The 922,746-nt window shown below is 72.0% G+C and carries 698 protein-coding genes, 2 tRNA genes, 1 other RNA gene and 10 pseudogenes (1 of these 711 only partly in view); 357 read left to right on the forward strand and 354 right to left on the reverse strand.

Features of this window, described 5'->3' with window-relative positions:
- Positions 1–356 precede the first annotated feature (356 nt).
- The 16 genes from WMF28_RS41190 to WMF28_RS41265 all read left to right on the forward strand — a co-directional run bounded on the left by WMF28_RS41190 (position 357) and on the right by WMF28_RS41265 (position 22,301).
- Positions 357–2,486 (forward strand): prolyl oligopeptidase family serine peptidase, encoded by a 2,130-nt coding sequence (locus tag WMF28_RS41190; protein ID WP_437599205.1) that lies wholly within the window; start codon positions 357–359, stop codon positions 2,484–2,486.
- A gap of 131 nt (positions 2,487–2,617) precedes the next feature.
- Positions 2,618–3,439: a hypothetical protein gene (locus WMF28_RS41195; protein ID WP_437599206.1), complete on the forward strand. Its 822-nt coding sequence runs from the start codon at positions 2,618–2,620 to the stop codon at positions 3,437–3,439.
- Between the two features lie 18 nt (positions 3,440–3,457).
- Positions 3,458–6,814, forward strand: a complete 3,357-nt coding sequence (locus WMF28_RS41200; protein WP_437599207.1) for a hypothetical protein — start codon at positions 3,458–3,460, stop codon at positions 6,812–6,814.
- A gap of 127 nt (positions 6,815–6,941) precedes the next feature.
- Complete coding sequence (locus WMF28_RS41205; RefSeq protein WP_437604366.1) at positions 6,942–7,565, forward strand: OmpA family protein; 624 nt, start codon at positions 6,942–6,944, stop codon at positions 7,563–7,565.
- Between the two features lie 29 nt (positions 7,566–7,594).
- A complete protein-coding gene (locus WMF28_RS41210; protein WP_437599208.1) occupies positions 7,595–8,515 on the forward strand; it encodes a DUF2894 domain-containing protein in 921 nt (306 codons plus the stop codon).
- A 13-nt stretch (positions 8,516–8,528) separates the two neighbouring features.
- A complete protein-coding gene (locus WMF28_RS41215) occupies positions 8,529–8,972 on the forward strand; it encodes a hypothetical protein (RefSeq protein WP_437599209.1) in 444 nt (147 codons plus the stop codon).
- Positions 8,973–9,365: 393 nt separating this feature from the next.
- Positions 9,366–10,184, forward strand: coding sequence for a Stp1/IreP family PP2C-type Ser/Thr phosphatase (locus tag WMF28_RS41220; protein WP_437599210.1), 819 nt, complete (start codon positions 9,366–9,368; stop codon positions 10,182–10,184).
- Between the two features lie 116 nt (positions 10,185–10,300).
- A complete protein-coding gene (uvrA, locus tag WMF28_RS41225; protein ID WP_437599211.1) occupies positions 10,301–13,330 on the forward strand; it encodes an excinuclease ABC subunit UvrA in 3,030 nt (1,009 codons plus the stop codon).
- A 331-nt stretch (positions 13,331–13,661) separates the two neighbouring features.
- Complete coding sequence (locus WMF28_RS41230; protein WP_437599212.1) at positions 13,662–15,338, forward strand: IgGFc-binding protein; 1,677 nt, start codon at positions 13,662–13,664, stop codon at positions 15,336–15,338.
- A 151-nt stretch (positions 15,339–15,489) separates the two neighbouring features.
- The gene (locus WMF28_RS41235; protein ID WP_437599213.1) at positions 15,490–16,404 is read left to right on the forward strand and encodes a DMT family transporter; all 915 of its coding nucleotides are present in this window, start codon (positions 15,490–15,492) and stop codon (positions 16,402–16,404) included.
- Between the two features lie 144 nt (positions 16,405–16,548).
- Positions 16,549–17,919 (forward strand): phenylacetate--CoA ligase family protein, encoded by a 1,371-nt coding sequence (locus WMF28_RS41240; RefSeq protein ID WP_437599214.1) that lies wholly within the window; start codon positions 16,549–16,551, stop codon positions 17,917–17,919.
- A 219-nt stretch (positions 17,920–18,138) separates the two neighbouring features.
- Positions 18,139–18,864, forward strand: coding sequence for a ClpXP protease specificity-enhancing factor SspB (locus tag WMF28_RS41245; protein ID WP_437599216.1), 726 nt, complete (start codon positions 18,139–18,141; stop codon positions 18,862–18,864).
- A gap of 48 nt (positions 18,865–18,912) precedes the next feature.
- On the forward strand, positions 18,913–20,145 hold the full coding sequence (locus WMF28_RS41250; RefSeq protein WP_437599217.1) for a branched-chain amino acid ABC transporter permease: 1,233 nt from the start codon (positions 18,913–18,915) through the stop codon (positions 20,143–20,145).
- Positions 20,142–20,957 (forward strand): ABC transporter ATP-binding protein, encoded by an 816-nt coding sequence (locus tag WMF28_RS41255; protein ID WP_437599218.1) that lies wholly within the window; start codon positions 20,142–20,144, stop codon positions 20,955–20,957. Before WMF28_RS41250 ends, WMF28_RS41255 begins: the two co-directional genes overlap by 4 nt.
- Positions 20,954–21,712: an ABC transporter ATP-binding protein gene (locus WMF28_RS41260; protein WP_437599219.1), complete on the forward strand. Its 759-nt coding sequence runs from the start codon at positions 20,954–20,956 to the stop codon at positions 21,710–21,712. Before WMF28_RS41255 ends, WMF28_RS41260 begins: the two co-directional genes overlap by 4 nt.
- 214 nt (positions 21,713–21,926) lie before the next feature.
- The gene (locus WMF28_RS41265; RefSeq protein WP_437599220.1) at positions 21,927–22,301 is read left to right on the forward strand and encodes a response regulator; all 375 of its coding nucleotides are present in this window, start codon (positions 21,927–21,929) and stop codon (positions 22,299–22,301) included.
- 71 nt (positions 22,302–22,372) lie between these two features.
- Here WMF28_RS41265 and WMF28_RS41270 read toward each other — a convergent pair whose 3' ends face one another.
- A complete protein-coding gene (locus WMF28_RS41270; protein WP_437599221.1) occupies positions 22,373–23,401 on the reverse strand; it encodes a hypothetical protein in 1,029 nt (342 codons plus the stop codon).
- A 507-nt stretch (positions 23,402–23,908) separates the two neighbouring features.
- Here WMF28_RS41270 and WMF28_RS41275 point away from each other — a divergent pair.
- The 4 genes from WMF28_RS41275 (at position 23,909) to WMF28_RS41290 (ending at position 27,162) form a co-directional block, all read left to right on the forward strand.
- Positions 23,909–25,474 (forward strand): glycosyltransferase family 2 protein, encoded by a 1,566-nt coding sequence (locus WMF28_RS41275; RefSeq protein WP_437599223.1) that lies wholly within the window; start codon positions 23,909–23,911, stop codon positions 25,472–25,474.
- 359 nt (positions 25,475–25,833) lie between these two features.
- Positions 25,834–26,139, forward strand: coding sequence for an integration host factor subunit alpha (locus tag WMF28_RS41280; RefSeq protein WP_012241218.1), 306 nt, complete (start codon positions 25,834–25,836; stop codon positions 26,137–26,139).
- 11 nt (positions 26,140–26,150) lie between these two features.
- On the forward strand, positions 26,151–26,516 hold the full coding sequence (locus WMF28_RS41285) for a MerR family transcriptional regulator (protein WP_437599224.1): 366 nt from the start codon (positions 26,151–26,153) through the stop codon (positions 26,514–26,516).
- Positions 26,497–27,162 carry a hypothetical protein gene (locus WMF28_RS41290; protein WP_437599225.1) on the forward strand — a complete coding sequence of 222 codons (666 nt, stop codon included), beginning with the start codon at positions 26,497–26,499 and terminating at the stop codon, positions 27,160–27,162. Before WMF28_RS41285 ends, WMF28_RS41290 begins: the two co-directional genes overlap by 20 nt.
- A gap of 166 nt (positions 27,163–27,328) precedes the next feature.
- Here the strand turns inward: WMF28_RS41290 and WMF28_RS41295 are convergent, their stop codons facing one another.
- Positions 27,329–27,943: a single-stranded DNA-binding protein gene (locus WMF28_RS41295; protein WP_437599226.1), complete on the reverse strand. Its 615-nt coding sequence runs from the start codon at positions 27,941–27,943 to the stop codon at positions 27,329–27,331.
- Positions 27,944–28,131: 188 nt separating this feature from the next.
- A complete protein-coding gene (gene mgtE / locus WMF28_RS41300; RefSeq protein WP_437599227.1) occupies positions 28,132–29,517 on the reverse strand; it encodes a magnesium transporter in 1,386 nt (461 codons plus the stop codon).
- Positions 29,518–30,093: 576 nt separating this feature from the next.
- On the opposite strand from mgtE, the gene WMF28_RS41305 reads away from it, so the two are divergent.
- Together WMF28_RS41305 and WMF28_RS41310 are read left to right on the forward strand one after the other, a co-directional pair.
- The gene (locus tag WMF28_RS41305; protein WP_437599228.1) at positions 30,094–32,475 is read left to right on the forward strand and encodes a hypothetical protein; all 2,382 of its coding nucleotides are present in this window, start codon (positions 30,094–30,096) and stop codon (positions 32,473–32,475) included.
- A 145-nt stretch (positions 32,476–32,620) separates the two neighbouring features.
- Complete coding sequence (locus WMF28_RS41310) at positions 32,621–33,313, forward strand: response regulator transcription factor (RefSeq protein WP_437483500.1); 693 nt, start codon at positions 32,621–32,623, stop codon at positions 33,311–33,313.
- On the opposite strand, the gene WMF28_RS41315 is transcribed toward WMF28_RS41310, so the two are convergent.
- On the reverse strand, positions 33,295–34,236 hold the full coding sequence (locus WMF28_RS41315; protein WP_437599229.1) for a hypothetical protein: 942 nt from the start codon (positions 34,234–34,236) through the stop codon (positions 33,295–33,297). The two genes, WMF28_RS41310 and WMF28_RS41315, sit on opposite strands and share 19 nt — an antisense overlap.
- 158 nt (positions 34,237–34,394) lie before the next feature.
- Between WMF28_RS41315 and WMF28_RS41320 the strand changes: the two genes are divergently transcribed.
- Both WMF28_RS41320 and WMF28_RS41325 read left to right on the forward strand, forming a co-directional pair.
- Positions 34,395–35,075 carry a HEAT repeat domain-containing protein gene (locus tag WMF28_RS41320; RefSeq protein WP_437599231.1) on the forward strand — a complete coding sequence of 227 codons (681 nt, stop codon included), beginning with the start codon at positions 34,395–34,397 and terminating at the stop codon, positions 35,073–35,075.
- Positions 35,075–35,902, forward strand: a complete 828-nt coding sequence (locus WMF28_RS41325; RefSeq protein ID WP_437599233.1) for a class I SAM-dependent methyltransferase — start codon at positions 35,075–35,077, stop codon at positions 35,900–35,902. Before WMF28_RS41320 ends, WMF28_RS41325 begins: the two co-directional genes overlap by 1 nt.
- A 46-nt stretch (positions 35,903–35,948) precedes the next feature.
- Here the strand turns inward: WMF28_RS41325 and WMF28_RS41330 are convergent, their stop codons facing one another.
- The gene (locus tag WMF28_RS41330) at positions 35,949–36,233 is read right to left on the reverse strand and encodes a (2Fe-2S)-binding protein (RefSeq protein ID WP_437599235.1); all 285 of its coding nucleotides are present in this window, start codon (positions 36,231–36,233) and stop codon (positions 35,949–35,951) included.
- A 4-nt stretch (positions 36,234–36,237) separates the two neighbouring features.
- Positions 36,238–36,600, reverse strand: a complete 363-nt coding sequence (queD, locus tag WMF28_RS41335; protein WP_437599237.1) for a 6-carboxytetrahydropterin synthase QueD — start codon at positions 36,598–36,600, stop codon at positions 36,238–36,240.
- Between the two features lie 117 nt (positions 36,601–36,717).
- On the opposite strand from queD, the gene WMF28_RS41340 reads away from it, so the two are divergent.
- Positions 36,718–36,861: a hypothetical protein gene (locus WMF28_RS41340; protein ID WP_437599239.1), complete on the forward strand. Its 144-nt coding sequence runs from the start codon at positions 36,718–36,720 to the stop codon at positions 36,859–36,861.
- A gap of 27 nt (positions 36,862–36,888) precedes the next feature.
- Here the strand turns inward: WMF28_RS41340 and WMF28_RS41345 are convergent, their stop codons facing one another.
- From WMF28_RS41345 to hemE, 7 genes are all read right to left on the reverse strand, one after another.
- On the reverse strand, positions 36,889–38,259 hold the full coding sequence (locus tag WMF28_RS41345; protein WP_437599241.1) for a GAF domain-containing protein: 1,371 nt from the start codon (positions 38,257–38,259) through the stop codon (positions 36,889–36,891).
- Between the two features lie 155 nt (positions 38,260–38,414).
- On the reverse strand, positions 38,415–39,536 hold the full coding sequence (locus tag WMF28_RS41350; RefSeq protein WP_437604367.1) for an acyl-CoA reductase: 1,122 nt from the start codon (positions 39,534–39,536) through the stop codon (positions 38,415–38,417).
- Positions 39,536–40,726, reverse strand: a complete 1,191-nt coding sequence (locus WMF28_RS41355) for an acyl-protein synthetase (protein WP_437599242.1) — start codon at positions 40,724–40,726, stop codon at positions 39,536–39,538. The genes WMF28_RS41350 and WMF28_RS41355 overlap by 1 nt, the downstream gene beginning before the upstream one ends.
- A 29-nt stretch (positions 40,727–40,755) precedes the next feature.
- Positions 40,756–42,114, reverse strand: a complete 1,359-nt coding sequence (locus tag WMF28_RS41360) for an aspartate aminotransferase family protein (protein ID WP_437599243.1) — start codon at positions 42,112–42,114, stop codon at positions 40,756–40,758.
- 43 nt (positions 42,115–42,157) lie between these two features.
- Positions 42,158–43,057 carry a GGDEF domain-containing protein gene (locus tag WMF28_RS41365; RefSeq protein WP_012241235.1) on the reverse strand — a complete coding sequence of 300 codons (900 nt, stop codon included), beginning with the start codon at positions 43,055–43,057 and terminating at the stop codon, positions 42,158–42,160.
- A 985-nt stretch (positions 43,058–44,042) separates the two neighbouring features.
- A complete protein-coding gene (locus WMF28_RS41370; RefSeq protein WP_437599244.1) occupies positions 44,043–44,828 on the reverse strand; it encodes a class II glutamine amidotransferase in 786 nt (261 codons plus the stop codon).
- Positions 44,829–44,873: 45 nt separating this feature from the next.
- Positions 44,874–45,923 carry a uroporphyrinogen decarboxylase gene (gene hemE / locus WMF28_RS41375; RefSeq protein ID WP_437599245.1) on the reverse strand — a complete coding sequence of 350 codons (1,050 nt, stop codon included), beginning with the start codon at positions 45,921–45,923 and terminating at the stop codon, positions 44,874–44,876.
- A 246-nt stretch (positions 45,924–46,169) separates the two neighbouring features.
- Between hemE and WMF28_RS41380 the strand changes: the two genes are divergently transcribed.
- Positions 46,170–46,754 (forward strand): hypothetical protein, encoded by a 585-nt coding sequence (locus tag WMF28_RS41380; protein WP_437599246.1) that lies wholly within the window; start codon positions 46,170–46,172, stop codon positions 46,752–46,754.
- Between the two features lie 6 nt (positions 46,755–46,760).
- Here WMF28_RS41380 and WMF28_RS41385 read toward each other — a convergent pair whose 3' ends face one another.
- Positions 46,761–47,948: an amidohydrolase gene (locus tag WMF28_RS41385; protein ID WP_437599247.1), complete on the reverse strand. Its 1,188-nt coding sequence runs from the start codon at positions 47,946–47,948 to the stop codon at positions 46,761–46,763.
- A 142-nt stretch (positions 47,949–48,090) separates the two neighbouring features.
- Here WMF28_RS41385 and WMF28_RS41390 point away from each other — a divergent pair, with 142 nt between their 5' ends.
- Complete coding sequence (locus WMF28_RS41390) at positions 48,091–49,224, forward strand: FAD:protein FMN transferase (RefSeq protein WP_437599248.1); 1,134 nt, start codon at positions 48,091–48,093, stop codon at positions 49,222–49,224.
- A gap of 91 nt (positions 49,225–49,315) precedes the next feature.
- Here WMF28_RS41390 and WMF28_RS41395 read toward each other — a convergent pair whose 3' ends face one another.
- The 4 genes from WMF28_RS41395 to WMF28_RS41410 form a co-directional block, all read right to left on the reverse strand.
- Complete coding sequence (locus tag WMF28_RS41395; RefSeq protein WP_437599249.1) at positions 49,316–50,239, reverse strand: hypothetical protein; 924 nt, start codon at positions 50,237–50,239, stop codon at positions 49,316–49,318.
- 124 nt (positions 50,240–50,363) lie between these two features.
- Positions 50,364–51,152, reverse strand: coding sequence for an enoyl-CoA hydratase-related protein (locus tag WMF28_RS41400; RefSeq protein ID WP_437483545.1), 789 nt, complete (start codon positions 51,150–51,152; stop codon positions 50,364–50,366).
- A 44-nt stretch (positions 51,153–51,196) separates the two neighbouring features.
- Positions 51,197–53,863: a M1 family aminopeptidase gene (locus WMF28_RS41405; protein ID WP_437599250.1), complete on the reverse strand. Its 2,667-nt coding sequence runs from the start codon at positions 53,861–53,863 to the stop codon at positions 51,197–51,199.
- Positions 53,864–53,938: 75 nt separating this feature from the next.
- Positions 53,939–55,804, reverse strand: coding sequence for a bifunctional homocysteine S-methyltransferase/methylenetetrahydrofolate reductase (locus WMF28_RS41410; RefSeq protein ID WP_437599251.1), 1,866 nt, complete (start codon positions 55,802–55,804; stop codon positions 53,939–53,941).
- 114 nt (positions 55,805–55,918) lie between these two features.
- Here WMF28_RS41410 and WMF28_RS41415 point away from each other — a divergent pair, with 114 nt between their 5' ends.
- From WMF28_RS41415 to WMF28_RS41425, 3 genes are all read left to right on the forward strand, one after another.
- Positions 55,919–56,800, forward strand: coding sequence for a hypothetical protein (locus WMF28_RS41415; RefSeq protein WP_437599252.1), 882 nt, complete (start codon positions 55,919–55,921; stop codon positions 56,798–56,800).
- A gap of 117 nt (positions 56,801–56,917) precedes the next feature.
- Positions 56,918–57,499, forward strand: coding sequence for a hypothetical protein (locus WMF28_RS41420; RefSeq protein WP_437599253.1), 582 nt, complete (start codon positions 56,918–56,920; stop codon positions 57,497–57,499).
- A 64-nt stretch (positions 57,500–57,563) separates the two neighbouring features.
- The gene (locus WMF28_RS41425; protein WP_437599254.1) at positions 57,564–58,538 is read left to right on the forward strand and encodes a phosphotransferase family protein; all 975 of its coding nucleotides are present in this window, start codon (positions 57,564–57,566) and stop codon (positions 58,536–58,538) included.
- 21 nt (positions 58,539–58,559) lie between these two features.
- On the opposite strand, the gene WMF28_RS41430 is transcribed toward WMF28_RS41425, so the two are convergent.
- The gene (locus WMF28_RS41430) at positions 58,560–59,786 is read right to left on the reverse strand and encodes an aminotransferase class V-fold PLP-dependent enzyme (RefSeq protein ID WP_437599255.1); all 1,227 of its coding nucleotides are present in this window, start codon (positions 59,784–59,786) and stop codon (positions 58,560–58,562) included.
- Positions 59,761–61,707: a YgiQ family radical SAM protein gene (locus WMF28_RS41435; protein WP_437599256.1), complete on the reverse strand. Its 1,947-nt coding sequence runs from the start codon at positions 61,705–61,707 to the stop codon at positions 59,761–59,763. Before WMF28_RS41435 ends, WMF28_RS41430 begins: the two co-directional genes overlap by 26 nt.
- A 469-nt stretch (positions 61,708–62,176) precedes the next feature.
- On the opposite strand from WMF28_RS41435, the gene WMF28_RS41440 reads away from it, so the two are divergent.
- Positions 62,177–62,878, forward strand: coding sequence for an RNA polymerase sigma factor (locus WMF28_RS41440; RefSeq protein WP_437599257.1), 702 nt, complete (start codon positions 62,177–62,179; stop codon positions 62,876–62,878).
- A 611-nt stretch (positions 62,879–63,489) separates the two neighbouring features.
- On the opposite strand, the gene WMF28_RS41445 is transcribed toward WMF28_RS41440, so the two are convergent.
- Entirely contained in the window at positions 63,490–66,129 is a 2,640-nt protein-coding gene (locus WMF28_RS41445; protein WP_437599258.1) for a pentapeptide repeat-containing protein, read from the reverse strand.
- Positions 66,130–66,291: 162 nt separating this feature from the next.
- Between WMF28_RS41445 and WMF28_RS41450 the strand changes: the two genes are divergently transcribed.
- On the forward strand, positions 66,292–66,927 hold the full coding sequence (locus WMF28_RS41450; protein ID WP_437599259.1) for an HAD hydrolase-like protein: 636 nt from the start codon (positions 66,292–66,294) through the stop codon (positions 66,925–66,927).
- A gap of 952 nt (positions 66,928–67,879) precedes the next feature.
- On the opposite strand, the gene WMF28_RS41455 is transcribed toward WMF28_RS41450, so the two are convergent.
- The 7 genes from WMF28_RS41455 to WMF28_RS41485 all read right to left on the reverse strand — a co-directional run bounded on the left by WMF28_RS41455 (position 67,880) and on the right by WMF28_RS41485 (position 78,424).
- The gene (locus WMF28_RS41455) at positions 67,880–69,997 is read right to left on the reverse strand and encodes an ABC transporter permease (protein WP_437599260.1); all 2,118 of its coding nucleotides are present in this window, start codon (positions 69,995–69,997) and stop codon (positions 67,880–67,882) included.
- Positions 69,998–70,744: an ABC transporter ATP-binding protein gene (locus WMF28_RS41460; RefSeq protein WP_437599261.1), complete on the reverse strand. Its 747-nt coding sequence runs from the start codon at positions 70,742–70,744 to the stop codon at positions 69,998–70,000.
- Between the two features lie 54 nt (positions 70,745–70,798).
- Positions 70,799–72,295: an outer membrane protein transport protein gene (locus WMF28_RS41465; RefSeq protein WP_437599262.1), complete on the reverse strand. Its 1,497-nt coding sequence runs from the start codon at positions 72,293–72,295 to the stop codon at positions 70,799–70,801.
- 29 nt (positions 72,296–72,324) lie between these two features.
- A complete protein-coding gene (locus WMF28_RS41470; RefSeq protein ID WP_437599263.1) occupies positions 72,325–74,151 on the reverse strand; it encodes an acetyltransferase in 1,827 nt (608 codons plus the stop codon).
- A 2-nt stretch (positions 74,152–74,153) separates the two neighbouring features.
- Positions 74,154–76,112 (reverse strand): hypothetical protein, encoded by a 1,959-nt coding sequence (locus WMF28_RS41475; RefSeq protein WP_437599264.1) that lies wholly within the window; start codon positions 76,110–76,112, stop codon positions 74,154–74,156.
- Between the two features lie 209 nt (positions 76,113–76,321).
- Positions 76,322–77,662: a ketopantoate reductase family protein gene (locus WMF28_RS41480; RefSeq protein WP_437599265.1), complete on the reverse strand. Its 1,341-nt coding sequence runs from the start codon at positions 77,660–77,662 to the stop codon at positions 76,322–76,324.
- A gap of 591 nt (positions 77,663–78,253) precedes the next feature.
- On the reverse strand, positions 78,254–78,424 hold the full coding sequence (locus tag WMF28_RS41485; RefSeq protein ID WP_437599266.1) for a hypothetical protein: 171 nt from the start codon (positions 78,422–78,424) through the stop codon (positions 78,254–78,256).
- A gap of 69 nt (positions 78,425–78,493) precedes the next feature.
- Between WMF28_RS41485 and WMF28_RS41490 the strand changes: the two genes are divergently transcribed.
- On the forward strand, positions 78,494–79,342 hold the full coding sequence (locus WMF28_RS41490) for a metallophosphoesterase (protein ID WP_437599267.1): 849 nt from the start codon (positions 78,494–78,496) through the stop codon (positions 79,340–79,342).
- A gap of 112 nt (positions 79,343–79,454) precedes the next feature.
- On the opposite strand, the gene WMF28_RS41495 is transcribed toward WMF28_RS41490, so the two are convergent.
- Both WMF28_RS41495 and WMF28_RS41500 read right to left on the reverse strand, forming a co-directional pair.
- A complete protein-coding gene (locus tag WMF28_RS41495; protein WP_437599268.1) occupies positions 79,455–80,798 on the reverse strand; it encodes a serpin family protein in 1,344 nt (447 codons plus the stop codon).
- 220 nt (positions 80,799–81,018) lie between these two features.
- Positions 81,019–81,456, reverse strand: a complete 438-nt coding sequence (locus WMF28_RS41500; RefSeq protein WP_437599269.1) for a hypothetical protein — start codon at positions 81,454–81,456, stop codon at positions 81,019–81,021.
- Positions 81,457–81,823: 367 nt separating this feature from the next.
- Here WMF28_RS41500 and WMF28_RS41505 point away from each other — a divergent pair, with 367 nt between their 5' ends.
- The 5 genes from WMF28_RS41505 (at position 81,824) to WMF28_RS41525 (ending at position 94,026) form a co-directional block, all read left to right on the forward strand.
- Positions 81,824–82,846 carry a hypothetical protein gene (locus WMF28_RS41505; protein WP_437599270.1) on the forward strand — a complete coding sequence of 341 codons (1,023 nt, stop codon included), beginning with the start codon at positions 81,824–81,826 and terminating at the stop codon, positions 82,844–82,846.
- Between the two features lie 48 nt (positions 82,847–82,894).
- The gene (locus WMF28_RS41510) at positions 82,895–84,148 is read left to right on the forward strand and encodes a PP2C family protein-serine/threonine phosphatase (RefSeq protein WP_437599271.1); all 1,254 of its coding nucleotides are present in this window, start codon (positions 82,895–82,897) and stop codon (positions 84,146–84,148) included.
- 19 nt (positions 84,149–84,167) lie between these two features.
- Positions 84,168–89,039, forward strand: coding sequence for an FIST N-terminal domain-containing protein (locus WMF28_RS41515; protein ID WP_437599272.1), 4,872 nt, complete (start codon positions 84,168–84,170; stop codon positions 89,037–89,039).
- Between the two features lie 67 nt (positions 89,040–89,106).
- Positions 89,107–92,520, forward strand: a complete 3,414-nt coding sequence (locus tag WMF28_RS41520) for a protein kinase domain-containing protein (RefSeq protein WP_437599273.1) — start codon at positions 89,107–89,109, stop codon at positions 92,518–92,520.
- Between the two features lie 60 nt (positions 92,521–92,580).
- Positions 92,581–94,026, forward strand: a complete 1,446-nt coding sequence (locus tag WMF28_RS41525; RefSeq protein ID WP_437599274.1) for a serine/threonine-protein kinase — start codon at positions 92,581–92,583, stop codon at positions 94,024–94,026.
- A gap of 105 nt (positions 94,027–94,131) precedes the next feature.
- Here the strand turns inward: WMF28_RS41525 and WMF28_RS41530 are convergent, their stop codons facing one another.
- The 7 genes from WMF28_RS41530 to WMF28_RS41560 all read right to left on the reverse strand — a co-directional run bounded on the left by WMF28_RS41530 (position 94,132) and on the right by WMF28_RS41560 (position 101,435).
- A complete protein-coding gene (locus tag WMF28_RS41530) occupies positions 94,132–94,791 on the reverse strand; it encodes a superoxide dismutase family protein (protein ID WP_437599275.1) in 660 nt (219 codons plus the stop codon).
- Positions 94,792–95,033: 242 nt separating this feature from the next.
- Positions 95,034–96,038 carry a hypothetical protein gene (locus WMF28_RS41535; protein WP_437599276.1) on the reverse strand — a complete coding sequence of 335 codons (1,005 nt, stop codon included), beginning with the start codon at positions 96,036–96,038 and terminating at the stop codon, positions 95,034–95,036.
- A 187-nt stretch (positions 96,039–96,225) separates the two neighbouring features.
- Entirely contained in the window at positions 96,226–97,401 is a 1,176-nt protein-coding gene (locus WMF28_RS41540) for a response regulator (RefSeq protein WP_437599277.1), read from the reverse strand.
- Positions 97,398–99,059, reverse strand: coding sequence for an ATP-binding protein (locus WMF28_RS41545; RefSeq protein WP_437599278.1), 1,662 nt, complete (start codon positions 99,057–99,059; stop codon positions 97,398–97,400). Before WMF28_RS41545 ends, WMF28_RS41540 begins: the two co-directional genes overlap by 4 nt.
- A gap of 241 nt (positions 99,060–99,300) precedes the next feature.
- The gene (locus tag WMF28_RS41550; protein ID WP_437599279.1) at positions 99,301–100,449 is read right to left on the reverse strand and encodes a hypothetical protein; all 1,149 of its coding nucleotides are present in this window, start codon (positions 100,447–100,449) and stop codon (positions 99,301–99,303) included.
- Between the two features lie 49 nt (positions 100,450–100,498).
- Complete coding sequence (locus tag WMF28_RS41555) at positions 100,499–101,179, reverse strand: sterol desaturase family protein (protein ID WP_437599280.1); 681 nt, start codon at positions 101,177–101,179, stop codon at positions 100,499–100,501.
- Between the two features lie 67 nt (positions 101,180–101,246).
- Complete coding sequence (locus WMF28_RS41560; protein WP_437599281.1) at positions 101,247–101,435, reverse strand: hypothetical protein; 189 nt, start codon at positions 101,433–101,435, stop codon at positions 101,247–101,249.
- A gap of 205 nt (positions 101,436–101,640) precedes the next feature.
- Here WMF28_RS41560 and WMF28_RS41565 point away from each other — a divergent pair, with 205 nt between their 5' ends.
- Positions 101,641–104,442, forward strand: a complete 2,802-nt coding sequence (locus WMF28_RS41565) for a hypothetical protein (RefSeq protein ID WP_437599282.1) — start codon at positions 101,641–101,643, stop codon at positions 104,440–104,442.
- Between the two features lie 12 nt (positions 104,443–104,454).
- Here the strand turns inward: WMF28_RS41565 and WMF28_RS41570 are convergent, their stop codons facing one another.
- Positions 104,455–107,214 (reverse strand): AAA family ATPase, encoded by a 2,760-nt coding sequence (locus WMF28_RS41570; RefSeq protein ID WP_437599283.1) that lies wholly within the window; start codon positions 107,212–107,214, stop codon positions 104,455–104,457.
- A gap of 144 nt (positions 107,215–107,358) precedes the next feature.
- Here WMF28_RS41570 and WMF28_RS41575 point away from each other — a divergent pair, with 144 nt between their 5' ends.
- The 3 genes from WMF28_RS41575 (at position 107,359) to WMF28_RS41585 (ending at position 110,817) form a co-directional block, all read left to right on the forward strand.
- On the forward strand, positions 107,359–108,099 hold the full coding sequence (locus WMF28_RS41575) for a hypothetical protein (RefSeq protein WP_437599284.1): 741 nt from the start codon (positions 107,359–107,361) through the stop codon (positions 108,097–108,099).
- 433 nt (positions 108,100–108,532) lie between these two features.
- Positions 108,533–109,450, forward strand: a complete 918-nt coding sequence (locus tag WMF28_RS41580) for a hypothetical protein (RefSeq protein WP_437599285.1) — start codon at positions 108,533–108,535, stop codon at positions 109,448–109,450.
- A 146-nt stretch (positions 109,451–109,596) separates the two neighbouring features.
- Entirely contained in the window at positions 109,597–110,817 is a 1,221-nt protein-coding gene (locus tag WMF28_RS41585; RefSeq protein ID WP_437599286.1) for a hypothetical protein, read from the forward strand.
- A 151-nt stretch (positions 110,818–110,968) separates the two neighbouring features.
- On the opposite strand, the gene WMF28_RS41590 is transcribed toward WMF28_RS41585, so the two are convergent.
- The 6 genes from WMF28_RS41590 to WMF28_RS41615 all read right to left on the reverse strand — a co-directional run bounded on the left by WMF28_RS41590 (position 110,969) and on the right by WMF28_RS41615 (position 115,334).
- On the reverse strand, positions 110,969–111,127 hold the full coding sequence (locus tag WMF28_RS41590; RefSeq protein ID WP_437599287.1) for a hypothetical protein: 159 nt from the start codon (positions 111,125–111,127) through the stop codon (positions 110,969–110,971).
- A 229-nt stretch (positions 111,128–111,356) separates the two neighbouring features.
- Entirely contained in the window at positions 111,357–112,457 is a 1,101-nt protein-coding gene (locus WMF28_RS41595) for a hypothetical protein (protein WP_437599288.1), read from the reverse strand.
- Between the two features lie 97 nt (positions 112,458–112,554).
- On the reverse strand, positions 112,555–113,118 hold the full coding sequence (locus WMF28_RS41600; RefSeq protein ID WP_437599289.1) for a hypothetical protein: 564 nt from the start codon (positions 113,116–113,118) through the stop codon (positions 112,555–112,557).
- Positions 113,115–113,888 (reverse strand): hypothetical protein, encoded by a 774-nt coding sequence (locus WMF28_RS41605; RefSeq protein WP_437599290.1) that lies wholly within the window; start codon positions 113,886–113,888, stop codon positions 113,115–113,117. Before WMF28_RS41605 ends, WMF28_RS41600 begins: the two co-directional genes overlap by 4 nt.
- Entirely contained in the window at positions 113,885–114,325 is a 441-nt protein-coding gene (locus tag WMF28_RS41610) for a hypothetical protein (protein ID WP_437599291.1), read from the reverse strand. The genes WMF28_RS41605 and WMF28_RS41610 overlap by 4 nt, the downstream gene beginning before the upstream one ends.
- Before the next feature lie 592 nt (positions 114,326–114,917).
- On the reverse strand, positions 114,918–115,334 hold the full coding sequence (locus WMF28_RS41615) for a hypothetical protein (protein ID WP_437604368.1): 417 nt from the start codon (positions 115,332–115,334) through the stop codon (positions 114,918–114,920).
- A gap of 344 nt (positions 115,335–115,678) precedes the next feature.
- Here WMF28_RS41615 and WMF28_RS41620 point away from each other — a divergent pair, with 344 nt between their 5' ends.
- The gene (locus WMF28_RS41620) at positions 115,679–115,921 is read left to right on the forward strand and encodes a hypothetical protein (RefSeq protein ID WP_437599292.1); all 243 of its coding nucleotides are present in this window, start codon (positions 115,679–115,681) and stop codon (positions 115,919–115,921) included.
- A gap of 81 nt (positions 115,922–116,002) precedes the next feature.
- On the opposite strand, the gene WMF28_RS41625 is transcribed toward WMF28_RS41620, so the two are convergent.
- From WMF28_RS41625 to WMF28_RS41635, 3 genes are all read right to left on the reverse strand, one after another.
- Positions 116,003–116,413, reverse strand: coding sequence for a response regulator (locus tag WMF28_RS41625; protein WP_437599293.1), 411 nt, complete (start codon positions 116,411–116,413; stop codon positions 116,003–116,005).
- A gap of 231 nt (positions 116,414–116,644) precedes the next feature.
- Positions 116,645–117,871, reverse strand: a complete 1,227-nt coding sequence (locus WMF28_RS41630; RefSeq protein ID WP_437599294.1) for a hypothetical protein — start codon at positions 117,869–117,871, stop codon at positions 116,645–116,647.
- 16 nt (positions 117,872–117,887) lie between these two features.
- Complete coding sequence (locus tag WMF28_RS41635) at positions 117,888–118,088, reverse strand: DUF350 domain-containing protein (RefSeq protein ID WP_437576826.1); 201 nt, start codon at positions 118,086–118,088, stop codon at positions 117,888–117,890.
- Positions 118,089–118,263: 175 nt separating this feature from the next.
- Between WMF28_RS41635 and WMF28_RS41640 the strand changes: the two genes are divergently transcribed.
- From WMF28_RS41640 to WMF28_RS41650, 3 genes are read left to right on the forward strand one after another with little or no spacing between them, the layout of a single operon-like run.
- Positions 118,264–120,045, forward strand: a complete 1,782-nt coding sequence (locus tag WMF28_RS41640; protein WP_437599295.1) for a M16 family metallopeptidase — start codon at positions 118,264–118,266, stop codon at positions 120,043–120,045.
- A 4-nt stretch (positions 120,046–120,049) separates the two neighbouring features.
- Complete coding sequence (locus WMF28_RS41645) at positions 120,050–121,675, forward strand: M16 family metallopeptidase (protein ID WP_437599296.1); 1,626 nt, start codon at positions 120,050–120,052, stop codon at positions 121,673–121,675.
- On the forward strand, positions 121,672–122,694 hold the full coding sequence (locus WMF28_RS41650; protein WP_437599297.1) for a hypothetical protein: 1,023 nt from the start codon (positions 121,672–121,674) through the stop codon (positions 122,692–122,694). The genes WMF28_RS41645 and WMF28_RS41650 overlap by 4 nt, the downstream gene beginning before the upstream one ends.
- Positions 122,695–123,009: 315 nt before the next feature.
- Here WMF28_RS41650 and WMF28_RS41655 read toward each other — a convergent pair whose 3' ends face one another.
- The 6 genes from WMF28_RS41655 to WMF28_RS41680 all read right to left on the reverse strand — a co-directional run bounded on the left by WMF28_RS41655 (position 123,010) and on the right by WMF28_RS41680 (position 130,170).
- Positions 123,010–123,795, reverse strand: a complete 786-nt coding sequence (locus WMF28_RS41655) for a hypothetical protein (protein ID WP_437599298.1) — start codon at positions 123,793–123,795, stop codon at positions 123,010–123,012.
- A 105-nt stretch (positions 123,796–123,900) separates the two neighbouring features.
- Entirely contained in the window at positions 123,901–124,629 is a 729-nt protein-coding gene (locus WMF28_RS41660; RefSeq protein WP_437599299.1) for a metallophosphoesterase family protein, read from the reverse strand.
- A gap of 519 nt (positions 124,630–125,148) precedes the next feature.
- Entirely contained in the window at positions 125,149–126,258 is a 1,110-nt protein-coding gene (locus WMF28_RS41665; RefSeq protein WP_437599300.1) for a formylglycine-generating enzyme family protein, read from the reverse strand.
- Positions 126,255–127,574, reverse strand: coding sequence for a radical SAM/SPASM domain-containing protein (locus WMF28_RS41670; RefSeq protein WP_437599301.1), 1,320 nt, complete (start codon positions 127,572–127,574; stop codon positions 126,255–126,257). Before WMF28_RS41670 ends, WMF28_RS41665 begins: the two co-directional genes overlap by 4 nt.
- Entirely contained in the window at positions 127,571–128,206 is a 636-nt protein-coding gene (locus tag WMF28_RS41675) for a hypothetical protein (protein WP_437599302.1), read from the reverse strand. The genes WMF28_RS41670 and WMF28_RS41675 overlap by 4 nt, the downstream gene beginning before the upstream one ends.
- 122 nt (positions 128,207–128,328) lie before the next feature.
- Positions 128,329–130,170, reverse strand: coding sequence for a CotH kinase family protein (locus WMF28_RS41680; protein ID WP_437599303.1), 1,842 nt, complete (start codon positions 130,168–130,170; stop codon positions 128,329–128,331).
- Between the two features lie 534 nt (positions 130,171–130,704).
- Between WMF28_RS41680 and WMF28_RS41685 the strand changes: the two genes are divergently transcribed.
- Positions 130,705–131,745: a methyltransferase gene (locus tag WMF28_RS41685; protein ID WP_437599304.1), complete on the forward strand. Its 1,041-nt coding sequence runs from the start codon at positions 130,705–130,707 to the stop codon at positions 131,743–131,745.
- 107 nt (positions 131,746–131,852) lie between these two features.
- On the opposite strand, the gene WMF28_RS41690 is transcribed toward WMF28_RS41685, so the two are convergent.
- The 5 genes from WMF28_RS41690 to WMF28_RS41710 form a co-directional block, all read right to left on the reverse strand.
- Positions 131,853–132,305: a nuclear transport factor 2 family protein gene (locus WMF28_RS41690; RefSeq protein WP_437599305.1), complete on the reverse strand. Its 453-nt coding sequence runs from the start codon at positions 132,303–132,305 to the stop codon at positions 131,853–131,855.
- A gap of 51 nt (positions 132,306–132,356) precedes the next feature.
- On the reverse strand, positions 132,357–132,524 hold the full coding sequence (locus tag WMF28_RS41695; RefSeq protein ID WP_437599306.1) for a hypothetical protein: 168 nt from the start codon (positions 132,522–132,524) through the stop codon (positions 132,357–132,359).
- A gap of 70 nt (positions 132,525–132,594) precedes the next feature.
- Positions 132,595–132,981 (reverse strand): AgmX/PglI C-terminal domain-containing protein, encoded by a 387-nt coding sequence (locus WMF28_RS41700; protein ID WP_437599307.1) that lies wholly within the window; start codon positions 132,979–132,981, stop codon positions 132,595–132,597.
- A 51-nt stretch (positions 132,982–133,032) separates the two neighbouring features.
- Positions 133,033–133,671, reverse strand: coding sequence for an OmpA family protein (locus WMF28_RS41705; RefSeq protein WP_437599308.1), 639 nt, complete (start codon positions 133,669–133,671; stop codon positions 133,033–133,035).
- A 540-nt stretch (positions 133,672–134,211) separates the two neighbouring features.
- Entirely contained in the window at positions 134,212–135,189 is a 978-nt protein-coding gene (locus tag WMF28_RS41710) for a DUF4423 domain-containing protein (RefSeq protein ID WP_437599309.1), read from the reverse strand.
- Positions 135,190–135,297: 108 nt separating this feature from the next.
- On the opposite strand from WMF28_RS41710, the gene WMF28_RS41715 reads away from it, so the two are divergent.
- A complete protein-coding gene (locus WMF28_RS41715; protein ID WP_437599310.1) occupies positions 135,298–135,924 on the forward strand; it encodes a hypothetical protein in 627 nt (208 codons plus the stop codon).
- A gap of 10 nt (positions 135,925–135,934) precedes the next feature.
- Here the strand turns inward: WMF28_RS41715 and WMF28_RS41720 are convergent, their stop codons facing one another.
- From WMF28_RS41720 to WMF28_RS41735, 4 genes are all read right to left on the reverse strand, one after another.
- A complete protein-coding gene (locus tag WMF28_RS41720) occupies positions 135,935–137,632 on the reverse strand; it encodes an amidohydrolase (protein WP_437599311.1) in 1,698 nt (565 codons plus the stop codon).
- 90 nt (positions 137,633–137,722) lie between these two features.
- Positions 137,723–138,562 (reverse strand): hypothetical protein, encoded by an 840-nt coding sequence (locus WMF28_RS41725; protein WP_437599312.1) that lies wholly within the window; start codon positions 138,560–138,562, stop codon positions 137,723–137,725.
- Positions 138,563–138,793: 231 nt separating this feature from the next.
- The gene (locus tag WMF28_RS41730) at positions 138,794–139,063 is read right to left on the reverse strand and encodes a hypothetical protein (protein WP_437599313.1); all 270 of its coding nucleotides are present in this window, start codon (positions 139,061–139,063) and stop codon (positions 138,794–138,796) included.
- Positions 139,064–139,334: 271 nt separating this feature from the next.
- The gene (locus WMF28_RS41735) at positions 139,335–140,342 is read right to left on the reverse strand and encodes a hypothetical protein (RefSeq protein WP_437599314.1); all 1,008 of its coding nucleotides are present in this window, start codon (positions 140,340–140,342) and stop codon (positions 139,335–139,337) included.
- A gap of 90 nt (positions 140,343–140,432) precedes the next feature.
- Here WMF28_RS41735 and WMF28_RS41740 point away from each other — a divergent pair, with 90 nt between their 5' ends.
- Complete coding sequence (locus tag WMF28_RS41740; protein WP_437599315.1) at positions 140,433–140,732, forward strand: hypothetical protein; 300 nt, start codon at positions 140,433–140,435, stop codon at positions 140,730–140,732.
- Between the two features lie 416 nt (positions 140,733–141,148).
- On the opposite strand, the gene WMF28_RS41745 is transcribed toward WMF28_RS41740, so the two are convergent.
- Positions 141,149–142,651 carry a hypothetical protein gene (locus tag WMF28_RS41745; RefSeq protein ID WP_437599316.1) on the reverse strand — a complete coding sequence of 501 codons (1,503 nt, stop codon included), beginning with the start codon at positions 142,649–142,651 and terminating at the stop codon, positions 141,149–141,151.
- Between the two features lie 409 nt (positions 142,652–143,060).
- On the opposite strand from WMF28_RS41745, the gene WMF28_RS41750 reads away from it, so the two are divergent.
- Entirely contained in the window at positions 143,061–144,113 is a 1,053-nt protein-coding gene (locus WMF28_RS41750; RefSeq protein WP_437599317.1) for a 2-isopropylmalate synthase, read from the forward strand.
- Here WMF28_RS41750 and WMF28_RS41755 read toward each other — a convergent pair.
- Entirely contained in the window at positions 144,100–144,426 is a 327-nt protein-coding gene (locus WMF28_RS41755) for a hypothetical protein (RefSeq protein WP_437599318.1), read from the reverse strand. The two genes, WMF28_RS41750 and WMF28_RS41755, sit on opposite strands and share 14 nt — an antisense overlap.
- A gap of 94 nt (positions 144,427–144,520) precedes the next feature.
- Between WMF28_RS41755 and WMF28_RS41760 the strand changes: the two genes are divergently transcribed.
- Positions 144,521–144,706 carry a hypothetical protein gene (locus WMF28_RS41760; protein WP_437599319.1) on the forward strand — a complete coding sequence of 62 codons (186 nt, stop codon included), beginning with the start codon at positions 144,521–144,523 and terminating at the stop codon, positions 144,704–144,706.
- 776 nt (positions 144,707–145,482) lie between these two features.
- On the opposite strand, the gene WMF28_RS41765 is transcribed toward WMF28_RS41760, so the two are convergent.
- Complete coding sequence (locus tag WMF28_RS41765) at positions 145,483–145,905, reverse strand: DUF6210 family protein (protein ID WP_437599320.1); 423 nt, start codon at positions 145,903–145,905, stop codon at positions 145,483–145,485.
- 618 nt (positions 145,906–146,523) lie between these two features.
- Here WMF28_RS41765 and WMF28_RS41770 point away from each other — a divergent pair.
- Together WMF28_RS41770 and WMF28_RS41775 are read left to right on the forward strand one after the other, a co-directional pair.
- Positions 146,524–148,548, forward strand: a complete 2,025-nt coding sequence (locus WMF28_RS41770) for a hypothetical protein (protein ID WP_437599321.1) — start codon at positions 146,524–146,526, stop codon at positions 148,546–148,548.
- Positions 148,549–148,660: 112 nt separating this feature from the next.
- A complete protein-coding gene (locus tag WMF28_RS41775) occupies positions 148,661–149,080 on the forward strand; it encodes a glutathione S-transferase N-terminal domain-containing protein (protein ID WP_437599322.1) in 420 nt (139 codons plus the stop codon).
- 345 nt (positions 149,081–149,425) lie between these two features.
- Here the strand turns inward: WMF28_RS41775 and WMF28_RS41780 are convergent, their stop codons facing one another.
- Positions 149,426–149,995, reverse strand: a complete 570-nt coding sequence (locus tag WMF28_RS41780) for a putative immunity protein (RefSeq protein ID WP_437599323.1) — start codon at positions 149,993–149,995, stop codon at positions 149,426–149,428.
- A gap of 55 nt (positions 149,996–150,050) precedes the next feature.
- Between WMF28_RS41780 and WMF28_RS41785 the strand changes: the two genes are divergently transcribed.
- The gene (locus tag WMF28_RS41785; RefSeq protein WP_437599324.1) at positions 150,051–150,299 is read left to right on the forward strand and encodes an adenylosuccinate synthetase; all 249 of its coding nucleotides are present in this window, start codon (positions 150,051–150,053) and stop codon (positions 150,297–150,299) included.
- On the opposite strand, the gene WMF28_RS41790 is transcribed toward WMF28_RS41785, so the two are convergent.
- A complete protein-coding gene (locus WMF28_RS41790; RefSeq protein ID WP_437599325.1) occupies positions 150,260–151,309 on the reverse strand; it encodes an NAD(P)-dependent alcohol dehydrogenase in 1,050 nt (349 codons plus the stop codon). The two genes, WMF28_RS41785 and WMF28_RS41790, sit on opposite strands and share 40 nt — an antisense overlap.
- A gap of 754 nt (positions 151,310–152,063) precedes the next feature.
- Between WMF28_RS41790 and WMF28_RS41795 the strand changes: the two genes are divergently transcribed.
- Positions 152,064–152,228 (forward strand): hypothetical protein, encoded by a 165-nt coding sequence (locus tag WMF28_RS41795; protein WP_437599326.1) that lies wholly within the window; start codon positions 152,064–152,066, stop codon positions 152,226–152,228.
- Positions 152,229–152,262: 34 nt separating this feature from the next.
- Here the strand turns inward: WMF28_RS41795 and WMF28_RS41800 are convergent, their stop codons facing one another.
- The 5 genes from WMF28_RS41800 to WMF28_RS41820 all read right to left on the reverse strand — a co-directional run bounded on the left by WMF28_RS41800 (position 152,263) and on the right by WMF28_RS41820 (position 160,884).
- Positions 152,263–154,512 (reverse strand): molybdopterin oxidoreductase family protein, encoded by a 2,250-nt coding sequence (locus WMF28_RS41800; protein WP_437599327.1) that lies wholly within the window; start codon positions 154,510–154,512, stop codon positions 152,263–152,265.
- Entirely contained in the window at positions 154,512–156,242 is a 1,731-nt protein-coding gene (locus WMF28_RS41805) for a DmsC/YnfH family molybdoenzyme membrane anchor subunit (protein ID WP_437599328.1), read from the reverse strand. The genes WMF28_RS41800 and WMF28_RS41805 overlap by 1 nt, the downstream gene beginning before the upstream one ends.
- Before the next feature lie 119 nt (positions 156,243–156,361).
- Positions 156,362–156,760, reverse strand: a complete 399-nt coding sequence (gene nirD, locus WMF28_RS41810) for a nitrite reductase small subunit NirD (RefSeq protein WP_437599329.1) — start codon at positions 156,758–156,760, stop codon at positions 156,362–156,364.
- A gap of 36 nt (positions 156,761–156,796) precedes the next feature.
- The gene (gene nirB / locus WMF28_RS41815; protein WP_437599330.1) at positions 156,797–159,337 is read right to left on the reverse strand and encodes a nitrite reductase large subunit NirB; all 2,541 of its coding nucleotides are present in this window, start codon (positions 159,335–159,337) and stop codon (positions 156,797–156,799) included.
- Positions 159,338–159,693: 356 nt separating this feature from the next.
- Complete coding sequence (locus WMF28_RS41820) at positions 159,694–160,884, reverse strand: response regulator (protein WP_437599331.1); 1,191 nt, start codon at positions 160,882–160,884, stop codon at positions 159,694–159,696.
- Between the two features lie 86 nt (positions 160,885–160,970).
- Between WMF28_RS41820 and WMF28_RS41825 the strand changes: the two genes are divergently transcribed.
- On the forward strand, positions 160,971–161,900 hold the full coding sequence (locus WMF28_RS41825; protein WP_437599332.1) for a ketopantoate reductase family protein: 930 nt from the start codon (positions 160,971–160,973) through the stop codon (positions 161,898–161,900).
- Between the two features lie 51 nt (positions 161,901–161,951).
- On the opposite strand, the gene WMF28_RS41830 is transcribed toward WMF28_RS41825, so the two are convergent.
- From WMF28_RS41830 to WMF28_RS41840, 3 genes are all read right to left on the reverse strand, one after another.
- Positions 161,952–162,419 carry a hypothetical protein gene (locus tag WMF28_RS41830; RefSeq protein WP_437599333.1) on the reverse strand — a complete coding sequence of 156 codons (468 nt, stop codon included), beginning with the start codon at positions 162,417–162,419 and terminating at the stop codon, positions 161,952–161,954.
- A gap of 281 nt (positions 162,420–162,700) precedes the next feature.
- Positions 162,701–163,804, reverse strand: a complete 1,104-nt coding sequence (locus WMF28_RS41835) for a hypothetical protein (RefSeq protein WP_437599334.1) — start codon at positions 163,802–163,804, stop codon at positions 162,701–162,703.
- Positions 163,805–164,168: 364 nt separating this feature from the next.
- Positions 164,169–164,846, reverse strand: a complete 678-nt coding sequence (locus WMF28_RS41840) for a 16S rRNA (guanine(527)-N(7))-methyltransferase RsmG (protein WP_437599335.1) — start codon at positions 164,844–164,846, stop codon at positions 164,169–164,171.
- Between the two features lie 280 nt (positions 164,847–165,126).
- Between WMF28_RS41840 and WMF28_RS41845 the strand changes: the two genes are divergently transcribed.
- The gene (locus WMF28_RS41845) at positions 165,127–165,684 is read left to right on the forward strand and encodes a DUF488 domain-containing protein (protein WP_437599336.1); all 558 of its coding nucleotides are present in this window, start codon (positions 165,127–165,129) and stop codon (positions 165,682–165,684) included.
- Between the two features lie 106 nt (positions 165,685–165,790).
- Here WMF28_RS41845 and WMF28_RS41850 read toward each other — a convergent pair whose 3' ends face one another.
- Together WMF28_RS41850 and WMF28_RS41855 are read right to left on the reverse strand one after the other, a co-directional pair.
- Positions 165,791–171,115 carry a hypothetical protein gene (locus tag WMF28_RS41850; protein ID WP_437599337.1) on the reverse strand — a complete coding sequence of 1,775 codons (5,325 nt, stop codon included), beginning with the start codon at positions 171,113–171,115 and terminating at the stop codon, positions 165,791–165,793.
- The gene (locus tag WMF28_RS41855; protein ID WP_437599338.1) at positions 171,112–172,863 is read right to left on the reverse strand and encodes an ATP-binding protein; all 1,752 of its coding nucleotides are present in this window, start codon (positions 172,861–172,863) and stop codon (positions 171,112–171,114) included. Before WMF28_RS41855 ends, WMF28_RS41850 begins: the two co-directional genes overlap by 4 nt.
- Positions 172,864–173,739: 876 nt before the next feature.
- Between WMF28_RS41855 and WMF28_RS41860 the strand changes: the two genes are divergently transcribed.
- On the forward strand, positions 173,740–174,948 hold the full coding sequence (locus WMF28_RS41860; protein WP_437599339.1) for an STAS domain-containing protein: 1,209 nt from the start codon (positions 173,740–173,742) through the stop codon (positions 174,946–174,948).
- A gap of 46 nt (positions 174,949–174,994) precedes the next feature.
- Here WMF28_RS41860 and WMF28_RS41865 read toward each other — a convergent pair whose 3' ends face one another.
- Positions 174,995–176,446, reverse strand: coding sequence for a type VI secretion system Vgr family protein (locus tag WMF28_RS41865; RefSeq protein ID WP_437599340.1), 1,452 nt, complete (start codon positions 176,444–176,446; stop codon positions 174,995–174,997).
- Positions 176,447–176,536: 90 nt separating this feature from the next.
- On the reverse strand, positions 176,537–178,327 hold the full coding sequence (locus WMF28_RS41870) for a DUF2169 family type VI secretion system accessory protein (RefSeq protein WP_437599341.1): 1,791 nt from the start codon (positions 178,325–178,327) through the stop codon (positions 176,537–176,539).
- A 135-nt stretch (positions 178,328–178,462) separates the two neighbouring features.
- Here WMF28_RS41870 and WMF28_RS41875 point away from each other — a divergent pair, with 135 nt between their 5' ends.
- Both WMF28_RS41875 and WMF28_RS41880 read left to right on the forward strand, forming a co-directional pair.
- A complete protein-coding gene (locus WMF28_RS41875; protein WP_437599342.1) occupies positions 178,463–178,801 on the forward strand; it encodes a hypothetical protein in 339 nt (112 codons plus the stop codon).
- A gap of 160 nt (positions 178,802–178,961) precedes the next feature.
- Entirely contained in the window at positions 178,962–179,987 is a 1,026-nt protein-coding gene (locus tag WMF28_RS41880) for an aminoglycoside phosphotransferase family protein (RefSeq protein WP_437599343.1), read from the forward strand.
- 25 nt (positions 179,988–180,012) lie between these two features.
- On the opposite strand, the gene WMF28_RS41885 is transcribed toward WMF28_RS41880, so the two are convergent.
- Together WMF28_RS41885 and WMF28_RS41890 are read right to left on the reverse strand one after the other, a co-directional pair.
- Positions 180,013–181,377 carry a hypothetical protein gene (locus tag WMF28_RS41885; RefSeq protein ID WP_437599344.1) on the reverse strand — a complete coding sequence of 455 codons (1,365 nt, stop codon included), beginning with the start codon at positions 181,375–181,377 and terminating at the stop codon, positions 180,013–180,015.
- Between the two features lie 289 nt (positions 181,378–181,666).
- A complete protein-coding gene (locus WMF28_RS41890; protein ID WP_437599345.1) occupies positions 181,667–183,118 on the reverse strand; it encodes a cellulose binding domain-containing protein in 1,452 nt (483 codons plus the stop codon).
- Between the two features lie 647 nt (positions 183,119–183,765).
- Between WMF28_RS41890 and WMF28_RS41895 the strand changes: the two genes are divergently transcribed.
- Positions 183,766–184,560 carry an ABC transporter ATP-binding protein gene (locus WMF28_RS41895; protein ID WP_437599346.1) on the forward strand — a complete coding sequence of 265 codons (795 nt, stop codon included), beginning with the start codon at positions 183,766–183,768 and terminating at the stop codon, positions 184,558–184,560.
- Positions 184,561–184,670: 110 nt separating this feature from the next.
- Here WMF28_RS41895 and WMF28_RS41900 read toward each other — a convergent pair whose 3' ends face one another.
- Both WMF28_RS41900 and purN read right to left on the reverse strand, forming a co-directional pair.
- A complete protein-coding gene (locus WMF28_RS41900) occupies positions 184,671–186,290 on the reverse strand; it encodes an NAD(P)-binding protein (protein ID WP_437599347.1) in 1,620 nt (539 codons plus the stop codon).
- On the reverse strand, positions 186,287–186,982 hold the full coding sequence (gene purN / locus WMF28_RS41905; RefSeq protein ID WP_437599348.1) for a phosphoribosylglycinamide formyltransferase: 696 nt from the start codon (positions 186,980–186,982) through the stop codon (positions 186,287–186,289). The genes WMF28_RS41900 and purN overlap by 4 nt, the downstream gene beginning before the upstream one ends.
- A 186-nt stretch (positions 186,983–187,168) precedes the next feature.
- On the opposite strand from purN, the gene WMF28_RS41910 reads away from it, so the two are divergent.
- Complete coding sequence (locus WMF28_RS41910; RefSeq protein ID WP_437599349.1) at positions 187,169–187,783, forward strand: Uma2 family endonuclease; 615 nt, start codon at positions 187,169–187,171, stop codon at positions 187,781–187,783.
- Between the two features lie 92 nt (positions 187,784–187,875).
- On the forward strand, positions 187,876–191,121 hold the full coding sequence (locus tag WMF28_RS41915) for a protein kinase domain-containing protein (protein WP_437599350.1): 3,246 nt from the start codon (positions 187,876–187,878) through the stop codon (positions 191,119–191,121).
- A gap of 66 nt (positions 191,122–191,187) precedes the next feature.
- Here the strand turns inward: WMF28_RS41915 and purM are convergent, their stop codons facing one another.
- Positions 191,188–192,234 carry a phosphoribosylformylglycinamidine cyclo-ligase gene (purM, locus tag WMF28_RS41920; protein ID WP_437599351.1) on the reverse strand — a complete coding sequence of 349 codons (1,047 nt, stop codon included), beginning with the start codon at positions 192,232–192,234 and terminating at the stop codon, positions 191,188–191,190.
- Positions 192,235–192,601: 367 nt separating this feature from the next.
- On the opposite strand from purM, the gene WMF28_RS41925 reads away from it, so the two are divergent.
- Positions 192,602–193,042, forward strand: coding sequence for a (deoxy)nucleoside triphosphate pyrophosphohydrolase (locus WMF28_RS41925; RefSeq protein ID WP_437599352.1), 441 nt, complete (start codon positions 192,602–192,604; stop codon positions 193,040–193,042).
- A 28-nt stretch (positions 193,043–193,070) separates the two neighbouring features.
- On the opposite strand, the gene WMF28_RS41930 is transcribed toward WMF28_RS41925, so the two are convergent.
- The 5 genes from WMF28_RS41930 to WMF28_RS41950 form a co-directional block, all read right to left on the reverse strand.
- Complete coding sequence (locus tag WMF28_RS41930) at positions 193,071–194,240, reverse strand: SMP-30/gluconolactonase/LRE family protein (protein WP_437599353.1); 1,170 nt, start codon at positions 194,238–194,240, stop codon at positions 193,071–193,073.
- A gap of 311 nt (positions 194,241–194,551) precedes the next feature.
- Positions 194,552–195,655: a cytochrome c biogenesis protein/redoxin gene (locus WMF28_RS41935; RefSeq protein ID WP_437599354.1), complete on the reverse strand. Its 1,104-nt coding sequence runs from the start codon at positions 195,653–195,655 to the stop codon at positions 194,552–194,554.
- A 21-nt stretch (positions 195,656–195,676) separates the two neighbouring features.
- Positions 195,677–196,423, reverse strand: coding sequence for a zf-HC2 domain-containing protein (locus WMF28_RS41940; RefSeq protein WP_437599355.1), 747 nt, complete (start codon positions 196,421–196,423; stop codon positions 195,677–195,679).
- Complete coding sequence (locus tag WMF28_RS41945; RefSeq protein WP_437599356.1) at positions 196,363–196,947, reverse strand: RNA polymerase sigma factor; 585 nt, start codon at positions 196,945–196,947, stop codon at positions 196,363–196,365. The genes WMF28_RS41940 and WMF28_RS41945 overlap by 61 nt, the downstream gene beginning before the upstream one ends.
- Before the next feature lie 102 nt (positions 196,948–197,049).
- Positions 197,050–197,793, reverse strand: coding sequence for a 3-oxoacyl-ACP reductase family protein (locus tag WMF28_RS41950; RefSeq protein WP_437599357.1), 744 nt, complete (start codon positions 197,791–197,793; stop codon positions 197,050–197,052).
- A 93-nt stretch (positions 197,794–197,886) separates the two neighbouring features.
- Between WMF28_RS41950 and WMF28_RS41955 the strand changes: the two genes are divergently transcribed.
- Positions 197,887–198,519 carry a TetR/AcrR family transcriptional regulator gene (locus WMF28_RS41955; protein WP_437599358.1) on the forward strand — a complete coding sequence of 211 codons (633 nt, stop codon included), beginning with the start codon at positions 197,887–197,889 and terminating at the stop codon, positions 198,517–198,519.
- Positions 198,520–198,541: 22 nt separating this feature from the next.
- On the opposite strand, the gene thiO is transcribed toward WMF28_RS41955, so the two are convergent.
- From thiO to WMF28_RS41970, 3 genes are all read right to left on the reverse strand, one after another.
- Positions 198,542–199,654, reverse strand: coding sequence for a glycine oxidase ThiO (gene thiO, locus WMF28_RS41960; RefSeq protein ID WP_437599359.1), 1,113 nt, complete (start codon positions 199,652–199,654; stop codon positions 198,542–198,544).
- A gap of 103 nt (positions 199,655–199,757) precedes the next feature.
- Positions 199,758–200,501: a hypothetical protein gene (locus WMF28_RS41965; RefSeq protein WP_437599360.1), complete on the reverse strand. Its 744-nt coding sequence runs from the start codon at positions 200,499–200,501 to the stop codon at positions 199,758–199,760.
- A gap of 40 nt (positions 200,502–200,541) precedes the next feature.
- Positions 200,542–201,243, reverse strand: a complete 702-nt coding sequence (locus tag WMF28_RS41970) for a hypothetical protein (protein ID WP_437599361.1) — start codon at positions 201,241–201,243, stop codon at positions 200,542–200,544.
- A gap of 226 nt (positions 201,244–201,469) precedes the next feature.
- On the opposite strand from WMF28_RS41970, the gene WMF28_RS41975 reads away from it, so the two are divergent.
- The 10 genes from WMF28_RS41975 (at position 201,470) to WMF28_RS42020 (ending at position 214,081) form a co-directional block, all read left to right on the forward strand.
- Positions 201,470–202,015: a hypothetical protein gene (locus WMF28_RS41975; protein ID WP_437599362.1), complete on the forward strand. Its 546-nt coding sequence runs from the start codon at positions 201,470–201,472 to the stop codon at positions 202,013–202,015.
- A gap of 11 nt (positions 202,016–202,026) precedes the next feature.
- Positions 202,027–202,488, forward strand: coding sequence for a hypothetical protein (locus WMF28_RS41980; RefSeq protein WP_437599363.1), 462 nt, complete (start codon positions 202,027–202,029; stop codon positions 202,486–202,488).
- A gap of 221 nt (positions 202,489–202,709) precedes the next feature.
- Complete coding sequence (gene ffh, locus WMF28_RS41985; RefSeq protein WP_437599364.1) at positions 202,710–204,353, forward strand: signal recognition particle protein; 1,644 nt, start codon at positions 202,710–202,712, stop codon at positions 204,351–204,353.
- A gap of 11 nt (positions 204,354–204,364) precedes the next feature.
- Positions 204,365–205,432, forward strand: a complete 1,068-nt coding sequence (locus WMF28_RS41990) for a carbohydrate-binding family 9-like protein (protein ID WP_437599365.1) — start codon at positions 204,365–204,367, stop codon at positions 205,430–205,432.
- Positions 205,433–205,490: 58 nt separating this feature from the next.
- Positions 205,491–206,807: a DUF3696 domain-containing protein gene (locus tag WMF28_RS41995; protein ID WP_437599366.1), complete on the forward strand. Its 1,317-nt coding sequence runs from the start codon at positions 205,491–205,493 to the stop codon at positions 206,805–206,807.
- Positions 206,800–207,372: a hypothetical protein gene (locus tag WMF28_RS42000; RefSeq protein ID WP_437599367.1), complete on the forward strand. Its 573-nt coding sequence runs from the start codon at positions 206,800–206,802 to the stop codon at positions 207,370–207,372. The genes WMF28_RS41995 and WMF28_RS42000 overlap by 8 nt, the downstream gene beginning before the upstream one ends.
- A gap of 232 nt (positions 207,373–207,604) precedes the next feature.
- Entirely contained in the window at positions 207,605–209,581 is a 1,977-nt protein-coding gene (locus WMF28_RS42005; protein ID WP_437599368.1) for an ABC-F family ATP-binding cassette domain-containing protein, read from the forward strand.
- A 5-nt stretch (positions 209,582–209,586) separates the two neighbouring features.
- Positions 209,587–209,922 (forward strand): hypothetical protein, encoded by a 336-nt coding sequence (locus tag WMF28_RS42010; protein ID WP_437599369.1) that lies wholly within the window; start codon positions 209,587–209,589, stop codon positions 209,920–209,922.
- A 50-nt stretch (positions 209,923–209,972) separates the two neighbouring features.
- The gene (locus WMF28_RS42015; protein WP_437599370.1) at positions 209,973–211,547 is read left to right on the forward strand and encodes an Eco57I restriction-modification methylase domain-containing protein; all 1,575 of its coding nucleotides are present in this window, start codon (positions 209,973–209,975) and stop codon (positions 211,545–211,547) included.
- A 272-nt stretch (positions 211,548–211,819) separates the two neighbouring features.
- Complete coding sequence (locus WMF28_RS42020) at positions 211,820–214,081, forward strand: S46 family peptidase (RefSeq protein WP_437599371.1); 2,262 nt, start codon at positions 211,820–211,822, stop codon at positions 214,079–214,081.
- A gap of 82 nt (positions 214,082–214,163) precedes the next feature.
- Here the strand turns inward: WMF28_RS42020 and WMF28_RS42025 are convergent, their stop codons facing one another.
- Positions 214,164–215,687, reverse strand: a complete 1,524-nt coding sequence (locus tag WMF28_RS42025) for an ATP-binding cassette domain-containing protein (protein ID WP_437599372.1) — start codon at positions 215,685–215,687, stop codon at positions 214,164–214,166.
- Between the two features lie 380 nt (positions 215,688–216,067).
- Positions 216,068–216,736, reverse strand: a complete 669-nt coding sequence (locus WMF28_RS42030; RefSeq protein ID WP_437599373.1) for a TetR/AcrR family transcriptional regulator — start codon at positions 216,734–216,736, stop codon at positions 216,068–216,070.
- 200 nt (positions 216,737–216,936) lie between these two features.
- Between WMF28_RS42030 and WMF28_RS42035 the strand changes: the two genes are divergently transcribed.
- The 3 genes from WMF28_RS42035 to WMF28_RS42045 all read left to right on the forward strand — a co-directional run bounded on the left by WMF28_RS42035 (position 216,937) and on the right by WMF28_RS42045 (position 221,682).
- Positions 216,937–218,112 (forward strand): serine hydrolase domain-containing protein, encoded by a 1,176-nt coding sequence (locus tag WMF28_RS42035; protein ID WP_437599374.1) that lies wholly within the window; start codon positions 216,937–216,939, stop codon positions 218,110–218,112.
- Between the two features lie 1,308 nt (positions 218,113–219,420).
- A complete protein-coding gene (locus tag WMF28_RS42040) occupies positions 219,421–220,614 on the forward strand; it encodes a cytochrome P450 (RefSeq protein ID WP_437599375.1) in 1,194 nt (397 codons plus the stop codon).
- 162 nt (positions 220,615–220,776) lie between these two features.
- Positions 220,777–221,682: a terpene synthase family protein gene (locus WMF28_RS42045; protein ID WP_437599376.1), complete on the forward strand. Its 906-nt coding sequence runs from the start codon at positions 220,777–220,779 to the stop codon at positions 221,680–221,682.
- 120 nt (positions 221,683–221,802) lie between these two features.
- On the opposite strand, the gene WMF28_RS42050 is transcribed toward WMF28_RS42045, so the two are convergent.
- Both WMF28_RS42050 and ggt read right to left on the reverse strand, forming a co-directional pair.
- Entirely contained in the window at positions 221,803–226,773 is a 4,971-nt protein-coding gene (locus WMF28_RS42050; protein ID WP_437599377.1) for an AAA family ATPase, read from the reverse strand.
- Between the two features lie 634 nt (positions 226,774–227,407).
- The gene (ggt, locus tag WMF28_RS42055; protein WP_437599378.1) at positions 227,408–229,231 is read right to left on the reverse strand and encodes a gamma-glutamyltransferase; all 1,824 of its coding nucleotides are present in this window, start codon (positions 229,229–229,231) and stop codon (positions 227,408–227,410) included.
- 678 nt (positions 229,232–229,909) lie between these two features.
- Here ggt and WMF28_RS42060 point away from each other — a divergent pair.
- The gene (locus WMF28_RS42060) at positions 229,910–232,447 is read left to right on the forward strand and encodes a serine/threonine-protein kinase (protein WP_437599379.1); all 2,538 of its coding nucleotides are present in this window, start codon (positions 229,910–229,912) and stop codon (positions 232,445–232,447) included.
- A gap of 155 nt (positions 232,448–232,602) precedes the next feature.
- Here the strand turns inward: WMF28_RS42060 and WMF28_RS42065 are convergent, their stop codons facing one another.
- The 3 genes from WMF28_RS42065 to WMF28_RS42075 form a co-directional block, all read right to left on the reverse strand.
- Positions 232,603–233,376 carry a helix-hairpin-helix domain-containing protein gene (locus tag WMF28_RS42065; RefSeq protein ID WP_437599380.1) on the reverse strand — a complete coding sequence of 258 codons (774 nt, stop codon included), beginning with the start codon at positions 233,374–233,376 and terminating at the stop codon, positions 232,603–232,605.
- 714 nt (positions 233,377–234,090) lie between these two features.
- Positions 234,091–238,176, reverse strand: a complete 4,086-nt coding sequence (locus WMF28_RS42070; RefSeq protein WP_437599381.1) for a serine/threonine-protein kinase — start codon at positions 238,174–238,176, stop codon at positions 234,091–234,093.
- 150 nt (positions 238,177–238,326) lie between these two features.
- The gene (locus WMF28_RS42075) at positions 238,327–239,043 is read right to left on the reverse strand and encodes a hypothetical protein (protein WP_437599382.1); all 717 of its coding nucleotides are present in this window, start codon (positions 239,041–239,043) and stop codon (positions 238,327–238,329) included.
- Positions 239,044–239,210: 167 nt separating this feature from the next.
- On the opposite strand from WMF28_RS42075, the gene WMF28_RS42080 reads away from it, so the two are divergent.
- Positions 239,211–241,136 (forward strand): fructose-1,6-bisphosphatase, encoded by a 1,926-nt coding sequence (locus WMF28_RS42080; protein WP_437604369.1) that lies wholly within the window; start codon positions 239,211–239,213, stop codon positions 241,134–241,136.
- Between the two features lie 103 nt (positions 241,137–241,239).
- On the opposite strand, the gene WMF28_RS42085 is transcribed toward WMF28_RS42080, so the two are convergent.
- Positions 241,240–241,404 carry a DUF1264 domain-containing protein gene (locus tag WMF28_RS42085; protein WP_437599383.1) on the reverse strand — a complete coding sequence of 55 codons (165 nt, stop codon included), beginning with the start codon at positions 241,402–241,404 and terminating at the stop codon, positions 241,240–241,242.
- A gap of 653 nt (positions 241,405–242,057) precedes the next feature.
- Between WMF28_RS42085 and WMF28_RS42090 the strand changes: the two genes are divergently transcribed.
- The gene (locus tag WMF28_RS42090; protein ID WP_437599384.1) at positions 242,058–244,265 is read left to right on the forward strand and encodes a glycoside hydrolase family 3 protein; all 2,208 of its coding nucleotides are present in this window, start codon (positions 242,058–242,060) and stop codon (positions 244,263–244,265) included.
- A 48-nt stretch (positions 244,266–244,313) separates the two neighbouring features.
- Here the strand turns inward: WMF28_RS42090 and WMF28_RS42095 are convergent, their stop codons facing one another.
- From WMF28_RS42095 to WMF28_RS42110, 4 genes are all read right to left on the reverse strand, one after another.
- On the reverse strand, positions 244,314–245,291 hold the full coding sequence (locus tag WMF28_RS42095; RefSeq protein WP_437599385.1) for an NADPH:quinone oxidoreductase family protein: 978 nt from the start codon (positions 245,289–245,291) through the stop codon (positions 244,314–244,316).
- A gap of 207 nt (positions 245,292–245,498) precedes the next feature.
- Positions 245,499–246,641, reverse strand: a complete 1,143-nt coding sequence (locus tag WMF28_RS42100) for an ABC transporter ATP-binding protein (protein WP_437599386.1) — start codon at positions 246,639–246,641, stop codon at positions 245,499–245,501.
- Positions 246,638–247,999, reverse strand: coding sequence for an ABC transporter ATP-binding protein (locus WMF28_RS42105; RefSeq protein WP_437599387.1), 1,362 nt, complete (start codon positions 247,997–247,999; stop codon positions 246,638–246,640). The genes WMF28_RS42100 and WMF28_RS42105 overlap by 4 nt, the downstream gene beginning before the upstream one ends.
- Entirely contained in the window at positions 247,996–248,685 is a 690-nt protein-coding gene (locus WMF28_RS42110; protein ID WP_437599388.1) for a DNRLRE domain-containing protein, read from the reverse strand. Before WMF28_RS42110 ends, WMF28_RS42105 begins: the two co-directional genes overlap by 4 nt.
- A 240-nt stretch (positions 248,686–248,925) precedes the next feature.
- Between WMF28_RS42110 and WMF28_RS42115 the strand changes: the two genes are divergently transcribed.
- From WMF28_RS42115 to WMF28_RS42125, 3 genes are all read left to right on the forward strand, one after another.
- On the forward strand, positions 248,926–249,363 hold the full coding sequence (locus WMF28_RS42115; protein WP_437599389.1) for a hypothetical protein: 438 nt from the start codon (positions 248,926–248,928) through the stop codon (positions 249,361–249,363).
- Positions 249,364–249,916: 553 nt separating this feature from the next.
- Positions 249,917–251,596: a DUF1592 domain-containing protein gene (locus tag WMF28_RS42120; protein WP_437599390.1), complete on the forward strand. Its 1,680-nt coding sequence runs from the start codon at positions 249,917–249,919 to the stop codon at positions 251,594–251,596.
- Positions 251,597–251,642: 46 nt separating this feature from the next.
- Positions 251,643–252,989: a DUF1552 domain-containing protein gene (locus tag WMF28_RS42125; RefSeq protein WP_437599391.1), complete on the forward strand. Its 1,347-nt coding sequence runs from the start codon at positions 251,643–251,645 to the stop codon at positions 252,987–252,989.
- A 96-nt stretch (positions 252,990–253,085) separates the two neighbouring features.
- On the opposite strand, the gene WMF28_RS42130 is transcribed toward WMF28_RS42125, so the two are convergent.
- Positions 253,086–253,922 carry a hypothetical protein gene (locus tag WMF28_RS42130; protein WP_437599392.1) on the reverse strand — a complete coding sequence of 279 codons (837 nt, stop codon included), beginning with the start codon at positions 253,920–253,922 and terminating at the stop codon, positions 253,086–253,088.
- A 243-nt stretch (positions 253,923–254,165) separates the two neighbouring features.
- Between WMF28_RS42130 and WMF28_RS42135 the strand changes: the two genes are divergently transcribed.
- The 6 genes from WMF28_RS42135 to polA all read left to right on the forward strand — a co-directional run bounded on the left by WMF28_RS42135 (position 254,166) and on the right by polA (position 263,181).
- Positions 254,166–254,906: an SDR family oxidoreductase gene (locus WMF28_RS42135; RefSeq protein WP_437599393.1), complete on the forward strand. Its 741-nt coding sequence runs from the start codon at positions 254,166–254,168 to the stop codon at positions 254,904–254,906.
- A gap of 94 nt (positions 254,907–255,000) precedes the next feature.
- The gene (locus WMF28_RS42140; protein ID WP_437599394.1) at positions 255,001–256,539 is read left to right on the forward strand and encodes an aminopeptidase P family protein; all 1,539 of its coding nucleotides are present in this window, start codon (positions 255,001–255,003) and stop codon (positions 256,537–256,539) included.
- Positions 256,540–256,871: 332 nt separating this feature from the next.
- The gene (locus WMF28_RS42145) at positions 256,872–258,800 is read left to right on the forward strand and encodes a S8 family peptidase (RefSeq protein ID WP_437599395.1); all 1,929 of its coding nucleotides are present in this window, start codon (positions 256,872–256,874) and stop codon (positions 258,798–258,800) included.
- An 85-nt stretch (positions 258,801–258,885) separates the two neighbouring features.
- A complete protein-coding gene (locus WMF28_RS42150) occupies positions 258,886–259,089 on the forward strand; it encodes a hypothetical protein (RefSeq protein ID WP_437599396.1) in 204 nt (67 codons plus the stop codon).
- 18 nt (positions 259,090–259,107) lie between these two features.
- The gene (locus tag WMF28_RS42155) at positions 259,108–260,445 is read left to right on the forward strand and encodes a carboxypeptidase regulatory-like domain-containing protein (protein ID WP_437599397.1); all 1,338 of its coding nucleotides are present in this window, start codon (positions 259,108–259,110) and stop codon (positions 260,443–260,445) included.
- A gap of 33 nt (positions 260,446–260,478) precedes the next feature.
- On the forward strand, positions 260,479–263,181 hold the full coding sequence (gene polA / locus WMF28_RS42160) for a DNA polymerase I (RefSeq protein ID WP_437599398.1): 2,703 nt from the start codon (positions 260,479–260,481) through the stop codon (positions 263,179–263,181).
- Positions 263,182–263,342: 161 nt separating this feature from the next.
- On the opposite strand, the gene rpsT is transcribed toward polA, so the two are convergent.
- From rpsT to WMF28_RS42180, 4 genes are all read right to left on the reverse strand, one after another.
- The gene (gene rpsT, locus WMF28_RS42165; protein ID WP_437484028.1) at positions 263,343–263,627 is read right to left on the reverse strand and encodes a 30S ribosomal protein S20; all 285 of its coding nucleotides are present in this window, start codon (positions 263,625–263,627) and stop codon (positions 263,343–263,345) included.
- Positions 263,628–263,640: 13 nt separating this feature from the next.
- Positions 263,641–263,829 carry a hypothetical protein gene (locus WMF28_RS42170; RefSeq protein WP_437599399.1) on the reverse strand — a complete coding sequence of 63 codons (189 nt, stop codon included), beginning with the start codon at positions 263,827–263,829 and terminating at the stop codon, positions 263,641–263,643.
- Positions 263,830–263,890: 61 nt separating this feature from the next.
- On the reverse strand, positions 263,891–265,414 hold the full coding sequence (locus tag WMF28_RS42175) for a hypothetical protein (protein WP_437599400.1): 1,524 nt from the start codon (positions 265,412–265,414) through the stop codon (positions 263,891–263,893).
- Positions 265,411–265,998 carry an RNA polymerase sigma factor gene (locus WMF28_RS42180; protein WP_437599401.1) on the reverse strand — a complete coding sequence of 196 codons (588 nt, stop codon included), beginning with the start codon at positions 265,996–265,998 and terminating at the stop codon, positions 265,411–265,413. The genes WMF28_RS42175 and WMF28_RS42180 overlap by 4 nt, the downstream gene beginning before the upstream one ends.
- 381 nt (positions 265,999–266,379) lie before the next feature.
- Here WMF28_RS42180 and WMF28_RS42185 point away from each other — a divergent pair, with 381 nt between their 5' ends.
- The gene (locus WMF28_RS42185; RefSeq protein ID WP_437599402.1) at positions 266,380–267,708 is read left to right on the forward strand and encodes a S41 family peptidase; all 1,329 of its coding nucleotides are present in this window, start codon (positions 266,380–266,382) and stop codon (positions 267,706–267,708) included.
- A gap of 49 nt (positions 267,709–267,757) precedes the next feature.
- Here the strand turns inward: WMF28_RS42185 and WMF28_RS42190 are convergent, their stop codons facing one another.
- The 4 genes from WMF28_RS42190 to WMF28_RS42205 all read right to left on the reverse strand — a co-directional run bounded on the left by WMF28_RS42190 (position 267,758) and on the right by WMF28_RS42205 (position 272,942).
- The gene (locus WMF28_RS42190; RefSeq protein WP_437599403.1) at positions 267,758–269,005 is read right to left on the reverse strand and encodes an FAD-binding protein; all 1,248 of its coding nucleotides are present in this window, start codon (positions 269,003–269,005) and stop codon (positions 267,758–267,760) included.
- A complete protein-coding gene (locus WMF28_RS42195) occupies positions 268,984–270,768 on the reverse strand; it encodes a glycerol-3-phosphate dehydrogenase/oxidase (RefSeq protein ID WP_437599404.1) in 1,785 nt (594 codons plus the stop codon). The genes WMF28_RS42190 and WMF28_RS42195 overlap by 22 nt, the downstream gene beginning before the upstream one ends.
- Positions 270,769–270,852: 84 nt before the next feature.
- Positions 270,853–271,596, reverse strand: coding sequence for a glycosyltransferase (locus WMF28_RS42200; RefSeq protein ID WP_437599405.1), 744 nt, complete (start codon positions 271,594–271,596; stop codon positions 270,853–270,855).
- Complete coding sequence (locus WMF28_RS42205; protein WP_437599406.1) at positions 271,593–272,942, reverse strand: protoporphyrinogen/coproporphyrinogen oxidase; 1,350 nt, start codon at positions 272,940–272,942, stop codon at positions 271,593–271,595. Before WMF28_RS42205 ends, WMF28_RS42200 begins: the two co-directional genes overlap by 4 nt.
- Positions 272,943–273,122: 180 nt before the next feature.
- Here WMF28_RS42205 and WMF28_RS42210 point away from each other — a divergent pair, with 180 nt between their 5' ends.
- The 5 genes from WMF28_RS42210 to WMF28_RS42230 all read left to right on the forward strand — a co-directional run bounded on the left by WMF28_RS42210 (position 273,123) and on the right by WMF28_RS42230 (position 278,290).
- Positions 273,123–275,156: an aconitase family protein gene (locus tag WMF28_RS42210; protein ID WP_437599407.1), complete on the forward strand. Its 2,034-nt coding sequence runs from the start codon at positions 273,123–273,125 to the stop codon at positions 275,154–275,156.
- A gap of 134 nt (positions 275,157–275,290) precedes the next feature.
- The gene (locus WMF28_RS42215; protein WP_012241296.1) at positions 275,291–275,521 is read left to right on the forward strand and encodes a TIGR04563 family protein; all 231 of its coding nucleotides are present in this window, start codon (positions 275,291–275,293) and stop codon (positions 275,519–275,521) included.
- A 42-nt stretch (positions 275,522–275,563) separates the two neighbouring features.
- Positions 275,564–276,484 carry an alpha/beta fold hydrolase gene (locus WMF28_RS42220; protein WP_437599408.1) on the forward strand — a complete coding sequence of 307 codons (921 nt, stop codon included), beginning with the start codon at positions 275,564–275,566 and terminating at the stop codon, positions 276,482–276,484.
- Positions 276,481–277,656: a hypothetical protein gene (locus WMF28_RS42225; protein WP_437599409.1), complete on the forward strand. Its 1,176-nt coding sequence runs from the start codon at positions 276,481–276,483 to the stop codon at positions 277,654–277,656. The genes WMF28_RS42220 and WMF28_RS42225 overlap by 4 nt, the downstream gene beginning before the upstream one ends.
- Positions 277,657–277,840: 184 nt before the next feature.
- Positions 277,841–278,290: a YbjN domain-containing protein gene (locus tag WMF28_RS42230; RefSeq protein ID WP_437599410.1), complete on the forward strand. Its 450-nt coding sequence runs from the start codon at positions 277,841–277,843 to the stop codon at positions 278,288–278,290.
- A 31-nt stretch (positions 278,291–278,321) separates the two neighbouring features.
- Here WMF28_RS42230 and WMF28_RS42235 read toward each other — a convergent pair whose 3' ends face one another.
- The gene (locus tag WMF28_RS42235) at positions 278,322–279,617 is read right to left on the reverse strand and encodes a formylglycine-generating enzyme family protein (protein WP_437599411.1); all 1,296 of its coding nucleotides are present in this window, start codon (positions 279,615–279,617) and stop codon (positions 278,322–278,324) included.
- Positions 279,618–279,703: 86 nt separating this feature from the next.
- Between WMF28_RS42235 and WMF28_RS42240 the strand changes: the two genes are divergently transcribed.
- The 4 genes from WMF28_RS42240 to WMF28_RS42255 all read left to right on the forward strand — a co-directional run bounded on the left by WMF28_RS42240 (position 279,704) and on the right by WMF28_RS42255 (position 282,127).
- The gene (locus WMF28_RS42240) at positions 279,704–279,967 is read left to right on the forward strand and encodes a hypothetical protein (protein WP_437599412.1); all 264 of its coding nucleotides are present in this window, start codon (positions 279,704–279,706) and stop codon (positions 279,965–279,967) included.
- A gap of 10 nt (positions 279,968–279,977) precedes the next feature.
- The gene (locus WMF28_RS42245; protein ID WP_437604370.1) at positions 279,978–280,940 is read left to right on the forward strand and encodes a prepilin peptidase; all 963 of its coding nucleotides are present in this window, start codon (positions 279,978–279,980) and stop codon (positions 280,938–280,940) included.
- Positions 280,937–281,293: a YXWGXW repeat-containing protein gene (locus WMF28_RS42250; protein ID WP_437599413.1), complete on the forward strand. Its 357-nt coding sequence runs from the start codon at positions 280,937–280,939 to the stop codon at positions 281,291–281,293. The genes WMF28_RS42245 and WMF28_RS42250 overlap by 4 nt, the downstream gene beginning before the upstream one ends.
- A 138-nt stretch (positions 281,294–281,431) precedes the next feature.
- Positions 281,432–282,127, forward strand: a complete 696-nt coding sequence (locus tag WMF28_RS42255; protein WP_437599414.1) for a hypothetical protein — start codon at positions 281,432–281,434, stop codon at positions 282,125–282,127.
- Positions 282,128–282,141: 14 nt separating this feature from the next.
- On the opposite strand, the gene WMF28_RS42260 is transcribed toward WMF28_RS42255, so the two are convergent.
- Positions 282,142–284,181, reverse strand: a complete 2,040-nt coding sequence (locus tag WMF28_RS42260) for a serine/threonine protein kinase (RefSeq protein WP_437599415.1) — start codon at positions 284,179–284,181, stop codon at positions 282,142–282,144.
- 254 nt (positions 284,182–284,435) lie between these two features.
- Between WMF28_RS42260 and WMF28_RS42265 the strand changes: the two genes are divergently transcribed.
- The 4 genes from WMF28_RS42265 to WMF28_RS42280 all read left to right on the forward strand — a co-directional run bounded on the left by WMF28_RS42265 (position 284,436) and on the right by WMF28_RS42280 (position 287,776).
- A complete protein-coding gene (locus WMF28_RS42265; protein WP_437599416.1) occupies positions 284,436–286,214 on the forward strand; it encodes an AMP-dependent synthetase/ligase in 1,779 nt (592 codons plus the stop codon).
- Between the two features lie 2 nt (positions 286,215–286,216).
- The gene (locus WMF28_RS42270; protein ID WP_437599417.1) at positions 286,217–286,930 is read left to right on the forward strand and encodes an HAD family hydrolase; all 714 of its coding nucleotides are present in this window, start codon (positions 286,217–286,219) and stop codon (positions 286,928–286,930) included.
- A 314-nt stretch (positions 286,931–287,244) separates the two neighbouring features.
- Positions 287,245–287,454 (forward strand): hypothetical protein, encoded by a 210-nt coding sequence (locus tag WMF28_RS42275; RefSeq protein ID WP_437599418.1) that lies wholly within the window; start codon positions 287,245–287,247, stop codon positions 287,452–287,454.
- Between the two features lie 10 nt (positions 287,455–287,464).
- A complete protein-coding gene (locus tag WMF28_RS42280; RefSeq protein WP_437576972.1) occupies positions 287,465–287,776 on the forward strand; it encodes a hypothetical protein in 312 nt (103 codons plus the stop codon).
- Positions 287,777–288,091: 315 nt separating this feature from the next.
- On the opposite strand, the gene WMF28_RS42285 is transcribed toward WMF28_RS42280, so the two are convergent.
- The 3 genes from WMF28_RS42285 to WMF28_RS42295 form a co-directional block, all read right to left on the reverse strand.
- Positions 288,092–288,610 (reverse strand): hypothetical protein, encoded by a 519-nt coding sequence (locus tag WMF28_RS42285; protein WP_437599419.1) that lies wholly within the window; start codon positions 288,608–288,610, stop codon positions 288,092–288,094.
- A gap of 191 nt (positions 288,611–288,801) precedes the next feature.
- Complete coding sequence (locus WMF28_RS42290; protein WP_437599420.1) at positions 288,802–289,125, reverse strand: YtxH domain-containing protein; 324 nt, start codon at positions 289,123–289,125, stop codon at positions 288,802–288,804.
- Between the two features lie 193 nt (positions 289,126–289,318).
- Entirely contained in the window at positions 289,319–290,455 is a 1,137-nt protein-coding gene (locus WMF28_RS42295; protein WP_437599421.1) for a hypothetical protein, read from the reverse strand.
- A 416-nt stretch (positions 290,456–290,871) separates the two neighbouring features.
- On the opposite strand from WMF28_RS42295, the gene WMF28_RS42300 reads away from it, so the two are divergent.
- From WMF28_RS42300 to WMF28_RS42350, 11 genes are all read left to right on the forward strand, one after another.
- The gene (locus WMF28_RS42300; RefSeq protein ID WP_437599422.1) at positions 290,872–292,983 is read left to right on the forward strand and encodes a zinc-ribbon domain-containing protein; all 2,112 of its coding nucleotides are present in this window, start codon (positions 290,872–290,874) and stop codon (positions 292,981–292,983) included.
- Positions 292,976–294,835, forward strand: coding sequence for a S49 family peptidase (locus WMF28_RS42305; protein ID WP_437599423.1), 1,860 nt, complete (start codon positions 292,976–292,978; stop codon positions 294,833–294,835). The genes WMF28_RS42300 and WMF28_RS42305 overlap by 8 nt, the downstream gene beginning before the upstream one ends.
- A gap of 278 nt (positions 294,836–295,113) precedes the next feature.
- Positions 295,114–302,820 (forward strand): hypothetical protein, encoded by a 7,707-nt coding sequence (locus WMF28_RS42310; protein WP_437599424.1) that lies wholly within the window; start codon positions 295,114–295,116, stop codon positions 302,818–302,820.
- A gap of 485 nt (positions 302,821–303,305) precedes the next feature.
- Positions 303,306–305,063, forward strand: a complete 1,758-nt coding sequence (locus WMF28_RS42315) for a carboxypeptidase-like regulatory domain-containing protein (RefSeq protein ID WP_437599425.1) — start codon at positions 303,306–303,308, stop codon at positions 305,061–305,063.
- A gap of 57 nt (positions 305,064–305,120) precedes the next feature.
- Positions 305,121–306,350, forward strand: coding sequence for an ATP-binding protein (locus tag WMF28_RS42320; RefSeq protein WP_437599426.1), 1,230 nt, complete (start codon positions 305,121–305,123; stop codon positions 306,348–306,350).
- Between the two features lie 180 nt (positions 306,351–306,530).
- Positions 306,531–306,612, forward strand: a tRNA-Leu gene (locus WMF28_RS42325).
- A 489-nt stretch (positions 306,613–307,101) separates the two neighbouring features.
- Positions 307,102–307,245, forward strand: coding sequence for a hypothetical protein (locus tag WMF28_RS42330; protein ID WP_437599427.1), 144 nt, complete (start codon positions 307,102–307,104; stop codon positions 307,243–307,245).
- 248 nt (positions 307,246–307,493) lie between these two features.
- On the forward strand, positions 307,494–308,504 hold the full coding sequence (locus tag WMF28_RS42335; protein ID WP_437599428.1) for a hypothetical protein: 1,011 nt from the start codon (positions 307,494–307,496) through the stop codon (positions 308,502–308,504).
- Positions 308,505–308,514: 10 nt separating this feature from the next.
- Complete coding sequence (locus tag WMF28_RS42340; RefSeq protein ID WP_437599429.1) at positions 308,515–310,080, forward strand: hypothetical protein; 1,566 nt, start codon at positions 308,515–308,517, stop codon at positions 310,078–310,080.
- A gap of 15 nt (positions 310,081–310,095) precedes the next feature.
- Positions 310,096–310,887 (forward strand): hypothetical protein, encoded by a 792-nt coding sequence (locus tag WMF28_RS42345; protein WP_437599430.1) that lies wholly within the window; start codon positions 310,096–310,098, stop codon positions 310,885–310,887.
- 161 nt (positions 310,888–311,048) lie between these two features.
- Positions 311,049–311,822, forward strand: coding sequence for a hypothetical protein (locus tag WMF28_RS42350; RefSeq protein WP_437599431.1), 774 nt, complete (start codon positions 311,049–311,051; stop codon positions 311,820–311,822).
- 178 nt (positions 311,823–312,000) lie between these two features.
- Here WMF28_RS42350 and WMF28_RS42355 read toward each other — a convergent pair whose 3' ends face one another.
- From WMF28_RS42355 to WMF28_RS42370, 4 genes are all read right to left on the reverse strand, one after another.
- Positions 312,001–313,071, reverse strand: coding sequence for a hypothetical protein (locus WMF28_RS42355; protein WP_437599432.1), 1,071 nt, complete (start codon positions 313,069–313,071; stop codon positions 312,001–312,003).
- A 30-nt stretch (positions 313,072–313,101) separates the two neighbouring features.
- Positions 313,102–314,049 carry a hypothetical protein gene (locus WMF28_RS42360; RefSeq protein WP_437599433.1) on the reverse strand — a complete coding sequence of 316 codons (948 nt, stop codon included), beginning with the start codon at positions 314,047–314,049 and terminating at the stop codon, positions 313,102–313,104.
- 107 nt (positions 314,050–314,156) lie between these two features.
- Positions 314,157–316,361 (reverse strand): hypothetical protein, encoded by a 2,205-nt coding sequence (locus WMF28_RS42365; protein ID WP_437599434.1) that lies wholly within the window; start codon positions 316,359–316,361, stop codon positions 314,157–314,159.
- Positions 316,358–317,659, reverse strand: a complete 1,302-nt coding sequence (locus WMF28_RS42370; RefSeq protein ID WP_437599435.1) for a hypothetical protein — start codon at positions 317,657–317,659, stop codon at positions 316,358–316,360. Before WMF28_RS42370 ends, WMF28_RS42365 begins: the two co-directional genes overlap by 4 nt.
- 945 nt (positions 317,660–318,604) lie before the next feature.
- Between WMF28_RS42370 and WMF28_RS42375 the strand changes: the two genes are divergently transcribed.
- From WMF28_RS42375 to WMF28_RS42395, 5 genes are all read left to right on the forward strand, one after another.
- Positions 318,605–319,441 (forward strand): hypothetical protein, encoded by an 837-nt coding sequence (locus tag WMF28_RS42375; RefSeq protein ID WP_437599436.1) that lies wholly within the window; start codon positions 318,605–318,607, stop codon positions 319,439–319,441.
- A gap of 411 nt (positions 319,442–319,852) precedes the next feature.
- On the forward strand, positions 319,853–320,242 hold the full coding sequence (locus WMF28_RS42380) for a hypothetical protein (protein WP_437599437.1): 390 nt from the start codon (positions 319,853–319,855) through the stop codon (positions 320,240–320,242).
- Between the two features lie 164 nt (positions 320,243–320,406).
- Entirely contained in the window at positions 320,407–321,669 is a 1,263-nt protein-coding gene (locus tag WMF28_RS42385; RefSeq protein ID WP_437599438.1) for a TolC family protein, read from the forward strand.
- A complete protein-coding gene (locus WMF28_RS42390) occupies positions 321,666–323,087 on the forward strand; it encodes an efflux RND transporter periplasmic adaptor subunit (RefSeq protein WP_437599439.1) in 1,422 nt (473 codons plus the stop codon). Before WMF28_RS42385 ends, WMF28_RS42390 begins: the two co-directional genes overlap by 4 nt.
- A 16-nt stretch (positions 323,088–323,103) precedes the next feature.
- Entirely contained in the window at positions 323,104–326,331 is a 3,228-nt protein-coding gene (locus WMF28_RS42395; RefSeq protein WP_437599440.1) for an efflux RND transporter permease subunit, read from the forward strand.
- A 40-nt stretch (positions 326,332–326,371) separates the two neighbouring features.
- Here the strand turns inward: WMF28_RS42395 and WMF28_RS42400 are convergent, their stop codons facing one another.
- From WMF28_RS42400 to WMF28_RS42410, 3 genes are all read right to left on the reverse strand, one after another.
- Positions 326,372–328,009 (reverse strand): ATP-binding protein, encoded by a 1,638-nt coding sequence (locus WMF28_RS42400; protein ID WP_437599441.1) that lies wholly within the window; start codon positions 328,007–328,009, stop codon positions 326,372–326,374.
- Complete coding sequence (locus WMF28_RS42405) at positions 328,006–328,422, reverse strand: response regulator (RefSeq protein ID WP_437599442.1); 417 nt, start codon at positions 328,420–328,422, stop codon at positions 328,006–328,008. The genes WMF28_RS42400 and WMF28_RS42405 overlap by 4 nt, the downstream gene beginning before the upstream one ends.
- Positions 328,423–328,699: 277 nt before the next feature.
- Positions 328,700–331,546: a PAS domain-containing hybrid sensor histidine kinase/response regulator gene (locus WMF28_RS42410; protein WP_437599443.1), complete on the reverse strand. Its 2,847-nt coding sequence runs from the start codon at positions 331,544–331,546 to the stop codon at positions 328,700–328,702.
- 550 nt (positions 331,547–332,096) lie between these two features.
- Here WMF28_RS42410 and WMF28_RS42415 point away from each other — a divergent pair.
- The 4 genes from WMF28_RS42415 to WMF28_RS42430 all read left to right on the forward strand — a co-directional run bounded on the left by WMF28_RS42415 (position 332,097) and on the right by WMF28_RS42430 (position 333,635).
- The gene (locus WMF28_RS42415) at positions 332,097–332,261 is read left to right on the forward strand and encodes a DUF1328 domain-containing protein (RefSeq protein ID WP_437582044.1); all 165 of its coding nucleotides are present in this window, start codon (positions 332,097–332,099) and stop codon (positions 332,259–332,261) included.
- Between the two features lie 251 nt (positions 332,262–332,512).
- Positions 332,513–333,067 carry a hypothetical protein gene (locus tag WMF28_RS42420; protein ID WP_437599444.1) on the forward strand — a complete coding sequence of 185 codons (555 nt, stop codon included), beginning with the start codon at positions 332,513–332,515 and terminating at the stop codon, positions 333,065–333,067.
- Between the two features lie 48 nt (positions 333,068–333,115).
- Positions 333,116–333,334, forward strand: a complete 219-nt coding sequence (locus WMF28_RS42425; RefSeq protein ID WP_437599445.1) for a hypothetical protein — start codon at positions 333,116–333,118, stop codon at positions 333,332–333,334.
- A gap of 16 nt (positions 333,335–333,350) precedes the next feature.
- Positions 333,351–333,635 (forward strand): hypothetical protein, encoded by a 285-nt coding sequence (locus WMF28_RS42430; RefSeq protein WP_437599446.1) that lies wholly within the window; start codon positions 333,351–333,353, stop codon positions 333,633–333,635.
- Positions 333,636–333,783: 148 nt separating this feature from the next.
- Here the strand turns inward: WMF28_RS42430 and WMF28_RS42435 are convergent, their stop codons facing one another.
- Entirely contained in the window at positions 333,784–334,263 is a 480-nt protein-coding gene (locus WMF28_RS42435) for a hemerythrin domain-containing protein (protein ID WP_437599447.1), read from the reverse strand.
- 84 nt (positions 334,264–334,347) lie between these two features.
- Positions 334,348–334,827, reverse strand: a complete 480-nt coding sequence (locus WMF28_RS42440) for a hypothetical protein (RefSeq protein WP_437599448.1) — start codon at positions 334,825–334,827, stop codon at positions 334,348–334,350.
- A 927-nt stretch (positions 334,828–335,754) separates the two neighbouring features.
- Between WMF28_RS42440 and WMF28_RS42445 the strand changes: the two genes are divergently transcribed.
- Genes WMF28_RS42445 through WMF28_RS42455 form a run of 3 tightly spaced genes read left to right on the forward strand, consistent with a single transcriptional unit; the run spans position 335,755 to position 338,267 of the window.
- Positions 335,755–337,188 carry a sigma-54-dependent transcriptional regulator gene (locus WMF28_RS42445; RefSeq protein WP_437599449.1) on the forward strand — a complete coding sequence of 478 codons (1,434 nt, stop codon included), beginning with the start codon at positions 335,755–335,757 and terminating at the stop codon, positions 337,186–337,188.
- 27 nt (positions 337,189–337,215) lie between these two features.
- A complete protein-coding gene (locus WMF28_RS42450) occupies positions 337,216–337,899 on the forward strand; it encodes a histidine kinase (protein ID WP_437599450.1) in 684 nt (227 codons plus the stop codon).
- Entirely contained in the window at positions 337,896–338,267 is a 372-nt protein-coding gene (locus tag WMF28_RS42455) for a response regulator (RefSeq protein WP_437599451.1), read from the forward strand. The genes WMF28_RS42450 and WMF28_RS42455 overlap by 4 nt, the downstream gene beginning before the upstream one ends.
- A 19-nt stretch (positions 338,268–338,286) precedes the next feature.
- On the opposite strand, the gene WMF28_RS42460 is transcribed toward WMF28_RS42455, so the two are convergent.
- Complete coding sequence (locus tag WMF28_RS42460; RefSeq protein WP_437599452.1) at positions 338,287–339,717, reverse strand: helix-turn-helix domain-containing protein; 1,431 nt, start codon at positions 339,715–339,717, stop codon at positions 338,287–338,289.
- 213 nt (positions 339,718–339,930) lie between these two features.
- Here WMF28_RS42460 and aceB point away from each other — a divergent pair, with 213 nt between their 5' ends.
- The 5 genes from aceB (at position 339,931) to WMF28_RS42485 (ending at position 350,502) form a co-directional block, all read left to right on the forward strand.
- Positions 339,931–341,553: a malate synthase A gene (aceB, locus tag WMF28_RS42465; protein WP_437599453.1), complete on the forward strand. Its 1,623-nt coding sequence runs from the start codon at positions 339,931–339,933 to the stop codon at positions 341,551–341,553.
- Between the two features lie 75 nt (positions 341,554–341,628).
- Entirely contained in the window at positions 341,629–342,927 is a 1,299-nt protein-coding gene (gene aceA / locus WMF28_RS42470; protein ID WP_437599454.1) for an isocitrate lyase, read from the forward strand.
- 231 nt (positions 342,928–343,158) lie between these two features.
- The gene (locus WMF28_RS42475; protein WP_437599455.1) at positions 343,159–345,510 is read left to right on the forward strand and encodes a glutamine--tRNA ligase/YqeY domain fusion protein; all 2,352 of its coding nucleotides are present in this window, start codon (positions 343,159–343,161) and stop codon (positions 345,508–345,510) included.
- Between the two features lie 190 nt (positions 345,511–345,700).
- On the forward strand, positions 345,701–346,549 hold the full coding sequence (locus WMF28_RS42480) for a hypothetical protein (protein ID WP_437599456.1): 849 nt from the start codon (positions 345,701–345,703) through the stop codon (positions 346,547–346,549).
- A gap of 11 nt (positions 346,550–346,560) precedes the next feature.
- Positions 346,561–350,502 (forward strand): serine/threonine-protein kinase, encoded by a 3,942-nt coding sequence (locus tag WMF28_RS42485; RefSeq protein ID WP_437599457.1) that lies wholly within the window; start codon positions 346,561–346,563, stop codon positions 350,500–350,502.
- Between the two features lie 76 nt (positions 350,503–350,578).
- Here the strand turns inward: WMF28_RS42485 and WMF28_RS42490 are convergent, their stop codons facing one another.
- On the reverse strand, positions 350,579–354,862 hold the full coding sequence (locus tag WMF28_RS42490) for a serine/threonine-protein kinase (protein WP_437599458.1): 4,284 nt from the start codon (positions 354,860–354,862) through the stop codon (positions 350,579–350,581).
- Between the two features lie 7 nt (positions 354,863–354,869).
- Positions 354,870–355,631 (reverse strand): hypothetical protein, encoded by a 762-nt coding sequence (locus WMF28_RS42495; protein ID WP_437599459.1) that lies wholly within the window; start codon positions 355,629–355,631, stop codon positions 354,870–354,872.
- A 248-nt stretch (positions 355,632–355,879) separates the two neighbouring features.
- Between WMF28_RS42495 and WMF28_RS42500 the strand changes: the two genes are divergently transcribed.
- Positions 355,880–357,370 carry a serine/threonine-protein kinase gene (locus WMF28_RS42500; RefSeq protein ID WP_437599460.1) on the forward strand — a complete coding sequence of 497 codons (1,491 nt, stop codon included), beginning with the start codon at positions 355,880–355,882 and terminating at the stop codon, positions 357,368–357,370.
- A gap of 456 nt (positions 357,371–357,826) precedes the next feature.
- Positions 357,827–358,762, forward strand: coding sequence for a ferritin-like domain-containing protein (locus WMF28_RS42505; RefSeq protein WP_437599461.1), 936 nt, complete (start codon positions 357,827–357,829; stop codon positions 358,760–358,762).
- Positions 358,763–358,831: 69 nt separating this feature from the next.
- Here WMF28_RS42505 and WMF28_RS42510 read toward each other — a convergent pair whose 3' ends face one another.
- Both WMF28_RS42510 and WMF28_RS42515 read right to left on the reverse strand, forming a co-directional pair.
- A complete protein-coding gene (locus tag WMF28_RS42510; RefSeq protein WP_437599462.1) occupies positions 358,832–359,911 on the reverse strand; it encodes a hypothetical protein in 1,080 nt (359 codons plus the stop codon).
- A gap of 333 nt (positions 359,912–360,244) precedes the next feature.
- Entirely contained in the window at positions 360,245–360,463 is a 219-nt protein-coding gene (locus WMF28_RS42515; protein WP_437599463.1) for a hypothetical protein, read from the reverse strand.
- A gap of 304 nt (positions 360,464–360,767) precedes the next feature.
- Between WMF28_RS42515 and WMF28_RS42520 the strand changes: the two genes are divergently transcribed.
- The 11 genes from WMF28_RS42520 to WMF28_RS42570 all read left to right on the forward strand — a co-directional run bounded on the left by WMF28_RS42520 (position 360,768) and on the right by WMF28_RS42570 (position 378,488).
- On the forward strand, positions 360,768–361,541 hold the full coding sequence (locus WMF28_RS42520; protein WP_437599464.1) for an RNA polymerase sigma factor: 774 nt from the start codon (positions 360,768–360,770) through the stop codon (positions 361,539–361,541).
- Positions 361,538–362,842 (forward strand): FecR domain-containing protein, encoded by a 1,305-nt coding sequence (locus WMF28_RS42525; RefSeq protein ID WP_437599465.1) that lies wholly within the window; start codon positions 361,538–361,540, stop codon positions 362,840–362,842. Before WMF28_RS42520 ends, WMF28_RS42525 begins: the two co-directional genes overlap by 4 nt.
- A 212-nt stretch (positions 362,843–363,054) precedes the next feature.
- Positions 363,055–365,181, forward strand: coding sequence for a biotin carboxylase N-terminal domain-containing protein (locus tag WMF28_RS42530; protein WP_437599466.1), 2,127 nt, complete (start codon positions 363,055–363,057; stop codon positions 365,179–365,181).
- Between the two features lie 216 nt (positions 365,182–365,397).
- Positions 365,398–366,522 carry a hypothetical protein gene (locus WMF28_RS42535; protein WP_437599467.1) on the forward strand — a complete coding sequence of 375 codons (1,125 nt, stop codon included), beginning with the start codon at positions 365,398–365,400 and terminating at the stop codon, positions 366,520–366,522.
- 54 nt (positions 366,523–366,576) lie between these two features.
- Entirely contained in the window at positions 366,577–367,950 is a 1,374-nt protein-coding gene (locus WMF28_RS42540; protein ID WP_437599468.1) for an SIR2 family protein, read from the forward strand.
- Positions 367,951–368,232: 282 nt separating this feature from the next.
- Positions 368,233–368,664 (forward strand): hypothetical protein, encoded by a 432-nt coding sequence (locus WMF28_RS42545; protein WP_437599469.1) that lies wholly within the window; start codon positions 368,233–368,235, stop codon positions 368,662–368,664.
- Between the two features lie 115 nt (positions 368,665–368,779).
- Positions 368,780–371,758, forward strand: a complete 2,979-nt coding sequence (locus WMF28_RS42550; protein ID WP_437599470.1) for a hypothetical protein — start codon at positions 368,780–368,782, stop codon at positions 371,756–371,758.
- On the forward strand, positions 371,755–373,332 hold the full coding sequence (locus tag WMF28_RS42555) for a hypothetical protein (RefSeq protein ID WP_437599471.1): 1,578 nt from the start codon (positions 371,755–371,757) through the stop codon (positions 373,330–373,332). The genes WMF28_RS42550 and WMF28_RS42555 overlap by 4 nt, the downstream gene beginning before the upstream one ends.
- Before the next feature lie 143 nt (positions 373,333–373,475).
- A complete protein-coding gene (locus tag WMF28_RS42560) occupies positions 373,476–373,940 on the forward strand; it encodes a hypothetical protein (protein ID WP_437599472.1) in 465 nt (154 codons plus the stop codon).
- Between the two features lie 1,187 nt (positions 373,941–375,127).
- Positions 375,128–375,694: a hypothetical protein gene (locus WMF28_RS42565; protein ID WP_437599473.1), complete on the forward strand. Its 567-nt coding sequence runs from the start codon at positions 375,128–375,130 to the stop codon at positions 375,692–375,694.
- Entirely contained in the window at positions 375,681–378,488 is a 2,808-nt protein-coding gene (locus tag WMF28_RS42570; RefSeq protein WP_437599474.1) for a tetratricopeptide repeat protein, read from the forward strand. Before WMF28_RS42565 ends, WMF28_RS42570 begins: the two co-directional genes overlap by 14 nt.
- On the opposite strand, the gene WMF28_RS42575 is transcribed toward WMF28_RS42570, so the two are convergent.
- Positions 378,485–378,952 (reverse strand): DUF7151 family protein, encoded by a 468-nt coding sequence (locus tag WMF28_RS42575; RefSeq protein ID WP_437599475.1) that lies wholly within the window; start codon positions 378,950–378,952, stop codon positions 378,485–378,487. The genes WMF28_RS42570 and WMF28_RS42575 overlap by 4 nt on opposite strands.
- Here WMF28_RS42575 and WMF28_RS42580 point away from each other — a divergent pair.
- From WMF28_RS42580 to WMF28_RS42590, 3 genes are all read left to right on the forward strand, one after another.
- Positions 378,933–380,654: a helix-hairpin-helix domain-containing protein gene (locus WMF28_RS42580; RefSeq protein ID WP_437599476.1), complete on the forward strand. Its 1,722-nt coding sequence runs from the start codon at positions 378,933–378,935 to the stop codon at positions 380,652–380,654. The genes WMF28_RS42575 and WMF28_RS42580 overlap by 20 nt on opposite strands.
- 206 nt (positions 380,655–380,860) lie before the next feature.
- Complete coding sequence (locus WMF28_RS42585) at positions 380,861–382,261, forward strand: pyridoxal-phosphate dependent enzyme (protein WP_437599477.1); 1,401 nt, start codon at positions 380,861–380,863, stop codon at positions 382,259–382,261.
- A gap of 68 nt (positions 382,262–382,329) precedes the next feature.
- A complete protein-coding gene (locus tag WMF28_RS42590; RefSeq protein WP_437599478.1) occupies positions 382,330–383,253 on the forward strand; it encodes a cyclase family protein in 924 nt (307 codons plus the stop codon).
- Positions 383,254–383,425: 172 nt separating this feature from the next.
- On the opposite strand, the gene WMF28_RS42595 is transcribed toward WMF28_RS42590, so the two are convergent.
- Both WMF28_RS42595 and WMF28_RS42600 read right to left on the reverse strand, forming a co-directional pair.
- Positions 383,426–384,277, reverse strand: coding sequence for a hypothetical protein (locus WMF28_RS42595; protein ID WP_437599479.1), 852 nt, complete (start codon positions 384,275–384,277; stop codon positions 383,426–383,428).
- Positions 384,278–384,743: 466 nt separating this feature from the next.
- Positions 384,744–385,745, reverse strand: coding sequence for a DUF4349 domain-containing protein (locus WMF28_RS42600; protein ID WP_437599480.1), 1,002 nt, complete (start codon positions 385,743–385,745; stop codon positions 384,744–384,746).
- Positions 385,746–385,895: 150 nt separating this feature from the next.
- Here WMF28_RS42600 and WMF28_RS42605 point away from each other — a divergent pair, with 150 nt between their 5' ends.
- On the forward strand, positions 385,896–386,819 hold the full coding sequence (locus tag WMF28_RS42605) for an NAD(P)/FAD-dependent oxidoreductase (RefSeq protein WP_437599481.1): 924 nt from the start codon (positions 385,896–385,898) through the stop codon (positions 386,817–386,819).
- Between the two features lie 122 nt (positions 386,820–386,941).
- On the opposite strand, the gene WMF28_RS42610 is transcribed toward WMF28_RS42605, so the two are convergent.
- The 14 genes from WMF28_RS42610 to WMF28_RS42675 all read right to left on the reverse strand — a co-directional run bounded on the left by WMF28_RS42610 (position 386,942) and on the right by WMF28_RS42675 (position 401,778).
- Complete coding sequence (locus WMF28_RS42610) at positions 386,942–387,451, reverse strand: hypothetical protein (RefSeq protein ID WP_437599482.1); 510 nt, start codon at positions 387,449–387,451, stop codon at positions 386,942–386,944.
- A complete protein-coding gene (locus WMF28_RS42615; protein WP_437599483.1) occupies positions 387,448–387,837 on the reverse strand; it encodes a hypothetical protein in 390 nt (129 codons plus the stop codon). Before WMF28_RS42615 ends, WMF28_RS42610 begins: the two co-directional genes overlap by 4 nt.
- Positions 387,830–388,396, reverse strand: a complete 567-nt coding sequence (locus tag WMF28_RS42620) for an RNA polymerase sigma factor (RefSeq protein WP_437599484.1) — start codon at positions 388,394–388,396, stop codon at positions 387,830–387,832. Before WMF28_RS42620 ends, WMF28_RS42615 begins: the two co-directional genes overlap by 8 nt.
- A 29-nt stretch (positions 388,397–388,425) precedes the next feature.
- Positions 388,426–389,574 (reverse strand): Spy/CpxP family protein refolding chaperone, encoded by a 1,149-nt coding sequence (locus WMF28_RS42625; protein ID WP_437599485.1) that lies wholly within the window; start codon positions 389,572–389,574, stop codon positions 388,426–388,428.
- 158 nt (positions 389,575–389,732) lie between these two features.
- The gene (locus WMF28_RS42630) at positions 389,733–390,224 is read right to left on the reverse strand and encodes a GreA/GreB family elongation factor (RefSeq protein ID WP_437599486.1); all 492 of its coding nucleotides are present in this window, start codon (positions 390,222–390,224) and stop codon (positions 389,733–389,735) included.
- Between the two features lie 240 nt (positions 390,225–390,464).
- The gene (locus tag WMF28_RS42635; RefSeq protein WP_437599487.1) at positions 390,465–391,616 is read right to left on the reverse strand and encodes a methionine aminotransferase; all 1,152 of its coding nucleotides are present in this window, start codon (positions 391,614–391,616) and stop codon (positions 390,465–390,467) included.
- 13 nt (positions 391,617–391,629) lie between these two features.
- The gene (locus tag WMF28_RS42640; RefSeq protein WP_437599488.1) at positions 391,630–392,901 is read right to left on the reverse strand and encodes an MFS transporter; all 1,272 of its coding nucleotides are present in this window, start codon (positions 392,899–392,901) and stop codon (positions 391,630–391,632) included.
- A gap of 3 nt (positions 392,902–392,904) precedes the next feature.
- Complete coding sequence (locus WMF28_RS42645; RefSeq protein ID WP_437599489.1) at positions 392,905–394,197, reverse strand: ATP-grasp domain-containing protein; 1,293 nt, start codon at positions 394,195–394,197, stop codon at positions 392,905–392,907.
- Positions 394,198–394,245: 48 nt separating this feature from the next.
- Complete coding sequence (locus WMF28_RS42650; protein WP_437599490.1) at positions 394,246–395,067, reverse strand: nicotianamine synthase family protein; 822 nt, start codon at positions 395,065–395,067, stop codon at positions 394,246–394,248.
- 15 nt (positions 395,068–395,082) lie between these two features.
- Positions 395,083–395,988, reverse strand: coding sequence for a phytanoyl-CoA dioxygenase family protein (locus tag WMF28_RS42655; protein WP_437599491.1), 906 nt, complete (start codon positions 395,986–395,988; stop codon positions 395,083–395,085).
- Entirely contained in the window at positions 395,985–397,430 is a 1,446-nt protein-coding gene (locus WMF28_RS42660; protein WP_437599492.1) for a DUF3526 domain-containing protein, read from the reverse strand. The genes WMF28_RS42655 and WMF28_RS42660 overlap by 4 nt, the downstream gene beginning before the upstream one ends.
- Positions 397,427–398,860, reverse strand: coding sequence for a DUF3526 domain-containing protein (locus WMF28_RS42665; RefSeq protein WP_437599493.1), 1,434 nt, complete (start codon positions 398,858–398,860; stop codon positions 397,427–397,429). The genes WMF28_RS42660 and WMF28_RS42665 overlap by 4 nt, the downstream gene beginning before the upstream one ends.
- Before the next feature lie 39 nt (positions 398,861–398,899).
- Positions 398,900–401,005, reverse strand: a complete 2,106-nt coding sequence (locus WMF28_RS42670; protein WP_437599494.1) for a TonB-dependent receptor — start codon at positions 401,003–401,005, stop codon at positions 398,900–398,902.
- A complete protein-coding gene (locus tag WMF28_RS42675) occupies positions 401,002–401,778 on the reverse strand; it encodes an ABC transporter ATP-binding protein (RefSeq protein ID WP_437599495.1) in 777 nt (258 codons plus the stop codon). Before WMF28_RS42675 ends, WMF28_RS42670 begins: the two co-directional genes overlap by 4 nt.
- Before the next feature lie 76 nt (positions 401,779–401,854).
- Here WMF28_RS42675 and WMF28_RS42680 point away from each other — a divergent pair, with 76 nt between their 5' ends.
- Positions 401,855–402,100, forward strand: a complete 246-nt coding sequence (locus tag WMF28_RS42680) for a hypothetical protein (RefSeq protein ID WP_437599496.1) — start codon at positions 401,855–401,857, stop codon at positions 402,098–402,100.
- 70 nt (positions 402,101–402,170) lie between these two features.
- Entirely contained in the window at positions 402,171–402,896 is a 726-nt protein-coding gene (locus WMF28_RS42685; protein WP_437599497.1) for an SDR family oxidoreductase, read from the forward strand.
- Positions 402,897–402,931: 35 nt separating this feature from the next.
- Here the strand turns inward: WMF28_RS42685 and WMF28_RS42690 are convergent, their stop codons facing one another.
- Complete coding sequence (locus WMF28_RS42690; protein ID WP_437599498.1) at positions 402,932–403,897, reverse strand: class I SAM-dependent methyltransferase; 966 nt, start codon at positions 403,895–403,897, stop codon at positions 402,932–402,934.
- Between the two features lie 40 nt (positions 403,898–403,937).
- The gene (locus WMF28_RS42695; RefSeq protein WP_437599499.1) at positions 403,938–404,675 is read right to left on the reverse strand and encodes a YncE family protein; all 738 of its coding nucleotides are present in this window, start codon (positions 404,673–404,675) and stop codon (positions 403,938–403,940) included.
- A gap of 245 nt (positions 404,676–404,920) precedes the next feature.
- On the opposite strand from WMF28_RS42695, the gene WMF28_RS42700 reads away from it, so the two are divergent.
- Both WMF28_RS42700 and WMF28_RS42705 read left to right on the forward strand, forming a co-directional pair.
- Positions 404,921–405,172, forward strand: coding sequence for an endo alpha-1,4 polygalactosaminidase (locus tag WMF28_RS42700; RefSeq protein WP_437604371.1), 252 nt, complete (start codon positions 404,921–404,923; stop codon positions 405,170–405,172).
- Between the two features lie 822 nt (positions 405,173–405,994).
- Positions 405,995–407,437, forward strand: coding sequence for a PAS domain-containing protein (locus WMF28_RS42705; protein ID WP_437599500.1), 1,443 nt, complete (start codon positions 405,995–405,997; stop codon positions 407,435–407,437).
- 22 nt (positions 407,438–407,459) lie between these two features.
- On the opposite strand, the gene WMF28_RS42710 is transcribed toward WMF28_RS42705, so the two are convergent.
- On the reverse strand, positions 407,460–410,237 hold the full coding sequence (locus WMF28_RS42710) for a hypothetical protein (RefSeq protein WP_437599501.1): 2,778 nt from the start codon (positions 410,235–410,237) through the stop codon (positions 407,460–407,462).
- Positions 410,238–410,513: 276 nt separating this feature from the next.
- On the opposite strand from WMF28_RS42710, the gene WMF28_RS42715 reads away from it, so the two are divergent.
- Positions 410,514–410,891 carry an ArsR/SmtB family transcription factor gene (locus WMF28_RS42715; protein ID WP_437604372.1) on the forward strand — a complete coding sequence of 126 codons (378 nt, stop codon included), beginning with the start codon at positions 410,514–410,516 and terminating at the stop codon, positions 410,889–410,891.
- On the forward strand, positions 410,888–411,391 hold the full coding sequence (locus WMF28_RS42720) for an SRPBCC family protein (protein ID WP_437599502.1): 504 nt from the start codon (positions 410,888–410,890) through the stop codon (positions 411,389–411,391). Before WMF28_RS42715 ends, WMF28_RS42720 begins: the two co-directional genes overlap by 4 nt.
- 103 nt (positions 411,392–411,494) lie before the next feature.
- Here WMF28_RS42720 and WMF28_RS42725 read toward each other — a convergent pair whose 3' ends face one another.
- The gene (locus WMF28_RS42725) at positions 411,495–413,435 is read right to left on the reverse strand and encodes a hypothetical protein (RefSeq protein ID WP_437599503.1); all 1,941 of its coding nucleotides are present in this window, start codon (positions 413,433–413,435) and stop codon (positions 411,495–411,497) included.
- 60 nt (positions 413,436–413,495) lie between these two features.
- On the reverse strand, positions 413,496–415,406 hold the full coding sequence (locus WMF28_RS42730; protein WP_437599504.1) for a hypothetical protein: 1,911 nt from the start codon (positions 415,404–415,406) through the stop codon (positions 413,496–413,498).
- A gap of 168 nt (positions 415,407–415,574) precedes the next feature.
- Here WMF28_RS42730 and WMF28_RS42735 point away from each other — a divergent pair, with 168 nt between their 5' ends.
- Positions 415,575–416,105: a GNAT family N-acetyltransferase gene (locus tag WMF28_RS42735; protein WP_437599505.1), complete on the forward strand. Its 531-nt coding sequence runs from the start codon at positions 415,575–415,577 to the stop codon at positions 416,103–416,105.
- Between the two features lie 53 nt (positions 416,106–416,158).
- Entirely contained in the window at positions 416,159–417,802 is a 1,644-nt protein-coding gene (locus WMF28_RS42740) for a 5'-nucleotidase C-terminal domain-containing protein (RefSeq protein WP_437599506.1), read from the forward strand.
- 382 nt (positions 417,803–418,184) lie between these two features.
- Here WMF28_RS42740 and WMF28_RS42745 read toward each other — a convergent pair whose 3' ends face one another.
- The 4 genes from WMF28_RS42745 to WMF28_RS42760 all read right to left on the reverse strand — a co-directional run bounded on the left by WMF28_RS42745 (position 418,185) and on the right by WMF28_RS42760 (position 422,159).
- Entirely contained in the window at positions 418,185–418,682 is a 498-nt protein-coding gene (locus WMF28_RS42745) for a hypothetical protein (protein WP_437599507.1), read from the reverse strand.
- A gap of 4 nt (positions 418,683–418,686) precedes the next feature.
- Complete coding sequence (locus WMF28_RS42750) at positions 418,687–419,202, reverse strand: hypothetical protein (protein ID WP_437599508.1); 516 nt, start codon at positions 419,200–419,202, stop codon at positions 418,687–418,689.
- Positions 419,203–419,238: 36 nt separating this feature from the next.
- Complete coding sequence (locus WMF28_RS42755) at positions 419,239–419,961, reverse strand: hypothetical protein (RefSeq protein ID WP_437599509.1); 723 nt, start codon at positions 419,959–419,961, stop codon at positions 419,239–419,241.
- 326 nt (positions 419,962–420,287) lie between these two features.
- Positions 420,288–422,159 (reverse strand): glycoside hydrolase family 15 protein, encoded by a 1,872-nt coding sequence (locus WMF28_RS42760; protein WP_437599510.1) that lies wholly within the window; start codon positions 422,157–422,159, stop codon positions 420,288–420,290.
- A gap of 115 nt (positions 422,160–422,274) precedes the next feature.
- Here WMF28_RS42760 and WMF28_RS42765 point away from each other — a divergent pair, with 115 nt between their 5' ends.
- Both WMF28_RS42765 and WMF28_RS42770 read left to right on the forward strand, forming a co-directional pair.
- Positions 422,275–422,652: an SCP2 sterol-binding domain-containing protein gene (locus WMF28_RS42765; protein ID WP_437599511.1), complete on the forward strand. Its 378-nt coding sequence runs from the start codon at positions 422,275–422,277 to the stop codon at positions 422,650–422,652.
- 18 nt (positions 422,653–422,670) lie between these two features.
- Complete coding sequence (locus tag WMF28_RS42770) at positions 422,671–424,728, forward strand: amylo-alpha-1,6-glucosidase (protein ID WP_437599512.1); 2,058 nt, start codon at positions 422,671–422,673, stop codon at positions 424,726–424,728.
- 66 nt (positions 424,729–424,794) lie between these two features.
- On the opposite strand, the gene WMF28_RS42775 is transcribed toward WMF28_RS42770, so the two are convergent.
- The 4 genes from WMF28_RS42775 to WMF28_RS42790 all read right to left on the reverse strand — a co-directional run bounded on the left by WMF28_RS42775 (position 424,795) and on the right by WMF28_RS42790 (position 429,680).
- A complete protein-coding gene (locus tag WMF28_RS42775; RefSeq protein ID WP_437599513.1) occupies positions 424,795–425,790 on the reverse strand; it encodes a C-terminal binding protein in 996 nt (331 codons plus the stop codon).
- A 27-nt stretch (positions 425,791–425,817) separates the two neighbouring features.
- The gene (locus WMF28_RS42780) at positions 425,818–427,596 is read right to left on the reverse strand and encodes an IlvD/Edd family dehydratase (protein ID WP_437599514.1); all 1,779 of its coding nucleotides are present in this window, start codon (positions 427,594–427,596) and stop codon (positions 425,818–425,820) included.
- Positions 427,597–427,603: 7 nt separating this feature from the next.
- The gene (locus WMF28_RS42785; RefSeq protein ID WP_437604373.1) at positions 427,604–428,749 is read right to left on the reverse strand and encodes a glucose 1-dehydrogenase; all 1,146 of its coding nucleotides are present in this window, start codon (positions 428,747–428,749) and stop codon (positions 427,604–427,606) included.
- Between the two features lie 319 nt (positions 428,750–429,068).
- Complete coding sequence (locus WMF28_RS42790; protein ID WP_437599515.1) at positions 429,069–429,680, reverse strand: NADPH-dependent FMN reductase; 612 nt, start codon at positions 429,678–429,680, stop codon at positions 429,069–429,071.
- Between the two features lie 530 nt (positions 429,681–430,210).
- Here WMF28_RS42790 and WMF28_RS42795 point away from each other — a divergent pair.
- Complete coding sequence (locus tag WMF28_RS42795) at positions 430,211–432,145, forward strand: hybrid sensor histidine kinase/response regulator (protein WP_437599516.1); 1,935 nt, start codon at positions 430,211–430,213, stop codon at positions 432,143–432,145.
- Between the two features lie 70 nt (positions 432,146–432,215).
- Here WMF28_RS42795 and WMF28_RS42800 read toward each other — a convergent pair whose 3' ends face one another.
- Positions 432,216–432,896, reverse strand: a complete 681-nt coding sequence (locus WMF28_RS42800) for an HAD family hydrolase (RefSeq protein ID WP_437599517.1) — start codon at positions 432,894–432,896, stop codon at positions 432,216–432,218.
- Between the two features lie 378 nt (positions 432,897–433,274).
- Here WMF28_RS42800 and tam point away from each other — a divergent pair, with 378 nt between their 5' ends.
- The gene (tam, locus tag WMF28_RS42805; protein WP_437599518.1) at positions 433,275–434,045 is read left to right on the forward strand and encodes a trans-aconitate 2-methyltransferase; all 771 of its coding nucleotides are present in this window, start codon (positions 433,275–433,277) and stop codon (positions 434,043–434,045) included.
- 40 nt (positions 434,046–434,085) lie between these two features.
- Here the strand turns inward: tam and WMF28_RS42810 are convergent, their stop codons facing one another.
- Positions 434,086–434,463 (reverse strand): hypothetical protein, encoded by a 378-nt coding sequence (locus WMF28_RS42810; protein WP_437599519.1) that lies wholly within the window; start codon positions 434,461–434,463, stop codon positions 434,086–434,088.
- A 98-nt stretch (positions 434,464–434,561) separates the two neighbouring features.
- Here WMF28_RS42810 and WMF28_RS42815 point away from each other — a divergent pair, with 98 nt between their 5' ends.
- Positions 434,562–435,671 carry a hypothetical protein gene (locus tag WMF28_RS42815; protein ID WP_437599520.1) on the forward strand — a complete coding sequence of 370 codons (1,110 nt, stop codon included), beginning with the start codon at positions 434,562–434,564 and terminating at the stop codon, positions 435,669–435,671.
- 215 nt (positions 435,672–435,886) lie between these two features.
- Here the strand turns inward: WMF28_RS42815 and WMF28_RS42820 are convergent, their stop codons facing one another.
- The gene (locus WMF28_RS42820) at positions 435,887–436,381 is read right to left on the reverse strand and encodes a MarR family winged helix-turn-helix transcriptional regulator (RefSeq protein ID WP_437599521.1); all 495 of its coding nucleotides are present in this window, start codon (positions 436,379–436,381) and stop codon (positions 435,887–435,889) included.
- Positions 436,382–436,431: 50 nt separating this feature from the next.
- On the opposite strand from WMF28_RS42820, the gene WMF28_RS42825 reads away from it, so the two are divergent.
- Positions 436,432–437,115: a DUF4336 domain-containing protein gene (locus WMF28_RS42825; protein ID WP_437599522.1), complete on the forward strand. Its 684-nt coding sequence runs from the start codon at positions 436,432–436,434 to the stop codon at positions 437,113–437,115.
- A 608-nt stretch (positions 437,116–437,723) separates the two neighbouring features.
- On the opposite strand, the gene hisC (WMF28_RS42830) is transcribed toward WMF28_RS42825, so the two are convergent.
- Positions 437,724–438,824, reverse strand: a complete 1,101-nt coding sequence (hisC, locus tag WMF28_RS42830; RefSeq protein WP_437599523.1) for a histidinol-phosphate transaminase — start codon at positions 438,822–438,824, stop codon at positions 437,724–437,726.
- Positions 438,825–439,027: 203 nt separating this feature from the next.
- On the opposite strand from hisC (WMF28_RS42830), the gene WMF28_RS42835 reads away from it, so the two are divergent.
- Both WMF28_RS42835 and WMF28_RS42840 read left to right on the forward strand, forming a co-directional pair.
- Positions 439,028–439,585 (forward strand): glycine cleavage system protein R, encoded by a 558-nt coding sequence (locus WMF28_RS42835; protein WP_437599524.1) that lies wholly within the window; start codon positions 439,028–439,030, stop codon positions 439,583–439,585.
- Positions 439,586–439,821: 236 nt separating this feature from the next.
- Positions 439,822–440,760: a hypothetical protein gene (locus tag WMF28_RS42840; RefSeq protein ID WP_437599525.1), complete on the forward strand. Its 939-nt coding sequence runs from the start codon at positions 439,822–439,824 to the stop codon at positions 440,758–440,760.
- A gap of 71 nt (positions 440,761–440,831) precedes the next feature.
- Here WMF28_RS42840 and WMF28_RS42845 read toward each other — a convergent pair whose 3' ends face one another.
- Complete coding sequence (locus WMF28_RS42845) at positions 440,832–441,614, reverse strand: HAD family hydrolase (protein WP_437599526.1); 783 nt, start codon at positions 441,612–441,614, stop codon at positions 440,832–440,834.
- A 185-nt stretch (positions 441,615–441,799) separates the two neighbouring features.
- Between WMF28_RS42845 and WMF28_RS42850 the strand changes: the two genes are divergently transcribed.
- The 5 genes from WMF28_RS42850 to WMF28_RS42870 all read left to right on the forward strand — a co-directional run bounded on the left by WMF28_RS42850 (position 441,800) and on the right by WMF28_RS42870 (position 444,982).
- On the forward strand, positions 441,800–442,588 hold the full coding sequence (locus WMF28_RS42850) for a Uma2 family endonuclease (protein ID WP_437599527.1): 789 nt from the start codon (positions 441,800–441,802) through the stop codon (positions 442,586–442,588).
- Between the two features lie 91 nt (positions 442,589–442,679).
- The gene (locus tag WMF28_RS42855) at positions 442,680–442,949 is read left to right on the forward strand and encodes a DUF2277 domain-containing protein (RefSeq protein ID WP_437599528.1); all 270 of its coding nucleotides are present in this window, start codon (positions 442,680–442,682) and stop codon (positions 442,947–442,949) included.
- Positions 442,950–443,037: 88 nt separating this feature from the next.
- Positions 443,038–443,616 carry a Uma2 family endonuclease gene (locus WMF28_RS42860; protein WP_437599529.1) on the forward strand — a complete coding sequence of 193 codons (579 nt, stop codon included), beginning with the start codon at positions 443,038–443,040 and terminating at the stop codon, positions 443,614–443,616.
- Between the two features lie 71 nt (positions 443,617–443,687).
- Positions 443,688–444,641: an esterase/lipase family protein gene (locus tag WMF28_RS42865; RefSeq protein WP_437599530.1), complete on the forward strand. Its 954-nt coding sequence runs from the start codon at positions 443,688–443,690 to the stop codon at positions 444,639–444,641.
- Positions 444,641–444,982, forward strand: a complete 342-nt coding sequence (locus tag WMF28_RS42870; RefSeq protein WP_437599531.1) for a hypothetical protein — start codon at positions 444,641–444,643, stop codon at positions 444,980–444,982. The genes WMF28_RS42865 and WMF28_RS42870 overlap by 1 nt, the downstream gene beginning before the upstream one ends.
- A 13-nt stretch (positions 444,983–444,995) precedes the next feature.
- Here the strand turns inward: WMF28_RS42870 and WMF28_RS42875 are convergent, their stop codons facing one another.
- Positions 444,996–445,721, reverse strand: a complete 726-nt coding sequence (locus WMF28_RS42875; RefSeq protein ID WP_437599532.1) for a helix-turn-helix transcriptional regulator — start codon at positions 445,719–445,721, stop codon at positions 444,996–444,998.
- An 83-nt stretch (positions 445,722–445,804) separates the two neighbouring features.
- Here WMF28_RS42875 and WMF28_RS42880 point away from each other — a divergent pair, with 83 nt between their 5' ends.
- Entirely contained in the window at positions 445,805–446,542 is a 738-nt protein-coding gene (locus tag WMF28_RS42880) for a glutathione S-transferase family protein (RefSeq protein WP_437599533.1), read from the forward strand.
- Between the two features lie 59 nt (positions 446,543–446,601).
- On the opposite strand, the gene WMF28_RS42885 is transcribed toward WMF28_RS42880, so the two are convergent.
- Positions 446,602–448,914 carry a beta-propeller domain-containing protein gene (locus tag WMF28_RS42885; protein WP_437599534.1) on the reverse strand — a complete coding sequence of 771 codons (2,313 nt, stop codon included), beginning with the start codon at positions 448,912–448,914 and terminating at the stop codon, positions 446,602–446,604.
- Positions 448,915–449,277: 363 nt separating this feature from the next.
- A complete protein-coding gene (locus tag WMF28_RS42890) occupies positions 449,278–451,113 on the reverse strand; it encodes a TolB family protein (RefSeq protein ID WP_437599535.1) in 1,836 nt (611 codons plus the stop codon).
- 390 nt (positions 451,114–451,503) lie between these two features.
- On the opposite strand from WMF28_RS42890, the gene WMF28_RS42895 reads away from it, so the two are divergent.
- Positions 451,504–452,346 (forward strand): Uma2 family endonuclease, encoded by an 843-nt coding sequence (locus WMF28_RS42895; RefSeq protein WP_437599536.1) that lies wholly within the window; start codon positions 451,504–451,506, stop codon positions 452,344–452,346.
- A 27-nt stretch (positions 452,347–452,373) separates the two neighbouring features.
- On the opposite strand, the gene WMF28_RS42900 is transcribed toward WMF28_RS42895, so the two are convergent.
- The 3 genes from WMF28_RS42900 to WMF28_RS42910 form a co-directional block, all read right to left on the reverse strand.
- Positions 452,374–453,468 (reverse strand): hypothetical protein, encoded by a 1,095-nt coding sequence (locus WMF28_RS42900; protein WP_437599537.1) that lies wholly within the window; start codon positions 453,466–453,468, stop codon positions 452,374–452,376.
- Between the two features lie 196 nt (positions 453,469–453,664).
- On the reverse strand, positions 453,665–454,687 hold the full coding sequence (locus WMF28_RS42905; RefSeq protein ID WP_437599538.1) for a tetratricopeptide repeat protein: 1,023 nt from the start codon (positions 454,685–454,687) through the stop codon (positions 453,665–453,667).
- Positions 454,684–455,925 carry a hypothetical protein gene (locus WMF28_RS42910; protein WP_437599539.1) on the reverse strand — a complete coding sequence of 414 codons (1,242 nt, stop codon included), beginning with the start codon at positions 455,923–455,925 and terminating at the stop codon, positions 454,684–454,686. The genes WMF28_RS42905 and WMF28_RS42910 overlap by 4 nt, the downstream gene beginning before the upstream one ends.
- 194 nt (positions 455,926–456,119) lie before the next feature.
- On the opposite strand from WMF28_RS42910, the gene WMF28_RS42915 reads away from it, so the two are divergent.
- Entirely contained in the window at positions 456,120–456,788 is a 669-nt protein-coding gene (locus WMF28_RS42915) for a hypothetical protein (RefSeq protein ID WP_437599540.1), read from the forward strand.
- Positions 456,789–456,959: 171 nt separating this feature from the next.
- On the opposite strand, the gene WMF28_RS42920 is transcribed toward WMF28_RS42915, so the two are convergent.
- Together WMF28_RS42920 and WMF28_RS42925 are read right to left on the reverse strand one after the other, a co-directional pair.
- A complete protein-coding gene (locus WMF28_RS42920; protein WP_437599541.1) occupies positions 456,960–457,838 on the reverse strand; it encodes a DUF4142 domain-containing protein in 879 nt (292 codons plus the stop codon).
- Between the two features lie 406 nt (positions 457,839–458,244).
- Complete coding sequence (locus WMF28_RS42925; RefSeq protein ID WP_437599542.1) at positions 458,245–459,048, reverse strand: methyltransferase domain-containing protein; 804 nt, start codon at positions 459,046–459,048, stop codon at positions 458,245–458,247.
- 358 nt (positions 459,049–459,406) lie between these two features.
- On the opposite strand from WMF28_RS42925, the gene WMF28_RS42930 reads away from it, so the two are divergent.
- Positions 459,407–460,963: an FAD-dependent oxidoreductase gene (locus WMF28_RS42930; protein ID WP_437599543.1), complete on the forward strand. Its 1,557-nt coding sequence runs from the start codon at positions 459,407–459,409 to the stop codon at positions 460,961–460,963.
- Positions 460,964–461,047: 84 nt separating this feature from the next.
- Here WMF28_RS42930 and WMF28_RS42935 read toward each other — a convergent pair whose 3' ends face one another.
- Together WMF28_RS42935 and WMF28_RS42940 are read right to left on the reverse strand one after the other, a co-directional pair.
- Positions 461,048–461,785: a type 1 glutamine amidotransferase domain-containing protein gene (locus tag WMF28_RS42935; RefSeq protein WP_437599544.1), complete on the reverse strand. Its 738-nt coding sequence runs from the start codon at positions 461,783–461,785 to the stop codon at positions 461,048–461,050.
- A 257-nt stretch (positions 461,786–462,042) separates the two neighbouring features.
- The gene (locus WMF28_RS42940; RefSeq protein ID WP_437599545.1) at positions 462,043–463,041 is read right to left on the reverse strand and encodes an SDR family oxidoreductase; all 999 of its coding nucleotides are present in this window, start codon (positions 463,039–463,041) and stop codon (positions 462,043–462,045) included.
- A 465-nt stretch (positions 463,042–463,506) separates the two neighbouring features.
- Here WMF28_RS42940 and WMF28_RS42945 point away from each other — a divergent pair, with 465 nt between their 5' ends.
- Positions 463,507–464,028: a hypothetical protein gene (locus tag WMF28_RS42945; RefSeq protein WP_437599546.1), complete on the forward strand. Its 522-nt coding sequence runs from the start codon at positions 463,507–463,509 to the stop codon at positions 464,026–464,028.
- A gap of 586 nt (positions 464,029–464,614) precedes the next feature.
- Here the strand turns inward: WMF28_RS42945 and WMF28_RS42950 are convergent.
- Positions 464,615–465,898 carry an adenylosuccinate synthase gene (locus WMF28_RS42950; RefSeq protein ID WP_437599547.1) on the reverse strand — a complete coding sequence of 428 codons (1,284 nt, stop codon included), beginning with the start codon at positions 465,896–465,898 and terminating at the stop codon, positions 464,615–464,617.
- A 112-nt stretch (positions 465,899–466,010) separates the two neighbouring features.
- On the reverse strand, positions 466,011–467,432 hold the full coding sequence (gene hisZ, locus WMF28_RS42955; RefSeq protein ID WP_437599548.1) for an ATP phosphoribosyltransferase regulatory subunit: 1,422 nt from the start codon (positions 467,430–467,432) through the stop codon (positions 466,011–466,013).
- 150 nt (positions 467,433–467,582) lie between these two features.
- Between hisZ and WMF28_RS42960 the strand changes: the two genes are divergently transcribed.
- Positions 467,583–468,302, forward strand: coding sequence for an RNA polymerase sigma factor (locus WMF28_RS42960; RefSeq protein ID WP_437599549.1), 720 nt, complete (start codon positions 467,583–467,585; stop codon positions 468,300–468,302).
- Positions 468,303–468,496: 194 nt separating this feature from the next.
- Here WMF28_RS42960 and WMF28_RS42965 read toward each other — a convergent pair whose 3' ends face one another.
- Positions 468,497–469,192: an HAD family hydrolase gene (locus tag WMF28_RS42965; protein ID WP_437599550.1), complete on the reverse strand. Its 696-nt coding sequence runs from the start codon at positions 469,190–469,192 to the stop codon at positions 468,497–468,499.
- 185 nt (positions 469,193–469,377) lie between these two features.
- Between WMF28_RS42965 and WMF28_RS42970 the strand changes: the two genes are divergently transcribed.
- Positions 469,378–470,430 carry a hypothetical protein gene (locus WMF28_RS42970; protein WP_437599551.1) on the forward strand — a complete coding sequence of 351 codons (1,053 nt, stop codon included), beginning with the start codon at positions 469,378–469,380 and terminating at the stop codon, positions 470,428–470,430.
- Positions 470,431–470,704: 274 nt separating this feature from the next.
- Here WMF28_RS42970 and WMF28_RS42975 read toward each other — a convergent pair whose 3' ends face one another.
- Both WMF28_RS42975 and WMF28_RS42980 read right to left on the reverse strand, forming a co-directional pair.
- Entirely contained in the window at positions 470,705–471,883 is a 1,179-nt protein-coding gene (locus WMF28_RS42975) for an aminotransferase class V-fold PLP-dependent enzyme (protein WP_437599552.1), read from the reverse strand.
- A gap of 98 nt (positions 471,884–471,981) precedes the next feature.
- Positions 471,982–472,734, reverse strand: a complete 753-nt coding sequence (locus WMF28_RS42980) for a helix-turn-helix domain-containing protein (RefSeq protein ID WP_437599553.1) — start codon at positions 472,732–472,734, stop codon at positions 471,982–471,984.
- A 42-nt stretch (positions 472,735–472,776) separates the two neighbouring features.
- On the opposite strand from WMF28_RS42980, the gene WMF28_RS42985 reads away from it, so the two are divergent.
- Positions 472,777–473,970: a cytochrome P450 gene (locus WMF28_RS42985; protein ID WP_437599554.1), complete on the forward strand. Its 1,194-nt coding sequence runs from the start codon at positions 472,777–472,779 to the stop codon at positions 473,968–473,970.
- A 301-nt stretch (positions 473,971–474,271) separates the two neighbouring features.
- Complete coding sequence (locus tag WMF28_RS42990; RefSeq protein WP_437599555.1) at positions 474,272–475,021, forward strand: hypothetical protein; 750 nt, start codon at positions 474,272–474,274, stop codon at positions 475,019–475,021.
- Positions 475,022–475,092: 71 nt separating this feature from the next.
- Here WMF28_RS42990 and hisC (WMF28_RS42995) read toward each other — a convergent pair whose 3' ends face one another.
- Positions 475,093–476,178 carry a histidinol-phosphate transaminase gene (hisC, locus tag WMF28_RS42995; protein ID WP_437599556.1) on the reverse strand — a complete coding sequence of 362 codons (1,086 nt, stop codon included), beginning with the start codon at positions 476,176–476,178 and terminating at the stop codon, positions 475,093–475,095.
- A gap of 802 nt (positions 476,179–476,980) precedes the next feature.
- Between hisC (WMF28_RS42995) and WMF28_RS43000 the strand changes: the two genes are divergently transcribed.
- From WMF28_RS43000 to WMF28_RS43030, 7 genes are all read left to right on the forward strand, one after another.
- Positions 476,981–480,934, forward strand: coding sequence for a protein kinase domain-containing protein (locus WMF28_RS43000; RefSeq protein ID WP_437599557.1), 3,954 nt, complete (start codon positions 476,981–476,983; stop codon positions 480,932–480,934).
- Between the two features lie 305 nt (positions 480,935–481,239).
- Entirely contained in the window at positions 481,240–482,601 is a 1,362-nt protein-coding gene (locus WMF28_RS43005; RefSeq protein ID WP_437599558.1) for a phenylacetate--CoA ligase family protein, read from the forward strand.
- Positions 482,598–483,785 carry a glycosyltransferase family 4 protein gene (locus WMF28_RS43010; RefSeq protein WP_437599559.1) on the forward strand — a complete coding sequence of 396 codons (1,188 nt, stop codon included), beginning with the start codon at positions 482,598–482,600 and terminating at the stop codon, positions 483,783–483,785. Before WMF28_RS43005 ends, WMF28_RS43010 begins: the two co-directional genes overlap by 4 nt.
- 274 nt (positions 483,786–484,059) lie before the next feature.
- Entirely contained in the window at positions 484,060–484,728 is a 669-nt protein-coding gene (locus WMF28_RS43015; RefSeq protein ID WP_437599560.1) for a hypothetical protein, read from the forward strand.
- The gene (locus tag WMF28_RS43020; protein ID WP_437599561.1) at positions 484,725–485,756 is read left to right on the forward strand and encodes a hypothetical protein; all 1,032 of its coding nucleotides are present in this window, start codon (positions 484,725–484,727) and stop codon (positions 485,754–485,756) included. The genes WMF28_RS43015 and WMF28_RS43020 overlap by 4 nt, the downstream gene beginning before the upstream one ends.
- A gap of 274 nt (positions 485,757–486,030) precedes the next feature.
- Positions 486,031–486,537: a hypothetical protein gene (locus tag WMF28_RS43025; protein WP_437599562.1), complete on the forward strand. Its 507-nt coding sequence runs from the start codon at positions 486,031–486,033 to the stop codon at positions 486,535–486,537.
- Between the two features lie 19 nt (positions 486,538–486,556).
- Positions 486,557–487,378, forward strand: coding sequence for a hypothetical protein (locus tag WMF28_RS43030; protein WP_437599563.1), 822 nt, complete (start codon positions 486,557–486,559; stop codon positions 487,376–487,378).
- Positions 487,379–487,848: 470 nt separating this feature from the next.
- Here WMF28_RS43030 and WMF28_RS43035 read toward each other — a convergent pair whose 3' ends face one another.
- Entirely contained in the window at positions 487,849–489,030 is a 1,182-nt protein-coding gene (locus tag WMF28_RS43035; RefSeq protein ID WP_437599564.1) for a hypothetical protein, read from the reverse strand.
- 272 nt (positions 489,031–489,302) lie between these two features.
- Between WMF28_RS43035 and WMF28_RS43040 the strand changes: the two genes are divergently transcribed.
- The 3 genes from WMF28_RS43040 to WMF28_RS43050 all read left to right on the forward strand — a co-directional run bounded on the left by WMF28_RS43040 (position 489,303) and on the right by WMF28_RS43050 (position 495,350).
- On the forward strand, positions 489,303–491,543 hold the full coding sequence (locus tag WMF28_RS43040) for a substrate-binding domain-containing protein (RefSeq protein WP_437599565.1): 2,241 nt from the start codon (positions 489,303–489,305) through the stop codon (positions 491,541–491,543).
- Positions 491,544–491,655: 112 nt separating this feature from the next.
- Positions 491,656–494,067: a substrate-binding domain-containing protein gene (locus WMF28_RS43045; RefSeq protein WP_437599566.1), complete on the forward strand. Its 2,412-nt coding sequence runs from the start codon at positions 491,656–491,658 to the stop codon at positions 494,065–494,067.
- Between the two features lie 182 nt (positions 494,068–494,249).
- Complete coding sequence (locus WMF28_RS43050) at positions 494,250–495,350, forward strand: hypothetical protein (RefSeq protein WP_437599567.1); 1,101 nt, start codon at positions 494,250–494,252, stop codon at positions 495,348–495,350.
- Positions 495,351–496,233: 883 nt separating this feature from the next.
- On the opposite strand, the pseudogene WMF28_RS43055 reads toward WMF28_RS43050, so the two are convergent.
- From WMF28_RS43055 to WMF28_RS43070, 4 genes and pseudogenes are all read right to left on the reverse strand, one after another.
- Positions 496,234–496,404: pseudogene (locus tag WMF28_RS43055) on the reverse strand (hypothetical protein); the annotation flags it as partial.
- A 912-nt stretch (positions 496,405–497,316) separates the two neighbouring features.
- Positions 497,317–497,886, reverse strand: a complete 570-nt coding sequence (locus tag WMF28_RS43060) for a hypothetical protein (protein WP_437599568.1) — start codon at positions 497,884–497,886, stop codon at positions 497,317–497,319.
- An 855-nt stretch (positions 497,887–498,741) separates the two neighbouring features.
- Positions 498,742–499,047: a hypothetical protein gene (locus WMF28_RS43065; protein ID WP_437599569.1), complete on the reverse strand. Its 306-nt coding sequence runs from the start codon at positions 499,045–499,047 to the stop codon at positions 498,742–498,744.
- Complete coding sequence (locus tag WMF28_RS43070; protein ID WP_437599570.1) at positions 499,044–499,541, reverse strand: RNA polymerase sigma factor; 498 nt, start codon at positions 499,539–499,541, stop codon at positions 499,044–499,046. The genes WMF28_RS43065 and WMF28_RS43070 overlap by 4 nt, the downstream gene beginning before the upstream one ends.
- A gap of 377 nt (positions 499,542–499,918) precedes the next feature.
- Between WMF28_RS43070 and WMF28_RS43075 the strand changes: the two genes are divergently transcribed.
- Positions 499,919–500,170 carry a helix-turn-helix domain-containing protein gene (locus WMF28_RS43075; protein WP_437604374.1) on the forward strand — a complete coding sequence of 84 codons (252 nt, stop codon included), beginning with the start codon at positions 499,919–499,921 and terminating at the stop codon, positions 500,168–500,170.
- Positions 500,171–500,181: 11 nt separating this feature from the next.
- Here the strand turns inward: WMF28_RS43075 and WMF28_RS43080 are convergent, their stop codons facing one another.
- Positions 500,182–500,619 (reverse strand): hypothetical protein, encoded by a 438-nt coding sequence (locus WMF28_RS43080; protein WP_437599571.1) that lies wholly within the window; start codon positions 500,617–500,619, stop codon positions 500,182–500,184.
- A 348-nt stretch (positions 500,620–500,967) separates the two neighbouring features.
- Here WMF28_RS43080 and istA point away from each other — a divergent pair, with 348 nt between their 5' ends.
- From istA to WMF28_RS43125, 9 genes are all read left to right on the forward strand, one after another.
- A complete protein-coding gene (gene istA / locus WMF28_RS43085) occupies positions 500,968–502,533 on the forward strand; it encodes an IS21 family transposase (protein ID WP_437599572.1) in 1,566 nt (521 codons plus the stop codon).
- Complete coding sequence (locus WMF28_RS43090; protein WP_437599573.1) at positions 502,533–503,354, forward strand: ATP-binding protein; 822 nt, start codon at positions 502,533–502,535, stop codon at positions 503,352–503,354. Before istA ends, WMF28_RS43090 begins: the two co-directional genes overlap by 1 nt.
- Before the next feature lie 1,754 nt (positions 503,355–505,108).
- Complete coding sequence (locus tag WMF28_RS43095; protein WP_437599574.1) at positions 505,109–508,999, forward strand: NACHT domain-containing protein; 3,891 nt, start codon at positions 505,109–505,111, stop codon at positions 508,997–508,999.
- Between the two features lie 1,230 nt (positions 509,000–510,229).
- Positions 510,230–511,351: an NAD-dependent epimerase/dehydratase family protein gene (locus WMF28_RS43100; protein ID WP_437599575.1), complete on the forward strand. Its 1,122-nt coding sequence runs from the start codon at positions 510,230–510,232 to the stop codon at positions 511,349–511,351.
- The gene (locus tag WMF28_RS43105) at positions 511,348–512,454 is read left to right on the forward strand and encodes an SDR family NAD(P)-dependent oxidoreductase (protein WP_437599576.1); all 1,107 of its coding nucleotides are present in this window, start codon (positions 511,348–511,350) and stop codon (positions 512,452–512,454) included. Before WMF28_RS43100 ends, WMF28_RS43105 begins: the two co-directional genes overlap by 4 nt.
- Entirely contained in the window at positions 512,451–513,743 is a 1,293-nt protein-coding gene (locus tag WMF28_RS43110) for a TIGR04295 family B12-binding domain-containing radical SAM protein (RefSeq protein ID WP_437599577.1), read from the forward strand. Before WMF28_RS43105 ends, WMF28_RS43110 begins: the two co-directional genes overlap by 4 nt.
- Complete coding sequence (locus WMF28_RS43115) at positions 513,730–514,926, forward strand: glycosyltransferase family 4 protein (RefSeq protein ID WP_437599578.1); 1,197 nt, start codon at positions 513,730–513,732, stop codon at positions 514,924–514,926. Before WMF28_RS43110 ends, WMF28_RS43115 begins: the two co-directional genes overlap by 14 nt.
- Complete coding sequence (locus WMF28_RS43120; protein WP_437599579.1) at positions 514,917–516,119, forward strand: CgeB family protein; 1,203 nt, start codon at positions 514,917–514,919, stop codon at positions 516,117–516,119. Before WMF28_RS43115 ends, WMF28_RS43120 begins: the two co-directional genes overlap by 10 nt.
- A gap of 66 nt (positions 516,120–516,185) precedes the next feature.
- Positions 516,186–517,196 carry a UDP-glucuronic acid decarboxylase family protein gene (locus WMF28_RS43125; protein WP_437599580.1) on the forward strand — a complete coding sequence of 337 codons (1,011 nt, stop codon included), beginning with the start codon at positions 516,186–516,188 and terminating at the stop codon, positions 517,194–517,196.
- A gap of 62 nt (positions 517,197–517,258) precedes the next feature.
- Here the strand turns inward: WMF28_RS43125 and WMF28_RS43130 are convergent, their stop codons facing one another.
- From WMF28_RS43130 to WMF28_RS43140, 3 genes are all read right to left on the reverse strand, one after another.
- The gene (locus WMF28_RS43130; RefSeq protein ID WP_437599581.1) at positions 517,259–517,843 is read right to left on the reverse strand and encodes a YybH family protein; all 585 of its coding nucleotides are present in this window, start codon (positions 517,841–517,843) and stop codon (positions 517,259–517,261) included.
- A 35-nt stretch (positions 517,844–517,878) separates the two neighbouring features.
- On the reverse strand, positions 517,879–518,523 hold the full coding sequence (locus WMF28_RS43135) for a DUF2267 domain-containing protein (RefSeq protein WP_437599582.1): 645 nt from the start codon (positions 518,521–518,523) through the stop codon (positions 517,879–517,881).
- A 204-nt stretch (positions 518,524–518,727) separates the two neighbouring features.
- Complete coding sequence (locus WMF28_RS43140; RefSeq protein WP_437599583.1) at positions 518,728–519,324, reverse strand: hypothetical protein; 597 nt, start codon at positions 519,322–519,324, stop codon at positions 518,728–518,730.
- Between the two features lie 184 nt (positions 519,325–519,508).
- On the opposite strand from WMF28_RS43140, the gene WMF28_RS43145 reads away from it, so the two are divergent.
- The 4 genes from WMF28_RS43145 (at position 519,509) to WMF28_RS43160 (ending at position 523,525) form a co-directional block, all read left to right on the forward strand.
- A complete protein-coding gene (locus WMF28_RS43145) occupies positions 519,509–519,862 on the forward strand; it encodes a hypothetical protein (RefSeq protein WP_437599584.1) in 354 nt (117 codons plus the stop codon).
- A complete protein-coding gene (locus WMF28_RS43150) occupies positions 519,859–520,734 on the forward strand; it encodes a hypothetical protein (protein ID WP_437599585.1) in 876 nt (291 codons plus the stop codon). The genes WMF28_RS43145 and WMF28_RS43150 overlap by 4 nt, the downstream gene beginning before the upstream one ends.
- A complete protein-coding gene (locus WMF28_RS43155; RefSeq protein ID WP_437599586.1) occupies positions 520,734–522,611 on the forward strand; it encodes a hypothetical protein in 1,878 nt (625 codons plus the stop codon). Before WMF28_RS43150 ends, WMF28_RS43155 begins: the two co-directional genes overlap by 1 nt.
- A 188-nt stretch (positions 522,612–522,799) precedes the next feature.
- On the forward strand, positions 522,800–523,525 hold the full coding sequence (locus WMF28_RS43160; RefSeq protein ID WP_437599587.1) for a hypothetical protein: 726 nt from the start codon (positions 522,800–522,802) through the stop codon (positions 523,523–523,525).
- A gap of 204 nt (positions 523,526–523,729) precedes the next feature.
- Here WMF28_RS43160 and WMF28_RS43165 read toward each other — a convergent pair whose 3' ends face one another.
- The 13 genes and pseudogenes from WMF28_RS43165 to WMF28_RS43225 form a co-directional block, all read right to left on the reverse strand.
- Positions 523,730–524,386: a DUF2867 domain-containing protein gene (locus tag WMF28_RS43165; protein WP_437604375.1), complete on the reverse strand. Its 657-nt coding sequence runs from the start codon at positions 524,384–524,386 to the stop codon at positions 523,730–523,732.
- Between the two features lie 316 nt (positions 524,387–524,702).
- Complete coding sequence (locus WMF28_RS43170; RefSeq protein WP_437599588.1) at positions 524,703–525,032, reverse strand: carboxylesterase family protein; 330 nt, start codon at positions 525,030–525,032, stop codon at positions 524,703–524,705.
- Between the two features lie 63 nt (positions 525,033–525,095).
- On the reverse strand, positions 525,096–525,980 hold the full coding sequence (locus WMF28_RS43175; RefSeq protein ID WP_437599589.1) for a hypothetical protein: 885 nt from the start codon (positions 525,978–525,980) through the stop codon (positions 525,096–525,098).
- Positions 525,981–526,297: 317 nt separating this feature from the next.
- Positions 526,298–527,506 (reverse strand): winged helix-turn-helix domain-containing protein, encoded by a 1,209-nt coding sequence (locus tag WMF28_RS43180; RefSeq protein WP_437599590.1) that lies wholly within the window; start codon positions 527,504–527,506, stop codon positions 526,298–526,300.
- A gap of 438 nt (positions 527,507–527,944) precedes the next feature.
- Positions 527,945–528,508 (reverse strand): annotated as a pseudogene (locus WMF28_RS43185) (hypothetical protein); the annotation flags it as partial.
- The gene (locus WMF28_RS43190; RefSeq protein WP_437599591.1) at positions 528,475–528,603 is read right to left on the reverse strand and encodes a hypothetical protein; all 129 of its coding nucleotides are present in this window, start codon (positions 528,601–528,603) and stop codon (positions 528,475–528,477) included. The pseudogene WMF28_RS43185 and the gene WMF28_RS43190, both read right to left, overlap by 34 nt.
- Before the next feature lie 555 nt (positions 528,604–529,158).
- Complete coding sequence (locus WMF28_RS43195) at positions 529,159–530,850, reverse strand: glycoside hydrolase family 43 protein (RefSeq protein WP_437599592.1); 1,692 nt, start codon at positions 530,848–530,850, stop codon at positions 529,159–529,161.
- Positions 530,851–531,332: 482 nt separating this feature from the next.
- Positions 531,333–532,406 carry an MBL fold metallo-hydrolase gene (locus tag WMF28_RS43200; protein ID WP_437599593.1) on the reverse strand — a complete coding sequence of 358 codons (1,074 nt, stop codon included), beginning with the start codon at positions 532,404–532,406 and terminating at the stop codon, positions 531,333–531,335.
- 20 nt (positions 532,407–532,426) lie between these two features.
- A pseudogene (locus tag WMF28_RS43205) lies at positions 532,427–532,551 on the reverse strand (SDR family oxidoreductase); the annotation flags it as partial.
- A gap of 102 nt (positions 532,552–532,653) precedes the next feature.
- The gene (locus tag WMF28_RS43210) at positions 532,654–533,526 is read right to left on the reverse strand and encodes an SDR family NAD(P)-dependent oxidoreductase (protein ID WP_437599594.1); all 873 of its coding nucleotides are present in this window, start codon (positions 533,524–533,526) and stop codon (positions 532,654–532,656) included.
- Positions 533,523–534,089, reverse strand: a complete 567-nt coding sequence (locus WMF28_RS43215) for a TetR/AcrR family transcriptional regulator (RefSeq protein ID WP_437599595.1) — start codon at positions 534,087–534,089, stop codon at positions 533,523–533,525. Before WMF28_RS43215 ends, WMF28_RS43210 begins: the two co-directional genes overlap by 4 nt.
- A gap of 501 nt (positions 534,090–534,590) precedes the next feature.
- Positions 534,591–534,878 (reverse strand): hypothetical protein, encoded by a 288-nt coding sequence (locus WMF28_RS43220; protein WP_437604376.1) that lies wholly within the window; start codon positions 534,876–534,878, stop codon positions 534,591–534,593.
- A complete protein-coding gene (locus tag WMF28_RS43225) occupies positions 534,778–535,809 on the reverse strand; it encodes an SDR family NAD(P)-dependent oxidoreductase (protein WP_437599596.1) in 1,032 nt (343 codons plus the stop codon). Before WMF28_RS43225 ends, WMF28_RS43220 begins: the two co-directional genes overlap by 101 nt.
- Before the next feature lie 72 nt (positions 535,810–535,881).
- On the opposite strand from WMF28_RS43225, the gene WMF28_RS43230 reads away from it, so the two are divergent.
- The 4 genes from WMF28_RS43230 to WMF28_RS43245 all read left to right on the forward strand — a co-directional run bounded on the left by WMF28_RS43230 (position 535,882) and on the right by WMF28_RS43245 (position 539,879).
- The gene (locus WMF28_RS43230) at positions 535,882–536,106 is read left to right on the forward strand and encodes a helix-turn-helix domain-containing protein (RefSeq protein ID WP_437599597.1); all 225 of its coding nucleotides are present in this window, start codon (positions 535,882–535,884) and stop codon (positions 536,104–536,106) included.
- Positions 536,107–536,166: 60 nt separating this feature from the next.
- The gene (locus tag WMF28_RS43235; protein ID WP_437599598.1) at positions 536,167–537,120 is read left to right on the forward strand and encodes a pseudouridine-5'-phosphate glycosidase; all 954 of its coding nucleotides are present in this window, start codon (positions 536,167–536,169) and stop codon (positions 537,118–537,120) included.
- A gap of 557 nt (positions 537,121–537,677) precedes the next feature.
- A complete protein-coding gene (locus tag WMF28_RS43240; protein ID WP_437599599.1) occupies positions 537,678–538,742 on the forward strand; it encodes an extracellular solute-binding protein in 1,065 nt (354 codons plus the stop codon).
- 144 nt (positions 538,743–538,886) lie between these two features.
- Entirely contained in the window at positions 538,887–539,879 is a 993-nt protein-coding gene (locus WMF28_RS43245; protein ID WP_437599600.1) for an alpha/beta hydrolase family protein, read from the forward strand.
- A 79-nt stretch (positions 539,880–539,958) separates the two neighbouring features.
- Here WMF28_RS43245 and WMF28_RS43250 read toward each other — a convergent pair.
- A pseudogene (locus tag WMF28_RS43250) lies at positions 539,959–540,045 on the reverse strand (glycoside hydrolase family 16 protein); the annotation flags it as partial.
- 479 nt (positions 540,046–540,524) lie between these two features.
- Here WMF28_RS43250 and WMF28_RS43255 point away from each other — a divergent pair.
- The gene (locus tag WMF28_RS43255) at positions 540,525–542,207 is read left to right on the forward strand and encodes a DEAD/DEAH box helicase (protein WP_437599601.1); all 1,683 of its coding nucleotides are present in this window, start codon (positions 540,525–540,527) and stop codon (positions 542,205–542,207) included.
- 126 nt (positions 542,208–542,333) lie between these two features.
- The gene (locus WMF28_RS43260; RefSeq protein WP_437599602.1) at positions 542,334–543,059 is read left to right on the forward strand and encodes a glutathione S-transferase family protein; all 726 of its coding nucleotides are present in this window, start codon (positions 542,334–542,336) and stop codon (positions 543,057–543,059) included.
- A gap of 324 nt (positions 543,060–543,383) precedes the next feature.
- Here WMF28_RS43260 and WMF28_RS43265 read toward each other — a convergent pair.
- Positions 543,384–544,130: pseudogene (locus WMF28_RS43265) on the reverse strand (FkbM family methyltransferase); the annotation flags it as partial.
- 119 nt (positions 544,131–544,249) lie between these two features.
- The gene (locus tag WMF28_RS43270; protein WP_437599603.1) at positions 544,250–544,825 is read right to left on the reverse strand and encodes a hypothetical protein; all 576 of its coding nucleotides are present in this window, start codon (positions 544,823–544,825) and stop codon (positions 544,250–544,252) included.
- A gap of 480 nt (positions 544,826–545,305) precedes the next feature.
- Between WMF28_RS43270 and WMF28_RS43275 the strand changes: the two genes are divergently transcribed.
- Positions 545,306–547,171 carry a hypothetical protein gene (locus tag WMF28_RS43275; protein WP_437599604.1) on the forward strand — a complete coding sequence of 622 codons (1,866 nt, stop codon included), beginning with the start codon at positions 545,306–545,308 and terminating at the stop codon, positions 547,169–547,171.
- 72 nt (positions 547,172–547,243) lie between these two features.
- Here WMF28_RS43275 and WMF28_RS43280 read toward each other — a convergent pair whose 3' ends face one another.
- Positions 547,244–547,912 (reverse strand): DUF4291 domain-containing protein, encoded by a 669-nt coding sequence (locus tag WMF28_RS43280; RefSeq protein ID WP_437599605.1) that lies wholly within the window; start codon positions 547,910–547,912, stop codon positions 547,244–547,246.
- Between the two features lie 198 nt (positions 547,913–548,110).
- Here WMF28_RS43280 and WMF28_RS43285 point away from each other — a divergent pair, with 198 nt between their 5' ends.
- Entirely contained in the window at positions 548,111–549,040 is a 930-nt protein-coding gene (locus tag WMF28_RS43285) for a phosphatase PAP2 family protein (protein WP_437599606.1), read from the forward strand.
- 26 nt (positions 549,041–549,066) lie between these two features.
- Here the strand turns inward: WMF28_RS43285 and WMF28_RS43290 are convergent, their stop codons facing one another.
- Positions 549,067–550,536: a DegQ family serine endoprotease gene (locus WMF28_RS43290; RefSeq protein WP_437599607.1), complete on the reverse strand. Its 1,470-nt coding sequence runs from the start codon at positions 550,534–550,536 to the stop codon at positions 549,067–549,069.
- Positions 550,537–550,617: 81 nt separating this feature from the next.
- Positions 550,618–552,381, reverse strand: a complete 1,764-nt coding sequence (locus WMF28_RS43295) for a sensor histidine kinase (RefSeq protein WP_437599608.1) — start codon at positions 552,379–552,381, stop codon at positions 550,618–550,620.
- 412 nt (positions 552,382–552,793) lie between these two features.
- Between WMF28_RS43295 and WMF28_RS43300 the strand changes: the two genes are divergently transcribed.
- The 5 genes from WMF28_RS43300 (at position 552,794) to WMF28_RS43320 (ending at position 557,946) form a co-directional block, all read left to right on the forward strand.
- Positions 552,794–554,779 (forward strand): methyl-accepting chemotaxis protein, encoded by a 1,986-nt coding sequence (locus tag WMF28_RS43300; RefSeq protein WP_437599609.1) that lies wholly within the window; start codon positions 552,794–552,796, stop codon positions 554,777–554,779.
- Between the two features lie 34 nt (positions 554,780–554,813).
- A complete protein-coding gene (locus tag WMF28_RS43305; RefSeq protein WP_437599610.1) occupies positions 554,814–555,803 on the forward strand; it encodes an FHA domain-containing protein in 990 nt (329 codons plus the stop codon).
- 70 nt (positions 555,804–555,873) lie between these two features.
- Entirely contained in the window at positions 555,874–556,323 is a 450-nt protein-coding gene (locus WMF28_RS43310; protein WP_437599611.1) for a 1,2-dihydroxy-3-keto-5-methylthiopentene dioxygenase, read from the forward strand.
- A 13-nt stretch (positions 556,324–556,336) separates the two neighbouring features.
- The gene (locus WMF28_RS43315) at positions 556,337–556,705 is read left to right on the forward strand and encodes a cupin domain-containing protein (RefSeq protein ID WP_437599612.1); all 369 of its coding nucleotides are present in this window, start codon (positions 556,337–556,339) and stop codon (positions 556,703–556,705) included.
- 77 nt (positions 556,706–556,782) lie between these two features.
- Positions 556,783–557,946, forward strand: a complete 1,164-nt coding sequence (locus WMF28_RS43320) for a flavin reductase (protein ID WP_437599613.1) — start codon at positions 556,783–556,785, stop codon at positions 557,944–557,946.
- 18 nt (positions 557,947–557,964) lie between these two features.
- Here the strand turns inward: WMF28_RS43320 and WMF28_RS43325 are convergent, their stop codons facing one another.
- The 9 genes from WMF28_RS43325 to rnr all read right to left on the reverse strand — a co-directional run bounded on the left by WMF28_RS43325 (position 557,965) and on the right by rnr (position 567,243).
- Entirely contained in the window at positions 557,965–558,876 is a 912-nt protein-coding gene (locus WMF28_RS43325; protein WP_437599614.1) for a methylenetetrahydrofolate reductase, read from the reverse strand.
- Positions 558,877–558,891: 15 nt separating this feature from the next.
- Positions 558,892–559,179 carry an MSMEG_0570 family nitrogen starvation response protein gene (locus tag WMF28_RS43330; RefSeq protein WP_437599615.1) on the reverse strand — a complete coding sequence of 96 codons (288 nt, stop codon included), beginning with the start codon at positions 559,177–559,179 and terminating at the stop codon, positions 558,892–558,894.
- 8 nt (positions 559,180–559,187) lie between these two features.
- Positions 559,188–560,420: an MSMEG_0565 family glycosyltransferase gene (locus WMF28_RS43335; protein ID WP_437599616.1), complete on the reverse strand. Its 1,233-nt coding sequence runs from the start codon at positions 560,418–560,420 to the stop codon at positions 559,188–559,190.
- Positions 560,417–561,400, reverse strand: coding sequence for a sll0787 family AIR synthase-like protein (locus WMF28_RS43340; RefSeq protein ID WP_437599617.1), 984 nt, complete (start codon positions 561,398–561,400; stop codon positions 560,417–560,419). The genes WMF28_RS43335 and WMF28_RS43340 overlap by 4 nt, the downstream gene beginning before the upstream one ends.
- Positions 561,400–561,906: an MSMEG_0567/Sll0786 family nitrogen starvation N-acetyltransferase gene (locus tag WMF28_RS43345; protein WP_437599618.1), complete on the reverse strand. Its 507-nt coding sequence runs from the start codon at positions 561,904–561,906 to the stop codon at positions 561,400–561,402. Before WMF28_RS43345 ends, WMF28_RS43340 begins: the two co-directional genes overlap by 1 nt.
- The gene (locus tag WMF28_RS43350; protein ID WP_437599619.1) at positions 561,803–563,122 is read right to left on the reverse strand and encodes an MSMEG_0568 family radical SAM protein; all 1,320 of its coding nucleotides are present in this window, start codon (positions 563,120–563,122) and stop codon (positions 561,803–561,805) included. Before WMF28_RS43350 ends, WMF28_RS43345 begins: the two co-directional genes overlap by 104 nt.
- On the reverse strand, positions 563,067–564,095 hold the full coding sequence (locus WMF28_RS43355) for a Nit6803 family nitrilase (RefSeq protein WP_437599620.1): 1,029 nt from the start codon (positions 564,093–564,095) through the stop codon (positions 563,067–563,069). Before WMF28_RS43355 ends, WMF28_RS43350 begins: the two co-directional genes overlap by 56 nt.
- A gap of 14 nt (positions 564,096–564,109) precedes the next feature.
- Positions 564,110–564,592 (reverse strand): MSMEG_0572/Sll0783 family nitrogen starvation response protein, encoded by a 483-nt coding sequence (locus WMF28_RS43360; RefSeq protein ID WP_437599621.1) that lies wholly within the window; start codon positions 564,590–564,592, stop codon positions 564,110–564,112.
- Between the two features lie 287 nt (positions 564,593–564,879).
- Entirely contained in the window at positions 564,880–567,243 is a 2,364-nt protein-coding gene (gene rnr / locus WMF28_RS43365) for a ribonuclease R (RefSeq protein ID WP_437599622.1), read from the reverse strand.
- 163 nt (positions 567,244–567,406) lie between these two features.
- Here rnr and WMF28_RS43370 point away from each other — a divergent pair, with 163 nt between their 5' ends.
- Both WMF28_RS43370 and add read left to right on the forward strand, forming a co-directional pair.
- Positions 567,407–568,753 carry a vitamin K epoxide reductase family protein gene (locus WMF28_RS43370; RefSeq protein ID WP_437599623.1) on the forward strand — a complete coding sequence of 449 codons (1,347 nt, stop codon included), beginning with the start codon at positions 567,407–567,409 and terminating at the stop codon, positions 568,751–568,753.
- Between the two features lie 57 nt (positions 568,754–568,810).
- Positions 568,811–570,001 carry an adenosine deaminase gene (gene add / locus WMF28_RS43375; RefSeq protein ID WP_437599624.1) on the forward strand — a complete coding sequence of 397 codons (1,191 nt, stop codon included), beginning with the start codon at positions 568,811–568,813 and terminating at the stop codon, positions 569,999–570,001.
- A gap of 25 nt (positions 570,002–570,026) precedes the next feature.
- Here the strand turns inward: add and nadE are convergent, their stop codons facing one another.
- On the reverse strand, positions 570,027–571,946 hold the full coding sequence (gene nadE / locus WMF28_RS43380; protein WP_437599625.1) for an NAD(+) synthase: 1,920 nt from the start codon (positions 571,944–571,946) through the stop codon (positions 570,027–570,029).
- Positions 571,947–571,957: 11 nt separating this feature from the next.
- Positions 571,958–572,929: a hypothetical protein gene (locus WMF28_RS43385; protein ID WP_437599626.1), complete on the reverse strand. Its 972-nt coding sequence runs from the start codon at positions 572,927–572,929 to the stop codon at positions 571,958–571,960.
- Positions 572,930–573,270: 341 nt separating this feature from the next.
- Here WMF28_RS43385 and WMF28_RS43390 point away from each other — a divergent pair, with 341 nt between their 5' ends.
- The 3 genes from WMF28_RS43390 to WMF28_RS43400 all read left to right on the forward strand — a co-directional run bounded on the left by WMF28_RS43390 (position 573,271) and on the right by WMF28_RS43400 (position 575,324).
- The gene (locus tag WMF28_RS43390) at positions 573,271–574,134 is read left to right on the forward strand and encodes a Crp/Fnr family transcriptional regulator (RefSeq protein WP_437599627.1); all 864 of its coding nucleotides are present in this window, start codon (positions 573,271–573,273) and stop codon (positions 574,132–574,134) included.
- 165 nt (positions 574,135–574,299) lie between these two features.
- Positions 574,300–574,382: transfer RNA gene (locus WMF28_RS43395), tRNA-Leu, on the forward strand.
- A gap of 228 nt (positions 574,383–574,610) precedes the next feature.
- The gene (locus WMF28_RS43400; RefSeq protein WP_437599628.1) at positions 574,611–575,324 is read left to right on the forward strand and encodes a DciA family protein; all 714 of its coding nucleotides are present in this window, start codon (positions 574,611–574,613) and stop codon (positions 575,322–575,324) included.
- Here WMF28_RS43400 and WMF28_RS43405 read toward each other — a convergent pair.
- From WMF28_RS43405 to purD, 4 genes are all read right to left on the reverse strand, one after another.
- The gene (locus WMF28_RS43405; RefSeq protein WP_437599629.1) at positions 575,215–576,063 is read right to left on the reverse strand and encodes an FHA domain-containing protein; all 849 of its coding nucleotides are present in this window, start codon (positions 576,061–576,063) and stop codon (positions 575,215–575,217) included. The two genes, WMF28_RS43400 and WMF28_RS43405, sit on opposite strands and share 110 nt — an antisense overlap.
- Before the next feature lie 3 nt (positions 576,064–576,066).
- Positions 576,067–576,945: an FHA domain-containing protein gene (locus WMF28_RS43410; protein ID WP_437484597.1), complete on the reverse strand. Its 879-nt coding sequence runs from the start codon at positions 576,943–576,945 to the stop codon at positions 576,067–576,069.
- Positions 576,946–577,135: 190 nt separating this feature from the next.
- Positions 577,136–577,585 carry a hypothetical protein gene (locus tag WMF28_RS43415; protein ID WP_437599630.1) on the reverse strand — a complete coding sequence of 150 codons (450 nt, stop codon included), beginning with the start codon at positions 577,583–577,585 and terminating at the stop codon, positions 577,136–577,138.
- 196 nt (positions 577,586–577,781) lie between these two features.
- Positions 577,782–579,119, reverse strand: coding sequence for a phosphoribosylamine--glycine ligase (purD, locus tag WMF28_RS43420; RefSeq protein ID WP_437599631.1), 1,338 nt, complete (start codon positions 579,117–579,119; stop codon positions 577,782–577,784).
- Positions 579,120–579,387: 268 nt separating this feature from the next.
- Between purD and WMF28_RS43425 the strand changes: the two genes are divergently transcribed.
- On the forward strand, positions 579,388–579,828 hold the full coding sequence (locus tag WMF28_RS43425) for a deoxycytidylate deaminase (RefSeq protein ID WP_437599632.1): 441 nt from the start codon (positions 579,388–579,390) through the stop codon (positions 579,826–579,828).
- A gap of 79 nt (positions 579,829–579,907) precedes the next feature.
- Here WMF28_RS43425 and WMF28_RS43430 read toward each other — a convergent pair whose 3' ends face one another.
- Positions 579,908–581,404, reverse strand: coding sequence for a sigma 54-interacting transcriptional regulator (locus tag WMF28_RS43430; protein WP_437599633.1), 1,497 nt, complete (start codon positions 581,402–581,404; stop codon positions 579,908–579,910).
- 276 nt (positions 581,405–581,680) lie between these two features.
- On the opposite strand from WMF28_RS43430, the gene WMF28_RS43435 reads away from it, so the two are divergent.
- On the forward strand, positions 581,681–585,997 hold the full coding sequence (locus WMF28_RS43435; RefSeq protein ID WP_437599634.1) for a protein kinase domain-containing protein: 4,317 nt from the start codon (positions 581,681–581,683) through the stop codon (positions 585,995–585,997).
- Between the two features lie 55 nt (positions 585,998–586,052).
- The gene (locus WMF28_RS43440) at positions 586,053–587,522 is read left to right on the forward strand and encodes a hypothetical protein (RefSeq protein WP_437599635.1); all 1,470 of its coding nucleotides are present in this window, start codon (positions 586,053–586,055) and stop codon (positions 587,520–587,522) included.
- A gap of 76 nt (positions 587,523–587,598) precedes the next feature.
- Here WMF28_RS43440 and ffs read toward each other — a convergent pair.
- Positions 587,599–587,688, reverse strand: an RNA gene (ffs, locus tag WMF28_RS43445) — signal recognition particle sRNA small type.
- Between the two features lie 267 nt (positions 587,689–587,955).
- Between ffs and WMF28_RS43450 the strand changes: the two genes are divergently transcribed.
- Positions 587,956–588,744, forward strand: a complete 789-nt coding sequence (locus WMF28_RS43450; protein ID WP_437599636.1) for a hypothetical protein — start codon at positions 587,956–587,958, stop codon at positions 588,742–588,744.
- A 91-nt stretch (positions 588,745–588,835) separates the two neighbouring features.
- On the opposite strand, the gene WMF28_RS43455 is transcribed toward WMF28_RS43450, so the two are convergent.
- On the reverse strand, positions 588,836–589,756 hold the full coding sequence (locus WMF28_RS43455; protein WP_437599637.1) for a hypothetical protein: 921 nt from the start codon (positions 589,754–589,756) through the stop codon (positions 588,836–588,838).
- Between the two features lie 106 nt (positions 589,757–589,862).
- On the opposite strand from WMF28_RS43455, the gene def reads away from it, so the two are divergent.
- Together def and WMF28_RS43465 are read left to right on the forward strand one after the other, a co-directional pair.
- Positions 589,863–590,438, forward strand: a complete 576-nt coding sequence (gene def / locus WMF28_RS43460; RefSeq protein WP_437599638.1) for a peptide deformylase — start codon at positions 589,863–589,865, stop codon at positions 590,436–590,438.
- A gap of 33 nt (positions 590,439–590,471) precedes the next feature.
- Positions 590,472–592,064, forward strand: a complete 1,593-nt coding sequence (locus WMF28_RS43465; protein WP_437599639.1) for a bifunctional metallophosphatase/5'-nucleotidase — start codon at positions 590,472–590,474, stop codon at positions 592,062–592,064.
- Positions 592,065–592,144: 80 nt separating this feature from the next.
- On the opposite strand, the gene WMF28_RS43470 is transcribed toward WMF28_RS43465, so the two are convergent.
- From WMF28_RS43470 to dnaK, 3 genes are all read right to left on the reverse strand, one after another.
- Positions 592,145–592,654: a TraR/DksA family transcriptional regulator gene (locus tag WMF28_RS43470; protein WP_437599640.1), complete on the reverse strand. Its 510-nt coding sequence runs from the start codon at positions 592,652–592,654 to the stop codon at positions 592,145–592,147.
- Positions 592,655–592,812: 158 nt separating this feature from the next.
- Positions 592,813–594,837 (reverse strand): hypothetical protein, encoded by a 2,025-nt coding sequence (locus WMF28_RS43475; RefSeq protein WP_437599641.1) that lies wholly within the window; start codon positions 594,835–594,837, stop codon positions 592,813–592,815.
- A gap of 203 nt (positions 594,838–595,040) precedes the next feature.
- Positions 595,041–596,957, reverse strand: a complete 1,917-nt coding sequence (dnaK, locus tag WMF28_RS43480) for a molecular chaperone DnaK (protein ID WP_437599642.1) — start codon at positions 596,955–596,957, stop codon at positions 595,041–595,043.
- 555 nt (positions 596,958–597,512) lie between these two features.
- On the opposite strand from dnaK, the gene rpmE reads away from it, so the two are divergent.
- The 5 genes from rpmE to WMF28_RS43505 all read left to right on the forward strand — a co-directional run bounded on the left by rpmE (position 597,513) and on the right by WMF28_RS43505 (position 601,319).
- A complete protein-coding gene (rpmE, locus tag WMF28_RS43485) occupies positions 597,513–597,728 on the forward strand; it encodes a 50S ribosomal protein L31 (protein WP_437599643.1) in 216 nt (71 codons plus the stop codon).
- A 302-nt stretch (positions 597,729–598,030) separates the two neighbouring features.
- A complete protein-coding gene (locus tag WMF28_RS43490) occupies positions 598,031–599,146 on the forward strand; it encodes a DUF1385 domain-containing protein (RefSeq protein ID WP_437599644.1) in 1,116 nt (371 codons plus the stop codon).
- Between the two features lie 80 nt (positions 599,147–599,226).
- A complete protein-coding gene (gene prfA, locus WMF28_RS43495; RefSeq protein ID WP_437599645.1) occupies positions 599,227–600,327 on the forward strand; it encodes a peptide chain release factor 1 in 1,101 nt (366 codons plus the stop codon).
- On the forward strand, positions 600,324–600,887 hold the full coding sequence (locus WMF28_RS43500) for a hypothetical protein (RefSeq protein WP_437599646.1): 564 nt from the start codon (positions 600,324–600,326) through the stop codon (positions 600,885–600,887). Before prfA ends, WMF28_RS43500 begins: the two co-directional genes overlap by 4 nt.
- 93 nt (positions 600,888–600,980) lie before the next feature.
- Positions 600,981–601,319 (forward strand): histidine triad nucleotide-binding protein, encoded by a 339-nt coding sequence (locus WMF28_RS43505; RefSeq protein ID WP_437599647.1) that lies wholly within the window; start codon positions 600,981–600,983, stop codon positions 601,317–601,319.
- 22 nt (positions 601,320–601,341) lie between these two features.
- Here WMF28_RS43505 and WMF28_RS43510 read toward each other — a convergent pair whose 3' ends face one another.
- The 3 genes from WMF28_RS43510 to asd are packed head-to-tail and all read right to left on the reverse strand — an operon-like array spanning position 601,342 to position 606,422.
- Positions 601,342–603,396 carry an FAD-binding protein gene (locus WMF28_RS43510; protein ID WP_437599648.1) on the reverse strand — a complete coding sequence of 685 codons (2,055 nt, stop codon included), beginning with the start codon at positions 603,394–603,396 and terminating at the stop codon, positions 601,342–601,344.
- A gap of 21 nt (positions 603,397–603,417) precedes the next feature.
- Entirely contained in the window at positions 603,418–605,700 is a 2,283-nt protein-coding gene (locus WMF28_RS43515; RefSeq protein ID WP_437599649.1) for a methyltransferase domain-containing protein, read from the reverse strand.
- Positions 605,697–606,422, reverse strand: coding sequence for an archaetidylserine decarboxylase (asd, locus tag WMF28_RS43520; protein WP_437599650.1), 726 nt, complete (start codon positions 606,420–606,422; stop codon positions 605,697–605,699). The genes WMF28_RS43515 and asd overlap by 4 nt, the downstream gene beginning before the upstream one ends.
- Before the next feature lie 592 nt (positions 606,423–607,014).
- Here asd and WMF28_RS43525 point away from each other — a divergent pair.
- Positions 607,015–607,857, forward strand: coding sequence for an MBL fold metallo-hydrolase (locus tag WMF28_RS43525; RefSeq protein ID WP_437599651.1), 843 nt, complete (start codon positions 607,015–607,017; stop codon positions 607,855–607,857).
- A gap of 56 nt (positions 607,858–607,913) precedes the next feature.
- On the forward strand, positions 607,914–609,395 hold the full coding sequence (locus WMF28_RS43530; RefSeq protein WP_437599652.1) for a sigma-54-dependent Fis family transcriptional regulator: 1,482 nt from the start codon (positions 607,914–607,916) through the stop codon (positions 609,393–609,395).
- Between the two features lie 83 nt (positions 609,396–609,478).
- Here the strand turns inward: WMF28_RS43530 and WMF28_RS43535 are convergent, their stop codons facing one another.
- The 4 genes from WMF28_RS43535 to WMF28_RS43550 all read right to left on the reverse strand — a co-directional run bounded on the left by WMF28_RS43535 (position 609,479) and on the right by WMF28_RS43550 (position 616,106).
- A complete protein-coding gene (locus tag WMF28_RS43535; protein ID WP_437599653.1) occupies positions 609,479–610,102 on the reverse strand; it encodes a hypothetical protein in 624 nt (207 codons plus the stop codon).
- Between the two features lie 215 nt (positions 610,103–610,317).
- Positions 610,318–611,889, reverse strand: a complete 1,572-nt coding sequence (locus WMF28_RS43540) for a hypothetical protein (RefSeq protein ID WP_437599654.1) — start codon at positions 611,887–611,889, stop codon at positions 610,318–610,320.
- Entirely contained in the window at positions 611,886–614,741 is a 2,856-nt protein-coding gene (locus WMF28_RS43545; RefSeq protein WP_437599655.1) for a DUF4175 family protein, read from the reverse strand. The genes WMF28_RS43540 and WMF28_RS43545 overlap by 4 nt, the downstream gene beginning before the upstream one ends.
- A 78-nt stretch (positions 614,742–614,819) precedes the next feature.
- Positions 614,820–616,106, reverse strand: coding sequence for a GNAT family N-acetyltransferase (locus WMF28_RS43550; RefSeq protein WP_437599656.1), 1,287 nt, complete (start codon positions 616,104–616,106; stop codon positions 614,820–614,822).
- A gap of 214 nt (positions 616,107–616,320) precedes the next feature.
- Between WMF28_RS43550 and WMF28_RS43555 the strand changes: the two genes are divergently transcribed.
- The 3 genes from WMF28_RS43555 (at position 616,321) to WMF28_RS43565 (ending at position 621,248) form a co-directional block, all read left to right on the forward strand.
- Positions 616,321–618,300, forward strand: coding sequence for a DsbA family protein (locus WMF28_RS43555; RefSeq protein ID WP_437599657.1), 1,980 nt, complete (start codon positions 616,321–616,323; stop codon positions 618,298–618,300).
- A gap of 186 nt (positions 618,301–618,486) precedes the next feature.
- Positions 618,487–619,779, forward strand: coding sequence for a DUF6882 domain-containing protein (locus WMF28_RS43560; protein WP_437599658.1), 1,293 nt, complete (start codon positions 618,487–618,489; stop codon positions 619,777–619,779).
- Positions 619,780–619,916: 137 nt separating this feature from the next.
- Positions 619,917–621,248: a phosphoribosyltransferase family protein gene (locus tag WMF28_RS43565; protein WP_437599659.1), complete on the forward strand. Its 1,332-nt coding sequence runs from the start codon at positions 619,917–619,919 to the stop codon at positions 621,246–621,248.
- 37 nt (positions 621,249–621,285) lie between these two features.
- On the opposite strand, the gene WMF28_RS43570 is transcribed toward WMF28_RS43565, so the two are convergent.
- Together WMF28_RS43570 and WMF28_RS43575 are read right to left on the reverse strand one after the other, a co-directional pair.
- A complete protein-coding gene (locus WMF28_RS43570; RefSeq protein WP_437599660.1) occupies positions 621,286–622,791 on the reverse strand; it encodes a hypothetical protein in 1,506 nt (501 codons plus the stop codon).
- A gap of 356 nt (positions 622,792–623,147) precedes the next feature.
- Positions 623,148–623,318 carry a hypothetical protein gene (locus WMF28_RS43575; protein ID WP_437599661.1) on the reverse strand — a complete coding sequence of 57 codons (171 nt, stop codon included), beginning with the start codon at positions 623,316–623,318 and terminating at the stop codon, positions 623,148–623,150.
- Between the two features lie 12 nt (positions 623,319–623,330).
- Here WMF28_RS43575 and WMF28_RS43580 point away from each other — a divergent pair, with 12 nt between their 5' ends.
- The 9 genes from WMF28_RS43580 (at position 623,331) to WMF28_RS43620 (ending at position 633,939) form a co-directional block, all read left to right on the forward strand.
- On the forward strand, positions 623,331–623,561 hold the full coding sequence (locus WMF28_RS43580; RefSeq protein WP_437604377.1) for a hypothetical protein: 231 nt from the start codon (positions 623,331–623,333) through the stop codon (positions 623,559–623,561).
- Complete coding sequence (locus tag WMF28_RS43585) at positions 623,558–624,100, forward strand: inorganic diphosphatase (RefSeq protein ID WP_437599662.1); 543 nt, start codon at positions 623,558–623,560, stop codon at positions 624,098–624,100. The genes WMF28_RS43580 and WMF28_RS43585 overlap by 4 nt, the downstream gene beginning before the upstream one ends.
- Before the next feature lie 186 nt (positions 624,101–624,286).
- Positions 624,287–624,430 carry a hypothetical protein gene (locus WMF28_RS43590; protein WP_437599663.1) on the forward strand — a complete coding sequence of 48 codons (144 nt, stop codon included), beginning with the start codon at positions 624,287–624,289 and terminating at the stop codon, positions 624,428–624,430.
- A 261-nt stretch (positions 624,431–624,691) separates the two neighbouring features.
- Positions 624,692–626,455, forward strand: a complete 1,764-nt coding sequence (locus tag WMF28_RS43595) for a DUF1592 domain-containing protein (protein ID WP_437599664.1) — start codon at positions 624,692–624,694, stop codon at positions 626,453–626,455.
- Positions 626,456–626,506: 51 nt separating this feature from the next.
- Positions 626,507–627,814 (forward strand): DUF1552 domain-containing protein, encoded by a 1,308-nt coding sequence (locus WMF28_RS43600; protein ID WP_437599665.1) that lies wholly within the window; start codon positions 626,507–626,509, stop codon positions 627,812–627,814.
- An 85-nt stretch (positions 627,815–627,899) separates the two neighbouring features.
- Positions 627,900–629,189 carry a DUF1552 domain-containing protein gene (locus tag WMF28_RS43605; RefSeq protein WP_437599666.1) on the forward strand — a complete coding sequence of 430 codons (1,290 nt, stop codon included), beginning with the start codon at positions 627,900–627,902 and terminating at the stop codon, positions 629,187–629,189.
- 121 nt (positions 629,190–629,310) lie between these two features.
- Entirely contained in the window at positions 629,311–631,689 is a 2,379-nt protein-coding gene (locus WMF28_RS43610; RefSeq protein ID WP_437599667.1) for a methyltransferase domain-containing protein, read from the forward strand.
- A gap of 553 nt (positions 631,690–632,242) precedes the next feature.
- Positions 632,243–632,920, forward strand: coding sequence for a hypothetical protein (locus tag WMF28_RS43615; protein ID WP_437599668.1), 678 nt, complete (start codon positions 632,243–632,245; stop codon positions 632,918–632,920).
- Positions 632,921–633,135: 215 nt separating this feature from the next.
- On the forward strand, positions 633,136–633,939 hold the full coding sequence (locus WMF28_RS43620; RefSeq protein WP_437599669.1) for a phytanoyl-CoA dioxygenase family protein: 804 nt from the start codon (positions 633,136–633,138) through the stop codon (positions 633,937–633,939).
- A 124-nt stretch (positions 633,940–634,063) separates the two neighbouring features.
- Here WMF28_RS43620 and miaA read toward each other — a convergent pair whose 3' ends face one another.
- The 3 genes from miaA to WMF28_RS43635 are packed head-to-tail and all read right to left on the reverse strand — an operon-like array spanning position 634,064 to position 637,604.
- Positions 634,064–635,011, reverse strand: a complete 948-nt coding sequence (gene miaA, locus WMF28_RS43625; protein ID WP_437599670.1) for a tRNA (adenosine(37)-N6)-dimethylallyltransferase MiaA — start codon at positions 635,009–635,011, stop codon at positions 634,064–634,066.
- The gene (mutL, locus tag WMF28_RS43630; protein ID WP_437599671.1) at positions 635,008–637,020 is read right to left on the reverse strand and encodes a DNA mismatch repair endonuclease MutL; all 2,013 of its coding nucleotides are present in this window, start codon (positions 637,018–637,020) and stop codon (positions 635,008–635,010) included. The genes miaA and mutL overlap by 4 nt, the downstream gene beginning before the upstream one ends.
- Positions 637,017–637,604: a hypothetical protein gene (locus tag WMF28_RS43635; RefSeq protein ID WP_437599672.1), complete on the reverse strand. Its 588-nt coding sequence runs from the start codon at positions 637,602–637,604 to the stop codon at positions 637,017–637,019. Before WMF28_RS43635 ends, mutL begins: the two co-directional genes overlap by 4 nt.
- A gap of 238 nt (positions 637,605–637,842) precedes the next feature.
- Here WMF28_RS43635 and WMF28_RS43640 point away from each other — a divergent pair, with 238 nt between their 5' ends.
- Entirely contained in the window at positions 637,843–639,144 is a 1,302-nt protein-coding gene (locus WMF28_RS43640; RefSeq protein ID WP_437599673.1) for an RNA polymerase factor sigma-32, read from the forward strand.
- A 3-nt stretch (positions 639,145–639,147) separates the two neighbouring features.
- Positions 639,148–640,026 (forward strand): 16S rRNA (cytidine(1402)-2'-O)-methyltransferase, encoded by an 879-nt coding sequence (gene rsmI / locus WMF28_RS43645; protein WP_437599674.1) that lies wholly within the window; start codon positions 639,148–639,150, stop codon positions 640,024–640,026.
- Between the two features lie 37 nt (positions 640,027–640,063).
- Here rsmI and WMF28_RS43650 read toward each other — a convergent pair whose 3' ends face one another.
- Positions 640,064–641,215 (reverse strand): mannose-1-phosphate guanylyltransferase, encoded by a 1,152-nt coding sequence (locus tag WMF28_RS43650; protein ID WP_437599675.1) that lies wholly within the window; start codon positions 641,213–641,215, stop codon positions 640,064–640,066.
- Positions 641,216–641,469: 254 nt separating this feature from the next.
- Between WMF28_RS43650 and WMF28_RS43655 the strand changes: the two genes are divergently transcribed.
- Genes WMF28_RS43655 through WMF28_RS43670 form a run of 4 tightly spaced genes read left to right on the forward strand, consistent with a single transcriptional unit; the run spans position 641,470 to position 644,288 of the window.
- On the forward strand, positions 641,470–641,997 hold the full coding sequence (locus WMF28_RS43655; protein WP_437599676.1) for an NADH-quinone oxidoreductase subunit A: 528 nt from the start codon (positions 641,470–641,472) through the stop codon (positions 641,995–641,997).
- A complete protein-coding gene (nuoB, locus tag WMF28_RS43660) occupies positions 641,994–642,542 on the forward strand; it encodes an NADH-quinone oxidoreductase subunit NuoB (RefSeq protein ID WP_437599677.1) in 549 nt (182 codons plus the stop codon). Before WMF28_RS43655 ends, nuoB begins: the two co-directional genes overlap by 4 nt.
- 40 nt (positions 642,543–642,582) lie before the next feature.
- The gene (locus tag WMF28_RS43665) at positions 642,583–643,131 is read left to right on the forward strand and encodes an NADH-quinone oxidoreductase subunit C (RefSeq protein ID WP_437484678.1); all 549 of its coding nucleotides are present in this window, start codon (positions 642,583–642,585) and stop codon (positions 643,129–643,131) included.
- Positions 643,128–644,288 carry an NADH-quinone oxidoreductase subunit D gene (locus WMF28_RS43670; protein ID WP_437599678.1) on the forward strand — a complete coding sequence of 387 codons (1,161 nt, stop codon included), beginning with the start codon at positions 643,128–643,130 and terminating at the stop codon, positions 644,286–644,288. Before WMF28_RS43665 ends, WMF28_RS43670 begins: the two co-directional genes overlap by 4 nt.
- A 17-nt stretch (positions 644,289–644,305) precedes the next feature.
- On the opposite strand, the gene WMF28_RS43675 is transcribed toward WMF28_RS43670, so the two are convergent.
- The 3 genes from WMF28_RS43675 to WMF28_RS43685 all read right to left on the reverse strand — a co-directional run bounded on the left by WMF28_RS43675 (position 644,306) and on the right by WMF28_RS43685 (position 646,694).
- A complete protein-coding gene (locus tag WMF28_RS43675) occupies positions 644,306–644,944 on the reverse strand; it encodes a hypothetical protein (RefSeq protein WP_437599679.1) in 639 nt (212 codons plus the stop codon).
- A 243-nt stretch (positions 644,945–645,187) separates the two neighbouring features.
- A complete protein-coding gene (locus WMF28_RS43680; RefSeq protein ID WP_437599680.1) occupies positions 645,188–645,589 on the reverse strand; it encodes an MmcQ/YjbR family DNA-binding protein in 402 nt (133 codons plus the stop codon).
- A gap of 46 nt (positions 645,590–645,635) precedes the next feature.
- Positions 645,636–646,694 carry a methyltransferase gene (locus WMF28_RS43685; RefSeq protein WP_437599681.1) on the reverse strand — a complete coding sequence of 353 codons (1,059 nt, stop codon included), beginning with the start codon at positions 646,692–646,694 and terminating at the stop codon, positions 645,636–645,638.
- 521 nt (positions 646,695–647,215) lie between these two features.
- On the opposite strand from WMF28_RS43685, the gene WMF28_RS43690 reads away from it, so the two are divergent.
- Together WMF28_RS43690 and WMF28_RS43695 are read left to right on the forward strand one after the other, a co-directional pair.
- Positions 647,216–647,650 carry a hypothetical protein gene (locus WMF28_RS43690; RefSeq protein WP_437599682.1) on the forward strand — a complete coding sequence of 145 codons (435 nt, stop codon included), beginning with the start codon at positions 647,216–647,218 and terminating at the stop codon, positions 647,648–647,650.
- 132 nt (positions 647,651–647,782) lie between these two features.
- The gene (locus WMF28_RS43695; protein WP_437599683.1) at positions 647,783–648,286 is read left to right on the forward strand and encodes a hypothetical protein; all 504 of its coding nucleotides are present in this window, start codon (positions 647,783–647,785) and stop codon (positions 648,284–648,286) included.
- A 221-nt stretch (positions 648,287–648,507) separates the two neighbouring features.
- Here the strand turns inward: WMF28_RS43695 and WMF28_RS43700 are convergent, their stop codons facing one another.
- Both WMF28_RS43700 and WMF28_RS43705 read right to left on the reverse strand, forming a co-directional pair.
- Positions 648,508–649,047 (reverse strand): carboxymuconolactone decarboxylase family protein, encoded by a 540-nt coding sequence (locus tag WMF28_RS43700; RefSeq protein WP_437599684.1) that lies wholly within the window; start codon positions 649,045–649,047, stop codon positions 648,508–648,510.
- Between the two features lie 80 nt (positions 649,048–649,127).
- Positions 649,128–649,592: a MarR family winged helix-turn-helix transcriptional regulator gene (locus WMF28_RS43705; RefSeq protein ID WP_437599685.1), complete on the reverse strand. Its 465-nt coding sequence runs from the start codon at positions 649,590–649,592 to the stop codon at positions 649,128–649,130.
- A gap of 666 nt (positions 649,593–650,258) precedes the next feature.
- On the opposite strand from WMF28_RS43705, the gene WMF28_RS43710 reads away from it, so the two are divergent.
- The gene (locus WMF28_RS43710; RefSeq protein WP_437599686.1) at positions 650,259–650,672 is read left to right on the forward strand and encodes a hypothetical protein; all 414 of its coding nucleotides are present in this window, start codon (positions 650,259–650,261) and stop codon (positions 650,670–650,672) included.
- 194 nt (positions 650,673–650,866) lie between these two features.
- Here WMF28_RS43710 and WMF28_RS43715 read toward each other — a convergent pair whose 3' ends face one another.
- Complete coding sequence (locus tag WMF28_RS43715; protein WP_437599687.1) at positions 650,867–652,135, reverse strand: serine hydrolase; 1,269 nt, start codon at positions 652,133–652,135, stop codon at positions 650,867–650,869.
- Between the two features lie 228 nt (positions 652,136–652,363).
- Positions 652,364–653,158, reverse strand: a complete 795-nt coding sequence (locus tag WMF28_RS43720; RefSeq protein WP_437599688.1) for a phytanoyl-CoA dioxygenase — start codon at positions 653,156–653,158, stop codon at positions 652,364–652,366.
- A gap of 619 nt (positions 653,159–653,777) precedes the next feature.
- Here WMF28_RS43720 and WMF28_RS43725 point away from each other — a divergent pair.
- From WMF28_RS43725 to WMF28_RS43735, 3 genes are all read left to right on the forward strand, one after another.
- Positions 653,778–654,614 carry a toll/interleukin-1 receptor domain-containing protein gene (locus WMF28_RS43725; RefSeq protein ID WP_437599689.1) on the forward strand — a complete coding sequence of 279 codons (837 nt, stop codon included), beginning with the start codon at positions 653,778–653,780 and terminating at the stop codon, positions 654,612–654,614.
- A 238-nt stretch (positions 654,615–654,852) separates the two neighbouring features.
- Positions 654,853–655,536: a DUF6531 domain-containing protein gene (locus WMF28_RS43730; RefSeq protein ID WP_437599690.1), complete on the forward strand. Its 684-nt coding sequence runs from the start codon at positions 654,853–654,855 to the stop codon at positions 655,534–655,536.
- 431 nt (positions 655,537–655,967) lie between these two features.
- The gene (locus WMF28_RS43735) at positions 655,968–658,502 is read left to right on the forward strand and encodes a HEAT repeat domain-containing protein (protein ID WP_437599691.1); all 2,535 of its coding nucleotides are present in this window, start codon (positions 655,968–655,970) and stop codon (positions 658,500–658,502) included.
- Positions 658,503–658,574: 72 nt separating this feature from the next.
- On the opposite strand, the gene WMF28_RS43740 is transcribed toward WMF28_RS43735, so the two are convergent.
- Genes WMF28_RS43740 through WMF28_RS43750 form a run of 3 tightly spaced genes read right to left on the reverse strand, consistent with a single transcriptional unit; the run spans position 658,575 to position 661,191 of the window.
- Complete coding sequence (locus WMF28_RS43740; RefSeq protein ID WP_437599692.1) at positions 658,575–659,441, reverse strand: helix-turn-helix domain-containing protein; 867 nt, start codon at positions 659,439–659,441, stop codon at positions 658,575–658,577.
- Between the two features lie 57 nt (positions 659,442–659,498).
- Positions 659,499–660,686 (reverse strand): SUMF1/EgtB/PvdO family nonheme iron enzyme, encoded by a 1,188-nt coding sequence (locus WMF28_RS43745; RefSeq protein WP_437599693.1) that lies wholly within the window; start codon positions 660,684–660,686, stop codon positions 659,499–659,501.
- A gap of 10 nt (positions 660,687–660,696) precedes the next feature.
- Positions 660,697–661,191 (reverse strand): TlpA family protein disulfide reductase, encoded by a 495-nt coding sequence (locus WMF28_RS43750; protein ID WP_437599694.1) that lies wholly within the window; start codon positions 661,189–661,191, stop codon positions 660,697–660,699.
- A 281-nt stretch (positions 661,192–661,472) separates the two neighbouring features.
- Between WMF28_RS43750 and WMF28_RS43755 the strand changes: the two genes are divergently transcribed.
- The 5 genes from WMF28_RS43755 (at position 661,473) to WMF28_RS43775 (ending at position 668,691) form a co-directional block, all read left to right on the forward strand.
- Positions 661,473–664,178: a HEAT repeat domain-containing protein gene (locus WMF28_RS43755; protein WP_437599695.1), complete on the forward strand. Its 2,706-nt coding sequence runs from the start codon at positions 661,473–661,475 to the stop codon at positions 664,176–664,178.
- Positions 664,179–664,418: 240 nt separating this feature from the next.
- Positions 664,419–664,832 (forward strand): hypothetical protein, encoded by a 414-nt coding sequence (locus WMF28_RS43760; protein ID WP_437599696.1) that lies wholly within the window; start codon positions 664,419–664,421, stop codon positions 664,830–664,832.
- Positions 664,826–666,916 (forward strand): M20/M25/M40 family metallo-hydrolase, encoded by a 2,091-nt coding sequence (locus WMF28_RS43765; protein WP_437599697.1) that lies wholly within the window; start codon positions 664,826–664,828, stop codon positions 666,914–666,916. The genes WMF28_RS43760 and WMF28_RS43765 overlap by 7 nt, the downstream gene beginning before the upstream one ends.
- Before the next feature lie 56 nt (positions 666,917–666,972).
- Positions 666,973–667,998, forward strand: a complete 1,026-nt coding sequence (locus WMF28_RS43770) for a formylglycine-generating enzyme family protein (RefSeq protein ID WP_437599698.1) — start codon at positions 666,973–666,975, stop codon at positions 667,996–667,998.
- 201 nt (positions 667,999–668,199) lie between these two features.
- Positions 668,200–668,691 carry a hypothetical protein gene (locus tag WMF28_RS43775; protein WP_437599699.1) on the forward strand — a complete coding sequence of 164 codons (492 nt, stop codon included), beginning with the start codon at positions 668,200–668,202 and terminating at the stop codon, positions 668,689–668,691.
- A 701-nt stretch (positions 668,692–669,392) separates the two neighbouring features.
- Here WMF28_RS43775 and WMF28_RS43780 read toward each other — a convergent pair.
- The gene (locus WMF28_RS43780; RefSeq protein WP_437599700.1) at positions 669,393–670,307 is read right to left on the reverse strand and encodes an NAD(P)H-binding protein; all 915 of its coding nucleotides are present in this window, start codon (positions 670,305–670,307) and stop codon (positions 669,393–669,395) included.
- A 21-nt stretch (positions 670,308–670,328) separates the two neighbouring features.
- On the opposite strand from WMF28_RS43780, the gene WMF28_RS43785 reads away from it, so the two are divergent.
- Positions 670,329–670,619, forward strand: coding sequence for a hypothetical protein (locus tag WMF28_RS43785; RefSeq protein ID WP_437599701.1), 291 nt, complete (start codon positions 670,329–670,331; stop codon positions 670,617–670,619).
- Positions 670,620–670,680: 61 nt separating this feature from the next.
- On the opposite strand, the gene WMF28_RS43790 is transcribed toward WMF28_RS43785, so the two are convergent.
- Entirely contained in the window at positions 670,681–672,132 is a 1,452-nt protein-coding gene (locus WMF28_RS43790) for a hypothetical protein (RefSeq protein WP_437599702.1), read from the reverse strand.
- A gap of 802 nt (positions 672,133–672,934) precedes the next feature.
- Here WMF28_RS43790 and WMF28_RS43795 point away from each other — a divergent pair.
- Positions 672,935–673,480 carry a hypothetical protein gene (locus tag WMF28_RS43795; RefSeq protein ID WP_437599703.1) on the forward strand — a complete coding sequence of 182 codons (546 nt, stop codon included), beginning with the start codon at positions 672,935–672,937 and terminating at the stop codon, positions 673,478–673,480.
- Between the two features lie 19 nt (positions 673,481–673,499).
- Here the strand turns inward: WMF28_RS43795 and WMF28_RS43800 are convergent, their stop codons facing one another.
- Positions 673,500–674,492, reverse strand: coding sequence for a fatty acid desaturase family protein (locus tag WMF28_RS43800; RefSeq protein ID WP_437599704.1), 993 nt, complete (start codon positions 674,490–674,492; stop codon positions 673,500–673,502).
- Between the two features lie 190 nt (positions 674,493–674,682).
- Between WMF28_RS43800 and fumC the strand changes: the two genes are divergently transcribed.
- Positions 674,683–676,083, forward strand: coding sequence for a class II fumarate hydratase (fumC, locus tag WMF28_RS43805; RefSeq protein WP_437599705.1), 1,401 nt, complete (start codon positions 674,683–674,685; stop codon positions 676,081–676,083).
- 456 nt (positions 676,084–676,539) lie between these two features.
- Here the strand turns inward: fumC and WMF28_RS43810 are convergent, their stop codons facing one another.
- Positions 676,540–676,872: a hypothetical protein gene (locus tag WMF28_RS43810; RefSeq protein ID WP_437599706.1), complete on the reverse strand. Its 333-nt coding sequence runs from the start codon at positions 676,870–676,872 to the stop codon at positions 676,540–676,542.
- A gap of 10 nt (positions 676,873–676,882) precedes the next feature.
- On the opposite strand from WMF28_RS43810, the gene WMF28_RS43815 reads away from it, so the two are divergent.
- Together WMF28_RS43815 and WMF28_RS43820 are read left to right on the forward strand one after the other, a co-directional pair.
- The gene (locus tag WMF28_RS43815) at positions 676,883–677,899 is read left to right on the forward strand and encodes a porin (protein ID WP_437599707.1); all 1,017 of its coding nucleotides are present in this window, start codon (positions 676,883–676,885) and stop codon (positions 677,897–677,899) included.
- Between the two features lie 9 nt (positions 677,900–677,908).
- Entirely contained in the window at positions 677,909–681,454 is a 3,546-nt protein-coding gene (locus WMF28_RS43820; RefSeq protein ID WP_437599708.1) for a PHP domain-containing protein, read from the forward strand.
- A gap of 73 nt (positions 681,455–681,527) precedes the next feature.
- Here WMF28_RS43820 and WMF28_RS43825 read toward each other — a convergent pair whose 3' ends face one another.
- The 4 genes and pseudogenes from WMF28_RS43825 to WMF28_RS43840 form a co-directional block, all read right to left on the reverse strand.
- Positions 681,528–686,642, reverse strand: coding sequence for an AAA family ATPase (locus tag WMF28_RS43825; RefSeq protein WP_437599709.1), 5,115 nt, complete (start codon positions 686,640–686,642; stop codon positions 681,528–681,530).
- Between the two features lie 362 nt (positions 686,643–687,004).
- Entirely contained in the window at positions 687,005–687,565 is a 561-nt protein-coding gene (locus tag WMF28_RS43830; protein WP_437604378.1) for a hypothetical protein, read from the reverse strand.
- A pseudogene (locus WMF28_RS43835) lies at positions 687,539–688,309 on the reverse strand (HTTM domain-containing protein); the annotation flags it as partial. The pseudogene WMF28_RS43835 and the gene WMF28_RS43830, both read right to left, overlap by 27 nt.
- A 52-nt stretch (positions 688,310–688,361) precedes the next feature.
- Positions 688,362–689,399, reverse strand: a complete 1,038-nt coding sequence (locus WMF28_RS43840) for a hypothetical protein (RefSeq protein WP_437599710.1) — start codon at positions 689,397–689,399, stop codon at positions 688,362–688,364.
- Positions 689,400–689,773: 374 nt separating this feature from the next.
- On the opposite strand from WMF28_RS43840, the gene WMF28_RS43845 reads away from it, so the two are divergent.
- Positions 689,774–690,814 carry an oxidoreductase gene (locus tag WMF28_RS43845; RefSeq protein WP_437599711.1) on the forward strand — a complete coding sequence of 347 codons (1,041 nt, stop codon included), beginning with the start codon at positions 689,774–689,776 and terminating at the stop codon, positions 690,812–690,814.
- Positions 690,815–690,919: 105 nt separating this feature from the next.
- On the opposite strand, the gene sucD is transcribed toward WMF28_RS43845, so the two are convergent.
- The 5 genes from sucD to murA form a co-directional block, all read right to left on the reverse strand.
- Complete coding sequence (gene sucD, locus WMF28_RS43850; RefSeq protein ID WP_437599712.1) at positions 690,920–691,801, reverse strand: succinate--CoA ligase subunit alpha; 882 nt, start codon at positions 691,799–691,801, stop codon at positions 690,920–690,922.
- A 94-nt stretch (positions 691,802–691,895) separates the two neighbouring features.
- On the reverse strand, positions 691,896–693,098 hold the full coding sequence (sucC, locus tag WMF28_RS43855) for an ADP-forming succinate--CoA ligase subunit beta (RefSeq protein ID WP_437599713.1): 1,203 nt from the start codon (positions 693,096–693,098) through the stop codon (positions 691,896–691,898).
- Positions 693,099–693,351: 253 nt separating this feature from the next.
- Positions 693,352–694,308 (reverse strand): hypothetical protein, encoded by a 957-nt coding sequence (locus WMF28_RS43860; RefSeq protein ID WP_437599714.1) that lies wholly within the window; start codon positions 694,306–694,308, stop codon positions 693,352–693,354.
- Between the two features lie 114 nt (positions 694,309–694,422).
- Positions 694,423–695,058 carry an ATP phosphoribosyltransferase gene (gene hisG / locus WMF28_RS43865; RefSeq protein ID WP_437599715.1) on the reverse strand — a complete coding sequence of 212 codons (636 nt, stop codon included), beginning with the start codon at positions 695,056–695,058 and terminating at the stop codon, positions 694,423–694,425.
- Positions 695,055–696,323, reverse strand: a complete 1,269-nt coding sequence (gene murA / locus WMF28_RS43870; protein ID WP_437599716.1) for a UDP-N-acetylglucosamine 1-carboxyvinyltransferase — start codon at positions 696,321–696,323, stop codon at positions 695,055–695,057. Before murA ends, hisG begins: the two co-directional genes overlap by 4 nt.
- 205 nt (positions 696,324–696,528) lie before the next feature.
- On the opposite strand from murA, the gene WMF28_RS43875 reads away from it, so the two are divergent.
- Together WMF28_RS43875 and WMF28_RS43880 are read left to right on the forward strand one after the other, a co-directional pair.
- Complete coding sequence (locus WMF28_RS43875) at positions 696,529–697,713, forward strand: hypothetical protein (RefSeq protein WP_437599717.1); 1,185 nt, start codon at positions 696,529–696,531, stop codon at positions 697,711–697,713.
- A 124-nt stretch (positions 697,714–697,837) separates the two neighbouring features.
- Entirely contained in the window at positions 697,838–698,326 is a 489-nt protein-coding gene (locus WMF28_RS43880; protein WP_437599718.1) for a DUF2452 domain-containing protein, read from the forward strand.
- A 16-nt stretch (positions 698,327–698,342) separates the two neighbouring features.
- On the opposite strand, the gene WMF28_RS43885 is transcribed toward WMF28_RS43880, so the two are convergent.
- Positions 698,343–699,329: an NAD(P)H-quinone oxidoreductase gene (locus WMF28_RS43885; RefSeq protein ID WP_437599719.1), complete on the reverse strand. Its 987-nt coding sequence runs from the start codon at positions 699,327–699,329 to the stop codon at positions 698,343–698,345.
- Between the two features lie 23 nt (positions 699,330–699,352).
- On the reverse strand, positions 699,353–700,480 hold the full coding sequence (locus WMF28_RS43890; RefSeq protein ID WP_437599720.1) for a serine/threonine-protein kinase: 1,128 nt from the start codon (positions 700,478–700,480) through the stop codon (positions 699,353–699,355).
- A gap of 460 nt (positions 700,481–700,940) precedes the next feature.
- Here WMF28_RS43890 and WMF28_RS43895 point away from each other — a divergent pair, with 460 nt between their 5' ends.
- The 5 genes from WMF28_RS43895 (at position 700,941) to WMF28_RS43915 (ending at position 710,627) form a co-directional block, all read left to right on the forward strand.
- The gene (locus WMF28_RS43895; protein ID WP_437599721.1) at positions 700,941–702,614 is read left to right on the forward strand and encodes a serine/threonine protein kinase; all 1,674 of its coding nucleotides are present in this window, start codon (positions 700,941–700,943) and stop codon (positions 702,612–702,614) included.
- A gap of 361 nt (positions 702,615–702,975) precedes the next feature.
- Positions 702,976–706,062 (forward strand): AAA family ATPase, encoded by a 3,087-nt coding sequence (locus WMF28_RS43900; RefSeq protein ID WP_437599722.1) that lies wholly within the window; start codon positions 702,976–702,978, stop codon positions 706,060–706,062.
- 188 nt (positions 706,063–706,250) lie between these two features.
- Positions 706,251–708,491 carry an SLC26A/SulP transporter family protein gene (locus WMF28_RS43905; protein ID WP_437599723.1) on the forward strand — a complete coding sequence of 747 codons (2,241 nt, stop codon included), beginning with the start codon at positions 706,251–706,253 and terminating at the stop codon, positions 708,489–708,491.
- A gap of 129 nt (positions 708,492–708,620) precedes the next feature.
- Positions 708,621–709,682, forward strand: a complete 1,062-nt coding sequence (locus WMF28_RS43910; RefSeq protein WP_437599724.1) for a polyamine ABC transporter substrate-binding protein — start codon at positions 708,621–708,623, stop codon at positions 709,680–709,682.
- A 360-nt stretch (positions 709,683–710,042) separates the two neighbouring features.
- Entirely contained in the window at positions 710,043–710,627 is a 585-nt protein-coding gene (locus WMF28_RS43915; RefSeq protein WP_437599726.1) for a GNAT family N-acetyltransferase, read from the forward strand.
- A 653-nt stretch (positions 710,628–711,280) separates the two neighbouring features.
- Here the strand turns inward: WMF28_RS43915 and WMF28_RS43920 are convergent.
- The 4 genes from WMF28_RS43920 to WMF28_RS43935 form a co-directional block, all read right to left on the reverse strand.
- Positions 711,281–714,352, reverse strand: coding sequence for a TonB-dependent receptor domain-containing protein (locus WMF28_RS43920; RefSeq protein ID WP_437599727.1), 3,072 nt, complete (start codon positions 714,350–714,352; stop codon positions 711,281–711,283).
- 521 nt (positions 714,353–714,873) lie between these two features.
- On the reverse strand, positions 714,874–715,701 hold the full coding sequence (locus WMF28_RS43925) for an ABC transporter permease (protein ID WP_437599728.1): 828 nt from the start codon (positions 715,699–715,701) through the stop codon (positions 714,874–714,876).
- The gene (locus tag WMF28_RS43930) at positions 715,698–716,591 is read right to left on the reverse strand and encodes an ABC transporter permease (protein ID WP_437599729.1); all 894 of its coding nucleotides are present in this window, start codon (positions 716,589–716,591) and stop codon (positions 715,698–715,700) included. Before WMF28_RS43930 ends, WMF28_RS43925 begins: the two co-directional genes overlap by 4 nt.
- Positions 716,584–717,699, reverse strand: coding sequence for an ABC transporter ATP-binding protein (locus WMF28_RS43935; protein WP_437599730.1), 1,116 nt, complete (start codon positions 717,697–717,699; stop codon positions 716,584–716,586). Before WMF28_RS43935 ends, WMF28_RS43930 begins: the two co-directional genes overlap by 8 nt.
- A 381-nt stretch (positions 717,700–718,080) precedes the next feature.
- On the opposite strand from WMF28_RS43935, the gene WMF28_RS43940 reads away from it, so the two are divergent.
- Complete coding sequence (locus WMF28_RS43940) at positions 718,081–721,905, forward strand: serine/threonine-protein kinase (protein ID WP_437599731.1); 3,825 nt, start codon at positions 718,081–718,083, stop codon at positions 721,903–721,905.
- 162 nt (positions 721,906–722,067) lie between these two features.
- On the opposite strand, the gene WMF28_RS43945 is transcribed toward WMF28_RS43940, so the two are convergent.
- From WMF28_RS43945 to WMF28_RS43955, 3 genes are all read right to left on the reverse strand, one after another.
- Positions 722,068–722,376, reverse strand: coding sequence for a hypothetical protein (locus WMF28_RS43945; RefSeq protein WP_437599732.1), 309 nt, complete (start codon positions 722,374–722,376; stop codon positions 722,068–722,070).
- Positions 722,377–722,523: 147 nt separating this feature from the next.
- Positions 722,524–724,017, reverse strand: a complete 1,494-nt coding sequence (gene gcvPB, locus WMF28_RS43950; RefSeq protein ID WP_437599733.1) for an aminomethyl-transferring glycine dehydrogenase subunit GcvPB — start codon at positions 724,015–724,017, stop codon at positions 722,524–722,526.
- A 14-nt stretch (positions 724,018–724,031) separates the two neighbouring features.
- Positions 724,032–724,634, reverse strand: a complete 603-nt coding sequence (locus WMF28_RS43955) for a hypothetical protein (protein WP_437599734.1) — start codon at positions 724,632–724,634, stop codon at positions 724,032–724,034.
- 299 nt (positions 724,635–724,933) lie between these two features.
- On the opposite strand from WMF28_RS43955, the gene WMF28_RS43960 reads away from it, so the two are divergent.
- A complete protein-coding gene (locus tag WMF28_RS43960) occupies positions 724,934–726,610 on the forward strand; it encodes an FG-GAP repeat domain-containing protein (protein WP_437599735.1) in 1,677 nt (558 codons plus the stop codon).
- Between the two features lie 102 nt (positions 726,611–726,712).
- Here WMF28_RS43960 and hemL read toward each other — a convergent pair whose 3' ends face one another.
- On the reverse strand, positions 726,713–728,029 hold the full coding sequence (hemL, locus tag WMF28_RS43965) for a glutamate-1-semialdehyde 2,1-aminomutase (protein WP_437599736.1): 1,317 nt from the start codon (positions 728,027–728,029) through the stop codon (positions 726,713–726,715).
- 278 nt (positions 728,030–728,307) lie between these two features.
- On the opposite strand from hemL, the gene WMF28_RS43970 reads away from it, so the two are divergent.
- Together WMF28_RS43970 and WMF28_RS43975 are read left to right on the forward strand one after the other, a co-directional pair.
- Entirely contained in the window at positions 728,308–729,801 is a 1,494-nt protein-coding gene (locus tag WMF28_RS43970; RefSeq protein WP_437599737.1) for a serine/threonine-protein kinase, read from the forward strand.
- Positions 729,802–729,805: 4 nt separating this feature from the next.
- A complete protein-coding gene (locus tag WMF28_RS43975; protein ID WP_437599738.1) occupies positions 729,806–730,318 on the forward strand; it encodes a hypothetical protein in 513 nt (170 codons plus the stop codon).
- A 93-nt stretch (positions 730,319–730,411) separates the two neighbouring features.
- On the opposite strand, the gene WMF28_RS43980 is transcribed toward WMF28_RS43975, so the two are convergent.
- Together WMF28_RS43980 and WMF28_RS43985 are read right to left on the reverse strand one after the other, a co-directional pair.
- Positions 730,412–731,047, reverse strand: a complete 636-nt coding sequence (locus WMF28_RS43980) for a glutathione S-transferase family protein (protein WP_437599739.1) — start codon at positions 731,045–731,047, stop codon at positions 730,412–730,414.
- A 91-nt stretch (positions 731,048–731,138) separates the two neighbouring features.
- Positions 731,139–732,113, reverse strand: a complete 975-nt coding sequence (locus tag WMF28_RS43985) for a hypothetical protein (protein WP_437599741.1) — start codon at positions 732,111–732,113, stop codon at positions 731,139–731,141.
- A 944-nt stretch (positions 732,114–733,057) separates the two neighbouring features.
- On the opposite strand from WMF28_RS43985, the gene WMF28_RS43990 reads away from it, so the two are divergent.
- Positions 733,058–734,548, forward strand: coding sequence for a ferritin-like domain-containing protein (locus WMF28_RS43990; protein ID WP_437599742.1), 1,491 nt, complete (start codon positions 733,058–733,060; stop codon positions 734,546–734,548).
- Positions 734,549–734,781: 233 nt separating this feature from the next.
- Here the strand turns inward: WMF28_RS43990 and WMF28_RS43995 are convergent, their stop codons facing one another.
- Positions 734,782–736,224 (reverse strand): aldehyde dehydrogenase family protein, encoded by a 1,443-nt coding sequence (locus WMF28_RS43995; RefSeq protein WP_437599743.1) that lies wholly within the window; start codon positions 736,222–736,224, stop codon positions 734,782–734,784.
- Positions 736,225–736,305: 81 nt separating this feature from the next.
- Here WMF28_RS43995 and WMF28_RS44000 point away from each other — a divergent pair, with 81 nt between their 5' ends.
- From WMF28_RS44000 to WMF28_RS44050, 11 genes are all read left to right on the forward strand, one after another.
- Positions 736,306–737,727 (forward strand): aminotransferase class III-fold pyridoxal phosphate-dependent enzyme, encoded by a 1,422-nt coding sequence (locus WMF28_RS44000; RefSeq protein ID WP_437599744.1) that lies wholly within the window; start codon positions 736,306–736,308, stop codon positions 737,725–737,727.
- A complete protein-coding gene (locus WMF28_RS44005) occupies positions 737,724–738,722 on the forward strand; it encodes a hypothetical protein (RefSeq protein WP_437599745.1) in 999 nt (332 codons plus the stop codon). Before WMF28_RS44000 ends, WMF28_RS44005 begins: the two co-directional genes overlap by 4 nt.
- Positions 738,723–738,909: 187 nt before the next feature.
- Positions 738,910–739,782 (forward strand): formate dehydrogenase accessory sulfurtransferase FdhD, encoded by an 873-nt coding sequence (locus WMF28_RS44010; protein ID WP_437599746.1) that lies wholly within the window; start codon positions 738,910–738,912, stop codon positions 739,780–739,782.
- On the forward strand, positions 739,779–742,100 hold the full coding sequence (locus WMF28_RS44015; protein WP_437599747.1) for an FdhF/YdeP family oxidoreductase: 2,322 nt from the start codon (positions 739,779–739,781) through the stop codon (positions 742,098–742,100). The genes WMF28_RS44010 and WMF28_RS44015 overlap by 4 nt, the downstream gene beginning before the upstream one ends.
- Before the next feature lie 35 nt (positions 742,101–742,135).
- Positions 742,136–743,542 carry an aminotransferase class III-fold pyridoxal phosphate-dependent enzyme gene (locus WMF28_RS44020; RefSeq protein WP_437599748.1) on the forward strand — a complete coding sequence of 469 codons (1,407 nt, stop codon included), beginning with the start codon at positions 742,136–742,138 and terminating at the stop codon, positions 743,540–743,542.
- Complete coding sequence (locus tag WMF28_RS44025; protein ID WP_437599749.1) at positions 743,539–744,516, forward strand: histone deacetylase family protein; 978 nt, start codon at positions 743,539–743,541, stop codon at positions 744,514–744,516. The genes WMF28_RS44020 and WMF28_RS44025 overlap by 4 nt, the downstream gene beginning before the upstream one ends.
- A 144-nt stretch (positions 744,517–744,660) precedes the next feature.
- The gene (locus WMF28_RS44030; RefSeq protein ID WP_437599750.1) at positions 744,661–745,662 is read left to right on the forward strand and encodes a GAF domain-containing protein; all 1,002 of its coding nucleotides are present in this window, start codon (positions 744,661–744,663) and stop codon (positions 745,660–745,662) included.
- A gap of 84 nt (positions 745,663–745,746) precedes the next feature.
- Positions 745,747–748,440, forward strand: coding sequence for a type VI secretion system Vgr family protein (locus tag WMF28_RS44035; protein WP_437599751.1), 2,694 nt, complete (start codon positions 745,747–745,749; stop codon positions 748,438–748,440).
- 63 nt (positions 748,441–748,503) lie between these two features.
- On the forward strand, positions 748,504–748,938 hold the full coding sequence (locus WMF28_RS44040) for a DcrB-related protein (protein WP_437599752.1): 435 nt from the start codon (positions 748,504–748,506) through the stop codon (positions 748,936–748,938).
- Positions 748,939–748,953: 15 nt separating this feature from the next.
- A complete protein-coding gene (locus WMF28_RS44045) occupies positions 748,954–750,597 on the forward strand; it encodes a PAAR domain-containing protein (protein WP_437599753.1) in 1,644 nt (547 codons plus the stop codon).
- A 12-nt stretch (positions 750,598–750,609) separates the two neighbouring features.
- Complete coding sequence (locus tag WMF28_RS44050) at positions 750,610–750,939, forward strand: hypothetical protein (protein ID WP_437599754.1); 330 nt, start codon at positions 750,610–750,612, stop codon at positions 750,937–750,939.
- An 18-nt stretch (positions 750,940–750,957) separates the two neighbouring features.
- Here WMF28_RS44050 and WMF28_RS44055 read toward each other — a convergent pair whose 3' ends face one another.
- Positions 750,958–753,180, reverse strand: a complete 2,223-nt coding sequence (locus tag WMF28_RS44055) for a DUF2169 family type VI secretion system accessory protein (RefSeq protein ID WP_437599755.1) — start codon at positions 753,178–753,180, stop codon at positions 750,958–750,960.
- 40 nt (positions 753,181–753,220) lie between these two features.
- On the reverse strand, positions 753,221–754,459 hold the full coding sequence (locus WMF28_RS44060) for a hypothetical protein (protein WP_437599756.1): 1,239 nt from the start codon (positions 754,457–754,459) through the stop codon (positions 753,221–753,223).
- Positions 754,460–754,570: 111 nt separating this feature from the next.
- Here WMF28_RS44060 and WMF28_RS44065 point away from each other — a divergent pair, with 111 nt between their 5' ends.
- From WMF28_RS44065 to WMF28_RS44080, 4 genes are all read left to right on the forward strand, one after another.
- Positions 754,571–755,869 carry an NAD(P)/FAD-dependent oxidoreductase gene (locus WMF28_RS44065; RefSeq protein WP_437604379.1) on the forward strand — a complete coding sequence of 433 codons (1,299 nt, stop codon included), beginning with the start codon at positions 754,571–754,573 and terminating at the stop codon, positions 755,867–755,869.
- 102 nt (positions 755,870–755,971) lie between these two features.
- Positions 755,972–757,057 (forward strand): serine/threonine-protein kinase, encoded by a 1,086-nt coding sequence (locus WMF28_RS44070; protein ID WP_437599758.1) that lies wholly within the window; start codon positions 755,972–755,974, stop codon positions 757,055–757,057.
- 54 nt (positions 757,058–757,111) lie between these two features.
- Positions 757,112–758,443, forward strand: coding sequence for a threonine synthase (gene thrC, locus WMF28_RS44075; RefSeq protein WP_437599759.1), 1,332 nt, complete (start codon positions 757,112–757,114; stop codon positions 758,441–758,443).
- 155 nt (positions 758,444–758,598) lie between these two features.
- Positions 758,599–760,530: a sensor histidine kinase gene (locus WMF28_RS44080; RefSeq protein WP_437599761.1), complete on the forward strand. Its 1,932-nt coding sequence runs from the start codon at positions 758,599–758,601 to the stop codon at positions 760,528–760,530.
- Positions 760,531–760,564: 34 nt separating this feature from the next.
- Here WMF28_RS44080 and WMF28_RS44085 read toward each other — a convergent pair whose 3' ends face one another.
- From WMF28_RS44085 to WMF28_RS44180, 20 genes are all read right to left on the reverse strand, one after another.
- Positions 760,565–762,409, reverse strand: a complete 1,845-nt coding sequence (locus WMF28_RS44085) for an STAS domain-containing protein (RefSeq protein WP_437599762.1) — start codon at positions 762,407–762,409, stop codon at positions 760,565–760,567.
- 31 nt (positions 762,410–762,440) lie between these two features.
- Complete coding sequence (gene gspN / locus WMF28_RS44090) at positions 762,441–763,760, reverse strand: type II secretion system protein GspN (RefSeq protein ID WP_437599763.1); 1,320 nt, start codon at positions 763,758–763,760, stop codon at positions 762,441–762,443.
- Complete coding sequence (locus tag WMF28_RS44095) at positions 763,757–764,353, reverse strand: hypothetical protein (protein WP_437599764.1); 597 nt, start codon at positions 764,351–764,353, stop codon at positions 763,757–763,759. The genes gspN and WMF28_RS44095 overlap by 4 nt, the downstream gene beginning before the upstream one ends.
- Entirely contained in the window at positions 764,350–765,867 is a 1,518-nt protein-coding gene (gene pilM / locus WMF28_RS44100) for a type IV pilus biogenesis protein PilM (RefSeq protein ID WP_437599765.1), read from the reverse strand. Before pilM ends, WMF28_RS44095 begins: the two co-directional genes overlap by 4 nt.
- Positions 765,868–765,894: 27 nt before the next feature.
- Positions 765,895–767,382 (reverse strand): general secretion pathway protein GspK, encoded by a 1,488-nt coding sequence (locus tag WMF28_RS44105; protein WP_437599766.1) that lies wholly within the window; start codon positions 767,380–767,382, stop codon positions 765,895–765,897.
- Positions 767,383–767,385: 3 nt separating this feature from the next.
- Complete coding sequence (locus WMF28_RS44110) at positions 767,386–768,099, reverse strand: type II secretion system protein GspJ (protein ID WP_437599767.1); 714 nt, start codon at positions 768,097–768,099, stop codon at positions 767,386–767,388.
- A 2-nt stretch (positions 768,100–768,101) separates the two neighbouring features.
- Positions 768,102–768,776, reverse strand: a complete 675-nt coding sequence (locus WMF28_RS44115) for a type IV pilus modification PilV family protein (protein WP_437599768.1) — start codon at positions 768,774–768,776, stop codon at positions 768,102–768,104.
- A complete protein-coding gene (locus WMF28_RS44120) occupies positions 768,776–769,477 on the reverse strand; it encodes a pilus assembly FimT family protein (protein WP_437599769.1) in 702 nt (233 codons plus the stop codon). Before WMF28_RS44120 ends, WMF28_RS44115 begins: the two co-directional genes overlap by 1 nt.
- Before the next feature lie 22 nt (positions 769,478–769,499).
- A complete protein-coding gene (locus WMF28_RS44125; RefSeq protein WP_437599770.1) occupies positions 769,500–769,904 on the reverse strand; it encodes a prepilin-type N-terminal cleavage/methylation domain-containing protein in 405 nt (134 codons plus the stop codon).
- Between the two features lie 38 nt (positions 769,905–769,942).
- A complete protein-coding gene (locus WMF28_RS44130; protein ID WP_437599771.1) occupies positions 769,943–770,356 on the reverse strand; it encodes a type II secretion system protein GspG in 414 nt (137 codons plus the stop codon).
- Positions 770,357–770,364: 8 nt separating this feature from the next.
- Entirely contained in the window at positions 770,365–771,591 is a 1,227-nt protein-coding gene (gene gspF / locus WMF28_RS44135) for a type II secretion system inner membrane protein GspF (RefSeq protein ID WP_437599772.1), read from the reverse strand.
- Between the two features lie 8 nt (positions 771,592–771,599).
- Positions 771,600–773,375 carry a type II secretion system ATPase GspE gene (gene gspE / locus WMF28_RS44140; protein ID WP_437599773.1) on the reverse strand — a complete coding sequence of 592 codons (1,776 nt, stop codon included), beginning with the start codon at positions 773,373–773,375 and terminating at the stop codon, positions 771,600–771,602.
- On the reverse strand, positions 773,372–775,933 hold the full coding sequence (gene gspD / locus WMF28_RS44145) for a type II secretion system secretin GspD (RefSeq protein ID WP_437599774.1): 2,562 nt from the start codon (positions 775,931–775,933) through the stop codon (positions 773,372–773,374). Before gspD ends, gspE begins: the two co-directional genes overlap by 4 nt.
- Positions 775,934–775,987: 54 nt before the next feature.
- Positions 775,988–776,269: a hypothetical protein gene (locus WMF28_RS44150; RefSeq protein ID WP_437599775.1), complete on the reverse strand. Its 282-nt coding sequence runs from the start codon at positions 776,267–776,269 to the stop codon at positions 775,988–775,990.
- Positions 776,270–776,332: 63 nt separating this feature from the next.
- Positions 776,333–777,307, reverse strand: a complete 975-nt coding sequence (gene gspC, locus WMF28_RS44155; RefSeq protein ID WP_437599776.1) for a type II secretion system protein GspC — start codon at positions 777,305–777,307, stop codon at positions 776,333–776,335.
- 208 nt (positions 777,308–777,515) lie between these two features.
- Complete coding sequence (locus tag WMF28_RS44160; protein WP_437599777.1) at positions 777,516–778,928, reverse strand: sigma-54-dependent transcriptional regulator; 1,413 nt, start codon at positions 778,926–778,928, stop codon at positions 777,516–777,518.
- A gap of 128 nt (positions 778,929–779,056) precedes the next feature.
- Positions 779,057–779,614, reverse strand: a complete 558-nt coding sequence (locus WMF28_RS44165; protein WP_437599778.1) for an isochorismatase family protein — start codon at positions 779,612–779,614, stop codon at positions 779,057–779,059.
- Between the two features lie 2 nt (positions 779,615–779,616).
- Positions 779,617–780,060, reverse strand: a complete 444-nt coding sequence (locus WMF28_RS44170; protein ID WP_437599779.1) for a hypothetical protein — start codon at positions 780,058–780,060, stop codon at positions 779,617–779,619.
- Positions 780,061–780,074: 14 nt separating this feature from the next.
- Complete coding sequence (locus tag WMF28_RS44175; protein WP_437599780.1) at positions 780,075–780,458, reverse strand: (2Fe-2S) ferredoxin domain-containing protein; 384 nt, start codon at positions 780,456–780,458, stop codon at positions 780,075–780,077.
- Positions 780,459–780,490: 32 nt separating this feature from the next.
- A complete protein-coding gene (locus WMF28_RS44180; RefSeq protein WP_437599781.1) occupies positions 780,491–781,090 on the reverse strand; it encodes a hypothetical protein in 600 nt (199 codons plus the stop codon).
- 115 nt (positions 781,091–781,205) lie between these two features.
- Between WMF28_RS44180 and WMF28_RS44185 the strand changes: the two genes are divergently transcribed.
- Positions 781,206–781,886: a TetR/AcrR family transcriptional regulator gene (locus WMF28_RS44185; protein ID WP_437599782.1), complete on the forward strand. Its 681-nt coding sequence runs from the start codon at positions 781,206–781,208 to the stop codon at positions 781,884–781,886.
- Between the two features lie 23 nt (positions 781,887–781,909).
- Here the strand turns inward: WMF28_RS44185 and hisN are convergent, their stop codons facing one another.
- The 6 genes from hisN to WMF28_RS44215 all read right to left on the reverse strand — a co-directional run bounded on the left by hisN (position 781,910) and on the right by WMF28_RS44215 (position 790,495).
- Positions 781,910–782,707 (reverse strand): histidinol-phosphatase, encoded by a 798-nt coding sequence (hisN, locus tag WMF28_RS44190; RefSeq protein WP_437599783.1) that lies wholly within the window; start codon positions 782,705–782,707, stop codon positions 781,910–781,912.
- A gap of 206 nt (positions 782,708–782,913) precedes the next feature.
- Positions 782,914–783,984, reverse strand: coding sequence for a hypothetical protein (locus tag WMF28_RS44195; RefSeq protein WP_437599784.1), 1,071 nt, complete (start codon positions 783,982–783,984; stop codon positions 782,914–782,916).
- 30 nt (positions 783,985–784,014) lie between these two features.
- Entirely contained in the window at positions 784,015–784,716 is a 702-nt protein-coding gene (locus WMF28_RS44200) for a hypothetical protein (RefSeq protein ID WP_437599785.1), read from the reverse strand.
- 353 nt (positions 784,717–785,069) lie between these two features.
- Positions 785,070–787,277 carry a hypothetical protein gene (locus WMF28_RS44205; RefSeq protein ID WP_437599786.1) on the reverse strand — a complete coding sequence of 736 codons (2,208 nt, stop codon included), beginning with the start codon at positions 787,275–787,277 and terminating at the stop codon, positions 785,070–785,072.
- Entirely contained in the window at positions 787,274–788,689 is a 1,416-nt protein-coding gene (locus WMF28_RS44210) for a hypothetical protein (protein WP_437599788.1), read from the reverse strand. The genes WMF28_RS44205 and WMF28_RS44210 overlap by 4 nt, the downstream gene beginning before the upstream one ends.
- 678 nt (positions 788,690–789,367) lie before the next feature.
- Positions 789,368–790,495: a hypothetical protein gene (locus tag WMF28_RS44215; RefSeq protein WP_437599789.1), complete on the reverse strand. Its 1,128-nt coding sequence runs from the start codon at positions 790,493–790,495 to the stop codon at positions 789,368–789,370.
- Between the two features lie 386 nt (positions 790,496–790,881).
- On the opposite strand from WMF28_RS44215, the gene htpG reads away from it, so the two are divergent.
- Together htpG and WMF28_RS44225 are read left to right on the forward strand one after the other, a co-directional pair.
- Entirely contained in the window at positions 790,882–792,873 is a 1,992-nt protein-coding gene (gene htpG, locus WMF28_RS44220) for a molecular chaperone HtpG (RefSeq protein ID WP_437599790.1), read from the forward strand.
- 161 nt (positions 792,874–793,034) lie between these two features.
- Entirely contained in the window at positions 793,035–794,057 is a 1,023-nt protein-coding gene (locus WMF28_RS44225) for a twin-arginine translocation signal domain-containing protein (RefSeq protein WP_437599791.1), read from the forward strand.
- Positions 794,058–794,103: 46 nt separating this feature from the next.
- Here the strand turns inward: WMF28_RS44225 and WMF28_RS44230 are convergent, their stop codons facing one another.
- The gene (locus WMF28_RS44230) at positions 794,104–794,964 is read right to left on the reverse strand and encodes a tetratricopeptide repeat protein (RefSeq protein WP_437599792.1); all 861 of its coding nucleotides are present in this window, start codon (positions 794,962–794,964) and stop codon (positions 794,104–794,106) included.
- A 185-nt stretch (positions 794,965–795,149) separates the two neighbouring features.
- Between WMF28_RS44230 and efp the strand changes: the two genes are divergently transcribed.
- Complete coding sequence (gene efp / locus WMF28_RS44235; protein ID WP_437599793.1) at positions 795,150–795,713, forward strand: elongation factor P; 564 nt, start codon at positions 795,150–795,152, stop codon at positions 795,711–795,713.
- Between the two features lie 35 nt (positions 795,714–795,748).
- Here the strand turns inward: efp and WMF28_RS44240 are convergent, their stop codons facing one another.
- Positions 795,749–797,716 carry a hypothetical protein gene (locus WMF28_RS44240; RefSeq protein ID WP_437599794.1) on the reverse strand — a complete coding sequence of 656 codons (1,968 nt, stop codon included), beginning with the start codon at positions 797,714–797,716 and terminating at the stop codon, positions 795,749–795,751.
- A 140-nt stretch (positions 797,717–797,856) separates the two neighbouring features.
- On the opposite strand from WMF28_RS44240, the gene WMF28_RS44245 reads away from it, so the two are divergent.
- The 3 genes from WMF28_RS44245 (at position 797,857) to chrA (ending at position 801,746) form a co-directional block, all read left to right on the forward strand.
- Positions 797,857–798,051 (forward strand): DUF5522 domain-containing protein, encoded by a 195-nt coding sequence (locus WMF28_RS44245; protein WP_437599796.1) that lies wholly within the window; start codon positions 797,857–797,859, stop codon positions 798,049–798,051.
- A 237-nt stretch (positions 798,052–798,288) separates the two neighbouring features.
- Positions 798,289–800,457: a VWA domain-containing protein gene (locus WMF28_RS44250; RefSeq protein WP_437599797.1), complete on the forward strand. Its 2,169-nt coding sequence runs from the start codon at positions 798,289–798,291 to the stop codon at positions 800,455–800,457.
- Between the two features lie 101 nt (positions 800,458–800,558).
- A complete protein-coding gene (gene chrA / locus WMF28_RS44255; RefSeq protein WP_437599798.1) occupies positions 800,559–801,746 on the forward strand; it encodes a chromate efflux transporter in 1,188 nt (395 codons plus the stop codon).
- 63 nt (positions 801,747–801,809) lie between these two features.
- Here chrA and WMF28_RS44260 read toward each other — a convergent pair whose 3' ends face one another.
- Together WMF28_RS44260 and WMF28_RS44265 are read right to left on the reverse strand one after the other, a co-directional pair.
- A complete protein-coding gene (locus tag WMF28_RS44260) occupies positions 801,810–802,955 on the reverse strand; it encodes an acyl-CoA dehydrogenase family protein (protein WP_437604380.1) in 1,146 nt (381 codons plus the stop codon).
- A 153-nt stretch (positions 802,956–803,108) separates the two neighbouring features.
- Positions 803,109–806,612: a hypothetical protein gene (locus WMF28_RS44265; RefSeq protein WP_437599800.1), complete on the reverse strand. Its 3,504-nt coding sequence runs from the start codon at positions 806,610–806,612 to the stop codon at positions 803,109–803,111.
- A 581-nt stretch (positions 806,613–807,193) separates the two neighbouring features.
- Here WMF28_RS44265 and WMF28_RS44270 point away from each other — a divergent pair.
- The 3 genes from WMF28_RS44270 (at position 807,194) to WMF28_RS44280 (ending at position 811,848) form a co-directional block, all read left to right on the forward strand.
- Complete coding sequence (locus WMF28_RS44270; RefSeq protein ID WP_437599801.1) at positions 807,194–807,967, forward strand: phosphoenolpyruvate--protein phosphotransferase; 774 nt, start codon at positions 807,194–807,196, stop codon at positions 807,965–807,967.
- 1,187 nt (positions 807,968–809,154) lie between these two features.
- Positions 809,155–809,787, forward strand: coding sequence for a peptidoglycan-binding domain-containing protein (locus WMF28_RS44275; protein ID WP_437599802.1), 633 nt, complete (start codon positions 809,155–809,157; stop codon positions 809,785–809,787).
- Positions 809,788–809,832: 45 nt separating this feature from the next.
- Positions 809,833–811,848, forward strand: a complete 2,016-nt coding sequence (locus WMF28_RS44280; RefSeq protein WP_437599803.1) for a hypothetical protein — start codon at positions 809,833–809,835, stop codon at positions 811,846–811,848.
- An 18-nt stretch (positions 811,849–811,866) separates the two neighbouring features.
- Here WMF28_RS44280 and WMF28_RS44285 read toward each other — a convergent pair whose 3' ends face one another.
- Both WMF28_RS44285 and WMF28_RS44290 read right to left on the reverse strand, forming a co-directional pair.
- On the reverse strand, positions 811,867–812,709 hold the full coding sequence (locus tag WMF28_RS44285; protein WP_437599804.1) for a TIGR02996 domain-containing protein: 843 nt from the start codon (positions 812,707–812,709) through the stop codon (positions 811,867–811,869).
- A gap of 225 nt (positions 812,710–812,934) precedes the next feature.
- Positions 812,935–813,702 carry a hypothetical protein gene (locus tag WMF28_RS44290; protein WP_437599805.1) on the reverse strand — a complete coding sequence of 256 codons (768 nt, stop codon included), beginning with the start codon at positions 813,700–813,702 and terminating at the stop codon, positions 812,935–812,937.
- Positions 813,703–815,628: 1,926 nt separating this feature from the next.
- On the opposite strand from WMF28_RS44290, the gene WMF28_RS44295 reads away from it, so the two are divergent.
- From WMF28_RS44295 to WMF28_RS44330, 8 genes are all read left to right on the forward strand, one after another.
- Positions 815,629–816,282, forward strand: coding sequence for a hypothetical protein (locus WMF28_RS44295; protein ID WP_437599806.1), 654 nt, complete (start codon positions 815,629–815,631; stop codon positions 816,280–816,282).
- 125 nt (positions 816,283–816,407) lie between these two features.
- On the forward strand, positions 816,408–816,974 hold the full coding sequence (locus WMF28_RS44300) for a cytochrome c maturation protein CcmE (protein WP_437599807.1): 567 nt from the start codon (positions 816,408–816,410) through the stop codon (positions 816,972–816,974).
- A 100-nt stretch (positions 816,975–817,074) separates the two neighbouring features.
- The gene (locus tag WMF28_RS44305) at positions 817,075–817,713 is read left to right on the forward strand and encodes a phospholipase D-like domain-containing protein (RefSeq protein ID WP_437599808.1); all 639 of its coding nucleotides are present in this window, start codon (positions 817,075–817,077) and stop codon (positions 817,711–817,713) included.
- Positions 817,714–817,731: 18 nt separating this feature from the next.
- Complete coding sequence (locus tag WMF28_RS44310; protein ID WP_437599809.1) at positions 817,732–818,505, forward strand: endonuclease/exonuclease/phosphatase family protein; 774 nt, start codon at positions 817,732–817,734, stop codon at positions 818,503–818,505.
- A 264-nt stretch (positions 818,506–818,769) separates the two neighbouring features.
- Positions 818,770–819,411, forward strand: coding sequence for an NAD(P)-dependent oxidoreductase (locus tag WMF28_RS44315; RefSeq protein ID WP_437599810.1), 642 nt, complete (start codon positions 818,770–818,772; stop codon positions 819,409–819,411).
- A 140-nt stretch (positions 819,412–819,551) separates the two neighbouring features.
- Positions 819,552–823,019, forward strand: a complete 3,468-nt coding sequence (locus WMF28_RS44320) for a DUF4215 domain-containing protein (protein ID WP_437599811.1) — start codon at positions 819,552–819,554, stop codon at positions 823,017–823,019.
- Positions 823,020–823,761: 742 nt separating this feature from the next.
- Positions 823,762–824,253, forward strand: a complete 492-nt coding sequence (locus WMF28_RS44325; RefSeq protein WP_437599812.1) for a hypothetical protein — start codon at positions 823,762–823,764, stop codon at positions 824,251–824,253.
- Between the two features lie 258 nt (positions 824,254–824,511).
- Complete coding sequence (locus WMF28_RS44330; RefSeq protein ID WP_437599813.1) at positions 824,512–826,101, forward strand: MSCRAMM family protein; 1,590 nt, start codon at positions 824,512–824,514, stop codon at positions 826,099–826,101.
- Between the two features lie 152 nt (positions 826,102–826,253).
- Here WMF28_RS44330 and WMF28_RS44335 read toward each other — a convergent pair whose 3' ends face one another.
- Entirely contained in the window at positions 826,254–827,747 is a 1,494-nt protein-coding gene (locus tag WMF28_RS44335; RefSeq protein WP_437599814.1) for a DUF4215 domain-containing protein, read from the reverse strand.
- Between the two features lie 466 nt (positions 827,748–828,213).
- On the opposite strand from WMF28_RS44335, the gene WMF28_RS44340 reads away from it, so the two are divergent.
- The gene (locus WMF28_RS44340; RefSeq protein ID WP_437599815.1) at positions 828,214–829,467 is read left to right on the forward strand and encodes a YkgJ family cysteine cluster protein; all 1,254 of its coding nucleotides are present in this window, start codon (positions 828,214–828,216) and stop codon (positions 829,465–829,467) included.
- A gap of 157 nt (positions 829,468–829,624) precedes the next feature.
- On the opposite strand, the gene WMF28_RS44345 is transcribed toward WMF28_RS44340, so the two are convergent.
- On the reverse strand, positions 829,625–829,837 hold the full coding sequence (locus WMF28_RS44345) for a hypothetical protein (protein ID WP_437599816.1): 213 nt from the start codon (positions 829,835–829,837) through the stop codon (positions 829,625–829,627).
- A 12-nt stretch (positions 829,838–829,849) separates the two neighbouring features.
- Positions 829,850–830,401, reverse strand: coding sequence for a hypothetical protein (locus tag WMF28_RS44350; protein ID WP_437599817.1), 552 nt, complete (start codon positions 830,399–830,401; stop codon positions 829,850–829,852).
- Positions 830,402–830,957: 556 nt separating this feature from the next.
- On the opposite strand from WMF28_RS44350, the gene WMF28_RS44355 reads away from it, so the two are divergent.
- From WMF28_RS44355 to WMF28_RS44415, 13 genes and pseudogenes are all read left to right on the forward strand, one after another.
- Positions 830,958–832,289 (forward strand): aspartate kinase, encoded by a 1,332-nt coding sequence (locus WMF28_RS44355; protein WP_437599818.1) that lies wholly within the window; start codon positions 830,958–830,960, stop codon positions 832,287–832,289.
- A gap of 187 nt (positions 832,290–832,476) precedes the next feature.
- Positions 832,477–833,292 carry an HAD family hydrolase gene (locus WMF28_RS44360; RefSeq protein WP_437599819.1) on the forward strand — a complete coding sequence of 272 codons (816 nt, stop codon included), beginning with the start codon at positions 832,477–832,479 and terminating at the stop codon, positions 833,290–833,292.
- A gap of 9 nt (positions 833,293–833,301) precedes the next feature.
- Positions 833,302–834,426, forward strand: a complete 1,125-nt coding sequence (locus WMF28_RS44365) for an ABC transporter ATP-binding protein (RefSeq protein ID WP_437599820.1) — start codon at positions 833,302–833,304, stop codon at positions 834,424–834,426.
- A gap of 37 nt (positions 834,427–834,463) precedes the next feature.
- Entirely contained in the window at positions 834,464–835,816 is a 1,353-nt protein-coding gene (locus WMF28_RS44370; protein WP_437599821.1) for an ABC transporter substrate-binding protein, read from the forward strand.
- A complete protein-coding gene (locus WMF28_RS44375) occupies positions 835,813–836,694 on the forward strand; it encodes a carbohydrate ABC transporter permease (protein ID WP_437599823.1) in 882 nt (293 codons plus the stop codon). The genes WMF28_RS44370 and WMF28_RS44375 overlap by 4 nt, the downstream gene beginning before the upstream one ends.
- Positions 836,691–837,539 carry a carbohydrate ABC transporter permease gene (locus tag WMF28_RS44380; protein ID WP_437599824.1) on the forward strand — a complete coding sequence of 283 codons (849 nt, stop codon included), beginning with the start codon at positions 836,691–836,693 and terminating at the stop codon, positions 837,537–837,539. The genes WMF28_RS44375 and WMF28_RS44380 overlap by 4 nt, the downstream gene beginning before the upstream one ends.
- A 301-nt stretch (positions 837,540–837,840) precedes the next feature.
- Positions 837,841–838,101, forward strand: coding sequence for a hypothetical protein (locus WMF28_RS44385; RefSeq protein WP_437599825.1), 261 nt, complete (start codon positions 837,841–837,843; stop codon positions 838,099–838,101).
- Positions 838,102–838,740: 639 nt separating this feature from the next.
- Positions 838,741–839,055, forward strand: a complete 315-nt coding sequence (locus WMF28_RS44390; RefSeq protein WP_437599826.1) for a hypothetical protein — start codon at positions 838,741–838,743, stop codon at positions 839,053–839,055.
- A gap of 273 nt (positions 839,056–839,328) precedes the next feature.
- Positions 839,329–841,098, forward strand: coding sequence for a cytochrome-c peroxidase (locus WMF28_RS44395; protein ID WP_437599827.1), 1,770 nt, complete (start codon positions 839,329–839,331; stop codon positions 841,096–841,098).
- Between the two features lie 319 nt (positions 841,099–841,417).
- Positions 841,418–841,720, forward strand: a pseudogene (locus WMF28_RS44400) (hypothetical protein); the annotation flags it as partial.
- Positions 841,721–842,009: 289 nt separating this feature from the next.
- Positions 842,010–842,666 (forward strand): hypothetical protein, encoded by a 657-nt coding sequence (locus tag WMF28_RS44405; RefSeq protein ID WP_437599828.1) that lies wholly within the window; start codon positions 842,010–842,012, stop codon positions 842,664–842,666.
- A 62-nt stretch (positions 842,667–842,728) separates the two neighbouring features.
- Positions 842,729–843,682, forward strand: a complete 954-nt coding sequence (locus WMF28_RS44410) for a diacylglycerol/lipid kinase family protein (RefSeq protein WP_437599829.1) — start codon at positions 842,729–842,731, stop codon at positions 843,680–843,682.
- A gap of 6 nt (positions 843,683–843,688) precedes the next feature.
- Entirely contained in the window at positions 843,689–844,498 is an 810-nt protein-coding gene (locus WMF28_RS44415; RefSeq protein WP_437599830.1) for a metallophosphoesterase family protein, read from the forward strand.
- 200 nt (positions 844,499–844,698) lie between these two features.
- Here WMF28_RS44415 and xylB read toward each other — a convergent pair whose 3' ends face one another.
- The 7 genes from xylB to WMF28_RS44450 all read right to left on the reverse strand — a co-directional run bounded on the left by xylB (position 844,699) and on the right by WMF28_RS44450 (position 851,109).
- The gene (xylB, locus tag WMF28_RS44420; RefSeq protein ID WP_437599831.1) at positions 844,699–846,255 is read right to left on the reverse strand and encodes a xylulokinase; all 1,557 of its coding nucleotides are present in this window, start codon (positions 846,253–846,255) and stop codon (positions 844,699–844,701) included.
- A 36-nt stretch (positions 846,256–846,291) separates the two neighbouring features.
- Positions 846,292–847,302: a zinc-dependent alcohol dehydrogenase family protein gene (locus WMF28_RS44425; RefSeq protein ID WP_437599832.1), complete on the reverse strand. Its 1,011-nt coding sequence runs from the start codon at positions 847,300–847,302 to the stop codon at positions 846,292–846,294.
- Between the two features lie 153 nt (positions 847,303–847,455).
- Positions 847,456–848,442 (reverse strand): hypothetical protein, encoded by a 987-nt coding sequence (locus WMF28_RS44430; protein ID WP_437599833.1) that lies wholly within the window; start codon positions 848,440–848,442, stop codon positions 847,456–847,458.
- Between the two features lie 136 nt (positions 848,443–848,578).
- Complete coding sequence (locus tag WMF28_RS44435) at positions 848,579–849,244, reverse strand: LON peptidase substrate-binding domain-containing protein (RefSeq protein ID WP_437599834.1); 666 nt, start codon at positions 849,242–849,244, stop codon at positions 848,579–848,581.
- Positions 849,245–849,387: 143 nt separating this feature from the next.
- Positions 849,388–850,074 carry an SDR family NAD(P)-dependent oxidoreductase gene (locus tag WMF28_RS44440; protein ID WP_437599836.1) on the reverse strand — a complete coding sequence of 229 codons (687 nt, stop codon included), beginning with the start codon at positions 850,072–850,074 and terminating at the stop codon, positions 849,388–849,390.
- Positions 850,071–850,649 carry a GTP cyclohydrolase I gene (gene folE / locus WMF28_RS44445; RefSeq protein WP_437599837.1) on the reverse strand — a complete coding sequence of 193 codons (579 nt, stop codon included), beginning with the start codon at positions 850,647–850,649 and terminating at the stop codon, positions 850,071–850,073. Before folE ends, WMF28_RS44440 begins: the two co-directional genes overlap by 4 nt.
- Positions 850,650–850,659: 10 nt before the next feature.
- A complete protein-coding gene (locus WMF28_RS44450) occupies positions 850,660–851,109 on the reverse strand; it encodes a DUF2203 domain-containing protein (protein WP_437599838.1) in 450 nt (149 codons plus the stop codon).
- A 347-nt stretch (positions 851,110–851,456) separates the two neighbouring features.
- Between WMF28_RS44450 and WMF28_RS44455 the strand changes: the two genes are divergently transcribed.
- The 14 genes from WMF28_RS44455 (at position 851,457) to WMF28_RS44520 (ending at position 873,643) form a co-directional block, all read left to right on the forward strand.
- The gene (locus WMF28_RS44455; protein WP_437599839.1) at positions 851,457–852,302 is read left to right on the forward strand and encodes an ABC transporter permease; all 846 of its coding nucleotides are present in this window, start codon (positions 851,457–851,459) and stop codon (positions 852,300–852,302) included.
- A gap of 60 nt (positions 852,303–852,362) precedes the next feature.
- Entirely contained in the window at positions 852,363–853,448 is a 1,086-nt protein-coding gene (locus tag WMF28_RS44460) for a polyamine ABC transporter substrate-binding protein (RefSeq protein ID WP_437599840.1), read from the forward strand.
- 13 nt (positions 853,449–853,461) lie between these two features.
- Entirely contained in the window at positions 853,462–854,340 is an 879-nt protein-coding gene (locus WMF28_RS44465) for an ABC transporter permease (RefSeq protein ID WP_437599841.1), read from the forward strand.
- A gap of 94 nt (positions 854,341–854,434) precedes the next feature.
- A complete protein-coding gene (locus tag WMF28_RS44470; RefSeq protein WP_437599842.1) occupies positions 854,435–855,520 on the forward strand; it encodes an ABC transporter ATP-binding protein in 1,086 nt (361 codons plus the stop codon).
- 129 nt (positions 855,521–855,649) lie between these two features.
- Complete coding sequence (locus WMF28_RS44475) at positions 855,650–857,521, forward strand: DUF2330 domain-containing protein (protein WP_437599844.1); 1,872 nt, start codon at positions 855,650–855,652, stop codon at positions 857,519–857,521.
- A gap of 116 nt (positions 857,522–857,637) precedes the next feature.
- Complete coding sequence (locus WMF28_RS44480; RefSeq protein WP_437599845.1) at positions 857,638–858,222, forward strand: Uma2 family endonuclease; 585 nt, start codon at positions 857,638–857,640, stop codon at positions 858,220–858,222.
- A gap of 54 nt (positions 858,223–858,276) precedes the next feature.
- A complete protein-coding gene (locus WMF28_RS44485; RefSeq protein WP_437599846.1) occupies positions 858,277–859,506 on the forward strand; it encodes a molybdopterin molybdotransferase MoeA in 1,230 nt (409 codons plus the stop codon).
- A gap of 211 nt (positions 859,507–859,717) precedes the next feature.
- Complete coding sequence (locus WMF28_RS44490; protein WP_437599847.1) at positions 859,718–861,268, forward strand: BNR repeat-containing protein; 1,551 nt, start codon at positions 859,718–859,720, stop codon at positions 861,266–861,268.
- 216 nt (positions 861,269–861,484) lie between these two features.
- The gene (gspC, locus tag WMF28_RS44495) at positions 861,485–862,450 is read left to right on the forward strand and encodes a type II secretion system protein GspC (protein WP_437599848.1); all 966 of its coding nucleotides are present in this window, start codon (positions 861,485–861,487) and stop codon (positions 862,448–862,450) included.
- Between the two features lie 132 nt (positions 862,451–862,582).
- Positions 862,583–864,880, forward strand: a complete 2,298-nt coding sequence (locus tag WMF28_RS44500; RefSeq protein WP_437599849.1) for a Kelch repeat-containing protein — start codon at positions 862,583–862,585, stop codon at positions 864,878–864,880.
- Positions 864,881–864,930: 50 nt separating this feature from the next.
- On the forward strand, positions 864,931–868,902 hold the full coding sequence (locus WMF28_RS44505) for a kelch repeat-containing protein (RefSeq protein ID WP_437599850.1): 3,972 nt from the start codon (positions 864,931–864,933) through the stop codon (positions 868,900–868,902).
- Between the two features lie 150 nt (positions 868,903–869,052).
- On the forward strand, positions 869,053–870,705 hold the full coding sequence (locus WMF28_RS44510) for a protein kinase domain-containing protein (RefSeq protein WP_437599851.1): 1,653 nt from the start codon (positions 869,053–869,055) through the stop codon (positions 870,703–870,705).
- A gap of 204 nt (positions 870,706–870,909) precedes the next feature.
- A complete protein-coding gene (locus WMF28_RS44515) occupies positions 870,910–872,736 on the forward strand; it encodes a vWA domain-containing protein (protein ID WP_437599852.1) in 1,827 nt (608 codons plus the stop codon).
- A gap of 64 nt (positions 872,737–872,800) precedes the next feature.
- Positions 872,801–873,643 (forward strand): hypothetical protein, encoded by an 843-nt coding sequence (locus WMF28_RS44520; protein ID WP_437599853.1) that lies wholly within the window; start codon positions 872,801–872,803, stop codon positions 873,641–873,643.
- A 215-nt stretch (positions 873,644–873,858) separates the two neighbouring features.
- On the opposite strand, the gene WMF28_RS44525 is transcribed toward WMF28_RS44520, so the two are convergent.
- Together WMF28_RS44525 and WMF28_RS44530 are read right to left on the reverse strand one after the other, a co-directional pair.
- Positions 873,859–874,293 carry a YciI family protein gene (locus WMF28_RS44525; RefSeq protein ID WP_437599855.1) on the reverse strand — a complete coding sequence of 145 codons (435 nt, stop codon included), beginning with the start codon at positions 874,291–874,293 and terminating at the stop codon, positions 873,859–873,861.
- A gap of 24 nt (positions 874,294–874,317) precedes the next feature.
- Complete coding sequence (locus WMF28_RS44530) at positions 874,318–874,983, reverse strand: dihydrofolate reductase family protein (protein ID WP_437599856.1); 666 nt, start codon at positions 874,981–874,983, stop codon at positions 874,318–874,320.
- A gap of 392 nt (positions 874,984–875,375) precedes the next feature.
- Between WMF28_RS44530 and WMF28_RS44535 the strand changes: the two genes are divergently transcribed.
- The 3 genes from WMF28_RS44535 to WMF28_RS44545 all read left to right on the forward strand — a co-directional run bounded on the left by WMF28_RS44535 (position 875,376) and on the right by WMF28_RS44545 (position 877,102).
- Positions 875,376–875,510, forward strand: a complete 135-nt coding sequence (locus tag WMF28_RS44535; protein ID WP_437599857.1) for a hypothetical protein — start codon at positions 875,376–875,378, stop codon at positions 875,508–875,510.
- Between the two features lie 199 nt (positions 875,511–875,709).
- Complete coding sequence (locus WMF28_RS44540) at positions 875,710–876,885, forward strand: MFS transporter (RefSeq protein WP_437599858.1); 1,176 nt, start codon at positions 875,710–875,712, stop codon at positions 876,883–876,885.
- A gap of 73 nt (positions 876,886–876,958) precedes the next feature.
- Complete coding sequence (locus tag WMF28_RS44545) at positions 876,959–877,102, forward strand: hypothetical protein (protein ID WP_437599859.1); 144 nt, start codon at positions 876,959–876,961, stop codon at positions 877,100–877,102.
- Between the two features lie 268 nt (positions 877,103–877,370).
- Here the strand turns inward: WMF28_RS44545 and WMF28_RS44550 are convergent, their stop codons facing one another.
- Complete coding sequence (locus WMF28_RS44550) at positions 877,371–877,913, reverse strand: cytochrome c3 family protein (RefSeq protein WP_437599860.1); 543 nt, start codon at positions 877,911–877,913, stop codon at positions 877,371–877,373.
- 574 nt (positions 877,914–878,487) lie between these two features.
- On the opposite strand from WMF28_RS44550, the gene WMF28_RS44555 reads away from it, so the two are divergent.
- A complete protein-coding gene (locus WMF28_RS44555; protein WP_437599861.1) occupies positions 878,488–879,069 on the forward strand; it encodes a hypothetical protein in 582 nt (193 codons plus the stop codon).
- 180 nt (positions 879,070–879,249) lie between these two features.
- Positions 879,250–879,402, forward strand: a complete 153-nt coding sequence (locus tag WMF28_RS44560) for a sigma factor (protein ID WP_437599863.1) — start codon at positions 879,250–879,252, stop codon at positions 879,400–879,402.
- Here WMF28_RS44560 and WMF28_RS44565 read toward each other — a convergent pair.
- The 3 genes from WMF28_RS44565 to WMF28_RS44575 all read right to left on the reverse strand — a co-directional run bounded on the left by WMF28_RS44565 (position 879,399) and on the right by WMF28_RS44575 (position 881,041).
- Positions 879,399–880,067 (reverse strand): glutathione S-transferase family protein, encoded by a 669-nt coding sequence (locus WMF28_RS44565; protein ID WP_437599864.1) that lies wholly within the window; start codon positions 880,065–880,067, stop codon positions 879,399–879,401. The genes WMF28_RS44560 and WMF28_RS44565 overlap by 4 nt on opposite strands.
- 124 nt (positions 880,068–880,191) lie before the next feature.
- The gene (locus WMF28_RS44570) at positions 880,192–880,701 is read right to left on the reverse strand and encodes an SRPBCC family protein (RefSeq protein WP_437599865.1); all 510 of its coding nucleotides are present in this window, start codon (positions 880,699–880,701) and stop codon (positions 880,192–880,194) included.
- 10 nt (positions 880,702–880,711) lie between these two features.
- Positions 880,712–881,041: an ArsR/SmtB family transcription factor gene (locus tag WMF28_RS44575; protein ID WP_437599866.1), complete on the reverse strand. Its 330-nt coding sequence runs from the start codon at positions 881,039–881,041 to the stop codon at positions 880,712–880,714.
- A gap of 181 nt (positions 881,042–881,222) precedes the next feature.
- Here WMF28_RS44575 and WMF28_RS44580 point away from each other — a divergent pair.
- Positions 881,223–881,339 (forward strand): annotated as a pseudogene (locus WMF28_RS44580) (vanillate O-demethylase oxidoreductase VanB); the annotation flags it as partial.
- On the forward strand, positions 881,323–881,682 hold the full coding sequence (locus tag WMF28_RS44585; RefSeq protein ID WP_437599867.1) for an ArsR/SmtB family transcription factor: 360 nt from the start codon (positions 881,323–881,325) through the stop codon (positions 881,680–881,682). The pseudogene WMF28_RS44580 and the gene WMF28_RS44585, both read left to right, overlap by 17 nt.
- Positions 881,683–881,698: 16 nt before the next feature.
- On the opposite strand, the gene WMF28_RS44590 is transcribed toward WMF28_RS44585, so the two are convergent.
- From WMF28_RS44590 to WMF28_RS44635, 10 genes are all read right to left on the reverse strand, one after another.
- A complete protein-coding gene (locus tag WMF28_RS44590) occupies positions 881,699–882,991 on the reverse strand; it encodes an aminotransferase class III-fold pyridoxal phosphate-dependent enzyme (protein ID WP_437599868.1) in 1,293 nt (430 codons plus the stop codon).
- Entirely contained in the window at positions 882,991–883,464 is a 474-nt protein-coding gene (locus WMF28_RS44595) for a GNAT family N-acetyltransferase (protein ID WP_437599870.1), read from the reverse strand. The genes WMF28_RS44590 and WMF28_RS44595 overlap by 1 nt, the downstream gene beginning before the upstream one ends.
- On the reverse strand, positions 883,461–884,999 hold the full coding sequence (locus tag WMF28_RS44600) for a hypothetical protein (protein ID WP_437599871.1): 1,539 nt from the start codon (positions 884,997–884,999) through the stop codon (positions 883,461–883,463). Before WMF28_RS44600 ends, WMF28_RS44595 begins: the two co-directional genes overlap by 4 nt.
- A gap of 8 nt (positions 885,000–885,007) precedes the next feature.
- Entirely contained in the window at positions 885,008–886,000 is a 993-nt protein-coding gene (locus tag WMF28_RS44605) for an iron-containing redox enzyme family protein (RefSeq protein ID WP_437599872.1), read from the reverse strand.
- Positions 886,001–886,017: 17 nt separating this feature from the next.
- Positions 886,018–887,001, reverse strand: a complete 984-nt coding sequence (locus WMF28_RS44610; protein ID WP_437599873.1) for an iron-containing redox enzyme family protein — start codon at positions 886,999–887,001, stop codon at positions 886,018–886,020.
- A 168-nt stretch (positions 887,002–887,169) separates the two neighbouring features.
- On the reverse strand, positions 887,170–887,310 hold the full coding sequence (locus WMF28_RS44615; RefSeq protein WP_437604392.1) for a hypothetical protein: 141 nt from the start codon (positions 887,308–887,310) through the stop codon (positions 887,170–887,172).
- A gap of 303 nt (positions 887,311–887,613) precedes the next feature.
- Entirely contained in the window at positions 887,614–889,752 is a 2,139-nt protein-coding gene (locus WMF28_RS44620) for an ATP-binding cassette domain-containing protein (RefSeq protein WP_437599874.1), read from the reverse strand.
- Positions 889,749–892,463, reverse strand: a complete 2,715-nt coding sequence (locus WMF28_RS44625; RefSeq protein ID WP_437599875.1) for an ATP-binding cassette domain-containing protein — start codon at positions 892,461–892,463, stop codon at positions 889,749–889,751. Before WMF28_RS44625 ends, WMF28_RS44620 begins: the two co-directional genes overlap by 4 nt.
- A gap of 14 nt (positions 892,464–892,477) precedes the next feature.
- Positions 892,478–893,590 (reverse strand): HlyD family secretion protein, encoded by a 1,113-nt coding sequence (locus tag WMF28_RS44630; RefSeq protein ID WP_437599876.1) that lies wholly within the window; start codon positions 893,588–893,590, stop codon positions 892,478–892,480.
- A 305-nt stretch (positions 893,591–893,895) separates the two neighbouring features.
- Positions 893,896–894,987, reverse strand: coding sequence for an SDR family oxidoreductase (locus tag WMF28_RS44635; protein WP_437599877.1), 1,092 nt, complete (start codon positions 894,985–894,987; stop codon positions 893,896–893,898).
- Positions 894,988–895,047: 60 nt separating this feature from the next.
- Here WMF28_RS44635 and WMF28_RS44640 point away from each other — a divergent pair, with 60 nt between their 5' ends.
- The 3 genes and pseudogenes from WMF28_RS44640 to WMF28_RS44650 all read left to right on the forward strand — a co-directional run.
- Complete coding sequence (locus WMF28_RS44640; RefSeq protein WP_437599878.1) at positions 895,048–896,001, forward strand: LysR family transcriptional regulator; 954 nt, start codon at positions 895,048–895,050, stop codon at positions 895,999–896,001.
- Positions 896,002–896,143: 142 nt separating this feature from the next.
- On the forward strand, positions 896,144–896,932 hold the full coding sequence (locus tag WMF28_RS44645; protein ID WP_437599879.1) for a zinc-ribbon domain containing protein: 789 nt from the start codon (positions 896,144–896,146) through the stop codon (positions 896,930–896,932).
- A 199-nt stretch (positions 896,933–897,131) separates the two neighbouring features.
- A pseudogene (locus tag WMF28_RS44650) lies at positions 897,132–897,413 on the forward strand (SDR family oxidoreductase); the annotation flags it as partial.
- 303 nt (positions 897,414–897,716) lie between these two features.
- Here the strand turns inward: WMF28_RS44650 and WMF28_RS44655 are convergent.
- Positions 897,717–898,841 (reverse strand): sugar ABC transporter substrate-binding protein, encoded by a 1,125-nt coding sequence (locus tag WMF28_RS44655; RefSeq protein ID WP_437599881.1) that lies wholly within the window; start codon positions 898,839–898,841, stop codon positions 897,717–897,719.
- A gap of 411 nt (positions 898,842–899,252) precedes the next feature.
- On the reverse strand, positions 899,253–899,669 hold the full coding sequence (locus tag WMF28_RS44660; RefSeq protein WP_437599882.1) for a hypothetical protein: 417 nt from the start codon (positions 899,667–899,669) through the stop codon (positions 899,253–899,255).
- 199 nt (positions 899,670–899,868) lie between these two features.
- Between WMF28_RS44660 and WMF28_RS44665 the strand changes: the two are divergent.
- Positions 899,869–900,822, forward strand: a pseudogene (locus WMF28_RS44665) (IS4 family transposase); the annotation flags it as partial.
- On the opposite strand, the gene WMF28_RS44670 reads toward WMF28_RS44665, so the two are convergent.
- Positions 900,815–901,072, reverse strand: coding sequence for a hypothetical protein (locus tag WMF28_RS44670; RefSeq protein ID WP_437599883.1), 258 nt, complete (start codon positions 901,070–901,072; stop codon positions 900,815–900,817). The pseudogene WMF28_RS44665 and the gene WMF28_RS44670 overlap by 8 nt on opposite strands.
- 424 nt (positions 901,073–901,496) lie before the next feature.
- Between WMF28_RS44670 and WMF28_RS44675 the strand changes: the two genes are divergently transcribed.
- Together WMF28_RS44675 and WMF28_RS44680 are read left to right on the forward strand one after the other, a co-directional pair.
- Positions 901,497–901,916, forward strand: coding sequence for a transposase (locus WMF28_RS44675; protein ID WP_437604381.1), 420 nt, complete (start codon positions 901,497–901,499; stop codon positions 901,914–901,916).
- 41 nt (positions 901,917–901,957) lie between these two features.
- The gene (locus tag WMF28_RS44680; protein ID WP_437599884.1) at positions 901,958–902,923 is read left to right on the forward strand and encodes an NAD(P)-dependent alcohol dehydrogenase; all 966 of its coding nucleotides are present in this window, start codon (positions 901,958–901,960) and stop codon (positions 902,921–902,923) included.
- A gap of 69 nt (positions 902,924–902,992) precedes the next feature.
- Here WMF28_RS44680 and WMF28_RS44685 read toward each other — a convergent pair whose 3' ends face one another.
- Positions 902,993–904,264 carry a CapA family protein gene (locus WMF28_RS44685; RefSeq protein WP_437599885.1) on the reverse strand — a complete coding sequence of 424 codons (1,272 nt, stop codon included), beginning with the start codon at positions 904,262–904,264 and terminating at the stop codon, positions 902,993–902,995.
- 371 nt (positions 904,265–904,635) lie between these two features.
- Between WMF28_RS44685 and WMF28_RS44690 the strand changes: the two genes are divergently transcribed.
- Complete coding sequence (locus tag WMF28_RS44690; RefSeq protein ID WP_437599886.1) at positions 904,636–906,516, forward strand: FAD-binding oxidoreductase; 1,881 nt, start codon at positions 904,636–904,638, stop codon at positions 906,514–906,516.
- 64 nt (positions 906,517–906,580) lie between these two features.
- Here WMF28_RS44690 and WMF28_RS44695 read toward each other — a convergent pair whose 3' ends face one another.
- Positions 906,581–907,624 (reverse strand): NAD-dependent epimerase/dehydratase family protein, encoded by a 1,044-nt coding sequence (locus WMF28_RS44695; protein WP_437599887.1) that lies wholly within the window; start codon positions 907,622–907,624, stop codon positions 906,581–906,583.
- A 130-nt stretch (positions 907,625–907,754) separates the two neighbouring features.
- A complete protein-coding gene (locus WMF28_RS44700) occupies positions 907,755–908,735 on the reverse strand; it encodes a deoxyhypusine synthase family protein (RefSeq protein ID WP_437599888.1) in 981 nt (326 codons plus the stop codon).
- Positions 908,736–908,918: 183 nt separating this feature from the next.
- Between WMF28_RS44700 and mobA the strand changes: the two genes are divergently transcribed.
- Positions 908,919–909,611, forward strand: coding sequence for a molybdenum cofactor guanylyltransferase (gene mobA, locus WMF28_RS44705; protein WP_437599889.1), 693 nt, complete (start codon positions 908,919–908,921; stop codon positions 909,609–909,611).
- On the opposite strand, the gene WMF28_RS44710 is transcribed toward mobA, so the two are convergent.
- From WMF28_RS44710 to WMF28_RS44740, 7 genes are all read right to left on the reverse strand, one after another.
- Positions 909,590–910,561 (reverse strand): MBL fold metallo-hydrolase, encoded by a 972-nt coding sequence (locus WMF28_RS44710; protein WP_437599891.1) that lies wholly within the window; start codon positions 910,559–910,561, stop codon positions 909,590–909,592. The two genes, mobA and WMF28_RS44710, sit on opposite strands and share 22 nt — an antisense overlap.
- A gap of 8 nt (positions 910,562–910,569) precedes the next feature.
- Complete coding sequence (locus WMF28_RS44715) at positions 910,570–911,199, reverse strand: hypothetical protein (RefSeq protein ID WP_437599892.1); 630 nt, start codon at positions 911,197–911,199, stop codon at positions 910,570–910,572.
- 8 nt (positions 911,200–911,207) lie between these two features.
- Entirely contained in the window at positions 911,208–912,317 is a 1,110-nt protein-coding gene (locus tag WMF28_RS44720; RefSeq protein ID WP_437599893.1) for a serine/threonine-protein kinase, read from the reverse strand.
- A 121-nt stretch (positions 912,318–912,438) separates the two neighbouring features.
- Complete coding sequence (locus tag WMF28_RS44725; RefSeq protein ID WP_437599894.1) at positions 912,439–914,523, reverse strand: serine/threonine-protein kinase; 2,085 nt, start codon at positions 914,521–914,523, stop codon at positions 912,439–912,441.
- Positions 914,524–914,621: 98 nt separating this feature from the next.
- Positions 914,622–917,015 (reverse strand): hypothetical protein, encoded by a 2,394-nt coding sequence (locus WMF28_RS44730; protein ID WP_437599895.1) that lies wholly within the window; start codon positions 917,013–917,015, stop codon positions 914,622–914,624.
- A gap of 161 nt (positions 917,016–917,176) precedes the next feature.
- The gene (locus WMF28_RS44735) at positions 917,177–918,682 is read right to left on the reverse strand and encodes a serine/threonine-protein kinase (RefSeq protein WP_437599896.1); all 1,506 of its coding nucleotides are present in this window, start codon (positions 918,680–918,682) and stop codon (positions 917,177–917,179) included.
- Between the two features lie 163 nt (positions 918,683–918,845).
- Positions 918,846–922,746 carry the 3' portion of a tetratricopeptide repeat protein gene (locus WMF28_RS44740; protein WP_437599897.1) on the reverse strand. 1,724 nt of this gene lie beyond the right edge of the window, so only the last 3,901 of its 5,625 coding nucleotides appear in the window; the start codon falls outside the window, past its right edge — the gene reads right to left on this strand; the stop codon is at positions 918,846–918,848.

The raw sequence follows: 922,746 nt of genomic DNA on the forward strand, positions 1-922,746 counted from the left end.
GACCGCTCCGACCGGGCGCGCTCTGCCCTGCCGGATGCCCACCATCGGCAGCGTGAGCGCGCCGCTCCACACCATCGATGAGGGGCGTCGACGAGGTGCGGAACACCTCCTGCTGTCGGAGATTCCAGGTCTTCCACATGACCTCCCGGCCCATGGCCGGCAGCATCCCACGGTTCATACCAGAGCCTCGTCGCGCATGAGAAGCGCGTTCGACCGAGCACGCCGCGAACTCGCCTGCCCTGTCGGCCGGGGCACGGTATGCTTGTCGCACCATGAAGGCCTCCCCCTGCCTGCTCCTCACGGCGCTTCTCGCTGGCGCCTGCGGAGGCTCCGAGGCACACCGATCGGGTCCCACCATGACCGCAAGCTCCTCACTGCTCCCCGCTGCGGCCAGCGCCGCGCCGCCGCCCGCCGCCCCTGACCGCCCCGCGTACCCGCCCACCCGCGCCGTTCCGGTGAAGTACGCCGTCCATGGAGTCGAGATCACCGATCCGTACCGCTGGCTCGAAAAGGGCGATGCGCCGGAGGTGAAGGAGTGGATGCAGGCTCAGGACGCGTTCACGCGCGCCGAGCTCGCGCGGCTCCCCGAGCGGGACGCGATCGCGTCGAGGCTCAAGCAGCTCTTCTACATCGACACGGTCTCCGCGCCGCGCCACCGCCGGGGCCGATACTTCCTGAGCCGGAGGCACGCGACGAAAGAGAAGTCGATTGTCTACTGGAAGGAAGGAAAGGGCGGCGAGGAGCGCCCGCTGCTCGACCCGAACAGCTGGTCTGACGACGGCAGCGTCTCGCTGGGCGGGTGGGAAGTCTCGTGGGATGGCAAGAACGTCGCCTACAAGATCCAGAAGAACAACTCGGATGAAGCGACCCTGCATGTGATGGATGTCGCGTCCGGCAAGCGCTCCGAGGTGGACGTCATCGAAGGGGGCAAGTACGCGTACGCGTCGTGGACGCCCTCCGGCGACGGCTTCTATTACGTCTGGCTCCCCACCGACCCGTCGATCCCGGTCGCCGATCGGCCCGGCTACGCCGAGGTGCGCTTCCACCGGCTCGGCCAGGATCCGAAGCAGGATCGCGTGGTGCGCGGCAGGACGGGCGATCCGAAGACCTTCCTCGGCGCGGCCCTGTCCAAGGATGGCCGCTTCCTCGTGCTCACCGTCGCCCACGGGTGGACCTCGACCGACGTCTACTTTCGCGATCTCCGCAGGCCGGGCGGGCAGGCCGTGGACAGGCCGCTCGCCGTCGGGCGCGACGCGCACTACAGCGTCGAGGTCTACAAGGATCGGTTCTACGTCCACACCGACGAGGGCGCGCCCCATTACCGCCTCTTCGAGGTCGACCCGGCCCGGCCGGAGCGCGCCGCGTGGAAGGAGATCGTCCCGGAGCGCCCTGACGCCATCCTGGACAGCTTCTCCATCCTGGGTGGGCACCTCGCGCTGGGCTACCTCAAGGACGCCTCCAGCCGGGTCGAGGTGCGCTCGCTCGACGGCAAGCTCGTCCGCGAGGTCCCGCTGCCCGGTATCGGCACCGTGGGCGGCCCGTCCGGGCTGCCCGACGAGGACGAGGCGTATTTCTCGTTCGAGTCCTACACCTCGCCCCCGGAGATCCACGCGACCTCGATCAAGACGGGCCAGGCCGCGCTCTACGCGCGCATCGAGGTGCCTGTCGACCCGTCGCCGTTCACCGTCGAGCAGACCTTCTTCCCGTCCAAGGACGGCACGAAGATCTCGATGTTCATCGTCCGTCGCAAGGACATGAAGAAGGACGGGAGCTCGCGCGCGCTGCTCTACGGCTACGGAGGGTTCCAGATGTCGCAGACCCCCTCGTTCACCGCCTCGATGTATCCGTGGCTCGAGCGGGGCGGCGTGTACGCGGTGGCGAACCTGCGCGGCGGCGGCGAGTACGGCGAGGCGTGGCACCGGGACGGCATGCTGCTCAAGAAGCAGAACGTCTTCGACGACTTCATCGCCGCCGCGGAGCACCTGGTCCGCGAGGGATATACGCAGCCGGAGCGGCTGGCCATCCAGGGCGGCTCGAACGGCGGCCTGCTCGTCGGCGCCGCGCTCACCCAGCGGCCAGATCTGTTCGGGGCCGTCCTCTGCGGCGTCCCCCTGCTCGACATGGTCCGATACCACCTGTTCGGGTCCGGCAAGACGTGGATCAGCGAGTATGGGTCCGCCGACGATCCGGAGCAGCTCAAGGCGCTCTACGCCTACTCGCCCTATCACCGCATCAAGCCGGGAACGAGGTACCCGGAGGTCCTCCTGCTGTCGGCCGACAGCGACGATCGGGTCGATCCGATGCACGCGCGCAAGTTCGCCGCGGCGCTCCAGGCGGCGAGCTCGGGCGGCCGGGTCCTGCTCCGCATCGAGCGGAACGCCGGGCACGGCGGCGCGGACCTCATCAAGGCGGCCGTCGCGAAGGGGGCCGACCAGCTCTCCTTCGCGCTGTGGGCCACGAACGCGCCGGCGCCGGCGAGCCGATGAGGCGCGACGGGCGCGAGGCGTGACGGGCGTGAGGCCCGACGGACAGGCTTGCGGCTCCGCGCCGCGACGGCTAACAACGCCCGGCCGTGCGAATGCTTCACCCCGGAGCCGGGTCCTCGCGGCCCGGGCCTTTGACCTCGCGCCCCCTCGCCGCCGCTGTCGCGGCGCTGGTGGAGGAGGGGACGCGCGCGCCGCTCGCGGAGCTCTCCGATCCTGCGGCGGTCCTCGCCGGGCTCATGGATCTGCACGGCAGCGTCTCGCTCGCGCGCGAGCTCTCGATCCTCGACCGCCCCGCCGCGCCGCCCCCGCCGGCGGCCGAAGGCGCGCGCGCCGAGGTCCGGGCGCTCGCCGCGGATCGCCTCGGTGAGCTCGCGGCGGCGCTCGACCACGTGTTCGCCACGCCGTTCCACCGGCGGAACAAGCTGCCCGACGCGGCGGCGGTGCTCGCGACGCTGGAGCTGACCGGGGTGCTGTCCGCGCGCGCCGCGCACGAGCGGGCGGCGCGCGGCGGACGCCCGCTCGCGTCCGCGGTCGGCCAGCTCTGGGAGCCGTTCGGCGAGCTCACAAGCCGCGCCCTCGGCCGCATCCGGCTCGAGACGCGCACGCTGCGCGAGGAGCTCGCGCCGTCGCTGCGGGCGCTCGGCCCGGACGCCGCGCGGCTCGAGCGGTTCGACGCGGTGATCGCCGCCGCCACCCAGAAGCGGCGCGAGCGCGCCCTCGCCGAGCTCGTCCCCGGGCTCGCGCGCGCCTTCGCGCGGGGCCTCCGCGCGGCCGTTGTCGCGCTGCCGGAGGTGGTCGAGATCGAGCACGTGGCGGGCTGGTTCGCGCGGGAGCAGTGGCTCGGCCGGGAGCTCCAGCGCATGGAGCTCGTGGTCCAGGCGGTGCTCGCGCACGAGGCGGGCCGGCTGCTCGCGCTTGTCGACGGGGCTGCGGCGGCGGGCGCGCCCGCGTAGCCCGTGAGGGGCTTCACGATGCGGCTCGCGACGGCGCGGCAGTGGACGACGCGGCTCCTGGTGCTCCTCACCGGGGGGGTCGGTCTCGCCCTGGTGGGGCGCGCGGCGCTCGCCTACCGCGGGACGGATCCGCTCGCGTACCGCCTCGTGCAGCTGATCGCGCTCGGGCTCGCGCTCGGCACCCTCGAGCTGTTCGTGCGCGCGGGTCGGGCCGCCCGGATCGAGCGCGAGCTCGCCGCGCTGCCGCGGCCGGCGACGCGGGCGGCGATCGAGCAGACCAGCGCGCCGCTCCGATCGATGCTCGAGGCGCGGGTCGCCGGCGCGGCGCTGGCTCCGGCCGGCGCGACGTTCGCCTCGTACCTCGTCGGGCTGCTCGTGATGATCGGGCTGCTCGGCACGTTCCTCGGCCTGTTCGAGACGCTGCAAGGGGCGCGCGAGGCGCTGACCCTGAGCGCCGACGTCGACGCGCTGCGGGGGAGCCTGGCCGCGCCGCTGCAGGGCCTGTCGCGCGCGTTCGGCACCTCGGCGGCGGGCGTGTCCGCGTCGGGGGCGCTGGGGCTCGGCGCCGTGATCGCGCGCCGCGCCGAGGCGGCGGCCGTGGCCGCGCTCCAGGCCTACGCGGCGGGCCCGCTCGCGGCGCTGACGGTCGCGGGGCGACAGCTCGCGGCGCTGGAAGCGCTCGCGCGGCAAGGCGAGGCGCTCCCCGCCGCGGCGGCGTCGCTGCGCGAGGCCACCTCCCGGCTCGAGCGCCTCGAGGAGCGGCTCGTGGCCGTCCAGGTCGAGGGGGCGCGCCAGGCCGCCGCCTCGTTCACGGCGGCCGCGGCCGAGATCCGTGGCGACATCGCGTCGGGCCTCCGGCAGACAGCCGACGTCGCGGCCGGCGTGGTGAGGCCCCTCCTTGTCGAGGCGGTGGACCGCGCCGGCGCGGTGGCGGGCGGCGCGCTGCAGGCGGTCGAGCGGCGCCTCGACGAGGAGTCGCGCGCACGGCGGGAGGCGGACGCCGCGTCGGCGGCGCGGCTGGAGGGTCAGGCGGAGCGGTTGGCCGGGGTGGTGGGAGAGGCGATCGAGCGTCTGGAGCAGGCGCAGGCGGCGCGGGGCGCGGAGGCGGCGTCGCGGCAGGCGGAGCAGGACGCGGCGCGCGCGGCGCACCTGAGGGCGCTGGGCGAGGCGCTGGCGGGGCCGCTGACGGAGGCGGCGCGCGCGGCGCAGGCGGCGCCGGAGGCGGCGGCGCGGCTGATCGGGGAGGCGTCGGAGCGGCTGTCGGCGCGGGCGGAGGCGGACGCGGCGCGGGACGCGCGGCTGGACGCGCTGCTGGAGAAGCTGTCGGAGGCGACGGCGGGGATGTGGGGCAGCGCGCGGGAGCAGGCCGAGCGTGTGGCGGCGCTGGCGGAGGCGGCGGAGCGGGGCGCGGCGGAGCGCGAGGAGCGGGCCGAGGCGCGGGTGGCGGCGCTGGGCGAGGCGGCGCGGGCGCTGCTGGCGGAGCAGGCGGCGCGGCTCCTGGCGTTCGAGGAGCGGCTCGACGGCGCGCGGCGGGAGGCGGCCGACGGGCTGGCCGAGCGGCTCAGCGCCCACGCCAGCGGCCTGGGCGAGCGGCTGGAGCGGATGGAAGAGGGCGTCGCGTCGCGGCTGGAGCGGACGGAAGGGGGCGTCGCGTCGCGGCTGGAGCGGATGGAGGAGGGGGCGGCGAAGCGCTTCGAGCGGCTCGACCGGGAGGCTGCGGCGCGCCGGCGCGAGCTCGAGACCGCGTCGGCGTCGCGGCTGGAGGGCCAGGCGGAGCGGTTGGCCGGGGTGGTGGGGGAGGCGATCGAGCGTCTGGAGCAGGCGCAGGCGGCGCGGGGCGCGGAGGCGGCGTCGCGGCAGGCGGAGCAGGACGCGGCGCGCGCGGCGCACCTGAGGGCGCTGGGCGAGGCGCTGGCGGGGCCGCTGACGGAGGCGGCGCGCGCGGCGCAGGCGGCGCCGGAGGCGGCGGCGCGGCTGATCGGGGAGGCGTCGGAGCGGCTGTCGGCGCGGGCGGAGGCGGACGCGGCGCGGGACGCGCGGCTGGACGCGCTGCTGGAGAGGCTGTCGGAGGCGACGGCGGGGATGTGGGGCAGCGCGCGGGAGCAGGCGGAGCGTGTGGCGGCGCTGGCGGAGGCGGCGGAGCGGGGCGCGGCGGAGCGCGAGGAGCGGGCCGAGGCGCGGGTGGCGGCGCTGGGCGAGGCGGCGCGGGCGCTGCTGGCGGAGCAGGCGGCGCGGCTCCTGGCGTTCGAGGAGCGGCTCGACGGCGCGCGGCGGGAGGCGGCCGACGGGCTGGCCGAGCGGCTCAGCGCCCACGCCAGCGGCCTTGGCGAGCGGCTGGAGCGGATGGAAGAGGGCGTCGCGTCGCGGCTGGAGCGGACGGAAGGGGGCGTCGCGTCGCGGCTGGAGCGGATGGAGGAGGGCGCGGCGAAGCGCTTCGAGCGGCTCGACCGGGAGGCTGCGGCGCGCCGGCGCGAGCTCGAGACCGCGTCGGCGTCGCGGCTGGAGGGCCAGGCGGAGCGGTTGGCCGGGGTGGTGGGGGAGGCGATCGAGCGTCTGGAGCAGGCGCAGGCGGCGCGGGGCGCGGAAGCGGCGTCGCGGCAGGCGGAGCAGGACGCGGCGCGCGCGGCGCACCTGAGGGCGCTGGGCGAGGCGCTGGCGGGGCCGCTGACGGAGGCGGCGCGCGCGGCGCAGGCGGCGCCGGAGGCGGCGGCGCGGCTGATCGGGGAGGCGTCGGAGCGGCTGTCGGCGCGGGCGGAGGCGGACGCGGCGCGGGACGCGCGGCTGGACGCGCTGCTGGAGAGGCTGTCGGAGGCGACGGCGGGGATGTGGGGCAGCGCGCGGGAGCAGGCCGAGCGTGTGGCGGCGCTGGCGGAGGCGGCGGAGCGGGGCGCGGCGGAGCGCGAGGAGCGGGCCGAGGCGCGGGTGGCGGCGCTGGGCGAGGCGGCGCGGGCGCTGCTGGCGGAGCAGGCGGCGCGGCTCCTGGCGTTCGAGGAGCGGCTCGACGGCGCGCGGCGGGAGGCGGCCGACGGGCTGGCCGAGCGGCTCAGCGCCCACGCCCGCGGGCTCGGGGAGAGCCTCGAGGCGACCGCGGCGGTGGCGCGCGAGGCGTCGGAGCTCGTGCGCGCCGGCGGCGCCGAGATGACGGCCGTGGCCGAGATGTTCACCGTCGCTGTCGACCGTTACCGCGACGCCAGCGATCGCTGGCTGAACAGCCTCGGCGCGATCGAGGACGCGATCGAGCGACGTGAGCACGGCGAGGCGACGGACCTCCTCGGCGCCTACCTCGACCAGACCCGCGAGGTCTTCGATCACTCGCTGCAGTTCCAGCGCGAGCTCTTCGCGGAGCTGCGGGCGCTGAGGAGCAGGACGAGCTGATGGGCCGCTCCTCGCCTCCGTCTGCTCCTGGCGCCTCGCGCCCCGAGGTCGTCCGCTCCACGGATTGCCGTGAGAGCGCGCCGGTCTCCGCCCTGGCGCCCGCCGCGAGAGCCGAGCGATGTCCCTGATGTCGGCCGAGGACGAGGCGCCCGAGCAGGCGGCGGTGTGGCCCGTCTTCGGCGACCTCATGGCCTGCCTCTTCGGCCTCTTCGTGCTCTTTTTCGTCTGGGCGATCTCGTTCCAGGTCGACCTGGCCCGCGATCTGGCCGCCGAGCGTGCCACCCGCGCAACGGAGCGCGCGCGCCTGGAGACGCTCGAGCGCGCCCTGGCCGGACCGCTCGCCGAGGGCAGGATCACGCTGACGGAGGGGCGCATCGGGATCCGCGGGAGCATCCTGTTCGAGCTCAACTCGGCCGAGCTTCAACCGGAGGGCATCGCGCTGCTCCGCGCCCTGGCCGATCCGCTCAAGGCGTACCTGGCCCACCATGACGAGCTCATCATGGTGAGCGGCTTCACGGACGACCGGCCCCTTACGAGCTCGTCCCGTGGCTATGCCGACAACTGGGAGCTCTCGGCGCAGCGCGCGCTCACGGTGACGCGCGCGCTCGCTGTGGGCGGTGTTCCCGACACGGCGCTGTTCGCGGCCGGTTTCGGCGAGCGGCACCCGGTGGCGCCCAACGACACAAGCGAGAACCGGGCGAAGAACCGTCGCGTGGAGATCTCGCCCATCCCGCGGCGCGGCGCGCCCTGATGACGTCCACGTTGAATTTTTCTCTCGCGGTGGATCTCCAATCCCAACCCGGGTCGCCCGCCGCCGCGGCCCCTCAACCCGGGTCGCCCGCCGCCGCGGCCCCCCAACCCGGGTCGTCCGCCGCCGCCGCGCGCCTCGCGGCCCTCCGCGCCGCCGGCGCCCACCGCTTCGATCCGGCCAGCTATCGCTTCGTCGAGGCGCTCCTCGAGCGCGCCCGCGCCCTCGACGGCGGCGCCCGCGCGCGCCTCGACGCCCGCGCCTCTGCGCGGCTCACGGCGCTCGAGGCCGCCTTCCACGGCGCGCGCGCCGTCGCCGAGGCCGAGCTCCGCGCCCTCGCCGACGCCGGCGTCCCCGACGGCGGGGAGCTCGCTGCGGCGCTCTCGCTCGGCGAGCTCCCCGCCGTCGTGAGGGCCGCGCGCCGCCGCCTGCGCGCGCTCGCCGCCGGGCGGCAGACGACCGCCGTGCCCTCGCTCGCGCGCCTCCGCGGCGAGGCCTCCGCGCGCGACATGCGCCTGCCCGAGCCGCTCGCGCGCGAGCTCGCCGCGCTCCCGTGCGACGGCGACGTCGTCGAGCGCCGGGTGAAGCGGCAAGCCCAGGCGCTCAGCAACGCGCTCTCCACGGCGCTGTTCCACGAGTCGCTGGTGAGCGCCCGCGCGACGCTCGCCGTCGCCCGCGCGGCCGACAACGTGCCCGAGGACGCCGGCCCCTACAACGCCCAGGTCCTCGCCTCCCGGGCCCTCTGCGCCGCCGAGCGGCTCTCGGCGCACTACCTGCGCGCGCTCGTCGCCAGCCTCCAGGATCTCGGCGCCCTCTCCGCCGCGCTCGAGCCGCCGCCCGAAAAGTCCACCCGGAAGAAGGCCGCCCCGCGAAATACCGGCGATACCGCCCCGCGCCGCCGGTTCGCCCCGTCCTCCCGAAAAAAAGAATCTCTTTTCCGTGGATCGCGTTAGGTAAGAAGTCGCCATGCCTCGCTCGCCAGGCCGAACGCTCGCTGCCCTCGCGCTGTCCCTGCTCGCCGCCTCCTGCTCGTCCGCGCCCGAAAAGGTGCAGAGCGGGCCGTCGACGCCGCCGCTCAAGCAGTGCGGCACCGAGGTCGTCAAGCACGGTAACGGCTACAACGGCGCGGCGCGCGAGTGCATCTGGCAGGCGTACAGGAACCGCGAGCCGTCCGAGTTCACGACGACGCGGTACACAATCGAAGGCGACCCCGTCACCTACCGCCTCGAGGTCACCCTCACCGGCGTCGTCGTCGTCGTGGACAGCAAGGATCGCTACGCTCTCCAGGGCGTGTTCCGTCACGCCTGCCGCAACCTCGAGCGCATCATGCAGGAGGGCAGCGAGGACCGGTTCGGCTTCGCGCTCAGCGCGTGCTCCGGCGGCGGCGCCGATCGGTTCGCGGTCCCTTGACGCGCCCGCCGCGGCCTCGGGGTGGCGCGCGCCGATCGCCCCGGCAGCCCGCAGGCCCCGCGCGGCTCCGCGCGGCCTCGGGGCGGCGCCGCCGCAGTGCGAGACGTTGGAAACGGAACGGCAACGCGCGCGCAGCGCACGGGACAGCCGAGCCCCGCCCGGACAGCCGCGGGCGGGCGCGGCCCGAGGCCTGATCTGGTGGACGCGACCGATCCTTGCCGCGTAGGCTCCCTGAGAGCAGTTGAAGCGGGCAGCCAGATGAGCAGACGATGCGTCCTGTGTCGCGCGATCGGTTCGATCCAGGCGCCGGAAGGGCGCGGATGACGGCGGATGCGCGCCCGTCGTTCGGCAGTTCGGCAGCGCGTGCCTGAGAGCAAGCTGGAGGGTAGCGCCGTGCAGCGTCACCTCGTTTTTGAAGCCGCCGGGATCACCCACCCTGGCATGGTCCGGGAAACGAACGAGGACAGCTTCGCGCTCCTCGAGCCGCGGGGGCTGTTCCTCGTGGCCGACGGCATGGGAGGGCGCGCCGCCGGGGAGGTCGCCTCGCGGATGGCGATCGACACCGTGCGTGATTTCTTCGACGATCCGGACTCCACCTGGCCTGTCGCGGTCAGCGTGGGGCCGGTCACGACGCGGGGCTCGGAGGCCCGCTACATCGATCAGGGGCTCCCGCTGCTCGTCGCGGGCATCCAGCTCGCGAACGGCCGCATCTTCTCCGCGGCGCGGCGCGACCGGGAGAAGCGCGGGATGGGCACGACGTTCGCCGCCGCGCTCGTGCGCGACGGCTTCATCGCCGTCGCGCACGTGGGCGACAGCCGCGTATACCGCCTCCGCGATCACCGCCTCGAGCAGCTCACCCGGGACCACTCGCTGGTCAACGAGTGCATCCGGCTCGGCCACCTCCTCCCCGAGCAGGCCAGCTCGTTCCCGCTCCAGCACGTGATCACCCGCGCGCTCGGCACCGACGAGGCGGTCGAGGTGGAGACGCGGATCGACGCCGTCGAGGGCGGGGATGTCCTGCTGCTCTGCTCGGACGGCCTGTCCGGCGTGGTGTCCGCGCAAGATATCGCAAGTATCCTGGACGAGGGCGCCGACCTCGCCGACATCACGTCGCGGCTCGTCAAGCGCGCCAATGAGAACGGCGGCCCCGATAACGTCACCTGCGTTGTCGTGCGCTGGCGCGCTTCTCCCGGCGGCCCGGCCAGGCGCTGAGCTGCGCGCTCCCCTGACATGGGTCGCCGCGCGCATTGCGCGTGGCTTCCCTGTTTTTCCATAGAACATCGCGTGCCGGAGAGCGCGCCACCGTGTTAATGGCGGTGAGCAATCCAATGGGCGCGCGAACGAACGGATCCACACAGTCGCAATCCATCGTCTCCACCTCCCGGAGCGCGGGGCTGGCCAGGTCGGGAAAGGGCAGGGCGCCGCGCCCGCAGCCGGCCGCGCCCGACCTCGGGCAGGCGGAGCCGCGGCCGGCGCTCAAGCTCCTCGACGCGGCGCGCGAGCCGGATTTCATCGAGGTGCTCGGGTCGCGGGAGCACAACCTCCGCATCGACCGGCTGGAGGTCCCGAAGCGGAGGCTCGTGGTGTTCACGGGGGTGAGCGGCTCGGGCAAATCGAGCCTGGCGTTCGACACGCTCTACGCCGAGGGGCAGCGGCGTTACGTCGAGACGCTGAGCTCGTACGCCCGGCAGTTCCTGGGTCAGCTCGATCGGCCGCAGGTCGAGCACCTGCGCGGCCTGTCGCCGACCATTGCCATCGAGCAGAAGAGCGCATCGAGCAACCCGCGCTCCACGGTCGGCACCATCACCGAGGTCTACGATTACCTGCGCGTGCTCTATGCGCGCGCCGGCGAGCAGCATTGTCATCTCTGCGGCAAGCCGGTGAAGGCGCAGAGCTCGGAGCAGATCGTCGACGAGCTCCTCGGCATGCCGGAGGGGACGAAGTTCGTGCTGTTCGCGCCGCTCGTGACGCACCGGAAGGGGGAGTTCAAGGACCTCTTCGAGGAGCTCCGGGGCCGCGGCTTCGTGCGGATCGAGATCGACGGGGCGCAGCACCGGCTCGACGAGGCGCCGCGGCTCGACAAGAAGCTCAAGCACACCATCGCGCTCGTTGTCGACCGGCTGGTCGTGCGGGCGGACGAGCGACAGCGCATCACCGAGGGGGTCGAGCTCGCGCTCCAGGAGGGGCGCGGCGAGCTCCGGGTCGAGGTCCAGGCCGACGACGCGCCGGCCGCGCGGCGGCGGCGTCCGGGCGCCCCGCTGCTGTTCAGCGCCGCGCGCTCCTGCTGCGGCCAGAGCTTCCCCGAGCTCTCGCCGCAGAGCTTCTCGTTCAACAGCCCGCTCGGCATGTGCGGCGCCTGCAATGGCCTCGGCACCCGCCTGGAGATCGATCCGGCCCTCGTGGTCCCGGACCCCGCGCTGTCGCTCCGGGAGGGCGCCATCGCCCCCTGGGCGTCGGCCATGGCGCGCGGCGAGGGCTGGACGTTCCGCATCATCGACGCCGTGGCCAAGGCGTGCTCCGTCGACCTCGACGTGCCCTGGCGCAAGCTCGGGGCGAAGAAGCAGGAGATGGTGCTCCATGGCCTCTCGGGCAAGCGCATCGCGGTGACGTGGGGGAAGGAGGGGACCGAGACCCACGGCACCTGGGGCATCAAGTTCGAGGGCGTGATTCCCAGCCTGATGCGCAGGTTCCAGCAGTCGTCGTCCGAGTCGGCGCGGGAGGCTTACCGCAAGTTCATGAGCGAGCGGCCGTGCGACGCCTGCGGCTCCAGGAGGATGCGCCCCGAGTCGCTCTCGGTGCGCGTCGCGGACAAGGGGATCGCCGACGTCACCGGGATGACGGTGAAGGACGCGTTCGACCATTTCGCCCGGCTGGAGCTCCCGGGCAACCGGCAGAAGATCACGGAGGGGGTGCGGCGGGAGATCACGAGCCGGCTCAACTTTCTCCTGAACGTGGGCCTCGACTACCTGACGCTCGATCGCGCGGGGCCGACGCTGAGCGGCGGCGAGGCGCAGCGCATCCGGCTGGCGAGCCAGCTCGGCAGCGAGCTCTCGGGGGTGATGTACGTGCTCGACGAGCCGAGCATCGGCCTGCACCAGCGGGACAACCAGCGCCTCATCGAGACGCTGCGGCGCCTCAGGGATTTGGGCAACACGGTGCTGGTGGTGGAGCACGACGAGGAGACGATCCGGGCCGCCGATTACGTGGTGGATTTCGGCCCCGGGGCGGGGCACCTCGGCGGCCGGGTGATGGCCGCGGGGACGCCCGAGGAGATCGAGCGTCACCCGGAGAGCCTGACGGGCGCGTACCTCGCGGGGCGCGCGCGCATCGAGGTGCCCGAGGCGCGGCGCGCGCCGCGCGGGTGGCTGGAGATCCTGGGCGCGTCCGAGCACAACCTGAGGAACATCGATGTCCGGTTCCCGCTCGGGGTGCTGCTCGCGGTGACCGGGGTGAGCGGCGCGGGCAAGAGCTCGCTGGTGAACGGCATCCTCCTGCCGGCGCTCGGCCGGGCGCTCCACAACAGCACCGAGCCGGTCGGCGCGCACCGCGCGATCAAGGGGCTCCAGGCGCTCGACAAGGTGATCGCGATCGACCAGAAGCCGATCGGCCGCACCCCGCGCTCGAACCCCGGGACGTACACGAAGGCGTTCGACCAGATCCGCGAGATCTTCGCCGAGCTGCCGGAGTCGCGGACGCGCGGCTATGGTCCGGGGCGGTTCAGCTTCAACGTGAAGGGCGGGCGCTGCGAGGCGTGCAGCGGTGACGGCGTGGTGAAGGTGGAGATGCACTTCCTCGCCGACGTCTACGTCCCCTGCGAGGTGTGCGCCGGCAAGCGGTACAGCGCGCAGACGCTCGCGGTGCGGTACAAGGGCAAGAGCATCGCTGACATCCTGGACACCAGCATCGAGGACTGCGTGCGGCTCTTCGAGCACCACGTGGCGCTGCGGCGGGTCCTCGACACGCTGGTCGAGGTCGGCCTCGGATACATGAAGATCGGCCAGAGCGCGCCGACGATGAGCGGCGGCGAGGCGCAGCGCGTGAAGCTGAGCCGCGAGCTCGGCAAGAGCCAGACGGGGCGCACGCTCTACGTGCTCGACGAGCCCACGACGGGCCTGCATTTCGAGGACATCCGCAAGCTCCTTGGCGTGCTCCACCGGCTGGTCGAGGCGGGGAACACGGTGGTGGTCATCGAGCACAGCCTCGACGTCATCAAGTGCGCCGACTGGGTTGTCGACCTCGGCCCCGAGGGCGGCGCCGGCGGCGGCCAGGTCATCGCCGAGGGGACGCCGGAGGCCGTCGCGAACGTCCCGGCCTCGTACACGGGGCAGTTCCTGCGACCGCTGCTGGCGGCTCGCTAACACCTCGTCTCGTCACCCAGAACCGTCCCTGGTGTGATCAGGGTATCCCAGCGTTCCAAAGCTTCTGGAACTCCGTTGTATCCCTGTTTGGCGACTACAGTGGATTTGTTCGACGTGCTTGCGTCGGAGCCTAAAAAAGCGTAGCCGGGATCGATACACACCGCGTGTCCCGGGGTGCGAACGCGCCCGACCGTTTACGTCAGCAATCAGCAATCCACTGTAATTCTCATGCCAGCCGGGCTGTCGCACAGGCCCCTGTGCTCGAAGTCCGTTGACGGGAGGGCCCATGCAGATCTCGAAGCACTCTCTATTTCTCGGCCTAGGACTGTGGGTGGGCGCCGTCTCCGCGGCCGCGTGCTCCGCCAGCGGCTCTTCCGCGGGCCCCCCTGGGCCTGAAAGCACCACCACCACCACCACCGGCGGCGGCCCGGGCGACGGCGGCTCGACGAGCGCCGGCACCAGCGGCACGGGTGACGATATCGGCATCGGTACCGGCGGCGGTGACGCCCCCGGCCCCGAGCTGACGGGCGACCCGAAGACGTGCGCGGAGGCCGCCGCGAACAAGTCCTATATCGGGTGCGATTTCTGGCCCACGGTCACCGCGAACATCGTCTGGTCGATCTTCGACTATGCGGTCGTCGTCGCGAACGCCGGCGACGAGGTGGCCGAGGTCGAGGTGACGCGCGACGGCGCTGCGATGGCGCACGCCGAGGTCCAGCCCAACAGCCTGGCCAAGATCTATCTCCCCTGGGTCCCCGAGCTGAAGGGCCCCGACGCCTCCAAGTGCGCCTCGGGCAAATCGATCACCGGCTCCGTTCGCGTGGACGGCGGCGCCTACCACCTCGTCTCGACCAGGCCGGTCACGGTCTATCAATTCAACGCGCTCGAGTACAAGGGCGCTGGGGGCCCGGACGGGAAGGACTGGTCCTCCTGTCCTGGCCTTCAGACGTGCCCTTCCAGCGGGGACGCCTACGGCTGCTTCTCGTTCACCAACGACGCCTCGCTGCTCCTGCCGAGCACCGCGATGACGGGCAACTACCGCATCACCGGCCAGCAGGGCTGGAGGGAGGTGGCATCGGGCGCCTACATGGTCATCACCGGCACCCAGGATGGTACCAGCGTCACGGTGAGCGTCGCTCAGGGCGGCGCGGTGATCGCGGGCGGCGGCATCCCTGCGACGCCCGGCGGCGGTAACTTCACCGTCGAGCTCGACGAGGGCGACGTCGTCGAGGTCCTCGGACACCCGAACAACGATCTCAGCGGCAGCCTCGTCACCGCGACGAAGCCCGTCCAGGTGCTGACGGGCATGCCGTGCACGCAGGCGCCGGTCGGCTACGCGGCCTGCGACCACATCGAGGAGTCGGTGTTCCCGGCCGAGACCCTGGGCAAGCGGTACTTCGTCACGGTCCCGACCTCGCCCGGCGGCAAGGTCTTCGGCCACATCGTGCGCCTCTATGGCAACGTCGACGGCACGGCGCTGACCTACCCCTCCGGCCGGCCGGATGGCGCGCCGACCTCGATCGACGCCGGCCAGGTCGTCGACCTCAGCGTCGTGAGGAGCGATTTCGAGATCGTGGGAGATCACGAGTTCGCGGTCAGCACGTTCATGCTGGGCGCCGAGATCGTCGACCGCGACACCGACGCTCCCGACCAGAAGGGCGACCCCTCGCAGAGCCACGCCACCGCGGTCGAGCAGTACCGCACCAAGTACATCTTCCTCGCGCCCAGCGACTACGACGAGAGCTACGTCGACATCATCCAGCCCGTCGACGCCACGATCACGCTCGACGACGCCGCCGTCGACGTCGCGCCGACCCCGATCGGCGACGGCTCCGGCTTCGGCGTCGCGCGCGTCCGGCTCGGCCCGGGCAACGACGGCGCTCACGTGCTGACCGCCTCGGCCCCCGTCGGCATCCAGGTGATCGGCTACGGCTCCTACACGAGCTACCAGTACCCGGGCGGGCTCAACCTCGTCGCCATCGCGCCGCCGCCGCCCCCGCCCAACTGATCCTGGACACCGTCGGTCGCTCCGCCGGCCCGAGAGGGTCCAGCTGCGACCCGAGATCGCGGTGCGCCCCGGTGTGGCGGCGCGCCGCGGCGGCGGCCGGTACGCGCCTCGCGGATTGTCTTCCCCTGCCGCCTGACCTAGCAGGCACCGCATGACGGCCAAGCAGCGCGTCACGGCCCGGAGCGCCGCGCTCTTCGTCGTCCTGGCCAGCCTCGCCTTCGCCTCGAGCGGCCCGCTCGCCCGGTACGCGCGCCCGGTCCACCCGCTCTTCATCGCCTTCGGCCGGGTCGCCCTCGCCGCGGTCGCGCTCTCCCTGCTCGACCTGCGCGGGATCGCCCGCTCCGCGGCCGCCCTCTCGCTGCGCCAGCGCGCCGCCGTCCTGACGGCGGGCCTGCTGCTCGCCGTCCACTTCGCGCTGTTCCTCTGGGGGCTCGACCGCACCTCCCTCGCCGCGGCGCTCTCGCTCATCTCGCTCGAGCCGCTCGCCGTCGTGCTCTGCGCATGGGCGTTCTTCCGTGTCCGCCCCACGCGCTCCGAGCAGGCCGGCGTGCTGCTCGCCACCGCCGGCGCGGTCGTCATCGCGAGCGCGTCCGGCGCCGGCGATCACCGGCTCTCGGGCGACCTCATGGTCGTCGGCGCCACCGTCCTCTACGGCCTCTACGTGTCCTTCGCCCGGGCGCTCCGGGACGCGCTGCCGGCGCGCAGCTACGCGGCGCTCGTCTACGCGAGCGCCGCGGTCTTCCTCGCCGCGGCGCTCCCCGCCGCGCCCGGCGCCCTCGAGGGCGTCGCCCCGCCGCCGGCCCACGCCGCCGTCGCCATCGTCGCGCTCGCGCTCGTCCCCACCCTCGTCGGCCACACCGCGGTGCAGGCCGCGGCGCGCCGCATGTCCCCGTCCATCGTCGCGCTCGTGTCCCCCGGCGAGACGCTGGGCGGGATCGTCATCGGCGCCCTGTGGCTCGACGCCCTCCCCACGGCCGCCGAGATCGCCGGCGCCGGGATCATCCTCGCCGGCGCCACCGTCGCCATCTTCGGATCGAGCCCGCCCGCGGCCGGCAGTGCAGGCTGACGCGCCCCTCCGCTCCGGCTCCGCCAGGACGGAAGTCGCCGGCGCGCGCCGCTCCGGTCGGATTCCTCGGCACGAAGAGGCGGATTCGCAGGAGAGCCGCCGGCGCGCGCTTGACGGTCGATGATTCGATAGAACGCTCTCCCCATGTACGGTGAGCTGTTTCGAAACATCCTGTTTCCTCTCTACGAGACCCGTTTGAGGGGCAGGGAGACCCTGAAACACCTGGAGGAGATCGAGCGCTCCCAGTGGCGCTCGGAAGACGAGGTTCGCGACCTCGGCTTCCGGCGGATGCTCGCGGCCCTCCATTTCGCCGAGCAGAACGTCCCGTTCTACAGGGCTCGGTTCGCCGAGCACGGCGTGCGCGTCGCCTCGGTGAAGGCGCCAGAGGACCTCCTGCGGCTCCCCGTCCTCACGCGGGCCGACCTCCGCGCCCACGGGCCGGAGCTCCTCGCCGAGGGCTTCGTCGGCCGGCTCTACTCGAGCGGCACGGGAGGCTCCACCGGGGAGCCTGTGCAGTTCCGCTTCGACCACCGCACCTACGAGCGCCGCGTCGCGGCCGCCATGCGGTCCGACGGGTGGGCGGGCGCCCGGCTCGGCGACCGGGAGCTTCACCTGTGGAGCACCCAGTTCGGGGAGACGCTCGCGAAGAAGGCCAAGCGCTCCCTGCACGAGGCCGTCCTCCGCAAGAAGATGATCAGCGCCTTCGATCTGTCCGAAGCGCGGTTCGCCGCGCTGCTCGACGAGATCGCGCGGTACCGGCCGCAGCTCATCGTCGGCTACACGAGCGCGCTGTACCAGGCGGCGCGCTACGCGCTCGCGGAGGGGCGCGCGCTCCCCGCCCCGCGCGGCATCGTCACGAGCGCGGAGCGGCTCTTCGCGCACCAGCGCGAGGCGATCGAGCGCGCGTTCGGCGCGCCGGTGTTCGACCGGTACGGCTGCCGGGAGCTCATGCTGATCGCCGCCGAGTGCGAGCGGCACGAGGGCAAGCACATCAACCTGGAGGGCGTGTACGTCGAGCTGCTCCGCGACGGGCGGCACGCCCTCCCGGGCGAGGCGGGCGAGGTCGTCGTGACCGACCTCGTCTGCCGATCGATGCCGCTCATCCGCTACAAGAACCAGGACGTCGCGATCGCCGCCGGCGCGCCGTGCGCGTGCGGCCGCGGGCTGCCGATGCTCGCCTCGGTGGAGGGCCGCGTCCTCGACCTCCTCGTCGGCCCCGACGGCCAGCTGCTCGCGGGGGAGCTCTTCCCGCACCTCATCAAGGACCAGCCGACGATCGCCCGCTACCAGGTCCACCAGGACCGGCGGCGCGCGATCACGGTCCGGCTCGTGCCCGGCAAGGGCTTCCAGCCCGAGACCGCGCGGCTCATCGAGCGCACCGTCCGGCAGCACCTCGGCGAGCGCGCGGAGATCTGCGTCCAGATCGTCGACCACATCCCCCTCACGAGCGCCGGCAAGCACCGCGTCACCCTCTCGGAGGTCCCGATCCAGCTGAGCCGGCGACCCGCGGCGTGAGGCGCGCGGGCGCGCGGGCCGCGAGGAGGAGGTCCGGCAGCCCGATCGTGTCGGCGCCCGCCGCGTCGCGCGCGCCTCTACGGCGAGCTTTCTACAGAGCTGCTGGAGTTGCCTGGCGGCTTTTGTCCTGCGGCCTGCTCACCGGCGCGCCGCCCGGCGCCCGATGGCCCGAAGCGCTGGCGGAGCCGCGCGGTCCAGGGTATTGGGCAGAGCAGTACGATGTCCGACGTGCAGAGACCGCTTCCGCCGAAGAAGGACGTCGCGCTGGCCCTCCTCGAGCGAGAGCCGAGCGTGTTCATCCACCTCGACCCGCGCCGGCCCGGTGTCTCCGTCCCCAAGTGGTTCACGGGGCAGCCGCAGCTGATCCTCCAGGTCGGCATGAACATGGCGATCGCCATCCCCGACCTGAAGGTGGACGACGACGGGATCAGCTGCACCCTCTCGTTCAACCGCGCGCCGTTCTGGTGCCGCTTGCCGTGGCACGCGATCTGGGCGCTCGTGAGCGAGGACCAGCGGGGCATGGTGTGGCCCGAGGACATCCCGGCCGATCTCGCCGCGCAGAAGCAGCAGCGTCCCGGCGTGGCCCCGCCGCAGAAGCCCGCCAAGCGGCCGCGCCCCCGGCTCGCCGCCGTGGCGCCCCCGAGCGGCGACGACGAGCGGAGCGACGACGCGGCGGACGAGGCGCGCCGTCCCGAGCTCGAGCCCGTGGAGCCCGCCGAGCGCCGCGGCGCGAGCGAGCCCTCGGCGCGGGACGCCGGCGCGCCCGTGAGGACGCTCGCGGCGGTGCCCGCGCCGGTGCCCGCGCCGGCCCTTGCGCCGGTGCGCTCCACCGAGGAGAGCGAAGACGACGATTCCGGTAGCTCCGGTGAGCCCGAGCCCCGACAGCGCCAGGGAGCGGGCAAGCCGAAGCGCGAGCTACCCCCCTATTTGCGGGTCATCAAGTAACGCTACTGCTTGACGGTACGGCCCGGCCAAATCAACTGTGGCCCGGCCATGCCTCGACCGTTGAAGCGCGTCATCACGGCGCTCGTGCTCCTCGGCGGCGTCGTCGCCCTCGAGTTCGGCTTCGAGACCCTGATGCCGGACGCCGCCTGGCGGCAGCTCGCCCTGTTCGCGATGGTCAACGTCATCGCGGCGCTCTCGCTCAACGTCATCAACGGCATGGCCGGCCAGTTCTCGATTGGCCACGCCGGCTTCGTCGGCATCGGCGCGTACACCGGGGCCATCGTCTCCGGCAACCTGCACCAGCAGCTCGGCGGCGGCGATCCCCTCTTCGGCAACTCGTTCCTCGTGATGCCCCCGGCGCTCCTCGCGTCCGGGCTCGTCGCGGCCCTCTTCGGCCTCGTGGTCGGCCTGCCGAGCCTCCGGCTGCGCGGCGACTACCTCGCCATCGTGACCCTCGGGTTCGCCGAGATCTTCCGCCTGACGATCGCCACGGCGACGACCGGCGCCGCCGAGCAGGGGACGGTCGGCAGGCTGCTCGGGGCGCTCGGCGGCCCGATCGGCTACGCCGGCCCCGACGACACCGGCGTCCCGCAGTACGGCGGCCCGTTCTGGATCTTCGGCGCCGTCGTGCTCGCGACCCTCATCGCCTGGCGGCTGAAGTTCTCCGGCTGGGGCCGCGCGTTGCGCGCGCTCCGCGAGGACGAGATCGCCTCCGCCGCGGTGGGCGTCGACCCGACGCGCTACAAGGTCACCTCGTTCGTCATCTCCGCGGCCGGCGGCGGCATCGCCGGCGGCCTGCTCGCCTCGATGCGCGACGGCAACCCGACGATCCAGCCGGACCAGTTCACGTTCAGCTACTCGTTCGACGCCATCACGATGGTGATCCTCGGCGGCTCGGGCAGCGTCACCGGGTCGATCGTGGGCGGCGTGCTCGTGACCTTCACGGTCAAGCTCATCGAGCAGCTCCAGGGCCTCGACAGCGTCCTCGCGCTGAAGGCGGCCTACCCCGCGCTCGATCTGAACGCCCTGAGGATGGTGCTCTACGCGGGCATCCTCATCGGGCTGATGATCCTGCGCCCCGAGGGGCTCTTCGGCGAGCGCGAGCTCTTCGGCCGGCGCGCGTCGCGCGCGAGGCGCCCTCCGGTCGGGCCGGCCGAGCCCGTCCCCGCCACGATCGGCGCCGAGGCGGCCGCCGCGCACCCGGGCGCCCCGCCGGAGGAGCAGCCGCCCGGCACCGCCCTCGAGCACGAGGTCAAGCCGACCGGGAGGGAGTTCGAGTGAGCCTCGATCTGCAGCAAGTGACCAAGCGGTTCGGCGGCCTGCGGGCCGTCGGCGGCGTCTCGTTCTCCGTGCCGGATCGCTCGATCTTCGGGCTCATCGGCCCGAACGGCGCCGGCAAGACGACGGTGTTCAACCTGATCACCGGCGTCTACAAGCACGACGAGGGCTCGATCCGCTTCGGCGGGACCGACCTCGCGCCGCTCAGGCCGAGCCAGATCGCGCGCCTCGGCATCGCTCGCACGTTCCAGAACATCCGCCTGTTCGGCCAGCTCACGGTGCTCGAGAACGTGCTCGTCGCCTGCGAGAACCTGCGCAGGTCGACGCTCACCTCCGCCCTGCTCCGCTCGCCGTTCTTCTACGAGGACGAGCGGGAGATGACCGAGCGCGCGCTCTCGCTGCTCTCGGTGTTCAAGCTCGAGGAGATGGCCGACGAGATCTCGACGTCGCTCTCCTACGGCAACCAGCGCCGCCTCGAGATCGCCCGGGCGATGATGCTCAAGCCGAAGGTGCTCCTGCTCGACGAGCCGGCGGCGGGCATGAACTACGGCGAGGCCGAGGGGCTCAAGCAGCAGATCCGCTGGCTGCGCGACACCTTCGACATCACGGTCGTGCTGGTCGAGCACAACATGCAGGTCGTGATGGGGGTGTGCGAGGAGATCCACGTCCTCGACCACGGCGAGACCATCTCGCACGGCACCCCGGAGGCCGTGCGCAGGGACCCGAAGGTCCTCGCCGCCTACCTCGGCGAGGAGGTCGAAGACGAGGCCGCGGCCCGCCCCGCGGCCGCTGCGGCGGCAGAGGAGCCCGCATGAAGACATCGCATCCGACGCGGCAGCCCCCCTCGGTGGCGCCCGGCGAGCGCCTGCTCGTCGTCGACGATCTCGCGGTCAGCTACGGCGGCATCCGGGCGCTCAAGGGCGTCAGCCTCGAGGTGCGGCGCGGCGAGGTCGTCGCGATGATCGGCGCGAACGGCGCCGGCAAGACGACCACGCTGAAGACGATCGTCCGCCTGTTGCCGATCGCCTCCGGCCGCATCCGCTATGACGGCAAGGACCTCGCGTCCATCTCGACCGAGGAGCTCGTCGCCGTCGGCGTCTCGCTCGTCCCCGAGGGGCGGGCGATCTTCTCGAATCTCACCGTCCGCGAGAACCTCGATCTCGGCGCGTGGTGCCACAAGGACGGCCCCACCATGGCAGAGACCGTCGATGACGTGGTGAAGCTCTTCCCCCGCCTCGGCGAGCGCATGCACCAGCACGGCGGCACGCTCTCCGGCGGCGAGCAGCAGATGCTCGCGATCGGCCGCGCCATGATGGCGCGCCCGGCCATGCTGCTCCTCGACGAGCCCTCGCTCGGCATCGCGCCGCGGCTCGTCGCCGACATCTTCGAGTCGATCGCCAAGATCGCGGCGTCAGGAACTACCGTACTCCTCGTCGAGCAAAACACCCGACTCGCCCTCAAGTACTCGACGCGCGCCTACGTGCTCCGTACTGGGCAGATCGCCATGAGCGGCGACTCCAGGGATCTCGCGGCGAACGAAGAGATCCGCGCGGCCTATCTCGGCGGCTGAGCCCCCGCCGGACCCGCGCGGATGGCGCGCGGGTCGCGGAGACGACAGGGGGGAAGCGCTGATGTTTCAAGCGCGTATCAACGCGTCGCGTGATGCGATGAAGCGCGATTGATATCGCGCTTTGTCGCCGATGGAGTATGGTTTCTCTGGGCGCGGCGATGGCGATCTCGTCTTCGTGGTCGCGGTCAGACCCAGCCGCCAACGGGGGAACCTTATGGAGATTGAGAGCACGACCCGAGTTCTGGTGATCGACGGCGACGCCAGCAACTCCCTGCCGCTCGTCGACTTCCTCTCATCCCGGGACTACACGGTGGAGACGTGCTGCGGGCTCGGCCATGCGCGTGACGTGCTTGCCCGCTGGCGTCCTCACGTGATGGTGCTCGTGCCCCGGGAGGAGGCGGAGCTCCACAATGAGATGGAGGCGCTCCGCCGCATGTCGCCGCGCGTGCCCGTCGTGGTGCTCACGCTCGCGGTCGGCCCCGAGCTGATCCTGGACATGGAGGCGTTCGCGCCCACGGTGCCCGCGTGCCCGTCGCGCGGCCTCGCCTACATCGAGTCGGCGGTGGCGGACGCGTCGGCCATGGGCTGAGCGGCCGCTCGCCGCATGGGCCCGCGCTCGGCGCGGGCCGGGGCGGGCTGCGCGCCTCGTCTCGGCGCGCTTCAGGCGGGCGGCTCGATGCCGTCCGGCAGCCCGTCGAAGAACTCCTCCACCACGGACGCGAGCCAGGCGCGCACCGGTCCGGTCGCGCACAGGCTCCGCACGAGCGGCCAGAGCGCGGCCGCGAGCGCGTCGAAGTCGAGCGCGGGCGCGATCCCGAGGCGCCCCAGCGCCTCGCCGAGCGGCTCGCGCGCGTGCGCGGCGACGAACGCCGCGATCGCCTCGCTGGTCCGCGTCCGGATCGGCCGGTCCCGGAGCACCTGCGCGGCGACGTCGGCCCCGAGCTCCTCGGCGAGCGCCGAGCTCGTCGCGTCGAGCTGACCGATGAGCGCGCAGATCTCCTGCTCCAGCACCCACGTCGCGACGTGCCTGCGCAGGCCGATGAACTCGGGCGTGTCGCCCCTGGCGACGACGATGTCGTGCACCTGGCGCATCGCCGTGCGCGAGAACCCCTGCAAGAAGCGGCGGATCTCGGGCTCGAGCCGCCGCTCGAAGTCGCCCCGCAGGGTGCCCATCGTCTTGCCGACCCCGCCGAGGCCGAAGGGGGAGATCCGCTTGAGCAGCGCCGGCAGGCCCCACTCGGCGAAGAACGGGTTCACCTTCTCGGAGAACTCCTTCAGCGTGTCGTACAGCACATCGCGCATCACCGCGTCGAGCGCCGCGCTCTCGAGCACCTCGCGCACGAGCCGCTCGGGGACGATCTTCGGCTGCTCCAGGATGCGATCGAGCTTGTCGCGCGCCCCCTCCGGCATCAGCTCCTTCGCGCGCCGCCGCTCGGCGCGCGCCGCCGCGACCAGCGCCGCGAGCGCCGCGGCGGCCGCGGGCCGGACCGCCCGCCGGAGCGACTCCTCCGCCGCCAGCGCGTCGAGCGCCCGCGCGACCGCCCCCGCCTCGATGAGCTCGCCGAGCGGCGTCGCGAGCAGCGCCGCGAAGCCGGCGGGCAGGCGCTCGCGGAAGTCCCGCGCGGCGGCCTCCGAGACGAGCCGCGCCTCGAGGAACGCGATCTGGCGGGCCTTCAGTTCATTAAGCAACGCGCGGCTCATCGGCAACCGATAGCCCCGGGCTCCCGCGGGCGCCAGGCGCAGATGACCCCGGACCCCCGGCGGCGCCGCTCCTGGACAGGCCTCAAAACCCCCACAGCACTGTGAATCTGCCCATCAGGTGAGCGCCGTACTTATTGAACAAGGCCTCGGGCAGCCCTTACGAAAAACACCTTACCTGGAGCAGCGGTATCGGGGGATCACCGTACCTGGTGCGTCGCTCGCGCACGCGCGTTCGTACAGCGAACCTGCGGCCAGCGCCGCGCGCCCGGGCGAAGCGGGATTGTCGGTGATTGTCATTTTCCAGGGGGAACGACTCGGCCTCAAGTCAACTTTTCGCGTCTCGCGACAGAGAGTTGCAAGGAATTACAAGTGCATGACAACTTCGGATTCGGCGGATGGTACGCGTTCGTTACCCGCCGGCATCTGCAGGAGTGGGGACCGGCAAACTCGCCCGATCCCACGGCTGCCCGGCAACCCTGGCGGTAGGTGCTCCCGATGCTCTCGATGTTGCTCTGTGTGCTCTACTTCGGCGTGCTGCTCGGTCTCAGCGCCTACGGCCTGCACCGACTGCACCTCGTGGTCCTCTGTCGCTTCAACCGCGAGAAGATCGTGCGCGCGCAGGAGGTCGCGGCCCTGACGGATCGCGATCTCCCGCCGGTGACGATCCAGCTCCCGCTCTTCAACGAGTCGACGGTCGCGGCGCGGCTGCTCGATGCGGTCGCGAGGATGGATTACCCGCGCGACAAGCTCGAGATCCAGGTGCTCGACGACTCGACGGACGAGACGCAGGGCCTCGTGCGCGCGCACGTCGAGCGGCTCCGCGCGCAGGGCATCGACGCGGTGTACCTGCACCGCACGGATCGCGTCGGCTACAAGGCGGGGGCCCTCGACGAGGGCCTCAAGGTCGCGAAGGGCGAGCTCGTCGCGATCTTCGACGCCGACTTCATCCCGCAGCCGGGCTTCGTCCGGTCGATCGTCGGCCACTTCGAGGATCCGACGGTCGGCATGGTCCAGACGCGGTGGGGGCACCTGAACCGCGACGTCTCGATCCTCACGCAGGTGCAGGCGCTCATGCTCGACGGCCACCACCTCGTCGAGAACCGCGCGCGCTTCGGCGCCGGCCTCCTGTTCAACTTCTCCGGCACCGGCGGGATGTGGCGCAAGGACGCCATCCGCGAGGCGGGCGGCTGGCAGCACGACACGCTGACCGAGGACCTCGACCTGTCGTACCGGGCGCAGCTCGCGGGCTACCGCTTCATCTACCGCGAGGATGTCGTCTCGCCGGCGGAGCTCCCCGAGGACATCTCGGCGCTGCGCGCGCAGCAGTACCGCTGGGCGAAGGGGACGGTGCAGACCGCGCGCAAGCTGATGGCGAGGGTGCTCGGCGCGAAGCTCTCGCGGGGGCAGCGGCTCGAGGCGTTCTTCCACCTCACGCCGCACTTCGCCTACCCGCTCCTGGTCCTGCTGAGCATCCTCCTCCTGCCGGCGCTCGTCCTGTTCCCCGCCGCCGACACGCTGACGATGGTCGCCATCGACCTGCCGCTCTGCACGGCGACGACTGGATCGCTCGCGGCGTTCTACATGCTGGCCGAGACGGCGCAGGGCCGCTCGCGCTGGGGCGCGGTCGTGCGCCTGCCGATGCTCATCGCGCTCGGGACGGGGCTCGCGCCGCACCTGTCGAAGGCCGTGATCGAGGGGATCCGCAGCATGTCGGGCGAGTTCGTGCGGACCCCGAAGCAGGGCGACAACAAGGGCCGGTACAGGGTGCGCACGGACCTGCCGCTGACCGAGGCGGTGCTCGCCGTGCTGTCCTGCGGCGCGGTGGTTGCGTCCGTCCAGACGGGGCACTACTTCGCCACGCCGTTCGCGGTGCTCTTCGCCGTCGGCTATTTCTACGTCGCGGCCATGGTCGCCCAGGAGCAGTTCGCGCGCCGCCGCGACGCGGCGTCGGGCGCGCCGGTCGCCGCCTGGAACGACGCGCGGCCGGGCGATGCGGCCGTGGTCGGCGCCTGGTCCAGGCAGGCGACGAAGGAGCGGCCTCTCGGCGACCTCGCCGCCTGAGCGGTTCGCCGCCGCGAGCCCATGCCCCGCGGCCGCGCCGGAATCCTGCCGGGTTTCCGGCCGCGGCCCCGAGGCGGGCCGGCGCGAGGCGCTTGTCTCGTCGTGGCGGGCTGGGCTCCGAGCCCCCGGAGGCGCTGGCTCCGAGCCCCCGGAGGGCTGGCTCCGGGCACCGCGCCCGCTGGAGGACTGCACGAAGCGGGCCCGACGCTCATCGGGCGAAGCCTGCGTAACCCCCTAGACCTCCCCGACGCAGGCTGGCATCCTGCCCCCAAGCCGGTCGGGGGACCGCACGCGGCTTCCTGAACGGTCTTCAGGGGTTGCGGCGTGTCCCCCCCTTCTGCAAGGGCGATGGGGGTCTCATGACGAAAGCCGAAATCGTTCAGGCGGTCTACTCCCGCCTCGGGGGGTTCTCGAAGAAGGAGTCTGCCGATCTGGTGGATCTCGTGTTCGAGACCATGAAGGAAACCCTGGGGCGCGGGGAGAAGATCAAGATCTCTGGATTCGGCAACTTCGTGCTGCGCGACAAGCGCCAGCGGCAGGGCCGCAATCCCCAGACCGGCGACCCGATCCTGATCACGGAGCGACGGGTCCTGAACTTCAAGGCGAGCCAGATCTTGAAGCAGGCCCTCAACCCGCGCGAGACGGCCTCGGCCGCCGAGGAGTAGACCGCTTGGCGGTGCGCCAGCAGCTTCCGGCGAAGCTGTACTATCGGATCGGCGAGGTGGCCGGCATCGTGGGGGTCGAGCCGCACGTGCTCCGGTATTGGGAGACGGAGTTCCGCTCCGTCCGCCCGCAGAAGTCGGCGAAGGGGCAGCGGGTCTACAGCCGGCGCGACGTCGAGACGCTCCTCAAGGTCAAGGAGCTCCTCTATTCGCACCGCTTCACGATCGCGGGGGCGCGTCGCAAGCTGCGCGAGGGCGGCATCGAGCCGCCGCCCCCCGACGCGGGCGCGAGCCATGAGGAGGTGCAGCGGATGCGCACGGCGCTCGTCGAGATCCGCACCGAGGTGCTCGCGTTGATGGATGAGCTCGAGCGCGCCTGAGCTTCACGGCGTGGCGCCGGGCCTCGCGCTGCGCCTCTCGTTGCCTGCCGGGGCGCGCGATGCGCCGCATGCGGTGCTGCCCGCGATCGACGTCTCGGCGATCGCGGGGGCGAAGGTGACGCTCCGGCGGGGCGTCGAGGCGGACGGCCTCTCGCTGCGCGCGGTCTGCGCGACGGCCCCGTCGCGGCAGTGGGTGACCGGCCTGGAGGAGCTGGTGCTCGATCGGGCGTCGGGGCTCGTGCGCGGCGGCCTCGGGGTGGCGATCGAGCGGTGGGAAGCGGGGCCGATCCGCGCGCATTCACAGCGGTTCGAGCAGCCGTTCGAGGCGGCGGGGAGGGCGGGCGAGCGCGCGGTGGCGATCCGCGGGCGGCACGTGCTCGGCTTTGCCGGGAGCGAGCACGACGCGGCGCTCTGCAGCGTGGTCTGTCTGGAGGAGCCGGCGCAGGGCGCGGGCGCCCGGTGCGGCGCGCTGCTCGGCGCGACGGAGATCGAGGGCGCGTTCACGGCGCCGCCGGAGCCGGGGGTGCTCGTGCGGGCGATCTTCTTCGCCGCGGAGGAGCCGCTTACCGCGATCGCGGCGCTCGGGGTGCTCGCGGCGGCAGGCGTGGCCGTCGTGCTGGCGCGCCGCCCTCACCCCCGCCCTTGAGCGGCGCTCGCCCGCTTCGGATACGGGCCCACCTCGACGTCTTCGGTGCTCGGCGCACTGGAGTGCGCCTGTGCGCCGAAGACGCCGATCTGGGCCCGTCTCCTGTGCGGGCGGGCGCCGCTCTGCGCAGCGGGAATTTTGCTGGATTTACCTGGAGTTACGGGGATCAGAACGGGATGTCGTCGTCGTTGCCGCCGCCGTAACCGCCGCCGCCGAAGTCGTCCGGAGGAGGGCCGGCATCCGGCGCCGCAGGTGCCGGGCGACCGCCGCCGCCGCCACCGCCACCGCCGCCGCGGTTGTAGCCGCCGCCGGCCGGGCGACCGCCGCCACCGCCGCCGGTGTAGCCGCCGCCGCCACCGCTGTAGCCGGCGCCGCCGCCGCCGGAGTAGCCGCCGCCGGGGTCAGCGCCGAACCCGCCCGCGTCGTCGTTGGCGACGCCGCGACCGCGACCCCCGCCCGTCAGCAGGACGTTGTTCGCGACCACCTCGGTCTTGTAGCGCTTGTTGCCATCCCGGTCGTCGTAGCTCGACGTGCGGAGCGAGCCCTCGATGAAGATCGAGGAGCCTTTGCTGAGGATCTTGCCCAAGGCCTCGGCGCGCTTGCCCCAGATCACGACATTGTGCCAGTCCGTCCGTTCTTTCCGGACCTTGTCGCGGTCCAGGTACGATTCGGTCGTCGCGAGCCGCAGGTTCAAGACGGCCTGCCCTCCCTGGGTGAACCGGAGCTCGGGGTCGGCGCCCAGGTTGCCGAGCAGCATCACACGATTCAAGCCTTCGGCCATCTTGACTCCTTCCGTAGGAGCGGTTCAGCGCACGTTGCGCTGAACGAAAGTCGCCTGTTTCACTCCCCCATGGGCGCCGACGCGTCAAGGGCTCGCGGCGCGCGCAGATGCACGGGCGATGCACGCGGCGCGCCCGCGCGGGGGAGCCGGCGCCGCCTCGGTCCGGACGGCGAGGTGCCCGGGGCCGCTCACCCGCCCGCCCCGCTCTGCACGAGGAGATCGGCCAGAAAGAAGCGGGCGATCGTGAAGTAGAGGAGGATCCCGAGGACGTCCACGAGGCTCGCGATGAACGGCGTGGAGCTGGTCGCCGGATCGAGGCCGATACGCCGGAGCAGGAGCGGGAGCATCGCGCCCACCGTGCAGCCCATGAGGACGATCGCCATCAGCGTCGCGCCGATCGTCAGGACGAAGCCGGTGCCGTCGCCCCAGAGCCAGACGCGGAGCATGCCGATGACGGAGAGCATAAGGCCAAGCACGACCGCCTGCCCGAGCTCGCGGACGAGCACGCTCGACCAGTCGCCGACGCGCACATCGCCGACGGCGAGGCCGCGGATGATGAGCGACGACGACTGCGAGCCGGAGTTGCCGCCCGTCGAGATGAGCAGCGGCACGTAGTAAGCGAGCGTCGCGACGGCCTTGAGGTCGTCCTCGTAACGCCGGAGCACCTCGCCGGTCATGAACTCGCCGACGAACAGCACGGCGAGCCAGGGGGCGCGCTTCTGGATGAACGTCCAGAAGCTCGTCTTGAAGTAGCTCTCGTCGATGGGACCCACCGCGCCGAGCCGCTGCATGTCCTCGGACTGCTCCTCCGTGAGGACATCCATCACGTCGTCGACGGTGATGACGCCGAGCAGCTTCCGGTCCGCGGAGAGCACCGGCAGCGCGTTGAAGTCGTACTTCGCCATGGTCCGCGCGACCTCTTCCTGGTCGGTCTCGGGGCTGACGGCGAAGACGTTCTCGGTCATGACGTTCGCGAGCTTCTCGGAGGGCGAGGCGAGCAGCAGATCGCGCAGCGAGACGACGCCGATGAGGTGCCCCCGATCCGAGACGATGTACACGTAATAGATGGTCTCGGCGTCCTCGCCGACGGCGCGGATCCGCTCGATCACGTCGGCGACCGTGAGGTGGATGCCCACCGACACGTAATCGGTGGTCATGAGGCCGCCGGCGCTGTCCTCGGGCCATTTGGCGAGCTCCTCGACCTCGGCGGCGGCCTCGGGGTCGACCTTCTCCAGCGTCGAGAGCAGCGTGCCGCTGACCTGGTCCGGCAGGGCCTCGATGAGATCGGTGCGGTCGTCGGCCGCCATCTCGGAGACGATGGGCGCGATGCTCTCGACGCCCATCTGCTCGACCAGGGCCTCCTGGGTCTCGCCGTCGAGGCGCTCGAAGATGGGCGCGGCGTCCTCGGCCTTGAGCGCCTTCAGGACCGTCGCCGCCTCGGCGTCGTCCAGCAGGCCGATGAGATCGGCGAGGTCCTCGTCGTGGATCTCGTCCAGGAGGTCGGCGAGCTGCGCCGGATCCTCGGCAAGGAGCTGCCGTACCTCCGGGACCATGGCGACAGCGACGCGCAACATGCTCGGGCACTGACCACAACTCGGCCCTGCTGGGAAGCGGCAAACCCCGGCCGGCGCGGGGGGACGCGATCAGGCCAGCGCGCTCCCTTCGACCGAGGTTGAGGCGACCGGGGTTGAGGCGGAGGCGGCCGACCGGGGTTGCGCGGCCGAGGCAATCACGGCGCCGCCAGCCGATCGTTTCCCGGCCGACCGACCCAGGTTGAGCAAGGAAGAAGGTGTGGAAAGGTAGGATGTAGCCTACTGCGTTGGCACCGCGCAATCAAGTTGACGGCGCAGCCCAGCGCGGAGATGGAGATCCTCGAAGCGCGGCGGCGGCATCTCGTTTGCTACGACGCCCTCCGGCGGGTCCGAGCGGGCCGGCAGGTCGAATTGACAGCGTTCCGGTCGGGTCCTTAGCATCGAGCTCCCGTCGAGCCGCGGATCGCCTGCGGAAGTCGGTCGTGGGCCCGTGGACGACGGGCCCTTTCAGTGGCTTGACCGCCGCGCAACTGGATCGGTGGTCGAAAGGAAAGTCCAATGATGACGCGGATTGAGCGTGAGAGGAGGCGCCCGTGGAGGGGCGCGGCGAGGCTCGCCATGGCGGGCCTCCTGGTAGCGGGCACAGGCAGCGCCTTCGGATGTCTGAACCGCCCCATCGCCACGAACGAGCCCCGCACGACGTCGACGATCGTCGAGCGGCTGACCCAGAGCTCGGTCGACAAGATCGACCTCCTCCTGGCCATCGACAACTCGGGCTCGATGGCCGACAAGCAGGACATCCTCGCCACCGCGATCCCCGACCTCGTGCAGGGTCTCGTCAACCCGCGCTGCATCCACAAGAACGGCACGGAGCCTTCCAGGACGGTCTCGTCGCCGAACGACGACTGCGATCCGGACTTCATGCGCGAGTTCGAGCCGGTCAAGGACATCCACATCGGCATCATCAGCTCGAGCCTCGGCGGCTACGGCTCGGCCGCTTGCCCGAAGTCGTTGAGCATCTCGAACGTGGACATGGGGCACCTCCTCGCGCGCGAGAGCGAGGACGACACCACGAACAACCTCCCGACCTACCTTGACCATGGCTTCCTGGCCTGGGACCCCGATCAGAAGCGCGGCAAGGGTGGAGAGCCGAACGTGCCCGACCCGGACGACGGCGAGGCGGACATCCTGGGCGACACGAACGCCGACCTCAACAACACGTCGCTCGTCGAGCAGCTCAGGGCGATGGTCAAGGGCACGGGGCAGTCCGGCTGCGGCTTCGAGGCGCAGCTCGAGAGCGTGTACCGATTCCTCGTCGACCCGGAGCCGTACGAGAGGATCGAGATCCAGGAAGAGAGCAAGAACATCGTGCTGGTGGGCACGGATCCGGTCGTCATCGAGCAACGCAGCCGGTTTCTCCGGCCGAGCTCCCTCCTCGCCATCATCATGCTCAGCGACGAGAACGACTGCTCGATCCGCGCGGAGAGCCGCAACTACCTCGTCGCCGAGACCAATGGGCGCATGTGGCGGCCGCGCTCCGAGTGCGCCGAAAAGCCGAACGACCCGTGCTGCAGGTCGTGTAGCCAGAAACAGGAAGGCTGCCCGGTCGACCCGGCATGCACGGGCACGGACGGCTACCCCGCCTTGCTGAGCAAGGAGGAGGATCCGGTCAACTCCCGCTGCTGGGACCAGAAGCGCCGGTTCGGCTTCGACTTCCTCCAGCCGATCGATCGCTACCGGCGCGGCTTCACCGAGGCCCGCGTCAAGAACCGCCAGGGCGATCTCGTCCCGAACCCGATCTTCAGCGATCTCGATCCGACCGACACCGACTCCTCCGTCCGCGATCCCGGGCTCGTCTTCTTCGCCGGCATCGTCGGTGTGCCGTGGCAGGACATCGCGCGCCAGAACGAGCGGGGCGAGCCGGACCTCCTGGCCGGCCTCAACGAGAACAACGAGCCGGTCGGCGGGTTCAAGAACGCGACCGAGCTCGGCGCCCCGCTGCTCGACAACGCGTTCAGCAGCACCTGGGAGCTCATCCTCGGCGACCCCGCGAACCACCAGCCGCCGAAGGATCCCTTCATGGTCGAGTCGATGGCGCCGCGCTCGGGCATGAACCCGATCACCGGCGACGCGATCGTCACGCCGGAGCAGCCGGGCTGGAACGGCATCAACGGCCGGGAGTACACGATCCCGCCGAAGAGCGGCGATCTCCAGTACGCGTGCATCTTCGATCTCCCCCAGTCGAAATCCTGCGAGGGGAGCAGCCAGAGCTGCGACTGCAGGGCGGGCGAGGTGCCGAACGACAACCCGCTGTGCCAGCCGGAGGGCACGAACAGTCAGGAGGACACGGCGCCCAGGACGACGACGCAGATCAAGGCGAAGGCCTACCCGGGCCTCCGCGAGCTGCAGCTCATCCGGGAGCTCGGGCCCCAGGGCATCGTCGGCTCGGTATGCCCGGCCCAGCTCGACAACGACAGGGGGGCCGACTACGGCTACCGGCCGGCGATCGGCGCCATCATCGATCGCCTGAAGACCGTGCTCGGCGGCCAGTGCCTCCCGCGCACCTTGACCCCCGACGCTAAAAAGCAGGTCCCCTGCCTGATCCTCGAGGCGCGCAACTCGCAGGGCCAGTGCACCTGCGACAAGCCGCTGGGGCGCGCCGAGGTGCCCCCGGGTTCGGAGCGCGAGGCCGCGAAGGACGAGGTGCTCTCCCTCGACATCGCGAAGGTCTCCGGCTGGGACTGCGTGTGCGAGATCCAGCAGCTCGAGGGTGTGAACGAGGGCGAGCCGGCCGTCGAGTGCAGGACCAACCCCAACGAGAACGTCGAGTCCGGCGGTCAGGCGGTGCACGGGTGGTGCTACGTCGACCCGTCGATCCGGCTCGGCGAGCCGACCATCGTCGCCGACTGCCCGTCGACCGAGCAGCGCAAGATCCGGTTCACGAACGAGGGCGACGCCCAGACGGGGGCCACGCTGTTCATCACCTGCTCCGGCGAGTAGGCTGACGGCTGACTGACCCGGCGCGCGGGGCCGATCGCGAGATCGCGCCCCGCGCCGCCTTTTGTGGCCCCGGAGGGGCTCCGTCGAGCCGGCCGGCAGGGCGCTCGCGGGGCCCGTCGGGTTTGTGCTAAGACCGCACTCCGTCGTGGCGGCACGCAAGAAGATCCTGATCATCGAGGACGAGCCTCACATCGTGCTGGGGCTGACGGATGCCCTCGAGTTCGAGGGCTTCTCGGTGGCATCGGCCTCGAAGGGGAAGGACGGCGTGCAGCTCGCGCGGCAGGAGAAGCCGGACGCGATCCTCCTCGACCTCATGCTCCCCGACACCAACGGCTTCAAGGTCTGCGAGGACCTGCGCCGCTGGGACGCGTTCGTGCCGATCATCATGCTGACGGCCCGCGGCCAGGAGATCGACAAGATCCGCGGCCTCGACGCGGGCGCCGACGACTACGTGACCAAGCCGTTCAGCGTGGGCGAGCTCATCGCGCGGCTGCGCGCCCTCTTCCGCCGCGCCGCCCGGCCGGCCGAGGCGCCGGTCGAGGTGTTCACCATCGGCAACGTGCAGGTCAACATGACCGCCCACACGGTCTCGCGTGGCTCGCGGTCGGATCAGCTGTCGTTCTACGAGGTCGAGCTCCTGCGCCTCCTGCACGAGCGCCTGGGCCAGCCGGTCTCGCGCGAGGAGATCCTCCAGAAGATCTGGGGGATCGAGGCCGGGCCGTCGAACCGCACGGTCGACAACTTCATCGTCAAGCTGCGCAAGAAGGTCGAGCGCTCGCCCGACAAGCCGGAGCACATCCTCACGGTCTACGGCTTCGGCTACAAGCTCGCGCCCTGACGCAGCGGCAGCACGTTGCGCAGGTCGCACGGCACCGTCACCGCGGCGTCGGTGATGCGCTTCGGGTCGAGATCCGAGAGGCGCGCGCCCTCGCGGAGCTGCCGCGCCTCGAGGTGCAGCCGGACGAGGCCCAGGCTGCCGGTTTCGCCGGCGTACCCGACCACGTCCCCCGCGTCGAGGCGCGCGCCCGCCACGACGCCGGGGCCAGGGCGATCGAGGTGGCCGTGGAGCACGACGACCCTGCGCACGCGATCCACGTCGCGCGCCTCGCGCACGTCGTGCGCCGTGGCGACCGTGATCCCGGACAGCTCGCCGACGAAGACGACCTCGGCCTTCCCCTCCTGGCCCTCGAGCCTCAGCGCCGCCACCCGCTCGCCCCGCGCCGCCGCGATCTCGACCCCGCCGGCCCAGGACGGCGGCTCGGGCCGCGCGGCGCCGATTGCGGCCACGGGGCCCGCTGGAGGCGGCGCGCCCGCCTGGGCTGGAGCGCCCTCGACGAGGAGGAACCCGGGCGGCTGATCCGGCGCGCCGATCGGGAACGCATACGCGGCCGCGCTCGCCGGACGCTCGGGGCGGCGGGGGATGTGCTCGTAGGCCTGGCCGCGCGCGCCTGCCCCGGCGGGACGCGCCCCGGCCGGGCCGGAGAGCGCCGCCGCGCCGCCTTCGGGGAGCGGCGCGCCCGGCGCGGGCAGCGGGATGCACGCGGCGCCCTCCGGCACGGTGCGGGGGCCGCAGAGCGCCGCCGCGCCCGCCGCGCCGCGGGCTGCGGCCGCCGGAGGGACGATCGCGGGCGGCGGCGGCGCGGGGTCGTCGAGACCGCCGAGCGCAAGGACGAGGGCGGACGCGGCCGCGCCGCGCACGAGCGGGGAAGGGGAGACCGCCGCCCTCGTCGGGCGGGCTTGCGGTGAGCCGGACGCGCGCATGCCTCGAACGGTCTACCGTATCGCGCGCGGCTGGCGAGCGCGATACGGCGCCGCCGGGCCGGCGTGGCCGTGCCCCGCCGTGGACGGGAATCCGCGGGGAACAGGCCCTTGCTGCCTGCCAGCTTGCGGAGGCGGCGCGCTGTTGATAGCTCCTCTTCGTGCAAAATCGCCAAGCTATCGAGACGACCCTGAACAAGCTGTTCGACGCGGAGCGCACGGCTCGCCGGCTCCACGACGATCTGGCCGCCATGCCCGGCGATGCGTTGCTGGACGTCCTCACCGCAGCGATCGCGAGCGCGACGCGCGAGAACGATGAGGACGAGGCGGCGCTCCGGCTGGTGCGCATCGCGTCGCTGCTCGGCGAGCACGAGGGCCCGCGCGCGCTCGACGCCCTCATCGACGTGCTCGCCGCGGAGCACCCCGAGGCGCGGCAGGCGGCGGGCGAGGAGATCGAGCTGCTCGCCTACGACCGGTTCAAGGAGGTCGCGCAGGCGATCGAGCGGGCGCTCAAGCGACTGCCGCTCGGGTCGTCCGCGCTGCCGGAGCTGCCGTACCTCATCGCCGAGGTGCCGGAGCCGGGCGTGCCGAAGCTGCTCGGCCAGTTCCTTGGCCACAAGGATCCGGACGCGGTGGCGGCGGCGATCGAGACCCTTGTCGAGATCGGCGACCCGGCGCACGCGCCGCTGATCCAGCCGCTGCTCGGCGACATGCGCACGGTCGAGCTGGCGGACGACGGCGGCGAAGACGCGACGTCGGAGGTCACGATCGGTGAGCTCGCCGAAGAGGCGCTCGGTCTGCTCGCGCCCTACGACGAGGAGGAAGAGGACGGGGTCGCCTGATGATCGGCCCGCCGCTGAGCGCGGCGGACGCCGTGTTGTTCGAGCACGCGGTCGTCCCGCGCTACATCTCGTTCTTCGCCTCGCTGGCGGTCGACATGCTGCTGCCCTCCGAGGCGGCGCGCATCGTCCACCTCGGCTGCCGGAGCGGCTTCCCCGACGCGATCGTGGCCGACAAGCTGCCCGGCGCGACCCTGGTGGGCGTGGACGGGTCCGCCGCCGCGCTCGATCTCGCGCGCGCCAAGGCGGCGCTGTTCTCCGGGATGAACGCGAGCTACGTGCTCGCCGACGCCCTGCCGACGCCGCTGCCGGACGCGAGCTTCAGCCACGCGTTCACGCTGCACCCGGTCTGCCGCCCGGATGAGCGGGCGCAGCTCCTCGCCGAGCTGCACCGGGTCCTGGTCCCCGGCGGCCAGGCGCTCATCGCGCTGCCGCTGCGCGGCTCGTTCCCGGAGGTGGCCGACATCGCGCGGGAGTGCGCGCTCAAGCAGGACCTCTCGGAGCTCGGCGCGGCGGTCGACGCCGCCTCCGCCAGCCGTCCGACCCTCGAGACCATCGCCGAGGAGATCGAGGGCGCGGGGTTCGACGAGGTCGAGGTCGACGTCCAGCTCATCGCGGTGTCGTTCGACAGCGGACGCGAGTTCCTCGAGGACCCCATCTCGAGACTGATGGTGATCCCCGAGGCGACGGCGATGCTCGATCTCGAGCCGCAGATCATCGACTCGATGCTCAAGTACCTGCACCACGCGGTCTCGAAGTACTGGTCCGAGGGCGTGTTCGAGCTGACCGTGAACGTCGGGTGCGCGAGCGCGCGGCGGCCGCTCGGCTGACGATCGACCCCGAGCGCCGGGCCGGGCGATCGAGGCGCGGCCGGCGCTAGCGGTCGTGCCCGCCGCCGCGGAGGCCGAGCTCGTCGAGCCCGGCGAGCGCCGCGAGCGAGACCGGGTGGTACGGGGGCCGCGGCGTGATCGGCTTCTGGACGTCGCCCCCGCGCTCCTCGATGAGCCGCGCGCAGAGCGCGAGGCACCACTTGCCCTGGCACCAGCCGGTGCCGAAGCCCGTGTAGCGCTTGACGGACTCGATGTCCTTGTAGCCGCGCTCCATCGCGGCCTCGAGCTCGTGCAGGGTGACGTCCTCGCAGCGGCAGACGAGCGTCTTCATCGACCTAGTCGCCCTCGTACTCGCAGCGCGCGTCGCAGGTCTCGAAGATGGTGACCCGGTTCAAGGACGGCAGCGACGGCGCGAGGCGGCTCCAGATCCACCGGGCGAGCACCTCGCTCGTCGGGTTCTCCAGCCCGGGGACATCGTTCAGGTAATGGTGATCGAGCAGGTCGTGGAGGGGAGCCCAGGCCTCGTAGAGGTGGCTGTAGTCGATGAACCACCCCGTCTCCTCGTTCACGGGGCCGCGGATCGCGACCTCGACCTTGAAGCTGTGACCGTGGAGGCGCGCGCACTTGTGCCCCTGCGGCACCTTGGGAAGGCGGTGGGCGGCCTCGAAGCGGAACTCATGCACGAGACGGACGTTCATTGGAGCAGCGGTCATGGGGCGGGCGCAGCGAGGCGTCAACGCCCGGCGGCCTCGCGGGGGGCGGCGGCGCGAGGTCCGGGGTTCCCTCGAGGGGCTCGAGCGGCTATATCCCCGGCCATGCCGCAAAAGCCCGCAGTGAGAGCCAAGAAGAAGCGACGCGACACGAAGCGCCTGGCGAACTGGCGCGCCAAGAAGGCGCTGCAGAGCGCCCAGGAAACGGCGCCGGCCAATCCGGCCGCCGCCGCGCAGCCCAGCAGCTGAGCCGCGAGCACCGGCCCTGGCCGGTGCTCAGCTCGCCGGCTCGTCCTCTCCGTCGTCGTCCGGCTCCGGCCCGGGCGAGGAGAACCCTTTGCGCCGCGCAGCGCGGACGGTCGCGACCTCGGCGCGGGACGGGTTGATCACCAGAAAGCCGTGGTCCGCGTCGAGGAGCGCGACGTCGCCCGGTGACGCCCAGCGGAACGCGCCCGCCACGTCCACGATCGACGGCACGCCGAGCAGCTGGAGCAGCACGAGCGAGCGCGGCCCGGACCGGTCGCTGAGCACGACGCCGACCGGGTTGGCCCGGGCGGAGATCAGGAGATCGAACACCGTCAGCTGGTCGCCGACGAGGACCGCCTTCGACGGGAGCTCGGCCCGGGCGTCCGGGGTCGCCAGCATCAGGATCGCGTCGCAGAGGTCCTCGATGTCGCGGGCGCGGTCCTGCAAGAACGGGTCGCCGACGATCCCGTTGGCGGCTCGCGCCACCTCGCGGGCGACCGTCCCGAGCGCCTGCGCGACGCTCTGCCCGCCGGCCGCGAGCTCGAAGGCGCGCGCGCGCAGGCGGCCGTCGCCGATCATCAGGAGGTAGGTCGAGAGGAACGCCGCGTCCTGCGCGAGCCTCCGCTCCGCCGCGCGCGCGTGGAGGTCGACGAGCGCCTTCTCCGCGATGTCGAAGGCGAGCCGCAGGAGCTTCGGATCGCCGCGGCCCCGCTGCGGGCCGAGCGACGAGCTGGCCGGCCGCCGCAGGGCCGCGATCGCCCCGAGCGCGCGACCCGGGAGGACGGGCAACCCCGGCAGCGTGACCTTGCGCGTGCCCCCGCCCGTGCGCCGCCGCCGCTCGCGCAGCTCGTCGAGCACCTGCGCGTGGCGCGCGCCGGCCGCGATCGGCGCCGTCAGGGCCATGAGGAGCTCGACGTCCCGCGCCGTGAAGGCGCGATCCCCCGCCCGCTGCACGACCAGGGCGCCGAGCGGACGGCCGCTGCCCAGGATGGGGGCTGCCAGGAAGACCGGGAACCGCTCCTCGTGGAGCTCCGGGAACGCGCGGTAGCGCTCGTGCTCGGTCGCCTGGACGACCGAGATCGGGCGCAGGCACTCGACCGCCATGCCCGTGATGCCCTGACCGACCGAGAGCCGCACCGTGCCGCGCGCCTCGCGCGGGAAGCCGACGTTGCCGCGCAGCACGAGCTCGTCGCCGTCGCCCTCGAGGAGGTACAGCGACGCCACGTCGGCGCCGAGGATCGCGGCGATCCGCTGCGGCGCCTCGTCGAGGAGGAGCGACAGCGGCATCGGCTTCGCCACGAAGGCCAGGTACTCGATGACGAGATCCAGGCGCTCGTCGCGGCGTACCTGGATCCTGGCGGAGGTGACCGACGGCGGCGCGTCCTCGTCCTCGGCATCCATACGACGATCGCTATCACACACGGTCGCCCGAGCGCACCTCGCACGCACCAGCGCCCGGGTCGCGCGGCGGTCCAGGCGGCTTCGGCGGCACGACGGGCGCGCTTTCAACGTGCCGCCCGCCCGCCTCGGCGCGGCCGGCGGCAGGTCACCGGACGTCAGAGCGTCCGCAGATCGACCGGGCCGTCCAGGGGCGGGCGCTGCATCCACCCCAGCGCCGAGACCCGCGCGCGCGGCGCCGCGGCGGACGCGGCGCGCGCGAGCTGCCCGCCGCCGCCCGCGCCGATCGCGGTGATCGCGCCGCGGATCGGCGCGAGCAGCGCCGGAGCCGCCTCGGCGCTGCTCGCCGCGACGTGGACGACGCGCGCCGCGGGCGGCAGCAGCAGCGACCGCGGCGCCAGATCCACGCCGACCCCGTGCCCTTCGCCCTCCCAGAACGAGCCGACAGCCTCGAGGGTCGCCCGGTACATGGCCACCTCGGCGCGCGCGGCGCCGTCGAGCGGCCCGCGCGGGACGCGCGCGCCTGCCGCTGCGAGCGCCGCGTGCAGGGCGCGCGCGAGCGCCTCCGCGCGCTCGGCCGGGCCCTCCACCAGCGCGAAGCGCGGCGACAGGCAGCCGCGCTGATCGAACGGCACGACGTCGTCGGCGATGTCCCGCGCCGCCTCGTCGAGGCGCGCGTCGGGGCCGACCACGGCGAGCCCGAGGCCGGCGCCGTGCCCGCGCACGAGCGCGCCGCGGCCGGCCTGGACCCGCAGCGTCGCCACGGTCCGGTCCGAGCCGTAGATGTGCAGCTCGGCGCGCGGCGCATCGCCGGGCGCGCCCTCGCCGGCCGCCTGCGCTCCGGCGTCCCCGAGCGCGACGTCCGCGACAAGCGCGATGGCGCCGCCTTCGCGGCCGAAGCCCTCGTCGGCCTGCAGCGCGCGCACGAGGAGCTCCGCGACGACGGGATCGCGGCGAGACGGGCGCACGAAGACCTCCGGCGCCGTCGCCGCCGCGACGGCGATGGCCCGCAGCGGCGCCGTGCAGACGTTGGCGGCGAGGACCACGTGGCAGCGGCGCGCGCGCCCCGAGGTCGCCACGAGCGCGTCGAGCTCGCCGCGGCTCGGCGCGACCTCGAGGTGGCGGCCGAGCGCGAGCTCCACGCCCTCGGGGGAGAGGCCGCTCGTGGAAGGCAGCCGCCGGCGCGCCTCCTCGCCCAGCGGATCGCGCGCGTCCGCGATCCTCGCCGCCGCGGCGATCACGCGCTCGACCCGGCGGCGCCGCGCCGCGCCCTCGTCCATCACGGGTCGCCGCCGAGCATCTGGTCGATCGCGATCGAGCAGCCGCGCGGCGGCGCCCCGGACGCGCGGCCCAGGAGCTCGACGCCCTCGTCGGTGACGCGCACGCGATCGGCGGTCTGGAGGGCGACGGCCGAGTCGACGTTCGCGAGATCGACGATCCGCGCGAGCCCGATCTCGCCCGCGGGGAGCGGCGCGAGCGTCCCCGGGTCGACCGCGGTGACCCGCGTCCAGGGCGGCGCGAGGTAGAGCCCCGGCGCGGGGCCCTGTCTGCCGGCGAGCGCCGCCGCGAGGGTGCCCTCGTAGAGCTGGCTGGAGAGCTCCGTCATGCCGTACTCGCCCACGACGTGCGAGAGGGGCACCCCGAGCGACCGCGCGATCGACGCCCGCAGCTCCTCCGCGGGCACCTCGCGCGAGCGGCCCTTGTAGCCGCCGGTCTGCATGACGCGGCTCCCTTCGGGCAGCAGCGTCGCGCCCTCGGGCAGCTGCGCCTCGAGCAAGTGGACGAACGCGAACGATGTGCCGAGCACGATCGCCGGCTCGCCCGAGGCGCGCGCCTCGCCGCACGCGCGGGCGAACCCCGCGGCGTCGAGCTCGCCGTCGCGCACGTGCCAGCTCGCCGGCCCCGCGAGGCGCGCGGCGAAGCGATCGATCATGAACCCGAGCGACGAGTCCGGGACCTCGTCGAGCGGCGGCGCGAGGACGAGCGCCCGGAGCCGCGCGCCGTCGGGCCACAGGAGGCGCTCCCCCCAGGCGACCGCGGCGAGCTCGTACGTCGCCGTGGTGCGGAACGGGTGCTCGCCGCGGGACGCCGCGCCGAGGGAGGTCCCGCTCGTGCGGAAGACGCGCTCGTCCGCCCCGGCTGGGTGGGCCGCGACGCGCGCGAACCGGAAGACGTCGCACGGCACCGCGGGGATCTGCGCCGCGCGCTCCATCGCGTCGACGTCCGCGCCGCGCGCCTTGAAGAGGCGGGCGACCGGCGCGCAATGCGCGGCCTGGTGCCGGGCGAGGGCGACCGCGAGCGCATCGAACGTCTCCGGGAGCGCGGCGTCCGCCCCGCGCTCGCCCTGCCGAGGAGAGGCCGCCGCCGCCCGGCCGGCGCCGGGCGAGCCCGCCCTGTCGCGGAGGAGCGACGCCTCGATGAACGCCCGCGCGCGGCGGTGCAGCGCCTCGCTCTGATCGATCGGTCCCACGGGACCGGGATAGCACGCGCCGGCCGCGTCTAGGTCGAGAGCACGCGCGCCAGCGCGCCGGCCGCGGCCGACAGCAGCGCCTCGGGGATGGTGAGCGCCGGCGTCAGCGTCAGCGTCTCGCCGCGCACCCCGCCCGTGAGGACCAGGTAGCCCTCGGCCAGCATCCCGCGCATGGCCCGCAGCCCGAGCTCGGCGCTCTCCAGCTCCACGCCGACCATGAGCCCGGCGCCTCGCACGTCGACGACGCCCGCGCCGCGCCGGAGCGCCTCCCGGAGCATCTCCTGGAAACGCGCGCCCACGTCGCGCGAGCGCGCCGCCAGCTGGCCTGCGCCCAGGGCGTCGAGCGTCGCGAGCGCGGCGCTCGAGGCGAGGGGCGATCCGGAGTGCGTCGAGGTGTGGACCACCTCTCCCTCGCGCGCCCACGCGCGCATGATCGGCTCGGGCGCGACGCACGCGGAGATGGGGAGCCCGCCGCCGAGCCCCTTGCCGAAGCAGAGGATGTCCACCGGCGCCCCGAGCGCTCCCGTGCGCGTCATCGCCCCCGACCGACCGAGGCCGGTCCAGATCTCGTCCGCGATCACGAGCGCCCCGTGCCGGTGCGCCGCGTCGCAGAGCGCGCTCAGGAACGCGTCGGGCGGAACGACGCAGCCGCCCCGCCCGAGGATCGGCTCGAGGAGGATCGCGCCGACCTCGCCGCCGCGCAGCGCCGCCTCGACGGCGTCGAGCGAGCGCGCGGCCCCCGCCTCGTCGCGCGGGTACGGCGCGAACGTCACGCGCTGGTTGAGCTGCTCCGCGAAGGGGGCGCGGTAGCTCTCGCGCAGCCCGCACGCCGCGAGCGGCGCGTACCCGAGGCCGTGGTACGCGCCCTCGAAGGCGACGAGCCCCGGCCGCCCGGTCGCGAGCGCCGCCGTCTTGATGGCCGCGGTGATCGCGTCGCTGCCGCTCTGGCCGAGCAGCGCCATGGGCGCGGGCCCGGGGTGCAGCGCCGCGAGGCGCTCCAGCAGGGTGATCTTCACGTCGGCCGAGTACACGTCGCCGAGGGCGAGCGTCAGCCGCGACAGCTGCTCCTCCGCCGCGCGCCGCACGGGCGCCGCCGCGTGGCCGAGCAGCAGCGCGCCGAAGCCCGCGCACAGGTCGACGTAGCGGTTGCCGTCGACGTCGCACACGTTCGCGCCGTGCCCGTGCGACAGCACGATCGTCAGCATATCGGCGCCGCTCTTCTGCGCCCGCGTCTCGCGGCGCCGGCCGAACGCGGGGCACTCGACGCGCTCGAGCCGCTCGAGGGCGCTCCGCGATCGGGGACCAGGCGGCGGCACCAGGATCTCGGGCAGCGCGGCGCCGCCCTCCGCGCCCGGCGCCGCCGGCAGCGGCAGCTCGCTGTTCGGCATCGTCGTTCCTCCGCCGGGATCTAGCGCGCCCGCGGCCCGGAGCTCAGGCGCAAACCCGGTTTCTCCCGCTGTTCTTCGCGTGGTAGAGCCGCTCGTCGGCGCGCTTGATGAGGTCGTTCGCGGTGCGATCGCCCTCCTGCAGCAGCGCCACACCGACGCTGATCGTCACGCGGATGCTGTCGGCCTGGAAGACGAAGAGGTGCTCCGCGACCTTCTGTCGCAGCGTCTCGCCGAGCGCCGCGGCGCCCTCGATGGACGTCTCGGGCAGGATGATGGCGAACTCCTCGCCGCCGTACCGCGCAAAGACCTCATCGCGGCGGATGCGGCTCTGCACGATGCGCGCGACCTCCTTCAACACGAAATCGCCGGCCAGGTGGCCGTGGACATCGTTGATGCGCTTGAAGTGGTCGATGTCGAACAGGAGGATCGCGAGGTCCCGCTCGTGCCGGCGGCCGCGGATGATCTCGCGCTCGAGCGCCTCGTAGAGGTAGCGCTTGTTGTGGATCTGCGTGAGACCATCGATGATGGTCATCCGGTAGATCTCTTCGTGGTATTGCGCCTCCACGTCGGCGCCGGACAGGAATTTGAAGATCGTGGGGCCGATCTTCACCCTGTCTCCGTTCTTCAGCACCACCTCGCGGGAGATCTGCTCATCGTTGCAGTACGTCCCGTTGGTGCTCCCGTCGTCGACGACCATCCAGGCGCTCGGCCGCTGCTCGAAATGGGCGTGCCGCCGTGAGACGGAGTCGCCGTCGAGCACGATGTGGTTGTCCGCCCCCCGGCCGACCCGCGTCGGGTTGTTCTCCAGCACGAACCGCTTGCCGAGCAGCGTGGGCTCCTTCGTGTAGATCACGACCAGGCAGTCGGTCGTGTTCTTGCTGCCGCCGCCCGGTGGGGGCTGGACCACCTGCGTTACACGAGTCTTTTCGTCGAAGTCACTCACGCGCGCTCAGCCCAACCCGTCGTGCGACCTAGCCTCGACATCGTTCGAGCTCTTCCCGAGACGGAACCTACCGGGGCGCGGCTCTGCAGTCGCGACCCGACGGCTCGATATGCCCTAGCTCGCCCAACGTCAAAGCGTACTGACATGCCCCGACTCCCGTCAAGACGGCCATCCAGGCGGAGCCGTCTTCGATGCTTCCTCCGCCTTCCCGACCCGACAACGGCGCACGTCGCCCTCTGCGCTCCGTCGTACCCTTCCACGCTCTCGGCTTGTTCCCCGCACGCCGTCCACCCCTCGCCGCCGCTTGCTCTGCACTGCATCGCCTGTGCTCGCTGACGCGCCTTGTGGGGCGTTGTGCGCTTGTATCGCAGTGGAGGCGCCGCCCCTGTCTCTCGTGCAGCCCGCGCTGCCGTCGATGCGGCTCTCTCTATGCGTTTCCCGGGCGCGCCGCCACCCATCCGGCGAGCCGTTGAGCCGGCAAGGGAGAGAATGGTTCGCTGGAGCACGATGTGTCTGTTCGGCTGGCATGCCCGCGTGCGGGGATGAGGCTCTGTGAGTTCTGCCTCAAAACCAGGGCGCATCACAACGCTGAACTGAGCGCTGCGCACGCCGCGACCGCGCTGCGCGCGGGCCTCTTTGCGAGCCGTGCCGGTTGGTTGACTTGGCATACGGGGTGCGTAGGATAGACCTGCGTCGCGGCGGAGACCTTCCCCCCCCAGGTCCGTCGCGACGTTTTTCATTTCAGGCTGCCCGTGGCCATCTCCACCCCCGGCGCGGCCGCGTGTTCCTTCCTGGGATGATTCCCGGAACAGCTCGTTCCTCGGCTAGCGATCATGCTCCGTCGCTGCTGGAACGGTTTGCCTCGAAAGGCATCAACGGGCCCAGCCGGAGAAGGCGTCGAGAAACCGACCTCGGCAGCAAGCAGAGTATTGACGAAGCGAGCCCTGCCGGGCGGGTGCCGGCGCGAGAGCCCGGGCGGCGTCGGTCACGAGGGCGACGGGAGCGTCGCGCGCAGCTCGCCGCCATCGAATACCCAGAGCTCGCCCGGTCGCCCCTGGGTCCAGGCTTCGTTGGCCGTCAGCGGCGTCGTCGCGACCACGGCGACGCGATCCTTCGGGGTCGTGACCGCGGAGAAGTCGACGCGGATGTCGTCGTCCACGAGCGTCGCGATGCCGAACGGGGCTTTGCGGACGACGTAGCAGAGCCGGGTCGCGCAGCGGGCGAAGAGGTGGCGCCCGTCGCCGAGCAGGAAGTTGAACGTGCCGTCTCGGCCGAGCTCGCCGCCCAGCGTCGCGATCGCCTCCCAGAGCTCGCTGGTCCGGCGCGGGTAGCCGGGGAACGCGCTGCGGAGCCCCTCCAGCAGGTAACAGAACGCGTGCTCGCTGTCGGTCGTGCCGATGGGGTTGAAGCGGCCCAGCGCGCGGCGCCGGACGCGGCGCAGCGTGCCGTTGTGCGCGAAGACCCAGTGGCGTCCCCAGAGCTCCCGCACGAACGGGTGCGTGTTGGCGAGCAGGACGTCGCCGCGGGTGCGGCGCCGGATGTGGCCGATCGCGAGCAGCGTCTTGATCGGGGTCTCGCCGAGGAACCGCGCCAGCGGGCTGTCGCAGGCGGCGCTCGGGTCGAGGAAGACGCGCGCCGCGCGCCCCTCGAAGAACGCGAGGCCCCACCCGTCGGCGTGGGGCCCGGTGCGGCCGCCCCGGTGCCGGAGGCCGTTGAACGAAAAGACGATGTCGGTGGGGACGTTGCACTCCATCCCGAGGAGCTCGCACATGCTCGAAGCGAGACCATATCACCCCGGGAGGGGTGAGGCGCAGCGTCAACGATCGGGCTCGCCCTGCAGCGACGCGCGCGGGATGGAGTGGACGAGATCGATGACCGCCTTCACGGTGTCGACCGGCGTCTCCGGGATGATGCCGTGGCCGAGGTTGAAGATGTGCCCCGCGCGCCCGCCGGCCTCGGCGAGCACCGCCCGCGCGCGGCGCTCGGCGACGGCGCGCGGCGCGCAGAGCAGCAGCGGATCGAGGTTGCCCTGCACGGCGCGGTCGTGGCCGATGCGCTGCCACGCCTTGTCGAGCGGCGTGCGCCAGTCGACGCCGATCACCGTGCCGCCGGCGTCGCGCTGCGCCTCGAGGAGCGCCCCGGTGTTCGTGCCGAAGTGGATGACCGGGACCCCGGTCGCCTCGAGATCGCGGAGGATGTACCGCACGTGCGGCTGCACGTGCTCGCGGTAGTCGTCGATCGAGAGCGAGCCGACCCACGAGTCGAACAGCTGCACGGCCTGCGCGCCGGCGGCGACCTGGGCGCGCAGCAGGCGGCGGACGACCTCGGAGATCTTGCCCATGAGCGCCGACCACGCCTCGGGATCGCTCCACATCAGCTGCTTCGTGAGCCGGTAATCGCTCGATTTGCCCCCCTCGACGAGGTAGCTCGCCATGGTGAACGGCGCGCCGGCGAAGCCGATGAGCGGCGTCTTGCCGTCCAGCTCCTTGCGGATGAGGCGCACGGCGTCGAGCACGTAGCCGAGGCCCTCCTCGGGCTCGAACACGCGCAGCCGCTCGATGCCGGCCCGGTCGCGCACCGGCTCGTGGATGACCGGCCCCTCGCCCTTCGCGAACTCGAAGGGGGCGCCCATGGGCTCGAGCGGCAGCAGGATGTCGGCGAAGAGGATCGCCGCGTCCATCCCGAGCCGCAGCGGCTGGAGGGTCACCTCGAGGGCGAGCTCGGGCGTCTTGCAGATCTCGAGGAGCGTGTATTTCTTCCTGAGCTCGCGGTACTCGGCCATGTACCGGCCGGCCTGGCGCATGAACCATATGGGCGTCACATCGGTCGGCTCACGCCGGCAGGCGCGCAGGAAGCGATCGTGCATGAAAGGCTCCAGGATGGGTCGAGGGGGCGCCCTCGGGGCGTACCTTCATGTCCGTTCAGCCATCTCCCGGCAACGGGTTTCTGGGAGCGCCGGGCCGTGGCTTTCCGGGAACGCCTGACAGTGTATTTTTGGGAGCGCGGCGTCCGACCCGGGGGTGGGCGGGCCAAGGGGCGACCCAAGCACCGGGCCTTGCGCCGTGTAGACTAGGAATCTATGGCGCGTCCTTCCAGACCTCCCGGCTTTGACATGACGTACAGGCCCGAGAAGCGCATCGCGTTCGGGCCGCCGATGAAGGAGCGCATCCCGGCGCTGCTCTACCTCGGCTTCGCCCTCACCGCCTCGGCGGTGATCTTCTATGGCCAGAACGCTCCTTCGAGCTCGCGGATCTTCCAGTACGTCGTCGAGGGGGATCGCCATCGGCTCGTCCCATCGAGCGTGTGCGCCATCATCCTGTGCGTGAGCGCGCTCGCGATGGTGCTGCGCGAGCAGATGCGCGGCGTGATCGTGCACCCGGACGGGATCGAGCTGCGTGAGCTGCTCGGGTTCGGGCTGCCGCGCGTGCGGCGCTTCGCCTGGTCGCAGATCGACCGCATGGCGGTGCCCTCCGCGCAATCGACGGCCCGCGCCGCCGGCGCGGCCAACGAGGGCAAGCTGGCGAGCAACATCCGGCTGGATCTCTGGGACGGGTCCCGCACCTGGCTGCCGGACGTGGGAGACAGGATCGCGCTGTCGGTGATGCTGGAGCGGGTGGCCCTGGCGCGGGCGATCCCGATCGAGGGGGGGACCGGGCTGATGGACGACCTCGGCAGCCCCCTCCAGGACGACGGCTGACCTGGCCTAGGCCGCGCTCGCGCCGGCCTTCCGCTGCGCGAACTCCTCGCGCACGCCCCTCCGCAGCTCGGGATCGAGCAGGAGATCCGCGCACGTCATCGCCATCGCCTTGGCGGCGATCAGCATCGAGTCCTGGCCGGAAGCGCTCGCCGCCTTGGCGGCGAACGCGTGCTGGTGGCAGGTCGTCTCTCCCTTGCCGCAGATCGCGATCCACGGGTGAATGGCGGGGAGCGCGTGGGACACGTCGCCCATGTCGGTCGAGCCGGTGCCGACGGCGGGGTCCATCTCGACCGGCGAGCGGCCGAGGGCGCGCAGGTGCTCGCCGAAGCGGCGCGCCATTTTCCGGTTGTTGACCATGTTCTTGTAGCCGCCCTGGTCGACGAGCGTGAGCTCCACGCCGCTCGCCATGGCCGCGCCGCGGGCGCAGCGCTCGACGATCCCCCGCACGCGGGCGAGCTCGTCGGTGTCGAGGGCGCGGACCGAGAACTCGGCCACCGCGACCTCCGGGATGATGTTGACCGCCTGGCCGCCGTTCTTGATGAACCCGTGCACCCGGACGCCGTCGCGGAAGTGGACGCGCTGGCCGTCGATCAGCCGGAAGGTGTCGAGGCAGGCCGTGAGCGCGCTGTTCCCGTCCCACGGCGCGAGCGCGGCGTGCGACGGCTTGCCGTGGAACTGGAGCTCGAGCCAGGAGCTGGCCAGCGTGTCATGGGCGAGCAGGTCGCGGTCGAACGGGTGGAACATCATCGCGGCGTCGACGCCCTCGAAGGCGCCCGCCTCGAGCAGCCGGATCTTGCCGCCGCCCCCCTCCTCGGCGGGCGTCCCGACCAGATCGATGGTGCCGGCCACGGCGCCCTTCTGCCGGGCCAGCGCGAGGAAGGCGCCGAGCGCCCCCGCGGCGATCAGGTTGTGCCCGCAGGCGTGGCCGATCTCCGGGAGGGCGTCGTACTCGGCGAGGATGGCGAGGTGGGGGCCCTGGCCCTGCCCGATGCGCGCGCGCAGCGAGGTGGGCATGCCGGCGAGCCCGCGCTCGACCTGGATGCCGTTCTTCTCGACGGCCTCGGCGAGCCACGCCGCGGCCTTGTGCTCCTCGAACCGGAGCTCGGGGCTCGCGTGGATGCGCGCGGCGATCTCGCGGAGCTCCGGGGAGAGGTCGTCGATGTCACGCGGGATGCGGCTCGGGTCGAGGCTCATGGGCGGGCAATACTACCCTGGATCCGCGCGCCTCGCCTGGGCCATGGTGGCGCCGGCGGAGGAGCTCCGCCGCCGGCGCCCGTCCGCGACGATGCCGCGCGGTCGGGCGTCCTCGCGGTTCTCACGGAATCAGGATCCTCGAATGGTCGGACTGCGCTGCTCCTCGCTCCTCCTCGGCCTCGCGGCGATGCTCGCGCCGCCCGCGCTCGCCGCGTGTGACGCTCCGCGCGCGCGTCAGGAGGCTCCGCCGGCGGCCTCGAGCGCGGCGCGTGCGCCGGATCGGGGCGCGGCGGCGCAGGCAGAGCCCGCCCGCGTCGCGGTCGAGGCGAGGGCGATGGGGACGAGCCTGCTCCTCGCCGCCTACACGAGCGCGGCGATGGACGAGGCAGCGATCAGGGCCAGGCTGGAAAAGGCGATCGCCGAGATCCGCAGGCTCGAGGGGCTCATGACGACCTGGCGGCCGGAGAGCGAGCTGTCGAGGGTCAACGCGGTGGCCGGGGAGGGCGCCGTGGAGGTGAGCCCGGAGTCGCTCGCCGTGATCGAGAAGAGCCTCTGGATCAGCGAGCGCTCCGGGGGGGTCTTCGACATCACCTTCGAGGCGATGCACGGGCTCTGGAAGTTCGATGAGGACATCGACGACAACGTGCCGCGGAGGGACGATGTCGAGCGGGCGCGGGCGCTCATCGATTACAGGCAGATCAAGCTCGATCGCGCGAAGCGCACGGTGATGCTCGGGAAGCCGGGAATGCGGATGAGCCTCGGGGGGATCGCGAAGGGCTACGCCGTCGACGCCGCGGCGCGGGTGCTGCGGGCGGAGGGGCTCTCGTCGTTCTTCGTCCAGGCAGGCGGGGACCTCTACATCGCCGGGAAGAAGCCGGATGGGTCACCATGGCGGGCGGGTATCCGGGATCCGCGCGGCAAGGACGCGAGCGACTACTTCGCGATGATCGAGGTCGAGGACCACGCGTTCTCGACGGCGGGCGACTACGAGCGGAGCTTCATCAAGGATGCCCGGCGCTACCACCACATCATCGATCCGCGGACGGGATTCCCGGCGTCCGAGAGCCGGAGCGTCACCATCTGGGCGAAGGACGCGCTGACCGCGGACGCGGTCGACGACGCGGTGTTCATCCTGGGGGCCGAGAAGGGGCTCGCGCTCGTCGAGTCGATCGAGGACTGCGGGGCGGTGATCGTCGACCGGAGCAACAAGGTGTGGGTGTCGAAGCGGCTCGGCGGGAAGGTCGAGGTGCTCCGCCAGCCGACGGATGGGCTGTAGGTGGGGCTGGCGCCGGGGACGCGCTGCGGGGGGAGGGCGCCTTCGTGCGCGGAGGGAGGCTGGAGGCGGGCGCCTCGCGATGTGCGGCGCTTCAGCCCTCGAAGAGCTCGTCCAGCGTCCTGGCGGCGAGGATCCGCTCGGCCCATACCGCGAGCCGCTCGCCGGACGCAGCGAGGATCTGCTCCCGCCTCGCCTCGGGCACGTCTCCGAACCGCGTCCGGAGCTGGTGCAGCAGCACGGCACGCTGGCCCTCGTCGAGCCCCGCGCGCCGCCCCTCGTCGAGCCCTGCGCGCCGCCCCTCGTCGAGCCCTGCGCGCCGCCCCTCGTCGAGCGCCGCCTGGCGCTCGCGGGCCTTGATGGCCTCGATCTCGGGGTTGCCCTTGCGCTCCAGCGCGCGGACGACCTCACGCTCGGCCGCCGCGCCGTCGAGCAATGCGCGGACGGGGACCGGACGGACCAGGCACGGATCCTCGAGCGTCGCGTCAGGCGTGAGCGGCACGAACCGCCCCTCGGCCGCCGACCATTCGGCGACCTCGTCGCGCTTGACGAAGAGGGCGAAGACGCGGCGCACGCCCCGGGCGAGGAGATCCTCGGCCTTCTCGCGCACGTCCCGCATCGATTGCTCGTTGACGATCTCGAACGAGAGCTCTTCCAGGTACCGGCGCCCCGTCGCCGGATCGGTCCCCGCCCTGCGGATGGAGAGGTCGGTGGCGAAATCCGAGCCCTCGGCGACGCGGGTGATGAGATCGGCCGCGCCGATGTAGCCGGGCCGAAGGTGCGGCGCGATCAGGAAATCCAGCCGCACCTGCTGCTCGGCGTGGGGCTCGAGCGCCGGCGCCGCGACGACCTTGCGCCCGCGGATCAGCTCGTCGCGCGTCACCTCCGGCACCACGAGGTGCTCATCCACGGCCGGGAAATGCGCCCGCCGCGTCTCCGCAGGCGGGAGCTTGGCCGCCGCGCCGCCCCGGGCGGCCGGGGCGAGCAGGAGCGCGGCACCGGTCGGCTTCGGATCCATGAGGACAAGGCTAGCACGACGGCGGTCCCACGAGCCTCGCCGCCGCGCCAGCGCGCGCCGCGGGGCCGCTCCCGGAGCGCGCGCCGTCACCGCCGCTCGCGGCCGTCACCGCCGCCCGCGGCCGTCACCGCCCCCGGTACACCGGCTTCCGCTTCTCGGCGAACGCGCGCAGCGCCTCGAGCCGATCCTCGCTGCGCAGCGTCTCGTCGTAGTGCACCCGCTCGATCTCGAGGCCGAGATCCAGCGGCACGTCGTAGCCGTCCTCGATCGCCCGGAGCGCCGCCGCCTGCGCGATGGGCGCGCCGCGCGCGATCGGCTCGATCCACGCGATCGCGTCGTCGACCACCGGCGTCCCCTCGGGCGATACCCGGTTCACGAGCCCCCAGGCGAGCGCCTCGGCCGCGGTGAGCTTCCTGCCGAGCAGGATCATCTCCTTCGCCCGCGCCTCGCCGACGACCCGCGGCAGCCGCTGCGTGCCGCCCGCGCCCGGGATGATGCCGAGCGACGTCTCCGGCAACGCGAGCTCGACGTGCGGCGCCGCCACCCGGAGATCGCAGAGCAGCGCGAGCTCCAGCCCCCCGCCGAACGCGACCCCGTTGATCGCCGCGATCACGGGCTTCGGGCTCCGCGCGAGCACCCCGAGCTCCGTCCGGTACAGCCCCACCTGCCGGCGGACGTCGTCCGGGCTCATGCCCTGCCGCTCCTTGAGGTCGGCGCCGGCGCAGAACGCCTTGTCTCCGGCGCCCGTGATCACGAGCGCCCGCACCTCCGGATCGTCCACGAGCTCGCGCCCGAGGCGCCCGAAGGCGAGCAGCGCGTCGCGGGAGAGCGCGTTGCGGCGATCCGCCCGATCGAGGGTGAGCACCGCGACCGCGCCGCGCCGGTCGAGCTTCACGGGAGAGGCGTCCGACATGGAGCCTCCCTAGCCGACGAGAGCGGCGCGGCAAAGAGGCGCCCTCACTTGGCGTCGGCCGCCTTCTTGGCCTTGGTCCCCGTCGCCTCGAGCTTGCCCAGCCGCGCCCGGATCTCCGCGTTGTCGCGCCGCAGCGCCTCGAGCTCGTCCCGCAGCCGGTCCAGCTCGCGCTTGCCCGCCCCGCCGAGATCGCGGAGCACCTCGCGGATCCGCCGCCGCACCCGGCCGTCGAGATCGCGGTCGAGCTGCCGCTGGAGCGCGCCGCGCGACCGGCCGTCGGCGAGATCGCCCAGCGCGCGCGCGACGTCGACCCGGAGGTACGGATCCGGCTGATCGAGCAGCTCCTCGAGGAGCTCGCGCGTCCGCCGATCGGTCGAGAGCTTCGGCAACGCCAGGATCGCCGCGCGGCGCCCCCGCGTCGGGATGCCGTAGCGCGTGCGGGCCGTCAGGTGCGGCACGGCGCGCTCGTCGCGCAGGTTCGCCAGCCCGTCGATCACGCCGCAGCGGATGACCTCGCCCCAGGAGGGACGGTCGAGCAGGTCGATCAGCGTGTCGAACCCCGCGCTCTGCCGCGTCGCCCCGAGCGCCCGCGCCGCCTCGGCCTGGACCAGGTAGCTCGCGTCGCGCAGGGCGAGCCGGCCGAGGAGCTCCGCCGCCCTGGACGACCTGAAGCTGCCCAGGGCGCTCGTGACCGCCCGCCTCACCTTCGGGTGCTCGACGCCCGCGTTGCCCTCGAGCAGCGCGAACGCCGCGCTCGACTGGAGCGCGGCGAGCGCGCTCGCCGCGGCGGCGCGCACCCCCCAGAACTCGCTCGCGCCGGAGAGCGACTGCCCGAGCGCCCGCGTCGTCGGCGGGTCGTCGCGCCGCGAGAGCGGCTTCGCGGCGAGCATGCGGCCGCGCGCCGTCGGCGCGTGGGCGAGCTGCGCCCGCAGCAGATCGGCCGGCGCGTCGATCTTGACCTCCCCCAGGATCCTGAGGTCCGGATCCACCACGACGAAGCGAGGACGCCGCGGGAGCGGGATGACGAAGGTGTGCGCCTGCTGGTCCACCCGCCGCACCTCGCGGCGCACGCTCGAGCCCTTGCCGTCCGCGAAGCCGAAATCGAGCACCAGGTCGAACGCGAAGACAGGCGGCGTCGAGGCGTCCGGCTGGAGCGCGTGCTCCCGGCTGGGGTGCTGCCCGGCCGCCTGCGTCTGCTTCACGGTGACGGTGCACTGATCGCCCTCGAGCTCGATCTTCACGTCGAGCTCGGGGTGTCCGGCGCGGAAGACCCACTGCTCGAAGAAGCGCTCCAGCGACTTGCCGCTCACGTCCTCGAACGCGCGGGCGAGATCCCGTGTCTCCACGACCCCGCGCGCGTGGCGCGTCAGGTAGGTGCTCACCCCGCGCCAGAAGAGCTCGTCTCCGAGCTCCCGGCGGAGCAGGTGCAGCACGAGCCCGCCCTTCTCGTAGAGGTGTCGATCGAAGACGTCGAGCGGCGCCTCGTAGTCCTGGCAGACGATGGGCCGCCGGTAACGCCCGCGCGCCTCGCCCAGGTACGCGTCGAGATCGGCCTTCACGCTGTGATCGTACTCGTCGGCGCCGAGGTGGTGCTCCCGATAGACGTGCTCCATGAAGGTGGCGAATCCCTCGTTGAGCCAGCCGTGCGACCAGTCGCGGCACGTCACGAGATCGCCGAACCACTGGTGCGCGAGCTCGTGCGCGATGAGGTCGTCCGACGAGATGTCGAGCGCCGCCCGCTCGTCGAGCAGGATGTGCTCGTACATCGTGGTGGCGGTCGTGTTCTCCATCCCGCCGAAGATGAAGTCGCTCACCACCACCTGCGCGTAGCGACGGAACGGATACTTGACGCCGAGCTTCTCGCTGAAGTGACGGATCATGTCCGGCGTGCGCGCGAACGTGCGGCGGCCGTCCTCCTCGCGCCCCCTCGGCACGAAGTACGCGAGCGGGATGTCGAGCGCCGCGTCGTCGATGCGGGCGAAATCGCCGGCGACCAGCGTGAACAGGTAGCTCGGGTGGGGCTCGTCCAGCCGGTAGTGGAAGACGCCCGCCTTCTGCGACCTCGCGTCGCCCTCGAGCTCGCCGTTCGACAGGCAGTACCAGCCCGGCGGCACCTCCGCGCGGAGCTCGGTCGTCTGCTTGATATGGGGCTTGTCGATGCAGGGGAAGATGTGGCGCGCGTCCTCGTCCTGGCACTGCGTCCAGACCTGGCGCGGGCGGTCGGGGACGTGCTCGTCCGGCTCGAGGAAATAGAGCCCCCGCCGCGGCGTCGCCCGGTACCGGACCAGGATCGACACCTCGGCCTCGTCGAGCGGCACGGCCACGCGGAGCGTCTCGCCGTCGTACGTGTGCTCGGCCGGGTGGAACGCGCCGCTCGCCGCCTTGCCCGCGCCGCGCCGGGGCTTCGCCGCGCGCCCGGCGCCGGCGCTGATCTCGACCGCCTCCAGATCGAAGCCGACGGCGTCGAGCGCGATCTCGCGCGCGGCAGGGTCGACGCGGACCGCATCGAGCCGCGCCGTGCCGTGGATCGAGCGCTCCGCGACGTCGAGCGCGAGATCGAGGGCGAGGTGGCGGATCGTGAACGGGCGCGAGCGCTCGTAGACGCGCCTCGTCCCGGCGAGCGCGAAGGGGCGGGACGCGAGCGCGAACTCGGACGACGAGAGCGCGGAACCGCAGGCACAGCGCGAATGAAGCCGGTACTCTAGGGACATCTCGGCGGAGTTTCCCCGCGCGGCGCCCGGCGCTGCAAGGAAGAACTCATGCGCCGGAGCGGGCGGCCGGGCGGTTCAGGTCGTCTTGAGGCCGTCGAGCACCTCGAGCGCGAGCTCGTACTTGCCGAGCGGCGGCATCAGGTAGGCCCCCTGCACCCGGTCGCGCACCGAGAAGAGCATCTCGCGGGCGATCTTGACCCCCTCCTTGCGCGCCTCGGGTCCGGCTGGCACCTTGCGCATGCGCTCGCGGATCTCCTCGGGGATCTGCATGCCAGGCACCTCGTTGTGGAGGAACTCGGCGTTCTTGTAGCTCACCAGCGGGAGCACGCCGACCAGCACCGGCATCCCCAGGTGCTCGATGCGCCGCAGCACCTTCTCGAGGAGATCCTGGTGGAAGATGGGCTGCGTCATGATGATGTCGGCCCCCGCGGCGCGCTTGCGCTCCAGGCGCGCGACCTCCTTGTCGAGGTCCGGGGCGCCGGGCTCGAGCCCCGTGGCGAGCAGGAACGACGTCTTGCCGCCCGGGATCGGCTTGCCAGCCGGGTCGAGGCCGCGGTTCATCGTGCTCGCCATGTTGAGCAGCCCGATCGAGTCGAGGTCGTAGACGGCCGTCGCCTCCGGGTAGTCGCCGACCTTCGGCGGATCGCCCGTGATGATGACGAGGTTCTTGATGCCGATCGCGTGGGCGCCGAGCAGGTGCGCCATCTGGCCGATGAGGTTCCGGTCGCGGCCGCAGACATGCAGGATCGGCTCGATGCCGTAGCGCTGCACAAGGAGCGAGCAGAAGGCGAGGTTCGTCATCCGCGCGGTGGCGCGCGGGCCGTCGGCGACGTTCACGACGTCGACGCCGCTGTCGATGAGCATCTTCGCCGCGCTGAGCGCGCTCTCGGGGCTCAGGCCCGGCGCCGGGTTCACCTCGACGGAGACCACGAACTTGCCCGCCGCGATCTTCGCCGCGAGGGGGCTCCGCTCGCCGAGCGGCGTGGGCTCGCTCCCCGTGGGCGCGTCCATCGTGACGTGCGGGCGCGAGGCGATCTCGGGCACGGCGCCGCCCCGGAGCATGCGGGCCGACTTGGCCATCCACTTGACGTGCTCCGGCGTGGTGCCGCAGCAGCCGCCGATCATCACGGCGCCCGCCTGGATCATGCGGCGGGAGAAGACGTCGAAGTACTCGGGCGTCGCCATGTAGAGCAGGCGGCCGTCGACCGTGCGGGGCAAGCCCGCGTTCGGCTGCACGCAGAGCGGGAGCCCCGCGGTCGCCATCCGCTCCGCCATGGCGAGCGACAGCTGCGGGCCGTCGCCGCAGTTGACGCCGAGCAGGTCGACGCCCCAGTCCCGCAGCGTCCGGGCGACGCGCTCCGGCTCGCTGCCGTCGGCCACGACGCCGCTCGTGTCGAACGTCATCGACGCGAGCACCGGGAGCCCCGGCGCGGCGCTCCGCGCCGCCTCGATGGCGAGCTTGATCTCGTCAAGATGGCGAAATGTTTCAAGAACCAGGAGGTCCACGCCCCCCTCGGCGAGCGCGCCGGCCTGCTCGGCGAACGTGCCGGCCGCGGCGGCGAGGTCGTCGCGCGTGGCCACGCCGGGCACGAGCCCGGTCGGGCCGATCGAGCCGGCGACGTAGGCGTCGCCGCCCGCGATCTCGCGCGCGATGCGCGCGCCCGCGAGGTTGAAGTTGCGCACCTCGTTGACGAGCCCGTACCGCTCGAGGCGGAACCTGTTCGCGCCGAAGGTGTTCGTCTCGATGACGTTCGCGCCCGCCGCGAGGTAGTCGGCGTGGACCTTCTTCACGAGATCGGGGCGCGCGACGTTGAGCTGCTCGAAGTTCTGGGTGACGAACACCCCGCGCTCGTAGAGCAGCGAGCCCATCGCGCCGTCGAACACGAGGATCGAGCGCCGGATCGCGTCGAGGAGCGGGGCCTCTGGTCTCGTGCGGGACATGGGGCGCATCGTAGGGTCGGTCCGGCTTCTCAGGAAGGGGGCGCTGCGCGGTTGACGTCGCGGTTGACGTCGCGGTTGACGTCGCGGTCAGGATCTCGGTAGGCAGATCTCGAGATGAGCACGCCCCGATGGCTTCACGCATTCGCCCTGGCGGTCTCCGCCGCTGCTCCGCTCCTCGCCGCCTCCTCGCCGGCGCACGCCTGGGATCCGGTGGTGCACCGCTCGGACGCGGGCGTGGATCTCTACCTGTGGAGCGCCCGCGTCCTCGGCGCGTCGATCGCCGCCGTCCCCTTCATCCAGTTCGAGCCGACGCCCGATCTGTTCATCAACCTCAAGTTCCCGCTGGCGCTCTCCCTGAACGGCCCGGGGGATCTCGAGGATCCGCGCGACGGCCAGTCGCGCGCGGGGCTCGGCAACCCGACGTTCACGCTCTACTACTCGGACAGCAAGCGCAAGCTCACGTGGTACGCGGGCGGGCGCGCCGGGCTGCCGCTCGGCGTGGTCGACGACTACGACTGGCGCTGGGCCACGGCCTATGCGTCGGGGGCGATGGCCTATTACGATCTGCACCTCTGGGCGGCCGACGCGCTCCCGATCGGCGGGCTCGGCGGTATCGAGTACCGCTTCGGGCGCCCCTTCGTGCTCAGGGCGGGCGGCGACCTCACGTTCTTCGTCCCGGTGGGCGACGGTGGCCAGCGCGGGTCCTTCGGCGGTTCGGGCGATCTCGACGTGGTGTTCCAGGCGAAGATCGAGCCGGAGTTCCAGAGCCGCGCCGGCTTCGGTGGCGGCATGGCGCTCCAGACCGTGTGGGTCCCGTCCTCGGTCGCAGATGACCGGGGGCAGGTCTCGCTGCTGCCGTATTTCGTGTATGACAGCCAGAAGAGCTTCTTCATGCGGGCGGGCGCGCTCCTCGCGCTGGACGCGCCGCTCGGACCGGCCTTCGACCGGGGGAGGATGGCGTCGCTCTACCTGCAGTTCGGTGGGCACATCGACTAGCGCGCCGGGCGGCTCGACAGGGCGAGGGATGAACTGCAGGGGCACAGGTGCCGTGTCGGGCAGGACGGCGCCGCCGGCGCGCTCGCCCAGGCCCCTCGCCGTCATGGAGGCTCGAACATGACCCGTCGCCGCGCCATCGCCTGGGGCGCCGCCGCCGTCGCCCTGGTGGCCCTCGCGCTCCTCACGTTCCTGCTGAACCGGCCTCCGCCGGACACGACGCCCGAGGGCGCCTATCTCCGCATCGCTTACCGCCTCGGCGCCAACGATCTGCGCACGTGCTTCTCGTACCTCGAGGACCGGGCGCAGCACGCGGCCTACACCATCCGGGACTACCGGCTGAAGGCGAGCGAGCGGATCGAGGCGAGCTACCCGGAGCCGGAGCGCACACGCCTGCTCGAGCAGTACCGCGCGCACGCGATGGCCGAGGACGGGGCGGACGTGTGGGTCGACATCGCCGCGAAGCAGGGCTTCGCCGCGCGCCTCCGGCGCGATCTGTCCGGCGTCGCGAAGGTGGAGGTGACGGGCGAGCGGGCCACGGTCGAGACGGCGCGCGGCACGCGGTACCCGTTCCGGCGGCGGGACAACGGCATCTGGGGGCTCACGCTCTTCACGGCGGAGCTCGTGGCCGAGGCCGAGCGGGCCGCGCGGGACTGGGACGTCGTGGAGAAGGCGGCGCTCGATTACGAGCGGGGGCGGTGAACAGGCGCCGCCGGAGCGCGGTGCTCGTGGGCGATCGCTCGGCCGGGGCAGGGAGCGCACCCTCGTGGAGCTGAGCCGCGCGGACGCTTCGGCGATCGATCCAGAGGCCAGAGCCGCAGCGCTGCGAGAGCTCGGCGTGGACCCGGGCGCCTGGCTGGCGAGCGGGACCGAGGCAGAGGTCTACGGCTTGACCGACGAGCGCGTCCTCAAGCTCTATGCGGATCCCGGCCGGGCCGGCAAGATCGAGGTGCTGAGGAGGTTCTATGACTCCCTGCGCGGTGAAGGGCTGACCTTCGCGCTTCCGCGGATATACGACGTCACGCCCATTCGAGGGCTGCTGGCCGTCATCGAGCGCCGGATCGAGGGGGAGCCGCTCTCCGAGCTGCTCCCTGATCTCGATGCCGAAGCCGCGCTCACGGCGCGAGAGCGCTACATCGACGCTGTCACGGCCCTGGCGGAGCTCAAATCACCTCACGGCGTGTCGCAGTACCTCCTGCTCGACGCGTCCGGGGCGAGCAGCGCGCGGGCGCAGGGCTGGTATGAGTTCGTCTACCGCCTCGCAGAGATCAAGATAGAGCGGCAGCGGGCTTCCCTGGAGGCCGACGTGGTCGATCTCTCCGCCAAGCAGGCCCGGCTCCGCGAGCTCTACCTCGGCCAGAGGTACGATGGCCCGCTGTGCGTCGTGCACGGGGACTTCTTCCCGGGAAATGTGCTGATGCGCGACGCCGAGAGGGTGGCCGGCGTCATCGATTTCGGGAGCTTCACCATGTTCGGTGACCCCTTGTATGATGTCTCTCTCGCGTGCGTGCTCTTCGATATGTACGGACCTGAGAGATCGTCGGTCCGTGACGAGCTGATCGCTGTCGCGTTGCGCAAGGTCGGCGCGGATGAAGAGGGGAAGCTCTATCGTTACGCGATGGCCTATGCGCTCATGTCATGTGACCTGTACTCCGGCGCGGAGGGGTTGCGCCAGGATGGTCACTACAGGTGGGCCGTGGATCTGCTGAACACGGAGTCTTGCTGGCAGCGCATGGCGTGATCGCACCGCGGACCCCGCCGCTCACCCCTTCGCGATCCGCCCGAGCGCCTCGTCCGCCGACAGCAGCACCTGCTCCCACTCGTCCAGCGCGTTCGGCCAGTGCGGCGCGAAGCGCAGCACGCCGTCCGGGATCGCGCAGGCGATCCCGAGGCGGGTGATCTCGCGGTAGAGCTCCACCACCGAGGCGCCGCCCGGCGGCCTCACCCCGAGCGCGCACCCTCGCAAGGCCGGATCCGCCGCGCGGAGGCTCTCCCAGCCGCGCTCCCGCAGCGCCTCCTCGAGCGGATCCAGGAAGCGGTTCGCGTGCTCGTGGATCCGCTCGACCCCGATCTGCAGGATCAGGTCCACCGCCGCCTCGAGCCCGGCGTAGCCCGCCGCGTTGAGGTTGCCCCCCTCCACGAAGTCGGCGCGCTGCCGGATCGGCCGGTCGTACCGGAGCTTGCCCGGGCCCTGGAACAGGAAGCTCACGCCGTCCTCGTGGCTCAGCCAGCCCGCCACCGCCGGCCGGAGCGCCGGCAGACGCTCGCGGCGGATGTAGAGGAAACCCGTGCCCTCCAGCCCCATCAGCCACTTGTGCCCGCCGCACGCGAGGTAGTCGACCCCGGCCGCCTCGACGTCCACCGGCGTCGCGCCGACCGCCTGCACGGCGTCCACGCACAGCTCGGCGCCGTGCGCGCGGCAGAGCGCGCCGATCGCCGCGAGCGGCATCCGGAGGCCCGTCTGGAACTGCACCGCGCTCACCGCGACGAGCCGCGCGCCGCGCCGGAGCTCGTCCTCGAGCCGGGCGAGGCCCGAGCCGCTGCCGTCCGCGAAGCCGCCGAGCGGCAGGAAGACGACCTCCAGGTCGAAGAGCGCCGCCGCGCGCTGCCACGGGGTCACGTTCGCCGGGAACTCCCCCTCGAAGAGGATCACCCGGTCGCGCGGCCGCCACGGCAGGCACAGGGCGATGTCGGTGAGCCCGCGCGTCGTGCTCTGCACGAGCGCGATGTCGTCAGCCGCCGCGCCGATGAGCCGGCCGAGCTTCTCCCGCAGGCGGAGCCGCTGCGCGCTCCACGCCGGGAACGCGGCCGCCCCCTGCGCGGCGTAGTCGTCGAGCAGCGCGATCATCGCGAGGCGCACCGGCCGCGACGGGGGCGAGATCCCCGCGTGGTTCACGTAGACGAGCGGCGCGAGGTGCGGGAACAGGCCGCGGTCGCCGAGCTTCGCGGCGAAGGCCCGAGCGTCATCGATTTCGGCGGTGTGTCGCATCGGCTGGCTTCCCCCGGCGCTCGCCGCGGACCTTGGCGAGGTAGCGCGGCGGCGCGCCCTTGCCGGCCGCCGGCGGCACGAGGCAGTGCGGCTTCGTGCCGATGAGATCACCGCGGCCCGCCTTGATCAAGGCCTCCCGCGCCTCGTCGTGGTGCGCCGCGTCCCAGTAGAGCAAGAGCGCCTTCTGGAGCTTCTTCTCGCGGAGATCCTTCGCCGTGTACACAGGCTCGCGCGTGAGCGGGTCGATCCCCGTGTGGTACATGCACGCGGCCATCGACATCGGCGTCGGGATGAAGTCCTGCACCTGGCGCGGCCGCATCCCGTTCTTCTTCAGGTACACGGCGAGATCGACCATGTCCCGGAGCGTCGAGCCGGGGTGCCCCGAGATGAAGTAGGGCACGAGGAACTGGTTCTTCCCGGCCTCCTCGCTCGCGCACCGGAACTGCTCGGCGAAGCGCTCGTAGCTCTCGATGCCCGGCTTCTTCATCTTGTCGAGCACGTCCTTCTTGCTGTGCTCCGGGGCGACCGAGAGCTGGCCGCCCGTGTGGTGCGCGGCGAGCTCCTCGATGAACTCGGGCGACCGCTCGGCGAGGTCGTAGCGCACGCCGGAGGCGATGAAGACCTTCTTGATCCCCTCCTCCTCGCGCACCGCCTTCATCAGCTTGAGCAGCGGGCCGTGGTCGGTGTTCAGGTTCTCGCAGACCTCCGGGAAGACGCACGAGAGCCGCCGGCAGGCGTTCTCGATCGCCTCGTCCTTGCACCGCATCTGGTACATGTTCGCGGTCGGCCCGCCGAGGTCGCTGAGCACGCCGCGGAAGCCGTCCATGCGCCGGAGCGCCCGCACCTCGCGCAGGATGCTGTCCGCCGAGCGCGACTGGATCACCCGGCCCTCGTGCTCCGTGATCGAGCAGAACGTGCACCCGCCGAAGCAGCCGCGCATCGTGACGACCGAGTGCTTCACCGTCTCGTAGGCCGGGATCGGCGCGTCGTACGACCAGTGCGGCACCCGCGTGAACGGCAGGTCGTAGAGCGCGTCCATTTGCCCCGTCTCGAGCGGGAACGCCGGCGGGTTGAAGTACACAGCCTCCGCGCCGTGCGCCTGGAGCAGCGGCCGCGCATTGCCGGGGTTCGTCTCGAACTGGAACGCCCGCGACATCTCGGCGAACGCGCCCCGGTCCGCCGCCACCTCCTCGTAGCTCGGGAGGAGCACAGTTTTTCCGTCCGAGACGTAACGTGAGCCCTCGATCGGCTCCCACTCGCCCTTGCGCATGGGGAAGGCGGTGCCCCGGACGTCGCGGATGGACCGGACGGGCTCGCCGCGCCGGAGGCGGTCGGCGACTTCCCAGACGGCCTTCTCGCCCATGCCGAAGATGAGCAGGTCGGCCTTGGCGTCGAGCAGGACCGAGCGGCGGACCTGGTCGGACCAGTAGTCGTAGTGGGCGATGCGGCGCAGGGACGCCTCGATGCCGCCGAGGACGATGGGGACGCCGGGGAACGCCTGGCGGCAGAGGTTGGCGTAGACGATCGAGGCCCGGTTGGGGCGGAGGCCCACCTGTCCGCCCGGCGAGTACTGGTCCTCGCTGCGGACCTTCTTCTGGGCGGTGAGCTTGTTCAGCATCGAGTCGAGGTTGCCGGCGGTGACCCCGACCATGAGCCGGGGCACGCCCATCCGCAGCAGGTCGCTCGGGTCCTGGTAGCGGGGCTGGGAGATGACGCCGACGCGGAAGCCGCGCCCCTCGAGGAAGCGGCCGATGATCGCCGCGCCGAACGCGGGGTGGTCGACGTAGGCGTCGCCGTTGACGAGCAGGATGTCGAGCGCGTCCCAGCCCCGCGCGCGCATCTCCTCGCGGGTCGTCGGCAGGAACGCGGTGAGGTCGCGAGCGGCGGCGCCGGCGCTGCGGCGGAGCTGGAGGAGGGGCACGGCGCCGTCACCCTACGGGTCGGGAGAGCGGTCGGCAAGGGGGCGGCCGCGGCGGCGCCGGCCGGTCGGCCAGGGAAATTCCGCGGCTCGGGGCGAGCTTCGGGGGCGGGGGAGGCGGAAAAGGCGCGGCCGAGGCCGGCGCCCGGGGGGCGGGCCGGCGGGCGCCGCCCGCGTTTTCGCCGGCAAAACGCGCAAATTGCACGACACCCCGCCAGCAGATCACGAATTCGTGTGGACGGAGCATCGAATCTCCGGGGGCGACAGGAGGGCTGGCTCGCCGGGGGCGGGCTCGGGGCCGCGCGGGAGTCGCTCGGTGCGAGTCACGCGGCTGCCATAAAAACACTGCAATAACGCGCGGTTACGCGGCGAGGGGGCCGGTTCCCAAACGACTCGGAATGAGGGTTCGTAAAAATTATATGTGGAATCTCAATCCGACGATGCTCTTCGCGCCAAACATCAAAGCTTCGTTGTGCTGCACGAGGTAGGTGTTCCTTTCCTTCGCAGGACGCTCCGCGGGTATGGCGTCGACCCTCACGATCTCGAGGACGTGCTGCACGACATCCTCCTCGCGGCCTACCGCGGTCTGGAGGGCTTCGACGCGAGCCGCCTGCTGCGCGCCGCCCTGGGGTTGCGCGACGAGGACGAGGTGGGCGGTAGCCAGCCGGTGCCGTTCAGCGCGGTGCTTCCCTATGTGAGCCGCCTGCGGGCGCGGCGGGCGTGGGACCCGCTGTACCGGTGGCTCTTCGGGATCGCGTGGCGGCAGATAACCCACTACCGGCAGCGGGCGTTCCGGCGCCGCGAGATCCCGGTGGGCCTGCAGGGCGGCAGCTCGATCTTCGCCGGCGTCGACAGGCGCCCCCGCCTGGAGCAGCGGGTCGAAGCGACGGAGCGGGCCGAGGTGATCGACCTGCTGCTCGCGAGCCTCGTCCCGCAGCGGCGCGTCATGCTGGTGATGCACGACATGCTCGAGATCCCGGTCGTGGAGATCGCCCGGGAGCTGCAGATCAACGCGAACACGGCCCAGAACCGCCTCCGGCTGGCCCGGGAGGACTTCCGGGCGGCGGTGAAGCGGCTCGGCCCGGAGCAGCGGAGCGCGCTGCGCCTCGGCGAGACGCCGTTCGCCGCCGAGGCGACGACGCGCCGCCGGCCGGCGCCCCGGCGGCGCGGGTAGAGTAGTGTTCGACCGCGGCGGGCACGGCGATCGGGAGCAACGAAGATCCTCCCGATCCACACGTCCGTCGTCCGCCATCCTTCTTCGTGCCCGTCATCCGGCTCTCGTGACCGCCGGTCTCTCGCGAGCGGGCGACCGGCTTCCTCGCCCGGCGCGCCGGTGCCGGCGAATCATGGATCCATGGGGTGAAAGCCCCGAAGCCGCAGAAGATCGAACATGATGCTGCCGTTCGCCTCCTGCTCGTCGACGGTGACATCGAAGCTGAGCCCATGCTTCGGATCGACGGTGCCCCCGGACGCATCGCAATCGCAAACGCGGTATCTACACAAGTCGTCTCGCCGAGCGTCGTCGTGAGGTGGAGGTCCCACGCCCCGCGCTCGTTCCGGGACACCACCGCGCGCGCCTTCAGCGGCGGCTCGCCGTTCGCCTCGAACGGCCGCCCGACGCGCTGCTCGATCTCGGCCAGCACGTGCCCTCGATCCACGCATTCCCCGGGCGCGATTCAGCTCGTTCGAGCGGTCGTTGGCGGTACGAATGGGAGCGCTTCAGATCGTCGCTCTCATGAGCTGGCTTGTTCCACCATGGATGGCAGCACGGCGCCGGCCGCCGGTTCACCTCGGGAGCACGCCCTCGGGCCACTGGGTGCGGGCGTCGTGTTTTACGTCGGGCAGCTGCTTTGGCAGCAGGGCGCCGCGCAGGTCGGCGCCGCGCAGGTCGGCGTAGCTCAGGTCGGCGTCGCGCAGGTCGGCTCCGGTCAGCGCTGCGCCGTCGAAGCGGGCGGCGGCGAAGTAGGCGCCGAGGCGGGCGCCATTCAGCCGGGCGCCGGCGAAGATCGTCCGATGGCACTTGCAGCCGGTGAAGTCGGCGCCGCTCAGGTCGGCGTTGCGGAAGACGGTGTCGAACAGGTCGACGCCGCGCAGATCGGCGCCGGCGAGGGTGGCCCCGGTGAAGTCGAGCACCGCCATCAGGTGCTCGCGCAGATCGAGGCCCGCGAGATCGATGCCCTGCAGCGCGGTCGGAAAGTCCTCGCCGCGGACCTCGACGTAGCGCCGGCGCCAGGCGTTCCAGCGCGCGGCCGCCTGCTTCACCTCGCCACGCAGGAGGGCGCGCGCCTCGTCGGGGGTCGGCAGCAACAGCTTGGCGAGCGCGGCTTCGCCGAGCGTCTCGAACGTCGCGCCCTTGGCGGCGAGCGTCTTGACCACCACGGCGGAGGGCCGCTCGCCGAGCGCGAGGTGGGTGACGCGGGCGTCCGGCTTGCTCGCTACCTCTCCGCCGAGCTCCTTCACCGTCGATTCGCGGAAGTCGGGGCTGGTCGACTTGAAGCGTCCGGCGAACAGGAAGCGCGTCCCGGCGAGGCGCTGCTCGAACGCGGGGGCCGGCGCCGCCGCCCGGCTCGCCTCGCCGGGATCGGGGGCGAGCAGGATCGGCTCGCCGACCTCCGGCTGGGCGGGCCCGAGGTCCTCCACCACGACGTCGCCGCTCGGGCCGACGTGCGCCACGTCGTCGCCGAGCGTCGCCAGCGGCAGCGCCTTGCGCGTGTCCGGCGGCCACACGTCGATGTCGTCGGAGTCGAGCCAGCGCGCGCGGGCCGGGTCGGTGAGGTCGACCCGCAGCAATCGCCCGGCGGAGTCGGCGACCACGAGCCGAGCGCCGCCGACGAACGCGGCTTGCCCCAATCGCACGCCCGGGCGCTCGAGGCGGGCGAGGGTCTCGCCGTTGCGCGGGTCGACGATCAGGAGCGAGCTCTCGGGGCTGTAGTGATTGAGGCTGGCGTCGACGCTGACGGCGAGGATGCCGCGCCCGGACACCGCGAGCCCGCGCACGAGCGTGGTCGAGCCGCCGCTGTCGAGGGGGATGTCGCGGATCGCCGCCGGCGCGGCGCCGAGCCGCCACAGGTGCAGGGCCTCGTCGGCGGTGGCGAGCCAGGCGTCTTGCGGGCCGAACGCGCAGGCCCGCGCCTCGCCGGCGTGCGGCAGCGCGGCGAGGCGGACGCCCCGCTGCAGGTCCCACAGCTCGACGTGGTCCTGGGCCGGCACCGCGAGCAGCGCCTCGCCGCGCGACAGGGCGAGCGGGCCCGAGGCGTGGTTGGAGAGCTCGAAGCTCGCGGATTGCGCCGCGTCGAGCGCGTCGCCGACGAAGATCCGACGATGGTCGAGCCGCACGAGCTGGCCCGACGACAGGCCGCGCTGGTCGGTCGGGGTGAAGCCGGCGGCGATGGCGGTCGATCGGCCGGTGGCGCGGTCCCAGGCGACGCAGGTGCTGTGTGACGCGGCCGCGACGGCGCGAGGCGTGAGCGCGAGCCTGACGATCGGCGCCGGCGCGGCGTCCTCGACCCGCGGCTGGCCGGTCTCGGCCGACCACACGCTCAGGGCGCCGGTGGTCGAGCCGGTGGCGAGCCAGCGACCGTCGGGCGACAGGGCGGTGAGCGAGCCCTGGGCGTGGCGCAGCGGCACGGCGATGGCGAGCTCCTGGCCGCCGCCCGCGACGCGCCACGCCCGCAGCATGTGCTCGTTGCCCAGCGAGAAGGCGCGCGCACCGTCGGGCGAGACGGCGACCCAGCGACAACCCGCGTCGCCGCCGGCGGCGAACTCGTGCCGGCCGCCGAACCGCGGCACCGGCTTCAGGCCCGGCAGCTGCCACAGCTCGACCTTGCCGACGCCGTGACCGACGAGCAGGTAGTCGCCCGCGGGCGAGAAGGCGAGCGCCAGCACCTTGGTGCTCTTGCGCTTGGCCAGCTCGGCGCCGCTGCGCGCGTCGTACAGGCGAACCGTGCCCTTGGCCGAGCCGGTCGCGAGCATGCGGCCGTTGCTGCTGAAGGCGAAGGCGTACAGGTCGCCGTCCGGCTCCTCGATGGCGCGGGCGACGGCCCCGCGCGCGGCGTCTCGCACCTCCGCCTTCGACCCCGCAACGGTGATGAGCGACGCTCCGTCGGGGCTGACCGCGGCGAGGTGCAGCGGTTGTTCGCCGGTCACGGTCCAGACGACCTGCGCGTCGGCGGACAGGCGACGGATCCTGCCCCACGTCGAGACGACGAGCCCGCCGTCGGGCAGGACGCGGAGGTCTCGCCACACGCCGTCGAGCTCGCGCCGGGCAGCGACTGCGCCGGTGTCGACGGCGAAGGTCAGCCAGCGCGTGGCGCCTTGACCGGCGGCGAGCGCCTCCAGGAGGCGCGAGTCGGGCGAAAAGCCGATGCCCGTAAATTCGCCGGGGGCGTTGAAGCAGGAGGCGCCGTAGTCACGACGTGCGGTCATGCGGGTTGCGGTCTATCCGAGGCGGGCGGGGAAATCCAGGGCGAGGACGAGAGTGGATGGTGCGAGGGAGTGGTCCGCCGGGGCGGCCAGAAAGAAGCCTCGCGCGCCGGGCGCCGGATATGGCATGACCGCGCGGGCCCTCGCGCCTGCGGACCACCGACGATGGACCTCCTCTTCGATCTCGACGGCACCCTGACCGAGCCGGCGCTCGGCATCATCCTCTGTTTTCAGCACGCCTTGCAGAAGATGGGGAGGGCGGCGCCGGACGCCGGGCGCCTGCGGCGCCTCATCGGGCCGCCGCTGCGCTCCGGGCTGGCCGAGCTCCTGGCGACGGACGACGCGGCGCTGATCGAGGAGGCGCTCGGGCATTTTCGCGAGCGCTTCGCGACGACTGGCATGTTCGAGAACGAGGTGTATCCCGATGTCCCGGCCGGGCTCGCGGGGCTGGGCGCGGCGGGACACCGGCTCTGGGTGGTGACGTCGAAGCCGGGGGTGTACGCCCAGCGGATCGTCGAGCACTTCGGGCTCGCGCGGCATTTCCGCGATGTCTACGGGGCCGAGCTGTCCGGGGAGCGCTCGGAGAAAGGCGAGCTGATCCGCCATGTCCTCGAGCGCGAAGGCCTGGATCCGCGGCGCACGTGGATGATCGGCGACCGCAGGTTCGATGTCGCCGGCGGCCGCGCCAACGGGACGTCGACCGTGGGCGTGCTGTGGGGCCACGGCTCGGAGGAGGAGCTGCGGGGGGCGGGCGCCGACAGGGTGGTCGCCAGCGTGGCGGAGCTCCTGGCCTGCTTGTAGCGCTGAATTCGAGCCTCCTTGCGCCTGTGCTGGTGGCCTGCCGGGGCGCGCGCCAGCGCGACGGCGCTGTAGCCGCGCGGGGCGACGGGGGGCGTGGGGACCAGGGGGATCGAGACATCCTGGCCAAAAAACAAGACAAAAATCGACGAAATCTAGAGAATAAGCCCGATGATCCAGGTCGATTCGGGCTCCATCCAGAATTTTGTCGCTCGAATCAGGCTAATTCAAAGCGAGATCCAGAAAATCGACTCAATAAACAAGATAAATACACCCTGAAACTAGAAAAATAGCTCAGGAATCGAGCGAATCGGGTCGTTCCGGGGATGGACGGCCGAGCACGCCTGGCTCGGGCCGGCGCTCGACTCGGATCACCTGCCGGTCGTCGCGGACCTGCGATGGGTCGGCGCTGAGTAGACCGGGCTACGCCGGTGACCGGGACGGTCCGCCGGCAACGATTGCTGACCTCGGCGCGCGGAGGAAGGCAGAGGTCGCCGAGCCGCGTGACCTCTTGCGGCCTTGATCCCATCGATCGACCTGGCCCGCTCCCTGCAAAAGGCGCTCGCTCACCACGTCAGCATCAAGCGACGGTGACCGATGCATCCATTTATGGAGGATACTATGAAGCTACGTACACTGTCTCGAGGGTTGGGTGTTGCTTGGTGGACGGACAAAGCCGATCGCGGTGCGACGATGTATGGCGTGGCAAACGGCTCCAGCTGGGTCGCGATACCGGCACTGGCAGCCTATCCAGCGAGGGCCATCGCCAGTAATCCTTTGCCGCGTGAATGCATTCCCAAGCGGGTGACGACAAGGCGAAAGGATCCCTCTCCCCGGACGAGGACGATCGCCTCCTGCGGAGCCAAGCGCTCCGCCTGCGCTTCCGGATCCACTCACCTGGGCGACGCGGTCCCGGCCCCCACGGCCGCCGCCGCCCGCCACCTCGCCCCCGCTCCTACTCGTACTGGACCGACTCCGCCGCGTTGCTCCGCCCCGCGCTCCGGGCCGGGTAGAGCGACGCCCCGAGCGCCACCGCCGTCGCCCCGAGCGCCGTGAGCAGACCGTACTCCAGCGGGATGGTGAGCTCGACCTCGAAGCTCGACACCGTGCGCAGCGCGCCGAGCGCCGCCGCGCCCAGCGGGATCCCGAGCAGGACCGCCAGCACACCGCCCAGCGCGCCCACCAGCGCCCCCTCCATCAGCACCATCCGCCGGACCTGCCCCGCCGTCATCCCGAGCACGCGGTGCAGCGCGAGCTCACGCCGCCGCGCGTGCAGCGCCAGGACCATCTGGTTTGCCACGCCGATCGCGGCGAGCACCGTCGTGAAGCCGAGGATCATGTCGAAGATCACGAAGTCACGCCCGGTCGCCTTCCGGCGCACCGCCTCGAGCTCGACCCCCGTCTGCATCCGGATGTCGCGCGCGGGCGGCACGTCGGCCAGGAGCTCGCCCCAGGGCGGCGTCGCCGGGCCGCCCCGCGCCGCCGCCGCCCCGGTCACCGGATCGGCGAGCGCCACCGTGTGGCCGATCGCGAGCACGTACGGCGAGATGACCGGGAAGTCGGCCGCCTCGATGACCGCGTAGGTGCGCAGGTTGCGGTACGCGCCGGGCGCGTGGACATAGCCCAGCTCGTCGGTGACGCCGACGATCTCGAACCGCCGCGCGCCGGCGCGGCCGCTCACCTCGAGCTGATCGCCGGGGCCGACGCCGAAGCGGCGGGACATCATCGTGGAGACGATCGCCTTGCCCGGGCCGAAGCGGCGGGCGAGCGCGATCGACTCGGGGCGGCCGGTGGCCTCGGCGAGCGCGCGGAGCTCGTCGGCCGGGACCGCATGGACGACGTTGGGCCACGGCGTGCGGCTCGAGAAGCGCGCCGCGACGAGGCGCGGCGGCAGGCTCGGCAGGAGACGCTCGGCGTGGCCGAGCGGCTCGTCCGGGTAGAGGAACGCGTAGGGCGCGAGGGCGCGGCCCGCCCAGGCCGAGACCTCCTGCTTGAGCGCCCCCGTGGCGATGTGCAGCGCGAGCAGGAGGGCGAAGACCATCATCACGCCGCCGACGCTCCAGGCGAGCTCGTGGCCGCTGTGCTCGACGCGGCGCCGGAGCAGCAGGCGCTCGGCGGCCCAGCGGCGCGGCGCGAGGCGGACGGCGAGCGCGCCGAGGCGCGCGACGAGATCCGGGACGAAGACGATGGCCGCGAGGAACGCCGCGCAGACGAGGCCGGCCTCGAGGACGAAGAAGGCGAACAGGGGCACGGACTGCCGGAAGAAGGGGCGGAGCAGGCCGTAGACGAGCACCATGAACGGCAGCGCGAGCAGCATGACGCCGCGCATGCGGCGCCGCTGCTCGGCCCCGCCCTCGAGGAAGCGCGGGCGCAGGGCGCGCGCGATGTCGAGGCGGAGCGCGTCGCGCACCGGGCGGAGCACGCCGAGCAGCGCGGTGAGGGCGCCGGTGCCGCAGACGAGCAGCATGGCGCTCCAGGGCAGGCGGATCGCGTGGAGCGGGATGCGCGCGCGGCCGGTCGTCGTGATGCCCGCCTTCGCGGCGAGGTACGCGAGCGGGATCGACCCGAGCAGGCCGAGCGCCGCGCCGGCCAGGCCGAGCAGCAAGGCCTCGAAGACGAAGACCGCCGCCACCTGCGGGGGCAGCGCGCCGGCGCTGCGCAGGAGGGCGATCTCGCGGCGGCGGCGCTCGACGGCGACGTTGAAGGTGAAGAACACGATGAGGGCGCCGACGAGGAACGCGGAGAGCGAGCCGAGGCGGATCGCCGACCGCATGATCTCGTAGTCCTCGTGCGTCTCCTCCTGGGCGTCGGCCGCGGCGATGAGCGTGCCGTCCGGGCGGAGGCCGCTCAGGGCGACGGTCTGCTCGGTGAAGACGGGGAGATCGGGGTTCGTGACGGCGCTGCGCGCCTCGACGGCGCGCGTGCCGACGTCGAGGATGAGGACGACGTTGACCGTGGCCGTGCCGAGGGCGACGCCGAGCAGGGCGGCCATCGCGCCGAAGCGATCGGCGCGCAGGTTGCGCAGGGCGAGCATCCGGACGAGCGGCTGGAAGAGGGCGCGGAGGAGGAGCATTCAGATGCCGAGCTCCTTCAGCCGATCGTGGACGGCGGCCGAGGTCACGGCGGGGCCCGCGAGGGCGGCGTCGTGCAGGAGGAGGCCGTCGCGCATGAACACGACGCGGTGGGCGCGGGCGGCGTCCTCGGCGTTGTGCGTGACGAGGAGCATGGCGCTCCCGGCGTCGCGGAGGGCGTCGGCGAGCAGCGCCATGATGCGGCGGCCGGTCGCGATGTTGACGTTGCCGGTCGGCTCGTCAGCGAGCACGAGCGCCGGGCGGCGGACGAGCGCGCGCGCGATGGAGATGAGCTGCATCTCGCCGCCCGACATTTGCGAGGGCAGGTGCTCGGCGCGGGCGCGCATGCCGACGTGATCGAGCATGCGCGAGGCGGCGTCGTGGTCCGGCGCGGCGCCGTCGATGAGGTACGGCAGGACGATGTTCTCGTAGCCGGTGAGGGTCGGGACGAGGTTGAAGAACTGGTAGACGATGCCGACGCGGCGGCGGCGCAGGAGGGTCCGCCCGTGCTCGTCGAGGGCGGCCATGTCCTCGCCGAGGACGCGGATCTCGCCGCGATCGGGGGACTCGAGGCCCGCGACGCACGAGAGCAGCGTGCTCTTGCCGACGCCGGAAGGGCCCATGATCGCGCACATCTCGCCGGCGTGGATGTCGAGGTCGACGCCCCGGAGCACCTCGATCGGCGTCGCGCCGAGCGCGTGGGACTTGTGGAGGTTGCGGACGCGGAGGACGGGTTGGTCGGAGCTCACGGGAGGATCGCGATCTGTCTACAGCATCTGCGCGCACGCGGTGAGCGTCGCCGCTCAGAACACGACCTTGAGGTGCCCGCCCACCGTCGTGAGCACCAGCGTGTACGTCCCGTTGCCGAGGTCGTAGTCGGACTCGGTCACCGTGCGCGGCAGGATGCCCTGCACGCGGACGTCGCCCGAGAGCGAGACGCGATCGCTCAGCGTGAGGACGCCGCCGACGTCGCCGATCAGCCGGTGGTTGTCGGGAGAGGCCACGTCGATCGTGCTGTCCGGCGAGGCCGGCGACTGATAGCCGACCGACGCGGTCGCGAGCAGCGCCTCGCTCAGCCGGTACTTGGCGCCGACCTCCAGCCACATCGTGTCGTTCCACCGGCGCGGCAAGGTCACGGTGACGCTATCGGCGATCCCGAGCTTCGGCTGGGCGAGATCCGGTGAGGAGGCCTTGACCACGAACGCCTCGATGTCCGAATAGAGCACGTACGACAGGAGGCCATCGACGCTGAGCTTGTCGTTTACCCGGTAGCCGACGCCCGCGGTGAGCCGCTTGGGGAGCGTGAACGAGAGCTCCGCGTCGCCCTCGACGAGGGGCTTGTAGCGCAGGCCCTGCTCGGCCAGGTCCTGCGTGAAGAACGGGTGGTTCATGTCGATGGCGAACTTGCCCTTGTACCGCATCGCGGCGCTGTGCTGGTACGTCAGGCCGAAGCGCAGGTCCTTGTTCGGGTTGAAGGCGAGCCCGAGGTGGAAGGAGGCGCCGTGCGATAATGCCTGCTTGAGCGCGATGGGGCGCGCGAGGACGTCGAGCTCGCGCAGCTCGGACGGCGTCGTCGGGCCGAAGTCGTTGTCCTGCTTGAGGTAGGCGAGGCCGTCGCGGAACTCCTTCAGGCTGGCGAAGTCCTGCACCTTCGAGAGCTCGGCCAGGCCGCCGACGTACGACACGCCGGCGCCGAGCGAGAGCTGGTCGGTCACCCGGAGCCCGGCGGCCACCGTGAGCGAGCTGGCGACGATGAACGCCTGCTGGAGCTGCCAGCGCTGCGCGCCGTCCGGGAAGCTGAGCGCCGCGGCATAAGGGACGTACAGGCCGACGCCCACCGTGAGGCGCTTCGGGAGGACCGGGATCGCCAGGAAGGCGTTGCCCGTCGGCGCGACCGGCGTCGTCGAGACCTCCTCGGCCGCGCCGGCCTTGCCGGGGGCGACGTTCGTCGGATCGAGCGGGAGCTTGAACTGGAGGGTGTCCGGCGTCTGGTACGCGCCGCGCCGCTCGCGCTTGTAGGTGGCGTGGCCGACGATGAGCCCCGCGCCGAGGAGGAGCTCCGGCCGCTCGACGCCCGCGAGGGCAGCCGGGTTCCAGTAGACGGCGGCGGCGTCGGACGTCGTGGGGCCCGAGACGCCGCTCGTCACCCAGGGCGCGTCGATGCCCGAGGCGCGCGCGTCGCCCGCCGTCCCGCAGACGAGGCCTGTCGCGAGCGCGAGCGCGGCGAGTCCACGTCCTGTCCATTGATGACGCGCACGCGCACGGGCACGGGGCCGCGGGGTCGGCAGAGCTCCTGTCATGACACGGGTCCTCACGGTGGGGGGGCCGATCACTGGATCCGGGTGAGGGTGAGTGAGAGGCGATGGGCGCTCGGCTTGTCGCCGATCTTGATCTCGTAGCGGCGTCCCTCGTCGTCCGCGAAATACAGCGTATCTCCTGGCTTGACCTCCACCTTCTCGTGGAGCGCATCGCCGTCGATCTCCTCGGTCGTCGATACCTTCTTCGTGAGCGCGCCGTCGGCGAAGAAGCCCGGGCTCTCGTACGCGTAGTCGCGCACGCGCGCGCCCTCGGCGTCCTTGCGGATGTCGTCGGGCGCGACGAAGTAGAGGTAATCCCGCTGGCCGGCGACGCCGCTCTCGGTGCTCGGCTGGTAGAGGTAGAAGTCCGCGTCGCCGGCGGCGTTGTCGTTGAGCTCGATCGCCATTTCCTTGAGGACCGCCGGATCCCTCGCGAGGTTCTCCTTGATGCTCGCGACGAGATCCTCGGTCTTCACGCCGACCGGGACGTCGCGGAGCGTCACCTCGAGGTCGGCCTCCCCCTCGGCGAGGCCGCCGTCGTGCAGCCGCGCCTGGGCCACCTCGAGGAGGATGTCCCAGAAGTAGGACGGCGCGGGCGGCGGATCCTCGAGGACGATGCTGCTGTCGACGCTGATCTCGGTCCATCCGGTGTCATCGACGCAGACCTTCACCGGCTGGAAGTCGCTCGTGGACGTGCCCTGGGGCCCGTAGCTTGCGCAATGGTCCTCGATTCGCGCTGCCCTGAGCTCGCCGGCGCGGGCGAGGATGTGCTCGAACTCCCAGAGCGGCCGCTCCCAGACGGGCGAATCGCCGCGCGGCGCGGGCTCCCGGCTCGTGCCGCCCGGCAGGTACGTCGCGCTCTCGGGGATGGCCAGGGTCAGCTCACCGATGCTGAGGTTTTTGGCCAGGTTGTCGAGCACGAGCCAGTCCGGCTCGCTGAAATCGAACAGGGTGTCTATCTGGCCGGGCGTGCTGTTGACGCTCGCGACGTCGGCCCTCGTCGCGTCGACTCCCTTGTACGGGAGGGCGTTGACGTCGACCCGGACCGTCATCGTGAAGTCGTCGAGGGCCGCCTTCACCCCGGAGGCGGCCTTGATGAAGCCGGGGTGCTTTGCTCCGCCCGGGTCGTCCGGATCGAGCGGCGCCGGGCCGAACTGCTCGGCGAGGCCGGCGAAGTCGGTGACCACGTCGTAGAGCGTGACGGGGATCGCGTGAGGCGCGACGGGGTAGATGCCGTCCGGGTGCTCGTCGTTCGGCGGTCCCCTGCGGCGCTGGGTGTTCGGGTGGGTGCTGACGAGGTTCTCCAGGACGGCCTGCGCCGTGATCTGGACGGGGATGAGCCGCTCGTTGCCGGCCGCGCCCACGAGGTCCGCGAGGATCTTCGACGTCGGGAGCCCGACGGCGTTGCCGACGCCGAGCAGGCCCTCGAGGCTCGTGCCGCGGAGATCGGCGTTCTCGGGCGTCATGTTCAGGAGTCCGACGAGGTTCTTCGACGCGGGCGGGAGCGCGTCGATCTCGGCGGGGGGCATGTACATGACCTTGAGCAGCGCGTTCTCGATGAGGGCCGCGATGTCGAGATCGAGCAGCCATATCCCCTCGAGCGTGGGCCGCGGGATGGCCTTGAGCTCGTCGAGCGTCAGCGTCTTGGCGAAGCCCCTCGCGTCGAACCGCAGGAACTCGAGCGTGAGGGCGCGGCTCTCGTCCACGCCGAGCGCCGCCGGGGGCGGCGGCTGCTCCACGGTGACGGCGTCGACGCAGCCGGGCAGCGCGCAGGCGAGGGCGGCGGCGGCCAGGGGGGCGAGCCGGGCGAGCCGGCGGCAAGGGGGGGCGGCGGGGCGGATGCTGTCTCGCGCTTCCATGATCAGAGCCTCTCCACGTCGGCGGTGATCTCCACCGGATCGTCGCTGTCGGGCACGTGGAAGCGGACCTCGTGGACGGCGCCCTCGTCGTCCTGCATGTACAGCGTGGTCTCGCCCGGCGGCAGCCTGTATTTCTCGTGTGCTGTGTCGGCGAGGCCCTCGAGCTCCTTCTTCGAGACCTTGCTCGCCTCGTCGAGGTCCGGGCTCGTGAAGAAGCCGGGCCTCTCGTACGTGTAGGCGCGCGGGGCCTCCGAGCTTTGATCCGAAGGCCGGAGGTCGCCCTCGGCAACGAAGAAGAGCGTTGGCGCGCCGCCCGGCGCGCCACGGTCGTAGAAGAAGTCGAGCGCGTCGTTGTTGACCCAGTACCTGCCGAGGATGATCTCGGCGATCTCCTTGGCCTGGCTCTGCAGGGTCGGGCGGAGGTCGGCGAGGATCTCGTCGGCGGTCAGGCCGATGCTGACGTTGTGGAGCGCGTAGACCGGTTGGGCGGCACCTTCCACGATCTCGGGGGTGCCGTCGCCGGTCGGGTCGTGGATCGCGGCCTGGCCGACCTCGGTGAGCAGCTCCCAGAAGAACTGCGACGGCGGTATTGGGGGCGGTTGGTCGGAAACCAAGTCGGTGAAGGCCGTCCAGCCGCGCGGGTCGCCGGCCTGGCCGATGGTCACGCCCACCCGGCACGTCCCGCTCAGGCGGAAGTAGCACCCCGTGAAGGGCACACGCTCACCATACGTGAGGTAAGCCGCCTTGCCCACGATGTGCTCCATCATGAACGGAGGGGTGGACCATACCGTGCTGGAGCCGACCGGCATGTCTGGACGGTTCTCCTTGCAGGCTGGCGCCACGGCCTCGGTGCACGCCTCCACCTCGGTGGGGAGCTCGCGCAGCGCGATGCGCATATCGATCGTTGGTGTCGGGGCGATGCCGCTGATCTGGAGCTTCTCCGGGTCGGTGAAGTCGAACCGGAGCGGCGCGTCGCCGTCCCGGAGGAACATGTCACCGCCGCCCTTCGAGAGGTCGACGCCCGAGACCCTGCGCAGGCCGGACTCGGCGACGACGCGCATCCGGAAATCGGGCAGCAGGACGTCGCTTTTCGTCGTGAAGGTCTCATCGTCCGGCACGAGCACGCCTGGATGATCCCCGCTGGGCCCGAGCTTCTCGGACAGCGGCTGGAGATCGAACAGGGCCTCGTAGAGGCTGACAGACATCCTCACGCCATCCGGATTGGCGATGGCCGGGTGCGTGCCGAGCAGCTGCTGCTGGAGGGCGAGGATGAGCTTGGGTATCGGCACGAAGGGGGCCGTCCGGTTGTCGCGCACGGCCGCCGGATCCGGCTGGACCGCCAGATCGAGGGTGATGCTATCGGCGAGGACGTCAGCGAAGTCGAACGCGAAGGTGCCGGGGTTGTCCTCGAAGATCGCCTGCAGCCCCGCGAGCGACGTCCCCTTCACATTGGCGTTGGCGGGCGTCATGCTGAGCAGCCGGACGAGCGCGAACTCCGGCGACGTCCGCCACGCCGCCCCGAAGCTCTGGCCGAGCGGGGTGAGCGCGCAGTCGTGGCCGGGGCTCGCGCTGTCGTTCCGCCACGAGGTCCCGCACGCGTTCTGGATCTGATCGAGCGCGCTCCGGAGCAGGCCTGTCGTGTCGACGTTGAGGATCGTGATCTGCTTGGCGCCGTCCTCGCCGAAGACCTGGAGCGCCTTCTGCTTGTCGAGCTCCAGGACGACCGACGGGACCTCCGCGTCGTCGATGCGCAGGCGGAACCGGTTCGGCTCCTCGATGACGGGGCCGCCGCCGGCGCCGCCCTCGCCACCACCACCCCCGCCGCCTGCGGCCCCGCTGCCGCCGCCTCCGCCGCCGCTGCACGCGGCGAGCGCGGCGAGCGCGGCGGGCAGCAAGAGGGGAACACGGCCGCCGAGCGCGGGGCCGCGCCGGGAGGAGGGAGCAAGCGGGGAGTGCGTCATGAGGGCTCCTCGTCGTGGGACCTGCTCGAGATCCACAGGAAGAGACGCCCGATGCTACCCAACTTCGACGCGCCGGCGCGACAAAGAGATCGCGCCGCGACGACGCGGAGAGCGCGATCCGCGACGACGCCAGGAACGCCGGGACACATGTCGGTGTCCCCCGGTGTCCTCTCGTTTTTCCGCCGCCGCCGGCGGGGCAGCGGTCTGCGCTACGTGCCTTCGCGATCGTTCTGCACGTCCGCTGCCGCCGCCGCCTGCTCGTCCGCCCCGGTCGCCTGCACGTCCGCTGCCGCCGCCGCCTGCTCGTCCGCCCCGGTCGCCTGCACGTCCGCTGCCGCCGCCGCCTGCTCGTCCGATGCGGCCGTCCGAGCGCTTGCCGCCGCCATGGACGGCTCGTGCGGCGCATCCGCGGGCGGGGGCCGCATGGACGATGACGTCGCGCCCACGAGCTCGCGCGTCCGGTCGAACAGCGCGCGCAACTGGGCGAGGCCCGGCTTGCGCTTGCGGGCGGCGATCGCGAGCACCTCCTCGCGGACCGCGGCGTTGATCGGGGTCGCGATGTCGAGCGCCGCGCCGCGCTCGACGACCTCGCCGTTCAGGAAGTCGACAGCGGGCGGGCGGCCGCGCTCGATGGCGGCGAGCATCGACGAGCGCATGCGGCGGTAGCGCGCGCCGACCGCGAGGAGCAGCGCGTGCTTCGCGAACAGGCCCGGCGAGCCCGCCGCGGTGCGCTCGGCGTCGGTGAGCGCGATCCAGTCGAGATCGAGCGTCCCCGCCACCTTCTCGAGGCGCACGCCGATCGCGCGCGAGACCTGCACGGTCTCGGTCATGATCTCCAGCGCGAGGCGGCGGACGAAGCGGTGCCTGAGGAGCGCGCCGAGGCGATCGCCGCCGACGGTGCCGAGCGACGAGATGGCGCAGTTGATGGCGAGCTTCGACCAGCGCGCGCCGGCGAGGTTGTCGGTGACGGTCGTCGCGCCGATCGCCTCGAGGAGGCGCGCGAGCTCGTCGAGGCGCGGATCGCGCGCGCCGTCGAGCCGACCGAGGACGAAGCCGCCGCTCGAGGTGCGGTCGTACACGCCGGGCTCGACCATCGAGGCGCCCCACGCGACGATGCCCCCGAAGGTGCGCTCCGGGCCGGCGATGCGGGCGATGCGCTCCTCGCAGAGGCCGTTCTGGAGGCAGATCATCGCGCCCGACGGGGCGAGGTGCGCGACAACGCCGCGCGCCGCCTCCTCGACCTGCGGCGGCTGCGTCGCGAGGACGACGTAATCGAAGGGGCGGGTGTCCGGGCCGAGCTCGCGCACCGCGCGGCCGCGGACCGTGCCCGGGCTCGCCTCGCCGCGCACCCGGAAGCCGCCGGCGTTGATGGCGTCCGCGATGAGGGGGTTCGTCGTGAACGCCGTGACGTCGTGCCCCTGCTCGTAGAGGTGCGCGGCGACGATGCCGCCGATCCCGCCGCAGCCGACGACCAGCAGGCGGGGAGCAGAGGAAGCGCGGGCAGCGGACGAGCTCGGCGCAAGCTCGCCGGGTGAATCGATGAAGCTCATGAGAGATCCCTTACCACCGCTGCGGCGCGGGCTCGACGGGCTCGAGGGGAGCGGCATGGGGGGACAGTGGGGTCGGACACAGAGGAGAGCGACCGCCGGGGAGGTGGCTCCGCAGGAGAGCGATGACGGGGTGCGTCGATTCGTGGCACCGCCGCCGGTATTGACCTTCAAATACCGATCGAGGCCGGCTTCCTCGCTCGCAGCGCCGAGCAGCGTCAAGAGTGCATGGGCGATGGCCGCGAGCAGCAGCAGGCGATCGCGCCGACCGGCGCTGTGGATGTGCGTGGCGGAGAGGCCCATCCCGAAGTGGTCGTGCCGGTGGCTCGCCGCGGCGCTGAGGTCGCTGTGAGCGACCCCTCGCCTCCGCCCCGAGCTCCTCCAGCGCCGCCCTGACCGCGGCTGATCGTGGGCTTGCGGAACTGGGTGCAGTCCAATTTGCCGCGCTCGTTCCCGCGCGAGCTCGCCTTGCGCGTCACCTCGGGGATCATGAAGCCGCGCGCCCCGGCTGTCCTGGCGGCCGCCTCCAGAGGACATTCAGATCACAGCGGCCTTCCGTGGTTTTCGTGACGCTGGTAGCTCGCGCCCGAGCGCTCAGGCGAAGGACTTGATGAGCACCGCCTGCGAGTACACGGCCACGAGGCCCGCGCGCTCCAGGTTGCGCTGCGAGGTGCTCCCCGCCTCCGTGACCGAGTAGGCGAGATCGCACCCCGCGAGGGGGTCTCCCGCGCGGCGGCGCTGGGCGGCGCGGCCCTGGATTCCCACGTCGCACGGGAGAAGCTGCCCAGAAGCGGCGTCGGCTCCACCGAGGTCGGCGGTGCTACCGTGCTCGCCATGCGTCTGGCCGTCCCGCTCTCGACCCCGCCCTCGATCACGCGTCGAGCGTTCCTGCGCAGCGCCGCCGCGGGCGCGGTCGGGCTCGGGGCCGCCGACGGCCTCCTCGTCGAGCCCCGCTGGCTGGAGATCACCCGCCACGACATCCACGTCGCCGGACTCCCGCGCTCCCTCGATGGCTTCACCATCGCTCAGCTCACCGACGTTCACCTCACGTCGATCAGCGGTTTGCACGAGTCCGTCCTCGCCGCGGTGCAGGAGGTCGCTCCGCAGCTCGTCGTCCTGACCGGCGACGTCATCGACGCGGAGGCCTCGCTGGGCGCGCTCACGGACCTCTGCAAGGGCGTCGAGGGCTCCGGGCGGAAGGTCCTCGCGACGCTCGGCAACTGGGAGCACTGGGGCAAGGTCCCGATCGAGGGGCTCCACGAGGCCTATGCGCGCGGCGGCGCGAGGCTGCTCGGCAATGAGCACACCCGGCTGCCGGAGGGCCTCGTCGTGGCCGCGACCGACGATTTCTGCAGCGGTCACCACGACGTCGTCCCGGCGCTCCGGCACCTCCCGAACGGCCCGGCGCGCCTCTTCCTGACGCACGCGCCCGGCCTCCTCGACGAGGTGCCGCCCGGGGCGCCTCGCTTCGACCTCGCCCTGAGCGGCCATACCCACGGCGGCCAGGTGCGCCCGCTCGGCTTCTCGGTCGCGGTGCCGCCCGGCTCGGGGCGCTTCGTCGCCGGCCCCTACGAGACGCGCGCGGGCCCCGCCTACGTGAGCCGTGGCATCGGCACGAGCGTCGTCCCGGCGCGCTTCCTTTGCCGGCCGGAGCTGCCGGTCTTCCGCCTCGTGCAGGGCTGAGGAGCGCCGGAGCGCCCCTCCCGCTACCCCGCGCGGCAGGAAAGGAGCTCGCCGTGCGTCCGCCGCACCGGCCCCTCGGCGCCCCGGCGCTTCGGGCGCCGAGGCGCGGTGTTCAGCTCGCGCTGGGGTCGGCGATGCGGCCGACGAACAGGAGGCTGCCCGTCGCGTTGTCGCGGATGAGGAACAGGAAGGGACTCACGAGCGCGAGCGACGCCGGCTGGGGCGCCGACTCGTCGCCGACGATGACCGCGGTCGCGGCCGCCGCCTCGGTGCCGGCCTCGTTCACGCCGACGAACGCCTTGTGGAGGACGTCCTGGATGTAGGGCTGTCCCGTGGCGTTGATCCCGGTGAAGTCCGCGACGCCGGACGTGAACGCGATCTCCATCCCCATCGCCTTCAGCGTGTCCTTGAGGCTCAGCTCGTAGTCGAATTTGAACCTGGGCATCGTTGTGTCGACCAGGTGCTCGCTCATCGCGCCGACGATGCCGTCGACCTTCGCCGCGTCGAGCGACGCCTCGAACGCGTCGAGCGTGCCCTTCTCCGGCAGGAGAAGCACCATCGACAGCTCGCCCCCGTCGTAGGGCATCGCGACCGCCTTGTAGCCGTCGCCCTCGGCGTACGGCATCTCCAGGTTGGCGTGCATCAGGGGCACGGTCACGTCGGTCCCGTCGGCCTTCTCGAACTGGCCGTCCTCCGTCGCGGTGGGCTCGAAGGGGGTGCGCCACGCCGCGTTGAAATAGATGGCGTTCGTCAGGACAAGCACTGTCTCGGGGGTGATCGCCTCGACGGGCACCAGCTTCTCGATCTTGCCCTCGGTCCTGTCGCTGACCCAGCCGTTGATGAGATCGACCGCGTCCTGCGGGTGGTCCACGAAGTCCACGACGTGCATTCCGGCGCCGTAGTTCAGCCCGAGCGTGTCCAGGAAGGGCGCCTCGAACGGGTAGCCGATCTGCCCCCAGAGCGCGTTCACGACGTTGAGGCGGAAGCCCGCTCCGTCGGCGCCCTGGGCGCCCTGACCGCGGCTCTCGAGCTCCTGGTCGATCCAGTTGAACGCCGGGTGGAGCCTGTCCTGCCCGAGGTCGAAGTGCATCGTATCAGCCATGGCCTCCTCGGTCTCGCCCTTCGCGCCGGCCCACGTCATCGCGAGCGCCGTCGAGATGCTGTAAGGCGAGTAGAAGACGTTGCCCGGCTTCTGGCGGAGCTGCTTGTAGAGGTCGAGCGAGAAGGCGGAGTTGCCCGAGACGAGCGCGGCCCTGTCCTCCGCGGGCACGTCCGGGGTCGAGATGCGCTGTTTGTCCGAGGCGACCACACATCCGGGCTTGTCGGCGTCGTGGCACGCCTCGCCCCCCGGGTCGGGGTTCGGTTTCTCGTTCGGCTCGGTTGTCGTCTCGCAACCGAGGATCGCGGCCAGAGACAGGACGAAGGGGGGAGCACAGGTTCGAAGGGTTCGCAGCATGCCGCTCGCCGAGCATCCGCCGTGCCGCCCCGGCCCCGAACGCGGGCTCCTGTGTCTCCGAGGCGACACGCGCGGCGCGTCCGAGCCGCCGCGCACCGCGCGCGCCCGACCCCTGACATCCGGCGAAAGAACTGGCACGGTCTGGCACAAGATCCCGGCCCGAGCCGGGAGCAGGCGGGCGCGAGCGATGGTATCCATCGCTCGAAGGGAGCGTGGAGCCCTACTCTTCGACTTCTTCCTTTGGGCTGCTCGCCCCGGCATCCACCCTCCGGAGGACGGCGAGGACCGCTCTTTCCAGGATGCGCTTCGACCTCAGCATCTCGCGCTCCGCGGTGCCCTCCTGGCCCTCGATGGCGATCGCGTTCGCGTCTCGAAAGTCAACCGTGTGATAGGCGGAGTCGCCGCTCTCCTCTTGGACCACGAGGGTGTTGAAGTCGCCACGCGTGATGTCGCAGTTGATGTTCCACTGCGGGTGGCCATCTGGCCCCGGATCGGGATTCAGGTAAAGACGGAGCTGGGGAAGCTTGATACACGGGTTGTTGTTGTACTTGTTGACGTAAGTGCATCGCTCGCCTGACTCGAGGATGTAGCGCTTCACCCGGTCCAGGTTGCCCTTGCTGAGGGTTTGCCGCTCCGATGAAGGTGTCGTGTTCTTCATGCAGCTTGCCTGTGCTCCTGCGAGGGCGACGAGCGGCATGAACAGCATGGCCACCCTTGCGATCACCGAGGAAGCGTTCATGAACGGCCCGACCAGAGGATCCCGGAGACGAAGCCAGCCGCCGAGGTGGCTGCGCGAGGGCGAGCCCAGCGCTCACAGACCGAAGAATGCCACCGCTCGCGCGGGCGTGTCGAGCTCGCCCGCCGTCCGGCCGAGCAGGCGCGGGAGCTCCGCCGAGGGGGCCCTCGCGGGCCGCGGCGGGCCGCGGCGGGACGTCATCCGTGGCGCCCCCGGACGCGAACCGTGATGTAATGGCCGTGCGCACCCCCGGGCAGCGGCTGCCGGGGACCACGCCGCGGTGCCCCCCTTGAGCGACTCTGCCCCGAAAGCGACGATCGCCGTGCTCGAGCGGAACCGCGTCGTCGGCCAGCGGATCGCCCGCGTCATGTCGGCCGCCGCCGGCATGCAGGACGTGCCCGTGGCCGGCGACCCCGCCGAGCTGCGCGCGCGGCTGTCCGAACGACCCCTGCTGCTCGGCTGCGACGCCGCCGATCTCGACCTCGCGCTCGAGTGGGCGGCCGAGCGCTACCCCAGCCTGCAGCTCCTCGTGTGGACCTCCGGCAGCACCGACGCGGTCCTCCACGCCGCCCTGAAGGAGCCGCGGCTCTCCAGCATCGTCGGCTGGCCGAGCTTCGCCTCGATGCCCCGGCCGTGGGAGATCGCGCTCGCCGTCCGCCGCATCGTCAAGCCGCTCGCGCTCCCGCCCCGCCTCTCCGACCTGCTCTCCTGGGGCGCCACCATCGTGAAATGGCGCCCCCGCACGAGCGAGGACCGGGACCGCACCGTCACGGAGGTCGCGCACTGGGCCGAGCGCGCCGGCGCCCCCGCGCGCGTCGCCGAGCGGCTCGCCGCGCTCGCCCACGAGCTGCTCATGAACGCCATGTACGACGCGCCCGTCGATGGCCGCGGGCGCCCGCGCTACACCCACGACCGGCGGTGCGACCTCGTGCTCGAGGAGAACGAGATCCCCACGCTCCGGCTCGGCACCGACGGCGCCCACATCGCGCTCCAGGCCCACGACCCGTTCGGCGGCCTGCGGCGACACCACGTCTTCGAGGGCATCACGCGCGGCCTGAGCGCCCGCGGCGCGGACTCCACCCGCGCCTCGGTGCTCGACACCTCGCGCGGCGGCGCCGGCCTCGGCATGCTCAAGATCTACGCGGCCGGCGCGGTGCTGGTCATCGACGTCTCGCCCACCGCCTCGACCCTGGTCACCTCGTTCTGGGACCTCGACGTGAACCCGCGCGAGTTCCGCTCCCTCCCCGCATCCATCCACTTCTTCGAGCGCTCCACGCCGGCGATGGAGACGCTGGAGCGGCCCGAGTGGTAGCGCGCAGGCTCGCCGCGCGCCCAGCGCAGCCCGGCCGAGAGGGACGCCATGGCTGAGATCGATCCGCTCCTCGCACGGCAGCTCAGGCGCCTCGGCCTGGAGGACCTCGGCGAGCCGCCCGACAGGGAGACCTGGAACAAGGTCGTCGCGCGCATCAGCGAGCATTACCGCCACGTCGCCGACGACAGGAGCCTGCTCACCCGGTCGCTCGACCTCTCGACGAACGAGATGGGCGCGCTCCATCGCAAGCTGCTCGCCGAGCGCGACCGCCTCCGCAGCGTCGTCGTCGCCATCGGGGACGCGCTGACCATCTTCCACGACGCCGCCAGCTCGCAGGTCGAGCCGGCGCGGCCGCTCGACGTCGACTCGACCATCTCCATGGCCAAGCGGCGCTTCGCGACAAAGCTCAGCGATCTGCTCTCCCTGAGCGGCGCGGCGCCGGGCAGCGACACCGAGGGCGCCGCCCCGGCGAGCGAGGCGGACGAGGCGATCCACGAGGTCCGCGTCCAGCTCGTCGCGCTCGGGGACCGGCTCGTGCAGCTGCTCCACGACACCGCCGAGCGGGCGTCGCTGAAGAAGCAGCTCGAGGTCGCGCGCGCCGTCCAGCAGATGCTCGTGCCGAGCGACGACGTCATCGAGCGGCGCTCGCTGCGGCTCGCCGGCCACTTCCAGCCCGCGGCGGAGTGCGGCGGCGACTGGTGGACCTTCCACGACCTGCCGGACGGCAAGCTGCTCACGGTCATCGGCGACGTGACAGGGCACGGCATCTCCTCCGCGATCATCACGGGGGCGGCGAAGGCCGCGTGCGACATCGCGCGCACGTTCGTGCGGGAGGAGCTCGGCGTCGCGCAGCTGCTCCGGCTCATGAACTGCTCGATCTTCGAGGCGGGGAAGCAGAAGTTTTTGATGACCTGCGCGGCGTGCATCTTCGATCCGGCGGCCCGCTCGCTCTCCCTCGCGAACGCGGGCCACCCGTTCCCGTACCTCGTCAGGAACAACACCCTCCGCCAGCTCGCCGCGCAGGGCTCGCCGCTCGGGGCAGCGCGCTCGGCCGAGTACGCGGCGAGCACCGTGCAGCTGGAGGGCGGCGATGCCCTCCTCTGGTTCACCGACGGCGTGACCGAGTGCGAGAACGCGTCGAGCGAGCAGTTCACCGAGAGGCGGCTGCGCGCGCTCTTCCAGAGCGTCGCGACGTACGCGCCCGAGGAGGCGAGGGACGCGATCGTCGGGGCGGTCTCCCGGTTCCGCGGCGAGCGCTCGCTCGACGACGACATGACGCTCGTCGTGGCCCGCGTGCTGTAGCCTCAGGGGGACGAGCCCCATGATCCTCGAGACGTTCCATTACGATCGAGACACGAAGAAGTGGTCCGTTCGGGTGCTGCCCGTGCTCGACAGCGACCGGACGCTGGTGCTCGTGTTCGGCGCGCCGGAGTTCCTGGACGACCCGGGAGCGATCCGTGAGCTGCGACGGGCGTACCCGAGATCGCACATGGTGGGGTGCTCGAGCGCGGGGGAGATCGCGGGCACGTCGGTGCGCGACGGGACGCTGTCGGTGGCGGTGGCGCGTTTCGAGCGGACGGCGCTGTCGGCGGCGCAGGTGGAGGTGGCGAGCGCGTCGGGGTCGTTCGCGGCGGGGCAGGCGCTTGCGCGCAAGCTGGACCGGCCGGGGCTGCGCGGAGTGCTCGTGCTGTCGGAGGGGCTGGGGGTGAACGGCAGCCAGCTCGTGGCGGGGATGAACGCGGTGCTGCCGGAGTCGGTGGTGGTGACCGGGGGGCTGTCGGGGGACGGGACGCGGTTTCAGCGGACGTGGGTGTGCATCGGGGACACGGTGCGGAGCGGGGTCGTGGCGGCGGTGGGGCTGTACGGCGAGCACGTGGTGATCCAGCACGGGTCCAAGGGGGGCTGGGACAAGTTCGGTCCGGAGCGGGTGGTGACGCGCTCTGCGGGGAACGTGCTGTACGAGGTGGACGGCAGGCCGGCGCTGTCGCTGTACAAGGAGTACCTCGGGGACAAGGCGTCGGAGCTGCCGGCGTCGGCGCTGCTGTTCCCGCTGTCGCTGCGCGCGACGGCGCGGGACGAGAAGTTCCTCGTGCGCACGGTGCTGGCGGTGGACCACGAGCGGCAGTCGATGACGTTCGCGGGGGACGTGCCGGAAGGCCACCTCGTGCAGCTGATGAAGGCGGACTTCGAGCGGCTGATCGGGGGGGCGGAGCAGGCGGCGCGGGCGGCGAGCGAGGCGGGCCGGGCGGCGGCGCCGGCGGTGGCGGGCGAGAGCGCGCTGGCGATCGCGATCAGCTGCGTGGGTCGGCGGATCGTGCTGGGCGACCGGGCCGAGGAGGAGGTCGAGGCGGTGGTGGGTGTGCTGCCGCGGGGCACGCAGGTGACGGGGTTCTACTCGTACGGGGAGATCTCGCCCTACGCCGCCGGCCACTGCGACCTGCACAACCAGACCATGACCCTCACCGTCCTCTCCGAGGTGAGCTCCCCGCTGCTCGTCCGTGGCGAAGGCCCGCGGGAGCGAAGACCGCGCCCCCCGAAGGGGACGCCGGCCGTGGCCGCCCGCGTCGTCGCGCAGCCGGCGGGCGGGATGGCGGAGTTCGAGGAGCTCGAGGTCGCGTCCGATACCCACTTCGACCCGCTGTCGCTCGTGTCGCCGGCGTCGGGCGCGGCGCCCGGGATGCGGCGCGAGACGTTCTCGTTCTCGCGCGAGACTGGCAAGTGGTCGGTGCGGGCGCTGCCCGCGCTCGACAGCGACCGGACGCTGGTGCTCGTGTTCGGCGCGCCGGAGTTCCTGGACGACCCGGGAGCGATCCGTGAGCTGCGGCGGGCGTACCCGAGATCGCACATGGTGGGGTGCTCGAGCGCGGGGGAGATCGCGGGCACGTCGGTGCGCGACGGGACGCTGTCGGTGGCGGTGGCGCGTTTCGAGCGGACGGCGCTGTCGGCGGCGCAGGTGGAGGTGGCGAGCGCGTCGGGGTCGTTCGCGGCGGGGCAGGCGCTTGCGCGCAAGCTGGACCGGCCGGGGCTGCGCGGAGTGCTCGTGCTGTCGGAGGGGCTGGGGGTGAACGGCAGCCAGCTCGTGGCGGGGATGAACGCGGTGCTGCCGGAGTCGGTGGTGGTGACCGGGGGGCTGTCGGGGGACGGGACGCGGTTTCAGCGGACGTGGGTGTGCATCGGGGACACGGTGCGGAGCGGGGTCGTGGCGGCGGTGGGGCTGTACGGCGAGCACGTGGTGATCCAGCACGGGTCCAAGGGGGGCTGGGACAAGTTCGGTCCGGAGCGGGTGGTGACGCGCTCTGCGGGGAACGTGCTGTACGAGGTGGACGGCAGGCCGGCGCTGTCGCTGTACAAGGAGTACCTCGGGGACAAGGCGTCGGAGCTGCCGGCGTCGGCGCTGCTGTTCCCGCTGTCGCTGCGCGCGACGGCGCGGGACGAGAAGTTCCTCGTGCGCACGGTGCTGGCGGTGGACCACGAGCGGCAGTCGATGACGTTCGCGGGGGACGTGCCGGAAGGCCACCTCGTGCAGCTGATGAAGGCGGACTTCGAGCGGCTGATCGGGGGGGCGGAGCAGGCGGCGCGGGCGGCGAGCGAGGCGGGCCGGGCGGCGGCGCCGGCGGTGGCGGGCGAGAGCGCGCTGGCGATCGCGATCAGCTGCGTGGGTCGGCGGATCGTGCTGGGCGACCGGGCCGAGGAGGAGGTCGAGGCGGTGGTGGGCGTGCTGCCGCGGGGCACGCAGGTGACGGGGTTCTACTCGTACGGGGAGATCTCGCCCTACGCCGCCGGCCACTGCGACCTGCACAACCAGACCATGACCCTCACCGTCCTCTCCGAGGCGCCCGCCCCGCTGCCGAGGAGCGAGCGCGCCGCGCCGGGGACGCTGCGCGCGGCGCACGACGGCGGCGAGGAGGCGCGGCCGGCCGTCGCGGAGGCGTGGCCGGCCGTCGAGGAGGTGCGACCGACCGTCCGCGTGGCGCCGAACGGCCGCCGGGCGTCGCGCCCGCTGATCCCCGCGCCCCCCTCGGCGCCTGTCTCGTCGGCGCGCATGCCCACCACCGTGGATCGGTCGTCGCTGTCCGCCTGGTCGCAGCGCGTCGCGCCGACGCGGTGCGTGCCGCCCGCCGGCGCCTCCGGCCGCCTCGACAGCCTCGTGTTCGACAGGCGCAGGATCGGCGAGGTCCTCGTCGTCCGGCTCGCCGGGCGCATGACCGAGGCGTTCAAGGGAGCGGCGCTCGCCCGGGAGCTCGACGGCAGGGTCCTGCTCGATCTCGCCGGCGTCGAGCGGATCACGTCGTTCGGCGTCCGCGAGTGGCTCCAGATGATCCAGGCGGCCCAGCCCCGCCTCCGCGCCCTCTACCTCGCGCGCTGCTCCGAGCCGGTCGTCAACCAGCTCAGCATGATCCGGCGGTTCGCCGGGAACGGGCAGGTCGTCTCGTTCTACGCGCCCTACTGCTGCGAGTCGTGCGGCGCCCAGTTCGAGCGGCTCGTCGACTGCGCCCTCGACGCGGCCGCGCTCGCCGAGGGCAAGCCGCCCGAGGCGGTGTGCCCGCGCTGCCGCGGCGCCGGCGCCTTCGACGACGACGCGGAGACCTACTTCGGGTTCGTCGCCCAGCACGGCACCGGCGCCATCCCGCCGGACGTGCGGGAGGTCCTCCTCGAGCTCGAGAAGGGCGACGAGCCGTCGGGCGGCGACGCGGTGGAGAAGTCCGTCGAGGGGCGCGTCACGCGGCTCAAGGTGGGGAGCACGCTGACCGCCTCGCTCCGCTGGAGCCGCATCATCGACGGCCTCGAGGGCCAGGTCGTCTTCGACCTCAGCGGCGTCCCCGGGGTCACCGCCGACGGCGCGGCGCGCTTCGAGTCGGCGCTCCACAAGCTCGAGGGCGCCGTCGAGGCGGTCCGCATCGAGGGCTGTCCCCCGCTGCTGGCCGAGCGCGTGGCGCGCCCCTCCTGGCCGCAGCTCGCGCGGATCGAGTCCGCGGTCGTCGAGGGCCGCTGCGCGTCCTGCAGCGCGCTCCGGACGGCGCTCGTCGAGGTCGACAAGCACGCGGACCTGCTCCGCGGCGGCAAGGATCCGCGCGTCACCTGCAAGCGCTGCAACACGCCGCTCGCCTTCGACGGCTCCCGCTCGCTGCTCTCGCTGCTCGCCGCCCACGCGGCGCGCCCGCCCTCGGCCCCGCCGCCGGCCCTGCCTCCGTCGAGCGCCTCGCCGCAGCCGGCCGCTGCGGCGGCGCCGCCGCCGCAGCCCGGCGCGGGCGCCAGCGCGGCGTTCGTCGCGCTGCTCGTCGGGGTGGCGCTCGTGGCCGCCGGCTTCGCGGTCTGGCGCGCCGGGCCGCGCGCCTCGATCGCGGGCGTCGCGGCGCCGGCGGCGCCCGCCGCGGCGCCCGCGGCCTCGGCGGCCCCGGCGGTCCCGGCGGCGCCCGCGATGGCCACGCGCGCGCCGGCGCCCTCGGCGAGCGGCCGAGCGCGGGCGGGCTGGTCTGTCATCGACGATCTCCCGCCCGCGTGGGTGGAGCGGCCGTTCGTCATCGAGGGCGACAGCGTCTTCGTCGTCGGCCGCGGCGGCCCCGCGGCCGACGACGCGGACGCGCTCGCGGCGGCGCGCAGCAGCGCGATCGAGCGCCTCACGTCCGGCCTCGCCGCCGAGCTCGCGAGCTCACCCCTTGTCGGGCTGGTGGCCCTGCACCCGCCGGCCGAGACCCGGCCCGAGCAGCGCGCGGAGGTCGTCGAGCGCATCGCCCGGCGCTTCCTTGCCCAGGTCGGGTCGTTCGCGACGCCCGAGCGCGTCGACGCCGTCGTGCGGCGGGAAGGCGGCCGCGTCCTCGCGTTCGCGCGCTACAGGCTGCCGCGGCGGAGCTTCGACGCGGCCGCGGAGAGCTACCGCCAGACGGCCACGTTTCAGGGGCTCACCGTGGCGCGCTTCTTCCCCCAGCTCGAGGCGAGCGCGCGCACCTCCGGCGAGCTCGTCGTCGTCGCCGCTCCGCGCCCGCGGCGCGGCGCGGAGCCGGGGATCGCCGCGGGGGACATCGTGCTCGCGGTCGATGAGCGCCCGGTCCACTCGGTCGAGGCCTTCGGGAAGACCGCGGCGGACGCGTGGGCGCGCACCCCGGCCGATGGTACGATGGCCCTCCAGATCGAGTCGCGCGGTGAGCGCCGCACCGTCCGCTTCGCGAAGTCCCAGGCCGAAGGCCCTCGATGAGCACCATGATCGCCTGCCGCGCTCCTTCCGAAGTGACGCTGCCGGCCCGCACGGCGGAGGCGAGCGCATGACCGAGCGCCACGCCGCCGGCCCCCTGAGCGCCGGATCGCGCCGCCTCGCCTCGCTCGGCAGGTACCGCCTGCTCAAGAAGATCGGCATGGGCGGGATGGCCGAGATCTGGGTGGCCTCCGTCGCGGGCATCTCGGGCGTGAAGAAGATCTGCGTCGTCAAGCGGATCCTCCCGCACCTCATCGACAGCCCCGAGTTCGTGCGGATGTTCCTCGATGAGGCCCGCATCGCCGCCACCCTGGACCACCCCAACCTGGTCCAGATGTACGACATCGAGGAGGTCGACGGCGTCCCGGTGATCGCCATGGAGTACCTCCACGGCGAGGACCTCAGGACGGTCAAGAAGTCGCTCCGGTCGGCGAACCGGCGGATGCCGTTCGAGCACGCGATCACCATCGCGGCCGGCGTCGCGGCCGGGCTCCACTACGCGCACGAGAAGGTCGGCTTCGACGGCAGGCCGCTCGACATCGTCCACCGCGACGTGTCCCCGCACAACGTGTTCGTCACGTACGACGGGGCCGTGAAGATCCTCGACTTCGGGATCGCCAAGGCGGCGAACCGCGTCAACGAGACGCGCGACGGCGCGCTCAAGGGCAAGGTCCCGTACATGTCGCCCGAGCAGTGCACGAGCGAGCAGCTCGATCGCCGGAGCGACATCTACTCGGTCGGCATCCTGCTCTACGAGATGTCGACGGGCAGCCGGCTGTTCCGGCGCGGCGTCACCGAGTTCGAGCTGATGCGGGCGATCGTCGAGGACCCGGTGCTGCCGCCGATCCAGGTGTGCAGCGACTACCCGCCGGAGCTCCAGCGGATCGTGCTCAAGTGCCTGGAGCGGGACCGGGAGAGGCGGTACGCGACCGCGCGGGACCTCCAGATCGACCTCGAGGCCTTCGCCCGGGAGGAGCGGCTCGCCACCTCGTCGCTGGCCCTATCGTCGTTCATGGCGGAGCTGTTCGGCCAGCGGGTGGAGGCGTGGCGGGGCGCGCTCTCCTCGGAGGCGGACCTCCTCTCGCACATCGTCCAGAAGCAGGAGTCGATCCAGAACGACGACTCGTTCGCGGGCGAGCTGGACGTCGTGGCCCCGGCGCCGCAGGGCGCGCTCAGCACCGAGCGCCCCGGCGGGGTCGCCACGAAGCTGTCGGCGCCGCTCTTTGCGGCGTCGCGGCTCGGGTCCGCGCAGGACCTGGATTCGCCGCCGCCGCGCTCGCGGAGGCACCCGTCGCCGTCGCTCGTGGACGCCGTCTCCGGGGCCGAGCCCGAGGGGGCGCACGGGCCCCGGGCCCTCACGGTGACAAAGCGCCGGCTGGGCAGCCTGCTGATCGTCTCGCTGTCGGGGCGGATGACCGAGGAGCTCCAGGGGCTCGCCGTCGCGCGGGGCATCTCGGGCCGCGTGCTCTTCGATCTGGGCGGGGTGCAGCGGGTCACGTCGTTCGGCGTGCGCGAGTGGATGGCGATGCTGGCCGAGGTCTCGCTGAACGCGTCCGAGGTCTACATCGGCCGCTGTACCGAGCCGATCGTCAACCAGGTCAGCATGATCCGCCGCTTCTTCGGCGACGGGCGCGTCGTGTCCTTCTACGGCCCGTACCGGTGCGAGCGCTGCGGCGCCACGTTCGATCGGCTGTTCGACTGCGACAGGGACGCGCACCTGGTCAGGACGCACGAGCCGCCCGCGAGCCCCTGCCCGCGCTGCGGCGGGGCGGCGGTGTTCGACGACGACGCCGAGAGCTACTTCGCGTTCGCGGTCAGCCACGCGGGGATCCAGCTGCCCGAGGACGTGCGGGTCGCGCTCGACGAGATCGCGCGGCTCGACGCCGGGACCCGCGAGGCGATCGAGAAGACGGTGGACGAGCGCGGGACGCGCATCCGCGTGCGCGGAAAGCTCGACGCGCACGTCCGGTGGAAGCGCGCGCTCGACGGGATCGAGGGGGATCTGGTCCTCGATCTCACCGGGGGGGCGGGGGTGACGCCCGAGGGGGCGCGGGCGCTCGAGCTGTCGCTCCGCGCGCTGGGCGACGAGGTGACGTCGATCCAGATCGAGGGCTGTCCTGTCGCGCTGCTCGAGCACCTCGCCTCGGCGGCGCCCCCGCTGCGGGCGGTCGTGGCCTCGGCGCTCGTCGACGGCGCCTGCGAGCGGTGCAATGCGCCCCGGCAGACGCTGCTCGACGTGAGGGAGGCCGCCCAGGCCGCGCTCGAGGACCGGGAGCCGTACATGCCGTGCAAGCGGTGCAACGCGCCGCTCTCGTTCCTGCCGCTCCGGCCGGCGCTGAAGCGGCTAGGCGCCGCGCTGGAGCCGCCGCACGCGCCCTCCAGGATGCCCGCGCCGGCGGCGGCGACGATGCGCTCGGCCGCCGTGGGGACGGCGCTGACGGCAGCGGCAGCGGGGGCGCCGGGGGCGAGCGCGCCGGCTTCGGCGGCAGCGGTGGCAGCGGGGGCGCCGGCGTCGCGGGGGCTGGCTTCAGGGGCAGCGGGGGCGCCGTCGTCCGGGGTGGCGACGGCGCGCCGGCGTGCGCGGGCCGCGACCGCCTCCGCGGCCGGCGGCCCCGGCGCGCGGTGGGCGTTCGCGGCGGTCGGGGCGGCGGCGGCGCTGCTGATCCTCAGCGTGGGCTTCGCGTACCTCGGCTGGGGCCGCCCGCGCCCCGCCGCCGGGGCGGCCACGGCGCCCGCGGCGAGCGCGGGGTGGCGCGCGGCGCCCGCGGCGAGCGCGGGGTGGCGCGCGGCGCCGCCGGCCGACGAGATGCCTCCCTGGATGCAGCAGCCGTTCGCCGCCGAGGGCGACGCGATCTTCGTGGTCGGCGAGGGCACCGGCGAGACCCGCGAGGCGGCGCTGTCGGCCGCGCGCGCCGACGCGATCTCGCGGCTCGCGAGCAACGTCGTGCCCGCGCTCGCGGGGTCGCAGGCGTATGGCTTCCTCCAGGCGCGCGGCGGCGGCGCGCGGCGGGCCGGCATGGCGGAGGCCGAGGCGAGCCGGTACCTGAAGCAAGTCGGCGCGTTCGCCACCCCCGAGCGCGTCGACGCGCGCTTCCAGGAGCGCGACGGCGCCGTGATGGCCGTCGCGCGCTACCGCATGCGCAAGGAGAGCTTCGACGCGGCCGTGCAGAGCTACCGGCGCACCGTGAGCGCGTTCGGGCTGACGGCGGCGCCCATCTTCCCCCTGCTCGAAGGCGAGCTGAAGACGAGCGGCGACGCCGTGGTGGTGGCCGTGGACGACAGCAGCCCCGCCGCCTCCGCCGGCGTCCGCGTCGGCGACGTGGTGGTGGCCGTCAACGGCCGGCCGCTCGCCAACTTTGACGCGTTGCGTTATGGGCTGCTGAACGCGCAGGAGAACGCCGCGGTCGAGCTCACGATCGAGTCGGGCGGCGCGCGGCGGACGGTTGAGATCAAGAAGGCGAGCGGGGTGCAGAGAGGCGGCTGAGCCGGCCATTGCGATAGGGTGGGCATTGCGGCGCGGCGCTCTCGGTCGGAGGCTTTGGACATGCGCGGCCTGGAAGAGATCCAAGGGCTGGAGGTCGGCACCCTGATCGCTGGCAAGTACCGCGTGGATCGCCTGCTCGACAAGGGGGCGATGGGCGCGGTGGTCGCCGCGACCCACATGGAGCTCGGTGAGCTCCGGGCGATCAAGCTGCTGTTGCCGGCCACCGCCGCCGACCCGGAGATGTGCGGGCGTTTCCTCCGGGAGGCGCGGATCGCGGCGCGGCTCAAGAGCGAGCATGCGGTCAAGGTGCACGACGTCGGGCGGCTCGAGAGCGGGCTGCCCTTCCTGGTGATGGAGTTCCTCGACGGCCGCGATCTCCGGGTCCTCCGCAAGAAGCGGGGCCCGCTGCCGATCGAGGAGGCGACGCTCTACGTGATCCAGGCCTGCGACGCGCTCGCGGAGGCCCACGCGATGGGGCTCGTGCACCGCGACGTGAAGCCGGCCAACCTCTTCTTGACGCACACCCGCGAGGGCATGCCGTGCATCAAGGTGCTCGACTTCGGGATCTCCAAGGTATCGGAGGCGGCGTCGCTGGGGGTCGCCGAGATGCGGACGAGCACGGGCCAGATGCTCGGGACGCCGCACTACATGCCTCCCGAGCAGATGCGCGGGCAGCGCGACGTCGACGCGCGCGCGGACATCTGGGCGGTCGGCTCGCTGCTTTACGTCCTGCTCACGGGCCGGTATCCGATGCACGCCCGCTCGGTCCAGACGGTCTCGCTCGTGCTCGGCGGCCAGTTCGTGCCGCCGCTGCCGTCGAAGGTCCGCCGCGGGCTCACGCCGGAGATCGATCCGATCATCATGCGGTGTCTCGAGAGGGACCGCGACAGGCGCTGGCCCGACCTGGCGGAGCTCGTGCTGGCGCTCCGCCCGTTCGCGCCGCCCGCTGCCCAGCCGCTCGTCGAGCGCATCGAGCGCGTGCTCCGCGGGGGCCTGCGCGACTCGCTGGCCGGCGCGCACGCCGGCGTGGACGGCATCGACGCGGGGGAGCGCGGCCCGATCTCCGTGGCCACGGGCTCCGGTCCGTCGCCGGGCGGCGTGGCGTTCGCGCTGCGAACGGAGGGGCCGTCTCCCCCGGCTCCGCCGCCCTCGGCTCCAGGCGCGGAGGTCGGTCCTGGGGAGCCGAGCGAGGCCGTCACCGTGCGGGACAGGCCGTGCGTGCCGGCGGAGGCCGGTCCCGTGGCGCGGGGGGAGGGGGGCACCGCGCCGGCGGGGCCGCGGGTCGAGGAGGCCTCCGAGAGGGCGCTCGCCGACCCGGACTTGCCCGACAGGGACTCCTTGGTGTCGTGGGAGCGGCGGCTGCGCTCGCCTCCCCGGGCGCCCTTCGTCCTGGCGGCGGTGGCGGCGGTGATCGTCGCCGTGCTGCTCATGAGCGGCAGGAGCCTCCCGGCTCCCGGCTCGGCCCCGCGGGAGCAAGGGAACTTGGTCAGCGCTCCTCCTCGGTGACACGGGAGCGGGCGACTCCCGTGCTGCCGGGGAGGGGGCTCCGAGGCGCGGAGCGCCGCCGGAGGATGGATTCAACGTGTCAGTGGTACAGCGCGGCGGCCCGCGTCACTTGCTCTGCGCGATGACGCCGCAGCCGATGCGCCCTCCGGCGTTGCCGGCGGGCTGGCTGCCGTCGTCCTGCTTCTCGTGGACGATGATGGCGCGGCCGAGGAAGCTGTTCGGGGCGCCCTGCTTGAGATTGGCGCCGTGGGCGACGATCTCGTGGGTGCCGGTCCCATCGGGCTTGACCTCGATGTTGCCGAGATCGCCGAGGTGGCGAGCCGAGGCGTCGGGGAGGCCGTGCGGGTGGTTATCGGGGTTGTAGTGCGCGCCCGCGCTCTTCGCGTCCGGCGCGCTGCAGTCGCCGGTCTCGTGCACGTGCACGGCGATCTTGCCCTTGGGAGCGCCCGAGACCTGGATGGCGACCTTCACGCCGCCCTCGACCTCGGTGAAGGTCGCGGAGCCCTTCAGCTTCGACTTGGTCCGCGCCTCGATGGGCACCTCGACGGTCACGGGCGGCGCGGGCGCGGGCGCGGCGCTGTCGCCCTGCGGGGGGCTGGCCGCGGCCTCCGGCGCCGGCGCGGGCGCAGCGGGCGTCTCGGGCGCGGGCTGCGTCGGCTGGGCGGGTACGTCGGGGACCGCGGGGGCCGGCTCGGGCGCGCCGCCGCAGGCGGCAACGACCAGGACGAACGAGGCGAGCAGCGAGAGGGGATAGGCCGGTTTCATCACAGCGGAGACCTCCATGTTTGTGAGGCGTTGAACCACCGCCGTCTCGTAGAGCGGACCCGGCGAGCGATCAACCGGAGAGCCCGACAATCGTCCACCGCCGCGAGCACCCGTCCCGATTCGTCCCCACGCTCCGCGCAGGCCGCAGGCCCGGGGAGCCCCTCCCGGCTCGGGCCCCGGAGCTGAAATGAACGAGGCGCGGAGTCCACCTCCGCGCCTCTGACGAGCTCAGCCGCGCGAGCTCACTGCGCGGGCGGGCAGCCGATGGGCTCGGTGCCGATCACGACGTCATCGATCCACATCGTGCGGGGCTCGTCGGCCTGATAGGACTCCCAGCCGAAGCCGATGCTCGTGAACTCCGGCGCGGTCCACTCGAAGCTCTCCACCCCGTTGGCGCAGCCCTGGCCGGTCCCGGACATCTTGAGCTCGGCGATCTCCGCGCCGTTCAGCCAGAAGCGCATCTCGTTGTTCGGTCCGTCGAAGCTGAACTCGACGCACGTCCACTGGCCGACCGGGAGCACCTTCCCCTCGGCGTGATGCCAGCAGTCCGTCGCCGGCGCCGTCGGCGGACTGCTCCATTGCCCGGGCGTATCGTAGTTCGCCATGAGCTGGCTGCCGCCATCGATCGGATGCTGGCCGCCGTAGCGGTACACGGCGGTGTAGGGCATCCCCTCGAACTCCTTGCCCGGAACGACGCCCGCGCCGTCGGCGATGGTCCAGTGCACGTCCGTGTCAGGCGCGGCATCGAGGAAGTACATCATGCGGCCATGGATGACGTTCCCCTCGACGGGCAAGGCGGTCGCGTCCTTGAACTGGATCATGGCGGACTTGTAGTTGTTGTCTCCCGAGCTCTCGGGCGTGGTCACCTTGATCGACTTGGTGCCGCTGTACGCCATGGCCGTGTCGACCGAGACGGCGGAGCCCTCCATGGCCGTGTAGACTTCCCACTTGCCGCCGGGCGCGCCCTGGGCCTCGTACGACTCGAAGTCGTCGCAGAGCAGCGCCCCATCGGCACAGGCCGAGTCGCCGCCGCCGTCGCCGCCCGCGCCCGCGCCGCCCGTACCGGTGGTCGCGCCGCCGCCGTCGCCGCCCGTACCGGTGGTCGCGCCGCCGCCGCCGCCGCCCGCGCCGGTGCCGGTCGAGGTCGACGCCCCCGTCGTGTCGCCGTCGTCATCCGAGCACGCGGCTGCGCCCACTCCCGATGTCACGAGCAGGCCCAGCAAGGTAATGCAATGTCGAAGCTTCATGTTCGTCCTGTCCTCCGCGGCGACTATTGCACGAGCGCCTTGCGTGGTTCAAGAACGAATGATTTCGACGGATCACCCGATCCACGGGCTCGATCTCGCGTGGCCCCGCGGGCGCGGCGCAACCCGGTCACGCTCGAAGCACCCTTGAAGAGCCGGCCTCTCCGCTGCCTCCAGCGAGCGTGAGCCCTCAGGCCCCGCCGCCGTCGGTTCGCGCCGTGTCTGCGCTCACCAAGATCGCCTCCGGCGCCATGGCATAGAGCTTCTCCTCTCCCTGCTTGCCCCGGATCCGCACTAGCGCGGGCATCGCCCCTGCCGGGCTCCCGGCCGCGGCGAACGTCGCCTCGTCCATCAGCAGGCCACCGGGCTTCGCGTGCGCCTGAATCCGAAACGCGGTGTTCACGCGATCGCCGATGATCGTGAACTCCCGCCTGCCGCTCGACCCGATGCTCGCCAGGAGGACTGGCCCTGTCGAGAGCCCGAGCCGCGTCGGGAAGGCGGGCCGGCCCTGCGAGCGCTGGTGTTCGTTGAAGGCCGCGATGCTCCGCTGGATCCCCTGCGCCGCCGCGAGCGCGTCCGGCGCGCTCCGGAAGAACGCGAGCATGCCGTCGCCCACGTACTTGTCGACCTCGCCCTTGTGGTCGTAGACGACCTGCGCCACCGTCGCCATGTACAGGCTGAGATCCGCGAGCAGCGGCCCCGGCTCCTCCTGCTCCGAGAGCCGCACGAACTCCTCGATGTCGCTGACCAGCACCGTCAGCACCTCGCGCGCCGGCGCGCTCGGCCGGTTCGACGACACGCTCTCCTCGATGCTCTCCCACGCCCTGTCGGAGAGGTACCCGCGCAGCGCCGCTTGCATCTGGCGGACCTGCGCGTAGCGGTCCTCGAGCTCCTTGCGCTGCCGATCGAGCTCCCGGCGCTGCCGGTGCAGGAGCAGCTGCGTCGCCACCCGCGCCAGCACCTCGCGCAGCTCGAACGGCTTCGTCACGTAATCGACGCCGCCCGCGTCGAACGCCATCACCTTGTCGCCGATGCCGGTCATCGCGCTCAGGAAGATGACCGGGATGTCCGCCGTCCGAGCGTCCCCCTTCAGCCGCCGGCACACCTCGTAGCCGTCCATGTGGGGCATGCTCACGTCGAGCAGGATGAGGTCCGGCGGCGCCGCCGCCGCCGACATCAGCGCCATCGCGCCGCTGATCGCCGCCCGCACCTCGTACCCCTGCGCCGTCAGCATCGAGGTCAGGAGCGACAGGTTCGCCGGCATGTCGTCCACGATCAGGATGTTGGCGGGCTCGTCCCTGGGGCGCTCCGGCCGCGCGCCCGGGGCCGTCCCGCGAGGTGCGGGCTTTGCGTCGGTGTCCGTCATGACGGCTCCTCCTCGTCAGCGCTCGATAGCGCCAAGATGCTGTCGAAGCGATACCCTCGCGCGAGCTCGGCCACCGCCCCCGCGAGCTCCGCGTCCTCCGGCCGGAACCGGTCGATGGCCGCCTGGACGGCCTTGGCGTCGAGCCGCGTCGCCGCCCGCCGGAGGTCCTTGCGCAGCGACGCGGGCAGCCCGGCCGCCGCGCGCGCGAGGTCGACCGCCGGCGCCGCGGGCGCGGGCCGCCGCTCCGCGGGGCGATCCTCGTGGTCGAAGCGGGCCCCGAGGTGCTTCGTCAGGAGGTCGAAGATGTCCGCGTCGCGGAACGGCTTGCTCACGAAATCGTCGCACCCGGCCTCCGTCGCGAGCGACCGGTTCTGCTCGAACGCGCTCGCGGTCATCGCGACCACGACCGTCTCCCGCCCCCGCGGGCTCGACTTGATGCGGGTCGCCGCCTCGTAGCCGTCGAGCAGCGGCATGCGGAGGTCGAGCAGGACGAGGTGCGGCGCCCACGTCTCCCACTGGGCCACGGCGCCGAGCCCGTTTGTCGCGCTGCGCACCTCGACGCCCACCGAGTCGAGCAGCTTCAGCAGGCAGTGGCGCACGTCCCACCGGTCGTCGACCACGAGCACGCGGTACCTCGGCTGGCCCGGCGAGAGCCCGACGACCCGCCGCGTCGGCGGACGGCGCGCCCCGCCGCCGGATGGCGCGTCGCCTTCGTCGGCCAGCGTGAGGCGCACGTCGAAGCGGAGCGTCGTCCCGCGGCCGAGCTGGCTCTCGACCTGCATGTCGCCCCCCATCATCCGCACGATGCGCCGGCTGATGTGCAGGCCGAGGCCGGTGCCCTCGCCGGACCGCCGCCCGGCCGCCGTCTGCGCGAACGCCTCGAAGAGCTCCTCGATCTCCTCCCTGGCCATGCCCCGGCCGGTGTCGATCACCTCGAACGACACCCGCGTCCGCGCCGCCGCCGCGCCGTCGGGCGCGCCGGTCCCGCGCCGCGCCCACACGCGCAGCGTCACCGCGCCCCGGGGCGTGAACTTGAGCGCGTTGCCGAGCAGGTTGATGAGCACCTGCCGGAGCTTCCCCTCGTCGCCGTGGACGTGCTGCGGCACGTCCTGCTCGCGCTCCACGGTGAGCGTGAGCCCTCGCTTCTGCGCCTCGACAGCGAACATCTCGGAGAGCCCCGAGAGCATGGCGTGGAGGTCGAAGTCGGCGTCGGCGAGCGTCATCCGGCCGGCCTCGATCTTCGCCATCTCGAGGATGTCGTTCACGAGGCCGAGCAGGTGCTCGCCGCTCTTGCAGATGACCGCGAGGTTCTCGCGGTGCCGGTCGCCGAGCGAGAGGTCGCGCTCCATGAGCTGCGCGAAGCCGAGGATCGAGTTGAGCGGCGTCCTGAGCTCGTGGCTCATGTTGGCGAGGAACGCGCTCTTCGCCCGGCTCGCCGCCTCGGCCTCGGCCCGCGCCCTGCGCGCCTCCTCCTCGGCCCGCCGCGCCTCGACGAGCTCCTCGTCGAGCCGCAGCGAAGCGGCGCGGCTCACCGCGAGCTCCTCGGCCTTGCGATCGAGCTCGCGCTCGCGGGCGAGGAGCCGCCGGCGGACCGCCCAGAGGGCGATCACAAGGAGGGTCCCGACGACCACCGAGGCGGAGATCCCGACCAGCTGCATGCGATAAGCCCCCACCCACCTGCTGCGCGGCGGGATGGACCGGAGCGCCGATCCCGTCCGAAGGCAACGCTCAGCGTACAGGAGTTCGGGACAGGGCGTGGGGCCCGCGTTCGGCGGCGCCGCGCGGCTCCGCCGACGGAACGGCTCGCTCGTCAGGCGGACCACGGAATCGCTCCGCCGCGGCGCGGCGCGGTCGTCGCTGCGCTGCGACCCGGGTGTACCTGCTCGCGCGCCGCCGGCGCTACCGCGCGCCGCCGTCGCCCGGCCTCGTCCGCTGCCGCGGCGTGATGACCGCGTCCGGCGGCGGCGCGGCGGCGTCTCCGCGCGGCGGCGCGGTGCCCTCGAGCGCGGGCGGCTGCGGCGCGGGCGCAGGCGGCTCTCTTGGCGAGAGCGACGGCTGGCGCAGGCCGCGCAGCGAGGCGAGCCGGTCGACGAGGGCGCCGGCCTCCTCGGCCGACAGCCTGACGCGGGCGTGGAGCGCCTTGCCCTCGGCGGCGATCGCGATGCGCTCGAGCACGCCCCCGAGGCCGATGAGCCGCGTCGCGAGGTCCTCCGCGCGCGCGTCGCGGGCGGCGCTCAGCTGTGCGCCGAGCTCGGCGCAGGGGGCCTCGGCGTCGCAGAGGACGGCGGCGTGGACGGCGATCTCGGGGCCGAGCGCGACGGCGGCGCCGCCGGAGACGATCGACGCCGCGGGCGACCTGCCGGCGCCGCTCAGCGCGAGCTCGCGCCCGAGCTCGGCGCGCTGCTCGGGCGTGAGGACCACGGTGACGCGCGCCGCGCCCTCGCCCACCGCGCGGGCGATGGCGTCGTGCGCGGCGCTCGCGCCGACGGTCGCCGCGCGCCCGTCGGCCGCGTCGACCATGGCGCGCAGGTACGCGCCGCCGCCGAGCAGGATCGGCCCGCCGGGGCGCACCGCGATCTCGCCGCGGCCCTCGGCGCTCGCGTCCCGCACCGCGCGGAAGCTGCCGAGCGCGGCGACGACGGGCCGCCCGCCGCGGGCATCGATCACCTTCGAGGCGCACGCGAGCAGCGCCTCGTCCTGAACGGCGCCGGCCGCGACGAGCCCGAAGTCGCCGGGATCGCCCGCTGCCGGGATGGCGATGGCGACCTCGGTGAGCCCGGCCATCGGGTCGAAGCCGCACACGTCGCGCACCCTGCCGAGCCCCGGGATCTCGCGCTCCTCGCGCAGGAACGAGGCGAACGCGGGCGAGGCGCGCAGCGCCGGCAGATCGAGCGTCGCCACGAGCAGCGCGCCCGCCGGCACGGCGTCGAGCGCGCGGGGCGCGGCGGGGGGGCTCTCCTGCCGCCGGCCGACGAGCCAGGCGAGCCCGCCGCCGAGCAGGACCCCGGCGAGCAGGAGGACGAGGCCGTCTCTGGTCCGCGTCTGCACGCGCGACCCGTTAGCACACGGGCACCGCGGGCGCCCCGGCGCGCGGCGGCTACGCTCCGCTGCGCCGCCGCGGCGACCAGCGCGTCCCGCGGACGACGTCGAACACGGGCACGGTCACGTTGAAATTCCAGCGCTTCATGAGCCGCGGGTCGTGGTGCCGCCGGTGGTGCTCGCGGAGCCGCGCGAGCCCCGGGACGCGGTACACCGGGCTGTCCGGCGGCAGGTGATACGCGAGGTGCATCCACTCGTAGCTGACGAAGAACGCCATCGCCGTCGCGAGCCCGAGCAGCGCCGCGTCCCGCGAGAACACGAGGCCCGCCCCCGCGGCGAGCGGCAGCAGCAGGGCGAGGACCAGGAGCGCCGAGTAGGGCGGCATCAGCACGAGCCAGAGCTCGCGGGCGCTCCGCAGCGCCATGTCGTCGGCGGTGAAGGCGAGGTGGTGCTCGCGCTCGTGCCGCTCGCACAGCCCGCCGAGCAGCGGCGCCCGCCGGTGCAGCACCGACCTGTGCGCCCACCACTCGAAGGCGAAGGCGAGCAGCAGCGTCGCCGGAACCGCGAGGAGCTCGACCGCCTCGACCGCGTCGACGAGCCCCACCGCCGCCGCGAGCACGAGGGCGCCGAGCGCCGTGGGGGCCGCGAGGTGGAGCGCCGGGGAGTACCCGCGCGGGATCCGCGCCGCGATCTCCGCGCGCCGCGGCGGCCGCGGTGGAGCCGGCTCGTGCACAGCCATCGAAAAACTATGAATTCCAACAAAACAGAACGCAAGCGCGGGCGGGGCCGCCGGCGAGGGGGCGCGCTCAGCTTTCCTGGCGCTCTTCCTGCGGCTCCGCGCTGTCCTCGGGCGCGCCTCCGTCCCCCGCGGGCGCGTTCCGCTCGAACAGCCCGCCGATGGCCTCGCCGATGCGGCCGATCTTCGCGGCGAGCAGCACCACGATGAGCAGGAAGGCCGCCAGGGCGATCTCGTTGTGGGAAGCGCCGAGCACCATGTGCCGAGGTCTACCACGCGGCGCGCGCTGCGGGGCCGCAGCCGCGGCCAGGCGCTCGCGGCGCGGCGGCGCCGGGCGCGCCCTGCGGCGGGAACACCCGAGGGGCCGCGAACACGTTTGACAGCCCGCCTGCGACCGTTGACAGTCCAGGCGAACCGGGGGCCTGAGTGCTGCTCCGCTGGGCCGCCGCCACGAGATGACCGCCGTGTCCGAGCTCCGCGACGACCACGAAGCCGTGCAGGCGCGCCTGCGCGCGGGCACCATCCTCGTGGCCGACGGCTCGGCGGAGGGCGCGGCGATCGGCGCGGCGCTGCGGGGCCGGGGCTTCGAGGTGATCGCGGCGCCGATCGACGAGCTCGAGGCGCGCCTCGCGCGCGACGCGCCGCGCGTGGTGATCGTCGATATCGACGAGCCCGGCACCATCGAGGCGCTCGAGCGGCTCTACCTCCGGGCGGGCGGCGTCGCTGCGTCCGTGCTCCTCGTGGGCGATCCGGTCCGCTCGGCGGAGCTCGATCCGCAGCTGTTCGGGCAGGTCTTCGAGCGCCCGGTCGACATCGCCGAGCTCGCCGCGCACGTGAGCGCGGTCGCGGAGCCGGGGCGCTTCCGCGGGGAGCATGCCGCCGCGGCGGCGGACTACCCGGGCCCATTCGACGACGAGGTCCCGTCGAACCCGGACTTCTCCAGCGATCTCGACCGGCTCGACGTCGGCTCGGTGCTGCCGCCGCCGGAGGACGGCGCGGAGGTCGGTCCGCGGCTCCTGCCGGCGCGGATCAGCCCGGAGCTCGAGGAGATCCTCGTCGCCGCCGAGCAGCGGGTCACGGCGAAGGCGCGCCCGTCGAGCATCCCGGCGGCCGAGGAGGACGTCGACCTGATGCTGTCGCCGGAGCTGCTCTCGGCCCTCGACGAGCCGCTCGATCCGGAGGAGGACGAGCCGCGCACCGGCGCGAGCGCGGGCCAGGCGCCGCTGCCCGCCGGCTCGGGCTCGCAGCGGAGGGGCAGCTCCGACCCGTACGGCGCCGCGGCCGCTCCGCACCCGTCGGCCACGCGCGCCGAGAACACCGGGCCCGGCGACCTCCTCGCCGAGCTCGCCGAGCCGGGCGAGGACGAGCACGACGACGAGCTCCACGCCGATCCGTCGCTCGACGCGGCGTACGCGACGAAGCGCGCCGGGCCCGAGCTCGCGGCGTTCTCGATCGACCGGGAGGGGCACCTGCTCGGCAGGGAGGAGCGCGATCAGGGCGCCTCCGCGCGTCGGAGCGGCGGGCGCGACGCCGCGCCGCAGACCCCGCGCGACGCGGGCCGGCCCCCCGGCTTCGGGTCGCCGCCGCCGCGCGTCGAGGCCGCGTGGGAGCGGTCGCCCTCCCCCGCGCCGCGCGAGGAGCCCGCGTGGGACCGCGCGCCGCCGGGCCCCGCGCGCGGCGAGGACCTCGACTGGGTGCGCGCCCCGTCCGGTCGGATCGAGCCGAGCCGCCGCCAGCGCTACACCGAGCCGCCGCCGACCCGGTCGCGCGGCGCCCGCGACCCGCGCGCGCCCGGCTTTCCGCCGCCTCCGCAGCCCGCGCCGGGCGTCGCGTTCGTGTCGCCGCCCTCGGTCGAGGTGAGGACCGCGCTGCTGCCGCCGGGGGGCGGCGGGGCCGAGCCCGAGCCGCTGCCGCCTGGGCCCGCGCCGGTCCGCTCCGCCGCCGCGGGGCGCGCCCCGGTGCCCGCCGGCGGGCCTGCCACGGTGGGCGCGGGGACGCCCGGGCGCGGTTTCCTCCCGCCGATCTCGCCCGCCGCGCCGGGCTCGTTCGGCCGCATGCCGCTGTCTGCGCCGTCGTCCATGGCGATCTCCGGCGCAGCCTTCCGTGGGCCCGCGCCGCCCATGCCTCCCATGCCGGCGGTGCCCTCCGCGCCCGCCACGGTCAGCACGGGCGCGCTCGGTCACGCTCCGCTGCCGCAGCTCGACGACGAGGCGCCGATCTCCAGCGGCGCCTCCTCGACCACGGTGCTCGGCCCGGGCGACGCGCCGCGCGCGCTCGCCCGCGCGGTGGGCAGCCGCTCTTCCGGCGCTCTCGCGATCACGACCGAGGAGGGCGCGCGGCGCATCGTCCTGCACGAGGGCGATCTCGTCACGGCCGGCTCGAGCATCCCGGACGAGACGCTGCTCGCCTTCCTCGTCGGGCGGGGCGACATGGAGCGCGAGGTCGCGACGCGGCTCGCGGGCAAGCTCCCCGCGTCGGGCCGGCACGCCGGCGCGGCGCTCATCGCGCACGGCCACCTCGGCCAGGACGACCTCTGGCCGGTCCTGCGCGCGCACGCCGAGTGGGTCATCGGCCACGTCGTGCTCATCGAGGCCGGCACGTGCGATCTGGAGGCCGAGCCCCCGGGCCGCCTCAAGGCCGAGCCGAACGTCTTCGGCGGCGCGACCGGCGCCGAGGTCTTCGTCGAGACGATCCGCCGTGTGATCGCCCCCGAGGTCGCCCTGCGCCGCCTCGGCGGCCCCGGCGCGCGCCTCGACGACGGGGTCCGGCGCAACCTGCTCGGCGAGTGCGCGCTCCGGCGCGAGGAGGAGGAGCTCGTGCGCACCGCGCGCGGCAGGAGCGTCGGCGAGCTCGTGGGCGCGGCGGAGCCCGAGAACGCGAGCGTCGTCTACGCGCTCGTCTGCCTGGAGGTGCTCGACGTCCTCATCCCGCCGTCGATCACCGAGGCGCCGCCCCCGCCGGTCGAGGATCCGCTCGACGAGGAGGCGATCCGGCAGCGCGTCCGGGCGCGGCTCGCGCTGGTCGAGGACGGCGACTATTTCTCGATCCTGGGCATCGCGCGCGACGCGACGAACTACGAGATCCGCCGCGCGTACCTCGCGCTCAGGAAGGCGTTCGAGCCGTCCACCCTGCTCACGGCCGCGACCGTGGACCTGCTCGACGACGTGCGGCTGGTCATCGAGGTGCTCGACGAGGCCTACGAGATCCTGCGCGAGCCGCACCGGCGCGAGCGGTACAGGCGGGCGATCGAGGCGGGGCCGCCGTAGCCGGCGGGCCCTTCAGCTGGAGCACGCGGCATAACGCCGCTCGCCGGCCCGCGCGATCGCGTCCACAACGACCTCGCCCTGCTCGACGCCGACGAGCGCCGCGGACCCCTCCTCCAGCTGGCCGCGCAGGATCAGCTCCGCGAGCGGCGCCTCGATGAGCCGCCCGATCGTGCGCTTCATCGGCCGGGCGCCGAGCTCGGGATCGAACCCGCCGGCGTCGAGCAGCGCGTCGATCGCCTCCGGCTCGACCTCGAGCTCCACGCCGCGCGCCTCGAGCTCGCGCTCGAGGCCGCCCAGCAGGCGGCGCGTGATCTCGGCGACGTCCGCCCGCGTGAGCGGCGCGAAGCTGAGGACCTCGTCGATGCGGTTGTAGAGCTCGGGCGGGAGCGTGGCGCGGGCCGCGGAGAGCATCGCCTCGCCGAGGCGCTCGGGCGTCACGGCCGCGGAGGCGCGCGCGAAGCCGACGGAGCGCTCGGATCGGAGCGCGCCGGCCTCCGCCGCGCCGAGGTTCGAGGTCATCACGAGGACCGTGTTCGTGAAGTCGACCCGCCGGCCGCGGCCGTCGGTCAGGCGGCCCTCGTCGAAGACCTGAAGGAACGCCTCGAGCACGTCGCGGTGCGCCTTCTCGATCTCGTCGAGCAGCACCACCTGGTAGGGCCGCCGCCGCACCGCCTCGGTGAGCTGGCCGCCCGCCTCGTGGCCGACGTAGCCCGGCGGCGCGCCGACCAGGCGCGCGACCGCGTGCGACTCGGCGTACTCCGAGAAATCCAGCCGCGTCATGGCGTCCGGCGAGTGGAACAGCGCCTCGGCGATCGCCTTCGCCGTCTCCGTCTTGCCCACGCCGGTCGGGCCGAGCAGGAGGAACGACCCGATCGGGCGGCGCGCGCGCAGGCCGGCCGCGTTCCGGCGCAGCACCCGGGCGATGCGCGCGAGCACCTCGCCGTGGCCCACGACCCGGTCGGCGAGCAGCGTCTCCAGCGAGAGCATCCGCTCGCGGTCGGTCTCGAGCAGCCGCTCGACCGGGAGATCGGCGAGCTCGGCGACCACCTCGGCGACCTCGGCGGGCCCCACCTGCCGCGCGGGCTCGCGGAGCTGGGCGCGGGCGCTCGCGGGCGCTCGCGCGCGCCGGCGGGTGCGCGCGCCCGCGAGGTCGAGGATCGAGAGCGCCTTGTCGGGCAGCGCGCGCCCCGGCAGGTAGCGCACCGACCAGGCGACGGCCGAGGCCAGCGCCTCGTCGGTGAACGCGAGCCCGTGGTGCGCGCCGAGCCCGACCGCGACGCTCTGGAGCAGCAGGAACGCCTCGTCCTCCTCGGGCTCGTCGATCTCGACGATCGTGAAGCGCCGCGCGAGCGCCGGGTCGACCTCGATGCTCTTCCGGTACTCCTCGGGCGTGGCGGTGCCGATCAGCGTGAGCTCGCCGCGGGCGAGCGCGAGCTTGAGCTCGGCCATCGCCTCGTCGAGCGCGCCGCTGCCGAAGAGCTCCGACATGCCGTCGATGAACAGGATCACCCGCCCGCCCGCCTCGCGGAGCTCCGCCCGCAGCGTGGACAGGCGCTCGCTCAGCGCGCCGCGCGCGCCCGTGCCGGCGAGCAGCTCCGAGGGCACGAGCTCGACGACGATGCGCGGCTCCCGCTCCTCGAACGCGAGCCGGTGCGCGATGCCGCGCGCCACCGAGGTCTTCCCCACGCCCGCCGGGCCGAGGAGGCAGGGGTTGTTGGCGTTGCGCTTGGCCAGCACGTCGAGCGCCTGCTCGATCTCGCGCTCGCGCCCGACGATCGGCTCGAGCTCCCCCTGCGCCGCCGCGAGCGCGAGGTTGTGGCCGAGCGAGGTGAGGGCCGGAAAGCGCCCGCGGTCGAGGGTGAAGCGCGCCGCGACGGCGCTCGCGGCGGCCGAGAGCGCCGCGATCGGCCGCCCCGCGGGCGAGGCGGCCGGGACGGCGGGCGAGGCCAGCGCGTCGTCCGCCAGGAGCGAGCGCCGGGGCGCGGGCGCGAGGGCCGCGGCCGGCTCGGCGGGGAGGGGCGCCTCGCCTGCGCCCGGGGCCGCGATGGGCCGGGGGCGCGGCGGCGGGAACAGCGGCACGGTGACGCCCGGGCCGGCGCCCTTCGACGACCGCGGCTCCGGCGCGGCGGCGCCCTTCGACGGCCGCAGCTCCGGCACGGCGACGCCGGCGAGCTTCGACGGCCGCAGCTCCGGCACGGCGACGCCGGCGCCCCTGGCCGGCCGCGGCTCGGCCGGCATGCGCGACGTGCGCTCCGGCCCATCGCCCTCGCCGCGGGCGCGGCGCGCCGGCGACGCCTTGGCCGGCGCGGCCGGCTTCTCCGGCGCGCCGCCGTCGTGGAACCCCCGCGCGGGGGTCCGCCGCGCCTGCACGACGCCGAGCGCGATCTGGAGCGCGGAGGTCCGCAGCCGCGCGAGGTCGACCCCCGACTGCGTGAGCGCCCGGTGGGCGGCCGAGCTGCGGTCGGACAGCAGCGCGAGCAGCAGGTGGAGCGCCGCGGGCTCCTTCGCCGTCGCGCGCTTCGCGACGTCGCGCGCGCCCCCCATCGCCCGGCCGATCGGGTCGGGCCCCTCGTCGTCGACCGAGCGGGTCGCCTTGAGCAGGGCCTCGTCGTCGAGCCGCCGATCGTGGAGCAGGTCCGCTGCGGGGCCTCCGCTCAGGGCGATGGCCGCGAGGAGGTGCACGCTCGACAGGCGCTCCTTGCGCTGGGCGGCGAGGTCCTGCGCGAGCTTACGCAGCGTGACGAGCTCGGCGTGGGAGCGAGGGCTGGTCATCCTTGCAGAGGTCTCCGATCCCCCGGTTCGCACGCCTGGAGAGGGCGGGCCAAATTTCGGGCCCGAGGTCCCCTGCGCGGCCGTTGCGCCCTTCGCCGGCGCTGTGCGACCCTGAGCCGCTTCACCCTACCTCTGGAGGTACTCATGGCAGACCCCTACATCGATCCGTTCGAGACCAAGGCGTACGGGAAGTTCGCGCGTGAGCAGATGGCTTCGGTGTTGATGGGCAAGATCGCCGCGCTTGACGGTGTGATCGAGTTCGCCGTCGACAAGCAGCTCCTCGCCGATCAGGCGATGGCGGACGTGCTCGACCGGCAGCCGAAGCCGGCGCCTGAGCTCGACTCTGCCGCTGTCCTCGCGGAGGCGCGCGACGTGGTGACGCGCTTCGCGTCCTACCTCGACTCGCTGAAGGGCCGCCCCGTCGACCCGAAGCTGTTCTTCCGCGGCGAGGTGCCGAGCGTCCTCGCGCGCCGCCGGCTCACCAAGCTCACCGCCGGCGTCGGGCACATCGTGGAGGAGCTCGCGCGACAGAAGGCGAAGATCCGCGGGGCGGAGATGTGGCTCGAGGAGATCGGCGAGGTGCACGAGAAGCTCTCGCGTCTCGAGAAGCAGCAGCGGGCTTCCCGGGTCGAGAAGCTCGAGGTCGGCCCCGAGGTCGGCGCCGCCCGCAGGGCGTGGCTCGCGGTCTACGACGCCAACAAGCTGCTGGTCCGGGGGCTGCTCGCCCACCTGGGCAAGCCCGAGCTGCTCCCGCTGATCTTCGACGACCTTGCCGAGGTCCACCGCGTGAGCGGCGTGTCGGACGAGCTGCCCGCCGAACCCGGGGCCGCCCCCCCCGGCGGCGCCACCGCGCCTGGGACGCCGGCGGCCCAGCCCGACGCCTGATTCCAGCGATCCGGCCCTCGCAACGCTTGCTGCAAGCGTTGCGACGGCGACTCGGAGGTCGAGTCGGCGATTTCAACGCTTGAAAGGCCGACTCGGCGCGCGAGTGGCTGCTTTCAAGGCTTGAAGGCGGCTGCTGGGATCCTCGGAACCCTGCCCCGAGCCTTGAAAAGGCCCGCTCGGATTTCGAGCGACCGCTTTCACGCCTTGAAAGCGGCCGCTGTGATCGCGAGGAGCCGCCTTCCACGACCGGCCCTCGCGGCCGGCGCAGGCCTCCACACCGACGTGGAAGGCAGCAGGAAACCCGCGAAGCTAGCCACGTACACCCGCTCTCGTCGCGAGCTCGTACACCTGCGCGGCCCAGGCCAGGACCGCGTGCGCGGCGCGGGCGGCGGACGCATCGGCGCCGGATGGAAAGTCGTCGATCGCGGTCATCTTGAGCACGGGAGCCACGGCGAGCGTGCAGGACAGCGTGATCGTTGCCGGCGACGGCAAGGACGGGGAGCCGGGAGAGGACGCGGACACCGAGCGGGCGACGGACGGCGTCGTAGGTAACAACGGCGCGAACGCCTGTACTGTGGACGCCGCCGTGGGCGCCCTTCCGGTGGTCACCGTGTGCGGCGACGGCATCGAGTCGACGGGCGGCTACGGCGGTGACGGCGGACTCGACGCCGGCGGCGATGGCGCACCGGGACAGCCGGCGCTCGCGGAGGATCCCAAGCGCGACAGCCACGCGGGGCTCGGCGCGGATCAAACGCGATGCACCGACCCTGGCGATGGCGCAGACGGCGCCGACGGTGGTCGTGCGGATGGCGCCTTGGGTCCAGGCTTCCTCCGCGACGATGGATGGATCGGTGTCCGTGGTAAGGACGGGACGAAGGGCGGCGTCGGCTATGGCGGCGGCGGTGGTGGCGGCAGCAAGTCGCGCGGGGAGATGTTTGCGTGTCCGACAAGCCGACCCCAAAGTGGTGCGGCCGGCGGCTCGGGGGGAAGCGGGGGTTGCGGCGGCAAGGGAGGCTGGGGCGGCGGCTATGGCGGCGCGAGCATCGGTATCGTCGCGCTGGAGGGCACGGACCTGACCGTCGCCAACACCGACGTGTTCACCGGCGATGGCGGCCAGGGCGGGGTCGGCGGAACGGGCCAACCGGGCGGCGCTGGTCAGCTGGGCGCTCACGGAGGCGTGGGTTTTGTTGATGCAATGTGGAGTGCATGCAAGGGCGGCGCGGGAGGTCACGGCGGTCGCGGAGGCGATGCCGGCGGCGGGCTGGGCGGCGCGTCCGTCGGCATCGCCTACGTGGTGCCCAACTTCGCCGTTCGACCCCGGGACCACCATTGTCCCCGGAGACCCCGGTAACGGTGGCCTCGCGGGGAACGCCGGCACGGAGAACGAGGTGGGCACAGGGAAACCCGGCCCACGAGCTCCTCTGTATGCCTTCCCGGCGGCGAGCGAGCCGATCCATTGAATCGCGCCGCGCGACACGCGGCCATCGAGGGATGCCCATGAACCTGAATCCCGCGATCCTCATCGTCGTTGCTCTGCCGCTCGCCTCGGCCGGCTGCGGGACCGCACCGGGGGTGGACGACCCGAAGGGTGCGCCGCCGTGCGACGGACCCTCGACGTGTGGAGGCGATCCGGTCCCCGAGTCCGTCTGCCTGCAGCAGCTTGCGAAGGGTCAGCTGGTCGACGGCTGCGGCGTGTTCGTCAACCATCCGTTTTTCGGCGGTGACGACGCGAACCCCGGCACGAAGGACAGGCCGGTTCGTTCCCTCCAGCGCGGCATCGAGCTTGCGCGCACCGGGCGCGGTCGCGTGTTCGCCACCAGCGATGGCTTCGAGGAGTCCATCACGCTCCCCTCCGGGGTGGATATCTACGGAGGCTTCAATGTCGTCGATTGGGAACCCCTGAAGGACACTCCACGCCCGTCGCAGGGCATGAGCAAAGTCCTTCCCTCGGTCGGGCAGATCGCGCTCATCGTCGAGCCGGCCCACGCCGGCGACACGGGGGCCGCGGACGGGGTCTCGATCATCGATCACATGTTCTTCAGCAGCCAAATGCATGTCGGGATGATCGTTCGGTCGGGCACCGCGGTGGAGATCGTCGGAAGCTGGATCGAATCCGACTACGGATTGGGGGGCCACGATGGAGACAAATCGCCGGGCCGGGCAGTGTCGGGGCCGGACGGGCAGGTTGGGGGAGACGCGTGCTCCGCGGCGACGGTCCCGGGTGGGGTTCGGGCGGTGAACTCCTGCGAGGGAGGGATCCCGCGCGCCGGTGGCAAGGGGGGCGACGGGCTCGCCGACGGCGCCGGAGACGGGGAGGACGGCGAGCCCGTACCCGAGCCGAACCCACAGCACGAGGGCTTGGAGGATCTGGCGACCGGGCAGACGGGGATTGTTACAGCGGCGCCACCGGGAAAAGCGGCATGTGGGGCGCCGCGGCGCTGCGGGGAAGGGCCGCGGGCGGCTCGACGAGACCGGATGGCACGGCGACGGGGCCGGCGACGGCGCCCGGGGGATGCCGGGCCAAGGCGGCGGCGGGGGCGGCGGGCGTCGCGGTGGGCTCGCGGTGTGCGGCGTGGCCACCAAGGGCACCAAGGGCGGCGCCGGCGGCGGCTCCGGAGGCGCGGGCGGTTGCGGGGGGCGGGGCGGCCGAGGGGGCGGGAACGCGCAGCCGAGCATCGCGATCGTGGCGCTCCACGCGAAGGTGACGGTGCGCGATAGCTTCATCATCAGCAACGACGGGGGCCAAGGCGGAGACGGCGGGGAGCCGGAAGAAGGCGGCAAAGCCGGCCGAGGCGCTCCAGGAGGCGCCTTGGGGGACGGCATGTGGTCCTGCCAGGGGGGGCAGCGGCGGCCCCGGAGGCGACGGCGGCTACGGCGGCCCCGGGCGCGGCGGCGACTCGATCGGCATCGCAACCCTCGACGAGGACCAGCTGACGCTGGAGGGGGTCACCTGGGAGATCGGGTTGCCGGGCCCGGGTGGCACGAGCTGGGACTGGTCGGGCGACGTGATCACGGGGGAGGACGGCATCGCCGTCGAGACGCTTCGGTTTCCTGAATAGCCGAAGTCACGTCATGGGAGAACGGCACGGACCTCCACGACGGCTACCACGATTGCAGGAAGGCAGGCAGCGAAGCGAACGGCCGTGACGCCAGGAAACCATGGGAGTAGGAGGGGACATGCCGGGACGGCCCTCCCGCTCTCCTCTTGGCGATCTCGGCGGCTTTTCTGCTGATCGGGGCAACTTCCAGCCGTCGTGCTACGACGAAGCCACGGGCTCCGAGTTCACGGGCCAACTCGCCAGGAAGCTCATGGCCCAGCCGACCATGGCGGCCGGCGGCTCGCCGTCACCGTCCCACGAGGCGACCAGCGCTTCGAGCGCGCGCGTGGCAGCTTCGAACTCGCGCTTGGCAGCGATGCCCCATGGAGTCATCGGCGGCTCAAGGAGCACGCGAATCTTCGCGAGCGCCTCGATCAACTCGTCCTTGCGAAGGACTCCATCCGTCTCCACCACGCAGTAGCAAGAACCGCTCTGCCGCTCTGGCATCAGGGGCCACAAGATGCAGTAGAGCGCCGTGAGCACCGTGAGCACCGCGATGAGCGGCTGTGTCAGGTTGCTCGCCTCGATCTGCGCACCGGGTGCCGGCTCATCAGACGGCGATGGCTCCACCCACCTGTGCTGGTCCGTGAACAGGCAGTCGTAGAGTCTGGCCTCCCCGGGGAGACGCAGGCCCGGCATCACATCGGGCACGAGCACGGTCCCGATCTCCGGCGGCATGCGCTCGCAACCGAAGGTCGCTTCGATGTCGCCGGAAATCCACTCCGCGCATGGCTGCTCATCGGGCAACAGATCGAAGGTGGCATATTCCCTCCCGATGATGGCGAACTTTTGTCCATCGTCCGGACGAGCGACGAACCTCGGATCGAACGGGCTGCGCGGAACGATGAAATGTAGGCCTAGAAACTTGACCGAGAACGAGTCCCTCGTTTGCTTCACGATGTCGATCGTGCGCGAGCTATGGACGATGTAGTAAGGAACCAGAAAGCTCACATGGAACCACAGCGTTCGCCCCGTGGACTCCGGCATGTCGATCGAAAAAGAGTAACACGCGTCGCAGCCTCCGCCGGGGAGATGCAGCGAATGGTTCATGAACCTACCAGGGAATCCGTCTTGGATGCGACGCCGCAGGGAGCGCCATCGGTCGCCCTTCGATGCCTGGATCCTCGCGCGCACGAGCCGGTCGTGCTCCTTGGTCTCCGCGCATAGCTGGACATCGATATCGCCGTCATCCATAATCCCGACCCCACGGGGATAGTATTGATAGACGATATCGAGTAGCTCATCAACGTTGTGTTTCATAGACTCGCAATCCTGGAACCGATGTGTCTGCTCTGTCCATCCAATAGCGTGCTCGGCCACGCGGGCGGCATCCACCCAGGGGAACCCAGGGGAACAGCTACGGATCCACCCAAGTCCACACGACCGAGAAGAGGCACACGTAGATCGTCGCCTCGCCCATCATCAAGCCATCCATGTCCACATCCGGCACCACCTCGTTCCCGAGCTCCGGCGGGATCGGCTGGTAGCCGGGGTACGTGGCCTCGATCTCTTCTGCGACCGCCGCCGGTATCTCGTCGGGCTCGCCCCGACTGTGGATTCCATAATAGGGCCCGAGGAGGCTCACGTGGAAGCTGAGCGAAGCCCTGTCGCTGAGCGAGGGAACGGGCCCCGAGTCCTGGGGGCGATAGATGCGGGCCGAGTACGCCGGGTCGATCCCCCCCGCAAACAGGTTGAGCGACTCGTTCTGAAGGCTGTATCGAACCCCCAGTCTGTCAATCATGGCCTCCCAGGTTGGGTACTCTGCTCGCCCGCGGTTTGCGGCTTCCACCAGGCGGCGGTGCTCCTCCGTGTCGTCGTAGACGGGTTCGTTGGAAGGTACATAGATGCGCATGATTTTCTGCACGCCCCGCGGGTAGAAGCGGTAGACGACGTCGAGCAGCTCGGAGCGATTTATCTTCATGGATTCGTCACCCTGGCTCCGAGTCCCGGGTACGTGGACCTGAACGCCGCGTCCGCATTCTTGGCAAACGCTTTGCAGAAGATCCCCTGCGGGAGGTCGTAATCCATGACGTTCGCGACCGCCTCCGCAATCTCTTCACTGAGGCTGGCTGCAAGGCCCGGATCGATTAGCCCCATCTTCTCAGTCCGGATCGGCATTTTGATCGTGAGAGGGCAGCTCCAGCTCTCGACCGGATGCGGGACAGTGAGTTTCCTGAAATTCAGGTTGGCCCTGGCCTCTTGCCACCCTCCGACTTTACCTGTGCCTGGGTCATTGACGGTGGTAACAAACGGGAAGTCCCCGGGATCGAAGTCTACGTATACCCAAGGGGCCATTCCAGGCGGCGGGCACTTCGAACTGCATGCATCGCTACAGCTCAAGGCGATCGCTCCGTCTCCGGCTGTGTCGCCGACTTCGGGGCACGGGTCTGGCGGGCTCGTCGGGCTCTCTGTCGGCCTCTCCGCGCTGTCGCTGTCGCTCGGTCTCTCCTCTTCGTCTTCGAGTTCCCACTCGTTGCACGCGATCTTGCGCTCGCCGCCACCCTGCGGGTCGGCCCCGAAGTCACCGGATGCGGCGGAGGTGTAGATGGGGCGGGGCTCCGAGCCTGGACCGGCACCTGCGCCCGAAGTTCTTTCCCCGACAGGATAGCAGTCTCCTATCGTCCAGTTGCACGCCGCCAGCGCCCAAGCCGCGATGACCAAGATCAATAATAGAACTTTTCTCACGTTCATTTCTCACTCCATCGAAGCACAGGACCAGCAACAACGACGACGGACACATGGCCCGGGAGCACCAGGCTGCCCCGACCGACCCAATCCACGTTGACGCTCACCGACACCCCCAGCGGTCCGGCGACGTACGCGTTGGTCTGCGCGTGGCCGCCTACGGCCAAGCCACCGACGCGGCCGCACAAGGTGACGCCGCACGCCGGCATGACGTAGAACGCGACAGACGGCCCCGCGCTGACGTTGCCGTCCTTCCACGCGTACCCGATGTCAACCGAGGTCTGGTTGTAGACCCCGGGCCCGTCCTCCTGGGTCGGGGGTAGGATCGTGCACAGGTCGTGCACCGTGAACAGGAGGTCTCGCTGGATGGGCCACGATATGCCCGCGTGCGGTCCCACCGCGAGGCGCGGAATGGTACCGGCCTGGAGCCACCCGAGGCTCACACCGGCGCTCAGTTCGTACGCTACCGCTTGCGCCGGTACGACGACGAGCGGGGGGACGACCAGGACCACCCATGGGATCCGCCGGCTTCCTGTGCCCACCGTCCCCTTCTCCCCTCTCCGCAACCGACGACCAACGTGGCGACGCGGGCCATTCTTCTGATGACAGGATCGGGCGTCAAACGGAATCCAGGCGAGAACACCACCATGGACGTGGGTCGTACCGTCCAGAGCGTGCGCCATCGCGCACCGGCCTGCGAGGCGCGAGCGCTCGTCGGCCTCCTGGCAGCGGCGCCACCTCCGCAGCGTTGAGCAGGGCAGCTGGTTCTTGGAAGGCGCTCGCCGCGGAGGCGGGCGGCGGAGCGCGGCCCGCTCCGGTGATGGGCTATCAGGCGGGAGGAACCATGACCGCAGGTCGCGAGCCGTTCACGGCGACGCCTCCGCGGGCTCCTCGTCGACGTCTTCGTCGTTGGCCTCCTCGTCGGCCTCTCTATCGGGCGCGCCCGCGCCCCCCCCAGGCGTGGCCGGCGCAGCGGATCGTCGATCTCGCGGCCGAGTGAGTCAGCGCGAAGAATCGCGAAGAATATGGAGGGGGTCAGATGATCAGGATGACATCGATATCGCTGTCCGACGGGAGCGCGCTCCCCGCGGGCACGTGAGGCGCGTTGGCCGGCGCCAGGCGGAGCGCGCCGCACGACCGCGGCCCCGAGCTCTCGGGCGGAGGTCCGCCGTCGGTCGAGCTGCCCGGCGGCTCGCCGTGCGCGCGCTCCGCGCAGCCGGCGATCGCGGCGCGGACCGCGCGGAAGACGCTCTCCGCGTCGAGCCCGCCGAGCTCCCGAGCCGCCCTGGCGAGGCTGTCGTCGACGCATCGGGCGCACGGCGTCGAGCTGGCCGCGAGCCGCACGACGAGCGTGGTCTCCGGGCAGCCGGGCTCTGCCTTGTTGAAGGGCACGGCGAGCGCCGAGCCCCTGCCCACATCGACGCTGACGAGCACGTTGTCGCCGTCGCGCACAACCAAGGTTTCACGCGGGCGTCGGCCGCTCACGCGTTCTGGAGCTGACTCACGATGGCTTGTGTTGACAAGGATCCACAGGCGATCGGAGCTCGCCTGTCCGCTCTTCTCCACCGCGTCGCTGGTGCGGCCTTCTGCCATTCGCTCGCCCTCCGAGGAGGCGAACCTATCGCCGCCGGAGGCGGACGGCGATGGGCCTTCCGGACAGACAATGTCCTCACCCGCGGGTCCGCCGGGGACGCTGCTGCGCCCGCGTGAACGCGGCCGATCCGCGGGTGCTCGCTGCGTCCGTTGCGCCATCCGGCGCGAGGCGGTAAGCACAACCACCGAGCGGAGGGCGAAGCGTGGATGAGCCGGAGCGACGCAACGAGGACCCGGAGCAGGGCGCGGGCGAAGGTGGAGCGGACCGCGCGTCGTTCGGTATCCTGTTCCTCGCGGCGGCGTTCGCGCTCGCGCTCCTGCTGACCGTGGTGGGGCTCCTGGCGTTCGCGGCGATGAGCCCGCGGTCGCCGGCGCCGTCCGAGCTGCGCGGCGAGCGGGCCGGCGCCGATCCCGTGCTGCACGGCGGCGCTTCACCGGCGGCCTGAGGGGGCGCGAGCGCAGCGCCGAGCTCGACCGGTGCGTGGGCGCGCGCCTGCCGCGCGAGCTCGGCACGGCGCGCGGAGACGCTAGCCGCAGGTCTTCTGGACGATGCCGAGCAGCGCGCCGAAGTCGACGGGCTTCTTCAGGTAGGCCGTGCCCTCGGGCGGGACGTCGTGGCCGGAGACGATGGTCACCGGGATGGCCGCGAGCGCATGCACCTGCTTCAAGGCGGCGAGCATCTCCTCGCCGGTCATCACCGGCATCATCAGGTCGAGCAGGATGAGCCCGGGCGGCGGGTCTGCCTCGTGCAGCAGATCGAGCGCCTCCCTGCCGTTGCTGGCGCAGTAGACATCGTAGCCCGAGGCTTCGAGCATCTCGCGGAGCAGCTCGCGGAGCTCGGCGTCGTCGTCGACCAGGAGGACGGGGGCGCGCGGATTCGAGGGAATCGGCGTCGGGCGCGGCGCGCCGAGCCCGTCGGTTGGCCGTGGTTCACTCATTTCTGTCACCTCTCCCGGACTGCGCAAGCACGTCGAAGCGATAGCAGGCGCAGGCCGCGCACGCATTGCATGCTCTCAGCATCTTCGGATCTTCTCCAGAACCATGGTTCCGGGCTGCGCGAGGCGGCGCTGGCTCCGCGCCCGAGCAGGGGGCGAGGGACGTGGCCGGAGCACGGGCGCCGCGAGCGAAGCCATGCGAAGCGCCGAGGGTTACGGGAGTTGCGTCGCGGGTCAAGCCTCTCGGCTCGCCGGAACCGACACGGCGTCCGTCACGCCGCCGCCGCTGCCGCCGCGCCCGCTGCCCTCGCCACCCTCGCCGTCCGCGCCCTCCAGGGCTCCGGACCGGAACCCGAGCGCGCGCGCCTGCGCGGGGCGCGTATGGCGACGGCGCCAGACCACCGCGTCGAGCAGGTAGTGGGTCGCCTGGGGGAGCGCGAGCAGCGGCACGAGCAGCGCCCGCGCGCGGGGGCCGAGGAGCGGCTCGTCCACGGCGCCGCCGAAGAGCTCCGGCTGGTCGTGCCAGACGAGCCGATCCCAGAGCATCTCCTCGGCGAACGCGAGCGCCAGCGCGAACCCGAGGAAGGCGAGGAGCCCGCCGGCGACGAGCCGCGCGAGCAGCGAGCGCGGCGCCTCGCGGGCCCGCTCCCGCGCGTACGCGAAGACGAGCGCCATGTACGGCACCCCGTGGACGATCACGTTCGTGACCGTGAACTGGAAGTCGCTGTCGGTGGCGACGATGCCGACGTACCAGGTCGCCGCGGTCGTCGCGACGACCACGTGCTTGCCGAGGTTGAGCGGCGCGCGCGCGACGCAGGCCCGCTGGATCGCGCGGGCGACGTACGCGACGGCGAGCGCGGCGTACACCGCGCCGAGCGGGCCCACCGCGGCCGCGAGCCGCGGGGAGCTCACGAAGTCGCCGTCCACGAACCACCGGAACGCGCGCGGCGGGTGCGCGTGCCAGTAGAGGAGCGGCCACCCGGTCGCCGCGTAGATGAGCGCGTCGTCGAGGAAGCGATCGACGCGCGAGCGCTCGCCCGCGAGCGCTCGGTAGATGGCGACCCACCCGACCTGCTGGCGCACGAAGTGGATCACGGCGGCGTAGGCGAGCGCGCGCCAGAACGTCAGCTCGGAGGCGAGGTGCAGCGCGACACCGGCGGCGTAGCAGGCGAGCGGCACGGCGGCGTAGAGCGCCGGGTGGCGGCGGAGCTCCTCGGGATCGAGGTACGTGCGGAAGAGCGTCGTGTGCACGTGCGCCACGTCGACGCCGACCACGAAGAGCAGGAAGCCCCAGGTCGGGAGCGCGCCCCCCGAGGAGAGCGCCGCGAGGGCGAGCGCGACCGCCGCGGAGCCGCCGAACACCGCGAGGTCGACGCCGCGGCCCCACAGGAAGGCGCCGCGGGCCGCGCCGCGCCGCCCGGCCGGCAGCGCGCCCAGGAGGTCGGGCCCGGCGGTGGCCAACGCCGAGACCCGCGCGTCAGCCGTGGATGGCCGCCGAGATGATCCAGGCGAGGCCCAGGATCACCGAGCCGATCACGATCGCGAGCGCCGTGTTCTGGTCCTCCTCGATCTCCTTGCGGATGGAGAACGGGGTCAGCTTCGTGATCAGCATGAACGCCAGCAGGAAGACGATCAGCCCCACGGCGACGAAGACGAGCGTGCCGACTACGGCTTTCATCAGGTTTTGAACGTCGGGCATCGGCGGTTCTCTCGGAGCTCGGGGCGGCGCGCGGCGCGCGCTCGTGACCTCGGGGGCTGCGGCGTGAGCCTACGCGAGACCGCCGACCGCGTGAAGCGCGGTCGCAGCGCCGCGCGGCGGGCGCGCCCGGCCGGCGACGTGCTATCGCCCTGCCGTGTCCACGACCGTGAGCCGATCCCTGCTCCGCGGTGCCCTCACGGCCGGGCTCGCGGCGCTCGGCCTGCTGAGCGCAGGCGCGCCCCCTCCCGCCGCCGCCGCGCCGCCGTCCGGCAAGCCCGCGCCCGCCGCGGAGGCGAAGCCCGCGCCCGCCGCCGCGAAGCCTCCGCGGGCCGCCGCCGCGAAGCCTCCGCGGGCCGCCGCCGCGAAGCCTCCGCGGGCCGCCGCCGCGAAGCCTCCGCGGGCCGTCGCGCGCCCGCGGCGCGCCGCCGCTGCCGCGCCGAAGGGCGCCGCGGCACCCCCGGCGGAGGCGCCGATCGAGCTCGCGATCCCCGTCGAGCGGGCCACGCTCCAGAACGGGCTGCGCGTCGTGCTGAGCCCCGACAAGAGCTCGCCCACGGTCGCGGTGGCCGTCACGTACGACGCCGGCTCGCGCGACGAGCCGAGCGGCAGGAGCGGCGTCGCGCGCCTCGTGATGGGCATGATGGCCCGGGGCAGCCGCAACGTGGCCGCGGGCGAGCACCAGCGCCTCGTGGCCGAGCGCGGCGGCGAGCTCCACGCCGAGACGGAGGTCGACCGCACCACCTACACCGAGACGCTGCCCGCGAACGAGCTCGCGCTGGCGCTGTGGCTCGAGGCCGATCGCATGAGGTCGCTCGACCTGAGCGCGCAGGGCTTCGAGGCCCAGCGCCGGGACGCGCAGGAGCGCCGCGGCGCGATCCTCGGCGCCGCCTACGGCCAGGGCGGGATCCGGCTGCGCCAGCTCGCCTTCCAGGGGTACTGGCCCCACGAGCACCCGGCGCTCGGCGACGCGGACGACCTCGCGGGCGCCGAGCTCTCCTGGGCCCGCGACTTCCACGCCGCCCACTACGGCCCGAACCGGGCGGTGCTCGCCATTGCCGGCGGCTTCGACGCCGGCGAGGCCATGGAGCTCGTGCACAGGTACTTCGACGGCATCCCCGCCGTCTCCGCCGCGCCCTTCAAGGACGTCCCGTTCCCCGAGCAGACGAGCCAGCGCACCGGCGTCGTCAGGGACAGCGCCGCCCGCGCTCCGGCCATCCTCTACGGGTGGGCCGTCCCGCCGCGCGCGCACGCGGATCACCACGCGCTCTCGCTCGCGGCCTTCCTGCTCGGCGCCGGCGACAGCGCGCGCCTCGAGGCGCTCCTCGTCGGGGACAAGGCCGTCGCGCGGTCGGTGCGGGTCGCGATGGGCGGCCACCGCGGGCCCGATCTCTTCTCCATCGACGTGCGGCTCGCCGAGGACGCCCGGGTCGGCGACGTCGAGAAGCTGATCGAGGGCGAGATCCGGTCGCTCGGGACGGCGGGGCCGCCTCCGGCCGAGCTGACGAAGGCGCGCCGGCTGCTCCAGTCGGCGTTCGTGTCGGGCCTCGCGGGCGCGAGCGCGCGCGCGAGGGCGCTCGCCGAGCACGAGCTCCTCTTCGGGGACGCCGCCCACCTGAACGGGGAGCTCGCCCGCTACTTCGCGGTGACCCGGGAGGACGTGCAGCGCGTCGTGCGCGATCACCTCGGCCCGACGCGCCGGACCATCGTGGAGATCTACCCCCCCGCCATCCCGGGAGCCGCCCCGCCGCCGCGGGCGCCCAGGCGCGCGCTGGCCGGCGCGCACGCCGCGCCCGGCAAGGGCCAGGAGAAGGCCGCGCCGGGCAAGGGCCAGGAGAAGGCCGCGCCGGGCAAGGGTGAGGCGAAGCCGCGCGGCGCGGCGGCCCGGCCCGCGGCGAAGAAGAAGCCGGCGAAGACGGCGAAACCCAGGAAGAAGTGACGTCATGAGCGAGCGAAGCAACCGACGCGAACGGCGCGGGCGACGGACGGCGCGCCCCTGGCTCTCCTGGGCGGCGGCGCTCGCCGCGGCCGCTGTGTGCGGCTGCGCTCCCGCCGTGAGCGCGCCGCGGCCGCCCGCGCAGGCGGCCGCGCCGGCGAAGGACGCGGAGGCGGCGCCGCCGCCCGAGGTCGCGCGCCGCGAGCCGCCTCCGCCGTCCGGCCCCGCGCGCCCCGCGCGCATGCCCGCGATCGCCTGGGCCGAGCTCCCGGGCGGCCTGAGCGTCGCCACGGCGGTGAACCGCGCGCTGCCGCTCGTGGAGGTCCGGGTGGTCGTCCACGGCGGGTCCGCGGCCGACGGCGAGCGCACGGGGCTCGCGGCGCTCACCGGCCAGCTCCTCCTGCGCGGCGGCGCCGGCAACCTCCCCGGCCGCGAGGTGCTCGCGCGCCTCGAGTCGCTCGGCGCCTCCCTCGGGGTGGACACCGGCCTCGACGCGACGGTGTTCGGCCTGCGCGCGCCCCGCGATCGCCTCGCCGAGGCGATCGCGCTGCTCGGGCTCGTCGTGCAGCGGCCGCGCCTCGACGCCGCGGAGCTCGCCAAGCTGAAGGCCCGCGCCGCCGAGGCGGCGAGGGATCGCGCCCACGCGGACGGCCGCTGGGGCGCGATGATGATCCTCTTCCGCGACCTCTACGCGCTCCCGACCGAGCTGCACCCCTACGCCTCGTTCGGCGCGACCGCGGCGGAGCTCCCGAAGATCACCGCCGCCGACTGCCGCGCCTTCCACTCCGCGTGGTACGTCCCGAAGAACACCGTGGTCGTGGTGGCGGGCGACACGACGCCCGAGGCCGCGCGCGCCGCCGTCGAGAAGGCCTTCGCCGACCGGCGCGAAGGCGAGCCTCCGGCGCTCTCGTTCACCGATCCGATGCCCCCGAGGTCGCTCAAGCTCACGGTCATCGATCGCCCGAAGAGCGCCGAGAGCGAGCTCTTCCTCGGCGTCCTCGGCCCCGAGCGCGGCGCCCCGGAGTGGCCCGCGCTCGCGGTCGCGGGCCAGGTGCTCGGCGGCCCCTCGGGGCGCTTCTCGCGCGACCTCCTCGAGCCGCGCGGCGCGGCGCGCGCGGCGTCCGCGACGACGCTCGACGTCGCGCGCGGCCCGGTCCCGCTCCTGGCCCACGCGAGCGTTCCGGCGGCGCGCGCGGGCCTCGCCGCGCAGGCGATGCTCGAGCACGTCGAGCGGCTCGCGGCCACGGCGCCGTCGCAGGAGGAGGTCGACGCGGCGGCGCGGCGGCTCGCGGGCGGCCTCGGCCTCGGCATCGAGACGGCCGCGGGGCTCGCGGACGAGATCGCGAGGCTGCAGGTGCTCGACCTGCCGGACGACCATCACGACGGCTACCGCAAGGAGCTCCGGGACATAACGCCGGCCCTCGCCGGCAAGGTCGCGGCCGATCACGTGCGGTCGTCGCGCGCCGCGATCGTCGCCGTGGGCGACGCCGAGGTGATCGGCCCGATGCTGAGCCGCTTCGGCGACGTCAAGGTGGTCGACCCGACCCGCGCCTTCGAGCGGAAGCGCACGATCCCGCGGGACTCGAGCGCCTCGTCCGCTCCGGGGCAGGCCCCGGCGCGGGAGCAGCCGTGACCGCCGCCGGGCGCCGCGGGGGGCCGCGCGCTCCTCGGGGGAGGCGCGCTCCGCGGGCGGCCGCCCTGGCGCTCGCGGCGGGGCTCGCGGCCGCGTCCTTCCCGGGCCGCACGGGGGCGCAGCCGAGGCCTGCGCCGGTGGCCCCCGCGAAGGCGGGGCCGAGGCTGCCTGCGGGGCAGCTCGACGGCGCGACCTACGACTACGAGCGCCCGCCTGCCCCGGCGAGCGGCGCGGCGCTGCAGGGCGCAGCGCAGGCCGGGGCTGCCGCGGCGAGCGCGGTGCCGCCGGAGCAGCGCTGGCTGGGCCGGGCGTTCGTGCACCGCCTGGCGGCCGCCGACCCCGCGCGGCCGCTGCCGATCCTCGTGTTCCTGCACGGCACCAACGCGGCGCAGATCAAGTACCGCTGGATGGGGGGCGGCCAGGAGGGCGATCTCCGCCGGATCGCGGCGGAGCTCATGGAGGCAGGCCGGATCCCGCCGATCCTCGTCGCGGCGCCGAGCGCCGTGCTCCCGGCGGCCGTGGCGGTGGCGCGGACGAGCTGGCCGGCCTTCGACCTGGACGTGTTCCTCGACGCCACCGCCGCGCGGCTGCGCGGCGTCGCGACGCTCGACCGCACGCGCGTCGTCGTCGCCGGCCACTCCGGCGGCGGCTGCAACAGCGCGGGCGGCGTCGCGACCGCCCTGCGCGCGTCCACGCCCGTGCACGCGGCGCTCGTTGTCGACACGTGCATGGATGTCGACATCGCGCTCCCCTTCGCGCGGTCGTCGCCGACCACGCATGTCGTCGTGTCGTGGCAGACGATGACCTGGGCCAGGCGCCCCATCAGCGACTTCCGCCGCGCCTTCCAGAGCGGCGTCGAGGCGCATCCTGCCGCGCCCGGCGTGCTCCGCGAGCTCGAGCAGCTCCAGCCGACGGAGCCCATGCCGCACGACGCCATGGTGCCCCTGGTGCTGCGGCGGTGGTTGCCGCCGCTGCTCTCGCCGGAGGCCGCGCCGAGCGTCCCCTGCGTCTCGCCGTGACCGCCCCGGGGCACGGCGCCTCGTGCGCCGTGCCCGCGCGAGGCGCCGCGGCAACGCGACGCGGAAAAAAAAAGAGCGCCCGTCCGACGGTGGGGGGGGGGAAACCGTCCCTCAGGCGCTCGGTGTCCCGTAGAAGCAGGAGCTGGGCCAGGGGCTTCCTGACGAGACATCGTGAGTTTGCGCAGGCTTCTCGGGGGTCGGGCTTTCGTTTTGGCCGGGGCGGGTTTCGTTGGTGAAGTACGGCACCCCCGGCGCGCCTGTCGCATCTGCACGGCGGCGCTCGTCTGGGCGCCTCGCGCCTGGCGGTGCCGGGGGCTATGCGGGGCGGTAGGGGGTGCCGGGGCCGGCTCCTACGCGGCGCGCCTTGGCCACGCGCCTCGCCTGCTGCCGGATGTGCTCCACGGCCTTCTCGAAGAACGGCTCGGGGGAGGCCTTGCTGACGGTGATCTGGTCTCCGCCGATGAGGACGACGAGGAGGCCCCTGTCGGTCCTGCCCACCGCGAAGAAGTCGACGGTGAACGGCAGCTCGTCCTCGACGGTGAGGGACAGCTGGCACTTCAGGACCTCGCCGACGCCGGGCTGATTCTCGACGATGAACCGCTGCAGCAGCCCGTTGGCCTGGCCATCGCCGGCGATCCGGTTGAGCGCCCACTTGTCCCTCGGCCAGGCCAGGTGGTCCCGCAGCTCGTATATCCAGAGCAAGAGCTCCTCCGCGACCTGGCCGATCGCCGCCTTGGACGCCTCATAGGACAGCTTGATCTGCTCGTATTTCGTCATCGGGACTCCATCGCTCTCCGGCGTGCACGTCGAGGCTACCAGAACGCCGCGCCCCGCCGCACGCAGATCGGGCCTGTCGACCTCGCCGACGCCGCGTGATCCGAGGGCGCGCCTGCCCGCGCCGCGCCAGGCGCTCATCGGGGCGCTCGCGCGCCCGGGGCGGCGTCGGAGCCCGTCGACCGTCCACACCGGCGGCGGCTCCATGACCCCCGGGAGGCCGAGGACCACACAACCAACCGGCTTGAGATCGTGAACCTCCGCGAGCGCGCCGAGATCGCCTCGATGGCAGTCGACGCCACGGCGCTCGCCCCCGTGAGATCTCATGTCATGGGTGTTCCCGGACTCCGGGTTGTACCGGACACCCTCCAGCGCTCGTCGATCCAGGGCGTCGCAGCTCGAGGGCGCCCTCTCGCCCCGGGCCGCGCGCGCTCAGGCGTATTGCTGCAGCAGCGCGCCGCGCATCGGGTTGTCGCACGCCCCCACGGCGGCGCGGAGCGCGTCCCTGTCGACCGGCACCCGGCGCAGGCTGACGTCGACCGCGCCGCCGCGCGCCTCCACGATCGCGTACTCGGCGTGGTGCAGCAGCGTCGGCGGCCCGCCGTTCGCGTACTCCTTGAACGGGAGCCCGACGCTCCCCGGGTTCACGAGGAGCGTGCCGCGGTGCTGGCGGAGCATCTGGAGGTGCGTGTGCCCTCCGGCCATCACCGTCGCCGCGTGGCCGTCGAGGCGGCGATCCAGCTCCTCGGGCGGCGTGTTCGAGAGGAGGTCCTCCATGTGAGACCGGGGCGAGCCGTGAAACAGGAGGAGCGTCGCGTGAGCGTCGAGCGGGATCGTGAGGCGCGCCTGGAACGTGCGCAGGAAGCCGAGGTCGTCCTCGGACAGCTGGTCACGGCACCAGTCCACCGCGTCGACCACGATGGGCGCCTCGGTGTAGGCGCGGATCAGCCCCGGATCCAGCATGAACTCATCGTGATTGCCGAGGATGCACGGACACCCGAGCTCCCGCAGCATGTCCAGGATGGCTCGAGGTCGCGGCCCCAGCGTCGCGACGTCCCCGAGGCAGATCACCTGATCGACGCCGGCCTCCTGGATGCTGGCCAGCACGGCCCTGAGCGCCACTTCATTGCCGTGAATATCGGAAATCAGGGCGATGCGCATGGGAGGACCTCTCTGCGGGCGCCATGGGGACGCTGGAGCGGCCTTCGGCGCCGCGGCGGCGCGGCGGTTGGCTGAGCTACAGCTTGTCAGGCTAGACCATGTCCGGCGGCACCTCCAGCGCCTCGCGGCCGCCCGCGCGAGGCCCGTGGTCCCGCGTGGGCAGCTCGGTTGGGGTCGATGGACACAGGCGTGGTCCTCGCGCGAGGTCCCCCTGCACCCTGGGGACCGCCAGCACGTAGGATGGGCCCATGCGCTCCGGCGGCTTCGAGCCGCGCTCAGCGAGGGCGCTCGACCGCGACAGGCGACGGCCGCTCCGCGACGTCCAGGCCGACGCCGAGCTGCCCCTCGGTGTCCTCACCCCAGCAGCGGCTCGGGCGCCGGGAGGTCGCGCGTCACCGGGTAGTGGTCGGATTTGAACATGAAGGCGGGAAGGCGGGAAGGCGGGAAGAAAAGATCAATGATCTTACCGCCTTCCCGCCTTCATGTGAACTCTCTCTGGGCAAATGAGACCACTACCCGTCACCGGGAGGTCCGGCACAGGCGAAATCCAATCGTCGGATCACTCGCTCGATCGGGCCGGTGCCCCATGCGGAACGAGACCCGCACGGCCCACGCGCAATCGGCCCACGAGCCCCCGCGGAGCACACGTTGCTTCGCCTTGCCGGGGCCCGTGGGGGACACGCGCGGGCTCTCGCAGTAATACGCGGCGTCGTATCCGTCGCTCGTCCATTCGCGGACGCCGCCGCTCATGCCGTGAAGGCCGTACCCGTTCGGCCGGAATTCCTGGGGCGGACGGATCGAGAAGGCCTCGAATCGGCCGAAGTCGCAGCGCTCGGCCGTGGGCGGGTCGTCCCCCCAGGGATAACGATGGCCGACGAGCCCGCCGCGCGCGGCCTTTTCCCACTCGGCCTCCGTGGGCAAACGGTAGGTCACCCGTTCGTTCGAGAGCACCTTGCCGAGCTCGTTCGCCTGGGCCCACGAGACAGCGACCATCGGCTTCTGGTCGTACGTCCAGGGGCGCTTGCCGTCCTTCCGGGCGACATCACCGAAGAGCTCTGTCGACGTCACGCGCTGCCCGCCGCGCAGCCATTCTTTCTCGGGGGCGTGCGCGTGCCAGTCGCGGGCGCGGATCGTCTCGCTTTCACAATACTGGCGGCGAATCTTGTGATCGTTGCTGAGGCCGAACCGGTCCCTGTCGAACTCTCCCGCCTTCTTGCCCTCCATCGGCCTCTGCGGGGGCATACCATCGGGCGGAGGGGGCCAGCCGAGGAGCGCGTTGTAGGCGGACCAGGTGATGGGGACCTCCGTCATCCAGAATGCGTCGAGCTCGACCGAATGCACCGGTTGCTCGTCGGGGTCGCCGTCCTCCGCGCCCATCCGGAACGGTCCCGCGGGCACGTATCGAAACACGAGGCCATGCTCCTCGATACGCAGCCGATCGAGCAGGAGGGCACGCGCGGAGGCGAGCTCGGGATCCGCGGGTTCGAGGCCGAAGGCGGCGTCGCAGGCTATGGCAGCCCTCTCGGGCTGGCCGGCCGCGGCGAGGTTCGCGGCGAGGGTCAAGAGCTCGGCGGCCGAGGGCAAAACACGATCGGCCGAGAGGAGCCATCCGGTGTCGAGCGCGGTCATGCGAGCCTCCGCTGAGCGCGAAGCACGGTGAGGGGATTGCGGCGAACCGGCACGGTCTCGTGCTCGGCAAGCCAAGGATCGGGGGCATTGACGTCTCCGGCCATGACGAGCGAACGAGCCCGGCAGCCGCCGCCGAACGTCGCCGTGCCCGTGCCATCCCCGGGCAAACCACGGATTCTGCGGAGTCGTTCGCCCTCGCTCCAGATACGATCGAACGGCGTGCGGCGGACGTTGTCCGCGACGAACGTCGGCCCGAGGAAGCTGCATGGATTGACGTCGCCCCCGACGGAGATGGAGCAAACGGTATTGCCCGCGCCGCACCCCCAGTTGTCGTGGACGACGGCCTGGGAATCACGGCGGCTCTTCGGGGAAAACGGGTCGATCGCGCGCGCCTCGGCGGGGCGGCCCGCCTCGTCGGCCCCGAGGGTCCAGATCGCGTCGAGCGCGCGCTCGTAATCGCCGAACGACGGCCAGAGCTCCTCCCGCGCCTCGGCCGAGCCCACGGGATACAGCGGCCGGAACACGGCCGTGTGCGCGCCCGCCCGCGCGGCGAGCTCGGCGAACGCCCGCGCCTCGTCGGCGTTGTGCCGCATGACGGTGAACGCGAGCGAGAATCGCGCGTGCGCCCGGAGCATGGCGAGCTTCTCCAGCACCCGATCGAACGTCCCCGCCCCGCGGACCCCATCGTTCGTCGCGGCCGTCGCCCCGTCGAGGGAGACGTTGAGCCAGACGAGCGACCGCTCGCCGAGCTTCTTCGCGATCTCCTCGGTGAGCAGGAGCGCATTCGTCGTGAGGCACGGGTGCAGGCCGTGGCCGGTGGCGAGATCGAGGATATCGAAGAGGTCCTTGCGAAGCAGCGGCTCGCCGCCCGTGAGGCCGAGGCGGAACGAGCCCATGCGGGCGAGGGTGCCGAAGAGCACGTCGAGCTCGGCGAGCGTGAGCGGGGGCTCGCGCCGCGGAAGCTCGCCGGCAAAACAATGCGAGCAGGTCAAGTTGCACGAGGCCGCGACCTCGAGGTGCACGGCGAGCGGACCCGCGAGGTGATCGGCCGGCGGCACGACGTCGAGGGTCTCGCCGTCGAAGCGCAGATCGTGGGTGAAGAAGTCCCTCCGATAAAACGCGGCGGCGAACGCGCCGAGCGCGTCTTTCCGCTCGGGCGGGGCGTCGTCGATCATCGCGCCCATCGAGGTCGTGCGGGCGCGGAGGAGGACGCCGGTCGCCTCGTGGTCGAAGGGCAGATACCGCGAGCTTCGCCTGTCGAAGACGGTCGACCCGAAGAACTGCGGCACGAGCACGAGCGGCGGCCGCGGGCTCACGCGGCACCTCCCAGCGCGAGCTCGAAGGTGCAACGCACCCAGAGCGGGCCCGTCTGTCCGGGCAAACCCACGACGCGGGCGCCCGTCTCCTGCACCTGCCCGAGGTGCCAATCCTTCGAGGGATCCTCGATCGCCGCGCTCGCCTGGACGAGGGCCGGCCAGCCGCTGTCGTCGAAGTCCGGCAGGCGCCAGGCATCGAATTCCGGCGGCTTCGTCGCCCCGACCATCACGGCGCCCGCGCCGGAGAGGAGCTCGATCTTGCGGCCGATCGACCGCGAACGTTCGGGCTCGAAGCTCCCCTTCGCGTCGTCGGAGTAACCGAGCGCGAGCGCGAGCTGCGGCGGCAATCCCCCCTTGGGCCGCACGCAGAGCGCGAGCACGTGCCGGCCGGCGCGCGCGTCGACGCGGCTCGATGCGAAGGGCGCGCCGTCGAAGAAGAGCTCCGCCTCGCCCGTCGTCCAGAGCCACAGGCGCAGCGGGAGCGCCTCGAGCGGGTCGATCCACCGCAGGATCGCGCCTCCACAGCCCGCCGGCACCTCGCAGCTCGAGTACTCCTCGAGCACGAGCCGACCCGACGACTTCTCGTATCGCGACAGCGTGTTGACCTGAACCTCCCGCTTCTTCTTCGGCATTCGCCGACATTATCACGCATGCGCACGGGCGCCGCGCGCTGGCGGGGGGCTGCATGGCCGGTGTTGCGTCCGGCGTCGGCTCCTCACGTCGGCCTCTGCGGCTGGAGCGCATGCGATTTTCGTCAAGGCAGCCTGCACACGTAGGGCAGCTCGGCGTAGCAGGGCATATCGTTCCACTGCCCGCCGGCCCAGCTCGCCAGCTCCACGCAGTGCTCTCCGTCGCCGGCGTTGTTCGGCTCGCCGCCCGTCCACCGCTCGTGGTCGTACGGTGTGCCGTCGGTCCACGCGAAGTCCCCCTCGGACGCCGCGTCGGTGAGCCCGATCCACCAGTCGCCCGGCTGGATCGCGTCGGCGCTCGAGACCACGAGATCCTGCGTCTCCTCGTCGTGGATGGACACGAGGTGCCCGCCCTGCGCGATGCAGTCGAGCTCCGCGTCCGCCCACGTCGCGGGCGCGAAGCAGAACGCCAGCGAGCCGCCCTCCGGAAGCGGCCGCGGGGCGCAATGCGGGCACGATGGCTCGTTGTCCACGAGCCCGTCACAGTCGTTGTCGATCAGGTCGCACAGCTCGGGGGCGCCCGGGTACACCGAGGCATCGCCGTCGTTGCAGTCCTCGTCGCAGCCGGACGAGAGGTCGCCGTCCGCGTCGAGCCCCGAGGAGTCCACGCAGGCGAGCTGCGTCCGCACGCTGGCAGGACGGTCGTTCAGGAAAGCGATGGTGGCGTCGATGTGCTCGCCGACGTCATCGGGGCTCACGTCCCGGCGCGGATCCTCGAGCACGTCGGCCCAGATCAGGGTGCGCGCCGCCTCGGCGTCGCGCGCCAGGTCGAGCTCCGACGCGCGCTCGAGGACGCGCTCGAACGCCGCTGCGAGCGCCTGCCGGCACGGCGGTGAGGCGGTGCACATCCGCTGGAGGCGGGCCTCGCCGCCGAAGGGATAGAGATCGTCCGTGAAGGTCTGGTCGAGGCCCCACGGCAGGAAGGTCCAGCGGCCGTCGTCCGGGCGCCGCGCGATGAAGTAGTTGTTGCGCAGCCAGGCATAGCCGTCCCAGTGGCCGATGAAGGTCTCCGTGGCCGCGAACGCAAGGTAGCGCTCCATGTCGATGTGCTGCGAGGCCTCGGCGAGGAACGTGTCCGGGCTCGTCATGTCGTCGAGCGCGTCCACGAGATCATAGAGATCGGCGAACGCGACGTCATCGCCGTTGTCCTGGTCGAAGGTCTCGACGCTCGAGCGCTCGAGATCGCTCCCGTAAGCCCCCTCGTACAGGTTTCCCCCGTGGTCGCCGAACCATCGATCCAGAAAGCGAGGGTTATCCGCTGCCTCGACGGTGGCATACAGGCCGTAGAGCGAGCCGTTCAGCCAGACCGTCGCGTGGGCCGAGCGCGGCGCGGGCACATCCATCGCGCGGAACAGGGCGTAGGCCAGGCGCTCGTGGATCATGCTCCGATCCTGGACCATGTTGTTGAGCGCGAGCTTCTCCACCCCGAGCAGGGTCTGGTCGTCGGTGAACTCGTCGAATTTCAGCAGGAATGCGGCCTTGTCGTCCAGGGTCCGGAACGAACCGTGGGCGCCCTTGAGCCGCACGCCGACGTCGGCGAGCTCGACCACCTCGCCGTCCATCGTCACCGTGAGCTGCCCGGCGACGTACTCGTCGGGCGTGGCGTTGAGCCGATCGATCGACGCCTGCGACAGCGCGATCTCGAACCGCGGGAGGCTCGTTCCGGCGAAGAGCGGCTCTGCAGGATCCGGTGGCGGTAGCTCCTCCCCGCCGGCGCCGCCGGCGCCGCTTCCGTCGCCCGCGCCGCCCAGGCCGCCGGCACCGGCGTCGCCGCCGGAGCCTGAGCTGCCCACGCTGGTGCCGTCCGGCCGGGGATCCTCCGCGGCATCGCCGCAGGCGACGAGCAGCGCAATGGACATCGCGAGCGGACCGGTCCAGTTCCAGGAACGTGGGGATGACTTTCTCACGGTCATTCTCTTTTACATGGGCTGCTCGCTCCTCGCACGTCTCCTCGAGTCGACGTGCATCGAGAGATCTCACGTCCGCCTTCGAAACATCCGGAGAGGCTCTCGCCTGGTTCGGTCGCGCAGCAACCTCCCGAGCACCGGGCCCGCGATGCCCCCGCCGATGAGCGCCGCCGGCCGCGCACCTCGCCGTGTCATCCCGCCACCTCCACCTTGTCCCCGGGTCAGCAGGGGTAGGACTACCTACGTGAACCTGCAGGACGGCCTGCAGGGAGCCGTCGCGCGGCTATCGAAAGGCGGCGCCGGCGCGGAGCGCATGGACGGAGAGCACCTCGGGTCGACCTCGTCCCCGGCACGAATTTGGCGAATCCAACCGGGGTACCTCGCTGGAATCGTGGCAAAATGAAGGCGCCAGGTTCAGACGTGCGGGCTACGGGCATTCCCGCCGGGAATGCCCACAGAGCACCGCATTGCGCGGGCTCGACGTCAGCAAGCCGCACGGACGCCACAAACATCGGATGAGATGGGAGCGGAACCATGAACGACGATGCAGCAGCACGGATTCCCTCGAGCACCGGCCGACAGCGCTTCAACGAGATCACGAATGCCATGTATCTCTTTCACGCGACGTGCACGGCGGCGAGCCTCGGGCTCGCGGACGCGATCGGCGACGCGCCCACGCGCGTGGACGACATCGCGGCGCGGCTCGGGCTGCACGGCCCGTCGCTCTATCGCATGCTCCGGGCGCTCGCGGCGAACGGGATTTTCGAGGAGCTCGGCGACAGCCGCTTTCAGCACACCGAGCTGTCGAGGCGCCTCCGGAGCGATCACCCCTTCAGCCTGCGCGCCCTCGCCGAGTTCTTCCGCTCGCCGGTCCAGCAGGATGCATGGGGCGGGCTCGTGGACGCGATCCGCGATGGCAAGGCGGGCTTCACGCATCGCCGCGGCAAGACGATCTACGAGCACCTCCGCGCCGACGCCGCCGACAGCGCGCTGTTCAACCGCGCCATGCTCGACCACTCGCTGGAGGGCTCGGCGATGGCCGCGCAGGCCTATACCAGGTTCGGGGAAGTGAGCTCGGTGCTCGACGTGGGAGGTGGACTGGGCACGCTCGCCTCCGCGATCGTGAAGGCCCACCCCCACGTGCGCGCCACGGTGCTCGATCTCCCGCACCTCGAGCCCTCCGCCACGCGCTACCTGCAAGAGGCCGGCGTGGGCGATCGGGTGAGCTTCCATCCGGGGGACTTCTTCGAGGCGGTGCCCGGCGGCCACGATCTGTACATCGTCAAGCACTGCCTCTGGAACTGGGGGGACGACGAGTGCTCCCGGATCCTGCGCGTCATCCGGCGCGCGATCGGCGACGCGAACGGCGCGCGGCTGCTCATCATGGAGCAGATCCTCCAGCCGTCCAACCTCGCGCGGGCGGCCCTCGCCGACGTCCTCATGCTCACGATCAGCGCCGGCGGCCGGTGCCGGAGCGACGGTGAATACAGGGAGCTCACGCGGGAGGCCGGCTTCCACCTCGATTCGGTCCTCCAGCTGGAGGACATCGCCATAGCCGAGCTCCTCCCCGTCTGACCCGGCGCGTGCCCTCGTCCCCGTCGGAGGCCCGTCGGAGGCCCATCGGAGGCCCGTCGGAGGCCCGTCGGAGGCCCGTCGGAGGCGCCGCCCCTAGCGCGCGGCCATCACTGACCAGCTTCCGCGAACATGTTCGTGTTGCCAGTCTGGTAGGCGATCTCGAACCTCACCTGCTTGATCCTCCAGCCATCCACTTGCCTGGTCAACCCATAGCGGTAGTGCCCCGCGACCATCCACTCCTCGCCGCCCGGCGCGCGCGCGAACCGGTGATAAGCGCGCACATGGCACTCGGCGGAGGCCTCCTCGCCGCTCACCTCGACGTCGATGGGGCCGAGGAAGTGCTGCGAAACGTCGATCGCGCCATGAAATTTCTTCCACGCCGCCAGCATGTCGTCCGCCTTCTGCAAGGCCGCCTCGCCCCCGAGGATCGATGTGAAATCGTTCAAGACGACATCCGCGTAGAGGTTGCGGACCTCGTCCCATCGCCGCCGGTCGATGTTGTGGGCGGCACGGGTGATGACGTTCTGGATCGCTCGCGCTTCCTTCAGATCTTCGGCCATATATCGGTCCTTTCGGCGGCAGGTTTCACGCCCCCCTCAACCAGAGAGCCGTCAACGCCGATGCGCCGGCCCGGTCGAGCCAGGGGCTCGCGCGGCGCTCAGCCTGGTCATGTTCGCCGTACAGGCGAGCACGAGCTCGACGTGCGCGCGCACCCCGGTCACGAGCGTCGCGTCGTCGACGTAAAATGCTGGATTGTGATTGCTGGCTGCCGTCGTCACGTCCGCGAGACCACGGGTGGGGGGCTCGCGGACGGCGCGCAGGCCTTCGAGCGCTCGGGCTTCCCCGCGGCTACGCCTTCGGGGCCCGGGGCGTGAACTCCCAGACGAACTTCCCCTTGCCCTTGTTCTGATCCGCCGGCGTCAGGAGGAGCCCATCGATCGACTCGACGACGCAGCTCGTCACCTCCTTCGATGCGGTGGTGCCCTCCGGCTCGACGACGATGTCCGTGAGGCGGCCGCTGTCCTCGAGCACGAGAAAGCTGACGGTGACCTTCCCCTCGGCGGCGGGATTCCGGGCGAGCTCCGCGTCGTAACACGACCGGATCTGCTCCTCTCGCGTCGCGAGCAGCGCGGCCGTGTCGTCGCGGTACATCTCCGGGCTCCGCACGGCGAAGGAGCACCCTGCGGACGCGCTCGACGAGGCGACCAGGACCATACCGAAGAGCCATTGCTTCATGCGCGCCTCCTTGCCGGGAGCAGCGTTCGTGGATCGACCCCGGATCAGCATCTACTGCCCTTCCCCCGCGGCCTTCGCGGTGTCCTGCTCGACGATGTTGAACTCGACCCGGCGGTTCTTCTCACGCCCCTCCTCCGACTCGTTGTCCGCGATGGGCTTTGTCTCGCCGAAGCCCTTGGCGGTGAGCATGCTCTGAGGGATCCCGTGCTGGACGAGGAACTCCATCACGGCCTTCGAGCGGCGATCCGAGAGCTTCATGTTGTGATCGTCCGCACCGTCGGAGCTCGCGTGCCCCTCGATGGCGATCTTCTTGATATGCGGGTGCTTCTTGATCGTGTCGACGACCTCGTTGAGCAGGCTGTGCGACTCCACCCGGATCCCCGCCTTGTTGTGCTCGAAGAGGATCTTCTCGTTGATGACGATCTTGTCCTCCGTCACCTCCACGCGCTTCTTCTCGGGCGGCGGGGGCGGGGGCGGCGGGGGCGGCTGGCCGACGACGGTGAACGCCCGTCCCCCTTCGAACGCTGTGATGCCGCCGCAGGCCGCCGAGCCAAGGCTCACGCCCACGAGCAGGGCGAGGGCGATGCGAGGCCCGAGGGCCGTGGGGCGCCGCGACACGCGATGGGCGCCGGGCCAGGAGCGAGGGCCCGGATGGCGCCTCGCGCTTCGGTTGTCGGAGAGTTCGTTCATGGTCGAGACTCCATGGGCCGCTGTCATGGGCCCAGGTCGCTGGGTGGCGCGCTCAGCGCGAGCACGACGAATACCCCGGATACGGGTGGGGTCGGCTCGCGGGCGAGCTCCATGCCGCGCACCCTAGCCCAGATCGGGCGCGGCGAGCTAGCCCGGATTTTCACCAAAATGGCCCCACTTCAGCTCGCTGGCGACACCGTCGCTGACCCCGGATCCCCCGGGTGGGAAGCTGCTTCGCTCCAGGTCGCGTCCCCCTGAACGACGCCAGATCGGCGCTGCGTCAGCCGATTTTCTCCTGTGAAAATCCAGCCTGACCGCACCGAGCCGCCGCAGAATGCGGCATGCTGCATTCTGCGGCACGATGGTGGAGACACCTCGGCGGGGACGAGCTTCCCGCGTCAGGAGCAGGACGAGGATGGCGTAGCCCACCTTCGCCGTGGCCTCGAACCGTGTCCGCGTCGGCCTGGCCGGAGCTCCCCTGCGCTCGATGAGGGCCCGCGGCTCCCGGGGGCTCGGCCATGTCGGGCCCCGATCCGTGCCTCACGCGCCGAGCTCGAAGAGCTGCATCGCCACCAGCGCGACGCAATCGGGCTCGCGCGAATCCGACACGATCTGACGGAGCTCGTGGAAATACCGCACATGCAAGGCGTGCAGCCGCTCGAGGTCACAGCGCGCGACGCTGACCAGGTTGTAGGAATACAGGCCCGGATCGCCGCGACGCTGCCGGCGCGCGGCGACGTCGAGCCAGTGCGATTTCAATCGTTGCCGCGGCTCGGCGGCGCCTCGGGTCATGTCGACCGTCTCGGCCGTGGCGGCGTACCGGCCCTCGCGCCATCGGACCAGACCCGCCCGCGACAGGGCTTCGAGGCACGCGCGCACCTCGTCGTCCGGGAGCCGGAGGCGAGCGGCGACCCAGGCGTCGTCGTGGCAGGGGAGGGCCGCGTAGCTCGCGAGCTCGAGGACGCGCAGGACGGCGTGAGACCAGGGGAGCTCCGTCGCTATCCGGCGGCGCTCCTCGAGCACACGGAAGTCGCGCGCCACCGAGGGCAGCTGGCCCGGGTGGACGAAGAGGGCGAGGAAGTCGAGGAGCCTGTCGGTTGTCGCGTCGACGAGGGCCAGCACGTCGGGGAGCCGGGGCTGGGATGTGCCCGCGATGAAGCGCGACACCTGGGACGCGCTGCGCCCGATACGGGCGCCGATCTCGGCGTTGCTCAGGCCCCCCTTGACGACCTGAAAGAGGGTGGCCGTGAGGGCCGGGTCGGAGACGGCGACGTCCCCGCCGAGGGCCGACTCCTGGCGCACGAAATCCGAGAGCGCCCGGTGGACGTCGACGCCGTTGTACGCCGCGACGCGCAGCAGGGTCGGGAACGTGGGAAAGCGCCGCCCGGACTCCCAGCCGAAGGCGACGTTCGTGCCGTACCCGAGCCGGACGCTCAGCTGCCGCTGCGAGCGTTGGCCGCGGAGCGCTCGGCAGAAATCCTTTGCGATTTCATCGTACTGCGCGCTCTTGTATCGCATATATGCATCGATGTTAGCATAATAGCGCGATAGATAATGCGTATTTGCGCTACGCGGCGCTTGCGCTGGCTCCTGCGCTGCGACAGGTGGATGGCGAAGGAGGCTTCGATGAACGTACGATTGGCTTGCTGGCTGCTGGTGGGGCTGCTCGTGGGGTGCGCTCACGCCGGGGGACAGACGGGGGAGGTCGCCGCCGATCCCTGCGACTCGTTCCCGGAGGTGGCGGGCCAGTTCGTGGAGCATGGCCTCGTCGACCCGACGCCCCTCGGTGTGAGCGGCCAGGAGGCCATCGATGCGACAGGCGGGGCCGGGAGCTTCGACGTGGCATGGGCCAACGGAACGACGAGCGCCGTGAGCTGGTCCCTCGCCGCCGACACCGAGAGCTCGCCGGTTGTGGCGTACATCGACCGCAGCAGCGCGTGCGCCGACGCGTATCTGCAGATCCTCGTGCTCGGGCATCTATCGAGCGCCGACGGCATTCTCCACCACGATCAGCGCGGGGCGCTCCATCGGGGCGACGACGGGGCCACGCACCTTCGCTTGTTCTTCTCCTTCGACGAGAACCCGTTCCCGGACGTGTACGCCGGTGGTGGGTCGGGGGACAGCTGCGCGGGGTGCAGCGGCGCCTTCGAGCTCTCCGTCGAATCGCGCTGGGAGGCGGGCGAGTCGACCCCTCGGGGCCATGTGTACCTGAGCGAGCACGGGACGCTGCTCGGCGAAGTCGGCACCTTCTGAGGCCGATCGCTCACCGCGGGGCCGGCGCGCGCGCCACGCGGCCGCCCACGACCACCATGTCGATCGGCGTGTCGACGAGCGAGCGATCGGGCGAGAGATCGCGGCCGAGGACCGTCAGATCGGCGACGTAGCCGGGCGCGATCCGGCCCCTCTGGCCCTCGGCGAAGGCCGCATACGCGGGCGCCGCGGTGAAGGCCAGGAGCGCCTCGTCGAGGTCGAGCCGCTCCGCAGGCATCCACCCGCCCGGGGGCTGGCCCGCGAGATCCTGCCGGGTCACGGCCGCGTAGAGGCCGAGCAGCGGCGAGACCTCCTCCACCGGGAAATCCGAGCCGAACACGACGCGCGCGCCCGACGAGAGCAGCGACCGCCAGGCGTAAGCGCCCTTCAGGCGACGGGCGCCGAGCCGCGCGGGCGCCCACGGCATGTCGCTCGTCGCGTGCGTCGGCTGCATCGAGGCGATCACGCCGAGCGCCGAGAAGCGCGGCAGATCGTCGGGCGAGACGATCTGCGCGTGCTCCACGCGGAACCGCAGCGCCGCGGCCCGCCCCGGGCCGAGCGCCTCGAGCGCGTCGAGCACGGCGCGGTTGGCGCGGTCGCCGATCGCGTGCACCGCGAGCTGGAAGCCCGCGTCCGCGACGAGCCGCGCCGCGCGCGCGAGCGCCTCGCGATCCATCAGCAGGAGCCCCTTCGTCGAGGGCTCGTCCGCGTACGGCTCGAGGAGCGCCGCGCCGCGCGAGCCGAGCGCGCCGTCGGCGTAGAGCTTGACCCCGCGCAGCACGAACATCGCCGTGCCCGTCGCGTCGACGTCGGGCGCGCGCCCCCCGAGCCCCTCGAGCCTTCCCTCGCCAGCGAGGTACGCGTGGACGCGGATCGGCAGCCGCCCGGCGGCGGCGAGCGCGCGGTAGACCGCCACGGTCTCGTCGTCGATGCCCATCTCGTGCACGCCCGTGAGCCCGGACGAGAGCGCCTCCTCGGCCGCGCGCAGGATGCGCCGCTCGCGCACGGCGGGCGGGTCGGCCGGAATCTGGGCCTCGACGAGGCCCATCGCGTTGTCGACGAAGATGCCCGTCGGCTCGCCCGCCGCGTCGCGCAGGACGCGCCCGCCCGGCGGATCCTGCGTGTCTTTGCCGACCCCGGCCGCGCGCATCGCCGCCGCGTTCGCCCAGAGCGCGTGCCCGTCGACGCGGCGCAACGCCACCGGATGCTCCGGCGCCGCCGCGTCGAGCGGGGCGTGCGTGGGGAACGCGGCGCCCGGCCAGAGGTTCTGATCCCAGCCGCGCCCGGTGATCCACTCGCCCTTCGTGCGGGCCTTCGCCGCCTCGGCCACGACCGCCGCCGCCGCCTCCGCGCTCTTCGTGCCGCGCACGCTCAGCGTCTCCAGCGCGACCCCGAGCCCGTAGAGATGGCCATGCCCGTCGACGAGCCCGGGCACGACCGCGCGCCCCGGCAGGTCCACGACGCGCGTCCCCGGCCCGACGAAGGCCTTCGTGTCGGCCGCGCTGCCCACGAAGACGATCCGCTCGCCGCGCACGGCGACCGCCTCGGCGCGCGGCTTCGCGGGGTCCATCGTCCGGACGACGCCGGCCGTGATCACGAGATCTGCGGGCGTCGAGGGCGTCGCCGTCGTGGCGGGCGGTCCCGCAGACGCAGAGCCGAGAGCGAGGCTGCCGAGGAGGCTCAGGAGCGTCGCTCGGAGCACGTTCGACATGAGCGCCACCCTAGCACCCGCGCGCGGCGCGCAACGGCGCCTCGAAATTCTGCTCTCTTCAGGCGTCTTCAGCCCGCTCGTCGATCCAGGCTAGGTGGGCGGGACGAAGGGAGGCAGGTCGACGAGCGGGCGCAGGAACAGGCCCTGTTCGGGCTCGGCGTACACGACGACCGGCGTTCGGCCGCGCAGGAACGAGAGCTGCAGCGGTGATGCCAGCGCGGGCGCCGGGCCGGCCACGTCGGGCCGGCTGGCGTCGACGAAGGACCACGCCTCCGCGCGCCGCGCGAGCACCGCCGCGCTCCCGCGCTGATCGACGGCGACGAACGCCTCGTCGACGGAGGCATCGGCCAGGCACGTCAGCTCCGTTGTCTGGTGGGCGAACGCGTCGTCCTCGGTGAGCGACCACGACCACAGGGCGTGGAGCCGGCCGCGCGGGGTGGCCACCGCGACGAGGGCCGCACCAACCGAGCAGCCTCCTGCCCCGAGCTGCGCCGCGGCGGCGAGCAGATGGCCGGGGAGCCCTCGTCGCGCAAGCGCAGGAGCTCGGCATCGGGGGCCCCGGGGGTAGGCCCGGCCGCCGGCGCGGGCTGCTGGGCGATCGAGGTCAGGCGCATCCGTCCCGCGTCGCGATCGTTCCAGCGCATCCTCCATGTCCTTGATGAACTTGCGCTGCCCCCGACCGGTGAATTCACTCGGTGGCTTGGACGCGAGGATGCGCGCCGCCACCGTCTTGGCGGCGGCGTTCATGTGCGGGCGCAGGCTGGGGTACGGTCGCGTGGCCTCCCCGGTCCACCACGCCTTCACCGCGCTCCAGCTCGGCTCGGGCGCGGGCGCGTCGGGGAGCGGCGCCGCCGGAGCCCAGGTGTCGATCCATGGGTTGATCGAGCCGGTGCTCGACTGGGCATCCGCCTTTGTGACGAGCTTGTGCACCGCGGCGTACTCGGCCGCCAGCTCTCGGACGGCGGGCGAGCGTCGTGCGTGGGGGTGACGCTCCGCTCGAAGAGCGGCAATCGGGAGAAGGTCGTCCTGGAACGGCGCCGACGAGCTCGCCGACCGGCGATAGCTCGGCCTCGGGAAGCAAGGCTGGCGGCGGGCGCATGCCGACCGCATTCGACCTCGCGCGGCGACTTCAGCGGCCTCGATGGCGAGGCCCGCGGAGCTTCAGGTGTGCCCGACGGATAGCAGCTCGACTTGCTCGAACCCATTCACCGTGAAGGACATGCGGTGGTAGCTCCCCAGATAGATCTCCCACTGGTCCCCCCCACTATGGAGCTTCGCGCACTTGATGTGCAGCTCCGTGGCGGCGGCGAACGGACCTCTGGTCGGCACGAGGGCGAGCCACTCGTTGAGCTTTGTTTCCTCGGAGCTCATGAGCCCCGCCTTCGAGAGCTGCTTCTCGTACCTCTTCTCCGCGGTAATCGTCCAGACCACGTCCGCCTCCTGTCCCCCCAGGCCAAGTCGTCGCGGGGGCCGAAATTATCGTGGCCCGTACGAAAGCTGTCAAGCGCGCCCCGCGCCGCTCGGGGCTTTCGGGATCGCTCGGCATGGCGGTCCACATGCGCCGGCCGGGCTGGCGTTCGTTGCGAGCGTTGCAAGAGGCACGCCGGGCGGCCGACGATGCCTTTTCGACGGTTGCACCGCCCGGCGCCGGCGCGATGCCGGCGCCGCCTCGATACGCTCGTGGGCGAGCTGCGCTGACCGGTTATTTCAAATAGGCGCCGCAGCGCCCGTCGCCGTCATCGACATCTTTCGCCGTCGCCTTTCCTGGAGGGAACGCCCCGCGGTCGCAGAGGGCCGCGAGGATGTCGAGGAGCTCCTGCGCCATCTCCTTGCCTGTGCTCCCGCGGACCTGACGGCCCATGGGCGAGCCCGGCTGCCCGTTCAGGATCTTGTGCCAGTCCTCGTACGCCTTCTGCCGCGCGTGTGAGCCGAGCGAGTAGGCGCCGTCGTCGAAGAGCTCCTTCGTCCCGTCGTCGCCGTGGCACGAGGAGCAGCGGTCCTTGATGTGAGCCTTCCCGCGGGCGGCGTCGCCGCCCGGCAGGAGCGCGTAATGCCCTTGAGCCGGCGGCTTGAGCGTGAAGATCTGGTCGGGATGGGGGAGCGCGCCGTCGCGGACGCCGACAACGAACGCGGCCATGGCCTCGATCTGAGGGGGCGTGAGCACGTCGCCGTACGCGGGGATCTCGCGATCCCCCTTCGTGAACAGGAGGACGAGATCCTCTTGCGTCTCGCGTCCCCCGAGGAGGTTCCGCGAGACGGCGTACCCCTTCGCCATCGCGCTCGGTCCATAGATGCCCTCGCGCCCCTTGAGATCCCACCCGAAGAAGTTCTTGAGCCGATAGTCATGGCCAGCGTCGTTGTTCATCGCCTCCCCGGATCCGAGCTTCAGCGTCCCATTGGCCGAGGGACCGCCTTGACCATCCAGGGCCCCTTGGGTCTTCGAGCTATCGGGGACGAAGGCCGCAAACGGGGGTTTTTTTCCATAGAATTTGTCGAAGAGCCGGCCGCCGAGCGCCGTGTCGATGGAGGGCGTCGCCGGCGCGGGCAGCGCGGGGGCAGGGGCGGGTGTGGGATCTGCGGACGGCTGGGCCGGCTCGTTTGCCGGCGTGGCAGGGCCGCAGGCCGCGACGCAGGCGAGGAGCGCAGGGAGCGAGGCGGAGAGGGGTGCGCGACCTGGAGCGAGCGAGCGGTGGCGGGCACGGTTGAGCAAGACAGTCTCCTGGCGAGGGGGGATCACGCGGCCACTGTATTCACCTCCGGCCCGGCGCCGCAACGGCGACCGCTCGCGAGCCAGGGATACGTGGTCATCGCGCTGGAGCACACCTACGACGCGGCCGCGGTGGTGTTCCCCGACGGCACCGTCGCGCCAACCCAGGCGCGCGTGCCCGGCCCGGGAACGGACGAAGACGTGGCGTTCAAGACGCTCTGGGTCGGCGCCCGCGCGGCCGACGTGCGCTTCCTTCTCGACACCATGGCGGGCGCCACCTCCTCGCGGATTCCCGGCATCCTCGCCCGACATACCGACGCCGCGCAGGTGGGCGTGCTGGGCTTCTCGCCGGGAGGCGGGACCGCCGCCGAACGGGCGCCGCTGAAGAGATGAAGGTCAGGATGCCCGGAGCCGTGAGCGGTGCCAGGGTTACGAAGCCATGAAGCACTCGAACGAAGAGTTGGTGGGAGTAGTATATCGATATTACTCGCGTGAGGATCCGCGCTACAAGCGGACAGAGGAACATGGACGGCTGGCGGACGCCCGTCGTCGCGCCGGAGCCGATCGTGACCGCTGGCAAGGCATGCTAAATCGGATCGATGGCAAATTTCCGGGTCGTACGTTGATTGACCGTTCATACCGGACGTGGCAACCGACAGCCGCCTCTTGGGAGGGGCCACGCTCTACGATTGTCTGTTCTCAGATAGCTGGTAGGAACACCGTCGAGGCGGTCGGCGTGGCGCTCTCCGGCGAGCCAAGAAGCTCTGTCCTCCGTTCGCGCCGAGGACGCGGGCCCGTGAGCGCCGCGCTCAGGGCGCGAGCTTGACCGCGACCGGCGAGAGCTGCTCTTCGACCTCGCGGCCCACGCCGAGCTGTCCCTGGGTGTTCTCGCCCCAGCAGAGGACCTCGCCGGTCGTCCTCAGAGCGCACGTGTGGTAATAGCCGACGGCGAGCTGCGCCACGCCGTCGAGGGGCACGTCGACCGGCTGCGAGGACAGCCCAGCCTCGCCGTGGCCGAGGGGGCCGACCCCCCACATCTTGAGCGCTCGCGCCTCGCCGGACACCGCGCCGCTCCGCTCGCGGCCCACGTCGATGTGCGCCGCCCGAGGCACCACGACCAGCGTGGGCTCCAGCACGGGCCCGTACCGATCGGCGCCCACCGCGCCGTTGTAATCGTTGCCGAAGCAGTAGACCTCCACGCCCTTGCGCGCGCAGGTGTGCCGGTCGCCCGCGACCACCTCCTCGACGCCCGCGGCGAGCGGCGCGAGGACGGGCACCGGCGACGAGGCGCTCTCCTGCGAGCCGGTGCCGAGCTGGCCATCGAAGCTCCGGCCCCAGCAGAGCAGGCCTCCGTCGGAGGCCTTGATGGCGCAGGTATGATCCTGGCCGCTCGCGACCTGCCGGCTGTCGCTCCGGATGAGCGTCGGGGTGATGTACTCGGACTGCCCCGACTCCCCCTTGCCGAGCTGGCCCTCCTGGTGCGAGCCCCAGCAGTACAGCTCGTCGCCCATCTTCACCGCGCACGAGTGCGCTGCGCCGAGCGAGAGCTGCACGACGTTGATCAGGCTCGGCACCCGCGCCGGCGCGCTCGACGCGGGGTAGCCGCCGGTGCCGAGCTGCCCCGTCGTTCCGTGCCCCCAGCAGATGACCGTCGTGTCCTCCATGATCGCGCACGTGTGCGCGGGAGGGGGCGCGCTGGAGTCGCCCGAACGCAAGAACCCGCCGCCCGCCGCCACGTGGAGGGCCTTGCCGGGAAGGGCGACCTGCGCCGGGAAAGGGAAGACCAGGTCGCTCCCCGGCTTGCCCGACTCGCCGAACGTGTTCCTGCCCCAGCACCACACGCTGCCGTCCCGCCGGAGCGCGCAGGTGTGGGCATAGCCGGCCGAGATCTCGACCACGTCGTTGCAGAAGGCGCCCTCCTTCCCCTCCACGCACTCCGTCGCGCAGCGGTTGCCGCAGGCGCCGCAGTGCTCGAGGTCGCGCGCGAGCGCCTCGCAGCCCGGGGCCGCGGCGTCGCAGTCCAGGAAGCCGGTGTCGCAAGCGACGCCGCAGACGCCTGCCTCGCACGTGGGCGACGCGTTCTCCGCGGCGGGGCAGTCCTCCGGCGCGGCGCACGCGTCGCCGTGGCCGCCTGCGCCGCCTGCGCCTGCGCCGCCGCCGGTGCTTGCGCCCCCCGCGCCGCCGTGGCCCGCGCCGCCGCCCTCACCGCCCACGCCCGACGTGAAGTTGCGCTCGGAGGGCGAGCAGCCGGCGCAGAGCGCGATCGTGAGGAGCGCGAGCGAGGTCGTCGTCAAGCGGGGCATGTGCGTCATCGAAGCTCCTGAAGCGGCAGGTGTACCGGAGCAGCAGGTTGCTCCTGGAACAGCTTTTTACGCTGCCGCTCACGGCACGCAATGCTGGTCCGGCCGCCCGCAGCGCGGCCCGCTCGAGGCGCATGGGATCGTCGATGCCCGGAGCGACGAACCCGGCAAATCAGGCGCGCAGTGAGCCGGTGCGCGCAGCGGGCCGGGCGCGCAGGTCGAGGTCGCGCAGCGGGCCGGGCGCGCAGGTCGAGGTCGCGCAGCGGGCCGGGCGCGCAGGTCGAGGTCGCGGCGGGCTCCGGCCGGGAGATCGGGACCTGCTCCGAGGGCCGACATGAAGTAACCTCTCCCCCGCGCCGGCTCGACGCGGCGCGCCGCGCATGCGCCACGCCGAGAGCCCCCGCGAGATGACATGCAGCGCATGAGCCCCGACGACCGGGAACCCGGCGCAGCGGCCCTGTTCGACTGGAATCGCGCCGAGCCCGCGCCCGCGGAGCGCCGGCTGCCGCCGGGCGGCGTGCCGGCCGAGGCCTGGGCTGCGGCGTGCGCCGAGGCCGAGGCGTGGCTGCCCTTCGGCCGGGGAGCCCGGCCGGTCGAGGTGCTCGACGAGACGCTGCGCGACGGCATCCAGGGCGTCTCCACCGTCAACCCGCCGAGCGCGCACAAGATCGAGCTGCTCCACGCGATGGCGAGCATCGGCGTCGACGCGGTGAACCTCGGCATCCCGGCGGCCGGGCCGCGGCAGCTCGAGGACGCGTGCCTGCTCGCCCGGGAGATCGTCTCGTCCAGGCTGCCGCTCGCCCTGACCGCGGCCGCGCGCACGATCGCCGCGGACATCGAGGAGGTCGCCCGCGTCGCGGACCGCACGGGGGCGCCGATCGTTGTCTACGCGTTCATCGGCAGCTCGCCGATCCGGCACTTCGTCGAGGGGTGGGGGCCTGACTTCCTGGCCCGCAGCGTCGAGGCGGCCGGCCGGGCCGCCGCGGCGGCCGGCTTGCCCTTCTGCCTCGTCGCGGAGGACGCGACCCGCTCGCCGCCCGCCATGCTCGACACGCTCTTCCGCGCCGCCGTGGACGCCGGCGCGGCGCGCCTCTGTCTCTGCGACACGACCGGCCATGTCACCCCGCCGGGGGTCGCGGCGCTCGTCGCGTTCGCCCGGCGCGAGCTCGCCGCGCTGGGCGCGGCCCGGATCGAGCTCGACTGGCACGGCCACAACGATCGCGGCCTCGGCCTCGCCGCCGCGCTCTGGGCGGCGGCGTGCGGCGTCGAGCGGGTCCACGCCACGGCGCTCGGCGTCGGGGAGCGGGTGGGCAACAGCTGCCTCGAGCTGCTCATCGACAACCTCGGTCGCCTCGGCTCGCGCGCCCCGGTGCCGCGCGAGCGCCTCGCCGCGTACTGCGCGGTCGCCTCGCGCGCCCTCGCCTGGCCCATCCCGCCGGATCACCCCATCGCGGGGGCGCTCACCCGGGCGTGACGCCGCCGCCGTCGACGCGCGCCACGGCGGCGCGGACGATCGGCGCCGCGGGCGCGAGCGCGTCCGCGAGCTCGCCGACGCGGCCCGCCGCGCGCTCGGCGCGGGTCCACGCCGACGAGAAGCCGAGCGTGCCGGGCGGGTGGGCCGCGGCGAGGGCGATCGCCTGCCGCAGATCGTCGCCGACCGCGGCGATGGCGTGGAGATCTGCCACGCTCGCCCCGCGCGCGCGCGCCGCGGCGTAGAGCGCGCGCACGATGCCGAGCAGGTCGCGGGCGGCCTCCAGCGGGAACGGGTCGTGGCGGATCGAGAGCACGCCGGCCGCAGATCACGGATGCCGGGGCGCGGCGTCAAGCGGCGCGCTGTCCGGGTTGTCCAGCGCGAAAATTACAATGGCTCGGGAATTGCACTTGAAGAACGTCATGAACAACCGCGCCCATGAGCTCGCAAAGACGGACGTACCCGGCGGCGACGACGAGGACCCGCTGCCGCCCAACCCGGGCGACCCGGGCCCGGAGCAACCCGAGCCGCCGTCGCCCGACCCCACCGAGGACCCGCGCATCCCGCCGCAGGGCGACTTTCCGCGCGGGGTCTGACCCCCGGCGCGCGCCGGGGTGGGGCCGGGCTGTGATGATGCCATCCTGGCCATCACTGCTGTCCCCGCTGTGACCCTCTCCCATGGGCAATCGCGGCTGTCCCCGCTGTGACGGTGCCGCTCTGGCAATCGCTGCTGTCCCTGCTGCGGCAGCGGTGGGCTGGCAATGGATGCTGTCTTCCAGAGACGGCCCATCGGTAGTAATGTCGTTGTTAGCGCCAAACGCCGCGGCAGCGCCTCGCGCAATCAGACCCGGTTTCCGGCATGCCTGGCCCACGTCCACCTGCTCGTGCCGGGCGGTGGCCTCGCGCTTAGCGAGGAAGAACCGATCTCATCGGGGGCTTCTTGCAGGCCGACCACGGAGCCCTGGTCTGGGGAACTCGGGGAGGACTGCGCCATCCTGCCTGATCGCTTCGACTATCGAGAGCACCCCAGGAAGGAGGACGCCTTCCGCAGATTGCTCTCGCAGCTCCCGCCATGAGGCTGCGTCCGGTCCGAAGCCCGGGTAGCTGACGTTGAAAGAGGGACGCTCGGCATCAGACACCGTGACGCCCACGGATTCATCGCGACCGATAAACCCGATTGTGAGCATGCCGCCTTCTTGGCGGCATTGAACGCTCGATCCGAACCGAGAGCGAATCTCGCGTTTTGCTTCTGTCAGTGCTTCGCTCATGTCCACGTCTGCCTAACGACCGCGGGTGTGCTGCGGTGCGCCGCGCCGAGAGGCTCGGCGCGCCGTCGGCACCAGCCGCTTGTTGGGCGGCGCGTCCTCGGTCACTAATCTGAGTTTGGCCATGTCAGCACTCCTCGTCGGGGGTACGGGCCGAAACCCGAGACAGTAGAAAATGGCGCAGTCTCAGCCTCGATGAGCACGTGTACCCAGGCCTCGTGCGATTTCTTGAGGTGGGAGCGATCCACGACGAGAGGGACCTCGATGCGCCCATCGCGCAAGACCGACTCGATGAAGACCGCGTCCTCTTCGTCGATGCCGTGCATGGCGCCAGTCCCTCGATATTTGGGGCCCTCGAAGTGGGCATCGAGCTGCAGCCGACTCTCCTCGGCATCGAACGGGACGAAGACGCCCTCCAACTCGGGGTGTGTGCAGCAAACGCCGCATGTCTGATTCGTATACAGAACCCCGCTCGCGTGCTCGATGATGAGCCCCAGTCCCGCGTCATATAGTCGGATGAGCGCCGTCATCTCCATGTCCCGTGAGAACCCTGCGCCGCCTGCGAGGATCCAGATTCAGCCGGCCGATGTGGGCACGGAGCGGACGGGTGGGTCGCCCGACCTGAACCGCAGCCGCTGTGACGGTGCGGACCCCTCGGCCGCCCAACGACTTCAAGCTGGCATGGCTCACGCGCTGCGTCGAGCTGGCTGACAAGCTCCGTCGCTCGTGCAGGGTCCAGAGGCATCGATGCTGAACTTACCAGACTCGCCTTGGGAGAAGGAAGTTCAAACCCGAGGCGACGCCGCGCCGCTGGACGACGCCCGCTCGTGCGCTCCCGCCCAGTCTACTCCGAGCCCGCACTCATCCTCGTGCCTCTCGCAGCAATCCACGATGGCTGCGATGTTGCTCCTCTTCCCTGGCTTCTTACCCGGCCACCAGAGCGCGCCGCCTCGCCCCCGGGATACGCTCCAGGTTCCGCCCGTACGGTCCGGGCCTTTGCGCCAAGCCGCGGGCGCGGAGCAGCGCGGCGACGCTGGCGCGCGGCACGCGGCGTACCGTCGAGGCGTAACGCCCGTGTCGCGGGCCCGGCCGGCTGAATGGGGCGAGCCGCGGCTGCATCAGAGCCCCGTGCTACCCATGGAGGCCCCATGCATTCCCCTCGGACGCTCATCGGCTGTGCCGTTGCATCGTGGATGTCCCTCTCGACCACGGCCGCGCTGGCAGAGGTGGTCCTGGACCAGATCCAGTTCTATGGGCGGACCACCTGGAGAAAAGATTACAAGAGCGCGATATCCGATTTCAACACCATCGACGTCAGCATCGCTGCGATACCGCACGAAGATGTCTCCTTCGTCGAAGCGGAATACGCAGGGGTGACGACCCCGCTCACATTCAACGACTACAATCATCGTTACTACGCGAAAATCGACACGAGCACGGTACCCTACGGCCCTCACACCTTGACGTTCGTCGCGTACGACAAGCTCGGACAAGCGCGGACGAAGCAGTATACCGTGCATAAGTACGCGCCGCCCAGCGTCTGGGTGACGAGCCCGCGGCCAAACCGCACGCTCACCGGGGACACCCGCATCGCTGCGACGTGCGTCGGGATCCCTCCCTATTCCTGCACGCAGTTCAAGGCGCGCGTCCGGAGCCAGGTGCGCGATGAAGTGCTGGAGGGCGTCCCGTCGTCGGTGCCAGGGAGGATGGACGTGCTGCAATACCTGTCATCGCCGCTTCAGTCGGGCGAGGTGCTCACGGTCAGGCTCGAGGCCATGGACGGCGTGGGACCCGCCTGGAGCGGGACGCCGATCGGCGGGGGACCCGTCCTCTACGACGGGTCGCTCCCGCGCGCCTACGTCGAGCGGAGCCCGAAGCTCACCGCCGTCCAGCGCGCCCCCGGCGCCATCATCGATTTCGACGCGACGCGCGTCCTGTTCATCGATCACGGGCTCCAGGTCGGCGTCGTCGATCGCATGACTCAGCAGGTGACGTGGCTCACGGAGCTCACGCTCCACCATGAGTGGATGCACGAGCCCGGTCAGGGGGCGCTCACGCCGTCCGGCGTCGTCATGCAAGCTTGGTACGGATACGTCTTCATGTGGAAAGACGGCGCGCGGGACCAGACGCGCAGGAAGGGGCGGCTCGACGCGGTTGACGGCGATACGTTTCTGTGGACGGGGGCCGACGACGACGAGACCATCGTGCACACGATATCGACAGGCATCGCGACGAGCTTGGGGCTCGATCCCGGCAGCGCGTCGCAGTTCCAGGCGGACATCGCGGCGTCAGGCGGCATCTACTACAGCACGTACGAAGAGCCGTGGATCCACGGGCCGGGCGAGATCCGCCTCGGGAGCCATCCCGGCTACTTGCAACGGCCGATCACCGACGGGACGAACGTCGCCGGCCGGTGGTGGAATGGACCGGTGAGCTCGAGCTACCTCTACAAGGCCGATGGCGAGGAGGTGTTCCTCGGCGACTCCAGGACCGGCGATGCTGCAGGGCTGCTGCTGCACGCAGGGTATGCGGGCTACCTGAAGAGCGACGGGGCCGTCAACCAGGTGTGGCTGCGGACCCCCGCGGGCGACGAGTACCAGCTGAGCAACTTCGCAACGCCGAGCCAGTTCGATCAGCAGGAGTTGCGCATCGGGCACGACGGCATCAGCGATACCGGCGAGGTCATGTTCCTCAACGACGAGAAGCGTTACATCGGGCGGCCTGGGGCCGCCCCGGAGGAGATCAGCAGCGACCTCGGACACGGGCGCTGGTTCGATGGGGACTGGTACGTGACCATCGGTGACACGCTGTTCAAGGTGACGAGCACAGAGGCGCCGGCCTTCCATCTCGCCGCGTCGCCCGGCGAGGCGGCGCCCGTCGACGCCGAGGACGAGGAGCGGTACGACCTCACGCTCACCGCGCTCGCCCCGGGCGAGCCCATGGATCCATGGGCGCGAGCGGGGGACCTCCTCCACGAGCCCGGCGCCTCGCCGGCGTCATTGCGCGATCCGCGAGCCGCAACGCACACCGGCACCGGCGCGCCCGACGAGGCGCCGTCGGCCGCCGCCGCGTGCAGCGTCGGTCAGGCAGCCTGCTCGGGCCGCGGTGTCGCCCTCCTCTCCGCGGCGCTCCTTGGCCTCTCCCTCTCGCGGCGCCGTCGCGGGCAGAGGTAGCGGAGCAAATCCTGTACCCGTTTGGCTAGAGCCCATCCTGACGCCGAGCAGGCCAGGGACATAGGCTTGCCGTGCGATGCGAGGGCGACGGCAGGGCGCGGGCAACAACGACGTGACCGACGCGTTCTCTCCTCTGGTCAATGCCTTGTTCGCCGATACCAGGGACCGACAAACACCTTGCGGCATCGGAGGCGGCGTCGGCCAAGGGGCGGCGGCGGCGGTAGCAACGGGCGAAGTTCGGGCGCAGTGGGCGCTCGAGGAGACCGGGCTGCCATATCGAGTCCACGCGCTCGACCACACCGCCGGCGAGCTCGACAGCGACGCCTACGGCCGCATCAGCCCCTTCCACCAGGCGCCGGTCATCGACGACGACGGCTTCGTGGTGGCCGAAAGCATCCGCAAGACCGACCTGATGGAGCCCTTCCCGAGGCTCAAGGCCTACTACGAGCGCTGTCAGGCCCGCCCGGCGTGGCAGCGCACCCTTGGCCTCTACGCCGAGCGACTCGGCGTGAGCGTCGACGACATCCGCTAAGTTCCGCGCGATTGGCGAAGCCCCGGACAGAGGACTCTGGCACCTGGCCCGCGTGATCGACCACGATGAAGCGATCGTTCAGCTCGATCTCCGGGAAAAACGGCGGCTGAAGCGCTGTGCGCGCTCCGCTTCCTTTACAAACGGGTCCTCGACCTGCAGATACCCCGGCCCGAAGCGCTCGAGCGTGCCTGCCGGCCGGAGCACCTCCCACGGTTCTCTCGCGACAGGACGCGCTCACCTTCCGATCCCACCCCCTCGTGCCGCCCCCCCACGCATCGTGGAAAGATAGCGTATCCGAAGGCTGCCCCACCTTGTCAAGGAGACCGGCGCAGGACCGTGCGGGCCCTACACCGGACGAAGGCGCGAGTCTTGAGGCAAGGTCCGACTGCGGATGCCCGCATCCAGCTGATAGAGGATCGTGTCCAATCGACTGTTGCCCGCTTGACGAGCGGGCATCTGCTGCAAGACTTCGCGCACTTCAGAGGTGGCGTGCTCGATCGCCCAGCGAACCTCGCCATCACCGATGCTTGGATCGCCGGCGCGGCCGAGCTCGATTGCCAGTGCGGCATAGGCCGCTGGGCCGACAATGTGCTTTGTTTGGTGGACAGTCGCCAGCGGATGCGTGTAGGCGATCGCCGCTGCAAGGCTCGCGGCGCGAGCGGCGGCTGCTGCAGCGGGATCGCCGATCTCACGTGCAGCGGCATTCGCCTCCCAGGCAAGGGAGCGCAACTGAGCCGTGCGCTTTCCCCCACGGGCAAACCCCCGGATGCCTTCAATCGCCGCACGGGGCCGGGAATCTGAATCAGCATGCGTCTCATACACGGACAGCGCCCTCTCAGCGCAATCCGCTGCCCAGCTCCCAAGGGCCCTGAGTGACTCCAGGTTCAGCGTGATCGAGTTGGACTCACGACCCATCCTTATACCTTCTGACGTTACGGGTATCACAGGGCTACTCGCGTAGCCCGCGAGTGTGCGATCGTCGCCTTCTGTAACCTGCCCCTCCACGGAAAATCTCACGAATCGGCTCTGCGCTGGGGTCGCGGGAGGCGAGCTCGGCACGGTGACGGGCAGGCCGAGGCGAACGGGCTGGCTCGATCTGCCGGTGTGCCGGTGTTCCTTGTGTCGGTGGGGCCGCGGCGGGACGAGACAATCGTGCTTCGGGACGCGCTCGGCTGAGCGTCAGGCCGAGAGGCTCTTCATGTCGATCACGAAGCGGTAACGAACGTCGCCCTTCACGGTCCGCTCGTACGCCTCGTTGACCTGCTGGATCGGGATCACCTCCACGTCGGAGACGATCCCGCGCTCGCCGCAGTAATCGAGCATCTCCTGGGTCTCCTTGATCCCGCCGATCGCGGAGCCCGCGAACCGACGGCGGCCGAGGAGCAGGCCGAAGGCCCCGATCTCGAGCGGCTTCTCCGGCGCGCCCACGAGCACGAGCGTGCCGTCGCGCCGGAGCGTGCCGATGAGCGCGTTCACGTCGTGCGAGGCCGACACGGTGTCGAGGATGAAGTCGAACGAGCCCGCCGCCGAGGCGACCGCGCTCGGGTCGGTGCTCACGAGGAAGTGATTGGCGCCGAGCCTGCGCGCGTCGGCCTCCTTCCGCCTCGACGTGCTGATCACGGTGACCTCGGCGCCGAGCGACGCGGCGAACTTCACGCCCATGTGCCCGAGCCCGCCGAGGCCGACGACGGCGACCCTCTGCCCCGGGCCCACGTTCCAGTGGCGCAGGGGCGAGTAGGTCGTGATGCCGGCGCAGAGCAGCGGCGCCACGGCCGCGGGGTCGAGGCTCGTCGGCACGCGGAGCACGTAGTTCTCGTCCGTCACGAGGACATCGGAGTAGCCGCCGAACGTCGGCGTCTTGCCGTCCCTCTCCATGCCGTTGTACGTGGCGACCATCCCGCTCGCGCAGTACTGCTCGAGCCCCTCCTGGCAGGACCCGCAGACGCGGCACGAGTCGACGAAACAACCGACGCCGACGCGGTCTCCCTCGCGGAACTTCGTGACGCCCTTCCCGACGGCCTTCACGTGGCCGACGATCTCGTGGCCCGGCACCATGGGGTACATCGAATTGCCCCACTCGCCTCGGGCCTGATGAATGTCGGAATGGCAGATCCCGCAATGGGAGATCGCGATCACCACGTCGTGCTCGCCCGGCTCTCGCCGGTCGAACGAGAACGGAGCGAGGGGCGATTGTGCGTCTTGCGTGGCGTAGCCTCGTGCTCGAATCATCCGACCTGTGTACACGGAACGGCAAGGCGCGGCAACGGCAGGGGACGCAGGCTACGTGCCCGCTTCCTCGCTCGACGAGCGACGGGACGAGCTCCTCCACCGTCGCCGGCGCTCGAGCACACCCCGCAGGCTGTGGAGTGGAGGCGGCCTCATCGAGGAACAGCGAGAGCCGCCATTCTCTGTAAGAGAACGGCATCGCCCATTCGGCCGCAAAGTACGGGTCGGCGTGGTCGTTCTGGGACGTGTTCGTCTGGCCGAGTCGGTCGAACCCGACCCCCACTTCCAGGACCACGCTCCGCAGAGGGAAGATGGGGCCGAGGTAGCCCAGGCGCGCCGGTTTCGTTCGATCTGCACGACCCGTGGCAGGTGCGGTGCGAGCTCCACTTTATCCTCCTGGCTCGCACGGCGCAGTCGCCGCTGTGACCGCAACCCCCCGCCGGCGGCGACCCAGGTGCGCTGCAGCTCCCGCGTGGGACTTCCATGTCCCTGGATTCGTGTGTCATCATGGCCGATGCTCGCGGCGCTGGTTGTCGAATCGCCGCCGGCAAGATTCTCTTGGCTGCGAACAACGTGTGATCTGATCGCGAAAGGTGTTCCAATGAATCAAGGATCGTCTTCGGGGCGTCTGTCCAGGAGCGGCGTCGGGTGCTCCCTCTCTGTCTTTCTCTGTGCGCTCGTGCTCGCCGGTTGCGGCGGCATGGATCCCACCTCTTCATCCGAGGATGACGGATCCACGCCGAGCGGAGACGACGACATGAGCTGGGAGGAGTTCCAGGCGAACGCCCACCGCGACCCGGTGCGCGGGCTCTACACCCTCGACGGCGACGACCGGGGGCTCAACGAGGTGGAGCTGCGTGCCGTCTACGAGCGCTACGTCCAGACCGGCGTGCTCGTCGTGAAACCGCTCCGGCGGCGCTGACGACACCTCGCAGGGATACGTGGCCGGCGCGGTGCTACCCGCGATCTTCCTCGCGCCGCATCTTCACCGCGCACGCCTTGTACGAGGGCTGCCGGGAATACTGATCGAACGCCGGGAACGTCAGCTTGTTCGTGACCTCGTAGTGCATCGGGATGAAGATCTCCCCCGGCTGCACCGAGTTCGTGACGAACGCCCGCGCCTTGATCTCGGCGCGGCGCGACGCGATGACCACCCACTCGTTCATCTCGAACCCGAGCTTCTTCGCGTCGACCGGGCTCACCTCGACGTAGATCTCCTTCGGATAGAGCCGCTGCAGCACCGCCGACTTCTTGGTCCGCGTCTGCGTGTGCCACTGGCTGGAGCTCCCTCGCCCGGTGAGCAGCGTGAACGGATACTGCTCGTCGGTCGGCTCCGGCAGCTGGCGGGGCGCCTGGAAGGCGAACTTCGCCCTCTGATCCGGCCGGTAGTACTGGCCGTCCTCGAACAGCCGCCGCTCGTTCGTCTCGAAGGCCGCCCCCTCGGGGTAGGGCCACTGGATGCCCCCGCGCTCGTCGAGCATCGCGTAGTCGTCGATGCCGGTGATGTCGCACGGCTGCCCCTTCGAGAGCCGCTTCATGATCTGGAAGACGGCCTCGGGGCTCTTCCACTCCTCGAGCAGGTCGCCGCAGCCCCAGTACTGGGCCACGAGCTGGAAGATGTGGAAGTCGGCCAGCGCCTGGCCGGGCGCCCGCGCGACCTTCTTCACGAGGCCGATGCGCCGCTCCGAGTTGATGAACGTGCCCTCCTTCTCGGCCCACGAGGCCGCCGGGAGGACGAGGTGCGCGCGCTCCGCCGTCTCGGTCGTGGCATACATGTCCTGCACAACGAGGAACTCCAGGCGGCCGAGGAGCTCGTGCATGTCCTCCTGGTTGATCCAGGAGTGGGCCGGGTTCGTCGCGATGATCCAGAGGCCCTTGATCTTCCCCTTCAAGATGCCTTCGATGATCTGGTCGTAGGCCAGGCTGTTCCGGGTCGGGATGACCTCCTCCGGGATGTCGAGGAGCGCGGCGATCTTCTTCCGGTGCTCCTCCTTCGTGAAGTCGTGGCCGGCGAACAGGCCCGTCGTGTTGCTGAACATCCGCGAGCCCATCGCGTTGCACTGGCCCGTGATGGAGTTCGCCCCGGTCCCGGGCCGCCCGATGTTCCCCGTCATCAGCGCGAGGTTGATGATCGCCTGCGCGACCCGCACGCCCTCGTGGCTCTGGTTGACGCCCATCGTCCACCAGAACGACACCCGCTTTCCGCTGTGGATCGTCTCGGCGAACGACGCGAGCTGCTCCTCGCCGAGCCCCGTCGCCGCGGACACCCGCGCGGGCGTGAAGTCCTCGACGTGCGCCCTGAACTGCTCGAAATCGACGGTGTGCGCGTCGATGTAATCCTTGTCGATCCACCCGCGCTGGATGAGGATGTGCGCGATGCCGTAGAACAGCGTCAGATCCGATTTCGGCTTCAGCGCATAGTGCGCCGTCGCCGCCATCGCCGTCTCGGTCTTGCGCGGATCCACGACGAGGATCTCCGGACGGTTCTTGTTCTTGCACAGCCGCTCCCACATGATCGGGTGGGCGATGCAGAGGTTCGAGCCGACGAGCACCACGACGTCGGACTCCTCGAAATCGCGGTACGTGTAGGGCGGCGCGTCGAACCCGAACGACTCCTTGTAGGCGACCACCGAGGTCGCCATGCACTGCCGGGTGTTGCCGTCCCCGTGCAGCATGCCCATCCCGAACTTCGCGAGCGCCCCGAGGAAGGCCATCTCCTCGGTGACGATCTGCCCCGTGCTGATGAAGGCGACCGACGCCTTGCCGTGCGCCTCCTGGATCGCCTTGAACCTGTCGACGAACGTGCGCAGCGCGACGTCCCACTCCACCCGCTCCAGCTTCCCGCGCGCGTTCCTGAGGAGCGGCGTCGTGGCGCGGTCGCTCGCCCGGAGCGGCGTGAGCGCCTCCCAGCCCTTCGGGCACGCCATCCCCAGGTTGACGGGATAGTCGGTGTTCGGCGAGAGGTTGATCGCCTCGCCGTCCTTGAGGTGGACGTTCAGCCCGCACCCGGTCGAGCAGAAGCCGCACACGACCGTGGTCGTCTGATCCGGCTTCAGCCGCGCAGGCACCCTCCCGAGGCCGAACTCGCCGGGCGCGAGCAGCAGGTCGCGCGTCAGCGGCCCGTTGCGCTGCAGGAGGAGGTTGTCGGCCTTCTTCGGCTCCGCTGACGTCTTCTTTGCCTTTGCATCGCTCGCGTCGGTGGTCATCAGGAGAGCCCTCCGGGCATCTTGGAGGCGGGCGCGGCGGCGAAGAACAGATACCGCTCGAGGAACTCCCCCGCGAGGCAGAACACGAACGCCACGACCGCCATGGCCATCAAAGCTTCGGAGCTCACGCCGCTGTTCGGCGCCGAGAAGAGGCTGAGCGCGGGCAGGACGATGCCGCCGAGCGCGCCGCAGGCGAAGCGCCAGCCCGTCGCGCCCTTCAGCTCCCCCGCCATCAGGATCGCGCTCCGCTTGAGCGTCGAGTGGCTCCGCCGCCGGAGGTGCCGGAACATCGACAGCTCCACGGCCAGCTTGAGCGCCATCGACACGCACAGGAACGCGCTCAGCGCGCGGAAGCCGCGGGTCAGGAGCAGCGCCGCGTGCTCGCGGCTCAGGAGCAGCGCGACCATCAGGACCGTCGAGCTCCCGAGCACGGCCGCCGTGCCCGCGAACTTGAAGCCCGTCAGGCCCCCGCGCCAGTGCTCCCGCTGGGTCGCGGCGTACACCATCACCGAGCAGAACACGCCCAGCATCCCGCTCAGCGCGACCGCGTAGGACAGCGGCGTCTGCAACGGGCCGAGCGGCAAGAGCGGCGCGAGCGCCGGGATCGAGGGCACCCAGAACGAGGCCGCGTAGAGGGTCGCGGCGCCGGCGAAGAGCGAGAACCCGAGGATCTCCCGGCTGAGCCACGACGTCTTGAGCCCCAGGAACGCCCGGAACGCGTACTGCGGTCGACCGAGGTGCAAGAGGCTCGCATTCAGCGCCGCGAGCCCGAAGACGAGCGCGAAGGTGGCGCTGTGGCCGCCGAAATCCCGGGTCGCTTGCTCGCCGAGGAGCTCGTTGAGGGCCAGGTTCACGCAGAACGCGCCCACCGAGAGCTGCGTCAGCACGAGCATGGCGACGAGCGGAGGATGGGAGTGCTCCCGGCTCACCTGGTAGAAGTCCGCAGGCAGCATGTTGCGCGGGAGCGACTTCTTCGTCTTGTAGGTGGTCGTCGGGATCGTGATCTCCGGCGCCGCCGCGCCCGGCAGGAAGACGTTTGTCTGGCTCTCCTGCACGGCCTGCGCCTGATCGACCACCGTGATGCGGATGGCGCCGTTGGGGCACGACTGCACGCACGCCGGGGCCTCGTCGTTGGCCAGCCGGTCGCTGCACATATCGCACTTGCGCACGATCCCCCGCTCCGCGTTGAACTTCGGAGCGTCGTAGGGACACATCAGGACGCAGTACTGGCAGCCGATGCACTGATCATCGAGGTGCTTGACGATGCCGGTGACCGGGTCCTTCTCGTAGGCCTTGACCGGACAGCCCGTCATGCACGCCGGATCCAGGCAGTGGTGGCACGCCGTGGTCACGCTCTGCTGCGCCGGCGCCTGGGGCGTGCCGCCGTGGAGGAGCCCGACCGAGCGCCACACCTCGTCCTCGTCGAGGCCGTTCAGGCTGTGGCAGGCGGTGACGCACGCCTTGCACGCCGTGCAGGCGTCGAGGTCGACCTCGAAGGCGTACTGCTGCCCCGGCTTCGGCTTCTCGAAGGGGATGAGGTCGCGGTAGTACTTGGATTGAGCCGGGAGCGCGTGCTCCTCGTGGATCTTCGAGAATTTCTCGACCGCCGTGAGCTTCTGCTGGTCCGCGAGGAGCGCCTCCAGCAGGGTCTTGTTGCTGTCGTGGATCTTCGGCGGCGAGTTGATGATGGGCAAACGAAAATGAGTGTCCGACACCTTTGCAACGCTCATCGATAATCCCTGTCTACCCCGCGCGGAAACCCAGCCCGGAGGACTTCAAGAGACACACCGCGAACGGCGGCGTGCCCGTCGCGAAGAGAAAAGCGGCGCTGCCTCGCCAGCCCATCGGGTCAGCTCGCCGCGACGTACGGCTCTGCCGGGACCTGGACCTCGACGCGCCCGCCCCGGATCCGGGCAGGGTACACGGGGACGCGCACGCCCGGGTCGTCCAGGCACTGACCGGTGCGCAGGTCGAAGCTCTGCTTGTAGATCGGCGAGGCGATCTTGGGAATGCCCCCCTTGTCCCCGACGATGCCGCGCGAGAGGACGAACGCCTTGCTGAACGGGTCGAAGTTGCTGATGGCGTAGATCTCCTCGCCCTCGCCGACCCGGACCACCGCGACCTGGCGCCTCCCCACGAGCGCGCAGACGCCCGTGTTCGGGATGATGTCCTCGACCCCGCAAACCTCGACCCAGCCCTGGGTCGTGCCCTCGTTCCGGGGCGCTTCCGACGTGTGCAGCTCGTTCATGACGATCCCTCTCAGAAAAGGCCTGTCGACCCGCGGTCAGATCATCTCCTCGACGACGTTCGACTTCTCCTTCCAGGCCGCCGGGCGGTGCTGCGCCCGCTCGCTGACGAAGACGATGCTCCGGTCGGGCTCTCCGGCATTCACGAACGGGCGGAACTGCTTGAGCTTGTCGGCGTCGGAGACCGCGACCTTCCACTCGCACTCGTAGGTCGCGATGAGGTGGGCCATCTCCTTCTCGAGCTCCTCGCAGATCCCGAGCGAGTCCTCGATGATGACCTGCTTGAGGTAATCCATGCCGCCCTCGAGGTTGTTGAACCACGTGGCCGTGCGCTGGAGCCGATCCGCCGTGCGGATGTAGAACATCAGGAACCGATCGAGGTACTTGATGAGCGTCGCCTCGTCGAGATCCGCGGCGAAGAGCTGGGCGTGCTGCGGCTTCATCCCGCCGTTGCCGCAGAGGTAGAGGTTGTAGCCCTTCTCGGTCGCGATGATCCCGAAGTCCTTGCTCTGCGCCTCGGCGCACTCGCGCGCGCAGCCGGACACGGCGGACTTCAGCTTGTGGGGGCTGCGCAGCCCCTTGTAGCGGTTCTCGACCGCGACCGCGAAGCCCACCGAGTCCTGCACGCCGTAGCGGCACCAGGTGCTGCCCACGCACGACTTCACGGTGCGGAGCGCCTTGCCGTAGGCGTGCCCCGACTCGAAGCCGGCGGCGATGAGCTCGCCCCAGATGTCGGGCAGCTGCTCCAGCCGCGCGCCGAACAGGTCCACCCGCTGGCCGCCGGTGATCTTCGAGTACAGGCTGTACTTCTTCGCGACGTGCCCGAGGGCGATGAGCTGATCCGGCGTGATCTCGCCGGCCGGCACGCGCGGGACCACCGAGTAGGTGCCGTCCTTCTGGACGTTGGCCATGAAGCGATCGTTCGTGTCCTGGAGCGGCAGGTGCTTCTTGTTCAGGATGTGCTCGTTCCACGTCGAGGCGAGGATCGAGGCCACCGCCGGCTTGCAGATCTCGCACCCCTTGCCCTTGCCGTGGCGCTCGATCAGGTCGTCAAAGGTCTTGATCGCGTGGATCCGGACGAGGTGATAGAGCTCCTGCCGCGAGTAGTTGAAGTGCTCGCAGAGGTAGTTCGTCACCGCGACGCCCGCCTTCTTGAGCTCCTTCTTCAGGATGTCGGTGATCAGCGTGGTGCACGAGCCGCAGCCCGTGCCGGCCTTCGTGTGCCCCTTGATGGCGGCGACCGTGACGTGCTTGTCGTCGCAGATGGCCGAGCAGATGGCCTTCTTCGTGACGTTCAGGCACGAGCAGATCATGGCGGTGTCGGGCAGCGCCTCGACCCCGAAGCCCGCCGGCTTCGCGCCGTCGCGCGCGGTGACGATGAGCTCCTCGGGGTCCGGCGGGAGCACGATCTTGTTCTGCACGAGCTGGAGCAGCTGCCCGTAGTTCGAGGCGTCGCCGACCAGGATGCCGCCGAGGAGGTGCTTGCCGTCCGCGCTGACGACGAGCTTCTTGTAGACGTTCGACGCCGCGTTCATGAAGCTGACCACGCGCGCGCCGGGCTGCGTCGCGAACGCGTCGCCGAAGCTCGCGACGTCCACGCCCATCAGCTTGAGCTTGGTGCTCATGTCGAAGCCGTTGAAGGTCTCCTTCCCGCCGGTGAGGGCGTCGGCCGCGACCTTGGCCATGTGGTAGCCGGGCGCCACCAGGCCATAGAGCTGGTTGCTGTAACTGGCACACTCGCCGATCGCGTAGATGTCCGGATCGGACGTCTGACAGCGATCGTTGATGACGACGCCGCCGCGGTTGCCGATCGCGAGATCGCACGCCCTGGCGAGCTCGTCCCGCGGGCGGATGCCGGCGGAGAAGACGATCATGTCGGTCGCGAGATCGGTCTGGTCGGCGAAGAGCATCCTCGCCACGCGGCCGCGCTCGGCGACGATCTCGGTGGTCGAGGTGTTCGTGTGCACCTCCACGCCGAGCGACTCGATCTTCTGGCGGAGGATCGTGCCGCCGGCGTCGTCCACCTGGAGGGCCATCAGCCGCGGCGCGAACTCCACGACGTGGACCTGGAGGTCCATGTTCTTGAGCGCGTTGGCCGCCTCGAGCCCGAGCAGGCCGCCGCCGATGACCGTGCCGACCTTCGCGCCCTTCGCGTGGGCCGCCATGGCCTCGAGGTCGTCGATCGTGCGGTACACGAAGCAGCCCTTCGTGTCCTTGCCCTTGATCGGCGGGACGAACGGGTACGAGCCGGTGGCGAGGATGAGCTTGTCGTAATAGACCGTCTTCCCCTTCGCGGAGGTCACGGCCTTCTTGCGCCGGTCGATCGATACGGCCTTGTCGCCCAGGTGGACGTGGATCCCCGCCTCCTCGTAGAGGCCGGGCTTCACCATCGACAGGTCATCCGCCGACTTGCCGCTGAAGAAGGCAGACAGGTTCACCCGGTCATAGGCGAGCCGCGGCTCCTCGCAGAAGGTCGTGATGTTCCATTCGCGCAGGAAGCCGCCGAGAACCATGTTCTCGATGAACTTGTGCCCGACCATGCCGTTGCCGATGACGAGGAGGTCCTTCTTCTTGCTCATGAAACCCACCTTTGGACCCGGTGAGTCCTTCTCACCGTCACTGCCGTACTGCCGTCCGAGCGACGGCGCCCGGCCATATTCCCGGACCAGAAACTGTCTACTGTGGGCTCTGTTTCACAACTGTTTCGCAGGAATAAATTGTGTGCCCAGCGGCGCGCTCGATCCCGGACAATCCCTCTGTTTCCTGCGCGTTTCGCGGTCGCGAACGAGCGTAACAGGGCTCCGCGCGAGGGCGATCCGAACAGCGTCAATGAAAGGAAAAGGGCGATTCGCCCGGAACAGGAGGAGACTGTTTCGTGTGTGTGTCGCTCCGCCGGAGCGAAACCATTGCAACTCTGAAATGGCCGGCGGGCCGGTCACCCGCGCGGGGCGGCCTCGGCGACGAGGGCGAGCAGCTGCGCCGTCGCGACCGGCTTCGTGAGGTGGGCGTCGAAGCCTGCCTCGCGCGAGCGGCGGCGGTCCTGGTCCTGCCCGTAGCCGGACACGGCGGCGATGTAGGAGCGCCGGAGCTCGGGCTCGGCGCGCAGGCGCCGGACGACCTCGTAGCCGTCCATCCCGGGCAGGCCGAGGTCGAGCAGGACGAGCTCGGGCTTCGACGCGCGCGCGCTCTCGAGCGCCGCCGGGCCGTCGTACACCATCGAGACCGTGTGGCCGTGGAGCTGGAGGATGCGCCGCAGGCCCTCGGCGGCGTCGACGTTGTCGTCGACGAGGAGGACGCCCGCCCCGGAGCGCGGGATCTCGGTCGCGGGCGCCGCGGCGCTCTCCGCCGGCGCGCCCGCGAGGGGGAGCCAGACGCTGAGGGTGCTGCCCTCGCCGGGGCCGGGGCTCACCGCGTCGCAGGTGAGCGCGTCGGCGAGCGCCGCGGTGATGTGCTGGAGGCCGACCATGCGCCGGCCGCGCTGGGCCAGCCTGGAGACGAGCGCTGCCTTGGCCGGATCCGCGTGCGCGATGACCGGCGCGCGGAGGGTGCCGTCCGGATCGAGCGAGTGGACGGAGCAAAAGGCCGCCATCGAGGCGACGGCGAGCTCGGCGACGCGCCGGTAGCTCGTGTCGCGGTCGAGCACCGGATCGAGCAGGGCCGTCGCGTCGGCCAGCAAGCGACGGGCCTCCTCGGCGCGCTTCTGTTCGCTGATGTCCGCGACGAGCGTGAAGAAGCCGCGCACATCGCCGCTCGCGCCGAGGTGCGGAATGTACTGGATGCGGACGTGGCGCCTGCCGCCCCTGCGGTAAACGAGCCGAGACTCGAAATCTTGCGGTTTTCCGCCGAGCACCGCGTCGATGTGCGGCTTCACGACGGCGTACGCGGCGTCGCCGATCACCTCGCGCACCTGCCGGCCGGCGAGGGAGCCGTGCGCTTCACCGAACCAGCGCTCGTAGGCCTGGTTGACGGTGCCGTAGCGCTCGTCGTTATCGACATAGGAGATGAGCGCCGGCAGGGCGTCGAGCAAGCGCTGAATCTGCCCGGCTTCCAGCGTCGTGCTGGGCTCGGCGCCGGTGTTCCTGCCGGCGCTGGCTTGAGCCAGGGGGGGAGCGTCCGGCCTATGCATCTCGGCTCATGCTTATCCGCAAACCGTGCTGGCGGCCACATGTCGGCTGTCTGCGCTCCGGTTCGAGCATGCTATGGTCGCCGCCGATGCGGATCCTCATAGTCGGCGCGGGCGCGGTGGGTGGCTATTTCGGGGCGAGGCTCGCCCTCGCGGGGGAAGACGTCACCTTCGTCGCGCGGGGCGCGCACGCCGAGGCGATGCGGTCGCGCGGGCTCGTCATCCGCACGCCGTCGGGCGAGCTGCGCACGCCGCCGCTCCGCGTGACCCCGCTCGACGGGGCGCGCGGGCCGTTCGATCTGGCGCTCATCGCCGTGAAGTGGCCGTCTCTCCCCGCCGTGAGCGCGGAACTCCCCGGGCTGCTCGCCGCGGACGGCCTCGCCGCGCCCCTCCTGAACGGGCTCGACTCGGAGGACGCGGTCGCCCGCGAGGTCGGCGAGCCGCGCGTGATCGCCGCCATCGCGTACATGTCCGCGGGCCTCAGCGGCCCTGGCGAGATCGACACGCTCGCGCCGACGCGCGCCGGCCTCGCGCCGTACCGGCCCGGGCAGGAGGCGCGGGTCGAGGCGATCGCCGCGCTGCTCGAGCGCGCGGGCATCCCGGTGCGCCGGGGGTCGAGCTACCGCGCCATGCTCTGGGAGAAGATGGTCTGGAACGCCCCCTTCAACGCGATCTGCGCGCTGACCGGCCAGCGCGCCGGGGTGGCCGTGGAGCGGATGGAGGACCTCGCCCGGGCGGCGATGCTCGAGGTGATCGCGGTCGCGCGGGCGGAGGGGGCGGAGATCTCCGAGGCGACCGCGGACGCGATGATCGCCCTCACGCGCGCGGAGTTCCCGCTCACCGAGCCGTCGATGCTGCAGGACGTGCGCGCCGGCCGCGCGACAGAGGTCGAGATCCTCCAGGGCGCCGTGGTCGAGCGGGGGCGCCGGGCGGGCGTCGACACCCCGGTGCTGCGCACGCTCGCGGCCCTCGTTCGCGGCCTGTCGCCCCGGGCGAGCGCGCCGTCTGCCGCCGGGTAGGCCCCGGGCGCACGGCGGGGCGGGGGCGGGCTCGCGACGTCGCATCTCGGCTCAGAACACCGTCCTGACGGCGAGCCCCTTGCCCAGGGGGATGATCTGCACGGTCCCGACCTCGGTCACCGTGCGCTTCGCCGGGAAGATGAAGCCGCTCAGGATCTGCAGCGCGCCGATCGCCTGGCCGAGCCCGTTGGCCACGAGCAGCACCTTGTGGGTCGTCTCGGCGTTGCACTCCCGCTCGCCGCTGCACTCGCCGCGGGTGCCGAGGTCGATCCAGGGCCCCGCGATGGGCACCCAGAGCGCGCGGTCCGCGGGGTTGTCGCTGAACGTCGCCACGACGGTCGAGATCCCGTAGGTGGTGCCGAGCACGGCGACGCCGCTCCAGATGAGCCCGCGGTTCGGCACGGAATCGGTGATGGTGACCCTGTCGCGCGTCCTTTCCTGAGCGTGCGCGGTCGCGGTGAACCCGGTCGTCGCGGCCGCCACGACGGCGGCCGAGGTGAAGAGAGCGAGCTTGTTCATGCGGTCCTCCTGCCCGCACGGGCGTCTGAGCAAAGGGGATGCCGGCGCGGCGAGCGCCCCCGGCGTGGGTGTCTTCAACGCGCCCACGGCGCGCCACGCCGGGAGGGTCGTGTGGCGATCTGCCTCGCCTGAGACGGCGGGCCTCGTGCCTGGGCTGGTGGGGAGTGGACCCGGTGTTCCGGGTTCCTGGAAAACGAGAAAACGAGAAGGGGAGTGGGGCGTGAGGGTCATCCCATCTCTGGAGATCGAGATGGGATGAGACCCTGTCCGCGGATCGGCGGTCAGGCGCCGCCGGTGCCGCCCGCGCCGCCGGTGCCGCCCGCGCCGCCGGTGCCGGCCGTGCCGCCGGTGCCGCCCGCGCCGCCGGTGCCGGCCGTGCCGCCGGTGCCGCCCGCGCCGGTCGTGGCGCTGGCGCCGCCCTCCCCACCCGTGCCGCCGGTGCCGCCGGTGCCGCCGGTGCCGCCACCCTCGCCACCCTCGCCGCCCGCGCCGCCCTCGCCGCCCGCGCCGCCCGCGCCGCCCGCGCCGCCCGCGCCGCCCGCGCCGGCGTTGCTCAGCGGATACTTCGGGTCGAGGCAGAAGAAGCCGTCAGGCGTCTCGGCGCACTCATCCGGCGCCTTGCAGTCGTCGTTGTCCTCGCATTGCTTCGGCATGTTGATGAAGATGCAGTACCCGTTGTCCGGGAGACCGATGTTCTCGCAGCGGGAGTTGGGCAAGAGGCAATCGCTGTGCGCCGTACACGCCCTGGTGCAGACGCCGACGTCGCCGAGGCCGGCGTCTTGCGCGGAGTAAAGGCAGATGCCGTTCTCGAGCCCGCCGCAGTCGGACTCGAGAAGATCGCCGCCCAGGCCGCAGAACTGGGTGCATGCGCCGACGTCGCCGATGAAGCTTCCACACACTCCGGCGCACGGGTCCTCGTCGGCCTCGGCGTCGGCGTCGCAGGCGGCCCCCATCGGGAGCCCCTCGGTCGGCTCGTCGACGCAGATGCCCTGCCTGGGATCGCAGCTGCGGCCGGGGCACTGGCTGTCGGAGCCGCAGTTCGGCACGCAGACCGGCACGCCCTGCGTGTCCTTCTCGTCGCGCGGCACGCGCTGGCAACGCAGCTCGTCGCGGCCGTGGCACTTGAACGGGTCGAGCTCGTCGTCGAGGTACTCGATCGCCGGTTCTCCATAGTCGCAGCCCAGGACGCACAGTCCACCCAGGCAGACGCTGTCCCGACCTTCGCAGTCGCCGTCAGCGGTGCACGACGCCGTGCAGTACCCGCCCGAAGGACCGCCCTCCGGATCCGACTCCAGCAAGCACTCGCCGTCCGGGCCGCAGTCCGCGTCCTCCGTGCACTGGCTGCCGAGGTACTCGGCTCCGGGCGTGTTGGAGCCGGTGCTCACGGAGGATCCCGAGCCCGAGGAGGACGTTGTCGAGCTCGACGTGCCCCCGCCAGCGCCGTCGTCCGAGTCGTCACCGCCGCAACCTATAAAGCCTGCAGAGAAGGCGACCGAGGTGAGCAGGATCGCCGAAACGCGTTGTAATTTCATTACTGTCTCCTGAGCCAGGAGGCCCTGCCCACGTAGGGCGCGCCTTCATGTGATTTCGGGACAGTATCGGAAGCGGTGCTGCTTCGCCATACCGGACGAGCCGGGGCACCTCGACGCCGGGCCTCCGCGAAAGCGGATGACTCTCCGGCGAAGCGCCGCCATCAGGATCTCAATCGGAAGACTGGCGGCCTGGTTCAGGCGATACCCGACAGGGCGGTCAGGCGAGCTTCGCGGCTTCCGGCAGATACCGCACTGCCCTCCGATCGGCGCCGGTGAGCGGCCAGCGATACCGGAGATCGATCGCGGGCGCCCAGCCGGCGTGCGCCGGCGGCTCGTCGCGGGCGAGCAGGACCCAGATCTCGCGCCGATCCGCCGGCTCCTGCGCGGTGAGCGCCGCGCCGAGGGGCAGCCAGGCGTCCGGCGCGAGCGTCGCGCGGGAGAGCGCCACCTCGAACGACCTCCCGGCCCGCACGAGATCCTCGCCGCGCGCGCGCTCGACCCGGGGCGGCTTCTTGAGCTCGCCTTCCTGGACCAGCGTGCCTATCGCCGTCCGCAGGAATGCGACGCGCTTCTGCAGGGGCTCGACGAGGGTCACCTCCAGATCCGGCCGCAGCAGCGCGAGCGGCAGGCCGGGCGCGCCGGCCCCCGTGCCGACGTCGACGACGCGCCGCCCCTCGGGGACGTGCTCCGAGAGGAGCCGCGCGTCCGCGAGCATGAGGTCGGCGAGCTCGTCGGCGCTCCGCGCCGCCGTCAGATCGACCTTTGCGTTCCACCCCTGGACGAGCTCGAGCCAGCGCGCGAGCGCCTCGCCGGCGCGGGCAGGGAGGCTCGGCTCGCGGCCGGCGGGCACCGTGGCGATCTTCTCCGTCATCCGCGGCGCGGCGCCCAGGGTCATGGCCGCAGTGGAGCACAGGATCCGGGGCGGATGCACCCGGGGGCGCGGCGCGAGCCCGACGACGCCGCCCGGCGGCCGGCAAGGGTCGCATGGGCCCGGAGAGAGTTCCCATGAAGGCGGGAAGGTCCTTGAGCTTTTCTTCCCGCCTTCAGGGTCGAACAGGAGCACGACCCGCGCGCCGGCCGGCGCCGGGACGGCCCGAGGCCAGGGAGACCAGGAGCCCCGGCGAGCGCCTCCCGCGCACGTTGCCTGCGCGCTGCCGGGACGCAAAGCTCTCCCCGTGGACACCGTCTTCACCGTCGGCCACGGCACCCGCAGTCTGGAAGAGCTCGTCGAGCTGCTCGGCGAGGGGCCGGCCGACACGCTCGTCGACGTCCGGAGGTTCCCGGGATCCCGCCGGTCGCCGCACCTCGGCCGCGCCGCGCTCGCCGAGGCGCTGCCCCCGCTCGGGGTGACCTACGTCTTCCGCGGCGACACGCTGGGCGGCCGGCGGATCGGGCGGGAGGGCTCGCCCCACGTCGTCTGGGAGAACGCGAGCTTCCGGGCCTACGCCGACCACATGGAGACCGCCGCCTTCCAGCGCGCGCTCTCCGAGATGGAGGCGGAAGCCCGGGCGGGACGGCGCATGGCCCTCCTGTGCGCCGAGACGCTCTGGTGGCGTTGCCACCGCCGCCTCATCGCCGACGCCCTCGTCGCGCGCGGGCTCGCGGTCGTCCACCTGCTCGGCCCCGGCGCGCGGGCCCAGCACACGCTGAACCCCGCGGCGCGGATCGACGGCGCCGGTCACCTGATCTACGACGTCGGCGCCCAGCGCAGCCTGCCGCTCGGCGGCGGGTAGTGGTCCTGATTCGACCCTGAAGCGGGAAGAAGAACTCAGGGATCTTCCCGCCTTCCCGCCTTCATGGGAGCTCTCTCCGGGCCCATGCGACGCCGGTCGGCGCGCGCTACCTCATCGAGCGCAGCAGGTGGTCGAGCGCCCGGCGCTCCTCCGCGTCGGTGACCGACTTCAGCGCGCGGTTCACCTCGCCGACGGCGGCCGCCGCCAGCAGCGCGACGGCCGCGGGATCGGGCGAGCCGCGCGCGCGCAGCCACGCGAGCGCTTCGTGCTCGGTGTTGATGACGATGTGGCTCCGGCTGGCCTCGTAGCGGACCGGCCTCCCCGAGCGGCTCTCGACGACGGCGCGGACCGGGGAGCCCTCGAGGCCCATCCTGGCGATGGCCTCGCGGAGCGCCGCGGCGAGCGGGCCCTCGGCCGTCGCGCCCGGCCGCTCGGCCGCGGCGCCGAGCAGCGTCGCCGCCTCGCCGCCGATCAGGCCGCGCACGCTGCGCCATAGCGCGCCGACCCAGGCGCGTGCGCCGCTCGCGTCGAGCGCGCCCGCGGGGGCCTGGGCGCCGGATGCGCCCGCGGGAGCCTGGGCGCCGGTCGCGCCCGCGGGAGCCTCGTCGCCGGTCGCGCCCGCCGGAGCCTCGTCGCCGGCGGCCCCGAAGGCGCCCCCGACCGCCGTCGCGGCGCCCCCGACCTCCGCCGCGACGGCGCCGGCCGAGGCCGGCGGCGCCGCGGGTGCGCCGAGCTCGCGCAGCGCGCCCGGGGCGGCCCGGTGGCGCAGCACCTCGACGAGCGGCGAGCCGTCGTCGAGCAGCACGAACGCCGGCGTCCCCTCCGGGAAATCGCCGTCCGCGCTCCCGCGGCGATCGGTGATCCACAGGCAGCCGCTCGCCGCGAGCTCGGCGCGGACCGCCGCCGGGCCGACGATCTCCCCGTCGGCGGTCGGCGCGGCGAGCCTGCCGCCGGAGAGGCGGCCGAGCAGGTGCAGGTTCCACAGGTACGGCGCGGCGGCCGTCTCGTCCGAGACCTCGGCCGCCATCGAGGCCGCCGCCTCCATGGCGAGCTCCGCGACGGCCTCCCAGCGCTCCTCCTCCAGCGGCCACACGAGGAGCATCCCCTCGACCGGCGCGAGCCCGACGACGCCGCCGGCCCCCGCCTCGGCGAGCAGCGCGCGCGGCGTGAAGCCGCCGAGCGCTGCGACGTCGCCGCCCTCGAGGATCTCCGCGGAGGGCGCGCCGACGAGCACCCGCGGCGCGCGGGGCCACCGCGCGGGCAGCCAGAGCGCGCCGGTCACGAGCAGCGGCCGGGGCCGGGCGACGGCGGCGTCGAGCCACCGCGTCGCGAGCGCGTCCTCGGGCGGCGCGAGCCGGCCGCGCAGCCACCGCGCGGTCGCGTCGCGCACCGCCTGCCGGAGCCTCGCCGCGTCCGCGCCCGTCCTGAGCCCGTCGAAGGCGCGGTTCGGCTCGAGCGCGTCGTCGTTGACGGCCGCGCACAGGGGCCACCCGCTGCCGGCGCCGATCGCGCAGAGCGGCCGGCGCCCGACGTGCACCGCGATGCCGGCCGCGCCGGCGTGCTCCGGGGCGAGCAGGCCGATCTCGCCGTGCGCGGTCCGCGCGCCCTCCTGCTGGGCGAAGGGGAAGACGGCGAAGCACGCCGCGCGCGCGGCCGCGTCGAGGCCGATCACGGTGAGGGGCGGCGCCGCGAGGCGCTCCTCGGTCGCGCGATCGCGCGCGACGGTGTCGGTGATGTCCTTGACGAGCACGGCCGTCGCGAGCTGCAGCCGCTCGGGCTTGCTCAGCGCGAGGACCGGCCGCTCGTAGCGCTGCGTCGGGTAGGGCGGCGGCGTCGAGGTGCACAGCCACTCGGCGCGCGGATCGCGCCGGAGGTCGTCGAGCGACCGGTGGGTCCCCTCGATGTCGGGGAAGAGCGGCGCGCCCGCGGCGCCCGCGACGACGCGCTTGCCCTGGGCGAGCGTCCGCAGGAGCGCGCTGCGCGTGTGGCTCCGGGCGAACGGCGGCAGCTCGTCGAAGCGGGGTGCGAGCGAGATCAGGTGGCGGCCCGCGCCCTTCGCGAGGCGCGCCAGCAGCGCGCGCACCTCGTCCCGCGGCGGGTCCGCCGCGTCGGCGCGCGCGACGATCCGCAGCGGGATCGGCAGATCCACGTCGACGCGCCGCTCGGCGCCGTCGGGGTCGATGAAGCGCGCGTCCGACTCCGGCCCCTCGATGATCTCGAGCTCACCCTCGAGATCCCGCACGCCGAGCGCGGCGAGGCTCACCCGCAGGCTCGGGTGCGGCGGCGCGCCGGGCAGCGCCGGCGGGGCGCGCGGCGCGCCCGCGGCGTCGCCGCGCGCCCTGGGGTCCTGCGTCCTCCCGGCGCGCTTGAGGCGGCCCTGCTCGGTGGAGGCGCGGAGCCGCCGCGCCGGCAGCCCGCCTTGCGCCGGGAGGGCGCGGCCGCCGGCCCACCGCAGGAGCGCCGCGCGCTCGCGCGGCTCGCGGACGACGAGGGGGTGCCAGGCGAGCGTCTCGAAGCCGGGCGCCTCGTCGAGCACCGGGATCGGCGCCGGCGGCGGGTGCGTCCTGTCGAGGCTCTCGAGCGAGCACGCGACCTCCCGGCCGCGCGGATCGAGCATCACGAGCAGCGGCAGGCGCCGGATGCGCGCCGCGAGCTCGCCGAGGGCCGCCTCGACGGGCGCGCTCCGGGCTCGCTCCGCGAGCGCCCGCGCGCTCTCGAGGAGGTAGGCGATCAGGCGGGCGTCCGGTCGGCCGCGGTGGCGGAGCGGGTCGCCCCGCAGGCCGAGCCGCGCGCGCGCCGCGGCGTCGCCCTCCAGCGCGGCCACGAGCGCCTCGCAGAGCGCGCGCTCGACCGCGTGGACGGCGGCGTCGTTGCGCGGCGACAGGAGGCTGTTCCAGGCCCTGCCCGGCATCGCCGCGTCGTCGTCGATCGCGACGGCGGCGGGGCCGAGGAGCGGCGTCGCGGCCTCGAGGGTGGCGAGCGGCTGCGACGCGTGGTGCCACGCCTCGACCATCGCGTCGCCGGGCGTGGCGAGGGCGAGGAAGCCGGGGCCGGCGACCGCGAGGACCGGCGCGGGGGCTTCGCCTCTCGGCGCGACCTTCTCCAGCGACGCCGCGAGCGCGCGCCGCCGCGCCGGGCCCCGCGCCGCGAGCTCGTCCTCGCCGAGGAGCCCCGGCGCGTAGGGGACGAGCTCGCACTCCGGGAGCGCGGCGGCGAGCCAGTCGAGCTCGCGCTGCGAGGCGGCGAGCACGGGCCGCCGGTCGGCCGCGCGCCCCCGCGCATCGGGCGGCGCGGTGCAGAGGCCGCGCGCCGCCCTGGCGAGCGAGGCGAGGCCCTTCAGGCTCAGGAACCGGCCTGTCCCGAGCGTGGGCCAGAGCCGCGCCTCCAGGAGGCCGCCGAAGCGCGACGGCGCGAGGTCGTCCACGTCGCGCCGCCCGGCGCCGCCCCGGCGCCCCTGTCTGCGGTCGGGCGCGCCGAGGCGCTGCGGAGCGCAGAACATTGTGCCGATCGCGGCGCGCAGCGGGCCCCTCAGGCGAGCGAGCTCGCTCTCGGGCTGCGGCGCGCCCTGGTGCGCGGCCCTCGGACCGAAGCGCCGCCGCGCCTCGGCGTCGGCCGCGGCGAGCGCGACCCCCAGGGCGTGGCGGACCGCGCGCCAGAAGCGCGCGTCGCGCTCGACGCCGTCGTACGCGAAGCGCGGCCGCACGCGCCCCTCCCACGCGAGCGCGATCTCGACCGGCAGGGGGACGGCGGCGGGATCGAGCTCCACGGTCTCGAGGTGCCGCCCGTCCACGAACACCCGGACCTCGGCGCCCCTCCTCGGCTCGCCGTCGTCGGTGAAGACGGCGAGCTCGCCGCGCAGGCCGGCGAGCGTCCCCTCGTCCACGTTGAAGGCGGCGCGGAGCGCGTGCTCGGGGGCGGGCGGCACCACGGGCTCGCCGGTCGCGTGCAGGAGGAACGCCCTGCGGCGCCCTGCGCCGAGCTTCGCCTGCTCGAGCATCGCCTCCGCGTCGGCGAGCGGGAGCCCGGCGAGCGCGCGCTCGACGACCCCCCCGTGGCTCCAGATCACGTCGTGGGCCCAGGGGGAGAGCTCCTCCGGGAGCCTCGCGTCGCCGCGGTAGAGGAAGAGGGGCGACGCGTCGCGCGCGTCGAGCGACGCGAGCGACACCGGCCGCCCGTGCCCGTCGCGGAGCAGCGGGAGCTCGCGCACGGCCCGCGCCTCGGGGAGCAGCCTGGCGCCTGCGCGCGCCGCGCCGGTCGCGACGCACGCGAAGGCCGCGAGCGCGTCCTCGAGCCGGCCGCGGTCCTCGTCGACGACGATCACGCCCTCCGGGATCGCGCCCTCGCCGCGGAGCAGGGCGGTCAGCGCCTCGAGCGCGTCGAGCAGCGCGCCGCCCGCCGCGTCGCGGAGCCGCGCGCGGAGGGGCGCGTCCTCGCGCAGCGCCGAGCGCGACGCGTTGGTGGGCAGCTCGTCCGCGTCGACGACGAGGCGGACCGGGAGCTCGACGCCCTGGTAGGGCGCCGAGGGGAACCGCGGGTCGAAGCTCCAGCGCTCGCGGACGAGCTGCACGCCGTGCTCGAGGTAGTCGACGACAGGGAGGCCGGAGAGGGGGGGAGAGAAGGGCGCGGGGAGGGGCGTCGACAGAGGCGCGGAGAGGGGCGTCGAGAGAGGCGCAGAGAGGGCCGGCCCGCCCGCGGGATCGCGCGGCGCGACGATCTCCAGCGTGGCGCGGCGCGCGCCGTGCACGTGGAAGGGCACGCGCATGAGCACCGCGGGCTTGCCGCCCGGGGGTGCGCGGCGGAGCGGCTCGCCGGCGAGGGCGATCGGGATCGAGAAATCGCCGGTGGCCGCCGCCAGGTGGGCCAGCTCTGGCGGGGTGTCGCCGGTGATGGCCCGGCGCAGCACCGACCAGCCGAGTCGCCGCCGCACCTCGACGCGCAGGCCGGCCGCGGGCATCCCGGGCGGCCTCGGCACCTCGTCGCAGGCGGGGGCGGCGGCCGGCGCGAGGGCGCCTTCGGGCGCCTCGAGCAGGGCGGGCGTGAAGCGCACGCGCGTGCAGGTCGCCTCGGCTCTCTCGCCGGACGGCCCGCGGCCGGTCGTGAGCAGGTCGACGCGCGCCGGGCGCAGCCCGAGCGCCGCGTTCACGCCGAGCGCGAGCAGCCGGAGGCGCCGGGACGGCGCGTCGGGCGCGGCGTTGAGCACGTGGTCGAGGAGGCGCGCCAGGACGGGCGCGTCGGGCGGCTGTCCGTCGAAGGTCAGGACGACGTCGTCGGCGTCGTACTGGAGGTCGATCTGCGTCGCGCCGCCGGCCGCGGCGGCCCGGACGAGCTCGAGCAGGTAGAGGTCGAGGTCGACGAGCAGGTGTTCCCTGAGCTTCTGGACGGCGCGGCGGGCATCGACGCGGATCGCGCCGCGGGCGACGACGCGGCTCATCTCGGGAGCCCTCTTGGCGCGCCTGCGAGGGGCGGCGGGTTCGCCGCGAGGTCGAGGAGCCGGTCGCTGTCCTCGGGATCGAGCGGCCCCTTGGCCTCGACGAGCAGCGCGCGGGCGAGCAGGTTGCCGGCGGTCACGGGGTCGACGGCGGCGCGCCTGCGGGCGAGCGCCACGGTGTCGCTGGCGACGTTGAGGTAGAGGGCGTGCCGCGGCTCGAAGCGCGCCGCGCGCCGCACGACGTCGCGCGCGGCGTGGCAGCTCTGCTCGGGCCCGCCGCGCTCGCCGCCTGCGGGCAGGAGGATCCCGCCGCGCTCGCGGAGGGCGCCCTCGATCCGGCAGAGGCTCACCCGGGCGACCCCGTGCCGGGCGCGGGCGAGCGCGTCGGCGACCACCTGGAGCAGCGGCGCGTCGGCCGCGCGGGCGCTCTCCGGCTCCTCGCGCACGCGCAGGTAGGCCGCGCGCGCCTCCTCGATGCGCGCCGTCGGGAAGCACCGCTTGAGCAGCGCGACGGTGGCGGGGTGGTTGCACAGCACGACGGGCAGGCCGTCCTGCGCCATGGCCTCGGTCAGCGCGCCGGGCCGCTCGGCGACGAGCAGCGGCTCGCGCCCTCGCGCGAGCGCCCGCAGGCCGGCGCGTATCCGGTCGCCCGCGACGGCGCTCGCGAGCGGAAACGGGATCTCGTCCGGATCGAGCGCGGTCGGCGGCGACAGCGCCGCCTCGAGCATCGCCGCGTACGCGGCGGCGGCGGCGCCCTCGCCGGCGGCGGCGCCTGCTGCGGCCTGCGGCAGGCGCGCGGCGAGCTCGCGCCGGAGCGGCCCCTTGACGAGCTCGCGCACGCGGGCGAGCGCTTCCCAGAAGGCGTCCTCGCGGCGCACGTTGTCGCGGCTCAAGGTGTGCTGGAGGTGCGGGCTCATCACCTTGAACCGCACGCCCGAGAGCCCGCTGAAGAGCTCGTCCGTGGTCTCGAACAGGGTGAGGCCGCGGTTGTAGAAGCCGGCGAAGCTCTGGCCGTGCTCCGCGGCGGGCTCGCCGCCTCTCTGCTGTGCGAGGTGCTGAGCGCCGGCGGAGGGGCCGACAACGAAGGTCGTCTCCTCCTCGACGGCGGTCACGGAGACGGGCGCTGCGACCGAGAGCGGGGTATCGATGCGCTCGACGCTTGCGCGTGCGTTGCCTTCGTGGTCGGCGATGCTGAGGGCGATCTCGCACCTGGCGTGGCGGCACCAGCGGCGGAGCGCCGCCTGGGCGCGGCGGGCGTGTTCCACGAACGCCTCCCGGCTGAGCCGCTGGATGAGGGTCACCCGGGTGCCGCTGTCCTGGCGCGGGCCGGCGTCCTCGAGCTCGTAGCTCGTGTCGCTGCGCAGCCGGAGGCGCCATGCCTGTCCGTCGCGCCACGTCTCCACGTCGACCTCTTCCGGCTGGATGGCGAGCACCGAGACGAAGCCGACGCCGTATTTGCCGATCTTGCCGGGGTCGCCTTCCTTGGACGAGCTGAAGAGGGTGAGCAGCGGTCCCTCGATGTCCTCGCGGCTCATGCCGCACCCGTCGTCGGCGACCGAGGTGGCGCACGCGTCGGGCAGCGTCTCGACGCGCACGGCGATCTTCCGCGCGCCGGCGTCCATGCCGTTCTGGACGAGCTCGCGGAGAAAGGCGTACGGGTCGGCGAACTGCTGCACCATGTCCGCCACGGGGCCTGGGGGTGGCGCCGGGGGCGCGGCGCCGGGGGCGCGGAAGGATCGGTACGGGTCCATGCGCGCCTGCGAGGCTATCACACGGGGGAGGTGGGCCTCCGGGGCTGCTCGGAGCAACCACCACGCCTCGCCGCTGGGGCATCAGGGCTGCTCGACGCGCCCAGGCGGCGCTCCGCGCCGCCACGATAGGCCTCCTCTCCCGCCTGCGGGCGGGCATCACGGACGAGGTCGAGCACAACCCGAAGCTTCCGCCCGACCTCGACGCCCAGGTGTTCGGCTATCTGGACGAGCTCCATATCCCACGCGCCGCCGCGGCCAGGGTGAAGAAGGCGAAGCGGGCTGTGCCCAAGGCACCTGCGCCGCCCGCGCCGCCGGAGATTGCCTGAGCGTCCGCGCCCGTCCACGGCCGCTCGCGGTCGGCCTCCGGGCGATCTGGCCGGCTCGCTGACGACGAATGGCATCCTCTTCCGGGATGAGCCCGAGGCGAGCCTGAACCCGCAGCTGGTATCCCTGGTGTCGACATCCTTCTCGATCTGGGGAAGCGCGGTGTGCAGATCTTCGTGACGACGCACGATTCCCCGCTGTCTCATGAGCTATCGCTCCTCTCCCGAGTACCCGAAACAGCCCGATGTGGCGATCCGGTTCTTCGCGTTCCATCGGAAGGAGGCGCACGGCCCGGCGCATCGTCGATGCCGGTGATACCCTGGCCGATCTCACCTCCTCTGCGCCGCTCCTGTCCACGTAAGTCGAAACACCGTCGCTCTCGGCTCACCTCGCTCTACATCATGGCGGAGTGAGCCGCCCCGCCATCTCGTCGCGTAAGCCGGCATGCCGGTGCCGCTCGCCTTCTCTTCCCAATCGCCCGGCAGCCCTTCCCCGGTGTGCTTCGTCTGCGTTATATTCTCCCTTCTCTGCACTCGAGGAGATGTGGCACGAATGGAATCTTCCCCCGGCGCGTTGCTCGGCGAGTTTTTCGCCCGTTCTCCGGATCTGCTCTTCATCGCCTCGGCCGACGGAGCGCTGCTCCATCGGAGCGGTGGACTGCGTGAGGCGCTGGGCCCCGGGGTCGAGAGCGGCACGCCCCTCGCGGATCTCGCGCATCCGGACGATCGCGCCGCGCTCTCGGCGGCCTGGTCGGCGCTCCTCGGGGCGGATGAGCCCGTCTCCTTCAGCGTCCGCCTGCGCGACGGCGGCGGGTCCTACCGGCGCCTGACCTGCTGCGCCCGACGGTCGTCCGATCGCAGCGCCGTCCTCGGCTCGCTCCGGGCCGAGCCCGCGGCCGCCGCCGTCGAGCCGGCAGTCGACCAGGAGGAGCTGAAGACGCTCCGGCTCAAGGCGCGCATCCTCGACGGTATCGCCGAGCACGTGGATCCCATGACGATATGGGCGCTCGACCGCGACGGGATCTACGTCTATCACCAGGGCAAGGCGGTCGCGAAGGCCGGGTTCAAGCCGGGGCAGCACGTCGGGCACAGCTTGCTGGACCTCTATGGGGCCTCCATGGACGCCGCTGAGCTGCGGAAATGGTACGACGGCCAGGTACGCCGCGGCCGCGGCGAGGCGCACGGCGCCGACTGGGACAACTGGCTCATCCCGCTCCGCAGCGAGCCCGGCGATCGCGTCGACGGCGTGCTCGGGGTCTCGCTCGATGTGTCGGAGTCCAGGCTCGTCGAGAAGGAGCTGCGCATCCAGCTCGACCAGATCGCCGCGCAGCAGAAGGTGATCCGCGATCTCTCCACGCCGATCATCGAGGTCTGGGACGGCGTGCTCACGCTCCCCCTGGTCGGCACGGTCGACAGCATGCGCACCGCCGAGGTCATGGACAGCTTGCTCCAGCAGATCGTCGAGAAGCGGGCGAGCTTCGCCATCCTCGATCTCACCGGCGTCGAGGTCGTCGACACAAAGGTCGCGAGCCACCTCATCGAGCTCATCACCGCGATCCGGCTCCTCGGCGCGGACGGCATCGTCGCCGGCATCAAGCCGACAGTCGCCCAGACCATGGTCGCCCTCGGCCTCGACCTCTCCCAGCTCAACACGCAACGCAACCTGCGCGCCGCGCTCAACTACGCCATCCGGACCATGACCCGCGCCCAGGGCGCCGCCCTCGCCGCCAATCCGGCGCCCGGCAAGACGCGGGCCCTCTGAACGTCGCCCCCGCCGGCGCGCGTCCGCCCGGGGCTCGGCGCGCGGCTCACTCGTCCACGAGATCGAAGACGATGCCGCCCTGGGTCTTGATCCGGTGGGTCGACCGGTTGGCGCTGTTCACCGGCGAGGGCGTCAGCGGGTTGGGCGCGGCGCCCACGATCACCGGCCGATCGGGATCGCCGTTCACGAAGGCAATCAGCACCTCGGTCCCCGGCTTGAGCGGGAAATGCGTGCCGTAGTTCGCGCCGGCGTGGTTCTGGAGCATGCGCACCGGCCTGGACGACACGCCGCCGGCTGCCCCCGTGTCGAACAGGAACCGGATCAGGTACCTGCCCTGATCGTCGATCTGCGCGTCGTTGCCCCCGCCGCCCGGCCCCGCGTCCACCATCCCCGTGACGACGCCGCTGATCCGGGGGATCGGCGTGATGCGCGGCGGCCGATACGTGTTCTTGCTCGGGATCGCCCGGAAGGAGTTCACGTAGCGCTGGGGCGCGTCACCCCCGCCGCGGCCGCCGGCGGCCTGCGTCGCGCGGTGCTCCACCTCGACGAAGAGCAGGTCGAGCGGCTCCAGGTTCGGGTGCTCTTCCAGCATCGACCGCGCGCCCGCGCCGAGCGCGCACACAGCGCTCCTGCCCGTGTAGACGAGCTGCGTCGCCTGCCGCTCCTCGGCCCGGATCTGCGCCAGCTCCTTGCCCTCCCCCGGCGTCTTGTAGTGCCCGCCGAACTCGATCACGCCCCCCGCATACCCGGCGGGCAAGACGTGCTCCGACGTCAGATCGAGCATCGGTTGCCGGTAGTTGTAGTCGCGGGCCACATACACGCTCGGCACGAGCCGCGCTCTCGCCGCGATCTCGAAGACGTCCCGGGTCTCTCCGCGCTCGCGGAAGCGGACGGACTCGGCCCCGGCCGTGGGCTTGAACCCGCTGGCGCTGTCGGTGAAGACCATCGTGTCCTGCCCGTCCTGGTGGTCGAAGAAGAAGCTGATCCCGACGTGCTCGGCCAGGCGGCAGATGAAGGCGAAATCGGTCTCCTGGTACTGCACGACGAACTCCCGCGGCGCGTAGGTGCCCATCAGCCTGAATTCCACGTCGCTCCCGCTCAGGCCCACGAGCTCGAGCTTCTGCTGGATGAGCTCCGGCACGGCCTTGTGCATCGAGATCTCGGTGGTCTCGACGAGCGTCAGCCGGTGGGCGCGCGGGACGATGCGCAGCCGGTACGCCCGGTGATCGAGCAGCGTCGCGAGGTGATCGTGCACCTCGGCGACCATGCCGTGGATGCGCCGCAGCTCGACCCCGTCCCGCTCGAAGACGATCGCGACGGCCTCGCCGGTGAACGTCTGCCCGTCGACCGCGGCCTCGCTCGGACAGGCGACCTCGACGTCGAACGCGAAGAGCTGCGAGATGGCCTCGCGGCCCGACAGGCTGTTGAGCTGGAGGACGTCGGACGAGAAGCCGGCGAGCTCGAGTCGAATGTCTAGCGAATCGGATTGAGTGGTCATCGTCGCAGCTCCATCCATCGTGCTGTGGGAGTGGCTCTCCCGCCTCGGGGCGCCCTGCGCCGGGGCGTCCGGCGCGCTCTCGTTCGCGAGCTATCGTTTGCGGTCGAACCGTTCGTAAAGGCTCCTTCTCAATGAAGGTGACGGGGTGGGTAGCGCCGGGCGCTCCGGCGGAGGAGGCGGCGGCGGCCGGGGCGGCGGGGCCGCCGGCGGCTCGTCCGGCTCGAAGGACCGCGCCGGCGAGGCGCTGATCTCAGGCCTCGGCGGCGGAGGAGGCGGCGGCTCCGGCCGCGCGGGCTCGGGCGCCAGCGCGATCTCCGCTGCTTCCACGCGCGCGGGCGCGGGCTCCAGGTCGACCGCCGGCGCGGCGGGGTCGGAGCTCCCGGGCGCGCCGGCGCGCGCGTCCCAGTCGTCCTCGAACGAGAGCGCGAGCGTGCCCGAGCTCATGCGCTCATCGGCCGTGATCGGCTCACGGTCGATCCTCGACGGAGGCAGCGCGGCGCCCGGAGGCGCCGGCTGGAACGGCAGCGCAGGCTGGTCCGCCGCGCTGTCGTCCTGACCGGGCAGCAAGGCCAGCGTCGCGGTAGGAGACCCCTCCGGGTCTTCCGCCGAGGAGAGCGAGAGCGTCCCGGTGTCGAACCGGGCCGCCGGCGCCCCCGCGCCCGCCGCGCGCACGGCGATGTCGCCGGGAGGAGGCCCAGGACGAAACGGCGTCGCCGCCCTGACGAAGGCAGCCACCGCCGCGCCGCCGTCCGAGAGGCTCATCGTGCGCGCACCGGCGGGCGGAGCGGTCTGGGTCGCGTCGAGGCCGTCGGTGTCGTCGCCGTCGGCGCCCACGCCCCGCGCGCGGCCGGCCGCGTCGCCCGCCCGGGCGGGGCCGGGGGCCCCGGCGCCCGTGTCGGCCGGCCTCTCGGGCCACTCGAGCGGCTCTCCGGGGAGCTCGACCCCCGCCACGATGGAGGCCGCCGCGAGCGCAGCCTCGTCGGGCACGGCGAAGCTGCCCCGGAAGACGAGGGTGCACCGCTGCTCGTCGCCGTCGATGCGCAGCGTGTCCGCGCTCAGATCGAGCGGGGTACCCTCGCTCACGCCGAAGGCCGAGAGGCCGTGAATGCGCGCGCGGCCGCGCGCCTCGGGCAGCCGCGTCCGGAGGCGGGGCAGCGTGGGGTGCAGCCCCTGGAGCTCGATCCATTCCCCGCCGCGCAGGGTGCGCACCCGCTGATCGGGCGGCGCCGCCTGGTAATACGCCCACGCGAAGGCGTCGGGGATCTCGGCGATGGCGGCATCGAGCGCCTTGCGCGGGGTGGCGCCGAGCAGCCGCTTGCGCGCCGGCCAGGCGCGCGCGATCGGGCCGAAGCCGGCCGCGCGCGCCGGCTGGAGAGGATCGATGACGTTCGCCTCGGGATCGGACGGGTCGCCCGTGGCCCGCACGCCGAGGAAGTTCTCCTGCTCGTTCTCCCCGCGGAGCGCCCGCTCGTACACGAGCGGCATCCGCTGGAACCCGGCCCTGTCCTGGACGAGCAGCTCCTTGTCAAGGAGGACCTCGCTCTCGTCGGAGATCGTGAGTCGCACAGGCAGGGAGTGCACGGGCGCGCCCGGCGGCGGCGCATGGGCATGACCGGTGAAGAGCACGTCGGCGTGGTCCAGGTGCGGGGCCAGATCGCTCGTGAGCCGGACGCTCCGCCCCGGGTTGTTGCCGTGATGCACCTCCCCGGGGAGGATCTTCTGCGGCTCGACCCTCGGCATCTCGGCGTCTGCCGCGAAGGCGAAGGTGGCCTTGACGATCACGGTGATGCGGAGCTCGCCCCGGCACCGCCAGGCCACCGAGGTCGCTGCTGCTCCGTTCAGCGGCGTGACCCTCTCCGGCGCGGTCGTGCTGTTCGCCATTGCGCCGGTTTATAGCACAGCCGCCGTCACGACCCTGACCGATCGCGCGCCGCGCGGCCGCGTCCAGCCGATCTGCCGAGACGGCGGAGCGCAACAACTTGCCGCCGCACGGTGACCATGGCACCCACGGCAATCATGAAGCTGGCTGGAACCGCTCGTGCGGTGGCATCGGCGCTCGTCGTCCTCGTCATGATTGGCTCGTTCGGCTGCGACACGGTGGCCACGCTCGTCGCGCCCGCAGTCCCGGTGGTCATCGAGAAGGCGACCGCGCCCGGGGAGCCGGCCGCGCCCGAGGCTCCGGCCGCGCCCGAGCCGCCCGAGAGCCGGAAATGCTGCTTCCGGAGCGGCGAGAGCGTCGCGAAGGTGTGCGAGAGCCAGGAGCGCTGCTGTTCGGGCAGGTACGATCGCAGCGCGTGCGAGGATTCGGGCGGGCTCTGGTTCCAGAGCGCCGACGGCTGCGCCGGCGCCTGCTGAGGCGCGCGCGGGCGGTCACGTCGCGGCGCCGGGGGCGATCGCGCCGTGCGCTGGGGGGCCGATTGCGCCGTGCGCTGGGGGGCCGATCGCGCCGTGCGCTGGGGGGCCGATCGCGCCGTGAAGGCTGGCGCTCGTGGGGTCTGCCGGCGTACGAAGGGGCGTGCGCGAGCTCGACCCCGACGCCCTGCTCCGGCTCGTCCAGCGGGCCACGGGCCACGTGCCGTCGTCGCTGGTCCCGCTGCGCGGCGGCGTGTCGTGCCGGCGTTACCTGCGCGTCGTCACGCCGGCCGGCACGGCGGTCGCGATGTTCGCGCCGAGCGAGGAGGGGGAGGGCACGGCGGCCGGCGCCGCTGCTCCGCGGTGGCCGTTCCTGGAGGTGCACGCGCTGCTGCGCGAGCGCGGCGTCCGGGTGCCGGCGCTGCTCGCGGAGGACTGCGAGCACGGCCTGCTCCTCCTCGAGGACCTCGGGGACCGGACGCTCTCGGCCTTCGTCGAGCGCGAGCCCGCCCGTCGCGCCGAGGTCTACGCCCTGGCGGTGCGCGATCTCGCCCGGGCGCAGCGGGCGCTCGCGGCGCTCCCGCGCGGCTCGATCGTCGACGCCTGCGCGCTCGACGCGACGCTGCTGCGCTGGGAGCTCGACCATTTCCGCGCGTGGGCGCTCGACGCGCGCGGGCTCCGGCTCGACGACGCCGCGCGGGCCGAGTTCGACGCGCTCGCGGATCGCCTCGCCCGGCGCATCGCCGTGTGGCCGCGGGGCTTCGTCCACCGCGACTTCCAGAGCCGCAACCTGATGATCGTGGACGCGCCGGGCGGGGGCCTCGAGGTCGCCTGGCTCGACTTCCAGGACGCCCTCCTCGGCCCGCGCGCCTACGATCTGGCGACGCTCCTCAACGACAGCTTCCAGGACCTCGATCGACGGTTCGTCGAGGCGCGCCTCGACGACTACGCCGCGGCCGCCTCGCTCGATCGGCCGGGGCGCGACGCGCTCGGCCGGGAGTTCGAGCTGGTCACGGTCCAGCGCAAGCTCAAGGACGCCGGGCGCTTCGTCTTCATCGACCGCATCGGCGCGGATCCGGGCTACCTGCGCTACGTCGAGCCCGCGCTGGCGAGGGCGCGCGCGGCGCTCTCGCGGCTCGGCGACGACGGGGACATGCGCGCGCTGGCGCGGCTCATCGCGGCGGCGTGAGGGGAGAGTTCGACGCAAAGGCGCATCAGAGGTCCGACTCCTCGAGGAAGCGCTGGAGGAACGTGGACGCGCTCGGCTCTCCGGCTCTCGGAAAGCCGCCGAACACAGCGAACTGGTGCCATACCCACTCGGCGTTCAGATAGGTGTCCTTCTCGCTCTCCTCGAGCGAGGAGCACACGTGATCCCAGCGCGGACTCACCCCGGGGAGATAGCCGCTCTTGTCGGGCGGCAGGCTCGAGAGGCGCGCCACGTCCGCGTCGCCGGCGAGCCTCCGCCGGATCGCCGCGTTCGCGTCGAGCTGGTACCCGCCGGTCATCCGCAGCCGGCGCGAGGCGTCGCCGCTGTACCAGCGGAGGAGCGTGGCCTCGCTCCTCGCGATGCCGCGGGCGTCGAAGGCGAACACCTCGCTCACCCGTCCCAGGTTGGCGGCCAGCGCCTGCCACAGGGGTAGCCCGCCGGCGCTGAAGCCCGCGAGCCCCAGCTTCCCGAGCCGCGCCCCGCCCGGTCCGATCCCGATCTTCTGCGCGCCCCCGAGGAAGCGGAGCGCCGCCTCGGCGAGGCCGGGCAGGCTCGCGGTCGTCGCGGCGCCGAAGCTCGTCCCGCTCGGCCACGGGTGCAGCATGACCACCGCCTTGCCGCTCGCGGCGAGCGCCTCCTCGAAGCCGCAGCGGAGATACACCCAGCGGGACTGATCGCGCGGATCGCGCGCGAACACGTCGCGCGCCCAGAACGAGGCGTCCGGATCCGGGTCGGGCCCGAGCAGGTATCGATTCAGCCCGAACATCTCGTGGCGCTGATCGACCCGGGTATAGGCGTACCCTTCCGGCCGGTAGAACACGAGGGCCGAGATCCCGCCGTCCGGCGGCGCCTTGCAGGCCTCCGGGATGCTCGCGAACCAGATCTTCGGCTCTCCCGCGGTGGCGCCGAGGGCCACGAGCTCGGTGCCGGGCTGGTGCTCGCGCTGGTACTCGTCCGTGTACCTCGCGTAGGCCATCCAGAACGGGGTGATATCGACGAAATCGGTCCTGATCTGCGCGAGCGCGAGGCCCGGCGTCGACTTCACGTCGACGAGCGGGTGCGCTTGCCCGAGCGTCGGGTCCGGGGCGGGGTCGAGCGACGTCCCCCCGCCGGCGACGTCGAAGGCCTGCTCGACCGACAGGACCTCTTCCTGCAGGGCGGGGACGTCCTCGAAGGCGCCGAAGGCCGCGGAGAAGCGCGCGTTGAGCGCGACGCGCGCCGCGCCGGCGGGGATCGCGAACTCGCGCAGCCCCGGGCCCGCGGCGGCGAGGGGCAGCGGCGCGTCGTCGGCCGTCGCCTGCACCTCGGAGAGCGCATCCGGCAGCAGCGGGCTGCCCGCGTTGCGCCAGGTGACCCGGAGCTTCAGCGGCATGCGGCGCTCCGGACCGGACGACGCGCGCGCGGGGCGGCGGCCTGGGCGGACGTGGCCGGGCCGTCGCCGGCGAGGAGAGAGCGCTGCGGGGCGGGGGGCACGGTGCGCCGAGGATACCAAAAGGCGCGGGGCGCGGGAGAGCGCAACGGGGAGCGGGAGGAGAAGAGGGGGAGTCCGGAGGGGCTTTCGTCCCTCCGTGTCGCTCGGCGCATCGATGCGGGCTGGAGCGCCGCGCCGCCGAGAGGCGCTGCTTGCCTCGTCGGCCGGCGCGTCGCTCGTCGATCAGGGGTCAGCGCGAGCCGTTCGCGCAGTACCCGAACGAGATACCCGCTCCAGCGCTGACCTTGGCGCTCCAGCCCGATCCGACGAACACGAAGTCGGTGCCCGTCGTGGTGCCGCTGGCGCTCCAGAAGTCGCGGAGCGTGGCCCCCTTCGAGGGCACGTACGCCTTCCACGTGACGTTGGAGCCCGTCGTCGTCACGGTGACGTTGTTGCAGTAGCCGCCCGTCCACGTCGAGTTGGGGGTGATGGTGACACTCACGTTGCTGGGCTCGGCGCGCACGCCGCTCGTGCTTGTGCCGCCGCCGGAGCCGCCGCTGCCGCCGGAGCCGCCGGAGCCGCCGCTGCCGCCGGAGCCGCCGCTGCCGCCGGAGCCGCCGGAGCCGCCGGAGCCGCTGCTGGAGCTGCTGCTGCTGCTGGAGCTGCTGCTGCTGGAGCTGCTGCTGCTGCTGCTGCTGCTGCTGCTGGAGCTGCTGCTGCTGCTGGAGCTGTCGCCCTTCACGCGGGCGATGAAGCTGTCGTAGCCGGCGACATCGCCCGTCTGCGACAGCAGGACGATCGCGACGCCCATGTCGACGGCCTTGGCGACGTTGCTCTCGTTGAGCCAGGTGGAGTCGACGTTGATCGGGCCGCCGCCGAACGTGTACGCGTCGACGATGACGAGCGGCAGGCTGAGCGCGCGCGTGATCTCGCGGTAAGTGAAGTTGTCGATCTTGCCCTCGGTGAACGGGAACTGCTTGCCCGTGAGGCCGACGTACTTGACCACGCTGCGATCCCAGCCGTCGTAGAAGTCGCTGACCGAGGACGCCCACCGGGTGGCCGACGGGCTGAACCACGGGCTGAAGTCGATGACCACCTTGCACGAGGGGCAGCCCGACTTGATGGCGCCGAGGATCTGGTTGATGTAGTTGTCGGACTCCGTCTCCGTGAGCGCGTTCTGCTGCGCCGTCTGCGAGAACTGGTACCAGTCCGGCTCGATGTGGATCAGCGGCTCGACCGCCCTGCCGCCGAGGGCCGTGTTGATCCCCTGCGCCGCCTGCCTGTACTTGGTCACCATCGCGCCGATGTTGCTGCGCACGTACGCCGCGCCCCGCTGGCACAGCGGAGCGCCGGCGTCGCCGTCGCAGTCGCGGTCGGACCCGAGCCCCTTCTTCGTCATGTCCGTGGCGATGTAGCCGAAGAGGTAGGGCGTCTTCCCTTTGCTGACAATCTGCTGAAGCTTGCTCTGATGTGTGGAGGTGAAACCGTTCGACTGCAGCCAGTCGCCGACGGCGACCACATCGACATTCGCCGGCCCGGACGAGGGCGGCGACCAGGTCTGGCTCCACTGCGGAGCAACGCCGAAGCGCATCTGTGATGCCGCTGCGGCAGCTGCTGCCTCGTCGGCGAAAATCTCGTTCTCTTCCGAGACGCTGGAGCCGTCATCCGCGGCAACGATGCACCCGCCGAGGACGGCGACCATGCACGACACCGCTCCAGCACCCCAAAGCGAACCCTTGATCCTCGTCATTATGTCAATCTCCAAGTGGCCGCGCGGCTCGGCGCCGCGTCGGATTTTTCACTCCCGAGTGCCAGCTTCAGCTTGGCGCGGGGCACTTGATGAAGGTGCTCGGCGCAACTGCAACGGTCGGGCCATCATCTCTCGAGATCGGTGAATGCCGATTCATGGGCAGAATTTCGACGATGCCTGTCCGCGAGAGATGCTGAGTGACCGATGGAGTGGATCGCCGATCCGGGGCACGGATGATCCACCACGGATCCCCTGATTCCTCCGCCGAGAGCGAGGGAAAACAAGGGTAAATGCGGGCAGGTACGCGCAAAACACGCAAGACACGCAAGACGCGCAAGACACGCAAGACGCCGAACGCGCCCATCAGGGCATCAAAAGAAAATTCGAATCGAGGAAGGTCGGCTTCCCGTGCGAGACATGTTGTTCTGTCCGACATGTCCCGACATGCGAGCCCGACATGCGGGCCCGATGTGTGAAATGGTGTGTTGTCTGCCAGAAGTGCTTGAATTGCGGTCCTGGACGGGTAGAATGTAATACTTTTATCCAGCGAAGCGCTCCAGTAGTCTGCGTCGCATGTACGCGAACCGTGGAGTGAAGCGATGAGCTCGCCCGCGCTCATCGAGATCGAGGACGCCGAGGTGTACCGCGGCGATACGCGCGTCTTCGAGGGGCTGTCGCTGCGCATCGAGCAGGGGGAGAGCACCGCGATCCTCGGGCCCAACGGGGCCGGGAAATCGACGTTGCTCAGGCTGCTCTCGCGGGAGATCTACCCGGTCCACCGCGCGGGCTCGGGCGTGCGGATCCTCGGGCGAGAGAGGTGGGATGTCTTCGCGCTCCGGCGCCGGCTGGGGCTCGTGTCGTACGAGCTCCAGATGGCCTATCCGCGGGAGGTGCGGGGCCTCGACGTGGTGCTCTCCGGCTTCTTCGCGAGCGCCGGGCTGCACGAGCACGAGCCGCCGACGGGCGCGCAGCGCGGGCGGGCCGAGGCGGTGCTCCGCGAGCTCGGCGTGGCGCACCTCGGCGACAAGCCCATCGCGGAGATGTCCGCCGGCGAGCAGCGGCGCTGCCTGCTCGGGCGCGCGCTCGTGCACGATCCGGAGGCGCTGGTGCTCGACGAGCCGACCACGAGCCTCGACCTGAAGGCCGCGTTCGAGCTCGTCGACCTGCTCAGGCGCCTCGTGCGGCACGGCAAGACGCTGATCCTGGTGACGCACCACGTGCACGAGATCCCCCCGGAGATCGAGCGGGTCGTCCTGCTCGGCAAAGGCCGCGTCTTCGCCGACGGCCCGAAGCGCGAGGCGCTGACCGACGACAACCTGTCGCGCCTGTTCGACGTGCCGCTCTCCGTGGTCGAGCGCGACGGATTCTTCCAGGTCTTTCCCCGATCCTCCTGAGATACGGAGCCCCGGAGACATCGAGTCTCGCCTCGATCTGCCGTGCTCCTCCTCTGTGCCTCTGTGGCCCCTTCTCTCAGCAAGCCAGGGACAGCCCGGGCGACGCGGTGCTATCCGATCTCCACCTTGCTCCACATGTCTCGCCGCATCCGCTCCTTCCGCCGGTCGGTCCGGGTCACGAGCCGCGCCGCGCCCCAGGCGGCGAGCAGCTGGCCCTCCTGGCCGAGGCCGGGCAGCACGCTCCGGCCGACGAGCAGCGTCCGCTCGATGGGACCGCGGATCGGCTCGCCCGCGAGCCCGAGGTAGCCGGGCGGGTCGACCTCGAGCTGGCGCACCATCGGCTCCGCGCCCGGGGCGGCGCCCTTCAGCAGCGCCCGCTCGACCAGGCGGCGGCGCTGGCCGTCGTAGAGCCACACGGGCAGGCCGTCGTGCACCGAGTCGACGACCACGAGGTGGCGCTCGAGGAACGGGAGCTCGGCCGTGAGCGCGTCGAGCACCGCCTGGCGCGCCTCGAGCAACGACAGCGGGCTCCGGTCGGCGAGCAGGATCTCCGCCACGAGCAGCGTGTCGGTCGAGGGCGGCGGGAGATCGCAGCGCTGGAGGTGGATCACGGGGCGCAATGGCCCGGCCGGCCGCGTGTGGCGCGGCGAGCTCGGCCGCCCGTCGCCCGGCGCGCGCGGAGGCGGGGGCACGAGCGAGCGGCCGGCGGGCACGGACTGGAAGGGGAGCAGGAGCGCCTCGGGGCCGAGCGGCTCGGGCAAGCCCTCGCGGCGCACGATGAGCGACACGACGAAGCGGCCGACCGAGGAGGTGATGCGGGGCCACTCGCGCAGCGCGCGCTTGTGGATGCCCTCGCCGCCCGACAGGCTCGCGAGCGTCTCGCCATCCATGTCGGTGATCACGAAGCTGCTGCCGTTCGGGTGATCGTCGCCGTCGAGGAGGACCCCCGCCGCGGTGCCGCGGCGGACGTGGACCGACGCGGCGCGCTCGTCGAGGAGACAGCGGCCGCCGTGGGCGAGGATGCGCTCGACGAGGAACTCCTCGATCTCCTCCTCGCCGCGCGGGACCATCATCAGCCCGCGCGTCCACGCCCCGTGCAGGCGCGCCACCGCGAAGGGGGGCGGGAGCGCCGAGAGATCCGTGGCGAAGAGGACGGACTGCGTGACGATCGAGCGGAACAGGTGGCCGCGCGGGAACTCGACGAGCAGGTCGGCGTCGGGCTCGGCGCGCGCATAGGGGAGCATGGCGGCGTAACGCGCGGTCTCGCGCCGCTCCCAGAACGTGCCCGGCGGCCAGAGGGCGTCGTGCGAGAACGCGTCGTCGGCGGCGCCGTTGACGTGGGCGAGCTCGGCGTAGAGCTCGTCGACGACGCGCCGGAGCTCGGGGAACTCACGGTCGATCTCGCGGCCGAAGAGGACCATGTCGGGCGGCACGTCGAGGCGCCGGCGCGGCGCGACGACCTGCAGCATGGGCATGGCCGGGACGATGCGGCGCTTCCAGGTCTGCGACTGGGCGAGCTCGACGAGGAAGCGGCGCCACGCCGGCGAGGGCTCGGCGAGCATGGTGAAGGCGCGCCGGCGGAGGACGTGCTGGTCGAGGCGGTAGGTGGGCGGGCGCTCGCCGTGCCCGACGACCATCACCGTGAAGTCGCGCCGCGCGAGGAGCGCCGCGGCGGTGAGCGCGCCGATGGAGCGGCCGAGGACGATGACGTCGTAGTGCTTGTGGATCACGCCCCTTCCCCGACCGATTCGGGCGCGGGGCCGACCTGAGCGAGCCCGAGCGCGGTGTCGACGCCGGCGATCGTCGCGCGCGCCCGCCCGCCGGGCGCGGCGGACGGCGCGATCTGGAGGCGCCCCTCGGCGAGCCACGAGAGCGCGCGGACGAGCAGGGCGTGCTCCTGGACGAGGATGCGCGCGGCGAGGGCGTCGTGGTCGTCCCCCTCGAGGACGGGGACGGCGGCCTGCGCGAGGATGGGCCCGGTGTCGGTGCCGGCGTCCACGAGGTGGACGGTGCAGCCGGTGATGCGCACGCCGTGATCGAGCGCCTGCTGCTGGGCGTCCACGCCGGGGAAGGAGGGCAGGAGCGAGGGGTGGATGTTGACGACCCGGTGCGGGAAGGCGTCGAGGAAGGTCGTCGTGAGCAGGCGCATGAAGCCGGCGAGGACGACCCAGGTCGCGCCCGCCTCGCGGAGGGCCGCGACGGCGGCGGCGTCGAAGCCGTCGCGATCGGCGAACTCCTGGTGCGGGAGGACGCGCGTCGGGATGCCGGCGCGCTCGGCGCGCGCGAGGCCCTCCACGCCCGGCCGGTTGGAGATGACGAGCCGCACGCGGGCGTCGAGGTGGCCGGCGGCGATCGCGTCGAGGATCGCCTGGAGGTTGGAGCCGCGGCCGGAGATGAGGACGCCAAGATCGAGGGAGGGCATGGGGGGCAGATACTACGGCCGGGGCGGGCGCGGGAGAGATCCGGGGCGGCAGCGGCCGTCCGGCTCCGGAGCGGGGCCCGCCCGGAGCCACGGCGCGCCGCCCGCCGTGCGACCGGCCCGAGCGCGCCGCGTCTCGGCCCGCGGAGCGTCGCTTGCTGCCTCGCCGCGCCCGCCTATTCTCAGCTCATGGTCGCCGTCGCCCCGCTGTCCGCGCCCTCGACGTCCCCGTCCGGCCAGGGCGAGCAGCGCTTCGTGATGTCCAACGTCTCCTGGGACGAGTACGTCGCGCTGCGCAAGCTGCTCGACGATCACCCAGGGCTGCGGATGACCTACTGCGAAGGGGTGCTGGAGCTCATGAGCCCGTCGGCCGACCACGAGGATGTCAAGACGCGCATCGGGCGCCTCGTCGAGCTGTGGGCGCTGGCGCGCCGCGTTCGCGTCTACGGCTATGGCTCGACCACGTACCGCCGCAAGGCGAGGCAGCGCGGCCTGGAGCCCGACGAGTGCTACTGCGTCGGCAAGGTGAACAAGAAGCGGCCCGATATCGCGATCGAGGTGTTCATCACGAGCGGCGGCATCGACAAGCTCGACGTCTACCGCGGGCTTGAGGTGCCCGAGGTGTGGATCTGGAAGGATGGACGTATCTCGGTCCACCTGCTGGGGGAGGGCGGCTACGAGCAGGTCGAGCGGAGCGGGATGCTCCCCGAGCTCGATCTGGGAGAGCTCTCGGAGTGCGCGCGGATCCCCGATCAGGCCGACGCTGTCGACGCCTACTGGGAGCGGTTGACGCGGAGGGGCTGAGCGGCGAGAGCCGGCCTCACCCGGGGCCGGTCCACGATGGCCGGCCAACCTACCAATGCCGCGCCGCTCGGGTTAGGGTGGCGCCCGCCACGATGCCGGAACGCCCGCCCGAGCCGCCCCTGACCGCCGACGAGGCCGCGAAGCACCGCGCGATGTCCTACCTCGGGCGGGTCGTCTCGAAGCGGTACCGCATCGACGAGGTCATCGCCATGGGTGGCATGGGCGCGGTCTACCGCGGCGAGCACGTGCACATGCACAAGCGCGTCGCGATCAAGATCCTGCACCCCGACACCGAGCGGCTCCCCGAGCTCGTGCAGCGCTTCGAGCGCGAGGCGGTCGCCGGCGCCCACATCCAGCACCGGAACGTCGCGACCGCGACCGATTTCGGCGAGGCAGAAGACGGCTCGTTCTTCCTGGTCCTGGAGTACGTCCGCGGCACGACGCTCCACGAGATCATCCGGCGAGGGCCGATGCCCGCCGCGCGCGCCGCCCTGATCGCCAGGCAGCTCGCGGCGGGCCTCGGGGCGGCCCACGCGATGGGCATCGTCCACCGCGACGTGAAGCCGCGCAACGTGATGGTCGTCGAGCCGCAGGGCGATTTCGTGAAGCTCATCGACTTCGGCCTCGCGAAGGTGAGCGTCGACGAGCTGCGCCGATCCGCGGCGTCGCCGGAGTCCGTGCGGAGAGAAGGGGAGCCGCTCCCGGTCCGGCTCACCACGGCCGGGGTGATCTTCGGGACCATCGCCTACCTCGCCCCCGAGTCGGCGCTCGGGATGGATTTCGTCGACGAGCGGGCGGATCTCTATGCCCTCGGCCTGATCTTCTACGAGATGCTGGCCGGCAAGCATCCGTTCCTGGCCAAGGATCCGGTCGCGCTCTTCAACCAGCAGCGCAGCGCGCCCGTTCCGGCGATCGCCGAGCATGCGCCCGGCGTCGCGGTCCCGCCGGCCATCGAGGCGGTCGTGCGGCGCCTCCTGGAGAAGCAGCCGCGCGCCCGCTTCGAGGGCGCGGCGGAGCTGATCGCGGCGCTCGACGAGGCGTGCGCCGCGTCGGGGATCGTGATGGCCGAGCCCAGGGCGGAGATGGGGTCGAGGGCGGAGATGACGTCGGTGCCCGCGATCGCGGAGGCGGCGCGCGTGCCGAGCAACCGGCCGCCCCTGCCCAGCGCGCTGTCGCGCGAGCCCGAGGCCGGCTCCAGCGGCGCTTCGGCGATCGTCCTCGGGGATTCGTGCCTTGTCTCGCTGACGGATGTGGCGGACGAGCTGGAGCCGGCTGCGCAGCGGGCAGCCGGCGAGCCGGCCGGAAGCGGCGGGAGCGCGCCGGAGCCGGCGCGCGCGAGCGATTGGGCGCTGGTGGGGGCGACGGCGCCGGTGGAGGCGGCCGAGGACGAGGAAGACGCCGCCGGCGAGTCGCGGCCGACGCCGGTGCGCGACACGCCGACCCTCTTCGCCGAGCTGACGCGCGACTCGCGCCCGACCACGGTGGGCGGCGCGGCGTTCATGGCCCAGGTGGCGTTCTCGCGGGAGGAAGCCGCCGGCCGCGCAGCTTCCGAGGCCGAGGCCGAGGAGGAGCGGCTGTCGAGCGACTCGCGCCCGACCGCGGTGGGCGGCGCGGCGTTCATGGCCCAGGTGGCGTTCTCGCGGGAGGAAGCCGCCCGCGATGCCGCTGGCCCGCCGTCGCCGCGATCGCAGGAGCAAGCCGCGTCGAAGGAGCCGGCGTCGAAGGAGCCGGCGTCGAAGGAGCCGGCGTTGCAGGAGCCGGCGCCGCCGGTCTCGACGCCGCTGCCGCTGGAGGCGCCGTCTCTGGCGCCAGAGGAGCCGGCAGGGTCGCTCGAAGAGCCGGCGTCCAAGGAGCCGGCGGGGCCCACGTCCGCGCGGCAGCCGATGGCGGAGCCGTCGCCCGAGCCGTCGGAGCGTGGTCCGTCGGAGCCCTCGCCGAAGCAACCGTCGCTGCCGGGTACGGAGGAGCCGTCAGCGCGTGCAGCCGAGCGGGCGTCATCGAAGCCGCCGTCAGCGCCCGCAGCGGAGCGGGCGTCGTCTAAGCCGGCGTCGTCGACGCCGCCGTCAACGCCTGCAGCGGAGAGGGCGTCGTCTAAGCCGGCGTCGTCGACGCCGCCGTCAACGCCTGCAGCGGAGAGGGCGTCGTCTAAGCCGGCGTCATCGAAGCCGCCGTCAGCGCCCGCAGCGGAGCCGGCGCCCTCGAAGCCGCCGGCGCCCTCCGTGGAGGAGCCCGCATCGGCGAAGACACCAGCGCCGTCCGTCAAGGCGCAGCCGCCGGAGAAGGAGCCTCCGGCGGCTGCGCCGGCGTCGCTGCCGCCGGACGAGCCGCCCGCGGAGGAGGACGCGCCCGCGTCGGAGCCGACCTCCGAACGGATGAGCGGCTCGCGGCCTGCTTTCGCCCCGACGCTGCTGCGGGAGCTGGAGGCCGCCGAGGCGGAGCGCATCGCCCGGGAGCGCGAGGAAGAAGCCAGGCGGAAGCTCGCCGAGGAGACCGAGCGCGCCGCCCGGGAGCGCGAGGAGAAGGCCAGGCGGAAGCGCGCAGCCCAGGAAGCGCGCGCGTCGCGACCGAGTCACGCAGGCCTCGGCGGCCGCCTGGGCCGGATCGCCCCGTACCTGGGCGGCGTCCTCCTCGCCGCGGGCGTCATCGCAGCGCTCGCCGGCGGCGGGCGCGCCCCGCCCGAGCCGGACCCCCAGCTCGGCCAGACGAGCCCGCCCGCGAGCGCGCTCGCCACGAGCGAGCCCGCGCCGGCCGCCGCGGCGCCCGAGGCCGCTGCGCCGGCGACGACCGCCGTACCCGACGCGCCGGCCGAGCCTCCGCCCGACGACGCGGCTCGGAAGGCGCTCACCGATGCCTCCAGGGCGCGCCGGTGGGTGAAGGCCGCCGAGGCGCTCAACCTGCTCGCCGAGCGCGATCCGACCGCGCTGCGCGAGCGCGCGGTCGCGATCGCGGCGCGCAACGTCGCCATCGCCATCTCGAAGACGGGCGGCGAGCTCGCCGACAAGGTCTTCGACGCGCTCGCGAATCGCTTCGGGGCCGCTGGCCTCGACGTGCTCTACGAGATCGTCGAGACCCGCGGCCGCTCCACCCCGGCCACCCGCGCGGCGAAGCTGCTCCGCGATCCGGAGATCGCAGCCCGCGGGACGCCCGCCGTCCGGATCTCCTTCGAGCTGCGCGACGCCACGTGCGGCGAGAAGATGCCGTTCCTCGATCGCGCCGTCTCCGAGGGCGACCAGCGCACCCTGGTCGTGCTCGAGACGGCGGTGAGGCCCTGTTACAAGACGAACCGGACCATCGACGAGGCGATCAAGAAGCTGAGATCGCGGCTCGAAGACGGGTGAGCGCGGGCCGCGCCGGCCCCTTGCTCGTCGCGGCCCGCGCGCCGCGCCCAGCGCTCGCCGGCTCCCTCATCCGAACCGGACGCGCTCCTCGAAGGGCACGTCGCCGACCGACACCACCTCGCCGAGCACCCAGGCCCGCTCCCCGCTCCCGGCGAACGCCTCGATGGCCCGGTCCGCGGCGCCCTTCTCCACGACCGCGACAAGCCCGACGCCGAGGTTGAACGTGCGCCGCATCTCGGCCTCCTCGACCGGCCCGCCGCGCTGGAGCACCTGGAACACCGCCGGCCGCTGGTACGAGCCGAGGTCGAGCTGCGCGCCCAGCCCGTCCGGCAGCACGCGCGGGAGGTTCCCCGGCAGGCCGCCGCCCGTGATGTGCGACAGCCCCCGGACCGCATCGCCGCAGGCCGCGAGGAGCGCCGTGATCGCGCGGGCGTAGATGCGGGTCGGCGTGAGCAGCGCCTCCCCCACGGTCGCGCCGAGATCGTCCACGCGGTCGCTCATCCGGAGCCCCATCTCCTTCTCGAGCACCCGCCGCGCGAGCGAGAAGCCGTTCGAGTGCAGCCCGCTCGACGCCACGCCGATCACGGCGTCGCCGGCCGCGATCCGCTTGCCGTCGAGGATGCGCGAGCGCTCGACGACGCCCACGGCGAAGCCGGCGAGGTCGTACTCGCCCTCGGCGTACATTCCCGGAAGCTCGGCCGTCTCGCCGCCGATGAGCGCGCAGCCGGCCTGCTTGCAGCCCTCGGCGATGCCGCGCACCACCGCCTCGCCCACGTCCACGTCGAGCTTGCCCGTGCCGAAGTAGTCGAGAAAGAACAGCGGCCGCGCGCCGACCGTCACCACGTCGTTCACGCACATGGCGACGAGATCGATGCCGACCGTGTCGTGAACGCCCGTCGCGAACGCCACCTTCAGCTTGGTGCCGACCCCATCGGTGCCGCTGACCAGCACCGGCTCGGACAGGCCGCCCGGCAGCATGCACAGCCCGGCGAACCCGCCGACATCGCCCAGCACCTCGGGGATGCGCGTCGGCTTCGCGAGCCGCTTGATGCGCTCGACGAGCGCGTCCCCTGCATCGATATCGACCCCCGCTTCCCGGTATGTGACGCTCATGCGAGGCGCATCCCATACCTCGGCGGCAAAGGGAAGCGGGCTCGCTCCCGGCGAGGCCGCCGCGCCGGGAGCCGCGGCCGGCGAGCGCGGCGGCCATCCCGGCAGAGGCGCGCGGCGCTGCGCCGCCGCCACACGACGGCGCCGCGCCGCGCGGCCCCCCCCGAGCGCGGCCGCTCCTTGGCGCCTCGCGCCGCGGCCTGGTCGCCCGCGCCGCGGCGCGCATTCCCTTGCAGCGCATTCCCTTTATCGATGTGACTTTCTCGGTGGAGCTGACCGCATCCAGCCAATGCGGTTCCTCGCTGCGGAGCTGTCGTGAGCGGCTCTCCGGCCTTGTCTTCTGCGCCGCGGTCGACATTCTAGGCGCCATATGTCCGCCGCGTCCGATCCGTCGCCTGCCCTCGTCCTCGTCTCCGCCGCCGTCGTCATCGAGCGTGGCCGCGTGCTGCTCACGCAGCGCAAGGTGGGGGCCCACCTCGAGGGCGCGTGGGAGTTTCCGGGCGGCAAGGTCGAGGCCGGCGAGGATCCGCGGGACGCCCTCGTCCGCGAGCTGCGCGAGGAGATCGGCGTGGAGGCCCGCGTCGGCGACATCGTGGAGGTGACCTATCACCGCTACCCGGCGAAGCCGGTGCTGCTGCTCTTCTACGAGGCCTCCTTCGCCGAAGGGTCTCCCGCTCCGGCAGCGCTCGACGTCGCCGCCGTGCGCTGGGCCGAGGCGCCCGAGCTCCGGGACGAGCTCTTCCCGCCCGCCGACGTCGCGGTGCTCGCCAAGGTGCGCGCGCGCCTCGCGGGGGGCTCGTCTGGCGGGTGACCCGCCAGACGAGGGGCGTCCGCGAACCTCAGTAGGGATACCCGGGGATGTTCACGTCGATCGAATAGAGCGAGCCGCCCGCCGTGATGTAGAGCGTCTTCCGATCGGCCCCGCCGAAGGCGACGTTCGACGCCTTGCCCCCCACCTCGATGGTGCCGAGCCTCGCGCCGTCCGGCGCGAGGACCTCGACGCCGCGGAGCCACCCGACGTAGAGGTTGCCCGCGCAGTCGACGCCCATGCCGTCAGCGTCCTGGAGGTTCGAGGCGAACCCGGAGGAGGGGCCGGCCGCGCCGCCGTCGTCCAGCGCATACCGCCGGATCTGGCCGCCGAAATCGCCGGCGTAGAGCGTGCGCCCGTCGGGCGAGAGCGCGACGCCGTTCGGCTGGGCCATCGTGTCCACGACGCTCACCTCGCCGGACGGCGACACGCGGTACACGGCCGTCGGCAGCTCCGACCGGCCGGTGAGCTGGAACGCCGGATCGGTGAAATAGACGTTCCCGTCGGCCCGCACGGCGACATCGTTCGGCGAGTTGAACCGCTTGCCTTGATAGCCCTCGGCCACCGGGCGCCGCGCCTTCGTGCCGAGGTCGAACACGGAGATGCTGCGCGTGTCGTGGGTGCACGCGATCAGGTTCCCGTCCGTGGACAGGCCGAGACCGTTCGTCGAGCTGTTCTCGACGAACACCTCGAACGAGCCCGGAGGCGTGAACCGGCGGATCGTCGCCCGCGGGCCATTGAGCGGCGGCTGGTTCTCCTGCATGAGGTGAATCTCCGAGAAGAACAGCGCACCGAGCTCGGCGACCCAGACCGGCCCCTCGACGTAGTTGAACCCGCCGCGCACCTGCTGCGCCCTGCGGTTCGCCGGCAGCGGATCGGCCGCATACGGTCCTCCCGGGCAGATCCCCAGGTCGCCGCCCCCGCCGCTCCCGCCGCCCCCTCCTCCGAGCCCGCCCTCTCCGAGCCCGCCTCCGCCGCTCCCGCCGCCTGCGCCCGCGCTCTCGCCCCCTGCCCCGCTCGCCGTCGTCGCCCCGCTCGCCGTCGTCGCCCCGCTCGCCGTCGTCGCCCCGCTCGCGCCCGGGCCGCCGCTGCTCCCCGTGGCGATCTGGCCTCCGGTGGAGCCGCCCGGATCACCGCCCCCCTCCGACGAAGATCCGCCAGGATCGCCGCCGTCACCACAGCCGCTCGCGGCCGCGGACAAGATCCCCCATAGCAACAACGAAAATCGAGCTCTCATAAGCAAGGCCTCCACATCGAGATGCGCACAACGTGACTTACCACACGTCATCAGCCGGCTACGGCCACAACCGTCGCCGCCAGCCATGTAAGATGAAGCCATAGCCCATGACCAGGCGCATGAGCAGGGGTGCCCACTGGCTATATCTCTCTTCGGTGTTCGATGTTCCGCGGCTCATCCGGATGGCGTCTCCTGTCGGATCGGGTCACGTGGTGCTCCGCGGAGCTTGGGTGGTTTCCGGGGGGTGATGAGGGAGAGAGCCCGGCCGCGGGCGCTCACAGCGCAGGGGGGCAAGCCTCGCCGCGGACGTCGCCGAGCAGGCTCGCGAGCCGCTGGCGGGGCAGCTCGCCGACGGCGCGCTCCACCTCCTGCCCGGCGGCGTCGACGCTGAGGAACGTCGGCACGAAGCGTACGCCGTAACGTGCCGCGAGGGCCTGACCGCGCGGATCGTCGACCCGGATGCGCAGGACGGTGTCGGCCTCCTTGGTGCAGCGCGCTTCGAGCTCCTTCACGAGCGGCGCCATGCGCTCGCACACCGCGCAGTGCGCGCTCTCGAACTCGACAAGCCGGGGCTTTCCCTCGAGCAGCGGGACGTCGCCGTGCTCCACGACGCTCTCCGGGGCCGCGCACGCGCCGGCGGGGCCGCCGTCGCAGGGCGCGCTTGCAGCCACGGCCGCCGCGGGCGCCGGCGAGAGGGCGTCCAGACGGCCGGTCGCGAACGCGATGCCGAGGACCACGAGCAGCGCCCCCGTCACGCGCTGGAGGACCGGCGTGGCCGGCACCAGGCGACGCGCGAGCTCGACGGCCGTGGGCCCGGCGAAGGCCGCGACGACGAGCGGCGCGGCGAGGCCCGCGGCGTAAGCGCCGAGCTGGATCGCGCCGGTGAGCGGGCTGGCACCCGCGCCGGCCGCGTAGGTCAACGCGGCGCCGAGCACCGGGCCGACGCACGGCGTCCACCCTGCCGCGAAGGCGATCCCGAAGAGCATGCCTCCCCAGAAGCCGCCCGCGCCCGGGAGGCGGGAGAGGAGCGGGCGCGCCTCGCGCTCCAGCCACGGGAGGCGCAGCACACCGAGGAGCTTCGCGCCGAAGAGCACAAGGATCGCGCCGGACACGACGGTGAACGCGTGCCGATGGGGCGCGAGCGCCGCGGCGACCGCCGACGCGCCGGCGCCGAGCGCGACGAGCACGATCGCGAGGCCGATCGCGAAGCCGACGCCCGCGAGGCGCACGCTGCGCTTCGCCGCCGCGCGGTCTGGACCACCGAGCGCCCCGGCGCCGCCGAGGGCCGACAGGTAGACGGGGAGCATCGGGAGCACGCAGGGCGACGCGAACGTCAAGAGCCCTGCGCCAAAGAGCGTAAGCAATGAGCCGAGCGTCATGGGTCCTCGTGATGGCCGGGATCAGCGCCTGCCGAGCGCCGGCGCGAGCGCCGCCACGTCCACTTCGGCGACCGCGAGCACCGGCTGTTCCACGCTCCTCGCGCAGATCGCGTTGCCGAGCGGCCCCCGGGTGCACCCCACGCCGCGCCCTGCGAGCGCGCGCGCCGCCGTCGCGGCGTCGGAGCCGGGCGGCGGCACGAACACCGTGAGCGGCTTGTCCCCGCTCGCGTACATGAGCGCCGCCGTGCGCGTGCCCCCGATCTGGCAGAGGCGCGCCCCGAGAAGCCGCGCGCCGGACAGCGCCGGGACGGTCACCGCGTAGCCGAGCTTCCCCTCGAGCCATCCGGCGACGGCGCCCGGATCGGAGGACTCCAGGTCGCACGGGCGCTCGCGCGCGAAGCCACGCACGTGGTGGCTCACGAGCTCGTCTGCCATCGCCGCGCCCACGTCCCGGCTCGGGCTGGCGACGAGCAACGCGGCGGCCGCCGTGGCCGCGGCGAGGGCGGCCGTGATCACCCAGGGGCCGCGGCGCGGCGCGCGCGCCTTCCGCGCGGCGGCGGCCTCCGCCCGATCGCGCAGGCGTTTCGGGACCTCCCCGTCCGCCTTCGCGACGAGCGCGCGCCGCACGCTGCCGACGACCTCCACGGCGCGCCGGCAGGGCCCGCAACCGGCGACATGCGCCTCGATCCGCGCCGCGTCTTCGGTCGTCACCTCGCCGTCGTGCCACGCCGAAATGTTCTCGAACCACTCGCGGTTGCACCCTGCCATGACGTCTCCTCGTGCCGTTCGGAGAGGCCCTCGACAAGCGCCAGCCGCGCCCGCGAGAGCCGTGATCGCACCGTGCCCACGGGGCACGCCTGGAGCTCGGCGATCTCCTCGTAGGAAAGATCCTCGACCTCCCGTAGAAGCAACGCCTCGCGCCACTCCGGGGGCAGGCGCGCGAGCGCGCGCTCGACCTCGTCGGCGAAGCCGCGTTCGAGGAGCTCCGCCTCCAGATCGCCCCGCGGCTCCGGCACCGACTCGGCGCCGCGGCCGCCCTCGATCACCTCGAGGCGCTGCCGCGCGCCGCGCGTCGCGTTGAGCAGCACGGATCGCTCGATGCGGAGCAGCCACGCGCGCATGCGATCCTCGTCGCGCAGGTCGGCGTGCCGCTCGATCGCGCGCACGACCGTCGCCTGCGCCAGATCCTCGGCGTCCTGCTCGGAGCGCGTCAGGCGACGCGCCGCGCGCAGGAGGCACGGGAGCTCGGCGAGGAGCCGAGCGAGGAACGAGGTGTGGGGAGACGTGGGCATGGCTGGACCGGGAGCAGGAGGGCTTTGCCCCGCCTCGTTCGCCGGACACTCCCATGACACGGCGAGGCCCGCGAAAAGTTCCCGATCCTACGACCTGTCCGGTCAGGCGGTGATGCCGCCGTCGATCTTCAGCTGGGCGCCCGTGACGAAGGCGCCCTCGGGGCCGGCCAGGTACGCCACCATGCCGGCGATCTCGTCGTCCTTTCCGTAGCGCTGCACGGGGATCTGGCCTTTCAGCTCGGCGGCGAGCGGGCCGTCGGCCGGGTTCATGTCGGTGGCCACGGGGCCAGGCTGGACGTTGTTGACCGTGATGCCGCGCGGACCGAGCTCCCGGGCCCAGCCGCGTGTCAGGCCGGCGACCGCTGCCTTTGTCGCGGCATAGACGGCCATCCCGGGGATGTGCACTCCGTCGCTGCTGATGCTCCCGATGTTGATGATGCGCCCACCCTCGCCCATGTGGCGGACGGACTCCTGCGTGGCGGCGAAGAGGCCCCTGACGTTCACCGCCATGAGGCGATCGAACTCCTCCAGCGAGAACTGCTCGATGGGCGCGAGGGCGGCGACGCCGGCGTTGTTCACCAGCACGTCGAGCCGGCCGAAGATCTTCACCGTCTGGGCGACGGCGCTCCTGACCGCCTCGGCGTCGGCGCTGTCCGCCCGGAGAGCGATCGCCCTGCCGCCCGCCGCCTCGATGGCGTGCACCACCTCCGCTGCCTTCGCGGGCGACGCAGCATAGGTGAGGGCCACGGAGGCGCCCTCGTGCGCCAGGCGCCTGGCGATCGCCGCCCCGATACCCCGTGAACCCCCGGTGACCAGCGCAACCTTGCCCTTCAACGTAGTACCCATCGAGAGGATCTCCTTTTTTTTGGAACGATCGTTCCTGAAAAGGAAGCTAAGTAGGTTGCTGCTGTCCGTCAAGCGATTTATGGAACGGTCGTTATGAAAAAAGCGGCGGAGGGGGTCCAGCGGGGGCGAGGGCGGCCGCGCTGCTTCGATCAGGAGGCGGCGCTGGAGCGGGCCATGGTCCTGTTCTGGGACCGGGGGTACGAGGCGACGTCGCTCGACGAGCTGAGCGCGGCGATGGGCATCAGCCCGTCGAGCCTCTACGCGACGTTCGGGGGCAAGGAGCAGCTCTTCCGGGCGGCGGTCGATCGGTACCTCGTCAGGGGGGACGGGAACATGGGCCGCATCTTTGCCGAGGAGCCGACGGCCCGGGGCGCGGTGCAGCGGCTGATCGAGACGGCGGCCGACGAGTTCACCCGACCCGATCATCCGTCCGGCTGCATGATCGCGCTGGCCGGGACCCAGTGTTCCCCCGGCGCCCGGCCCGTACAGGACTTGCTGCGGGGGCACCGAGAGGGCTGGCGCGCCTCGCTCCAGGCGCGGATCCAGCGAGGCATCGAGGCCGGCGAGCTCGCGTCCGACACGGACGCCGCCGCGCTGGCCACGTTCTATTTGACCCTCATGCTGGGGATGTCGGTCCAGGCGCGGGACGGCACGTCACGGGAGGGCCTCAGCGCGGTCGCGGAGGCCGCGATGCGGGCATGGCCCGGCGCCCCGCGCGGTCCGTAGGCTCCCGCGCGTGCCGCCGCGCTCAGCCGGCGATGCCGGGCCGCCCGGGCGAGAAGGGCGACAGGTCCAGCGGCGGCTGCTCTCCCGCGATGAGCGCCGCGACGATCTTCGCGGTCACCGGGGCGAGGAGGACGCCGTTGCGGAAGTGCCCTGTCGCGAAGATCAGCTGGGCGATCTCTCCCTGTCCAAGGATCGGCAGCTCGTCGCTCGGGTGCGGCCGGAGGCCGGCCCACGTCCTGCCGAGCGGCGCGTCCTCGAGGGCGGGCACGAGCCGGAGCGCCGCGGTCAGGAGGTCGCGCACGGCCCGGGCGGTCACCGCGGGCACGAAGCCGACGAGCTCGACGGTCGCCCCCACGAGCACGCGCCCGTCGTCGCGCGGCGACAGGTAGCACCCGGGCCCGTAGACCACCTGCGTGAGCGGCGGCGACGCCGGCGTGAGCTCGACGATCTGCCCGCGCACCGGCCGCACCGCGGCGCGGGCGAGGCCGGACCCCTCGATCAGGGACGACCAGCTCCCCGCGGTCAGCACCGTCCAGTCCGCCTCGACCTGGGTCCCGTCCTCGAGCAGCGCGCCGCGCGCCCGCGCCCGATCGACGAGGATGCGCCGGACCGCCGCGCCCGCCCGGAACTGCACGCCGGCGCGCTCCGCCGCGATCCGCAGCGCGCGCATCAGCGACGGCGGATCGAGCCGCGCCTCGTCGACGAACCACGCGCCGCCGGCGACCTCGGCGCAGAGCGAAGGCACGCGCGCCCGGGCCCCGCCGCCGTCGCAGAGCTCCACCGCGAGGCCTGCCTCTCGTTGCCAGGCGACCTCGCGGGCGATCTCCTCGCGGCCCTGCTCGGTGAAGGCCACGCGGAGCGCGCCGCTCTGCCGGAAGCCCACGTCGACGCCGGTCGCCTCGGCGAGCGACGCGACGAGCTCCGGGTACAAGGCGCGGCTCGCGAGGCAGAGCCGCGCGAGGGGGCCGTCGCCCGCCGCCGTCTCGAGCTGAGGGCCGATGATCCCGGCCGCTGCCCAGGAAGCGCCCTCGCCCGGGTTGCGCTCGAGGACGCGAACGGAGAGCCCGCGCCGCGCGAGCGCGAGCGCCGAGGCGCACCCGGCCACGCCGCCCCCGATCACCACCACGTCGCTCATCGGCGCTTGCATAGCACGCTGGGCGCCGCGGGGAGCCGTGCGCGGAAGCGCTGCGGCTGGCTGGCAGGGGGTGAGCGATCAGGCCGTGTGAGCGCGCAGCGACCTACTCCGATGCCCCTCCACCGGTATCCTCGGCTGTCGCTGCGGGGTCGGGCACCTTCGCCGCGGTAGCGGGGTCCGCGGCCTTCGGCGCTTTCGCAATCTCAGGTGCCGCGGCCTCCGGCGCCTTCGCCGCGGCCTCCGGCGCCTTCGCCGCGGCCTCCGGCGCCTTCGCCGCGGCCTCCGGCGCTTTCGCCGTGGCCTCCGGCGCCTTCGCCGCGGCCTCCGGCGCCTTCGCCGCGGCCTCCGGCGCCTTCGCCGCCGCGCCCGCCTTCGCCTTCTTCTCCTTCGCCGCCTTCGCCTCGAGCGCGCCCGCCGCGACCGGCTCCCGCTTGCCGTGGCCGACCGCGCGCGGATCGCCGTACGGGAACGCCGCGCTGCCGCTCGCGTCGATCGGCTTGCGCGGGGCCTCCGGGTCGGTCGCCGGGCTCGGCGGCGGCGCGATCGGTCGCGGCGTGCGCAACCGGTTGCCCGGGCCGGCCTGCGTCCAGACCTGCACGTCGCCGAGCACGCGCGTCCGGTTCGCCATCCGCCGCTGGCCGCGCGCGCCGAGCAGCTTCTCCAGGAAGGTGAGCGGCGACGTCGCGCCGGGCTCCCCCTTCACCCAGCACGTGTAATCGCCGATCCCCGTGCCCCGGAACGTCTCGCGGCAGACCGCTATCCCGAGCTCGGCCGCGATGTCGCTGAGGAGCCGACCCGGCTCGGCCTCGACCGTCCTGTGCTCATTGACGAAGGTGACCCTGGGCATCGGTGGACAGGCAGCGTCCTGCCCCCCCGCGACGAGCGCGTCAAGAACCGGCGCTCGCGTCCCTCGTGTCCCGCACGCGGTGGAGCACGCGCGCGATCCCGAACAGGTTCCAGCCCGCGAACCCGAGGAACAGCGCGAACAGCGCGACCGCCCAGCGCGACGCGCGCGGCGAGCTGCCGTCGATGAGCAGCCAGGCGTCGCCGGTGACGGCCGTCCCCGTCTGCTCCTCCACCTCGGCGGCCAGCCGCGCGTGCCGGATGCCCGCGCTCTTGAACGGCACGAGCCGCCCGGCGAACGAGCTCGGCGGCACGAAGCGCGGCCCCTCGAACCCCTCCGGCACCCGGATCTCCACCCACACCCCCGGGTTGCCGGCCACCGGCGCCAGCCGGAACGAATCGCCCTCCGCGGCCCGGCCATACCGGATCGCGTCGCGCGTCCCGAGCAGGGCCACGGCCCGCACGTAGCGGTTCGCGAGATCCGCCGTGGGGCGCAGCGGCGCGAGCTCCCCCACGTCGACGGGCCGACCGGGCGACAGCGCGTAGCGCGCCTCCCCGAAGACGGCGATCGCCATCCACAGCGCGGCCACCGCGGTCACCGCCATCAGCACCACCGTGACCGTGCGCTCCTGCCTCGGCGGCGACGGCAGCGCGAGCAGCTCCGGATCCGGCCCCGTCACGTCGAGACCAGGGCCGCGCGGGCCGCGCGTCATGGATTCCAGGGTCGAGGTCGGGTCGGTGGGCACGCTTCGTCGAGTATACAGCCGGAGCGCCGGCCGCGGTGCAGGGAGCCGCGCCGCGCGCGCTCATCCTCATCCATCCCGCTCCCACGCGGGGGAATGCAGCGGGATGGATATGGCTGAGGATGAGAGCCTCGGAACAGGCCCGCCCTGTCCAAGACAACCCCGCCCCGGCGCGGTTCCGGTCGCCGCGCGCTTGCCCGCCCGCGGCGGCTTGCCTAGCCTAGCCGCGATGGCCCCGAAGAACGACAGCTCCATCGTCTGCCCGTCGTGCGGCGCGAACAACGCCTCCGTGACGGCGAGCGGGCGCTGCACCTCGTGCGGCACCCGGATGGGCTCGCTGCCGCCTTTCCGCGACTCCGAGCTCGACCGCCACCGCCGCTACCAGCAAGAGGGCTTCTCGATCCTCTGGTGCCTCATCGCCCTCGTCCTGCAGAGCGTGCTCACCGCGGCCCTCGTCGGCGGCCTCCCCATGATCGTGCAGCAGCTCGACTTCGAGGGGTCGAACGGGATGATCGTCGCCATCCCGGTGTGGTTCATCGGCGGCGTCCTCCTCGGCATGATCTCGCCCGGCAAGACCTTCCTCGAGCCGGTCGTCGCCTCGTTCCTCGTCGCGATCCCGACCGTCTTCTACCTCCTGCAGAGCCAGACCGTCCGGACGATGCCGCTCTTCATGTACGTGATCATGGCGCTCATCGGCGTGCTGTTCACGCTGATCGGCTCCTACCTCGGCGAGCGCATCCAGATGGGCCCGGCCCCCGCGAAGGCGGCCGACTGAGGACGCCCGGCGTGACGGGGAGCGCGGGGGCAGCAGGGACGGCGGCGCGGCGGATCGCGGCGGCGCTCGCCGCCCTCGCCGCGGTGGCGGCGGCCCCCGGGTGCGGCCGGTCGGCCGAGCGGCAGGAGGCGGACGCGCTCCTGCGCGCGATCGACGTCCTCCGCGACGCCCCGAGCGAGCCGCGCGCGGCGCGCGAGGCGCTGCTCGCGGAGCTCGAGCGGCAGCCCGCGTCGACCCCTCCCGCCGCGAGCGCCAGGGACACGTGCGCGCGGGCCTACCGCCTGCTGCTCGACGCGACGGCCGCCGAGGCGCGCGTGCGCGCCCTGCTCGAGGCGCCCGACGGGTCCGCCGGGCCCGGGGCGCTGTCCGAGCTCGCCGCGGCCGACGCCAAGGTCAAGGAGAGCGCCGAGATCATGCCGAAGTGCGCCGAGGCGCTCTCGAACCTCCGCCGCGCCGCCCGGCTCGGGATGTGACGGCCCGCGCCGCGGCGCGCCAGCCACGCCGGCGCCCTGGCCGCGCGCCGCCCGCGCCGCGGCGCCCGCGCCGCCCGCGGCGCCCGCGGCGCGCCGCCTGCCCCGCGCCGCGTTCCGCGCGCCGGGGTTGCGCGCCGCCGGCCCGCGCCGGGCGAGAGAGATCGCTTCCGGCAGGGCAAGGGATCCGCGCTCGCGGTCCCCTGTGCTAAGACCGCCCTGCCATGTTCGACACGCTGACACGGGGCTTTCGTCAGGCCAGAAACCGCCTCGCCGGGCTCACGGAGCTCACCGAGAGCAACATCGACGCCGCGCTCCGCGAGGTGAGGCTGAGCCTGCTCGAGGCCGACGTCGAGATCGGGGTGGTCAAGGCGTTCCTCGCCCGGGTCAAGCAGGCCGCGGTCGGCCGCACCCTGGAGACGCGCGTGAAGCACGCCGGCGAGCTCCACCAGGTCTCGGCGAGCGACCACTTCATCAAGATCTGCCACGACGAGCTCGAGGCGATGATGACCCACGAGGGCGACGAGATCGCCTGGGCCGACGGCGGCCCCACGGGCATCATGATGGTCGGCCTCCAGGGCTCCGGAAAGACGACGAGCTGCGCGAAGCTCTCGCGCTACCTCGAGAAGCAGGGGCGCAAGCCGCTGCTCGTCGCGGCCGACATGCAGCGCCCCGCGGCCGTCGAGCAGCTCAAGGTGCTCGGCGACCAGCTCAAGATCCCCGTCTTCAACCTCCCCGGCGAGTCGCCGGTCGCGATCTGCGCCGCGGCCCGCGCCGAGGCGAAGCGGCTCGGCCGCGACGTCATCATCTACGACACCGCCGGCCGCCTCGCGATCGACGAGCCGCTCATGCAGGAGCTCGCCCAGATCAAGGAGGCGACGTCGCCGGAGAACATCTTCCTCGTTGTCGACGCGATGATCGGCCAGGACGCCGTGAAGACGGCGCGCGGCTTCAACGAGCGGCTGTCGATCAGCGGCGTCGTGCTGACGAAGCTCGACGGCGACGCCCGCGGCGGCGCGGCGCTCAGCATCAAGGAGGTCACGGGCGCGCCGGTCCTCTTCAGCGGCATCGGCGAGACGGCGGACAAGCTCGAGCCGTTCCGCGCGGACGGCATGGCGAGCCGCGTCCTCGGCATGGGCGACGTCGTCGGCCTGATGCAGGACTTCGAGGAGGTCGTCGACCAGAAGAAGGCCGAGAAGGACGCCGCGCGGATGCTCCAGGGCGACTTCACGCTCGACGACTTCCTCGAGCAGGTGCGGATGATCCAGAAGATGGGGTCGCTGAAGGACCTCGTCGACAAGCTGCCCATCGGCGGCATGTTCCCGGGCGGCCTGCCGCAGGACGTCAACCTCGACGATCGGGAGCTCGTCCGCATCCAGGCGATCATCCAGTCGATGACGCCCTTCGAGAAGGGCGACCCGTACGCGCTGGTCCGTGAGCCGAAGCGGGTGGAGCGCATCTCCAAGGGCTCGGGTTCCAAGCCCGAGGCGGTGAGCGAGCTCGTCCAGAAGTTCCTCTTCATGCGCCAGATGATGAGCGGCCTCGGCCAGAACATGGGCCTGATGGGCAAGATCCCCGGCATGAAGCAGGCGGCCATGGCCAAGAACATGCGCGAGATGCAGAAGCAGATGATGGCCGGCGGCGGGATGCCGGGCATGCCCGGGATGCCGGGGATGGGGATGCCGGGGATGGGCTTCCCGGGGATGGGCTTTCCGGGGATGGGGATGCCGGGCATGGGCGGCTTCCCGGGCGCCGGCGCGGGCGGCCCGAACATGACGAAGATGAAGACGCTCAGCGCCAGCGAGCGCAACGCCAAGAAGTCGCAGCGCAAGCGCGAGCGCGACGCCCGCAAGAAGGGCCGGAAGTAGCGGCGGCCCGGATGCGCCGGCCCTGCAGTCAGCGGCGCGCTCTCGACCCTGCGCGCGCGCGGGCCCTCGGGCTGGCCGCTGTGGTCTTCGCCGCCTCGTGCTCCCGGGGCGGCGGGGGCGAGCAGGAGGCGGCGCCCGCGGGGGCCGCTGGCCGGGCGCCGGCGCCGGCGAGCAGCGGCGTGGGCGCCGGCCAGGGCCAGGGAAGACAGCCTGCCGCCGTGAAGGAGCTCTCGGTGCGCAAGCTCGCGCCCGGCGCGGCGGTCGCGATCGACGGCCGCCTGGACGAGCCGGCGTGGCAGACCGCGGCGAGGACTGGCCCGTTCGTCAACGTGGGCACGGGCCGCGAGGACCGGTCGCTGCCGACGCAGGGCGAGGCGCGGCTGCTCTGGGACGACGCGTTCCTCTACGTCGGCTTCGACGTCAGCGACGGGACGATCACCGGCGGCTTCCCGCAGGACGCGCGGGATCCGCACCTCTGGGAGCGGGACACCGTCGAGGTGATGATCGACCCCGACGGCGACGGCGACAACAAGGATTATTACGAGATCCAGATCAACCCGCAGAACCTCGTCTTCGACTCGCAGTTCGACGACTACAACGCTCCGAGGGGCGGCGCGAACGGGCCCTTCGGTCATGAGGCGTGGAGCGCGGGGCTCGCGAGCGCGGTGGTGCTGAGAGGGACGATCGACGACGACTCGGACGAGGACCGAGGGTACGTGGTCGAGGCGAAGATCCCGTGGCGCTCGTTCGCGAAGGCGAAGGCGGCGCCGCCGTCGCCCGGCGACGCGTGGCGGATGAACTTCTACGCCATGCAGAACAACGGCGGGGCGGCGTGGTCGCCCATCCTGGGGGAGGGGAACTTCCACCGGGCGCGGCGCTTCGGGCGCGTCCGCTTCGTCGGGTCGGGCGGGGAGACGGGCGGCGCGGGGGCGCGCGACGCCGGCGCGGCGCCCGCGATGGCGCCCTCGGCGGCGCCGCCCGGCGCGATGAGCGCAGAGCGGGCGACGCCGGGCGCGCGGGTGCCCTCCGCGTCGGCCGGTCCGAGGCCGGACTACCGGGCCGATCCGCCCGACCGCTGAGCTGCGCACCCGGCGTTTGTCTGAGGCGTGAGCCCTCGGTGAAAAAAAGGAGCAGAGGATGTTCACGAAGCTCGGACTCCGGAACTTCAAGGCCTGGCGTGGCGCACATGTGTTCGACCTCAAGCCGCTCACGCTGGTCCTCGGCGTCAACTCGGCCGGCAAGACGAGCCTGCTTCAGCCGCTCTTGCTCCTGAAGCAAACCGTCGAGTCGCCCGACCGGTCGCTGGCGCTCAACCTGGGCGGACAACCCGGTGAGATGCTGGACCTCGGCAGGCTCTCCGACGTCGTCTCCGGGGGCGATCGTCGCGCCGAGCTCGGGTTCCGCCTGACCTTCGGCCCGGTGAGCATCGGCAAGGGGGCCGAGCCACGCACGCTCGATTCCGTGGAGTACGAGGTGGATTATGGCGCCGCGGAGGATGAAATCCCCTGCGTGCAGCGGCTCTCGTACGTCACTGCTGGCGGCTCCTATGCTGTCGCACGCCAGCAAGACGGCACCTACGCGCTCTCCGCGCCGAGCGGCCCCTTGCCAGACGACCGGCGGACCCGGAGAGCCTACGAGCCCGAGCGCTCCGTCGGCTTCTCGGCCGATGCGGTCGCTGCCCTGGGCCCCGCGGGCGCGGACGCGCAGGATCTCGCGCTCGCGCTGACGCGGGAGCTCCAGCGGCTCGCCTACCTTGGGCCCCACCGGAGCGTGCCCACGCGCCACCACGCCTGGACGGGGCGTTCGGTCGGACAGCTCGGATCGAGCGGTGAGCACGCGATCCCGGCGCTGATCGCGAGCCTCGTCGGCCGCCACGCCGACGAGTCCGAGCGGGGCCGCCTCGTCGAGCAGGTCTCCGCAGGGCTCGCGCGGCTCGGGGTCGCGGACAAGATGGAGATCGAGCGCCACGCGACGACGTTCTTCCAGGTCATGATCACCTTCCAGGGCCATCGGACGAACCTGCTCGACGTCGGCTTCGGTGTCTCCCAAGTCCTGCCCGTGGTCACCTCGGCGTACTTCGCGCCCGAGGGCTCGACGGTGATCATGTCGGAGCCCGAGCTCCACCTGCACCCGCTGGCGCAATCGGCGCTCGGCGATCTGCTCGTCGACGCAACGCGAGAGCGCAGGGTGCAGTTCCTTGTGGAGACGCACTCGGAGCACCTCTTCCGGCGGATCCAGACCCTGATGGCCGAAGAGCGCATCACGCCGGACGAGTGCGCCATGTACTTTGCCAGGTGCGATGACGGAGAATCGGTGCTGGAGCCGCTCGAGGTGAACGAGTACGGGCGGGTCGCGAACTGGCCCGACAAGTTCTTCGGTGACACGGTGGGCGAGGTGGAGCGGCAGGTAGAGCGGATGCTCGACCGCATGGAGAAGGACGAGCGACGTGGCTGATCATGTCGTCGACACCAACGTGCTCATCGTCGCGAGCGCCGCCGATCCGGCCTCGCCGTTCAAGGACACCCACGTCCCCGCGAACGAGCGGAGGATCGTCTTCGCGTGGCTCAAAGATTTCCGTGGCGACCACGGGCGCGGCCTGATCATTGACAGCGCCCGCGGCATCCTGCGCGAGTACAAGAAGAAGCTGACGGCCCAGGACTACGGCCTCGTCGTGGCGATGGAGAAGCTGCGGACGGCGGCGTTCGTCTCCGTGGAGTACGACGGAGAGTACGCCGTCGTTCCCGAGGGGCTCGCGCGCTTCGACAACTCCGACAAGAAGCTCGTGGCGGCGCACCTCGCGCATCGTTCGGCCGGTGGTCGAAGCACCATCGTCAACGCGTGCGACACCGACTGGCACGAGCACGAAGAGGCCCTCTCCGCCGAGGGGGTCATCGTGGAGCAGCTCCTCCCCGGGTGGTGCCAGAGAGAGTTCTGGCGCAAGCACCCCGAAAAGGTGCCTCTTCTGGCAAACGGTGGAGAGCGCGGCGTCGCGACGACGGAAGCAACGACGGAGGAATGAGCGCTGCTTGACCGCCTTCGCGCCGCGCGGCCTCTCGGGTCGCCTCCCGCGAGGCCGGGCGACGAGGGCGCGGATGGCGCGCAGGCGCGCTTCGTGCCCTCGTCGCCCGGCCATGCGAGCTCCCCCGGCGTCACCCGCCGTCGCGCCCCGGCGAGGGAGGTCTGCGATGAACTCGCCGGGTTTCCGAGCCGGTCCCCCCGATCACTGCGCCATGCGCTAAGCTCCGCCCCCTGTGCCCGTCCTCACCGCTCACGATCTCCACAAATCCTTCGGTCCCCAGACCGTCCTCGATGGCGTCACGGTCAACATCCGCACGGGCGAGCGGGTCGGCCTGGTCGGCGTCAACGGCTCCGGCAAGAGCACGCTCGCCCGCATCCTCGCCGGCCTCGAGCAGCCCGACAGCGGCACCATCGCGCGCCGCCGCGGCGCCGAGATCGGCGTCCTCTCGCAGGACCCGGTCTTCGAGCCGTCCGACACCGCGCGCGACGTGGTGCTCGCCGGGCTCTCCGCGTGGTACGCGGCCAAGGCCCGCCACGACGAGGTGAGCCGGGCGCTCGCGGCCGGCACCGGGGACGCCGAGGCGCTCCTCGCCGAGCAGGCGGCCGTCGCGGCCGACATCGAGCGCCTCGGCGGATGGGACATGATGCACCGGGTCGACACCATCATCGGCCACGTCGGCGTCACCCGGCCCGACGCGCCCATGAGCGTGCTCAGCGGCGGCGACCGCCGGCGCGTCGCGCTCGCGCGCCTCCTCGTGTCGCGGCCCGCCCTCGCCGTGCTCGACGAGCCGAGCAACCACCTCGACGTCGAGACCGTCGAGTGGCTCGAGCGCTTCCTCGTCGACGAGCACCCCGGCGCGCTGCTCCTCATCACCCACGATCGCTACCTGCTCGACCGCGTCGCCGAGCGCACCCTCGAGATCGACAAGGGCAAGGTCTACAGCTACGACGGCGGCTACGAGGAGTACCTCGAGCAGAAGGCCGACCGCCTCGCCCTCGAGTCGCGCACCGAGTCGAACCGGCAGAACTTCCTGCGCACCGAGCTCGAGTGGCTCCGGCGGCAGCCGAAGGCGCGCACCGGCAAGCAGAAGGCGCGCATCCAGCGCGCGGAGACGACAAAATCCGCCCCGCCGCCGAAGGCCGAGCGGACAGCGCAGCTCTCGGTGGACTCGGTGCGCACCGGCAAGACCATCCTCGAGATGAAGAAGCTCGGCCTCGCGGTCGACGGCAAATGGCTCGTGCGCGGCCTCGACTTCTCCCTGACCAAGGGCGAGCGCGTCGGCATCGTCGGCCGCAACGGCACCGGCAAGACCACGATGCTCCGGGCGATCCTCGGCCAGCTCGACGCCGCCGGAGACGGCGCGGCCGCCGAGGGGCCCACGATGGAAGGCGAGGTCGTGCTCGGAAAGAACTCGAGCGTCGCCTACTTCGACCAGCACCGCAGCGGGCTCGACCTCGACAAGTCCATCTTCGAGAACATCGCGGGCTCGCATACGCGCGTCGAGATCGGCGGCCGATCCATGGACGTGCGCAGCTACCTGGAGCGGTTCCTCTTCGATCCGAACAAGGCGCGACAGCCGGTGGGCTCGCTCTCGGGCGGCGAGCGGGCGCGCGTCGCCCTGGCGAAGATGCTCACCCAGAGCGTCAACGTGATCATCCTCGACGAGCCCACGAACGACCTCGACGTGATGACCCTGGCCGCGCTCGAGGAGATGCTCATCGAGCTCGAGGGCTCGGCGCTCGTCGTGACCCACGACCGCTGGTTCCTGAACCGCGTCGCGACCTCGATCCTCGCGTTCGAGGGCGGCGGCCGCGTTGTGCGCTACGCCGGCAACTACGACGCCTACCGCGAGCAGCGCGCTCACGCCGCGCTCGCGGCGGAGGCCGACGCGCGGGCCGCGAAGGCGCAGGCGGCGGAGCCCCGGCCCGCGCAGGCGCAGGGAAAGACCGCCGCGCGCGGCGGGGACAAGCCGAAGCTCTCGTTCGCCGAGCGGACCGAGCTCGAGGCCATCGTCGGACGGATCGACGTGGCCGAGCAGCAGGTCGTCGAGCTCGAGGCGAAGCTCGCCGATCCGACGCTCTACGCGAGCCGCGGCGCGGACGTCGCGGGGCTGCTCTCGGAGCTCGAGCGCGCCAAGCAGGAGGCCGCGCGCCTCGTCAGCCGGTGGGAGGAGCTCGAGACGAAGCGCGAGGCCGCCGGCAAGGCGTGACCGGCATGGCCGGCGTGACCGGCCGCGCCGGGCTCACGACGACCCTTGTCGGCGCCGCGCCGTCCGGCGACCATGGCCCCATGATGACCGTGTTCGAGGTGTACCTCGCCCCGGGGACAGCCGGCGCCGACCTGCTCACCGCCGAGGTGATGAGCGAGACGGGAGCGCAGGTCATGACGCTCCAGGAAGCAGAGCTTGTCGGCTTCCAGGGCCTGAAGACGCTGGACGGCGCCGGCGACGTCCGGCTCATCGCCGTGCGCGCGCGCGACGCCGCCTGGATCCATCGCTGTCTGGAGACCAGCGGGGCGGTGGCGTCGTTCCGGGCCCACCAGGTCGACTGAGCCGCCCCGGCACGATCCGCTCCCCCCCGGGTAGCCATGGCGTCCAGCCGATGAGCGCAGCCCGAGAGCTCCGGCGCTCGCCGCCGGCGTCCCTGATCCAGACGGTCGATCGCCACCGCGCGCAGGCCTGCCGGCGCCTCGACTCCGCCCGGCGCTCCGAGCTCGGCCAGTTCCTGACGCCCCCCCGGCTCGCCTCGTTCATGGCGTCGCTCTTCCAGCGCCTCGGCGGGTCGGTCCGCGTCCTGGATGCCGGCGCCGGCGTCGGCTCGCTCACGGCGGCGCTCGTCGCCGAGGCGTGCTCCCGGCCCGACGCGCCGACAGACATCCTCGCCGTCGGCTACGAGCTCGATCCGGCGCTGGTAAAGCATCTTTCCAAAGGCATGCGCGCTTGCCGCGACGCGTGCCGCGCGGCGGGCATCGCGTTCGACGGGCGCGCGGTCCGCGCGGACTTCATCGCCGCGGCCGTCGAGGAGCTCTCCCTGCCCGGGCCGCGGGCGCGCTTCACCCACGCGATCCTGAACCCGCCCTACAAGAAGCTCGGCGCCGGCTCGGCGGCCCGGCGCGCGCTCCGCCGCGCCGGGATCGAGGCGAACAACCTCTACGCTGCCTTCCTGGCGCTCGCGGTGCGCGTCCTCGAGCCCGGGGGCGAGCTCGTCGCCATCACGCCGAGGAGCTTCTGCAATGGTCCTTACTTCCGGGCCTTCCGCGAGCTGTTCCTCCGCGAGATGTCGCTCCGCCGGGTGCACGTCTTCGAGTCGCGCACGGCGGCGTTCGCGGAGGACGACATCCTGCAGGAGATCGTCGTCTTCTGCGGCGTGAAGGGCGCGCCGCCGGGCGCCGTGCTCATCTCGTCGAGCAACGGCCCGGACGACGGGCCGATCGTGGCGCGGCAGGTCCCCCACGCCGAGGTGGTGCGGCCGGGCGACCCCGAGCGCCTCATCCACGTCGTCCCGGATCAGGCAGGCAAGGACGTCGCGGACGCGTTTGCGAGGCTGCCCGCGCGCCTCGCGGATCTCGGCCTCTCGATCTCCACGGGCAAGGTCGTGGACTTCCGCGCCCGCGAGCTGCTCCGCCTGGACCCCGCGGCGGACACGGCGCCGCTGATCTACCCCGCGCACCTCGACGCGGGCGTCGTCCGCTGGCCGAGGCCCGGGAAGAAGCCGAACGCCCTGGTCGATTGCGCCGCGACAGCCCACCTCTGGATGCCGAGCGGGACCTATGTCGTCGTCAAGCGCTGCTCCTCGAAGGAGGAGCGCCGGCGCATCACGGCGGCCGTCTTCGATCCGGCGACGGTGCCCTGCGCGCGCGTGGGCTTCGAGAACCACCTCAACGTCTTTCACCGGAGCGGCGCCGGGCTGCCGCCGCTCCTCGCCCGCGGCCTGCGCGCCTTCCTGAGCTCCACGCTCGTGGACACGTATTTCCGGCAGTGGAGCGGCCACACGCAGGTGAACGCCGCCGACCTCCGGCGGCTCACGTATCCCGCGCTGGAGACGATCGAGCGGCTCGGCGCCCGCGCCGGCGATCGGGCCCTCGGCCAGCGCGAGATCGATCGCGCCGTCGAGGAGGCGCTCGGCGCGGGCGCGCGAGGCGTCATCCCCGAGGGCGAATCGGCGGGGATGCCGTGAATGCCAGTCCGGCCGCCTGACGCAGAGAACATGGCTTTCCGGCAAACGCGCTGAAGCCGGCGGGCCTCGCATGGGTCCTTTCCCGGCTCCGTGATGTAGAAGAATTTGAATCACAGAGGCACAGAGGACACAGAGGAGAGAACAAAGGATCTATGTGTCTTTATGGTTTCTTCTCACATGAAACCAGAAAAGAGCTCATGGGACGCGGCGCCGGGGCTGCTCGAGAGATGCGGTGTGGTTGCTTTGTCCAACGTCGATGGTAACAACACCGCATGTTTCATTCCTCTCTGCGTGGTAACGCGCTTTTCGCGCTCTTCGCCCTCTCCGCGCTCGCGCCAGGCTGCGGGTCGGAGCGCCCGCAAGCGGGCGACACGAAGCCTCCGGCCTCGGGGCCCGGCCAGGGGACGCCGTTCGAGAACCCCGGCGGGATGTGGATGCCCGAGCAGATGGGGCAGCACAAGGACAAGCTCGAGGCGCTCGGGCTCGAGATCGATCCGGCGTCGCTCACCGATCCCACGGCGGCCCCGCTCGGCGCGGTGGTGAGCCTGGGAGGCTGCTCGGCGTCGTTCGTCTCGCCCGACGGGCTCATCGCGACGAACCACCACTGCGCCACCAGGGCGCTCCAGTACAACTCCACCCCGGAGCAGGACCTCCTGACGAACGGCTACCTGGCGAGATCCCGCGCAGAAGAGCGCTGGGCCGGCCCCACCGCGCGCGTCCTCGTCACCCGCGGCTTCCGCGACGTCACCGGCGAGGTGCGGCGCGGGATCGAGGCGATCCAGGGCGATCTCGAGCGCTACGAGGAGATCGAGCGGCGCAAGAAACAGCTCGTGGCCGCGTGCGAGCAGGGGCGCCCGGAGATCCGTTGCTCCATCGCCGAGTATTTCGGCGGCGGCCAGGTCTCCTTGATCGAGCAGCTGGAGATCAAGGACGTCCGCATCGTGTATGCCCCGCACGAGGCCATCGGCAACTTCGGCGGGGATATCGACAACTGGCGCTGGCCACGTCACACCGGAGATTTCGCCTTCTTCAGGGCCTATGTCGGCAAGGACAACCGCCCCGCGGGCCACGCGGACGACAACGTGCCGTATCGCCCGGCGCACCACCTGAAGCTCGCCTCCGCGCCGCTCAACCAGGGCGACCTGGTGATGGTCGCCGGCTATCCCGGCACGACGAGCCGGCTCCGGACCGCGGCAGAGGTCGAGTCCGCCGTGTCATGGCAGTACCCGAAGCGGGTGTCGTTCTACGAGGAGTCGATCGCCCTCCTGGAGGAGCTCGGCAAGAACGACCCGGCGGTGCGCATCAAGGCGCATTCGTCTATCCAGGGCTACAGCAATTACCTGCTCAAGACGCGCGGTCTCCTCGAGGGGCTCGTCGAGGGCGGCCTGGCCAAGGAGAAGGCCAGGGTGGAGGACGAGCTCAAGGCCTGGATCGACGCCGAGCCGGAGCGCAAGGCGGCCTACGGCGGCGCGATCGAGAAGATCGCCGCGGCGCACGCCGAGCAGAGCAAGACGCGCGAGCACGACGCGGCCGTGTCCGAGATCCTCTCGTCCGCGAGGCTCCTCGACGCGGCCGTCACCCTCGTGCGCATGGCGGAGGAGCGGCCCAAGGCCGACGCCGAGCGCGACGCCGGGTACCAGGAGCGCAACTGGGAGCGGCTCGAGCAGGCGCAGGTGTCGCTGCAGAAGTCCTACGACCGCACCCTCGATCGGAGCGCCTTCAAGCTGGCCCTGAAGCGCGCGCTGCGGCTCGATCCGAAGGACAGGCCGGCGCTCGTCGGCAGCCTCGTGGGCGGGCAGGCGCCGACCGAGGCCGCCCTCGCCGCGGCGGTCGACGCCCTCTACGCCAAGACGGCGCTCGAGGACGCGGCGACCCGGGTCAAGCTGCTCAAGACGGCGACGATCGAGGCGCTCGGCGCGAGCCAGGATCCGATGATCCGCCTCGCCCTCTCGCTCGCGCCCGTCGACAAGGCCATCGAGGCCCGGGACAAGGCCTACGCCGGGGCGATGACCCTCGTGAAGCCCCGCTTCGTCGAGGCGCTCCGCGCGTACCGGGGCGGCATGCTGGCGCCCGACGCGAACGGCACCCTCCGCGTCACCTACGGCACCGTGCGGGGCTACCGCCCGGAGATCGACAAGCCGGTCTATCGCCCGTTCACCGCCCTCAGCGAGGTCGTGAAGAAGAGCACCGGCAAGCCGCCGTTCGACACCCCGGAGGCCCTGCTCGAGGCCGCGCGCGAGCGGCGGTTCGGCCCGTACGTGGATGACGACCTCGGCGAGGTCCCAGTCTGCTTCCTGAGCGATCTCGACATCACGAACGGCAACTCCGGCTCCGCCACGCTGAACGCGCGCGGCGAGCTCGTCGGCCTCGCCTTCGACGGCAACTACGAGGCGATGGCGTCCGACTGGCTCTTCATGCCGTCGATCACCCGGACCATCCACGTCGATCACCGCTACATGCAGTGGGTGATGGACGCGGTGTCCGGCGCGGACGCCGTGCTCAAGGAGATGGGCGGCACGCCGGCCATCGAGTGAGCGCGGCCCAGGCGGCGGCGCGCGATCGGCGCCGCCGCCGCGGGGCGTGCGTCCGTCGAGGCCGCGGCGCCGAGGGTCGGGGTCACGCGCCGGCGTCGTCGGACGTGACCCGCACGTCGCCCTCGGCCACGGTCCACAGGATCGACGTGCAGCTCCTCCCGAACGCCCGGTCGTGGGTGACAAGGAGCAGCGCGCCCGGGTAGTCGGCCAGGGCGCGCTCCAGCCGCTCGATCGACGGCAGATCGAGGTGGTTTGTCGGCTCGTCCAGCACCAGCGCCCACGCGTGCTGCCCGAGGCCGAGCGCGATCATCAGCTTCCGCGCCTCGCCAGGCGACGGCCGCGCCGACGCGAGCAGCCGCCCCGGCTCCACCCCGAGCGCCGCCACGAGCGACATCACCCGTCCGCGCTGCTCCGGGGGCAGGCGCCGGGCCGCGGCGATGAGCGCCTGCTCCTCCGCCTCTCCGAGCTCCTGCGGCACATACAGCACCTTCTCCCGCGGCACCCGCGCGCTCGCGAGCAGCGCCTTCACCAGCGTGGTCTTGCCGCCGCCGTTCGGGCCGGCGATCCGGATGCGGTCCTCGCGGCCGACGCCGAGCCGCACGCCCCGCAGCATCACGGGGCCATCGCCGCCGCCCGCGCGGACCTCGGGCGCGTCGAGCACGAACAGCCACGGCGCGGGCGACCGCTCGTAGCCGACGAACACGCTGCGCCCCACCGCCTTCTCGAGCTCGAGCTCCCCCGCCTCGGCCGACACCTTCTCGAGCTTGCGCCGCGTCACGCCCACGTTGCGCGACAGCCGCGCCTCGGCCGAGGACACGCGGTAGTCCGCCATCAGGCCCCGGGCGTCGCTGTCGTGCGGGCCCTTCATCCGCTTCCGCGTGCTCCGCGCCGCGTCCGCCGAGGCCTGCTCGCGCCGCTCCTCGCCGAGCCGGCGGCGGAGGTGCCGCTCCTCGGCGCGCAGCCGCTGGTGCGCCTCCTCGCGGCCGCGCGCCTCGGCCTCCCAGAGCTCCTTGGCGGCGCTGTACCCGCCGGGATAGAGCCGCGCCGCGGCCTGCTCGACCCGGATCGTGCCGACGGTCAGCGCGTCGAGGAGCTCGCGATCGTGCGAGACGCACGCGCCGATCCCCTTGAATCCGCCGAGCGCGCCGGCGAGCAGCGCCCGCGCGTCCGCGTCGATGTGGTTCGTCGGCTCGTCGAGCAGGAGCAGGTCCGGCTCGGCGGCGAGCGACGCGCCGATCTGCCACCGCTTGCGCTCGCCGGGCGACAGCGTGGCCCAGCGCCCGAGCTCCGCCGGATCGAGGTGGAGCTCGCCGCGCACCCTGCGCGCGAGGCCGTCCTCGGCCTCGGCCAGCGCACGGATCGCCGCGTCCGCGTGCTCCACGGCCTGCGGGCAGACCGCGATCGCCGCGCCCCGCGGCTCGATGCGCAGGCTCCCCGCGTCGGGCGCGAGCTCGCCGGCGAAGAGCCGGAGGAGCGTCGTCTTGCCGGCGCCGTTCGGCCCGACGATCCCGTACCAGCCGGGCGTCAGGCACAGATCGACGTCCCCGAGGACCGGGGACGCGTCGGAATAACAGAAAGAGAGACGATGCGCGCGCAACGACGACATACAAGCTCCTGAATCCGAGGGCCACGCGGCCCGGTCACGGGACGGGCAGGCTGCGTTGCGCGGGCAGGCTCATCCGACCTGGCGCGCTCGCGACCTGCGACGGAGACCGATTCAGGAGCTGATCTTCACCGGAGCACTCTCCTCTTGCGTCAGCGGCAGTGTGTAACAGGCCGCGACGGCCCGCGCAACCGAGGCTCCGTGGGGGTGGTGGGGGCATTGGCCCAGAGAGCTCCGTCGTGAGGTTGGGTGAGATCAGGGCCTCGGAGCAACTCCGTGCCTCGCGCGGCCAGGGAGCCGCCGTCGACCGGGAGCGCGGCGCCGGTCACGTGGCCCGCGCCCGCCGAGCAGAGCCACAGCGCGGCGCCGGCTTCCTCGTGAAACTACGCGGCGTCCGCGCCGAGGCCGCCCCGGATGAGTCGGACCACCTGCTGCGCGAGGCGGCGGCGGCGCCTCGGGCCGAGCTGCTTGCGCGGCGAGTCCGAGGCCAGCACCTCGTGGAGCTCGGCCCCGAGCTCCTGGAGCACGACATCGGTCAGCCCCGGGCCGATGACGGCGGCGACGAGGCGGGTCGCCACCTCCAGGCTCGTGTCGGTCGCGCGCAGGGCGCCGCTCGCGAGGCCCTGCGCGAGCAACGCCCGGAGCTCGGCGACGCCGGCCTCGCAGATCGCCCGGTGCAGGGCGCGCACCTCGACGTCCGCCGTCGGATCGGCGGCCGCGGCCGACAGGCGGGCGAGGCGCGGGTGCTCGACGAGGAACGCCATGCCTCGCTCGATCAGGGCCTCGAGGCGAGCCCAGAAGTCGCCCTCGAGGCACGCGGCGCCCACGAACTCGCGCTTGCGCCGCGGCGCCTCCTCGGTGAGCAGCCAGCGGTACAGATCGAGCTTGTCCTCGAAGTACTGATAGAAGCTGCCCTTCGGGATGCGGGCGCGGCGCGCGATCTGCGACAGCGACGCCTCGGCGTAGGTCCGATCGGCGAACTCCGCGATCGCCTCGCGCACGAGGCGGTCCCGCCGCTCCTCCGGAAGCCCGAAAAACGTGCTCTTCGGCATGCGACCGATCGGTCATATGACCGGTCGGTCGCATGGTCAAGGCATGCCGCCGGCGGCGGGTGGGAGCCGCGGCGTGCGCACGAAAGCGACGCTCGTCATCCCTTGCGCCGCCAGATGGGCGATGATGGCGGTGTGAGGGCGGATCCCGCCCCGCGCACCCCCTCCTTACCAAGGACCGATCCGTGACCAGCACCCAGCCGATGATCCAAGGAAGCGTGGCCCCTGGCTTCGAGCGCGTACGCGACGCGTTCGTCGAGAACCTCGCGCGACAGGACGAGGCCGGCGCGTCGTTCTGCGCTTACGTCGACGGCGTCGAGGTCGCCCACCTCTGGGGTGGCGAGGCCCGCCCCGGCGTCCCGTGGGCCGAGGACACGGTCGCGTGCGGGGCCTCGGTGGCCACGGGCGTCACAGCGCTGGTTGCGCAGCGGCTCGCGGACCAGGGGAAGCTCGACGTCGACGCGCCGGTCGCCGCGTACTGGCCGGAGTTCGCGGCCCAGGGCAAGGGCGGCATCACGGTGCGCATGGTGCTCAGCCACAAGGCGGGGCTGCCGTGGTTCCCCGACCCCGAGCTGCGCGTGCGCCTGGATCGCCCCGAGACGCTGCTCGACGCCGAGGTCATCGCGCGGCTCATCGAGGCGGCGCCGCCGGTCTGGGAGCCGGGGACGCAGTGCGGTTACCACTCGACCACCTACGGCTGGATCGTCGGCGAGGTCGTCCGTCGCATCACCGGCAAGAGCCTGGGGACCTACCTGCGCGACGAGATCGCGGGCCCGCTCGGGGCCGAGTACTGGATCGGGCTGCCCGAGGCCGAGCACCAGCGGGTCGCGTGGCTGATCCCCGATCCGATCACGGACACCGACCAGTTCTACAAGTTCGTCAACGCCGACTCGGCGCCCGGCAAGGCGATGTTCCTGAGCCCCGGCCGGCGCTTCGGGGACCTGCTCCGGGAGGGGATGAACCATCCGACGTTCTGGCGAGCGGAGCTCGCGTCCCGCAATGGAGTGGGGACCGCCCGCGGCATCGCCCGGCTGTACGCCCTGCTCGCCTCGGGGGGCGAGCTCGCGGGCACCCGGCTCGTCTCGGCCGACTCCACGGCTCGCCACACCGAGGTCCACTACGACGGGAACGACTGCATCTGGGGGAACCCGGTCCGGATCGGCCTCGGCTACATGCGGCCTTCGGCGAGCCTGGGCATGGGCCCGCACGACGAGGCCTTCGGCCACCCCGGGTTCGGCGGCGCGGTAGGCTTCGCGGATCCCGTCTCCCGGGTAGGGTTCGGGTTCCTCCCGAACCGGATGATCCTCGCGCTCACGACCGACGCGCGGGCCGAGGCGCTCGCGTCGGCGCTCTACGCGTGCCTGAAGACCACCGCCTGAGGGCCGGTCTGGGTCGCGCCTTCTCCATGAGCGCTCACGTGGCGCCGGGGAGATCCATGCTCGCCTGTTCCCGCGCTGCTCTCTCCCTCCCGCCGGCCTGTTGAAATCCGACCGCCATCGAGGGCTGCGGCCTCCGTGGCGTCGCACGACGTCCCGGGGCCCGCCGCGTCATCGACGCAGGGCACGTGACGCGGCCCGCGGCGCAGCGGGTCGAGCGACCCCCGCCATGGCCGCCGCGGCGACCACGTCCAGGAACGATGATCGCGCCCGGAGGGAGCGAGGCGTTCATCTTGCATGGCGAGCGGCCTCATCGTCGCGCAGTGCGGCGTCGCCGCGATGCACGTCACATCGCTACTGAACTACTTCGCCGTCAGCAGCTCCGGGAAAGCCATGAGCGTTCGATCCGACGCATGCTTCGAGCGCTCTCGCTGTTCAGGCGCGCTCCGTCCGGCGCGCCGCGGCGTCGCGTCCGGGCCGGGCGCCATGCATTCAGAGATGAAACCCGCGGCGACTCCAGATTTCATTGCTGCACAGTCGCTCCCGAGATCTCATGCGGATCCTACGGCGGTCACCGTACGCCCATCGCGCCGCCTTTCTACCGAATGGCCACTGCAGTGTCGTCCAGGTGCAGTAGGTCTCTTCGACGCCCGCTGGTGGAGCGCGCGCCGGCCGCGCAAGAATGTATTTTTGTTCACACGGGTTGTGTGCCGCGGCATGACCATCGCGTCTGCAGACTCGGTATCCTCGACGCTCCGAGCACGCGAAGGACGGCGTGGGTAGTTTCCGCACAAAGAATACAGTTGCGCATTCGTCCGCATGGTATACCATCCTGTCATCAGATGGAGGAGCACGGATGAACCATCGGACGCCGGCAGCGATGAAGAGAGCCTAGCGGCTCTCTCGTTTGCTCTGGTCTCATGATGCACCGGGAGATGCCCTCGCAGCAGTCCAGGCGATCGTGAGTCGTGCGCTCGCATCATCGCGAGCGCGGCGACGACCGAGGAACGGAGTCGTTTCGTGCGGGAACCGAGCCATTGGCTCGGGCTGCGCGGCGGCTGCCCAGCGCCTTGCTGGCGAGAGATGCGCCCAGGTGGCCACGCGCCGGAACCTTGCGGACGCGCGACCTGCGGCGTCCGGTTCGTGCTCTCTCCAGCGCCAGGCAAGCTGCTCTCCAAGGAGAGCCGACCCAACGCCATAGCGTCGCCCATCGGGGCATCTGAGGCAGCACGGCGCTGGCACCGCACGTTGAACGACGTGTGCCGCCGAGGCGCTGCGGCCGTGTCCTCCCCATCTCACAGGAAGAGCGCAATGAATCGATTGAACTTGTTTGCCCCCGACGTGCGGGAGAACCCGTACCCCTTCTATGCGACGCTGCGGCGCGAGTCGCCCGTGTGCCAGGTGGACCCGAACGGGATGTGGGTGGTCACCCGGTACGACGACATCGTCGCGGCGCTGAAGAACACGCAGGTGTTCTCGTCGGCGGGGCTGCGCGTCGCCTCCGAGCCACCTCACCTTCAGCGTCACAACCCCTTGTCCGACTCCCTGATCCTCGCAGATCCGCCGCGGCACAGCCAGCTGCGCAACCTCATCGGCCGCGCATTTACCGCCACCACGGTTGCGTCGCTGGAGACGCGGATGCGCTCGACGGCGGCGCGGCTCGCGGACGAGATGCTGCAGCGCCGCGTGGTCGACTTCGTTCCTGACTTTGCCCATCGAGCGCAGGCGAATGCCCTCGTCCAGCTGCTCGGACTAGATCCGTCGCTCCAGCCAAATTTTCAGCGCTGGACGACCGACATCCTCAGCGTCGCGGCTATCTCCCCGGACGATGAGAGGCGGATGCAGGACGTGCGCAGGTCCATCGACGAGATGGAGCAGTACATGAACGATCTCCTGGCGAGCCGTCGCCGCCAGCCGGGGGACGATCTGGTGAGTGGGCTGCTCCGGTCCCGGGTGAACGACTGCGCGCTCACCGACGAGGACCTGATGGGTTTTCTTTTCCTGCTCTTCGTGGCAGGGCTGGAGACTGCGGTGACGCTGATGACCCACATGGCGTTGATCCTTGCCCGGCTTCCGGGCTGGATGGATCGCTTACGGAAGGAGCTCGATCTCATACCGCACTTCATCGAGGAAGTGCTGCGATTCGAGCCTCCCGTGCACGCGACGATGCGACTGACACTGGCCGATACGGAGCTGTCTGGCGTGCGGCTGCCTGCCCATGCGGTCGTGGCGTTGCTCGTGGGCTCAGCGCTGCGCGACGAGGCGAAGTTCCAGGATCCCGATCTCTTTGAGCCGGCGCGCCGCGCGCAGGCGAGCCTGGCGTTCGGTCACGGTGCCCACGCCTGCATTGGAGCTTTTCTGGCCCGGGCGCAAGCCCGGGTCGTGCTCGAGGAGCTCCTGTCGCGATGCCGCCGCGTCGAGCTCCGCGCCGAGCGTCTCGACTGGAACGTATCCCTCAATACCCGTTGCCCGCTCGCGCTTCCCATCGAGGTGATCCCCGCCTGATCACATCGCCGCCTGCGCGCGGCTCATCACCGATGGATAGCAGAAGCAGAAGAGTCAATGTTTGCGTTGGAGTGTATGATGTCGTCCGGTCGAACCAGCGTTGTCGTAAGTAAAAACGAAGCCGACCGCTTCGAGTATCCGTTTCATGCGTCATGCCATCCCATGGTCGATATCACCGAGCGCCGCACGCTTCAGTGGGTGCGCCGGCTGAGGCTGGCACCCGACGAACGTGCGCTCTGGCGCATCAAGGCAGCGAACGTCGCTCACCTGGCGGGGTGGGTCTTTCCTTCAGCGAACGTGCAGATCTTGCAGCTGGCGTCCGACTTCACCGCCGTATTGTTCCTGCTGGACGATGCTTACGACGAGGGCGCGCTCAGCGCGGATCCTCAGGGGGTCGCGCGGCTGAACGAGAAATATCTGGGCGAGCTCTTCGGTTATGCTCAGGCGGACATGGACGACCCGCTGACGCGTGGGCTGGTCGACATCCGCGACAGGATCAGGGACGGTAACCCCCATTTCTTCCTGAACCGCTGGCTGTCGCATTTTCAGTACTACTACGAGGCGAACCTGTGGGAAGCGAACAACCGCATGCGCAGGAGGGTTCCGCGCCTCGACGAGTACGTCATGATGAGACGCTACAGCGGAGCGGTCTATCCCTACTGTGACCTGATCGAGCTGATGCTCGATCAGCCGCTGCCCCTGGAGATCGTCCAGCATCCGTTGCTCCGGAGCGTCCGCGAGATCTGCAACGATATCCTGTGCTGGACGAACGACTACTTCTCGCTCGAAAAGGAGCTGAGGTCGGGCGAGGTGCACAACCTGATCGTCGTACTCCGAGACAATGGCGGCGTCACGCTGGAGGAGGCCACCGCGCGCCTCAGGCACATGCACGACGAGCGGGTCACCTACTACCAGAACGTGAAGGACAAGGTGCTCTCGTTGTGGTCGACCAGCGGGATCCGTCAGTACCTGGACGCGACCGATGCCATGATCGCAGGCCATCAGCGCTGGGCGCTGGCAGCGCTTCGCTACTCCGAGCTATTGGGAGTCGACGCGCACGCCGGATAAGAGGGTTGCCTCCAGAGGTAGCCCGCCCCAGGGCCGCGCGGAGAGAGAACGAGCGCCGGAGGAGCGTCGAGCGCCGGCGGATGGCGGGCACCGGACGCCATCCGCCGGCGCTCGCGCCCTTCACGCGTGCAATCTCGCGGTGGTGCGCTTCATGGCATAGGCGATGCCCGCCTTGAGGTTGGCCCGCGTCTCTAGCGAGCCGAGATCCACCCCGAGCGCGACGAGGCTCTGCGCTACTGCGGGACGGAGTCCGGTCAGGATAGCCCGGCTGCCGAGCAGGCCCACCGCGTGGGCCAGGCTCATCAGCCTGCTCGCCACGGACGTGTCCACGCTCTTGACGCCGGTGACGTCGACGATGACGACCTTCGCGGCGCTGGCCGCGACGCCTTGCATCGCGGCCTCGATCATCTGCGCAGCCCGCTTGTCGTCGATGGTCCCGATGATGGGCATCACCATGATGTCATCGGTGATCGGAATGAACGGTGTCGACAGCTCGAGCAGCCGATCCCGTTGATTCCGGATAATCTCTTCCTGCATCTGGACGCGCTCCTCCTGCAGGAGGGCGCGCTCGGCGAGCTCCACCTGCAGCCTGTCGTTGACAGCGCGGAGCTGTTCGTTGGACAACCGGAGCTCCTCGGTGCGCGCGGAGACCTCCTTCTCGAGCCCCTCGTACATCTTCGCGTTCTCGATGGAGATCGCGATCTGCGACGAAAGGATGCCCAGGAGCTCGAGACGATCCTTCGTGAAGACGCCGGTCGACAGGTTGTTCTCGAGGTAGAGGACGCCGATCAGCCGGCCTTGACGCATAATAGGCGAGCAGAGCAGCGACTTCGGGCGCTTCTCTCGGATATACGGATCGGTAGAGAATCTGGCTTCCTCTGCCGCATTGTCCACCAGGACGCTCGTGTGCGTGCGCTGCACGTAGCTGATGAGCGAGCGCGGGGCTCTGCTGAACGAGTCCACGGGAACGCTCTTGAGCACGTGAGCTTGCTTCGGCTGCAAGGTTCCTTCCACCTCGATGAACAGGTTTTCGCCGCGCGCCAGCGCCAGCACGCCGGACTGAGCGGCGACGTTCTCGAGGACGATCGTCATGAGGCTTTCCAGCAGTTTCTCCAGGACGATCTCGCTCGCGACGGTCTGCGACGCCTTCACGACGCTGAGCAGGTCGAGGGCCGCCCCGTCGTGGCTCGACGTCACCGTCACCGACGTCGACTGCTCGGGTGTCCCCTCGAGGATGAGATGAGGGAAGGCGGACACCAGGCTCTGGCATTTCGCGCTGGCCCCCCAGAGCGCATAGCCCCGGTAGGCCAACGTCATGTAATGATGAGCGATTTCATTCCGGCCCATGATCCGGTAAAACGACGACGCCAGCTCGCACGCCAGCGCCTCGTGCTGAATATATCCATACCTCCGGGCACCCTCGATCGCTCGATCGTAGAGGGCCATCGCTCCCACCACGTCCTGCTTCACGCGCGCCAGCTCTGCGCTCACGAGATCATGTTTGTGGCGGTTGTTCTCCGGGGCAGAGCGCGCCCAGACTTCAAGCCGCCTCTGATTCTCGTGGACCCTGGAGAGCGCGGCGCCTCGCTCTCCCTCCGCCGCTGGGCTCAGCGCGGCGAGGATCGAGAGCGAGTAGTAGAAGTTGTGCTCGACGACGATGGCCATGCCGCCGACCGCATCCTGGTACTCCTCGGCCGCACGAAGGCAATCATACGCCTGCGCCGCGTGGCCGAAGTAGTACAGCTGCATCGCCTTCGCCAGGTGAAGCGAAAAAATAGAGGTCCTGCTCTGTCCCAGGCGTGGGATCATCGTGGTCTCGTCGAAGCTATCTCCGACGAGCCGCAGCTTCTCCACGGATGGATCCTGCAGGCTCTTCACGAGCTGTCTCCAGATGCTGCAGAAATAAAGCGAATATTGATAGCTCAGCTTCAGGGAGAGATCTGCGGAGTGCTTCATCCGCAGCTCGGTCGCCGCAAGCTCGTCTCCGACGAGGAACGAGTGCAACGAATGATGAATCGAGCTATGCAACGCGTACTCGATGTCGCCCGTATCCAAGCCGGCCTGCACCGCGTGCAGCAATGGAGCGATGGTCTCGCGCAGGTGCCGCTTCCAGTGGTAGATGAGCACGTGCACGGTGGAATGGATCTTGGATTCCAGGTCGACCGCGCCGAACTGACGGGTGAGATCGATGGCCAGCCCGCCGAGGGCGAAAGCTTGCTCGGTCTCGTTCATGAAGCATTGGACGACGCCGTAGATCAGATAAGCGAACCCGGCGAGGGGCGAGTTGCCGTGTCGCATGCAGATGTCCATCATCGTGAACGCGATCTGCGGAAGCAGGGCCGGCTGCGCGAGGTACACGGCCGTGGTTACCGTACACATGATGCGGATCGCTGCTCGCATGCGCTCATCTGTCATCGAGGGGAGCTTCGCCAGGCGAGCAGTGTCGACGTTCAGCGGTGGCGTGCCGCGCAGTGGAACATCGAGCATGGCGAGCACGCTCAAGGCCAGCTCGATGGCCTCGTGCATTCGGTTCTGTGATATACAGAACTGAATGCGCGTCTCGTAGACCCGGATCTTCTCCATCACGTCCCTGGCGTGGTCCACGGCGATCTTCGCGCACGCTTCCGCGCGCTCGAAGTTGATCGTCAGGTACTCCAGCTCGACGAGATCCGTGTAGATGGCGAGCGACAGATCGTGGTTCGTCTCCCATGAGTCCTCCGGCAAGAAGGCCGCCGCTGCGCGGAGGCACTGGACCCCGGGGCCGTACGCCGTGGAGCGCCTCGCCTTCTGGCCGGCCCTCAGGTTGAGCAGCGCCGCCTCGCAGCGCTCCTGCCGGTTCACGATCAGCGACGCCCCCATGTTGAGGTGCATCACGATGTCGTAGATCCGCTCCTCGATCGACTCGATCGGCGTCTCGCTGATCAGGAGCCGCCCGAGCTCGAGGTGGATCCTCTCCTGCTCCAGCTCCGTGAGCAGCTTGTAGGCCGCCTGCTGCACGCGGTCGTGCAGGAACTTGAGCCTGATCGAGCCCCCGTCCTCGTCGTCGAGGAAGCGCGCGAGCTTGTAGTCGTCGTCGATGGGCACGACGAGCCCCGCGTCCAGCGCATGCCAGATGTCCTCGTCGGTGGTGCGCCGGTCCTCGCGGTGGATGAGGGCGAGGATCTTCAGATCGAACTGGTTGCCGATGCACGCGGCGAGCTTCAGCACCCGCTGCGTCGACGCGCCCAGGCCCCGGATCCGCCGGACCATCAGCTCGACGACGTTGTCCGCGACGTCCATCCGCTCGATGTCGGCGAGGCTCCACTGCCAGGCGCCCGTCTCCGAGCTGAAGCGCAGGTGACCGTCGCGGGAGACGCTCTCGAGGTACTGGATCGTGAAGAACGGATTGCCGGCCGTCTTCGCGAAGATGATGTCCGAGAGCGGGCGACACTCCCCCGGAGGCGCGCCGAGCGTGTCGGACACGAGCTGGTTCACGTGCTCGGGCGCGAGCGGCCTCATCGTGACCGTGCGCACGCGCGCCTCGCTCCCCCGGAGCGCGCTCAGCATCATCATGAGCGGGTGCGCGTCGTCCACCTCGTTGTCCCGGTACGACCCGAGCAGCAGCAGGTGGCGGATGTCGGCGTCCTCCAGGAGGACGCTGATGAGGTTCAATGAGCCCGTGTCGGCCCACTGGAGATCGTCGAGGAACAGCACGAGCGCCCGCGTCTTCAGCGCGATCTCGCCGATGAAGTTCCGGAACGTCAGGTTGAACCGGTTCCGCGTCTCCATCGAGCCCAGGGCCGGGACGGGCGGCTGCTCGCCGACGATGAGCTCGATCTCCGGGATCACCTCGGCGATGACCCGGCCGTTCGGGGCGACCGCCGCGAGGATCCTCGCCCTCCAGTCGGCGAGCTCCTCCTTGCTCTCCGTGAGGATCTGCCGGACGATCTCCCGCAGCGCGGCGATCACGGCCGAATACGGGACGTTGCGCGTGAACTGGTCGAACTTGCCGGCGGCGAAGTAACCCCCCTGCTTCGCGATCGGCTTGTGGATCTCGCTCACGACCGCCGACTTGCCCACGCCGGAGTAGCCGGCCACGAGGACGAGCTCCGACTGGCCGCCCTCGGCCGCGCCCGGCCCTCCGCTGCTGATGCTCCCGAACGCCGAGAGGAGCGTGTCGACCTCCTCCTGCCGGCCGTAGAGCCGCTGCGATACCTGGAGCCGCGTGGGCCTGTCCTTCCTCCCGGGCACGAAGTCCAGCGCGGGCGTGCCGTGCTCGAGCATGTCGAGGCAGACCCTGAGATCCGCCTTGAGGCCGAAGGTGCTCTGATACCGCTCCTCCGCGGTCTTCGAGAGCAGCTTCATGATGACCCCGGAGAGCGCCTCCGGGATCTCCGGCCGGATCAGGCGCGGCGCGACGGGCGTCTTCGCGATGTGATGGTGCACGAGCTCCAGCGGATCCGTCGTCTCGAAGGGGAGGCGCCTCGTCGTGAGCTCGTAGAGCGTGACGCCGAGCGAATAATAGTCCGTGCGAAAGTCGATCGAGCGGTTCATCCGGCCCGTCTGCTCGGGCGAGATGTACTGCAGCGTGCCCTCGCCGGCCGTCCACGGGTCGACCACCGCCGCGCGCTCCCCCGGCAGGAGCGAGGCGATGGAAAAGTCCGTGAGCTTCGACGTGGTCACATCGCTGTCGACGATGATGTTGCTGGGCTTGATGTCCTTGTGGATGATGTTCCGCTCGTGGATGGCCCCGAGCGTGTCCGCGAGCTGGAGCGCTATCCTGACCGACCGCACGAGCCCGACGCCCTGACCATTGCCGCGCTCGTCGATGACCGCGCGCAGCGAGCGACCCGCGAAGTACTCCATGATGAGCGCGGCGTAATCGAGGCGGACCTCGAGGTCGTAGACCTTGACGACCCCCTCCAGATCGAGGTTCCGCGTGATCTCGTACTGGCGCTTCAGGATCGCGACGTTGCGGGTGCCATTGACACCCTTGCGGGCGACCTTGATGACGCACATCTCGCCCGTGCTCTTCTTCCGGCCGAGGTAGACGCTGCTGCGCGCGCCATCGTGCAGCGTGTCAAGCAGCTCGTGATTCAGTAGTTCCACCATGACAGCTACCCCCTGGGATGATTGAGGCGATCGATTGGGCGCGGCGGGTCGGTCGGTATCGAGAGGCAGGCCCCGGGGACACGGAGCGCCTCGGGGGCGCTGAGATCGGCTGCGTCGTCGGAAGCACGCGCGACCCGCCGGAGGAGCGACCATGCTCGGTGGGACGCATCACCGTAAGCAATCCAAACGAGCGCGTTGTGTCAAGGTCGAACCGCCGGTTCTCTACCGCACGGATCGTGCACTCTCACGTGGCGCCGCCGTCGAGACGCCGCGCGTCACGACAGCGGCGCGCGACTCGGTTCGAGCGCCTGGAGCGAATGCAACGCCTGCGTGTCCTCGTGGTGCGGGCGCACGGCACTCCGCAGCGACAGCGCGCTCGACGCCGTTGCGCTTCACGCGATGACGGCTTCACACAATGCGAGAGCCTCGATGCATTGGGCACACCCGCGGTGCCAGGATCGGCGCGATACACCAGGGTGGACGGAATTCCGTAGGGAAGGTCCTGATGTTTGCGGCGAGCTCGCGCGTCGACAGGCCATTGAACAGGAGGGGAGATACCGGGACGGCCCTTCCCCTCTCCTTTGGCGGCCTTGGCGGCCTTTCTACCGGTCCGGGGCGACTTCCTGCAGCCGTGCTACTTCCCGGCCGCCGCCTCGGAGCCCGGCCGCCGCGGCTCCCGCGCGCCCGCGAACGCGGCGCCCTCGCGGCCGATCGCCGGCGCGTCGGCGATGTGCCCGCGCTCGTCGAGGGTGTGGCCCATCGCGCCGAGCGCGCTCTTCAGCTCGTCGGGGAAGCCGCCCTTCTCGGCGAACAGCTTGTCGGGGTAGTCCTGGTGGTGGAAGCGCGGCGCGTTGACCGCCGTGGTCACGTCGAAGCCGAAATCGACCACGTTGGAGAGGATCTGGAAGACCGCGGTGAGGATCGTCGGGCCGCCCGCGGCGCCGAGCACGAGCTCCACGCGCCCGTCCTTCCCCGACACGATCGTGGGCGACATCGACGAGAGCATGCGCTTGCCGGGCGCGATGGAGTTGGCCTCCCCCTGCACGAGGCCGAACTGGTTCGCGGTGCCGGGCACGGCGGCGAAGTCGTCCATCTCGTTGTTCAGCACGAAGCCCGCGCCCGTCACCGTCACCCCCGCGCCGTACCAGCCGTTCAGCGTCGTCGTCAGCGCGACGGCGTTGCCCTGCGCGTCGACCACCGAGAAGTGCGTCGTGTGCGGGCCGCGGCCGCCCGAGTCCTTGGCGGCCGCGCCGCCGGTGAGCGCGTCGGTCGGCGTCGCGCGGTCCGGCGCGATCGTGGCGCGCTGCTTCTCCGCCCACGCGACCGAGAGCAGCTCCTCGACCGGGTTCTTCACGAAGTCGGGATCCCCGAGGATCTCGTTGCGCGCGATGAAGACGCGCCGCATCACCTCGGCGACAACGTGCACGTGCGACGGCGAGTGCCAGCCGAGCTTCGCGAGGTCGAGCCCATCGAGCTGGTGCGCGATCATCGCGAGGGCGAGGCCGCCCGACGAGGGGAGCGGCATCGAGACGACGCGGCGTCCGCGGTACTCGAACACGACCGGCTCGCGCCACTTCGCCTTGTAGCCCTTGAGGTCCGCGGCCGTGATGAGGCCCTTGCCGCGCCGCATCTCGGCGACGAGGAGCTCGGCGGTCTTGCCCTCGTAGAAGCCGGCGGGCCCCTTCTCGGCGATGCGCTCGAGCGTCGTCGCGAGCTCGGGCGACTTCCACGTCACGCCGACCTGGATGGGCGCGCCGCCCGGCAGGAACAGCGCGACCGAGGCCGGGAAGCGCGCGAGCTTGCTCGACGCCGCCTTGACCGTGGTCGCGAAGTTCTCGTCGACCGGGAAGCCCTCCCTCGCGAGCCGGATCGACGGCGCGATGAGCTCGGCCCAGGTCTTCTTCTTGGAGCCGAGCTTGTCGTACGCCTCCCAGAGCCCCGCCACGCTGCCGGGCACGCCGACCGCGAGGTGGCCGACGCGGGAGCTCTCCGTGGGCTTGCCGTCCTTGCCCCGGTACATGTCGTGGGTCGCCCTGGCCGGCGCGGTCTCGCGGAAATCGAGCGCGTGCTCCTTGTCCCCGAGGCGCGCGACCATGAACCCGCCGCCGCCGAGGTTGCCGGCCGTCGGGTGCACGACGGCGAGCGCGAACGCCGTCGCGACCGCCGCGTCGACCGCGTTGCCGCCCGAGGAGAGGACGTCCGCGCCCACCTTCGTGGCGAGCGCGGCGTCGCTGGAGACCATCGACGGGCCCCGCACCGGCGGCGCGCCCTCGGGGTAAGGCCACCCGGCCGGGAACCGCGACACCGGCGCGGCCGGCGCCGGCGCGGGCGCGGGCGCCGAGGCGGAGGCGCTCGGCGACGGGGGCGGCGGCGGCGCGGGCGGCGGCGGCGGGACGGCGGCCTCGCAGCCGGCGAGGAGGACGACGGCGAGCAGCCGATGCAAGGCGCGGAGCTTCATCGCGGCGGCTTATAACCCAGGCCCAGCGCCGCTCGAAGGATGGAGGCGCGGCCGCGCGGTGAATCGGATCCGGGTCCGAAGGCGGGAAGGCGGGAAGAAAAGACCAATGATTTTCACGTTTTCCAGCCTTCTCGCCTCCATGTGAGCGCTCTCCAGGCGAAAGCGACCCCGATCCGCAGCCGCGCGAGCGCGACCGGAGGCCGCTTCCGCCGGCGCGGCTTCCGGGGCGCGGCGCGATCCGGGCTCGCCCGTCGCCGTCGCGGATCGCGCGCCCGGGGAGCGTGCCGGGCGGTCGCGTGATCGCGGTCGCGCGCGACTTCTCCACCGCGCTCGCTCGCGCGCCGACGGATCAGGCGTCGTATCTTCAGCGCGCCGGCGCTTGGCGGGGCCGCGCGGCGCCGGCGCTTGGCGGGGCCGCGCGGCGCCGGGGGGCGCGCAGCCCTCGGGCGCTTGGCGGGGCCGCGCGGCGCCCCGTGCTCCGTAATCCGTCACAGCTGTTCGGGTTTCTGCTGATCGGCCGTACCGCTCTCCGGCGAGCCGGAGAGCAACGCACCGTACAGGGCGCGTGGAGCAGGGCGCCTTACCGAGGCGCCCGGAGACGCCTCTCGGCGCCGCGAAGTGTTCCGTGTTGGTCGTTGGCTTGGGGGCTTCGCCGCGCTTGGGTATGATCGGCCCCGGATGTTTCCGACGGAGCCCGCTCCCGAGACGATTGGGGCCTACAAGATCCTCCGGCGCCTGGCCGGTTCTGGGCCCACCAGCGTCTATCTCGGGCGGCTGGACGGCCCGCTGGGGTTTCGCCGCGTCTGCGTGCTGAAGCTCGTCCCGAATACGGCCGAGGGCGATCCGCGGTTCGCCGACGAGCTTGCCCGCGAGGCGTCGATCTGCGCCTCGATGAACCACCCGGCCATCGTGCGGATGTTCGACTTCTTCGAGCACGCCGGCCGGCTCGTGCTCGTGCTCGAGCACGTCGAGGGCGTAAACCTCAATCGGCTGCTCCAGCACCTCGCGGCGCGGCAGCAGAAGCTCGCCGACGCGGCGGTCTACTACCTGGTCCACTGCATCGCCGCCGCGCTCTCGCACGCGCACGGCGCGACCGACGAGCACGGCAGCCCCACGCCGGTCATTCATCGCAACCTCCACCCGGAGAACATCGTGATCGGGTGGGACGGGCAGGTGCGCCTGACCGGCTTCGGCATCGGCAAGATCCTCGGGCGCACGCCGGACACGATCGCGGGCGTGGTGAAGGGGGCGCCGGGCTACATGGCCCCCGAGCAGGTGCGCGCCGAGCGCGTCACGGTCAAGGCGGATATCTACGGCGTGGGGCTCCTGCTCTGGTCGCTGCTCTCGGGGCGGCGGCCGTCGGCGGACGGCACAAGGCCGCCCGGCATCGCGTCGATCCGCCCCGAGATCCCGCGCCCGATCGTGGCGCTGCTCGACACGGCCCTGGCGCCGTCGCCGGACGATCGGAAGATCACCTCTCAGGAGATCGAGCAGGCGCTCGCGAAGGTCGCCCGTCCGGAGAAGGGGAAGGCCGAGCTCGTGACGCGCGTGCAGTCCGCGCACGCGACGATCGAGATCGAGGACGCGGATCCCGAGGAGGACCGGCGGCCGACGATCCCGGTCAAGGGCAAGGGCGGGCAGACCGCGAGGCCCGCGGCCGACGCGGCGAGGCGGCTCGCGAAGGATCTCTTCGCGAAGGATCAGGCCGCGAGGGACGGCGCGGCCGCGAGGCTGCGGCCCGGCGGCGCGCAGGCGAAGACCGCGCCTCCCTCGGCGGCGGCGTCCGAGGCGCTGGCGGGGTCTGCGCGGCAGGACGGCAGGGCGACGACCCGCGCGTCGGGGCCCGATCCGATCACGATCCCGGTGCCGGCGAACCATGCGCCGCCTACCCCGGTCGTGCTGAGGGGCGAGGGGATGAAGGGCGTCGAGGGGCGGAAGCCCGCGCTGCCCGATCGCGAGACGTTCGGCCGGCTGTACGAGGCGTCGAGGCGCGCGGCGGAGCGCGACGCGGCGGCGGCCGAGGAGGTGCCGCCGGGAGGGGGGCCGGCGACGCTGCCCGAGGTCGAGCCGCTGTTCGAGGAGGACGACGCGACGATCCCGGGCACCGGCGCCGTGTCGGTCCGCTTCGAGCCGTCGATCTCCGCGATCCCGGAGGCGATCCGCTTCGGCCCGCCGCCGGCGCTTCCGGCGGATCTCACGCCGCCGTTCTTCGCGCCGCCGCCGCCGAAGCCGCCGTCCGGCTCGCCGGTGACGCCGTCCGGGGTGACGGTGCCCATGGGCACGACGGGCCTGACGCCGTCCGGGGTGACGGTGCCCATGGACGGCTCCTCGGGCCTGACGCCGCCCGGCGGGGTGCCGTACCCGAGCGCGGCGGTCCTGAACGGCCCCTCGGCGGAGTCGTCGCCGGCGGGCGCGCCGATGCGGCGCCAGCGCTCGCCCACGCTGGCGTGGCAGGCGCCGCGCTCGCTGTCGCCGGTCGGGACGATCGCGGTCTCGGCGATCACGGCGACGGTGGTGGCGGCGCTCTGGATCTACGTCGCGCGGCGGGAGCGGCCCGCGCCGGCCGCCGCTGCGTCGGCGGAGCAGGCGACGCAGATCGTCGAGCCCGTCGCCACCACGGCGGCGCCGGCGCCGAGCGCGCCGCCCTCCGTGAAGCGGCCCCCGAGCCCGAAGGCGCCTTCCGCGAAGGAGCTGGCGGCGAAGGAGGCCGCGGCGGCCAAGGAACTGACGGCGAAGGAGGCCGCGGCGGCGAAGGAGCTGGCGGCGAAGGAGGCCGCGGCGGCGAAGGAGCTGGCGGCGAAGGAGGCCGCGGCGGCGAAGGAGCTGGCGGCGAAGGAGGCCGCGGCGGCCAAGGAGGCCGCAGCGAAGGAGGCCGCGGCGGCGAAGGAAGCCGCGGCGGCGAAGGAGGCCGCGGCGGCGAAAGAGGCCGCGGCGAAGGCAGGGGTCAACCCCGCCACGCTGCCCAAGGGGCAGGGCGTGCTCAAGGTGGGTTTCCCCGAGCCGGGGAGCGTCTACGTGACGGGCAAGTTCGCGGGGGATGTCAACGTGCCGCTGACGGTGCGCTGCGGCCGCTTCTTCGTGCGCGTCGGCCGTCCCGGGAAGACGAAGTTCCCCGAGTGGTCCAGCGCAGGTGTGACGGCGCAGGTGCCCTGCCAGGGGGCCACGACCATCGATATCAAGCCAACCGCCCCACCGAAGGCGCGAAAGAAGCGGTAGCTCGGTGCCGGGGAGCGGTGCTCGGACGGCGCGGCTCCTCCTGGCAGCCCGCGCTGCGTCGCGGCTCGCCTGATCCCGCTCCCTCTCCGCGGCCGCGAGCCGCGCCTTCTGCTGGCGCTGCTCCGCCGCGAGCCGCTCTCACCGGGGCGTCGCGCTCATGCGGCCTCGGCCAGCGTCGACGGCACCTCCGGGAGCTCCCAGCCGCGCCTCCGGATCTCCTCGTTGATCCAGCGGATATGGCGCCGCTCGTCCTGCCAGTTCGCCTCCACCATCCGCCGGACCTCGTCCGGCAGATCGCTCGTGAGCGCGGAGGCATAGGCGTCGTTCGTGAGCTCCTCGTTGGCGCGCATGGCGACGAGCGCCGTCCGCTCCTCGCGCGCCGACAGCTCGGTATAGCGGCGAATGCACTGGCCACGATCGTCGGGCTCGTCGGTCGGCGCGGCGCCGAGCTCGTCCAGGAGCTCGCGCTCGTGCCGCTCGTGATCTGCCCGGAACCCTTCGAGCTGCTTCTTGATCTCCGGCGTCTTGCACACGTCGATCGCGAGGCGGTACGCCTCGGCGGCCGCCCTGTCGAGCAGGATCAACCCCATGATCTGCTCCAGGCCCGATGGATCGCCGAGCTCGCCGCCTCCCGAGGAGCGTGGCCTCTTCGCGGAGCCTGCCGCCGCCTCGGCCGCTTCTCCGGCGGCGGCCTCCGCCGAGGGCTCGGCCGCGCCGCCCAGCGAGCTGCCGCGCTGGAGCTTGTCGAGCAGCGCGTCGTCGATGCCCGGCACGTGGTGCAGGTCCTCCCAGCTCCGGATGGGACCGCGCTCGGTCCGGTGCTCGATGATGAGTCGAGCCCGCTCGCCGTCGATGCCCTCGATCATCAAGAGCTCTTTTTTCGTTGCCGTGTTCAGGTCGATGCGCGGTGTGCGCGATGCCTTGGTCATGGTCGAGCCTCCCCCGGCTGTTTGTAGCGCCGACGGAAGCCCGCCGAAAGCTGGCGTGACTGCCAATCCAGCGCTGCGCTCGATCGAGCGTCGCGCTTCAGCGCTGCACGCCTCGGCCGACCAGGCGAGGCGGCTATCGGCGAGCCGTTGCCACAGCTCCTCGACGCGCTCGAACCATCCTGATGCGATGGATGTGGAGACGTGAACGGCGACAAGCCTGGCGGCTCGCCGCTGGACTGATGTCCGGAGAAGCGCATCGTCGGAGCGGCTGTCGAGGGAGCCCATCGGTTCATCGAGGTGGAACCTCGAAAAATCGATACCGTTTTGGGCCGATGAATACGCACACCTCTCCGTTCGAGTAGTGGTACCAGCCGCCACGGACCAGAGACACGCTTCGGCACCGTCCGAGATCTCCAGGTCCGACGCTGGGTTTGAACGGGTGAGGCATCCTTGCGGCGCATGAATCCTGAGCGGATCGAGCGCGTCTGCCGATTCGCCGGCTGGCGCCGTTGACGGATTTTTCGTTCTGGCGTGCAATCAAGTGTCGATCAAGTGTCGATCAAGTATCGATTCATCGCGTCGTGCGTGGAGAGTCTCGATGGGTGCTGCGTGATGTTGCCGGTGCGAGCGCACATTCCGACCAGCATCGATGGGGGCTGCGCCGCTCGGTCCCCGCCACGATGCCGGCTGACTCCCGGCCAGGGCGCCGCGCTCTCAGGCTCCTCGCGCGCCCGCATCCCACGCCCTCCGCAGCGCCGCCGTCCGCGCGTGCTCCGGCACCCGCTCCACGAAGCTCGCTCGCCACGCCGGATCCGCGATCTTCCCCGCTCGCTCCCCGAGCCGCGCCTCCGCCTCCGCCAGCGCCGACCGCGCCCCCTCCCGGTCGCCGGCCGCCCAGAGCGCCTCGGCGTGGACCACCCGCACCAGCGCCTCGCCCTCTTCCAGCTGGCCGATCTCGCTCAGGATCTCCGCCGCCCGGCGCGCTTCCGCGAGCGCCTCGCCGCGCCTCCCGGCCGCGAGCAGGACGTCGGCGAGCGTCGCGAGCGCGTACGGCAAGAGCGGCCTCGCGAGCTCCAGCATCCCGACCGCGCGGCGCGCCTCCTCCTCGGCGCCCGCAAGGTCGCCGGCCGCATGCAGGGCGCCCGCCAGGTACGCGCGCGACGCACCCTCCATCCGCGGCTCCCGCATCGCCGCGAACGACCGCACCGCCTCGGCCTGCACCGCGCGCGCCTCGGCGAGCTCGCCGAGCCGCGCCAGCGCCACGCCGAGGTTCTGCCGCGCCGAGGCCGCGATGTTGCGCAACCCCATCCGCTCGGCGTCCGCGAGCGACACCCGCAACAGCGCCGCCGCCTCGCCGTACGCGCCGAGCTCGTTGCACGCGAAGCCCGCGTTCGCGCGCTGCCCGCACGCGCCCCGCAGATCCCCGCACCGGTCGAAGCACGCGATCGCCTCCTCCAGCCGCGCCCGATGCCGGTTGAGATCCCCCTCCACGAACAGCGCCGCCGCCGCGCCGCTCCACGCGATCGTGCCGGCGATCGGAGGGTCCGCCGCGAACCGATCCGCGACCCGCTCCACCCGCGCCATCAGCGAGCCGGCGTCGGCGTACCGGCCCGCGAGGAACAGCAGCGCCGCCGCCCACGCCACCGCGGCGACCTGCGCCGGCTCGGGCGCATCGTCCGACCAGCGCGCGACAAGCGCCGCGAGCGCCGACGTGAGCCGCTCCGGCCGGTTCAGCTTGAGCGTGGCCGTCATCGCCACCTTCAGCCCCGCGTACCAGCCCGGGCTCCCCTCGCGCAGCAGCGCCTGCGCCTCGGCCGCCCAGAGCGCCGCGTCCTCGAGCTCGCCGCGGAACCGGTGCGCCTCGGCCCGCGCGAGCGACACCGCCCCGAGCGGCTCGCCGGCCGCGCCGCAGCGGATCGCGCGGTCCGCCGACCGGATCACCCCGCCGAGATCGTTGCCCGAGAGCGCCTGCTCCGCCGCCCGCACGTAGCACGCCGCCGCCCGGCCGAGCTCCCCGCCGCGCTCGAAGTGCTCGGCCAGCACCGAGGCGTCGTGCTCGCCCGCGGCCTCGAGCCAGCCGCCCGCGAGCCGGTGGCCGAGCGCGCGATCCTCGTCGGTGAGCATGTCGTAGGCGGCCTCGCGCACGAGCGCGTGGCGAAAGGCGTACTCGGCCTCGCCCTTCAGGGCCGACTCGGGGCGGCGCGCGATCCACTCGCGCGCCGCGAGGCCCGAGAGCCACGCGTCGAGCGCGGGGGCGCGATCCTCCCCGCCGAGCAGCGTCTGGACCGCGCCCCGCCAGAACACCTGGCCGAGCACCGACGCCGCGCGCAGCACCCGCCGCTCCTCGGGCGCGAGCCCCTCGAGCCGCGACTGCACCATCGCGAGCACCGTGTCGGGCAGGTGATCGCCGCGCCCCTCGGCCACGGCGCGCACGAGCTCCTCCAGGAAGAACGCGTTCCCCGCGGCGCGCGCCACCACGCGCGCCACCGTGGCCTCGTCCGCCGCCGCGCCGAGCGCGCCGCGCACGAGCCGCTCGCACGCCTTCGGCGGCAGCGCGCCGAGGCGCATCGTCGTGGCCTCGGCGTCGGCCCAGAGCCGCGGGGAGAGCTCGTCGACCTCGGGCCTGGCGAAGCCCACCACGAGCAGCGGCCGGTCCGCGAGCAGCCGGAGCGCCGCGCCGACGTGATCCAGCGACGGCTGGTCGCCCCAGTGCAGGTCCTCGAGCAGCAGCAGCACCGGCTGCGCCCGGCACTCGGCGTCGAGGAAGTCGACGAAGGCGCGGCGCAGCTGGTCGCCCATCAGCACCGGATCGCGCCGCGCGGCGCGGAGCTGCACGCTCTCGTCGTCCGGGAACGGCGTCCCCACCATCGCCCCGAGGAACTCGGCCACGCGGCCGCGCTCCGCCTCGGCCACGTGGCGCGCCACGCGGTCCTTGAGCTTCTGCCGCCGCGCCTCGAGCGGCTCGCCGTCCTGGATCCGCGCGCTCTTCCGGAGGACCTGCCCGAGCAGCCCGAACGGCGCGCCCGCCCGCATCGGCTCGCCGCGGCCGAGCCAGATCTCGACCGGCGCGCCGCGATGCTCCGCGCGCCCCACGCGATCCTCGAGCTCCTTGCGCAGCCGCGACTTCCCGATGCCCGCGCCCGCGGTCACGAGGACGGCGCGGGCGGCCGGCTGGTCGACGCACTCGTCGAAGAGGTCCTCGAGGGCGCGCAGCTCGCGGTCCCGCCCCACGCAGGGCGTCCGCTTGCCGAGCAGGGTGCGCGCCGCCTCGGGCGCCTCCCGCTCGGCCCGGAGCAGCCCCCCGGCCGCCGCGCCCTCGACAACGAAGCGGCCCTCGAGCAGCCCCGCCGTCAGCGCATCGACGCGGATCGCCGGGGCCGCCTCGCCCGCCGCGCGGGCCCGCCGCGCGTCGTCGACGAGCCCGGCGGCGCGGTCGATCGCCTCGCCCGCGGACGACCGGCCGCGCACCCGGCCGCGCCCCGTCGCGAGCGCGATCGGCGCGCCCGGCAGGAGCGCCCTCATCGCGAGCGCGCAGCGGGCCGCCTGGCCGGCGTGGTCCATCGCGGCCCCGCCGGTGCTGGGGAGCCGCTGGCCCTCCTGCGCGCCCGGGCCTGCGCTCCGGGGCGCGCCCAGGAAGGTCACCATCCACGTCCGGTCGGCGAGGCGCTCGACCTCCCCGCCGTGCGCCGCGACCAGGGCGCGCAGCGCGGGCTCCTTGCCGTCCGGCGCCGCGACCCTCGGCACCTCGGCGACGAGCGTCCACGTCGACGGGTCCACCGCGGGTCGGCGGAGCTCTGGAGCCTCCTGGATCTTGGCGACCGCGCGCTGCGCCGCCGCCCCGTCAGGCGCCGCCGCCCCGGCGGCCTCCTCGCCGTCCTCGGCGCCCGCGAGCAGCACCGACAGGAACCGCTGCTCGCCCGCGGTCAGCGCCGGCTGCGCGCGGCTCTCGGGCGCCCGGAGCGCGCTCTGCTCCGGGCTGAGCGGGCTCATCGCCGCGAGCTCGGCCAGGAGCGCCGCGCCGTCCGCGGGGCGCCTCGCGGGCTCCCGGCTCAGCATGCGCTCGACGAGGACGTCGAGCGCGTCGGGCACGTCGGGCCGCTCGTCGCGCACCCGCGGGGGCGACGCGAGCAGCAGCTTCGCCAGCACCGCCATCGGGTTGTCCCCCGCGTAGGCCGGTTGGCCCGCGAGGCACTCGAAGAGCACGCACCCGAGGGAGAACACGTCGGCGCGCGCGTCGAGGTCGGCGCTCCCGCGCGCCTGCTCCGGGGCCATGTAGCCGAGCGTGCCCACGGTGGCGTTCGTGCGCGTGACGACCGCCGCGGCGGCCTGCGGCCGGGCGATGCCGAAGTCGATGAGCCTCGCCAGCTCGACGCGCCCCTCGCAGAGAAAGATGTTGCTCGGCTTGATGTCGCGGTGCACGACCCCGAGCGCGTGCATCGCGGCGAGCGCGCCGGCCATGCGCCGGACCAGCGCGAGGCTCTCGGCGAGCCCGAGCTCGGCGCGGGCGAGGCGGGCGGCGAGGTCCTCGCCCTCGAGCCACTCCATCACGAGGTACGGGCGCGAGCCCCCGGTGATCCCGTGCGCGATGTACCGGACGACCGCCGGGTCCTTGAGCTGGTCGAGGATCCTCGCCTCGCGGGCGAAGCGCGCGAGGTCGGCCTCCTGGCCGTGGTGGAGGATCTTCACCGCCACCGGCGCGCCGGTCCCGAGGTCGACGGCGCGGTAGATGGCGCCCATACCGCCGGCGCCCGTCTGGCGCTCGATCTCGAAGCGATCGGCGATCCGTTCCCCCGGCGTCATCGCCCGCGCGTACCATGCCGCCTGGACCGCGCGAAGCGCCGCGGCGCCCCGCCCCCGCGGGCCATCCCGGCGCAGCGCGCGAGGCCGCGCCCTCCGGACCGACGCCCGGTCGGCAGCGACGCCGCGGGCGCTCGCCCGTGGGCGCCCGCGTCAGTGCGCGGCGGTGCGCTCGTGCCGCCGCGCGACGGCCGCGATGGCGACGGCGATCAGCGCGGCGAGCAGGAACCCCCCGCCGAAGGCGAGGCCGATGACCCAGGGCTGGATCGCCCTCCCCAGGCCGTCCGCGAACCCCGTGGCGGCGGCGCGGCTCGCGCGCTCGATCGCGGCGCTCGAGCAGCCCGGGTCGTCGGCGGGGCAGCCTGCGAGCTGCTCCACGAGCTGCGCCGTCCCCTCACGCGCCACCGCCCTCGCCGCCGCGCCCGAGCCCTGCTCGACGAGGGTGACGAGCGCCCGGTCGTGCTGGAGGGCGCCCTGGACCACGGCGCTGCTCACCGCCTCGCTCGTCTGCGCGATCACCGGCTCCAGGCTCTCTGCCTGCCGCCCGATCTCCGCCGCGCCTGCCCGGACCGCGTCGTGGACGATGGCCCCGACGAGCGGCCGCTCGCGTTCCCGCGCGCCCTCGGCCCGCTCCTCGCCCGATCCTCCGGCGGGCGCGGCCCGGTCCTGCGCGCTGCGGTCGAGCGCCTCGAGCGTGCCGCGGGTCGCCTCCTTCGCGGCCTCACGGACGCACCCCGGGGCGAGCAGGAGGGAGGCGAGCAGCGCGGCCGCGGCCGCCCGGCCGGAGCGCGCCGCCTCGCCCGTGCGCGGCGCCGCGGGCGCCTCCGGTCCGGGAGAGAGCGAGCATTGCACAGCCGCGGTGGCCTTCATCAACCGTGCCCGCCGCGCGCCCGCGCGAGCTCGAGCTGCTCGACGTCTACGGAGCTGTCCTGACGGGAACGCCGATCGTCAACCTCGGATCCAACGAGCATGTCGCGTCGCCTCCCGCGCGCTCGCCTGACGTGCCGGCCGGCGCCTTTGCTCTATGCTGGGGCGTCATGCTCGACACGCGGGAGCTGCCCCTCCTCCGCGCCCTCGCGGCCCGGTATCCGACGACCGAGGCCGCGCTCTCCGAGATCGGCCACCTGCGGGCGATCCTGTCGCTTCCGAAGGGGACGGTGCACGTGGTCAGCGACGTCCACGGCGAGCACAGGAAGCTGAAGCACATCATCAACAACGCCTCGGGGAGCCTGCGGCCGCTTGTCGAGCGGGTCTTCGGCGACCGGCTCACGGCGGGCGAGAAGCGCGCGCTGCTCTCGGTCATCTACTATCCTCGCGAGAGCTACGCGCGGGTCGCGGCCGGCGGCGAGGCGGAGCGGCGGGCCTTCCTGCTCTGGACGCTCGCGCGCGAGGTCGAGGTCATCCGCGAGCTGTCGCTGCGCTACACGCTTCGCCAGGTGGAGCAAGCGTTCCCGGACGACATGCGCGGCCTGCTCCGCGAGCTCGTCTCGGCGCGCGCCGCTCTCGGCGAGGGCGGCTACCTCGACGCGCTCATCGACCCGTTCGTGCACCATTGTCGCGAGATCGAGATCCTGCGCGCCACGGCGCGCGTCATCCGGAATCTGACGGTCTTCGAGCTCGTCGTGGCGGGCGATCTCGGCGATCGCGGTCCCCGGCTGGACAAGGTGCTCGAGTACCTGATGCGCCAGCCGCGCGCGCGGGTCGCGTGGGGCAACCACGACGTGAGCTGGATGGGCGCCAGCCTCGGCCACGAGGCGCTCATCGCCACCGTGGTCCGCCTCTCGCTCCGGTACGGGCGCCTCGAGCAGCTCGAGGAGGGCTTCGGCATCCCGGTCGCCCCGATCGACCGGCTCGCGCGCACCGTCTATGCCGACGACCCGGCGGAGCGCTTCGCGGTGCGGGGCGACGGGCTGCGCGACGCGCTCCTCATGGCGCGGATGCAGAAGGCGATGGCGGTCCTGCAGTTCAAGCTGGAGGGCCAGCTCTGCCGGCGGCGCCCGGAGCTTGCCCTCGATCACCGGTGCTTGCTTCACCGCATCGACCCGCGCGCGGGGACGGTGTCGATCGATGGCGAGGTGTACCCGCTCCTCGACACGCGCTTTCCGACCGTCGATTTCGCCGATCCGTACGCGCTCACGCCGGAGGAGGCGTCGTGCATCGCGCTGCTCAAGGAGTCCTTCGTGAAGAGCCCTGTCCTGTCGCGCCGGATGCGCTGGATGGTGCAGCAGGGGACGACGTGGCTCCGGCGCGATCGGGCGCTCATCTTTCACGGCTGTGTCCCGGTGGACGGCGAGGGCGCGCTTCTCCCGTTCGTGGTCGACGGCGAGCCTCGTCGCGGCAGGGCGCTGTTCGACGCGCTGGAGCGCGTGGTGCGCCGGGCTTTCCGGGCGGGCGCGCAGGAGGACGTCGACCTGCTCTGGTACCTCTGGACCGGCCCGCTCTCGCCCATGTTCGGCAAGGACCGGATGACGACGTTCGAGTCCTATTTCGTGGCCGACGCGAGGACGCACAAGGAGACGAAGAACCCGTATTTCCACCTGATCCACGACGCCGGCTTCTGCGGCCGGGTGTGCCGCGAGTTTGGGCTGGACGAGGAGCGCGGGCTCATCGTGAACGGGCATGTGCCGGTGCGGGTCGAGCAGGGGGAGTCGCCGATCAAGGCGTCGCACCGCGCGGTGACGATCGACGGGGCGTTCTCGGAGGCCTACGGCGACAAGGGGTACACGCTCGTGCTCGAGGCGAGCGGGGTGCGGCTGGCGCAGCACCACCACTTCACGTCGGTCGAGCAGGCGGTGGAGGCGGGGGAGGACATCATCCCCGAGATCTCGGATGTGGAGGCCTACGAGGTCGAGCGCCGGGTGGGGGATACCGAGAAGGGGGAGGAGCTGGTGCGGGAGATCGAGATCCTGGAGCGGCTCATCGTGGCGTATCGAGACGGTGCGCTCCTGGAGCAGCCGAGGTGAGGCGAGGCGCGGCGGTTGCCGCCGCGCCGGGTCACGGGAGCTGGCCGTCCATGATCCACTGCTCGAGGACGAGCTCCTCAGCTCTCCTGAGAGGAGCTCGTCATTATGCGGGGGCCAGAGCTTCTTCTCGTCCTCGGGCAGGCCCTCGGACATCGACTTGGATGAGGAGGTACTCGACCCCGATGAGGTGCGCGTCCTTCGTGTTCCCGTCGAAGATCACACACTGCGTGAACTCTTCATTGATCCCTTTGCAATCGTGATGGGCCATCCATGCGATGGTCCGGGTTCTCCTTCATCACGTGGAATCCGTCCGGGTAGTGGTCGATCGCTCGCACGGGGCTCGGATCCTGGAGTGCTTCTGCGCCCTTCTCGAGGATCTCGAAAAACGCTCTTCCCGCCGGATCGCGGGGCAGGCCGTGGCCCTCCTGCGTCGGTTGTGGCGTTCTGCCACGGGTGAATTACCGCGCTGCGCCATCCCGTTTGCAACTTGCCGCGCGACTCGGACTATGGTTAACGGGTGGGCGTTCCAGGACGCGCCGTGTCATCCCGGCGCGCCGCGAGGGCCGCGCCAGGATCGAATTCATCGCCGCGCCGGCCGCGGCGCCGACGCGCGCCGCGCGCATCGAAGCGGCGATCGATCCCTCGTTCGCGGCGTGAGGGGGGCTTGCGTGCGGGTGGAGTCATGGATTAGAACATTCCCATTCTGTCTTATGTTGTCTTACACCCATCGCGTGGCGACCGGCCTGGAGCAGGGGGTGACCTCCGGGCCTCCGAGCACGAGGCCTGTTATCGGCCGTCCTGCTCGATTCGTTCGCGGGCGAACGGCGCGCGGGGCTCATCCCGATCGACGCTTTGCTTGACTGTCACGGTTCACCTCAGAGCCCATCCTTACATCTCATTGACATAGAGAGGGGAGCACCTATGCGCCTCACACGGTATTCGACATGGATCATGGCGGCGGCGGTTGTTCTCGCGCCGGCCGCCTGCGGGGACGACACGTCCGACAATCCGAGCAGCTCATCGACCGGAGCGGGCGCCGGCAGCGGCAGCGGCGGCAACGGCAGCGGCAGCGGCGGCAACGGCAACGGCAGCGGCGGCAACGGCAGCGGCGCGGGTGACAGCACCGGCGGCAACGGCAGCGGCGCCGGCGACAGCACCGGCGGCGGCGGCAGCGGCGCCGGCGACAGCGTGGGTCTCCTGCCCTGCGACGGCGGCTGGCCCGAGGTAGAGAGCGCGATCGCGAAGGATCCGGCCATCGAGGCGGCCGTCGCCGAGCTCCTCGGCCGGATGACCATCGAGGAGAAGGTCGGCCAGATGGTGCAGGCCGAGATCGGCTACATCACGCCGGAAGAGGTCAAGCAGTACCACATCGGCTCCGTGCTCAACGGCGGCGGCTCCTGGCCGGGCGGTAGCAAGAGCGCGTCGGCGGCGGACTGGGTCGCGCGCGCCGACGCCTTCTACAAGGCCTCGGTGGACACGTCCGGTGGCCGCGCGGGCATCCCGATCATCTGGGGCATCGACGCGGTGCACGGGAACAACAATGTCCGCGGCGCCACGCTCTTCCCGCACAACATCGGCCTGGGCGCGGCGAACGAGCCCGCGCTGCTCGAGCGCATCGGCGCCGCGACGGCCAAGGAGGTCGTCGCCACGGGGCTCGACTGGACCTTCGCGCCGACGCTCGCGACAGTCCGTGACGACCGGTGGGGCCGCACGTACGAGGCCTACTCCGAGGATCCGGAGATCGTGAACGCCTACGCCGGCCGGGTCGTGCAAGGCATCCAGGGCGCCGCGAACAGCCCGGATCTCTTCGGTGCTTCGCGCGTCATCGCGACGGCCAAGCATTTCATCGGCGACGGCGGCACCGACAAGGGCGATGACCAGGGGAACTACCTCGGGTCCGACACCGAGCTGTGCGAGATCCACGGTCAGGGGTACATGTCCGCCATCCCGGCGGGCGCGCAGACGGTCATGGCGTCGTACAACCGCGTGCGCGGCGACAAGATGCACGGCAAGGGCGATCTGCTCACCGGGGTGCTGAAGGACAAGTTCCACTTCGACGGCTTCGTCATCGGCGACTGGAACGGTCATGGGCAGGTGAGCGGCTGCACGGACGACTCGTGCGCGGCCTCGATCAACGCCGGTGTGGACATGATCATGGTCCCGACCGCCTGGAAGGCGTTCTACACGAACACCCTCGCCCAGGCGAAGTCCGGCCAGATCAAGATGGAGCGGGTCGACGACGCCGTGACGAGGATCCTGCGCGTCAAGATGCGGGCCGGGCTCCTCGGCCCGAAGAAGACGAAGGGCGCCCCGTCGGAGCGGATGTTCGCGGGGGAGCAGTCGGTGCTCGGCGCCAGGGAGCACCGGGACCTCGCGCGCGAGGCGGTCAGGAAGTCGCTCGTGCTCCTGAAGAACGCGGGCTCGGTGCTCCCCCTCGCTCCGTCTGCGAAGGTGCTCGTCGCGGGCAAGTCTGCGGACAACCTCTCGAACCAGGCCGGCGGGTGGTCGCGGACGTGGCAGGGCACGGACAACTCGAACGCCGACTTCCCGGGCGCCACGTCCATCTATGCGGGGATCCAGGCGCTCGTGTCCGGGGGCGGCGGCCAGGCGATGCTGAGCGCCAACGGCGCCGCCGCCTCGTCGGGGAGCTTCGACGCGGCGATCGTGGTGATCGGCGAGACCCCCTACGCGGAGATGAAGGGCGATATCCAGCCCGGGAAGGACGCCGATGACAACATCGAGCACGCGAAGACGCTGGAGCACGCGCGCTTCCACCCGGAGGACCTCCAGGTGCTCCAGGCCATCCGTACGGCCGCGCCGACGCTGCCGATCGTGACGGTCTTCCTGTCGGGCCGCCCGCTCTACGTGAACAAGGAGCTGAACCTCTCCGACGCGTTCGTGGCGGCGTGGCTCCCGGGCTCCGAGGGCGGCGGCGTGGCCGACGTGCTGTTCGGTGCGCACGAGTTCCAGGGCAAGCTCTCGTTCTCCTGGCCCGGGAGCGAGTGCCAGCTCGTCAACCGCAACGACGGCCAGACGGCGCAGTTCCCCTACGGCTTCGGCCTGACCACGAAGGACCAGGACACGCTCGGCAAGCTCGCCGAGACGTCCACCGGGACCGCCTGCAACTGAGCCCTTCCCCCGTGCCGCTGCCGCTCGCCCGAGCGGCGGCGGCGCCCCTCATCGCTGCGTGGTGAGCACCACCTTGCCGGTGGTCGCGCGGGACGCGACCGCCGTCATGGCGGCCTTCGCGTCCGCCATCGGCAGCGCGGCGGAGACGAGCGGCTTGATCGCGCCCTTTCCATACATCGCATAGAGCGCGTCCTGCGCGCTCCGCGTCACGGCGGGCTCGGCGCGGCTGTAGGTGCCCCAGTAGACGCCGATGACCGCGTAGTTCTTGACGAGCAGGTGGTTTGCGCGCGCCGCGGGGAAGCGGCCTGAGGCGAAGCCGATCACCAGGATGCGGCCCTCGAAGGCGACGCACTTGGTGGACTGGTCGAAGACGTCTCCGCCGACGGGGTCGAAGATGATATCGGCCCCTCGGCCCGAGGTCCGCTCCTTGACGAGGGCGACGAAGTCCTCGTGCCGGTAGTCGATCGCGACGTCTGCCCCGAGCGCGCGGCAGACCGCCCCCTTCTCCTTTCCGCCGGCGGTCGCGATGACGGTCGCGCCGGCCGCCTTGGCGAGCTGGATCGCCGCGCTGCCGACGCCGCCTGCGCCGGCGTGCACGAGGACCGTGTCGCCGGGCTTGATGCCGGCGCGGCGGTGCAGCGCGAGGTAGCCTGTCTGGTACGTGATGGTCAGCGCCGCCGCGTCCTCGAACGGCATGCCGTCGGGGAGCGTGTATGTCGTGCGCGGGCCTGCGATCACGTGGGTCGCGTACCCTCCCGAGCCGGGCAGCGTCGCGGCCACGCGGGTGCCCGGCCGCAGCGACGGCTCGCGGCTCTCGACGACGACGCCGGCGACCTCGAAGCCGGGGATGAACGGCGGAGTCGGCTTGACCTGATGGGCGCCTGCCGTGAAGAGCACGTCGGGGAAGTTGATCGCGGAGGCGGCGATCTCGATCCGGACCTCCCCCTCGGCGAGCGGGGGGTCGTCCACCTCTTCCCAGACGAGGATCTCGGGGGAGCCGAAGGCGTGTCCGCGCCAGGCGTGCATGGTGCGCGGACCTTAGCAGAAAGCGCGAGAGCCGAGCCACAGAGGCGCATGCAAGCACAGAGCGCCTGTTCCTCATTCCCTCTGTGTCTCTGTATCTCTGTGGTATATATATCGTTCTGCTCCCCGATCGTCGCCGCTACACCCGATCAATCACATCGGGCTCGCGGCGCACCGGGGCCTCGGCTGTGCCAGGTCGGGCCGCCGCGGTCACGCCCCCTCGGGGTACCAGCACGCCACGCGGTGGCCGCTCCCGGGGACGAGCTCCTCGAGCGGCGGGATCTCGACGTCGCACTTGCCCTCTTCCGCCTTCCGGCAGCGCGGGTGGAACACGCAGCCCTCGGGCGGGTTGATCGCGCTCGCCGGCGCGCCCGGCAACAGGCGGCGCGCCTTGCCCCCTCGCTCGATCGACGGCGTCGCCTCGAAGAGCGCGCGCGTGTACGGGTGGTGCTGCTGCTCGACAACGCCTTGCGCCGGGCCGAGCTCCACGATCCGGCCGAGGTACATCACGGCGACGCGGTGGCTCACGTGCTGGATGACGCGGAGATCGTGCGAGATGAACAGGAGGCCGAGCGAGAGCTCGTCCTGGAGCTCCTCGAGCAGGTTGACGATCTGGGCCTGGACCGAGAGGTCGAGCGCGCTCACGGGCTCGTCGCACACGATGAAATCCGGGCGCACGGCGAGCGCCCTGGCGATCGCGACCCGCTGCCGCTGCCCGCCGGAGAGCTCGTGGGGGAAGCGCCCCATCATGTCCGGCCGCAGCCCGACCTTCTGGAGCACGCCCTCGACCATCGCGGTCTCCTCGTCGCGGCTCCGCGCGAGGCGGTGGATCACGAGGCCCTCGCCGACGATCTCGCGCAGCGTCATGCGCGGATTGAGCGAGCCGTACGGGTCCTGGAAGACGATCTGCATCCGCCGGCGCATGGTCCTGAGCGCGCGCGCCGAGAGGGCGGTGAGGTCCACGCCGTCGAAGAGGACGCGGCCGACCGTGGGCTCGATGAGCCGGATCGCGAGGCGCCCGAGGGTGCTCTTGCCGGAGCCCGACTCGCCGACCAGGCCGAGCGTCTCGCCGCGGTGGATGTGGAAGCTCACCCCGTCGACCGCCTGCACGAACGCCGGCTTCGCAAAGGGACCGCGCTGCACCGGGTACAGCTTCGAGAGCCCCTCCGCCTGGACGAGCGGCCGCTCGCCCCGCGCGCTGTCGAAGCGCATGCTCTCCGGGCGGCCGCTGTCGGGGCGGCCGCTGTCCGGACGCATGCTGTCCGGACGCATGCTGTCCGGGCGCGCCGCGCCGGCGCCGTCGCTCGGGCCGGGCGACGGGGAGGGCGGCGGGAGGCCGCTGTCGCGCGTCACGCGGCGCCCTCGTCGCCCGCGCGCCCCGGGCCTGCGAGGAGAAAGCACCGCGCCGCGTGGTGCCCCGCGCCGGGCGGGACGGCGTACATGTCCGGCGCCTCCACGCGGCAGCGATCGAACACGGCGTCGCAGCGGTCGCTGAAGCGGCAGCCGCGCGGCGGATCGCGCAGATCGGGGAGCCCGCCCGGGATGGTCGGCAGGCGCAGCGCCCGCTGGCCGCGCACGCGGGGCGGGCGGAACCCGCGCGCCGGGACGCTCCTGAGGAGCGAGCGCGTGTACGGGTGCGACGGCGCCGCGAGCACGTTGCGCGCCGGCCCTCGCTCCACGACGACGCCGGCGTAGAGGACGACGATCTCGTCCGCGAGCTCGCCGACCACCGCGAGGTCGTGCGCGATGAGCAGGAGGCTCATCGACGTCTCGGCCTTGAGCCGATCGAGGAGGTCCAGGATCTGCGCTTGCGTGGTCATGTCGAGCGCGGTGGTCGGCTCGTCGGCGATGAGCAGCGAGGGCCCTGCCGCGAGGGCCATCGCGATCATGACGCGCTGGCGCATCCCGCCGGACAGCTCGTGCGGATAGCTGTTCGCGCGCACCTCGGGCTCGGGGAAGCCGACCTTGCGCAGGAGGCTCACCGCGTAGAGCCGGGCGGCGCCGCGGGACATGGGCAGGTGCAGCCGGACGGCCTCGGCGATCTGGGCGCTGACCGTGTAGACGGGGTTCAGCGAGGTCATCGGCTCCTGGAAGATCATGCCGATCTTCCCGCCGCGCACGGCGCGCATCTCGCGCTCGCTCAGCGCGAGGAGGTCCTGGCCCTCGAGCTCGATCGCGCCGCCGTCGACGGCCGCGTAGGGCGCGGGCAGCAGCCGCAGGATGCTGAGCGCGGTCACCGTCTTGCCGCACCCCGACTCGCCGACGAGCGCGACGCTGCTCCCGCGCGGCACCGTGAACGACACGCCGTCGAGGGCGCGGGTGACGCGGCCGTCGGCGGTGAACGAGACGCGCAGGTCGCTCACCCGGAGCAGCGCGGGCGGCGGGGCCTCCCCGGGCGCCGGCGGCGGCGCGGCGCGGCGGAGCGGGAGTGGGCGCACGCTCGCCGTCGAGCGCTGGGTGACGGCGGGCTCGTCGTCGTCATCGTGGGGGCCGCGCGCGAGGGGCGGCGCGCCGGGGGTGAGCGGCGCGCCGGACGCGGGCGGCGCGCCGGGGGTGAGCGGCGCGCCGGACGCGGGCGGTGCGGCGGGCGGGGTGCTGGGCGTGGAGGGCCTGCGCCAGCCGCCGTCGTGGCGGATGAGGGGAAGGGGGAGCGAGTTCCGCGCGCCGAGGTCGTCGTCCTCGTCGCCCTCGTCGTCCTGGCCGGTGCTCACCGTACGTACACCTCGAGGAGGGGGCCGGCGCCCTGGGAGGTGCCCATCGAGTAGGCCGCCCCGACGGCGTCTTTGCCCGGCGCGAGGATGGCGATGCCGTGGTCGTCCTTGCGCCGCCTGGCCCAGTCGCGCACGAGCGAGGTGACGTCGATCCGCAGCGGCGTCGCCGGGCGGCGCCGCGCGATGGCGGCGGCTTCCGGGATCGACAGGCGCGGCTGCCGGCCCCACGTGGCCGTCTCGGAGCGCCACGGCTCGAGGATGCGCGCCACCTCCAGGGTGACCGCGCGCTCGGCGGGCGGCGCCAGCGGGGCTGGCTCCAGCAGGACGAAGGCGCTCGCGATGTCGGCGTCGACGCCGAAGGTCGGCGTGAACCGGAGCAGCAGCACGATGTCGCCGGTCCCGGCGCGCCCGAGCGCGATCGCGTCGGGGACGCCGGGCGTGGCCGCGGCGTCGCCGTTCTCCGCGATCACGGCCAGGTCTGCCGGCCGGAGCAGCAAGCGGCGCGCATCGATGGGCGAGGGGAGGGCGCTCGGCGGCCGGCAGCGCCCCGCGACGCAGTAGTGGGCGCCGCAGACGCCCGCGCCCGCGCAGACGCCCGCGTCCGTCGCGGGCGCGGCGCCGCAGCCCAGGAGCGGCGCCGCCGCGACGAGCAGGGCCACGGGCGCGAGGGCGGCGAGCAGACGCACGGCGGGGGCGACCATAGCAGAGGGCGGCCCCGCTGACAGGGGCGCGGCTCGCCGGGGGAGGCGAAGGCGCGGGGCGGCGCGGGTGGGGCTGCGGCGTGCCCGGGGCAGCGATCCGAGGCCCGGGAGAGGCTGCGGTGTGCGCCCGGGGCGCTGGGGGCCGGGCGGAGGGGAGGCGATGCCCCTCACGGGCGTTGCGATCCCTGTTGTCGGGCAGCGGCCGCTCTGCTGGGATGCCGTGTCGTGCGCGTTCGAGCCGTTACCTTCCTGAGGGCGCTCGTGATCGTGGCCTCCTTGCCCGCGGCGCTCGCTGCCTGCGGGAAGAATGCGCCGCTCGGGTCTCCGTGCCGCGCTGACGACGACTGCGCCTCCGGCCTCGCCTGCCACCGCGAGCAGTGTCTGCACGAGGGGAGCGCCCGGCGCCTCCGCGAGGAGGAGCAGCGCGCCTCCGCCGACGCCGGCGCGCGGAAGGTCGGCGACCGCATCGAGGTCGAGTGGAAGGGGTCGTACAAGCCGGCGATCGTCACCGGCGTCGTCGCCCGTGGCTCCTACCGGGTCCACTTCGAGGGCTACGACGCGCAGTGGGACGAGGTCGTGACCGAGGCGCGCATCAAGGGAGGCGCGCGATCGGGCCCGGGGCCGAGGACGGCCATCCCGGCGGCGAGCAGCTCGTCGCGCTGAGCGGCGGAAGGCCGGTTTCAGAGCACGCGCAGCTCGCCGGCGGGGACCGGAGACGGTGCCTCGAAAGCAGCTGAGCTGGTGGTGGCCGGATTTGAACATGAAGGCGGGGAGGCGGGAAGAAAAGATCAATGCCCTTCCCGCCTTCATGTGCATCACTCCGGAGCAAATAGGGCCACCACGTGCCGTGGAGCCGACGTCATCGAGTCCTCGCCGAGGCAAGGAGTGATCTTCGATATCGGGTAAGCCAGGTGAGCTGATTTATACAGCGACGGTACGATTCGGTCGCCATGCCGACGTGCTGTTCTCAGCCGGGCTCCCCGTGCTCCGTCGCGCGTCGCTGGCTCGACGCGAGCCAGCGGCGTGGCAGCCAGCGATCCGCGCCATGCGGTGATCAGAAGAGCGTGCTATGGGAATGTAGCCCCTGCCCCGAGCTGACGCCGGGGCGCGCACGTTCCGCCTTGCTTCGAAAGTTCGCCTCAGACCACGACGTGGCGCATCGCCGGAATGCCTCGGCGTGCGTCAGGTGCGCTCCACCTGAATGGCTGGTCACTCCATGAGCAAGACAATGCCGCCCGACACCGATCGATCGGTACCGTTCCACCGGCGTTCCCTCGCGGCGGGCGTGTCCGCGATGGCGCTCTTCTGTCTGACGGCGGTTGCCTGTACCGGGCAGCTCGGCGACGGCAGCTCTGACGACGGCACGCTGATCGACCCCGTCACGGGGCAGCCCACAGCGCAAGACTGCAGTGTCGCTCGAACGAGCCCCAGCGTCCTGCGCCGCCTGTCGCGGCTCGAGTACCAGCTGACGCTCCAGGACCTGTTCGAGCTCGCCGAGCCGCCCGTCGTCGACAGTATCCCGGAAGATACCGGTCAGGGCGGATTCCGGACGATCGCCGCCCTCCAGAACGTGTCGGATCAGCACCTTCGGGCCTACCTGGGGACGGCGGAGGCGCTCGGGCAGGAGCTCATGGCCGACGAGGCGCGCCGGGCCTCGGTGCTCGGCTGCGAGCCGGAGGCCTCCGATTGCCTCGAGCGCTTCGTGCAGCGCTTCGGCAAGCTCGCGTATCGGAGGCCGCTGTCCTCCGAGGAGGTGAGCGATCTGGTCGGGCGGGCGAGCGAGGTCGCGCAGGACAGGGCGGACGCGTTTCGCTTCGTCATCGAGGCGCTGCTCACCTCGCCCAGCTTCCTGTTCCGGATCGAGGTCGGCGCGACCGGCGCGGAGACGTCGCCCCTGTCGCCGCTCGAGCTCGCCTCCCGGCTGTCGTTCACGCTGTGGGGCCGGTCCCCGAGCGCAGCGCTCCTGTCGCGCGCAGAGGCCGGCGAGCTCGACACCCCGAAGGGGCTCCTCGCGGTCGCGGAGGAGATGGTCGAAGACGAGCGGACCCCGCGCTTCTACAACGCCTTCTTCAAGCAGTGGCTGACGTTCGAGCAGCTCCGCCCGCCGGCCAACCCGGACGCGTCGACGCCCGCCCTCCTGGGGGACATGATCACCGAGAGCGAGCTCCTGCTCGACGAGCACGCCTTCACCCCGGACGTCGACTTCTTCGACGCGCTCACCGCGAATCACACGTACATCAGCCCGGCGCTCGCGAAGTTCTATGGCATGGAGGCGCCGGACGACGGAATGACGCGCGTGGAGTTTCCGGACGACCACCACCGGGCGAACACCGGGCTGCTCACGCACGCCAGCCTGATCAGCGCCAAGAACGACGGCGACCTCATCTCCGTGCGCGGCCAGTGGCTCCGGCAGGCCTTTCTCTGCGAGAAGATCCATATCCCCGCCGGGCTCCTCGAGGAGCTGGAGAGCGAGCTCGCCGGGCTGAGCTACCTCGACGTCGTCAAGAAGCGCAACACGCAGGCCGGGTGCGCCGGCTGCCATGCGCGCATCGATCCGATCGGCGTCGGGTTCGCCCAGTACGACAAGCAGGGGCGGTACGACGGGAGCATCGCTATCGACGAGTTCGGGATCGAGCCGCGCCTCCAGGGCGCAGCCAACGAGTCGTTCGACTCGCTCGCCGCCCTGGCGGCGGAGCTCCGGCAGAGCCCGAAGCTGGCCGCGTGCGTCGCGGAGAAGCTGTTCACGTACACCCAGGGACGCGAGCCGGCGGTCGAGGATCGCTGCGCCATCGACGCCGCCGCGGAGAGCTTCGCGCAGGACGGCAACCGGTTCCGCTCCTTCCTGACCGCCATCGTGCAGTCTCCGGCGTTCCGGCTGCGAAGGGCGCCAGAGTGATGTGCTCGCAACCCGTCCGACCGATGATGGAAGAGGAGTGTCGCCAGTGAAGATCTCGAGAAGAGCTCTGCTCCGCGGCGCCGGCGTCGCGGTCGCCTTGCCGTTCCTCGACGCGATGCGACCGCAGCGCGCCAGCGCCGCGCCGGCGGATCCGAAGCGCTTCGTGGCCTTCTTCGTTCCCAACGGCACCGACCCCGGCGCGTGGCACCCGCGCACGGCGGGGCCGCTCTCGGCCGAGGGGCTGACGCCGGCCCTCGTGGACATGAAGGGCTTCGCCGCCGAGCGCGAGTGGCCGGCGGGCGATCCGATCTGGCGCGATGTCACGATGGTGTCCGACGTCGACCACCAGGTCATCTGCTCCGAGATCCACAGCCCGGCGATGGCGCTCTGCGCCCACACCGACGGCGGCGGACAGTCCGTCCCGCGCAAGGCCACGCTCGACCAGTACCTGGCCGATCACATCGCGGCCGAGACCCCTTACCGCAGCATCAACGTGTCGCCCACGGGCGACACGGCGGTCACACAGGGCTTCACCTCGTTCCGGGAGGGCGGTCAGGTCGAGGACGCCTTCCGCGACCCGTCCCGCCTGTTCGACACGCTCTTCAGCAACCTGGGCGAGCCGAGCGAGGGGATGGACGACATCCGGCGGCGCCGCGCCAGCGTCCTCGACTGGGTGAGAGAGGACGCAAGGCGGCTGAACCAGCGCCTCGGCGCGGCGGACCGGGCGCGCGTGGAGCAGCACCTCGAGTCGGTGTTCGAGCTGGAGAAGCAGATCCAGTCCACGACCCAGTCGAGCTGCACCGTCCCCGGCGAGCCCCCGCGGGGGCTCGACCTGCACGGCAAGTTCAAGCAGATGATCGATCTCGGGCTGCTCGCGCTCACCTGCGACCTGACGCGGGTGCTCGTCCTGCAGTACTCGAACAGCTGGGGCCTCGATTTCGCCGGTTACGACCTGCCCGACGGCGTGGGGGACTGGAGCGACCACTTCATCTCGCACAAGCTCGGCGACCGCGATCGCGCGACCGATCTCGACGGCCTGCCGCAAGCGGAGGCGATGCGCATCGCCAACGCCCGCGTCGTCCAGACCTCGCGGTTCAAGGTGCGCCGCTTCGCCTACCTGCTCAACGCGATGAAGGCCGCCACCACGGCGACAGGTAACCTCCTCGACGAGTCGCTCGTGCTCTACACGTCCGAGAACGGCGATGGCGACTCCCACGGTCGGAAGAACATGCCCATCATGCTGGCCGGACACGTGGGGGGCTTCCAGACAGGCCGCGCCGTCCGCGCGAACAACGCGCCTACCGGCGGGCTCCATTGCTCGATCATCAACTACTTCGGCGTCGAGCTGTCGAAGTACGGCGACCCGGCGAGCGGCCCGATCGCCGGTCTGTGAGCCCCGCGGCCGGCCGATCGACGAGGCGAGCGCAGGCTCGGCGCCGCCGCGCGCCTGCGCTCAGGTGATCTCGAATGCTCGTCGTGAATCCGCCCGTCAGTCGATCTGCAGGTGGTAGTGCGCGGGCGTCGTCTCCTCGATGACCAGGACGCCCCCGACCTCCGCGGTGCTCTCGAGGAACGCGCGCTTCTCCTTCGGCGACATGGTCCTGTTGCGCACGTCCACGGCGCCTCGGCGCAGGTGCGCAGAGACGTAGATCCCCCGGTCGATCTGGTCCTGGATGACGGCCTCCATGGCGGCGACCACCTGCTCCGGCGGCTTGCCCGAGCGCGCCTTGTATGCCTTCTTGATCTCCTGGATCGCCGCCTTGTTCCGGTAGAGCTTGAGGAGATCCTCGCCGAGCCTGAGCTTCGTGAACATCGCCCTGGCCTGTCGGTTCGCGTCGCGTGTCCCGCTCGTGATCACGAGGTGCTCGCGCGTGCGCCGCGCGTACTCCCGGTCGATCTGCTCGAGCTTCGCGGCGATCTTCGCGGGGAGCATCACGCCCGGCAGCACCTCGTACGGCGGCGGGGTCCACGGCTCCACGGGCACGGCCTTCCCGAGCGCCGTCAGGGGCGGCAGCTGCGCGCGCCGCTCCTCCTCCTCCGACGGCAGCTCGTCGCAGTCGAGCGACGGCGCGCCCGCCGGGGCGGCGCTTTTGGCGGCGACAGCGCGCGGGGGGCTCTGGGCTCGCGGGGCGGCGCTCGCCGGCGCGGCGGCAGTGCCGGTGTCAGGCCCATGGAGGCCGGGCAGATCGAGGCCGGGCAGATCGATGGAGTCGAGCTTCTCCCTGCATCCCGCGGCGCACAGCAGCGCGGCGGCGAGGGCGCACAGGCGCCACGTCGGCTCCCTGGAGCGCTCCGGGGCGGAGCTTCGGCGTGTCGGGGGGGGCATCGTCAAAGCCGGCGCAGCGTGCCACGGGGCGCGTCACGGGAGAAAAAAACGGCGACAGCGGGCGCGCGCGTCGGAGCACCGAGGCAGGAGCCTGCGAGGCGGGCGGGGCAGGAGGGCGCCATGGACGCCGAGCTCGAGAGACCGCGACGTGACCCTCGCCCTCGGGCCGTCCGCTCGCGGCCCTGACCGCCATCGATGCTGTCCCTTCGACGCACGCGGCGCCACATCGGCTAAACGGCGTCCATGCCCCACGTTCCCTTGACCGGCCGTGTCGCCCTCGTGACCGGCGCCGGTACGCGCCTCGGCGCTGCGACCGCCCGAGCGCTCGCAGCCGCGGGGGCCGACCTGGCCGTCCACTACGCCACGAGCGGCGCCGGCGCGGACGCCGTCGTCGACGAGGCGCGCTCGCTCGGCCGGCGCGCCGTCGCGCTCCAGGCGGACCTCTACGATCGCGAGGCGGTCGCCGCGCTGGCCCGTGCGGTGCTCGACTGGTCGTCCGGTCGGCTCGACCTGCTCGTCCACAACGCGGCGAACTTCGAGCGGGTCCCGCCGGCCGAGCTCTCCGCCGACGCCTGGGACCGCGCCATGGCGCTCAACGCCACCGCGCCGTACCTGCTCACGCTCGAGCTCGCTCCTGCGCTCCGCGCCTGCCACGGAAGCGTCGTCGCGGTCGTCTGTGTGAGCGCCGAGCGCCCGTGGAGGAACTACATCCCTTATTCGGTCTCCAAGGCCGCGCTCGCCCACCTCGTCCGCGGCCTCGCGGTGGGGCTTTCGCCTGACGTGCGCGTCAACGGCATCGCACCCGGGACAGTCCTGCCGCCCTCTTCCTACGACGAGGCCACGCTCGCTCGCCTTCGCGAGCGCATCCCGCTCCGGCGCCTCGGCGAGGCCGAAGACATCGCGCGCGCCGTGGTGTTCCTTGCTGAAAACGACTTCATCACCGGCCAGATCCTCGCGGTCGACGGCGGCGCTTCGGTCGCCTGAGGCGCCGCCGCCCGTAGGGGACGATCCGCGCGGCGGGTCGGGCGCGCGCTTTGGCTTGAACGACCCTGCCCGATCGACCCATAGTTTGAGCCCCATGAGCCATACGCCCGAGACCAGCGCCGCCCCTCTCCAGGCAGAGCCTGCCCCCAGCGCGCCCACCGGCAGCGGCCCGGCCGAGGCGCCCGTCGCTGCGGTCGCCGGTGCCGAGGCCAAGCCGGCCAGCCACGACTCGACGCTGCCGGAGGCCCTGATCGCGTTCATGCTGGACCGCTGGGCGCCGGCTCCCAGCGAGCTCCCCGAGCCGATCGCGCACGCCGAGGTGTTCGCTGCCCGCCGCCGCGCCCTCTCGAAGCTCTTCCCGGCGGAGACGCTCGTCCTCTCGACGGGGCACGAGAAGGTGCGCGCCAACGACACGCACTACCGCTTTCGCCCGGGCTCGGACTTCTTCTATCTGACGGGCAACCTCGAGCCTGACTGCGTGCTCGTCCTGCAGCCGCAGGAGGGGGGCGGGCACCGGGACATCCTCTTCGTCGAGCCGAACCCCGGGCGCAGCGACAAGACGTTCTTCACCGATCGCGCGAAGGGAGAGCTGTGGGTCGGCCCCCGCCTGGGCGTCGAGCAGAGCCGCGCGCGTTTCGGCGTCGACGAGTGCCGCGGGCTCCCCGAGCTGGACGCGTACCTGAGCGGCCTCGTCGGCACGGTGACGCGTCCGCACCGCGTGCTCCGCGGCATGTCCGAGCGCGTCGACAAGCTCCTCGCCCGGCACGATCGCGACAAGCAGCTCGGCGAGGCGCTCTCGGAGATGCGCCTCCTCAAGGACGCCCTCGAGGTCGAGGAGCTCGAGGCGGTCGTCGCGTCGACGAAGCGGGGCTTCGAGGACGTCATCCGTGCGCTCCCGCGGGGGCGGAGCGAGCGAGAGCTCGAGGGCGTCTTCAACCTGCGCGCCCGGGTGGAGGGCAACGACGTCGGCTACGGGACCATCGCCGCGTCGGGCCACCACGCCTGCATCCTGCACTGGACGAGGAACGACGGCGCGCTCGAGCCGGGCAAGCTCCTTCTGCTCGACGCCGGCGTCGAGGGGAACGCGCTCTACACCGCCGACATCACCCGGACGTTGCCGATCAACGGGAAGTTTTCCCCGGAGCAGCGCGAGATCTACGAGCTCGTGCTCGAGGCGCAGGAGGCGGCGATCAACGAGGTGAAGCCGGGCAACGATTTCATGGAGCCGAACCGCGCGGCGATGCGGGCGCTCGCCCGGGGGCTCGAGCGGCTCGGCATCCTGAGCGTCTCGGCCGAGGAGGCGCTCAGGGAAGACAAGCAGTTCTACCGCCGGTACTCGCTCCACAACGTGAGCCACATGCTGGGCCTCGACGTGCACGACTGCGCGCAGGCGCGGCAGCAGGTCTACAAGTTCGGCAAGCTCAAGCCGGGGATGGTGCTCACGGTGGAGCCTGGCCTGTACTTCCAGATCGATGACGAGACGGTCCCGGCCCGCTATCGCGGCATCGGCGTGCGCATCGAGGACGATATCCTCGTCACGGAGACCGGATATCGGAACCTGTCGATCGATATCCCGCGGACCGTGAGCGACGTGGAAGCGTGGATGGCCGGCCTGTGGGCGGCGGCGAGGTGATGTGAGCCGCGGGCCGGACGGCGCCGGGCGGGGATTCCGCTGACGCAGAGAGCCGCAGGGGAGGGCGCTGGAGACAGAGCGCGCGGGCAATCGGGCTCGTCAGAGAGCGTGCGGTACGGCGGCGGTGTGGGAGGTTGTCTGCGGGATGTCCTGAGGTCCAGGAACTCCGCGATCGCGAGGGGCCCTGCACCGCTGGAGACACGGCGGCCGCGTTCCGCAGCGGGCATGCGGGCGCGACGAGCGCGATCCGTCGGCGCCAGGCGCGGTACGTCGACGCCAGAGCGATGGCTGCTCGGGGATAGCGGCGCTACGCTGCCGAAGAGGAGACCCCTATGCACAAGTCTCGCCTTCAGCGTGGGTCAGGGACCGCCATTCACCCAGGCGGACGCGCGCTCGCGACGTCGCTGCTCGCGGCAGCGGCGCTGGTCGCCGTTGCCGGCGCGGCCAGGGCCGACGGAACGGACGGCCGAGGCGCCGGGGTCGCGCTCGCGGCGCGCTCTCCGGGGATGCTCGAGCCCCGTCTCCCTGGGTACGCCAACCCCGCGCTGCCCGTCGATGTCGATCGCTCGAACCGCTTCGATCTCCTGAGCGAGCCGGTCGCGACCGCGGGCGAGCCGCTGCACGGCCTAGCCTCCGAGCTCGACGAGACAAGCTACGACATCCCGGGGCAGATCGTCGTCGACGCGCGCGACGATCTCGACGACAGCGCGCTCGCGGCGCTCGCGCGCGACTTCTCGCTGAGCGTCGTGCCGACCGCGCTCGCCTCGGAGACCCGGATCCAGATCGCCACCGTGGACGGCCCGGTCAGCGCGGCCCTGCAGCGGCTCGCACAGGATCCGCGCGTGGAGGTGGCCGAGCCGCTCGCCTGGGTGCGCGCCTCGTTCGTCGCGAACGATCCGCTGCTGAAGGACCAGTGGCACATGGCGCGCGTGGGCGCCGAGCGCGCATGGGACTTCGCCACCGGCCGCGGGGTCACCGTCGCCGTGGTCGACACCGGCATCGCGTGTGAGACGCACGGGCCGTTCACCAAGGGCACCGACCTGGCCTCGACCGAGTGCGTGGAGGGGTGGAACTTCGTCAACAAGACGACCCACGCGAACGACGACCAGGGCCACGGCACGCACGTGGCGGGCACGATCGCGCAGTCGACCCACAACGGCCTCGGGGCCGTGGGGCTCGCGTTCCACGCGCGGCTCATGCCGGTCAAGGTGCTGAACGAGAGCGGCTGGGGCACGACCGCCGACGTGGCCGACGGCATCCGGTGGGCGGCCGAGCACGGCGCCGACGTCATCAACCTGAGCCTCGGCGGGCCGCGCAACTCCAAGGTCCTCCAGAGCGCGATCGACTACGCGATCTCGCGCGGCACGGTCGTCGTCGCGGCGGCCGGCAACACCGGCGGGCGCGTGCAGTACCCCGGCGCCTCCGACGGCGTCATCGGCGTGAGCGCCACCGACGCGAACGACAAGATCGCGAGGTTCTCCTCGCGCGGCCAGGGCGTCGACGTCGCGGCGCCCGGGGTGAACGTCACCCAGCAGACCATCTGCAACCGCGGGCGCGACAAGTGCGAGGGCTACCCGGTGTACAGCGGCACCTCGATGGCCGCGCCCCACGTGGCCGGCGCGGCGGCGCTGCTCGTGAGCCTCGGCGTGTCGGACCCGCGCGCGGTCGAGGACGCGCTCCGCTCAGGCGCGCGCAGGGTCGACGACTCCGACAGCGGCAGGCTCCTCTACGGGGCCGGCATCCTCGACGCCGCGAGCTCGGTCGTGCGCGTCACGCAGAGCCACATCGTCGTGCGGCTGCTCGCGCTGCTCGTGCTCGCGATGTGGGTCGGCCGCCGCGCCCGCAAGAAGGAGGCGAACGCCACGAGCCCGTGGCAGGCGAGCTTCCTCCTCCCGGCGCTCGCGGCGGGGCCGGGGCTGTTCTTCTTCGCGCCGTGGCTCCTGCCGCGCGTGGACCTCGTCGTCGACGTGCTGGCCCGGCCGATCGCCGACCTCGACCTGCTGATCGGCGCCTCGGTCCACCGCTGGCTGCCGCTCGCCAACGCGCTCATCCCGCTCGGCCTCACCTCGATCTTCTTCGGCGTGAAGAAGCTCCGGCCGGCGATCGCGGGCATCGCCGTCGGTACGGCGGCCTACCTCACGTCGGTCGTCGTGCTCGGTGAGGTCGCCGGCCCCCTCGGCCGGATGGCCCTCGTCGTCTGGTGCGCGGCCAACGCCGCAGCCTGCCTCTGGATCGCCCGGACGAACCTCTCCGCGCGCTGAGCCGGCGCGCGCCGCGCTCGCTCGTGGCCGGGCCAGGAGCCCAGCCGTTATGACCTCCCCGGCAAAACGAGCTAGGATGCCGGCCATGCGGCCCGGCACCTTGCTCCTACCCTTTGCGCTGCTCCTCGGGGCGTGCGGCGGCTCCTCCAGCGAGACGCCGTGGCCCGCCGAGCCGGAAAGCCCCGCGCTCGGCCCCACCGACGAGGCGGCGATCGCGCCGGTCGACGGGCGCGAGCGCCCCGAAGGCGTGGATGAGGGCTCGGCCGGCCAGGCCGACGCCGGCCGCTGAACCGGCGCGGAGGACGGCATGGTGGACAGCCGGACGGCGGGCACGCAGCGAAGGGCCTGGCTCTCCGCGGCCCTGCTGTCCGTGGCGCTGCTGGTCGCGCCGCTCCTCTTCTGGCTGCTCCTGCCGCGCCCCGACCCCGTGATGGCAGCGCGGCGCGAGCCCGCGACCGCGCTGCTCCCTGCGCCGCAGCCGGAGCTCGCGGAGCCGCGCGAGGTCGAGGTCGAGGCGCCGCAGCCGGCGCCGCCGCCGCCGCCGCCGCGCGAGACGACGGCCGCGCGCGCTGAGCCGGTCCGCGGCGTGGTCCTCGATTCGGAGGGCCGCCCCAGCGCAGGCGCCGTGGTCAGCTGCCGCGATGAGCCGGGCGTGTCGGCGAGCGCTGACGCCAGGGGGCGCTTCGAGCTGCCGCCCGAGGCCGACGGCTGCACCGCGACCGCGGCGCAGCCTCCGTTCGGCGAGGCCGAGCCCACGCGCCTCGCCGCGGGCCGCGACAACGTCCTCCACCTGATCGCCGCGGGGGCGATCGCGGGCGAGGTCGTGGATCAATCGGGCAGGCCCATCGAGGCGTACCTGCTGGCGATCGAGTCGTTCCAGCCGGCCGGATCCGGCGCGCGCGGGAGCATCGATGGCCGCGCGCGCAAGGTGTCCGATCCGGGCGGCGCGTTCCGGTTGGACGAGCTCGCGCCGGGCCGCTACGTGCTGACGGTGAGCGCGGCCGGCCGCCCGCCGACGCGGAGCCCGGCCGTCGACGTCGAGGCGGGCCGCGTCGCCGACCGCGTGAGGATCGTGCTGCCGCAGGGCGCGACGCTGAGGGGCAGGGTCGTCGACGCCGCGTCGCGCGCCCCGGTCGTCGAGGCCCAGGTCGAGCTCGACTCCGTGACCTCGTCCGGCGCGAACGCGATCTCGCTCTCGCTCACCGACGCGAACGGCGACTACGAGCTCCAGGGCGTGCCCGCGAGCGGCCCGTTCTCGGTGCGCGTGCGCCACGAGGAGTACATATCCAAGATCGTGTCCAGCCTCGACGCGCGCGGCGCGGGCTCGGTGCGCGCCGACATCGAGCTCCGCATGCTGGACGACGGCGGATCGCGCGAGGAGCTCACGGGCATCGGCGCGATGCTCTCGGCCTCGTCGAGCGGCGTCACGATCGCGGGCCTCATCGAGGGCGGGCCCGCGGTGTCTGCCGGGCTCGCGCAAGGCGACGTCATCGTCCGCATCGACGGCGAGAACGCGAGGGAGCTCCCGCTCGCCGACTGCATCCAGCGCCTCCGCGGCCCGGTGGGGACGCGCGTCACCGTCGGCGTCGAGCGCGAGGGGCGCGTCCTCGAGGTGACAATGCAGCGCGACGTCGTGGTTCGATGAACGGCCGCGCGCCGAGGTGCTAAGGGTCGATCCATGTCCATGCGCCCTACCGCGCTTCCCCCGGCCGGAGCTCCGGACGTCCTCTACCTGATCGACCTCTCGGGCTACGTCTTCCGCGCCTACCACGCGATCAGCCCGCTCTCGAGCCCGAGCGGCGAACCGACGCATGCGACGTACGGCACCGTCGCGATGCTCTCGAAGCTCGTGGACGAGCGCAAGCCCGCGTACCTCGGCGTGGCGATGGACTCCCCGGGCAAGACGTTCCGCGACGATCTCGACCCCCGCTACAAGGCCCACCGGCCCCCGCCGCCGCCCGATCTCGGGGTGCAGATGAGCCGGTGCCGGGAGATCGTCGAGGCGTACCGCATCCCGATCTTCATCCAGGAGGGGCTCGAGGCGGACGATCTCGTGGCCGTCACCGTTGCGCGGGCCAAGGAGCGGGGGCTGCGCGTGGTCATCGCGTCGAGCGACAAGGATCTCATGCAGCTCGTCGACGACGAGCGGGTGATGCTCTGGGACGCGATGCGCGACAAGGTCTACGGCCACCCCGAGGTCGTCGCGAAGTTCGGGGTGCCGCCGGAGCAGGTGCGCGACCTGCTCGCCCTCGTCGGCGACAGCTCGGACAACGTCCCCGGCGTCCCCGGCGTGGGCCTGAAGACGGCGGCCGAGCTGCTCGCGCAGTTCGGCTCGCTCTCGTCGATTTACGCCCGCCTGGACGAGGTGAAGAAGCCTCGCATCCGCGAGTCGCTCAAGCAGCACGAGGCCGACGCGCTCCTGTCGCAGAAGCTCGTGACGCTCGACGGCAGCGCGCCCGTCTCGCTCGATCTGGAGACGCTGCGCTACGGCGGCGCGGACACCGGCAGGCTCAGGGAGCTCTTCACCGAGCTCGGCTTCTCGCGCTTCCTGAAGGCCGTTCGCGCGCCCGAGCCCGCCGCGCGCGCGGCGACCTACCGGGTCATCGCGACGCGCGAGGAGCTCGAGGGCTTCGCGAGGTCCGCGCGCGCGGCCGGGCGCCTCGCCATCGACGTGCTCGCCACGAGCCGCGAGCCGATGAGCGCCCACGTCTGCGGCATCGCGCTCGCCTGCGAGCCGGGGCAGGCCGCCTACGTCCCGCTGGGCCATCGCTACCTCGGCGCGCCGGCCCAGCTCGCGATGAGCGACATCGACGCGGTGCTCGGCCCGCTGCTCGCCGACCCCGAGCTCCCGAAGGTGGGCCACGACGTCAAGTACTGCGAGGTGATCCTGCTGCGGCACCGCATCGGGCTTCTGGGGGTCGCCTTCGACACGATGCTGGCGAGCTACCTGCTCGATCCGGAGGGGAAGAACCAGCTCCACGAGCTCGCCGAGCGCGAGCTCGGCGCCAAGATGCAGACCCTCGACGAGGTGGTCCCGAAGCGCCGCGGGCAGGCGCAGCGCGCCCTCGACGAGATCGAGCTCGGCGAGGCCTCGACCTACGGGGCGGCGTTCGCCGACGTCGCGCTCTCGCTCACCGACCGGCTGCGCCCGCGGCTCCGCGCCGAGCGGCTCGAGGATCTGCTCATGCAGATCGAGCTGCCCCTCTCCGCGGTGCTCGCAGAGATGGAGCTCACGGGCGTCCTGGTCGACCCGCAGGCGCTCGCGCAGCTCGGCGCGAAGATGACGACCGAGCTCGCGGCGCTGGAGCAGAAGGCGCGCGAGATGGTGGGGCACGACATCAACCTGGCGTCACCGAAGCAGCTCGAGGCGGTGCTGTTCGACGAGCTCAAGCTGCGCTCCCAGCGCAAGACGAAGACCGGCCGCTCGACCGACGCCGACGTGCTCGAGGCGCTCTCGGAGGACCACCCGTTCCCCGGCGTGGTGCTCGAGCACCGCGTCATCGCGAAGCTCAAGGGCACGTACGTCGACGCGCTGCCGCGCCTCGTGCACCCGAGCACGGGCCGGATCCACACGCGCTGGAGCCAGGCCGTGGCCGCGACCGGGCGGCTCTCGTCGCAGGATCCGAACCTGCAGAACATCCCGATCCGCACGGAGCTCGGGCGGATGATCCGGCGCGCGTTCATCGCGCCGCCGGGCAGCGTGATCGTGAGCGCCGACTACTCCCAGATCGAGCTGCGCGTGCTCGCGCACCTGTCGAAGGATCCGGTGCTCGTCGACGCGTTCCGCACCGGGCAGGACGTGCACGTGCGCACCGCGATGGAGATCTTCGGCGTGGACGAGGCGGGGGTCACGGACGAGATGCGCCGCCGGAGCAAGACCATCAACTTCGGCGTGATCTACGGGATGGGCGAGTCGGCGCTCGCGAAGCGCCTCGACATCTCGCGCGCGGAGGCGGCGCGCTTCATCGACGCCTACTTTGCGCGCTACCGCGGCGTGCACGAGTTCATGGAGCGGACGATGGCCGAGGCGAAGCGCTCCGAGTCGGTGCGCACGCTGCTCGGCCGGCGCCGGTTGCTCCCGGATCTGCGCAGCAGCGACCGCATGCGCCGCGCCCAGGCCGAGCGCATCGCGCAGAACACCCCCATCCAGGGGACGGCGGCGGATCTCTTGAAGCTCGCGATGGTGCGCGTCCCGCGCCCCGTGGTCCCCGGCGCGCGCATGGTGCTCACGGTGCACGACGAGCTCGCGTTCGAGGTGCCGGCCGGGGCGGTGGACGAGGCGAAGGCCAGGGTGCGGGAGGCCATGGAGTCGGTCTTCCCGCTCGACGTGCCGCTCGTCGTCGACATCGGCCACGGCCCGACCTGGGCCGACGCCCACTGACGCTCGCGGACGCTGGGCCGACGCCACGGTGCGCCGCGATGACCAGGCCTGCGGCGGCACAAGGGCGCCGGCCGCGGCATCACGGCGATGAGTGGAGACAAAACGACGACGCCCGCTTCACCTTGCGGTGGAGCGGGGCGTACGTGCGGAGAGGTTGCCGCTCAGCTCGCGGCGGTCTTGGCGGCGACGCTCGCCTTGTGAAGGGCGAGGGCCAGGCGGCTCTTCACGCGCGACGCGCGCTTGGCGGGGATCGCCCCCTTCGACGCGGCGCGATCGAGCGCGCTCTCCGCGGCGGTGACCGGCGCGGTGGACTCCTGCGAGACGCCCTTCAGCGCGGTGCGCGCCTTCTTGACGACCGTGCGGAGCTCCGACTTGATGGCGCGGTTGCGCGCGGTCCTGGTGATGCGCTGGCGGTTGCGCTTTTCGGCGGATGCGTGATTGGCCATGAGAAAAGCTCTCCTACTTCTTCGCCTGCGCCTCGGTGGGCGTGGCAGCGCGCAGGGCGTCCGGCGCGTTCTGATCGTAACCCGCCGGATGGATCGGGAACTTGGGGGTGCCGTGCGCGCGTTCGAAGCGCTTGCGGACGGTGCCCGCAGAGCGCGCCTTGCGTTGACGGATGCGCTGGGTTTGCTGGGTCGCGGAAACCATGGGGGCGCGCATTCTACCTGCGGGCCCCCTCATGTCAACCTGGAGGTTGAGCCTCCCTGGGCTAGGGCCGGATCGTGGCGCTCACCGCGAACGACGGCTTCGAGAACGGGCCGACGTTCGCGCCCTTGAGCGCCGCCTGCACGCAGCTCGACTGGCCGTTCGCCGCCGCCCAGCCGCTGACGCTGACCTTGCTCACCTGGCCTGTCGACGAGAACGTGATCTGCGCGCGCGACACGTCGTCCGCGCCCGCCACGCACGCCCTCGCGTTGCCCATGACCGAGCCGAGCGCGGCCTGCACCGAGCCCTGCGACGGCTGCTCGGGGATGTTCTGCTGCCGGAGCGAGCCCGAGGCCGGCACCGGCGCCTCCGACACCACCGACGGCTGCTTCTCGCCGCCATCGCCCACGGCGGCCTGCATGGCGGAAGGCAAATCCCCCGGCTTGCCAGGCGCTGCCGGCGCCGCCGCCACCTTTCCCTGCTCCGGCTTCGGCGCGGCGGCGGGCGAGGCAGGCGCCGCGGGCGCCGCCGCGCCGGCGCCGACCGGTGCCGCTGGCGCCTTGGGCGCCGCCGCCAGCTTCTCCGCCGCTTCCACGGGCTGCGGCTCGGGCTGCGCGTTTTCTACCGGCGCGGCGGGCGCGGCGGCGACCGGGGCAGCAGGCTGTGCCGGCCGCTCCTCGCGCGGCGCGGCGGGCGCCAGGACGGCGGGTGGCGCTGCCGTCGTCGCGGCCGCCGTCTCCTGCGGCGACGGCGCCCTCGTCTTCACCACGACCGTCACCGCCGCGGCCAAGCCGAGGGCCGCGAGGGCCGCGCCGGCGATCATCCCGCCGGACCGCTGCTTCGCAGGAGCCTCGGCAACGGGCGCGGACGGGGCGCGCGGCCTCCTCACCGACACCGCCGCGACCGCGGCCGGCTTCTCGTCCTCGTCGAGCAGGTCGGCCGTGCCGGGCTGCGCCTTCTCGGCGGACTCCACCTGCTCCGGGGGCACCGACGCGCTGAGCCGGTTGAGATCGATGACGCCGGAGTCCTCGGTCACCCCCTCGGCCGGCCGCAACGAAGGCGACGACGCGCGCAGGGCGCCGGAGAGCGAGCCGCGCGCCGGCGGCATCGAGCCACGTCCCGAGGACGGCAGCGGCGTGGACAGCGGGCCGCGCCCGGACGGCAGCGGCGTCGAGAGCGCCGGGTTGCTCCCGGAAGCGCCGCTCATGCGACCCGGGGCCTGGCTGGCGCGCTCGGCGATCTCCTTCAGCGACGGACGTTTCTTCTCCGGGGGCCGTGAAGCGCTGCCGCCCGACAGGCGCGCTTCAGCCTTCGAGGCCCTGCCTGTTTCTGATCCGTCCGCCATGGTACTGCGTTCTCCTGCTGCGCGTACTTCGCGCAGAACGTCCCCCGTCTGCTCCTCGCCTGGCTCTGCGGCGAGGTCCGGGGCCGCGAGGAGGTCGGCCACCGCCGCGGTGTCCTCCGATCGCCGGGATAGGGCGACCTCGATGATGCGAGCTGCCCGCGTCTCCCACGCCGCCTCGTCGACGGCGGGGGCAGGCCAATCGTTGAGCATCCGATCGAGGTCGAGCTTGCTGGTGACGTTCATTCGGCGTCCCCTCCGAAACCGCGCTCCGCGAGGTAGACGCGGAGTTTGCGGCGCGCCTCGTGGACGCGCCAGGCAACTGTTCCCTCTGGACAGCCCAGGATTCTGGACGCGTCCTCGTGGGGCACGCCGTCGATGCACACGAGGATGAGCGTCGTCCGCAGCGTGTCCGAGAGCGTATCGATGCCGTCGCAGAGCGCGGCCGCGAGCTCGCGCCGCTGGGTCGTCGCGGCCGGATCGACGCCGTGGCTCGGGCGCGTCTCGAGCAGCAGCGCCTCGATCCGCGGATCGTCGGCGGGGGTCGAGTTTCTGCTCGGCTTGCGGGCCCGGATCATGTTGAGCGAGAGGTTCACGGCGATCCGGTAGAGCCAGGTGAAGGGCTCGCTCCGCCCGTCGAACCGATCGAGCGCCTGGTAGGCCCGGACGAAGGTTTCCTGGGTCACGTCCTCTGCCTCCGCGCCCGAGCGGACGAGGTGGAACGCCAGCCGGAAGATGCGCTTCTGATGTCGACGCACCAGCGCCCCGAACGCCTGGGCATCCCCGCCCCGGGCTTGATCGACGAGCTCACGATCGCTGGTCTTGGCCATCCTAGCCGCCTCGGGATGCGAATTGTCTCCCGCGCACGGACCACAGCGCTGCCGCGGACAGCTCTTCGCGACGGCCACTGACCGTCTCGACGAGAGAAGCCCCTCGCGGCGAGCCCTGCTTCGTGGAGGCGAAGCTGGACGATGAGGAGGCAAGTTCCACGTTCAGGCGCGCGAAGATAGCCGAACACTCCTCTTAGGACAAACCATGCGCCCCGGACCTTGGGCATCACGGCGCGACTTCGACGGGCCGGGCGATACGCCCGCGCCGGCGCGCCCCGAGCCGGCTGCGGCGTCCTGGCCGACGGGGCGCCGGGGCAGGCGCCGAGCCGAGCGCGGTCGCGCGCTGGCCGCGGCCGCCCGCGTCGCTGCTATGGTCGGCGGATGCGACGCTTCTCGAGCTGGATGCGCACCCTGGGGCTCATCGCTGCGGCCTTCGCGGGGGGGGCGGCGACTTCCCACCTCGCGGGCGCGAGCACACAGGCGCAGAGCCCCTACGCCCCGCTCGAGCAGCTCGCGCGCGTGCTCGTGCTCGTCGAGAACCATTACGTCGAGCCGGCACAGCGCAACAAAATCATCGACGGCGCCATCAAGGGAATGGTCGCGGAGCTCGACCCGCACTCCGCGTACATGAGCGCCTCCGAGTTCGCCCAGTTCCAGGAAGAGACAGGGGGGACGTTCGGCGGCGTCGGCATCGAGGTCGATGCCAAGGACGATCACATCACCGTGATCGCGCCGATCGAGGGCTCGCCGGCGGCGCGGGCGGGCATCCGCTCCGGCGACCAGATCATCGCGATCGACGGCCGCCCCGTGCGCGGCGAGCGCCTCGACAAGCTCGTCAAGATCATGCGCGGGCCCCCCGGCTCCCGGGTGAAGCTCACGATCCGCCGGCAGGGCGCGGCCGAGCCGCTCACGTTCGATCTCGCGCGGGAGCAGATCCACGTCACGAGCATCGCCGCGAAGCGCCTCGATCGGGACGTCGCGTACGTCCGCGTGAAGCAGTTCCAGGACGGCACCCACGAGGAGATGCTGCGCGCCGCGGCGAGGCTGCGCGCCGCGTCGAAGACGCCGCTGGCCGGGGTGATCCTCGATATGCGCAACAACCCCGGCGGCCTCGTCCACGAGGCGGAGGCCCTGGCCGACGAGTTCCTCTCGTCGGGGACGATCTACTCGACGCGCCAGCGCAACCAGGTCGTCGACGAGGCGAAGGCGCACGACGGCGGCGCGTTCGCCTCGCTGCCCGTCGTCGCGCTGGTGAACGAGTACTCCGCGAGCGCCGCCGAGCTCGTCGCGGGCGCCCTGCAGGACAGCGGGCGCGCCACGGTCGTCGGCGCGACGACCTTCGGCAAGGGGTCGGTGCAGACCATCTACGAGCTGCCCGGCGGCGCCGGGGTGAGGCTGACGACGATGCGCTACTACACGCCGAAGGGGCGCTCGATCCAGGCCCAGGGCATCCGGCCGGACATCGTCATCGAGAGCGCGCAGCAACAGGTCCCGGCCGCCATCCTCCGCGAGCAGGATCTCGAGGGGCACCTCCCCGCCGAGGGGTCGATCCGCGACGGCTCGCCGAGGGCCGTGCTCGTGGAGAAACGCGCGGAGGCCGCGGCGCGCGGCGTCGCGGGCGACGTGCCCGCCGATCCCAGCCGCGGGAGCGATTTCGCGCTCGCCGTCGGCTACCAGCAGCTCCTCCGCGCGATCCCGGCGGGCCGCTAGCGCAAGATCGCGCGCGGGGCGAGCTGCGCCGGCGCCCTCGCGTCGCGCGTCAGGCCTCGGCCCCGGCGCGGAGCCCGGTCGTCACCGCGTCGAGCACGGTGCGCGCCCTCCCGGCGAGGGTCGCCCCGGCCGCCAGGATCCCGGGGGCGGCGCGGACGCCCTCGCACCTCACGCCCACCGCCTCCAGCGCGCCCGGCCGCTCGCCGCGGGGCCACGCGATGACATCGAGCTCCGGGCCCTGCATGGAGCTCACCACGCCGAACGCGCCACGAGCGTCGCCCATCGTGACGGGCGCCTCGATCGAGAGCGTGAACGGCGCGGCGCCGCGGGCCGGGAGGTCGGGGCCGGCGCCGCGCTCGGGCGGGGTGTACGCGATGCCTCCACCGGCGAGACCGCCGACCGCCAGGATCACCGCGTCCGCGGCGAGCGGCACGTCCTCGCCCTCGATGTGGACCGCGACGCCTTCGCCCGGTTCCCCCGGTCCCCCGTGGCCACGACCCACCGCGCGCACGCGGCCGTGGCGCCGCTGCGCCCCGATCGCGACGAGCAGCGCGTTGCGCGCCGCCTCGAAGCGGAGCCCCGCCGGCGAGCCGGCGCCGATCAGCGCCTCGCCCACGGGGACGCCGAGGCGCGCCGCGAGCGCCTCGGCCCGCGGCGCGCGCGCGCCGAGCCAGGGGCCGAGCAGGATCGCCCCCGCGCCGCCCGCGCCCTCGAGCGCCTGCCGGAGCCGATCGAGGAGCCAGGAGAGCCGCGCCGGATCGTCGTGCCGGGCCGCGAGATCGCCGTCGGCGATCCGCCGCTCGTCGTCGAAGCGCAGCACCGGCGCGTCGACCGGCAGGAAGCGGAGCCCCCGCGCCCGGGCGAACGGCTCGTCCGTGAGCGCCTCCGCGAGCGCGTCGGCGTCCCACGCCGCGCGCGCCGCGCGCGGGATGAGGACGCGCGTGCGGCGGAGCGGGGTCAGATCGAGCAGCGCGCGATCCCTGCCGCGGGCGTGGCGGATCCGCCCGGCGACGGTCGCGAGGCGCACGCCGGTCGCCTGCGGCACGTCCCACAGGCCGAGCTCCGCCGCGAACTGCCTCATCGCCGGCGTGAGGTCGCCCGCGGGCAGGTCGCTGCCGAGCAGCCGCGCGGCCCGCTCGAGCTGCTCCCACGGGACGTCGTCCACCGCGCCGCCGGCGAGCGCCGTCTCACCGACGCCCGCCGAGATCACGGTGACCCGGGCCCCGCGCCGCGCCGCGCTCCACGCGGCGGCGAGCCCGGCGACGCCGGCGCCGATCACGAGGATCGATCGCGCCACGCTCTCTCCTCCGGCTCCCGCGCGGGGCGCGTCGACCGGCGATCGCCGTCCTCGCACGCCGCCGCGGTCATCTCGTCGTCCGCGGGCGCGCCGAGCTCCGACCGCACGCTGGCGATCGCGAGCGCCTCCTGCCTGGCCTGCTCCGGGCCGAGCGCGACGGCGCGCGTCATCGCCTGCCGCGAGAGGAACTCCATCGCCTGCCGCATCCCGTCGCGCGGCGGGAGCGAGAGCTCCTGCGCCACGATCTGCCCGCACCTCGCCGCGCAGCGCATGCCCCCGCACGCGCCGAGGCCGAGCCGGGTGCGGCGCGCGACGTCGGCCACGCTCCGGGCGAGCTCGTGCCGGAGGACGTAGCGCACCTCGGCCTCGATGACGGGCTCGCAGGGGCACACCGTCGCCGCCTCGCGCGGCCGCTCGCGCACCTGCTCCTCGATCCGGAGCGCGCGCGAGCCGTGCCGGTACACGAGCCGCCGCGCGGCCACCGCGTCGATCTCCAACCGCCGCGAGAGCGCGAGCGCGTCCACGGCGCGATCGCCGCCGGGCAGCGCGGTGGTATGCGTCACGCAGCGGGCGCCGAGGTTGAAGCGCCGCGCCAGGACGTCGGTCATCTCCTCGGCGAAGAGCCGGAAGCTGGCCAGCTTGCCGCCGATCATCGAGTAGATGCCCGGCGCGCCGTGCGCCGCGTGATCGATGACCTGGTGCTCGCGCGAGAGCGCGCCCTCGGTCGGTCCGTACGCGTAGAGCGTGGGCCGCACGCCCGCAAACGTGCCGATGGCGCGCGCCTCGTGGATCTGTGGGAACACGCGGGCGATGCCCTGGATCAGGTACCTGACCTCCTCGCTCGTCGCGCGGACCTGATCGAGATCGCCGTAGAAGTCGTCGTCGGTCGTGCCGACGACGCTCATGTTTTCCCAGGGCTCGAGGAAGATCTGACGGCCGTCGATCGTCTTCGACATGATCGCGTAGTTCGTGAGGCGCCGGTCGAACACGACGTGCACGCCCTTGCCGGGCCGCACCCGCGAGCTCGCGGCGGGGAGGCCCGCGAGCGACGCGGTGATCGGCGACCACGCCCCGGTCGCGTTCACGACCGTGCTCGTGCGGAGCCGCCCGCCCTCCCCGGTCACGCGGTCCCGGTAGCGGACGGCGACGACCTCGCCGGTGTCCTCGCGGCGCTCGATCCGCTCGACCGTGTGCCCCACGTACACCCTGGCCCCGCGCTCGATCGCGTCGACGGCGTTGGCGATGCAGAGCCGCGCTCCGTCGATCCCCCACTCGTCGAAGCTGAAGCCGCCCACGAGGTCTCCATGCAGCCCCGGCTCGAGCCTCCGGAGCTCGTCGGGCGACAGGCGCGCGTGCGGCTTGCCGCGCTTGAGCGGCTGGTACTTGTCGTACGCCTCGAAGAAGCCGTCGGCGAGCGTGTAGAGGACGCGCCCGTGCATCGCGTTCTCGAACGGAACGAGGAAGGGGATCCGGAAGAGCAGGTGCGGCGCGATCGCCTGGATGTGCCCCGAGTCGCGGCACGAGTTCTCGGTCACGTGCGGATCGCTGGTCAGGTACCTGAGCCCGCCGTGGATCATGCCGCTCGAGTTGCCGCTCGCGCCGAACGCGAGATCGTTGCGCTCGAAGAGGGCGACCTTCAGCCCCCGCTGCGATGCGTCACGCGCGACCCCCACGCCGTTCACACCGCCGCCGATGACCACGACGTCCACGTCGGTGTCGGCGCGGCGGGCTGGTCTTGTGGCGCTCGAAGGGAGGATCGTCACCTGCGGCGTATAGCATGCCAGAACTTTTCCACGAGCGGACCCAGCCTCGCGCGTGGCGCTGCAGATACCGGACGAGATCGGCCGTCAGCCGCGGATCCGGATCGCCCAGGTCAGCTTCGCGAGGCTGCGGAGCACGTTCGGGACGCGGCGCGTGAGGTTGATCGAGGGGCGCCGCTTCTCCAGCACGCGGACGGGGATCTCCTCGATCCGCAGGCCGGCCCGGTAGGCGCGGATGACGAACTCGCTGGCGAAGACGTCCTTGTCCACGACGCACTCGCGCGCGATCCCGAGGAGCGGCTCGCGCAGGAACGCCTTGAGCCCATGCGTGTCCGTCCCGCGGAAGCCGAGCGTGGCGCGGAGGAGCCCGTTGTACATCTGGCTCGCCGCGTGCCGCGCCCACGGGCGGTCGTCGCGCGCCCCCTGGATGAGCTTGGACCCGATCACCATGTCGACGCCCCCCGCCCCCAGCATCGCGATCGCATGGCGGTGAAAATCCACGTCGCAGAGGTCGATCTCGTCGCAGAGGACGAAGCGCCCGCGCGCCCGCTCGATGCCCGCGCGGAGCGCGGCCCCATAGTTCGGCTCGCCGATCGAGAAGTGCCGCACCTCTGCGTACTTGCGCTCGAGCTCACCGGCGATGGCGAGGGTCCCGTCGCGCGAGCCGTTCTCGGCGAGCAAGAGCTCCCACCGCCAGCCGAACGGCAACAGCCGCTCGCGCAGGTCCACGACGGCGGCGTGGAGGATCGCCTCTTCGTTGTAAACGGGGATGATGATGGAGATCTCCGGCGCTTCACCCGCGCCGCCGTGGCCGGGAGCCGCGGCGCTCACGGCGCGCCTCCGAGGAGCGCCTGCGCCCGGTGCGCCGCGTCGCGCCCGAAGTGGAGCGCGTCCTCCATCGAGGAGTAGTTCCACCCGCCGTAGCGCCCGCACGAGAGGATGCGCTGGCCATCGAGGAACGGCCGCACGGCCTCCAGCGCCCCGAAGTAGCTGTGATCGAACACGACGTACGCGTGGTCGATGCGGCGCAGCCGGGCGAAGCGGATGGCGCTCGGGGCGGGGATGAGGCCCATCTCGACGAGGCCCTCCGCGACGCGCGGGAGCAGCGCCGCGAGATCGGGCTCGGCGCGATCGGCGAGCTCGACGTAGAGGCCGGCCTTGCCCGGCGGGGCCATGTCGGCGGAGAAGTTCGAGTAGCAGCCCACGCGGTAAAACGGGTACTTCGCCTCCGGGACGTAGACCCAGTGCAGCGGCTTCCCGCACGGCGTGTCGAGCGCCACGTCGAGGTAGTGGAGGTGCGTGCAGCGCAGCCGGGAGGCCGCCTCGGCGACGGCTCGAGGGGCGTCCGAGAGGCGCCTCACGAGGGCGGGCAGCGGCGCGGACGACACGAGCACGTCGTACCGGACGATCTCGTCGTCGAACACGAGCTCGCGCGCGCGCCAGTCGATCGTCACGGGCGCGCGGCCGAGCTCGATCGCCGGCGTGCCCGCGTCCCGCGGCCGCTGCTCGGCGAGCGCCCGCGCGAGCCCGTGCGTCAGCTGCCCGATGCCGAGCCGCGGGTAGAGGAACTTCGCATTGTAGCCGAGCTCGCGGTCGTTCAGCCCGACCGCTCCGGCGAGCACGTCCTCGAGCTTCGGCAACGGGACGAAGCGGGAGCACCAGTCGGCGGTGATCTCGCTCGGGTGGACCCCCCAGAGGCGGCTGTTGTAGGGGATCATGAAGTGGCGGCTGATCCCCTCGCCGAAATGCGCCAGGCAGAACTCCTCGAAGTTCCTCGGCTGGGGCCGGTCCTGCGCGAAGCGCGCCTCGATGAAGCCACGGAGGCACTCGTAGGCGACGGCGGGCGGCAGGCCGAAGGTGTTCGCCTGGAACGGATACCGGGTGTACGTCCCGTTCGACCAGATCATCGAGCGCCGCTCGATCTCGAGAGGGTCAGGGCCCAGCCAGCCGAGCGCGAGCTCCCGGGTCGCGGGGTCGCGCAGGTGGAGGAGGTGCCCTGTCCGATCGAAGCGGAAGCCGTCGTCCTCGAGCGTGATCGCGTGGCCGCCCGGGCGCGGCAGGCGCTCGAACACCCGGTGCGGCACGCCGGCTCGCCCGAGGTGGTACGCGGCCGCCATGCCGGTCAAGCCGGCGCCGAGGATCGCGACGGGAACGCTGGAAATCGTGGGTCGGGTCATCGCTCGCGGCCCGGCCGCGGCCGCGAAGACACCACCTCCCCGGTGCGCCGTCAAGGCGCGGTGGCCCGCCCGGCGAGGCTCGCCCATGCTGGATTTCCCGCCCTCGGCGTGAGGCGGGCGGAGCTCCGCGCACGGCGGCGAAGAGCGCCGTTGGCGCCTCCGCTCAGAGGGACTAGGTGTGTGTCTTGTCCCGACGCGCGTGCCCTGCGCACCGGGGCGTCCGAGGTGCAGATGCCCATCCCCCGCCGCGAGTCGGTTCAAGTCACCGGGAGGATCCTCTACCTGACCGAGGACCCGGAGCTCCTGAAGCAGCAGCTGGCGGGCGGCGAGCTTCGCTTCGAGCCCGAGCAGCACAGGCTGATCGACAACATCTCGACCGACGAGCTCACGCCGGGGTGGGTCTGTTACTACTACGACGAGACGCTCGCCCGGTACTGCCTGGTCGGCCTGCGCGGTGGGCTCATCGAGCGCGACGCCATCAAGAACGGCGGCTTCGGCGTCATCGTCAGCGGGCGCTCGAAGGGGTGCGGCAGCTCGCGCGAGACGGCGCCGTACTCGGAGCGCGAGGCCGGGATCCAGCTCGTCGTCGCGCGCAGCATCGAGAAGATCTACGGCCAGAACTGCCAGAACATCGGGCTGCTCACGACGACCGACCTCTCGCTGCTCGACCGGCTCGCGCGGGGCGACGAGATCCCGATCGGCGAGTTCACCCGCGGGCTCGACCCGATCAGCGCCGACGTCGTCGAGTACGGCGGCCTCTTCGCCTACAACAAGGCGCGGATGGCCGGCGAGGTCTCGCCGCCGACGCTCGACACGCCGCCGCGGCCGATGACGCTGTGCGAGAAGATCATCGCGGCGCACGCGATCATGGACGTCATGGCGGGCAAGATCGGGGTCGCGGCGGTGAAGCCGGGGGACGCGCTCTTCGTCCGCACCGACGTGCGCTTCTCGCACGAGTACGTCACGCCGATGGCCGAGTCGCTCTTCCGGGCGGGCTTCGGGCCGGACGCGGTCGTCACCGGGCCGGAGAGCGTCTTCGCCTTCCGGGATCACCTCACGTTCCTCGACCGCGTGATGCCGGAGGCGCACCTGAAGCTCGGCCTGCGGGAGCAGGCGGCCTCGCTCGCGACGGTGCAGGAGGCCTTCACCGAGCGGCACGGGATCCAGCTGTACGGCGAGGTCGAGCGCGACGGCAGGACCGTGGGCTCGGAGGCCATCTGCCACAACAAGGTGATCGAGGAGCTCGCGCTGCCGGGGCAGGTCGTGGCCGGGACCGACTCGCACACCTGCATGGCGGGGGCGCTCGGGTGCTTCGCGTTCGGCGTCGGCTCGACCGACATGGCCAACGCGTGGCTCACGCGCGATGTCCGCGTCGCGGTGCCGCAGTCGGTGCGCTTCAACCTGACCGGGCGGCTCGGCGCGGGGGTCACCGCGAAGGACGTGATGCTGTTCCTGCTCTCGCAGCCGTTCTGGAAGACGGGCCAGGGCATCGGCAAGGTGCTCGAGTTCGCGGGCGACGGCGTCCGCGCGATGGGCCTCGACGAGCGGGCGACGCTCACCAACATGGCGGTCGAGGCGGGCGGCTTCACCGGCATCATCGAGGCCGACGAGGAGATCGTGCGCTACCTCGTCGAGCAGCGCGGGCTCGCCGCGGAGGACGTGCGCGCGCGCATCGTGCGCGCGGATCCCGGCGCGGAGTACATGGCCACGTTCGACATCGATCTCGCCGCGGTCGAGCCGATGGTCGCGACGCCCGGCGATCCGCGGAACGGCGTGCCGCTGCGGTCGCTCCACGAGGTCTCGGGCGGCGAGGTGAAGATCGACATCGCCTACGGAGGCTCGTGCACGGGCGGCAAGAAGGCCGACATGGACATGTACGCGTCGGTGCTGCGCCGTGCGGTGGAGCAGGGCAAGCGCGTCGCCGAGGGCGTGCACCTCTACATCCAGTTCGGCTCGCAGGACATCCGCCGCTACGCGGAGGCGAAGGGCTACCTCGAGATCTTCGAGAAGGCGGGCGCCGAGCTCGTCGACCCCTCCTGCGGGGCGTGCATCAAGGCCGGGCCCGGTGTATCCGACCGCAAGGAGCAGATCACGGTCTCGGCCATCAACCGGAATTTCCCGGGCCGAAGCGGCCCCGGCCAGGTCTACCTGGCCAGTCCCCTGGTCGTCGCGGCGAGCGCGATCGCGGGCAAAATCGCTTTCCCGCAGTCATGACGCAGAGCGCCTATCGCGGAGTTACATACATAGTGCCCGCAATCGGCATCATGGAAAAACGAATGCTTTCCACGGAAGTGCGCCGTACGGTAAGGTGATCTTCTGTGGCGGATCGGGAGGAGCCCCAAGAGCGTATGACCGACAAGGACACGCTGGCGAAAAACAACGAAGCCTCGAAGACGGACAAGCGGAAGCAAAGCCTCTACTTTCCGGAGTCGATGCTGCAGGAAATCAAGGAGGAAGCGGCGCGGCTCGATCGCTCGCTTTCTTGGGTTGTGCAGCGCGCGTGGAAGCTGGCGCGGATAGACATCAAAAAGCTTCCCAGTGTCAATGACGTGGCTGACGACGAGGACAGCGGCGACTAACATCGCCGCGAGCCTCGCGTAAGACGCGTCGCTCGGGGATCGATGGGTCGAGAGCTCTTCGCCGCCGGGAAGGACGGTACGCGGATCTATGTCCGCTACCGGGAAGGTCCCGGCGGCATCGGAAGCTTGGCCAGCGGGGTCGGGGCGGGCTCGGAACGCCTCACCGCGGTGCTCTGCGACGGGATCGCGTGCGACGGCTTCATCTGGAAGTACCTGTGGGACGACCTGGCCCGTACGGTCAACGTCGCCCACTGGAACTATCGCGGCCACGGGCGGAGCAGCCTGCCTGTCGATCCGAAGGCGGTCGAGCTCCGCGACCACGCGAGCGATCTCGCTGCGGTGCGCGCGGCGATCGGCGACGGCCCTGTGGTGCTGTTCGGGCACTCGATGGGTTGTCAGGTCATCCTGGAGCACCTGCGGACCCACCGCGAGGGGGTGCGCGGGCTCGTGTTGATCTGCGGCTCGTCCGGCAGGATCACGCACCACTTCAAAGGCACGGATGTGCTCGCACAGCTCTTGCCGCGGGTGATCGAGCAGGTTGACGCGTACCCGCACATCGCGCGCGCAATATGGAGCCGTGTGCCGGCGCCGATGGCGCTCCGGATCGCGCTGCTCGCCCGCGAGGTCGACGCGAGCGCGGTCACCCCGGCGGATCTGCTGCCGTACATGCGGCACATGGTCGACATCGACTTCTCGATGTTCCTCCACATGCTGCGCAGCGCCGGCGAGCACTCGACGCTCGATCTGCTCCCGCAGATCGATCTGCCCGCGCTCGTGATCGCCGGCGATCGCGACACGTTCACCCCGCCTCGCCTGGCCGAGGAGATGGCGGCGGCGCTGCCTCGCGGCGAGCTGATGATGGTGAGCGGCGGCACGCACGTCGTCCCGCTGGAGCGCAAGAAGATGGTCATCGAACGCGTGGAGCAGTTCCTGCTCGAGCGCGTCATCGCGAAGGACGGATGACCCGCCGCGCGCGAGGCGGGCGCGCGCCCGGACCGGCGCGCGGGCTGCTGCGACGCCTCGGCGGCGCGGCGTCGCGGGGCCTGCTCGTCGCGGGGGCGATGATCGCGGCCTCGTGCGCGCGGCCGTCGTCCGAACGCAGCGGCGTGGCCGCCGGCGCGCTCGCCGCGCTGGCCGAGAACGAGGTCGCGCCCGGCGCGCCCGCTGCGCGCTCGTCGGGCGAGCCGCCCGCGCCTCCAGCGCCGGGCGCTGGAGCCACGGGGGACGCGCAGCTCGCGCGCGCTGCGGGGGACGCGCACGTCGCGCGCGCGCTCCAGCGCTCGCCGCTGCGCGCGCTGCGGCTCACGGGCAAGCTGGCCGACGGTCGGTTCGAGGCGATCCTGGCGCTCGGCGCAGGCGCCGAAGGAGCGGCGCCGCGCGAGGTGAAGGTGAAGCTCGCGCCGGCGCAGAAGAAGGCCCCGCTCGCGTTCCGGCGCCCGGTCGCGTTCTATCGCCTCGCGAGGGCGCTCGGCGCGCACGTCGTGCCCGTCGCCGCAGCGCGCCGGATCGGCATCGGCGAGCTCGCGGCGCTCATCGGTCGCGAGCCGGACGCGCGCAAGCTCCTGCGTCGCTTCGCGGTCATGAACGACGGGACCGTCGACGCGCTGCTCCTCGCGCCCGCTCCGGGTCCACCCGGCCCGCGCTGGGCGTCGTCTCGCCGGCGATCGGTCCCGTTCGATGACGCGCCCGAGCTCGACGTCTGGGCGCGCTGGGCCCGCTCTCCGTCGCCAGCGCGCGGCGAGCGCACCTCGATCCTCCGCGATTACCTGGAGGTGCTCGCGCTCGACTACCTGGCCGGCAACGGGCTCCGGAAGGAGATCGTCCTCGACGTGGGCGCGGGGGCCCTCAGCCTGGAGGCCAACGCCAGCGCCTTCCCGCCGCACGTGAAGGCGCGCGAGCTGGATCGGCAGCTGGAGCGCCTGGTGGAGGCGGCGCGCTTCCCACGGGCGCTGCGCGACGCGCTCGCGCGGTTCGGACCCGAGGAGGCCGCCGCGGCGCTGCGCCCCGGCGGGTTCGAGGACGAGCTGGTGCCGCCGCGCGCCCTCGTCGAGCTTGAGGAGCGGAGGCAAGCGCTGCTCAGCCTGATCGAGGTGAAGATCGCCCACGGCGGAGAGGACGCCGTCCTCAGCCTCTAGCGCGGGTCCCTGCCGGAGCTCTGCCGCCGCGGCGCGCGATCGCCCGAGGCGCCGGCGTCGTTGCACCGAGCTCGGCTGCGCGGTCGCGCCGGACGCGCCTCGCGCGCCCCAGGGCGACCCGCACGAGCGCCTCGCCGCGCGCGCACCTTGATCTCCGGCGCCAGCGGGGCGATCACGTTGAACCGTGATCGACGTGGCGACCCTGCAGCGCTGGACGGAGGACATCGGCTACAGCGCCGAGCTGGCGAAGCCGTCGACCCTGCGCATCCGTCCGCGCGAGGAAGGGGTCGTCGAGCTCCCGCCGTTCTTCGTCCAGTGCACCGAGAACTGGGTCGTGCTCTCGATGTTCGGCGTGCTCGATCCGGTCGACACGGAGGGCCGCGACGAGGACGGAGCGAGGCTCACGCCCCTGGCCGAGGAGCTCGGCCAGATGCTCGGCGTGCTCCGTCACCTGCTCGAGGCCAACCGCGACATGCGCGTCGCCAAGTTCGCCCTCGACGAGCGGAACCAGATCCTGCTGTGCGCCGAGCTGCCCACCGAGTCGCTCGACCGCTCCGAGTTCGTCGATGCGGTCGAGCGGCTCATCGAGTACGCCACGACGTACCGGCACGCCTTGCTCGGCACCGACGCCTGACAGGTCGGGCACGGCCCGCGCCCTCACGCGATCACCGCTGCGTGATCACCACGCGGTGGTCGTCCCGGTAGGAGATGTTGCCCGACTCACCGCGGCAATCCCAGCAGGTCGCCCACGTGAGCCGCCGCCGCACGTAGCCGTTGAAGCCGAGCGCGATCGGCCCCGGCTCGCCCTTCAGCAGGAGCGACGACGCGATCCGGTAGCGATCTCCGGGGAGCTTCAGGAACGCGACGATGAACGTGTCGTCGTCGGACTTCCCCGTCACCACGAGCACCTCCTCGCCCGGCACCGGGTTCCAGAGCATCGGCGAGGTGGTGAGCGTCGTGTTCGGGGGCGGGCCCGCCCCGGGCTGGAGCGCCGGCGTGCCGCTCGGCGAGAGCCGCGTCCGGCCCCGGTTGAGCACGACGTTCACGTCGTCAGGCTCCTTGAAGAAGGAGACCTCCCCGCCGAGATCGCGGAGCTGCGGCACCGAAGCGAGCAGCTCGGCGACCTGCTGCGGCCCGATCTCCGCGCGCCGGAACGTCTGCTGCCACTGCGGCGACGGGATCGACGCCGCGTTCGGCGCGCCGTGGCAGCACCGGAAGCCGATGTCGTCGCCCGACGCGCTCGGATCGACCGCCGCGCGGCGCGCGCACCGGTGATCCACGCCGCTCGCGCTCGCCGTGGCCCCTCGCACGGCGGCGGCCTTGGGCTGGAGGTTCTCGATCGGCGCGACGTCGCTCGCGGTCCACTCGCGCAGCGCGGCCCCCATGCCGACGACGCCGAACCCGGACGCGCACGACGCCGGCGCCTTGGCGCACGCCGGGTCCCACGCGGCCCCACCCGCGTACGGCGTCCCCTCGGGGCCCTTGCACGCGCGCTCCCACTCGAGCTCGGCGCACAGCCGCCCGCCGGCCTGCTGGCAGAGCTCCGAGGCGCGCGCCCGCGTCACGCCGGTGAGCGGAGCCTGCGCGGGATCGTTCGGGTACAGGTAGCGATCGATGGTGAAGCCGCCCAGCTCGATGTCGAGCAACGCCGGCTCGAGCGTCGGATCGCGCCCCTTGTCCCCGGGCGTGCTCCCCGCGACGAGCTTCCCGGCGGGGATCTCGATGCGCGCCGGCCCCGCCGCCGCGGCGCCGGCCTGCGGCCTCGCGCTCGCGGCGGGCGACTCGTTCTCGGCCGCCTCGAGCACCTTCCCCGGCGGCGCGGGCGTCACCGGCGGGCCTCCGTCCGCGCGCTTCTCCCCGGCCTGCTGCTGCTGCTGCTCCGCGCGGCCGCAGCCGGACCCTCCGGCGATGCCGGTGGTGACGAGCAGGATCAGGGCAGCGGCGGGCGTCCTCGTCGGCACGGTTCCTCGAAAGCGCTCCGCCTTATGTCGCAGGACCCCTCGCCCGTCAAAGTGCCCGCGCTATGCTGGCCGGGATGGGGCAGGGCGTGAGCGACGCACCGGATCCGATGGCCTCGCAGATGGCGCAGCTCCTCGCCTGCAGCGATCTCGACGAGCTGCGCGAGATCGTGAAGCGGTGGGTCGCCGAGGCGCCGACCGAGGGCGTGCGCCGGCACTACCAGGAGCTCGGCGGGCGCCTCATCGATCTCAAGGCGGCGCTCTCCGAGAACCCCGTGCAACCCACGGTCGCGGAGCTCGAGCAGGCGCTCACGATGATGCTCCGGCTCGCGGCCTCGAGCCCGAGGACATGAGCCGCCGGTGATGCTCGCCGACTTCCCTCCGTGGTTCCTGCGCGCCTTCGCGCTCTGCTTCGGCCTGCTCTGGGGGAGCTTCCTCAACGTCGTCATCCACCGCGTCCCGCGCGAGCTCAGCGTCGTCCGGCCGGGCTCGCGCTGCCCCGCGTGCGGCACGCCGATCCGCGCCTTCGACAACATCCCCGTCCTCAGCTACCTCCTGCTGCGCGGCCGCGCCCGCTGCTGCGGCGCGCCGGTGTCGCCGCGGTATCCGCTCGTCGAGGCGGCGGGCGGCGTCCTGTCGCTCGCGATCGTCGAGCTCATCATCCTCCAGCTCCCCTGGTCGACGCCGATCCTCCACGCGCTCGCCACCTACACCGCCGATCTCGCGCTCGCGCTCGGGCTGCTCGCGGCGACGTTCATCGACCTCGAGCACATGTACATCCCCGACGCGATCACGATCGGCGGCGCGGTGCTCGGCGTCGCCACCGCGTCGCTGCGCTCGATGGGCTTCACCGACGCGCTCCTCGGCGCGGCCATCGGCTTCGCCGTCGTCTGGCTCCCGTTCGTCGTGCTCTACCCGCGGATCCGCGGCGGCCGCGTCGGCATGGGGCTCGGCGACGCGAAGCTCCTCATGCTGGCGGGCGCCTGGTTCGGCTGGGGGGGCGCCCTGTTCGTGCTCGGCGCCGGCGCCGTCCAGGGCTCGATCGTGGCGATCGGCATGCTGCTCGTGCGCGGGAGCATCGAGGAGCCCGAGGCGGTGCGCCTCGAGCGGGAGCAGATCCGCGCCGAGCTCGCGGCGATGTCCCCCGAGGAGCGCGCGGCCGCCGAGAAGGAGATCGCGCAGGATCCGCTCGCGGAGGCGCCCGGCGAGGGGTTCGGCCAGGCCCGCATCGCGTTCGGCCCGTTCCTCGCGCTCGCGACGCTGGAATGCCTGCTCGTCGGCCGCGACGTGCTCGACGCGTATTTCTCATGGATCGACGCTGGATGAAGGCCCAGCTCCGCCGCGCGCTCGCCCCGACCGCGCTGCTCCTCGCCCTCGCGGGCTGCGGCAGCTCGCTCCCGCTGCCTCCGACCGGCCCCCACCTGCCGAGCGAGCCCGCGGTGGTCGTGCCCTACCCGCCGCCGCCGGCGCGGGTCGAGATCATCTCGCCGCCCGAGGCGCCGGGCCTCGTCTGGATCGACGGCGAGTGGCAGTGGCGGAGCCGCCGCTGGGCGTGGCAGCCGGGGCGATGGGAGGCCGTCCCGCCGGGCGGGTATTTCGCTCCCACCGCCACCGTACGCCGCTCCGACGGATCGCTGGTGTGGTTCGCCGGGGTATGGCACGTGCCCGGCAAGAAGTGATCGACACCGCGGCCGTGCGATGGAAAGTCACCCCGTGCCGAGGTGCTCGACGCCGGCGCCCGCCGCCGCCCGGCGCCGGCGAGCCAGCTCGGCGCGCCGTCCCTTGCACGGATTGCACGGATCCATGAGCTCAGCCCCATGATGCTTGCCTGGTCGTTCGCAGCGCGCACACCCGACGAAATCGCCCGACTCCTCCGCGCTCTCGGCAAGCACCGGTACGTGCGCGAGGTCGATCATCGGCTCCACTGGTCCGTCGATCACGCCCTCGCCGAGCTGCCGGAGTTCGCGCCGCCCGCCGCCGCGTTCCAGGCGCGCCTGAAGAAAGAGCGCGGGATCGAGCTCGGCTCGCGCGATCCTTCGCTGTGGCGAGAGGCGAAGACCGAGGAAGTGATCGCGGCGCTCACGGCCTTCTGGGCCCCCGACGAGGCGGCGGAGCGCTACCGGGGCCGTCTGCTCGAGGTGCTCGCGCGGACGGGCCTCCCCGAGGCCCCCCACGCCCCCTTCGCGTCGGCCCCGAACGACCCTCCGCACCCGGAGCTCGTACTGCTCGACTGGGAGCTCTACCCCGTGGACGAGCTCGATGCGGACCGGCACGCCGGGGCGCTGGCCGCCATGGAGGAAGCCGAGGAAGCGGTGAACGCATCGGCGTCGATCTACAACGAAGGCCCCGTCCTCGCGGCGCCCGAGCTCTGCGGGGGTGCGCCGAACGGGCTGCTCGAGGACGACTTTCTCGTGTGGTCGGACGGCCCCTACAGCTACTCGGATTACGTGTTCCGCGGGGTCGCGAAGGCGGCCAAGCTCGTCGAGCCGCCCACGGGCTACAGGGATCTGTAAGCGCGTCCGTCGCGTCAGTACGGATCGGGCTTCGGCGGCGGGAGGGTCGGAGCCTCCTCGGCGGGTGAGGCGAGGGTCGGAGCCACCTTGGCCGGGGGCGCGCCGGGCTGCGCGGTCGCGGTGGCCCTGGCCGTGGGGGAGGGGGCCGGCCCCCGCTGCGTCTGGTGGAGCGTCACCTCGAGCTCGATGTCCCTGTCGAACACGAGCATCCGTCGCTGCGCGACGTGGCCTGGAGCGGAGATCTCGATCCGATGCGCCGCGCCGTCCTTGATGAGCTTGCCGTCGAAAGGATTCGAGGGGAGCGCTACCCCGTCGACGAGGATCTGCGCGCTGGTCGGGCTCGCCTTGATCGACGCGCGGAGGAGCGCAGCACCCGCCCCCGCGCGTCGGGCGCTGCTCTCGGCTGCCGGCGGGGAGAGCTCGGCGCTCGGCAGCGCCGGCGCAGACGTCGGCGCAGGCGGTGCGCTCTGGGCCGGCGGCGCGGTCATGCGGACGCTCTGCCGGCCCGGATCGCGCACCTTCAGGTACAGCGTCGCGGCGCCGATCAGCGCGATGACCGCTGCGGACGCGACGAGCGGCAGCCGCGAGCGCCGCGGCGCCGGCGCGGGCTGAGCGGCGGGGGCGGGCTCGGTCCGCACGACGGCGTGGAGCGTCGCCTGCGGCGGGCTCGAGCGGTGGAGCGGACGCGCAGGCGTCGGGGGCGAGGAGGTCGTGATCGCCCCCTCATCCGCGGAAGGATAGGAGTCGAGCGGCTCGCGCATCGGCAGCGAAGGCAGCTTCGACGCGCGGCCGGCGAGCTCCGCGCCTCCCGCGTCGGGGCCGTGCTCCCGCAGCTGCTTGAGCTGGCGATCGATGATCGCCCGGATCTCCGCCCGCTCGTTGGCGAACAGCTCGCCCATGAGCTCGCCGACCTGCTCGGCCGCCACCTGCTCTCTCCGGCGCTCCGCGTAGCGATCGAGCTCCGCGCGCAGATCGGCGGCCGTCGAATAGCGTCGGCTGGGCGAGCGGGCGAGCGCCTGGGCGCAGATGCGCGCGAGCTCGAAGGGCACGTCGGGGCGGGCGGACCGCACGTCCGGGATGTCCCGCATCAGGCGCGAGATGATCTGCGGATCCGTCAGGCCGCGCCAGAGGCGGCGGCCGGTGAGCACCTCCCAGAGGATGACGCCGGCCGAGAAGAGGTCCGCGCGCCGATCGATCTGGGAAGAGTGCGCGAACGCCTGCTCCGGCGCCATGTACGCGACCTTGCCCTTCAGCGTGCCGGCCTGCGTCTCGACGACACGGTGCGCCGCGAGCGCGATCCCGAAGTCGACGATCTTCACCTGACCGTCGTACGTGATGAAGATGTTGTGGGGGCTGACGTCGCGATGCACGACGTGGAGCGGCGTCCCGTCGTAGTCGACGAGCTCGTGGGCGTAGTGGAGGCCGGCCAGCACCTCGCTGAGGATCCACAGCGAGACGGCCAGCGGGATCGCGCGCTCCTGCTCGCGCGCGCGGGAGATCACCCGGCTGAGCGGCTGCCCGTCGAGGTACTCCATGGCGATGAAGTACTCGCCGTCCGCGAGGCCGACCTCGTTGGTCTGCACCACGTTGCGGTGGTTCAGCCGGGCGGCGAGGCGGGCCTCGTCGAGGAGCATGTCCCGGAACTCGGGCTCGTCGGCGATGTTGGGCCGCAGGCGCTTGATGACCTGCAGCTTGCTGAAGCCTGCCGGCCCCACCGCGACCGCCAGGTGCACGTCCGCCATGCCCCCGTGCCCGAGCGTCGCGATGAACCGATACTTGCCGAGGCTGCGCGGGTCCCGGTCGGGAGGGGACAGCGGCACATCCGGCGGCGCATCCCGGCCGACGGGGGTCGGCGCGTCGCGGTCCGGGCGCCGCATGGGGACCGTCGGCGGAGGCTCGGAGGACGCAGGGACGGGCAGCTGCCTGGACCGCAGGGTCCGCGTGTCGATCGTCGTCTGCACATGCTCCGGCGGGCCAGAGGCGGCGAGCTCGTTGCTGCGAGCGGAGTCCACCGCCCAGTCAGCCTCGTCGTTCGTCCCCTTGGGCTCGCTCACCGCAGAATGGTCCTGATCCAGCGACGTCCAGTCAAGCAGACCGCAGCGCGGGCAAGCGCTTGCATCGCATCGGGCGGGCGCCGATCGCGCTCGCCCATGACGGCGAGCCGGCATCCAGCCCAGAAGCCCTCGGCAACCCGACGCGGCGCCTGCTATTGTGAAAAATGTCACTCGCGGCGAGGTTCCTGTACCTGGGGGGAGGATGTGAGAAGCTCGCCCTGACTTGCGCACCATTTCTTGTGAAGAGGTAGCCGATGCCCTGTGACTCGATTCCGCGGCGCTTGCTGGGTCAGGCGAAGGCGCGGCCCGAGGCTCCAGCCCACTACGTCAAGGAGGGGGGGTTCTGGCGGATGACCAGCTTCCGGGAGTACGCGGGCGAGGTGCGGCGCGCCGGCAAGTCGCTCATCGCGCTCGGCGTCGCGCCGGGCGACAAGCTGAGCCTCCTCGGCTTCAACCGGCCCGAGTGGGTGGTGCTCCACGTGGCCGGCATGGCGATCGGGGGCGCTCCCGCGGGCATCTACACGACGTGCTCGCCCGAGGAGGTGCGCCACGTCGTGCACCATTCGGCCTCGAAGCTGGTGCTGGTCGAGAACAGGGACCAGCTCGAGAAGGTCCTCCGCCAGTGGGATCGGCTGCCGCAGCTCGCGTGGGTGGTGCTGATGCAGGGCGCGGCGCCGGAGGGCGATCCGCGGGTGCTGTCGTGGGACGAGTTCCTCGCCCGGGGCAGCCGGATCTCGGACGAGCTGCTCGAGCAGCGGCTCGACGCGCTCGAGCCGCGGGGGCTCGCGACGCTGCTCTACACCTCCGGGACGGTGGGGCCGCCGAAGGGGGTCATGCTGAGCCACGAGAACCTCACGAGCTCGGCCGACCTGGCGGCGCGCATCCTCCCGTTCTCGCCCTGGGACATCGGCCTGTCCTACCTGCCGCTGTCGCACATCGCCGAGCAGATGTTCACGATCCACATCCCGGCCTCGGTCGGCGCGGCCGTGTACTTCGCCGAGTCGATGGAGGCGCTCGCGGACAACCTCAGGGAGGTGCGTCCGACCGCCTTCTTCGGGGTCCCGCGCGTCTGGGAGAAGATGAGGGCCGGGATCGAAGCGAAGCTCTCCGGGGCGAAGGGCGTGCAGAAGCTCTCGCTCGAGCAGGCGCGGCGCGTCGGCCTCCAGCACAGCGAGCTCCGCGCGCGGGGCGAGAAGCCGGGGCCGTTGCTCGCGCTGCAGCACCGCCTCTTCGACAAGCTTGTCTACTCGAAGGTGAAGGCGGCCCTGGGGCTCGGCCGGGCGCACGTGTGCAGCAGCGGCGCGGCGCCCATCGCGAAGGAGCTCCTCGAGCTCTTCGCGTCGCTCGATATCCTGATCACCGAGGTCTACGGCCAGTCGGAGGTGACCGGCGCGACGAGCTACAACCTGTCGGGCAGGACGAAGCTCGGCTCCGTCGGCCCCGCGGTGCCGGGCCTGGACGTGAGGATCGCCGACGACGGCGAGATCCTCGTGAAGGGGCCGACCGTGTTCCTCGGCTACTACAAGGACGAGGAGGCGACGGCGCAGGCCCTCGTCGACGGCTGGCTCCACTCGGGGGATCTCGGCAGGTTCGACGAGGAGGGGTTCCTCCACATCACCGGGCGGAAGAAGGAGATCCTCATCACGGCCGGCGGAAAGAACGTCTCTCCCAAGAACATCGAGGAGGCGCTGAAGCGCCACGGTCTCATCGCCGAGGCGGTGGTCGTCGGCGACCGGCGCAGGTTCCTCACGGCCCTGCTCGTGCTGGCGCCCGACGCCGTGAAGCGCTTCGCGGCCGAGCGCGGGCAGAGCGGCGACCTCTCGCACGCGTCGCCGGAGATCCAAGAGGCCGTGCAGCGGGCCGTCGACGAGGTGAACGGCCAGCTCGCGCAGGTCGAGACGATCAAGAAATTCTCGATCCTGCCGCGCGGCTTCACCATCGAGGACGGCGAGCTCACGCCGACGCTGAAGATCAAGCGGCGCAACGTGAGCCAGAACTTTGCGCGCGAGATCGAGGCGATGTACGCCGAGTAATCATGCGCAACGAGCCTGCCACCGCCGTCTCTTTCGACTTTGGCCAGACCCTTGTGGAGCTCGACACCGGGCTGCTCTCCGCCCGCCTCGCGGAGCGGGGCATCGCCGCCTCCCGGGAGCAGCTGGACGGGGCGGTCGACGAGGGATGGCGCGCCTACAACGACGCGATCCTGCGCGGGCTCGGCGGGCACCCGTGGAAGATCATGATGCGCCGCCTGCTCGAGGCGGGCGGCGTGCCGGCCGGCGCGCTCGACGCGGCGGTCGACTGGCTCTGGACGGAGCAGCCCCGGAAGAACCTCTGGCGCCGGCCGATCGCCGGGATGATCGACGTCGTGGTCGAGCTCAGGCGGGCCGGCGTGCCGGTCGCGGTGCTGTCGAACTCGGAGGGTCGGCTCGCCGAGCTGGTCGAAGAGCTCGGCTGGTCTGCGCACTTCGTGGCGGTCGCGGATTCGGGGCGGCTCGGGTTCGAGAAGCCGGGCAGGGAGATCTTCGCGTGGACAGCCGAGCGCCTCGGCGCGCCGCTCGCCGCGGTGATCCACGTGGGCGACTCCCTCGCTGCAGATGTCGATGGCGCGCTCGCGGCAGGAATGCAGGCCGTCTGGTTCAAGGGCGATCCGCAGCGGGCGGGGCAGATGCCCCACGCCGAGCGCGTGGCCGTGTGCGACGGCGCGGATGCGCTGCGCGGCGCGCTCAGGACGTTCGGCGTGCGCTTCTAGGACGTTCGGCGTGCGCTTCTAGGCTGTCCACCCTCGTGCGCCAGCGCGAGGCTCCGCGCTCGCGGGCCCGTCAGGTGGGCGGTGGTCCGCAAGCGCGCAGCCGACGCGCAAGGCCACCGCGGGCGGCGCTCCCCCGGCGCCCTCTTTTCTGTGAGCACGAACGTCCCGGAAGGCGCCTCCGCCCCGCGCGCGTCGCGCGCGCTTCTCTCCGGGATCTCCCCGGCCTGCTGCCCCGCGCCGGTGCGCCGTCTCCGGATCGTGCAGCCGATGCACGTCTTTCGGGTGGTTCGGGCATTGCTGGAGACCGGCTCACGATGGTCGTCAAGGATGCAAGCATCGAAGAAGAGCCCGTGTTCGGGGAGCGGCAAGCGAACGTTCCCGCCGTCTTCCCTCGCGTCCTCAGCGAGGTCCGCCGCGCGGACGAGCGGCTCGTCTCGCTCGTGCAGGAGCGCCCCGTGGCCACGCTGTGCGTGGTGGCCGCGGTGGGATACCTGATCGGACGGGTCGTTACACGGCTGGGTTGAGGAGGTCACCATGACGGAAAGCGAGGTCGAGGCGACACGGGAGCGCGAGGCGCGGGAGAAGGTGAACGACGCGCTCGGCCGGCTCGACGCAACGGAGGTCACACGGGCGGTCTCGGCGTTCGCGCGGGAGAACCCGCATGTAGCGCTCGCTGCGGCGGCTGGGCTCGGGTTCCTGCTCGGCGGGGGCCTGACGCCGCGCGTGCTCAGCAGGCTCGGGTCCTTCGCGACCCGCAGCTATGTCAAGAGCACCTTCGCTCACGCCGTCGGAACCTTCCTCGACGAGCAGGCGCGATCCCAGGAACAGCTCGGATCGTCGCCCTGACGCCCCAGCACCTGCGGGTGGTGGCCCAGTTGGCCCCGGAGTGAATCCCACGAAGGCGGGAATGCAGGAAGATCATTGATCTTTTCTTCCCGCCTTCCCGCCTTCCCGCCTTCCCGCCTTCCCGCCTTCCCGCCTTCATGTTCAAATCCGGCCACCACCCACCTGCGCGTGCGCCTTCGGCGGCACCTGCGCCGCCCTCTTGCGGGATGCGCACCGCCCCACGTCGCGCCCGGCGTGCGCCGCCCGCGCGAGGCGTCGCCTCGGCCGCTGCGCGCCGGGCGTCCACGAGGTCGCGCCGCGCCGGGCGAGCGTCCTTCAGGCTTGGCGGCTGTACGTCTTGCGGATGCGTCGACCGCCGCTCTCGCTCAGCACCTCTTCGACGCTGCGGGACACGTCGGGCAGACACCGGACGGAGAGCACCGCGCCGCCGCCCGCGCTGCCGACCTCGTCGAGCCGCCGCGCCTCGTACTCGGGCAAGCGCGCGCCGAGCACGGCGCCCAGCAGGGTGCCGGCCGCGCCAGCGGCGCCCGCTCCGGCGAGGCACGCGACGATGGGCCCCGCCAGGAACGCATCGAGCCTCGGGATGATCAGCGCTCCTCCCGCCGTCATCGCGGCGAGCGCGCCCCCGACGAGCCCTCCGATCACGGCGCCCAAGGCGGCCCCTTCGGACGCCTTGCTGTGGATCGTCAGCTCGATCTCGTCCAGACGGGAGTGCTGCTTGGGCACCATGCTGATGTCCTCGGCCGCGACGCCCAGGGCGAGCAGGCGGCCAAGCGCGCCCGCGGCTTCCGTGCGGCCTGGGAAGAATGCAGTGAGCGTCCGGTAATACATCATTCGACGAGGGCCCCTGTGACGCGCTTCGCGAGGTGGCTCGTTCAATCCATCTGCTCTCGGAAAAGCATCGCTTGTGCCGCTCGGGCTGCGCAGATGTCGCTCGGCCGCCGGAAAGCGTTCGGGAAATGATGGAAGGCGCCGCGCCGCGCTGGGACGGTGCGGCGCCTTCGCGCCCTGCTCCGAGGGCTCGCTCAGCGAACGCCGAGGTCGTTGGCGAACGAGCGCTCCCCGGGGGGCGCGCTTGTGCTCTCCTGGATCTCGTCCTGAGCCCGCCGCGCGGCGCCCAGGGCGCGATCCTTGACCTTCTCGGCGCGCTCGCGCAGCCGGCCTGTGCTGTTGCGCAGCCGGCGGCGCGCCTCGTCACCCGAGGTCGGCGCGACCAGGACGCCGACCCCGACGCCGACCGCGACGCCGAGGCCGAGGCCGACCGAAACGGGAACGATCCAGTCGAGTGAGCTCCTTCTCCTGTAGGGGAACATGTCGGCCATGTAATTGACGAGATCGGTTGCCTTCATTGTGGCTCCGTCGGTTCGCACAGCGTTCGGGGCGCGAGCATCGCGTATCCCTCAGCGTGGATTCACGTGGCTGGAACAGTGACCGGCGGGACGTGAGGCAGCGCGCATGCCAAGGGCATATTGCGCACGGAGGGAGCAGGGCGCGCGGGCGCCCTGCCGTGGATACGAGCGCGGTGCGAGGAGCGCCGCGGCGCTAGCGGCAGAAGCCGTCGACGCAGACCCCGCCGTCGCTGCAGGATGTCTCGGGCTCGCACTCGCCGCCGAGGTTCTCGCTCGATCCGCACACCTGATGGACGCCGGAGAACGTCGTCACGGTCCTGCACTCGCTCAGCGAGGGCGACTGGTTGTCGCATGCGTTCGGGTTCGGCTGCTCGCACGAGATGTAGCAGCTGTGGTGCAGGCAGATCGACCCCGGCGCGCAGACGTCCTGCGCGCCATCCTCGCGGCACACGAAGTTGCTCGACTGATTCGGGATGCAGCCGTTCTCGACCCAGACGTCGCCCTCGGGGCAGTCGGCGCCGTCGCTCCTCGGAACGCAGGCGCCGTCGACGCAGACGGCGGCGGGGCCGCCGCAGTCGTCGGTGATGACGCAGGGCTGCGCAGGCTGGGAGCAGGTGCCGAGGGTTGCGTCGCAGCGGTAGCTGCTGGGGCAGTCGGCGTCCTCGCTGCAGGCCGGCGTGCATTTGCCCTCGACGCACTTGTCGTTGACCGGACACTGGGTCTGGTCGAAGCACTGGTCCTGAGGCGCGGTGCAGATGCCGCTCACGCAGAGGTAGTCAGCGCCGAGGCCGGCGCAGTCGGCGTCGGCGCCGCAGGCGGCCGGGGTCGCCGGGACGCAGGTCGCGGCGTCGCCGTTGCCTTCGCAGACATGGCCGTGGATGCACCCGAGGGGCTCGCCGCTCGGGAGGACCTGGTCGCAGCTGCCGGGCTGGCACGTGCCGTCCGGCGCGCAGGTCTCGCCCGCGGCACAGTCGTCGGGGTTGCCGCAGTACACCGCGCCGCCCCCTCCGCCGCCGCCGCTGCCGCCGCCGCCCTCCCCGGAGGAGCCGGTCGCGACGCACGAGGCGGTGCGATCGTCGGCGATCACGCACTCGAAGCCGCCGCTACACCCCCACGCGGTGCAGTCGCCGACGTGGCATTCGTTGTCCCGGCCGCAGGTCTCGTTGACCCCGCAGTCGGCCGGCTCCTCACAGCCGTTCGCGCTCGGGGCGCCGGACCCGCAGTCCTCTGCATCGCAGAAGTAGTCGCTGTCGGCGTCATCGTAGATGGGGCAACCCGCGAGGAGGGGCGCCAGCACGCTCGCGAGACCCAGCAGAGTAAGTCGCTTCATTCACCGTCTCCCGAAGGCATTCGGCCGCCCGGCGTCGAGGGGGGGCGCCCTCGCGCGTGACGGTCGCGACCGGACGAGCGTAGCAAGCGACATGCCCCGAACAAGCCCGGCGAGGCGCGGCGAATTTCGGCCGCTCGCGCGCGCGCCGTGAAGCCGCGTTCACGTCGGGATGTGGCCGCGCGCGGCGCGACCGTGCGCGACCCATGGGCCGCGCGACCCATGGGCCGCGCCTCGCGGAGGCCGGTTCGCAGCGACCGGGCGGGATGGCGCGGCGCGGCGCGGACCGCCTGGGGCGCGCAGGGGAACCCGTGCTACCGTTCCGCCGAGTTCCGGGCGGCCACCTCCGAGCGAGGGATCCCGGCAGGCTCGCGCCTGTGGGCCAGCCGTTCGCGAGGACACGGGGACCGGTCGAGCCGATGGATGTCACCTGCGAGCGTTGCAGCACCGAATACGAGTTCGACGACGCGCTCGTGTCGGAGCGCGGTACGACGGTCAAGTGCACGAACTGCGGCTACCAGTTCAAGGTGCGCCGCACCGACGGCGCCCTCCCCGAGCGGTGGGTGGTGCGCACCCTCGGCGGCAGGGAGCTCGAGTTCAAGATGCTCCGGGAACTCCAGGCGGCGATCGCCCAGGGCCAGATCACCCGCGATGACGTGATCTCGCGCGGCAACGCGCGGCCGCGTCGGCTCGGGTCGATCGCGGAGCTGGAGCCGTTCTTCAAGGGCCCGGGCAGCGTTGTCATGGCCGGGACCGCGCTGGGCATCGGCGGGCCTTCGCCGCTGGCCGGCCGCTCGAGGTCGCTGACGCCCCAGGGGCTCGGCGGCCCAGCGCCGGCGCAGACCGAGGTCTCGATCGCGATCCCGCTCCCGCGCGCGGAGCCGAGCGAGGAGGCCGGCCCCGAGTCCGTCCACGAGGCCGAGACGGTCGTGCGGGACGTGCGGGAGGTCCAGTCCGCGAAGGAGCGCCCCTCGCCGCGCCGCGCGACGATGCCCGCGGTCTACGAGCCCGATGCCGGCGCTCCGGCGCGGGCGATGCTCAAGCCGAGCGCGCTGCCCGGGGTCGTGGTGCCGCCGGAAGAGGCGCCGCCGCTGCCGGACGCGTACCCCGCGCGCCGGCAGGAGCCGCGGACGCTCCGCGGCGCCGGGGTCGCCGAGGTGCGCCACGGCAGCGTCAAGCCTGGGGCCGCCGACGCCGGCGGCGAAGCGCCGGGGCGGGCTGCCGGGCTCGCTCCGCTGCGGATCCCGAACAGCGTCCCGCCGCCGCGCGTCGAGCGCGCGGCCGCGTCTGCTCCCGCCGACGGCCAGGGAGAAGACGGCTCCGCGGCGAGGCGCGGCGGGGCGCCGCGCGCCGCCACGGAGGATCGCGCAGCGCGGAGGGCTGGGGCGCCGATGCCGCTTGTGTCGTCTGCCGACCCCGACGGGGGACCCTCGTACGCCGACGAAGGGGACGGGGAACCGCAGTTCACCTCGCTGCCCATGAGGAGGACCGGGATCGCGCGGTGGATCGTCGGCCTCATCGTCATCGGCCTCATGGTGGTGAGCGTCGCGACCCTCGGACCGAAGTACCTCAAGCCGGCCGCCCAGGCCCGGCCGGCGACGAGCGACGAGCGCGTCGCGACCCTGCTCGCCGACGGCGAGCGGAGCCTGACGGAGGGGGATCTCGAGACGGCGAGGGACAAGCTCGTCAAGGCGAGCGCGCTGGCCGAGGACGACCCGCGGGTCGCCGTGGCGCTGGCCCGGGTCGAGACGGTGAACGCGGACATGCGGTGGCTGCGGCTGCAGCTGCTCGCCGAGGACGATCCGGATCTGGACACGATGCGCCACGAGCTCCAGAGCGCGATCGACCGCGCTGGCAAGGCGGTCGACCACGCGCGGCGCGTCGCGCCCGAGGACGCCGAGGTGAACCGTGCCGCGATCGATCTGCTCCGCATGCAGGGGGACCTCGCCTCGGCGCGGCGGCTCGTCGGCGCGATCTCGGCCGAGAGCGCGCAGCCGGAGAACGCCCTCACGCTGGCCGCGCTCGATCTCGCGGAGGCCCAGCCGAGCTGGGCCGTGAAGCGGCTCCGGGCGGCGGCGAGCATCGAGCAGATCCCCGGGCGGGCGCGGGCGCTCCTCGTTGTCGCGCTCGCGCGGTCCGGCGATCTCGCGGCCGCGCGCGTCGAGAACGAGCGCTTGCTCGCCATGAGCCGGCCGCACCTGCTCGCGCGCCCGCTCCGGGCCTTCATCGACCGGATCGAGAAGGCGCAGGACGAGCCGAGCGGCGGCGCCGACCCGGTCTCGAGCGCGCGCCCGAAGAGCCCTCCGGCGGTCGCTCCCGAGCCGAGCCCGCCGGCCGCGCCGGCGCCGCCGGGGCGCGTCCGCCGGGTGGCGGAGCCGGACGACGGCCGCGTGCCGGACGACTACGTCGCCCCGGGCGGTACGATCGACACGAGCGACCTCCCCGGCGTGCACCCGCCGCCGACCGCCTCGCCGAGCACGACAGCGCCGGCGATCGACACCTCCGATCTGCCTGGGATCAAGCATGAGTAAGCGCCGAGCTCGACGGATGCGGTGGGCCGGTGCCGGCGTCCTCGCGGTGGCAGCATCGATGGCAGGGTGCACCGGGAGAGAGCGGGCGGCGTCGCTGCCGGCGCCGCCTGCCGGGCGCCTCGACGAGCCGGCGGTCATCGAGATCGATCTCTCGCGCGGGCTCCCCGAGAGCGCATCGGCGTCGCTCTTCGGCCCGCCCAGCGGCAGGACGCACGCGCAGCTCGTGCAGTCGTTGCGGGCGCTCTCCGAGGCCGATGGCGCGAAGGGCTTCCTCGTGCGGCTCGGGAGCGCGCGCCTCGGGTTCGCGCGGGCCCACGAGATCGGCCGGATCCTCGGCGACATCCGCAAGGCGGGGCGGCCGGTCGTGTGTCACGCGGACGAGTACAACAACGCGACGATGCTGCTGGCGGCCGCCGCCTGCAGCAAGCTCTGGCTGAGCCCGGCCGGGCAGGTCGACACGGTGGGGATCGCGGCGCAGCTGGTGTTCGCGAAGGGGCTCCTCGACAAGCTCAACGTGGACGTCGACTTCCTTCAGGTGGGGAAGTTCAAGGGCGCGAGCGAGCCGTTCACGCGCGAAGGGGCGAGCCCCGAGGCGCGCCAGTCGCTCCAGTCGGCGCTCGGCGGGCTGCGGGAGGCGTGGCTCTCGGGCATCGTGGAGGGGCGCGGCAAGCAGGAGCTCCGCGAGGCCGTCGAGGACGGCCCGTTCGCCCCGGAGGACGCGAAGGCGAGGGGGCTCGTGGATGAGCTCGGCGATCTCGAGGCCGCGATCGAGGACGCGAAGAAGCTCTCCGGCACCGAGATCTCCGTGCCGCGGTTCGGCGGCGCCCCGCGCGACCCGAGCCTGTCGCGGAGCCTCGTGGACGTGTTCCGCGCGATCTCCGGGGCGAGCACGCTGGGCACGCCGCACGTGGCGGTGGTCCCGGCGATCGGCGGCATCACCATGACCGCCAGAGGGGTGCCGCTCGGCTCGTCGGACGGGATCGGCGAGCGCGAGCTCGGACGGATCATCACGCGCCTCACGAAGGACACGAGCACGAAGGCGGTCGTGCTGCGGATCGATTCGCCCGGCGGGTCCGCGCTGGCCTCGGATCTGCTCTGGCAGAAGCTGATGCGGCTGCGGGAGGAGAAGCCGCTGGTCGTGTCGATCGGCGGCATGGCGGCGAGCGGCGGCTACTACCTCGCCTGCGCCGGCACCCAGGTCCTCGCCGAGCCGACGAGCATCATCGGCTCGATCGGCGTCGTGAGCGGCAAGTTCGCCGTCGGGAAGGCGCTTGCGCAGATCGGGATCAACGCAGAGACCGTCGCGGCCAACCCGGATCCGGAGCGGGCAGCGCGCGCCGCGTACATGTCGGCGCTCACGCCCTGGGACGAGCCCACCCGCGCCCGCGTGCTCGCCTCCATGGAGGCGGTTTACGACCTGTTCCTGAGGCGCATCACGGCGGGGCGGAACCTCCCGCTGGAGACGATCGCGCCGTCCGCGGAGGGGCGGATCTTCGGCGGGGTCGAGGCCCAGGGGCGCTCGCTCGTCGATGAGCTAGGCGGGCTGGAGCGGGCGGTAGCGCTCGCGCGCGAGCTCGCGAAGCTGCCCGCGGACGCGCCGGTCGAGATCGAGCAGGACGATGGAGGCCTGCTCGAGCTCCTGGCCACCGGCGACGAGGCCGGCGAGAACGCCGCGCGGACCCCGGACCGCGCGGCGCTCAAGGAGCGCGCGCGGGAGGAGATGGCGGGGGCCCTGCTGCCCGAGTGGCTCGGCGTCGCGCCGGAGGTGGGCACCTTCGCTGCCGCGATGGCGCCGCTCCTGGCCGGAGAGAGGGCGCTCACGGTGTTACCGTTCGCGGTGACGCTCCGGTAAGGCGCGAGATCGCACCGGAAGATTGGCCTTGTACCTCGGTCGTTCTGGTAGGCTGAGCGGATTCAGAATACCCGAAGCGGGTCGCCGAAATGAGCTCTTCACCTCCGGAACGGGCAGCATCAGCGTCGGGCGCGCGGAGGACGCTGCATTCGCCGGAGCTGATGGAACCAGCGGGGCCCGCCTCTGCGGGGCAGCTGGTCATCGGGGGCAGTCGATCCGTCGCGCCGGTGTCGCGCCACCGCGGTCCGCGCGCTGAAGAAGCCTACTGGCGCGCGCGCGTGGACGACCGCCGCGCCGCCGGCGACGCCCATGGGGAGCGCGAGGCGGCCCTCGCCCTCGCGAGGATCCTCGCCGCGCGCGGCGTCGAGCTCGACAAGGCGGCGGCGCTCGCGCGCCGAGCGCTCTCGCTGGGCGACGACCTCGCGATGAGGAGCGAGCTGGCCGGCTGGCTGGCGGGGCTGGGCGAGCCGGCCCTGGCCGCGGCGGCGCTGCGCGGCCTCCGCGATGACGCGCAGCCGCCCGGCGCGACGGCGCGGGTGCTGGTGAAGATCGCCGTGCTCCTGGCGCGCGCCAGCGACGTCGCGGGCGCGGTCGATGCGCTCGAAGAGGCGAGCGAGCTCGCCCCGGACGACGCGATGGCGAGCGAGCTGCTCGGCACGATCGCCGCCTGGGCGTCGGAGGAGGTGTTCCCCACGGTCGCGGCGAAGGCGTACCTGGAGGCGGCCAAGCGGCGCGAAGCCGCGCGGGAGCGGGAAGCGGCGTTCGAGGACCGCCTGCGCGCCTTCGAGATCGCCCCTCACGACGACACCGCCGCCAAGGCCATGGCCGCCGCGCTGTTCGTGCGCAGCCGGCACGGCGCCGCCGACGAGGTGCTCCGGGCGCACGCCGAAGCGCTCGCGGAGCGGGCGCCCGGGGGGGAGGCCTCTGCCCCCTCCGCGCTGCAGCGCGCGATGGCGGTCCACGGCCACCGGCTCCAGGGCGCGACGAGCGAGGGCGACTGGGCGCGCGCGGCCGGTTGCGTGCTCGACGCGGGCCTCGACGGCGAGGTCGACGGCGACGCAGCCCCCATGATCGACGAGGTGATCGAGCAGGCGGGGCTCTACGAGCTCGTGGCCGCGCGGCTCGAGATCCGGTCCGAGCAGCGGGTGGGGGGGCCGAGGGCCGAGGCGTACACGGCGCTTGCGCGGCTCTATGCCGGCCCGCTCGCGAGCCCGGACCGCGCCGTGGAGGCCTGGATCGAGGCCGCGGTGAGCGACTCCAGCAGCGCGGCGGCGCGCTCCGCGCTGCGCGAGCACGCGGCGACCCTGCACGACATGGCGCCCCTCGTCGAGGCGCTCATCCGCATCGGCGAGGGCTCGGACGCGAGGGCGCGAGAGGACGCGGCGGCGCGGATCGACGCGCTCTCGGAGCTCGCCCGCCTCGCGGAGGAGAAGATCGGCGACCCAGGCCTCGCGCAGTGGGCGTTCGAGACGCTGAAGAACGTCGGCGGCGACCCGGAGCGCTCCGCGGCGGGGCTCCAGCGGATCGCGGAGCGGCTCAAGGCGCAGGACGAGGCGCTCGCCGCGGCGCAGCGAGCGCTCCGCGGCGCGGACGCGGCCGAGGGGCGGATCGACGCGCTCCGCCGGCTCGTCGTGATCTACCGGGGTCGCCCGACCGAGCGCGCCGCCTACGAGGAGGCGCTCGTCGGGCTCTCGCGGGCGCTGCCGACCGACCGCGGCTGCCTCCTGGCGCTCGATCGGCTGAGCCGGCGGACCGGGGGCGGCGCCGCGCTCGACGCCCTGCTGCGCGCGCGGCTGGCCGAGGCGACGCAGCCGCCGTCCTCGGAGGCCGAGGGCGCGCGCTCCGCGAGGTCCGAGGCGATGCGCGTGCCCATGCTGACGCGGGTCGAGCTGGTGCGCGCCCGGCTGCTCCTGTCGGCGATCGCCCGGCGGCAAGGCCAGGACGCCCGCGCGCTCGACGAGGTGTCGCCGCTGCTCGGCGAGGCGCCGGGGCACCGCGGCGCCGCCAGCGCCGCGCTCGTGCTGGCCACGCGGACCGGGCGCCTGCGAGAGCGCGCCGACGCGATCGTGCAGCTCGCGGCGCCCGTCTGGCCGGCGCTGCGCGCGGTGCTGCTCGCGGTCGCCGCGGCGCTCTACGCGCGGGTGCGCGCCGCGCCGCTCTCGCGCGAGATCGCGGCGCTCGCCTGCGAGGCCGATCCGTCGTGCACGCGCGCCGCGGCCACGCTCGCGTCGATCTTCACGGCGGAGCTCGCCGCCGCCGCGGAGGCGGGCGAGGCGGCTCCGTTCGAGGTCGACCGCGCGGTCGTCGCCGCGATCGAGCGCTCGATCACCACGGTGTTCCCGCGCGGCGCGCTCTGCGACGGCCTCGCCAGGGCGCTGGAGGCGCTGGGCGAGCTGCCGCTCGCGCTCGCGTGGACACAGCGCTGGCTCGCGCTCCGGCCCGGGTGCCCTCAGGCGACCACGGAGCTCATCCGTCGCGCCGCGGTCGCCGGCGACGCGGCCCGGCTCTCGGACGCGCTCGCGTGGATCCTGGCGCAGCCCAAGCCGCTCGGCGAGATGGCGGCCCCGCTCGCGAGCGCGCTCCACGCCCTCTACGACCTCGATCCCTCCCGCGGCACGGCGCTCGCGAGGCGCTCGCTCGACGTCTTCGGTCCTCAGAATCCGCTCCTGCGCGAGCGGCTGCTCGAGCTCGCGCGCCACGCCGGCGATCCTCACCTCGCCGTGACCGTGCTCGAGCGGTGGCTGGCCGTCGAGATCACGGCGCCGCACGCCCCCGAGCTGATGTTGATGCTCGCCGACTGCCGCCTCGACGGCGGCGACCCCGACGGCGCGGCGCAGGAGCTCGCGCGCGCCGCCGCGGCGGTGGCCGACCCCCAGGAGGTCCTCGCGCGGGTCCAGCGCCTCGAGTCGTCGCTGCTCGACGCGAAGGGGCTGAGCTCCGACGGCGCCATCGCGCTGGTCGAGGCGAAGGCCCGGGCGTTCACCGCCCAGGGCGGCGACGCCGCGGAGGAGGCGGCGGCCGCGTGGCGCGAGCTCGGGAGCCTGCTCTGGGACCTGGCGGAGGATCATCGCGGCGCCGAGGCGGCGTTCTTCCGGGCGAGCGAGGTGGCGCCGAGCAGCGGGGCCGAGCGCTACGCGCGGGACATGTGCGAGTTCGCGGGTGTCGAGGCCGCGATCGACGCGATCGTCGCCCGCGCCGCCGAGGCGCGGGGCGAAGCGGAAGCGCAGCCCGCAGCGGCGGAGAGCAGGTGGTCGGGCGACGTCGGACCCGAGCGACGCCGGCGCGCCAACCTGCTGATCGAGGCCGCCAACCTCGCGCACGAGCATGGCTTGCCCGAGCGGGCGCTGGCCACGGCGGCGAGCGCGATCGAGCTCGATCCCCTCCGCGCCGACGCCGTCGCGCTCGTCGAGAAATCGGCCGACGCCGACGACGGCGTCGCCGTCCTTGACAAGACCTACCGGCTGCTCGCCGACGCGGCCCTGGGCTGCTACGGCCGCCGCGCGGCCCATTACCGCGCGGCGCGGCAGCTGGAGCGGCGCGGCGCCTTCGAGCTCGCGCTCTCGCACGCGGTGGCCAGCTTCGAGGCGGTGCCCACCGAGGGCACCTCGTACGTGCTGCTCGCGCGGCTGGCCGAGCACGCCGGCGAGCCCTCGGAGGCCGTGCGCGCGCTCGAGCGGGTGGCGGCGACCGCCGATCCGGCGTCGCGCAACGCCTGGCTGAAGCGCGCCGCGGCCCTCACCGGCCGCACGGAGGAGGGCCTCCGGCTGCGCCTCGACATCCTGCTCCGCGCGATGGTCGTGCGCCCGGATCCGGCGATCGTCGAGGACGTCGGCGCGGCCATCCGCGATCTCGTCGCGTGCACCGGGCAGCCGGAGGTCGAGGCCATCCGCTTCGACCGCGCGGTCAAGGCCAGCACCGCGAAGCTCGAGGGGCCCGAGGGGGCTCGCGCGGGGCTCGCGATGGCGCGCATCGCCGTCGAGGTCCTCGACGCGCCCGCGCTCGCGCTCGCCGCGATCGAGCGCGCGATGCTCGCCGACGGCGACATCGACGAGTTCCAGACGCTGCTCGACATCGTCGGCGAGCTCGCGCAGCAGACCGAGCCGGCGTCGCACCTCATCGCGGCGGTGTACGCCGCCGCGATGAGGCCGCACTCGAGCGTCGGTCCTGCCCTGCTCCGGTGGGCGAGCAAGCTCGCCGACGCGCTGAGCGTGCCGCCGGTCGCGGCGGCGCTGCTCGTGGAGGCGGCCCGGCGCGCGCCCGAGGACGACGCGCTCGCCTACGAGGCGGAGGCGGCGGTCGAGGCCACCGGCGACGAGGCGCTGAAGCGGTCTCTGGACGACGCCCTGCCCGTCGCGCGGCGCCTCGAGGCGCTGCTGCACCTCGCCGACAAGCACGAGCGCGAGGGAAAGCGCGCGGAGGCCACGGTCGCCCTGGAGCGGGCGCTCGCCGGCGGCCAGCTCCAGGGCGAGACGCGCGTCGAGGTCGTCACCCGGCTCCGGCGGCTGTACGCGGCCGAAGATCGCGGCGGCGATCTCCAGGCGCTCCTCGAGGCCGAGCTCGCGCGCGTGGACGTCACGGGCGCCGTCCGCCTCGAGATGACGCGCGAGCTCGCCGGCATCCTCGCCGCCGGCGGCGATCTCCACGCCGCGCTGGAGCTCCTCCTGGAGGCCGCGCAGAAGACGCCGTTCGACAAGGCGCACCTCGACGAGCTCATCCGGCTCGCCCGGCGCAGCGACGATCACCGGCAGCTCTTCGACGTGCTCACGCGCCTCCAGGGCGCCGCCGCCAGCGACGAGGAGCGGCTGCTCGTGCTGCGCGAGCTCGCGCCGCTGGCCCAGGAGCTCGGCGATCGCGGCACCGTGGTGGCGCTCTACGAGACGATCGCCCGGCTGGACCTCACCGACATGCACGCCCTCGAGGTCGTCGAGCAGGACGCGAGCGACCGCGGCGATCACGCCGCCGTCGCCGCCCTCCTCGCGCGCCGCATCGAGGCGGCTCCGCTGCCGGACACGCGGCGAGCGCTGCGGCTCCGGCGCGCCGCCCTGCTCGAGCAGCGCCTCGGCCTCCTCGACGAGGCGTGCGGCGAGCTGGAGTCCTTGCTCGCGGCGTCGCCGGACGACGTGAGCGCGCTCCGGTTCCTCGCGGACATCTACGAGCGGCTCGGGACGCCGCTCCGCGCCGCCCCGCTCTGGTGCAGGCTGGGCGATCTCGCGACCACCACCGACGAGCGGGCCGAGTACAACCTCCGCGCGTGCAGCAGCTACCTCGGCGGCGGGGATATCGAGTCCGCGAAGGACACCCTGGAGAGCGTCGCTCGCATCGCCCCGCGCGAGGCCGTGATCGAGCTCCGCGTCGAGATCGCCCGCCGGGAGGGGGACGGTCACGCGCTCGCCGCGGCGCTCGATCAGCTCGCCAGCGCGTCGCGCGACGCCCCCGAGCGGCGCGCGCAGCTGCTCGTCGAGGCGGCGCGCGCCACCTCGATGCTCGGCGACGACGCCACGGCCCTCGAGCGCGCCCGCCGGGCCGTGAAGCTCGCCCCGGACTCTCCCGACGCCGTCCTCGAGGCGCGCCGCATCGAGTATCGCCTGCGCGGGACCGGGACGCCGCGCGACGCGCAGGCCGCGGTGGAGGAGCTCGGGCGCATCGCGCCGCGCCTGCGCCCGGCGCACGTCGACCTTCACGCATTTCTGCTGGCCGAGACGCTCGACGTCATCCAGGGCCACGGCGCGGGCATGCGCGAGCTGACCCGGCGCCACGCCGAGGTCGGCCCGAGCACGCTGGTCGCGCTCGGCATGGCGGAGCGTCTGGCGCTGAAGCGGAACTTCTCCGCCGCCCTTCCGCTGTTCGAGCGCGCGCTCGGCGGCGAGCTCCAGGGCATGCGCGCGCGCGGCCGCGTCGCGCTCGCCGCCGCCGAGACCGCTCAGAACGCCGGCGAGCTCGAGGCGGCCGCGCGGCTCCTCGAGGAGGCCGCGGCGGAGCCGGAGACGCGCGCGCTGGCGCTGCGGCGCCAGCTGGAGCTCACGGCGGCCCGGGGCGAGCCCGAGGCCGCCCGCAAGGCCCTCGAAGAGCTCGTCGCGCAGAGCTCGGGGATCGACCGCGCGCGCGCGCTGATGCAGCTCGCGCGCCTGCACTCGGCGAGCGATCCGGAGCGCGCAGCGCAGATCCTCTCGCAGGCCACGGTGCTGGCGGGCTCGGATCGTTCGCTGGGGCTGAAGATCGCCGAGCTGAACGCCGAGCTGGCCAGCGAGCGGGCGACCTTGCCGCCCGAGGAGGTGCCTCACGCCACGCTGATCCGGGTCGTCGCCGCGGAGCCTGCCCCGGTGGCACCCGAGGCGCCGCCCGGCCTCTCCCCGGCGGCCGGCGGCGTCGCGCCGTCGAGCAGCCGTGCGCCGTCGAGCAGCCGCGCGCCGTCGAGCGACATCGCGCCGTCGAGCGGCGTCGCGCCGTCGAGCAGCCGCGCGCCGTCGAGCGGCAGCGCGCCGGCTTCCGGCAACCCGCACATCGATCTTGTCGAGCTCAACGATCCGCTCGACGAGTCGCTGATCGCCGCCGACGCGTCCCGGGCCAGCTCTCCCGCGCTATCGGACGACGAGCTGCTCGATGGGTCGGCGGTCACCCCGCCGGCCTCGCGGGCGCCGGCCCCCGGCGCTGCGGAGAGCAGCGGTGCGCGCCGCGGCGCCGCCTCGGGCCGCGCCGGCATCGGCGCGCAGCACGCTGCGCCGCCGGTCTCCGCCCCGCCGTCGCTCCAGCCGCCCTCCTCCGCGACGCGTCTCCTGACCACGTGGCCGCCGTCCGCGGCCGAGAGCTTCGAGGAGGCCGCGCTCTTCCGCGAGCTCGCCGCTGGCTCGTACGAGGCTGGCGAGCAGCTCATGGAGAGCTTCGCCCCGCGCGACGATCGCTCGCGCGAGGCGCTGGCGGTCCGCCGGATGCAGGCGCACCTGCGGCTCGGTGATCGGGGCACCCTCGAGCGCCTCCAGGCGGCCGCGATCGCCGACAAGAACATGACCTATGCCCGCGCCATCGAGCACGTGCTGCGCGCCTTCGAGGGCGACGAGCCGTCCGACCGACGCGGCGAGGGCGCCGTCTCGCCGCCGCTCCTCGCCGCGCAGCGCGACGCTCCGGAGCTCGTGAGCGCCCTGCTCTTCCGTGACCTGGACTCTCCGGTCAACGAGGCGCTCGCGCTCGTCTGGGAGACCGGGCTCTATCGCCGCGACGCGGCCCAGTCCGGGCTCGTCGCCTCCGAGCGGGTCCAGCCGACCTCGCCGACCCTGCTCGGTGAGCTCTACGGTGTCGTGGCCGGTCACCTCGGTCTCCTGCGCACCGCGCTCTACCACCAGCGCGCGCCGTCGCCTGCTCCGGCGTCGCCCGAGGGCCAGGTGATCCGGGTCAACCCGCCGGCCGTGCTGCTGCGGGGCGAGATCCGCGAGGACACCCCCGAGCTGCGTTACCTGCTCGGCGCTCACCTGGCCGGCGCCATGCCCGACTATGTCCTCGTGAACACCTGCGCCGAGGACGAGCTCCGCACGCTCCTCTCCGCGATCGTCGCCGCCTTCGGCCCGCTCGAGGACACCGCGTACAGCAGCCGCGGCAACCCGGCTGTGGTGCGGCTCGAGCAGAACCTCTGGCAGCTCATCCCCCCCCGCGCCGAGCGTCGCCTCCGCGAGATCTGCGACAGCGCCAGCAAGATGACCTACGAGGCGGCCGTCAAGATGACCCGCACCGCCATGCGTCGCGCCGGCCTCTTCGCCGCGGGCAACCTCGCCACCGCGGTGCACGCGACCCTCAAGGAGCGCGGCCTGGAGCTGGCTGCCCCGCTCTCCGAGCCCGAGGGGCTCGCCGCGGCGTGCGCGGCGTACCCGGAGATCGCCGATCTCGTACGCCTCGCCACGCGGATGGAGTACGCCGAAGCGCGATGGCAGCCCGGTACGGTGCCTTCGCTCCGGCGGCTCGACACGGGCAGCTCGCGCTTCCGTGCAGGCACGTAGGCGTCGAGGCTGCCGCCGCGCTGACGCCAGCGGCGACGAGGCTCCCTGCCCCGGACCGCGCGCCCCGCGGCGCCGGCACGGACCGTGTTGCCCCCCATCCACCCGAGGCCTCCCGTGTGCACGCCCACGTTTCACTCCGCTGCGACGATTGCGGCCTGGCCACCTCCGCGCGTCCGCCTCAACGCGACAGCGCTGTCAGAGCCCCGCCGCCGGTTGCGCGCTGCTCAACCGACAGCAGGCGCGCTTCGCGCTGCCCGGAACGCCGGCGGCGAGCTGGCACGAACATCGCCTTCTCTTTCTAGCGTGATTTTTCCCTGCGCCTGCTCGGGTGCGGACCCGCTCGGGCACCGCGTGTTGCTCTCCTCAGCTCGACCGCTGCCGATCGCCGGCGTCCCGGCGGAGCCGTCGCGCTCCCTCACCGCGCCGGGACGGCGTGGGTGCGCGCTCTGCGCCGAGCGCGTCGCGCTCTCGGCGAGGAGGCCGCTGTGAGCGCGCGACCCGCCGTGCGTGCCTTGCTGCTCGCCTGCCTACCGGCCTCGGTGGCTTGCAGCATTCCCCTCGAGTCCATGGAGTCCGGCCCCACGAACGCCTGCGACTTGTCGGCCGAGTGTGGTCCGGGGGCGACCTGCGCGGATGTCAGCGGGCAGCGCGCGTGCGTCTCGACCAGCGCGCGCCTGGATGGGCTCATCCTGGAGATCCGGCCGCGCGCCTCGCGCGAGGTGGGCGCGGAGGTCTCCCATCTCCTCGACGTCGACGTGGGCAGCCGCTTTTCACCTGACGCTCCCGGCGGACAGGTGCATTCCCTCGATCTCGGGCTCCCCCCGCCTGCGCGCGTGGAGGTCACGCTGCGCCTGGGCGGCTCCTACTGCGACGGCCTCACCACCGGCGGGCAGTTCCCGGTGAAGGCCGAGTTCCGGCGCATCGCGCCCGTCCCGGGCCTGCCCACGCAGAGCTACTCGGCGCTCTCGGAGCCGAACGGCGACAGCCAGAGGTTCCAGCTCGCGATCCCTGCCGGCAGCTACCATCTCTACCTGGTCCCGCAGGCGCGCAGCGGCTGCCGCGACGTCCCCCCGCCGATCTTCCTGCCGAACCAGCTGGTCCCTGAGCAATGGACGCTCGGCATCAACGCCGAGGCTCCCGCCGTGCTCCAAGGCAGCCTGCAGGTGCCGGCGGGCGTGCGCGTCGACGGGTGGAAGCTCGATCTCGTCGAGCCGCTGACCGGCAGCGTCATCTCGCAGGTCGGCATCCTCCATCAGGGCGAGTCGGGCCCGCCGGGGACCGCATCGCGGGTCGAGTTCAGCGTGAAGTTCTACTGGCCCGACAGGGACGAGATCCCGCGCATTCGCCTGCGTCCCAGGGACGGCGAGCCGCGGCCGACGGTTTACTGGGGGCTCGAGGAGGTAGCGCTCCATGGGTCCACGGCGAACCTGGCCCTCTCGCTGCTCCAGCTCGACGCGGCGGCGCGCCGCGTGGAGGGCCGGACGCTCGACACGATGGACAACCCGGTGCCCTCGGCCGTCCGCATCCAGAGCGCGAACATCGACCAGGCCCCGACCGCCGCCTACAAGCTGGACACCGAGACGGACGCGAACGGCCTCTTCCGGGCCGACCTCCCGCCCGGCGAGTACGTCGTCTTCGCGCAGCCGATCAACGACACAACCAAGGCGAAAGCCAGGCAGCCGCTCAAGTTCGCCGCCGGCGACGACTGCTACTGCGGCCAGTCGGTCGTCCTCCCGGAGGCCGGGACGCTGCGCGGCCGCGTCCAGGGGCCCAAGGGCGAGTTGATGGATGGCGCGAGCGTGTTCGCGGTCCCCTCCCTCGGCGAGGGCACGACCTACCTCCATCAGGTGCTGACGCCCGAGCCGCTGCTGCCCCGGCAGGCGTCCGGGGTCCTGCGCGACGGCGCGTTCTCCATCCGCGCCGACCCCGGGGAGTTCGACTTCTCGGTCCGGCCGACGCCGGGCTCTGCCTACCCGTGGCTCGTCCGGCCGCGCCTCGTGGTCCCTGCGACGGACGCTGCGGTCACCGACCTCGAGCTCGCCATGCCGTATCCGGCCGTGCTCCAGGGCGTCGTCCGCGACGCGTCGGGCGCCGAGCTCGGCGACGCCGCGGTCGTGGCCTGGCTTCCGGTCGAGAGCAAGGCCGCGCAGGGGACGCTCACGGGGGTCATCCAGGTCGGCGAGACCCGGTCGGCGCCCGACGGCTCCTACGTCCTGCTGCTCCCCCCGTCGACGTCTCGGTGAAGTCGGAGCGAAAAAGGGCGGTACCAGCTCAGCGCGGAGCGAGATAGGCTAACGCCCGTGGCGCAGCCGACGCGCGATGGGATATCGGAGCCTTCAACAGACGATGGCCTGACCTTCGCGCCACCTCTGCGCGGCGATCCGGGACAGCGTACCGAGGAGGAGCGCGCGAGCGCGACGTCCCTACCGTCCGCGCACGAGCTCGCGGTCGCGCTGCACGAGGTCTCGAATGCGCTCACGGTCATCGTGGGTTGCGTCGAGCGGGCCCAGGGCGAGCAAGGCCCCGAGCTGAGCCGTGCGCTTGGCGTCGCCGTGTCGCGGGCGCGTGACGCTCGCCGCCTGATCCGGCGAGCCATCAGCGCCGACGCCGAGGGGCGTCCGGCCGGCGAGGTCGCGCCGACGGCGCTGGGCGAGCCGACGCGCCTGCTCGCCGATGTCGTCGACGATGCGGTGACCGGGCTCGATTCCGAGGCGCGCCGCTCGGCGATCGCGCTCCGCGCGGCGATCGATCCCGCCGTCGCGCGGACCTGCGTGAGCAACGGCGCCGCGGTGGTGCAGATCTTGACGAACCTGCTGCTCAACGCCGTCGCGCTCTCGCCCCGCGGCTCTGCTGTGCGCGTGGATGCCAGGCTCGACGGTGCTGCGGTGATCGTCGGCGTGGCCGATCAGGGGCCCGGGGTGCCGCTGTCGCGCCGCGCGACGCTGCTGAGCTCCGGCGTCTCGACGCGTCCGGGCGGGGCGGGCATCGGTCTCCGTCACTCTGCGGCGCTGGCCAGCGCCGCCGGCGGCGCGCTCACGCTCGCCCCGTCGGAGGAGGGCGCCCGCTTCGAGCTGCGCTGGCCCATCGAGGGCTTCGCGCCTGCCGACCGCCCGTCCGGCGGCGGAGAGGCCGAGGAGGCGCCGCCCGTGCCGCGGAGCAGGACGTCGCTGCTGCCGGGGGCGGTCCTCGACGGCGTGAGGATCCTGGTGGTCGAGGACGACGACGCGGTGGTGGATCTGCTCGACACGGCGCTCACCGCGCGCGGCGCGAGCATCGTCAGCGTGCAGAGCGCGCTCGAGCTGCCGGGCGCGCTCGCGTCCGGTCCGTTCCAGGCGGCGTTGCTCGACATCTCGCCGATCGAGCAGGACGTCCTCGGCACCGTCTCCGCCGTGCGCAGGGCCAACCCCGACGCGCGGCTCGTGGTGATGTCCGGCAGCGCCGTCGCCGCTCCCCTCCCTTCGAACTCCGGCGTGTCCTGGGTGCGCAAGCCGTTCGAGATCCGCGAGATCGTCGAGGCGCTCGTCCGCTGAGGGGCGCGCCTCGGGTCGCATCTCGGGTCGCGCCGCGCACCGAGGGATGGCCGCCGCCGCCGACGCCGCTCGGCCGGCACGCTGCGCTGGGCGGCGCGAGAACCGCGCCGCGGGACGGCTCCGAGAGGATTAGCTTGACTTCCCTGGCCAGCTGGGTAGGTTCCGTCCCGCAACGCACTCGCGAAGGTGGCGGAATTGGCAGACGCACTAGCTTGAGGTGCTAGCGGGTAACACCGTGGGGGTTCAAGTCCCCCCCTTCGCACTGCCTCTCACTCGACGCATCGTTCTTCAATCCTTGTACGCACCTGGCTGAGTGCGTTCCCACACGATTCGTGTGGAGTACCCGCGGTGCCGTCGTTGTATCTCGACGGGGCCGCTCGGTGCTGGAGATCGCGTCTGAGCCTCGACGGCCTGCCCTGGTACTGTTGAGCGGTCGTGTTTGCCCAGCTGGACGCCCGGCGGCGCCCGCGGGCTGCACATGCCCTCGGGCGAGGGGGGGTCCGGCCGAATGAAACCTTCGGCCGTGAGGCGGCCGGAGGCGGACGCATCGCGTCGTTGCTCCTTGTCGCCCTGCTTCAGCAGGGCACCTGGTCGCGCAGAGCGCTGCGCCTACTCTCGGCTGCCTGGCTCGGTCCGGTCGTGTTCGGCGCCCGTGCGCGGTTTCCGAGGAGCGTCGATACCCAGGTCGTCGCGAGGTCGCAGAGACCTCGCCGCGGCCGAGCTGCTCAGCATCGGCGATGCGGTGCGGCCTGTGCGCGAAGGCCTCGCCCTGGCGGTTGATCTCGGAGACGAGTTCATCACGGTCGATTTCGTCAATCGTGCTGAGAATTCCGGACGCTCGTTCGGAAAGATCTCTCGGGAAAAGCGGCGCGCGACGGACGAGACGGGCGCTTGACTGCCGTGCCACGAGAGGATGCTATGGGTGACAAATGAAACGACGCCGCGCTGGGCAAGCCAGCACGGCGGCGGCTCCCCCTCGATAGCGCGATGCATGCCATGCGGTTGTGCATCCTACGAGAGTGCTTGTCGCAGGCTCGGATCACGCCATCTTGCGTGGCGGCGCTGTTGTTTCTTGCTGCAAGCCTGGCTGTCGCTGAGCCAGGCCGTGCCGACCCACCTCGGCTCGACGACGTCGGGCCTTCGGTGGCGGCGGGGGGCAAGCCTGGCGTCGATGTCCAGGCGCTGATCCGCGTGGGAGACATCGCCCGCAACCAGGGAAGATGGGAGCGGGCGGAAGAGGCCTATTACCTCGCGTACAGGCTCGGCGTAGGCGGTAGGGTCCGCTGCGAATGGGGAATGGCGCTGCTCGCCCTCCGGCGGCATGTCGACGCCGCCATGGCCATCGACAGATGCCTCAAGGATCCGGGCGCGGGAACGGCCGCCGAGCGGCGCCGTTACACGGACGGCCTCGAGAGAGCCCGGCGCGAGGTGGGCCAGATCGACTTCGACTTGAGCCATCAGGGCGCGCTGATCACGATCGGCGCGGAGGTCCGGGACAGGGACGCGTCGACGACCGGCTATGTGTACGTCGAGCCTGGCGCGCACACGATCAAGGCCACGCTCCCCGGCTTCCTCGATGCCGAGCAAACCATCCAGGTGGAGAAGGGGAAGGCAGTCCAGGTCGTGCTCCGGTTCGTCGAGAGGCCCAAGGAGGCGCCGGCGCCCGCTCGCGCCTCGACCCAGCCCGCGACCCCCAGGAAGGCCGTGGCCAGGCCCCGGGCCAAGCCCCTGACCCGACCGGATCCGCCTGGGCCGTTCGACGGGATGGCGGGCGCGGCGCGGATCGGCGGGATCGGCGCCACCGCGCTCGCGCTCACCGGGGGCCTCGTCGCCTCGGGTCTCGCGGCGCAGTACGGCGAAGAGGCAGAGCGGCGCGCCGCTGTGCTCCGGCGGAACAACGACGACAGCTCCTGGATCTGCGCGTCGCCTTCGTCCAAGCACGCCGTGACATGCGCTGAGATCAACGATTTCTATGATGCGCACGAGATTGCCCGGGACGTCGCGACAGGCTTCTTCATCGGCGCGGGTGTCGTCGCCGCCGCGACGATCGGCGCGTTCATCTACGATGGCGTCGATCGGAGCCGGCGTCCTGTGCGTGTGGTGCCGATGATCAACGGCGATCAGGCCGGCATCTGGTTCAGCGGGGTGTGGTGAAGTGACCTCGATGCAGCGATCCATCCAGCGCACACGCTCGCGGCGCGCTGCCTTCGCGGAGGTCGTGGTCCTGATCCTGGCCTCCTGCGTCCTCGGCGCCGGGTGTGCCGAGGTCCCCTGCGGGCCTCGCCTGCGCTGTGAGCCGCCGCCGCCCGTCGAGGAACCGCCTTGTCCCAACGAACCCCAGGAGGGCCTTGAGGCGACGGACGCGTGCGGCGTCTTCGTCAGCTCGAGCATGGGCGACGATGGGCAGCCGGGGACGAGCGAAAAACCCGTCCAGACGATCGCGCGGGCCATCGAGCTCTTGGCCGAGAAGCCCGAGCGGCGTCCGAGGATCCATGCCTGTGGCGAACGCTTCCCCGAGGCCGTGCGCGTCCGCGGGACCCTGGAGATCTGGGGCGGGTTCGCGTGCAAGCGGAAGTGGATCCACAACGGTGGCGGGAGCAACACCGTGATCGAGCCCGGGCCGGACGAGATCCCGCTTGCGTTCGAAGCCGGCGCCATGACAACGGTCTTCGATCTGGTGGCACAGTCGGCGCCGGCCACGACGCCGGGCGGCTCCTCGATCGCGGCGATCGTGCTGGAGGGCGCCGGGGTCACCTTGCACCGCGGTGAGCTTGTCGCGGGCGACGGCGCGCGGGGCCACGACGGCGCGCCGGGCGAGCTGAAGCAGACGCCGGCCTGGACGGGGCGCCACGGCCGGTTCGGGCAGGACGCGTGTACCGGCGACTTCGTGTCCGGCGCCGACCCGGTGCAGAGCGCCTGTGAGCAAGGGGACTCGATCGGCGGATGGGGCGGTGATGGAACGATCGACCACGGAGCGCCCGGCGGCGACGGCGAGCTGATGCCGATCCCGAACCCCAGCGGCTTCGGCCTCGGTGGCCAAGGCGCCAGCCGCACCGACGATTGCTTGAACGGGCGCACCGGCGCGAACGGGCTCGACGGCGCGAACGGGCTGGGCGCGCGAGGCCTGGGCGCGTTCGACGCGCAAGGGCTCTACCGCGGGGTGAACGGCGGCGACGGCGGCGACGGGCTCCCCGGGCAGGGGGGCGGCGGCGGGGGTGGCACGCGGGCCGGCGCGATGTTCTGCGGCACCCCGCGCAAGGCCGGCGGCGCGGGCGGCGGCTCCGGCGGCTCGGGCGGCTGCGGCGGGCACGGCGGCCGCGGCGGCGGCCATGGGGGCGCGAGCATCGGCCTCTTGATCCTGAACGCGCGCGTGGACCTCCACGGCACCGAGATCGAAGCCGCGCGAGGCGGCGACGGCGGCCATGGCGGCCTCTTCCAGATCGGCGGTGCGCCTGGGCTCGGTGCGCCCGGCGGGCAGGGCTTCGGCGGTTCGCCCTTCGGGTGCTCCGGCGGCGACGGCGGCAAAGGGGGCAACGGCGGGCACGGCGGCGGAGGGCAGGGCGGGCCCTCGATCGCCATCGCCGTGGTGGGCGCATCGCTCCCGGGGGTGACGGGCGTTGAGTTCATGGTGGGAACGGGCGGCAAGGGCGGGCTTGGGGCGAACCCGAGCGTCCCTGGGTCCGCGGGCGACGATGGGCTGGCCCTCGGCGTGGCCGGCTTTCCCCAGTGAGCCGAGGAGGAACGGATGAATCGGTCGGCGCTCGTTGGTCTCGCGATGGTCGCGCTCGCGGCGGTCTCCTGCGGCGGCGACGGGGGCGACAACTCCCCCGTGGAGGTCGCGCCCGTCGACGTCCCGGAGCTGCTCGCGCGCGCCGGTCACAGCTGGGCCGATGACATCTCGGCTTCGACCCCTGGGATCCGTGAGCTCGTGTGCAAGGACGACGTCTGGTTCCCCGAGATCTACTCGGACCCGCTCGGGCGGCCGCGGATCGAGCGCATGGTGTTCGTTGCATGGGACATGCCCGCTGGCACGTTCAGAGGCTGGGATCTCGTGCAGAACGCGGCGGATCGCCACACCTGGTCGGCGGCGCTGTCCGCCGAGGAGGTGGGCTTCGGCTGCGACGAGCGCTTCACGACGGGCTTCTTCTTTCTGACCAGCTGGCCGGAAAACAACGTCTCTGTGCCCGTCGGCTTCCAGCGAGCCGAGCGTGGCGCCTTCTCCGACGCCATTCGATCCGATGACGGTGTGCTGGTCGAGCACTCGACCTGGATCGACAGCGACATGGCCAACGTGCCGGGGCCGGACAAGGCGACCTTCTACCTGCAGAACCTGTTCACGGGCGCCACGTTCAGCACCGACGTTCCAACCGAACGCGATTTGGACGGTTCTCCGGACTATTACGCCGCGCTCGAGGTCGATTACGGAGAGCTCGGCCTTGGCGCGATGACCGATGTGGTGGCCGGCGTGGCGTACAAGAGCGACGGCGCGGAGGTGATGAACCAGTGCCTTACCGTGCTAGCGACCTCACTCCCGTAGCGCGCGGTCGGGCTTCGGCGGGCGGAGGACCTCGCCGCGGCCGAGCTGTCCGGCGCCCGCGACGTGGGCCTGGGGCGAGCCCCAGCGTCCTTGCCGCTGCGGGCGACCATGGGCTGGCCATCGACGTGGGCACCTTTCCCCAGGGAGCCGAGGAGGAACGGATGAAGCGATCGAAGCTCGTTGGTCTCGCGATGGTCGCGCTCGCGGCGCTCTCGTGCGGCGACGACCCCCCGGACGTCGCGGAGCTGCTCGCGCGCGCCGGACACAGCAGCGACGATTACAACGTGGCTTCGAGCCTTGATCGTGGTCTCTGGTGCGAGGACGACGTCTGGCTCCCCGAGGTCTACTGGCCTGCGGGCGGGCGGCTGGTGCAGGCGCCCGCGTGGCCGCGGATCGAGCGCATTGTGTTCGTCGCATGGGACATGCGCGCTGGCACGCTCAGAGGCTGGGATCTCGTGCGCGACGAGGCGGACCGCACCTACTGGTCGGTTACGCTGTCCGCCGAGGAGGTGGGCTTCGGCTGCGAGGAGCGCTACTCGACGAGCTTCTTCTTGCTGGCCAGCTGGCCCGACAACAAGATCTCTCGAGCCATCGGCTTCAAGCGAACCGCTCCACGTGGCCTCGGGGGGGACGTTTTGTCCGAAGACGCTGTACTGGTCAACTATGGCACCACGGTCCGCCTCGAATGGGCCAACGTGCCGGCGCCGGACACGGCGACCTTCTACTTGAAGAACCTGTTCACGAGCGTCACGTTCAGCACCGACGTTTCAACCGAGCGCAACAATGCTGGGCATTATGATGCTCAGCTCGATGTTGATTACGGAGAGCTCGGCCTTGGCGCGATGACCGATGTGGCGACCGGCGTGGTGTACAAACGCGACGGCGTGGAGCTGACGAATCATTGCCTCACCGTGACGGACACGACGCTGCCGTAGCGCGCGGTCGGGGGGCGACGCGCGGAGGACCTCGCCGCGGCCGAGCTGTCCTACGCCCGCGACGTGGCCGAGCTCGCGCGTCATGGACCGCCATGGCCGCGGGGAGCACGGGCGTGCCTCGGACGAGCGACGGGACCGGGACGAGCGCCGATGGCGCCGTGAAGGCGTGCGCCCTGCGTCAGGACATCAGGCCGAGCGCGAAGAGCGCGTCGGACCAGAGCGGCCAGAGCGTGCGGTAGGGGTGGGTCGCCAGCACCACGCCGCCGCTCGGCAGGCGCCGGACGTAGAACCGGGCGTGGTCGACCAGGAACTCGAAGTGGTCGAGGGTGATCTCGACCTGCGAGAGGGGCGAGCCGTTGCCCGTCTCCGTGCCCTGCTCGTCGCGCCCCCTGAACGGGAGCGTCCGCTCGTAGATCTCGCGCGCGCGCGGCTCTGCGGCGCGCCACGCGCCATCGGGCTTCTCCGCCGCTGCTTCGAGCGCCTCGAGCAAGGCGGAAGGCGGAGTTTCCAGCGCCTTGAGGACGGCTGCACGGGAGAGCGAGCTCGAGTGCCCGGTGCTATGTCTCAGCGCAACGCACGCCCCAGGCGGCGCGGCTTCCACCCGCGCGTGGAGCGCTTCCAGCGACAGCCCCGCGGTGCGCGACACCCTGTCCTTGTCGTGGAGGCAGAGCCACGAGAGGGCGAGATCGCGCGCGATGTCGCGGGCGTCCGCGTTGTACGTCGCGCACAGGGCGACCGGCGCGAGCCAGGTCCGCGCCGTCGTGCAGCCGCCGGTCGGGACGCGCCCGCTCGCGTCCGGCGCGCAGAGGCGGAGCAGGACGTCCTCGATGTCTTCCAGCGCCATGTGCCACGCGAGCACGGCCTCGGCCTGCACGGAGCGCGGGCCCCTCCCCAGGGCGAGGTCCATGTGCATGGGGGAAAAGGCCTCGATCTGGCGGGCGTGCATGTGCATGGGACCCATCGGCTTGAGACGCTCGCTCCTGTCGGTGAAGCAGCGAAGGATGCAATGGACGAAGTGTTCGTAACTCAACGATGCGACGAAATAGGTTTCCGCGTCGGTGCGCCCGAAGTGGGCGCGGAGCATCGCGACCACCTCGTCCACGGAGGTCGTGTTGCATTCCGTATCGCGGTCCATGATCGCGCGCATACTGTACTGTGGCTCCTTGATGAGGGCCGAAAGCGCCGCGCCGAACGCATCGACCCTCTGTGCCTCGTCACACCAGGCGAAGAAAAACGGCCCTTCTCTCATCGTTCGATCATCCTCATGAGGTAGCCTGCGTCAGGACAGGAGGCCGAGCACGAAGAGCGCGTCGGCCCAGAGCGGCCAGAGCGTGCGGTAGGGGTGCGTGGCCAGCACCACGCCGCCGCTCGGGAGGCGGCGAACGTGGAAGGGGGCGTGCTCTTCCAGGAAGCGCGTGTGCTCGCGCGTCGTGATGTCTACCCAAAAGGCGGGTGGGACCTCCCCCGCGGCTTCGTCGTCGAGCTGGCGGCGTAGCTCCAGGAGCTCGCGCGCTTTTGGCTCGGCCACGCGCCACGCGTCGTCGGGCACCGCCGCGGCATCGAGCGCTTCGAGCAGGGTGGCCGGCGGCGTCGCGAGCGCCTTGAGCACGGTCTCTCGCGAGAGCGAGCCCGTGAGCTCGCTTGTGCTTTTCATGGGCACGCGCGCGCCGCGCGGCGCGGCGTCCACCCGCGCGCGGAGCGCCTCCAGCGAGTTGCCCGCGATGCGCGAGGCGCTCTCCTTGTCGTGGAGGCTCACCCACGAGAGGGCGAGGTCGCGCGCGAGCTCCGCGGCGTTCGCGTTGTAGGTCGCGCACATCTCGACCGGGGCGATCCAGTCCTCCTTGTCCGTGCACGCGCCGGTCGGCACGCGCCCGCTGGCGTCCGGCGCGCAGAGGCGCAGCAGGAGGTCCTCGACGTCGCCCTGGACCAGGTGGCAGGCGGCCGCGGCCTCGGCCTCCACGGAGCGGGGGCCTCTGCTCACGGCGATTTCATAGGGGTAAAAATCCCACTTGCGTTCGCCCGCCTTCAGCCCGAGCGGGCCGAAAGGACGGCGACGTTCGCTTTCCTCCGGGTAGCACGCGAGGCTGAAAATCATGTCGCGCTCGGAAGGGTTCAGCCTCATGCCGGACAGGATGTGGGCGCTCTTCAAACCTCCGAAGTGGGTGCGCACCATGGCGAGCACCTCGTCGATGGAGCGCGCCTCGCACGAGATGGTCGCGCTCATCATGAGGCTGGTGAGAGCCCCTGGGATGACCAGCGCGGACAGTGCCGCTGCGAGCGCATCGATCCGTTCTGGCTCGTCGCACCAGGCGAAGAATTGAGGTCCTGAATAGCTCATAGTCGGATCACCATGATGGGTTTGTCGAATCCCTCGATGGTAACGGTCTCGCCAGCGTCCCAATCGAACAGGTAGCCATCCTTGACGGTGAACTTCGTCGGCTTGAACTCCGCCCCCTGCTCCATGATGAGCTCGACCCGGGCCACGTCTCCATCGAGGCCCTTGTCCTTCAGCGCCTTCATCGCGTTCGTGAGCTGCTTGCGCACCGTGTCGACCTCGATCATCCCGCCCTTTGCCTCGCTCACGATTAGCTGGTGCCCCTTGGAGATCGACACGAAGTCGGGCGCCATCCCCTCGCTACCACCGGGGCTTGAGTGCTTCGGAATGCCGACCACTTCGCGCACGGCGTCGTCGCCGACCCCGATGAGCGATCGGCCATCGTCCACCAGGAACTTCGCTGCCTTCTTCTCGAAGATGTCCACCTTCTTGCGCTTCGTGACCGCCCCGCGGAGGTTCTTGTACCCCCGGACGCGGTTCGTCTTCACGATCTTGGCGAACGCCTCCTCGATCTCGGCGATCTCCCCGGCCACCCGGATCGCGGACGGCCTGAGCCCCCCGCTGGTCTTGACCACCCGCCACATCGGCCCGACCGCCCCGAGCCCGAAGCCCAGTCCCGAGAAGATCCGCTCCTCGTCGCTCAGCTCCTCTCCCGACGGCAAGCACCACGCCTTCCCCGTCACGGCCTCGCACAGGTCGAGCGCCGGCCCCACCACCGGCACGAAGCCGACTCCGATGCGCGTCGTCGCGTGCACCAGCGTCTGCATCACCTCCGCGTACGCCTCGAAGCCCTCGCCCACCGTCGACATCGCCCCCGCGAACGCGCTGATCGTCTGGTAGAGCTGCGTCTGCTCCAGGTCGAGCCCGTCCCCCCTCCACTGGTTCAGGCTGTCCTTCATCTGGTCCGCCAGCGCGTCGAACCTCGGCTTCAGCACCCTGTCCACCTGCGCCCGCAGGTCCGCCGGCACGGGCGAGTCCTCAAACCAGTCCGACGCATCCATGAACCGCCGCACGAACCCGGTGATCCGGTTCTGCGCCTTCAGGAACGCGTTCGTCTCCGCCAGCGACACCCCCATCCGGTCGCGCAGCGCGATCTCCAGCGCCGCGCTGTTCGCCCGCCACGCCCTCACGTTCGCCACGAAGTCCGCCCGAAGGACCACCACCCGGCCGCTCACGTCCGCCTCCAGCGCCGCGATCACGCCATCCGCGTACGCCGCGTACGGGTCCCTCCCCTCGTCGAACGCCCCGTCCACTGCCGAGATGTCCGGCACCTCGACCCACGGCACCGCGCTCTCGCCGAGCGCGTACGCCCCCGCGTCGTCCGGGTTCCACCCCTCGGCGCGCGCGTCCTGCGTCGCCAGGTCCGCCACCTCGTCCGCCTGCGCGCCGAACTCGTCCATCAGCCGCGCGAGCTCGTCCTCGAGATCGCTGACGCTCTTCTTCAGGTCGTCGACGAGCTGCTCCATCGCCGCCCGCGTCTCCGCGCCGACCGCGTCCTTGTACCGGTCGAGGATCGCGTCGAGATCGGTCCGCGAGATCTCGTCGAGCGGCCGGCTGACCAGGTCCTTCAGCTCGGTGTCGAGCTGCTGGAGCAGGTCCATCTTCTCCGCCAGGCGCGCCACCCGCGGCGCGTTCGCCACGAGCGCCTTGCGCTCCTTGGCGATCTCGGCCAGCAGGATCTCGATGTCGCGCGCGAGCGCCGGGTTGATCTCCGCGAGGCTCAGGTCGACCTCGGTGTTGCCGGAGAACTTCGCCCCGCTGCGCCGGACGTTGAAGAGCGGCTTGTTCAGTCCGAGCGGGACCGAGACGAGCGTCACCAGCTCGTGCGCGTCGGTGCACCAGTCGTCGCCGCCCGAGTTGGCGGCCACGAAATGGAACTCGTTCGCTCCCATTCCCAGCAGCACCGAGTCGAAGTCCGCCTCGGACCGGTGGCTGCGCGATCCATCGCCGTGGGTCACCAGCGTGCCCGGGACCTCGTAGGTAGGCAGCGGCGTGTCATTCACATGGAAGTACGCCCCTCCGTTGTCGGCGAGGGAAGCTCCCTCGCACGACGTGCTGGACTGCGTGCTGACCCAGTCGAGGCTATACGGCGTGCCGGCCCGCGCGAACGACGGCGACAGCACCGCCAGCGCTGTGACCAGCACGAGCCTCTGGAACACCGCGGCGCAGAAGCCACGCAGCGCAACATCCTTCGAGCCTCTCATGTCCCCTCCGCGTCGCGCACGGCGGCGTCATATGCCATCGCGGCGCCCTTCACGTCACCCGCCGCGAGCCTCGCCTCGGCCGCGTCGAGCGCCGCCGCGGCCATCCCCGTCTCCCGCAGCGCCGCGAGGCCCGCCGCGATCTTCCGCGGCAACCCCGTCCTGAGCTCGGCCTCCGCGGCGTCGAACCGCTCCCGAAGCGCCGCGCACCCGGCCTCGCGCCACGACGACCCCGCCGCCCCGCAGAGCGGCCGCAGCTGCACCAGCGCCGAGAGCTCCCCGCACCGCTCGGCCAGCAGCGGCAGCCCGAGCTTCTCGCTCACCGGCGGCGCCGCCGACAGCGCCGCGACCTGCGCGCGCGCACGCTCCCCGAAGGCGTCCGACGCCTTGCGGGTCCGCGCCCCTGCGATCGCCTCGCGCGCCCCCTCGTCCATCTGCGACACGCGGAGCGCCTGCCGGCGCAGCGTGATGCCGCCGAGCAGCGCCGCCGCCGTCGCGTCGCTCCGGGCCACCCGCCGCTGCACATAGCCCAGCATCGCGCTCAGCGACCGCAGCGCCCCCGAGGTCATGTCCGGCAGCACCGCGCCGTGCGTCGCGAGGAACTCCCTGTGCGGTGCCATCGCCTCGTCGAAGGAGGCCGCGAAGACCTGGAGCGCCGCCGACGACCTCAGGATCTCCGCGGCGAGCTCGCCGGGCGCCCGGCTCGCCTCGCGCGCCGCCGCGAGCACCGCCTGCTCCACGCCGTCGAGGCCGTCGATGTCCGACCGCGACGCCTGCTCCGAGAGCGCCGCGTAGGCCGCCGTCTCCGCCGCCTCGGTCGCGCGGTACCCCGCGAAGCGCGCCGCGACGCCCGCGTACTTCGATCGCAGCGGCGCGACGTCGCTCCGGGCCTGGTCGAAGACCGCCTGCACGACCGCCATCGCCTGCCTGTCGGCCGCGAGCGCGGCGACGAGCGGCTCCCTCTCGGCGCTTGCCTTGTCGATCATCGCCGCCTTGAAGCTGCCTGTCGCGTCGACCGGCGCCTGCGCGAGCAGCGCCCTCTGGCGGTCCGTCGCCTCGTCGAGCAGCGACGCGAGCTTGCCCGCGAGCGTCGCCCGCAGCGACTCGGCGTTCTTCGCGTCGTCTCGCACGTAGTCGATCGCCTCGTCTACATGGCGGAACCAGACGCCGAGCGAGTAGCTGCTCGCGACGATCTCCTCCAGCGTCTTGTTGGTCGGCCACGTGGCCCACACCTCGATGGGCAGCGCGCCATCCTTCTCGGCCTGGGTCCACGCGGCGCCAGGGCCCAGGTTCTCGCCCACGCAATGCTCCTCGCCGCCCACTGAGGCCGCGCAGAAGCTCCCGAACGTGGGGTCCTCGCGCTCCCACAAACACCCGGCCCCCGCCGCGCCAAGTGCCAGGGCGCCGACAGCCACTGCAAGGATCGTCCTCCGTCGCCACGGTTTCGATCTCTCGCTCATGCTCATTCCCTCCACCCCGCGATTTTTCTCGCCCATGCACGCTCGCCCGCACGTTCTCTAGACACAAGCGTCCTCACGAAAGCGGTAGGGCATTGCTCGGCCCTGGATCGCGCTCCGAGCGCCATGTCGTCCGTCTTCAACGCACGGACCGTCGCCGGACGGGGAGGCCGTCGCCTGGCGGCGGAGGAGTCCTCCGGTGCGTCCGACTCGTCGCGGCGCGGTTGGCCCTCCCTGATGAAGCCGTGGCGAGTGCTCCGGCGCGGTTCTGAGGGGCCATCGGCATGCTGGAATCCGGCCAGTTCGCCGCAGCTTCGAGCGACACGATGGGATAACGAGGGCGCGCCGCGGCACGACGAGCGCGGATGGCGCCCTGAAGACGTGCCCGTTGGCCGGATGCAGCAGACGGCCCGGTCCATTTCCTGGACGGCCCGGTCCATTTCCTGGACGGCCCGGTCCATTTCCTGGACGGCCCGGTCCATTTCCTGGACGACCCGGTCCATTTCCTGGACGGCCCGGTCCATTTCCTGGACGGCGCGCCTGGGTTCCTGGACGGCCCGGTCCATTTCCTGGACAACCCGCCTTGGTTCCTGGACGGCCCGGTCCATTTCCTGGACGGCGCCACGAACGTCCTGGACAGCACGGCGCCCTCGCCGCCGCCGTATTCTTGCTCTCCTCGGGGCTCCCGGTCGAGCGCTCTTGCCGCTCGTCGCTTCCATCTGTTAGCCAGAAGGCTTGGGGAGAGGCACTCTCCCCAGGAACAATCCCTCGGCACATCAGGAGATTCCGATGCCCAAAGCAAGGACCGATCTGGACCTGTGGATGAACGAGGCGCTCGCCTCTCCGGATACCAACGAGCTCTCCCTCTCCGTGCCCCTTCATGTGCTGTTCGGTGAAGCGGTCGACGTCGCGAGGTTCCACAAGAGCTACTGGAAGCCGGAGGTGAAGGACGGGAAGGTGGTGCGCCGCGGCCTCGAGATGGCGGCGAGCAAGAAGAAGAACGGGAACGCCCTGACCGCGAAGACCGGCGAGGAGATCCTCTCGCTCCAGCGCGCTGCCGTGGAGGCGGGCACGCGTTACCTGCTCGCCGTGGACCCGAAGAAGGCGAGCCCCTTCGAGCGCGGGCAGGTCGTCCTCGACGAGATCACCGCGACGCTCGAGTGGCTGTTCGACGATGGCGTCGAGGACGCGAACGACGCGAGGCTCACCAGGCTCGGACAGGCCCACGCGGGCGACCCCGCCACCGCCGACGCGCTCGCGCTGGCCCTGGACGACTATGCCGCCCTCGCAGCGCCCCACCGCGAGGCGATGGACGGCCTCGGCGGGTTCGACGTGGCCATGCTCGACGAGGCCAAGGAGCTCGCGGCCGGGCTCCGGGCGCACCCCACCCAGAGCGCTGGGCTCGGCGAAAAGGCGCGCGAGGCGCTCGTCCTCCGCAACAAGGTGATCGGGCTCCTGAACGCGCGGATGGCGACGGTGCGCGCGGCGGCGCGGTTCGTGTTCCGGGACCGGCCGGACATCGTGCGCGAGGTGACCAGCGCCTATGGGCGGCGGCGCCGGGCCGAGTCTGCGCGCCGGGCGAAGAAGAAGGCCGACGCGCCGCTGCCTCTTGTAAGCCCGATCTGAAGCGGCCGTAGCCCGCCGTCCCGCCCCGCGCCGCGTTCCTTCACCCAATGCACCGAGGACGGCGTCCCGAGATGGGATGTGTTCTGCCCGATCCTCATCGATACGCGATGGACTCGCCTTGAACGGCCTGTAAGTTGGCCCGCGCGAAGGGGGCCAGTCCGGATTGATCCCGACCTTCAGGGGTTCGTTATGCGGTTCGCGCTCAGGCAATGGTCACGTTGGCCCAGAGCGAGCTCACATGAAGGCGTGAAGGCAGGAAGATCCTTGGTCTCTTCTTCCTGCTTCCTGCCTTCACGCCTTCATGTTCAAATCGGACCCCTACCCTCCGACCGGCGGTAGCTCGGTCCCCGCGTTCTGCGAGGCGCGGGCCCTCCTTGACGCTCGTCCCATCCTCCTCCACCCTCGTGGCGGATGTTCCGCGTCCGGCGACCCCACCGTAACCGCAGCGCGATCCTTCGCTGGATCTGCGCCGCGCTCTCGGTGTTCCTCGTCGTCGGTCTCCTGGCTCAGGGACATACCTTCCAGGCGCTCGGCGTGGCGATCGCTTGCGAGCACCCGATGCTCGAGTCGTCCTCCGCCCATGACGCGGACGACGGGCATCCGGACAGCTCGCACGACGACTGTCCGCCCAGCTGCAACGACTGCGCTTGTGGCCGTATCCCCATGACGCTGTCCCTGGAGGAGGTGCTGCCCTACCTCCTCCTCGAGGCGTACGAGATCGCCGCATCGACGCCGCCCGAAATGCCTGGGCGCTGCCCCACCTGCCGCCTCGAACGGCCGCCCCGACGCCCGCGCGCTTGAGGCGCCCGCGTCAGGCATCGCATCCACGAGCACGGCAGCCGCGCTCGGGTGCGTGAGCGCCCCCGCGCCACGCCGCCCCGCGCTCGGCCCCCTCGCGCGATCCTGACCGGGCACAACCGCGGTTCTTCGCGCGAGCGCTCCACGCGCTCGAGGGCTGCCCGTCCATGCTCCATCCCTGCGTGCGTCGTCCGTTCGTCGCCTCCTCGATCGCCCTTTGCCTCCTGCTCCTCCTGCTGCTCGCGCCTGCGGCGGCGCGCGCCGCGGATCCGCCCCTCACCCGCGCCCGCGTCGCCGACCTCGCCCGCGCAGCGCCGAGCGCGCGCGTGGCCACGGCCGAGGCCGGCGTCTCCCGCGCCGCGACCTCGGCGGCCGGCGTGCTCTCGCTCGAGAACCCCGTGCTCACGGGGATGGGCGGCGTCCGGCTCAACCCCGACGGGAGCAAGCCGGCGGCCGCTGAAGCGTCCCTCGAGTGGCCGATCGAGCTCGGCGGTCAACGAGGCGGGCGCATCACCGCGGCGAAGGCCGAGCAGCGCGCCGCCGAGATCCACGCCGAGGACGGCCGGCGCCGCGTCCTGCTCGCCGCCCTGCTCCAGCACGCCCTCGTGCTCCGGGACGAGCGGCAGGTGCAGCTCGCCCGCGCGCGCGTCGCCCTCGCAGAGCGGCTCCACGCCGCGGCGGAGCGCCAGCGCAGGGCGGGCGAGGTGCCGGAGGTCGACGTCGCCCTGGCGCTGCTCCAGAAAGGACGCGACGTCGCAGCGGCGAAGGCGGCGGAAGGCACGCGGGACGCCGACAGGGCCGCGCTCCTCGCCCTGCTCGGCCTCACCTCGCCGGGCGCGCAGCGCCTCCCGGTGGAGGGGCCGCTCGTGCCTCCCGGCGAACCGCCGGCGCTCGCGTCGAGCCTCGGCGAGGTCGAGCGGCGCCCCGATGTCGGCGCCGCCGAGGCGTCGCTCGATGCCGCGCGCGCCAAGGCGGAGCGAGAGCGCTCGGCCAGGTGGCCGACCGTCAGCGTCATCGCCCAGGTCGAGCACGACGACGGCGCGAACATCGGCATGCTCGGCCTCGCGGTCCCGCTGCCGATCCTCAACGCCAACCGGGCCGGCGCCGCGACGGCCGCCGCGGAGATCGATGTCGCCCGGGCGCACGCCGACGCCGCGCGGGCCGGCGCCGTGGGCCAGATTCACCAGCTGTACGCGCGCTACCGGGCGACGAAGGAGGCCCTCCAGGCCCTCGCACCGACCGCCACCCTCATGGAGCAGGCGGCCGCGATCTCGGCGCGAGGGTACGAGCTCGGCGAGAAGGATCTCGCGAGCGTCCTCCTGGTGCGCCGCGAGGTCATCGAGACCGAGGCGGCGCTGCTGGAAGCCGAGCACGCCCACGCGGCGGCCAAGATCGAGCTCCTTGTCGCGGCGGGGAGGGCGCTCCGATGAGCGCTCCCCAGCGGAAGATCGAGCTCTCGCCGAAGGCGGTCGCCGTGATCGCTGCCGCGGTGCTGGCGCTCGTCGTCGCGGCCGTCGCCCTCACGGTGCTCATCGAGCATCGACGCCACGGGCACGAGGCTGGCCACGGAGACGAGGACGGGCACCACCACGGCGAAGGCGAGGCCCACGCCCACGGCGAAGGCGAGGACCACGCCCACGGCGAAGGCGAGGCCCACGCCCACGGCGAAGGCGAGGAGCACGCGCACGGCGAGGACCACGCCCACGGCGAGGGCAAAGGGCCCGCGCACGAGGCCGGGGAAGCGCACGCCCACGGCAGCGGCAGGGTCGAGCTCTCGCCCGCGATGATCCAGAACGCCGGGCTGGAGATCCTCACCGCCGGGCCGGGCAAGGTCGCCGTGACGGTCACGCTGCCCGGCGAGGTGGCGCTCAACGCCGAGGCCATCGCGCACGTCACGCCCCGGGTGCCGGGGACGGCGCGGGAGGTGAAGAAGCAGCTCGGCGACACGGTGAAGCGCGGAGAGGTGCTCGCCGTGCTCGACAGCCGCGAGCTGGCCGAGCTCCAGCGCGAGCTCCTGGCGGCCAAGGAGCGCCTCTCCCTCGCCGAGACGAGCTTCACGCGCCACGAGGCGCTCTGGAAGGAGCGGATCTCGGCCGAAAAGGAGTACCTGGCGGCCAAGCAGGCGGTCGCCGAGGCGCGGATCGAGCACCGGAGCGCCGCCCAGAAGCTCAGCGCCACCGCGGGCTCCGGCGCGACCCGGGGCACCGGCTACGCGCTGGTCGCCCCGATGGACGGCACCATCATCGAGAAGCACATCGCCATCGGCGAGGTCCTCAAGGAGGACACCCAGGTCTTCGTCATCGCCGACCTGTCCACGATCTGGGTCAACGTCACCGTCTACGCCAAGGATCTCAGCCGCGTGCAGGTCGGCCAGACGGCCTGGGTCAAGGCCGAGGGGATCGAGCAAGCCGCGCAGGGCACGCTGGCGTACCTGGGGCAGGTCGTCGACGAGCAGAACCGCTCCGCGGTGGCCCGCGTCATCCTCCAGAGCCCGGGCGCAGCCTGGCGCCCCGGGCTCTTCGCGACCGCCGACATCGCCGTCGAGGAGGTGGCCGCGCCGGTCGTCATCTCGGACGAGGCGATCCAGCGGATCGAGGGCAGGGAGGTCGCCTTCGTCGAGCAGCACGGCGGCTTCGAGGTCCGCCCGGTGAAGATCGGACGCCGGGGCATGAGCTCGCCGGGGTCCGGGGCGAAGGGCGCCGACAGGCGACCCGGAGCCCCGAGCGTCGAACACGCGCCGGTCGTCGAGATCCTGGCGGGGGTCGCCGCCGGCGAGCGCTACGCCGGCAAGAACAGCTTCATTCTCAAGGCGGAGCTCGGCAAGTCCGAAGCCGGCCACCAGCACTGAGGAGCGCGACGGCCCCATGCTCACCCTGCTCTCGCGGCTCCTTGCGCTCTCGGTGCGCCATCGCTTCCTCGTCGTCGCCCTCACGATCGCGGTCGGCGCGCTCGGGGCCTACAACTTCACGCGCCTGCCGATCGACGCGGTCCCGGACATCACCAACGTCCAGGTGCAGATCAACACCTCGGTGAAGGCGCTCTCCCCCGTGGAGGTCGAGCGTCAGATCACCTTCCCCATCGAGTGGGCCATGGGCGGGATCCCGGGCGTCCAGCAGGTGCGCTCGCTCTCCCGCTACGGGCTCTCCCAGGTGACGGTGATCTTCGAGGACGACACCGACATCTACTGGGCCAGGCAGCTCGTGGCCGAGCGCCTCGACGCCGCGAAGGAGAGCCTGCCGCCGGGGCTCGGCGAGCCGCAGCTCGGCCCGATCGCGACCGGCCTCGGCGAGATCTACATGTGGACGCTCGAGGCCGCGCCGGACGCCCGGCGGCCCGACGGGCAGCCGTACGACCTGACCGATCTACGCACGATCCAGGACTGGATCGTGCGGCCCCAGATCCGGACCGTGCCAGGGGTCACCGAGGTCAACTCGATCGGCGGCCATGAGCGGCTCTACCAGGTCTCGCCGGACCCGGCGAAGCTCGTCGGCTACGGGCTCTCGTTCCGCGACGTGCTCGAGGCGCTCGCGGCCAACAACGCCAACGCGGGCGGCGGGTACATCGAGCACAAGGGCGAGCAGTACCTCGTCCGCGCCACGGGCCTCGTGCAGAGCGAGGACGACATCCGGGGCATCATCGTCGGCGACCACGGCGAGGTGCCGATCCGGATCGAGGACGTCGCCGAGGTCGGCGTCGGCCGGGAGCTGCGCACGGGGGCGGCGACCGAGGACGGCGAGGAAGCGGTCATCGGCACGGCCATCATGCTCGTCGGGGAGAACGGCCGCGCCGTCTCCAGGCGCGTGGACGAGCAGATGAAGGCGGTCAACAAGTCCCTGCCCGAGGGCGTGACGGTCAAGACCATCTACGACCGCACCTACCTCGTCGACGCCACCCTGAGCACCGTGCGAGACAGCCTGCTCGAAGGGGCCGCGCTGGTCGTCGTGGTGCTCTTTCTCCTGCTCGGGAACCTCCGGGCCGCGCTGATCGCCGCGCTGGCGATCCCGTTCTCGATGCTGATCGCCGTCACAGGCATGGTCGAGGGCAAGATCAGCGGCAACCTGATGAGCCTCGGCGCCATCGACTTCGGGCTCATCGTCGACGGCTCGGTGATCATCGTCGAGAACTGCGTGCGGCGCTTCGCCGAGGAGCAGCGCCGGCTCGGGCGCGTGCTCACCCGGGACGAGCGGCTCGGCCTCGCCTACGACGCGTCCCAGGAGGTCCGCCAGGCGACGATCTTCGGTGAGCTCATCATCGCGATCGTCTACCTGCCCATCCTCACGCTGACGGGCATCGAGGGGAAGATGTTCCGGCCCATGGCGCAGACCGTCGTCCTGGCGCTCGCGGGGGCGACGATCCTGTCGATGACGTTCGTCCCGGCGCTCGTGGCGCTGCTCCTCACGGGCAGGGTGTCGGAGCAGGAGAACTTCCTCTTCCACCACGCGAAGCGCGCCTACGGCCGGGTGCTCGCCTGGGCGCTCTCCCACAAGCCGTTCGTCGTCGCCGCCGCAGGCGTCGTCCTCATCGCCTCCGGCCTGGTCGCCGCGGGGCTCGGCCGCGAGTTCGCGCCCAAGCTGAGCGAGGGCGCGCTCGCGCTCCAGCCGGCCCGCATCCCCTCGATCAGCCTCACGACGAGCGTGGCGATGCAGGCGCAGCTCGAGCGCCTGCTCAAGGAGCGGTTCCCGGACGAGATCGAGCACATCTTCGCCCGCACCGGGACGGCCGAGGTCGCGACCGATCCGATGGGCCCGAACGTCTCCGACACCTACCTGATGCTGAGGCCCCGGAGCGGATGGACGAAGGCGGCGACGCAGGAGGAGCTCGCCGAGGCCATCGAGGAGGTGATCCGGGAGCTGCCGGGGCAAAACTACGAGTTCAGCCAGCCGATCGAGCTCCGGTTCAACGAGCTCATCAGCGGCGTGCGGAGCGACGTCGCGATCAAGGTCTTCGGCGACGACCTCGAGGTGATGCTGAAAGAGGCGAGCAAGATCGGCGCCCTGCTGCGGGCGACGCCGGGCGCGGCCGACGTCAAGGTGGAGCAGGTCACGGGCTTGCCGGTGCTGACCATCGACGTGGATCGGCGCATGGTGGCGCGCTACGGGCTCAACGTCGCCGACGTGCAGGCGGTCGTCGAGGCCGCGATCGGCGGCGTGAGCGCCGGCGAGGTCTTCGAGGGCGACAAGCGCTTCGATCTCGTGCTCCGGCTCCCCGACGTCATCCGCCGCGACATCGGGGCGCTCGAGCGCCTCCCGATCCCGCTCCGGCGCAAGCAGGAGCACGCGCCCGGCCCGAGCGGTCCGACCCTCGCCGCGGCGGCGCGGGCGCCCGACCGGGCGGCGTTCGTGCCGCTCGGCGCGGTGGCGAACCTCCGCGTGGAAGAGGGCCCCAACCAGGTCAGCCGGGAGAGCGGCAAGCGCCGCGTCGTCGTCCAGTGCAACGTGCGCGGCCGCGACCTCGGCGGCTTCGTCGCCGACGCCGAGGAGCGGATCGACGCCGAGATCAAGCTCCCGCCGGGCTACTGGATGTCCTGGGGCGGCCAGTTCGAGAACCTGCTCGCCGCCGAGCGGCGCCTGGCCGTGGTGGTCCCGCTGGCGCTCGGGCTGATCTTCGGCCTGCTCTTCGTCTCCGTCGGGACGCTCGGCAACGCCGCCCTGATCTTCACCGGCGTCCCGCTGGCGCTCACCGGCGGCATCCTCGCGCTGTGGGGCCGCGGGCTCCCGATCTCGATCTCGGCGGCCGTGGGCTTCATCGCGCTCTCGGGGGTCGCGGTGCTGAACGGGCTCGTGATGGTGACGTTCATCGAGAACATGCGGCAGCGCGGCGAGGCGCTCGACGACGCCGTGCTCCACGGCTCGATCGCGCGGCTCCGCCCCGTGCTCATGACGGCGCTCGTCGCGGCGCTCGGCTTCGTCCCGATGGCGCTCGCCACCGGCACCGGCTCCGAGGTGCAGCGCCCGCTGGCGACGGTCGTCATCGGCGGGATCCTCTCCTCCACCACGCTCACGCTGGTCGTCCTGCCGGTCCTCTACCGGCTGACGCATCGACAGGGAGCGCCGAGGGCGCCCGCGGACGCGGGGACGGGCTCGGCGGGATGAGAGGACCGCGCGCATCGAGGCGCGACGCGATGACGGGCGCTCAGCTCGCCAGGGGCAGCGAGAAGTGGATCGTCGTCCCCTGGCCCGGGGTGCTCTCGACCGCCACGGTCCCGTGGTGCGCCTCGACGATGCCGCGCGCGATGTACAGGCCGAGCCCCGCGCCGGTGCGCGACTCCTGCGCGGCCTTCCAGTAGCGATCGAAGAGGTGCGGCTGATGCTCGGGCGGGATGCCCGGGCCCGTGTCGACCACGGAGAAGCGCGCGAGATCGCCGACCCGGCAGAGCGACACGCTCACCACGCCGCCCTTCGGCGTGAACTTCAGCGCGTTGCCGAGCAGGTTCGAGAAGACCTGCAGCACCCGATCCCGGTCGGCGAGGACCTCCAGGCCCGCGTCGAGCGGCCCCTGCGTCACCCGGCAGCCCTTCGCCTCGGCGAGCGACGCGGCGGCCTCGAGCGCCTCGCGGACGAGCGCCCCGCCCCGCTCCACCCGCGGCGACACGACGAGCCGCCCCGCCTCGATGCGCGACGCGTCGAGCAGATCCTCGATGAGCCGCGTCATGCGCTGGATCCCGCGGTCCATCCGGTCGACGAGCTGGACGGCGTCGTCCTCCTCGCCGTCCTTCCGCTGGAGCAGATCGCTCCGCAGCAGCGACGCCGTGATCGCGATCGTGTTGAGCGGGTTCCGGAGGTCGTGCGACACGATCGCGAGCAGGTCGTCCCGGGCGCGCGTCGCGGCCTGCGCCTCGTTGTACAGCCGCGCGTTCTCGAGGGCGACGGACGCCGACTGCGCGAGCTGGGTGAGCAGCACCTCGTCGCTCTCCACGAACGGCCCGTCGCGCCGGTCGAGCAGCTGGAGGCTCCCGATGCACTGGCCGTCCCGCCCGCGCAGCGGCGCCGCGACGAGCGAGCGCGGGTAGAGCTCTGCCGGCGCGCGCGACAGCACGTCGGCGCACGTGGGATCGCCCGCGATCTCGTCGCCCGTCAGCCGGACGCTCGCGCTCCTCCGCTCGATCAGGCCGCACGCGGTCTCGCGGATGCTGTCGCGGTCCTCCCGCGCGGCGTACTCCTCGGACATCGAGAGGCCCGTCAAAGGACGCTGCTCCACGCCCCGCGAGGCCAGCCGCGCGACCGCCACGTTCGCGTCGAGCAGCGCGCGCGCCTCCTCGGTGGTGCGCTGGATCAGCTCGTTCAGCGAGAGCGACCGGTGGATGCGCAGCGTCGCCTCGGTGAGCTGCGCGAGCTGGTTCGCGTGGCGAGCGAGCGCCCGCCGCGCCTCGTCCTCGCGGCGCTCCGCCTCGTTCAGCCGGAGGACGTAGCGCAGGCTCTGCACCAGCCGCTCGGGCGTCAGCAGGTTCTTCGGCACGTAGTCCGCCGCCCCCCGCTTCATCAGATCGACCGCCAGCGACTCGTCGCCCTGCCCGGTCAGCATGATGAACGGCGCCGTGAGCTTCGCCTTGCGCGCTGCCTCGATCACCGTGAGCCCGTCGCCCCCGGGCAGGTAGAAATCGAGGAGCACACAGTCGATCTGCTGCTCGTACAGCACCGCGAGCGCCGAATCGACGGAATCGGCCTCCCTGATCTCGGCGTCGACGCGGCCGATCCGCAGCGCGCGCAAGATCGCGAACCGATCGACCGTGTCGTCGTCGACAACGAGGAGACGAACCGACCTATGGCTCAAGGCATCTCCACGAGCGTCCAGTACCGGTTCAGCGCCGTCATGAGCTCGACAAAGCTCAGAAAAGTCACCGGCTTCAGCAGGTAGCCGGCGACGTTCAGATCGTACGCGTCCACCTTGTCGCGATCGTCGTTCGAGGTGGTCAGCACGACGACAGGCGTCGCCCTCAGCGCCGCGTCGGACCGGAGCTCCCGGAGAAACTCGATGCCGTTCATCCTGGGCATATTCAGGTCGAGCAGGATGAGGCGCCGGTCTCTGGGCACCTGGGTGCCGCGCAGCAGGTCGAGCCCCTCCACCCCGTCGCCCGCGACCCAGAGCGGGTTCGTGATCTTGCCCCTCTCGAACGCTCTCCGCACGTTCATCACGTCGACGGTGTCGTCCTCTACCAGGATAATATTCAGGATTTTACCGTCCATCCTCGTCCTCGTTGAGGGGCAAAGCGCTGGCCCGTCGATAGCATACGAGAGCAACGCTGCACGTGCGCGGGGTGATGGCGACGGAGCTGGAGGCCGGCTCACTCGTTTCCGGGGGACGGAGAAACCGCAACCGGCCTGCTTCGCGCGGCTGACATTAACGTGGGCCTACGGCGCCGGGAAGAGCCGAGTGGAGATAGCGTGGGCTCGGGTGCCCCATGACGGCCGCCCGCGCCGGACGGCGCGCTCGCACGTGCCATGGGCCGCGCCCCGGGAGGCGCTACGGCCAGCTGCCGCGGGGGCCCGCGCGGCCGACGAGGTGCGCTACCGCCGTCACCAGGCTGCTCGGCTCGATGGGCTTGGCCAGGTGCATCTGGAAGCCGGCGGCGATCGCCTGACGGCGGTCCTCCATGCGCGTGTACGCGGTGAGCGCGAGCGCCGGCAGGCCGCTCGCGGGGACCTCGGCCCCCAGCGCGCGCAGCCGCCGCATCATCGCGTAACCGTCCTCGCCCGGCATGCCGATGTCGCTCACGAGCACGTCGAACTCCTCCGCGCGGAGCGCCGCGAGCGCCTCGCCGGCCGAGGCCGCCTCGCTCACCGAGGCCCCGGCGCGCACGAAGATGATGCCGAGCAGCTCGCGCGCGTCGGTCTCGTCGTCGACCACGAGCACCCGGATGCCCTCGAGCAAGCGGCGCGCGGCGCCCCCCGGCGCGTCGCTGTCCCGGTGCTGCGGGGACGGCAGCGACGCGTGCGCCTCGGCGCGGATCGGCAGCTGCACCCGGAAGCGCGCGCCCTTGCCCTCTCCGTCGCTCGCCGCGCTCACGCTGCCGCCCTGGGCCTCCGCCAGGTGCCGCACGATGGCCAGGCCGAGCCCCAGGCCGCCGTGGGCCCGGGTCACCCCCCCGTCCGCCTGACGGAACCGCTCGAACAGGAACGGCAGGAAGCTCGTCGGGATCCCCTCGCCGTTGTCCTCCACCTCGACCTCGAGCATGGCGTCGACGCGCCGGGCAATGGCCCGCACCTGCCCCCCCGAGGGCGTGAACTTCACCGCGTTCGTGAGCAGGTTCCACACGATCTGCTGGAGCCGATTGGCGTCGCCGAGGAAGATGCCCACGTCCTCGACGACCCAGGCGTTGACCGTGACGCCCTTCGCCAGCACCGCCGGTCGCACGAGATCGAGCGCCGTGGCGAGCACCTGCCGCACGTCGACCGGGTCGGTGCGGAGCTGCAGCTTCCCCGCGATGATCGTCGAGGCGTCGAGGACGTCCTCGATGAGCTGCGACTGCGCCTTCGCGTTGCGCTCGATCGTGGCGAGCCCCCGCTCGAGCGACTCGGTGTCCACCTCGCCCGTCCGGAGGATCCGCGCCCAGCCCAGGATCGACTGGAGCGGCGTCCTGAGCTCGTGCGACACCGTCGCGAGGAACTCGTCCTTGAGCTTGTTCAGCTGCTCGGCGTGCTGGCGCGCCTTCTGCTCCTGCTCGAGGAGCTGGGCGCGCTCGGCCTCCGAGCGCTTCTGCTCGGTGATGTCGTGGAACGAGACGCCCACCCCGTCGCCCAGGGCGACGGCGATGGCGCGGAACGTCTGCGGCGCCCCTTCATGCGCGCAGAAGAGCTCGATCCGGGCAGCCTCCCCGGTCTCCACCACGTGCGCGTACGTGTCAAAGGCGCTCGCGAGCGAGCTGCCCGTCATCTCCACCAGCATCCGCTTGCCCTCGAGATCCTTGCCGCGGCCGCCGACGATGGGCCCGGTGGCGGGGTTCACGTAGACCCACTCGAAATCGGAGATCGCGCCGGACGCGTCGCGCACGCTGCGCAGGATCATGAACCCGTCGGGCGACGCCTCCTTCACCGTGCGGAACCTCGCCTCGCTCGCCCGCAGCGCCTGCTCGATCGACTTCCGCTCCGTGATGTCGGTCGCCGTGCAGGTGATGCCGACGATCTCGCCCGCGTCGTCGGTCAGCGGCTCGATCGAGATGTCGAGGTGCTGCGTGCGCCCGCCGGCGTGCAGGGCGATCTCGCGCCGCTGGCCGACCCCGCTGGACAGCACCTCGCGCTTCGCCCGGTCGAGCGCCCTCGCGGCGTCCGGGTCCTCCAGCACCTCCGCGTCGGTCTTCCCGAGCACCTCGCGCTCCGACTTGCCGAACGAGTTGTGCATCCACGTGTAGCGGAGGTCCCGGTCCTGGTTGAACACCATGACCGGCGACCCCCGGAGCGCCTTGCGGAAGCGCTCCTCGTTCACGCGGAGCGCCTGCTCCGCGCGCAGGCGCTGGGTCACGCTCTGCTGGAGCTCGAGCGCGAGGCGCTCCGCCTTGCGGCGCGCGGCGATCTGCTCGGTCACCTCGAACGCCGTCGCCACGACGCCCTCCACGGCGCCGCTCACGTCGTGGACCGGATTGCACAGGACGTTGTACAGCCGCTCCACCACCTCGCCGGTCCAGTGCATGAGCCGCAGCGGGATCTCGCTCGCCACGCTCGGCGAGCCGCTCGCCATGACGGCCTCGAGCTGCGCGTGCAGCGCCTGCCCGCGGAGCTCCGGGACCGCCTCGACGAGCGGCTTGCCGAGCAGATCGTCGCGGCCGACCATCTGGCAGAAGAGCGGGTTCGCGAGCTCGAACACGAGATCGGCGCCCTTGAGGAGACAGATCGGCGCGGGCGCCTGGGCGAGCAGCGAGCCGCTCCTGCCCCGCTCGAGCTCGGTGCGCTTGCGCTCGGTCTCGAGCGCCGCCAGCTGGAGCCGGGTGTGCTCGCTGACCGCCTGGGCGATCCCCGCATCCACGCGCTCGGAGAGCGCCTCGACCTCGCTCAGACTCGGCGTGATCCCCGCCTCCTGGAGCTCGCGGAGGATGGATCGCCGGAGAACTCCATATTCGCGGACCATCACGTTCAGGTTGAACCCGTTCTCCCAGCGCATCTCCCCGTGCTCGCGCGCGGCCTCGTCGCTGCCGCTGGTGGACGCCCCCATCTCCAGGCTGGCGGCCACCTCGTCGAGGAAGCTCGGTAGCGAGTTGATGATCAGGGGCTTCGGCATGTCGCGCACCGCCGAGCTTCGCCTGCGCAGCTCGCCGACGAACCGCTCGATGATGGCCTCGCGGCGGGTCCTGATGAGCGTGGAGAGCGGGATCGTCATGGTCGGGTCGTTCGCGGCGTGGGGCCCATCCCGGCAGACATCGCCGTCAGGGGCCCGGGCGACCAGCGGGGAGCGGCCCTGGGTGACCTGGGACGCGGGTGGCGTCAGCGAGCACGACATATTCGGCGAGCTGGCCGAGCGCCACAAGGCGCCCCGCCAGCGCAGCCCGCGCGGCGACGGGCAGGCGACCGCCGCCTTCATGGGACAGCCGCCCGCGGTCCTCCGTCGAGGTCGGCCTCGACACGGGTGTTGAGCCGAGCCCGATTTTCCACGCACGCGCACAAGCCAAGGCGCGAGCAAGCGCTGTGCCGAGCTCGGACGGCCGGTGTTCGCGGTGATGTGCGGCGCGCGCTGTCACGAACGAGGCAATATGCCGCAGCTCCTCCGTCCGCTCCGGCCGCGCGACGGCGCCTGAAGCGGGCTGTGGGGCGTCGGGGGGATCCGCCGTCTTGAACGACGCGTTGGTCGACATGAGACGTCGCGGCACGGCGGCTGCAACACCGCTGGTTCGAGACCCTGGAACATCAACTCACCCGATCTGGAGGTTATCATGCTCAGTTGGAGTGTTGCGTTCTTCATCGTCGCGATCATCGCAGCCATCTTCGGTTTCGGCGGCATCGCCGCGAGCGCCGCGTCGGTGGCGAAGCTGCTCTTCGTGATCTTTCTCGTCCTGGCGGTCGTCTCCCTCGCGCTCGGCCGCCGCGCCCCGACCTGACGCCCCTGTGTCATCGATGTCGGCCTGCGCGCGCCCGGAGCGCACGATCGGGGCGATATGTCTCGCCGGGGGCGGGCGATCTCCGCGGTTCTGCGTGGCACGCCGGTCGCAACAGGCCCTGGCGAGACCCATCAGGGCGCCGGGAGATCGATCCCGGGCAGCTTCGATGGGGCTTTTCATGTCGTGATGTCGTGCCGGGCTGTTGCCCGGGCGCAAGGTCGGGCCAGAGCGGCAGACCGGAGGAGATCATCATGCTGACCGTCCGTACATTCCTTCCTATCGCCATCGTCATGAGCGTCTTCGCGGGCTGCGAGTCCCCCTCAGACGCGCAAGCCAAGGCCGAGCGCGCGCAGCGCGAGGCGGAGCAGAAGGCGGCGGAGGTCGCCGTCGACCTCGACAAGAAGGTCGCCGAGATCGACCAGCGGGCCGGGCGGGAGACCGACAACGCGCTCCGGGAGGCCGCGGAGAAGCTCAACAACGCTGCCCTGGAGGCCCGGGAGAAGACCGTGGACGCGCAGGCGGAGCTCCTGAAGGCGCGGGAGGACGTGCGCGCGTCCACGACGCGCAAGATCGAGGACCTGGAGAAGGACGTCTCCGAGCTCCGCGCCAGGGCCGAGAAGAAGCTGTCCAAGGACGACGTCGACACGATGGTGAGGGAGCTCCAGGACAAGTCGGAGGCCGTCCGCAGGAGCCTGCGCGACCTCGACGCCGCCACGAGCACGAACCTCGATCAGGTGAAGAAGGGCGTCGACCAGCGCGTGCAGGAGCTCGATCGCGCGATCCAGGAGGCGAAGCGGCGCGTCTGATCGCACCCCGCAGGCCTGACCCAGCAAGCTCAACACGAGGAGGACACGATGGATAACCAGAAGGCATCTCAGCAGAACCAGCCGGCGGACATCGAAGGCGAGGGCAACCCCACGGCCGATCGGCGTTACCGGGAAGGCGTGGAGAGGTCGGTGAAGGGCGGCAAGATCGAGGAGCACGCGGAGGAGGCCGCCCAGGCGCTGGATGGTCCCGAAGGCGACGAGCTGCGCGAAGCCCAGGAGGCGACGCGGCGCGGTCGACCCAGCTGATCCCGGCGAGCCAGCGATGATCCGCGAGCTCCGCTGCAACTCCTGTGGCCGCCGGTACATCTTCGTGTCGACGGCGGCCATTCCCTGCCGGGCCTGCGGCTCGGCCCTCGACGAGACGGAGCTCGAGCGCGGCGTCTACGAGCTCGCCTCGGACGACGCGCGGAGCGCCGCCTCGCCTGTCCCGTCGAGCCCGGCGGACACCATGGTCCCCGAGGATCTCGGCTACGGCGAGTCCCACGGGTACGGGCCCGCGCACGGCGGCCCGACTGGCCCCGGCGACGCGCCGGCGACCACCTCGTGAGCCCACCGGCCTCCCGCTGACCCCTGCAAACCACGATGACCCCGGGCTGCCCGGCCCGGGGGCGCGCCGCCGGGCGCGGGACCTGCCCGCGGAGCGTTGGATTGAAGGATGGGAGAGGAGGCTCGGCGAAGGGGCGCGCCGTCAGGCGTCAGGCCGCGGTCGCGGTGCGCTGGGCGGCGTGGCTCGAGCCGTGGGCGCGGCGGGAGTGGGCGATGAGCGCGTCAAACAGCTCCAGCATCTGCTGGCCGAGCCGCTCGTTCGTCTCCTCGCTCAGCTCCGCCTCGATCCACGGCAAGAGCTCCCGCTCTTCCTCGTCGATGTGGCGCAGGACGAGCTCCCTCAGGTTGGCGAGCTTGGCCTTGAAGCTCGGGTCCTCCGGCGCCGTGTTGACGACGCGCCGGATCTCGAACCGCGCGACCGTGTGCTCCTCGCAGGCCGCGCCGACGAGCTCCGGCTCGATCGCGAGCAGCTCCGGGAAGAGCACCACCTGCTCGGCGAGCATGTGCGCGAGCAGGTGCTTCGTGAGCTCGTCCGTCACCCGCCCGACATCGCCGATGCCCGAGATCGCCAGATCGAATAGCCTCTCGGCTTCGCGGTGCTGCCCCTTCAAGAGCTGTGTCGCTTTCATGCATTCTCCTCCCGGATACCGGACGTGGTATTGTTGTTTATCGAGGCGAAACAGGGACCTTGTTGTCCTCGCGCTGCGACCGGCTCAGGCCGCGGCGCGGGCCGCCAGGTGCGCGAGGCCGCGCAGCGGCTCGCCGCGGGGGCCCTCGAGCGAGAAGGTGACGGCGCCGCTGCTGCCGAGCAGCTCGCGCATCGTCAGCGACAGGCCCGCGAGCTCGTGAACCGCAGGGGCCTGCGCGTCCGAGCCGGGGCAGAGGACGACGCGCCTGACGCCGGGGAGCCCGCCGAGAACGGCGCGCATGAGCGAGGACCGGACCGTGAGCTTGTTCGCGGTCGAACCCGCGACGAACACAGCCGTGCTCACCGCGCCGAGGCGTCGGAGCTTCTCTTGCAACCGCGATTGAAACGTCGAGGGGGGCTCGTTGGGCAGCTGGACCACCGTCTCGACGTCGCGCGTCTGGGTGCTCAGCCAGGCGGCGCATTCGGTCCAGGGCGCGCCGGACTCAGCAACCAGCAGGCAGGTCTCTTCTCGGCGCTCGACCCTTCGCCCCCTCTTGTTCTTCATGAGACCCCCTCAAGCAACCCTCGTGCCGATTGGGCATATTCTGGATGCGCGCATGTCTGGGGCGCCAGATGTGACCTGTCGATGTGGAATTTCGCCTCTCACCGGCAACTCGGGCGGAGTTGACAGATTGACAGAACCAGGGCAGTCGAGGTGCTCAGGCCAACGCTGGCACGCGGCGCCGGCGCGTGACCGATGGCAAAATAGGGGCTTATCGCCCCATCCCGCTCGGCGCGCGGGTGTCCGTCGCAGGGAAGACCGCGAATTCCATTTTCTCCGCGAACGCCCCTTCCCCGCGTCGCCCGACAGCGGTCCTGCGCCGCCCTGCGCGCGTGCGCCCGAGCTCGCTGCCGACCGCGGGCTTCGCGCGGCCTCGCGCGCGCGGCCGCCGCCTGCGCTGCATCTGCGCGGGACCCGATACGTACGTTTGTCGCGGCCGCGCCCGCCCTCGGAGCGGCGCCCCCCGCCGCGCCGCCTCCCCGCGCGCACCGGAGAGGCGCGCGATGTGCATCACCGGGCGACGTGCTGTCAGCCTGTGGAAATCCAGGCAGCGGGTAACCCGGCCGGGGACGGCGACCGAGGGTGGTGGGGTCATTTGAACATGAAGGCGGGAAGGCGGGAAGAAAATCATCAATAATCTTCCCGACTTCCCGCCTTCATGTGACATCTCTCTGGGCAAATGCCCCCACCACCCGACCGAGAGCGCGGCCGCTCTCGGTGAGCGCGCGGCGGAGGAGGGAGCGCATCGGCGCCGCGTCCACGAGGCGCCGTAGGCAAGGTTGAGGCAGGAAATCGCACCTGTGGCGAAACGTCACGCTCGAAACACCGGGGATAAGCGGCCTGGGCTTGATGGCGCGATGTCTCCGTGGCACGTTCCCTGCAACTGCAGGCAGCGGTCGACCTAGTGAAGCTGCCGGGGAAGGACACGCGATGAGCGGCAGGATACTCGTCGTCGATGACGACGAAGCGACGTGCGATCTGGTCGAAGCCCTCCTCAAGAGGCAGGAATTCTCGGTGGCGGCGCGCACCTCCGCCAAGAGCGCGCTGGAGCTCGTGAGCGATGACGACTTCGACGTCGTGTTGACCGACGTCGGCATGAGCGAGATGAGCGGCATCGAGCTGTGCGAGCGCATCCTCGGCGCCCGGCCCGACATGCTCGTCATCGTCATGACGGCGCTCGGGAGCATGGAGACGGCGATCTCCTCGATGCGCGCGGGGGCGTTCGATTTCGTCACGAAGCCGCTCGACGCGAACCTCCTCGGCCTGACGGTCTCGCGCGCCGTCCAGCACCGGCGCCTCCGGTCCGAGGTGAAGCGCCTGCGTGAGGCGGCCCACGACGTCCAGCAGACAAAGGGCCTCGTCGGGCGCAGCCCCGCGATGAAGCGCGTCTACGACCTCATCGGGCGCGTCGCGCGGAGCGACGCCTCGGTCCTCGTGCATGGCGAGACGGGCACCGGCAAGGAGCTCATCGCGCGGGCGATCCACGAGGCCAGCGGCCGCCCCGGCCCCTTCGTGGCCGTCAACTGCGCCGCGGTGCCCCAGGCGCTCCTCGAGAGCGAGCTCTTCGGCCACGCGCGCGGCGCCTTCACCGACGCGAAGACCCAGCGCACCGGCCTGTTCCTGGAGGCGAGCGGCGGCACCATCTTCCTCGACGAGATCGGCGAGATGCCGCTCGAGGTCCAGCCGAAGCTGCTGCGCGCGCTCCAGGAGCGGAAGGTGCGCCCGGTCGGCTCGAACGCCGAGATCCCCTTCGACGCGCGCATCGTGACGGCGACGAACCGCGACCTCGAGACCGAGGTGTACGAGAAGCGGTTCCGCGAGGACCTCTTCTACCGCGTCAACGTCGTGAAGATCGACCTGCCGCCCCTGCGCGAGCGCGGGACGGACGTGCTCCACCTCGCGATGCATTTCCTCGAGAAGTTCTCCTCCAGGAGCGGCAAGGGCGTGCTCTCCCTGTCGACGGCGGCCGCGGAGAAGCTCACCGGCTACAACTGGCCTGGCAACGTGCGCGAGCTCGAGAACAGCATCGAGCGCGCGGTGGCCCTCGCGCGCTTCGAGCAGATCACGGTCGAGGACCTGCCGGACAAGGTCCAGGCCTACCGGCCCGACCGCTTCGTCGTCGCCGTCGACGAGCCGGCGGAGATCATGACGATGGACGAGCTCGAGAAGCGCTACATCAAGCGCGTGCTCGCGCTCGTCGGCGGCAACAAGTCGCGCGCCGCCCAGATGCTCGGGTTCGACCGGCGCACGCTGTACCGCAAGCTGGAGCGCTACGGGGAGCAGGATGGCCTGGGCGGAGACGAAGGCCCGGACAAGGACAAGGCTGCCTCTTCGCCGGGGTCGGCGAGCTCGTCGCTGAGCTGAGTTGAGGCGCGAGGTAAGGCGGAAGGAATGACGGAAAAGGCGCTCTCCGAGTCGGTCGACAAGCTGTTCGCGCGCACGGGGCACGACGTTCGAGGGCCGGCGGGCGTCGTGGCCGGCGCCCTCGACGAGCTGGAGCGCGCCCTCGGGGGCGAGACAACGGCCCGGAACGCGGCGTTCTTCACCATGGCGCGCCGGGGGGTGCGCCGCCTGCTGCGCCTCGCCGACCGCTACACCGCCGCGTCGGAGCTGTCGCGGCGGCTGGACGCCCCGATGCACGCGCTCGACCTCGAGGCGCTCGTCCGCCAGGCCGTCTCGGAGGCGTCGTTCGTCTATGGCAGGCGCCAGGTCACGGTGGCGCTCGACCTCGCGCCCCTGCGCGGCTCCGCGCACCCGGCCTCGATGACCGTGGCGCTCGCGGACGCGCTCATGCTCGCCCTGCGCGCCGCCCGCGCGCGGGTCGCCGTCGAGCTCTCGGCCCACGGCGACAAGGCGCGGGTGGTGCTCACGAGCGACGCGGACACGCCCTCGGTCGAGGAGCTCTTCCAGGCCTCGCTCTCGCCGGACGCGGACCCGTTCGACGAGGGCGCGCTGCCCGTCCGCGTGATCGACGGCGTGCTCAGGGCGCACGGCGGCACGGCGCGGGTCGAGCGCGCGGGCACGGAGACGCGGATCACCCTGGAATGGCCGCTGAACGAGGCGGGCGCCCGATGAGCGAGGAGCTGCCGCAGGTCCTCGTGCTGGACGACGACGACGACACGGCGTCGCTGCTCGGCATGGCGCTCCGCCGCCGCGGCTTCCGCGTGCTCGTGGCGAGCTCGTGCGAGGAGGGGCGCGCGATGCTCTCCGAGCACCCCGTCGACGCCCTGCTGACGGACGTGTCGCTGCCGGACGGCAGCGGCCTCGATCTCCTCGCGTCGCTCGTGAGCAAGCCGCGCGCGCTGGTCGTGGTGAGCGGCTTCGGCGGCGACGACGACCGCGAGAAGAGCCGGGCGGCCGGGGCGCACGTGCACCTGGTCAAGCCGGTCGACGTGACCCGGCTCGTGTCGACGCTCAACGAGCTGCTCGGCCGGCCGGGCTGAGCGCGCGCTCAGCCGTCGTTCACTTGTCGACGGACGCGTAGAACGAGACGCCCCGCCGGTTCTCGTCGAGGCGCAGCGGGTGCTGCAGCGCCGGCAGCGCCCGCTGGGCGCAGTCGAGGCGCTCGCAGGTCCGGCACGTGACGCCGACAGGGACGGCCGCGCCGACGTTGTCGAGGTCGATCCCGTCGGCGTAGACGAGCTCGCGGGCGTAGCGCACGTCGCAGCCCATGCCGATCGACTGCACCGTGTGGGGGACGTGGTAGCCGCCGCGGTCGCTGCGCACGGTGCGCGCGATGCAGAAGTAGACCGCGCCGTCGGGCATCTGAGAGAGCTGGATCCGGATCATGCCGGGGGTCATCAGGGCGGCGTGCACGTTCCAGCGGGGGCACGCGCCGCTGAACCGCGCGAAGCGGATGCCGGAGCCGCTGAAGCGCTTCGAGATGTTGCCCGCGATGTCGATGCGGACCATGTGCATCGGCACCCCCTCGGCGCCGGGGCGGCGGAGCGTCGTCAGCCGGTGGCACACCTGCTCGAAGCTCGTGCCGAAGCGGTGCGCGAGGAGCTCGATGTCGTACCGCTCGGCGCGCGCCGCCTCCAGGAACGGCTGGTACGGCATGAGGATCGCGGCGGCGAAGTAGTTGGCCAGCGCGACGCGCGCGAGCGCGCGGGACTCGGGGGTCGTGAGGTTCTCGTCGCGCAGGATGCGGTCGATCGCCGCCGACTGGGTGAGCAGCCCGAGCTGGTGCGCGAGCTGGAACCGGCGGCTCCGGGGCGGCAGCACCTCCGAGATGCTGAGCACGCGCCTGTCGGGGTCGTAGCGCCGCATCGCCTGGCGCTCGTCGGCGACCCGCACGATGCGCACCTCGATGCCGCGCGTCGCGTGGAGGTACCGGACGAGGCCGCGGTAAACGTCGTCCGCGTCGAGCTCCGCCTCGCGCCAGAGCGCCTCGGCGCCCTCCTCGATCTCCGGGAAGTGGTTCATCCGGCGCTGGATCAGGTCGCTCACCTCCTCGGACGGCAGGCGCGAGTTGTCGACCGCGACGAACCCGTCCCCCGCCAGCCGCTCCCCCAGCGTGTCCAGCGATTCCCGGGTCGTCGCGTATGTGCGGTAGAGCGTGAGCACCGCGCGCGCGGCGTTCGGTGACGTCGCGACGAGCTCGCGCAGATCGGCGTTCGTCAGCCCGTGGCTCTCGAAGATGGGATCGCCGAACACCTCGTGGAGATCGGCTGTCAGCCGTACGTCCTCTTCCGACGCGAAGTTCTGAAGGTCGAGCTGGAATATCTGGGCCAACCGGATGAGAAGTGGTGCGGTCAACGGACGCCGGTTGTTCTCTATCAAGTTCAGGTAGCTCGCCGAGACACCGAGGCGCTCCGCCAGATCGACCTGCGTCATGTGCTCGCGACGCCGGAGCGCACGGACCTTGGCTCCGAGAAGAGGTGCATCGGCCATGAGAACCCTCCCGAACGTAGCTGTGACTACTGGACGGACGTATAGGCGCGGCGCGCTGCCGTCAGAAATTTACAATAGTTTACACGTTGACTGGCTGTAAAGGCCTTTCGTCGACATCGTTATCCGCCTGCATTTCAAAGCGAAGTTGACGTTGAAACCCATTCGACAAACATAGGTTCGTTGTAACGACGCGCAGCGTTGCAGGAGATGTGGATGAGCCAGAATCATGCGACCTCGAACCTGAGCTTGCTCGCCCCCCGTGTTGCGGGCGACGCGTCCGTCCTCACGCCAGAGGCGCTTCGCTTCCTCGCGAGTCTTGGACGTAAGTTCGCTGACCGGGTACCGGCCCTGCTCGAGCGGCGGCGCGAGGTGCAGGCGCGGCTCGACGCGGGCGAGCGGTTCGATTTCCTCCGCGAGACGCGCGACGTGCGCGAGGCGGACTGGACGGTGGCGCCGCTGCCCGAGGACCTGCTCGACCGGCGCGTGGAGATCACCGGCCCCGTCGATCCCAAGATGATCATCAATGCCTTGAACTGCGGCGCGAGCGTGTTCATGGCGGACTTCGAGGACGCCACCTCGCCGACGTGGAAGAACCTCATCGAGGGGCAGGCGGCGCTGCGGCTCGCGGTGCGGCGCGAGCTCCGCCACGAGGATCCGGCCACGGGCAAGCGCTACGCCCTCGGCGACAGGCCCGCGACCCTGCTCGTGCGCCCGCGCGGCTGGCACCTCTGGGAGAAGCACGTCGAGATCGACGGAAAGCCGCTGCCGGGCGGGCTCTTCGATTTCGGGCTCTTCTTCTTCCACAACGCTCGTGAGCTCGTCCGCCGCGGTACCGGTCCTTACTTCTACCTGCCGAAGATGGAGAGTCACCTGGAGGCGCGGCTCTGGAACGATGTGTTCCTGTTCGCGCAGGATGCGCTCGGCCTGCCCACCGGCACGATCAAGGCGACCGTCCTCATCGAGACGCTCCCCGCGGCGTTCGAGATGGACGAGATCCTCTATGAGCTCCGCCAGCACTCGGCCGGGCTCAACTGTGGTCGCTGGGACTACATCTTCAGCTTCATCAAGAAGCTCCGGAACGACCCGGCCTGCGTGATGCCGGACCGGTCGCAGGTGACGATGGAGCAGCACTTCCTGCGCTCGTACACCCAGCTGCTCGTGAAGACCTGCCACCGCCGCGGCGTGCACGCGATGGGCGGCATGGCGGCGCAGATCCCGATCAAGAGCGACCCCGAGGCGAACCGCGCCGCGCTCGAGAAGGTGCGCGCCGACAAGCTGCGCGAGGTGAAGGACGGGCACGACGGCACCTGGGTGGCGCACCCGGCGCTCGTGCCGCTCGCGCGCGAGGTGTTCGACGCGCACATGCCCGCCGCGAACCAGATCGAGCGGAAGCGCGAGGACGTCAGCGTGACGGCGGCCGACCTCCTGCGCGTCCCGCCCGGCGCGCGCACCGAGGCCGGCCTGCGCCACAACATCCGCGTCGGCGTCCAGTACCTCGAGGCGTGGATCAGCGGCCTCGGCTGCGTCCCGCTCTACAACCTGATGGAGGACGCGGCCACCGCCGAGATCTCGCGCACCCAGGTCTGGCAGTGGATCCGCCACAGGGCGACGCTGGACGACGGCGCGCCGCTCACCGAGGAGCGCTTCCGCGCGGTCGTCGACGGCGAGATGGCCGCCCTGCGCGGCGCGCTCGGCGAGGCGCGCTTCGACGGCGGCCGCTTCGCCGACGCGCGCCGGCTCTTCGAGCGGCTGTCGGTCGGAGAGACCTTCGAGGAGTTCCTCACGCTGCCTGCTTACGAGCTCCTGATCTCGCGCGCCGGAGCGCACAGCTCGTGACGCGCAGCCAGCTTGTTTTGACGTCGACACAGCGGCAGCTGCCGCCCGCAACCCCAACGCACTAGGAGCCCAGTCATGTCCGCTGCCTTCCCGCTCAACACGTCGATCTCCGCCGATTCCCTGCACGCGACGCCGAGCGACGTCGCCCCCGGCCGATGGAGCGGCATCGTGCGCCCGTACTCCGAGGCCGACGTCGCGCGCCTCCGCGGCACCGTCCGTATCGAGCACACGCTCGCCACCCTCGGGGCCAAGCGGCTCTGGAACTTGATGCACAGCGAGCCCTACGTGGCGGCGCTCGGCGCCCTCACCGGCAACCAGGCGATGCAGCAGGTCCGGGCCGGGCTCAAGGCCATCTACCTGAGCGGGTGGCAGGTGGCGGCGGACAACAATGAGGCCGGGACCATGTACCCCGACCAGAGCCTGTATCCGGCCAACAGCGTCCCGACGCTCGTGCGCCGCATCAACCAGGCGCTCCTCCGCGCGGACCAGATCGAGAACGCCGAGGGCAAGGCGGGGCGCTACTGGCTCGCCCCCATCATGGCCGACGCCGAGGCCGGCTTCGGAGGGCCGCTGAACGCCTTCGAGCTCATGAAGGCCATGATCGAGGCGGGCGCCGCGGGCGTGCACTTCGAGGACCAGCTCGCCTCCGAGAAGAAGTGCGGGCACATGGGCGGCAAGGTCCTCGTCCCGACCAGCCAGTTCATCCGCACGCTCGTCGCGGCCCGCCTCGCCAGCGACGTCATGGGCGTGCCGACCGTCCTCGTCGCCCGCACCGACGCCGACAGCGCCAAGCTCATCACCTCGGACGTCGACCCGCGCGACAAGCCGTTCATCAGCGGCGCGCGCACGCCGGAGGGCTTCTATGTGCTGAAGGGCGGGCTCGATGCGGCCATCGCGCGCGGGCTCGCGTACGCGCCCTACGCCGACCTCGTCTGGTGCGAGACCTCGACGCCGGACCTCGACCAGGCGCGGCGCTTCGCGGAGGGGGTCCACAAGCAGTTCCCGGGCAAGCCGCTCGCCTACAACTGTTCTCCCTCGTTCAACTGGAAGAAGCACCTCGACGACGCGACCATCGCGCGCTTCCAGCGCGAGCTCGGCGCGATGGGGTACAAGTTCCAGTTCGTCACCCTCGCCGGGTTCCACGCGCTCAATCACAGCATGTTCGAGCTCGCCAGGCAGTACCAGCGCCGCGGGATGTCAGCGTACTCCGAGCTCCAGCAGGCCGAGTTCGCCGGCGAGCAGTTCGGCTACAGCGCCACGCGCCACCAGCGCGAGGTCGGGACGGGCTACTTCGACGAGGTCGCCCAGGTGATCTCGGGCGGCGCGGCGTCCACGCTGGCCCTGCACGAATCCACCGAGGCCGCCCAGTTCTGAGCGCCCGCGCCGCTCTGCCGCGCACGTCCGCGCGTCGTCCACGCCGTTCCTGGCCCGCCCGCGCTGCGTCGCCCGCGCCCGCCCCGAGGGGAGCGCCGCGCGCGGCGAGGGAGCGGGCCGCGCGGCGCCCTCTCCACGGTGGTCCAGGGGGGGCCGTTCGAGTAGGCTCCGCTCGGGCCGCGATACCCGGCTGCGCCCGGCCGCGTCGCCCGAGCCGAGGTGAAAACAGCTGTGACAACGCAGAGCCCCAGACCGAGCGACGCTGACAGCGGCGGCGCCGCGTCCAATTTCATCCGCAACATCATCGCCGAAGACCTCGCCGCAGGCAGGCACACGCGGGTCGTGACCCGGTTCCCGCCCGAGCCGAACGGATACCTGCACATCGGACATGCGAAGTCGATCCTGCTCAATTTCGGGCTGGCGGCCGACTTCGGGGGCGCGTGCCACCTGCGGTTCGACGACACGAACCCAGCGGCCGAGGACCTGGAGTATGTCGAGGCCATCCAGCGCGACGTGCGCTGGCTAGGCGGCGACTGGGGTGACAAGCTCTTCTTCGCGTCGGACTACTTCGAGCGGCTGTACGCGTTCGCGGTGGAGCTCATCCGGAAGGGCAAGGCGTACGTGTGCAGCCTGAGCGAGGCGGAGACCCGCGAGATGCGCGGCACCGTCACCGAGCCCGGGCGAGACAGCCCCTACAGGAACAGGTCCGTCGAGGAGAACCTGGAGCTCTTCGCCCGGATGAGAGCAGGGGAGTTCCCGGAGGGCGCGCACGTGCTCCGGGCCAGGATCGACATGGCCGCTCCCAACATGAAGATGCGCGATCCGCCGATCTACCGCATCAAGCGCGCGCGCCACTACCGGACGGGCGACGCCTGGTGCGTCTACCCGCTGTACGACTTCGCTCACAGCCTCTCCGACGCGATCGAGGGGATCACCCACTCGATCTGCACGCTGGAGTTCGAGAACAACCGGGAGCTCTACGACTGGTTCATCGAGAACCTCGACGTCCCGTCCCGCCCCCGGCAGTACGAGTTCGCGCGGCTCAACCTGAACTACACGGTGATGAGCAAGCGCAAGCTGCTCGGGCTCGTGAAGGGCGGCCACGTGACGGGCTGGGACGACCCGCGCATGCCCACCCTCGCCGGCCTCCGGCGCCGCGGCGTGACGCCCGAGGCCATCCGCTCCTTCTGCGAGGAGATCGGCGTCGCCAAGACGAACAGCATGGTCGACATCGCGAAGTTCGAGTCGTGCGTCCGCGACGACCTGAACCTCCGCGCCCCGCGCGTCATGGCCGTGCTGCGCCCGCTCCGCGTCGTCCTCGAGAACTACCCCGAGGGGCAGGTGGAGGAGATCGACGCGCCCTACTGGCCCGAGGACGTGCCGAAGCAGGGCTCCCGCAAGGTCCCTCTCTCCCGGGTGCTCTTCATCGAGCGCGACGACTTCCTCGAGGACCCGCCCAAGAAGTGGTTCCGGCTCGCGCCAGGGCAGCAGGTGCGACTCCGCTACGCCGGGTTCATCACCTGCCGCGAGGTGGTGAAAGATCCGACCACAGGAGAGGTGGTCGAGCTCCGGTGCACCTACGATCACCCCACGAAGAGCGGTGAGGCGCCCGACGGCCGCAAGCCGAAGGGGACGCTGCACTGGGTCTCGGCCACCCACGCGATCCCCGTCGAGGTCCGGCTCTACGACCGGCTCTTCGCGGTCGAGCGGCCGGACGCGGTCGAGGAAGGAAAGGACTTCCTGGATAATTTGAACACTGGTTCGCTGGCTGCCCTGACCGGATGCCGGGTGGAGCCGAGCCTGTCCACCATCGAGCGGGGCAGCCATGTCCAGTTCGAGCGCCAGGGGTTCTTCTTCGTGGATCCGGTCGACTCCGCGCCCGGCGCGCCGGTCTTCAACCGCACGGTGGCGCTCAAGGACTCGTGGTCGAAGCTGGCCGGCGAGAAGCCCGCTCCGGCCGCGGCGCCCGAGGGCGCGGCCGCGAAGGCGCCGCCGAGGCCGAAAGCCGAGCGCGCGACCTTCGAGGAGCGGCTCGCGCGGCTCGACCCGGCGCGCGCCGAGAAGGCCAGACGCCTCGTCGAGGCGCGCGGGATACCCGGCGACGACGCCCTCGTCCTGGCCGAGGACGACGGCCTCCTCCGGCTGTTCGAGGAGGCCGTGGCGGTCCACGACAACCCGAGGAGCGCCGCCAACTGGGTCATCCACTCGCTCTCGCGCGAGCTGAAGGACAGGAAGACAGGCGACCTGCCCTTCTCAGGTGCGCAGCTCGGCGAGCTCCTGGCGCTGATTGATGACGGGACGATTTCCGGAAAGATAGCGAAAGATGTACTCGCTGAGATAATGCAGCAGGGCGGTAGCCCGCGGGCCATCGTGGAACGCAGAGGGCTCCGGCAGGTGGCCGACGAAGGCGCCCTGGAGCGCATCGTCGACCAGATCATCGCCGGGCACCCCGGCGAGGTTTCCCGCTTTCGCGCCGGGAATACGAAGCTGATCGGGTTCTTCGTCGGCCAGGTCCTGAAGGCCTCCGGCGGCAAAGCGAACCCCGACCTGGTCAATACGCTGCTGACCAGGAAACTGGCGTAAATCTCCCACCCACACGCTGCTTCGCTTCCCCCCTGCTCGGGGTGCGCGGGAGTGCTGCGCTCTGCGTTGTCCCGCGCCCAGCACCTGACTACGTGATGCCTGTCATGGCAGTGTGGAGAAAGATATCCCGCAAAATGTCCATAAAATAATTGAACTTGAGAGATGGATTGGTGTAGATGAGATTAGGACTATGGAATCTGCACGCCAGTTCGCTCTCATCGTCTGCGTGGCGGTATCGTCCTCGCAGGTTGCTTGTATCGCGTCGACCGAGCTCGATGGGCTCGATGGCGAGGATGAGGCGGTGGCGGAGGTGCAGCAGGAGGTCGTGGTCTACAACGCGCTGACCCGCAACGCGCTGACCCGCAACGCGCTGACCCGCAACGCGCTGACCCGCAACGCGCTGACCCGCAACGCGCTGACCCGCAACGCGCTGATGGGCAATTCGCTCACGAGCGAGGCGCTCAGTGACCCCGAGGCGAGGGAGCTCCTCAGCTTCATCGTGAGCTGCGCTCTCCCCGAGCACGAGAGCGTCGAAGTCGACGTCGGCCGCAAGTCGTACTTCTTCGCCGGGGAGCTCGGGCTCGCGCCCGAGTGGGGCAAGAAGAACGGCTCGTGTGGCGAAAAGTGCCAGGAGTGGGTCTCGGCCTGCCTGCTCTCGCGCGTGAACTACCGCGGCGAGCATGTCATGATCTCGCTCCGCGGAAAGGACGACGCGCTCTCGTCCACGAAGAAGGAGCGCGACAGGTACGACGCGCCGGAGGCGACCTACTACGGCAACGTGTTCCTGGACACCCAGCGCCGCTTCGCGTGCCTCGCGCCCGGGAAGAGGTCGATCCCGCGCGTCTGCGGGCCCTCGCTCAACGGCTGCGTGGTCGACGTCGTGGGCGAATGTGAAGACGTGTGCGATGGGCCACGGCACGACGGCAGCTTCACGGACTGCCGCGACCGGGCGCCCGTCTTCACGCTCCCGTGCGGCACCGGCATCTTTCCGCGCGGCACCGACCGGTACAAGGCTTCGGTGAGCGTCTTCCTCGAGTAGCATCGCGCAGCGTGGAGTCCGGCGCTGTCCTCGCGAGCCGCTTCGTCGTCGAGCAGCAGGCTGCGGCCGGGGGGATGGGGACGGTCTACCGCGCCCACGACCGCCTCGACGGCCGCCCTGTCGCCCTCAAGCTCCTGCACAGCCGCGAGGCCTTCGACGTCGAGCGCTTCGAGCGCGAGTCGCAGATCCTCGCCGAGCTGAGCCACCCGGGGATCGTGCGGTACGTCACCCACGGCCGGACGGGCGCCGGCGACCACTACCTCGCCATGGAGTGGCTGGAGGGCGAGGACCTCGCGGCGTGCCTCGCGCGCCGGAAGCTCTCGCTCGCCGAGAGCCTCGGGGTGCTGCGCAGGACGGCGGACGCGCTCGCCTTCGCGCACTCGCGCGGGATCATCCACCGCGACGTCAAGCCGAGCAACATCTTCCTCGTCGCCGGCGACGTCGGCCAGCTCAAGCTCGTCGACTTCGGGATCGCGCGGCCCGACGGGGAGTCGCGGCGGCTCACCTACACGGGCGGGATCCTCGGGACGCCGGGGTACATCTCGCCCGAGCAGATCGAGAGCGGGAGCCCCCTCGACGCGCGCGCGGACGTGTTCTCGCTCGCGTGCGTGTTCTACGAGTGCATCGCGGGCCGCCCGGCCTTCGAGGGGGCGCACGTCATGGCGGCGCTCGCCAAGCTCCTGTTCCAGCAGACGCCCCGGCTGCGCGACGTCCGCGCGGACGTGCCGGAGCCGCTGGAGCTCCTCGTCGACCGGATGATGGCGAAGAACCCCGAGGAGCGGCCGCGCGACTGCGGCGACGTCGGGGTGCAGCTCGCGCAGATCGCGGAGGCGCTGGACGCCTGGGCGACGCCGCGGCCCGCCACCCTGGCGTCCCAGCGCGACTCGACCATGCGCTCGGCGCGGCCCCCGGGCTTCCTCACGCGCAGCGAGCAGCGGCTCGTGTCCCTCGTGCTCGCCGGCGAGCCGGACGACGTCGAGATGAGCGTGGCGGCGGCCGGCGGCGTGCCGAGCGCATCGGACGTCTCGAGCGTGCTGCAGGAGCTCTCGAACGAGGGCCCGGGCTCCGCGGTGCCGCGCTCGGAGGTGCGGGCGGCGGTGGAGCCCTACGGCGCCCACATCACCGAGATCTCGCGCGGGTCGCTCATCGCGATCCTCGCCGGCGCCGGGAGCGCCGTGGATCGGGCCGAGCGGGCGGCGCGGTGCGCGCTCGCCCTGCGCGCGCGGTTCCCGGGCATCCCGCTCGCGGTCGCGACGGGGCGCGGGGTGTCGTCGGCGAAGCTCATCGAGGGCGACGTGATCGACCGGGGGGTGCGCGCCCTGCGGGCGGCGCAGGGCGGGGTCGTCCGGCTCGACGACGTGACCGCCAGCGTCGTCGGCGGGCGGCTCAAGGTGGACTCGGACGAGAAGGGGCCGTTCCTCGCGAGCGAGACGGCGGCCGACGAGAGCACCCCCGTCCTCCTCGGCAAGCCGAGCCTGTGGGTCGGCCGCATCCGCGAGCTGTCGATGCTGGAGGGCGTGTTCTCCGGGTGCGTGAGCGAGTCGCTGGCGAGCGCGGTGCTCGTGCTCGGCGCGGCCGGGGCCGGCAAGTCGCGGCTTCGCCTGGAGTTCCTCACCCGGGTGCGGCGCCAGCTCGCGGGGCTGGAGATCCTCTCCGGCCGGGCCGAGTCGGTGGCCGCGGGGTCGCCGTTCGGCCTCATCGCGGACGCGATCCGCCGGACGGCGGGGATGCGCGAGGGCGAGCCGGTGGAGTCCCGGCGGCGCAAGCTGAAGCGCCGGCTGGGGCGCCACCTGAGAGGCGACGCGCTGAACCGGGTCGCGGCCTTCCTGGGCGAGCTCACGCGGACGCCGTTCCCCGACGGGGAGACGAGCGGGCTGCGCGCGGCGCGCGAGAACGCGATGCTGATGGCCGACGCGACGCGCGCGGCGTGGGAGGACTGGCTCGCCGCCGAGTGCGCGGCGCAGCCGGTGCTGCTCGTGCTCGAGGACCTGCAGTGGGGCGATCCGGCGACGGTGCGCCTCATCGACCAGACGCTCCGGAACCTCCGGGACCTGCCGCTCATGCTGCTCGCGCTCGCCCGACCCGAGGTCAGCAAGCAGTTCCCCGGCCTGTGGACCGACCGCGAGGTGCAGACGATCAAGCTCGGGCCGCTGCCGGCCAAGGCGAGCGAGCGGATGGTGCGGAGCGCGCTCGGCGAGGACATGTCCGCCGAGATCGTGGCGCGGGTCGTGGAGCGGGCCGACGGCAATCCGTTCTACCTGGAGGAGCTCATCCGCGCGGTCGCGGACGGCAAGGGGGACGTGCTGCCCGACTCGGTGCTGGGCACGGTCGAGGCGCGGCTCGACGCCGAGGGGCACGAGGCGAAGCGGGTGCTGCGGGCGGCGAGCATCTTCGGCGATCGCTTCTCGAAGCTCGCGGTGGCGGCGCTGCTCGGCGGCGCCACGCGCGTGAGGGAGACCGAGACGTGGCTCGACGCGCTGGCGGCGCGCGAGCTCATCGCGCCGGCCTCGACGCCGGGGTGGCTCATCCCGACCGACTACGTGTTCCGGCACGCGATCGTGCGCGAGGCCGCGTACGCGATGCTGACGGAGCCGGACCGCGCCCTCGGGCACAAGCTGGCCGGCGAGTGGCTCGAGCGCAGCGGGCACACCGACGCGATGGCGATGGCGGAGCACTTCCGGCTCGGCGGCGAGCCGGAGCGCGCGGTGAAGTGGTACCGGCGGGCCGCGGAGCAGGCGCTGGAGGCGAACGATCTGGCGAGCGCGCTCGCGCGCGCCGAGATGGGCATCAAGTGCGGGGCGGCCGACGAGGAGCTCGGGCGGCTGCGGCTGGTGGAGGCCGAGATCAGCCTGTGGCAGCAGGAGACGGCGCTCGCCGCGCAGCGCGGCACCGAGGCGGCGAGCCTCGTCCGGACCGGCAGCACGGCGTGGTTCCGCGCCATCGGGCAGGTGATCGTGGCGGAGGGGAAGCTCGGCCACTTCGATCGCGTCGAGGCGTGGGTGGCGCGGGCGGCCGAGGCCACGGGCGCGATGAGCGCCCGGATCATGTGCCTGTGCGAGGCCGCGACGTACCTGATCTTCGGCGGCCGCTACGCGGCGGCCGACAAGCTGATCCAGATGCTCGACGCTGTCGCGAGCGAGCCCGCGGGGCTCGATCCGCAGGCGGCGGGGCTCTACCAGCAGGCGCGCGCGATCCGGGCGCAGACGAAGGGCGACATCGGGGCGGCGCTGAGCGGGCTCACGGCGGCGGTCGCGGCGTTCGAGCAGGCCGGCGACCGCCGGAACGCCTGCGCGGTGCGCGAGAACCTGGGCTTCCTGTACTGCGAGCTCGGCGATTTCGAGGTGGCCGAGTCGGCGCTCCGGACGGCGCTCGCGGCCGCGCAGCGCATGGGCCTCGACGATCTGGAGACGGCCGCGCTCCAGAACCTCGGCTACGTCATCGCCCACCTCGGGCAGCTCGAGGAGGCGAAGCTCCTCGAGCTGCGCGCGGCCGCGGCGTTCCAGCAGCAGGGCGACCGGCGGATGGAGGGCGTGACGCTGACGTACCTGGCGAAGATCCTGCTGCTCTCGGGCGATCCCGCGGCCGCCGAGCGCGAGGCGCGCGCCGCGGTCGAGGCGCTGACGGTGGCGCCGCCGCTCCGCGCCGCCGCCGTCGCGGTGCTCTCGCGCGCGCTGCTCGCGCAGGGCCGCCGGGAGGAGGCGCTGCCGGCCGCGCGCGAGGCGTTCGCGCAGCTCGAGGCGGCGGGCTCGCTCGAGGAGGGCGAGTCGCTGGTGCGGCTCGCCTACGCCGAGGCGCTCGCCGCCGCGGGGGCCGAGCGCGAGGCGGCGGCGGCGCTCGCCGCCGCGCGCGAGCACCTGCTCAGCCGCGCGGAGAAGATCAGCGACCCGAGCTTCCGCGAGCGCTTCTTGACGTGCGTGCCCGACAACGCGAGGACCCTGGCGCTCGCCGGGTGACGCCTCAGGGGGCCTCGCCCCCGGCCGCGTGGAGCCGGGCGGGCGCGCCGGAGGGCCCGTGCGGTAGCCGGTGCGCTCACGCGGGCAGCGTCGGTCGATCCGAGGCGGCCTCTGCCGCTTCGCGCTCGGCGATGGCGGCGGCGTGGCGGCGCAGCCGGTCGGCCATCACGTTCGGGATGCGCTCCGCGGCCAGGAGCGCGGCGGCCAGCGCGCTGCGCGCGGCGGCGAGCCGGCCGCAGCGCAGCGCGGTGACCGCGCGGATCTCGAGCACCTCGATGTGCTCCTGGCCGACGGAGCTCTGCGCCGAGCGGTCCACGAGGGCGTCCCACGCGGCGTCGCTCCCGCCCCGCGTCGCCAGGTCGATCATGGCGCAGAGCACCTCCTCCGAGGGGCCCATCAGCGCGTCGGCGCGGCCCTCCGCGCGCGCCTGCTCCTGCATCTCGCGCATCCGCTCGAACAGCGCGCGGGCCTCGGCCTGCTCGCCGCAGTAGAAGAGGAAGCGGGCCTCGAGGAGCAGGGCGACCGGCCGGCACGTCCCGCAGAACCGGTGCTGCTCGATCTCGAGCGCGCGCTCGATGTGCGGCTTCGCCGCCGCGAGGTCGTCCATGAGGTAGAGGTACTCGCCGAGGTTGTACTCGCCGACCCGCTCCAGCCCGCTCTGGCCGAGCTCGCGTGCGAGCGACAGCACCCGCTCGAGGTCGGCGATCATCCGGGTCTTGTCGCCGCGGCACGCCCAGAGGAGCGCGCGGTTGTTCGTCACCGAGCCGAGGTGCAGCGTGTCGTGGTGCGCCTCGCAGAGCGCGATCGCCTGGCCGAGCGCCTCCTCGGCCTCGTCGAGCCGGCCGAGCCCCTGGAAGACGAAGCCGAGCATGAGCAGCGAGATGACCCGCGTCTCGTAGCCGTCGTCGCCGAGCGAGGAGGAGGCGGCCGCCGCCCGCTCGAGCGCGGCGGCCGCCTCCTCCTCGCGGCTGAAGCGGTGCAGCGAGCGCCCGACGCCGAGCGCGAGGCGCGCGGCGAGCGCCGGCGACAGCGCGATCCCGGCGGCGAGCGCGCCCGCCTCCTCGACGCGCTCCTCGGAGCTCTTGAACTCGTCCATCCAGTCGAGCGCCGTGGCCTCGTCGAGGAGGATGTCGATCTGCGCCGGGACGTCGCCCCGCGCGCGCGCGATGCTCCGCGCGCTGGCGAAGTCGGCGAGCGCGTCGTGGTAGCGGCCCAGGCGGTAGCGCATGAGGCCGCGGCCCCGGTGCGCGGCCGCGCGGTCGGGGCGCGCGCGGGCCGGCGCGCCGCCGTGCGCGGGGCGCGCCGGCCCGCGCCCGCCCGCGCTCGGGGCGGTCGGCTCGATCGGCTGCTCCAGCGCGCGACTGTAGAGCGTCTCCGCGTCGAGGTAGGCGTGCCGGGCGCGCGCGCGCTCGGCCAGGGTGAGGTAGGCGGCCTCGGCGACCTCGCCGAGGCCCGCCTGGGCCGCGTGGTACGCGAACGGGATGAGGCGCGCGTCCTTGAGGTGCGGCGCGTCGCGCTCGCCCACCTCGTCCCCGGAGGCGTCGCGGTGCAGCTTGAAGGCCGCGAGGTGGACGCGCCGGCGGAGCGGCTCGGGCGCGCCGCGGGACACCGCCTCGCGGACCAAGGCGTGGCGGAAGCCGATGCGGCCTCGCCGGTCCTGGACGAGCAGGCCCGCGGTGAGCAGCCGCTTCACGGCGACCTCGGCGTCGAGCGGGAGATCGTCGGCCTCGCCGTGCTCGTCGAGCCGCTGGAGCACGCCGGCCACCTCGGCGACGGCGACGTCGGGGCCGAGGAGCGCGATGAGGCGCGCGTGCGCCTGGAGCGCGGGCGGGAGCGCGTCGATCTCGCCGAGCGCGAGCCAGTCGAGGAGCGGCATGTCGGGGAGGCGATCGAGCTCGTCGGTGGCCAGGTACCAGGCGTCGCCCCTCGGGTGCCGGCGCACGATGCCCTCGCGCTTGAGGCCGCGCACGAGCTCGATGAGCAGGAGCGGGACGCCCTGCGCCCGCTCGACAAGGTGCGCGAGCGCGGGCTCGGGCACGTCCTCCGCGGGCAGGAGCAGCCGCCGGCAGAGGGCGATCGCGCTGTCGCGGTCGAGCGCCTCGAGGCGGTAGGTCTCGCGGCGCGCGGCGCGCTCGCCCCAGTCGGGGCGCGCGCTCTCGAAGGTCGGCCGCCCGAACGCGCAGATGAACAGCCGCGTCTGCGCCTCGGCGAGCGCCGCGTACTCGAGCGCGGCCAGCGCCGCGTCGTCCGCCGCGTGCGCGTCGTCGAGCACCACGAAGAGCGGCGTCCGGCGCGACCGCCGGCGGAGGGCCTCGCCGGCCGCCACGGTGAGCGCGGCGCGGAGCGCGCCCGGGGCCGCGGAGAGCGCGCGGAGCTCCGGGTAGCGCCCCTCGGCGACCGCGGCGTCGCTGATCCAGCCGAGCGCGAGCGCGACGGCGGCCCCGAGCCGCGCCTGCTGCGCGGCGCCGAGGCGGCGCCGGAGGAGCTCGCGGCCGCCGTCCGCCGGGGGGGACGACGGCAGCGAGAGCGCCTGCTGGAGGATCTCCCGGATGACGCGGTCCGCCCCGCCCGCGACCGGCTCGCCGGTCCGGAGCTCGATCACCTCGGCGCGGACGTCGAGCTCGCGCAGCCGCTGCACGAGGGCGCCGGCCAGGCGGCTCTTGCCGTGGCCGGCCACGCCGATGACGCTGGCGATGGTGGGCGTCGCGTTCTCCACGGCGTCGCGCGCGCCCGCGACAAGCGCGTCGAGGACCTCGCTCCGCCCGAAGAGCGGCTGGGAGCTCGTGTCGAACGCGGTGTCGGCGTCGGGCCGGGCGGAGGCCGGCCCGGGCTGGACGGAGGCCGGCCCGGGCGGGGGGAGGGAGTCGCCCGGGGGCTGCGAGCCGCTGTCGCCGAGCGCCGCCACGGCGGCCGGCGACAGGGCGAGCCCCGGGGGATCGCCCGGCGCGGAGCGATCGTGACGGTGGAAGAGCGGGCTCAGGAACCGCCGCGAGCCGTCGGGCCGCGCCTGGACGGACACGGACGCGACGTCGAGCAGCCCGCGCGAGAGGACGCGCTGCTGCTCGAGCTCGCGGCCGGCGTGCATCGCGCGGCGCAGCGGGCTCGCGCCGTCCGCGTGGTCGAAGACGGCGACGAAGCGGCTGCCCGCGGCGTGCGCGAGCTCGCCGCCGAGCGCGCTGAGCCGCCGCTGGAGGGCCACGACGTCGAGCTCGGCCTCGAAGAAGAGGAGCGCGACGGCGCGCCGCTCGACGCGGCGGGCGCTCGGCGGCGGCGGCTCCGTGTTGGGGCGCCGGAGGCGCGAGGGGCGGCGCTCCTGATCGCGCTCGAAGCTCTCCAGGGCGGCGCCGAGCGCCGCGGCGCTCTCGAAGCGCTGGCTCCTGTCCTTGACGAGGCACTGGAGCACGATCTCCTCGAGCGGGCGCGAGATCGGCGCGAGCGAGGAGGGGCGCGGCGGGCGGCGGCCCAGGTGGTCCTGCCGCACCAGGGCTGGGGGGCCCCAGAACGGCGGCTTGCCGGTGAGCAGCTCGAACAGCACGACGCCGAGGGCATAGAGGTCCGCGCGCGCGTCGACGTCGCCGCGGCCGTCGCACTGCTCGGGCGCCATGTACTCGGCGGTGCCGGGCGCGTCGCTCTCGGCGGTGATGCAAAGCGACGCGCCCGACACCGCCGCGAGGCCGAGATCGATGATGGTGGCGCGGTGCCCGCCGTCCCGGGCGGCCGCGGTGAACGGCGCGCCGGACAGGATGAAGAGGTTCTCCGGCTTGATGTCGCGGTGCACGTAGCCGCGCGCGTGGACCGCCTCGAGGGCCTGGAGCGCGGCGCGGACGAGGGAGCACGCCGCGCGCGCCGGCATCTGGCCGGCGACGCCGGACGCGACCATGCGGTCGGCGAGCGTCGGGCCGTCGAGGTACTCCATGACGAAGTACGGCAGCCCGGAGGGGAGCTGGCCGCACGCATGGACGACGGGCACGTGGGGCGGGCCGATGTCGTGGAGGGCGCGCATCTCCTCGACGAGGCGGACGCCGGCGTCGGGCCGGTCGGCGCGCGCGACCTTGATCGCCACGGTCGGACCGCCGTCCTCCGGCTCGGCCGCGAACACGGCCCCGAACCCGCCCGCGCCGGCGAGCCGGAGGCCGCGGTAGCCCGCGATGCTGGGCGGCGGCGCCTCGAAGAGCCAGCCGGCGCTGGAGTCGTCCGCGCCGCTCGGCGCGCCCGGCTCCGGGCCGGCCTGCCGCACCACCGGGCCGTGCTGCGGACACCCGGGATCCACGTGCGCGACCCGCCGGCCGCAGTCCCTGCACCGCGCGGCGAGCGCCCCGGCGCGGGCAACGCGTCCGTCTCGACGAGCATCGGGCAACATGGGGGCCTCAGGGCAGGAACGTCGTAATCACCGCGGACGACGACTCGCCACCATGGTTGGTGCAGCTCGGGCGATAGCCGCCGGCGGCGCTGAGCCCGCCGCACGCGAGATCGCATGAGCCCACGATGTGAATGTTCGGGCATTCCCGGACGTTGCCGTCGGCTCTGAGGAGCCCCGCGGCGCAGTCCCTGCCGAGGGCGCGAGAGCTCTCCGCGTTCGACTCGTTGTAGCAGGCATAGAAGCGGGGGGATCTCGTGAACAGGTTGCCCCAGAACGCGCCCTCCTCCCTCGGATACGACGAGACCTCGCTCCGGTCGGGGTACCTGAGGGCCACGTGTGGCCCGCGGGACGAGATCATCACCGAGATGCCAGCCCGGTTTGCGCGGGACGCCACGCAGGCCGAGATCCACGGCTTCCGGGAGGCGCTCAGCGGCTCGTCGCGCCAGCCCGGGGCGAGCCCGAGGTGCCCCGAGTAGACCTCCTCATGCAGCTCGCCGAGCTCGTCGTGCCACGAGAATCTGAGCGACTGCGATGGGTTCAGCGCGCAGCTGACAATGTATTGAAGGAGCTGCCTGGACATCGCGCCGAGCTCGCCTGGGTCGGTGATGGCGGTGATGGCGGTCTCCGCGAGGCTGCTCCCCTCGAGTCTGTTCGGGGCGAGCGCGCTCGGGTTGAGCGCGCTCGGGTTGAGCGCGTTCGGGTTGAGCGCGTTCGGGTTGAGCGCGTTGTAATTCCGGAGCGCACTTGAGACTTCTTCGACCGACCCCAACTCCGCAGGAAATCCGTCGCTGCCACCGCAGCACGGCAATGAGACCAACAGAAACATGCGCAGGTGCCGCGCGTGAATTCGCCTCTTCATCTGTTCCCCCCCATTCTGCTAGCAGATGGAATAGGCTACCGTCGGGATAACGATGGATTTACTGTACCACCAGGTGAAGCGACGTGTAGCGCCAACACGATCGTCCCGTGCTGGTAAAAACGTCGCTCGGGTGAGCCCTTAGTCGTATCGGGGGGGTTATGACACTGGATGCGATAGCAACGCGTGATAACGAGACGCGGGCATTCTCCCTGGAGGAGAGGTCGTTCTCCCGAGGCGAGCTGCCGTGCGGCGCGCGCGCGGGCAATTACAGCGTTGGAGCGCCCATCGCCCGGGGCGGATGTGGAGCTGTGTACGAGGCGAGACATGTCCAGACGGGCGCGCGTGTGGCGATGAAGGTGCTGCACGGGACGCTCGCCGCCTCGCCGAAGATGGTGAAGCGCTTCCTGCGCGAGATCGAGGTGGTGCGGCTGCTCAACCACCCTGGGATCGTCGAGATTCATGACGCCGGCGAGCTCCTGGACGGCCGGCCGTTCTACGTGATGGAGCACCTCGACGGGGTGACGCTCGACGTGCTCCTCCGGCAGGAGGGGAGGCTCTCGCCGGAGCAGGCGCTCGACCTGCTCGAGCCGGTCTGCTCGGCGCTCGACGCGGCGCACGCCGCCGGCATCATTCATCGCGACGTGAAGGGCAGCAACATCTTCGTCTCGCGGGGCGCGCCGCGGGCGGTCAAGCTGCTCGATTTCGGGATCGCCAAGCTGATGGAGCCCGACGAGGGGCTCAGCGGCTTCACCACGGCGGGGAGGGCGCCCGGCACGCTCACGATCATGGCGCCCGAGCAGATCCTCGGCGGCCCCCTCGACGCCCGCGTCGACGTGTATGCGCTCGGCGTCCTGCTCCACCGGCTCCTCACGGGCAAGCTCCCGTTCTACTCGCCGGACGCGGCCGAGCTGCTCCGGCAGCACCTGGAGGAGCCCGCGCCGCGCCCGAGCCGGCGGACCCCGTTGCCGCCCGCGCTCGACGCGGTCGTGCTGCGCTGCCTGGAGAAGCAGCCGGAGCACCGCTACCCGTCGGTGAAGAGCTTCCTCTGCACGCTCCGCGAGGCCGTGGGCGAGCCGACGTCGGGGCGGAGCAGCATGCCGGAGATCGAGGCCGACGCGATCGCGGTCTACCTCGACCTCCGGCTGCGCACCGACGCCGACGACATCGACGATACGCTCGCCGAGGAGCTCGGCCTCGTGCTCGACATCGCGGAGGAGCGCCTCCGCGACGCCGGGCTCACGCTGGTGTCCGTGACCGGCAGCGAGATCCTCGGCGTGCGGCTGCTCTCCGGCGAACCCGGGGTGGCGCTGCGGGAGCGCGCGGCGGTGATCGAGATCGCCGCCGCGCTCCACGAGGAGATCGGGCTGAGGAGCCGCCCGGACACGCTCGTGCACCCGAATCTGTGCCTGCACGCCGGGCGGGTCGTGGTGCGCTCGATGATCCACCCGGAGATCCTCGGCGGTGATCTGGCCCGGGTCGGCGCGTGGGCGCCGGTCGAGCCGGTGCACGGGCTCTGCGCGACGGAGGAGGCGGTCCGCGGGGTCGACGGGCTCGATCTCTCTCCGGGGCCGGGTGGCCTCGCGCGCATCGGCGAGCTCTCGGCGCAGGGCTCGTCGCCGGCGCCGACGCTGCGGAGCCGCGCGGTCTGAGGCGGCGGGCGCGTGGTCCTCGCCGCGCGCCGCGCGCCGCTCGGCGTTCCGCGACGTGCGGTGTCAGGGAAGCGACGGGCGCGCGCCCGGCGTGGACCCCCTGGCGGACTCGGGAGCTCCCGGAGTCGATATGACGACGCAAAAACGATCGTGAGGCGATTGCCGCTGGACGATAGATGCCATTATAAGGGCCGCCCGTGGGCGCCGGTCCGCGCCTCGCCGTTCCGGAAAGCTTTCATGTCCATGCGCCTCCAGCAAGCTATCCAGACCCTCCTTGATTCCGCCCCTCTCCTCCGCGATGCATCGAGCAGCGGCAACGTCCGGGTGCTCGCGTCGCTCCTCGGGCCAGCCTTTCGCGGCTTCGTCCAGCGCCGCGGCAAGGGCGTGGGCTCGACCGATATCTCGGTTGGATACGAGGCCAGCTTTAACTGGAGTTACGGGCGGGACGACCCCGACATGGCGAGGCTCTACCACCTGGCCAAGACGTCCCAGTGGAACGCGACGACCGACCTCGACTGGTCTCGGGACGTCGACTGGTTGGATCCGGCAATGCCGCTCTTGCCCGACAGCTGGATGCCGCCGTCCAAGCTGCCGAGCTGGGGCAGGCTCTCCGCGCGGGAGCGGGCGACGCAGCGCCACGGCCTCCTCTCCTGGATGCTGAGCCAGTTCCTGCACGGCGAGCAGGGCGCCCTGTTCGCGGCGTCGCAGGTCACCGAGTGCGTGCCCTCGCTCGACGCCAAGCTCTATGGGAGCACGCAGGTCGCCGACGAGGGGCGCCACGTCGAGGTGTTCCACGCCTACCTCACGCAGAAGCTGGAGAAGCTCTACGAGATCAACGACAACCTGTATGTCGTCATCGACGCGATCATGAGCGACGGGCGGTGGGACATGAAGTTCCTGGGGATGCAGATCATGATCGAGGGCCTCGCGCTCGGCGCGTTCGGCTCGATTCGCCAGGTGACGAGCGAGCCGCTCCTCAAGGACGTCCTGCGGTCGGTGATCACCGACGAGGCGCGTCACGTGCATTATGGAGTCCTCGCGCTGAGCAGGTTCTACCGCGAGGGCATAGGCGAGCGGGCGCGGAGGGAGCGGGAGGACTGGGCGTTCGAGCTGTCGCTCTTGCTCCGCAACCGGTTCCTGGCGCACGAGTTCTATGACGAGTTCTACGCACATCGCATGACGCGCTGCGCGTGGGATAAGCTCATGCTCGACAGCGACCTGATGGGGTTCTTCCGCCGGACGATGTTCAAGCGGATCGTCCCGAACCTGAAGCGGATCGGCCTGCTCTCCGGGCGGATCCGGCCGCGCTACGCCTCGATCGGGCTGCTCGAGTACGAGCACGGGCGGTCGGCCAGCGAGCTGACGGCCAAGGAGCTGCTCGACGACGCGTGAGACCGGGGCGGGCGAGGCCCGGGGGCGGCGCGCGCAGGGCGGACGCCCGCGCCGTCCTCCGGGGCGCGATCAGCAGGTGGCGCCGAGGCAGGCCGCGACCTCGACGGCGCACTGCTTCTGGATGCAGCTGAAGTCGCCGTTGCAGACGGGGAGCAACGGGAGGGCGCACGTCATGAACTGATCGACGAAGAACTGGACGTCGGCGCAGCCCCGCGACACGCAGTTCGAGACGCACGCCAGGCTGAAGGCCGGCGGCGACTGCTCGGTGTCGATGCACCGGGAGGCGCAGGCGATGACCTCCTGGCAGTCGGCGACCTCGCACGCGCCGCAGTCCGCCGGACAGACGGCGCACGTCTCGAAGCTCTCGCAGACGCCGTTCGGGCACACCGAGCACACGCCGCAGTCGCGCTGGCACGACGCGCACGTCTCCGTCCCCGAGCAGGCGCCGTCGCCGCAGGAGGCGCAGGCGCCGCAGTCCGCCGGGCACGAGAAGCAGCTCTCGATCCCGGCGTTGCACACCCCGTTGCCGCAGGGGGCGCAGGCGCCGCAGTCGGGGGCGCACGAGGAGCAGTCCTCCGACGCCGCGCAGAAGCCGTCGCCGCAGCCCGCGCACACGCCGCAGTCGGCCGGGCAGGTCAGGCACGTGTCGGCGCCGCTGCACGCGCCGTCGCCGCAGCTCGGACAGAGGCCGCAGTCGATCGGACAGCTCGAGCACGACTCGGGCCCCAGGTCGCAGGCGCCGTCGCCGCAGCTCGGACAGAGGCCGCAGTCCGAGGCGCAGTTGCCGCAGTTCTCGGGGCCCGCGCAGGCGCCGTCGCCGCACGCCCCGCAGACGCCGCAGTCGCTCGGGCAGCTCGAGCAGGTCTCGGCGCCGTTGCAGGCGCCGTCCCCGCACCCCTGGCAGCTGCCGCAGTCGGGGGCGCACGAGGAGCAGTCCTCCGCGCCGTCGCAGACGCCGTTGCCGCACGCCCAGGGATCGGCGCCGGACGAGCCGAAATCTTCCCATGTCTCGGTGCGGCCGCAGCCCGCGCCGAGCCCGGCGACCGCAGCGGCAACGAGCGCGGACCAGGCGAGGGCGCGCGCGGAGAAGAAGCCAGGGCGATGCCGCCCGGACCGCAGCAGGAAGCTCAGTCGGCTAGTGGTACCCATACGATCGGCCCCCGGGGCATGAGAGATCGGGTTGTAAGGAGGAGCGGAAGCGGCTCGCGGGTCGCGGCTGCGCCGCGCCGTCCACAAACGACGTGCGGACGGAACATACATGGAGAGCGTCGGCTGAAGGCGTCAAAGCACAGGCGCGCCGCCCTCGCCGTGCGGCCGGGGTGACGGGGGTGGGCGGCGGGCTACCGGGCTCGGCGTCCGGCCGGAGAGGCGGGACGGAGCCGCAGGCACAAAATGAAAGAGGGCGACGCCTCCGGAGAGGCGCCGCCCAAAGCACTCCGCGGTGCGCGCTTCACCCAGGAAGCGGCGCGCCGCGCAGGAGGCTCACTGCGCCGGAGCCGCCGCCGGGTCGGCCGCGGGGGCCGCCGGGTCGGCCGCGGGGGCCGCCGGGTCGGCCGCGGGGGCCGCCGGGTCGGCCGCGGGGGCCGCCGCCGGGTCGGTCGGCGCCGCCGACGGGTCGGTCGGCGCCGCAGGGCTGCCGCCGCAGGCGACGGCGAGAGACGAGACCGAGACGGCGACGAGCGCAAGAACGAGCTTGTTCATGGGAATCCTCCGAAATAGAGGGCGGCGAGGCCGCCCCCAAACAGCAGACGTATGAGCCGCACGTCGAAAATCCGGCGGCCACCCACCCAGACGCCGCAGGTCGACAGAACGGCTCACAGTTTTTTCGATGAGCCGCCCGGGCCCCACCAGGCGTCTAGAAAGCCGTGGGAAGCCCGGTGCGCACCCGGCTCTGCTCCGGACAGGAGCCGCCCGGGACGCGAGGCTCCGCTCTGGCCGAGCGGCCCGCTTCCCGCGGCGGCGTCTCGATCACACCCCAGCTGCTCCTTTTCAGGTACACGAACCCATGGCTGTGAGACCTCAGCGAGGGCGCCTGCGCCTTGTCGACCCGGCCGCCCCGGTGGCGGAGGCTCAGGCGGAGCTGGGTGAGGCAGGGTTCGCCCCGGAGGAGCGCGGCCGGAGCGAGCTCCAGCCCGGAAGCGCGCGCGGAGGGAACGCCGGGGACAGGCGGAGCGCCGTCGCGGGCGGGCCGGCGGAGCGAGGGGGAGGCCTTACGGAGCTGCCGGACGCGCAGCTCGTGGTGCTCGGCGCGCGGGGGGACGTGAACGCGCTCGAGCAGCTCTACCGGCGGCACGCGGCCTTCGCCATCCACCTCGCGGCGCGCATCGAGGGCTCGGCGCGCGACGTGGAGGACATCGTGCACGACGCGTTCCTCCGCGCCTTCGAGCGCCTGGGCGACCTCGTGGATCCCGCCGCCTTCCGCGCCTGGCTCGGCTCGATCGTCGTCCACAAGGTCCGCTCGCGGATGCGGCGCGCGCGGCTGCTCGGCGTGCTCGGGATGGGCAAGTCGAGCGAGCCGGTCGATCTCGACGCGCTCGCGAGCCCGGCCGCCTCTCCCCACGCGCGCGCGCAGATCGCGCAGATCTACGCCCTGCTCCAGACGCTGCCGGCCGACGACCGGATCGCGTGGATCCTCCGCTCGGTGGAGGGGCACGATCTCGAGACGGTCGCGCAGATGACCGACTGCTCGCTGGCCACCGTCAAGCGGCGGATTTCTCGGGCGCAACACTTCCTCGACGGTCACTTTGTGGATCCAACCAACAGCGAGGCGTCATCATGAGCCGGCGAGCGCTACCCCGGATTGCCCCCGCAGATCTGCGCGACCACGCGACCGAAGAGCGGATCGCGCGCGTCTGGGGCCGCATCGAGCACGACCTGGCGGCGCGCGAGCCGTCGTCGCCCCGCCGCGCGGGCGTGGCCGCGCTGCTCGCGGCGGCGACGTTCTCGGCGTTCGCCGGCGGCCTGTGGCTGGGCAAGGCGATCTGGAGCGACGGGCCGGCGGCGTCGGCGCCCACCGCCGTGGCGCCGGCCGACGACGCGCCGTCGCTCGTCGACGTGTTCGCCGCGGGCTCGCGGGGGCGCACCTTCCAGCTGCCGGGCGGCGGCACGATCTCGCTCACGGCGGGCACCACCGTCGAGGTCGTGCAGGCGGACGGCGGCGCGCTGACGCTGCGGCTCGTGCAGGGCGAGGCGTGGCTCGACACCGTGAGCGGGACGCGCTCGGCGGCGCTCTCGATCGTCGCCGGCGAGGCCCGGCTCGCCGCGGCGGCGGGCAGCGTGCTGCGCGTGAGGCACAACGTCGACGACATCGACATCAACGTCGCGGACGGGTCGGTCAAGCTCACGTCGCCGGCCGGCTCGCGGGAGCTCGGGCGCGGCGACGCCGAGGAGGGCGTGCCGATCCGGCAGCCCACGGCGGTCGTGGCGCCGCCGGAGCCCCGGCGAGCCCGCGTCGCGTCGCTGCCGCGCTCGAGCGCGGAGGTGGCGCCCATCGCCCCGCCGGTCGACGCGCCGGCCGCCGCGCCGGTCGCGGCGCCGGACTGGCGCGCGCGGTACAACGCGGGCAACGTCGCCGAGGCGCTGCAGAGCCTGAAGCAGCAGAGCGGCGGCGTCGACGGCGCCATCGCCTCCGCGAAGACGGCGAGGGAGCTGATGGACCTCAGCGATCTCTTGCGCGCGAAGGGCGGCGACCGCGCCGCCGCGATGCGCGCCTTCGCGCGCGTCGTCGAGGGGTTCCCGGCCGACGCCTACGCGCCGATCGCGGCCTACAAGCTCGGCGATATCTACGCCAGCATGGGCGAGCAGGCGCAGGCGGCGAAGTATTTCGGGCAGGCGCGCTCGCTGGCCCCCGAGGGCAACCTCGCGGAGGACTCGTTCTGCAAGCGCATCCGCACCGAGGTCGCCGCCGGGCACAAGGAAGAGGCCTCGCAGATGGCCAAGGAGTACGTGGCCACGTACCCGGACGGCCGGTGCGAGGACGTCCAGCGGATCGTCTCGGGCGAGGTGGAGGCCGAGGATGGGGAGGAGGAGGCCGCGCCGCCCCAGCCGCAGCCGGCCCCCGACGCGGCCCCCGCGCCGTGATCTGCCCGCGCCCCGCCTCGTCGCGATTCGCGTCCTGCTGAGCTCGGCCGACAGCCTTGACATCCCGCAGCGGTTCTGTGCTTGCTTGCCGAGCCGGAGAACCGCTGAGGATGACCACCGCCGTCCGCACCAGCTCCCTACCCGCTCGCAACGACGCTCAGGCCCTCCCGCCGTGGAAGCTTGTGTTGCCGAGAGGCGGCTATGTCTCCTCGATGGAGGCGCTCACCACGGCCATGGGCGTCCCGGGGTTCGTGCTGCTCGACCTGGGCACGCTGGCCGGCGGCCAGGACGCGCACCGCCTCCTCGGGCTGCGGTATCTGATCGCCAACGGCGAGGTGTGGAGGGCGCACTTCGGCTGGCAGCGCGCGCTGGAGGCGGCGCTGCGCAGGGAGCTGCTCGGCGAGGAGCGGGTGCAGGAGCTCCTGTCGGCGGCGGAGGGCCTCCTGTCGCGGCTCCGGGAGGCGCGCGCGTCGATCACGCCCGCGGACCGGGACGGGTTCGCTCGGTACCTGGAGGGCGGGCTGCTCCGGGCGCTGAAGCGCCGTGATTTCGAGGAGGAGCGCTTCCTCAAGTTCCTGATCCTGGAGCAGGACGTGCCCGCGCTCCGCGACCAGGCGGCGGAGCTCCTGCGCTCCCGGGCGGGCGAGCTCCTGCGGGACGACGCGCAGGTGCTGGATCTCCTCTACGCCGCGGTGCACCGGCTGGACAGCTATCCCGCCACGACGGTGAGCGCGGGCCAGCTCAAGTACGTCCTCGTGGCGGACAAGGGGGAGATGGGCGTGCGGGCCACGCGCGAGGCGATCGCCCTCGGCAAGATCCCCGTGGTCCTCTACAGCCTGAAGGACGACGACAACGCGCTGCAGGTGCGGATCGCGCTGGAGGGCGGCGGGTTCGCGGTGGGCCTCGAGGGGAGCTTCCGCGAGAGCTACGCGAACACCACCCAGATCGCGGACAAGGTGAGGGCCGAGTTCGAGCGGCGCTTCGAGGACGGGTGGCAGGAAGAGCTGTCGCGCGCGGGCCTCTACCCGGGATATGGCCCGCTCGCGGAGAACGCCGCGGCGATCCGGCACTTCCGGCAGAAGAACATCGTCTTCATCGGTCCGATGCAGGACGTCGTGGAGAACGCCGGCGACAAGCGCAAATTCCGCCTGATGGCCCAGGAGTTCGACGCGACGGCGGTGACGCCCGGGCTCGTCATCGACAGCGATGACCCCGACGAGATCCAGCGGATCATCCTGGAGACGCACGAAGCCGGGCGCTTCACCTTCCCGGGGCGGCTGAAGGCCGCCAACGGCGGCGGCGGGCGCGGGCAGGCGGTCATCCCGACCGCGGAGCAGGTGCCCCAGGCCATCCAGAAGGTCCTCGGCGAGATCAAGGCGTACAACTGGCAGCCGGGCGTGATGTTCGAGCAGAACATCCCGGAGACGATCCACCTGGAAGTGCAGGTGCTGCGGGATCGCTACGGCAACACGCGGCACTTCGGCATGCGCGACTGCAGCGAGCAGCGCGCGAGCCAGAAGATCCAGGAAGAGGCGCCGCCGGCCCTGCTCCGGCGGTATCCCGGCCTGGAAGACCGGATCTGCGGGCTCGCCGTGCAGATCGCGGAGCGCGTGGGCTACGTGGGCGCGGGCACCGTGGAGCTGATGTTCAAGGACGGGAAGTTCTACTTCCTGGAGATGAACACGCGTATCCAGGTGGAGCACCCCGTCAGCGAGGAGAGCTACGCCATCAAGCGGAAGCGGAGCCGCGTCCCGGTGAACCTCGTCGCGTGGCAGATCCGCATCGCCGACGGGCAGGCCATCGACTTCGAGCAGCAGCACGTGGTGCAGACGCACTGCAGCCGTGAGTTCCGCATCAACGCGGAGAGCTGGAACCCGGATCTCAGGGACTCCCGGGACGGCGGCAAGGGGCTGTTCCTGCCCAACGCCGGCGTCTTCGATCGCATCGCGCTCCCCGACGCCGGCCCGATCCGCGAGGCGCTCGAGGACAAGGGCCTCACCGACCTGAAGATCCGCTTCGACTGCGGCTTCGAGGCGGGGGACGTCCTGGTCAACAAGGACCCAACGTTCGGCAAGCTCATTGTCTCCGTGAGCAGCAAGGACCCGGACAGGGCCTATGAGCTGCTGCGGCTCGCGTCCCTCGAGGTGCTGAAGAAGATGAAGATCGAGGGGCGGCAGGTGCGACCCGACGGGACGCCGATCGCGGGCTCGCCCTTCAAGACGAACCTCCAGGATCACGTGCGCATCCTGAGGATGCCGCTGTTCAAGCGTCATTCGAACAACGATGGTCGAGGCCGTCACGTGAACTGGGTCGTGGCCGCGTTCCGCGAAGAGGCGTAGCCGGGGGAGATCGCCGCGCTCGGCGCGTGGCGCTCGTGGGGAGAGCGCTGACAGCGAAATATTACGGGTGCGCGCGGTCGCTCTCGATACGAGGGAGCGCCGTCGGGCAAGCGCAGCCCTGGCGAGCGGGTCACCGGCGAGTCACCGGCGACAAGAAAGAGGCAATCCAGACGGCAACGGGGTATGTGGCCAGGTACCCCGATGGCCGGTGCGAGGATGCCCAGCGGATCATCTCCGGCGTGGACGCGGCTGCAGAGGGAGGGCCTCGGCCGCCTGCCCCCGACGCGCGCCCGGCGCCGAGATCCATCTGCGCCCGCCCTCGTCGCGGCCGTCCTCCTGCTGGGCTCCGCCGCCCCCGCCGCGGCGGCCGAGCCGCGGGCGTTCGTGGCGGGCAGCGGCGGCGCCCCCGCGCCGAGCGCGCCGCCGCTGTCCGCCGCCACGGCGCCCATCGAGGTGCGCGTCGCGCTGTCGCGCGACGCGGCGGAGGAGGTCTCGAGCGTCCGCGTGCGGCGCCTGCTCGAGATCGAGCTCCCGGACAGCGCCGAGCTCGCCACCGATCCGGTCGGCCCGCTCGGCGACCGCGTGGCGAACGTGTGGATCGACCGGCCCACCGCGGCCCGCCTCGAGATCCAGGTGCGCCTCGACGGCCGCGCGGTCGTGCGGCGGCAGATCGCCGTCTCCGGCCTCACCTCGGACGTGGCCGCGCGCCTCGTCGCGATCGCCGCCTCCGAGATGATCCGCGCCGAGATGCGCCGGGCGCGCGCCCCGCGGCGCCCGCCGTCGCCGCGGCGCCCCACCCCGGACGAGGTCGAGCTCGCCTCGCGCGATCTCGACGCGCTGTCCGTCTCGGCCGGACCCTACGCGGCGGTCGTCACGGGCGGGCCGCAGGTGCTCGGCGGCGCCGGCCTGACGCTCGGCCTGCGGCGCCTGCGGCTCACCGAGTCGCTCTTTGCCCGCCTGCTGGCCACCCCGTCCGGCGGCGAGACGCTGCGCTGGCTCGAGGGCGGCCTCTCGGGCGATTACCGCTTCTGGCTCGCCGCCTCGTGGCGCCTGTCGATCGGCGCCACCGCGTCGGTCGCCTCGGTCAGGCTGCCTGCCGCCGCTTCCGTCGACGGCATCGCCGGCGAGCGCGACACGTGGTCCGCCCGCGCTGGCCTCGGGCTCGGCCTGGAGACCCGGCTGGGCGGCCCCGTGTGGCTCGGGCTCACGCTGGACCCCGGGGTGGTGCTCCGGCCGGCGCCTTACGAGGCCGCCGACGGCAAGGCGGGCGCCGTCGAGGGGGTCTGGCTTGGGGTCGGCCTCTCCCTCGCCACGGAGCGGCGCTCCTCGCCGCCGCGGTGAGGAGCGCGGCGCGGCGCCGCCCGCGGGCGCGGATCCGCGGTATCGTGCTCGCCGATGGATGACGAGATCCTGGAGCAGCTGCGCGAGCGCTACGCAGCAGAGGGCCTGATCGTCTTCGCGGGCGCGGGCGTGTCGGCGGCGGCGGGCATGCCCACCTGGAGACAGCTCGCCGAGAAGCTGCGCGACCGCGCGCGGAAGCGGAGCGCCGACCCCGCGGTCGTCGACGAGATCCAGCAGTACATCTCCTCGAACCAGCTCATCAACGCGCTCTCCGCCGCGAAGCTCGCGCTCGGGCCGCAGGACTTCAACTGGACCGTCGACAAGGAGCTCGACGACACCGGCCGCGACGTGCCCGAGGTGGCGCAGGCGATCGCCGCGCTCAAGCCGAAGCTCAAGGCGGTGCTCACCACCAACATCGACCGCTTCCTCGAGCGCGCGTTCCAGGGCGAGTGGCGCGTGATCGACCGGCCGGCGGCCGACGTCGTCATGGACAGGCGCTTCATCCTGAAGCTGCACGGCACGCTGCGCGCGTGGGACACCTGGGTGTTCTCGCGCGACCAGTACGACCGGGCGATCTTCGGCTCGCCCCTCCTCCAGGACGCGTTCGGCGCCCTCTACCGCGCGCATTCCATCCTGTTCGTGGGCTTCGGCCTCGCCGACGACAACATCGACCAGACGCTCGCCCGCGTGCGCGCGCTCGCGGGCGGGCAGCCGCCCATGCACTTCGCGCTGCTCCCGGAGGGCGTGCCGCCGTTCCGCCGCCGGCTGCTCGAGGAGTCGGGCATCCGCCTCATCCTCTACGAGAACCAGGCCGGCGATCACGCGGAGGTCGCGCAGGTCCTCCTCGGCCTGGAGCCGACCGCCGCGCCGCCGCCGCCCCCCCCGGCGCCGCGCGTCGCCACGCCGGCGCCGCACCCGGCGGTGAGCGCGCGCCCGACCGCCGCGCCGCCCGCGAACGCGCTCCCGGCCGCGGCGCGGCCGGTGCGCGTCTTCTTCTCCTACGCGTCGCGCGACGAGGAGCTCCTCGCGCGCCTCGAGGCGCACCTGAGCCCGCTCAGGCGCGAGGGGCTGATCGCGCCGTGGCACAGCGGGAAGATCGGCGCGGGCGAGGACCTGGAGCGCGCGATCGGCGAGCAGCTCGAGGCGGCCGATCTCGTCCTGCTCCTCGTGAGCGCCAGCTTCCTCGCGTCCGAGCAGGGCGACGCGCAGGTGACGCGCGCCATGGAGCGGCGGGCCGCGGGGCAGGCCGCGGTCGTGCCGATCCTGCTCCGCCCCTGCGACTGGGAGACGACGCGCTTCGCCGAGCTCCAGGCGGTGCCGCGGGACAGGAAGCCCGTGACCAAGTGGGCCGACGAGGACGAGGCGCTCCTCCAGGTGGTGCGGGAGATCCGCGCGCTCGTGACGAAGCTGCGCGCCTCGCTCAGGTGAGCTCGGGCGCCCTCGCCGGGGCGGCGGTTCCGCCGCGCAGCGCGCGTATTCCTCACTCTTCCGCCTCCCCGGCCCGTGAGGGATTGCCGCGGCCGGCGCCCGCGCGATGGGGGCCGGGCGGCCTCGTTCGCCCCGAGATCTCTCGCGCTTTTCTCGGGCTCTTCTGAGCCTCTGGCCTTGCCGCGCTGCGGCCGGCAGCGGGCGCGGATGCACATCGAGGCGCGCATGCGGCTTGCTTGGCCCGCTGGGCGGACAATGCGAACGAGCGGAGAGGTGGCCATCGTGAGCCCATTGCACAGAGAGCGGATGGTGACGGCGCGCGAGAGCAGCCAGCCCGAGGCACGGATCGCCGAAGAGGAGCCCCCGCCGGAGTCGGGCCGGCAGCCGGCCGTCTACACGGCGCGGGGCGGTCCGACCGGAGAGCCCTGGCCCGATCGCGCGCCCGCGCTCACGCCGGACGAGGCGCGCGAGCTGTCCGAGCGCTGGAGCGCGATCCAGGCGGGCTTCATCGAGGCGCCGCGGCAGGCGGTCGAGCAGGCCGACGCGCTCGTGACCGAGGTGATCCAGCGGGTCGTGCAGGGCTTCCGGGAGGAGCGCAGCGCGCTGCAGCGCCTGCTCGACGGCGAGCCCGGGCGCCCGGAGGTGTCGACGGAGGAGCTCCGGCTCGCCCTGCGCAGGTACAGGTCGCTGCTCGGGCGCCTGCTCGCCTTCTAGCGCAGCGCGGGCGCGCGACGTCCAGCGCAGCGCGGGCGTGCGACCGGGGCGTGCGCCCCCGCCCGCGGGTGGCGCCCTGTAGCGGGGGCTCTTCGCTTCTGGCATGGTCGCCGCCATGCTCGTCCGCAGTGCTCTCCCCTCGGTTCTACGCGGCCCGCAGCGCGACGCAGGCCGCCTGACCGGCGCCGCGCTCCGGCGCCGCGCCCCGGCGCTGCTCGGCGCCGCGCTCGCGCTGCTGCTCGGGTGCTCCGGCGCAGCGCAGGCCCCCGCCGCGCGCCCGGCGCGCGTCGTGAAGACGCCGCCCGGGCAGCCGAAGGCGCCGGAGGGGCCGCCGCTCCTGCCGGCCCAGGTCATCGCGGAGCTCGAGGGCGAGGACGCGACGCCCTACTTCGCCCGGCGAGGCGACGAGGCGCTCCTGCTCTACGCGGCGGGAGGCCGGTTGAGGACCCGCGTCATCGGCGCGGACGGGGCGCCGCGCGGGGACCTCGTCGACGCCGGGCCGGTCGCCGCCGACGTGCCCGTCGCCGCGCTCCGCGCCGGGCCGCAGGGCTACATCGCCGCGTGGATCGAGCAGATCGGGGGGAGCCGCGCGGTGCGCGTGCTCGCGCTCGACCCGGCCGGCAAGCCGGTCGCCCCGGCGAGCCCGGTCGCGCAGACGGCCGAGGAGATCACGTGGCTCGACGTGCTCCCGAACGCGAAGGGGGCGCTCGTGCTGTGGGAGATGCCGCGCGAGGACCAGGGCGGCGTGGCCCAGGGCGACGTCGACCGCGTCGACGTGGTGATGACGGTCGTGGCGCAGGACAAGGGCGCCGCGATCAGGCCGACGGCGCCCGCGTCGGTCGCGCGCGACGTGCTCGGGTGGCACGCGGTCGCCACAGCGCGCGGCGCGGCGGTCGCCCTCGTGCTCCCGCCGGCCGCACGGCCCCCGACGGCCCAGGGCAAGCCCGCGCGCAAGGCGGAAGCGGAGGACGCCGCCGACACCGAGAAGCTCGGATCCATCGCGCTCCTGGAGATCGACGCGGCCGGCAAGGTCTCGGCGCCGGTGGCCGTCAGCCCCGAGCCGACCGCGCAGATCGATCTCGAGATCGCCGCCGTCGGTGGGCGCTACCTGCTCACGTGGACCGACGAGCGGGACATCGACAGCGCCGTGTACCTCGCGGCGGTCGAGCCGGGCGGCAAGGTGGTCGTGGCGCCGCGGCAGGCGACGCCGCCGTCCGGCGAGCAGGCGCTCGTGTCGCTCGTCGCGCCCTCCGCCGGCGGCGGCCGGGCGCTGCTCGCGTGGGAGGACCAGCTGCGCCCCCGCGACGGCGGCGTGGAGGCCGGCGGGGCGGGGCGCCTCATCCACCTCGCGTCGGTGGGTCCCGACGGCGCGCTCGGCGCCGAGCGGGCGGCGCTCGTCTTCAGCGCGAGCGGGCCGCCCGACCTCGCGGCGGACGGCGACGGCTTCGCGGCGGTGACGCTCGCGCCCGCGAGGCTCAAGGCGGCCCGAGACGCGGCGGCCGCGCCGCCGATCTGGCCGACGTTCGTGCGCTTCGGCCCGGACCTCTCGGTGCGGGCGGCGGAGCCGGTGCGCGCCGCGCCGTTCGCGGCGACCGACGGCGTGCCGTACCTCGTGCGCGGGCTGAGCTGCCACAAGGGCGCGTGCGTGACGCTGGCGAGCGCGGCGGCCGGGGCCGGCCCGCAGCAGGGCGGCGCGGGCAAGGCGTCGAGCGCGGCGGGCGCGCGGACGCCGCTCGCGCTCGTGTCGCTGCCGGTGCGCGAGAGCGCGTGGCGCGCGCCCGCGTTCCGGGCGGACAAGGCGCCGCCGCCGCGCGCGACCGCGGTGCGCGCGCTCGCCGAGGGCGACCACCTCGCCAGGGTGGCGGCCGCCGAGCTCGACGGCGGCGCGGCGCTCGCGGCGTGGGTCACGTACTTCGTGGAGGGGGCGTCGGACGCGGCGCCGCGCGGGCAGGACCTCTCGGCGACGCTGGCGGTGCGCGCCGCGTCGCCGGGCGGCCTCGGCAAGGTGAACGTCCTCTCGCAGAAGGCGTCGTCGCTCGGCGGCGTCGCGATCGCGACGGCGCCGCCGCCCCCGGCCGATCCGAAGGGCAAGGGCGGCGCGTCTGCGGGCGAGAGCGTGATCGCGTGGGTCGCGCGCGAGCGGGGCGAGACGCAGGTCTACGTGACAAAGGTCGACGCGACGGGCGCGAAGCTCGCGCAGAAGAAGCTCACCACGGCGGCGCGAAAGAAGAAGGGCGGCGCCGCGAGCGAGGCGTCCGACGTGGCGATCGCCTACGACGGCGCGGGCGGCTTCATCGTCGCGTGGGTCGACACGCGCGACGGCAACGCCGAGGTGTACGCGGCGCGGGTGGACCGCGCGCTGAACAGGACGGTGCCGGACCGGCGCATCACGAACGCGCCGCTCGACGCGGCCGAGGTGCAGATCGCGGTGCGCGGCCAGGAGGCGTGGCTCGTGTGGTCGGACGCGCGGCCGGCGGGCGGCGCGGCCAGCGCGGGCGGCGAGGCCACGGGCGACGTGTTCTTCGCGCGGCTCGACGCGAAGACGCTGCAGCGGATCGGCGACGAGTCGCGCCTCCACGCGTCGCCCGAGCACTCGCGCAGCCCGGTGCTCGCGCCGCACGAGGGCGGCGTCCTCGTCGGCTGGGTCGACGAGCCGGCAGGGGAGGACGCGGCGGCCGGAGGGGGCTCGGCGGCTCGCGGGGGCTCGGCGGCTCGCGGGGGCGCGGCGGCCGGCGGGTCGGGCGGGCGCGCGTGGCTCGTGCGGCTCGACGACGGCGGCGCGGTGCAGGGCGCGCCGGTGGCGGTGGCCGGCCCGGACGGCACCCCGGTGTCGTCGATCGCGCTCGCGTGCGACGAGGTCTGCCGCGGCGTGCTCGCGTCGGCGCCTGGAGACTCGGTGGTGCTGAGCGCCTTCTCGCTGGCGCCCGGCGAGGCGGCGGCGCCCGCGCTGAAGCAGCTGGCGTGGCTGACGGGCAGCGCGTCGCAGGACGTGTCGCCGGTGTTCGCGGGGCGCTCCGGCGGGTCGCTGTTCTTTGCGGACGACGCGGTGAGCGGCTCGGGGCGCGTCCGGTGGATGACGATCGCGTGGCCGTGAGCGGCGCGGGTCGCGCGCGTCGTCGGCGCGCTGCGCCTGCGCGCGCGGGCGCGCTCCTCCTGGGGGTGCTGGCCTCGGCGCTCGGCTGCCCGGGGCCGCCGGAGGTGCCGGTCGCGCCGTCGGGCCGGGCGGCGGGCGCGGGCGTCTTGCCGGCCTGCAAGGAGAGCGGCTGCTCGCAGGCCGGGGCGCTGCTCGCGGCCGCGCGAGCGTTCAGCGACGTGCGGCACGACTACCTGCTCGACACGTCGAGCGCGATGGTGCCAGGCCGCGGGCTGTCGCGGAGCGCGGCGGGCGTGTTCTCGCCGGTCGGCCTCGCCTGCGCCCAGCCGAAGGCGGCGACGGGAGCGCCGGCATCCGCGGGAGCGCCGGCGGCCGCGGGAGCGCCGGCGGCCGCGGCGGCGCAGGGCGGGCCTGCGCCTGGGCAGGGCGAGCGCGCGATCGACTTCCGCTACGTGGGCATCGCGGTCGACTCGGTCCTCGTGGGCGCCGACGTCGATCTGCCGGCGTACTTCAGCGCCGGAGGCACGCTCGACAAGCGCCGGCTGCGGCTGGTCGCGATGGCGCTCGTCGCGGACGAGGATCCGCAGTTCTTCGACCCGACCGAGAGCGTCGTGCCGGCGCCGGGCGGCGGCTGCGCCTGCGGTCGCGCGACGCACTTCATCGGGGCCGTGAAGCGCGGCGCGATGGTCGCCTACGAGACGGACGTGACGGCCGGCGAGGCGCACGGCACCGCGATCGGCCTGTTCAAGGCCCGGATCGAGGCGGGGGACCGCCGCGTGACGATGACCTCGGTCGGCGAGCTGGCCATCGAGGGCGTCGAGGGCGCGCCGGTGGCGGGCGGGCCGGGCGGCGCGAAGGGCGGCGGGCAGGCGCTCGGCGCGCTGCGGATCGAGGTGAAGAAGGCGGTGCCGCTGGCGTACGCGATCTACCCGGTGGCGGACGTGTGCCGCTTCTCGCTCGCCGAGCCGGAGATCGCGCCGCTGCCGGTCGACCTCGGCGTGGTGCCGTACGGCGCCACCGGGACGGCGCAGGCGCTCATCACGAACCGGGCGCAGGTCGATGTCCGGGTGACGCACGGCGAGCGCACGGTCGAGGTGCCCGCGCACGGGAGCGCGGAGCTCACGTTCTCGTGGACGCCGGAGGGCGTGACGGCCGGCTGCGAGCGGCAGACGCGGCGGGACACGTTCGTCGTGCAGCCGAAGGACGCGGCCTCCCCGGTGGAGCCGCGCGAGCGGGCGGTCGTGGTGCCGCTGCAGGTCACGACGGGGATGCCGACCTTCTCGAAGCACGAGCCGATCGCGACCGAGATGGGGCGGTCGCCGGACTACGGGCGGGCGAGCGCCGACTGGACGTGCCCGGCCGGCTATGTGGTGGAGCAGTGCGAGCCGCAGCTGTCGAGCTGCCTGTCGTCGACCGGCAGCTGCAACGCGGAGGGCTACCGGCTCACGGCCGAGGCGACCGCGGACGGGCGCGGGTGCTCCTTCCGGTGCACGGGGCCGAGCTCGTCGATATGGGGCGACCACGGGTGCGCCTACACGGCGGCCATGGTGTGCCGGCTGGGGTGCAGCAAGTAGGGGCGGGCGGTGCGGTGGGCCGTGCGCGCTCCGCGGCGGCTTCGGCCTGGCGCGATCCGTTGTCGTGAACCGACCCGGCTTTGCGCGGCTCCGCCGCGGTGGCCGCGAAGAGAGCCGTCTCGCGGCGTTCAGCTGCAAAGGACGTGGGATTCTGCCCCTCGTGCCCATGGGGTGCCATAATTCCCTCCGATCCGGTGAAGACGACGCTGCTTGCGAGCACCCATTGGCTGATGGAGGAGGACGGCGACGGGCGCGTCGTGTGGCTCGCGCGCCAGCCGGAGCCCTTCGCCTCCATCGCGGAGCTCACGAGCGCCAACGCGGCAGTGCTGCGGTCGATCGCATCGCGACACCGGAGCGCCGGCATCGTCGTCGACATGCGTCAGGCGTCCGCGCGCAACGACGCCGCGTTCGAGAAGGCGATGCACGGCATGCGGGCACAGATCACGTCGAGCTTCGCGCGGACGGCGGTATTGGTTGGGACGCAGGCGGGCCTGCTGCAGGTGAGCCGCCTCACGCGCCAGGACGGCGCGACAAGCTTCGCGACCACGAGCGAGGCGGAGGCGCTCCACTTCGCCCGCGGCGAGTGGACCGAACCGTCGAGGGGTTGAGGACTCGAACGGTCGCTTGAGGAGCGATATCGTCCGTCGGCGGGGGCCAGCCCACAGCGGCGTTCTTGCGCGGTGGCAAGCTGGAGCTCGTGACGAGCTCGGGGGACGCGTTCGAAGCGCTACTACCTTCGTTGGAGGCGGGTCCACGGGCAACCTGTCGAACGTCGCCTGGAAGCTCGGCCTCGCCAGGATCGAGGGATAGGCGCTACTTCGAAGAAGCGGGCGATTCCCCCGCAGCCCGCGGGCTTCCTTCGATGAACTCGAGCGCCTCCGCGACGATCTCTCCGAGGTTTGGCGGCAGCCCTGCGCCGTGACGAGGAGCTGTCGCGCCGACGACCATGGAGGAGGCGATCGCGCCGGAACGCCGGCGGCAGCGGCGTCGGCGGCGGGGCGCTGCGCGACGGCCTCCGGCGAATGGCCTTCGGACCGATCTGCAGCGAGGAGCGCCATCAGGAGCAGCGCACACACGATCCCCCAGGTGCCGCGCGCGACGCGATCACCCATCGCGCCATGGAGCTTCCACATTGCGGCGCACGCGCCGCGGTACGGGCCCGGCGTCAGGGCGCGGCGTGTGCCGGGCTTGAACGCGCGCGTGGTCGAAGCGGGCGCGCCGCAGGCCCGGCGCGCTCGTCAACGCCGAGGGCTACCGGCTCACGGCGGAGGCGACCGCGGACGGGCGCGGGTGCGCGTTCCGGTGCACGGGGCCGAGCTCGTCGCTGTGGGTGACCACGGATGCTCCTACACGGGGCCATGGTGTGCCGGCTGGGGTGCAAGTAGGGCGGGACAGGGAGCCTCGCTCGTTCCCACCCGGCGGGTGCCCGAAGCGCGATCGCGCCCGGAGTGCGCCGGGCTTGACCGGAGGTGGTGGAGGACGTCCTTGGAAGTGCGCCGGGCTTGACCGGAGGTGGTGGAGGACGTCCTTGGAAGTGCGCCGGGCTTGACCGGAGGTGGTGGAGGACGTCCTTGGAGGTGCGCCGGGCTTGACCGGAGGTGGTGGAGGACGTCCTTGGAAGTGCGCCAGGCTTGACCGGAGGTGGTGGAGGACGTCCTTGGAAGTGCGCCGGGCTTGACCGGAGGTGGTGGAGGACGTCGCGGGAAGCGGTCAGCGCTTCGTCGAGGAGGGGCGCCGGTCGCGCGGCCGGTCGGGCACGCTCGACGGCAGGTCGCTCAACCCATAGTCTTTCCGTATGTCCGATAGAGCTCTCGGGGAGCTGCTGGAACCTCACAACGACATGTTGAAGGACATGGCACAGAGCCTCGCTGCGGGGGATCGCGCCAAGCTCATCGGTACCAGCGCGGCCCTGGTCGCCGCGCTCGCCACGGGCAACCCTCAGGTCGCGCTGCTCGCGCCGTTCGCGGAGAAGGCCGTCGCCTGCGCGTTCGGCAATGCCGCCGACGACATGTTCCGCCGCGAGCTCGCCGCCATGGAGAGAGAAGAGGACCGGCGGGCGTTCATCGCCCAGATCGGCGATGCCGTCGAGGCGCTGATCGGCCAGGCGCTCATCCAGATCGTACGCAGTCAGCACCGGGTCAAGGAGGAGGTGCTCGAAGCGCTCGGAGGCGTGCGCGAGGATCTCGCCGCCTTCCGGGAGCGATTCGGCGCGGAGCTCGGGGGCGCTGCGGCCCGCGTTGACCTGCAGGTGGTCACCGCCGGCGCCATCGGGGTGCGCGTGCGGGCCACGACGGGAAAACGCGTCTTCATCGCTCGCCAGGAGGTCTCCGGAGCCGGGAGCGTCGGCATTGACCTCGAGTGACGCCGGCTCGCGCCGCCCGTCGGTTACCGTCGGCACGCAGCTCGTCGGCGACGGCGGCACGGGGGTGCGGGTGAATGTCGTCGCGGGGCCGGATGCGCCGCGAAGCACACTGCCCAACTACAAGGCAGCGGCTGGTTTCGTGGGCAGAGCCGCCGAGCTCGCGGCGATCGACGACGCGCTTGCCGAGCGCGAAACGCCGCAAGTGCTCGTGCTTCACGGCTCGCCTGGCGTGGGCAAGACCTGGCTCGCCGTCGAGTACGCGAGCCGCTGCCATGCGAGCTACCCTGGCGGCACCTTCTTCGTCCGATGTGATCAGGCCCCTCCGCCGGATCTCGCGCGCCTGCTGGGAATCCTCGGCTTGCACCGCTTTGCAGACGAGCCGATCGAGGACCAGTGCCGGCGCGTGCTCGCGCATCTCGGGACCAAGCCCACGTTGCTCGTCTACGACAATGTACCCGACGAGCGAGCCCTCGCGGATTGGCTTCCGCCGGGGACCCTCGCGTGCCATGTCCTCGCCACCTCGACGCTCGCCTACTGGCCCCGGCCCTGGACCACCTTGACGGTCGGCCTGCTCGCCGACGGCGACGCGCGTCTCCTCGTCGGAGCGCTCGTGACGGATCCGCGCGCAGCGCAGCGCTATGCGGACGCGATCATCGCCAAGGGGCGTGGGGTTACCGTGGAGCTGTGCGCCGCAGCCAGGAGCGTCGACTACGAGACGCGCCGCGGCCGGGCCGGGGCCGTCCGCGCCGGGCTCGCCAGCGGCACCGAGTCGAGCTTCGGGGCTGCGTTCCGGATCCTCTCGGACGACGCCCGGCTGGTGCTCCGCGTCGCCTGTCTTTTCGAGATCGGGCGTATCCCGGCCGACGCGCTTCGCGCGCTCTTCGCTGGAGAGGGCTGGACAGATGAGCGGTTCGACCTTGCTCTGGACGCGGTGCACGACCGGACCCTGATCGTTACCACAGCCGATGTGCTCGATGTGCACCAGTGCGTGGCGCAGTTTGTTCGCGGGCAGCGTGCGCCGGAGATCCCCTTGTCCGTTCTGGAGCACCACGTCGAGGCCTTCATCGAGGCGGCGAGGCGATTCGACGAGCAGCCCGGGCAGCCGCAGCGGAGCGCGCGGCTCCTCGCCTACCCGGCGGACCTGCCCTTCTGGAAAGGGCTGCTGGCGGAGAGCTCGTTGCTGGAGTCGCTCGCTGACATGGCCGGTCGTGCACTCTGTACGGGTGGGCGGTTCGACGAGGCCCTGCCGTGGTGCGAGCGAGCCGTCGAGGCGAAGAAGAAGGGCGATGTTCACGGTCGTGTCGACCACGCAAGCCTGGGCAGCAGCCTTCACCTGGTGGGCCACTGTCACTCGAGCGCGGGGCGGTTCGACCAGGCGCTGCCGTGGTACGAGCGAGCCGTCGAAGCTGCGGAGAAGGGCGATGTCCACGGCCACGTGGACCACACAAGCCTGGGCATCAGCCTTCACCAGGTGGGCCACTGTCACTCGAGCGCGGGGCGATTCGACCAGGCGCTGCCGTGGTACGAGCGAGCCATCGAAGCTGCGGCGAAGGGCGACGTCCACGGTCGCGTGAACCACGCAAGTCTGGGCAAAAGTCTTCACCAGGTGGGCAACTGTCACTCGAGCGCGGGGCGGTTCGACCAGGCGCTGCCGTGGTACGAGCGAGCCATCGAAGCTGCGGAGAAGGGCGACGTCCACGGTCGCGTGAACCACGCAGGCCTGGGCAGCAGCCTTCACCAGGTGGGCCACTGTCACTCGAGCGCGGGGCGGTTCGACCAGGCGCTGCCGTGGTACGAGCGAGCCGTCGAAGCGAAGAAGAAGGGCGATGTCCACGGCCGCGTGGACCACGCAAGCCTGGGCATCAGCGTTCACCAGGTGGGCTACTGTCACTCGAGCGCGGGGCGATTCGACCAGGCGCTGCCGTGGTGCGAGCGAGCCGTCGAAGCTGCGGAGAAGGGCGATGTTCACGGCCGCGTGGACCACGCAAGCCTGGGCAGAAGCCTTCACCTGGTGGGCGACTGTCACTCGAGCGCGGGGCGGTTCGACCAGGCGCTGCCGTGGTACGAGCGAGCCGTCGAAGCTGCAGAGACGGGCGATGTCCACGGTCGCGTGGACCACGCAAGCCTGGGCATCAGCCTTCACCTGGTGGGCGACTGTCACTCGAGCGCGGGGCGGTTCGACCAGGCGCTGCCGTGGTACGAGCGAGCCGTCGAAGCGAAGAAGAAGGGCGATGTCCACGGCCGCATGGACCACGCAAGCCTGGGCATCAGCCTTCACCAGGTGGGCGACTGTCACTTGATCGCGGGGCGGTTCGACCAGGCGCTGCCGTGGTACGAGCGAGCCGTCGAAGCTGCGGAGAAGGGCGATGTCCACGGTCGCGTGGACCACGCAAGCCAGGGCAGAAGCCTTCACCAGGTGGGCGACTGTCACGCGATCACGGGGCGGTTCGACCAGGCGCTGCCGTGGTACGAGCGAGCCGTCGAAGCTGCAGAGACGGGCGATGTCCACGGTCGCGTGGACCACGCAAGCCTGGGCATCAGCCTTCACCAGGTGGGCGACTGTCACTCGAGCGCGGGGCGGTTCGACCAGGCGCTGCCGTGGTACGAGCGAGCCGTAGAAGCTGCGGAGAAGGGCGATGTCCACGGCCGCGTGGACCACGAAAGTCTGAGCAGAAGCCTTCACCAGGTGGGCGACTGTCACTCGAGCGCGGGGCGGTTCGACCAGGCGCTGCCGTGGTACGAGCGAGCCGTCGAAGCGAAGAAGAAGGGCGAGGTCCACGGCCGCACCGATTAGAATACTCGCTTGGCCTTGCGTGCGTCCCTGCGCTTGCGCACGCTGCTCGTGTAAGCCAGCATGTTGCCGTCCGGAGAGGCCGCCACGATCTCGGCGATCGGACCAGGAGGCGCCGTGTACTTGGACACGAGCTGGAAGCCGGCGACACCGTGCCCGCCGTCCTCACCGTGGCAGACATAGGCGGTACCGTGGCAGACATAGGCGGTGTCGGAGACCTCGCCCTCATCGAGCATCCCGTTGTCGTCGGCGTCGAGCCCGCCCGCGACCTTCTGCCCGCCGTTGGTGCAGTTCGGTCCGCTCGACTCGGGCGCGATGTCGATCAGCGCCCGCGACGCACCTTCGCCGTCAGCGCCGCTGTCGCCGCGTTCGCCCTCGGGGCCGTCCGCTCCCGGCCCACCGTCGAGCATGGCCTCCCCGCTGCGGGTGCTATATTTGCCGCCCTCCATGCTCGACAAGCTCGACATCGCCCGCGCCCTCCGCGAGATGGCCATGCTCCTCCAGCTCAAGGGAGAGAACCCCTACCGAGCGCGCGCCTACGAGACCGGCGCCCAGGCCCTCGAGGAGCTCACGGACGAACTCGGCGCGCTCATCAATGAAAAGCGGCTCACCGAGCTCAAGGGCATCGGCGCCGCGCTCGCCGCCCAGATCGCCGAGCTCTACAAGACAGGGCGCTCCGTGCAGCTCGAGCAGCTCCGCGCCGAGCTGCCCCGCGGCGTCCTCGAGCTCTCCCAGGTGCCGGGGATGACCCTCAAGCGGATGAAGGCGCTCCACGACGCGCTCGGCATCGGCAGCGTGGAGGAGCTCAAGACGGCCTGTCTCACCGGGAAGGTCCGCGCCGTGAAGGGCTTCGGGGCGAAGATCGAGTCGAGCCTCCTCGAGGGTATCCACCGCCACGAGACCCGCGACGAGCGCATCCTCCTCGTCGACGCCCTGGAGCTCGCCGAGCCGCTCCTCGCCCACGTCCGCGGGTGCGAGGCGACCGAGCAGGCCGACGTCGCAGGCGCGATCCGGCGCTGGGAAGAGACGGTGGCCGAGGTCGACATCGTGGCCGCGGCGGACGACGCCGCGCAGGTCGTCGACTGGTTCGCCCGGTTCCCGCGCGTCGCCGAGGTCGAGGAGCGCGGCGAGGCGCGGTGCAAGGTGAGGTTCTCGGGCGGCCTCAGGGGCGAGCTCCTCTGCGTGCCGCCCCGGTACTACGCCGCCGCGCTCCACCACAGGACGGGCGCGCCCGCGTACATCGAGGCGCTCGGCGCGCTCGCGCGCGAGCTGGGGCTCACCCTCGACGAGCGAGGGCTCCTCCGCGACGACAAGCGCCTCCCCGCGAAGACGGAAGAGGAGCTCTACAGGCACCTCGGCCTCCCGTACATCGCGCCCGAGCTCCGCGAGGGCGCGGAGGACATCATCGCTGCCGTCGCGCGCGACGACCGCGACGACGAGCTCATCGTGGAGGGTGAGCTCCAGGGCATTGTGCACTGCCACACGGTGTACTCCGACGGCAAGAACACGATAGAGGAGATGGCCCTGGAGGCCGAGGCGATGGGGATGAAATACCTCACCATCACCGATCACTCGCCCGCCGCCCACTACGCCGGCGGCGTCGGCCTCGACCGGCTGAAGCAGCAATGGGACGAGATCGCCCGCGTGCAGGAGCGCGTGAGCGTGAAGCTCCTCCGGGGCACCGAGTCCGATATCCTGGAGTCGGGGGAGCTCGATTATCCGGACGCGATCCTCGAGCAGCTCGACGTGATCATCGCGAGCATCCACTCGCGCATGAAGATGGACGCGGACCAGATGACGCGCCGGCTCGTGCGCGCGATGAGGCTGCCGGTCTTCAAGATCTGGGGGCACGCGCTCGGCCGGCTCATCCAGCGGCGCGAGCCGTTCGCGTGCCACGTCGAGGAGGTGCTCGACGCCGTGGCCGAGTCGAGGGCCGCCGTCGAGGTGAACGGGGACCCGTACCGCCTCGACATGGAGCCCCGGTGGATCAAGGAGGCGCGCAAGCGCGGTATCCGCTTCGTGATCTCGACCGACGCGCACTCGACGAACGCGCTCCACAACCTGCGCTTCGGCGTGGGGACCGCGCGGCGAGGCGGCCTCCGCCGGGGCGAGGTGCTGAACGCGCTCGGCCCGGCCGCGTTCAAGAAGGCCGTGCGGCCCGCCGCCTGACGCGCGGCGGCGCGACGCCGCGAGCGGCCGAGACATGAGAAGCACTATTTACTTTGTCGCGGCGTACACTCCCCCCGCGCGCCACGAGGGACAATCCATCCTAGCGGACCTGTGTCCGTTTTCCAGGGCTGCCCGCGTTGACCCGCGCGCGATGGCCGGCCGAGCGCCTCGACAGACGGTGCGCGTCGTGTGACCGTTGAGCTGCCATGACGACGCCGATGCCGACCCCTCCGCCCGCCGAGAACATCGTCTCTCTCATCGGCCGCACCCCGATGATCCAGGTCACTCAGCTCGACACCGGCCCGTGCGAGCTCTTTCTCAAGATGGAGAGCCAGAACCCCGGCGGCAGCATCAAGGATCGCATCGGCCTGTCGATGATCGAGGCGGCCGAGCGCGACGGCCAGCTCGGGGGCGAGCGGCGGCACGTTGTCGAGGCGACGGCGGGCAACACGGGCCTCGGCCTCGCGCTCGTCGCGGCGCGGAAGGGCTACCGGCTGACGCTCGTCATCCCCGACAAGATGAGCCAGGAGAAGATCTTTCACCTGAAGGCGCTCGGCGCGCACGTCGTGATGACGCGCTCCGACGTCGAGAAGGGCCACCCGAGCTACTACCAGGACCTCGCGGCCCGCATCGCGCGCGAAGAGGGCGCGTTCTACGTGAACCAGTTCGAGAACCCCGCGAACGCGCTCGCGCACGAGACCGGCACCGGCCCGGAGATCGACGCGCAGCTCGACCGCAGGATCGACGCGATGGTGTGCGGCGTCGGCTCCGGAGGCACCCTGACCGGGCTCTCGCGCTACTTCGCGGCGGCGCAGCCGCGCTGCGACATGGTGCTCGCCGACCCGGAGGGCTCGGTGCTGGCGGGCTACGTCAAGACGGGCAAGCTCGGCAAGGCGGGCTCGTGGCTCGTCGAGGGCATCGGCGAGGACTTCCTCCCCCCGATCCTGGACCTCTCCCGGGTCAAGCTCGCGTACACGATCTCCGACCGCGAGAGCCTTGAGACGGCGCGGCTGCTCCTCTCCAGGACGGGCATCCTCGCCGGCTCGTCCTCCGGGACGCTCCTCGCGGCGGCGCTGCGCTACTGCCGCGAGCAGTCGTCGCCCAAGCGCGTCTGCACGCTCGTGTGCGACAGCGGCAACAAGTACCTGTCGAAGATGTACAACGACTTCTGGATGGCCGATCAGGGCTTCACCGATCGCGAGCCGACAGGGGACCTGCGCGACGTGATCACGCGCCGCCACGCCGACAGGGCGGTGGTCACGGTGCAGCGGGCGGACGCGCTCCTCGTCGCCTATGCGAGGATGAAGCTCTACGATGTGTCGCAGCTCCCCGTCCTGGAGGACGGCAAGATCGTCGGCCTTGTGGACGAGTCGGATCTCCTCCTCGCGGCCGTCGACGACGTGACGCGCTTCCGCCAGCCCGTGGAGACGGCGATGACGACGCGGCTCAAGACGGTCGACGTGCAGACGCCGATCCGGGATCTCCTCCCGATGTTCGACGCGGGGCTCGTGCCGATCGTGACCGACGGCGACGAGTTCGTCGGGCTCGTCACCCGCATCGATCTGCTCAACTACCTGCGACGCCGGGTGAAGCTGCACGAGGTCTGAGCCGGCCTGACGCGACGGCCCGGCCGTGCGCCTTGTGGCGGGAGCGGGCCTGTGGTGACATGTGCGCCATGCAGAAGGCGCATGGAACCGGCGTTGTCAGTTTCCTTCAAGCGGGGGTCAGGGGGGCCGCGGCGTACGCGCTGTGCCCGGCGGCGCTCGCCCTGTCGGCGTGCGCGCCTGCCGCGGGGTCGCCGCCCGCCGCGGCGCCGTCGTCCGCGGCGCAGGCGGAGGGGGCGGCGCCGCCGTCCGCGGCGCAGGCCGTGCCCGCGCTCCTCGACATCGCCACGGCGCGGGTTGTCGACCTGACGCACCCGATCACGCCGGAGATGCCGCTGTATCCCGGCAACAAGCCCTATGCGTCGGAGACGCTCAGCACCGTCGAGAAGGACGCGTATTTCTCGAGCCGGTTCTCGATGGACGAGCACGCCGGGACGCACGTGGACGCGCCGGCGCACTTCAAGGCCGGGGCGCCGACCGTCGAGCAGATCGCGCCGGAGCAGCTCGTGGGGTCGGCGGCGGTCGTGGACGTGACGGCGAAGGTCGCGGCCAGCCCCGACCATCAGGTCACCGTGGACGATCTCCGGGGCTGGGAGGCGCGGCACGGGGCGCTCGGCGCGAGGCACATCGTGCTGATCCGGACGGGGTGGGGGGCCCGCTGGTCCGATCCGGCGAAGTACCTGAACCAGGACGCGCAGGGCGTGATGCACTTTCCCGGGGTCTCCGTGGAGGCGAGCCGCTATCTGCGCGAGCGCGGCGTGCGCTGCGTCGGCATCGACACGCTGTCGACCGATCCGGGGCCGAGCCAGTCGTTCGACCAGCACAAGGCGTTCCTCGGCGCCGGCGGCTACCACATCGAGAACCTGGCCAACCTGGAGCAGCTCCCCGAGGCCGGGGCGGTCGTGGTGGTCGCGCCGCTCCCGCTCACGCGCGGCAGCGGCGCGCCCGCCCGGGTGCTGGCGCTTGTGCCAGCCTCCGGCGTCCCGGGGAAGTAGGCGCGAGGCCGAGCGCCGGCGGTCACCCGCTTCGGATACGGGCCCACCTCGACGTTTTCGGTGCTCGGCGTACTGGAGTACGCCTCCGCGCCGAAAACGCCGATCTGGGCCCGTCTCCTGTGCGGGTGACCGCCGCTCTGCGCGGCATGTACCAGAGGGGGTGACCGGCGCTCTAAGGGAGGAAGACGGTGATCACGCGCGTGGTCGACTCCGGGATGCCGGTGAGGTTGTTGACGCAGCTCGGGTAGTACATGCCGCGCAGGTTGAGCTGCTGGCAGTAGCTGTGGCACGTCCCGCGGATGCTGATCATCCCGCATGGTATGGCGGCTCCGCTGCCGTCGAGGTGACCGGCGGCGCACTCTCGGGCGAGCGACCGCGCGTGGTCACGGTTGGCCTCGTTGAAGCAGGCGTTCAGATACGGGGAGGGGGCGAAGAGGTTGCCCCAGAAGGCGCCTTCCATTCGCGTGTAGGTCGAGAGCTCGGGTGAGTCGGTCTTGTCGATGGCCGAGTGGCTGCCCCGCGACGAGATCGTCACGGAGGCGCCGTACCAGTTCGTCCGCGACGCGAGGCACGCGGAGAGCCACTGCTGGTCGTTATGGCCGAGCGGCTTGTCGCTCCAGCTGGGCACGAGGCCGATGAGCCCCCAGTACTCCTCGTTACGAACCATGCCCGAGCCGTCGGTCCACGAGAAGCTGAACGACTGCGCGGGAGTGAACGCACAGCCGACCACATAGCTGAGGAGCTGGCGCGAGAGATCGCCCGCCTCCCCCGGGGCCTGGATCGCGCTCAGGGCGGCTGGGCTGAGGGCGCCGGGGTTGAGGGCGTTGGGATTGAGCGCGTTGGGGTTGAGGGCGTTGGGATTGAGGGCGTTGGGATTGAGGGCGTTGGGATTGAGCGCGTTGAGGTACTCAAGCGCATTAGGGGCAATTCCTACGAACCCCTCCTGTTCTTCCTGGTCCGTGACGCAGGACACAAGAAACACGAGCGCCAGCGCTGCGAAGTCAGCGGTGCTGATTCGGTACATGGTCGTCCCCCCTGTTCGTTCCTTCGCGGTCCCGTCGAAGGTCGAATTGGTTGTACCGAAGAATGGCCATCGATGTCCAGTGTTCGATAGAGCATCCGTGTGGAATCATTGAATCGTTGATTGCGAGTCTGCTCTGTCCAGAGCGTGGAGAGCGAGCGTGAGGCTGTGTGTCGCGTCGCGCGCCGCCGCTCGTCGCGCTTCGCCTCGAATCGAGCGAAGCGAGCGAAGCGTGATTGATGATCGAAATCTCACATCCCATGAAGGGACAACAGGACGAGGGCGAGCTGGCTGTGTGTCGTTGCCATGCGCTGTGCGACGGCATGCGCGCGCACGGAGCGGGGGAGCGACGGCGTGGGGCACAACGCTTACGAGCGCGCGCCGAAGCGGTCTTCAGCCGGCGTTATCGGGAAGGCACGTACGCGGGGGCGGGTGGGCGGTCGTCGAGGGGATCGGGCCTTCGCCCGGCTCAACCGGGGCCGACCTCGCCTCCGCCGCCGTGCGGGCCCTGCGCCGGCGGCGCGCCGGTCGGGTGAGGCTGCGGGCCCTGCGCCGGCGGCGCGCCGGTCGGAGGAGGATAAGGATGCATGGGGCCCGCCTGGAAGGACGGACGGAAGGTCGCCGCGGCGCGCCGCTGCTGCCGCCGGACGAGGGCGCGGAGGGCGTAGAACAGCGCCCCGCCGAGCGCCGCGAGGAGCAGCAAGGTGGGACCGGCCGCCGCCAGCAAGACCACGGCGCTCACGACGACAGTGCCCGCGTTCTCGACTCCCTCCCTGGCCGCGCGGGCGATCCTGCCGCCGGCGCCCACGGTCGGCTCCTCGCGGCGCGTCGTGATCGAGATCTTCACGGTCGCATAGGCGATCTGCCCCTCCAGCAACCGCTCCTGCGCCTCGATCTGCTCGATCGTCTCGCGCACGCTCCCGAGCTGCTTCTCGACGGCGACAACGTCCGCGAGGCTCCCGGTCCTGTCCGACAGGAGGTCGAGCAACCGCTTCTCCTGGGCGCGGGCGTTGCGCAGCCGCGCGCCGATGTCCGCGCGCTGCTCGGTCACGTCCTCGGCCTTCTCCGCGTCGGCGACCACCTCGCCGGCCGAGGCCACCACGGCGCGGAAGGCGCCGACCTTCGCCGAGGGGACCCGCGCCTCGAGCGACGCGCTGCGGTGGGGGCCGCCGTGCACCCTGGCCTCGCTCACGTAGCCGCCGTGCTCCTCGACCGCGGTCCGGAGCCGCTGTATCGCCGGGTCGAAGGCGTCGACGAGGATCGTTGTATCGACGGTGATCCGCATCGCGCGCTGGGCGAGCGGAGGCACCCCGGGCGCAGGCGCCTGCGCTTGCAGGTCGAGCGCCGCCGCCTGAAGGGGCGCAGGCGCGGACTCCCCCGGCGCCGAGCTCGAACGATCCGATCTGGCGCACGCGCCGGTCAGGGTCAGAGCCGAGAGCAACGCGACGGACAGGCTCGTTCGCAGGCGCATGCGGCCAGCATAGCGGTCGAGGGCAAGCGCGGCGAATGACGCGCACGAATCGGTCGCCGGGACGCGCGCCGAGCGGCCGCGGGCCCACCCCGAGCGGCCGCGGGCGCGAGAGGGGGCCCGGCGCGCTCATTGCGAGGCGGCCGCGGACCCATGTCGACAAGCAGAGCGGATGTCCGGGGATACGACGTGATCATCATCGGCGGAGGACCGGCCGGCCTCAGCGCGGCGCTCATCCTGGGGCGGTGCCGGAGGCGGGTCCTCGTGTGCGACTCGGGGCGGTACCGCAACCACGCCGCGCACGCGATGCACGGCTTCCTGTCGCGCGACGGGATCGCACCGTCCGAGCTCAGACGGATAGGGCGCGAGCAGCTTCAGCCCTACGGCGTCGAGATCCGGGAGGCGGCCGTCGCCGACGTCCGCCGCGAGGCGACGCGGTTCGAGGTGACGCTGGAAGGAGGCGAGCGCCTGCTCTGCCGCAAGCTGCTGCTCGCCACAGGGCTCGTCGACCGGCTGCCGGACGTTCCGGGCCTGCCCGCCATGTACGGCAAGAGCGTGCACCACTGCCCCTACTGCGACGGCTGGGAGGCGCGCGACAAGGCGATAGGCGTCTACGGACAGGGATGTACGGGGGTCTCGCTGGCCCTCAACATGAAGACGTGGAGCGATGACGTGATCCTGTTCACGGACGGTCCAGCGTCGCTGTCCAGGTCCGACGCGGGCCGGCTCGCGCGGCACGGGATCGGCGTGCGCGAGGAGCGGATCGCGCGGCTCGAGGGCAGGGACGGCATGCTCGAGCGCGTTGTGCTCGAGGACGGCAGCGCCGTGGAGCGCCGCTCGCTCTTCCTGAAGACGAAGCAGGAGCAGGGGGCGGATCTGGCCAGGAAGCTCCGCTGCAAGATCACGGAGGAACACGGCGTGGAGACGGCGGACAAGCACGAGGAGACGACCTGCGAAGGGGTCTTCGTGGCCGGAGATGCGTCGAAGGACGTGCTGCTCGCCATCATGGCCGCCGCCGAGGGCGCCGACGCGGCGTTCGGGGTCAATTGCGCCCTGCAGGAGGAGGATCTCGCGTAGCGAAGCCTGCAGTCGCAGCGCGTGTGGCGTTTTGCCTCGGGGTGTGATCCGTGGGTCGCCACGCGAGCGGCCGCCGGTACGCCGGCGATCTCCGGGCGATCAGCTCCCCCGGCCTGCAGCCCTCAATCGCCGCGGCCGCCCGGTCCGCGGCCGCGGCCGGGGTGCCCGGGCCCGTGCGGCGGCGGGCCGGGGCGCCTCCGCCGATCCGCCTCGAATTCCTCGTAGCGGGTGAGCTGCTCGGGCGTGAGCACGCTCTTCACGCGGGCATCGGTCCTGTCGCGGAGGGCGTCGAGCGCGGGGCGGCACTCGGAAAGAAGCCGGTCCCGCTCGACCTCGGCCTCGGCCAGGGTGGACCGGAGCTCGCGCACCTGGCGATCCGTGAGGTCGAGGTGGCGGCGCATCGCCCGGAGGCGGAACTGGGCGCGCGCCTCGGCCGGAGGACCCCGGAAGGTGGCCTCGAGGTCGCGCAGGGCCATGCCGCGGCCGAGCGCCGCGCCGGCGACGCCGCCGAAGAGGAACACGGCGGCGAGCACGGCCAGGGGCTTCCAGCGCGCGGGGGAGGGCGGGGGCGCGGGGTGCGGGGGCGCGGGGTGCGGGGGCGCGGGGTGCGGGGGCGCGGGGGGTACGGTCATTCGATCGCCTCGATGGTCTCCACGGAGGCCATGATCGCGCTGTCGACGTCGCGCTGCGTCCGCAGGAAGAAGAGGACGCTCGCGGCCGCCGCGAAGGCGGTGACCACGATGGCCGCGCGACCGGAGCGGACGATGCCGTCGGCCATCGCGGGGCGCGCGGGTGGGCGAGCGGCCGCCGCGGCGCGGAGGACGGCCTCGGTGAAGGCCGCGTCCGGCGCGAGGTCGTCGGTCGCGCGGGCGACGCGGGCCAGCGGGTCGTCGGCCGCCGCGGCGGCGCGCAGGACGGCCTCCGTGAAGCGGTCGTCGGCGTCGAGGCGGGCGGTCGCGGCCGCGAGGCGCGCGAGGTCCCGATCGAGCTCGGTCCGTTCGTCGTCGCGGTCAGGCATGCGGCGCCTCCTTCTCGGTCTGTCGCGCGCGGAGCGCCGCGCGGGCGCGCACCAAACGTTGCTCGACGGCGCCCTCGGAGCAACCGAGCGCGGCCGCGGCCTCCTTCGCGGGCAGCCCCTCGACGGCGACGAGGACGAGCGCGGCGCGCTCCTGGGGCGGCAGCGCGGCGAGCAGGGCGTCGAGCTCGCGCAGCGCGACGCGCGCCTCGGCGGACACGAGGCCGTCGAAGCGCGGCTCGGCCGGCGCCTCGCGCGGGGTGTCGCGGCGGCGCCGGAGGGCGTCGAGGCAGGCGTTCGTCACGATGCGGTACAGCCAGGTCTCCACCTTCGATCTCCCGTCGTAGCGCCCTTCGCGCAGGGCGCGGTAGGCATCGACGAACGCCTCCTGCAGGGCGTCCTCGGCCTCGGCGAGGTCGCCCACGATGCGCGCGGCGAGGCGGTACATCGGCGCGCGCGTGTGCTCGACGATCTGCCGGAAGGCCGCGTCATCGCCTCCGGCGACGCGCGCTGCGACGAGCCTGAGGTCGACGATCACGTTCCCCCGCGATTCTGCGCCCATGGCTCCGCGCGCGCCACCGGGACCGGCGCTCAGCGGCGCTCGGGGCCGCGCTCGCCGCCGCGGTCACCGCGGAAAGGGCCGCGCTCGCCGCGCTCGCCGCGGAAGTGGCCGCGCTCGCCGCGCTCGGGCCTGCCCGCGGCCGGGCCCTTCTCGAGGCGGTCGGCGAGCTCCTTGCGCTGCGCCTCGTCGAGGACCGGGACGATCGCGGCCAGCGCCTCGACGCTGCGGTCGAGGTGCGCCCGCGGGCCCATCTTCGCGTCCGCGGCCGGCAGGAACGCGCTCGCGTCGAAGCGATCGGCGGCGAACGTCTCGAGCCGTGCGCGCATCTCGGCGCGCTTCGCCGCGTGATCCCCGACCCGCGCGCTCCGGTCGGCGTCGCTCGGACGCATGCCCTCGAGGGCCTTGTCGATCTGCGCGCGCTGCTCGTCGCGCAGGTCGAGGCCTCGGAGGAGGTGGCCCAGCGGACCGCCCTTCATGCCGTGGCCGCCCTTCATGCCGTGGCCGCCCTTCATGCCGTGGCCGCCCTTCATGCCGTGGCCGCCCTTCATGCCGTGGCCGCCCATCCCGCCGCGTTCGCCGTCCGGGCCGCGGTGGTGCCGGCCGTCGGGCCCGCCGCGCCGGCCGCGCGCGCCCTTCTCTCCGCGCTCGTCCATCCTCGCGGCGATCGCGTCGACGAGCTGTCGGCGCTGCTCCTTCGTGAGCGTGGCGTGCAGGGTGCTCAGCGCCCCGGCGACGCGCGCCCGGCGCTCCTCGGCCGCGCGGCCCGCGTCGGGCAGCTTCGCCTCGATCGCCGCCCGATCGATCTTGCCCGCGCGCACGCCCTCGGCGAGCGCCGCGAAGACGGCCCCGTCCTTCGGGCGCGCCTTCGCGCCGTCGTGCAGGCCCTCGAAGGCGCCCTTGATCGTCGCCTTCTGCGCGTCCGAGAGATCGACCTCGTGGAGCGCTGCGCGCAGGAGGTGCTCCGGGCCGCCGTGGTGGCCGCCGAAGCCCTTCCGGTGGCCGCCGTCCTCCCCGTGGCGGCCGCCCTTCGACGGCCCCTGGGCGAGCGCCGCCTCGGCGGCCTCATCGCTCGGGGACGTGTCGCCCTGGCCCGTCTCCGCGGTGCAACCGGCCGCACCGACGAGCGCGCCGACGAGCGGCAAGATCCCACCAAGCCTCCACCAACGAGACTGCATCATGGACTCTTCTCCTGGGTCGCCCGCGTCGTGCCGAGCGGGTCGTTCATCCCTGGGACGCCGCCGGGCAGGGGCTCCCTACGAAGGTCCGCTTCTTTTTCCTGGAGGCGGGCCCGGCAGCTGGCGAGGCGCTCGTCGCCGCGGGCCCGCGCGGCCCGGCCTCACCGCACGCTGGTGATCAAATAGGTGCGCATCCCCTGCGGCGTGGAGACCTCGGCCTCGTCGCCCTCCGACAGGCCCAGCAGGGACGCGCCGAGCGGGCTCGTCGTGGCGAGGGTCTGCACCTCGATCCCCTCGAACTGCATGCGCTCGCCGCCGGCGGCCGGCAGCAGGAAGTAAAGAGCGCGCCGTTTCCCGCTCTCCAGCTCCACCAGCGCCGAGCTCTCGATGCCGGCGCCCGGGCCGAAATCGCGCGCCGCGAGGGCGCCGAGCTTCGCGAGCGCCTGCTCGAGCTGGAGCACGCGCTCGCTGTGGCCCCGCGCGACGTACGACGCCTCGGTGGCGCGCATGTCCTTGTCGCCCTCGGCGCGGTTCTCCTCGTGCGTGACGGCGCTGGCGGCGTCGCGCGCCCGCCCGGTCGAGCGCTCGAGCTCGCGAGTGAGCTGGTCCTTGATGGCCGCGAGCAACGCGCGCTTGTCGATGGCCGGAGGCATGAAGCACCCTACCAGACCGGGTCGCGGCGGTCACTCCGCCGTCAGCCAGGAGCGCTGCTCTCGACAAGGGATCGACTTCCCGGAGCGGCTCGGGCGGCTCGACGGCCGAGGCGTCGCGCTCGTCGGCGGGGCGCAGCGGGTGTCGAGGCCGGGGCACAGGGGGCGATGGCCGGTGTGGGTGAGCTTAGGGCGGCGCCTCGACCCCTCGAACGCCTTGATTCGGCCCGCCGCGGCGCCCCCTCAGACCCGGCGCAGCCGCTCCGCCGCGCGCTCCAGCGTCTCGTCCCGCTTGGCGAAGCAGAACCGCAGGACGGGTCCGGGCTCCACGCCGGAGAGGAACGGGGAGATCGGGATCGAGGCGACGCCGTGCTCGCGGATGAGGCGCAGCGCGAAGTCGGCGTCTCGCTCGGTCGTGATGGCGGAGTAGTCGAGCAGCTGAAAATACGTGCCCTCGCACGGCAGCGGGCGGAACCGCGAACCCTCGATGAGCCTCAGGAACCGATCCCGCTTCGCCTGGTAGAAGGGCGCGAGATCGGCGGCGAGCGGGTCGCGCATCACGACCTCGGCGTACGTGTGCTGGATGGCCGCGTTCACCGCGAACGTCACGAACTGGTGCGCCCGCTGGATCTCGGCCGAGAGCGGCTGCGGCGCCGCGCAATAGCCCACCTTCCAGCCGGTCGTGTGGTACGTCTTGCCGAAGGAGCTGATGACGACGGAGCGGTCGGAGAGCTCCGGGTACCGCGCGAGGCTCTCGTGCCGGCGCCCGTCGAAGAGGATGTGCTCGTACACCTCGTCGCCGACGACGATGACATCCCGCCCGTCGAGGACCCGCGCGAGCTCGCGCATGTCGTCGGCCGACAGCGCCGTTCCGGTCGGGTTGTGCGGCGAGTTGATGAGCAGGAGCCGCGTGCGCGGCGTGAGCGCGCGCCGCACCTCGTCCCAGTCGACGCGGTACTCCGGGAAGCGGAGCGTGACGAACACGGGCGTTCCGCCGTTCAGCTGCACGGCCGGCGCGTACGAGTCATAACAGGGCTGGAACAGGATGACCTCGTCCCCGGGCCGGACGAACGCGGTGATCGTGCTGAAGATGCCCTCGGTCGCGCCCGAGGTGATCGTGATCTCGGTCGCCGGATCGTAGCGGCGGCCATAGAGCCGCTCGATCTTCAGGGCCAGCGCCTCGAGCAGGGCCGGCACCCCCTGCATCGGGGCGTACTGGTTGTGGCCGGCGCGCATGTGGCGCGCGACAGCGTCGCAGAGCTCCGGCGCGCAGTCGAAATCTGGAAAGCCCTGCGACAGGTTGATGGCGCCGTGCTCGTTCGCGAGGCGCGTCATCACCGTGAAGATGCTGACGCCGGTCGACGGCAGCTTCGATGGGAACGCAGGCGTGGTCATGGAAGGCTCTATATCATCGCTTCTGCTCGGCCGCGCTCCCCGGCAGCGCCCCGCGGAGCGCGAGCGCCGCGACCGCCGCCGCCGAAGCCAGGCCGACCGACACGAGCAGGAGCCAGGGCGCCGCGCCGACCCTCCCGGAGCTCTCGTCGAAGAGCCGGCCGATGATCAGGTTGCCCGCCCCGGCGGAGAGCCCCGCCGCGAGATAGAAGATGCCGTAATGAACGCCCAGGCGGCGCTCTCCGGCGAGCAGCGGAATCATGTTCATCGTGAACGGATACGCGAGCATCATCCCGAAGGTGAGGATCGCCGTGCCCGCCAGCGCGGCCGCGGTCACGCCGGCGGCGTCCTCGACGCCGGCGAGGGACACGGCGGCGAGCGGAGCGAAGCCTGCCCCCATGACGGCGAGCCCGAGCGCGATCGATGCCGCGGGCGAGAGGCGCGCCTCGCTGAACGCCGCCACCCGGATCTGCAGCGCGATGACGAGCACGCTCGAGACCATGAACGCGGCGCTGACGCCCGTCTGGCTCGGGCTCACGCGCGCGAGCGCGAGCGGCAGCGCGAGGTACAGCTGATTGAACAGCACCGCATAGCCGCCCAGCGCGAACGAGAAGAGGAGAAACGGGCGGTTCGCCGCCGCCTCCTTCCAGTCCTGCCGCGCCGTGCGCGACGAGGCCGCCTCGCTGCCGCGCCGCTCCGGCAGCGCGAGGCGGAGCAGCGCCGCCCAGACGAGGAACAGCGCCGCGGACGCGAGCGCCAGCGGCCGGAACCCGGAGGAGAGCAGCGCGACCCCGAGGAGCGGCCCGAGGAGCGCGCCGACCTGCGAGAGCACCCCCGAGAGCGCGAACGCCATCGGTCGCTCCTCGCTGCCCACCGTGGCCAGGTACGCCTTGAGCGCCGGGGTGAACAGCGCCGCGGCGAGCCCGGTCAACACCGAGGCGGCGAGGAGCGTCGCCGGGTGGGACGCGAAGCCGAAGAGGGCAAACCCGGCGCTGCGGACGAGGCAACCCGTGACGATGATGGAGCGGTACTCACGACGATCCGCGAGCGCGCCGCCGATCAGGAAGAGGCCCTGCTGGCTGAGGTTGCGCAGCCCGAGGATGAGCCCGACCAGCGAGCCCTGGATGGCCAGGCCGCGGAGGTGGCCAGCCAGGTACGGCATGAGCATGTAGAAGCCGAGATTGAAGCCGAGATCGGTGAGCAGGAGGACCTTCACATCCCTGTCGACCGAGCGCAGCTTGGCGAGCGTCCCCGCGCTCGACGGGCGGCCGGGCGTCGGCGGCGGCATCGATCACTCCATCCGTACCGCGAGCTTCTGGTACGCCCACTCCGCCTTGCGACGCGCGCCGCGGCCGCTCCGATTCACGGCGATGACATGGCCGATGAAATCGTTGTTGTCCTCCGGCTCCCGCACCGTCTTGCCGACCACGTCGTCCACGACCAGGCGATGGATGTCGGGGTCGGCGTCGACCTCCGCGACCCCGTCGAGCTCGACGATGCGTCCCCCGCGCGGAGGGAGGAGGAAGTGGAGCGCCGCGCTCCTGATCCCTGTGGGCGCCGGCGTGGCGCTGGGCGCCCGGTCGAGCGACAGGTCGATGAGCACCTCGAACAGGTCGACGCCGGTCACGAGCTGGATGAGATCGAAGAGGAAGCTGCCGTCCATGCGGGCGTTGATCTCGACGAGCCTCGGTCCGTCCGGCGACAGCTTCACCTCGGTGTGCGCGAGCCCGTGGCCGTAGCCGACGGCGGTGAGCGCCTCGCAGACGAAGCCTTCGAGTCGGCGCGCGGTCTCGTCGGGGAGATCGGCGGGGTGCATGAGCGCCGACTCGATGAAGCGCGGATAGCCGACCAGGCTCTTGTCGGTCACGCCGAGCGCGGTGGTCCTGCCACGGAAGCTCACGGTCTCGACGCTGAACTCCTCGCCCCGAATGAATTCCTCGATCAGCGCCACGCCCGGACGCCGCTGCCCTCGGATGTTGACCGGCGGCCCGCTCACGGCCGAGAACGCCGCGCGGAGCCCGTCCGCGTCGCGGACGGCGACGACCTGCTCGCTGGCGCACAGGTCCACGGCCTTGATGACCACGGGGAAGCCGACCGAGCGCGCGAAATCGACGGCCGTGTCGACGTCATCGGTGGCGAGGAAGCGCGGCCCCGGCAGGCCGGCGCGCCGGCAGGCCTCGCGCATCAGGTGCTTCTCCCGCGCCACGCGCAGCGCCGCGGGCGGCGTGCCGGGGAGGCCGAGCTCGGCGGCGACCCTCGCCGCGGTCTCGAGATAGTAGTCGCACGTGGTGAGGACACCATCGTACCGCCGCTCGGCGTGGAGCGGTCGGAGCACGTCGAGGAGGCGCACGACGTCGTTCGTCTCGGCGACGATCACCTCGTCGGCCAAACCGAGCATCGGGTGCTCGTCCCCGACGCCCGCTCCCGTCCCGCGCGCGAGCAATCCAGCGCCGCGCGCCCAGCCGGTGTAGTGCTCTGGCTTGCGGCTCACGAACGTGAACCTGTGCCCGAGCTCCTTCAGCCTGCGCGGCAGCACGAGGCCGACCGAGCGCACCCAGCTCTCTACGATAAGCAAATTGGCCACGATGGTTCCTCCTTCAACGGCGCGCCGCCCGAGGAGGCGCGACCCCGATCATTCTCCCGGCCTCTCCGCGATGATCACCGAGTTGATCACCTCGTCGTGCGGGTGGATCTCCACGAGCGGCACGAACGGAGCCATGCCATGGATGTCGACCTCGGGATAAAGCAACGCGCGGAGGCGCCGTGAGCTACGGACCAGGAGCAGCGCTCCCGGGCGCATCGACGCGCAGAGATGGCGCAGCAGGCGCCCCTTCTCGCGCTCGTTCATGCCGACCAGCGCCGCGAGGAACACGCAGTCGAACTCCGAGAGATCCGCGCACGACATGGCGTCCGCGCGGATGAACGAGAGCCTGTCCGAGAGCCCGAGCCGCCGCGCGAGCGTCCGGGCCGAATCGCAGGCTTCCTCGTCGATATCGATGTTCGTCACCGTGAGGCCGTGACGCTCGGCGAGCAGCATCGAGGTGAACGGCAGCGGCCCGGAGCCGATGAACAGCACGCTCCCCGGCAGCGCGTCGCGCACGCCCCGCAGGGCCGAGAGCTCAAGCCTCGTCAGCTTCTCGTAGTTCGGCACGTAAGGAAACCGCTGGAGCTCGGCGGCCGGATCGGCGGCGGCGCCGATGCGCCGCGCCCAGTGGCGCTCCAGCTCGTACTCGCCGCGCGCGCAGACGCGCCACAGGGCCTCCCGGATCGCGTCCACGATCGGGTCCTCGAGGACGCTGTCGGCGTCGCGCCGCGAGCCGGACCTGGAGATGCTCACGAGCTCGCTGAACAGGTGATTCACCCGCTGGCTCGGCTCGAGCGAGCCCATCGTCGCGAGCTCCTGGTAGATGCGGTGAATGCGTGCCGACAGCGGTGATTCGATGGCAGTGCTCATGGTACCCTCCACGCTTCAACGGAGCCGTTCGTCCGGGATGCTGTTCATCGGCAAGGGCTCGACGCTCCCCTCGTAGGCTGGAGGGAGCATCGGGCGGAGCCGCGACGCGGCGCCCTCCGGGAAGCCCGCGGGCACACAGGGAAGCCGCTCGTCCATGCCGGTGCGGAGGCTGAAGCGGGCCCGGATGCACTCGGGGAGCTGCCGGAAGTCCGTCACGTACCAGAGGCTCAGCGCGGTGCGGTCCTCGTCGCTGTCATTGGCGTGGGCGGCGTGGAGGAGCCGCGCGTCGATGACCACCAGGTCGCCGGCCGCGACCGGGAGCGGCACCTCGTCCTCGTAGGACTGGAAGGCGGGCGAGCTCGGGTCGCGCATCCTCCGCAGATCGGGCGTGTACGAGTCGCGGAGGTGGTCGTGGAGCGGGTGGCGTTTGCGGTGGCTGCCCGGGATGACGCGGAGACAGCCGTTGCGGGGTGTCGTGTCGACGAGATAGTAGATGAGGATCAGCTCTTGCGGGTCCGGCGCGTACGCGCTGGGGTGATTCCAGGCCGTGCCGTCCTGGTGCCAGAACGTCCGCGGCGTCCTCGGCAGCTTGTTGAAGACGATCCCGTGCTCGTAGCGCGGATCGTCGAAGCCGAGGTGACGGAGCGCGGCGAGCGTCCGCGGGTGGTCGATGAGATCGACCGACTCCGGATCTCGCAGGATATCGAGGAGGCTGCCGATCGCGACGTGCTTCTCCCGGTACTCGTCGGAGCCCTGGGGGGCGAGGATCCGCCCCGCGAGCGCGCGGCACCGGCGCACCTCGCCCGGCCCGAGGGCGCCGGGGACCACGGTGTATCCCTGCGAGAGGAGGCGATCCCGCTCGGCCCGCCATCGCGGCGGATCCGGGAGAGGGCTCGCGATCGGCTCATCCATCCCATTCATGAGGGCTCCTTTCGGGGCATACTCGCCCCTTCGAACCACGAGGTCTCGGGCGCGCGGGCCTCTGGCCGCGGCGTCGCGTCGACGCGGCGGATGGCCCGCGGGAGCGCGGCGCCGAGCAGCGCGAGGACGCCGAGGAGCCCCGCGAGCGCGGAGATCTGCGCCGGCTGCCCGGCGCCCGCGAAGCGGTGGCGCGGGACGGCGTCGACGTCGAAGGCCGCGAGGCCCTTGCCCCTGAAGAGGAGCGGATAGACGTGCTGCTTCAGCTGCTCATGGTAGGCGGCGATGCTGTCCCGGAAGGCGAGCTCGGTGGCCATGTCCGTGCCCGCCATCCGGTCGAGCAGGAGCTGGAGCGCGAGGGGCGGCAAGGCGAGGGCCGCCCGCTCGGTCCAGCGCTCCCGGCGCGCGAGCGCCGTGTGATACGCCTCGACCTCCCGGGCGACGTGCGCGTCGCCCATCTCGTGCATGGCGTAGTACCAGGGCCAGGAGAAGCGGTCCTCCGGCACGGGGGTAGAGGCCCACTCGGGGCGCCGCGCGAAGAACGGATCGAGCGTGGCGCGCTTCGGCCGGTCCCAGCCCGCGTTCATCTCCTGGCGCTGCGCGAGCGTGAGCTCGACGCCGCCGCGGGCGGGAGAGGCGGTGAGGATCGCGAGGTTGACGATCGAGGGCAAGAGGACGCACCAGGCCATCCAGGCGCCCACGAGCGTGATGGCGTTCCACGCCGATGAGCGGCCCAGCGATGCGACGAGGAAGACGAGCACGAACCAGAGCGCGACGTACGCGAGCGAGGCGAGCGCGAAGGCGCCGGCGCGCGCGTCGAGCGGCAGGCCGAGCCAGGCGACGGCGAAGGCGAACAGCGCGAGCGCCACGGCGGAGACGAGCGCGGCGCGCAGCGCGAGCCGGACGGCGAGCAGGCGCGACAGGCGCGTCGGCTGGGAGCAGACGAGCGCCTCCGTGCCGAGGTCGTCGTCGCGCGAGCGGACATCGTAGCTCACGCCGATGATGAAGAGCGGGACGAGGAAGATGAGGACGAACCCGTAATCGAAGCTGCCGGCGAGCTGCTCGAGCGGATTGGCGATGTCCGTCTGGTAGAGCTGGGGCACGAGGCCGATGAAGCGCAGGTGACGGCTGTACGGGTGCACGTCGCGCAGCCCGGTCGACAGCGCCGTCCATTCGTTCGGTTCGTGCGCGATCGGCATCGCGAGGTGGTAGAGGACGAGGCCGAGGTCGTCGTGCGGCGCGTGGGTCTTGCGGAGATAGCCCTCCTCCTCCCTGAGCGCAGGCTCGAGCGCCGCGATGACCTCGCGCTCCGCGGCGACGCGGGCCGCGCCGTCCACGATGGCGGCGACGCCGGTCGCGAGCAGGAGAGAGGCGGTGACGAGGAGCACCCGCGCGCGGAGGAGCTGGCGGAGCTCGAGGCGAGCCCACGCGACGAACGGGCTCATGATGCCTCTCCGTGGCGACGGGTGAAGAGCACGACGCCGAGCGAGAGCGCCGCCGCCCACGCGAGCACGGCGAGGCCCGCGGGCGCGACGCGGGACAGCGCCCATCCGGCGGGAGGCCGCCTGTGCTCGAAGGGGGAGAGCTCGCTCCACTCGGCCCGATCGACCCGCTGCGCCCTGTCGTCGTGCCAGCGGATCCTGGTGATGTGCAGGTGGTTCAGGTGCTGGATGAAGGCGTAGCGGTGCGCCTCGGCCTGCTGCTCGAAGTCGACGAGGTGGTGGGCGTCGGTGCCGGCGAGCCCCATCGAGAACGACCGGATCGCGAGCAGCGGCGTGAACAGGCCCGCCCGGAGCGCCAGCCCGTCCTGGGCGCGGTGCGCGTCGAACAGGCGCGTGGTGTAGTCGTTGAACAGCGCGGTGGTGACCTTCTCCGCCTCGCGCATCACGACGCCGCCGTAGTTGACCGGGAGGTCCTCGACCCGCGACGCGCCGTGCTCGGCCAGGGTGCGGCGCTGCAGCTCCTGGAAGTGGGGATTCCCGGGATCGTGGCTGTCGCCGACGCCGCGCATGGCGCGCGCCAGATCGAGCTCGACCTGGGCCCGCGAGGGCGTCGGGTGGAGGCGGCTCGCGGCCTGGGTGGCGAGCCGCGGCACGACGATCCAGAGCGCGATCCACAGGCCGAGCAGCGTCAGGAGGGCGCCCTGCGCGCGGCGGTGGAAGGACGAGACGAGCACGCCGAGCGCCGTGCAGGCGGTCAGATAGACGGCATAGCCGCCCGCGAGGAGGCCGGCGCGCAGGAGCGTATCGCTGGAAGCGTCGAGGATGCCCGTGAACCGCGCGCCGGCGAGCGCGAGGGCGAGGAGCGGCGCGAGCCAGAGCGCGACCGCGAGCAGCGTCCCGAGGGCCTTGCCGGCGATGAGGACGCGCGCGTCCACGCCCTGGGAGACGGCGAGGGCCCATGTCCCTGCCTCGCGCTCGCCGGCGACGCTGGCGAAGGTCATGCAGAAGATGAGCAGCGGGAGCAGCACCTGGAGGACGAAGGCGGCGCTCGGGGTCCCGAAGCGCGCGAGCTCGCTCGACTGCGCGGCCTCGCTGAAGCTCAGCGCGTTGCGCTGGTGCGGCTCGAGGAAGAGGGAAGTGCCGGCGAAGGACTCGAGGCCTGGGTCGAAGAAGCCGAGCGGGCTCGGCGGCCGGAAGGCGAAGGAGCCGTAATGGGCGGCGCGGTGCGGGTGGCGATCGGGCTGGTCGACCCACTGGCGGTGGACGAGCTCCTGGAGGGCCGCGCGCTGGCGGGCCTCGCCTGTGTGGCGCGCCGCCTCGAGCAGGAACGCCGCGACGAGGAGCGCCGCGACGAGCGCGGCGGCGACGCGGAAGGTGCGGTTGCGGAACGCGCGGATCGCCTCGTGCCGCGCCGCTGTGAAGAGGGCTCTCATGCGCTGACTCCCTGAGGGGCTCGTCGGACCGCGGCGGTCTCAGAAGCTCAAGGTGCCAGTCACGTACGCCGAGCGAGCGTTGCCCGGGTTGTGCTGGGCCCCTGCGGCGCCGAAGTCCTTGTACCAGATGGACGTGTCGTACGACCGGTCGAGCAGGTTGTTCACCTCGACGCCGACCGAGAGGGCCTCGGTGACGTCATAGGCCGCGCTCGCGTTGATGACGACGTAGTCGCCGACCTTCCGCGAGCCGTTCTCCTCGGTGAGGTTCTCCTTGTTCAGGTAGTAATCGCCCTGCGCGTAGCAGAAGAGCGAGACGAGCAGCTCCTGCACGGGGCGCACGTCGACTCCACCCTTGGCGCTGAAGCTCGGGACATGGTCGAGCTCCTTGCCCTTGTTCGCGGCGAGCGCCGGCCCGGGCTCGACCTGCTCGGAGATGGCGCGGCTGAACGCGCCCCACACCGAGAGGAACCCGAACGGCCGCAGCGTGAGCTCGACGTCGAAGCCGCGCCGCATCGTCTCGCCGACGTTCTCGGCGTCGCCGGAGCCGTCGCCCTTGTCCCGCACCTCGCCGCTCGCGCGCTGCTCCCAGTAGGCGACGTGGCTCGTGATCCACGGGAAGACGCTCGACCTGTAGCCGATCTCCCATCCGTCGTTGATCGACGGATCGAGCGGCGCGCCCTGAACGGCATAGGCGCCCTTGCCGGTGCCGATCTGGAACGTGCGCCCGTAGTTGGCGTACAGACGCTGTCCCTTCACCGGCGTGACCATGACGCTCGCCTTCGGCTGCCAGATGAAGCCGTAGTCGTTGAGGTCGTGATCGACCCTGCGGGCCGCCTCGCCCTCGGGCTGCTCCAGGAAGCCGCCGGCGCCGGCCAGGCGGTCGGCCCGCAGCGCGGCCACCAGCTTGATCGGCTTGATCGGGCTCGCGCTCGCCTGCACGTAGGAGCCGGCGGCGTGAAGGGCGAAGTCCTCGTCGCGGAACGCGGCGCCCTGCCGCTGGCGATCGATCGTGGGGATGCGCTGGGTCCGGTTGTCCTGGAGCTGGTAGTCGACCCCCCACGCGACGGTGAGGCCGAGCGCCCGAGGGTCGCGCGCGCGGTACGTGAGGACGGAGATCGCGCCGTACTGCCTGTCGTTCTCGGCCCGCAGCTGCTGGTCGAGGTCGGGATCGAACTTCACCCACCGGTCCCGCAGGAACGCCTGCCCATAGCCCTTCAGCTGCCACGAGAGGCCCTGGGTGAGCTCGTGATCCAGGTGGACGCTCGCGTGGAGGGTCGTCTGCCGGCCGCCGTCGGTCGCCGCGTGGGCGGGCGACGCCGTGGGGCGCGCGCGCGCGTCCGCGGCCGACAGGTAGCCGGGGGCGTCCGCGTCGAGGAGCATGCCGCGCAGGATGAGCCCGACCCGGAGCCCCCTGGACGGCTCGTAAAACCACTTGGCCGAGCCGGCGACCCTGTCGGTCCTCGCGTGATCGCGGTAGTTGTCCGAGCCGCGGTACCCGGCGAAGTAGGTCTGGCTCAGGGCGTCGTGCTCGGTCGCGACGAGCACCTGGGGCTCGACGGTCCAGAAGCTCCCGGCGACGAGCCGGGCGATGCGCTCGCTCCCCGCCTTGCGGGTGATGACATGGATGTTGCCAGCGACGTTGTTCAGGCCGTAGCGCGGGTCGTTCGTGCCCTTGACGACCTCCATCCGCTCGATCTCGAGCGGGAAGACGGCCTTCATGTCGGGGAGGCCGACGTGGTGGCTGCTGGGGATGCCGTCGATGAGGAGCTTCGTGTGGGCGACGTCGCCCTGCGTGTTGAAGCCGCGGAGCCCCACGTCGGCGTTGATGATGCCCTGGTTGAAGGACTCGACGTAGACCGCCGGCACGCGCCGGAGCAGCTCGAGCGGCTCGGCCGTGCTCTGCCCCTGGATCACCTCGCCGCCGAGGATATCGACCGAGGTCACGACGTCGGCGCTGTCGAGCGGGCCGACCCGCTGGCCGATGACGACGACCTCCTCGCCGAGCGCGACGGAGGCGTCGGGCGCCGCGGTCTCTGGGGCGCCGGCCGGCGCGGCGCCTCCCGGGGGCGCCGCCGCGGCGGCGGGGGTCGAGAGGAGCGCGGCGAGCGCGGTGGCGAGGCCGGAGGCGCGCGCGCGCGGGGTCATGACAGGGCCTCGGGCGCAGGCGCGGCGGGCGCGCCGCCGCGCGGGGGGAGCGGGGGAGCCGCGTCGCCGGAGGGGTCGAAGTGCCGGCGGTACAGCGAGAGGACCTCGGCCTCGGACAGGCGGGCGGCGCTCGTGATCTCGACGAGCCGGCCGGCCTTCATGACGCCGATCCGGTGCGCGATGCTCGCGACGGCGCCGAGGTCGTGCGTCACCATCAGCACGGCGGCGCCGCGGTCGCCCTCGCGCCGGATCGCGGCGCAGAGCTCGCGGACGGCGCCCGGATCCAGCCCGGAGGTCGGCTCGTCGAGGAGCAGGGCGCTGGCGCTCTTCGCCTGCGAGAGGGCGAGGACGACCTTCTGCCGCATGCCCTTGGAGTAGCCGCTCGCCGCGCGATGCACGGCGCCCTCGGGCAGCCCGGCCGCGGTGAGCAGCCGCGAGAGCTCCGCGGAGGGAGGCACGCGCGCCTGCGACAGGCCGAGGAAATAAGCGAGGTTCTCGCCGCCGGTGAGGTGCGGGTAGAGCCGCACCTGCTCGGGCACGTAGGCGATCCGCCGCCGCGCCCCGATGGGATCGGGCTCCACGTGGGCGGAGCCCACGTAGGCGGCGCCGGAGGAAGGCCTCGTGAAGCCGAGAAACAGGCTCAGCGTGGTGGTCTTGCCCGCCCCGTTGGGGCCGAGGAGACAGAACACCTCTCCGGCCGGGACCTCGAGATCGAGCGCGTCGAGCGCGGGGACGCCCCCGTAGGTTTTCGAAAGCTTGTTCGCCGTGAGCATGACTGGGCAGCCGGGGCGATCGCCGCCGGAGCGCACCTTATGCGAGGCGGATAACTAAAAGTCAATTGCAAATGTGATGCAATTGCATGTGCTGCGCTTCTTCGTGTCATGGTCGACGCGGCGCGGCCGCAGATCGGCCGCCCCTCCCCAGGACGACGCGGCGCGAGGCCTGTTCGCCAGCGCGTCGCGGCGCGTCCGTGCGCTCTGGACGAGCGTGCGGGTCAACCCGGGGAGCGAGGGCGACCGCGCCCGGGCCTGGATCGAGGCCGGCGCGCCGCCCGACGCGGCGCGCCGGCTCCGCGCCGGCGAGCCGCGCGCGTGATAGCGTGCCTGCCGCCGGCGCGGGGGGGCGACGCTTCGTTCACCTCCGCGGGCGGCAGAGAGGGGACACCGTGCGTCTGAAGGACAAGATCGCGCTCATCACCGGGGCGAGCAGGGGGATCGGGAGGGCCAGCGCGCTCGCGCTGGGCCGCGAGGGGGCCGTCGTGGTCGGCGTGGCGCGCACCGCGGCGGACCTTTCCGCGCTCGAGCGGGACGTCCGCGCCGCGGGCGGCCGCGGGCTGATGATAGAGGCCGACGTCACCCGCGCGGCCTCCGTGGCTGCCTGTGTGGAGCGGACGGTCCGCGAGCTCGGGCGGATCGACATCCTCGTCAACAACGCGGGTATCGGCGGCTACCGGCCGTTCCTCGAGTGGTCCGAGGACGACTACGATCGCATCATGGCGACGAACATGAAGGGGACCTGGCTGTTCTGCCGTGAGGTCATCCCCCACATGCGCCGCCAGGGCGGCGGCCATATCGTCAATGTCGCCAGCGTCGCCGGCCTGCAGGGCTATCCGAACGAGGCCATCTACTGCGCGTCCAAGTTCGCGCAGGTCGGCCTGACGCAGGCGCTCGACCGCGAGTTCTGGCAGGAGAACATCAAGGTGAGCGCCGTCTGCCCGGGCGGCGTCGAGACCCACTTCGCGCTCGGCGACGGGCGCACCGCGGGCTCGGAGCGCATGCAGGGCTTCTCCACCGCGGAGGACGTGGCCGAGGCCGTGGTGCTCGCCGCGCTGCCGCGGGATCGCTCGCGCATCGTGCAGATCGTGATGCGGCCCATGAACGAGGCCACCTAGCGCGGGGCCCGGAGGCGGCGATCACCTCGCCCGTGTCATCGATCCCGGTGCAGGGGCGGGGGGGGCTGCTGGCGGCTCGAATGCGGGAACGGCTTCGTCCCGCACACGATGTAGCCGACGCTGCCGCCGGCGCTCGCGTACGTCCCCCGGGCGATGGCCTCTGCGTTCCTGTGGGCCGCGGCCAGCGCCGCCGCCCAGCACGCCTCGAACACGTGCTCCTCGCCGCCGCCGGCGAGGAAATAGCGATGCGTGTCGGACCGGCTCCAGATCCAGAAGTCGCGCCGGGCGAAGTCGGCTATCTCCTCCACGGTCGCGCGCTGCTCCGCGGACGCATAGGGCGGCAGGACCATGCTCGCCTTGTCGTTGAGATAGACCTGGATATCGAGGAGACCGTGCCTGGCGAAGAGCTCGGGGACGAGCTCGCCCAGCGAGCTGTGCCCTTCACCCAGAGCCGCCTTGCCCCGCTCGCACAGGAGCTGGAAGCGCACGAGGGTGAGGGTCTCCTCGACCGGCGCGTGCAGCACGGCCGCGTCGAGCAGGGCGCCGGCCAGGTTGTTCGGCTCGGCGGCGGCCACGAGCCCGCCCGGCCTGGCGACGCGGACCATCTCGGCGATCATCGCGGCCGGATCCGCGGCGTGGATCAGCACCGTCTGGCACGTCACGAGATCGAACGTGTCGCCCTCGAACGGCAGCTGCTCGGCGAGCCCGACCTGATAGCGATACCGCTCGGCCTCCCCGCGCGCCGCCGCGCGCTCGGCCGCCTTCTCGACCCAGACCGGATCGCGGTCGACGCCGGTGATGCGCGCCGCCCTGGGCAGGACGCCGCCGAGCACGCGCCCCCAGTGCCCGACGCCGCACCCGACATCGAGCACCTCGCGCACCCGGCTCAGGCCCCACCTCCGCGCGAGGAGCTCGACGTAATCGTGATTCCACCAGCCGTCGCGCGATTCGCCGAAGTACTCGGCCGAGTGCGAGGGGTGCTCGGCGAACTCATTTCCCATGACAAGGCACCTCGGGCGGACCTCACGAGAAGGTGTGGTCTCAACGTATCGCCTCCGGTGCGCCCGCCGCAACTCGTGCCCGATGCGAGAGCTCGCGCCGGCGCGCCGGAATGGCTCTGAGGCCGCCCACGGCGTGGGCGACGAACGCGCGCCGCCCGTCGGCCGAAGCGACGACCGCCCCGGGATCCCGCGCGAGCGGGAGCTCGCCGAGCCGCCGGAGGTCCGCGGTCGCGAAGCTGGTAAGCGCGGGGTTCCACCGGCTCGCGACGAGCAGCGTCGCGCGGTCCGGCGTCATCGCGAGCCCCACCGGCTCGGTCGCCACGGGCACCAGGCAGCGACGCGCGAGCGGGGCGGCGGCGCCGGTCGGATCGAGCACCTCGAGCAGGCCGCGGTCGCGCAGCGAGGCGACGACGCGGCCGTCGCCCAGCACGATCACCTGGGCGGGCCGGCCCGCGAGCGGGGTGCGCGCGAGCGCGGCGCGGGCGTCGAGGTCGACGGTGTGGATGGCGCGATCGTCCTCGTCGGCGACGAAGGCGAGGGTGCGGCCGCCGAGGTCCGCGAGGGCGACGCCGGAGCCGGCGTGGGTCGGATCGAGCGGCGCGGGCGCGGGGCCCGCGGTGCGCCGTGCGCAGGACGGCGGCGGCGTCGGTCCGGCGGCGGCGATGATCGGCGGCGTCGGTCCGGCGGCGGCGGCGCTCGGCGCCGGCGGGGCCGCGTCGCGCGGGCGGGGGGTGCAGGAGATCAGGAGGGCGAGGGCGGTCGGGGCGGCGGCTCTCATGCCCGGGCCGTCGGGCGAGCGGTCGAGCGTGTGACAGGCGCGTCGCCGAGGAGGGACCGTCTCCTCGGGTCGCCGGATCGATCGCGCGGATACCCCTGTTCTGCAGGATCGACAGCGCCCCCTCGGCGTGCTGACGCTGCGGAGGGCCCCGAGGGAGACGAGCGCAAGAATATCCGGCAGATCGACGTCCTCGGGCCGATCATGGGGCCCGGTTCCAGACCTGCAAGGACAAGGGCCTGGACGCCATCGAGCCCGACGAGGTCGACGGCTACGCCAATGACTCGGGGTTCCCCTTCACCTACGAAGACCAGATCGCCGACAGCCGATTCATCGCGGAGCTCGCCCACGGCATGGGCATGTCCGTCGGGCTCAAGGGCGCGTGCAGGAGAAGGGAAGGTTCGATGTCGAAGCGGTTGAGCCCCGGCGCTGTCGTCGCCGGGGGTGGTGCACGTGGAGCTCTGCTTCGCGCTCCCGCACGCCGATCATGGGGGAGATGATCATCGAGGCCGAGCGACGAGGAGAGCTGCGAGGCGGCGGATCGGGCGACGACCGAAGGCCGAAGAAGAGCGCTCGATCCTCGAGCGAGCCCGCGCGATCGGCCCGTGCGAGATCGAGGATGCGTTGCTCGATCTCGATCTCGGGGGCGAGGCGCTGGTCCGCTGGCTCGCGGAGCCGATACGCCCATCGTGAGCTCCTGCAGGAAGACAGGAGACCGGGCGCGCGACCGCAGAGCTGCGCCTGCGACACGCAGCGCCCGCCCATCCCGCCAGGGTTCGAAGCAGGCACAGCAATCATAACCATCGCTCGATTGCAACAGCCAAGTTGATCGAAATGGTCGAGGGACCTGCGTTGATGCGCATGCGCGCTGATGCGCGCGAGTCGCTCAACATGCATGCGCCGAGCCTTCCGGGAGCGCGCGAGACACCCACGGGCGCGCAGCATCGCGCGTGTCGGCGCGCGCCTGCACCCCATGGCGGCGCACGCCGGCGATGGCGATCTCCGAGCATGAAGGCGAGGAGAAAATCTCGATCATCTTCCCGCCTGCATGTCTCCCTCCCCGGTCCGCGCGGGCCACCACCCGGAGGCCGGTGCCCCTCGCAGCGATGGAGCTGGCGCCCACGCGCTGTCAAATGGTATCACCGGGGCACGGCTCGCTTTGTAGCTCGTGCTCGACCGTCCCAGCACCAAGGTCCTCCCGGCAGTCTCCTACCTGTTCGCACCTGGTGTCTTGACGGTGACCCGAGCTCGGTTCTTCACCCATCGCGAGAGGCCCGGGAGCGCGCCGGGCTCGCGACCTCTGGCCTTGTTGCAAGGAAGCAATGGATAACAGGCTCGCCTCGATCTCGTGTACGACGCTGCTGAACGGCACGCCCATGCCGATGGCGTTGCTCTCCGGCACGGGGGAGGTGGTCGCCTGTAACCCGGCCTGGGAGGGGCGCGTCGGTCCTCCCGGGCGGGTCCTCGAGCGCGTGCACGAGGACGATCGCGGCGAGCTGACGGCGCGGATGACGGCCGCGCGCGCCGCCGCGGGCAGCGTCTCCGCGACGGCGCGCCTCGTGGACGCCCGCGGCGAGACCACCCCGCTGCAATGGACCCTGTGGCGCGCCGACGACACGGCGCTCTGGGCCGCCGTGAAGCCCGATCGCGATGCGTGGGAGACGCAGGCGCGCGTCCTCGTCGACGTGTTCCAGACGATGGATGCGGTGATCTGGGCCTGCGACCGGGCGGGCACGCTTCAGGTCTCCGACGGCAATGGGCTCGCGAACCTCGGGCTCAAGCCGGGTCAGCTCATCGGAAAGACCATGCTCGAGCTCTACGGCGAGGGCGCGCAGGTCCACGAGCTGTGCAGGCGCGCGCTCGCCGGCGAGACGGTCCGCATGGACACCGTGGCCGACGGCGTGCACTGGATCGTGCACTACGCGCCCCGCCGCGGCGAGGACGGCGAGATCGATGGCGTGCAGACGCTCGGCATCAACCTGGCCGACCACGTCAACCTCGCCGCGCAGGCGGAGCTGCTCCGCGCGTGCATCAGCAGCATGCCGATCATCATCTGGGCGTTCGACAAGGACGGCGTCTGCGTGGTGGCGCAGGGCGGGGCGCTCGCGCAGGTCGGCGCGATGGAGCGAAACGGGCTGGGCAAGCACATGAGCGAGCTCTGCGGCAACACGGACGACGTGCGCGAGGCCTTCCAGCGCGCCCTCTCCGGCGAGGTCGCGCACGCCGAGCAGAACCGGCAAGACGGCGTCTGGCGGACCAGGTTCGTCCCCCAGAAGGACGTGCTCGGCGAGATCATCGGCGTCGGCGCCATCAGCGAGGACATCACGCAGCAGCGCCGCGTCGAGCAGCAGCTGCGAGAGCAGCTGCGGCTCACCCAGGATCAGCAGGAGTCGATCGCGCGGCTGTCGAGCCCGATCATCGAGGTCTGGCAGGACGTGCTCATCGTGCCCTTGATCGGCGCGGTCGACGCGGATCGCGCGGCGATGGTGATGGAGTCGCTGCTCGCGGCCGTCGTGGAGCGGCAGGCGGCCTTCGCCATCCTCGACCTCACCGGCATCGATTCGGTCGACACGACCACGGCGCAGCACCTGATCAAGATCACCAACGGGCTGACGCTGCTCGGCTGCCGGGCCGTGGTCACCGGCATCCGCCCGCCGGTCGCGCAGACGATGGTCGGGCTGGGCTTCGATCTCTCGCAGGTGTGCACGCTGCGCAGCCTGAAAGAGGCGCTCCGCTGGTGCATGCGCGAGGCGCGGCGCCGCTGAGGCGCCGCGCCGCGCCGCCCGCTCAGCCGGGGCTCGACGGATCCGCCGGATCCGTGCCGGCGTCGCGCTCGTCGCCGTCGCGAATGCCGTCGCCGTCGCGGTCGACGCCGCTCCGCGGGCCCGAGCCGGGCGGCATGCAGGTGTACGTCACCCGGTGCCCGGTGAGCACGGAGAACCAGCGCAGGCCGACGTCGCTCACCGGCGGGGCCGCGCTCCGATCGGTGGTGAACTGACCTCCTCCTGCATAGAGCAGGCCGATCTCCTCCAGGAAGAACGGCATCTTCGCCACGAGGTCGCACTCCCCGACCTCGGCGCGCTCGAGGAGCAGGTCGATCCGCGGCCAGGCCGCCGCCGCGTTGTGCGCGCCGAGCGTGACCTGCTGCCCGACGATCGGCGCGAGGTTCGTGTCGAACGCGAGCATGAAGTCGACGGCTTGCTGGCGCAGGATCACCCCGGAGGCGTCGAGCGGGAAGCCGTTCGGCGTGAAACCGCTCTCCTCGAACCCGATCGCCTGGTGGAAGCGGAAGAGCGTGTCCATGACCCCGTCGTGCATGAACCCGAAGCCGCGGATCTGGTCGCCCATGAACTCGTTGTCTCCGGGGTGGAAGAGGCTCGGGACCGCGGCCATGCCGAACATGCCGACCTTCTGGTACATGTTGCGCAGGTGAGGGTTCTTGAAGCTCTGACCGTTCTCCTGTCCGACGCTCGAGCCGTCCGACCCGAAGAAGCCGGGGAAAGGCTCGCCGACGTCGGCGTTCGCGTCGGGGTCCAGGCTGTGGCAAGAGGCGCATGAGAACGTGCCGTCGACGCCCTCGCGGACGAAGTGATCGCGCCCGGCCTGCTGGTCGGGGGTGAGGGAATTGTCGAGATTCCGGATCGGGTTCGGCGGATACGTCAGCTGGAGGATGAAGTCGGTGAACGCCTCCATGTCGTCGTCCGGGATGGGCGCGTCCCGGCCGAGCAGGCCGGTGAAGCCGGCCTGGAATCGCCTGAACGCCGCGCGCTCGTCGAAGGACCCGCTGTCCGGCTGCGCGGTGGGCTCGTCGTTGCCGCCCGTGCGGTCGCCGCGCCAGTGCATCGGCCCGTGGTTGGCCATCCCGCGCAGGCTCTGGGTCGTCATCGGCCCCTTCATGGGCTTCAGCGTGGTGTCGGCGGGGAACGGCGGGTTGATGCTCGTGAACGGCCCAGCGTTCGTCTGGGTGGTCGCGTCCGGATTGCCGAGATCCCAGGCCAGGCTGTCGAGGTCGCCGAACACGTGGCAGCTCGCGCACGACGAGTCGCCGTGGCTCGACGTGAAGCTCGCGTCGTGGAGGAACACCCGCCCGCGGACCACGCTCTCCGGCTCGGGGTTGTGGAGCGCGATGTGCGCGGTCTCGGCGCGCGTCACGGTGTTGATGATCGAGATGGAGTTGTCGAAGCGCGTGAGCACGTACAGCCGGCCGCGCGGCTGATCGAGCGCGAGCCCGCTCGGCCCGCCGCCGCTGACCGGGATCTGGCTCGCCAGGCTCGGCGTGAAGGTGTCGCTCTCCAGCTCGGCCGTCGTGAAGACCCCGATCTTGCTCGACCCGAACGCGGCGACGTAGAGCTTCGACCCGTCGCTGGTCACCGCCATATCGACCGGCGTGGCGAGGCTCTTTGCGTTCTCCGGGTTGGGCACGGGGGCGCAGCACGTCGCGTAATCGATGTGCTTGTTCAGGTGCCGCGGCAGGGCCGCGCCGCCGCCGAGCACGGTGATCCGGCTCTCGTGCAGGTGTCCTCGGACGCTCGATCCGGCGAAGGTGCCCGGGCCCTCGAAGCGGTCGAGGTTGAACGCCTCGGTGTTGGAGACATAGACCTTCCCGTTCGCCGGGTTGACGACCATGTTGTAGAGGATGGTCCCCACGCCGGTGAAGAAGCCGGCGCTGCCGGGGCGCTGCTGCGGGGGGCTGGCCATGGCGTCGATGACGAAGACGTCCTTGTCCGGCAGCGAGAACCTGATCTCGTCGTCCCAGGGGCGGCCGAGGGTGTCGACCCAGTGGTCGCCGTCGTGGCGGACGATGAGCGATGTCGACGGCTGCGGCTCGCCGAGGAAGTTGGTGATCGGCGGCGGCAGTCCGCCGCCCTCCTCCACGAGCACGCGGTGGACGGCGGTCGTGCGATTGCCGGTGTGAAAGCCCGCGGCGTAGACCGAGGCCCCGTCCGGGCTGACCGCGAGCGCCCTCGGCGTGTCGGTGAAGAAGGTGAGGATCGTGAGGGGCGCGCCGCCGAGCGACGCGTCATTCACGACCGCGTTCGCGTTGAACACCCAGACGTCCGCGCGGCCGACCCCGGGCGTCGTCAGCTGCGGATCGAACGGCGCGTTCTGGCCCCGGTGGGCCGCGGTGATGAACGCGCGCGAGCGACCCGGGCCTGCGAAGACGATGTCGCGCGGCTCGTCCCCGACGAGGAGCGTGCGCACGAGCCGCGGGCGTGAGGGAAACGACACGTCGACGACGCTGACGCTGTCCGAGAGGTGATTGACGACCCACACCTCGTCGTTGCTGCGCGCGGCGACGGCGACGGGCTCGAGGCCCACGCTGACGGACGAGAGGTGCGAAAGGCCGCTCGAGGTGACGCGGAAGATCTCCAGGCGGTTGTCGGGTGTATTGGCCGCGAGCAGCAGCTTGCGGTCGGGCGAGAGCGCGAGCGGCCTCACCTGGCCGCTCTCGAAGAGCGTATACGACGGAGCCGCCTCCGCCCGGTGCCCGACCAAGAGGCACACGAAAACGGCGGCGGTGATGAGCAGGGAACTGAGAGAGCGTGGATGACGATGTAGGACCATCCTGACCTCCTTGCGGGGTAAAGGGGAGATTATCCCCTCAGCATAGAACCGCATGGCGGTGCCCTGGAATCAAGTGTTTATTGCATTCATTGATGCGCGCGGTCCCTCATTCGTGCCCGGCGCGGGCGGTGCTGAGGGATCGATATATGCATTGGTGGAACGAGCGGGCGCTCATTGGGGGGGACGCTCACGTCGGCCATGCCGGTGCGCCCCATCCACCGCCGGGGTGCGCCGCGCGCCTTGACGACGCGTAACAAATCGGTTACGCGTCTCCCCATGGACGGGGTTGCCCAGGCGCTCGCGGATCCGATCCGCCGGGAGATCCTGCGGATGCTGCGCGACCGCAGCGCCACGGCCGGCGCCATCGCCGGCGCGTTTCCGGTCAGCCGCCCAGCTGTCAGTCGGCACCTGCGTGTCCTGCGCGAGGCGGGCCTGGTGCGCGACGTCCAGTGCGGCCGCGAGCGCGAGTACCGCCTCGAGCTCGGCCCGCTCGCCGAGCTCGAGGCGTTCCTGCGAGCGCTGCACGCCGAGAGCCCGTGGCATCGCCGCTTTGACGCGCTCGAGACCGAGGTGCACCGCGTCGGCCGACAGCGGCGCATGGCGACCGCGACCCCATCCAGCAACGAAACGAAACGCAAGAAGGAGACAGCATGAGCCCCCGACCCACCGGCCGCGTCCGGAGCACGGCGACAGGCGCCGATCTCGTCATCATGCGCAGCTTCCGCGCTCCCATTGAAGACGTCTGGCAGAGCGTCACCGACTCCGAGAGCACGGCGCGCTGGATCGGCCCGTGGGACGGGGAGGCGGGGCCCGGGAAGACGGTGCGCCTGCAGATGGCGTTCGAGCAGGGGGCGCCGTGGTGCGACGTCTCGATCGAGGCGTGCGAGCCGCCGCATCGCGTCGCGCTCTCGGCGAAGGACGATTACGGCGCGTGGCGGCTCGAGCTGTCGCTCGCGGCGAAGGGCGAGACGACCGAGCTCACCTTCGTCCAGCACCTCACCGATCCCGCGCTCGCCGGCGATACAGGGCCTGGGTGGGAGTATTACCTCGACATGCTCGTCGCCTCCCGGCTCGGCGAGCCGCTGCCCAGCTTCGCCGACTACTACCCGGCGCAGCGCGATTATTACCTGGGCGACGCCCGTACGGAGGCATAGCCGATCACGGCGCGCGGGCGTACGGCGTGCCCGATCCTTGCTGCGGCGTCGCGCGCCTTGACGGCGTGGCGTTGCGCCTGAGAACAGGAGCCCATGCGGCAGACTACGAGCGTTCGCGCCCGAGCCCTGGTCGCCGCCGCGACGCCCGCGCCGCCATGGCGAGACCGAGCGTCGCGAGGACGACGGTTTCCAGGGGGCCGCCGAGCCCGGTCTGGCGCGCCGCGACAGCGCACCCGCTGGACGGCGGCGGCTCGCCGGCCGGAAGCTCGGGCGAGCCTGCCGCGAGTGCGCTCGTCACGCGCGCGTCCGAGCCGCCGGCCGTCCTCCTCGACAGGGCGGTGCGCGCGCCGCGCGCGCTCGTGAATGCCTCGCCGGCGCCGCTGGCGCCGCCGCCTTCGCCCTCGCCGCTCGACCCGTCGTCGACCTCGAACAGCGTGTTCCCCATCACCACGTACCAGGCGCCCTCGAACCAGCGTGCGTGTCCTAGACGCGAGCCTATCTCGCGCGGAGCGGCGCCCGGGGCGCCCAGGTAGCGTTTCGGCGGGTTGAGGAACATCACCTCGCCGGTGTCGCTGACGCCGTCGTGGCCCAGGCGCGCAGGCGGATCGTCGAGCTGGCTGGGGGTACTGAAGAAGCTGAGCTGGTGCTGCGCGCCGCTCGGGGTTCTCAGCCAGACCTGCTCCGAGCCGCGCGGGCCCTGGAGAAACGCGATATAGCCCGCGTGGAGCTGGTAGGCGCCCGTCTGGGCGCCCTCGGGGCGAGCGACAGGGGCGACACCGAGCGGCGCCTGCCCGGACGGGGTTGCGAGGATGGTTTTATGCTGACCGGAATTGAGGATCCTCGTGAACACCACATTGCGCCCGTCCGTCACGGGGCGCGTGATCTCCTCCGCGCTCGTTGCCAGCAGCGTGCTCGTTCCATTTCTGCGCGTGTAGAGTGACGAGCGGCCCTCCACATAGGCGAGGAGCCCGTCCTCGGCGACATCCAGCTTGGAGCGGTCCAGCGCGGCGCCGAGCGCGAGCTCGTCGGTGCCCGACGCAAGATCGCGCAGGTACGTGCCGCTCCCCGAGTACGCCATGTAATCGCCGCTCACGAAAGCGAGACGGCCGTGCTCCGCCAGCTTCAGCAGGGCGCCGTCGCGCCACTCGTACACGGTGCCCGCGCCACCCCCGCCGAGCCCCACCGGCACCTCGATCACGGCGCCGGCGCCGGTGAGAAACCCTCGCATGGTTTCGTTGAACTGGGACGGATAGGGCAACGGCACCTTGAGGATCCGCGTGATGACCCGTGTCGCTCGATCGAGCGAGAAGAACTCCAGTCGTGCGTTGACGAACAGGATCCTCGATCCATCGAAATCGAGGATCTGGCCGGGCATCTCCTCGATCGCCGTGAGCAGCGGGCTTGTCTCGACGTGGATCGTGGAGCCCGCGACGGTCATGCTGCTGAAGGTGTCGATGACATTGAATTCCAGCCCGAAGCGACGGCCGCTGAGCGCGCTGAGGTCGACGACGGTGTCGAGCGCCGCCGTGCCCCGCGCGAGTTCGACCGAGGTCGGCGGGGTCGTCGTATCGCGGAAGACGGCGAGGACCCGGATGGTGCAGTCCTCCGGGTGGTCGTCGACGCAGGTCGCGGCGAGCCGGAGCGCCGGATGGGCGACCGACTCGTGCCTCGGCGCCAGGATCTGGACGGTAGGCGGTTGGTCCTTGAGCACGGTGCGCTGCGCGGACACGCTGGTGCCCGTGACGTCGGTCGCCGTGACGGTCAGGATGTGCTCGCCGTACGGCAGCCCGAACATCGAGATGCCCGCCCTGTAGGTGGTGCCTCCGGTGTTCGTGAGGATCACGGAGCCCGCGCCGAGCTGCGCCGTGACACGCGCGATCTGGAGCGTGGAGCTCACCTGGACCTGGACGCTGACGCTCCCGTCGATCCATGCGCGCTGTCCGGGATACACGAATGTCACATCGATGGCCGCCCAGGCCGCGCGCGCAGGCAGCATGGCGAGCGCGCAGACCAGCGACATCAAGAGAACACGGATGGTTCGCATGCTTCTCCTCACCTCTCGCACCTCACCGGTGCGTACCTTCGGATCAGGAAAATTCTCCGCTTATCGGCGGTACGGCGGGTCGGGCGCGATGAAGGCGCCCGGCGCCGCCGCCGGGGCGCTCAGGGGCTCATCGTGGCGACGAAGACCTCGGTGCCGGCCGCCGCCGCCGCTCGTCGGCGGGTTGAAGGTAGCGACGTAGGCGTCGGTAGACCCTCCAGAGGGAATCGGACCGGTTCCGAAGTCCACGGGGCCGAACGCGCGGCCGGTGAGGGCGACCGTGCCGGTCGAGGACAGGCAGATATCCTCCACGTCGGCATCGAAGTTGATCGACCAGAGCTCCACCCCGCTCGCATCGAGCTTCGCAAGGCCGCGACCGGCGACGATGATGTCGCCGGCGGGATCGAGCACGATCCTGTCGCCGAAGCGGACCGAGCGGCCGAAGATAGGCTCGCCTGCGGCATCCAGCTTGACGAGGACGGAGCCGGCGGGGAGGGTCCCGCTGCCGAAGTCGATGGATCCATCCGTCTCGCCCGTGACGAGGATCTCGTCCTCCTCATTGATTGCCACCGCGTGCGCCGTCACGCCCTTATACAGGTCGGCCGAAGTGGACAGGAAATATTGCACCCAGAGCACATTGCCCGTCGGATCGTACTTGGAGACGATGAATCTGCTCGTATAGGGGGGGGCGGCGTTGGGGCTATCGGTCACCACCGCCACGGGGTTGCCAGCGCTGTCGAGCGCGAGGCGCGCATTGGTGTAAGATCCTGGTAGCGACTTCATCCAGAGGAGGGCCTTGGTCGCGGCGTCGATCTTCGCGAGGTAGGCGGTCTCCCACTGGAGGTGGACGACGTACATATTGCCAAGAGCATCGATGGCGATCTTCTCTACGGAGTGCACCCCCGGGAACGCATAGGGGCCGTTGCTCCAGATGTGGTTGCCGTCGGGGTCGAACTGGGCCACGAAGAAGGACGTGTCTTCGGCGGGGATGGGGCCCCCGCCCAGATCGGGGCCCGGGGCCCAAGGCGCGCCCGTGTACGTGCCGGTGAGGAGGACGTTGCCGTTCTCGTCGACGGTCACGGCACCTCCGCGCTCGTCGCGCTCGGTCCCGAAGCGCTGGCTCCAGAGCGTCGTGCCCGAGGGATCGAGCTTGAGAAAGAAGACGTCTGACTGTCCAGCGCTGGTCAGCGGGCCGGTACCGAAGTCGATGGTCCCGCTGAAGGAGCCCGAGACGTAGTAATTGCCGTAGGCGTCGCTCGCGATGGACCAGCCCTCGTCGGCGCCAGGGCCGCCGAAGCCTCGCGCCCACGGCGGCGGCTGAGCGCAGTGGGGCTCGCCGTCGCACCCGGCACCGCCGCCGCCGCCGCCGGTGCCGGGCGCGCCGCCGCCGCCGCCGGTGCCGGGCGCGCCTCCGTGGCCGCCGGTGCCGGGCGCACCGCCCTCACCGCCGTGGCCGCCGGTGCCGGGCGCGCCGCCGTCGCCGCCGGTGCCGGGCGCGCCTCCGTGGCCGCCGGTGCCGGGCGCACCGCCCTCACCGCCGTGGCCGCCGGTGCCGGGCGCGCCGCCGTCGCCGCCGGTGCCAGGCGCGCCGCCGTGGCCGCCGGTGCCGGGCGCGCCTCCGTGGCCGCCGGTGCCGGGCTCACCGCCGTGGCCGCCGGTGCCAGGCGCGCCGCCGTGGCCGCCGGTGCCGGGCTCACCGCCGTGGCCGCCGGTGCCAGGCGCGCCGCCGTGGCCGCCGGTGCCAGGCGCGCCGCCGTCACCGCCGGTGCCAGGCGCGCCGCCGTCACCGCTCGAGCCTCCTGCACCCTCCGCGACGCCGCCGCTGCCGCCTGTGCCATCTGCGCCGCCGTTATCCCCGCCGCGCCCGATGGGCTCGCACGCGGTGAGGCCGGCAAGGGCCGCGATGGTCAGGGCGGAAGCGCCCCTTGGGCGACCCCTGAGCCTCAAGCCACGACGTTCAATGGTTTCGGACATGTCGGCTTCGTTGCTCGACAGGAGCGCCGCGTTCATCCGGCCTCCACGAAAAGTGGTTCGCCCTCTCCCCCTGGCTCTTCAACCACGCGCCTTGCTACGCTGCGGTATCGTCCTGGCGGCGCTCGACGCAGGCCGGTAATGGGGTTTGAGCAGGCCAGAGGGGTTGCCATGGCGGATTCCAGTACAGTTGTTCTCGATGAGGCGATCTCGTCCGATGCCCTGCTGCTATCCAACCTCATCGAGCTGTACATTCACGATCTCAGCGACGTGTTCCCCGGCATAGAGTTGATGGCGGACGGGCGCTTCGGCTACGACAAGCTCCCTCTCTACTGGTCCGAGCGGGACCGCCGGTTCGCCTTCGTCCTTCGATGTGGCGGGCGCGTCGCGGGGTTCGTCCTGGCGACGCGGGGCTCACCGGCGGCGGCTGACCCGGATGTCCTCGATATCGCCGAGTTCTTCGTCCTGCGGCGATACCGCCGCTCCGGCGTGGGCCGCCGGGCGGCCGTCCTCCTCTGGCAGCGCATTCCGGGCAAGTGGACCGTGCGCGTCTCCGAGGGCAACGCAGGGGCCCTCGCGTTCTGGCGCGGCGTCGTCGCGGAGTTCACGAACGGCGCTGCGACGGAGTCGACGCGCCCTGGCCAGCCGCATGCCTGGCGGGTGTTCTCCTTCGAGAGCGTGCCCGAGCGCGTCGCCCTCTGACGCCGGTGTGGGCGGAGAGCGCGGGCCCGCGCGCTGGGCTATCTTCAGGGGACATGACCGCCGGCGACAAAGGCACGCCCAGAGGCCCCTCTCTGCGGATCGTCTGCGTGAACGACGTCTACTCGCTCGAGAACCTCCCTCGCCTCGCGAGCCTCGTGAGGCATCACGCCGCCGGGCCGGCGGATCGCTTCATCGCGGTGATGGCCGGCGACTTCCTCGCGCCGAGCCTGCTCTCGAGCCTCGATCACGGCAGGGGCATGGTCGACTGCATGAACGCGGTGCCGATCACGCACACCATCTTCGGCAACCACGAGGCCGACGTCGAGCTCCCGGAGCTCAGGGCGCGGGTGCGGGAGTTCCGGGGCACGTGGCTCAACACCAACATGCCCTCGTTCGCGCCGGCGCTGCCCACGCACGAGATCCTCGCCGTCTCGAGCCCCGGCGGGCGGACGGTCCGGGTCGGCCTCCTCGGCCTGCTCGTCCACGTGCAGGGCCTGTACCGGCGGGGCGCGTTCGGGGGGATCCCCATCGAGCCGGTCAACGAGACGGCCGTTCTCTGGACCCGCCGGCTCGTCCGCGAGGAGGGCTGCGCCTGCGTGATCCCGATAACGCACCAGAGCCGCGGCGAGGACCTCGCGCTCGCGCGGATGCAGCGCGACCCCCGCTTTCCCGTGATCCTCGGCGGCCACGAGCACGAGGTGCTCCTCGACGACGTCGACGGCTCTTGGGTCGTCAAGGCCGGCACCGACGCGGCGAGCGCGGCCGTCATCGATCTCGCGTGGCCTGCCGAGGCGCCGCCCGCCGGCGTGCCTGACCTGCCCGCGGTCACCGTCCGCATCGAGGACGTCGGCGGTTATCCCGAGGATCCGGCGATGCGCGCGCGCGTGGACCGCCACATGCAGCTCGTGCGCGACCTCGACGCGGCCACCCTCCTCCGGCTCCCGCCGGGGAGCGCGCTGTCGTCCGTCGGGGCGCGGACGCGGCAGACCTCGCTCGGGGCGCTCCTCTGCTCGCGGTTCCGGGACGCGCTCCAGGCGGACGGGTGCCTGTTCAACGGCGGCGGCATCCGCGGCGATCGCGCGTACCGGGAGCGCTTCACCTACGGGGATCTCAAGGCCGAGGTGCCCTTCAGCAACGAGCTGGTGGTGGTCCGCATGCCCGGCCGCGTCGTCCGCGAGGCCGTCGCCGCGTCGCGGTCGCGCGCCCCCGCCCAGCACGCCGGCTATCTCCAGATCGACGATCGCATGGCGATCGACGAGCGAGGCGTCCTGACCGCGATCGGCGGCCTCCCGCTGGTCGACGACCGCGCGTACCGGATCGTCCTCCCGCGCGCGCTCCTCGGCGGCATGGATGACGTCGCTCCGCTGGTCCGCTTCGCAGAGGAGCACCCCGAGGAGGTGCCGCCGGCGGACAGCGGCCGCGAGCCGAAGCTCGTCCTGGCCGAGTCGTTCGCCGTGGAGCTCTGGCGCCAGCTCGGCACCTTCGAGGCGATCGACGCCGACCGCGACGGCCGCATCTCGGCCGACGAGCTGAGGGCCGCTGTCTCCAGGGCGACCTCCGAGACGCCGTCCGAGGTGGTCGTCGGCGAGATGCTGAAGGCGCTCGACAGCGACGGGGACCGGTTCGTGACGCGCAGCGAATCCGGCGCGCTCGCGCCCGCGCCGGCCGCGGGGTCGCCCGGTCGATCCGACCCGTGAGGGCTCTCCTCGCAGAGGCGCCGCGGGTCCCGCCGCCGAACCGCTCGAAATTGTTCTCGTTAGACGCCTCTGGACGGAGGATCGAATTCGTCGAGCATTGTAGCGCTCTCCTGGCCCATCGCGGGATGTCCGTACGCGGCCGGAGCGCATCGTATGCCGATGCGCTCCGAGCGCTCCAGACCCGACTCCGACCCGGACCGCCAACACTGCCACGCGGGAGATGGGTGGCACCCGTCTCGCGGTGTACGTGCCTCCAGCAAGAGATGGGTGGCGCCCATCTCCCGGCGCGCCCGCGCTCGACGTCGTCTCGATGGAACAGCCGACGGGGCGCGTTGCTAGCTCAGGCCGCGCCGCGACGACGTGCGCCCGCGCGCCCTCACGCTCACTCGAAGTCGCAGAGCAGCGCTTCGTAGAACGCGTCGCTCATGAGGTAGTCTGCCCACCACGGCTCGACCGCCGTCGCGCCCCGGCGCTGCTGGAAGAGCACGAGATCGTCCAGCTCGCCGTCGTACCAGCCCCACAGGAAGCGGGCCCGCAGCACGTCCACGTTTCGCCTGCGGAGCTCGGCCACGGCGTCCTCGACCGACTCGTCGTCGAACTCGTCGACCAGCGCCTCCGCCTCGTCGATGATCTCGCCGAGGTAGGCGAGCCCCTTCTTGGTGAGCTCGAACCGCGCCTTGCGGCGGTTGACCTCGACGAGGTCCGCGTTCACGAGCTCCTGCAGGACGTCCTCCAGCGGGCTCAGCTCGGACGGCAGCACGAGGGGCATCTCCATGCCTCCGTCGGCGGGCTTCAGGTCCATCTTCTTCAGCACGTAGATGCCGGCATAAACCAGCTTCTGCTCGCGCGACACGACCGGCTGTCTGCGTCTATCGAACATCGTCTCACTCCGCGCTGTGCCAGGCCTCCGCCTCGAGGCGGATGTGCCGGCGACCGTCTTCGTCGGTGTCGAGCCACGCGTCGACGTCGCCGTCGGCGTAGTACACGGGGGTGAGCCCCGCCGCCTTCGGCCGACGGATGCGCGCGGCGTGGGGGTTGCACATGGCGAGCACGATGGCGTGCTCGCCGGAGAGCGCGGCCGGCAGCCAGCGCTCGAGGAACGCCGACAGGAGCACGGTCACCGAGTAGTCCTTCGCGACCTCCTCGACGAAGAACTCGAGCTCCACGTCATCGGGCAGCACCTCCGGCTCGTCCGCGGCGTGCACCGCCACGACGAGCGCGCCCGTCACCCGGAGCGGCTCGCGATCCGCGCGGCCGTCGAGCCAGAGCTCGGCCACCCGGCACCAGCCGAACTGCGTGGACTCCACGTCCGGCTGGTCGCGGTGCTGTTCGAGGTTCAGCAGCTCCAGCGCGGGACGGCCGCGGAACGGGAGCTCCGAGATGCTTCGCAGGGGCTGCATCGCGGCGGGCGGTGCGCTCTTCGGCAGGCGGCGCGGCTACGCGACGAGGCGCTCGGGCCTGCGGCCGCGCTCGCCGCGGCGGACGCCGAAGCGCGAGCCAGCGCCGGACTTGCCGCTCCCGAAGCGGCTGCCGCCCGCGTTGTTGTAGCGCCGCCCGGTCTGCGACGACTTGCTGCTGTCGACGCCGGACGAGTTCGAGGCGCGGTACGAGTCGCGCTGCGATCGGAGATCGGACGCGCGGTTGGGCGGCGTGGTGTACGGCTGCGTGTAGACCGGCACGTAGTTCGGGCGAAACGCCGACGAGAGCATCGAGCCGAGGATCATGCCGGACGCGATGCCCATCAACGGCGAGTGGTAGTAGCCGTAGGCGCCGTAACCGGACGTCTGGATCTGTGCGGTGCCTTCGCCGGAGACGTCACGGCGGATCGTGAACACCTTCTCGGGGTCCTGCACGCCGCCGTCGCCGTTCTTGTCGAAGAACCCGGTGACGACCTGCGTCTTGGCGTCCAGGTCCTGCACGGCCACGCTGATGACCTCGCTCCCCTGGTAGATCTCGTTGACGCGCCGCTCGAAGTCCTCGGGCCCCTCGGCGGTCTTGTACGCCTCGTTGATCTTGTCGAAGTCGAGGTCGACGTTCGTGTTCTCGGTGGTCGCCCACCGCTCGCCGGAGCGCTCGCTGGTGCCGCTCTTACCGCAACCGGAGGCCGCCACGGCGAAGGCCGTCAAAACCACGACAGGCAGGATGGTCTTCGTTTGCATTTAGGGGGATCTTTCTGGCGCCGTCGGGGGATTCCGTCAAGCCGTCGCCGAAGCCGGCGAGCCGCCAGGCCTCGGAGATCCGCGTTGCGGGGCCCGGACGGCCGGCGAGCCCGAAGACGCCGCCCGTCGCGCGGAGCCAGCGACGTAGGGCAGAACACAAAAACGGCCTCCGGCAGTCAAGTCAAGAAATTTCGTCCGCATCGATCGCGGTGGACATCCGAATTTTCTCAATTTCTACGACGAACCCGCCCATCCCGCTAAAATCCGTGTAATTACGAGTTCTTATGACAGTCCGACATGGGCACACCTGAAGCCGTCGGCCGAAATTACGCTGCGGACGGAATGTGCACCTTCTTCCCGGCGCGCTTCGCGTCGATGATGTGAGCCGTGTTGACGAGCCCGATGTGAGAGAACGCCTGCGGGAAATTGCCGAGCTGGCGACCCAGCTCAGGGCTGTACTCCTCGGCGAGCAGGCCGACGTCATTGCGGAGCGAAACCAGCCGAGCGAGGAGCGCCTCCGCGTCGTCCAGGCGACCGACCATCGCGTAGTTGTCGGCGAGCCAGAAGCTGCAGATCAGGAACGTCCCTTCGTGGCCCCGCAGTCCATCCACCCCCGTCTCGGTCGCGTAGCGCAGGACGAGACCCTCCCGGGTGAGGCCCTTCTCGATCGCTGCGACGGTGGACAGCATGCGCGGATCGTCGGCGGCCAGAAAGCCCATGTGCGGTATCAGGAGCACGCTGGCGTCGAGGGCGTCCGAGCCGTACGATTGCGTGAACGCGCCGATGCGCGCGTTGAATCCGCGCGTGAGCAGGTCGCTGCGGATCTCCTCGCGCAACGCGCGCCAGCGCTGGGTCCGCTTCCCCAGTCGATGCTGTCCGCCTACTCCGAACTCCTCGATCATGCGCACGGCGCGATCCACGGCCACCCAGGCCATCAGCTTCGAATGCGTGAAGTGTAGCTGTTTTGCCCCGCGGATCTCCCAGATGCCTTCGTCCGGCCGCTGCCAGGCCTTCTCGACGAAGTCGACGATCTCCACGATGGGGTCCCAGGTGTGCGGCAGATCCGGCAGCCCCTGCACGTGGGCATCATAAAGCGTGTTGAGCACCTCGCCGTAGACGTCGAGCTGAAACTGATCGTATGCGCCATTGCCGATCCGCACTGGCTTGGATTCCTCGTATCCCGGGAGCCACGGCAGCTCGATCTCGGTGAGCCGGTGCTCGCCGGCCACGCCGTACATGATCTGCAGCTGCGCAGGAGCGCCGGCCACCGCGCGCATGAGCCAGTCGCGCCACGCCTCGGCTTCCTCCAGGTACCCGCCGCGCATCAGCGCGTCGAGCGTGAGGGTGGAGTCCCGCAACCAGCAGTAGCGATAGTCCCAGTTGCGAACGCCGCCGAGATCCTCCGGCAAGGAGGTCGTCGGCGCCGCCACGATTCCGCCCGTGGGCGCATAGGTGAGCGCCTTCAGCGTGAGGAGCGACCGCACCACGGCGTCACGAAAGCGGCCCTGGTAGGGACAGCGGCTCGCCCACGCTCGCCAGTGATGCTCCGCTCGCGCGAGCTCCCGCTCCGCGTCGACGGGGTGGTCGGGGGCGTGCTCGTGCGACGGGAAGAAGGTGAGGGTGAACGGCAGGCGCTGCCCCGCGCGGACGATGAAGCTCGTCTCCAGTCGTGCGGCGTCCCAGTCGAGGTCGAGCGGCGCAGGGCTGCGGAACACGAGCGCAGCCGGTCCGGACGTGAGCGTGGCCCGGCCTCCATCGCACTGGATCCAGGGGATCAAGCGGCCATAGCCGAACCGCGCGATCAGATCGGAGTGCATCGGGACATGGCCCTCGATCCCCTCGACGATCCGGATGACGTCGTGCGCGGCGACAGCCTGGATCGCTTCGTCGACCTGGGCGGCATCGTGCGCGACGACCCCCGGAGGCATGAAATCGATCAACCGCGCCCGTCCGCTGTCACAGATGAACTCGGTCTCGAGGACCAGCGTGTCCGGCCGGTACCGTCGCTCCACGGCTCGTATCCTCGTCGCTGGCCGGAGCGCCCAGTACCCGTGGTCGTCATGGCCGAGCAGCCTCGCGAAACACGCGTCCGAGTCGATGCGCGGAAGGCACAGCCAGTCGAGCGAGCCGTTACGCGAGATCAAACCGACCGTCGTCGTGTCACCGATGAGACCATAATGTTCGATCGGAGTTGGCATGGCCAAACCATGCGCGCCGATGCCCGGCCCGCAAGCCTGGAGGCGAGCAGGGCACGCCCCTTGCTTCGCCGAAGCCGCGAAGGCGAGACTGGTAACCCGGAACCACGGAGCCATCATGCGGCAAGCAAGGGAGCTCATCGAGGCCCTCGTGATGGGGCGGTACGACGCCCGTTTGCGAGGCACGCGCAAGGTATGTGCTTTGCAGTTCACCGACGACGAGCGCGTCGCGGTGGAGGTCAACGATGGGTCGTTCGGCATCGCGCCCGAGGGCGCGCGCGAGGATTGTCAGCTCTCCTGCTCGCTCGACGACTTCTCGCGCATCGCTCGCGGCGAACAGAACCTGATCACCGCGATCATGCAGGGTCGCGTCGCAGCGCGAGGAGACCTGGCCATCGCGCAGATGTTCCAGAGCGTCTTCTGCCCGGGCGACGGACAGGCCGCCGAAGAGACGCCCCGGGGGACGAGCGAGCTCCCGAAGCGACGCGGGGGCTGATTATCGTCGGAGGGAGACATGGAACGTCAAGTGAGCATCCTGGACGGCGGAACGTTCGTCGTCAGCGACCTGCGCGGCAACATCGAACATTCCGTCAACCGCCCGCTCGGCCTCTTTCACCTCGATACGCGCTTTCTCTCCGAATGGATCTTGACGATCGACGGCGTCGTGCCGGCCGCGCTGTCCACCGACGACGTGCAGTACTTCCAGGCCCAGTTCTTCCTCGTCCCGAGGCCTGCGGCGATGTACGTCCAATCGACCCTGTCGGTCGTCCGGACCCGGTTTGCGGGCGACGGGTTCCACGAGGACCTCCTGCTCATGAACCACGACAAGTCCCCTGTCGATCTCGACGTCCGCATCCGAGCCGCCGCCGATTTCGCCGACCTGTTCGAGGTCAAGGACATGCTCGAGAAGAAAGGCGAGCACTATCACCGCATCGAGGACAACCGGCTCGTGCTCGGATACCGGCGCGAGCGCTTCGTGCGCGAGACATGGATCTCCGCATCGCAGCCCGCGCGGATCGAGCTGGGCGGCCTCGCCTTCCGGGTGCACATCGAGCCGCACGGCACCTGGAGCACCTGCCTCGACGTCCTGGCGGCGATCGACGGGCTGGAGGAGCAGCACAGCCGGGTGAAGTACGCCCACGGCGAGAGCCATGCGCGCCCGAACATCGGCACCAGCCTCGAGAGCTGGCTCGACAGGGCACCACGACTCATCACCTCGAACGATCCCCTCGCACGCACGTACCAGCGGAGCCTCATCGACCTGGCCGCGCTGCGCTTCTTCTCGAAGCTCATGCCGGACGCCGCCATACCGGCCGCTGGCCTGCCGTGGTTCATGGCGGCGTTCGGCCGCGACAGCGTCATCACGAGCCTGCAAGCGTTGCCGTTCGTCCCCGAGCTCTCGCGCTCCACGCTCCGCTACCTCGCGCGCCGCCAGGGCACCCGCCGGGACGACTTCCGGGACGAGGAGCCGGGGAAGATCCTCCACGAGGTCCGGTGGGGCGAGCTGACCGCCTTCGAAGAGCGGCCGCACTCGCCCTATTTCGGCGCTGCCGACTCGACGCCGCTCTTCCTGATCCTGCTCGACGAGTACGAGCGTTGGACCGGCGACGCGGAGCTCGTCCTGTCGATGGAGCACGCCGCGCGCGCGGCGCTTCAATGGATCGACGAATGGGGGGATCGGGATGGCGACGGGTACGTCGAGTACGACACGCGCAACCCCGCGACTGGCCTGGAGAACCAGTGCTGGAAGGACTCATGGGACTCCATCGTGTTTCACGACGGATCGCTCGCGCCGCGGCCTCTCGCGTGCTGTGAGATCCAGGGGTACGTCTACGACGCGAAGGTGCGGAGCGCCCGGCTCGCGCGCGAGGTCTGGCGGGACCCCGAGCTCGCGGCACGCCTGGAGCGAGAGGCGGAGGAGCTGAAACGTCGATTCAACCAGGACTTCTGGCTCGACGATCGCGGGTTCTTCGCGCTCGCCCTGGATGGCCAGAAGCGCAGGGTCGATTCCCTGACCTCGAACATCGGCCACTTGCTCTGGAGCGGCATCGTCGAGGAATCCAGGGCCGAACGGGTGGTCGAGCACCTCCTCGGCCCCCGCCTGTTCAGCGGTTGGGGTGTGCGTACCATGGCCGACGACGAAGGCGGGTACAACCCCATCGGCTATCACGTGGGTACGGTCTGGCCGCACGACAACTCGTTGATCGCGCTCGGGCTCCAGCGCTACGGCTTCAGCGTGGAGGCCGGGCGTGTCGCGACGGGCAACCTGGCGGCGGCTTCCTTCTTCCATTACCGCTTGCCCGAGGCGTTCGCCGGGTATCCGCGAGAGCTCACGAAGTTTCCGGTCGAGTATCCTACTGCGTGCAGCCCCCAGGCGTGGGCCGCCGGGGCTCCCCTGCTCTTTCTCCGCGTCTTGCTCGGGCTGGAGCCTATGGGCAACCGCCTGGTCGTCGATCCGGCGGTTCCTGCCGAGCTCGGGGAGATTCGACTCCTCGACATCCCTGGGCGCTGGGGCAGGAGCGACGCCTTCGGCCGCGCGCGTCCGGAGCCGGGCGCTCACAATCGAATTTGACCACGAGTCTCATCGATCATCAAAAGGCATCCGCCATGCCCGCTTTCGCCGACGACGTCGGCGACCTCACGCGGCTTTCAGGTTCACGGGCGACATCGGCTCCTGCCCGGAGAGAACGCGAACGACCTCGTTCGCCGCGAACCGCCGGACGAACTCGAGCGCCTCCTCGGAGTAGTAGGCCGCGTGGGGCGACAGGACGACATTATCGAGCGAGAAGAGCGGGCTCGCCGGCGTCCAGTCGCGCCGCTTCGCCGGCTCCTCGGCGATGTCGTCGAGCCCGGCGCCTGCGATCCACCCCTCCCGGAGCGCCCTGTGCAGAGCGTCGTCGTCGATGATGGGCCCGCGGGCGGTGTTCACGAGGATGGCTGTCGGCTTCATGCGCCGGAGCTCGCGCTCCCCGAGGAGACCACGCGTCTCGGACGTGAGCGGCGCCTGGACGACGACGTAGTCGGAGCTCTCCAGGAGCTCGTCGAAGGACACGGGGATAGCGCCGGCGGCGCGGATCTCGTCCGGGTCGAGAAAGGGGTCGTGAGCCGTCACGCGCACGCCGAAGCTCGCCATCCGCGCGCCGATACCCCGGGCGATCGCGCCGAACGACAGGAGGCCCAGGGTCGCCCCCCGCATCCGGTGGATGGGCCGGCCATCTTGCCAGGACCAGGATCCACCGCGCGTGGCGCGATCGTAAGCGGGCAGCTTGCGGGCGAGCGTGAGCAGGAGCGCCACGGCGTGGTCGGCGACCTCGTCGGCGCACCAATCGTTCGGCGCATTGGTCACGCGGATCCCGCGCTTCGTCGCCGCCGCGACGTCGACGGTGTCGACGCCGGTGCCGTACCGAGCGATGACCCGGCAGCGCTGGAGCCCCGAGATGGCTCGCTCCTTGACCTCTGCGTACTGCGTGAGCACGCCGACCGCGTCGCGCGCGGCGGCCACGACGTCCTCCTCGGTCTTGCATTGCGCGGCGACCACCTCCAGGCCGGCCGGTTCCATGATGGAGCGCTCGATATCGATATCGCCGAAATCGTGGTCCAGCACGACGACCGGCCCCGTCTGTTTCATGCTCATGGTTCTCACCTCAGCTCCCCGAGCCGTTCAGTGCGAGTGGCGAGGCAGCCCGCGAAGCTGAACGAGGTGCTGGTACCGGATGGCCGGCTCGAAGCACGCGCCGGTCGACAGCGGGCCGACCGAGCTCCGGTAGAGCTCCTGCCATGGAGTCTGGTCCTCGCAGTGCGACGGCGTGATGGACTTGCGGCGCTGCTCGATCTCGTCGTCGGAGAGCAGCACGTCCACGCGGCGACGGCGCAGATCGATCTGGATGCGATCCCCGGTCCGGAGCAGCGCGAGGCCGCCTCCCGTCGCGGACTCGGGCGACGCGTTCAGGATCGAGGGGCTGTCCGACGTACCGCTCTGGCGGCCGTCGCCGAGCGTCGGCAGCGACGTCACCCCGCGCCGGACCAGCGCGTCGGGCGGCTGCTGGTTCACGACCTCCGCGGAGCCCGGATAACCAACCGGCCCCGTGCCGCGCATGACGAGGATGCAGCTCTCGTCGATTCCGAGCGACGGGTCGTTGATGCGCGCGTGGTAATCCTCCGGCCCGTCGAAGACGACGGCCCGCGCCGTGAAGACGTCGGGGTGCTCGGGGTCCGACAGGTAGCGGTTGCGAAAGGCCTCGCAGATCACGCTCGTCTTCATGACGGCCGAGTCGAAGAGGTTCCCGCTCATGACGAGCAAGCCTGCCGCGGGGAGCAGGGGCTCTTCGTACGGTCGGATCACGTCGCGGTCGGTGGCGGCGGCGTTCGCCACGTTCTCCCCCACCGTGCGTCCGGAGACCGTGAGGGCATCCGCGTGGAGGCGGCCCGCGCGGAGCAGCTCGTTCATGACGGCGGGCGCGCCTCCCGCGCGATGGAAGTCCTCGCCCAGGACGCGCCCGGCGGGCTGGCAATCGACGAGCAAGGGCACGTCTTGCCCCACCCTCTGCCAATCGTCGTTGGTCAAGTCGACCCCGATATGGCGCGCGATGGCATTCATATGGATCGGACAGTTGGTCGACGCGCCGATCGCAGAGGCGACGGCGATGGCGTTCTCGAACGCCGCCTTGGTCATGATCGCGCTCGGCTTCAGGTCCTCGTGGACCATCTCCACGATCCGGCGTCCGGTCGCATACGCCATCTGCGCCCGCTCCCGGTGCGGCGCCGGGATCGCCGCGCATCCGGGCAACGACATCCCGACGGCCTCGGCGAGGACGTTCATCGACAGGGCCGTCCCCATGGTGTTGCAGTGTCCCGCGCTGGGCGCGGCCGCGGCGACCATGCCCATGAACTCCGCGTAATCGATCGCGCCGGCCGCCAGCAGCCTGCGCGCCTCCCAGATCACGAGCCCCGAGCCGGCGAGCTTCCCCTGGTAGTATCCGTTCAACATCGGCCCGCCCGAGAGCACGATCGCGGGCAGGTCGACCGTCGCTGCCGCCATCAGGCAGGACGGCGTCGTCTTGTCGCAGCCCGTCGTGAGCACCACGCCGTCGATCGGGTATCCGAAGAGCACCTCCACCAGCCCGAGGTACGCGAGGTTCCTGTCGAGGGCTGCGGTGGGCCTCTTGCCTGTCTCCTGGAGGGGGTGCGCCGGAAATTCCAGCGGGATCCCGCCGGCGTCGCGCACGCCCTCCTTGACCCGGACGGCCAGGCTCACATGGTGTCGGTTGCATGGCACGAGATCGCTCCCCGTCTGGGCGATCCCGATGATGGGGCGGCCGGCCTGGAGCTCTCCCAGGGTCAGCCCGAAGTTCAGGTAGCGCTCGACGTACAGCGCCGTCATCTCCGGATTGGTCTCGTCGTCCCACCACGCCTGGCTTCGCAGCTTTCGCCTCTGGCTCATCGCTCGTTCACTTTCTGCGATCCTGTGGCGCCGCGGCCCGCCCGGGAGCCGGGAGCCCTTCGTCGCGCGTCGCCGTGCCGGCCTCTGCGATCCGGATCACCGTCTTCACGCCGCCCCCTGGCTCTCGCAGCAAGGCCGGCACCTCGTCGAGCGCTACACGTCGCGTGATCACGCGTCGCACGGCGTCTGGAAACAGCATCAGGAACCGCTCGAGCATGCGAACGGCTTGCTCGTAGGACTCGCGGTCAGCGTTCACGGTCCCGAGCATCACCTGGTTCTGCAGGACGAGATCGCGCATCAAACCGGCTGCGTCGAAGCCGATCGCGGGCCTCGGGGCGGGGACGCCCGTGAGGATGAACACGCCGTTGGGCGCCAGCGCGGCAACGGTCTGGAACGCGAATTCGGGCACGCCGACCGCTTCGATGATCACATCGAACCGCCCGGCGCGGCGCACGAGCCCGTGGACGTCGGTGGAGGCGCTCGACACGTAGTCGGCGCCGATGCTGCGCACGAGCTGCGCCCGGTCGTCGTCATCCGGCTCCCTCGAGAAGACGACCGTTCGAGCTCCCCTCGCAACCAGGCCCATCGCCGTGAGCACGCCGATCGGTCCAGCGCCGAGGACCAGGCCCCGCGCCCGGCCATGATCCCATGGCAGGCGCGTCAGGATGGCGTCGAGCTGGGCGAACGCTTTGGCCGTGATGCTCAGCGGCTCGACGAGGGCGCCGAGCTCGCCGACCGCCGGTGGGACGGGAACGAGGTAGCATTCCTCCTCGACGACGAGCTCGGTCATGAAGCCGCCCGCCCCGCAGATACCGCGCTCGATGAACTCGCCCGTCGTGCAAAAGTCCTGACGCCCGGCGCGACAGGCAGGACACTCGACGCGGTGGCAGGGCCGGCGCACGGTCGGCACCACGAGATCTCCGGGACGAACGCGCTCCACGCCCTCACCCGTTCGCACGGCTTCCGCAACTGCCTCGTGTCCCAGCACGAGCCGGTCCGTCCCTGGAGGCGCGGATCCGTAGGCGAATCCCGCGATCTCTCGGTCCGTTCCGCACACGCCGACTTCGAGCATGCGAAGCAGCACGTGCCCGCGCGCCAGCGGCAGGGCATCGGGTCCGTCTTCCTCCACGAGACGCACCACCCTCTCGGCCATGAAGGCAGCAACTGATCTCACGCGTTCCCCTCCCCTGCGAGCATTTGCCCGCGCGCCGCCGCGCGATTGGCTCCATGGGTCGCCCGTACGAACGCGGCAAGCCCCCTCTGGGCAGACGGGTCCGCGACTCCCGGGCGACCGAGCGAATCGGCGACTCGGTCGCTCCGTGCGCGCTCAGCCGCGCCGAGCCGCTCGGCATCGAGACGCGGTCGCTGCTCCTCGCCGCGACCGAGCGCGACGGTCCGAGCTTCGCGTCCCGCGACGAGCACGCGGCCGCGGTTCGGTCTCTCTCCCGGGTTGGAGGCGGACAGTCGGCCGGCTACATTCCGAAAGGATATCGGGTCAGGTTGACTGTGCCGCTTTCGCGGACCAGCTGCAGGGCTTTCCCGTACTGGAGGAGGATGCCCAGCGCGTAGTGGAGCCGCTCGCGGATGCGCCCGTCGTCGGGCGATTGCGGCTCCGCCGGGTCGTTGAGGAGGTCGCGGACGTGGCGCACGATCACGTGGTCCGGGATGTAGCAGAGGTACGTGTTCTTGTAGCTGCTCATGCGCAGCTCGGCGATCGGGTAGGAGCCGCCCAGGCTCGCCGAGACCGCGACGATGAGCGCGGGCTTGTGCGCGAGCTCGCCCTTGGAGCAGAGGAGGAAGAAGTTCTTCAGCGCCGCGGGGACCATGCCGCTCCACTCCGGCGTCACGATCACGAAGGCGTCGGACGCGGTGAGCTCGGCGGAGATGGGGGACCAGAGGCGCTCCCATTTCTCCGAGGGCTGCCATGCCTCCGGGTCCCAGAGCGGCAGCGGGTTGTCGGCGAGATCGAGCACGTAGGTGGAGGAGACCTCCGCCGCCGACGTCAGCTGCTGCTGCACGTAGCGGGCGACCTTCCCCGATTCGGAACCATTGCGGTGACTACCTGAGATGACAGCGAGCTTCATGGGGCGTTGCATGCGGCGGGCGAGGGATCGCGCGGCGCTCCTGGCTATCGGTGGATTGAGGCGCGGGATGCTACCCCGGCCTCGCGCGTCGCGTCGAGTCGAGGATTCCGTCGGCGCGCGAGCTTTCGCCCCGCCGCCGCGCGCCGTCCACCGAGCGGCGGCGGTCGCGCTGGCCGGAGGGCGCCTCCGTGAAGGTGAGAAGATGGGAAGATCATTGAGCTTTCCCCCGCCTCCCCGCTCCCTGCGCGGCGCCGATCACCGCTGTCGAGAGGCGCTGTATCGAGCGGAAGTGGACGCGCGCGCAGGCGAGAGGCGACTCCGACCCACGGGGAGCCGCCGCCGCGCCGGCGCTGCCGAGGCGGACCGCGCCGGCTCGTTTCGGCAGCTGTCAGCGGCGCGCCGTTTGGTCTACGATGGCCGCGAAGCGCGCCGGACCGCCGGCACGCCGTTCGGCGGTCCGGCGGGGCGTCGCCGGGGGAGGGCGGGTGACAGCGACTCGAGATGAGCGGAAAGGCGCAGAGAATCCATCGATGTCCGGGGCAGGGAGCTCCGGCGAAGGCGGACCTCGACGCGAGCTCGACCGGGCTTCCGCGGAGCTGTTGGGCGAGCGCGACCTTCACCGCACGCTCGAGCTCGCGGGCGTGGCCGTCGCCACCGGGGAGCCGCCGACGGCGAGGATCCTCGCCGTCAGCCCGGAGTTTTGCGCGCTGACGGGCTACTCCGAGGCGGAGCTCCTCGAGCGCACCTTCGTCGACCTCACGCACCCCGATGATCGCTCGCGGGATCTCGCCATCTACCGCCGGGCGGTCGGCGGCGCGGATCGCGAGTGGCGCAGCGAGAAGCGGTTCGTCCGGAAGGACGGCGGCGTCCGGTGGGTCGTGGTTCGCGGCGTGGTGTTCAGGGACGAGCGCGGCAACGCGGTGCGCGCGGTCGGCGTGATCGACGACATCACCGAGCGCAAGCAGGCGGAGGAAGCGCTGCGCCGCAGCGAGGAGCGCTTCCGCGCGGCCCAGGAGCTCTCGCTCGACGCGTTCTTCGTGCTGCGCGCGGCGCGCGACGAGGGGGGCCGGGTCGCCGACTTCGTGTTCGAGTTCGCGAACCCGGCCGCCGGCCGGCTCCTCCGCAGGCCCGTGGAGGCGTTCGTCGGCCGGCGGCTCCTCGACGTGCTGCCCGACCAGCGGACGGAGCTGTTCCCGCTCTACGTGCGGGTGGTCGAGACCGGCGAGCCGCACGACATCGAGGTCGGGTACACGGCCGACGGGCACCGCATGTGGGTCCGCAACATGGCCGTGAAGGTCGGCGACGGCGTGGCGGTCTCCTGCAACGACATCAGCGCGCGCAAGCAGGCCGAGCAGGCGCTCCTGGACGCCGACCGCCGCAAGGACGAGTTCCTCGCGATGCTGGCGCACGAGCTCCGGAACCCGCTCTCGGCCATCCAGTTCGCGCTCCGCGTCTCGCAGATGCCCTCGGTGCCCGAGGCGCGGCGGGCGTGGGCGCAGGCGGTCATGCAGCGGCAGCTGGGCCAGCTCGGCCGCATCGTCGACGATCTGCTCGACGTCTCGCGGATCACCCGCGGCAAGATCACGCTGAAGCAGGAGCCGCTCGATCTCGGCCATGTCGTTTACCAGGCGGTGGCGGCGGTCGCGCCGCTGATCGACGCCTCCAAGCACGAGCTCACGCTCGACGTGGGGCCGCGGCCGCTCTCGGTGTTCGGCGACACCGCGCGCCTGGAGCAGGTGATCGTCAACCTGCTCACGAACGCCGCGAAATACACCCGCGAGGGCGGGCGGATCTGGCTCGCCGCGCGCCCGGAGGGGGCGGAGGTCGTCGTCCGGGTGAAGGACACGGGCTACGGCATTCCGGAGGAGATGCTGCCGCGCGTGTTCGACCTGTTCGAGCAGGCGCACCCGACGCTCGAGCGCGCGCGCGGTGGGCTCGGCATCGGGCTCACGCTGGTGAGGCGGCTCGTCGAGATGCACAGCGGCTCGGTGTCGGCCGCGAGCGAGGGCGAGGGCCGCGGCAGCGAGTTCACGGTGCGCCTGCCCGCCGCGGAGCCGCTGGGCGAGCCCGTGGGGGCGCTCGGGCCGGCCGCGAGCGCGCTCGCCCGCCGGATCCTCGTCGTGGACGACAACCGCGACCATGCGCTCGCCCTCGCCCTCCTCCTGGAGCAGGCGGGCCACGTGACCGCGCTGGCCCACGACGGTCCTGAAGCGCTGGAGGCGGCGCGCCGCTTCGCGCCCGAGGTGGTCCTGCTCGACATCGGCCTGCCGAAGATGGACGGCTACGAGGTCGCCCGGAGGATGCGGGGCGAGGCGGGCGCCGGGGCCCTGAGGATCGTCGCGTTCACGGGGTACGGGCAGCAGGACGATCTGCGCAGATCCAGGGAGGCCGGGTGCGATGCCCACCTGATCAAGCCGATCGCTCCCGAGGTGCTGTTCGCGCACATCGCGGGCGGCCAGCGATAGCGGGCCGCGGCGGGGTCGAGCGCGGCCGGGCGCCTCGCTACACGGTGCGCTGCCGCGGGGTCTCCTCGGCCTAGGGAGCGGCGCTCGCGCCCCCGGCGAGGGGCGACGTCTCCAGGTGCGCCAGGAGGTCGGCCGGGCCGTCGTACACGGCGATGGCTCCCGCGAGCGCGCTGTCGATCCAGCCGCCCGAGCGGAAGCCGATCGTGCGCAAGCCGGCCCGCGCTGCCGCCTCGACGTCGTAGGGCGTGTCGCCGATCATCACGACCTCCCCGGGCGGCAGCCTCAGGTCGTCGAGCGCCGCCTGCACGATGTCGGGATCCGGCTTGGATTGCTCGGCGTCGCTCGACGACGTGGCGCTCTCGATGACCCCGTCGGCGCCGGTGAGCTTGAGGAGCTCGCGGAGCTTCTCCTCCTGGGCCGAGCTCGCGATGACGATCCTGATGCCGCGGCGGTGGAGCTCCTCGAGCAGCTCCTTCGTGCCGGGGAAGGCCCGGAGCTCGGGCAGGAGCTGCTTCATGAAGATCTCCGAGCAGCGCCCGCTGATCCTCCTCCCTTCCGGGCTGTCGCTGGAGATCCCCGTCACCTTGGGGAGGAGCTTGTCGCCGCCCATCCCGATGAGCCGCCGCACCTCCTCGAAATGGACCTTGTGCCCGAACTCCTCCAGCGCATCGATCCAGGCGCGCGCATGCGCGTCGTTGCTGTCGACCAGGGTGCCGTCGACATCGAAAATTACGCCGCGAATGGATGCCATGACCCGGGACCTCTCCTGTTCGCGGCGTGACGGCGGCCGGGTTCCCGGACAGCGCTGCCAGGGGGCCGCTGGACTCCGGGCGGGCATCGAGCAATGCACATGCCGGGCGCGGCGGCGCGGCGCGGGCGCGCGCCGCTCACGTCGCCGCCGTGGCGACCTGGCAGGCTTGTGGCAGATCGCCCCGCGGCAGGCCGGCGGTCGCCGCGGGGACGCGATTGGGAAGCAGCGGTGCGAGCACGGAGCGGGGCGCGGGCGAGGGGAGTCGAGAGCCGGTTTCAGCGTCGACAGGCGCGACGGGATCTGATGGAAGTAGACGAGTTCGTAAGAGGGGCAGCGGGGGAGCTCACGTGCTGCTGTGCTGGTCCGGTGGAGAGCGCAATGGCGGATTGGGATCCTGCTCAGTACCTGAAGTTCGAGGACCAGAGGGCGCGTCCGGCGGTCGACCTGCTCGGCAGGGTCGACGTCGACGTGCCGGGCGAGATCGTCGATCTCGGCTGCGGGGCGGGCAACATCACCCGTCTCCTGGCGCAGCGCTTTCCGGACCGGGGGATCGTCGGGGTCGACAGCTCGCCGGAGATGCTGGCGAAGGCGCGCGCCGCGCTGCCGGGGGCGCGGTTCATCGAGGGCGATATCGCGCGCTTCGTGCCGCTCGCGCCGCCGGCGCTGATCTTCAGCAACGCCGCGCTCCACTGGCTGGATGACCACCCGGCGCTGTTTCCAGCGCTCCTCGGGCGGCTCGCGCGCGGCGGCGTGCTGGCGGTGCAGATGCCGAGGAACCACGGCGCGCCGTCGCACACGGCGATGGTGGAGGTGAGCAGGGGGCCGCGCTTCCGCGACAAGCTGGCGCCGGTGGTGCGGGAGAGCCCGGTCGCGGCGCCTGCGGCGTATTACAGCGTGCTGGCGCCGCACGCGGCGCGGGTCGACCTCTGGGAGACGGAGTACCTGCATGTCCTCGAGGGCGAGAGCCCGGTCGTCGAGTGGACCCTGGGGACGGCGCTGCGGCCGCTGCTCACGGTGCTCGATGAGGACGAACGGGCCGAGTTCCTGGAGGCGTACGGGAGGCGCCTGGCTGCGGCTTATCCGAAGGCCGCGGACGGGAAGACGCCATTTCCGTTCCGGAGGTTGTTCCTCGTCGCCAGGGCGAGGTGAGCGCCGGATTGCGCTGGTGCGGCGCGGGCGCTGCGATGGATCAGCGCGTGTACTCGATGGCGCCGACGCCCTCGGCCTGGGGGAGCACGGTCACGAGCGCCTGCGCCCCGAAGGAGCTCGACGAGAGGGAGGAGCGGACGACGACGAGCCATGTCTTGTCGCTCCTGCGCGCGACGAGGATGGCGCACCGTTCGCCCTGAGGCGTGCCCGCGCGCGCGTCGGCCTCCGCTACGACGCGCGCCTCGGAGGCGGCGCAGCCGTGGACGTCGAACTTGCGGTGCGACAGCGCGGTGAGCGCGACGCTCGCCGCCTTCGTGGCGCTCTCGTCCGCCGCCGGAGCGGCCGGGGCCGGCGCCGGGGCGCATCCGGAGGAGAGCGCTGCGAGGAGGGGGACCCATCGGGCGATCGTGCGTGTCACGGGCGATGTCGTATCGCGGCGGCGGCTCCGGGGGAAGCCCTGGTCGCGAGGGGGCCGGTCGGCGTCGCGCGAGATCTCTGGAGGGGAGCGCCAGGGCATTGCGGCCGCCGGCCTGCGGCCGCGGCGGAAGCGCGCGCTGGGCCGGTGCGCGCGAGACCGGACAGGCTTTTACGTGGTCGAGCCGTGATTCGTTTCACTCATTCGCATTTACGGGAACCAGGGTTGGAAGCCCTGCGCGCAGCTTGCCCATCTCCATAGCTCGCAGTAGCGTGCCGCCCATGCCGACGCTCGAGCACAACGGTCTCGTCGACATGTTCCGCGAGAAACCGTCGCTTGCGCCTCACTTCCTCGAGATCCTCTTCCATCTGGATCTCCCACCGTACACAACGGTTGCGGTGGTCGAGGGCTCGCTGGATCAGCTCGTTCCGGTCGAGTTTCGCGCCGACCTGGTGCTCGAGCTCCGCGATGGCAGCGGGGCGGTGGTGCTCTCCATCGTCCTCGAGGTTCAGCGCGACATCGATCGGCGCAAGGGCTACTCGTGGCCCGTCTACGTTGCGGTCGTGCGGGCGCAGAAGGAGTGCCAGGCCATCGTCCTGGTCGTAGCACCCGACGCCGAGGTGGCCGCCTGGGCCGCGCAGAAGATCGATCTGGGCCTGGGGCTTGGAACGGTCCAGCCGCTGGTGCTGGGGCCGGCGATCGTTCCTGAGGTGACGGATCAGGACGAGGCGGAAAAGGAGACGGAACTCGCCATCCTCTCGGCTGCGGCGCACGGCAACGGAGCGAACGGGCTCGCCGTGGTTCAGGCTGCGCTCGGCGCGCTCGGACGGTTCGACCACGAGCACGCGGCGGTGTACTTCCAGATCGTCTACAATGCGTTGCGTGAGCCCATGCGGAGGGCCCTGGAGGCGCTGATCATGGAACGGCAGACAGAAGGCAAGGCAACTTTCCCCCCGTTCGCCCAGCAGCTCATCGAGCGCGGCCGGATCGAGGGCATCCGCGAGGGCATCCGCGAGGGCAAGCTCGAGGGCATCCGCGAGGGGGAGCTCAACGGGAAGCGCGACACCTTGCTCAGGCTGGTCGCTCGTGCAGGCATTGCGCTCACCGACGACGACCGCGCGCGCATCGAGGCTTGCACGGATCCGGCGACCTTCGATCGCTGGGTCGATAACGTCCTCGGGGCAAAGAAGGCTTCGGACGTGCTCTCCTGACGCACCGGGGAGCCTCGCGGGTACCCGGACCTCTCCGTGCGTTCCCGCGCCGCGCGCTGGCTCGCCTGCTCCCGCTCCCCGCGCCGGCTGCAGAGAAAGGCCTCCAGGAGCGCCATTTCGAGAGCTCCAGTGTTTCGTGCGCCCGGTCCGAAATCCGCGCCTGACCCCGTTCTGCACGCGCCTGACGAGCATCCGCCAGGCCGACGTCGACGCGCTCACCCGCCCTCGGGTGGCTCCGGCGACTCCAGCGCCGCGAGCAGCGCGGTGAGCCCCTTCTTCAGCGAGGTCATCTGCTTCTGGCCCAGCGACCGCGTGAGCTCCTCCTCCAGCTCCTGCAGCACCCCGAGCCCGTGGAGCAGCGCCTTGAGCCCGTACGGCGTGAACCGCACCCGCTTCGCCCTCCGGTCCTCCGGATCGGGCGTCCGCTCCACGACGCCCATCGCCTCGAGCTCCTCCACGAGCTGACCCACCGCCTGCTTCGTCACCCGGGCGCGCTCCGCCAGATCGGTCAGCCGCGTGCCCTCGAGATCGATGTACGGCATGAGCGCGGTGTGCGCCCGGCGCACCCCGGGCGCGCCCCGCCGGGCGACGCGCGCCACCGCCCGCTCGTCGAGCAGCCGCGCCGAGCGAAGGAGGAGCTGGCCGAGGCTCGAGCGCTTGCGCTGGGCGAGCTCGGCGAGATCGCTGGGATCGAGGTCGTGCTTGGTCATAATGGTAAAGTTGCTTGACTAAATGGTCAAGCAACTTTACCAATTGGAGCATGCTGCGACAACTCGATCAAGCCCTCTGGGCCGCGGAAGACACGTTGAAGCTGCCAGGCCTCGGCATCCATTTCCCGGTGCGGTCTCCGGTCGTGCGCCTCGGGGACGGCGGGCTGATCCTCTTCTCGCCGCTCCCGGGCGTGGAGCAGGTGGCGGGCGAGATCCGCGCGCTCGGGGAGGTGCGGGCGATCGTGGCGCCGAACCTGATGCACCACCTCGGCCTCGCGCCGGCGGCCCGGGCGTTCCCGGGGGCGCGGCTGTACGGCCCCCGGGGGCTCCGCGAGAAGTGCCCGGACGTGACGTTCACGGGCGTGCTCGACGGCGCGCCGGACCCGCTCTGGTCGGCGGAGATCGACCAGGTGGCGGTCGGCGGGGTGCCCAGGCTCGACGAGGTGGTCTTCTTCCACCGGCCCAGCAGGACGCTGTTTCTCTGGGATCTCTGCTTTCACATCACGCAGAGCGGGCACTTCCCGACGCGCCTCTTCATGCGCCTGAACGGGGCGTACGGGCGGTTCGGTCCGTCGCGCGTCGCGCGCTCGATGATGCGCGATCGCGCGGCGGTGGGCGCTGCGGTGAAGCAGATGCTCGCGTGGGCGCCGGAGCGCATCGTGGTGGCGCACGGCGACGTGATCGAGCGCGGCGGGCGGGCCGCGCTGGAGAGCGCGTTCGAGCGGATGCTGTGAGCTCCAGGGGCACGGGAGGCCACGGGGAAGCCACGCCGCGAATGCTCGCTGGCAGCGCACCCGGACACCGGCGCGTGGCCACCCCTCGGATGTCCGGGCCTACGCGGCCGTGAAGCGGCTTCGGGCCGAGGGGCGCGACACGTTCGCGGGGTCGATGACGGCGTTCTGGGTGCGTGAGCTGGTCGGGCCGAGGGGCGGCTCGGGGCCGCTCGCAGGCGCCCTGGTCGCGGCGCATCTTAGTCCGATCCGCGCAGCCAGCGCGACCGGCGCAGGCCGCCGCGGGCGCGCGTCCGGGACGACGGGCGCCAGGGCAGCGCCGCCTGCGGTCGCCGGTGACCCGATGAGCTTCCCTCAGTGTACCGGTCGCGGTCCGGCACGGGTAGCCGAGCTTTCCTCCGGCGTCGGAGGCGGTCCGGAAGCGGCTCCCGGCAAGCCCGCGGCCCCGCCCCAGGCGGCGGCGTTCGACAGGATCCTCCTCGAGATCGAAGTACTGAGCCCGGATCGGCTCATCTCCATCAAGATCGACATTCCTCGCGCCGGCTCCCAGCTGCTCGGCGTCCTGCCAGGCCTGCTCGCGCTGCGCCCCGCCATCGCCGGGGCCGCTCAGCTCATGATCCTCGCGCGGCCCCGGCCGCCGCGCGAGACACCTCGGCGATCGCCCCGAGCAGCGCGTCGCTCTGCTCCGGTGTGCCCACCGTGATCCGCAGCTTGTCGTGGAGGCGCGGCGCGTCCCAGTACCGCACGAAGATCGCCCGGTCGTACAGCGCCCGGTACATCGCCTGCGCCGACAGCCCCCCCGCCGGCGGCGTCGCCAGGACGAAGTTGCTCTGGCTCGGCGCCACCGTGAACCCCTGCGCGCGAAGCGCCGCGGTGAGCCGGGCGCGCTCCGCGATCACCCTCTCCCAGCTCGTCCTCGCCTCGTCCCGCGCGGACAGCGCCGCGATCGCCGCGGCCTGCGAGAGGATATCCGTGTTGTAGCTGTCGCGCGCCTTGTCGAGCGTCTCGATGAGCCGCGGGTGCCCGAGCCCGTACCCGAAGCGGAGCCCCGCGAGCGAGTACCCTTTGCTCAGCGTCCGCAAGAGCAGCACGTTGTCGAGCCCCCGCGCCGGGTCGAGCAGCGGCGTCGCGTCGGCCTCCGCGAAGTCGACGTACGCCTCGTCGATCAGGAGCACGCCGCGGAACGCCCGCGCGACGCGCTCGAGCTTGTCCAGCGGCTCGCGCCGCCCCGACGGCGCGTGCGGGTTGACGAGGAGCGCGAGCCGGCAGCCGCTGTCGTTCAGGCGGCTCGCGAAATCCTCCGGGACCGACCAGTCCTCCTCGAGCGGGACCTGGGTGAACGCCGTGCCATGGATCTCCGCGAGCACGTCATAGAGCGAATAGGTCGGGTACGTCTCGCCGAGGCCGCGGCCGCCGGGCTCGCAGAACACCGTCACCGCCATGCGCAGCAGCTCGTCGCCGCCGTTCGTGGCGATCACCTGCTCGGGCGACAGGCCGTGGAGCCTCGCCGCCGCCTCGCGGAACTGCTGCGCCCGGGGCGGCGGGTACCGGCGGAGCTGATCGGCCGAGACGCCCCGGATCGCCTCGAGCACCGCGCTCGGCGGCGGGTACGGGTTCTCGTTTGTGTTCAGCTTGACCACGTCGGCCCGCTGCGGCTGCTCACCGGGCGTATAGGGCGTGAGGCGGTGGATGTTGTCGCGTTCGTACAGCATGGGGATGGCCGTCCTCTCGCCCACTGTCTCGCCGGAGACAAGCGCCTCGTCGGGCGCGGCGCGCGGCCGCTCGATCCGGTCGTTCCCCGCGGAGCTCGCCGGCGGATGCGGACGGCGCTGCCCGGGTGCTCGTCGTTCCGGACGCGCGCGCGGCGGCCTGCGCCGGTCGCGCTGGCTGCGCGGATCGGACTAAGATGCGCCGCATGACCACGACGCCCGAGCCCGAAGCCTTCCTGGTCCTCTCCTGCCTCGGCCCTGACCGGACGGGCCTCGTCGCGGAGGTGACCCATTACCTGACCGAGCGCGGCGCCAACGTGGAGGACAGCCGCATGGCGGTGCTCGGCGGCGAGTTCGGCATCCTCCTGCTCGCGTCGGGGCCCCCCGCCGCGGTCGAGGCGGTGGAGCGCGACACCGGATCGCTCACCCGGGCGACGGGGCTCACGGTGCAGAGCCGCAGGACCAAGAGCCCCGAGTCGCACCGGCGCGCGGCGACGATCCCCTGCGTCATCTCCGTCGACGCGCTCGACCACGAGGGGATCGTCCGCGCCGTGTCGCGCGCGCTCCACGGCGCCGGCGTCAACATCGTCTCGCTCGAGACCTCCGCCTACGAGGCGCCCGTCACCGGCTCGCAGCTCTTCCGGATGGAGGCCCACGTCGACGTCCCCGTCGGGGTGTCGCTCGCCCAGCTCCGCAAGGCGATGGACACCGTCGCGGAGTCCGAGAACCTCGACATCGAGGTCCGCTCGCTCATCAAGGGCTGACGCGGCGACGTCCGCGCCGCCGGGGCCGGACGCCGGGCGCGCGGCGACCCCCGGTGCGGCGGCGAGCGCGGGTACGGCTCGGACTCCGGGGTACGGCGGCGCCCTCCCGGCGCGACAGCGCCCTTCCGGCGCGACAGCGCCCCCCGTGCAGCTGCGATCCGCCCGGGGAGCTCGCCGGGGCGACCTCGCGAGAACGCTCGCCACGCGCCCCGTGAGAACCGGTATCTTCATCGGCCATGCCCTTCAGCAATCTGAGCTCCCCCCGCAAGGTGCACGGCCTCGACGCGGAGATCCGAGGCGCCGCGTTCCTCGCGAGCCCCGGCCTGGTCGCGATGGTCTCGACCGATCCCGTGCGCCTCGGCGTCTGCCCGATCGGCGGCGCCGGCGCGAAGACGACGAACCTGTCGCTGTCCTCGGCGCACGACGTGGCGCTGCTCTCGAAGGACGTGGCCGTCGTGCGGAGCGAGGACGCGGTCTGGGCGCTGCTCGGCATCACCCACGGCCCGAAGCTCGATCAGGTCGGCCGGGACGCGCGGTACCTCGCGACGCGCCCGTCCGGAGAGACGGCGCTGGCGCTGGGCTGGGACGGCGGCGCGACGGAGCTGAAGCTCGACCGGATCGAGGTGAACGGCCGCACGTTCGCGGTGCGCGGCTCGGCGCGGGCGTTCGACCTGACCGAGACCGAGACGCACGCGGTGATGGACGTCGCCGGGGAGGGGGGCGAGCTCCGCGTCCACCCCGGCGCGACGCCCGAGCCGGGCCCGACGCTGCGCGCCGCGCTGCCGCGCGCGGCCCAGAACCTCGACCGGGTGCGCGGCGGCCCGAAGCTGACGGCGGTGTACAAGCGCGGCGCGAGCGCGGTCTGCGCGATCGTGCGGTCGTCCGGCAAGCTCGCGGCGAAGATGCTCGCCTTCGCCGATCCGGTCGCCGACGTGGCCGTCCTCGAGTCCAGCCTGTTCGCGTGCTTCGCCGACGGCCGCGTCGCGCTGTTCGACGGCGCCGCCATCGAGGCCGCCTCCGGCGCGCCGCTCGCGCCGACGGCCAGCGTCACGCTCGGCGCCCGCGGCGAGCCCGCCGTGCTCGTGGTCGCCGGCAAGGGGTCGCCGACCCTGTGGGTGGGCACGAGCGCCGGGGAGATCTGGAGCCTCGCCGTCGTGCGCAAGCAAGGCGGCTGAGGCGCGGCGCGCGCCGACGCCGGGGCGTGCTGCGCTGTGATGCGCGCGGGGCTCACGAGGCGCGCCTCGGCTCACGCCGCGCGCGCCGCGATCCGCCCCTCGACAAGCGCGTCCGGATCGACCTCGTCGAGCGTCGTCACGACGCGATCGGCCCCCGCGGCGGCCAGCAGCGCGTCGTCGTCGAGCCGCGCCACGCCGAGCGCGGTCATCCCGGCCGCCTTGGCGGCCTGCACCCCGGAGGGGGCGTCCTCGACGACGAGGCAGCGCGCCGGCGGCACGCCGAGCGCGCCCGCGGCGGCCAGGAACAGGTCCGGCGCCGGCTTTCCGTGCGCCACCGCAGCGCCGCAGAGGTCGGCGTCGAACAGGTCGAGCAGCGTCGCGCCCGGCGCGACGGGCGGGCGGCGGATGCGCTGCTGCTCGGCGAACGTGTCGGCGCGGATCCTCCGGAGGAGCTCGCTTGCGTTCCTGGACGACGACGCCGCCGCGATGGGCACGCCGCGCGCCTTGAGCCCCAGGATCAGCCGCATCGCGTCAGGGAAGACAACGAACTCCCCCGCCTCGATCTTCAGGAGCAGCATTGCCTGCTTGCGCTCGGCGTAGACCCGCGCGCGCGCCTCGGTGTCGGGCACGCCGAAGTAGTCGAGCGCCGCGCGCGCGCCGCTCTCGCGCGCCTTGCCGGCGACCTCGCCCTGGTAGACGGCCGTCGTGAACCGCTCGGGCGCGTAGCGCGTCTCGGGCGCGATCGCGCGCCACTCGGTCGCCATCAGCGCCTCCAGCGCCTCGCGCCAGGCGCGCTCGTGCGGCGAGTCGACAACCACCCCGTCCACGTCGAAGAGGACCCCCTCGAAACGCATGCCGCCGACATGGCGCCGGCGCGCCGTACCGGGAGCCCCGGGGCGCCCTGGCGATCCGATCGATGCGCCGCCTGCGCCGCCCGCGCCCGATCGCGCCTGCCTGCGTCAGCGATGCGCCGGCCGACGCCGCCAGCGGCGCCCGCCCGCCTCCCGCCGCCGCGCCGGGGGTGCTACCTTGGAAGCTCGTGCCGCCTGTTCGCACCGGAGCCCACCCCCACGCGACGCGCCTGCCGCGCGCGCTCGTCGTCCGCGACCCGGAGCCCGAGGAGCTCCGCGCGACAGTCGACTGGTCGGACTGGTACCTCGACGACTCGGACGGCATCGGCGCGTGGGGCGAGCACGACGAGGTCTCCCGCCTGCTCCTGTCCTCGATCGCGCAGCTCGCGCGCGAGCGCGGCTGGACCGACCACCACGCCGGCTCGGAGCGGTTCTTCGCCTGGGTGCGCGAGGAGCCGCTCGTGCGCGTCTCGCCGGACGTCTACCTCCTCGATCACCGGCCCGCGCCGCCGCTGCCCAAGCAATGGCAGACCTGGCTGCCCGGCCACCGGCCGCCGCGCTTCGCGCTCGAGATCGTGACGAGCGACTGGCAGAAGGCCTACGAGGATATCCCGCTCAAGTACTGCCAGCTCGGCTGTCCCGAGCTCGCGATCTTCGATCCGCAGGCCGCCGCGCAGCGGCCGCCCGCCGGCAGGGTGGCGCTCCAGGCCTACCGGCGCGACCCCGACGGCGCGTACGTCCGCGTCTACGCGGGCGCCGGCCCCGCGTGGAGCCCGGCGCTCGACAGCTGGCTCTGCGTCGTCGGCAGCGCGGCCGAGGCGCGGCTCCGGCTCGCGCGCGCGGGCGGCAAGGGCGAGCTCGTGTCCACCCAGGAAGAAGCCGCGGCGACCGACGCGCGCGCCCGGGAAGCGGCCGAGGCGCGGGTGCGCGAGCTCGAGGCGCGGGTGCGCGAGCTGGAGCAGCTGGATCCGCGATAACGCTCGTCGCGCGGAGCGCGGCGCCACAGCGCTGGACAGGAGCGCCGCGCCGGTTTTGGCGGCGCGCCGCGTTCGGCGGTAGGCTCGCGGCATGTGTCGAAACATCCGTCTTCTGTTCAACTTCGAGCCGCCGGCGACGGAGGAAGAGATCCGGGCGGCAGCCCTGCAGTACGTGCGCAAGGTGAGCGGGACCCGCAGCCCGAGCGGCAAGAACGTCGCCTGTTTCGAGCAAGCCGTCGACGACATCACCGCCGTCACGCGCCGGCTCGTCGAGTCGCTGGAGACAACGGCGCCGCCCAGGAACAAGGAAGTCGAGGCCGCAAAGGCCCGCGTCCGCAACGCGCGCCGCTTCGGCGCCTGACGCGCCGGTCCGCTCCCCTCGGGCGGCCGGCCGCAGCCCGGGCCGCCGAGCCTGGCTCTGGCCCTGCTGTTACGTTATGTTCGCGCGCATGGGCGACGCCGCCACCACCCGGCGCATGAGCGCTGCCGAGTATCTCGAGTGGGAGCGCGAGCAGGACGCGAAGCACGAGTATCACCTCGGCGAGGTCTTCGCGATGGCAGGCGGCAGCCCGCGGCACAACGTCCTCTCGAACGCTGTGGGCGCGGAGCTCCGCGCGGCCGTGCGCGGCAAGCCGTGCCATGTCCTGTCACCGGAACAGCGGATCTCCGCGAAGCAGGGGGAGCGCTACGTCTATGCGGATTCCGTCGTTGCGTGCGGCGGTGTACGGATGGAACCCGGCACCAGCGACGTGCTCGCGAATCCGAGCGTTGTCGGCGAGGTCCTGTCGCCCAGCGCCGAGGCGTACGACCGCGGTGAGAAGTGGGCAGCCTACCAGCGCATCCCGTCCCTCACGGACTACCTGCTCGTCTCGCAGCTCTCGGTGCGCGTCGAGCACTTCCGGCGCGAGGCCGACGGGTCCTGGCGCTACCGCGTGATCGAGGCGGGAGGCGCGATCACGCTCGCGAACGGCGCCACGTTTCCGGTCGATGCCATCTACGAGGGCGCCTTCGAGCTCGACGCCGGCTGAAGGGTGAGCGCGGCGGGCGCCCGGCGTCGCACCCGCCGCCCATCCGTGCCAGGATGCGGCCGGATCGTCGCATGGGAAACAACCTGGAGCGGGTCGTCGGGGTGCTCAACGGGGTCCTCGGCGACTACCTGAAGCGGACCAGCAACGGCCTCGCGACCGAGATGCGGCTCGTCCCCGACGGACACCCCGTGTCGCTCGCCAGGGCGGTCGCCGCGGGCGTCTCTGCCCAGGCCACGTCGCGCGTCGTCGTGCTCGTGCACGGGCTGATGAGCACCGAGGAGATCTGGACGATGCCGGACGGCGAGACGTACGGATCGCTCCTTGCGCGCGACCTCGGGTACACGCCGTTTTACGTGCGGTACAACAGCGGCCTCCGCGTCTCCGAGAACGGCGAAGCCCTGGATGTCCTCCTCGAGCAGCTCGTCTGCGCCCATCCTGCTCCCGTGGAGGAGCTGGTCCTCATCGGCCACAGCATGGGCGGCCTCGTCGCGCGCAGCGCCGCGCACGCGGCGAGCGACAGGGATCGAAGGTGGCTGCCCCTCGTCAAGCGCGCCTTCTATCTCGGCACACCGCACCTCGGCGCCCCGCTGGAGCGCTTTGGCAACGTGGTCACGTGGGCGCTCGCGAGCATCGACAATCCGTATACGAAGCTCATCGCCGACATCGTGAACCTCCGCAGCGGCGGGATGAAGGACCTGGCTTATGCCAACCTCCGCCGCGAGGACTGGGAGGGCGCCGGCGCGGACGCGTTGCTCCAGAATCGCCGCCATCCGGTGCCCCTGCTCCCCCACATTCGCCATCACCTCATCGCCGGCGCGCTCACGGCCGACCCGAGGCTCTCTCTCCTGTTCGGGGACGCGATGGTCTCGCTGCGGAGCGCCACGGGCCGGGCGGTCGCCGACGACCGGTGCTCGCCCTTCCCTCAAGAGCACGCGCGGGTCATGCCGTCGCTCGGACACCTGCGCCTGGCCCACGACCCGGACGTCTACGCGCAGATCCGCGCGTGGTGCGAGGAGGCGGTGTGATGGACCGGTGGCGCGGCCTGAAGGACCTCGTGCAGGACGCGGTCGACCACGGCTCCCGGAGCGTGGAGCGCCTGCAGAAGCACGCGGCGAAGCTGCCCTTCGACCTGCTGGAGCAGATTCCCCCGATCAAGACGCCCGTGAGGGGGATCCGCCTCATTCACGATACGACGGTGTCCGGCGTCCACGGGGCGATCCGCCTCGTCAACCGCGCCGTGGGGGGCACGGTGGATGTGGCCCTCTTCCTCGTGGAGCAGAGGACACGGCCGGCGGAGGCGCCGGACGGCAGCGCGGGCGCCGCGCCGGACGCGCCCTCCCGGAGCCCGGACGACGAGGTGACGTGAGCCCGGGCCGGGATCACCCCCTGCTCGACGGTGCGCGGATGCCCTTCGGCGGCTCGCCGCGCCTCGGCAGGGTCGCGCGCCACCGCGCGCGCAGGGCGCTCGGCTTCTCGCCGTAGCGCTCCTTCAGGAACGTGGCGCCGACCACGCGGTCCGTGCGGAAGGAGCGGAAGTCCTGGCGGAGCTCGCACCACGCCATGAGCATGCGCGTCGACTCGAGATACCCCACCACGACGGGCCACACGACGCGCTCGCTCTCGCGCCCCGCCTCGTCGCGGTAACGAAGCGCGATCTTCGTGCCGGCGCGGATCGACGCGCGCACCTCGGCCAGATCGAGCGCGTCGGGGGCCTGGTCCCACGCGGGGGGCGCGCCCGTCGCCGGCTCGAGCACGAACGGGCGCAGCCGCTCGGGGACCGTCGCGGCGATCTTCGCGATGAGGTCCTGCGCTGCCCGCTGCAGGGCGGCGTCCCCGCGGTGGGCGACCCACTGCGCGCCGAGGACCGCGACCTCGATCTCGTCGGGCGTCAGCATCAGCGGCGGCATGTCGAAGCCGCGCTCGAGCACGTAGCCGGTGCCCGCCTCGCCCCGGATCGGCACGCGCTGGGCGAGGAGATCCGCCACGTCGCGGTACACCGTGCGCTTCGACGTCTCGAGCTCCTCGGCGAGCGCCGCCGCGGTGACCGGCGACCGCTGCCGGCGCAGGATCTGAAGGATCTGGAACAGTCGATCGGCGCGTCGCACGAGGATGCTGACACAAGGTTGTCAGCAGGGCGGGGCTACATCAAGCGAGGTCCACGACGGACCCAAGCTCTCGGAGATTGCGCATGATCATCCTGTACGGTTTCGGCCCCCTGTTCGGCTTGCCGGAAGCCAGCCCCTACGTGACAAAGACAGAGGTCCAGCTCAAGCTCCTCGGCCTGCCTTACAGGAAGGAGCAGGCGCGGCTCGAGCAGTCGCCGAAGGGGCAGCTCCCCTTCATCGACGACGGCGGCGCGCGCATCGCCGACTCGCACTTCATCCGCGAGCACCTCGAGCGCAGGCACGGCAAGGATCTCGACGCCGGCCTCGACGCGCGGCAGCGCGCCGAGGCGTGGGCCATCGAGCGCATGCTCGAGAACCATTTCGCCGCGACCTCGGGGTACGCGCGCTGGCTCATCCCGGAGAACTTCGCGAAGGGCCCGGCGCACTTCGTCGACGGCGCGCCGGAGGAGCTGCGCCCGAAGCTGCGCGAGGAGCTCCTCGCGCGCGTCCGCGAGTCGTTCCGCGCGGTGGGCGTCGCACGGCACTCGGACGAGGAGGTCGTCGAGCTCGGCGTGCGCTCCCTGACCGCGCTCTCGGTGCTGCTCGGGGACAGGCCGTACCTCTTCGGCGGGCGCCCTGCGGGCGTCGACGCGACCGCCTTCGCGGTGCTGGCCGGCATTCTCACGCCGTTCTTCGACTCGCCGCTGCGGCGCAGGGCCGAGGGCTTCGCGAACCTCGTCGCGTACGCCGCGCGGCTGATGAGGGAGTTCTACCCGGATCACCCGTGGGAGGCGCCCCGGCCGGCGCGGCCGGGGGCCTGACCGCCGCGGCGCCCCGCGCGATGGGCGGGGCGCCGCGGCCTGCGTTCCGCCGCCCGGCGCTACTCCTCGGCGGGGGGAGCCGGCGCGGGCTCGGTCGGCGTGGGCGAGCCCACGGCGCCGCCGCCGCAGGCGGACCCCCACGAGGCCGGGGCAGGCAGGGGCAGCGACGCCACCGGCGTCGCGAGGTCGTCGAGCGCGTTCGCGATCACGCCGCCGAAGGAGATCGAGTAGACGTGGTCCTCGATGAACACGCCGCGCCGCACCTCGGCGCCGCCGTAGTAGCACCCCGACGTCGCGCTGAAGAAGCCGCTGTGGTCGACCGCGCCGAGGTGGCTGAACCCGTCGGCGATATCGACGTTGAAGAGCTCCAGCGTGCTCGCGACAGCGCCGGTCTCCCGATCGTAGCTCACGACCGGGAAGGCGAGCACGTCGCGCTCGCCGTAGTACGTGAACGCCTTGTGGTTGTGCTCGGCCTCCGAGTACGTGTAATCCCCATCGAGCGTCTCCTTGTGCAGGAGCGCCGGCGCCGACGGGTCCGTGACGTCGAAGATCTGCAGCGCCAGGCCGGTCACCACGCCGTTGTCGTCTCCATCCCTGCCGATCGCGAGGAGGTGCCCGTCGCCGAGCGGGTGCATGTACTCGCTGAAGCCGGGGATCTTGAGCTCGCCCGCGACCGAGGGCGACGCCGGGTCGGAGAGGTCGAGCACGAACAGCGGGTCGACCCGGAGGAACGTCACGACGTAGCCGCGATCCCCGAAGAACCGGGTCGATTGGATTCGCTCGCCGGGGGCCAGGTCGGTGACGGCGCCGATGCGCGCGAGCTCGGTCCCTTGCGCCTCGAGGACGAACACGCTGTTGCTGGTCGTCCACTCGGTCGCCGACCGCATCATCGCGGTCGTGGAGACGCGGAGCTTGCCGTTGTGCTCATCGAGCGAGAACTGGTTGAGGATCTGGCCGGGCACCGAGCCCGACGCGACGTACCGGGGCTGGCTCGGGTCGGCGACCAGATCGAACTTGTGCAGGTGCGTGGAGTCCAGGCTCACGCTCTCGTCGCCCTCCGGCGACGTCGGCTCCTGCCAGCCGCGCGCGGCGACATAGAGGGCGTCGTGGCTCGAATACACCGTGTCGGTGGCGCCGATGATCGAGGTCGACTCCGGCGCCTCGTCGAGGTCGGCGAGGTCGATCGACTCGATCTGCGTCAGGCCGTACGACGTCGTGCCCGCCTCCGGGACGTAGAAGTCCGCGCAGCTCGCGCCGAGCTCGGTGACCGTCTCGCCCTGCTTCTCGAAGCGGTACGGCAGCCACGCCGACAGCGGAGCGTCCTCGATGAGCGCCGTGTTCTCGGCGCGGAGCTGCTCGAACGCCGCGGTCCACGCCTCGGCCGTCTCGGGGTAGACGGTCAGGTTGGAGGGCCAGTAGTTGAGCGCGGGCCCGTGGGCGCCGCCGGTCAGCACCGTGCGGACGTTCTCGCCCGTGCGCCGCGCCGAGGCGTAGCCGCCCTCGAAGTAGAGCTCCTTGACCACGCTGGGGGCGCCGCTCGCGAGGCTCAGGACGGTGAGCTTCGTGAGCGGGGCGTAGACGTCGGGCGGCGGGGCGAAGTCGGTCGCCGGGTCCTCGGGGCTCGCGTCGCCGTCCGGCGGCACGGGCTCGGTCGGCGTCCCGTCGCCGTCCGGCGGCGGGGGCGCCGGCTTGTCGTCGCCGTCCGGCGGCGGGGGCGCCGGCATGTCGGCGCTGTCCGGCGGCTCGGCGCCCCCCGGAGACGGCATCGAGCCGCCGCCCTCGGCGGGGACCGGCGCATCGTCGTTTCCCGTCCCGGCGTTCGGCGAACCGGCGTTTGCGGGCACGCCGGCCATGCCGATGTCGATGAGCCGGTAGTCGTAGTACCCCGGCCGCGGCTCGACGCCCGCTGCCTCGTAGATCGGTGTCCCGTTGACCGACGAGTAGACGACGACCTGGTCGCCCGCCACGAACATCTCGAGGGGGCTGCCCTCGATCGCCAGCGAGCTGCCCACCGCGAGCGACGACGCGGGCCACGCGGCCAGCGTGTAGAAGCTCTCGCCGTGGAGGATGTAGAGGTTGTTGCCGTCGGTCTTGACGATATCCGCCTCATCGACGCCGGCGACCTGGGTGTTCGTGTCGGAGTGGGCCGGGCCGGCGCTGTCGTCCGCCGCCGCGCCCTCCCCGCTGCTTGCCCCGCTGTCGGACTGGGGCGGCGCCGGGGAAGGCGCGTCGGTGGGCGCCTCCGCCCCCCCGGGCGTCGCGCCGACGCCGCCTGCGTCGAAGCCGCCGCCGCGGATGTCGCCATACACGGCATAGCTCGCGATCATGGCGTCGATCTGGCCGTTCATCTTGGCGAGCGCGTCCTGCTTCAACAGCGCTTCGAGGTCGTCGCACGACTGAGCGCGGTGGAGCGGCGCGCGCTGCGACGTGGTCTCAGGTTCGCCGGACGAGGACCCCGCATCGCATCCGGCGGCGAGGAGGCCTGTTGCGATGAGAAGCCAGAGAGAGGAGTGGGCGCGGTGTGTTCGCATGGTGCCCGGCACCATGGCAAGGCCCGCGCCATCCGCCCGCTCGCTCGGATGGCCGCGAATCGCGGCGATCCGCGCGCCTGCGGGTTTGCCGCGCCGCGGCAAGCACGACATGCATGCACTGGCGAGGTCCGTCTGGCACACGTGTGCCATGGGGAGGGTGTGACTGGTTACTTCCACCGGCACGCGATGAGGCGGCCAGCGCGCTCAGAGGGGAACGGGCGCGGGGGGGATCTTGAACACGTCCCATGCGGGCGTGTGGTTGCTCGTGCCCGTGGTCTGGTTCCAGAGGTAGATCGACGGGTACGTGCGCACCGTCGTGCCCTCCACGACGACGCCGGTCACGTAGAGCTGCGAAGCCTTCTTGTTCGAGTCCTTCTGGAGCGCGTAGCCGTCGCGGGACGACGAGAAGATGACCCAGTAATAGGTCTTGCCGTCGACGGTCGTGGCCTCTGGCGACCACCTGGGCCAGCTGTTGTGGATCCCCGGGCTCGAGACCCCGAGGCAGGCCGGCGGGTCGTTGGCCGCGAGCCGCGTCGCCGCGCCGCCGGCGGAGGGGATGACATGGATGTCGGACGCGGGGTTATAATACATCTCTCCCGGGCCCGGCGTCCGGTTGAACGCGACAAGCTGGTCGTCGGGCGAGAAGGCCGGGTAATACTCGTTGAACGCCGGCTCCGCGGCGCCCTGCAGGGGTGTCGCCGCGCCGCCCTGCCGGTTGTTGTAGGGCACCGTGTAGAGATCGCCTGAGCCGGCGGCGATCCGCCCGTCCTTGCCGGCGTCGGTGGACACGTAGACGAGGGTGTTGCCGTCGTGGCTCCAGTCCGGCATCAGCGCCCCGCGCGGATCGCCCTCGCGCGCGATGAACCCGTAAGCGGTCCCCTCCGCGGCGGCCATCTCTTGCTGGACCAGGTTGGGGTTGGCGTCGAGGGGATAGGTCGGGACGGGCGACTCCAGGTCGAACCACGCGAGGCGCGCGTTCGGCATTGTGCTGTACGACCCGCCGTCCCAGACCGTGCCGCGATCTCTGCCATAGGAGGTGACGACGATGCGGTCTCCGGGGGAGAAGTGCGCTTGGGACATCTTGGGCGCGCCGAGCCAGGCCTGGGCCATCGCCTCCGAGCCGCCCGGCGTCATGTACGGGGGGACCTCGCCCACGGTGTCCTTCTGCACGGAGGCGATGGCGAGGCCCCAGGGCCAGTGATCCGTGAAGATGACGGACTCGCCGTCCGGCGTCGACGTGTGGCACCCGATGCACTTCACCGCGCCCTGGTCCCGGAGGCCGCCGTTCTCGGTCCTGCGGCCGCCCTGCTGCACCTGCTCGACCTTGAGCGCGTTGACGACGCCCTCCTCGCCCACGCCGAACCCTTCCAGCCACGCGTCCGCGGGCCCTTCGCCGATCGCCGCCCAGTACACCATGCTGCCGCCGGCCGGGGCCGGGGCGATGGTGATCGGCCCGGAGGTGCCCATCAGCGGCGCGCCCGGCGCGCTCGTCGACACCGAGCGGATCGTGAGGGTGATCGGCTCGTTGCGGACATGCGCGGCGAGGTTCTCCCACATGTCCTTGGGCATCTTCCATTCTCTGTTCGTCGTGTAGACGACCAGGTCGTTCTTCTCCCGGTCGGCGTGCACGCGGATCTCGAACAGGTCCTGCCCCTGCGGCGCGGTCCACCGGAACCGCGGCCGCAGCCAGTTGCTCGGGAAGAGCGCCCCGATCTCCGGCTCGGCGAGGCACGGCCCGCCCGGCGCGCCGCTGGCTGGATCGCCGAACAGCTCGGGCGCGTTCGCCGGCGGCGGCGTCCCGCGGTCGTCGAGCACCGGGGCCGCGGGGAAGTCCTCGCACACGTCACAGGGGGGCGGCTCGACGGGGCCGCCGCTGCCCACGTCGAAGATGTTGCCCGTCCCTGTGCCGATGTCGTCCGGGATCCCGCCCGAGCCGCCGGTGCCCTGGGGCTGCGGGGAGCCCCCCGAGCCTGCCGCGCAGGCGACCGCGCAGACAGAGCCGACAAATAGAGTCCCGATCCGTTGCTGCAAGGTTCTCATTCAGGTTCCTCCGTGCGCGCGCCCAGGGCTCGGTCCGCCCGGACCAGCACACCGCCCTGCCGGAGCGGTGATGCCGTCGGGATCCGCGGGTGCTCGCCTCCTCGCGCGCCCGAAGCGGGGCTGACGCGATGGTCGCGTGGGTACCGTGGTGCTGCTGCTTCGCCGCCGAGCTCCAGGGTGGACCAGCAGCGGATCGCGAGATCGCTCAGCGCGAGGCGCCGCCCCTTCCCGGCATGGACGATATGAAGAAAGATCTGAGCAGGTAGGAAGACAGGAACCTTTGTCCCTGTCAAGCCTGTCGCAGGACCCTGTCGCCCGAGGGGGCGCGCCGCGGGGCGTCGCGTTGTGGGTCATCGCGCCGCGGGCCCGCCGGGGTGCTAGTTTCCTCGAGTGGCATCGTCGAATCGGATCGGGTTCCCGCTCAACCCCCGGCGGTCGCCCCGCGCGCTCGTGCTCCGCGATCTATCGCCGGAGGAGGCCAGCGCCGCGATCGACTGGTCCGGCTGGTACTTGCCCGACGACGCGGAGCGCCATGGCAAGGCCGAGCGGTCCGGGATCGTCCGCCTGCTGCTCTCGGTGCTCGCGCAGCTCGCGCGCGAGCGCGGCTGGGTGGACTGGTACGCCGGCACCGACCACGCCTTCGCCTGGGTGCGGGGCGAGCCGCTGGTGCGCGTCCTGCCCGACCTCTACGTCCTCGAGCACCGCCCGTTGCCGCCGCTGCCGCGGCAGTGGCAGACGTGGCTGCCGGGCCATCGCCCGCCGCGGTTCGCGCTGGAGATCGTCTCCGGCGACTGGCGCCGGGCGTACGAGATCACGCCGGCCAAGTACTGGCAGCTCGGCTGTCCCGAGCTCCTGCTCTTCGATCCCGAGGCGGCCTCTGTCCGCGTGCCGCTCGCGGAGGAGCGGGTGCCGCTGCAGCTCTACCGCCGCGATCCGGACGGCACCTACCTGCGCGTCCACGCCGGCGCCGATCCTCTCTGGGTCGAGGCGTTCGACGCGCACGTCGTCGTGCTGAAGGACGGCCAGCACCCGACGTTGCGCGTCGCGCGGACCTCCCGCGCGACGGATCTCGTGCCCGCCGAGGAGGAGGCCCTGCGCGCCGAGGGCGAGGTGCGCGCCCAGGAGCAGCGCGCCCGCGTCGCGGAGCAGCGCGCCCGCGCCGCCGCCGAGGCGCGCGTGCGCGAGCTCGAGGCGCGCGTGCGCGACCTGGAGGCCCGCGTCGCGCGCCGGTGAGCGGCGCTCGTCGGCGCGGACCGGGCGCTACGCCGGCCGCAGGATCTGGCGCACCGAGTCCACGTCCGCGACCCGGTGCAGCACCGGCTGGAGGCCGGCGCCCGAGGCCTCGCCGAAGGCGCCGCTCGCGGCGACGGCGCGGGCGCGGGGGCCGTCGAGCACGAGGAACACGTCCCGGAGGCCTCCGGCGCCCGGCGCGTCGATCACGTCGACGATGCGCGAACGATCGAGGTGCAGCTCCTCCTCGCCCCGCTGGATGAGCACGCGCCGATCGGTGATGAGGTACCGCGTCCGCGCCGCGAGCCGCGCGGGGCGCACAACCGACGCATAGAGCATCGCCGCCCCTGCGGCGACGAGCAGCACGATCGTGAGCGAGAGGGAGGCGACGAGCGCCACGAAGGACACGCTCTCCCGATCCATGCCCGCCGCGGTCACGATGCGGATGCTCCGCACCGCGTGCGCCGCCGTGACCACCGCGAAGCTGCCGAGGAGCACGCCGAGCAGCACCGAGCCGACGCCGCGCAGGCCGCTCGGGAGCCACTTGTGCCAGCCGTCGGCCGGGTGCGCCGACCACAGCACCCGCTCGCCCTCGTCGAGGCGCTGCGAGAGCAGCCGGTGACCGTCGCCCGCGGGCGCCGACGGGACGACGCCCCGCAGGATCGCCCAGACGCGATCCGGGGCGGCGACGCCGTTCAGCACGATCGACAGGCGCCGGCGGAGCGCGCCCGTCGGCACCGCCCTCACGAGCTCGAGGTCGCCGACGCCAGGGTGCTTCGGATGCCAGTGGATGCGCGCGTAGCTGATCGACCGCCGCTCGATGGAGCGCCGGAGCTTCCCGCGCTGCACCACGATGTGCAGGTCGGTGAGCTGGTACTCGAGCTCCGAGCGCCACCAGCGCGGCAGGTAGCTGAACGCCACCGTGAGGCTCGCCATCCAGGCCGCGAAGGCGAGCAGGTGGGTCGGCGACGCGTCGAGCGCCTTGCTCACCACGATGGCGGACGCCGTGCTGATCGCGGAGGTGACGCCGCAGACCACCGCGCCCACGACGTAGAGGAGCGGCGTCGCGACGACCTTGGGACGTCCGGACCAGATCACCGTCTCATTGAACACCGAGTCGCGCATCTCGACGGTTCTCCGTTCGGGGTGAGCTGGCCGGCGCCGCCCCCGCGCGCGAGGGCGACCTCGGTAGGGTGAACCCGCCGGGCAGGGTCGTAAAGGGGCGTCCTCGCCTGCCGCTGCAGCGCGATCGGAGCGCGACCGGAGGCGATGTGCGGGAGCGACGTGCGGCGGCCCGTACGCAGCTGACCCGCGCCTCGGCTCAGCGCCGCTGCGGTGGGCCGTGCGCGGGCTTGCGCAGGCGCTTCAGCGTCTGCTCGCGCTCCCGCTCGCACTGCACGCGCCGCGCCTTGGCCAGCGGCAGCCAGTGATCGTTTCCCGGGGCGCGCGCGATGTACGACGCCCACGCATCCACGGCCCGCAGGTAGGCCTCCGCGCGCGCGGCGCCGAGCTCGGCGCTCCGCGCTGCGGCCCAGTGACCGACCGCGGCATACCAGGCCTCGTCGTACGGAGGCACGTAGAACCAGCCCGAGCCGTTGATCTGCTGGTCGTTCCGGTCGTAGGTCCTCGCGAGCCGGATGTGCTCGAGGGCGCCCTCCAGGTCGCCCGACCGGTCGAGCGCCACGGCGAGCCCCCAGAGCGTCGTCACGCCGTAGCGGAACATGTCGAGCGAGCCGAGCGCCGCCAGCGCGGCGCGGTAGCCCTCGACGGCGGAGGTGATGTCGCCGAGCGCCATGTACGCCTCGGCCTGGTTGGCCAGCAGCAGGGCCCGCGACGCCGCGTGCGGCTCGAGCGCGAGCGCCTCGTCGTACGCCTTGATCTCTTCCGTGTACCTGCCGAGCCGCGCATAGCAGACCGCGAGCGCGTGCCACGCGTCGGCCCGGGAGGGCGCCGGCGGGTGGGTGCGCAGGAGCCCCTCGAGCGTCGCGACCGCGCCCTGCACGTCGCCGAGGTGCTCCAGGATGTCGGCGTAGCGCAGCCGCACCGACGGAGCGCGCGAGGTCGCCGCGCCGGCGCGCTCGTACAGAGCGCGCGCCTCGCGCAGCCAGAGCGGGCCGATCTCCTCGACGCGTTCCAGGAGCGGCGAGCGCCGGAGCTGGTCGTACCGGGTGAGGAGCGCGTCGGCCTCGGAGATGAGCTCCGCGCGCTCGTCGGCCGCCGGATCCAGCGCGCGGGACCAGACGGTCGGCGCCGCGTGGAGGGGCGCCGCCGCGAGCGCGAACGAGAGGAGCGCCGCGAGGTCGGGCAGGCGCGGCCGCCCGGGCAAGCGCGGCCGCCGGCTCATCGCGCGCCCCCCGCGTTCGGCCCGGGCGGGGGAGCCGCGCCGCGCTCCCGCGGGGCGCGCGCGGCCGGTCCCCCCGCCGCAGCGCGCGCGGGCCGGTGGTCCCCTCCGCCGCCTCTCCGGAGCGCGTCGAGGCGCGCGCGCGCCGCCGTGGCCCACGCCCCCTGGCCACCGGCGCCCGACAGGTAGGCCTCCCAGCGCGCGATCGCCGCCGCCGTCATGGTCCGCTCCAGCGCGAGCGCCTCGAGGGCGAGCCTGTCCTCCGGGACCGCGAGGTAGTCGAGGGTGCGCAGGCGCGCCGCCGCGCTGGCGAGGTCGTCCGCGGCGTGCTCGCGCGCGGCGGCGCCGGCGTGCGGGTCGGCCGCGCGGGCGCGAGCCGCCGCCTGGGCGCGGTGGTCGGCCGCGCGGGCGCGGGCGGCCTCGGCGCGGGCGCGGGCGGCCGCCTGGGCGCGCTGATCGGCCCCGGCTGCCGCGTCGCCCGCGTCGCCTTCGAGCGCGGCGTCGGCCTGGGCCTTGTCGCCGGCGCGGTCGAGCGCGAGCGCGAGCGACAGCGTGACGTCGCGGGCGAGCTGCGTCTGCGTGCGCTGGCGCGCCTCGCGCAGGTAGGCGATCGCCTCGTCGAGGTCGCTGCGGGCGCCCTCGGCGGGCGCGCCGGCCGGCGGCTCCGTGGCCGCGGCGGCCATCGACAGGTGCGCCGCCTCGAGCAGCACGAGCGCGCGCTGGTCGGCGGTGCCGAGCAGGTCGATCCGCGGGATGAGCGCGCGGTAGATCGCGATCGCCTCGTCACGCTTGCCGGTGCGGGCGAGCGACCGGGCGAGATCGTGCAGCGTGTGCGGGTCCTCGACGCTGCGCGGGTCGATGCTCCGCGCGCGGTCGAAGGCGCGCGCGGCGTCCGCCGGCGAGCCGAGGGCGAGGGCGGCGCGCGCGAGCAGGACCTGCGGCGCGGCGCGCCCCGGCAGGATCTGGTCGGCGAGGCGCGCCGACGCGCGCGCCGCCTCGGCGTCGCCGCCGAGCTGCGCCTGACCGCGCGCGAGGAGGTCGCAGTAGCGCGGGAGCTCCGGAGCGCGCGCTCTCTCCCAGACGGTGGGTCCACGTGCGATGGCCCGGCGGGTCCGCGCCGAGCACTCGGGCGGCCGCCCTGCCGCCGCGGCGGCGGCGACGAGATCGCCGCTGCCCTGTCCGCCGTGCGCGGCGAGCGGGAGGGCCAGCAGGGCCGGGAGCAGCAGCGAACCGAGGTGCACGGCGGGAGTGTACCAGCGACGCCCACCGGAGGCCCACGTCGGACCCGAGGCGGCGGGCTGGGATCCGGTTGATCGGGCGGGCGATGGTCCGTTATGGTGCCCGGGGTGACAGCGCAACGGGGGGCGTTCGCGGGTCGTGTATCGCCGGACTCCGCAGCCTTGGTGCCTCGTGAGGCCAGAGGAGGATCGACATCATGGGCGAGGTGATTCGCAAGGATGCGCCTGCGGACGACATCATCGGTGACGTGCGCGCGACGCTCCAGAGCGCTTCGGCGAAGGGCGGGTCCCTCCGGGAGCTCGCCGAGCAGCGGCTCGTGCCCGTGCTGACGCTCTTCGACGGGGTGGAGGCCCAGCGCAACGCCGCGCGGTCCGAGGCGGAGCCGCTGCTCGCCAAGGTGGAGGCCGAGTCCGCGCGCGCCGACGACGCGCTCGGCAAGGTCGCCGACGACGTGTGGAACGCCGTGGGGCGCCCCTCCGCAGATCCTGCGCTGTCGATCCTGTTCCCCGGCGGCATGGCCTATTTCGCCGACCACGAGGACGGCGACATCACCGGGCAGCCGGATCGGCTGGAGGTGCTGGCGCAGCTGCTCGGCTCCGGGATTCACCCGAAGCTCAGCCTGGACAAGGCGCAGGCGGCGGCGGCCGAGGTGAAGTCGGCCGCCGCGGCGCTGCGCTCGACGGTCGAGGCGACCCGGCTCCCGCTCGAGCGGCTGAGCGTGCTCGATCGCATCCGCGCCGCGGTGGCGAAGAGCGCGCACATCGAACTCGTGCACCTGAAGCGCCTCTACAAGGCCGCCGGCTTCAGCGAGCCGGAGATCCACGGCGTGATCCCGGATCGCGGCCGGGCGCGGCGCCGGCTGTAGTACCTCGTCGCTCACGCTCGTCCCTGGATCCGGGAGAAGGCAGGCCCGAGGAGCCCGTCATTCGTCGTGCGGCGCGGGGGGGGGCGCGCCGTCGACGGTTCGGCCGCGCCGCGGCCCGTCAGACAGCGCCAGGCGTGGGCGTGCGCGGCGTTCGCTCCCTGCTGGCCAGGCTCACGGGCGATGGCCGGAATACGGGGGATACGGGCTGGGCGCGCCGGAGCCGAGCGACGTGCTGCGCCCGTAGGGCCCGTAGGGCGTGCGTGTGGACGAGTAAGGCGAGCTGCCGCCGTAATAAGGCGAGCTGCCGCCGTAATAAGGCGAGCTGCCGCCGTAATAAGGCGAGCTGCCGCCGTAATAAGGCGAGCTGCCGCCGTAATAAGGCGAGCTGCCGCCGTAGTAAGGCGCGCGAGTCGAATTGCCGTGCTCCGAGACGTACGGGGTACCGAGGAGCGGGAGGAGCGATATGGCGAACGTGAGGTGCCGCGACGTGGCGCTCCGGATATCGGGGACGAGGTGAGAGATCCCCGGGTGCAGCTCGGGCCCGACGACGACGATCTGCTCCTTGAGATGGACGAGGAACTCCTCGTGTCGACGGATCTGGAGGTTGACGTACGTCCAGTCGAATTGGCCCCCCGTGAGCCCTTCGAGGAACTGTTGATCCGCCGTGCCCTGCTCGATGACCGCCCGGCTGATCGAGTTTTCCTGCGGCACCACGCCGGTCTGTCCGAGCGCGGCCAGCAGCTGCTGGCTTGCGGCGGTGTGGTGCTCGAGCAGCTCCTGGGCGAGCTCGATGACGTACGCGTCCGTCGCGTGGATCAGGGCGGTCTGCGCCTCCGCGATCTGGAGCGCATCGAAGGCGGCGATCACCGCGGCGAGCTCCGGGATCGAGAGCGTGAAGGCCTGCGAGGCGGACTCGACCGCCTCTTCCGCGCGATCCTCGTCCGCCGCTGCGAGGTTACCGTCTTCCACCGCGACGGAGCAGGCGCTGGCTCCTCCGAGCGCCAGGCCTGCGATCCATGCAAAACGAAGAGAATCGATTCGAATGCTCATACTTCCCCCATGTCATTGACGGAAGCGGTGCCGGCGCTGGAGCGCTTGGCGGTGATGCCTGGCCCGCCCCGTCATGTATCTTGAGCTGCTCTGGGGATATGCAAGCGCGAGCTCATCAAAACGATGATTCTCACCAGCGCACAGGATCGGTTGAACCCTCCGCACCGCGCGACGGACCGGCGCGCAGGTGCCACTTCTCGAGGTCGCTGAACGGACGCCGTCGCTGCGGGGGCGGCGGCGACGGCGTCGTCACGGGAGGGCTGGCAGGGGCCGGGGAGCGGCGCTGTCGGGGGATCGGCGTGATGCCGTGCCCGATCTCGACGGAGGCGGCAGGGCGGACATCAACGCTTTTCCTGGAGGAAGGGTCGGAGCTCGGGCTCCCGGCGACCCGGGCGCGGGCGGGACGTCAGTCCGCGGACCTGGCCGGTTTGCGCGCCACGACGCCGACGGCGCCGTAGTAGATGCCCCACGCCGCCGGGTCGGCCGCGAACCGGGCGTAGCCGGCGAGATCTGCCTCGCTGATCCGCCCGGTGGCGAGGTACCTGTCCTGGAGCTGGGCGGCCGAGAGGCTCATGATCTCGGACAGCGGGTGGCCGCCCGGGCACAGCGGCACCTCGTTCTCGACGGCCTCGATGGCGAGCCCTCGCGACGTCAGGATCGCGGGCAGGCGCAGGCCGAGCCCCGGGTCCTTGCCGTCCGCCTGGTACATCGCGAGGATCGACTGATTGACCCGATCGAAGGCCTCGATATCCTGGCCCGACGCGCCCCTGGCCGCGGTGAAATCGGGCTCCTCGAGCACGAGGCGGCCGCCGGGCTTCAGCGCCGCGAGCATGGCGTCGAGGAGATCCTGGAAATCGGCGTTGTGGATGAGCACGTAGCGGGCGTGCACAAGATCGAAGCGGGCTGCGTGGAAGTTGAGCTGGCGGATATCGCCCTCGATGATCCGGACGCCCGGCAGCCGAGAAGCATCCATGAACCCGACATCGAGGTCGACCGCGACCACCTCGCCCTCGTGGCCGACGCGCTCGGTCATCCAGGAGGCGATCGACCCGGCGCCGGCTCCCACCTCGAGGCAGCTCCAGCCGGGGCCCATCCCGGACGCCTTGAGCAGGCGCCAGCTGCCGGGGTCGAAGAACCCCTCGATCCGCCGCAGGCGCTCCAGCTCTCGCGCACGCTCCGAACCCGCAAACACGTAGCTGCTCTGGGCCATAGGAATGGACATAATAGTCGATTCCGTGAAGGAAGAAGCGAACTTCTCCCGGCGTGCCTCGTCCGGGTACCTTCCGGTCGATCTGTTGAGCGACACACAGAGGGTGAGCTGTTCGGCGCAGGCTGAGCAGCCGCGCTCGTCCCGGGAATACGTCCAGGCGAGGGCCTTCACGGGGCCTGGAGGGCCGCGGGGGTGGGCGCGGCCCGGCGGCGCGCCGTGCCCGTGCGCCTGCTGCACACGACGGCGTCGTCGCCCTCCGGTCGGCCGCGCTCGCCGGCGCCCGGGGCCGCGCGCGCCTGGTGACGAAGTCGCCCGTCGAGCACCCGTCATGCGGGCATCGCGCTTGCGAGGCGCCCGCATGATCGGCTGGAACATGATCCCGGACCAACCCTCCGCTCCTGACACAATCGGCCCGCGCAATCCCTGCGATGCGGATCGGCTGCCGGACGGGGCAGCCCGGCGCGTGCTCGTGATCGGCGGAGGCGTCGCCGGGCTATCGGCCGCGCTGGAGCTCGCCGAGCGTGGGTATCAGGTGACGCTGAAAGAGGCCGCGGCTGTCCTGGGCGGCCGGCTGCACACGCGCGACGAGCGGCTGCGCACGGGCGCGTTTCGCGTGGAGCACGGACTCCACATGTGGTTCTGGCAGTATTACAATTCCTTCGACATCATCCGGCGCCTCGGTCGCGAGCGCTATTTCCGTCCGCTCGTGGAGGTCTACTACCAGTTCAAGACGTACAAGCCGGAGATCGTCCGCAGCGTCGGGCCGTATCCCTTCAACGTCCTCAATGTCGTAAGGGAATCGCCGAACCTGAGCGTCCTCGACGTGGCCGGCGCGCGGGGCGCGCTCGGCGAGCTGGTCGGGTACAACCACGACCTGAACTACCGCCGGTTCGATGACGAGACGTTTGACGCGTGGGGGAGGCGCACCCGGGTGAACCGCAGGTTCTGGGACATCGTCATGGGCCCTGTCGCGTCCGTGACGCTGAACGATCCGGCGAGGATCAGCGCGGCCGAGATGCTGCTCTACATGCACCTCTTCTTCCTCGGCCATCCGAAGGCGTTCCGGCGTTCGGTCGCGACCGTCGATCACGGCACGGCGCTCATCGATCCGTGGGGCGCGCGGCTCCGCTCGCTGGGAGCTTGCGTGGAGGTGAGCGCCCCCGTGGCCGGGCTGCGCCTCGAAGCGGGCCGCGCTGTCGGCGAGGTCGGCTCGCCGGGGCGCTACGACGCGGTCGTGCTCGCGTCCGACGTCGGAGGCCTCCACCGGATCCTCGCTGGGTCCGTGCCCTTCGACGCTGCGAGCGCGGCGGCGCTCACCGCCCTCCGCGCCCGCCTTGACCGGCTCGCCGTCGCGCCCGCGTACCACGTGCTCCGCGGCTGGTTCGACAAGCCCATCCGCCGGCGTCGGGTCGAGGCCGTGATCGAGACGCCGCAGCACCGCCCCATCAACCTGATCGCGATCTTCAGCATGCTGGAGGAGCAATCGGCCGCGTGGGCCCGCGAGCGAGGCGGCTCCGTCGTCGAGCTCCACCTCTACAACACTCCATGGCTCGGCGGCCTCGGCGCCGATGTCATTTACGAGTCCATCCGCGGCGAGGTGGAGGATGTCCTCCCCGAGCTCCGCGGAGCGCGCGCGCTCGACTTCTCGCTGGGCGCGTTCCAGAACTTCACCTCGCTCGAGGTGGGGCAGGGAAAGCAGCGCCCGACCAGCGATTTTGCGCTCCTCGCCGGCGTGCGAAACCTCGCGCTCGCCGGCGACTGGGTTCACACGAGGTACCCGTCCGCCCTCCTGGAGAGGGCTGTATCGACGGGGCGTGAAGCAGCGAATCACATCCTGTTCGCCGATCGCGTCCGGGAGGCGCCGCTCGCGACTGCCAGGAAGCACGGCCCTGGCCTCTTCCCGCGATTCGGATGAGCCAGGCCATTCAATGGTGGGCCGACGGTAGGCCCCCGGAGAGGGCGTTCGTCGGGCGGGGCGGGTCGATGTCCGAGCTTCACGTCACGGGAGCACCCGGCGCAGCGCGAACACGGCCAGCCCGCCCACCGCGAGCGTGGCCGCGCCGCTCAGGAGCTTCCGCGCCCTGGAAGGCGCCGGCAGGAACGCCGTGGCGCCGAGCGCCGCGAGCGGGGGCGACGTGCGCGCCGGCGACGACTCGGCGGCCAGCGGCGACGCGGCGGCGTGGATGGGCGAGGTCTCGGCGAACAGATCGAGCATCTCGCGCACGAACGCGGGCAGATCCTGCGGCCCGCGGCTCGACAGCCAGTTGCCGTCGCGCACCACCTCCTCGTCGCGCCAGACGCCGCCCGCGTGCACGATGTCGTCGCGGATGCCGGGCCAGGACGCGAGCTGCCGTCCGCTCACGAGCTCCGCCGACGCGAGCACCCAGGGGCCATGGCAGATCGTCGCGATCGGCTTCCGGAGGTCGTCGAACGCGCGCACGAACCGGCGCGCCTCCTCGCTCTGCCGGAGGAGATCCGGGTTGATGAACCCTCCCGGCAGGAGCAGCCCGTCGTACTCGGCCGGATCGGCCTCGGCGAGCGTCCGGTCCACGCGCACCCTCGCGCCGAGCTCGTGGAGGTTCATCCCGCGGATCTTGCCGTGACGGAGCGAGACGATGTCCACCGTCGCGCCCGCGGCGCGGAGCGCCTTCATCGGCACGGTCAGCTCGATCTGCTCGAACCCGTCCGCCACGAGCGCCGCGATGCGTTTGCCTGCAAGCTTCTTTCGTTCCCTCATGCTGCCCTCAACGGTTGGTCGATTGTGTCGTTGTGTCGTTCGGATCGCGCCAGGAGGTGCCTGTTCGTACTGCCCTGTTTGTTCCTCGGACATGTCTCCTCCGACGCACCCTAGAGCCGGCGCCCCGCTCCGCAACCGAGGCCAGCGCCGATTTCGTGGCCTGTGCGAGCCCAGCTGCGGGTGTCGCCCGCGGCTGACACACCAGCGTGTGTCGCTTCGCGACAGGCGGCTCATGGGTCCAGGAGGCGGGGGCGCCGTCACCTCGACAGGATCAGCCTCGGGCGGAGCCACAGGAGGCCTAGCACGGCGGGCACGAGGGCCGAGAGGCCGACGATCGCGGCGCGCAGGAGCCGCTTCTTCCCGCGCGGCTTCCATCCGCCGCTCACGGTGGTCCCTTCCGGCAGCGGCGTGAACAGGTTGCCGTTCGTCGCGTAGGCCGCGCGGTCGTGCTTCAGGTGCAGCCGGTCGACGCTCCGCGCGAGCAGGCGCTCGGCGAGGTCCGGCGCCACGAGGGACAGCAAGGCCAGCTGCCGGGCCGTGCTGCCCACGAAGACCTCCCGCCGGGGTGTCCGTGCCGTACGCACGATGGCGCGCGCCACGCGCTCCGGCGGGTACACCGGGGGCATGGCTATCGGCGTGCGCCCCGTGTAGTTGCCCGCGTGCTGGAAGAACGGTGTGTCGATGGTCGCGGGCAGGACGGTGGAGACGTGGATATCGCGGGCACGGAGCACCTCGAGCTCCTGCCTCAGGCTCTGGGAGAGGCCGCGGATCGCGTGCTTCGAGGCGACGTAGGCGCTGACGTAAGGCTCGGAGAGCCTCGACACCATCGAGCCGACATTGATGAGCACGCCGCTGCCCTGCCGCCGGAACTGGGCCAGGGCGGCGCGGGCGCCGTGGATGGTGCCGAACAGGTTGGTCTCGATGACGCGCCGGTAGGGCTCGGAGGGGGTCTGTTCGAACAGCCCGAAGAGCGTCACCGCCGCGTTGTTGACCCACACGTCGATCCGGCCGAACGCCTCGGTGGTGCGCCGCGCGATCTCCTGGACGGCGGCCTCGCTCGTCACATCGGCGACAACGACGAGGGCCTTGCCCCCGGCCTGCTCGCACTCGGCGGCGAGCTCGCGCAGCGGCTGCTCTCGCCTGGCGGCCAGCGTCACCGCGGCTCCGCGCCTGGCGAACTCCAGCGCTGTTGCGCGGCCGATGCCGCTCGATGCGCCCGTGATCACGACGACCGTATTCCGGAACTTTTCGCGCATGCCTCACCCCCTCCTCTGCGCCGCGTTGCGACGTTGCGCCGCGCGGCGAGCGGCCGCGCGCGGGCGCGGCGTGCTTTGCGGTCACAGGTGGTCCTGGCTTCATGCAAGCGCCGGGCAAGCCGCGTCCAGCCGTGAGGGCGGTTTGCGCCGCGCGGGCATCGACTCGCCCGCTCCGTTCCGTGCGCGGGCCAGCGCCTGCCGTCGAGCGCGCCCGCTCACGCCGGCCGGCGTCCGGGGGCCAGTCTGCGTCTCGAGCGCGCAGCGGTGCTCGATCGGGCGTGGCCCGATGCGCCGTTCCGGCCGTGTCTCGATCCCGACGGCAGGATCCGGCTCCAGCATGTCGAGCGTGGGACGCTACGCGGCCGGGCCCTTGGGTGGCCCTCGCGCGCATGGACGCGTCCGCAACGACGGCGGCTCGGCACGGGCCGCAAACGCAGACGACCTGGGGGACACATCATGCGAAGCATGTTTCTGGTAGTCATGGCCGCGCTGCCGCTCATGGCCTGCGGAGGCAGCCATCGTGGCGGACAATCGACCTCGCCGGGGGCCGGGCAGACGGGCGGAGAGACGCCCGGCGGCACCGAAGGAATGGGAGCACCCGAGAGCGGAGCTCCCGGCACGGAGACGACGCCTGAAGGAGAGATGGGAGCGCCGGAGGGAGGCGCCCGGGGCGGTGCAGGCACCCAGGGCGGCACGCACGAGTGGGGCAGCGGAACCGGCACGCCGGGCGGGACGACCGGAGGCACGCCGGGCGGAACCGGCGCCACGCCGGGTGGGACGACCGGAGGCACGCCGGGCGGAACCGGAACGCCGGGCGGCACGGGCACCCAGGGTGGCGGCTCCCGTACACCGGGCAGCGGTACCTACGACGGCAGCGGCACCCACGGCGGCAGCGGCACCCACGGCGGCAGCGGCACCCACGGCGGCAGCGGCACCCACGGCGGCAGCGGCACCCAGGGCGGTAGCCGCACGCCGGGCGGCGGATAACGTCGGTGAGCCGGCGCTCCCGTTAGCCCGCGATCCGCCGCGCCTGTCCCGGACCGAGATGCCGTAGCGCGCTGCTACGTGAACGCATTGCGCCGCAGGAGGGGCGGGTCGCGACCCTCGCCGACCGAGATCACGTCGACCGGCACGCCCGTCTCCTTCTCGACCAGCTGCACACGCTGCCGCGCCGCGCCGGCAGCTCGGTCAGCAGTCCTTTCCGGTCGCGGAGCCGTATGGCGCATGGTCGATGCGCTGCCCGCCATGACGATCTGGCTAGATCCCGATGAGAGGACTGCCGACGGCCTCGATGCATGGGTCGCCTATCATCTGGCCAATGGACGGGCCATCGCTCGGAGCTTGATACTCGACTGGGAGAAGCAGGCCCCTACCTCTTCAACGTAGCCCCCTCCTCCAACCCCTCCGACCAGGAATGAGCTACCACGGGCTGCGGCTGCGTTAAGCCGTCACCGACGCACGAACGCCGGCCGCGCGCCCGCGGGGGCCCCACACACCCGCCCGCGCCGCCCCCGGCGACGGACTTCCCGGCGGGGCGCGCCCGCGCAGGCGGCGCGCCCTCAGCCCTGCCGCATCACGCGAACGCGTTGCGCCGCACGATGGTCGCCTCGCGGTCCGCGCCGACCGACACCACGTCGACCGGCACCCCCGTCTCCCTCTCGACCAGCTCCACGTACTGCCGCGCCGCCGCCGGCAGCTCGGTCATCGAGCGGGCGGCGTCGATCGACTCGCTCCACTCGGTCACCGGCTCGAGCACCGGCTTCGCCGTCGCGATGTCGTCGATCGGGAACTCCCGCGTCCGCCCCGACGGCGTGTCGTACGCGACGCACACCTTGAGCTCCGGCATGCCCGTCAGCACGTCGAGCTTCGTGAGCGCGATCCCGTCCAGGCCGTTCACCCGCGCCGCGTAGCGCAGCGCCGGCAGGTCGAGCCAGCCGGTCCGCCGCGGGCGACCGGTCACCGAGCCGTACTCCCCGCCGACCGACCGCAGCCGCTCGCCCAGCGCGCCGCCGAGCTCCGTCGGGAACGGGCCCTCGCCCACGCGCGTGCAGTACGCCTTCGCCAGGCCGAGCACCCGGCGGATGCGCGTCGGGCCGACCCCGGCGCCCACGCACGCGCCCCCGGCGATCGCCGACGACGACGTGACGAACGGGAACGTGCCGTGATCGATGTCGAGCAGCGTCCCCTGCGCCCCCTCCAGCAGCACCCGCTCGCCGCGGCGGAGCGCCCCGTCGATGAGCTGCGACGTGTCGGCGAGCAGCGGCGTGATGCGCTTCGCCAGCGGCGTGAGCTCCTCGAGGATCGCGTCGAGCGACGGCGGCTCGCCGCCGAGCGCACGCAAGGTCGGCGTCCACGCCTCGATCGAGCGCGAGACGAGCTGCGCCAGCCGCTTCATGTCGCGCAGGTCGCCGAGCCGCGCCCCGCGCCGGGACGCCTTGTCCTCGTAGCACGGGCCGATGCCGCGCTTCGTCGTCCCGAGCCGCGCGCCGTCCGCCGCCGCCGCCTCGCGGAGCGAGTCGACGAGCGGGTGGTACGGCAGGATCAGGTGCGCGCGATCCGAGACGAACAGCCGCCCCTGCGTCGAGCAGCCCCGCGCCTCGACCGCGTCGATCTCGGAGACCAGCACCCCCGGGTCGACCACCATGCCCTGCGCCATCACGCACCGGGCGTTCGCGCGCAGGATGCCGCTCGGGATGAGCCGAACGATCAGCTTCTCCCCGCCCACCACCAGCGTGTGTCCGGCGTTGGGCCCGCCGGCGTAGCGCACCACGAGGTCGGCGCTCTCCGTGTAAAGGTCGACGACTTTGCCCTTGCCCTCGTCGCCCCACTGCGCGCCGACGATCACGATCGCGGTCATTCCGAAGCTCCTCCCGGATCACCTGGCCCGTCATCGGCCCGCTCGTACCTCCGAGCGGCTCCGTCCGGGTCCACGTCCGCCTTTACCCCAGGCTCGCTTGCCGAGCGAGCGTCTACTTGCCGCCCCGACGCGGCGCCCCCGTCTTCAGCACGATCGCCCGGGCCGCCGCGGCGTCGTCGAGGCCCGCCGGGACCACGCCGGCCTCGGACGCCCCGCCGCGCGGCGCCGCCTCGACAACGAGCGCCCCGTCCCGCTCGCGCACGAGGTGAGAGAACCGCCAGGACAGCGCATACCCCTCCGGATCCTGGTCCTCAGCGTGCACCACGACCGGGACGGCGAGCCCCCGCAGCGCCGCCGCGAGCGGCTCGGCGCGCTCCGGCGGCACCGAAAGGAGCACCCGCAGCGCCGGCTCGTCCGCCGCCCCCGCGACGTCGCGCGCCCAGGCCACCGCGTCGAGGTTCAAGGCGAAGCCGACGGCCGGCATCGGCAGGCCGAACCGGGAGAGCAGCCTGTCGTAGCGCCCGCCCGCCACGATCGGCTCCCCGGGGCCGTCGGCGAGCACATGGAAAATTGCACCCGTGTAGTAGGCGAGGCCGCGGAGCTCGCCGAGGTCGACCCGGAGCGCCGGGCCGAGCTCGGGGCTCTTCCTCGCCGCGTCCCAGAGCGCGCGCAGCTCGGCGAGCGGCGCCTCGGCGGGCGTGCCGGCGAGCAGGCCCGCGGCCCGGTGGAAGACCACGGCGCCGTCCGGGTCGGCCTCGCCGCCGCCCGCGAGGTCGGGGAGCGCGGCGATCGCCGCGACGATGCGGCGCGGAACGTCGGTCGCCCGCGGGCTGGCGAGCACGGCGGCGAGGCGCGACGCGTCCTTCAGCTCGAGCACCTCCGAGAGCTCGGCCGCGAGCCCCGCCGGGACCGCGTCGAGCAGCGCGCGCGCGATCATCGCGTGCCCGAGGTCCACCACGAAGTGCTCGAGGCCGGCCTCCCGCACCGCGGAGGCGGCCAGGCGGAGGATCTCCAGGTCGCCGCCGAGCGTGCTCACGCCGTACAGCTCGACGCCGGCCTGCGGGATCTGCCGGTGGCGCCGCGCCCGGCCCTGGCGTCGCCGCAGGACGGTGCCCTCGTAACAGAGGCGGATCGGGCGGGGCGCGTCGGCGAGGCGCGTGGCCACGAGCCGGGCGATCTGCGGGGTCATGTCCGGGCGGAGCGCGGCGACCTCGCCCGACTCGGGCTCGATGAAGCGCAGCACGTCCGCGGCCTCGAGGGTGCCGAGCCCGCGCTCGAGCACCTCGGCGAACTCGAACGCCGGCAGCGAGACCGGCTCGTAGCCGTACAGGACGAAGTGATCGAGCACGCGCCTGGCGAGCGCGCGGCGGCGCTGCGCCTCCTCCGGGAGGAGATCGCGCATGCCGGCGGGCAGCGGGTGCGCCAGCGCGCGCGGCGGCGCGGAGACGGACGGCGCTGGCCGGTCCACTTCGGGCGTCGGAGCGTGGCGGTCTTCCCCCTCGGGGGCTTCCCATCGCGGAGCGTCGCTGGACATCGTGGCCCCGCTTATACCGGCTGAGCACGCGGTGCGCACGCGGCGCGCACGTCCGTTGAGCTTGCCGTGGCAAGCCGTTTGCTGATCGGAGCGCACCACCGGGCCCGTGGGCCGGAAGCGCACGCGGCGCCCTCGACGGAGAGATGGCTCATGGCTCTGACCGCCGTTCCGACCGATGTTCCGAGCGCCAGCACGAGGCCCGAGACTCCTCTGGCGCCGTGCCGTCTCACCCCGTCCGGCGCGGTCGGGCCGCGCCCGGCGTCCCGGGCCGCGAGCGCGGGCCCGCTGGCCGAGGTGATCTGCAGGGCGAAAGAGGGGGACCGGGAGTCGCTCGACGAGCTCACGCGGCTCATCCGCCCGCACGTGGAGCGGCAGCTCGCGCGCTACCCCGTGTCCGACGAGGACCGGCTCGACCTCGTGCAGTCGACGCTGCTGCAGGTGGTGCGGACGATCCGCTCGTTCCGCGGCGACTCGAGCTTCACGACGTGGCTGTTCCGGGTGACGGCGAACGAGGCGCTCATGCTGATGCGGTCGCAGCGGCGGCAGCGCGCGCGCATCGTCGAGGGGCTCGACTTCGAGGAGCTCGGTCTGCTCCCGACGATGCGCAGCACGATCGGCGAGGACGACGCCGCGTCGGCGGCGGAGCGGGAGGCGTGCGTCCGCGAGGCGCTGTGCGAGCTGCCGGAGGACTACCGCGACGTGGTGCTCGCGCACTACCACGAGGATCTCGGCCTGCAGGAGATCGCGCAGAAGCTCGCGGTGAGCGAGAGCGCGGTGCGCTCGCGGCTCCACCGGGCGCGCGTGCGGCTGCGCGCGATCCTCAACGCGACCGCGTTCGGCCGGGAGATCGCCGAGGGCGTCGCGGCCTGAGGGCCGGGCGCGGGCGGGGCGCGGGCCGGCCGTGCGCGAAGGCTGACTGTGCGACGGCTGACTGTGCGACGGCTGACTGTGCGAAGGTTGACCGCTGCGAGGCCTGAGCGCTGCGAGGCCTGAGCGCGTGAAGCCTGACCGCGTGAAGGCGGACCGTGCGCCCGGCTGTGTGGGGGCTGACCGCGCGTGCGGCGCTAGCGGGTGGCGGAGATCCTGGCGGTCGCCTGGCGCCAGCGGCGGAGGACGTCCCAGAGCTCGTCCAGGGTGCGGAGGAGCACGTCCGGACGGGCGTCGAGGATCTCCTGCTCCGAGGCGAAGCCGCCCAGGACGGCGATCGACCGCGCGCCTGCGCGGCGCGCGCACTCGATGTCCTGGGGGCCGTCGCCGACCATCACCAGCCTGCGCGGCTGGATGTTGAGGAGCTGTGCGAGGTAGAGCAGCGGCGCGGGCGACGGCTTCTTGTCGGCGACGTCGCCGCCGGCGACCACGGCGTGGAAGCGCGCGCCGACCCCGAGCGCGGCGAGCACCGCGTCGGTTGTCGAGCGCGGCTTGTTCGTGCAGACGCAGATCGACAGATCGCCCACGTCCGCGAGCCTCTCGATCACGTCCTGCGCGCCCGGCATCCAGCGGGTGAAGTCGAGCGGGTGCTGCTCGTAGTACGTGAGAAAGTGCCGGAGGACCTCCTCCACGTCCTCGGACGACTCGGGGAGCTTGGCGGCGCGCGCGCACAGCGCGCGGGCGCCGTCGCCCACGTACTGGACGATCACCTGCGCCGGCAGCGGGGCCCGCCCGGTCGCCTCCAGCGCATGGTTCACCGCCGCCACGATGTCGCCTCGGCTGTCGATCAGCGTGCCGTCGAGATCGAACACGACCGCCGTGGGAGCAACCATCGTCCCAGAGCCTACGCCGGCGCCCTCGCTGACGGAAGGTGTGGCGAGCGCCGACGTCGCAGGTCGAGGAATGAAATGTGGCGGGACGATTCGGGCGTCGCTGCCGCCGACGGCTGAGCCCGCGAGGCGGTCGCGCGGCCAGGCCTGGGCCGGCTCCCCCGTCAGGGCGTAGGATGCCGGGCACCATGGACGGTGCGGCACGCATGCTCGCGTGGTTTGACCAGGCGCTCGCGCGCCACCAGCCGGACGACGCGCTCTCGTTCACCGAAGCGCAGGCGAGCTTCACCTCGGTGCTGACGGGCCTCATCGCGGTCGAGCGCGGCGGCGGCATGCTGTTCGGCATGGTCCTCTCCGGCGAGCACGTCGACGCGCTCGTGCGCGCGGCGCTCCCGGCGCTCTCGGAGGCGGTGCAGGCCTGGCGCGCGCACTTCGAGCGGCGCTACGGCGCGCGCGGCCGCAAGGAGGTCGCCCGCATCGCCGCCGCGCTCCGCTACGCGCCGTTCCTCGACCGCGGCCCCCTCCGCGCCGACCCGGCCGTCGACGAGGCGCTCGCGCAGCTCATCGCCGCTTGCCTCGACCCGCGCCGCGCCGCGCCGGGCGCGGGCGAGCCGGACGCGGCGCCCGCGGACGACGGGCTCGGCGACACGCTCCGCGGCGCCCTGGCGCGGGGGAGCGCCGCCTCCTCCGCGCCGCGCGCCGGCTGGTCCGTCGCGGTGAAGCCCCCCTCTGCGGATCGCCGGCGCGAGGTGGCCGAGGTCGAGGCGCTGCACGGGGCGCTTCACCCGCAGATCGAGGCGCTCTATGCCTCCCTCGACGGCCTCGCCCTGGTCGAGCCGGCCTCTGCGCCTTCCCGCGTGCCGTGGCCCGCTGTGTTCCCGTCGGCGGCGCTCGTCCTCGTGTCGCCGCTCGACTCGGTGATCGTCATCCGCAAATCGAGCTCGTCGAGCCCGATGGGAGAGATGCAGCTCCTCAAGCTCGCCCAGCTGCCAGGGCACCTCCTGTGCACGGAGTCCGACCGCGGCGTCGAGGTCAAGTGGACCGTGGCCATGTATCTCGCGGTCCGCGTGGGAACAGCGGAGATCTACCTGTCCGACGGTGACTATGGCTCTCCGACGCGCTTGCTCGCGCCCGATCTGGTGAGCTTCCTGCGCGCGCTCCGCGGCGCGGCGCCGCGGCTGGACGGCGTCCTCGCGGCCCTGGCGGAGGTGCTCGGCGGCGGGCCGTCGAACGCCGGCTGAGCCGCCGGCCGCGCCGACCGCGGGCCGGGCTCGTTCACCCCGAGCCGGCGCCGCCCGAGCCAGCCTCGTCGCCGGCGCCGCCCGGGCCGGCGGGCTCCTTTTCCGCAGCGACAGAGCCGCACGCGGCGAGCAGGCCAGTCGCGCCAACCAGAAGTGTCGTGACCCAAGAACTCACGAGCGTTCGCATTGCGCGATGTTCGCCTGGCCCGCACACGCCGGGATCGCCGAGCACGAAGCGGACGCGAGGCGCCGCGCGGACGGGCGGCGAGCTCCCTCAGGTCGCGGCGAGCGCGGCGACGAAGCGGTCGATCTCGGCCTCGTCGTTGTAATAGTGGACCGAGGCGCGCACCAGATCGGGAATCCCGCGCGCCTCGAAGTCGAGCAGCGTCCCCGAGGCGGTCGACACGCTGACGTGGATCGCCTGGGCGCCGAGCCGGGCCTTGACGGCCGCGGCGTCCTCGCCGTCCCGGGTGAAGGTCACGATGCCGCAGCGCTGCTCGCCGAGGTCGCGCACGGCGACCCCGGGGAGCTCGGCCAGCCGCGCGCGCAGGCGCTCGGCCAGCAGAGAGACCCTGTCGCGGATCGCGGGCAGGCCCAGCCGGAGCGCGTACTCGGCGGCTGCGCCGAGCCCGAGCCGGCCGGCGACGTAGCTCTCCCAGCTCTCGAAGCGCCGGGCGTCGGGCCGCAGCTCGTAGCGGTCCGGCGCGGTCCAGCGGGCCGCGTGGAGGTCGAGGAACGGCGGCTCCAGCCGGTCCAGCAGCGCGCGCCGGACATAGAGAAAGCCGGTGCCGCGCGGCCCGCGCAGGTACTTGCGCCCCGTCGCCGACAGGAGATCGCAGCCGATCGCCTCGACGTCGATCGGCAGCTGCCCCACCGACTGGCAGGCATCGAGCAGGAACGGCACGCCCGCCGCCCTGGCGCGGCCGCCGATCGCCTCCGCCGGGTTGACCAGCCCGCCGTTCGTGGGGACGTGGGTGATCGCGATCAGCTTGACCCGCTCGTCGAGCAGGCGATCGAGCGCGGACAGCGAGACCGCGCCGCGCTCGTCGCTCGGGATCGGGACGATCTCGGCGCCCGTGCGCCGCGCGACCTGCAGGAACGCGATGTAGTTCGAGGCGTACTCGGCCCGCGCGGTCAGGATGCGATCGCCCGGGCCGAAGCGGAGGGAGTAGAACGCCATGTCCCAGGCCCGCGTGGCGTTCTCGACAAGCGCGATCTCGTCCGGCGCCGCGCCGATGAGCCGCGCGATCGCGCCGTAGACCGCCTCGAGCCGCTCGCCCGCCTCCGCCTCCGCCTCCGCCTCGTAGCCGCCGATCGCCGCCTCGCGCCGCAGGTGCTCGACCACCGTGTCGACAACGACCGCCGGAGGCAGCGACGACCCCGCGTTGTTGAAGTGCAGGACGCCGGCGCAGCCCGGGGTGTCGCGGCGCAGCGCGGCGATATCCATCGTCATCACGTCATCTCCTCGGCAGGCCGACACGCTGCCGGCTGGCCGGCACCACGTCAATCGCGGCGACCGCCGGCCGCGGCCGCGGCTGTCGGCCGCGCCGGCTACTCCATCAGCCCGCTGCGCAGCTCGGTCGGGGAGTAGCCGAGCATGCGGCGGCAGGTCCGCGAGAAGTGCGCCAGGTCGGCGAACCCTGCCGTGTGGGCGGCGCCCGTGGCGTCGAGGCGCGCGAACGCCGCCAGCGCGACGAGGAGCCGGCGCCAGAGCTGGAACGTGCGGATCGGCAGCCCCACGTCGCGCACGAACAGCGCCTGCAGGTGCGCCTCGGAGATCCCGGCGCGCGCGAGCGCGAGGCGCCTGTCCGCGGCCGGATCGCGCAGCGCCTCGAGGACGCGGGCCACGCGGCCGTCCGGGGCGCGGGGCGGCGACTCCCGCGCGAGCCAGGCCGCGATCTCCCGCGCGAGGCCATCGAGGACGTCGGGGCGCGACAGCGACGCGCGGTGCGCCGCCACGGCCGCCTCGACGCGCGCGAGGAGGCGGCCCTCGAGCGGGCAGGCCCCGCCGCGCAGGCGCGCGTAGCTCGCCACGCGCGGCATCTCCTCGGGATCGACCAGGAGCCCGATCGTGGGCCCGGGGCTCGAGGCGGCGTGCCACCGATCCGGCGGCACCACGACCACGCGCCCGCGCACGACCGCGCCGCCCGGCTCGGGCACGGTCACCGTCACGTCGCTCTCCAGCCCGACCAGGACCGCCGCGCCGTGCTCGGCGTGGAGCGTCGACGCCATCGCCGTCGAGGCGCGCACCGCGAAGGCCTCCGCGATCACGGCGCCGATCCGGGTTTCGTTCAAGCGGCCCACGGCCCGGAATCCTACCCTGGCGCGCGAAGGAGGTCGTTAGAGATGAACCTGTTCTCGGACGAGATGCGACGAAACCCTTACCCCCTGTACGACCAGCTCCGGAGCGGCTCTCCGGTGCTCCACTATCCGCCCTCCGATGCGTGGATGATCTTCGACTACGAAGGGGTGAAGCGGGCGCTCCACGATCATGAAGCGTTCAGCTCCGTCGTGTCGCCGCCGGGCAACAGGACCTCCGAGTGGCTCATCTTCTCGGACCCGCCGCGCCACACCAAGCTGCGCGCGATCCTCCAGCGGGCCTTCACCCCGCGGGCCGTGGCGGCGCTCGAGCCGCGCATCCGCCAGCTGTCGCGCGGGCTCCTGGACCGCTCGATCGAGCGTGGCGAGATGGACCTTGTCGAGGACTACACGGTCCCGCTCCCCCTGCTCGTCATCGCCGAGATGCTCGGCGCGCCGATCGAGGACCAGCCGCGGTTCAAGCGCTGGAGCGACGTGATCCTGGACCTCGGCACCACGGTCTCGGGCAGCGAGGAGGCGGCCCGGGCGATCGCCGAGTTCGCCACGGTGACCGCCGAGATGCAGGCCTACCTGAGGGGCCTGCTCGCGCAGCGGCGGGCGGCGCCGCAGGACGATCTCCTGACCCGGCTCATCGACGCCGAGGTGGACGGAGAACGGCTGAACGAGGACGAGATCCTGGGCTTCTTCCAGCTCCTCCTCGTGGCCGGCCACGAGACGACAACGAACCTGCTCAGCAATGCCATCCTGTGCTTCCTCGAGCACAGGACCGAGCTCGCCCGCCTCCGTGCCGAGCCCGATCTCCTGCCCTCCGCGATCGAGGAGGTCCTGCGCTACCGCTCGCCGGTCCAGGTGATGTTCCGCGTGACGAAGCGCGATGTCCCGATGCACGGCCAGGTGATCCCGGCCGGCAAGCCGGTGCTGGCGATGATCGGCTCGGCAAACCGAGATCCAGAGCATTTTCGCGATCCTGGCCGCTTCGAGCTCGCGCGCGATCCCAACCCGCACCTCGCGTTCGGGCACGGGATCCACTTCTGCCTCGGGGCCCCGCTCTCGCGCCTCGAGGCCAGGATCGCGCTGTCGGATCTCGTCGCGCGGCTCACGGACCTCGAGCTCGCGAGCGACGCGCCGTGGGAGCCGCGCCGGGCGATCCACGTGCTCGGCCCGACCCGCCTGCCGATCCGCTTCGCGCCGGGGACGCGCCTCGCCCCGTCCGAGGAGTGAGCGCGCGTGCGTCGCTCGACGCGCGGCTCGCCCGGCTCTCCTGAGGTCTGCCGCTCTGATGCCTCCCGGCCGCACCCGCTGCGCGATCCGGCCGGAGCGGCCGTGCCCCCCATCACCGTCGGGACCGCGGCGCCGCTCGACCGGGGCCAGGCCGCGCGGCGCGGGCGCCGGCGGCGAGGCCTGGCCGTCGAGGGCACGAACGCGGGGTCTTCGCCGCGTTTCCCACCGCTGGCACCGCCATTGCTGATGCAGATCCCGTGCAGTCGAGCGGCCGACAGGACGGGCAGGCATGGAGAGCTCGATGAGAGAGCAGGCCTTCATCGAGGTCGTTGTTCCGCGCGAGAGGACGCCGGATGAAAAGCAGATCCTCCTCGACGAGCTCTATGGCCTCCGCCGCCGGATCTTCGAGGGCTCGCAGCGGAAGCGGAGCTTCGCCAGCCACGTCATCGAGGCCGGTACGGAGCACGGCGCGGTCATGCTCCGCCGGAGCGCGGGCGGGCAGATCGTCGGCTATTTCGCGATGGAGATCCTCGAGCGGGAGTCCTCCGGCGCGCGGATAGCGATCTTCCGCGGCGAGTCCGGCGCGCTCGGCCAGCGCCCCGGCGGCGATGTCGCCCTGCGCCTCGTCCTGGAGCGCCTGATCCGGTACATGCTCGCCCACCCGGGTCGACCCGTCTATTGCCTGTGCTCGCTGGCGCACCCGTCGAGCTACGCCCTGTTCTCGCGGTTCGTCGACATCACACACACGAGCCCGGCCGAGAGCCGGGCGGCGGGCGCCGACGCGCTCATGTCCGGGCTCGCCGCCTCGTTCGAGCTCGGGGCGAGCGAGCAGGGCAGCCCGTTCGTCTTCGAGGCCGGGCAGCGGGCGAGCGAGCCGGCCGACGGCTGCGACTTTCTGCACCTCTACGAGAACCCATCGGTCCGTTGCTTCGTGTCGGCGCACTCCGGCCCGGCGGAGGGGCGCGGGCTGATCACGCTCGTGCCGCTGAGCCTCGGCGGCATGGTGCGCGCGGCGGCGCGCCATGCAGGGCCGGAGGCGAAGCGCGGGTAGCCGTGGGGCCCTCGACCGCGGTCGAGCGGGCGGCCAAGGTGATCCAGCGCCCGGGCGGTGCGCGGGCCGGGTCAGCTCGCCAGCACGTCTGACAGGCTGTCGAGGAAGCGCTGGTTCTCGCGCTCGGTGCCGATGGTGACGCGCAGGCTGGTCGGCAGGTTGCCGAACGGCCGCACGATGACGCCCTTCCGGAGCAGGGCGTCGTAGACGGCGCGCGCCGGCCGCCCGACGTCGACGAGCACGAAGTTCGCCTGGCTCGGCGCCACCGACAGCCCGAGCCGGGTGAGCTCGCGCGTGAGCCGGTCGCGCTCGCGGAGGTTGAGCGCGCGGCTCTTCTCGACGTGCTCGGTGTCGTCGAGCGCCGCGAGGGCGGCTGCCTGCGCGATCGCGCTGACGTTGAACGGCGCGCGCACCCGGTTCAGGTAGCCGATGAGCTGGGCCGGGCCGACGGCGTAGCCGACGCGGAGGCCCGCGAGGCCGTAGATCTTCGAGAAGGTGCGCGTGACGATGAGCCGCTCGCGGAGCCCGCGGAGTCGGATGGAGTCCGGGAAATCCGCGGCGTCGGCGTACTCGATGTACGCCTCGTCCATGACGATGATGACCTCGGGCGGCACCTCCCTGAGCAGGCGCTCGACCGCGCCGCGGCCCACGTGCGTGCCGGTCGGGTTGTTCGGGTTCGCGACGAACAGGAGCCGTGTCTGCGGCGTGACGGCCGCGGCCATGGCCTCGAGGTCGTGCCGCAGGTCGCGCAGCGGCACGGCCGTGAACGGGGCGCCGTAGGCGAGCGCGGCGAGCTTGTAGACGATGAAGGCTGGGTCGGCGAAGACGATGTGCGACCCCGGCGTCGCGAAGGCGTGCACGATGAGGTCGAGCAGCTCGTTGGAGCCGTTGCCCTGGATGATCTCGCCCATGGTGACGCCGTGGACCGCCGCGAGCCGCTCGCGGAGCCGGTAGGCCGCCCCGTCCGGGTAGAAATGCATGCTCGCGAGCTCCCGGCGCACGGCCTCGACGGCGCGCGGGCTCGGGCCGAGCGCGTTCTCGTTCGAGGCGAGCTTCACGGCGTCGGTCACGCCGAGCTCGCGCGCGAGCTCATCGAGCGGCTTTCCTCCTTCGTACGGTACGAGCGTCTCGACGGTCGGAAGAACAAGCGCTGACATGGGGCGCACCCTATCACACCTCCGCCACGCCATGCGAGCGTGCGGCGCCATGTTGAACGCCAAGGCGCGAAGGCGCAGAGGCGCAAGAAGAGAGAGGGGAGATTCACCGCCAAGGCGCGAAGGCGCCAAGGCGCAAGAAAGAGAGGGGAGATTCACCGCCAAGGCGCAAAGGCGCAAGAAAGAGAGAATGGGGGCTTGCCAGAGGGCTCGCCGGCCCTAGCAGCGATGATCCCGCCGCCTCCACGAGGACCGCGGCTATCTCGTCCTCGCCCATCGCATCCCGCCTTTTTGCGCCATGGCGCCTTGGCGGTGAATCTCTCCTTCACGACCCTCTCAGCGACCCGGCCGCACGCTCTGCGCGAAATCGAGAGACCCCCCTGCTCGCGCGACAGACCCCCGCGAGCCGCCCCCGCAACACCTCGGGGTCGCTGCGCACCCCGAGCCGTGTGCACCGGTGGTCACGTAGTGTCATTTCGCAGGGTCTCCTGTAAACGTTCGGGCACACGTAGTGTCATTTCGCAGGGTCTCCTGTAAACGTTCGGGCACACGTCGTGTCATTTCGCAGGGTCTCCTGTAAACGTTCGGACACACGTCGTGTCACGTCGGAGCCCTTCTCCGAACCTCGGGACACACGTGGTGCCATCCCCCGCAGCCTGGCGGCGGTCCTCCCACCTCCCCACGGCTCCACCGCCCCCCTGCTCCCCGCGGGGCCCGCGCGGCGAGGTCTCCGGCGGCCTCACCGAGCGCCCGGCGCCGGGATCTGGCCTCCTCGCGTGTGCTCCGTGTGATACTCGCCGTCCCGATGAAACCCGGGGACATCGTCGCCGACCGCTTTCTGATCGAGCGCCTCGCCGGGTCGGGCGGGATGGGCTCCGTCTACCGCGCCCTCGACAGGCACACCGGCGAGACCGCCGCGCTCAAGGTCATGTCGGGCCGCGGCCTCGAGCACGGCGAGCGCTTCGCCCGCGAGGCGCAGGTCCTGGCCGAGCTGCGGCACCCGGGCATCGTCCGGTACATCGCGCAGGGCGCCACCGAGAGCGGGGAGCCGTGGCTCGCGCTGGAGTGGCTCGAGGGCGAGAGCCTCGCCGACCGGCTGCGCCGGCGCGGGCTCACCGTCAGCGAGAGCGTCACGCTCGGCCTCCGGATCGCCGAGGCCCTCGCCGAGGCCCACCGCAACAACATCGTCCACCGCGACCTCAAGCCGAGCAACCTCTACCTCGTCGACAAGGCCGTCGAGCAGGTCAAGCTCCTCGACTTCGGCATCGCTCGCCTCACGTCGCTCGCGCCCCTCACCATGACCGGCGTCGTCATGGGCACGCCGTTCTACATGGCGCCCGAGCAGGCGCGCGGCGAGCGCGCCGTCGGGACCCCGGCCGACGTGTTCGCCCTCGGCTGCGTCCTGTTCCACTGCCTCACCGGACGCCCGCCGTTCGTCGGAGACGACATCCACGCCGCCCTCCTCCGCGTCGTGCTCGACGAGGCACCCCGCCTCCGCGACATGCGCGCCGACATCCCCGAGAGCGTCGACGCCGCCGTCGCCCACATGCTCACCAAGGATCCGCACCAGAGGCCCGCGAACGGCGCCGCCGTCGCCCTCGAGCTGCTCCGCGTGGGCGAGATCCACAGCTCCCCCCCGGCGCCCGTGAGCCGGCGCGCGAGCGCGCTCACCACCGGCGAGCGGCGGACGCTCTGCCTGATGCTCGCCCGCATGGGGCCGCCCGAAGCACCGTCGTGGCAAGGGCCCACCATGCCGATGACCCTCCCGATGACCCTGCCCCTCGCGCGCACCGTCCCGGAGGACGAGGTGAAGCGCGTGGCCACGCGCTTCGGCGGGACCCTCCAGACCCTGCCAACGTTGACCGACGGGCTCCTGCTCATCACGCTCGAGGGGCGCGGCCTCATCACCGACCAGGCGGCGCGCGCGGCGCGGTGCGCGATCGAGGTGCGAGACCTCCTGCCCGGCGTGCAGATGGCCCTCGTCGCCGGCCGCGGCTCCGCGGACGACCGGCTCCCGATGGGGCCCACCATCGACCGCGCCGTGCGGCTGCTCGACCGCGCCGACGGCGGCTCCATCCGCCTCGACGAGGTGATGGCCGGCCTGCTCGACGCGCGCTTCGACGTGGACGGCGACGCGACAGGCCTCGTGCTCCGCGCCGAGCGCGACCTCGTCGAGGCGGCGCGCACGCTGCTCGGGCGGACGACGCCGTTCGTGGGGCGCGACCACGAGCTCGCCATCCTCGACGCCGTGCTCGACGAGTGCGTCTCCGAGCCGACCGCGCGCGCCGTGGTGATCACCGCGCCCGCGGGGCTCGGCAAGAGCCGGCTGCGCTACGAGTTCCTCCGCCGCGTCGAGGAGCGCGAGGAGCGCGTGCAGGTCTGGCTCGGCCACGCCGACCCGATGAGCGCCGGATCGCCGTTCGGGATGCTGCGCCAGATGCTCCGCCGCGAGGCCGGGCTCTCCGGCGGCGAGCCGCAGGAGGTCCAGGAGCAGCGCCTGCGCGCCCGCGTCGGCCGCACCCTCAGCGGCGGCGACCTCGCCCGCGTGACCGAGTTCCTCGGCGAGGTGGCGCGGATCCGCTTCTCCGACGAGGGGCGGGTCGAGCTGCGCGCCGCGCGGAGCGACCCGATGCTCATGGGCGACCAGATCCGCCGCGCCTGGGAGGACTTCGTGCTCGCCGAGTGCCGCGCCGAGCCGGTGCTCCTCGTGCTCGAGGACCTGCAGTGGGGCGACGTGCCCACCGTGAAGCTCATCGACGCGGCGCTCGCCCTCCGGGACCAGCCGCTCATGGTGCTCGCGCTCGCGCGGCCTGAGGTCGAGGCCGTCTTCCCGAAGGTGTGGGTCTCGCGCGGCGTGCAGGAGATCCGGCTGCGCGAGATCGGGCGCCGGGGGAGCGAGCGCCTCGTGCGCGAGGTGCTCGGCGACGCCGTGACGCCCGACCTCTGCGCGCGGCTGTGCGAGCGCGCCGGGGGCAACGCGTTCTACCTGGAAGAGCTCATCCGCGCCGCGGCGTCGGGGCGCACCGAGGCGCTGCCCGAGACCGTGCTGTCCATGGTGCAGGCCCGCCTGGAGTCGCTCGACGTCGAGGCGCGGCGGGTCCTCCGGGCGGCGAGCGTCTTCGGCCAGAAGTTCTGGCGCGGGGGGCTGATGGCGCTGCTCGGCGGCGAGCGCCGGGCCCCGCAGGTGGACGGGTGGCTCGCCGTGCTGGTCGATCGCGAGCTCATCGCGCGGCGGGGCGAGGGGAAGTTCCGGGGCGAGGACGAGTACGCGTTCCGGCACGCGCTCGTGCGCGAGGCGGCGTACGCGACGCTGACGGACGGGGACCGCGCGCTCGGCCACCTGCTCGCCGGCGAGTGGCTGGAGGCCGCGGACGAGCGCGACGCGGCGCTCCTGGCCGACCACTTCGCGCGCGGCGGCGACGCCGAGCGGGCGGTCATCTGGTTCCGGCGCGCGGCGGAGCAGGCGCTCGGGGCGAACGACTTCCGCGCCGCCATCCAGCGCGCCGAGCAGGGCGTCGCGAGCGCCGACGCGGACGGCGAGCTCTTCGCGGCGCTGCGCCTCGTCCAGGCCGAGGCGCACAAGTGGCTCGGCGAGGCCGCCGACGCCGAGCGGTGCGCCGTCATGGCGATGAAGGACTTCCCCAGGAAGAGCGCGCTCTGGTACGCGGCGGCCGCGGAGGCGGCGTCGATGCGCGTGCGCCTCGGCATGGGCGAGCGGCTCGCGGACCTCGTCGAGGAGCTCCGGGGCGGCAGGCCGAGCGGCGGGGAGCGCGGCGGCGCGCCGGACCTGCTCGACGAGGCGACCGGCGCCTCGGTGAGCGCGCTGGCGCGCATCGCCGGGTCGCTCCTGCACGGGGGCCAGTACGCCGCGGCGGAGGAGATCGTGCAGGAGCTCGCGCGGGTGGCGATGCCGCTCGCCGAGCGCGACGCGGCGGTGGCCGCGCGCATCCACGCGCTCCGGGCGTCGCGGGCGCTCTGCTACGGCGATCCGGCGGCGTCGCTCGAGTGCACCGAGCAGAGCATCCCGGCGTACCTCCAGACCGGGGACATCAGGAACGCGTGCCTGAGCCGGGTGAACGCGGCGCACTGCCTCGTGCAGCTCGGGGCGTACGGCCGCGCCGAGGCGGAGCTGCGCGACGCGCTCGCCGAGGCGGAGCGGCTGGGGCTCTACAACGTGGCGGCGTTCGCGAAGCAGAACCTGGGGCTGCTCTGGATCCAGCAGGGCGATCTCGGCGCGGCGCGCGCGGTCACGGCCGAGGCGGTGGAGGCGTTCGCGGCCCAGGCGAACCGGCGGCAGGAGGCGCGGTCGCGCGCGTACCTCGCGGCGATCCTGACCCGGCTCGGCCACCTCGAGGCGGCGGACAACGAGGCGGGCGCGGCCGTGGCGATGCTGGCGCACGTGCCGACCCTCCAGGCGCTCGCGCTCTCGGTGCGCGCGCGGGTGCTGCTCGAGCAGGGCCGCGCCCACGAGGCGCTGGAGGCGGCGCGGCGCGGGCTCGGGCTGCTCGTGTCGGTCGGCGGGACCGAGGAGGGCGAGGCGCAGATCCGGCTCGTGTACGCCGAGTCGCTCCGGGCCTCCGGCCACGACGAGGCGGCGCGCGAGGCGATCGCGGTGGCGATGCAGCGGCTCGTCGCGCGGGCGCAGCGCATCCACGACCCGGCGCGGCGGCAGAGCTTCTGCCAGGCCGTGCCGGAGAACGCCAAGACGTTCGCGCTGGCGGCGCTCTGGCAGCAAGAGGTGGAGCCTACCTTGCAATGAACTGAAGGGGACTGAAGGCGACTGAAGGCGAGTGAAGGCGAGTGAAGGCGAAGGCGTCGAGTCGCGGCCCGCGCGCGGCGCCGTGGCAAGGCGAGCTCGCTCGTGCGCCTCGCGCTGTGGCCGGACGGAGCGCCGCGGTCAGCGGTCGTGTCCGCTGACCGCCTGCGCTGGAAACGCCGTGATGTGGAGTTCCTTCACGACTCCTCCGTTGCCGCCCGCGGGCGTGCGCACGACGGCGTCCCGGCTGCCGCAGCTTGACTGTGGGTCGGAGGTCCGAAAGAATCCTCGGTCGGGTTATGTATTCAATGCTCTTCCGGAATGTGCTCTTTCCCCTTTACGAGACGAAACTCCGAAGGAGGGCGACGCTGACGTATTTCGAGGAGCTGCAGCGGTCCCAGTGGCGGCCGGAGGGCGAGCTGCGGGAGCTCAACTGGCGCAAGATGCTGGCGACCCTCCGCTTCGCCGAGCAGAACGTGCCCTTTTACCGGCGACGCTTCGCCGAGCACGGGGTGCGGGTCAAGGACGTGCATGCGCCGGGCGATCTCGTGCGTTTTCCGATCCTGACCAAGGCGGATCTACGCGCACACGGCGACGAGCTCATCGCCGAGGGGTGGAAAGGCAAGCTCTTCCGGAGCGGTACGGGCGGATCTACCGGGGAGCCGGCACGGTTCTTTTACGATCACACGACCTACGAGTGTCGTCAGGCCGCCGCCCTGCGCGCTGACGCGTGGGCCGGCGGTCGGATCGGGGACAAGGAGCTGTACATCTGGGGCATTCCGACCCACGAGCCCCGCTGGAAGAAGGTGAAGCGCACGCTGCACGAGGCGTTCCTCCGGAAGAAGACGGTCAGCGCGTGGAACCTGGCGGAGGCCCGGCTCGCGGGCGTGGTGGACGAGATCCTCCGCTACCAGCCCAACCTCGTTGTCGGCTACACGAGCCCGCTTTATTACACGGCGCGCTACGCGCTCGAGACGGGGCGCAGGCTGCCCACGCCGAAGGGGATCATCGCGACGGCGGAGCGGCTCTTCCCTCACCAGCGCGAGGTCATCGAGAAGGCGTTCCAGGCGCCTGTCTACGATCGCTACGGCTGCAGGGAGATGATGCTGATCGGCGCGGAGTGCGAGCGCCGCGAGGGCAAGCACCTCAACGTCGAGAACGTCTTCGTCGAGGTCCAGTGCGGCGATCGGCTCGCGCGGCCCGGCGAGCCGGGCGAGGTGATCCTGACCGACCTCCTGTGCCGGTCGATGCCGCTCATCCGCTACAAGAACGAGGACGTGGTGATCGCGGCGGACAGGTCCTGCTCGTGCGGCCGCGGGCTGCCGCTGCTCGCCTCGGTCGAGGGGCGGGTGCTCGACATGATCGTCGGGCCGGAGGGCCAGCTCCTGTCGGCCGTGTTCTTCCCCTACTTCTTCAAGGACAACCCGACGGTGGAGCGGTATCAGGTCCACCAGGACAAGTCGCGGGCGATCACGGTCCGGATCGTCCCCGGCGAGAGCTACAGGGCGGAGACGTCGGAGGCCATCCAGCGCGATCTGCGCCAGTTCCTGGGCGAGCGGGCGGACATCCGGGTCCAGCTCGTCGACGAGATCCCGGTCACCTCGGGCGGGAAGTTCCGCTTCACCGTGTCCGAGGTGCCGATCGAGTTCGGCAGCGGGGCCGCGGCGTGAACGGTGTTCCCGAGGTCCGGCCGGCGCGGGGCGTGGGACCGCGCGCCGCGCCGGGTCAGCCCGCGAAGGTCGCCCACGTCGTGCTGTCGCTCAACGTGGGCGGGCTCGAGCGGGTGGTGCTGCGGCTGCTCGAGCGGACGGCGCGCGACCGGTTCGCGCCGGTCGTGTGCGCGCTCCACGAGCCCGGCGCGCTGGCCGAGGAGCTCGCGCGGCTCGACGTGCCGCTCGTTGTGCTCGCGCGCAGGCCGGGCCTCGACCCGGGGCTGCCGGTGCGGCTGTCGGCGTGGCTGCGGCGCGAGGGGATCCGGCTTGTCCACACGCACAACCCGGGGCCGCACCTCTACGGCGCGCTGGCGGCGGGGCTCGCGCGGGCCGTGAGCTTGCCGGGCGGCGGCGGGCCGCGCGTCATCCACACGAAGCACGGGCGCAACTACCCGAAGCAGAGGCGGAAGGTGCTCGTCAACCGGCTGGCCGCGGCGCTGACGGACCGGGTGGTGGCGGTGAGCGACGACGCCCGCGCTGTCGCGCTCGAGGTGGAGCGGGTCGATCCGGCGAAGGTGGTGACGATCCTGAACGGCGTGGACACGGACGTGTTCCGGCCGGGCGACGCGGGCGCGGCGCGGGCGCGGCTCGGGGCGCCGGCGTCGGGCTACCACGTGGGGTGCGTCGCGCGGCTGTCGCCCGAGAAGGACCACGCGACGCTGCTCGCGGCGTTCGTGCGGCTCCGCGCGGTGCGGCCGGACGCGCACCTCTCGCTGATCGGCGACGGCCCGCTCCGGCCGGCGCTCGAGCAGCAGGCGGCGCGGCTCGGGCTCGGCGGTGCGGTCACGTTCACGGGGACGCGCGGCGACGTGGCGGAGCTGCTCCCGGCCTTCGACGTGTTCGCGCTCGCGTCGCTGACCGAGGGGATCTCGCTGACGCTGATCGAGGCGGCGGCGGTGGGGGTGCCGATCGTCGCGACGCGGGTGGGGGGCAACCCGGAGATCGTCGAGGAGGGCGAGACGGGGCTGCTCGTGGCGCCGGGCGCGCCGGAGACGCTGGCGGGAGCGCTCGAGGCGGTCGCGGTGCGGGGAGACCGCGCCGCGATGGGGATGCGGGGGCGGGCGCGGGTGGTCGAGCGGTTCGGGGTGGACCGGATGGTCCGGGCGTACGAAGAGCTGTATGCCGAGGTGCTCGGGGGGTAGCTCCCGCGGAACACGACAGCGAGCGTCTGATTTATAGGTGAACGCCCGGGTTCGGTTTCGTCCCCGCGGCACGCAGTCGCTGGTGGTGCTGTGCCACGGCTCGCCGTCGAGGCTGGTGATTGCCGTCGTCGCCGCAGGCGCGGGACCCAGGAGGGGCGACGTTGCGGACGCCATGCACACGGGATGCCTTGTCGGTCGTGCTCCACGGCCCGCGGGACGTCTTGTCCGGCGACGCGGCGCGGAGTAGCGTCCGCCACGCTCAGGAGGGAACCGTATGAGACCTCTGCGCGTCGCCGTGCTCGTTCCGCTCGTCGTCGGCTGCTCGATCATGGACCCAGAAGATCGCGCGGAGCTGAGACGTCAGATTGCGGCGATGCCGCACGACAGCCTGATGGAGATGAAGCGCTGGACCATGAACGAGCTGGCGAAGGAATGGTTGGAGACAAGGGACAAGAACGACCAGGTGGGCAAGGTAATCTGCCGCGACAACGAGGGCGGGCTATGGAGCGGTTGGTACGACCGCCCGCATCAGTTTATGACTGTTCGTGATATGATCAAGTGTCTTACGGAAAAGCCCGATTTGCCGTCGTACATTTTTTGCGCTGAGGAGTTTGCGCGCTACGTCGTGCCTTCCGCGCAGGGCGAAATCAAGGATCTGTTGCCCGCGTACACCGACATCGAGTGCAAGTATGTATGGGATTTCCGATACGAGCCCGAGAAGGTGGATCCGAAGATCGTCGATATAGATGCGATCGAATCGGATGATATCATCCAAGCCATGATCGCCCTTCCGGGGCCGCCTCCAGGGTGGGCTATTCCTCGGTTCGCGCCGCTCCTCTGCCCGCTCGGCGCAGGGGAGGGCTGGGGATGCCCTCCCAGACCGTCCGACTCGTTCCCTACGGGCGGAGAGCCCACAGACCCTCCTGGCGGGGATCAACCGTGAAACGGTATCTCGTCGCGCGCGAGGCGGGCAATGGGTCGGTCATGTTCAGGACCAAGGACCCACGAAAATGGAAGTCCTACCTCCAGAACCTGGGCGAGGTGTGCGGCACGGCATGGCGAGACGATCTGTCAGAGGAGGAGGAGCGCGCGTGGGCCGAGGCGCACCGGAAAGAGTTCCACCACTGGGTCGACGGCAGAGCCGCCCCGCCGTGGCCGATGCTGATCGCCGCCGTGAAGCGGGCGTTCGTTGCCGGCTATGGGGCTCTCGAGCGAAAGCCCACCACGGAGGCCGAGGCGCTCGCGCGCCTGGACAGGACCTATCTCTGGAAGCTGCTGACGGCCGAGGATGTGGCCCAGGGCCACGGCCCCGAGGCGCTCCGCGCCTTCCAGCGGGGCTTCCGGCTGGGACGAAGCGAGAGACCCTTCTCCACGAAGAGGAACATCCCCCGGATGGTGGATCCTCCCTATCACTGGTACCGCCAGCAGGCGGAGGCGAACTTGCTGGGCCCGAGCGCAGAACGCGAGCGAGCCCTCGTGGCCGCATGGCGCGCGAGCGGCGCGAGTCGCGAGGACGTGGAGGCGAGCCAGCGAGCACTGCGCGAGCTCCACGCGAGCGCCTGGCGCAAGGATGTGCCTGAGGAGGATCGCGCGTGGGCCGAGGCGTACCGCGAGACGTGCGCGCACTGGGTCACCGTCCACCGGCGCAGCGCGGTGGCGCAGAGCGCCTACGAGGCCTATCTCCGGAGCAGCGACGGAATCCTCGACGGGGAGCCTGCGCCCCCTTGGTCGAAGCGGCGCCACCGCGACTCGGAACCGTGGCGGTTCGTTGCAGATCGCGTCGAGGACGCGCCCGAGGACGAGAGCGAGCTCGCGACGGCCGAGGCGGCCGCGCGCGAGTACTGGGACGCGCGCTGGCGCGAGGCGCCGCCGTGGGACGGCGATCCGGACCAGGTCCACTGGCTCGCGGCGGTCCGCGCCGCGCGGACGACGTGGGCGGCGATGGCCGACCACCTCCCGAGGCCCTGGTAGCTTTACCCAAGACGCCCGTCGTCGTGGTCGTCGTGCTCCTGCCACCCGCCCGGCGGTCGTTTCACGAGGCCCTCACCTCTCGATCGCGTCCTTCGCTGTCGCGCTGTCGCGCGGTCGCGCTGTCGCGCTGTGCGCGTGGAGCGCAAGCACGCTGACCGCGTGCCGTTATTCCGATGGTTGCTGGGAAGCGCTGGACTGCGACCCCGATCTGGAGCCTCCGCCCGACCCGTGCAAGGGAGAGCCCGATACCGCGCCGGCGCTGGAGGAATGCGGGGTGTTCGTCAGCGCGTCGTCCGGCGACGACGGGAGCCCTGGCACGAAGGACGCGCCGGTGAAGACGTTGCAACACGCGATCGGGCTCGCCGCGCACGGACGAGGCGACGGCAAGCCGCCGACGCGGCGCGTGTACGCGTGCGGCGGGTCGTTCGAGGAGACGATCACGCTGCCTTCCGGGGTGGACCTCTGGGGCGCCCGTAGCTGTGCGAAGGGCGCGTGGTGGGACGCATGGTCGTACGTCGGGCCGGATGCGTCGACCGTCATCGCGCCGCCCGCGGGGATCCCGGTGGGCGCCCTCCCGGTCGTGACCGCGTGCGGCGACGGCATCGAGTCCACGGGCGGCTACGGGGGCGACGGCGGGCTCGAGGCGGGGAGCGACGGGGCGCCGGGGCAGCCGGAGCCGGCGGAGAATCCGGAGGGCACGGGCCGCGAGCGAGAAGGGTGGGTCGGTGTCCGGGGAACACCAAAATCGCTTGACGCCGTCCGTTTGCCCATGATGACTTGACAGGCAAGGGAGGTATTTCGTGGCAAAGTCCATCTCTTTCGATCCGACTCCATACCTGCGTCCTCCGAAGCTCGATGTGCGGCAGGCCGTCGCGCTCTCGATCGCGCTCCTCTCGGCGCTGCCCAGGGACGCGACCGGCGGCATGAAGCGCACGGCGCGCGCCGTGCGCAAGGCGACGCTCGCCATGACCAAGGCGTGGGACCAGAAGCGGCGCGCGGCCGGCGCCCCGAAGCCCGCGAGCAAGGCCAAGGCGGACCACCGTGTCGATACCGCCTGGGCCGCCCTGAAGATGCGCGTCGATGCCTGTGCCCTCTTGCCCGTCGACGCGCACCCGAGGGCCGAGCGAGCCAGGGAGATCTCGGGGGTGCTGTTCCCGGAAGGCCTCGAGTTCCTCACGCTCTCGATGGATCTCGAGTGGGCCGAGAGCAGCGCCCTCCTCAACCGGATCGCCGAGGACGACGCGCTCGGCAAGGACCTTGTCGCCATCACGGGCCCTGAGTTCTTGACCGAGGTGCGCGCCGCCCACGAGGCGTACGGCGAGGCCCTGGGGATCACGAAGGCGCACGAGACGCCGGCGGACGTGGCGGCCCTGCGCGAGCCGCTCCGGGAGCTCGTGGGCGCGATCGGCGATTACCTGCTTCAGGTCGTGGCCAGCGTCGATCGCGAGAGGCCGGAGACGGTCCAGCCGGCGCGCGCGGCGCTGGCCCCGCTGGACCGCCTGCGCCAGGCCGCCGCCCGGCGCGCGGCCGGCAAGAGCAGCAAGGGCGAGCCGGCCGAGGACGACGACGAGGCGCTCCCCGAGATCGAGCCCGACGCGCCGGTCCCGGACGTGCCGCAGTAGCCGCCGCGTTCGAAAGGAGCCTGCTGCGCCGCTCGCTCTTGCTCGTGGCGCCGCGGCAGCGCTCGCAGGCTGGGTGAGGGCCGGCGCATCGTGCTCCGCGCGGGGGCCAGTCCTTGTCCCTCACCCCGCGCGCCGCTCGCGTGCACGGGGCCTTGGACGACCTCGGATCCCTTCGGCTCGTTCAGGGGCACGGACTCGGAATATCTGCCCCTGTTCGGCTCAGCCGAGGTCAGAGGCTCGGCCGACTTTTGCGCCTTCAGTTTGTAGAAGGTTTCCGCCCCGTCCGACCCTGCCGGCCTTCAGTTTGTACAAGGCTGCGGCCTCGTCCGACCCTCGGCGTCTCGAACTTGTACAAGGTTCCGGTCTCGGTCGACCCCCGGGGTCTCGAAGTTGTACAAGGTTCCGGCCTCGGTCGACCCCCGGGGTCTCGAACTTGTACAAGGTTTTCGCCTCGGACGACCGTGCCTCCTTCAGGACGTCGGATCGAGCTTCACGCCCACGGTCCACGTGGCGCCACCCACGTCGTCCTTCACGGTCACACGCCCCGTGGCGACGTCGAGGTCGAACGCCGGATCGCCGCCGTTCGGGGTCGTGTTCCCGTCGTGGACGCGGACGACCTGGTCCCCCTCCACCGTGCACTCGGACACGCCGGTCGTGCCCGCGCCGTAGAGCACGCGGCCGCCGCACGCGAGGCGCGTGAGGCACTTGCCGCCTCGCGGGAGCGGCGAGACCTGCAGCGCGCACCTCGAGCCCGCCTTGGCCGGGCTCGGTCCCGTGGACTCGGTGACGCGCCCGGACCGGCGCAGCGCCATCCGGGTGACGTCGAGGAGCGGCTCCCCCGCGACGGGCGGGCTCTGGTAAGCCAGCATGAGCTCGACGCGGTACGCGGGCGCCGAGTCGCGCCAGACGGCGCCGGCCTTGCGGATGCTGTCGAGCGAGACCTCGGCCCGATCCCCGGCGCGCGAGCCCTTGTCCTCGTACGAGAGGGCATAAACCTGGGTGCCAGGCTCCGCGCCGGAGTCCTCCTCCACGCCGCTGCTGAACATCGACATGCCGTTGAGCGGATCGCGCGATCGATAGATCGGCTTCCCGCCGCAAACGACCTCGAGCGAGGGCACGCGGATGTCGTCGCCCGAGCTCGTGAGCTCCGCCTCGACGGTGCACCGTGCGCCGGCCGCGAGGGGGAGCCCCGTGGCGCGCGTGACGGCCGCGCTCCAGGTCGCGGTCGCGCGCCGCAACGGCCTCTCGGGCGCCGACGCGGCCGGCTCCGGCGGCGCCGGCGCGGGCGAAGGCGGCGCGGGGACAGGCTCGGCCGGCACGGCGGGGACCGGCCCCGGAACGTCGACGATCGCGTCCGACGCCGGCCGCATCAGCGCGTAGCCGGCGACCATGGCGCAGAGCCCCAGGCCCGCGAGCATCGCCAGGATCGGCACGGCCAGCGAGCGCCTCGGCCCCTCGCGCACCGCGTCGAGCTCGCGGCCGAGCTGGTCGAGCACGCGATGGGCCTCCGCCATCTGCCGCTCGATCTGCTCGACGCGCGCCGCCCGATCGTCGTCCCGGTGGCCCTCGAGCTCCTTCCTGGCCGCCGCGAGCTGCTCCTCGAGGCTGTCGACGCGCCCGCGCAGCGCGTCCCGTTCGTCGCGGTACCGCATCGCCCCACGATAGCACCGGGCTGCTCGCCCGATGGGGCAGCTCGCCCGATGCTCGGGCGCCCCCGAGAGCCTCGCGCCAGCGCCGCGGGCGACGGCGGCCGGAACGCAGGCGGCGCGTGGGCTCGCCATGTCCGCGGTCTGACGGTTCGCTCCGGATTCAGCGGCAGAACGCCAGAGTTCTCGCCCGGGGGGCCGGTGCAGCGTGTACCCTGGGGGGGCCCACAGAAGTCTTGGGAAGGGCGACCAGGTCGTGGAGCAGGAGGCCGTCGGAAATGGGTCAGGGTCGCCAGGGCAGGGGGGTGCCGTTGCCGGAGCAGTGGGGCGAGCTGCCCGGCGCCGCGGGGCGGCAGGCCAGGGGAAAGGCCGCCGGCCCCGAGGCGCGCCAGGCCGAGATCCAGCGCGGAGCGGCCAGCCCCCGCACCATCGGCGTCGTCGCCCCCTTCCTCTCCGGCGCGTTCTGGGGCCCTGTCATGATAGGCATTCATGCGTCGGCCCAGCAGCGCGGCCATCGCACGCTTGTGCTGCGCGGCACGCCGTCCGAGGTCCAGGCGCCCTCGCTCGCCAGGGAGCAGGTGGACGGGTGGATCGTCATCATCGAGTACGGGGGCCTCGAGGAGCTCGCCCGCGCGGGGGTCCCGTTCATCACCCTCGGCGCCCGCCCCGCCGACATCGCCTGTCCTGCCGTGCTCCCGGACAACCACGGCGGCGTCCGGAGCGCGGTGCTCCACCTGATCGAGCACGGGCACCGGCGCATCGCGTTCGTCGGCAGCTTCGACGCGTACGACGTGCGCGAGCGCCGCGACGCCTACAAGGACACGCTCGCCGAGGCGGGGATCCCCCTGGATCCCGATCTGGTCATCCCGTGCGATAACAACATGTACAGCGGAGGCCGCGCCGCCGCGCCGGCGCTCCTCGCGCAGCTGCCCGCGTGCACGGCGGCGGTCTTCGGGACCGACAAGAACGCGCTCGGGATGATGTCCGAGCTCAAGGCGGCCGGCGTCCGCATCCCCGAGGATCTGGCGATCATCGGCTTCGACGACGTCGTGGAGGCGCAGAGCGCCGACCCGCCGCTGACCACCGTGCGCCAGCGGTTCGAGATGATGGGGAGCGCCGCGTGCGATCTCATGGCGTCGATGATCGACGGCGAGCCCTTCCCGGCCGAGGGCGTGCGCACGGCGAACGCGCTGATCCTGCGGAGCTCGTGCGGATGCAATGTGATCCAGAACTTCCTCGACGCGGAGGACGCGGCGCCCGAGGAGGACGCCGGCAGGGTCGTGGCCCGGCAGATGGTCGAGCTGCTGATGCTGCCCCGGCCGCTCCCGCCCGAGCTGCCGCCAACGGCGGTATGGCCGGCGGTCACGCGGGTTGTCGACATGTATTTCTCGGTGCTCCGCGGCGCGGCGCCGGCGCCGGCCGCCGAGCTCGAGCGGGCCTATCGGCAGGCCGTCGACATCACGCCCGATGTGGGGGCGCTGCTGGCGACGGCGCGGCTGCTGGGCCAGCTCCCCGAGCGGCGCGGCGCGACCCTGGACGCCGCGGCCAGGCGGCGGGTGGACGACTTCCTGGAGCTCGCGCGCCTCGCGATCGCGCGGGCCCGGCTCGAGGCCGAGACCCGGTATCTCCACCAGCTCGGGGTGCTCGCGAGGACCAATTACGAGGTGAGCTTTGCCCTGCTCGGCGGCACCGAGCAGGAATACAGGTCGCTCTCGTGGCTCGAGACGACCACGGTGGTCTGGGGCTGCCTCGCCCTGTGGGAGGACCCGGCGGCGCGCACGGACCTCGTCGTCGCCGGCGCCTACAGCCGCGACGGCAGCCCGGTCCCCCCGGACGGCAGCCGCTGTCGGCTGGAGGCGTTTCCGCCGGCGGAGATGCTGCCGCCGTCGGCCAACGACGGCACGCACATGGTGATGCTGCTGCCGATACGCTCCGCCCGGCGCGACTGGGGGATCCTGGCGCTCGTCGGCTCGACCATCGTCGCGATGACCGGGGACGAGGGCACGGTGGCGATCTGGGGGACGCTGCTCGGCGCGGCGCTGGAGCGGGACGCGCTGCTTGAATCGCTGTCGGCGCGGCACGCGGATCTGCAGAAGGCGTACGGGATCGAGCGCGCGCTGTCGGAGACGGTGCGAGAGCTGGGCTGTCCGGTCATCCCGCTGCTGCCCGGCGTGCTGCTCGTGCCGCTGGTCGGGATGATCGACGGCGACCGCGCCCAGCAGGTGCTCGAGAAGGTGTCCGGGGGGGTGAGCCGACACAGGGCGTTCTGCGTGCTGCTCGACCTGACGGGCGTCCCGTTCGTGGATGCCCAGGTCGCCCACACCCTGGGGATGATCAGCCGGGCGGCCGCGCTGCTCGGGGCGCGGGTCTATCTGGTCGGTGTGCGTCCCGACATCGCGATGAGCCTCGTCGGCGTCGACCTCGGCGCGCTGGCCACGTTCTCGTCGCTGTCGGCGGCGCTCCGCGAGCTCGGGCCGGCGGGCGGGCGCGCGCGCAAGGCGAAGCGGGGCGCGCGGTAGGGCCTCTTCGCGTTCCACACCGCGCTCCCGAGATCGGCTAGGGATCGATCGGGCCTCCGGACGAGGGGGCTCGGCTGGACGTGGGCAAGCCCGTCCGGGAGGGAGCGCGAGGATGGGTCAGGGGGGCCGGGACAGCGGCATCGTGGTGCCGGAGCAGTGGGGCGAGCGTCCCGGCGCCCAGGGACGAGGGACCGGCTCGTCGCTCCCGCCGGCGCGGCGCAGCGACGCCCCGGGGCCGGGCTCGTCGCTCCCGCCGGCGCGGCGCAGCGACGCCCCGGGGCCGGGCTCGTCGCTCCCGCCGGCGCGGCGCAGCGACGCCCCGGGGCCGGAGGAGGGCCCGGGACGAGGGGCCGGCTCCTCGCTGCCTCCGACGCGGCGCACCGGCGCCCCGCCGCTCCACGGCACGGCGGCCGGCGCGGCGGACCGCCCGCGCACGGTCGGCGTCATCTCCCCCTTCCTCGACGGCACGTTCTGGAGCCCTGTCCTGCAGGGCATCCATGCGTCGGCCCAGCAGCGCGGGTTCCGCACGCTGGTGCTGCGCGGCACGCCGTTCGAGGTCCATGCGCCGTCGCTCGCCGGGGAGCAGGTGGACGGGTGGATGGTCCTGATCGAGCTGCACGGCATCGAGGCGCTCGCGCGCGCGGGGGTCCCGCTCATCACGGTCGGCACCCGCGCCGCCGAGGTCGACTGCCCGGCCGTGCTCCCGGACAACCGCAGCGGCATGCGGAGCGCGGTGCGCCACCTGATCGAGCACGGACACCGGCGCATCGCGTTCGTCGGCCACTTCGACGCGTACGACGTGCGCGAGCGCTTCGCGTCCTACAAGGACACGCTCGCCGAGGCGGGGATCGCGTTCGATCCGGAGCTGGTCATCCGGAGCGACAACAACTGGTACAGCGGCGGCCAGGGCGCCGCGCCGGCGCTCCTCGCGCGGCTGCCCGCGTGCACGGCGGCGGTCTTCGGGACCGACAAGAACGCGCTCGGGATGATGCCCCTGCTGAAGGCGGCGGGCGTCCGCGTCCCCGAGGATCTCGCCCTCGTCGGCTTCGACGACATCGTGGAGGCGGAGGGCGTCGATCCGCCGCTGACCACCGTGCGCCAGCGGTTCGAGATGATGGGGAGCGCCGCGTGCGATCTCATCGCGTCGATGATCGACGGCGAGCGCTCCCCGCCGGCGAGCGTGCACACGGCGAACGTGCTCGTCGTGCGGAGCTCGTGCGGGTGCAACACGGTCCAGGACTTCCTCGACACGGAGGACGGGGCGCCCGAGGAGGACGCCGGCGTCCTCGCCCGGCGGATGGTCGAGCTCTTGCTCCTGCCCCGGTCGCTCCCGCCCGACACCCCGCCCACCGACGTGTGGCCGGCGGTCACGTCGGTGATCGACGGCTATTTCGCGGCGCTCCGTGGCGCCGCGCTGCCCTCGGCGGTCGAGCTCGCGTGTGCCTGCCGGCAGGCGGTCGGCATCACGACCGATGTGGGCACCTTGCTGGCGGCGGTCCGCCTGCTGGGCCAGCTCCCCGAGCGGCGCGGCGCGCCCCTGGACGCCGCGGCCAGGCGGCGGGTGGAGGCGTTCCTGGAGCTCGCGCGCCTCGCGATCGCGCGGGCCCGGATCGAGGCCGAGACGCAGTACGTCCAGCAGCTCGGGGTGCTCGCGAGGACCAACCACGACGTGAGCTTTGCCCTGCTCGGCGGCACCCAGCAGGCGTCGCGGTCGCTCTCGTGGCTCGAGACGACCACGGCGGTCTGGAGCTGCCTCGCCCTGTGGGAGGACCCGGCGGCGCGCACGGACCTCGTCGTCGCCGGCGCCTACAGCCGCGACGGCAGCCCGACCCCGCCGATCGGCAGCCGCTGTCGGCTGGAGGCGTTTCCGCCGGCGGACATGCTGCCGCCGTCGGCCAACGACGGCACGCACATGGTGCTGCTGCTGCCGATACGCTCCGCCCGGCGCGACTGGGGGATCCTTGTGCTCATCGGCCCGACCCCCGTCGACATGGCCGGGGACGAGGGCACGGTGGCGATCTGGGGGACGCTGCTCGGCGCGGCGCTGGAGCGGGACGCGCTGCTTGAATCGCTGTCGGCGCAGCACGCGGATCTGCAGAAGGCGTACGGGATCGAGCGCGCGCTGTCGGAGACGGTGCGGGAGCTGGGCTGTCCGCTCATCCCGCTGCTGCCCGGCGTGCTGCTCGTGCCGCTGGTCGGGATGATCGACGGCGACCGCGCGCGGCAGGTGCTCGAGAAGGTGTCCGAGGGGGTGAGCCGACACAGGGCGTTCTGCGTGCTGCTCGACCTGACGGGCGTCCCGTTCGTGGACGCCCAGGTCGCGGATACGCTGGGCATGACGAGCCGGGCGGCCGCGCTGCTCGGGGCGCGGGTCTATCTGGTCGGCGTGCGCCCCGAGATCGCGATGAGCCTCGTCGGCGTCGACCTCGGCGTTCTGGCCACGTTCTCGTCGCTGTCGGCGGCGCTCCGCGAGCTCGGGCCGGCGGGCGGGCGGGCGCGCAAGACGAAGCGGCGCGCGCGGTAGGACATCGTCGCGTTCGGTCGCGCTCACATGTGCCCGGAGAGAGTTCACATGAAGGCGGGAAGGCGGGAAGATCATCAAGATTTTCTTCCCGCCTTCATGGGATTCACTCCGGGGCCAATCAGGCACCACCGCGCGGCGAGGCGCCTTGACGTGCCGCGACGCGGCTGGCGTAGAATCGGTCGGTGCTCGCCGTGCACTGCCCGCGCTGCGGGCGACCTGCGCCTGTATCGCTCGCCAGCCCGGATCTGATGGCGTGCGCCGCGTGCTCCTACCGCGGCCCGCCGCCCGGGGAGGCGGCGCAGGGCCTGCGCGCCGCGGCGCACGTCGTCTTCCAGACCGATGTTCGCCGGCGCCAGCTCTCGGACGCGCTGCGCCGGATGCTTGTCACGGCGTCGCAACGGCACGCGCGGCTCCTCGTGGTGTTCGCGCTCGCGTCGGTGCCGATCACGGCGTTTGCGGCGCTCCTCCTGCTCGGGCTCTGGGTCAGCCCCGACACCGAGGGGAACCTTGTGACCGGCGGCATGGTGGTGGCGTCGTGGCTCGGCACGGTCGGGGCGGGCGCGGCCGTGCTCGTGCTCGTGCGCCGCAGGCAGCGGCGGATCGAGGAGGCGTGCGCGGCGCGTCCGCCGGCGGTCCCGGGCGAGCCGGCGGCGTGCCACGTGTGCGGCGCGCCGCTCGGCGGGGGCGACGGCGCGATCGCGCGCTGCGGCTTCTGCGCCGCCGACAACCTCGTCGCGCCGGCCGTCCTCGAGCGCGTGCGCGCGCGGCAGGTCGTGATCTTGCAATCGTTCGAGCAGGCCGTGAGCGCCGAGCTCGCCTCGTTCGGCCGGGCGACGTCCGGCGCCGCCGCGGCGGTCGTGGCGACCGCGCTGGTCGTCCCGGTCGCCGCGTTCGTCCTCACCATCGCCGCCGTCCTTGTGGGCGAATCGCGGCGGCTGCCGATCGACGCCACCGTGCGCTACGTCGTCGTCAGCACGCCGGTGGGGCCGTGTGTCGGGAAGATTGCATCAGAAACGGATGGCGGGTTGGCGGTGCGGTTCGGGGGGTTCCGGCGCGCGGAGCTGCCCGAGGAGCAGGCGATCGCGCCGGGGGTGCCGGTCGAGGCCGTGTCGCCGGGGTCTCTCGTTGGCCGCTTCGTGACGGCGAAGAAGGGGGCGGGGGTCGTCGAGGAGGTGTTCTTGTCGCCGCTCACGGGCAACACCGCCGAGGTCCAGCGCGAGGACGGGACGTCGTTCACGAGCAGCGTCGCCGGGCTTTGCCTGGGCGGCGAGCTGCCGAGGTAATCCGCGGTAATCCGCTTCCATTTCGTGCGGTCCTGTTTCGTGCGGTCCTGTTTCGTGGAGCGCCGTTTCGTGCAGTGCCGTTTCGTGGCCGTGTCGCGCAATGGAGCTCGAACGGTCGATTGCCGTTCATCGAGAGTCGCCATGCGCAATCTGTCGTGACGGCGCTGGTCGCAATGCCGGCGAAGCTTTCGGCGGTCGATCCTGCGCGGCGGTGCGGGGGCGCTCGGTGCGCTCGCCGCGTTGCGGTTGCGAGAAGTTAGTTGTTCCGTGCCGGCTCCCTCCACGTATAGTGGCGGTGGTTGGGTTGGGCGTAGTTGGAATTCACACCCGGTGGAGACAAGATGAGCCAAGGTGGCTGGGGCGGATCAGGGGGCGGTCAGGGCGGCGGTGGTTACGGCCAGCCGCCGGGTGGCGGCGGCTACGGTCCGCCGCCGGGGCAGCCGCCGGGAGGCGGGGGTTACGGCCAGCCGCCGGGGCAGCCGCCGGGTGGCGGAGGGTACGGGCAGCCGCCGGGTGGCGGAGGTTACGGCCAGCCGCCGGGGCAGCCGCCGGGTGGCGGAGGTTACGGCCAGCCGCCGGGGCAGCCGCCGGGTGGCGGGGGTTACGGCCAGCCGCCGGGGCAGCCGGGCGGGGGTTACGGCCAGCCGCCGGGGCAGCCGGGCGGGGGTTACGGCCAGCCGCCGGGGCAGCCGGGCGGGGGCGGTTACGGTCAGCCGCCGGGGCAGCCGCCGGGTGGCGGAGGGTACGGCCAGCCGCCGGGGCAGCCGGGCGGGGGTTACGGCCAGCCGCCGGGGCAGCCCCCGGGCGGCGGCGGTTACGGTCAGCCGCCGGGGCAATCGCCGGGCGGCGGCGGTTACGGTCAGCCGCCGGGTGGAGGCGGCTATGGCCCACCCCCTGGCGGCCCGCCTCCTGGCGGCGGGGGGTATGGCCCGCCTCCCGGGGGTGGCGGCTGGGGTCAGCCTCCCGGCGGCGGCGGCTGGGGGCAGCCTCCGGGTGGCGGGGCGTTCGGCGCGCCTCCTGGCGGTGGGGGCTACGGTCCGCCACCGGGCGGCGGCCCTTACGGTGCGCCCCCTGGCATGGGCGACACGACGTCGTGGGGAGCGGGAGATGCGGCGTCGTTCGGCTGGGAGCGCATGAAGCGCGACCCGGCGGTCATCATCGGCGCCGTGGCCGTCGTCGGGTTCGCGGCGAACCTCCCCAACATCATTGGCGGTGGCATCCAGGCGGCGCTCGCGAGCGACGCGCCCGCCGTGGGGTCGGGCATCCAGAGCCTGATGCAGTTCGTTGGCCTCGTGGTGGGCAGCTACTTCGCCGGAGGCCTGTCCAGTCTCCTCCTGAAGGTGGCGCGTGGACAGCCGTACTCGTTCAACGACATCCTCGGCGGCGGGCGGTGGTTCTTGTCCATCCTGGGTGCCCAGATCCTGACCTTCCTGGCCGTCGCCGTCGGCATGGTCTTCCTGTTCGTTCCCGGCGTCATCCTCGCGCTCGGCCTGAGCATGACGAACATGTGCATCGTCGATAAGAATCTGGGCGCCATCGACGCGATGAAGGAAAGCTGGCGAATCACGACCGGCCACAAGGGCGGCATCTTCGTCTATGCCTTGCTCGTCTTCGCGCTCGTGCTGGCGGGCTTGCTCGCCTGCTGCCTCGGCACGCTCGTGGCCGGACCGGTCGCTGCCATCGGTTACACGTACATCTACCTGCGCCTGACCGGCCAGCCCACCGCAAGCTGAGCCCCCGGCGGCTCGCGTCCGCGCCTTCCCGGGCCTGGTCCACGCTCCTCCAGCGCTGCCACCGTCGATGATCGGAATGCCGGACCGGCGCCGTCCGGACTGAACGACCCATCTCCGCATCACCCGAGATCATCCAAGCTCGTCGCTGGCTGGTACTGCGAAGGCAGGCAGGCCTGAGGAGCCCCTGTCCGTCGCGACGCTGGAGGGCGCAAGCTGCCTCTGGTCCGGGAGATTTACTCGATCTCCACGCAGATGGAATCACCGAGCTCGCGAGAGTCGGTCGCGCGGAAGCCGCAACCGTAGCCTGGACCGTCAATGGAGCCCCCTCCAGCGATCCTCGCAATCCCCCAGTACCCGACGTGAGTGCATATCTCAGCCGAGTAGGCGGAGACGGTCGCGAAATCCACGTGCTCGAAGCCTTCCAGGCACTGACCTCCGCCTCTCACTGCCGCAAAGGTGGTCTCGCCGATGTCAAAGAGCTCGTAGTTGGGTTTGCAGAGTATGTAGTCGAGCTCGCGGGTATCTTCAGCATTATGCTGGCAGTTGTTCCACGGGCCATCCATCGAGTTCCCGTCTGCGATACGAAAGACTCCTGAATAGGGGAGTTCATTGCAGCCGGTGAATGCAAACGTCCAGAAGGCGTCGGCTATGGTCAACGGTGTGTATCCTGCGGGGCAAGTTTCTCCCTCGTATACTCCGAACTCCACCGCCTGAGCTTCAGCGGGGGCGCTCAGCGAGATGCCTCCGACGACAAGGCTGCAAATCAGGGCGCGCATGGGCTTCATGTGAGAGATGTATTTCATTTGTTCGCCAATATGTTGTTATGATGAGTTATGTTTCCAGGCCAAGCGCGTGGTCGAGCGCAGGGGTTCATCTGTGCATCCTGGTCACGCCGCGAGGTGCGTTGTGGGCTCCGCAGTGGAGAGCCCGTCCCGTGCTTCATCGGCCAGCGCGGAGGCATCATTCTCAAAAGCGGAAACGCTGTCAACGTCTGAGCGAGTGTGTCGTTTTGATGGATATCTATGGTTGAAGTGGAAATGGCAGTCTGATCCCAGTCACCCGGTCAGTAGAACAGGCCTTGCCTTCGGTTGGACTCTGGACTTCGCTCGTGGGTCCCAGAGCTCGGCGAGGCGCGTGCCGCTCGCGACGTCGTCTCCCTTCACCCGCAGCCCGAGGTCCGGAGACAGGCGCATCCGACCCGCCCCACGACCGCGCCAGGATCATGTCCAGAGTATGCGGCGACACGGTGGGCGACGCCAGACAGCGGGCTGGAACGGCGGCGTTCGAGAAATGAAACAGTGCTATCGCTGCTGCGGGGAGTCGCGCCGGGAAGCGAACCGCCAAGACGAAGAGGGCGCCAAGAAACCAGGGGATCGAGAGGGGGAATGCAGGGACAGCCCTTGGGTCGCGGGGCCATGTCGGCTTCAAGCGGCGCCTCCGTTGCTTCTGCTGGACCGGATGCGGTGCAACTTTGCGCTGTGGGCGAAGTCTCCGGCGGCGTACGGCGTGCGGCGTGCTGGTGCAGCCTGGACGCCGATCAAGTTGCCTGCTCCCTGTGATGATGAAAACTCATGCTCCTGTGCGTCCTGGCGCGGCCCACGCTCAGCAGCGCTACGCGAGCGCGCCGCGGCGTGTTTCGGTCGGACCTTGTCGCTGCTTCATCGCGTCCCGTTGCGCTCGCGACGCACGAAGAACCGCTCGATCGCGTCGAGCACCTGCAAGGCGCCGCGCGCCTCGGCGACGAGCTGGCGGTCGTCTTGCGTCTTCGCGTAGAGCTGAGCATCGAGCACGGCGCTCCACAGGCGCTCGCGGTTCCACGGCCGGACGGGGAACGGGAGGAGCGCCAGAGCCGCCTCGGCGATGGCGCTGAGGTCGGCCTCGGTCAGCACGACGTCCGTCAGGATCGGGGTGGGCGGCCTCGGCAGCTTCCTGCGGGCGCGTCTCCGCTTGGCTCGGTCGTTCATCGGCGCCTCCGGAGCTGGAGGGCCAGCGCCTCACGGGCGAGGCGGAGTCGGCTCGCCGCGGTCCCCGGGCGCATGCCGCTGGCCTTGGCGAACGCGACGAGCGAGCGGGGGTCGTCGACCGCGAGCAGGAGGTCGCGCTGCCAGGGCTTCAGCCTCTCGAAGGCCCGCAGCGTCTCGCGCGCGGCGACCTGCGCTTCGAGGCTCGGGCCGACGGGCTCGCGCAGCAACCCGAGCGGCTGCGCGTGGAGCACGGCACGGCGCACCCACGCGCTCCCGAGGTAGTGCCCGGTCTTGCGCCACGCGATGCCGTAGAGCCACGCGCGGAGCGCCTTGCGGGCGTCCTGCGCCAAGTCCGGCCGGTACATGCCGCGCTGCACGGACCGCCAGGCGCCGAGCAAGATGCCTTGCTCCACGTCGGCGCGGTCGCGCTGCGGCACGCCGCTCGCGATGAGCACGGCGACGATCACGGACCGCTCCGCGAGGATCGCCTCCATGCTCGGATGGGCCGCAGGATGCCGCCTCGCGAGCTCCTCATGCTCGGCACCCGCGCCGCGGCTGGTTTCGGTGCTGGACCGCCGTGATCGGCGGTGAAGGAAGCGATCGGGTTGATGGGTGGGGCTGTCGACGGACAGCGCGATCTCTTGGCCCTTTTCGGGCTGCGGACGTAACTTGCCCATGTCGGACCTCGTTCCTCGGGGTTCCGGCCACGCTCCCCGGTCGGTTGCCGCCGACGCGGGGAGCACTTTTTGGTGGTCCGTAGAGGCTACGCACAGGCCCTGCAGGCCGTCAACGAAATACAGACGATCGTCTGTTAATCCAACAAGACCGCGGCGCTACGTCTGCGAACGTGAGTAGCGCCCGAGTCAACACGGTGCTGAGGTACGTCGCGGCGAACGTCCGACGGATTCGGCTCAAGCGCGACATGACTCAAGAGGCGCTGGCCGAAGCCGCCGACCTCCATCTGACCTTCATTCAGCGCATCGAAGCCGGTCGGGTGAACCCGAGTGTTGGTGTTCTCGTCCAGCTCGCTGATGCGCTTGAGGTATCCCCAGGGCTCTTGCTCCGCCCGGCAACGATGCCAGAGGTAAAACGAGGTCGTCCGCGGAAGGCGCCGACAGGATAGGCGCCTTTCGTTCACGGTCGCCGCTGGTACCGCCGCGCGTCGCTCTCCGCTCCGAGCCGAGATAGCGCTGCAACGGCGTCGTCGTCGGACATGCCTGACTGCCCCGACATGATACGGGCGAGCTTCTCGCTGACGGTGAGCCCGGCGAGCGGCAAGGCGTGGCCGACGAGCGGAGCGTGCTCGGCGCGCTCCGCTTGCTCGGCGCGCTCGGCGTACTCCTTCGCGAGCGCGCCATGAGCTTGCGGCCGATCTTCAAGCTCGCGAAGGCGCCCGCGGCGGCCGCACAACGGAAGGTCGTCGGCCCAGTCGGCGACGTCTTCCCGTCGTGAGGCGCCGCCGGTTTCGCGGGCAGCATTCTCGTTCGCGACATCGCGCATCGAGTCCACCAAGTAGCGGGCGATGGTCGCGAATGCTTTGGACAGTTCATCCTGGGCAACAGGCTTTCTCAATGACACCTCCGAGGAACAGCACGATCCAGACGAGCGTCGCGGCACGGTCCTGCGGCGCGCCCGACGCAACGACCCGAGGCTCACGACGGGTGCCAGTTTGCAGCCTCATGGGGCCACCTGACGGCGTTTTTTGCAGGGTCATGGGGCCACCCCAAACGCAGCAGGATGGGGCCACCCGCGCGGGGGCGTGACCCAGTTTTTTGCAGGGTCATGGGGCCAGCTTCCACGGCTTTTTGCAGGGTCATGGGGCCAGCTCGGGACGCCGCGGTCGGGATCTGAGACGGGCTCCTCCCGACGACGGCGCGGGTCGCCGTCGGCAGGAGGCCCATGTCCTACCGAGAGCTGATCATGGTTGACATCAAGGAAATGCTTCGCCGTCGTGCGGCGGGGCAGAGCGCGCGTCACGTGGCGCGCGAGACGGGGTTCGACCGCAAGACCGTCGGCAGGTACTTCGCGGCTGCAGCAACGCTGCCACTGCCACGTGACCACGAGCCGACAGACGAGGAGATCCACGAAATCGCCCAGCGCGTGCAGTCGCGCCCGGTGCCCGACGCGAGCGAGGAGTGGAAGCAGCTCGCCGCGCATCGCGCGAGCATCGCGGCCTGGCTCGCCCAGAATCGGCCGCTGAAGCTGCAGAAGATCCACACGCTGCTCAAGCGCGACCGGGGCGTCACTGCAAGCTACGACACGCTCCGGCGCTTCGCCATGGAGGAGCTCGCGTGGCGCAAGAAGACGCCGACGGTTCGTGTCGCTGACACGGAGCCCGGCGAGGTCGCGCAGATCGACTTCGGCCTCATGGGCAGGCTGTTCGACCCCGCGACGCAGCGGGTTCGCAACCTGTGGGTGCTCGTGGTGACGCTCGTGTACAGCCGCTACCAGTTCGTGTGGCCGTCGTTCGAGCAGACCACCACGGCGGTGTGCACGGGCTTGGATGCGGCGTGGAGGTTCTTCGGCGCGATGGCGCGAGTGATCCTCCCGGACAACATGAAAGCCATCGTGTCGCGCGCCGACGAGCTCGCCCCCGTGCTCGTGCCGGCCTTCCTCGACTACGCGCAGGCCCGCGGACTGTTCGTGGATGCCGCGCGTGTCAGGTCACCGAGGGACAAGGCGCGTGTCGAGAACCAGGTCGCGTACGTGCGTGAGAGCTGGTTCGACGGCGAGTCGTTCACGAGCCTCGACGACGCGCGCGCGTCCGCTGAGCGGTGGTGTCGCGACGTCGCCGGCGCGCGCGTCCATGGCACGACGCGCGAGGTGCCGCGCGAGGTGTTCGAGTCGCGCGAGAGGAGCGCCATGAAGCCGGCTCCGGTAGCGCCCTTCGACGTGCCGCACTGGACCGACGCGAAGGTGCACCCCGATCATCACGTGCAGGTCCTCCGGTCGCTCTACAGCGTGCCCACGCGCCACGTCGGCAGCACCGTGCGCGTTCGCGCCGACCGCGCGTCGGTGAGGATCTACGCGGGCACGGAGCTCGTGAAGGTGCACGCGCGCGTCACGCCGGGCAAGCGCTCCACCGATCCGAGCGATTACCCAGTGGGCAAGGATGTTGCGGCGGTGCGCGACGTGGCTTCGCTCATCACCAGCGCGAAGAAGTGTGGAGTACACGTTGGCATCTACGCCGAGCGACTGCTCGCGGTGCCGCTACCCTGGACGCGCATGCGGCTCGTCTATGCGCTCCTGCGTCTGTGCAAGAAGTTCGGCAACGGCCGCGTCGAGGCGATCTGCCAGAGCGCGCTCGCGTTCGATGTCGTCGACGTGCAGCGCGTGGCACGCATGCTCGAGACGGCGAAGGCGCCAGCGTCGCCATCGACGGGTGAGCGGACGGTCATTCCGCTGCCCACGCCGCGGTTCGCGCGCAGCACGGAGCACTTCGCGACGCGCGCACCGGCGGCGACCGCGACGAAGGAGGAGTCGTGATGAGCTCGAACGAAGTCGACCCTGCTCTCGTCACGGTGCTCAAGCGCCTGCGCCTCGGCCGCCTCGCGACGACGTTGCGCGAGCGCATCCTGCTCGCCGAGAAGCAGTCGATGGGACACGAGGAGCTGTTGCTGATGCTGTTGACCGACGAGGTCGCGCGCCGCGACGCGAGCGCGACGGACAACCGCGTCCGCGTCGCCGGGCTCGATCCCAACATGCGCATCGAGCTCTGGGACAAGACCGCGAAGGTCAGCTTCGACAAGCGTCTGCTCGGTGGGCTCACGAGCCTGGGCTTCCTCGAAGAGCACAAGCACGTCGTCATCCTCGGCTCGGTCGGTGTGGGGAAGACCTATCTCGCGAATGCGCTCGGTCACCTTGCGTGCAAGCACGGCTACAGCGTGCGCTTCCTGCGCGCCGACGCGATGCTGCGCACGCTGCGCCAGAGCAGGCTCGACAACTCTCGCGACGCCGAGATGGTCGCGCTCACAACCGTCGACCTGCTCATCCTCGACGACTTCGCGCTCGAGGCCATGAACAAGGAAGAGAGCCGCGACGTGTACCAGCTCTTCCTCGAGCGCACGGGCAACGCTTCGATGATCGTCACGAGCAACCGCGACACGGCCGAGTGGCTTGCGATGTTCGACGACGTGCTGCTCGCGCAGAGCGCCATCGACAGGTTCAAGAACGCTGCGTTCGACTTCATCATCGAGGGCGAATCGTACAGGCCACGGCTCAAGCCGAAGCTTGACGAGAGCAACGCAGCCGCGCCGGCACCCGCGCGCAGCAAGCTGCCCACCCATCCACGCAGCAAGCGACGATGACAGCTGCGGCCTCGGCGAGGACGTCGATCCCGGGGCCGCGCCTCTGACCCCGCTGCTCCCCTTGTCATGCCTCGCCCACCGTCGCTGACGTGAACGCGGGCGCCGCCGGGGGCAGGATCAGCACGTCATGCTTGTCAAGGTCGCGGGACGGCCGGCGCCAGGTCCTAACAGGGCGACTCGGGGTGGCCCCATGACCCTGCAACAAAGAGAGACGTCGCCGGTCGCTTCGCGCCCGGCTCCGGCAACCTCGACGCGCTTCGCGGTCTCGGGCATGCTCAAGACCGATCACGTCGTCTCCCCCTGGCCCCATGACCCTGCAACGGGGTGGCCCCATGACCCTGCAACGTGGCAGACGGGTCCGGACACGCGCCCCTCCTGGCCGACGGCAACAGCCGACGCGGCCAGGCGACCGAAGACGAACGGGGGCGACTGGGCGCCCTCGGCTCAGGAGCCGTCAGCGCCTGACGCCGGTCAGGCTCCGGCGCTAGTCATACGCTCCGGCGCCCTGCCGGTCGACGCTGCATCCGAGTGCGACCGGAACCGCGCCACGAGGGCGAGCTGCGGCCAGGGCGAGGCACCGCGCCACCTTCGACCGTGAAGCCGGGCGGGGATCGAAGGAGGCTCCTTCCTTAAATCATGGGGCTCGAGATCGAAGGTGGTGTGATTCGTTGCGATGCAGAGCCCTGGGGTCCAGCGGCTCGGTCGAGGGGCCCACGTTCCGCGTCTTGGCCAGCCGATGCCGCGCCGGCCGCGCGATCTGGAGCACGCATACGAGGACGGGCTGAGCGGCGGGACGCCCCGCTGCCGCCGACCGTGATGTCGGGCAGGGGCCGACAGGGGCCCTCTCCCTAGATCATGGAGATCGAGGGTCCTGTGATCATTTGCAGGGCAGAGAGCGCGTGTGATTACATTATGGACGGAAGCGCAGGCGCTGGGGGCAGCATGCACGGGGTCAACGCCGCCGCCGTGGCGCGCTGGAGGGCAGAGGACGGCCTCGTTCACTGTCAGCATTCAGGGAGCCGAGCGCGTGGATGAACGGGGGCGACGGGTGACGCGGGGGCACAGAGCTCCACCGTGGGCACCAGGCCGGCGGAGCCGCCCCCGGGTCCGTGTCGGTGTGTTGTGCTGGTGCAGCCCAGACCTGAGTGATACCGAGCGAGCAGCCATGGCTGCGCGGGGGGGTGCAGGCGGCGGGGGCCCCGCGCTGTCGGTCGGGCGCCCACCCTAGCCGCGGCCACCAGCCAGACGGACTGCTCTTGACACGGGACGGTGTCTCCGCTGGTCTTGTAGAGCGGGATGGCCATGCGGGTAGCTGGAACGGAGGCGAGAACACAGAGTGTCAGAGACCGGCCGCATGGCTCACGACCCGATTGGCAGAGCGGAACACGACTTGAGCAGTCAAGAATCCCGCGCTCGGACCCCGTACCTGTCCCTCAACTGCGCGACGCGCAGCGCACGTCAAGGGTTCGGACCTATTAGGATTTTCGCGGAGCAGACCCTTGACGTGAGCCCGCACAGCGCCCGCCTCATCGCGGGGTGCAAGCGGGGGTTTGCCCATGATCCGTTCTGCCGGACCGGGTGCGATCCGAATGGGCGGTCCCTGAAACCAGAGAGATGGCGCCATGCTCCAGGGCGAAGCGGTGCGCTCACCCTCACCATTCCTTGTAGATTTAACTCGGACGGAGCTTGCTCGCCCTGCTCTCTTTCGCCACGTGCGTGCGCAACCACTTGCTAACGAAGAGCTCTAGGAACGGATGAACAACACCTGGGAACTTTCGAAACTCGATACCGTAACATTCGAGCACCTTGTAAACGCTCTGGCCCTCAAAGTCCTCGGTGCAGGCGTGACTGGCTTCGGACCTGGAGCAGATGCCGGGAGAGATGGCTACTTTGAAGGCAAGGCGCCTTACCCAAGCGTTTCACAGTCATGGAAAGGCATATGGTACATCCAGTCCAAGTTTCATTCACCAAACCTCACAAAGGATGCGCAGGCGTGGGTTCTTGAACAACTCAAGTTGGAGTTAGAGAAATTTCGTGACCCGCGCAGCGGACGCCAATGGCCGGATAACTGGATCTTTGCAACAAATGTCGACATCTCTGCTGGTAAAAATGGTGCCTTTGATAAAGCCAGAAAGCTTGTTGCCTCAGCACAACCTGAGCTTGCAAAACGATTCCACATCTGGGGCGGAAAGAAGATCGTTGACTTCCTCGGTCAGAATCAAGCGGTGGCAATCCGATACGGTCACTTTCTCACACCAGGGCATGTGCTATCTGCTCTGATTGAGAACCTAAATGACGATCGGGCCACAGTTGAGCAAATTGTACGCGCACTCGTTCTACAGGGTATCAAAGACCACAGGCGGACGAGGATCGAGCAAGCGGGATCCCGAGAAGATCAGCCCCCTGGAATAGAAACGCTTTTCGTCGATTTACCATTCATTGATCCTAAGCGTAAGATTAGTGGTGACGCATTAGAAACGCTTACTCATGCGGCCGCGCAATGTCATCGTTCCGATGAGACATATAAGTGGGATGACGAATGGCATCGTTGGCGAAGCCACCCCAGGCGCGCAGCTGTCTGGTTCGTTCGCGCGGGCCCAGGTAGGGGCAAGTCCACGATCGGCCAATTCTTCTGTCAGGTTCAGCGTGCGGCACTCCTTGCATATGACCCGACCTTCAAACGACGGCCAGAGGTTGATGAGATCGTTAACCAGGTACAAATGGCCGCGGAGAAACTCGGGGTATGGCCAAAGTATCCTAGAATTCCAATTTGGGTAGAGCTGAAGTCCTATGCTGCGTGGTTCGCCGAGCAACCGACGAGGGATCCAAAAGGCGTCCTAAGTTGGCTCGCTGCTGATCTCCGGCGAACTATCGAACTCAAAGTTCCAGTAGGAACGATCCAGCGAGCGCTGCGCCAGCGAAGCTGGGCTGTGGTTTTTGACGGCCTTGACGAGGTACCTTCAATCATTAAGGACGACATCGCCCACGAGGTTGTTCGGTTCGTTGAAGAATCGTCATTAGACTCAGATTTGATGACGTTGTGCACGTCACGACCGCAAGGTTATTCAGGACAGTTTGATGCGCTCGGAGGCGCGGTTGTCGAGCTCATTGATCTCGACCCTGATCGCGCACTCGAGTGTGCGAACCGAGTAGCTCGCATCGGTCGTACCGAGACTGAAGCAGATGCGGCACGCGCAGTACTCGAGGGATCGCTTCGCACCCCTGCTGTACGAGAAATCATGACAACGCCCTTGCAAGCCCATATCATGGCTGTGCTTGTGCGCAACGGCGCCCGTCCTCCCGAGCGGAAGTGGGATCTGTACGACTCCTTCTACAAAGTGATTAGAGAACGGGAGGCGAACCGGGATCTTCCAGACCCTAGGCTGAGAGCGCTGTTGCAGGGCGATCCACGAATCATCGATGGTGTGCATCAGCGTCTCGGCTTTCTTCTTCATGCCAAGGCTGAGACGGCTGCTGGAGCGGAAGCTAGTCTATCAAAATCAGAATTTAGGAAGCTAGTTCGGAATGTTGTTCAGCACTTCGGCACCCCTGGCGATCTGGACCATATGGTAGATGTAGTATTGCTTGCGGCGACCGACCGTTTGGTGCTGATTAACACGCCTGACAACGGATCCCACGTTCGTTTTGATGTACGAGCAATTCAGGAATTCTTTGCTGCTGAATTTATGTATGAGGATGTCGAGTCGCAGGAACTTCGTGCGCGATTGGAGGTTATTGCTGGCGATTCACATTGGCGTGAGGTCGTCCAGTTTTTGCTGGGTGCACTTGTCTCTACACGGCGACGCACTGAGCGAACGATCGCGTTCGACGTCCTCCGGTCGCTTGACCAGGGTCGAGACGAAATCGCACATCGTCCATTAGCCAGGCTGCTAGGCGTGGGAGCCATGCACGCCGCGTTGCTACTCATAAATGGTGTAGCGGAGAACGATCAGCAGATCAGAACACAACTGCGCGATGTACTTGAGCCGATCTCGGTTACCGGTGACTGGAGCGTCCTACGATCGATGCGAGGGCTACAAAGTACCCAAACTCTTGCATGGCTGTGGGGTTGGGCGAAGGAGCAGGCCCGGACTAAATCGAGCACAGAAGTGCAAGGCGCGGTAAGCATGTTGGCCTTGCTTTGCCACAAAAATCAACCTGACGAGGCAGATGTAATCGCATTCGGATCCTCTCTGCCAACGGACATTCTGGCACAGTTTGTTGATGAATTGTTGATTCAGCGGCAGATGGATGACAATAAGCTAAAAGAATGGGAACGGCGTATTGTCGGGATTCTCTTTGATCGCGAAGATCTTATTAGAAAGGCCCCGGGCTTTGTGGGGCGGGTCATCGGAGAAAACACGACTGCACGAGAGTCGTCGCTCCGCAATGGAGTAATGAAAAAAGTTGGTTCTATTGCTAGAGTCGATGGCATATTCAGGGTTCGCATCCAGGGATACGGAGTGCTCGTGGTTAACACCATTTCTCTGTCTTCGACAGGGCGGGAGATTCTGACAAAATATTCGCGAACGGGCAAAGGTGCCACTCCTCTTCTTCGTTGGCTGACTAGATTGATGGCGTCGTCCGTTGCTCCCACAGTGGCGGGTGCACGGGAACTTCTTGCCGAGGTCGGTGACACTTGGTACCCGATAGACGTGTTGCCCGATGAACTTACTCGTGGAATTCCGATACCGGTAGCGACGTGGGACCTGAGGCCGGATGCTTTTGCGGATCTTCTCGACGGGATGACGGACGATGAGTTTGCGTCAGGTCTTGCGAGTCGCTGTGTTGCCGGGGTAATACTGTCGAATTCAGGAACAAACGTATCAATTGTTAAAACTGGCAATTATCTGGAGAATGCGGATCGGCTTGCGTTCGCTCACCCAGAGATATTCCTGCGATATGTTGCATTTGCTTTCCGATCAAATGCGCAGCCTGATGAGCGGGTGCGCAATCTTGCGATACGTACTCTTGTTCAGAGACCCGAGTATGTGTCATGTGTTCATGCGCAACATTTGTTGCAGTTGCTTGAAAATGCGGATCCTGTGTTTCGACAAGTGCTATTGCAAACGGGTCCAAAGGTTCGCCTGGAATGCTTGTGGGGAGAAACCAAGGCTCCCAGCGTTGACATAAGCATGCCCAACGATCGTGGTCTGATCGTGCTGATGACGAATGCCATACTCTCGGAAATATTGATGAGAATCGATGGTCGCGCTGGCTTGTCTGCTGGTGGTACAGTCGATGAGTCTAGCTCGTCGCGAGAGAGTACCGCTCGTGTCTTTCCCGACCTTGTTTCGTTGCTTTCTGTTGCCGAAGAACCCACGGCATCGCTCGACATGCGATCCAGCGGCGTCTTGCTTGCTGCGCTGCACCCGAGCGGGGGTTTTGACATTCTCCTGAGATACAAGGGGCAACTAATCGCGTGGGCTGCCAGCGGCGTTGCGGTAGCTCCTGCTGTTGCGCTAATTGTCGAAGCAATTCATGCAGCCGAACGGCCTGAGATGTCCGGGCTTCTGTCGGCCCTTCTCGATGCTGATCCTGTTCACCGCTATTCCCACGTTCTTGTTATGGTAGTTCATCGCTGGCGCGAACGCTCACGCGCGCCTGTGACGGCTGGGCGTCATATCGATGTTTGGATGAGTTGATCGTTGCTGTCGATGGGTCCTTTGCTTCGAGCGCATGTGAGTAGTAACAAGAATGTAATCACGGGGTTCGGCGTCACCGCTTGAGCATGGCAGCGAGGCGCTTCCGCCCTCGGCGAAGCCGCCCGCAGGCGGCCCCAAGAGGCATCCCGCGGCTTCGAGCGACCTCTGACACCTGCTCCCCGCTCGCCGACGAGGATCAGCACCTACCGCTCCCGGGGCTCCACCACCCAGAGCAGGTCCAGGAAGGCGCGCGCCGCCGAGCGACGGGCCCCGGTCGGTGACCTGGGCCAGCGGATCGGAGACGGAGACGTCGCGGCGGCATTACGCCTTCTCGTGGCACCTCCGGCCTGGTGGACGCCTATAGCGTCCAGCGCGGCCGCGGTGGCGTTCAGGATGGATTCGAGATCGCGCGCGCCGGGCGCTGGCGAGGTCGACGACTGGCGCTACCCGCGGTCCCGCCTGCGTGGCGCTGAGGAACTCTGAGAGGGTGCGAGCGGCGATCTGCGCGGTCGCGAGGTCGCCCGCGGCGTGGGCAGCGGTGATGGTGTGCGTGAGGGTCGCGACGAGCGTCTGGCGCGGGCTGCTCACCACAGCCGTGGCCGGGGATGCTGCGGTCGTGACGGGACTCGCCGGAGCCGGTTCCTGCCCGGGCGCTGAGGGCACCGCCGGAAGCGTCACGGAATCGTCCGGCCGACCAGCGATCGCGGGGTTAGCGCCCACGATCGGCGGGTGGCCGCTGCCCTTGACCCCCTCAAAACCCACGCAAGCCGCCCGATTGCGCCGCTCCGCTCCCCCGCGCCGCGGGACGAACAGGCTCTCCTCGGCCGGGCAACTCGGCTCCACCTCCCGTCCCGCGCCGCAGAATCCCACATTCCGCCCCCCATCGAGCCCCCCGCTCCCCGCCCCCTCCTGTCCACGGCCGCTCCTCGCCGCGATCCCCCCTTTGTGACCCATGAATCCACGCCAGCGTCCGGCGCCTCCGTACCCTCTCTAAGGCCCGCGCCAGGTCAGATACCTACCGTGAGACAAAGCTCCTTGGATCGGATTGCGAGCCTCAAGACCGCATGTTAATCGGTGCCCCTCGGAGACTCCAGCGCAGCGAGGCGCGGAGCCGGGGGGAACATCGCGCGGCGCGCGGACGCTCTGTCCGCCGCGCCGTCCTGCGCCGCCCGCTCGCGAGGTGCTCTCTCGCGCCGCCCGCTGCTCGTCCAGACCGGAACGGAGCATGATATGCCTGACCATGTCCTGATCACAGGGGGCGCCGGATTCATCGGCTCCCACCTCGCCGACGAGCTCCTGCGCGCAGGGCACCGCGTCCGCGCCCTCGATAACCTCGTACCCCAGGTCCACGGCCCCGACCGGCGCCGGCCGGCCCACCTCGACCCGGCCGTCGAGCTCCTTGTCGGCGATGTCCGCGACCGCGACGCCGTGAGGCGCGCCCTCCGGGGCGTCGACGCGGTCGTCCACCTCGCCGCCGCGGTGGGCGTCGGACAGAGCATGTACCGCGTCGAGCGGTACACGTCCGTCAACGCCGTCGGCACCGCCGTGCTCACCGAGGCCCTCGCCGAGCAGCCCGTGCGAAGGCTCGTGATCGCCTCCAGCATGAGCGTCTACGGAGAAGGCCTCTACCGCCGGCAGAGCGGCGAGCTCGTCGCCCCGCGGAGCCGGCCCGTCGAGCAGCTGAAGCGCGGCGCCTTCGAGGTCTGCGCCGCGGACGGCGAGGCGCTCGTCCCCGTGCCGACGCCCGAGGACAAGATACCTGCCCTCGACTCCGTCTACGCGCTGTCCAAGTACGATCAAGAGCGGCTCTGCTTCATCGCCGGTCGCGCCTACGGCATCCCCGCCGTCGCGCTCCGCCTCTTCAACGTGTACGGCCCGCGCCAGGCGCTCTCCAACCCCTACACGGGCGCGCTCGCCATCTTCGCCGCGCGCCTGCTCAACAACCGTCCTCCGCTCGTCTTCGAGGACGGGCTCCAGCAGCGCGACTTCGTGAGCGTGCACGACGTCGCCGAGGCCTGCGTCAAGGCGCTCGCCGAGGACACCGCCGCCGCCGGCAAGGTGCTCAACATCGGCACCGGCCGCCCGCGCTCGATCCGCGACGTCGCCGAGGCGCTCTGCAAGGCGCTCGGCAAGCCCGAGATCGAGCCCGAGATCACCGGCCGGTGCCGCGTGGGGGACGTCCGGCACTGCTTCGCCGACACCCGCGAGGCGCGGCGCGTCCTCGGGTTCACGCCGTCCGTCCCGTTCGAGCGCGGGCTCCTCGAGCTCGCCGGCTGGATCGACGGGCAGATCGCGCGCGACGGCGCCGCCCAGGCGCGCGCCGAGCTCGAGGCGAGGGGGCTCTCGCTGTGACGCCGCCCGTCCTCATCACCGGCGGGGCCGGCTTCATCGGATCGAGCCTCGCCGATCGCCTCCTCCGCGAGGGGGAGCCGGTCCTCGTGCTCGACAACCTCTCGCGCGCGTTCGTCGAGCGGAACGTCGAGCTCCTCCGGCAGCGCCACGGCGCCGGCGTGGAGATCCTCCTGTGCGACATCCGCGACGCGCAGGCCGTGAGCGACGCCGTGCGGCGCGCCTCGTTCGTCTTTCACCTCGCCGCGCAGGTCGCCGTCACGCGGAGCATCTCGGACCCGGCGCTCGACTTCGAGGTGAACGCGCGCGGCACGCTCAACGTGCTCGAGGCGCTCCGGCGGCTCGACCGCCCGCCGCCGCTCCTCTTCGCCTCGACGAGCAAGGTCTACGGCGCGCTGCCCCACCTCGCGCTCGAGCGGCACGAGGACCGGGTGCGACCCCTCTGCGAGCGCGCGCGCGACCACGGCATCTCCGAGGCGCAGCCGCTCGATTTCCAGAGCCCCCACGCGTGCTCCAAGGGCGCCGCCGACCAGTACGTCCTCGATTACGCCCGCACCTTCGGCCTCGACGCCGCGGTGCTCCGGATGAGCTGCATCTACGGCCCCCGGCAGTTCGGCAGCGAGGACCAGGGGTGGATCGCCCACTTCGTCGGGCGCGCCATCCGCCGCGATCCGATCACCCTCCACGGCGACGGGCTGCAGGTCCGCGACGCGCTGTTCATCGAGGATCTCGTCGACGCCTTGCTGCTCGCGCGGCGCGAGCTCAAGCCCGCGTCGGGCTGCGCCTTCAACCTCGGGGGCGGCCCGGAGCGGGCGGTGAGCCTCGTCGAGCTGCTCGACCTCATCGCCGAGCTCGACGTCGAGGGGCGCCGCCCCGCCGTCTCGCTCGCCGCGCGGCGGCCGGGCGACCCGCCGTACTACGTCTCCGACTGCCGCGCCTTCCAGGCGCTCACCGGCTGGGCGCCGCGCGTCGCCCTCCGCGACGGGCTGCGCGCGCTCTATCAATGGCGCCTCGGGGTCGAGGAGCGCCTCGGGGCCGTCTACGCGGACGCGCCCGCGTCCGCCCGGCTGGGCCGCCTGGACCGGCGGCTGGGGGTCGCCTCGTGAAGGTCGCGCTTGTCAACCCGCCCTGGAGCTTCGACGGCAGCGTCTACCTCGGCTGCCGTGAGCCGCACCTGCCGCTCGAGCTCGGCTACGCGAAGGCGCTGCTCGAGCGCGCCGGCCACGAGGCCGCCCTCGTCGACGCCCAGGCGCGCGGGATCGACCTCGACGCCGTGCGCGCCGAGATCGCCGCGTTTCGCCCGGACATCACGGCGATCACCACGGCGCCGAGCTACCTCCTCTGGCGCTGCCCGCCGCCCGAGCTGCGCGTCCCCATGGCGGCGGCGGCCGCGCTGCGGGGCCACGGCGGCCTCCTCGTCGCGGTCGGGCCCCACGGCTCCACAACGCCCCGCGCGGCGCTCCGCAAGCTCGGCGTGGACGTCGTCGTCCTCGGCGAGTGCGAGGAGATCCTCGTCATGCTCGCGGGCGCGACCGGATCGCGCTTCTGGCAGATCCCGTCGATCGCCTACCGCAGGAACGGCATCGATCATGTGCAGGGCGGCCCCTACGCCGCCTGCGCGAGGACGCTGCCGGCGCTGCGGTGGGACGCCGCGACGATCGCGCGGCACGTCCACCACCACCACCGCTTCGACGCCGTGCCCGAGGGGCCGAGCGCCGAGATGGAGACCTCGCGCGGCTGCCCCCACCGCGGCGCCTCCTGCGCGAAGGAGAGCGCGCGCGACACGCTCCGGAAGCGCCCGCTCGAGACGGTGCTCGACGAACTCGACGCGCTCCTCGCCCAGGGCGTCCGCCACGTCTACTTCATCGACGAGGTGTTCCCGCCCGACAGGGCCCTCCTCGAGGCGCTCTGCGCGCGGGACGTCGTGTTCGGCGTCCAGCTCAGGATCGACGGCTGGTCGCGCGAGATGCTCGATCTCCTCGGCCGCGCGGGCTGCGTCTCGATCGAGGCCGGCGTCGAGAGCGCCTCGAACCAGGGGAGGGGCACGCTCGCCAGGCGGTGCAGCGCCTCGCCCGAGGAGATCACCGCGCTGCTCGTCCACGCCCGGCGGAGCGTGCCCTTCGTGCAGGCGAACCTGAGCCACGCCGGCGAAGGCGACCCGGCCGATGCGGCGGCGTGGCGGCAGCGCCTCCTCGGGCTCGGCGTGTGGGCGAACGAGCCCGTCCCGAGCTTCCCGTACCCCGGCTCTCCGGCGTACGCCCGGCGGTGGGGCGCGCCCGACGACGGCGCCTGGGAGCGTGCGCACGCCCATTACGTCGCCGAGCACCGGGCGTTCGGCGAACTGCAGGACAGCCGGCCGTTGCCGCTCACGGAGCTCGAGCATGGCGCGCGGTGACGGCGGCCTCTCCGGCGCGGCGGCGCTCCGGCCGCGGCCTGACCGCGTGCTGATGACGGCCGACACGCAGGGCGGCGTGTGGACCCACGCGCTCGAGCTCGCCGCGGCGCTCTCGCGCGCCGGCGTGGCCACGGCGCTCGCGGTCATGGGCGGGCCGCTGTCGCCCGGGGCGCGCGCGGCCGCGGCCGCGATCCCGGGGCTCGAGCTCGTCGAGAGCGCCTACCGGCTCGAGTGGATGGATGACCCGTGGGACGACGTCGCGGCCGCGGGGGGCTGGCTGCTCGACCTGGAGGAGCGGACGCGGCCCGACCTCGTCCACCTGAACGGGTACTGCCACGCGGCCCTGCCGTTCCGGGCGCCCCGCGTCGTCGTGGCGCACGCCTGCCTGCTGTCGTGGTGGCGCGCCGTCCACCGCCGGCCGGCGCCGGTCCGCTACGATCGCTACCGCGCGCGGGTCGCGGAGGGGCTCCGCGCCGCCGAGGCCGTCGTCGCGCCGAGCGCGTCCATGCTGAGCGCCCTCGCGGGCGAGTACGGCGCGCTCGGCCTCGGGCGCGGCCACGTCATCCCGCACGCGCGCGACAGGCGGCGGTTCCTGCCGGGGGCGAAGGAGCGGTTCGTCTTCGCGGCCGGCCGGCTCTGGGACGAGGCCAAGAACCTCGCGGCCCTCGAGAAGGTCGCGCCCCACCTCCCGTGGCCCGTGCTCGTGGCCGGGAGCGACGTCGCGTCGGGCGGCGTCGGCCGCCGCGCCGGGGAGAGCCTCTGCTCGCTCGGCTGGATGAGCGAAGGCGAACTCGCGTGGTGGATGGGGCGCGCCGCGATCTACGCCTTCCCGGCGCGGTACGCGCCGTTCGGCATGTCGGTCCTCGAGGCGGGCCTCTCCGGCTGCGCGCTCGTGCTCGGCGACCTGCCCAGCCTGCGCGAGGTCTGGGGCGACGCCGCCGTCTACGTCCCCGCGGACGATCCGGGCGCGCTCCTCGGCGCGCTCGCGCACCTCGTCCGGGACGTCGCGCGCCGCGAGGCGCTCGGCGCGCTCGCCCGCCGGCGCGCGGTGCGCTTCAGCCCGCGCGCGATGGCCCGCCGCTACCTCGAGGTCTACGCCGTCGCGCTCGCGGCCCGGCGGCCGGCCGCCTCCGAGGTCTGCCTTCCCTCGACGCCCACGCCCCGCGGGACACCATGCGAATAGCGCTCTTCTGCCACTCCCTGCTCTCCGACTGGGACCACGGGCACGCGCACTTCCTCCGCGGGATCGCGGCGGAGCTCGACGCGCGCGGCCACGACGTCCTCGCCTTCGAGCCGGCGGACGCCTTCAGCGCCGAGCGCCTCGTGGCCGCCCGCGGCCCGGCCGCGCTGCGCGAGGCCGCCGCCGTGTACCCCCGCCTCTGCCCGCGCCGCTATGCGCTCTCCACGCTGGACCTCGACGCCGCGCTCGCGGGCGTCGACGCCGTGCTCGTCCACGAGCGGAGCGACCCCGAGCTCGTGCGGCGCCTCGGCGAGCACCGCGCGCGCGCGGATCGGTATCGGCTGTTCTTCCATGACACGCACCACCGCCTGCTCACCGATCCGGCCGCGATCGTGCGGCGCGATCTCTCGGGGTACGACTGCGTGCTCGGCTTCGGAAAGAGCCTTTGCGATCTCTACCTGCGCCGCGGCGTCGCCCGGCGCGCCGTGGTGTGGCACGAGGCCGCCGACGCGCGCGTCTTCCGGCCGCTGCCGGGGGTCGAGAAGGAGCGCGATCTCGTGTGGATCGGCAACTGGGGGGACGGCGAGCGGGCGGCGGAGCTCCGCGAGTTCCTGATCGGGCCCGTGAAGGCGCTCGGGCTGCGCGCGCGCGTGCACGGGGTGGGTTATCCCGAGCACGCGCTCGCGGCGCTCGCGGACGCCGGCATCGAGCACGCCGGCTGGCTCCCCAACCACCGGGTCCCCGACGCCTTCGCGCGCGCGCGCGTCACGGTGCACGTCCCGCGGCGGCCGTACGCCGCGCTGCTCCCGGGCATCCCCACGATCCGGCCGTTCGAGGCGCTCGCGTGCGGGATCCCGCTCGTGAGCGCGCCGTGGACCGACGCCGAGCGCCTCTTCTCGCCCGGCCGCGACTACCTCGTCGCGCGCACCGGCGCGGAGATGACGGAGCACCTCCGCGCGCTCCTCGCGGACGCCGATTTCGCGCGCGGCGTCGCCGAGCACGGGCGCCGGACGGTGCTTTCGCGCCACACGTGCGCGCACCGCGCGGACACCCTGCTCGACCTCGTCGACGAGCTGCTCTTGCGGCCGTTCTACCGGCTCGCCGGCGACGAGGAGGAGGACGAGCTGGAGCGGAGCGGGGCGGCGTCCGGGGTTCGCCGCTGCGACCCGGCGCATCACCGGAGCCCGCCCGCGTGAGGCGCGGCGCGGGCGGGGGTCTCGGCGCTCCGCGAGGGGCGGGGTTGCGACAACGGAGGTGTTCCGATGGTGGATGCGAACGGGAGATCGGTGGGGAGGAGCATGCGCATCCTTGTGACGGGGGGCGCCGGCTTCGTCGGCTCGCACCTGTGCGAGCGGCTCCTCGCGGACGGCCATGAGGTCATCGCGCTCGACGACTTCTCGACGGGCTCGCCGGCCAACGTGGCCCACCTGATGCGCAGCAGGCGCTTCTGGCTCGTCGAGCGCGACGTGGCGCAGCCCTTCGATTACGAGATCGACAGGGTCTACAACCTGGCGTCGCCGGCGAGCCCCGCGCGCTATCAATGCGATCCGGTGCGCACCACGATCACGAACGTGGTGGGCACGCTGAACGCGCTCTCGTGCGCCGAGCGGCACGGCGCGCGGCTCTTGCAGGCGTCGACGAGCGAGGTGTACGGCGACCCGGAGGTGCACCCGCAGCCGGAGGGCTACCTCGGGCGGGTGAACCCGATCGGGGTGCGCGCCTGTTACGACGAGGGCAAGCGTTGCGCCGAGTCGCTGGTGATGGACTTCCACCGTCAGGGGCGGGCGTCGGGGCGGATCGCGCGGATCTTCAACACGTACGGTCCCCGGATGGCGCTCGACGACGGGCGCGCGGTGAGCAACTTCATCGTCCAGGCGCTCCGGGGAGAGGAGCTGACGGTCTACGGGAGCGGGTCGCAGACGCGGAGCTTCTGTTATGTCGACGATCTGGTCGAGGGGTGTGTGCGGCTGATGGAGCACCCGGTGGAGGTGGGGCCTGTCAACCTGGGCAATCCGGTGGAGGTGACGGTGCTCGAGCTGGCGCAGGAGATCGTGCGGCTCACGGGGAGCGCGAGCCGGATCGTCTACCGCCCGCTCCCGGAGGACGATCCGAGGCAGCGGCGTCCGGCGATCGAGCTGGCCCGGCGAAGCTTGGGGTTCGAGCCGCGGGTGGCGCTCCGGCAGGGGCTCTACGCGACGATCCAGAGCTTCCGGGCGGCGCTCCTGGGGGCGGGGGAGTGCCCGCGGCGGGGGGAGCCGGCGCTGGCGGGCTGACCGCCGACCCGGGGCGTGCCGGGGAGGTCCCCGCGGGACCGCGGCGCCGTGCTCCAGCCGCGCTACTGGGCTGGTTTGACCTGCGGATCCGTGCCGCGCACCAGGCGGAAAGCGTCGTCGGTCGCCTGCGTGTTCTGCGTCGTCACGATCTGGAGCTTGTCCCCCTCGCGCCGCGCGACGTGCACAAGGATGCCTTGCATGTCGGGCGCCGGTTGGCCGTCGGGCCGGAGGGCGCCTGTCAGCACCCATGCCCAGCGGACCACCGCGACGTCCGGCGCGACGAAGCGCGTCTCGACACGCACGCTCTCGAGGCGGCTCTGCCGGAAGACGGTCTTGTGAATGCCAACATGGCTGTCGCGGATGGCCGCGCGCCCGTGCCACCACATCCCGAAGATGTTCACGAAGTCCGCGTCCTCGGCGTTCATGGCAGCGAACGCATCCATGTCGTGCCGGTTCCAGGCGTCGTTGAACGCAGCGACGAGCTGCTCCCCCAGCGCCTGCTGCGTGCGCGCGTCGGGCGCCGCCGCGGCGGCCGGCGTCGCGGGCGTCGCGGGCGCGGGCGTCACCGGCGCGGAGGGCGGCGGCGAGGCCGGGGTGCACGCGAGCAAGAGGAGCGGCAGCGCAGCGGTGGCGAGGAAGCGATGCATCGGGTGCCATTACCTCCAGGCGGCGCGGGACTCAATCAGCGCTGCGTCTCGCTGACCGGGTGCTCGGGGCCGGGCCGCCCTTCCGCCAGCGTGTCCCCGAGGCGCTCCTGCGTCAGCCCCGGGCTGCTCGACAGCCGGGTCTCCGCGTGCGGGTCGTCCGATCGGGCGACCGACTCGGCGTGCGCCGTCTCGGGGCGCGCCTCGCTCAGGGGGTGATGGCTGCCGGGCCTCCCCGTGGCGAGCGTCGAGCCCTGACCGACGTCGGGCGGCGGCGCTGCGTGCAGCGGCCGCGGCGGGGGCGCTCCGGCCGCGCGCGGCGTGAAGAGGTCCGCCCAGTCCGGCAGGTGCCGCTGGAGCCGCAGGCGCTCGGCCTCGGGCAGCGCCTCGCCGATCACCTGGCACACGGCCTGGGCGTGCTCCATGCCGAAGCCGCGCGGGGCGCCCTCGCGACGGGCAACGCGGTCGTAGAGCTCATCGCGATCGAAGTCGCCCTGGTACGCCGCGCCGCGCACCGCGTCGGCGACCGGCCCCGGCAGCCCGCCCGCGACCGCGGCCGCCTCGTGCTCCAGCAGCCTCTCGCCCAGCGTCCGCGCGGTCGCCGCGATCGCGCGCTCGGCCTCGTCACGGCCCTCGAAGCCGGCGCGGCGCTGCACCTCCTCGACGAAGCGCTCGTATTCCATGATGCACCTCCTTGCTGAGCGCGATCTTGCGACGCCCGGGCCACGGCGGAACCCCGCGAGCCGTCGACACGCGATGCGATCCGCCGTTGTCGTGAGCCCCTGGGCGTTCCGCCGGCCTGCAGGTCGCGCCCGCCGGGTCTGGACGACCCTCCAGCCGACCTGCAGGTCGCGCCTGCCGGGGCCGAACCACCCGCGCGCGAGCCTCTATGCGGCGCGCCGCACGAGGGCGCGGCGGCCGCGGTCGGTCAGGGCGAAGTGGCCGTCGACGAGGCCCTCGGCGACGAGCTCGCGCGCCCAGCGCCAGGGCGGCTCGGTGCCCGGGCGCTCGAACCAGGCGCGCAGGGCGTCGAGCGCCTCGGCGGGCAGCTCGAAGTGCTCGCGGAAGGGCGGGAGCGCGCCGACCCGGAGCACCGTGCCCTCCGGATCGGCCGCGAGATCGAGGCCGAGGCGCCGATCGTAGACGGCGCCGTCGACCTCGATGTGCACGTCGCCGGCCTTCTCGCGCGCGACGGCCTCGGATCCGACCTCGGATCGGCCGCGGAAGACCAGCGGTGACACCGGCGGCGGCTCGTTCGGCGCCGGACCGCGCCAGTGCAGGTGATCGCGCCAGGCTTGCCGGAGCGCCTCGTCGGCGATCGCCTCGGCGAGCTCGCGCTCGAAGCGGCCCTCGATCTCGAGCATGCGCGCCTCGAGCTTGCGCCGGACGGACTCGGCGGTCGCCCGCTGGTGCTCGTTGTGAACGTGGTTGTGCTCGTGGACGATCGCCAGCAGCTCGTCGCGGCTGGGCGGTGGCTTGATCATGGGTGCCTCCGCTCCCTCCCTGGGGCCGGCGATCGCCCTCCGTGAGGGATGGATGCGTGAGGGCAGGGATGAAGGCTTCAGCCTCCATCGAAGGGAGCGACCCGACCGAGGTTGGGGTAGCCCCCCCCGTACAGCGAGCTCGGCCCCGCACAGGAAGCAGGGCCTGCCGCTCGCCGAGTCGATCATGGATCTTCGGGGGCTCGGGAAAGATGAGCTCTGTCACGACGTCGAAGTCGATCGCGGCGTCTTCCTGGTTGAGCTCACCGCCCCTTACGAGACAATTGCGTTTGTCAATGATGGGCGTGGGCGCCAGGCCGCAGAGGAACGGCACGCAATCCTTCTCGTGGTAATCCTCGTGGTAATCGATGTCGCCAGGTCGGGTCGCGGCTCGCCGCCGGTGCCCGCGAGCGCGCTCCGCGTCGCGCGCCGTCATGAAGCGGCTTCGCGCTTGACGATCGAACGCGGCTTCGGTGAGATTGTGCAATCTTCGCCACAGGAGCCCTCATGCGCCACCGTTTCTCAATCGTCGCCGCTTTGATCGTTGCTTCGCTCTCGCTCGGTGCGAGCGCCCGCGCCGATGACGGGCAGGACGAAGTCACGCTCAAGAGCGGCGGCACGATCCGGGGCACCGTCGTCTCGTCCGAACCTGGGGCGAGCGTGAAGATCATCGAGCTGGGCGACAAGGAGGTGCGCGTCATCCCGTGGTCCCAGGTGTCGGACGTCGAGCGCGGGAAGTTCGCGCCGAAGAGCGCCACGCAGCCGGGGTCCGCGGGGCCGGGCTACGGCGCCGCACCGCCGCCGCAGCCGCTCCCGGCCCCGGCACCGACGCTCGGCGCGCCCGGCGTGGTGAGGCTGCATGTCGAGAGCCCGAAGCCCGTGCGGGTGATCGAGGAACGCTCCACGACGGTCGGCGCTTACGGCGGCTACGGCTTTGCCGTCAAGCAGTTCCGGCCCGTCTGCGCCTCGCCGTGCGACAAGGTGATCGACGGCAGCGACGGGCGCCGGTTCTCGCTCTCGCCGGAGGATATGCCGCCGCCGGACCCGTTCACGGTCTCGCAGATGACGGGCGACGTCACGCTCCACGTCGCGCCCGGCAGCTACGGGCGCCACAGCGCGGGGTTCTGGCTGACTATCCTGGGTACCACCGCTGCGGTCTTGGGAGGCACCTTCCTTCTCGTGGACGCCACGAGCCCATCGTACGAGTACGACGACGCGGGCAACGAGATCCCCGACGAGGGTGGGGTCTCGACCCCGGGCCTCGTCACGCTCATCGGCGGCGGCGTGGCGCTCGTCGGCGGCATCGTGCTGCTCGCGACCTCGGGAACGTCGGTCACGCTCGAGCAGCGCGATGGGAAGCCGCCTGCCAAGGCGGCGCAGGTCAAGCCGCGCTACTGGCTGGGCGAGTTCTGATGCGTCCGCGCCGGCTCCACGGGCTCCTCGCGCTCTCGCTCGGCGCGGGCTGCGGCCCCGGCGCGGCGCCCGCCGGCCCTCCGCGCAGCCCCGAACAGCCCGCTGCGCCGGCGCCGCAGGCGAGGTTCACGCTCGGCGATCGCGCCATCGAGGAGGTCGTGCGCGCGGTGAGCACCGCGCGGCAGCTGTCGCCGAGGAGACCGGTCGTCGTCGAGCGGCTCGACCACGAGCGCTTCGTGGAGCGCCTGTTCGCCGGCCGCGACGCGGAGCCTTCGCCCGAGGGGGCGCTCAGCGCCGAGGCCGCGTTTCTGCTCGGCTTCAACTTCCTCCCGCAGCCCGGAGAGCGCGGCGGGCTCTCCACCGTCGACGAGGTGCTGAAAGAGCAGGTCGTCGGCTTCTACAGCCGCGCGACAGACAAGGTAGTCATCCCCGACGTGGCGCTCGCGTCCGAGGACGAGCTGCTCGAGCAACGGGCGGTGCTCGCGCACGAGGTGCAGCACGCGCTCCAGGCGCAGGTCTTTCCGCGCCCGCCCGAGGCGAGGAGCGCGGACGAGGCCATCGCGCAGCTCGCGCTCATCGAGGGCGACGCGATGGTGGCGATGGGCGCGTGGCTCGGCGCCGAGGCCGGCGCGCCGGTGGGGCGCACGCTGCGGCGGATCGTGGAGGTGACGAAGCGCGTCCCGCTCGCGAGCGTCACGCGCGGCGAGGCGGACACAAAGCTCGACAAGGCGCTCGACCTGACGAGAAAGCGCCTCGAGTTCCCCTACCGCAGCGGGATGCTCCTGGTCACCGACGTGTATCGCGCCGGCGGCTTCCCGCTCGTCGACAGGATGTACACGCGCTTCCCGCGCAGCACCGAGCAGGTGTTGCACCCCGAGAAGTACCTCGCGGGCGAGCCCCCGCGACCGTTCGCCGATCCCCGGCCGCCGCCGGGTTACGCGCTGTCCGCCGCCGACACGCTCGGCGAGCTCGACACGCGCATCCTCCTCGAGCGCTGCGTCGACGCCGAGATCGCCGAGCGCGCGGCCGCGGGCTGGGCGGGCGATCGCTTCGGCGTGTTCGCCGGGCCGGAGCGGCGCCTCGCGACGGCGTGGATCAGCGGGTGGGACACCGAGAAGGACGCGGAGGAGCTCGAGGCGACGCTCGGCCAGAGCGCGGCCTGCTGGCAGAAGAACGCGCTCGGGCTCGAGCAGGGCGACTACACGATCGCCGCCAGCATCGCCGTCCGCCGGCAGGGCAAGCTCGTCGCGTTCGTGCGCGGCTTTCCCGAGGGCGCCGGCGCCGCGCTCGCGTCGCAGCTCTTCACGCTCGCCGGCCCGGAGCCGAAGCCCACGCCGCTCACCGATCTCCCGATCCCGCCGCGCGTCCGCCTCCCCGAGCCCGAGCCGGGCCGCATCGAAGGCGACGTGTACCGCAACGGCTGGCTCGATGTCGTCGGCCGCGTGCCGCCGGGTATGCTTGGCCATGTGGGCGGCGACGTCGACTTCGTTGTCGAGCGGCCCGGCACGCTCGTGCGCGGCGGCATGTCGGTGTCCACGCGCATCACCAGCGATGCCGAGAACGAGAAGACGTTCGGCGAGGTGCAGGAGTCGTTCGTCCGCGATATCGCCGCGCTCTCCATGCGCGTCGAGGCGCTCGGCGGCGGCCCGGTGACGACGGCGCTCGGCGCGGGCGTCGCGCGAACGTGGCGGGTCGCCGGCACGCCGGTGGAGCTCCGGCTCGTGCTCGTCCCGATCTGCGCCGGTACCGGGTCGATCGTGTTCGTCCAAGCCTATGGCGATCCCTATGCGCGCGGCGTGCTCGACGGATGGATGGACAGCTTCCGCTGGACCGACGGGCGCAACCTCACCGCGTGTGACTTTCTCGATCCGAAGTAGCCTCCGCGTGACCGCGGCGACCCCGTGAGGCGCCGCGATCCAGCGCGGATCCGGGCGCCTCAGTCGTTCGGAACGGGGGGATGGCTTCAGCTCACGGGCGTCGAGCCCGGCGTCACGTCGAGGAACGAGCAGCCGGGGCAGGTCACATGGCAGCCTTCAGGCGATTGGAATCCTTCCAATAGATTGGCGTGAAGTCCAGCCTACGGGCGGCGCTGCTGCACGTTCCTCTCCGGATGCGCCGGGCCGGAGGCGCCGAGCGCGGCGGAGCAGGGTTCAACGAGCGGCTGGAGCGCCACGTGAAAGCGTTCCAGCAGGGCGCGGCGGCAGCGCGCGAGGGAGGAGAGAGCATGGCATCGAGACCGAAGAGGATCCTTGTCATCGGCAAGAGGGCCGATATTCTCGAGCGGAGCGTGGCAGCGCTGAAAAAGCAGGGGTACGCGGCGGTCGGCACGGTGAGCGAGTCACCGGACACGGAGTTCCACGCCGGCGACTTCGACCTCATCACCCTCGGCGGCGGCGTGGACGCCGCCACCCGGGAGCGCCTCCACGCGCGCTTCAAGGAGCAGAACAAGGACGTGATGGTGCTGGACGTGTACGCCCCGATCGCGGCCCAGCAGATCGCCTGGGCGCTCAGGAGATCTTCCGTCGAGGGAGAGCTCGGGAGCGCCTTCTCGGTGACGGAGGGGGATGACGCGATCGTCGCGCGCGCGACGATCGAGCGCGCCTGTACGCTGCGCCTCGACATCTACAGCTACCCCGGCTCCGCCCTGGAGCCGGAGGTCGCGCGCATCGTCGACACCTCCGTCACCCCGGGAACACACGAGTTCAGGTTCGAGAGCGAGCGGGCGCGTGACGGGTTCATGGCGGTGCTGACGTTGAACGGCGAGGAGCACCACCTGCACCGCCTGCGATAGCGCCCGGGATGAGCGGGGCCCGCCGAGTACGACGTCCTCGAGCTTCAGCGGCACCCACCGCCCGCCCTCGAGTCGGACCCTCCCGAGCGTCCTCAGCAAAGCATGGCGGGTGAGCTCTGCTTGCGGCCTGTGGTTCCTCGCGATGTGCCAGATGGCCCCCCGACATCACCCCCGAGGCGCCGCTCGCGGCGCAGGCCGATCCGGTCAGGCCGTGCTTCCGCCGTGCTCCGTGGCCGCGTCCGGCTCGGCGTGGGCGGCCCGCCACGCGTCCCGCAGCTGCCGGAGGAGGGTCGGGTACACGATGAAGCGGCGGAACGGCTCGATCAGCGCCATGTACGCGGAGGTCCACCGCGATACTGGCTTGACGTAGACAGCCCAGTACAGGCGGTGCCCCTCGGCCGTCGGCCTGATCGCCATGCAGGAGAACGCGTGGACGGTCGCGTTGCGGATCTCGCTCACGGCCTCGCCGTGGAGCACGTACAGCGCGCGGAACGGCCCCTCGCGCGTGCCGGGCTGCACGGACGACCGTCTCGCCAGCTCGGACGGAACCTGGTGCACATAGGACTCGGGGGGCAGGCCCTCCTCGACGGGATCCCAGCCAAAGAGCTTGCCGAGCGCGCCGCGGAGCCAGAACAGCGCGCGGACCAGCGCGCTCGAGGAGCCGCTCTCCGGGGGCCGCAAGAGCGCGCGGACGTCCTCGATCGTCCGCGCCGCGCCGCGCTGGCGACGGAGCGGACGTAGGGCCGGGGTGCACGCGAATCCACGGCCGCGCCGCCCAGCATCAACCACAATCTGCAAGGTCCACGGGGGGATTGTACCGCGTGGCTCGGAGGCTGCCCAGGCGCGCTTTTCCATCGGCATCGGCGAGGATATGCGGCGATGACGGACGGTCGCGCGGCCGGCGTAGAGGCCGTCGTCGACGCCGCGGGCGAGCAGGCGTGTCTCGCGGATGCGGCTGTGGCTGTCGAGCGCGGCGATCCAGAGCTCTTCGTGGACGAGGGACACGAGCCTCGGGCCGAAGTGCGCTGCCAGCGATCGGTTCTGCTCCTGCGTGGCGCGCCACCAGACGCGATCGGTGATCACGGCCGCCCACGCCGGGGCCGGCGAGTCGTACGCCTCGACCGGGTAGTGCGCCTCGACCTGCTCGGCCGCCTCGCCGAACGCCTCGACCAGCAGCTCACCGTAACGCTTCGGCGTCACGGGCGCGCCCGCGAGCTCGTGGAGCAGCGCGACGAACAGCCGGCCCTCGTCCTGCGTGGCGCCCGAGAGCAGCGACGCGATGGAACAACCCAGCCGCCGCCGGTGAGGTGAGCTGCGCGCTCGCGGCGAAGGCACCCCACGACGCGCCGACCAGGGTGACGTTGCCCGCATCGCCGCCGAACGCCGCGATATTGCGCTGCACCCAGTGGAGCGCCGCCTGCCGATCCTGCAGACCGAAGGTCCCTGAGCCGTCGAGTCCGGGGTATCCGAAGAACCCGAAGTTTCCGAGTCGGAAGTTGATCGTCACGACGACGACGTCGCCGCCAACGGCGAGCCGACAGGCATCGAAGACGCTGCCCGCGCCGGTGGCTCAGGAGCCGGTCGTCGCGAGCAGCTCCCTGGCGTCGCCGACGGATGCAGCGCGGCGGATCCAGCGGTCCAGCTCGGCCACGTCGGTGCTCGCGAGGACGCGCTCCCGGACCTCGGCAGGGACCTCTAGCCCGCGGGCATCGAGGACGGCGAGCACGGCCTGCGCCTTGGCTTCGAGGCGCCCCTTCTCCACGCCCTTGGCCACGTAGCTGCGCGCGAATTCGCTCTGAAATTCGTATCCGCTCTTCATCATCGCCTCCAACGTCCGCCTCGCCGCTGCGCTCAGCGAGGATAGCACCAGATCTCCGTAGACAGCGCGGCGCTCCTCGTCGAGGCCGGCAGCCGCCGCCAGGAACGCCACGCCGATCGCCTCCCCCGCCTCGCCCTGCCCGTGCGCCATCGCCGAGAGCACGACCACCTCGGGCGCCGCCCTCGCCTGCTCGGCATCGGTGACGACCGGGACGCCCGCGGGCCCGAGCACCAGCGGCGCCAGCGTCAAGCCGGGGTGGCCCATGTCGATCGACCGCGCGCTCCACCGCGCGATCTCCTCGTCCACCGTCACGGCCAGCAGCCACGTCGGGCAACGGTGCCGGGCCCGCGTCTGGGTGACGTACACCGGCCAGACGTACGGCTTGTCCGGGTCCACGCCGAGCTGGACCTCGACGACGATGGCCATCGCGGGCCGCTGCTGCTCGCCCACCAGCAGCACGACGATGACGTCCGCCCGGCGGTCCGAGGGAACGATCTCGGCGAGGTCGGAGGACTCGACGCGCGCCTCCGTGAAGGTCGGGACCCGCTGGCCGAGCGCGTCCTGGAGCATCTCGGCGGCCAGCGTCGGCCGGTTCTTGAACAGCTCCACCAGGGCTTCATGGGTCACAGAGGGCATCGGGTCGTCTCTCGGGTGGTTACAGCCACGCTGGACACGCTGGCTCTCCAGGCGGTATGCCAAGCTCATGCGTGGGGCCCGCAGGAGCCGGAGCAGCCGTGTCCTGCTCTTCAATTCCGGGCACCTCCCTCGAGTTGTCACGCCGTGTGACCTGCGTGCGCCCCGACACCAGGGCACGGGCCGACGAGAGTGGCGCTCGGGGTTGCGCGATCTTCCGCGAGCCTTGAAGCGATCTCCGGCGGCGACCCGACCCATCCGGAAAAACATGTGAAGATCGCCCTCCGGGCGCCTGGGTACACGCAGCGTGTCGTTCGTGGCTATCCGCCCGACAGGGCCCCCGCCAGCCGCTCCGCCAGGTCGCCCCTCGGCTCCACCCGCACGCGCTCCAGCCCCAGCCACGCGGCCATGGTCCGCAGCTCGCCCGCCAGCCGCTCCGGCGTCTGCGCGCCGGCCCAGGGCTCGGCGTGGCTCGCCTGCACGATCAGCACGCCCGCCTTGCGATCGGCCTTCAGGTCCACCCGCGCGGTGATCGCATCGCCCTCGAGGAACGGCAGCACGTAGTAGCCGTGGGTCCGCTTCTCCGCGGGGGTGTAGATCTCGAGCCGCACCCGCACGCCGAACATCCGCTCGGTGCGCTCGCGGAACCAGATCAGGTTGTCGAAGGGCGAGAGGAGGGCGCAGGCCTCGATCCGCCGCGGCCGCCGGGCGGCGGGATCGAGGAAGGCCGGCTCCCGCCAGCCCTTCACGCCCACCGGGATCAGCTCACCGGCTTCGACGAGCTCGGTGACCCGCGCCTTCGTCTCGGCGACCCCCATGCGGAAATAGTCCCGCAGGTCCCGCTCGGTCGCCACGCCCAGGGCCCGGGCGGCCATGCGGATCAGCGCGCGCTGGGCGTCCTCGCGCGCGGGCGTGGGCGCCTCGATCACCGCCCTGGGCAGCACCCTCTCCGGCAGGCCATACACCCTCTCGAAGGTCCCCCGCCGGGTGGCGGTCGTCAGCTCGCCGGTCCAGAACAGGCACTCGGCCGCCCGCTTGGCGTCGCTCCAGCCCCACCAGCCGCCCGGCCCCTTCATGCCGATCTCGAGCTCGGAGGCGGCCAGCAACCCGCGCTCGCGGATCTGTTCCAGCGCCCGGTCCACCACCGACCGGTGCTCGCGCAGGAAGCGCGCCACACCCTTCCAGACGCCCACCCCGTCGTGCGCGTCGGCCATCCGCCAGCGCAGCAGCGGCTGGGTGGTGAGCGGCAGCAGCGAGGCCTCGTGCGCCCAGTACTCGAACAGCGGTCGCTTCCTCGCCCACGCGAGCTCCTCCAGCATCGGCCGCGGATAGGCCCCCAGCCGCGAGAAGGCCGGCAGGTAATGGGTGCGCGAGACGACGTTGACGCTGTCGATCTGCACCACGCCCAGCCGCTCGATCAGCCGGGTCAGCTGCTGCTTCGTCGTCGCCGTCCCGGGTCGCTCCGCCCGGAAGCCCTGCGCCGCCAGCGCGATGCGCCGGGCCTCCGCCGCCGACAGGGTGTCCGTCATCCGCGCCTTCTGTCCGTTGGGGCCCGCACCCTAGAACCTGGAGCCCGAACAAGGAAAGAACAATATTGCGGCGCCGCCTCACCACGCCCCGTCGCGATGATGCTGAATCCGTGCGGGAGGATGAATACCCCAGCGCCCGAACCCCATCGGCAGATCCGCGACGCGAACAGGCGGCGCGCGAGGCGGAGCCGCGTGGCGTCCAGCTCGCGAACAGCTCGAGATGCCACACGAGGTGCGACCGACGGAGCGTTGGTGCTGACCCCGCCTGCGGCGCGGCAGCGGCTTGGATCGAAGCCGAGGGATCGTGTGAGGGCGACGTGTGGAGCCGCATCGAGCTCGTCGGAGCGACCCGACCGAGGTTGGGGTAGTCAACCCCGAGCGAGCGCGGGCAGGCCCGATGAGCCGACAGGCATCGACGACGCTGCCTGCGCCGGTGGTTCAGGAGCCGGTCGTCGCGAGCAGCTCCCTGGCGTCGCCGACGGATGCAGCGTGGCGGATCCAGCGGTCCAGCTCGGCGAGGTCGGTGCTCGCGAGGACGCGCTCCCGGACCTCGGCGGGGACCTCCTGCCCGCGGGCCTCGAGGAAGGCGAGCACGGCCTGCGCCTTGGCTTCGAGGAGCCCCTGCTGCCGGCCCTCCTTCCGGCCCTTCTCCACGCCCTCTTCCACGCCCTTCGCCACGTAGCTGCGCGCGAAGTCACTCTGAAACTCGTATCCGCTCTTCATCATCGCCTCCAACGTCCGCCTCGCCGCACCGTTCAACGAGGATAGCACCAGGTCCCCGTACACGGCGCGGCGCTCCTCATCGAGCCCGGCTGCCGCCGCCAGGAACGCCACGCCGATCGCCTCCGCCGCCTCCCCCCGCCCGTGCGCCATGGCCGAGAGCACGACCACCTCGGGCGCCGCCTTCGCCTGCTCGGCGTCGGTGACGACCGGGACGCCCTCGGGCCCGAGCACCAGCGGCGTCAGCGTCAAGCCGGGGTGGCCCGCGTCGATCGGCCGCGCGCGAGCGCCTGGAGCATGAACGTCATGAAGTCCGTCGACAGGAGCTTCGCCGCGCAGTGCCCCTTCAGCCCCGACGCGAGGACCAGCACCGCCATGGCAAGCCCGAGATCCTCGGAGGGCTCTCCGGGTGGGAACACGAACGTTCGCGCCGAGCTCTCGGGCGACCAGACGAGGAAATCTGCCTCCTCAGAAAAATTTGTGGGTGAGCCATTCGGGCTCCGGCAGGTTCCCGAGCGCGTGGTAGAGGGCGATCTCCGCGTGTTCGTAGGTCCGAAACCCATACGCTTTTCTGGTCGTGATCCTCGCTTTATTGTTCTCCGGTCGAACGCCGGGTCAATATGCCACTTTGGCCGCGGGGCGAGGGGGCTGGAGCGCGCCGGATGAGGGGCGGCGGTTCATTGCCTGCTGGCCGCCCTGCGTGGATTCGGACATACGGATCGCGAGCTCGACACACGCCGGACGATGAGCGCGCCGGCCGCCGTCGACGAGGCGAGAGCCGTCACCGCCAGCCAGCCCCACTGGGCGAAGAGCACGCCGCCCAGCGCGGCACCGAACGCCATGCCGACGAACATGCCGACGAAGAGCCGGTTTGTTGTGAACCGCTCCCGACCACCTGACCCGGGGTGAGCCATCACGGCCGCGCCCCGCGGTCAAAAACAAGGTTCCTTACCCGCCTCGATCCTGGGAAAGTGACGCTGTGGGCGCCTGGGGTCGATCAGGTACTCGCGCTCGCGATACTCGAAGTAGTCGAAATCGGCTGGGCGCGCGGTGCCCGACATGTCCTGGCACGCCATGCCGACGAACGCACCGGTGAAGTTCGGAAGGCCGGGCGCGGAGGCCTCATCCGAGAGGATGCTGGCGTCCAGGTGCTCGGGGAACCAGCTCCAGTCCGTACCGTTGAGGCTGTAGGCGAAGTAGAGCCGGTCGTGGTCGAGCTCGGCGCGCAGGTGCACGGGCGCGGTGTCCGGGATGGGGACGGGTGCGCTGAAGGCGTCCGCCATGACCCCATCCGGAATCGCCGACATGATCCGGATATAGCGCCCGACCGTCTCATCGTGCGAGATGTGCAGGTAATGGAACTTGCTCGCGTTGTAATAGCAGATGAGACCGGCCATCTGCTGATAATGCTCGGGCGCGAAGTCGACCGATGTGACCGCGGTGTAGCAGTGCGCCTGCTGGCGGCGTGCGACGAGCGACTGGCGGAACAGGCTGCCGAGCGTCTCGCGGCCGTAGAGCCGGAGATGACCGGGACGTGCGGTGAGGCTGAACAACTCGTCGGGGTAGGGCGAGCGCAGCCATTGGAGGTCGATCGGCAACCGCGGTGAATCGAAGTCCTCGCGCGCGGCTGGGGCGGGGAAGGGATGCGCGGGCAGGCCGGGGGCTGGGACCTCGACGCGCGGAATGTTTTCACCATCGGCCGTGCGAAGCCAGCCGTCGTCCGACCAGACCATCTTTTGGATCGCGGTCTCGCGGCCGAGCGTCGAGCGCCCGCGGTTCGGGATGGGACGGCTGCACAGGTGGACCATGTACACGTCGCCCGACTGCGTATCGCAAAGGTCAGCGTGGCCCGCGCGCTGCAGCTCTACGTCGGCGCGAGTGCGCGAGGTCAGGATGTACGTCTCGGGGTGCAGCTCGTACGGGCCGGTGAGGTCACGGGAGCGCGCCATGGTGACGGCGTGGCCCTGGTACGTGCCGCCCTCGGCGGTGATCAGGTAGTAGTAGCCGCCGCGCTTGTAGATGTGCGAACCTTCGGTGTAGCCGATCGGCGTGCCTTTGAAGATGTTCGTGACAGGCCCGATGAGCTTGCGCTCGGCGTGCGAGTACTCCTGGAGCACGATGCCGGCAAAGCGATTGTGGCCGGGCCGGTGGTCCCACAGCATGTTGCTCAGATACTTGCGGCCGTCGTCATCGTGGAACAGCGAGGGGTCGAAGCCACTCGAGTTGAGATAAACAGGATCCGACCACTCGCCGTCGATGGTGGGGCTGGTCACCAGGTAGTTGTGGAAGTCGCGCATCGACGCGCCGGATGCGCCGCCGACGCTGGTCCGGCCGTAGCGCTTCACGTCGGTGTAGATCAACCAGAACAGGCCATCCGCATACGTCAGGCACGGCGCCCAGACGCCGCACGAATCGCCGTCGCCAAGCAGGTTCAACTGGCTCGCGCGGTCGAGCGGACGCGAGAGCAGACGCCAGTGCACGAGGTCGCGCGAGTGGTGGATCTGCACGCCGGGGTACCACTCGAAGGTCGAGGTCGCGACGTAGTAGTCATCGCCGACGCGGACGATGGATGGATCGGGGTTGAAGCCCGGCAGGATCGGATTACGGATGACGGTATCAGGCATGGATGACTGGCTCACCGACGATGGTCCAGAGGACGTTCGCGCCGAGGATATCGAGAAACGGGGGGAAGGAAAAGTGAAACGATTCGAGGATGTCACGGGCGAATCGGCGCGCCCACTCCAGGTGACAGCGGGGTCCTTGCGCGATCCGCCTCCGTGCTGGAAAAGCGACGCTGCGAGCGGCTCGCTGCCGACGAGCGCGGTCTTCACGCCGGCGAGGTCGTCGGCCCTGGGCGCCTGCACCCTCGAGCGGCGCCGCCGGCTCGCCGGGACACCAACGGGAGCGGCGTGTGTACCTGATAGAGATCGATGCTGTTGCGGCCGAGGCGCGCAAGACTCGCGTCGAGCGAGGTGAGCAGGTTCCCGCTCCGCACTCCGCACCGTGAGAGGGCTGGGCGACCACCTCGTCGCGAAGACGACGTTGAGGGCAGCCGCAGTTCTCGATGGGTCATTGGTTGAGTTGGACATCGGGTCACCTGTCGCTGTTACAGGTGCGGTTGAAGCTGCTCGGCCGAGGGGCGGGAAGGCGCCTCCCTCGACTTGAGGTCTCGCCACCAAGGTGTCGGGGCATCGAGCTGCGAGGGTTCGATGACCTGGCCAAGGCTCGGTGTGACGACCCGTAGGCTCTGTTCGGCAGCGAGCCGCACGAGCGTCTCCGCAGGCTCATCCCATGCGTGGAGCGCAAGATCGAAGGTGCCCCAGTGCACCGGCAGCAAGGTCCCGCCGCCCAGCAGTTGGAACACCTTGAGCGCGTTCTCGGGGCCCAAGTGGATGGCCTCGAAGCCGGGGTGGAACGCGCCGATCTCGAGCATGACGAGGTCAAACGGCCCGTACGTCTCACCCGTCTCGCGGAACTGTTCGGTCAGCCCCGTGTCGCCCGAGAAGAAGACCTTGTGCCGATCTGACTGGATGATCCACGACGACCAGAGGGTCGTGTCCCGATCGTTCAGGCTGCGACCTGAGTAGTGCTGGCTCGGGGTCGCGATGAGGCGCAACCCGCGAACGTCGCATGATTCATCCCAGTCGAGCTCGTGAATGCGCTCTGGCGCAATTCCCAGCCGCTCGAGGTGCGCGCCCACCCCGAGCGACGTGACGATCGGGATCGCCGGCATGCGCGCGAGACCGGCGATCGTGGTCGCGCACAGGTGGTCGTAGTGGTCATGGGAGAGCACCACCGCATCGAGCGGCGGTACCTCCCCGAGCCCTGCCGGCACGGGGTGAAAGCGCCTCGGGCCCGCGAAGGAGACCGGGGATGCCCGCTCGCCGAAGACGGGATCGGTCAGGACTCGATAGCCGTCGATCTCGATGAGCACGGTGCTGTGGCCGAGCCACGTCGTGCGGAGCCCGGAGCTGACCGGACGCCCCCATGCTTCGTGGGGGCGCGTCGTCGGCAAGGAGGCCTTGGGCCGACGCTTGGCACCACCGGAGAGAAGCTCGGGAAGCACACGAAGGACGTCGCCTGTCCCCGCCCTCCACCGCCCCGCCGGATTGCGGAAACGGTCTCCATCGAACTGCTTCGAGGCGCGGACTCGTTCCAGCCGGAGACCACGAAAGTTCATGCCCCGTCTCCCGCTAGTCGAGCTGGGAATTGCGTCCGCACCATGCCCGGTCGGAGCAGTTGGCGAGCGCCGTCGTGCCCTCCAGCCGTCGCTGGAGTTCCTTCGTGAAGAGGATGTTCGCGAGTTTGGAGGTCGGACGACCTCGGCGCCTCGCCGCGCCGAGGGAGCGCGATCTCGGCGCCGATGCTGCGGGCCGCGCCGGTGACGAGCGCGGACTTACCGGCGAGCGGCAGCGGAGTCGTGGCGCTCATTTGCTCTGCTCGGGAAAGTGGGGACGCAGAGCAGCGGCAAAGAGGAGGTCGAGTATCCAGTCAGGCAGGATGCGCACCAAAGGGAGCAGCGCGGCCTCGCGGCCGATGGTGTAGCGAGTGCGCGGCTTGCGCGCCGTCACTGCCTTGGCGATCACCTTGGCCGCGGCGTCAGCGGGCAGGCCCGACTTGGTGTAAAACGCGGTCTGCGCGGTGATGGCTTGCACCAGCCCGCCGTAGCGCTGGCTTTGCTCGGGCGTCATGGCCGACGCGATCTCATTGGCGGTGGCGATCGCCCGGCCGGGCATCTCCGTGCGCACCGCGCCCGGTTCGACCACGACCACCTGGACGCCGAGCGGGGCGACTTCGCGTCGCAAGGAGTCACTGACGGCTTCGAGCGCGAACTTTGTACTTGCGTAAGGACCATAGGTGGCCCCGGCGATCTTGCCGCCCACGGAGCTGATGTTGACCACGCGACCCTTGCTGCGGATCAGGGCCGGCAGGAGTGTCTGGGTCACGACGATGTGGCCGAAGAGGTTCACCTCGAACAGGCGTCGCCACTCGTCGATCGCGAAGACCTCGACCGGCGCGTTGACGCCGATGGCGGCGTTGTTCACGAGCGCCCGCACTGCCCGGCGCTGCGGGTCTTCGCGCACCCGAGCAGCGAGCGCCTGGATGTGGTCCGGGCTGGTGATGTCGAGGATCAGCGGCTCGATACCCGGCCCCCGGATTGCGTCGGCATCGCGGTCGCGCCGGACACCCGCGAGGACGTGGAACCCCCGCCGGGCCAGTTCGCGTGCCGTGGCCGCGCCGATGCCGGTAGACGCACCGGTTATTATGGCGATCTCCTGGATTTCAGGTGACGCTGTCATGACCGCGCTCCTTTCTTCGACGAGCGAGGCGCGAAGCGCGCTGCGAGGAGCTGCGTCCGCTGCTCCAGCACCTCCACCGACGGTCGGCCCGCGAACAACCCGTCGAGCGCGAGGAGGAAGACCTCGGCGCTCGCCTCATCGCCCAGGATGGCGGCCACGCACTCGAGCGCGACCTTGCGATAAAGCGCCTCGCTCTCGGGATCGATTCGCTCGCACGCCTCGAGGAACTCGCTCCCCATCGGCGCCCCGACCATCTCGGCCCAGGGCTCGAGCGCCATCAGACGGCAGACGCTGAGCAAGCGCTCATAGGCGCTGCCCGGGCCGTTCGCCGCCTCCTTCGCGGCGGGGTGCCGAGAGACCAGCCAGTCCACGAAGACGGCCCGGTAGATGTCTTCTTTGTCCTTGAAGATCCGGTAGAGCAGCGTGCGCGAGAGGCCGGCGCGCCTGGCGATGTCCTCGAAGGCCGTCTTCGCGAAGCCGAAGTTGAGGAAGCACCAGCGCGCGGCGGTCAGGATCCTCGCGCGGCGGGCGGCTGCCTCGTCGTCTGTCATCGTCGCTGTCATGAAGACATTGTGACAATGAGAGCATATGTTGTCAAGATGTTCCAGGTGGCCCCAAGACTGGGCGGTCGGGGAGGTCTGTGTGCCGGCTGCCGGCCTCGCCTGTGCCTCGACGAGGGCGGCGTGCGCTCGCCATGACGGGGGCGGGTGGTGTGCCCAGCTACGCGGCGTCGACGCCGAACGCCATCGGTTCGCACGTTGGGTCGCGTGCGGGTGCTGCCGTTCGCGGGTGCGAGGGGAGGTTGAGATGATCGAGGATGCGGCGCACCGCCTCTGGGGACGGGCTCCGCCACCGCTTCAGCGACCAAGGCCCTGAGATCGTGGGCAGAGTTCGTGATCGGGGTCCGCAAAGAGATGTTCGAGGCGGATTCATGCGCCGTCGACCCGAGCGGGGACGCTATTCCGGATCGCGATCGGTGATACGATGATCGAGGTCGTCACCGGCCGCTCTCGCGACCCGAACCGGGCCGGGTCGGGTCGCCCTGGAGGCCCCGGGGTGCCCCCTCACCGGCGCGCAGCGCACCGGCCGGGATAAGCCACCGACACGCCCGCCGCGCTCGCGGCGCACGCGTTGCCGTACGTCTTGCCGTCACAGCCGCAGACCGGGACGAACTCCTTCGTGCACGCCTTCGGGATGGGCGCGCAGATGCCCGTCTGATCGGCCGCGCCGCACATCGCCTTGGGCTCGTACTCACAGAACAGACCGTGCTCGCAGTCGAGGCCGGCAATGCCGCCGCAGGCGCTCCCCTCGCCCCCGCCGCCCACCTTGAGCTCCTCCGCCCCGGACTCTATCGACTCGGAGGCGCCGTCGGTCGCCTCCACCTGACAGCCGGCGCCGAGCGGGACGAGCGAGAGCGCGAGCCAGAGGACGGATGCCATACGATGGTTCTTGATACGATCCTGAGCGTTCATGATGTTCCTTCCAGAATGCCTCACCGATCCTGGCGAGGCGATAGTCATGCACGAGCCGCTCCACCGGAGCGGAAAACGGCGCCCCGCGGCGACGTCCGGCGCGGCGGAGGCGTGATCCCCTTGGCAGGAGTCGGACCATGCGAGCCCTTCGGCTCACGCGCTCGGCCGCGGCGTCTGGGCTGTCCGGATCGAGCGAGGGCTCGCTCAGGTGAGCGAGCCCTCGCTCGATCTGCGCGGGGCCCCGCGCAGAGCACAGCGCGAGCGCGTCGGTGCCGAGCACGAGGTGCGCGGGTGGGTTCTCTTCGCCGAGGATCGCGAGCATCGCCCGGCCGGCCTTCGCGGGATCGCCGACCTGATTTCCGTGCCTCGCTCGTCGCGTCGCGCGGATCGGGTCCATCACCGCGTCGTAGTCCTTGATGCGACGCTCGGAGCGCACCAGCGAGCGCCCCGCCCAGTCGGTGCGGAAGCCGCCCGGCTCGATGCACGTGACGCCCGCGCCCTCGTGGCCGTAGCCCGCGTTGTTTACCAGCACGTCGATGCGTCCGAAGTCGCGCTGCACCTCGGAGACGAACGGGGTGATGGCCTCCGTGCTCGTCATCTCCAGGATGCGCCCGTGCGCGCGGCCTTTCGCCAGCGCCTCGAACGAAGCGCGCGCCTCCTCGGTGCGCACGGTGCCGATGACCTGATGCCCTTCCGCGAGCGCGGCCTCGGTGAAGGCGCGCCGGAGCCCGGTGCTGACGTCCGTGACGACGACTACCGCATCGCTCGACTTGCCCATGGTTCGTGCTCCTCGTGGTTGAAGACGCACCATCCATGCGACGCGAAGCAGGCAAAGAGAACAGCGAAGGCGCTACGAGGACTTTGAAGCTATAACTTCACAATCATGGGCGTCCCCGGACTTGACGGTGTCGAGCAGTTCCTCCTGGTCGCGGAGCTGGGCTCCTTCTCCGCCGCCGCGCGCAGGCTCGCCGTCTCGCCATCGGCGGTGAGCCTGGCCGTGCGGCACCTGGAACAGCGCCTCGGGACGGCGGCCGAGCCCCCGCGAGGTGGCCGGCAGCTGGGCGTGACGCTCTGTCAACCCAGGGCAGGTCCCGCAGTTGGGGCTTGACGCCTCCGAAGCGCCTGGACTTGCTCAGGCGTCAAACCTCCGCAGCCGAAGGATTTCAGCGTGTCGATCAAGGACCACCTCTCCCTCTCGCCCAAGGTCAGGAAAGCGCTCGCCGACGGCCGGCCGGTGGTGGCGCTGGAATCGACCATCATCACGCACGGCATGCCTTATCCGCAGAACCTCGAGATGGCGCAGCGCGTGGAGGCGGTGATCCGCTCGAACGGGGCCGTGCCGGCGACGATCGCCATCATGGACGGCAAGCTCAAGGTGGGCGTGAAGGCCGAAGATCTCGAGCGGCTGGCCAAGGCGGGCGGCAAGGCGGCGAAGGCCTCGCGGCGCGACGTGGCGGCGCTCCTGGTCTCGGGCGCGATGGCCGGAACGACCGTGGCGACCACGATGATGACGGCGGCCTGGGCCGGTATCCGGGTGTTCGCCACGGGCGGCATCGGCGGCGTGCATCGCGGGGCGGAGACGACCTTCGACATCTCCGCCGACCTCGAGGAGCTGAGCCAGACGCAGGTGGCGGTGGTCTGCGCGGGGGCCAAGGCGATCCTCGACATTCCCAAGACGCTGGAGACGCTGGAGACCCATGGCGTGCCGGTCCTGGGCTACAAGACCGAGGATTTCCCGGCCTTCTGGGCGCGGCAGAGCGGGCAGAAGGTGGACCACAGGGTCGATAGCGCCAAGGAAGCGGCCAGGGTCATCGCGCTGCAGTTCGAGCTCGGCATGGGTGGGGTCCTGGTGGCCAACCCGATCCCCGAAAGCCATGCCATGGACGCCAGGGCGATGGAGGCGCGGATCGAGGAGGCGATCAAGGGCGCCGAGGCAGAGGGCGTGAGCCGCAAGGACCTGACGCCGTTCCTCTTGAAGCGCATCTTCGAGCTCACCGAGGGCAAGAGCCTCATCGCCAATATCGCTCTGGTCGAGAACAACGCGGCAGTGGCGGCGGACATCGCGGTGGCGATGAGCAAGCTCGGGGCCAAGCCGAGGGCAAAGCCGAAGGCCACGGCATGAGCGAGGCCGACCGCGTGCTCCAGCCATTCATCGCAGGTTAGCTCTCGCTGACGGTCTGACGGATCGTTCGCCGACCTGGGTTCTCGGTGACGCGGGCCGAACGTCCTCGTGGTAACGTCGCCGGAGGGCGCCCTGAGACTACCCGAGCGCCTGAACCTCACCGGCCGATCCGCGACGCGAAAGTCCGGCGATGATCCAGGCGCGGAGAGGATCCGGCCGGCCCCGACGGGCTTGACTCCTGCCCCGGCCCGGCGACGATGCTGGCATTGCGCTCCACCTGGTCACCACCTGATTCGCGAGGAATGATGAAGCAACATGAACGCCTGGGCCCCCGCTTTGCTGCTATGGCGTGCTTGGCCACGGCTCCGGTGCTGGCTTGCTCCAGCACGACAGAAGGCGGATTGGCCCACGTCGCCAGTCCGCCGGCCGCCTCCCCGGCTCAAGTCGCCTCATCGACGGCTGACAGATCCGTCTGTGCTGCGCCGCTTCGAGTGCTTCTCTTTCCCTACGTCCCTTCATGCAAACCCAACGATTCGTTTGTTCACATGCGACTCCGCATGGAGCGCGAGTTCTTCGAGACGACGAAGCGCTGCGTGAGCATCACGGTGGCCGACCCGAACGACGCCCTCTACTCGCCGGATGTCCTGGCCAAGTACATGGGGACCAGCGAACCGCGCTTCGACGTCGTTGAGCTGGACACCCTTGTCCTTGGTGAAGTCAAGGACCGCGACGTCATCAAAGCCTGGCCCGCGGATGTCGATACAGGGGACTGGCTCGCGCCGGCGAGGGAAGCTTCTACCGTCGATTCGCAGATGTACGGGGTGCCCCACCTGATGTGCAGCGAGTTCATCCTCTCTCGAAGCAGGCAAGTCCTCGAGGCAAAGACGGCGGGCGATCTCGTGAAGGCCCTCAAGGCCTCTGGCGGCGCAGCGCCTTCATTGGTCGGAGATGCGGCTGGAAGCTGGACGTTGCCCAGCCTCTACCTCGACGCATGGCGGGATACATATCCCCAGAGAGATGTGGCGAACGCGATCTCCGCAACGCTGGACATGTCTGTCATCGGGTCCCTGAAGAGCACGCTCGGCCAATGCGAGGCCACCGGCTCCAACGTGTGCATCACCGCGGGCGGCAAGTACGACGACACCACCAAGGCTGCAGAGGAGTTCGGCCAAGGCCAGGCCGCGGCGACCTTCGGTTACTCGGAGCGTCTTCACGCTGCGCTCCGAGTCGCCAAGGACCCGGAGAACATCGGCATCGCGCCGGCGCCCTTTGGCGACGGTCGTAATCTTCTGCTGTTCACGGACGCCTTCGTGCTTCGAAAGGGTTGCGACGACGAGTGCATGGTCGCCGCGCGAAATTTTGTGAAATACATCAACGAGCCTGCCACAATGAAATGGTATCTGTTCGCGGAGGAGTGTGCCGAAAAGGTCCCTCCGCGGTACCTCATTCCTGCGACGAGGTCGGCCTTCGAGCTGCCGGAGGTGAAGGGTGACAGGTACTACGCTTCGATTCGAGGTGCCATCGAGGCCGGTGCGCCCTTTCCAAACCGTGGTCTCTACGCGGTCAGGAAGAAGATGCGAGACGACATTCTGAAGCAACTGAACGTCTCATCACCGCCCTGAGGAGAAAGACCATGGGATGGCTCTCCTCCTCGGGTCGGGAGGACTGCGCGAGAAGCCGCGCCGGGCCGGCCAGGCCGCCGCGCACCCGCGGGGTGGCCGACCTGCTACGATGGCAACCCGATGTGGAGTGCTGGACGAGGAGGCATGAGCGCGGCGCCGCGATCGCGCTCCGTTCACTGGCTCGATCACGCGGCCGCCGTCCTGTCGCGCCGCCGCCGGCTGTTCGCGGGCGGCTGGGGAGACGAGGGGGTGCTCGGCCGGCTGCCGGCCGTCGCGCGGTTCGCGGCGCCGCCGCGCGCGGCGGACGTCACCTGGGGTAGGGGGCGGCGGGCAGGGCCCCTCGAGGTGACCGACGGCTGGTTCGCGGCCGCGTGCCCCGGGCTGCCGCCCTGCGCGAGCACGGCGTTCGTGCGCCGCATCGCGCCGGCGGCGCCCGCGAAAGGTCGCCGGCGGCCGGTCTACGTGGCGCTGGCGGCGTCCGGCGAGGAGGGCTTCGCGGCCCGGACGCGGCTGTGGCGGCCGCTCGCCGCGCGCGAGGGCATCGAGGTGATCCTGCTGGAGAACGCCATGTACGGGCTGCGCCGGCCCGCGGGGCAGCGCGGCACGGCCATCCGCACGGTGGCCGAGCATCTGCTGATGAACCTCGCGACGGTGGAGGAGACGCGGGCGCTCGTGGAGCATCTCGCCTGCGAGGGGTACGAGCGCATCGGCGTCGTCGGCTTCAGCATGGGCGGGGTCTCGGCCGCGCTGGCGGCGGCGGTGACGGCGCGGCCGCTCGCGGTGGCGGTCCTCGGCGCGGGGCGCAGCGTCGTGCCGGTGTTCACCGAGGGGATGCTGTCGGTCAGCGTCGAGTTCGAGGCGCTGGGCGGGGCGTCGGCGGCGCGGGCTCGGCTCGGAGCGCTGTTCGGCGCCGCGGATCTCGACCGCCACCCGGCGCCGCGGCGGTCCGATGCCGTGGTCATCGTGGGCGGGCGCCACGACGGGTACGTGTTCCCCGAGCAGGTCGAGGAGCTCCACGCGCTCTGGAGGGCGAGCGAGCTCCGGTGGCTCGACACCGGGCACGCGGGCGCGGTCGTCTATCAAGGGGAGGCGCTCCGGCGCGCGGCGGTCGACGCGATGGAGCGGCTGGGGCCGTAGCGACAGCGCGACAGCGCGAGCCGACCCAGGTTGGGCCGCGCCGCCCCGTCGCGCAGCCCACGCCGGCCGCCGCTCAGCGCCGGTAGACGCGCACGTAGTCGACGAGCATCCGCTGCGGGAAGGACGTGGACCCGTTCGGCGATCCCGGCCAGTTGCCGCCGGCCGCCACGGGAATACCCGGGACCGTGCAGGCTGCCGTGGAGCGTCGACGGATCGTGGCCGACGTTCTCCATGATATCGATCTCGCCGCAGCTCGGCCTATTGATCGGCGCCCTGCGGCGTCGCGGAAATCACCATCGCCCCGCTCTCCTGGCGAACGTTCTCGAGCCGGTTCGTGTAGTGCTGCAGCTCGCTGTTGCCCCAGCCGTGGCCGCCGGTCTCGGCCGACCACTTCGAGCCGTCGATCGCCGACCCGCTCGGCCCGTTGAACTCGTCCGAGAAGACGAGGCGCCAGCCACGGAGATCACCCCCGAGGGATCGCGGGCGGCGCGTGCCCGGAGGCCACGCCGCGGCCGCTACGCCTAGGCGCGGCGCGGCGAGCGATCGCCTCGAGCGCCCTCCGGGCCTGCGCTTAGCGGACCCGCGCCGTGAAGAGCACGGACAGGGGCTCCGGGCTATGCTGCCGCGCCGCCAGCACGAGAGCGCATGACCCACCCCACGACAGCCTCAGCACCGATGGGCCCCGGCGCGCCCGCCCTGCGCCCTTACCAGCGCGCCGCCGTCGACGCCGTGCTCGCGGCCCGCAGACGCGGCGTCCGGCGCATGGTCGTGTGCCTCCCCACCGGCGCTGGCAAGACGGTCATCTTCTCCCATCTCGCCCGCCTCGCCAGGCGGCAGGTCCTCGTCCTCGCCCACCGCGAAGAGCTGCTCTTCCAGGCCAAGGACAAGATCGAGCGCGCCCTCGGCGGACAGGCCACGGTCGCCGTCGAGCAGGGCGACCTCCGCGCCTCGTCGGACGCGCGCGTCATCGTCTGTTCCATCCGCTCCCTCCACGAGAAGCGGCTGGAGCAGGTCACCGGCGGCCGCGATATCGGCCTCGTGATCTACGACGAATGCCACCACGCCCCCGCCGAGGACAACCGCCGCGTCCTCCGCCAGCTCGGCGCCTTCGACCCCGCGTGGACAGGCACCCTCCTCGGGTTCACCGCCACGACGGCCCGCGGCGACGGCAAGGGCCTCGACGAGGTCTTCGAGGCGATCGTCTACAGCCGCTCCCTCCCCGAGATGATCGCGGACGGCTATCTCGCCCCCCTCACCGGCTACCGCGTCGCCACCGCCACCGACCTCTCCCGCCTCGACGCCGGCGGCCTCGACTTCGCCACGGACGAGCTCGAGGACGCCGTCGACATGGAGGAGCGCAACGCGCTCGTCGCCCGCTCCATTCAAGAGCTCGCCCGCGATCGCCGCACCATCGCCTTCTGCGTCACGGTCGCGCACGCCAGGAACCTCTCGAAGGCGCTCAACCACCTCGGCGTCCGAGCCGCCTATGTCCACGGCGACATGCCTTCCGACCTCCGCGGCCGGGTCCTCGCCGATTTCCGGGAAGAGCGCGTCCAGGTCCTCACCAACGTCGCTGTCCTCACCGAGGGCTTCGACGACCCTGGCGTCTCCTGCATCGCGATGGCCCGCCCCACCCGCTCGGATGGGCTCTACGCCCAGTGCGTCGGGCGCGGCACCCGCCTCCATCCAGGCAAGAAGGATTGCCTCATCCTCGATTTCGTCGACCTCTCCTCGCTCCAGCTGTGCACGCTCCCCTCGCTCTTCGGCATGCCCCGCGACCTCGATCTCGAGGGCAGGGACGCCGCGGAGGCGGGCCGCTTCTATCGGCAGGTGGCCTTCGACTACCCCGGGTTCGAGGTCGAGGCGGGCCGCATCACGCTGCGCGAGATCCAGGAGCGCGCCGCGCACTTCGATCCCGTGAGCCTCCGCGTCGACCCCGAGGTGCTGGCCATCTCGCGCAATGCGTGGGCCTCTCTCGGCCGCTTCGGCCTGACGCTCCATTTCGAGAGGAAGCCTGGAGCGATCAGCGAGGTCGTCGTCCTTGCCCGCGGGGGTCGCGGGAAGCGGTGGCACGTCCTGCTGGATGGCAAGCTTGTCGAGCGCTTCGCCATCCTCGAGGAGGCGGTGGCCGCCGTCGATTACGAGGTCACGCGCCGCGGCCCTTCGGCCTGCGCTTCGGCGCGCCACGACGCGCCATGGCGCAGGGGAAAGCCCCCCGTGCCCCTGCCGGCCGAGCCCCCGAGGGGCCATGCCCCGCCGAGCACCCTGGAACAGGCCATGATCCTCGCGGTGTGGGCGAGGGTCACCGCGCCGCGCGAGAAGCGATGAGCCGGACACCCCGGCGGCGCTCGATCTGCCCGCGGAAATGAGCCTGCCGGATCGCTCCGCGGCGAGCGCCCGTGTAGGCTGCAGCGCCCGGTGGGCCGCGTGGCCCGCAGGCCGCGGAGGACCGCCATGATCACCCTCTACCAGGGCCCCGCCGCGTGGGGCATCCCGAACATCAGCCCGTTCTGCGTCAAGCTCGAGACCTGGCTGCGCATGGCCGGCCTCCCGTACGAGGTGCGCGCCGGCGACGTGCGCGGCGCGCCGAAGGGCAAGATCCCGCACGTCGAGATCGACGGCCGCAGGATGGGCGACTCGCAGCTCATCATCGAGCACCTGGAGCGCGTCCACGGCGACAGGCTCGACGCCCACCTTGCCCCCGAGGCGCGCGCGCGCGGCTACGTGATCCGGCGCATGCTCGACGAGGCGTTCTACTGGGTGGTCGTGTACGCGCGCTGGGTCGAGCCCGACGCGTGGGCGGTCTACCGCCCCATCATCCTGTCGCTCATGCCCCCGGTCATCGGCGGTCCGATCGTCGAGCTCATCCGCAGGAGGATAAAGAGTATGCTCCGCGCGCAGGGCACCGGGCTCCACAGCCGCGAGGAGGTTTACGAGATCGGCAAGGCGGACCTCACCGCGCTCGCCGCCCTGCTCGGCGACCAGCCCTTCATGCTCGGGGCCGAGCCGAGCTCCGTGGACGCGACCGTGTACGCGTTCCTCGTCAGCGTGCTGCGCTTCCCCGCCGACTCGCCGGTGAAGCGCCACGCCGAGGCCCAGCCGCACCTCGTCGCCTACTGCGAGCGTATGCGGCAGCGCTACTATGCCGACTGGAAGCCGGGCGCTTCGCGCGGAGAGTAGAGTAAGAGATAGGAGCTCATCCTCCGTGGAACATTGGACTGCTTTGATCCCGGGCGCGAGCATCGCCGGTCCCGCCCTCGTCTTGAGGCTCGCGCGCTACGGATTCCGGCCCGTCGTCGTGGAACGTGCCGACGCGCTCCGGCTTGGCGGGCAGAACATCGACGTCCGGGGCGCGGCGCGGAAGGTCGTCCGTGACAGCAGATCTCTGCTGAAACGAGAGGACCGGATCATGCGTCGTCTCGGTGATGGTCGGGGGCGCTCCGCGGCTTCTGTCTCGTCGTCGCTCTCGGCGCCGGGTTCTGGCTCCTGCGCCGTGGCGATCGCATAGACGTCGCCGGCATTCGCCCCGTGCGGCAAGGCACGAAGGTGGTCTGCCATCTCTTGCTTGCTGCGCCAGCGCTCGAACGTCAGCTGCTGGCTCTCGCCCAGCGCGATGTCGAAGCGGTGCGCGCCGAGGGTCGCGAGGTAGTCCAGACAGCGGTAGCTCACGTCACGCTGAATCGTGGTGAACTCGAAGGAGAGCGCCGGCAGCTGCCGGGTCAGGCCGGCGAGCACTTGGTCTTCGAAGCCCTCGACGTCGATCTTGATGAAGACCGGCGCGCCGTGCGTCGCGATCAGCTCGTCGAGCGTCGTCACGAGAACGTCGATCTGCCGGTCCCACACCTGTCCCTCCCAGCCGGGCTGACCGGCGGCCGCTGCGACGAAGGCGGGCGAGGCGGTGGTCACCGTGGGGTTCGCCGTGTTGACGTGCATGACGAGGCGGCCGGGCGCGGCGCCGCAGGCGGCTTCGACCAGGGTGACGTCGGGATCCGCGCCGTAGAGCGCGCGAAGGGCGCGCGCGCAGAGGGGCTGCGGCTCCAGCGCGACGACGCGCGCGCCGAGGCGGCGGAACGACGCGACGCGGTCGCCGACGTGCGCGCCGATGTCGAACGCGAGGTCGCCGGGCTTGAGAAAGCGCGCGTAGAGGCGATCCATCGCGGCGTCGCGGGCCGGGTCGCCGTAACCGATCGCGAGCGAGCGGCCGAGCGGGAGGAAGGCCGGATCTGTGCGGAGATCGGCAGGGCTGGGCACGGCTGGGCCTCCGGGGGCTGATTGTAGGGTTTGGGCCCGCGCCCGCAAGCGGGCCACGCGGGTTGTGTCGAGAGCCGCGGCGGCGGCGCACCCTGCGCTCCGGCTCGTCGACCGCCGCCTCAGCGCGACTTCCCGGAGGTCCCGGGGAAATCCTTGCGCTTGATCTTGGCGCGCCGGCCGTCGGGGTGGTGGAACACGATCCCCTCGGCGAGGTGGCCCGGGGAGAAGCGGCTCTCCAGGTGCGAGAACAGGCTGTGGAGGCCCTCATAGGTCCTCGCGACCTCGTCGTAGACGGGGATCTCGAGGTTGAACGGCACGCAGAGGTGCCTTGTCAGCCCGAGCGGGTTGCCCTGAATGCTCGGTCCGAGCGCCTCGGCCGAGTGCTCGCCGTCCGGCCAGCGCTGGAAGTCGGTCTCGCGAACCGCCTCGAAGATCCACTTGTCTTCCGGTCCGTGCTCGTCCGCGTCGACGTACCAGCCGTCGATGATTCCCTGCTGCTTCTGGAGCTTGCTCGGGTTCCTGCGCTTCTCGACCCGGACCACATGGCCCGAGCGAAGGGTCAGCCGCACGTTCGTGCCGTCGAGCTTCTCGGTGGGGCGGCCCTCGCCCGCAAAGACCCACTCGCAGCCCTGGCGGGGCCGCGGGAGCACCTTGAAGTCGTCGCCACGATCGAAGATCGTCGGAATCTTTTCCATGACCTGAATGCCCTTTCTCACGTGGCCGAGTAGCTCTTCCGGTGTGATGACGCCCCCGGCGAGGCCGCTCGCCAGGGCGCGCACGAGATCCGCGACAGAGGTGCTCGCCTCGAGCGCCACGCGCTTCAGCGCTTTCCGCTCCTCCGGCGAGACCCACGCAACCAGGCGTGACCAGCCGTCGGGCGGGACCCATGTCGAGAGCCGCTCTGGATCTTTCCTCGGTCTGCCGCGCGGACGGCCTGGTGCTGCTGTCACGGAGGGCAGGATGAGGCGGAATTTCTGTTGTGTCAATTGGCAAAACAGAAAATGGACGCGGCGCTCAGGTGCTTGCGACGATGGGGGAGCCCCGCCTAGATTCGCGCTCGCCTGCGCGCTTCTCCGTCACTGGGCCTCATCACGCGAAGCGCTCGTCGCGGTCGCTCTCCATCACCCGCATCACCCGCTCCTCTGGACGGGCATCACAGGTCAGTTGAGGATCCCTTGATTTCGTTCATCGCCGCCTTCGACCTGCCGGACGCGAACGACCGCGACCCTGCCGCGTTTCTTCGCCGTACGGCGCTGCTCATCGGCGAGCGGATGCCGTCGGTGGGGCCGGAGCCCCGGATCACGCTGGCGGTCCTGCCGGAGGTGGGCGGCGGGTGGGCGCTCCTCGTGCCGGAGCCGCGGCCGCGGCTCACCCTGATCGAGCAGGTGGTCACGGACACGCACGCTGTGCTGTTGTTCGGCGACCTCCAGGGCGAATCCAGGGCGTCGCCCGCGAGCGCCGTCCTCCGCGCCTGGACGTCGGGCGGCGGGGCCTCCGTGGCTGCGCTCGACGGCAACTTCTCCGCCATCATCGTCGACCGCGCGGAGCGCACGGTCGCGGTGATCTCGGATCTGCTCGGCCGCCGGGCGCTGCGCACCCTGCACGCGGGCGGGGTCCTCTACGTCTCTCCGCACGACGTCGCGCTCGCGGCGACCGGGGCGTGCCCTGTCGAGATCGATCGCGCCTCGGCGTGCTCGATCCTCGCGGCCGACTGGTCCATCGGCGGGCGGCCGCTGCTCGCGGGCGTCGAGCCGTGCGATCCTGCGCACTGGCTGCGCTTCCGGGGCGGCCGCCTGGAGCGGCTCGCCGCGCCGCTCGGGCTGTTCGAGCGCCGCGTCGATGCGCGTGACGCGGTCGCGGTCAGGGAGCGGACCGACCAGATCGTCGACACCATGCGCGAGAACACGCGCTTCGCCGCGGCGGGCTGCGACACGGTCCAGGCCGACCTGACCGCGGGCATCGACAGCCGCGCGGCCTTCGCGCTGCTCGCGTCGGTCGTGCCGGCGGAGCGCATCGTCGCCAGGACCACCGGCGCGGCCGACAGCCTCGACGTGCGCGTGGCCAGGCGCATCGCCGCCCTCTCGGGCGTGCGCCACGCGCACCGCGAGCTGGACATGCCCATCCACGATGATTTCAGCCGTCACGCGGATCTCATCGCGTTTCACATGAACGGCGACTCCAGCGCCAAGCGCGCCATCGACAGCTATCCGAGCTGGGACGACGAGCGCCCCCTGAACTTCGAGGGGGGCGGAGGCGAGATCTTCCGTGGCTATTACTACGCTCGCCCCGGCCAGTACCGGCGGGTGGCCAGCGCCAGCGCCGGCGACGTCGCGGCGTTCTTCGTCCGGAAGTGGCGCCGCCTGACCGCGCTGGGCTATCGCTCACCCGATATTCCGGCCGCCGTCCGCGAGCGCACGCTGGCGGTGGTCGAGGCGATGTTCCGGCGCTCGCCCGACCTGCACGACGTGCTCGATCAATTCTACCTCTTCGAGCGGTATGGCCGCTGGGGCGCGCTCACGTCGCGCTTCCTCTGGTGGAGGACCTTCACCCCGTACGCGAGCCCATCCGTCGTGCGGCTGGCGTTCAGCTTGCCCTCCCCGATAAGCACGCACGCGGCCCTCCACGACGCCATCGTGCGTCGCTTCTTGCCGTCCGCGCGCAGCATCCTCGTGAACAGCAACTCCCTGCTTCCGCTCCAGGGGGCCGGGCTCACGCGCCGGCTCGCGCGCGATCTGCTCTATGTCACCGGCGAGATCTGGCGAGCGGCGGCGGCGTGGCGCGGCCGCTCGGTCAAGGAGCGCCGCTCGGCGGACGCCACGCGCGCCGACGCGATCGCGGGGCCGCTCCACGCCTACGCGCGCGACGTGCTCCTCTCGCGAGACAGCATCGCCGTGGATCTGCTCGGGCACGGGCCCGTCGCGCGCTTGCTGGACGAGCACAGGGCGCGCCGGCAGCACCTGGAGAGCCTGTGCAACCTCCTCGGCATCGAGCATTTCCGGCGCCTCGTCGTGTCCACCGCCGCGGCCGCATCCAGGCGCTGACGCCGGGTCACTCGGGACCGTCATCTCCGAGCACTGAACCTGCAGGTGGCGCCATCGAGGCGCCCTACCTGCTCAAGGCAGCTCCTCGACGCCCGCCCAGCGCTCGATCCCAACCTGCCTCGCCCCCTCCGCCTCCGCCGGCCAATACACGTCCTCTCGCGGGATCACGAGCGCTCCAGCTCCCCGGCCGCGCAGCACCTCCCTCTGCTCCGCCACGAGCTCCGAGATGTCCTCCACGCCCACCGTCCACTCCTCGGCGAACCGCCGCAGCATCGCGCCTCGCAGCCCGAGCTGGATCGCCCTCCGCGCGACCGGCGCGCCCGACGGATGGTGGTCCGGATCCCACTGAAGCCTCACGTCCGAGCGCTGGAGATCTCTCCTCCACGCCTCCTGGCTCGGGTACAGCTCGGGCACGAAGGCCGACGGCACCGCCGCCGAGAGGATCGCGTCGAACCCCGCGCGCTGGATCCGGATGGCCAGCACCGCCTCCTGGTCGGGCTTCGTGCCCCAGCCCGAGCGGTACATCATCCAGAGGAAGTTCGGCTTGATCCAGCTCATGCGGCCGAAGCTGAACTCCGGGCCTCCGAGCCGCCCGTGCAGCGCCGCGTGGCGCGCGATCGAAGGGCGATACGCCTGATAGACCACGATGGTTCCGGCGTCGAACTGCGCGAGGATGTGTCGCCCCGTGGCGGGCCAGCGGACGGCCTGCGCGTCGTACGGCTCGAGATCGAGCTTCTCCATCACTCCCTCTCCTGGTCTCTCTTCCGGCCCACCGCGAGCGAGCGACGCGGCGACCAACCACCTCGCGTATTACGTGTACTCCGTTCCCGACGACGAGATCCACCTCGCCCATGGGCGCGATCTCTCGGCGCCGGAAGCCGTCGTGTCGCTCGCGCCCTCAGCGAGCCCCGCGGCAGGGCCGCGTGCTAGAGCTCCGCCATGGAAGCGCTGGATCTCCGCGCGGACCAGCTCGCCTCGGCGGTCGGCGCGCGGCCTCTTCTGCTGCTCGCGCTGCTCCTGGCCGGGACGGTGGGGGTGCTCCTCGGGCTCGTCGCGGTCGCCCGCCTCTCCGAGCGCCACGCGCGGGCGCTGTGGGCGCGGGCCGCCCGGGCCTACAGCGCGGCGGCCGAGCACCCGGTCACGCAGCGGCTCTCGATCCGGTTCCCTGCGGTCGCGCGCGTGCTGCGCGAGCTCTCCGCGGCCGAGTACCTCGTGATCCACCTCGCCCTCGGCCTCGTGCTCACCCTGGCCGCGCTCGTGTTCGTCGCGCTCGCGGAGGCGGTGAGCGGCGGCGCGTCGATCGTTCAGGTCGATCTCGCGCTGGCGCGCGCGCTCCACGCGTCGTCGAGCAGCGCCGGCGTGACGGCGCTCCGCGCCTTCACGTACCTCGGCAGCGGCTGGGCGCTCACGGTGCTGGCGATCGTCGTGGCCGCGGTGCTGCTGAAGCGGCGGCAGCGCGTCCTCGCGGTCGGCTGGCTGATCGCCCTCGCCGGGAGCGGGCTCCTCAACCGGGCGCTCAAGGCCCTGTTCGCGCGGCCGCGGCCGCTGTTCGACGAGCCGCTCGCGGTCGCCATGGGGTGGAGCTTCCCGAGCGGACACTCCATGGGCACGTTCGTGACGTTCGGCATGCTCTCGTACCTCGCGATCCTGTTCCTCCGGACGCTCCGCGCTCGCGTGGCGTTCGTCGCGTTCGCGCTCGGCTGGACCGTGGCGATGGGCTTCAGCCGGATATACCTCGGCGTGCACTACCTGAGCGACGTGCTCGCGGGGTTCGCCGCGGGCGGCGTGTGGCTGGCCGTCTGCGTCTCGGGGATCGAGGTCGCGCGGCGCCGGCCGAGCAGGATCGACGGCCGACCGCCCGCCGGCTGAACGGCCGCGGCGCCCGCCGCCGCGGCTCACCGCTCCACAAGCACGAACCGCGTCTTCCCCTCCCGCCACGCCAGGAGCAGCACCGGCTGCTTCCCCGTCGCGTCGACCTCCTGCTTCAGCTGCTCGGGGCTCGTCACCGGCTTCCGGTTCGCCTCCAGGACGATGTCCCCCGGCATCAGCCCGGCCCGCGCGGCAGGGCTGCCCGGGCTCAGCCCCAGGACGAGCGCGCCCTTCACGTCGGCCGGGATCTCGAACCGCCGCCGCAGCTCGTCCGAGGGCGCGGCGATCTCGATCCCGAGCGCGCCCGTCGACGTCGGCGCCGGCGTGGGCGCCTCCGGCTTCGGCTCCGGCAGCTCGTCGAGGGTCGCGGTGAGCTCGAGGTTCCGCCCGTCGCGGAGCACGCGCATCTCCACCGGGGTGCCCGGCTTCGTCTCGGCGATGCGCATCCGCAGCTCGCGGCCGTCGGTCAGGTGCTCCCCGCGCAGCGCGACGATCACGTCGCCGCGCCGGAGGCCGGCCTTGTCGGCGGCGCTCCCGCCGGACACGTCGCTGACCACCGCGCCGCGCGTGTCCGGCGGGAGCCCGAGCGCCTCGGCGAGCGAGGGCGACACGTCCTGGATCGCGACGCCGAGCGCGCCGCGGATCACGCGGCCGTGCTCCACGATCTGCTCCATCACCGCGCGGGCGAGCTTCGAGGGTACGGCGAACCCGATCCCCTGGTTGCCCTGCGCGCCGCGCGCGAGGATGGCCGTGTTGATCCCGATCAGCTCGCCCGCCATGTTGATGAGCGCGCCCCCCGAGTTGCCCGGGTTGATGGCCGCGTCGGTCTGGAGGAAGTCCTCGTAATCGACGATCCCCATGTTGCCGCGGCCGACGGCGCTGATGATCCCCTGGGTGACGGTCTGGCCGATGCCGAACGGGTTGCCGATCGCGAGCGCGAAGTCCCCCACGCGCACCGCGTCCGAGTCGCCGAACGGCGCGAACGCGAACTCGCCCCCGTCGAGCTTCAGCACCGCGACGTCGGTCTTCGCGTCCACGCCGACGACCGTCGCCTTCATCTCCGGCCTGCCCGGCAGGGCGACGCGCACCTGACTGGCGTCCTGGACCACGTGCGCGTTGGTGATCACGTGGCCCTCGCGCGACACGATCACGCCCGACCCGACGCTCTGCTCGCGCTGCACGCGAGGGCTCGGCGGCTGGCCCTCCGGTCCGCGCTGGGCGTCTCCGTCCATCCCGAAGAACTCGCGGAAGTACGGGTTCGAGAAGAACGGGATGCGCTCGGGGACCGGCGGGCGCACGAACCGCACCGAGGAGACGTTCACGACCGCGGGGCTCACGCGCGACACGATCGGGGCGAACCCCTCCTGGAGCGAGACCGCCTCGCGGGCGGAGGGCGGCACGTCGAGCGGCCCCGGCGCAGGCGGGGTCGCCTCGGCCATCTGCTCGACCCGGCGCTCCCCCCGGTCCAGGCAGCCGAGCGGAAGCGCGGTGATCACGGCGAGAGAAAGAGCCCAGCGTGCATGCATGCCGGCGCCGCATTCATCTCCCGTGCCCCCGCCCGCCGCGTCCGGCCGCCGTCACGGCGCCTCCGGCCTTCGCGGCCGCACCGTGGTCTCCCCCGGCGGCTTCTCCAGGAGGGGCGGCCCGCCGACCGGCAGCCAGACCTCGAAGACCGCGCCCCCCTTCTGGGCCTTGCGGTAGCTGATCTCCCCGCCGTGCTCGAACACGATCCGCTGCGCGATCGCGAGCCCCAGCCCCGTCCCCTTCTCCTTGCTTGTCGCGTACGGCTCGAACAGGCGCGGCACCATGTCCTCGGCCACGCCCGGCCCGTTGTCGCGCACCACGATCCGCACGCGGTCGTTCGGCAGCGGGCCGATCGTCACCGAGACGCGCGGATCGCGCCGGATCGCGCCCGCCGCGTCCAGCCCGTTCTGGACCAGGTTCGTGAGCACCTGGATCATCTGGTCCCGGTCCGCGGACACCCTCGGGATCGGGTCGGCCACGAGCTCCACGCGCGCCGCCGCCGCGCCGCCCGTCCCGCGCGTCTCGGTGACCATCGCCTCGCCCGCCGGCGCGGCGTGCAGCGTGACCACCCCGCGCGCGACCGCCACGAGGTCGACCGGCTCCAGGTGGGGCGCGGGCAGCCGGGCGAACCGGGTGAACTCGGTCACGATGTTCGCGATCCGGTGCACCTCGTTCAGCACCGTCGACGTCGCCTCCTCGAAGTAGTCGTCGAACGCCGGATCCTCGCGCTGCCGCAGCCGCCGCAGCGTCTCCACCGCCGCGCGGATGGGCGCCAGCGGGTTCTTGATCTCGTGGGCGATCTGGCGCGCGACCTCGCGCCGCGCCGCGATCCGCTCGGTCGCCGCCAGGCGCTTGCGCATCGCGGCGAGCTCGTCGATCGTCGCGTTGAACGCCGCCGCGAGATCCGCGATCTCCCGCCCCCCGCGCCCCTCCACCCGCCGCGGCGCGCCGCTCATCACCTCGCGCGTCTCGTGGGCCAGCGCCGCGATCGGCCGCGACAGGCTGCGCGCCAGCACCACCGCGATCCCGAGCGCGATCGCCAGCACCGTGGCGCCGGTCAGGGCGATCGCGCGATCGAGCCGGGCCAGCGCCTGCTTCAGCGGCTCGCGCGACACCGAGGCGACCACGTCGAGGCCCGGGATCTCCGTGAAGTCGAGGACGCGCACCACCTCGGCCTCGCTGCTCCGGGGGGCGGGCCGCCCCTCGGTCGCCGCCGTGAGCCGCACGTGGTACGCGTCGCCGATCCGCGCGAGCACGGGGCCGATCCGCCGCGCCCCCACGAGGCCGATCGTCACCCCGTGGCGCGACAGGGCGCAGTGGACCTCCAGCGACGGCTCGCCCCCCGCCTTCGCGGGCCGGAGCCGCGGCGCGCCCCCGGGGGCCTTGATCAGCTCCGCGAGCCGCGGGTCGCGGGCGCCGATGCGCGAGGCGTCCTCGGCCGCGAGGACGCTCCCGTTGCTCGCCACGAGCGACAGATCGTCGAGGCGCAGCGCCTTGGCCTGGCTCGGGACCTGCCGGCGCAGCGCGATGCGGCTGCCCGGGTCCATCGCGTCCGGGTCGCCCTTGCCCCGCTCCAGCTCGACGTGGGCCTTGTCGACGAACGTGTCGTGCTGGCAGAGCGGCGGCAAGAGATCGCGCAGCGCCTCGGCCTCCCACGCGAGCTGCTGCCGGACGCCGGCGTGCGCCGCGGCGATCCGATCGGCGAAGCCGCTCTCGATGATCTCGCGCGACGCCTCGCGCAGGGTCAGGCCGACGAAGGCGGTCGCGATGATCGCGACGAGCCCGAAGGCGAGCAGGAGGCGAGCGGCGAGGGGCATGGCGGGGCGGCCGCGGCCGCATGGCCACCCCGGCGGCCAGGACGGCCGGGCGGCCGCCGCGGTCTGCGGCGGTGTTCAGGGGTCGGGCGTGGGGGGGACGGCGCCCGTGCCGAGCCCCCGCGGCGCGAACCTTCTCCGCCGCATCTCCGTGCATACGCGATCGGGTCGAGATCGTCCAAGTTCATCGCGACTTCCCCACACGCCGGGGCCTTACAGTGCGGCCCGACCCTGCGCCTCTGCCCAGGAGCGCTCGGTCCGCTGCTCACCCGCCGCCGGCGGCTCGCCGCGCTTCTGCCGCGCGCTCTCCTTGCACCGGGGGGCACTCGCCTCTTACGCTCGGTCGTCCTCGGGGTCGTCGGGTGCACGTTGGGCCACGCAAGCGCCGCTGCTCGATCGCGCTGGAACGCACGAAATGAACTCCAAGCTCGCCATCGCCATCGCCGTAATCCTCGCGTTTGCCGGCATCGGGTTGAGTCTCGCGTCGAAGTGGCTGACGGAGATCTCGAGCCAGCTGTTCATGCTGTTCGGCATCTTCGCGGGGGGAGCGGTGATCTACGCGAGCTTCGCGGGCAAGGGCGGCGTCCCCCTCGGGGGCCTGCGCGAAGCGCTCCGCGCGGCCGCGCGGGGCAAGCGCCCCAAGCTGCCCGAGGGCGCCCCCGCCGACGTCGCCGAGACCTACGAGCAGATCGCCGAGATCGCCGGCCGGCAGGTCGAGCTCGCGGAGGAGCGCCACGCGCTCGCGGAGGAGCGCGACAAGCTCGCGCGCGAGCGCGACGGCCTGAGCCGCGAGCGCGACGGGGTCGAGCGGCAGCGCGACGTCCTCGAGCGGGAGCGGGACACCCTGAGCCGCGAGCGCGACGGGCTCGTGAAGGAGCGCGACACCCTCGAGCGGGAGTGCGCGACGCTCACCCGCAAGGTGAACGACCTCGCGCAGCGGGGCCCCGACATCGACGTCGACGCGCTCGTCGACGCCGTGCTGCGCGCCACCGCCGGCGAGCGGGTGCGCGTCCCTCCGGGCGCGCCGCCCGAGCTCTCGCGCCTCTACACGGAGCTCACCGGCATCGCGGAGCGGATCACCCAGGCCGAGCTGCGCGACAAGCAGCGCCGGACGGAGCTGGCCCAGGCCACCGTGCTCCTCGACGAGCTCCTGCCCAAGCTCAGCGACGGCGTGAGCAGCGTCATGCACGCGAGCGAGCAGGCCACCGTCTACATCCGCGAGATGACGACCGCCCTCGCCAACATCGCCCAGTCGGTCGAGTCGCTCGCGTCGAGCGCCGAGGAGTCGAGCTCGAGCATCCTCGAGATGACGGCCACGAACGAGGAGGTCGCTGAGAACGTCGGCGAGCTCGGGTCGAGCGTGCGCGAGACGGTCTCGTCGATCGAGGAGATGGCGTACTCGATCCGCGAGGTCGCGAAGAACGTCGACGCCCTGGCGCTGACGGCCGAGGAGACGAGCTCCTCGATGAACCAGATGGACGTCTCGATCGACCAGGTCCAGTCGAACGCGAACGAGACGGCCCGGCTCTCGGAGGAGGTGGCGACCGACGCCGAGAAGGGCGCCGAGGCCATCCTGAAGACGATCGGCGAGATCTACCGCATCAAGGAGTCGAGCCAGGAGGCCGTGGCCGTCATCTCGAACCTCGGCTTCCGCATCGAGGCGATCGGGCAGATCCTGGCCGTCATCGACGACGTCGCCGAGCAGACGAACCTGCTCGCGCTGAACGCCGCGATCATCGCCGCCCAGGCCGGCGAGCACGGCAAGGGCTTCGCCGTCGTCGCCGACGAGATCAAGGACCTCGCCGAGCGCGCCGGCGGCAGCACGAAGGAGATCGCGGAGCTCATCAAGACGATCCAGTCCGAGTCGAAGAACGCGATCGCCGCCGTGGAGCGCGGCGCGCACAACGTCGACCGCGGCGTCGAGGTGTCGAACGAGGCCGAGCGGGCCCTGAAGAAGATCCTCGAGAGCTCGCAGAAGTCGACCAACATGGTGCGCGCCATCGCCCGCGCCACGGTCGAGCAGGCCAAGGGGTCGAAGCAGGTCACGGACGCGATCGGCCGCATCGCCGAGACGGTGCAGCAGATCGCCGCGGCCACGGCGGAGCAGGCGCGCGGCTCGGAGCTCATCATGAAGAGCGCGGAGAAGATGCGGACCATCACGCAGCACGTGGAGCGGTCGAGCCAGGAGCAGGCGCGCGGCGGGCGCCAGATCACGAGCGCGATCGAGCAGATCTCGAACATGGTCCACAGCCTCAACGCCTCGCACCGGAGCCAGACGCGCGGCGGCGAGCAGCTGGTCGAGGCCGGCAAGCGCATCGAGGAGGCGGCGCGGCAGCAGGATCAGGCGGTGCGGCAGCTCGTCAGCGCCGCCGAGCGGATGCGTCGCACGGCGGCGATTTGACCCCTCGCCGCCCTTCCGCGCAGAGGCAGCGTCGATGGCGTTGACGATCGTGGTGCTGGCGCCCGCCGGAGCGGGGAGGGAGGGCGGGGGCGAGCTCTCCCTGACCCTGGACGCGCCCCGCATCATCCTCGGCCGCGCGGAGGGCTGCGAGGTCCGCCTCCCCGACGCGACCGTGAGCCCCCGGCACGCGTCGATCCGGCAGCGCGGCGCCACCTACCTGCTCCTCGACGAGGGCAGCGACAACGGCACCTACCTCGGCAAGACGCGCATCGCCCCGCGCACGGCCATGCCGCTGCGCACCGGCGACCGCATCCGCATCGGGCGCGTGTGGCTCGCGCTCCGGATCGAGGCGGCGGTCCCGCAGGGAGCCCCGGCCGCGGCCGCCAGGGAGCTCGCCCTCGAGCTCGTCGCCCGCGGCCTGGCGGCTCAGGACGAGGATCCCACGCCGCGCGTCCTCGTCGTCGACGGCCCGGACCAGGGCCGCGTCCTGCGCCTTCCGGAGTCGGCGCGACCCTACTTCGTCGGGCGCGCCAAGGACACCGATCTTGGGCTCGACGACCCGGACGTATCCCGCCGTCATGTGGCCATTACGCGCAGGGGCGATCAATTCTCAGTTCAGGATCTCGGATCGCGCTCCGGCGCCTTGCTCGACGGCGTTCCGGTGCCTCAGTTCGATACGATCTGGCGTCCTGGACAGGTGCTCGCGATCTCGGCCGATCGGCTCGTATTCGAGCATCCGGCCGCCGAGGCGCTCGCGGAAATCGAGCGCAGCCCGTGCGAGCCGCTCCGTCCAGACGCGGTGTTCGACCCCCCTTTGACGGAAGAGCCCGCTGCGCCTTCCACGCCGACGCCTCCGCCTGCCTCCGCGAGCACGTTATCGCCGAACTCGCAGCCTGCAGCGGTGGCTCCTCGCCTCGCCCAGGGCGGCGGGTGGGGGTTCACGGAGGCGCTCATTGCGTTGCTCGCGCTGGGTGTGCTGGGTCTCAGCATTGCAGGACTCATGTGGATGCTTGGACGCGGTTAGCGTCTTGACGTCGCGCGCGCGCAGAGGTCGAAGAGCGCAGTCCCGGAGGGTGCGCATGCGTGCGATCCGAATGAGCGCTGAAGGCGAGATCGAGTACACCGAGGCGGAGCTGCAGGCGGAAGGGATCGGGTGCGGCGCGTTCGACCCGGGCGCAGCCGCGCTGGCCTTGCAGCGCATCCATGCGGAGCGTGGATGGACGGATCACGAGGAGGTCCGCCGCGACACGAGCAATCCTCGCGACGAGGCGGAGAGCGCGCGGGAGGCGGACGAGCATTGTCATCTCGGCGACGAGGTGCGGCTGTTCGTCGAGGGGCACGGCCTTTACGACATCCGCTGCACGGACGACGAGTGGCTGCGGATCTGGGTCGGCGCGGGAGATCTCGTGGTCGTGCCGGCGCGGCGTTACCACCGCTTCGTGGCGAGCAAGGCCGCGGCGCTCCGCTACCTGCAGCCGTTCGGCGGCCGTCACCTGCTCATGCAGCTCTACCGCGTGTCCGACGATCGGACGCGCGCCTTCTGATCTGGAGGCCCCGATGGCGCACCCTTACCGTCTCGTCACGTCCGCGACTCGGATCCCTGTCCCCGGCGGCAAGCTGATCGAGGAGCTCTTCGGCCGGGTGAACACCCGCACGGACGGCTTCAGCCTGGCGCACATGGTGGCCCCGCCGGGGTGGAGCGAGCCGGCGCAGACGCCCTCGTTCGGCGAGCTGACGCTCATGATCCGCGGCCGCATGCGGGTCGAGATCGCGGGCGAGACGGTCGACCTCGCTGCCGGCCAGGCCATCTGGACGGAGCCCGAACAGCGCGTCCGCTACAGCAACCCGTTCGACGAGGAGAGCGAGTACTTCGCCCTCTGCATACCGGCCTTCGCGCCGGACCTCGCGCGGCGCGACGCCGGATGAGCTCCGCCCCGCGGCGCGAGGGCGCGAGCGGCGCAGATCCTGGATCCCCGGTGCGCGCCGAGCGCGTACTATGTCCTATGCTCTTCGATCCCGCCGAGTTCCGGAAGGTGCTGGGCCAGTTTGCGACCGGGGTCACGCTCGTGACCACGGTGCAGGACGGCACGCCGCAGGCGATGACGGTGAACTCGTTCAGCGCCGTCTCGCTCGACCCGCCGCTCGTGCTGTTCTGCGCGGACCGGCGGTCGCGCACGAGCGCGGCCATCGAGGCGTCGGGCGTCTTCGCGGTGAACATCCTGCGGGAGCAGCAGCGGGACATCTCGGACCTGTTCGCCGGCAAGGGCACGGACATCGATCGGCAGGCGGTGCTCACCGAGGCGCACGTGGCCGACTCCGGCTGCCCGATCCTCAAGGACGTGCTCGCCTTCATCGACTGCAAGGTGGAGCACGCGTACGACGGGGGCGATCACATCATCTATGTCGGCCGCGCGCTCTCGTCAGGGCGGGGCGAGGCGGGCGCGCCGCTCCTGTATTACCGGGGCACGTACCAGGCGCTCGACGACGTCTGGCGGTGGCGTGACCGGTATGCCGCGAAGGAGCAGGCGACCCCGTTCCACGAGCTTGTCGACTTCTTCGATCGCATGCAGGCGGAGGGCCCTTATGCGACGCTCGTCGACGAGCTCGTCACGCTGCTCGACCCGGGCGTGGAGGATCGGTGTCTCGATCTCGGCTGCGGCACGGGCCGCCTGACGCGCGAGATGGGGCGCCGGTGCCACGAGGCGGTCGGGATCGACGCGACGGCGGCGATGGTGGAGCGCGCTGCGCAGCGGGCGAAGGCGCTCGGCCTGGACAACGTGACCTTTCGGGAGGCGCTCGCGACGCGGCTCCCGTTCCCCGACGCCTCGTTCGACGCGGTGACCTCGTCGAACCTGCTCCTGCACGTGCCCGAGCCCGGCCCGGTGCTGGCCGAGGCGGCGCGCGTGCTCCGCCCGGGCGGCCGCGTCGCGCTCCTGGAGCCTGCGCCGGGGATGAGCCGCGTCGCGATGGCCGGCTACCTGCGCAGCCACCGGTACAACCCGTCGACGGCCCACGCGATGCTCGCGTGGGCCGACGCGGCGGAGGCCACCTACCGCCACACCGAGGACCGGCTCAGCGCCGATCTGAGCGGCGCGGGCTTCGAGGTCGATCGCCGCGAGCGCAGGATGAACGGCCTCGCGCTGCTCTGGATCGCGCACAAGGCGTGAGCCAACGCCCGCAGGGGCTCACGCCGCCCGCCGGAGCCCCGCGTCCTCGACCAGCCGGGGCACCCAGTCCTCCGCGCCGATGGAGCGCATGTGGATGCCCGAGAGCCCCGGGATGTCGCGGAGCCCCCGGACGAGCTCCAGCGTGATCCGGTAGCTCTCCCCCTCGGCGTCGCCGCTCTGGCGCACGCGCTCGATCAGGTGCTCCGGGACCACGAGGCCCGGCACCTTCTGCAGGAAGCTCAGCCGATCCACGCCGGCGAACGGGAAGATCGCCGCGATGAAGTGCGCGCGCTCGTGGAGCCCGCGCTCGACCACCGCCGCCATCCAGCGGCGCATCGGCGCGAGCTCGAACACCGCCTGCACCTGGATGAAGCTCGCGCCCGCGTCGATCTTCGCGCTGAGCCGGTCCATCGCCCCGGCGATCGCCTGCTCCGCGCACGGGAAATCGATGGTCCCCACGTGGAAGTAAGGCGCCGGCGAGATGACGTCTCCGTTGAAGAGCTTCCCCTCGCGCGTCAGCCGGCGGGTCAGCTCGATCGCCGCGAAGCTGTCGACATCGCTCACCTCCTTGGCGTCGGGATCCGAGCCGATGGCGCACGGATAGCCGCCCAGGACGATGATGTTCGAGAGCCCGAGCGCCGCCATCCCGAGGAGGTCGCCCTGGAGGGCGATCTTGTTCTTGTGGCGGAGCGAGAACTGGAGCACCGGCTCGAGCCCCTCCTGCTTCACGAAATGGCCGACGGCCATGTTGGCGCAGCGCGCCTGGGAGAGCAGGTGATCATTGATCTGTACCACGTCGACATGCCCGGCCATGTTTCGGGCGTGCTTCAGCAGTTTTTCCAGGTCGTGGTGACGCGGGGGCGTCAGCTCGGCGGACACGAGGAACTGGCGCTCGCTGAGGAGGCGCTCCATCTTCGATTTCGACACCATAGGCTGCTCCTTCCGTCACTCGACGAACCTGAGGACCCGGACCTTGGCCCCGCTCTGGCCGCGGAATCGCGCGGCCGCGCTCGCGATGCGCGCCGCCTCCGCCCGCGCCAGGCTGCAGGGGAACCCGTACTTCTTGAAGACCCGCTCGCTCGCGAGTTCGAGCGCCTTCCGGCAACGCGACACGAAATCGTCGATTGTGTAGCTCTCCCCGACGTCGATGTGCTCTTTCACGACGAGCGACGGAGAGTAACAGACCTGGTGCTCGCCGCTCGGCCACTCGATCACGAAGCGCATCTCCGGCATACGTCGCTCTAGCTCCGGCGGGATCCCAGGAACTCGCGGTAGACGCCGGCCGCGATGCGCGCCGAGCGCTCCCACGTGTACCGCGCCGCGGCCTCGATGGCCGCGGCGCGCAGGCGCCGCCTCACGCCTTCCTCCAGGATAGCCTCCATGGCGCGCGCGAGATCCTCTGTTCTCGAGGGATCGACGAGCAGCGCGCTCTCGCCGTCTCGGAGGAACTCGGTGAAGGGAGGTTGAGCAGAGCTCACCACCGGCGCGCCCGAGGCCATCGCCTCGAGCAGGACGAGCCCGAACCCCTCGCGGACGGACGGGAAGACGAACGCGTCGGCCAGGCGGTAGAGCGGCGGGATCAGCGCGTCGGGGAGCACGCCCGCGAGGACGAGCGGCGGCGGCGGCGCGCTCGCCGGCGACGCGCCCGCCGGCCACACGCCGTGCTCCCGCGCGAGCGCCTCGAACTCGCGCTGGTAGGGCGCGTAATCGAACAGCGTCTCTCCGCCCGCGATGATCAGCTGGGCTCCGGGCAGCCGCCTCCGCACCGACAGGAACGCCTTGAGCAGGCCGATCGAGTTCTTGCGCGGCTCGACGCCGCCCACGGTCACGTAGAGCGGCGACCCCGTGGCGTTGAGCCGCGCCCGGAGCTCCGCGTCCCGTCCGTCCGGCGCCGGCGAGTAGCGCCGCAGGCTCACGCCGTTCGGGAGGATCGCCGCGTCGACGCCGAGATCGGCCCGGAGCGTCCTCCGCCACGCCTCGCTGACAACGAGGCACGCGTCCGCCTCGAGCACGGAGCGCTCCTGGCAGGCGCGCAGGTAGGGGCTGTCGTAGTCGTCGAGGTGGTGCACCGTCCGGAGGAAGTGGGGGACGCGCCCCTCGGCGCGCAGCGCCGCGAGCGCGTTCGCGCTGATGCAGTCCTGGGAGTGCCAGATGTCGTGCCGCGCCCCGAGGCGGCGCAGCCCGACCTCGAGCTCCGCGATGCGCTGCCTCACGACCGCGTCGATCCCCGTCGGCGGGGGCGCGGCGGGCACGAGGACGGCGGGGCAGCGCGGCGGCCTGTAGAAGCCGCCCTGGTCCTTGTTCAGCGCGTAGATGCAGACCTTGACGCCGAGGTCGTGGAGCGCCTCGGCGAGCTCCACCGTGTGCACGACGCCGCCGCGCGGCTTCGTCGAGTAGGTGAGGAGCGCGACCGAGAGCGGCGCGCCGGTGGCGGCGCCGGCGCTCGTCGCGCCGTCTGTCGCGCCGGCGCTCATCGCGCGCCCTCGCCCGCGAACCCGGTGAGCGGCTCGGCGGCGAGGTCCCAGAGCGTCTGCCGCTCGCCGGCGGCCTCCAGGGTGAGCCGCCGCGAGCCGTCGACGGCGCCGACCGCCGCGCTCGCGATGCCCCGCCGCGCGAACGCCGAGAGCACGTCGCCGGCGGCGTCGGGGCGCACGCTGAGCAGGAAGCCGTAGCTCGGGAACGCGAGCAGCCAGCTCGACAGATCGCGCACGTCGCGCGGCCGCGGGACGGCGGCGAGGTCGAGCACCGCGCCGGCGCCGGACGTCTCCAGGAGCATGAGCAGCGTCCCCGCGACGCCGCCCATGCTGATGTCCTTGCCCGCGTCGCACAGGCCCGCCTCGGCGAGGGCGGGCAGGACCTCGAGATCGCCGCGGAGCCGCGCCGGGTCCGTTCCCGTCGAGGCGTCCCAGAAGGGGTGCTCCGCGTGCATCTCGCCGCGCAGGTCGATCGCCGCGACGAGCACGTCGCCGGGGCGCGCCGCGAAGCTCGTGATGAGCCGCCGCGCGCGCCCCGCGATGGCCACGGCGAGGGCGTTGTAGGGGCTGCGCGCGCTCGTATGGCCTCCGACGATCGGCACCCCGTAGGCGCGCGACGCGGCGATCATGCCTTCCCAGACCGGCTCCAGCGCGCCGGCCGAGGTCCCCCAGACGACGTCGACCACGGCGATGGGGCGGCCGCCCATCGCGTAGATGTCGCTGATGTTGACCATCACGGCGCTGTAGCCCGCGAACCGCGGATCGCCTTCGAGGAACGCCGGCCAGATCCCCTCGGCGGCGAGGAGCAGGTAGCCGTCTCCGTCGGGGATGGCCGCGCAGTCGTCGCCGAGCGCCGCGGGCCGGTCGGCCGCGCTGCCCGCGCCCGGCTCGCCGGACAGGTACCGCGCCGGGATCTGCACGTCCCGCTTCGCGAGGATGCCGAGCGCGCCCCGCAGCTGGGCCGCGATGCCGGCGAGCATCAGCGGAACCTCTGCCCGGGCAGCGGGCGGGGCTCGTCGCCCGGCGGGTAGCTCGCGAGGTCGGCCTCCATCAGGTGGTGCGGGCGTTCGCGGTACGCCCGCTCCTCGAGCGAGCGCCAGCTCTGGCTCTCGAAGAACGGGACGTTGGCCGCCTGGACGAGCGCGAGGAACCGGTGGCACCCCCAGCCGTGGGCGGTGGTGACCGCCTTCTGCACGAGGCCGCGGCCGACCACGCCCTGCTTGCGGTGGGCGCGCTCGACGGCCAGCCGGCCGCCGTACCACAGGCCGGGCTCCGCCTCGTAGATGCGCACCGTGCCGACGACCGCCTCGCCGCCCGGCGCCCCGTGCTGCACGGCGGCGATGGGGAACGCGGAGGCGTCCCAGTCGTCCTCGTCGGTCGTCTTAAACAGCCCTTGCTCGTCGCAGAAGATGGCCCGGCGCAAGCGGAGGTACGCCAGATACGTGTCCCTGCTCTGCACAAGCTCGAAGCTGTAATGTGGCGTCATCGGAGCTCTCCGAGGTTGATGTCCATGCCGCGCCGGCCGCCGGCGGCGCCGCGGCCGGGCCTTCTGCCTCGAAGCCCGAGAGCCCCGAGCAGGCGCCGCAGCGGGCGCAGCCCGCCTTCACGTCGGTCGAGCGCAACCCCGACCGCGCCAGCAGCGGGCCGATGTGCGCGTAGAGCGCCCGCATGAAGTCCCCCGAGGGCGGCGCGCGATCGGCCGCGGGCGTCCCCGGGATGGACACGAGCGGGACGAGGAACGGATAGACCCCCATCGCGATGAGCCGCTCGCTCGCGTCGAGCAGCGAAGACAGCGAGTCGCCGAGCCCCGCGATGAGGTAGGTCGACACCTGCCCGCGCCCGAACACGCGCACGGCCGCCTCGAACGCCTCGAAGTACCGGGCCACGCTCACCTCGGCCTTGCCCGGCATCGCGGCCGCGCGCACCGCGTCCTCGACCGCCTCGAGGTGCATGCCCAGGCTGTCGACGCCGGCCGCGCGCATCCGGCCGAACCAGGCGAAATCGTCGGGCGGCTCGCACTGCGCCTGCACCGGCAGGTCGACGCGCGCCTTGATGCCGCGCGCGCAGTCGGCGAGGTGCGCCGCCCCGCGATCGGCCGACCGCGGCGTGCCCGTGGTCAGCGTCACGTGCCGCACCCCGTCGAGCCGCGCCGCCGCCTCGGCGACCTCGCCGAGCTGCTCCGGCGTCTTCTTCGCGGTGGTGCGCCCGGCCGCGAGCGACTGCCCGATCGCGCAGAACGCGCAGGCCGTCTCGCGCTCCGTGTACCGGATGCACGTCTGGAGCACCGTCGAGGCGAGCACGTCCGCCCCGTGCAACAGCGCGATCTTGGGGTAGGGGATGCCGTCCTCGGTCGAGAGGGCATAGAAGCGCGGCGCCTTCACGAGGGCGATCGGCGCGAGCTCCCTGCCGTCCCGCTCGACGGTCCCTGCCCCGTCGCGCCCGATCCGCGCCACGAACGGCGACGCCGCGGCCTGGTCGGTGTGGATCGGGATCATCACCGTGGCGCCGCGGAGCGTCGCCGCCACGTGCTGGGTCGGCCCCGCCCCGCCGCGGCGCGAGGTCCACGCCGCGCGGCGGCTTTCGCCCTCGCCGGACGCGGGCTCCTGCTGTGTCGCGGCGCCCGCGCCGGGGGCGCCCTCGGGGGCTTCAGCCAGCCTCAGGCCGAACGACTGGAGCTCGGTGATCAGCGTCTGGGTATCCATGGTCCACCGCCGCAGGATCGAGGGAGGAGGCCTTGGGGCTGCCCGGGCCGAGCGTTATCGAGCGCTCCGCCGTATCCATCCAAAGCCGCAGCAAGTCGGGTCGGGCGTAATGCCCTGCCGCATCCATCATCCGCTTTCGCTTCGTGATCAGGGCGAAGTCGAGGTCCGCGACGGCCATCCCCTCGCCGTCGGTCACCGGCGGGCACGCGTGCGCGCCCTCCGGCGTCACGATCGCCGTCATGCACCCGCCGCGCAGCGCGCCCTGCATCTGCTCGTTCGGCGCGACCTCCCCGACCTGCTCCGGCGTCAGGAAGGCCGTGGCGTTCACCACGAAGCAGCCCGACTCCAGCGCGTGGTGCCGGAGGGTCACCTCCATCTGCTCGGCGAAGATGGGCCCGACAAGGGAGCCGGGGAACTGGCTGCAATGGATCTGCTCGTGCTGCGCGATGAGCGCGAACCGCGCGAGCGGGTTGTAGTGCTCCCAGCAGGCGAGCGCGCCGAGCCTCCCGACCGCGGTGTCCACGGTCCTGAGCCCCGAGCCGTCGCCTTGCCCCCAGATCATCCGCTCGTGGTAGGTCGGCGTGATCTTGCGCCGGTGGAGCACCAGGGCGCCGTCCCTGTCGAAGACGAGCTGCGCGTTGTACAGCGTCCCGTGATCGCGCTCGTTCACGCCGAGCACCACGACCACCCCGTGCGCGCGCGCGGCGGCCGCCACGGCCCGCGTCACCGGGCCGGGGACGGTGACCGCCTCGTCGTAAAGGCGCATGTGCTCTTTCCCCATGGCGGGCGGCGGGAGCACGAAGGAGAAGTAGGGATAATACGGGACGACCGCCTCGGGGAAGACGCAGAGCTCGGCGCCCTCCTTCGCTGCCCTGGCGATCGCGGCGACGACTCGCTCGGTCGTCCCGTCCCGGCTGCCGAGGACGGGACTGAGCTGCACCGCGGCCGCCCGGACTTTGCGGTTGTACTCCATGGATGGCGCTCGGGTCAGAGCGTCCAGGAGTGGACAACGAACGCGTTGTCCCGGCGGTGGATCAGCTGGATGTCGAGCACGTCGAGCGGGCTGATGGGCTTGATGCCCGGGATCAGCGCGTGCTCGCCGTGGCCGTAGAGCGCCTGCAGCGCGAACCGGCACGCGTAGACCTTGCCGCCCTCCTCCATGAACCGGCCGATCTGCTGGTTCACGGCGAGGTGCCCGGAGAACGCCTCGCTGCCGAGCTTGGGAAAGCCGCGCTGCAGCCCCAGCGTGACGCCCGGCCCATACAGCAAGATGGATGTCTCAAACCCCTTACGCTGAAGGCGGATCGCCGTCAGCACGTTGACGAGGCCGATCGAGCCCTCGAAGGCCACGGTGTGAAAGGTAACCAGCGCCTTCTCTCCCGGCTTCGCCTTGACGTCTTCGAAGACCTTCTCCTCGTAATCGACCAGGAAGTCACCAGCGTTGTAGGCGGGATACGTCGGCTTCGGCATTGGTTACCTCTCTCCTAGAATGAGATAGTTGAGACCATAGCGGTTTTCTGGACGCAAGAAAAATGCAGGCGCCTTCCCCCTTTTTGAGCGGGTGTCCGCCGCGGAAGAGGTGCGATTGTGGGACATCGCGTCGATGCGAGCCTCGATTGTTTCGAGGGCTCGTCTCGGCGATTTCGAGGAGGTTTCGCGCGCGTGAACGTGGCTTGAGAGGTGTTTGGCGCTCGTGTGTCCGAGCGGCAAAGGCCGGCGGGGAATGCCGGTGGAGAGTCGCGCCCTCGGGCGCCCTGCTACCGCTGCTTCTTTCGCACCTTGGCGCTCTTGCCGCCCTTGGCGCTCTTGCTGCCCTTGGCGCTCTTGCTGCCCTTGGCGCTCTTGCTGCCCTTGGCGCTCTTGCTGGTCGTCATGCCCTTGGCGGGCATCGTGCGCTTGCTGGTCTTGACACGACGAGTTGGCCGTGCGTCCGCCGCCTCGCGCCGCGCGCGGCGCGGCTTCGCCTCGTCCGACGCCGCGCCTCCGGCGAGCCGCCGCCCGTAGATGGTGCGCCGGAGGATGGCCACGTCCTCGATCTGCACGAGCATCGCGTCGCCGATGGCGATCCGGTCCCCCGACCGGCGGCCGAGGACGCGCAGCCCCTCGTCGTCGATCTCGTACTGATCCGGGCCGAGCGACTCCATGCGAACGAGCACGTCGACGAACGGATCCTCGATGTTGACGTAGACGCCCGTCCCCACGATGGCCGTGACGGTGCCCTCGAAGGTGTCCCCGAGCCGGGAGCGCATGAGGAGCGCGCGGTGCAGGTCGACCACCTCGCGCTCCACCTCCATCGCCTTGCGCTCGCGCTCCGACGACGTGATGGCCGCCTCGCGCAGCCGCTCGATGGCCTCATCGCTCCTGTCGACGCTCTCGCCGCGCAGCACCGCGCGGATCGCCCGGTGCGCCGTGATGTCCGGGTATCGCCGGATGGGCGAGGTGAAGTGCAGGTAAGCGCTCGAGGCCAGACCGAAGTGGCCCACGTTGGCCACGTCGTACACCGCCTGCTTCATCGCGCGGAGCAGGAGCATGTGCAGCACCTGCTTCTGCGGGTGCGCGTCGAGCTTCTTCAGGAACACCGACAGCCGCTTCGGGTCGGTCGCGTCCTCCGGGTCGAACGCGAGCCCGAGCTCCCCGCACATCGTCGCGAAGCGCTCGAGCTTCGCCTGGTCCGGGGGCGCGTGGTACCGGAAGACGGTGGGGATGCGCTGGTCGACCACGAACTGCGCGCAGGTCTCGTTCGCCAGGAGCATCATCTCCTCGATGAGCTGATAGGCCTTCGCCACCCCGGGGTCGTGGCTGCGCTTCTGCACGTCGACGGGCGCGCCCGTCTCCGGGTCGAGCACCACCTTCGCCTCGGGCAGGTCGAGATCGAGCGCGCCGCGCCGCATCCGCTTGCCGCGGAGCAGCCGGGCGAGGTCCCACATCACCTGGAGGTCGGTCCTGAGCGCCTCGGCCTCCGGGCTGCGCGGCGGCTCGGGCGTGAAGCCGAGCGCGCGCGCCACGCCGGGGTAGGTGAGCTTCGCGATCGAGCGGATGTACCCCTCGATGACGCGGGCGCTCCGCACCGTCGCCGCCGCGTCGAGCTCGACCTCCACGCACAGGCAGAGCCGGATCACGCCCGGCAGCAGGGAGCACAGGTTCGACGACAGCGCCCGCGGCAGCATCGGGATCGCGCGATCGGGCAGGTAGATCGAGTTGCCCCGCCCGAGCGCCGTCTGGTCGAGCGCGCTGCCCGGCTGCACGTAGTGCGACACGTCGGCGATCGCGATCCAGACCCGGTAATAGCCGTTCTCCTCGCGGATCACCCAGACCGCGTCGTCGTGGTCGCGGGCGTCCTCCGGGTCGATCGTCGGCATGGGCAGGTGGGTGAGGTCCGTGCGCCCCTCGAGCGCCTCGGCCGGCACCTCGCCCCCGAACGCCTCGGCCTCGGCGATCGCCTCCGGCGCGTGCTCCTCCTCGATCCCCTCGCGCATCAGGATCTTGGCAACCTCCACGTTCGGGTCGCCCGGCGCCCCGAGCACGGCCTCGATCACGCCCTCCGGGTTCTCGTCGGGCAGGTCCGGGAAGCGGACGATCGACGCGACCGCCGCCGCGCCGTCCTCGGCGTCGGGCGGCAGGAGCGGCCCGCCCGGCTCGCGGGGCACGATCACGATCGGCCCGCGGACGCGCCCGTCATCCGGCTCGATCCAGGCGCTCCTGCCTCGCCGCCGCAGCACGCCCGCCACGCGCGCGTGACGCCGCTTGATGACGCGGACGATCTCCCCCTCCACGCCCCGGCGCGAGCGCGTCGCGATGCGCACCGCGACGGTGTCGCCGTGGAGCGCGCCGCCCATCGCCTCGGGCGAGATGTAGATGTCCTCGGCCGCCCCGCCGAGCGCCACGAAGCCGAAGCCGCGCGGGTTCACGGTCAGCGTCCCCTCCTGCTCGGCGCCGCGCGCCTCGACCTGCTGGCGGCTCGTGCGGAACCGCTGGCCGGGGAGGGCGACGATGCTGCCCTCCAGCGACAGCTCCTCGAGCAGCCGCTGCAGCTTCGTGTACCGGCTCGGATCGACCCCGAGGCGCTCGGCGATCTCGTTCGCGTGCAGGGCGCGCTTGAAGGAGGACAAGAGGTCGACCACGGCGACAACAGCCTCCCGGCGACGCGCGCCGGAGCCGGTGGTCGCGGAATCTCCGCGAGATGAGGAACCCATGAAACTCGACTAGCACGAGTCTCCTCTCGCTGGCTGTCTCCGCCCGGGTCCGGTATGCCTCGAGCCCACTTCTCTCGATCCGCCACGACCGATGCTGCTGAACTCGATCGCCCTGCTCCTCGCGCTGATGGTCCTCGTCTTCCTCGCCGGGAGGGGCAACGTCTTCGCGGTGCGTCCGGCCCGCGACAGACAGGCCGCGAGTGAATCCTTGGACGCTCCTCGGGCGGGCCCCGAGGCGCCTGCGCCCTCGGCCGAGCAGCGGCAGGCCGGATGCGTCCGGTTCTTCGTCACGCTCTTCCGCCTCGCGCTGTTCGTCGCCATCGCGGCGAGCGCGGCGCTCGTGGTCGAGTACCAGAACGCTGGCGACCCTGCGTTCTGCGGCGTCAGCTCGGGCTGCTTCGCCGTCCGGATCTCGCCGTACAGCCGGCTGTTCGGGGTCCCGCTGCCGAACCTCGGGCTCGCCGCCTACACCACGCTGCTCGCCGCCTCGCTGCTCGCGCGCGAGCGCTGGCACCACGTCGCGCTCGCGGCCGCGTCGGCCGCCGGGGGCCTCGGCGCCACGGTGCTCCTCGGGCTGCAGGCCTTCGCGCTCGGCGCGTTCTGCGCGTGGTGCGTCGCGGTCGATCTCGCCGCCGTCGCGGCCGCGGTCACGTCCGCCCTCGTCGCCTGGCAGGCGTGGCGCATGCCGCGCGCGGCGTTCGAGCGCGCCGCGCAGGGCGGGCTGCGGCGCACCACGGCGTGGGGCGCGGCCGCCGTGGCGGCGATCGGCCTGCCGTTCCTCTGGGGCAACCACCCGGTCATCCCGCCGCTCCCGCCGGAGCTCGCGGCGCTGCAGGAGCCCGGCAAGATCACGGTCGTCGCGTTCACCGACTTCGAGTGCCCCTTCTGTCGCAGGCTGCACCCCGAGATGACCAAGATGGAGGAGCCCTACGGCGACCGCCTGCGCCACGTGCGCAAGATGGTGCCGCTCCCCAGCCACCCCGGCGCGCTCCCCGCGGCGAAGGCCTACGTCTGCACGCCCGCGGAGAAGCGCGAGCAGGCCGCGGCGCTGCTCTACAGCGCGTCGTCCGGCAGGCTCACCGACGCGCGCGTCGCGTCCGTCCTCGCGCCGCTCGGGCTCTCCGTCACCGAGCTCCAGGCCTGCCTCGCCGCGCCGGAGACGCAGGCCGCCATCGACGCGGACGTCGCGCTGTATGGGCGGATGGAGGCGCGTGGTCTCCCCGCGACCTACGTCGGTCGGCGGCTCGTGGTGGGTTACAACCCCGATCGGCTCCGTGATGCGCTGCGCCGTGAGGCCGCCGGGGATCCGCTCAGCCTGCCGCTCCCGTGGCTCTTCGTCGCGCTCTTCGGGGTCTCCGCGGTCGCCGTGGTCGTCGGCGGCAGGGATCGCTCGGCGGGCCAGGGCAGCGCGCCGCCCTCGCCGCCCGAGCGATCGTGAGCCGCGCCGCGCCCGCTGCTGCCTTTCGCGGCTGGTCGGCGGGTGACAGAATAGCTCATGAGTGATCATCCAGAGCTAACCGCCAGGCTGCCGCTGGAGTTCTTCCGCCAGCTACCCAAGACCGATCTGCACGTCCACCTCGACGGCTCCCTGCGCCTCGAGACGATCATCGAGCTCGCCCGCAGCCACCGCGTCGAGCTCCCGACGTACGAGCCGCCCGAGCTGCGCAAGGTGATGAACCTGGGCCAGAACTGCGGCTCGCTCGTCGAGTACCTCAAGGCGTTCGACATCACGCTGCGCGTCCTGCAGACCGAGGAGGCGCTCTACCGCGTCGCCTACGAGCTCGCGGAGGACGCCGCGCGCGAGAACGTCCGTTACATGGAGGTCCGCTACTCGCCGATGCTGCACACCCGCCTCGGCCTGCGCCTCACGAGCGTGGTCGAGGCGGTGCTCTCCGGGCTCAGGGCGGCGCGCGACGCGCTGGGCATCGAGAGCAACGTCATCGTCTGCGGCATCCGCAACATCTCGCCGGAGTCGTCGCTCGAGATGGCGGAGCTCGCGGTGGCCTACAAGAGCCGCGGCGTGGTCGGGTTCGACCTCGCCGGGGCCGAGTACGACCACCCGGCGAAGCACCACAAGGCGGCGTTCCAGCTCGTGCGCCAGAACAACATCAACTGCACCATCCACGCCGGCGAGGCCTACGGCCCCGAGTCGATCGCGCAGGCGCTGCACGTCTGCGGTGCGCACCGGATCGGCCACGGCTGCCGCCTGCGCGAGGACGGCGGCCTGCTCCACTACATCAACGATCACCGGATCCCGCTCGAGTGCTGCCCGTCCTCGAACGTGCAGACCGGCGCGGTGCGCGACCTCGCCTCGCACCCGCTGAAGCTCTACCAGAGCCTCGGGTTGCGCGTGACGGTCAACACCGACAACCGGCTCGTCACCGACACGACGGTGTCGCACGAGCTCTGGCACTGCCACACGAAGATGGGATTCGGCCTGAAGGAGATCAAGTCGACCATCGTGGCCGGCTTCAAGAGCGCCTTCTTGCCGTTCCACATCAAGCAGGCGTACCTCCGCCGCGTCACCGACGAGCTCGAGCGCTTCTCCGCCGACGGCTCGATCCGCGCCGCCCCGCCCCAGGCGGCCCCTGGCTACGAGGTCCACGAGGTCCACGAGGTCGCCTCGCCCGACGGGAAGGACGGCAGGCAGGGGGCCCATGCGTCCGTGGAGAAGGCCGCCAACTGACGCGCCGCCGCCGCGCGGGCGGGGCTCAGCCGCCCTTCCACTCGGTCCGCTGCACCACGGGCAGCTGCAGCGCGCGCTCCCGGTCGAGATCGAGCGATCCGAGGTGAATCGCGATCGGGGACTGCACCCACTTGAAGATCGATCTCGAGAACAGGGTCGCGAACTTCTCGGCCCACGCCCCCAGCGCGGCGGGGTCCTTGTCGGGGAACAGGCTGGGGAGCGCGGTCGCCAGCTCGTCGGCGGCGAGCTTCTCCGCGCCGTAGAGGTAGAGGCACGCGTCGAGGACCTCGAACGGCATGAGCTCGGCTTCCCCGGACTGGTTCTCGGCGAGCTCGGGCCCCGCGGTCGTGGCGAGCGTCTGCTGGATGCCCTTGAAGCCGAAGCGCTGCGAGAGCCGCTCGAGCAGCGCGACGACCACGGTCTTCGGGACGTTGGCGATGACGCTGAACGCCCCCTCGAGATCGCCGCCCACCGTGGTGTAGCCGAGCGCCTTCTCGCTCATGTTGCCCGTCTGCAGGAACAGCGCGCCGCTCGTGTTCGCCCAGTTCCACATGCGCCCGCCGCGGATGCGCGCCTGCACGTTCTGCCTCGTGAGCTCGGTGAGCTGCCGGCCCTCGCCGACCATCGCCTGGGCGGCCTCGAGCTCCCGGGGGAACGCGTCCTCGATCGGGATCACCGCGAACGACGCCCCGAGCTCGTCGGCGATCTGCGCGGCGGCCCGGTGCGTCGCGTCGCTGGAGTAGCGCGAGGGCATGAAGAACGCGTGGAGCGACGTCTTCATCCGCTCGCGCAGCGCCTCCCCCTCGAGGTCCGGGTGGAGCAGCTGCACCGCGCGCCAGGCGACGAGCAGCGTGAGGAGCGAGTCGCGGCCGCCCGAGAGCGCGAGGCCGATGCTCTTGAAGGCGCCGATCTTGCGGTAGTAATCGGCGACGCCGAGCGCGAGCACGTCGTAGAAGTCGTCGAGCAGCTCGTCGCGCGCCGAGATCGCCGGCCGCGTCGCCGAGGGCAGGAACGGGGTCGTGCCCGGGGGCGGGGCGGGGTAGGCGAGGCGCGAGCGGTCCGCGGTCTCCCCGCCGATCCGGAGGACGTCCACCATGTGCGGGGAGGCGCGGCGGAACTCCTCGAGGTCGCTGCGCCAGGTGCTCGCCTCGCGGCGGCAGCGCGTCGTCCGGTCGAGGTCGACGACGGCGGTCGAGAACCCCTCGCGGAACCGCGGCGCGTCCAGCATCGGGCGGCCGTTCTGGTTGACGAACCCGCCGCCGTCGAAGACGAGCCCGTCGTTGCCGCCGACCAGGTTCGCGTAGGCGATCGTGCACTGGTTGTCCGCCGCGCGGGTCGCGATCATCTCGCGCCGCGTGCCGGTCACCCCGGCGCGGAACGGCGACGCCGAGATGTTGCAGACGATCTCGGCGCCCGCGTAGCAGCGGCGCCGCATCGGCCCGTCGGGCGACCAGATGTCCTCGCACACCTCGACGGCGATCGTCCCGAAATCGAAGGCGAAGATGCGGTCGCCGCAGAACACGCCGTCGGCGTCGAGCTCCATGAACGGCATGCCGCGCGAGAACGTCCGCGCCTCGTAGAAGATGTTGTACGTCGGCAGCTTCTCCTTCGGGGAGAAGGCGAGCACCTCGCCGGCGTGGACGATGGCGCCGGCGTTGAAGAGGTCTCCGCCCACGCCGACGGTCACCCCGATGACGAACACGGTGCGGAGCGACGCGGTCTCCTCGGCGAACCGGCGGAGCTCGCGCTGCTGGCTCGCGACGAACGCCGGCCACTGCACGAGGTCCTCGGGCGCGTAGCCGCCGATCACCTGCTCCGGGAAGACCGCCAGGGTGACGTCGTCGCGCGCCATCGAGCGGGCGAGCGCGAGGCATCGGTCCGTGTTCGAGCGGACGGCGCCGACGGTCGCGTTGACGCTGGCGATTCCGATCTTGACGAGTCGCATCGGGCGGCAGCCTAGCGCGGCAGCACGGCGCTGAGCAGGGTGAAGAGCTTGTCGAGCTCTCCGGGCGTCACGCGCCGGTTCGCCTTCACCCGGTCTCCCTCGGCGAAGAACCCGATCGGATCGACGACCCGGACCGTCACGACGGCGATGCGGAACGAGGTCGTTCGGTCGAACTCCTCGTTGAGGAAGGCCGCGTCGCGCGCGGCGTGCTCGCGGCTCTCGCTCGCGCCGTCGAGCGCGACAAGGGCGCCGCCGTCCTCTGTCAGCGTCACGGTGGCCTCGAGCGACCTCAGGGTGGGCGGCACGCGGGGCGCCTGGCGCGGGCCCTTCAGCGTCCGCGCCGGGTCGATCGCCGCGGCGATCGCGGCCTCCTCGCCGGTCGGGTCGGGGAAGCCGCCCGTGCCGATGAAGCGCCGCGCCTCGCGCGCCCGCGTCACCGGCAGCACCACGAGGAAGCTCGGCTCCACGGTCGCCACGACGCGCGTGTGCCCCTTGATGGTCACGCGCACGGCTGGCACGCCGAGCCCGCTCTCCTCGGTGCCCGGCGGCTGGCTGCGCGAGAGGAGCGTGTCGATCCCCGACTGAAGCCTCTCCGGCGGCACGTTGTGCTCGAGGACGATCACCGCCTCATGGACCGCGTCCGCTCGCGGCGCGGTGATGAAGGCGCGCTCGAGGTCCCGCTCTGGATCGAGGCCCGTGCCGGCGAGCACGGGGCCCCACAGATCGAGCGCCGCGAGCCGCGGCATGATGGGGTGGCCCCGGGTCCTGTCGGCGTAGACGAGCACCGAGACCTTCCCCCCGGCGATCGACTGCGCGATGGCGGCCGCGTTGCGCGGCCTCGGCGGCGGCGCCGTCTCCGCGCTGACCGGCGTCGTCGACGACGCGGAGCCGCACGCGACGACGGCGAGGGCGAGGCCGACGACGATGAGCCGCAGCGGCGGGAGGCGCATCGCGGCGAGGAGCCCTTGACGAACGGACGGCATCACCCGGGCGACGTTACCGGCACCTACTCCATCCTGCCAGCGGGGCAAGCCCTCCCCGCGGCGTGTCGACGCGCGTCCGCGCGGCGTCGCGTGCCCCTGCGTCGAGCCACCGATGTGGGGCGCGCCGCGGCGCGGCGACCCGGCGGCGATGCGAGAACGTGCGCGGGATCGCGGTCCGCCTCGCGCCTCGCGGCGGGTCGGCCATCCCTCTTCCTCGCGTCGGAACCTGGAGTAGGATGCCGCTCCCGCGGTTCACGCCGAGCCGTGCGCGCCGCAAGGATCCGTGTCTCGCGACGCTGCGGACGCGGAGCCCGACCCACGTTGAAGAGGAGTATCACCCCATGGCGGTCCGTCCTTCCGACCTGCACGCGATCCCCCTGTTCGAGAGAATCACGGAGGACCACCTCGACGAGCTGATGATGGCGTTCCAGCGCCAGGAGGTCCCATCCGGCCAGGTGCTCTTCGAGGCCGGGAGCGCGCCGACGCACTTGCTCCTCCTCGTCCAGGGCGAGGTCGCGCTGCTCGAGGGGGGCGAGACGCGCTTCCGGCTGAGCCCCATCTCGCCCATCGGCGAGCTCGGCGCGCTGACCGGCTTCCGGCGGACGACGACCGCGGTGACGACGCAGCCCTCGGAGATCTGGCGCATCGGCGTCGCCGAGCTGCGGGACTTCTTCGAGGAGCACGGGGACGTCGCGTACCCGTTCTACAACAACCTGCTCAACGTCGTGGCCGGCAAGATCCGGCGCGACGCGCGGCGGCTCGAGGAGGTGCGCGCGAACCTCATCCGCACGCAGAAGGCGATGAAGCGGCTGCTCGAGCTCGTGCTCGACAGCGAAGAGACGCCGCTGAGCAAGGTCATCTGCGCGACGCTCGAGGAGCTCATCGAGAAGAACCGGCGCTCTCACTACATGGTCGAGCCGGCGCACACGCTGAAGAGCTCCGTCCGGCTCGACAGCGGCGCGCTCGTCCCCGTCATCGAGCTCTCCGACGGCTGGCTGCGCCTCGCCGGGCTCCGCGACGCCGCGAAGGGCGCCCACTGGAGCGGCGTGCTCGTCCTGCCCGCGCGCGAGATCCCGGTGAGCGGGACCATCGATTCTGTCGACAACCACGGCGCGCTGGTGCAGCTCGATCTCCTGATCGACGAGTACGCCGCCGTGCTCCAGGACTACCTGACGCGCCTCCAGATGCTGGATTTCGTGGTGTGAGCTCGCGCCTCGCGGCCCGGCGCCGCTGCCGCCGCGCGGCCCGGCGCCGGGCCGCCTCGCTCTCCTCGCTGCTCCCGGACCGTTCCAGACCGTTGCGTCAGACCGTTGCCAGGGTCGTGCCCGGTGATCTACGGTTCGCGGAGCGCACGAACATCGGAGCGCTGAGCCGAAGTGGCGGAATGGCAGACGCGGCGGATTCAAAATCCGCTGTCCGCAAGGGCTTGTGGGTTCGAGTCCCACCTTCGGTACTGATGCGGAATCCTTGGACGAGGCGCACGAGCGCGGATCTCGTCCGCTGTTGATGAAATCGCTTGCAGTTCCGGGCCCTTCAGGCGGGGTGAGGGCGCCGGCGGTTGACCGTTGGGCGTCGTGCTCGCACGACGGCGCGGCGGGGGCCGGCCGTCCGTGACGCTGCGCGAGCTGGACGCCGCGCTCCGTCGGAACAGGGAGCCGTGAGGCTGCTACGCTCGGCGCGCATGGCGCGTCGGAGCGGAGGTATCGAGCGGCTGGGCGCGATGATCCAGCGGCAGTCCGCGCTCGCGGCGCCGGCGGAGGTCGACACCGCGCCGATGCCGTTCCGCGATTGGGAGGCCGCCGTGGGGTCCCGGATCGCCGCGCGCGCGCGGCCGCTCAAGCTGGAGCGCGGCGTCCTTCACGTCCGTGCGGCGAGCTCGACGTGGGCGCAGGAGCTCTCGATGCTCGGCGACGTCATCACCGCGCAGCTCCGGGCGCGCGGTCTCCCGGTGCAGTCGCTCCGTTTCCGCGTCGGCAAGGTGGAGGCGGTCGCGCGGCCGCCGTGGCGCGAGGAGGTCCGCTCGGCGCCGAAGGAGGCGCCGCTTCCGTTCGAGGTGCGGCGGGAACTCGGGAAGGTCGCGGACCCCGACCTGCGCGACGCGATCGCGAAGGCCGCCGCGACGAACCTCGGCTGGCAGCAAGCGGAGGCGAGCGCGCGCCCTCGCAACGCGCCGCCGCCGGCCCCCTCTGCGGCCTCGCCGCCCCCGCCCTCGCGTGCGACCGCGGCGCCGCCCCCGCGCGTGCCCTCGCGTGCGACCGCGGCGCCGGACGACGCGGCGGAGGCCGCTACTTCGCCGCGACGAGCCGCTCGAGACCCTCGATCCGCTGCATCAGGAACCGCTCGGTCGGACCGAACGAAGGAGCCATCCGGCGCAGGTCGTCGAGGTAGATCCTGAGCGGCTGGATATCGAGCGTCTTGACGCGGCGGACCACGGTGTAGAGCTCGTCGACGACGGGGCCGGGCAGCGGGCGGCGCGCGATCGTGAAGAGCTCGAACGCGTAGTTGACCCAGGTCCCCTTGGTCGTGGCGCCGGCGAGCCGGGCCGCGTAGCGCGCGGCGAGCTCCGCGGCGGGCATCTCCAGCGGCACGTTCGTCCGCGCGCGGCTCAGGATGTCGATCAGCACGGTCTGCAGGATGCGCTCGGCCTCCTCGCTCCGCCCCATCGCGAGCGCCTTGTCGGCGAGGCTCGCGAGCAGGCGCAGCGACTGGAAGCCCTTCGATCCGCCGTCGCCCGTCGGGCTCGTGAGCTCCGTCGGGTCGTCCGACATCTTGCGCATCTCGGTCAGCGCCATCGCGCCGAGCGTCGCCGTCGCGCGCCGGAACTCGACCCCGTAGGCGTCGTGGGGCCGCGACTCCTCGCCGCCGTAGAGCAGCATCTCCTGGCTGCCGATGATGATGCGGTCGCCGTCGGTCAGCTCGCGCTGGCCGGAGATGCGCGAGCCGTTGACGTACACGCCGTTCCTGCTCTCGAGATCGAGCACGGCCACGCCGTCGTTGCGCACCTGCAGCGTGGCGTGGCGGCGCGACACAAGCGGATCGTCGAGCGAGAGCTGGCAGTCGCCGCTCCGGCCAATCACGAAGGGCCCTTCGGGGAGCTCGAAATCGTGCGCCAAGTACCGGAGGCGGAAAGGCATGGTCTATTTCAGTGCGCCGAGGCGCTCGAGCCCTTCGATTCGCTGGAGGATGAACCGCTCCGCCGGGGTACGTTCTCCTGCACGCTCGCGGAGCCGCTTCGCATAGCCACGGAGAATCGACATGTCGACGGCCTTCACCTTGCGCAGGACACTATACAGCTCATCGACGAGGTAGGCGGGAAGCAGGAGCTCGAGCCGCGTATTCAGCTCGAAGATGTAGTTGATCCACGCCCCCCGGCCGGTGGCCGCCGCGAGCCGGGTGGCGTACGTGCTGGCCTTCTCGACCAGCTCGGGCTGGACGGCGCCGACGCCCCCCTCCCGCGCCTTGGTGAGGATGTCGGCCAGCGAGCGCTGGAGGATGCGCTCGGCCTCGTCGACCCGCCCCAGGGCGAGCGCCTTGTCGGCGACGCTGCCGATGAGGCTGAGCGCGTGCACGCGCTTGTCCGGGTGCTGCGGGATGAGCCCGGGCAGCGACCTGCGCGAGGCGATGGCCGTCGCGCCGTCGTCCTCGCCCGAGGACAGCTCGCTCATGTCGACCGTGCGCGCGTTCTGCTGCCTCGTCCAGAGCGGCGCGCTCCGCGGAGAGTGGGTCGAGCTCGGCTCGATCGCCCCGAGCAGGAACATCTCCTGCCCCCCGATCGCGATCTTGTCGCCGTCCGACAGGAGCTGGCGCCCCGTGATCCGGGTCCCGTTGATGAGCACGCCGTTGCGGCTGCCGAGATCCTCGATCGCGACGCCGCCCTCGCCCACGGTCAAGAGCGCGTGCTTGCGCGACACAAGCGGGTCGTCGAGCGACAGCTGGCAGTCGGCGCTCCGTCCGATGAAGAACTCGCCGAGCGGCACCTCGAGATCGTGGGCGAGGTAGCGCAATCGGATGCCCATGATCGAGCCATACCAACAGCCCAACAGGCCGTCAAAAGCCAGCTTCCGGGCTGCGTAGCAAAGGTTTGCAAGCCCACAAGACCGGTCTTGGACCGCGGACGGCGACGTCCGTTGCCGTCTTACAGTGTCGCACTGGTCGACGCCCCGCGCGGGCGGCCTGGTCGGAGGCGGGTCGGAGGCGGGTCGGAGCTCAGGGGTGGCTCGAGAGGACCCGGAGCAACGTGAGGATGAGCCGCGGATGCGCGAGGAGGCCGTAGATCTTGAGCTCCCCGCTGGCCACGAGCCGCGCGAGCTCGCGCAGGGGGCCGCTCTGGCGGCGGTGCAAGAGGCCCACCTTCGGGAGCCTGAGCCAGCGGTGGAACGCGATGTCGGGGAGCCGGCGCAGCGCCGCCTCGTCGCCGCAGAACGTGACGGTGGGGATCCCGATGGCGCCGTCATGGACGGTGAGGCGCCCGTGATCGAAGCGCATCGTCATCGACGTGCCGGTGTCCTGCGCGACGACGAGCACCGCGCCGCGCAGCGCCCGGAAATCGGACACGCGCCGCGGGTCACGGCCGAGGTGCTCGCGGATGAGCCGGCCGAAGTGGGCGGCGAGCGCGTTCTCCTCCGCGCCCGGGGCAAGATCGATGATGGGCTCCATGGTGTCGCGCTCTCGCCTCTGGAACGACGCCGCGCCGCCCCCCTCTCTCTGTGGCAGATGCGCTCCCCGGCAAGCCGCGTCGCCGCGCACCTCGGCGGACGGTCTGGGCGGCGATCGCGCGCCCTCGTGAGACGACGATAGGCACGACAGGCGGCCGAGGGTCAAGCGCCGCGCCGGCGCGCGCGGGCGCCGCGCCTCACCCGGCGGCGCGCGTTCCGTCCACCCCGATGTCGCGGCGGAGCACCTTGCCGTCGAAGTCGATCGCGCTCGCGGCGCGGAACGCGCGCTCCCGCGCCTCCGCGAGCGAGCCGCCCGCCGCGGTGACGGCGAGCACGCGGCCTCCCGCGGTCACGATCGCGCCGTCCCGCTCCGCCGTGCCCGCGTGGTTCACGAAGGCGCCCTCGACCGCCGCCGCGGCGTCGAGGCCGCGGATGGCGTCGCCGGTCACGGGCGCCGTGGGGTAGCCGCGCGCCGCGAGGACGACGGTGAGCGCGTGGCGGCCGGGGACGACGCGTGCCGCCCCGGGATCCAGCGCGCCCGCCGCGGCCGACGCGCAGAGCTCGGCGACGTCGCCCTCGAGGAGCTCCATCAGCGCCTCGCACTCGGGATCGCCGAAGCGGACGTTGTGCTCGAGCAGGATCGGATCCCCCGCGGGCGTGATCATCAGCCCCGCGAACAGCACCCCGCGGAAGGGCCTCCCTTCCGCCCGCATGCCGTCGATCGTCGGCCGGAGGATCTCGCGCTCGACGCGCGCGGCCAGGGCGGGGGTGACGCTGGCGCTCGGCGCGAACGCGCCCATGCCGCCGGTGTTCGGCCCGGTGTCGCCCTCGCCGACGCGCTTGTGATCGCGCGCCGCCGGCAGGACGAAGATCGCCTCGCCGTCGCTGAGGGCGTGCAGGCTGGCCTCTTCGCCCTGGATGGCGTCCTCCAGGATCACGGTCGCGCCGGCGTCGCCGAAGCGGCGATCCACGAGCATGTCCTTCGCCGCCGCGAGCGCCTCGTCGACGGTCGTCGCGACGACGACGCCCTTGCCGGCGCAGAGCCCGTCGGCCTTCACGACGATGGGCGCGCCGCGCTCGCGGATGATGCGGGTGGCCTCCTCGAAGGAGCGCGCGATCTGGAACGGCGCGGTCGGGATCCCGTGGCGCGCGGCGAACTCCTTCAGGAACGCCTTCGACCCCTCGAGGCGCGCCGCCTCGAGGCTCGGCCCGAAGACGGCGATGCCGGCGGCGGTGAGCGCGTCGGCGACGCCGGCGCAGAGGGGCGCCTCGGGGCCGATGACGACCAGGTCGGCGCGCTCGCGGACGGCGAGCCGGGTCGCCTCGTCGGGCGACAGGGCGGCGAGGTCGGCGCGGCGGATCGGCGCGCGGCCGGCGCCGCCTTGCGCCTGGGTGCCGGCGTTCCCGGGCGCCACGACGACCTCGGCGACCGAGGGCGATCGGGCGAACGCGCGGGCGAGGGCGTGCTCGCGCCCCCCCGAGCCGAGCACGAGGATGCGGCGATCTGACCGGGGTGGTTTCGCAGTGGAGCTCACGCACGCGCGCTACCACGCGGCGGCCCTCGCTGTCGAGGCGCCTCGCGCGGTCGCCGGTCCGCGAGAGGCGCCGCGGCGCCCGACATCGTGATAGAAGCGCCCGCAGGGCGCGCGGCGCGGCTCAGCCAGGGCCGCGGGCGCGCATCGCCGGGCCTCCTCGCGGGGTGACCGGAGGGCGGATCCCTGAACATTCTGGAGGGGACAGCGGGCGCGGATCCCTGGGCATCGAGGGGGCAGCGGGCGCGGATCCCCGTCGTGGAGACGAGCGATGACTCACCGAGCTTCGTGGGATGAATACTTCATGCGCATCGCCGAGGTCGTCGCGTCGCGGGCGACGTGCGACCGGAAGCACGTCGGCGCGGTGATCGTGCGCGACAAGAGCATCCTCGCGACCGGGTACAACGGCTCGATCCGGGGGCTGCCCCACTGCGACGAGGAGGGGCACCTCATCGAGGACGGCCACTGCGTGCGCACGATCCACGCGGAGGCCAACGCGATCATCCAGGCCGCGCGGAACGGGGTGCGGATCGATGGCGCGACGGTCTACGTCACGGCCTCGCCTTGCTGGGGGTGCTTCAAGATGATGGCGAACGCGGGGATCTCGCGCGTCGTCTTCGGCGAGTTCTACCGCGACGAGCGCATCTTCCGGTTCGCCACCGAGCTCGGGATCGAGCTCGCCCCGCTTTCGCCGCGCGAGACGCCCGCCTGAGGCGTTGCGCGCGCGGGCGCTCGGTTGAGCGAGCCCTCGCGCAACGCGCGCGGCGTCTTGCGCAACGCTCGGGCAACGCTCAGGCCTTGCGCGGCCGCGGCAGCCCGTACACGCGGATGCGCTCCACCAGCGTACGCCGCGAGATCCCGAGCAGCGCCGCGGCGCGCGTCTGGTTCCCCATGCACTGCTCGAGCGCCTGGACGATGCGCTCGCGCTCGTGGGCCTCCATGGTGTCGCGCAGCCGTGTGGGGCTCGCGCCCGCGCCGTCGATCACGCCTCTCGCGCCGTCGATCACGCCCCTCGCGCCGTCGGGCACGCCCCTCGCATTCACCTTCGCGTTCGGGGACGCGGCCGCCGAGGCGGGCGCCTGCGACGGGTGCACCGGAAGGCTAGGCTCATGCGATGGACGGGTGGGATCGGCGAGGGGGGAGAGGAGCAGGTGCTCCGGCCCGATGGGTGCCCCGTTGGCGAGGATCACCGCGCGCTCGACCACGTTGCGCAGCTCCCGGATGTTGCCTGGCCAGCTGTGGCGCTGGAGCGCGGCCAGGGCCGCCGGGGAGAGCGGAACGGCCGCGGCGCTCGCCTCGCTCGGGAAGAGCTCCTTCGTCGTGCGCTCCGCGAAGAGCTGCGCCAGCGCCGCGACCTCCCCGGGCCGCTCGCGCAGCGGCGGGATGGTGAGGGTCACGCCGTTCAGCCGGAAGTACAGGTCCTGCCGGAACGCGCCGCGGCTCACCTCGACCTCGAGGTTGCGGTGCGTCGCCGAGATGAAGCGGACGTCGATCTTCGTGGGGGTCAGGCCGCCGACCCGCATCACCTTCCGCTCCTCGATGACCCGGAGCAGCTTGGCCTGGATCGAGGGCGGCAGCTCGCCGATCTCGTCGAGGAACACCGTGCCCCCCTCGGCCGTCTCGAGCAGCCCCGGCTTCGCCCGGACGGCGCCGGTGAAGGCACCGCGCTCGTGGCCGAACAGCTCGCTCTCGAGCAGCGACTCGGAGAGCGCCACGCAGCTCAGGCGCAGGAGGGGCCGGCCCGCGCGCGGCGAGGCCCTGTGGATCGACTCGGCCAGCACCTCTTTGCCGGCGCCCGTCTCGCCGAGGAGCAGGATGTTGATGGGGCCCTTCGCGACGCGCTCGGCCAGCTCGTAGACGGCGCGCATCGCGTCGTCCTTGACGATGACGTCCTTGCGCGCGCCCCGCTCGCCGTCCTTCTGCCGGAGGATGACGCGCGCGGCGCCCAGGTAGATCACGTCGCCGGCCGAGAGCTCGACGGCGCCGTCCCGCGCGGGCTCGCCCTTGCCGACGTCGATGAGGCGCTCGGTCGCCGCGCTGCTGTGGCGGGTGCGCACGCGGGTCCCGTTGCTGCTGCCGAGGTCCTCGATCCGGAGCGGCGGGCCGAGGTGCAGCACCGCGTGCCGGCGCGACACCGAGGAGTCCGGGACGCAGAGGCCGGCGTCCTCGTCCCTGCCCAGGACGACGCTCCCGGAGCCTGGCAGCGGCCGCGTGCTCATCGAGCTCTGGGTGATGATCAGGACCTCGAGCGGGCCACCATCGCGGGAAAGAACTTCCGGCTCAGCCACATCGCACCCCAGAGTCGCGCCCGACGCCCGAGGACGCCCTTCCACTGCACGCGTGCGATCCGTCCCGGGGACCGCTGCGGCAGCTCGCGCAGGACGGTAGCCAGGACCGAGGGCGCGCCCTGCAGGCGGCTGCGTAGCACGGACGCGCGCGCAGGGCGACTGCTGTCGCGCTCGCTTTGCTCCCCCGGCTTCCGGCGGTGGCGCGGGGCGGCGATCGTCGCCTTGCGGAGGCGGCGCGCTCCCGGGGCCGCGGCCCGGGCGGTAGAATTTCCGCGGATGATCGCGGGAGACCCATTCGGCTGGGTGGGCAGCACCCTGGGCGGCAAGCTGCTGGTGGACGCCGTGGCCGGGGAGGGGGCGTTCGGCGTGGTCTACCGGGCGACGCACCTCGGCTTCCAGGAGCAGGTCGCGGTCAAGTGTTTGAAATTGCCAGCGAATTTCTCTACGGAAGAGCAGGCGTCGCTGCTCGACATGTTCGAGCGGGAGGCCCGGCTGCTGCACCGGCTCTCGCGCCGGACGACGGGCATCGTCCAGGCGCTCGACGTCTCCGCCGCGACCTCGCCGGAGGGCCACTGGACGCCGTACATCGTCATGGAGTGGCTCGAGGGGGAGACGCTCGCGCAGCACATCGACGCGCGTCGCGCCGCCGGGCGCGGGCCGCACCCCGTCGACGAGGCGATCGAGCTCCTCGCGCCGGCGGTGTCGGCGCTCGCGATGGCGCACGACGAGCGCGTCTCGCACCGCGACATCAAGCCGGCGAACCTGTTCCTCGTCGGTCCTCCCGGCGCGAGGACGATCAAGATCGTCGATTTCGGCATCGCCAAGGTGATCGACGCGTCGATGCCGCTGTCGAGGGCGCTCGTCGAGACGAGGCGATCGGCGGCGTCGGCGCCTGGCGGGGCCGCCTCCGACACGACGCAGGAGCTCGCGGTATCGCGGACGCTGCACGCGTTCACGCCGCTCTACGGCGCTCCGGAGCAGTTCAATCCGAGGCTGGGCGCGACCGGGCCCTGGACAGACGTGTTCGCGCTGGGGCTCATCCTGCTGCAGCTGGCCTCGGGGAAGCAGCCGATCGACGGGAGCGACTGGGCCGATCTCTACGTCGCCTGCGTCGACCCGCGCAGGCGGCCGTCCTTCGCGGGGCTGGGCGTCGAGGCGAGCGCTGAGCTCGAGGCGGTCATCGGGCGGGCCGTCGCGGTCGAGCCCGCTGCGCGCTTCCGGGACGCGCGGGAGCTCGGCGAGGCGCTCGCCGCCGCGCGCCGCGGCGCCGCGCCGAGGCCGGTCGATCCGATAGCGGTCACGCTGGCGAACGCCCATCGCGCGCCCGCGCCGGGCTGGAGCGCGCCGCGCCCCGCCCTCGCGGCGCCCGCGCGCGCCGCGAAGATCGCGCAGCCTGCGGGCGAGTACCGCGTCTGCACCGTGCTCTCGGCGGAGATCGTGGCCGGCGGCGACGGGCAAGCGCCGCTCGATCCGGAGCAGGAGATGGAGCTCCGCGAGGCCTGCCTCGAGCTCGTCCGCGAGCGCGTCGAGGGCCTCGGCGGCGTCGTGAACGGCCGGAGCGAGGGCGCCGTCACCGCGCTGTTCGGCGCGCCGCGCGCGAGCGACAACGACGCCGAGCGGGCCGTCCGCGCCGGGCTGGAGCTCGCCGCGATCGACGCCGCGTCGCTCCGCGTCCAGCTGCCGCCGGGGTGCCGGCCGGGGCTGCGCGTGGGCATCAGCACGGGGAGGCTGTTCGTGAGCGGCGCGGCCGGGCCGGGCGCCCCGGTCGACGCCTCCGGCGAGGCCATGAAGGCGGCCGCGCAGCTCCAGCAGGCCGCCGCGCCGGGCGCGGTGCTGATCGCGCAGCCCACGTTCCGGCAGGTGGCCGGGCTCTTCCAGGTCGAGCCGCAGGGTGGGGGAGTGCCGAGCTTCCGCGTCCTCAGGCCCGCGAGCGGATCGATCGCCGGGTCCGATTTCCTCGGCCAGGGCACCCGCTTCGTCGGGCGGGCGGCGGAGGTGCAGCGGCTCTCGGAGGCGCTGGAGACGGTCGTCGCGGAGCGGCGCGCGATGTTCGTCTCGGTGGTCGGCGCGGGCGGCATCGGGCGCAGCCGCCTCCTCTCGGAGATCCGGGCGACGGCCCTGTCGCAGGCGGACCCGTGCGTCGTGCTCGGCGCGGCGTGCTCCTCGCTGTCGATGGACGCGAGCTACCACCTCGCCGCGTCGCTCCTGCGCTCCCATTTCCGCGTGCAGGACGACGACGCGCGCGACGTCGTCCTGCGCAAGCTCAGGACGGGCGCCTCCGGGGCAGGCGCGGGCGGCGAGGCCGGCGGCGCGCCCCATCCGCTTGCCCTCGAGGACGCGCTGGCCGAGGTCGCGGCCGTGCTCTGCCCGCCCCGCCCGGCGCCCGTCGTGTCCGCGACGGCGATCGTCCCGGACGAGGGCGGCGCGGAGGTCAAGAAGCGGGTGGCCGCGGCCGTCGCGGTGCTCCTGCGGGCGATGGGCGCGCGCGGGGCCGTGGTCGTCCTGCTCGACGACATCCACTGGGCGGACGACGCCAGCCTCGATCTCTTCGACGACCTGGCCGTGCGCGTCTCGGACGCGCCGCTCCTCTTCGTCGGCGCAGCGCGGCCCGAGCTCTACGATCGGCGGCCGCACTGGGGCGAGGGGAAGGCGAGCCACGCGCGCCTCGATCTCGGCCCGCTGTCGCGGCGGCACGTCGAGGACATGGCCCGCGATCGCCTGCGCCTCGTCGCGCGCTGCTCTGCGGAGGCCATCCGCGCCCTGGCGGAGCGCGCCGAGGGCAACCCGCTCACGCTGACCGAGACGCTGTACCTGCTCATCGACGTCGGCGCGCTCGAGCGGCGCGCCGGCGAGCCGTGGATCCTGCACGAGGAGAAGCTCGCCCGGCTCTCCCTGCCGGCGACGATCCAGGGCATCGTCCAGGCGCGGCTCGATCGGCTCGACGGCGAGGCGCGGGCCGCCCTGGCGCAGGCGGCCGTGGTCGGCAGGACGTTCTGGAAGGGCGCGATCGATCACCTCCGCGGCGTCGCGCCGCTCGACGGCGGCGCCTCGAGCACCTCGGACGTGCTGCGCCGGCTCCGGGATCAGCAGCTCATCCGCGCGCGCGACGCGTCGATCTTCCCCGAGGACTGCGAGTACGTCTTCGCCGAGGCGGCGACCCAGGAGATCGCCTACGACACGCTGAGCCTCAAGGTGCGCCGCGCGATGCACCGCGCGGTCGCCTCGTGGCTCGACGGCCTGTCGGCGGCGCCGCGGGGGCCCGGGGAGGTCGGGGCGGCGCTCGCGGCGCTCCACCACGATCGCGGCGGCGACGCACGGAGCGCGGCGCTCGCCCACGCGCGCGCCGCGGCGGGCGCGTCGTCGCTCGGGCAGAACGCCGAGGCGCTGCGCCATTTCGAGCGGGCCCGGGAGATCCACGCGAGCGCCGGGGGCGGCGCCGCGGCGGTCGGCGCCGCGGCGCGCGCCCCGTCGGCGGCCGCGCCGGGGGGCGGCGAGCGCCGGCTGTTCGCCTGGCACGAGCGCGCAGGGCTCCTGCTCGACGTCGGCGACGCGCTCCGGCGGGCGGGCCGCCTCGACGAGGCGGAGCGCGCCTACCACGAGGCGCGGGCGCGGATCCTCCGCGTGGAGCGGCGCGCCGCCGCGCCGTCCTCGCACGACCCGAACGCGGCGCTGCTCTGGGATGCGCGCGCGGATTTCCGCCTCGCCCTCGCGCTCAAGGTGCGCGGCGCGACGGCCGAGGCGCGCGCGCTCGTCGAGGGGGCGATCGCGCTCGCGGAGCGCGGTGGGGCCGCCCCGGAGGCGCTCCCCATGGTCGGCCTGCTCGCGGCGCTCCACCGGCGCGACGGCGATCTCGACGCCTGCCGCGCTGTCGCGCTCCGGAGCCTGCGCGTCTGCTCGACGCTGCCGCCCGGCGACGGCCGCCGACGCGAGGCCGCGTCGCAGCTGCTCCTCGCGCTCGGGACGGTGTTCTACTCGCGCGGCCGGCTCGTGCAGGCCGAGCGCTGTTACCGCCAGGCCGCGCGCGCCGTCGACGAGCGCGCGTGCCCGCAGGCGCTGAGCTTCGCCCTGAACGGCGTCGCGGCGGTGCTGTTCGCGAGGGGCGATCTCGGCGGCGCCCGGGAGGTGTTCGCCCGCGCGCTCGCGCTGAAGGAGCGGCTCGGCGATCTCCAGGCGATCGCCTCGGGGCACAACAACCTCGCGGAGGTCGAGCTCCGGCTCTCGCGCCCGCACGCCGCGCTGGAGCACGCGCGGCGCGCGGTGATGCTGGGCGAGCAGTCCGGCGCCGGCGCCGACCTCCCGGACGCCTACCGCAACCTCGCCGCGGCGCTGCTCACGGCCGGCCACGTGGGCGAGGCGCTCGAGTCCGGCTGCACGGCGCTGCGCCTCGCCGAGGTGGGCGGCGGGCGCGTGTACCTCGCCGACGTGGCGCTCGGCCTCGCGAGGATCTGCCGCGCGGGCCTGCGCGACGCCTCGACACGCCCTCGCGCAGAGGCCGCCGCGGCGCAGCTCTCCGCCTCGCTTGTGGCGCATTTCGGCGAAGGCGAGCTCGCGGCGCGGGCGGACGAGTGCCGCGCGGTGCTCGCGCGGCCCTGAGGGGCGACCCTTTTCTGGTCAGGTAGCGCGGCGTGCCGCGTGGGAGACGTTCGTCATGATCAAGGCTTGGAATCAGGCAGCCCTCGTTTTGACCGCGGCGGCCGTGCTCGGCCCGGCGGCGCTCGGGTGCGCGTCGGACCCTGAACCGACGGGCGCGTGCCCGGGCGCGCGCGCCGCCTCCGGCGCGTGCATCGGCGTCCCCGCCGGAGCGCTCTGCGACGGCGACTTCTGCGCCGCTTCCGTCGACTGCGCCGAGGTGATCGAGATCGCGGGCGACGCGGCGCTCTCGCCGGCCGCCGACGCGGCTCGACCCGGGGCGTGCATCGCGCTCGGCCCCGGCGTCTATGGCCCGGTCGCTCTGCCTCCCGGCGTGAGCCTGCTGGGCCGGGGCGCCGGCTCCGTGTCGGTGGCGGCGGTCTCGCTCGCGGCCGGCGACGGCGCGGTCCTCCGCGGGCTCACGGTGCGAGAGGGCGGCGTGGCGCTCGCGGCCGGCGCGCGGGTGCGGATCGAGGCGGTGCGCGTCACCGGGAGCGCGTCCGACGGCGTGACGCTCGGCCTCGGCGCGTGGCTCGACGTCGTCGAGTCGGCGATCGAGGGCTCGGCGCGCTACGGCCTGAGCGCGTTCGACGCCGACCGCGTCTCCGTTGTGCGGTCCATCGTCTCCGGCTCGCGGGGTCCGGGTCTCTGGGCGCAGTGCACCGGCGGATGCGACTGCGAGGCGCAGGTGGAGCTCGAGGTCGAGGACGCGATCCTCCGCGACAACAAGGTGATCGGCGTGTCGCTCGTCGGGGTGCGCGCCGCGATGTCCCGCGTCGAGGTGAGCGGCAATGGCCTGAGCGGGTTCGACCCGAGCGGCGGCGTCTCGGTGTCCGGCTGCTCGATCCTCGACGCGGCGGCCCTCAGGGTCGCCGACAACAGCGGGTTCGGTCTCCTGATCGATCGCGCGAGCGCGTCCCTTGGCCTCGACGGCGAGGGCTTCGAGGTGAGCGGCAACCAGCCCGGGATCTGGATCCAGAACACGACGCCGGAGCAGGCCGTCGCGCTCCGGGGGGGCGTCCTCGAGAAGAACAGGGCCATCGGCCTGGGGATGAGCGGCGACGCGCGCGGCATCATCATCGACGGCATGCGCATCGCCGGGACCTTCGCCGACTCCGCCGTGGTGAGCGCGGGCGGCGAGCACTCCCAGGAGGTCGTGGGCGACGGCGTGAGCTGGCAGGAGCGGGCGCAGGCGTCGATCTCCGGGCTCGTCCTGAGCGGCAACGGGCTCGAGTCCAGCAATCCATCCGTCAGCCCGTCGCGCCGAGCGAGCGTGCTCATCGACGGCGACGTCGGCCCGGACAGCCGCATCGCGGCCGTCACGCTGGAGGGCGGCGACGAGGTGGCGGGCATCGTGCAGCAGCGCCTGCCCGCCGGCGGCGTCAGCCCGCTGCATGCCACGGATGTCCCGCGCATCACGACGAGCCCGGACGCGCTCTTCTCCGTGCCCGTCGCGCCCCTCGCGCCGGCGGCGCTCGAAGCCCCCTGATCGGCAGGCAGCGCCACGGCGTCGGGCTCCGGGACCGCGCCCCAGGTGGGTGCGGGAGAGTATCGAGCCCACAAAAAGCAAGTGGGCCCGCCACACTCGCTTTCCGCTACCGTTGCTCCCTTCCGGGCCTGGCGGGGTTCACGGCGCGCTGTCGGCGGACCCATGAAGTCCAGGCGCTGTCGCCTGACGCACGGACTTCGTAGTCGAACCTCCGCGCCGTGTCGAGCCCCATGGAGCGCGCGGCGGTGTTTCGTGGCTGCGGGCGTCGCGGCTCCGTGGCGAACTCCGCGCCTCCTCCCCGGGGGCTCCTCCAGGTGCCATCGGACTGCAGTCGGAGTGCAATTCAGAGAGCGGGAACGACGTGCGACGGCGCCGGAGCGGGCGTCGCACGGGACTTGCCTCGTACGGGAAGCCCCGTACGCTTGGAAGTGTCGTGGATCCGTTCGATTCCGAGGACGAGGGACGGGGCAGCCGGCTGATTTCGGTGCTGCTCTTCACCGGCTCTGCAGCGCTGGCGGCGGCCGCGCTCCAGTTCACCTGGCAGCAGCCGGTGATCATGATGGCGGTGCTGAGCGTGGTCCTCGCGTTCGCTGCGGCCCGCTGGCTCGCTCGCCGCAAGCTGCGCAGGCTGCTCCGCTCGGGCGATGTGCGCTCGGTGCTGCAGCGCTGGTCGCCGACGCTGCACCGCATCCCGCACCCCGCCACGATGGCTCCGCTCATGACGGCGACGGCGTTCGCTGCCTACGGCTGGGTCGAGAAGGCGCGGGCGGCCATGGCGGCTGCCGAGCGGGGGCCGGCGTGGGAGGCGGCCCTGGAGCACCGGCTCTTCGTGGACACGCTCCTCTGCACGTTCGAAGGCGATCTCGACACGGCCCTCGATCGGGCCGGTCGTCTGGAGCGCCTCCCGCTCCCGAAGGTCAGCGCTCCGTTCCGCGACCGGGTGGTCACCTTGCGGGTGGCCGCCGGCGCGCTCGCCCGCGCCTTCGCGCACACGAGCGTGCCAGGCGATCGCGCGCTGCTGGAGCGCGCGAGCGAGGTCAGCCCGCTCGTCTTCTGGGCCATGCGCTACGCCGCCGCCGTCATCGCCATCGACGAGGGCGAGCTCACCCGCGTCGGAGAGCTCCTCGCCGACGCGCCCTCGTGGCCGCAGGAGTCGACGTTCCGCGCCTTCCACGACGAGATCGCCGACCGCGCCGGCCTCCCCCGCCCGGTAAGCGCGTAGCGCGCCCGGTCGCCGCGCGCGGGCCGCGCGCGCAGCGCCGACCCGGGCCGCCGCTCTCTCGAGGCGGCGGCGCGCTCGCCCGAGGGCCCGCTCAGCCCTGGAACAGCGTGCGGAGGGTGCAGTAGGCGCGCGCGTCGGGGGCTGCGCTCGCGGCGTCTTCCGGCGGAGCCGGCACGAACGCGCCGAGCGCGCCGAGCGCGCCGTCGATCGCGAACGTGCGCAGCACGATCCTCGCCCGCGCGCCCGCGAAGCACGGCTTGCGGTAGGCGACCTCGACCCTTCGGGCGAGCACCGCCGTGCTGTGCCCGTGCGCCGCGAGGCGCCGGAGCGCGGCCTCCGCGAAGAGCCGCGGGTACACGAGCGAGTTCACGTGCTGGTTCGCGTCCGTGTGATCCAGGCCGAACGCGACGGAGACCGGATCCAGGGTCGGCTCCGCGTCGAACGGCTCCGCGCCCGCCGGCAGGCCCATCAGCGCCTCCGGCGAGCGCCACGCGTAGCGCTCCGCCGGCACCGGCGGCAGGTCCGGCGAGTCGAAGCGCAGCACCTTGCGCGCCCCGGGCTCGGCGAAGGGCCGCGTGAAGACGTGCTCCGCGAACACGCGGCCGACCTGGATCGGCTCGCCGGCGCCGGGCGGCGGTGGGCCGTAGGTCCGGCTGCGGCGCGCGGTGGCCGAGAGCCACATGGCCAGGATCAGCCGGTTCACCTCGGACGCGGCGTCCTCCGTGTGCGCGAGCTGGTAGCGGCCCTCGAGCTGCAGCGGCTCCCGCGCCGCGATCGGGCCGTCGCCGCCCTCGATGATGAGGCGGCTGAGGATCGGGATGATCCCCTGCGTGGTCATCAGCGCCTCGATGGGGCTCGCTCGCATGAGCTTCCAGACCGCGGGTCCGAGGCCGTGCGGCAGCGCGTCCAGCATCACCCGTCCGCTCTGGCTGACGTCTTCGAAGCGGAGGTGCATGACGGCGTTCGCCTGCTGCTGCGCGGGGACGTGCGGCTCGTCGGGGAAGTCGTGCATGGCCCCCTCTCCATAGCCGACGCTGCCGCGCGCCGCATGGTCGGGCGCGTGAACGGAAGCCGTGGCAGGCCGGGTCGCCGGCGCGCGCGTATGGTACGATCGCGGCGTGACGCTCCTGAAAATCGCCCACATCGGCAACCCCGTCCTCAGGCAGCGAGCGCGCGACGTCACGCTGGAAGAGCTCTCCTCTCCTGCCATGCAGGCGTTCATCGACGACCTTGTCGAGACGATGCGCGACGCGAACGGCGCGGGCATCGCCGCCACGCAGGTCCACGCGCCGGTGCGGATCTTCGCGGTCGAGGTGCAGAACAACCCGCGGTATCCGTACAAGCCGAACATCCCGCTCACGATCGTGGTCAATCCGGCGATCGAGCCGCTCACGCAGGAGACGTTCGAGAACTACGAAGGCTGCCTGAGCGTCCCGAACCTGAGGGGCGTTGTCGAGCGCACCACCGAGATCCGGCTGACCGGCCTGGATCGCGACGGGAAGCCGATCGATCGCGTCGTGCGCGGGCTGTCGGCGGGCACCTTCCAGCACGAGAAGGACCACGTCGACGGCGTGCTCTTCGTCGATCGCGTGAAGGATCCCCGCACGCTCTGCACCTGGGCGGAGTTCGATCGTTACCACAAGCAGCCCTTCATCGAGCGCATCGTCCCGTTCATCCAGCGGATGGGCGGCTGAGGTGCTTCGCCGCGCTGAGCCTGGTCGATGCCCGTGAGCGCTGCGCCGGCGGCGCGACGATCCCGCGCAGCGCGCGGGATCGTCGCGCTCTCGCTCGGCGCGTACGTCCTCCTGTCCCTGGCCGCGTGCGACCCCAGGGAGGCGACCACGGCCGCCGCGAAGGCGCCGGCTCCGGCCGAGCGCGCTCCGGCGGCGATCACCCTTCTCTACACGACCGACGAGCACGGGTGGCTCCTGCCCACCACCGAGAAGGACACGGTGCTCGGCGGCGCGGCCGAGATGCTGGCCGTGTGGATCTCGCGCGAGGGCCATTGCGCTGGCCCGGCGCCCGGGGCTTCGCCTCGTCTCCCTCCGTTGTCCGCCTGCCAGGACCCGTCGACGCTCGCGCTCTCCGGCGGCGACAACTGGACCGGCCCCGCGATCTCTTCCTATTTCATGGGGGCGCCGATGGCCGATGCGATGGCGCGCATGGGCTACGCCGCGTCGGCCTTCGGAAATCATGAGTTCGATTTCGGCAGGGGCGCCTTCCTCCACAACAGGACACGGTCCCGGGCCACCTACCTGGCGGCGAACCTGCGCGTGACGGATCCAGCGCTCTCCGCCTTCGCGCTGCCTTCCTTCGCCGTGTTCGAGCGGCGCGGCCTGCGCATCGGCGTCGTCGGCCTGGCGACGGCGCGCACCCGCGAGGCCGCGACGGCGAGCCGCTTCGAAGGCCTCGATTTCGAGGGCGAGGAAGCGGCGCTCGCGCGCGCCATCCCCGAGGCGTGGCGCGCCGAGCCGGACGCGCTCGTGCTCGTCGCCCACGAGTGCCAGGACGTGCTCGAGCCGATCCTCGCGCGTCACCCCGAGTGGCGCCTGTCGTTCGTCGGCGCCGGGCATTGCCACAGGAAGACCGAGCTGCGCGTGGGCGGCGTCCCGCTCGTCAACCCCGGCTGGCGGATGCGCAGCTACGCCCGTGTCTCGCTCGAGATCGATCCGCGTCGTCCGCTGCAGCAGCGCGTGGTGTCGGCCTCCACGGAGGTGGTCGACGTGGCCCACCCGGAGGGCGCGCCCGCGGTCCCGCCCGACGAGGCGCTCGTCAAGGCCACCGCAGGCTGGCAGCGCGCGCTGGACGCCGCGCTCGGCGAGCAGATCGGGTATTCGAGCGACGGAATGGAGCGCGACTCCGCCGAGATCCAGCGCTGGATCGCAGGGGCGTGGCGCGATCAGCTCGGGGTCGATCTCGCGATCCTGAACAAGGACGGTATCCGGCAGGCCGTCCCCAGGGGACCGATCACGAAAGCAACGGTGTTCTCCGTCCTCCCGTTCGACAACAAGCTGGTCATCTGCTCGCTCCGGGGCAGCGACATCCTCGAGACGCTCCGCCACCGCGATGCGGTGCTCGTCGGCCTATCGCCATCGGCCGGCGGTCGCTATGCCCTGTACGATGGGCGCTTGCTGGACGAGGACCGCCGCTACACCGTCGCGACGATCGATTTCCTCTACTACGGTGGGGACGGCTTTCGCTTCCAGGCCCAGGATCCTTCGCCGCGCTGGACGGGTCTTGACTGGCGTGCGCCGGTGATTGCGTGGACCCAGGCGCTCGGCACGAGCTCGAGCGCTCCGCTGGACGCGCGCTTCCGCTAGCTAGCGTCTAGCTGGCGTCCTGCCGCACGTCCCTCGACCAGCGCTGACGCGGGCGCGGGACGTGCGCTGGCAGGGTGGGCTCAGGAGCCGCCGCCGGTCCGCTCCTCGCGCTCGATCTGCTCCTGGTAGGCGACGCTGTAGCGCGCCCACGGGCGCAGCTTGAGGCGGCGATAGCCGATGGGCTCGCCGGTGCCCTCGCACATCCCGTACGTCCCTTCCTTCATCTTGACGAGCGCGCGGTCGATCTCGGCGAGCACCCGGACATCGCGCTCCAGGAGCTTCGATGTCAGCGAGGTCGCGCCCTCGGCGTTGGCCTCGTCCATCTCGTCACCCACCTCTCGCGAGACGTCGCGCTCCGCGTGCTGTCGCTCATCGATGTTGGCGACGAGGCTCGCCCGGCGCTCCTCGAGCGCCTGCTTGAGCTCGCTGAGCTGCTCCGGCGCCAGCTCGGGCAGATCGGAGTCGTCCGTATCGGGCGCCGCGCGGCGCACGGGCGGCCTCGGCATGGGGGCTGCCGTCGTGGCGTTTCCGGACATCTCCGGCCGCTCCGGGCTCGTTCCGTCGCGATTCGCACCTTCACGGTTGTTCATTTGTTTCCTCTCATCTCTCAAAGCAGCTGGGCAATTCGCGTACCGGTCTCGAACGTGGGCGGACGACGCACGCGCTGCGCGCGTCGTCCGGGGGACACGACCGAGCAGGAGCGGCCGTACCGGGCTGGGCTCCTGCCTGTGATAGCGCATCCGCGGGCTTATGGCTTCGTGATGCCGGCCATCTGGAGCCCCGCCGCGAGGAGCGCGCCGATGTCCTCGAGCACGGGCTTCGACACGTTGATCGAGAGCTCGGCGCGGGGCGCGGCGCCCCCCCGGCCCTGCGCCGTGAGGAACATCAGCCCTTCCCCTTTGTGGGGGAGCTTTGCCAGCGCTTCGCCGAAGCGCCGGGCTTCCGGGGGCAGCGCGACCGGCGCCGCGCCGGAACTGTCCAGCGTCGTGAGCACGCTCTGGAGCGTGCGGGTGATCGGGACGAGCGTCGAGAATCCACCCGAGACGAACTTTCCAGTCTTCAGCTTCTCGAGCCCTGGGCGCGACGCGAGCGTCTCGGTGTCGGGGGCGCCCGCTTTCACCGTGGCGAGCCGCCGCAGCAGCTCGCGCTTGTCGGGCCCGAACGCGATCCACGTCGTCTTCTCTTCACCCATGAGGAAGAGGTGCAGCGTCACCGTCATCTTGGGCTTCGGCTTGGCCTTGCCGGAGGGCGCCGGCTCTGCGTCGCCGTCGAGCGACGGCAGCTCCTTGGTGATCTGGATCTCGACGGCGAGCGACTTCGTCCCGAGCTCCTTCGGCGCCTGCACCGTCTTGACCGTCGGCAGCTCCTTCGGATCGATGTCGAGCTCCGGGAGCCGCTTGCGCAGCGCGGGCGTGTTGTAGGCGGTGACGACGTTCTTCAGGTACTTGATGTACGTGTCGGGCGCCTCCTCGAACCCGAACAGGTTCCAGCCGACGAAGCCGCCCATCATGCTGTCGAACACCTGGTTCGGCGACGGCTTCCCGGCCTTCGCGGCGGCAGGCAGCGCGTCGAAGTACCCGTGGGCGGACACGCTGGGCGCCTGGTTGATCGGCAGCGAGAGGACGTCGGCGAGCGCCTTGCGATCGGCGGGCTTTCCGATCTTCTCCTTCTCGAGCCACCCCTCGAGCATCGCGCCCAGCGTCTTCAGGATGCCGCCGTAGTGCGCCGGGTCGTAGCCGTGGTCGAAGAAGGCGCCGTGGCTGTCCTTCGGCGCGCGCCAGTAGAGCGCCGGCGCGGGCCCGGCGCGGTCCGCGCTGTCGGCCATCGTCTTCGCCAGCCACGACGACTGGCCCCGCAGCTCCAGGGCCGCGGTGAGGTTCACGCAGGACTGGTTGTCGACCTGGAGATCGACGACCGCCCTGCTCGCGTCGTTGATCAGCGCCTCGAGCTCTCCCTGGACGGCGGTGGTCGCGTCGGTGAGCGCCCGGTCGAACTGGGGCTGCCCGATCGAGAGCTGGCTCTGCGCGAGGATCGGGAGCCCGCCGAGCTGCTGCTTGGCCATGTCGCCGTACTTCGCGCTGAGCGGGACGAAGCGGACCTCGCCGTGGATGTCGCGCGCCTCGGGCGCGAGCGTCGGCAGCGTGCGCGCGAGGTAAGGCCCGAGGGTCGTCACATCCCGGTCCCGATCGCCGCAGAGGAGCCGCGCCGGCGTCGAGCCCGCGGACGCGGCGAGGAAGCAGCTCGACGACGCGCGCTCCTTGCCGCCGATCTTCCACATGCCCGGCTTCACCTCGGTGAGGGTGGCGCCGGTCTCGAGCGCGCCCCTGGCCCGCTCCAGCGACGTGAGCCCGAGCGACACGGCCGCGACCGGGTTGCCCCGCTTCGAGCTGTCGTCGAGCGCGACGATGAGGTGCACCGGCGCGTCGAGCGCGAGCACCGCGGCGAGCTGGTTCGTGTCGATGGAGGGGCTCACGAGCTCGCTCAGGACGCCCGCGGAGAGCCCCTGCGCGCCCGCCTCGGCGAGCGCCGGCGGCAGCCCGGCGCAGGTGGCGACGCTCGACAGCGTGGCCGCCGGGTTGCTCCAGCGGAGCACGCCCACGATGTCGGCGGGCTCGGCGACGGGGGATAAATCGAACGCGGGGCTCGCGGCCTGGGGAGGTCCGACCTTGACCTCTCCCTGTCCTCCTGTCGGCGCGGCAGGCGTGGGGGACGGCCCACAGGCGACGGGACCGGCCATCAGGACCAGGGTGGCGAGCGGCAGGAGGGTTCGCATGGGCGCCGGTTATACGGCTCCCGGACATCCGAGTCGACGCCCAAGGAGAGCGCGGTGGGGGGGAGTACGGCGGTCCGCGCCGACCTCCGGCTCCGGGGCTCGAGGCGCGCCACGCAAATGCAAACGAGCGCGGACGAAGCCGCGCTCGTTTCTCGTTGCGTCAGTTACGCCCGTCGAGGAGAGGAGCGCTCACCTCGCGGCGATCAGTTCGACTCTTCGAACTCCGCGTCGATGACCGAATCCTTCCCCTTGCCGCCGGCGGGCGGGGGCGGCTGGCCTCCCGGAGCGCCGGGCGCGGCGCCCCCGCCGTCCTGCGGCGGGCCGGCCTTCTCGTACATGACGCTCGCGATCCGGTGCGCCTCCTTCTCAAGCCGCTCCAGCGCCGTGGTCACGGCCGCGTCGTCCTGCTTCTCGATGGCCGACCGGCCCTCGGCGATGATCCCGTTCAGCGCCGAGACGTCGCCCTCCGGCAGCTTGTCCTTGTTCTCGCTGATCGTCTTCTCCAGCGTGTAACAGAGGTTGTCGAGCTTGTTGCGCCGCTCGATCTCCTCGCGGCGCCGCTTGTCCTCGGCCTCGTGCGACGCCGCCTCGCTGACCATCCGGTTGATCTCGTCTTCCTTCAGGCCGCCCGACGCCGTGATCGTGATGCGCTGATCCTTGCCGGTGGCGGTGTCCTTGGCGTGCACCGAGAGGATGCCGTTCGCGTCGATGTCGAACGTCACCTCGATCTTCGGGACGCCGCGGGGCGCCGGCATGATCCCTTCCAGGTGGAAGCGGCCCAGGGTCCGGTTGTAGCGGGCCTCGGTGCGCTCGCCCTGGAGGACGTGGACCTCGACGCTCGGCTGGCTGTCGGTCGCGGTCGAGAAGATCTCCTTCTTCTGCGTCGGGATCGTGGTGTTCCTCGAGATCATCACGGTCATCACGCCGCCGAGCGTCTCGACGCCGAGCGAGAGCGGCGTGACGTCGAGCAGCACGAGGTCCTTCACTTCGCCCGAGAGCACGCCCGCCTGGACCGCGGCGCCGACGGCCACGACCTCGTCCGGGTTCACGCCCTTGTGCGGCTCCTTGCCGAAGAACTTCTTGACCGTCTCCTGGACGAGCGGGGTGCGGGTCGAGCCGCCGACGAGGACGATCTCGTCGATCTGCTGCGGCGTCTTCTTCGCGTCGGCGAGCGCCTTGCGGGTCGGCTCGAGCGTGCGGTCGATGAGCGGCCGGATCATCTGCTCGAGCTTCGCCCGGGTGAGCTGCTTCTGGAGGTGCTTCGGCCCCGAGGCGTCTGCGGTCAAGAACGGCAGGTTGATCGTCGTCTCCTGCACGTTCGACAGCTCGATCTTCGCCTGCTCCGCGGCGTCCTTGAGCCGCTGCACGACCATCTTGTCGTTCGAGACGTCGATGCCCGTGTCCTTCTTGAACTCGGCCGCGAGCCAGTCCATCACGAGGTGGTCGACGTCGTCGCCGCCGAGGTGGGTGTCGCCGTTGGTCGAGATGACCTGCACGACGTTGTCGCCGACCTCGAGGATCGAGATGTCGAACGTGCCGCCGCCGAAGTCGTAGACGGCGATGACCTGCTCGTTCTTCTTGTCGAGCCCGTACGCGAGCGCGGCCGCCGTGGGCTCGTTGACGATGCGCTTCACCTCGAGCCCGGCGATGCGGCCGGCGTCCTTGGTGGCCTGCCGCTGCGCGTCGTTGAAGTAGGCCGGCACGGTGATGACGGCCTCGGTCACCTTCTCGCCGAGATAGTCCTCCGCGGCCTTCTTCAGCTTCTGCAGGACCTTCGCCGAGACCTCGGGCGGCGAGACCTGCTTGCCGCGCACCTCGATCGAGGCGTCGCCGTTCTTGCCCTTGCTGACCTTGTACGGGATGCGCTTCGACTCTTCCTGCACCTCCTCGAACCGGCGCCCCATGAAGCGCTTGACCGAGTAGATGGTGTTGGTGGGGTTCGTGACCGCCTGGCGCTTGGCGATCTGTCCAACGAGCACCTCGCCCTTGTCGTCCCAGGCCACGACGGACGGCGTGAGGCGTGAGCCTTCCTCATTCACGATGACCTTGGGCTCTTTGCCCTCCATCACCGCGACGACGCTGTTGGTCGTGCCGAGATCGATGCCGATGATCTTGCCCATGACGTTGAACCCTCCGAGAAGTGTTTGCGCGACGGCCTGGTAGCCGCGGGGGCGAGAAGACCCGACCGGCCAGCAGGGCTCGGCTGACAGCTGCCGCGAGCCCCTGCTCCAGAGCCGTCAAAAACCGCTGGGAATCCGGATACTTTCGCCGAATTTCGCGAGCTCGCTGGCCCGCGACCGCGAAACTAACCATGTGCACCCGAGCGTCAACGCCGCCTCTAGCAATTGCCGTGCGCGCGGCCCGGCCCGGCCCCCGGCCCTTGACCGGAGCGACCCCGAGCCGCAGGTAGGTCGTCCACCCCTCCGTGCTGCCCAGCGCTTCGTGCCGGTGTCCCGGTCCGATGTGCTGGTACGGAGCGGCGGGCTCCGCCGGCTACGCCAGGATCTCTCCGGCCGCTCTTTTCTCACGCATCTCGCCGCGCATCCCGCGCCGGACGCCCGGTCCGGGAGACACCGGCCGGGGAGATGGAAGCGCGGCGCGCCGGAGGGGTTTCTTGCGGTCCGAGACGCGCTGAGCTATAGGCGCCCTCCCTCGCAACACCCGAAGGACTCACCATGAAGCCCGGCATCCACCCCGAGTACAAGGACTCCACGATCACCTGCGCGTGCGGCGCCATCGTCGAGACCCGCTCCACCCGCGGCAGCTTTACCACCGACGTGTGCTCCGCCTGCCACCCGTTCTACACGGGCAAGCACAAGATCATGGACGTCGCCGGCCGCGTCGATCGCTTCCGCAGGAAGTACGGGACCGCTGCCAAGCCGGCGGGCTGATCGTCCACCCGACCCGACATCCCCGACATCCCTCCTTTTCAGGCACGTCCGTCACGCCGCACCACGCCCGGGGCGTGGCGGACGGCTCGGCGCGCCTCGAGCTCCCCGCGTCTCGCGAGCGGCCGAGCCGCGCAGGGCGGGCGGCCGAGACGTCGCGCTGCGGACGACGTCGCCCATCCACATTCGCGGCGCAGGTCGGCCGGGCGCGATGCGCCAGCCGCGTTATGCGCTAGATTGGAACGCGTATGAGCGATCAGCCTGCACGTCCGTATATCGGCGGCCAAGCGGTGATTGAAGGGGTCATGATGCGATCGCCGAGCTCGGTCGCCATCGTCTGCCGGCGCCGCTCGGGGGAGCTCGTCGTGCGCGAGCAGCCGATGACCGCGGTCTCGAAGGGGCCACGCACCTGGCCCTTCGTGCGGGGGGTCGCGACGCTCGTGGAGTCGCTGCGCCTCGGGTCCCAGGCGCTCCGGTGGTCTGCGGACCTCTACGAGCAGGATCTCTCGGCCGAAGAGGCGGCCGCGGCCAAGGGCCCGGCGTCCAAGCGAGCGAGCGCCGGACAGGCGAGCGGAGCGACCCTCACCTCGCTGGCGCTCAGCATGGCCGCGATCGCGACGCAGGACGCGGAGCCCGCGCAGATCTCGGGCAGCCCGGGCGCAGGCGGCGCGGACGGGAAGAAGCGGGGAGGGGGGATGGGCGTGATCCCGATCCTCTTCGCGGTCCTGCTCTTCGTGGCGGCGCCTCAGGCCGGCGCCGAGCTGGTCAACAAGCTCCTGGGCCTCGGGCTCGAGGTCACGTCGCCGGGGTTCCAGGCGATCACGGGCGTGGCGAAGCTGGCCATCGTCGTCACCTACCTCCTCCTGATCCGCCAGATCTCGGAGGTTCGGCGCGTTTTCCAGTACCACGGGGCGGAGCACAAGGCGATCTCCACCTACGAGGCGCTCGAGGCGCTCGAGGTCGAGAACGCGCGCCGGAAGACGGCCATGCACCCTCGTTGCGGGACGACGTTCCTGGTCATGGTGGCGCTCGTGTCGATCGTGGTGTTCTCGGTGGCCGGGGCGTCCCTCGGGGCGTTCCTGCCCAAGCTGCCCGGCGGCCGGTTCGTCGAGAGCGTCGGCTTCTTCCTGATGAAGCTGCCGTTCCTCCCGCTCATCGCCGCGGTGACCTTCGAGATCCAGCGGATCTTCGCGCGCTACTGCACCACCGGTCCGCTCCGTGCGCTGCTCTGGCCGGGGTTCCTGGTCCAGAAGATCACGACGGCGGAGCCCGACGATGCGCAGCTGGAGGTCGCCCTCGCCTCGCTCCGCGCGACGCTCTGGCGGGAGGAGTCGGTGGCCGCGCCGGCCCAGCCGGATCGGGTGTTCGAGGACTACTCCAAGCTGCTCGCCGACCCCGGCTACGCTGGCGCCCCCGGCTAGCGCGCACCGGCGCCGCCGCACGCCTCGCCGCCGCACGCCTCGCCGCCGCCGTCCAACTCCGCGCCGTCTTCGGATTGCAGATGCTACCTATCGCGAAACTCGAGGCGGTCCAGCGCCGCTTCCAGGAACTCGATCACCTCATGTGCAGCCCTGCGGTGCTCTCCGCGCCCGCCGAGCTCCAGCGCCTCAACCGCGAGCGGACCGAGCTCGAGCCGGTGGTCGCCGCCTTCGCTCGGTTGCGGGACGTCGAGCGCCGCATCGCCGAGGACCGGGAGGCGCTCAACGATCCCGACCTGGCCGAGCTCGTCCAGGCGGAGCTGCCCGAGCTCGAGCTCGAGCGGGAGCGGCTCGCCGGTGAGCTCGAGGTGCTCCTCCTGCCGAAGGACCCGAACGAGACGCGAAACACCGTGATCGAGATCCGGAGCGGCGAGGGCGGCGAGGAGGCGGCGCTGTTCGCCGCCGACCTCTTCCGCATGCTCTGCCGCTACGCGGAGACGAAGCGTTGGAAGGTCGAGGTGCTCAACCTGAGCGAGGCGTCGGCCGGTGGCTACAAGGAGGTCGCGGCGCTGATCACGGGGCAGGACGTCTTCTCCCACCTCCGTTACGAGGGCGGCGTTCACCGCGTGCAGCGCGTCCCCTCGACGGAGACGCAGGGGCGCATCCACACCTCGACCGCGACCGTCGCCGTCCTGCCCGAGGCGGACGAGGTCGACGTGCACATCGACGACAAGGACCTGGAGATCTCGATCGCCGCGTCGGGGGGCCCCGGCGGCCAGGGGGTCAACACGACGAACAGCGCCGTGCAGATCAAGCACTTGCCGACCGGCATGATCGTGAAGTGCCAGGACGAGCGCTCCCAGCTGAAGAACAAGGCGAAGGCGCTCAAGGTGCTCCGGAGCCGGCTGCTCGAGCTGGAGCAGCGCCGGCAGGAGGAGGCCCAGAGCGCCGAGCGAAGGACCATGGTCGGCACGGGGGAGCGCGCGCAGAAGGTGCGGACCTACAACTTCCCGCAGAACCGGGTGACGGATCACCGGATCGGCCTCACGCTGCACAAGCTCGACAAGATCATCGAAGGGGATCTCGACGAGCTCATCGGCGCGCTGCGCACGCACCGTCAGGCCGAGCTCCTGCGGCGCGGCGGGCTCTCGGAGGCCGCGGGCGCGGTGGGGCCCGCGACGTGAGGGCGTCGCCGCCCATCGATCTGGAGGCGCTGTTCGTCGCGCTCGTGCTGGCGCCGTCCACATTCTCGCGAAACCGCTTCTTCTCGCTTTACGCCGACCCGGCAGCGCGCAGGGTGCGGCGGCGGGCGGCGCTGCTCAGGAGCATCGTGCGGCAGCTGGTCGCCGGCGCGGTCCGCGCCGGGCTCGCGCCCGAGGCGAGCGGCGGCGCGCTGCTCACCTACGACGTGCCATCGCTCGGGCTGAAGCGCACCGCCGCGCTCGACGGCCTCGAGCTCGCAGTGCTCCGCATCGCGGTCGCGCGCGGGGCGGTCCCGCGAGCCGGGCAGCAGGACGGCGGGGGCGCTGCGCCGAGCCCGGCGGCGGGCGCCGCGTTGCCCGACGACCTGCTCCCGGAGCCAGCGGATACCTCTCGGATCGAGCGCGCGCTCGCCCGGCTGCTGCCCAGCGACGGGCACGGCGGAGCCGTGGAAAGTCCTCGGCAGGGAGAGCCGGGAGAGCCGGAGCCTGCGACCAGGACGATGCCTCGCGACCGGGAGCGGCGCGATACGCAAGCGCCCTAGCTCCGCTCGTCAGGCGTGCCGCGGCGAGGTGGCGGTCAGAAATCCTGATAGGGATTTCTGACGCGCGGTACGACGCGGTACTAGGAGACGACCATGTGCATCTTCTGCAAGATCGTGAACAAGGAGATCCCGTCGAAGGTCGTGCTCGAGGACGAGCACGTCTTCGCCTTCCACGACGTGAACCCGCAGGCGCCGACGCACGTGCTCGTCGTTCCGAAGCGCCACATCGCGGGGATGGCCGAGGCCGCGCCCGAGGACGAGGCCGTCCTCGGGCGGCTGCTGCTCGCCGCGCGGCGGGTGGCAGAGCTGACCGGCATCGCGGAGAGCGGCTTCAGGACCGTGGTGAACAGCGGCGCGAACGCCGGTCAGACGGTCTTCCACCTCCACGTCCACGTCATGGGCGGACGGCCCATGGCATGGCCCCCGGGCTGAATCCGGCCAGCACCGGGCGCGATCAGCGAACGTCGCGGGCGGCGCTCACCACCGCGTCGAGCCACGCTGCCTCGGCGTGGCCGAGCGGCGGCTGCCGCGGCAGTGAGGTCGGCAGCGCGCGGGGCCGCGACGCGCCGTGGGCGCGCAGGTGCACGGACGTGATGGCGCCGATGCGCCCGCCGACGCCGAGGAACAGCGCGAAGAGATCCGGGCCCACCGCGCGCCGCGGGGCGGGCCGCACCGCGAGCTCGCCGCCGGACGCGAGCCGCGCGGTGAAGCCGGCGACGAGGTGATCGACCGGGTCGCTCCACGGATCGGGCGCGCCGTGGGCGCCCGCCGCGATCCACGCGTCGAGCGTGAGCTCGCGCGAGGCCGCGTCGACGTCGAGCGCCAGGGTGAGGCCGCGCTGCGCGAGGGCGCGCTCGACCTCGCCGATGCGAGCGTCGCCGGCGGCGTGTACGAGCAGGGAGTCGCCGTCGATCACGGGCGCCGCGGGCGGCGGCGGGAGCGGGCGTCGCGCGGCGGGGGCGGCGTCGCGCGGGAGCAGGTTGCCAGGGTTCATGATGCCGGCAGGGTCGAAGACGCCCCGGAGCGCATGGATGACGTCAACGCCGAGGCCGAGCTCGGCGCCGAGCCGCGGCGCCTTGCTGCGGCCGACGCCGTGGTGATGCGAGAGCGTGCCGCCGGCGTCGATCGCGGCGTCCAGGGCCGCCCGCCAGGCTGCGTCGTACTTCGCCTCGGCCGCCGCGACGGTCGGCGCGCTGCCGGCGAAGGTGAAGTAGATGCTGCAGCCGTCCGGATAGGCGTGGGACAGGTGGGCCATCACGAAGACGTGGCGCCCGAGCGCCTTGCGCACCGACCGGTAGAGGGCGTCGAGGCGCGACCAGGGCGCGGCGACCTCCATCGTGTCGCTGAACGCGCCGGCCATGAAGACGGGCGCCTGGCGGTAGCTCACGCTGTAGCGGTGCGCGAGCCAGTGGCGCGCCGGCTCCTCGCCGAGCGGCCTGGCCCCGCCGCGCTCGGCGATCGCCGCGGCGCGGGCGAGATCGTCCGCGCTCGCGCGCGCCGTGCCCTCGAAGATGAGGATGAGCGTCGCGCCGCGGAGCGCGCGTGACCCGAGGGTGTCGACGACCTGGTTGAGGAGCCCCGGCGCGCGCAGCAGGCCGCGCAGCACGGTGGCGCCGGCCCCGGGGCCTCGCCCGGCGCGCGCCCGCGTGGCAGCCTCCTCGGACGGCGCATCGCCGGCATCGGCGTGGGCGCGCTGCCGGCGCACCGCGCCGAGTCGGGCCATGAAGGAGTCGAACGGGTCGTAGAGGCGCGAGACCGCCGGGCGAAGGCCGGCCTGGAACATCTCCCGCATCGCGTTCCATCCGGCCTCCAGGGTGGGAAAAGAGAAGGCGGCGAACGCGCGCGCCGGCGGGGCCGGATGCAGCCTGAGCGTCGCGGCGGTGACCACGCCGAGCACGCCCTCGCTGCCGATGAGGAGCGGCGTCAGATCCGGGCCGTGCGCGCGCCGATCGAGGCGGACGACCTCGCCGCGGCCGACGACGCACTCGAGCGACGCCACCATGTCCTCGATCTTGCCGTAGAGCCCGGAGCACTGGCCGGCGCTGCGCGCAGCGACCCAGCCGCCCACGGTCGAGCAGAGGATCGACGACGGGAAATGGCCGAGCGTGAAGCCCTCGGCGTTGAGCTCCTCCTCGAAGCGGATGCCGAGGGCGCCGGCCTCGATCTCGACCGAGGAGGCCTGCCGATCGAGCGAGCGGCGGCGGGAGAGCCGCTTCAGGTCGAGCACGACGGTGCGGTCGTCCGGCAGGACGCCGCCGCAGACGCCCGAGCCCGCGCCGAACGGCACGAGCGGGAGCCCCTCGTCCGCGCAGAAGCGGACCACCTGGGCGACCTCCTCGGTGGACGCCGGCCAGACGATCATCCCGGGCCGGTGCTCGGCGATGCGGCCCTCCGTCACGGCGAGGTGGTGCCGCGGCCAGAGATCGCGGGCATAGGCGATCTGATCGACGGGGGACGTGCTGCGCGGGATCCCCGGCAGCGCGCGCGAGATCGCGGCCTCGAAGCTCATGCGTCAGGAGGCCCTAGCGCCTCAGCTCCGCTCGGCAAGGATGATGAGCCGCGGCGACTCGGAGCCGAAGAAGACGCCCGGGTGCGAGGGATGGCCGGTCACCTCGGTGACCTTGAAGCCAGCTTCGTGGAGCATCTTGCCGAGCTCGTGCAGCCCGTAGAGGCGGATCGAGTAGTCGATCTCCCGCGAGCGGCCGTCCTCGAACATGACGGTGCGCTTCACCCTGAGCCGGCTCGTGAAGAAATCCACCTGCATCTCATCCATGCAGACGCAGCCGTCCCCCTCGAACCAGACCAGGCTCGGCTGGCGGGACGCCACGTAGTCGCGGTTGACGATGTCGAGCAGGAGCATGCCGCCCGCGCGGAGGGCGCGGCGGATGCGGGCGAGGACGTCCAGGTTCTTCTCGTCGTCGAAGTAGCCGAAGCTCGTCGACCAGCAGTAGACGCCGTCGAAGGTCTCCTCGAACGTCATCTCGCGCATGTCGCCCTGGAGGAAGTTCAGCTTCTGGCCGCGGTCCTGCGCGTCGTCGGCGGCGCGGGCGAGCATGGCGAGCGACAGGTCGTAGCCGACCACGCTGTAGCCGCGGCTCGCGATCTCGATCGCGTGGCTGCCCGCGCCGCACGCGAGGTCGAGGATCACCGCGCCCTTCTCGACGCCGAGCCGCTCCTCGATGAAATTGACCTCGCGGCGAACCACCTTGCTGTCGATCTTGTCGAGCGTGCGCAGGAAGTCGTCGCCGAAGAGCTCTTCCCACCACGGGCGCTTCCGGCGCGCGGCGGGCTCGGTCGAGGGACCGGAGTTCGGCTCATGCTCGATCGCCTTCGCGGCGGGCGGGGCAGGGGGAGCGGAGGGGCGCGCGGGCGCCGGCGCCTCGCCGTGCGGCGGCGGCGCGGACATGGGCGGCGGCACCGAGCTCGTGAACGTCGCGAGATCAGGCGAGGCCAGCGCATGCGCGCGCGGGCGCCGCGGCGGGGGCGGAGGCGGAGGCGGTGGCTTCTTGGGCTGCGCCGCCTGCGCGTCGGCCCGGGCGGCCCGGGCTTCGTCGGTCATCTCGGCGTCGCGCTCGGGCTCGACCTCCTCGAGATCGACATCGCTGCTCTTCGGCGGCAAGGTGCTGCGCGTCGTGTCGGCCTGCTCCGGCTCGCCTTCGCCTCCCGCGGGCGAGGCGCTCGAGGGCTCGGCCTTCGTGTCGTCGACCAGCTCGGGCTCCGGCTCGAGCTCCGCGAGCTCGTCCGCGGCCGACCCCGGCGGCCAGTCGAGCGGGCGCGCCTCGATCTCCGGCCCCGAGGGCTGCGGCCGTCGGGGCTCGGGCTGGAGGGAGTCGGAGGCGGCGTCGCGCGCCGTCGGCGGGCCCTCCTGGTACGGCTCGAGGCCCAGCGCGGTCTGGCGCTCCTGCGGCCGGATCCTGAACTGAAGCGGCGGCCACTCGTTCTCGGTCGGCTCGGTCAGCAGCGGCGGCTTGGCGGGCTCGGCCAGCGAGGTGACCGGCGGCAGGTTCGACTCGATGCTGAGGATCTGGAGCGGCCGGATCACCGCGACCGAATCCGGATCGATGAGGAGCCCCGGCGTCGGCATCGGCGGCACGCTGGAGGATTTCGGCGACGGGCGCGGGACCGCCCGCGGCGCGACCAGCTCCGCCAGGTTCGGCGGCGGCGCCGGCTTGCTGGCGGGCCTCGGCACCTCGAGCGCCGGGTCGCTGGGAGACCTGGCGGCGGCGTTCAGCCACCCGTCGTCCTCCACGTCGTCGAGCGCCGGCGATCGCGGCGTCGCCGTGTCCGCGGCGCCCTGGTCGTGCGCGGCGCCCTGGTCGTCGCCCTGTTGCGCCGCGTCTCCGGGCACGTTCACGAGCCGCCGCGAGCGGCGCCGCGCGGCCTTCGTGCTGTCGCCGCGCTCCACCTCCGCGGCCCGCTCCACCTCCGCGGCCAGCGATTGCCAGGCCCGCCTGGAGGTGGGCGTGGCCGGCAGGGGGGTGCCGTGCCGCGAGCGCTCCGTGGGCGGCCCGGCGATGCGCGGGTCGAGATCGAGATCCGGGATCTCCGAGAGCTGCCCGCCGGAGCTCCCGTCTGTCATGCCCGGGATGACGTCGAGGCGCGGCAGCGGCGTGGTCGTCGCGAGCTGCGGGCGCACGCTGGGCGTGCGATCGGGCCGTGGAGCGGACGAGCGCGCGGGGAGCGAGCCCTCTCCCTGCGGCGCGAGCGAGGCCGCGTTCCCTGCCTCGCCCGGCAGGGGCGCGCCGGGCTCTCCGGAGGCGCCGCCTTCCTGGGCGGGCGCAGCCAGGGGGTTGCGCGGCCGCTCGCTCGTCATTGCTCGCCCCCTCCGTCGAGCGGCTCACCGTAGAGGATCGGCCCCGGAGCCCTGCTCCAGGGGGGCGCCGCCCCGCGCTCCACGAACATGACCGCGGTGGAGCCGAGGTGGAACTTGCCGATCTCCTCGCCGCACTGGACCGGAAGGGCCGGCGCGAGCGTGTGCACGCCGAGCGGCACGTCGCGCGCGTCGACCGCGCTCACCGTGATCCGTCCGACGATCATCGCGCCCACCATCACGACCGTCACGCGCCCCTGGCGCTCGGTGTCGATCACGATCGCGACACGTCGGTTGCGCGCGAACAGCCCCGGGATGTGGCGCTCGCCGATCGCGTTCACGGGGAACAGCTCCCCCGGCATCGAGCGGATGAGGCTCACCTGGCCGGCGACGGGCGAATGGACCCGGTGGTAGTCGCGCGGTGAGAGGTAGACGACCGCGAACTGCCCGCCGTCGTAGCGCGAGGCCTCCGCGGGGTCGCCCACGAGGTCCTCGACGCGGTAAGGCTGCCCCTTGATGAGCAGGCGCCCGCCCTCGGTCACGGGGCCGAGCGCTGCGACGCGTCCGTCGGCGGGGCTGGTGATGGCTCCGGGATCGGAGCAGACAGGGCGCATCCCGTCGCGGAGCTTGCGCGTGAAGAACGCGTCGAAGCTCTCGTAGGGGCTCGTCAGCACCTCGGCAGCGTCCATGTCGACGCGGTACGCGCGCGCGTAGAGCTTGACCACCGCGTTCAAGACGGCGGCGGGTGCTCTGGCGTCGCAGAGGCGGCCAACGGCCCGGGTAATGCGCTCTCGCGGAAGCACCCGCAACAGCTGTGCGGCGGCGTAGGTGGCAACGGTCATTGTGCGGAGCGGTAACAATGCGGGGAAAAGAGCGGTGCAGGAATGCTAGGCCTCGGGAAGGACGTCGGTCAACGCTCGGGTCAGGCGAACCTCCACGCGCCGGCGCGATCCTCCCATCCAGCGAAGGAGCTCAGCCTTGACGCGACGCGCGACGCTCAGCGCGATCCGTGGCGCGACGCCAGGCCCGTCCCCCGCGCCCCACGTTTCTCCACGTCGTTGCGAGCGCGTCAACCGCGAAGCGCCGCTCCGCGCAAATGGAGGCGCGAGCGCGGGCAGACCGCGCCGCCCGTGCGCTCCATTCTGAAGCGCCGATCCGGAGACCGCGCTGCAGCTTGGAGCGACCCCTGCGAGGGCAGCAGAAAAGCGGAGCGGTTTCAAGTGCCTGCGTCCTGGCACGCCGCTCGCTGGAGATCGCTGAAGAGCGCTGGAGAGCGCCGAAGAGCGCCGAAGAGCGCCCAGGAGGCACGCGAGAACGATGGAGATCAGGTTCTGGGGAGTTCGCGGGAGCATCGCTTCGCCTGGGCCGGAGACGGCGGCGGTGGGCGGAAACACAAGCTGCGTGGAGGTCCGCTGCGGCTCGTCGCGGATCATCCTCGATGCAGGGACAGGCGTACGCAAGCTCGGAGACGCCCTGCTCCGGGAAGGGTCGGTCGAGGCCACGGTGCTGCTCTCCCACCTGCACTGGGACCACATCCAGGGCTTGCCGTTCTTCGTGCCGGCGTACCTGCCGAGCTCGAAGCTGTCGATCGTGGGCAGCACGCACGGGGTCGGGACCCTCCGCGAGGCGCTCTCGGCGCAGATGGCAGCGCCGAGCTTCCCGGTCCGGCTGGACGAGCTGGGCGCGCAGCTCGCCCTGCGGGAGGCGCGGCCGGGGGAGGCGCTCGATGCCGGGGAGGTCCACGTGCGCATCGCCAAGCTCAACCACCCGGGCGGCGTCCTCGCCTACCGCCTCGAGCACGCGGGCCGCAGCCTCGTCTACGCGACCGACACCGAGCACTACGCCTGCGTCGATCCGGCGCTGCGCGCGCTCGCGGACGGCGCCGACGTGCTCATCTACGACGCGCAGTACACCCCGGAGGAGTACCGCGGCGACGCAGGGCGATCGAGGGCCGGATGGGGGCACTCGACGTACATCGCGGGCGCCGAGATCGCGCGGGCGTGCGGCGCGCGGCAGCTCGTGCTCTTCCACCACGACCCGCAGCGGACGGACGCTGGCGTCGCCGAGATCGAGCGCCTCGCGCGCGAGCTCTTCCCTGCCTCGGTCGCCGCGCGCGAGGGGCTCTGCATCAACGTCGAGGCCCTCGCGCGGGCCGCGTGATGACGCGGATGACGACAGGGGCGGCGCCCTCTATGCTGGATCTTGCTCCGTTATCCATGTCGCGCCTCTCGCTGCTCGTCGATCTCGCCTCCCTCCTCGCCCGGGAGGTCGACTTCGACGCCCTCCTCGGCACGGCGTGCGAGCGGCTCGCGAAGGCGCTCCGCGCCGACCGCGCGACGATCTGGCTCGTCGACGCGGAGCGCGGCGATCTCGTGACGCGCGTCGCCCTGCTGCCCGAGCTCCCCGCGCTCAGGCAGCCGCTCGAGCGCGGCATCGCGGGGCACGTCGCCAGGACCGGCGAGGTCGTGCGCGTCGACGACGCCGCGCGCGATCCGCGCTTCGATCCGTCGGCCGACCGGGCGACGGGCTACACGACGCGCTCAATGCTCGTCGCGCCCATCCGCGAGGACGGCGCCGCGCCCATCCGCGGCGTCGTCCAGCTGCTGAACCGCGCGGGAGCGCCGTTCGATGAGGAGGACGAGCGCTACCTCGTCGCGCTCGCGACGCAGCTCGCCCGCGCGCTCATGCTGACGACGCTCCGCGCGGCCGAGGGCGGCGGGCCGGGGGTCGTGCTGCAGGGGCCGTTCAACCGGATCGTCGGCCGCAGCGAGCGGCTGGCCGCCGTGTACGAGAAGGTCCAGCTCGCGGCGCAGACCGACGCGACCGTGCTGCTCCGCGGGGAGACCGGCACCGGCAAGAGCCTGTTCGCGCGGGCGATCCACGTCAACTCGCGGCGACAGACGCGGCCCTTCGTCACCGTCGACTGCACGACGCTGCCGGCGCAGCTCGTCGAGAGCGAGCTCTTCGGCCACGAGCGCGGGGCGTTCACCGGCGCGGATCGGCGCGTGCCGGGCAAGGTGGAGCTCGCGGAGGGCGGCACGCTGTTCCTGGACGAGCTCGGGGACCTGCCGCTCGACATCCAGGGCAAGCTCCTCCGCTTCCTGCAGGATCGCTCCTTCGAGCGCGTCGGCGGTCGCCAGACGCTCCGCGCCGACGTGCGGGTCGTGTGCGCCACGCACTGCGACCTCGAGCGCTTCGTCGCCGAGGGCCGCTTCCGGAAGGATCTCTACTACCGCGCGCGCGTCGTCGAGATCGACCTGCCGGCCCTGCGCGAGCGCGGCCCCGAGGACGTCGAGACGCTGGCCCGCCACTTCGCGGACGTCTACGCGACGAGGTACGGAAGGCCCGCGCCGCGCTTCGATCTGGACGCGCTCCGCCACATCCGCGCCCATACCTGGCCGGGCAACGTGCGCGAGCTCGAGCACTGGGTCGAGAGCGCGATCGCCCTCGCGCCGGACGGCCGCATCTCCGCGGGGCACCTCCCGGCGCGCCGGCGCGAGGGCGCCCCGCCGCACACCGACGCGGTCCGCGAGGGCGACGAGCAGGTCGCGCTGCCGCTCGGCCTCACCCTCGACGAGGTGACGCGGCGCTACGTCGAGGCGATGGTCCGCGCGTGCGAGGGGAACAAGACCGAAGCGGCGAAGCGGCTCGGCGTCGGCAGGAACACCCTGGCGCGCGCGCTCCGCACGAAGAACTGAGGCCGCGGCGCGCCTCCGGCCGCGCGCTCGCGCCGCGCGGTGGCCGCCGCGGGCGCGCGGCTCGGAGCGCCGTGTACCCCGCGTCACTCCGGGGTCACACGGAATGCCACGCCGATGCCGGCGACCGCCGCGACGTCGGAGGCTTGCCACCTCTGGGCGGAGCCGACCTTCAGATGAGGGCGCGCCAGGGCGACATGCAGCTCGAGGAAGCTGCGCAGCTCCACGGTTCGCCAGAGGCCCCACTCGGCGCCCCCGCGCACGCCGGAGGTGAGTATCCAGGGGAGGTTGCTGTCGTCTGTCGGCTTCAGGTTCCCCGCGAGCGCCGCGTTGGCGACGCCGGACTGCAAGAAGTTGCACAAGAAAACGGCATCCCTGTGCCTGCAGAGCGACAGGAGGCCGACGCAGACGCTGCCCTCCGGCCCCATGATCGGGGTGTTGCTCGGATCGCTGCCCAGCGCCCAGAGCACGCGCGCCTCGACCGACATGGACACGTCGAGCCAGCGGAGGGTGGCGGCCAGCGAGGGGCCGAACGCCGTCGGGGGCATCAAGCCGAACGCCAGCACGGTCGACGTGCTGAGCTCGCCCACCGTGCGCGGCTCGCTTACCGTGCGCGGCTCCGAGACGCGTTGCGTGTCACCTGCGTACGCCCGAGCCGACAGAGCGAGGCTCAGCGCGACCATCAGGACGATGCGATCCGTGTTCGTCACCGCGCGACCGTAGGAGAGCGCTCCGGCGCGACGGAAGCCGAAGCGGGCGCGCTCGCGCAGAAACCGGCAAGCGTAGACCATTGCGCCGAGCGGCGGCGTTTGCCTCGTCTCGCTGTCTTTTCGACGCACGGGGCGCCGCCCGGTCGATCGAGGGAGCGCCGCGGGGGCGTCCCTTCGTCCTGACGGCCTCGGAGGTCGCCCGAGCTTCCGGCGCGCTAGCGCGCCCTGCGGCGCGCGGCCTCGCAGAGGGCCGACGAGATGGGGTCGCTGGGGAGCTCCGGCGGCAGCTTTTCCTCGCAGGCCACCTCGGGGCTCAGCGGGTCGAGCGCGGTGCCCGCCGAGAAGGCGCGCTCCGCGTCGGCGCCTCCGTGGAGCAGGCCGTGCAGCGACCACCACCGGCCATGGCGGCTGTTCACGTCCTCCACCTGCTCGACGAGCGGAGCGGCGCTCGCCCGCTCGCCCGAGGCCAGCAGGGCGGCGGCGAGGAAGCCGCGCACCGCCGGCTCACGCGGCGCGAGCGCCTGCGCGCGGGCGTGCTGGACCGCCGCGGCGGCGTGGTGGCCGCGATCGTGGAGCAGCTGGCCGAGGCGCACCCGCTTGGCGACCTCCTGCCGGTGCGGCATCTCCCCGCCCGGCGCCAGGTCGGGCGGCACGTCGGCCGGCACCGTGGCGAGGTAGGCGCGCCAGCGCTTGTCCCAGGCCGCGAGGTCCGCGCCGGAGATCTCGGCGATCGCTCGCTCCAGGTCCGCGTCGCTGCTCGCGTCCTTGAGCCGGCGCAGGAGCTGCGGCAGCGCCGTGTCGCCCGCCTCCCTCGTCCAGTAACGGATGAAGCTCGCGACCTCGGCGAACACGATCGCCGCCTCCTCCGCGCTCGGGAGCATCGCGATCGAGGGGCCGATCTTGTCGAGCGGGCGCCCGAGGCCTTTCCGGATGCCGAGGACGGCGATCGCGTCCGCGGACGGCACGTCGTCCAGCGGGTCGGGCTCGCGCCAGCGGACCTCCTCGCGCTTGGCCACGCCCTCCTGCAGCCACAGCGGGGCGTTGTCGCGCGTCCCGCGCGAGAGCGCGAGGTGCGTTATCTCGTGCGCGAGCGTGTCCAGCCAGGGGTAGCCGTTCGGCGTCGCGCGCGGGGAGAGCATCGTCACCCGCCCCCACTTGGCGATGGCGACGGTGCCCGTCGTCCGCGCCGCGTCTTCGGGCAGGCCCGTCATCGCGGAGAGCGTGAACTGATCCCGGACGAGATCGATCCGCAGCGGCCGGAGGAGCTCGACCCCGAGGTCCTTCGCGAGCACGTCGCGCGTCTTCGCGGCGACCTCGACGAGGAGCGGCACGAGCGCGCGATCCTCGTCGTCCTGGAGCCGCACCCAGACGCCGCGCTCCTCGTCGTTCACGACGACCGTCGCCGCGGTGGCGCGGGCGCAGCCGCGCGCGATGTCCCCGAGCGCCGCGCCTTCCGCCGTCGCCGCGAGATCGGGGCGCGCGAGGATCGCCGACGCGGCGTCGCAGTCGCCCTCGTAGATGGCGAGCCGGCCGCGCTCGATCGCGAGCGCGGGGTCGGCTGGATCCGCCCCCTTCAGGATGTCCCGCGCCGCCGGGGCGTCGATCTCCAGGATCGCGGCCCGCGCCCGCACCGCGCGATCGAGATCGCCGACCGTGATGCGGCCGGACGCCGCCGTCGACACGGTCGCGAGCGCGCCGAGGATCACCGCCTTGAGGCCGCGCCTCGCCATGGCCGTCGCCCTGCGCGGAGCCCTGGCCGGGACCGCTGCACCGTCGATGCGCCTCATTTCAGGAGCCCCTCCGCGTAGCGCTTGACCGCCTCTCTCAGCCGCGGATCCGAGGCGCCCCCGAGCCCCTCGAGGACGCGCCGCCGGAACTCCTCGGGGCCCTTGTGCTTGTCCTTGTCCGGGATGTCGGCCTTCCTCGCCATGTTCCTCTCCCCTTCCGACTCGGCGTCGCCCTCCTGACCCTGGTCCTCGCTGCGCGACATCTCGAGCAGCCGCTGCGCGTCGCGCTGGCGCTCGTTGCCCTGCTCGCCGTTCCCCTCGGAGAGGGCGCGCTGCGCGTCGCGCATCGCCTCCTCGGCCTCGTCGAGGCGCTCGAGCATCTCCTCCGGCATGCGGCCGTCGCCGCGCTCGCCCCGCTTGCGCAGCTCGCGCGCGCGATCGGCGAGCGAGCCCTCGCGCTGGCTCGACCTCGCGAGGCCCTCCCGCGCCCGCTCCGCCGCAGCCCGTCGCAGCCTGCGCAGCGCCTCCTCGGCCCAGGCGAGCTCCTCGGCGAGCGCCTGCTGCGCCTCGGCGGCCTCGCGGCCGGCCCGCTCCTCGGGGAAGAAGCCGCCGCCCTGCGCGCCGAGCCGCTTCGCCTCGCCCAGCGAGCGCATCGCGCCCTGGCCGCTCTGGACCGCCTCCTCGGGGCGGACCTGCTCCAGCGCGCCGGCCATCGCCTCGGCCTGCTCCCTGCCAGCCGCCGCGGCGGACTCGGCCGAGCCCGGCGCCCCGCCCGGCTGCGGCAGATCCCGCACCGCCTCGCGGATCGCCTCCGCGTGCCGCTTCGCCTCCTCGCGGAGCGCCGCGGCGTCCTCGGGCCGCGACGCGCGCGTGAGCTCCTCGGCGACCGCGTTCACCTCGGCGGCGTGATCGCGCGCGAGCTCCTCGAGGTCCCGCTCGCTCTGCGCGACGCTCTCGTCGGCGCTCGAGGCCTCGCCGGGCTCGGGTCCGCGCGGCGCCCCGGACTCCACCCCGCCGCGGCCGCCGCCGCCGAACGAGGGCTCCGGCCGCCTGAGCCGCGCCGCGAGGTCGCGCGCCGCGAGCTCGGCGTGCATCCAGTCGCCGGCGCCGCGGGCGCGCGCGATCCTGCGCAGGTCGTTCGCGACGATCTCGCCGAGGTCGAGGCCGAGCTCGCCGATCTTGCTCAGCTCGACCCCCCCGCCGCCCAGCACCGTGACGGCCGCCTCGAGGCGGATCTCGCCGCCCCCGCGATCGCCGCCGCCGAGGAGCCCGGCCGCGGCCGCGGCCTCGTCCGCGACGTCGGCGAGCCGCTGCGCGACGGCCCGGGCGTCCCGGAAGCCGAGGCCGCGCAGGCCGGCGTCGAACGCGAGCAGCACGCCCTCGGTCTCGTCGAGCAGCCCCTGGTGCGCCGCGCGCGTGGTCGATCTCCGCTCGGCGGCGAGCGCCTCGTCGAGCCTCGCCAGCTGACCGCGCGCGAGCGACGCGATGCGCCCCCGCACCCGGAGCCCGCCGTAGTCGGCGGCGAGCGCCCGCTCGACCTCCGCCTTCGCGGTCGCCTGCACCTCGGCCTCGCGCGCCGCGTGCGCCGCGGCGCCGACCGCGTCCGGCGTCCTCTGGCCGATGCGGTCCGCGAGCAGGTCGGTGAGCGCGTCGCGCGCCTTCGCGAGCGCGACGTAGCGCCGCGCCTCGGGCTCGCCCACCTGCGGCGGGATGACCAGGATCGCCTCGCTCCTGCCCCACTTCGGGCCCTCGATCGGGTCGTTGTCGCGCGCCTCGATCCGCACCTCGATGGGCACGTACGTCCTGCGGAAGAACGGATCGCGCGCCCTGAGCTCGTAGCCTCCGCGGTCGATCTTCGCGTCCCCCGCCGGCCGCGAGAGCACCCGGCGCTCCTCCTTCGCGCCGGCGCGCAGGACGAGATCGACCTCGCGCAGGCCGTGATCGTCGGTGATCTCGTAGCGGAGCGGGATGCTGGGCTCGTCGAGGAGCCTGACCGTGCGCGGCGCGCCCTCGAGCGTGACGCGCGGCGCGTCGTCGGCGATCGACACGACGCGCTGCGCGTCGGCCTGCCGGACGCGCACCTGCCCGAAGCGCGCGGCCACCTGGAGGGTCGTCGAATCGCCGAGCGTCCAGCGGGCGATCACGCCGTCCTTGCCGTCGTCGACGAACGGGACCTCGGCGCCGCCGTCGGTCAGCACGAGCGCGCGGCCTCCCCGGATCGGGCGGCCGCGCATCGTGATCACGGTCCCCCGCGGCTGCATCGTCGTCGCGAACGGCAGGAGCACCTCCGTGCCCTCGTGCAGGTACTCGGGCGGCGTGGCCGTCATCTCGACGTCCTCGATCCACGGCAGATCGAGCGGCGCCTCGCCGCCGCGGGCGGCGAGGACGTCGAGCCCCTCGACGACGCGCGACGGCTCGATCGCGGCGGCCGCGAGCGCCGTCACGCCGAGGGCGAGGCCCGCGCTCGCCCACCGCGCGGCCGCCTGCTGCGCGCGCGCGAGGATGCGCGTCCGCGAGGCGCGGCCGAGCAGGCGCCGGAGGTGCAGGCCGGCGAGCTCCGGCGACCCGACCCGATCGTCGGCCGCGGCGCGATCCACGAGCGAGAGCGCCCTCAGGGTGGCGGCGCCGAGCGCCTCGTCCGCGCGGCCGATGATCTCGCGCACGGTGCGCCGGGCGTCGCCGCGCCGCCGCCGCGCGAGGATCGCCCGCGCGACGATCGCCGCGAGCAGCGCCGCGAGGCCGGCGCCGGCGAGCCCGCGGGCGAGCGGGGAGCCCACGCGCGCCACGTGCGCCGCGCCGAACAGCCCCGCGAAGGCCGCCGCGGTGAGCGCGCGGCGCGCGGAGGGATCCACCTCGGTGTCCCAGAGGGAGCGCAGCCGCGCGATGGACAGGGCCGGCGCCTCGTTATCCATGGAGAGGCAAGGGTAACCGGCGGAAGGAGGTGGTCCAGCGGATCGGTGGGATCCCCGGGGGGGTGAGCGCCTGGGCGATCAGACGTCGAGCTCGCCGTCGGTCATGAACCAGCTGTCCGGGTCGAGCAGCACGCGCCGCAGCTCGTCCGGGAAGCTGGGGTCGAGATGTACGATGAGCCACCGCGAGCCGACGCTCGGGGGGTGGGGGCGGGAGAAGAAGCCGAGCGCCCGCAGGCGCGCGCTGAACGAAGGGGGGGTCACGAGGAGCATCCCCACGGAGACGTGCCCCTCGCGCCGCATCGCCTGGCAGAACTCGAGGAGCAGGGCGTCGAGCAGGGGGCCGCTGTCCTCGCAGAACACGTCGGTCATCTCGACCTTGTTGTTCCGCACCGAGTAGACGGCGTAGCCGAGCAGCCGCCCGTCGTGCCTGTCGAGCATGCAGAAGAAGCGGTAGCGCGTGTTGCCGAGCTGCGCGTAGCGCCAGTTCAGGAACTGGGCGCTCCGCTCGCCGACGATCGGCGAGGGCTTCGCCCGCGACCACAGCTCGTCGAAGCGATGGTCGGCGGCGTCCACGAGCTCGGTGCGCACGCGGCTGCCCTTCGCGAGCAGCGCTGTGGTGTCCCGGAGCGCCATGGAGGCGTCGACGGCGCGCCCGGCGGCGCGCACCAGGGCGTTGTCCGGCTTCACCGTCGCTCGCTGCACGACGCGCTCGGCGGCCGTCGACAGCGCCTGCGTGAGGGGGGCTGGCGGGTCGCCCGGCGTCGCCGCCTCCCAGAGCGCGCGCCAGCGAGGGTGCGGGACCGCCGAGGCCGCCCGCTCCGCGACCCGCTGCACCACCGCGCTCACCGTGCTCCGCTGCTCCCCGGCCGACGAGGCGGCGAGCTCGCTCAGCTTGTACGCGGCCATGAGGGGGCGGACCCAGAGGGTGGAGTCCGCGATCTTCTTGTAGCCGGCGCGCTGGAAGATCGGGAATGACGCCTTGTTGGGGAAGCCGAACAGGAAGTCGACCCCGGCGTCGCGGCAGCCCTTCGCGAGCTCGCGCTGGATGCTCATGGCGGCCCCGGCGATGCGGTGCGCCCTGGTCACGCCGAAGTCGCCGAGCACGCCGGCCTTGAGCTTCCGCCCGCCGACGTGGACCTCGCGCGGGTAGAACGAGCCGCTGCCGATGATCTCCCGCTCCGGGCCGTGAAAGCCCATCCAGGTCCGCGGGGGGCCCGCCGGGTTCTGCTCCTGGAACCAGCGCATCCGCCGCTCCACGAGCTCCTGCGATACCTCGCCGTGGGCGAGGTTCTCTTTCCAGAGCTGCGCGAGGACGTCCCTGTGCTCTTCCGGCTGGATGCGGGCGGCGCTGTAGACCTTCTGCATGGCGTTCCGGTGCGCTCTCCTGGCGCGGCCGAGCGGCGCGCTGGGGCCGTCATGGCCGAAGGCGGCAAGGGCGTCAATCGTGCCTGGCCGGGGCTTCTCCGTTCACTTCGCCGTTCATCATCGACGACGCACGACGCGAGGGGGCGTTCCGCGCTGGGCGCAGCGAGGCGCGCGGGGCGACGGCATCATCACGGAACGAGGGTACACTCGCGCGATGTTCCGCCGCGCCATCGCCGCCGTCGCCTGGGTCTCGCTGATCTTCGCCCTGGCCTGCAGCTCTGCTCTCTCGCCGCCCCCTCCGGGCACCTCGCAGCCGAAGGCCGGCGGGGCCGCGGCGCAGCCGTCGGGGGCGGGCGCGCCGCTCGACGATGTCATGGTCGCGGAGGGCGACCCCGGGCCGGTGCCGGTGACCCGCGCCGATCCGGCGCGCGGCAGCCGGCTCGCGCCCGTGACGATCGTCGTGTTCTCCGATTTCGAGTGCCCCTTCTGCAAGCACCTGGACGGCACGCTGAGGCAGCTGGAGCGGCGCTACGGCCCGGACCAGCTGCGGATCGTGTGGAAGAACTTCCCGCTCGCCTTCCACAGGCAGGCTCGGCCGGCGGCCGAGGCGGGGATGGCGGTGTTCGCGCACGCCGGTCCCAGCGCCTTCTGGGCGTTTCACGACGCCATCTTCGGCGCGGACGAGCGGCTCTCGCCGGCGCTCGAGGCCGTGGCGCTCCGGCGGGCGGGGGTGACCCCCGGCCAGGTCAAACAGCTCGTTCAGCGGAGCGCGGCGGCGCAGAAGGTCGACGCCGACATGGCGCTCGCCGCGCGGCTCGGCGTGAACGGCACGCCGGCGTCGTTCATCAACGGCGTCGCCCTCGTCGGCGCGGAGTCGGCGGAGCGGTTCGCCGAGATCATCGACGCGCAGCTCGCCTCGGCGCGGGCGCTCCGCGCCGAGGGGACGCCGCCGGAGCAGGTGTACGCGGCGCTCACGAAGAAGAGCTTCGCCCCGCCCGCCGCGGAGCCCGAGGACGCCGAGGAGGAGGAAGAGCGCAGGACGGTGCACCTCGTGCCCGTCGGGGACTCGCCCGCGCGCGGCAAGGACACGGCGCTCGTCACGATGGTGCTGTTCAGCGACTACCAGTGTCCGTTCTGCAGGCGGATCACGCCGACGGTCGACAAGCTCGCGGCGCAGTACGGCGACAAGCTGCGCGTCGTCTGGAAGGACAACCCGCTGCCGTTCCACCCCCGCGCCGAGCCCGCTGCGGAGCTCGCGCGCGAGGCTCGGGCCCAGAAGGGGGACGCCGCCTTCTGGCAGGCCAATGACCGCCTCCTCGCCGTCGAGGCCAGCCTCGACGACGCGGCGCTCGAGGCCCTCGCCGCGGATCTCCGGCTGAACGTGGCGGCGGTGAAGCGCGCCATCGCCTCGCGCAAGCACGCGGCCAAGATCGAGGCCGACATGGAGCTCGCGGACGACCTCGGCGCCGCGGGGACCCCGCACTTCTTCATCAATGGACGCCGGCTCGTCGGCGCGCAGCCGCTCGAGAAGTTCCAGGCGCTCATCGACGAGGAGATCGCCAAGGCGGAGGCCATGGTCGTGGCGGGGACGCCGCGCGCGAAGGTCTACGAGTCCATCCAGAAGCAGGCTGTCCCGCCGGCGTCCCCGCCGAAGGTGTCCGTCCCGCCGCCGTCCAAGGGCCACCCCGGCAAGGGCGCGGCCGCCGGCAAGGTGGTCATCCAGATGTTCTCCGACTTCCAGTGTCCCTATTGCGCGCGCGGCGGCGCCACGATGGACGAGCTCATCAAGGCCTTCCCGGGCAAGGTCCGCGTGGTTTTCCGCCACCTGCCGCTCCCTTTCCACCCCGAAGCGCAGCTGGCGGCCGAAGCGGCCATGGAGGCGCTCGCGCAGCAGGGGCCGGCCGGCTTCTGGAAGATGCACGATCGGCTCTTCAAGGCCCATGACGCCTCGAACCTCGATCGCGCGGCCCTGGAGCAGCATGCCGCGAGCATCGGGCTCGACGCGGCGCGCTTCGCCCGGGCGCTCGACGAGCGCACCCATCGATCCGCGGTCGAGGCCGACGCGCAGACCGCGCGGAGCGCCGGCATCACCGGGACTCCCGGGTTCGTGATCAACGGTTACCTGGTCAGCGGAGCCCAGCCGCTCGCGAAATTCAAGAAGGTCGTGCGCCGCGCCCTCCGCGAAGCGAACTGAAGCGAAAGGAAGCGAAATGAAGCGAACTGAACGTAAACGCCCGTGAGCTGAACGCGGCCAGGCAGACCGAGCTTGGGCTGCGGGCTTCTGGCCTGGCGCTCGGTCGACTGGCCTTCCGTTCGCCATGCGCGTCTCTCGGGGCGCGTCCATCGGTATCGCCCGCCGAGCTCGTGATACCTTGTCCCAATGCCCAAACCGCGCGGTCGAGTAACCTCGGCCGAACCCAGGCGCACCGTCAAGGCATCGAGCGGGCGGGGGCGCGCGCAGCCTCGTGACAAGGCGGGCCAGCGCGGCGTCGCCGATGCGGGCCCGCCGGCCGCGCTGCGCGACAAGCAGGAGCGGTCGCCCGTCAGCGCGCGGGCCACGCCCAGGAAGGCGAAGGGGACCGCCGCGCTTGTGGAGGCCGCTCCGGCGGAGCGACGGGTCGCGCCGAAAAAGCGCGCTGTGACGGAGCGGCCGGCGCCGAGGAAGGGCGCCGCGACGGAGCGGCCGGCCGCGCCGAGGAAGGGCGCCGCGAGGGCGCGCGCCGACGAGCAGCCCCGCGCCGCGCCGCCTAAGCGACGACCTCGGACCGCGAAGGTCAAGAGCACCGCGAAGGTCAAGAGCGCCGCGAAGGTCAAGAGCACCGCGAAGGTCAAGAGCCAAGCGGGCGACGCGGAGCTCTCGCCTCCCCGTCCGCCGGAGCTCGACTGGGACGACACGCCGTCCGGCAGCGCCGAGGAAGCGCTCGCCCAGCGCTGGGCAGCGCGGGGCGAGGAGCTCTTCCAGCAGCTCGCCGATCACGGCGCCTCACAGCACGAGTACCGCGCCGACCTCAAGGAGGGGCGCTTCGTCTGGATCGCGCCGGGCGGCCGCGTGTCCGCCGAGGCGGGCGCGCGCCTGCTATGCAGCTGGTCGCGCGCCACGTCGGTCCTGGTCATGGCGTGGGCCGATCCGCTCGTCAGCAGCACGGGGATCGAGCGCTTCGACGGGATGCCCGCGGAGCAGGACAGCGTGGACGAGGAGGGCGCCTGGCAGATCGCGATGAGGTCGGCCGACGCCTGCGGCGCGGCGTACCTCTACCGCGTGTCCTCGCCGCAGGCCCTGTACTTCCTGGCGCTCGACGATCTGACGTTCTCGCCGAAGCGCGCCTCGTTCCACCCCGGCGCGCCGGTCGGCCTCGTGCTGCGCGCCATCGGCGAGATCCGCGAGGCGATCGCGTCCCGCGCCGAGCCCGCCGAGGTCATCCGCGACAGGATCTCCGCGCTCAGCGACTCGCTGTTCCACCAGGCCAGGTACGCCTACCGCGACACCGACTGGGTCGCGCGCCTCGACCGGACCGGCTCGTGCTTGATGCACCTCGCGAAGCGCATCCCGCGCGCGTGCTTCAGCGCGGTCGCGGCCGGCCAGCGCGTCGACGAGTGGCTCGAGCGCGAGCTCGCGCTCGAGCTGCTCAACGCGCTCTCGCTCATCGAGGACGAGTGGAGCCTGTTCGGCTGACGGGCCGCCGCGCCGCGCGGCTGAGCTCGCGCCGGCGCTCGGCCCCGTCCCCCACCGCCCCCCGCCAGCCCGGTGCGTGACCCGCGCGGCACCGCTCTTGAAAGGTCGAGAGGGGGCGGAGGTGAGGGGAGGCGGCGATGGGTCGAGCGAAGCTGTTCCAGGATCGCAGGGACGCCGGGCGCAGGCTCGCGCAGCTGCTCTCGGGGTACAGGAGCGAGGCGCCGCTCGTGCTCGGCCTGCCGCGAGGCGGCGTCGAGGTGGGCTACGAGGTGGCGCGCGCGCTGGGCGCGCCGCTCGATGTGTGGATCGTGCGCAAGCTCGGCGCACCCGGGCAGCCGGAGCTCGGCGTGGGCGCGATCTCCGAGGGGGGCGAGGTGTACATCGACCGGAGCCTCGTCGCGCTGCTCGGGATCACCGAGGCGGAGCTCGCCGAGGTCGCGGAGCAGCAGGCCGCCGAGGTGGAGCGGGGGGTGCGCCGGTTCCGGGGCGACAGGCCGATGCCCCTCATCGAGGGGCGGACGGTCATCGTCGTGGACGACGGCATCGCGACCGGCGGCACGGTGCGGGCCGCGCTGCGCGACCTGCGCAGGCGCTCGCCGAAGCGGCTCGTGCTCGCGGTGCCGGTCGCCGCGCCGTCGAGCCTGTCATCGCTCGGCCGCGAGGTCGACGGCATCGCGTGCATCGAGGAGGACCCCGGCCTCCAGGCGATCGGCGCCTACTACGAGGACTTCTCGCAGACCTCCGACGAGGCGGTCGTCCGGCTGCTCGCCGAGGCGCAGCGCGAGCTGCCGCCGCCCGAGGGCGCGGAGCGGCCGCTCTGCGTCCAGGCCGGGACGGCGGCGCTGCCCGGGGATCTCGCGGTCCCGGAGAGGGCGGTCGGCCTCGTGCTCTTCGCCCACGGCAGCGGCAGCGGCCGCAGGAGCCCTCGCAACCGCTCCGTCGCGGAGGCGCTCTGGCGATGGGAGCTGGCCACGCTGCTCTTCGACCTGCTCACCGAGGACGAGGCGGAGGAAGATCGCCGGAGCGCTCGCCTCCGCTTCGACGTGGACCTGCTCGCCCGGCGGCTGATCGGGGTGACGGACTGGGCGCTCGCGCGCCCCGAGCTCCGTCATCTCGGCGTCGGCTATTTCGGCGCCAGCACCGGCGCGGCGGCCGCGCTGATCGCGGCGGCGGCGCGGCCTCGCGCCGTGGGCGCCGTCGTGTCGCGCGGCGGCAGGCCCGATCTCGCGGGCGCGGCCCTGGCCAGGGTGCGGGCTCCGACGCTGCTCATCGTGGGCAGCGCGGACACCGCCGTGCTGGCGCTGAACCAGGACGCGCTCGCGCACCTCGCGGGCCCGCGCCGCCTCGCCGTCGTGCCGTCGGCGACGCACCTGTTCGAGGAGCCGGGCGCGCTCGCGGCGGTGGCCCGGCTCGCGGGGGAATGGTTCGCGCAGCACCTGTCCCCGAGGGGCGACGAGGCGCGGCCGTGACGCGGCGGCCGGCGACGCGGACGCCGGCCCGCGTCGCCTACTTCGAGAGCCAGACCGTGTAGGCGTGCGGCATGAACGGCGCATCGTCGGGATCGAACGGGCGGCTCCGGATCATGCTCCCCGCGTTGACGCCCACGAGGAGCAGCCCCGAGAGGCCGTCGAGCCCGACCACGGTGCGCTGCGCGCGGCTGCTGCCGAAGATGCCGGCCACCTCGACGCGGCCGGCCTCGGCGCCCCGCCTGTCGACCTTCACGATCGCCCAGCGGAACAGCGCGGGCAGCTCCCAGTCGGCCACGAAGGTGATCTCGGCCGCCTTGAGATCCGGCCGAGCGCTCGCGTCCTCGGCGGAGAGATCGAGCCACAGGTAGGTGGCGCCGGTCGGCTCGATCGGCCGCAGGGGCGCGACCCGCCGCGGGAGCGTGGCGTAGGGCAGCGACCACTCGAAGCGCACCCGGCCGAAGTCGCCGAACCGCTCGGCGTCGGACAGGTGGGCGCCGTCGCTGCGGCTGCCCAGGAACGCCCGCGCGATCGCGAACTCGAGGAGCAGGTCGTCGAGGTCCTTGCCGCGGGACCTGAGCGACGCCCGGAGCGCGTCGAACGTGTCGGGCTCGGCGCGGAAGCGCGCCGCGCCTGCGGGCGTGGACTGCGCCGCGATGGCGAGCAGCGACATCGCGACCTGCGCCGGCGTCCCGGTGCCGTAGGCGTCGTCGAGGTACCACGGGAAGAGCAGGGCGCCGTCGAGCGCGCCGAGCGCCGCGCCCGTCAGCGCCCGCTCGGGGGCGCGCTGGAAGGCGTCGATCGCGGCGAGCTCCTCGGCCGCGCAGGGCGCCGCGATCGCGGCGAGGTAGCTCGCGGCCATGGCGAGCGCGCCCTCCTCGGCCCCGGCGTCGAGGCGCACGGCGACGGCGTGCCCGAGCGCGTACGCCGCGTCGGACGCGCTCGGGCACCCGCCGCGCCCCGGCGCCGCGATGAGGGCGAACGCGCTCGCGGCGTCGAACCGCTCGCCGACCGCCCGCAGGTCGTGCCCGACGCGCGTGGGCCTGCGGTGCGGGCCGCGCTCCAGGTAGAGATCGTACGACGGGCTGCCGCCCCGCGCGCCGTCGGGGAGCGGCCGCGGCAGGCCGAGCGCGTCGTAGGCGCGCATCGCGGCCTCCAGGTGAGCGAGGCTCTCCAGGAGGGCGGCGCCGGGGACGTCCGCGGGCGCGTGCACGCACACCGGCAGCGTGAAGGAGCAGGCGCGCTGCGGGGCGTCGCGTTCGCCGGGGCGCTGCACCGGCGAGACCACGGGGCGGCCCTCGGCCGGCGGGCCGGCGGCCTCGTCGGGGGGCGCGCCAGGTTGCGCGCTCGACGCGGGCGGGCCGGTCGACGGCGCGTCCGGCGCGCGCGCTGCCGCCGCGTGGGGGCCGCCGAGGGACGCGATCAGCGCGATCAGCGCGAGCGCGCAGGGCGCCTTGCGCCGCGGCCGCTGCGGAGCAGGCGCGCGCTCCCGCCCCTGGGGTGGGGCGTGCGTGGGGCACGGTCTCGTGGGGAGCGCTACAGCCATCCGGAGGCCCGCGGGCGAGGTCTGCCCCCGCGATGGGGCCCTAGCTCATCGCACGAGCGGCGCCTCCTGCCCATCCCGGGATGCTCCACGCGGCCGGCTTGCGCGGCGCCGGGTCGGGCGGCCGGGCCGCGGAGCGTCCTGCGGATTGTACCGGTGTGACCGTGCCAGATACTGCCGAGCTCGTTGCATGGCTGTGCTCGGACGAGGAGGTGTTGAGCGGCCGAGGTACAAAGGATGTCTGGAAGATAAAATCGCGACTTCTCCTGTGGCGCAGCGGCTCACGCGTTGTGGTGCATGTGCGCCGAGCTCGTTCCAGTCCAGGGCTCGCTCAACGAGATGCACACCGCGAGCTACTCCTACGTGAACCAGGAGCTCGCGTCGTTCTGTGGCCTGGAGGCGCCGGGCGGGGCCGCGGACCAGGACGGCATGACGCGGGTCGACCTCACCGGGTCGAACCGGATGGGCATCCTCACGCTCGGCAGCGTCCTCCGCACCCACGGCGCGCCGCCGGGTCGTCGCCCGTGCACCGCGGCAAGTTCGTGCGCGAACAGCTCCTTTGCCAGCCGCTGCCGCCGCCGCCCGCGGGGCTCGACGTCAAGCCGCCATGGACCAGGCCGAGCTGGCATGGCCGCGTCCGCCCGGCCGGGCCCGCTCGGCCGCCAGGTGCGTGGCAAGCGACACGCCGAGCGCCAATTTGCCTTGAATTCTGCTATCCTGCGTACCCCCCGCCCGCCTCCAGGGCGGGGCGAAAGCCCAGGACGCCTCAATGACACATCCGCTTCACGACATCGTGCTTCCTGACAGCCGGCACGATTTCTTTCCCGTGGTGATCGAGATCCCGAAGGGATCGAAGTGCAAGTATGAGCTCGACAAGAAGACCGGGCTCTTGATGCTCGACCGCGTGCTCTACTCGTCTGTGCACTATCCCGCCAGCTACGGCTTCATCCCCCAGACGCACGCGGGCGACGGCGACCCGCTCGACGTCCTCGTCCTCATGCAGGAGCCGGTCGTGCCGCTCACGATCGTGCGGGCGCGCGCCATCGGCGGCTTCTTCATGCGCGACGACAAGGGCGTCGACGACAAGATCATCGCGGTCGCCGTCGACGACCCCTCCGTGGCCCATTACCTGACCCACGAGGAGCTGCCCCCGCACGTGACAAAGGAGCTCATGCGGTTCTTCATCGACTACAAGACGCTCGAGAACAAGCTCGCCGAGGTCGACACGATGTACGACAGGAAGCGGGCCCTGGAGGTCATCGAGGAGTCCGTCGCCAGCTATCGCTCGATCAGCGCCTGGTCCAAGGGCTGACGTGGCCGGGGTTGGGGGGCCCGGTCACAGAAGAGCACGGATGGATCGCTGCCGGGGTGGATCACGCTTCCTGGACTTTTTGGCGTCCACCCACGCGAAATCTCCGAAAAAATCCATAAACTGGCCCAGGACCCATGGGTAGCTCCTGAGAGACGGAGCGGCACACGGGTTGCTTAGTGGTTCTCCGTGGATCGCTTTTCGACACTCACGGGAAATGAGCAGCTCGGCGCGAGCCCCGAGGTCGAAGCGCGCCTGGCGATCCAGCGGCCCCGGTCCGGCTTCGACATCGAGGGCGGGCCGAGCTCGTTCGCGTGGCGGATGGCATCGTGAATTGGCTCGACGCAAAGCGTCGAACACGACTCTACCCCTGGAGAGCCAGCTCGGTCCGTCAGCGGAACCAGGCAGAAGCGCTGAGAGATCCGATAAAGATTCGGGAACAGAGCCGGGAACAGAGCCGGGAACAGAGTCGGGAACAGATTCGATAAAGAATGACGAGTTGCGTCAGGGCGCGTGAGAAATCACGCGAGTTATCGAGGCGACACCGCTTGATCGGGGCTTGACAACATGAGAGACATCAGCTTTTCTCAAGCAATGATGAGCACGCTTAACAGCTTGGTTTCGGCGAGGGCGTGTCGCCGCTATTCCGCGGTCGCGCTCCTCCTCGCCGGCCCGCTCGGTTGCTTGGGCAATCTGGGCGATGTTGACGGCACGGCCGTGGAGGAGGGGGAGGAGGAGAACAAGCCCGATCCCAACAACCCGCTGCCGACCGACGATCCGCCGCCGCAGCCGCACGACATCCCCAAGGTGTCGGCCTGCATGGTCGAGGACCTCAGCACCCCCGGCCCGCGCGTGGTGCGTCGCCTGACGGTGGACCAGTTCGAGGCCACCGTCCGCGATCTCTTCAAGGATCCGAGCGTCGCCCTCCCGAGCATCTTCAACGATCCGCAGGTGCTCGGGTTCACGGCCGACGCGAACGCGCTGGTGATCCGTGACCTGACGGCCCAGCAGATCATGGACTGGGCCGAGGCGACCGCCGAGTGGGCGGTGACGACCAAGCTCAGCAGCATCACCTCGGTCACCTGCAGGGCGACGGACGCCGCCTGCCGGGGCGAGTTCATCCGTGACTTCGGCCGCCGCGCGTTCCGCGAGAAGCTCTCGGACGACCGCGTCGCGTCCTACGACGCCCTGTTCGCGCCGGAGAAGACGTTCGAAGACGGCGCCAAGGTGGTCGTGAGCGCCATGCTGCAGTCGCCGTTCTTCCTGTACCGCCACGAGATCGGGACCGATGCCGGCGGCGCGGGCGTCTACGAGCTCACCCCGCACGAGATCGCGAACAACCTCTCGTACCTGCTGACCGGGACCATGCCGGACGAAGCGCTGCTGCAGGCCGCCGACGCGGCCGCCGCCCAGGGCACCACGCTGACCAGCGAGCAGATCTCCCAGCACGCGCTGCGCATCCTGGAGGACCCGGCGACCAGGCCGCTCGCCGAGGCGGAGATGATGCGGTTCATGCGCGGCTGGCTCCAGCTCAACCGCCTGGTCACCAGCGTGAAGGACAACACGGTCTTCCAGCTCCCGGACGCGCTGCGCAAGGACATGATGTCCGAGACGCAGGCGCTCATCCTGGACGCCGCGTTCACGCAGAACGGCACGTTCTCCAGCCTGCTGCAGGCGGACTACACGTACATCAACAGCGACCTGGCGGCGCACTACGGCCTTGGCGGGGCCGGCGGCACCGAGCTGACCCGGGTGCAGATCCCCCCCGGGCAGCGCGATCGGGGCATCCTGGCCCACGGCAGCTTCCTGACCGGGCACGGCGGCGCGAAGCTGTCCTCGCCCACCCAGCGCGGCAAGATGGTCCGCACCCGTCTCCTCTGCCAGCCGCTCGAGCCCCCGCCGCCCGGCGTCGATCCGAACGTCAAGCCCCTGGAGACCCCGGCGACCACGCGTGAGACGCTCGCGAATCACACCGCCGGTACCTGCAACGGCTGCCACAAGTACATGGACAACATCGGTGTCGGCTTCGAGCACTACGACACGTTCGGTCGGTGGCGGAACGACGAGAACGGGCTCCCCCTCGACGTGACCGGCACGATCATCGAGCCGCCCTCCGGGTCGGACTTCAATTTCAGCGGCGCGACCGAGCTGGCCGACTACCTCGCGGCGAGCGAGGACGTCAAGGCGTGCATGGTCCGTTACTGGTCGTACTACGCGTTCGGCGGCACCTGGCAGCAGGACGGCTGCACGTACGAGAAGGTCCAGCAAGAGGCGGCGGTCGACGAGTACCGCATAAAGAGCGTGTGGCTCGCGCTGACGCGCGCGCCGCACTTCACCCGCAGAGTCCAAGGTCCGTGACCCCACGGCTGCAAACAACGAAGAGATCGGTAGTCAGCGAAAGGATCGGTCATGCGCAGCCACAGCCGTAGGAACTTTATCAAGGGTGTCGGTGCCAGCCTGGGGGCCAGCCTCCTGTTCTCGCCGTTCTATGACTCCATCGCCAACGCGGCTCCCGGGAAGAAGCCGAAGCGGCTCCTGATCTTCTTCACCATGGGGACGGCTCCCGAGGTCTGGAAGCCGAAGAGCGTCTCCGGGGAGACCCCCACGTTCAGCGAGGCCACCTCGCCGCTCGAGCAGGTGAAGGAGCACATCGTGATGCTCGATGGCCTCCCCAGCGCGAGCCCCGGCAACAACCACGGGTCCGCCGACGGCATCACGGGGATGGGCTACTACAGCAGCGGCCCCTACGGGCTGATCTCGGTCGACCAGTTCATCCTGGAGAAGCTGAAGCCGGCGACGCCCTTCCCCTCGCTCCTGCTCGGCGCCGACACGAGCGGCGGCAAGACGGGGTTCTACAAGAACAACAACCTGGTGCCCATCGGCTCCCCGATGTCCGCCTACTCGACCGTGTTCTCGGGGGTGGGGCCGACGACCCCGATCCCCAACGACACCTCCGCCGAGGATCGGCTGCGCCGGCGCAAGAGCATCCTCGACAACCTCAAGGGCGAGATCACGACCCTCAAGGGGAACCTGGGCTCGGAGCAGAAGTACAAGCTGGATCTGCACCTCGAGTCGCTCCGCCAGATCGAGCAGCGGCTCTCGACCTCGATGCCCGGCGGAGGGGGACCTGGGAGCGGCGGCTGCTCCGTCCCGACAGCGCCCGCCGGCGATATGAGCAACGCGATGAAGGCCAACCAGCTTCATCTGGACATCATCGTCGGCTCCTTCGCGTGTGACATCACGCGGATCGCGGCGATCCAGTGGGGCTCGGATCAGATGATGAACGTGAATCTGCCGGAGATCGGCCTGGCCGACGAGGAGCACAACGGCCTGATCCACGGCAACGACCCCGGGCACGTGAAGCTGATCAAGCTCGAGAAGTGGCTGCACGAGCAGTTCGTCGGCGTCATCAAGAAGCTGAAGGAGCTGCCCGAGGCCGACGGCTCCGGCTCGCTCCTCGACAACACGCTCGTCGCCTGGTGCCGCGACATGGGCGACGCGCCGGCGCACACGCAGAACGAGATGAAGTTCGTCCTGGCGAGCGGCAACGGCGGCTACCTGAAGACGAGCCCCGGCGGCCGGTTCATCCAGAGCAGGGAGCGGCACGAGCGCGTGCTGCTCAGCCTGTGCGACGCGATGGGCGTCACGGACTACGCCGGCTTCGGCGATCCGGCCCTGTCGGCCAAATCGCCGCTCCCGGGCCTGGCGGCTACCTGAGAACAGGGGGCGCGGCCCTCCGCCGCGACAGGCGCGCCCCCACGCGCCTGTCGCGGCGAGCTCCGGGCGAGTGAAAGGGTCGTTCATGCGCAGCCATCATCGTAGAGCTTTTCTCAAAGGCCTCGGGGCCAGCGCAGGGGCCAGCTTCCTGTTCACGCCGTTCCTCGACTCCATCGCCCAGGCGGCGCCCGGGAAGAAGCCGAAGCGCCTCCTCCTGTTCTGCACGATGGGCACGGCGCCCCAGATCTGGAAGCCCGCGAGCGTCTCCGGCGAGACGCCCACGTTCAGCGAGTCCACGTCGCCGCTCGCGGACGTGAAGCAGCACGTCGTGCTCGTGGACGGCCTCCCCAGCGGGAATCCCGGGAACAACCACGGCGCCCCCGATGGCCTCACCGGGCTCGGCTTCAGCGACCCCGCCAAGCTGATCTCCGTCGATCAGTTCATCGCGGACAAGCTCGTCGCCGGCGGGACGAAGACGCTCATCCCCTCGCTCCTGCTCGGGGCCGAGAGCACGGTGAACAACGGGAGGTCGCCGTATTATCGCAAGGACAACCTGCCGACGATCGCTTCCCCCAAGTCCGCCTACACCACCCTGTTCGGCTCGGCGATCCCGTCGAACACCACCTCGGACGACCTGCTGCGCCGTCGCCGGAGCGTGCTCGACAACCTCAAGAGCGAGATCGCGACGCTCAAGGGGAACCTGGGTTCGGAGCAGAAGTACAAGCTGGATCTGCACCTCGACTCGATCCGGCAGCTCGAGGAGCGGCTGTCCAGCGCGCCCTCCGGCGAAGGCGGCGCCTGCGGCGCGCCGGCGACGCCCGCCGGCGATCCGAGCGACCCGCTGGCGGCCAACCTCTTGCACATGGATCTCATCGTCGGCGCGTTCGCGTGCGACATCACGCGGGTCGCCGCGATCCAGTGGGGCTCGGATCAGGCCATGACCGTCGAGCTCCCGGACATCGGGCTGCGAGGCGAGGAGCACGGCACCATGATCCACACCGGCGCCCCTGCGCACCTCGACCTGATCAAGCTGGAGAAGTGGCTGGCGCAGCGGTTCGTCGACCTCATCACGAAGCTGAAGGCGATCCCCGAGGCCGACGGCTCCGGGACGCTCTTCGACAACACGCTGATCGCCTGGTGCCGCGACATGGGCGACTCGCCGAACCACAACATGAACGAGATGAAGTTCGTCCTGGCGAGCGGCGAGGGCGGCTATCTGAAGACGAGCCCCGGCGGCCGTTACCTCAGGAGCAACGAGCGGCACGAGCGCGTGCTGCTCAGCCTGTGCGACGCGATGGGCGTCACGAGCTTCAGCGGCTTCGGCGATCCGAACCTCCAGGCCAAGTCGCCGCTCCCGGGCCTGGCCGCGAGCTGAGGCGGCCGGCGCGCGGCTCCCCCCGGAGCGGCCTTCGCCGGTCCCATGACCGCGCCGGCGCTGCCCGCGCCGGGGCGACCGTCGTCGATCCGTGTCCCTCGACCGGCGTACACTGGTCGTCATGACGACGAGCGCGCCGGCGGGGTACGAGGCGGAGCAACGGCGAGACGACCTGTCCGCGTACGCGCGGTACCTGGCCGCGATGGACGCGTCCATGCGCCAGAAGGTCGCGCTCACGGCCGCGCACCTCCTGTGCGAGGGCCGCGTCGCCGACATGGGGATGGGCTCGGGGCAGGGCAGCGCCGCGCTGGCCCAGCTCTACCCGCGCCTCGAGGTGATCGGCGTCGACATCGATCCCGCGGTCATCGAGCTCGCGCGCCGCGCTCATCGGCACCCGAACCTCAGCTTCCAGCTGGGCGACATCGCCACGGCGGTCTTCCCGCCCGAGAGCCTCGACGGGATCTTCGACTCGTCGGTGCTGCACCACGTGACCTCGTATGGCGGCTACCGCCACGCGAACGCCGCCGACGCGCTGGCGGCGCAGGTGGAGCAGCTCGCGCCGGGCGGGGTGCTGGTGGTGCGGGACTTCGTCGACCCGGGGCCGGAGCCGGTGCTGCTCGACGTGCCCGCCGACGACGGCGACGACGGCCCCGACCCCCGCAGCGCCTCGACCGCGGCGCTCCTCGACCGGTTCGCCGGCGAGTTTCGCTCGCTGTCGCCGGAGCCGGGGTTCCCGCTGGCGCGCGTGGCGCCGGCGCCGTCTGGCGCGCTCCCCGCGCCGCGCCCCGGGTGGCGCCGGTATCGGCTCACCCACAAGCATGCTGTCGAGTTCCTGTTGCGGAAGGATTACCGCGCCGACTGGGAAGCCGAGGTCAAGGAGGAGTACACCTACTTCTCGCAAGCGCAGTTCGAGGCGCTCTTCGCCCGCCTCGGCCTGCGCGTGCTGTCGTCCACGCCGCTGCGCAACCCCTGGATCGTGCGCAACCGGTTCGCCGGCCGCTTCGAGCTCCGGGACGCCGCGGGCGCGCGGCTGCCTTGTCCGCCCACGAACTACCTGATCGTCGGCGAGAAGGTGAAGGCCGGTCAGGGGGTCGCGTTCGGGCTCCGGCCGGCGGAGGGCCCTCCGCGGTTCCTGCGGATCGAGCATCACCAGGATCGCGCCACCGGATGGGTGTTCGATCTGGCGGCGCGGCCCCACCCCACGCTCGACATCTTGCCGTTCTTCTTCGCCGGCGAGACGGCGTACGTGCTGGCGAGGACGAGCTACCCGCGGCCGATCGCGCACGCCTGCCGCGAGGAGACGCCTCCCCTCGACGGCAGCGGTCCGGCCGACTACCTGGCCGAGCCGATCGCGGTGGTGCAGAGCGAGTTCCCGGTCGGGCACACGGTCGAGCGCGCGCTGGAGCGGGCGGCCGGCGTGCAGGCGGCGGCGATCCAGCGGATGATCCCGGGCACGACGTACTACCCGTCGCCGGGCGGCATCCTCGAGGAGGTGCGCTCGATGCTTGTGGAGGTCGAGCCCACGTTCGTGAACGCGCCCTCGGAGGACGTCTCCGGGTTCGCCACCTCGGGCCGCATCCGCGCCATCGAGGCGCGCCAGCTGCTGCGCGCCGCGCAGGTCGGAGGCCTGCCCGACGCGCGGCTCGAGCTGAACGTCTACGACCTGCTGGCGCGCTTCGGATTGCCGTTCGGGCCGTGGATCGGCGACGACATCGCGCTCCCCGAGGGGCGCGCCGATCCGCCCGGAGGGGGCGCGGCAGGCGCTGCCGACGCGGGCGTCGGCGGGGACGGCGGCGCGGTGGCCGTCGTGCGGCCGACGTCGCTGCGCGCCCTGCTCGAGCGCCCGAGCCGCCGGCGGTTCTCGCGGGTGGACCCGAGCGCCAGCACCGGGTTCCTCGAGGTGCGGCGCGCGCGCTTCGAGGAGCTGGCCGAGGGCGGCGCCGTGGTGGCCGCGCGCGAGCTCGAGTACGTGGTGCCGCGGCCGCTCGGCGCGCTGACCGTCTCGACCACGCTGCTCGCGCGCGCGCCGTCGGGAGAGGTGCTGCTCGGCGTCGACGACCATGACCTGCCCGCCGCCCAGAGCTTCTCGGGCAGCAGCGAGCTCCTTGTCGCGCCGGCGTGGCGGCTGCCGCGGAGCGCGCGCACCCTCGCGGACGCCGAGGCCTTCGTGCGGACAAGGCTCCGGGTCGAGTACGGCGTCGAGGCGGGGGAGGCCGTCGAGCTCGGAGGTGCCTACCGCCCCTCGCCAGGGCTGACGCCGGAGCTTGTGCAGCCGCTCGCCTTCGTGGTCACCGCGGTGGCCGCGGAGGCGCCGGCTGCCCCGGCCGCCGCAGCGCCCCGGGTCGCGCCGGCGCCCGTCCCGGATCGGCGGCTGTACTGGGTGCCGCTGACCGAGCTGGTCGCGGGGCGGGAGCACCTGCCCGACGGTCACCTCCGGGTCGTGGCCCTGCGCGCCGCCCACGCGCTCGGCGCGGCGATCTCGCCGCCGCGCCCGCGGTGACGCGGCGCCGGCGCAGGCCACGCGCCGTCGTGTCGGTCCGATAGGCCACCTCGGACAACACGGCACAGATCGTCCCGCGGGCTCCTCCCCTGGTCGCCCCATCCGCCAGCGTCTCCACGAACATCGATGCTTCGCCGCCCGGCGCGCGCCGGGTGTCTCCCTCATGATGCCTCCGGGGAACGGCCGGGAGCGATCTCGGATTGTCACGGGCGGACGAAACTCTGCCTTCCGCGCCGGTGCGCGAAACGGACCCTCTCACGGCGCCAAGGATGAGCACAGGACGCCCTCCGAGCGCAGAGGTGGATTGCGTTCGAGCTGCCTGATGCCCGGACACAGCAATCGCGTGCGATGGGCGGCGGTCCCGAGACATCAGCGGCATTCGTCGCCATTCGTCGCATCGCGCCCCTCTCGCGCGCATTCAGCGCGCTTTCGCGCGATGCGCCGGGGTGCTGACGCATCGAAAGGCTGGCACGCCGCGCGCTTACAGCGCCGCACATTGCCGGCGATTGGTCGCCCCCGCAGCGCACAGCGGGACGGAAACCCCATGGACCTTATGAGCAATTCCCTGAAGATCGCGATGGCTGGCCTCTTGCCCACGAGCCGCTCCGTCCGCGGCGAGGCGCTCGGGCAGGACGCCCGGGCCGACGGCGGTCGGGCCAGCTCGTTCGTCGCGCTGCGCGCGCGCCTGCTCGCGAGCCCCAGCCTGGCCGGCGCGCTCAGCTTCATGCAGGGCACCACCCGCCCGTGGGAGCCCCACGAGCTCGCGGCGTGGCTGCACGAGCATGTCGTCGCTCCCGGCTGGATGAGAGCCCCGCGCGCGCTGCGCGAGCCGGGCGCGGAGACCGTGGAGCTCTGCGAGCTCGACGAGCGGCACCGCGAGGTCGCCGTGCTCACCGGGTGCGCGCGCCGGCGCGTGGCGCTCGCGCTGCTCGATTTCGTGGCGCCGAACCCCGAGCGCGGGTTCCTCCGCGCGGCGCTGTACAGCGCGCGCGTGCGGTGGAGCGTTGTCGGCGACCGCTCGGGCTGGCTCCCGGCGCCGCGCGAGAGCGACCTCCTGAGCGACATCGTGCTCAGCCTGCTCGCCGCCGAGATCCTCTCGGACGCGGAGCTCTACCGGAGCCACATGACCGTGTGCGCGGGGTGCGGCCGTGTCGCGTTCGCGCAGGAGGCGCGGCCGCGCGGCGCGGGCTGCCCCCGCTGCGACGGCGAGGTCAGGTGGCAGTCGCGCTGACACCGAGGGATCCAGCGCCGCCGACGCGGCGCCATCCCGGCGGCGCGCAGGATGAGATCGCCTGTCCGTCCCGCGTGCGTGGTCCAGCCGCCTGGAGCGGTATCTCCTCCTCCGAAGACAACGATTCCGGCAAAGAGGGTGTCGGGGTGAATCGGCCATGAACGAGTGCTGTGCTTGACGACTCGCTAGCGCCGCTCCAGGCTCGGCGCCGAGCCATGAGCCACGCCCGCCCCACGAGCGCCGAGATGGATGAGCTTGCCCGCGCAGCGCGGCGCGATGGGTTCTGTTTGATCAAGAACCTCATCCCGAAGGGCCTGCTGCTCTCGTGGCGTGAGGCCTTCGCGCCGCTCCTCGACGCGCACGTCGCGCGCGAGGGGCACCTCGAGAACCGGGGGCCGGGTCGCTACTACGTGACGCTCCCGTTCAAAGCCCCCTTCGCGGAGCCGCGCATCTACGAGGACGAGACGATCCTGGGCGTCGCCGAGCGCCTCATCGGGGCCGACATGACCATGGTCCAGCTCGCGACCGATACACCGCTCCTCGGGTCCGATTACCAGGATGTCCACCGCGACGCGCCACCGCTCTTCCCCGAGACCGGGGAGGAGACGCCTGCGTTCCAGCTCGCCGTCAACTTCCCCCTGGTCGACGTCACCGCCGAGAACGGCCCCATCGAGATCGCCCGCGGCACGCACATGCTCTCCAGGGCCGAGGGGATGCGGCGCCTCGAGCAGGGCGAGGTCGCGCTCGAGCCGGTCTCCATGGAGCTCGGCGACGTCATGGTCCGCGACGTTCGCGGCCTCCACCGCGGGACCCCGAACCGCTCGCGCGAGCCGCGGCCCATGGTGGTCATCGGCTACAGCCGCCGCTGGCTCTTCCGCCCGGAGGTCTCGATCCGGGTGCCCCGCGAGCGCCTCGCCCACCTGTCGGAGCGCGCGAAGCGCATGCTCCGCTTCAACCCCATCGTCGAGTCGCTCGACGGACCCGACGAGACCGAGGTCTACCAGGCCTTCGCGTACTGACGCGCGCCGTCGCTCGCGAAGGCCGCCCGCGGGGCCGCTCCTCGGCGACGTCTCGCCGCTCGGAGGCGCTGCCATGCGCCCCTCTCCCGCTTTGTAAACTATTGTAATTATTGAGAATATTGGATCAGGCGAGCGTGACGTGCGCGACCGCCTGATCCCTCAGCCAGGTGCGCTGCCGCCGCACGAAGACGCGCGTGGAGCGCACGATGGCCGGCGCGAGCTCCGCGGCCGGCAGGCCCCCTTCCAGGTGCTCGCGCACCTGCCGGTAGCCCACCGAGCCCATCGCCCGCGCGTCGCCGTAGCCGCGCGAAAGGAGCGAGCGGACCTCGTCCACCCAGCCCTGCTCCAGCCACCCGGCGACGCGGGCCGCGATGCGGCGGTCGAGCTCGGCGCGATCCCTGTGCACCGCCACCAGGCGCGCGGCGTGCCGGCGCTCCCGGAAGCCGTGCTCGGCGTGCCACGCGCTCTGCGTCCGGCCCGAGCGCTCGTAGATCTCCAGCGCCCGGCTCACGCGCACGAAATCGTTCGGCGCGAGGCGCGCCGCGCTCGCCGGATCCACCTCGGCGAGGCGCGCGTGGAGCGCGGCGCGCCCCTCGGCCTCGGCGACGGCGTGGTGGCGCGCGCGCACCTCGGGGTCGGCGGGCGGCGCGGGCGACAGGCCGAAGACCAGCGCCTTCACCCAGAGGAACGTGCCGCCGCAGACGATGGGCACCCGGCCCCGGCCGCGGATGTCGCCGAGCGCCGCCTCCGCGAGCTCCGCGAAGCGCTGGGCGTCGATCGCCTCCAGCGGATCGGCCGCGTCGATCAGGTGGTGCGGCGCGCGCGCCCGCTCGGCGGGCGTCGGCTTGCCGGAGCCGAGGTCGAACTCCCGGTAGATCTGCACGCTGTCGGCGCTCACCACCTCGCCGCCGAAGCGCTCCGCGAGCCGGATCGCGAGCTCGGTCTTGCCGCTCGCCGTCGGGCCGACGACGACGAGCAGCTCGCCTGGCGACGGCGGCGCGATCGTCTCCCACGACGGCGGCGCGACGGCCGCGCTCGCCTCCGGGGCGAGCTCGTGCTCCGCCTCGATCACCGCCGCCCCACGCGGTGCTCCAGCTCCGGCCAGCCGACGCGCATCACGATGGGCCGGCCGTGCGGGCAGTGGCCGGCGAAGTCGACCTCGTCGAGCGCCGTGAGCAGCGCGCGCGCCTCGTCCGGCGCCACCGGGTCGCCCGCGCGCAGCGAGCCGTGGCAGGCCATCGTCGCCAGCGCGAGGTCCACCGCGCCGGAGAAGGCGCGCTCGCCCGAGTGGCTCAGCTCGTCCACGAGATCGCGCACGAGGCGCTCGGGCGCCGCGCGGCGGAGCAGCGTCGGCACCGCGTGCACCGCGAGCTGCGCCGCGCCCGCCGGGCGGACGTCGAGCCCGAGCCGCGCGATCGCCTCCTGCGCCTCCTCGATCAGCGACACCTCCGAGGGCGCCGCCGGGACGATCACCGGGAAGAGCAGCTTCTGCGTCGCGACGTCGCGCCCGTCGTACGCCGCCCGCAGCCGGTGGAACGTCACGCGCTCCGCCGCCGCGTGCTGATCGAGGAAGTAGATCCCGTCCGGCCCCTCGCACACGAAGTAGGTGTTGCGCACCTGCGCGAGGAACCGCAGCGATTTCCAGGCGAGGGCGCGCTCGGCCGCGGCGAGCACGGGCCCGCTGCCGGTCGGGTACGGGACGGGCGGCGCGCCCGGCACCGACGCCGGCTGCTCGCCCGGCGCGCCCGGCGGCTCGCCCGCCCCGCCGCCCCGCTCGGCCAGCGCGACGTCGGCCCACGCCTCGAGCTGCACCGCCGCGCCCGCGCCGGACGGCGCGGCCTGGGGGCGCGCCGGCGGGACCCCGCCGAGGCCCCACGGGTCGGCCGGCGGCTCGCGCCGCTCGCCCGGCGCGCCCGCCGCGATCGGCTCCGCGGCGGGGCTGCTCGACCAGACCCAGGCGTCCGCAGGCGGCGGGGCCGCGTCCTCGAAGAGCTTGCCCTTCCGGCCCTGGAAGCCGCCGGGGGGCGGCGCGGGCAGGCCGAACGCCGCGGCCACCTGCGCGGCGACGATCTTGTAGAGCGCGTCGGCGACGGCGCGGCCGTCGGCGAAGCGGACCTCGGCCTTCTGCGGGTGGACGTTCACGTCGACGAGCTCGGGCGGCAGATCGATGAACACCGCGCCGATGGGGTACCGGCCCGGCTCGAGCACGCTGCCGTAGGCGAGCGCGATCGAGCGCGCCAGCGATCTGTCGCGCACGTGCCGGCCGTTCACGAACATCCAGAGCCAGCCGGCGCCCGAGCGGGCGCGCTCCGGCCGCGACACGAACGCCTCGACCGTCAGCGGCCCCCGCTGCCCCGCGCACGTCGCGAGCTCCTCGCCCGCGAGGATCGAGCGCACCCGCTCCGCGCGGCTCGCGGTGCGCAGCCACTCCCGCGCGACGCGCCCGTCGCGCGAGAGGATCAGCGTCACGCCGGGCTCGCCGAGCGCGACCGCCTGCGCGATCTCGGTCACGTGCGCCGACTCGGTCCCGACGGCGCGCAGGAACTTGCGCCGCGCTGGGACGTTGTAGAAGAGGTCGCGCACCTCGACCACGCTGCCGACGGCGCACCCGCAGGGGACGACCTGCGCCGCGCCGCCGCCCTCGATGCGGATCTCCGTCCCCTCGGACTCGCCGTCGCGCCGCGTGCGCAGCGAGAAGCGGCTCACCGAGGCGATGCTCGGGAGCGCCTCGCCGCGGAAGCCGAAGCTCTGGATGCAGCGGAGGTCGTCGAGCCGGGCGATCTTGCTCGTGGCGTGGCGGACCACCGCGAGCGCGGCGTCCTCGCGGCTCATCCCGGACCCGTCGTCAGCGATGCGCACCAGGCCGACGCCGCCGCCCTCGATGTCGACGCGGATGCGGCGCGCGCCCGCGTCGAGCGCGTTCTCGACGAGCTCCTTCACCACGCTCGCCGGCCGCTCGACCACCTCGCCCGCCGCGATCTGGTTGGCGAGGTCGTCCGGCAGGACGGCGACCCTGCGCTCCTCGGGCGTCGCGGGGTTCGAGCGAGGATCCGCGCCGGCGATCCTCTCCGCGGTGCTCATGGCTCGTCGCTGGGGTCGACCGTCCGGGCGACCGCCTGGAAGTACAGCTTTGTGCGCTCCCGCGTCATCGCCAGCGCGGCGGAGCCGAGGATGGCCAGCTCGAAGACCACGAAGCGCACCCGCTCGGCGGTCCACCAGAGGCCCGGGTTCGTGAGGCCCGCGCGCTCTGGGACGTCCGGCGGCAGGAGCGCCCCCGCCTGCGCCACCATGTCGATCCAGGCGCCGCGGACGCCCCGGGTAAGCGCGTACTCGACCGCGGCGAAGGCCAGGTTGGCGAAGAGGACCTGGAGCACGAAGCCGCGTGTGCCGGGCCGCCCGCCGAGCGCCAGCCCGCTCGCGATGACCAGGAGCCCCCCGAGGAGCACCTTCCCGATGCTGAGCGGAAAGGAGACGTCCTGGTGCAGGCTCAGGGCGCGCGCCTGGGCGGCCTCCAGCACGAGGTACGTGAACTGGAAGGGCTCGCCCTGGTCGCGCGCTTGCTCGGCCACGGCCATGACGTCGGGGGCCATGCCGTCGCGCAGGTACATGGCCGTCCCGCAGCCGGCCATGAACCCGCGCACGCCGATGAGCCAGGTAAGCAGCATGGCTGCGACCAGGTACCAGGGGCGCAGCGAGCGCGGGCGCGGTGGTCGGTGCGAGTCCACGTGGAGGCTGCCGTGTAGCACGTTCTGCGATCTCGCGCGCGGTCTTCCTGCGGTCTTCTCACTGACGCCTTACCCGCGGATCGCGGAGCGGGTAGCCTCGGAGCGCGAGGTGCCTGCGCGCCGGCGCAGGTGGCGCGGTGCGGCGGGGCTGTACTAGAACTTCGAGGACGAGGTCCTGGTGGCGAAGAGCAAGAGCGAGCCGCGAACGAAGCGAACGAAGGGGACCGGTGCGCCACAGCCCGCGGGGACGGCGAAGGCGGGTGCCCCGCCCGGGTCGGAGGACGAAGACGCGGGCCTCCGCGCCGACACGGACGCGGAAGCGGCCCCCCGGCCCGCCGCCAAGCGCCGCGCGCGCTCCTCGGCGAAGGGCGCCGGGAACGCGCGCGGCGAGGCGCAGCCCGCGGCCGGCGACGACGACGGCGCGCGCGAGGCGGACGACGACGAGGGCGACGCCGCGCCCGAGAGCGGCGCCGCGAGGGCCGGCGACGCCGACGAGGGCGACGTCGTCGAGGTCGTCGGCGAGGTCGTCGGCGAGGTCGTCGACGACGCGAACGTCGATCTGAACGACATCGAGCTCCCGCGCGTCGCGCGGGCCAAGGCCGGCGAGGGCCGCGGCGGGGACGCGGCGCTGTCTCGCACGGACCCGCTGCAGGCCTACCTGCGCGAGGTGCAGCGCCACCCGCTGCTCACGCCGGACGAGGAGAAGGAGCTGACGGTCAAGTACACGAAGACGCAGGACGTCGCGACCGCCGCGCGGCTCGTGACGGCGAACCTGCGGCTCGTGGTCAAGCTCGCGTACGAGTACCGGCGCGCCTACAAGAACATCATGGACCTCATCCAGGAGGGCAACATCGGCCTGATGCAGGCCGTGAAGCGCTACGACCCGTACCGCGGCGTCAAGCTCTCCTCGTACGCGGCCTGGTGGATCCGCGCGTACATCCTGCGCTTCATCCTCAACAACTGGCGCCTGGTGAAGCTCGGCACGACGCAGGCGCAGCGGAAGCTCTTCTTCAACCTCAACAAGGAGAAGGCGAGGCTCTCGGCGATGGGGATCGAGCCGACGGCGGCGGAGATCGCGAAGCGCCTGTCGGTCGAGGAGAAGGAGGTCGTCGACATGGACCGCCGCCTCTCGAGCGGCGAGGCGTCGCTCGACGCCCCGGTCGGCGATCTCGAGGGCCGGACGATCCCGCGCGTCGAGCTGCTCGTCTCGTCGGGGGCGAGCCCGGACATCGCGTTCGAGGCGAGGGAGATGGGCATGCTCGTCCACGATCGGCTCTCGAAGTTCCGCGAGACGCTCAAGGGCAAGGACGTGATCATCTTCGACAAGCGCATGGCCGCGGAGGACCCGCTCACGCTCCAGGAGCTCGGCAACGAGTTCGGCATCTCGCGCGAGCGCGTGCGCCAGCTCGAGGCGCGGCTCCAGTCGAAGCTGCGGACGTACCTCCAGGAGGAGCTCGGCGACGCCGTCGGAGCGGGCTAGGCCTTGTCGAGCGGCAGCGAGCAGGGTGGTGCGACGGGCCACGGGTGCCTCTACGTGGTCGCGACGCCGATCGGCAACCTCGGCGACGTCACGCTGCGCGCGGTCGAGACGCTGCGCGGGGCGGACCGGATCCTCGCGGAGGACACGCGGCGCGCTCGCGCGCTCCTCGGCCACCTCGGCGTCTCGGGCAAGCCGGTCGACCGGTTCGACGCGCACGCCTCCGAGGCGGACGCGGCGCGGGCGGCCGCGCGGCTCTCGGCGGGCGAGTCGATCGCGTTCATGACCGACGCCGGCACGCCGGTCGTGAGCGATCCGGGGACGGCGCTCGTGCGCGCGGCGAGGGAGGCCGGGGCGCGCGTCGTGGCGATCCCCGGACCGAGCGCGGTGATGGCGGCGGTGAGCGCGTCGGGGCTCGTGACGGGGGGCTTCCGCTTCGTCGGGTTCCTGCCCCGCGGCGGGCGCGAGCGGCGCGAGGCGCTGGCCCTCGTCACGTCGACGCCGGAGGCGGTCGTGCTGTTCGAGTCGCCGCGGCGCTTCCGCGAGACGCTCGCGGAGATGGCCGAGCGCATGCGCGGTCGTCGCGCGGTCGTCGCGCGCGAGCTGACGAAGGTGCACGAGGAGCTCCTGGGCGGCACCGTGGAGGAGCTCGCGGCGATGGAGCGGGAGTGGCTCGGCGAGATCACGCTTGTGCTCGCGCCCGCCGAGCCGGCCGCGGCGGGCGCGCGCCCGAGCGACGAGGAGCTCGACGCGCGCATCGACCGGGAGCTCGCCCAGGGGAGGCGGGCGAAGCACATCGCCGAGGAGCTGTCGGTGGAGCTCGGGCTACCGCGGCGGGAGCTCTACACGCGGGTGGTGGCGCGGCGGGGAGAGCCGGGCGGGTAGGCGAGGGATCCGGCCGCCGAGGCGCCGGGGACGCCGGTCACGTGTGCCGGCCCTGTCCGCGCGCCTTGAGGGCGTCGACCACGTGCTTGACGTCCTGCGCCCGATCGCGCGGCACGATCAGCAGCGCGTCGTCGGTCTCGACCACCACGAGGTCCTCCACGCCGACGAGCGCGATCACCCGGCGGTCGATCTCCGCGCGCGCGCCGCGCGCGTCGAAGCGCCCGCGGAGATCCACGACGTGGTTGCCCTGCGCGTCGATCAGCACCGACCCCGCGGGCGCGCTGTTGCCTCGCTCGTCCTTCTCGGCGAGCTCCCAGGCGCTCTGCCAGCTGCCCAGATCGCACCAGCCGAAATCGCCGGGCACAACGGCGAGCCCGGCGACGTGCTCCATCACGCCGTGATCGATGCTGACGGCCGGCAGGCGCGGGAACACCTGCAGGACCGCCTCCGCCTCGGCCGCGGCGCCCAGCGCGGCGGCGCGGTCGATTTCGTCGAGCCCCTCGGCGAGCGCCGGCAGGTGGGCGCGGATCGCGGCCCGCATGTCGCCCGCGCGGAAGATGAACATCCCCGCGTTCCAGAGGAAGCGGCCGCTCGCCACGAACTCCGCGGCGCGCTCGCGGCTCGGCTTCTCGACGAAGCGCAGCACCCTGCGGGGCGCCGCGCTCCTCGCGCCGGCCGCCTCCTCCGTTTCGATGTAGCCGAAGCCCGTCTCCGGGTGGGTCGGGCGGATGCCGATCGTCGTGATCGCGCCGCCCTGGGCCGAGGCGACGGCGGCCTGCAGCACCTCGAGGAACCGCGGCACGTCGGCGATGTGGTGATCGCTCGGCAGCACGACCACGACCGCCTCGGGATCGTCGCGCGCGATGGTGGCCGCCGCCCAGCCGATGCACGGCGCCGTGTTGCGCGGCGCCGGCTCGACGAGCAGGCGCCGCTCGGGGACCTCCGGCAGCGCGACCCGCGTGGGCGCCACGAGGTGCTGGCCGGTCGCGATCCAGATGCGCTCCCAGCCGGCGCTCCCCCCGCCGGCGCACAGCGGGAGCACCCGGCGCGCCGTCGCCGTGATGAGCGGCTCGCCGCCGACCAGCGGCAGGAGCTGCTTCGGGCGCGCCGCGCGCGACGCCGGCCAGAAGCGCGTGCCCGCGCCGCCGGCGAGGATCAGGACATGGACGGGGGCTGCGGTCGAGCTCATGAGCGAACGCCGGAGGTTACACGTCGAAGCTTACCGCAGGGCCGCGGCGCGGTGGCAGGGGGCCGCTCAGGTCAGGGCCGGCAGCGCGTGCGCGGAGGCCACCCTCGCGAGGCCGAGCGAGACGACCCACAGCGCGCTTCCCCTCCAGGGTCTGCCGGCTTGCCGCGCTTCATCTTTTCACCTACATATCACCCGTGGATCTGGCGCTCTCTCGCCCTGGGTGAGGGAGGGCGAGCCGAGCGAGGTTCCGTTCGATGTTGATGGCATATGCCAGCGTTGCCGCGTTCTTCCTGGTGGCGATCGGCTTCATCCTCGGCTCTCTGCTGTTCGGGAAGCTGCTGCGCCCCAACAACATGTACCCCGGGAAGGTCGAGACGTACGAGTGCGGGGAGGCGCCCGTCGGGCCCGCGTGGTTCAACTTCAACCCGCGTTTTTACATCATCGCGCTCGTCTACATCATCTTCGACGTCGAGATCGCCTTCATCTACCCGGTCGCGGCGGTGTTCAAGCGCTGGGTGGACCAGGGCAACGGGCTCTTCGCGCTGATCGAGATCTTCCTCTTCGTGGCCATCCTGATGCTCGGCTTCGTCTATGTCTGGGCGAAGGGCGATCTCGACTGGATCCGCGCCATCAAGGGCGATCCGCGCGGCGCTCAGAACGTGAGCAGCCGGTCCCGGGCGCGCGCGCCGCTCCTCGACGCGCGCGCGGGCGAGGGCGCGCCGGCGGGGCAGGCGGGGCAGGCGGGGCAGGCGGCGGTCGCCGACGGAGGTGCGGAGTCATGACATCGAACCTGAACCTGATGGCCCCGCCCCGCGGGTGGGAGGCCAAGTACGAGAGCGACGGCGGCGGCGTCATCACGACGAGCGTCGACCAGACGGTGAACTGGCTGCTCAACTGGGGGCGGTCGAACAGCGTCTGGTACATGCTCTTCGGCCTGGCCTGCTGCGCGATCGAGCTCATGCAGACCGGCGGCCCCCGCGGCGACCTCGAGCGCTTCGGCGCGGCCCCGCGGCCGAGCCCGCGGTCGAGCGATCTCTTCATCATCGCGGGGACGCTGACGTACAAGATGGCGCTCCGGGTGAAGCGCCTCTACGACCAGATGGCGGAGCCCCGCTTCGTCATCTCCATGGGCAGCTGCGCGAACTGCGGCGGCCTCTTCCAGTACGCCTACTCGGTCTGCAAGGGCGTGGATCAGATCATCCCGGTCGACGTCTATGTGCCCGGTTGCCCCCCGCGCCCCGAGGCGCTCCTCGAAGGGCTCCTGAAGATCCAGGAGAAGATCAAGAGCGAGCGGGTCCTCGACCGCCGCGGCGCGACGGGCGGCTGAGCCCTCTCCTCTCGCTGTTCGTCCTGCGCTCCCGCACCCCATGACACCCGAAGAGATCTTCCAGGCGCTCCAGGCGAAGCTCGGCGAAGACGCGGTCTTCGACCTCCACCCCGTGTCCGCGAAGGATCGCGACGCCTGGTTCCAGGTCGCGCCGGAGAAGATCCTGACCGTGTGCCATCACCTGCGTGAGGCGCCGGAGCTCGATTTCGATTACCTGGAGTGCATCACCGGGGTCGACTATCCGGATCTCAAGAAGATCGTTGTCGTCTATCACATCTACTCCTACGCGAAGAAGCGCCGGATCGTCCTCAAGGCGTTCCTCGACCGGGAGAGCCCGGCGATGCCGACCTTGGTCGACGTGTGGTCGGCGGCGAACTGGCAGGAGCGCGAGTGCTTCGACCTGCTCGGCGTGCGCTTCGAGGGGCACCCGGATCTCCGGCGCCTGCTCCTGCCCGACGACTGGGAGGGGCACCCGCTCCGCAAGGACTGGCAGGAGAAGGCGGACTACCACGGCATCCCGACGCAGCGGCCGAACCCCGTCGAGCTCTTCAAGATCAAGCTGCCGAAGAAGGACGCGGAGGCGTCATGAGCCAGGTCATCTTCAGCGTCGACCGCGGGGGCGCGGGCAACGAGCCGGAAGACGAGATGACCCTCAACATGGGGCCTCATCACCCGTCGACCCACGGGGTGCTCCGCTTCGTCATCTCGACGGACGGCGAGATCATCCGCAAGGCGGTGCCGGACGTCGGCTACCTGCACCGGAGCATCGAGAAGATCGGCGAGCGCTGCACCTACAGCGGCTTCATGCCGTACACGGACCGCGTCGACTACATCGCGGCGATGTTCGCCAACGAGGCCTGGGCGAGCGCCTGCGAGAAGCTGATGGGCATCGAGGTGCCGAAGCGGGCGCAGTACCTGCGCGTCATCTCCTGCGAGCTCAACCGGATCGGGAGCCACATGATCGCGCTCGGCGCGATGGCGATGGACGTCGGCGCGGTCACGCCCTTCCCGTGGGCGCTGCGCGAGCGCGAGTACATCAACGACTTCATCGAGGAGCTGTGCGGCGCGCGGCTCACGTTCAACTACCACCGCATCGGCGGCGTCTCGTTCGACCTGCCGGCGGGGTGGGCCGACAAGGTGAAGCGCTGGCTCGAGCGCTTCGAGCCGATCATGGTCGAGTTCGACCGGCTCATCAGCCTGAACGACATCTTCATCAAGCGGCTCGCCAACGTCGCCGTGGTCACGGCCGAGGAGGCGAAGGACTGGGGCCTCGTCGGCCCCAACCTGCGCGCGTCCGGCGTGAAGTGGGATCTCCGGAAGGAGGACGGCTACTCGGTCTATCCGGAGCTCGACTTCGACGTCCCCGTGGGCCGCGGGCGTTACGGCGCCGTGGGCGACTGCTGGGATCGGTTCTACGTCCGGGTCGAGGAGTGCCGCGAGTCGGCGAAGATCCTCCGCCAGGCGCTCGACAAGATCGACGAGCACCCGGAGGACGACCTCCTGGGCAAGCTGCCCAAGAAGATGAGGCCTGACGGGGAGGCCTACGCGCGGATCGAGAGCGCCCGCGGCGACATGGGCTGTTACGTGATCGGGCGGGGCGCGGAGGAGGCGTACCGGGCGCGGTTCCGGACGGGGAGCTTCACCGCGATGGCGATGATCGAGGCCAAGAGCCCCGGGCTATTCCTGGCCGATCTCGTGGCGCTCATCGCCAGCTTCGACGTCGTTGCGCCCGAGATCGACAGGTAGCCGGGGGAGGGAACGCCTCAGGGGCTCGCGCCGCCGGCCCTGCCCTCGGTCCCCTCGTCGAAGAGCTCCGGACACTTTTCGCTGAGGGCCTCGCACTCCGCAGGCAGCGCCCCGAGGTCCTCGAGGGTCGATGCACACGTGAGCGCCTTGAGGAGCTCGATCTGGCCGTTCGTGCAGGCCTTGAACTCGCCGACCGTGGCGGTACACCCCGCGATATTCTCCGCGGGGCATGTCCCCGGTCCCGGGGGCTCCTCCGGATCGCTCATGCACGCTTCCTTGGCGGCCTCGCAATCACCGCCGAGCGCGGCGGTGGCCATGCTCAAGAGCTCGCAGCTGTCCTCCTTCGAGAAGTCGGCCGACGCGGCGAGCTCGTCGCACAACGCCTGCGCCTCCTCGCCCGTCAGGGAGTCGAGCTGCTTGCCATCGTCGTCGCCCCCGGTCTCGCCGCCGGTGCCGCCGGTGCCGTCCGTGCCGCCGGTGCCGTTCGTGCCGCCGGTGCCGTCCGTGCCGCCGGTGCCATCCGTGCCGCCGGTGCCGCTGGTGCCGCTGGTGCCGCTGGTGCTGCTGGTGCCGCCGGTGCCGGCATTGCCCCCCTCGTCATCATCGCCGCACGCCACGAGCGCGAGCCCGACCATCAACATTCCAAGAAGCTTCATCCGTGTCATCGAGCGCTCCATCATCGAGAAAGTTCACCTGAGGGTCCGCGCGGCGCTCGAGGACGGCTCCGTTGAAGGAAGCGAGCGGGCTGCATCGTCGACCGGGCAGGCGCGCGGGGTGTGAACCTACTACGGCCCTGGTCGATCTTTACTTCCTTGTTGGAGGACGTATCCAGCATTCTGCGGCGCGAGCCTCTCCGTGCGCGGCCGATGCGACGTCCGGATCGCGTATCCCGGTGTCCGTCACGTCGCGCGCCGGCGCCTCTGCGGACGTGAGGGAGACCCCGGCGGCGCCGCCGGCTCCCCGCTGCGTCCGGCGTCCCACTGTGCGACGACGCGCTTCGGCGCCACGCGACGCCAGGCCCCCACGAGCAGCTCTTCCAGGAGCGTCCGGTCGACGCGGCGGAGCTCCACCCGCGTCCAGCCCTGGTGTCCCCAAGGCGTCACCGAGAAGACGTCCGGCTGCGCCTGCACCAGGCTGTCCTGCTCCTCCAGGGACAGCTTCAGGACGGCGCCCTCCTGCTCCACCCAGTGCGTCGCGAAGATCTTCCCTCGCACGCGGAACGACGGCTTGCCGAAGTGGTCCTGCTCCTCGGCCTCGGGCAGCGACAGCGCGAGCTTTCGAAGGTCGTCGGAAGAGATCATGGCGGTGTGCCTCGGCAAGGGGATGGGTCGTTGTCGTGAAGGGAGCTCAGGCCCGCGCTGCCTCGAAGACCCGGAAGAAGCTCGGCGTCTCTCGCACGCTCGTCACGCCGAGCCCCGCTGCCTCGAGCAGCGCGCGGTACTCGGCCTCCGTGCGCTCGCGTCCTCCCGTGTTCACGAGCATGTTGATATCGCTGAACGTGAGGACCCAGTCGAGGGCCGTGTTCCCGCGCTGGGCGGGGGAGGCGGGGGCGGGCGCCTCCACGACGAGCAGGCGCGCCGCGCCGGCCATCGCCTCGCGGCACTTGCCCAGGATCTGCAGGCTGCGGGCGTCGTCCCAGTCGTGGATCACGCTCTTGAGCACGTAGACGTCGGCGGCCGGAGGCGCCGTGTCGAAGCAGCTCCCGGCGACGAAGGAGGCGCGGTCGGCGACGCCGCGCGACGCGAACAGCTGGAGCGCTCCTCCGCGCGCGTGCTCGAGATCGAAGACGACCCCTTCCACGCCGGCATGGGCCTCCAGGATCGCGCAGAGCAGGGCGCCATAGCCGCCGCCCACATCGACCACCCGGCGCGCGCCGCGGAGATCGACGGCCCCGACGATGCCGGGCGCGACCCCTCGGGTGAGCTCCACCATGGCCTGGTGGAAGATCGCGGCGGCGGCCGGGTCGCGCGCCATCTCGTCGAAGTGCTCGGTCCCGGACGACGCCGCGGCGTCGCCGGCGCTCCACGCCATCCGGCCGGTGCGGACGCAGTCGGTCAAGCGGCCCCAGGCCTGCCACACGCCCGGCCCGCCCATCAGCCGAGACCACGCGCGCCGCGCGGTGGGGGAGCTCGTCTCGAGGCATCGCCCCATCTCGGTGAGCTCGAGCTGCTCCCCGCGCGCGGCGAGCAGCTCGAGCGTGACGAGCGCCCGGAGCAAGCGATCCGTCGCGTCGGGGTGCGTGCCGAGCCGCGCCGCGACCGCGCTGCTCGGAAGGGGCCCGTCGGCGAGGACGTCCGCGACGCCGAGCTCCGCGGCCGCGTGGACGACCTGCGGCACCCAGAGGCTCATGATCATCTGATTCAGGCGGAACGCAGGGGGAAGATTCGTGGGAGACCCGCTCGACATGGTGTTCGCTCCTTCGGGCCTACCGTGGGGGGCGCGACGCCGGGGGTATTGTAAAGATTTTACCTTGCTCGTAACGAGTTCGACCTTGTGGCGCCCGAGATCGATCGCCAGGCCCTGCGCCGCCTCGCGGCTCAGGTGCGGCGCTTCACTGCGCTGCCGGCCATCCTGGACGACCTGCTTGGCGCGCGGGCGCTGTCCCCCGTGCGCGTAGCGGAGGCCCGGGAATCCTCCGTGCACTTTCGAGAGCGTACGCGAGGAGGCGGTGGGGTCGTCCGAGATCGCCGCAGGACGCCGATCCCGGACCGCCCTGTCGCGCTCGATTCGATTTCTTCAACGCGGAGGGCGAGACCTACTGCCGTCTCTCCTATGCTTGCTGCTCTCCCGTCGCCCTCGACAACCCGTTCCTGGCGACCACGGAGGAGACCTGCGCGGAGTTCAGGTCCGTCCTGCAGAGCGCGAGCACGCTGCCGGTCCTGCGCGCGTCCGTCGCGGCAGGGCGCCTCGTCTATTACCCCGACAGGATGCGCGCCTGCATCGATCGACTGAACACCGCCGGGTGCGCCGCGACGGACACCGACTGGCCCTGCCTCTTTGATGCGTTCGAGGGGCAGGTGCCGCTCGGAGGAGAGTGCACCGTCGAGCACGACTGCGAGAACTGGCACTGCGTCAAGCCGGACCCCGACGCCGACGTGGGCACCTGCGCTCCGTGGGCGCCCGACGGCGCAACGTGCAAGACGTTTGGCGAGTGCGACAGCGGCCGGTGCGACATCTTCGGGACCGACACGTGCGGGCCGCGGCTCCCGGTGGGGAGCGAGTGCGTCCTGCATCCGGACTGCGAGACCTATAACTGCGTGGAGGACACTGGGCTGTGCGGGCCGTCGCTCGACGACAACGGATGTCCTGCCGACGGGCGGATGCTCGACAACAAGACGCCGGCGGGCAACTGGTACCGATGAGCGTCGGCCGGCGCATCGCCCCTCGCCGTACGGCCGCTGGATCGAGCGTCGAGGGCGGCGGCCCGGAGGTCGAGCCGCGCCGGCATGCGCGGTGTGGCGCGGGCGCCCGCCGTTCGATTACTCTACGCGCCCATGAGAAAGCGGAGCGGGCGCCTCGCGCCGATGGCCGACGTGTTCGCCGCGAGGAAGCGACAGGCCGTCCCCCATGAGTTCGTGCTCGAGGCGCTCGCGCCGCTCGGGCCCGTGACGCGCCCGATGTTCGGCTGCGTGGCTGTCTATGTGGAGGAGAAGATCGTCCTCATCCTGCGCGACAAGCCCGCGCCCTCGCAGGACAACGGCGTCTGGCTCGCCACGACCGAGGAGCACCACGCGGCCCTGCGCGCGGAGTTCCCGGGCATGCGGAGCATCGAGGTGCTCGGGGAGGGGGTGACCGGCTGGCAGGTGCTCCCGGCGGACGCGCCCGATTTCGAGGAGGCCGCGCTGCTGGCCTGCGCGCTCATCCGGGCCGGCGATCCGCGGATCGGGAAGGTGCCCGGAGAGCGGCGGAAGCGGCCCGCCTCGCCACGGGCCGAGACACCGGCGAAGGTGGCATCGAAGAAGCGGCCCGCCAAAAGGCGGCTGGGGCGCTCGCCGTGAAGAAGGCGGCGACGAAGCTGCGCCCGAAAAGGGCCGCGACCATCGCCGGTCCTCGCGAACGCGCATTCGTGCGATCGCTCACGTTTCGTGAAAAAGCTGAGTTGTATTGATGAGCTACAGATCCGCGGACCAGGACGCGTTGTGGTCTCGGGCGGGCGCGGTCGCGGAGGGACCAGGATGCGTTGTGGTCTCGGGCGAGCGGCCCCGCGTGCCCGGGCGCCTCAGCGCATCGCGTGGCTGCGGGTCATCCGGTTCGCGAACGTCGACAGGGTGAACGTGCCGATGCCAACGATCACCTCGAGCGCCTGCTCGGCGGTGAAGCCGGCGCGGAGGAAGGCGTCGAGCTCGGCGTCCGTCACGTGACCCCGCTCGCGCAGCGTCGCCTCGGTGAATGCGGCGAGCGCCTGGAGGCGAGCGTCGGGCACGGGCGTTCGCTCGAACAGCGCAGCGGCCACCGCGGGAGGAGCCCCCGCGCGGAGGAGCAGCCCGCGGTGCATCGTGCGGCAGAGATCGCAGCCGTTCTCGCCCGCGACCACCATCACCACGACCTCGCGCTCCATCGGCGAGAGGGTCGCCTCCTCGAAGAGGGCCAGGAGATCGTCGAAGGCACGGACCAGGAGCGGCGAGGTCGCGAAGCGGGCCACGGGCAGCGGCACGAAGCCGAACTTGCGCGCGGTCCGCTCCAGCGCAGGGCGGACCGCCGCGGGCGCGGTGTCGAGCGTGTGGGCGGGGAAATGAGGGGAAGGAGCGGGCTGGCTCATGAGGTGGACGTCCCTGGGTTATTGGTTGTCAATGCAATCAATTGGGTGTCGGAGCGCAGGGTCGAGGGCCGGCGCGGCGCTCAGCCCTCGGGCTCGAGGTTCGCGAGGAGGCGCTGCAGCGTGCGCCGGGTCGTGAGGAGGTCGTCCTCCGGGATGCCGGCGCGCAGCGCGTCGACCATGGCCATGGCCTCGCTCGACAGCGCCTTGCGCAGCTGGCGCCCGCGCGCCGTGAGGTAGACGAGCCGGGCGCGCCGGTCCGTCGGGTCCTGGCGGCGCGCGATCAGCCCGTCGCGATCCATGAGCGCCAGGATGCGGCTCATCGTGGGCACATCACGGAAGGTGCGCTCGGCGAGGTGCGTCTGCGTGACGCCCTCCTGCTCCCACAGCCGGACGAGCACCATCCATTGCTCGGGCGTGATCTCGACGCCATGGGCGCGGAAGCGCCGGTACATCGCGGCGCGGGACGCGAGGTACACGCGCGTCACCCAGTAGCCGAGCGCGTTGTCGAGGATGATCCCCCCCTCGGCCGTGAACTGGTCGCGCATGGTGGACCAAGCGTAACCCCGGCGTATTAGTTGTCAATGCAATTAATTGTCTCGCGCCCCGCGCTGGGGCGCGCCCGGGGCCGGAGCCCGAGGCGGGTGAGCGCGCCCCCGCCGCGCCGTGGCGTCACGCGCTCGTGACAGCTGTAACCCCTGTAACCCCGCGCTGTCGCGGGCGCGCGACACCCGGCCGAGGTGCCGCCCCGCGCGGCCCGCCCGCGCCCCCGCCCGGAAGCCCCGTTGCGCCGCCCGAGCGGGGCGCAGGGTCAGCCGGCGAGCGCCGCATGCGCGCGCGCCGGAGCTCCGGCACCGCGCTTGCGATGGGGGCTCGTCGACCCCGATCGGCACGCCAGCCGACTCACCCACTCCAGAGACGACAAGGAGAAGCATGACGACCATGAACCTCGCCCACGTCCTCGCCTGCATGAGCTCTCTCTCCCTTGTGGCCTGCGTGGCCGGCGAACCGCGAGAGTCGCCCGGAGGGGCGCAGGGCCCGGACCTCGCCGACGCCGGCGCGCGAGACCCGCTCGGCGTCGATCTCGAGGCTGTGGGCCTCTCGGCGGGCGACACGCCCTGCGGCGACGACGCGCACGTCGCCTCGATCGCCGACAGGGTGGGCCGCTACCCACCACGCTGGGCCCCTGCCAGAGCACGGCGGTCTTCACGAACGTGCATTGCGACGCGATCGACGACTACGCTTCGGGCCCGGCGATCGCGGACTCGGTCTCCTGGTGCCGCGTCGGCCCCTTTGCCGGCGACGCGCAGCGCTCCGCCAGCTCCCAGGGCCTGCCGGACGCCTTCGAGGGCCGCCAGACCGTCGCCGCGTGCGGCACGGCGAGGACCAACCTCAAGGGCCATGTCAAGAAGGGGCTGAGCGGCGCGTGGGCCGTGCCCCCGGGGAAGAGCGTGAACATCAGCCCCGGCCACGTCGCGACCGTCGACGTTCACCACCACGACCTGATCGAGTACGACAACTTCGACACTCCCTACGGCGGCAGCGATCTGCGCTTCACCGTCACGCCGAGCGCGGGCGCCTGGTACCGCTACACCGGCGCTTACATCGAATACTTCCCGGTGCCCTGAATCGAAGCCCCCGCGATGGCGTCGCGCCGCACCGGCGCACGCCATCGAATGCCGCCCCGCGCGCCCTGGGCTCACGCCCCCCCGCTCGCAGCGGGACGGGGCGGCATTCTGCCAGGCAAGCTCGAGCGGTTCGCCCAGGTGGCCGGGCACGAGGCGGCCTCGCCGTCCTCGTGCCCGCCTTCCTCGTCCGAGGTCTACTCCAGGGCGTTGGCGAACGCGTTCTTCAGCTCGGAAGCGATGTCCCCCGACGACATCTCGCCGGAGTTGACGATGCCCACGGCATGGTAGCCCGACGGCAGGCGGATGACCGCGGAGCGGGCGTGGGTCGTCCTGAAGGCGTTCGGGACGCTCCCGCTGCGGTTCACCGGGTGCGAGCCGCCATGGTAGGGGCTCGCCTTCCAGCCGTAGAGGTCCTCGAGCTTCGCGCTCGCGATCTCGCTGGACCAGACGAGCCGATTGCTCCGCGTGGCCGAGGAGCCCGTGGGCGAATAGAGCGCGTCGTAGGTCGAGGGGCTGATGAATCCGCTGCTGTGCCCGAGGTACTGGAAGATCGAGGCGAACGCCTTCGACGAGTAGTACCAGCCGCCCTGCGCCTTGCAGTGCCCGGCGAGGACCTTCGAGTTGTAGATGACGCCGGCGTACGGATCGGTCTTCGTCGTGTACGCCCCTGCGATCGTCCACCCGTTGACCAGGATGCCGAGGGCGTTCGGATCCGGGTTGCAGGTGGCCGCGAGGTCGGGGTCGACAGGGTCGAAGATGTAGTGGCGGACGAACGTCTCGTACCACCACCCCATGGCCTGGATGATGTCGTTTCCCGTCGCGCTCCACCCGTTGTTCGCGACGGCGTTGTTGATCGCCGGCAGGTTGGCCGGGTTCCCGACGATCGGGACCAGGTACGTGAGCAGCTTGCTGTTGATGTTGTGGTAGCTCCGGACGCCGTAGTCGCTGTCCTCCACGGGGACCAGGAGCTGAACGAAGGGGTTCGCCGGATCCCCGCCTCGGATGCCGGACCTGTGCTGGAGGAGATCGCGGAACGTGATCTTCCGGTTCTCGACCGGGAGCGCGTTCTTCACCACCGCGGGCAGGTAGTTGCGGATCTCGTTGTCGAGGAAGCTGAGCACCTGCGGGGTGCTCTTCCCTTGCTCCTCCAGCACCTTCACGAGCAAGAGCCCGCCGACCATCTTTGTCGCGCTGCCCACGTTCGCGAGGACATTCCAGGTCATCGCGTTGGAGTGGGTCGCCGCTCCTCCGGACACGCCGTAGCGGAACCCGGTCGTGCGGACGAGCGTCGTGGAATATCCCTTCGTGCTTCCGAAGCGGCTCCGGATCTGATCCTCGTATTCATCGACGTTCAGCTGTGCGCCTCGAGCCGGCGCGCTGAGCCCCGCCGTCGCGGCGACGAGCGACACGGCTCCGAGGGCCTGGAAGAAGGCGCGGGGCTTCGAGCGGTGTAATGCGAACATGGGCTTCTCCTTGCGTGACATGGGGGTTGGACCCGCCGAGCCTGGCCCGGGAGGTCGAATGAGACATCCTCGCGAGGCGCGGAGCGGAGCGCCGAGCGGTCATGCGGTGGCAAAGCGCGCCGCGGTCACGGACAGGTGCTCGACGCGCGCCTTGGGCTGAGCGCCATGCACGCCGTGTGCCGGCGTGAGATGGCCGCTCCGACCGCGCCGTGGGTCAGGGACAGGCGCTCAGGGGCGAACGAGCGCCATCCGAATCGCACGCTCGACCGGAGAGGCGTCGTCGCGCCACGGGTCGAGCGCTTCCCTCGGCAGCAAGGGAGGTTGCGCGAGGAATCTGGGCCGGTCGCCGCGCAGGAGGGGCTGTGCCGCGTGAACGAGGAACGGGTGGCACAGGTACACCGTGCCAGCCGGTCCAGTCGCGACGGCCTCGGGGCGGTGCGACGACTCGGCGAAGTCGGTGCTGGCGAGCTCGCCGAGGGTCAGCCCCTCCGCTCCGTGAGGTTCGAGCCTTCGGACGATGTCGAAGTGCGAACCAACGCGAAGACGCGTCGGTGCATCTTTGTCACCGACGTCGGAGAAGAGGAAGAGCATGAGGAGCGCACGCCCCTTCGACGCCACGTTGGCCCGCCACTTGAGGAAGTCCGGCTCGCCCTCCGTTCCGAAGCTCACATCGATGTGCCAGCCGCAGTCGCCCGGATCGTCTGGCGAGGGGAAGCGGATCGGGAATGTGCCGAGGCTGCCGCGAGGCATCCAGCGTCCAGGCCCCACGAGCGCGTCGTAGGCCGCGTGCAGCTTCGGTGTGCTGGCCGCCTCACGGAAGAGCGGGTTCGGGATCTCGCCGACACGCACGACGGGGCGCGTCCAGGTGGAGGGCGCGTCCTCCGCACACCCGGTGGCGAGCCACAAGACGCGACGACATGCGTCGGCGAGCTCACGGGGGAAAGCTTCGTCGATCCGAACGAAGCCATCGTGGACGAACTGTTCAATCTGCGCTGCGGACAGCGCGAAATCATGATGAGGCATCTGAGATCTCCTGTTGTTCCAGCTCAAGGCACACGACTGCGCACGACGCGCGCGTCGCGGACGACCCATGAGCGCCGGGATGCGGCGCTCAGCCGAGCAGGAACACGGAGAACTTCATCATCGACGGAGTAGTAACGGACGGCTCGCAGTCCGTCAATGAAGGTCCGTCGTCTCGCCGAGGTCGCCGAGGCCCAGCTCCCGGCGGTTCGGCAGCACGGGCATCGCGCCGGGCGTCGACGACTGCGGGACGATGTAGAGGATGCCCGCGTCCTCGGCGATCGTCGGCCGTGGGCCGAGCTTCTGCGCCGCGCGTTCGCGCTCGCGAGGGGGCCCCGCGAGCCCGGGCGCGTCAGCGCATCATCACCACGACCTCGCGCTCCATCGGCGAGAGGGCGCGTGGGCGCGCTCGCGCCATGACATGTCACGGATCCAGCGTGACATGTCACGGGGGGCGGAACGGTCGGTGCTCGCGCGCAGGACGGATCCCGGAGGGTAACCCCTGCGCCCCGGGGGCAGCGTTCCTCGATGTACAGACTCGCCAGGATCTGGCAACGAGGAAAGGCTCTGAACAAAGGCCGCTCGGCTCGTTCGCATGGCTTCTTCCTGGTACGCTCTCCTCGTGTTTCCCGCGCCTGGTCCGATTGACGTCTTCATCTCGTACGCGGCCGCGAACGAGAAGCAGAAGGACGTGCTCAGAAAACATCTGTCGGCCCTGAAGCGCGAAGGGAAAGTCCGCACCTGGCACACCGGGCGCGTCGGGGTCGGGAGCGATCGAGACGCCGAGCTCGCGGCTCGCCTCGACGCGGCTCACCTCATCGTCCTTCTCGTCAGCGTCGATTACCTCGCCGCCGACGCGCAGTGGCGAGAGATGGAACGGGCGCTCGGGCGCCACAACGCTGGGCGGGCGCGGGTCATCCCCATCCTCCTCGACGCGTGCGACTGGGAGGGCACGCCGTTCTCCGCTCTGGCGCCGCTGCCCCCCAACGGCGTCCCCGTGATGTCGTGGGAGCGCGAGAGCGAGGCGTGGACCGCCGTGACGCTCGCCATCCGGGCCGCCGTCGCAGACTGCACGCACAGGACCACTGCGCCCACCCTGGTGGACACGAGCGCGCCGACGCGGCCGGCACACACGGCACGCACCGAGAGGACACTCGACACGTCCCCACCCGCTGCCGCCCTGCCCTCCGCGGGGACCGGCAGGGCCCCACCCGCGCGACACCGAGGCAGAGCCAGGGCCTCGACGGCAGCTCGCGCGCTGATGGCCATCGTCGTGCTGGGGCCGTTCGCGGCGGTCGCGCTCTTCATCGATCGATTCACCACGACAGGTCAGCCGGCAGGCGCGGCGGCGGCGGACGCGGGGCCGCCTGACGCGGGACCGACGGCGCGGCCGCGGACCCCGCCGCCGAGGACCGTGACCGCCGGCGAGCCGGAGCCGCGGCCGCCGCGCGGACCCTAGCGACGGTGTGACGACCCTCCCCAGCGCGAGCGCGCGCGCCGCAGGCGTGACCTGCGAGATTGTCACGCTCACTCCGCAGAGCCAGCGGGCGCCGGCGAACTGGGCAGGGGGCGAGGGCGCGGAAGGCGCTGCTGGCCGTGATGGACGCGCGAGGGGGACGGCCTCTCGCCGATCACCTTCGTCTCCAGCGCCGATGCCGGACACTTGACGCGGCCTGGGGGTAGTCGACAATGCGCCTATGGCGCGCACCGCTCCGGTCCCGAACATCCCCGCAATCCCTGGCATGAACCCCGGTGTGTGGATCATGGGCGGCGAGGGCGGAGGTGGGGGAGGCAATGGCCGCGGCGGGAGCGGCAGCGGCAATGGGCAAGGCGCCGGCGGTGGCAATGGAGGGAACGACGCGCAAGGGGGCGGCAAGGGCGCCGGATCGTGCGGTCCTGGCAGCGGGGCCGGCTGTCCCAACCCGTCCCACGGCGGCGGGGGCGGCACACACGCCGGCGACCCCATCGACCCGGTGACCGGCCGTGTCTACACGGTCCCTGCGGTCGATCTGGCGCTCCCAGGGCCGCTGCCGCTCGTGATCAAACGAACCTACAGCAGCACCGGCTCAGGTGAAGAGCACGTCCTCATGCGCAGCCCCGCGGGGCGGATCGTCGAGGAGCGGACCTTCGACGGTCGAACGATCCGATCCAAACACGATCTGCTCGGACGCATCGTTCAGAGCGAGAGCGGCTCCGGCGAGATCACCGAGTTCAAATACGACCCCGTCGGGCGGCTCGTCGAGCGGGCCTACGCAGACGGCACGGCGGAGCCGTTGAGTACGACGCGGTGGGACGCCTGCTGTGTGCAGAGTCCTCCGTGTCCGAGACGGTGTTCAGGTATGATGGCCGCGGACGGCTGGCTGCAGAGCTGCACCGGGTGAACGGCCATAACTACGTCGTCGAGAGCGCCTACGGTGCGGCCGGACATCGCACGCGCAGGAGCACCTCCTTAGGATACGTCGAGAGCATGGTGATCGGGCGCATCACGCACCAGCGGGTATTCCGCCCCGCGGGCCAGCCGCGCGTAGGCGAGCCTGCCTGGGCCGGTCCCAGGCCACCTGGGCTCACGGAAGAGCATTATCACGCGTACACGTCCGCGGGCGACCTTCAGGAGGAGTGGGGGCTCGTCGAGGGGCGCATGGGGTACACGTACGATCCGGTCTCGCAGGTCCTGTCCCGGGTGCCTCAGCGCGCGCGCCGAGCTCTTCGGCTACGACACGGCGGAGAACGTCCACGAGGCCGGTCCCCCGGCGCAGCTCTGCAGCCGGCCGTCCACCTCGGCTTTCGCTGACCGGAGGCGAGGCGGACCGCCATGTCAGATGCCATGATTGCCGTCTGGGAGACCTCGGGCTGGTCCGACGCGGAGGTCGGCGTCGCGGCCATCCACGCGCTCAGGGCCGACTGGGCCTCTCAGGAGCGGCTGCGGGAGCTCGCGCTCGCCGGGGAGCCTGTCGCGATCCGCGAGGCGGCCCTCCTCGCCGTGGCGCTCGCGCCGAGCAACCTGCCGGTGTTGCGCCAGGGTGTGATCGCGGCGCAGCACGAGGTGCGCGCCGCCTCGGTCGCCGGCCTGCGCGCGGATCCTCTGGCCCGACCGCTCGCGGCGCACCTCCTGGCGAGTGACCCGTCGTGCGGCGTGCGCGCGGCGGCGGCGACGTTGCTCGCCGGCGATCCCAGGTACACGCCCGCTCTGCGCCGGGCATTCGAGGCGCCGCTGCCGAACCCTGGCGTGGATCCGGAGGCACCTCGGCTCGAGGGCGCGCTGGTGCGTGCGCTGGTCAGAGAGCCGGCGGTCGTCGAGCAGGTGAAGGGTCGGCTCGCTGCGCTGGCGAGTGATGTCCGCGATCTCGTGCTCGAGCACCTGTGGGCACGTCCGGAGCAGCGCCCCGATGTGCGCGCCCTGCTCGCGCACGAGGCCGCCCTGGTTCGCGCGTCGGCAGCGCGGGCGCTGCGTCGCGATCCGGAGGCGGCGAGCGCGCTGCTCGACCTGGCCCGCGATCCGTCGCCGCTCGTCCGGGCGGCAGCGGTGTCCGTGCTCGGCTTCGATGCGGTGGCGGCGCAGGTGAGGGCAGGCCGGCTCGCGGACGCGAGCGAGCGCACGTCGGTGCGCGTGGCGATCGTGGAGACCCTGCGCGCCGGCGAGGAGGCGATGGTCCGAGCGCTGCTGTCCGATCCGAGCCCGACGCTCCGCGGGGTGGCCGCGTCCGCTCTGCGGGACGACGCGGCGTCCGTCGGGGCGCGTCGGGCCCTGCTCGAGGACGCCGCGCCGTTCGTGCGGGCGCGCGCCGTGAGCAGCCTCGCGCGTCAGGATGCGCTGTTCGACAGCGTCATGCCCTGCCTTGAAGATCCGGATCCCCACGTCCGCCGGGCCGCCATCGAGGTCCTCGGTCGATACCCGCCGGCGCTTTCGCTGCTCCGGCGGCACATCGATGCGCGCTCCCCGGTTGGACCAGCCGCGATGCAGGCGCTGCGCGACGAGCCGGAGTCGCTCCCGCTGCTGCGCACGCGCCTCCGTCCGGCCCGGCGCGTGGAGCGGCGGCGCAGGCTGCGCGACCTGGCCCGGGATCCCTCCTCGGTCGCGGGGGTGCGCGCGCTGCTCGACGACCCCGACGTGCTTGTCCGGGCCGATGCGGCCAGCGCGCTCGGCGACGCCCGGGATGAGGCGATCGTGCGCCGGCTCGACGATCCAGACCCGTGGTGGCGTGCGGTTGCGGTGAGGGCCGTCGCCGGGACGGCGGAAGCGCGGGAAGTGCTCCTGCGACGGCTCGGGGACGGCGACGGCGCCGTGCGCGCCGCGGCGGCGGAGGCGCTGGCCGGGGACGAGGCGGCGGCGCCGCGCATCCGGGAGCTCCTCGACGAGCCCGCCGCCGCGGTTCGCGCCGCGGCGATCACGGCGCTCGCGCGAGACGCGGGCTCCGTGGAGCGGATCGCCGCCACGCTGGACGAGCCCTCGGACATGGACGGGGATCCGGCGCAGCTCGGGGCGGCGCGGGCGATCGCCGGCCGGCCGGAGCTGGCGGGCCGGCTGCGCGCCCTCGTGGAGCGAGGCGACTACGCCGCCGAGGTGACCCGGGTCGCGCTGGAGTCGCTGGCACCCACGGACGCGCCCGTGGATACCCTCCTCGGGATGCTGGACGACGTCCAGGAACTCGATGCGCTGAGGCTCCCGGCCGCGAGGCTCCTCTGGGCCCAGGGTCAGCACCGCGCCGCGGTCATCGCCCGGATTGACGATCCCAGCCCCGCGCTCCGCGCCGCAGCGCTGGAGCTCCTCGGCGACGACGCGAGCGCCGTCGATCTCGCCCGGGCGCGCCTGCGCGACAGCGACGCGCGCGTGCGCGCCGCCGCTGCTGCCGCCCTGCGCCGCCGCACGCCCACGGACCGGGGTGTCGCGCTCGTCGAGCTCGCGGAGGAGACGCGGGTCGCGACGGAGGGCAGACTTCACGATGCTCCGGTCCTATCGCGATCGGAGCTGCGTTTGGAGGTCGACCCACGAAAAGACGCTGTGATCGCGTGGCTCTGTGCGCGGCTTGCGAGCGACGAACGTGGCGGGGCTATCGCGGCCGGCGCGGAGGTGGCGCGCTCGGAGGTGCCGTGGGGGGTCAAGGACGTGTACCTGGTGCGGCTGCCGTTCGATCAGGAGGAGGCCCCGCTCGCGGCCGGCGTGTTTCCGATGCACAACCTGATCGAGATCTCTGCGGTTGCGCGCCAGCTCACGGCCGAGAGGTCACCGTCGATCTGGCTCGTGTGTGCGGACGTCGCGTTCTCGGATCTGGCGCCGCCGGAGCTCGAACCGGGCACGGTTGCGTGGGGACCCACGTATTTCGGAGTGCGGATTTGCCGCTCGCACTAGCTCGTTCTGGCCGCATGAAGTGCGGTCAGGGCTGGGCGGCCGCTGGACGCGCGAGGCCGCCGCGACGAGGGCTCAGGGGCTCATGCCGGTGAGGTCGATCAGCGCGGCGCGGGCCCGGGTCGGGGTCGTCCCGGTGAACTGCTTCACGTCGCGCGCGAGGTGCGCCTGGTCGTAGTAGCCGAACCGCTGCGCGAGCTCCGCCCAGGTCCCCGAGGCGCCCGCCTTGAGGTGCTGCACCAGCCGGTCGAAGCGCACGAGGCGGGCGAGGAGCTTGGGGGGGACGCCGACGTTCTCGCGGAACAGGTCGATCACGTGCTTCTGGCTGTAGCCGAGCTCGCGCGCGAGCGCCCGCATGTCGACCGCGCCCCCGCGCTCCTCGATCCGCCGCACCGCCCACGGCACAACGCCGAGCTCGTGCCGCGCCTCGTCGACGCGCTCGCCGAGCGCGCGCTCGATCAGGTCGAAGCGCTCGTCCCAGGTGGGGAGCTCCTCGAGGCGCTCCGCCAGGCGGCCGTGCTTTCTGGGCAGGAGATCGCGGGCCGAGACCACGCGCCCGGTGAGCTCCGCCATCGGCACGCCGAAGAAGAGCCGCGCCCCGATGGGCGTGAGGTTCACCTGGAGCCCGCGCTGGAACCCGTCGTGCTCGGTCAGCGTGAAGGTGTCGCCGAGCCCGGCGACGAAGCCGCCCGGGTACAGGGCGTGGCGGCCGTCGGCCCCGGCGTCGAACACGCGAATCGGCGGTCCGAACTCGATGATGACGACGACCTGCGGCACCGGGAACTCGACCCGCCGCAGCGGCCCGGGCGCCTCCTCCGTGTAGCCGCTGTAGTCGCGGATGTAGGGGCGGAGCCGCGCCGCCGGGGGCCGGGTCGCGAGCTCCCAGCGGCTCTCACCGGACGTGCCTCCCGTGACCCGCGCACGCTGAGCCAGCGCTTGCATCGAGGGGCAAGCGTAACACGGGACCTCCGCGCCCCGCGCACCGGCGACCCGGATACGTCAGCGGGCGGTCTTACAGCACCTGAACCCGAGGTGGTAATTCACGTGCCACGCGTTCTCCATCGGCTCCACGTGCCAGCGTGGGCTGTAGGAGCAGTGGTCGGGGTACGTCTCCCGGCCCTTCGGCCGGGGCGCGTCGTGCGCGCGGGCGACCTCGACGTAGAACCAGGCGCTCCCCTTGAGCTGGCTGTACTGCTTGCCGTCGTCCCGGTCGCGGCGGGTCATGATCTCGGCCACGTTGCCGTGCTGATCGAAGACCCCGAACCGGGAGCGGCACGCCGGGTGAGCGCCCGCCGGCTCGGTGTCGGTCGCGCAGGTCTCGTAGGCGGAGCGCGCCGTGTCGGCGTCGCAGGGCTTGCCGTCGATGTCGCGCTGCCGCGCCTGCGTGTGGCAGACGGTGAGATCGAGCTCGTCGCCGTAGGCGTACGTCCTCGGCTGGCCGCCCTCCGGGTCGCCGCGGCACGCGAGGCTCCACTCGTCCTCGGTGCAGAGGCGCTTGCCCTGCAGGCTGCACACGGCCGCCGCCTGCGTCGGGCCCGCCCACACCATCGGCAGCTCGCACGGCTTGTTGGGGAACTCGAAGATGTCGATGCAGAACTCGGCCGGCCTCGGCTTCCCGCGCGCGTGCTTGAAGACGGGCACCATGTTCTCGTGGCCGCCGCAGCGCGCGCGCTGCTCCTCCGTCTGGAGGACGACGCCGCGGAGCCCCTCGAGACACTGCTCCTTCGAGCGCGTGTGCCGCGCGAGCGCCCTGTTGCCCTGGTTGATGCGCGACGGCCCGCCGGAGCCGAAGTTCTTCTCCAGGAAGAGCTCGGGGTTCTTGAACCTGCGCTCGCGCGCCGTGAGCTCCTTCAGCGAGAAGAGCCGCACCAGATCCTCGCGCTCCTCGTAGTGCGTCGCCATCGGATCCCCGGCCGGCGGCGCCGAGCCGCCGTCCGCCGGAGGAGCGCCGGCCTCGCCACCGGCCGGAGGCGCGCCGGCTGAGCCCGAGGCCGCAGGGCCAGCGGAGGCCGCGGGGCCCGCAGGGCCAGCGGAGGCCGCGGGGCCCGTCGCGGGCGCGGAGGGGCTCGCCGCGGGCGGCGCGGCGGCGTCGCCGCGGCCGCGATCGGCGTCGCCGCGGGAGCAGGCCGGCATGGCCGCGGCGAGCGCCGCGAGCGCGAGGCGCAGGGGACGGGAGCGCTGTGTCACGTGGGCGAGGTCAGAGGGTCGCAGCGACGATCTCGGAGAGGCTCGCCTCGTCGACGACGCCGGTCAGGTACGCCGCGACGTTCCCCTGCCGGTCGATCACCACGAGGCTCGGCAGCTTGTCCACCCCGTAACGGACCGACGCTTCCTTCGCGTCGTCGATGAGGATCGGATACGAGAGGCCCTTCTTGAGGGCGTATTCGCTGGCCACGTGGGGCGGGTCATCCACGTTGACGCCGAGCACCACGAGCCCCCTCTTCTCGTACCGGCGCGCAATCCGGTCGAGGATCGGCGCCTGGACCGCGCAGGGCCCGCACCAGGTGGCCCAGAAATCGAGGATCACCGGCTGGCCCTTGAGCTCGGCGAGCTGCATGCGCGCGCCGGGGTCGCCGTTGGCCGCGACCGGCAGCGTCACGTCGGGGGCCGCCGCGCCGACCATGCCCCCGACCCCGGGCGACAGCCGCGGCAGGATCGCAAGGCCGAAGAGCGCGCTCAGGGCGATGAGCACCGCGACTGCAGGGTAGAGAATCTTACCGGAATTGAACTCGGGTTCGGCCATACGGGGGCCTCGGCTTCATAGCAAATCTTTGGGCCTACGCCCGAGCGCCTCTGGTACGGTCCGGCGCCTCGACCGGCCGGGCGCTTCGTGCCCGGCCCGGGGTCGGAGGCGCAGCGCGGCCCGCCGCGCGACGCCGCCGCCGCCGCCGGTGGGGTCGGGAGCGCAGCGCGGCTCGCCGCGCGCTGCCACCGCCGTTCGGGTCACGTCGTCGCCCGCGCGCTGGAGGAACCATGCTGGATCGTCCGAATCTTTCACGAGAAAATCCCACGGGGCCGCGCGGACGGCGCCCACCGCCCGGGCTCCTTCCGGTCAAATGGGCGGCCAAGTGGCCCCCCGATGACAGCGATCTGCCCGGAGCTCCGCCGGCGCCCGGCGGCGGTGGCGGCGGCGGCGGCTTCGCGGACGACGGCAACTTCAAGCGCGGCCGGTTCAGCCCGGCGTCGATCGTGGTCGGCCTCCTCCTCGCGCTCGGCGCCGCGGGCGCCATCTGGTTCGGCGTCAAGCAGGAGAGCCAGAGGATGACGGTCGACGCCATCGCCAAGGAGAAGAAGAACATCTTCGTCCTGCCGAAGAACGACCAGCTGCCCCTCTGGCGCACGTGGGCCGCCTCGAACGCCGAGCCGTCGCTCCAGCAGGAGGCGCTCATGCAGCTCGCGTGGGCCGGCGACCCCGAGGGCATCACGCTCGCGACGAAGACGCTCTCGCTCCCGGACCACCGCGTGAAGGGCGTCGCCGCGCAGGTGCTCGCCTACTACGGCTCGCCCAAGGCCGACAGCGCCAAGCCCGCGCTGCTCGAGGCGCTCAAGGCCGCCGACGAGAGCGACCGGCCCCAGATCGTCTGGTCCCTCATCGAGCTGAAGGAGCCGGCCGCGTTCAAGGACGCGATGGACCAGTACCGGAAGGGGTTCCTCTCGAAGGTCGAGCGGCTCGGCGGCGGCATGGCCTTCGATCCCGAGAAGCTCGCCGGCCTCGTGTCGCTCGAGGAGCTCGCGAAGCTCGCGACCGACGAGAGCCCGTCGGTGCGGCAGCTCGTCGCGACGGTCCTGTCGCGCAACGCCGAGTCCAAGTGGACGAGCGCGCTGATCTCGCTCGTGAAGGACAAGGACGTCGAGGTCGCGCGCGAGGCCGCGAACGGCCTCGGGCGGATCGGCGACGAGACGGCGCGCGCCCCGCTCCTCGAGGCGCTGTCGAACGCCGACAAGGACAGCCGCCAGCGCTTCCTCGAGGCGCTGCGCGACGGCATCGGCGGCGAGGGGCTCGTCCTCGCCCTCGAGAGCGTGAAGACGGACCCCGAGGAGACGACCTGGTTCCAGACGAAGCAGATCATGGAGATGCTGCGCGAGCTCGCCGATCCGCGCTCGGCCGATCCGCTCGTGAAGTGGATCGAGGCCAAGAAGCCGCCGCTGCACTGGCAGGGCGAGGCGGGGACGCGGCTCGCCGAGGTCGGCGACATCCGCGGCGCCAGGTACATCGGCGAGCGGATGCTGGCCGACCCGCTCAAGCTCTACAAGCTCGAGAAGTTCTGGGAGGCGGACGAGGGCGGGCACCTGTCGCGCACCGACCTGCCGCGCGTCGTCGGCGCCCGCATGCTCGCCGACCTCGCCACGGTCCACGCCGACAAGAGCGCCGAGCTCAAGGCCGCGGCCGAGGCGCCGATCATCCTGTGGCTCAAGGATCGCCCGCAGCCGCACGCGAACGGCCTGCGCTTCCTCGCCACGATCCGCTCCGAGAAGATCCTGAAGGACATGCGCGACTGGGCCTTCCCGACGGATCCGCTCCCCAAGGAGGGGCAGCAGCCGCCGTTCCCGGCGGCGTTCGAGACCGCGCAGAGCGCGCTCCGGTACGTCGGGCGCATGAAGGACGAGCCCTCCTACCCGCGGCTGCTCGATCAGTTCAACCGGAAGAAGGACCCGAAGATGGACATCACCCAGGACGGGCTCCAGGGCGCGGGGCTCGCGATGATGGGGATGGCGCTCCGCGCGGTCGCCTACGGCGCGTCGCAGGGGCTCGCCGAGTGGGGCGACCCGCGCGCCGTCGAGCCGCTGACGAAGCTCATCGAGGACGAGATGTGGCACGAGGAGGCCCGCCAGGCCGCGTGCGAGGCGCTCGCCTGGTGCGCCGACGACAAGGCGATGATCGAGGTGGCGAAGAAGGCGAAGGAGTTCGCGAGCCAGAAGGAGCCGCGCAAGCAGCTCATCGGCGCCTGCTACGCGTCGTCGCTCGCGCTCCGCCCGGTGCCGAGCGCGGCCGGCGAGCTCGTCCCGCTGCTCGTGGCCGACGTCGATCCCGGGGTGCGCATGGCCATCGCGCGCGCCATCGGCATCGGCGGCTTCGACGAGGCGGTGCAGGGGCAGCTCTTCGAGAAGCTGAAGGACGTCGAGGTCCGGAACGCCGCGGCGCTCGCGCTCATCCTCGGCGGCACGAGCGACACCGCGGCGCGGACGGTCGCGATGTACGCCGACTTCGACAAGGCGGCGCTCGACGACCTCAAGGACCACTACTACCGCGCGTTCGGCTACTGGTCGGACGAGGACTTCAAGCGCGGCAACCTCTACCGGTACGTCGCGAACGCCGAGGCGATCACGCGGGTGAAGGTCGCCGAGGCGCCGCAGGAGTGGGCGCGGCAGCGGCTGCAGGCCCAGTTCGACAACCTGAAGTACGACAACGGCCCGCACTCCGAGACCCGCGTCGTGCTGCGCTACCGGCTCTACCAGGCGGCCAAGAGCGGCGACGGCGGGCAGAAGAAGGGCGCGATCGAGACGCTCAAGTTCATGAAGGAGAAGGGCGTGCTCATGGCCCTGCGGCACGAGCAGGGCGAGACCGGCGCGCTCGCGAAGCGCGCGTTCCACGAGCTCATGAACCCGAAGGCCACCGTGGCCGAGGACCTGAGCGCGCTCGCCCCGGCCACAAAGGCCGGGGGCGCCGGCGTGCAGTAGCGCGCGCAGCCCGGCGCGCGGCCGCGCCGCGCTCGGCCGCGCGATCCGGGGGCAGGAGGCCCGGGAGCTCTCGAGGGAGGTCGTCCTCCCCGGGGATCCCGGGCTTCCCTGTTTTTGTTCGGGCTGCGCGGCCGAGGCGATGTCCAGCGCGCATCGGGCTGGCCGGAGCGCCGGGTGTCCGGCGCGTGTCGGGCTGGACAAAACGCACGTTTCGGAAGAGTGTTCGCGCCGAGGTGCATCGTGGCTACCTGGCGTGATGAGCTCATCGAAGCCGTGAAATCGAAGGCGGAGCGCGAGGCGGAAGAGCTCGCGCGGCACAAGAAGCGGGTCGCCGAGGCGCTCGCGGCCGCGGAGTCGGCCGTGTCGCATGGGGCCGAGTCGCTGAAGTTCGCGCACGAAAAGCTGCAGGAGAAGGGGCAGCCCGTCGTGCTCTCGCAGGAGCCGGACAAGCACCGGATCGCGTTCGGCGAGTTCAGCCTGGCGCTGGAGCTCCTGCGCGACTCCGCGATCGTCCGGGTGACCTTCGGCGACGGCAAGCCGCGCGAGTTCGACTTCGCGAAGGACCGCCACATCGCGCCCGCCGACGTGGAGGAGTACATCGGCCGCCGCGCGCTCGAGCTGGTCCGCGCGGCGCAGAAGGCCGCGCCGTGGTGAGCGCCGAGCGCGCCTCGGCCCGTCCGACGCGCGCGGTGGGGCTCCGTTGCGGCTTCGTCGCGGGCCTGCTCGCCGCGCTCGCGGCCTGCGCGCCGCCGGCCGTGCCGCCCCGCGGGGCGAGCGCGCCGCCGGCCTCGCCGTCGGCCGCCGCCGTGGCGCCCTCGGCGCCGGCCTCGATCGACCTCGACCCCGCCGCGGAGGCGCGGATCAAGGCGGACGTCGCGTACCTCGCGTCGCCCGAGCTCGCGGGGCGCGGTACGGGCGAGCCGGGGGCCGAGCTCGCGGCCGATTTCATCGCGCGCCGGTTCGCCGAGCTCAAGATCTCGCCGCTGGGCGGGCAGGGGAGCGACGCGAAGGCGTACCGGCAGGTGTTCGACGCGCGGGTGGGCGCCGACGTGGCGCCGGCGGCGCTCGCGGTGCAGCGCGCGGGCCGGAAGCAGAGCGTCGAGGCCGGCAAGCTGGTCACGGCCGACGGGAGCGCGAGCGGCACGGTCACGGGGGCCGCGGTGCTCGTGGGCCATGGCGTGACCGCGGCGGCGCTCTCCTGGGACGACTACGGCGGCCGCGACATCGAGGGGAAGATCGCGATCGTGCTCGACGGCGTGCCCACGCTGGGCGGCGGCGCGGAGGCGACGGCGCACGCGGGGCCCGCGAAGGCCGGCGCGGCGCACGCGGGGACCGCGCAGGCCGGCGCGGCGCACGCGGGGACCGCGCAGGCCGGCGCGGCGCACGCGGGCCCGCACGGCGCAGCCGCGCACGCGGATCCGCATCACGCGCCGTCTCCGCGGCCGGCGGACGCGCTCCGCGACTTCGGCAGCGTCCGCTACAAGCTCCGCACCGCCCGCGAGCACAAGGCCGCCGGCGTGATCCTTGTCGCGGCGGGCGACGAGCTCCCGCGGGTGCCGGACGATGCCGCGAGCATGGGCATCCCGGCCGTGATGATCACGCGCTCCGCGGCCCGGGCGCTCTTCCCGACGGCCGGGCTCGCGCCGCCGGCGAAGCCCGCGGCCGCGAAGCAGGCCGCCGCGAAGGCCCCTGCGCCGAAGCCGCTCGACGGCATCACCGTCGAGATCACGACCCAGGTCACCCCGCGAACGGCGCCGGCGTCGAACGTGATCGGCCTGCTCCCGGCGCGGGACGGCTCCCCTCACGCCGGCGAGTACGTCGTCGTCGGGGCGCACTACGATCACCTCGGTCACGGGGGCAACGCGTACTCGCGCGCGCCCGGCGTGCACGCGGTGCACCCGGGCGCCGACGACAACGCCTCGGGGACCGCGATGCTCCTGGAGGTGGCGCGGCGGTTCGCCTCGCTCCCCGCGCGGCCGGACCGCAACCTGCTGTTCATCGCGTTCGGCGCCGAGGAGATCGGCACCATCGGCTCGCGCCACTTCGTCGATCACCCGCCGGCGCCGCTCGGGGGGATCAAGCCCGTCGTGGCCATGATCAACGCGGACATGGTGGGCCGGATGCAGAACGACAAGCTCCTCGTCGACGGCCTCGGCACCTCGCCCGACTGGAAGCCGATCGTGGACGACGCCGCCCGCGGGCTCGGCCTCGCGCTCGAGTTCGGCGCCGAGGGGTTCGGCGCGAGCGATCACACGTCGTTCACCGCGTCGCGCGTCCCGGTCGCCTTCCTGTTCACGGGCGCCCACGAGGACTACCACCGGCCGAGCGACACGGCGGACAAGATCAACGCCGCGGGCGTCTCGCGCTGCGCGGTGCTCGCGGCGCGGATGGCGCTCGCCCTGTCGCAGCGCGACGCGCGGATGGCCTTCACCGATCCGCCCGCCGATCCTCACCGCGGCGGGCGCGGCGGCTTCCGGGCGTCGCTCGGCACGCTGCCGGACTACGTGTACCAGGGGCCCGGCGTGAAGCTCACGGGCGTGCGGCCCGACGCGCCGGCCTCCCGCGCCGGGATGCAGGCGGGGGACGTGATCGTGCGCATCGGCGCCCACGCGGTCACGAACATCCACGACTTCATGTTCGCGCTCGGCGATCTCGAGCCGGGCCGCGAGGTCGAGATCGAGGTGGATCGCGGCGGCACCCGCGTGCCGCTCAAGGTCATCCCCGCCCCCGGCCGATGAGCCGGGGCCCCCGTCGCGCCGCGCCGCCGGCTGCTCCTCGTCGACGGCGCGGGGCCGTGCGCCGGCCCAGCGCGGGGTGCCTCGCCTTGCTGTGGAGCCTCGCGGCCGCGCTCCTCGCCTGCGATCGCCGCGAGCCCGCCCCGACCGACGCCGCGGTCCCCGCGAGCGCCGGCGCAGCGGCGGACGCCGAGCCTGCGCCACCTGACGACGCCGCCGCGGAGCTGCCCGACGCCGCCACGGAGCTGCCCGACGCCGCGGCGGCCCCGGATGGCGCGACAGCGGAGCCGCCGCCCGACGGCGGCTCGTCGGACGCCGGGCTGCCTGGCAGCTCCGAGGGGTGCCCGGACGACATGGTCCTCGTCGACGGCGACTACTGCCCCCTGGTCCAGCAGATCTGCCTGGAGCACCACAAGGAGTTCCTGAAGGACCAGGCGAGGCGGACGAACCCTTACGGCGAGACGGAGGGCTCGACGAGCGTCAGCGAGCGCTGCCTCGAGTACAGGCAGCCGACGGCGTGCCTCTCGAAGAAGCGCTCGCCGATGCGCTACTGCGTCGACCGGTACGAGTGGCCCAACGAGAAGGGCGAGCTCCCCGCGCTGCTCGTCTCGTGGCGCGAGGCCGCCAAGGCGTGCGAGGGCGCGGGCAAGCGCCTCTGCACCGAGGACGAGTTCAACTTCGCCTGCGAGGGCGAGGAGATGCTCCCGTACACGTACGGGTTCGCGCGCGACGCGACGAAGTGCAACATCGACCGGCCCTTCCGCCAGCGCCAGCTGACGCTCTACCGCTACGAGCGGTGCATGCGGCACCCCGAGTGCAAGGCGGAGCTCGAGCGGCTCGATCAGCGCGTCCCTGCCGGCTCGATGCCGGCGTGCGTGTCGCCGTTCGGCGCCTACGATCTCAACGGCAACATCAACGAGTGGGTCGTGCGGCCGGGCCGCAAGTCGCCGGACCGGAGCGGGCTCAAGGGCGGCTGGTGGGGCCCGATGCGCGGCCGCTGTCGCCCGACGGTGGGGTTCCACAAGGAAGAGGATTACGGGTACGAGCAAGGGTTTCGTTGCTGCAAGGATGCGGCTCCGCGGTGAGCGCGCGGTGGCGCCTTCATTTTGAGGGGCGCGTGGCCGCCGACCGGGGGTACGCTCGCCTCCAGCGGGCCCGCGGCGCGGCGCTCGCCGGCGAAGGGCCTGCGGTTGCTCCTCCGGGGGGCCAGGGCTCAGATCTCAGCGGCGGGTCGACCCGGCCCGTTGCCTACGCGGGGGAAAGCCCCGCATCTGCGGGAGACCTTGATGAAGCGATCCATGTGGTTCACCAGCGCGCGCTCGGCTGCGGCGGTCGTCCTTGCTCTCGGGGGCCTCGGGCTCCTGTCCTCCGCGTGCCGGGGCAGCGAGGCCGAGGATCCGTCGACCCAGCAGCAGAACGCCTACAACCAGCAGCCTGGCTACCAGCAGCCTGGCTACCAGCAGCCCGGGCAATATCAGCAGCCTGGGCAGTACCAGCAGCCTGGGCAGTACCAGCAGCCCGGCCAGTACCAGCAGCCCGGGCAATATCAGCAGCCTGGGCAGTACCAGCAGCCGGGCGCGCCCGCCCCGACGACGACGGCGCAGCCGAGCCCGCTCGCGCTCCCGTGTACGAACGACATGGTCTGCGGCACACACAAGTGCAACACGGCCCTGGGCAAGTGTGCCTTCCCCTGCGCCGCGAACACCGACTGTGCGGCGGGCTTCTCGTGCATGGGCGCCGGCTCGGCGACGGCGATCTGCGTCCCCGGCGGGCAGTAGGGAGCGGCTGAGGCCGGCCGCGCGAGGTGCGCGGCGGCGACCGGAGATCCGCAGGAGCCGCCTGTCGCGCCATCCCAGGGATCGGCTCGCGCCGAGGCAGCTGGCAGCCTCGCGGCAACCGGATCCGGTTGTGCCAGGGCAGCTGGCAGCCTCGCGGCAACCGGATCCGGTCGTGCCAGGGCAGCTGGCAGCCTCGCGGCAACCGGATCCGGTCGTGCCAGGGCAGCTGGCAGCCTCGCGGCAACCGGATCCGGTTGTGCCAGGGCAGCTGGCAGCCTCGCGGCAACCGGATCCGGTCGCCCTGGGGCAGCCGAGCTTGCCTCCGGCATCGGATCCGGTCGTGCCAGGGCAGCCGAGCTTGCCTCCGGCACCGGATCCGGTTGTGCGGGATAGCTCAGCTACCTGCCTGCGACCGGACCCCGTCCCGCCGGAGCAGCAGCTGCTCCGCATCCGAGCTGCTCCGCATCCGGAACCCCGGACAGACGCGGCCCCCGCAGAACGGCTTCGCCAGCGCTTGCGTACTTCCTACATCGGTCATCCATCGGCCCCGGCGACGCGCGCCGTCGAGTTCGTGTACAGCGCGCCGCAGTCGGGGGGCGCGTGTTCTACTCGCGCGGGATGGAGCTGGAGCTCCAAGGAATGGGAGCACGACTCAGGGCGGCGCGGCGGCGGACGGCTCCACCGTTTCGCGGGAGAAACCATCAAGCGAACAGATCGGGGCGCTGGGCGACGAAATCGCGCACGGTCGACGCGGGCCGCCCGAGGATCGCCTCGACGTCGTGGGTGAGGCGATCGTACCGATTGTCGGCGTGGAGGCGGGCCATGGTCGCGAGGTGCTCGAAGAGGTGATCGGGCAAGCCCCGACTCCGCAGCTCTTGATCGCGCCACGCTTCGAACGGGACGTCGACATAGTTGACGGTGCGATGGAGCGCATCTCCGTACTCTGCCGCCATGGCCTTCATGTCCAGCGATCGCGGCCCGGTCAGCTCGTATACCTTGCCGACGTGCGCCGTGGGGCTCGCCAGGATGGTGGCCACGACCTCTGCCACGTCGCGCGCGGCGATCGGCGAGGTTCGCCCCGCCCCGAAGGGGAGCCGGATCGTGGCGTCCGCGGCGATCGACTCGGCGGCCCAGGTCGAGAAGAAGGGGTTCTCGAGGAAGACCGTGGGCCTCACCTCCACGACGGGTAGGCCTGACCAGCTCAACACCTGCTCGGCGAGCCAGTGCTGGCGCTGCTGGGCAGAATCCGTCATATGGGTCAGGCTCATCTGCGAGACGGTCATCTGTGAGATGTTCACCAGCACCTCGAGGTCGCCGCGCGCCCGCGCGACGGCCGCGGCGAGGACCGTCGCCTCCAGGTAACGCGTGGACACGCTCATGCCGAAGTACATGCGCCGGCAGCCCTCGAGAGCGCGCGCGACGTCGGCGGCGCGGGTGAGATCGCCGATGACGATGTCCGCGCCGGTCGCTCGCAGCGGCGCGACGCGCTCGTCCTCGCGGTGGACGAGCGCTCGCACCGGCAGATCGCGCCGGCGCAGCAGCTCCACGATGGTGCGACCCACGCCGCCGATGCGGCCCGCGGCGCCCGTGACGAGGATGGAACCGGCCGTGGACATGAGCGCTCCCTCCAGCGCTCGGTGAGCGCTGGAAGCATCCATAGCTACCGCGTTCTCCGCGGCAAGCTGGCGATCCGGCCCGGCGAGGCAGCGACCGCGAGATCAGGCGCGTCGGAGCGCGTCGCCCTCCTCGTGTGCGCAGACCTAACGCCGACGCCGCCAGCTCGCCGGGCGGTTCGCGACGCGAAGGCGGTGCGGGAGAGCATCGAGCGGCTGCTCGACCCGAATTTCGATCGCGCGGCGATCGCGCGCGGCGAGCCGCTCGCGTCGGGCGCGAAGGCCGCCGCGGCGCACGCCTTCCCGTTCCTCTGATTGGGCGGCGAGGGCGCCTGTCGGGCAGGACGAGCGTGTCATCCCCCGCCCCGAGGCGGCGTCACTCCGCCCCGCCCTCGGATTCAGGCGGCTCGGCGCGGAAATGGCTCACGGCCTGAGCGCCCGCGGGCGCCTCCGGCGAGGCGGCCGGCCTGCGCTGGGCCGCGCCTGCGCACTTGTCGCTCCCCATGGCGAAGCTCCAGATGCTCGTCCAGAGCATGTCGAACTGGCTCTGATCGAAGCTGGATCGGGACTGGAAGAGGTCGTAGCCGCCGTAGTTCGGGTCGGTCCCGTCGCCGTCCTCCGGGCTGATGAATCGATAGTGGCCCATGACGTCGGCGTGATCGGCGTCGACAAGGAAGCTCTGCGACGCGTCCGGATAGACCATCGATACACAGTTGACGATCCCGTCGTTCATCGCCGGCGCGAGCGGCTCGAGCCGGGTCGGGTCGTCGAGCCGGGGGACGGCGCAGGGCGGTCCGAGGGCCGTGACCACCTCCGGATTCGTGATGTTGGCCGTGATGCCGTAAAAGATGCCAAAGGCGCCGAGGAACGCCCCGCCGGGATCGAGCTTCGCCCGGGTGACGATCGACCGGAGCGCGACGCCCCTCCGCTTGTAGTACCTGCTCAGGTCCTCCTCGACCTCCGCCCCGAGCTGGCTGGCTCTCCCCGCCTGTCTCGCGCTCTCGATGCAGCCCACGAGATCGCGCGGCCAGGCGCCGACGCCGCTCACGGGCTGGCCCGCCGCGAGCTGGCCTTGGCCTGCAGACGACAGCGGATCGAGATCCCCGAACACGTCGGCGTCCTCTGCGACGTGCAGCAGCCAGCGGAGCACGTTGTAGTACTCACCGCGCGCCTCGGCCCTGGCGAGGCCGTCGCACTCCGTGGCGTGGAAGCGTTCGAGCGTGTCGAGGGCGGCGCGGAAGATGCCGTCCGAGTAGCCGAGCGTCCGCAGGAGCGTCCTGATGTGGCGGGCCACGGCGCTCGCGTCCCTCGGGCGAGCCGCGCGGAGCCACAGGTGGAGGAGCGCGGCCGCGCCCGTGACGAGCGGCCTCCTCCGACGGAAATAGTGGGCGAGGTTCGTCCCGCGGTGCGGCGTCGAGAGGAACTGGATCGAGCAGATGCTCTCGAGGATGCTCTCCGCCGGGACGCCGTAGACCCGCTCGTGCCGCTCGCTCGCGGAGAGGAGCAGGAGCATGAGCGTCTTGATATCCCTGCCGCCGGTCGAGTGGCCCACGAGATGGAGGCTGTCCCGCTGGCCACGGCCGGCGTTCTCGTGGAACACCCCCTGCCTGAACCGATCCGCGAGCCAGCGGAGGAGCCCCTGCGCGCGGGTGTCCACGCTCGCCGTGGGCAGGTTCGGGAAGCAGTGCACCGAGAGCGGGCCCAGATAGGGCCCGGTGTCCGTCTTCCGGAGGACCTCGGTGACGCCGCAGTAATAGATGACCGAGCCCAGGATATCAAAGCCGGCAAAGCCGGGCACGAGCACGAGATGGCTTCTTGACTGACTCATGCCTTTCCCTCCCACATGGAACAGCCGGGAAGGTTAACGAAGCATCATAGTTCGGGGCAAGCGGAATCGTGGCGCTCGTGAACGACCCGAGGTTTCGGTCTCCACGCCGGCACGATAGCCCTTGATGCCGTCCAAGTCGTACGAGCGCGCAGGCTTCTGGCGATCTGCGCCGAGGCGGGGGCGCCGGGCAAGGCGCTGCGTCGTCGGGATACGCCGCCACGTGGAAGCTGCGCAGGTTGTAGAACGGGATCCCCGGGAGCTTGTCCGTGGTGTCGTAACACATGAGGTCGGCGTCTCCACGCGCGCTCTCGGCCCGCACGAGGCGACCCTCGCGATCGTAGCCGAGGCGGTTCAGCTCGCCGTTCGGACGGCCGCTCGCGCAGACCTCGTGCAGGCCTCCTATTTGTGCTCGCACGGCGAGCGCCAGGACGGCGAGATCCGAGGGTTGCGGAGAGGGGCCAGCTGTCGGTATGGTGCCACCATGCGCCCACTTAGGAGCTATCCAGTGCACAAGTTCTACTTCGTCCTCTCCGCTGCCTTCCTCGCGACCTTTGCGGCATGTTCGGATGAATCCGGTTCGAGCGGTACGAACGGGGACCCGGCCAGCAGCAGCGCTTCGACCAGCGGCGCTTCGACCAGCGGTGCCGGGGGCAGCGGCGCGTCGGGGAGCTCGGGCGTCGGAGGAGGCGGGGCTGGTGCGACGGGCGGATCGGGTGGCGCAGGCGAGGGCGGCACCGGGGCAGCAGGCGGGCCCGATGCCGGGTCCGGCGGGGACCCGGGCGGCACAGCGCTGGGCTTCTTCGTGTCCACCCCGAGCGACAGCGGGGGTGATCTGGGAGGGATCGCCGGCGCGGACGCGACTTGCCAGGCGCTGGCAGCCGAGGTGGGCGCCGGCAGCCGCACGTGGCGCGCGTACCTGAGCACGAGCACGGAGGATGCTCGTGATCGCATCGGGCAGGGGCCCTGGGTCAACGCCAAGGGCGTCACGGTGGCCGCCACGCTCGCGGAGCTGCACGCGCTGCCCGGGGGCAACGTGGACCTCTTCGTCGATCATCAGGGCAAGCCCATCAATGGTCAGTGGGCGGGCTCTCCCACGCCCAACGAGCACGACGTGCTCACCGGCTCGGCAGCGGACGGCACGGCCCTGGCCGACACGTGCAACGACTGGACGTCGTCCACCGCCACGCCCGGGCCGCAGGTGGGGCACGCCGACGGCCTCGGTCCGGGCATGAACGGCGCACCCCCCTACAACTCGTGGAACTCCGTGCACGCTCCCGCCGGCTGCAGCCAGCAGCAGCTCGTGGCGGTGGGCGGCGCCGGCCGGTTCTACTGCTTCGCCGCGGACTGAGAGCCGCTCCGAGCCCGGCTCAGGCGGTCACGCCGGGCTGGATCCCGTTCAGCGCCATCATCTTCTGCCGCTCGGCGTCCTTGTTGATGTCGCGGTACCGCTCGTCGAGCTTCGCGATATCGAGCCTCAGGATACGGCCGTACAGCGCGAAGGCGATGCCGACGATCGACGGGTGGCAGGCGGACTTCACCCGCTCATCGTAGTGGGGATACGCCGCCACGTGGAAGCTGCGCAGGTTGTAGAACGGGATCCCCGGGAACTTGTGGTGCTCGTTGTGGTACGTGACGTTGTTCCAGAGGAAATTCGTGACGTGCGCCCGGGTCCCGTAGGTGCGCGAGCTGTACGCGTCCTCCCCCGGGAGCATCTCGTAGTGCTCGATCATCGAGGTCGCGCTGGCGAGGATCGCGCCGAAGACGAACGGCAGGACGTAGAAGAAGAAGAACACCTGCCACGGCATGACCCAGAAGAAGAAGGCCATGAGGCCGTAGAAGCCGAGGAGCTCCAGGTTCATCCTGACGCGCTGGAGCGACGACAGCCGCTTCACGTACCGCGCCATGCAGCCGAGGAAGTAGAGCGGGTAGGCGAACGTGTAGACCGCGAGGAGCAGGAGCTTCGCGAGGACGGGGTTCCGCGTGTAGTCCGTGACGACGAAGTTGTCGACGTCAGGGTACGTGTTCGCGATCTTGTGATGATGAAGGTGGTAGTTCGTGTAGAGCGTCACGCTCATCCCGGTCGGCGCCCAGCAGAGCAGGGCGATGAGGTACGAGACGGGCTTCGAGCGCGAGCAGCTGCCGTGGACGGCGTCGTGCGCGACCGCGCCGAGGCCACGGACGAGGTTGGCGATCACGAACGAGCACGCGACCCCGATCGGGATGGCGAGCGCGTGGTGCTGCGTCGCGTACAGCACCCACGTCAGCGCGGCCCAGATGCCGAAATGAAGCGGTATCTTGAGCAGGTGAATCGGGTTGCGCTTGTAGGCAGCCTGCAGCAGCTCCCGCGGTACCGTATCCATGCCGGCCATACTGATCTCCGTGTTTCTCGCGCGTGCGCGGCCCGGAACTTCGCAAAAAAAGGGCGAGAAAACAAGAGCACGCCCGCTTTTTACCCCGGGGCGCGAAGGCTTTTACGCAGGGGCGCGCAGGCGCCGTCGACCGGACTTCGCGCCGCTTGAGGGGCGCGTCCACCGCCGCTAAGACGCGGCGATGGGGACTCGCATCGAAAAGGACAGCTTCGGGCCGATCGAGGTGCAAGCCGACCGCTACTGGGGGGCGCAGACGCAGCGCTCCCTCGAGAACTTCCGGATCGGCGGCGAGCGCTTCCCGCGGGAGATGATCGCCGCGCTCGCGACGGTCAAGAAGGCGGCCGCGCTCGTCAACCGCGACCTCGGGCTCCTGCCGGCCGACAGGTGCGGGCTCATCGCCGCGGCGGCCGACGAGGTGATCGAGGGGAAGCTCGACGACCATTTCCCGCTCGTCGTCTGGCAGACGGGGAGCGGCACCCAGACCAACATGAACGTGAACGAGGTCATCGGGAACCGCGCGATCGAGATGAGCGGCGGCGTGATGGGCTCGAAGTCGCCCGTTCACCCGAACGACGACGTGAACCGGTCGCAGAGCTCGAACGACGTGTTCCCGACGGCCATGCACGTCGTCGCCGCGCTCCAGATCGAGCGCCGCCTGCTCCCGGAGGTCCGGCGGCTCCGCGACACCCTGGCCCAGAAGAGCGCGGCGTTCGCCGACATCGTCAAGATCGGCCGCACGCACCTGCAGGACGCGACCCCGCTCACGCTCGGACAGGAGTTCTCCGGCTACGTGGCGCAGCTCGACGCCGGCGTCGCCGCGATCGAGCGGGCGCTCCCGCCGCTCCACGAGCTCGCGCTCGGGGGCACGGCGGTCGGGACGGGGCTCAACGCCCACCCGGAGTTCCCGGCGCGGGCGGCCGCCAAGATCGCCGAGCTCACCGGGGCGCCGTTCGTCACCGCGCCGAACAAGTTCCAGGCGCTCGCGTCGCACGACGCCCTCGTCGCGGCGCACGGCGCCCTGAAGACGCTCGCCTGCAGCCTGAACAAGATCGCGAACGACGTCCGCTGGCTCGCGAGCGGGCCGCGCTGCGGGATCGGCGAGATCACGATCCCCGAGAACGAGCCGGGCAGCTCGATCATGCCGGGCAAGGTGAACCCCACCCAGGCCGAGGCGATGACGATGCTGTGCGCGCAGGTGCTCGGCAACGACGTCGCGGTCGGCGTCGGCGGGGCGAGCGGCAACTTCGAGCTCAACGTGTACAAGCCGCTCATCATCCACAACGTGCTGCAGTCGATCCGGCTGCTCGCCGACGGCTGCGCGTCGTTCGACGAGCACTGCGCGCGCGGCATCGAGCCGAACCGCGAGCGGATCGCGCGCAACGTCCGCGAGAGCCTGATGCTGGTGACCGCGCTGAACCCGCTCGTGGGCTACGACAACGCCGCGAAGATCGCCAAGAAGGCGCACGCGGAAGGGAGCACCCTCCGCGAGGCGGCGCTCGCGCTCGGGCTCCTCGACGCGCGGACGTTCGACGAGGTCGTGAGGCCGGAGCGCATGATCGGCCCGTCGGCGGACAAGGGATGATCGTGGCGCGGGACGACCGCGCTTCTCCGCGAGCTCGCGAGCGCGCGAGTTCTCGTGTGAGTGCGCGCGTTTTCGTGCGAACGCGCGCGTTTTCGCGCGAGCGCGCGCGTTGACACCCTGTCGCGTCCTGGGATAGACGAACAGCGCCTGCCAGCGGCGCCGCTGCAGCTTCGCAGCGGCTCCCACCCTCGCCGCCGGCCGACACGGGATGCCGATGACACCTTGCGCATGGATGCGTGGCAGCGCGGATCCTCGGTGGTCCAGGGTGCGGCGGCGCGCAGGCGTCATCGCCTCGAGGGCCTGCGCCGCCGGAAGGTCCGTCGCCGCCGGAAGAGGCTGCGTCGCCGGAGAGTCCGTCGCCGCCGGAAGGGGCTGCATCGCCGCCGTCGTCTTCGTGGCCGCGGCGGCGCTCTGGTGTCCGCCGGCGGGCGCGCAGCCCAGCCGGCCGCTGCCGGTTCAGCCTCCGGCCGCCGACCCGCTCCCGGTGCTCCCGCCCGCCGCGCCGGCGCCCCCGGACCCGGCGCCGCCCGCCGGCGCCGCCCCGGTCGCGCCGCCCGCCGCCCCGACACCTGCCGCGCCGCCTACCGCCCCCGCGACACCGCCTGCCGCGGCCGCGCCGGGCGGTGCGGCCGCGCCGTCTGCTGACGCCGCCTTGCCACCTGCCGACGCCGTCTTGCCACCTGCCGGCGCCGCCTTGCCGCCGCCCGCCGGCGCCGCCTTGCCGCCCGCCGGCTCCGAGGCCGCGCCCGCATCCGACGGCGCGGCCGGCCCGCCGTTCCAGCTCAGCATCGGCCGGCTCTTGCTCTCCCCCCTCGTGCTCGTGCAGGCGCAGGCCGTGCCGTACGTCGGCGAGCACGCCTTCCTGCAGGCGGGCGACGTCGCCGAGGGGCAGGGGTTCCGCGTGCGGCGCGCCCGCGTCGGCTTCGCGGGGACGCTCGCCGGGTACGTGCCGTTCGCTGTCGCGGGCGAGCTCGCCGCGGGCGAAGACGCCGCTCCGCGGCTCTCCGAGGCGTGGATCGGCTACGCCCACTTCCCGTTCGCGCACCTCTATTTCGGCGCGCACGACGTGCCGTTCAGCCGCTCGGCGATGACGGGCGCCGGGGAGGGCGCGCTCATCGAGCGGCCCTTCGCCGTGCGCGCCATGGCGCCCTTCCGCCAGGTCGGCCTCCACGTCGAGGGGCACTTCCGCGACAGGACGTTCAGCTACTTCGCCGGCATGTTCAACGGCTTCCAGCGCTCGGATCAGTTCTTCACCGGCTACGTCGAGAACGCCGGGAGCCTCGGCAACCGCTTCGACCACGTCGCCTACGTCGCGCGGTTCGCCACCGAGCCGCTCGGCCCCCTCCCGCGCTCGACGCAGGACCTCGCCGTCTCGCGCCCCCGCGTCGGCGCGGGCGCGAGCTACTTCTTCAGCGACGGCGGGACGCGCGACATCCATGGCATCGGCGCCGACGTCCTGGTCCACGCCGCGGGCGCGCACGCGCTCGCCGAGCTCCTCTGGAACCAGAGCGACCCCGAGCGCGCCCCGACGCAGCCGCTCGGCCAGCTCGGCCCGATCACGTCGCTCGGCCTCGTCGGCGAGGTGGGCTACTTCGTGAGGCGCATCAAGCTCGGCGTGAGCGCGCGGTTCGAGTGGCTCGATCCCAACGTCGATCTCTCCGACGAGACCGACAGCTGGGCCCTCACCGCCGGCGCGAGCTACCACTTCATCGACAACGTGCTCAAGGCGCAGGCCGACTTCACCCACCGGCAGGAGATCCACGGCGTCGCGCTCGACAACGACGCCGTGGCGCTGCAGCTCCAGCTCAACCTCTAGCGGCCCACCATGCGCACCCGCCGCTCCGCCCCCGCCTTGCTCGCGCCGCTCGGCGCCGTCGGCCTCGTCGCCCTGGCCGGCTGCGACGAGCCGAACCTGCTGCGCGCCAAGCCGATCGACAACCGGTTCGAGCTGGTCGGCGGCCCTGTGGCGATGGCCGATGTCGGCGATTTCCTTCTGGAAAACGACCAGATCCGGGTCGCGATCCTCGGGCCGCGCCACTCGCCGGGGCCGGGCGTCTACGGCGGCTCGCTTGTCGACGCCGACCTGCGCCGCCCCGACCCGCGCTTCGCGAGCGCGTCGGGGCGCGATCGCTTCGCCGAGTCGTTCCCTGTCGCCAACCTGCTCGTGCCGGATCCGGGCGCCACCGAGGTCTTCGTGGCGCGCGACGGCTCCGACGGGCAGGAGGCGATCGTCCGGGTCGAGGGCGACGGCGGGTTCCTCTTCCACGCGCTCGGCGTGCTGAGGACCCAGGAGGACCTCCTCGGCCTCCTGTTCGACGGCCTCAAGCCGGACCTGCGCTTCCGCACCGACTACATCCTTCGCCCGGGTGATCGGTTCGTCACGATCCGCACGACGCTCCTCCTGCCGGACAGGGCGGCGGGGTGCCCGAGCGTCGGCTCCTGCGCGCTCGAGTGCGAGCACGGCCTCGCGGCGGGCAACGACGGCTGCCCCGCGTGCGCCTGCGGGGAGCCGCTCTCGCTCGACAACTACACGGGGCCCTCGGACATCTTCCGGGGCATCCTCGGCGACGACCGCACCAAGGGCCCCGAGCGGAAGGGCGGCATCGTCGCCGGCGATTTCGTCTTCTTCGGCAACCAGAACGACATCTTCGGCCCCGGCATCGGGTTCGACGAGGAGAAGGCGGTGTTCGAGGCCCTCTTCTCCGGCCGGGACACGTTCCAGCGGCCGCTCAGCTTCGACTTCGTGGCCGCGGCGGGCGGCGACGTCAGCTACGGCTACTTCACGAAGGCGCGCCCGGGCGACCCGCCCTCCACGGTCAACGTCCCGGTCTTCACGAGCGCGGCCACCGCCTTCCTGAGCGCCGGCAAGAGCTGCCTCGCCGCGGGCGACGACGACGAGGCGTGCGACAGCAAGCGGTCGTTCACCTACGAGCGCTACTTCGCCGTGGGCGAGGGTGACATCGCGAGCGTCGCCGAGGTGGTCCACGCCGCCCGCGGCACGGAGACCGGCGCGCTCGAGGGCGTGGTCCGGTGGCGGTCGACCGGCGAGCCCGTGCCGAACGCGCGCGTCCACGTCTTCCGCGACCCCGATCCGGGCGCGCGCTTCGCGAGCGTCGACGCGCTTGTCGAGGCGAACCTCGCGCGCTCGGGCGACGTGGGGCTCCTCGTTTCCATCGACGCCGACGTCGGGCTCGATCCGGTGGAGGACGGCGATTTCCACGCGCGACTCGTGCCCGGCGGCTACCTGCTCGTCGCGGAGAGCCCGGGGGGCACGGCGCTGTCCGCGCCGATCCGCGTCGCGCTCGGCGCCGGGGCCGCGGTCTCGGTCGCGGCGGACCTGCCGAGCCCTGCGCGCCTCGCGTACCGGGTCGTCGACGAGGGCGGCCGGCTCGCCCCCGCCAAGCTGACGTTCGTCGCGCTCGACGCCGCGGGGCAGCCGCGCGAGGGCGACGGCCTGCGGCGGGTCTACCTCGGCCACGGCCGCCTCGGCAGCGGCGTCCGGCAGATCGAGCGCTCGGCGACGGGCGACGGCTCGGTCGAGCTCGAGCCTGGCCGCTACCGTGTTCTCGTCACGCGCGGGCCCGAGTTCGGCCGGTTCGAGGTCCCGGACCTCGAGGTGCGCGCCGGGGAGATGCGGCGGATCGAGGCGGTCGTGCCGCGCGAGGTCGACACGACGGGCTGGATGTCGATCGACATGCACCTGCACCAGCGCCCGAGCTTCGACAGCGGCATGCCGCTCGAGGAGCGGGTGACCTCGGCGGTCGTCGAGGGGCTGGAGGTCGCGGTGGCGACCGATCACGACGTGCACACAGATCTCGAGCCTGCGGTGAAGCAGCTGGGGCTCGAGCCGTTCCTGAAGACGGCGATCGGCGCCGAGGTCTCGACGCTCGAGCTCGGGCATTTCATCGGCTTCCCGCTCCGTTACGACGAGCTCTCGGTGCCGGATCACGGCGTCTTCGACTGGGTTTGCCGCGCGGGCGGGGACGTGATGGACGGCATCCGCGGCACGGCGGCGGACGGGGAGGACGCGTTCATGATCGTCGCTCACCCGCGCGACGGGTTCATCGGGTACATCGACCAGCTCGGCGTCGACCCGTTCACGCTGGACCGGACGATCCCCACGCTCGAGGCGAGCAACCCGCTGTTCCAGGCGGGCAGCTGCGATTTCGACGCGATGGAGGTCTTCAACGCGAAGCGGTTCGATCTGCTCCGGACCCCCACGGTGCAGGAGGTGGTCGATTTCAACCGCTGCCTGTCCCGGATCGACGCTGCGGAGGACGAGGCGTCGCTCGGCGCGGCGTGCAGCGAGCTCCCCTCCGGCCTGCCGGCGTGCCGGCCTGGGGAGCGGTACGCGGTGTGCCAGCAGCGCGCCCGCTCGGCGCTCGCCTGGGCGGTCACGAAGCGGATCCTGACGAGGACGCCCGAGGAGCAGGAGGCGATCTGGGGGTTCGACAGGACCGCGGCCGAGGGGGAGGCGCTCTGTCGGGTCGGCGAGGGGGGAGCGGTCCCGGAGGAGGACGCGGATCGGCCGTGCACCTTCCATGCGGGCCAGGTCGACGACCTGTTCCGCTACCTCGATCACGGCTTCTTCCCGACGCAGATCGCGAGCAGCGACAGCCACGGCGCCTCGCCGGAGCCGGGCTTCCCGCGCACCTACTTCCGCTCGCCGACCGACCAGCCTGCGGCGATCGATCTCGGCGAGGTCACCGGGTCGCTGCGCGCCGGCAGCGCGTTCGCGACGTACGGTCCGTTCGTGCGCGCGGGCGTCGGCGGCGTGACGTTCGGCGGCGTGGCGCGGGTCGAGGGGGACACGGTGCCGCTCGATCTGCGGATCGAGACGGCGAGCTGGTTCGGCGTGGATCGCGTCGAGGTGTACATGAGCGGCCGGCTGGTCCGGGTGCTCGAGCCGGACGCGGGCCCCTCGGCGATCGTGGACGTCGACACGCGGCTCGAGCTGCCGGCGCCGCCGTCGGACGGCTGGGTCGTGGTGGTGGCGATGGGTCTCCGCGACGAGAACCTCCTCACGCCGGTCGCGTTGCCTGTGTCGTTCGGCGAGCTCCAGCTGCCGCGGGTCGCGAGCCTTGCGTTCACGCAGGTCGAGGCGCTCTCCCGGTTCTTCACGGCCTCTCCGCCGGTGCCCGACTGGTACCCGGTGGCGCCCTATGCGGTGACGAACCCCATCTTCCTGGATCGCGACGGCAACGGCGTTTACGACGCCCCGCGCGGCCCGCCTCCGTTCTGCGCGAGGCCGTGCGACCCGGCGGTGATCGACCCGTCGCAGTGCCCGCAAGGGCAGGAGTGCCTTCAGGAAGAGGCCGTCTGCGGGATCTTCGTGCTGGGGCGCTGCGAGGACAAGCAGGCGTCGCAGTAGCGCCCGGCGGGTGGGCGCGCGGCCGCGCCGACCTCCGGGGCGGCGGCGATGGATGGCGGAGCGCGCCGCGGGTTCAATGGGCCGCTCCGGCGCGGGGCGGCGCGAGCGCGTGGGCGACGGCGCTCTGCAGCGTCGAGTGGGCGACGATGCCGCGAAGGTCGATCCCTCCCTGCACGAGCGCGCGGGCGACCTCCGGCTGCATGCCGGTCAAGATCGCGCGCGCGCCGAGCAGCCGCAGCGCCGACGCGGTGCGGATCAGCGTGTCGGCGACCCCGGCGTCGACGTGCTTCAGGCCCGTGATGTCGATGATCACGACGGACGGGTTGTGGCGCTGGACGCCGACGAGGGTCGCCTCCAGCACCTGCGCGGCGCGCGCCGCGTCCATCGTCCCGATGAGCGGCATGACCAGGACACGATCGGTGATCGGGATGATGGGCGTCGCCATCTCGGAGAGGCGCAGGCGCTGCACCTCGATGACCTCCTCCTGGAGCGCCGCCCGGTCCTGCTCGGCGCGCTCGCGTTCGCGGAGCTCCTCGAGCAGCCGTTCATTGGTCCGGTTCAGCTCTTCTGCCTTCTGCGACAGGCGTTCGTTGACCGAGCAGAGCTCTTCGGTGCGTCGCTGCACCTCGCTCTCGAGCCGGTCGTTCATGGCGCGATGCCCCTCCGAGACCTCCTGCAGGCGACCGTAGAGCAGCGCGTTCTCGAGCGCCGCTGCGACCTGCGCGCCCAGGAGGCGGACCAGCTCGGCCTGCTCCGGGGTGAAGGCGCCGCTGGCGAGCGCGTTCTCGACGTACAGCACGCCCGTGAGCCGGTTCTGGTGGATGAGCGGAAGGCCCATCACCGACTTCGGCCGGCGCGCGGAGAGGTAAGGATCCGCCGCGAAGCGAGGGCTCGCCGCGGCGTCGTCCAGGATGACGAGCTCTCGCGTGCGGGCCACGTAGTGGACGATGCTGACCGGCAGATCCGAGGACTCCTCGAGCGGACGCCGGAGCTCCACCTCGATCGATTCAGGGTCGATCGTGATGGCCGCCTCGATGACCAGCCGTCCCTCGCGCGCGAGCACCAGGAAGCCGCGCTGGCCGCCGGCGCTCGAGAGAACGGCGCGCATCACGCGCTCGAGCGCCCTCCCGAGCACGAGCTCGCTGGAGATCGCGTGCGTCGCCTGCAGCACCGCCGCGACATCGACGAGCTTGTTGAGGAGCGGGTGGCTCACCGACACGGTGCTCGATCGAGAGAGGGTCTGATCGCGCTCCGCCGCGGGCGCTCGATCGACGGAAAGCGCGTCGAGCCCGTGCTGCCGGATCAGCCCCGCGGCCTTTCGTTCAGCCCCCCACTGCCGGTAGGCGTGCATCGCGGCGTTCAGGTAGAGCGTGGCGATGCGCCGCCGGCCCTTGCGAGCGTAGTACAGCCCGGCCAGCTCCGACGCGAGCGCTTCGTACTGTATGAACTCGCTCTGGCGGGCGGCGTCGATGGCGTCGTCGTAGAGCTCCATCGCCTCCCCGTCGCGGCCGGAGGTGCGCGCCATCTCGCCGAGGACCAGGAGGTGCTTCGCGCGGAAGTTGTCAGGGCACTGGCTCGCCCAGAGCTCGAGCTTCTCGAGCGACGCGGAGAGCGCCTCGGCGTGCCGCTGCCGCTCGCGCTCGTCGTGCTCGCCGAGCGCGATCAGCGTGAGCGCGAGATAGAAGTGGTATGTCGCCTCGATCGGCATCGCCATGACGGCCCCGAGGACGGGACGCGCCGCCTCCGCCGCAGCGAGCGCCGCCTCGGGGCGGCCGTGGGAATAGAGCAGGATGAGCCGGATGATATGATAGAAGGCGATGCCGCACCCGAAGCTCGCCCGGGTGAGCGCGGCCAGGCACTCCTCCTCGGCGAAGCCCTCCTCGTTCAGCGAGGCGTCGGCCTCCGTGAGCCCCTTCAGGCTGCGCAGAAACTGCTGCTCCAGGCGGATGGTCTCGAGGACGGCGTGATTGCCTGTCTTGCGCGCGAACGACGCGAAGCGCTCGGCGACGCGGTGGACCTCCGCCAGCGGATCGCCCTTCTCGTAGACCTGCCAGACGGTCTCGAAGGCGAGGTAGCTCGCGTACACGAGGTCGCCGGCCTCGAGGCACGCGAGGAACGCCCTCTCCAGGATGGGCAGGTCGTCCCGGATGTGATGGACCCAGAAGTTGATGTGATCGCCGTGGAGGTGCAGCAGCGTCCCCCGCAGCGCGATGTCCCCGAGCTTCTCGTTCAGGCGGATCGACATCTCCGAGAAGCGGAATCCAGAGGGGATATCGCCGAACGCCGAGACCAGCATGAACCCGTACACGCTGTAGGCGAAGCACGACGCCTCGGTGTTGCCGTGCCGCAGCGACAGGTTCAGCATCTTGAGCGCGATGAGCGGGAACACGCTTGGCCGCCCGATGTACGCGCAGGGCGCGCAGTCGGCGAGCAGGTGGATGACCGCGCGGATGTGCTCATCGGCGAGCAGCGGCGCGTGCAGGATGTCCTCGATGCTCCTGCCCGCCATGCTCTCGGGGATCTGCGCGATCTCGGCGGAGACCGCGGCGCCGATCTCCTCGCTCGTCTCAGGGATCTCGACGTCGAACAGGCGCAGCGCCTCCTGCCCCACGGTGACGCCCTCGTCGTAGCGGCCCGCGACCTGATAGAGCTTCATCCGCAGGCTCTGGACCCGTGCCCGATCGAGGTTTGACCGCGCCACGTCGAGCAGGCGCTGGAACAGCGCCTCGGCCTCGACGAAGCGGCCGCACAGGTACTCGCACTCGGCCGCCTCCAGCGTGAGCGCCCAGCGCAGCGCGTGGTCCCCCGAGGCGCCGTCGTCTCCGATCGCGCACCGTCCGGCGCTGAAGTACTCCGCCGCGGCCCCGTATGCGGTCGAGCCCTTGGCCTTCCTCCCGGCGCGCAGGTTCAGGCGCCCGAGCAGATCGCGCTCGCCGGGATCGGCGATGAGGGGGGCTCCGTAGTTCAGGTGGTTCACGATGTCGAAGAGCTGCTCTTCCTGCGGCTCCCCGCGTTGACTGGCCAGCATCAGGCGGCCGACGCGCAGGTGGGCGGCGCGCTTGTGCTCGTCCGCGATGAGCGCGTAGGCCGCCTGCTGGACGCGATCGTGCAAGAACTGGTAGGAGACGGCGAACGACGCCTCGCTCGCGGGCTCGTCGTGGGATTGCTCTCCCGGCTGCACGAGCCGGTAGTCTGCGTCGATGGGGAGCAGGAGCCCTTCCTGCATGGCCCCCCACAGGTCCTGCGCCGACTGCGCGGCAGGCTGCTCGGAGATCGTCGCGAGCGTGCGCAGATCGAACCTGTGCCCGATGCACGCGGCGAGCTGCAGGGCGCGCTGGGTGGGCGGCGAGAGCCTCTGCAGCTTGGCGATCATGAACTCGACGACGTTGTCCGTCACGGCCCGCGACTCGATGGCCGCGAGGTCCCATGCCCATTGGCCGATCTCCGGCTCGCAGCGGAGGAGCCCGTCGTCGCTCAACATCCGCAGGAACTGCCCGATGAAGAACGGGTTGCCCTGCGTCTTCCCGTGGATGAGCTCGGAGAGCTGCGCGACGTCCTGCGCCGTGCGTCCCAGGGCGTCCGAGACGAGCCCCGCCACGTCCTCCGGCGAGAGCGGCGCGAGGGGGATGTCCGTCACCGCCGCGTTCGCGGCCCGGATGGCGTCGAGGGTGATGATGAGCGGGTGCGCCGGGCTCACCTCGTTGTCGCGGTACGCCCCGACGACGAGGAGATGGCCCGTGTCGGGGTCGGTGAGAAGGAGCCGCAGCAGCCTGAGCGACGCCGGATCCGCCCATTGCAGGTCGTCGAGGAGCAGGACCAGCGGGTGCGACGGGGCGGTGAACACGCCGAGAAAGCTCCGGAACACCATGTCGAAGCGGTTCTGCGACTCGGAGGGGCCGAGGGCCGCGACGGCGGGCACCTCGCCGAGGATGAGCGCGAGCTCGGGGATGAGATCGACCAGGACCCCGGCGTTCGCGCCGAGCGCCGCGCCGAGCTCTGCTCTCCAGCGGGACAGCACCTCGGTCCGCTCGGAGAGGAAGTGCTGCACGAGCCCCCTGAACGCCTGGACGACCGAGGCGCAGGGCACGCCGCGATTCAGCTGATCGAATTTCCCGTGGGCGAAGTGGCCCCCGACCCTGGCGATCGCCTTGTAGGTCTCGTGGACCAGCGCGCTCTTGCCGACGCCGGAGTAGCCGGAGACGAGCACGAGCTCCGCGGCGCCGGCCCGGGCCCGCTCGAAGGCGGAAAGGAGCCGGTCCCGCTCCACGTCCCGGCCGTAGATCTTCTGCGGAACGCGCAGATCGTAGCTGCGATCGCTCCGCCCGATGGGGAAGGGACGGACCCTGCCCGTCTGCTCGAGGGAGCGCAGGCACTCCGCGAGGTCCACCTTGACGCCGTACGCGCTCTGGTAGCGGTCCTCGGGGGTCTTGGCGAGGAGCTTCATGACCACCTCGGACACCGGCTGAGGCACGTCCCCGCGACGCTCGTGCGGCGGGACGGGCGGCCGCGCGATGTGGCTGTAGATGACGTCGATCGGATCGGCGTCCGAGAACGGCAGCGCGCCGGTCAGCATTTCATACAAGGTGACGCCGAACGAGTAGAGATCCGCGCGGTAGTCGATGCCCCTGTTCATGCGCCCGGTCTGCTCGGGCGATATGTACGCGAGCGTCCCTTGCAGGGTGGAGACCGAGGTCGACTCCTGGAACTCCTGCTGGAGCCGCGACGCGGCGCCGAAGTCGATGAGCGTGGCGCGGCGGAGGTCTGAGCTGATGATGATGTTTCTTGGATTGATGTCCTTGTGCGTGATGTGGCAGCGGTGCACCGCGCCGATGGCGTCGGCGATGGCGACCGAGAGCGCCAGCGCCGTGCGTAGATCCGCCCGGCGATCGTGGAGGATTGCCCGCAGGGTCGTGCCCTCGACCGCCTCGGTGACGAGGGCGAGCCCGCCGCGCGTCCTCTCGAGCCCGCACACCCGCACCACGGCATCGAGGTCCAGATCGCGCAGCAGATGGAACTCGTGCCGTAATAGGGCGAGATCGCGGACGCTCGGGTGCTCACCCTTCAGCGTCTTGATGACGACCGGCCGCTGATCCGCGGCGCGGCGGCCGCGGTAAACGAGGGTCTTGCTGCCTTCATGGATCAGCTGCTCGACGACATGTCCCGCCAAATCGAACGATGCTGTGGTCATGCGTACTTGTGCTCGCGCTCGTGATGGCCCTGTCCGCCGCTGGCGTTTGCTCAACTACAGACCGAGAGCATCAGTATAGGAGAGTCCTCTGCGGGTTTGCGCGTCGAATGCAAATATCAGCGGATCGACGTGTGCTGCGTCACGCTCCCGCGTCGTGTCGCTCGTCGTTGAGCGTCACGCGGAGCGCTTGTCTAGAGTGCATCTCGTTGCATCGTCAGCGCACCTCGCGCGCCGGGGAGGTCGAGCTCTGGCGCTCGGCTCACCCCCCCTGCGAGGTGTGGATCATCGCGATCGGTGGGCCGCGATCGTCCTCGCGTCCCCGTGATCTCCCCTCGATGCGGCAGGATTTATGACGCGATGCGTTATGGTGGCTGCACGACCGCGAGGAGCCCTCGCGGCTGCGACGCCAGATCGAGCGTCGGGTCGACGAGGGCGCGGTAGGGCCCTCCGTTCAGCGACGCGACGACCTTGGCCGTGACGATCGGCCGCACCCCGAAGTCCTCCCGCCAGCGGTCGGCGACGTGGTGCGCGAAGTCGACGATCATGTCGGGCCGCGCGCTCATCTCTCCGAGCTGGCGATGGGTGAGCCACGCCTCGAGGTCGAGCGACTCGCGCACGCCGGTCCTCGGATCCAGCACGCGGATGTCGAGCTCGCTCACGTTCTTGTCGCGCAGCTTCATTCGCCACGAGAAGCGGTGTCCGGCCTCGTTCCAGGCGACGTCGCCCGGATAGACCCAGTGGCGGAGCGGCACCACGAGGTGGACAAGGAGATACCCGTGGAGCAGCGCGAGCGGCAGGGCGTGCCGCGGCGCCGCCGAGGGGACCTGGGCGCCGCCGCCCGGGCGGTCCGCGCCATTGAAGAGGAAGGGCAGCCGCCGCCTCGGCCACGAGGGATCTGCGAACAGCGCGAGCGAGGCGATCATCGCGTAGGGGAAGATCCCGATCTTGAACAGGAGAGCATTGGTGAGGTTGAACGCCACGGCGAGCGCCGCGCCGAGCGGGAAGGTACGTCGCGAGAAGAGCAGGAAGCCCATCGAGAGGTCGATGAGCAGCCCCGCATACGAGAGCGCGAGCCCCGCGGCCGGCGTGGCGAGGAGCGGCCCGACGAGGGGCGCGCCGCGGTGCTCGGCGAGCCACATCGTGAGCGGCTGTCCCCGGAGCCAGTCGCCGTTCAGCTTCGCGATGCCGCCGTAGAAGTAGACGAGCGCGATCTGGGCCTTCAGGGCGAAGAGGTAGAGGCGCGGCACGGTCTCCGCCGGCGCTCTCTGCCCCTCGTCGGCCGGCGAGGCGCGCCGCGCGCGGAGGCGATCGAGCGAGAGGGCGCGGTGCGCGGGGGCGGCGGCGAGCAGCAGGCCGAGGAGGCAGAGGAGATAGAGGTGGTTGAGGTACTGTGCCTTGTCGAGGAGGAAGACATACGTGAGCGCGGCGCAGAGGAGCGCGGCGCTCACCCGGTAGAAGAGCCCGACGGCGCAGAGGAGCGCGAGCACGAAGAGGGCGGCGAAGTGCCAGTACATCCCTGTCCCGCCCCAGGGGCGGATGAAGGGGACGAAGCTGAAGAAGAAGCCGGGCTCGATGTAATAGCGAGAGATCCGATCGTGGAGGACGTACCGGACGACCTCCCACGCGATCAGGGCGCCATAGCCGACGCGGAAGACGGCGAGCGAGGCGGCGTCGACCTCGGCGGTGAGGTGGGCCGCCCAGCGCCGCGTGAGGTCACTTTCAGTGCCCGTGCCCGTGCCCGTGCTCGTGCTTGTGCCCGTGCTTGTGCTTGTGCCCGTGCTTGTGCTTGTGCTTGCCGTGCACGTGGATGTGGACCGGTCGTCCGTCGTCGTCGTCGTCGTCGTCATCGTGGATCACCACCACGCCTGGGGTCGTCTTGACCTTCACGGCCACGTTCCACGTCGTCGCCACGATCACGCTCACGGCCGGCGCGCTCGGGCCGACCACGACGTGCACGCCGGGGCGATAGCCGACGAGCACCACGTCGGCGTGCGTCGGGTGCGCCACGACGACGGTGAGCTTCACGGGGTTCACCCTGGCCGCGACCGTGCCGACGCAGTAGAGGCCGTCGGGGCCGGGGGTCAGCAGGACGACCTCGGAGCTCGACCCCACGAAGCCGAGCTTGATCTTGCGGTCGCCGACGGGGATCGGCTTGAGGTTCGCGTCGAGGACATACACCCTCACCTGGCCAGAGGCCTTGTCCGCGACCACCTCGACGGTGTCGTCGCCGACCACCTGGATGATCCCGCCGTTCGGGCCCGTCTTGCCCGGCGGGATGGGCCGCCTCTCGGCCTTCCGCGCGCCCTCGACGAGGACCTTCGTGCCTCCTACGGGCACGTGGAGCGTGCCATTCCACGGGTTTCCGGCGACGACGACGTTGTACTTCACCTCGGTGAGATCGGCCTCGAGCTTGGGCCCGGCCGCGATGAGGAGCCCTGTCTTTGCGTCGAGCGCGAGCGGGACCTGCGCGTCGCCGTTCGGCCCTTTCCAGGTGAGCGTGCCGCTCACCTCCTTGTCGATGGGCTTGCCGTCAGGCGCCCTCACGATCGCCCTCACGGTGCCGTCGGGCGCGATCTCCCATCCGACCGAGCCGCCGTCGTGCTCCTCGGTCAACGGCTCTTCGAGGGCCACCGGGACGGCCTCGATCGACTCCTCGGTCACGGTGGCCTCGGCGGTGCTCTTGCACCCTGCCGCGAGGGAGCTGCCGGCGATCAGGGCGGTCAGGGCGACTACGGAAAGGACGCTCTTGGCGTGCATCAAAGCCTCCAAACCGAGGAGGCTATCGCAGGGGCTCCGCTGCGTCTGTACGAACCCTCTCGCTCGGCGGCGATGGGGGTCATGGGCGACGACATTGGGCGCGCGGAGACCACGTCTCCCGTGATCCTCGCTCGTGCGGCCCTGCGCGACGAGATTGTGAGCGTCGAAGGGGCCTTTGGCAGAGCGCCTCATGGGATGACGAGCGCTGTGGACGCTCGAGGCGGCTCGCCAGGCGCGATCGCGAGCGTTTGCGAATGCCTCTGGCGGCTCGCCAACGCGCCGCCGCGCGCCTCCGTAGGCCCCGGATCGTCCGCGCCGCCGGGCTTCCCTCCAGGGGCTCTTCGGGCTAGCGTCCCGGGCGAGCCCGTCCTGCCATGTCCCAGCGCGTCTATGTCGGCCTCATCGGATACGGCCTCGCCGGCGCCGTCTTCCACGCCCCCCTGATCCGGTCCATCCCTGGGCTGCGCCTCGCCGCCATCGCGACCCGCCGCGAGGGCCAGGTCATGACCGACCACTCGGGCGTCGCCGTGCATCCGACGCCCGAGGTGCTGATCGCCGAGCCCGGGATCGACCTCGTGGTGATCGCCTCGCCCAACGAGACCCACTTCCCGCTCGCGCGCGCCGCGCTCGATGCGGGCAAGCACGTGGTCGTCGACAAGCCGTTCACGATCACGAGCGCCGAGGCGGACGAGCTCATCGCGCTGGCCGCGCGCCGGGGCCGGCTCCTGTCGGTGTTCCAGAACCGCCGCTGGGACGCCGACTTCCTCACGGTGCGCCACTGCATCCAGCAGGGCCTGCTCGGCGAGGTGGCCTCGTACGAGGCGCACTTCGACCGCTTCCGCCCCGCCATCAAGCAAGGCTGGCGGGAGCAGGAGTCGCCGGGCTCGGGGATCCTGTACGACCTCGGCGCGCACCTGATCGATCAGGCCCTCGTGCTCTTCGGCCCGCCGCGCGCCGTCACCGCCGACCTCCTGGCGCAGCGGCCCGAGGCGCGCACCGTCGACTATTTCCACCTCACGCTCGACTACGGCAAGCGCCGGGTGATCGTGCGCTCCTCCACGCTGGTGAGCGAGCCCGGCCCGCGCTTCGCGGTCCACGGCGACGGCGGGAGCTTCCTCAAGCACGGGATCGACGGTCAGGAAGACGCCCTCAAGGCGGGCAAGCGCCCGGGCACGCCGGAGTGGGGGCGGGAGGACCCGCGCTGGTTCGGCACGCTGGTCACGGCGGGCGGCGAGCGCCGCGCGATCGAGAGCCTGCCCGGCGCGTACGAGGCCTATTACGAGGGCATCGCGGCGGCGATCCTCGACGGCGCCCCGCCGCCGGTGCGCGCCGAGGAGGCGCGCGATGTGATCCGCGTCATCGAGGCCGCGATGAAGAGCTCGGCCGAGCGGCGGACGATACAGCTCGGCGCGTGATCGGAGCGGCGCGCGCGCCGATCAAAGAAGGATAGGGGAGGCCCACGGCGAGCCCCCTCGCCGTGGGCCGGGCAGCTCGGAAGAGCGGCCTCTGTGCGGGAAGGATCAGCGCGCCGCCGCGAGCGCCGCCTGCATCGCGACGCCCATCTCGGCCGGCGTGGCGGCCACCTTGGCCCCCGCGGCCTCGAGCGCCGCGATCTTCTCGGCCGCGGTGCCCTCGCCGCCCGCGATGATCGCGCCGGCGTGGCCCATGCGCTTGCCCGGAGGCGCCGCGCGGCCGGCGATGAACGCGGCCACCGGCTTCTTCATGTTCTGCTTGATCCAGGCCGCGGCGCGCTGCTCGGCCGTCCCGCCGATCTCGCCGATCAGCACGACCCCGTGCGTGTCGGGATCCTGGTTGAAGAGCTCGAGCACGTCGATGAAGTCCATGCCGCCGACCGGATCGCCGCCGATGCCCACGCAGCTCGACTGGCCGATGCCGAGCGCGCTCAGCTGGCCGACCGCCTCGTAGGTCAGCGTCCCCGAGCGGGAGAGCACGCCGATGTGCCCCTTCTTGTGGATATGGCCCGGCATGATCCCGATCTTGCACTCGCCGGGCGTGATCACGCCGGGACAGTTCGGCCCGATGAGGCGCGCCGGCTTGCCGTCGAGGAAGCGACGCACGCGCACCATGTCGAGCACCGGCACGCCGTCGGTGATGCAGATGACGAGCTTGCAGCCCGCGTCCACGGCCTCGGTGATCGCGTCCGCGGCGCCGACCGGCGGGACGAAGATGCACGAGACGTCGGCGCCCTCGTTGCGCACGGCCTGCTCGACCGTGTCGAAGATCGGCACCTTGTCTTCGAAGCGCTGGCCGCCGCGACCGGGCGTCACGCCGGCGACGACCTTCGTCCCGTACTCGATGCAGGCGCGGGCGTGCTGCGACCCGTAGGCGCCCGTGATGCCCTGGAAGACGACCCGCGTGTCCTTGTTGACGAGGATGCTCATCGCTTGATTACTCTACCTTCAACGTGGACAGGAGCTCGGCAATCGCCGGTCGCTCGCTGCTCAACTGGGTTCGGGGCTCGGTGCTCGCGGGCGCCTAGGCGCCGCTCTGGGCCTTGCCGCCGCGCGTGGCGGCGACGATCTTCTGCGCGCCGTCGGCCATGGAGCTCGCCGACTGGATGGTCAGGCCGCTCTCGTCGAGCAGCTTGCGGCCGGCCTCGACGTTGGTCCCCTCGAGGCGGACCACGAGAGGCACCTTGAGCCCGAGCTCCTTCGCCGCGGCGATGACCCCGGCCGCCACGACGTCGCAGCGCATGATGCCGCCGAAGATGTTCACGAAGATGCCGCGGACCCGCTCGCTCCGGAGGATGATCTGGAACGCGGTCTTGACCTGCTCCTGCGTGGCGCCGCCGCCGACGTCGAGGAAGTTCGCCGGCTTGCCGCCGTAATGGAGGATGATGTCCATCGTCGCCATCGCGAGCCCGGCGCCGTTCACGAGGCAGCCGATGTCGCCGTCGAGCGACACGTAGGAGAGCCCGGACCGCTTCGCCTGGAGCTCGACCGGATCCTCCTCGTCGACGTCGCGCATGGCGTTCCACTCGGGGTGGCGGAACTCGGCGTTGTCGTCGAAGCTCACCTTCGCGTCGAGCGCAAAGACGTCTCCCGCGCGGGTCACGACGAGCGGGTTGATCTCGAGCAGCGAGCAGTCCTCCGCGGTGAAGCACGTGTAGAGCGAGGCCACGAGCTTCAGGAACTGGCGCTGCGTCTCCTTGGCCGTGAGCCCGAGCGCGATCGCGAGCTGCCGCCCCTGGTACGGGGCGAGGCCGAGCACCGGATCGATGAAGAGCTTGACGATCTTCTCCGGCGTGCTGTGGGCCACCTCCTCGATGTCCATGCCGCCCTCGGTCGAGGCGATCACCGCGACGCGGCGGCGCTCGCGATCGACGAGCATCGCGAAGTAGAGCTCGCGCGCGATGTCGAGGCCCTGCTCGATGTAGAGCCGCCGGACCTTCTGCCCCTCGGGGCCCGTCTGCTTGGTGACGAGCTGCATGCCGAGGATCTTCTCGGCGAGCGCGGTCGCTTCGGCGCTGCCGCCCTTGGCGACCTTCACGCCGCCGCCCTTGCCGCGGCCGCCCGCGTGGATCTGCGCCTTCACGACGACGACCGGGTTGCCGGTCTGGGCGATCAGCCGATCGGCGATCGGCGCCACCTCGCTCGCCTGGAAAGCGGGCTCCCCATTCGGTACCGGCACCCCGTAGCGGGCGAAGAGCTGCTTGCCTTGATACTCGTGGATTTTCATGAGAGGGGCCGCCACCCTATCACAAGGGTCGGCCCCGCGAGACGCGAAAAACAGGGTCGCCGGGCGTCAGTCGCGTCGCGCGTGGTCGCGTGGTCGCGTGGTCGCGTCGAGCTCGCTACGTTTCGAGTGTTTCGTGCCGACCCCCGCCCATCAATGGAAAAGTCCGGCGCTGCGGCGCTCGACGTCGTCTGCCTCCGTCGCTGTCAGGCGCCCGCCCTGACGCGTCGAGCGCCACAACGCCGCTCCCGTCTCGTCACTTGGCGGCGTACGGGGGCGGCTCGGGCCGCCGGAGGGCCACGAGGGCGAACAGGCCGGGCAGGATGTCGTCCTCGACCTTGGAGACCTTGCCTTCGAGGCTGATCTTGAGCTCGTCGAACGGCGTATAGGTGAGCCCGGCGCTCGCGGAGAGGCTCGGCTGGGGGGCGAACAGGAACGCAGAGAGCGCGCCCCCGGGCTCGTGGAGAGCCTGGACTCGAAAGAGCGGATGGATTGCCACCGTCGGAAGGATATTGGCGATGATCTCGCCTCCCACCCAGGGCTTCAGCTCGATCGCTCCGGCCTCGTCCGCCGCGCCGACCAGCCCGACGCTGCCATCGATCGACACCGACAGCGCCTCGGCCGGATAGAGCTCCAGGGCGACGACCGCCGAGTAGAAATCGATCGTCGGATAGAACGCCACGCCCGACCAGGTCGACCAGAGCGCCTGCATCGTGGTCAGGCCGGCGCCGAACGTGGGCGCGTCGACGTCGAGATCGAGGCCGCCGAAGACGTTGACCTCGTATCCATCGCCGAGGACGAGCCCGGGCTCGACGCCGAGCATCCGGCCAGGGACCGTGTTGATCATCGTCGAGAAGGTCGGGAAGTAGTTGATCCAGCTGTCCCAGTCCTCGATGCCAATCGCGTGCGAGACGATGCCGAGCCGGAGGTGGTAGTCCTCCCGGCCGATCTGGAGCATCGCCCACTCGGGAGGGCCGATCTTCAGCTCCTGCGCCGGCAGGGACCACTCGGGGTAGACGAACGCCGGCAGGCCGAACGCCGGCAGGCCGAGCGGCGCCGAGGTGGCCTGCATGTCGAGATCGAGCCGGAAATACAGCGACTCGCTCGCGAGCCGGAGCCCGACCTCGGCCTGGGCGACGGCGTCGAAGCGGTGGATCCCCGGAGGGTCGCGGTGCACGCCGGCGACGATGCTGGTCCCCCCTCCCACCCACATGTCGATGTCGGCCGGGAGCGCGGCGAAGTGCGTTAGCAGCTGGGCCTCCTCTCTCTGTGTCTCGGATGGGCGTCGATCTCGATCCGCGGGCGGCGAGCCGCGCGCCCGCGGCGATCACCGCTGCGCGCCGGTCGTCGCGGCCCGCAGGCGCTCGATCAGCGGGCGCACGACGTCGCTCCGCAGCTTGTACGACGCGCGATTCGCGATGAGAAGGGTGCTCACCTCGGTGACCGTCTCGAGCACCTCGAGGCGATTCTCGCGCAGCGTGGCGCCCGTCTCGACGATATCGACGATCAGGTGAGAGAGGCCGACGAGCGGCGCGAGCTCCACCGAGCCGTGGACGGGGATGATCTCCGCCACCACGCCCTTGCTCGCGAAGTGATCCCCGGCGATCCGCGGGTACTTCGTGGCGACGCGCGGCAGATCGGGGATGGGCGTGCCCTCCGGCCCGGCCACGACGAGGCGGCAGCGGCCGATCCCGAGATCGAGCGGCGTGTAGAGATCGTGACGGCGCTCGAGGAGCGTGTCGCGGCCGGAGACGCCGAGGTCGGCGGCCCCGTACTCGACGTAGGTCGGCACGTCGTCGGGCTTCAGGAATACGTACCGGAAGGCGCCGTCCGCGGTCGGCCGGACCAGGCGGCGATCGTTCTCCTGGAGCGGCGTGCTGTCGAGCCCGGCGCGCTGCACGAGCGGGATCAGGTCCTTCAGGATCCGCCCCTTGGGCACGGCGATGGTGAGCGGCTTCATCATCCGGCCCGCCCCTCGACCCGCGCCGTGTCGGCGCCGAGCTGCGCGAGCTTGCGCTCCATGAACTCGTAGCCGCGATCCAGGTGGTAGACGCGCAGCACCTCGGTCTCGCCCTCGGTCGCCACGAGCCCGGCGATGACGAGCGAGGCGCTCGCGCGCAGATCCGTCGCCATCACGGTCGCGCCCGACAGCGGCGCGCCGCCGTGGACGTGCGCCGTGTGGCCGTCCACGTCGATGTGCGCCCCCATGCGCGAGAGCTCGGGCACGTGCATGAAGCGGTTCTCGAAGATGGTCTCGACGATGCGCGACGTGCCCTGCGCGAGGCACATCAGGACCATGAACTGCGCCTGCATGTCGGTCGGGAAGCCCGGGTGCGGCGCGGTCGTGATGTCGACGGCGCGCAGCGGCCGGCCGTCGCGGCGGACGCGCACGCAGTCGCCCTCGCGGCCCACCTCGACGCCCGCCTGGCGGAGCTTGGCCGCGACCGCCTCGAGGTCCTCGAGCGGCGCGTTCTCGATCAGCACGTCGCCGCCGGCCGCGGCCGCCGCGACCATGTACGTGCCGGCCTCGATCCGATCCGAGATGATCGCGTGGTCGAACGGCTCGAGCTCGTCCGCGCCCTCGATGTGGATGACGTCCGTGCCGGCCCCGCTCACGCGCGCGCCCATCTTGTTGAGCACCCGGCCGAGCTCCTCGACCTCGGGCTCGCGGGCGCAGTTCACGAGCGTCGTGCGCCCCTTCGCGAGCGCGGCGGCCATCATCAGGTTCTCGGTGCCGGTCACCGTCGGCAGGTCGAACACGACCTCGGCGCCGCGCAGCCGCTTGCACTCGGCGACGATGTAGCCGCGCGACAGCCGGATCGTCGCGCCGAGGGCCTCGAGCCCCTTGAGGTGCTGATCCACCGGGCGCGTGCCGATCTGACAGCCGCCGGGGAGCGACACCTTGGCGCGGCCGAAGCGCGCGAGCAGCGGTCCGAGGACCATCACGCTCGCGCGCATCTGCTTGACGAGCTCGTAGGGGGCCTCGGGCCGCACGTTGTCGCCGGCGCCGACCCTGACGAGCGGCGGGGCGACCTCGACGTTGCGGCCGAGGAACCGGAGCAGCGCGGAGGTCGTGTCGATGTCGCGCAGCGCGGGCACGTTGCGGAGCAGGCTCTCGCCGTCGGAGAGCAGCGTCGCGCAGAGGATCGGCAGCGCCGCGTTCTTCGCGCCGCTGATGCGGATCTTGCCGGAGAGCGGCTTGCCGCCCCGGATCCGGATTGAGTCCATGCCCCGCTATCGCACAACCCGCGGCGGAACGCGATGTTTCGGGGACGCCGCCCGCCGCTCGCGTCCGGCGCGCGCCGCGCCGGGCCACCTGCCGCTTGCGTCCGGCGCGGCGCGCGCCGGGCCACCTGCCGCTTGCGTCCGGCGCGGCGCGCGCCGGACGACGGGCGCCCCGCTTTGCCCGGCGCTGGTCTAGTCTCCTCCGGCCATGCGACCGAGCGCCATCGCCCTGTCCTCGCTGCTCGCCGCCTCCGTGGTCTCGCCGGCCGCCGCCCAGCCGTCGGTGGACCTGCGCGGGTTCCGCGCCTCGATCGACCCCGGGGCCGGCGTCTACTCCGAGCCCGCCGCCACCCCGGACACGGGCGAGTGGAGCGCGAGCCTCTGGGGCTCGTACGCCTACCGCCCCATCGTGCTCCGCGATCCGGCCTCGGACGAGGTCCGCTTCGACGTCATCCGCCACCAGGTCAGCGCCGACTTCGCGGCCGGCGTGGGCATCGCGCGGCGCCTCCTCGTGGGGCTCACGCTGCCGGTGGTCCTCTACCAGGCCGGCGACGCGCCCAGGTCCGACGCCACGCGGGTGCTCGGCGACACGTGGGTCCCGGCGCAGGCGCTCGGCGATCTCGGCCTCGTCGGCAAGCTCACGCTCGTGCAGCCCACCGGCGGCGATCTCGGCGGGCTCGCGCTCGCGCTGCACGAGCGCTTCACGCTGCCGACGGGCGACGAGGCGTCGTTCGTGGGCGAGGGGAGCGTCACGAACGAGCTCCGGCTCCTCGCCGAGTACCGCCTGATCGCGTTCGGCGCGCACCTCGCGGCCGGGCTCAAGCTCCGCGCCGCCCAGGCCCGCTTCGCGTGCCAGGCGACCCCGGCCCCTGCCGCGGGCAGAGATCCGTGCCCCACGGTGTTCGGCCACGAGCTCCCCTTCGGCCTGGGCCTCTCGTTCCGGCCGCAGATCCTGGGCATCGACCCGGAGGGGCGCGCCACGATCTTCCTCGAGGCAAGCGGGCACCTGCCGCTCTCGCCGATCGCGCCGTTCGAGAACCAGGAGACGGCCGCGCTGGAGCTCGGCCTCGCGGCGCGCTACGCGATCGGCGACGTCTCGTTCCTGGGCGGCGTCGGCACCGCGCTGGTCGGCGGGGTCGGCACCACGCCGCTGCGCGCCGTCCTCTCGGTCGCGTGGACCCCGCGCGTCCACGACGCCGACGGCGACGGCGTCGACGACGAGGTCGATCAGTGCCGCGAGCTCGCCGAGGACCTCGATGGCTTCCAGGACGAGGACGGGTGCCCCGAGGGGGACAACGACGAGGACGGCGTCTTCGACGACGAGGACCGCTGCCCGACGCAGAAGGAAGACGAGGACGGCGTCGAGGACGAGGACGGATGCCCCGACCCGTGACGGCGGCGGGGACGGCGCCCCGGCGCGCGGGGGACGCGCGCCCGGACGAGCCCCGCGCGGCGCCCGCCCGGCGACGTCGTCGCTACAGCGCGGGGGCGCGCTGCACTAAGCTCCGGGTCTCCGCATGAGCGACGACGGCTACACGAAGCACGGCGGCGGCCGCCACGAGGGGCCCGCCCGCACCTCGCCGTACCCCCTGAGCCGGCTCTCCGCGCCGCACGACCTTGTCGACGTGGCGCGCGAGATCCAGCAAGCAGACGCGCTGCTCGGCGCGGTCACCGGCGGCAAGCTCGCGCAGATCGCCCGGCAGATCCGGTCGCTGCAGGAGCAGGCGCGGCAGGTCCTCGAGGCGGCGCAGCGCGACAGCGAGCTCCACCGGGCGTCGTGCAACTTCAAGAAGCGGCCCGGCCACGTCTACCACCTCTACCGGCGCGACGACGGCGTCCGCTACCTCTCGCTGCTCTCGCCCGAGGAGTGGGGCGGCTCGCCGCCGCACGCGTTCGAGGGCTCGTACCGGCTCGAGCTCGACATGTCGTGGACGCCGGCCGACGAGGCCGAAGCGCACGACGCCGAGGCCGGCGCGCTCGCGCGGCTCCTCGGCCGCGGCGAGTGACGATGCGCTCGCGCGCTCACGCGCCGATCCGGAGCAGGACCTTCCCGAACGAGGCGTTGCTGGCCACGTAAATGTGCGCTGCGGCTGCGTCGTCGATCGAGAAGATCCGGTCGATGACGGGCCGCACGGCGCGGCTCGCGAGCCACGGGGAGATGTTCCGCTCGAGCACCTGCGCCGCCGCGATCTTCTCCTCGAGCGGGCGCGAGCGGAGCACCGTGCCGATGAGCTCGACGCGCTTGCGCAGGAGCTCGCGCAGGTCGAGCTCCGCGGACGCGCCGGCCGTCAGCCCGACGAGCGCGATGCGGGCCTTCGCCGCGCACGCCCTGAGGTCCTCGCCGACATACGCGCCGCCGACGAGATCGAGCACCGCGTCGACCCCCGCGCCGCGCGTCGCCTTCAGCACCTCGTCGGCGAACTTCCCGCCCGACGCCGCGATCCCGGCGTGCAGCCCGAGCTCCCGGCAGCGGTCCAGCTTGTCCTGGGTGCGCGACGTCCCCACGACGAAGCACCCGAGCGCGCGCGCGATCTGGAGGCCGGCCGTCCCCACGCCGCTGCCGACCGCGTGCACGAGCACGCGCTCGCCGGGGGCGAGCCGGGCGCGCGTCACGAGCGCGTCGTAGGCGGTGACGAACGCCTCGGGGACCGCCGCCGCCTCCTCGTCGGAGAGCCCGTCCGGCACCGGCGCGACCTCGCGCTCGTGGGCGACGATCCGCTCGGCGTAGGCGCCGCCCGCGACGAGGCCGAAGACGCGATCGCCCGGCGCGAAGCGGCGCGCGCCCTTGCCCGCGGCCTCGATCACGCCGGCGTACTCGAGCCCCGGCACGTCCGGCGGCGCGCCCGGCGGCGCCGGGTACAGGCCGAGCCGCTGCAGCAGATCGGCGCGGTTCACCCCGGCGAAGCGGGCGGCGATGCGCACGTGCCCCTCGGGCACCTCGGGCGCGTCCACCTCGCGCACCTCGAGGACCTCGGGACCGCCCGGCTCACGAATGAAGACGGCTCGCATGTTCGATGCTCCACATGGACCGCTCAGTCTTCCATGGGCGGCGGGAGCACGCTCTTCCGGTAGAAGTACTCCACCTTCTCCGAGTCCGGATCGACCGGCTCGCCCGTCCGCTCGGCCGGCGCGCCGCCGCCCATGGCCGCGTCGATCTGCACCTGCTCGAGCGCGTCCATCATGGAGGCCGCGCTCGGGAAGCGCTCCTCGCGGTCGAGCGCGAGCGCGCGCATCGTCACGACGTCGAGCGAGTGCGGCACCTCCGGCCGCAGCATGCGCGGGCGGATCGGCTTGACGCGCTGGATCTCGGCGAGCAGCGCCGCCGGCGTCGGCGCCTTGAACGGCAGCTGCCCGGTGAGCATCACGTAGAGCAGCATGCCCACGGAGTAGAGGTCCGCGCGCGCGTCGAGATCGCGGACCCCCTGCGCCTGCTCCGGCGCCATGAAGGCGGGCGTGCCGGCCACCGCGTGGCTCCCCGCGGCGCCCGTCGAGACGAGGAACGACGCCGCCGACCCGGTGTTGAACGCCTCCGCGACGCCGAAATCGAGCACCTTCACGGTGAGCGGGCCGCGGTCGCCGCCGACGAGGCAGATGTTGTCCGGCTTGAGATCGCGGTGGAGGATGCCCTCGTTGTGCGTGACGACCAGGGCGCTCAGGACCTGGACGGCCACGTCCAGCACGACGGGAATGGGCATCGGGCGCTCGCGTCCGAGCCGCTCGGTGATTGTGTCGCCTTCCAGCCGCTCCATCACGAGGTAGGGCGTGCCGTCCTCGAGCACGCCCAGATCGTACACCTCGACGATGTTCGGATGGCCGAAGCGGCCGGCCACAGCGGCCTCGTTGTGGAAGCGGGCGATCGCCGTCTTGCTCTGCGCGTACTGGCCGCGGAGCGTCTTGATCGCGACCCGGCGCCGCAGGCCGATGTGGATCGCGTCATAGACCATCCCCATCCCGCCCTTCGCGATGACGCCGAGGATGCGGTACCGGTCGTGCAGAAGCCGGCCGACGAGCGGGGCCTCCTTCGTCGGCCGGGGCTGATCTGGGTCGATATCTGGCGGCAGCGGGCCGTCCATCGGCCACCCCGACTCGCCCCTGCTCGTCGGCGGCATCCGCGTCGAGGAGGGCGGGGCGATGCTCGGCGTGAGCGCCGTGCCGTGCACCGGGCACCTTTCGGTGTCCGACGGGTGCGGCAACCCGCACGCCTGGCATCGGATAAAGTGCTGCGGCGGCATCGGGGACCCGGTCAGAGTACGGGTACATCCGCCCATGCAGCAAGCTCGTTCAGGGACCAGCGTCCGGGCCGGGGGAACACGCCCACAGCGTGTGGTCGGGTAGCCAACGAATGTCATCTTCAGCAGCTGGGTTGGATCGGCTCGCAGCTTACGGTAGGCTGAGCTCAAACGTGCCGCAGCCGGTCCGGAAGCCAAGCCGACGAGCGCGGGCGGTGCCGCAGCGAGGGCAGGTCCCAGAATTTGCACCTGAACGTAAACCAGGACGTAAGTCGCAAATAGGTCGCACGTTAGCCGAACGTCAGGCGGCGCGTGATGGGCACGGGGTACGCTTTCCCCGAGCGCCAGCAGTGGGGGCCAGCGGGATGGGAAGGGGAAAGAGACACAGGCCATGAGCACGGCGGAGAAGCTTTCGGACGGTGCCTCGGCCAGCGGAGAGTCCGACCCGCTGCTGGGAAAGGTCTTGAATCAGAAGTTCAAGGTCCACTCCCTGCTCGCGACGGGCGGCATGGGCGTCATCTATCGCGGAGAGCAGATCGCCCTCGAGCGGCAGGTCGCGATCAAGGTCCTGACGCCAACGAACTCATCGAATCAAATCGACCCCAACTTTCATAAGCGCTTCTTCCTCGAGGCGAGCATCCTCGCCAGGCTCCAGCACCCGAACATCGTCACGGTCTTCGACTACGGCCGAGTCGAGAACATGGAGCCCGAGCGGTACTTCATGGCCATGGAGTTCCTCGAGGGCGAGACGCTCTTCCGGCGGCTGCGCAAGGCCGGCCGGCTGTCGGCGCCCGACGCGATGGGCGTCGCCCGGCAGATCGCGCGCGGGCTGCGCGAGGCGCACAAGCACGGGGTGGTGCACCGCGACCTGAAGCCGTCGAACGTCATGCTCGTCCCCGGCGAGGACATCGGGGAGCTCGTCAAGATCCTCGATTTCGGCCTCGTGAAGGTGCTCGCCGACGACTCGGAAGAGCTCACGCAGCAGGGCTCGTTCCTCGGCTCCCCGCGCTTCATGTCGCCCGAGCAGATCTCGCACGGCAAGGTCGATCTCCGGACCGACGTGTACTCGCTGGGCGTGATCGTCTATCAGATGCTCTGCGGGAAGGTCCCGTTCGAGGCGCAGAACTCGGTCCAGATCTTGATCGCCCACCTGCAGCAGCCCGTCCCGCGGATGCGCGAGCGCAACCCCGAGGCCGACGTGCCCGAGCCGCTCGAGGCGTTCGTGCTGCGCTGCCTGTCGAAGGAGCCGGACGGCCGCCCGGCCAACATGGAGGCCTTCATCCGTGGCCTCGGCGAGTGCGCGCAGGCGATGGGCCTGTCCCCGGCGTTCGGCTCGACGGGCCTCGTGACCATGGATTCCGGCGGGACCGGCAGGATGCCGACGCCGATGCCGCCCGTGCGCGTGATGACCGCGATCCCGGCGAGCCCCTCGCCGCCGTCGTCCTCCGGCTCGGCCTCGCAGGTGGACGACGCGTCGCTCGGCGCCGCCTCGCGCCCGGCCGACGCCGCGCCGCAGGGCCGCAAGGGCATCGTGCTCGTGGCGGCGGGGGTCCTCGCCGTCGCGGGCATCGGGATCGCGATGTCGCAGATGCGCTCCAGCGAGCCGGCGCCGCTCGCGACGCAGCCGGAGAAGCCGCAGGTCGCCCCGGCGCCGCCGCCGCCGCCGCCGCCCGCCGACGTCGGGACGTTCGTGCTGATGGTCGAGTCCATGCCCTCGGGCGCCGAGGTCCTGGAGGACGGCAAGCCCCTCGGGAACACGCCGCTCCAGCTCTCGATCTCGAACAGCTCGGTGCGCGCCAACCCGCGCCGGCTGACCGTCCGGCAGGAGGGATACGAGCCGTACTCGATCGTCCAGGGTCACTCGGATCAGTCGGTTCGCCTGGTCGCCACGCTCACGAAGCACGCGGCCGCGCCGACGAGCACGCCGGCCGCGCCCACGCCGCCGCCCCAGGCGGCTCCCGCGCCGCGACCCTACTCCGCGCGGCCGGCCCCGAGGCCCACGCCCTCTCCCGACGCGCCGCCCCCTCCTTCTCCCCGGCCGCTGGACATTCAAATCGAACGATGACCTTCCAGCGCCCCGCACGCCTCATCGCCGTCTCCCCGTCTGTCCTCTCGGCGCGGCCGCTCCGGGCGGATGTCCGTGCCGACGTGGAGGCGCCTCGTTCCAGGCTCTCCACCGAGGGGAACCCCCCGCGAGGCGCCGGTGTGCTGCGCTCTGCGGGACGGGCGCATGCGCGCCAGCCCGCGCAGCGGCACGACCAGCCCGCGCAGCGGCAGGCCCGCGCCGCGCGGGCTGGCGACGTCACCGCCGATCGAAGATCCCGGTATTCATCTGTTCCCGCCGGCAGTAGACTCCAGGCTCTGCGTCCCGCAGACGCGCTTCCCAGGCTGATTCCCAGCGGGATCCGTTGCTGAGGAGCAAGGAAATGAACCCGCTCGTCCCCGACTTCATCATCCAGCAAGACGCTCTCGGCAACACCGAGGGCAGCTTCACGGGGGCGGTGCTGATGATCGACATCCCCGGCTTCACCGAGCTCACGGAGAAGCTGATGCAGCACGGGCGCGCGGGCGCTGAGACGCTCGCGGGCACGCTCCGGTACTACTTCGACCCGCTCATCGCCGCGGTCCACCACGCCGGAGGCTTCATCACGAACTTCGCGGGCGACGCGTTCACGGCGCTGTTCCAGGACACGCCGGACCGCAAGGTCGCGGAGTACGTGCTCGGCGCGGCGCTCTCGATGCGCGATCTCTTCGCCGAGCACCCCGAGCGCGACACGCCCTTCGGCAGCTTCCCGTTCTCGTTCCGGATGGGGCTCGCGTGGGGCTCGGTCGAGTGGGGCATCGTCCGCATCTCCCCGGAGCGCGCTTACTACCACTTCCACGGGCAGGCGCTCGCCGCGTGCGTCGCGATCGAGCGGCAGGCGCAGAAGGGGGACATCCTCCTCGACCGCGCGCTCTGCGATCGCATCCCGCCCGCGAGCGCGAAGTACCACGGCGAGGGCGTCTACAAGCTCGGCGACGTGCCGGCGCCCAGGATGCCGCAGGTCCCGAGGAACCCGCCGCGCGGCGAGGGCACCTCCTTCGTGGCGAGGGGCGTCGCCGACATGCCCCCGGAGGGCGAGTTCCGCAACGTCACGAGCGTCTTCCTCTCGTTCGAGCAGATCCCGAGCTTCGCCGAGCTCACGCGCCTCCTCCACGAGCTCTCGGAGCTCTACGGCGGCACCTTCACCGGCATCGACGCGGGCGATCTCGGCATCGCCGCGCTGATCCACTTCGGCGCCCCGATCACCCACGAGAACGACAACGATCGCGCGCTCGACTTCGCGCTGGAGCTGAAGAAGCGCGGCCTCCGGCAGATGCGCCTCCGCGCGGGGATCACGCGCGACGTCCGCTACGCCGGCTTCAACGGCGGCACCGAGCGCAACGAGTTCGCGTGCATCGGCCGCGCGACGAACCTCGCCGCGCGCCTCGTCGCGAAGGCCCCCTGGTCGGCGATCTGGGCCGACGAGCAGGTCTTCCGCGCCGGCGAGACGAGCTACCAGTGGACGACGGAGAACATCTTCCGGTTCAAGGGCTTCGACCTGCCCATCCTCGTCTACTCGCTGGAGCGCCGCCGCATCTCGGTCCAGAAGGAGTTCTACGACCTCGGCCTCATCGGCCGCGAGGCGGAGATCGAGCAGCTCGCGCGCTACGTCGGGCCGATCTTCGAGGGCAAGCCGGCCGGGATCACCTACATCGACGGCGAGCCGGGGCTCGGGAAGAGCTACCTCGTGCAGCGCTTCCGCCACCGGTGCGAGGAGCACCAGACCGACCGGCCCTTCCTGTGGATCGACGCGCGCTGCGATCAGACGCTCCAGAGCTCGCTGAACGCGTTCGAGTTCGCGCTGAAGGAGTACTTCTGGGAGTCCTCCGCGCTCGGCAAGGAAGAGAAGCTCACGAACTTCGACGACGCGTTCGAGTACCTCCTCGAGCGGCTGCCCGAGAGCCAGGCCGCGCTGAAGCGCGAGCTCGACCGCGCGCGCTCGGTGTTCGCCGCGCTCATCGGCATCCGCTGGGAGGACTCGCCGTACGAGCGCCTGCACCCGAAGCTCCGGTACACGAGCACGCTCTCGGCGCTGAGCTTCGTGTTCCTCGCCGAGGCGTCGCTCCAGCCGGTGATCCTGCACCTCGAGGACGCGCACTGGGCCGACGAGGACTCGCTCGAGGCTGTGCGCGTGATCGCGCGCGCGTGCCGGGGGCTGCCGATCGCGATCATCTGCACGACGCGGCGCAAGGATGACGGCACCCCGGTGCGCATCCCGCTCGATCCCGGCATCTCCGAGAAGGTGATCGAGCTGAAGCCGCTGCCGCGCGAGCAGCTCCTCGCGCTCGCGGTCCCGTTCTTCGGCGGCCCGATGCCGGACATGCTCGCGACGCTCCTCTGCGAGACGGCGGGCGGCAACCCGTTCTTCGCGCAGGAGATCCTCGCCTACTGGCTCGAGGACGGGCGCTACGGATCGAGCTCGAGCTCCATCTCGATCTCGAACACGTTCATGCCGCCGAAGAACGTGAACAGCCTGCTCATCTCGCGGCTCGACCGGCTCGACGCGAAGGTGAAGCAGACGATCGTCGCCGCGGCCGTCCTCGGGCGCGAGTTCGACCTGCGCGTGCTCGCGCTGATGCTCCCCGACGCCGCCGTGCTCGAGGAGCACGTGCGCATCGGCGAGGCGCAGTGCATCTGGTCGCAGATGACGGAGCGGCGCTTCCAGTTCAGCAACGCGCTCCTCCGCAACGCGGCCTACGAGATGCAGTCGCGCGCGCGCCTGCAGGAACTCCACCGGCTCGCCGCCGAGGCGATCGAGAGCCTGTACGGCGACGACCTCGAGGACCAGCTCGTGGCGCTCGGGCGCCACTGGCGCCGCGCGGGCAAGGTGGATCACGCGCGCCGCTACTTCCTCGCGGGCGCGCGCAAGGCGGCCGCGCGCTACGCCCACGAGGAGGCGACGCGCCTCTACCGCGTCTACTTCAAGCTCTCGCCGGAGCCGACGCCCGAGAGCGTCGTCGTGCGCTACGAGTTCGCCCGCGACGTCCTCGAGGCGAGGGGGCGGTACCAGGAGGCGCGGCAGGAGCACATCCGCGTGCTCACCGACGCGCAGAAGCTCGGCGATCGCGGGTCGGAGTCGCTCGGCTTCCTCGGCCTGGGCCGCACGCACTGGGCGATGCAGCAGCCCGACGACGCGCGCACGTACTGGGAAGAGGGGCTGCGCGCCGCGCGCGAGGCGGGCAACCTGCCGACCGAGGGGCTCACGCTCGCGAGCCTCGGGATGGCCTACGCCGTCCAGGGCCGATACGACGCCGCCCGCACGCTCTACGCGCGCGCGATCACGGTCGAGCGGCAGATCGGCAACCGGCGCGAGGAGGCGAGGCTCCTCGCCGAGTTCGCGAAGCTGCACCGGCTGAGCGGCCACCCCGGCGAGGCGGAGGCCCTGCAGGAGCAGGCTGCGGCGATCGAGCGTGAGCTGGGTGCCTCTTGAGCCGGCGCGGGGGGCCGCGGTGCCCCCCGCCCGCCACGCCGCCAGCATCGTCGTCGCGACCCTCGCTGCCGCATACCTGCCCGGCTGCAGAATCGCTATGCTCGGCTCGCCTGCGGAGCGGCGCTAGCGCCGCTCCGGCCTAGAGCGGCGCGGATTTCGCCACATCGTCCGAGAGGTCTCTCAAGAGCATGACACAGCAGGAAGCAGGGGACGTTGCGGAGCCGGTGCGCGAGGAGCAGCGCGGGTCGGCGAAGCGGCTCAAGCTGGTCCAGGCGGCCCTGGCGGCCGCGGTCTCGGGGACGCTGGTCGTCACCTTCGACATCTCGCTGGCCGCGCTCGTGTTCACGCACGACTTCGCGGACCGGCTGTCGAAGGGGATCGGGATCTTCCTTGTCAGCTCCGTGATCGTCGGGGTGATCGTCGCCCTCCTCAGCTCCTTCCGCCCCGTCATCGCCGCCCCGCAGGAGGACGCCGCCGTCATCTTCGCCTCGATGGCCTCGGCCATCGCGGCGGGCGTCCACAAGATCGACCCGAACGCCGACGCGTTCCCGACGGTGATCGTCGCGATCGCGCTCACGTCGGTCGTCGCCGGCGGCTTCTTCCTGCTGCTCGGCATACTCCGCCTCGGGGTGCTCGTCCGCTTCATCCCCTATCCCGTGGCCGGCGGCTTCCTCGCCGGCGCCGGATGGTTGCTCGTCCAGGGGTCGCTCTCGGTCATGTCCGGCAAGCCGGCCACGCTGAACATGCTCCCCCACCTGTTCTCGAGCTCGCTGGACAAGGTCCTCACCGGCCTCGTGTTCGGCGTGCTCCTCGTGGCGCTCCTCCGGCGCTACACGAACCTGCTGCTCCTGCCGATCCTGCTCGTCGGGTCGACCGGCGTCTTCTACCTGATCCTCTACATCTCCGACTCCAACGTGACGCAGGCCTTCGCGGACGGGTGGCTCCTCGGGCCGTTCCCGCGCGAGGCGCTCTGGCCTCCCGTGGAGGTCGCCGACCTCAAGCAGGTGAACTGGCCGGTCCTGTTCGACAGCGGCGGCAACATGGTGGCGGTGACGGTCATGGCGGCCATCACCGTGCTCCTGAGCGCGTCCGGCGTGGAGCTCGCCACCGAGCAGGAGATCGACCTCGATCGAGAGCTGCGGGCCACCGGGGTCGCGAACATCGTCGGGAGCATGTTCGGGTGCGTCGTCGGGTACATGTCGATGCCCGAGTCGTCGATGAACTTCAAGACCGGCGCGAACACCCGGCTCGCGGGCCTCTTCGCGGCGTCGATCAGCGCCCTCGTGCTGGTCATCGGCGCCGACGCGATCAGCTATTACCCGCGCCCGGTGCTCGGGGGGCTCATCGCGTACCTCGGCTTCCACTTCCTGATCAACACGCTGTACGAGGGCTATTTCCGGCTGCGCCGGACCGAGTACCTCGTCGTGGTGCTCATCCTCCTCGTCGTCGCCGTCTGGGGCTTCCTCCTCGGCGTCGCCGTGGGGCTCGGGGTGTCGCTCATCCTGTTCGCGCTCAGCTACAGCCGCATCGAGGTGATCCGCAACGCCATCTCCGGCCTGCACCTCCGCAGCAACGTGGCCCGCAGCGACGGCGAGGAGATGACGCTGCTGGAGCGAGCCAAGCAGCTGTACATCCTCCAGCTCCAGGGCTATGTCTTCTTCGGGACGGCGTACAACCTCCTCGTCAGCGCTCAGCAGCGCATCCAGAGCACGGACGGGGAGATACGGTATCTGCTCCTCGACTTCCGGCACGTCAACGGGCTCGACTCCTCGGCCATCGCCAGCTTCCTCCGGCTCCGCCGGCTGGCGAAGGCGAACGGCGTGAGGCTCATCCTCACCGAGGTCCCGGCGGACATCAGAAACCACCTCGAGCGCGGCGAGGTCGTGATCGAGAACGACGACCAGTGCCGGATCTACCCGGATCTGGACCGCGGCCTGGAGGCGTGTGAGAACGAGATCATCCAGGAGGCGCCCCCGAGCATGCTGCCGCCGCCCATGCTCTTCTACGACCTCCAGGATGTCTTCAACGGCAGGCCGGAGATGCTCCGCTTTCTTAGCTACCTGGAGCGCGTCGAGGTCCCCGCGGGGTTCGACCTGTTCCGGCAAGGGGACATCTCGAAGGACCTATACCTCATCGAGGGCGGTGAGCTGACGGCGTGGCTCGAGATCGACGGGAAGAAGATAAAGCGGCTCCGCACCATGGGACCGGGCTCGGTGGTCGGGGAGTCAGGGCTTTACATGGGCGAGAAACGTTCTGCGACGGTGACCGCGAGCCGCCAGGTCACGCTCTACAGGCTGTCGGAGGAGGCGCTTCAGCGGCTCACCGCCGAGGCGCCCGAGCTGGCAGCCGCGTTTCACCACTTCGTGGTCACGTTGCTCGCGCGCCGAATCGTCCACTCGACTGGTCCTGTCAAATCATTGTTCAACTAGAGCGAAGAACGTCCAGTCACGCCGCGTTCCCGCGAGATGCCTTGAACAAGAAGGAGAAAGGACTGACTGATGCAATACAGACGTAGACCCCTGGTGCTTGTTTCGGTGCTGCTGGGGGTCCTTTCGCTCATGGCTTGCTCCAAGAAGGAGCCCCCGCCGGCGGGGCAGGACCCTGGAGCCGGCGCCAAACCAGCCGCGCCCGCCGAAGTAGGCGAGCTGAACCTGCTGATCTTCCCAGACTATATCGATGAGAAGATCGTCAAGGATTTCGAGGTTCTGACCAAGGCCCAGGTGCGGCTGACCCGATACGACTCCACCGAGGAGATGGAGAGCAAGCTGGCGTACGCGGGCGCGGAGAGCCAGTACGACGTCGTGATCATGGCCAGCCAGATCCTGCCCAGGATGGTGCGGCGCGGCCTGGTCAAGCCGCTGGAGCACGCGCAGATCCCGAACCTCAAGAACCTCGAGCCGCGGTTCTCCGGGGCCGGGTTCGACGACGGCAACAAGCACGGCGTGCCGTACCAGTGGGGCACCGTCGGCATCGTCTACAACAAGAAGAAGCTGCCCAACCTCGATCCTTCGTGGTCGGTGCTGCTCGATCCGAAGAAGGTGGCCGGTACGTTCGTGCTGCTCGACGAGCAGCGGGACATGCTCGGCTCGGTGCTCAAGTACAAGGGATTCTCGAGCAACACCACGAACGCGGACGAGATCCGCGAGGCCGGGACCGTCCTCAAGGACGTGAAGAAGCAGCCGAAGTGCCTCGGGTTCAAGGGCGGCGTGGGCGCCATGGAGGATGTCAGGGCGGGCTCCGTCGACATGGCGGTCGTCTGGAACGGGGACGCGCAGAAGGCCATCCAGGCGGACAAGGACCGCCTCGCCTTCGTGATCCCGAAGGAGGGCTCCGTCATCTGGGTCGACGTGATGACGATCGCGGCGAAGGCGCCTCACCCTGAGCTGGCCCACAAGTTCATCAATCACGTGCTCACGCCGGAGGGTGGCGCGCAGCTCTCGCTGTACACAAAGTACGCGTCGCCCAACGCCGCAGCGCAGGGCAAGCTGCCGCCGGAAGACCGCACGAACACGCTCATCTATCCGACGAAAGAGGTGTCGGATCGCCTCGAGCACCACCGCGACCTGGGCGAAGCGGCCAAGGTGTTTGACGAGGTCTGGACGGAAGTGAAGTCCCAGTGACTTCGCCGTGCCGTCGTCATCGATGGCAGCGCGGCGTGCCACCGCGGGCTCAGGGAGGCACCTGCGCCCACGTGGACGGACACGCACCCTCTGTAAAGTCTCCTCTCTGACCCTCCGAGACCAGCGGCGTGTGGGATCTGCTCCGGTCCCAGCGTCTCGTGTGAGGCGGAGCGCGACCTCGTGTGCGGCGCGCGGCGCGGACCGCTGGTCGGCGCCTGCGTGCGGTGCGTGCGGTGCGCATCGCACGCAGGCGCCGAGCCTGGATGCACAGTGGACACAATCGGAACGCGCGCCGTGAGATTACCGCACGATGCCGCGGAACGATGATAGGCTGGGCGTTATACCTGGGAGAAGCCCCTGATGAGCAGCCCTCTCGACCTTCCGTTTGCCGTTCATCCTCGTATCGAGACAGAACGCCTTGTACTGCGTGAGATCCAGGAATCCGATGCTGAGGCCCTGTTCTCCGTCTGTTCGGACGCTGAGTGGCTGAGGCTATGGGGCGCTCCCGTTCACAGAGAGGTCGCCGATACTCGGAAAATGATCGGCATGCTCAAGCGTGCGCACCAGGAGGGCTCGCAGCTCCGATGGGGTATCAGCATCCGGGGATCGGAGCACCTGATCGGCGCCGTAGGGTTCTATCGCTTCCTGATGCCGCACTATCGCGCCGAGATCACCTACGAGCAGGCGCGCACGTCGAGCGGCAAGGGGTACATGACGGAGGCGCTGCGCGCGGTCGTGCGGTTCGGGTTCGAGCAGCTCGACCTGCACACGATCGAGGCGGGCATCGACCCCGGGCACGGGCCCTCGCTCCGGGTCGCTGAGCGGCTCGGCTTCCAGCGGGAAGGGTACCTCCGGGAGAACTACTTCTTCCAGGGGAGTTTCTACGACACCATCCTGTGTACGCTGTTCAGCCCGAAGGCGGGGCAGCGGCCCTACAACAAGTAGCGGGGCTCCTGGTGGTTCTGTAGGATCTCAGGTCCGCTCGATGTGCCCGGCCCCCGGCAAGGGGGGTCGTCGCGCGGGGCGGGCGGTGGGCCGAACTCGCCTGGGGCGTCCTGTCCCCGTCGTGCGATGCACGACGGAGACAGGACGCCATTCGGGCTCAAACATCGGCCCATCGCCCACCCCGCGCGACGACCCCCCTCGCCGGGGGCCTGCCGTTTGTCCATGGAATGACCGTCCTCGGCGCCGGCAGGCGTCGACGAGCGCGGGGGCCGCATGACGGCGCGTGCGGCTCGCTTTCGCCTTCCGCGCTGGCAGGCGTCGATGAGCGTGGGCACCGCTTGATGGTGGGTGGTGCGGTCATTTGCCAAGAGAGATTCCACATGAAGGCGGGAAGGTGGGAAGATCATTCAGGTTTTCTTCCCGCCTTCCCGCCTTCCTGTTCAAATGACTGCACTACCTGATGGTGCGTGCCGCTCGCTTTCGCCTTCGGCGCTGGCAGGCGTCGACGAGCGCCGGGGGCGCTCGACGGTGCGGGCTGCTGGCTTCCGCCTGGCGGGGATGATCTCGGGGGGACAAAAAGACAGCGCCCCTCCGCTGGAAGGGGAGGGGCGCTTCGCGATGCAGGCAGCTGGCGAGGCCAGCGCCCGCGGTTCTCAGAGGCTCATGTTGAGCGAGGCGAGGAACGTACGGCCGTTCTGAGGCATCTTGGCGATCGTGTACTGCGCGGCCGTGGGCGCCGTGTAGCGCCAGTCGCCGACGTTGTAGACGCCGACGTTGTACCGGAGCCCGCCGACCTCCAGCTGCCCGGAGACCACGATGTCCCAGATCACCGCCGGCTCGGTCTTGGTCTGATTAGGCACGCCGTCCGGCGGAGGTGTCTCGCCCTCGTACGTCTTCACGTTGCGGTCGAACCGCGGCGCCTCGACCGTCAATCGCGACGCCAGGACGACCGCCTTCCCGAAGAGCGGGGCCGCGCCGCGGACCGATCCCATGTGCTCCGGTGAGTTCGGGACCTGGCGCAGCTTGTCCACGCCGTCCTCTTCCAGGTACTGCGCCTTCGCGTAGGAGTACGAGGCCGAGGCCATCCATCCCTGCCGCCACTCGCGGCGCAGCTCAGCCTCGCCGCCCACGACGAGGATGGGGTCCCCGGTGTTCCTGTATTGCGTCGGATCATCCACTGGGATCCCGCTCCCCTGCTGGAAGATCAAGTTGTCGAGGTGGTTCACGTAAGCGGCAGCGAGCATCGATACCGTGGAGGAGAGCCGGTGCGTGAACTCGATCTCTCCCGACCAGACAAATTCGGGCACGAGATCGTCCCCCTGCTTGTAGGTCACGTCAACACCCGTCCCGGCTTCGTTGAGCAAGGCGTACCCGTAGAACATCTCCTGGATGGACGGCGCCCGGAACGCGCGGCCGCCGGTGATCTTCAGGTTACCCTGCTCGTACGGCTTGGCGATGAGCGCGATCCGAGGACTCGGCACGACCTCGCCGAGCGTCGAGTAGTAGTCGAAGCGAGAGCCTGCCGAGATGCGGAGCCGCTCCGACGGGGTGATGTCGACGAGCGCGTACCCGGCGAAGATATTGTAAGGACGCTTGTCCTCTCGGTCCATTTTCGCGAGCTCGTCCGCCGCCTGCGACTCATTCAGACCCTCCAGGTTTGGCAGCGGCAGGTAAATGAACTCGTAGCACCCGGTGCCGTCGCAGACCGTGTCCAGGCCGCGCTGCGTGGCCTGGAAATGTATTTGTGCCTCGGCGCCAACGGTGACCTTCACCTGGGAGATCGGGCTGAACTCGACCCGCTGCTCCGCCAGAAGCCAGAGACCGTTGAAGTCTTCCTGGTCATGGATCTTGTCGAACCCCGGCGGCATCAACGCCGAGTCCGGGTCGTACCAGAGTTTGTCGCGGAAATTGTACCAGTTGAAGCTCGCGCGGGTGAGCGTCGCCAGTTTGTCTCCGAAGCGCGGCGCTAGCGAGAGCTCAACGAACCCGCGGGTGTCTCGATAGGTGGTATTGTCGCCGCCAAGCTGAGTCGTGGCGACGCCGTTCGGGAGCGTCTTCCAGCGGGAGTTCAGGTACGCCTGCGCCGAGAACGACTTCATCCAGAGCCGGCCCTGGAATGTCCCGACGTTGAACTTGTCCGTATCCCGGGCATACCCGTCGAAGCTGGGGGTCGTATAGTGCTCCCTGTAGTCGCCGAAATAATAGTCGCGCCCGAGGCTGCGCCCGGCGGCGGCCGACATCCAGAAGCCGGAGTCGCGCCCGAGCGGCATCTGGGCCGACACGCGGCCTCGGATCAACCCGTTGTCCGCCGTGCCCACGCCGAAGCCGACGCTGGTCGCCGTCGGGCGGCCCTTGGTCACGATGTTGACGACGCCGGAGAACGCGCCCGTACCGTAGAGGACCGAGCCGGGACCTCGCACGATCTCGATCCGCTCCACGTCCTCGAGGTCCGTCCGGGCCAGGTAGTCGAAGTACGACAGGTTGACCCAGCTGTCGTTCATCGAGTGACCGTTGAGCAGGGTCAGCATGCGGTTGCCGAAGTCGCCCGGCAGGTTGATCCCGCGGACGCCCGCGAAGGTGTACGCGCCGTCGTACGTCGTGTAGACGCCGCGCGTGCCCCTCAGGGCCTCCGCGACGGTGGGATAACCCATCGCGCGCAGCTCCGACCCGGGGATGATGGTGACCGAGCCCGGCGCGTCCTCGACGGCCTCCGCCGAACGAGACGCGGCCTCGACCTCCTCGAGCTGGCGGAGCGAGATGTCGATGCGGGTCTGCTGGCTCGCCACGACGTTCGCGACCTGCTCCACAGGGCGGAACCCGCGCAGCGAGACGCGCACCCGGCGCTGGCCGCTCTGCACGTTGAGCACCGCCGGCGTGAAGCCCATCGGCTTGCCGTCGACCTCGACGAGCGCGTCGCGCTCGTCCGCGTTGACCACCAGGCTGCCGGTGAGCGGGTTGAGACGGTAACGCGCGGTCACCGTGCTCGCGGCCCCGACGTTCACGTCCTGCTCCGACGGCTGATACCCCTCCTGCGAGAGGTACAGGCGATGCCGGCCAGGCGGCAGCGTGAGATCGCACGGCGCGGTGCACGCCGGCGGACCGCTCGCGTCGTTGATGCGCACCGTCGTGCCCGCCGTCTCGCCGACCACGCGCACCGTGCCGACGATGCGCTTCAGTTTGATCGCGACGTTCGTCTGCTCGCCGACCTTCGCCTCGACGTTCTCGACCTCCGCCGGCTCGTATCCCTCGAGGTCGACGATGATCTTGTGCTTGCCAGGCTGGAAGCCGAGCAGGCGGGGCGTGTTGCCGCGCCCGCCGAGATCGCGGCGGTTGATGTACACCGTCGCTCCGGGCGGGTCCGACGTCACGTTGATGACAGAGACGTTTGGCCGGATGCGCGCGAGCGCCTCCTCGATCGCGGGCCTGCGCGCGGCGTTTGGCTCGAGATCGAGCGCCTGAACGTAGTAGCGGAACGCGTCCGGGTACTCCTGGAGCGCCTCGTACGTTCGAGCGATGTTGAAGATGACGTTGCGGTTTGGCACGAGACGGTTCGACACCAGGAAGTGCTCCAGGGCGCCCCGGTAATCGCGTGCTGAATAACGCTCCGTGGCGATCCTGAAGTGTAGATCGGCCTCGTCGGCCAGATCGTCCGCCCAGGCAGGCCGACCGGAGAATGTGAGGAGTGAAACGAGTATGAGTAGGAGTGCGGAACGACGAAAGCTCATCTTTCGATCTCGATTCCCAGCGGTCGTAGTGTGGAGCGGAAGGCGCCGTCCGCCGGGTCCAGCAGTGACGCTGAGACACGGCGAGCTTGGGACGAATAGCCGCATTGCCGGGTCAGCTTACCGTAAGCCGTGGGCCGATCCAACCTGTTCGCACAAGCGGTCGATGCCTCCTCCTCCACGTGGACGTCGCTGTGTAGGCGCTTCTGCGCGGCGGGCCTGATAGCGTGAGCAAGACCCAGCGGCGCGGCGCGCACGGAGCGCGGCGCGCGTGGGGATCTCGTCGTGGATGTTCGCGCATCCGAGCGCCGGAAGGCAAGCGACCCGAGGTCGCGCTCGCTCGCGCGCCGCGCCATCGCCCGGGCCCGGTCACAGCGCGCTGGATGCGCCGCCGCCACATGCATAAGCGCTCGTGAGGCGCCGCGCGGAGGCGCCGGCGCCCGCGCCGCCCGCGGGAGCGGCGCGGGCCCCTCAGCGGCCGCGCGGCTCGATCTCGAGCTCGGCCGTGGCGCGGAGGCGACAGCTCAATCGTGCCGCCAGCGGGTCATCCGCTCCAGCATGATGATGAACACGATCACCCCGAACACGAGGAGCGTTGAAATCGCGAACAGGTCCGTCCGCATCCCTCGCACCTGAGAGTGATAGACGAAGAGCGGGAGCGTGACCGAGCGCGGGCCGGACGTGAAAAAGCTGATCACGAAGTCGTTGAGCGACATCGTGAACGCGAGCATCGCGCCCCCCACGATCGCCGGCCACAGGAGGGGGAGCGTGACCCTGCGGAAGTGGATCCAGGACGAGGCGTAGAGATCCATCGCGGCCTCGCTCAGCGTCGGTCCGATGGAGATGAGGCGGCTGCGGACGATGAGCGTGACGAACGCGATCTCGAACGTCACGTGGCCGATGATCATCGTCGTCATGCCCAGATCGAACCAGTCCACCACCCGGCGGAGCAGGTTGAACGCCATGACCAGCACCGCCGCGAACGTGATGTCCGGAGCGACCGCCGGGATGTCCACGATCGACTCGAGCAGGCGGCTCACGGAGCTCGTCCACGGAAAGCGCATCCCGAGCGCGAGCAGCGTCCCGAGGATCGTCGAGATGACCGTCGAGGCGCCGCCGAGCAGCAAGGTGTTCACGGCCACCTCGCGGATCTCCCTCGCGCGCCGGCTCGTCTCGGGATCGGCGAAGAGCTCGATGTACCAGCGCACCGAGAAGCCCGTCCAGACCAGGCCCCGCTCCGCGGCGTTGAACGAGTACATGGCGACCGCGAGCAGCGGCACGTAGAGGAGCCCGAAGCCGAGGAAGGCGGCGACGGTCGTCAGCGCGCGCCAGGGACCGCGGCCGCTGTTCACAGGATCTCCACGGAGCGCCCATTTCGACGGTACAGCGAGACGCCGCCCAGGGTCAGGATGATGAGCAGGAGGCTCAGCGCCGCGCCATAGGGGATGTTCCGGCCCGGGCCGAACTGGTGCTGGATCAGGTTGCCTATCAGCCAGTGCTTCGCGCCGCCGAGCATGTCGCTCACCACGAAGACGCTCATCGCAGGGACGAACGTCAGGATCACGGCGACGCTGAGGCCGGGCAGGGTCTGGGGCAAGATCGCGGCGAAGAAGACGCGGAGCCGCGAGGCGTAGAGGTCCTGCGCCGCCTCGACGAGCGACCAGTCGAGGCGGTCGATGCTCGTGTAGAGGGGGACCACCGCGAACGGGAGCGAGGCCGCGACGAGGCCGAGCGCGACCGCGGTCCAGCTGGGATAGATGTCGCGGCCGGGGTCGATCCAGCCGAGCCAGGCGGCGAGCTTGGCAGGCATCAGCTGCGCCGACAGGAGGAGCTTCCAGCTGAACGTGCGGATGACGAGGTTCGTGCAGAGCGGGACGATGACGAGCGCCAGCCAGAAGAACCGCCGGCGCCGCGAGCCGCGAGCGATGAAGAAGCCCATCGGATACGCGAGCATCACGGAGGCGCTCGTGGCGATCAGCGCGAGGACGATGCTCCGGATGAGGATGCGCGCGTTCTCGCCCGACGCGGAGCCGAAGATGCGCACGAACGACTCGAGCGTCAGCTCCCAGATCAGGACGCCGTCCGCGTCGCGCTTCATGAACGACACGACGAAGAGCGCGAGGCTCGGCAGGAGGAGGAACACGGACAGCCACGAGATGCCGCCCGCGATGAACAGGAAGCCCCGCGCGAGGAGCCTGCGCCGCGTCGTCAGCTGGCCATACCAGACCGTCGGCTCAGTCACTGAGCACCTCGAGCCGCTCGGAGGGCAGCGCGAGCCAGACGGACGAGCCGGGCGTGAGCCGCGAGCGGGGGCTGAGCTGCACGCGCAGCGGCCCGGGCTCGATGATGAGCTCCACGTGATCGCCGCGGTAGAAGCTCTCGCGCACGACGCCGCGCACGCCGTTCTCCGGCGGCTCGTTCTCGCACAGCTCGATCCACTCGGGGTGGATCGCGAGGGTGCCGAACTCCCACTGTGGCGTGGTCTGGACCCTCAGCGCGCCCACCGTCGTGAAGACGAGCGTGGCGCCGACGCGCTGCGCCGAGATGAGGTTGGCCGCGCCGAAGAACTCGGCGGCGAAGCGGCTCTGGGGCCGCTCGTACACCTCGGCCGTCACGCCCTGCTGCTCGATGCGGCCCTTGTTCATCAGCACGATCCGGTCCGAGACGGTCATCGCCTCGTCCTGATCGTGAGTGACGAGCACGAACGTCTTCCCGAGCGCGCGCTGGAGGCGGCGCAGGTCGAGCTGGACCTCGGCGCGCAGCTTGGCGTCGAGGGCCGACATCGGCTCGTCGAGCAGCAGCACCTCAGGCTCGTTGACGACCGCGCGCGCGAGCGCGACTCGCTGCTTCTGACCGCCCGAGATCTGGTGCGGATATCTCTCCCCGAGATCATCGAGCTTGAGCATCGAGAGGCTCGAGCGCACACGATCGCGCACCTCCGGGTCAGGGATGCTGCGCGACCTCAGGCCGAACGCCACGTTCTCGAACACGGTGAGATGCGGGAACAGGGCATAGTTCTGGAACACCGTGTTCACCGGCCTGCGGTTCGCCGGCAGGTGGTCAACCGCCCTGCCCGCGAGGAGGATGCGCCCCCGATCGGAGCGATCGAGCCCCGCGATGATGCGGAGCAGCGTGGTCTTTCCGCAGCCGGAAGGCCCGAGGAGCGTGACGAACTCGCCGGCCTCCGCCGTGAACGACACGTCGTTCAGTATCTGTGTCTTCCCGAAGCTCTTGCTGACATTCTCTACAACGAGGCTGCATCCCGGGTTCCGCGCGGCCTCGCTCTCGGTCGGGGGCCTCGTGATGCGCCGCGCCGATGACGAGAAGAAGTCTCTCAACCTCTGGATCACCCCAGCAAACCCTTTGCGCGTGGCGCTCTCGGAACCGCTTCCGATGCCTCGGAGCGTACTACGCAGACCATGATGCTCTCCCGTTGTCAACTGGGTGCGCGCCGGGTTGACCGGCTGAGCGGCGCGCGTCGGACCGGGTTCTTTTCGCTCGCAGGCCGGGTACGCTACCCCCCTTCCCTTGAGCGTGCCAGCTTTCTGCCGATCCGGCTCGCGGCGCGACGCATGCGCCACGCAGGCCGCGCGCGCCGCCGACGCACGCCGCGCGTCGTGTGCGCTTCCCCCGCGCACGCCGCGCGCTCAGAGGCGCCATCCGCGCGTCTTCCACGCGTCGTCCACGCACTGCTTGCCACCGCTCGGCGCCGGTGATTTCTTGGTCCACGCATGGGCCTGAGGAGCGCGAGACCTGAGTTCGGAGGCACGCGTCGCTTCCAGGTCGTTCGCGTCGTGGGGGTCGGCGGGATGGGGGTTGTCTACGAGGCCTTCGACCGCGAGCGAAAGGGGCGCGTCGCCCTCAAGATCCTCCGGAATCTGAGCGCCGATGCGCGCCTCCGGTTCAAGAACGAGTTCCGTTCGCTGCAGGACATCCAGCACCAGAACCTGGTCAGCCTCGGCGAGCTCCACGAGGAAGAGGGGCAGCTCTTCTTCACGATGGAGCTCATCCGCGGCGTCGACTTCGTGGTGCACGTGCGGCTCCACGAGGAGGGCGACGCCGGGCCGAGGGGCGAGCCCGCGAGCGGCGGGCGGCGCTCCACCCTGCCGTCGATCCCCCTCTGGCATTCGCAGGGCCCCGCGTCCGAGCCGCAGCCCCGGATCACGCGCCCCTTCCACGAGGCCCGGCTCCGCTCGGCGCTGGCGCAGCTCGCCCAGGGGCTCGCGGCGGTGCACGCGGCCTACAAGGTCCACCGCGACATCAAGCCTTCCAACGTGCTCGTCACCGCCGAAGAGCGGGTGGTCGTCCTCGACTTCGGCTTCGTCGCCGACGCGAGCGGCCCAGGGCGCGAGCACGCCGTCGTCGGGACGCTCCACTACATGGCGCCCGAGCAGGCCGAGGGGAAATCGGCCGGGCCCGAGGCGGATATCTACAGCGTGGGGGTGATGCTCTACCTCGCGCTGACCGGCGTCTATCCGTTCCAGACCGCGCCCAAGGCGGCGATGGACATGATGCGGCGGGCCGAGCCGCCGCCGCCGAGCCGGCTCGTCGAGGACATGCCGGCCGACATCGACGAGCTCTGCGTGGACATGCTCCGCATCGATCCGGCCGCCCGCCCGACGGCGCGCGACGTGCTGCGGCGGCTGCGGGTGCAGGAGCTCATCGAGGAGCCGCCCGTCCTCTCGCAGCGCATCGGCTTCGTCGGTCGGCAGAGCGAGCTCGCCGCGCTCGAGGGCGCGTTCGCCGAGGCGAAGATGGGGCGCGGGATAACGCGGTTCATCGAGGGCGAGTCGGGCGTCGGCAAGAGCGCGCTCCTGCGCCGGTTCCTGGAGCGCATCGACAAGGAGGCGCTCGTCCTCGCCGGGCGCTGCTACGAGCGCGAGGCGGTCCCCTACAAGGCGGTGGACGAGCTCATCGACGCGCTGAGCCGGCACCTCGTGCGCCGCCCTCCCGAGGAGATGAGGGCGTTCCTGCCGCCCAACGCCGGCCTGCTCGGCACGGTGTTCCCCGTGCTCCGGACGGTCCCCGCCATCACCGAGGCGCGCGCGCGGCGCAAGGCGATCGACCCGCCCGAGATCCGCGCCCTCGTCTTCACCGCCCTGCGGGAGCTGCTCGGCCGGCTCGCGGCCGAGCGGCCGCTCGTGCTCGCGATCGACGACCTCCAGTGGGCCGACGCCGACAGCGTCGCGCTGCTCTCGGAGGTGATGCGCCCGTGGACCGAGGCCGACCTCTGCGCCGCGAGCCGGCCCGGCTCGTTCGCCGGCCTCGACGGCGCCGCGCCCGCGGGCGCGCCTGTCGATCCCTCGCGCCCGCGGGCGATGATGCTCGTCGCCGCGGTGCGGACCGCATCGGAGACGGCGCCGCCGGTCTCGCGGCAGCTCGGGGTGCCGGTCGACTCGCTCGGGCACATCATCCTCCATCGCCTGTCGCTCGCGGAGGCGCAGGAGCTCTGCGTGCTGCTGCTCCGGGGCGCGCCGCTCGGTCGGCCGCTCAGCATCGAGGCGATCGCGCAGGAGGCGGGCGGCCACCCGCTGTTCATCGACGCCCTCCTGCGCCACCGGCTGGCCCAGGACAACGACGGCAGCCCGGTGCGCCTCGACGACGTCCTCTGGGCGCGGATCAGCCGGCTGGATCCACGGGCGCGCCAGCTGCTCGAGCTCGTCGTCTGCGCCGGCGTGCCGGTGCTGACGTCGGTGGCCGCGCACGCCATGGCGGCGGACTTCGTGGAGCTCACGCGGGTGCTCTCGGCCCTGCGCGCGGCGAACCTCGTGCGCACCGGCGGCTCGGGGCAGGACGAGTTCGCCGAGCCGTTCCACAACCGCATCCGGGAGACCGTGACGAGCCGGCTCGACGAGCAGACGTCGCGCAGCTGGCACGGCCGGCTCGCGCTGGCGCTGGAGGCCTCGGGGCGCGCGGAGCTCGAGGCGCTGGCCGAGCACTGGCGCGCCGCCGGGGACGCCGAGCGCGCGGCCGGCTACGCGGTGCGCGCCGGCGAGCAGGCCGAGGCCGCGTTCGCGTTCGACCACGCGGCGCGCCTCTACCGCATGGCGATCGATCTCCACCTGCCCGGCGGGGCGGAGCGGCGGGTCGTGCTCGCCAAGCTCGGCGACGCGCTGAGCAGCGCCGGCCGCGGCGCCAAGGCAGCGGAGGCCTACATGGCCGCGAGCGACGGCGCCCCGGAGGCCGAGGCGGTCGATCTCGGGCGCCGGGCCGCCGAGAACCTGCTCCGCGCCGGCTACGTCGACGCCGGCATGGCGGGCCTGCGCTCGGTGCTCGGCGCGGTGGGCATGCAGGTGCCGAAGACGCCGGAGCTCGCGGTCGCGTCGCTGATGCTGCGGCGCGCGCAGGTGCGCCTGCGCGGGCTGAACTTCGTCGAGCGGCCGGCCGACGAGGTCTCGCCGGAAGATCTCATGCGCATCGACGTCTGCTGGTCGGCCGCGATGGGGCTCGCGATCGTCGATCCCACGCGCGGCGCGGACTTCCAGGCGCGCAACCTGCTGCTCTCGCTCAAGGCGGGGGAGCCTTACCGCGTGACGCGCGCCCTCGCCTTCGAGGCGACCTACCTCGCGATCGACGGCGGCCCCTCCGCGTCGCGCGTGACCGATCTGCTCTCGACGGCGAGCGCGATCGCGGCGCGCATCGGCCGGCCCCACGCGCTCGGCCTCGTCGGGTTCGTCGGCGGCGTCACGGCCACGCTGTTCGGCCGCTGGCACCAGGGCGTGGCCGATCTCGATCGGGCGGACGTCATCTTTCGCGAGCGCTGCACCGGCGTCACGTGGGAGCGGAGCTGGGCGCACACGTTCTCGGCCTGGGCGCTCTGGTACGGCGGCGAGACGCGCGAGTTCATGCGCCGGGTCCCCATGTACCTGCAGGCGGCGGACGAGCGCGGCGACCGCTACCTCGCCACGAGCCTGCGCTCCTCGCAGAGCAACGCCTACTGGCTCGTGGGCGACGACCCCGACTCCGCGCAGCGCCAGGCGCAGGACGCGATCCGGAGCTGGTCCAAGGCGGGTTTCCAGCTGCAGAGCTACTTCGACCTCGTCGCCCGCGCGCACATCGGCCTGTACCGGGGCGACGGCCAGGCCACGCACCGCCTCTTCGCCGAGCAGCAGTCGGGCATCGAGAGCTCGCTCGCCCTGCGCATCCAGGCCGTGCGCATCATCATCACCCACCTCAGGGCCTGCGCCGCGCTGGCCGCCGCCGCCGCCGTCACGCCGGCCGACGCGGAGCCGCTGTACGAGGAGGCGACGCGCGCCGCCCGCAAGATCGAGGCCGAGCACATGCCCTGGGCCGACCCGCTCGCCGCGGCGGTGCGCGCCGCGGTCGCCGCCGCCCGCGGCCAGGCGGAGGCGGCGGGCCATCAGCTCGCCGACGCCGTCCGCGGCTTCGATGCCGCCGGCATGGCCCTCTACGCCGCGGCCGCGCGCCGCCGCCACGGCGAGCTGCTCAAGGGCGACGAGGGCCGCGCCGCCGTCGCGACGGCGAACGGCTGGATGCACGACCAGGGCATCGTGAGCCCCGATCGCATGACGAACATGCTCCTGCCCGGCTTCTAGTGCGGAGCTCACCCGCTTCGGATACGGGCCCATCTCGACGTTTTCGGTGCTCAGCGTACAGGAGTACGCTTCCGCGCCGAAAACGCCGAGCTGGACCCGTCTCCTGTGCGGGTGAGCTCCGGCTGCGGCAAGGGGGAGGGGGGATGAGCCGGCGGGGGCGCGTCAGGGCTTCACGCGCAGGATGGCCGTGCCCCGCTGCTTTCCGTAGAGCTGCTTGATCTCGATCTTGTACTCGCCCGGCGACGACGCGCTGAACTCGACCGGCGAGGCGCTCTGCGGCTTGCCGGTGGGCAGGTCGCGCAGCACGCGCTCGATGATGATCTTCCCCGAGGGGGAGCGGATCTTGATGTTGAACGGGGGCGTCGCCTCATCGTAGGCGCGGAACACGAGGCGCACGGTGTCTCCAACCGAGACCGGGGTGGTCTGGCTGATCGTCTCGATGTCGCCCTCGTTCTCCACGGTATCGGCCACCCGTCGCTCATCTCGTGAGGTACCGCACCGTGGGCCCTCGACGCTCATTGTAGACGCGTCCGGCGGAGATTCGCGAATTTGGAGCGCGCCGCCGGCCGGCGCCGCCTGCCAGAGGAGGCCGCGCGGCGGCCGCCTCCTCCGGAGGGATCACGTCCGCGACCATCGCAGGCGCGGCTGGCGCGCGGCCCGGGCCTCGTCGAGGCGACCGACCACCGTGCCGTGCGGCGCCTGCTTCACGACGTCCGGCGTCTCCTGCGCCTCCTTGAGGATGCTGAGCATCGCCGCGGCGAACTCGTCGAGGGTCTCGCGGGTCTCCGTCTCCGTCGGCTCGATCATCAGGGCGCCGGGCACGACCAGCGGGAAGTAGACCGTGGGCGCGTGGAAGCCGTAGTCGAGCAGCCGCTTCGCGATGTCGAGCGTCTTGACCCCGGTCTCCTTCTCGATCTGGCTGTCCGAGAGCACCACCTCGTGCATGCACGGCTGCGGCACCGGCGCGCTGTAGTGGTCCTTCAGCTTGGCCCAGAGGTAGCGCGCGTTCAGCACGGCGAGGCTGCTCGCCGTCGTGAGCCCCTCGCCGCCCATCTCCCGGATGTACGCGTACGCCCGGATGAACATCCCGAAGTTGCCGGTGAAGGCCCGGAGCCGCCCGACGCTCAGGGGCCGGTCGCGGTCCCACGCGAACGCGTCGCCGCGCCGCACGAGGACGGGCGACGGCTGGAACGGCTCCAGGTGCTTCTTGAAGCAGACCGGCCCGGCGCCGGGGCCTCCGCCGCCGTGCGGGGTCGTGAACGTCTTGTGCAGGTTGATGTGGATGACGTCCATGCCGACGTCACCCGGCCGCGCGTGCCCCATGATGGCGTTCGTGTTCGCGCCGTCGCCGTAGACGAGCCCCCCCTTGTCGTGGATGAGCTTGATGATCTCGGGCAGGTGCGTCTCGTACGCCCCGAGGGTGTTCGGGTTCGTGATCATCAACCCGCAGACGTCGCCGTCCGACCCGTGGCGCTCGATCGCGGCGAGGACCTGCTCGGGGTGGGTGATGCCGTCGGCGGTCTTCTCGATCCGCACGGCCACGAGCCCGTTGAGCGCGCAGCTCGCCGGGTTCGTGCCGTGGGCGCTCTCCGGGATGAAGACCTTCCGCGGCGAGCGCCCCTTCGACTCGTGGAACGCCCGCATCATCATCAGCCCCGCGAGCTCGCCCTGCGCGCCCGCCGACGGCTGCAGCGAGCAGCCGTCCATCCCGCTGATCTCGCAGAGCGCCTCCTGCAGGCGCCACATCACCTCGAGCGACCCCTGGCTGAGCTCGTCGGGCGTCATCGGGTGCAGCTTCGCGAAGCCCGGGATGCGCGCGGCCCACTCGTTGACCTTCGGGTTGTACTTCATCGTGCACGACCCGAGCGGGTACATCTGCCCGTCGATGCAGAAGTTCCACTGCGACAGCCGGACGAAGTGCCGGAAGGCCTCCGGCTCGCTCACCTCCGGCAGGCCGGCCGGCTCCTTGCGCGCGAGCGCGCCGTAGTGAGCGCCGGGATCGACGTCGGGCACGTCGAGCGGCGGGAGCGACGCGCCGGTCCTGCCCGGCGTGCCGCGCTCGAAGATGGGGGGTTCGCGGAACTGAATGCCTCGCGGCTGCGGTTGGGTCATCGGGGGCTGTTATGTCAGAGGCCGGGGGGCTCGGCAGGTGCTTCGTCGGAGGGGGAGGCGGGCGGCTCGGGCGCCCCGGACTCCTGGTTCTGGCTGTCCCAGTCGCCGCCGCCGATGTCGGCGCTGCCGGTGCCCCCGATCGACTGCAGGTCCGGCAACATGTTGCGCTGCTTGACCGCTTCCCAGGGCTCGCCGACCTCATCCTTGTTGCGGCCGATCTCGCCCACGACCTTGTCGTCGACGTTCTCGCCCTCCGGCCGCGTGTACTTGAGGTACCCCCGGCCTTCCTTCGTCGAGTTCGGCCCGATGGCGCCGATGACGTGCTCGGTCCAGGTGAACTTGATGAGATCGCCCGTCACCGTCCCGTGCAGCTCGCCCCACCGATCCTTGACCGGGCGCATCCAGCGGCCCTCCATGGAGTCGTTGTCCTGGACGAGGTGCAGGTAACCGTAGAGCTCGCTGTAATAGACGCCCGTCCAGTCGCCGCCCTCGGGCATGTCCCCAGCTTGCACCTTGGCCGTCTTGGGCGGGGGGGTCGAGCTGCAGCCCAGCGCCGTCGTCCCCAGCAGCAGGGCACAGGCGGCGCCGGCAATCCAAAGCCGTCGCGATACGTTCATGGCGGCGGAGCCTAGCACAGCACCTACCCGCACCCATACCCCCGCCATGTGCCCCGCGGCAGCGGCAGAGGAACGAACGTGCGTCACGCGCGTCACGTGCGTTACGTGCGCAACGTGAACGACATGCAGCCTACCTGCCCCGCTGAAGGAGGAGCGTAACGCACCGTTCAGCGCATCCGCGACGGCGTCAAATTTCCGCTTCGCCTCTTCGTGGACCGCGAAGCGCTGGTAAGCTTCGGAGCATGATGAAGTCCTTTGTCTGCAACCGAGGTTTTGTAATTCCCGGTAGAATTGCTCTCTTGACCAGCCTCCTCGCCCTTGCGGCCTGCGAGGGGCAGATCGGCAACACCGACGGCACCCTCCCCGACGACGGCGACGACGGCGGCGGCAGCAGCAGCAGCAGCTCCTCGGGCGGCCCTCGCCCGGTCCCCGGGGGCTCCAAGCCGTTGCCGACCGCCGCGTCGTGCGCTCCTGCGGCGAACGGCACCGCCGACGTCGCGGAGCCCCAGCTCCTCCTCCAGCTGTCCGACGACGACGAGAGCGCGTGGCTCGGGTCGCCGGTGGTCGCCGATCTGGACGGCGACGGCGAGAGCGAGATCCTGGTGACGCACAACGGCAACGTCGTCGCCTGGGGCCCCGACGGCGAGCAGAAGTGGCGGTTCGACGAGTCGCGGCAGCACGGCCGCATCTGGGCGAGCCCGATCGTCGCGGATTTCCGCGGCGACGCGCAGCTCGAGGTCGTCTTCGCGGCGCGCACGAGGATCTACATGCTCGACGCGAGCGGCCGGGTGGTGGACGGCTGGCCTGTCACCTGGAACGACGAGATCCGCGCCCTCGCCGCCGGCGACGTCGACGGCGACGGCCAGCTCGACGTCGTGGCCGCGAGCACCGACAGGTCCCCCGACGTCCTGATGGCCTTCCACGCGAGCGGGGCGCGGGTCGCCGGCTTCCCGCCGATCGAGAGCAACACGATCGGGTGCGACGCGCGCCGCAGCGACGACGCCGAGTGCTGGATCGTGGGCGTCTACGACCAGAACCTGGCCATCGGCGATCTCGACGGGGACGGCGCGCAGGACATCGTCGCGCCGATGGACAACTCCTATGCCGGGTTCTACCGCGGCACGGGGGAGGCCTTCGACGCGAATCCCATGTTCGAGGGCCGCCCGAAGACGCCGGGCGTGCGGTACATGCACGACCTCGCGCTCGCGCAGCAGGGCTTCGGCGACAGCCGCGACCTGCAGGCCTATTTCAAGAACTCGGCCCCTGCGATCGCGGACGTCAACGGCGACGGCACGCCGGAGATCATCATGCTCGCGGCGGCCGAGGACGTCGACATGTCGGACCAGTCCCAGGGCGTCGGCCTCTGGGTGGTCCGCAACGACGCGAGCCGCATCGAGGGGTGGGAGAGCCCGTTCTATGCGCCGGACTACCTGTCCGGCGGCGAGGATCTCGGCGGCAACATCGTGGCGGCGACGCAGCAGGTGACCGTGGCCGACCTCGACGCGACGCACCCCGGCCCCGAGATGATCTTCGCGGGCCTGGACGGGCGGATCCACGCGGTCCACGCCGACAAGACGGCGTACTGGGACGTCCAGTACACGGACGACACGCAGGTGCTCACGGGCGGCGTCGTGGTCGGGGACCTGTCGGGCGACGGCATCCCCGAGGTCGTGTTCAACACCTACTCGACCGAGGAGAACCGGAGCCACCTCTTCGTCCTCAACGCGGGCGGCAAGCTCCTCCACAAGATCCCGCTGCCGCGGCTCGGCGCGATGCCCGTGCCGACGCTCGCCGACGTGAACGGCGACGGCACCATCGAGATCGTCGTGTCGCTCCGCGAGATCGGGTGGATCGGCAACCAGCCGGAGCCGTGCACGTACGTGTACACGGTGCCGCAGTCGGCGACGAACTGCCTGCTCTGGCCGACCGCGCGCGGAAACTACTACAGGAACGGCTGGGTCCGCGGCGCGGACTGACGCGCTCCGCGGGGCCCGCGCGGGCAGGCTCCGCGCTCGCGCGCTCGTGAGGAGGGCCGATCGCTCCGGCGGTCGGCCCTTCGCCGGCGGGCCGGTCCGGCCTCAGGCCGCGAGCGCCTCGCGGCAGGCGGAGACCGTCCGCTCGATGTCTTCCTCGGTGTGCGCGCCGCTCAGGAAGGCCGCCTCGTACTGCGACGGAGGCCAGTAGATGCCGCGCGCGAGCATGCCGGCGTGGAAGGCGCTGAAGCGCTTCGTGTCGGAGGTCGCGGCGTCGGCCCAGGAGCGGACCGGGCCCTCCGTGAAGAACAGCGTGATCATCGAGCCGACCCGCTGCACGCACGCGGTCACGCCGGCGCCCTCGGCGGCGGCCCTGAGGCCGCGCTCGAGGGACGCGCCGAGCTGCTCGAGCCGCTCGTAGAGGTCGGGCGTGAGGCGCTCGAGCGTCGCGAGCCCCGCGCTGACCGCGAGCGGGTTGCCGCTGAGCGTGCCGGCCTGGTACACGGGGCCGAGCGGCGAGACGACGCGCATCACGTCGGCGCGGCCGCCGTAGGCCGCGAGGGGCATGCCGCCGCCGACGATCTTGCCGAGCGTCGTCAGGTCCGGCCGGAGGCCGAAGCGCTCCTGCGCGCCGCCGCGGGCGACGCGGCAGCCGGTCATCACCTCGTCGAAGATCGAGAGCGCGCCGTGCTTGCGGCAGAGGTCGATCACGAGGGCGAGGAAGCCCGGCTCCGGCGGGACGCAGCCCATGTTGCCGACAACGGGCTCGAGGATGACCGCGGCGATGTCGCCGCCGCGCGCCGCGAAGGCGGCCTCGAGGGCGGCCGGGTCGTTGTAGGGCAGCGACAGCGTGGCGCGGGCGACGCTCTCGGGGACGCCGGCCGAGTCGGGCGCGCCGAAGGTGGCGAGCCCGCTGCCTGCCTTGACGAGCAGGTGGTCGGCGTGGCCGTGGTAGCAGCCCTCGAACTTGATGATGACGTCGCGGCGGGTGAAGCCGCGCGCGACGCGGATGGCGCTCATCGTGGCCTCGGTGCCGCTGGAGACGCAGCGCAGCATGTCGATGCTCGGGTAGAGCTCGCGGATCTTCTCGGCGAAGCGGACCTCGAGCTCGGTCGGGGCGCCGAACGAGAGGCCGCCGAGGGCGGCTTCGCGGACGGCCTCGACCACGGCGGGGTTCGCGTGGCCGAGGATGGCCGGCCCCCAGGAGCCGACGAAGTCGATGTACTCGGCGCCGTCGACGTCGACCAGCCGCGCTCCCTGCGCGCGGGCGATGAAGAGGGGGTCGCCGCCGACGGCGCGGAAGGCCCGCACCGGGCTGTTCACGCCGCCGGGCAGGACGGCGGCGGCGCGGTCGAACAGGGCCTTGGAGGCGGGGGCTCGGCCCCCGCGGGCAGGCGGAGGAGCGCTTGTCGCGTTCGTCATCGTGCTCCGGCCATAGCAGGGGCAAGGCGGGGGAGCGACGCGGAACGAGGCTGCCGGGCGCGGGGCGTCGAGGTTTGCCGGACGCGGGGCGTCGTGGTGGCGGGGCCCGAACCACGGACGGGGGCTGGTGGCGAGCGGCCTTCGCTCCACACGATCCTTTGCGGCGCGGTCGCGCTTGGCTATGGTGATCGCCTGGAGAGAGGGGGCCGCGCGCTGCGGCCCGGGCTGCTCCTGGGGACCGCGGGCGCGGATCCCCGAGCACAAGCTTCTGGTGAGCCATGCGGATCTCCGAGGACCCCGGTCCGGGGCAGCGTCTCGGGCGATATGAGCTTCTGCGCCTCATCGGCGAGGGCGGGATGGCGCAGGTCTGGGCCGCGCGCATGGAGGGCTCCCGCGGCTTCCACAAGGTCGTCGCGCTGAAGACGCTCATTCCGGCGCTCGCGCGTGATCCGCAGTTCCAGCGCATGTTCCTCGACGAGGCGAACCTCGCCTCGAAGATCCACCACCGCAACGTGGTCGAGATCCTCGATCTCGGCGACACGGACGGCGTGCTCTTCCTCGTGATGGAGTGGATCGACGGGCAGACGATGCAGCGGCTGCTCCGGCCGGGGCTGCGCCCGATGCCGATCTCCCCGGCGATGGCCGCGCGCATCGTGGCCGACGCGGCGCACGGGCTGCACGCGGCGCACGAGCTCCACGACGAGCGCGGGGTGCCGCTCGGCATCGTGCACCGCGACGTCTGCCCGCAGAACATCCTCATCGATCGCGACGGCACGGTGAAGGTGGCCGATTTCGGGATCGTGAAGGCGTTCGAGCGGCTGGGCGACACGACGCAGACCGGCGAGATCAAGGGCAAGGGCGAGTACATGTCGCCCGAGCAGGCGCAGGGGCACCCGGTCGATCGCGGCTCGGACATCTTCTCGCTCGGCGTGGTGCTCTTCGAGGCGGTGACGGGCGCGCTCCCGTTCCAGGTGCTGCACGATCTCGTGCTGCCGCAGACCGGGGTGCCGGAGCCGCCGCGGCCCACGCTGATCGCGCCGCATTGCCCGCGGGATCTGGAGGAGATCATCCTGAAGGCGCTCGCGCGCGACCCGCGGCAGCGCTTCCAGACGGCGGGCGAGATGGCGAGCGCGCTGGAGGACTTCCTGATGCGCAGGTCGGGCGTGATCACGACCGCGCAGGTGGCGGAGCTCCTGATGGCGCGCTGCGGGGACAAGCTGGAGGAGGAGCGGCAGATGATCGCGGCCGCGATCGTCCCGCAGCAGCGCTCCGGGTGGCGGCCGAAGCCCGGCGCGACGCTGAGCTCGGGGCCGCCCTCCTCGAGCCGTTCGCGGGGGTCGCGCACGCCGCCGCGGAGGGGGCTCGGCGGGCTGATGCGCGCCGGCAGCGACGCGCTGCGCCCGGTGGCGCTGCCGTGGCTCGTGGCGTCGGTGTCCACGGGGGTCGCTGTCGCGTCGCTCATGTTCGTCGCGCTGAGCCGGCCGAGGGATCACCGGCCCCTCGTCGATCCGATCGCGGTGCAGACCCAGCCGAGCGTCGCGGTGGTGAAGCTGAACGGCGTGGTGCTCGGCGTGGGCAGCCAGATCATCGCCCGGCCACAGCCGGGGGTGTCGCTGCTCGTGGAGGCGCGGTCGAGCGATGGGGTCTCGCAGACCGTGGAGCTCACGTCGGAGTCCCCCGCGCGGATCCAGATCAACCTGGAGCCGAGGGGCGAGCCGGGCCCTGAGGCCGCGGCGCCGCCGGGCAGCGGGAGCGCGCCGGCGTCGCGGTAGCCGCATGGCGCCGCTCGAGGATCGGGGTGCGGAGCCGCTCGCCGCGCTCGAGGAGGCGGAGGGCGCCGCCGGCGGCGAGCGCGGGGCGGCCTCCGGTGCGCCGGGGTGCCGCGTGCGCTTCGCCCGCGGGATCACCGAGCTGCCCGGCGATCAGGTCGTGGTGGTGCTCCACGAGGACGCGTTCCTGCGCTGGCGGCCCACGCCGGAGCGGCCGGAGGGCGCGCCCTCGCGGCTCGCCGAGGTGACCGTGGGCGCGGCCATCGCGGTCGAGCACGGCGGCATCTGGGACGAGGGGCTCGTCCTCGGCCGCGTTGTGCGCCCTGCGCGCGCGGGCGGCTTCCGGGTCGACGGCGACGTGGAGGGCTACCCATCCATCGCTGACGCCGAGCGGGCGCACGGCCCGCTCGAGGCGGGTGAGCCGCAGGAGCAGCCGGCGAGGGCCGGCGATCCGGCGTTCGAGCTGGGCGAGCCGATCGGGCGCGATGCGCGCGGGACCGGCCGCCGAACGAGGAGATAGCCGCGGGCGTGGTGCCCTCGGGGCGCGCTGCCGAGCGGGCGCGCCGTCGTCCGAGCGCGCTGCCTTGCGAGCGCGCCGCGCGTCCCGCGTTGCTCAATCGAAATCGGTGAGCGCGTCGCCGCGCGCCTCGGTCCAGCTGTCGCGGCTGCGCAGCCGCTCGCGGTACGCGATCACGTTCGGCCAGCGCGCGCCGTCGTCGAGTTGCGACCCGCGGAGCATCGCGAGGGCGGCGCCCACGGCGCAGTCCGCGAGCGACATGGAATTCTTGAGCAGATACTGCTGCTCGTCGAGCTCTGCCTCGAGCAGGTCGAGCGAGCGCGTCGCCTCGTCGGCGGCCCGCTTCAGGACCGCCTCGGCGGGGGCAGGGAAACCGGTCCTCGGCGCGACGATGCTGGCCCACCAGACGACGCCGCAGTGCGGGGTCAGGTGCGCGCTGTCGAAGAACAGCCACTGGAGCGCCCTGGCCTCGGACGTCGGCACGTCGGGCCAGCGCGTCGTCCGGTGGGTGCGGCCGAGGTAGGCGATGATGGCGTTCGACTCCCGGAGCACGAGCGGGTCGTCCTCGAGGACAGGCACCTTCCGGTGCGGGTTCAGCCGGGTGAACGCTTCGGCGCGCTGCTCGCCTCGAAACAGGTCGACCTCGACCGGCTCGTAGGCGAGCCCGAGCTCGGCGAGGGCGAGGCGCACCTTGAGCGCATTGGGCGACCGAAGAAACGTGTAGAGGCGCATGCCGGCGCAGTAGCGCATGCGGCCGGAAGGCGCGAGCGTGCGGGGTGGGGGGACGGTCGGGGGAGCGCCGGGGGAGAAGTGAGCGCCTGGATCAGGCGATGCCGAGGACGGGCGCCTCGCCGGGCGCCGATTCGGGCTTCACGGGGCTGGCATCCGGCTTCTTGTCGGGCCGCGGGGACGCCGGCGTGGAGCGTGTCGCCGTGTACAGGTTGGGGAAGCGGCCTTCGGGATCGTCGTAATAGAAGAGGAACCGGCCGACACGGACGGCCTCGTCGTAATGGCGGAAGAGCAGCTTGGCGGCGCGTGCCTGGTAGCCTTTCCAGAGCGTCTGTTCGGGCGTCGCCGTGGCGCCGAGCAGCCGGAGGATCTGCTCCGCGAGGGCGCTCGCGTCCTGCTCGTCCTCGCTGCGGAAGTTCCGCTTGTCGTCCTTTATCGCGTCGCGATGCTTGCGGTACATGTCGGCGGCGCCGGACAGGTCATTGGCGAGGTCGAGGTGGCCGCTGCCCGCGCGCAGGTGCGCGAGCTGCGCGGTCGCTTCCGCGTCGCCGTCGAGGTGGTACTCGAGCGTCTTCAGCATGCGCGCGCGCGTCTCGTAGGCACGCTCGACGAGCGTGGCCGGGAGCGCCGCGCCGGAATGCGTCGCCGAGGTAAGGAGGAACTTGTACCGGGCGAACCAGGTCGCCCAGGCGACGCTCTCGAGCCCGTCGATCCGCGCGGCATCGAGCGCCCCCGCCGCGGCGATGGCCGCGATGCGCTGGCGCAGCTGCGGCGTGGAGAGCGTCTCGGCCACGCCGATGGCCTGCACGGCGGCTGCCTGGAGGTCGAGCCGCGGCGTGTCCAGCTCGGCGAGCGGTATCGCGTCGAGGTCGGGCTTCACGCGGTGGAAGGCCGCCTCCGCGGTATGGATCTGGGTGGGTTCAACGGCGGGTGTACCTGATCTGTTCGGTTTTTTGGGTTTGGACATGAAGGCAATGACTAAGTCGCGCGGGAGCGAATGTCGCGAGAGAGCACGAAAACGACGCGATTTATGTGGTTGCATCCGGGCGGCGGGGAAGGCCGGGGACACGAGCGCTCAGCGGCGCGGGCGCGAGGGGGGAGCGGAGCACAAAGTGGACGGAACCGACGGTGCTCCGGCCGGTGCGTCGGGGTTGCCGGAGGTGGCTGAGGACGTTGCGGGAAGCGCGCGGGGCTTGGCCGGAGGTGGTGGAGGACGTTGCGGGCAGTGCGCGGGGCTTGGCCGGAGGTGGTGGAGGACGTTGCGGGAAGTGCGCGGGGCTTGGCCGGAGGTGGTGGAGGACGTTGCGGGAAGTGCGCGGGGCTTGATCGGAGGTGGTGGAGGACGTTGCGGGCAGTGCGCGGGACTTGATCGGAGGGGGTGGAGGACGTTGCGGGCAGTGCGCGGGGCTTGGCCGCAGTGGATACGGGGGTGTGGGAGGTTGAACGTGCTGCGTTCAGCTTCGTCGGCGGCTGCGGGTGCACCTTGGTCGCTGAAGCGGTGGCGGAGCCCGCTTATTCGCAACGGGAAGCCGGAAATTAACGCCAAGGCGCAATGGCGCAAAAAGGCAAGGGAGGGGGAAGTCATTCCTGCAATCCGTCGACCACGCGATGGATACCCTGCCTCAAAGGCTGCGATGCACCTCGATCGCCGCGTCGACGACGATCCTGGCCATCTCATTCTCGTCCATTCCTCCTCCGTCGTTTTTGTGCCTTTGCGCCTTTGCGTTGAATTCTCGCTGCTCCGCAGAATGTGCGCTGTGCGTAGGGATAACGTCTCGGCATGTCCTTGGCCGCTTCCATGTCGCGCAGCTGCTCAGCGAGACCGTCGATGCCGTACGTCGCGACGAGGTTGAGCTCTCAGGAAGGCAGGACAGCAGGCCGTGCTGACGACGACACTCGTCCGGCCTGTCTCAAACCTGTTGGTAACTTCCGGGCGCGCGCCCGACCCCGCGGCTCCCGCCACGCCGCGCGCCCGATCGTCGGCCGCGCGCGCCGCTCTGCTACCCTCGCGCCATGGACCGCCACCGCTCGCTCCGCATGACCCTCCTCCTCGCCGCCGGCGCCGCCGGCTGTTCCAGCTCGAACAGCCGTGACATCGCGGTCGTCACGCTCGCCGAGCCACAGGCCGCGGGCGGCGACGCGGGCGCCCTGGACGAGCTGGCGGCGCCCGCGCCCCGGACGCCGCGCGCGGCGGGCTGGGTGCAGGAGCCGGACGGCACGGTGCACCGCGCGTCGCGGGTGCGCTGCGACGCGACCATCGCGCAGCGCGCGTGCAGCGGCGCCGAGCGAACGTTTCAATGCAAGACGGACGCCGACTGCAGAGAGGGACCCCGCGGCAAGTGCGTGAGCGCCTTCGGGCAGATAGGGGCGTATTGCGGCTGCGAGTACGCCTGCGAGAGCGACGTCGAGTGCGGCGCATCCGAGGTGTGCGTCTGCAAGGGGACTGGCGCGCTCCGAGAGGAGCACTCGGTCTGCGCGAAGGCGCAATGCGCGGTCGACGCCGACTGCCCTGACAGCACCTGTGGCCTGTCGGCTTACTTCAACGGGTGCTGGGAGCAGGTCACGCTCGCCTGCCGGACCAAGGACGACACCTGCCGGAGCGACGCCGACTGCGCGTCCGACACGATCCCGGGGGCCGCCTGCGTCGCCCCCGACATCGACGGAGAGAGCGCGCGCTGGCAGTGCGCAGGGATCTCCTGTGCCATCGGGCGCCCCCTCGTCGTCGACGGCCGGCCGCGCGCCGCGCGGGGCGCCCCGCGCGATGACTGGCGCGCGCCCGCGGAGCTCGACGTCGCGTCCCTCTCGCCCGAGGTGCGCGAGCGCGCCGCGGCGCACTATTCCGCCGTGGCCGCGCTCGAGCACGCGTCGATCGCGAGCTTCGCCCGCTTCTCCCTCCAGCTCCTCGCGCTCGGCGCGCCGGCCGCCCTCGTTGGCGAGGCGCACCGGGCCGCGCTCGACGAGGTGGAGCACGCGCGCCTCGCCTACGGCATCGCCTCGCGCCTCGCGGGCCGGGCGATCGGCCCGGGGCCGCTGCTCGAGGCGGCCACGGCGCCGCTCGGCGCAGGCGTCGCGGAGGTGGTGGAGGCGCTCGTCGAGGAGGGGTGCGTCGGCGAGACGCTGGGCGCGGCGGAGGGCCGGGAGCTCTCGCAGATCGCCGGGGATCCTGCGCTGGCGGCCGCGCTCGCGCGCATCGCCGCCGACGAGGAGCGGCACGCGGCCCTCGCGTGGAGGGCGCTCTCGTGGATGCTCGCGACGTTCGGCGAGCCGGCGCGCGCCGCGGCGGAGCGGGCGTTCTCCCGCGCCGTCGCGCGGTATGCGGCCGACCCGGCGCCCGGGCCCGCCGCGCACGAGGCGCTCGGCGTGCTCCCGGCGCGCGCGCTCGGAGCGCTGCGCCGCGAGGTGCTCGCCGAGGTCGTCGCGCCGTGCCGCGCGGCGCTCCCGGGGCTCTCGAGCGACAGCGCTCCCGCCAAGTCGTCGAGCTGGTCACAAGGCATCTCGACCTGACGGCAGCAAAGCGCTCCGTCGCGACGGATGCTGCGATGATGCGCGCCCGCGAGGCGAACACAGGAGTTGCCTGACACCGCTGTGGCTCGGGCTCTATCGCCGCGTCGCCCAAGACCTTCCCTGGCTTCATGTGGGAAGGAACCACAGAGGCACAGCGGACACAGAGTTTCTTTGCTCTGTCCTCTGTGTCCTCTGCGCCTCTGTGGTTCAGTTGCTTCTACAGCCCGCTCGGATCAGGTGAGCGATAGCCAGACGGACTTGAGCTGCGTGAGCTCGTCCAGCACCGCGCGCCCGTTCTCCCGCCCGAAGCCGGATTGCTTCATTCCGCCATACGGGCTCGCGGCGTCGAACCGGTTGTACGTGTTGATCCAGACCGTGCCCGCCTCGAGCCGCGCCGCCAGCGCGTGCGCCTTGCCCACGTCGCGCGTCCAGATGCCCGCCGCGAGGCCGTACTCGGTCGCGTTCGCGATGCGCGCGGCCTCCTCCACGTCGTCGAAGGGGATGACCGCCAGCACGGGGCCGAAGATCTCCTCGCGGGCGACGGTCATCGACGGAGAGACCGCCGAGAACACCGTCGGCTCCACGAAGAACCCCGGACCCTCGCCGCGCCCGCCGATCTCGCGGCGCGCCCCCTCGGCCGCGCCGCGATCGATGTAGCCGAGCACCTTCGTGAAGTGCGCCTCGGAGACGAGAGGGCCCAGCTGCGTCGACGGGTCGAGCGGATCGCCCGAGACGAGCCGGCGCGCGCCGCTCGTGACCGTCTCCAGCACGCGATCGTGCACCGCGCGCTCCACGAGGAGCCGGCTCCCCGCCGTGCAGAGCTCGCCCTGGTTGTAGAAGACGGCCGTCACAGCCGCCTTCGCGGCGCTCTCCACGTCCGCGTCCGCAAAGACGATGTTCGGGCTCTTGCCGCCGAGCTCCAGCGACAGCTTCTTCAGCGTGCCCGCCGCCGCGCGCATGATCGTCCGGCCCGTGTCCGTGCCGCCCGTGAACGAGATCTTCGCCACGCCCGGGTGCTCGACGAGCGCCGCTCCCGCCTCCTCGCCATGGCCCGTGACCACGTTGACGACCCCCGGCGGCACCCCCGCCTCCGCGAGGACGCGGGCGAGCTCCAGCGTCGTCAGGCTCGCCTCCTCCGGCGGCTTGATGACCACCGTGTTGCCCACCGCGAGCGCCGGCGCCACCTTCCGCGCCGCGAGCAGCAGCGGGAAATTCCAGGGGATGATCGCGCCGATGACGCCGAGCGGCTCGCGCACGGTGTAGTTCAGGAACGGGCCCCGCACCGGGATCGTCTCGCCGCCGAGCTTCGTCGCCCACCCGGAGAAATAGAAGAACGTGTCCGCCGTGCGCGGCACGTCGATCGTCCGCGCCGCCGTGATCGGCTTGCCCGTGTCGACGGCCTCGAGGCGCGCGAGCTCCTCGCACCGCGCGAGGATCAACTCCCCCGCCTTCCACAGGATGCGCGCGCGCTCGTTCGGATCCATCGCCGCCCACCGCGGAAACGCCGCGCGCGCCGACGCCACGGCGGCGTCCACGTCCTCGCGCCGGCCGCGGGCGAGCCGCGCGAGCACCCCGCCGGTCGCGGGGTTCGCGGTCTCGAACGTCTCGCCGGAGAGCGCCTCCCTCTCGGCGTTGTCGATCCAGAGCTTCTTCACCGTCTCGCGCGTCTCGGGCATGCCCTCGTCGTAAACCCGCGCACCCGGGCGCGGCAAGCGGCGATGACACGCGCCCTGCCGTGCGGGATACTCGCCCTGCCCATGGACTTCTCCGACCGCCCCACGCTCCCGTCCGTCCCTCCGCGAAGAGTCGTCACCGAGCTGCCAGGGCCGAAGGCGCGCGCCTGGATGGCGCGCGGCGGCTTCGACATGCAGTCGCGCTACCGCGCGGTCGTGATGGACGACATCGCGAGCCGGGGGTGCTCGCTCGTCGACGTGGACGGCAACGTGTTCCTCGACCTGTTCGCGAACTTCGCGCTCGGGGCGCTCGGCTACAACCACCCCTCGCTCGTCGAGGCGGCGCACCGCGACGGCTTCATCCGCGCGGTCGCGAACCCGACGTCGACGCCGTTCGTGACGACGCCGGCCTGGTTCGAGTTCGTGGAGGCGCTCGAGCAGCGGTACGCCCCGCGCGGGATGGCGCGCGTCTTCTGCGTGGACGCGGGGGGCGAGGGCGTCGAGTCGGCGCTCAAGGCGGCGTTCATCCGGCACGGCGAGCGCCGGCGAGAGGCGGCCGGGCTGCCGAGGAACCCGCTGGAGCTCCCGGAGGAGCAGCAGAAGAGCATCCTCGACAACGCGGGGACCGACGCGGTTGTCGTGTCGTTCGCCGGCGCGTTCCACGGCCGCGGCCTCGGGCCGATGTCAGCGACGCACTCCAAGGTCATCCACAAGGCCGATCTGCCCGCATTCCCCTGGCCCGCGGCGCCGTTCCCCGCGAGCCGCTTCCCGCTCGCGCGCTTCGCCGACCAGAACGACCGCGCCGAGGCGGAGGCGCTCGCCGACCTCGAGCGGATCCTCGACGCGCACCAGGGCAGGGTGGCCGCCGTGATCGTCGAGCCCGTGCAGTCCGAGGGCGGCGACCGGCACGCGAGCCCGGTCTTCTTCCGCCGCGCGCAGGAGCTCGCCGGCAAGGCGGGCGCGGCGTTCATCCTGGACGAGGTGCAGACGGGCCTCGGGATCACGGGCACGCTCTGGGCGCACGAGCAGCTGGAGCTGCCGCGCCCGCCCGACCTCATGTGCTTCGGCAAGAAGATGCAGATGGGCGGGTTCTTCGCGACGTCGGCGTACGACGTCGCGCAGTTCGGGCGCATGTACCAGACGCGCAACGGCGACCGCGCGCGGGCCGCGATCGCGCTGGCGACGCTGCGCGCGATCGAGTCGGAGGACCTCCTCGCCAGCGTGCGCGCGGCGGGCCGCCACTTCCTCTCGCGGATCGAGGAGCTCTGCGAGCGCTACCCCGCGCTCGCGAGCGAGCCGCGCGGCCGCGGCTTCCTGCTCGCGTTCGACCTGCCGACGACCGCGGCGCGCGACGATTTCCTCGGGCGCGCGCTGCGCCGCGGGGTGTTCGCGAGCTACACGGGGACGCGCTCGGTGCGGCTCCGCCCGCACCTCATCACGACGATCGCGGACGTCGACGAGGCGGTCTCGGTGTTCGACGCCGTGCTGCGCGAGATGGCCGGATGATCGTCGACCCGCGCGACGTGTGCCCGGGGGAGGGGCCGGAGAAGGTCGCGCGGGCGCTGGCTCAATTCTCCGTGGACGAGGTGCAGGGCGACGCGGCGTTCGACGAGGGCTACAGGGCGCTCGACGCGGTCTTCGGGCCGAAGGGCGAGCTCGAGCGCCGCGAGGTGCTCTCGGCGTGGTTCGCCGGGCAGAAGACGGACCCGGCGGCGCCGATCGTGGCGACGTACCACATGCTGATCGCGCGCGGCGTGGAGGACGGCGACGGGCGCCTCGCCGGCGTGCGCGACTGCTACGTCACGCTCGACCGCGCGGCGCGGCGCTGCGTCGTGCTGCTCTCGCACGCCCTCGTCCTGCCGGCCTTCCGCCGCACCGGCCTCGCCGCCCTGCTGCGCGCGGCGCCCGTCGCGCTCGCGCGCCGCGCGATCGCCGAAGCCGGGCTCGGCGGGAGCCCGGGAGGCGGCGAAGGCGGCGTGGAGGTGATGCTCGCCGCCGAGATGGAGGCCGTCGACCCGGACGACCGCGACACGGTTGTGCGGCTCATCGCCTACGGCCGCGCGGGGTTCGCGATCATCCCGCCGGCGGTGCTCCCGTACGCGCAGCCCGACTTCCGCGACATCGCCGCGCTCGGCGTCTCGCCGGTGCCGCTGCCGCTGCTCGCGGTGGTGCGCCAGGTCGGCGAGGAGGAGCGCGACGACATCCCGCGCGCCCGGGCCGAGTCGTTCCTGCGCCACTACCAGACCGCCCACGCCGCCGAGGTGAGCCCGGGCGAGCTCGCGCCGATCCGCGAGAACGCGCTCGCGCGCCTCGCGGCGTTCCCGGGCGAGCGCGTGCCCCTGATCCGGATCCCGCGGGGCCCGGCGGAGATCGCGGGGCTCGCGCCGGCGCTCCGGAGCGCGGTGATGCCGCTGTTCCCGCCGGCGTGGCGCGGCAAGGCGCCGCTCGATGACCCGGCGCGGGAGCTCGAGCGGCTCTCTGCGGCGTGGCCCCCGGGATAGCCGCCGTCGGGCATCCCCGGGCACCGCGCCCCGCCGTGCGCGCCGTGCCGCTCGGCGGAGGGCCCTCGCGAGGGCTCCGCCCGGGGCGCCCCGGAGAACGGCCGGCAGCGGCCGGGCGAGCGGCTCCACGCGGAGGCTCCTCGGCGGTTCGCCGCGGGCTACGATGGAGAGCGCCGGACACGCCGCCATGCCGTCAAGCACCACCCACGTTTCGATCCGCAGGATCACCGACGAGAGCGCCGCCGACGCCGAGGATCAGCTCGCCGTCGAGGCGCCCCTCGAGATCGTCGTCGTCGCGCGAGCCCGCGGGGCGCTCCCCTTGGCCCCGCAGGAGCGCGCCGCGCGCCGCCTCGGCATCACGATGCGCACGCCCGGCCACGACCGCGAGCTCGCGATCGGGCTGCTGTTCGCCGAGGGGATCATCTCCCGCGCGGCCGACGTGGTCGCCGTCGACGAGGCTGCCGGCCCCTCGGGCGAGCTCGTGCGCGTCACGCTCGCCGAGGACGTGACCGTCGACCTCGGGCGCACCGAGCGCGCCCTCGCGGTCGCGAACGCGAGCTGCGGCGTCTGCGGCAAGGCGTCGATCGACGTCGCGTCGTGCGCGCCGCCCTCGCCGCTCGAGCGGGGCGCGCCGCGGCTCGCGCCGCGCGTCGTGCACGGGCTCGCCGCGCGTCTCCGCGAGGCGCAGCCGGTGTTCGGGCGGACCGGGGGGCTGCACGCGGCGGCCCTCTTCGACGCGGGCGGCGCGCTCGCCGACCTCCGCGAGGACGTGGGCCGCCACAACGCCGTCGACAAGCTGATCGGCGCCGCGCTGCTCGCCGGGCGGCTGCCCGACCCGGGCGCGGTGCTCATGGTCAGCGGGCGCGCCGGGTTCGAGCTCGTGCAGAAGGCGCTCCGGGCGTCGATCCCGGTGATGGTCGCGGTGGGCGCGCCGTCGAGCCTGGCCGCCGAGCTCGCGTCGGCGCACGGGATGACGCTCGTCGGCTTCGCGCGCGACGGCCGGTTCAACGTGTACGGGGGCCGGGAGCGCATCGCGGTCGCGCCGGAGGCGGCGTCGTGACGGCGCGCGACGTGCGCGACGTGCAGGCCGAGCCGCCGGTCGAGGCCGAGCCGCCCCGGATCGGCGAGCGCAGCGAGGCGGCCGGCGGGCTCGCGGCGGTCGGGGCGACGCTCCGGCACGCGGTCGGCGAGATGGGGGTCGCGCGCGCCGTGCGCACGCTCCTGCGCGTGAACCAGGGCGAGGGCTTCGACTGCCCCGGCTGCGCCTGGCCCGAGCCCGAGGAGAAGCGCTCGGTCGCCGAGTTCTGCGAGAACGGCGCCAAGGCGGTCGCCGAGGAGGCGACGCTCCGGCGCGTCACGCCGGAGTTCTTCCGCGAGCACAGCGTCGAGGCGCTCTCGCGTCAGTCCGACCACTGGCTCGGCAAGCAGGGGCGGCTCGTCCACCCGATGCTGCTCGACGAGGGCGCGTCGCACTACCGCCCTGTGTCGTGGGACGAGGCGCTCGAGCTCGTCGCCTCGTCGCTGCGCGCGCTGGCCTCCCCGGACGAGGCGCTCTTCTACACCTCGGGGCGCACCAGCAACGAGGCGGCGTTCCTCTACCAGCTCTTCGTGCGCGAGCTCGGGACGAACAACCTGCCCGACTGCTCGAACATGTGCCACGAGTCGAGCGGCGTCGGCCTGAGCGAGGCCATCGGGGTCGGCAAAGGTACCGTATCTCTTCATGATTTCGAGCTGGCCGACGCGATCTTCGTCGTCGGTCAGAACCCGGGGACGAACCACCCGCGCATGCTCTCGGCGCTGCGCGAGGCGCGGCTGCGCGGCTGCGAGGTCGTGACCGTGAACCCGCTCCCCGAGGTCGGCAACGAGCGCTTCCAGCACCCGCAGCACCCGCTCGATCTCGTCGGCTCGGGGGTGCCGCTCTCGACGCTCTTCGTCCAGGTGCGCATCAACGGCGACGTCGCGCTCTTCACCGGGATCATCAAGGAGATGCTCGAGGAGGAGGAGCGCAGGCCGGGGGCCGTGCTCGATCGCGCGTTCATCGCGCGCCACACCCACGGCTTCGAGGCGTTCGCGGCCGCCGTGCGCGAGACGCCGTGGGACGACATCGTGGAGCAGAGCGGGGTCCCGCGCGATCGGATCCGGGCGGCGGCCGAGATCGCGATGCGGTCCGAGCGCACGATCGCGTGCTGGGCCATGGGCCTCACGCAGCACCAGAACGGCGTGGCCAACGTGCAGCAGGTCATGAGCTTCCTGCTCCTGCGCGGCAACATCGGGCGGCCGGGCGCGGGCGCGTGCCCGGTGCGCGGGCACAGCAACGTGCAGGGCGACCGGACGATGGGCATCTGGGAGCGCCCGCCCGCCGAGCTCCTCGACCGCATCGAGAAGAACTTCGGCTTCTCGCCGCCGCGCCGCCACGGGCTCGACACCGTCGCCGCGATCGCCGCGATGGCCGACGGGCGCGCCCGCGTCTTCTTCGCGCTGGGCGGCAACTTCCTCTCGGCGACGCCGGACACGGCGTTCACCGCCCGCGCCCTCGCCCGGTGCGAGCTCACGGCGCACGTGTCGACAAAGCTGAACCGGGCGCACCTCGTGACGGGGCGGCGCGCGCTCATCCTGCCTTGCCTCGGGCGCACCGAGCGCGACGTGCAGGCGGGAGGGCCGCAGCTCGTGACGGTCGAGAACTCGATGGGCGTCGTCTCGAGCTCGCGCGGCAACCTCCCGCCGGCCTCGGAGACGCTGCGGAGCGAGGTGGCGATCGTGGCGGGGCTCGCCCGCGCGACGCTGGGCGCGCGCTCGCGCGTGCCCTGGGAGGAGCTCACGGCCGATTACGATCGGATCCGCGATCTCATCGAGCGCACGATCGACGGGTTCGACGATTTCAACGCGCGTATCCGGGATCCGCGCGGCTTCGCCCTGCCGAACGCCGCGGCGCGGCGCGTGTTCCGCACCGCCACGGGCAAGGCGAACTTCATCGCCCACGCGCTGCCGCGGCACGAGCTCGAGCCGGGCGAGCTCCTGATGATGACCATCCGCAGCCACGACCAGTACAACACGACAATCTACGGGCTCGACGATCGCTACCGCGGCGTCCGCGGCGGGCGCCGCGTCGTGTTCATGAACGCCGAGGACGCGGCCGAGCGCGGGCTCGCGCAGGGGGACCTCGTCGACGTCACGAGCCGCTTCTCCGACGGAGAGCGCGTGGCGCGCGCGTTCCGCGTCGTGCTCTACACGATCCCCCGCGGCAACGTCGCGGCCTATTTCCCGGAGGCCAACGTGCTTGTTCCGCTCGGGAGCATCGCCGAGAAGAGCCACACCCCCGCGTCGAAATCGATCGTCGTGCGCGTCCGGCCGGCCGTCGCGAACGACGGAACCGCGTGACGCTCCGCCGCCCCCCGTCGCACTGGAGTCCGACCATGACCGCTCAGACCAGCATCTCTCCGCCCATCCCCGGCGAGCCCGAGCGCGCCTCGATGCGCACCGCCATCCCGGGGCCCGCGTCCGAGGCGCTCCGCGCTCGCCACCATCGCTACCAGGACGCGCGGCCGATCCACTTCTATCAGGACGCGCGAAAGAGCCTGGGCAACTACATGGTCGATGTGGACGGCAACGTCCTGCTCGACGTGTACGGGCACATCGCCGCCGTGCCCATCGGCTACAACCACCCGGACCTGCTCGCCGCCTGGCGCAATGGCCGCTTCGATTGGGCCGCCGGCTACCGCTCGTCGCTCGGGGTCGCGCCCGCGCCCGAGTGGGTCGACATCGTCGAGAACACGCTGATGCGCGTCGCGCCGAAGGGGCACGCGCACGTGTTCACCTTCACGACCGGCGCCGAGGCGGTGGAGAACGCGCTCAAGGCCGCGTTCATCCGGCTCGCGCGGCGCCGGCGCGGCGGCGCGCAGCCGAGCGACGGCGACCTCGCCGCCGCCATGCTCAACCGGCAGCCCGGCATCAACGCCTTCAAGGTGATCTCCTTCGAGGGCGGGTTCCACGGCCGCAGCATGGGCGCCCTCTCGGCGACGCGGAGCAAGCCGATCCACAAGCTCGATATCCCCGCGTTCGACTGGCCCGTCGTGCCGTTCCCCGCGAACCAGTTCCCCGAGGCGGCCCACGCCGAGCAGAACCGCGCCGCCGAGGCGCGCTCGCTCGAGGCGATCAAGGCGGCGATCGACGCGCACCCGGACGAGATCGCCGCGGTCATCGTCGAGCCCATCCAGGGCGAGGGCGGCGACCGCCACGCGAGCCCCGCGTTCTTCCAGGCGCTCCGCCGCCTCACCTCGGAGCACGGCGTCGCGCTCATCATCGACGAGGTGCAGACCTGCGGCGGCGGGACCGGCGCGCTGTGGGCGCACGAGGCGTGGGACCTGCCCGAGCCGCCGGACATGGTCACGTTCTCCAAGAAGATGCAGCTCGGCGGCTTCTACTGCCGCGAGGAGCTCGCGCCGATCGAGCCGCTGCGCATCTTCAGCACCTGGCTCGGCGACCCGATCCGCGGCGCGCAGCTCGAGGTGATCCTCGAGGTGATCGAGCGCGACAGGCTCCTCGAGAACACGCGGGCGACGGGCGCGCGCCTGGTCGCCGGGCTCGAGGACCTCTGCCTCCGCTACCCCGGGGTGCTCTCGGGCGCCCGGGGCAGCGGCACCTTCGCCGCGGTCGACTTCCCCCACGCCGCCCGCCGCGACGCGGCGCTCACCGCGCTCCGCAACCGCGGCCTCGAGGTGGGGGGCTCGGGCGACCGCACGCTCCGCTTCCGGCCGGCGCTCGTCTTCGCCCCGCGCCACCTCGCCGAGGCGCTCGACCTCCTCGAGTCGGTCTGCAAGTGACCGCCGCCTCCGCCTCCGCCTCCTCCTCGCTTCCGATCCGGGTGTTCCACTCGGCGCGCTACTTCGCGGACATCGGCGAGCACGTCATGCCGATGCGCAAGTTCGCGCTCGTGCGCGAGGCGATCGAGCGGAGCGGCCTGCCCGCGCGCCTCGACGAGCCCGATCCGGTCAGCGACGAGGACCTCCTCCGCGTGCATACGCCCGAGTACCTCCGGGCGATCGCGACCGGCGAGCCCCGGGCGCTGGCCGAGTCGCAGAAGTTCCCCTGGTCGCCGGCGCTCGCCGGGGCGGTGCGCTTCACGAACGGCGGCTGCATCGCCGCCGTCTCCGCGGCGCTCGAGGGAGGCATCGCGGGCAACCTCGCGAGCGGCTTCCACCACGCGCACGCCGCGCACGGCGAGGGCTTCTGCACCTTCAACGGCCTCGTCGTCGCGATGGAGCGCGCGCGCGCCGAGGGGCGCATCCGCCGCGCCCTGGTCGTCGACATGGACCTCCACTACGGCAACGGCACCGCGTCGCTGCTCGCGTCGCGCCCCTGGGCGTTCGCGCTCTCCATCTACGGCAACTGGTACAAGCAGAACCGGGCGTACCGGGATGTCGAGGGCGAGCGCGCTCCGGACACGGAGAACAGCTGGTCCGTCCCGGTGCCGGGCGGGAGCGGCGGCGCCGCGTACCTCGAGATCCTGGAGCGGCACCTCGGCCCCGCGATCGACCGCGCCGCGCCCGACCTGATCCTGTACCAGGCCGGCGCGGACCCGTTCCGCGAGGACCCCTACTCGCCGCTCGACCTGACGCACGACGACCTGCGCGCGCGCGACGAGATCGTGTTCCGGACCGCGCTCGAGCGGCGTATCCCGATCGCGTGGGTCCTCGCGGGCGGCTACACGCCCGACGTGAGCCGGGTGGTCGAGGTGCACCTCGGCACGTTCGTCGCGGCGGTGCGGGCGAGGGAGGCGCGCCGGGAGGGGCGGTGATCCCGCAAGAAGGGGCCATTCGCTCGACGCGTCTCCGCGCGGCGCAGGTGAAGGCTCATCGCGCGGGCGCACACGGCGGCGCGGCGCGGCGTCTGCCCCGGCGCGGCGACCTTCGCGCCGGCCTTTGCTGGTAGACTCGCGCCCATGGCCGATCTGAACGACCCCGTCCGCCTGGCCGAGCTGCACGGCGCCATGCTGCGCACGGACGCGGACGCCATCCTCGACGCCTGCGTGGCGCGGGCCGCCAGGCTCGCGCGGGCGCCGATCGCCTTCGTGAGCCTCGTCGTGCGCCATATCCAGCTCCTGCGCGCGCACCACGGGTTGCCCCTGGAGCTCGCCGTGAGCTGCGCGACCTCGCGGAGCAACTCCTTCTGCCAGCTCGTCGTGCGCGACGAGGTGCCGCTCATCGTCGAGGACGCGCTGCGCGACGAGCGCGTGCCGAAGGAGCTCGTCGAGCATTACGGCATCCGCGCCTACGCCGGGGTGCCGGTGCGCGTGGGCGGGCACGCGATCGGCTCGCTCTGCGTGCTCGACGTCGTGCCCCGCCGCTTCGACCCGCGCGCCATCGACGGCCTCGAGCAGCTCGCGCTGGAGGTCGCCGGCCGGCTCTCCGACCTCGTCGAGCGCGACGCGCCGCTCGGCAGCGCCGACCTGCAGGAGCGCCTCGTCCGCGTCGAGCAGGCCACGCGCGTGCTGGAGCGCGCGCTCCTGGCCCTCGCCCCGGTCGTCGCCGCGGCGCAGAGCGCGGCGGGGCCGCGGCCGCCGGTCGACGCGATGCACGCGACCCCCTCGGCGCTCGTGACGCTCGCCAGCCTGCGCGCGGCCGTCGGGTGCTGGCGCGACATGGGCTCCGTCGCCGAGGAGCTCTGCGACGAGGCCGCGGCCATCGCGAGCTCCGCCCCCGCGGCGTCCGGGCTCGTCGCGGCGGCCCGGGCGCTCGCGCGGGGCATGGCCGAGGTCGGCCCGCTCGTCCGCCTCGCCGAGGGCGTGCTCGAGGGGACGCTCGAGGAGACCGCCGCCGAGCGGGGGAGGTCGCTCGTGCTGCGCGGCGCGCTCGAGGCGCACGAGGCCGCCTGCGCTGCGGTGGGCGAGATCCGCGCGGGCGCCCTGCGCGCGCGGGCGGCGCCAGCCGGCAGCGCGGCGTGAGCGCCGGGCGCCGCGGGGAGCGCCGCGGCGGCGCGCGGTAGGTGATTTGCAGCGCGCACATAACGTAGACTCGGCGCTCGAGCCATGCCGCGCCTCTCGCTCTCGTTCGCGTCAAAAGAGGAATCGCTCTCGGTGCGGCGCTTCGCGGTCCGGGAGCAGATGTCGTCGCTCTTCGAGGTGTCGATCCTGGCCGTCTCGGAGCTCGAGGACCTCGATCTCGACAGCATCGTGGGCAAGGCCGCTGCCTTCAAGGTCGAGTCGGCCGTCCTGCAGTCGGTCGTGCCCTCCCGGGTCTGGGCCGGCCTCTGCTCCCACATGGAGCAGGTGCAGGCCGAGCCGACGGGGCTCTCCACCTACCGGCTGCGCATCGTGCCTTTGCTGTTCCGGGCGACGCTCCGGCGCAACAACCGCATTTTTCAGCACATGACAGCGCCCGACATCGCGCTCCTCATGCTCAAGGAGTGGGATATCGAGCCGGAGGTGAAGCTGAGCGCGAAATACCCCGCCTACGAGTACCGAGTGCAGTACGGCGAGACCGATTTCGCGTTCATGTGCCGGCTGCTCGAGGAGGCGGGCATCGCCTTTCATTTCGCGCACCGCCCGGGCAGCGGCATGGGCGCCGAGCTGACCCGCCTCGTCCTGAGCGACGCCCCGCAGCGCAACGAGCCGCGCTCCGAGGCGCCGATCGCGTACGTCGAGAACCCGAACCGCGCCGCCGGGCGGGAGTACGTGAGCGAGGTGATGGTGAGCCACGAGGTGCGGCCGGGTCACGTCACCCTCCGCGACTTCGATTTCAGGATGAGGCCGGATTACCAGCTCTTCGCGGAGGCGAAGGAGGGCCTCGAGGACGAGCTCCGCTACGAGCACTACCACTACCTGCCCGGGGCGTTCGTCGTCGAGCCGGGCAAGGGCGGGGATACGCCGGTCGCCGACGACAGGGGCGTCGCGCGGGTCGACATGAAGGAGGCGGAGGGGCTCGCGACCCGGAGCCTCGAGAGCGAGCGGCGCGGACGGCGCTCGGTCCAGTACCGCACGAACGCCCTCGACCTGTGCCCCGGCGTCGTCCTGTCGATCGGCCAGCACCCCCGCAAGGATCTCGGCCCGGGCCAGGCGCTGCTCGTCGTCGCCTCCACGTTCGAGGGCGAGCACGACGGCGAGTGGACAACCACCGGCGAGGCCGTGTTCGCGGAGCACCCCTACCGCCCCGCGCGGCGGACGCCGAGGCCGCGGGTCGTGGGCGTGCAGAGCGCGATCGTGGTCGGCCCGCCAGGCGAGGAGATCCATACCGACGAGTTCGGGCGCGTGCGCGTGCAGTTCCACTGGGACCGCGAGGGGCGGTTCAGCGACGCGAGCTCGTGCTGGATCCGCGTCAGCCAGAGCTGGGCGGGGAGCCGCTATGGATTCATGGCCATCCCCCGCGTCGGGCAGGAGGTCCTCGTCGACTTCTTCGACGGCGACCCCGACCGGCCGGTGATCGTGGGCCGCGTCCACAACAACACGACGCGCGTGCCGTACCCGCTGCCCGCCGAGAAGACCAAGAGCGGCTGGAAGAGCGACTCCTCGCCGGGCTCGGGCGGGTTCAACGAGCTCTCGTTCGACGATGCCGCGGGGCGCGAGCTCATCCACGTCCAGGCGCAGCGCGACTACTCCGAGGTGATCAAGCACGATCAGCGCTCGACCGTGCTCTCGAACCGCTCGGCCAGCGTGACCGGCGGCGACTCGGTGACCGTCGGGGGCAGCCAGAGCTCCAGCGTCATCAAGGATCAGAGCCACACGATCGGCGAGCAGCAGATCAACAACATCGGCGCGGGCCGCACGTCGATCATCCGCACCTCCGACGCGGTCGACGCCGGCGACAGCCAGAGCGTCACGGTCGGCGACGGCGTCGGATACACGATCAACAAGGACAGGACCGTCCAGATCACGAACGGCGTCGCGTCGATCCGGATCACGCCGGAAGGCATCTTCATCGACGCGAACGGCAACCTCGAGATCTCGGCGGGCGGGCTGCTCAAGCTGTCCGGCGCGGAGGTCCAGATCGACGGCGGGCCGAACGTGTTCATCAACAGCACGTCCGCGAAGGCGCCCTCGGTGGCGACGATCGGCAAGGCCAGGGCCCCGAGCGCGCCGGGCGGGCCGGGCAGCGGGGGCGCGACGAGCGTGCTCGCGGAGGTGATGCGCGGCGGCGGCGCCGTCGCCTCGCCGGGGGGCATCGCGGACGTCGAGGTGAGGAGCGCTCCGCTGGGGCTCGACCGCGCCATCGCCACGCCGCCGCTCAACCCGGCCGCGGCGCCGGCGTCGCTCCAGATCGGGCCCGGCGCGGGCGCGGCGATCCTGGAGGCGGTCCGCGCGCCCTCCTCGCCGCTCGCCGCGCTGGTGAAGACGGGGGCCGGCGCCGTGCAGCTCTTCCGGCTCGCGGAGGGGGAGAGCCTCGCCTCGCTGCCGTCGACGCTGGACGTGCTCGGTCCGGTGCTCACCCGGCCGATCCCCGCGCTCGGCGACCTGAGCGCGAGCGACATCGGGTCGCTCGTGAACGCGGGCAGCGCGGCCGGCATTCTCCACGTAGGCGGCGCGGGCGGGCAGGTGATGCAGCTCCTGGCGCTGCGGACCGCCGCGGCGCCGCGGTCGGTGAACGGCGCGGCGGTGAAGGCCGAGGCGCAGGCGACCGAGGCCTCGGGCGCGCCCCCCGAGCGGGCCTACGCGGGGGCGCTGTCGGCCCAGGGCGTGGCGCTTTACCGGGGCGATCTGAAGGGCGGCTTCGCCAGGGTGGAGCCGTGACGCCGGGGGCCCGTGGGATGCCGGAGGGCGAGCGCAGCTCCTCGCGGCGTGGAGGCGGAGACGATGCCGCGAGTTGAGAACACCGACGTGTCCTTCGACGTGCCGCGCGACTGGGAGGACCGCTCGGTGGTGGCCTTCTCGGCGCCGGCGAAGCCCGGGCAGGGGATGGCCGCGAACCTCGTGATGACGCGCGACACGCTCGCGGCGGGCGAGGACCTCCGGCGGTACGGCGACCGGCAGCTCGTCGAGATCGCCAGGCGGCTCGACGGCTTCCAGCTGCACGCGCGGCAGGAGATCACGCTCGGTGGCCAGCCGGCGCTGGAGCTCCGGTTCGTGTGGCGGGGACAGAGCGGGCCGCTCGAGCAGCGGATCGTGTTCGTCGCCGGGCGCAAGCCGGCGGTCCTGAGCTTCACGGCGACCATGCCGAAGGGCGAGGCCGCGCGGCTCAACCCGGTCTTCGACCGCATCCTCGCGAGCGTGAAGCTCGGCCAGGACTGAGGGGGCCGTGAGGCCGTGAGCGCCCTCGAAGCGGCCCGGATGGGCGACGAGATCGGCCACACGTCCGCGTGGGCCGGCCTCATCGCGGGGGCGTGCATCGGGCTCGCGATCGGCGGCGCGATCCTGTTCACCGCGGTCACCGGGGGCGCCGGGGCGATCCTCATCGGCGCGGCGATCGCCGGCGGCGTCGGGCTCGGCGCCACCGGCGCGCTGGCCGGCGCCGAGATCGGCAAGATGTTCGAGGGGTCCCCGTGCGGGGCGATCGAGACGGGATCTCCCGACACGTTCATCGAGGCGAGGGCCGCCGCGCGCGCGGAGCTCGACGTCATCGAGCACGGCGACAGGAAGGTCGCGCAGGGCAGCTCCACGGTCCTCGTCAACGGCAAGCTCCTCGGGCGCAAGAGCGAGAAGGCCGAGTGCGGCGGCGTCATCCGAAAGGGGGCGTCGTTCACCTTCATCGGCGGCGACACGCTGACGGTCGTGCCGATCGAGGACGAGGTGCCGTCCTGGCTCATCACGACGCTGCAATGGACGGCGCTCATCGGGGGCGGGGTGGCGCTCGTCCTGACGGGCGTGGGCGTCGGCCTGCTGGCGAGCGCGAGCGCCGGCGTGCTGGCGGGCGTGCGCGCCGGCGTCACCGTCACGGCGCTGGGGCTCGGCGGCTCGCTCGGCGGCGGGTTCATCGGCAAGCACGTGGGCGGGGCGGTGGGCAGCCTCGGCGGCGAGCGCGCGGCGCGGATCGGCGAGATCGTCGGCGAGTTCGGCGGGAGCCTCTACGGCGGCGTCCGCGCCGTGAAGCTCGGTGAGCAGCTCGGAGCGCTCCGGCTGCCCGCCGCGACGCCGGCCACGCCGGGGAGGAGGGCGACGCCGAGCCCGCAGGAGGTGGCGAGGGCGCGCACCTGGACCAACGAGCGGATGGCCGAGGCGCCGCCCCCGGACCCCGCGGCGAACGCGAGGCTCGACGCGAGGATCGCGGAGAACCGCGCGGCGTACGAGCGGGTGCAGCGGGGCGAGCTGGAGCACCCGAACACGACCCCCGAGCGGCTCAAGATGGCCGTCGAGGGAGATGGCGACGGCCAGCGCGTCCCGCTCACGTACAAGGATCGCGCGCAGCTCGACCGGCTGCAGGGGGAAATGAAGAACGTCTTCGAGTCCGAGGGGATCACCGACGCGACCGTGCAGCAGCTCGGCTCGGCCACGGACGGGTTCAAGGGCAACCCGGACAAGCCGTTCGGGTTCTGGTCGTCGAAATCGGACACCGATTTTGCCATTCACAGCGATCAGGCGCTGGTGCAAGCGCAGCAGGCGGGCGCGCCCTACAACGCCAGGTACGGGATCTTCAAGAACGGCGAGGCGCCGAGCGCGCTGAACCCGGAGGGGAGGCCGGGGCTGGCGAACACGTCGCTCGGGAGCAAGCTGAACGCGCTCGCGGAGAGGTGGAACGTCGAGATCTATGGTGAGCCCAACCCGAGCAACGGCGGCTTCGACTTCAAGCTCAACGGGGCGCAGGAGCCGAACGGCAACTTCCCGACGATCTACCGGGGTCCCGAGGCCTACGGCGCGACGCCCCCCGCCCCGCAGATGCCGGCGGGCAGCGCCGGGACGGCCGGCGCGGGCGGGACGAGCGTCTCGACCCCTCCAGGCGACGGCGACCCCTGAGCGGAGGCGATCATGAGCAAGGCAGCCAGCACGACGCTCGCGTGGTCTTTCAAGAGCGATCTCTCGCAGGACGAGATGCGCAGGCGGCTCGACGAGCGATGGCCGTCGGCGTGGGCGATCTCGGACAGCGATCGTCACGGCGACTACCTCGCCGGCAAGCTCACGCCGGAGGCGGCGGCGCGCATCTACGAGGACGGCCCCAGGTTCGTTGTGCACCTGCGCTTCTACTCGGCGGGCGGCGACGTGAGGATGCAGCTCCTGGAGGCGCAGCAGCGGCTCATCGTCGAGGTGCTCCCGCTCGTCGGCGCGCGCGACGTCGAGCCGACGGAGCCGCTCGACTGACGCTCCCCTCGGTCCGGATCAGTCCGACGCGCGCCCGGGCCGCAGCTCGTCCGCGGTGAAGACCCTCCCGAGCGCGATCGCCTTGAGCGCGTAGCGGCTCGGCTCGAGCTGATCCTGCCTGAGGTGCGCCTCCGCGAGGATCCGCACCTTGAGGCTCGTCATCATGGGCAGCCGGTGCTCCAGGGCCTTGGGCAGGTACAGCGGCAGCGCGCGCTGCACGCCCCCCGCGAGCAGCGCGCGGATCCACACGTCGCCGAGCACCTTGCGGGTCTGGTACCGCCGCTGCTCGAGCAGGAGCCGCTCGGTGTACGCCTCGATCTGGCCGGCCGGCAGGGCGCGTTGCGACTGGGCGAGGTGCTCCTTGAGCTGCTGGGTCAGCCGGTCCACGACGCCGGTCGAGCTCTGGAGGTAAGGCGACTTCAAGAGCTCCCCGACCGAGTCGATGGCGTCCTTGAGCTGCTTGTCGAGGCCCGCGAGCGGCGTGACCACGGCGACCGTGGCCCTGAGCGCCTCGAGCTCGTCGAACGGGAAGCGCGCCTCGCCGGTCACGAGCACGAGCGGCGGGGCGAACCGCTTCCGGTCGCCGAGCGACGCGAGGATCGCCTGGTGGACGCCGCCCGGATCGATCGGCGACCCGTCGGTGAGCACGCCGAGGACGTGGTGGCGGTCCCTCGCCGCGGCCGCGTCGTCGGCCGGCAGGTCGTGGCGGGGGTCGAGCTCCTCGAAGTCGAGCTCGAGGATCAGCTCGCGCCATCGAGCGCGGACGCGCGGCAGCGCGTCGGGGTCGAACCAGAGCAGCTCGACGATGTCGTCGGGCTGCGCGGCCGCGGGCCGCGGCGACGGCGCGCTGGCCCTGGCGTCGCCGTCGCTCTCGGTCGAGCGAGGCAGCGGAGGGCGGGCCGCGCTCTCGGCGGCCCCGAACCTTTGACCCACCGTCATCGGCGGCGTCGCGTCTGCCGCCCAGGGCGCGGGCGCGAGGGCGCTCAGCGGCGCCTGCTCGGCGGGGGGCGCGGGCGGAGGCGGCGGGGCTTGCCGCACCACGGACGAGACCGAGAGCGCGGCGAGGCTGCTCAGGGCCTCGGGCGCGCGGAACGGGAGCCCGGCGCCCGAGGGCCGGCTCGAGTGGGGCACGCTGTCGGGCCCGCGTTCCTCCGTCTTCCAGGGCAGCACCGGCGCCTGCTCGGACTGGAGCGCGGGGATCTGCGTCTGGGTCGTGCTCATGCCGGCGCGCCGGGAGGTCGGGGGCATGGACCGCTCGGCCTCGCCCCACGAGAGCTGCGACGGCTCCAGGCTCACCACCACGCGCCCGTGCTCCTCCGGGTGCTCCAGCGCGATCTGCGCGCGCCAGGTCAGCGAGCCGCGCCCCCGCGCGGCGTCGATCCAGAGCGTGTCGCAGCGCATGGCGACCTGTCGGGGGCCGCCACGCCGGCCCTCGACGGTCGCCACGGGGCGGAGGCCGGGCAGGCTGGTCACGAGGCGCGGGTGCTCGGGGTGGAGGTTCTCGAGCACGAGGCGCTCGTCCTCGCGCAGCGACGAGAGCTGCTGATCCGCGGGGGCGATGTTGAAATAGGCAGGGTCGAACCCGGCGGGCAGCGGCTTGCGGTTCCAGTCGCGATGGGGCCACCCGGCCGCGTGGCGGCCGAGCTTCTCGACGCGCGACGGCCACGTCGCGGCGATCGGGCCGAAGCCGACGGGCTCGATGGACTTGCCCGGCTCCGAGATGACCACCCCCGGAGGCTGGAGGTTGGGGACGGCGAGCTGCCCGTAGGCGTTGCGCGAGGCGCCGCTCACCCCGACCGGATTCCACGACCCCGGCCCCCCCGCGGCGCGCTCGTAGACCAGCGGCATCTGCGAGAACGGCGGGCCCTCGTGGAGCGCCCCGTCCTGGGAGAAGACCCGGTCGCACCACACCTCGATCGACTTGTCGACGTCGCCGACGATCATCCTGGTCGTCAGCGAGCGAACCGGCGCCTTGCCCGGAGCGAACGCGCACCCGACGAGCACGACGTCGGCGCGCGGCTTCGCAGGCGCGAGATCGCTCGCGGACTGCGGGCTCCTCGACGGCGCTTCCTCGGACGTCGCGTCGCTCGGGTTCGGCGCGTCCTGCTCGGGGGCGAACAGCGACTCGCCGGGGCGGAGCAGGAACGTCCCTTTGCAGACGACGGTGAGCACCCAGGAGCCGGCCTGGGGTTGCCAGAGGATCGAGGCGACAGGGAGCGGACCAGCGGCGATGACGTTCATGGTGGAAGGGGTCTCCAGGCGCGCTCGCGCGCCCGCTCGATCACCGCGGCGCGGCGGTCGAGGGCGGCGCCGGCAGCTCGCGGGTGACCTCGCCCGCGTCGGCGCCCTCGGACGGGGGCGGCTCCGACCCCGGCGTGACCGGCGTGCCCTCCCAGGTCGCGCTCCTGTCCCGGCTCCCGTAGACGTACGGCGGACGGGCCTCCAGCTCCCGCGCGATGCGGGCGAGCTCCTCGTCGAGGTAGCGCGGGTTCGCGGCCAGCCGCTCGCGGACGCCGCTGTTCACCACGTAACCGCGGATGTCGGGGCTCTCCGGGTAGTACTTCGTGAACACGTTGTACCGGAAGAGCGGCTTCAGCCGGTGCATGTCCCTGGGCCCGGTCGGCAGCGGCAGGAGCTCGACGAAGCTCTTGCGCTTCGCCCGCTCCTCCAGCCGGTCGAGGACGAGCTGGAGGCTGTTCTCGAGCAGGTGGGGCGCGCAGTGATCCGCGAAGTCGTCGTAGAGCAGCCGCATGAGCGCCCGCGCCTCGTCGATCGGCAGCTGCGCCTGCCGCTCGCGGCCCATGCGCCGGATGAGGACCATGAACGGAGAAGGCTGGTTGCCCGTCGCGCGGATCTCGTCGGGATCGCGGAAGTCGGGCTGGCGGTAGGGGAAGTGGCGCGGGTTGATCGCGTCGAACCCGCCGCGGCCGTAGAACAGGATGCGCTGCCACGACAGGCGCTCTTCGGGCGTGAAGTACTCGACCTCGGCCGCGAGATCGAGGTTCATCCCGAAGTACTTGCCCGGGGCCGCGGGCGCGGGGAGCGTGATCTTCCCCATCGCGTGCAGGTCGGCCAGGTACTGCATGGCGAGCTCGACCGGGGCGATGCGCAGCCAGTACGACAGCACCGTACCGCGCGACTCGGGGATCATGAAGATATGGGCGAGATAGATGACGCAGAGATCCGGCGCGTACGCCGGGTTGATGAGCACGGTGCCGTCGCGCACCCCGCGCACGTTCCCGTCCGAGTCTCGCGCCACGAGCAGGAAGTAGCGCATGTAGGTGCCCGACGGCTCGGGCGTGAACGGGTCGTCGCGCAGGAAGGCGTGGATCGCCTCCTTGCGCTCCATCTCTCCATGAGGGCCGAAGCAGTCCCAGAGGATCTGATACGCCGTGTCGAAGTCCGGGTCGGATGGGTCTTCGATGGACCAGATCTGGTATTTCCGGGTTTCGCGCTCGATCATCTCCACCACGTCCTGGTGGAAGAGATCCTTCATGCAGAGCCGGACACGTCTCTTCAAGCAGGGCTCCCGGGGTCCATGGTGCCAGACGGAGCGTTCATCTGATAGATAATCATCGTGACCCGGGCAGCTCTCGTCGACACGCGCACCCACATCGATTCCGCTCGCTCGGTGTGGAGCGAGGCGGGGCCGGTCTATGAGCCCGTCCCACCGCTGCGCGGGGACGCGGTGGCCGATGTGGTCATCATCGGGGGAGGGTTCACCGGCGTCTCCACGGCATACCATCTAATCCGCCGATTTCCGAGCCTTCGCGTGATGATCCTCGAGGCGCGTCACCTCGCGAACGGCGCGAGCGGGCGCAACGGGGGGATGATGCTGAACTGGATTAACGGGGTGAGCTACCGCGATCCGCTCCTCACGCGCCGCGTCTACGAGGCGACGCGCGCGGGGATCGACGGTATCGTCGCGATGATCCAGGAGCACGACCTCCCGGTGCGTCACCGGCGCGACGGCTGCCTGGAGGTGCTCACGGATGCCCGGCGGGCGGAGGCGGCGCACGCGCGGGTGGAGCGGCTCGCCGGGTGGGGCATTCCGCTACAGTACCTGGACGGCGCGGCGCTCGCGACGCGGCTCGGCATCCGCGGGGCGGCCGGGGCCGTGCTGGACGAGACCGAGGGGCAGCTCAACGGGGTTGACCTGCTGCGCAGTCTGCGCCCGCTCCTCCTCGCGTGGGGGGTCGCCCTCCACGAGGACACACCGGTGCTCCGGATCCAGGAGGGACGCACGATCGAGCTGACAACGCCGGGCGGCGTCGTCCGGGCCTCGGCCATCGTGCTCGCGACAAACGGCTACACGCCGCGGCTCGGCTACTTCAAGACCGGAATTTTCCCGCTGCACTCGCACGTGCTCGCGACCGAGCCGCTCGATCCTGGGGTGCGCGCCGCGCTCGGCTGGGGGCAGGTCGCCGGCTTCAGCGACGACCATGACCGGATCGCGTACGCCAGCATGACCCCCGCCGGCGAGCTCGTGTTCGGCGGGGGCAGCAACGCGGCCTATGCCTATCTCTACGGGAACCAGACGTCCTACCCGGGCTCCCCCGGCTCGGCGGGGCCGGCGTTCGAGGCGATCCGGCGCCGGCTCGTCGGCTATTTCCCCGAGGCCGAGCGGGCGCGGATCGCGCACCGCTGGACGGGGACGCTCGGGATCACGATGAGCCGGATCTGCAGCATGGGCGTGCGCGGCGAGCACCGGAACGTGTACTACGCCCTCGGCTACAGCGGCCACGGCGTGACGCTCGGCAACCTCGCGGGCCGCGTGCTGTGCGACATCTACGCGGGCGACGACGCGCGGTGGCAGGACTTGCCCTTCTACATGTACCCGCTCGGGGGCGTCCCGCCCGAGCCGCTCCGCTGGCTCGGCTATCACGCGTACACGAAGCTGACGGGGCGCTCGCCGCGCAAGGCGGCGTGAGCGCGGCGCCGAGGTGAGCGCGGCGCCGAGGCGCGCGCGGCGCCGAGGTGAGCGCGGAGCGCTTGCATGGCCGGAGCGCGGGGCGCTATTCGATGCGGGGCCATGTTCTGCGCGCGCTGCCACCGGGAGTACGACGCGGGCCATCGGTTCTGCCCCTACGACGGCGCGGAGCTCGCCGAGGCGCGGCGCGTCGACCTGTTCCGGTTCAAGCCGACCCGGCTGCGGGGGACCGTCCTCGGGGAGCGCTACGAGGTGCGCGGCTACCTCGGCAAGGGCGCGATGGCGCGCGTCTACCTCGCGATCGAGCTCGAGACAGGGCAGCCGGTCGCGATCAAGGTCCTGGAGTCGTTCGCGGCCCGGGCGGAGCGGACGCGCGAGCGGTTCGTGCGCGAGGCGCAGAGCGCCGCGATGATCGGGCACCCGAACATCGTCAGGGTGCTCGACGCCGGCACGCGCTCCTCCGACGGCGCGCCGTACATCGTCATGGAGTACCTCTTCGGCGAGTCGCTCGGCGACTGGCTCCGGCGCGAGCGCCGCATGGAGGCGGACCTCGCCATCCCGGTGCTCGCCCAGGCCGCGTCCGGGCTCGCCGCCGCGCACCGGGCCGGGATCATCCACCGCGACGTGAAGCCCGACAACCTCTACCTCGTGGGCGCGCAGGGGGACCCGTACGCGGTCAGGGTGCTCGATTTCGGTCTGGCGAAGATGCAGGCCGCGGACCACATCACGGCGACCGGCACCGCGGTGGGCACGCTCGAGTACATGGCGCCCGAGCAGGTCGTGAGCGACAGGCCCGACGCCCGCACCGACGTCTACGGGCTCGGCGTCGTCATGTTCCGGACCTTCACCGGGGAGCTCCCGTTCCCGCGCTCGGATCAGTCCGAGCTCCTCGCCCGGCAGCTCGTGACGCCGCCGCCCCGCCCCTCGGAGCGGCGCCCGAGCATCGATCCGCTGCTCGAGTCGGTGATCCTGAAGGCGATCCGCAAGCGCCCGGAGAACCGCTATCCCTCGATGGAGGCGTTCGTCGCGGACCTCGAGCGGCTGGCCGGCGACCGCGACGGGCCGCTCTCGGCGGAGGAGCCGCTCCCCGAGCCGGACGACGTCTACGTCCCGCAGGGATCGTTTGCCAGGAACGCGGCGATCTACTTCTATAGGCGGCTCGGCATGGAAGCCCCACGCTTCGACTGAACCCGACACCACCTCCCGCGGGCGCTTCCCGCCACCCAGGAGATCCGTATCGCCATGGCCTACTCTGCTGCATTCCGATGTCTGACCGGCTGCCCCGGGAGCTACCCGCTGACGCAGCCCCTCTACCGCTGCCCGACCTGCGGCGGCCTCCTCGACGTCGCCCACGACATCGACGCGCTCCGCGATCGGAGCCCCGCCACGTGGATGAAGCTCTTCGACGAGCGCTACAAGCGCACGGTGTGGCCCTACGGCTCCGGGGTCTGGGGCAAGCGGGAGTGGGTCTCTCCCCAGGTCCCGGACGATGCCATCGTGTCGATGGACGAGGGCGGCACCAACCTGTTCTGGGCAGATCGCTACGGCCGCTCGCTCGGGCTCGATGAGGTCTGGGTGAAGCTCTGCGGCAACAGCCATACGGGGTCGTTCAAGGACCTCGGGATGACGGTGCTCGTCTCGGTGGTGAACAAGGCGATCCGCGAGGGCCTCGAGGTGCGCGCGATCGCGTGCGCGTCGACCGGGGACACGTCGGCCTCGCTCGCGGCGTACGGCGCGGCGGCCGGCCTGCCGGTGGTCGTGCTCCTGCCGCGCGGCAAGGTGTCGACGGCGCAGCTGGTCCAGCCGATCGCGTCGGGGGCGCTGGTCCTCTCGCTGGACACCGACTTCGACGGCTGCATGGCCATCGTGCAGCGGCTCTCGGCCGACGGCGTTGTCTACCTGGCGAACTCGATGAACGCCCTGCGCCTCGAGGGCCAGAAGACCGTGGCGTTCGAGATCGTGCAGCAGTTCGACTGGACGCTGCCCGACTGGGTCGTCCTGCCGAGCGGCAACCTGGGCAACGCCTACGCCCTCTACGCCGGCTTCAAGATGCTGAAGGATCTCGGCCTGACGACGCGCTTCCCCCGCCTGTGCGTGGCGCAGTCGGCGCGGGCCAACCCGCTCTACCGGGCGTGGGCCGAGGGGCGGAGCGAGGTCGAGCCGATGAAGGCGGGCGAGACGCTGGCGAGCGCGATCCAGATCGGCAACCCGGTGAGCGCACCGAGGGCGATGCTGGCCCTCCAGGCGATGAACGGGGTCGCCGAGGAGGTGACCGAGGACGAGCTCTGCGACGCGGCGGCGCGCGCCGATCGCACCGGGATGTACACGTGCCCGCACACGGCGGTCGCCCTCGCCGCCCTGGAGAAGCTCGTGAAGAAGGGCCTCGTGGAGAAGCGCCAGCGGGTCGTCGTGGTCTCGACCGCGAACGGCCTCAAGTTCACGGAATTCAAGGTGAAATACCACGAGCGCGCGCTCGCGGACGTGACGAGCCGGCACGCCAACCCGCCGGTCGAGGTGCCGCCCGACTACGACCGCGTCCTCGCCGCCCTCGACAGACACGCGGGCAAGCGCTGAGCGGAGCAGGCCTGCCGATGCGCTGAGCGGTCGCGACGTGCGATGATCGGCGCGCCCGATCGGGGCCGGAGGGGGCGTCGAGCCTGCGGGACAGCGGCGCGGGCGCGTCGTGACGCGCTCGGTCCCCCCGGCATCCTCGTTCGGCAGAGGCCTCCGTGGACATCCGCCATCGCACGCTGCTCTCGTTCGCCCCCCTCCTGACGGTGGCGGTCGCGCTGGCTGTCTTCCTCCCCCGGGTCAACTCGACGCTATCGCGGATCTCGGCGCAGCAGCTCTATCTCCTGGGCGACCTCGTCGCCATGCAGGACATGGAGCTCGCGGTGATCACCCAGCGCGAGGGCGTCGGACAGGCGCTGCGCGGGTTCAACGTGTCGCTGGTCGCGACCGATTACGCGCGCAGCCGGGACCATACGCTCGTTCATTTCAATGGGTCGCGGGGCGAGCAGGGCTCGCCGCAAGAGCAGCTGTGGCAGCACCTCGCCGCCGTGTACGCCGATCTCGACGCGCAGCACGCGGCGATCTTCGACGCGATGCAGGAGGGCGACGCGGCGCGGGCGACGTCGGTGTTCTACGGCGATGCCCAGGAGCTGACCTACGTGCTCCTCTCGACCGCGCGGGTGGGCCAGTCGCGGAACAAGGAGATGCTGAGCGACCTCCAGGCGAGGAGCGGCACGCTCAAGCAGCGCGCGCTGTTCGGGCTCGCCATGGGCGTGGGCGGCAGCCTCTTCCTGGCGCTGATCTTCGGGTGGCTCCTGATCCGCGAGATCGTGCGCCCCATCGAGCGCCTCGCCGCGGACGCCGCGCGGTACGCCTCGGGCGACGTCTCCGGGGAGCTCAGCCCGGCCGGTAAAATCAAGCAGATCAAGCACTTGCGCGACGCCTTCCAGCACCTGCTCGGCGTGACCCTGGCGCGGCAGGGCCGGCTCCAGCACGCCTACGCGGACCTCACGGATCGGGTCGCCCGCGAGCAGCAGCTCCGGGAGACGGTGCAGGCCCTCAACGAGGATCTGGAGCGCGCCAAGGGCGAGCTGGAGCGGCGCGTGGCGGAGCGGACCGGGGAGCTCATCGTCGCCAACGAGCGGCTCCAGGTCGAGCTGGCCGAGCGCGGCCGCGCGGAGGCGGCGCTGAAGGCGAGCGAGGAGCAGCTCCGGCAGCTGAACGAGGCGCTCGAGCAGCGGGTCGTGGAGCGGACGGCGGAGCTCGCGACGGCCCAGCGCCAGCTCCTCGACACGGCGCGGCGCGCGGGCATGGCGGAGGTCGCCACGAACGTCGTGCACAACATCGGCAACGTGCTGAACACCGTCAACGTGTCCGCCAAGCTCATCGCGGAGGAGCTCGGAGGGCTCAAGCTGGAGAGGCTCCAGCGGGCGACCCAGCTGCTGTCGAGCCACCGGGACGACCCCGGGCGGTTCCTCGCCGAGGACGAGCGGGGGCGACACCTCATCTCCTACCTGGAGGCGCTGTCCGCCGCGCTGGAGAGCGATCGCCAGCGCACCCTGCTCTACGTGGATCAGCTGGGCAAGAGCGTCGACCACATCAAGGACATCGTCCGGACGCAGCAGACCTATGCCGGCACCACCACGGTCGTCGAGCCGGTGCAGCTCTCGGAGCTCCTGGAGGACGCCGTCCGGATGAACGACGCGGCCCTCTCGCGCCCGCACCTCAGGATCGTGCGGGCGTTCGCGTGCCCGCGCCCGGTCTACGTCGACAAGCACAAGCTCTTGCAGATCCTGATGAACCTCATCAGCAACGCGAAGTACGCGATGGACGAGCTGCCCGGCAGGGAGCACGAGCTCACGCTGCGGATCGAGGCGAGCGGGGCGGAGCGGGAGGGCGTCGTCCGGATCTGCGTGCAGGACACGGGGGTGGGCATCGCGAGCGATCACCTGACCCGGATCTTCTCCCACGGGTTCACGACGCGCAGGGGCGGCCACGGCTTCGGGCTGCACAGCTGCGCGCTCGCCGCCGAGGAGATGAGCGGCGTGCTGTCGGTGAAGAGCGACGGCGCGGGGCGCGGGGCCACCTTCACGCTCGAGCTCCCGCTGCGGCTCGGGAGCGCCGCCGCGCTGCGATCCGCGGCGCCGTGAGCGGCCGGCGCCGGCGTTGCGCGCCGCCCCGCCGCTACCTGCGCCGCCTCGCGCGGCGCCGCCCGGGCCTCCGGCGCGCGCCCGCGGAGGTCATCGCCGAGGCGATGCCGTCCTGCAGGGTGGCGTGCGTGACGATCCCGCTCATGTCGACGCCGAGCGCGACGAGGGTCCTGGCCACATCGGGGCTCAGGCCCGTGATGATCACCTCCGAGCCGAGCAGGCGCACCGCGGTGGCGGCGCGCAGGAGCTCGTCGGCGCACTGGCCGTCGATCCGCGGCACCCCGGTGATGTCGAGGATCGCGACGCGCGCGCGGCGGGACGCGACGCCGCGGACCAGCGTCTCCTGCACGCGGCGCGCCCGCTGCGCGTCGAGGGCGCCGACGAGCGGCATCACGACGATATCGTCGCTGATGGGGATGAGCGGGGTCGACAGCGCCGCCAGGATCTCGTTCTGCGCCCGGAGGGCCTCCTCCCGGGCGCGCCGCGCCTCGGTCTCCGCCTCGGCGCGCTTGCGCTCGGTGATGTCCCGCACGATCACGACCGCCTCGGCCCGATCGCTGCCGGCGATCCGGACCTCGTAGTCGCGCGTGCCCTCTCGGAGCTGCTCCTGGTACTCGAAGACGTGCGTCGCGTCGTCGGCCAGCGCCCGCGCGACGAGCTCGGTGATCTGCTCTGCCACGCGGGCAGGGAACACGTCGGCGACGTGCCGGTGCAGGAAATCCTCGGCGCGGAGCGACGGCCTCGACTCCCTCGACGCCTTGAAGTCCAGGCAGATGCCGCCGCTGCTGATCCGGAGGATCGTGTCGGGGATGGCGTAGAGCAGCGCGCGGTTGTTCGCCTCGCTCCGGCGCAGGGCCGCCTCGACGCGCTTGCTGCCGATGAAGTGGCCGGCCTTGGCGGCGATGGCGAGCAGCACGTCGAGCAGCCCCGGGTCGGGCTCGCGCGGCTCGGCATCCATGAGCTCCAGCACGGCCGCGACCCGCGCGTCGGCGCGGACCGCGATGGGGAGCTCGACCGCGAAGCGGAGCCCGGCGCCCCGCGCCGCCCGCGCGCGCGGGTCGTCCTCGACCGCGTCGAGGTCGCAGAACCAGCTCGGCTCCCCCTGGGCGAGCGCGCGGCCGGGCAGCCCCGCGTCGCGCGCGAACCGGGTACCCCGGGTCGCCGCCTCGAGCGCGGCCGAGTCGTCGGGCGCAGCGCTCCAGGTGTGCTCGCAGCGCAGCCCGTCGCTCTCGTCGTCGCCGAGCCACAGGGCGCCGAACCGGAAGCCGAGCGTCTCCCCGAGCGCGCTGAGGAGCGCGAGGACGCCCGAAGACAGCGTCGTCGACTCGACTAGGATCTTGGTCACCGTGTACTGCGCCGACACCTTGTGGTTGGCCCCGGACAGGGCGCGGCGCTGGTTCCACTTCTCGGTGAGCGCAAAGGCCATCTGGCGGACCTCGTTCGGGTCGAACGGCTTTGCGAGGATGAGGAGGTTGTCGGTGTTCCCGAACCGGGTGGAGATCTCCTCCCAGGCGTAATCCGAGTACGCCGAGCAGAGGACCGCCTGGATCGCGCCGTCTTCCTGCCAGATGCGCGAGAGTGTCTCGATGCCGTCCCACCCCGGCGGCATGCGCACGTCGACGAAGGCGAGGGCGTACGGCGCGCCGCGCTGCTGCGCCTCACGGACCTTCTCCAGCCCCTCCGCGCCCTGGGTCGCGGTCGTGAGCTCGAACCTCACCGGCCTCCGGCCGGGCGCTTCGCGGAAGAGCGCCGACTCGAGGCCATCGAAGGTCGACCGCTCCGCGTCGGACCGGAGGATCCTGCGGAAATCCCCGTGGATGGCCTCGTTGTCGTCGATCAGCAGAATGCGCCGGTTCTGCTGCCAGCTGGGGTCCCGCATGGCCTTGTCCTTGGAGCGTGAGGTCGAGATCCTATTCGACCGGAGGCGCGCCCTCGCCCCCCGCGGGCGGAGGAGGCGTCGGCCGTGACCGCGCCTCGCCCGTGGGGGATTCATCCTCGGTGGACGGCGGCGGCGGCGGCGGCGGCGGAGGCTGCATCAGCGGAGGAGGGCTCGCCTCCTCCTCGCTGTCCCGCGCGGGGGCCTCCGAGGCGCCGAGGGGGAGGTTCACGCCGCCGGGCTTCCTGGCGGTCGCGGCCGCGCCCGAGCCCGCAGCGTCGCCGGCCTTGCCGCGGCCCCGCGCGGCGGGCGAGTCCGCCGCGTGCGGATCGAACCGCGGCCGCTTCAGCGCGCCGTGGACGTGCCAGCCGTAGAAGCCGTCGGCGCGCTTCGACCGCTTCATCTTGGGCTGCTGCATCTCGATCAGCCCGGGCACGCTCGACCCCGGCGCGCCGAGCAGCGACTTTGTGACGTCGTTCTTCGACCGGTAGGCGTCGGCGAACTTGAAGCGGACGTAGAGGTCCGCCGTGGAGTTGTTCCACGGCTCGCGCATGTTGACCTTGCCGTCGCCGTCGAGCTCCAGGTCCCGGCCGTTCGCGGTCATCTTTGTGATCTTGAGGACGCCGTCCTTCGCCTCCGCCGACAGGAGGAGCTCGCCGAGCTTCGCCTCCGGGAGCGCGATGAGCCCCTGGATCTTCGTCTTGCCGTCGCCGACCGAGACCTCCTTGGCCGAGACCTCGAGCGCGCCGTTCGCCTTGTTGAACTTGCCTTCGGGCGCGCTGAGATCGAGGTTCGCGCTCAGCGTGCCGGCGATCGGCAGGCCGAGGATGTCCCCGAGCGGCTCCACCTGGGCGAGCTCCACGTCCGAGACCTCGACGTGCACGTCGCCGTCCGACTTGCCCATCGGGACCACGCCCTCGACCTCCCCGCCGAACACGCTCGCCCAGAACGAGATCCGCGTCCGCCCGATCAGGAAGGGCAGGATCTTCACCCGGGCGTGCGCCTCCTCGATCTCGATGACGCTCGGCTTCGGCGCGCTGTCCTTGGCGGCGTCGCCCGAGGTGAAGGCGGCGGCGCTGCTCGACCTGCTGCTCGATCCGAGCTCGTTCGGCGGCAGGATGAGCCGCACGCCCTTCATCTCCACGCCCGTGAACCAGTACGAGTCGAGCTCGTCGATCTCGAGGCGCTGCGCCGGGCCGGAGCCCCGCTTCTGCTGCGTGCGATCGAACTCGGCGATCAGCCGATCCTTGAGCCGGTCGTAGGGGAACGTGAGGTAGCCGAAGAGGCCCAGACAGAAGAGGTAAAAGAGCGGGTAGGCCGCCCACTTCGCGATCTTGACGAGGCGCTCCTTCATGGCTCTTGCTCCTCGTCGTCGGCCGCGGGCGCGGCCGGCGCAGGGCTCGCCGGCTGGGGGTCGCCCTTCCGGTCGAACGCGGAGACGCCGAGCTCCACCTCGTACGAGTCCGGCTCGCCGGCGCGCGGCTTGATGTTGAGCTTCGTCACGGCGACCGGGTGGCCCGAGCTCTCGATGCGCTCGAGCATCTTGGCGAGCCCGAGCATCCCGATCCGGTGCATCTTCACCACCGTGACCCGCTCGGTGTACTTCTTGCCGTGCGGGACGTCGGGGCGATCCTGCGACTCGGCCGCGGCGAGCCCCTGCTGCTTCGCCGCGTCCTCGATGAAGCCGGCGAGGGGCGGCGCAGGCCGCGCGTAGCGCGCGAGCAGCGCGTCCTTTTGCGCCTTTCGCTCGCTGACCTTCCCCGAGGCCTCGTAGATCGACTGGAGCAGATCGCGCACCTCGTGGTTCTCGGCGCGCTTGCCGGAGGCGATGCTCGCCAGCCCGATCGGCACGAGCAGGAGCACGATCACCCCGAGGAATCCGAGGAGGATGGTGAGGAGCCGGCGCTCGCGCGGCTCCAGCTTGTCGAGTCGCTCGCGGAGCGTCATCGCGATCCCTCGGGTTTATCCGGCGCGCCCGCCGAGGCGCTGTCCGCTCCATCCGCGGCGCCGGTCTTCTTCTTCTTCTTGTCCTCGCACTTGAGATCCAGCTCGAGGACGTACTTGTGCTTGCCCTCCGTGAACTGGCTCGTCCGCCCGATCTTCACGTCGCGGAAGCAGCGGTGTTCCTTCAGGTGATCCGCGATGATCTGCGCGTCCGACACCGACGGGACGACGCCCTGGAGGGTCACGTGGCCGCGGTTCACGTCGAGCTCGAGCACGTCGTGCGTGATCTCCTTCGGCACGGCCTTCGAGAGCTGCACCATGACGTCGAAGGCGTCGACGCGGGGCATCGGGTCCTCGTCGGCCGCGGCGGGGCCCTGGTCGAGCAGCTCGCGGGCCTTCTGCGGGTCGCTCGTCTCCTCGCCGAGCACGTCGCGCGAGGCGGTCGCGAGCGACGCGAGCAGGAGCTCGCGCTCCGCGTCGAGGGTGCGCAGCTCCGCGACGATGGAGAACCCGAAGCTCAGCGCGATGACGGTGCCGAGGCCGGCGAGGATCGGGATCTTCTCGCGCAGGAAGGGGTAGCTGCGCTCGGCCTCGAGCGCGCCCCGCCTCAGGTTGAACCCCTTGGTCTTCGGCGTCAGCCCGAGCGCCAGCCCGAGCGCCTTGGCGAAGCGGGGCAGCGCCGTGGCCTGCTCGGGCGTGAGCCCTTCGAGCCGCGGGGTCGGCAGCGGCAGGATGGTGAGGCCGAGCTGGGTCGACAGGAACATCTCCGCGCCCTGGGCGGTCGCGCCGCCGCCGACGAGGTACAGCCCAGCGAGCGGCTCGCCGCCGAGGTTGCGCCACGCCGCGAGCGTCTGGCGGAGCTCGCGCGCGAGCGCCGGCGCCGAGCCGGGGAGCCCGGCCGTCCCCCGCGACAGCGTGCGGGCGAAGACCGGCTCGCCGCCGGAGAGGATCACGATCTCGGAGGTGAGGTGGTCGAGATCGAGCAGCGCGATCGGCACGCTCGCGCCGGCGGGCGACGGCGAGGCGAGCTCCGGCATCACGGCCTCGAGGTTGGCGAGCGCCACCGCGCCGAGCGCGACGCGCTCCGGCTCGAAGCCGAGCGCCTCCTTCACGACGGCGATGCGCTCGCGCACGTCGTCCGTGCGCGCGACCGCGGCGAAGATCGGCAGCGTCTCGGCGTTGAGCGGCCGCTTGAGCACGCGGTAGTCGAAGACCGCGTCCTCCATCTCGAACGGCACCGTGGCCTCGAGCTCGAAGCCGAGGACGTTCTCGACCTCCTTGTGCGCGGCCGCGGGCAGATCGAGGCGGCGGTAGAACGACCGCTCCCCGGAGAGCGCGATCGCCGCGCCGTCGGGGCGGTGGAGCCCGACGGCGGCGCGGATCGCCTCGGCCTCGGAGACCGCGTCCGTGACGGCCGCCTCGCCGAGGGCCTCGACGAAGACCCTCCTGTACGAGGTGCGGATGAGCGCCGCCCGCACCACGGATTTTCCAGCATCTATCCCGAGCAGCCTGTGCATTTCCGCGCTTCTTCCCGGAGGGGTGTCCTATTCGATGCGATAGTAGATGATCGTCCCGGCGGGGTTCGATCGTACCTGCTTTTCGTACGTCTCCGGCGTCGCGGGGGCGCCGGTCTGATTCGCGTTGAGCTGATTGGGGTCGAACCCTGGGGAGCCCGGCCCGCCCGGCTTGTTATCGGTGATCTTCGTTGCCCCCGTGAGATCGAGCACAGCATGTACGCGCACGCGCGTCTCACGCTTGTTCCCCGGGACGATGCCATCGGCATAGATGCTCAGGAAGCTGGTCCTGTTGCCGAGGGACTTCGTGGCGTTCGCCTTGAACTTGACCGCTTCGACGCCCATCGCCTTGAGCTGCTGCCCGAGCATCGCCCCGAGCGTATTGCCGGTCTTCTGGGTCATGGCGTCGACGAAATCTTTCGGGGTGGGGAAGAGGATCCCGCCCGTCATGCTCTGCACGAGCGACGCCACGGTCAGGAACGCCGTCTGCTGGTTCACGTCGGTGCAGAGCGGCGTCGTCGCGATGTCCACGAACTGGTCGCTGCAGGTGAGCGTGAGGAGCATCTGCGCGTTCGCCGACGTCACGTTCACCTTCTGCTTCCGGCTGCCCCAGACGGTCAGGACCCGCTTGTCCGGGTTGTTCGGGTCCGGGTCGACGAACGTCGCCCAGAAGTCGTCGCTCATGCCCCGGATCAGCCGGAGCTCCTCGAACGAGTCGAAGGGGGCGTTCTTGCGCTGATAGGGGAGGCCGACCGTCTGGTAGAAGCTGTCCTCCGCGCCGGTGGAGCTCGGGGCGTTCGTCGACGTGTCGCAGGAGAACGTCTGGTCGCCGGGGTCGGCCCAGTCGATGAGCGCGCTGCAGATGGTCGCGCGATCCGAGAACTGGCCGTCGCCGTCGCGCTCCTCGAAGAGCGCATTGTACTGGGCGGGGCTCATCAGGCTGACCAGCTGTGCCCCGACGGCGATCTGATCCGCGATGCCGCCCACGTCGTCGGCGGCGCGGTTGATGTTGATCTTCGAGTCCTCGTCGACGATCTTGAGCTCGAAGCGGCCGCCGCCGGTGAGCCCGAGGTTCTTGCCCGCCGCGGCGCCGGCCTCGGCGGGCGGCGCCGCGCCCGGCTCGACGAGCTGCGCGTTGAACGGGCCGAGGAACATGTCGGTGAACTTCCAGACCGGCACCTGGAAATTGCCCTTGAGCCCGATGATCGCGAGCATCGGCCCGAGCGTCGAGCTGACGCTCGGCTCGGCGGCGATGAGCATCCGCGACAGGTTCACGGCGCTCCGCGCGTAGTACTCGGCCCGGAGCGCGTCGCGATCGGCGAGCGCCGCGGAGAGCTCGGTGGAGGTCTCTTCCTGGAGCTCGGTCAGGAACACGGTGAGCACCGTGATCGCGCCGAGCACCATGACGAGCGCCACGCCCCGCCGGTCGCGCCGCCTCCGGAGGCGGCGGCGGCCGCGTCCACCCGGCGGGGTGGGGGCGGCGCGCTCCTCGGCGTGGGGGCTCCTCGGGTGGCTCATGGCTCAGTTGGCCCCGAAGGCGATGGGGACCTGCATCGCGATGGGCACCTTCGTCTCGAACTGGATGGGCTTGCCGCCCGGCCCGCCGTTCAGGACCAGCGTCACCCACACCTGCGACGGGAGCCGCTCGAACTGCGCCGCCGGCTGGGTCGAGTCCCACGAGTCGACCCACTCGCCGGTGACGGGATCGAGGTACTGGACATTGAAGCTCTCGATGTCCTCGGCGAGCACGTTGACGACGCCTCCCCTCGTCGGCTCGAGGTCGATGACCTTCGCCTCCCTCCGCACGAGATCGAGCTTGTCGCGATCGGGGTCGCGCGAGCCGAAATAGCCGATCTCGCACTGGTCCGACTCGTGCGTGTTCCTGAGGAGCCTCCGGTGCGCGAACGCGGTGAAATCGACGCGGTCGGCGGGCGACGAGTCCTGCCCGGCGAAGGCCGTGAGCCGCACCGCGGCGTTCTTGTCGGCCGGCTGGTGCCGGGACAGGAAGGCCGCCTGGAGCTCGCGCGAGATGCGGGCGATCGCGCCGCGGCCCTGGTGGTAGCGGTCGCTGATGCGCGAGATGCCCGCGCGCGACCGGCTCATGCCGTCGAACGCGCCGTAGATGAGCGTCCCGATGAGCGCCAGGATGGCGATCGAGACGAGGATCTCGAGGAGGGTCACCCCGCCCGAGCGGCCGCGGCGCCTGCGGAGAGAGCTCGCCCTTCGCGCCGTCATGGTCAGCTCCCTCCTCCCTGGCCCGCGCCGCCCGCGCCGGTCTCGTCGGGCTGGCCCATCTGGGGCACCGTGACCCACTGCACGAGCTCGAGCGCGTGCTCCTGCGACCCTTGCTGCCAGGTCAGCCTGACCGTCACCCGCCGCGCGCTCGCCTCGAAGATCGGCTGGAGCGTCGGCGCGAGCATGTCCACGAACGGCTGCAGGAGCCCCGCGATCCCGCCGGCGGACTCGCCGCTCCCTTCGCCGCCCGGCGCGCCGACGAGCGACTGCGCGAGATCGTCGAGGCTGCCGCTCGGGGCGGCGGAGCCGCTCGACTCGGGCGGCTTGGTGAGCTCGCCGAGCCCCTCGAGGTTCGTATCGAGATCCAGCTCGCCGTAGTTGGGCTCGGGCATCTCCGGCTTCTCGATGCGCCAGGAGCACTTGATGAAGGTCGACTCGTCGCCCTCGCAGCACGGCCCGTTGTCGGCCTCGTCGAGCGCCGGCAGGCCGTCCCTGGCGAGCCGCTCCTCGATCTCGGTCATCTTGCAGCGCGCGAGCCCGTTCGCGAGGCTGATGTTCCGCGCGTGCGCCGCCGCCGAGAAGGCGCCGGCCTGGGCGGAGAGGATCGCGGTGAGCCCGAGGCCGAGGATGGCCACCGCCACCATGATCTCGAGCAGGGTGAAGCCGCGGGCGCGCATCAGAACCCCGTGTCCTCGCGCTCCGACTCGTCGGCGTCGTCGCGCGGCCTCGGCATGCTCACCTTGCCTCGCCTGATCTCGGTCTTGCCGGTCAGGGGCGAGACGAGCAGCGTCATCACGGCGTCCTCGGTCTCCTGGCCGCCGAGCGAGAGCTGGACGGCCGCGCGCTCGGTCTGGCCGCCCGGCCAGAAGTACAGGTAGGCGCGCCCCTCCGTCACGGGCTCGTCCTGGTGCCCTGTCTCCACCTGGAGGAAGCGGACGCCGCTCGACAGCTCCTTGCCGGGCTTGTCGCTCGTGGGGTCGAAGCCGAACGCCTTCGTCGGCTGGAACGACGGCCGCGGCGCGCGCGGCCCCTTCAGGATCGCCTCGGCCTCGGCCACCGCCGCCCGCTCGGCCTCCGTGGCCGCGGCGGCGCCGCCGGTCCGGTCGTTCCTCTCGACGAGGAGCTCGCCCGTGGACTCCTCGAGCACGATCATCCGCTCCTCGAAATCGAAGACCAGGCGCATCGGCTTCGACTTCGCGTTCGCGTGGGCGTAGGCGACCCGGACGGCGCCCGCGGCCAGCGCCGCGCTCCGCTTCAGCCGGGCGCTCGTGACCGCGCCCATGCCGAGGATCACCGAGCCGCTGATGAGCGCGATCACCGTGACGGTGATCAGCACCTCGACCAGCGTGACTCCCCTCGTGCGCAGGCGGCGTGTCATGAGCGCTCCCTCCGCGTCGGCGTCACATCTCCGCGATCTTGCTGATCTCGGATTGCCTCATGTTGTCCCGGATGTCGTCCGGGGTGTTCTCCTTCTTGTCCTTGCCGATCGAGTAGACGCGGATATCGCCCTCTTCGCACTTGATCCGGTACGGCTGCCCCCAGGGGTCGTCCGTCTTGTTGGCGTCGATCTGCTTCGCGCTCACGAGCGCTTGCATGGTCGGGCAGCCCTCGCCGCCCGCGCCGAGGTTCTGGTACTGATCCGCCGCCGTCTTGATGACCGACGTGCCGGTGTACGCGCTCCTGACCTTCGCGGCCTCGAGCTTCGGCCACAGCACGAGCGTGGCGCCGCCGGCGATGATCGCCATGATCGTCACCACGATCAGCACCTCGACCAGGGTCACGCCCCGCGAGAGCCTCCGGCCCAACCTTCGAATCCTCTTTGCCCTGTTCGTCTCCATGTCCCTCACTCCACCCTGTCAAGGCCGCCGATTTCGCCGTCCGGACCGTCGCTCATCAGATCGTATCCCTCCGCGTCCGTCCTGCCAGGGCAGGTGAGCCGGAGCGGCCTCCCCCAGGCGTCGACCGCATCGATCGCGAGGTATCCCTCGCGCTTCAGCTCTTCCAGCGAAGCCGGGCACCGCCGCTCGTGGTCGGCGCGGTACAGCGTGACGGCCCCGTGGACGACAGACAACGTGGCGCGCGTCGAGCGAATTCCCACGAGCCGCCGCTCGCGCGCGCCGAGGAGCAGGAGCAGGAGCACCATCCCCAGGCCAGCGGCGAACGGCCGCGCGCGCGCCATGCCGCTCCGCCGGAAGAGCCCGCCGCCGCGCTCCCACGGGAAGAAAATCGTGCTCTCTCGGTGTCTCCGGCGCCCCATGAAGCCCTCTACCCGACGAAGTTCGACATCTGCATGAGCGGCATGAGGATGGATATCGCGATGAACGCGACCGTGCCGCCCATGATGACGATCATGAGCGGCTCGAGCAGGCTCGTGAGCACCTGGACGCGGGTCTCGACCTCGGAGTCGTAGGCGTTGGCGACGTTCTCCAGCATCGCCTCGAGCTGCCCGCTCCTCTCGCCGATGGCGATCATGTGGATGACGATCGGCGGGAAGCGGCCGCTGCGCTTCAGCGGATCGGCGATGCTCTGGCCCTCGCGGATCGAGCCGATCGCGTCGGCGATGACCTTCTCCAGGGCGGCGTTGCCGAGCACGCTCCGCACGATGTCCATCGCGCTGAGGAGCGCGACGCCCGACGAGAGCAGGGTCGCGAGGGTCCGCGCGAAGCGCGCGATGGACAGCATCTGGATGAGCTTGCCGAAGATGGGCGCGCCGAGCACGAACGTGTCCCACTTGAGGCGCCCCTTCGGCGTGCGCAGCCAGCGGCGGAACCCGTACACCGCGGAGACCATCACGATCAGCACGAGCCACCAGTAGCTCGAGGCGAACGCCGACGTGCCGATGAGCGCCGAGGTGTACCAGGGCAGCGTCTGGTCCATCGACGCGAAGATGTCCTTCACGTTCGGCACGACCGCGATCATGAGGACCGAGATGAGCCCCATGCCGATGATCGCCATGAGCGCCGGGTAGGCGAGGGCCGCGGTCACCTTGCCGACGAGCTTCGCCTGGTTCTCCATGAAGACCGTGAGGCGGAGCAGCACGCCCTCGAGCGTGCCGGACGCCTCGCCGGCGCGCACCATGCTGACGTAGAGCGGCGGGAAGACCGTGGGGTGCCCCTCCAGCGCCTTCGCGAAGCTCGTGCCCTCGCGCACCTGCTCGCGCACCTGCGTGAGGGCCCGCTTCAGGGACTCCTTCTCGACCTGCTCGATGAGCGCGTTGAGCGACTCGAAGAGGGGGATGCCGGCGCCGATGAGCGTCGCGAGCTGGCGGGTCATCATGGCGACCTCGGACGTCGAGGGGCGGCCCGCGAAGGCGAAGAGCTTGAGATCGCGCTTCGCCTTCGCCTTCGCGGCCTGCTCCTCGGTCGCGCCGGTGAGCATGATGCCGTCCTTGCGCAGGGCGACCCGGAGGGACTTCGCGTTCTCCGCGTCGCGGACCCCTTTGACCGGTTTGCCGGTGCCGACGAGGATGCCTTTGTATTCGAATACCGCCACGGCCTTCCCTACTCGTCGACGATGACGTCTTCCTGCGTCGCCGCGAGGACCTCCTCGACGGTGGTGATGCCCTTGAGCACCTTGCGCGCCCCGTCGTCGCGGAGCGTATCCATCCCCTGGGAGATGGCGACCCGCTTGATGGTCTGCGCGTCTGCGCTCTTCAGGATGAGCGGACCCACGGCGTCGTCGATGACCATCAGCTCGTAGATGCCCCGCCGGCCGACGAAGCCCTTCTGGTTGCAGGCGTCGCAGCCCCCGGGTTTGTAGAACACCGCCCGGTCGAGGTCCTGCCCGATGTAGTCATATTTCTGCCCGTGCACGCTGTAGCGGTTCGAGACCTTGCGCCGCACCTTCCAGGCGATCCGGTCCTGGTCGAGGCCGAGCTGCTGGAGCTCGTAGTCCGAGGGGCGGTAGGCGACCTTGCACGCCGGGCAGAGCAGGCGCACGAGGCGCTGGGCGAGGATGCCGATCACGCTGCTCCGCACGAGGAACGGCTCGATCTCCATCTCGACGAGGCGCGTCACGGCGCCGGCCGCGTCGTTCGTGTGGATGGTCGAGAGCACGAGGTGGCCGGTCAGCGACGCGTGGATGGCGATCTCGGCGGTCTCCTTGTCGCGGATCTCGCCGACCATGATCACGTCCGGATCCTGGCGGAGGAACGCGCGGAGCGCCGAGGCGAAGGTGAGCCCGATGCCGGGGTGGACGTGGATCTGGTGGATGCCGCCGATCTCGTACTCGACCGGGTCCTCGGCGGTGAGGATGTTCCGGCTCGGCTCGTTGATCCGGTTGAGGCAGGCGTAGAGCGTCGTCGTCTTGCCGCTGCCGGTCGGGCCGGTGACGAGGATGATGCCGTCCGGCCGCTGGATGAGCGCGTCCATGATGGCGTACTCGCGCGGCGCGAAGCCGAGGTCGTCGAGCCCGAGCAGGACCGACGCCTTGTGCAGGATGCGCATCACGATCCGCTCGAAGCCGCGGCTCGTCGGCACCGTCGAGACGCGGATGTCGACGCTGTTGCCCGCGATCTTCAGGGTGATGCGGCCGTCCTGGGGCAGCCGCTTCTCGGCGATGTTGAGCGACGCCATGATCTTCACGCGGGCGATGATCGGCGCCATGAACTGCTTCGAGGCGCGCTTCGCGATGTAGAGCTCGCCGTCGATCCGGTAGCGGACGACGACGTCGCGCTCCTCGGGCTCGATGTGGATGTCGCTCGCCCGCTCGCGGACCGCCTGCGCGAAGAGGCCGTTGACCCAGGCGATGATCGGGGCGTCGTCGTCCGAGTCGATGATGTCGACGAGGTTGTCCTCCTCGAGCGCCGTGTCGCCCTCGAGCTTCGCGCCGCCGTCCTCCTTGCGCTCCCAGATGCGGTTGATCGCGTTCAGCACCGCGTCGCTCGTGGCGACCGCGATCTCGACCGGCTTGCCGAACAGCGCCCGCACGTCGTCGATCGCGGTCGTGTCGAGGGGGTCGGCGACCGCGCAGTAGACGACCCCGTCCTGCTCGGCGAGCGGCAGGATCTTGTGCTGCTTGGCGTAGGTGATCGGCACCCGGCTCGCGAGCTCGAGCGGCACCGCGTCGATGTCGATGCGCGGGAGGAGGCCGACCTCGCACTCCTCGGCGAGCGCCTTCGCGATGCTCGCCTCGTCGGCGATGTTGGAGGAGACGATGAGGTCCGCGAGCAGCTGCCCGCGCTCGCGGACGGTGTCGTAGAGCGGCGCGAGCCGCTCCGCGGGGACGACGCCCCGCCGGACCAGGATCTCGCCGAGGTACTGCTGCTGCATGCTCATTCGACGCGCTCCATCTGCCGTCCGCCGACCGGTCGCCGCGGGCGCGCCGGCGGCGCAACGTTCGGGGGCGGGGGCGCGTCGCCCTCCATGTCGACCATACCAGGAGCCATCGGCCCGCCGGCCTTGCCGCCGAACGTCGGCAGCCCGACCGGCTCCACCGGCGCGTGCTCCTGCGGCACCCTCGGCCGCGCCTCCTCCTCGAGGCGCGCCCGCTCCTCCTCGGTCAGGATCGACTGACGGATATCCTCGACGAGCCCGTTCGCCCGGCTGAAGTCGCGCGGCGGCTCCCAGGCGGCGCTGTCGCTGAAGACGAAGTAGCGATCGATGAACTCCTGTCGCTCCTGCATCTTGCGCTCGAAGATGGCCCGGAGGTCCTCCTGGTCGCGGATGACGTAGGGCGTCAGCACGAGGAGCAGGTTCGCCTTGGTCATGGTCTTGACCCGCTGCCGGAACAGGAATCCGAGCACCGGGATGTCCCCCAGCACCGGGATCTTGGTCTCCTGGCTGGTCTGGGCGTCGCGCACCAGGCCGCCGATCACCACGGTCTGCTGATCCCTGACGACGAGGGTCGTGCTCGCGGTGCGCTTGTTGATGGGGATCGCGCCGAGCGCGCCCAGGGGGGCGCCGGCGTCCGAGATCTCCTCGGTGAGCTCCAGCCGCACCTGGTCCGAGTCGTTGACGTGGGGGATGACCTTGATCTTCGTGCCGACGTCCTGGCGCGCGGCCGTGCCGCCGAGCCCGCCGAGCCCGCCGAGCAGGCCGCCGAGGCCGCCGAGCGCCCCCGCCGCGCCGCCCGCGCCGCCCGCGAGGCTCGCGAGCTGGCCGAGCCCGCCGCCGCCCACGTTGGTCTGGAGCGGGATGTTCTGGCCGATCGAGATCTCGGCCGGCACGTTGTCGGTCGCGAGGATGTGCGGCGTCGCGAGGATGTTGGAGTCGCCGTCCTGGGCCAGCGCGTGGAGGACGACGCCGAACGCCGGGATCGAGATGCCCGTCCCGAGGATGTTGCTCGTGCCCTGGATCTCGGGGCCCCGGACGCCCAGCGCGAGCGCGCCGAGCTGCGTCGGCAGGCCGCCGACCGAGGGGACGATGTTGTTGCCGCCGTAGATCACGCTGTCGTCCGCCGCCTGGCCGGTGAACGGCGCGCCGGCGTGGTAGCCGATGCCGAAGTCGAGCGAGCGCTTGACGTCGACGTCCATGATCACGGCCTCGATGAACACCTGCCGCCGCGGCTCGTCGAGCTGGTCGATCACGGTGCGCAGCTGGGCGTAATCGTGGGGCGACGAGGTGATGAGGAGCTTGTTGCTCGCCTCGTCGCAGGTGACCTTGACCTGGCCCTCGAAGATGTCGTCGGTCGAGCCGGGCACCGCAGGCGCGTTGCGCGCGGCCGCCCTGCCGCCCACGGCGGCGCCGCCGCCGCCGCCCCCGCTGCCGCCGAGGACCTGGTTCAGCGTCGCCGACAGCTCCTTGCAGCCGGCGTGCTGGAGCGAGAGCACGTGGACCTGCCCCTCCCCCGACTGCGGCACGTCGAGGCGCTTCAGGATGCCGAGGACGCGCAGGTAGTCCGGCTCGGAGGCGGTGATGATGAGCGAGTTGGTCCTGTCGTCGGCGATGATGCGCGCGCCGGTGCCGCCCGCGCCCGGAGCGCCCCTGCCGGCCCTGCCGCCGCCGCCGCCGCCGGCCCTCGGGTCCACGATCTCGTTCAGCTTCGTCGCGACCTCCGCGGCGGAGCCATAGTGGACCGGCTGCACCCACAGCTGGTCGCCGGCGCCGCCGACGTCGATCTCCTCGACGATCCGGAGCATGCGCTGGATGTTCGACCCGGTGTCCGTGATGATGAGCAGGTTGCCGGGCGGGTAGACGGTGACGTCGCCGTCCTTCGATTTGAACTTGGTCAGGACGCCGCCCGCGTCGTTGGCGTCGATATGGGACAGCCGGTACAGGCGGGTGACGAACCGGTCCTCCGCGGGCACGGGCGCGGCGGTGCCGAATATGGGGGTCGTCTCCGAGACCGCGCCGGGCGTCTCCACGATCTTGAGGAAGCGGCCGTGGGGGATGACGGTGAGGTCGTTCGAGGCGAGGATCGACAGGAACGCGCTGTACGCCTCGGCGACGGTCACCTTCTCCGGCGCGTACACCGTGGCCTTGATCTGCCGGAGCTTGCCGCCGTAGATGAACCTGCGCCCTGTGATGTTGCTGATCGCCTTCACCAGCTCGGGCAGGTCGGCCTCGTCGAGGTTGAAGCTGACCTTGTAGCCGCCGGGCTTCGGCTTGAACTCGATCTCCTGGACCCCTTGCTTGACCCCGGCGAGCGGGTCGTCCCCCGGTTCGCCCGCGGCGCCCGGCGCGCCTGCAGCGGGAGCGCCCGGCGCTGTCGAGGGGGCCCCGGGGCGGCCGGGCGCCGGCGTGCCCTGGCCAGGGGTCCGCAGCACGGGGGTGCTGCGATTCGCGGGCTGCGCTGCGGCCGGCGGGGCCGCCGCGGCGAGCACGAGCGCCGCCACCGGCGCGGCGAGGAGCCTCCTCCGGAGGCAGCAGGGTCGCTCGAGGGTCGTCATCACCATCAGTCGGCTCGATATTCTCTGCGTGGGGTTGGTATGGAGGGGGGGCGGCGCCGCTCAGTCGGCGCTCGGCGCGCCTTCGCGCTCGGCCGGCGAGGGGGGCCGCGGCCGCTTCGAGCGGGATGTCCTGCCCAGGGCGCTCTTGCTCGTCCCGGTGGTGGCCTCGCCCTCGGCCTGCTCCGCCGTGTCCGACGCGGATCCATCGGCGCCGTGGGGCGGCAGGACGGTCTTGGCGACCGACACGAGGACCAGGCTCGTGACCCCGACGAACGTGAGTGAACCGAGGACGAACGTGCCGATATACACCAGCGTTCGGCGGAGCAGGCTCCCCTCGTTCAATCTACCTATCCATCGCGCCATGCCACTACCCTGCTTTCGTCCCTGGAATTCAGTCCGCAGCGCTCATTTGATGTTGAAGTCGATGTTCATCGGCTTGCCCTTGCGGTTGATGCTCACCGTGAGCCGGTCCGCCGTCCGGAGCCGCGCATAGGCCTCGAGGGCCTTCTGCGGATCGCTCATCTCAAACCCGTTGATGCTGGACAGCCGATCGCCGTTCTCCAGCCCGAGCGTCCCGAGCAGCGAGTCCGGTCGAATCCCGAAGAGACGGATCCCGACCACCTTGTCGCCTTCCTTTTCGGGGACGATACGCGCAGAGCGCATCAGCTCGCCCTGGTTCTCGAGGATATGGTCGACGGCGCTGCGCTCCACGTTGAACTCCGTCTCGCTCACCCGCTGGATCTTCGAGGCGATCTCGGGCGGGACCTTCTTGCCGCCGCGGGCGGTCGCCTTCGACGTCGTGGCCGTCGGCGCGGGCGCGGGCGTCGGCGCCGCGGCGGTGCGCGCGCCGGCGTTCTTGCCGCCCACGATGGACTGGCACCGCGAGCTGCCGGAGGTCAGCCAGACCCGGTCCCACCCCACGTAGTAAACGGTCTGCCCGCTGATCTCATCCCCCTGCCGCCGCAAGATCGCCTTGCCGTCCGAGCCGGCCATGGCCGCGAACGACCACTCGGGATCGTCGGCCTGCGTGATGAGCAGGACGCGGGCGCCGTCGCACGACGGGTCCGCGTACGGGTCCTTGTTGTTCATCTCCTGCTCGATGGTCGGGAGCTCGACCGGCTTGCCGTCGAGCGGCCCGGTCACCGAGTCGAACGGGTTGCGCGAGAGGATCGGCCCGGCGTGCGTCGCGTGGTCCGTGTTCGCGGTCGACCCGAACGACGGCGATCGCGGCGGCGGGCTGACCGGCGCCGGCGGCGCGTCGACCGCGACGCTCGAGGCCACGAGCTGACCCATGCCAGACGCCTGGAAATAGGCGGCAAGCGCGATCAGCACGCCCAAGAGCCAGGGAAAATACCGCTTCAGGATCGCGTCGATGCCCATGCGCCCATGCTCCTCTAAGCGGGTTCCATGCCAGGGGTCAATCGCTGGCAGTTCCCCCGCTTTTTCACGGAAATTCGGAGGTTGCCCCGCCAAGGTGACGCACCCGAGGCGCGCGGGACAGCCTCCCTTGCCAAAGTGACAAGCGGATCTTCACGGGGGGTGCCGGCGCGCCGGAGCGCGCCCGGTCCGCCGGGCGGCGCGCGCGGGGTCACTCCAGCTCGCCGAGCTTTCGGTAGATCGTGCGGGTGGAGATGCCGAGCAGCTGCGCGGCCACGGACTTGTCCCCGCGGGCGTGCCGGAGCGTCTCGCGGATGAGCCGGCGCTCGACCTCGTCGAGGGGCGTGCCGACCGAGAACGTGAGCGAGCTCGGCTCGGCGGGGGCGGCCTCGCGGATGAAGTCGGGCAGGTCGTCGACCGAGATCTGGTCGCCGCGGCAGAGCACCACGGCGCGCTCGATCACGTTCTCGAGCTCGCGGACGTTGCCTGGCCACGTGTAGTCGGTCAGGCGCGCGAGCACGTCGCGCGGCGCCTCCAGGCGGGGGCGGTTGTTCTTCGAGCAGTAGACGCCGAGGAAGTGGTCGACGAGGAGCGGGATGTCCTCGCGCCGGGTCCGGAGCGGGGGCGCCGTGATCGCGATCACGTTGAGCCGGTAGAACAGGTCCTCGCGGAAGCGCCCCGCGGCGACCTCGGCGCGGAGGTCCTTGTTGGTGGCCGCGACGACGCGCACGTCGGCGCGGACCGTGTCGCCGCCGACGGGCTCGTACTCGCCCTCCTGCAGCACGCGGAGGAGCTTCACCTGCACCGCCGGCGAGAGCTCGCCGATCTCGTCGAGGAACAGCGTGCCGCCGGCCGCCTTGGCGAAGCGGCCGTCGCGCTTCGCGAGGGCGCCGGTGAACGCGCCGCGCTCGTGGCCGAAGAGCTCGGCCTCGAGGATGGTCTCCGGGATGGCCGCGCAGTTGACCGCGACGAACGGCCCCCGCGACCGCGCGCTGCGCTCGTGGATGAAGCGCGCGAGCAGCTCCTTGCCGGTGCCGCTCTCGCCGAGCACGAGCACCGTGGCGCTCGAGGGCGCCGCCTGGGTCGCGATGTCGAGCACGCGGCGGAGCGTCGGGCTCGAGCCGACGATCTCGCGCTTCATGAGCAGCTTGATCTCTTGCCGCAGCGAGCGATTCTCGGCGACGAGCGACTGGCGCTCGGCGGCCTTGCGGACGCTCTTGATGATCGTCATCCGCTTGAGCGGCTTCTCCACGAAGTCGTAAGCGCCCTCGCGCATGGCCTGGACCGCGGTCTCGACGGTGCCGTACGCGGTCATCATCACGACCTCGGTGTCGGGCGCGAGCTGCTTCAGCGCGCGGAGCAGCTCGAGCCCGCTGACCCCCGGCATCATGAGGTCGGTGAGGACGACCTCGACGCGGCGGCTGCGCACGATCTCGAGCGCCGTCTTCGCGCTGTCCGCCGTGATGACGCGCATGCCGTCGCGCTGGAAGATCTTCTCGATCGAGGCGACGTTCGACGGCTCGTCGTCGACCACGAGGACCGTCGGCGCGCCGGGCGGCGGCGCGGCGCCGGCGGGCGGCGGCGCGCTCGGGGGAGCTCCGCCTTGTGCCAGATCGTCAGCCATGCGTCACCATGTCACAGGCGGCGCCGCCGTGTCCAGCTGAGCACGAGTCTGACAACGTCCGAGCCGGCGGCTGACAAATTGACACGGCGACCTTGTCGCCGCGCGCTGCGGCGGAGAGGGGGGCCGTCTCAGCGGATGAGCTTCGACAGGTGCTTGAAGTCGTCCGTTCCGGCGACCCTGAGCCAGTCGAAGACGACGGTCTCGGCGGTGGTGATTGTGGCGCCTGCGGCGCGGCAGAGGTCGAGGCCGGCGAGCCGGTGGTCGTCGCGGCGCGAGGCGACGCCGTCGAGCGGCACGTGGACCGCGACGCCGCGGGCGGCGAGCTCGCGCACGGTCTGGAAGACGCAGACGTGCGCCTCCATGCCGACGACGATGGCGGCGCGGGGCGCGCGCTCGTTGAAGGCGCGCTCGAAATCGAGCGCGTCGCAGGCGGAGAACTCCAGCTTGTGGATGACCGGCGCGCCCGCGTGGGCGAGCTTCTCGGCGATGGGCGCGACCGTGCGCCCGAGCCCGGCGGGGTACTGCTCGGTCGCGATGACCGCCGCGCCGAGCCGCCGCGCCGCCTCGATCAGCACCGTGGCCGCGCGGGTCAGGGCGTCCATCTGGGGCGCCGGCATCGCGGCCGCGAGCTTCTCCTGGACGTCGATGACGATGACCGCGCTGGTGGAGGGGTCGATCCTTCGCATGGCTACCTCGTGGTCCGGAAGCTCCTGAGGAACCGGAGCAGGTCGCTCCGCAGGTCGAAGCGGAGGAGCGCCTCGCCGAGGACGGCGCCCCCGTCGCCGACGAGGACCCCGGGCAGGACGGTCATCGACGCCAGGAGATCGCGGGGGCGCACGGTCTTCCGGCCGGCGAACGCGCAGCGGCGGCCGTCGTTCGCGGTGAACTCGAACGAGTAGGGCAGGGTGCCGGTGCGCGCGAGATCGAGGCCGAGCCGCCCGGACAGGTAGCGGTGGTCGGCGAACCCCTCGGCGTCGATCTCGCCCTCGATCTCGACCTCGGGCCTGCGCAGGAAGTCGAGGAGGCCGCGCGAGCGCGCGCGGATGGTGAACGACATGGGCCGCTCGTCGGCGGGGGACTCGACGAGGTGGAAGCTCCCGGCCATGGTCTCGCAGAACTCGAAGCCGCGCATCACGCCTCCGCCCATCACGCCTCCGGGGGCGCGCCGCGGGGCGGCGCCGGCAGCGGCGGGCCGGCCGTGGCCTCGGTGAAGTCCTCGGGCGGGAGCACGAGCCGCTCGACGCGGCGGCCCGCGGCGAGGGCGTCGACGATCTCCGGGATGTCCGCGGGGGTCACGCGGCCGTAGAAGTAGCCGTCGGGCTCGACGGCGATGACGGGGCCGACCCAGCAGACGTCGAGGCAGCTGGCGGAGCAGGCGCGCGCCTCGAGCTTCGCGAGGCCGCGCTCGGCGAGGGCGGCCTTGAGCTGCGCGTGGATGCCCTCGGCGCCGCGCTGGGCGCAGGAGCCCTTGGGGACCCCGTCCGGGCGGCGGTTGACGCAGACGAAGAGGTAGCGTTTTCGCTGGGGCACGGGGCGGATCCTCGTGCGGGGCGGGCGCCAGGTCAAGCCAGGCGCCGGCGCAGCGCGAGGTTCACGAGCCCGATCGGCGCCACGACGAGCGCGAGCGCGAACCCCACGGCGCCCACAACGAGCCCCGCGAGGCTCGCGAGCGCGAGCCAGAGCACGTCGAGCGCCGTCGGGCTGGGAAAAGGCGCATCCACGCGCATCTCCCTGCGGAGATCGCCCACCGTGCGGCCCAGCAGCTCCTCGAAGGGGCGACCGTACAGGCTCTCGCTGCGGCGGCCGCGGAGGAACGCCCGCACCGTCCGGCGCGGGGACGTGAGCAGCCCCGCGAAGAGACCGCCCAGGTTGAGCTGCCACGCCGCGACGAAGTCCTTGCAGCCGGCGCCGAGCTCCCAGGCCGAGATCTCGAACTCGCCGATCGTGTTCGTGTCGTAGCCCGTGAGCACGTGGTGCAGGTCGTGGTAGCGCACCGCGCGCACGCGCCCCTGGGTGTTCGGGAACGGGACGGGCAGCGGGCCGAGCTTGAAGTCGACCCACGCATCCCCGTACCCGCCGTCTGCGCCGAACCGGTTCACCTCGAAGTAGATCGCCCGCGCCTCCCGCATCGTGAGGCCGTCGTCGTAATGCACAAGCGCCATGGCACCACCCTCGTTCAATGACTTCAGTCACTGACCATGGTCATTCATCGAGGCTGATCTGTCAAGGGGATCCGGCTTGACTCGGGGACAGGTGCGGCAACACATTGCGCAGTCGATGAGCAAGGTCAGTCAGATGGCGGCGAAGCGCCGGAAGGGAGCCGCCTCGCCGGACGCGCCGCCGGCGCCGGCGCCCGAGCGCGGCGGTCGCGCCCAGCAGAAGCTCGACACCCGCCGCCGGATCCGGGACGCCGCGTGGGCGCTCTTCACCGAGCTCGGTTACGACGGCACGACGACAAAGGCGGTGGCGGAGCGCGCGGAGGTCGCGGCGGGGACGGTGTTCGTGCACGCGCGCGACAAGGCCGACCTGCTCATGATGGTGATGCACGACCGGCTCGCGGCCGCGGTCGACGCGGCGTTCGAGACGCTGCCGCGGAGAGAGCCCCTGCTCCCCCAGCTGCTCCACGTGTTCCAGCGGCTGTTCGCGATGTACGGCGAGCAGCCGGTCGTGTCGCAGGCGTTCGTGAAGGCCTTCCCCGGCGCGTCAGGCCCGAACGGAGAGCGGCTGAACGCCCTCACGTTCGCGTTCCTGCACCGCATCGCGGGCCTCGTGCGCGACGCCCAGGCGCGCGGCGAGGTGGGCTGCGACATCGACCCGCTCGCCGCGGCGCACAACGTGTTCGCCCTCTACTTCGCGGCGCTCCTGTCCTGGCTCAGCGGCTTCGTGACGCTCGGCGCAGCGCTGGACCCGGTGCTGAAGAACGCCCTCGCCCTCCAGTACCGAGGGCTCCGGGCATGAGGCAAGGCTCCGGCGCGCCGGCGTCAGCGAGCGTCCCGCTCCGGTAGGCCGGCGCGGAGCGCGGCGAGCACCTCGGCGTGGGCGCGCGGGTCGCCGGCGGCCACCACATCGCCGGCGCTCGCCGCGTCGAGCGGGCGCCCCTCCCAGTCGGTCATGATCCCGCCGGCGCCGGTGATCACGGGGACGAGCGCCGCGAAGTCGTGGAGCTTGAGGCCGTGCTCGACGACCACATCGATGCTGCCGCTCGCCACGAGGCCGTACTGGTAGCAGTCGCCGCCGTAGCTCAGGAGCTTCGCCCGGGCCGCGACCGCCCCGAAGGCGCGCGCCGCCGCGGGCGGGAAGTACTGCGGGCCCGTGGTGGAGAGGCGCGCCAGGGACAGCCCCGCGCAGGCCCGGACGCGCGCCGGGCTGCCGTTCCAGAGCGTCGGCCGGCCCAGGGCGCCGAGCCAGCGATCGCCGAGCACGGGCTGGTCGATGACGCCGAGCACCGGCTTCCCCCGGTGCAGCAGGGCGATGAGCGTTCCGAAGAGCGGCTTGCCCGTGATGAACGCCTTCGTCCCGTCGATGGGATCGAGCACCCACACGAGCTCTGCCCCCTCGTTCTCGCGGCCAAGCTCCTCTCCCACGATCCCGTGCCCCGGCGCGCGCGCCGCGAGCAGCTCCCGTATCGCCGCCTCGGCCTCGCGATCCGCGACCGTGACCGGGCTCGCGTCCGCCTTGTCGTCGGCCTCGATGCCCTTGCGGAAATACCGCCGGATCACGGCGCCGCTCGCGTCCGCCAGCCGCTCGGCCAGATCGATCAGGTCTTGGGAAGGCGTCATCGTCTCCTCCGTGGGGCTCGAGGTGATCCTGAGGGGCGCCATTGGAGTACGCGTGGCGCCCGCCCACCGCAAGAGGCGCCTTGCCGTCGGCGGGCGGGAGGAAAGTGAGCAGGAGCGACGCCCGAGCGTGCAGCGGTGGCGACGCTCGGAACGCGCGCCGAGGCACGGAAGCTGGTGCGCGACATCGGTGGCCTGCTCGCCCTGCGTCATGGCATCAGGCCGAGCGCGAAGAGCGCATCCGACCAGAGCGGCCAGAGCGTGCGGTACGGGTGCGTGGCCAGCACCACGCCGCCACTCGGGAGGCGCCGGACGTGGAACCGGGCGTGGTGGACCAGGAACTCGAAGTGGTCGAGGGTGATCTCGACCTGCGAGAGGGGCGAGCCGTTGCCTGTCTCCGTGCCCTGCTCGTCGCGCCCCCTGAACGGGAGCGTCCGCTCGTAGATCTCGCGCGCGCGCGGCTCTGCGGCGCGCCACGCGCCGTCGGGCACCGCCGCCGCTGCTTCGAGCGCCTCGAGCAGGGCGGAGGGCGGCGTCGCCAGCGCCTTGAGAACGGTTTCACGGGAGAGCGAGCTCGAGTGCCCGCTGCTATGTCTCAGCGCAACGCACGCCCCAGGCGGCGCGGCTTCCACCCGCGCGCGGAGCGCTTCCACCGACAGCCCCGCGGTGCGCGACACCCTGTCCTTGTCATGGAGGCAGATCCACGAGAGGGCGAGATCGCGCGCGATGTCGCGGGCGTCCGCGTTGTACGTCGCGCACAGGGCGACCGGCGCGAGCCAGGTCCGCGCCGTCGTGCAGCCGCCGGTCGGGACGCGCCCGCTCGCGTCCGGCGCGCAGAGGCGGAGCAGGACATCCTCGATGTCTTCCAGCGCCATGTGCCACGCGAGCACGGCCTCGGCCTGCACGGAGCGCGGGCCCCTCCCCAGGGCGAGGTCCATGTGCATGGGGGCAAAGGCCTCGATCCGGCGGCCGTGCATGTGGATGGGGCCCATCGGCTTGAGACGCTCGCTCCTGTCGGTGAAGCAGCGAAGGATGCAATGGACGAAGTGTTCGTGACTCAACGATGCGACGAAATAGGTTTCCGCGTCGGTGCGCCCGAAGTGGGCGCGGAGCATCGCGACCACCTCGTCCACGGAGGTCGTGTTGCATTCCGTGTCGCGGTCCATGATCGCGCGCATACTGTACTGTGGCTCCTTGATGAGGGCCGACAGCGCCGCGCCGAACGCATCGACCCTCTGTGCCTCGTCACACCAGGCGAAGAAAAACGGCCCTTCTCTCATCGCTCGATCATCCTCATGAGGTAGCCTGCGTCAGGACAGGAGGCCGAGCACGAACAGCGCGTCGGCCCAGAGCGGCCAGAGCGTGCGGTACGGGTGCGTGGCCAGCACCACGCCGCCGCTCGGGAGGCGGCGGACGTGGAAGGGGGCGTGCTCTTCGAGGAAGCGGGTGTGCCCGCGCGTCGTGATGTCCACCCAGAAGGCGGGGGGGACCTCCCCCGCGTCTTCGTCGTCAAGCTGGCGGCGTAGCTCCAGGAGCTCGCGCGCCTTCGGCTCGACCGCGCGCCACGCGTCGTCGGGCACAGCCGCGGCCTCGAGCGCATCGAGCAGCGCCGCCGGCGGCGTCGCGAGAACCTTCAGCACGGTCTCACGCGAGAGCGAGCCTGTGAGCTCGCTCTCGCATTTCATGGACACACGCGCGCCGCGCGGCGCGGCTTCCACCCGCGCGCGGAGCGCCTCCAGCGGCGTGCCCGCGATGCGCGGGACGCGCTCCTTGTCGTGGAGGCTCACCCAGGAGAGGGCGAGATCGCGCGCGAGCTCCGCGGCGTTCGCGTTGTAGGTCGCGCACATCTCGACCGGAGCGATCCAGTCCTCCTTGTCCGTGCACGCGCCGGTCGGCACGCGCCCGCTCGCGTCCGGCGCGCAGAGGCGGAGCAGGAGGTCCTCAATGTCGCCCTGAACCAGATGGTAGGCGACCGCGGCCTCGGCCTCCACGGAGCGGGGGCCCTTGCCCACGGGAATCTCGTAGGGGTAAAAGTCCCGCTTGCGTTCGCCCGCATCCACCCTGAGGGGGCCGTAAGGATGGCGACGTTCGCTTTCTTCGGGGTAGCACGCGAGGTCGAACCTCATGACGCGCTTGGAATCGTTCGGCCTCACGCTTGAGCCCACGTGAGCGCTCTTCAAACCTCCGAAGTGGGCGCGTACCATGGCGAGCACCTCGTCGATGGAGCACGTCTTGCACGTTAGGCTCGCACTCATCCCCAAGCTGATCATATACCCTGGGATGACCAGCGCGGACAGCGCCGCCGCGAACGCATCGATCCGTTCTGGCTCGTCGCACCAGGCGACGAATTGAGGTCCTGAATAGCTCATAGCCGGATCACCATGATGGGTTTGTTGAAACCCTCGAGGGTAACGGTCTCGCCAGCATCCCAATCGAACAGGTAGCCGTCCTTCACGGTAAACTTGTTCGGATCGAACTTCGCCCCCTGCTCGATGATGATCTCGACCCGCGCCACGTCTCCATCGAGCCTCCTCTTCTTCAACGCCTCCATCGCATTCAAAAGCTGATCGCGCACCTTGAAGAAGGGGATCGTTCCGCCGCCCTTGGCCTCACTCACGATCAGCTTGTGCCCGCTGGATATCGACAAGAAGTCGGGCGCTGCCCCCTCGCTACCCCCAGCGCTCGATTCCCTCGGAATCTTGAGCACGTCGCGCACGCCGTCGTCGCCGACCCCGATGAGCGATCGGCCGTCGTCCACCAGGAACTTGGCCGCCTTCTTCTCGAAGATGTCCACATCGAACTTGGTGATCGCCCCGGTGAGCCCCTTGTACCCCCTGACGCGGTTCGTTTTCACGATCTTGGCGAACGCCTCCTCGATCTCGGCGATCTCCCCGGCCACCCGGATCGCGGACGGCCTGAGCCCCCCGCTGGTCTTGATCACCCGCCACATCGGCCCGACCGCCCCGAGCCCGAAGCCCAGCCCCGAGAAGATCCGCTCCTCGTCGCTCAGCTCCTGCCCCGACGGCAGGCACCACGCCTTCCCGGTGACCGCCTCGCACAGATCGAGCGCCGGCCCCACCACCGGCACGAAGCCGACTCCGATGCGCGTCGTCGCATGCACGAGCGTCTGCATCACCCCCGCGTACGCCTCGAAGCCCTCGCCGACCGTCGACATCGCCCCCGCGAAGGCGCTGATCGTCTGGTAGAGCTGCGTCTGCTCCAGGTCGAGCCCGTCCCCCGTCCACTGGTTCAGGCTGTCCTTCATCTGGTCGGCCAGCGCGTCGAACCGCGGCTTCAGCACCCTGTCCACCTGCGCCCGCAGGTCCGCCGGCACCGGCGAGTCCTCGAACCAGTCCGACGCATCCATGAACTGCCGCACGAACCCGGTGATCCGGTTCTGCGCCTTCAGGAACGCGTTCGTCTCCGCCAGCGACACCCCCATCCGGTCGCGCAGCGCGATCTCCAGCGCCGCGCTGTTCGCCCGCCACGCCCGCACGTTCGCCACGAAGTCCGCCCGAAGGACCACCACCCGGCCGCTCACGTCCGCCTCCAGCGCCGCGAGCACCGCATCCGCGTACGCCGCGTACGGGTCCCTCCCCTCGTCGAACGCCCCGTCCACCTCCGCGATGTCCGGCACCTCGACCCACGGCACCTCGCTCTCCCCGAGCGCATACGCGCCCGGGTCGTCCGGGTCCCATCCCTCGGCGCGCGCGTCCTGCGTCGCGAGGTCCGCCACCTCGTCCGCCTGCGCGCCGAACTCGTCCATCAGCCGCGCGAGCTCGTCCTCGAGATCGCTGACGCTCTTCTTCAGGTCGTCGACGAGCTGCTCCATCGCCGCCCGCGTCTCCGCGCCGACCGCGTCCTTGTACCGGTCGAGGATCGCGTCGAGATCGGTTCGCGAGATCTCGTCGAGCGGCCGGCTGACCAGGTCCTTCAGCTCGGTGTCGAGCTGCTGGAGCAGGTCCATCTTCTCCGCCAGGCGCGCCACCCGCGGGGCGTTCGCCACGAGCGTCCTGCGCTCCTTGGCGATCTCGGCGAGCAGGATCTCGATGTCGCGCGCGAGCGCCGGGTTGATCTCCGCTAGGCTCAGGTCGAGGGTCGTGTCGCCGGAGAACGCCACCCCGCGCCGCCGGACGTCGAAGAGCGGCTTGTTCAGCCCGAGCGGCACCGACACGAGGTTCACCACCTCGCGCGCGTTGACGCAGGTGTTGTCGCCCCCCTCCCTGCTGACGTGGAAGTGGAAGTCGTTCATGCCCATCCCGAGCAGCACCGAATCGAACGCCGCCTCCATCCGGTTGCTCTCCGAGCCGTCGTCATGGAACGCGAACTCGCCCGGAACCTCGTAGGTGGGAAGCGGCGTATCGTTCACGCGGAAGTACGGCGCTCCAGGGTTGAGGAGCTCGGGGGTGAGACACCCCGGGTTGAACTGGGTGGAGACCCAGTCGAGGGTGTACGGCGTGCCGGCCCGCGCCAACGAGGGCGCCACCAACACCGCCGCAGTGATCAGCGCGACGAGCTTCTGCAGCGCCGCGGCACTCCAGCCAGGCCGCGCAACGTCCTTCGAGGCTCTCATGTCCCCTCCGCGCCGCGCACGGCGGCGTCATACGCAACCGCGGCGCCCTTCACATCGCCCGCGTCGAGCCTCGCCTGCGCCGCGTCGAGCGCCGCCGCGGCCATCCCCTTCTCCCGCAGCGCCGCGAGGCCCTCCGCGATCTTCCGCGGCAGCCCCGTCCTGAGCTCGACCTCCGCGGCGTCGAACCGCTCCCGAAGCGCCGCGCACCCGGCCTCGCGCCACGACGACCCAGCCGCCCCGCAGAGCGGCCGCATCTGCACGAGCCCCGCCAGCTCCCCGCACCGCTCGGCGAGCAGCGGCAGCCCGAGCTTCTCGCTCACCGGCGGCGCCGCCGACAGCGCCGCGACCTGTGCGCGCGCGCGTTCCCCGAAGATCTCCGACGCCTTGCGGGTCCGTGCCCCTGCGATCGCCTCGCGCGCCCCCTCGTCCATCCGCAACACGCGGAGCGCCTGCCGGCGCAGCGCGATCCCGCCGAGCAGCGCCGTCGCCGTCGCGTCGCTCCGGGCGACGCGACCCTTCACGTAGCCCAGCATCGCGTTCAGCGAGCGCAGCGCGCCCGAGGTCATGTCCGGCAGCACCGCGCCGTGCGTCGCGAGGAGCTCCCTGTGCGGCGCCATCGCCTCGTCGAAGGAGGCCGCGAAGACCTGGAGCGCCGCCGACGACCTCAGGATCTCGGCGGTGAGCTCGCCGGGCGCCCGGCTCGCCTCGCGCGCCGCCGCGAGCACCGCCTGCTCCACGCCGTCGAGGCCGTCGATGTCCGACCGCGACGCCTGCGCCGAGAGCGCCGCGTACGCCGCAGTCTCCGCCGCCTCGGTCGCGCGGTACGCGGCGAAGCGCGCCGCGACGCCCGCGTACTTCGATCGCAGCGGGGCCGCGTCGCTCCGGGCCTGGTCGAAGACCGCCTGCACGACCGCCATCGCCTGCTTGTCGGCCGCGAGCGCGGCGGCGAGCGGCTCCGTTTCGGCGCTCGCCTTGTCGATCATCGCCGCCTTGAAGCTGCCTGTCGCGTCGACCGGCGCCTGCGCGAGCAGCGCTCTCTGGCGGTCCGTCGCCTCGTCGAGCAGCGACTCGAGCCTGCCCGCGAGCGTCGCCCGCAGCGACTCGGCGTTCCTCGCGTCGTCCCGCACGTAGTCGATCGCTTCGTCCACATGGCCGAACCAGACGCCGAGCGAGGTGCCGCTCGCGACGATCTCCTCCAGCGTCTTGTTGGTCGGCCACGTGGCCCACACCTCGATGGGCAGCGCGCCATCCTTCTCGGCCTGGGTCCACGCGGCGCCAGGGCCCAGGTTCTCGCCCACGCAGTGCTCCTCGCCGCCCACCGCCGCCGCGCAGAAGCTCCCGAACGTGCGGTCCTCCCGCTCCCACAAACACCCGGGCCCCGCCGCGCCAAGCGCCAGGACGCCGACAGCCACCGCAAGGATCGTCCTCCGTCGCCACGGTCTCGATCTCTCGCTCATGCTCATTCCCTCCACCCCGCGACTTTTCTCGCCCGCGCACGCTCGTCCGCACCACCCCCCGAGGCAAGCATTCCCACGAGAGCGGTAGGACATTGCTCAGCCGAGGCGCGAGCCCATGGCGAGACGACGCTGGAGCCGCTCCGCAGGCGACGAGCCCAGGGCGAGACGACGGCGGAGCCGTCGGATAAGGCGAGGTCCGGCGGCGCAGGAGCTGCCGACCGCCTCGGAAGGGCTGCGCCCGCGGCGACGGCCGAGGGGAACGGCTCGGAACGCGGCTCGCCGCGGGAACATCGCGTTTCCCCGCCGTGGCAGCGCGATTTGGGGGAGCGCGGGGGCCTCTTTCAGGTTCGGCCGGCGGTCAGCCGCCTTCGGCTCGATCTCCGCGTCCCGCAGGGCGCTCGCGACCCGCTCGCCGCTCGTCACGAGCACGGAGGGGTCCTCGGGCACGGCCCCGTCCAGCCGCAGCTTGCCGCCTCGCAGTGCCCCGGCGCGAGCTCCTCACCCCGGCGCGTCGCCCGAGCGGGCGCCCGACGACAGGCTCGCTCGGAGATACGATCCCAGGGGGCCTGTGCCCCGCACCCCCTCCGGGGGGTAGTCGGCCAGGACCGGCCGCGCGTACGCGTTGGCCCCGCGTCAGCGCCGCTTCCGCGGATCGCCCCGGAGGATGGGGTAGGCCATCAGGAGGCTCAGCCACACCACAATGAACTTCGGATCGGCCAGCGTCTCGAACGGGATCTCGAAGCGCTCGCTCGTGGACTCCACCTTGCGCTGCTGCGCCTGCGCCGCCGCGGGGCCCACGACCGCGGGCAACCGCCTCCTGCCGCCCTCGATGCTCGCGCCGCCGGCCGCGGGCAGATTCGGCAGCAGGGCGCCCTCGGCCGCCAGCGCCTGCTCCTCGGGCGTCCGCCGCGTCACGAGATCCGGATCGATGATCACCGCCGCCGGCGCGATCTCCTCGGGACGCTCGGCGCCGGGCTCGTCGCGACGCTCGGCGTCGGAACGCTCCCCGGTCGCGATCCGCCCGTCCCCCTCCGGCTCCTCCGGGCGGTCCAGCGGGGCGTAGCGCGGTGCGATCTCGCCCCGCTTCCGGTCGCGGAGCTCGACCGTCACGCGGGTCGGGATGTACAGGCGCCGCACCTCCTCGACCGTGACCACGGTGGCCTCGGCCGACCCCCCGGCGAGCTCGGGCACCTTCGCGCGCGCGGCGTCGATCTCCGCCTGCTCCGCGTCCATCGCGGCCCTGCAGCTCGGGAGGGACGGGTCGAAGTCGAGGCCGACGGCGCTGCTGTCCCCCCTTCTCTGCTCGGGGCTCGCCGTGCACTCCTGGAGCACGCGCTCCGCGACGGCGTCGTCCTCCCGGTGCAGGAGCCCGAGCGCGATCTCCTTGCGATCGTCGATGGTGTTCGCGACCTCCGGCCGGGCGACGAAGCGGTAGCGCACGCGGAGCGCGACGTTGCGCCGCCCCGACGCCGTATCGACGACGGTCACGGCCTCCTTGACGAGGTTGTCCATGGTCGCGCCCTGGACCTCGCGCCGGCTCACCATCACCCGGGACCGCCGCAGCCCCGTGAACACCGAGCGCGTCTGCGCCCGCACGCGCTCGAGGATCTTGAAATCGCTCGTCTCGGCCGGGACGTAGATGTAGCCGTCGAACTCCATCCGAGCGGGCGGACGCTTCACGTTCTCGTTGCCCGCCGTCTTGCCCCGATCGCCGCACCCCGCGAGCGCCACTACCCCGACGAACGGGATAACGCGGAACACTGCACGGAGAAGTACTACCACAACGGATCTCCCCGACGGCGAGGGTGCAATCTCGGTGAATCTAGCGCTGCCGCCCTTCTGAAGAAACCCTTACCCTCCGGAAAAGCCGAGCGAGGATGCGGGGATCGCGGTGCAGCGACCTGAACGTCAGGACCCGGCGCGCAGCTCCCGACCTCGGGTCAGGTCTCGACCTGTGACCCCGCGAGCCCCCACCTCGGCAGCGAGCGCCATCGCCGGTGAGCCCCGCTGCGTGAGCCGCCTCGCGAGCGCGCGCCGTGGAGGGGGGAGCGCCGAGCAACGCGACGCCCCGCGGCGTGGTCCGCATGTCGCTCCGCAGCGCGCCAGGGGATTGCCCTTTCGAAAATCGGATCCATTTGGTCGCCGAGATGAACACGGAAAGCCAGAACCCCGAAACCAGCGGTGCCACGCCCTCTGCCGAGCCCACGGGCGCGGCTCCGGGCCCCCAGCCGCCCGCGTCGACCGCGTCCGAGGAGGCCACGGCGGCCGGCGCGGTCGAGCTCCCCTTCCAGGCCGAGGTGCAGCAGGTCCTCGCGCTGGTCATCAACTCGCTCTACGCGAACCAGGAGGTCTTCCTGCGCGAGCTCATCTCGAACGCGTCGGACGCCCTCGACAAGGGCCGCTTCCTGGCCCTCACGCGCGAAGGCGTCGCCGAGCAGGCCGGCGAGCCCGCGATCCTCATCACGCTCGACGACGACGCCCGGACCCTCACCATCGAGGACAACGGCATCGGGATGACCCGCGACGAGGTGGTGGAGAACCTCGGCACCATCGCCCGCTCGGGGTCCCTGGAGTTCCTGAAGGCCAACGCCGAGGCCGCGAAGCAGAAGAAGGACGGCGGCAAGCTCCAGCTCATCGGCCAGTTCGGCGTCGGCTTCTACGCCGCGTTCATGGTCGCCTCGCGCGTCGACGTGCAGACCCGCTCGATGCTGCCGGGCGCCGAGCCCGTGCTGTGGCGCTCGTCCGGCGCGGGCTCCTTCACCGTGGCCCCCGGCGACCGCGAGCACCCCGGCACGAAGATCGTCCTCCACCTCAAGGAGGACGCGCGCGAGTACGCGAAGGCCTGGCGGGTCAAGGAGATCATCCGCAAGTACTCCGACTTCGTTCATTTCCCCATCAAGGTGAACGACGAGGTCGCGAACCGCTCGGCCGCCCTCTGGACGCTGCCCAAGTCGCAGATCACCGAGGAGCAGCACGCGGAGTTCTTCCGGCACGTGACCGGCGGCTACGAGGGCGACAAGCCGCTGCTCACGGTGCACCTGTCGATCGACGCGCCCGTGCAGTTCCACGCCCTGCTCTACGTGCCCGAGAAGGCGCCGGCGGACATGTTCCACAAGGACCGCAGGGCGATGCGCCTCTACGCGAAGCGGGTCCTCATCGTCGAGGAGTGCGACAAGCTCACGCCGATGTACCTGCGCTTCCTGCGCGGCGTCGTCGACTCCGAGGACCTCTCGCTGAACGTCTCGCGCGAGATGCTCCAGGAGAACCGCACGCTCTCCCAGATCGAGCAGCAGATCGTCAAGCAGGTGCTCAAGTCGCTGAAGGACCTCTCCGAGTCGGATCCCGAGCGCTACACGACCTTCTGGAAGGAGTTCGGCCGGGTCATCAAGGAAGGGGCCACCAGCGACTGGAAGAACAAGGACGCGATCGCCGAGCTCTGCCGGTTCGAGTCGATGAACACGGAGGACGGCAAGTTCATCTCGCTCCGCGACTACGTGGAGAAGATGCCGGAAGGGCAGAAGGAGATCTACTACGTGACGGGGCTCGGCCGCCGCGCGGTGGAGCAGAGCCCGCACCTCGAGGCGTTCCGGAAGCGCGGCTACGACGTGCTCTTCCTCGTGGATCCGGTCGACGAGTGGCTGGTGAAGGCGCTGAACGAGTTCGACAAGCGCCGCCTCAAGAGCGTGACGCACGGCGACGTCGACCTCGGCGGCGAGCCGGAGAAGAAGGACCAGCCGGAGGAGTCCGTCGACGCGGCCGTGGCGGCGGTCAAGGCGGCGCTGGGCGACCGGGTGAAGGACGTGCGCGTCTCGCGGCGCCTGACCGACAGCGCGAGCTGCCTCGTCGCCGCCGAGGGCGACCCAGGGGCGAACCTCGAGCGGATCATGAAGCTCATCGACCAGAACACCGAGGAATCCAAGCGGATCCTGGAGCTCAACCCGGGCCACCCGGTCGTGAAGAACCTCAACATCCTGGCAGGGCGCGAGCCCGGCTCGGAGCGGGTGCAGCAGTGGTCCGAGCTCCTCCTCGACCAGGCCCTCCTCGTCGAGGGCGTGGTGCAGGAGCCGGCGAAGCTCGTCCGGCGCATCCAGGACCTCCTCGCGCAGGTGAGCACGGCGGCGGTCAGCAGCAACTCCTGAATCGGCGAGCGGGCTGAAGCCAAAGCCACCAGGACGCCACGAGCGCCAAGGGGAGCAATCCTCTTGGCGTTCTTGCTTCCGGGCTCCGGCGCCCTCTCGGTTTCTTGGCCCGGCTCGGGCGCCCGGGGTACGCGCGGGTGGCATCGGACGAGGTCGCCAGGATGTCCCGCTTCGCAGCTCCCGCGCTCAGCCGTCGGACCTTCCTCCATGCGCTCGGCGCGGCGGGGGGCGCGGTGGCCGCGTCCGCGCTCCTCGGGCCGGCGCCGGCGCTCGCCAGGGGGGCCTCGAAGGTGAAGCGCGTCGAGGCCTCGGACATCGGCGTGACGCTGAAGCTCGAGCTGTCGCACGCGCCGTTCCCCTGCGACGGGGCCCCGTACAGGGACGCGACGGTGCTGGTCTTCGTGCCGGCCCACTACCGCGCGCCGGAGAGCGGTGAGCTCGACCTCGTGATGCACTTCCACGGTCACGTCACGACCGCGGAGCGGGCCATCGCGGCGCACAAGCTCCGCGAGCAGCTCCACGAGAGCAAGCAGAACGCGGTGCTCGTCGTGCCGCAGGGCGCGGTGAACGCCGCCGAGTCGCCCCCGGGCCAGCTGGGGCAGCCGGGCGGCCTCCGGCGGCTGTGCGGCGAGCTCGCGGCGGTGCTCGCGGGCCCGGCGGCGCGGCGGGCGCTCGGCGACTGCGCCGTCCCGAGGCAGGCGAAGCTCGGGATGCTCTGCCTGTCGGCGCACTCGGGCGGGTACCGCGTCGCGGCCGCGTGCCTCCGCCACGGCGGCTGCGAGGTGAACGAGGTGTACCTGTTCGACGCGCTGTACGGGGAGGTCGACGCGTTTCGCGACTGGGTGCTCGCCCGGAAGGACAGGTCGGGGCGGGACAGGCACAAGCTCATCAGCCACTTCGTCGCGGGCGACGTGCGGCGGCTCAACCTCGAGCTCGAGCGCGCGCTCGAGGCCAAGGGCGTCGCCTGCCTGCACGAGCGCCGCCCGGGCGAGCTCTCGCGCAAGCAGCTCCTGAACGGCCGCGCCATCTTCATCGAGACCGCGCTCGCGCACAGCGCGGTGACCTTCCAGCAGAACGCGTTCCGCGATTGCCTGTTCGCGTCGGGCCTCCGCCGCCAGCTCCGATCCAGCTGGTTCAAGAGGAAGAACGAGCCGCGCCAGATCGACGTGCGCCCCCCGTCCTGAGGCGCCGCGCCGGCGCGGGCGTCAGCGCCGGGCGCGGCGGCGGGCGTCAGTGCCGGAGCGAGACGTCGGCCAGCGCGAGGCGCGCGTCGTTGATGTACGCGCTGTCCGGGAAGCGGCGAATGAACGACCGCAGCGTCGTCTTCGCGTCGTTCCAGGCCTGGATGTCGAGGAGGCACTCGGCGAGGAGGAAGGTCGCGTCATCCATGACCTCGCGGTCGGGCGACGCCTCGGAGAGCGTCATGAGCAGCGGGATCGCGTCGCGCTGCCGGTTCAGCCTGCGGTAGGCGCGCGCCAGGTTGAGGCGGGCCGACGGGGTGTGCGACGCGGTCTCCTTCTGGCGGATCGCGTCCTCGAAGGCGACCGCGGCCTCGTGCCAGCGGCCCGTCCGCATGTGATCGAGGCCCGTCTGGTACGATTTGATCGAGAGCTCCGAGCGCGCCTTGTCGACCGCGTCCGTGAAGAAGGCGAGCTCGGCCCGGGTGAGCGGCGCCTTGCGCAGCGCCTCGAACCCCTCGAGCACCTCCTGCCGCCGCTCGGCGCGGATGAGCTCGTAGAAGGCCGCGGCGTCGCTCTCGGCCTTGGCGCGCGCGTCGTTCCGCTGCTGCATCTCCTTGAGATCCGCCTCGTGCTTCGCGATGCGGTCCCGGGCGCCCTTCGTCTCGGCCTGGACGGCGTCGACGCGCGCGTCCCAGGCGAGCTTGACCACGCCGATCACCACGATCACGAAGAGCAGGTTCGCGCTCGCGCTGTTCCAGAAGGCGCGCCGCTCGTACGCCATCTGGCGCTTGGAGATGCTCTTCAGGTCCGCCGCGAGGGCGTTCGTGAGGTTGTTCGTCTTGATGATGAGCCCACGGGATTCCACGATCTCACGCTTGATCTCCCGGAGCTCGTCGTCGAAGTCGTGCATTTTCAGGTCCTGAAACCGCGCGCTGTGCAGGGGGCCACGCTCGTGCTAAGGGGGCCGCGACGCGGACCCCTTAGCCGCGCCCCGGAGGCCGCGGACGCGGGCTCCCGGGCCGCGCCAGGGGGCCGATGACGCGGATCCCCGGCCTCGCCGACAGGCCGCCCTTACGCTACCAGGAAGCTCTGCCCATGGACACAAGCGACATCCGAAAAGGCCTCAAGATGATGGTCGACGGCCAGCCCTACTCGGTCATCGACTTCCAGTTCGTCAAGCCGGGAAAGGGGCAGGCGTTCACCCGCGTCAAGATCCGGAACATGGCGACGGGCGCGGTGCTCGAGCGCACGTACAAATCGGGCGAGAAGCTTGAGCCGGCGGACGTGGAGGAGCGCAGCCTCCAGTACATCTATCCCGAGGGCACCGACTTCGTGTTCATGGACCCGGCGACCGGCGAGCAGCTCACGGTCCCCGGCGAGAAGATCGGCGAGGATTCGCAGTGGCTGAGCGACGGGATGTCAATCGATGTGACCCTGTTCAACGGGCAGCCGATCGGCGTCAGCATGCCCCCGCACGTGGTGCTCCAGATCGTGACCAGCGAGCCGGGCGTGAAGGGCGACACGGCGAGCGGCGCCACAAAGCCCGCCACGGTGTCGACCGGCGCGACCGTGAACGTCCCGCTCTTCGTGAAGGAGGGCGAGTGGATCAAGATCGACACGACCGACGGCAAGTACCTGGAGCGCGTCAACAAGGGCTGACCCTCGGCTGACCCCCGGGGCCACGGCCGCGGGGGTCACTTCGCCTCGAAGATCACCGCGGCCGCGCCGGCGACGCACGCGACGCGGGCGCCTCCGTTGGCCGGCGCGCACGCGGTCGCCTGCGCGAGGTCGCCGCCCGACCAGAGGCGCGCGGCGCCGCCGGCCGTCGCCACGAGGAGCCCGCCGGCGGCGGGGACGGCGAGCGTGGTGCCGTCCGGCGACCGCGCCGCGCCCTGCGGGGCGGGCGTGGTGAGCGGGAACGAGAGCGCGGACGAGGCCGGCGCGGCCGCGCGCAGGTCGATCGAGACCAGCGCGGCGCCGAGGGCGATGTCGAAGCCGCCCTCGGACGCGGCGAGCGGGGAGTACGGCAGCCGCTCGGTCCCGGCGCAGCGCTCGGGCGAGGCCGCGCCCGCCCGGGCGCGGGGCCCCTGGCCGCGGAGCAGCGGGAGGGGGGCCTCCATCTCGCCGACGGCGTCGGGCGAGCTGCGGAAGAGCGCGAGCAGCGTGGGCGCGTCGCAGCGCCGCTCGACGGCGACGAGCTCCGCGGGCCCGGCGCGGACGGCGGTGGGCCAGGGGGGGATGTCCGTCGCGGACTCGGTGGACGCCGCGGGGTCGACGCGGACGACGCCCTGCGCGGTCCGGACGAGCAGGGCGCCGCTCGCCTCGAACGCGAGCGGGCCGAAGGCGCCGGGCCGGGTCGACTGCGGGGCGGCGGCGGTGCGGTACACGGCGCTGGGGGTCACCGGCGGCGCGAGCTTCGCGAGGAGCTTGCCTTCCTCCTTGGTGCGGGGCTCGGCGCCGCCGCGGTCGAGCGCCGCGACGGCCGCGAGCGGCGCGCCTCGCGTCGAGGCCGCGACCGCCTCGGCGTGGTCGATCGCCGCCGCGAGCCCCGGCTCGCCGCAGCGCACCGGGCCGGCGCCCGTCCAGACGCGGGCCTCGCCGGCGCGCGCGGCGTCGCGGCCGGCGATCGCGCCGCCGCCGCCCGCGGCGTCCGCGCAGAGGAGCGCGTGGAGCCGGCGCAGCCGCTGGGCGGAGGCGGCCACGGCCGGCGCGGTGGACTTGCCGCGCGCGTCGCGGAGCAGGGAGGCGGCGAGGGCGCGCAGCGTCTCGCCGGGCTGCGCCGCGTCGCGCGACAGGCCGGCGGGGCGATCGAGGAAGACGAGCGGGGCGCGGAGCTCGGAGGCGGCGCCCGCCGGGGCGGGGAACGGGCGCAGCGCGCCTTCGATTCCGACGGAGACGACGAGGTCGTCGCGGCCGTCCGCGTCGCGGTCGGCGACCTCGAGGGCGGCGGAGAGCGCTTCCGCCGGCGGCGGCGCGCGGAGGCGGAGCTCCAGGGCGAGCTCCGGCGGCGCGCCCGCGCCCGCGGCGGGCCCGGGGAGGCGGATCACGGCGATCCAGCGCGCGGCGCCCGCGCCGGCGGCGCGCTGCGGATCGGCGCACTGCGGCGCGAAATCGAGGGCGAGCGTCGAGGGGCCGATCTGGCTGAGGCCGACGCGCGGGGTGCACCCCTGCGCGGCGAGATCGCCGGGGAGCGCGGTGAGCGTGCGCAGCGCCTGGGGCCGCGCGGCGGGCGCGAACAGGAGCTCGCCGCGCAGGCCGTCGGGCGCCCGCGTCCAGGCGACGAGATCGCGCGCGCCGTCCCCGTCGAGGTCGAGGAGGAGGCCGGTCTCGAAGGTGCGCCCGGTCGGCGCGGCGACCACGGCGCCGCCGTCGAGGGGCCACCGCTTGCCGCCCTCGGGCGCCGGGACGCTCGGCACGGCCGCGAACCGGGGCGGGGCGGCGGCGTCGGGCGCGCCGGCGTCGGGCGCGCCGGCGTCGGCATCGGGGCCCGGGTCCGGGGCGCCGGGGCCGACGCCGCTCGGCGGGGGCGGGGCGCCGGAGGGCGCCGCCGAGCCGAGCGTGTAGGGCGTGTAAGGCTTGGAGCTCGGGCAGCCGTCGCAGCCGGTCGCGGCGAGGAGCGGGAGCAGGGCGCGGAGGAGCTTCGAGCAGGATCGATCGGGCATTGCGGGCGGACCCGCCGGATCAGCGGCGTGCGGCGGGCGGCGCAGGCGTAGCACGGGCGGCGCGCGGGCGGCGTGGAGCCGGCGCGCCCCGGGGCCGGATGGCGCCGGCGCGCGTTTCGGAGTAGCTTGATCGAGGGCAGATGCGCGGGCCGAAACCTCCCAGGGCCATCGAAGGCGAAGACTATTACCTCGAGGGAGGCCGGGTGGTGTTCACAGAGGCGTATCACCTGAAGCGGGGATACTGCTGTAACTCGAAATGCCGTCATTGCCCTTACCGTGAGAGCGCGCCGACGGAATCGATAACCGTCATGGCACCTCGCGTGAAACTTCTCTGAAGCAGGGGCAGCGCTCGGGCGCCCGCGGCGGAGCGCGGCGTTCCGCCGTCAGCATGAGGCGACATGGCGGTCTCTGTTGCGCGGCTCGCACGTGCCGCCGGTCCGCGGCGATCTCCGCGCCACACTTCGTCGCGCTGTCGATGACGTTGGAGGCTCGCGCTCGCGATGGAATGCCGGTTGATCCGGATTGTGCGGAGCGTCTAGCCTTTCGCGTCCCACACTCGCGCAGGAGTTCCTATGCGTCGCAGTCTTCGCCCTCTGCTCTACTGCCTCTTGCTCTCGGCGCCCGTCGGTTGCAACGCCGCGCCGGACGACAACGCGCCGCCGCCGGCGGTCGACCCGGAGCCGACGGTCGAGGACACGGATGAGGATGGCATCAGCGACGCGGAGGAGGGGCGCGACGAGGCCGTGGACACGGACGACGACGGCGTGCCGGATTTCGAGGACACCGACTCCGACGACGACGGCGTGTCCGATGCGGTCGAGGGCGCCATCCCGCGAGGGCAAACCGGGCGGCCTGACAGCGACAGCGACGGCGTGCCCGATTTTCGCGACGAGGACTCCGACAACAACGGTCGTCCCGACGGAGAGGACGGCGAGGACGACCTCGACGGCGACGGCAGGGCCGATTACGCGGACCTCGACGATGACGGCGACGGCCTCTTCGACAAGGACGAGCTGGGAGCGGACCCGCTCGACCCGGTGAACTCCGACGACGACCGGTGGCCTGACTTCCGCGACACCGACTCCGATAATGACGGCATCCTGGATCGGTTCGAGCGGGATCTCGACGCCGACGGCGACGGGATCCCGGCGTTCCGAGATCTCGACTCGGACAATGACTGTCGGCCCGATTCGGTCGAGCGGGGCGGGGGCGAGCGCGAGCATCCGCCCATCGACAGCGACAACGACGGTGGGGCCGATTTCGTCGATCTGGACAGCGACAACGACGGCCTCCTCGACCAGCTCGAGGACGTCAACTGCGACGGCGTGCTCGACCCGGGCGAGTCCAGCGTCGCGAGCGAGGACACGGACGAGGACGGCGTGAGCGACCTCATCGAGCAGTCCGCCGGCACGAACCCGAACGACGACATGGATAACCCGCGGGCCAACGGGGACTTCGTGTTCGTCGTGCCCTATCGGGCCGATCCGGATCCGGCGCAGGACACGCTCGACTTCTCGACCAACATCTCGCAGGCCGACGTGGTGTTCGCGATGGATACCACCAGCTCGATGGGCGGTGTGATCGCGAAGTTGAAAGAGAGGCTCCAGGAGATCATCGCGCAGCTCACCCGGGAGATCCCGAGCATCGGCTTCGGGGTGACTCACTACAGGGACTTTCCGACCAGTCCGTACGGGGCCACCACCGATCGGCCGTTCTATCTGCAGCACCGGGTGATGAGCGTCATCACGCCGGAAGGGCGGGAATCGGTGCAGGACGCGGTGAACTCCCTCTCGGCCGCGGGGGGCGCCGATATTCCGGAGAGCGGCTGGGAGGCTCTCTATCAGATCGCCACCGGGGCGGGCACGCACGCGGGAGGCGCCAACGTGCCTGCGTTCAATCCGGCGACCGCGCCGCCGAGCGCGATCCCGGCGGGCGAGTCGGTCGGAGTCCTCGGCGGTGTGGGCTTCCGCGCCGGGTCGCTGCCCATCGTGGTGATGATCTCCGACGCGCCGAGCCACAACGGGAGGACGCCGGAGTACAGCTACTCGTCGACGCACTCGTCGCCGGACTACACGCAGGCGCTGAACGAGTTGACCGGCCTGGGCGGCCGCTTCATCGGCATGGTGACGACCTCCGACGAGAGCGCGGCGAAGGCCGACTTCACGGCCGGCGCGCTGGCGACGGGCTCGGTGGTCCCGCCGACGGTGTGGGGGGCAGAGGGCATACGCCCGCCGCGGTGCGCGGTCGACCAGTGCTGCACCGGCGAGGACGGGAAGGGCGTGGCGGCCGCCAACGGCAAGTGCCCGCTCGTGTTCCAGGTCGCCAGCAGCGGCGCCGGCCTGAACCTGGCTGTCGTGCAGGCGATCAAGGTGCTCACGACCTACGTCACGCTCGACATCTCGGCGGCGGCGGAGGACGACCAGACCGACACGGTCGACGCCGTGAGCGCGTTCGTCGACAGGATCATCGCGAACAACATGGCTCCGGAGCCCTGCACCTCCGGGCTCAGGGTCGTGGACAGGAACCGCGACAGCGTCGCGGACACCTACGCCAACGTCTTCCCGGGGCCGACGGTCTGCTTCGACGTGATCCCGAAGATCAACGTCTCGGTGCCCCCGACGACCGAGCCGCAGGTGTTCACGGCGAAGATCGTCGTCACCGGCGACGGCGTGACCACGCTGAGCACCCGCAAGGTCTTCTTCCTCGTTCCGCCGGAGATCCCGGAGCCCCCCATCCAGTGACGAGCGGCCGGCGCTCGCCGGCACGCGCCCGGAGCCGCCGAGGGGTCGCCCTGGCGGCCCTCTCGAGGCCGTTCGGGGCCCGCTTCTGGTACACAACGGGCATGGTCGACGGCTCGGTCAGCGGGGGTGCCCGGGCGCCCGGGGAGACCCGCGGCGCGGCGCTCTGGGAGCTCGCGCGGCTCTTCTTCCGGCTGGGCGCCACGGCCTTCGGCGGCCCCGCGGCCCACGTCGCGATGATGGAGGACGAGGTGGTTCGCCGGCGCGGCTGGATGACGCGCGAGGATTTCCTCGATCTCTACGGTGTGACGAACCTGATCCCGGGACCCAGCTCGACCGAGCTCGCGATCCACATCGGGCACCGCCGCGCCGGCTGGGCGGGGCTGCTCGTGGCCGGGGCGTGCTTCATTGTCCCGGCGACGCTCATCACGCTCGGGTTCGCGTGGGGCTATGTCCGGTTCGGCGCCGTGCCGGAGATGTCGGCGCTCCTCTACGGGGTGAAGCCGGTGATCATCGCGGTGGTGGTCCAGGCGCTCTGGGGGCTCGGCCGCGCCGGCTTGCGCTCGAAGCGCTCGATGGGCCTCGCGGCGCTCTGCGCTGGCGCGAACCTGCTCGGCGTCCACGAGCTCGCGGTCCTGGCCGGCGCCGGCGCGCTCGCGGTGGCGCACCGGCTCGCGGCCGGGCGTCCTGCGGGCCCGTCTCCCGGCGTGGCGGCCTTCGCCGTCCCGCTCGTCGGGGGCGCCGCGACGGCCGCGGCCGCGGGCGTTCCGTTCGGGCTCCTGCCGCTGTTCCTGTTCTTTCTCAAGGTCGGCTCGGTCCTCTTCGGGAGCGGCTACGTGCTCCTCGCGTTCCTCCGCGCGGACCTCGTCGAGCGATACGGGTGGATGACCGAGGCGCAGCTGCTCGACGCCGTGGCGGTCGGCCAGGTGACGCCCGGTCCCGTCTTCACGACGGCGACGTTCATCGGATATCTCCTGGGCCGCGTCCCGGGCGCTCTGGTCGCCACGGTGGGCATCTTCCTTCCGGCGTTCTTCTTCGTCGCGCTGAGCGGCCCGCTGATCCCCCGCCTCCGCCGTTCGGCCGTGGCCTCGGCCTTCCTTGACGGCGTGAACGCGGCGTCGCTCGCGCTGATGGCGGTCGTCTCCTACCGCCTCGCCCGCGCGGCCGTTGTCGACTGGCTCACCGGCGCCCTGGCCCTCGTCGCGGCGCTCCTCCTCGTCCGTTACCGCGTGAGCTCGCTCTGGCTCATCGTGGCCGGCGCGGCCCTCGGCGTCCTCTCCGTTCATCTCTAGAGCGACCCGCCGGCTCGAATAGGCGTCCAGCCAGCGCGAGCGGGGCCGCGCGGCCGGGCAGCGTCAGCTGCTCATGCGGCCGATCAGCTCTCGCGTGATGTTCTTTTGATGGGACTCGAGCGTACCGCCGCCGATCTCGAGCAGCTTCGCGTCTCGGAAGAACCGCTCCACCTTGTACTCGGTGCAGTAGCCCCAGCCGCCGAGCACCTGCATGGCGTTGTCGGCCACCTCCTTGCCCACCGGCGCCGCGAAGAGCTTCGCCGCGTCCGTCCCGAGGCGGTTTCTCCGGTCGGGGCTGACGCCGCGGGCCACCGAGTAGATGAGGGCGCGCGCCGCCTCGGTCTTGGCGTAGCTCTCCGCGATGTAGCGCTGGATCTGCCCGTGCTCGGCGATGGGCTTGCCAAAGCTCCTCCGCTCTCCTGCGTACTGGATCATGATGTCCATGCAGCGATCCGCGATTCCGAGGCTCATGGCGGCCAGGGTGAGGCGCTCCAGCTCCAGGTTCCTCATCATGTTGCGGATCCCGCCCCCCTCCTGGCCCAGGACGTTCCGGGCGGGCACCACGCAGTCATCGAAGATGAGCTCGCTCATCGTGCTGGCGCGCATTCCCATCTTCGGCGTCTTCTCGTCCGTCGAGAACCCGGGGAACCCGCGCTCCACCACGAAGGTCGTGACCCTGCCCTCGATGGTCGCGTAGACAAGGAAGATCCGGGCTTCGGGGGCGTTCGTGATGAGCGCCTTGCGCCCTTTCAGGATGAACCGATCCCCGTCGCGCCGGGCGAACGTCTTCATGCCGAGCACGTCTGTCCCGCTCGTGGGCTCGGTCATGCCCATCGCGCCGATCCACTCGCCCGAGAGCACCTTCGGCAGGTACCGCGCGCGCTGCTCGTCGTTGCCGGCGTGGAAGAGGTTGTTCACGAACAGCATCGCGTGGGCGAGATACGCGAGCGTGAACCCGGGGTCGCTCTTTGCGAGCTCGTGGTGGACGATCACGGCGGCGACCGCGTCCATGCCCGCGCCCCCGTGCTCCGAGGGCACCGTCACGCCGAGCAGGCCGAGCTCGCCCAGCCGCTGCATCAGGGGGATGTTGAGGGTCGCGCTCCGGTCGTGCTCGTCGGCCTGCGGCTCGACGACCTCACGGGCGAAATCCCGCACCATTTGCCGCAGCATCCGGTGCTCTTCCGTCGGGTTTTCCAGATCGCTTTCCATGGCGGAGGATGACGCGCTCATCACCGCCGAACGTAGCACGTGGAAGCGCGCACCCGCGACGGCGTGGCACGCGATTCGCTTCATCCCTGGACGAACCCTTTCGAAAGGGGCCGAATGAAACACTGGACCGATGGGGTGCTCTGGGGCGTGGCCCTAGTGTCGCTGATGATCTGGCTGCTCGCCGTGCTCGGTGTGGGGCCCGCGAACAACTGGATCCACGTGCTCCTGGTGATCTCCGCCGCGTTCGCCGTGACCGGGATGCTCCGGCAGATGCCCGCGCGGCCGCGGCGCTGAGCCGGCGGGCGCCGGCGGCGGCGACTCGATCTCTGTCGCCGTTGGTGCCGGTCCGTCCTGGCAGCAGCGGACGCCGGTCGAGTAATCGAGGTAGCTCCTCGGGTGGGCCGTGATGAGCGCCTCGCAGCCCGACCGGGTCGAGCGCGCGTAGAAGCCGCCGGCGAACGCGCCGCCCGGCTCGTCCACCCACTCATCGAGGTTGCCCACGAGATCGTAGACCGCGTCGCTGCCCCAGCGGCTCCTGCACCGGGGGCTCCCGCCCGTCTCGCGCAGCAGGGGCTCTCGGGCGCTGCGCACGCGGTTCAGCCGGGGGTCGAGGTGGCCGATCGACGCGTTGCCGTGGAGCAGGGAGGCGGGGTGCGCTGGCCGGAAGACATTGCACGCGCCCTCCTCGAACGTGTCGCCGTACGGGTACAGGGTGTCGTCCTCGCCGCGGCACGCCGTGACGAACTCCTCGACCGAGCAGAGCCGCTTGCCCGCGGCGGCGCAGGAGCTCTCGGCGACGAGGCCGGTCGCATAGCCGCTCGGCCGCGCCCCGGACCGGGAGCGGGCCAGGGCGGCGATCGTCCGGCCGCGCTGCCAGCCGGGGAGCAGCGGCAGCGGGAAGGCGCGGGCGTGGACGTCGCCGATCCGCCGCCGGCCGGTCGACCACTCGGCGAGCGTGAGCTCGAGGAGGTTCGGGGTCGACGGGTAGTCGGGCGAGAGCGCCTGTCCCGTGGCGCCGTCGACGAGCATCGCCTCGAAGCGATCGATGCAGAAGCGGCCGCCCTCGATGGCGACCATGTCGGCGGGGCACGCGGGCGCGGCCGGCAGCGCGGGGGCGGGCGCCTCTGTCGGCTCTCCCGCGGCCGGGCGCAGCGCCGCGACCGCGCTCTCGGGCAGCGCGGGGCGCGCGACGCCCGCCTCGGCCTGCGCGTCGAGGCCGCTCACCGCGCTCCCGAACCACCGCAGGCCGCCGTCGGCGGCCCAGACGACGTCGCCCACCACGCAGGCGCCGGGGGCCGCGAGCTCCGGCACGGTCACGAAGGCGCCCGGCGAAGGCGCCGGGACCGCGCGCCGCGCCGGCTGCCCGTCGACGCAGAGCGCGCCGGTGTCGTCCTCCGGCCACGGCTGCGACGCGAGCTCCGCGCCGTCGTCGTCCAGCCAGACCACGTGGCGCCGGGCCGCGTCGCTGAGCAGCGCGCCCCCCTCGGGCAGGGCGACGAGCCGCACCGCGAGGTCGCCCTCGGCGAGCGGCAGCGACGTCTCGCGCGCCGCGCCGGGCCGGCCGAGCGCGTCGATCGAGAGCGCCACGACCCTGCGTGGGTCGCCGGCGCTCACGCCGGCGACGATGGCTCCGCCGCCCCGGCGCTCGCACGCGTCGAACCCCGCGCGCACCGGCGACGCGATCGCGACGGCGGGCGCCGCGGGGCGTGCCGCGGCGGCGTGGGGTGCCGCGGCGGCGTGGGGCGGCGCGGGGCGTGCCGCGGCGGCGTGGGGCGCCGCCGGCGCGAGCGCGCCCGGCCCGGCGAGCGCGCCCGAGGCGTCGATGCCGGTGATCTGGAGCCGGTCGCCGAGCACCTCGAGGAAGAGCCCCCGCTCGCGCCCGCCGACGAGCGCCGTGCCGCCCTCGTGGGCGCGCCCCCGCAGCGCGGGCACCACGAAGGGCTCGGGCACGAGCCGCACGACGTCGGTCCTCGCGAGCCACCAGGACGCTCCGATGCGCGCGGCGCGCCGCCTGTCGGCGGGGCGCTCCGGCTCGTCGAGCGGCGTGCCCGGCGCGCCCCCCGGCGGCGCGGCGCCGATCCCCTCCGGCGCCGCCGTCGCGGAGATCGGCCCGCGCGGGTCGAGCCGGTGGAGCTGCCCCGCGGCGAAGGCGAGCCCCTCGCCGTCGGTCGCGAGCGCGCCCCACGCGATGCGCGCGCGCCGCGCCGGGAACGGGTCCGGCTCGCGGCGCGGCTGGCCGTCGGCGCGTGACGCCGAGGAGAGCTCGCCGGAGATCGTCTGGAAGTAGGCGCGATCTCCCGCCCACGCGGCGAGCCCCGGGTCGTACGCCGGCTGCCCTGTGGCGCGCCGGGCGCCGCTCGCGGCGATGCGCGCGAGCGCGTCGATCTCGGCCGGCGCGAGCGGGGTCGCGTCGGCGAGGCGCGCCGGATCCACGGCGCAGACCGCCCTGGGCGCGGCGCCGGCGGGGAGCCGCTGGAGCGAGGGCGCGACGCGCGTCGCCTGGCAGGCCCCGTTGCGGCCGGTGACGTCGACGACCACGGCGCCCGCGCTCGCGGTCACGAGGCGCGGATCCAGGTGGCCGCGCAGCGTGCCGTAGTCGAGATCCCCCTCGGCCACGACGGCGCGCCGGCGCGGGTCGAGCTTGCCGTCCTCTCCGAGCGACGCGAAGGCGATCTGCGCGCTCCCGAGCCATGACGTGCTCGTCTTCTTCGTGCTCGCCGCGTAGTAGAGCAGATCGATCGCGCCCGGCCTCCCGCCGGCGTCGATGAGCCCCATGCCGTCGAGCGGCGGCCGGAACCGGAGCCCGGTGGGCGACGACGTGGTCGCGATCCCGCCGGCCGGCGAGATCCAGCGGACCCGCACCTCGACCTCGGGCAGCGGGTCCGGCCGCTTCGGCCGGGGCGCGGGGCGCGGGGCCTTCTTGGGCCGGCCTTCGCGCTCTCGATCCGCGCCGCGCTTCTTCTTCGCGACCGCCGCGCCGCGCGCGCCGGTCGCCTTTTCGGGTCGGCTCGCCGCGGGCGTCTTGCGGGCCGGCGCCTTGCGGGCGGTCTTGGCCGGGGCGGGGCGCTGGCGCGCCTTCGCGGTGCCCCTGTCGCGCTTCGCGGCATCGGCGACCTCGAGCTCGAGCAGCGCGACGCGCTCGCCCACGGCCGCCGCCGCGTGCGCGCGGGCCCTCGCGCACGAGCGGGACGCGGCCGAGGTCTCGCCGGGGAGGAACGTCGTCACGCAGATCTCGCCGTCCTGCGAGGTGAGCAGCGTGGTGCTCCCGCCGGGCGAGGAGAGGGCGCCGGCGAGGTCCTCGTCGACGAGCGGGAGCGGCGGCCCGAGCTCGCCGGTCGCGGCGTCGAGGCGCCTGACCCAGCCGGACCGGTCCGACGACGCCTTCGAGAGCAGCAGCACCGAGCGGCCGTCGAGCGACGGCTCGATGAGGAACGGGAGCGGCTCGACCTCGGGCGCGCCGAGCGGCGTGCGGCCGGGGGGAGCCGCGCTCGGCAGGAGGGTGGTCGCGGCGGCGCCTGTCGCGGGCGCGCTTTCCGGGGCCGGGCTGCTGCCGGGCGCGTGCACCGCGGCGCTGGTCTGTGCGGGCGAGTCTCGCAGAGCGCCGCCGGAGCACGCCCCCGCGCCGCAGGCGAGCGGCACGAGCAGGGCAGGGATCACGGATCGGGGGGAGAGGGGGGATCGGGGACGTCGCATCCTTCGCACGCTCGGCCTCTCTCGCGGCGCGGCCGCTCGGGGCGGCGGCCGAGCCTAGAGGTGAGCAGGCAGAAACCCGAGGAAAATCATAACGGGAGGCGCGGAATCGGGGAGGAACGACGACGATCTCGCTGTCTCGACGCCGCGGCCGGGCGTGGGGGGACGCCGGCCGGCGTGCGGCGGGGCGTGGGGGGACGCCGGCCGGCGTGCAGCGGGGCGTGGGGGGACGCCGGCCGGCGTGCGGCGGGGCGTGGGGGGACGCCGGCCGGCGTGCAGCGGGGCGTGGGGGGACGCCGGCCGGCGTGCGGCGGGGCGTGGGGGGACGCCGGCCGGCGTGCGGCGGGGCGTGGGGGGACGCCGGCCGGCGTGCGGCGGCGGGTCGTGGGGTCATTTGAACCTGAAGGCGGGAAGGCGGGAAGAAAATCATCAATGATCTTCCCGCCTTCATGTGACATCTCTCCGGGCAAATGCCCCCACCACCCGGCGGCGCGTCGAAAGCGTGCTGCCGCCTTGCCGGGTCATTGCGAGCTTGGTAACCGGATCTTATGGGAAAAGCCGCATTTCTCGCCCGCCGGCTCACGCCGAGCGGGTGCATCATTGCAGGTACCAAGCTCGCCGCTCACCGGGAGGCCTTGAAATCGAAGAAGCTCAAGCTCGCTGCCAAGGTCGACGCAGCGGTCCAGTTCGTCATTGTGTCCACCGAGGCCCTCGAGGCGCTCGGGAGTATCGACGCCACGATGGTGGAGATCGATCGCGGCACCGACCGGTGCATCGGAGCGTTCAACAGCCAGCTCGCCAGCGTCGAGCGCGCGTTCGATCATACCGACATCCTGCCGCTGACGGATGACGAGGCGGCGCGCCGTCGCGATGCGCTGCTGGTGCGCTCGGAGGTGCTGTCGTCGGGCACCGACTTCATCCGCCTCGTCTACTCCCAGCAGTGGGTGCGCATGAGCGCGATGATCAAGGCGCTCGACGGCAAGGACGTGAAGGCGGCGGTCGAGCGCCTCGGCCTCTCGGCGGAGGTAGGCCGCCTGCAGCGCTGGACGGAGCTGTACGGCAAGAAGCTCGGCGTCACCGAGGCGAAGGCCGCGGATCCGGCCGTCAAGGCGATCGAGGCGTGGCACGAGGCCTACGGCACGCTCCTGATCCGGGTCCATGCCGAGTACGACGACGACAAGGACGAGACTCACGCGCTCCTCCGCGACCGGCTGCTCTCGCCGTACGAGGACGCGGCGGAAGAAGAGCGGCGCGCCGAACAGCGGGCCCGCGCCGCCAGCGCGAGGAAGAAGACCGAGGCCGAGCCTGAGCCGATCGGATAGCGCTGCTCCTCGCATGCCCGCCGGCAGGCGACCGGGCCTCCCATTCATCGCGCGAGGACGCCGCCGTTCGCCGGTCACCTCGCAACACCGCCACAGTCCCGATCTCAGGTGACATCTCTCTCAGGTTCGGGGGAGATGTCGGCGGTAAACCTCGTGTATTCCTTTTCGGCTCCGGCGCACGAGTTCGTAACAATCCGGGGGACCTTTCCGGAAATAGTATGGATGGCGACGGATGACGGAGGAGGAAGTTCCGCTCATGTCCGGCCCGCTCCTCATCCGCAACCGGATCCGGAGGATGAAACGCGCCGCGCTGTCGCTCGCCGCGTCGCTCTTCCTGGCGGCGCCCGTGGCGCTCGCGCAGGTCGCGCCGCGCGGCGCGCGCCTGTCCTACACGCGGGGGCCTGACACCGAGGGGTGCCCCGAGGAGCCGAGCCTCCGGGGGATCGTCGCGAGCCAGCTCGTTCGACAACGAAGAAGCGATCGAAGAAGAAGAAGAAGGAGCGCGCCGCGCCGACCATTCTGGCGGAGACGAGCGGTGTGCCGAGCGCCGCGCGCTCCGAGGTGCCACCCCAAGGGTCGCGAGCCGCCGCGACGAGCCTCGGCGACGGCGTGGTGCCGCCCGTGTTCGCCCGTATCGACTGGGCGTCGCTTCTGAAACGCGTCTACTTGGAAGATGTGCTCGCGTGTCCATGCGGCGGGCGCCGGCGTGTGATCGGCGACATCACGCAGCAGGAGCACGGAGCGACGGGATGCCACGCGAGGGCCAACGTGTGCCCGCGTGGTCCGGTTCGTGCGCGAGGGGGCGGGGAGCGCCGCCGGGGCGGTCCCTCGACGCGGGTGCGGAGGTCGCCGGCGGGCGGGTGGCGGCGCGGGATGGGCCTTGCTCGTCCTAGCCGCCGAAATCCGTCGTATCGGGGCTCGCTCGCTCCTGCCGCTGACCGGGGTTGAAGTTACCCATGCATCCAGGGCGCCGCCCTCACGCCACGGCCTGCGGGGCCCGGGCGCGCGCCAGGACATGCCGGGAGAGCGCGGCCGGCGAGGGGTCGCCGGTCTGGCAAGGAGATCGACCTCGCCTCGTGGTTCCAGAGCGCCCGGTCGAGTGCTAAGATTCCAGCGACGGCGGCCCCGGTGGAGCGCCAGATGGAGCAGGAATGCCGACAAGGCATGTGATTCAGCAAGGAGAGAGCGTGGTCAGCCTCTCCGAGCGCCATGGCCTCTTCGTCGAGACCATCTGGAACCACCCCGAGAACGCCGAGCTCAAGAGGAAGCGCAAGGACATGAACGTCCTCGCCCCCGGCGATGTCCTGTTCATCCCGGACAAGCGGCTCAAGGAGGAGCAGGCGGCGACGGGGCGGAGGCACGTCTACCGCCGGAAGGGCGTCCCCGCGCTCTTCCGGCTCCAGGTCTTCGACGGCCAGGAGCCCCGCAAGAGACAGCGCTACAAGCTCACGGTGGACGGCCGCTCCTCCGAGGGCACCACCGACGACAAGGGGATCCTGATCGAGTTCGTGGCCACGGGCGCGTCGCGGGGTGAGCTCGTGATCGGGCCGGACGAGCTCCGGGTTCAGATCGATTTCGGCCATATGGACCCGATCGATACGCTCTCGGGCACCCAGAAGCGGCTCGCCAACCTCGGCTACGACTGCGGGGGGACGGACGGCCGCCCGAGCGAGGCGACCGAGGCCGCGATCCGCGCCTTCCAGCGCCGCTTCAGGCTCCCGGAGACCGGCGAGCCGGATGAGGCCACCCTGCGGAAGCTCGAGGAGGTCCATGACGCGCCGAATGAGTTCCCCGAGGCGACGGCGTCCGCGGGGAGTTGACAGGGAGCAGGCGGGAGGCGAGGGGGACCACCGGAGCGTGATACGATGAGCACCAACGGCCCTACCGGCTTCGGGACAATCTCGGTGAGCCTGAGCAACTCGGACGAGCTGCAGGGGGCGAACAACACGGTCGCGACGCCGCCTCCCGAGGGCTATTACGTCATCGTCGGGCGGGGCGTTACGGCCTGGTATAACCACCTCACCCTGCTCCTCTCCGAATGGGGGCAGAAGCGCCTCAGCAACGCGGCGAGCGCAGGCCCGGCCCTGCCGCCGGTGATGCACATCGGCTACGAGGAGCCGTGGTCGCGGCGCCGCAAGGAGCGGATGGGGCAGTGGCCGCGCATGCTCGATTTCTTCAAGGACCTGGCCCCGCGGCTCGGCCTGCGCGGGATCCCGCCCGAGGACGAGCAGAGCGACTGGCTCGAGTCGGCCATCTTCGCCCGGTCGATCCGGGAGGCCCAGGACCATGTGTGCTCGCGGTACCGCCACGTCCGCTCCGAGGGGCAGCTCAAGCGCACGAACGACGACGCGGAGCAGGCGCGCGCGATCGAGCTCCGCAGCGGCTTCGTGAGCATCATCGAGAGCCGAGCGGGGTGGGCCATCGGGCGACGCAAGGATACCCCTGATCCGGGGGAGTACCTCCCCAAGCTCGAGCTAGACCGCTGGAACGAGGCCGAGAAGCTCACGGGGGACGGCGCCAGATGGGCGAACCCTGACTGTCCGTACCGCCTCTCGGTCTACCATGAGGGCAAGCACTCGTATGTGTATGCCTACAAGATCGATATCTGCACCGGCCCTGGGCAGCCTCGCCTCTTCGCGCCGAAGGCCAAGTGGAAGGAGAAATTCGCGACCCCGGAGCTCTACGAAGAGCACCTCCCTCGTCTCGGCGTCCCGCCCGCGGAGCCCACCGAGCGGATCATCGACGGGAACGTGTATATCGGGAGCAAGAACGATCATAAAAAGACGGTGATCGTCTTCAAGGGCAACCCCGTCGGCGCTCAGTCGGTCCAGTCCGCGCTCGACATGCCCCGCTGCGAGGACCCGGTGCGGAGGGTGTGGTGGGTCGTCAACAAGGGCATGATCGCGGGAAACGACGCCGACGTCCCCGGCAAGCGGAACCTCCTCGAGATGATCGGCAACATGCCGATCAAGCAGACCGACGAGGCGATGATCACCGCGGTCAGCGTGAACCACGGCGAGTCATGGGTGCCCCAGTACCACCGCAACGAGCTCTTGCGAGAGCGGCTGCACCGCGTGGGCTGGCACGAGATCGAGAAGATCTCCGAGGAGCCGAGCCGTAAGATCAAGTGCACCTTCACGCTGCACCCCTATGGCGACCTGCTAAAGGACGTCCCGCTGGGCACGGCCGACAAGGCGGCGGCGAGCCTCGCGGAGATGCTCATCCTCGCGGAGCCGTTCGACGGCGATCTGCTGCCCGGGATGACGACAGCGACCCAGGCGGGCAAGAAGATCCTCGCGTCGATCACCGCCGATCTCCTGGTCTATTCCCTCGGGCAGGAGCGGGGGGCGACCGCCGAGGGCACGGTGCTTTACATGACGCAGAAGCTCGGCGCGCTGAGCCCGGTCTTCGATCCGGGCACGGGCTTCCCGATGGCCGTCACCAACAATTTCGCGGATCCCGACGCGGACGGCATCGGCCGGGTGCGGGCCCTCGGCGCCGCGATCATGGGCGCCAGCACCCGGGAGGCCGATACCCAGCACAACAACCACGGCGCCACGCTCCCGCAGGAGATGCCGGCGGGGGGCGGCGGGCTGAACCTCGCCATCACCAATATCCGGCGGGCGAATCGCTTCAAGCAGACGCCGGTCCGGGTGAACACGGCCAGCGTGGCGGAGCTCGTGGAGGCCGGGCTCAGCGCGGAGTGCGCGAGGGTGATCGTGGCCGAGCGCTCCGCCACCGACCGCGGCTACTCGATCGATGGGCTCATCGGCAAGCTCATCGTGCTCGCGGTCGACCAGAGCTCGACGCTCACGCAGCAGGAGCGGACAAAGATCACGGAAGATCTCGGCAAGCTCCAGTACGGGAAGTTCGCCTTCTGAACGGCGCCCCGCGCCTCGTCACGGCGGAGGGGGAGCCCGGCACGGGTTGGGAGGGTAGTCGAGCGCTGACTCCGTGTTGAAATGGAGCCATGGGATGTGGCCGTACGTCGCTTCCAGGGCCTCGCCCTCCCTGGGGAGGTCGACGTGGCTGATGGAGTACCCCTCGTAGCCGGCGGTCTCCCGCGGGTCCACGCGCGCGCCGGTCAGGCCGACGTACCTGAGCCGCGGAAGCGTGACGGACGCCGCCAGGGCCGTGATGCCCCGCATCCCTACCGGATTGAAGCCGAGATCGAGCCACCAGAGGCGCTTCATGTGGGGCGAGCGGGCGAGGTGCTCGACGTCGTCGTCCGTGAGGCCATCCTCGATGAGCGAGAGCGCGCGGACGCGGACGAGCTCCGGTGAATCGAACAGCGCGGGGCCGACGTCCGCGTAGCGGGTGAGCCGGACGGAGGCAATGGGGGCGCGGTCGAAGAGGAGCGCGGCGTGCTGGAGGAAGGCCTGAGCCGACAGCGTGACGTGGGCGATGAAGCCTCGGTCGAACGTGTACGCATCGACGAGGGCCGCGATGGGGCCCGCGAAGGAGGCGGCGTGGGCGGCGAGGAGGTCCCGCTCCAGATCCGTGGCCCGGAGCCAGGCGACGCGGCGGGCGAGCTCGCTGGACGGGGTGGCCGCGCCGCCCGCCGCGGGCCTCGCGAAGCTCTCCCTGGCGAGGAGGATCTGCGCCCGGATGAGCTCGGCGCGAGGATGGGGATCTGCGCCCTCGCCGAGGCTCCTGTCCAGCGCGTCCGCGTAGGCCAGGCGGGGCGCGTCGTCGTCGGGGCTGGAGAGGACGGCCTCGAGCAGCAGCTCTTCGTCGGTCACCGGGGCGACTCCTTTTCACTCAGCGCGGGCGCGAGAGGGTAGGCGGGGAGTCTAGCAGCGACGGGGGCCGCCGTGGGCCTGTGGCGTCGAGGTGGGCGTGAGGACCCCCGCGCTGGCAGGGAGGCCCGTGCTGCTCGAGCGACCGGACGACGTCCGCGAGAGCAGACCCGCGGTGCGCTTCAGCCGAGCCGCGCCGGCTTGTGCGCCGGAAGCGCGAAGCTCGAACTAAGGGGCCAGGAACACCGTCGCGGCGCCCTTCTGCATCTTGCCGGAGGGATCCCTGCACTTGTCGTAAGCGCCGTCGTCGAGCTCCCGGCTGCAGACGTCATCGCAGTCCCCGAGCACCTCGATGGGGGAGCAGCCCTGGAGGGAGGGCCCGCACACCCGCGGGATCTGCGACGCGCCGGGCGCGACACAGGCATAGAGCTTCTGCGGGTTCGCGAAGATGTCCCCGAAATAGGCGCCCTCGCGCTCGGTGTAATCCGAGCGCTCCTCACTCGTGCTCGCGAGCGCCTTGTCCTTCCCCCGGACCGAGACCATGACGCTCTGGCCGAGGTAGTTGACCCGGGAGATCACGCACGCGGACACGCCGGCCTTGCAGTTGTCGCCGCACTCGCCGTCGTCCTCGCCCCACGCGGGCGCGAGGCCAACCGAGCCCTCGAAGGAATAGTCGACGCCCTCGATGTTCAGGCCGATGGCCTCCCCCTCGGGGAGCGCGCAGCTCACGATGGCGGACAGCAGCATGCGGCCCAGCGGATCCGAGAGCTCCTCCATGACAAGCCCGTTGAACGTCAGGCCGTTGAACGTCAACCCGTTGAACGTCAACCCGTTGAACGTCAACCCGTTGAACGTCAGCCCGTTCCCCATGAGCGCGGCCTGCCGGTCCGCACCGATGGGCTCGTCAGCCGTCTCCTCCGGGAGCACAGCACAGCCAATTTGCACGAGGGATGCCGCGGTGGCGATGACGAGCGCGAGTCGTGGCGACTTTGTCATGGTGCTTAACAATTACCTGCCCCGCGCGGGTGTTCAATTTTTTTCTTTCGAGGGCAATGCGCGCTTTTGTGCGTTCTCGAGCCTGCAGCGGGGCACGCTCTCCACCACGACGTCGTGCAGAGTTGAACGATGGAGCATTCACAGAGCGATCGATTCGATAAACTCACCGTCGCGCTGGAAGAAGGGCGGCTCTCATGGCCAGCCGGTCGCGGCTCGCAGGGATTGGCGCCCGCATGCGCGCCCTCGACGTGGGCTGCGGTCGCGGGGCCGCCAATTCGTCCTTGAGGTGCTCCCCTTCATCGCGCGAGGACGCCGCCGTTCGCCGGTCACCTCGCAACACCGCCGCAGTCCCGATCTCAGGTGACATCTCTCTCAGGTTCGGGGGAGATGTCGGCGGTAAACCTCGTGTATTCCTTTTCGGCTCCGGCGCACGAGTTCGTAACAATCCGGGGGACCTTTCCGGAAATAGTATGGATGGCGACGGATGACGGAGGAGGAAGTTCCGCTCATGTCCGGCGGGTGCCCCGAGGAGCCGAGCCTCCGGCAGGAACCCCAGGGCGCCGCCAGACCAACCCTGGGCAGACCCTCTTCGGTTCGATCGCATTGCCAAGAGTGAGATAATTTTCTCATCTTTCGCCAAGCGACAGCCCGCGCCGCCCTTCATGAGCGCTCGAGCTGTCCCCGTCGTGCGCCCGTCTCCCGTCTGCCGCCAGAACGAGCGCCCTGGCGCCCCCTGGATACGCGGGCCCGTCGATTGTGCAGCGAGAAGCGGGGCAGTCCAGGAAACCGCTCCGATGAAGACCCCATTGCCGATCCCTCCCCGGCGGGAGGGCCGCCGCCTGTCCTTCGATGCGCCGGGATCCCGGCCGCGCCGCCGCGCACGCAGCGCGCCGAAAGAGGCGCTCCACCCGGTGGTCTCGCCGTCGGTCGAGGCCCTCTGGGCCGAGCGGCCGTTCGTCGCCCTCCTGCTCCGCTCCCTCCGCGTTCCCGCCCGCGACCGAGCGGATCTCCTCCAGACGGTGCTCCTCGGCGCCTGGGAAGCCATCCGAGTATGCAGGTACCGCCCGGACCCGCTGCGGCACCCGCGCCGCGCTCCCCGTGGGCCATCGCGAGGTCCTCCTCGCAGCGGCCGGGCCCCTGAGCCTCGTCGCCTGGGCACGAGCGCGCGGCATGAACCCCAGTTCCGCCGCCAGCCGGCTGCGTTGCGCCAGGAGGGCGCTGGCCGAGAGGCTCGCCTCACCGAAGCTGCCGTGCGGTGAGGGCGCCGTTCGGTGACGCTGCCGCCGAGCTGAGGCCTCCGCTCGGTACCCGCTCGGCCGGTCGTGTCGAGCCGGTGTACGATTTCGCAACGATCCGGGCGGTCTCGCCGGAATACCTATCCATGAAAGAGCCCCGAACACGCCCAGCGCCCTCTCCCGCGCCTGCACCCGCCCGCGGCGCGCCCGCCGCGCCCGACGCCGTTGTGAACGCTGGACTCCCGGCGGCCGTGGACGTGGCGGCCGGGGCGCCGTCACGCGCCCCCTCTCGCATGGCGGCTCCGCCCAGCGAGCACGACACGGCCGAGGAGAGCGCTTTGCTCAGCAGCGCCGGCCTCGCGCTTTGCTCGGCATCGCTCGCCGGCATCGCTTCCGCTCGCCCGGCGGTCTGGCTGTACAGCATGGCGTGCAGCGCGGTGCCGGTACGCGCCGGCAGGGTGCGCGCCTCGAGATCCCGCCAGCCGGCACGGCACCTGCAGCGCGGCAGCGCTGAGCGACTCGCGCGAGCAGGATTGCCGAGCCGGCGTTCGCCGCCCGATCGAGGCCGGCCGGGAGGACCCCAGGAGCCCGTCGGATCGGATCGAGCGCCGGCCCGCGCACCCGCTCGACCCGGGTCGATGTCGCGCGGGGCGGGGGACCGACCTGCGCCAGAGCCCACCAGGAGGCCTCCATGAACGCGTCGATTCTCCGCATGCACGTAACTCTGGGCTCCGTCGCGCTCCTCGCGCTCGCCTCCGGGTGCGGCGGCGAGCGGCGGCCGGCCCAGCCGATCGGCAGGACGCCGACGTTCGAGTCCGAGGCGCCCTACGCCGCCGAGCCGCAGCCGCACGCCGCCGATCAGCGCCGGCCGGGCGCCGCTCCGGGGCGCGCGCCGGAGCCCGGCCCGGACGAGCGCGGTCGGCGCCCCACCGAGCCCACCGAGGAGGATCGGACGCGCCACGGTGCCGCGGGCGGCCTGGACGAGCACGAGCTCTGCGAGGAGATCTCGGCGTCGTCGAGCGTCACGGCGGAGGACATCCCGGGCGGCGTGCAGATCGTGATGACGCCGAGCCCCGGCGCCAGCACGACGTCGCTCGACATGCTCGCTCGCCGGCTCGACGCGCACCTCGGCGCGCTCCGCCAGGCGGGGCAGCAGCCGTCGGAGGACATCGTGACGCGCTGCCGCCTGTTCGACATGGCCCGCATGGGCGCGCGCGGCAGGGTCGTCGAGGCGGCGGACGGGCTCCGCATTATCTTCACGGCCGACGACGCCGCGAGCGTCTCGATCCTCCGCGAGCAGGCGCGCCAGTTCGTCCAGTCCGCTCGCGAGGGACAAGTCCGGTAGGGTTGTCCAGCGCCGCGGGGGTGCCGCCGGCCGGGATCGAGCCGTGCAGGTGGCGCTCGACCGGTCGCGGGGCGCGGGCTAGCCTGTGGGGGCGCGGGCTAGCCTGTGCCTGAAGGGTCCCCACGATGAGCAAGAAGCTGGATGAAGAGTTGGCTCAGGCGCTGTCTCTGGTGGAGCAGCAGGACACGCCCGCGGTGGTGAAGCCGGCGGCGGCGAGCCCGCCGACCAGGCCGCGCGCGTCGCGCAGCCTCGGCCTGCTCGCGACGCTGCTCGTCATGGTGGGCGCGCTCGTCTCCCTGTTCCTCGTCGGCTTCAAGGAAGCGGCCGTCTACGCGACGCCGGTCGATCAGCTGCTCACCTCGAAGGAGAAGCTCGTCGGCCGCAAGGTCCGCGTCGAGGGCGAGCTCGTGCCCGGCACGCTGGCCAAGCGCGACACCCCCTGCGAGTACCGCTTCCAGATCCACGGCACGCAGGCGGCGCTGCCGGTGCGCTACGCCCAGTGCGTCATTCCCGACACCTTCCGCGACATTCCGGCCGGCGGCGTCGAGGTGACCGTCGAGGGCACGCTCCAGCAGGACGGCAACTTCGAGGCGAGCCTCGTGATGGCGAAGTGCACCTCGAAGTACGATCCCAACTCGCACGAGATGAAGGGCGGCGCCGCGGCCGTCGAGGGTCCGCTCTCGCTCAAGTGAGCGGACGCGCCCGTCCGCTGCCCCTGCGCAGCGCGCGCGGCGCAGCCCCGGCAGACCCGGTGGCGCTCGCCTTCGCCCGCGCATCCTCCACACTGCGACGATGACCTCCCGTGACCGCCGGTTGCTGAGCCCCGTCGGCGACGGACGCAGCTCGCCCGCTCCGGGCGAGCCGCCCTCTGGCCGCGGCGCCGCGAGCGACGGCGCGTCGAAGCCCATCGGCCCGATCCTGACGGCGCAGCACGCGCTCGCCCTCCTGCCCGATATGGAGGCGGTGCTGGGGTCGATCTTCCGCGACATCGAGGTCCGCGCTTACCGCCCGATGGCGCCCGGGCTCGCCCGCGGCGGGCTCCTGCCGCGGGACCACGCGCGCGTCATCGTGATCGACGACCACGCCTACACCGGCGGCGCCGCGTGGCTCGATCGCGGCTTCAAGCTCTTCGAGTACCAGCGGGGTGTCATGCACTCGAAGTTCGCGCTGGTCGACGACGACTGGTGCACGATAGGCACGTTCAACGCGAACCCGAGCCGCCTGAGCGCCGTCAACGAGGAGAATCTCTTCGTGTTCGATCCGGCGTTCGTCGCGCAGGTGGCGGACCTGTTCTCGAGGGACAGGGCGGGCTCGCGGCCGGTGACCCGGGGCTCGCTCGCGGCGCGGTCGCTCCCGGGCAAGGCCGCTGACTGGCTCGCTCACGGGGCCTTGAGCCTCCTCGACAAGCTGGTCAAGACATCCCCGGATTGACGCCCGAGGAGGAGGCATTTGAGCCAGGATCGCGACCTCGTCATTCTGACCCAGAACATCTGGGGGGGAGCCGCCCTCTGGGAGCGGCGCCGGGCGATGCTGGCCCGGCTCATCAGCGATCTGCGCCCCGGCATCATCGGGCTCCAGGAGGTGCACGCACCGGGCGCGAGCGGCGATCTCGGCCAGGCCGGCGAGCTCTCGCGGCTCGCCGGCGGATACAGGGCCTGGTTCGCGCCCGGCCGGGTCGCCGCGGGCGGCGAGTGCGAGGGGGTCGCGCTGCTCTGCAGGGAGGACATCGAGGTGCTCGAACACTCCCTGGAGGCGCTCACGCTCGATCGCGAGGACCCGTTCGAGCGCGACAGCCAGCGCGTGGTCCTGCGCGCCGCGATCCGGCACGCGGGCGCGGTGATCGACGTGCTCGTCACCCACCTCTCGCTGTCGAGGCACGCGCGGGCGCGCACCGTGCGCGAGCTCGTCCGCTTCGCCACGCGCGAGCGCGAGAAATCGAGGAGCCTCGGCGCCGTCCTGATGGGCGACTTCAACGCGCTCCCGAGCGAGGAGGCGGTCTGTTACCTCCAGGCGAGCGCCGGAGACGGCCGCTGGCTCGACGCCTGGACGCAGGCGCACCCCGGCAAGGCCGGCGGCACCTGGCCGGCGGGCCTGCCGCTGCGCCGCATCGATTATGTCTTCGTTCAACCGGGGGAGGGGTGGACGATCACGCGCTGCGAGCGGGCGCCGTTCTCCGGCTCGGATCACCACGGCGTCGTCGCGTGGCTGCGGCTCGGCGCCTGACGGGCGGAGCGCCGCTCGCCCGGATCCCGGGCAGATCTCGATGGATGAGGCCGGCGTCCCGCCCCCGGCGGCGCGCCTGCGGCCTCACGACGCAGGACGAGGTTCGGGGATCATTCGTATCGGTGAGTCGGGGGTTGCCAGTGTCGTCTTGTGAGCACACCCAGGATTCGCTCACGCGGCGAGCGTGAGCGACAGCGCGCCTCCGCGGCGCGTCACGACGCGCGTGTTGAACCCGCCGCGGCAGACCGGGTAAGCTGGCGGCACATGAGCAGACTGCTGATCTTGGGGGCGACCGGGGGCACGGGCGCCGCGTTGGTCCGTCAGGCCCTGGAGGCTGGCCACGAGGTCTCCGCATTCGCGCGCACGCCGGCCACCCTCCCTGTCCCGCACCACGAGCGGCTGCGCGCGCTCCGGGGCGACATCATGGATGCCGAGCAGGTGTCGCGCGCCGTGCGCGGCCACGACGCCGTCCTCTCCGCCCTCGGGGCGCGCGGCATGAGGCCGACGCGCGTCTACTCCGAGGGCATCGCCAATGTCCTCCGCGCGATGAAGGAGCACGGGGTCCGCCGCCTGATCGCCGTCACCTCGGCGGGCATCGGCGAGGAGCAGCAGAGCGCGCTCTGGTTCCGGCTCCTGGTCAAGCCGCTGCTCCGCAACCGGCACTCCGACATGACGCGCATGGAAGACGCCATCCGCCGGAGCGATGTGACCTGGACCGTCGTGCGCCCCTCCAAGCTCACGGATGGACGGCTCACAAAGGAGTACCGCGCCAGCGTCGACCACCTGCCGCTGGGCGGCTACGTCTTCGGTGGTCCCACGATCTCGCGCGAGGACGTGGCGCATTTCATGCTCTCCCAGATCGACGGCGACGAGTACCTGCGCAAGACGGTCGTCGTGACGTACTGAGGCACGGCACGCGCGCTGTCCCTTGACGCGACGGCGGGGCGTCGGTCTGCTGCCGGTCGCGGCGCCTCGGAGAGCCTGTAACGCTCCTACCGTGATAGCCGCGATTGCCATGATCAAGCCGAGCCGAGGCCTCAGACTTCATGATTTTCGATCACAGGACCGTGCTTCCGTTGCTCCTTGGTCTGGCGGCTCCGGCCCTGGGCGGGTGCGAGCTGCTCGTCACCGCGGACCGCAGCAAGATTGATGCGCCTCCCGCCGGCAGCGGCGGCGGCGCCGGCGGCGAAGGCGGCCGAGGCGGCAGCGGCGGCGATGGGGGCAGCGGCGGCGCGCCCGGCGCGGTGTGTGGCGACGGGGCTGTCGACGCGCCCGCCGAGGGGTGCGACGACGGGAATCGGACGGCCGGCGACGGGTGCGACCCGGGCTGCGCGATCGAGCCCGGATTCGCATGCGCCGGGGCGCCGAGCACGTGCACCGACGGGTGCGGCAATGGCGCGCTGGGCGGCTCGGAGACCTGCGACGACGGCGGCAGCGAGGACGGCGATTGCTGCTCGCGCGCATGTCAGGTGGAGCCCGGGTGCGAGGTCGAGCCGAACGACCGCCTCACGTCGGCCAATGACGCCTTCGCCATCGCGCCCGACGGCCGGATCCGCGCGTTCATCGATCCCGAAGGCGATGTGGACGTGTTCTCTGTGACGGTCCCCGATGGGTCGATCGGGCGCATCAGGGCAGAGACGCTCGACGGCCCGCTGGGCACGACGTGCAGCTCGCTCGGCGTCGATACCTACGTGACGATCGTCGACGCGAGCCTGGCGACCCTCGCGGACCACGACGATATCGCCAGCGACAACTACTGTTCGTCTCTGGTGCTGGAGAGGCTGAGCCCTGGTGAGTACCTCGTCAGCGTGCAGGGCTCCCCTACAGCGCCGCCCGGGACATTCGACTACACGCTCTGGCTCACGCTGGACACCTCGGTGTGCGGCGACGGCGCGCTGGAGGGCCCGGAGCTCTGCGACGACGGGAACACGACCGGCGGCGACGGGTGCAGCGCGGCGTGCGAGCTGGACACCCCGCTGGCCGAGGTCGAGCCGAACGACATCGCGGCGGAGGCCGACGAGCGCGCCGCGCTCCGGCCGAACGCGCTCGTCTCCGGGGCGATCGAGCCGCTCGGCGACGTCGACGTCTTCGCCATCGAGGTGCCGAGTCGCGCGGAGATCCTGCTCGCCACGTTCAGCCCCGGGACCCTGAGCGCGTGCGTCCAGGGGGTCGACACCTTCCTCCAGCTGCTCGACGTGGACGGCGCGACGGTGCTGGCGAGCGACGACGACAGCGGCCCCGAGGCCTGCTCGCTCATCGACGCGAGCGTCGCCCCCTGGGCGACCCAGCTCCAGGCGGGCACGTATTACGTGTCCGTCGAGGAGTTCAGCAACGACGCCACGATCCCCGGTTACAACCTCCTTGTCGTGTTCACCGCGCTCTGCGGCGATGGCGTGGTGGAGGGGGCCGAGGCGTGCGACGGCGGCGCGGGGTGTTCCCCGGAGTGCGCGCGGATCCAGGTGTGCGGCGACGGATCCGTCGACGGCACCGAGACATGCGACGACGGCGACACCGAGAGCGGAGACGGCTGCAGCGCCGCGTGCGAGCTCGAGGGGACGCTCCCGGAGGTCGAGCCGAACGACGCGCTGGAACAGGCGACCCCGGGGCAGGCGACCGCGATGGGCGCGCTGTTCACCGCGTCGATCTATCCGACGGGCGAGGTCGACTATTTTGCCATCGACGTCCCCGGCGTGGCCGACCTCGATCTGGAGACGTTCGACACGTCCGGCCCGACCTCCTGCCGCGACATCGATACGGTGATGCAGCTCCTTTCGCCGGATGGCGACGTGATGGCCGAGGACGACGACGGCGGCGAGGACACCTGCTCGCGCATCCAGGCCGCCATCGCCTTGCCGGGCACCTATTACGTGCGCGTCGAGGAGTTCGCTGGGGGCTACATCGCCGGATACACCCTGCGCGCTCGGACGACGACCGTCTGCGGCGACGGCCTCGTCGAGGGGCTGGAGGAGTGCGACGGCGGCGCCGCGTGCGGGCCGGCGTGCCAGCGCATCCCTGTGTGCGGCGACGGCTTCATCGACGCTCCCGAGGTCTGCGACGACGGCAACACCGGAGGCGGGGACGGCTGTGACGCCGCGTGCCGGCTCGAGGGGGCGACGGACGAGATCGAGCCCAACTCGACCCTCGCCGAGGCCGACGCGAACGGCCCTGTGGCGCCGGGAGCGCTCGTGTCCGGCGCGATCGAGCCGGAGAGCGATGTCGATCTCTTCGCCTTGCGGCTCACGACGATATCCGACCTCCGGATCGAGACCTTCGACTCGAGCGGCCCCGCGCGCTGCGCCGACAGCGTCGACACCGCCCTCTCGCTCCTCGCGGCGGACGGCGTGACCGTGCTCGCGTCCGACGACGACGGCGGCGTCGGCGCCTGCTCGCTCATCGACTCGACGAGCCCGGGCGGCGCCGCGGCGCGCGGCCTGGAGCCGGGGACCTACTATGTCCGCGTCCGCGGCTTCCCCGGGCTGCCGGCGGCGCGCTACACGCTGCGCGTCTCGCTCGACGCCTCGTGCGGCAACGGCGTGCGCGAGGGCGCGGAGGAGTGCGACGGCGGCGCGCTCTGCGGTCCGCGCTGCGAGCGGGTCGCGGTCTGCGGCGACGGCCTCCTCGACGCGCCGGAGGGGTGCGACGACGGCAATGCCGCGGGCGGCGACGGGTGCAGCGCCGCCTGCCAGCTCGAGGCGGTGACCGCGGAGATCGAGCCGAACGACACCCCCGCTGAAGCGGGGGCGAGCGATCTCGTGATCGCGGGCGACGCGCTCGTCGCGGCGAGCATCGCCGCGGGCGGCGACAGGGACGTATTCCACCTGAGCTTGTCGGCCGCCTCGGTCGTGCGCCTCGAGGTCTTCGACGGCACCGCCGCGGGCTGCGAGGGCGGTATCGTCACGACGCTCCGCGTGCTCGACGCGGAGGGGGCTCCGGTCGCGACCGACGAGGGGCTCTCCGACGCCGAGTATGCGGGCGGCATCGGCGGCTGCTCGGCGCTCGTCGTGGGGCTGCCTGCCGGCGAATACGACGTCGAGGCGGCGGCGCGCGACGGCGGCGCGACGATCCCGCGCTATCTCCTCCAGGTGAAGATCCTCGCGCCCGCGGGCGCCGAGGAGGAGCCGAACGGCACCACCGCCGACGCGAACGGGCCAGTCGGCTCCGATGTGTTCATCGCTGGCACGCGGGAGCGCGACGACTTCGACGTCTACGCCGTGGACCTCCTCGAGGGCCGGTCGATCCGCGCGGAGATCGTCGAGGGCGGCGCGGAGACGTGCGAGTCGCTCGAGATGGACAGCCGGCTCTCGCTGCTCGACGCGGAGGGCTCGCTCATCGCGGACGACGACGACGGCGGCCGGGGGAGCTGCTCGATCCTCGACGGCACCGGGGACGCCCCGCGCCACCCCGGGGCGCACGCGCTCCCGGCGGGAACGTACTTCCTCCGCGTCCGCGCCGCGTCGGGCGCCTCGGGCTCCGCGGCCCTCTTCGATTACCGGCTGGCCGTCACGCTCCGCTGACGAGCGGCGCCGCCGGGGGTCCGGGGCCTCCGCGCCCCACGTCCAGCCGGCATGCCGCGCGCCCGCTCCGGGCGCCGCCGGGAGGCCGGGACGAACCCGGCGCGCCGCGACGACTCGAGTTCTTGATATGCCATCATCGCGGGACTGCCGTGCTCCGTCGCGCCGCCCTGCGGTGTGGCTCCGCGGTGCTCATCGGCGTCCCATGGAGGGGCAGGGCCCACAAGGCGCCTCGTGAATCGAGCGCGTGGGCCCCGCGCGGGTTCCCCGTGTTCCCTCCTCTCGCGCCCGGCGCGCGCCTGCGCCGGCGTCCTCCCGGCCACGCGGGCCTGGACCGCTCTTCGCGGCGCCGCCGCACAGCGCCTCTCGCGGCGCGGGTGCGTGATATTTCGGCTGGATGTGGGAGCGCCATGGGGTGCGTTCCAGGCAGAGGGTATGAGAGCACAGTCGAGGAGTGTCGTTATTCTCTCTGGTTCTATCTCCGTCGTGTTTTCGACCGGAAAGATGCCAGTCAAAAGTGCTTGCGTGAGCCCGCGGGGAGAATAGTCTCCTGTTGTTCGCGGCATGACCTCGGGGCGGGTTCCTCCGGGGGCGTGGCCATGACGGGCCGACGACAACGCGCGTCGCACCCGTCGGGCACCGCTCTCCTGGCGCAGGCCCCGGGGCATGGATCCCTTGGCTGACGATCTGGATAGGTATCTGCATCAAACTTCACCACAGATTCGATTCCTCGGAGGTATTTCTCATGAAGAAGATTGCTCGTTGGGCGCTCGCCTTTGCGGCGGTCGTGTCGGTCTCTGGCAGCGCCATGGCCCTCCCTGAGGGTTTGGTCTACAAGGTCACGCTCAACACGGGGCTGAGGAAGGTCCCCTGCGGTAGGGTCGCGTTCTCCTGGGTCGAGCAGGCGGGCAGTATGTGGAACGACACCTGCATCAGCGCGGTCAAATGGTGCACCGATTATGGTTTGCCGTCGTGCTCCAACATGCTCGTTCACGAGGAGCTGACGTCGTTGGATCAAGATTGCGAGTACCGCGCGGTGTACCCGGCGGACGCGGTCCTCTACAACGACCCTCTCTACGAGAACTGGGGCTACAATTCTCGGCAGCAGAAGGCGCGCGTGGCGCGGCTGAGCGCGATGCAGGATGGCGTGAACTTCGTGATCAAGGGCGTGTGCCAGTTCAATACGGCGCTGTCGATACCCCAGAGCTTCTCGATGACTCAAGCAACGAGCCCTTGATGCCGGTGCGTCGTTAAGACCGGTCTCCATCCGGCGACAAGACGACGCCCAGCGCTCGGCCGATCGGCGGGAGCCTCCCTGCAGAAAGCCCTCTGTAACGGCCCCGGGCAGGACGGGGAGGCGCTCGCCGATCGCGTCATGCGGATCAGTATCGAGGAGGAGGGGCGCCGGCTGCTGCCGGCAGCCCCTTTCTCTTTCTCCGCCTCCGTCGAGCGTCAGGCGCAGAGCTCTCGCCAGGTCCATTTGTCTGGAGGAACAATGATGCAAGCGAACACGTCGCAACGGAAACCTTCGCGCCGGCCTCTGTGGATCGCCGCCGGACTGCTCCTGGCCGCCCTCGCCGGTGTCGCGCTCTTCCTCGTCCTCCGCCCGCGAGACGAGCAGACCGCCGGCTCGCGGGCCCCGGCCGCGGGGGCGGAGAAGCGCGTCCGCTATCGCAACAGGGCGCTCCTCCGCGGCGGCGCGCTCGCGGCGCGGCCGGAGGCGCGGCCCACGATCAGCGGCCATGTCTACGGGACCGACGGGAGCACCATCGCGGGCGTGACGGTCGTCGCGTCGACCTTCGAGGTGGCCGGCAACGTGCTCTCGGCGGCAGGTTCCGTGAGGAGCGACGACAGCGGGCGGTTCGAGCTCACGCTCCCGGACGGCACCTACCAGCTGAGCGCGAGCGCCGAGGGGTACGGGACCACGTCGACAACGGCCCACCCCGGCGACGCGGTGAGCCTCGTGCTGCCGAAGAGCGGCGTCGTCGAGGGGCGCGTGCTGGACGAGCGGGGCGAGCCCGTGCGGCGCTTCGCGATCGACGTGCTCTCGTCCGTGACGGCGGAGACCCCCGCGACGCCGCCCCTGTTCTCTCGCACGTTCGAGAGCGCGGACGGCTCGTTCCGCATCGATCAGCTGCCCGCCTGGGAGTTCACCGTCAGGGCGACGGCGGCCGAGTTTGCGCCGGCGTTCTCTTCGCTGATCATCGTTCGCGCCGGGGATGTCGAGAAGGTGGATCTGACCCTCTCCAAGGGTTGTACCCTGACCGGCCGGGCGGTGGACCCGTCCGGCGCTCCGCTGCCGGGCGTGTACGTCGACGCCGAGTCGTTGCTCGTCGTCGGCGAGATGAGCAACGTCGCCATGGAAGCCGCCGCCCAGGCCCAGACCGAGGACGACGGCTCGTTCAGCCTGCCGCACGTGCCGAAGGGCACGGTGCTCGTCCGCGGCTACGACGGGAGCAACGCCGTGAGCTCGACGGAGATCGAGGTCTCGAGCTGCGACAGCCTCTCGCCGGTGAAGCTCGTGATGTCGCCCGGCGGCAGCCTCTCCGGCGTGGCGCGCGACGCCGACGGCAAGCCCATCGCTGGCGCCCGGCTCACCCTGGCGCACCGGCCGATCGGCTTCGTGAACACGGTGAGCGACGCGGAGGGCCGCTTCCGCTTCGACCAGGTCCCGGCCGGCCCGCTCCGCGTGATCCTGCGGCACGGTGAGCAGGTGATGCTGGCGGGCGTCGAGATCCAGGAGGGGAAGACCACGCAGCAGGACATCGTCCTTGCGCCCCAGGGCACCGGGCAGGTTCGCGGCCGCGTCACGGTCGGCGGCAAGCCGCTCCCCGGAGCTCGCCTCATGCTGGCCACCTCGGTCGGGGACGAGGGCGCGATCGGCATGTACTACCCCGTCACCGCGGAGGACGGCTCGTACCGCGTGTCCGGGCTCCCGCCCGGGCCCTACATCATCAACGTCGAGTCGACGAGCGTCGGCGCCGGCATGCGGGTGAAGCCGGGCGAGGTCACGACGATGGATCTCCAGGTCGTCGACCTGCCGAGCATCAAGGGCAAGGAGGTTGCGACCCCGCCACCGCAGTGAACGCAGCGTCGGCGGCGATCCCCGGCTGTCCGGAGGCGGCGCCTCCCGGACGGCCGGTTCGCATTTCTCGCCCCGGCACGCGCCTCTCGCGGCCCCTGCCGTGGAATCGCGGCGAGCTCGCCCCCCGCGGGGCGCCCTCGCTCACCTAAAGCTCACTCCGCCGGTGCGATCGTCAGACTGAACGGCCCCGAGGACCTGGCGCCGTAGCTGTCGATGAAGATGTCGATCGGCTCTCCCGCCGTGGCCGTCACCGTGATCGACTCGGGGAGCGCGGCGTCGAGCGGATCATCCGAGCACGCGAGCTCGCTGTCCCGGTCTGTGCAGTCGGTCCGCGCGTAGAGGACGACATCGGTGCTACCCTCCGGCGTCGCGGTGATCGTCACGTCGCCGCTCGCCGCGGGGGTGTACCGGACCACGAGCTCCTTTCCGGCGCCCCCGCACGACCCCGTGAAGCCCTCCGTGCCCTCGGACGTGTCCCCCGCCGTCTCCGCCTCCGTGAGCGCCGCCGCGTTCGCGCACAGGAACTCCGTGTTCACCACGCACGCGCTCGTGCACACGTCGTCGTCGACGGCATTCCCGTCGTCGCACTCCTCCGTGCCGACGAGCTCTCCATCCCCGCAGACCTGCTCCACGAACGACACGTTGAGCTCATACGCCGTGTCTGCCCCGCTCAGGGCCTCGATGAAGATGACGTGGGTGTCGCCGGTGTCGACGAGGAGCTCCACGGGGGCGGCGTCAGGGGCGAACGAAACAAGGCAGCCGAGCAGCGTCGCCGCGTCGTCACAGCGGGTCCGGACGTACCAGTCGAACTCGCTCTCCGGCGCGGTCGAGCGCGCGGCGATCTGGACCACGCCCCTGGCCGGCGCGACGAACTGGAAGACCTTCTCCTTGAGCCCCCCGCCGGCGGCGTACGTGCCGAGGCCCGAGCAGATCGCGCCGAACACGTTGGTGCCGTCCTCGGTCGTGCCGGTGAACGCCCCTCCCGCCGACACGTCGGTCGCCTCCGCGCACGCCGCCGTGATGCCCTCGGAGCACGCTCTCAGCGCGGAGCAGTCGCGCTCCTCGCAGTCCTGCAGGCCGTCTCCGTCGTCGTCCTCGGCGTTGTCGCAGGCCTCGCCCGTCGCGGTGCAGAACCCGAAATCGTCGTCGCAGGCGCCCTCGCACTGCGTATCGGCGTCGCAGCCGCCAACGCACATCTGCCAGCCGTCCCCGCTCACATCGATGCAGGTCTGCCCCGCTCTCCCGCAGTCGGCCGTCTCTCCGCAGGACGTGAGGCAGAGCGAGTAGCTGCCCTGGGGCAGACACTCGGACCCAGCCGCGCAAGGCAAGAGCTCCGCGTCGCAGAGCGAAGAGCAGTATCCGCCCGCCCACCCGAAGAACTCCTCCGTCAAGCAGAGCCCGCCGAGACACTCCTCGTTGTCCGCGCAGGCCTCGCCGTCCGCCTTCGCCTCCGGGGCGCTGCCGCCGTCGCCACCCTGGGCGTCGTCGTCGCCGCCGCCCTGGCCGCCGTCGCCGCCCCGGCCGCCGTCACCGCCGTCGCCGCCCGTGCCGGCCGTCGCCCCTGGCGAGCTCGGATCATCGTCGCCGCACGCGGCGACCGACAGGCACATCGCGGCAACCGCTGACAGAGAAAGACCAAGTCGCATCTTGTTTCTCCTTGGTAGAAGTACGGCGCTCGTGACGCCGTGTACGCCACCACGTGTCCCACCGGGAGAAAAGTCAGGAAGGACTGTAATAATTGCGTCCATAGCGAAATGCAGTGGTAAGGAAATTGTCCTTACAATCGTTCAACGCTGAGATCGCGGCGTTTCAGAATCGAAACAGGGAAGGGATGTCCCCGACGCACTGCCGCAATTCTGGCGGGTTCTAGGGATCCTCCGGATGGCATGGTCAGTGCTTCATGGGAGACCAGCGCCGCCGCGTGGCCTTCGCCCCCCTGAGGCCCCGGCGGCGCTGTACTTTTGTCTGTCGTTCTCCCGGCGGTCGCGTCCTGCCACGCCTGAGCCCTCCCGCTCGCTTGGCCCGGCGCGGCCGGGGCCCGGCGGTGAACCGGCAGGCGCGGACGCGGATCGAGAGCGCAGCTCGCCGTCGCGTTGTATCGTCCGCCGCCCCATGGCGACGAAGCTCTCCTCTCCGCCGGACCAGAAGTTCGAGTGCCGCGACTGCCCGGCTCGGTGCTGCCGGCTGCCGTGGAACATCCGCTTCAGCAGCGACGAAGCCAGGCGGTACCTCGCCGAGCCCTGGGTGCGGGAGCGCGCCGGGGACGAGGGGGCCCTCGTCATTTCGCGCGGCGTCCTGCCCATGCGGGAGAAGGACCACCGGCTCCAGTGCGTCTTCCTCGACGACGACATGCTCTGCAGCATGCAGAAGCGGTTTGGCCACGAGTACATCCCGAAATCGTGCCAGGCGTTCCCCTTCGGGTTCGTCCGCGATGAGAAGGACGTCGTTGTCGCGCAGCTCTCCCAGCTCTGCCCGTCGATCCGCGACAACTACGGCAAGCCCGTGGACCGCCAGCTCAAGGCCAAGCTCCAGCAGCGCGGCGACACCGAGCGGATGTCGAAGGCGCTGGCGACGCTGAGCGGCGTCATCCTCCCCCAGCCGCAGTACCTGCGCGCCGTGAAGCACTGGGAAGAGCAGCTCGCGACCGACGCCTCGCCGGCGTCGACGCTGGCGCGGCTCTACGACTGGACAGCCGCCTTCGAGCGCGCCCTCCCTCAGGGCGGAGGCCGCGCCGCGGACGCCTCGGTCGACGCCGCCCTCGCGCACGCCAGCGCCGAGGCGCCCGCGCCGCTCGAGCCCCGCAAGAAGCCCTCTTTCTATGCCCGGGTGCTGTTCGCCTATCTCCTCGGCAACCTCTCTTATCCGTCGCGGGTCCTGGAGGCCCACCGCGTCGAGAAGGCCTCGTGGACGGAGCTCCAGGCGCTGCGCAGCTTCGGGAACAAGGTCGCCTGGATGCTCGGGCGAGGCACCGTCGACCTGCTGTTCATCCCCAGGCCGTTCAAGCTGCAGCGGGTGAGGACGGTCGATCGCTTCCTCGCCGGCGACGAGGGGACCGTCGTCAAGGACTACCTGCGCGTCGTGCTCCAGCGCCGGCACATCTTCTCGGCGCCCCGGCACCTCCTGGCCGCCGTGCTCGACCTGTCGCTCGCCACCGTCGTGATCTCCCGCTTCGCCCGCTGCCGCGCCGCGGCGGACGGCCGGGTCAAGGTCTCCCTGGAGGACGTCCGGGAGGGCATCAGCGTCGCCGAGCTCACCCTCCTGAGCCACGCCGCCCTCTCGGAGCAAGGCAAGCTCATGAAGAACCTGCGCTGGCTCCTCCTCACGAAGCGCGAGGGCTTACGGGCCCTGCTGGCGACCGAGGCCTAGTTCGGCGCGTCAGAAATCCCGCCTGGTACTACAGCCGCACGTCGCGGAATCTCCGCGGATTTCGATGAGCGGGCGGACGATCGGGACGCTTGGCTCGTTCGCACACTGGTGGAGCCCAGTTCGTTCGGTGCTCACCGATGTGCGGCTGTAGTACTAGCTAGTCCTCGTCCGGCACACCACGGGCGCGCCGCTCGCGTGCCCGACCCTCGTCCAGCCAGCATCTGGCATACACGAAGAGCGCGAGCGGAAGCCCGAGGTGCGCTATGTCCCCCCACGAGTAGCCGCGCGCCTCCGACGGCGTGGTCAGGGCGGCGGCAATCAGCGCAGCCCCGGAGATGAAAATCCCTATGGTTCTCGGGATCTTGTGCATATCCACCGGCGGTCAGAAGAAGGCGCACATGATCGAGATGCCTCCGAAGCCTGCATCTGACCAGTTCTGGCAGCGCTTCATGTCGCGCGGATTGCGCGCTCTCGGGCAGATCGCGCGGGTGGCGATGAGACTGGACCCCAACACGAAGACGGCACACCCGAGGGAGAAGGGGCTCAGTGCCTGCTGATCCGTCTCGATCGGCTCGTCGCCCTCTTCGAAGAGCGGCGCGGGGCTCGTGTCCTCAGCCACGGCGCCGCCATGGAGCACCGAGGCGCAGGGCACGTCCGCGAAGGCGCCGGGGTCGAGCGGGTTGAAGATGCGGACCAGCGCTTCGGGGCTGTCGGCACAGGCCGCCGCGAGCTCGGGCCGCCCGGCTTGGACGATCTGCGGGATCACGCTTTCGGCCGTCGTCGCTCGGTCGAGCGCCACCACGAAGCTACGCGGTGCGGGCCCGGCGTCCTCCTCGCCGGCGTCCTCCTCTACCCCTCGGCTCGGTTCCTCTGGTGCTCCACAGGCCGGCGCTCCCACAAGCACGGCGAGGGCAAGGGCGATCCTGGTGTGCATGAGCCACCCCTCCGCGCGACGGCGCTCGTTGCGCACGGAATGGCTTTGCGAACGACATGCCAGAGGGACAGCGGGAGGGGGCGAGGGGACCGAGCAGATCCAGGAAGGGAGCGAGGAGGCGACGCAGCGAGGGGAAGGCCAGGAGGAAGCCGAGGATCGAGCCGAGCAGCGCGCGCATGGGAACCCGGTGCGTCACACACGCTGCCACCCTAGATGCTTGTTCCACCTGGTTCCCCTGCTTCGTGGTGCGCGGCGGCCTTGGCACCGGCGTTCCGCCCGCTGACGGAGCCTCGCTCGTCTCCGGTCCTCGCTCCTTCGCCTTCTCTCCCGCGCCGCCCCGCTCCAGGGCTGGCGTCCTGCCCGCCTTCTCTGCGAGGGCCGCTCCCGTACCTGGCGCCAAGATCCCCGGGGATGCGACGGATCGCGACGGTTCGTCCCCGCGGAACAGTCCCGCCAGGGCTAGCCCAGCGCGTCAGGTGTTCGCGGGGCTCGCTTACCGGCCGAGCATGACTATCCTTCCGCGCCCACGGGCCGCCAGGCCCATGGAGGCACGCGCATGATCGTCATGAAGTTCGGCGGCAGCTCGGTCGAGAGCCGCGCGCAGATCGAGAAGGTCCTTCTCATCGTCAGAGCTCGTCTGGATCGCCGCCCCGTCGTCGTGAGCTCCGCCCACAAGGGCATGACCGACGCGCTGATCAACGCGGCCAGGCTCGCCGCCACCGGGCGGTTCGACCCCTCCATCCCGGTGAGCAAGCAGCGCGCGGTCGCCGAGTCGCTCGGCTGCGCGCCCGACCTCCTCGCGCCCTTCTACGAGGAGATCGCGGACCTCTTGCGCGGCATCAGCCTCGTCAAGGAGCTCAGCCCGAGGAGCCTCGACTACATCGCGAGCTTCGGAGAGCGCCTGGCCGTCCGCTGCATCGCGGACTTCTTCGCCCGGAGCGGCGTGCCGGCCCGCGCCTACGACGTCTGGGACCTCGGCTTCATCACCGACGCGAGCTTCGGCCGCGCGCGCCCGCTGCCCGGCTTCGACGCCCGGGTCAAGGCCATGTTCGCCGAGCGCGTCCCCGAGGGCGTGGTCCCGATCGTCACCGGCTTCGTCGGCCGCAACGAGGCCGGCGAGATCACGACCGTCGGCCGCAACGGGAGCGACCTCACGGCCACGCTGCTCGCCGCGGGCCTCGGCGCCGAGGAGGCGCAGATCTGGAGCGACACCGACGGCGTGATGACCGCCGACCCGAGCGTCGTGAAGACGGCCCGGAACATCCCCACGATGCGCTTCGACGAGGCCGCGGAGCTCGCGTTCTTCGGCTCCCGCGTCCTGCACCCCTCCACGCTCCTGCCCGCCATGGAGAGGGGCATCCCGGTGCGGGTGCTCAACACGAACCGGCCGGATCACCCCGGCACGGTCATCGACTTCAACACCGACGCCGCGTCCCCGCCCGTGACAAGCATCGCGTACCGCGAGCGGCAGGTCGTGCTCAAGATCAGCTCGACCCGGATGTTCGGCGAGGTCGGCTTCCTCGCGCAGGTCCTCGCCGTGCTGGCCCGGCACGAGGTCGTGATCGACGTGATCACCACGTCCGAGGTGTCGGTCTCGATGACCACCGACGACCTCGGGAAGCTCAGCCGCGCGCTGCCCGAGCTCGAGCGGTTCGGCGCCTGCGAGGTCCTGCCCAACCGGACGACGCTCGTGATCGTCGGCCAGGGCCTGCCCAACCGGAAGGGCGTCGCCGCGCAGGTGCTCGACGCGATGGCCGAGGCCGGCGTCAACGTCGAGATGCTGAGCTACGCCATGGGCAGCATCAACCTGTCGATGGTCATCGAGGACGCGAGCGTCGCGGCCGCGGTCGCGGTGCTGCACCGCTCTCTCTTCGAGAGGGCGCGGTAACACCCTTCGATCCCAGGAGAAGGCGCGGCAACGCTCCTCGAGGAGGGCGAGGTCGCGCCGCGGCGCCGCGATGGCTCGATGCGGCCGGCCGCCGCCCGGGTGACGGGACGTTGACAGGCGTGACGCGACGCGGGCGCCGCAGTAGGCGTAGCCCTCGGCCGGACCCGGCGTCCGGCCCCGGGAGACCATGACAGCGGCACACCTCGACGGCGGCGCGGCGGCGGCATCAGCATCGATCCCGCGCGAGAGCACGAGCGACATCCTGCGGAGGATCGAGGCTGCGCACGGGGCCGTCGGCCCGGGCGCCCTCGCGTTCGACGCGGACGGCACCCTCTGGGAGGGGGACGTGGGCGTCGACCTGTTCGAGGCGTTCCTCGCCGGGCGCCACGCGCGGCCCGAGGCCGAGGCGGCGCTGCGCCGCGAGGCCGAGGCGTTCGGCGTCGCCGCGGAGGGCGGCGCGCACGAGATCGCCGGCGCGCTCTACGCGGCGTTCGCCGCCGAGCGCTACCCGGAGGACCGGGCCTTCGCGATGATGGCCTGGGCCTTCGCGGGGTGGCGCGAGGACGAGCTCGCCGCCCTGGTCGACCGCGTGCTCGAGGAGAAGGGCCACGCGGGGCGGATCCGGCCGGCGCTCCTGCCGATCCTCGACTGGGCGCGGTCGCGCGGCGTCCCTGTGTACGTCGTGTCCGCCTCCCCGCGCGCCGTGATCGAGCGCGCCGTCCGGCGGCTCGGCGTCGCGCCCGAGCGGATCGCCGCCATGACCCCGGCCGTCCGCGAGGGCCGGCTCGCCCCCGAGCTCGGCGCGGTCGCGACCTACGGCGACGGGAAGATCCGCGCCCTCGAGCGCCTCTTCCCCGAGCTCGCGGTGCTTGCGGCCTTCGGCGACAGCGCGTACGACGCCGCCCTGCTGAGGACGGCGCGGGTGCCCGTCGCGGTCTCCCCGAGCCCGAAGCTGCTCGCGGTCGCGGACACGATCCCCGGGCTCGTCCTGCTCGCCACCTGAGCTGCCGCCATGGCCACCCTCTCGCTCCGCGGCCTGACCCGCCGCTTCCCCAACGCCGAGCGCCCCGCCCTCGCCGGTCTGGATCTCGAGGTCGAGGACGGCGAGCTGCTCGTCCTCGTCGGCCCCTCCGGCTGCGGCAAATCCACGGCGCTCCGGCTGATCGCGGGCCTCGACAGCCCCGACGGCGGCGCGATCTCGATCGGCGGCCGCGACGTCAGCCGCGTCGCGCCGGAGGACCGCGACGTGGCCATGGTCTTCCAGGGCTATGCCCTGTACCCGCACATGACCGCGCGCGACATCATGGGCTTCCCGCTCAGGATGCGCGGGGTCGCGCGGGCGGAGCGGGCGCGCCGCGTCGAGGAGGCGGCGGCGCTGCTCGGCGTCGGCCACCTGCTCGACCGGCGCCCCGGCGAGCTCTCGGGCGGCGAGCGCCAGCGCGTGGCCATGGGCCGCGCGATCGTGCGCGCCCCGGCGGCGTTCCTCTTCGACGAGCCGCTCTCGAACCTCGACGCCGCGCTGCGGGCCGAGCTCCGGGTCGAGCTCGCGGCGCTCGTGCGCCGCCTCGGCACGACGTCGGTCTACGTGACCCACGACCAGATCGAGGCGATGACCCTGGGCGACCGCATCGCCGTGCTGCGCGCCGGCGAGCTCCAGCAGGTCGGCCCGCCGCGCTCCATCTACGAGGCGCCGGCGAACACCTTCGTGGCCGGGTTCCTGGGCACGCCGGTGATCAACCTGGTCCCGCTCGAGCGCGCCGGCGGCCGGTACGAGGGCGCGGCGCTGTCGCTGCCCGCCCCGCCGGGGATGGCGCTGCCCGACCGGGCCATCGCGGGCGTGCGGCCCGAGCACCTGCGCGTCGCGCCGGGGCCGGGCGACGCGGGGGCGTGGGGCGACGCCGGGGCTGCGGCGCGGGGCGAGGTGGAGGTCGAGGCGCGCGTCGTGATCGCCGAGCCGCTCGGCGCCGAGACGTACCTGTACCTCGACGCCGGCGGGACGCGGCTGCGCGCGAGGGCGCACGGCTTCGCGACGCCCGCGCCCGGCGAGGCGGTGCGCGCGCGGCTCGATCCGCGCGCCGTGCTCTGGTTCGACGCGGGCACCGGCGCGCGGATCGCCCCGCCGCGGGCCGCGTCATGAGCGGACGAGGCCGCGCCGCGCGCGGGGAGGCCGCCTCGTGAGCGCGCGCGCGCGCGGCGCGGCGCGGTCCGGGGCGAGCGCCGCCTGCTCGCGGCGCGACGCGCTCCGGGCGCTCGCCGCGTCGATCGCCGCGGCCGCGTCCGGCGCGACCGGCTGCGCGCGGCGCGCGCCGGACGGGCGCATCGAGGCCTCGCTGTGGTTCGCCTACGGCGGCAAGAACCGCGAGGTGCTCCTGTCGCTCATCGACCAGTTCCACCGCGAGCAGGGCCGCTACCGCATCGACGCGGTGTACCAGGGCGACTACTTCGAGGCGCTCGCCAAGCTGCGGACCGCGCTCGCGGCGCGCGCGGCGCCCGCGCTGACGCACGTCGTCGGCGAGGTGGTGCCTTACCTGGCCGAGGCGGGCGTGCTCGAGCCGCTCGATCGGTTCCTCGGCGCGCCCGGCGCCGGGCACGCCGACCTCGACGTTGTCGAGGCGCTCGGCCAGGCGGGGACGTTCGTCGGCGGGGGCGAGCGCCCGCTCGTGTGCCTGCCGTTCAACCGGTCGACGCCGATCGCCTATTACAACCGCGATGTGTTCCGCGAGCTCGGGCTGTCGCCGCCGTCGACCTGGGACGAGCTCCGCGCGGCGGCGGCGCGGCTCATGGTGCGTGACGGAGGTGGCACGCGGCGGTGGGGGTTCGAGTGCCCGATCGACTGGTGGTTCTGGGCGGCGCTCGTGGGGCAGGCGGGCGGCGAGCTCCTCGGCCCGGACGGCGCGCCGGCGTTCGGCGGCGAGGCGGGCGTGCGCGCGCTCCGGTTCTGGCAGACGCTCGTGCACGAGGACCGCACGATGAAGCCGCCGCCGGGGCGCGACTACAACGCGTGGCAGGTGACGAACACCGACTTCCTCTCGGGCCGGGTCGCGATGATCTGGACCTCGACCGCGTTCCTCCGGTACCTGGAGGAGAACGCGGGGCAGGCGGGCGCGGGGAAGTTCGAGGTCGGCGCGGCCCCGCTGCCGCGCGACGTGCGCTCCTCGGTGCCCACGGGCGGGACGATGTTCGTGATGCCGCGGGGCGCGGCGCCGGCGGCGCAGGAGGCGGCGTTCGCGTTCCTGCGCTGGATGATGCAGCCGTCGCAGGCGAACGCGTGGGCGACGCGGACGGGCTACATGCCCGTCTCGCGGCGCGGCCTCGAGGAGCTCACGCGGGGCGGCTACTATGCCGCGCACCCGAACGACCGTGTCGCCGTGGACCAGCTCGCGCACGCCGCGCCCTGGCCCTGGTCTCCGGACCTGTTCCGCGTCCAGCGCGAGGCGGTGCAGCCCCGGCTCGAAGAGGCGGTGCTCGCTCAGCGCGACGCCGCCGAGACCCTCTCCGAGGCCGTCCGCGTGGCGCGCGAGCGATGAAGCCCAGGCACCCCCTCTCGCCTTATCTGCTCCTCCTGCCGACCGCGGCCTTCCTGGCCGTGTTCTTCCTGGTCCCGCTCCTGCTCGCGGCCAGGAACAGCTTCTACGCGTGGGACCTGCTCACGCCGCCGCGTTACGTCGGGCTGCGGAACTACGAGGTCCTCGCCGGGAGCGGCGAGCTCATGGGCACGCTCCTCCGCACGCTCGGCTACAGCGCCGTCGTTGTGACGCTCTCCGGCTCTCTCGGGCTCGCGCTGGCGGTGGCGCTCGATCGGCCGGGGCCTGTCTATGCCTTCGTGCGGGGCGCGGTGTTCAGCGCCTATGTCGTGTCGTGGGTCGCGGTGGCGCTCCTCTGGATGTGGATCCTCGACGCCGACGGGGTCTTCTCGGCGGCGCTCCGCGGGCTCGGCCTCCCGACGATGAGCTGGCTCGGCGACCCCCGGTCGGCGTTGCTCGCGCTGGCCGCGGTGAGCGTCTGGAAGATCACCGGGTATGCGATGGTCATCTTCCTGGCGGGCCTCCAGGACATCCCCCGCGCGCTGCACGAGGCGGCGGCGCTCGACGGCGCCGGCCCGTGGCGGCGGTTCCGCCACGTGACGTGGCCGCTGCTCCGCCCGAGCGCCGCCTTCGTGGCGACGACGAGCCTCATCCTCTCCTTCCAGGCGTTCGACGTGATCCGCGTGATGACGCAGGGGGGACCGGTCAAGTCGACGACCCTCTTCGTTTACGCCATCTACGAGCATGTCTTCGTGAACCTGCGGGTCGGCCGGGCGAGCGCGATGATCGTGATCTTCTTCGGGTTTTTGCTCCTCCTGACGGTCCTTCAGCTCTGGGCGCTCCGCGCGGACGCGCCGCGCGAGGGGAGGCGGTCGTCATGACGGCGTTGCGCAGCGGCGGCGCGGCCGCGGGGCGCTTCGGCGCGCGCCGGCTCATCTCGGACGTCGTGCTCCTCCTCGTGGCCGTCGTGTGGCTCGGGCCGTACGCGTGGATGACGATCACCTCGCTGAAGACGCTGCCCGAGATCACCCGTGCTCCGGCGTACCCGTTGCCGCAGGCGATCCAGCTCGGCGCGTACCGCGAGGTGCTCCAGGCGGTGCCGGTGATGCGGTATTTCGCCAACACCGTGCTCATGGCGACGGCCATCGCGCTCCTGCAGATCGCGCTGGCGCTCCCGGCCGGCTATGCCCTCGCGAAGCTCCGGTTCGTCGGTCGGAACGCCGCGTTCGTCCTGGTGCTCTCGTGCCTGCTCATCCCGGCGCAGGTGACGTTCGTCCCCGTGTTCACGATGCTCGGCGCGGCCGGCCTCGTGAACACGTTCGCGGCGCTGATCCTCCCCTTCGGGGTCAGCGCGCTCGGGACGTTCCTTGTGCGCCAGGCGCTGCTCTCGGTCCCTGACGAGATCATCGAGGCGGCCAGGATGGATGGGGCGGGCGAGCTCAGGATCATCTATCTGATCCTCGGCCCGATGCTGCGGCCGACGCTCTCGGCGCTGTTCCTGTTCAGCTTCGTCTTTCACTACAACGATTACTTCTGGCCGCTCGTCATGACGACCGACGATCAGGTGCGCACGCTGCCGCTCGCGATTGCCCTCCTACGGGAGCAGGGGACGGGGGTCCGCTGGCACCTCGTGATGGCGGGCAACGTCCTCCTGAGCCTGCCGGTGCTGCTCGTGTTCGCGGCGGCGCAACGGCAGCTCCTGCGCGCGGTGACGGCGCGGGTCTGAGCGGGTCTGGAGCGGATCGGGCGCCCGAGCACGGCCGGTGTCGGAGGCCGCCGAGCCGCCGGTGACAGCGCGGTTTGCCCGGCCGGCGTGTGCATCGACGTGGCAGTGAGCGGCCGGGCGCGATCGCACCTTTCATTGACGCCGGCGATCGCCTCGCCGCGCAGCGCGCCTCGGCGCCGGATCGAGGGGAATCGCTGCGCTGTTTGTTCCCGTCCGGACGCCCTCGCTTCTGGCCCGGTCGTCGCACCGGCTCGCAGCGGCAAGCGCAGCGCCGGCCGGGCGCCGCGGAAGGAGATCCACGATGACGACGACCGAACCAATGATGAAGAAGGAAGAGGGCAAGGTCACGACGAAGATCGAGGAGAGGACCGGCAGGGTCCCGTCCGGCGCTTACCTCGGGCTGGCGATCGGCTCGATGCTGGCCTCGGCCGGCTTCATGCTGGCCGGCAAGAAGCAGATCGCGAACTTCGTCGGCCAGTGGGTGCCGTCCCTGCTCGTGATCGGCCTGTACAACAAGCTGGTCAAGATCGAGCACGAGATGGGATTCGGCGGCTACCGCTGACAGCGACCTGCCGCGGACGGCGGGGGGTCGCGATCTCCCTCCGCCTCCGCGCGCGTGACGACACGCTACGGACTGCCGGCGGGGCGGAGCGGCTGCCCGGCGAGGCGTAACGGCTGCCCGATGGCGTGATCGAAGCATCCCGTCCCAGAAAAGAGCCAGTTTATTGAGCAGTACGCGCTGGCTCAAGGTGGCAAGTTTTGGAGCAATGATTGTTGACGACGAATGTTTTCGCTGAGCATGATTGATGACGACGGCCCGAGCCCGTACGACGATGGCTCCAGCCCGTAGCACGACGACTCCCGGCCGAATGACGGCGAGCTCCGCCTCGGATGACGATGGCTCCTCGCGGCGTGACGACGGCCTCCGCCTCGATGCCGGCGGCGCGGCGCCGCGCGACACGCGCCGCGCCGTCGTAGTCAAGAGACATGCTCCCGCAGGCGCTGGCCGGCTCGATGACCAAAACGTGCGATCCCCTGGACGTCCCTTTCCGCACGCACCTGGCCTTGGGTCAGGGCCAAACCTACCTCTCTTCCCGAAGAGGCAGACGACAACGACCCGACGCTCGAAGCTCCGGCCGCGAAGCTGGTCGACCAGGACTACGTCGAGCGCCTCGACGAGGCCGCCGAGGAGCTGACCCAGGTGGCGAAGACCGCGGCCGCGCGGCCCGCAGGACAGAAGGTCACGAGCGGCGACCTCGACCGGACCGACGGTATCAACCTGAGCCTGCTCGAGCCGATCGTGCGGGTGCTCGAGCGCGCCAACGAGCAGGATCCGACCCTTCCGCGGCTCGTGCCCATCGCGACCCGGAGGCTGTTCAGCCGCAAGATCCGGAAGAAGACCACCGGGACGTCCGTCGGGGGCGGCACCGGGGACGGCACCGCCGGCGACGGCGGCGCCGCCGGCACGCCGCCGGACGAGGAGGATCCGCTCGAAGGCGACGACACGCCGGTCTGAACCGAGAGCGCCCTCCGCCGGGAGCGCGCGCCGCTGCTCCCGACACCGCCGGGTCGTACTCGGATCGCCCGCCGCCCGCCACGCAGCGCGCGCCTTCGTTCACACCACCCCCGAGAACACCTCTCCCTCTCCGGCCTCCGGCCGCCGCGCGCCGCTAACCATCGTCCAGATCTCGACATTTCCATGGAATCCTTCTTGCTGAGCTCGCGCGCGCGACGAACGGAGGAACTCATGCGTCAGCCACTTTCTCGTTCTCTTGTCCTGGTAGGGCTCGTGTCCACGAGCGTTTTCTCGTCCTTCCTCGGGGCCTGCGGGTCGGAGGGGCCCGCACCGATGCCCGGCCTCGGTATCGAGGGCTCTGATCCGCGGATCACGGTGACGGAGGTCCCGCCGCCGGCCATCAGCGGCGGGACGCTGCTCATCGCCCGCGACGGCCGCACGGCGGTGGCGGCGGACGCCGACCGCGACCGCGTCTGGATCGTCGATCTCGACGGCGGCGAGGTGGCGGCGGTCGCGCTGGAGCGCGGCGACGAGCCGGGGCGGCTCGTCGAGGACGCGAGCGGCCAGGTCCACGTGGCGCTCCGGCGCGCCGGGGCCGTGGCGACCGTCGATATCGAGGCGCGGTCGGTCGTCGCGCGCAGGGAGGTCTGCCGCGCGCCCCGCGGGGTCGCCTTCGACGCCTCCCTCGACGCCATCCACGTCGCCTGCGCCGGCGGTGAGCTCGTGACGCTCCCGGCCTCCGGCGGCCCCGCCATCCGGAAGCTCCGCCCCGCCGCCGATCTGCGCGACGTCGTGGTCGACGGCGACCGGCTCCTCGTCAGCCGCTTCAAGTCCGCCGAGACGCTGGTCGTGGGCCCGGACGGCGAGGTGCTCTCGCGCCGCGCGCTCCCCGCCTTCCGCTCGACCGGGTTCCGCTCCTCGGACTACGCGCCTTCCGTGGCCTGGCGCATGACGCCGCGCCCAGGCGGCGGCGCGATGATGGTGCACCAGCGCGCGATGTCGTCACAGGTCACCCTCGCGCCGGGCGGTTATTACCAGGCGGCCGACTGCGATGGGAACATCGTGCACGGCACGATCAGCAGGATCGACCCGGCGGACGCTCCCGACTCACCGGCCACCGCGCCGCCTGCGGCCGCGATCCCGGGCGTCTCGCTGCCGGTCGACATCGCTGTCGCGCCCGACGGCGCGCGCCTCGCCGTCGTGGGCGCCGGCAACAACGTTGTCGTGACCACGACGGTCGGCGACATGACGAACAGCTCCGCGACAGCCAACTGCAATCCCGAGGTCACCTCGCAGCCGCTGAGCGGGCAGCCGATCGCCGTGGCCTTCGACGGCCGGGGCGCCGTCGTCGTGCAGCTGCGCGAGCCGGCCGCCCTGGAGGTGCTCGGCGGGCGCACCATCGCGCTGCCGGGCGAGAGCGTGAGAGACACAGGTCATGAGATGTTCCATCGCCCGCCGAACGGCTTCAGCGCCGTCGCGTGCGCGTCGTGCCACCCCGAGGGACACGAGGACGGGCAGACGTGGAACTTCGATCCCGTGGGCCTGCGGCGGACGCAGGCCATGGGCGGCGGCATCCTGCAGACAGCGCCCCTCCACTGGAGCGGCGACATGCAGGATCTCGCGGGCCTGATGGGGGAGGTGTTCGTCTCCCGCATGGGCGGCCCGAAGCCCGGCGCCCGGCGGCTCGACCTGATGGCCCGTTACATCGACAGCCTGCCCGCCTTCCCGGCGTCGCCGCCCGAGGACGAGGCCGCCGTGTCGCGCGGCGCGGCGCTCTTCCATGACAAGAAGGTGGCCTGCGCCGACTGCCACAGCGGCCCGATGCTCACCAACAACCGGAACGAGGATGTCGGGACCGGCGAGCTCCTGCAGGTGCCCTCGCTCATCGGCATCTCCGGGCGCGCCCCGTTCATGCACGACGGCTGCGCCGCGACGCTCCACGATCGCTTCGATCCCGCGTGCGGAGGCGACGATCACGGCGACGTCTCCGGTCTGACCCCGGCGCAGGTCGACGATCTCGTCGCCTATCTCGAGTCCCTCTGAGCGCTCGCCCGGCCGCGCTCCCCGCGCGACACGATTGAGGCGTTCCTCATCATCCGGGGCCGATTGCCACGATCGCGCCCCGTGATCTTCCGACCAGCGCGACGCCAGCGCCGCAACCGACGGGAAATCCGGACGCGCGTCAGGGGACGTCGCGGCTCCCCCGGACGGCACAGCGGTTGCTCCGCCATCGGGCAGACACCGCGATTCGATGGATCCGAGCCACAGGCACGGTCTTGTCTTCTTCTCACGACAGGGCGAGCCGGGGCTTCCAGCGGAGAAGCGGAACCGCGCGGAGGCGCGAGCTCGCAAGGAGGAGACCATGCCGAGAGGCGACAAATCCAGCTACACAGGCAAGCAGAAGCGACAGGCCGAGCACATCGAGGAGGGGTACGAGAAGCGCGGCGTGCCGGAAGAGGAGGCCGAGCGGCGGGCCTGGGCGACCGTCAACAAGATGACCGGCGGAGGGAAGAAGTCGGGCTCGGGGGTGGGCAAACCGGTGAACAAGGAGCCGGCGAAGAAGGGAGGCCGCAAGGGCGGCGCGGCGTCCAGGGCGCGGCCGGCTGCCGCGAGGAGCGCGGCGGCGAAGAAGGCGGCCGCGACCCGCAAGCGGAACGCCGCGGCGAGCGCCGGGCGGGGGACGGCCGCGAAGAAGGCGCCGAGGAGCGCGAGCGCGAAGAGCGCGACGAAGAAGCGCGCGACGAGCGCGACGAAGAAGAGCGCCGCGCCCGGCGCGCGCGCGGGCAGCGCCTCGCGCACGACGACGAGCCGCCGCGCCCGCGCGACGCAGGGCACGGCGCGCCGCAGCGGGGCAGGGGCCTCGCGCAAGACGACCTCGCGGCGGACCGGGACAGGCGCGCGGCGCGCCGCGAGCGGGTCCTGACCTCGGCGTGAGGAGGGGAGAGGGGACGAACATGCAGGAACTTCGGAGCAATGAGGCATCGGACGGCGAGAGCCGCGTGGAGAGCGACGAGTCCGGACCGCAGGAGGAGAGCCCGAGGGGGCGCGCGTTCCTCGCGACCCTCGTCCGCGAGCTGTTCCAGACGGAGCGCTCGGCGAAGGCGCATCCGCTTGTCGAGGCGCAGCGACTCGGCGATGTGCCGCCGGCGCACGCCCTGCGGGCGATCTCGGCCCACGCGGAGGCCGTGCTGTCGGAGCTCCCCTCGCTCCTCGGCGAGCGCGGGCTGCCCGTCAGCGTGGGTGGGAGCGCGGTGGGCCAGGCCTTCTCGGTGCTGCGCAATCACATCGCCGATCACCTGCTGAGCACCGAGAAGTCCTACCGCGGGACGCTCCTCGGGATGCGCCACGGCGTCGACCTTGTCGAGCTGATCCAGTACGTCGCCGCGGCGGAGGGCGACACGCTCCTCGCCGCGTGGTGCGCGCGCTGGCTCTCGACGCGCCGGCCCCTCGTCGAGGCGGCGGCGTGCGAGCTCGCGTGGTTCGCGGCGCGCCCGGCGCGCGCCACCCGGGCGGCGAAGGACAACGTCGTCGCCCACCTGCTCCAGGGCCTCGTCTACCGCGCCGAGCTCGCGGCGCAGCTGCTCCGCCGCCTCGCCCCGCTCGCGAGGTGACCCCTGCCGGCCGCGCGAGCGGCGGCCCTTTTGCTGGAGATACGGTGGTGATGCGTCGATCCATGGCTGTCCTGTTGAACTTCTCTTCCCGGTCGAACCGCGCGGCGGAGCAGCGCGTGCGGCTCGCGGAGCTCCTGAAAGAGAGCGGCTTCGACGCCGAGATGCTGTGCGCCGAGAAGGGCCAGCACATGGGGGAGCTCGCCCGCCGCGCGGCGCGGGGGCCTCACGATCTCGTCGTGGCGGGCGGCGGCGACGGCACGATGAACACGGTCGCCGCCGCGATCGCCGACACCGACAAGACGATGGGGGTCTTGCCGCTCGGGACGGTGAACCATTTCGCCAAGTACCTCGGCGTTCCGCTGACCCTCGAGGGCGCCGTGCGCACGCTTGTCGAGGGGCGGCGCGTCCGGGTCGACCTGGGCGAGGTCAACGGACGGGTGTTCGTGAACAACTCGACGCTGGGCATCTACCCGAGCATCGTGCGCGAGCGCGAGGCGCTCCGGAAGCGGAGCGGGCTGAACAAGTGGTTCGCCCTTGCGCTGGCGACCGCCTCGGGGATCCGGCGGCACGAGGGCGTCCGTCTCCGGCTCCTCCTGGACGGGCAGGAGCTCCAGCTGGACACGCCGTTCGTGTTCGTGGCGAACAACGACTTCAAGCTCGGCGACGTCGATCTCGCCCGCCAGCGCCCGCCGAGCTCGGGCGAGCTCGGCGTGTGCGTCGCGCACGCGGACAGCCGCCTCTCCAGGGTCAAGCTCATCGCCAGCGCCCTCGCCGGGCGCATCTATAAGGCGAGCGATTTCAGCATCTTGCGCACGACGGAGCTCCGGGTGGAGGCGCCGCATCGGCGCCGCCTCCACGTGGCCGCGGACGGCGAGATCCTCAGGATGACGCCGCCGCTGTGCTATCGCACGCGGCCTGAAGCGCTCAGCGTCATCGTGCCCCTGTCGTCCGACGTCAGCTCGGGCCCACGACGGCAGGAGGGCTCATCGGAGCACGCCACCGCGCTGGGGGGATGATGCATCATGCGCACGCTCGTGCACCTGTCGGATCTGCACTTCGGCCGAGTCAACAAGGACATCCTCCGCCCGCTGATCCAGAGGATAGGGGGGCTCGAGCCGCACGTGGTCGTGATCTCGGGCGATCTGACCCAGCGGGCGCGCAGCGCCGAGTTCGTCGAGGCGCGCGCCTTCCTCGACGCGCTGCCCTCGCCGCAGATCGTGGTGCCGGGCAACCATGATGTCCCGCTCTACAACCTGTTCGACAGGTTCTTTCGCCCGCTGGACAGGTACCGGAGCCACATCACGGACGACCTCTCGCCGTTCCACCTCGACGCCGAGCTCGCCGTCCTGGGCATCAACACCGCGCGCTCGCTGACGATCAAGGACGGGCGCATCAACGAACACCAGATCCAGGGGATCAAGGCGAGGCTGTGCGATCTCGGCCCCGAGATCGCGAAGATCGTGGTCACGCATCATCCGTTCGATCTGCCCGAGAGCTCGCGGCATGCGATCGTCGGGCGCGCGAGGCAGGCGATGGCGGCGATCGCGGGCTGCGGCGTCGACGTCATCCTGTCCGGTCATCTGCACCTGAGCCATACGGGGCACTCGGCGGAGCGGTTCGAGGCCGGCGGCCACTCGTCGCTCATCATCCAGGCCGGCACGGCGACCTCGACGCGCGGGCGCGGCGAGCAGAACGCGTTCAACGTGATCCGCATCGACGGGCGGAAGATCGAGATCGAGCGGAACTTCTGGCAGCCGGACAGCAGCGTCTTCGGGATCGCGAGCGCCGAGCATTTCGAGGAGACGGCGCGGGGGTGGGTGCGGGCGGCGTAGGCCTGGCGCGCTGGGCGGTGCTGTCATTGGCCCAGAGCGGTTTCACATGAAGACGGGAAGTCGGTAAGAGCCTTGGGAGCTTCTTCCCGCCTTCCGGCCTTCATGTTCGAATGGCAGCACCACCGCGCGCTGTCTGATGAGTCGAGTGAACGGTGGGCGCCCGGAGCGGGCGCCGTGGCGCCCCGGCTCCCTTCACCCGATCAAGCGAGCTTCCCGAGCTCCCGGAACCGCCCGCGCAGGTCGTTGTAGAGCCCCCGGTACACCGCGTGGATCTCCCGGTACCGCGCCGCGCGCGCCGGATCCGGCGCGACGCGCGAGACGACATGGACGAACGCGTCCGCCGCCTCCTCGACCGACGAGAACAGCCCCGCGCCCGCCGCGCCGAGGAGCGCCGCGCCGTAGGCCGGCCCCTCGGTCGACGTGGTGATCGCCACCGGCGCCTCGAAGACGTCGGCCATCAGCTGGCGCCAGAACGCGCTGCGCGCCCCGCCGCCGGTCAGCCGGATCTCGTCGATCGTGACCGCCGCCGCGCCGTTCGTCTGCCCCACGCCGCGCATCAGATCCAGCGAGTCCGCCAGCCCGAACGTGATGCCCTCCAGCACCGCGCGCGAGACGTCGGCCTTCGTCGTCCGGGCGCTCAGCCCCACGAACGCGCCGCGCGCCGCCGCGTCGTTGTGCGGCGTGCGCTCGCCCATCAGGTACGGCAGGAAGACGACGCCGCCCGCGCCGGGGCGCGCCGTCGACGCCGTGTCGGCGATGATCTCGTACGGATCGACCTTGCGGATCTCGGCCGCCATGCGCTCCCCGTCGCCGAGGACGTCGCGGTACCAGCGCAGCGCGCCGCCGGCGGCGAGCATCACCCCCATCAGATAGAACCGGCCCGGGACCGCGTGGCAGAAGCTGTGGAGCCGCATCTCGGGCTCCACGATCCAGGAGTCGGTGTGCGCGAGGATCACGCCGCTCGTGCCGACCGACGCCATCGCCCGGCCGCTGCGCACGATGCCGAGCCCCACCGCGCCCGCCGCGTTGTCCGCGGCGCCCCGCACGACGAGCGTGCCCGCCGGCAGGCCCGTCGCGGTCGCGACCTCGGACGTGAGCTGGCCGAGCGGCGCGTTCGAGGGCGCGGACCGCGGGAACACCGCGCGCGGGACCCCGACCGCCCCGAGGAGCTCGGCGCTGAAGGAGCGATCCCCCGGCGAGAACGCCAGCGTGCCGCTCGCGTCGCTGTCGTCCGTCCCGAGCTCGCCCGTCAGCCGCAAGCCCACGAAATCCTTCGGCATCAGCACCGCGCGCACGCGGGCGAACGCCTCGGGCTCGTGCTCCCGGAGCCAGAGCAGCTTCGGCAGCGTGAACCCCTCGAGCGCGCGGTTGCCGACGAGGCGCGCGAGCCCCGCGTCGCCGACCTTCGGGTTCGCGCGGATCGCCTCGCACTCGGCCGTGGTGCGCGTGTCGCACCACAGGATCGCCGGCCGGATGACGGCCTGCTGCTCGTCCAGCAAGACCGCCGAGTGCATCTGCCCCGTCAGCCCGATCGCGCGCACCTCGTCCCGGCGCGGGCCGAGGGCGCGGGCGAGCTCGCCGAGGGCGCTCAGCGCCGCCGCGGCGAAGTCCTCGGGATCCTGCTCGGCCCACCCGGCGTGCGGCGTGGAGAGCGGATATTCGCGGTGCGCCGACGCGACCGCCGCGCCGCGCTCCGTTTCGACTGCGATGGCCTTGAGGCCGCTGGTCCCGACGTCGATTCCGATCACGATGGCCATGAAGAGCGTCCTTTTTCGTAAAGTGAAAGTGAGCGGCTAGAACACGACCTGGAGCTTCATGGGCGCGGTGCCCTTCTTCATCATCTCCAGCCCGCGCTGGAGCTCCTCGACGGGCATCGCCTCGGAGAGGAGCCGCTTCACGTCGACGGCCCCGCGCTCCATCAGCTTGAATGCCCGGTCGTACGTCCTCCTGATCGCGAAGCTGCCGATGATCTCGAGATCGCGCCGGTACAGCTCGAACGGCGAGATCTCGACCTTGTCGTGCGGCCCACACACGCCGAACACGAGGTACCGGCCGCCATTCTTGACGTACTGGAGCGAGTCGCCGAGGACCCGCGCGATGCCGGTCGCGTCGATCACGACGTCGAAGCCGTAGGGCGCGATCTTCTTGAGCTTCGCCGCGAGCGCGTTGTCGGCGAGGACCACCTCGGTCGCGCCGTGCTGGCGCGCCAGATCGAGCTTCGACTCGACGACGTCGACCACGGTGACGGCGGCCGCGCCATTCGCGCGGCTCGCCTGGAGGTGGAGCTGGCCGATCGGGCCGGCGCCGAGGACCAGGACCTCCGAGCCGATCTCGATGCGCGCGCGATCCTGGCCGAAGACGACGCACGCGAGCGGCTCGCAGAACGCCGCCTCGGCGAACGAGACGCGCTCGAAGCGATAACAGTTCTTCGCGGGCACCCGGACGAGCTCGGCGAAGCCGCCGTCGCGGGTCACGCCCACGGCGTTCCACTTCAGGCAGTGGTTCTGCCGGTTGATCATGCAGAAATGGCACTCCTCGCAGGTCACGGTCGGGTCGACCATCACCCGATCGCCGGGCCGGAGGCCCTCGACCTCGTCGCCCACGGCGGCCACCTCGCCGGCGAGCTCGTGCCCCGGGATCAGCGGGAACGTCGGGAAGAAATCGCCCTCCCAGATGTGCACGTCGGTCCCGCAGATGCCGCACGCCTTGGCCCGGACGAGGACGTCGCGCGGGCCGATCTGCGGCGGCGCGACGTCGTTGCGTACGACGATCTTCTTCACGGCTTCGAGCACGGCTGCCTTCATGCGAGACCCTCCTCGGGCCGCCGCGGAGGCAGCGCGCGGCTGCTCGCTGCGAGGCCCTCTCGTGGTCGTCGCATAGGCGCGCCGCGGCCGCGCGTCGAGATCCCTCGAGCGCCGCCCGGCGCGCCGTCGCGCAGGGCGGGCTGACGCGGGATGTCAGGACTTCGCGGACTGCTTGGGCGGGGAGATCGTGCGCCAGAGGAACGCGTAGACGTCCATCAGATCGCGCGGGGCGAGGCTGCGCTCGCGCAGGCGCCGCTCGAGGTCGCGCGCGAGCGACTGCATCCGGGCATAGCCCTCGGCGCTCGGCACGCGATCGTAGGCGAGGTTGAAGCCGAGCACGACGGCCTGCTTCTCGAAGAAGGAGGGCTTCACGAAGACGTGCTCGCCCGGGTAGACGAGCGCGCTCAGGATCGTCGCGAGCGGCCACGTGACGACCTTGGCCGCCGCGAGCACGCCGGCGAACCGGTCGAAGCGCGCGGCGTAGTCGTCCGCGCCATAGAGGAGATCGACGACCGCCTCGGCATAGGCGCGGTGGTGCTCGGCCGGCATCTTGTTGAAGGGGATGAGGTCGCCGAGCGGGTGCAGGAGGCCGGTCGCCGCCTTGTGGACCTTGGTGATCCGCTCCATGAAATCGGTGAGGTTGCCCGCCGCGAGGAGCGCCTCGAGCTCGCCCTTGCTGAGGAGCGCGCGGGCGGTCTCGATGGCGCCCTGCTTGAAGGCCTTGCTCTTCTTCTTCCCGCCCTCGGGCGCGTGGGCCCCGACGGCGCCGCGCTCCTCGGCGACGAAGTGCGGGCCCCCGAACCCGCCCTCGAACTGCGACTCGAAGCTCGTGACCTGCTCGTCGAAGCTCGTGAGCGGCGGCGCGACAACGCGCGCGCGCTGCTTCCTGGCGGCGGACGACGGCCGGTCGCGGAGCCCGCGGATCCTGGCCTCGAGCGCGTTCGCCTCGTCGTCGCCGAGCTGCACCGGCTCGAGCTTCGACCAGAAAGCCTTGGCGATGGAGTGATTGTGGCCGTCTTCGAAATCGTAGAAGCGCTTTTCGTCGCGCTCCTCGACGAGGTATCCGAGTCCCCACTGGGGACACCCCGGGTGCTTGACGATGATCGGGGCTGAAGGTTCCGTTGAACGAGAGGTCGCCATAGGCGGCGCAGCCTACTCTATCTTGGGACGACCGCACCCCGCTCCGGAGCCGCTTCTGGACTCGTGTTCAGGTATGGCGCTCCGGCGGCGCGCAATCGGGCCCATCCGCGCCGGCCCCCGGTCGCGACGCGAGGCGCTAGTTGACGTCGCGCGCCGCCGAGGCGAGCGCGAGCTGCTGGAGCGCGAGCGCCTCGGTCACCCGGCGCACCCGCGCGACGACGTCGAGGGTCTCCAGCACCGCCTGCCGCTCCCGGGCGTCGAGGATCAGGTGGTGGGCGCAGAGGTCCGCGATGAGCGAGGTGGCCGCGTCGCGCGGCAGCCGGAACTCGAAATTGCGGTCCCGCTCGCGGACGAGCGAAGAGAACGAGGCCGCGGTGGAGATGAGCGCGGCGTGATCCTGGGCCGAGACCTCCCCGGGCTCGTCCTCGAGGACGGTCGCAACGGCCGCGCGGTACGGCGGCACGAACGGGCGCTCGGCCAGGCGGACGCGGGCGCGGCCCCGCAGCACGATGTTGTAGCGGCCCCCCGGCAGATCGGCGTGATCGATGATCTCGCCCGCGCCGGCCACCCCCGCGATCGCCGGGTGGCCGTGCGCGTCGACCGCCCGGGGGTCCGTGATGAGGACGACCGAGAGGATGCGGTGCGTCTCGAGCGCGTCGCGCACGAGCGCCCGATAGCGCGGCTCGAAAATGTGGAGCGGCAGGAGGGCGCCGGGAAAGAGCACCGTCTGCGGCAGCGGGAACAGCGGGAGATCGAGCAAGGCCGCGTTGAGGTCGCCCGGTCGCGGAGGCGTCGTTTCCACAAGTCGTAGGCTAGCACGCCAGGGGGGAACGGGTGTGGCGGCCCCACGTACATCGGTCTCGGCGGGCAGGCCGGGCCGCGCGCGGTCGGCGGGGGATCGACGACGCCGGGGCACGCCAGCCGAGCCTGCTCGGCCGAGCCTCGTCAGCCGAACATCTCGAGCGCCGAGCCGGTCACGGCGTCGGGGGCGTCGAGCGCGGCGTACACGATGAGCTGCGCCACGTCGTCGGCGCTCATCTGCGGGGGGAAGCCGCTCCCGGCGAGCATGTCGGTGTCGACCGAGCCGGGGAGCACGGCGATGGACTGGAGCCCCGTCCCGCGCAGCTCCTCGGCCAGGCTCTTCGAGAGGCCGACGAGGCCCCACTTGGAGGCGGCGTACGAGGCGTTGCCCGGGGACGCGAGGGTCGAGGAGATGCTGCCGACGTGGACGAGCCGGCCGCGGCCCTGCGCCAGCATGGCCGGGAGGAAGGCGCGCGCGACGAGGAAGGGGCCGCGCAGGTTGACGGCGATCACCTCGTCCCAGGCGGCGGGCGTGGTCTCGTGGACCCGCGTCCCGCGGCGCACGACGCCCGCGTTGTTCACGACGACGCGGGGCGCGCCGAGCCACGCCACGACCTCGGCGGAGGCGCGCGCCACCTGCTCCTCGGAGGCGACGTCGCAGGGGACCGGCAGCGCGGCGACGTCGAGCCGGCGGACCTGGTCGGTGACCGCGTCGAGGCGCGGGCTCGGGCGGCCGAGCAGCGCGACGGACAGGCCGCGGCGCGCGAACGCGAGCGCCGTCGCGCGGCCGATGCCGCGGCTCGGCCCCGTGACGACCGCGACGCCGCTCACGCCCGCCCCCCGGAGAGCGCGGCGGCGAGGGCGAGATCGCGCTCCGGGCCGGGATCGGCGAACGCGCCGGCGACCGCGACGGTCTCGATGAGGGCGCCGGCCTTGCGCTCGCCGCGGGCGATGAGGCAGGTGTGGGTCAGCGTGAGCTTGCACAGCGCGCCGCGCGCGCCGAGCTCGGCGACGAGCAGCTCGACGAGCTGCCCGCCGATGCGCTCCTGCAGGGTCAGCCGTCGCGCGAGCGCGTCGAGCACGTGCGCGATCGTGCCGATGCCGGCGACCCGCGCGCCCGGCAGGTAGGCGACGATCCCGGTGCCGTGCCCCGGCAGCAGGTGGTGCGGGCACATCGTGGTCACCGAGAGATCGCGCGCGACGACGAGGCCGCGCTCGAAGGGGCCCGTCTCCATGGCGCCCTCGCGGAGCACCGCGGCCACGTCGATGGCCTCGCCCTCGATCAGATCGTCGGCCCATGCGTCGGCGACGCGCTCGCCCGTGCCCGCGAGCTCCCCCTCGACGTCGCGCCCGAGGGCGCGGAGGAACTCCTCGATCGCCCGGGCTGCTCTCTGCCGATCGATCACCGGGGCCCCATCAGTTGAGCAGCTGCCGGCGCGTGGCGGCGGTGATCGGCCTGCGCCCGGCGTAGCCGGCCTCGAGCCCGTGGTAGTGGTCGACCGCCGGCTCACCGTAGCGCCAGCAGAGCCAGACGAGGGCGTCGCCGAGGCGGCCATAGAAGTCGCAGAGCCCGATCCGCTGGTCCTTCACGACGACCCCGAGCTCCTCGACCTCCTGCCACCCGGACTCGTACGCCGCGATCTTCTCCGAGAGCGCGCGCTCGCGCGCCCGCGCCTGCTCGCTGCCGCTGCGCGCCAGCTCGATGAGCTGGTCGGGCGTGACCGCCGGGCTCTGCACGGCGTGCACGAGCTCCTGCCAGCTGCGCTCGATATCGCTCGCCAGGGCGAGCTGCCGGCGGATCAGCGACGAGAGCTCCGGGACGAGCGCGTTCGCCTCTTCGATCGTCCAGATGCGGGGAGTGTTCACGGGACCTCACCTGAAAGGCGGCGCGACAACCCAGTCATGCAGGGCCGGTAAGCGGAGGAGAGTGCGGTGTCAAGGGCTTGTCCGGAAGGATGCGCCGCGCGGGCACGGTCGACGTGCCGCGGCCGCGGCCGCGGCCGGGCCCGCCGACGCGCGACAACGTCGCCTGCGCTGACCACGCGCCGCGGGCCCGCCCTCGCGCCGCGGAGGTCACGAAGAACGACAGCCAGGGTGGCCGCGTTCACCTCCGCCGTGTCCGCCCCTTCCCCTTCACCCGGCAATGTGTTGCAACCGGCGTTCCTCAAGCGATACGCTCGCGCAGCGATCCTGTAAGATTGCGAGGCCGCCGCATGCGACTCCGGACGATGTCGGGCATCAAGCTGTCGAATCTGCTCCTCTGCGGCTGGAGCGGGCTCGTGCTCATTTACCTGTATCTCCCGATCCTGCTCCTCGTCGTCTACTCGTTCAACGACTCGAGGATGAGCGTGGTGTGGGAGGGGTTCACCTTCAAGTGGTATGGGCAGCTCTTTGACGAGCTCGTCGCGCACCTCGGGGACGAGCGCCGGTCGCCGCTCATCGAGTCGCTGAGCAACAGCGTGATCATCGCCGCGATCACCACCGCGTTCTCGGTCGTCCTCGGCACGGCGGGCGCCTTCCTGCTCTACCGGTACAGGTTCCCCGCGCTCCGGTCGATCACCGCGCTGATCTTCATTCCCATGATCATCCCGGAGATCATCATGGGGATCAGCCTGCTCATCTTCTTCAAGACGGTGGAGCTCGAGCTCGGCTTCACGACGGTCATCATCTCGCACGTCACCTTCTGTTTCCCGTTCGTGCTCATCGCCGTCCAGGCGCGGCTCGCGGGGCTCGACCCGTCCCTCGAGGAGGCCGCCCTGGACCTCGGGGCGACGCCGCTCGAGGCGTTCTTCCTCATCATGGTGCCTTACCTTCTGCCCGCGATCATCTCCGGTGCGCTGATGTCGTTCACGCTGTCGATGGACGAGCTCATCGTCACGTATTTCACGCGCGGGCCCAAGTCCGAGACCTTGCCGATCAAGGTGTTCGGCATGGCGAAGGTCGGTTTGAACCCGATGCTGAACACGATCTCGACCGTGTTCATCGTCGCGACCGCGATGCTCGTCGTTGTCGCCGAGTCGCTGAAGGGCACCGCGAGGCGGCTCCCCGACGAGAGCTGAAGGGGACCGACGCGCGGCGCGAGCGCCTGCGCCGGCGCAGGCAAGACAAGGAACAGGCCAATGAAACGCATCTCAGCGCTCCTCATCCTGATGTTCGTCCCCCTCGTGGCCCTGCTCGGCTGCGGGAAGAAGGAGGGCCCGGCGCCCCAGGCGACCGGCTCGGGCAGCGCGCCCGAGCCGAAGGCCGGCGGCGAGCTCAACCTCTTCGGGTGGTCCGAGTACATCCCGCAGGAGATCCTGGACGGCTTCACGAAGGAGACGGGGATCAAGGTCAACTACGAGACCTACGCCTCGAACGAGGAGATGCTGTCGAAGCTCCTCGCGGGGAGCACCCGGTACGACCTCATCCAGCCTTCGGAGTACGCGATCGAGGCGCTCGTCAAGCAGAAGAAGCTGAAGCCGCTCGATCAGGCGCGCATCCCGAACCTGAAGAACATCGCGCCCGCGTTCAGGAACCAGCCGCACGATCCGGAGCTCAAGTACACGGTCCCATGGATGGGCACGACGGTCGGCATCGTCGTCAACACCGAGAAGGTGAAGGAGCCCGTGAAGGGCTTCAAGGACGTGTTCCAGCCGAAGTACAAGGGGCGCATCGTGGCCCTGAACGACGCCCGCGAGATCGTGTCCTGGGTGATGGTGACGATGGGGATGAACGCCAACGATGTGACGCCGGAGAACCTCGCGAAGGTCAAGCCGACCCTGGCGGAGTGGATCAAGCTCGTGAAGGTGTTCGACTCCGACAGCCCGAAGACGGCGCTGCTCAACGGCGACGTCGACATCGGCGTCATTTGGAGCGGGGAGGCGGCTTTGCTCTACCAGGAGGACAGGAACAAGTTCCAGTTCATCCTGCCGACCGAGGGGACGCACAAGGCGATCGACAGCCTGGCGATCCCCGAGAACGCCGAGAACAAGATCGGCGCGGAGATGTTCATGAACTACATCCTCCGTCCGGAGGTCAGCAAGCTCATCTCGGACAAGTTCCCCTACACGAACCCGAACGCGGAGGCGCGCAAGCTGCTCACGCCCGAGCAGCTCGCCAACCCGGCGAGCTACCCGCCCCTCGCGGGGATGGAGACCTTCCACGACATCGGGAAGGCGGCGGCGGACGTGGACAAGCTGGTGACGGACCTCAAGGCATCGCAGTGAGCGGCGGGGCGTCATGAACACGGCCACCGGGCAGGTCATCGAGCTCCAGGGCCCGCGGCGCAGGCCGGGGGTCCGCGGGTGGCTGCTGCTCGCCCCGCTGTTGCTCTGGCTGTTCGCCTTCGTCGTGGCGCCCACCGCGATCATGCTCGTCTACAGCTTCTGCGAGCGGGACGAGCTCGGGCAGGTGGTCTTCGAGCTCTCGCTGTCGAGCTACGCGCGGGTCTTCGACGCGACCTACCTCAAGATCCTCGTAAGCTCGATGAAGTATGCCGCCATCACGACGGTGATCTGCCTCGTGGCGGGCTATCCGGTGGCGTACTTCATCGGGCGGTCCCGGGAGGGCGTCCGGAACAGGCTGCTCATGCTGGTGATGGTGCCGTTCTGGACCAGCTTCCTCATCCGGACGTATGCGTGGATGTCGATCCTCAAGTCGGAGGGGCTCCTCAACGGGCTCTTGCTCTACCTGCAGATCATCTCGGCGCCGCTCGACATCATGTACACGCCGACGGCGGTGGTCATCGGGCTCGTCTATTCTTATTTGCCGTTCATGATCCTGCCGATTTACGGGAGCGTCGAGAAGCTCGACAACGCGCTCATCGAGGCGGCGTTCGATCTGGGCGCAGGGCCCGTGTCCGCCTTCTCGCACGTCATCGTCCCGCTCACGCGCCCGGGGATCCTCGCGGGCGTCCTGCTCGTGTTCATCCCGGCGCTCGGGATGTTCGCGATCACGGATCTCATGGGCGGGTCGCGCGTGCCCATGGTCGGCAATGTCATCCAGAACCAGTTCGGGCAGGCGCGCGACTGGCCGTTCGGCGCCGCGCTCGGGATGGCGCTGCTGCTCCTGTTTTCTCTGGTTTTCCTGCTCGGCCTGCGCAAGGAGCAGGAAGCGTGATGAGCACGGTGATGATTTCGTTGCGGGTCTTCGGTGAACCTCGTTCGGTCTCCGGCGCCGCCGAGTCGTCCTCCTTGTTCCTCGAGGTGAATCGATGGACGTGATGGTCGAGCTCCGCGCGGTCACCAAGCGATTCGGCAGCTTCCACGCCGTGAGCGAGGTCGAGCTCCAGATCGAGGCGGGCGAGTTCATCACCCTCCTCGGCCCCTCGGGGTGCGGGAAGACGACGCTGCTCCGGATGATCTCGGGCTTCGAGACGCCGACGAGCGGCGCCGTCCTGCTCGACGGGAAGGACGTCACGCACGAGCCGCCCTACCGGCGGGACGTCAACCAGGTGTTCCAGAGCTACGCGCTGTTTCCTCACATGACCGTGCAGGAGAACATCAGCTTCGGCTTGCGGATGAAGAAGGTCCCGAAGCAAGAGCTGGCCGAGCGGGTCCGCGCCGCGGTCGCGATGGTGTCGCTCGGGGGCATGGAGCAGCGCAAGCCGTCGCAGCTCTCCGGCGGGCAGCGGCAGCGGGTCGCGCTCGCGCGGGCCATCGTCTGCCGCCCGAAGGTGCTGCTCCTCGACGAGCCCCTCTCCGCGCTCGACGCGAAGCTCCGGCACGCCATGCAGGTGGAGCTCAAGGAGCTCCAGAAGAAGCTCGGGATCACGTTCGTGTTCGTGACCCACGACCAGGAAGAGGCGCTCACCATGAGCGACCGCATCGCCGTGATCAACAAGGGCCGGATCGAGCAGCTCGGCGACGCGTCGCAGATCTACCACCGCCCGAAGACCACGTTCGTCGCGAGCTTCATCGGCCAGGCGAACATCCTCCGGGCGACCGTCCTCTCGCGGAGCGGCGAGCGCGCGCGGGTCCGGCTCGACGGAGACATCGAGCTCCTCGTCAACGCCGAGCACCTCGCGGGCGGGGCCGAGAGCGCGCTCATCTCCATCCGACCGGAGAAGATCGCGCTCCGCAAGGAGCGGCACGGCGTCCTGGAGAACTGCTTCGAGGCGCACGTCGAGGACGAGCTGTTCAAGGGCGCCACCGACCAGCTGCGGCTCCGGACCGACTCCGGGCTCGCGCTCACGGCGGTGGTGGCCAACGAGAGCTCCGTCCAGGCCGCGCTGCACGCCGGCGACAGGGTGTTCTGCCACCTCCACCCCGACGACATCGTCATCGTCCACGAGGAGTGACCCGCCGCGGGGCGCCGGTGTGGCGCCGGGGCGCCGTGAACTGCGGTTCTCATCCGGACGCGACAGCGTGGAAGTCGGGCTCGAATGCCGCGTACGATGAAAGGCATGGGGCTTGCCAATCGGCCTCGCATGCCCCGACGGTCGCTTGCGCTTGTGGTTCCTGCGGTCCTCTTCTCGTTCCCCGGCGACGTCCTCGCCGCGGGGGCGTGGCTGCCCGGCGCCGGACAGGCGTCCGTCGAGCAGCGCGTCGCCGTCGCGGCGGGGCCGGAGCGCACGACGCTCTGGACGAGCCTGCGGTTCGACGGGGCGCGCGGGCCCGTGGCGGTCGTCGTGCCGGTGCCGCCGCTCGCGGCGCTCGACGTGAGCTCGGACGCGTGGTTCGAGGCCCTCGAGGCGGCGACCGCGCCGCGCGTGCTCCCGCCCGAGGGCGTCGCCCCGCGCTGCCCCGGGGAGGAGGGCGCGCCGGGCCCGTTCCACACGGTCGGGCAGCTCGCGCACGAGGCGACGCTCGAGCCGCTCGAGGTGACGGTGCTCGAGGACGCGGTCGCGGTCGCGCGCTGGGCGGAGTCGGCGGGGCTTGCGCTCTCCTCCGAGACGGCCGCGCAGCTCGGCGAGCTGCAGGGGATGCGCTTCGCGGCGGCCCGGTTCGATGCGCCCGGCGGGCCGGCGATCACGCGGACGCTGCGCATCGCCATGGGCGGCGGCGAGCCGCGCCTGCCGCTGTCGCTGGCCAGGGCGGGCGAGGGCGACGTGCGCGTGACCGCGTGGCTCCTCGGCGACGGCCGGGGCGCGCTGACGGGCGCGGCGCCGGTGACGCTCCCGCCGGCCTCGCTGAGCTGGGACGCGGGCGCGCAGCGCAGCGATTACGAGGCGCTGCGCGCCGAGGCACTCGGCCAGGCGGGGCTCCACGGGGCGCTCGTCGAGGGCGCGAGCCACGAGGCGCTGAGCCGCCGAATCGCCATCGGCAGCGACAGCGTGGACAGCGTGATCGCGGCCTATTTCGCGCGCGTGAGCGCGTACGGCGACGCCGGCGACGGCCCGGGAGCGTGCGCCGCGGTGGCCGCGGCCGCGCTGGAGTCGAGCCTCGCGGTCGCCGCGAGCTGCCCGCGCGCCGCGCTCGGCGTGGTCGACGGGTCGCTCGACTGCGCGGAGTCGCCCCGGAGGGACGAGACGGATCCCGATCTCCTGCGCTGCGGCCCGGTCGCCGACGATCTCGCGGTCGGGCTCTCCGGGCTCGCGCCGTCGTCGGTGTGGCTCACCCGCGTCTCGCTCCGGCTCGCTGCCGGGCAGGCCGGCGCCGACTGGCCGCTGACGTTCGGGGCCGGTGCGTCCGTCTCGCCGATCGTGAGGGCCGGCGCCGTCCGCCTGGATGCGTGCTCCAGCGAGACCGGCGCGGGCGGCGCGGGCGGCGCGGGCGGCGCGAGCGGCTCGTCGGGCGTGGGCGGACCCGGGGGCCTGGGCGGCGGGCCGAGCACCGGCGAATCGAGCACGACCGGCGGCTCGTCGGGTGTGGGTATCGTCGACGACCACTACGACGACGAGCCGGTCGCCGACATGGGCTGCGGCTGCGCCGGCACCGCCGATACGGTCGTCGTGGACGACTACGAGCCGCAGGGCGAGGACGACTATTACGACGAGGAGTACGAGGACGACGGCTGCAGCGGCGACACGAGCGAGCCTGCGCCCGAGGACGAGTACTACGCGGAGGACGACGGCTGCAGCGGCGACACGAGCGAGTCCGAGGACGAGTATTACGCGGAGGACGACGGCTGCAGCGGCGACACGAGCGAGTCCGAGGACGAGTATTACGCGGAGGACGACGGCTGCAGCGGGGGCTCCGACGACTCCGCCGAGTCGGAGGACTGCTCGATCGCGGGCGAGCGGCAGCCGAGCGCCCGGAAGAAGCGGGGGCCGAAGCTGTCGGTCATGGCGCTCGGGGTGTTCGCGCTGATCGCGCCGCTCCGGCGGGCGAGCCGGCCGCGGCGGAGCAACCGGCGGTAAGCCGGCGGTAAGGATCGGGCGGGCCGGCGCCGCGGCGGGGGCTCGTGGCGCCGCGGCGGGAGCGGGCGGTGCCGGAGGAGGGCTTCCCGTGGCATACTCCCGCGGGAGGCCATGACGTGAACGCACCCGCCCGCAAGCTCTCCTTCCCCTACGCCGAGTACCTCGAGCAGGAGCAGGCGAGCCCTACAAAGCACGAGTTTCTCGGCGGCGAGATCTTCGACATGGCCGGCGGCACGCCGGAGCACGCGCGGCTCGCGGCCCGGGTGACGGTGACGCTCGGCGCGCAGCTCCACCGGCGCCCCTGCGAGGTGTTCTCGTCCGACCTCCGCGTGCGCGTGCTCGCGACGGGCCTCGCGACCTACCCGGACGTGAGCGTCGTCTGCGGCCAGCTTGTGCGCGATCCGGAGGACAAGGACGCGGTGGTCAACCCGCTTGTGCTCGTCGAGGTGCTGTCGGACTCCTCGGAGGCGTACGACCGGGGAGAGAAGTTCGCGCACTACCGCCGCATCCCTTCGCTGAAGGAGTACGTGCTCGTCTCGCAGGCGCACCGGAGGATCGAGGTCTTCCGGCGCAACGAGGACGACTCGTGGACGCTCTACGAGGCCGGGCCGGGCGAGCGGGCGAGGCTCGCGTCGATCGATGGCGCGCTCGACGTCGACGAGGTCTACCGCGGCGCGCTCGAGACCTCCGCTGCGGGCTGAGGGGCCGTCGGTCCACGGAGCCCTGACCACGGAGCCCTGATGCGCGACGTCCGGATGCGAGGATTTCGCGAGCAGACGACGGTCGAGCGAGCTCTCGATGTGCTGGAGCAGCGCGTCCGGCGCCTCGGCGACGAGCCGGTGCCGATCGCCCGGTCGGCGGGGCGGGTCGCGGCCGAGCGCGTGCTGGCCCGGGTGAGCGTGCCGCACTTCGCCCGCGCGGCCATGGACGGCTACGCGCTCGCCGGCGAGGCGACCTCCGGCGCGACCGCCGGCGCGCCGGTCGAGCTCGCGCTCGTGGGCGCGTCGTTCCCCGGGCGCCCTCACGCGGGGGCGATCCGCCGGGGCGAGGCGGTGCGGATCACGACCGGCGCGCCGGTGCCCGAGGGGGCCGACGCGGTGCTGATGGCGGAGCACGCGGAGGAGGCGGCGGGCCGGGACGGGGTGGCGGTCGTGCGGATGCGCGCGCCCGTGCCGGCCGGCAAGCACGTCGCGTCGATCGGCGAGGACGTGCTGGAGTGCGCGGAGGTCGTGCCGGCCGGACGCCGGCTGCGCCCGCAGGACGTCGGCGTGCTGGCCTCGACCGGGGTCGCCGAGGTGCGCGTCGTGCGGAGGCCGTCGGTGCGGATCCTGATCACGGGCGACGAGCTCCTGCCGCCGGGGAGCGTGCCGAGCGGCGCGTGCATCGTCGACACGAACAGCCTGGTGCTCACGGCGCTCGCGCGCCGCGACGGCGTCGAGGACGTGGCCGTCATTTACGTCCCCGACCGGCGCGAGGCCGTCCGGAGCGCCCTCGAGGCGGCCGGCGGGGATGTGGTGCTTGTCTCGGGCGGGTCGTCGGTCGGCTCGGAGGACCACGCCCCGCTCGTGCTCGCGGAGCTGGGCGAGGTGGTGGTCCACGGCGTCGCGATGCGCCCGGCGAAGCCCGCCGGGTTCGGCTTTCTGGCGGGCGAGCGCCCGGTGTTCCTGCTGCCGGGAAACCCGGTGTCGTGCCTCTGCGCCTACGAGTTCTTCGCCGGGCCCTCGATCCGCGCCCTGGGCGGCCTGTCGCGCGCGTGGCCGCACCGGCGGAAGCGGTGCGTGGTGGCGGGCGAGATCGCCTCGCTGCCGGGGCGCGTCGATTACGTGAGGGTGCGTGTCGAGGGGGACCGGGTGTTTCCGTTGGCGACGAGCGGCGCGTCCATCCTGTCGTCGACGACGCGCGCGGACGGCGTTGTCATCGTGCGAGCCGAGGATGTGGCGGTTGGAGAGGGCGCCGAGGTCGAGGTGCTGCTCTACGACGCGTGAGGCGAGGCGGCGGGGGTCGGTCGAGGCCGGAGCCTTGTACACGGTGAGGTGCCGGCCGGCGAACAACGTGCCACTCAGAATCAGGATCTTCATGGGCCGTCCGTGTGCACCGCGAACGCAGGCTGGCAAGCCGAAGCGTCGCTGACCGGCTCAGCCGGCGCCGGCGGCGCTTGGTGCCGCCGCTGAACGGCAGTACCCTCGGGCAAGACACATGACCCTCCGCCTTCCCTTCTCCGTTCTGCTTATCCTCGCATCGGCCGGCTGCCTTGCGAGCTGCAGCGACGGCGAGCACGACACGACCCCCGAAGGCTCCACCTCGGGCGGGGGCGCCGGCGGAGGCGGCGCGAACGCCGGCGCCGCGACGGGAGCGACGATCCCCGCAGCCACCGGCGCGGGCGGCGACACGGCCGCGAGCGGCACGACCACGAGCGCAACGACCTCCGGCGGCGGCGGCGCGGAAGCCGTCGCGCCCGGGATCGTCAAGCTCGCCGAGGGAAAGCTCGCGGAGTCGGGGCTCACCGTGGTGTCTTATGGTGGTTACCTCAACGGCGAATCCTTCCAGCAGGACGCGATCGTGTCGTTCGGCGGCTACCAGTACACGGCCTTCTGGAACACGAACCGCAACGTCGTCCTCGCGCGCCGGCAGCTGCCGGCCAGCCCGGGAGGGGGCGCCGGGGCGTGGCAGAAGTTCGACTTCAAGGACCACCGGCTCAGCGCCGACGACGCCCACAACACGATCTCTCTCGGGATCGCGCCAGGTGACGGCACGCTTCACCTCGCCTTCGATCACCACGGCAGCACGCTGCACTACCGCCGCTCGGTCGCCGGGCTGCTGACCGACCCGGAGGGCACGGCCTGGGCCGCCGCGAGCTTCAGCGCCGTCTCGAGCGCGCTGGTCGGATCGACCACCGTGCGTCTCGTGACGTACCCGCGGTTCGTCACCGAGCCCGGCGGCAACAAGCTCCTCCTGAGCGCGCGGATCGGCGAGAGCGGGAGCGGCGACGAGCACCTGTGGGAGTACGACACGACGACGCACGCCTGGAGCGCGCTCGGCGAGTACATCGAGGGGACGGACGCCAGCATCAACGCCTACCTGCACGGCCTCGCGTATACGCGCGGCGGCTCGCGCCTGCACGCCGCCTGGTGCTGGCGCGACACGCCCGACGCGACAACGAACCACGGCCTCCTGTACGTCTACAGCGATGATCACGGGCGCACCTGGCAGAACAACGCGGGTGACAAGGTCGCGACCACCGGCGCCTCCTTCGTCACCCGGAGCACGGCGGGCCTCTCCGTGTGGGCCATCGGCCAGAACCGAGGGCTCATCAACCAGGAGCACATGGCGGTCGACGCGAGCGGCCGGGTCCACGTGCTGCTCTCGCACCTCCCCGACGCCGAGGCCGACAGCGCGAACTTCACGAATGCCCGGGCGCGCAGCGAGTTCTTCCACTACGTCCGGGAACCCGAGGGGACCTGGGCGCGACACGGCCTCGGCCTGCGCGTCATCGAGAACTTCCGGGGCAAGCTCGCGATCTCCTCCACCGAGAACGTCTACGCGATCCTCCCGGATCTGCGCATCGCCGGCGCCTCGCCGAGCGACGGTTATGCGACCTGGACGCTCCTCGACGCCTCCGACTCGGGCCGCTTCTTCTCCGATCCCCTGATCGACACAGCCCGGCTCGAGACCTCGGACGAGCTCACCGTGTACTATCCGGAGCGGGGCTCCGTGAACATCTGGGGCCTGGAGTACGCCCTCCGGTGAGCCGCGCGAGGAACGCTCCTCCGCCCTGAGCGCGCGCCTGCCCGGGCCGGACTCCCGCCGGCGCGCCGCGATCCACCCGTGAGCGGGCACGCTCGGTGCTCGTCCTGACACGCAGTGTTGCCGGTGGCGAGGGCGTGCACTGCCGCGACCGCCGCGGCGGCAAGGGACACGCGCGCTGCGAGCCCCGGCGCGCTCCCGCCAGGAGGAGCGTTACCAATGAGCCCCGACGCGTTCGTCAAGCGCGGATTCATATTCATCTTGGGAGGAATGGTCGCGGTCTCCGCGTATTATCAGGCCTCCGGGGTATCTCACCTCATCGCCCACCAGATCGCGCGGGACGGCGCCCCTCCCGCTGCCCGGGCGACAGCGCTCGTCGAGGAGCCGCCCTCCGAGGACCGCTCGCCGAGCGCGGCGCCGATCCTGGAGCGCAATCCGTTCGACTCGATCACAGGGCCGCTCGTGCCCCGGCCGAGCGAGGCGCTCGCCGGTCAGGCGGATCTCTCCAGTCTCGATCCCTACCTCGCGCCTCCGTGCGACACAGGCCGCGTCGTGCTGATCGCGGTGTCCGAGGACCCGGAATGGTCGTTCGCGGCCGTCGAGGCGGAAGGCGGACGCACGGCGCTCGGGCGGCGCGGCGGGCAGATCGCCGGCAGGAAGGTCGAGCACATCGCCTGGGACCGGGTGTGGATGACGTCGGGGGGCGCGCGCTGCCAGATGCAGCTCGGCAAGAAGGGCGGCAATGACGGCAAGAAGGCGCCCGAGTCGCAGCCCAGGGCGCCGGAGCCGCCCCGCGAGCGCCCGTCCCGCGCGTCCGGCAGGAGCGACGTCCCGCCCGAGATCGCCTCGCGCATGAAGCGCGTGAGCGAGACGGAGTTCGACATCGATCGATCGGCCGCCGCGAAGATCTTCGAGAATCCCGAGATCGTGACGAACACATCGGCGGCGATCCCGGAGATGCGGGACAACCAGGTGGTCGGGCTGAAGATGATGGTCAAGCCCGGCTCGTTGCTCGAGTCGTTCGGGCTGCAGACCGGCGATCTCGTGAAGTCGATCAACAGCATCGACCTGACCGACCCGCAGAAGGCCATGATGGCCTACACGCGCATGCAGTCCGACAAGAGCCTGTCCGTCGTCGTCGAGCGCAACGGCCGTCCGGTGAGGCTCAAGGTCAACATCCGCTGACGCGAGGTGGCGGCCAGGTCCCCGGCGACAGCGTCGCGGTCGTGCCGACCGCAATGGCGCGATCGCGCCGTCGCCGCGGGAGGCTAGGCGCGTCGGGGCAAGCCTGCTCTACTCGGCGCCACGAGACGCGCCGTGCCGGCAACATCCTTTTCATCGAGACGACCGCTCGCGACGCCATCACCGCTCATCGCAGCGGCGCTGCTCCTCGGCGGTTGCGGCGCGGAGCCGGAGGACACCTCGGCCGCGGCGCTGCGCCTGCGCTTTCCGGCGCACGCGGACGCGGTGCTGTCGGCGCGCGAGGCGTTCGCCCCGGCGGCGGGCGGGTTCCGGCTGGCGGCGACCGAGCCGGGCGGGGCGTGGGTGCGGGCTGCGCGGCCGGAGGTGGAGCTGCCCCGTGACGGGAGCGGCGTGATCCGGTTCCGCCTCGCGGGCGGCGGCGAGATCCGGGTGAGGGAGCTCGGCGCTGCGGGCGAGGGCGTGATGGCGGAGCGCGCGGTGAGCTACCGGCGCGCGGGCGGGACGTCGTTCTGGACGGCGACCGAGGGGGGCGTGGAAGAGTGGCTGTTGCTCGACGAGGGCATCGCGCGCGACGGCGAGGTGGTGGCCGCGTGGGAGGTGGAGGGCGCGGCGCTGCGGCCGCGGGGTGAGGCGGTGGAGCTCCTGGACGAGGAGAGCGGGGCGCCGGTGCTGCGCGTGACGGCGCCGCGCGCCCATGCGGCCTCGGGGCGGGCTGTCACCCCGGCGCTCCGGGTGCGCGGCGCGCGCGTCGAGCTGTCGGTCGACATGGGCGACGCGGGCGGCGAGGCGGCGCTCGTGGATCCCGCCTGGGAGCCGGCCGGCAGGATGAGCATCGATCGCATGCGTCACACCGCGACGCTGCTGCCCAGCGGCAAGGTCCTGGTGGCGGGGGGGCGGTTCGACAACGACCGCACGGTAACCCCCAGCGCGGAGATCTACGATCCGGCGTACGACGCCTGGCGTTTCACGGCACGCGCCAGCATAGCTCGCCTCGCTCATGCAGCGGCGCTGCTGCCCGACGGCAAGGTCCTGGTGGCTGGTGGAAACGGCCCGATGGACAGCGGGAGCGCGGAGCTGTACGATCCGGTGTTTGACACCTGGACGCTCGCGGCGCCCATGATCGCGCTGCACGGGGATGCCGCCATGACGCTGCTGCCGGACGGCAAGGTCCTGGTGACGAGCGGGTATGAGCCAATGTCCGGAGAGAGCGCGGAGCTGTACGACCCGGCGTTTGACACCTGGACGCTCACGGCGCCGATGCACGTCCCGCGCTCCTACCACGCGCAGACGCTGATGCCGGACGGCAAGGTCCTTGTGACCGGCGGAGATGGCTGGCCCGACCCGCTCGACATCGTGAACGTCCCGCTCCGCAGCGCCGAGCTGTACGATCCGGTCTCCGGCGCCTGGACCGTCGTGGCGCCGATGCGCTTCCCGCGCGCTGCGCACACCGCGACGCTGCTGCCGGACGGCAAGGTCCTGGTGGTGGGCGGCTGGTACACCGAGCCCGGAGGAGACGCGGAGGTGTACGATCCGGCATACGACACCTGGACGCCCACGGGGCCGATGAGCGGCAGGTACGGCGGGCACACCGCGACGCTGCTGCCGAACGGCAAGGTGCTGGCGGCGGGGGGCGGATCGGCCAACCAGGCCAGGAAGAGCGCGGAGGTGTACGACCCGGCGACGAACACCTGGGCTCTGGCAGCCTCGATGAACGAGAGGCACACCAGCCATACCGCGACATTGTTGCCGACCGGACATGTGCTCATCGCCGGTGGTTCCCTGTACTCCGAGCGGTATACGAGCATCGGCGCCTCGTGCACGTCGGACGCCCATTGCCCGCTCGCCTTCTGTGCGGATGGCGTTTGCTGCGATTCACCTTGCGACGAGCCCTGTCATACGTGTGCCCTGAGCTCCTCTCTCGGCAGCTGCGTGCCGCAGCCGAAGGGCACGGATCTCCGCAAGGAGTGCGCGCTCGAGGGGTGTGATGGCGTGTGCAATGGATTCGGATCCTGCGCCGCTGTCCCGAAAGACGCCGCGTGCGTTCCGGCCGAATGCAGCGATGAGACGCACAGCCGCATGCCCATCGACTGCCCCGCGGATGGGGCCACCTGTCCGGACGCGACCCGCCAGGTGAGAGACGTCGAGGACTGCGCGCCCTACCGCTGCAACTTTCAGGACGGCACCTGCAAGGAGCGCTGCAGCTCGCCGCAGGACTGCGCGCCGGGCTTCGCCTGCAGCTTCGACAACGTGTGCGTACGTCCTGCGCCCACAGTGAGCCGTGGCTGTGGTGCGGCGAGGGGCGCAGCGGCCCCCTCCGGAGGCGGGGTGTTCGCATCGCTCCTCGCGTTGCTCGCGACGGTGCAGCGGAGATCGCGCGCCTGCCGGGAATCCGCGCAGGTGACGGCGCGGTGATGACGCTCCCGCGACGCGTTCTCGAGGGCGCCTGCCGGGGGGCCCCTCGCTTGCTCTGGGCCTGCTCGTTCCTCTGCGGTTGCAGCGCCGAGCCGGAGCCTCCTGCGTCCGCCGCCCTGAGCCGCCTGTTCCCGGATCATGCCGCCTCGGTGCTCGCAGGGCGGGCGGCGTTCGTGCCCGACGCGGAGGGGTACCGCCTGAGCGCGGCGGAGGAGACGAGCGGGAGCGCCCCCCGGCTCCACGTCGTGCTCCCCCGCATGGGCAGCGAGCCCATCCGGTTTCGCACGCCGGCCGGCACCGAGGTGAGGGTGCGGGAGCAAGGCGCAGCGGGGGAGGCGATCGCGATGGACAGGGCCGTGGCCTACCGGCGCGCGGGCGGGACGTCGTTCTGGGCCGCGACCGACCACGGCGTAGAGGAGTGGCTCCTGCTCGAGGAGGGCATCGCGCGCGGCGACCACCCGGTGGCGACGTGGCAGGTGGAGGGAGCGACGCCGCGCGCGCGCGGGGCGCTGGTGGAGCTCGTGGGCGAGCCGGGCGGGGTACCTCTGCTGCGCGTCACCGCGCCGCGCGCCTACGCAGCCTCCGGGCGGCCGGTGCCCGTGGCGCTCCGGGTGCGGGGCTCGCGCATCGAGCTGTCGGTCGACGCCGGCGGCGAGGCGGTGCTCGCCGATCCCGTGTGGGAGCCGGCCGGAGCGATGAGCGTCCCGCGCGCCCGGCACACCGCGACGCTGCTGCCGGGCGGCAAGGTCCTGATCGCGGGCGGCTCCAGCATGGTGAGCGCGGATGACAGCGCGGAGCTGTACGACGGCGCTGGCCGGTGGGCGCCTGCGGGATCGATGAACGCCCCGCGCCGGGGTCACTCCGCGACGCTGCTGCCGGGCGGCAAGGTCCTGATCGCGGGAGGGTACACGGATGACGGCCCACCGAGCCGCGCGGAGCTGTACGATCCGATCTCCAATACCTGGGATTCCACGCCTCCGATGGCTGGTCGGCGCTCCTCGCATGCAGCGACGCTGCTGCCGAGCGGCAAGGTCCTGGCGACGGGTGGGTACAGCAGCGGCACGGATCGGGCCCGCGCAGAGCTGTACGACCCGGAGGCGGATACGTGGACGCTCACCGGCTCGATGCAGATCCGGCGCGACGGCCACACAGCGACGCTGCTGCCGAGCGGCCAGGTCCTGATCGCGGGAGGGACGGGCAACGGCTCGTATCTGGCGGATGCAGAGCTGTACGATCCAGAGGCGGAAACGTGGACACCGACGGGCTCGATGCGGGTCGCGCGCTGCTGCCACACAGCGACGCTGCTGCCGAGCGGCAAGGTGCTCGTCGCCGGCGGATACGACGGCGGTGCCGCCCTCGATGGCGCGGAGCTGTACGATCCGGCGTCCGGCGCCTGGGCCGACGCGCGCAGCATGAGCGTGGCCAGCCGCGACCACGAGGCGACGCTGCTGCCGAGCGGCCAGGTCCTGGTGACGGGCGGCGCCGAGATCACCGCAGGGTTCGATAGCGCAGAGCTGTACGACCCGGCGTCCGGCGCCTGGAACTCCACGATCTCGATGGAGTACGCGCGCGTCCACCACACCGCGACGTTGCTCCCGAGCGGCGAGGTCCTGGTGGCCGGAGGCTACGACGATCTCCGGCGCGTCACAGCGAGCGTGGAGCGATTCGCCCCCGTCCTGGGCGACGCGTGCGCCGGTCAAGCGAGCTGCCCCGGCGACCGCTTCTGCGTCGACGGGATCTGCTGCGACGCGCCCTGCCCCTGCGGCATATGCAGCCCCAGGGGCCAGTGCGGCCCCCGGGGCAGCCCGACGAAGGCCGGCATGAGCTGCGCGCCGGCCGCGTGCGCCGACGAGACCCACAGCGTCGCGCCGGCGCTGTGCTCGCTGGCGTCCGCTGCCTGTCCGGAGCCGGAGCGCGTCGACTGCATCGCCTACCGCTGCGATCCGGAGCGCGGCGCTTGCAAGACGGGCTGCGATTCGATCGACGACTGCGCGCCGAACTTCGTTTGCAACCTCCGGAGCCATTGCGTCCGGCCGCCGCCGGCGCCGAGCGCCTCTTCCGGCTGCAGCGCCGCGCCGGGCTCGCCGCCCTCCGTCGCGGCGTGCGCCGCCGGTGCGTTGCTCCTCGCGCTCGGCGCCGCGCGCCGGCGGCGTCGCCGCGCCGCCGGCGCGTTCTTCACCCTCTTCGCACTCGCCGCCGCCTTCGGCGCGGAGGCCGCCGCGCTCGCCCAGCCCGCCGCGGCTCCGGCCCCCCCTGCGCCGTCTCTGGCCGCGCCTCCCGCGGCGCCGCCCGCGGCCGCGCCTCCCGCGGCGCCGCCCGCGGCCGCGTCTCCCGCGGCGCCGCCCGCGGCCGCGTCGCCTCCGGACGTCGCCGAGCCTCCACCCGCCGAAGATCCCGTCGCCGAGGCGCGCGCCCACTTCGAGCGCGGCCTCGATCTCTATCGCCAGGGCGCCTGGGAAGCAGCGCTCGCCGAGTTCCTCGCGTCGCGGCAGCACTATCCGACCTGGAGCGCCACCTCGAGCGCGGCGCTGTGCCTCCAGCAGCTCCGCCGCTACGACGAGGCGCTCGCGCTCTTCGAGATCCTGCTCCGCGACTTCTCGCAGCGGCTGCCGGCGGACACCAGGAACGCCGCGCAGCAGGCCGTCGTGCGGCTGCGCGGGCTGGTCGGCACCGTCGACGTCGCGGACGCCGAGATCGGCGCCTCGATCCTGGTCGACGGCCAGCACCGCGGCGACTACCCGCTGCCCGCCCCGCTGCGCATCGGCGCGGGCAGCCACGTGGTCCGCGTCTACAAGGAGGGCTTCGAGCCGTTCGAGACCCGCGTCGACGTCGCCGGAGGGCAGGTGGTCCGCATCCTGTCGCGCCTCCAGAAGCTCGTGGAGTCGGGGCGCCTGCGCGTCACGGAGCAGAGGGGCGAGGCGCTCGACGTGCTCGTCGACGGCTACACCGTCGGCAAGACGCCGTGGGAGGGGCCGCTCTCGCCCGGCCGGCACACGGTGGAGCTGCGCGGCGCGGGGGATCTCGGGACCATGCCCGCCTCCGTGCTCATCGGGCTGAAGCAGACGACGCCCCTCGCCCTGCGCGCCGAGGAGCTGAGCGCGACGCTCCGGATCGAGCCCACGCCGGTGTGCGCGAGCGTCGCCGTCGACGGCGTGCCGCTCGGCAGCGGCATCTGGGAGGGGCGCCTGAGCCCCGGCCGGCACCGGGTCGAGGTCTCCGCGGGCGGCTTCGTCATCGCGCGGCGCCAGGCGATCCTCGCCCGCGACGCGCGCGTGGTCGTCTCCGTCGCGCTCGAACGCGTCGCGCTCGGGCGCCCGCCGGGGCGGCTCCTCGTCGAGCTCGACGCGGGCCCGGCGTTCCTGCCGACATTCGGCGGCGGCGCCGCGGGCCAGTGCCGGGGGTCCTGCTCGCTGGGGATCGGCGCAGGCGGCCTCGGCGCGGTCCACGCGGGCTACGAGCTCCGGTCCGGCTTCGGCTTCGGCGTGACGACCGGCTACCTCCAGGTGCAACAGACCGTGACCGCCCGGCGCACGTCGCTGGAGATCCAGGATCGCCTGCCGGAGAGCTCCGGCGAAGCCGACGATGCCCTCGCGCTCCGCGGCTTTCTGGCGGGCGGCTGGGCCGGCCTGTCGCTCGGCGACCGCCACCGCTTCTCGGCGCGGCTCGGCGCCGGTGCCCTGCTCGGCACGGTGAGCGACGAGCGCAGCGGCACGTTCACTTCCAGCAGCAGCGTGGAATTCCACCTCGATCCGACGGTGGCGCGGGCCCCCGCGAGGTTCTTCGTGATGTCGCCGGAGGTGCGCGGCGGCCTGCGCCTCGGCGATCACCTCGAGGTGACGGCCGGCCTCGCGGCGGCGGTCCTGGTCCGGCTGAACGAGCCCGTGTGGACCAACCCCCCGGAGGGCGTCTACGGCAGGATCGACGCCGAGCGCGGGTTCTTCGCCAAGTTCGAGGAGGAGGCGCTCGCCGGCGAGGTGATGGTCGCGATCGTGCCCAAGATCGGCGTGCGTTACACGTTCTGACGCGGTGCGCGCGGTCGGCCGGCACCCGGTCGGACCCCGGCGCGTGAGAACGCAAGAATCCAACGGTCGAGCACGGATGCCCCGGATCCGCGGGTCGATGTAGCATCGGGATTGAGACGCCGACTACATCTTCTAGAGTAAACCTTTCTTGTGGACGGCACGACCCTGAACGGCAGGTACACCCTGGTCCGGCTCCTCGGCCGAGGCGGGATGGGGGCTGTCTACGAGGCTGACGACGCGGAGCAGGGGCGCCGCGTCGCCGTGAAGATCATGAACACGGAGATCGTCCGCAGCCGCTCTGCGCTGGAGCGGTTCGAGCGCGAGGCGAGGGCCGCGAGCGCCATCCAGACCGAGCACATCGTCCGCGTGCTCGATACGGGCGTGGATGCGGAGACGGGCTCGCCGTTCCTCGTGATGGAGCTGCTCCGCGGCGAGGACCTCGCGCAGCTCCTCTCGCGCCTCGGCCCGCTGCCCCCGCGGCTCGCGCTCCGGATCGTGGCGCAGGCCTGCGTCGGCCTGCAGAAGGCGCACGACGCCGGCGTCGTGCACCGCGACATCAAGCCCGCCAACCTGTTCCTCGCGCGGCGCGAGGAGGGCGCCGGGCTCATCGTGAAGCTGCTCGACTTCGGCATCGCCAAGATCAAGCCGGCCCACGAGCCGCGCCGGGATACGACGGGGCTCACCCGGTCCGGGAGCATGATCGGGACGCCCCGCTACATGTCCCCGGAGCAGGCGCGGGGCATCAAGGACATCGATCACCGGACCGATCTCTGGGCGCTCGGGATCGTGCTCTATCACGCGCTCGCGGGGCGCACGCCGACCGAGGACATCGAGGCCTTCGGCGATCTCATCGCCACCCTGGTCGCCGAGCTGCCGGCGCCGGTCCAGGCGTTCGCGCCGTGGATCGCCCCCGAGATCGCCGCGATCGTCGACGGCGCGCTCCAGTACCAGCCCGTCGCCCGGTATCCGTGCGCCTCGGTGATGCTCGACGCGATCAGGCCGCTCCTCGGGGACGACCCGCTCTCGCTCGACGAGGGCATGCTGGTCCCGCTCTCGCCGTCGGAGCGCCAGACGGTCGCGTCCAGGTTCGAGCTCCGGGCGGGCCCGCGCGTGCACCGGCGGGGCAGCCCTGCGGTCGCGGCGCCGAGGAGCCCCGCGGGCCGCTGGAGAGACCCGTCGATCGACTACGCGACGGCGCCCGCGCTCGAGACGGGCGAGGCGCCGGGGGGGAGGCAGGGGGCGCCTGCGCCGCGGCGTCCCTGGATCAAGGCGCACGTGGCGGTCGCCGCGCTGCTCGTGGCGGGCCTCGGCTGGGTCGTGACGCACCGTGAGGGCGCCCCGGCGAGCGCGGCCATGACCGGCATGCACCTCGTCTCCCGCGAGCTCTCGACGGCGCTCTCCGCCCTCCCGCGCGCGGCGCCCTCGGCGGCCCCGCACGCGCCCGTCCAGCACCGGGTCGAGCTGGCGATCGTTCCCGCGGACGCCTCGGTGGAGGTCGACGGGGTGCCCGCGCCCCCGAAGGACGGCGCGGTCGAGCTCACGGGCGCGCTCGGGAGCCTCCACAAGGTGCGTGTCTTCAAGGGCCGATCCGAGATCGAGCGCGACGTTTCCATCACCGAGGCGGGCTCGCTCCCCCCGAAGCTGGAGCTGCCGCTTCCCCGGAAGCGCGCTCCGGCGAGGAGACCCCGGCCTGCGGCGACGGTGAGATCGGCCCCTGCCGGCGCACCCGCCGGCGCGCCGAGCGCCGCGCCCGCCGTCACGATCGCGCATGACCCGCTCATGCCCCCGCGCTTCATCGAGTAGCAGGCGACCCCGCGCCCTCGTCCGCCCGAGCGGCGCGGCGGGCCTGTGCGCGATCTCTGCCGAACATCGTTCTTCCGGCGCTGTCTACGCGGATATCCTCGGCGGCATCGCGGCGGCGCCGTCCCGGGAGCGGAGCGACAGAACGGAAGCGGCGCTGGCCCGTCTGACCGAGCACCCGCTCGGTCCGCGGGGAGGGAGAAGATCATGGGCGAACTCGGAATGGCGTGGGCGAAGCGCGCGCTCCTCGGCGGCGGGCTGCTGCTGGGGCTCTCGGCGGGAGGGCTCGCGTGCAGCCCCAGGGGGTCGTCCGATGCACCGGCGCCCTCCGGGCCGTCTCCGGCAACGGCGTCGCTGGAGACCTCGGAGGCGCAGCGCGGCGAGCCGGCCGCGAGGGACAGGCTCGAGGCGGCGCGGGCGCCCGCCGCGCCCGGGGACGTCATGAGGCTCCGGAAGGGGGTCGCTGGCACCGGCGGCCCACCGCCGCCCACCGCCGCGGCGGGAGGGAGCGAGGGCGCGGCCCGCGAGGCTGCCCTCGACCCGAACGGCCGCTTCGCCACCACGTACCGCCCCGGCGGCGGACACCTCGCGGCGTTCGAGTCGGCCGTCGCGCGCGGCATCATCCCGGCCGGCGAGCGCGAGCTCGTGAGCGACGTCGGCGCCCGGTACGCCCCCGCGATCGACGTCCCGAAGGGCGTGACGCTCGCCCTGCGCACCGACCTCGAGCGCGCGAAGGTCCCGCCGGGCGGCGGCCCGGTGCACGTGCGCGTCGCGCTCCGCTCCACGGCGCAGGCGCCCGCGGCGCGGCCGCACCTGTCGGTGCACCTCGTGCTCGACGTGAGCGGATCCATGACGGGCGAGCCGATGGCGCGTGCGCGCGACGCGGCGCAGGCGCTCGTCGACAAGCTCGACGCGAACGACGACTTCTCGCTGGTCACCTTCTCGAGCGACGCCGCGGTCAAGATCCCTGACGGGCCCGTCGGGGCCCGGCGCGCGGCCATCAAGGCCACGATCGCCGGCATCACCGAGGGCGGCGGCACCAACATCGGCCGCGGCCTGGAGCTCGGCTACGCGCAGGCCGCCCGACCGGGCATCCCCGACGGCGCCGTGAAGGTCGTGCTGCTGCTCTCCGACGGGCGCGCGAACGCCGGGATCACGAGCTCGGAGCGGCTGTCCAGGCTCGCGCTCGACGCCTTCCAGGGCGGCGTCCAGACGAGCACCTTCGGGCTCGGCGCCGACTACGACGGCGCGCTCATGAGCGGCATCGCGAGCGACGGGGCCGGCGGGTACTACTACCTGCGCGACCCGGATCAGATCGCCCCGGCGCTCGCGACCGAGCTCGACAAGCGGCTCGATCCGGTCGCGACCGCGGTCGAGCTCCGGGTGCGGCTGAAGCCGGACGTGAAGCTGCTCCAGGTCTACGGATCGCGCCGGCTGAGCGAGGCCGAGGCGGCGCGCGTGCGGGCGATCGAGGTGGCCGCGGACGCGCAGGCGCAGAGGCGGGATCGCATCGCGAAGGACCGCGAGGACGACGCCGAGGGCGGGATGCGGTTCTTCATCCCGGCGTTCTCGCGCGACGACGGCCACGCGCTGCTCCTCAAGCTCGGCCTGCCCGCCGGCGCGGATGCGCGGACCCTCGCGTCGATCGAGCTCAAGTACAAGGATCGGGTCGCGAAGAAGAACGTCGTCGACGAGGCGCCGCTCCGGGTCGCGTATGCGACCGGCGACGCCGACAGCGCCGCGAGCGTCGATCCGTCGGTCGCCCGGACGATCCAGGGCTTCGCCGCCGGCGAGACCCTGTCCGAGGCTGCCCGCCAGATCGCGCTCGGCGATCGCACCCGCGCCGCCGCGCTGCTCTCCGAGCGGGAGGGCATCCTGCGCGCCGCGGCCGGCGCGCTCGGCGAGCCGCTGTTCCTGAAGGACGCGGACCGCCTCGCCCGCCTCCGCAGCCACACGGGCGCCGCGGGCGGCCTGGGGGAGCCGCTTGTGCTCGCGATGCTCCTCGAGACCGCCTCGCGGGCGCACCTCCGCTGAGGGCTGGGCGCATGGCCACGATGCCTCGAGCGCGGCGGGCCACCGGCACCCTGGAGGTGCGGACATGACCCAGACCTTCCCTCTCCGGCGCGACCGCGCGGCGCAGCACGTCGACGTGGCGCCGGGCGGCGAGATCGTCCTTCGCGGCAAGCTCGTTTGCTCGACGGACGCCTCGGTCATCGACGCGGCGACGACGACCTGGCCCGCGGGGGCGCCCGGCGGCGCCTCGGTCGACAGCGGCGGGCTCGTCGACTTCGAGCAGGGCGGCTTTCACGTGACGAGCCGCGATCCGGTGACCCACGAGGTCCACGCCATCGCGACCGGCGATCCGGCGCCCGCGTGCGCGCTGGCGGGCGTGGAGGCGCCGTGCCTTCCGCTGCGGCTGCTGCCGCTCGCGCGCACGCGGCTCCAGACGGCGCAGGAGCTGAGCGGTTGCCTGCATGGGGGCATCACGGTCGAGGTTCCGGACGCGCTGGTCCCGCCCGTTCCGCCCGCGGTCGCCCCTTACGTGCAGGGCGCGGCCGTGCTCCTCGGGCTCGGCGTGCTCGCCTCGGTGGGGTGGGCGGTGCATCGCCGGCGCGCCCGCTCGCCGTTCGGCCAGCTGATCGATCTCGCGAACCGCACGCGGGCCAAGCTGAAGGCCGCTGACCCGGTCGTGGCCGCGCCGCTCGTGCCGGCCGTGGAGGCCGCACTGGGCGCGCTGAAGCGGCGGCGTGTGGACGCCGCCTCGACGGAGGGCAAGCGGGTCGCGGAGGTGCTGCGGCGGGTGGAGCTGCGCCTCGACGCGTCGGCCGTGGAGGCGCGCGCCGACAGGGAGCAGCAGGCGGCGGACGAGCTCGTCCGCGAGATCGAGAGCGCGCTCGAGGCGGCCGACGAGGTGGACGGCGCGCGGCGCGGGGGTGCCTGAGGAGGAAGGCCGACATGACGGCGTCCCCGCCCCGGGGAGGGCGGCATGCCGTGAACCCATCCGGGTCACCTGGCACGTCCACGCGGGAGATGGGTGGCACCCGTCTCCCGGTGGACGTGCCGCCAGGCCTTTCGCCGCCGCGTCCACGTGAGCGCGGCCTGCGCGGCCGAGACACCGAGCTCCTTCGCGAACGCGAGGACCAGCCTGCCTCTCCTTCAGGATTTCCGCTGCCGCTCGATCTCCGCGCGCAGGCGTTGCTCCTGCACGCGCAGCTCCGGCGTGAACTCCTTGCCGAAGTCCTCTGCCTCGAAGATCGGTCGAATCTCGAGCACCCATTCCCCGCTGGGCATGTAGTCGGCGCAGCGCCTGGCCCACTCGACTGCCTCGTCCAGCGACTTCACTTGCCAGATCCAATATCCGCCGACGAGCTCCTTGGTCTCGGCGAAGGGACCGTCGATGAGCGTCTTCTTGCCGCCCGAGATGTGCAGGCGCTTGCCTTTGCTGCTTGGGTGTAGCCCCTCTCCGGCGAGCATGACACCGGCCTTGACGAGCTCCTCTTTGAACTTGCCCATCTCGGCGATGACCTTCTCGTCCGGCATCATTCCCGCCTCGGACTCCTTCGTGGCCTGGACGATCACCAAGACTTTCATAGCGCGCTTCTCCTGGGTGTACGGCTACTTCGTCAGGACGACATGGGTGGCGTGGTCCGTGGAGGCGTGCTCCGTGCACTTGTAGCCGAGGCTCACCGCATCGATGCCGGCGAGGAGGTGCTCGCCCCTGCCCAGAAGCACGGGGGAGATCACGAGGTGGATCTCGTCGATCAGCCCGGCGGTGAGGTACTGGCGAACGGTGGCAACTCCCCCGCCGAGCCGGACGTCCTTGCCCTGAGCCGCCTCCTTTGCGCGGTTCAGCGCGGCATGGATGCCATCGGTGACGAAGTGGAACGTCGTTCCGCCCTCCATCGTGATGGGCGCACGAGCATGGTGCGTGAGCACGAAGACGGGTACGTGGTAGGGCGGGTTCTTGCCCCACCATCCCTTCCAACCATCGTCGGACCAGGGCCCCCGCATCGGCCCGAACATGTTGCGGCCCATGATCCAGGCGCCGATGTTCTCGAAGCCGCGCGCGGCGAAGTCGTCGTCGACTCCTCCTCGGCCGACCTTGTCACCGATCAGCGATCCAGCAAAGTCGGCGCTCATTTTCTGGAACGTCTTCGTGCCCAAGACCCACTGGTGCAGCGCCATCCCTCCGACGCCCATCGGATTGGCCAGATCTTGGTCGGGACCGGCGCCGTAACCATCGATAGCGATTCCAAATGCGTTTACCCGAACCTTTGACATGGGCGTAGCTCCTCTTGCGCAGGCATCGCCTGCGACCGTTGTGACGACCGTCTCCTGGTGAAGCGACGAACGAGCCGGGGCTGGATCGACACGCCGACGAGATTTTTCTTCGCGGGTCGGTCGTCGCACAAAAGTACTGTGTATTCAAATAGTTGGGCGGTCGCGCGTAGGGCGGACCGAGATCGGAGGACCGCGAGCGTCGTGGTTCGGCAGAGGCCGTGGTACGGCGGGAACCCGAGGGGCTGCGAAATCCTAACGCGATCCGAAAGCCAAGCTCCTCGTAGCGGCCGTCCCGCCGGCGAGCGGGCGCGGACGCGATCGAGGGCAGCCTGGAGACGGTCGCCGACTTCGGGGCGCCGGGGCCCGCCGACTGGGAGCTGGAAGTCGGCACGATGTCGGTGTTCACCCACGGGCCGAGCGGCACCAAGATCGCGCTGCCGGTGATCGGCGGGTGGGTGTGCAATCCGGCCGATCCGCGGATCGCCGTCTGCGACGAGCTGATCGTCGAGCTGCGGGCCGGCGGCTGAGCCCGGGTGACACTGGCGTCCTCCGCAGTGACGCGCACGGGCTGATAGCCGAGCAGACACAACAGATCTGCCCATCGAAGGGCCGCCTTCACGCCGGTGGCGGGCCGGTGGAAAAGATGCAATCTCGCCGACGCATGCATCCATTGAGGAAGACGCATCGATCCAGTGCCTGCGGGGTGCCTGCGGAGAGGCCGCCCGCGTGCCGCCGCTCCTGATCCTCACCTACGTGGGGTTCGTGAGCCTCGGCTTGCCCGACGCGGTGCTCGGCGTCGCGTGGCCCTCGCTGCGCACCGCGTTCGCGCTCCCGCAGAGCGCGCTCGGCGCGCTCCTGGTCGGGACGGGCGTGGGGTATTTCTCGTCCAGCTTCGCAGCGAGGAAGCTCGTGGATCGGCTCGGCGTGGGCAAGCTGCTCACGCTGAGCAGCGGGCTCATCACGGTCGCCTTGCTCGGTTACGCGACGACGCCGGTCTGGCCGCTGCTGATCCTCTGCGGGCTGATCGACGGGCTCGGCTCGGGCGCGATCGACGCAGGGCTCAACGCCTACGCGGCGAGCAACTTCTCCGCGCGCCACGTGAACTGGTCGCACGCCTGCTACTGCGTCGGCGCGGCGCTCGGGCCGCTCATCGCGACGGTGGCCCTCGCGACCACCGGCTCATGGCGCTCGGGCTACGCGATCATCGGCGCGATCATGTTGCTCCTGACCACGGCCTTCGCCGTGGTCAAGGGATCGTTCCGCGCGCGGGCGGCGGCCGCCGAAGGCCCGCAGGAGTCGCCGGGCGCTCCCGTCCCGCTCGGCGCGGCGCTGCGGCAGCGCCGCGTGTGGCTGCAGATCGCGGTGTTCTTCCTCTGCACGGGCCTCGAGTTGATGCTCGGGCAGTGGAGCTTCACGCTCAACACCGAGGCGCGCGGCGTCGCGGCGGAGACGGCTGGGGTGTGGGCGGGCGCCTACTGGGGCAGCATCGGCGTCGGGCGCGTCGTGCTCGGCCTGGCGGTCGATCGGGTGGGCGCGGACCGGCTCCTCCGCATGGCCACGCTGACGGCGCTGCTCGGAAGCGTGCTGTTCGCGATCGACCCGGCCTGGCCAGGGGCCGCGGGGCTCATGCTGGCGGGGCTCGGCCTCGCGCCGATCTACCCGACGCTGATGTCCCGCACCCCGGCTCGGCTGGGCCCCTACACCGCGCCCGCGATCGGGTTCCAGGCGAGCGCGGCCATGGTCGGCGGCGCGATCCTGCCGAGCATCGGCGGCGTGCTCGTCGCGCGTGTGGGGCTCCCGTCGATCGGGACGCTCGCGGTGGTCACGGCCGCGGGCCTGTGGCTGCTGCACGAGATGCTCGTCCGGTCGACGCCCCCTCAGGGCACGAGCGACGGCGCGTAGGCGCTGCGCGAGCGCCACAGGCCGCTTGCCCCCACCACGCCGCTCGCCTCACCCGCGAGGATGGCGAGAGCGCGTGAATGCCGGCATCCCGGCGTACATCAGCGGCGGTGGTGGATCGCGGCCGGAGCGCTTCGATCAGCTCGGGCGGCACTTTCTGGTCGTGGACGCGGACCCGGCGGCGCAGACGCTCGGGGTGTGGGTGGTGCGGGAGGATTGACCGGTCGCTCGTAGTCGTACTCCCCGTGACCGGCGTTCATGTGATCTGGCTCCCTTGGCAGGTGGGTGATGTGTCTCCCGCTGTAGTGGACTGTTCGACAAGCCTTTCAACATGATCCTCGCACGGAATTTTCACATCCGCGGCCGAGATCGGCCTGGATCGAGCAGCTACGTCCCGCGAATATGTTAAAAGACTCGTCGAACGCTTCACTGGGGCGCGGGAGCGCCGCTGGCAAGGCTGGAGGCGAGGGGCGTCCCTCGGGAGCCCGTCAGTTGCCGACGGCCCACGCGGAGAGGAAAGCGGGCTGGAATGGCTCGCCGTGGCACGACGCGCAGTTGTGTACCTGGCCGTCGGTGCGCTCGAGCTTGGCGATGAAATTGTCCTGCATCCAGGTGGCGAGCGCAGCGTCGTCTCGGACCAGGAACTCCTTCTTGCCCTGATGGCACGAGTCGCAGAAGAGGAATTTCCCATCCCGGAGGCGGCGGCCGTGGACCCACTGGTCCCACATGCCGATGACGACGCGCTCCACCTCCGGGGGAATCGCGTAATAGGGCAACGAATGGCAGTCCTCGCACGTCACGCCCAGCGACTTCGTGAACAGCTCCATGACCGGGGTGGCGGCGGCCAGGAGCTCCGCCTCGCCCGCGGACTCCTTGGGCACCCAGACCTGCTGGGCGAGGGCCTCCCACGTGGGTGGGTCCTCCGTGTCGATGCCGGCCGCCGCCAGGTCCGCCTCCAGGGCCGAGGCGACGATGGGCGGGGTTGCGCCGGCCGGGGGGTGTCGTCCTCGACGTCGTCCGGATCGGAGCACGCCCCTGCCGGGATCGCGAGCGGGCGACCCGGAACGTCGGTGGGCTCGCCGAGCGCGGCGAGGAAGCGCGCGATGCTCCTTGGCTCGGTGATCATGGCGACGATGCCTTCATCCTGCCGTTACAGGTCGGGCACGCGAGCACGTCGATCGCGAACGTGCGGCGCAGCGACGAGAACCGGTACAGCTCTCGCACGGCGGCCGAGCATGAGAGAGAAGTAGCCAGGAGGATCTCGGCTAGAGCACTGATCAGCTTGAAACGTCCGGGAATGAAGAGATTTGAACCACAGAGACACGGAGGACATAGAGGAACAAAAATGAAAAACTCTGTGCCCTCTGTGGTTCATTTTTCTCGGCGGTTTCAACCTGTTCGGTGTCCTAGCCATCACGTGTGAACGCAACGCCGTCTGCCGTGGCGCCGATCCTCTTTCCGCAAGGGCCAGCGCGGAAGCTGCCGCGGCGCCCTGCGGCAGCGATCGCCGCTGGCGTGCAGAGGAACGGCGTTGCGCCGACGTTCTCCTGGTCAGGACACAATCCGTTTGAGGCGTTCCTGTAGCGGCCTGTAAAGGAGCAACCCATGGCAGTCGCGCAGCAGCATGCGGGTCAGCAGAGTCTGCTCACCGATGATTTTCTCTACTTCGTCCTGAGGCTCCGAAAGTCCCGTATCCGCCAGGTGGCGGACCGCGTGCGGCGCATGTATCCGGACGAGTCACCCGAGCAGCAGGCGCGCCACCTGGTCGGATCGACCGCGGCGATCGCGTTCGCCGCGGGCGGCGTCGTCCATACGCCCGCCATCATCCCCGGGTTCGGCGTCATGTACGAAGGCCTGGGGTTCGTCGCCGGCACATCCATCCTCACCAGGATGCACCTTTACCTGATCCTCGAGATAGCGCTGCTCTTCGGGAAGGACATCGACGAATCCGACCGCGTGAAGGAGATCGCGGCCGTGGTGGCGACTTGCGCTGCCAGCGCCGCCGCTCCGATGGCTGTCCTCGTGGCGACGATGAACCCGGCCTTCGCCGTGGCGACAGGGGCGCTCGCCGCGACCGCCGCGACCCGGGCGATCGGGGAATCGGCGATCCGCCGCTACAAGAGCTCGACGGCGCCCGAGGCGGCGGCGGTCCCCGCGCCCGCGGTCGGCGGGCGTCAAGACGGCTGATCTCGCCGGGTTGCCCGGCTCCATGAGCCCTTCCGGGTCGGGTTGAAGGACGTGCCCGCCGCTCCGCCTGGGGTGGCCGCCGAGCTCCCGCGCGGTCGGGACCTTTCGCGGGGGTCGCCGTGTCCTTGGATCGTCCGGGGAACGAGGCGGCGTGAAGCCTCCCCGCTCTCCCCCCAGCCCATGCCCACGTTTCCCCATACCTCGTTCGTCGATCGGCTCCTCGCCGAGCTCCCGTGCCTCCTGCGCGCGGCGCGTCGCCTGACGCGCTCGGAGCAGGACGCCGAGGATCTGGCGCAGGCGACGGTCGTGCGCGTGATCGAGCGGTGGGGCTAATCGCGATCGGTCGGCGCGCCGCCCGGGAAGTAGTGGCGATAGGGGCGGCCGCCCTCCACAGCGCGATCGACGGACGGGCGCTCGCGCAGGCGGCGGTAGTAGGCGCGGAGGTTGGGGCGGTCGTCGAAGGGGTGGACCCAGTCGGCGTAGAACAGCGACGGGGCGGCGGCGCAGTCGGCGAGGGTAAAGGCGTTGCCCGTCGCCCAGGTGCGGCCGGCGAGCTGGCCGTCGAGCCAGGCGTAGACCTTGTCCAGGGCGGCGCGGGCCTGAACCTCCCCGTACTCATCGCGCGGGTTGGACTGCATCTGGCGGATGCGGTTGTTCACGATCACCTGCATCGTATTCATGACGTAGTTGTCGAAGATGCGGTCGAACATCCGCACCTGGAGTGCGGCGGCCGGATCGGGCGGGATCAGGCGGGCAGGATCCGGATGCGCCTGGTCGAGCCACTCGACCACGATGGTCGCCTCCCACAGGGTGAGGTCGCCGACCCTGAGCACCGGGAACTTGCCGAGCGGCCAGCGCGCCGCCAGCTCGGCGCCGGCCTGCGGGTTGGAAGGCTCCAGCAGGCGCAGCTCGAAAGGGACGTCCTTTTCATGGAAGGCGATGAAGGCCTTCTGGGAGTAGGACGAGAAGGGGTGGGCGTAGAGGATCGGTATCGTCATGGTGGCCTTATTGCTTCGCGTGTCTGCGAGCGGTTCGTGTCTGCAAGCGGTCATGGTCCGGCGAGACCGTCGAGCGTTCCATCGGAGCGCCCGAAATTTTCACGAAATCAGCCGGATCGATGTTCTAGCCGGGCCTCTGCGCGCCCCTCGCCAGCTCCTCGCCGAGCGCGTCCAGCATCTGGAGCCAGCTCGGGTGCGCGCCGGTCCGGCGAGCGAGCGCCTCGCTCACGTTCTGCTCGAGCCTCACCAGCGTCCGCCCGTTTCGCTCGATGAAGGTGATCGACACGAGCGTCTCCTCGGGCCAGTCCCGATCGTGCCCCTGGCTCGCGGAGGAGACGGGATTCCCGTTCGCGTCAGCGATCCGCATGGTGAACGCGAGCCGCTCCGGCCGCACGACCTCGCGGTAGACACCGACGGTCCAGCAATCGCCGAACTGCGGGTTGTGGATGCACGAGTGGAAGCCTCCTCCCGGTCGGACGTCGATCCGCGCGAAGCGGATGGTGCACCCCCGCGGCGCGAACCAGCGCGCCAGCAGGTCGGGGTTCGTCCACGCATCGAACACCACGTCGCGCGGAAAATCAAACGTGCGCTCGATGAGGACCGTGGGCTCATGAGGGGTTTGAGAAAATTGCATCGTGACGTGATCACCCTTTCTTTGGCGGATGCAGCTCGTGCAGGAGGTCGTCCAGGCGGCAGAACGCCTCCTCCCAGTGCTGCCGGTACTGCTCGACCCAGATCGCCACCTCCTGCATCGGCGCGGGATTGAGCTGGCAAACGTGCTGCCGTCCGTCGCGCCGCTTCTCGATCAGACCCGCTCGTTCCAGGGTTGCCAGGTGCTTGGAGATGGCCTGTTGCGAGATCTGAAACGGCTGCGCCAGCTCGTGCACCGACGCAGGCCCCGCCTTGAGCCGCACGAGGATCGCGCGCCGGGTGGCGTCGCTCAGGGCGGCCAGGGTCGTGTTCAACGAATCCACAACCATATGGTTGTGGATTGGCTCCCGGAAGTCAAGCGAAGGTCGAAGACCTCGAGAACCTCGCGAGGCGGATGACCCCCTGGAGGCGTCGTCGGACGCGAAGCTGGCGCTCGCCTGCCTCGCTGGCGCCGAACGCCACGGTCGCGCTGTGCGGACGATGTGCAATCACATGGTTGCACATGTGGAGTCCGGCTTCGACCGTGTCCCAGCGCATCGACGCGAGCGCGCGTTCCGCATGAACGAGGGGGGATGGGCCGGTCAGGCCGAGAACCTCGCGAAGTATGTCGAAGGCACCTGAACAGGCGGTCGCTGACGTCTTCTTCGCCCTCGGCGACGGGACACGGCTGTCGGTGGTGACCCGGCTCGGGGCCGGAGGGGCGCTGTCGGCGACCGCGCTCTCCGACGGAGCGAAGGTGACGCGACAGGCGATCGTGAAGCACCTTCGGGTGCTCGAGGGCGCGGGCCTCGTGACGCACGAGCGGCGCGGGCGCGAGGTCCTGTACGCGCTCGAGCCGCGGCGGATCGAGGAAGCCCGAGTGTTCCTCGACGGCATCTCCGCAGGCTGGGATCGCGCGCTCGAGCGGCTGCGCCGGATGGTCGAGGAGCCGTCGCCTCCGCCGAGGAGACGGGAAATGCGATAGGGGAGCGGCTTAGAGGTTAACGCTCCTCCGCGTCGTCGACCTCGACAAGCTCGTGCATCACCTCGCGGAGGCGATCGAGGAACAGGTCGACCTCCGCCTCCGAGATCGTGAGCGGTGGGGTGAGCTTGAGGTACGAGGGCGCGTGGGCCGCGACGGTGACGATCACCCCGCGCTCGCGCAGCGCCTGGCAGAAGGCGAGCGCGCCGAGCGCGTCGTCCGGCTGCTCGACGCCGGCGATGCCGACCCCGAGGAGCAGCCCGCGCCCGCGCACGTCGCAGACGGCGATCTCCTCGTCCTGCAGCCGGCGCAGCCCGGACGCCAGGCGCTCGCCGAGGACGGCCGCGCGCTCGACGAGCCCCTCCCGGGCGATGACGTCCAGCGTGCAGAGCCCCGCCGTCACGGCCGCCGCGTTCGCCGAGAACGTCGAGCCGTGGATGTTCACGTGCCCCTTCGGGCCGTAGGCCGCGTGGAACACGTCGTCGGTCATCAGCACGGCGGAGAGCGGGATCACGCCGCCCGTCAGCCCCTTCGAGGTCACCACGATGTCGGGGCGCAGCCCGGGCGCGACGCCCTGGAACGCGAACCAGGCGCCCGTGCGCCCGAGGCCGGTGAGCACCTCGTCGAGGATCAGGAGCGCGCCGTGGCGCCGGCACAGCCGCTCCAGCGCGCCGAGCGCGTCGCCCGACAAGGCGCGCGCCCCGCCGACGCCCTGCACCACCTCCACGACGACGGCGGCGACGCCCCCCTCCTCCAGCAGGCGCTCCACCGCCGCGAGATCCCCGAAGGGCGCGAGCCGCCCGAGGCGAGGGGCGTGCTCCAGCGGACCCCGCCACGGACCGCCGCCCATGAGGCCCAGCGCCCCGAGCGTCAAGCCGTGGTATCCGCCCTCGAAGCTGATGAACGCGGCGCGCCCGGTCCGGATCATCGCGAGCTTCATCGCGGCCTCGATCCCCTCGGCGCCGCTGTTGCCGAAGTACACCTTCTGCAGATCGGCGCCGGCGAGGGCGCACAGCCGCCCGGCGAGCGCCCCGACGTCGGCGGGGATCCCGAACGGCATCGTGCACGGGCGCCCCGACGCGAGGAGCGCCGACAGCGCCGCGTCCAGGTCTCTCGAGTGGTGCCCGAGCGCCACCGCGCCGAAGCAGCCGGACATGTCGAGGAACCGGCGCCCCGAGGCATCCACGAGGAAGCTCCCGCGCGCCTCGACGAACTCCTCGGTCCAGCCGAGCGCCTCGAAGCCTTCCACCCGGTAGGGGTTGACGTGGGCGCGGTAGGACTCGACGCGATCCTGGCGAGGGGGCAGGAGCATCAGCGCCTCTCGCCCCCGCGGCGGTAGACCTCGGGATCGTAGAGCTCCATGAAGATCTCCGGCCGCTTCAGGAAAGTCCACCCGAGCTTCACGTAGAGCCAGGGCGCCGTGCTCGTCGCGAGCAACCACCGCCGGAAGCCCTGCAGATCGGGGTGCGCCATCACCGACTCCGTCAGCCAGCGACCGAGCTTTCGCCCGCGGTACGCCTCGATCACGAAGACATCGGCGAGGTAGCCGAAGGTCGTGTAATCGGTCGTCACGCGGGCGAAGCCGATCTGGCGATCGCCGTGGTAGAGGCCGAAGGGGAGCGAGCTCTCGATCGAGCGTACGACGAGATCGCGCGCGATGCCGGCGGCCCATGACGAGGTCACGAGGAAGCCGTGAATCGTGTCGATGTCCAGCCGACGCCGGTCCGTGCTGATGAGGAATTCGCCCTGCCGCCACTCCGCCAGGTGGTCCGTCCCTTCGCTCATCCCGGGAGCTCCTCCGCCGTCGGCGCCCGCGAGCGCCACGGATCGGACGCGCCGTACTGATCCAGCAGATCGTCCCAGGCGCGGTAGTTGAGCTCGAGCAGCAGCAGCATGAAGTCGATCGCGGCCGACTGCGCTCCTTCGGACACGGACGCCACGTCGGCCATGAACAGCCGGGACAGGCTCGTGTGGTTGTACTCCTCGTTGAGCGCCGCGTGCCGACCTGCCCCGTCGTCGAAGCGCTCCCCCTCTCCCGTCAGCCGGCGCAGCGGGCTGTCCAGCGGCGGCGCGACGCCGAGCAGCCCCTCCGTGATGAAGAGCGACACGAAGTACCCGACGGCATCGACCTCGGCCAGGTGCGTGAAGGCGTCGACGTACGCGACATGCAGCGGGAGCGGCTCGCTGTCGACGATCTGCTCGTGGGTGAGGCCGAGGCTGCGGCAGCTCTGGTACTCGAACGCTTCGTGCCCGACCTCCTCCGCGTAGTACTTGAACATCCGTCGCCGGAGCGGCGGCGCGAGGCGCTTCGCCATCATCGGCGTGAGGATCTCGACGAAGCGCAAGGTGACGTGGTACTCTTGGAGATAGCAGCCCTGCGCGAGGGCGCGCGGCGCGCCGGGCTCGCTGACCGCCGCGAGGAAACGCGGCGTGCCGATCCGGCTCGACGCCTCGGCGACCACCCGCTCGACATCCACCATGAAGACGAGCCCCGACTTGCGGCCGTCCGGGCGGAACGCCGCGCGGCAGAAGCGGCCAGCGTCGCCGCCGGTGCTGCGGACCAGGAAGGTCGCCAGGCAGTCGACGTGCACGCGGGTATCCCGCGACGCATAGACGCCGCCCGAGAGCTCTTCCTGGACGCGGCGGGCGAAGGCCCGCCCCCCCTCGCGGCCGGGCAGGCCGAGCCGCCCGGCGACGTCGAGCAGGAGGAGGTAGCTCGCAACGAGCGAGGCCGGCGCGCTGCGGCGCTCGTACATCGCCTGGATCATCGCCACCTGGAGGTAGAAGTTGTCGAGCGCGAGCACCGCCGCGAGCGGCGCCGCCTCGCCGGGGGGCGCCAGAGGCGCGAGGTCGGGGAACGACGTCCTCGTCAGGTCGAGGAGGAGCCCCTCCGCGTGCCCGAGCATCCGACCGACGCCCTCGCGGAGCGCCGCGACCGCGGCGTCGGGCGTGCGGGCGAGCACCCAGGCGGCGGCCCGGGCGATCGCGCCGTCGAGCGCGCGGCGCTCCCGCTCCGGCACGTCGGCCGCGTGCGCGCCCTTGGACGCGTCTCGCAGGAGCCCGAGGTAATCCATCTGCTGCAGGAGCTCCGCCCACGCGCGCGCGCCGCCCTCGCCGCGCACCTCCTGCCAGAGCGCGGCGCCCGGGCTGCGGAGCGACTCGAGCCGCCCGGCCGTCTCCTCGTCGGCGCCCCCCTCGCGCTCGATGACGTACTCCCCGTTCGCTGCCTCCACGATGAGCTCGCCGCTCCCGGCGTCGAGGCGGATCGCGCGGACATCGAGGTAGGGCTGCTCGTACTTCTGGATGCTCCAAGCCTCCATGGGTCCTCTCAATCGAAGCAGCGAGGGATCGTGCCCCCGGCCTTGCCGTAGTGGTCGATGATCTGCCGCTCCATCAGGAGGAGCGACTCCACGAGGATGCAGATGTGGCGCTTCACGACGTGCTGCTCCTCCTCGGAGATGCACGGGACGTCGGCGAAGAGCAGCTCGCTGATGTGGTCGTGCTCGCCCTCCTCGTTGATGGAGGCGTGCTCGAAGATCGGGTCGTAGAACTCCTTCGGGAGGCCGAGCGCGTCGCACCGCGCCTTGAAGGCGGCGTTGAAATCGCCGTCGGGCTCCTCGAAGAGGAAGAGGGCCGCCTTGAACGTCATGGGGTGAAGGCGCGCGTACACGCCGAGGGAGCAGCACACGGAGAAGGTCATCGGCAACGGCACCAGCCGATCGAGCTCTGACCGGCCGACGCCCACCGCGGCGAGCGAGCGCTCGAGCAGGACGTCGTGGTTCAGCTCCGAGACGAAGAACCCCTGGAGGATCTCGCGCGTCTTGCGGCTCTCGTGGTGTGACAGGGAGGGGGCGAGCAGGCCGGGGCACATCCGCACGATGTGGTAGTACTCCAGCGCATAGCCGATGAGCTGCTCGCGGCCGATGGTGCCGCTCAGCAGGCCCTGGTAGTAAGGGCGCGTGTTGTACCTGCGCTTGACGCGCTCGATGAGGCGCCCGAGCTCCCGGTAGAACTGCGACCCCCGCTTCGCCTCCACGGGCTTCAAGGATGTCTCCGTGAGCAGGCTGAAGCGGTCGAGATCGCGGCAGATCGTGCCCACCTCGTCGGCCAGGGACGGCAGCTTCCGCGACAGCTCGTCGAGCGAGTGCCCCCCGGCCCGGAGCATCTCGAGCAGGAGCAGCGCGTCGGACCGCGTCTCCGGCGCGAGCTCTATCTCGTACTCCTGCTCGCGGTAGCGCAGGACGCACCTCGCGTCGTTCACCTGGATGCTGACGTTGGCGCGCAGGCGCGGCTTTTCGAAGAAGTCGGTCGTTACGGTCATGGCAGACTCTCCCACGATCAGAGGGTCGACATCCTGCGAACCAGATTGGTCGTCGTAGAGTAGAAGCTCCAGATGGACGAGTAGAAGTCGTCGTACATCTCCACGAACAGGCGCATCTGCCGCCGCATCCGCGCCATCGTCTCGTCGTCGATGAAGGGGATCTCCGCGAAGATGAGCCGCGTCAGGTTCCCGTGCTCCGCCTTGCGGTTGATGTCCGAGTGCTGCCGCATCGGGCCGATGAACCCGGGGGGGAGCTCGTTCTTTTCGCACGCCTCGATGAAGAGATCGACCTCCGGATCCTTGCCCTCGAGGACACCCAGCGTCGCGAAGAAGAAGAGTGGATCGCAGCTCGCCCAGTAGGAGAGCGCGTTGCAGAGGGCCAGCGTCTCGGGCAGAGGCAGCGAGTCGTCCGCGTCGGCGCGGCTGACGCCGATGGCGTTGAGCGCCCGCAGCACGAGCTCGTCGTGGCCGTACTCGCTGCAATAAAACTCGTTCATCAGGTGCCGCGCCCGGGCGCTGGGGACGAACGGCAGGACAGGAGAGTCGAAGAGGCTCTCCCGGAAGAGGAAGTGGTAATTCTCGATGGCGAGGCCGTAGAAGACGCTCTTCGGGCACTTCCCGGGCTCGCCGAGGACGCTCGTCCAGAAGATGTTGCGGTTGATGCTCTTCTCCATGAGCTCGCTGGAGAGATCCTCGAGCTCGAGCAGCGCCTGCGTGCCCGAGCGGATCTTCACCCGGCCGGCGTCGTCGAGCAGCCGGTAGCGGTCGAGATCTTCGAGGAACGTCTTCAGCCGCTGCCGCTGACCCGCATCGAGCTCCCGCTGGATGTCGCTCAGCTTTCGCGTCCCGTCGAGATAGGTGAGGAAGCTCTTGAGCTCCTCCGCGGACGAGCCCTCGGGCTCGATGGCGAACTCCAGGCCATCCCGCACGAGGACGATCTCTTTGCCCTGTGAAGCGACCTCACAGGCCAGGCGGGGCTGCAAATCCGATGACTCCAACATGACCCAATCTCCTTCGGCAGCGTCGAAAAGAGTCCCGGAGCCCTGCGGGCAGCAACGCTCCGGGACGCTCGTGCGACGCAGAGCGCGCTTGAAGTCACGGGACGGCCGCGCGACCTGGGTCGCGCTCGCGATCACGGGACCACCGCGCGATCCGCGTCGCGCTTGCGATCACAGGTGGACCGCGACGACCGGGCCGGCCATGACGCCCGTCTTCAGGCGGATCTTCATGGCGCGCTTCTCGTTCGTCGCCTCTTCCTTCTTGGGCTGCTCCTGCTGCTCGGCGACCTTGTTCTCGACCTTGTTCTCCATACATTGCCTCCTTGTGACTGCATTAGGCAGCTGTGCCCCGGGACGTGCGGGCACGCACAAAGCGATCACCCATGTCAGGAGCGACGTCAAGCGTCCATCAATCGCGCTCATGTCATTGCCTGTCCGATCACGGTGTCTTACGGTGTCATACCGAGATCGCGCGCCGGCTGCCTGCGTCCACGGAGAAAAGTACCATTGCATCGCCGTGTCGTTTCGTTTTCTTGCGTGTCTCGCGTTGACCTCGACGCAGCGTGACTGGATGTTTATAGCGCTTGCCTTCGAGCGCGAGGGCAGGGACGCGCGCTACGGGTGCGCGATGACGAGCAGTGTCGGGGCGCGCTCGAGCGCGCAGCGGAGCGCTCCCCGGAGCGTCTCGGGATCGAGGGCGGCGAAGCTCTCGTCGAGGATGACGAGATCCGCGCACTGGAGCAGCGTGCGCGCGAGGTAGAGGCGGCTCTTCTCGCCGTGGGAGAGCTGCCAGCCCGTCTCCCCCACGAGCTGGAGCATGCCGCCCGGCATCCGATCGAGCAGCGGGCCGAGGCCGAGCTCGCGGCAGACCGCCTCGGCCTCCTCCAGATCGCCGGCGCGGGGCGGCCACCGCCGGCCCATGAGCAGGTTGAAGGCGAACGGCGCGGAGAGGACGTGGTTGTCCTGGAACTGCGGCGCCGAGGCGACGCGCTGTCGCCAGCCGCTCCGGCCGAGGGTGTGGAAGTCGAGGCCGCCGAGCAGGAGCAGGCCGCTCTCCGGCGGGCGCAGCCCGGCGAGGATGGAGCCGAGCGTGGACTTGCCCGCGCCGGAGCTGCCCTCGAGCAGCAGGCGGTCGCCGTGGACGATGCGCAGGCTGGCCTCGCGCAGGACGGGGGCCGGTCGGCCCGGGTGCGCGTAGCTCAGCTCCTGCGCGTCGAGGAGCACGCGCTCGCCCCGGCGGTCGGCGCCCGTGACGCCCAGCAGGGCCGCCGGCGAGGCGTGCCGCTCGCGCGCCGCCGCCCCCTGGAGCGGCGAGACTTGCTCCCACGCGACGCCCGCGCCGGCGAGATCCGTGATGCCGGCGACCAGCGTGCGGAACGCGCGGAAGGCGAGCAGCACGCCGCCGAGGCTCACGGCCAGCCCCGAGGCCTGCGCCTCGCCGGAGATGAACGCGGGCGCGAGCGCGAGCGCGCCGAGGAGCAGCCACCCGCGCGGGATCAGCGCCGAGAGCGCCGCCTGCACGCGATCCAGCCGCGTCGACTCGGCGAGGTACGCCGAGAGCCCGGCGTCCTCGCGCTCGTGCCAGCGCTCTTCCTTCTCTTGCGCGACGCGCGTCCGGCTGCCGAGGATGCCCTCGACGAGCTCGCCGGTCATCGCGAGCCGCGCGCGCGTCCAGCGGCGCCGGCGCGCGTGGTACCGCCACGCGAGGAGCGCCGTCGCCGCGACGCACGCGCCGAGGGCCGCGAGCTGTGCCCCGGCGCGCGGGCCGGCCCAGAGCACAGCGCCCGCCATGAGCAGCTCGACAACCGCGACCAGCGACACCAGCCCGCCCCCGAGCGCCAGCGACTCGACAGCGTCCGCCTCGAGCACCGTGCCGAGCAGCCCGCCCGCGCCGCGGCGCCGGATCTCGTTCGGGTCGAGCTGCATGGCCCCGGCCAGGAGGCGCTGCCGGAGGAGCGTCGCCGCGTCGATGGCGAAGAGGCCGCTGAACCACGTCGCGAGGAGGCGGAACGGGATGACCGTGAGCAGGAGCAGCCCCCACGCCCAGAGCCAGCCCCGGTCGACGTGGCCGGCGAGGATGCCGCGGCCGACCACCCACCACGAGAGCAGCCAGAGGCCGTACTCGATCGCGTGCGCGAGGAAGAGGGCCGCGAGGCGGCGCGCGAGGCCGAGCTGCGCCGCGAGCTCGCGCAGGGGCGCCGAGGGCGGCCGGCGGAGGAGCCAGAAGCCCCGGAGGACGATGCCTCCGAGCTGCTGCTGCAGGATGGCCCGCGCGGCCCGCTCGCGGCGCGCGACCCCCGCGTCGGCGAGCACCCGATCGAGCGCCGGGAGGAGCGGGGCCTCCAGGGTCGAGCAGAGCGCGGACCGCACGGGCTCGACGTCCACCTCGATCACCGCGTGGTCGAGCCCGACGAGCCGCGCGCGCCCCCTCGACACGCCGACCAGCGCGAGGAAGCGGCCCTCCGGGCCCTGCACGCGGAGCACGGCCGGTCCCGCGCGGCGGATCAGCGCCTCGACGTCGCCGTAGCGGGCCTCGACCGGCTCCGCCTCGAGGCCGAGCAAGCTGGCGGCGCCCTCCATCCAGCGCCCGAGCGGGAGGCCGCCCGGCTGCGTGACCTCGGGGCGGAGCAGATCCGCGGGCGGGGCGGGGGCGCCGGCGCCCTTCACGGGCAGCGCGGCGGCGCGCGCCAGCGCCTCCATCGCCTCGCCGAGGCGCGCCGCCGGCCAGCTTGCGCTGTCGAGCGAGGCGCTCATCCCCGGAGCTTCCCCTCCACGACCTGGCCGTGCTCGACGCGCAGCCTGCGCCACGCGGCGCTCGCCCACAGCGTCTCTTGCACCTCGCGCTCGGCGTCGAGCAGGGCGCGGTAGCGGGAGCCTTCGCGGGCGGCGAGCACCTCGGGCGGCGCGTCCTCGACGACGCGGCCCTCCTCGACGACGAGCACGCGGCCGAACGACGTCGTCTCGCCGACGTCGTGCGTGATGCAGAGCAGCGTCGTCCCTGCCCACACCTCGCGGGCGCGGGCGAGCAGCGCGCGGCGGCGCGCGCGATCGAGCCCGCGGAACGGCTCGTCGAGCAGCACGAGGCCGGGGCGCTTCCGGAGCATGGCGCGGCCGAGGCGGACGCGCTGGCCCTCGCCGCCGGAGAGGAGCCCGCCGCCCTCGCCGAGGTCGGTCTGCAGCCCGTCGGGCAACGTGCGGAGCAGCGTCACGAGATCGGCGTCGTCGAGGACGGTGCCGGTGCCCGAGAGCTCGTCGGTGCCGTAGGTGAGGTTGTCGAGCAGCGGCCGGTTCCAGAGCTGCACCTCCGGATCGACCCAGGCCGTGCGGGCCCGCAGCCTGCGCAGGCGAGCGCCCGACAGCGGGAGCCCGTCCACGAGGACAGCGCCGGCCGCGGGTCGATGCCACCCGAGCAGGAGCCCCACAAGGCTCGACTTGCCGGCGCCCGACGGGCCGACGATGGCGACGTGCTCGCCGGGCTCGATGGCGACGTTCACGTCGTCGAGGATCGTGTGGCCGCCGGCGACAACGCGCACGCCCTCGAGGCGTACCCCCCTGGGCGCGTCCCCTGGCTCGGCGTCCTCCTCGACCCGCTCGCCGCCGGCCGGCGACTCCTCGGCGGCCCCGAGCGGCTCGAGCAGGCGGAGCATGACGTTGCGGTGCCCCGGGAGCTGGCGCGCGATGAGGGCGATCTCCTGGCCGAGCGCGGGGAGGTTGAGCGCCCAGAACAGCATGAGCAGGGCCGCCGACGTGCTGCCCGTGCGGCCCACGTGACCGGCGAGCAGCAGCGCCGCGAGCCCGTACGCGACGAGCGTGTTCACCCCCTCGACGGAGACGACCGCCCGCGCCATCGAGCGCGAGGCCCGGGCCCACTCGACGAGGATGCCCTCGTGCTCCCGGCGGACGCTGCGCTCGGCGCCGTGCGTGCGGATCGCGAGCAGGCCGAGGAGCGCGTCGAGGTAGAACCTCGTGAGCGTCCCGCCGTGGCTGCGCACCCTGAGGTCCCGCTCGGTGAGGGGCGGCTGCGTCGCGAGCGGCACGGCGACGGAGGAGACGCACGCGGCGATCGCGGCCGGCGCGCCCTGCGGATCGAGCCAGATGATGCCGGCCGTCGTGAGCACGAGCTCCATCGAGAAGCGGATGAACCGCCCGAGCAGGTCCGGCAGCTGCCGGAGCCGCTGGCCGGCGTGGCAGCGCTCCGCCATGTCCGAGGCCAGGCGGCTCCGGAGGTAGCGATCGCCGAGGCGCGGGATCTTGCGCAGGAACGCCGCGCGCAGGCGCACCTCCAGGTGGCGCCCCATCCACTGCACGCCGAGGGCGGTCGGGACCTCGAGCGAGATCAGGGTCAGGATGAAGCCGAGGAGCCCGGCGATGGCCACGAGGCGCTGCTCGTGCAGGCCGAGCTGGGCGCCGATCTCGAGCAGCGCCTTGAAGAGCACGGTCAGCACGACGATGCCGAGCGTCGTGAGCGCGAGCGCGCACGCGAGCGCGGCGGGCACGGTGAGGCCGCCCTCGCGGAGCAGGCGCAGGAGCTCCCGCGCCGGCCGCGCCGCGGGCGCGCGGAGCGCCAGGGCGAGCTCCGGCGAGGTCGGCGCCGGGGCGGGCGGCGCGCCGCGAGGGCCCGCCTCCCCGCGGCGCGCACCGGCGGGCTTCGCGGCGGCGCGGCGGCCCGAGACGGCGACGAGCACCGCGCCGCGCAGGAACAGCCGTGGCTCGCCCGGAGGCGACTCCGGCCCGGGCCACGCGGTCCAGAACATCTGGGGGACCGCCCACGCTTCCGGCGGGCCGTCGAGCGGGCTGTCGCGCAGCCGATCGAGGAACGACTCGAGCACGCGCGCGCTCTGGCCGCCGCGCGACAGGCCTCCTGTGGCGCAGATCGTGTCGACCATCCGCGCCGCCGCGTCGAGCTCTGCGATGGGCCGGAAGGAGGCGGCGTCGGCGGCCGCGGCCACCCGCCGCGCGGCGCCGGCGACGCCGAGGCGCTCGAGCCGCCGCGTGAGGACGCGCGCCGCCAGCTCCGACGCGGCGAAGGCACGGTAGGTGCTCTCCGGCACCGTCGTCGTGTGCACGTAGACGTCGGCGAGCAGCTCCGAGGCGCGCATCCACCGGCGCCCCGTGGCCGGGTCCATGACCTGCACGAAGCCCCCGTGGCGCGACCAGAGGACGACGAAGTGGGCCGCGCCGTTGGGGAGCCGCACGACGAGCAGCGAGGGTGTCGCCCGCGCCTCCGGCAGCAGCAGGTAATCGACGGGGAGCATGATCTGCTCGGCCTCGAGGCCGAGCTGGACGGCGATCTCCTCGAGCATGTCGATGGACGTCCCGTCGACGTCGGTCTGGCACGCCTCGCGGAGCCGGCCGTAGCTGACGGGGATGCCGAAGCCGTCGAGCAGGCACTTCAACGCGGCCGGCCCGCAATCCATGCTGGATGTCTGGATGACCTCGGGGGCGAGGAAGCGGTGCTGTCGCAAGGGGCCTCGGGGGCTCAGAGGGGCTCGACGGGGGCGCTCTGCAGCGCTCGGCCCGCGGCGCGAACCACGAGATCGAGCGGCTTGATCCGCTCGATCTCGACCTCGACCATGCCGGGGAGGCCGTGCTGCAGCGGCACGCCGGCCGGAGGGGTCCCCGCGATGCGCAGCTCGACGCGCACCTTGCCGTCGCGGAGCTCGCTCCCGACGCCGGTCACGGTGAGCGGCAGGGTCCCGTACTGCACCCAGGGAAAACCGTCGAGCCGCATCCACCCGGGCTGACCCGGGCGCACGCGGCCCACGACCGTCGCGGGAGGGAAATCGGCGACGACGCGCAGCTCCCGCCGCGGCACGACGACGGCGACGCGAGCGCCCTCCTCGAGCACGGCGCCCACCTGCAGCGGCGCCGCCTCGCCGAGCTGGCCGGCGATGGGGGCCCGGAGGGTGCGCAGCTCGATCTGGTGGGTCGCCGCGGCGATCGACGCCTCGAGCGAGCCCTTCTGGGTGCGCAGCTCCTCCGCGGTGCGCTCGAGCTCCGCGACGTCCGCCTCGATGTCGCGCTCGGCCATGAGCTGCTCGGCGGCGAGGCGACCCACCGCGAGGCGCTGCGCATCGGCGGCCGCGCGGCGGGCGAGCCCCTCCGAGCGGCTGCGCGCGAGGTCGACATCGGAGACGAGGCCGTCCTCACGGAGCAGGGTCGCGCGTTTCGCCTCCGCCTCCGTGAACCCCGCGACGGCGTCCGCCTCGCGCTGCCGCGCGCGCGCCTCCGCCGTGTGCGCTGCGGTGGCGCGCCTGTGCTCCTGCAGCGCCGCCTGCTTCGCGGCGATCTGCTTCTCGAGCGCCGCGAGCTGCGCCGGAATGCCGGCGAGGCGCGCCCGCTTCTCGGCGAGGTCGAGCCGCAGCGCCTCCGCGTCGAGCTCGACGAGCGGGTCCCCCACCTCGACCCACCTGTCGAGGGCGAGGTTCAGGGAGACGACCCTGCCCGAGGCGGACGCCTGCACCGGGTGGGCCGCCCGCTCGACCTCGATGCGCGCGCTCTCGGTGACGGCGTACACCGACACGCGCGACCGCAGGAACCACCCCGCCCAGACCGCCGCGAGCACGGCCCCCGCGGCGACGCCCAACGTCACCCCGCGGTGCCCGTCCCCTGCGAGGGCGCGTAACGATCGCTGGAACGGCGCGGACATGGAAGACCTCGACAAGGAGAGCCACGCGAAGCAGGGCACGACATCTTAGGGCGCGGGTTGTCGGGCCGTAAAGCGCGCAGGGGCGCCGCGGCGCCGCGGCCCATGCGGTGGCCGGCGGGTGGGACGCCGGCCTCATGGACCGCGCCTGGGTCGGCCAAGCGGATCCTGTGATCGCGAGCGCCACACGCACCGCGATCATGCCCCCCCCAGGGGAATCTGCAGCTCCGTCCTACAGGCCGCTCATCGCCTCAGGCGACCGAGGACGCCGGCGCGCGGCTGCGCGCGGCCTCGGGTGCGGCGCCGAAGCGCGTCGCTACGAGGTGGTCGCACCAGCGCTCCACGCTCGTCTGGATCGGCGGCATCGCCAGCCCGATCGCGCGGGCGTGGGCGTCGGCCGCGCTTGTGTCATAGGCGTCCTCGGCGAGGAACGACAGGCTCTCTCGCGGCACCCCGGTGAGCGCCTCCGGCAGCAGGCGTACAAGGCCGACGGGCAGCACCCACCTCGGGGGGCGGCGCTTCAGGTGGGCGGCGATGCCGCGGATCAGCGCGGGCAGCCGCGGAGTCGCCTGATCGAGGACGTAGAGGTCCTGTCCCGTCGTCTCGAAGCGCTCGGGCACGCTCGCCAGGAAGCGCGCAAGGTAATCGACGGTCAAGAGCGGCAGGAAGGTGCGCTCGCTGCCGACCAGGGCCGGCAGGCGGCCCCGCCAGAGCCGCTCGACCGTCTCCCCGAGGCCCGTGAGCTGCGTTGTCTCGCCGGTGCGTGAGTCGCCGATGACGCTGCTCGGGTGCACGGCCGTCCAGCGCAGCCCGCGCTCGGCCGCGAAGCGGCGCACGGCGAGATACGACTCGTGCTTCGACGCCTCGTAGGCGCCGTGCTGACGGTACAGCCCGCCCCGCGCGCGCTCGGTCAGCGCGCCCTCCGCGCCCGGCCGGGTGCTCGCGTGCAGCATGCGGTAGCCGCCGAGATAGACGAAGCGCCGCAGGGAGGGCAGCGCGAGCGCCCACCCGGCCGCGCGCAGCGAGCCATCGACATTGCAGCGCCGCGCCTCCTGCACGCCGAGCCCGAAGGCGAAGCGCGCCGCCAGGTGATAGACGTCGCGCACGTGCTCGAAGCGGTCCACCAGACCGAGCGACGCCTCCTCCACATCGCCCTCGACCACCAGGAGCCGCCGCGAATCGCCGCCGTGCGCGTCGACGAACGCGGAGAGCGCCACGGCCCGCTGCCGCGCGCGGCGCACCGGCGCCGCCACGACCTTCGTCCGGGTCAGCTCGGCCAGCAGCCAGCGCCCGATGAACCCCGTACCCCCCGTCACCAGGACCTCGACGTCGCTCACCCTCATAGGCCGCTCAGCATGCGCCGCTGGACCCATGAGGAAAATGGGATGTATCTCATACCAGACATGAGCGAGATCGATATCCGCAGCGTCAACCTGAACCTCCTCCCCGCCCTCGAGGCGCTGCTCATCGAAGGCAGCGTCAGCGCTGCGGCGCGCCGCGCCCACGTCAGCCAGTCGGCGATGAGCCACTCGCTCGCGCGCCTGCGCGAGCTCTTCGGCGATCCCCTCCTCACCCCCCTCGGCCGCGGGCTCGCCCCCACGCCGCGCGCCCTCCAGCTCCGCGCGGCCCTGCCCGCCGCCTTCGAGCACCTCCGCCGCGCCCTCGCGTCCCCCGAGCCCTTCGATCCGCGCACCTCGACGCGCGCCTTCCGCGTCGCCACCGTCGACCACTTCGAGCTCACGACCCTGCCCGACGTCCTCGATCACCTGGGCAAACACGCCCCCTCCGTACGCCTGGAGATCGAGCGCTTTTCCCCCGATGTCGTCCCCGCGCTGGTCCTCGGCGACATCGATCTGGCCCTGATCGGCGCCTCCCAGCCCGTGCCCGCCGCCGGGCTCCGCCGCGCGCCGCTCCACGAGGAGCCGTTCGCCGTCGTGGTCCGCAAAGGCCACCCGGCGATCAAGCGCCGCCTCGACCTCGAGACCTACGTCGCCCTCGGCCACGTCCTCGTCAGCGTCGAGGGCCGCCGCGAGGGCGCCGTCGACCGCGCCCTCGCCCGCCTCGGCAAGAGCAGGCGCGTTGCCCTGCGCGTGCCTCACTTCATGGCCGCGCCCCTCGCCGTGCGCAGCTCCGACCTCATCTGCACGATCGCGAGCAGCGTCGCCCAGCGCGCCCGCGAGCTCTTCGGACTGCGCGTCTTCGCGCCGCCCTTCGAGCTGCCCGCCGCGCAGGTCGTGGCGCTGTGGTCGCAGCGCCACGACGACGACCCGGCGCAGCGCTGGTTCCGGGACCTCTTCTTCTCGGGCCGTGCCCTCTCGCCGCACCTGCGGGCCCTGGTCCGCCGGGGCGCGGGGTAATCTGGAGCCCTGTCCGCAAGGGCAGCAGGCCCCGCGACGAAATCATGGCCCTCGTTGATGGCTGGCCGGCAATCGACCTTCCTGGAGGAGCTTGACGGCGGCCGCTCTCGCGCTGGAGCCCTGGTCTTGCTATCCGTGTCGGATGGCCAGACGCCGGCCGCGCCGCGACCCATCGCCCCCCTCCTCCGAGGCGCGGGTGCGGGTGTGCGACTCCGAATTCGGAGCGCTGCGTCTGATCGAGCGCACGGTGACCACGCCCGAGGGACGCAGCTTCTCGCTCTGGGACCTCCACCCCGACGACGTGCGCAAGCTCCCTCGCGGCGCCGTGCGCGCCAACGTCTCGCGCCAGGTGTTCGGCATGGGCGGCCCGGTGCTGTTCTACGTCGATCGCCAGCGGCGCTGTCGCACCTGCGGTGAAGACTTCGTGTTTCGCGCGACCGAGCAGCGGTACTGGTACGAGACGCTGCGCTTCCTGATCGACGCCGACGCTGTCGACTGCGCTCGCTGCCGGCGCGAGATCCGGCAGGGGAAAGCGCGCGCTGCGCAGCACGCCGAGGCCGTGGCGGCCGCGCACGCCCGCCCCGACGACGCCGGCGCCCAGCTCGCCCTTGCCGCCTCGACCTGCGCGCTCCGCGAGCACGCCGGCGGCGGCGACGTCGACGCCGGCATCGCCGCCGCCCGGCGCGCGCTGCGGCTGAATCCGTCGCTCGTGGAGGCGCTCTATCACGAAGGGGGACTGCAGGGCCATGCAGGGCGGCCGGGCAAGGCTCGGGAGGCGCTCGAAGCGTTCGTGAAGCGCGCAGAGGGCCTCTCCCGAGGCGAGGTGAAGACGCTCGTGCGCGCGGCGCAGAAGTGGCTGGAACGAGCTGACGCCGACGACGCCGCGTCCAGCCCGAAGAGCCAGGACAGCAAGGGTCCGGAGCGGGCCTGAGCCAGCAGGTCAGTGAATCGGTCGCCGCCGGCGGGGGCGCGCCTGAATGCGGATTCCTGCACGGACCGCCCACGGGGTTGTGCAACGCAGGTGAGGAATGCGGCTTCCACGACGGCGGCTCCGACGACCTCGCGCAGAGGTCGCGCCTACGGCACCTCCGTGGTGCTGACCGAGCCGGCCGGGCCCTGACCGGTGTCGAAAGGAGCTGGGACCGAAGGGCGTCCGCGTGAACTCGATCACCCCGGGATGGATCCGCACGACGGCAGCCGACGCGCTGGTGAAGCGCCTCGCCGATTACGCCGGTACGGATGAAGACGCAGCCCGGCAGGGCATCATGAGCGCGCTCGGCGGCATCCCCATCGGGCGTCCCGCGTGGCCCGAAGAGGTCGCGGAGCTCGTCGCGTTCCTTGCCTCCGACAGGGCGGCGTCCATCCATGGGAGCGAGTACCTGATCGACGGGGGCACTGTGCCCACCGTTTGACGGCCAGTACCGGGTCCACCTTGGCGCGACGCCCGCCCGCCGAACGCCCTGCCCGGTCTGCCGCTGCGCGAAGCGCGGTCGGCAGAAGCGGCTTGTTGGGCCATATGCGTACCGCAGGGCGTCCTGAGTGCCCTGCGGGTTCATAAGATAGGCTCGCACCCTCTCTGCGACGATCGGATCCTTCGCCTCGAGGATCTCGGACCAGATGTCCGTATCAAGAATGGTTCTCGTCACCATGGAAAGCCTCGCGCCCCACGCTCGAGGAGCACGACCCGAGGCTCGCGCCGCTGGACGGCCCCGCCGCTACTGGCTCGCGCCGATCTTGTGGAGGAACGCGTAATATTCGTCGACCTTGTTTCCCGGGACCACGTCGACGCCGGTGTTCACCCGGCTCGGGTCGTCCATCATCAGGGGAGAGAGGATCTGCTTGGTCGCGTCGAGGCCGATGATCTTGATGCCGTAGATGATATAGGGAGCGAGGTAGCCCTCGTAATACTGCCGCTGGGTGTGGGTGGCCTTGATGCGCCCCTGCCGCATGTACTCGACGGTCTTCGGGTCGAAGTCGAACGTGACGATGGGGAGCTCCGGCTTGCCCACGAGCTCCGCGAGCATCGCGCACCTGTACGAGATGTCGAACAGGCCGGCCATGCCCACGACGGGCGGATCCGCCTGCTCGAACTGGAACCTCATCCAGTCGAGGTCGAACTGGTCATCGCTGTCGAAGAAAGCTTGAGCCGTCACGACCTTGTAACCGGCGCCCTCGAGCACCTCCTGGGCCCCCTGCGTCCGATCGATCCCGTCGGCCCAACCCTCGACGATGTGGCCGTGGATCATCACCGTGCCTGGCGGCGGGGGCAGATGCGCGAGCAGGGTCTTCGCCGCCGTGGCACCGGCAGACCGGTTGAGGGTCCCGACGTAGAGCGAGCGCTTGTCGGGCGCCACGTCGGTGTCGAGCGTGACCACGTGGACCCCCTTCGCGACGGCCTCATCGATGGCCTCCTTCTGGGCGTCGCCGAAGGGGGCGACGCCGATCCCTTCGGCGCCGATCGCCACCATCTCCTTGAGCTGCTTGGCCTGGATGACCTGCGCTTCATCGTCGTCGTTCCCGGTGGGCCCGAACACGTTCCCCGTGACCCCGAGCTCGCTCATGGCCCGATTCGCCCCCGTGGCGACCGGCGCAAAGAAGCCGGTGATGTTCTTCAGCAGGATCGCCATGTGCATCGGCTCGATCGGGTTCTTGTTCATCTCGGCGACGAGGCTGTCGAGCGTGGCCTCGAGCTGCACCGGTGTGAACTCACCCGCCGGGGTCGGCGCTCGCGTGAGGAACGCGACCTTCTCGCCTTCGTCGAGGTGCTCGCTCGATCCGCACGCCGCCGTCATCAACGTGAGCCCGCAGACCGCCATCCGACATCGCCCCATCATCGTCATGAGCCCCTCCTTGCCGTAGCGCGCTCGGTCGCGGCTGACGGTCCACGCCTGATCGTCTGAGGTACGACACCGAGGATCGGGCTGTCAACAGACGTGAGAACAATTCACTTCATCTGAAAAGAAACGGGGGCTCTTCGTGACGCAGATGCGATGCAGGGCACGTAACCGGTATCCGTGCCCGGCGTTCGCGATGGCTGTCCGTGGATCGCGGTTTCTGGCGCGAGAGGTGAGCATGCTCGCGAGCGTGGAGGGACCTCGGCGCAGTGCGATGGGTGAGCGATAGACCTACCGCGCCTCCTCACACCATTCGACCACGCCGCCGCAGCCGCAGCGCGCCCGGTCGAGTTCGTCGGCTCGGAGGGGCGCCTTCCGCCACGGCTCTCCGCCATGGCGGGAGGTCTCCCGGCAGGCTCAGTACTGAAGCTCCAGGACGTACTGGACCGAGTCTCCGAGCTTGATCCTGTCGTTCGGGTCGGGGGTGGCGTCATCCGGCTGACCGTCGTCGTGGAAGACGAGCACGTACGACTCTCCCTCGGGGAGGGGATAGGTCGTCGCCCGATCCGCGCAACGCGCCGGCACGGAGGCGGTCCACGTGGGCGCCATACCGGGCTCGTCCTCGACGGGCGGGCCGCTGGGATCGACGTAGGGCCCCACGCAGAGCACGGGAAGCAGGGTGTTCCCGCCTCCCGGCAGCGCCCTGACGGAGACCGCCCTCGCCCCGGTGGTCGACTTGCTGATGCGATAGACGTCCTTCTCGCCGCGCGCGAGGAAGCCCGTGACGCCGCTCTCCGTCAGCCAGACACGTGTCCCGGTGATGTGCGTCGTCATCGCTCTTCTCTCCCATGGGTGTCCATCGTCGTTCGTACCGTTCTCGATCTGAGGAATCCCCTCAAATTTTTCGGGGAATTCACATGAAGACGGGAAGACGGGAAGTAAAGTCTCTGAGAAATCTTCCCGCCTTCTCGCCTTCATGTTCAATTTCTCGCTGGAAGTGGCCACAAAATGAGGGGATTCCTCAGGGGTCAAGCAGGTCGACCGGCTGCTGAGCAATACCGGCATCGACGTGTTCCATTCCCTGAAGTCGTGGGTAGAGTTCGTGATCGGGGTCCGCAAAGAGATCGTTATCGCGTTGGACTGGACGGACTTCGAGAAGGACGATCACACGACGCTCTGCGCCTACCTTGTGACGCGGCATGGTCGTGCCACGCCGCTGGCATGGAAGACGGTGAAGAAGTCCGCGTTGAAAGGCACTCAGAAGGACCACGAATACGAGCTCATCGAGTGGCTCCACGGGGCCATCGACGAGACGGTCGAGGTCATTCTGCTCGCCGACCGGGGCTTCGGCGATCGCAAGCTCTACGACTTTTTGGAGTTCATGGGCTGGGACTTCGTAATCCGCTTCCGCGGGGGTATCGTCGTCGAGAACGCGGCCGGGGAAGCGAGGTCCGCCAGCGCGTGGGTGCCGACGAGCCGCCGCGCCACGATGCTGCGCGAGGTGCGCGTCACCGCCGACCGCGCGAAGGTCCCGGCCGTCGTCCTTGTCCACGCGCCGAAGATGAAGGAGCCGTGGTGTTTGGCCACAACGCTTTCGGGCCGCAAGGCGGGCGATATCGTCAAGCTCTACGGCAAGAGGTTCACGATCGAGGAGACGTTTCGAGACATCAAGGACAACCACTTCGGGATGGGCCTCTCCGCCACGCACATCCACAACGCCGACCGGCGCGATCGCCTGCTGCTGCTCGCGGCCATCGCCCATGCACTCTTGACGCTGCTCGGCGCTGCGAGCGAGGAGGCCGGCCTCGATCGGTATCTGAAGGTCAACACCGTCAAGCGCCGCACACATTCGCTCTACCGCCAGGGGCTCTACTGGTACGACTGCATTCCCACCCTGCGCGAGGACTGGCTTCGGCCTCTCATGACGGCCTTCGATCGCATCGTCCGGGAGCACGCCGTCTTCCGCGAGATTTTCGGCATTATTTGAGGGGATTCCCCAGGAACGAGGCCCCTAGCTTCAGCGTCAGCTTGCCGGGGTCCTCGTAGCTGGCGTGCAGGCGGCCGCCGAAGCCGCGGTTGTCGTCGAAGGCGAACGGTGCTCTCCCGTTGCTCACGTAGGCGTCATATCCGAGCTCCCACGGGCCCGCGAACATGCTGCCGTAGGCCATGACGCCGGTCTGTCGCGTGGGAAAGAGGCTCGCTATGATGAAATAGGGGTTGTCGACGGTGATGAGCACCGGGCTGCCGTGATCGACGTTGTAGATGCCGATCGGGGTGAAGAACTGCCCGGCGCGTGCGCTCGGCGCCGAGATTTACCACCCATCAACATGGTTTTCTCCCTGTCCGCAGACCCCTGTGCGGAAGGCCGACGTCGCACGTCGCTCCCCTGCGGATTCGCGACTGCCACGTGTACCATACACAGCTAGGGTGACAGATGAAAATTCAGCGCGCTCCGCCGCGATCCAACGCGCAATGCACTTGAGCCGCATCTGAAACGCCGCAGCAGCAACACCTTGAATCAGGAGGTCACGCATGGTGCGCGGGGAAGGTCCGACGGCGACCATGTAGCTAAGTGCTCCTGTCTTCGCCTGCGATGGTCGATTCGTCGGATGCGCCAGGTGAGCGCGCGGCGGGCCGACGCTGATCAGCGACAATCAGTTACTGTCGCTTGACAAGGGGCGCCGCCGGCTCCTCTGGACCGGCCGTGACCGGACGAGACAGACGTTCAATGCATTCTTTGGCTCGCTCGGCGAGGCTCGTACACAATCGATTCGGTTCATCGCCGGCGACATGTGGAGGGCATCCCTGTCTGTCGTCGAGAAGCGAAATCCGGGAGCAGCGCATGTCCTCGGCCGCTCCCATGAAGCGCAGCTGCTCAGCAAGGCCGTCGATGCCGTACGTCGCGACGAGATCCGTGCTCTCGCACCCGTGGGTTCAACCGGTATCGAAGCCGGGCTGCGGGACCGCGACCCGTTCGTGCGCAGACAGGCCGAGGCGGCGGTCGAGGACGTCGAGTGGTGTCTCGGGTGGGCGCCGGCGGGCCGGGAGCACAACCGCGGGCGGTCTGTCTGCCCACGATGAGCAACATGGACATGCTCAGCTATCTCCGGTATCACTGAACCATGAGAGCCGCCCGTCGGGAACGGTATGGAACACCGGCAGTCATCCGGATCGAAGACGTGGCGGTGCCCACGCCGGCCGATGACGAAATATTGGTTCGCGTCCACGCAGCTACGGTGAGCCGCACCGACTGCGCGTTGCTCTCGGCCACCCCGTTCATCATGCGGTTCGCGACCGGTCTTCGCAGGCCCAGGACCGAGACGCTCGGCACCGACTTCGCGGGGCGGGTGGAGGCGATCGGCGCGCGAGTACGCAGCTTTGCGGTCGGCGACGATGTCTGGGGAATCAACGATCTCGGGGCTGGGTCTCACGCGGAGTACCTCGTCATTTCCGGGGATGCCTCGGTCGCGCGCATGCCCACCGGCCTGAGCTTCGAAGAGGCTGCAGCCTGCATCGAGGGCGCCTGGTATGCTTACAGCATCATCCAACGAGCGGGCCTCAAGAAGGACCGGCGCGTGCTGATCAACGGGGCTACCGGGGCGATCGGATCGGCGCTGCTGCAGATGTCCGTGCACCTGGGCGCCGCCGTGACGGCGGTGGGGAACACAAAGAACCTGGAGCTCTTGAGGTCGCTGGGGGCCGACAGGGTCATCAACTATGAGCAAGCAGACTTTACCCGCGACGACCAGGTCTATGACTACGTGTTCGACACGGTCGGAACGAGCACGTTCGGCGCCTGCAAGCGCTTGTTGACGCCGAAGGGCGTGTACGTTTCCTCGGAGCCCGGGCCTGGCTGGCAGAATCCATTCCTGGCAGTCCTCACGCCCGCTCTCGGCGGAAAGCGGGTCGTGTTCCCGATACCCATCGATCGGAAGGCGTTTCTCGAGGTCATGCACCGGCTCGTTACCGAGCGCCATTTCCGGCCCATCATCGACCGTACCGTTACCCTGGATGCGGTCCAGGAGGCCTATGCCTACGTCGCGTCCGGACAGAAGACGGGCAACGTGGTGCTGAAGCTCATTGCGTGAGGGGCCCGTGCGCGTGCGCCGCCTCGCTCCGAGCGGCAACGCACGCGCCAAGGAAGGCCAGTACGTCGCTCAGCGGATCGGGCCGGCGACCCTCGGCGGCGAGGCGGGGGCCGCCTCCGCGGCGGGCTCGAGCGGCGCGCAGCCGTCGGCGGCGAAGGGGCCGATCACCGGCTCGCCCTTGACGAACGCCGAGACGCGGCGCATCCGCTCGGCGAACGCCGCCTCGGTCTCGGCGCGCCGCGGGTCGGCCGCGAGCGGGACGGTCCCGAGGCCCTCGCTGCGCACCGGGCAGATCTCGGCGAGGGGCGGCGCCCCCCGCCGCAGGCGCAGGCGCGCGAGCATCGCGAGCTCGGGCGCGGGGCCGGTCCTCTTCACCTTCATGATGAAGTTGCCGAGGCTGTAGAAGATGGGCCGGCCGCGGCGGAGCTCGATGCCCTGGAGCACGTGCGGGTGATGGCCGACGAAGGCGTCGGCGCCCGCGTCGATGGCGGCGCCGGCGAGCGCGCGCGCCTGGGGCAGCGGGGTGTCCAGGTACTCGGTGCCGCCGTGGTAGCTCACGACGACCGCGTCCACGCCGGGCTGCTTGCGCGCGGCGCGCACCGCGGCGGCGAGCCCGTCCCGCTCCGCGGCCGCCACGAACTCCCGCCCCGGGTGCTGCCAGAGCGAGCCCTGGTTCCAGATGCCGGTCACGGCGAGCAGCGCCACGCGGAAGCCGCGGCGCTCGATGATGGCCGGCGCGTACGCCTGGAGCCGCGTCCGGCCGGCGCCCACGTAGGCGACGCCCACGCGCTCCAGGTGGCCGAGCGTCTCGAGGAACGCGCTCTTGCCGTAGTCCCACATGTGGTTGTTCGCGAGCGACACAACGCTGATGCCGGCGCGCGCGAGCACGTCCGCGCCGGCCGGCGGGCCCGTGAACACGAGCGGCTGGAGCCGGTGCTGGGTCTCCCCGCCCTGGTCGCTGAGCTGGTTCTCGAGGTTGACGAAGCGCACGTCGGCGGAGGCGAGCAGCGCCGCGACCGGGGCGAACGGATCGTGCGCCGGATTGCGGAGCAGCTCCTGGCCGAGCGCCTTGCCGAGGCAGACGTCGCCGCCCGCGAGGAGCGTGATCGCGTCGGCCGGCGCGGCCGGCGCGGCCGGCGCGGCCGGCGCGGCCGGCGCGGCCGGCGCGGCGGGCGATGCGGCGGCGGCGGGCGTGTCGCGGGGCGCCGCGGAGGGGTCGCGGGGCGCGGCCGGCGCGACGGCGGGGGGTGGGGCGAGCCCGGCGCCCACGTTCGCGGGCCTCTCGCAGCCGATCTGCGCGGCCGCGGCGCACATCGCGAGGAAGAAAGGGGTAGGGCGCATCTCGATCGGCTTCTCGGCGTGCATTATCCACGGGTGCACGGCCGCGCCCAAGAATCCCGATCGAGGAGGCCTGTTCGAGCATTCAGCGACGTGACCGCTGCACCCGAGCGCCGCCTGCCGCTGTCGCGCGCAGCTTGCCCACGTGGCATCGGCCGCATCGAGGATGCGTCGCCAGGCGCAAGATGAACTACATTCGGTAGCACGTGTTCCATGAATCGTGCTACCTTCGCCGCGCGCCGAGCGGGCGAAGAGGGGCCGCGGCGGCCATCCCCTGCCGCGCTCTCGCGATGAAGGCTTGGTCCGCTCCAGCGCCGTCTACTCAGAAATCGGCGCGCGCTCGCGCGCGTGTTGCACTACAGGTCTTATCATCCATGATGAATCGAAGACGCCCTACTTCCCCCGGCTCGACGTTGCTTCCTTCGCGCGGCGCGACCCCGCAGAGCACCCGTATCGTACCGAGCCCCGCCGGGCGCCCCACGGACGAGGAGCGCAAGGACGGCTGGGGCTTTGCCGATACCCGATTCGTCGTCAAGCCGAGCGGCAGCGTCGTGCTCACCGGCACCCGTTACAGCATCAGCAATGTCGAGCTGCCGTCGCTGCTCCCCTGGATGTCGGCCACGCTCGGCGCGCCGCTCTCCTACGAGAACCGCAACGAGCCTCATTACCCTCCTCCGGTCGCCGACGCCAAGGTGGCGAGCGAGCTGCTGGACGCGCTGCGCGGCTCCTTGGAGGCCGATCAGATCTCGCAGGATCCGCTCGTGCGCCTGCGGCGCGGCCACGGGCACACCGGCGCCGAGATCTGGGCGATCCGCTACGAGCGTCTCGAGCGCGTCCCGGATCTCGTCGTGTTTCCCGCCTCGCACGACGACGTGGTGCGCATCACCGAGATCGCCAAGCACCATGGCGCGTGCCTCGTCCCGTTCGGCGGCGGCACCAACGTCACGGACGCCTTGCGCCTGTCGATCCACGAGGCGCGGACCGTGATCGCGGTCGACATGCGGCGCATGAACAGGATCCTCTGGCTCGATCCCGTGAACCGCATGGCCTGCATCGAGGCGGGCGCGACCGGGCGGCACATCGTCGAGGAGCTCGCCAAGCACGGGCTCACCATGGGGCACGAGCCCGACAGCCTCGAGTTCTCGACCCTCGGGGGATGGATCGCGACGAACGCGAGCGGCATGAAGAAGAACCGTTACGGCAACATCGAGGACCTCGTCCTCGACATGCAGGTCGTGACCGCGCACGGCGTCGTCGAGCGCCCGCAGGTGGCCCCGCGCGAGAGCGTCGGCGCCAACCCGAAGAACTGCATGTTCGGCAGCGAGGGCAACTATGGAATCGTCACCAGCGCCGTCGTCAAGCTGTTCCCCGTGCCCGAGGTCCAGCGCTATGGCAGCGTCATCTTCCCCGATCTCGCGCGCGGGCTCGCGTTCCTCTACGATCTCCAGGGCGCCGGCGCCCTGCCTGCGAGCGTGCGCGTGATGGATAATACGCAGTTCCAGTTCGGCCAGGCGCTCAAGCCGAAGAAGTCCGGGCTGCTCGCGCGGGCGAAGAGCCAGGCGGAGAAGCTGCTTGTGACCCGGATCAAGGGCTTCGATCCGAGCCAGCTCGCCGTCGCCACCGTCGTGTTCGAGGGGACGGAGGAGGAGGTCGATTTCCAGGAGAGGACGCTCTACCGCATCGCAGCGCAGCACGGCGGGATGAAGGCGGGCGCGGAGAACGGCGAGCGAGGCTATCAGCTCACCTTCGGCATCGCGTACATCCGCGATCTCACCTTCGAGCACTGGGCGATCGCGGAGAGCTTCGAGACGAGCGTCCCGTGGAGCCGCGCCCTCGAGCTCTATGACCGGGTGCACCGGCGTGTCCTGCGCGAGCACGAGCAGCGGCGCTTGCCGGGCAAGCCGTTCTTCACCGGGCGGATCACCCAGGTCTACCCGACGGGGGTCTGCATCTACTTCTATCTCGGCTTCTATGCCAAGGGCGTCGACGACCCTGTGCGCCATTACGCGGAGATGGAGCACGCCGCGCGAGAAGAGATCCTCTCCGCCGGAGGGTCGCTGTCCCACCACCACGGCATCGGCAAGATTCGACAGGACTTCGTGAAGGACGTCTACTCGGACGGCGCGCGCGCCTTCATGCGGCAGGTGAAGCAGGCCGTCGATCCCGAGAACCTGTTCGGCGCGGCGAACCACGGCGTGCTCGGCGAGGTCGCGCTCTCGAGCGCGGCCGCGCGCGGTCGGACGCCCTCGCAATGACCGAGGGGCGCGGCCGCTCGCGGGGCGCGGCGCGGCCGGGAGAGCCGCTCTATAGGAGCAGGAGCTAGAAGAGCTTCTTCGCGAGCCCGAGCGCGCCCTGCTTCCAGGGGACGCGGTGGGTGATCCCCGACTGGGACGCGAAGCTCTCGCGGTGGCTGCTGTACCACTCGAGGTTCCGGACCAACGCGTCCTTGTTGGAGTGCTTCGGCGTGAAGCCGAGCTTCTCCTCCGCCTTGTCGATCGACACGAACGAGTCCTTCGAGGCCGTCTCGTAAACCCACTTGTACAGCGGCGACACCCTGAGCGCCTCCAGCGCCCGGAGCGTCAGGATGGCAGGCGCCGCGGGCAGCGGGACGATCCGCTTCCCGAAGCCTGCTCGATCGAGCACGGCCTGGTAGTCCTCCTTCATCGTGGAGAACTCCTTCGCGCCGATGTTGAACGTGTCGTTCACCACGGACGCGTCGAGCGTCAGGCAGAGGTAGATCGCCTCGCAGAGGTCCTCGACGTCGAGGAGCTGATAGCGGTTGTCGCCGCTGCCGATCATCGGGAAGCCGTGCCCGTCGAGCGCCCAGTCATAGAGCAGCGCGAAGACGCCGAGCCGCTCCGGGCCGATGAACGATTTGGGTCGAAGGATCGAGGTCACGAGCCCCCGGGCGCGGTACTCCAGGCACACCATCTCCGCCTGGATCTTCGCCTGCCCGTACGGCCCCACGCCCTCGAGGCGGTCGGTCTCCGCGAGGGGGTGATGATCGGGGATGCCATAGACCGCCGTCGAGGAGATGTGGACCGCGCGCTTGACCCCGAGCCGGAGGGCCGCATCCATGACCGTGCGGGTCCCCTCCACGTCCGTCGTGTAGATCTCGGCGGGCGTGTAGAGCGGCAGGGCCGCGGCCGTATGGACGACGAGGTCGGTGCCCGTCATCGCCGCTTCCACCGCTCCGCGGTCGCGGATGTCCCCCTGGACGGCGACCACCCGGTCCTTCTCCGGATAATCGAAGGGAAGGACGTCGAACGACACGACGCCATACCCGCGATCGAGCAGGTGGCGTACGAGGTTGATCCCCAGGAAGCCGGATCCGCCTGTGATGAAGACTTTCTGCTGTACCATCGAGGACTATCACTCCCTGCAATGCGCGTGTTTCACGCGCTCCGGTGCGACCGGCGCACCGGGGCGCGATCGGTGACGAGGGCGCAGGATGCTGGCCCCGTGATCGCCGTATGCATGGGTTCGCGTCGCGCTACAACCCGAGCACGTAGGCGAAGATGAGCGGCGCCACGATGGTGGCGTCGCTCTCGATGATGTGTTTGGGGGTGTCGATGCCGAGCTTCCCCCAGGTGATCTTCTCGTTGGGAACGGCGCCGCTGTACGAGCCGTAGGAGGTCGTCGAGTCGCTGATCTGGCAGAAGTAGGACCAGAAGGGGACGTCCTTCCAGCCGAGGTCCTGGTACATCATGGGCACGACGCAAATGGGGAAGTCGCCCGCGATGCCGCCGCCGATCTGGAAGAAGCCGACGCCCTTGCCGGCGGAGTTCGCGCGGTACCAGGCGGCGAGCGAGGTCATGTACTCGATGCCGCTCTTCATCGTCGTCGCCTTGAGCTCTCCCTTCACGACGTAGCTGGCGAAGATGTTGCCCATCGTCGAGTCCTCCCAGCCGGGCACCACGATCGGGAGGTTGCGCTCGGCGGCCGCGATCATCCAGGAGTCCTTGGGATCGATCTCGTAGTCGCCCGCCATCACGCCGCTCTGGAGCAGCTTGTACATGAACTCGTGGGGGAGGTAGCGCTCGCCCCGAGCGTCGGCGTCCTTCCAGATCTCGACCACCCTGTGCTGGATCTTGCGGAAAGCCTCTTCCTCGGGGATGCAGGTATCGGTGACGCGGTTGAGGCCGCCCTCGAGGAGCTCCCACTCCTGCGCCGGCGTGAGGTCGCGCCAGTTGGGGATTCGTTTGTAATGCTTGTGCGCCACGAGGTTCATGATGTCCTCCTCGAGGTTGGCGCCGGTGCACGAGATGATGTCCACCTTCCCCTTGCGGATCATCTCGGCGAGGGAGACTCCCAGCTCAGCGGTGCTCATCGCGCCGGCGAGCGACACGAGCATCTTGCCCCCCTCCGCGAGGTGGCGCTCGTATCCGGCCGCGGCGTCGACCAGCGCGGCGGCGTTGAAGTGCCGATAGTGGTGTAGAATGAACTCGGATACGGGGCCCCTGGTCTGGCTCATGGCTTCATTACTCTGTAGGTTCGGAGGGATCGCCTGAACAGGCGAGGTGCCCCATAGCACGCACCTCGATCTGTGGCACGACATGTCTGTTGTGTCGTGGCACAGGGCCTCCGGCGGCGATGGCGAGCCGGCGGCAGTGGCCAGCGCCGGGGCGCGCGTCCATGCTCCGGGCTGGGTGGTTCCATGACACAGGAGCAGATCGTGACAGCGCCCGGGGGAGATGGCGAGCGGGCGGGCCGTGTCGCAGGGCTCGCCGGCGTGGTGCTGTGCGGCGGGCAGAGCCGCCGGATGGGGCGTCCGAAGGCGTGGCTGCCGTTCGGGGGCGAGGCGCTCCTCCAGCGGGTCGTGCGGCGCCTCGGCGAGGCGGCGTGGCCGATCGCGGTGGTCGCGGCGCCGGGGCAGGAGCTGCCGCCGCTGCCGGACGGGGCGCTGCTCGTGCGCGATCCGGTGGAGGGCCGCGGACCGATGCAGGGCATCGCGGTCGGGCTCGAGGCGGTCGCGCCGCTGGCCGAGCGGGCGCTCGTCACCTCGACCGACGCCCCCTTCCTGCACCCCGCGCTCGTGCGGCGCCTCGCGGAGCTCCAGGCGGGCGGCCCAGCCATCGCCGTGCCGCGGGCGGACGGCCGCCATCACCCGCTCTGCGCTGTGTACGCCTGCTCGGTGCGCGGCGAGGCGGCGGCCTTGCTCGCCGAGGGCCAGCTGCGGCTGACCACCCTGTTCGAGCGGGCGCGCACGCTGGTCGCGGGGCCGGAGCTGCTGCTCGAGGATCCGGGGCTCGGCGCCGCCGACCCGGACCTGCGATCGCTGCGCAACGTCAACACGCCCGAGGAGTACGCGGCGGCGCTGCGCGAGCTCTACGGCGCGCCGCCGGGCTGATCCCTCGCGATCAGGATCCGCTGCTCGCCGTGCCTGGGCAGGACCACCCGATCCGGCCCGAGCCCGCGCGCCGCCATGACGCGCCGGAGCTCGCGCGGCGCCTGGCCGAACGTGTCGGTGCTGTTGATGAAGGTGTCGAAATGGATGGCCATCATCCGCCGCGCCCCGAGGTCGAGGTAGGCCTGGACCGCCTCCGCCGGATCGACATGCTTTGTCTCCATGAAATCGCGCGGCCCGACCGGCGCGATCGGGATGAGGGCCAGATCGATCGCGGGGAATCGCGCGCGCGTCTTCACGAAGAGATCGCGATCATAGGCGGTATCGCCGCCGAAGTAGACCGTGATCCCGTGGTACTCGACGACATAGCCCGTGAAGCTCTCCGTCATCCAGTCCCGGTCCAGCCCGTAGCGATAACCGGAGTGCCGCACCGGGACCGCCGTGATCTTCAGATCGCCCTGCCGCCACGTCGTCCAGGTCGGGACCTCGACCGAATCGAAGCGGTAATTGGGCACGTAGACGAGCCCGGCCCGGGGCACGAGCAGCGTCCGGACCTTCGGCTCGATCAGGGACAGCGAGCCGAGCGAGAGGTGGTCGAAGTGCATGTGCGAGATGAGGACGGCGTCGATGGGCGGCAGGTCCTCCGGATCGAGCCCCGGCTCGACGAGCCGCTTCACGATGAGCCCCACGGTGTCCGTGAAGACGGGGTCCGTCAGGATGAGCTTGTCGTCGATCTGCATGAGCACGGTCGCGTGCCCGACCCAGAGGACCGCGAGCCGCGCCTCGGGCCGGTAAGGCGCGCGCACCTTGCCCGGCACGGGCCGCGGGGTCGCGAACAGCCTCGCCACGTTGCTCTCGAGGATGCGCGCGGGCACGCCGCACGACAGGCCCGCGAGCGCGAGGAGCGCCGCGGCGAGCAGTCGAGCAGGCAGCGAGGAGGGGCGCGGGGCCATGCGCGGCGTCAGAAATATCGGATGCTGAGCGTGAACGTGGTCGATCGCAAGGCGGCTGTCGGCGTGTGGGTCACCTGGACGCCCAGGGCGCCGAAGAGGGTATAGACCCCCGCCTCGTACGAGGCGCCCAGCCGCTCGCGCGCATAGACCGCCGAGCCGCCGAGCGAGCAGGACATATAGTCTCCCCGGTGGAGGAGCGGAAAATAGGCGCGGACACCGCCGCGGAGCATCCAGCGCTCGCCGAACGCGCCCGGACGGGCGATGTACTCGGGAGAGCCGAAGAGCTCGATCGAGCCGGCGTGGCGCGTGAGCGGCTCCACGACGAACGCGCGCCACGGCGAGAGCTTGCGGTTCATCCCGAACGAGTAGAGCAGCGGCGTCACCTGCCAGCGGATCCCGAGGTGCGCCTCGCCCGGTCCGATCCACAGCGCGGGGCTCGGCACGACCTGGACGAGGAGCCAGGGCAGCGTGAGGCGGATGCCGGGCTCGGTGGCGGCGGCGGTCGCGGCGGCCTGACGCGGCCCTTCGGGCGCCGCGTGCGCGAGCGGCCAGCCGCGCGCGAGCGGCCAGCCGAGGACGGCGGCGCAGGCGGCCAGCGCGGGGGCGCGGCGTCGGGCGATGCGGCGCGCTCGGGGCATGTCGCGGCTTACGGCGCTGCGCCGAACACCTTGCCGAGCTGCTTGTACAGGAACCGCGCCGCGTGCTCTCCATAGGGCGTCTGCGGGGCGTACACGTCGGGCGAGGCGATCGGCGCGCTCGCCGCCAGCGCGCCCGGCCGGCCGAGCCGGCCGAGATCCTCGCAGAGCGCCTCCATCGAGGGATACCGGTTCTCCGGCCGCTTGCGCAGACATTTCATGATCACCGCCTCGAGCGCGCTCGCCGCCGGGCCCCCGCCCAGGTTGGGCGGCGGGGGCGGCGTCGTGAGCTGATGGGCCAGCACCAGGGCATCTTCCATGGCCGGCGCCGGCGCCAGCGCCGGGGACGAGCTCCGCGTGACGCTGAAGGGGAGCCGGCCGGAGGACATCCGGTACATGAGCATGCCGAAGCCGTAGACGTCCGTGCGCGCGTCGGGCGGATCGCTGATGGTCTGTTCCGGCGCCATGTACTCCAGGGTGCCGACCGTCACCCCGGCCTGGGTGAGCCCCGAGTGCTCGTACAGCTTGGCAAACCCGAAGTCGACGACCTTGGCCGTCCAGGCGTCCCCCTTCTCGCCCACGAGGAACACGTTGGCAGGCTTCACGTCGCGGTGGACGATCCCGGCGCGGTGGGCCGCGCCGAGCCCGGCGGCGGCCTGCAGGAGGATGGGGACGCCGGCCTCCGGAGACAGCCGCTTCTCGCGCACGAGCAGCGAGCTCAGCGACTCTCCGAAGAGGAACTCCATCACGAGGTACGGCGACTCTTCATGAAGACCGACGTCGAGGACCGCGACGATGTTCGGGTGCTCGACGGTGGCCGCGGCCTTGGCCTCGAGGAGGAACCGCGCCTTCAGCTTGGGCACGCGGCGGAGCCTCGGCTCCAGCAGCTTCAGCGCGACGGGCGCGCCGCTCTGCGTGTCCTCCGCCAGGAACACCTGCGCCATGGCGCCGCTGCCGACCAGGCCCCGCACCCGGTACCGCTCGGCGACGACGGTGCCCACGTGCTCGGTGGGCCTCGACCGGATCCGCCGGATGTCGAGGCTCTGGACCAGCTTCTCCCCGTCATGCGGGCAGAAGCGGTGGTTTTCCGCGTACCGCCGGTGGCAACGAGGGCACAGCATGGAGGTCCCGTTCCGGGCATAGCCCCTCCACCGCCCTCTTTGCAAGGCCCCACCTCCCGCGCCGCGGGGCAACGGGCTGTCACAGCGCCTTCCCGCGCGCTCGGGCGCGGCCACAGCGCGCTCACGGCGCGCGCGGCGTCTCCGACGCGAGCTTCGCCGCGGGCTCGTTGATCCGGACCGTCTCGACGAGGCTGAAGTCGTCCAGATCGTGCGTGGCGCCCGAGACGCGCCAGCCCCGGCACCGCCGGGGCAGCCCGTCGAGCTGGTCGACGAACGAGCTCACCCACGCCTCGATGTTGCCCGGGCGCTCGTCGGGCGACAGGGCGAGCGCCGTGGTGAACGCGCCGTCGACCGCCGGCGGCGTCTCCGGGAGGAGCGACGAGACAGGCGGCGGGACAGCGCGCGAGAGGCTCGACAGGACGGTGGCGTGCTCGTCTCCGGCCACGACGCGCCGCCCGGTGAGCGCCTGATAGGCGACCGCCGCGAAGGAGTAGATATCGCAGCGCGCGTCCACCGGCTTGCCGCTCGCCTGCTCGGGGGCCATGTACAGCGGCGTCCCCAGGAACAGGCCCACGGACGTCACGCCGGCGTCGGCCGACATCTCCTTGGCGATGCCGAAATCGAGGATCTTGACGCGGAAGCCGCCCGGGGACGTCGACGGGACCAGGTGGATGTTCTCCGGCTTCACGTCGCGATGCACGAGCCCCGCCGCGTGCGCGGCCCCGAGCGCCGACGCCCCCTCGCGCAGCAGCAGCGCGACCTGGGGCGGCGTCCCGGGCCCGTTGTGCTGCATGGCGTGCGCCAGATTGCAGCCGTCCAGCCACTCCATCACGATATAGAGCGAGCCGTCCTCGATCTCGCCCGAGTCGTACACCTCGACGACCGACGGGTGCTGGATGCGCGCGACGAGGCGCGCCTCGCGCTCGAAGCGCGCGCGCACGTCGTCGTTGTGGAAGAGCTCTGTCCGGATGGCCTTGACGGCGACCTTGCGCCCGAGCCGCTCGTCCTGGGCCTGGAACACCCGGCCCATACCGCCCTCCGCGACGACCCGGGTCAGGCGATATCGCCCCGCGATGCGGTAAGGGAACGGCCGCGGCATGCTCAGCGGGGCGCCGTCGTTGCTGCACTGCTGCGTGTTCTGGTCGTAGCAGCGGTGGCAGCGCGGGCACATGTGCAGGACGTCGATCCCGCGGCCCACCATGTCCTCGACGGTCGCTCTCCGGCGCTCCGCCGCGCCGGCGAGCTCCTTGCGCAGGCGCGACAGCTCGAGCGCGCTGCCGAGGTGGTGAGCGAACGAGTCGACGAGCCGCTTGGTCGTGTCGCTCCACACAAGGCGGCTCCCGACGACGACCAGGGCGCCGTGGATGTCGCCCGACAGGCCGACGACGGGGACCACGACATCCGACGACCGCAGGAACGACTGCCTGGCGAGCGCGGCGCTGCGGACCGACTCGGTCGACGGGGCCTCGGTGGTCGTCTCGGTGAGGCTGACCATCCGCTGCTCCTCGGCCTTCCACACCGCGACCTCGAGCGCCCCGATGGCCTCCGCGACCTGCGTCGCCGCGGCGGACGACCACGTCGCCACGTCGTCGAGCGCCTGCGCCGAGGAGGCGACGAGCTCCGCGAGCTTCTCCTGCTCCTCCGCGAGCTGGCGCGCGAAGTACTGCACCGCGGCGTAGGCGATGGCCGACACCGTGAGGATGTTCATCGCGAAGAAGCAGGCGATGAGGGCCGGGGGCGTCGCCGGCGCGTGCGCCGAGAGCCAGGGATCGACGGCGCCGGCGATCACCACGAGGAGCGCGTAGGCGGTGAACCAGGGGATGGACGCCCGCGACCCGTGAAACAGCAAGAACGTCAGCGGCGCGAGGAGCGCCCACAGGACGACGCCGCTCGAGGCGACGAACCCTCCCCGGCTCGCGTGCATCAAAAACGGCAGCGCGAAGATGAGCAGCGCCTGGCGGAAGCGGAACCCGGAGAACGCCTTGGTCCGGGCGAAGTGGACGAGGCTCAGGACAGTGCAAATCACGTAGCCGAGCGGGATCGCCGCCGAGCGAACATCCCCGCTCGCCGCATAGGCGATCACCCAGACGGGACACGCGCACGCCTTGAGCGCGGCCGTGAGCGTGAGAATCCTCTTGTGCTGGCGCAGCCCCGGATCGTCCCCTGGCTTCAGCCCGAGCCGAGCGATGGCCTGCGACAACCTCATTTCCGTCGAGTCTACGACGATGGCCAGGCGGCCTCAAGCATCGCGCGCTCGTGTCAATCGGGTGAATCGGGGCAATCGTGTCAACGGACGCGCCTTCGTCAGGCGCCGCCGGGGTCGAGCTCGGTGAGCCGGCCCACGAGCGGGTCGTCGGCGCCGAGCTGCTCGAAGCTGACCGGATCGCCCTTCTCGAGGGCCGCCAGCAGCTGGCCCAGCCCGCGCCGCGATCCGTAGTAGTTCGACATCTCGTGATCCTCGTCGGTGATGCAGGCGCGCACCGCGCTGCGCGAGACCTGCGGGAGCCGCAGCGCCTTGAGCGCCATCGACCACAGGCCGTCGATGAAGTTCTGGTCCGCGGGGAACTCCAGGAGACCGGCCATCGTGAGGAGCATGGCGCAGCGCTGGCCCCGCGGCGTCGACAGCGCCTCTCCGCCGGAGAGATGGCCGAGATCGAAGGCGCGGCGCATGGCGTCGGCCGCGCACAGCAGGCGCTTCAGCTCCTGGGCCGCGTGGCTCAGGTGGCTGTGGAACATGACCTCGACCGAGAGGCCGCCGAGCGCGCCCTGGGTCTCCTGATAGCGGGTGACGGCCGGGAGCCGCCCGAGGTCCTGCTGCGCGGCCTTGCCGGTGGGCACGTCGTGCGGCGGCTCGCGGTGGCTGTAGAAGCCCCCCGACTGGAAGACATAGTAGAGCTCGCTCTGGCCCGCGAGCCCGGCCCAGATGTCCGAGTACTGCGCGACGCGATTGAGGCTGCCCGCCGCCCAGTTGAGGCCCGCCGCGGCGTCGCCGCTGATCTGCGACGCGCTCACCCCCGGGTCGCGCGGCGTCATCGAGCCCTCGATGTCCTCGGCGATCTCGGTGAGCTGGAAGTCGAGGAAGCCGTCGTAGTAATCGGCGCGCCCGTCGCGGTTCACGTCGGAGTAGCGGGCGACGACGAGCGGGTGCGAGGGCCCGACGAACTGCGAGAACCCGGGGGCCTTCTCCTGGGGGTGGCGCCACTGCGCCTTCCGGATGCGCGCGTCGAGCTCGGTGTGCGGCGCGCGCTCGCTCATCCCGCGCAGCGCGGCGACGAAGCAATCGATCCCCTCGGAGGAGCTGACCACGCCGTCCGACCCGACCCGGAAATACGTCGAGTCCCACGAAGAGTAGATGTCCGCGTCGGGGAACATCTGGGAGATGGCAAAGCGCGTGGTGAGCCCCGCGCATTGCGAGTTCATCATCAGCTTGTAGCCCTCCTGTCGCACCTTCACCGCGGCCGCGCGGAGGTCGAAGGCGCCGAGCTGGGCGTGCCGGTTGATGAGCAATCCGATGAAGAACGTCATCCCCATCTCGAGGTTCTCGTCGCGCGGCGTGGCCGTGCGGGCAAAGACGCGGATGGGCTCGCCGGCGGGCGTCTTGAAGGGGGCCTCGAAGGCGCGGTAAGGGTTCGAGCCGCTCGGCGACGGGGGCGCCTCGGGCGGGAGCGCGATCGGCTTGAAGCCGTAGGTCGACACGAGGATGCGGCACTCGCCCTCGTGGAACTCCGCGGCGCTGCACACGGCGAAGCTCCACGGGCCCGTGAGCTCGTCGTAGGGCGGCGCCTCGCGGAGCAGCCCGCGGACGAGCCCCCGCGCGCGCTCCTGCTGGGCCGCCGTGAGCGCCGGGGCGCGCAGCTGGAGCAGGTGGATCGCGTGGGCGCGCAGCGCCGGCCGGGCCGCCTCGTCGCCCGCCTCCCTGTCGATGAGCGCGAAAGTCAGCTCGGCGGCGCGCTCGGCGACCGACGAGAAGCCGCGGTCGTCCAGCGACGTCGCGATGAGGTGCGACAGGACGGTCACCGCCGCCGAGCGGAGGGTCGCGGCCCCGACCGGGTCGCGCTTCGCCTCCTCGCCGCCCACGGCCGCGAGCTCGAGCGCCGCGCGCGCCTGATCCAGGAGCGCCATGCCCCGGCCCGCCGAGAGCCGCTCCTTGCGCACCGGCTCCTCCGGATGGAACGCGCTCGGCGGGAAGAGCTGCGTGAAGGTGCTCGTCCGCCTCGAGGAGATCCACCGCGCGGCGGTGACGAGGGCGTCCCGGGCGGCGGGCCCGTCGGGGCCGTGGGTCGGGCTCGCGCTGAACACCCCGACGGGCAGGAGCCAGAGCGGCGCGGCGCCCTCGCGCCCGGCGGTCAGATCGATCGGGGCCGCCTGCGACGCCACGCCCGGATCCGGGACGACCTCGACGGTGGAGACAACCAGGGCCTGCAGCCGCCGGCGCACCGGCGAGCGCCCGGCAAACGCGATGAGCACCGCCTTGCCCTCGCGCTCCCGGAGCGCCGCGAGGCTCTCGGCGGGCACCGGCGCCTGCAGCGAGATGGCATAGTCGCTGTCGCTCACCGCCGCTGCGAGCAGGTGAATGCCCGGCGTGGACTTGCGCTCTTCGAAAGCGGACGACGCGGCCGGCCCTGAGGCATCCACCGTGCCAGGCAGGTCGACGATCCCGCGGGGGGAACGGATCCGGACGATGACTTCGGTAGGCATGCCTCTCTCCTGAGCAGGTGAGAGAACGTCACCCTGTCCAGGAGCCGGCGCAACAGGAATCCGACCCTGTCCGAACACCGTCTCAGCGCGTCACGACAGCGGTCAGGGAGGGCCTTAGGCTCGATCTTCGGGCATCGGGCTTCGGGCTTCGGGTTTTTCCCTCAAGGCATCTCCGGTTGATCCGGAGTTGGCTTGCGCACCTCGTTGCTCGGCGGTGCGTCTGTGTCGCTCGACCCGTTTGTCGCCGGCGCGACGAGGAGGAGGCGCGGCGCGTCTTGTTGTCCCCGAGAGGTCGAACAGCGAAGCAGCGACAGGCCTGCTCCGGCGGCGAGGAGCACGCCGGCGGCGATGAGCTTGAGCCCCGCGCTCTTCGCGCCGCGCTCCCTCGCCGGCGAGGCGGCCGCTCCCTCGTCCACGGGCGCGGCGGCATCGCCGGACGCCGCCGGCGGCCGGCGATCGAAGAGCGCCGCGTCGCCTCGCGGCGTCTCCAGGGCGACCGCGCCGGCGCGGCGCGCGGACAGCGGAGAGCTCGACGGGGGCGCTGGCAGGAGGCTGCCCGCGCGCAGCGTCGCGGTCGACGCCTCCCCGTCCAGATCGGCGGCGCCGGCCTCGAGCGCGTCGCCGATGCGGGCCTCGAGCGCGTGCGCGTCGCCCTCCGGCTCCCGCGGCGCCGCGGGGGGCCCGAACGGGCGGAGCGCGGCGGCCGCGTGGCGCGCGAGGAGCGCGCCGACCTCGCGGAGATCCGCGGGGCGCTGCGCGCGGTCCGGGCTGAGCATGCGATCGATCATCGCCGCGACGTCGGCGGGCAGCGCGGGCGCGATCTCCCCGATCGGCCGGATGCTCCCGGTGAGGATCCGCTTCAGCACCTTGCCCATGTTCTCGGCCTCGGTGGGCCGGACCGAGGTGAGGCACTCGTAGAGGATGACGCCGAGCGACCAGATGTCGGCGCGGTGATCGACGTCGTGCTCGCCGAGGATCTGCTCGGGCGACATGTAATATGGAGTCCCGAGCATCTCGCCGGTGCTCGTGCGCCCCGAGGTCCAGCCGGTCTCGCCGTGCGCTGCGGTGAGCTTGGCGATGCCGAAATCGAGCACCCTGACCCGGGCGCTCGCGTCGTCACGCCGGTCGTCCGGGACACAGGGCACCGGCCGGGCGCCGCGGCCCTCCTCGGCGGCGCGGGGGTCGGGCCCGGGCGCGCCCTGCGCCGCGGCCACGTCGGGCGCGAGCAGGAAGATGTTGTCGGGCTTGAGATCGCGGTGGACGATGCCCAGGGCGTGCGCGGTGCCGACCGCCGAGATGACCGGCAGCAGGATGCGCGACAGCTCGGGGACGGGGATCTGCGCCTCTCGCACGAGCTTGTCGCGGAGCGACTCCCCCTCGAGCAGATCCATGACCAGGAACGGGGTCCCGTCGTCGAGCTCCAGCACGTGGTGGATGGACGGCACGTTCGGGTGATCGACCGCGGCCGCCGCGCGCGCTTCCCGGAGGAGGCGCCGGCGGATCGAGGCGTCCTCCGTCGCGCCGGGGCGCAACAGCTTCAACGCCACACGCTCGCCGCTCGCGAGGTGGGTGGCGGCCCAGATGACCCCCATGCCTCCCTCGGCCAGCTGGCGATCGACCCGATAGCGACTCGCCACCAGGGCGCCCGGGACCAGGTGATTGGTCACGCGCAGACAGGATACCACGCGCCGTCCGCGCGGCCGGCGCCACGCGCCTGAGACGCCATAACGCCGCTCAGGTCGGACAAATATGCGAGAGACGCAGCGGACCGAGCCCGGGAGGCGCGATGTGTGTGCGCTGCTGTCGTTGCAGATGAGCTGGTGAGTACGTCTACACGGCTGGCCACACCGAGCCTGCGCGGCGGCGCTCGGTGTAGGCGTCGGCCGAGAGCGCGTAGCGCAGGAGCTCGTTCGACACCGGGTGCTGCAGGAGCAGGCGCGGCTCCTCGGTCGAGCGGGCGATGTCGCGATCGTACCGGCGGAGGTAGTCGATCGCGGCGAGCGCGTCGCCGCAGAGCAGGTAGCCGATGCGGTACTCGCTCCGGCGCAGGCCGATGACGAACGCGCGCGCGTCGTAGGACACGGCGACGGTCGACGCGACCTCCTCCAGCATCTTGCGCTGCCGGCGGCCGATCGCCCGCTGCACGCCGGGGAGCATCTGCTGGGCGGCGTGCTCGCGCGCGGGCGAGACGGCGCCCGAGCCGAAGCCTGGATCGATCGTGCGGATCGACGCGAGCAGCAGGCCGTCGGTGGCCTCGGCCGGGATCTCGTCGAGGAACGTGAAGCCGACCGCGACGCGCGCGAAGAGGCGCGCGAGCGCGAAGGTCTGCTCGAGCTCCGGGAGCTCGGTGAACGAGGTCGGCGCGACGAGGGCAGGGGGATCGCCCGGGAAGACGCGGGCGGCGCCCTGCCACGAGGGGACGAGGTAGAGCTCGAACGCCTCGATGCCCAGCGCCCGGCCGATCCGCTCGGCGAGCTGCCGCGTCGGGTGGTTGTCGCGCGGGCCGATCCGCTCGCGCGAGCTGACGCCGAGGTTGCTCAGCTCGAAGCGGATCGCCTTGGCGACGATCGGCGCGATCGCGAGCGCCACGTCGATCCACGAGCTCCGGGCCTCCGGGAGGAGCAGCCGGCCGATCTCGGGGCCGGCGAAGGCCCCGGCGTACGGCGCCTCCGACGGGACGCGCCGGCCCCTGAGCCGGAGCATGCGATCGGGCGTCACCTCGCCGAGGCAGGCGCGGACCTCCTCCACGGTGACCCGCTCCTCGGCGCGCCCGTCCTTGGCGAGCGCCGCCTCGAGCGCGGCGAGCGCGGGGCCCATGTCCGGCAGCCGCGTGATGACCTCCGGGTCGGCCGTGAGGACGTCCCGCAGCACCTGGACCGCCTCCGCGTTGCGCCCCGCGGCCTCGAGGCCGCGGCCGAGGGCGGTGCGCGACTCCGGCGGGGCGCCCGGGAGCGCGACGGCCTGCTGGAGGCGCGCGAGCCCGTCGCGCGGCCGGACGAGCAGGGTCGACTCGAGCAGGCCGAGCGTCGTCAGCCAGCGCGGATCGAACGGGACGCGGCGGGTCCCGGCGAGCTCGAGCAGCTGCGCGAGCGCCTTGGCGTAAGCCGCCGCCCCCTCGCTCGTCTCGACGCGGTAGAGGCGGGCGAGCGCCGTCCACCCGCGCGTGTCGCCGCTCGGCGCGCTCACGATCGCGTCGCAGAGCGTGCGGACCATCCCCGCCGTGTCGCCGGCGTCGCGGTAGGCGTCGGCGAGGCGGAGGTCGGCCTCGACGCGCGCGCCCGCGTCGGGCGAGAGCTCGACGAGGCGCCCGAGCGCGCGCAGCGCGAGCGCGTGGTCGCCGCGCGTGACGCCGAGCTTGTGCAGCCGCTCCAGCGCGGGCCGGTGCTGCGCGTCGATCGACAGGACCGCCTGGAGCGCGTCCTGCGCGAGCGCCGGGTTCGCGAGCGGCCCCTCGTACAGATCGGCGATCAGGAACTGCGCCGCGATCTTCGTCTCGGCGTCGGTCGCCGCGGCCACGGCGCGCTTCAGGGCGTCGCGGGCCTCCAGCCAGACGCGCTGCGCGGTGAGCAGCCGGGCGAGGAGGAGCAGCGCCGCCGCGTCGTTCGGGATCGTCGCGATGACGCGCCGGACGGCCGCGATGCCCACGCCGGGGTCGATCGCGCCCGGGCGGCCCTGGTGCTGCAGCACCGACCGGGCGATCTCGCTGCCGAGCAGCGAGATCGCCTCGCGGCCCGCGGCCTTGCCGAGCGCCTCGCCGAGGCGGTCGGTGAGCCGGTGGGGGTCGCCCGCGAGCCGCTGGGCGAGCGCGCGCGCCGCGGCGACGCAGCCCGGATCCGCGCGCAGCGCGCTCTCGTACAGCTCGAGCGCGCGCGCCGCGCCCTCGGGGGACGCGTCGCCGGCGGTGAGCTCCGCCGCGCGCACGAGGTGCATCGCGCGCGCGGGCTCCCCGAGGACGAGGTCGGCGAGCGCGAGCTGGGCGGTGACCACGCCCGCGCGGTCGCCGAGGCGCTGCGCCAGCCGGTCGAGCCCGCGGGCCGCGAGGAGGCTCTCCGGCCACAGCGAGAGCGCGCCGCGGAAGCCGGCGAGGGCGGCGTGCGCGGCGGCGGGGTCCGCGTCGGCCTGCGCCTCCGCGAGGAGCGCCTCCTCGATGCCGTAGAGGGCGCGCGCGATGGGGTCGGTCGTCAGCTCCCGGCTGTCGCGGATGGCGCTGGCGAAGAGGACCTGCACCCGCGCTCCGGCTGGATCGGAGGGGCCGTCCTTGCCGGCGATGCGGAGGATCGCCAGGTGCGCGGCCGCGTCCCGCGGCGCCTCCTTGACGATGCGCGCGAGCGCCTCGAGCGCGGCGCCCGGCCCGAGCTGCTCCTCGAGCGACGCGAGCTCCCAGAGCGCGCCGCCGCGCGCGATCGTGGAGGTGAACACGTCGGCCTCGGCGCGGAGGACCGTCGCGAGCGACGTCGGCGCCTCGAGGAGCCGGTAGAGCTGCTCCAGCATGCGGAGCGCGGGGACGTGGTTCGGCACGACGGCGACGAGCCCCTCCAGGATCTCGACGGCCTGGCGCGGGCTGTTCTCGGCGAGGACCAGCGCAAGGGAGATCCTGAGCGCGTGATCGACGAGCGCCGGCGGCTTGCGCTCGAGCCAGCGCGCGTACAGCCCCGCGAGCTCGCTCGCGATCATGGAGTGGGACATCCCCGGCAGGCTGGACGCCGCGCGCGCGCCGGACGCCGGCCGCTGGGCCGCGGGCGCGCCGAGGCCCACGCCGAAGCCGGCGCCGCCAGCGCGGACGTAGATGCGCTCCATGGCGTCGAGGATCGCCGGATCGGGCTGGCTCCTGGCGAGCGCGGCGTCGGCGCGGGCGAGGAGGCGCAGCGCGTCCTGATCGCGGCCGAGCGCGAGCTCCTGCACCTCGGCCGCCTGGAAGAGCAGCCGGGCGTGGTCGTCGGGCCGCTGCGTCTCGTCGGCGAGAGAGCTCAGCACCTCGACGAGCTTCTCGTAGTTGCCTGTCTCGCGGAGCAGCCGCGCGATCTCGATCCGGGGCAGCGGGTGGGAGGGCCGCTTCCGCGCCGCCTCCCGGTACGACTCGACGGCGCTGTGCGGCCGCTTGAGGCGCCGCTCGTCGAGCGACGCGACCTCGAGCCACAGGCTGAACGCCGCGTCGGTCGCGGGATCGCGCTGGATGAGCTTGAGGAGCGCGCGGCGCGCCTCCTCGTACCGGCCGGCGCGCTCGTCGAGGCGGACGCGCGCGCGGAGGGCGTCGGGATCGGACGGATCGATCGCGAGCGCGCGGTCGACGAGGGCCGATGCCCGGTCGCGATCGCCGAGCCGGAGCTCGGTCACGTCGGCGGCGCGCAGGAGGAGCCTGCGCTGCTGGCCCGGGCTCTCCGTGAGATCGGCCTCGGCGCAGAGCGCGCGCGCGAGCCGCTGCGCGTCGCCTGCCCGCGCGGCGTTGCGCTGGAGCGCGAGGATCGCGGCGCGCCGCTCCGGGTCGATCTCGAGGATCTTCTCGATCTCCTCCACGGCGCGGGCGGGCTGGGCGAGCTCGTCCTCCCAGATGGAGACGAGCTTCTCGAGCAGCCCGATCTTGCGCGCGGGGTCGTCCGTCGCGCCGGCGGCCTGCGTGTAGAGGTCGAGCCGCGCCTGCACGCCGCGCGGATCCTCCTCGACGGCCAGGGGGTCCGGCGCGAGCAGGGCCGAGAGCGCGTCGAAGACGGAGCTGTTGCCCGGGTCGATCGCC

It is taken from the genome of Sorangium sp. So ce590 (genome assembly GCF_051521365.1).
Lineage (GTDB): Bacteria > Myxococcota_A > Polyangia > Polyangiales > Polyangiaceae > Sorangium.

Coding starts and splice junctions, on each gene's coding strand:
- WMF28_RS41190 (WP_437599205.1), top strand. CDS start 357: ATGACCGCAAGCTCCTCACTGCTCCCCGCTGCGGCCAGCGCCGCGCCG.
- WMF28_RS41200 (WP_437599207.1), top strand. CDS start 3,458: ATGCGGCTCGCGACGGCGCGGCAGTGGACGACGCGGCTCCTGGTGCTC.
- WMF28_RS41205 (WP_437604366.1), top strand. CDS start 6,942: ATGTCGGCCGAGGACGAGGCGCCCGAGCAGGCGGCGGTGTGGCCCGTC.
- WMF28_RS41215 (WP_437599209.1), top strand. CDS start 8,529: ATGCCTCGCTCGCCAGGCCGAACGCTCGCTGCCCTCGCGCTGTCCCTG.
- uvrA (WP_437599211.1), top strand. CDS start 10,301: ATGGGCGCGCGAACGAACGGATCCACACAGTCGCAATCCATCGTCTCC.
- WMF28_RS41235 (WP_437599213.1), top strand. CDS start 15,490: ATGACGGCCAAGCAGCGCGTCACGGCCCGGAGCGCCGCGCTCTTCGTC.
- WMF28_RS41240 (WP_437599214.1), top strand. CDS start 16,549: ATGTACGGTGAGCTGTTTCGAAACATCCTGTTTCCTCTCTACGAGACC.
- WMF28_RS41245 (WP_437599216.1), top strand. CDS start 18,139: ATGTCCGACGTGCAGAGACCGCTTCCGCCGAAGAAGGACGTCGCGCTG.
- WMF28_RS41250 (WP_437599217.1), top strand. CDS start 18,913: ATGCCTCGACCGTTGAAGCGCGTCATCACGGCGCTCGTGCTCCTCGGC.
- WMF28_RS41260 (WP_437599219.1), top strand. CDS start 20,954: ATGAAGACATCGCATCCGACGCGGCAGCCCCCCTCGGTGGCGCCCGGC.
- WMF28_RS41265 (WP_437599220.1), top strand. CDS start 21,927: ATGGAGATTGAGAGCACGACCCGAGTTCTGGTGATCGACGGCGACGCC.
- WMF28_RS41275 (WP_437599223.1), top strand. CDS start 23,909: ATGCTCTCGATGTTGCTCTGTGTGCTCTACTTCGGCGTGCTGCTCGGT.
- WMF28_RS41280 (WP_012241218.1), top strand. CDS start 25,834: ATGACGAAAGCCGAAATCGTTCAGGCGGTCTACTCCCGCCTCGGGGGG.
- WMF28_RS41290 (WP_437599225.1), top strand. CDS start 26,497: ATGAGCTCGAGCGCGCCTGAGCTTCACGGCGTGGCGCCGGGCCTCGCG.
- WMF28_RS41295 (WP_437599226.1), bottom strand. CDS start 27,943: ATGGCCGAAGGCTTGAATCGTGTGATGCTGCTCGGCAACCTGGGCGCC.
- mgtE (WP_437599227.1), bottom strand. CDS start 29,517: ATGTTGCGCGTCGCTGTCGCCATGGTCCCGGAGGTACGGCAGCTCCTT.
- WMF28_RS41305 (WP_437599228.1), top strand. CDS start 30,094: ATGGCGGGCCTCCTGGTAGCGGGCACAGGCAGCGCCTTCGGATGTCTG.
- WMF28_RS41315 (WP_437599229.1), bottom strand. CDS start 34,236: ATGCGCGCGTCCGGCTCACCGCAAGCCCGCCCGACGAGGGCGGCGGTC.
- WMF28_RS41325 (WP_437599233.1), top strand. CDS start 35,075: ATGATCGGCCCGCCGCTGAGCGCGGCGGACGCCGTGTTGTTCGAGCAC.
- WMF28_RS41330 (WP_437599235.1), bottom strand. CDS start 36,233: ATGAAGACGCTCGTCTGCCGCTGCGAGGACGTCACCCTGCACGAGCTC.
- queD (WP_437599237.1), bottom strand. CDS start 36,600: ATGAACGTCCGTCTCGTGCATGAGTTCCGCTTCGAGGCCGCCCACCGC.
- WMF28_RS41340 (WP_437599239.1), top strand. CDS start 36,718: ATGCCGCAAAAGCCCGCAGTGAGAGCCAAGAAGAAGCGACGCGACACG.
- WMF28_RS41345 (WP_437599241.1), bottom strand. CDS start 38,259: ATGGATGCCGAGGACGAGGACGCGCCGCCGTCGGTCACCTCCGCCAGG.
- WMF28_RS41350 (WP_437604367.1), bottom strand. CDS start 39,536: ATGGACGAGGGCGCGGCGCGGCGCCGCCGGGTCGAGCGCGTGATCGCC.
- WMF28_RS41360 (WP_437599243.1), bottom strand. CDS start 42,114: ATGCCGAACAGCGAGCTGCCGCTGCCGGCGGCGCCGGGCGCGGAGGGC.
- WMF28_RS41370 (WP_437599244.1), bottom strand. CDS start 44,828: ATGTGCGAGCTCCTCGGGATGGAGTGCAACGTCCCCACCGACATCGTC.
- hemE (WP_437599245.1), bottom strand. CDS start 45,923: ATGCACGATCGCTTCCTGCGCGCCTGCCGGCGTGAGCCGACCGATGTG.
- WMF28_RS41380 (WP_437599246.1), top strand. CDS start 46,170: ATGACGTACAGGCCCGAGAAGCGCATCGCGTTCGGGCCGCCGATGAAG.
- WMF28_RS41385 (WP_437599247.1), bottom strand. CDS start 47,948: ATGAGCCTCGACCCGAGCCGCATCCCGCGTGACATCGACGACCTCTCC.
- WMF28_RS41390 (WP_437599248.1), top strand. CDS start 48,091: ATGGTCGGACTGCGCTGCTCCTCGCTCCTCCTCGGCCTCGCGGCGATG.
- WMF28_RS41395 (WP_437599249.1), bottom strand. CDS start 50,239: ATGGATCCGAAGCCGACCGGTGCCGCGCTCCTGCTCGCCCCGGCCGCC.
- WMF28_RS41400 (WP_437483545.1), bottom strand. CDS start 51,152: ATGTCGGACGCCTCTCCCGTGAAGCTCGACCGGCGCGGCGCGGTCGCG.
- WMF28_RS41405 (WP_437599250.1), bottom strand. CDS start 53,863: ATGTCCCTAGAGTACCGGCTTCATTCGCGCTGTGCCTGCGGTTCCGCG.
- WMF28_RS41410 (WP_437599251.1), bottom strand. CDS start 55,804: ATGTCCCGCACGAGACCAGAGGCCCCGCTCCTCGACGCGATCCGGCGC.
- WMF28_RS41415 (WP_437599252.1), top strand. CDS start 55,919: ATGAGCACGCCCCGATGGCTTCACGCATTCGCCCTGGCGGTCTCCGCC.
- WMF28_RS41420 (WP_437599253.1), top strand. CDS start 56,918: ATGACCCGTCGCCGCGCCATCGCCTGGGGCGCCGCCGCCGTCGCCCTG.
- WMF28_RS41430 (WP_437599255.1), bottom strand. CDS start 59,786: ATGCGACACACCGCCGAAATCGATGACGCTCGGGCCTTCGCCGCGAAG.
- WMF28_RS41445 (WP_437599258.1), bottom strand. CDS start 66,129: ATGACCGCACGTCGTGACTACGGCGCCTCCTGCTTCAACGCCCCCGGC.
- WMF28_RS41450 (WP_437599259.1), top strand. CDS start 66,292: ATGGACCTCCTCTTCGATCTCGACGGCACCCTGACCGAGCCGGCGCTC.
- WMF28_RS41455 (WP_437599260.1), bottom strand. CDS start 69,997: ATGCTCCTCCTCCGCGCCCTCTTCCAGCCGCTCGTCCGGATGCTCGCC.
- WMF28_RS41465 (WP_437599262.1), bottom strand. CDS start 72,295: ATGACAGGAGCTCTGCCGACCCCGCGGCCCCGTGCCCGTGCGCGTGCG.
- WMF28_RS41470 (WP_437599263.1), bottom strand. CDS start 74,151: ATGGAAGCGCGAGACAGCATCCGCCCCGCCGCCCCCCCTTGCCGCCGG.
- WMF28_RS41475 (WP_437599264.1), bottom strand. CDS start 76,112: ATGACGCACTCCCCGCTTGCTCCCTCCTCCCGGCGCGGCCCCGCGCTC.
- WMF28_RS41480 (WP_437599265.1), bottom strand. CDS start 77,662: ATGAGCTTCATCGATTCACCCGGCGAGCTTGCGCCGAGCTCGTCCGCT.
- WMF28_RS41490 (WP_437599267.1), top strand. CDS start 78,494: ATGCGTCTGGCCGTCCCGCTCTCGACCCCGCCCTCGATCACGCGTCGA.
- WMF28_RS41495 (WP_437599268.1), bottom strand. CDS start 80,798: ATGCTGCGAACCCTTCGAACCTGTGCTCCCCCCTTCGTCCTGTCTCTG.
- WMF28_RS41500 (WP_437599269.1), bottom strand. CDS start 81,456: ATGAAGAACACGACACCTTCATCGGAGCGGCAAACCCTCAGCAAGGGC.
- WMF28_RS41510 (WP_437599271.1), top strand. CDS start 82,895: ATGGCTGAGATCGATCCGCTCCTCGCACGGCAGCTCAGGCGCCTCGGC.
- WMF28_RS41515 (WP_437599272.1), top strand. CDS start 84,168: ATGATCCTCGAGACGTTCCATTACGATCGAGACACGAAGAAGTGGTCC.
- WMF28_RS41520 (WP_437599273.1), top strand. CDS start 89,107: ATGACCGAGCGCCACGCCGCCGGCCCCCTGAGCGCCGGATCGCGCCGC.
- WMF28_RS41525 (WP_437599274.1), top strand. CDS start 92,581: ATGCGCGGCCTGGAAGAGATCCAAGGGCTGGAGGTCGGCACCCTGATC.
- WMF28_RS41530 (WP_437599275.1), bottom strand. CDS start 94,791: ATGAAACCGGCCTATCCCCTCTCGCTGCTCGCCTCGTTCGTCCTGGTC.
- WMF28_RS41535 (WP_437599276.1), bottom strand. CDS start 96,038: ATGAAGCTTCGACATTGCATTACCTTGCTGGGCCTGCTCGTGACATCG.
- WMF28_RS41540 (WP_437599277.1), bottom strand. CDS start 97,401: ATGACGGACACCGACGCAAAGCCCGCACCTCGCGGGACGGCCCCGGGC.
- WMF28_RS41545 (WP_437599278.1), bottom strand. CDS start 99,059: ATGCAGCTGGTCGGGATCTCCGCCTCGGTGGTCGTCGGGACCCTCCTT.
- WMF28_RS41555 (WP_437599280.1), bottom strand. CDS start 101,179: ATGGCTGTGCACGAGCCGGCTCCACCGCGGCCGCCGCGGCGCGCGGAG.
- WMF28_RS41560 (WP_437599281.1), bottom strand. CDS start 101,435: ATGGTGCTCGGCGCTTCCCACAACGAGATCGCCCTGGCGGCCTTCCTG.
- WMF28_RS41570 (WP_437599283.1), bottom strand. CDS start 107,214: ATGACCAGCCCTCGCTCCCACGCCGAGCTCGTCACGCTGCGTAAGCTC.
- WMF28_RS41575 (WP_437599284.1), top strand. CDS start 107,359: ATGGCAGACCCCTACATCGATCCGTTCGAGACCAAGGCGTACGGGAAG.
- WMF28_RS41585 (WP_437599286.1), top strand. CDS start 109,597: ATGAACCTGAATCCCGCGATCCTCATCGTCGTTGCTCTGCCGCTCGCC.
- WMF28_RS41590 (WP_437599287.1), bottom strand. CDS start 111,127: ATGCCGTCCTCCCCCGTGATCACGTCGCCCGACCAGTCCCAGCTCGTG.
- WMF28_RS41595 (WP_437599288.1), bottom strand. CDS start 112,457: ATGAAACACAACGTTGATGAGCTACTCGATATCGTCTATCAATACTAT.
- WMF28_RS41600 (WP_437599289.1), bottom strand. CDS start 113,118: ATGAAGATAAATCGCTCCGAGCTGCTCGACGTCGTCTACCGCTTCTAC.
- WMF28_RS41605 (WP_437599290.1), bottom strand. CDS start 113,888: ATGAACGTGAGAAAAGTTCTATTATTGATCTTGGTCATCGCGGCTTGG.
- WMF28_RS41625 (WP_437599293.1), bottom strand. CDS start 116,413: ATGAGTGAACCACGGCCAACCGACGGGCTCGGCGCGCCGCGCCCGACG.
- WMF28_RS41635 (WP_437576826.1), bottom strand. CDS start 118,088: ATGAAAGCCGTAGTCGGCACGCTCGTCTTCGTCGCCGTGGGGCTGATC.
- WMF28_RS41645 (WP_437599296.1), top strand. CDS start 120,050: ATGAGCGAGCGAAGCAACCGACGCGAACGGCGCGGGCGACGGACGGCG.
- WMF28_RS41655 (WP_437599298.1), bottom strand. CDS start 123,795: ATGAGATCTCACGGGGGCGAGCGCCGTGGCGTCGACTGCCATCGAGGC.
- WMF28_RS41660 (WP_437599299.1), bottom strand. CDS start 124,629: ATGCGCATCGCCCTGATTTCCGATATTCACGGCAATGAAGTGGCGCTC.
- WMF28_RS41665 (WP_437599300.1), bottom strand. CDS start 126,258: ATGACCGCGCTCGACACCGGATGGCTCCTCTCGGCCGATCGTGTTTTG.
- WMF28_RS41675 (WP_437599302.1), bottom strand. CDS start 128,206: ATGCCGAAGAAGAAGCGGGAGGTTCAGGTCAACACGCTGTCGCGATAC.
- WMF28_RS41685 (WP_437599304.1), top strand. CDS start 130,705: ATGAACGACGATGCAGCAGCACGGATTCCCTCGAGCACCGGCCGACAG.
- WMF28_RS41690 (WP_437599305.1), bottom strand. CDS start 132,305: ATGGCCGAAGATCTGAAGGAAGCGCGAGCGATCCAGAACGTCATCACC.
- WMF28_RS41700 (WP_437599307.1), bottom strand. CDS start 132,981: ATGAAGCAATGGCTCTTCGGTATGGTCCTGGTCGCCTCGTCGAGCGCG.
- WMF28_RS41705 (WP_437599308.1), bottom strand. CDS start 133,671: ATGAACGAACTCTCCGACAACCGAAGCGCGAGGCGCCATCCGGGCCCT.
- WMF28_RS41710 (WP_437599309.1), bottom strand. CDS start 135,189: ATGCGATACAAGAGCGCGCAGTACGATGAAATCGCAAAGGATTTCTGC.
- WMF28_RS41715 (WP_437599310.1), top strand. CDS start 135,298: ATGAACGTACGATTGGCTTGCTGGCTGCTGGTGGGGCTGCTCGTGGGG.
- WMF28_RS41720 (WP_437599311.1), bottom strand. CDS start 137,632: ATGTCGAACGTGCTCCGAGCGACGCTCCTGAGCCTCCTCGGCAGCCTC.
- WMF28_RS41745 (WP_437599316.1), bottom strand. CDS start 142,651: ATGACGCACATGCCCCGCTTGACGACGACCTCGCTCGCGCTCCTCACG.
- WMF28_RS41750 (WP_437599317.1), top strand. CDS start 143,061: ATGAGCCCCGACGACCGGGAACCCGGCGCAGCGGCCCTGTTCGACTGG.
- WMF28_RS41765 (WP_437599320.1), bottom strand. CDS start 145,905: ATGACGGCGCTCATCCGACTATATGACGCGGGACTGGGGCTCATCATC.
- WMF28_RS41770 (WP_437599321.1), top strand. CDS start 146,524: ATGCATTCCCCTCGGACGCTCATCGGCTGTGCCGTTGCATCGTGGATG.
- WMF28_RS41780 (WP_437599323.1), bottom strand. CDS start 149,995: ATGGGTCGTGAGTCCAACTCGATCACGCTGAACCTGGAGTCACTCAGG.
- WMF28_RS41790 (WP_437599325.1), bottom strand. CDS start 151,309: ATGATTCGAGCACGAGGCTACGCCACGCAAGACGCACAATCGCCCCTC.
- WMF28_RS41795 (WP_437599326.1), top strand. CDS start 152,064: ATGAGCTGGGAGGAGTTCCAGGCGAACGCCCACCGCGACCCGGTGCGC.
- WMF28_RS41800 (WP_437599327.1), bottom strand. CDS start 154,512: ATGACCACCGACGCGAGCGATGCAAAGGCAAAGAAGACGTCAGCGGAG.
- WMF28_RS41805 (WP_437599328.1), bottom strand. CDS start 156,242: ATGAGCGTTGCAAAGGTGTCGGACACTCATTTTCGTTTGCCCATCATC.
- nirD (WP_437599329.1), bottom strand. CDS start 156,760: ATGAACGAGCTGCACACGTCGGAAGCGCCCCGGAACGAGGGCACGACC.
- nirB (WP_437599330.1), bottom strand. CDS start 159,337: ATGAGCAAGAAGAAGGACCTCCTCGTCATCGGCAACGGCATGGTCGGG.
- WMF28_RS41820 (WP_437599331.1), bottom strand. CDS start 160,884: ATGCATAGGCCGGACGCTCCCCCCCTGGCTCAAGCCAGCGCCGGCAGG.
- WMF28_RS41825 (WP_437599332.1), top strand. CDS start 160,971: ATGCGGATCCTCATAGTCGGCGCGGGCGCGGTGGGTGGCTATTTCGGG.
- WMF28_RS41830 (WP_437599333.1), bottom strand. CDS start 162,419: ATGAACAAGCTCGCTCTCTTCACCTCGGCCGCCGTCGTGGCGGCCGCG.
- WMF28_RS41840 (WP_437599335.1), bottom strand. CDS start 164,846: ATGACCCTGGGCGCCGCGCCGCGGATGACGGAGAAGATCGCCACGGTG.
- WMF28_RS41850 (WP_437599337.1), bottom strand. CDS start 171,115: ATGAGCCGCGTCGTCGCCCGCGGCGCGATCCGCGTCGATGCCCGCCGC.
- WMF28_RS41855 (WP_437599338.1), bottom strand. CDS start 172,863: ATGGACCCGTACCGATCCTTCCGCGCCCCCGGCGCCGCGCCCCCGGCG.
- WMF28_RS41860 (WP_437599339.1), top strand. CDS start 173,740: ATGGAATCTTCCCCCGGCGCGTTGCTCGGCGAGTTTTTCGCCCGTTCT.
- WMF28_RS41865 (WP_437599340.1), bottom strand. CDS start 176,446: ATGACCACTCAATCCGATTCGCTAGACATTCGACTCGAGCTCGCCGGC.
- WMF28_RS41870 (WP_437599341.1), bottom strand. CDS start 178,327: ATGGCGAACAGCACGACCGCGCCGGAGAGGGTCACGCCGCTGAACGGA.
- WMF28_RS41875 (WP_437599342.1), top strand. CDS start 178,463: ATGAAGCTGGCTGGAACCGCTCGTGCGGTGGCATCGGCGCTCGTCGTC.
- WMF28_RS41885 (WP_437599344.1), bottom strand. CDS start 181,377: ATGCCGCTGAAGCTCCGGGTCACCTGGCGCAACGCGGGCAGCCCGCTG.
- WMF28_RS41890 (WP_437599345.1), bottom strand. CDS start 183,118: ATGGTCGCCGTCCTCGGCGGGTGCATCGTTGCCGCGGATGACGGCTCC.
- WMF28_RS41895 (WP_437599346.1), top strand. CDS start 183,766: ATGAGCTCGCCCGCGCTCATCGAGATCGAGGACGCCGAGGTGTACCGC.
- purN (WP_437599348.1), bottom strand. CDS start 186,982: ATGCCCTCCCTCGATCTTGGCGTCCTCATCTCCGGCCGCGGCTCCAAC.
- WMF28_RS41910 (WP_437599349.1), top strand. CDS start 187,169: ATGGTCGCCGTCGCCCCGCTGTCCGCGCCCTCGACGTCCCCGTCCGGC.
- WMF28_RS41915 (WP_437599350.1), top strand. CDS start 187,876: ATGCCGGAACGCCCGCCCGAGCCGCCCCTGACCGCCGACGAGGCCGCG.
- purM (WP_437599351.1), bottom strand. CDS start 192,234: ATGAGCGTCACATACCGGGAAGCGGGGGTCGATATCGATGCAGGGGAC.
- WMF28_RS41925 (WP_437599352.1), top strand. CDS start 192,602: ATGTCCGCCGCGTCCGATCCGTCGCCTGCCCTCGTCCTCGTCTCCGCC.
- WMF28_RS41935 (WP_437599354.1), bottom strand. CDS start 195,655: ATGACGCTCGGCTCATTGCTTACGCTCTTTGGCGCAGGGCTCTTGACG.
- WMF28_RS41940 (WP_437599355.1), bottom strand. CDS start 196,423: ATGGCAGGGTGCAACCGCGAGTGGTTCGAGAACATTTCGGCGTGGCAC.
- WMF28_RS41945 (WP_437599356.1), bottom strand. CDS start 196,947: ATGCCCACGTCTCCCCACACCTCGTTCCTCGCTCGGCTCCTCGCCGAG.
- WMF28_RS41950 (WP_437599357.1), bottom strand. CDS start 197,793: ATGGGTACTACGTTGAAGGGCAAGGTTGCGCTGGTCACCGGGGGTTCA.
- WMF28_RS41955 (WP_437599358.1), top strand. CDS start 197,887: ATGAAAAAAGCGGCGGAGGGGGTCCAGCGGGGGCGAGGGCGGCCGCGC.
- thiO (WP_437599359.1), bottom strand. CDS start 199,654: ATGAGCGACGTGGTGGTGATCGGGGGCGGCGTGGCCGGGTGCGCCTCG.
- WMF28_RS41965 (WP_437599360.1), bottom strand. CDS start 200,501: ATGCCCAGGGTCACCTTCGTCAATGAGCACAGGACGGTCGAGGCCGAG.
- WMF28_RS41975 (WP_437599362.1), top strand. CDS start 201,470: ATGGCCCCGAAGAACGACAGCTCCATCGTCTGCCCGTCGTGCGGCGCG.
- ffh (WP_437599364.1), top strand. CDS start 202,710: ATGTTCGACACGCTGACACGGGGCTTTCGTCAGGCCAGAAACCGCCTC.
- WMF28_RS41990 (WP_437599365.1), top strand. CDS start 204,365: ATGCGCCGGCCCTGCAGTCAGCGGCGCGCTCTCGACCCTGCGCGCGCG.
- WMF28_RS41995 (WP_437599366.1), top strand. CDS start 205,491: ATGTTCACGAAGCTCGGACTCCGGAACTTCAAGGCCTGGCGTGGCGCA.
- WMF28_RS42010 (WP_437599369.1), top strand. CDS start 209,587: ATGGCCGGCGTGACCGGCCGCGCCGGGCTCACGACGACCCTTGTCGGC.
- WMF28_RS42015 (WP_437599370.1), top strand. CDS start 209,973: ATGAGCGCAGCCCGAGAGCTCCGGCGCTCGCCGCCGGCGTCCCTGATC.
- WMF28_RS42020 (WP_437599371.1), top strand. CDS start 211,820: ATGTTTCATTCCTCTCTGCGTGGTAACGCGCTTTTCGCGCTCTTCGCC.
- WMF28_RS42025 (WP_437599372.1), bottom strand. CDS start 215,687: ATGTCGTCGTTGCGCGCGCATCGTCTCTCTTTCTGTTATTCCGACGCG.
- WMF28_RS42030 (WP_437599373.1), bottom strand. CDS start 216,736: ATGCCGAAGAGCACGTTTTTCGGGCTTCCGGAGGAGCGGCGGGACCGC.
- WMF28_RS42035 (WP_437599374.1), top strand. CDS start 216,937: ATGATCCAAGGAAGCGTGGCCCCTGGCTTCGAGCGCGTACGCGACGCG.
- WMF28_RS42040 (WP_437599375.1), top strand. CDS start 219,421: ATGAATCGATTGAACTTGTTTGCCCCCGACGTGCGGGAGAACCCGTAC.
- WMF28_RS42045 (WP_437599376.1), top strand. CDS start 220,777: ATGGTCGATATCACCGAGCGCCGCACGCTTCAGTGGGTGCGCCGGCTG.
- WMF28_RS42050 (WP_437599377.1), bottom strand. CDS start 226,773: ATGGTGGAACTACTGAATCACGAGCTGCTTGACACGCTGCACGATGGC.
- ggt (WP_437599378.1), bottom strand. CDS start 229,231: ATGAAGCTCCGCGCCTTGCATCGGCTGCTCGCCGTCGTCCTCCTCGCC.
- WMF28_RS42060 (WP_437599379.1), top strand. CDS start 229,910: ATGTTTCCGACGGAGCCCGCTCCCGAGACGATTGGGGCCTACAAGATC.
- WMF28_RS42065 (WP_437599380.1), bottom strand. CDS start 233,376: ATGACCAAGGCATCGCGCACACCGCGCATCGACCTGAACACGGCAACG.
- WMF28_RS42070 (WP_437599381.1), bottom strand. CDS start 238,176: ATGACGCCGGGGGAACGGATCGCCGATCGCTTCGAGATCGAGCGCCAG.
- WMF28_RS42075 (WP_437599382.1), bottom strand. CDS start 239,043: ATGAAGGCCACCGCGGCTGTGCAATGCTCGCTCTCTCCCGGACCGGAG.
- WMF28_RS42080 (WP_437604369.1), top strand. CDS start 239,211: ATGCTCGACACGCGGGAGCTGCCCCTCCTCCGCGCCCTCGCGGCCCGG.
- WMF28_RS42085 (WP_437599383.1), bottom strand. CDS start 241,404: ATGGCCCATCACGATTGCAAAGGGATCAATGAAGAGTTCACGCAGTGT.
- WMF28_RS42090 (WP_437599384.1), top strand. CDS start 242,058: ATGCGCCTCACACGGTATTCGACATGGATCATGGCGGCGGCGGTTGTT.
- WMF28_RS42095 (WP_437599385.1), bottom strand. CDS start 245,291: ATGCACGCCTGGCGCGGACACGCCTTCGGCTCCCCCGAGATCCTCGTC.
- WMF28_RS42120 (WP_437599390.1), top strand. CDS start 249,917: ATGAGCAAGACAATGCCGCCCGACACCGATCGATCGGTACCGTTCCAC.
- WMF28_RS42130 (WP_437599392.1), bottom strand. CDS start 253,922: ATGCCCCCCCCGACACGCCGAAGCTCCGCCCCGGAGCGCTCCAGGGAG.
- WMF28_RS42135 (WP_437599393.1), top strand. CDS start 254,166: ATGCCCCACGTTCCCTTGACCGGCCGTGTCGCCCTCGTGACCGGCGCC.
- WMF28_RS42140 (WP_437599394.1), top strand. CDS start 255,001: ATGAGCCATACGCCCGAGACCAGCGCCGCCCCTCTCCAGGCAGAGCCT.
- WMF28_RS42145 (WP_437599395.1), top strand. CDS start 256,872: ATGCACAAGTCTCGCCTTCAGCGTGGGTCAGGGACCGCCATTCACCCA.
- WMF28_RS42150 (WP_437599396.1), top strand. CDS start 258,886: ATGCGGCCCGGCACCTTGCTCCTACCCTTTGCGCTGCTCCTCGGGGCG.
- WMF28_RS42155 (WP_437599397.1), top strand. CDS start 259,108: ATGGTGGACAGCCGGACGGCGGGCACGCAGCGAAGGGCCTGGCTCTCC.
- polA (WP_437599398.1), top strand. CDS start 260,479: ATGTCCATGCGCCCTACCGCGCTTCCCCCGGCCGGAGCTCCGGACGTC.
- rpsT (WP_437484028.1), bottom strand. CDS start 263,627: ATGGCCAATCACGCATCCGCCGAAAAGCGCAACCGCCAGCGCATCACC.
- WMF28_RS42170 (WP_437599399.1), bottom strand. CDS start 263,829: ATGGTTTCCGCGACCCAGCAAACCCAGCGCATCCGTCAACGCAAGGCG.
- WMF28_RS42175 (WP_437599400.1), bottom strand. CDS start 265,414: ATGAACGTCACCAGCAAGCTCGACCTCGATCGGATGCTCAACGATTGG.
- WMF28_RS42180 (WP_437599401.1), bottom strand. CDS start 265,998: ATGGCCAAGACCAGCGATCGTGAGCTCGTCGATCAAGCCCGGGGCGGG.
- WMF28_RS42185 (WP_437599402.1), top strand. CDS start 266,380: ATGCGACGCTTCTCGAGCTGGATGCGCACCCTGGGGCTCATCGCTGCG.
- WMF28_RS42205 (WP_437599406.1), bottom strand. CDS start 272,942: ATGACCCGACCCACGATTTCCAGCGTTCCCGTCGCGATCCTCGGCGCC.
- WMF28_RS42215 (WP_012241296.1), top strand. CDS start 275,291: ATGACCGACAAGGACACGCTGGCGAAAAACAACGAAGCCTCGAAGACG.
- WMF28_RS42220 (WP_437599408.1), top strand. CDS start 275,564: ATGGGTCGAGAGCTCTTCGCCGCCGGGAAGGACGGTACGCGGATCTAT.
- WMF28_RS42225 (WP_437599409.1), top strand. CDS start 276,481: ATGACCCGCCGCGCGCGAGGCGGGCGCGCGCCCGGACCGGCGCGCGGG.
- WMF28_RS42245 (WP_437604370.1), top strand. CDS start 279,978: ATGCTCGCCGACTTCCCTCCGTGGTTCCTGCGCGCCTTCGCGCTCTGC.
- WMF28_RS42250 (WP_437599413.1), top strand. CDS start 280,937: ATGAAGGCCCAGCTCCGCCGCGCGCTCGCCCCGACCGCGCTGCTCCTC.
- WMF28_RS42255 (WP_437599414.1), top strand. CDS start 281,432: ATGATGCTTGCCTGGTCGTTCGCAGCGCGCACACCCGACGAAATCGCC.
- WMF28_RS42265 (WP_437599416.1), top strand. CDS start 284,436: ATGCCCTGTGACTCGATTCCGCGGCGCTTGCTGGGTCAGGCGAAGGCG.
- WMF28_RS42270 (WP_437599417.1), top strand. CDS start 286,217: ATGCGCAACGAGCCTGCCACCGCCGTCTCTTTCGACTTTGGCCAGACC.
- WMF28_RS42275 (WP_437599418.1), top strand. CDS start 287,245: ATGGTCGTCAAGGATGCAAGCATCGAAGAAGAGCCCGTGTTCGGGGAG.
- WMF28_RS42280 (WP_437576972.1), top strand. CDS start 287,465: ATGACGGAAAGCGAGGTCGAGGCGACACGGGAGCGCGAGGCGCGGGAG.
- WMF28_RS42285 (WP_437599419.1), bottom strand. CDS start 288,610: ATGATGTATTACCGGACGCTCACTGCATTCTTCCCAGGCCGCACGGAA.
- WMF28_RS42290 (WP_437599420.1), bottom strand. CDS start 289,125: ATGAAGGCAACCGATCTCGTCAATTACATGGCCGACATGTTCCCCTAC.
- WMF28_RS42295 (WP_437599421.1), bottom strand. CDS start 290,455: ATGAAGCGACTTACTCTGCTGGGTCTCGCGAGCGTGCTGGCGCCCCTC.
- WMF28_RS42300 (WP_437599422.1), top strand. CDS start 290,872: ATGGATGTCACCTGCGAGCGTTGCAGCACCGAATACGAGTTCGACGAC.
- WMF28_RS42305 (WP_437599423.1), top strand. CDS start 292,976: ATGAGTAAGCGCCGAGCTCGACGGATGCGGTGGGCCGGTGCCGGCGTC.
- WMF28_RS42340 (WP_437599429.1), top strand. CDS start 308,515: ATGCAGCGATCCATCCAGCGCACACGCTCGCGGCGCGCTGCCTTCGCG.
- WMF28_RS42345 (WP_437599430.1), top strand. CDS start 310,096: ATGAATCGGTCGGCGCTCGTTGGTCTCGCGATGGTCGCGCTCGCGGCG.
- WMF28_RS42350 (WP_437599431.1), top strand. CDS start 311,049: ATGAAGCGATCGAAGCTCGTTGGTCTCGCGATGGTCGCGCTCGCGGCG.
- WMF28_RS42355 (WP_437599432.1), bottom strand. CDS start 313,071: ATGAGAGAAGGGCCGTTTTTCTTCGCCTGGTGTGACGAGGCACAGAGG.
- WMF28_RS42360 (WP_437599433.1), bottom strand. CDS start 314,049: ATGATGAGCGCGACCATCTCGTGCGAGGCGCGCTCCATCGACGAGGTG.
- WMF28_RS42365 (WP_437599434.1), bottom strand. CDS start 316,361: ATGAGAGGCTCGAAGGATGTTGCGCTGCGTGGCTTCTGCGCCGCGGTG.
- WMF28_RS42375 (WP_437599436.1), top strand. CDS start 318,605: ATGCCCAAAGCAAGGACCGATCTGGACCTGTGGATGAACGAGGCGCTC.
- WMF28_RS42380 (WP_437599437.1), top strand. CDS start 319,853: ATGTTCCGCGTCCGGCGACCCCACCGTAACCGCAGCGCGATCCTTCGC.
- WMF28_RS42385 (WP_437599438.1), top strand. CDS start 320,407: ATGCTCCATCCCTGCGTGCGTCGTCCGTTCGTCGCCTCCTCGATCGCC.
- WMF28_RS42390 (WP_437599439.1), top strand. CDS start 321,666: ATGAGCGCTCCCCAGCGGAAGATCGAGCTCTCGCCGAAGGCGGTCGCC.
- WMF28_RS42395 (WP_437599440.1), top strand. CDS start 323,104: ATGCTCACCCTGCTCTCGCGGCTCCTTGCGCTCTCGGTGCGCCATCGC.
- WMF28_RS42405 (WP_437599442.1), bottom strand. CDS start 328,422: ATGGACGGTAAAATCCTGAATATTATCCTGGTAGAGGACGACACCGTC.
- WMF28_RS42410 (WP_437599443.1), bottom strand. CDS start 331,546: ATGACGATCCCGCTCTCCACGCTCATCAGGACCCGCCGCGAGGCCATC.
- WMF28_RS42415 (WP_437582044.1), top strand. CDS start 332,097: ATGCTCAGTTGGAGTGTTGCGTTCTTCATCGTCGCGATCATCGCAGCC.
- WMF28_RS42420 (WP_437599444.1), top strand. CDS start 332,513: ATGCTGACCGTCCGTACATTCCTTCCTATCGCCATCGTCATGAGCGTC.
- WMF28_RS42425 (WP_437599445.1), top strand. CDS start 333,116: ATGGATAACCAGAAGGCATCTCAGCAGAACCAGCCGGCGGACATCGAA.
- WMF28_RS42430 (WP_437599446.1), top strand. CDS start 333,351: ATGATCCGCGAGCTCCGCTGCAACTCCTGTGGCCGCCGGTACATCTTC.
- WMF28_RS42435 (WP_437599447.1), bottom strand. CDS start 334,263: ATGAAAGCGACACAGCTCTTGAAGGGGCAGCACCGCGAAGCCGAGAGG.
- WMF28_RS42440 (WP_437599448.1), bottom strand. CDS start 334,827: ATGAAGAACAAGAGGGGGCGAAGGGTCGAGCGCCGAGAAGAGACCTGC.
- WMF28_RS42445 (WP_437599449.1), top strand. CDS start 335,755: ATGAGCGGCAGGATACTCGTCGTCGATGACGACGAAGCGACGTGCGAT.
- WMF28_RS42450 (WP_437599450.1), top strand. CDS start 337,216: ATGACGGAAAAGGCGCTCTCCGAGTCGGTCGACAAGCTGTTCGCGCGC.
- WMF28_RS42455 (WP_437599451.1), top strand. CDS start 337,896: ATGAGCGAGGAGCTGCCGCAGGTCCTCGTGCTGGACGACGACGACGAC.
- WMF28_RS42460 (WP_437599452.1), bottom strand. CDS start 339,717: ATGGCCGATGCACCTCTTCTCGGAGCCAAGGTCCGTGCGCTCCGGCGT.
- aceB (WP_437599453.1), top strand. CDS start 339,931: ATGAGCCAGAATCATGCGACCTCGAACCTGAGCTTGCTCGCCCCCCGT.
- aceA (WP_437599454.1), top strand. CDS start 341,629: ATGTCCGCTGCCTTCCCGCTCAACACGTCGATCTCCGCCGATTCCCTG.
- WMF28_RS42480 (WP_437599456.1), top strand. CDS start 345,701: ATGGAATCTGCACGCCAGTTCGCTCTCATCGTCTGCGTGGCGGTATCG.
- WMF28_RS42490 (WP_437599458.1), bottom strand. CDS start 354,862: ATGTTGCCCGATGCTCGTCGAGACGGACGCGTTGCCCGCGCCGGGGCG.
- WMF28_RS42500 (WP_437599460.1), top strand. CDS start 355,880: ATGACACTGGATGCGATAGCAACGCGTGATAACGAGACGCGGGCATTC.
- WMF28_RS42505 (WP_437599461.1), top strand. CDS start 357,827: ATGGCGAGGCTCTACCACCTGGCCAAGACGTCCCAGTGGAACGCGACG.
- WMF28_RS42510 (WP_437599462.1), bottom strand. CDS start 359,911: ATGGGTACCACTAGCCGACTGAGCTTCCTGCTGCGGTCCGGGCGGCAT.
- WMF28_RS42515 (WP_437599463.1), bottom strand. CDS start 360,463: ATGAACAAGCTCGTTCTTGCGCTCGTCGCCGTCTCGGTCTCGTCTCTC.
- WMF28_RS42520 (WP_437599464.1), top strand. CDS start 360,768: ATGGCTGTGAGACCTCAGCGAGGGCGCCTGCGCCTTGTCGACCCGGCC.
- WMF28_RS42525 (WP_437599465.1), top strand. CDS start 361,538: ATGAGCCGGCGAGCGCTACCCCGGATTGCCCCCGCAGATCTGCGCGAC.
- WMF28_RS42530 (WP_437599466.1), top strand. CDS start 363,055: ATGGAGGCGCTCACCACGGCCATGGGCGTCCCGGGGTTCGTGCTGCTC.
- WMF28_RS42535 (WP_437599467.1), top strand. CDS start 365,398: ATGCCCAGCGGATCATCTCCGGCGTGGACGCGGCTGCAGAGGGAGGGC.
- WMF28_RS42540 (WP_437599468.1), top strand. CDS start 366,577: ATGGATGACGAGATCCTGGAGCAGCTGCGCGAGCGCTACGCAGCAGAG.
- WMF28_RS42550 (WP_437599470.1), top strand. CDS start 368,780: ATGCTCGTCCGCAGTGCTCTCCCCTCGGTTCTACGCGGCCCGCAGCGC.
- WMF28_RS42565 (WP_437599473.1), top strand. CDS start 375,128: ATGTCCGATAGAGCTCTCGGGGAGCTGCTGGAACCTCACAACGACATG.
- WMF28_RS42580 (WP_437599476.1), top strand. CDS start 378,933: ATGCTCGACAAGCTCGACATCGCCCGCGCCCTCCGCGAGATGGCCATG.
- WMF28_RS42575 (WP_437599475.1), bottom strand. CDS start 378,952: ATGTCGAGCTTGTCGAGCATGGAGGGCGGCAAATATAGCACCCGCAGC.
- WMF28_RS42585 (WP_437599477.1), top strand. CDS start 380,861: ATGACGACGCCGATGCCGACCCCTCCGCCCGCCGAGAACATCGTCTCT.
- WMF28_RS42590 (WP_437599478.1), top strand. CDS start 382,330: ATGCAGAAGGCGCATGGAACCGGCGTTGTCAGTTTCCTTCAAGCGGGG.
- WMF28_RS42595 (WP_437599479.1), bottom strand. CDS start 384,277: ATGTACCGAATCAGCACCGCTGACTTCGCAGCGCTGGCGCTCGTGTTT.
- WMF28_RS42600 (WP_437599480.1), bottom strand. CDS start 385,745: ATGCGCCTGCGAACGAGCCTGTCCGTCGCGTTGCTCTCGGCTCTGACC.
- WMF28_RS42605 (WP_437599481.1), top strand. CDS start 385,896: ATGTCGACAAGCAGAGCGGATGTCCGGGGATACGACGTGATCATCATC.
- WMF28_RS42610 (WP_437599482.1), bottom strand. CDS start 387,451: ATGACCGTACCCCCCGCGCCCCCGCACCCCGCGCCCCCGCACCCCGCG.
- WMF28_RS42615 (WP_437599483.1), bottom strand. CDS start 387,837: ATGCCTGACCGCGACGACGAACGGACCGAGCTCGATCGGGACCTCGCG.
- WMF28_RS42620 (WP_437599484.1), bottom strand. CDS start 388,396: ATGGGCGCAGAATCGCGGGGGAACGTGATCGTCGACCTCAGGCTCGTC.
- WMF28_RS42625 (WP_437599485.1), bottom strand. CDS start 389,574: ATGATGCAGTCTCGTTGGTGGAGGCTTGGTGGGATCTTGCCGCTCGTC.
- WMF28_RS42630 (WP_437599486.1), bottom strand. CDS start 390,224: ATGCCTCCGGCCATCGACAAGCGCGCGTTGCTCGCGGCCATCAAGGAC.
- WMF28_RS42635 (WP_437599487.1), bottom strand. CDS start 391,616: ATGACCACGCCTGCGTTCCCATCGAAGCTGCCGTCGACCGGCGTCAGC.
- WMF28_RS42640 (WP_437599488.1), bottom strand. CDS start 392,901: ATGCCGCCGCCGACGCCCGGCCGCCCGTCGAGCGCGGGGACGCTCGCC.
- WMF28_RS42650 (WP_437599490.1), bottom strand. CDS start 395,067: ATGAGCACTGCCATCGAATCACCGCTGTCGGCACGCATTCACCGCATC.
- WMF28_RS42655 (WP_437599491.1), bottom strand. CDS start 395,988: ATGAATGGGATGGATGAGCCGATCGCGAGCCCTCTCCCGGATCCGCCG.
- WMF28_RS42660 (WP_437599492.1), bottom strand. CDS start 397,430: ATGAGCCCGTTCGTCGCGTGGGCTCGCCTCGAGCTCCGCCAGCTCCTC.
- WMF28_RS42665 (WP_437599493.1), bottom strand. CDS start 398,860: ATGAGAGCCCTCTTCACAGCGGCGCGGCACGAGGCGATCCGCGCGTTC.
- WMF28_RS42670 (WP_437599494.1), bottom strand. CDS start 401,005: ATGACCCCGCGCGCGCGCGCCTCCGGCCTCGCCACCGCGCTCGCCGCG.
- WMF28_RS42675 (WP_437599495.1), bottom strand. CDS start 401,778: ATGCTCACGGCGAACAAGCTTTCGAAAACCTACGGGGGCGTCCCCGCG.
- WMF28_RS42680 (WP_437599496.1), top strand. CDS start 401,855: ATGCAATTGCATGTGCTGCGCTTCTTCGTGTCATGGTCGACGCGGCGC.
- WMF28_RS42690 (WP_437599498.1), bottom strand. CDS start 403,897: ATGGGAAATGAGTTCGCCGAGCACCCCTCGCACTCGGCCGAGTACTTC.
- WMF28_RS42695 (WP_437599499.1), bottom strand. CDS start 404,675: ATGAGAGCCGCCGCCCCGACCGCCCTCGCCCTCCTGATCTCCTGCACC.
- WMF28_RS42705 (WP_437599500.1), top strand. CDS start 405,995: ATGGATAACAGGCTCGCCTCGATCTCGTGTACGACGCTGCTGAACGGC.
- WMF28_RS42710 (WP_437599501.1), bottom strand. CDS start 410,237: ATGGTCCTACATCGTCATCCACGCTCTCTCAGTTCCCTGCTCATCACC.
- WMF28_RS42715 (WP_437604372.1), top strand. CDS start 410,514: ATGGACGGGGTTGCCCAGGCGCTCGCGGATCCGATCCGCCGGGAGATC.
- WMF28_RS42720 (WP_437599502.1), top strand. CDS start 410,888: ATGAGCCCCCGACCCACCGGCCGCGTCCGGAGCACGGCGACAGGCGCC.
- WMF28_RS42725 (WP_437599503.1), bottom strand. CDS start 413,435: ATGCGAACCATCCGTGTTCTCTTGATGTCGCTGGTCTGCGCGCTCGCC.
- WMF28_RS42730 (WP_437599504.1), bottom strand. CDS start 415,406: ATGTCCGAAACCATTGAACGTCGTGGCTTGAGGCTCAGGGGTCGCCCA.
- WMF28_RS42735 (WP_437599505.1), top strand. CDS start 415,575: ATGGCGGATTCCAGTACAGTTGTTCTCGATGAGGCGATCTCGTCCGAT.
- WMF28_RS42740 (WP_437599506.1), top strand. CDS start 416,159: ATGACCGCCGGCGACAAAGGCACGCCCAGAGGCCCCTCTCTGCGGATC.
- WMF28_RS42745 (WP_437599507.1), bottom strand. CDS start 418,682: ATGTTCGATAGACGCAGACAGCCGGTCGTGTCGCGCGAGCAGAAGCTG.
- WMF28_RS42750 (WP_437599508.1), bottom strand. CDS start 419,202: ATGCAGCCCCTGCGAAGCATCTCGGAGCTCCCGTTCCGCGGCCGTCCC.
- WMF28_RS42755 (WP_437599509.1), bottom strand. CDS start 419,961: ATGCAAACGAAGACCATCCTGCCTGTCGTGGTTTTGACGGCCTTCGCC.
- WMF28_RS42760 (WP_437599510.1), bottom strand. CDS start 422,159: ATGCCAACTCCGATCGAACATTATGGTCTCATCGGTGACACGACGACG.
- WMF28_RS42765 (WP_437599511.1), top strand. CDS start 422,275: ATGCGGCAAGCAAGGGAGCTCATCGAGGCCCTCGTGATGGGGCGGTAC.
- WMF28_RS42770 (WP_437599512.1), top strand. CDS start 422,671: ATGGAACGTCAAGTGAGCATCCTGGACGGCGGAACGTTCGTCGTCAGC.
- WMF28_RS42775 (WP_437599513.1), bottom strand. CDS start 425,790: ATGAGCATGAAACAGACGGGGCCGGTCGTCGTGCTGGACCACGATTTC.
- WMF28_RS42780 (WP_437599514.1), bottom strand. CDS start 427,596: ATGAGCCAGAGGCGAAAGCTGCGAAGCCAGGCGTGGTGGGACGACGAG.
- WMF28_RS42785 (WP_437604373.1), bottom strand. CDS start 428,749: ATGGCCGAGAGGGTGGTGCGTCTCGTGGAGGAAGACGGACCCGATGCC.
- WMF28_RS42790 (WP_437599515.1), bottom strand. CDS start 429,680: ATGAAGCTCGCTGTCATCTCAGGTAGTCACCGCAATGGTTCCGAATCG.
- WMF28_RS42795 (WP_437599516.1), top strand. CDS start 430,211: ATGTCCGGGGCAGGGAGCTCCGGCGAAGGCGGACCTCGACGCGAGCTC.
- WMF28_RS42800 (WP_437599517.1), bottom strand. CDS start 432,896: ATGGCATCCATTCGCGGCGTAATTTTCGATGTCGACGGCACCCTGGTC.
- tam (WP_437599518.1), top strand. CDS start 433,275: ATGGCGGATTGGGATCCTGCTCAGTACCTGAAGTTCGAGGACCAGAGG.
- WMF28_RS42820 (WP_437599521.1), bottom strand. CDS start 436,381: ATGACCAAGCACGACCTCGATCCCAGCGATCTCGCCGAGCTCGCCCAG.
- WMF28_RS42825 (WP_437599522.1), top strand. CDS start 436,432: ATGCTGCGACAACTCGATCAAGCCCTCTGGGCCGCGGAAGACACGTTG.
- hisC (WP_437599523.1), bottom strand. CDS start 438,824: ATGCTGTACGAACGCGACAACATCCACCGCCTCACGCCCTATACGCCC.
- WMF28_RS42835 (WP_437599524.1), top strand. CDS start 439,028: ATGACCACGACGCCCGAGCCCGAAGCCTTCCTGGTCCTCTCCTGCCTC.
- WMF28_RS42840 (WP_437599525.1), top strand. CDS start 439,822: ATGCCCTTCAGCAATCTGAGCTCCCCCCGCAAGGTGCACGGCCTCGAC.
- WMF28_RS42845 (WP_437599526.1), bottom strand. CDS start 441,614: ATGCGTTTCGAGGGGGTCCTCTTCGACGTGGACGGGGTGGTTGTCGAC.
- WMF28_RS42855 (WP_437599528.1), top strand. CDS start 442,680: ATGTGTCGAAACATCCGTCTTCTGTTCAACTTCGAGCCGCCGGCGACG.
- WMF28_RS42860 (WP_437599529.1), top strand. CDS start 443,038: ATGGGCGACGCCGCCACCACCCGGCGCATGAGCGCTGCCGAGTATCTC.
- WMF28_RS42865 (WP_437599530.1), top strand. CDS start 443,688: ATGGGAAACAACCTGGAGCGGGTCGTCGGGGTGCTCAACGGGGTCCTC.
- WMF28_RS42870 (WP_437599531.1), top strand. CDS start 444,641: ATGGACCGGTGGCGCGGCCTGAAGGACCTCGTGCAGGACGCGGTCGAC.
- WMF28_RS42880 (WP_437599533.1), top strand. CDS start 445,805: ATGATCATCCTGTACGGTTTCGGCCCCCTGTTCGGCTTGCCGGAAGCC.
- WMF28_RS42890 (WP_437599535.1), bottom strand. CDS start 451,113: ATGAGAACCTTGCAGCAACGGATCGGGACTCTATTTGTCGGCTCTGTC.
- WMF28_RS42900 (WP_437599537.1), bottom strand. CDS start 453,468: ATGCGCGACTCGGTGTTCAATGAGACGGTGATCTGGTCCGGACGTCCC.
- WMF28_RS42905 (WP_437599538.1), bottom strand. CDS start 454,687: ATGAGCCGGCGGCCGCGCTTGCCCGGGCGGCCGCGCCTGCCCGACCTC.
- WMF28_RS42915 (WP_437599540.1), top strand. CDS start 456,120: ATGGGCGAGGTGATTCGCAAGGATGCGCCTGCGGACGACATCATCGGT.
- WMF28_RS42920 (WP_437599541.1), bottom strand. CDS start 457,838: ATGAGCATTCGAATCGATTCTCTTCGTTTTGCATGGATCGCAGGCCTG.
- WMF28_RS42925 (WP_437599542.1), bottom strand. CDS start 459,048: ATGGCCCAGAGCAGCTACGTGTTTGCGGGTTCGGAGCGTGCGCGAGAG.
- WMF28_RS42930 (WP_437599543.1), top strand. CDS start 459,407: ATGATCGGCTGGAACATGATCCCGGACCAACCCTCCGCTCCTGACACA.
- WMF28_RS42935 (WP_437599544.1), bottom strand. CDS start 461,785: ATGAGGGAACGAAAGAAGCTTGCAGGCAAACGCATCGCGGCGCTCGTG.
- WMF28_RS42940 (WP_437599545.1), bottom strand. CDS start 463,041: ATGCGCGAAAAGTTCCGGAATACGGTCGTCGTGATCACGGGCGCATCG.
- WMF28_RS42945 (WP_437599546.1), top strand. CDS start 463,507: ATGTTTCTGGTAGTCATGGCCGCGCTGCCGCTCATGGCCTGCGGAGGC.
- WMF28_RS42950 (WP_437599547.1), bottom strand. CDS start 465,898: ATGACCGCGATCGTGATCGTCGGCGCGCAGTGGGGCGACGAGGGCAAG.
- hisZ (WP_437599548.1), bottom strand. CDS start 467,432: ATGTCCAGCGACGCTCCGCGATGGGAAGCCCCCGAGGGGGAAGACCGC.
- WMF28_RS42960 (WP_437599549.1), top strand. CDS start 467,583: ATGGCTCTGACCGCCGTTCCGACCGATGTTCCGAGCGCCAGCACGAGG.
- WMF28_RS42965 (WP_437599550.1), bottom strand. CDS start 469,192: ATGGTTGCTCCCACGGCGGTCGTGTTCGATCTCGACGGCACGCTGATC.
- WMF28_RS42970 (WP_437599551.1), top strand. CDS start 469,378: ATGGACGGTGCGGCACGCATGCTCGCGTGGTTTGACCAGGCGCTCGCG.
- WMF28_RS42975 (WP_437599552.1), bottom strand. CDS start 471,883: ATGACGATGGATATCGCCGCGCTGCGCCGCGACACCCCGGGCTGCGCC.
- WMF28_RS42985 (WP_437599554.1), top strand. CDS start 472,777: ATGAACCTGTTCTCGGACGAGATGCGACGAAACCCTTACCCCCTGTAC.
- WMF28_RS42990 (WP_437599555.1), top strand. CDS start 474,272: ATGAGAGAGCAGGCCTTCATCGAGGTCGTTGTTCCGCGCGAGAGGACG.
- hisC (WP_437599556.1), bottom strand. CDS start 476,178: ATGTCAGCGCTTGTTCTTCCGACCGTCGAGACGCTCGTACCGTACGAA.
- WMF28_RS43000 (WP_437599557.1), top strand. CDS start 476,981: ATGAAACCCGGGGACATCGTCGCCGACCGCTTTCTGATCGAGCGCCTC.
- WMF28_RS43005 (WP_437599558.1), top strand. CDS start 481,240: ATGCTCTTCCGGAATGTGCTCTTTCCCCTTTACGAGACGAAACTCCGA.
- WMF28_RS43015 (WP_437599560.1), top strand. CDS start 484,060: ATGAGACCTCTGCGCGTCGCCGTGCTCGTTCCGCTCGTCGTCGGCTGC.
- WMF28_RS43035 (WP_437599564.1), bottom strand. CDS start 489,030: ATGCGGTACCGCGACGAACGGGACGCGCTGCGCGGGCGCGTCGACAGC.
- WMF28_RS43040 (WP_437599565.1), top strand. CDS start 489,303: ATGGGTCAGGGTCGCCAGGGCAGGGGGGTGCCGTTGCCGGAGCAGTGG.
- WMF28_RS43045 (WP_437599566.1), top strand. CDS start 491,656: ATGGGTCAGGGGGGCCGGGACAGCGGCATCGTGGTGCCGGAGCAGTGG.
- WMF28_RS43060 (WP_437599568.1), bottom strand. CDS start 497,886: ATGAAATACATCTCTCACATGAAGCCCATGCGCGCCCTGATTTGCAGC.
- WMF28_RS43065 (WP_437599569.1), bottom strand. CDS start 499,047: ATGAACGACCGAGCCAAGCGGAGACGCGCCCGCAGGAAGCTGCCGAGG.
- WMF28_RS43070 (WP_437599570.1), bottom strand. CDS start 499,541: ATGGAGGCGATCCTCGCGGAGCGGTCCGTGATCGTCGCCGTGCTCATC.
- istA (WP_437599572.1), top strand. CDS start 500,968: ATGGTTGACATCAAGGAAATGCTTCGCCGTCGTGCGGCGGGGCAGAGC.
- WMF28_RS43090 (WP_437599573.1), top strand. CDS start 502,533: ATGAGCTCGAACGAAGTCGACCCTGCTCTCGTCACGGTGCTCAAGCGC.
- WMF28_RS43095 (WP_437599574.1), top strand. CDS start 505,109: ATGAACAACACCTGGGAACTTTCGAAACTCGATACCGTAACATTCGAG.
- WMF28_RS43100 (WP_437599575.1), top strand. CDS start 510,230: ATGCCTGACCATGTCCTGATCACAGGGGGCGCCGGATTCATCGGCTCC.
- WMF28_RS43115 (WP_437599578.1), top strand. CDS start 513,730: ATGGCGCGCGGTGACGGCGGCCTCTCCGGCGCGGCGGCGCTCCGGCCG.
- WMF28_RS43120 (WP_437599579.1), top strand. CDS start 514,917: ATGCGAATAGCGCTCTTCTGCCACTCCCTGCTCTCCGACTGGGACCAC.
- WMF28_RS43125 (WP_437599580.1), top strand. CDS start 516,186: ATGGTGGATGCGAACGGGAGATCGGTGGGGAGGAGCATGCGCATCCTT.
- WMF28_RS43130 (WP_437599581.1), bottom strand. CDS start 517,843: ATGCATCGCTTCCTCGCCACCGCTGCGCTGCCGCTCCTCTTGCTCGCG.
- WMF28_RS43135 (WP_437599582.1), bottom strand. CDS start 518,523: ATGGAATACGAGCGCTTCGTCGAGGAGGTGCAGCGCCGCGCCGGCTTC.
- WMF28_RS43140 (WP_437599583.1), bottom strand. CDS start 519,324: ATGATCAAGCCACCGCCCAGCCGCGACGAGCTGCTGGCGATCGTCCAC.
- WMF28_RS43145 (WP_437599584.1), top strand. CDS start 519,509: ATGGATCTTCGGGGGCTCGGGAAAGATGAGCTCTGTCACGACGTCGAA.
- WMF28_RS43155 (WP_437599586.1), top strand. CDS start 520,734: ATGCGTCCGCGCCGGCTCCACGGGCTCCTCGCGCTCTCGCTCGGCGCG.
- WMF28_RS43165 (WP_437604375.1), bottom strand. CDS start 524,386: ATGCCGATGGAAAAGCGCGCCTGGGCAGCCTCCGAGCCACGCGGTACA.
- WMF28_RS43175 (WP_437599589.1), bottom strand. CDS start 525,980: ATGCCCTCTGTGACCCATGAAGCCCTGGTGGAGCTGTTCAAGAACCGG.
- WMF28_RS43180 (WP_437599590.1), bottom strand. CDS start 527,506: ATGACGGACACCCTGTCGGCGGCGGAGGCCCGGCGCATCGCGCTGGCG.
- WMF28_RS43190 (WP_437599591.1), bottom strand. CDS start 528,603: ATGGCGGTGCTGGTCCTCGCGTCGGGGCTGAAGGGGCACTGCGCGGCG.
- WMF28_RS43195 (WP_437599592.1), bottom strand. CDS start 530,850: ATGCCTGATACCGTCATCCGTAATCCGATCCTGCCGGGCTTCAACCCC.
- WMF28_RS43200 (WP_437599593.1), bottom strand. CDS start 532,406: ATGAACTTTCGTGGTCTCCGGCTGGAACGAGTCCGCGCCTCGAAGCAG.
- WMF28_RS43210 (WP_437599594.1), bottom strand. CDS start 533,526: ATGACAGCGTCACCTGAAATCCAGGAGATCGCCATAATAACCGGTGCG.
- WMF28_RS43215 (WP_437599595.1), bottom strand. CDS start 534,089: ATGACAGCGACGATGACAGACGACGAGGCAGCCGCCCGCCGCGCGAGG.
- WMF28_RS43225 (WP_437599596.1), bottom strand. CDS start 535,809: ATGGTGCGTCTTCAACCACGAGGAGCACGAACCATGGGCAAGTCGAGC.
- WMF28_RS43230 (WP_437599597.1), top strand. CDS start 535,882: ATGGGCGTCCCCGGACTTGACGGTGTCGAGCAGTTCCTCCTGGTCGCG.
- WMF28_RS43240 (WP_437599599.1), top strand. CDS start 537,678: ATGGAGCGCGAGTTCTTCGAGACGACGAAGCGCTGCGTGAGCATCACG.
- WMF28_RS43245 (WP_437599600.1), top strand. CDS start 538,887: ATGAGCGCGGCGCCGCGATCGCGCTCCGTTCACTGGCTCGATCACGCG.
- WMF28_RS43255 (WP_437599601.1), top strand. CDS start 540,525: ATGACCCACCCCACGACAGCCTCAGCACCGATGGGCCCCGGCGCGCCC.
- WMF28_RS43260 (WP_437599602.1), top strand. CDS start 542,334: ATGATCACCCTCTACCAGGGCCCCGCCGCGTGGGGCATCCCGAACATC.
- WMF28_RS43270 (WP_437599603.1), bottom strand. CDS start 544,825: ATGGAAAAGATTCCGACGATCTTCGATCGTGGCGACGACTTCAAGGTG.
- WMF28_RS43280 (WP_437599605.1), bottom strand. CDS start 547,912: ATGGAGAAGCTCGATCTCGAGCCGTACGACGCGCAGGCCGTCCGCTGG.
- WMF28_RS43285 (WP_437599606.1), top strand. CDS start 548,111: ATGGAAGCGCTGGATCTCCGCGCGGACCAGCTCGCCTCGGCGGTCGGC.
- WMF28_RS43295 (WP_437599608.1), bottom strand. CDS start 552,381: ATGCCCCTCGCCGCTCGCCTCCTGCTCGCCTTCGGGCTCGTCGCGATC.
- WMF28_RS43300 (WP_437599609.1), top strand. CDS start 552,794: ATGAACTCCAAGCTCGCCATCGCCATCGCCGTAATCCTCGCGTTTGCC.
- WMF28_RS43305 (WP_437599610.1), top strand. CDS start 554,814: ATGGCGTTGACGATCGTGGTGCTGGCGCCCGCCGGAGCGGGGAGGGAG.
- WMF28_RS43310 (WP_437599611.1), top strand. CDS start 555,874: ATGAGCGCTGAAGGCGAGATCGAGTACACCGAGGCGGAGCTGCAGGCG.
- WMF28_RS43315 (WP_437599612.1), top strand. CDS start 556,337: ATGGCGCACCCTTACCGTCTCGTCACGTCCGCGACTCGGATCCCTGTC.
- WMF28_RS43320 (WP_437599613.1), top strand. CDS start 556,783: ATGCTCTTCGATCCCGCCGAGTTCCGGAAGGTGCTGGGCCAGTTTGCG.
- WMF28_RS43325 (WP_437599614.1), bottom strand. CDS start 558,876: ATGGTGTCGAAATCGAAGATGGAGCGCCTCCTCAGCGAGCGCCAGTTC.
- WMF28_RS43330 (WP_437599615.1), bottom strand. CDS start 559,179: ATGCCGGAGATGCGCTTCGTGATCGAGTGGCCGAGCGGCGAGCACCAG.
- WMF28_RS43335 (WP_437599616.1), bottom strand. CDS start 560,420: ATGAGCGCCGGCGCGACAGACGGCGCGACGAGCGCCGGCGCCGCCACC.
- WMF28_RS43340 (WP_437599617.1), bottom strand. CDS start 561,400: ATGCTCGCCGGCATCGCGGCCCAGCTGCGGGGCGCGCTCGGCATCCTC.
- WMF28_RS43345 (WP_437599618.1), bottom strand. CDS start 561,906: ATGACGCCACATTACAGCTTCGAGCTTGTGCAGAGCAGGGACACGTAT.
- WMF28_RS43350 (WP_437599619.1), bottom strand. CDS start 563,122: ATGGATACCCAGACGCTGATCACCGAGCTCCAGTCGTTCGGCCTGAGG.
- WMF28_RS43355 (WP_437599620.1), bottom strand. CDS start 564,095: ATGGAGTACAACCGCAAAGTCCGGGCGGCCGCGGTGCAGCTCAGTCCC.
- WMF28_RS43360 (WP_437599621.1), bottom strand. CDS start 564,592: ATGCCGAAGCCGACGTATCCCGCCTACAACGCTGGTGACTTCCTGGTC.
- WMF28_RS43370 (WP_437599623.1), top strand. CDS start 567,407: ATGCTGCTGAACTCGATCGCCCTGCTCCTCGCGCTGATGGTCCTCGTC.
- add (WP_437599624.1), top strand. CDS start 568,811: ATGAGTGATCATCCAGAGCTAACCGCCAGGCTGCCGCTGGAGTTCTTC.
- nadE (WP_437599625.1), bottom strand. CDS start 571,946: ATGCGACTCGTCAAGATCGGAATCGCCAGCGTCAACGCGACCGTCGGC.
- WMF28_RS43385 (WP_437599626.1), bottom strand. CDS start 572,929: ATGCCGTCCGTTCGTCAAGGGCTCCTCGCCGCGATGCGCCTCCCGCCG.
- WMF28_RS43390 (WP_437599627.1), top strand. CDS start 573,271: ATGGCGGTCCGTCCTTCCGACCTGCACGCGATCCCCCTGTTCGAGAGA.
- WMF28_RS43400 (WP_437599628.1), top strand. CDS start 574,611: ATGGCGCGTCGGAGCGGAGGTATCGAGCGGCTGGGCGCGATGATCCAG.
- WMF28_RS43405 (WP_437599629.1), bottom strand. CDS start 576,063: ATGCCTTTCCGCCTCCGGTACTTGGCGCACGATTTCGAGCTCCCCGAA.
- WMF28_RS43410 (WP_437484597.1), bottom strand. CDS start 576,945: ATGGGCATCCGATTGCGCTACCTCGCCCACGATCTCGAGGTGCCGCTC.
- WMF28_RS43415 (WP_437599630.1), bottom strand. CDS start 577,585: ATGGAGCCCATCATCGATCTTGCCCCGGGCGCGGAGGAGAACGCGCTC.
- WMF28_RS43425 (WP_437599632.1), top strand. CDS start 579,388: ATGACTCACCGAGCTTCGTGGGATGAATACTTCATGCGCATCGCCGAG.
- WMF28_RS43435 (WP_437599634.1), top strand. CDS start 581,681: ATGATCGCGGGAGACCCATTCGGCTGGGTGGGCAGCACCCTGGGCGGC.
- WMF28_RS43440 (WP_437599635.1), top strand. CDS start 586,053: ATGATCAAGGCTTGGAATCAGGCAGCCCTCGTTTTGACCGCGGCGGCC.
- WMF28_RS43455 (WP_437599637.1), bottom strand. CDS start 589,756: ATGCACGACTTCCCCGACGAGCCGCACGTCCCCGCGCAGCAGCAGGCG.
- WMF28_RS43470 (WP_437599640.1), bottom strand. CDS start 592,654: ATGAACAACCGTGAAGGTGCGAATCGCGACGGAACGAGCCCGGAGCGG.
- WMF28_RS43475 (WP_437599641.1), bottom strand. CDS start 594,837: ATGCGAACCCTCCTGCCGCTCGCCACCCTGGTCCTGATGGCCGGTCCC.
- dnaK (WP_437599642.1), bottom strand. CDS start 596,957: ATGGGCAAGATCATCGGCATCGATCTCGGCACGACCAACAGCGTCGTC.
- rpmE (WP_437599643.1), top strand. CDS start 597,513: ATGAAGCCCGGCATCCACCCCGAGTACAAGGACTCCACGATCACCTGC.
- WMF28_RS43490 (WP_437599644.1), top strand. CDS start 598,031: ATGATGCGATCGCCGAGCTCGGTCGCCATCGTCTGCCGGCGCCGCTCG.
- prfA (WP_437599645.1), top strand. CDS start 599,227: ATGCTACCTATCGCGAAACTCGAGGCGGTCCAGCGCCGCTTCCAGGAA.
- WMF28_RS43505 (WP_437599647.1), top strand. CDS start 600,981: ATGTGCATCTTCTGCAAGATCGTGAACAAGGAGATCCCGTCGAAGGTC.
- WMF28_RS43510 (WP_437599648.1), bottom strand. CDS start 603,396: ATGAGCTTCGAGGCCGCGATCTCGCGCGCGCTGCCGGGGATCCCGCGC.
- WMF28_RS43515 (WP_437599649.1), bottom strand. CDS start 605,700: ATGACGAGCGAGCGGCCGCGCAACCCCCTGGCTGCGCCCGCCCAGGAA.
- WMF28_RS43525 (WP_437599651.1), top strand. CDS start 607,015: ATGGAGATCAGGTTCTGGGGAGTTCGCGGGAGCATCGCTTCGCCTGGG.
- WMF28_RS43530 (WP_437599652.1), top strand. CDS start 607,914: ATGTCGCGCCTCTCGCTGCTCGTCGATCTCGCCTCCCTCCTCGCCCGG.
- WMF28_RS43540 (WP_437599654.1), bottom strand. CDS start 611,889: ATGAGGCGCATCGACGGTGCAGCGGTCCCGGCCAGGGCTCCGCGCAGG.
- WMF28_RS43545 (WP_437599655.1), bottom strand. CDS start 614,741: ATGGATAACGAGGCGCCGGCCCTGTCCATCGCGCGGCTGCGCTCCCTC.
- WMF28_RS43550 (WP_437599656.1), bottom strand. CDS start 616,106: ATGCAGAAGGTCTACAGCGCCGCCCGCATCCAGCCGGAAGAGCACAGG.
- WMF28_RS43555 (WP_437599657.1), top strand. CDS start 616,321: ATGTTCCGCCGCGCCATCGCCGCCGTCGCCTGGGTCTCGCTGATCTTC.
- WMF28_RS43560 (WP_437599658.1), top strand. CDS start 618,487: ATGCCCAAACCGCGCGGTCGAGTAACCTCGGCCGAACCCAGGCGCACC.
- WMF28_RS43565 (WP_437599659.1), top strand. CDS start 619,917: ATGGGTCGAGCGAAGCTGTTCCAGGATCGCAGGGACGCCGGGCGCAGG.
- WMF28_RS43570 (WP_437599660.1), bottom strand. CDS start 622,791: ATGGCTGTAGCGCTCCCCACGAGACCGTGCCCCACGCACGCCCCACCC.
- WMF28_RS43585 (WP_437599662.1), top strand. CDS start 623,558: ATGACACATCCGCTTCACGACATCGTGCTTCCTGACAGCCGGCACGAT.
- WMF28_RS43595 (WP_437599664.1), top strand. CDS start 624,692: ATGATGAGCACGCTTAACAGCTTGGTTTCGGCGAGGGCGTGTCGCCGC.
- WMF28_RS43600 (WP_437599665.1), top strand. CDS start 626,507: ATGCGCAGCCACAGCCGTAGGAACTTTATCAAGGGTGTCGGTGCCAGC.
- WMF28_RS43605 (WP_437599666.1), top strand. CDS start 627,900: ATGCGCAGCCATCATCGTAGAGCTTTTCTCAAAGGCCTCGGGGCCAGC.
- WMF28_RS43610 (WP_437599667.1), top strand. CDS start 629,311: ATGACGACGAGCGCGCCGGCGGGGTACGAGGCGGAGCAACGGCGAGAC.
- WMF28_RS43615 (WP_437599668.1), top strand. CDS start 632,243: ATGAGCAATTCCCTGAAGATCGCGATGGCTGGCCTCTTGCCCACGAGC.
- WMF28_RS43620 (WP_437599669.1), top strand. CDS start 633,136: ATGAGCCACGCCCGCCCCACGAGCGCCGAGATGGATGAGCTTGCCCGC.
- mutL (WP_437599671.1), bottom strand. CDS start 637,020: ATGAGCACCGCGGAGAGGATCGCCGGCGCGGATCCTCGCTCGAACCCC.
- WMF28_RS43635 (WP_437599672.1), bottom strand. CDS start 637,604: ATGCTGCTTACCTGGCTCATCGGCGTGCGCGGGTTCATGGCCGGCTGC.
- WMF28_RS43650 (WP_437599675.1), bottom strand. CDS start 641,215: ATGAGCTCGACCGCAGCCCCCGTCCATGTCCTGATCCTCGCCGGCGGC.
- WMF28_RS43655 (WP_437599676.1), top strand. CDS start 641,470: ATGTTGATGGCATATGCCAGCGTTGCCGCGTTCTTCCTGGTGGCGATC.
- nuoB (WP_437599677.1), top strand. CDS start 641,994: ATGACATCGAACCTGAACCTGATGGCCCCGCCCCGCGGGTGGGAGGCC.
- WMF28_RS43665 (WP_437484678.1), top strand. CDS start 642,583: ATGACACCCGAAGAGATCTTCCAGGCGCTCCAGGCGAAGCTCGGCGAA.
- WMF28_RS43670 (WP_437599678.1), top strand. CDS start 643,128: ATGAGCCAGGTCATCTTCAGCGTCGACCGCGGGGGCGCGGGCAACGAG.
- WMF28_RS43675 (WP_437599679.1), bottom strand. CDS start 644,944: ATGAAGCTTCTTGGAATGTTGATGGTCGGGCTCGCGCTCGTGGCGTGC.
- WMF28_RS43680 (WP_437599680.1), bottom strand. CDS start 645,589: ATGATCTCTTCCGACGACCTTCGAAAGCTCGCGCTGTCGCTGCCCGAG.
- WMF28_RS43685 (WP_437599681.1), bottom strand. CDS start 646,694: ATGTCGAGCGGGTCTCCCACGAATCTTCCCCCTGCGTTCCGCCTGAAT.
- WMF28_RS43690 (WP_437599682.1), top strand. CDS start 647,216: ATGCGCGCCTGCATCGATCGACTGAACACCGCCGGGTGCGCCGCGACG.
- WMF28_RS43695 (WP_437599683.1), top strand. CDS start 647,783: ATGAGAAAGCGGAGCGGGCGCCTCGCGCCGATGGCCGACGTGTTCGCC.
- WMF28_RS43700 (WP_437599684.1), bottom strand. CDS start 649,047: ATGAGCCAGCCCGCTCCTTCCCCTCATTTCCCCGCCCACACGCTCGAC.
- WMF28_RS43705 (WP_437599685.1), bottom strand. CDS start 649,592: ATGCGCGACCAGTTCACGGCCGAGGGGGGGATCATCCTCGACAACGCG.
- WMF28_RS43715 (WP_437599687.1), bottom strand. CDS start 652,135: ATGTTCGCATTACACCGCTCGAAGCCCCGCGCCTTCTTCCAGGCCCTC.
- WMF28_RS43720 (WP_437599688.1), bottom strand. CDS start 653,158: ATGCCTCATCATGATTTCGCGCTGTCCGCAGCGCAGATTGAACAGTTC.
- WMF28_RS43730 (WP_437599690.1), top strand. CDS start 654,853: ATGGCGCGCACCGCTCCGGTCCCGAACATCCCCGCAATCCCTGGCATG.
- WMF28_RS43735 (WP_437599691.1), top strand. CDS start 655,968: ATGTCAGATGCCATGATTGCCGTCTGGGAGACCTCGGGCTGGTCCGAC.
- WMF28_RS43740 (WP_437599692.1), bottom strand. CDS start 659,441: ATGCAAGCGCTGGCTCAGCGTGCGCGGGTCACGGGAGGCACGTCCGGT.
- WMF28_RS43755 (WP_437599695.1), top strand. CDS start 661,473: ATGCTGGATCGTCCGAATCTTTCACGAGAAAATCCCACGGGGCCGCGC.
- WMF28_RS43775 (WP_437599699.1), top strand. CDS start 668,200: ATGAAGCGATCCATGTGGTTCACCAGCGCGCGCTCGGCTGCGGCGGTC.
- WMF28_RS43780 (WP_437599700.1), bottom strand. CDS start 670,307: ATGTCCACGGCCGGTTCCATCCTCGTCACGGGCGCCGCGGGCCGCATC.
- WMF28_RS43790 (WP_437599702.1), bottom strand. CDS start 672,132: ATGAGTCAGTCAAGAAGCCATCTCGTGCTCGTGCCCGGCTTTGCCGGC.
- WMF28_RS43800 (WP_437599704.1), bottom strand. CDS start 674,492: ATGGATACGGTACCGCGGGAGCTGCTGCAGGCTGCCTACAAGCGCAAC.
- fumC (WP_437599705.1), top strand. CDS start 674,683: ATGGGGACTCGCATCGAAAAGGACAGCTTCGGGCCGATCGAGGTGCAA.
- WMF28_RS43810 (WP_437599706.1), bottom strand. CDS start 676,872: ATGCTGAGCTGGAACGGCGGGCCGGCCGCGCCGTCGGATGCGGGCGCG.
- WMF28_RS43820 (WP_437599708.1), top strand. CDS start 677,909: ATGCGCACCCGCCGCTCCGCCCCCGCCTTGCTCGCGCCGCTCGGCGCC.
- WMF28_RS43825 (WP_437599709.1), bottom strand. CDS start 686,642: ATGACCACAGCATCGTTCGATTTGGCGGGACATGTCGTCGAGCAGCTG.
- WMF28_RS43830 (WP_437604378.1), bottom strand. CDS start 687,565: ATGATCGCCTCGCTCGCGCTGTTCGCAGATCCCTCGTGGCCGAGGCGG.
- WMF28_RS43840 (WP_437599710.1), bottom strand. CDS start 689,399: ATGCACGCCAAGAGCGTCCTTTCCGTAGTCGCCCTGACCGCCCTGATC.
- WMF28_RS43845 (WP_437599711.1), top strand. CDS start 689,774: ATGTCCCAGCGCGTCTATGTCGGCCTCATCGGATACGGCCTCGCCGGC.
- sucD (WP_437599712.1), bottom strand. CDS start 691,801: ATGAGCATCCTCGTCAACAAGGACACGCGGGTCGTCTTCCAGGGCATC.
- sucC (WP_437599713.1), bottom strand. CDS start 693,098: ATGAAAATCCACGAGTATCAAGGCAAGCAGCTCTTCGCCCGCTACGGG.
- WMF28_RS43860 (WP_437599714.1), bottom strand. CDS start 694,308: ATGTGGGTGGGAGGGGGGACCAGCATCGTCGCCGGCGTGCACCGCGAC.
- hisG (WP_437599715.1), bottom strand. CDS start 695,058: ATGATGAAGCCGCTCACCATCGCCGTGCCCAAGGGGCGGATCCTGAAG.
- murA (WP_437599716.1), bottom strand. CDS start 696,323: ATGGACTCAATCCGGATCCGGGGCGGCAAGCCGCTCTCCGGCAAGATC.
- WMF28_RS43875 (WP_437599717.1), top strand. CDS start 696,529: ATGCGACCGAGCGCCATCGCCCTGTCCTCGCTGCTCGCCGCCTCCGTG.
- WMF28_RS43880 (WP_437599718.1), top strand. CDS start 697,838: ATGAGCGACGACGGCTACACGAAGCACGGCGGCGGCCGCCACGAGGGG.
- WMF28_RS43885 (WP_437599719.1), bottom strand. CDS start 699,329: ATGCGAGCCGTCTTCATTCGTGAGCCGGGCGGTCCCGAGGTCCTCGAG.
- WMF28_RS43895 (WP_437599721.1), top strand. CDS start 700,941: ATGAGCACGGCGGAGAAGCTTTCGGACGGTGCCTCGGCCAGCGGAGAG.
- WMF28_RS43900 (WP_437599722.1), top strand. CDS start 702,976: ATGAACCCGCTCGTCCCCGACTTCATCATCCAGCAAGACGCTCTCGGC.
- WMF28_RS43905 (WP_437599723.1), top strand. CDS start 706,251: ATGACACAGCAGGAAGCAGGGGACGTTGCGGAGCCGGTGCGCGAGGAG.
- WMF28_RS43910 (WP_437599724.1), top strand. CDS start 708,621: ATGGCTTGCTCCAAGAAGGAGCCCCCGCCGGCGGGGCAGGACCCTGGA.
- WMF28_RS43915 (WP_437599726.1), top strand. CDS start 710,043: ATGAGCAGCCCTCTCGACCTTCCGTTTGCCGTTCATCCTCGTATCGAG.
- WMF28_RS43920 (WP_437599727.1), bottom strand. CDS start 714,352: ATGAGCTTTCGTCGTTCCGCACTCCTACTCATACTCGTTTCACTCCTC.
- WMF28_RS43940 (WP_437599731.1), top strand. CDS start 718,081: ATGGGCCTGAGGAGCGCGAGACCTGAGTTCGGAGGCACGCGTCGCTTC.
- gcvPB (WP_437599733.1), bottom strand. CDS start 724,017: ATGACCCAACCGCAGCCGCGAGGCATTCAGTTCCGCGAACCCCCCATC.
- WMF28_RS43955 (WP_437599734.1), bottom strand. CDS start 724,634: ATGAACGTATCGCGACGGCTTTGGATTGCCGGCGCCGCCTGTGCCCTG.
- hemL (WP_437599736.1), bottom strand. CDS start 728,029: ATGACGAACGCGACAAGCGCTCCTCCGCCTGCCCGCGGGGGCCGAGCC.
- WMF28_RS43970 (WP_437599737.1), top strand. CDS start 728,308: ATGCGGATCTCCGAGGACCCCGGTCCGGGGCAGCGTCTCGGGCGATAT.
- WMF28_RS43975 (WP_437599738.1), top strand. CDS start 729,806: ATGGCGCCGCTCGAGGATCGGGGTGCGGAGCCGCTCGCCGCGCTCGAG.
- WMF28_RS43980 (WP_437599739.1), bottom strand. CDS start 731,047: ATGCGCCTCTACACGTTTCTTCGGTCGCCCAATGCGCTCAAGGTGCGC.
- WMF28_RS43990 (WP_437599742.1), top strand. CDS start 733,058: ATGGACCGCCACCGCTCGCTCCGCATGACCCTCCTCCTCGCCGCCGGC.
- WMF28_RS43995 (WP_437599743.1), bottom strand. CDS start 736,224: ATGCCCGAGACGCGCGAGACGGTGAAGAAGCTCTGGATCGACAACGCC.
- WMF28_RS44000 (WP_437599744.1), top strand. CDS start 736,306: ATGGACTTCTCCGACCGCCCCACGCTCCCGTCCGTCCCTCCGCGAAGA.
- WMF28_RS44005 (WP_437599745.1), top strand. CDS start 737,724: ATGATCGTCGACCCGCGCGACGTGTGCCCGGGGGAGGGGCCGGAGAAG.
- WMF28_RS44010 (WP_437599746.1), top strand. CDS start 738,910: ATGCCGTCAAGCACCACCCACGTTTCGATCCGCAGGATCACCGACGAG.
- WMF28_RS44020 (WP_437599748.1), top strand. CDS start 742,136: ATGACCGCTCAGACCAGCATCTCTCCGCCCATCCCCGGCGAGCCCGAG.
- WMF28_RS44030 (WP_437599750.1), top strand. CDS start 744,661: ATGGCCGATCTGAACGACCCCGTCCGCCTGGCCGAGCTGCACGGCGCC.
- WMF28_RS44035 (WP_437599751.1), top strand. CDS start 745,747: ATGCCGCGCCTCTCGCTCTCGTTCGCGTCAAAAGAGGAATCGCTCTCG.
- WMF28_RS44040 (WP_437599752.1), top strand. CDS start 748,504: ATGCCGCGAGTTGAGAACACCGACGTGTCCTTCGACGTGCCGCGCGAC.
- WMF28_RS44050 (WP_437599754.1), top strand. CDS start 750,610: ATGAGCAAGGCAGCCAGCACGACGCTCGCGTGGTCTTTCAAGAGCGAT.
- WMF28_RS44055 (WP_437599755.1), bottom strand. CDS start 753,180: ATGAACGTCATCGCCGCTGGTCCGCTCCCTGTCGCCTCGATCCTCTGG.
- WMF28_RS44070 (WP_437599758.1), top strand. CDS start 755,972: ATGTTCTGCGCGCGCTGCCACCGGGAGTACGACGCGGGCCATCGGTTC.
- thrC (WP_437599759.1), top strand. CDS start 757,112: ATGGCCTACTCTGCTGCATTCCGATGTCTGACCGGCTGCCCCGGGAGC.
- WMF28_RS44085 (WP_437599762.1), bottom strand. CDS start 762,409: ATGCGGGACCCCAGCTGGCAGCAGAACCGGCGCATTCTGCTGATCGAC.
- gspN (WP_437599763.1), bottom strand. CDS start 763,760: ATGAAGGAGCGCCTCGTCAAGATCGCGAAGTGGGCGGCCTACCCGCTC.
- WMF28_RS44095 (WP_437599764.1), bottom strand. CDS start 764,353: ATGACGCTCCGCGAGCGACTCGACAAGCTGGAGCCGCGCGAGCGCCGG.
- pilM (WP_437599765.1), bottom strand. CDS start 765,867: ATGCACAGGCTGCTCGGGATAGATGCTGGAAAATCCGTGGTGCGGGCG.
- WMF28_RS44105 (WP_437599766.1), bottom strand. CDS start 767,382: ATGAGCCACCCGAGGAGCCCCCACGCCGAGGAGCGCGCCGCCCCCACC.
- WMF28_RS44110 (WP_437599767.1), bottom strand. CDS start 768,099: ATGACGGCGCGAAGGGCGAGCTCTCTCCGCAGGCGCCGCGGCCGCTCG.
- WMF28_RS44115 (WP_437599768.1), bottom strand. CDS start 768,776: ATGCGCGCCCGCGGCTTCACCCTGCTCGAGATCATGGTGGCGGTGGCC.
- WMF28_RS44120 (WP_437599769.1), bottom strand. CDS start 769,477: ATGACACGCCGCCTGCGCACGAGGGGAGTCACGCTGGTCGAGGTGCTG.
- WMF28_RS44130 (WP_437599771.1), bottom strand. CDS start 770,356: ATGGGGCGCCGGAGACACCGAGAGAGCACGATTTTCTTCCCGTGGGAG.
- gspE (WP_437599773.1), bottom strand. CDS start 773,375: ATGAGCATGCAGCAGCAGTACCTCGGCGAGATCCTGGTCCGGCGGGGC.
- gspD (WP_437599774.1), bottom strand. CDS start 775,933: ATGGTGATGACGACCCTCGAGCGACCCTGCTGCCTCCGGAGGAGGCTC.
- gspC (WP_437599776.1), bottom strand. CDS start 777,307: ATGGGCATCGACGCGATCCTGAAGCGGTATTTTCCCTGGCTCTTGGGC.
- WMF28_RS44160 (WP_437599777.1), bottom strand. CDS start 778,928: ATGGCTGACGATCTGGCACAAGGCGGAGCTCCCCCGAGCGCGCCGCCG.
- WMF28_RS44165 (WP_437599778.1), bottom strand. CDS start 779,614: ATGCGAAGGATCGACCCCTCCACCAGCGCGGTCATCGTCATCGACGTC.
- WMF28_RS44170 (WP_437599779.1), bottom strand. CDS start 780,060: ATGCGCGGCTTCGAGTTCTGCGAGACCATGGCCGGGAGCTTCCACCTC.
- WMF28_RS44180 (WP_437599781.1), bottom strand. CDS start 781,090: ATGGCGCTTGTGCATTACGACGACGGCCTCACGATGCGGGAGGCGCGG.
- WMF28_RS44185 (WP_437599782.1), top strand. CDS start 781,206: ATGAGCAAGGTCAGTCAGATGGCGGCGAAGCGCCGGAAGGGAGCCGCC.
- hisN (WP_437599783.1), bottom strand. CDS start 782,707: ATGACGCCTTCCCAAGACCTGATCGATCTGGCCGAGCGGCTGGCGGAC.
- WMF28_RS44195 (WP_437599784.1), bottom strand. CDS start 783,984: ATGAGAGAAGGGCCGTTTTTCTTCGCCTGGTGTGACGAGGCACAGAGG.
- WMF28_RS44205 (WP_437599786.1), bottom strand. CDS start 787,277: ATGAGAGCCTCGAAGGACGTTGCGCGGCCTGGCTGGAGTGCCGCGGCG.
- htpG (WP_437599790.1), top strand. CDS start 790,882: ATGAACACGGAAAGCCAGAACCCCGAAACCAGCGGTGCCACGCCCTCT.
- WMF28_RS44225 (WP_437599791.1), top strand. CDS start 793,035: ATGTCCCGCTTCGCAGCTCCCGCGCTCAGCCGTCGGACCTTCCTCCAT.
- WMF28_RS44230 (WP_437599792.1), bottom strand. CDS start 794,964: ATGCACGACTTCGACGACGAGCTCCGGGAGATCAAGCGTGAGATCGTG.
- efp (WP_437599793.1), top strand. CDS start 795,150: ATGGACACAAGCGACATCCGAAAAGGCCTCAAGATGATGGTCGACGGC.
- WMF28_RS44240 (WP_437599794.1), bottom strand. CDS start 797,716: ATGCCCGATCGATCCTGCTCGAAGCTCCTCCGCGCCCTGCTCCCGCTC.
- WMF28_RS44245 (WP_437599796.1), top strand. CDS start 797,857: ATGCGCGGGCCGAAACCTCCCAGGGCCATCGAAGGCGAAGACTATTAC.
- WMF28_RS44250 (WP_437599797.1), top strand. CDS start 798,289: ATGCGTCGCAGTCTTCGCCCTCTGCTCTACTGCCTCTTGCTCTCGGCG.
- chrA (WP_437599798.1), top strand. CDS start 800,559: ATGGTCGACGGCTCGGTCAGCGGGGGTGCCCGGGCGCCCGGGGAGACC.
- WMF28_RS44260 (WP_437604380.1), bottom strand. CDS start 802,955: ATGGAAAGCGATCTGGAAAACCCGACGGAAGAGCACCGGATGCTGCGG.
- WMF28_RS44270 (WP_437599801.1), top strand. CDS start 807,194: ATGGGAAAAGCCGCATTTCTCGCCCGCCGGCTCACGCCGAGCGGGTGC.
- WMF28_RS44280 (WP_437599803.1), top strand. CDS start 809,833: ATGAGCACCAACGGCCCTACCGGCTTCGGGACAATCTCGGTGAGCCTG.
- WMF28_RS44290 (WP_437599805.1), bottom strand. CDS start 813,702: ATGACAAAGTCGCCACGACTCGCGCTCGTCATCGCCACCGCGGCATCC.
- WMF28_RS44295 (WP_437599806.1), top strand. CDS start 815,629: ATGAACGCGTCGATTCTCCGCATGCACGTAACTCTGGGCTCCGTCGCG.
- WMF28_RS44300 (WP_437599807.1), top strand. CDS start 816,408: ATGAGCAAGAAGCTGGATGAAGAGTTGGCTCAGGCGCTGTCTCTGGTG.
- WMF28_RS44305 (WP_437599808.1), top strand. CDS start 817,075: ATGACCTCCCGTGACCGCCGGTTGCTGAGCCCCGTCGGCGACGGACGC.
- WMF28_RS44315 (WP_437599810.1), top strand. CDS start 818,770: ATGAGCAGACTGCTGATCTTGGGGGCGACCGGGGGCACGGGCGCCGCG.
- WMF28_RS44320 (WP_437599811.1), top strand. CDS start 819,552: ATGATTTTCGATCACAGGACCGTGCTTCCGTTGCTCCTTGGTCTGGCG.
- WMF28_RS44325 (WP_437599812.1), top strand. CDS start 823,762: ATGAAGAAGATTGCTCGTTGGGCGCTCGCCTTTGCGGCGGTCGTGTCG.
- WMF28_RS44330 (WP_437599813.1), top strand. CDS start 824,512: ATGATGCAAGCGAACACGTCGCAACGGAAACCTTCGCGCCGGCCTCTG.
- WMF28_RS44335 (WP_437599814.1), bottom strand. CDS start 827,747: ATGCGACTTGGTCTTTCTCTGTCAGCGGTTGCCGCGATGTGCCTGTCG.
- WMF28_RS44340 (WP_437599815.1), top strand. CDS start 828,214: ATGGCGACGAAGCTCTCCTCTCCGCCGGACCAGAAGTTCGAGTGCCGC.
- WMF28_RS44345 (WP_437599816.1), bottom strand. CDS start 829,837: ATGCACAAGATCCCGAGAACCATAGGGATTTTCATCTCCGGGGCTGCG.
- WMF28_RS44350 (WP_437599817.1), bottom strand. CDS start 830,401: ATGCACACCAGGATCGCCCTTGCCCTCGCCGTGCTTGTGGGAGCGCCG.
- WMF28_RS44355 (WP_437599818.1), top strand. CDS start 830,958: ATGATCGTCATGAAGTTCGGCGGCAGCTCGGTCGAGAGCCGCGCGCAG.
- WMF28_RS44360 (WP_437599819.1), top strand. CDS start 832,477: ATGACAGCGGCACACCTCGACGGCGGCGCGGCGGCGGCATCAGCATCG.
- WMF28_RS44365 (WP_437599820.1), top strand. CDS start 833,302: ATGGCCACCCTCTCGCTCCGCGGCCTGACCCGCCGCTTCCCCAACGCC.
- WMF28_RS44375 (WP_437599823.1), top strand. CDS start 835,813: ATGAAGCCCAGGCACCCCCTCTCGCCTTATCTGCTCCTCCTGCCGACC.
- WMF28_RS44380 (WP_437599824.1), top strand. CDS start 836,691: ATGACGGCGTTGCGCAGCGGCGGCGCGGCCGCGGGGCGCTTCGGCGCG.
- WMF28_RS44385 (WP_437599825.1), top strand. CDS start 837,841: ATGACGACGACCGAACCAATGATGAAGAAGGAAGAGGGCAAGGTCACG.
- WMF28_RS44405 (WP_437599828.1), top strand. CDS start 842,010: ATGCAGGAACTTCGGAGCAATGAGGCATCGGACGGCGAGAGCCGCGTG.
- WMF28_RS44410 (WP_437599829.1), top strand. CDS start 842,729: ATGGCTGTCCTGTTGAACTTCTCTTCCCGGTCGAACCGCGCGGCGGAG.
- WMF28_RS44415 (WP_437599830.1), top strand. CDS start 843,689: ATGCGCACGCTCGTGCACCTGTCGGATCTGCACTTCGGCCGAGTCAAC.
- xylB (WP_437599831.1), bottom strand. CDS start 846,255: ATGGCCATCGTGATCGGAATCGACGTCGGGACCAGCGGCCTCAAGGCC.
- WMF28_RS44425 (WP_437599832.1), bottom strand. CDS start 847,302: ATGAAGGCAGCCGTGCTCGAAGCCGTGAAGAAGATCGTCGTACGCAAC.
- WMF28_RS44430 (WP_437599833.1), bottom strand. CDS start 848,442: ATGGCGACCTCTCGTTCAACGGAACCTTCAGCCCCGATCATCGTCAAG.
- WMF28_RS44455 (WP_437599839.1), top strand. CDS start 851,457: ATGCGACTCCGGACGATGTCGGGCATCAAGCTGTCGAATCTGCTCCTC.
- WMF28_RS44460 (WP_437599840.1), top strand. CDS start 852,363: ATGAAACGCATCTCAGCGCTCCTCATCCTGATGTTCGTCCCCCTCGTG.
- WMF28_RS44465 (WP_437599841.1), top strand. CDS start 853,462: ATGAACACGGCCACCGGGCAGGTCATCGAGCTCCAGGGCCCGCGGCGC.
- WMF28_RS44470 (WP_437599842.1), top strand. CDS start 854,435: ATGGACGTGATGGTCGAGCTCCGCGCGGTCACCAAGCGATTCGGCAGC.
- WMF28_RS44475 (WP_437599844.1), top strand. CDS start 855,650: ATGCCCCGACGGTCGCTTGCGCTTGTGGTTCCTGCGGTCCTCTTCTCG.
- WMF28_RS44485 (WP_437599846.1), top strand. CDS start 858,277: ATGCGAGGATTTCGCGAGCAGACGACGGTCGAGCGAGCTCTCGATGTG.
- WMF28_RS44490 (WP_437599847.1), top strand. CDS start 859,718: ATGACCCTCCGCCTTCCCTTCTCCGTTCTGCTTATCCTCGCATCGGCC.
- gspC (WP_437599848.1), top strand. CDS start 861,485: ATGAGCCCCGACGCGTTCGTCAAGCGCGGATTCATATTCATCTTGGGA.
- WMF28_RS44515 (WP_437599852.1), top strand. CDS start 870,910: ATGGGCGAACTCGGAATGGCGTGGGCGAAGCGCGCGCTCCTCGGCGGC.
- WMF28_RS44520 (WP_437599853.1), top strand. CDS start 872,801: ATGACCCAGACCTTCCCTCTCCGGCGCGACCGCGCGGCGCAGCACGTC.
- WMF28_RS44525 (WP_437599855.1), bottom strand. CDS start 874,293: ATGAAAGTCTTGGTGATCGTCCAGGCCACGAAGGAGTCCGAGGCGGGA.
- WMF28_RS44530 (WP_437599856.1), bottom strand. CDS start 874,983: ATGTCAAAGGTTCGGGTAAACGCATTTGGAATCGCTATCGATGGTTAC.
- WMF28_RS44535 (WP_437599857.1), top strand. CDS start 875,376: ATGTCGGTGTTCACCCACGGGCCGAGCGGCACCAAGATCGCGCTGCCG.
- WMF28_RS44555 (WP_437599861.1), top strand. CDS start 878,488: ATGGCAGTCGCGCAGCAGCATGCGGGTCAGCAGAGTCTGCTCACCGAT.
- WMF28_RS44560 (WP_437599863.1), top strand. CDS start 879,250: ATGCCCACGTTTCCCCATACCTCGTTCGTCGATCGGCTCCTCGCCGAG.
- WMF28_RS44565 (WP_437599864.1), bottom strand. CDS start 880,067: ATGACGATACCGATCCTCTACGCCCACCCCTTCTCGTCCTACTCCCAG.
- WMF28_RS44570 (WP_437599865.1), bottom strand. CDS start 880,701: ATGCAATTTTCTCAAACCCCTCATGAGCCCACGGTCCTCATCGAGCGC.
- WMF28_RS44585 (WP_437599867.1), top strand. CDS start 881,323: ATGTCGAAGGCACCTGAACAGGCGGTCGCTGACGTCTTCTTCGCCCTC.
- WMF28_RS44590 (WP_437599868.1), bottom strand. CDS start 882,991: ATGCTCCTGCCCCCTCGCCAGGATCGCGTCGAGTCCTACCGCGCCCAC.
- WMF28_RS44595 (WP_437599870.1), bottom strand. CDS start 883,464: ATGAGCGAAGGGACGGACCACCTGGCGGAGTGGCGGCAGGGCGAATTC.
- WMF28_RS44600 (WP_437599871.1), bottom strand. CDS start 884,999: ATGGAGGCTTGGAGCATCCAGAAGTACGAGCAGCCCTACCTCGATGTC.
- WMF28_RS44605 (WP_437599872.1), bottom strand. CDS start 886,000: ATGACCGTAACGACCGACTTCTTCGAAAAGCCGCGCCTGCGCGCCAAC.
- WMF28_RS44610 (WP_437599873.1), bottom strand. CDS start 887,001: ATGTTGGAGTCATCGGATTTGCAGCCCCGCCTGGCCTGTGAGGTCGCT.
- WMF28_RS44615 (WP_437604392.1), bottom strand. CDS start 887,310: ATGGAGAACAAGGTCGAGAACAAGGTCGCCGAGCAGCAGGAGCAGCCC.
- WMF28_RS44620 (WP_437599874.1), bottom strand. CDS start 889,752: ATGAGCGCCTCGCTCGACAGCGCAAGCTGGCCGGCGGCGCGCCTCGGC.
- WMF28_RS44635 (WP_437599877.1), bottom strand. CDS start 894,987: ATGAGGGTGAGCGACGTCGAGGTCCTGGTGACGGGGGGTACGGGGTTC.
- WMF28_RS44640 (WP_437599878.1), top strand. CDS start 895,048: ATGAGCGAGATCGATATCCGCAGCGTCAACCTGAACCTCCTCCCCGCC.
- WMF28_RS44645 (WP_437599879.1), top strand. CDS start 896,144: ATGGCCAGACGCCGGCCGCGCCGCGACCCATCGCCCCCCTCCTCCGAG.
- WMF28_RS44655 (WP_437599881.1), bottom strand. CDS start 898,841: ATGACGATGATGGGGCGATGTCGGATGGCGGTCTGCGGGCTCACGTTG.
- WMF28_RS44660 (WP_437599882.1), bottom strand. CDS start 899,669: ATGACGACGCACATCACCGGGACACGTGTCTGGCTGACGGAGAGCGGC.
- WMF28_RS44680 (WP_437599884.1), top strand. CDS start 901,958: ATGAGAGCCGCCCGTCGGGAACGGTATGGAACACCGGCAGTCATCCGG.
- WMF28_RS44685 (WP_437599885.1), bottom strand. CDS start 904,264: ATGCGCCCTACCCCTTTCTTCCTCGCGATGTGCGCCGCGGCCGCGCAG.
- WMF28_RS44690 (WP_437599886.1), top strand. CDS start 904,636: ATGATGAATCGAAGACGCCCTACTTCCCCCGGCTCGACGTTGCTTCCT.
- WMF28_RS44695 (WP_437599887.1), bottom strand. CDS start 907,624: ATGGTACAGCAGAAAGTCTTCATCACAGGCGGATCCGGCTTCCTGGGG.
- WMF28_RS44700 (WP_437599888.1), bottom strand. CDS start 908,735: ATGAGCCAGACCAGGGGCCCCGTATCCGAGTTCATTCTACACCACTAT.
- mobA (WP_437599889.1), top strand. CDS start 908,919: ATGACACAGGAGCAGATCGTGACAGCGCCCGGGGGAGATGGCGAGCGG.
- WMF28_RS44710 (WP_437599891.1), bottom strand. CDS start 910,561: ATGGCCCCGCGCCCCTCCTCGCTGCCTGCTCGACTGCTCGCCGCGGCG.
- WMF28_RS44715 (WP_437599892.1), bottom strand. CDS start 911,199: ATGCCCCGAGCGCGCCGCATCGCCCGACGCCGCGCCCCCGCGCTGGCC.
- WMF28_RS44720 (WP_437599893.1), bottom strand. CDS start 912,317: ATGCTGTGCCCTCGTTGCCACCGGCGGTACGCGGAAAACCACCGCTTC.
- WMF28_RS44725 (WP_437599894.1), bottom strand. CDS start 914,523: ATGAGGTTGTCGCAGGCCATCGCTCGGCTCGGGCTGAAGCCAGGGGAC.
- WMF28_RS44730 (WP_437599895.1), bottom strand. CDS start 917,015: ATGCCTACCGAAGTCATCGTCCGGATCCGTTCCCCCCGCGGGATCGTC.